The following is a 900,979-nucleotide window of genomic DNA, read 5'->3' as shown; positions in this document are numbered from 1 at the left end:
TCGGCTGGATCGAGTGCGCGAGCAGCGTGTCCTTCCACTTGTTCAGCCGGGTGTTCGTCCAGTCGCCGTAGATCCTCTTCACGCTGGCCACGCCGAGCGTCGACACCTCGGCCAGGAGGCCGTCGATGATCGAGGAGTCGGCGTTGTCGGCGTCGATGAGCACGGCGAGGAGGGCGTTGCCCTCGGTCGGGACGGTCATGGACCCATCCCACCACGGAGTCGCGGGCGACCCGGACCGACGGGCGGCGCGCCCGGTCCCTAGGCTCTGCCCGTGACCACCGAGGAGCTGCAGGTCGATCGTCGCGACGGCGTCGTCGAGGTCGTGTTCAACCGACCCGGGCGGCGCAACGCCTTCACCGCCGCGATGTACGCCGGCATGCGCGAGCTGTGCGAGGAGCTGCGCGTCGACGACTCGGTCCGCGTCCTCGTGCTGCGCGGGGCCGGTGGCCACGCGTTCGCCGCGGGCAACGAGATCTCCGACTTCCTCGACCGCGACGCCGTGGCCTACGAGGAGAGCATCCGCGAGCTGCTCGTCGCGCTCTTCGAGTTGCCCCAGGTGACGGTGGCCGCGGTCGACGGCGCCTGTGTCGGCGGCGGGCTCGCGGTCGCGACCCACTGCGACCTGCGGATCTGCACCCCGCACTCGCGGTTCGGCTACCCGATCGCGCGCACGCTCGGCAACGCACTGTCCGCCTCGATCGTCTACCGCTGCGCCGCGATCTTCGGGGAGTCCCTGACGCGGGAGATGCTGCTGACCGCGCGCCTGACCACCTCCGACCGGGCGTACGCCGCCGGAGCGGTGATGTCGGTCGTGGACGATCTCGACGCCGAGCTCGAGCACCTGGTCCGCGGGCTGCTCCAGGCCTCGGCGGTCACGATCCGCGCGACGAAGGCCCAGCTGACCCATCGGGCCCGGCTGCTCGAGGCGGAGCCGGACTTCGACGCCGCCCTGCTCGCGGAGGTCTACTCGGGCCCGGACTTCGCCGAGGGCGTGCGTGCCTTCCTGGCCAAGGAGCGGCCCGATTTCGCCTGATCTGTCGCGGGAGATACGGACCGCAGCGCCTCGTAAGTCCCACTAGTGCTCCCCCACCTCCGGTGCGAATGTGGTTCAGGTCACACTCAACGCCACGGAGGAACCTTCATGTTGCCCAGCAGAGCCAAAGCCCTGATAGCCGTCGCCGGCGCCTCAGCCCTCATGTTCGGCGGGGTCCTTCCCGCCAGCGCGGGGCCTGGTGCCGCCTCCCACAACGGCCGTGCGGCCCAGTCGAGCCGACTCGTCACCGTCACGAGCAACCTCACCGGCCCACGCGGGCTCGCTGTCGTCAACAAGCACAAGTCGTTCGTCGGCCAGGCCGACGGCACGATCAGCCGGGTCGTGAAGCGTGCCGGCATGCCGGCGACGGTCACCACCGTCACCCACGTGCCCGGCACGTTCATCGCTCCGGCCGTCGCGCTCGGACGGCACCACACCCTCTGGATCCTCACGGCTGCAAGCGATCCCGGCACGGGTGGCGCGACGCTGTACAAGTGGAGGAGCGGCTTCACCGCGCCGAAGGTGGTCGCCGACATCGCGGCGTACCAGACGACGGACCACGACCCCTACGACCTCGAGGACAACCCCAGCGACAGCGACCCGTACGGCGTCGTCGCGCTGAAGCACGGCGTGCTCGTCGCGGACGCGGCCGGCAACGACCTGCTGCGGGTCTCCGGCAGCGGTCACGTCCGCACGGTCGCGGTGCTCAAGCCGCGCACGGTGATCACCCCGAACGGCCTGCCCGGCGTCGACCCGGAGAGCGGCGACCCGCTGCCCCCCGCCGGCACACCGCTTCCCGCGGAGGCCGTGGCCACGTCGGTGACCGTCGGCAGCGACGGGTTCTGGTACGTCGGTGAGCTCCGCGGCTTCCCGGCCACCCCGGGCACCTCGGAGATCTGGCGGATCAAGCCCGGCTCGCACAACGCCGTCTGCGACCCCGAGCACCCGCAGGCGGGCCACTGCAAGCGGTACCTCGACGGGCTCACCTCGATCGTGGACCTCGCGCCCGCGCCGAACGGGCGGCTCTACGCCCTGGAGCTGTCGAAGATGAGCTGGCTGCAGATGGAGCTCGGCGCACCCGGCTCCACCGAAGGCGGCCTGTTCAAGGTGCGCGCGCACCACGTGATCAGGGAGCTCGCGAAGGGCAAGCTGATCCAGCCCGGCGACGTCGACCGCGTCGGGCGCGTCCTGGAGGTCACCGGGCCGGTCTTCGGACCGGGCAACCTGTTCCGGATCCGCTGACCGAGGCTGTTTCGCCGGCCCGGCTCCCGCTCGCGGGGGCCGGGTCGACGGCCGTCAAGGGCTGCTCAGGGCCGGTTGCGGCCGTACACGTCGTGCGCCTCGACCCACTCGCGGCGCGTAGTCGTCGTCCTTGTCGCGGGGGATCCTGGGAGAGGTCATGCGCAGCAGGATGCCATCCGCAGGGACCGTCGAGCAGCCCCAGCCCGGGTCGTCGAGCAGACCGAACCACAGGTGGTCGAGCAGCGAGGAACGAGCGATCAGACGAGACCCGGCGCCACCCAGTCCTCGATCCGCGGCAGCTCCTCGTAGTGCTCCCGCAGCCACCGCCGCACCTCGTAGGTGGCGAGCACGTCGCTGCGGTTGTAGGACCGCAGCCACGCCACGGCCTCCGCGTCGCCGCCGACGGCCGCGGCGTGCTGCAGCATCGAGAAGTCGCCACCGGGGTCGTCGACGTCCCAGCTGAACCCGATCCCGGTCGCGACCACCTTGAGGCCGTTGCCGGCACCGGTCAGCACCGCACCCCGGAAGACCGTCGCGAGGTCGACCCACTCGGCCGCGATCATCGCCTCGAGCTCGTCCTTGCCCGGCAAGCCGGGCAGCGCCGCCTTGGTGACGATTCGGCGCATCACCGTGAGCTCGGCCGCGGTCCAGTGGTAGACCCGCAGCGCGCCACCGAGCAACGCCGCCTCGGCCCGTCGCCCGGCCAGGTGGTCGAGGAAGCGCAGCAGGACGTCCGCCTCGACCTCGTCGGTGAGCTCGTCGTAGGAGTCGAGAGCGACGTACTCCCCCAGCCCGCCGACGACGGTGGGCAGCACGCCCCACAGGTAGCTGCGCGACTCGGGGTCGGACTCGAGGTCGACGTCGAGCTCGACCGCCGCCGTCGGCAGGCCCAGCGGTCCGGCGCCGCGCCGGCGGTGCGGCCGTCCGGCGACCACGACCCGCGCCTCGTCGATCGTCGGCGCCAGCCTGATCGCCTTCGCCGTCCGGTACGACGCCGTCGCCTCGTCGAGTCGGGCGACGAACTCACGACACGTCGCGGCTCCCATCGCCTCGACAACGCCGGGCCGCTTGTCGAGCACGTCGGCGATCGGGGCATCCGGCTCGGCAGCCTCGAGCTTGCGCCACATCGCCTCGGTGAGCTCGTCGACCGCGACTGCCGTCGCCACGTCGAGCCCGGCCATCGCCTGCCGGGTCAGGACGCCACGGCGCCGGTGCTCGACGTACCGGTCCCAGGTCGAGCCCGCGAGCAGTGACACGTGGTCGTCGGCGGTCAGCTGCGCGTGGCAGACGTCGCGCCAGGAGCAGCCGTGGCACTCCGAGATCCACACGGGCACGACCTTGGGCGGCAGGTCCTCGCCGTCGATGCGTGCCTGGGTGTGCCGCGCGACGTCACGACGGAACGCGAACTCGTGGTCGTAGACCTCCAGCCAGGTCGCCGGCTCGTCCAGCCACCACACCGTGCGCCGGGGCACGTCGAGGTCGATCCACCACAGCAGCTGACGCCGGTCGAGGACCACCCCGCGCGGCGGACCGGGTGCGGCGAACCCGTGGTGCTCGAGCATCCGCCAGTAGTGCGCCAGCTGCAGCGCGTCGTCGTGCTCGCGGTCGGGCTTGAGCCGCAGCCCGGCGTCGGCCGAAGCGGCCGTCGGCCAGGGCTCGGCCAGCGCGGACCAGCGCGCCGGCTCGGACGTGGCGCCGGCCTTCTCGGTGATGCCGTGCAGCTTCACGTCGCCGGGCAGGTAGCCCCCGTCGACGCGGACGAGGAGGTCGGGCTTGCCGGTCCGGCGCCCCTCGAGGTCGTCGGGCAGGCGGCCGCCGAGGATCAGCGGCACCCCGGCCCGCATCGCCTCGACCGTCGGCTCCACGGCACGCCAATTGTCGGGGATGACGACGGCGTCGGGGTGCAGTGCGGCGAGCTGCTCGATCATCGCCTGCTCGAACTCGCGCCCCTGCGCCATCCGCTCCTGCTGGGTCACCGGCGGCTCGACCGGGACCGTGCCCGGCGGCGGCAGCAGGTCGTACTGGAGCCGGACCGGGCACCGCTTCGCCGGGTACGCGCTCAGCGGCCGCACCCGGGAGTAGTCGGCGTCCTCGGTCACGCGCCGATCACACCACACGGCGAGGACAGAATCGGGACCCCTGACCTCCGGCTATGAAGGCAGGTCCGTCGACCGCAGCAGTCGTCTCCGGCCGCCCTCCAGCGTCCGCGGCGCCAGCCACCGGTGGGCGAAGCCCACGCCCGCCCAGACGGCAGAGCCGATCCTCCCGTGGAATCGCAACGAGGTCGTCCACCTGACCTCGGAATCGTCGACGTCGAAGACCATCCGGCCGGCCATCAGGCGTCCGTCCGCCTCCATCACGAACCGTTCGGGAGAGTCCTGCGCGATGGCCCAGCCGACCAAGGTGCCGGCAGCTCCCGGGGCCACCAGCTCGAAGCCGAGGATCCCCTGCCACACGACCCGGCTGAACGGGCCCTCCGCGCCTCGCAGCGTGGCGTGCGCCCACGCGCCGGCGGATGCGCCGGAGACCGCGGCGACCGTGAAGCAGTCGCCGTAGTCGACACCGGCCGCCAGCGCTTCCGGTACGTCGATCCTGCTCGCGGTCATCCCTGACCCCTTCCATACGGTTCCGTATGTTCGACCGTAGACCTGCAGTTGCGACACGTCAATACGGTGGCGTATAGAGTCGGGCCATGGCTCGCCAGACGACACCCCCGGAAGCGTGGGTCCGGGAGGCTTCCGCGCTCCTCGCGGCGGCCGGACCGGACGCCGTGCGCGTCGAGGTGCTCGCGGCTCGCCTCGGTGTCACGAAGGGCGGCTTCTACTGGCACTTCGCGGATCGCGGTGCGCTGCTCCAGCGGGTCCTCGACGAGTGGGAGCGCGACCTGGTCGACGACGTCATCACCGACGTCGACAGCGCGGCGACCGAGCCGGGCGACCGGCTGCGCCGGCTCTTCGAGCTCGCGAACCAGTTCGCCCGGACCAGGACCGGGCCGGCCCTCGAGCTCGCGATCCGCGAGTGGGCGCGCCGAGAGACCTTCGTCGCCCGGCGGCTGCGTCGGGTCGACAGCAAGCGGATGCGGTACATGCGCACCCTCTTCCGGGGCCTCGGCCTGAGCGACGACGAGGCCGAGGCGCGCAGCTTCCTGGCGTTCACGCTCTTCGTCGGCAACGGCCTCGTGCTTGCCGACCACGACGGACGTACCCGTCGAGAGGTCGTCGGTCGCGCGCTCGACGGGCTGCTGCGGGCGTAGCGGCCCGCCCCGATCGCCTGCCGACCGAGTTCAGGCCGAGGCTGCTCGCTCGCCGGCACCACCGACGTACTCGACGATCGTCTGCACCACCTCGGGATCGCGCAGCACCTTGCGGTGGCCCAGGCCCTCGGTGGTGATCAACGGTGCGTTGATGGCCTGCGCGAAGTCGACGACGTCGGAGTACGGCGTCTGCCGGTCGCCCCGGTCGCTGATGATCAGCGTCGGCCGCGGCTCGACGTGACGGGCCTGGACGCGCGCGTCGAAGTCGGCCACGGCCACGCCCACGAACTCCTCGACCTCGCGCTCGAGCACGCGGCGCGTCCGCGGTCCGAAGTCGAGGGCCTGCTGGAACTGGTCGAGCAGCCCGTCGAACTCCACCATCGGCGCGACGAAGACGAACCGGCCGGCACCGAACCAGCCGTGCCGGATCGCCAGGTACGTCGAGATGGTGCCCATCGAGTGCGCGATCACCGCCTCGGCCGGACCGAACTCGCAGAACACCGCATCCAGCGCCTTGGCGAACTCGACGCCGTTCGTGGTGCCCGGACCGGCCGGCCCGTGGTCGGAGTCACCGTGCGCCGGCGCGTCGAACATCACGACGCGATGGCCGGCCTCGACCAGCGGCTCGACGAGCGCCCCGAACTGCGCGCCGCGTCCGCCCCACCCGTGGACCAGGTAGATGGTGTCGCCGGTGGTTGAGCCGTCTCCGGTGGTTGAGCTTGTCGAAATCCCCCACACGAGCCCACGCACGACGTGTCCCTGCGCGAGCACCTCGAACGGCTCGCCACCCGCCGGCACCGGCAGGTCGGCCATCCGCGGCGGGGCGGCGAACCAGAGCCTCCGGGCGACGTGTCCGGTCCACGCAGGGACCACGTGCTCGCCGTACCGGAAGAACGCCTTCGCGGCGTCGTTCCTGAAACGAACGATCGTGCTTTTATCGAACGCTGCCATGGCCGTTGTCTCCTGCCTCGGGGGATCTCTGGTCTGTCTACGTGGGAGGTGTTGATCGGGTTCGCTCACGCCGCACTGGCGGCGAGCAATTGGTCGAAGGCGATCCGGGTGCGGTCGAGCGCCTTCGGATCCTTCATCAGCCGCGAGGCGTGGTGGTAGCCGTACATCAGCGCCTGGACGTTGAACGCGAACTGCTCGGTGTCGAGGTCGGCCCGGAAGTCGCCCTCGCTGACCGCCGTGCCTGCAACCGTGACGATGAACTCCGTCCAGTCGCGCTCGCCCTGCACGAGCGCGTCGCGCATCGGGCCGGGCTGGTCGTCGTACTCGATGGAGCCGGTGACGAAGAGGCAGCCGCCCTCGAGCACCTCGGTCGCCCAGACGAGCCAGAGGTCGAACAGCGCCCGCACCCGCGCCACGCCGCGCGGCGTCGCCAGCGCCGGCCGCACGACCAGGTCGGTCAGCCGCTCGCGACCGCGCGCGAGCGTCTCGAGCTGGAGGCTCTCCTTGGACCTGAAGTGCGCGAACAGCCCGCTCTTGCTCATCCCGGTGCGCTCCGCGAGCTGCCCGATGGTCAGCCCGGTGAACCCGACCTCGGACGCGATCCCGACGGCCTCGTCGAGGATCGCGCTCTTCGTCTCCTGACCCTTGCTCACGCCGGAAGAATCGCACGATCGTACTTTTCCGGTCAAGTCATTTCCCAGGCACAACCCGACCCAGCCACAGCCGGTCGAGCAGCCTCAACCACCGCGGTGGGCACCCCCGCCACAGCTGGTCGAGCAGCGAGCGCCAGCGAGCGATCAGACGAGACCCGGCGAGGTTTCGACAGGCTCAACCACCGAGCGTCTGGTGCCCAGACCCCTCCGGCGAGCAGAGTGTCGACATGAGCAGCGGCGGCCGGCCGCCGAGCACCGATCCGGGCAGGAGCAACGCAATGGTGGACATGAAGCTCGAGGTCGTCGTGATCCCCGTCAGCGACGTCGATCGCGCCAAGGACTTCTACAAGGGTCTGGGGTGGCGGCTCGACGCCGACTTCGCCACCAGCGCCGACTTCCGCGTCGTCCAGGTGACGCCTCCCGGCTCACCGGCCTCGGTCATCTTCGGCACCAACGTGACGACAGCGGAGGCAGGGTCCGTGCGTGACCTCCAGCTGGTCGTGACCGACATCGCGGCGGCGCGCGCGGAGCTCGTCGACGCCGGGGTCGAGGTCAGCGAGGTCTTCCACGACGAGGGTGGCGTCTTCCACCACGGCGGCACGGCCGGCCGCGTCTCCGGACCGGCCCCCGACGGCGCCAGCTACGGCTCGTTCGCCTCCTTCAGCGACCCGGACGGCAACGGCTGGATCCTCCAGGAGGTCACCACCCGCCTTCCCGGCCGGGTCGACGGCGTGACGACGTACCGCTCGGTCGAGGAGGTCATGCACGCCCTCGAGCGCGCCGCGGCAGCCCACGGCAAGCACGAGGAGGAGATCGGGGAGGCAGACCCCGAGTGGCCGGCCTGGTACGCCCAGTACATGTGGGACGAGCAGGCCAGCACCCCCTGACCGACGGAGGTCAGCCGAGGACGCGACTCACTCGTAGCCACTCGGCAGCCGCGGCGTGTACGGCGCCTCGAGCGCCGCCACCTCGTCGGCGGTGAGCTTCACCTCGACGGCCGCAGCCGCATCGGCGAGGTGCGGCTCCTTCGTCGGCCCCACGATCGGCGCGGACACCGACGGGTTGTTCATCACCCACGCGAGGGCGACCTGCGCCATCGAGATCCCGCGCTCCTCGGCGACCTTCTGCACGGCGTTGACGATCGGCTCGTTCTCCTCGCCGACGTACCTCTTGCCCATCGCGTCGGTCTCGGTGCGCTTCGTCTCGGTGCCCCACGGCCGCGCGAGCCGGCCCTTGGCGAGCGGGCTCCACGGGATGCTGCCGACACCCTGGTCGGCGAGCAGGCCGAACATCTCGCGCTCCTCCTCGCGCTGCAGCAGGCTGTACTGGTTCTGCATCGAGATGAACCGAGTCCACCCGTGTACGTCGGCCGCATGCTGCATCTTCGCGAACTGCCACGCCCACATCGAGGACGCCCCGATGTAGCGGGCCTTCCCGGCCTTCACCACGTCGTGCAGCGCCTCCATCGTCTCCTCGACCGGCGTCTCCCGGTCGAAGCGGTGGATCTGGTAGAGGTCGACATACTCGACACCGAGCCGGGCCAGCGACGCGTCGATCTGCTCGAGGATCGCCTTGCGGGACAGGCCCGATCCGCCCGGCCCGTCGTGCGCGGGGAAGAACACCTTGGTGGCCAGCACGATGTCCTCGCGCTTGGTGTACTTGCGCAGCGCCCGGCCGACGATCTCCTCAGAGGTGCCGGACGAGTACATGTTCGCGGTGTCCCAGAAGTTGATGCCGAGCTCGATCGCCTGCCGGAAGATCGGCTCGGCGCCGTCGTCGTCGAGGACCCATTCGGGGGCGCGTCCCCGAGACGAGTCCCCGAAGCTCATGCAGCCGAGGGCGATCCGGCTGACCTTCAGTCCCGAGTTCCCAAGTCGTGTGTACTCCATGGCGTCGAACCTACCCACGCACGCCAGATCATTTTCCACTGCGACGAGTGACTCACCTTCGCCGCCGGAAGCGTCGCCGAGCAGGCCACTTCCTCCGGAATGGCCCGCGACAGATCACTACGCGTCGGATCGAATGTCGGCAGACAGCCACGCCGGGGAGGCGACATGGACGGCGACGTACGACTCGGATTCGTGGGCCTCGGCCGGATGGGCGAACCGATGGCCGGCCGGCTCGTCGACGCCGGCACCCCGCTGACCGTCTGGACCCGCTCCCCCGCCAAGCTCGACCTGCTCGCAGCCCGCGGCGCCACCCCTGCCATGTCCGCGGCCGACCTCTTCGAGCGCTGCGACGTCGTGATCCTCATGCTCACCGACGGGCCTGCGACCGACGAAGTCCTCGGCCGGAGCGCCGACGGCTTCGCCGTACCGGTCGCCGGCAAGACCCTCGTGAACATGGGGACCATCTCCCCGGACTACGCCGGCGGACTCCGGGACCAGGTCCTCGCGTGCGGCGGCCGGTACGTCGAGGCGCCCGTCTCGGGCTCCCGCGTGCCTGCGCAGCGCGGCGAGCTGGTCGCGATGCTTGCCGGAGACGCCGACGCAGTCGGAGCGGTCGAGCCTCTGCTCGGCCCGATGACGGCGGCGACCTTCCGCTGCGGCGACGTACCGAGAGCCACGGAGATGAAGCTGGCGGTGAACGTCTACCTGATCGGCATGATCACCGCCCTGGCCGAGTCCTTCCACTTCGCCCAGCAGCGCGGTCTCGACCCGGCCACCTTCCGCGCGATCGTCGACGCCGGTCAGATGTCGAGCCCCATCTCGCGGATCAAGGTCGCCAAGCTCGTCGAGGGCGACCACGCACCGCAGGCGGCGATCAGTGACGTCCTCTACAACAACCGGCTGATCCTCGAAGCGGCGGGCGACGACTTCCCGATGCCACTGCTCGACGTGTGCGCTCAGCTGCTCGCCGAGGCGGAGGCCCACGGCCACGGCACCGAGGACATGATCGCCGTCATCGAGGCGATCCGGGCCAAGCGCGAGTGATCCTTCAGCAGCCGCCCTCGGTGAACACGCACATGCTCGGCGCGATCTGCTTCGCACGCTTCGCCACGGCCGGCAGCCTGACCCGCGCCGTCTCGGCGGAGAACTCCCCGCCCTCGACCAGCGCCAGGATCGACCGACCGACCCGGGTGAAGACCCAGACGCCACCACCGAGGCCCTGCTCGTAGGTCTGCGCCACGGCGAACGAGTCGTAGCCGGTGTCCACAAACTCCGCGCTCCAGATCGTGGCGGTCGCCGGATCCGACGTCGTCCCGTCAGGACAGTCGGCCACCGCCGCGCGGAGCTGCTCCATCTGGGCGACGGCGTCGTCGGCCGAGGGATAGGTGCGCAGCTCGCGGGTGTCGGCGTACTCGGGACCAGTGACCTGGAAGAAGAGCTGGTCCTGCGACGGGGCCGCGAACGCCTCCACCCCGCACGGCTGAAGGAGGACCGGGTCGCCCTCCGCGCTCGGCGCATGCACCTGACCCTCACTGCCCGGGTCCTGGTACGCGACGTCGATCGGGAAGGCCGCCGGGATCTCGTCGACGTGCGACACGGGTGGCGAGCTCGTCGTGGGCGCGTCCGGCGTCGCCACGTCAGGCGGCGGGGCCGTGCAAGGCTCCGCGGCGAAGACGCACATCGCCGCCACCACCTGTGCCTGGCCGGCGCGGACGTCGGCGAGCTGCTCCTCGAAGGAGCGGACGTTCGCTGGTCGCAACAGATCCTGCTGCACGAGGAGTGCGTTGCCCACTCGCTCGACGGTGACCAGCTGGGCGACGGGCGAGCTCGAGTCGGCCACGGTCAGGACCCACGCGTCGCCGTCTCCGATCCGCTGGGCAACCTGGGGGCCCACCCCAGGCGCGCCCGGTGTGCATTCCCCGTACATCGCCGCGATGTGCGCCTGCGCCTGCTCCGCGTCGGACCCGCTCGCGTAGAGGGCGAGCAGTCGTGAGTCGACCCCGTCAGCAGGGTCGACCACGCCCTGGTTGGTTGCGGTAGCCACATCCACCCAGCCCGCCGACTGGCCCAGGGACGACTGCCCGTCACGACACGTCATGAGCGGCAACCCCTTGTCGTGCTCCGTCGCAGCCGACGCCTCGCCGGGCATCGGAATACCGTCGCCGAGGGGGAAGCCGTCCGGGACCTTCCGGACCCAGGCCCCGTCGGCCTTCTGGGTCTGCGACGGCGAGGGCAGGATCGGCGGGGTCGCCTTCTTGTCGCCGTTGGTCAGGGCAGCGACCGGCGCCACCACCGCCAGGACGAGCACGACGGCGCCCACCACGGTCGCGATCGTCGTACGCCGCGCGCGCCGCTCGCCACGCAGACGCACCTCGCTCGCGTCGGGCGGAGTGACCTCGAGGGGCTGGCTGAAGCTCCGGAACATCGGATCAGACATTGTGTGCTCCCTCCTCGAGACCATCCACGAGCTCGGCCTGGTCGAGCAGACCGGCCAGCGTGGCGCGTCCGCGGCTCAGGTATCCCTTGACGGTCCCGTCATGGAGGCCCGTCTCTCGCGCTACGTCCGCGACGGTCAGGTCGGCGATGTAGTGCAGCACCACGGCGCGCCGCTGTGCCTCGGGCAGCTGCCGCAGCGCGGTGACCAGGGCGAGCCGCTCGTCCGACGGCTCGGTGACCTCGCTGGGAGTGAGCGCCCGATCCGGAGTCCGTCTGGCGAGCAGCACCCGACGCCACCGGCTGACGGCCAGCCGGTACGCGGTCGTCCGCACCCACGCCTCCGGCCGTCCGGATCGCTCGAGCTTGCCGCGGTGCTGCCAGGCACGCGCGAACGCCTCCTGGACGCACTCCTCCGCCTCGTCGCGGTTGCCGATCATGGCGTAGAGCTGCGAGACCAGTCGCGCATACGAGCTGGCATAGAGCTCGTCGAACTCGCGCTGGTCCATGCCGTCCCCGTCCCGTGATCTCAGGTGAGCCGATTGTCGCGTTGTTTACGCGTGGGCGGAGTCAGACGGTTGTCACGGACCGAACAATTCTTTGGAAGGCACCCAGGCGGGGCCGTAGCGACCCAACCCCAGGTGGTCGAGCGGACCCCACCACGGGTGGTCGAGCAGCGAGCGCCAGCGAGCGATCAGTCGAGACCCCGCAACGTCGGGCAGGAACCCAACCCCAGGTGGTCGAGCAGCGAGGAACGAGCGATCAGTCGAGACCCCGCAACGTCGGGCAGGAACCCAACCCCGGGTGGTCGAGCAGCGAGGAACGAGCGATCAGTCGAGACCTGGTGACGTGCCCGCTCACTCCCGCCGAGGGAAGTGGACATCCCCGTCCGGCCCCCGAACGGCCTCGCACGACGGGTCGTGCGCCCGGTGGTGGTGGAACGAGCAGAGCAGGATGCCGTCATCGAGATCGGTACGCCCACCCAGCGCCCAGGGTCTCAGGTGGTGTGCCTCGCACCAGGTGGCGGGAATCGTGCAGCCCTTGGCCCGACATCGTCGGTCGCGCAGTCGGAGTGCCTTGCGCTGCGCGGGGCTGAAGAGCCGGCTGCTGCGCCCCAGGTCCAGGATCTCGGACTTGCCGCCGAGGACGGCCGGCAGGATCCCGGCCGTGCAGGCGAGTCGCCGAGCCTCCCCCGCGGTGATCCGCTGGTCGTCACTGCTGATCACGCCCGCGGTGGCCAGGTTGCTGCGCAGCTGGTCGAGGGTCATGGTCACGATCACCGTGGTGGCATCGCCGCCGTGGTCCGGCAGCCGCTTGGGGTCGAGGTGCTCGAGCAGCGCACAGAGCGCCTCGCCCCGGCGGCGGTGCAGCGGCCCATCGGCGGCGATCGAGCCTGTCGCAACCCGTCGCGGCGACGTGAATGCATCCAGGTACGTCACCAACCGGTGCGCGGCCGCGTCGGGAAGCCGCCCCGCGAGCCGGGTCGTCCCGTCCCCGCAAGGAGTGAATGTCAATGTCGTCGTCTCCGCGGCGCGGCGCTCCTCGTCCGCGAGCGCCCTGGCCTCGGCGGCCTCGGCAACGTCGGGCGCCACGACCTCGAGGATCCGCCGGCCGAGCACACGAAGCTCGCGCGGTCCGAACTCCGCGGCGTACTCGACGAGCTGCGCCTCCGCCCGGTCTACGAACTCCGCAGGTACGTCCTCGGGCAGCTGGTCCAGCGCGTGAGTGATCACCCGCGCCTGGTTGAGGTTCAGCGCCGCACCGGCGAGCCCGTCACCGACCCGGTGCCACCGCTGCGCCAGCGCCTCCCCCACCTGCAGGTCCCGTTGCAGCTCACGGCGCTCGTCCCGGGTCTCGTGCGCCAGCCATGCTCCCGCATCCCGCGCACTGGCACGGTCCGCGACGTCATCGGCCGAGGCGAGCAACCGCAACCTCAGCGCATCGAGCCGAGCACCGGCAGCGCCGAGGGCGATCAGCGCCGCGGCCTTCTCGTCGGCACCCATGAACTCCACCGGCACGGCGGCGATCTCGTCCAGCTCGTGGCCGACGCGCTCGGCGCAGGCGACCACGGGATGACGGCCGAACGCCTCGGGCATCACTGCCATGGCACACCTCCCACACATACGCACGAGCGAACGATGTCGTTCTCACGCGTGATGGGCAGCCGGCCCGTGAGAGGCCGACCCGGACGACTTCTCCGAGCCAGGTCCGTGGCCTGAGCCATCAGTATCACCACCGGACCTGACACAATAGTACACACATACGATTGCGCAGGTCAAGGCCTCAGATGGGGAACCCGGCCCCGGCTGGCGACGTAGGCGAGGCGTCAGCCCTTCCCGAAGCCCGCCTCGCGCGCCTTCACGATCGCCTCGGCCCGACCGTTGGCGTGCAGCTTGGCGTAGATCCCCGAGACGGTGTTGCGCACCGTCTTGTTCGACACGAAGAGCTTGCGCGCGATGGCGTCGTTGCTCGCGCCGGCGGCGAGCAGGTCGAGGACCTCGTGCTCGCGAGCGGTCAGGTCGGCGAGGGCCGATGGCGCGGACGCGGCGGCGGCCGGCGCCTGGAAGAAGTCCGCCACGCGCCCCGCGAGCCGCGCGCCGAACACCATCCCGCCCTCGTGCGCTGCGCGGACCGCGGCGAGCACCTCCTTGGCGCCGGAGCCCTTCAGGAGGTAGCCGGAGGCGCCGGCCCGGATCGCGCTGACCACGGTGTCGTCGTCCTCGTTCATCGTGAGCATCACGACGCGGACTCCCGGGTGTTCGGCGCTGATCCGCCTGGTCGCCTCGATGCCGTCGAGGTCGCCGGGCATCTGGATGTCCATCACCACCACGTCGGGCAGCTCGGCGGCGACCAGCGCGAGCGCCTCGGCCGCGTCCGCCGCCTGCCCGACCACGTGGGTGCCGTCCATCGCGGAGAGCAGCGCGACCAGCCCGTCCCGCACGATCGCGTGGTCGTCGACCACGACCACCCCGATGCTGTCCACGTCGCTCACTGTTCTTCCTTCCCGGTGGTGCCCAGTGGGAGCACCGCCTTGACGAGGGTCCCGCCCGACGGTGGGCAGCTGACGTCGGCACGACCGCCGAGCTCGGCAGCTCGCTCCCGCACCGAGAGCAGCCCGACCCCAGCCTGGACGTCGCCGCCGATGCCGATGCCGTCGTCGGCGATCTCCACCACCAGGTCGGAAGCGGTGCGCTCGAGCCGCACGCGCCCCGAGTCAGCCTCGGCATGCCGAGCGACGTTGGTCAGTGACTCGGCCACGATCCGGTACGCCGCGACCTCCACCGCCGCAGGTAGGGCACCGAGGTCGATGGCCTCCACCTCGACCGGCAGCGGCTGCGTCTCCGCGAGCTGCCGGAGCGCGCCGACGAGGCCGCGGTCGTCGAGCGCAGGGGGTCGCAGCTCGTGCACGAGCCGGCGTACGTCGGCGACGATCGCCTGCACGTGGTCGCGCACCGAGTCGATCTGCGCGGTGGCGCCGTCCGGATCAGCTGACACGAGCAGCCGGGCGGTCTCCAGCTGGTACACCACGCCGGCCATCGCCGGGCCGAGGCCGTCGTGCAGGTCGCGACGGATGCGCCGGCGCTCCTCCTCGCGCGTGTTCACCAGGCGCTCGCGGCTGGCCTGGAGCTCGTCGGCGAGCCTGCTGGTGCGGGCCGCGGTCGCGGCCTGCCTGACCAGGTCGCCGAGCAGCTTCTCGTCCCGAGGCGACAGCCGGCTCCGCAGCCCGCGGACCGGCAGGACCAGACGGCCGACCTCGCTCTCGCGGTAGGTGATCGGCAGGGTGCGCACCTCTTCGGGCCGATCGCCGAAGGTCGCGGTCAGGCGTTCCCCGCCGGGCCGGTCGACCTCGACGGCCACGTAGCCGACACCGAAGGCGTCGGCGACGGCTCGTGCGACCGCGGCCAGCTGGGCAGGACCGTCCTCGATCGACTCGAGGTTGGCGGCCAGCCCGGCCATCACGTCGTACCGGTTGCCGCGGCTGCCGAGGATCCAGCCCTGCACCAACCGGAACAGGCGCTGCCGCAAGGGTCCGTAGGCGAGCGCCGTGACCAGCAGCACGACCGTCACCAGCTGGCGCTGGTCGAGGCCGCCGAGCGCGTCGGAGAGCAGCGCCACGACGAGCAGGTCGACACCCAGCAGGCTCAGGGTGACGGCGCCGAGCACGAGCGTGCGGACCAGCAGGTCCTCGACGGGTACGACGGTCGGCCGGACCACGCCGACGGTCATCGCCGCGACCGGCAGCACCGCGACGACGACGATCACCGCGTCGACCGCCGATCCCAGGTCGGCGACGCCGACCGCGGTGAGCGTCAGCGCCATCACGACGACCGCCCAGACCAGCCACCGCATCCGGTCGCGGTCCGCGGCCGTGGATCGGCGGTACCGGAGCACCGCGCTTACCATCGCGATCAGGAACCCCGCGATGGTCAGCACTCCGCTCAGCGGCCGGAGGGCGTCGGCCGAGGCGAGCGGGGAGAGCGTCAGGAAGTTGAAGTCGACCCCGGGCGGGAGGTCGGCGACCTGGGGCGCCGTGGTCGCGGGAGTGAGCACCACCAGCGTGGCGGCCACGACCATGCCGCCGAGCGCGACGATGCCCAGGCGGCCCAACCAGCCCGCCAGGAACCGGCCGGTGGGGAAGATGAGGAGGAGCGCCGCGATGCTGAGCGGGAGCACGGAGCCGAAGCGGTTCAGGAACCACAACGCCAGGTTCGCCCCGGTCTCCGTGCCGTCTGCGGTGATGGCGACCCGGACCCAGGACTGGGAGAAGCCGTCGAGCGCCCACACCGCGGCGATCGGCAGCAGTGCCCAGCCGAAGCGTTGCCGCGGGTCGTGGCGCGCGACCACCAGGGCGCAGAGGGCGATCGCCAGCCCGGCGACGGTGTAGGTGGCGCCGTAGCCCTCGGCCAGGTCGACGCCGGGCCCGTCCGCCGGTCCGGCGACGTCGAGCACGAGCGACGCGGCGGTGAGCAGCGCGCTGGACAGTGCGACCGTCCAGGCAGCGACGAGCGCCGTCTGCGGGGCGCGCCGAAGGCCCGGCATCGTCGATGCCGGGCCCTCGGGCTTGGTGGTGGTGCTCATCGGTCGTCGTACCGTAGTTCGTTCCTCGGTCAGGCGTTCGCGGAACGGTGCGCGCGGTCCCCGACCAGGAAGCCCACCGACGTGACGACCAGCCAGAGAGCCGCGACCGGACCGGCCATGTACTCCAGCGGCGAGATGCCGAGCAGCATCGCCAGGCCACCCATGACCAGGCCGACGCGGCCGATCCAGCGCGGCACGACGCTCAGCCGGCTGGTGGCGTAGACCGCCAGGCCGGCCAGGCCCGCGAGGACCCAGACCCACGGGATCGTGCCGATCCAGTTGTTGTACAGCGACGCGGTGGAGTCGGGCACGGTGTTCTCGTCCCCGGTGGCCAGCGCCATCATGATCTCCGTGTCGAGGCCGGCGCCCAGGACGGACACGACCGCAGTCCCGAGGAGGCCGGCGAACGCGACCGTCGGGGCGATCGAGTCACCGGCCCCGCGGCGGAGCCGGCGGAAGAGGCCGGCCGCGAACACGACCATGAGGATCGCGCCGATCGTCGTGATGCTGTGGAACGCGAACATCACGCCCGCCTTGTCCTCGAGCGCCTTCGCGACGCCGTCGGTGGTCCCCTTGAACTCGTCGCGGTAGACGACGTCGACCATCGACGAGGTCACGATCGTGGCGACCCCGAGGATGCCGGCGCCGAGGCCGCTCAGGGCCCAGAGGCGCGAGTTGTTCGGGCGGGTGGATGTCACGGGGCGGTCGCCCTCGAAGCGGACGTCCGAGCGAACCGGGTTGCTGGTGGCTACGTGAGTGGACATGTTGATCTTCCTCGTCTGTTCGGCCGGGGCACGTCGCCGCCGGCGGTGACCAGACAGTGCCGGGCCCGGTGTCCCGGCGCACAGGGGACAACGGGGCAAGGGTTTGTCCCGTCGTGTCGGGCCAGGCGTGCTCACGTCGGCGTACCGTGCGCCCATGCGCCGCTCCTCGAAGATCGTGCTGATCACGCTCGCGGTCCTGATCGCGGCGCTGGTCGGCGGCTACCTCTACGAGCGACCGCTGCTTGTCACCGGCACGGGGTACGCCGCCCACAACGCGTGCGCCGTACGCCTGCTCGCGCACCGAGCCGACCCGAGCCAGGACCTGCCGGGGAACCCGATCAGGCCGCTGCTGAAGAGCCACGTCTCGGGCGCCTCCGCGAGCGGGAGCATCCTCGGCGCCCTGGGCAAGCAGCGCGCCTGGTACGACGCCGGCTTCGGCTGCACACTCGCGGAAAAGCGCCCACACCTCGGCACGCCGATCTCGGTCAGCGCCAAGGCCAACCCGTATGCGGACGCACAGACCCCAGCAGCACCCACGGGTGCCGTCAACAAGGCCCTCGACCGGGCCTTCGGCACAGACCTGGCCAGCAAGGACCGCACGGACCTGGGCACCCGCGCGGTCCTGGTCGTCAAAGGCGGTCGGCTCGTCGCCGAGCGCTACGCCGGCGGCTTCGACGCCGACACCCCGCAGCTCGGCTGGTCGATGGCCAAGAGCGTGACCAGCCTGATCGTCGGCCGCCTCGTCGCCGAGGGCAAGGTCACCCTCGACGACGACCACCTCCGACCCGAGTGGACCGACGACCGCGCGAAGATCACCGTCCGCGAGCTGCTCCAGATGACCAGCGGCCTCAGCTGGGACGAGACCTACGCGCTCAACACCCCGATCACCCGGATGCTCTACCTCGAGCGCGACATGGGCCGGTACGTCGCCTCCCGACCGCTCGCGCACCGACCCGGCACGTACCAGCAGTACTCCAGCGGCAGCATCAACCTGCTCTGCTCCATCCTCGCGAAGCGCACCGGCGAGGGAGCCAACCTGCCCCGACAGGAGCTGTTCGCCCCGCTCGGCCTCGCGAGCGCCGTACTCGAGCCCGATGCCGTCGGTACGCCGGTCTGCAGCTCGTACCTCTGGGCGACCCCGCGCGACTGGGCCGCGATCGGCCAGTTCGCCCTGCAGAACGGCATCTGGAGCAACAAGCAGCTGATCCCGATCAACTGGATGGCGAACACCACCAAGGCCGTCGACGTGAAGACCGAGGAGGACGGCTACGCGACCGGCTGGTGGACGAACCGCCGCCCCGACGGCACCCTCGTGTACCCGTCATTGCCCGCCGACGCGTACTTCGCCGAAGGCCACGACGGCCAGTGGCTGGTCATCGTGCCCTCGCAGCGGCTCGTCGTCGTGCGGCTGGGCTTCACGCCCACGCGAGACTCCGACCGGACCATCGGCCTGGCGGCCGACCTGGTCAAGGCACTGGGCTGACCAGCCACGCTGGTCGAGCAGCGAGCGCCAGCGAGCGATCAGTCGAGACCTGTCGTGCTTGCACAAGGCTGCCCGCAGTGACTCGACGGGTTTCTAAGTCAAGGGCCCGCTTCTTGTGGGAGCGTTCCGGCTGCAGGGTCGAGAATCTGAGAAGGGCGAGGACGTGCACGGACGGCTCGGGATCTTGGTAGGCGCAGCGCTGCTGACGCTCACGGCATGCGGAGAAGGGAACAGCGGGACACCGGAACCGACCGCGACGGTGACAGTCACAGCGGCGCCCTCCACCGCCTCTGCGTCGCCGACTCCGACTCCAACTCCGATCTCGGAGATGAGTGCGGCGGGGATAGCGCGGGTCCTCAAGGAACAGGTCAAAGCCGTCCGCCGCGTGACGGTGATCAATGAGGACAACGACTCAAACAACCTCATCGGCCGACCTGGCGGATACACCTCCGCTGCCGTCCTCACTGACAAGGAGGGCGACACTTCAGACTCCGAGCCCGGTGTGGCCTGGGGTGCCACCGTGGAGGTGTTCCCGACTCAGGCGGACGCCCAGAAGCGCAAGGACTACATCCAGGGCATCCTCGCCGGTTCACCGATGCTCGGCACGGAGTATGACTACGTCGCCGACGGCGCTTTGCTTCGCGTGTCCGGAGAGTTGAAGCCATCGCGAGCCAAGGAGTACGAGGCGGCGTTTCGCACCATCCCGACCGATTGACGCGTGGCGAGACACATCCAGGATCGCCGCTGCATCGTCACAGCCGCCGCATCGCCGTCGTGGTGAGCACTAGCTCCCCGAGCTCATCAGAAGCATCAATGTCCACCTCTGCCTCGATCACCCACTCGTGGTGCCCGGCGGGATCCGCAAGCGTCTGCCGCACCGGCCAGCGGCGCCCCGTCCGCTCGATGACGAAGAGATCCGGGCCGCGAGCATCCCCCGATGTGCCGAGCGACGAGTGCTCGGCGTAGTACTCCTCGATCGCAGCGTCCCAGTCCTCCCGAGTCATCAACACCTCACGCGGCGGATCAATACGCGAAGCGTCAGAAGCCTCCAGCGCAGCCAGACCAGGTACGTCGTCCCGCGCCACCAGCTCCACCCGCCGCCACATCGCATTCCGGATCATCACCTTGAACGCCCGCTCCTGCTGCGACAACGGCCGCGGTGGTGGAGCTGTGGCATCCACCAGCGTGCGCGGCACATGGTCCGGATCCGAGAGCGCCTCCCACTCGTCCAACAAGGACGAGTCGGTCTGCCGCACCGTCTCTCCCAGCCACTCGATCAGGTCGTCCAGCTCGGGCGGTCGGTGCGCGTCGGGCACGGTCTGGCGCAGCGTTCGATACGCGTCGGAGAGGTAGCGCAGCAGCAGGCCCTCCGACCGCGCGATCTTGTAGCGCGCGACGAAGTCGGTGAACCCCATCCCCTGCTCGTACATGTCCCGCACGACCGACTTCGGGTCCAGCGCGTCCAGCGGCAGCCACGGGTGCGTCTGCCGGTAGGTCTCGAACACCGGCTCCAGCAGGTCGGCCAACGGCTTGGGCCAGGACACCTCGTCGAGCAGCGCCATCCGCTCGTCGTACTCGAGCCCGTCGGCCTTCATCTCCGCGATCGCCTCACCGCGCGCCTCGTGCTGCTGGGCGAACAGGATCTGCCGCGGCGGGTCCAGCACCGACTCGATCACCGACACGATGTCGAGCGCGTACGTCGGCGCCTCCGCGTCGAGCAGGTCCAGCGCCGCGATCGCGAACAGCGCCAGCGGCTGGTTGAGCGCGAATTCCTCCGGCAGCTCGACGGTGAGCACGTAGCGCCGGCCGAACTCGTCGGGCTCGTCGAGCCGCTTCAGCACCCCGTTGTGCACCAGGCTGCGCGCCAGCCGCAGCGCCCGGCGCGCATGCGCGAGCTGCGTACGCCGGTCCTCGTGGTTGTCCATCAGCAGCCGCCGCATCACCGGGAACGCGTCCTCCTCGCGGGCGACGACGTTGACGAGCATCGCGTTGTCGACCTTCATCCGCGATCGCATCGGCTCCGGCTCCCCGGCGACCAGCTTGTCGAAGGTCTTCTCGGTCCACACCACCGTGCCCGGCGGCGGCTTGGTCAGCTGCGCCTTGGACTTCCGCTTGTTCTGCTGGTGCTCCCTCAGCGCCGCGTTCTTCGCGGCCGACTTGGCCTTGGCCTTCTCGTTCTCGATGACGTGCTCGGGCGCCTGGACGACGACGTAGCCGTTGGTGTCGAACCCGGGCCGCCCCGCCCGCCCGGCGATCTGCAGGAACTCCCGCGTCCGCAGCACCCGCTGCTTGTGCCCGTCGTACTTCGCCAGCCCGGTGAACAGCACCGTCCGGATCGGCACGTTGATCCCCACCCCGAGCGTGTCGGTCCCGCAGATGACCGTCAGCAACCCCTCCTGGGCCAGCTGCTCCACCAGCCGCCGGTACCGGGGCAGCATCCCCGCATGGTGCACCCCGATCCCCTTGCGCAGCAGCTTCGACAGTGTCTTCCCGAACCCAGCCCCGAACCGCACCCCGGCGAGCCTGTCGGCCAAGGTTGGTCGAGCAGCGACGAAGGAGCGATCAGCCGAGACCTCCCCAGCCCCAGGTGGTCGAGCAGCGAGTCCGTCGTCAGGTGGTCGAGCAGCGAGTCCGTCGTCAGGTGGTCGAGCAGCGAGTCCGTCGTCAGGTGGTCGAGCAGCGAGCGCCAGCGAGCGATCAGACGAGACCTCTGGTGACGTACCTGCAGACCCAGCAACAGCTGGTCGAGCAGCGAGGAACGAGCGATCAGACGAGACCCCCCGCAACAACCCCTCCGCCCGCTGTACCGCCGCCGCCTGCGTGAAGTGCACGACATACACCGGCGCCTGCCCGGTCTCGACGACCTCCTTCAACGCCTCGTCCAACGGATCCAGCGACCAGCTGAAGTGCAGCGGCACCGGCCGCTCCGCCTTGTCGACGACCGCGGTCTCCCGCCCGGTACGCCGGCTCAGGTCGGCCGCGATCTCCGTGACATCCCCCAGGGTCGCCGACATAAGCACGAACTGCGCGTCGGTGAGCTCCAGCAGCGGCACCTGCCACGCCCACCCCCGCTGCGGGTCGGCGTAGTAGTGGAACTCGTCCATGACCACCAACCCGACGTCGGCCCGCGACCCCTCTCTCAGCGAGATATTCGCAAGGACCTCAGCCGTGCACGCGATGATCGGAGCGCCGGGATTGACAGTCGCATCGCCGGTCAGCAGCCCGACGTGCTCGGCGCCGAACACCTCACACAGCGCGAAGAATTTCTCGCTCACCAGCGCCTTGATCGGCGCGGAGTAGAACGACACTCGCCCCTCGGCCATCGCCGCCATGTGCGCCGCCGTCGCCACCAGCGACTTCCCCGACCCGGTCGGCGTGGCCAGTACGACGTTGCTGCCCGACAGCAGCTCGAGGATCGCCTCTTCCTGGTGCGGATAGAGCTCCAGCCCCTGCGCCTCGGCGTACGCCATGATCCGGTCGTACGCCGCGTCGCTCACCCGCCCATTCTGCCCGGCGGCACCGGTACGCTCCGCCATCGACGCAACGACGCCTGCCTGATACGCCTGGTCTGACAACGCCGCCGCGTTCCGCCCCGAACCCGCTGACTAGGCGCTCGCTCCCGACCAGCTCTGATTGAGTGTTCCCGCGGAGCTCACGACGCCACGGTGCACACGGGATTCCGACAACTTGCCGCTGCCCCTCCTGCGGACCGCTGCCAGACGCTAGATCGCCCGCTACGACCTGGTTGCACTCCGCCCAGTAGGAGTCCCGCAGGTCCGGCGGGGTCGGTCCGCGTCTTGGCTGAGCGCGGCGAGCTTGCACCGCGGGCTGGCCGCAGTGCCACGAGTGCCATCCGTTCCCGACGAGGACCTCGCGGACCTCGTTGGCATCGATGACGAGGATCGCCTCCCCAACGCGGTTCAGTTGGTGCCCGTCGGCCGAGTCGGCGCTTGAAACGGGCCAGGACATTCGACGTTTTCCCATATCGGACACACGGTCCGATTGGTTAGCTACCTTGACGGTCAACTAGCAGGATCCGATGAACCTATGCCTTGGCGGGCTGAACGAACGGAACGTGTTGCGTCGTGTGGAAACAGTCAGTCCCGCAGCCCAGCCTGCAGCAAATCGTTGACCGCGCGAGAATCTTGGTCATCGACGACCAGCCCTTCCCGTATGCACCGCTCTTCCGCAAGGCCGGGTATCAATTGACTAAGTGGCCCGACGTCACGAACCTTGCAGAGATCGAACAGGGTCGTTACGACATCGTCCTGCTGGACCTACAGGGCGTCGGCAAGAAGTTCTCGCAGGATCAAGGGCTCGGAGTGCTCAAGCACATCAAGGAGGTTCGGCCATCCCAGGTCGTGGTCGCCTACTCGAACGCGGACTGGCCGGTGAAGTACCAACCCTTCTTCGACCAGGCTGACGCGGTCCTGCCTAAGACGGCCGACTTCGTAGACTTCAAGAGGAGCGTTGACGACCTACTCCAGGAGCATTTCAGTGTCGGCTTTCACCTAATCGCGATTCAGGCGGAACTTGAGAAAACCGGCGTAGGGGACTGGCGCACCAAACGCGCTGCCACGAAGTCCATAGCTAAGCGCAGTCCGGATCCTTTGCGACGCGCCCTCGCCCGGCGAGGTGTCGACCCCGAAACGACAGCGACACTCATCGGAATGGCTCAGATCGCGATCGGAGTTGCACAGATTTGGACGAACTGAGCTTGACGTTCCTCCCGTTTCCGCACGTCTTTCGTGGAGAACGTCGCGACGGCGTGGGCCGACCCTGGCCAGATCGTTGTCAGGGATGCACTCACCGTCAGTGTGAGACGACTACCTCAAATGACCTAGGGCTCTGCTCGTATGGATACAACTTCCGGCGAATCGACGATGACCTGCTTCTTGCTGGGCTGGTGGTGCGCGACTATCCGCAGACCACGGCCGCCCGCCGGAAAGTGCTCAAGATTGATCGCCTGCATGCGATCGATGTTGCGGATCTAGAGGCTGTTGCCTCACGAGTCACGGAGATGGATCTGGCCCGTGAGTCAGAAATATCCGCGGAGAAGCGACGGATTATTGAGCACTATCGGAACTCTCCAGAGTTTGGTGCCGACGTCAGCGAGTTGCTCCGCCCGAGCTTGGAGCAGACTTTTGCTCAGATCCATGACTATCGACAACTCGTGAGCCAGATCGTTCAACACGTCAACGTCTTCCTCGAGACAAGACATCCCGGGATCGGTTTGGACGCCCAACTCGAGAAGGTGACCAAAATATTCGGTCGATCTACTGGGCCGCACGCCTCATGGAGTTCAAGTTGCAGTCGGCTGCTTTCGTCGCCAATCCAGACCTGATCGATGATCCGCGAAGCAAGCGAATCTTTCGCCTGCATGGAGCTGTTCACAAATACCTTCAGATCTACAAGCCTCTCTTGGATCGCCGCGGGCTGAAACTTCGGGTCACGGGCGAAAGCCATGGCAACTTGATGGAGAACCCGGACGCTGTCGGCGCTATCCCCCAGGCCTACATCGACAATGCGATCAAGTACGCACCTGAGAACTCTGAGATCCGTGTTCACTATGACGAGACCGATACCCACATCAGGATCGAAGTCGAGTCACTCGGACCACGGATTGCGCACGACGAGAGTGCCAAAATCTTCGAGATCTTCTTCCGGGGGGCCGCCGCACGCCGCCACCCGGAGGAGGGGACAGGGTTCGGACTTGGCCTGGCCAAGCTCGTCGCGGCGCGGGTCGGTGCCGAACTCGCGGTTGTCCAGGATAGAGCCGCAACATCGGACGATCTTCACGTGACCACCTTCACCGCCTCCTTTGCGAAACCACTTGCCGACGATCGCCCACCTAGGATCGTGAATGCTAGACAGAGGTCGCGCGGTGGCGTACCGCTCTTTCGGTCAGGCAATTAGAGAATCGGCTCCGGTCGCGGCAGTCTTGACGGCCACTCGGTCAGGTGTTCTCCAATTGAGCGCGTCGACGTCAGGGATGCGCCCATGGAGCGGGCAACACGCGTCACACCGCCGCGGAAGCTCGGCGCCGCGATCGCGCCGGCGCGTCGCCGCCTCAATCCCGCGTGGCCGCGCATGAAGATTGATCCATGAACGCTGCCCCGGTCACCTGGGCTGATGCGATGTCGGCAATCGGCAGTGTGACTACTCCTCTCGTCGTAGTCGTGCTAGGCCTGATCTATGCGCGGCGCCACAGTCGAAGTGAGGAGTTGCTCAGGGCCCGTATCGAGTACTACAAGGCTCTTGCACCTGACCTCAACGTACTCATGTGTTACATGACCTTCATCGGGAGTTGGAGAGACCATTCACCGGTCGAGATTGTGGCGCTCAAGCGCAGGTTGGATCAGACCTTCTACTGCGCAGCGCCATTGTTCAGCGATCCTGTGCGAGATGCGTATGTCGACTTCGAGAGATTTTGTTTCTCCACCTTCAATCACTGGGGCGAGGATGCTTTGATCCGAAGCGGCGCATACCGGCGTCGGCAAGCGTGGCAACGCGAGCCAGGGTGGGCTTTATCCTGGGACGCGATGTTTAGCAAGCCGGATTCGGACGCGATACCAGCATCTGACTTGTCAGGCATTCGGAAGGCTCATGACGCATTGATCGCCGCGTTGGTGCGCGACCTGGATTTGACCCGCGCGCGAAGCGGGTACACGACCAGTCTGGTGTCTCTCAACGCACACGCGCCCAAGCAGCACGACATCGAAGGCTGGAGCCCGTAGCAAGGAGCGATCCCTGCCAGTTGGTAATGCATGCAAGACCGGTCTTGAGCGGCTTCTCAAAGGGAGCGAAGAGACTGGCGTTATAGGGGCGGGCCCCGGTGCTCCCACGATTCGGAAGTCGCGATAGCGACCCACTCGGCGAGTTTGCGCCCGGTTACGCGGATCATGCCCGGCTTCCAGCGCCTCACGGCCTCGAGTACTTCAATCCCGTAGTAGCGGCGGCACTCAGGCCCGACGCCGTACGCGACGCTAGTCGGGTCGGAGAGCGGTTGGCCGCATCGATCGCAATATGTGACGGCGAATCGGCGAGTACCACCTGGGCGATACGCGCGCGAGCCGATCTTCTTCGCCTTGTACTCGATGGCCTCTCGGGTTGCGCCCGCGTGGTATTCAGCCCTGTTCGCGTGCGCGACGATCCGGTCCTCCGGAATCCGCAAGACGTCAATGAAAACCTCGCGGGTGTGCCAGACCCCGTTATCGATTGTCGCGAAACGTCGTACGAGCAATGGAACAACCGCTGCTCGCTTCGCGGCTGCTGGTCGCAGCGGCAGTTTCCCGCCTCTGCTAAGGCAGTGGGCGCCGTCCATGAGCCTCATCCAGGTATCCGGTGACTTCGTGTCGCAGGTGACCCAGAGTTCGACTTGCCCGGCGTCCTCAACGAAGTCGAGTCTGGCACGAAACAGGTCGCGCTCCTCGTCGTCACGGTGCGGAACTCGCAGTACGACTGCGTCCACGCTCTTGCGGTCCAACTCTCTGCGAACCTTTGCCCAAAGCCCTGTTAGCGTGCTGGCCTTCGTCTCTCGCTCCTCGGCGAGTAGGTGTTCCCGGAACGCGGGAGTCAGTTCGATGACGAACCGGGTGGGCCATCCGTACGGCCGCTTCTTGGCACCCACGAACGCCGCCGCCGTGGCGTCCGTGATGCGGAACTTGTCGGGGTGATTGTCGAGAACCTGCCCGACAGCTCGAAGCGGGATCCCAGAATTCGTAGCGATGCGCGATTCGGCTAGGCCGCGCTCCTCAGGGATGGACTTGTTGCGCAACTCCCGAATGGCTTCACGCAGTACGCGTGCGGCCTCCCAGTCTTGTAGGACTGTTCCTTCGCCCATTGGCGTCACCTTGTGAACGGTACGGACAGATGCGGCTCGGTAGTCGAGATTCGGAGAGTCCGCGTCCCTTACCTCCCCCATGAGCAGCGGGTGGAACACGGGGGCGCATTGAGTCGCCTGAGTCTGCAGCGGAGCGAGTCATTCCCACGTCTGCCTCGGCGAGGAAACCCCGCCTGTAGCGCCACGTCCACGCACCCTGTGCACGATGGCGGCAGCGGCGTGTGCAGGATCCTCGTGTTCCCAAATCCTCATGACCGCCCCCAGCCGCCGTTTGCTAGACGGCGAGTGGTGTCAAGATCGCGTTCGATGTTCCGCCCGATCTTGGCCGACCAGTAGTCAGCATTTGTTCGGGCCGAAGTGCCATGCTCCGGACAGCCGTGCCAGTAGCAGCCATCGATGAAAACAGCGACCCGCTGACGTATAAACACCATGTCGGCTCGCCTGTTCAGGTCGGGGAGCGGTCTGACGTCCACTCGGTACCGCAGACCCGCCGCATGAACGAGACGCCGAATCGCCAACTCTGGACCTGTGTCGCGCCGTCGATTGGCCCGCATGACGGCGCGCGCCGACGGGCTCGAGGCCCAAGGCTCATATACCATCGCCAACTCCGAAACACACCGTGGCGCGGATGACTACCACTTCAGTAATCAATTGGCCTCCGGGGCGTGCCCGCGACCTCACATCCAAGGAAATCAGGTAGCACCGTCGCGTCGATACCGCAATCGCGGGCGGCTTCAAGGACGTGTCGATATACGTGAGCCAGTTGGGAGAGATCGCTGCCGAGCGTCTGGCCGACTTCGGCGTCAAACTGTCCGCCGTTGGGCCGCGTTCCGTCAAGGTTCGCCATCTTCGCCAGGATGCTCGAGGCTGGGCGCTTGAACAGAGCTGCCAGTTCAGGAACCGGCGTGGGGGCCTGCTCTGCGGAACCGCCCCCGAATGCGTTGTGCCGAACTCGCAGGGACGCGGCCTGGCAGAGAACAGTCTCCACAGGAGTAAACGTCGCTTGACGTTTCGAACCCGACCAGGTGCGATCCAGCAAATCCAACCAGTTCGCCGTGAGCCGCTGACGGTTGGGCGACAGATAGTCGTGAAGAGTGATCCCGGTCAGTCGACGCGATCGCGGCACCGACGACGATCGGGTTTCGTCAGATGATCGCGGGACGGCAGGCTGGGTTGCCTCTGGGAGCCCCAGAAAGAAGCGGACCGCGCTCTCAACCGCCTCGAGACCCTCACGGGTGATGGTCGCTCCACGCGACTCGTAGTCGGGAGCCCATACCCTCCCTGACGCCTGAACGATGCGTCTAGCCATCTCCTGCTTCGTGGCGTTGCTCCGAATACCCAGGCCGAGCCGATCATTGACGATCACAAAGATCTCGCGTGGTTCTGTAGAGCCTGTTGACATCGGTGGCGGCTCTGCGCCGAGCAAGATCGCGACGTTCCTGACCACATCGATCTTGCGCCGTTGCCGCATCACGTCTCGCCCGCCAGCATGATCGACGAGAGGTCCTTGATCACTCGCTCGGTCCACGCTCTGGCCTGGTCATCGACCTCTCCCACAAGGAGGTGGGCAAGCCGAATCCGGTCGAGGATCATGCTTCGAAGGGCGATCTGCCCCCAGTCCGTTGGCTTCGCGATGAAACCCGGCACGGCCAAGGCGGTCTGCGGCTCGAAGTCCAGCGCGAGCCAGGTTGACCAGATGCGTACATCGACGTCGGCGCTCTTTGAGAAGAGCTCAGATTGCAACGTGCACTGGGCGAGAACGACAGGGAATCCCGACTTTCCATCGGGAAACGGTCGCCACGCTACGACGTCAACCCCACCGTCTTTGCGCCGTGGTGGGCGATAGCCGCTACCGGCGGGGATCCCCATCTGCTTGGCCAACCACTCAATTGCCTCGGAGAACGCTTGCGGGCGGCCACTCTCAGACGGAAAGCCAAACCTGAGCGCCCGCGATTCAGGCCCCCAAAGGTGCTTGAGCGCTCGTTCCGCGAGGCGCTCAAAAAGAACCTCCATCTCACTGGTCGATCCCGACATGGCTGCTTGTCGCGCTACGGAGGCTGGCGTAAGCAACAGCAGGGCGGCGTAGGGCATCTCTGCTGCATCGGCGCGAGCACGCGCGGCGAGGTCCCCGATAATCGTGAAGGGGTAGGCCTCGCCGAGAAGCTCCTTCCGACGGCGCATCGTCTTGAAGCCCAGACTCGCCTGCGGCGCGCCCACCTTCGCCTCGGCCTGGGCCATGTCGAGGATCGCGTCGAGACCGAGCTGTCGAGTCCCTCTGACCAGGAGCGCGGTCTCGATCCAGTCAGCGACGGCGTCGCGCCCTGAGATAGACAGTTCCAGATCGTCCATTTTTCCTAGCCCGACTCAAGCGTGGATTCTTCGATCGTATTGCGCAGTGCCTCGACGAGCGCCTCGACGTCATCGACCAGACCGCGGATCTCAGGGTCAGTGACGAAGTCAGAAAGATCGTCCGTGCTGGCCATCAGAGCGCTTCTTGCGGCTGTCAAGCGCTGAACCACGCGCTCGCGCGGGGCCATGCCTGCGGCGGCGACCTTCTGCTTCGCCTCCTCCAGCGACCTGCCCTCTCGGAGGGCGGCTATCCCGACTTCGCTGGCGGCGACATTTCCGAGTTGACTCATCTGACGAGAATCGTTGATGACTGGTTCGCCCTCGTTGTCTCCGAAAATCCAGGACAACAACTCCTGGAGCTCGCCGGTCTTATTTTCGGGAACAGGCTGATCTCCAATGGCGAGCCGAGACCCGAGAGGGACACCGACATGGTTACGCAACTTCGTATTGCTCATCGCGACCGTGAGGAGCGAGAACGCGTTCTCCACCTCTCCCGTTTGCAGACCCAGTTCCTGCGCCTGTGCCACGACCGCCTGATCTCGAAAAAGGTCCGCGGCGCGGCTTTTCGTGACCCCGATGAGGTCTGCCACTTCCTGTAGCGATCTGCCCTCAGCGACCCTCGAAGCAATGAATCTCGCCTGCATATAGGGACGCCATTGAAGCTTGCCCACGACATGGGCCCGGGCAACTTCCGCGTGGGTTGAGGCACGGTCCGGGTGCTTGACGACTGGAATCTCGTCGTCCATCGTCATCGAGGCACGAGCAGCGACCTTCTCCCACCGCTCGGGCTCTGCAAACTCGGAGCGAATGGACTTGTCCGCCAGCCCGAGCAATGCCGTCAGACGTCGGTTCCCCTCGACGACGACCCAGATATCTGGCACGGAACCCGGCACCACCAGCAAGGGCTCGCCCTGGAAGAAGCCGAGATCCGCGATCGACTGCGCCACCGCGTGGGCGTCGAAACCCATCTCCAGCACCACAGCGAGGTCGGCCTGTGATTCGCTCTTCAGAGAGTCGGGAATTCGGGGATTCTCAGGGTCGAGCCTCAAGCTCCTGAGCGGCACGCTGCCGGCGGTTCCGGTCGTCTTGCTCACTTGTCTGCCTTCCTGATGAGCGATCGCGATCCGAGGTAGATCGCCAAGGTAAACAGCGAGTCTCCCGACGGCTCGCCACGTCGGACTACCCGATGAACTTGGAGGGCCAGCGTGTCGTCTTCACCCTCGATCCCGGGGACGGCACGGTCACCGGGATAGAACGTTCCATCCGGTTGACGAGAGATATCACGGCCTTGAAACAGGTTCGAAAAGCCGGTCTCGTCCTCCCACTGGCGGACCCTTGGGTTTCCGGAATCGTCCATCAGGACCACCGGTACCGACGCATCGCGCGGAGCGAGTCTGAGGACTACATCGAGTATGTCGTCACGCCTCCAACCTGGGCTGTAGCTCGAGACGCGCCAACTCTCGAGCATCTCGTGAAGGTCGCCGCCAGGAAGACTCAATGTACGGAAGGCCAGACGGCCGTAATCGACGGTCTCGGCATGCTCGAGCCCTATCGCGCGGATGAGAGCCTCGTTTTCTTCGATGTCAGTCCGGGCAAGCGAGGGTCTTCTCAATGAGTGCCAGCCGAATGTTTGGCGAGACAGGGCGCTGACGACCGCATCACGAGTCGGCTTCATTCCAGGCGGCAGCAAGACACCGACCTCGCGGGCCCATGAGTGAATCGTGCCGCCCTCTTCGATGTGGTCGCGCAACCTGGCGCGAAGGTCGTACTCCGTATACACGATGTCGCGAAGCGACCGAATCGTCCGATGGCTTGCAAAGAACTGGCAGTACGGGAGTTGATCACGCCGATACCCAAATGCGCGCGCCCGCTGTTCTAACGTGTCCACTTGCGGGCTCGCTGGTCGGTTCATGTAGGTGACTGTGAGTCCCTCGACCGTGAACCCTCGGTCCAGTTTGTTGCCCCCCACGAGGATGTGTATGGGCGCGACCTTCCAATCGACCTTGTTGAGAGCACTCGCCGAGTTCACGAGCCAAAGGGTCGACTCACGTAGGACGTAGCGCAGTCGTTCAAGGAACTCTTGATCGTTAGCGTCCACCGCGCCGGCTCGCACCAGGTTGATCCGCTCGTTCTGAAGCGGGTCTGGCAAGTCGGTCACCCCATGGGCGCCCGACGCCGCCGAACGCCAGGCCTTCAGCTGCCGCTCGAGCAGGAAGACATATCGCGCCTGAACGTCATTTCGCGCTGTGGAGTGGACGAGCATGCTCACCGGTGCGCCGTTCGGCTGGTTCGCGAGGAGCAAGGCTGCTCCCGACAAGAAGCTCGCGAACGCACTGCTCAGGCTTGTTGGCAGCGCTAGTGGTGGTGCCTTGGTGGCTTGTTCCTCGAGTACCGGCACGTTGCGCACGACGCGATCCGCGAAGTCAACGAAGAACTCGCGCCCGCCCGTGTACCCCGGCCCGGGGTTCAAGAACTCGACAAACTGCGGGCTGAGCAGGTCGTCAGCGTCCAGCAACAGAGGCGCATATGGCGTCGCGGTGTACTGGACATACAGGTGCCTGGGAACGGACCTTCGAAGGCGGCCTATAGCCTCGTATGTGCGGCTCTCAGCGTTCTGGCCCGCTGTATTGAGGGAGACTTGGTCCGCCTCGTCATCGACGATGAGAACATCGAGATCGTCGGGCATATCTGTCAGGCAGCCGGCAGCGGCATTGATGCGACCAGCGTGTTTCAGGAGGGGGATCAAAATCGTACGCCCTCTGCCTGCCCAGTCCTCGAGTCTCTTCGTCGCGCGAGCGCCAGACGGGTTGGATTCGATCACCCATCTGTAGTCCTCCCGGTCGCCTATGCCTAACGAGGATTCAAGACGACGGCGGTTCTGATCGAGCAGGAGGTTCGTCGAGCCCAGCAAGGCCACAATGACGTCGTAGCCATCATCAGCCGCCGCCGCAATCAGGGCCGTGATTGAAGTTGTCTTTCCGGACTGGACATAGCCGAGAGCGAGACCAGTGCTTGCGGTCGTGCTGGGAGCCCGCACCGGCCCCTGGTCAAGGATGCGGTTGACCGACGTCCAGAGTTGCTCCCGCGTCGCTTCGTCCATTCGAGGTCCGAGCGCGGAGTCTAGTCGCAGAGATTCAGCCCCTCGGGGTCGACGACGCTCGATGGAATTCGTCATCGGGACTCCCTAGATGCGCCAGCTCGCCACGCGACCGCCGCGGACGATCGCCAGTCCGCCCGATCGATAGCCATGGGCAACTCCTGCCCATCAAAGTGCTGCATGGCTCACCCTCCCGAGGACTAAGGAAGGCTACCCAGAGGAACGCTTGCTGGCGGCACTTTCGACGAAGACCGCCCTTTTAAGCCACCGGCTTGTGCGCCCTTAGATTGGAGTCAGGCGAAAGCGGGGCATCCAGTATCGCGTCACTGATGCGGCGACCCTCCGCTGTCGTCTTCAGTACGTCAAGGTCTCTGAGCACGTGCTCGCGGAGCACGTGATAGACAGCGCCGACGTTGACGCCGTTTCCCATCTGCCTATATGTCGCGGCGACCGGCTGCGTCCCGAAGTCAAACGTGTCTGGCAGACCCTGGAGGCGGGCGGTCTCGCGCGGAGACAATCGGCGCTCCCTCGGACCCACGATGGATGTCTGTGTGATGGCAACGAGAGCGGGGAGATAAGTCGGACGCTTGGCGCGGATTCCGGACGGACGAAAGTGCATGACGGTGTTCCAGAGCCGAGGGGTGTCCTGCGCCTGCCACTCGAGCTTGCGTCGTGAAGCCGGAAAAGCGTCTGTGAAGACTCCCCACCGCTTCGTCCACCGGTCGAGCTGGGTCTTGTGGGCTGCATAGAACTCGTAGTTCTTCCGGAGATGACTCTTCTTCCAGTCCGGAAGCCTCGGATCGATCGGGTTGCGAATGTCCCGCCAAGAGTCTGCCCAGATCGGAAATCCCGGGAGCCGGCGGCCGAGTCGCGCCTCCCACATCACCTGCACGAAGTCGTCCCATGCGTCGATCCAGAGACGCTCCGTTTCGGTGAGCTCGCATCCAGGGATGTTGTGTGCATCATCAAGAAGATCCTCAAGATGCCATTCCTGCTTCGGGTCCCAACCATCGATGCGGTCACTGGGCAAAGCGACGGGCCGGACGGCCAGGCCGTCTCCGATTCCTGACGGATTGTGCGTGGCCGTGATGAAGACGCGCTCGCGCACTTGAGGTCGGCCGCCTCGCTCGGGGGGCAGGAGATGCGGCGAGAAGATTGCTGGCGTCTCCGAGACGCGATAGCCCTGGTCGCGCAGGGTCTCGATGATCACCTGCCACTCGTGCAGGTGTCGTGGACCAGCCAGGTTACGCACGTTCTCCAGCAGAACAATCTTGGGCTTTCGCTTCTCGATGATCTGCAGGATGTTCCAGTAGAGCGTGCCGCGGGTCTCGTCCATGCCCCGCTGCGCGCCGGACTTCGAGAAGGGCTGGCACGGGAATCCTGCCGCCAGAACCTCATGGGCCGGAACGTTCATGACCCGGTCGTTGGCGTCCTTCGTGACGTCGCCCAGCGGGTTGTGGCCCCAGTTTCGTTCGTAGACGGCTGCGGCTGCTTTATCGATCTCGACCGCGTACACGCACTCGCCGCCGTACGCCTTCAAAGCGGCGTGGAAACCGCCGACGCCCGCGAAGAGATCGATGAAGCGGAAGGCTGCCTTCTTCGAGCTCATGTTCGAACCTTAGCCCTCTGCATCGCTGTGACGTCGGATCAAGTGCGCGTGTTGTGGAACGAGGCGGGTCGCCGCCTTCGCGTCGACCCGCCTCGTCCAGTCACGTGCTCAACTGCAGCCGCTGGTGCTCCCGCAGCCCTCGCACACGTAGCAGCTCCCAGCCGGGCGCATCTTGGTCCCGCAGGTCATGCAGAGCGGGGAATCGACGGCGGTGCCGGTGATCTGCTCGAGGAGCTCGGCGCTGGTGTGGGCGGTGGTGGGCTTGGAGGCTGCTGCGGCCGGCGTACTGGTCTTTGCCTTCGCTTCCTTGGTTTCGACAGGCTCAACCACCGGGGGTTGGGTCGCTGCGTTGGCTTCAGGCGTCTCGACTGATCGCTCGCTTCGCTCGCTGCTCGACGACCCTGTGGTTGGGGTTTCGACAGGCTCAATCACCGAGTCGTCGTGAGTCTTCAGGGACTCGACTTCGCTGATCTCGATGGGCTCGTAGCTGCCCGTCTCGAGGTGGCGCTGGCGCTCCTCGGCGGAGTAGATGCCGAGCATGCTGCGCTCCTCGAAGGTCATGTAGTCGAGGGCCAGGCGGCGGAAGATGTAGTCCATGATCGACTGGGCCATCCGGACGTCCGGGTCGTCGGTCATGCCGGCCGGCTCGAAGCGCAGGTTGGTGAACTTCGAGACGTAGGTCTCCAGCGGGACGCCGTACTGGAGCCCGATGGACACCGCGATCGAGAAGGCGTCCATCACGCCGGCCAGGGTTGAGCCCTGCTTGCCGAGCTTGAGGAAGATCTCGCCGAGTTCGCCGTCGTCGTGGGCGCCGGAGGTCATGTAGCCCTCGGCACCGCCGACGGAGAAGCTCGTGGTGCGGGAGGCGCGGGACTTCGGGAGGCGCTTGCGGAAGGGCTTGTGAACCTCGACGACCTTCGTCTCGACTGAGCTCGACGACCCCGCGGAGTCCGCCGACTTGGAAGAGATGCCCTGGTCCTTCTTGGACGACTCGCTGCGGCCGTCGGCCAGGGGCTGGCCGACCTTGCAGTTGTCGCGGTAGACCGCGGTCGCCTTGAGGCCGAGCTTCCAGGACTGGAGGTAGATGTCCTCGATCTCCTCGACCGTGGCGGTCTCGGGGAGGTTCACCGTCTTGGAGATCGCGCCGGAGAGGAACGGCTGGGTGGCCGCCATCATCCGCACGTGGCCCATCGGCTTCAGCGCCCGGGCGCCCATCGCGGTGTCGAAGACCTCGTAGTGCTCCTGGCGCAGGCCGGGGGCGTCGATCACGTGGCCGTGCTCGGCGATGTACTCGACGATCGCCTCGATCTGCTCCTCGACGTAGCCGAGCTTGCGCAGCGCCCGCGGGATCGTCTGGTTGACGATCTGCATCGAGCCGCCGCCGACCAGCTTCTTGAACTTCACCAGCGAGAAGTCCGGCTCGATGCCGGTGGTGTCGCAGTCCATCATGAAGCCGATGGTCCCGGTCGGCGCGAGCACCGAGGCCTGCGCGTTGCGGAAGCCCTGCTTCTCACCGATCTTGAGCACGTCGGCCCACGCCTTGGTGGCCAGCTTGTGCACCTGGCTGTCGGCCACCCCGAGGGTGCGGACCACGTCGTTGGCGGCCTGGTGCTTGCGCATCACTCGCTTGTGCGCCTCGGCGTTGCGGGCGTAGCCGTTGTAGGGGCCGACGACGCCGGCCAGCTCCGCGCTCCGCTTGTACGACGTGCCGGTCATCAGCGAGGTGATCGCCGCGGCCATCGCCCGGCCGCCCTCGGAGTCGTAGCCCAGGCCCATCGCCATCAGCAGCGCGCCGAGGTTGGCGTAGCCGATGCCGAGCTGGCGGTAGTCGACGGTGGTCTTGCCGATCGCCTCGGTCGGGAAGTCGGCGAAGCAGATCGAGATGTCCATCGCGGTGATGATCAGCTCGACGGCCTTCGCGAACAGCGGCGCGTCGAAGGTGTCGTCGTCCTTGAGGAACTTCAGCAGGTTCAGCGAAGCGAGGTTGCAGGACGAGTTGTCCAGCGACATGTACTCCGAGCACGGGTTGGACGCGGTGATCCGGCCGGTCTCGGGGTTCGTGTGCCAGTCGTTGATGGTGTCGTCGTACTGCAGGCCCGGGTCGGCGCACTCCCACGCGGCCTGGCTGATCTTGCGGAACAGCTCACGGGCGTCGACGGTCTCGATGACCTCGCCGGTGCTGCGCGAGCGCAGCCCGAAGCCGGTGCCGTCCTCGACCGCGCGCATGAACTCGTCGGTGACCCGGACGGAGTTGTTGGCGTTCTGGTACTGCACGCTCGTGATGTCGGCGCCACCGAGGTCCATGTCGAAGCCGGCGTCGCGCAGGGCGCGGATCTTGTCCTCCTCCTTCGCCTTGGTCATCACGAACTCTTCGATGTCGGGGTGGTCGACGTCGAGCACGACCATCTTCGCCGCGCGGCGGGTGGCGCCACCGGACTTGATCGTGCCGGCGGACGCGTCGGCGCCGCGCATGAAGGAGACCGGGCCGGACGCCGTACCGCCGCTGGAGAGCAGCTCCTTGGAGGAGCGGATGCGGGAGAGGTTGAGGCCGGCGCCGGAGCCGCCCTTGAAGATGAAGCCCTCCTCCTTGTACCAGTTGAGGATGGAGTCCATCGAGTCGTCGACGGCGAGGATGAAGCACGCGGACACCTGCTGCGGGGATGCGGTGCCGACGTTGAACCAGACCGGGGAGTTGAACGAGAAGTACTGGTGGACCAGCAGCCAGGTGAGCTCGTGCTCGAAGACCTCGGCGTCGGCGACCGAGGCGAAGTAGCCGTTGTCCTCGCCGCCCTTGCGGTAGGTCTTCACGACCCGGTCGATGAGCTGCTTGAGGCTCCACTCGCGGGCGTCGGTGCCGAGCGCGCCGCGGAAGTACTTGGTGGTGACGATGGTCGAGGCGTTGACGGACCAGAAGTCGGGGAACTCCACACCGCGCTGCTCGAAGACGGCCTCGCCGGTCTTCCAGTTGGTCTGGACGACGTCGCGACGCTCCCAGTTGAGCTCGTCGTACGGGTGCACGCCGGGGGTGCTGAAGACCCGCTCGATCTTCATGCCCTTCTTGCGGCCCTGCACGCCCTTGGATGTGCCCTGTGCGTTGCCGCTCACCGTCTCGGTCACGTGCTGTCCCCTTTGTTCGCTGTCTGGTGGCTACTGCTGATGGTGCTCGTGAGGACCGACAGTTCGGCCCTCGCTGTTTGGTGGCCCGGCGCGCGCAGCTTCCCCACTACGTGCGCCGGGCTGACTGTGGGTTATCCGGAGCTGACTCCGGTGTTCGAGCCGGTCGAAACCACCTCGGGCTCGACGGCTGCAGCCGCTCGCTCCATCCGGAGCGCGGCGATCTCGGCCTCGAAGTCGTCGGCCGACTCGAAGCCGCGGTAGACGCTGGCGAAGCGCAGGTAGGCGACCTCGTCGAACTCGCGGAGCGGGGCGAGGATCGCCAGGCCCACCTCGTGGGCCGGCACCTCCGCCCAGCCGCCGGCGCGCAGGGTGTCCTCGACCGTCTGGCCCAGGCAGGCCAGGTCGTCCTCGGAGACCGGCCGGCCCTTGAGCGCCTTGCGGACCCCGGCGACGGCCTTCTCGCGCTGGAACGGCTCGCTCGCGCCGCTGCGCTTGAGCACGGTCAGCTGCATCTGCTCGACGGTGGTGAACCGCTTCTCGCAGTCGGGGCAGGTACGCCGGCGGCGGATCGAGGTGCCGTCCTCGGCGACCCGCGAGTCGAGGACCCGGGTGTCGGTGCTGCGGCAGAACGGACAGTGCATCGGCGGGCCTCCTCTCGCGGACGTCTTCCCTAGTACAACCTGTGGACCAGGCTGTGGATTCCGCCGGGAAAACCGGTGTTCTCTGTGTACAACCCGGCTTTTCTGGGGAACTAGATGTGGAAAACTACATCCGTGTGATTACTAGATGTAGTGGTTACCGTACGCCGCGCACGTGACCTGCGCAACAACTATGGGGAAAACGGGCGGCCCTCTTTTGGGCGCGCGCGAACGCGCAGGTCAGGGGCTGTTTAGCTGGCTGCTAGCGGCGTGTCGCGGGGTCGCTCCGGCGCCGAATTCGGCGTCCTGGGGCGCGTCGTCGGGCGCCCACCGATATCCACAACGCCGGTTGGCGGCGTCGGCCACAATCAGCCCCATGGGGAAGCACTCGGGAGCACCGGCGGAGCCGGTCCCGCTTCCCCGACGGAGGCTGCTCGGCCTGGCTCTCGGGATCACGCTGACGCTGGTCGCGTGGGGGTTCCTGGTGTGGGCGGCGATCGACTTCGGGGCCCGCGCGCGGGGCGGCGAGTCGGCGGCCTGGGGGTTCGTGGCGCTCGCGACGGTGGGCGCGACCGCCTGCCTGCTGGTCACGCTGATCCTCGTGTCCCGGCTGCTCGCGACGTGGCGTGGCGAGCCGGAGCCGCGGGCCGGCGTACCGGGTGGGAGACGGCGGGCCGGCTGAGTCCTACCGTGGGCTCATGTCACTCGATCGACTGCTCGGGACCTGGGACCTCACGATGCGCCACCATGCGATGGCCGAGCCGGTCAGTGGGCGCCAGCGCTACGAGCGGGTGCTCGAGGGAGCCTACGTGCGGCTCGACTGGAGCTATGACCATCCCGACTTCCCCGACGCGACGGCGGTGCTGTCGGAGGAGAAGATGTGGTACTTCGACGTGCGCGGCATCGATCGCCTCATGGACCTGACCTTCGACGACGAGGGCTGGACGGCGCTGCGGATCGTCCCGAAGTTCTCGCAGCGCTCCACCGCGCGGTTCGACGGCGACGACCTGATCGAGACGGTCGGTGAGTTCTCCGAGGACCTCGGTGACACCTGGCAGCGGGACTACACGATGAGCTCGCGCCGGGTGCGTTGAGCTACTGCAGGTAGCCCTCGACCTCGGTCGGCGGCCTGACCGCCGCCTGGTCGGGGTCGCCGCCGGAGGTGCGCAGGGCGTCGCGCTGGCGGAGCAGGTCCCAGCACTGGTCGAGCTGGACCTCGAGGTCACGCAGCCGGGCGACCTCCTCGTCGGCCGCGATCTCGCCGATCTCGCGCTGCTGGCGGAGGCGCTTCTCCTCGGAGACGAGGGCGGAGATCTTTTCGTGGATGCCGGGGTCGTTGGCCATGGCACGAGTATTCAACGTGCCTGGTTGCAGGGGCTAGTGGGTCAGGCGCGGTCCGCGAGCCGGCGTACGAACTTGAGGCCTGACCAGACCTCGTCGATCGCGCAGACCTTGACGTCGACGACGCCGGCGGCCAGGCCGATCTCGCGTACGGCGTTGTCGTCGAGGTCGGTCTGGATGCCCAGCGCCTTCGCCGCGGCCTTCTTCGGCCAGCAGACCCAGATCATCCCGGCCTGCTCGGTGTGGTCGATGAGGGTCTTCATCCGGGCTTCCAGGGACTTCGCGCTGGTCTGGAAGGTCAGCGTCACGGCGACCTGCTTCGGCAGCCGGGTGGTCGTCGGGGCGTCGAGCGCGAAGCCATCGGGCGGGTGGTCGAGGAAGACGACCTGGCCGTCCTTGACGCCGAGCTTCTTCTCCAGGGGCGTGCCTGAGTACCCGGCCATGACCGGACGTTATCCACCGGTTGTCGCTCAGGTGTAGCGCTTCGCGCGCTCCGGTAGGAAACTGACGCCGTCTTCCCTTGTCTCGGGTCGGAAGGGGACGTGCATGAGACGCGCGGTTCTGGGTGCCGTGGCGGTGCTGGTCGTGGTCGCTGTGCTGCTCGTGGTCACCGGCTGTGGAGCCGATCCGAAGGCGGATCCGTCGCCGGCGCCGTCGACGCCGGTGACGAGCCCGGTGAGCACGACGCCGTCGGCTCCGGTGTTGCCGGAGGAAGCGAAGGCGAACACGAAGGCCGGGGCGGTGGCGTTCGTGAAGTACTACGTCGAGTTGATCAATCACGCCCAGGCCACAGGTGATGTCGGGTCATTGCAAGCTGTCGAAGCCAAGGAATGCCGGTCGTGTGCGAACGCACGCGAAACCCTGAACACGATCTATGGCGCAGGCGGTCACATCGAAGGGGGCGCGCTCTCCGCGTCCATCACCAGTGCCGCCCGGCGTCCGGATCCGGGAGAGTGGACTGTATTTGCCGCGGTCTCCTTCGGGCCTCAGAAGGTCATCCGACCAGATGGATCAACGTCCCTTAAAGGCGGTCGGTCGGTCATGACACTGGTCGTGAGGTACCAGAACGCTGCGTGGCTCGTCGACCAATGGAGCCGCGGGTCATGATTGGCAGGAGAGCATTGGCCGCGAGCACCGCCATCGCGCTTGCGCCACTTCTTGGGATGGCGCCAGCCGCCGCCAAGTCGTGCAGCGGCGGGGCTGGGGCGACGGGGAATGTCTTCTTTGCATCGGGCGAATGCAGCACCGACGGCGACACGACGCCGGGTCACGTCCATGGGGTAGGGCAGTCCGAGTACTCCGCCTACCGGTGGCAGAGTGCGTGCGACATTGCCGCCGGGCCGGTCCACACGTGTAGCGACTGGTGCCCCTCCGGTCAGATTCCGTATCAGCTCCTCGGACTCAGGGACGGGATCTGGTACCCGCTCGATATGCGTTGCGCCAGCAACCCACCCGATTCAACAGCGACCGTCACTCCAGGCATCGTCGCGCGCGCGTTTCAACAGATCCCGTTGCCGAAACTCCGTGCGGTCACGCAACCCGCCGAGAAGACCCTGATCAACTTCGACACGATCTTCTACGTCGACGCCCAACCCCTCCACCGCACCCTGACGCTGCTCGGCCAGCAGGTCGACCTGCAGATCACGCCGAGCACCTTCCGTTGGGTGCACGGGGACGGCACGACGGCGGAGACGCACACGGCCGGGGCGCCGTACCCGGCCAAGGACGTGGTCCACCGCTACCAGCAGGCGCACGTCACGGTGAACCTGCACGTCGAGGTCGTCTGGACGGCGCGGTGGAGCCTGAACCGAGGCCCGTACCAGGACGTCGACGGCACCGTCACGACGGTCGGGCCGGACACCCCGCTGCGGATCGCCGAGGCGACACCGGCACTCTCGGGCTACGGCCACTGAGGACCGCTCCGGACGTCATACGGATCGAGGGCCCCGAGCCACCAAACGTATGACGTCCGGAGCCCGTAGGAGGCACTACATTCAGCGGGTGGCCCGACTCCGCACCTCGACCAAGCTCAAGCTCGCGTACGCCGGGTTGGCGGTCGCCGACACCTGGCTCGCCGGCTCGGCCAACCAGCTGGCGCACAAGGCGCGGGTGTTGACCAAGCCGCTGCTCATGCCCACCCTGATGGCTTCGTTGATCACCGACGAGAAGGCGGCGAACTCGCCGCTGCGGGCCAACACGCTCGTCGCGCAGGCCGCAGGGTGGGGCGGCGACCTGGCGTTGATGGCGCACGGCACCAAGCCGTTCGCCGTAGGGAGCGGGTCGTTCGCGGTCGGCCACGCCGCCTACATCAGCGGGTTCCTGCGCAACCGCAGTGGCTCCGCGCGGCCCGGGCCGAAGGGGGTCGCAGCACTGTGGGCGGTGACCACGCCCGGGATGGTGTTCGGCGCCTACCGGCAGGACAAGGTGCTTGCGCCCGCCATCGCCGGCTACTCCGCGATGCTCGCCGGGACGGTCGCCGCCGCGACGCAGCTCGACCCGGCGCTGCCGACGTCGGCGCGGCGGATGACGCTGCTCGGGGCCGGGCTGTTCATGTTGTCCGACTCGGTGCTCGGCACCCGGAAGTTCTTGTGGAAGGGCGCACCGGCACGGGTGGAGTCGGTGGTGATGGCGACGTACACGGCTGCGCAGTTCTTGCTGAGTGAGGGTGCGGCGCGAGCCGGAAGCGTCTGACCCAGCGTTTCTGCCCGCTCACCGCCCGCCGACGCAGCGTTTCTGCCCGCTCACCGCACGCCGACGCAGCGTTTCTGCCCGCTCACCGCACGCCGACGCAGCGTTTCTGCCCACTCGGCGTGCATCGGAAAAGAACGAGGGCGGGGCCTGGGCCCCGCCCTGTCCTTTCCCACACAGCCGACGACCCGGGTCGAGGGGATCATCGGACGCTCTGTCCTCGGCGGACCGAGGGCGACTCAGCTCTTCGGGATGGCGAGCTTCTGGCCGACCTGGAGGCTGGAGCCGGCCAGGGAGTTGAGCTGCTGGATCTGGTGGACCATCTCGCGGACCTTGCCGGGCTCGGCGACCTGGCCGGCGATGCCGTAGAGGGTGTCGCCCTCCTGGACCTCGACGACGCGGACCGGGTCGGGCGTGCCGGCGTCGTGGGTCGCCGTGGCCCAGCCGCCGAAGGCGACCATCACCACGAACGCGGCCGCCAGGAACGCCAGCACGAACACGACGCGACCGCGCTGCGTGAGCCGGACGGTGGTGCGCCGGGCAGCTCGCGGGCGCCGCGTCGGGCTCACGAAGTCGAAGGCGGGCGAGATGCTCAGCGTGCTCATGTCTCTCTCCTGGGGGAAGTCAGGTTGTCTCTGCTGTTTCTCAGTGCTGTTTCTACGGCCGAGCACCGACAGAACCGCTGCCGGGTCGCTCAGACGTTCGATCGAACACATGTACGACGATAGAACACGCGTTCGAGGAACGCAAGAACATATGTTCGAGCGCTCTCGGGCGGGTTTCGACAAGCGCAACCACCGGCCGATCGGGTGGGGTTGACTACCCCATGACCGATCCCCGCATCGCCCCGGTCGAGGACAACCTGCTCGCCTTCTTCACCGGCGCCGGCGACCACCCGATGTTCCGCCGCGATCCGGACACGGACGTCGACGCGATCCGCAGCGACGTGCCGTTCCCGATGTTCAACTGCGTCACCGGCGCGCACTTCGGGGCGGACGCCCGGCGGCGGACCGAGGAGGTGGCGGACTCGTTCATCGGAGCCGGGCTGCCGTGGCTGTGGTGGGTCACGCCGTCGCACACGTCGCCGGAGCTGGAAGCGGCGCTGACGGAGCGCGGGCTCGAGCACGAGGACGTCCCGGGCATGTACGCCGACCTGACCACCGCTCCCCCGGTCCCCGAGGTCGCCGGGTTGAGCATCGAGCAGACCACCGACGCACGCGCCTTCGTCGCGATGATGGTCACCGGCTTCGGCCTGCCCGAGTCGGTGCGCGAGCCGATGAGCGAGGTGATGAGCGTCTTCCAGGGAGCGGTCAACGTGATCGGCTCGCTCGACGGACGCCCGGTCGCGTGCGGCACGGCGTACCTCACCGGCACCACCGCGGGCCTCTACAACATCGCGACCCTGGAGGACGTCCGTGGCCGTGGCATCGGGTACGCCGTGACACAGCGGCTGCTGCAGCTGGCGCACGCCGCCGGGGCCGAGCACGCGGTCCTGCACTCCAGCGAGTCCGGCCGGCCGGTCTACGAGCGCGCCGGCTTCGTCGAGGTCTGCAACGTGCCGCAGTACGTCTGGATGCCCCCGGAAAACTGACCCGGCCCTGCCCTTACGGCCGGGCCCGTTCCGGGTCTAGGTTGAAGACAGGACCCCGTGATCGTTCGGCGCTGCGTGAGCGTACGCCGACCCACGCAGCGCCGATCCCGGGCTCGTCCGGAGCCCTTTCCGGGCCCGCGAACCGCCCGACACGCCGTTCGAACATGTGTTTGAACTCCGCCGTCGATGGGTCTACCGTCGGCCCATGGCCTCCGATCGCATCCGCCCCTCCGCAGCCAAGCGCTCCAACGTCAGCGAGCTGCCCGACGCGCCGCCCGACGCGACCGGGCTCACCCCGCGCCAGCAGCGCATCCTCAACGTGCTCCGCGAGTCGATCGAGCAGCGCGGCTACCCGCCCAGCATCCGCGAGATCGGCGACCTGGTCGGGCTGGCCAGCTCCTCCAGCGTGGCCCACCAGCTGCGGGTGCTCGAGGCGAAGGGCTTCATCAAGCGCGACCCCAACCGGCCGCGCGCGCTCGAGGTGTTCATCCCCGAGCTGATGGCGGCGCGGCGCGCGATCGCCAGCGCCGACGAGCACGGCTTCGACCCGACCGGCATCGGCGACGCCGTGCCGGAGGCCACCCAGGTGCCGCTGGTCGGCCGGATCGCGGCCGGTGGCCCGATCCTCGCGGAGGAGCGCGTCGAGGAGATCTTCCCGCTGCCCAAGACGCTGGTCGGCGAGGGCACGCTGTTCATGCTCGAGGTCGCCGGCGACTCGATGATCGACGCGGCGATCTGCAACGGCGACTACGTGGTCATCCGCCAGGAGCAGACTGCGGACAACGGCGAGATCGTCGCGGCGCTGATCGAGGGTGAGGCCACGGTCAAGACGCTGCAGCGCAAGGACGGCCACGTGTGGCTGCTCCCCCACAACGACGCCTACGAGCCGATCAACGGTGACAACGCCACCATCCTGGGTGTGGTCACCGCCGTGCTGCGCAAGGTCTGAGCCGCGGCCCTGCGAGGGACGAGCAGGGTCGCGACGCGAAGAGGTTGATCTCGACTGAGCTCGATCCGGTGGAGGGAGCCTGCGGGTGAGCGTGCGAACCCGCAAACGGCGGCTCGAAACCTGAGTTTCGACAGGCTCGACCACCGGCTTCACGAGTGCCCGGCGATGCGACATCGCCGGGCACTCGTGCGCTCAGGCCGCCGCAGCCTGCGCGGCCGGGCCGTCGCCGTCGTGGTCGCCACCGCCGGCCGGCGCCGACTCGGTGCCGGTGACCGCGAACGACTTGTCCACCTCGACGGTGACCGGCTTGCCGGCCACGAGGAGGTGCGCCTCGTAGACACCGTCGGAGTCGGTCTCGACCCGCTGGAAGGTGGCGTCGGGGTACTTCGCCTTCACGGCCGCCGTCACCTTGTCCTTGGTGTCCCCGGTGAGCAGCTTCTCGTCGCTCCTCATCGGTTTGGTCGGGTCAGTGTTGCCGTTCGGCGCGCCGGTGCCGGCCGGGGCGCCGCCGTACGACGACGTACCCGTCGCCGCCGACCCGGTGTCGTCCGCGGCATTGGCGGACATCCCGGTCATCAGGACGCCGCCGGCGACCAGGCCGGCGATGCCGGTCGACGCGAGCAGGGCGATTGACTTCTTCTGCATGTTCCCTCCTGGTGGGTTGTCGCCGGCAAGCGTCGCCACGGTTGCTGTCCGCACGATCAACCCGTGCTGGCAAGGTGCTGTGCGTCCGGAAGCGGGCCGAAAACCAGAGGCGGCCGAGCGACGCGCGGACGTAGGTTCGAGCCGTGACCTCGCAGACCGTGACGCCCGCCCGGCTCACGCGTCGAGGGATCCCGACCGACTCCACGCTGCGCGTCCTGGCGCTCGGCACGCTGGTCAACCGCGCGTCCGGCGGAGCGGTGTTCACCACCTTCGCGCTGTACTTCACCCGCCACGTCCACCTCGAGCCCGCTCAGGTCGGCATCGCCCTGTCGATCGCGGCTGTGGCAGGCGCCCTCGCGCAGGTGCCCGGCGGTCAGTGGGCCGACGCCCGCGGACCCCGCGAAGTGATGCGCGACCTCACCGTCCTCACCGGGATCGCCACCGCCGGGCTGGCGATCGCCCGCAGCTTCTGGGCCCTGGTCGTGGCGATCTCGCTCGTCGCGGCGGCGCAGATGGCGGCCAACGCCGTGCGCAACGGCTACATCGCGCGGATCGCGGTCGGCGGTCAGGGCGTCCCGTTCAAGGCCTACCTGCGCGCGGTCACCAACGTCGCGATGACCTTCGGTGCGCTCCTCGGCGGGATCGCGCTCTGGATCGACGAGCCGTGGGCCTACGTCGGGGTGTTCCTCCTCGACGCCGCCACCTCGCTGCTCACCGGCCTGCTGTTCAACCGGCTCCCGCACCTGTCCGGAGCGCCGGCCCGCGCGGACGGCGAGCCGCGGCTCGGCGTCGTACGCGACCTCCCGTACGTCGCCGCGACCCTCCTCACCGCCGTGCTGTTCATGCACTTCGTGGTGCTCGAGATCGGCATCCCGCTGTGGATCAGCGAGCACACGACGGCGCCGACCTCGATGGTCGCGATCATGCTCGGCCTCAACACGATTGCGGTCGCGCTCTTCCAGGTCCGGCTGAGCCGCGGCGCCGAGGACGTCACCTCCGGCGCGTCGGCGGTGCTGCGCGGCAGCGCGTGGATCGCGGCGTCGTTCGTGCTGATCGCGTTCACCGACGGCATCGCGCGCGGTGCCGCGATCGTGGTGCTGCTGCTGTCGGCGTCCGTGCACGTGGTCGGCGAGATGGTCTCCAGCAGCGGGCAGTGGGGCGTGTCGATGGGGCTCGCGCCGGTCGAGCGGCAGGGGCAGTACCAGGGCTTCGCCGCCCTCGGCTTCAGCCTGTCCCGGGTCGCGGCGCCGACCCTGATCACCACGCTCTGCATCCAGTGGGGGCGGCCGGGCTGGTTCGTGCTCGCCGGCCTGGTCCTGGCCTCGGGCCTCTTGATGAAGCCGGTCAGCGCCTGGGGGCTGGCGACCCGGGAGAAGTACGGCGCCGCCACCGCCACCGGATAGCCCGGCACTAGGCTCCGGGAGTGAGCACCCCCGGAGACGTCGTCGTGGTCGGCGGCATGAACATGGACACCTTGGCCAGGATCACCGGGGACACGGTGCCGGGGAGCAGCAACCCCGGCGCGACGGCGATCGCCCACGGCGGCGTCGGACGCAACGTGGCCGAGAACCTCGCCCGCCTGGGCAGCCCGGTCCGGCTGATCGGCGTGGTCGGCCAGGACGACCCCGGCACCGCGCTGCTCGAGCAGCTCGGCCTCCTCGACGTCAACCTCCGCGGCGTACGCCGGTCGGCCGACTGTGCGACCGGGACCTACACCGCCGTGCTCGACCACGACGGTGGCCTCGTCATCGGTGTGGCCGACATGGCCGCGACCGACAGCCTCGGCCCCGAGGACGTGAGTCGCGAGTCGCTACGTGGTGCCGGCTGGCTGGTGCTCGACGGCAACCTCCGCACCGACACGATCGCCCACTGCCTCGCTCTGGCCGAGGAGCAGGCCGTGCCGGTCGTGCTCGACCCGGTCGGCGTGACCAAGGCGGCCCGGCTCGGCCCGCTCCCGGGGCTGCACACGTTCACGCCGAACCGCGACGAGTTGATCGCCTGGGCCGGCACCGACGACGTCGACGCCGCCCGCGCGCACGCGCACTCCCAGGGCATCGACGTGGTCTGGCTTCGCGAGGGCGCGGAGGGCAGCACCCTGCACACCGGCGACGGGGCGACGACCCGGCTGCGGCTGCCACCAGCAGAGGTGGTGGACGTGACCGGGGCCGGAGACGCGATGCTCGCGGCGTACGTCCACCGGCTTCGCGCCGGGGACCCGGTCGCCCAGGCCGGCTGGTTCGCGACCGCGGCCGCCTGGCTCACCGTGCAGTCCACGACGACCGTGCGACGCGACCTGACCGAGGACCTCGTACACGGCACCCTGGAGGACCTGCGGTGATCGACCTGCAGCTGACCGACGAGGTCCGCGCGGCGCTGGCCGACCGCCGGCCGGTCGTCGCACTGGAGAGCACGATCATCAGCCACGGGATGCCCTACCCCGACAACGTCGCGATGGCCCGCGAGGTCGAGGCGATCATCCGCGCCGACGGAGCGACCCCGGCGACGATCGCGGTGCTCGACGGCGTACCCCGGATCGGGCTGGACGACGCCGCGCTCGAGCTGCTCGGCCGCGGGCAGCAGGAGATCCGCAAGGTCAGCATCCGCGACCTGCCCTACGTCGTCGCCCGCCGCGAGCACGGCGCGACCACGGTCGCCGCGACGATGCGGCTCGCCTCCCTGGCCGGCATCCGGGTCTTCACCACCGGCGGCCTCGGCGGTGTGCACCGCGGCGCTGCGACGACCATGGACGTCAGCGCCGACCTGACCGAGCTCTCCCTCACGAACGTCACGGTGATCTCCGCGGGAGTGAAGTCGATCCTCGACATCGGCCTGACCCTGGAGGTGCTCGAGACCCTCGGCGTGCCGGTGCTGGGCTACCGGACCGACGACTTCCCGGCGTTCTACACCCGCACCAGCGGGTACGCCGTGCCGCTGCGCGTCGACTCGGCCGATGAGATCGCCGGGATCATGCGCGCGAAGGACGAGCTGTCCGTCGCCGGCGGGATCAGCGTGGCCAACCCGATCCCGGAGGCTGACGGGATCCCGCACGAGCAGATCGACGCGATCATCGACCAGGCGCTCGGCGACCTCGACCGGCTCGGGATCACCGGCAAGGACACCACGCCGTACCTCCTCGGCCGGATCGTGGAGATCACCGGGGGCGACTCCCTGCGCGCCAACGTCGCGCTGGTGAAGAACAACGCCCACCTCGGCGCCGAGATCGCGGTGGCTTTCGCGCAGGCCCAGTAGGCGCTCCGCGACGGCCTTGAGGAGGCTCTGCGAGCCGAATTGGTTCCGTAAATGCGGCAATATCTCCGGAAATTCAGCGGCTCAAACCATTGACGACAGCCCAGATTGGGCGTGAAGTGGCTCCGGGCAATCTTCCCCATTTCGCACCCATGAAGGAGACCCCCTCTCGTGTCTCGGAAACTCGGTATCCCCGTCGCGGTCCTCACCACGGCGGCTCTCGGCCTCACGCTCGCCGGCCTGGCCACGCCGGCCGACGCAGCCACCAGTCACTCGCTCCCCGGCAGCGTGCCGAGCTGGGCCAACGCGGCCCACAAGGCCGGAGCCGCCAGCTCCTCGGAGCAGGTCGACTTCCGCGTCTACCTCGACTGGCAGGGCGGCTCCGCGGCCGCCGACTACGCCACCGCGGTCAGCACGCCCGGCAACGCGCTCTACGGCAAGTTCCTCAGCGCCAACCAGTTCGCCGCGAAGTTCGCGCCGAGCGCCGGCACGGTCAACAGCGTGAAGAGCTGGCTCAAGGGCCAGGGCTTCACCGTCGGCCACGTGCCGGCCAACAGCAAGTACGTCGAGGCGGTCGGCACTGTCGGCCAGGCGGCCAAGGCGTTCTCGACCTCGTTCGCGACGTACAAGGTCGAGGGCAAGACGCTGCGCAGCAACAACAGCCCGCTGGTCGTCCCCGACTCGCTCTCCGGCGTGCAGGCCGTCGTCGGGCTCGACGAGTCCGCCGCGCTGGTGCACCACGACAGCAACCCGCCGGCGGTGTTCAACAACGCCCGCCCCTGCTCGGAGTGGTGGGGCGAGAAGACGGTGCAGAACACAGCGACCCCGGACAACACGGTGCTTCCGGCCACGCCGTCGGCCTTCGCGCCGTGCGGCTACGCCGGCGCGCAGCTCCAGGGCGCATACGGGATGGACGGTGCCATCGCGAGCGGCAACGACGGACGCGGGGTGACCGTCGGCATCATCGACGCGTACGCCTCGACCACGATGCTCTCCGACGCCAACAGGTACTCGAGCGAGCACGGGCTGCCGTCGCTCAACGGCCACTACAGCGAGCACGTCGCGCCGGGCACGAAGGTCCGGCCGCAGAACCCGAGGCAGGACCCCGAGGGCTGGAGCGGCGAGCAGACCCTCGACGTCGAGGCCGTGCACACGATGGCTCCCGGCGCGGACATCCTCTACGTCGGCTCGCCGAACAACTACCAGGACATGGACGCGGCGCTGAACTGGATCGTGTCCCGGCACGCCGCAGACATCGTCACGAACTCCTACGGGTTCTCCAGCGAGGCACTGCCGCCGGGCTACATCAAGCCGCAGAACGACATCCTGATCCAGGCCGCGGCCACCGGCATCTCGATGTTCTTCTCCAGCGGTGACGACAGCGACGAGACCGGCGGGGTTGCCGGCGCGACGCCGACGCCCGACTGGCCCGCCTCCAGCCCCTGGGTGACCGCCGTCGGCGGGACCTCGCTCGGAGTCGGCCAGGACAACAGCCGGATCTTCGAGCTCGGCTGGGCCACGGCGAAGTCGACGCTGTCGAACGGTGCCTGGACCACTCCTGCGTACCTCTACGGCTCCGGCGGCGGGACCAGCCGGCTGTTCACGCAGCCGTCGTACCAGGCGGGCGTCGTCGACCCCGCGATGTCCCAGCGGTACGGCGGTCCGGCGATGCGCGTCGTCCCGGACGTCTCGGCGCTCGGTGACCCGACGACCGGCATGCGGGTCGGCCAGACCCAGACGTGGCCGGACGGGCACGTCGCCTACTCGGAGTACCGGATCGGCGGCACCAGCCTCGCCTCGCCGCTCTACGCGGGCATGTTCGCCCTCGTGGTGCAGCGGGCCGGTCACGACTTCGGCCTCGCCAACCCGGTGCTCTACCACGCCGCGGCCAACGACATCACCAAGGCGCAGCGAAGCACCTACCCGGGCGCCGTGCGGGTCGACTTCGCCAACGGGGTCGACGCGGGTGACGGCTACGTGTACTCCGCGCGCTGGTTCGACGTCGACGAGCCGCTGACCATCCACGTCCGTCCGGGCTACGACGACATCACCGGTGTCGGCACACCCGCGGGGCAGGCGTGGCTCGACTACCTGGCCGCGCAGTGACGGCGGCCGCTTGAACGGGGGACCCTCCGAGGGGGCTTGACCGGAGGTGAACCGGGCCGGGAGTGAGAGCTCCCGGCCCGGTCGTGCTCTCACCGGGTTCCCTTCGGGAGATGACACCATTCTCGCAGTTCTTGTGTCCCAATTGTCCGATTTAGGGCAATATGGGAGGCATGAGCCCCCGCCGCCTCCGTTGGACCGCCGCCGCGGTCACCGCGCTCGCGCTGGTGACCCCCGTGCAGGCGCACGCGAGCGGCCGCCCGGACCCCGCGGCGCGGGCGCACGTGCTCGCCCACTCCGGCCACGGCCGCGCGGTCGTCGAGGCGCTCGGCGACCGGCTGCCCGAGGCCGCGGCCGTCAACCACCTGAGCGCGTCCAGGCTCCAGAGCGTCCTCGAGGAGGACCCGACAGCGTGGGTCGGCGAGGACGGCCAGCTGTTCTACGTCGAGAAGACCGAGGCCCTCGTCGCCTCGGCCGGGCTGGTCGCAGGAGCGCCGACCGCGTCGTACCCGGAGAGCCAGACGTTCGGCCTGCACAGCCTGCCGGGGTCGACGCACACCATCTTCCTGGACTTCAACGGCGACAGCGTGGCCAACACCTACTGGAACAGCGCGAGCGTCGGGATGCCCGCACGGACCTACACCGGCTTCACCCTCGACGCCGACCCGGCGACGTTCACCTCTGCCGAGCTCGCCTACATCCAGCAGGTGTGGCGGATCGTCGCCGAGAAGTACTCGCCGTTCGACGTCGACGTCACCACCCAGGACCCGGGTCCTGCCGGCTACAACCGCAACGGTGCCCTCGACACGACGTACGGCGACCACGTGATCATCACCGACGACGCCGGCGCGGTCGCCTCGGCCTGCAGCGGGTCCTGCAGCGGCATCGCGCTGCTCAGCACCTTCGCGAACAGCTCGGACACCAACGGCTACCTCGAGCCGGCGTGGGTCTTCTCCTCGATGACCTGGGACTCCCCCGTGCTCACCGCCCACACCGTGGCGCACGAGGTCGGGCACACGTTCGGCCTCATCCACGACGGCGACGCCACCCACGAGTACGCGTCCGGGCACGGGAACTGGTTCCCGCTGATGGGGAGCGGCGTCGAGGGTGTCGGGCAGTTCAGTAAGGGCGAGTACGCCGGGGCGAACCACCCGCAGGACGAGCTGGCGATCATCGCCGCCAACGGTGCGCCGCTCCGGATCGACGACCACGGCGATCTCAACGTGCTCGCGGACCCGCTCGCAACCGGTGGCGTCGCCAACGGCGTGATCGAGACGCGGGCCGACCAGGACGTCTTCGCGGTGAACCACAGCTGCACGACGAACCTCACCGCCCGCGCGACCGGAGTCGGTGCCGGCGCGAGCCTCGACACGAAGGTCACCGTGACCGACCTGGTCGGCAACGTGCTCGCATCCGCCAACCCGGCCTCGGGCCAGACCGGCTCCTGGCCGGCGCTGCCGACCGGGATGGACGCCCAGGTCACCGTGCCGGCCGGCGTCGGCACCTACTACGTCCACGTCGAAGGCGTCGGCAGCGGCGATCCCGTCTACACCGGCTACTCCGACTACGCCAGCGTCGGCGAGTACGTGCTCGCGATCAGCGGCTGTGACGGCACCATGCCGGTCGTGACCACGCCGGTGCCACCGACCACGACGCCGACAACCACGACGCCGACGCCCGCCGCGGGCACCCCGTCTGCTCCACGCATCGGGCTGGCGACCCCGGGCCACCGCGGGCACCCGGTCACGGCCACCGCCCGCTGGTCGGCACCCGCGACCGCCGGATCGTCGGCGATCCTGGGCTACAAGGTGCTCGCCGAGCAGGTCGACAGCTCCGGCCGCGTGGTCAAGGTGTTCAGCAGCCGGATGCTCGCCGCCGGCAGCCGGACCGCGTCGCTGCGGCTCGGCCAAGGGCACTACCGCTTCCGGGTCGTGGCCTACAACCACGCCGGCGCCTCGCCCACGTCCTCGCCCTCACGGGTCGTGCGGGCGCGCTGAGGTCCGACCGGCTCACCTGCCGCTGAGCCGCACCAGCGCCTTGCGGGCGACCTCCGGATCGGTCGTCGACCACATCGGGGACAGGCTCGCGCGCAGGAACCCGCCGTAGCGCGCGGTCGCCAGCCTCGGGTCGAGCACGGCGACCACACCCTTGTCCGTAGTGGTGCGGATCAGCCGGCCCGAACCCTGCGCGAGCAGCAGCGCCGCATGCGTCGCGGCGACCTCCATGAAGCCGTTGCCGCCGGCCCTGTCGGCCGCCCGCTGGCGCGCGGACATCAGCGGGTCGTCGGGACGCGGGAACGGGATCCGGTCGATCAGCACCAGCTGGCAGGTCTCCCCCGGCACGTCGAGCCCCTGCCAGAGGCTGAGCGTGCCGAAGAGGCAGGTGTGCGGGTCGCCGACGAACTGGCGGGCGAGCTCCGGCAGCTGCGCGTCGCCCTGGGCAAGGGTGGTCAGGTGCGGCAGTCGTTCGCGGACCTCCTCGGCGGCCGCCTCCGCGGCGCGCCGGCTCGAGAACAGGCCCAGCGTGCGGCCGTCCGCGGCGTCGACGAGGTCGACGATCTCGTCGAGCTGGGCCTTCTGCAGGCCGTCGCGGCCCGGAGGCGGCAGGTGCTTGGCGACGTACAGGATCGCCTGCCGGGCGTAGTCGAACGGCGAGCCCACGTCGATGCCCTCCCAGGAGCTCGCTCCGGTGGTTGAGCCTGTCGAGACCAGGCCGACGGAGCGGGCGACCGAGTCGAAGTCGCCGCCGAGCTTGAGCGTCGCCGAGGTGAGGATCGCGGTCTTCGCGGCGAGCAGCTTCTCGCGCATCGGCCCGGCGACCTCGAGCGGCGCGATGCAGAGCTGGTTGCCGCCGTGGCGCTGCTCCCGCTCCGCGACCCAGAGCACGTCGAGCTCCGATCCGGCGGTCATCCGCTCCGCGGTCTTGAACAGCTCCTGCGCCCAGCCCTTGGCCTGGGTCGTCCCGGCATCGTCACCGGCGTCCTTCGGGAAGGCGCTGACCAGTGCTCGCGCGGCGTCGCGGACCAGCACGAGGGCGTCGGCGAGCTCGGTCGGCACCGCATCGACGCGACCCGGCTCGGTCGCGGCGATGGCGGCGCGCAGGGCGTCGGCGGCGTCCGCGAGGTCGTCGGCCTCGGTCCCCTCGACGTGGCGCTGGGCGCGCCTGGCGGTGCGCTCGACCTCGCCCACCGAGAGCTCGTCGGTGGCGGCCTGGGTCACCCGGGCGGTGAGCTCGTGGGCCTCGTCGATCACCACGACGTCGTACTCCGGGATCATCGGGACGCCCTCGATCGCGTCGATCGCGAGCAGAGAGTGGTTGGTGACGACGAGCTGCGACTTCGCGGCCTTGTCCTTCGCCCGCTCGGCGAAGCACTCCGCGCCGTAGGGACACTTGGCGGCGCCGAGGCACTCGCGGTGGCTGACGCTGACCTGCCGCCAGATCCGGTCGGTGTGCCGCGGGGCGTGGTCGCGCTCGCCGCTGCCGGCGGACTGCGCCTCCTCCTCGACCCACTCACGCAGGGCCACCACCTCGGCGCCGGTGGAGCTCTCCGGGAGGTCGACCAGGACGCCCTGGTCGTCCGGCACGCCCTCGCGCACCCGGTGGAGACAGGCGTAGTTGGAGCGGCCCTTGAGCACGGCGTACGTCGCGTCCTCGCCGAGTACGTCGGCCGCCGCCTCGACCAGCGCCGGGATGTCGCGCTCGACGAGCTGGTGCTGCAGCGCGAGCGTCGCGGTCGCGACCACCACCCGGTCGTGGTGCAGCAGCGCAGGGACCAGGTAGCCCAGCGACTTGCCGGTGCCGGTGCCGGCCTGGACGAGCAGGTGCCGGCCGGACTCCATCGCATCGGCGACCGCCTCGGCCATCTGGATCTGACCGGGCCGCTCCTCGCCGCCGAGCGCCTCCACCGCAGCCGCCAGCACCGCGCGCACGGTCGGCTTGTCGACCTCGGACTCCTCGACCACCGGCTCACCCTATGTCCGCCCACCGCCACTTCGTCGAGGCGGCGCAGATGAAAGCCAGGATCACGTCGAGGCGGCTCAAGTGAAAGGCTCAGATTTTCATCTGCGCCGCCTCGGCGTGCCTGCGGGTTTCATCTGCGCCGCCTCGACGGCAATTTCGGTCGCGCCGATTGGGTCACGATGCGGCGATGTTGCTTGTGGAGTCGCCGTACGGGCCAATACCTTCTGATTCATGCGTGAAGAGGGCCAGACACCGTCGATCCGGTTGGTGGATCTGGCCAAGGACTTCGGATCCGTGCGTGCGGTCGACGGGATCGACCTGGAGATCGGCGACGGGGAGTTCTTCGCGATGCTCGGGCCGTCGGGGTCGGGCAAGACCACGGTGCTGCGGATGATCGCCGGGTTCGAGCAGCCGACCAGGGGGCGGGTCGAGCTGGCGGGCACCGACGTCACCGGCCAGCCGCCCTTCGCCCGCGACGTGAACACGGTCTTCCAGGACTACGCCCTGTTCCCGCACATGAGCGTGCTGGAGAACGTCGAGTACGGGCTGCGCGTGAAGAAGGTCCCCCGGACCGAGCGCCGCCGTCGTGCCGCCGACGCGCTGGACACCGTCCGGCTCGCCGAGCACGGGAGCCGGCGACCGGCCCAGCTGTCCGGCGGCCAGCGCCAGCGCGTCGCGCTCGCGAGGGCCCTGGTCAACCGGCCGAAGGTGCTGCTCCTCGACGAGCCCCTGGGCGCGCTGGACCTCAAGCTCCGCCGTGAGATGCAGATCGAGCTCAAGCAGATCCAGCGCGACGTCGGCATCACCTTCGTGTTCGTGACCCACGACCAGGAGGAGGCACTGACGCTGAGCGACCGGATCGCGGTGTTCGACGCGGGCCAGGTCCAGCAGGTCGCCACCCCGCGCGAGCTCTACGAGCACCCGCAGAGCGCGTTCGTCGCCGGGTTCGTCGGCACCTCGAACCTCCTCGTCGGGCCGGCCGCGCGGGCGGTGATCGGACGCGACGGCGTCTTCAGCATCCGCCCGGAGAAGGTCCACCTCGACGAGACCCCGCCAGGCGCGACGAGCGTGGCCGGCATCGTCCGCGAGGTCGTGTACCTCGGCTCCGCCAACCACTACGTCGTCGACCTCGACGTACCGGGCCAGCCCACCTCCCTCACCGTGCTGCGGCAGAACCTGCACACCGCCAGCAGCGACCCGGCGGACCGCCGCGGCGACCGCGTCCGGCTCGCCTGGCTGCCGGAGCACGTCATCGAGCTCGGAACTGAAGCACCCGTCAGCACCCCCATCACCGAGGAGTCAGCATGAAGCACGCACGCACGCTCGCCGTCCTGGCAGCGGTCGGAGCTCTCGCGCTCACCGTCACGGGCTGCGGCTCGTCCGACAACGGCGGTGGCGGCAAGAAGAGCAGTGCCGGGTTCACGGCGCCGGACGTGCCGATGGCGAAGAAGCTCGGCACCAAGGAGGGCGCGGTCAGCATCCTGGCGTGGCCCGGGTACGCCGAAGACGGCACCAACGACCCGAAGACCGACTGGGTGACCCCGTTCGAGAAGGCCACCGGCTGCCAGGCGACCGTGAAGTACTTCGGCACCTCCGACGAGGCGGTGAGCCTGATCAAGACCGGCGACTACGACGTGGTCTCCGCATCCGGGGACGCCACCTTGCGCCTCATCGCGGGCGGCGACGTCGCACCGGTCAACACCGACCTGCTCACCAACTACGGCGACATCCGCAGCTTCCTCAAGAACACTGCCTACAACTCGGTTGACGGTCAGATGTACGGCATGCCGCAGGGCTGGGGAGCGAACCTGCTCACCTACAACCCCGACGTGGTGAAGCCGGCGCCGACGAGCTGGTCGAGCGTCTTCGAGGCGAGCTCCCCGTACGCCGGCAAGATCACGCCGTACGACTCGCCGATCTACATCGCCGACGCGGCGCTCTACCTGATGAACACCAACCCGGACCTCGGCATCAAGAACCCCTACGCGCTGGACAAGCACCAGCTCGACATGGCGGTCGCCGTGCTCAAGACCCAGCGCGGCCAGGTCTCGGAGTACTGGTCGGACTACCTCAAGCAGCAGCAGGCGTTCGAGAGCGGCGACTCGGTGATCGGCACGTCGTGGCAGTTCATCGTGAACCTGATCGACGCCGACAAGAAGCCGATCAAGGCGTTCCTGCCCGACGAGGGCTCGACCGGGTGGTCCGACACCTGGATGATCTCGAGCAAGTCCAAGCACCCCAACTGCGCGTATGCCTGGCTGGACTACATCGGCGGCCCGGACGGCAACGCAGCGTCGGCGTACTACTTCGGTGAGGCACCGGCGAACGGCAAGGCGTGCGACGTCATCGCGACGACGGACAAGGACGCATCGTTCTGCGACACCTTCCATGCCGCCGACGAGGCCTACGCCAAGAAGCTCTGGTACTGGACGACGCCGGTCTCCGACTGCCTCGACGGGCGGACCAAGGTCAAGTGCACGACGTACGCCGACTGGACGCAGGCCTGGACGCAGATCAAGGGCTGAGCCGGACCAGAGCCGAACGAGATGTCGACGCACCCAGGGCCCTCTCTGCGGAGAGGTCTGCTGCTGCTGCCACCGTTGCTGTGGCTGGGAGTGGCCTACCTCGGCGCCCTGGGTGCGTTGTTCCTCGCTGCGTTCTGGACCACCAACGAGTTCACCGGTGACCTGGTCCGGGTCTTCACGCTCGACAACTTCCGCGACCTGCTGCAGCAGTCGGTCTACCGGACGATCACGCTGCGCACGCTCGGGGTTGCGGTGCTCGTCACCGTCGTCGACGCGGCGCTGGCGCTCCCGGTCGCGTTCTTCATGGCCAAGGTCGCCCGGCCCGGCCTGCAGCGGCTCCTGGTGATCGCGGTGCTGATGCCGTTGTGGGCGTCGTACCTGGTGAAGGCGTACGCGTGGCGCGGCATGCTGTCCAAGTCGGGTCCGCTGGAGTGGCTCGGGATCTCCCCTGGCTACGGCCTCACCGGCCTGGTCGTGACTCTGGCGTACCTGTGGCTGCCGTACATGATCCTGCCGGTGTACGCCGGCCTGCAGAAGCTGCCCGACTCGCTGCTCGAGGCCAGTGGTGACCTCGGTGCCTCCGCACTGACGACCTTCCGGCGGGTGGTGCTGCCACTGGTCTTCCCAGCGCTGGTGGCCGGCTCGATCTTCACGTTCTCGCTGACGATGGGTGACTACATCGCGGTGAAGATCGTCGGCGGACCGACGCAGATGCTCGGCAACGTGGTCGCCGACAACTACGGCGTGGCCAACAACCTGCCGTTCGCGGCGGCGTACGCCGTGGTCCCGGTGCTGGTCATGCTCGGCTACCTCGGCGTGGTCCGGCGCACCGGCGCCCTGGAGAACCTGTGAGGGCGCGGCGATGACGATCAGCAGGCGCCTCAAGGCGTTCCTTGTCGGCTGCACCGCTCTGGTGCTGCTGATCGTCTACCTGCCGCTGGCGCTGGTGCTGCTCAACTCGTTCAACGTCAGCAAGTCGTTCGCCTGGCCGCCGAGCGGCCTGACCCTGCGTTGGTGGCAGGCCGCCGGCCACTCCACGGGTGCTCGCCATGCGCTCCTGGTCAGCGTCGAGGTCGGCCTGCTCGCGACGGTGATCTCGCTGGTCCTCGGGACGATGGCCGCGATGGCCCTGCAGCGGGCCCGCTTCTTCGGGCGCAACGCGGTCTCGCTGCTGATCATCCTGCCCATCGCGCTGCCCGGCATCGTGACCGGCCTGGCGCTGAACAACGCGTTCACCTCGATCTTCGGCCTCGAGCTCGGGTTCTTCACGATCGTGGTCGCGCACGCGACGTTCTGCATCGTCACCGTGTTCAACAACGTCCAGGCACGGCTCCGGCGGATGTCCGAGAGCCTCGAGGAAGCCTCGGCCGATCTCGGCGCCGGGCCGCTGACGACCTTCCGGCTGGTCACCTTCCCGCTGCTGCGCTCCGCGCTCCTCGCGGGTGGACTGCTGGCCTTCGCGTTGTCCTTCGACGAGATCATCGTGACCACGTTCACCGCCGGCGGGCACGAGCAGACGCTGCCGATCTGGATCTTCCAGAACCTCTTCCGCCCGAACCAGACGCCGGTGGTCAACGTGGTCGCAGCGGCGCTGATCGTGCTCTCCGCGGTCCCGATCTGGCTGGCGCAGCGCCTCAGCGACAGCGTCGAGCAGACCGCGACCGCCGCTCCCTGACCAAGGACCGCCGAGGCGGCGCAGATGAAAGCCCCAGAAACGTCGAGGCGGCGCAGATGAAAGGAATCGCTTTCATCTGCGCCGCCTCGACGTGCTTTGGGCTTTCATCTGCGCCGCCTCGACGTGCTTTGGGCTTTCATCCGAGCCGCCTCGACGTGCTCAGGGCTGGGCGGGGGGTTCCTCGCTCGCGCCGGCCGGGGGCTCGACCGCGGCGGGCGGAGCAGTGGGCGGGAACGACGGGGCCGGAGGTGCTGCCGGTGCGGCGGGCACGGCCGGGGCGGCGGGGGCGGCAGGCGCGGCGGGAGCAGCCGGGGCTGCGGTGCCGAAGTCGACCTTCGGTGCGACGTCGGAGCCGGCAGGTGCCTCGTAGAACTCCCGCGCCTTGACGCCCGCCATGCCGGCGAACAGCATCCACGGGATCGTCGCGACCGCCTTGTTGAGCGTCGCGACCGCGTCGTTGTAGTACTGCCGGGCGAACGAGATCTGGTTCTCGGTCTCGGCGAGCTGCTTCTGCAGGTCCAGGAAGTTCGTGTTCGCCTTCAGGTCGGGGTAGTTCTCGGCGACCGCGTTGACCCGCACCAGCGCCTGCGACAGCGCTGCGTCCGCGGCGGCCTTGGCCGGCACGTCGTCGCCCTTGGCTGCGGCGGCCACGCCCGCCCGCGCGGCGGTGACCTCCTCGAAGACGCCCTTCTCGTGGGCGGCGTACCCCTTCACGGTCTCGACGAGGTTCGGGATCAGGTCGGCGCGCCGGGTCAGCTGCACGTCGATGCCGCCGAGCGCCTCCTGCGCCCCGATGTCGGTGCGCCGGAGCTTGTTGAAGCCGACGACGACGAACCCGACCGCGACCACGACCAGTGCGATGACGATCCAGACGATCAGCATGCCGAACCTCTTTCCGTTGCGGACTTGTCATTGAACTGCATGAGCGGGCGTCTCGACAGGCTCGACCGGCTGCTCACCAGGAGCCACCGCCGCCACCGCCGCCACCGCCACCACCGCTGAAGCCGCCGCCCCCGCCGCTGGACGAGGAGCTCTGGGTGGCCTCGTAGGAGGAGATCGCGGAGGACACCGCGGAGTCGAAGCTGTCGACCATCTGGTTGACGTAGTTCGACGTGTGCGCGCCCGAGTAGCCGGCGAAGTACGTCGGCACGGGGGGCTCCTCGCCGGTCTCCACGCGGTACTTCTTGGCCCACTCGTCGGCGCAGTCGAGCGCCACCGCCCAGGGGAGGTACGCCGTGTAGAGGTCCTTGCGCCCGGAGAAGTCGAACCGCTCGACCGCCGACGGCGTGGACAGGATCCGCCGGAAGCCGCCGACCCGGGACCACAGGTCGCGGCCTGCCGGCGTGCGCTTGGTGCCCGCGCCCGGCGTACCGACGCCGAGGCCGAACACCGCGAACGCGCCGGGGATCAGCGCGACCGCCGACATGTTCAGCGGGTTGAACGCGCCGAGCCAGATCGTCACGCCCCACAGCGCCAGCAGCACGAAGCAGCCGAACCCGCCGAGGCCACTGGGGGCCATCAGCCCCGAGGTGCGGGCCCAGCCCTTGGTGTTGGCCTTGAACTGGCTGAGCACCGTCTTGAGCTTCTCCCCGGCCGACACCGACTTCGGCGACGCGGTGAACGAGTCACCCGAGTCGAGCACGCCGAGCGCCCCGCCCGCGAGCTGGGTCACGCCGTCGACGTTGCTCCACGCCTTCGTGTCGCCGGTGCCCGTGATCGTCCACTTCCGGTCGTCCTGGCTGAGCTGGACGGCACCCTTCTCCGCGGCCCACATCATCGTGGCGACGAACGCCTCGTCCGGGACCTTCTCGGTGAGGATGTACGCGGCCTGCGCCGGCCCGATCCCGTCCGGCGGCGCGTACATCAGCGGGTAGGCCGGCTGCTTCTCGTGGGTCGAGCGGCTCATCGCGAACCCGGAGAGGGCCCCGAGCAGTGCGATGGCGAGGACCAAGCCGAGGAGCACCGGGTGCCGGCCCAGGATCGGATCCATCCGGCTGCTCCACGGCAGCGTGTTCGCGGGCGGCGTGGGGATGTCCAGGCCGACCTTGATCGTGACCGGCGTGTTCGGAGACAGGATCCCGGTGAGGACGGTCAGGGTGTCGGTGCCCTCACCGTCGGCGGTGCAGCCCGACGTGCTGCCCAGGCCGACCGCGCACCGGAAGTTCTGCGCGGCGGCCGGCAGGTGCACCGTGAGGTGCGCCTGGTCGATCGGCATCTCCCAGCCGGCAGGGATCAGGTCCCAGTAGAACTGCGTGGGCGTCCCGTCGGTGCCCTTCGACAGAGCCCCGGGGATCGTGTAGTCGATCTCGTAGACGTGCACGCCGTCGAGGAGCGTGCCGGCGCTGCCGATCTTCAGCACGACGTACCGGCCGCGGCTCTTGGTCTCGCGCGAGTAGGGCTCCGACTGTCCGTCGCGGGTGACCCGCACCTGCTCGGGGAGCACCCGGCTGTGCGAGCCGTTCGGGTTGTCGCGGGTGTCGAAGAACCGGAAGATGCCGTGCCGCGAGATCGGGAAGTGCACCGTGAGCGTCTCGACGACGTCGAGGTCGCCGTCGGCATTGACGGTGAAGTCGGCCGTGTAGTCGTTGATCGTCGACGTCTCGCCGCTCGGGCTGCTCGAGCTGGTGGAGATCCCGCCGATCCCGACGATCACCGCGAGGACGACCAGGCCGAAGATCCCGGCGACCAGTTTCCTCATGGCGCGACCCTAGCGGCGGGAGCACCCGCGTACCGGGAAGTTGACCAGACCGCGCTAGTCGATCGTCGTGACGGCGTAGGGCTCCAGCTCGGCGGCGAGCGCCTCGCTGACCCGGGCCTGGACGACCGTGCCGTTGCCGGTGTGGTCGGTGCTGAGCACCTCGCCCTTGTCGTGGATCCGGCTGACCAGGTCTCCTCGCTCGTAGGGCAGGAGCACGCGCACGTCGACCGCCGGGCGCGGGAGGTCGGCCTCGATGGCCCCCCTGACCTCGTTGATGCCCTCACCCGTCTTCGCCGAGCACACGATCGAGTGCGGCTCACGTTGCCGCAGCCGGGCGATCGTCATCGGGTCGGCGACGTCGGCCTTGTTGACCACGACGAGCTCCGGGATGCCGGTCGCGCCGATCTCGGCGAGCACCTCGCGTACGGCGGCCAGCTGGCCCTCCGGGTCGGGGTGCGAGCCGTCGACCACGTGGACGATCAGGTCGGACTCGGCGACCTCCTCGAGCGTGCTGCGGAACGCCTCGACCAGCTGGTGAGGCAGGTGCCGGACGAAGCCGACGGTGTCGCTCATCGTGTAGACCCGGCCGTCGCCGGTCGTCGTACGCCGGGTCGTCGGGTCGAGCGTCGCGAACAGGGCGTTCTCGACCAGCACGCCGGCATCGGTCAGCCGGTTGAGCAGGGAGGACTTGCCCGCGTTGGTGTAGCCGGCGATCGCGACACTGGGCACCGCGTTGCGGCGGCGCTCGCTGCGCTTGGTCTGGCGGGTCGTGCGCATGTGCGCGAGGTCGCGGCGCAGCTTGGCGATCTTGGTGTTGATGCGCCGTCGGTCGGTCTCGATCTTGGTCTCACCGGGACCTCGACCGCCGATGCCGCCGCCCTGTACGCCGACCCGGCCGCCGGCCTGGCGGGACAGGTTGCCACCCCAACCACGCAGGCGCTGCTTCATGTAGTTGAGCTGGGCCAGCTCGACCTGCGCCTGGCCCTCGTGGGACTTCGCGTGCTGGGCGAAGATGTCCAGGATCAGCGCGGTCCGGTCGACGACCTTGACCTTGATCTTGTCCTCGAGGTTGCGCAGCTGGCTCGGGGCCAGCTCCCCGTCGACGATCACGGTGTCGGCGCCGTTGGCCCAGACGATCTCGCGGACGCCCTCGACCTTGCCGCGGCCGATGTAGGTGGCCGGATCGGGCTTGTCGCGCCGCTGGTAGACGGCGTCGAGGACCTGCGAGCCCGCCGTCTCGGCGAGCAGGGCCAACTCCGCCATGGAGTTCTCGGCATCCTCGACGCTGCCCTCGGTCCAGACACCGACGAGCACGACCCGCTCGAGGCGGAGCTGGCGGTACTCGACCTCGGAGATGTCCTCGAGCTCGGTCGAGAGCCCGGCCACCCGCCGCAGCGCGTGTCGCGCGGCCAGGTCGAGGTCGCCGGTGGTCTCCTCCGGGTCCTCCTCGTCGTCCCAGCCGGCCGTCTCGGCGAGGGCCTCGCCGAGGTCGACTGCCTCGACGTCGGGGTCGAAATCCGGGTCGAGCTCGATGTCGAGGTCGCGCGCCTCCAGGGAGTCGCGCGACTCGTCGAATTCTTCAGATGCGTTCGTCATACGCCTTCCAGAATAGGCCGGGCGGCAACCCGGTTTCAGCCGTACGCCGCGACCGCGGACACCGGAGCCTGTGAGAAACCTGTGACCAGAGGGAATGGACTCGAGAGCGCGCGGGTACCCGGGCCGCATGAGCGACGTGGAGAAGCCGCCGCCAGGCGACGCCGATCGTGACGTCGAACCCGAGGACGACCTCGACCCGGAGGCGCCCACCAACAGCACGCTGACCCATCCCCCTCTCGACGACGCCGACCGGCCGGTGCCCGAGCTCGACGACGTCGAGGACGCCTTCCAGGAGGAGAACGCCGGCTCCTCCCTCGACCAGCCGTCCGGCGACAACTCATGACCACCGACGACACGACGAAGCACTCCGACCAGCACGCCGAGACAGAGCCCCGCGTGGGTCCGGAGCCGCCTGACCCGAAGGTGACCGACTCCGACCCGAGCGGCGACGGCCCTGGAGGCCTCGCCGGCGGGATGGGCGTGAGCAGCGAAAGGACCGGCCGCGTCCCGGGCGCAGAGGGGGAAGCGACTCACGGCGCCATGGACCCGTTCCCGGAGCTGCCCACGGACGAGGACCCGCCGCCCGAGCAGTCGGCCGGCGGGTCTGAGGTCCGTCCCGACAACGACCTGCCACCCCATCCGTTCGATCGGAGGACCGCGCAACCGCACTCGCACGGATGACGCCGCTCCGACGGCCCCCAGTCACGGAACGCCCGGACGCCCCCTTACGCAGCGGGGCAGCCGGGCGTTCTGTTGTCCTCACGTGGACGTGCGAACGCCCGGCCGTCCTGAGGAGGACGACCGGGCGCGCACGCATTGCTCAGGCGATCAGCGGACCCTGAACGTGCTCGATGTGGCAGCAGCGCAGTCGGCAGCGTTCGGCACCACGACACGTGGTGTCATCGCGTAGTACCTGCCGGCGCTCTTCGCACGCTTCAGCTTGTACGTGCCGTCGCCTGCGGTGGCAGCGGTTCCGATCCTCTTGTCGGGACCACTGCGCACCTTGAAGATCGTGACCAGCCGCGAACCCTTGCACGCCGCAGCCGAGGAGGACAGGGTCCCCTTGAACTTGCCCAGCCTGTACTTCGCGGTCAGGGACCCAGTAGCCGACGGGCAGCCACTCGGGGCGATCCCGGCGAGTGCGGGGCACGCGTCCGGCGGGACGTCGATGCCGTCGTTGTCGGGGTCACAGCTCGCGTAGGTGAGGGTCACCGACCAGTTGTCGATGGTTCCTTGGTCAATCGCCGCGTCGTCCCAGACCAGCAAGCGGTACTGGCCACCCGCGAAGCCGTTGAGCGTAGACATTGCGCCGACCGGGTTGAACGAGCCGGTGAAGGGCGCCACCCCGGTGGAGATGTCGTTCGGCGCCGAGTCGTCGAAGGTCGTGCCGATCATGTTGTCACCGGCGTCTGACTCGTCGTACAGGAACGTGGACCGGCGACCGACGCCAGCGTCGTTCTCGGACTGCACCCAGATGTGCAGGTCCGCATCGTCGGTGTGATGGATGTTCAGCGTGAGGTTCACGTCTGTGACGACCAGACCGTCCTCGGGCACGTTGATGACCGACGAGGAGATGACGAAGTCAGTGATCGGCACCGACGTGTTGGTCGAGTACGTGCGTGAGCACGGTGCCGTGGCGGATGCCTTGCCGGGTGCGACCGCAGCCATCGCGGCAGCCGCCAGGGCGGTCACGACGACGATGCGCAGAAGTTGTTTCAGTGGGATGGCATACACAGGTTGGTCCCTCCGCGAGACAGTGATTCCGCGCAGACTGTCAGAGACCGTCGTACCGGCTCGGCCGTGGCCTAGACCACATCCGTCACTTTGGTCGCCCCCGGACGTCGCATCCCACCGGAGGGTCTCCGCACTGGTAAGGGAGCCGATGCCGGGGCGGTCCGGCTACTTCGGTGGCATCCGGATGCCGCCGTCGACGCGGATGGTCTCGGCGTTCATGTAGGAGTTCGTGATGCACTCGACGACCATGCTGGCCAGCTCGTCGGGGACGCCGAGCCGCTTGGGGAACAGCACGCTCTGGCCGAGGTGCGCCTTGAACTGCTCGGACGCCTCGCCCTCGCCGTAGATCGGCGTGTCGATGAGGCCCGGGGCGATCGTGTTCACCCGAATGCCGGCCGCCGACAGGTCACGGGCGATCGGCAGGGTCATCCCGACCACGCCGCCCTTGGAGGCGGAGTACGACGCCTGGCCGATCTGTCCGTCGAACGCGGCGACCGACGCCATGTTCACGATGGCGCCGCGCTGGCCGTCGGCGTCGGGCTCGTTGCGGCCCATCGCGGTGGCGGCGATCCGGATGGTGTCGAAGGTGCCGATCAGGTTGATCGCGATCACCTTCTTGAACGCGTCGATGTCGTGGGCGGAGGCGAACTCGCCGTCCTTGCCGATCGTGCGCTGCGCCCAGCCGATGCCGGCGGAGTTCACCGCTGCCCACAGCGGCCCGAGCTCGAGCGCGTGCTCGACGGCTGCCTGGATCTGCTCGGTCCGGGTGACGTCGACCGGGGCGAAGGATCCGCCGATCTCGTCGGCGAGCGCCTCGCCCTTCTCCGCGTTCAGGTCGGCGACGACCACCTTGGCGCCCTTCGCGGCGAGCTGACGGGCACAGGCGGCGCCGATGCCCGAGGCTCCGCCGGTGACGATTGCACTGGCTCCGTTGATGTCCATGGCGGCGATCCTAGAACTGAACGCACCGGGGGTTCAGAGAGGCCCGAGTCCGGAGGACTCAGAGATCCGTGATGCCCTCGGCGACGAGCACGGCCGGGCCGGTGAGCAGCACCCGGTCGTCGGGGGTCCAGACGACCTCGAGGGTGCCGCCGGGCACGTCCACCGTGTACGGCGTACCGCGATCCGCGTTGTCGGCCAAGGATGCCGCGACCATCGCCGCGCAGGCGCCGGTGCCGCACGACCGGGTCTCCCCCGACCCGCGCTCGTGCACCCGCATCGCGACATGTCGCTCGCCGCGGCGTGCGACGAACTCCACGTTGACGCCGTCGGGGAACACCTCGCGGTCGTGACCGGGCTCCTCGCGGAGCGGACCGGCGTCGTCCAGCGACTCGACGAACGCCACGGCGTGCGGATTGCCCATGCTGACCCGGGTGGCCGGCCAGGACCGGCCGTCGACCTCCACCTTGGTCTCGGCGAAGACCTCCGGAGCGCCCATGTCGACGGTGATCCGGTCACCCTCGAAGGTGATCTCCTTGATGCCGGCGCGGGTCGCGATCCGGAGTGGGTCGCGCGGGTCGACGTCGGCGTGCGTCGCGAGGTAGAGCGCGAGCACCCGGATGCCGTTGCCGCACATCTCGGAGAGCGATCCGTCGCTGTTGCGGTAGTCCATGAACCAACGTGCCTCGCCCCGGGCTGCGATCGCTGCCGGGTCGTCGGTGGCGTCGGTGCGGACCACCCGGATGACGCCGTCCCCGCCGATCCCGGCACGACGGTCGCAGAGCCGGGCCACCTGCTCGGCGGTCAGCTCGTGCCGGCCGTTGGCATCCGGGAGCAGCACGAAGTCGTTCTCCGTGCCATGTCCCTTGAGGAAGGCGTAGTCCACGCGAGCCAGTCTAGGGACCGGCTCCCCGAGGTCAGCCGCCGCTCCGCGACACCACGGCCGCGGCTCCGCCGCCACGGCGTACCGGCTCGGCCACAGCGGTCATCCGCTTGCCGGGGCCGAACTCGATCGCGGTCGCCGCGCCGATCTCCGCCGCGCTCGTGCCCGGCGCTCCGGCCGGCACGAACGTGTGGCCGTACGCCGAGAGCGCACTGCCCCACTGGTCGATGAAGGCCTGCTCCGCGGTGACGTTGGCCGTGTTGCGCTGCGATGCCCGCGGCGCGGCGATCGCCTGCTGGATCGTCATCCCGCGGTCGATCCGGTCGTAGAGCATCTGCAGCACCGTCGTGATGATCGTCGAGCCTCCGGGCGAGCCGAGGGCGAGGAACGGCTTGCCATGGCGCAGCACGATCGTCGGCGAGATGGAGGAGCGCGGCCGCTTGCCCGGGTCGATCCGGTTGGCGTCGGTGGGGTCGTAGACGGCCGAGAAGTCGGTCAGCTCGTTGTTGAGCAGGAAGCCGCGCCGCGGCACGACCATGCCGGAGCCACCGGTCTGCTCGATGGTGAGGGTGTACTCGACGATGTTGCCCCAGCGATCGGCCACGGTGAGGTTCGTGGTGTTCAGGTTCTCGGTGTCCGGCGCGGTGCGTCCGGCCGACCGCGCCCCGCAACCGCCGGTGGCGTTCACGTCGCCCGCGGCGATCGGCTTGGTCATCGCGAGGGTCGGGTTGATCAGGCACGCGCGGGTCGCGGCGTACTGGTCGGAGAGCAGCTGCTGCAGCGGCACGTGGACGTACGCCGGGTCGCCGACGTACTTGCCGCGGTCGGCGAAGGCCAGGGCCGAGGCCTCGAGGTAGTGGTGCAGCGCGTCGACGTCGTTCATCGCCGACAGGTTGAACCGCTCGAGGATGTTCAGCGCCTCGCCGACCGTGGAGCCGCCGCTCGAAGCCGGGCCCATGCCGTAGACGTCGTACCCCCGGTAGCCGACGTGGGTGGGCGCCCTGTTGATCACGCGGTAGCGGCGGATGTCGCGGGCCGTCATGAACCCGGCCGGCACGGGCAATGTGGTGGTCGGTGAGGTGCGCGGGTGCCGGACGATGCGCGCGATCTGGTGCGCCAGCCGGCCGCGGTAGAACGCCTGGGTGCCGCGCTTCGCGATCAGGTCGTAGGTGCGCGCGAGCGCCCGGTTGCGGAACACCGAGCCGACGGCCGGGGCGTCTCCGCCACGGAGGAACAGCCTCGAGGTCGCGGGGAACGCCTGGAACCGGGTCTTGTTGTCCAGGGTCTGCTGCCGGAAGGTCTGGTCGACCACGAACCCGTGGCGCGCGAGCCGGGACGCCGGCTTCAGGGTGCGACCCAGCCGCCAGCTCCCCCAGCGGTGGAGGGCTCGCTTCCAGGTGGCCAGTGACCCGGGGACGCCGACGGAGACTCCGCTGGTGACCAGCTCGGGACTGAAGTTGTAGGGCTTGCCGGTGGACGGGTCGATGAACGCGTTGTGCGGCATCGCAGCGGGCGCGGTCTCGCGACCGTCGATCGTCCCGATCCGGCCGGTGCGTGCGTCGTAGTGCACGAAGAAGCCGCCACCGCCGATGCCGCTGCTGTAGGGCTCGGTGACGCCGAGCGCCGCGGCGGTCGCGATCGCCGCGTCAGTCGCGTTGCCGCCGTGTCGCAGCACCCTGAGGCCCACCCTGGTCGCGTTCGGATCCACCGAGCTGACCGCACCGCCACGTCCGACGGCGGTGGCGTTCCTCGGCGGCGCCGCGACGGGCGCCTGCGCCGGTTGGGCCCGTAGCACCGCATCGGCCGGCGCGGTCGGGACCAGGAAGCCGGCGAAAGCCACCGCCAGGGTGGTCGTCAGGGTCAGCCGGACAGGACGGATGCGCATGGTGCCTCCCGAGAGGAGCGGTGGGTCGCGACGATGCGCTGCGGAGTACCCGGCGGTCGGGCGCTGATGCTCCTCAGCGCACGACGCGGTAGTGCGCGCACGCGAAGTCGCGGTTGCGGTCGACCTCGAGGAGCTCGAGCTCGACGTGCCGGGGCAGCAACGGCGCACCGCCGCCGAGCGCCACCGGGGCGTACTGGACCCAGACCTCGTCGAGCAGGCCGTGGTCGTGGAACTGCCCGACCAACTCTCCCCCGCCGACGACCCAGACGTCCTTGCCGGACGCGGCCTCGACCATCTGCGCATGGACCTCGGCGACCGGTGCGCTGGTGAACCGGATGTCGCGCTCGGTCTCCGGGAACCGGCGATGGGCGAAGACCCAGGAGGGCACGACGTACGGCCAGCTGTCCGGGTCGTTGTCGAGGATCCACTGGTACGTCGTCGCACCCATGCAGAGCGCACCGACGTCGGCGATGAACCGGTCGTAGTGCTGCGGACCCTGCGGGTCGATGTCGCGGCTCAGCAGCCAGGCGAGCGAACCGTCGGGGTCCGCGATGAACCCGTCGATCGAGCTGGCGGTGTAGTAGGCAGTGACCATCTGGCCAGTGTCGCGCCGGGCACCGACAGTGGACCCGGTCCACCACCGGTGGTCGAGCCGAGCACCGGGTGATCGAGCAGCGAGCGCCAGCGAGCGATCAGTCGAGACCTGGTGACGTACGCAGGGAGGTCTCGACAGGAGCCCGTCGAGACGTCCGGCCGCTGAGCCCGACGAGAGCTCCCTGCGCCGTCAGTACGGGGTGGTCCTCGCGACGCGGAGCGCACGTGCTCGCAGGAAGGGCGAGCTCTGTCGATAGAGCCAGGGCCGGCCGAACCAGAGGTAGGCGTCGACGGAGGCCTGTGCTCCTGGACGCAGGTCGGCCGGGAGGTACGTCGCCACCTCGGTCGTCGGCGGGATGCCGAGCGTGTCGCAGCGCTGCTGGGTCGTCGTCCGGCACGCCTGCGCGTTGTCGAAGTCGCCGTGCGGGTGCGCGGCCCGGTACTGCAGCCAGGTGAACGGCCGCCCGTTGTCGGCGGTGTCGACGACGAAGTGGCGTCCCGGGACGCCGGCCGCGGCGAGCGCCGCGACGAGCTGACGTCCGTAGGCGACGTTCGACTCGGTGCTCGAGTAGTGCGTCGCGCCGAGCGCGAAGCCGCGCACCTCCGCGATCCCGGAGTGCAGCAGCAGATCGGCAGCGCGCGGCACCGAGAGCCAGTCGGAGTCCGAGGCGTCGATGTAGACCGACGTCCGGGGAAGCTGCCCGAAGACGTGGGCGGCGTACGCCGTCAACTGTTCGCGGACCTGTGGCTGCCAGCCGCCCAGCGCCACGGGCAGGTCGGGCTCGAGGACCATGGCGACCCGCGCCCCGCCGATCGCCTGCGCGGCGGCGTCGATCCACCGGCGGTAGGCGTCCTGGGCGGCGGCGGTCAGCGGCTTGTCCTTGGCGCCCTCGCCCTGGGGCCAGAGCCGGAAGACGGCGAGCTGCACCAGCACGTCGGGATCGCCGGCCTGGGTGGTGCGGATGTAGTCGCGCAGCTTCGCGGACGCGTCGGCGGCGGTCATCCAGCCGCCGAACCAGCGCACGCGCGGACGCAGCGCGATCTTCGCCAGCAGGGAGCGCTGCGTTCCCGTCGACCGCTGGTAGGCGGGATAGACGCCGTCGGCGGAGCCGGTGTAGACGCCCCAGGTGCCACCGGCGAGCGGGTTGTCGGGGTTCTCCGCGTACGTCGCCCGGCCCGTGTCGCGACCGCCGGCTGCGCTCCCGTCGGCCGCACCGACCAGGAGGAGGGCGACGGTCGCCAGGGCGGCGACGAGCAGACCTGATCGAGCGTGTCCTCGGGTCATGGCTGCGGGTCCTCCGGTCAGGTGCCGATCGAGCGCAGTCGACCGCACCCACACCCCTCATCGGCCGGGACGAGCGCCACCTGAGATGTCCGGGCCGTGTCCTGCCCGGACTTGTCGGAGCCTCGTGTCATGGTCGTGCCATGGACGTTGAGCGTGATCCTGGGCGGACCGACTTCGTGCTGATGCTGCGGGGAGAGACCCGCCACTGCCGCGACTGCGGCACTGCGACGATCTTCCTGCCCGTCGAGCAGCAGGGCTGGATCTGCACCTCGTGCGACGCCGCCGTGGTGCTGGTCGACCCCGCTCACGCCTGGGTGTCGGCCGCCGCCTGAATCCTGGTGCGGGCCTGCTCGGCGCGCGCCGGGTCGTCGTACCGGACCCAGGTGATGCGCTCGTCCTTGCGGAACCAGCTGTCCTGGCGGCGCGCGAACCTCCGACTCGCGGCGACCGTCTGCTCCTTGGCCTCCGCCTCGCTGATCTCGCCGTCGAGGAGCGCCAGCACCTGGCGGTAGCCGAGCGCGCGGTTCGCGGTCATTCCCTCGCGGAGTCCGTGGTCGGCGAGCGCACGCACCTCCCCCACGAAGCCCGCCTCCCACATCCGGTCGACCCGCATCGCGATGCGGGCGTCGAGTGCCGGCCGGCCGATGTCGACGCCGATCTGCACCGTGTCGGGGTCGGCGTACGCCGGCGGTGGGAGCGTGGCGGCGAACGGCCGGCCGGTGAGCTCGATGACCTCGAGCGCCCGCACGATCCGGCGGCCATTGGTCTCGATGATGCCGGCTGCGGCTTCCGGATCGACCTCCGCGAGACGCCGGTGGAGCGCCTCGGGGCCGAGCTCGGCCAGCGTGGCGTCGTACCGCGCCCGGATCTCGGGGTCCGTGCCCGGGAAGTCGAACTGGTCGAGGATCGCGCGCGTGTAGAGCGCCGAACCGCCGACGAGCACCGGCACGACACCACGGTCGCGGCAGTCCGCGACCGCCGCCCGCGCCCAGCGCTGGAACTCCGCGACGGTCGCCGGTTGGGCGACGTCGAGCACGTCGAGGAGGTGGTGGGGGATTCCCCGCCGTTCCGGGAGGGGCAGCTTCGCCGTGCCGATGTCCATGCCGCGGTAGACCTGCATCGCGTCGGTGTTGACGATCTCCCCGCCGAGCAGCTCGGCGAGGTCGAGGGCGAGCTCGCTCTTGCCCGACGCCGTGGCCCCGACGACGGCCACTATCGGCAGGCTCGACATGCGCCTAGTGTGCCAACCACCAGGTCCGGGTGGTCCGGGTCTCCGGGAAGGGAGTACGGACATGGGTTTCCTCAGCGACGTGAGGAGCAAGCTCACGAAGGCGGTCGACAGCCAGGGCGACAAGATCGGCGACGGCCTCGACAAGGCTGCGGACATGATCGACAAGAAGACCGACGGCAAGTACGCCGACAAGCTCGACGCCGGCGTCGACAAGGCCAAGGACGCCCTGGACGACCTCGACGGCAAGAACGACGACATCCCCTGAGGCGAACCCAGCCACAGCTGGCCGAGCAGCGAACCCGACCACAGGTGGTCGAGCAGCGAGCGCCAGCGAGCGATCAGACGAGACCCGGTGACGCACGCACCGACCCAGCCACAGCTGGTCGAGCAGCGAGCGCCAGCGAGCGATCAGACGAGACCCGGTGACGCACGCACCGACCCAACCACAACGGGTCGACCACCGAGCCCAGCCACGGCTGGTCGAGCAGCGAGCGCCAGCGAGCGATCAGACGAGACCCGGTGACGCACGCACCGACCCAACCACAACGGGTCGACCACCGAGCCCAGCCACGGCTGGTCGAGCAGCGAGCGCCAGCGAGCGATCAGACGAGACCCGGGTGACGCACGCACCGACCCAGCCACAGCGTCGATCGCTCAGACCGGCTCGTCGTCGTTCGGTGCTTCCGGCGTTCGACGGCTCAGGTATCCCGTCCGCCCTCTGGCAAGCACAGGAAGGTCGCCCAGCCGCCCGTCGATCAACGCCTGCCGCTTCGCGCGCGACCAGTTCTGCACCTGCTTCTCGAACGCGAAGGCGTCGACCACGCTCTCGAACTCCAGCGCCCACACCAGCCTGACCGGGCGGCGACGGGCCGTGTAGGCCGCTCCGAGCCCGGACTCGTGCTGATGGAGTCGGGCCGGCAGGTCCGTCGTACTGCCGACGTAGTAGCTGTGATCGCTGCACTCGAGGAGGTAGACCCAGGCCATCGGAGAAGGCTCTCGAGAACTGACTCGCGGCCGGCGTTCATGTCGGATGGCTGTTCGCAGCGGTCCATGTCCGCGGGATGTGGACGCGAGCGGGATCAGCGACGGGCTGCGACCGGGTGGTCTCTGCGTACGTCGCCAGGTCTCGACTGATCGCTCGCTGGCGCTCGCTGCTCGACCACCCTGGGGTCGGGTTCCTGCCCAAGGTCACCAGGTCTCGACTGATCGCTCGCTGGCGCTCGCTGCTCGACCACCCCGGTTGGGGTTGCTGCTCGACGACCCGGCGTTCGGTTCGTGCCCAAGGTCACCAGGTCTCGACTGATCGCTCGCTGGCGCTCACTGCTCGACCACCCTGGTTGGGGTTGCTGCTCGACCACCCTGGGGTCGGGTTGCTGCCCAAGGTCACCAGGTCTCGACTGATCGCTCGCTGCTCGACCACCCTCGTTGGGGTTGGCTGCTCGAACACCCTGGTTGGGGTTGCTGCTCGACCACCCTGGTTGGGGTTGCTGGTCGACCACCCTGGGGTCGGGTTGCTGCCCGACCACGACTCAGGTTTCCCTGGGGGCGCGTTCGGGAACGGGAGGGTCATGAGCGACCAGGACAACATCCCGGAGCCGAAGGTGGACCCGGAGCCGGACCCCGGCAACGAGGCGGGCGGGGTGGACGCGGTGCCGGAGAACGGCACCTTCCCGCCGGTGCCTCCCGACGAGCCGCTGAACGCGCAGATGGAGGAGGAGGACGTGCCGGACGAGGTGCAGCAGGGGGAGGCTCCTGACCGCGAGGCCGACACCGACGACCCGAGCGCGGAGCCGTCCGGCTGAGCTATCGGCCGAGCAGGTCCTCCAGCACCGTCGTCGCCTGGGCCTGGATCCCTGGTGCCTCGCTCTCGCGCGGGCCGGCGACGTTGAGCACGGCACCCTCAGCCAGCTGCTCGAGCCACGACCGCAGGGTCGGTACGTCGGCCACGTCGGCGACGAGGTGCGGACGACCCAGCTCCTCGACGATGTCGATCGTCAGCGCAGTGCCCGGGGACGACGACCCAGCGGCGATGATCACCAGCGTCGCGTCGCTGTCGCGGACATTCCAGCGCGTCCGCTCCCCCGGGTCGGTCGACGGAGTCGGAGTGAGCTCCGGGTACATCGCGAGCAGTCCCGGCGGCTCGCTGAGGTCCTCGGCCCAACCACCGGCCGGGCACCAGCCGCCGATGGCGATCCCGAGCCGACGACCCACCTCGAGAGCAGCGCGGTCCACCCCCGTCTGGCCCCCCGAGACGATCCGCGAGGGCCTGTGCATCAGCGGCAGGCGGGCGCGTCCGGCAGCGGCTGCGGCACCCCGACCGTGGGGAGGCCGAGCACGACACCGGCCGGCTGCTCCGCGGTCCGTCTCGCCCAGGCGTCGCCGGCGCGCGTACGACGCACCGACACGACCGGCCCGTCGGCGACCAGGTGGTGCGGCGCCCCGCGGGTGATCGTCACCTGCACCATGTCGCCGGGCCTGACCTCCAGCGGCAGACCGTCGGCGCCGACGGGGCTGAAGTGCACAAGGCGGTTGTCCCTTGCGCGCCCGGAGAGCCGGTGCGTCGAGGCGTCCTTGCGACCCTCGCCCTCGGCGACCATCAGCTCCACCGTCCGGCCCTCGAGCGCCTGGTTCTCCGCCCAGGCGATCTCGTTGACCAGCTCGACCAGGCGTTCGTAGCGCTCGCGGACGACGTCGGGCGGCACCTGGTCGGGCAGCGTCGCGGCCGGCGTACCGGGTCGCTTGGAGTACTGGAAGGTGAAGGCGGCCGAGAACCGCGCAGCCCGGACCACGTCGAGCGTCGCGGCGAAGTCCTCCTCGGTCTCGCCCGGGAAGCCGACGATGATGTCGGTGGTGATCGCGGCATCGGGGATCGCCGCGCGCACCCGGTCGATGATCCCCAGGTAGCGCTCCTGCCGGTAGGACCGGCGCATCGCCCTGAGCACCTTGTCCGAGCCGGACTGGAGCGGCATGTGCAACGAGGGCATCACGTTGGGCGTCTCGGCCATCGCCGCGATCACGTCGTCGGTGAACTCGGCCGGGTGCGGCGAGGTGAAGCGCACCCGCTCGAGGCCGTCGACCTCACCGCAGGCGCGCAGCAGCTTGGAGAAGGCCTGCCGGTCGGCGAACTCCACGCCGTACGCATTCACGTTCTGGCCCAGCAGGGTCACCTCGGTGACGCCTTCGGCGATGAGCGCCTCGATCTCGGCCAGGATCTCGCCGGGCCGCCGGTCCTTCTCGGTCCCGCGCAGCGACGGCACGATGCAGAACGTGCAGGTGTTGTTGCAGCCCACCGAGATCGAGACCCAGGCGGCGTACGCCGACTCACGCTTGGTCGGCAGCGTCGAGGGGAACACCTCGAGCGACTCGAGGATCTCCACCTGCGCCTCTTCGGCGACCCGGGCACGCTCCAGCAGCACCGGCAGCGAGCCGATGTTGTGGGTGCCGAACACGACATCCACCCAGGGCGCCTTGCGGGTGATGGTGTCGCGGTCCTTCTGCGCCAGGCAGCCGCCGACCGCGATCTGCATGCCGGGTCGGGCCGCCTTGACCGGTGCGAGGTGGCCGAGGTTGCCGTAGAGCTTGTTGTCGGCGTTCTCGCGGACGGCGCAGGTGTTGAACACCACCACGTCCGCCTGGTCACCCTCGGCCGCCGCGACGTACCCCGCACCCTCGAGCAGACCGCTGAGACGCTCGGAGTCGTGCACGTTCATCTGGCACCCGTAGGTCTTGACCTCGTAGGTGCGGGCGGGGTTCTCGGGGAGGGCGCTCATGACCGCCCAAGAGTAGTCGAGCGAGGGTGAGGCTCAGCGGCCGTTGCAGACGATGCCCTGTGTCATGAGGTCGACCGAGACCGAGCTCTCGTCGAACATCCGATGGACTGCGCCGAACGCCTCGTCGAACTTCGCCTGCTCACCGGTGGCGGCAGCCGCGTCGAGCATCGCCGTCGCCCGGTCGGACATCACCTGGAAGGCATGGAGGGCGTCGGCCGCGTCGCGGTCGGCAGCCGCGACCGGGATCGCCACCACCTTCGCGTCGAAGGCGGTCGTCAGTGCCGCCAGCTTCGGCTGCTCGGCCAGGTACTCCTCGAGCGGGAAGTGGCCGGGATGGCCACCGCCGCCACCGTTGACCTCCTTGACCTTCACCAGCAGGTCAGAGCAGAGCTCGTTGACCCGCGCCGCGTACGACGCACCAGAGGCAGGCGTCGTACGTCCGGTCGCGGGCGAAGCATCGCCGTCGTCCTTCGCCGCCCCGCAGCCCGCGGCCGTGGCGGCCAGGACCCCGCACGCCAGCGTCATCCGTGCCAAGGCTCGCCACATCGTCTGCTCCTTCACCTCAGGAATTCGGCCGAGATGACTTCCTCGTCGGACCGGCAGCATCCTCATCGCGACGCCCCGATCAGCTGCCGGCACGACGTGCTGCGGAAGGCCGGCTGGGCCGTGCTGGGTCCGACAGGATCTCCGCCAGGACGGCCGGACGGCTGGTGCACGCTCGACCGGCTGGCCCGTGCCGCCGCGGCGATCCAGCCGAAGACTGCCGGGCCGGTCGGGTCGTCGAGCTCGGGGTGCCACTGCACACCGAGCGCCGCCCAGTCGCCCGCGACCCACTCGATCGCCTCCACCACGTCGTCGTCGGCCCACGCCGTGGCCCGCCAGGACGTGCCGGCTGCCGACACCGCCTGCCGGTGCAGCGCGGTGGTCACTGCAGCCGGCCCGACGAGTTCGGCCACGAGTGATCCGGGCGCGGTGCGGACGAGGTGGCCGGTGTCGGGCCGGATGTGGTCGACGCCGTCAAGGAGATCGCCGCCGTACGCCACGGCCATCACCTGCATGCCGCGGCAGACTCCGAGGAGCGGCAGCCGCCCCCGTTCCGCGGCCCGCACCAGCGCGAGCTCCACCTGGTCCCGAGCCGGATCGACCTCCCGGGCACCACCCGCACCCCCGTAGCGGGTGGGCTCGACGTCTCCCCCACCGGTGAGCACCAGCGCGTCGACGACATCGAGCAGGTCGAGCGCCGCGTGTGCCGGCAGGACCACCGGTCGAGCGCCGGCTCGCGCAACCGCCTCGACGTACCGGGTGGGCGTGCCCGCGACGGGCAGGTCGCCGAAGTGCTTCGGTACGACGTGCGCGTTGCCGACGATCCCGATGACCGGGCCGTTCACATCGCCACGACCGCGGTGATGCCGAGCGCGATACCGGACAGGTAGGTCAGCATGGCTCCGGAGTCGCGGAGCGGGCCGTGCGTGGCGAGCGTCTTCGAGGTGAGCATGCCCAGGGCGTGCACGAGGCGCCCCGCGACCGCCGCGATTGCCAGGGTGTCGAGCCACCAGCCGTCGGTGAGCGTCGAGCAGACGATCAGCAGGCCGATCAGGGTGGGGACGTACTCCGACGCGTTGCCATGGGCCCGCTGGGCGATCAGCATCCGGTCGGCCGGATCGGACGGCATCTGGTTGCCGGTGGCACCGCGCATGGCGCGGTACCGGGTGACGTTGGCGCCGAGGACGAAGATGAGGATGCCCTGGAGCGCGATGCTGACGATGACGACGTTGCTCATGCGAGGAGCCTTTCGGTGTGGGAGGGGACGGACCGGGACGAGCGGGGTGAGAGCAGGCGGCGCATGATCGTGCCGCTCAGGTCGGTGCCCAGCAGCGCGTCGGTCTTGGCCATTCCTCCGGGGCAGGTCAGGTTGATCTCGATCAGCCGGCCGTCGATCACGTCGATGCCGGCGACCGCCAGGCCGTGCCGGACGAGGTCCGGACCGACCGCCGCGACGATCCGCTCGTCGTCCGCATCGACCGCGGCCGCTGCCACTGGCGGGCCGATCCTGAAGTCGTCGGCAGCGGGCCGGCGCAGGACCGCACCGATGACCTCGCCGTCGAGCAGGAACAGCCGCTTGTTGCCGCGCTCGACGTCGGGCAGGTAGGCCTGCACGATCACGTGCCGGTGACCGCCGGCGGTCGCCGACTCGAGCAGGGAGGCCGCCGCAGCGTCGTTGCGCACCAGCCACACGTCGCCACCGGCGAACCCGTCGACGGGCTTGACGACCACGGTGCCGTGCTCGGCCACGAAGTCGCGGAGCTCCGGGACGGCGGCGGAGACGGTCGTCGCGGGGCAGAGCTGGGGCCACCGGAGCGCGGCGATCTTCTCGTGCAGCTCCCGCACGCCGGACGGTCGGTTGGTCACCCGGACCCCGGCGGCCTCAGCCGCGTCGAGGAGGTACGTCGTGTGCAGGTAGCGGGAGTCGACCGGCGGGTCGATCCGCAGCTGGACGAGCTCGAACGACTCCGCCACGTCGAGGACGGAGGTCTCGAGGTCGTCCCACCAGACCGGTTCCACGAGCCAGCGATGGTCGCCGCCGCGGCCTCGGGGCCGGATCCTGATCTGGTTCGCACGCGCCCGCAGCCTGCCCTCGACGAGCGCCAGGTCCTCGGGCCCGCACCACCACACGGCTGCGCCGAGACCCTGGGCGGCTGCCATCAGCCCGACGGTTGCGTCGACCTCCGGTTGCAGCCCGGCCAGCGGGTCGATGACGAAGAGCACGTTCATGCCGCCAGCTCCATTCCGAGGAGCGCAGTGATCTCGCGACCCTGAGCGAGGGTGGCCGCGTCACCGTCCGCGGCCGCACGCCACTGGTCGGCCAGGTCGTGGCGGCCCGGCTCGAGGATGCCCAGGACTCGGCGTCGCCGTTCCCCGTCGTACAGGAGAGTGGTGAGCAGCTGCACGACCGGAAGGACCGCGTCGACCTCCTGGGCATCGAGGAAACGCACCTCCAGGTAGTCACCGCGTGGCCGCACGGGGGGGAACAGCGTCGACAGGTGCTCGTCGGGACCGAGGAACGCAGTCGCGCCCGCGGCGAACGCGGTGTAGGCGGCGACAGGGTCGTCACCGTGCAGCAACCGGTCGTCGAAGGCGGTCCGCGGCGGGTCGACCGCCAGCCAGGTGGTCAGGCGTCCGCGGTCACCCCAGCTCCGGGCGAAGGCGGCGGCGAGGAACGGGCCGGCCAGGTTGAGGACCCGCCACTGCTCGCGGCCCTCACGTCCCGGCCACCAGTCCAGGCAGACCTGCGTCGACGCGGTCCGTCGCATCATCCGGCGCCCGGCGGGCCCGATCGAGTCGAAGTGGGTCTGCATCGCGAGGTACCGCTGCGAGGTCAGCTGCAACGGGACACTGTGCTCGGACCGCGGGTCCACCGGGCTCGCGTCGATCAGGAGGCGGGCCGCGGCCAGATCGTGCCGGAGGGCGTCGACGTCATCACGGAGTCGCGCCGCGATCTCGGCCGCGCTCGCCGCACAGGGCAGGCTGAGCTCCACCTGACCGCCGGGCTCGAAGCTGAGGTAGTCCCGGTACGCCGCGCGACAGGTCGCGGCACGGACCTCGTCGATCCCGGCGTGCTCCCCGCTCAGCCGCGCCGTGAGGAGCTCCTGCTCGAGGCCGACCCGGGTGCGGCGCGGCCCGCGCTTCGGGAACAGTGCGGCGACGCGGGTGCGCACGTCGAGATGCATCGCGACCTCCTGTGAGCTCGTTGCTCCAGGACGATCGTCCGGGTGCCGGCGTCCCGCCGTCACGGGGCTCCCGACCCGGGTGGCCGGGAATCTCTCCGGAGTCCACCGGGACTCGTGCGGGTGGCGAGGCGTCATCGTGACACTCCTGATAAAGTAAGGTTACCTGTCGAATATTGGAAGGTTTCCTTACGAATGTCAAGGCCTCTGCGTCAACCGTCCCGGCAGCCGCTGATCTCCTTGGTGCACGAAGCCGACCGGGAGCTCCAGACCGACATGGTCCGCGCTGCGCGCACGCGCGGCTGGAAGGAGGCGAAGTTCGCGCACAACGCGGTGTTCGGGACCCTCGGCCTCGAGGGTGCCCACACGGCAGAGCTCGCCGTGCGCGCCGGCGTCACCCGGCAGTCGATGGGGGAGATCGTCCGCGAGCTGGTCGGGTTCGGGATCCTGGAGATGACGCCTGACCCGACGGACCGCCGCGCGAAGAGGGTGACCTACTCGGAGCTCGGCCTCGAGGAGGTCACGCACGGCTGGGACCACATCGTCGACCTCGAGGAGCGGATCGTCGCCGAGCTCGGCGAGGACGGCTACGAGCAGCTGCGCACCGGCCTGCAGAAGGTCGTCGAGGTGCTCAGGTCCGGCGCCGGCGAGGACTGACCGCTAGCCCTTCTCGGGATCGGCGCCCTTGCGCAGGGTCTCGCTCTCGCTACGGACGGACTTGAGCTCGCCAGGGTCGAGGAGCGACAGGGTCTCGCGCTGCTGCAGGTCGGCCTCGGCGGTGTCAGGGTTGTGCCCCGCCGCTGCACCCGTCGTGCCGACCGGGGTCTCGACGTCGACGCCGGGCGTCTCGTCGAGACCCGCCATCGCCTCGTCGATCCAGGCGTCGATCTCCGCATCGTTCACGGGTCGTCCGCCGCCGTGTGCGGACTCCCGGGAGACCGCCTTCGGCTCGGTGGCGAACGACTCGCCGGGCTCCTCGTCGACCGCCTCGATCACGATCGGCTCCGGCAGGTCCTCGGGTGCAGGCACCGGCTTGGGCACGCGCTGCGGCTCCCGCGGGCCCGAGGGCGCGGAGGTCTCCGTCCGCGACGCCGACCGCTGCCGCGGCGTCACGGGCGGTGCCCCTGCCTCGGGATCGTGGCCCTTCACCATGGTCCCGTGAAGCGCTGCCCCGGCAAGCCCGCGAGCGAGCCCGGCGGCGTACGCGGCCGAGGAGATTGGGTGCCGGACGGCGTGGACGGCGGTTCCGGCGGCACGTTCGAGGAGCTTCACGGGTTGCATGGGTCCTTCCCCCTTCGATGACTTCGACGCCCTCGCAGTGCCCGAGAGCCGATGCGACAAACGCGATGGAGGGGTGGCTCGGTGGCGCGGCGACGCTCCGACCGCGTAGGAATGTCCCCATGCCGGGTCGCGAAGGTCTCGTCGTCCTCGAGGGCGTCAACAAGTGGTTCGGCGACCTGCACGCGCTGCGGGACATCGACCTGTCGATCGACCGTGGCGAGGTCGTCGTCGTGATCGGGCCGTCAGGCTCGGGCAAGTCCACGCTGTGCCGGACGATCAACCGGCTGGAGACGATCGACTCGGGCACGATCACGCTCGACGGCAATCCGCTGCCGGAGGATGGCAAGGCGCTCGCGACGCTGCGGGCGGAGGTGGGCATGGTGTTCCAGAGCTTCAACCTGTTCGGCCACAAGACGATCCTCGACAACGTCACTCTCGGTCCGACGAAGGTTCGCGGCGAGAGCACGGAGGCCGCGGAGGCACGCGCACGCGAGCTGCTCGACCGCGTCGGCGTCGGCTCCCAGGCGGACAAGTACCCGGCTCAGCTCTCGGGAGGCCAGCAGCAGCGCGTCGCGATCGCCCGAGCGCTCGCCATGGACCCCAAGGTGATGCTCTTCGACGAGCCGACCTCCGCACTGGACCCGGAGATGATCAAGGAGGTCCTCGACGCCATGGTCGACCTGGCCGGACGCGGCATGACGATGGTCGTGGTCACCCACGAGATGGGCTTCGCCCGCACGGCGGCCGACCGGATCGTGTTCATGGCGGACGGCGCGATCGTCGAGGAGAGCGCCCCCGGCGAGTTCTTCGACAACCCCCGGTCGGATCGGGCGAAGGACTTCCTCAGCAAGATCCTCGCGCACTGAGCAGGCTCAGACGGGTTGGTCGGTGGTCGCCGGACCTGACGCGGGCTCCCGGGCGCGACCGCCCCGGGCCGCCAGCACTGCGGCGACGCCCGGCACGAGCACGACCAGGAGCGCCGACCACTGGACGAGCCACTTCTGGTGCAGCGCCGGGTCCGCGGGCGCGGTGAGGCCCAGGGTGACGATGGCGGCGACGAGCGCGGCGTACGCGGACCGGCGGAGCGGGAGGCACGCCAGCAGCGGCACGCACCAGAGGAAGTACCAGTAGTGCCCGGCCGGGCTCAGCACGACCGCGGCGAGCAGGACGAGCCCGGCCCCGGAGAGGGCGCGCGCCGGCGTACCGATACGGCGCACCAGCGTGACCCAGGCGGCCACGAGGACGAGCACCGCGAGACCCAGCTTCTTCGCCAGTGCCACCGGGTGCAGGTGGTGGGCCGCGGCCGCGCCGGAGGGTCCCAGGTGCAGGAGCAGGTCATGGGTCCAGCGACCGAGCACCCAGCTCACCGCCAGCGGCGTGCGTTCGCTCTCCGGGACCACCAGTGCGTGGACCCAGCCGGTGCCGAGGCCGGTGACCCAGCCGGCGCCGAGCAGGACCGCCGCGCTCACTGCACCGACGGCGACCGCCCGGCGCGACCGAGCCAGCACGCCGCCGCCCGGCGGGACGGAGAGCAGCACGACGCCGACCGCTCCGAGGATCCCCGGCGCCTTCACCGCCGTGGCGACGCCGACCAGCAGTGCGCCGGCGACCCACTTGCCTCGACGGGTCACCGCCAGGGCGGCGAGCACGAGCGCAGAGACCGTGAGGTCGTTGTGCATCCCGCCGATGCCGTGGACGATCACGAACGGGCTCGCCACCACCAGGGCGGCGGCGTGCACAGGGTCGCGGCCGGCCCTCCGCGCGAGCACCGGGACGGCCCACGCGAGCACGACGAGGCTGAGCACCGACAGCAGCCGGTACCAGGTGAGCAGGGTACAGGGGTCCTGGGTCAGGCGCGACAGCCCGCCGCCCCAGGCGAGGGACAGCGGGCCGTACGGCGACGGGGTGAAGAGCCAGCTGTGGGCCACTCCGGAGCGAAGCGGGGTGGGCAGGGCCGCGGGCGTCCAGAGGTACGGCGAGAGGCCGCGTCCGGCCAGGTCGCCGGTGGCCACGTAGCTCCATCCGTCGCCACTGAAGAGCGGCGGCGCGACCAGCAACGGGGCGGCCCATGCCGCGGCCGTGACCCGCACGCGGGCGAGGTCGCCCGGGCCGCCGCGGTCTCCGCGCACTCCACGCACCAGGTCCCACCACGCCCAGGTGAGCAGCAGCAGCCCCATGACGCTCAGACCGATCCCCCAGGTGACCGGGTGCGGCGAGGTGCGGACCGTCCACAGCCAGGACACGCGGTCCATCCAGGTGCCACGAGGCAGCCGGTCGTAGCAGTAGCCGCCGGCAGTGATCAGCAGGGAGCCGAGCACGCCCCGGGCCAGGACACCAGGCACGAGGCCAACCTAGGCACCGCAAACTGAACACAGCCTTACAGCGGTGCTGCTTCCGGGGCTACTTCCGTGCCTGCCTTCGTGCCTACTTCCGGGCGGGCTTCTGGGTGACGTACAGCTTGATCACGCCCTCGATCACCACGGTGCCGTCCTGGCGGACCCCCTTCACGCGCACCGGCAGGTCCGGGTCGTCACTGGTCCACTGCTCCGGGTCGGTCTCCGCGATGCAGGTGATGTCGGTGGTCGCCTTCGCGGTGTAGCTGATGTCCATGCCCTTGGGGATCCACCGCTTGTGGCTCGGGATCGTGGCCTCGGCCAGCGCACCCATCGCCGCCTCGAGCCCGTTGCACAGGGCGATCGCGTGCACGGTGCCGAGGTGGTTCTGCACCGCGCGCCGCTTCGGGATCACCAGCTCGGCATGGTTCGGCTCGATCACGGTGAACCGGGGCCGGATGCTCCAGAAGTACGGCGCCTTCTGTGCGAATGCCAGCGAGAACAGCCGGTCGCCGACGAACGGGATCGCGGTGGACTTCTTGTACAGATCAGCGACGTTGGCCATGCCGCTACGTTACTCCCGAGTAACTAGAACCGGCCTATGACCTGCGCCACATCGAGCGAGCACCCGACCACGGTGTCGGTGCGTCCCTCCCCCGCGGGCTCGTCGAACCACAGCCCGGCGGTGAAGCCGAGCTTGGCGAGCACCCGCAGTGAGGCGACGTTGCGGTGGTCGGGTGCGGCGAACAGCTCCCCCACCTCCCGGTACGCCGGCCAGACGATGTCGCGCAGGAACACCCAGAGCAGGCTGGTGCCGAGCCCGCGGCCGACGAAGGCGGGCTCTCCGATCGCGTAGTCGAAACCGACCGCGTCGGGCCGCGCGCAGAGCAGCGCGTAGTCGGGGTGGTCGCTGATCCGGTAGTCCTGGGAGAAGCCCACCGAGCGGCCGTTCACCTCCCAGACCCACATCCTGGTCGGGTCGTCGCCACGCAGTGCAGGGCCGTAGTGGGCAGCCACCTGCTCGATCGACCTGTGCTCGTCCCACCACCGGGCCACGTGTGGCTCGTTGACCCACCGCGAGACGTCCGGGAAGTCGCCCACGGTCATCGGACGCACCGAGAACCGGTGCTCCTCGTCGACCCGGTAGCGCAGCGGGTCGCCGGACAGGTCGACGGCGAGGACCGGACCGGTCACACCTGGCGGCGCGAAGCGGTCGCCGAGCGCCGCCCACGGCTCGCCCTCGCGGGCCTGGGCGCGGAGCACCTCGAACTCCATGTGCTCAGTGTGCCGGGAATGGTTTGATGGCGCCGTGACCGAGAACGAGAACGTGTTGCAGTCCGGGTTCGACCGCTACGTGCGTGCGGTCGAGGAGATCGCGGCCTCGGGCGACTGGACGCGGTTCGCCGACCTGTTCACCGAGGACGCCACCTACTGCGAGCACGTCTACGGCGACTTCACCGGTCGCGAGGAGATCCGGCCCTGGATCGTCAAGACGATGACCACCTACCCCGGTAGCGAGATGGTCGCGTTCCCGCCTGCCTGGTCGGTCTTCGACCCGCCGACGAACCGGGTGATCTGCGAGATCCGCAACCTCATGCGCGATCCCGGTGACGGGTCGGTCCACGAGGCCTCGAACATCACGATCCTGACCTTCGACGACGCGGGCAACCTGACCCGCGAGGAGGACATCTACAACCCGCAGAAGTTCGCCGACATGGTGCGCGACTGGTCACGGGTGGCGAAGCAGCACGGCACGCTCTCCGACGAAGGTCTCGCCATGCTGGAGGCGTTGGAGCGTTAGGTCGGCTCGGCGCGTACGTCACCAGGTTTCGACACGCCGGTCGCGACTTCGTGCCTCAGTCGCGCGGCTCGCTCAACCACCATCAGCGGATCCGCTGGCGCGGCTCCGCTCGGGATCGACAAGATCCGCCCCGAGCTCGTCACGAACCACCCGGTAGGCGACCCCGCTGGAGTACCCCTTGCGGGCGAGCATGCCGACCAGCCGGCGGACGGCCTTGTCGTTGTCGAGCCCGCGCACCGAGCGCAGCTTGCGCCGCACCAGCAGGCGCGCCGCCTCGACCTCGTCGGAGTCGTCGATGACGTCCAGCGCGTCGCGGGCCACCTCGTCGTCGATGCCCTTGCGGCGCAGCTCGTGGGCCAGAGCTCGCTTCGCGAGACCGCGGCCCTCCTGCCGCTGGGCCACCCACTCCCGGGCGAAGGCGGCGTCGTCGACGAGCCCGACCTCCTCGAACCGGTCGAGCAGGCGGGCCGCGACGTCGCCGGGCACGTTGCGCTGCGCGAGCTTCTTCTCCAGGTCGGCGCGGCTGCGGGCTCGCCCGGTCAGCTGGTCGAGCAGGATCTTGCGCGCCACCGACTCCGGGTCGGCGTCGGGCCCGAGGTCACGGTCCTGCTCGGGTGCGACCGGAGGTCTCGACTGATCGCTCGCTGTCGCTCGCTGCTCGACCACCCTTGCTCCTTCGCTCGGCATACCTCACCCCGTTGATCGAGCCGAGTCGAGATCAGAAGTCGATGCCGTCGGGGTCTACCACTCCTGCGTCGGCGGGGGCGTCGACCGAAGGACCGATGCCGAGGTGCTCGAGGATCCGCTTCTCGATCTCGTTGGCCAGGTCGGGGTTGTCCTTGAGGAACGTGCGGGCGTTCTCCTTGCCCTGGCCGAGCTGGTCGCCCTCGTAGGTGTACCAGGCACCGGCCTTGCGCACGAGGCCCGCCTCGACGCCGACGTCGATCAGGCCGCCCTCGCGGCTGATGCCCTTGCCGTACATGATGTCGAACTCGGCCTGCTTGAACGGCGGCGCCACCTTGTTCTTCACGACCTTGACCCGGGTGCGGTTGCCGACCATGTCGGTGCCGTCCTTGAGCGTCTCGATCCGGCGCACGTCGAGGCGGACCGAGGCGTAGAACTTCAGCGCCTTGCCACCCGTGGTCGTCTCGGGCGAGCCGAACATCACGCCGATCTTCTCGCGGAGCTGGTTGATGAAGATCATCGTGGTGTTGGAGTTGTTCAGCGCACCGGTCATCTTGCGCAGCGCCTGGCTCATCAGCCGGGCCTGGAGGCCGACGTGGCTGTCGCCCATCTCGCCCTCGATCTCGGCGCGCGGCACGAGCGCAGCCACCGAGTCGATCACGATCAGGTCGAGCGCGCCCGAGCGGATCAGCATGTCGGCGATCTCCAGCGCCTGCTCACCGCTGTCGGGCTGGGAGACCAGCAGGGCGTCGGTGTCGACGCCGAGGTTCTTCGCGTAGTCGGGGTCCAGGGCGTGCTCGGCGTCGATGAACGCGACGATGCCTCCGGCCGCCTGGGCGTTGGCCACCGCGTGCAGCGCGACGGTGGTCTTGCCGGAGGACTCCGGGCCGTAGATCTCCACCACGCGGCCGCGCGGCAGGCCGCCGAGGCCGAGGGCGATGTCGAGCGAGATCGCGCCGGTCGGGATCACCTCGAGGGGCGCACGGATCTCGTCACCGAGGCGCATCACCGAACCCTTGCCGTACTGCTTCTCGATGTTGCCGAGGGCGATGTCGAGGGCCTTCTCGCGGTCTGGTGCAGCCATGTCCTTGATCCTGTCTTCGAGGTGCGGGTCCGTCGTCTCGGCAGACGCTAGGTGCGGCCACCGACACTCACGACGGGCGCTCTCTGCCCTGTGCACGACGGCGGTTCGACCCTTGCCTGTGGACGCCACAGTAGTACGAACGTGTGTTCGATCCCAGCCTTTGCGACGGGCGTGTCGGGCACCGTTTCGGACCGGCGCAGGACGCGAGGCAGCGGGGCGCCTGAAGGGAGGGGAGTGGCGCCCCGCTGCGTCGATCCGGCCCGCGACCTACTGCGTGATGCGGGTCAGAGCTCCTGGTGTGTACGGCGAGTGCGCCGCGAGGTAGTCGGCGAACGCGTCGATGTCGAGACCGCCGTAGTACACGCCGGTGCCGTGGGTGAACGCCGGGAAGTTGTCGCCACCGCCCTGCAGGAAGTTGTTCGTGACGATCCGGTACGACGCCGCCTTGTCGATGGCCGTGCCGTTGAGCTTCACCGTCCCGTCGACGGCGCCGCTCGCGCCGAACTGGTAGGTGAACCCGTTCGACACCTGCAGGATCTTCCGGCTGCCCGCGTTGGGCCCGGTGACCTGCTGGGCGAGCAGGTCGTAGATGTCCTGCCCGGTCAGCGTCATCGAGACCAGGTAGTTGTTGAACGGCTGGACCGTGAACGCCTCCTCGTAGGTGACGTCGCCCGTCGGCTCGCCGTACTTGGAGTTCGTGGCCGTCAGGTCGGCGCGGATGCCGCCCGGGTTCATGAAGGCGATCACCGGTGTCTGCCCGCCCGTGACGGTCGACGCGTCGGCGAGCTGTGCGTCCGCGATCAGGTCACCCAGCTGGGACTCGCCGGTCGCGTTGCCGGCGGCGGTCACGTCGCTGGTGATGTGCCCGATCACCTTGCTCGCGATCGGCCGGACCAGGTCCTGGTACTTCATGATCAGCGCGGTCTCCGCCGGGTCCTTCGCGACGTCGCGCGACACCGGGAAGTTCGCACCCTTGACCGACGCCCGGACGATGTCGCCCTTGCGCATGTCGTACTTCAGCCGGGTCTCGGTGAACAGCCGGCCGAACGACGAGGCCGACGTGAGCAGCCGGCGGTGGCCCGCAGGATCCCTGACCGAGCAGACGTAGGGCTGGTGGGTGTGACCGGAGACGACCATGTCGATCTGCGGGTCGAGGTTTGCCGCGATCCCGAGGATCGGCGAGCTCGCGGCGATCAGGGAGCCACCGCCACCGCACGCGTAGTCGTAGTTCGGGTTGACCGCCCAGGTCTTGCCGCTGGGATCGGTCCACTGCTGCTTGTCCGGTACGCCGCCCTGGTGGATCAGCACGACGATGGCCTTGACGCCCTGGCGACGCAGCACCGGCACGAGCGCGTTGGCGGTCGCGACCTCGTCCTTGAACTCCAGGCCCTGCACACCGCTCGCGGTGACGATCGACGGAGTGTCCTTGAGGGTCATCCCGATGAAGCCGATCTTGGCCCCGTGCAGGTTCTTGATCGTGTAGGACGGCAGGATCGTGCGGTTCGAGCCGGCGTACGTGACGTTCGCGGCGAGCATGTCGAAGTCCGCCCCGGTGAACACGCCGCTCGGGCAGGAGTTCTGGTTGTTGGCGCCCGCGCCGTCGTCGATGCAGCCGCCGTACTGCATCCGCTGCAGCTCGCGGTAGCCCTCGTCGAACTCGTGGTTGCCGACGGCCGTGACGTCCAGGCCGAGCCGGTTCATCGCCTCGATGGTGGGCTCGTCGTGGAACGCCGCCGAGAGCAGCGGCGAGGCGCCGACGATGTCACCGGCGGCGACCGTCAGCGAGTTGCGGTGGCCGGCGCGTGCCTGGGCGAGGTGGGTGGAGAGGTACTCCACGCCGCCGACGTCCTGGGTCACGTCGACCGGCTTCCCGGTCACCGGGTCGAGCCGGTGACCCACGACGATCCGCCCGGACGAGCCCGAGGGCGCCTCGAGGTTGCCGTGGAAGTCGTTGAACGACAGCAGCTGGATCTTCTTCAGGTGCCGGTGGTGCTTGTGCTTGTGGTGACCCGGGTGGTGCCGGGTCGTGTCGGCCGAGGACGCGGCCTGGGTGGCGGCGACGCCCGAGAGTGCGACGAGGGTCGCTGTCAGCGCGCCGATCAGGCGGCGCCGGTGGGTGAGGTGCATGAGGTTGTTACTCCCTAGAGCCCGGAACGGAGTGGAGACCGCACGCTAACCCGAGATCGCCCCGCTCGGCGACACATTCACGCGTCCGGCCAGTGTTGCCGCCACCAGCACCGCCACGGCGAAGATCGATGCGAAGCCCGCGAGGACGGGGAACCCGAGCTCACCGACGATGACTCCCGACGCCGCGCTGCCCGCGGCGGCGGCCAGCCCCATCACCATGTCGGCGGCTCCCTGCACGTTCGTCACGGAGCCGAGCGGCGCGAGCTCGGCCACCATCGTCGAGGCGGCAACGGTCGCCAGCGACCAGCCCAGCCCGAGCAGGAACAGCCCGACGAAGATCTCCGGCGAGCTGCCCGCGGGGGCGCGGGCGCAGAGCACGAGCGAGACCAGGAGCACGACGCCGCCGGTGGCGAGCACGGCCACTCGGCCGAACCGATCGGCGGCCATGCCGACCAGCGGCGCGAACGCGAACATCCCCAGGACGTGCAGGCTGATCACGAACCCGATGACCCTCAGCTCGGCATGACCGTGCTTCATGTGCAGCGGAGTCATCACCATCACGCTGATCATCACGGCGTGCGCCGCGGCCAGCCCGGCGATCGCCGCCGCGATGGCGGGCTGCGCCCGGATCGCGTCGCGGACGGGCTGCGCGGCCGCCGGCTGGGCAGGGCGGGCCGCGCCCCTGGCCGGGCCCTCCTCGGAGCGGAGGCTCCGCGCCACCACGAGGGGGTCCGGTCGCAGCCGCACCAGCACCACCAGCGCCGCGACCAGCATCGCGACGGCGCCGAGCGCGAAGGGGCCGGTGAGCACCGGGATGCCCAGCCAGTCGGTCAGGCGGGCCGACGGGCCGGTGAGGTTCGGCCCGAGCACGGCACCGATGGTGGTCGCCCACACCACGGTCGACAGCGACCGGCCGCGGTTGCCCGGCGTGGCGAGGTCGGTGGCGGCGTACCGGGCGGCGTAGTTGGCCGAGCTGGTCGCGCCGAGCAGGCACGCGCCGACCAGGAGCAGCGTCATCGAGCCGACGATGCCCGCAACGACGGCGAGGGCTGCGCCGGAGGCGCCCACGAGGTAGCCGGTGACCAGGCCGGCGCGGCGGCCGCGCAGTCCCATCAGCCGCGCCAGCCCCCACGACCCGACGGCCGCGCCGAGCACCTGGGTGGTCTGTGCCAGCCCGGCGAGCTCCTCGGACCCGGACAGGTCACGGGCCAGCAGCGACGCCGTCGCGATGCCGATGGTGATGCCGAGCGCGCCGACCGCCTGCGAGCCGACCAGCGTCTGCACCGTGCGGCGCTGGAGCGCCTGCTGGTCCTCGGCGGCCGGCACTCAGCGCTCCCGGGCCGGGAGGTCGAGCGCGGCCCAGACAGCCCGCCAGACCTGCTTGGGAGGTACGCCGGCAGTCAGAGCCTCGTCGACGGTGCGGCCGTCGAGGTCGGTGAGCACGAACATCGAGGCCCACGTGCGCGCGTACGCGGGGCCGAGCGCGTGGTCCAGACGCTCCCAGAACTCCGTGTGCTTCACGCCCGGCCGATGTCGTGGAGGTGGTGGTGGACGTCGTGGAGGTGGTACCGCCCGAGCGTCTCGACGGTGAAGACGGAGCCGTTGCTGCGGCGGCCGGGGCGCTGCCACTGCTCGCCGTCTACACCGGCGTAGACGGCGGAGGCGTCGGCGGCTGCCTCGACGAGCTCGACGGACACGACGGCCGGGTCCTGCTCGGCGTACCGGCCCTCGATCGCGGTCACGTCCTGGTCCCAGTTGGGGAACAGCGGGTCGTCCTGCTCGAGCATCAGGGTCACCCGCTCGCCGAAGATGCGGTGCACGTCGCGCACGTGGCACGCGTACTCGAGGGGCGACCAGACCGTCGGCGCCGGACGGGTCGTTGCGCCCGGTCCGACGAGCGCGGGGTACCAGCCGCGGGTGTTCTCGTGGAAGAGGTCGACGAGGTCGGCTGCGCTCACCGCGGCCGGGTCGAACCCGCACTCGGGGCAGGGGGCGTCCAGCACCCAGGTCCAGTCCTTGGTGTCCGGTTCGATGCTCACGCGGCCAGTCTGCAACACGTCCCGCCGACTCCGACCGGGTTATCCAGCGCCTGAGCCGCCCGGACGCCAGTCAGGAGAGCAGCAGCTTGTCCAGCCGCCGGCCGACGATCGCGAGGCCGACCACGGTCAGGGCGAGCAGGTAGACCACCGACGCCCCCGCCGCCCAGGTGACCGAGCCGGTGGTGAGCTCCCTGATCAGGACCACCGAGCGGTAGAGAGGGGTGAGCTCCACGACGGCAGAGAGCCAGTGCGGGAAGGCGCTGAGCGGGAAGAACGTCGCGGAGAACAGGAACAGCGGGAGCTGGGCGAGGGTCACGTAGTCGAAGTCCTGCCACGAGCGCATGAACGTGGTCAGCGCCATGCCCACGGCGCCGAAGGCCGCACCGATCAGCAGCGCGGCAGGCACCGCCAGCAGCGACCACCACGAGTGCACCAGCCCCATCGCGACCATCACCAGCAGGAACACCGCGGAGTAGATGCCACCGCGGAGCAGCGACCACGACAGCTCTCCGCGCGCGATGTCGGAGGTCGTGAGCGGCGTCGCCAGCATCTGGTCGAACAGCTTGTTGTACTTCAGCTTGAAGAAGAAGTTGTACGTCGAGTCGAGCAGCGACCCGTTCATCGCCGAGGCCGCGAGCATGCCGGGCGCGACGAAGTCGGCGTACGGGATCTCGTGGCCGTTGAACTCGAAGCCGCTCACCAGCTGGCCGACGCCGACGCCGATCGAGAACAGGTAGAACACCGGCTCGAGGAACCCGGAGACGAAGATCCACCACGCCGAGCGGTAGGCGAGGTAGTTGCGCCGCAGCAGCAGCGTGGTCGCCTCGCCGGCGCCCAGGTGCGCGCCCGCGTCGCGCCCGATCGCCTTGCCGAGCGCGCCCTTGGCCATCGAGGTCATCAATCGATCAGCCTCCGGTGCAGGAGGCGGGTCGCCAGGACCCACCCGACCAGCGTCAGCGCGGCCAGGTAGGCGATGTGCACGAGCGCGCGCGAGCCGTCGACCTCGCCGAGCACCAGCATCCGGGTCAGGTCGACGCCGTGCCACAGCGGGGTGAGCTTCGCCAAGGCCTCCATCCACGCGTCGAGGTTGGCGACCGGGAAGAACGCACCTGAGAACAGGAACATCGGGATCATCCCGAGCCGGAACACCAGTGCGTAGCCGCTCTCGTCCTTCAGGGCGGCACTGAGCGCGTAGACCGGGGCCGCGAACGCCATCCCGACCAGCAGCTGGGCGAGGAACGCCCCGACGACGCCGGGGAAGGACTCGAAGACACCGAACGGGGCCATCACCGCGATGAACACCGCGGAGCCCATCGCCACCCGCACCGCGACGAACACGAGGTGCGAGAAGACGATGTCGCGCACGCTCAGCGGCGTCGCGATCATCCCGTAGTAGACGCGCTGCCACTTGATCATGCCCATCACCGGGTAGGTGACCTCGCCGAACACCCGGGTCATCGACTGGGCGGCGAGCATGCCGGGCGCGACGAAGGAGAGGTACGACGTGGCGCCCTCGAGCTTGTCGGGGTCGCCCTTGATGAACCCGCCGAGCAGGACCCCCATGGCGAGCACGTAGAGCAGCGGCACCACGAACGACGAGATCGCCGAGCCCTTCCAGGTCCGCACGTAGGCCAGCGTCCAGTAGTCGGCCATCCGGGCGGCGCGGCGGACGTCGAGACGATCCCTCGCGGTGATCCTGCCCTCGGTGGTCGAGCTCGGTCGAGACCCCATCAGTCCACCAGCGTCCGGCCGGTGAGGCGGAGGAAGACGTCCTCGAGGGTCGAGCGGCGTACGAGGGAGACCACCGGGTCCAGGCCGCGCTCGTGGACCTTCGCGATCGTCTCCTCGCCGTCCGCGCTGTAGAGCAGCAGTCGGTCGGGCAGGACCTCGACGCGCTCGGCCAGGTCCTCGACCTTCGGGGCGATCGCCTCGAGCCCTCCGCTGTGCTCGTGGGTGGGCGCGAAGCGCAGCTCGGCGACCTCGCGGGTGGAGTACGTGCGGATGAGCTCGAGGGGCGAGCCCTCCGCGGCGATCAGCCCCTTGTCCATCACCACGAGCCGGTCGCACAGCTGCTCGGCCTCGTCCATGTAGTGCGTGGTGAGCACGAGCGTCACCCCCTGCTGCTTGAGCCGGAAGAGCCGGTCCCAGACCACGTGGCGGGCCTGCGGGTCCAGACCGGTCGTCGGCTCGTCGAGGAGCAGCACCTCGGGCCGGTTGATCAGGGAGCGCGCGATCGTGAGCCGCCGCTTCATCCCGCCGGAGAGGTCCTCGACCTTGGCGTCGGCCTTCTCCGTGAGCTGGACGAAGTCGAGCAGCTCCTCGACCCGTTGACGGACCTCGCCGCGCGGGAGACCGAAGTAGCGGCCGTAGATGTAGAGGTTGTCGCGCACGTTCAGCTCGGTGTCGAGGGTGTCCTCCTGCGGGCAGACGCCGATCCGGGCCCGGATCCTCGGGCCGTCGACGGCCGGATCCATCCCGAGGATGCGCAGGCTGCCGCCGCTGACCGGCGAGACCGCGGCGACCATCCGCATCGTCGAGGACTTGCCCGCGCCGTTCGGCCCCAGGAAGCCGAACGCCTCACCCTTGCGGACCACGACGTCGATGCCCCGCACCGCCTCGACCGTCTCGCCCGAGCGGGACGTGAACGACTTCCGCAGCCCCGATGCCTCGATCATCGCCTCCGTCACGGTCCCGACCCTAACCGCGCCGGGCGCCGTCCACGAGCGGTACGCCGAGCGGGCAACAACGCGCGGCTCGGGCACGCCGAGCGGGCAACAACGCGCGGCTCGGACACGCCGAGCGGGCAATTGTGCTCGTCAGGTGTGCGCGGCGCGAGCAGTCGCGTCTCCAGTAGGTACGCCGGGGAGGCAGGTGTGTCCGCCGACATCGGACCGATGTGCCCGCTGGGCGCGATTCCAGGACGCACGACTGCCCGCTCGGCGCCGTCGGATCGTGCGGGAGTGCCCGCTCGGCGCCGCCGGAGCGTGCGGGAGTGCCCGCTCGGCGCCATCGGAGCGTGCGGGAGTGCCCTCTCGGCGTGCTCACGGTTGTCGGCGCGGTGAGGGACGATGTCGGAGTGGCGGAAGTCCCCGAGCAGTTCTCCGCCTCGACCCGCACGTGGTTCGAGGCGGCGTTCGCCGCACCCACGCCGGCCCAGGTCGGAGCGTGGGAGGCGATCGCAGCCGGGCGGCACGCGCTCGTCGTCGCCCCGACCGGGTCCGGCAAGACCCTGGCCGCGTTCCTCTGGTCGATCGACCGGCTCGCCACCGAGCCGCGGCCCGCGGAGAAGCTGCGCCGCTGCCGGGTGCTGTACGTCTCGCCGCTCAAGGCGCTCGCCGTCGACGTCGAGCGCAACCTCCGGGCGCCCCTGACCGGCATCCGGCACACCGCCGAGCGTCTCGGCGCCGAGGTGCCCGAGATCAGCGTCGGGGTGCGCTCCGGCGACACCCCTGCCGGTGACCGCCGCAAGCTGCAGACCAGCCCGCCCGACATCCTGATCACCACGCCCGAGTCGCTCTTCCTCATGCTCACCTCGCAGGCGCGCGAGTCGCTCCGTGGTGTGGAGACGGTGATCCTCGACGAGGTGCACGCCGTGGCCGGCACCAAGCGGGGCGCCCACCTGGCGCTGTCGCTCGAGCGCCTCGACGCGCTGCTCGACAGGCCGGCTCAGCGGGTCGGCCTGTCCGCCACCGTGCGGCCGGTGGAGGAGGTCGCGCGCTTCCTCGGCGGCAGTGCTCCGGTCGAGGTGGTCGCACCGCCGTCGGAGAAGCGCTGGGACCTGAAGGTGGTCGTGCCCGTCGAGGACATGACCGCTCTGGACGCCACGGAGGACGACGCTCGGTCCAGCAGCATCTGGCCCCACGTCGAGGAGCGGGTCGTCGACCTGATCGAGCAGCACACCTCGACGATCGTGTTCGCGAACTCGCGACGGCTGGCCGAGCGGTTGACGGCGCGGTTGAACGAGATCGCCGCGACCCGCGCAGAGGCCGCGACCGACGGCCGCGCAGGCAGCGAATCGAGTGACCAGCCGCGACCGCCCGCGCGGACGCCCGCGGAGATGATGGCGCAGTCCGGGGCCTCGGTCGGAGCACCCGCCGTCATCGCCCGCGCCCACCACGGCTCGGTCTCCAAGGAGCAGCGCGCGGTCATCGAGGACGACCTCAAGCGCGGCCGGCTGCCCTGCGTGGTGGCGACCAGCAGCCTCGAGCTCGGCATCGACATGGGCGCGGTCGACCTGGTGATCCAGATCGAGTCGCCCCCGAGCGTGGCGAGTGCGCTCCAGCGCGTCGGGCGGGCCGGTCACCAGGTCGGCGAGACCTCGCGCGGGGTGCTGTTCCCCAAGCACCGCGGCGACCTGGTGCCGACGGCCGTGGCGGTCGAGAGGATGCGTTCCGGCGGCATCGAGGCGCTGCGGGTCCCGACGAACCCGCTCGACGTCCTGGCCCAGCAGGTCGTCGCGATGACCGCGCTGGACACCTGGTCGGTCGACGACGTCTTCGACCTCGCCCGGCGCACGGCCTCGTTCGCGACGCTTCCGCGATCGGCGTACGAGGCCACGCTGGACCTGCTCGCCGGCCGCTACCCGAGCGACGAGTTCGCCGAGCTCCGGCCGCGCATCGTCTGGGACCGGGTCGCCGGCACCCTCGCCGGCCGGCCGGGCGCACAGCGACTCGCGGTGACCAGCGGCGGCACCATTCCCGACCGGGGCATGTTCGGCGTCTTCCTGGTCGGCTCGAGCACCAACGCGCGCGTCGGCGAGCTGGACGAGGAGATGGTCTACGAGTCGCGGGTGGGTGACCTGTTCACGCTCGGCACCAGCACCTGGCGCATCGAGGACATCACCCACGACCGGGTGCTCGTCTCCCCCGCGCCGGGCCAGCCGGGCCGGCTGCCGTTCTGGACCGGCGACGCCCTGGGCCGCCCGGCCGAGCTGGGCGCCGCCGTCGGCGCGTTCACCCGCGAGGTCTCCGCGCTCGGCGCCGACGAGGCGACCGCGAGGGCGCGCGCGGCGGGCCTCGACGACTGGGCGGCGGCGAACCTCGTCGGCCTGCTCGCCGAGCAGCGCGAGGCCACCAACGCCGTGCCGCACGACCGGCAGCTCGTGGTCGAGCGCTTCCACGACGAGCTGGGCGACTGGCGGATCGTCGTGCACTCGCCGTACGGCACACCCGTGCATGCGCCCTGGGCACTTGCGATCAACGCGCGGCTGCGTGAGCGCTACGGCGTCGACGCCCAGGCGATGGCCGCCGACGACGGCATCGTGCTGCGCATCCCGGAGACCGACCAGGACCCTCCCGGCGCCGAGCTGATCGCCTTCGAGCCCGACGAGCTCGAGCAGATCGTCACCACGGAGGTCGGCGGATCGGCGCTGTTCGCGTCCCGCTTCCGCGAGTGCGCGGCTCGCGCGCTGCTGCTGCCGCGCCGCGACCCCGGCCGTCGCTCCCCGCTCTGGCAGCAGCGGCAGCGGTCCGCACAGCTGCTCGAGGTGGCCGCGCGCTACCCCTCGTTCCCGATCGTGCTGGAGACGGTCCGCGAGGTCCTCCAGGACGTGTACGACGTGCCGGCGCTCGTCGCACTGCACCGAGGCATCGCCGAGCGCCGGGTCCGGCTCGTCGACGTCGCCACGCAGCGAGCCTCGCCGTTCGCCCAGTCGCTGCTCTTCGGCTACGTCGCCGCGTTCATGTACGAAGGCGACTCGCCCATCGCCGAGCGTCGTGCCGCCGCACTCACCCTCGACCAGGGCCTTCTGGCCGAGCTGCTCGGCCGCGCCGAGCTGCGCGAGCTGCTCGATGCCGACGTGCTGGCCGAGGTCGAGGCCGAGCTGCAGCGGCTGGCCGAGGACCGCCGCGCGCGCGACGTCGAAGGGCTCGTCGACGTGCTCCGGCTGCTCGGTCCGCTCGGCACAGACGAGCTCGCCGCGCGGTCCGCCGTACCGGTGGACGACGGGCTGGTCCTGCTCGTCCAGGCCCGCCGGGTCGTGGAGGTGCGCGTCGCCGGTGAGGCGCGATGGGCGGTGGTCGAGGACGTCGGCCGGCTCCGCGACGGGCTCGGTGTGCCGGTACCTCCGGGCACACCCGAGGTCTTCACCGAGCCGGCGGCCGACCCGCTCGGCGATCTCGTCGGGCGGCACGCGCGCACGCACGGGCCGTTCACCGTGGCCGAGGTCGCGGACCGGCTCGGGCTGGGTGTGGCGGTCGTGCAGCAGACGCTGGTCCGGCTCGCCGGGCAGGGACGCGTGCTCGAGGGCGAGTTCCGACCCGCCGGTGTCGGCACCGAGTGGTGCGACGCCGAGGTGCTCCGCAAGCTGCGGCGGCGATCGCTGGCGCGACTGCGCCACGAGGTCGAGCCGGTCGAGCCGCCCGTCCTCGGCCGGTTCCTGCCTGCCTGGCAGGGGGTCACGACGGGCTCCGCGGGTTCCGGGACCCGGGGGCTGCGCGGCACCGGCGGGGTGCTCGCCGTCGTCGAGCAGCTCGCTGGGTGTGCCGTCCCGGCGTCGGCGCTGGAGTCACTGGTGCTGCCGAGCCGGGTGGTCGACTACCAGCCGGCGCTGCTCGACGAGCTGACGACGACGGGCGAGGTGCTGTGGGCCGGCCACGGCGGTCTCTCCGGTGCGGACGGCTGGGTCTCGCTGCACCTGGCCGACTCGGCGCCGCTCACGCTGCCCGAGCCCGGCGACCTCGAGCTCGGCCCGGACCACGAGGCGCTCCTCGACGTGCTCGCCGGCGGTGGCGCGTTCTTCTTCCGGCAGCTCGCCGATGCGCTTCGGCGATCGGCCGTGGAGACCACCAGCGACGCAGCCGTGTCGGCGGCCGTCTGGGACCTGGTCTGGGCAGGCCGGGTCGGCAACGACACGCTGGCCCCGCTGCGTGGCCTGACCCGCTCGGGGACGGCGAGCCACCGGGTTCGCCGGGCGCCACCACGGGCCCGAGTCGCCTCGAGCCTGGCGCGCGCGCCGATGCCGGCGCGTGGCGGACCGGCGGACATGGCCGGTCGCTGGTTCGTGCTGCCCGAGATCGAGCACGACCCGACCCGTCGGGCGCACGCTGCCGCCGAGGGGCTGCTCGACCGGCACGGCGTGGTCACCCGCGGGGCGGTCATGAGCGAGCGCACCCCGGGAGGGTTCGCCGCGGCGTACCGGGTGCTGGCGACGTTCGAGGAGTCGGGTCGTTGTCGGCGCGGCTACTTCGTCGACGGGCTGGGCGCGGCCCAGTTCGGCACGGCCGGCGCAGTCGACCGGCTGCGAGCGTTCGTCCGGACCACGCCTCCGGACAAGCCGGAGGCGGTGACCCTCGCCGCGACCGACCCGGCCAACCCGTACGGCGCCGCTCTCCCCTGGCCGGTGCAGGAGGCCGGACACCGACCGGGCCGGAAGGCCGGCGCCCTGGTGGTGCTGGTCGAGGGCGAGCTCGCGCTCTACGTCGAACGCGGTGGCCGGACCCTGCTCACGTTCGCCGACGACGAGGAGACGGTGGCGGCTGCGATCGACGCCCTCGGCACGGCGGTGCGCCGCGGAGCGCTGGGCCGGCTCACGGTCGAGAAGGCCGACGGCGCGAGCATCCTGGGCCACGACTCGGAGCCGATCCGGCGCGCACTGGAGGCGGCCGGCTTCGTGGCGACCAGCAAGGGCCTGCGGCTGCGGGCCTGAGGTCACACACCCGCCGCGAGGCGGCGTACTACCTCGGCGGCAGGTTCGGCGCGCACCGCGCGCCAGCCGGTCCCGGCCCACAGGTTCGGCACGTCGGGGTCACCGGCCGCGGTCGCCGCCGCCCGCAGCGGACGGGTGAGGTGGTGCACCTGCGGATAGCCGCCCGGAGCGTCGTCGTGCTCGAGGGCGAAGCGGTTCGCCAGTCCCCGGGCCCATCGTCCGCTGAAGGCCCGGGTCACCACCGTGTCGGGGTACGCGCGGTCCAGCAGGGCCTGCCGGTACGGCGCCGACGTCCCGGCCTCCGGGGTGCAGAGCAGCGCGGTGCCGACCTGCGCCGCATCCGCGCCGGCCTCGAGCACCGCGCGCACGTCGTCGGCGCTCATGATGCCGCCGGCCGCCACCATCGGCAGCCCCAGCGGCCGGATCGCGCCGACGGCAGTGAGCAGTGTCGTCCCGTTCGGCTCCGCCGGGTCGAAGACGCCCTGGTGACCGCCGGCCTCGGTGCCCTGGACGACCAGCAGATCTGCGCCGGCCGCGGCCGCCAGCTCACCCTCCTCGCGCGAGGTGACGGTGATGCCGACGACGACGCCGGCCCCCTGGAGGCGGGCGACCACTGCGCTCGGCGGGACGGCGAAGGTGAACGTCACCGTGTGCACGCCGGCCGACTCCAGCAGCGCGACCTTCGCGTCGAAGGCATCGTCGTCCCAGTGCGGCCGGCCGGGCTCGACACCCAGCCGGGCCGCTTCGGGTGCCAGCTGCTCGGCGTACCGGGCGATCGCGAGGTCGTCCGCCTCGCGGGCGCCGGGCACGAAGAGGTTCACCCCGATGGGGGCACTCGTGAGCGCGCGTGTCTTCTGGAGTGCCTGCCGCAGGCCCTCGGGCGACAGGTAGCCGCCGGCCACGAACCCGAAGCCACTCGCCTCGCTGACCGAAGCCGCGAGCTCGGGCGTCGAGGGTCCGCCTGCCATCGGCGCCTGCACGAGCGGCAGCCGGCTGGGCACCACACGCTGCGCCTTCTGGGAAGGTGTGGACATGGCGCGAGAATCGCACAGTGCCTGAAGGCGACAACGTCTGGCAGACCGCGAAGCGGCTCGCGGTGCTGTCCGGCCATGAGCTGGTGTCCACGGATTTCCGGATCCCCTCGATCGCCACCGTCGACCTGAGTGGCCGCCGGGTCCTGGAGACCGTGTCCCGCGGCAAGCACCTGCTCACCCGCGTCGAGGGGGACGCCACTTTGCACAGCCACCTGAAGATGGAGGGTCGCTGGGACGTCCAGCCGGCCGGCTCCCGCTGGCGCCGTCCGGCCCACGAGGCCCGGGTGGTGCTGCGCACGGCCGAGCAGGAGGCAATCGGCTTCTCCGTCGTCCTCGACCTGGTCGCGACCTCGGATGAGGACCGCGTCGTCGGCCACCTCGGCCCGGACCTGCTCGGACCCGACTGGGACGAGGCCGAGGCGGTACGCCGGATCGAGCAGTCGCCCGGCGTACCCATCGGGGTGGCGCTCCTCGACCAGCGCAACCTCGCCGGGATCGGCAACATCTACCGCGCGGAGCTATGCTTCCTCTCCGGGGTCGACCCGCACACGCCCGTGGCTGCGGTCCCCGACCTGCGCCGGATGGTCGCGCGGGCCCACGCACTCCTGGTCGCCAACCGCAACCGTCCGGTGCGGATCACCACCGGTGACCGCCGACCGGGCCGGACGCTCTGGGTCTACCGCCGTCGCGGCGGCTGCCTGCGGTGCGGCACTCCGATCGCGTTCGACGAGTTCGGCCCGGAGGGGATGGAGCGGACCGTCTGGTGGTGCCCGAGCTGCCAGCCTCCGGCCTGACCGGTCCGCAAACGACCGCCCGACAACCAGTCCGCGACAACCGGGCCGGGCACAACGTCCCGGAGCCGGCGACCTTTGCCTCAAGACGCGGGACGCGCCGCGGCGCTGGGATGAGGTGTGGACCGGACCAGCGCGCTCGACTCAGCATTCCTGCACGTGGAGACCAGGACGGCGGCCCTGCACATCGCCAGCCTGGCGATCTTCGAGGGGCCGGTGCCGACCCAGGCGGAGGTGCGCACGGCCCTCGCCCACAAGCTGGCGCTGGTCCCGCGGTGCCGGCAGCGCCTGGCACACGTGCCCTTCGCCCTCGGGCGGCCTGTCTGGGTCGACGACCCGGAGTTCGACCTGGGCCGGCACGTCCATCGCGCCGCGGTCGCCGCACCCGGGGGCGTCGAGGAGCTCCGCGAGATCGCCGAGCGCCTCCTCAGCGAACCGCTCGACCACGCGCTGCCGCTGTGGGAGGACTGGGTGCTCGAAGGGCTCGCCCACGACCGCTGGGCCCTGCTGACCAAGGTCCACCACACGATGGTCGACGGCATCGCCGGGACCGACCTGCTGAGCACGATGCTCGAGAAGAGCCCCGACTGGTCGCCGGTGTGGACGGACCGCTGGCAACCCAGTCCGGTGCCCGGCCGGTGGCGGCTGGCCACCGACGCCGTCCGCGAAGGCACCGCGTTGCGCCTGACCGAGCTGCTCACCGCGCCGTCGGCGGTCCGGTCCGTGGTGCGCGAGGGCGTCCGGCACCCCCGCGTCGCAACGGCTGCGGCCCTGCAGACCGCGCGCGGGATTGCAGGGTTCGCCCGCAACGCACGACCCACTCACGTGTCGTCCCTGGTGGGCCCGATCGGGCGCGACCGTGGCTACGGCTGGACCGAGGTCGACCTCGCGACCGTGCTCGCGATCCACGACCGCCTCGGCGGCACCGTCAACGACCTCGTCCTCGCCGCCGTCACCAGCGCCTTCCGCGACCTGCTCCTCGCGCGCGGGGAGACCCCGACCGCGCACAGCGTGCGCTCGCTGGTGCCCGTGTCGGTACGCCGGCCCGACCAGCGCGGTCACCTGGACAACCGGGTCTCGGCGATCATCACCGAGCTGCCGGTCGAGCTCGACGACCCGCGCGACCGGCTGACGGAGGTGGCGATCCGGATGCGGGCCCTCAAGGCGTCGCACGAGGCACAGGTCGGCGAGCAGGTCGCCGGAGTCGCCGACGCGTTGCCGCCGATGCCGCTGGCTGCGCTGCTGCACGTGCTGTTCCGGCTCCCGCACCGCAACCTCACCACCGTCGTCACCAACGTGCCCGGTCCGGCCCACCGGCTCCACCTCGCCGGACGGCCGATGGTCGCGCCCTATCCCTACGTGCCGATCGCCGACCGGCTGCGGAGCGGCATCGCGGTCACGTCGTACGAGGGCCGGCTGCTCTTCGGCGTCACCACCGACCGCGACTCGATGCCGGACGCGCAGGTGCTCGTCGACGGGATCGGCGCGGGCTTCGCCGAACTGGGCGAGATCGCCGGCGTCACCACGACAGAAGGGATCCCACGATGACCCGACACCGGATGGCTCCTGCCGACGCGGCCTGGCTGCGGATGGACCGGCCGACCAACCTCATGGTGGTCAACTCCGTGATGTGGTTCGACGACGTCGTCGACGGCGAGGCTCTGCGGACACTGCTGCGCGAGCGGGTGCTCGGCAGGTTCCCGCGATTCACCCAGCGGGCGGTGGAGGAGCAGGGCACCTGGTGGGAGGACGTCGACGACTTCGACCTCGAGGACCACCTGCACGCGGCGGAGCTGGCCGCGCCCGCGGGTCACGCCGAGCTCGAGGAGTTCGTCGCGAGCCTGGTCAGCGTGCCGCTCGACCACGGACGGCCGCTGTGGGACATGCACCTGGTCACGCCGTACCGGGACGGCGGCTGCGCCCTGGTGTTCCGGATGCACCACGCGATCGCCGACGGCGTCGCGCTGGCACGGTTGCTGCTCTCCCTGACCGACGACCCGGACGCCGAGACTGTCGACGTGTCCGCGCCTGCGCAGCACGCGGCGTTCAGCGTGCGCGGCACCCTCGACGGCGCGTGGCACGAGGCGATCGACCTGGTCGCCCATCCCCTGCGGCTGCTGCACCTGGCGAGCACGGTGGCCGCCGACGCGAGCGCGCTCGCGAAGCTGGCGATCATCCCCGCGGACCACCACACCGCCCTGAAGGGCACCGCCGGAGTGGACAAGGCGGTCGTCTGGTCCGACCCGATCTCGCTGGCACGGATCAAGGACGCGGGCCACCGGGCCGACGCGACGGTCAACGACCTGCTCCTCGCCGCGGTCGCGGGAGCACTGCGCCTGCACCTGGTACGCCGGCGCAGCACCGTCCACGACATCCGCGCGATCGTCCCGTTCAACCTGCGCCCGCTGGACGAGCCGCTCCCGGCCGAGCTGGGCAACAAGTTCGGCCTGGTCTACCTGTCTCTGCCACTCACCACGTCGCGGCGCGAGGACCGGCTGCGGGAGATGTCGCACCGGATGCAGGCGATCAAGCACTCGGCCGAGGGCTACGTCGCCTACGGCATCCTGGAGCTCGTCGGCTTGGCTCCGGGGATCGTCGAGGACATCGCGATCGACGTGTTCGCCTCGAAGGGCACCGGCGTGATGACCAACGTCCCGGGACCGCGTCGTACCGTCACGCTCGCCGGCACGCCGCTGCGCGGCACGATCGGGTGGGGCCCGACGTCCGGGGAGCTCGGGCTGGGGGTCGCGATCTTCAGCTACGCGGGCTCGGTGACGATCGGGCTGTGCGTCGACCGCGGGCTCGTCCCTGACGCGCGAGAGCTGCTGGACGACGTCCTCGTCGAGCTCGAGGCGCTGCTCGCACCGCGAGGAGACTTCAATGGCCAGGTGGCCGCCGTCCGTCCGGCCGAGGCCGCACCCGCCCGGTAGGTTCGGGGCGTGGCCCACCGATCGCGCTCGCTGGAGCTGCTCGTCTTCGCGGTCGGGGCCGGCAGCCTGGGCGCGGAGATCGCCGCGGCGCGGCTGCTCGCCCCGTGGTTCGGTGCGAGCACCATCGTGTGGGCCAACACGATCGCGGTCGTCCTGGTCGCGCTCTCGATCGGCTACGCGCTGGGCGGACGGTTCGCCGACCGCGATCCGCGGCCCGCCGGACTCGCCCGGATCGTGCTCGTCGCCTCGGCGCTCCTGGCCGTGGTCCCGTTCGTCAGCGGGCCGTTCCTGCACCAGGCCGTGCGGGCGGTCGACCAGCTCAGCGCGGCGACCTTCGTCGGGTCGTTGCTCGGCGTCGGCGCACTCATCGCACTCCCGCTGGTCCTCATCGGGATGGTCTCGCCCTACGCCGTGCGGCTCGAGGTCGACCACGTCGACGACGCCGGTCGCACTGCCGGCCGGCTCTACGCGATCTCGACGGTCGGGTCGCTGACCGGCACCTTCCTGTCCGCGCTGCTGCTGATCCCGGTGCTCGGCACCCGGCGCACGTTCCTGGTCCTCGCGGGGGCGATGGCGCTCTCGGCGCTGCCGCACCTCGCCGCCGGACGGGTCGCCGCGGCCGTCGTACCGGCGGTGATCCTCGGCCTGATCGCGCTGCCCACCGGCACGGTGAAGGCCGCCGACGGGTCGGCACGGGTGATCTGGGAGAAGGAGACGGAGTACCAGTACGCCCGCGTCGTGCAGCACGCCGACGGCGAGCGGACCCTGGAGCTCAACGAGGGCCACGCCGTGCACTCGCTCTACCGGCCGGGCGAGTGGCTGACCGGCGACTACTGGGACGAGATGCTCGTCCTCGCGCTCGCCGGGGGCCACGCCCCGCCGCGGTCGGTGGCGATCCTCGGCAATGCAGGCGGTACGACGGCCCGCGCGATCGGCCACTACTACCCGCGGACCACCGTCGACGCCGTCGAGATCGACGGAGCGCTCACCCACGTGGGCCGCACGCTCTTCGGGCTCGGCGGCCCGCACCTGCGGATGCACACGGCGGACGCGCGCCCGTGGCTGCGATCGACGAGCCGCACGTTCGACGTGATCATGGTCGACGCGTACCGGCAGCCCTACATCCCCTTCTACCTCGCGACCCGGGAGTTCTTCGCGCTCGTGCGCGAGCACCTCGCGCCGGGCGGCCTCGTGGTGATCAACGTCGGCCACCCCGAGCAGTCCGACCAGCTGGAGAAGGTCCTGTCGGCGACGATGCGTGCGGAGTTCGGCGCCGACAACGTCTGGCGCGACCCGGCGGAGCCGACCAACTCGATGCTGGTCGGCAGCACCGCCACCGACCCGGCCGGGCGGCTCCGCGACGCCGCGTCCGGCCTGCCGTCCGACGTCGCCGAGGTCGCACGGGCCGCCGCCGACCGGCTGGCGCCGGCGCTGAAGGGCGGCCGGGTCTACACCGACGACCTTGCGCCGGTGGAATGGCTCGTCGACACGTCGCTCGCCGAGGTCGCCGAGTAGCTCGGCAGCGGGCACAATCGGCCCATGGAAGCGGACGACCTCGCGTCCGCCGACGACCTGTGGTGGTCGTGGGCCGTGCTGGCCGACTCCGCACGGCTCCCGCGCGACGCGGTCGCCGAGCTCGACACCGACGCGCATGTGCTGCACTACCGGCTCGGTGACTCCTGGACGTGCATGCAGCGGATCGGCGGCGGCCGGGCGGTGATCTGGGGCCGGGTCGCCGACGCCGTGAAGGACGCCGTCACCGAGCGGGTCGACCCGCTCGCCGGAGCGCCCGACTGGGCGAGGTCCGACGCGGTCTGGCGCTCCATCCGGGTCACCAGGCCCGGCTTCCTCGCCTGGTACTCCCGCGACGGCTGGGACACCAGCACGACGGGGATGTTCGACGGGGTCGTCGAGCTGCTCACACCGCTCCTGCGCGCCGACCCGCGCCAGGTCGCTGCCGCGAAGGCGGGCACCACCGACTCGATCCTGCTCAAGGAGGCGCACGGCGTCGCCCACGTCGCGGCCCAGGGCGCGATCCGCAACCGGCTGAAGACCCAGATCCACCGTCAGCTGCGCGACACTCCCGAACGCGACCGCGGACTGCCGGACCGGCCCACCCTGCTCGCGCGCTGGGTCCGGATCACCGAGCCACCCTCCTTCGAGCACGTCGTGCTGGTCGAGGAGGGCGAGCTGGTGGCCGCCGAGCCCGACGTACGGCTCCCCGAGGCGGCGCTGAACACTCTCACCAACGTGCTCCACGAGCTGCACCGTGCGGAGGCCGGCGAGGAGTCCGGAGCCTGGATCGTCGCGCGGGTCCGGTACGACGGGCACCGGATCACCCTCGACCGGGCCTTCGACAGCCTGCCCGACTGGTACGCCGGCACTGGCCCGACCCTGCGCGCCCTGACCTGGGAGATGCAGCAGCGCAGCGGCCGCTGGCGCCCGGCCTGGGCCCGCCTCCTCCCCGAGTGACCCCCACCGACCCCCGAGGCGGCCCGGATGAAAGCCCAAACACCGTCGAGGCGGCTCAGGTGAAAGAGATTCATTTTCATCTGCGCCGCCTCGGCGATAATCGGGCTTTCATCTGCGCCGCCTCGGCGACTGGCGTCAGAGGAGGCGGCGCTCGGAGGCCCAGCGGGTGAGCTCGTGGCGCGAGGACAGCTGTAGCTTGCGCAGCACCGAGCCCATGTGGGTCTCGACGGTCTTGATCGAGATGAACAGCTCGGCGGCGACCTCCTTGTAGGAGTAGCCGCGCGCGATCAGCCGCATCACCTCGCGTTCGCGTTCGGTGAGCCGGTCGAGGTCCTCGTCGACGGCCGCCACCTCGATCGTGCCGGCGAACGCGTCGAGCACGAAGCCGGCCAGCCTCGGTGAGAATACCGCGTCGCCGGCCGCGACCCGGGCGATCGCGTCGACGAGCTCGGCGCCGGTGATCGTCTTGGTGACGTAGCCGCGCGCGCCGGCCCGGATGGTGCCGATCACGTCCTCGGCGGCATCGGAGACGCTGAGCGCGAGGAACTTCGTGTCCGGCGCCTTGCCGTGCGTACGCCGGATCACGTCGGCCCCGCCGCCGCCGGGCAGGTGCACGTCGAGCAGCACCACCTCGGGCTGGTGGGCCACCACCGCGGCGACAGCCTCGTCGACGTCCGCCGCCTCGGCGAGCACCACGACCGTGTCGCCCAGCTCCGCCCGCACGCCGGCCCGGAACATCGCGTGGTCGTCCACGATCACCACGGTTCGCTTGCTCATCGGCCATCTCCTAGCGGTTGGGCGAGCCGGACCTCGGTGCCCTCACCGGGCCGGCTCCTGATCTCGGCGGTGCCACCGTGACGCTTCATCCGGTCGATGATGCTGTCACGAAGGCCGTGCCGGTCCTCTGCCACGCCCTCTGGGTCGAAGCCGGTGCCGCGGTCGCGCACGAACACCTCGACGCGCGTCGGGGTGGCCTCGGCGTAGACGTCCACCTTGCCGGCGCCGGAGTGCCGGGCCGCGTTCATCGCCGCCTCGCGCGTCGCCAGGACGATCGGCCGCACCTTCTCCGAGACGGGCGGGTCACCGACGCAGACCACCTCGACCGGTACGCCGTACGCGTCGTCGACCTCGCCGGCGATCACCCGCAGCGCCGCCGCGAACGTGGTGGGATCACCGCCGGACGAGTCGAAGAGCCAGGAACGCAGGTCGCGCTCCTGCGACCGCGCCAGGCGCGCGACGGTCGCCGGGTCCTGCGCGGACTTCTGGATCAACGCCAGCGTCTGGAGCACGGAGTCGTGCAGGTGTGCCGCGACGTCGGCTCGCTCCTGCGACCGGATCCTCTCCGCGCGCTCCTCACTCAGGTCGGAGGAGAGCCGGAACAGCCACGGCCCGACGATGAAGCCGAGCCCGATCAGGCACAGGATCGCGGCCATGCCCACGGCCCGCGCGGCGGCCCAGTCACCGCTGGTCAGCGTGATCAGCATGACCGCGACGACCAGCAGGACCACACCGAGCAGCAGCCGAAGGTACGCCGCCGCGCCGCCGGTCCCGACGACGGCGCGCACGACGTTGATCCGTCCCGTCGAGTCCAGCCAGCGCTCGCGCTGGGCCTCGTCGGCCTGCCGCCACAGCAGCGCCAGGCCCGCGACGCCCAGGGTCAGCGGCCAGAAGATCGAGCCCTGGCCGGTCGCGAGCGCCAGGATGCCGGCGACGCCCAGCGCGATCGCGCCGATCGCGACCAGCGGGCCGAGGTCCACCAGCCGTCGGATCCGTCCGCGCCGCCTCTTGCCCTGGCGCTCGGCGGCCGCGAGGCCCGGCGCCTGGTCCTCGAAGTGCCGCCGCGCGGGCAGCACCATCCACAGGCCGGCGTAGAAGAGCACCCCGAACCCGCCCATGACGGCCAGCACCATGAAGGCGACGCGCACCCACAGGACGGGCAGCCCGAGGTGCTCGGCCAGGCCGGCGGCGACGCCGCCGAGGACCGCGTCGTCCGGCTCGCGGTAGGCCTTGCGAGGCGCGCCGGCGGAGCTCCTCGGCTCGGTCAGGGGGCTGGTCACGGTCCCATCGTGGCATCCGGGCGTTCCGCGGACATCGGGTCTGACCCCTGAGCGACCCCTGACCCGGGCCTTCTCCACCCAGCACAGGATCAGGGGCGTCCCCGATGGTGGCCGGCTCTCCCGGCGACCACGATGGAGACATGAACGAGACCCTCAACGACCCGGGCCGGGACACTCCGCCGCCCCCGCAGTCGCCACCGCCGCCGGCCGCGTCCCACCAGGACCTCGACCGACTGCGCCGCAGCACGACGAACCGCTACGTCGCCGGCGTCGCGGGCGGCCTCGGCCGGCACTTCAACATCGACCCGACCATCATCCGGGTGCTGCTGGTCGTGCTCACGTTCTTCGGCGGCGCCGGGCTCCTCGTGTACGCCGCCTGCTGGCTGTTCGTCCCCGAGGACAACGCCGAGCACGCGCCGATCCGCGTCGGCAGCGAGCCGCGCAAGATCCTGCTCCTCGCCGCCGCCGGCATCGCACTCCTGCTCGCGCTCGGCGACGTCTTCGACGGCACCGCCGCCGGCTGGCCGTTCGTCAGCATCGCGGTGATCGTCGCCATCGTGCTGATCGTCCGGGACCGCCGCCGCGAACGCGAGTCCGCGGGCGCCACGCCGGCATCTGAGGCCTGGGTCCCGCCCGCTGCACAGCCCGCCGGCACGCACCCGGCGTACGCCGCGACCGAAGCAAGCGTGGAGGACACCCGCGTGCTCGACCCGAGCGCACAGCCGCCGTGGCAGCCTCCCGTGTGGCAGCCACCGGTGACCCAGCCGCCGCTCGTCCCCCCGCGCGCCAAGCGCACCGGGATCGTCTGGTTCTGGCCGACCCTCGCCCTGATCGCCCTCGCACTGGGCGTGCTCGGGCTCTACGACAACGACCACCACGTCGCCGACGGCGCCTACGCCGCCCTCGCGCTCGGCATCACTGCCGTGATGCTGCTGGTCGGATCGCTCGTCGGCCGACCCGGCGGGCTGATCCTGATCGGCTTCGTCTCCTCGGTCGCCCTTGCTGCGAGCGTCGCGGTCGGAGGATCGTTCGGCGCCGACGCCCGCGAGATCCACGAGACTCCGACCACGGCCGCGCTCGTGCAGAGCGAGTACACCGCCACCGTCGGTGAGATCGTGCTCGACCTCACCCATGTCTCAGACCCCGAGGCCCTGGCAGGACGCGCGATCCACCTCCAGCTGCGCACCGGCCACGTCGAGGTGATCGTGCCCCGCAGCCTCAACGTCGACATCCGGGCCGACATGGACTTCGCCGGCGGGATCACCGTCCCCGGCGACGACAGCGGCGGCATCAACCACGAGGTGCACAAGCGCCTCGCCGGCGTACCCGCCACCACCACCGCCCCCCTCGCGCTGGACCTCGACGCCAGGCTCGGCCAGATCACCGTGGAGTACCGATGAGCAAGCGACCGATCTCGATCAGCCACCTCGTGTTCGGCCTGATCTTCCTGGGCATCACCGCGTTGTGGGTCGTGGGTGCGACCACCGACGTCGAGGCTCCCGCCCTGGCCCTCTGGGGCCCGGTCGTGCTGATCGGGGCCGGCGTCGTCGGACTGGCGGCGATCGTCCTCAACTCACGCACCGCCCGGCGGACGGCTCTCGAGGACCGCGAGCCCGAGTACGCCGCCACGGTCCCGGCCGACGACGAGGAGAGGTCATGAGCGACGTCCAGCCCCCGACGAAGCGCCTGCTCCGGACCCGGGACGACCAGATGGTCGCCGGTGTCTGCGGTGGCCTCGCCCGCTACCTCGGCGTCGACGCCACGTTGATTCGGGTCGCCGCCGTCATCGCGCTGGTCTTCGCCTTTCCAGCCACGGTGATCGGGTACGTCCTGGCGTGGGCGATCATGCCCACTGCCTGAGGTCCGCGCTCCGAAGGCCGGGGTTTCACTACTTCCGTAGTGAAACCCCGGCTTCCCGTACCCAATCGCGTTCGGGAAGCCCCGAATTCACTGCGTCAGTAGTGAATTTCAGCGACTGAGCGACCGGGTGATCACCTGGTTCGCAGCCCGCTGGAACCCACTGACCACCGCCTCGAGCGTGAGCTGGCGCAGCCGGGCCATGGTCTGCTCGAAGCGTGCCTTGGCGGCCTCGGTCTTCGGTTTCTCGTGGTACGGCGCCAACACGCGATCCTTGAGGATCGAGGTGAGCTCGTCGGCGAGGGCCTCCATGTGCCGGGTGATCGCCTCGCCGGCAGCGACGAGCGAGTCCACCGGGATGTCGAGGTCCAGCGACCTGACCGCGACGTCGAAGGCGGGCAGCAGCTCGAACCTGCCGTCGCCGGCCGGCAGGATGCCCATCGACGCCTCGAGCCGCTCGAGCTGGTCGGCGTCGAGCCGGCGGCCGGCGCGGGCCTCGAGCTGGCGACGGGTCACCAGCTCGTGGCTGCCGGACTTCCACGAGGTGAGCATGGCGCGCTGGATGGCCAGGTCCTCGACCGAGGCGTCCGCGGGCACGCGGGCGAGGTACTTCTCGATGGCGGCGAGGGTGAAGCCGTGGTCCTGGAGGGCGCGGATCAGCTCGAGCCGCGCGCGGTGCTCGGCGGAGTAGTAGGCCATCCGGCCGCGACGGGTCGGCGGCGGAAGCAGGCCCAGACCGGCGTAGTACCGGGTGGTCCGCACGGTCATGCCGGTCACGGCGGCGAGCTCGTCGACGGTCAGGAGCTCGCCCTCGTCGTCCGGGGCGTCGGGTCGAGCCACGCTCATGACGCCTCCTCTCCCTCGTCGAGCCGCGACTGTAACAGTTCCACTGGCACGTTCCTCGGACCACGGCCGGGCCTCCTTGCACCTTAACAGTTTCGCTGTCACAGTTGACGTGTCACGTTCCCGAGCCTCCGAAGGGCCACCTGCCGATGCGCGACCTCTTCACCGCCGAGCACGAGGACTTCCGCAAGACCGTCCGGACCTTCTTCGAGCGGGAGGTCGTCCCGCACCACGAGCAGTGGGAGAAGGACGGCATCGTGCCGCGCGAGCTCTGGCTCAAGGCCGGCGAGGCCGGTCTGCTGTGCTTCGACGTCCCCGAGGAGTACGACGGACCGGGAGTCGCAGACTTCCGCTACAACGTGATCCTCTCCGAGGAGCAGACCCGCGCCGGCGCGAGCGGCCCGGGCTTCTCGGTGCACACCGACATCATCGTGCCGTACCTCGTCAGCATCGCGAACGACGAGCAGAAGCGGCGCTGGCTGCCCGGGTGCGTCACCGGGGAGACGATCACCGCCATCGCGATGACCGAGCCGGGAGCCGGGAGCGACTTGCAGGGTGTGCGCACCACCGCGGTCGACAAGGGGGACCACTACCTCCTCAATGGATCCAAGACGTTCATCAGCAACGGCATCAACGCCGACCTGGTGATCGTCGTCGCGCGCACCGACCCCGAGGCCGGCCACAAGGGCATCAGCCTGCTCGTGGTCGAGCGCGGCATGGACGGCTTCGAGCGCGGGCGCAACCTCAACAAGATCGGGCTGCACGCGCAGGACACCGCAGAGCTGTCGTTCACCGACGTCGTCGTACCCAAGGAGAACCTCCTCGGCAAGGAGGGCGAGGGCTTCATCTACCTGATGATGAACCTCCCGCAGGAGCGGCTGATCATCGCCGCGCAGGCGGTCGCCGCTTGCGAGGCGGTCGTCGAGATGTGCCTGGACTACGCGAAGACGCGCGAGGCGTTCGGCAAGCCGATCGGCAAGTTCCAGCACAACCGGTTCCTGATCGCCGAGATGGCGACCGAGACCCGGGTGGCGCGCACGTTCGTCGACGACTGCCTGGCCAAGCACCTGGAGGGCAAGCTCGACGCGGTCGACGCCGCGATGGCGAAGTACTACACCACCGAGCTGCAGAACAAGCTGGTCAACCAGGGCGTGCAGCTGCACGGCGGCTACGGCTACATGACGGAGTACCCGATCGCGAAGGCGTACCTGGACAGCCGGATCTCCACGATCTACGGCGGCACCACCGAGATCCAGAAGGAGATCATCGGAAGGTCGCTGGGGCTGTGAGTGGCCTCGCCCGGCTCGCCGGACGCGGCGGTCGCCTCGACAACCTGCGGCGCATCGAACGGCTCGACCCCGCGGTGGACTTCGACGAGATCATCGGGCTGGTCGCTTACCACGAGTTCCCGTGGGAGTACGTCCAGGGCACCTCGATCGCGTTCATGCGCGACTACGGGGTGCCCTCGATCAGCGACCTGCTCGACCGCACCGGCCGGTTCGAGCGCGACGGCCAGAAGCGGTACGACGACACCGTGCTGATCGGCTTGCGGTCGGTCGCTTCGCTCCCCCGCTGCTTCGCATACGAGGCGGTCGTCGACGGCATCGACTCGGGCCGCGCGCACGCCGCCATCCGGCACCTCAACGGCATCCACGGCCACTACGGGATCCCCAACCACGAGTTCCGCTACGTCCTGGCCACCACGCTGGTCGGCCCGAAGCGCTTCATCGACCGCTACGGCTACCGCCCGATGCATCCGCACGAGGTCGAGGCGATGACTCGCGTCACCAACCGGTTCGGCGAGCTCATGGGCATCAAGGAGCTGCCGTCGACGTACGCCGAGTACGAGCGGCTGCTCGACGACTACGAGGCCGAGCACTTCGCGCCCGACCCGGCGAACACGCGGGTCGCCGAGGCCAGCATCCGGATCGTCACCGACTGGTACCCACGACCGCTCCGGGGCCTGGTACGCCGGGTCACGATCGCGATGTTCGACGAGCCGCTGCGCGTGGCGCTCGGTCTCCCGCGCCAGCCGGCCTGGCTCGTGCGCACCGTCGACGGTCTCGTGCGGTTGCGCGGGCGGGTGATCCGGTTCCTGCCACCGCGTGCGGCGGACAACCCGTACCGCCACGACGCGAGCCGCACGTATCCCTTCGGGTACTCGCTCGCCGATCTCGGTCCTCGCGACCACGGCACCGAGCTGCATCGTGAAGCCACCCTCCGGACCACCCTTCCCAAGACCCCCGCCTGATTGAGGAGCCTGCCTCGTGAACGACGTCCTCGAAGCCCGGGCCCGGATCGAGAAGGCGATCGCCGGCCAGACCCTGCTGACCGCGTTCGCCGCCACCGTCGCGGAGGAGGGCGACAAGCCTGCGTACTCCGACAAGGTCGGCATCGACGGAGCCGGCTGGCGCACGCTGACGTGGGCCGAGCTCGCCGAGGTCGCCCGGAGCGTGGCCGCCGCCCTGGTCGAGCTCGGCGTGCAGCCCGGCGACACCGTGGCCGTGATGGCGAGCAACCGGATCGAGCACGTGGTCGCCGACCTCGGCGCGCTGCACGCGGGCGCGACGCCGATGTCGATCTACAACACGCTCTCGCCCGACCAGGTCGCCTACGTGGCCGGCCAGTCGCGTCCCACGGTCGCGGTCGTCGAGACTGCGGACCACCTTGCCCGCTGGGAGTCGGCGCTCGCCGACCCGTCGATCGGCAAGGTCGTCGTCCTCGACGAGTCCGCCCTGCCCGCCGGCGACCGCTTCGTGGGCTGGACCGAGCTCGTCGAGGTCGGCGCGCAGGCACGGCGTACCGGCGCCGCTGATCGTGAGATCGACCGTCGCACCGCCGACGTCTCCCCCGACCAACCGGCCACGATCCTCTACACGTCGGGCACCACCGGCAACCCGAAGGGCGTGGTGGTGACGCACCACATGGTGCTGTTCGAGAACACCAGCTCCCTGAAGACCGCGGACCCGCAGGGCGAGAACGTCTTCGTCTCCTACCTGCCGTTCGCGCACATCGCCGAGCGCACGCTCGGGATGTACATCCCCTGGACCCGAGGCGCCCACATCCACCTCGTCGGCGACCCGGCGCTGCTGCTCGGGGCTCTCGGCGAGGTGCGCCCGACGCGGTTCTTCGGGGTGCCGCGGGTCTGGGAGAAGATCAGGACCGGGATCTCGGCGAAGCTCGCCGCCGAGCCGGACGAGGCGACGCGCGCCGGCATCGAGCAGGCCATGGCGATCGGCCTCGCCTGGGTCGAGTCCCAGCAGTACGGCGAGACCACCTCGCCGGAGCTGCAGGCGCAGTACGAAGCCGCAGACACGCAGGTCCTCGGCCTGCTCCGGATGCTGCTCGGCCTCGACCGTTGCGAGTGGGCGGCATCCGCGGCGGCGCCGATGCCGCTCGAGGTCGCGCGGTTCTTCGCCGGCCTGGGCATGCGGATCTACGACGTCTACGGGATGACGGAGACCTGTGCCGCCGTGACGTCGTGCGGACCGGCGTCCTTCCGGCTGGGCACCGTCGGCCGCGCGCTCGCCGGCATCGAGGTCGTCCTCGCCGACGACGGTGAGATCCTCGCCCGCGGCCCGGTCACGACGCCGGGCTACTTCCGGCAGGACGAGGCCACCCGCGAGCTGATCGACGACGAGGGCTGGGTGCACACCGGTGACATCGGCGAGCTCGACGCCGACGGCTTCCTGAAGGTGATCGATCGCAAGAAGGAGCTGATCATCACCTCCTCCGGCAAGAACATCGCCCCCTCCAACATCGAGAACCTCCTCAAGGAGTCGCCGATCATCGGCCACGCCATGGCGATCGGCGACGGGCAGCCGTACGTCGTGGCGGTGCTGACGCTCGACGGCGAGATCGCCCCGCTGATCGCCCAGCAGGCCGGCGTGGAGTTCACCGACCTCGCCGACCTGGCCAGCAGGCCCGAGGTCCTGGCAATGGCGCAGGCGGCCGTCGACGCGGCGAACGCCCGGCTCTCCCGGCCCGAGCAGGTCAAGCGGTGGACGCTGCTGCCCACCGAGTGGACCGCGGAGTCAGCGGAGCTCACCCCGACCCTCAAGCTCAAGCGCCGGGTGGTCACCACCAACCACGCGCAGGAGATCGCAGCGCTGTACGCCCCCGGTGGTTGAGCCTGTCCCCACCAGTGCCACGGCTACCGTGCACTCCATGCACACCCTCGGCACTCTCACCACCGAGCCGGTCCTCGACCACCTCGACCTCGTCGGCGTCCCCGTCGCGGACTTCCTGAAGGGCTGGGAGCACGCCGCCGAGGTGGGCGTGGTGGCGATCGACCCGGCGCTCTCGGAGACCGCCGCGACCGTCGACGTCTACGGCGTGCCCTGGGAGTCGGGTGCGAACTGCGTGGTCGTGATGGGCAGGCGTGAGGGCCAGGAGCGCACCGCCGCGTGCGTGGTCCGCGGCGACACCCGGGCCGACGTCAACAACCGCGTCAAGCGCCTCCTCGACGTGCGCAAGTGCTCGTTCCTCGATCACGAGAGGGCGGTCGCGGAGAGCGGGATGGAGTACGGCGGCATCACCCCGATCGGCGTACCGGCGCAGTGGCGGCTCCTCGTCGACTCGCGCGTGCCCGCGATCGACACGGTGCTCATCGGCAGCGGCATCCGCGGCTCCAAGCTCATCCTGCCCGGCCGGCTGCTCGCCGAGCTGCCGGGCGCCGAGGTCGTCGACGACCTCGCCGTCTGACCCCGTCTGAGCCGTCGGAGCCCTCCGGTCTGGACAGGCTGGCTCCGTCTGGGTCGGCTCAGGGGAATTACGGATGACGAACAGCGTTCGTCTCTGCTTCGATGTGCGCATGCATCGTCAGATCGCCGGCAAGCTGACCGGACCCGTGACCAAGTGGCTCGTCCTGGCTGGAGTGCTCGCCCTCACCGTGGTGATGAGCATCCTCGGGGCGAAGCTCAACGACGTGAAGAACAACGAGGCCTCGTCGTGGTTGCCGGGGTCGGCCGAGTCCACGAAGGTGGCCAACGAGCTGGCCAAGGACGTGAGCCCCAACGACATCCCGACGCTCGTGGTCTACCACCGTGCGTCCGGGCTGACCGAGGCTGACCTCGCCGCGATCGACAAGCAGGGCCAGGAGATCGCCGGGATCAAGGGCGTGACCAAGGCCGGCGTGCTCACGCCGAACGTCGCTAAGGCGCTGAAGGCCCAGGGCGCGAACGTCCCCGACCTCATCTCTGCCGACGGGAAGGTCGCCTACACGTACTTCACGTTCAACTTCGGCAAGGGCGGCTGGAACAAGATCCCCAAGCCCGCCGACGAGGTCCGTGACCTCACCAAGATCGACGGCGTGAAGGTCTACCTCGGTGGCTACGGGGGCCAGGCCTCCGACTTCGCCTCCTCCTTCGAGGGATCCCACGCCAACCTGCTGATGATCTCCTTCATCGTCGTGATCATCATCCTGCTGTTCACCTATCGCAGTGCCTTGCTCTGGTTGCTGCCGATTCTCGGAGCCGCCGTCTCCTACCAGATGGCCGGCGGCGTGGTCTACCTCCTGGCCAAGTACACCGACATGGTCGTCAACGACCAGAGCCAGTACATCCTCGGCATCCTGGTGATCGGCGCCGGCACCGACTACGCCCTGCTGCTGGTCGCCCGCTACCGCGAGGAGCTACGCCGGCACGAGGACCGGCACGACGCGATGGAGCAAGCGCTGCACCGGTCCGCGCCCGCGATCATCGCGAGTGCCGCGACCGTCGTCATCGGCCTGCTGTGCCTTTCGGTGGCCGACCTCAACTCCACGGCCAGCCTCGGTCCTGTCCTCGCGGTCGGTGTCGCCGTCACCCTGCTGGTGATGGTCACGTTCCTGCCCGCGATGCTGGTCATCTGCGGACGCTGGGTATTCGGCCCGCGTACTGACGAACGGCGCCCGTGGACGCGGACGGCAGTCTCCATGCTCGGTGGTGGAATCGTCGGAGTCGTTCTCGGCAGCGTTCTCGGTGGCGGGGCCGTGATGCTCGCCGTGCTCGGCGGGCTCAGCGCCTTCCTGGGCCTGCTGATGCTCGTCCAGGTCGGGATCGAGCGCTGGACCAGCGTGCACAGCCGCCCCGACTTCGGTTCGGCCGAGCCGACGAGCAACGGACTGTGGGCGAAGGTCGGCAGCAGGATCGCCCCCCGGCCACGCGCGGTGTGGTCGGTCACCGCCGTCCTGCTCGTCCTCGCGTGCTTCGGCCTCTTCAAGCTCGACGCGCACGGCCTGAAGACGGAGGACTCCTTCACGCAGAAGTTCGACTCCGTGACCGCGCAGAAGCTGATCTTCGCGCACGGCCTCGCTGACAGCTCCAACACCGTGCAGGTCGTCGCCGCGACCGACAAGATCGCCGAGGTCGAGCAGGTCGTGGCCAACGTGGCCGGGGTCGGCAGCCCGACCGACATCAAGCCGCTCGGCTCGACCGGACGGTCGTGGTTCGAGGCGAGCATCAAGCAGGACGTCTCCTCCCCAGAGGCGTTCGACCTGGTGCGGCACGCCCGGGCCGCGGCCCACGGCGTGGCCGGCGCGGAGGCGAAGGTCGGGGGCGGAGCTGCGCTCTACCTCGACACCAAGATCGCCGCCGACCGGGACAACCGGGTGATCATCCCCATCGTGCTGGTGGTGGTCTTCCTGATCCTGATGCTGCTGCTCCGCGCACTGGTGGCACCGTTGCTGCTGATGGTGACGGTGGTGCTCTCGTTCGGCGCGGCGCTCGGCCTCTCGTCATTGATCTTCCACTACATCTTCGACTTCAAGGGCGCCGATCCGGGCTTCCCGCTGTTCGCGTTCGTGTTCCTGGTCGCTCTGGGGATCGACTACAACATCTTCCTGATGACCCGCGTCCGCGAGGAGACGGCCAAGCACGGGACCCGCAAGGGATCCTTGATCGCGCTCTCGTCGACCGGCGGTGTGATCACGTCTGCCGGGCTCGTGCTCGCAGCGACGTTCGCGGTGCTCGGCACGCTGCCGTTCGTCTTCCTGGCCGAGCTCGGCACGGCGGTGGCGCTCGGTGTGCTGCTCGACACGATGATCGTCCGATCGGTGCTCGTGACCGCGCTGAACCTCGATCTCGGGGGGCGGATCTGGTGGCCGAGCAAGCTCGACTCCGGGTCGAAGACGGACGCACCTCCTCCGCCGGCGCAGGAGCCCGAACTGGCCAATGCCTGAGCGCCGAGCGGGCACAAACGCAGGCGGGAAGCACGCCGAGAGGGCAGAGATGCAGCTTTCGGTGCTGCGTTTCTGCCCGCTCGGCGCATCCGGTCGCAGCTTTTCTGCCCGCTCGGCGTACTGCAGGTCACACGGCGTGACTGTGGCGTCGCAACCGTGACAGCACTACTGTCACGGTAGTCAGACCGCCCGCACAGACAGGTCCGTTGATGAAGCTCTCCACGATGCTGATGTACGCCGGCAACCCGCGCGACGCCGCCGACCAGGTGGTCGCGCTCGAGCAGGCGGGCCTGGACACGGTCTGGGTCGCGGAGGCCTACGGCTTCGACTCCCCCACGCTGATGGGCTACCTCGCTGCCAAGACGGAGACGGTCGAGATCGGTGCGGCCATCCTGAACGTCTACTCCCGCACGCCCGGCGCGATCGCGCAGACCGCCGCGGGGCTCGACAACGTCTCGCAGGGTCGCGCGGTCATCGGGCTGGGCGCGTCCGGCCCCCAGGTGGTCGAGGGCTTCCACGGAGTGCCCTACGACAAGCCGCTCGCCCGCACCCGCGAGGTGATCGAGATCGTCCGGGCGGCGCTGCGCCGCGAGAAGCTCGACTACGACGGCAAGGTCTTCCAGCTGCCGCTGCCGGAGGGCCAGGGCACCGGCCTCGGCAAGCCGCTGAAGCTGCTCACCAAGCCCGAGCGGCCCGGCGTACCCCTCTACATCGCAGCCCTGGGGCAGCTCTCGGTCCAGGGCGCAGCGGAGTACGCCGACGGATGGCTGCCCTTCCTCTACAGCCCCGAGGGCGCCAAGGGCGTCTGGGGCGACGCGCTCGCCAAGGGTGCGGCCAAGCGGTCGTCCGAGCTCGCCCCGCTGGAGATCGCGGCCGGTGGCATGGTGGCCGTCGGCGACGAGGTCAAGGGCATGCTCGACTTCGCCCGGCCGATGTTCGCCCTCTACATCGGCGGCATGGGCGCCCGTGGCAAGAACTTCTACAACGACCTCGCCTGCGAGTACGGCTACGAGGCCGAGGCGAAGAAGATCCAGGACCTCTACCTCGACGGCCACAAGCGCGACGCCGAGGCGGAGGTGCCGCTCGAGCTGCTCGAGCGCTGCAACCTCGTCGGACCGGAGTCCTACGTCAAGGAGCGGATCGCCGCGTTCCGCGAGTCGGGTGTCACCAACCTCCAGGTCGCGCCGGCCTCCGACGACCCTGCCGGCCTGGTGCGCCGGCTCAAGGAGTGGGTGTCCTGAGCGCGAGCGTCGCTGCCCACCCAGTGGCGCGCCGCCACGGCCACCCTGACGCTCGATAGCCTTGCCGCGATGGCCTCGAACCCGATCGGTCCCACGCCCCAGCAGGTACGCCGTGCGTTGGCTCGCGCGGAGCGTGGCGCCGCCCTGGACCCGGCGGAGGCGACCGTCCTGCTCTCGGCCCGCGGCGAGGACCTCGAACGGCTGACCGTCGTCGCCGCGCGCGTGCGCGACCGCGGCCTCGAGGACGCCGGACGCGGCGGTGTGGTGACCTACTCCCCGAAGGTGTTCATCCCGCTGACCCGGTTGTGCCGCGACCGCTGCCACTACTGCACCTTCGTCACGGTGCCGGGCAAGCTCGAGTCGCCGTACCTCTCCCCCGACGAGGTGCTGGCGATCGCTCGTGACGGTGCGGCGCTGGGCTGCACTGAGGCGCTGTTCACCCTCGGCGACCGGCCGGAGGACCGGTGGCCCGAGGCCCGGGAGTGGCTCGACGAGCAGGGTTATGACTCGACGCTGGCCTACGTGCGGGCGATGTCGATCCGGGTGCTCGAGGAGACCGGCCTGCTGCCGCACCTCAACCCCGGAGTGATGAGCTGGGAGGAGCTCAACCGGCTCAAGCCGGTCGCGCCGTCGATGGGGATGATGCTGGAGACGACCAGCCGCCGGCTCTTCGAGGAGAAGGGGCAGGCGCACTTCGGCTCTCCCGACAAGGATCCCGACGTCCGGTTGCGCGTGCTCGAGGACGCCGGCCGGCTCTCGATCCCGTTCACCACCGGCCTGCTGATCGGCATCGGCGAGACGCTCGAGGAGCGGGCGGAGTCGATCTTCGCCCTGCGCCGCGTCGCGAGGCAGTACGGCAACGTCCAGGAAGTCATCATCCAGAACTTCCGCGCCAAGCCCGACACCGCGATGCGGCACACGGACGACCTCGCCCTGGACGAGTACGTCGCCGCGATCGCCGTCTCGCGGATCGTGCTGGGCCCGAAGGTCCGGCTGCAGGCACCGCCCAACCTCGTCGATCTCGCCGAGTGCACCGCCTTGCTCGCCGCGGGGGTCGACGACTGGGGTGGCGTCTCGCCGCTGACCCCCGACCACGTCAACCCCGAACGCCCGTGGCCCTCGCTCGAGCGGCTGCGGTCGATCACCGCGTCGGCCGGCTTCGAGCTGCGTGCCCGGCTGACCGCCCATCCCGAGTACGTCCTGGCCGGCGAGCCATGGATCGACCCACGGATCTCGGCCCACGTCGCGGCCCTCGCAGGCCCAGACGGCCTGGTGCGGGACGCAGTCCGCCCAACCGGCCTGCCCTGGCAGGAGCCCGACGGCGGGGTCTCGACGGGGCTCGACCACCAGGGCAAGGGCCGCACGGACCTCCACAGTGCGATCGACACCGAGGGCCGCTCGGCCGACCGGCGCTCGGACTTCGACAACGTCTACGGCGACTGGGACGAGCTGAAGAACACGATCGGCGAGGGCGACCACCCGATGGTTGAGCCTGTCGAAACCAGCCCGACCGTTTCGACAGGCTCAACGACCGGAGCAGCCGGGCTGGAGGCCCTCGCCGCAGCAGAGCGCGACCCAGGGAACCTCTCCGACGAGCACGCGCTGACGCTGATGACCGCCGAGGGCGACCTGCTCGCCCAGGTGGTCGCGCTGGCCGACCAGCTCCGCAAGGACACGGTCGGCGACGAGGTCACCTACGTGGTCAACCGCAACATCAACTTCACCAACGTCTGCTACGTCGGCTGCCGGTTCTGTGCCTTCGCGCAACGGCGCACCGACGCCGACGCCTACTCGCTCTCCCTCGACCAGGTCGCCGACCGGGCCCAGGAGGCCTGGGACCTCGGCGCCAGCGAGGTCTGCATGCAGGGCGGGATCGACCCCGAGCTGCCCGGCACGGCGTACTTCGACCTCGCGGCCGCGGTGAAGACGCGCGTCCCGGGGATGCACGTGCACGCGTTCAGCCCCATGGAGATCGTCAACGGCTCGTCCCGCACCGGGCTGTCCTTCGAGGACTTCCTGATCAAGGCCCGCGAGTCCGGCCTGGACACGATCCCCGGGACGGCCGCGGAGATCCTCGACGACGACGTCCGCTGGGTGCTGACCAAGGGCAAGCTCCCGACGAAGACCTGGATCGAGATCGTCAGCACCGCGCACCGGGTCGGGGTCCGGTCGAGCTCGACGATGATGTACGGCCACGTCGACAACCCGCGGCACTGGGTGCAGCACCTGCGGGTGCTCGCGCAGATCCAGGAGAAGAACCTCGAGGAGGGCCTCGCCGGCTTCACCGAGTTCGTCCCCCTGCCCTTCGTGCACCACTCCGCACCGATCTACCTGGCCGGCGTCGCCCGCCCGGGCCCCACCCTGCGCGACAACCTCGCCGTGCACGCGATGGCGCGGATCATGCTCCACGGCCGCATCGACAACATCCAGACCAGCTGGGTCAAGCTCGGCGTCGACGGCACCCGCGCGATGCTCGCCGCGGGCGCCAACGACCTGGGCGGCACCCTCATGGAGGAGACGATCTCCCGGATGGCCGGCTCCGAGCACGGCTCGGCCAAGACCGTCGAGGAGCTCGTCGAGATCGGCGCCGGCATGGGCCGGCCGGTCGTCGAGCGCACGACGACCTACCAGCTCCGTTGAGTTGGGGGAAACAGACCATTGAGTTGGGGAAGAAGCCCCCAACTCAACAGGCATTTTCCCCCAACTCGACGAGTCAGGGGCCGTCCGGGCGCGCGAGGGTGAGGTCGCGGGCCTCGGCATAGCGCGCCCTGACCTCGGGCGTCGGCTCGGCCTCGTTGACCTCGGCGGTCGGCAGCTCCCAGTCGGGCGGGTCCGCCTCACGGGAGAGCACCCAGGCGGCCTGCCGGGCAGCGCCACGGGCGACGTACTCGAAGGGCACCGGCACGTGCACGGGGTGCCCCAGGACGGCGGGCGCGATCGCGCGCACCGCCGCAGATGCGGCGCCTCCGCCGGTGAGCAGGATGCGTCGTACGTCGCTTCCTTGCGCCGCCAGGGCATCGATGCAGTCGGCGAGGCTGCAGAGCAGCCCCTCCACCGCTGCGCGGGCGAGGTGCGCCGGGTCGGCGGTGCCCAGGGTGAGCCCGTGGATCGCCGCGGTCGAGTCGGGCTTGACCGGGGTCCGCTCGCCCTCGAGATAGGGCACCACGACAAGACCACCGGCACCGGCCGGGGCCGACAGCGCCAGCCGCGAGAGCCCGTCGTGATCGACGCCGAGGATGCGGCCGGCCGCATCGAGCACGCGCGCGCCGTTGAGCGTGGCGACCAGCGGCAGGAAGCGGCCGGTGGCGTCGGCGAAGCCGGCGACGATCCCGCTCGCGTCACGTGCCGGGACCTCGGAGACCGCGCACGCAACGCCCGAGGTGCCGATCGACACGATGACGTCGCCCGGGACCGCCCCCAGCCCGAGGGCTGATGCGGCGTTGTCGCCGGTGCCGGGCCCGAGCACGGCCTCGCCCGGAGTTGCAGCTGCGCCGGCGACGTCGTGCGGCTTCAGGACCGTGGGCAGCAGGGCCTCGCTCCCCAGCGCCCGAGTGAGCAGGTCGGTGCGGTAGTCACCGGTCACCGTCGACCAGTACCCGGTGCCGCTCGCATCTCCGCGATCGGTCACGAGCGCGTCGAGCGATCCGGCACCGGCCAGCTGCCAGGTGAGCCAGTCGTGGGGCAGGCACACTGCCGAGGTCCGGCGAGCGTTCTCCGGCTCGTTCTCCGCCAGCCACCTCAGCTTGGTGACCGTCACGGAGGCGACCGGTACGACGCCGATCTGCTCGGCCCACGCCTGCGCGCCACCGAGCTCCTCGATGAGGTCGCGGGCGGCACCCGCCGACCGGTTGTCGTTCCACAGGAGCGCCGGACGGACGACCACGCCGTCGTCGTCAAGGCAGACCATGCCGTGCTGCTGCCCGCCGACCGCGATAGCGGCGACGTCGTCCAACCCTCCAGCGGCCTCAGTCGCCTGGCCCAGCGCGGTGAGCCAGGCAGCGGGGTCGACCTCGGTGCCGTCCGGGTGGGAGGCGCGCCCCTGTCGGACGACGTCGCCGGTGTCGGCATCGACGACCAGCACCTTGCAGGACTGGGTGGAGGTGTCGATGCCGGCCACCAGCGGCATCAGCGCACGCCGTAGAGGTGCTCGAGCGCCAGCTGGTCGAGCCGTTCGAAGCCCATCCCGCGCTCCGCCGCGGCATCCGGGTCGAAGGCCTCGGCCCGCAGGTCGGCCAGCGACTCGCCCGCACCCATCGTCGGTACGCCGAGCTCGGCGACCCGGGCCAGCCGCATCGCCTCCTGCACGTCCGGATCGGCGCGGAAGGCGCGCGACTTCTCGCGCAGGATCAGGTAGTTGCGCATGCAGCCCTCCGCAGAGGCCCACACGCCGTCCATGTCCTCGGTGCGCGGCGGCTTGAAGTCGAAGTGCAGGGGGCCGTCGTACCCGCCGTGCTCCAGGATGTCGACGGTCCAGAAGGCACCACGGGCGTTGCCGGCGCCGAAGCGCAGGTCCTGGTCGTAGCGTGGCCCGGTCTGCCCGTTGAGGTCGGCGTGGAACAGCTTGCCGTGCCAGAGCGCCTGGGCGAGCCCGTGCGCGTAGTTCAGCGAGGCCATCTCCTCGTGGCCGACCTCCGGGTTGAGCCCGACCAGCTCCGGATGCTCGAGCTCGTTGATGAACGCCAGTGCGTGGCCGATGGTCGGCAGCAGGATGTCACCGCGCGGCTCGTTGGGCTTGGGCTCGATCGCGAAGCGCAGGTCGTAGCCGCGGTCGAGGACGTACTGGCCGAGCACGTTGAAGGCCTCGGCGTAGCGGTCCAGGGCGGTGCGGATGTCCTTCGCGGCGCCGGACTCCGCCCCCTCGCGACCGCCCCAGGCGACGAAGATGCGCGCGCCCATCTCGGCGGCGAGGTCCACGTTGTCGAGCGCCTTGCGCAGGGCGAAGCGGCGCACGTCGCGGTCGTTGTTGGTGAAGCCGCCGTCGCGGAAGACCGGGTGGCTGAACAGGTTGGTGGTGATCATCGGGACGACCAGCCCGGTGGCGTCCAGGGCCTTGCGGAGCGGGCCGAGGTGCGCCTGCTTGGTCGCCTCGTCCGCGCCGAAGGGGAACACGTCGTTGTCGTGGAAGGTGATCCCGTAGGCGCCGAGGTCGGAGAGCCGGTGGATCGCGTCGGCCGGATCGAGCGGCGGTCGGATCGCGCTGCCGAACACGTCGACGCCCTGCCAGCCCACCGTCCACAGCCCGAAGGTGAACCGGTCCTCGCGCGTGGCGGTGTAGTCCTGCATGTCCATCACTCCCTTGATCGTTCCGGCAAACAACAAAAGCGGTCCATGCATGGGTGTACAAGGCGCAGTGTGCCGGTTATGTTGTTTTGCACAACATAACGCGTGACGGCCGTCACGCGCGAGGACTCCTCTGGAGGTTGGACAGATGCTCAAAACCAGGCGCTCCCGTGTCGCCTTAATCGCCGCAGCCAGCGCGCTGCTCCTGTTCGGAGCGGCAGCGTGCGGAAGCAGCAACGACGACAAGCCGAAGGCAGGAAGCAGCGGAAGCACCGGCGCCAAGGCGTCCGGCAAGGTCGGCGTGATCCTTCCTGACGCCACCACCTCCCCCCGCTGGGAGGGCAACGACCGGCCGAGCCTCACGAAGGCCTTCACCGACGCCGGCATCCAGTCCGACATCCAGAACGCCGGCGGTGACACCGCCAAGTTCGGCACCATCTGCGACTCGATGATCAACGAGGGCGTCAAGGTCCTGATGATCGTCAACCTCGACTCCGACTCCGGCGCTGCCTGCCTCAAGAAGGCCAGCACCGCAGGCATCGTGAGCATCGACTACGACCGGCTGACCCTGGGTGGCGGGGCGTCGTACTACGTGTCCTTCGACAACGTCGAGGTCGGCAAGCTCATGGGCGAGGGCCTCACCAAGTGCCTCACCGACGCCGGCAAGACCAAGGCCAACATCATCCAGATCAACGGCGCCGAGACCGACAACAACGCGGCGCTGTTCAAGCAGGGCTACGTCGAGGCGCTCAAGCCCAAGGTCGACTCCGGTGACTACACGGTCGTCGGCGACGTGTCGGGTGAGTGGAAGGACACCGTCGCGGCCAACCAGTTCGACGGTCTGTACACCAAGGCCCACGGCAAGATCGACGGCATCATCTCCGCGAACGACACCATGGCCGGCGGCATCGTCGCCCGGCTCAAGGCCAACGGCCTCGCGGGCAAGGTCCCGGTCACCGGTCAGGACGCCTCGATCGAGGGCCTGCAGCGGGTCCTGGCGGGCACGCAGTGCATGACCGTCTACAAGAACACCAACCTCGAGGCCGACCTGGCCTCGAAGCTGGCGATCGCCGTCATCAAGGGTGACAAGTCCGCGGCCGACGCACTGGCCACCAAGACCGTGCCGGACACGACGACCAGCAAGGACGTCCCGTCCGCGCTGGCGACGCCCGAGGCGATCTACAAGGACAACGTGAAGAAGGTCATCGACGACGGGTTCCAGAAGGCATCCGACGTCTGCGCCGGTGAGTTCGCCAAGCTCTGCACGGCGGCCGGCATCAGCTGACCTCGGCTCGTGTGGGTGCCGGCTCGGGCCGGCACCCGCACGATCGCGTCCACACCCGGAATCCTTCACTCCCGTCACTCCGGAAGGTCCTGTCCATGAGCGTCACCCAGACCGAGCCCTCGCCGGTCGACCTCGAGAAGCCGATCCTCAGCCTGCGTGGCATCGAGAAGAGCTTCGGTGCAGTCCATGTCCTCCGAGGCGTCGACCTCGACGTCCGCCCCGGACAGGTCACCGCCCTCGTCGGTGACAACGGCGCCGGCAAGAGCACCCTGATCAAGGGCATCGCCGGCATCCACGGCTTCGACGCCGGCGAGTACCTCTTCGAGGGCCAGCCCGTCACCGTGCACAACCCCCGCGACGCCAACGAGCTCGGCATCGAGGTCGTCTACCAGGACCTGGCGCTGTGCGACAACCTGGACGTCGTCCACAACATGTACCTCGGCCGCGAGCTCACCCGCAGCGGGCTGCTCGACGAGGCCGCCATGGAGACCCGGGCCCGGGAGACGCTCAACGGCCTCTCCGTCCGCACGCTCCAGTCGGTGCGCACCACGGTCGCGTCGCTCTCCGGTGGTCAGCGGCAGACCGTCGCGATCGCCCGCTCGGTCCTGTGGAACTCCAGGATCGTGATCCTCGACGAGCCGACCGCCGCACTGGGGGTCGCCCAGACCGAGCAGGTCCTGGCGCTGGTACGACGCCTGGCCGACAAGGGCCTCGCCGTCGTCCTGATCAGCCACAACATGAACGACGTCATGCAGGTCGCCGACGACATCGCCGTCCTCTACCTCGGATCGATGGTCGCCCAGGTCAGGACCTCCGAGGTGACCCACAACCAGGTGGTCGAGCTGATCACCGCCGGCCAGACCTCCGACGGCAGGATCGGCACGAAGGGAGCGGACGCGTGAGCGCCACCGAGACAGAGGTCGTCACGACGAGGCGCCAGTCACTGGGCACCGTCTTCGCCGACTACCGGGCCCGGGTCCGCGGCGGCGACGTCGGTGCGCTGCCGGCCCTCGCCGGCGTGGTCGTCCTCGCACTCGTCTTCACGGTGCTGTCCGGCGACGACTTCACCAACGCCTACAACTTCTCCAACCTGATCCTCCAGGGCTCGGCGATCACCGTGTTCGCGATGGGCCTGGTCTTCGTGCTGCTCCTCGGCGAGATCGACCTGTCGGCGGGCTACACCGGAGGCGTTGCCGCTGCCTTCGTCGGCAAGCTGATGAACGACCACGGATTCAACTGGTCGCTGGCCCTGCTCGGCGGGCTGCTCCTGGGAGCGCTGACCGGCCTGGTCATCGGCCTGATCGTCTCCAGGCTCGGGGTGCCGTCGTTCGTCGTCACCCTGGCGTTCTTCCTGGCCCTCCAGGGGATCCTCCTGCTGATGACCGGTGCGGGCGGCACGATCCCCTACCGCGACAGCCACGTCCTGGCGATCATGAACAAGAACATGCCGCTGTGGCTGGGGTGGACCTTCGCCCTGGTGACGGTGGCGGCCTTTGCCGCCCTCGGCTTCAGCCGGCGGCTACAGCGGGCGCGCGCGGGCCTGCCGACACCGACGATCCTGATCTGGGCCCTCAAGTCCGCGGCGTTCGCCGTGGTGGTGCTCGCCGCGACGGCGTACCTCTCCAAGGAGCGCAGCCGCAACGTCTTCCTCGCCTCGCTCAAGGGCGTGCCTATCGTGATCGTGATCGTCGCGGGACTGCTGGTGTTCCTCACCTTCCTGCTCACCCGGACCGCCTGGGGACGGCACGTGTACGCCGTCGGCGGCAACGCGGAAGCCGCTCGCCGGGCCGGCATCAACGTCGGGCGCGTCAAGGTCTCGTGCTTCATGATGTGCTCCACGCTGGCTGCGGTCGGCGGCGTCCTGCTGGCCAGCCGGACCAACTCCGTCAACCCGCAGACCGGTGGTTCGGACACCCTGCTGTTCGCCGTGGGGGCCGCCGTCATCGGCGGCACCAGCCTCTTCGGCGGAAAGGGCCGGGTGCTCGATGCCCTTCTCGGAGCCAGCGTGATCGCGATCATCACCAATGGCATGACGCTGCGGGGCCAACCCCAGGGACGCGTGTACATGATCACCGGCCTGGTGCTCCTGCTCGCGGCCAGCGTCGACGCGATCAGCCGTCGCAGAGCGGCGTCCAGCGGAAGGGTCTGACCGGCTCCACGACGCGAAAGGGCTTCAGTGCCAAGACGACCCGGGCTCGGGCAGGAGGCAGTACGTCGGGCGAACATGAGCGCCCTGCTGACCCAGGTCCACCTCCAGGGGCCGACGACGCGGGCCGCCCTGACCACGGCGCTGGGGCTGAACCGGAGCACGATCGGCGACCTGACCGGCGAGCTCGAGGAGCTCGGCCTGGTGATCGAGGAGCTCCCCCGCGACGAGCTGCCGGCCGGCCGGAGGTCGGGCCGTCCCTCGCTCGTGGTCACGCCGCGACAGGACGTCACCGTCCTGGCCGCTGCCCTCGACGTCGACCGGATCACCGTCGCGATCGTCGGGCTGGGCGGCGTGGTGCTGGACCGGCGTACCCGCCACCACCAGCGGGGCGAGCACGACAGTGAGCGCGTCGTGGAGACGGTGCACCAGATGTGCACCGAGCTGATCACGGCATCACCCGAGCGCCGGATCGTCGGCGTCGGGGTGTCCGTGCCCGGCGCGGTGAGGGAGCGCGACGGGCTGGTCAAGTTCGCCCCGAACCTCGGCTGGGTCGACGAGCCGTTCAGCGAGCTGCTCGGCAAGGAGCTCGGGCTGCCGGTCGCTGCGGTCAACGACGCGGACCTCGGGGCGAGGGCGGAGCACCTGCGCGGAGCGGCGGTCGGGGTCGACGACGTCGCCTACCTCAGCGGAAGCGTCGGCATCGGCGGTGGGTTCTTCGTCGGCGGCGTGCCGCTGCGCGGGGCGATCGGCTTCGCCGGCGAGATCGGGCACGTGATGGTGGACAGCGCCGGCGAACGCTGCCGCTGCGGCGCCATCGGCTGCATGGAGACCAAGGTCGGCGAGAACCAGCTGCTCGCGGCCGCCGGGCGGCTGCCCGGGGGCGGACCGCCCGCGGTGGCCGAGGTGATCGAGGCCGCCGACTCCGGAGACCGTCGAGCGGGAGAGGCGGTGGACGCGGCGGCGTACTGGCTGGGGGTCGGGCTGCGCCCGGTGTTCCTGCTGTTCAACCCGGAGATGGTCGTCCTCGGCGGTTTACTGAGCCAGGTCTGGATCGCCCGCCAGCAGATCGTCCTCCAGGGGCTCGACCCGGCCAGCCTCATCTCGGCCCGCGACGCCCTGGACATCCGCCCGTCCAAGCTGGGCGACGACGCTCCGTTGCTCGGTGCGGCCGAGCTGGCGTTCGCACCACTCCTGTCCGACCCCACGAGCGGGGACGCGTTCGGCAGGTCGCCGAGAGCTGATCCGGCCTGACCGCGGTGCCGGCTACTGCTCGACGATGCCGTGCAGCCGGACGGGCAGTGCCTCGATCCCGTAGACGATCGACTTCGCGTGGTACTCCAGGTCGGCGGGGTCGACCGCGAGCTGCATGTCGGGGAACCGGCGGGCGAGCGCCGGGAACGCCGTGCGCAGCTCCATCCGGCCGAGCTCGGCGCCCACGCAGCGGTGCAGGCCGTGGCCGAACGCAAGGTGGTTCGACGACTCCTTCGCCGGGCAGAGCGCCTCCCCCAAGGTCGAGCGCGGGTCGCGGCTGGCCGCCGGCAGGTGAACCAGCATGATCGAGCCCTTCTTGACCAGGTGGCGACCGACCTGCACGTCCTCCCTGGCGATCCGCGGGAAGGCCACCTGGACGACGGCCAGGTGCCGCAGCAGCTCCTCGACGATCGGCTCCACGCTGTCGGGGTCCTCCGCGAGCGACTTCCACAGCTCCCGGTGCTGGAGGAGCACCGCCGTGCCGAGCGCGAGCATCGAGGCGCTCGTCTCCAGGCCGCCGGTGAACGCGCCGTCGGCGAGGCCGCCGAGGTCGAAGTCGTTGATCTCGTCTCCGTGCTCGCGGATGATCTGGCCGATCAGCCCGGGCCCCGGATCGAGGCGCTGGCGCGCGGTCTCGGCGAGCAGGAACTCCCGTGACCCGCCGATCGCACCGATCGTGCCGACGCCGCCCTGCGAGACGTCGAAGCGCGCCGACGCGAGCTTGCTGAACCGCTCCCGCTGCTCGTCGGCCACGCCGAGGAGATCGCAGATGACGCGGAACGGCACCGGGAACGCGAACGTCTGGGCCAGGTCGACCACACCGTCACCGACCTGTGCGGCCGCCTCGGTCTCGTCGAGCTGGCTGGAGACGATCTCCTCGATGCCCGGCTTGAGCCGGTCGAGCCGGCGCACGGTGAATTCCGGGGTCAGCAGCCGGCGCAGCTGGGTGTGCTTGGGCGGGTCGGTGAAGCCGAGGCCACCGATGTCGCCGGCGTCCACGTCGCCGCTGGCACCCATGAGGTGGCGGATGTCGGTCGAGTGGGTCACGTTGCCGAGCACGTCGCGTGCCTCGTCGTAGCCGGTGACCAGCCAGATGTCGAGACCCATGAAGGACACCAGCCGCTGGACCGGGTCGGCCTCGCGGGTGCGGGTGAGCCGGCGGGTCGGGTCGATGCCGTTGCGGTTCAGCGGCCACGACAGCCGCTCCGGCACGCGGTCGAGCTTCGTGAGGTCCACGCCTCCGGAGCGCGCGAGAACGCGCCGCACCACGGCGGTCTTGACGGACGAGAGGAGGCTCATGGTGCCCTTCGGATCGGATCGGTCCTCGCCGAATCCTACCGAGCGGTCAGTACGGGCGCTGCGTCGCACCCGCGGGAGCTTCCGGGTCAGTCCTCCCAGCGCAGGATGGCGGCCACCCCGTGGTCGGGGATCAGGCTGCCCGGCAGCAGCGCGATCTCGGCGTCCGAGCGTGCTGCCGCAGCCACCAGCACCCGGTCGGCCGGCACCTCGGCCGCGCTCCGGGCCGGGTCGGGAAGCTCGAGCCCCGGGAAGTCCACGGGGTGCACGACGCCGCCGCGAGCCTGGTCGAGGTCCAGCACGAGCTGCTCGACCTGGCCCAGCACCAGCGCCTCGAGCACGTCGGCCGACCCCACTGCGACGCCCCGCCCGCGTCCGACGCCCTCGGCCAGCCGCTCGGCGACGTGCTGCTCTGCATGGGCCTCGTGCTCGGCGAGCACCGCCTGCACCTCCGACCACAGCGCCTCCTCCGACGTACCGGCCGCGCGGCCGCCGGACTCCAGCTTCACCACCGCGTTCGCGTGCTTGCCCAGCGCCTCGACCAGCTCCGCGGACGCGCGCACGTCGCCGGCGACCAGGATGACGTCCGGTCGCTGGTGGCGCACCATGCTCGTGATCGCCTCGGCGACCTCCTCCGCGTTGCGCGACCAGAGCTCCTCGACGCGGTTCTGGTACTGCTTCTGCGCCCAGTCGCCGTCCGGCACCTTGGTGATCTGGAAGGTCTCGCCCTGGACCGTGGTCTCCTCGGCAGGGCTCCCGTTGAGCGCTCGGTAGTAGGCGATGTCGCCGCCGGTCCGGTCGACCTGGACGAGCAGGAACGACACCGCGCCGTCGGCCTGGCGCAACCAGCCCCCGAGGTCGGGCAGCTCGCCGAGGTCCACGCTCTCCGGCCACAGGGCATGTCCCGGCTGGACCTGGTCGAAGACGACCTCCTGCGGCGTGGCGACGATCGTCCGGCGCGCCTCTCCGGTGACGTGGGTGTTCTGCCGCAGGCGCTCGCCGATGTCCTCGATCAGCGGCGCAGCGACCTCACGGTGCTCGAGCTCGTGGCGGATCGTGGTCCACCGGGCATCGAGCTGATCCAGCCCGTGCTCGTCGGTGCGACCCACCTCTGCGTGCACGGTCAGGTAGGGGCCTGGGGCGTCGAAGACCGGTCGGATGGCGTCGAGGTGCATGGTCCGGCCTTACCCATCACCCTCGGGGCGATGCGTGCGCGGCGTCGGCCAGTGCCGAGGCGGCGATCCGGAGGTCGGCGACCAGGCCGGCGTACATCTCGTCGCGGTTCTCGGCCCGAAGGGCAGCCGAGGGATGGATGGTCGCGAGCACCCAGTCCGGCGGCTGCTCGACGGTGAGCGTCTCGAGGGGCCAGTCGATGAGCCGTCCGCGCTTCTCCCCGACCTTGAACGACGAGCCGTAGACGGCCTTGCCCGCAGTGCCGCCCAGGATCACCACACCGCGCGGACGCACGACGGCGAGCTCGGCCGACAGCCAGGGCGCGCAGGCCAGCACCTGGCCGCGACTCGGTGACTTGTGGATCCGTTGCTTGCCGCGCCGCTCGAAGCGGAAGTGCTTCACCGCGTTGGTGACGAAGGTGTCGTCGGGCTCGATGCCCGCGTCGGCCAGGGCGCGGTCGAGCAGCTTTCCGGCGGGGCCCACGAACGGCTCCCCCGCGACGTCCTCGCGGTCGCCGGGCTGCTCGCCGAGGAGCATCACCGAGGCATCGGCGTCGCCCGAGCCCGTCACGGCCTGGGTCGCGTCCCGGTAGAGGTCACAACCCCGGCACCCCTGCGCCGCCTCGTGGAGCCTGGGCAGTGTCGGCTCGTCGGGGACCCATCGCTGGGCCCCGGGGAAGTCGCTGCGCGGGCTCATGGACGGTCAGGGGGTCAGCACGATCTTGCTGGCCCCGTCCTTCTTGTGCTGGAAGATCTCGTAGCCGTGCGGTGCGTCCTCGAGCGGCATCCGGTGGGTGGCGAAGGTGTCGACGCCGAGCGGGTCCTCGTCGGTGAGCAGGGGCAGGATGTCGTCGACCCACCGGCGCACGTTGGCCTGCCCCATCCGGAGCTGGATCTGCTTGTCGAACATCTGCAGCATCGGCATCGGGTCGGCCTCGCCGCCGTAGACGCCGACGACCGAGACGGTGCCGCCACGACGGACGATGTCCACCGCGGCGTGCAGGGTGGCCAGCCGGTCGATGCCCGCGGTCTGCATCATCCGCTCCGCCAGCCGGTCGGGCAGGAAGGCCGCGAGCCGGTGGGCGGCGGTGGCCATCGGGGACCCGTGCGCCTCCATGCCGACGGCGTCGATCACCGCGTCGGGTCCGCGTCCCTCGGTGAAGTTGCGGATCACGTCGGCCAGCTCGCGCCCGTCGATGTCGCGGATGTCGATGGTCTCGACCCCGAACCGGCGTACGCGGGTGAGCCGCTCCGGCAGGAGGTCGACCGCGATCACCTGCTGGCCGCGGTGGGCGGCGATCCGGCACGCCATGTCGCCGATCGGCCCGACGCCGAGCACGACGACGGAGCCGCCCTCGGGTACCGCGGCGTACTCGACGGCCTGCCAGGCGGTGGGCAGCACGTCGGAGAGGTAGAGGTAGCGGTCGTCCGGTGGCCCCTCGGGAACCTTGATCGGGTTGTAGTCGGCGCGGAGCACCCGCAGGTACTCAGCCTGCGCCCCCGGGACCGAGCCGTAGAGCTTGGTGTAGCCGTAGAGCGCGGCGCCCATCCCCTCCTCGCGGACCTGGGTGGTCTCGCACTGCGTCTGCAGGCCCAGGTCGCACATCACGCACGAACCGCACGCGATCGGGAAGGGGATCACCACGCGGTCGCCGACCGCGAGGTCCACCGCGGTGCCCACCTCCTCGACGATCCCGATCGGCTCGTGACCGAGGATGTCGCCCTGGGTGAGGAACGGCCCGAGCACCTCGTAGAGGTGCAGGTCCGACCCGCAGATCCCGCTCGAGGTGACCCGGATGATCGCGTCGGTGGGCTCCTGGATGACCGGATCGGGCACTGTCTCCACCCGCACGTCGCGGGTGCCGTGCCACGTCAGCGCCCTCATGCGCCCCCCGGTGCCCGAATCCCCGCTCCACAAACTCGGCCTCCGGCATGGCGACCGGCGGCTCGGGGTACCGCGCAGGCATGCCCGGAGATGACGATGGCCTGACCCCCGACGCGGCGCCCGTCGAGGGCAGCGACGAGCACACCCGCATCGCCGACAAGGAGCGGTTCGCCGGCAAGCCTGAGCTCGAGGGCGTGCCCGACGAGGGCGGTGTCGGCGACGCGGACGTCGACGACGAGACCTTCGAGGAGGGGTCGGCGGGTGCCGGCAACCGGGCCGACGTACCGCCCGCTCCCGAGAACACCCTCGAAGCGCGCACCGAGGACGGCGCCGAGGACGAGATCACCCGGCCCTGAGGCCGGCCAGGCCACCTTCGTGGCGCCGTGAGCCGGCCCGGCGCGTGCTGACCGGTTCGCAGGACGCACCTCCGACCCAGGCCCTAGCGTGGCGACGTGGAGCTCCGCAACCGCCTGTTGCCCCCGCTGGCGCCGTCGCGCCAGGCCACCTTCTCGTGGAGCCGGGTCGAGGCGTTCATCGACGGGCTCTACGCCATCGCCGCAACGCTCCTGGTCCTCGAGCTCCGGCCACCCGAAGGAGCGCCCGGCACACTGGGCAGGGCGTTGCTGGACCAGTGGCCGACGTACCTGGTCTACGCGTTCGGCTTCGTGCAGATGTTCGGCGGGTGGGCTGCCTCCCGGCGGCTCGGGACCATGCTGGCCCGGGCGGACCACTACGTGCTCCTGATGACGATGCTCGCGCTGATGTCGTTCGTGCTGACGCCGTTCACCTTCGCGGTCCTCGGTGACGCGGTGCACGACCGGGCGGACTTCGTGGCCGGCGTGCGGCTGCTCTCGATCGTGCTGAGCATCTCGCTGGTCGGGCTGGCGGCGAACATGGTCTACATCAGGCGACGTGGCTACTTCCGCGAAGGACTGCACAGCGAGGGGTTCGAGCGCGCCTACTTCGCCTCGGTCTGGGTCTGGGTGCTGCCGCTGGTCGCGCTCGGGCTCACCTACGTGATCGGACCCTGGTCGCTGGTCCCGATCGTGCTGATGGCGCTGCTCTCGCTGCTGCCGTTCGACCTGCCCGGCGACGAGGCGATCTGACCCGCGGGAGCTACTCCCACTCGATGGTGCCGGGCGGCTTGCTGGTGATGTCGACGGTGACCCGGTTGATCTCCCGGACCTCGTTGGTGATCCGGGTGGAGATCTGCTCGAGCACGTCGTACGGGATCCGCGCCCAGTCCGCGGTCATCGCGTCCTCACTGGTGACCGGGCGCAGCACGACGGGATGCCCGTAGGTGCGGCCGTCGCCCTGCACCCCGACCGAGCGGACGTCGGCGAGGAGCACGACCGGGAACTGCCAGATGTCGCGGTCGAGGCCGGACTTGGTGAGCTCCTCGCGCGCGATCGCGTCGGCCTCGCGGAGGATGTCGAGACGCTCCCGGGTGACCTCGCCGATGATCCTGATGCCCAGGCCAGGACCGGGGAACGGGTGCCGCCAGACGATCTCCGACGGCAGGCCGAGCTGCTCGCCGACGAGGCGGACCTCGTCCTTGAAGAGCGTGCGCAGCGGCTCCACCAGCTCGAACTCGAGGTCGTCGGGCAGCCCGCCGACGTTGTGGTGCGACTTGATGTTCGACGTACCGGCTCCGCCGCCGGACTCGACGACGTCCGGGTAGAGAGTGCCCTGCACCAGGTAGGCGACCTTCTGGCCCTCGTCGACCGCCGCCTTGCGGAGCACGTCGGCCTCGGCGGCCTCGAAGACGCGGATGAACTCGCGGCCGATGATCTTGCGCTTCTCCTCGGGGTCGGTCACCCCGGCCAGGGCGTCGAGGAAGCGCTTCTCGGCGTCGACGACGTGCAGGTCGACCCCGGTGGCGGCGACGAAGTCGCGCTCGACCTGCTCCGCCTCGCCCTTGCGCAGCAGCCCGTGGTCGACGAAGACGCAGGTGAGCCGGTCGCCGATGGCACGCTGTACGACGGCCGCGGCGACCGCCGAGTCGACGCCCCCGGACAGCCCGCAGATCGCACGGCCGTCGCCGATCTGGGCGCGGATGCGCTCGACCTGCTCGTCGACGATGTTGACCATGGTCCAGGTCGGCCGGCAGCCGGCGATCTCCCAGAGGAAGTGCTCCAGGACGCGCTGGCCGTGCTCGCTGTGCAGCACCTCGGGGTGCCACTGGACCCCGGCCAGGCGGCGACCGGTCTCCTCGAAGGCGGCGACGGTCGCGCGGGGAGAGCGTGCGTTGACGGTGAACCCCGGCGGGGCGGCGACCACCTCGTCGCCGTGGGACATCCACGAGCTCAATGACTCCGGAAGCCCGGCGAGGAGAGTCCCGGGCTCGAGGACGGAGACCTGCGTGCGGCCGTACTCGCGCTGCCCGGTGTGGGCGACCTCGCCGCCGAGCGCCTGTGCCATCGCCATGAAGCCGTAGCAGATGCCGAACACCGGGACCCGGCCGTCGACGAGCGCGGCGTCGAGCTGGGGCGCGCCCGGCTCGTAGACGCTCGACGGACCGCCGGAGAGGATGACCGCGGCGGGCTTCTTCGCCAGCATCTCCTCGACCGGCATCGTGTGCGGCACGATCTCGGAGTACACCTTCGCCTCGCGCACCCGGCGGGCGATCAGCTGGGCGTACTGCGCTCCGAAGTCGACGACGAGGACGAGGTCGTGGTCGGTCAAGGCCCGGCCTTCCGGTGGCGTGGATGGATGAGCCGGAGTCTATCGGGGCCGGCTCGGTGCCCGACCTCACCAGGTCTCGACTGATCGCTCGCTGGCGCTCGCTGCTCGACCACCTGTGGCTGGCGCTCAGCTCGACCCGGTGGTTGAGCCTGTCGAAACCTCCCTGCGCGGCGCACCGGGTCTCGACTGATCGCTCGCTGGCGCTCGCTGCTCGACCACCTGTGGCTGGCGCTCAGCTCGACCCGGTGGTTGAGCCTGTCGAAACCTCCCTGCGCGGCGCACCGGGTCTCGACTGATCGCTCGCTGGCGCTCGCTGCTCGACCACCTGTGGCTGGCGCTCGCTGGTCGACGACCGGCCCCGGAAACGCCTCAGGGCCCGACCGGGGAGGGAGGGAGGTCGGGCCCTGAGTGTCCACGTGGCGTGAACCGTGTCGAGATCGGGCCTGGGAGGGAGCGATGCACCCGATCTGCACTGGTCAACGAAGGCTCCGGGGCCGGGTTATGGCCCGGATCGGGAAAATCTCGGGAATTTCCGCAGCGAACGGTCAGCTCACCGCGACGATCGGCAGCCGCAGCGCCCCGGGGGCCTCATGAGGCACTGCCGGATCGCTGGGCTCGACCGGCGGGACCGCCTCGTACGCCGCCCCGAGCGGCGGCCGGGCGTCCGCCTCACCCTTGTTGGGCCAGAACGACATCGCCCGCTCCGCCTGGGCCGTGATCGTCAGCGACGGGTTCACGCCGAGGTTCGCGGAGATCGCCGACCCGTCGGCGATGTGCAGCCCCTCGTGGCCGTAGACGCGCTGGTAGGCGTCGATGACACCGGTCTCCGGCGAGTCCCCGATGGTGCAGCCCCCGATGAAGTGCGCCGTCAGCGGCCGGTTGAACGGCTCGCCGATGTTGCCGCCAGCGGTGCCGCCCACGATCTGCGCCATCTTCCGCGCAGCGCGGTTGGCGACCGGGATCCAGGTCGGGTTGGGCTCGCCGTGGCCCTGCCGGGACGTCATGTAGCTGATGTTCGTCCCCGGCACCTTCTTCAGGAAGGTGGTGATCGAGTTGTCGACGGTCTGCATGACCAGGGCGATCACGGTGCGCTCGGACCAGTGCTTGAAGTCGTACAGGTCCGCCACGTTGCTGCGCTCGTTCCACATCTCGCGCAGCCAGGCCCGCCAGCGCGGCTCCGGGCCGTCGCCGTCGGTGAGCACCGTCTGCATCATCGACATGAAGTTGCTGCCCTTGCCGTAGCGCACCGGCTCGATGTGGGTGTGCTCGTCGGGGTGGAACGACGAGGTGATCGCGACGCCGCGCGAGTAGTCCACCTTGCCGCCGGGAGGCGCGATCGCCCCGAGGATCGACTCGGAGTTCGTCCTGGACAGGTGGCCGAGCCGCTCGGACAGACCCGACAGGTGGCCCTCGTCCTTCATCCGGTGCAGCAGCCGCTGCGTGCCCAGCGACGCCGCCGCGACGACGACCTGCTCGGCGGTCAGGATCCGGCTCGAGCGGGCGGTGGACCGCCTGGCCTTGGTGTACTTCGCCCGGATCTCGTAGCCACCGTCGGGCAGGGACCGGATCCGCGTCACCGTCGTCAGCGGCATCACCCGCGCGCCCTTCGCCTCGGCGAGGTAGAGGTAGTTCTTGACCAGCGTGTTCTTCGAGTTGTGCCGGCAGCCGGTCATGCACTCGCCGCAGGCCTTGCAGGGCACCCGGTCGGGACCGGCGCCGCCGAAGAAGGGGTCCTTGATCGTGTCGTGGTGGGTCTCCCCCGGACCGCCGAAGAACACCCCGACCGGCGTCGGGTGGAAGGTGTCGCCGACGCCCATGTCCTCGGCCACCTGCTGCATCACCTCGTCCGACGGCGTGCGCAGCGGGTTCTCGACGACGCCGAGCATCCGCTTGGCCTGGTCGTAGTACGGCGCCAGCTCGGCCTTCCAGTCGGTGATGTGCGCCCACGACGGGTCGCGGTAGAACGGGTCGAGCGGCTCGTAGAGGGTGTTCGCGTAGACCAGCGAGCCGCCGCCCACACCGGCGCCCGAGACGATCATGCAGTCCCGGAGCGCGTCGATCCGCTGGATGCCGTAGCAGCCGACCTCGGGCCGGAAGAGGTACTTCTTGACGTCCCAGGACGTGTCCGGGAAGTCGGCGTCCTCGAAGCGGGCGCCGGCCTCGAGCACCGCCACCCGGTAGCCCTTCTCGGTCAGGCGGAGGGCGCTGACGGATCCGCCGAAGCCGGAGCCGATCACGATGACGTCGAAGTCGAACCCCGTCGTCGAGCCGGTCGCGTCGCTCATGCCCGGCCCAGCTTCTTGAGCACCCGCAGGCTGAGCGTCATGGTCCTGGCGTACTGCTCGTCGCTCATGCCGTACTGCGGCGAGAGCCGCATCAGCGCCTGCGAGGCCACCGACTGGGTCTCGGTGTACCGGTGGATGCCCTCACTCCCCTGCCGGCGGCCCATCCCGGACTGGCGCATCCCGCCCATCGGCGCGTCGATGCTGGCGAAGGTCGCCCCGAAGGCCTCGTTGATGTTCACGGTGCCGCACTTCACCTGGCGGGCGATCACGCGCGCCCGGCGTACGTCGCGGCTGTAGATCGCGGCGTTCAGGCCGTACTCCCCGTCGTTGGCCCGCGCGATCGCGTCGGCCTCGTCGTGGAAGCGGTAGAGGCTGATCACCGGTCCGAACGTCTCGTGGCCGAAGCAGGTCATCTCCGGCGACACGCCCTCGAGGATCGTCGGCTCGTAGAAGTACGGACCGAGGTCCGGCCGCGGCTTCCCGCCGGCGAGCACGGTCGCGCCCTTGGCGACCGCGTCGTCGACGTGCGCGGTCACCGTGTCGAGCTGGTCCTGGCTGATCAGCGAGCCCATGTCGCTGCCCCACTCCAGCCCGGCCGAGAGCCTCATCGCCTTCGTGGCGGCGACGAACTTCTCCTTGAACCGGTCGTAGACCTGGTCCGCGACGAACATCCGCTCGGTCGAGACGCAGAGCTGGCCCGCGTTGGAGAAGCACGCGCGCACGGCGCCCTCGGCCGCCTTGTCCAGGTCCGCGTCACGCAGGATCAGGATCGGGTTCTTGCCGCCGAGCTCCAGCGAGCAGCCGATCAGGCGGTCGGCGCACTGCGCGGCGATGAGCTTGCCAGTGGCAGTCGAGCCGGTGAAGCAGATGTAGTCGGCCTGCTCGATGATCGGCGTACCGAGCTCGCGACCGGGGCCGGCGACGACGTTCCAGAGGTCACGCGGGAAGCCGGCCTCCTCCAGGAGCTGGGCACCGAGCAGCGCGGTCAGCATCGTCTGGGCGTCCGGCTTGGTGACGACCGCGTTGCCGGCGAGCAGGGCCGGGATGCCGTCGCAGAGCGCCATCGTGAACGGGTAGTTCCACGGCGAGATGATCCCGACGACGCCCTTGGGGATCCGGTTGACCTCCGCGCGGGTCAGGCCCGGGATCACGCCTCGCCGCTGCTTGGTGTCGAGGTGGTCGTGCACGGTGCGCGCGTAGTAGCGCGCCGTCAGGGCGATGTGCAGCGGCTCGTCGAACGCGTGCTTGCGGGCCTTGCCCGACTCCCAGCAGATCATGTCGATGATCTCGTCCTGGCGGTCGAGCACGAGGTCGTGCAGCCGCAGCAGCATCGCCGCTCGGTCGTCGAGCGACGTCCGCTGCCACACGTGCTGCGCCCGGCGGGCACGCGCGAACGCCTCCTTGACGTCGGCCGCGGTCGACTGCGGGATGACGGCCAGCGGCTTGCCCGTCGCAGGGGCATAGGCGGTGACCGTGGTGCTCCCGCTCGCGATGATCCGGTCGGTCAGCGCCGCGACGTGCTCGGGCTCGAAGGCGTACGACGCCCGCGGGTCGTGCTCGGGATCTGCGGGCAGGTCCGTGCCACGGTTCAGGCTCATGTGCGGAGCGTAGACCGGCGAGTAACTTTACACAATGACCTGTTTGTAAAGCGGACGCGCGGGGACTACTCCTCCGGCTCCGGCGGGGTCTCCTTGCCCTCCGCCTCGTCGCGCTCGGCCCACTCCAGCAGCGGCGCGATGTCGAAGACGTGGTCGTCGATGTCGTGGTGCAGGTCGCCGAGCTCGGCGTAGCGGGCCGGCATCGTCGCGATCGTGAAGTCGTCGGGCCGGCAGTCGTCGACCTCCTCCCAGCGGATCGGCGCGCTGACGGTGGCCTGGGCGTTGCCGCGCACGGAGTACGCCGCGGCGATGGTGTGGTCGCGGGTGTTCTGGTTGTAGTCGACGAAGAGGTCTGCCGGGTCGCGGTCCTTGCGCCACCACGCCGTGGTCACGGCGTCGCAGCGCCGCTCGACCTCGCGGGCGAAGGCGAGCGCGGCCCGGCGTACCTCCTGGAAGCCGTGGTCCGGCGGGATCCGCACGTAGATGTGCATCCCCTTGCCGCCACTGGTCTTCGGGTAGCCGATCGCTCCGAGGTCGTCGAGCACCTCGTGCGCGACGTGGGTGACCTCCTGCACCGTCGACCAGGGGCAGTCGTCGCCCGGGTCGAGGTCGATCCGCCACTCGTCGGGCTTCTCGACGTCGGCCTTGCGGCTGTTCCACGGGTGGAACTCCACGGTGCTCATCTGCACCGCCCAGATCACCTGCGCGATCTCGGTGACGCAGAGCTCGTCGGCGGTGCGCTTCCAGCGGGGGAAGAACACCTCGACGGTCTCCATCCACGGCGGCGCGCCCCGAGGGAGCCGCTTCTGGTGGACCTTCTCCCCGGTCACCCCGGTCGGGAAGCGGTGCAGCATGCACGGGCGCTCCCGCAAGGCGTTGACGATGCCGTCGGCGACCGAGAGGTAGTACTGCGCGAGGTCCAGCTTCGTCTCGCCGCGGACCGGGAAGTAGACCCGGTCGGGGTTCGAGATCCGGACGACCTTGTCTTCGATCTCGAGCTCGATCGCCTCGCCCATGGGCCCGACCCTAGTCGGGCCCATGGACTCGTCTCACTTGGCGTAGTTCGACGCGCCCCACCAGTCGACGACCACCACCGCCTCGTCGCCGACCACCCAAGCGTCGTGCCCCTGCGGCAGCGCGGTGACGTCGCCGGGACCGGCGTCGAACTCGGCGCCGTCGGCCATGAGGACGTGCAGCCGCCCGCTGACGTGGTACTGGAAGTGCGGCGCCTCGCACAGGTCGGTCCCGGCGATCGGCTTGACGTGATCGGACCAGCGCCAGCCCGGCTGCAGGGTCAGCAGCCCGATCTCGCTCTCTCCGATCGTCAGCAGGTCGACCTTGCCGTGGTCGAACGACCGGGTCTCGTCCGGGGTGCTGAAGCTCTTCTGCTCGGCCTTCGATGCCATCGGTCTCTCCTCGTCTCGGGCGTGGCCCCGTGTGAGCCACGGTCGGATCGTTGCGCTGCTGCCTTGCAGCCGGGTTGCAACCGCCCGGCGCCGCCTCGCCGTACGCTTCGTGCGTGGCAGCGCTGTCGGTGCGGGTGCTCGGGGAGCTCTCGATCGACGGCGTCGACGTGCGGTCTCTCGCCGACCGCAAGGCGCGGCTGCTGCTGCGCTGGCTCGCCCTGGCGCGCGGTACGCCGGTCACCGCGGCCGCGCTCGCCGATGCGCTGTGGGGCGCCTCGCCGCCCTCCCGACCGACCGACCAGGTGGCGGTGCTCGCCAGCCGCCTGCGCCGTGAGCTCGGTCGTGAGGCGATCACGCACGGCGACGACGGCTACCGCCTGGTCTACGACTGGCTCGATCTCGACGAGCTCGCGACAGTCGTCTCGGAGGCAGAGCGTCGCCACCGCGAGGGCAACGTCGCCGGCGCGGTGACCGCGAGCCGCATCGCGCTGGCCCTGGTGCGTGGCCCACTGCCCGAGCCCGACACCGACGCGGAGTGGCTTCTCGCGGCTCACGGCGCCGCACAACGGCTGGTCCGAAGGGCGCGCAACGTCGCGGCGACCGCCATGCTCGCATCGGGCGACTGGCTCGACGCGCTCGAGCTCGCCACCGCCGACGCGGCGGCGAACCCGTACGACGAGGACGCGGTCCGGCTCGCGATGCGGGCCGAGGTGCTCGGCGGCCGGCCCGCCCTGGCGCTCGCCGCGTACGCCGGTCTGCAGCGCGTCCTCGCCGAGGACCTCGGGACCGATCCGGCCCCCGAGACCGCGGAGCTGCACACCGCGATCCTCCGCGGAGAGCTTGCCGCCCCGCCGCCCCGCCCGCCGGCGACCTCGGCGCGGCTGGTCGGCCGGGACAGCCAGCTCGAGCACCTGGACGCACTGGCGGCGCGGGTCGCGGCGGGCGAGTTCCGGGCCGTGTCGGTCGCGGGGGAAGCCGGCATCGGGAAGACGACCCTGCTGCAGACCTGGGCGACCAGCCGGCGTGAGCAGGGCGACGTCGTCCTGTTCGGCACCTGCGGGCCGCTGGAGCGGTCTGCTCCGCTGGACGCCGTCCTCGTCGCCCTTGCCGACCACCTGCGACGCAGCGACGAACCCGCCGCCCTGCTGGGCGAGGACGCCGCCGTGCTCGGGCCGTTGCTGGGCCTGTCCCCGTCAGGTCCCCGGGTCGAGGAGATGGCCGTCGACCCGGCACTCGGGCCGGCAACCGTCTACGCGGCACTCACCGGGGTCTTCCGCCGGATCGCGTCGGACCGAGGCGCGATCCTGGTGATCGACGACGCCCACCTCGCGGGCCCCGCCCTTGCCGAGTGGATCGCGTTCGCCGGCCGGCGCGGGCCGGCCCTGCTCGTGGTCGCCGCCGTGCGCCCCGGCGAGAGCGAGCCGTTCCCGTTCGCCGACACCGTGAACATCGGACCGCTCGACCGCGCGGCGACCGAGGAGCTCGTGGGGCCGGAGCGGGCGGACGACCTCCACGGCCGGTCCGGCGGGCACCCGCTGTTCCTCGCCGAGCTCGCCCGCGCCTCCGCCGACGACCTGCCCCGCACTCTCGTCGCGGCGGTGGAAGACCTCTGCGAACAGCTCGGCCCGGCAGGAGAGCTGCTGCGCACCGCCGCCGTCCTCGGCAACGAGCTCGACGTCGACCTGATTGCCACGGTCGTCGGTCGGCCGCCTCTCGACGTGCTCGCCGACGTCGAGCTCGCCGAGGAGCGGCAGCTGCTCGTCGACGTGTCCGGTCGCTACTTCTTCCGGCACGACCTGGTCCGCGAGGCACTCGCCGGCGGCACCCGCAGCGCCCGCGCCGCGCTGCTGCACCGCGAGGCGGCGACGGCACTCGACCGGCGACCGGACGCCGACCCCGTCGAGGTGGCCGAGCACGCCCGGCTCGGCGGCAACGTGTCGCTGGCGGCGACCGCGCTCCGTCGAGCGGCAGTGCGCTCCGCGGAGCGGTTCGACCATGCGAGCGCGGAGGACCTGCTCGACCAGTCGCTGCACCTCGTCGACGACGAGGAGACCCGGCTAGCGCGGGCACGCGTGCGCATCCGCCGCGGGCGGTACGCCGAGGCGGACGCCGACGTCGCCGCACTCTCCGGGCGCGGGTCCGAGGCCAGCGAGGTGCGCGCCTGGGCCGCCTACTTCGACCGCCGGTTCGACGACGCCGTCGGGCATGCCGACGACGGTGCACTGGCCGCGACGGATCCGGTGCTCCGGTCGCGCTGCCTGATCGTCGGCGGGCGGACACTGCACGCGCGCGGCGACCTCGCCGATGCGGGTCGGCTGCTCACCGATGCCCTCGAGACGGCGGTCGGCGAGGATCGGCTCACCGCGGCGGCCTGGCTCGGTGTGCTGCAGTCGCATCGCAGTCGTCCCGGTCGCGCGATCGAGCTGCTGCGCCCGGCGACCCGGCCCGGGATCGGAGCCGACCACACCTCCGCGTCGCTCCACGCGCTGCTGTTCACCGGACACGCCCACGCACTCGCGGGCCGGCCGGCCGACGCCCTCGACGCGTTTGCCCGGTACACCGCAGAGGTCGAGCGACGACAGGTCCCCCGGTTCGGCGGGCGCGGAGTGAACTTCGGGGGCTGGGTGCTGCGCAACGTCGGTCGCACGGAGGCGGCCGTCGACGCGCACCAGGAGGCACTCGCCTGGGCCGACGGCGAGGGCACCACCGAGGTCCGGGTGGCCGCACTCGAGGACCTCGCCGAGGACCGGCTCGTCGCGGGTGACGGCACGGGCGCGTCGGCGTACCTGGACGACGCGGAGCGCGCGCTCACCGGGGAGATGGTGTTCGGGTGGCGGCTCGGCATGAAGCTGGCGCTGCTGCGGGCGCGCGCCGCACTGCTCCTCGAGCAGCCCGCCGAGGCACTCGACACCGCGACAGCGCTGCGTGAGTGGGCCGACCGGGTCGGCGTACCCCGCTACGGCTCGACGGCCGCCCTCGTGGCGCACCGGGCGCGGGCCGCGCTCGGTGAACCGGTCGACCTCGACGAGGTGCTCACCGATCTGGGCGCCGTCGAGGACGCCGTCCGGATCGAGGCGTGGTGGTGGACGGGCGAGACGGCAGCCGCGCTCGGGCAGGAGTCGTGGCTGCGGCGCGCGGAGGCCCTGGCCGACGAGCTGGCGCGGCAGAGCGGCAGCCATGCGGCGGACCTGCGGTCCGAGGCCGACCGCCGGCTGTCGGTCTGGAAGACACGATCGTGATCCGCGTGCCACGCTGGTGACATGGACCGCCCCGAGTACGCCGAGGACGACGACGCCTTCGTGCGCCACCTCGAGTCGCTCGGAGTACCGCACCCCTACGGTTCGCCCGACGCGCGGCGGATCGGCCTGGATCGCAACACCGAGGAGGGCGCGCTGATCGCGTTCAGCAGCTCGTTGCGTCCGGGCAACGTCCGCCACCGCGTGGTCGCCTGGGTGCTCCTCGCCGCCTTCGGGCTGCCGGTCCTCTTCGCCCTGCTGCGGGTTGCCGGGATCGCGCTCCGGACGCTGATGCCCTGATCCGCGTCAGGCCGCGCTGAGCGCGATCATCGGGATCACCACGGGCAGGAAAGGCGCGACCAGCTTCTCCGCCTCGGCCCAGGCATGTGCCAGCAGATCGGGCGCGAGCCCGCTGACGAACGGTGCCAGGTGCGCCATGCCGAGTCGCCACTCCACCGCCTCGGCGGCCGACGAGATCCCGGTGTCGACGTCGAGACGGTGCACCTCCACCCTCTCGAAGCCGGCACGTCGCGCGAGCTCGGCCAGTGCAGTCGGGTCGTCGACCTGCGGCTCCAGCTCGTCCTTCTGGCGCTGGTACCAGGCCGGCGCCGAGAAGCCGACCAGTGCGAAGGCCCTGTCGACGGCTGCCTTCACCGGGTGCGCGGGCCCCGGCGGGAAGGCCGAGGCCACGACTGCGCCCCCAACCCGACGGATCTCGCGGACGGCGGCAGCCGGATCCGCCATGTGGCCGAGGCAGAACGCAGCGGTGACGAGGTCGAAGGTGTCGTCGCGGAACGGCAGCTGGGACCCGTCGGCGAGCACGCCGGCGACTCCGGGCGGACGTCCGCGCAGCATCTCGGCGGCGATGTCGGTCGCCACGGCGCTCCCCGCCCCGTGCTCGAGCGCCGCACGCGCCGCCACGGCCGTGCCGGCACCGACGTCCAGGACCGACGCTCCGTCGAGGTCGACCGGTGTCACGGAGATCAGGGCCTCGGCCAGGTGGGCGTAGACGGCCTCGGGACCTCGGCGCCAGGACGCCGCCGACCGGTCGTAGGCGTCCCGCACACCCGGCATGGTCATGCCGACAGCATCGCCTCTCCGGCCACGACACGGGCTTCCCACCAGGCCAGCTCCTCGTCGTACCCGCCGAAGGCCTTCTCCCAGCCGAACTGCACCAGCGCGCCGACCAGCGCGAGTGCCAGCTGCCGGTCCCACCACGGCTCCGTGTCGACGCCCTGCCGCTCGAGCGCGGCACGGTAGGCCTCGATCACGGCCTCCTTGCTGGTCGGGAGCCGGCGGCAGTTGATGGCGAGGTACCACGCCAGGTCGCTGAGCGGTGCTGCCCGGCCCGGCAGCTCCCAGTCGATGAGGACGGTGCGGCCGCGGTCGTCGGTGCCCAGGTTGTCGAACTTCCAGTTGCCGTGGACCAGTGTCTGCGGGGTGGTCGCCAGCGCCCGGACCAGCGGACCCGGGTCGTGCGCGAGCGGCGTCACGATCGCCGCAGCCTTGGGCGCGACCTCCGCGAGCAGCGGCCAGCCCCGCGCCACCAGCTTCGGGATCGGGTGGTCCGAGCCACGCCGGGCCTCCTCCTCGGCCATCGCCGGCGAGAGCTCGAGATAACGGTGCTCGGCGTCGACCAGGTCGATCGGCTCGGTGGTCTCCCAGAAGGCCGCGTGGAGAGTCGCCATGTGCACCAGGAACCGGTCCTGCTGCTCGGCCGGTACGGCGGCGTCGACGTCGGGGACCAGCCAGGCCGACACGTCGCGCATGAGCAGCGCCGGCGCTTCGCCTCCGGAGACCGCGACGATCGGCTGGTTGAAGCAGTCCGGCAGCCTGTCGAGGATGCCGCGCCGCCAGAGCTCGACCACGGCGCCGCCCGGGAAGCCCGAGGCTCGGGTCGACCAGTCGCCGTCGTCGAGGTGCTTGACGACGTGGCGTTCGCCGCCGATCGTCACCGCCTCGAGGCGGGCCCCGGACTTGCCGTTGGTGTCCAGCAGCGTGCGGCCCTCAGCGCCGGCGAGCAGCTCGCCGACCGAGCCCAGGACGGGGAGACCCTCACGCATCGGCGGCCTCCATCTCCGCCATGAGCGCGGCCGGCCAGCGGCCACCGCACATCACCAGATCCGCACGGATCAGCCCGTCCTCCACCTGGAGCAGGTGCAGGTGGTGGGCGGTGTGCGGCACTCCGTCCTCGGTCCAGGCCAGCAGGTAGCGGACCAGCTCGCCACCCGGGATCGGGTGCCGCTCGAGCTCCTCGAAGCTGCCCGGATCGGCGAACCACCCGGCGTAGACGGCCCGGATCGCGTCCGGGCCGCGGCGGTGGAACCGCCAGCCGGGAACGGTCGCGTCGAGGGTCGCGTCGTCGGTCCACAGCTCGCGGTCACGGACGGACCCTTCCTGGACGGCCTCGAGGAAGCCGCTGACGACGGTGGCGGTGTCCGGGATGGTGGTGGTGCGGTCCATGGCAACCTCGCTGGCTCGGAGACATCGTGACATGCGTGACGCTCCCCGGAAGCCCTTGCAGCCCGGTTGCAGGAGTGGCTAGTCGACTCCGTGCCGGCGTACGAAGTCCAGGATCGGCTCGGCCAGCTCGGGCCGGCACACCACGAGATCGGGCAGCAGCACCTCGGGCTGGTTGTAGACCAGCGGCGAGCCGTCGATGCGGCTGGTGAAGAGGCCGGCCGCACGGGCGACGGCGACCGGCGCGGCGGAGTCCCACTCGTACTGCCCGCCCGCGTGCACGTAGGCGTCGGTGACGTCGCGGGCCACCGAGATCACCTTTGCGCCGGCCGAGCCCATCGGCACGAGGTCGGCGCCGATCTCCTGCGCGAGCGCGTTGACGAAGGCCGGCGGCCGGGTGCGGGAGACCGCGATCCGGGGTCGGGGCGCCGTCCGGGCCGGTACGACGGGCGGCCGGCCGGTGTGGAAGGTCATCCCCAACCCGGGCTGGGCGACCGCACCGGCAGCGAGCGTGCCCTCCTCCCAGAGGGCGACGTGCACCGCCCAGTCGTCGCGCGGGGGCTCGGAGTACTCGCGGGTGCCGTCGACCGGGTCGATGATCCAGACCCGCCGGGCCGTCAGCCGGTCGTGCTCGCCGACGGTGCCGCGGTGCTCCTCCTCGCTGAGCACGGCGTCGGCCGGCTTGTGCTCGGCGAAGATCTTCATCAACAGCTCGTGCGACGCCAGGTCGCCGGCGTCCTTGAGTGCCCGGCCCTCGAGGCCGCTCCCGCGCACCTGGAGCAGCAGCTCGCCGGCCACGGTGGCGGCCCACGCCGCGAACAGGTGGTCGTCGGCAAGCGCCTCTGCGGGCGGCGTACCGGGGTCGAAGTCAGTCACGCACGCACCCTAGCCGTCAGCCGTCAGCCGTCAGCCGCCCGAAGCCCACCCGAGCCCGTCGAGGCGGCCCATCTGAAAGCCGAAAACTCCCGGAGGCGGCGCACCTGAAAGGCGAAACCCCGCCGAGGCGGCGCAGATGAAAGAGATCCTCTTTCATCTGCGCCGCCTCGACGGTTTCAGGGCTTTCATCTGAGCCGCCTCGGCGCGTCTGGGGGGCTCAGCTGTTGAAGACCTGTTGGGTCTCGGCGAGGCCGCGCTGGACGAGTGACTCGACGGCGTCCGCTGCCCTGTCTACCTGGAACGGCAGCACCTTGCGCTCGGCGCCCGAGTAGTTCGAGAGCACGAAGTCGGCCGGGTCCTGGCGGCCGGGGGGGCGGCCGATGCCGACGCGCACCCGGTAGAAGTCGCCGGTGCCGAGCGACGCACGCAGCGACCGCAGCCCGTTGTGGCCGTTGTCGCCGCCGCCGAGCTTGACCCGCAGCGTGTCGAAGGCGATGTCGAGCTCGTCGTGGATCGCCACCAGGTGCTCGGGGTCCACGCCGTAGAACTTCGTCAGCGTGGAGACGGCCCCGCCGGACTCGTTCATGTAGCCGCGGGCGCGCCCGAGCACCACCTTGGGCGCAGGCGCGCCGGGCGGCGCGAGGCGTCCCTCGAGCACCTCGGCACGCCCGGACTTGTGGGCGCGCAGCGACCCGCCCATCCGCCGGACCAGCTCGTCGACGACGAGGTACCCGACGTTGTGCCGGTGTCCGGCGTACGCCGGGCCGGGGTTGCCCAGCCCGACGACGAGCCAGGTGTCGTGCTCGCCCATGCGGTGGTCGGCCGCCGAGGTCACTCGGACTCGGCGGGCTCCTCGGCCGCAGGCGCCTCGTCGGCCGCCTCGGCAGCCTCGGACTCGGGAGCCTCGTGCTCGATCCCGAGATCGGCCTCGGCCTCTGCGAGGTCGGCCTCGAGGGCCTCGGCCGACACGGCCTGGGTGATGTTCACGATGAGCTGGTCGGCGTCGCTGACCAGCGTCGAGCCGCGGGGAAGCTCGAGCTGGGCCGCGGTGATCTGGGTGCCGGCCTCGACGCCCTCGACCGAGATCTCGATGGACTCGGGGATGTGCGTGGCCTCGGCCTCGAGCGTGACCACGTTGTTCTCGAGCTGCACGAAGGTCTCACGCGCGGCCTCGCCGATCACGTGGACCGGCACCTCGACGGTGACCTTCTCGCCCTTGCGGACCGCGACGAAGTCGATGTGCTCGAGGTGTCCCTTGATCGGGTCGGCCTGGACCTGCTTGGTCAGCGCGAGCTGGACCTTGCCCTCGATCTCGATGTTCAGCACCGCGTTCGAACCGCCGTGCTTGATCGCGAGCATCGTGTCGTGGCCGGGGAGGGTCACGTGGATCGGGTCGTTGCCGTGGCCGTAGATGACGGCGGGCACCTTGTCGGCGCGGCGGATGCGGCGTGCCGCGCCCTTGCCGAACTCAGTGCGGGACTCGGCCTTGATCAGGTCTTCGGACATGGTGGTGGTCGCTCCTCGAAAGGTGGTGCTCGGTCCTGTGGTCAGCGGTTGCCTGGTGCGCGGGGTCCGGAGACGCGACATGCACCGCACGCCGACGCGCGGTGCATGGGATTCACGAACCGACCGCGTCGATCACGGAGCACCCCTGTCTTCCGGGGCTCCCTCGCCGAGGCAACCGCAACATCCTAGCCGCGGTCGCCAGGACTTGGGAAATCAGCCTGGCGCGCTGCTTGAATGGCCGTCGTGAGCATCGTCCCCGGAAGGTCGGTCGACCTCCCCGACGGCCGGGTGGTCCGGACGGTCGAATCGGGAGCCCTGGACGGGACGCCGCTCCTCGTGTTCCACCCGACTCCGTCGAGCCGCCTCTTCGTCCGCCAGTACGCCGCCGCCGCGCTGCGCACCGGCACCCGGCTGGTCGGCTTCAGCCGTCCGGGCTACGGCGGCTCGACGATGGCCACGCCCGGCCTCCGTGTCGTTGCCGAGGACGCCGTGCGGGTGGCGGATGCGGCCGGGCTCGACCGGTTCGCCGTGCTGGGGTTCTCCGGTGGCACGCCGTTCGCGGCGGCCACCGCCGCCCTCTGTCCCGAGCGGGTGACCGCCGCCGGCCTGTGCGCAGCGGTCGCTCCCTGGCAGGACGTCGCCGAACGGGGCGTCGAGTTCGACGAGGAGCTCGAGGGGCTCCTCGCGGTCGCCGACCGCGACCTCCCCGCGGCCGTCGACGGCATCCGCGCCCGAGCAGAGCGCGAGTACGCCGGCCAGCTGGCCCTCGACGACACGTCCCTCGCCGAGCGGTTGCACGCCGACACGGGGCCACCTGACTCGGAGCTGCTCACGCCGACGCTCGCGATGGGTCAGGCAGTCACCCTGCGCGACGCCTTCGGTCAGGACGAGCAGGGCGACCCTGTGTCCTACGACGGGCTCGCGTTCGACGAGCTGGCCTTCGGCCGGGAGTGGGACGCCGACGTGCGCGACATCCTCGCCCCGACCTGGATCTGGCAGGGCTCGCGCGACGTGGTCACGCCGCTGGACCATGCGCACTGGTATGCCGCGCGCGTCTCGAACTCGAGGCTGGTCGTGCGCGAGGGGCGTGGGCACCTCGGGTCGTTCGAGGCGTACGCCGAGGACATGCTGGCGACGCTGCGGGAGGCCGGCTGACCTTCCCCTCGTCGGTTGCTACCGGAGGGCGCCCGCCAGCTCGCTTGCACAGCGCTCCGGTAGCAATCGCGCTCCACCGTAGGTCACCGCGAACGGCGTACTGAGCCGAGTCCTGCTTGGCTCGCCGGCTGTGAAGTCGCTGCGAGCCGACGCGCCCGACAATCTGGTCCGTCCCGTCGGCATCGACCCGGAAGGCATCGACGGACCCACGAAGGGGCAGGCCCGAGGTCCGTCCTGGCGGCGCACCTCCACCGGCCTGTACGTACCGGCGCACGTTCGGCGCGACGTGGTGGAGCAGCGCATTCTCGAGGAGTCGTGCCGCCTTCCGGGATCGGGCGCGGTGACCGGGTGGGCAGCGCTGCGCCTGTACGGGTGTGGCTACGTGGACGGGACCGCCCCCGACGGCTCCGGACCACTGCCGGTGCCGTTGGTCGTGCCCAGCGGGACTCCGCTCAGGCGACACCCAGGCATCGAGGTCCATCGCGAGCAGCTGGACGACTCGGAGCTGACCGTGAGGCACGGCGTACCGTGCACGTCGCGCGAGCGCGCGGCCTTCGATGCCGCCCGTCGTGCTCGCGATCTTCGCGAAGCCGTGGTCGTGCTGGACATGGCATTCGCTGCCGGAGTCGTCGCGCCCTCGCGGTTGCAGCGGTTCCTCGGCGAAGGTCGGGTGGCCGGGCGTCCGGAAGGTGCACCGCGCGATCCGGCTCGCCGACCCGCGGAGCATGTCCCCGAACGAGACACGTCTCCGGCTGATCTGGCGTCTCGACGCCGGCTTGCCACCCCCGCGCTGCAACTGGCCGGTGGCCGACGACGACGGGTCCTTCATCGGCCGTCCGGACCTCTTGAGCGAGGACCTTGCCGTCGTCGGCGAGTACGACGGTGCTGAACACCGCACGCGTGACCGGCACCGTGTCGACGTCCGCCGCGACGACCTGTTCCGCAGGTGCGGCCTGGAGCCGTTCCGGGTCGTCGGCGCGGACCTCGACGACGTCGCCCTGGTCGTCGACCGAATCCGGGCCGCGGTCCGGCGTGCCGCCGACTCGGCGACGCCCCGGACATGGCGGATCCGACGCGATCCCGGACCCGTCCGGTGAGGACGCCGACTGCTACGAGAGCGCTGCAGAGCGGGCTTCCGCCCGACTCTGGCGTAGCAACCGCTATGCGTGCCCGTCGAACATCGAGGTCACCGAGCCGTCCTCGAAGACCTCCTTGATCGCGCGCGAGATCAGCGGCGCGATCGAGAGGCAGGTGAGCTTGTCGAACTCGCACTCCGGCGCCAGCGGCAGGGTGTTGGTCACGACGATCTCCGCCGCGGGGGAGTTCTTGAGCCGGTCGACGGCCGGGTCGGAGAGGATCGCGTGGGTGGCGGCGATCAGCACCCCGGCCGCACCGTCGTTCATGAGCGCCTCGGCTGCCTTCACGATCGTGCCGCCGGTGTCGATCATGTCGTCGACGAGCACACACATGCGGCCGGTCACGTCGCCGACGACCCGGTTGGCGACGGTCTCGTTGGGGCGGTCGATGTTGCGGGTCTTGTGGATGAAGGCCAGCGGTACGCCGCCGAGGCGGGCCGACCAGCGCTCGGCGACCTTGATCCGGCCGGCGTCCGGCGAGACCACGGCCAGCTGCTGGTCGCCGTACTTCTCCCGGACGTAGTCGGCGAGGATCGGCAGCGCCATCAGGTGGTCGACCGGGCCGTCGAAGAAGCCCTGGATCTGGTCGGCGTGGAGGTCGACCGCGATCAGCCGGTCGGCACCGGCCGTCTTGAAGAGGTCCGCCATCAGCCGCGCGGAGATCGGCTCGCGCCCGCGGTGCTTCTTGTCCTGGCGCGCGTAGCCGTAGAACGGCAGCACGACCGTGATCCGCTTGGCCGAGGCGCGCTTGAGCGCGTCGACCATGATCAGGTGCTCCATGATCCACTCGTTCACCGGCGCCGTGTGGCTCTGGATCACGAAGGCGTCGCAGCCGCGGACCGACTCCTCGTAGCGCACGTAGATCTCGGAGTTCGCGAACTCGTACGCCGAGGTGGGCACCAGCGTCGTCCCGAGCGTCTCGGCGACCTCGAGCGCCAGGTGCGGATGCGCCCTGCCGCTGAAGACCATGAGGTTCTTCTCGGTGGTCCGCTTCATTCCGCTCACGCTGCGCTACTTCCTCGAGGGGGGCGGCGACTCAGAGTGCGGCCCTGACGGGCCCTCTGTCGTCATTGTCACCCACCGGCGGGCGCCTCCCCAACACCAGGGTCCGGCGTGCCGCCATCTGGACTGCTCTCCTGCTCTCCGGCGTGGTGGTCGGAGGCCCGGGCAGCGGCCGCGGCCTGCTCCGTGCCGGCCCGCTTCTGCTGGGCCCACTCGTGGTAGTGGCGCTGCGGGCCACTGGTGACGGCGAGTGCTCCGGGAGGCACGTCGCGCCGGATCACGCTGCCCGCACCGGTCGCCGCGCCGTCGCCCACGTGCACGGGCGCCACGAACGTGTTGTTGCTCGCGGTCTTCGCGTAGGCCCCGATCGTGGTCCGGTGCTTCTCCAGGCCGTCGTAGTTCGCGAAGATCGTGCCGGCGCCGATGTTGGCGCCCTCGCCGATGGTCGCGTCACCGACGTACGAGAGGTGCGGGACCTTCGCCCCGGCGCCGATCTCGGAGTTCTTGGTCTCCACGAAGGTGCCGATCTTGCCGTCGCTTCCCAGCGTCGTCCCGGGCCGGAGATAGGCGAAGGGTCCCACCTGCGCGCCCGGTCCGATCACGGCCAGCTCCGCGTGGGTGCGTACGACGCGCGCCCCGGCCCCGACCTCGACGTCCTTCAGCGTGGTGTCCGGGCCGATCACGGCGTCCTCCTCGACCACGGTGGCGCCCTGGAGCTGCACTCCGGGCAGCAGCGTGACGTCGGCGGCGAGCTTCGCGTCGGCGTCGACCCAGGTGCTCGCCGGGTCGACGACGGTCACGCCCTCGCGCATCCAGCGGCCGAGGATGCGGCGGTTCATCTCGGCGGCAAGGACAGCCAGCTGCGCGCGGTCGTTCGCGCCCTCGGTCTGCATCACGTCCTCGACGACGAAGGCCGCGACCGTGCGGCCGTCCTGGCGGGCCAGCGCGACCGTGTCGGTGAGGTAGTACTCCCCCTTCGCGTTGTCCTTGCCGATCCGGGGAAGCGCGGCGTCGAGGAAGTCCGCGTCGAACGCCAGGATGCCGCTGTTGATCTCGTTGATCGCGGCGTCCTCGGGGCCGGCATCCCTCTCCTCGACGATGGCGGCGACGCCGTCACCCTCGCGGACGATCCGGCCGTAGCCCGTGGGGTCGGCCACCACGCCGGTGAGGATGCTCATCGCGACGGCGGACTCCCGGTGGAACCGGGCGAACCGGGCGAGGGTCTCCCCCTCGAGCAGCGGCGTGTCGCCGTACGCGACGATCACCGTGCCGGTCCGCGCGGCCGCCGGGAGCGCCTCCCACGCGACCCGGACCGCGTGCCCGGTGCCCTCCTGGGTGTCCTGGACGGCCAGCACGACGCCCGGCACGAGCTCCTCGATGTGCGGGCCGACCTGCTCGCGCTGGTGCCCGACGACCGCGACGACATGGGCAGGTTCGAGCGAACGGACGGCGTGCAGGACGTGCCCGATCATGCTGCGACCGGCGATCGGGTGCAGGACCTTCATGGTCTTGGACTTCATCCGGGTCCCGCCGCCGGCAGCCAGGACGATCACGGTCACGTCGTCGGGCACGCGCACTCCTCGTTGCAGATGGTGGGAGCTCCCCGGGTAGGAGTCGAACCTACGTCGCTAGTCCTGATTCAAAGTCAGGCGGGCCCTGCCGGCAGACCAACCGGGGAATGAGTGGACCAAGGCTATCGGTGCAGGCCTGCCGCCAGGGCCCGCCCGCGGGGCGGCGCCTTCTCCTAGCCGGCAGACCCACCGGGGAATGAGTGGACCAAGGCTATCGGTGCAGGTCTGCCGTCAGGGCCCGCCCGCGGGGCGGCGCCTTCTCCTAGCCGGCAGACCCACCGGGGAATGAGTGGACCAAGGCTATCGGTGCAGGTCTGCCGTCAGGGCCCGCCCGCGGGGCGGCGCCTTCTCCTAGCCGGCAGACCCACCGGGGAATGAGTGGACCAAGGCTATCGGTGCAGGCCTGCCGCCAGGGCCCGCCCGCGGGGCGGCGCCTTCTCCTAGCCGGCAGACCCACCGGGGAATGAGTGGACCAAGGCTATCGGTGCAGGTCTGCCGTCAGGGCCCGCCCGCGGGGCGGCGCCTTCTCCTAGCCGGCAGACCAACCGGGGAATGTCGCACCAAGGCTATCGGCGTCTGCCGCCGCGGCCCGCTGCCTCCGTCACGAGGTCTCGACTGATCGCTCGTTCCTCGCTGCTCGACCACCCGTGGTCGGCTCATTCCCCGCACCGAGGGCGTCCGATGGTCCCACTCACGCGCCGGAGGTGGTCTCCTCCCCGAAGTCGTGCTGGGTGAAGTCGACCGCGCGCCGGGCGTTGGCCAGGGACGACACGGTGCTCGTGCCGATCGGGCCCTCACGGTCGAAGACCACTGCGGTCCCGACCGCGATCCCGTCGTGGGCGAACCGCTCCCGGGCGCTGAGCCCGATCTCGAGGCTCACCGGCAGCCGCGAGAGCGCGAGGGTGATGTCGGTGTTGATGTACTCGACCCCCGCGTCGCCCCAGTTCATCACCATACTCGTGGAGTCGGCGACGCCGGCGACCGCCTGGAACGGTGACGCCTTCTCCCCCACCACGATCTGCAGGGCGGTCTGCCAGGTCTGCTTCCGCGAGCCGTTCTGGTGCTCGGTGAACACCTGTGACCAGCCGACCTCGTCGCTGCTGAACAACGGGACCCGCGGTTCCTCCGACGCCGGCGCGACGTCCAGGGGCGGCGGTACCGGCGCGTCACCGGACGTCCACACCGCGCCGGCCGGGTTCTCGCTGGGCGCGAGGAAGATCGCGCCGGCCCTCGCGACGGCCCTGCCGTCCTGCTCGAGCACGGCGTCGACCAGGCACAGCCGCTTCCCCTCCCGTACGACGCTCGACCGGACCGTGCACGCCGACATGCTCGGCGCGCGGAACAGGTCCACGGTGTACCGGGAAGGCCGCAGGTCAGTGCGCCCGAGGTCCGCGACCGCACGCTCCAGCCCCCGGGCCAGCGCGCCGCTGGTGGCGACCCCGTGCATCTGGTCGTCCCGCCACAGGCTGCGTGCGATGTCCTGGGGGACGAGGACGTCGCCCTCGGCGCGGAACAGCGCGTACTCGGTCATGGGCCTCATTGTCTGCCGAACGCGTACGGTGGCCGGTGGTGGGGTACAGCACGATCTTGGAAGGCTACGAGAACGTAGGTTACGGTTTCGTAGGTACGCGCCGTACAAACGTGAGGACCCCACATGACGACGTCCGCCCCCGCACTGGACGACGACCTCGTCGAACTGAACGCCACGCTGGGTGGTGATGTCCAGTCACGCAAGGAGCAGCTCGCGCTCGGCGCGTTCATCCTGCTGCCGTTCCTCGCGGTCCTGGCGGCCGTCCCGATCGCCTGGGGCGGCTGGCTGAGCTGGACCGACCTGGCGATCATGGCCGGGATGTACTGGCTGACCGGTCACGGGGTCACGGTCGGCTTCCACCGGCTGTTCACCCACAAGTCCTTCAAGCCCAACCGGGCGGTGAAGATCGCGCTCGCGGTCGCCGGCTCGATGGCGATCCAGGGACCGGTCGTCCGCTGGGTGGCCGACCACCGCAAGCACCACAAGTTCTCCGACCGTGACGGCGACCCGCACAGCCCCTGGAAGTACGGCACCAGCCTGCGCGCCCTGTGGAAGGGCTTCTGGCACGCCCACATGATGTGGCTGTTCGACGAGGAGCAGACGCCTCAGCGCAAGTACGCCCCCGACCTGATGAACGATCCCGACATCGTCCGGATCTCGCGAGGCTTCTTCGGCTGGGTGATCGTCTCGCTCCTCATCCCGCCGCTGCTCGGCGGCCTGATCACCTGGTCCTGGCAGGGCGCACTGACCGCGTTCTTCTGGGGCTCCCTCGTCCGCGTCTCCCTGCTCCACCACGTCACCTGGTCGATCAACTCGATCTGCCACACCATCGGCGACCGCCCGTTCGTGTCGCGCGACAAGTCCGCGAACGTGTGGTGGCTGGCGATCCCCTCCATGGGCGAGTCGTGGCACAACCTGCACCACGCGGACCCCACCTGCGCCCGCCACGGGGTCATGCGGGGCCAGCTGGACACCTCCGCCCGGGTGATCTGGGCCTTCGAGAAGCTCGGCTGGATCCACGACGTCCGCTGGCCGGTGCGCGAGCGCGTCGAGTCGAAGCTCGTCGTCAACCAGGTGTGAGGTTCAGCGGAACCGGTCCGCAGCTTCCTGGATGCGCGCGACGAACTTCGTCCAGCCCGCCGCGTCGAGCATGTCCTGGTCGCTCCCGCCGCGGCCGTCGATGAGCTCGCGGCAGATGTCGGCGTGCCCGGCGTGGTGGCCGGTCTCCTCGACCATCCGCACCAGCAGGAAGCCGAGCGTGGTGACCCTGCGGTCCGACGCCCAGTGCGCAACCGATGCCGGCGCGTCGAGCTCGAGCGTCCGCACGGTCTCGTCGCCGTGGGCGCACGCGCGCTGGTAGAGACCGAGGATGTGCTCGCGACTCTCGTCGGCGGTCGCCCACATGTCCGCACCGTCCCAGACCGAGCCGTCGGCGACCCAGGGCAGCACGTCGGGCGGGGTCCGGCCGAGTGACTCCCCGAGGTAGACGTGCTCGACTCCGACGAGGTGCTTGACCAGACCGAGCAGGTTGGTACCACTCGGCGTCATCGGCCGGCGTACGTCGTACTCACCGCGGCCGTCGAGGCTGGAGACCAGCGCCGCCCGCGCCTCCGTGAGCTTGTCGAGCAGCGTCTCCTTCAGACCGTCCATCTGGCGAGGGTAGGCGCGCGTCGGGGCCACGACGAGCGCAAATCCAGGAGGTCGCCACGGCACCCGCTGGCACAATGCCAAGATGGCCTCCGCCGCGAAGAGACCCGCCCGCAGCCGGATGACCGCGGCCGAGCGTCGCGAGCAGCTGATCGACATCGCGCGCACGCTGTTCGCCGAGCGCGGCTTCGACGGGGCCTCGGTCGAGGAGATCGCCGCCCGCGCGGAGGTGTCCAAGCCGGTCGTCTACGAGCACTTCGGCGGCAAGGAGGGCGTGTACGCCGTGGTCGTCGACCGGGAGGTCCGCCAGCTGCTCGACATGATGCGGGAGGCGCTCACCGAGGGGTCGGCCCGGGTGCTGCTGGAGCGGGCCGCGTGCGCACTGCTGGACTACATCGAGCAGTCCTCCGACGGCTTCCGGATCCTCGTGCGCGACAGCCCGCTGGGCTCGGCGACCGGCTCCTACGTCTCGATCATGAGCGACATCGCCACCCGGGTCGAGGGCATCCTGGTCGACGAGTTCAAGCGCCGGGGCTTCGACGCGAAGGCCGCGCCGATGTACGCGCAGATGCTGGTGGGCATGGTCGGGATGACCGGCCAGTGGTGGCTGGACGCCCGCAAGCCTGCCAAGGAGGCGGTCGCCGCCCACCTGGTCAACCTCGCGTGGAACGGTCTCGCCGGGCTCGAGGCCAAGCCGGCGCTGCGCACGTCTGGCTGAGCGCAGTTCGCTGGGAGTGAACACCGGGTCCCGCGGGAACACCGCCGTTCTCCGGCAGGTTGAGTCCTCACTACTCAACTCTTGTTCCGAGGTGTTCGCGATGACTGTGAAGCGGCTTCCCGTCCTGTTCCTCTCCGACGTGGTCCTCCTGCCCGGGATGGTCCTGCCGATCGAGCTCGACGAAGCGGCGCAGGCGGCGGTCGACGCCGCCCAGGCGTCCTCGACGGAGGACGGCGAGCTGCTCGTCGCGCCCCGGCTCGAGGACCGCTACGCGTCGTACGGCGTGGTGGCGACCGTCGAGAAGGTGGGCCGGTTCCGCGGCGGTGCGGCGGCGGCGGTCCTGCGCACCGGCCGGCGTGCGCTGATCGGCTCCGGCGTCACCGGCCCCGGGGCCGCCCTGTGGGTCGAGGCCGAGCCGGTCGAGGAGAGCACCCCGACCGAGCGGGCCCAGGAGCTCGCGGCCGACTACAAGAAGCTGGTCATCACCGTCCTCCAGAAGCGTGAGGCCTGGCAGATCGTCGACACCGTCAGTGCGATCGAGGACCCGTCCGCCCTGGCCGACACGGCCGGCTGGGCGTCGTACCTCTCGGTCGACCGGAAGCGTCAGCTCCTGGAGACCCCCGACGTCGAGGAGCGGCTCGACCTGCTCGTCGGCTGGACGCGGGACTACCTCGCCGAGAGCGAGGTCAACGAGAAGATCAGCGAGGACGTCCGCGAGTCGGTCGAGAAGAACCAGCGCGAGTTCCTGCTGCGCCAGCAGCTCGCCGCGATCCGCAAGGAGCTCGGCGAGGGCGAGCCCGACGGCTCCGACGACTACCGCGCCCGCGTCGAGTCGGCGGAGCTGCCCGAGCACGTCCGAGAGGCCGCACTGCGCGAGGTCGACAAGCTCGAGCGCTCCAGCGACCAGAACCCCGAGGCCGGCTGGATCCGCACCTGGCTCGACACCGTGCTCGAGCTGCCGTGGAGCACCCGGACGTCGGACTCGACCGACCTGGCCGCGGCCCGGGAGATCCTGGACGCGGACCACCACGGCCTGGACGAGGTCAAGGACCGCATCGTGGAGTACCTCGCCGTGCGGGCACGGCGGGCTGAGCGCAACCTCGAGGTGATCGGCGGCCGGGGCTCCGGCGCGGTGATCCTCCTGGCCGGGCCTCCGGGCGTCGGCAAGACGTCGCTCGGCGAGTCCGTCGCGCGCACGCTCGGCCGGAAGTTCGTCCGGGTCGCGCTCGGGGGCGTCCGGGACGAGGCGGAGATCCGCGGTCACCGGCGCACGTACGTCGGCGCGCTGCCCGGTCGCATCGTCCGGGCGATCAAGGAGGCCGGCTCGATGAACCCGGTGGTGCTCCTCGACGAGGTCGACAAGGTCGGCGCGGACTACCGCGGCGACCCGGCCGCCGCCCTCCTCGAGGTGCTGGACCCGGCGCAGAACCACACGTTCCGCGACCACTACCTGGAGCTCGACCTCGACCTGTCCGACGTGCTGTTCATCGCGACGGCCAACGTGCTCGAGACGATTCCGGCGGCGCTGCTGGACCGGATGGAGCTGGTCTCGATCGACGGCTACACCGAGGACGACAAGGTCGCCATCGCCCGGGACTTCCTGGTCCCCCGGCAGCTCGAGCGGGCTGCGCTGACCGCCGAGGAGATGACGGTCACCGACGAGGCGCTGCGCGAGCTGGCCTCGAACTACACCCGCGAGGCGGGCGTGCGCTCGCTCGAGCGGTTGCTGGCGAAGGCGTTCCGCAAGGCGTCGCTGAAGGAGCTGCCGCTGACCATCGACGAGCCCGGCCTGAAGGAGCTCATCGGGCGACCCCGGTTCACCCCGGAGTCGCACGAGCGGACGTCGGTTCCCGGCGTCGCCTCCGGCCTGGCCGTCACCGGCATGGGCGGTGACGTGCTCTACATCGAGGCGTCGGCACTGCCGGGCGACAAGCAGGGGCTCACCCTCACCGGTCAGCTCGGCGACGTGATGAAGGAGTCGGCGCAGATCGCCCTGTCCTACGTGCGATCGCACGCCGCCGAGCTCGGCGTACCGGTGGGCTCGCTGGACCGGCCGATCCACGTGCACGTGCCTGCGGGCGCCGTGCCCAAGGACGGCCCGTCGGCCGGCGTCACGATGACCACGGCGCTGGTGTCGCTCCTGACCGGGCGACCCGTGCGGGCCGAGGTGGGCATGACCGGAGAGGTCTCCCTGACCGGGCGCGTGCTGCCGATCGGCGGGGTCAAGCAGAAGCTGCTGGCCGCGCAGCGGGCCGGGCTCACCGAGGTGTTCCTGCCCCGGCGCAACGAGCCGGACCTCGACGACGTGCCGGCCGAGGTGCTGTCCGCCGTGACCGTCCACCTGGTCTCCGACGTGCAGGAGATCCTGGCCACGGCACTGGAGGGCGCGGCAACCGCGAGCGCGGCAGCCTAGTCCTCGCCGAGCAATGCCTCGGCCAGCGCCTGCGGCTGCGACAGCGCCACCAGGTGACCGCCCGGGACGACGAGGGGCTCCACCCCGAGTCGCTCCCGGGCGGTGCGCTGCTGGAAGGCGAGCGGGAAGAAGCGGTCGTCCGCCGCGGTGATCACCCGGGTCGGCACGTCGGGCCACGCAGTGATGTCACACACCGACTCGAACACCGCCGCGGCCTCGACCCGCTGGTGCTGCTCGCCCGAGGCCACCACCGCGGTGTCGACGTCGTGGAGGAAGTGGCTGTCGAGGTCGAAGTCCACCGGCCAGCCTCCCTCCTTCGCCGCCTCCACCCGGGCCTGCTCGTGGCCCACGTCGGCCCACCACGCGCCGGGGGTCTCGCCGGGCACCGGGATCATCGCGTTCACCAGCACGAGGCCCTGCGGCGGACTGCCGCCCTCGACGAGGTCACGCGCGACCAACGGCACCGTGAAGCCGCCGAGCGACTGCCCCACCAGCACGACCTCGCTGCTGCCTCGTGCAGCGTCGCGCACCAGGGCGGCGTACGCCGCGAGCCCCGCGCTCTCGTCGTCACCAGGCAGGTCGACGGCCACCGCCTCGTGGCCGGCTGCCTCGAGCAGCGGCACGACCCGGTGCCAGTACCAGGCCGCCCCGCCGGCCCCAGGGACGAGGACGAAGCGCACTAGTCGCCGTCCGAGGCGCGGTGGCAGACGGCCTCGACGTTGTTGCCGTCGGGGTCGCGCACGAACGCCCCGTAGTAGCCCGGGTGGTACTCCGGCCACATCCGCGGCTCGTGGAGCGACTCAGCACCCAGGCCGACGGCAGCCTCGTGGAACGCGCGGACGGTGGCGGCATCCGCGGCCGTGAAGGCGACGTGGACCTCGCGCTGGGCCGGCATGTCCTCGTAGCGGCCGATCCAGAAGGCCGGGTTGCCGTCGCTGCCGTAGCCGACGAAGTCGCCGTACTCCATCACCCGGGAGTGGCCCAGGACGGCGAGCACGGTGTCGTAGAACCGCTTCGAGGCCTCGACGTCCGCGCAGTTGACGCTGATGTGATCGATCATGCGGTGAGCATCGCGCATCGTCTCTGCCCGTGGCGAGCACAAAGTCGTCCACCGCTGTGCACCGACACGTCACCTGCGGCTCGGACCACTGTCACCCGCGACCGCTTCGCTGGGGGTCATGGAGCTGGTGCGCAAGGGCCGCGCGGCCGTCGCCGTGCCGATCGTGATCGGTCACCGCGGCGCAGCGGGCTACCGGCCGGAGCACACCCTGGCGTCGTACCGGTTGGCGATCGCGATGGGCGCCGACTACATCGAGCCCGACCTCGTCTCGACCAGCGACGGCGTGCTGGTCGCGCGCCACGAGAACGAGATCGGCGAGACCACGGACGTGGCCGACCACCCGGAGTTCGCCAGCCGGAAGGACACCAGGACCGTCGACGGACGGTCCGTCACGGGCTGGTTCACCGAGGACTTCACCCTCGCCGAGCTGAAGACCCTGCGGACCAGGGAGCGGCTGCCGCAGGTGCGGCCGGCCAACACCCGGTACGACGGCCGCTGGGAGATCCCGACCCTGGACGAGGTGCTCGACCTGGTGAAGCGCGAGAGTCGGCGCCTGCACCGCCGGATCGGGGTCTACCCGGAGACCAAGCACCCGACCCACTTCGCGTCGATCGGTCTGGAGCTGGAGACGCCACTCCTGCGGACCCTTCGACGCCACGGGCTCGACGGGCCGGGCGCACTGGTGTTCATCCAGTCCTTCGAGACCGGCAACCTCCGGCGGCTGCACGAGCTGACGCGGCTGCCGCTGGTGCAGCTGATCGACGGCGGCGGTTCGTCCCACGACCTGGTGAGCCATCGAGGCCTGGCCGAGATCGCCACCTACGCCGCAGGTGTCGGCGTGGACAAGGACCTGGTGCTGCCCCGTGATCCGGCAGGCAGCACCGGAGCGCCCAGCGAGCTGGTCGGCGAGGCCCACGCACATGGCCTCCTCGTGCACGTCTGGACGCTGCGCAGCGAGAACCGGTTCATGGCCCTCGACCTCCGTGCCGGCACCGACCCGAACGCGTCCGGTGACGCGCGGGCCGAGGTCCGGGCGTTCCTCGACGCAGGGGTGGACGGGTTCTTCACCGACCAGGCGGACACCGGTGTGGTCGCCCGGGACGAGTGGCTCAGCCTGGAGGCGGTGGGCTGAGCGGCGCGAGGGTCTCGCTGCGGTCGTGTCGGCGCTGGGCGACCACGAACACCCGTCGGAAGGGCAGCACCACGCCGCGGCCGGTGTCCGGGTACGCCGCCCGCAGCCGCCGCCTGAACTCGTCCTCGAACCGCGCGCGGAGCGCCGGGTCTGCGGCCTCGAGCGCCTGCAGCGTCGGCCGCGCACCGGTGCCGCTGACCCAGGTGAAGACCGGGTCGTCGCCCTGGAGGACGTGCAGGTAGGTCGTCTCCCAGGCGTCCACGGAGCAGCCGAGGTCGGCGAGCGCCGCGAGATAGGTGGCCGCGTCGTGGGCGGTCGGCGTGGCCACACCACCGGTGTGCTGCCGGTACGGCGTCTCGGCGGCCAGCTCGTCGCGGAGGGTGTGGCTGGGCTCGTCGAAGTTGCCCGGCACCTGGAAGGCCAGCCAGCCACCCGGCGAGATCGCCTCGACCAGGGCCGGCAGCAGGTCGAGGTGCCCCGGCACCCACTGCAGCGTGGCGTTGGAGACCAGCACGTCGACGCCGGTGGTCGATCCTGTCGAGACCCAGTCACGCAGATCCGCCACCTCGAAGGCGACGGCGCTCTCGAGCTTCCGCGCGGACTCGATCATCTCCGGGCTCGAGTCGATCCCGACGACCCGCGCGTCCGGCCAGCGCTGCGTGAGCAACCGGGTCAGGTTGCCCGGCCCGCAGCCGAGGTCGACCACGGTGGCCGGCTGCTCGGCCGGCACGCGGGCGAGCAGCTCGACGAACGGGCGGCCGCGCTCGTCGGCGTAGGTGAGGTAGCGCTCGGGGTCCCAGCGGTGCGGCACGTTGCCTCCTTGGAACTATCTCGACATCAAGATATCCTCCGTCGCGATTGTCTCGATGTCAAGAATCTTTGCCACTAAGATGCTGCCATGGCGGAGGAGCCCGGGGCGGACGAGGTCGACGAGCTCGTCCAGGCGTGGCGTCGCGAGCGCACTGACCTCGACCTCGCGCCCGTCGAGGTGTTCAGCCGGGTCAGCCGCCTTGCCCGCCTGCTCGACCGGGCGCGGCGCGAGGCGTTCACCGCCCACGAGGTGGAGCCCTGGGAGTTCGACGTGCTCGCCGCCCTGCGCCGGGCCGGCAAGCCCTACCGGCTCAGCCCGGGTCAGCTGCTGCGCGAGACGATGGTCACCAGCGGCACCATGACGAACCGCATCGACCGGCTCGGTGCCCGCGGCCTGGTCGAGCGCTCCCCCGACCCGCACGACCGGCGCGGCGTGCTCGTCGGCCTCACCGTGACCGGCAAGCGCGCGGTCGACGGCGCCTTCGAGACGCTGCTGGCCAGCGAGCGCGAGCTGCTCTCCGAGCTCTCGGCCGGCGAGCGTGGAGAGCTCGCCGGCCTGCTCAAGCGGCTGATGAACCCGCTGCGCTGAGGGGCTCAGAAGACCCGCTGCTCGACCACGTCGTACAGCTGCGGGGTGCCGTGCGCGACGAGCTGCTCCTTCGACTGCGGCGTGCGCCAGATCTGCTCGAGCGCCTCGCGGAAGTCGGTGGCGTCCTCGACCGAGTCGAAGTCGAGGTCGATCACGACCTTGTTGGGGTCGCCGACCTGACGGGCCATCCGGTAGGCGCGCATCCGCTTCTCGGCCCGGAAGCGGCCGAATTTGTCGAAGGCCGCCTTCCACTCGTCGAAGTCCCGGACGGTGTTCTCGATGTGCAGCGTTGCCATGACGTCCTCCTGGCTGGGGTCGGTTGCTGCGCCCAGCGTTCGCCCGCACCCCCGCTCGCGCCCATCCCTGATGCTGGGGATGTCCTCGGCGATGTCGCCACGCCTACGCTCAGCCGGTGAGGTCGACCCAGGAGCTGATCCGGCGGGTCGAGAAGGCGTGTGGTGAGGCCCTGTCCGCGAAGGCCCTCCGCGAGCGGATCCTGGCCGTCCTGCGCGAGCACCTCCCGTACGACGGGCACGTGTTCGCGCTCACCGACCCCGTGACCCACGTCGCCACCGCCCCGCACGCCGACGTGCCGATGCTGCCCTGGGCCCGCTTACCCGAGCTGATCCGCTGGCGCTACCTGACCGAGGTCAACCGCCCCGACCGGCTGTTCGGTCACGCCGCGTCGTCGCTGCTCACCGCGACCCGTTCACCCGCCGAGTCGCTGGTCTGGCAGCACGTCCAGCGCGAGCTCGGGATCGTCGACACCGGTGCGGTCGCCTTCGCCGACCGGTACGGCGCCTGGGGCTACCTCGAGCTGTGGCGCGGCTCCTCCCCCTTCACCGCTGCGGACCTCGACCTCCTGACCGCCCTGGTGCCGACCGTCACCGAAGGCCTGCGGGCAGCAGTCGCACGGACCTTCGCGGAGCCGGCCGGGGCCCTCGCCACTACGGGTCCGGCCGTCATCGTGCTCGACCCGGGTCTCGAGGTCCGCGGCCAGACCGACGACGCGTCCGCTGCGCTGATGCGGCTGCTGCCGCCCGACGAGCCGATGACGCCGATCCCCGCGGCGGCGTACAACATCGGGGCCGCGCTCCTGGCGCAGGAAGCCGGGATCCCCCTGGGCGAGCCGTGGTCGCGGGTGCACCTCGGCGACGGCCGCTGGGTGACCGTGCGGGCTTCCCGGCTGGGCGAGGACATCGCGGTGTCGATCGAGCCGTCCACATCCGCTGAGCGGATGGACCTCTTCGCCCGGGCGCACGGGCTGTCGGCCCGCGAGTCGGAGGTCCTCACCCTGCTCGGCGTCGGCCTGGACACGCGCGAGATCGCCGACCAGCTCTTCCTCTCCGAGCACACCGTGAACGACCACGTGAAGGCGGCGCTGGCCAAGACCAGTGCCCGGACCCGGCAGCAGATGCTCGCCCGGGCCGTCGGCGGCCGGTAGCCGCGGCGCCGATCAGGCGTCGATCGGGAGACGGACGGTCATCGTGGTGCCGTCGGGGCCGGTGTCGACGGAGATCGAGCCGCCGTGGCGCTCCTCGACGATCCGCCGCGCGATGTCGAGCCCCAGCCCGGTCCCCTTGCCGACGTCCTTGGTCGTGTAGAACGCCTCGAACGCCCTGGTCACGACCTCGGGCGGCATGCCGCCGCCGGTGTCGGCCACCTCGACCACGACCGCACCGTCCTCGCTGCGCGTCGAGAGCCGCAACGTGCCGGCGTCCTCCATCGCGTCGAGCGCGTTGTCGATGAGGTTGGTCCAGACCTGGTTGAGCTCACCGGCGTACACCTCGATCTCCGGTACGCCGGCGTCGTACTCGCGCACGACGGTCACGCCGTCGCGCAGCTTGCGGCCCAGGACCACCAGGGTGCTCTCGATGCCCTCGGTGACGTCGACACGCTGCCGCGACGCGCGATCCATCTGCGAGTACGACTTCACCGTGGCGACCAGGTTGGAGATCCGCTGGGTGGACTCCTTGAGCTCGGCCAGGAAGAGCTCGACGGACACCGCACTGGCGACCCACGAGACGCCGGCGCGGAGCGCTTCGGCCCCGAGCGCTGCCTCGACCTTCTCGCACCAGGCCGGGTCGGCACCGCCGGAGACGAGCGCCGGTGCCATCTGCCAGGCGTCCTCGACCTCGCGGTCCTCGAGCCAGGTCGCCACTGCGTCCTCCGCATCGGCGACGTCCAGGGCGCTCCGGGTCGGCGGCTGCGGCTGCAGCTCGAGGCGCAGGGCGTCGAGCGCCGCGAACTGCTGGGCGGTGATGTCCTTGTCGGCGAGCTGGCGCAGGGAGCTGAGCAGGTAGCCGGACGCATCCTGCAGGGTGTCGACCGCGCGGGTGGCGGCCGCCGCGGGGTTGTTCAGCTCGTGGGCGAGCCCGGCAGCGAGTGTCCCCAGCGCGACCAGCGACTCGCGCTGGCGCACGGTCGACTCGATGCTGCGCGCCGTGCCGTAGACGCCTTCGATCAGGTGCACACCGAGCGGGAACCACGCGGTTGCGAGCTCCCGGAGTGCAGGGGCGGGCACCCGGAGGAGGCGCCCTTCCGCCGCTCCGCGGCCGGTCGCGAGGTAGACGCCGTGCTCGTCCCACGCGCGGAAGCCGCCGGCCCAGAGGCCGGGGACGTTCATCGTCCTGACGACGACGTCCTCGCGTCCGACCCTCCGGACCAGGTCGACGGCGCCGTCGACGAGCACCCACCACGAGTCGGCGTGCTCGCCTTCGGTGAAGAGGAGGGTGCCCCTCTCGAAGGCGACCTCCTCGCCCGCGCGGGCGAGATCGGCCAGGTGGTCGTCGCTCACGCCGTCGAAGAGACTGAGCCGGCGCAGGTCCGCCACCGCGATCATGTCGTCGCCAGGTATCGATGGATGTGGTAGATCGCCATCCCGCCCTCGCCGACCGCGGAGGCGACCCGCTTCATCGAGTCCCTGCGCACGTCGCCGGCCGCGAACAGGCCGGGCACGCTGGACTCCAGGGCGAAGGGCGCACGCGCGAGCGGCCAGCGCTGTCCGCCGTCGAGGACGGTCAGGTCCTGTCCGGTGACGACGAAGCCGTGCTCGTCGCGGACCACGTCGTCGCCGAGCCAGTCGGTGCGCGGCGACGCGCCGATGAAGGCGAACAGCGTGCTGGTCGAGACCTGCTCGCTGGTCCCGGTGCGGCGGTCGGACAGGGTGACCGACTCCAGGTGGCCGTCGCCGTACGCCGCCGTCACCTCGGCATCGAGCCTGACCTCGACGGCCGGTTCGGCCGCAATCCGCTCGACGAGGTACTGCGACATCGACGCCTCGAGCGAGGACCCGCGTGCGACCAGGGTCACCCGCTTGGCGTACCGGGCCAGGTTCAGCGCCGCCTGGCCGGCGGAGTTCGCGGCTCCCACCACGAGCACCTCCTCACCCTGGCTCTGGGCGGCGTCGGCGGCGTTCGCTCCGTAGTAGACGCCGCGACCGGTCAGCTCGGCCAGGCCCTCTGCTTCGAGGCGGCGGTACGAGACGCCGGTCGCGATGATCACTGCGCGGGCCTCGATCACCCCGCCACCCTCGAGGAGCACGGCGTGCACGGGGCCGCGCCGCTCGCACCCGACGACGTCGCGTGCGAGCACGACCTCGGCGCCGAACCGGGCCACCTGGGCACTCGCGCGCTGGGTGAGGTCGAACCCGCTCAGCCCCTTCGGGAACCCGAGGTAGTTCTCGATCGCGGCACTCTGCCCGGCCTGGCCACCCGGTGCCTCCCGTTCGACGATCACGGTGCCCAGTCCCTCGGACGCGGCGTACACCGCCGCGGCCAGCCCCGCGGGTCCGGCCCCGACGATGCAGACGTCGTAGAGCGGCTGCTCGGCGTGGGTCCGCAGCCCCAGCGCCTCGGCGACCTGGAGGGTCGAAGGCGCGCGCAGCACGTCACCCTCGGGCACCAGCACGAGCGGCAGGTCCACCACCCCGGCGCTGGCCAGGTCGACCAGCCGCTTCCCCTCGATGTCGGTCTCGACGTCGTGCCAGCGGTAGGGGACGTGGTTGCGCGCCAGGAACGTCTTGATCTCGTGGCTCTGCTGGGACCAGCGGTGACCGACGACCCGCACGTCGGTGGCGTGCTCGGGGTTGGCGTGCTCCCAGTCGCCGAGCAGGTCGTCGAGGACCGGGTAGAGGCGCTCCTCCGGCGGGTCCCACGGCTTGAGCAGGTAGTAGTCCAGGCCGATGTCGTTGATCGCCTGAATCGCGACGTCGGTGTCGGCGTACGCCGTGAGCAGCACCATCTTCGCGCCGGGTGCGTGCGTGCGCGCCTGCTCGAGCAGCTCGATGCCGGTCATCTGCGGCATCCTCTGGTCGGCGGCGATCAGCGCGACCGGTCGGTCACGCAGCGCCAGCTCGGCGAGCACCTCGAGGGCTTCGGCACCACCGCCGGCCCGGACGATCCGGTAGCGGTCACCGTAGTGGCGGCGCAGGTCGCGGGCGACGGCGGCGAGCACCTGCGGGTCGTCGTCGACCGTCAGGATCGTCGCCTTGCCCATGCACCCTCCCCGTGGTGACTGCCTCCGCGGAGTATCCCGCGGCAGCGGGCCGGGAGCGAGCGAACCGCGAGGTGGCCAGACAGATGGCCGGCCGATGCTCTAGACCAGCCCCAGGACGAGCCAGGGGTCGAGCACCGGTCAGCGCGGCTCGCCGGTGACGGCGAGCCCGAGGCCGAGGCCGATCATCGAGAGGCCGCCGACGGCTCCCATGGCCTCCCCGCGGCGGGGCGACCGGTTGAACCAGGCACGCAGCTGGCTCGCGATCACGGCCCAGAGGCTGTCGGAGACCACGCCGATCGTGGCCGCGAGCAGCCCGAGCAGGAGCATCTGAACCTGGACGTGACCGGCATCGCGGTCGACGAACTGCGGCAGCACCGCACCCAGGATCACGAACGCCTTGGGGTTGGACGCCCCGACGATGTAGCCCTGCCGGATCGCACGCCGCCAGGTCATCCCGCCGGCCAGCTCGAGGGCGTCGGCCGCGAGGAAGTCCCGGCGACGGCGTACGGCCTCGACACCGAGCCACACCAGGTACGCCGCACCGGCGAGCTTGAGCACCGTGAAGACGGTGATCGACTCCTGCACGACGACGCCGAGCCCGATCGAGACGAACGCGACGATCGTGAGCAGCCCGAGGGTGTTGCCGAGCACCGTCGCGAGCGCGACCGCCCGCCCGTAGGCGAGCGCGCGGCCGATCACGAACACGACGCTCGGGCCGGGGATCGCGATCAGGATGAGGGCAGCCAGCCCGAAGGCGAGCACCTGGTCGAGGGAGATCACGGAGCCACGCTAGCCGCGCAGGCAGTCCGCGTCATTCGAGAATGGATGCCGCCTCGAGCCACTCGGCCTCGAGCGTCTCCTTCTCGGCGAGCAGCAGGCGCAGCTGCTCGGACAGCTTCGCCAGCGCGGCGTAGTCGCTGGCAGCCGCAGCGATCTCGCCGTTCAGCGCGGCCTCCTGGATCGCGATCCGCTCGAGCTGCCGGTCGATCCGGGCCAGCGCCTTGCGGGCGGAGCGCTCGTCGGCGCCCCCGACGCGTGCCTTGCCCCCGCCCCCGGTGGTTGAGCCTGTCGAAACCCCGCCCCCGGTGGTTGAGCCTGTCGAAACCCCGCCCGCGGCGGTCTCTGCCCTTCGCATCTCCAGGTACTGGTCCACCCCGCCCGGCAGCAGCCCGATGGTGCCGTCGCCGAGCAGGGCCCAGACGGTGTCGGTGACGCGCTCGAGGAAGTACCTGTCGTGCGAGACGACGATCAACGTGCCCGGCCAGCCGTCGAGGAAGTCCTCGAGCACGTTCAGGGTCTCGATGTCCAGGTCGTTGGTCGGCTCGTCGAGGAGCAGCACGTTCGGCTCGGCGAGCAGCAGCTTGAGCAGCTGGAAGCGACGACGCTCTCCACCGGACAGGTCACCCAGCCGTGCGGTCAGCCGGTCACCGGTGAAGCCGAACCGCTCCAGCAGCGAGGTCGCGGACACGTCCTGGCCGGTGGCGGTGCGGGTCACCCGGCGGATGTCCTCGACGGTCGCCAGCACGCGCGCCTCCGGGTCCTCCGGGGTGACGTCCTGGGTGAGGTGCTCGAGGGCGACCGTCCGGCCGCGCTTGACCCGGCCGACCGTCGGCGCGAGCGTGCCGGCGACCAGGTTGAGCACCGAGGTCTTGCCGGCACCGTTGACCCCGACGATGCCGACCCGGTCGCCGGGGCCGAGCCGCCAGGTGGCGTGCCGCAGCAGGGTCCGCTCACCCCGGACCAGGTCGACGTCCTCGAGGTCGACCACGTCCTTGCCGAGGCGCTGGGTGGCGAACCGCTCCAGGGCGAGCCGGTCGCGCGGCGGCGGCTCGTCCTCGATCAGGGCGTTGGCCGCGTCCATCCGGAACTTCGGCTTCGTCGTACGCGCGGGTGCGCCCCGGCGCAGCCAGGCGAGCTCCTTGCGCACGAGGTTCTGCCGCCGCGACTCCGACGCGGCCGCCTGCCGCTGGCGCTCGGCCTTGGCGAGCACGAAGGCGGCGTACCCGCCGTCGTAGCTGTCCACCACGCCACCTCCGTCGGCGCCCGGGTGGACCTCCCACGTGGTCTCGCAGACGGCGTCGAGGAACCAGCGGTCGTGGGTCACCACCACCAGCGCCGAGGTACGCCGGGACAGGTGGTCGGCGAGCCAGGCCACCGCCTCGACGTCGAGGTGGTTGGTGGGCTCGTCGAGGATCAGCAGGTCGTCGGGCTCGAGCAGCAGCCGGGCCAGCGAGCAGCGGCGCCGCTCTCCCCCGGAGAGCCCGTGCACGACGCGGTCGAGAGACACCCCCGCGAGCAGCACCTCGACGACCTCGCGCGTCGTCGGGTCGGCCGCCCACTCGTGGTCGGCCTTGCCGGCGAGCACGACCTCCCGCACGGTGTGGGTGTCGTCGAGCAGGTCGCGCTGGTCGAGGTAGCCCAGGTGGAGTCCGCGGGCACGGGACACCCGGCCGCCGTCCGGCTCGACCCGGCCGGCGATGAGGTTGAGCAGGGTCGTCTTGCCGTCGCCGTTGCGACCCACGACGCCGATGCGCTCGCCCTCGCCCACACCGAGGCTGACCTCGTCGAGCAGGATCCGGACGCCGTAGGACTTCGAGACCCGCTCGAGGTTGACGAGGTTAGGCATAGGTCACCACGTGAGCGCCCGCGACCGGTCCGGGCGCGCAGAGCACGACGGGATGGCTCTCGGACAGCTCGGCCGCGATCTCCCGTGCGTGGTCTGCGTCGCCGGCGAGCCCCAGCCAGGTCGGGCCGGAGCCGGAGAGCAGCGCGGCATACGCACCGCACTCGAGGATCTGCAGCCTGGTGCGCGCGAGCTCCGGCCGCAGCTCGAGCGAGGCCGGCTCGAGGTCGTTGTGCAGCTCGCCGGCCAGGCCCTCGGGATAGGCGTCCGCCAGGGCGCCGAAGAGGCCCTCGGGCACACGGAGGGTCTCGCCGAGGCCGAGGCGGTCGTACTCGGCGTACACCGCCGCCGTGGAGAGCCCCTCACCGTTCGGCACCACGACCCACCACCACTGGCCGTTGTCGGCGACGGGCTCGACGAGCTCGCCCCGCCCGGTGCCGTACGCCGTCCCGCCGAGCAGCGCGAAGGGCACGTCGCTGCCGAGCCGGCCGGCCAGCGCGAGCAGGTCGGCGTCGGGGGTCTGCAGGTCCCAGAGGCGGTCCAGCGCGACGAGTGCAGCCGCCGCGTCCGCGCTGCCCCCGGCAAGGCCACCCGCCACGGGGATGCTCTTGGCGATCGAGAGGTGCGCACTGCGGTCGATCCCGTGGTGCTCGGTGAGCAGGTGGCCGGCGCGGATGGCGATGTTGTCCTCGTGGAGGGGGACCTGCGACACGTCGAGATCTCCGGACACCGTCACCTCGACGGTCCAGGCGGGTGCCTCCGTCGCGGTCACGTCGTCGTAGAGCCCGATCGCCTGGTAGACGGTCGCGAGCTGGTGGTAGCCGTCGTCGCGGCCCGGACCCACCCCGAGATGGAGGTTGATCTTCGCGGGCGCCCGGACGGTGACAGTCACGACAGGGCCTCCGCGATCCGCACGAAGTCGTCGATCCGCAGGGTCTCGCCGCGCGTCATCGGGTCGATGCCGGCCTTCTCCAGCGCCGTCTCGGCCGCCTCCGCGGACCCGGCCAGCTCGCGCAAGGAGGGCCGCAGCGCCTTGCGCCGGTGGGCGAAGGCCGCGTCGATCACCGCGAAGACCTGCTCCCGCGTCGCGTGCGTGCGCGGGGGGTCACGCCGGGTCCAGGCCACGAGACCGGAGTCGACGTTGGGCGCCGGCCAGAAGACGTTGCGGCCGATCGCCCCGGCACGGCGCACGTCGGCGTACCAGGTGGCCTTGACCGACGGCACGCCGTACGCCTTCGAGCCGGGCACCGCGGCGAGCCGGTCCGCGACCTCCGACTGCACCATCACCAGCCCGCGCTCGAGGGAGGGCAGCAGGTCGAGCAGGTGCAGCAGGACGGGGACCGAGACGTTGTAGGGCAGGTTGGCGACCAGCGCGGTCGGCGCCGGTCCGGGGATGCGCTCGACCCGGAGCGCGTCGGCCAGCACCACCTCGAAGGAACCGGCCTGGTCCGGCGCCCGGTCTGCGATCGTGGCCGGGAGGGAACCGGCAAGCACGGGGTCGACCTCGACCGCAACCACCCGGCGGGCGACCGCGAGCAGCGCCAGGGTCAGGGAGCCGAGCCCCGGGCCGACCTCGAGCACGACGTCGTCGGCGGTGATCCGGGAGTCGGCGACGATCCGGCGCACGGTGTTGGCGTCGATCACGAAGTTCTGGCCGCGCTGCTTGGTGGGGCGCAGGTCGAGCGCGGCCGCCAGGGACCTGACCTCCGCCGGCCCGAGCAGCCGGGGTGCGCGGGTCGGGCGGTCGGTCACGTCGAGAAGGGTACGGCGAGCGGGCACAAACGCGTCCCGCACGTGCGCCGAGCGGGCAGAAAGACAGCACGTCGGTACGCCGAGCGGGCACAAACGCTGCACACCGGGACAGTGACCACGCAGCTTTTCTGCCCGCTCGGCGTGCTCCCGGGCAGCTTCTCTGCCCGCTCGGCGTACTCCCGGGCAGCTTTTCTGCCCGCTCGGCGTGCTCCCGGGCAGCTTCTCTGCCCGCTCGGCGAAGAACCTCAGGCGAGCTTGCCGCACACCGGCCAGGCGCCGTAGCCGCCGCTGGCCGCCCGGACCTTCTCGGCGATCGCGATCTGCTGCTCGCGGCTGACCAGGTCCGGCCGGCTGGGTCCGCCGTACGCCCGCCAGGTGCCGAGGCTGAACTGGAGGCCGCCGTAGTAGCCGTTGCCGGTGTTGGCGTGCCAGTTGCCGCCCGACTCGCACTGCGCGATCCGGTCCCACGCACCGCTCCCGCTGCTGACCGGCGCCGGCTTGGTGCCGACCTTCACGATCGTCGGGACGGGCGCCTTGAGCTCGGTCTCGGAGAGCACGACCCGGCGGAACTCGCGGCCGTTGCGGTACACGACCTTGTAGGTCACGTCGCGCAGGCCGGGGGTGCCGGCGCGGACGGTCTCGCGGTCGCCCTGGTAGAGCGTGGAGTCCTGGCGCTCGACGACCGGCGGCGCCACGGACTCGCGCGGCACGTTCACCTTCTCGACGTTGACGCGGGTGAGCACGATCCGCTGGCCGTCGACCACCGGTGCGTCCAGGCCCGGCTCGACGAGGTCGTTGTCGTCGTACGCCGCACCGAGCTCGTCGAAGAGGTCGCGCACGTCCTCGGCCGCGAGCACGACCTTGTGCGCCTTGGCCCGGCCGAGCTTGACCGTGACCGTCTTGGGTGTGGTGATCCGCAGGGCCATGCCCTCGCGGTCGATCGGGGCGCTACGGCTCGCCGACAGTGCGGCTCCGGCGACGCGGATGCCGAGCTGGTCCAGGGCGGTGGAGACCCTGGTCGCGGTGGTCCAGTAGGTCTGCTCGGCGCCGTCGACGCTGACCTGCAGCGGACGGCTGAACAGCACCGAGATCCGGGACCCGTCGTGGACGGCGCTGTCGGGGGACGGCACGACGACGTCGCGGGAGGTCAGCGTGATGCCCTGGTCCGCCAGCACCGCCCGCACGTCGTGGCCGAAGGTCCGCACGGTGTGCTGCTTGCCGTCGACCGACAGGGTGACCTTCCGGGTGGCCACCGAGTAGCCGACGGTCGTGAGGGCCAGCGCCACGGCGATGGTGGCGACCAGGCCGGCCAGCCAGCGCGGGCTGGCGATCACGTGGGCCAGGGCAGTCTTGATCTGTGCGAGGAAGCGCACGGTGCTCCGATGTTCGTGCTTCCCGGGCCGCGGGGACCTTCGCCGGGCGCCGTGGCTCGTGGCGCCGACATGGCGAAGGCCGGAGATTGGTGCTTCCCGCTCCCGGCCAACGGCCCACGACCCTGCCATCGCTAGCAGCGAATTAGCAAACTGCTAGCGCTCGGCTCGCGCGTGGAGTGTGGGCCATGTCACCCGATTAAGGCGGATTTGGGCGTCTGGTGGCGCGCCGGTGCTAGCCGGTGGCGGAGCCCCAGGCGCCGCCGAAAGCGCGTTCGGTGTTGGCCTCGATGGCCCGGCACAGCTCGGCCAGGTCGACGCCGCGCGCCTGCGCCATCGCACGCACGGTGAGCGGCACCAGGTAGGACGCGTTGGGCCGGCCGCGGTGCGGCACCGGCGTCAGGTACGGCGCATCGGTCTCGACGAGGATCCGGTCGGCGGGCGCGACCCGGAGCGCCTCGCGAAGCGGGTCGGCGTTCTTGAACGTCACCGTGCCCGCGAAGGACAGGTAGGCGCCGCGGGCCAGGCACTCGCCGGCGAGCTCCGCGTCGCCGGAGAAGCAGTGCATCACCCAGCGCGGCGGCGGGCCGACCTCGTCGAGCACGCGCAGGACGTCCGCGTGCGCGTCCCGGTCGTGGATGACCAGGGTCTTGTCGAGCGCGTGGGCCAGCTCGATGTGCCGGCGGAAGGAGCGCTCTTGCGCAGCGTGTCCGTCAGCCCCCGTGCGGAAGAAGTCGAGTCCGGTCTCCCCCACCGCCCGGACGCGCTCGTGACCGGCCAGGTCGGCGATCTCCGCGAACGCCTCGTCGAGCCGTCCCGCCGCGTCGAGCCGGGCCGCGTCGTTGGGGTGCAGCGCCACACCCGCGACGATCTCGTCGTACGACGCCGCGACCTCCACGGCCCAGCGGGCACCCCTCAGGTCGCAGCCGATCTGGACGATCCGCGGCACCCCGACCTCGGCGGCGCGCGCGAGGGCCTCGGCCACCGGCACCGGCTCGCCGGGTCCGTCGTTCGCCGGGATGTCGAGATGGCAGTGGTTGTCGACCACCGGGTGCGGCAGCGGCTCGGGCGCCTCGGGGCGCGTGCCCTCGCGCGTCATGCCTTGTGCACCGCGTCGTACACCACTCTCTTGGGTACGCCGGACCGGCGGGCGACCTCGGTGATCGCCTGCTTGCGGGGCACGCCGGCGGCCTCCTCCGAGGCGACTCGCGCACGCAGGGTGTCGCCGTCCGACGTGGCCGCCTCGGCCGGCGCCCCGGCCACCACGATCGTCACCTCGCCGCGCACCCCCTCCGCCGCCCAGTCGGCCAGCTCGCCCAGACCGGCTCGGCGCACCTCCTCGTGGGTCTTGGTGAGCTCGCGGCACACCGCGGCCGACCGGTCGGCGTCGAACGCCTCGGCCATGGCCCGCAGTGCCGCCTCGGTGCGGTGCGGAGCCTCGAAGAAGACCATCGTGCGCGGCTCGTCGGCCAGTGACTCGAGCCGGCGCGACCGCTCGCCGGCCTTGCGCGGGAGGAACCCCTCGAAGCAGAACCGGTCGACCGGGAGGCCGCTGACGGCGAGGGCGGTGAGGACGGCGGAGGGCCCGGGCACCGCGGTCACGGCGATGCCGGCCTCGACGGCGGCCGCCACCAGCCGGAAGCCGGGGTCCGAGACGCTGGGCATGCCGGCGTCGGTCACGAGCACCACCCGGTCGCCGGCCTGCAGCGCCTCGAGGAGCTGGGGCGTGCGGCCGCGCTCGTTGCCCTCGAAGTAGGAGACCACCCGTCCGGACAGCTCGATGCCGAGGTCGGAGGTCAGCCTCTTCAGACGACGGGTGTCCTCGGCCGCCACGACGTCCGCCGCCGCGAGCTCGACGGCGAGCCGGGCGGGGGCGTCGTCGGGCCGGCCGATCGGCGTACCCGCGAGCACCAGCACGCCCGCCCCAGATCCGGCGCGGTCCGACGTCGTCATGGATCCGATCATGTCAGTCATTAGAGTCGTCGCCGTGAGCACGGTGACCGGGAGCAGAGAGGCGCTCGCCGGGACCCTCTCCCGGACCGCCGCCGGCGACGTCGTGCCCACCGCTGCCGAGCGGGCCGCCCCGCGCGCGGTCGACCGCGACCCCGTGATCGCGTGGGCGGGCACGGCGGCGATCACCCTGCTGGCCGCCTTCCTGCGGCTGTGGAACCTCGACTACCCGAAGAAGTTCCTCTTCGACGAGACCTACTACGCCAAGGACGCCTGGTCGCTGGTGCACCACGGCTACGTCACCGGGTACGTCGCCGACGCCAACGACAAGATCCTCGCGGGTGACCTGCACGGGCTGTGGACCAGCGACCCGAGCATGGTGGTGCACCCCGAGGTCGGGAAGTGGCTGATCGGGCTGGCCGAGCTGGTCGCCGGCATGACGCCGTTCGGGTGGCGGCTCGCACCGGCGATCTTCGGCTCGCTCATGGTGATGGTGATGATCCGGCTGACCCGCCGGGTCACCGGCTCGACGATGCTCGGCCTGGTCGCCGGCATCCTCATGTGCTTCGACGGCCTCCAGCTGGTGCTGTCCCGGCTCGCGCTGCTCGACATCTTCGAGGCCTTCTTCGTGCTCTGCGCGGTGAGCTGCGTCGTGGCGGACCGCGACTGGTTCCGGGCAAGGCTCGCGCGGGTCGAGCGTGTCGAGAGCGGCTGGGGACCACGGGTCCTCTGGCGTCCGTGGCTGCTGCTCGCCGGCCTCTGGTGGGGCCTGGCGATCGGCACGAAGTGGTCGGCGATCTTCCCGATGGCGGCGTTCGGGCTGCTGTTCTGGATCTGGAGCTCGGGGGCACGTCGCTCGTTCGGCGTCCGCAGGTCGCTGCTGAAGTCGGCGATCATCGACGCCGCGCCGGGCCTGCTGTACGTCGTGCTGCTGCCCGTGCTCGTCTACGTCGCCACCTGGACCGGCTGGCTGATGCACGCGAGCGCCTACGAGCAGCACCTGTCGAACACCCAGTACGGGCCCTACTGGGGCGCCTACCTCAAGCACGACGCGCACGGGTTCTTCCCCGAGCTCTGGCAGTCGCTGCGCTCGCTGTGGCACTACCACCACGACGTCTACGAGTTCCACACGAAGTTCCTCAACGACTCGACCCACGTCTACCGGTCGAACCCGCTCGGCTGGCTGGTCCTCAACCGTCCCGTGGGCGTGGACGCGCAGCTGGACATCGCGCAGGGCGCGCAGGGATGCAACGCGACCGGGTCGGCCACCTGCCTGCGCCAGGTGCTCCTGCTCGGCACGCCGGTGCTGTGGTGGTTCTCGACCATCGCGCTGGTCTGGTCGGCCGTCTGCTGGGTCGGCAAGCGCGACTGGCGCTACGGGATCGTCGTCGTCGGAGCCCTGGTCACCTGGCTGCCGTGGCTGCGGTACGACGACCGGCCGATCTTCAGCTACTACGCGATCGTGATCGAGCCGTTCCTGATCCTCGGCGCGGTGATGCTGCTCGGCGAGATCCTCGGGCGAGCCCCGGTCGGGTCGACCCGTCGTACCGTCGGCGCCACGGCGGCCGGGGCGGTGGTCGTCGCGGTGATCTTGAACTTCGCGTGGTTCTGGCCGATCTACACCGACGGGCTGCTCACCCAGAGCCAGTGGCTGCAGCGGATCTGGTTCCACCGGTGGATCTAGTCACCAAGTAGTCACCCTCACCAGATCCGGACGACCGGCGACGCGGACCGCGCGTACCTCGAGGTCGGCTGGGTCAGCGCCCGGACCCGCATCGCCTTGTGGTGCTGCAGGTAGGGCAGCCGCACCGTGATGTAGCCGGTCGCGTGCGTCATCGCGCGGCCGCCCTTGAGCCGGACCCAGTGGCCGTCGACCTTCCGCTGCACCACGACCCACGCGGCGGGCGTGCCGAAGTAGCCCGTCGGCCGCTCGTCGGTCGCGCGGACGCGGTACTTCACCACCTGCCCGTACGCCGGGCGCCGGGTCGAGACCGACAGGCTCGTGCGGGTCCGCGGCTTGCGCAGGGTGAACTGCGAGTCGGCGAGGGACACCGGTGCACCGATGTGCTCCGGGTCTGAACCCCACTCCACCTGGGACCTGATCGTGTAGCTGCCGTACGGGTCGGTCTGGGTGCACAGGAAGAAGGTGCTCGTGCCGGAGGAGACGTTCGCATCCGGCACGACGTACCCGGTGTCGGCGATGGCCCCGCCAGGAGCAACCAGCTGGGTGTGGAGCGCCCGATAGGTGCCGGTGCCCGGCACGTCGACCGACCACTGGTACGGGTAGTCCAGGCAGTCGTCGTAGAGGACCCCGCTCACGCCGGTCGTCGAGCCGAGCGTCGAGTCGGCCCGCGCCGGGCCGATCCCGCAGACCAGCGCGACAGCGAGAAGACCGAGAAGCCCCCGTCTCATCCGACCAGTGTCCCCCGTCGGGCGGTTCAGGCGCCGGCGATCGGCGGGGCCATCGGGTCCGACCCGGGCGCGCCCTGCTCGCGCTTGACGTACTCCTCGATCGCCTCGATGTCGTCGCGGGCGCGGGTGACCACCGTGAGCAGGTCGTTCATCGTCGCGACCTCCTCGACCTGCTCCTTGATGAACCACTGCATGAACTGCTCGGCGGCGAAGTCGCTCTCGTCACGAGCGGTCCGGGTGAGGGCGAAGATCTGCTCGGAGACCCGCTTCTCCTGGGCGAGCGCGAGCTCGACGGGAGCCACCACGTCGGCGAACTTCGTCTCCGGCGCCTCGACTCCGGGGATGCGGACCTCAGCATCGGTGTCGAGCAGGAACTTGACCATCATCATCGCGTGGTCGCGCTCCTCGACGGCCTGGCCGTAGAAGAAGGCAGCCATCTGGGGCATGGTCAGAGAGTCGTAGTGGATCGCGCAGGCGACGTACTGGTGGTGCGCGGCGAACTCGTTGCCGATCTGCTCGTTGAGCTGCTCGACGAAACGCGGTGCGGTCACGGTGGGTCCTCCCCGGTGGGTGTCGAGCTCAGGCCGCGAGCTTCTTCTTGCCCGACTTCTGCTGCTTCTGCTGCTTCCGCTGCCGGCGCACGTCGGCGGCGAGCTCGGACTTCTTGACCTTCTTGACCTTCTTGGTCTTCTTGGTCCCCGAGCCGCAGGCGTCGAAGCGGACGAGCTTGCGCTTGCGCACACCGTATCCGGCCGGCAGCGTGCCCTCCTTGAGCATCCGGATCGGGCAGCGCTCGCACCGCGTCGTCGACACGCAGCACTCCGTCTTCGGAAGCTTCAGCGCCTTGCCCATGGGCAGAACCCTAACATCGGGTAAGGACTGCCTTACCTAAAGTGCGGCCGTCGTCACAGAGTGCGGCCGATTTCGCGAACCCGTCGAACGAAGGTAGAATGTGAAGAGTTCTTCACATTCACATGTCTTGAGGTCCCATGCCAGTCCCGCTCTACCAGGCCAAGGCCGAGTTCCTGCGCACGCTCGGCCATCCCGCCCGGATCCGGATCCTCGAGCTGCTCAGCGAGCGCGACCACGCGGTCCACGAGCTGCTCGAGCAGATCGCGATCGAGCCGAGCAACCTCTCCCAGCAGCTCGCGGTGCTGCGGCGCACGGCGCTGGTCTCCTCCCACCGGCGCGACGGCGAGGTCGTGTACTCGATCAGCGTGCCCGAGGTCCGCGACTTCCTGCTCTCCGCCCGCCGCATCCTCGCCCGCCTCGCGGCCTCGCAGAACGAGCTGCAGAGCGAGCTCGAGACCGAGCTGGCCCCGGCCTCCGCGCCGGGGACCCGATGAACACCCGGCTGCTGCCCCACCGGGCGGAGTGGGCCGCTGCGACCCGGCGACCCGGCAAGGACGTGCTCGCCGGCGTGATGGTCGGCCTCGTTGCACTGCCCCTCGCCCTCGGCTTCGGGGTCAGCTCCGGCATGGGCGCCGGTGCCGGCCTGGTCACCGCGATCGTCGCGGGTGCGGTGGCTGCCGTGTTCGGCGGCAGCAACCTCCAGGTCAGCGGGCCCACGGGCGCCATGACGGTCGTGCTGATCCCGATCATCGCGACGTACGGCGGCGACGGCGTCCTCGTCGTCGGCCTGATGGCCGGGCTCATCCTGATCGGGCTCGCGTTCGCGGGCATGGGCCGCTTCATCCGCTACGTGCCGATCCCGGTGGTCGAGGGCTTCACGCTCGGGATCGCCGCGATCATCGTCCTGCAGCAGGTGCCGTCCGCCCTCGGCGTGCACGTGCACGCAGACCGGGCACTGGCTCTCGCGGGTCTGGCCGTCGGCTCCTGGGTGGACCATCCCGACTGGTCGGCGCCTGCGCTCACCGTCGGTGTCACGGCGATGATCCTGCTGGTCACCCGCGTGCGTCCGTCACTGCCGGTGGCCCTGCTCGCCGTCGCTCTCGGCACCTTGGCCGACAACGCGCTGGGCCTCGGCACTGCCACGATCGGCCACCTCCCGTCCGGTCTCCCGGCACCGTCCATGCCTCACGTGCCATGGGCGCATCTCGACGCGCTGGTCCTTCCCGCGGTCGCGGTCGCTGCACTCGCCGCCCTGGAGAGCCTGCTCTCGGCGACGGTCGCCGATGCGATGTCCGTGGGCCAACGGCACGACCCGGACCGTGAGCTGTTCGGCCAGGGCCTGGCCAACCTGGTCAGCCCGCTCTTCGGTGGCATCCCGGCAACGGCCGCGATCGCTCGCACCGCGGTCAACGTGCGCGCCGGCGCGTCGACCCGACTGGCGGCGGTCACCCATGCCGTCGTGCTGCTGGTGATCCTGCTGGCTGCCGCTCGCTGGGTCAGCGACATCCCGCTCGCCGCCCTCGCCGGCGTGCTGATCGCGACCGCCGTCCAGATGGTGCGGGTCTCGAGCGTCGCCGCCCTCCTGCGCGCCACCCGTGGCGACGCAGTCGTGCTGGTGATCACGGCGGCCGCGACCGTGGTCTCCGACCTCGTCACGGCGGTCATCCTCGGCCTGGTGGTCGCCGGATGGTTCGCACTGCGGCAGACCGCGCAGTCGGCGCGGATGGAGGAGGAGCCGCTCGACGCTGGGTCGACCGAGGGGCAGGACCACGGCGACGAGGAGCAGGCGCTGCTCGACGAGCAGATCGTCGTGTTCCGGCTCGACGGGCCGCTGTTCTTCGCGGCCGCCCACGACTTCCTGCCGGAGCTGTCGGAGGTGAGCGACGTGCGCGTGGTGGTCCTGCGGATGTCCCGCATCACCACGATCGACGCCACCGGCGCCGCCGTCCTCGCCGACACCGTCACGCGGCTCGAGGGTCGCGGGATCACGGTGCTGCTGTCCGGCGTACGCGAGCACCAGGAGCGAGTGCTGGTCAGCCTCGGCGTCTACGACCGGCTCGCGACCGAGCACCACCTCTTCGACACGACCCCGCAGGCGATCGCGCATGCCAGGGTGCACGCCGCCCGGCACGTCCACCGACCTCACGTCCCGCACACCGAAAGGGCAGTCAGTTGACCTGCATCCTGATCATGGGGCCTCCCGGTTCCGGCAAGGGCACCCAGGCGGTGGCCATCGCCGAGCACCACCGCGTACCGGCGATCTCGACCGGCGACATCTTCCGCGCGAACGTCGACGCCGGCACACCACTCGGCCGCGTCGCGCGGGAGTACATGGAGGCCGGCGAGTACGTGCCCGACTCGGTGACCACCGCCATGCTGCGTGAGCGGGTCGACCGGCCCGACTGCCGGCAAGGGTTCATCCTCGACGGATATCCCCGGACGATGGCGCAGGTCGCCGCCCTCGACGAGATCCTCGAGGAGACCGCCCACGAGCTCCGCGCGGTCCTCGCCCTCGACGTCGACCGCAGTGACCTCGTCGACCGACTCGTCCTGCGCGCCGCCACCGACGGCCGCACCGACGACACCGAGGACGTGATCCGCCGCCGCCTCGAGCTCTACACCGAGGAGACCGGCCCCCTGCTCGCGGAGTACGACAGCCGCGGTGTGCTGGTCCGGCTCGACGGCAGCGGCACCAGGGCCGACGTGGCCGCCCGGGTCGCCGACGTCTTCGACGCCCGGGTCTGAGATTTCCCCGATCTAGTCGGGGGCGGCCGGCTCACTACCGTACGTGGCCGGGTTCTTGGCAGCGACGGACTACGCCGTGTGGCTCGGTCTTGCGGTCGGGTGCGGTCCGGACCCCAGGTGGTCGAGCAGCGAGCCTGCGAGCTATCAGACGAGACCTGGTGAGGTGGGGCAGGGACCCAACCACAGCTGGTCGAGCAGCGAGCCTGCGAGCTATCAGACGAGACCTGGTGAGAGTCGGCAGGGACCCGACCCGGTGGTCGAGCAGCGAGCTCGCGAGCGATCAGACGAGACCTCACGGCCTGCGTGGCTGGGTTCTTGGCAGCGACGAGGAGTACGGCGCGGGGCTCGGTCTGCGATCGGGTGCGGTCCGGACCCCAGCTGGTCGAGCAGCGAGCTTGCGAGCGATCAGACGAGACCCGGCGAGATCGGGCAGGTACCCGACCGCGGCCGGCCGGGAAAGGCCGAGCCCTCGCCTCGGTGGATGGCTGGGTTCTTGGCAGCGAGGAGGAGTACGCCGCGTGGCTGGGTCCTGCGGTCGGGTGCAGTCTGGACCCCAGCTGGTCGAGCAGCGAGCTCGCGAGCGATCAGACGAGACCCGGTGAGACAGGGCAGGAACTCAGCCCTTGGTGGTCGAGCAGCGAGCTTGCGAGCGATCAGACGAGACCCGGTGAGATCGGGCAGAGACCCGACCGCCGCCGGTCCAGCAAGACGCTCGATCCCCGGCGAAGAAACTTCTAGGAACCTTGGCCGATTCGATTGACGGTTCGAACATACGTTCGATAGACTGTCGCCATGATCTCGGGCACCGGCGACCCAGCCACCGCTGACCGCGCCCTGCCGCCCGCACCGAGCACCGCCGACCTGCGGGACGCACTGGACCGGCTCGCCGCCCACACCGGCACCGGGCTGACCGAGGCGGAGCTGATCGACCACATCGGGCTGATGGAGCAGCTCAAGTCCGGGCTCGCCGCAGCCCAAGCCCGGTGCAGCGTCACCTTGGCCGAGCAGCGTGCTGCCCGTGAAGCCGCCACCGGGGTGCCGGCCGAGCAACGTGGGCGTGGCCTGGCCGCCGAGATCGCCCTGGCCCGCCAGGAGTCCCCGGTCCGCGGCGCCCAACACCTCGGCCTGGCCAAGGCCCTGGTCGGCGAGCTCCCCCACACCCTGGCGGCGCTGACCGCAGGCCAGATCAGTGAGTGGCGGGCCACCCTGATCGCCCGCGAGACCGCCGTCCTGGCCAGAGCCGACCGGATCCGGGTCGACCACCAGCTGGCCGGGAAACTGCACACGGCCGGGGACCGGAAGGTCGCCAACCTCGCCCGCGCGATCGGCTACCGCCTCGACCCCGGCTCCGCAATCCGCCGAATCCGCGGAGCCCACGCCGACCGGCGGACCGGGCTCCGCCCGGCCCCGGACACGATGACCTACCTGACCGCGTTCCTGCCCGTCGCCCACGGAGTCGCCTGCCACGCAGCCCTGACCCGCGAAGCCGACCACAAACGCGCCCAAGGCGATCCCAGGACCCGGGGCCAGATCATGGCCGACACCCTCGTCGAACGCATCACCGGCCAAACCCACGCGGTCGGCACCCCGGTCGAGATCCAGCTGATCATCACCGACCACACCCTCCTGACCAGCGACCACAACAACCACAACCAGGAGCCGGCCCACCTGACCGGCTACGGACCCATCCCCGCCACCCTGGCCCGCCAACTCACCCGCCAAGCCGACAAGGCCTGGATCCGACGACTCTTCACCCACCCCAAGACCGGTGACCTGGTCGGCATCGAGACCCGACGCCGCCTCTTCGACGGCCCCCGCCGCCAACTCCTCATCGCCCGCGACCAGACCTGCCGCACCCCCTGGTGCGACGCCCCCATCCGACACACCGACCACATCACCCCAGCCGCCGCCGGCGGACCCACCAGCACCGAGAACGGCCAAGGCCTCTGCGAAGCCTGCAACCACACCAAGGAACACCCCGACTGGCGTGCCAAGACCATTCCCAACCCACGCCACACCGTCCAGACCACCACCCCGACCGGGCACACCTATCTCAGCCAACCCCCCGACCCACCCGGGCGACCACGACCAGCCCGGCCACAAAGACCGCCCCAGTTGACCCTCATCAAGAGCCCCATCGAGATCCTGATCGAGAAGCTCACGGGGTGACCGGGTCTACGACGCCGGCGTGAGCCGGAAGATCCTGATCTCGCGGTCCGTGCGTCCCCGGTACACCGAGTAGGTCTCCGCGATCTCCACCATCTTCCCGTACGCCGCCTCGGCCTCGTCGCCCTCGAGGCGGGTCGCCACCACCGGGATCCGCTGACCCCGCACCACCGCCATCGCGTGCGGGTCCGCGAGGAGGTTGCCCGTCCAAGCGGGGTGGTGTGCCTGGCCGAAGTTCGAGCCGACCACGATCACCGAGTCCCCGTCGCGCGCGAACAACAGCGGGCTCACCCGGGTCTGTCCGCTCCTGCGACCGGTGGTCTCGAGCAGCATGACCGGCGCCCCGATGGGTCCGAGCACTGTCCGGCGACCGTTGCTGCGCACCAGCACCTTCCGGTCCAGTGGCATCAGCGTCCGGATGGACCACGACCCGAGACGGGTGGAGCCGAACCGGGCGATCAGGCGTGCAAACGCGGAGTCGGAGCTGCCCCACCGGGCCTCGGGGATCTGGGTCACGCGCGCCAGTCAACCAGTGAACGAACCCGCGGGCACTAGCCCGTGTTGCGCATGCCTGCGGCGATCCCGTTGATAGTCAGCAGCAGCGCGCGCTCCAGCTCCGGGTCGTCCTCGCCACGGCGACGCCGGGCAAGCAGCTGGATCTGCAGGTGGTGCAGCGGCTCGAGGTAGTTGTCCCGGATCTCCAGGGTCCGCCGCAGCACCGGATCACGGTCCAGCAGCGCGTCGTCACCCGTCACCGCAAGCACCTGCGCGACCGTCAGCTCGAACTCGGCACGGATGTCGTCGAGAAGCGGCCGGACCTCGACCGGGGCCAGCGCCTCGACGTACCGAGCCGCGATGTCGAGATCCGTCTTGACCAGAGTCATCGAGACGTTGTCCAGGAAGGTCCGGAAGAACGGCCAGCTGCGGTACATCTCCTGCAGCACGTCGAGCCGCTCACCTGCGGCAACCAGACCCGACCCGACGCCGTACCAACCCGGCACGATCTGCCGCGACTGGGTCCAGCCGAACACCCACGGGATCGCCCGCAGGTTCTCCAGGCCGCCCCCGGAGTCCGGCCGGCGAGCCGGACGCGAGCCGATGTGCAGCGCACCCAGCAGGTCGACGGGCGTGGAGGCGAGGAAGTAGTCGGTCAGCGTCGGCTGCTCGACCAGGCTCCGGTACGCCGCGTGCGCACTGCCCGAGACCAGGTCCATCGCGTCGTCCCAGCGCTCGGCCTGGGCGGGCGTGCGGCGGTCGGTCTTGTGCAGCACGCTCGCCTCGATCGTCGCGGCCAGCATCAGCTCGAGGTTGTTGCGCGCGAGGACCGGGAGCGCGTACTTGTCGCTGATCACCTCGCCCTGCTCGGTGATCTTGACCTCGCCGTCGACCGTGCCCGAGGGCAGCGCCATGATCGCGTCGTACGTCGGGCCGCCACCGCGTCCGACGGACCCGCCGCGACCGTGGAAGAACGTCAGCCGGACGCCGTGGCGGCGCGCCACGTCGCGTGCGCGCCGCTGGGCCTGCTGGATCTGCCACTGCGAGGTCGCGATCCCGCCGGCCTTGTTGGAGTCGGAGTAGCCGAGCATGACCTCCTGGCTGTCGCCGCGCAGCGAGAGCAGCCGCCGGTAGGACTCGTCGGCGAAGAGATCGTCGAGGATCTGCTCGGTGCGCTCGAGCTCGTCGACGGTCTCCAGCAGAGGCACGAAGCCGATGCGGGCGACGCCGCCGACGAGGTCGACCAGCCCCGCCTCGCGGGCCAGCACCACCGCGGCGAACACGTCGTCGGCACCACGGGTCATCGAGATGATGTAGCTCTCGATCGTCCGCGGCCCGAGCGAGTCGAGCGCGCGCCGGATCGTCGCGAAGGTCTCCGCGGTCCGGGCGCCCTCCTCGTCCAGCGGCAGCGGATGTGCCGACAGCGGCCGGCGTCCGGCCAGCTCGCGCGAGAGGACGTCGGTGCGCGCCTTCGGATCGAGCTCGGCGTACTTCGTCTCGGGCTCACCGGTCGTGCCGGCGATCCGGTCGAGCAGCTGACCCACCGCATGGTGGTGCTTGTCGGCGTGCTCGCGGACGTCGAGGGTCGCGAGCGTCAGCCCGGTCGCCGCGACCGTGCGGACCAGCCGCTCCAGCTCGCCGCCGGCCACCAGCGCGCCCTGGTGCTCGAGGACGGAGCGGTGGAGCAGCATCAGGTCCTCGAGCAGCTCCGTGTCGTCGCGGTAGTCGCGTCCGGGCTGGTGGCGCGAGCCGGACACGATCCGGCGCTCCGTGAGCCGCAGCCGCACGTGCACGCAGGTGAGGAAGAGGCGGTACGGCTCCTCGGCGTTGAGCCGGCGGTAGCGGGGCTCGACCTCCGGAAGACCCGGCAACAGCTCCTCGGTGCGCGCGCGGAGATCCGGCGCGACGTCGGACACGCGCTCGCTCACCGAGAGGTTCCGGCGGACGCCGTCGACCTTGCCCTGCAGCAGCCGCAACCCGTGCACGGCCTGGAGCACGAGCACCTCGCGGGTCGTCTCGGGGGTGACGTTCGGGTTGCCGTCGCGGTCGCCACCGATCCAGGTGCCGAAGCGCAGCGGCCGGGCCTCGGCGGGGAGCTCCACGCCGAAGGCCGCGAGCTCGTCGCGCAGCTCCTCGAGGACATCCGGGACGGCACCGGCTGCGAGACCCTCCAGGTAGTAGACGCCGTTGCGGGCCTCGTCGACGGGCTCGGGCGGCTCGACCCGGATCTCGTCGGTCTGCCACAGCAGCTCGATCGACTCGGCCAGCCGGCGCGCACGACGGGCGCTGTCGGGCTCCTCGAGGAGGGCGGCGACCCGGCGCAGCTTGTCCAGCGTCGAGCGCCGCGCGACCTCGGTCGGGTGGGCGGTGAACACCGGTCGCACCGTGACGTGCCGCAGCTCCTCGGCGAGCGCCTCCGCGTCGACGCCCGCGTCGGCGATCCGGCGTACGGTCTGCGACAGCCAGCCACCGGGAGTCCCGTCCTGGCGCAGGCCGGCGCTCCGGTGCACCTGCTCGGTGACGTTCGCGAGGTGGAAGTACGCCGTGAACGCGCGGGCCAGCCGGGTCGTCGTCGCGAGGTCGAGCTCCGGCAGGTCCTCGAGCGAGTCGCGCTTGGCGTGGGCGCGGACCGTCTCGACCAGCTCGAGGAGGTGCTCCCCCTCGACCCGGGCGAGCGTCTCCCCCAGCACCGAGGTCACCTGCCGGATGTCGCGGCGAAGCGCGCTGTCGGGCGAGCCCTCCGTTGGATCGTTCACATCGTCATTATCCGGACGCGCCGGCCGTCGGCGCGCAGGCGACCGCGACGTGGACGCCGGACGCGGGCACCGACCGGCGACCTGCGAGGCTGGGTGCCGTGAAGGCCCTGCTCCTGGAGAACGTGCACCCGCTTGCCGTCGAGATCCTGACCACCGCCGGGGTCGAGGTCGAGACCCGGACCGGCGCGATGGACCCCGCCGAGCTCGCAGCCGCCCTCGACGGCGTCTCGCTCCTCGGCATCAGGTCCAAGACCGACGTGCCCGGCGACGTGCTCCGATCCGCGCCCGATCTCGTGGCCATCGGCGCGTTCTGCATCGGCACGAACCAGATCGATCTCGCCGCAGCGGCCGACGCCGGTACGGCGGTCTTCAACGCGCCGTACTCCAACACCCGCTCGGTGGTCGAGCTCGCGGTGGCGAACATCATCGCGCTGGCCCGCCGGCTGACCGACCGCAACGCCGCGCTGCACTCGGGGATCTGGGACAAGTCCGCGAGCGGGAGCCACGAGATCAGGGGCCGCAAGCTCGGCATCGTCGGCTACGGCAACATCGGATCCCAGCTCTCCGTGATCGCCGAGATGCTCGGCATGCAGGTGTACTACTACGACACCGAGGAGAAGCTCGCGCTCGGCAACGCCCGCCGCTGCTCCTCCCTCGACGACCTGCTGGACGAGGTCGAGGCGGTGACGCTGCACGTCGACGGCCGGGCCGGCAACGCCGGCATCTTCGGGGCGGAGCAGTTCGCGCGGATGCGTCCGCGGTCGTTGTTCCTGAACCTGTCCCGCGGCTTCGTCGTCGACTACGGCGCCCTGCGCGACGCGCTGGTCTCCGGCCACGTCGCCGGCGCCGCGGTCGACGTCTTCCCCAACGAGCCGAAGAACCGCGGGGACGCCTTCGCCTCGCCCCTGGTCGGCCTCCCCAACACGATCCTGACGCCCCACGTCGGCGGATCCACCGAGGAGGCCCAGGAGGACATCGGCCGGTTCGTCGCCGGCAAGCTGCGCGACTACGCGCTGCACGGTACGACGAGCCTCTCGGTGAACCTGCCGGCGCTGGCTCCGGGCGACGTCGCGCACGCCCAGCGGGTGGCGCACTTCCACCACAACACCCCGGGCGTGCTCGCCCACCTGAACCAGATCCTCGCCGAGCACGACATCAACATCGACGCCCAGGTGCTCGCCACCCGCGGTTCGCTCGGCTACGTCGTGACCGACACGAACTCCGTGGTCTCCGAGGAGGTGCTCGCCGACCTCGGCAAGCTCCCGGAGACGGTCCGGCTGCGCGTCATCGACTGATCCCGGCGGTTGAGCCTGTCGAGACCCGCACTTGGTGTCCCGTGCCAGCGTGGGCGCATGAAGCCGATCCACGAGCAGACCATCCTGATCACCGGGGCGACCGACGGGCTCGGCCGCGCACTCGCCCTCGACCTCGCCGGCCGGGGTGCCGAGGTCTGGGTGCACGGGCGCAGTGACGAGCGCGGCGAGAAGACGCTCGCCGAGATCCGCGGCGAGCACCCGGACGCTCGGCTGCACTGGGTGCGGGCCGACCTGGCCAAGCTCGACGAGGTCCGCGACCTCGCGGCGGCCATGTCCGGCGTACCGATCGACGTGCTGGTCAGCAACGCCGGCATCGGCAGCGAGGACGAGAGGCAGGAGAGCGCCGACGGGTTCGAGCTGCACTTCGCGGTGAACTACCTGGCCGGCTACCTGCTCACCCGCTCACTCCTGCCCACGTTGACCGCGACCGCCCGAGACGGTGGCGAGGCTCGCATCGTGATGGTCTCCTCGCTGGGCCAGCAGGCCATCGAGTTCGACGACGTGATGCTCGAGCGCGGGTACTCGGGGATGCGGGCCTACTGCCAGAGCAAGCTCGCGCAGATCATGTTCGCGTTCGACCTGGCCGACGAGCTGGCGGGGACGGGCGTGACCGCCAACGCGCTGCACCCCGCGACGTACATGCCGACCAAGATGGTCGCGCACCCGATCAGCACCATCGCCGAGGGCGAAGGGGCGACCGCGAGGCTCGCGGTGGACCCGGATGTCGAAGGGGTCACCGGGCGCTTCTTCGACGGTCTGCGAGAGGCCCGCGCGCACGACCAGGCGTACGACGCCGAGGCCCGGCGCCGGCTGCGGGAGCTGTCCGAGGAGCTGGTCGGCTAACCGGTCTCGTCGAGAGACCGCATCCGCGAGCGGAAGTCCTGCTCGTCGATCTCGCCGCGGGCGAACCGCTCGCGCAGGATTGCACGGGCGTCCGGCTGGTGGCCGGGCATTCCGGGACCCGGAGCCGCCGTCGAGGTTGAGCCGCGCACGAAGACGAGGACCACCACGACCAGCGCCGCGAGGAACAGCAGCATCAGCAGGGCCATGACCCAGCCCGACCCGCCGTCGTCGTGCATCCGCCAGCGCGGTTCGAGGTCCACCAACAGGGCGATCATCGCGACCACATCCTTCGTCGCTCCCATCATCTGCCCGGCCGGACCCGACCGCACGGGTCGTTCGTCCCTGCTTTGCGGGGCGGGTCAGTCGCGGGCTGCGAGCGCGTCGGTCAGCAGGCCGACCAGTGCCTCGAGCTGGATGTCCGCCGAGACCGACAGATCCTCGTCGGATCCCTCGAGAGCCCGTGCCGCGAGACCCGCCTTGCTGTCGATCAGCTCGGCGATCTTGGTGTCCAGGGTCTGTGCAGCGATGATCCGCCACGCGGTCACCGGCAGCTCCTGGCCGATCCGGTGCACACGGTCGATCGCCTGAGTCTGCTCGGCGTCGGTCCAGGAGAGCTCCGCGAGGACGACGTTGGACGCTGCCTGGAGGTTGACGCCGACGCCGGCGGCGGTCAGGGAGCACACCGCTACCGCGACGTCCGGGTCGTTGGTGAAGTCGTCGATCGCCTTCTGCCGCGCCGTCCGGGTCTGGTCACCGCGGATCGACACGTGCCCGAGGCCCCGCCTGGTGAAGATCTGCTCGGCGGCGTCCATCACGTCGACGTGCTTGGCGAAGAACACGACCTTGCCGACGCTCCGGGCCAGCTGGGCGGAGTAGTCGGCGGCGGGAGCGGCCTTCGCCTGACCGATGCGGCGCATCATCGAGAACACGTTGTCGCCGCTCTTGGTCTCGCTGGACGCCTTGCGCTCGGCGGCCGCGATCCGGCGCACGAGCTCGTGGTCGATGCCGGTGATCTCCTCGCCTGCCTCGGTCTTGCGCCGGGTGAGCGCGCGGTCGTAGCGGGCGACCAGCCGGCGGGCCAGCTCCTGCTCGGCCTGGCGGATCGACTGCCCGGCCTCGCCGTCGAGCTCGACCGGGAGGTCGGCGATGCGACGCGCCGGGATGTCCTTGGCGACGTCGACCTTGCGGCGGCGCACGATGCCCATGTCGATCACGCAGGTGCGGGCCACCGGGTAGAACCCCGGGTCGAGCGGCGTCATGCCCGCCTCCTCGAGCCTGGCCATCAGCTCGCCGCGGGGCGCCTTGTCGTCGATCCAGGCGAGGAACTGCCAGATCGCCCGGAAGTCCTCGATGTCGTTGATCAGCGGCGTCCCGGTGAGCGCCATCAGCAGCGGGTTCGGCGCACGACGCCGAATTCGCTCCGACAGCTGGAGCACGTGCTGCGAGCGCTGGGACGACTTGTTCTTGATGAAGTGCGCCTCGTCGACGACCATGCCGCGGAAGCCGAAGTCGCCGAACCAGCCGATGTGGCGGTCGAGCACCTCGTAGTTGACGATCACGATGTCGGCGAACGCGTCGACGTCGCCGCCGTCTCCGTGCACGACGGTGGCGCGGCGCTTCGGGGTCCAGAGACCCACCTCGCGGGCCCAGTTGGTCTTCACGACGCTGGGCACCACGCACAGCAGCGGGTAGGCGTCCGCGGCCTGCGCGGCGAGGAGGGCCTCAGCGGTCTTGCCCAGTCCGGGCTCGTCGGCGAGCAGGAACGTCCGGTGCCCCTGCTGGGCGGCGGCGACGACCTGCGCCTGGTGGGGCATCAGCTCGCGGCCACCCGGTGCGTGCATGACGGTCGGCTCCGGGAGCGCCATCGAGGAGCGCTGGCCGGCGTACTCGAAGGACTTGAAGAGCGGGCCGAGCAGCTCCCAGCCGGCGAGGAGCCGCGGCTTCACGCGCTGTGGCTGCTCGGAGAACTGGGGAGTGAGGAACGGGTTGGCGAGCTGTCGCGAGATCACCGACTGGGGCACGACGCGACGCTCGGGCGCAGCGGCGACGTCGGTCGCCTCCGGCGCGACGACCTTCTCCGGCTCCGGCTCCGGCTCGGCGCCGCCGGCCAGCAGCATGTCGCGCTTGAGGTCACTGACCGCGTCGCTGACGGCAGCGTCCTCGGCGAGCAGCGCCAGCAGCGAGGTGTCGCGTGCTGCGGTCTTCGCCAGGATGGTGCCGATGCCGTCGAGGCGCTTCAGCTCGCTCGCGCGGCGCGCCTCCGTCGTCGATCGGTCCCCCTTCACGGCCGACCTGGCCTCGCGCGCGAGCAGCGCGACGGCCTGGAACTTCACCCGGGCCGCGGGCCGCAACGGACCGCGCTCGACGGCGCTCTCCACCTCGCGCACCGCACGGGCCAGGATCGGGATGATCCCCTCGTTGTCGCGGTCGCGCGCCCGGCCGTTCTTCTGGGCCTGGTTTTGCGCAGGGGCGCGCGTCGCGGTGCGCGTGGCGCCGGATCTGCGCCGGACACGTCGTGCCAAGAACTCCTCCTCAGCCGCCTGCCGCGTCTCCGCGACGGACGGCAACACCCCGCCACGTGGACTCATGACAGCGGACGCCGTGCCAGCGACACGACCGACTGCCGACCCGAGTGACGCGCCCTCCGCACTGCGAGGGCCCGCGCGTCGAGCGCTGACGGGAACTGGACAACCCTCACCGCGGAACGCGAGATCGACCGGGTTGCTGGTCACATACTAGCCCAGAGCGCGGCCGGCATCAGCCCGGTTCAGGAGCCGAGCTCGATCCGCTCGAACACGGTGGTCTCCGGACGACCGTTGACGAACCTCTCCGTGGTGAGCGAGATCGCCGGGATCCACTCCTCACCGCGGAAGGCGTCGAGCGCAGCGACGACGGCCTCGAGGTACGGGCCCGTGGTCGCCGTGGTGACCGTGGCCACCGAGAGCATCGGCCGGAACTGCCGGCGGTCCAGGAAGTACCCGAGCCGCTCGACGACCTGGGGTACGCCGCGCGCCGCCGTCATCAGCGCATCGACGTCGCCGTCCACCTTCGCCCAGACCGACCAGTCGTCCGGAAAGTCCAGGGCCGTCCCGCCTGCGAAACGTACGCTCGGCGCTGCCCAGCCCGCCGCGGCCTCCTTCAGCACGGTGACCAGGCGGTTCGCGTCATTGGTCGTCAGGTTGCCGAATCCGGTGATCGGCAGCCGCATGACATCGACGGGCACGTGCTCGAGCACGGGCGGTGCCGCGACCGCGACCTCCACCGGCGCGGCCGATGCACGGTGGCGCGCCACTCGCCCGAGAAGTCCCTTCGACTGCGGCGCCGCGGAAGCCTCGACCGGCTCGGGCACGGACCGGACGGCGTCCGCAACTGCCTCGAGCACGGGGGTTGGCGGGATGATCGCGCCGTGGACGAGCATGCGGCGCATTCTCCCCTCCGCGGGTCACCGGCACAATCGCCCACGCTGGTGGGCCCACTTGTTCGCGACAGGCCCGATCGGGGTACTGCACGCGCGTGTTGTTCCCATCCTCGGTCGCACGACCGGCCCTGACCGGCTCCGCCTTCGCGCCGGGCGGTGAGTTCACGGTCGGCGCCGAGGAGGAGCTCCTCCTGGTCGACGCGGACCATCGGCTGCGGCGTACGCCCGCCCGCGACCTGGTCGAGCGCCTCACGACGGACTGTGCGGAGTTCGGCACCGTCACGACCGAGCTGTACGCCGCCGAGATCGAGTTCGCCACGGAGGTCTGCGACGACGCAGCGTGCGTCGCCGCGTGCCTGGGCGCTTCGCGTGCCTGCCTCCGGGCAGCCGGAGGCCTGGCGCTCGCCGTCGGCGTGCACCCGGACGGTCCCTTCGGTGACGCGCAGCTGACCGACGGCGACCGCTACCGCGCGATCGGCGAGAGCTTCGCCGGCCTGCTCCGCACGCCGACCGCCTCCCTGCAGGTCCACGTCGGGCTGCCGGACCCGGCAGCCGCGATCGCCGCCTACCGCGGCCTGCGCCACCACCTCGCGGTCCTCAACGCGCTGGCCGCCGGTTCGCCGTTCTGGCACGGGCGGGACTCGGGTCTCGCCTCTGCCCGGTGGGCAGTGATCAACTCCTACCCCCGCGGCGGGGTGCCGCCGGCCGTGCGCAGCTGGGAGGAGTACGTCGACCTGGCCGAGGCCGTCGTCGCCGCGGCGGACGTCCCCGACTACACCCACGTCTGGTGGGACGTGCGCGTCCAGCCCCGCTACGGGACGGTGGAGGTGCGCGTCATGGACGCCCAGCCCTCGCTCGGCGCCGCCGCGGGACTCGCCGCGCTGGTGCAGGGCATCGCGCGCCACGCCGTCGAGCAGCCGACCCCCGTCGACGTGCCGGGTGCGGTGCTCGCCGAGAACGACTTCCGGGTCGCGCGACACGGTCTCGAGACCAGCATCGTCGGCGTCGACGGGAGCAGGCGTGCCGTCAGGGACCTCGCACGCGGCCTCGTCGCCCGCGCGCGAGCCGTGCTGGACGAGGGCCAGACCGCGGCGCTCGACGGCGTCGACCGGCTGCTGGTCGAGGAGCCTGCCTACGTCCGGCAGCGCCGGATCCATGACGAGGGAGGCATGGCAGCACTGCTCGCCGACCTGTCGACGCGCACGGCTCGGGGGTGACCGGACGATGTATGCCGACGATTTCCTGCAACCGTGGCTGGACCGGGTCGTGGAGCGCCTGCACGGAGTCGACCTCTTCGACTCCCACAACCACGTCGGGGAGAACGACCCCAGCGGGTTCACCGCGACCCTGAGCGAGCTCGAGGAGTCGCTGGCGATGGCCCGGGCGAGGTCGGTGGTGATGCCGGCCGCCGAGCCCGACGGGTACGCGCAGCCGAACAAGGTGTGCGCGACTGCGGCCGAGTCCAGCGGTGGTGTCCTCACCGCCTTCGCGAGGATCACCCCGGACGACCACCCCGCCGACCTGCTCGCCGAGGCACTGGACGCCGGCGCACGCGGGGTGAAGCTGCACGGGGCGAGCGACGAGTTCGCCCTTGAGGACCCCCGGCTCGACGAGGTCTACCGGAGGGCCGACGCCGAGCAGCTGCCGGTGCTCGTGCACGCCGGACCCGAGCTGGCAGAGGTGGGCGGCCCGGCTCTCCGGGTCTGTCACCGCTACCCCGGGCTGCGGATGGTCCTCGCGCACTGCGCCCTGACCGACCTCGGCTGGATCTGGAGGCACGTGCCCTCCACGCCGAACCTCTTCTTCGACACCGCGTGGTGGACGCCCGCCCACCTCCTCGCCCTGTTCCGGCTGGTTCCACCGGGGCGTGTCCTCCTCGGCAGCGACCTCCCCTACGCCAGTCCTCTCTCCGGTGCCCTCGCGACGCTGCGCTGCGCCTGGCAGGCCGGGCTCGACGAGGACCAGATCCGCTCCGTGGCCGGCGGACAGCTGCAACGACTCATCGATCGCGAGCCGGCGCTCGACGTGGGTCCACCGCCGACGGCCGAGCGTCAGCACCCGGGACCCCTCCTGGAGATCCTCTCCAGCAACCTGCTGGTCGCCCTCGAGCCGCTCCAGCGGGGCGACTCCCCCGGCGTCCCGCTGACGGTGGCCAGGCGCGCGTGCGATGTCGTCGGCGACGCCCGCGAGGCGGAGGTGATCGGCTCGGTCGCGCGGCTGATCGAGCTGTACGACGAGCACAACGACGAGCTGCCTCGCCGCAACCAGTTCACCCCGGGCTGGGACCTGGTCGCTGCGGCCGCGATGGTGGCGCGGACTCCTGCCGCGGGCGCCTGAGCCTGACGGCGGGCCGTCATACTCGCGGGATGAAGGACGACCTGGGCGAGCCGGTTGTGCTGCACCGTCCGCCCGGGCGGGTGGTCTCCCTGGTGCCGTCGCTCACCGAGTCCATCGCCGACACCGGCCTGCTCGTCGGTGCGACCGACTGGTGCACCCATCCCGGATCGCTCGACGTGCCCCGGGTCCGCGGCACCAAGAACCCGGACCTCGGGGCGATCATCGGCCTCGAGCCCGACCTGGTGCTGGCCAACAAGGAGGAGAACCGGGAGCTCGACGTGCGCCGGCTCCGTGAGGCCGGCGTCGCGGTCTGGGTGAGCGACATCGAGAGCGTGGAGCAGGCCCTGACGTCGCTGGGCCGCGTGTTCGCCGATGCCCTGCAGCTGCCCGAGCCGCCCTGGCTCGCCGCGGCACGCACGCTGTGGTCGGGGCCGGTCCCGGAGCCGGCCCTGCGGGTCGCGATCCCCATCTGGCGCGACCCGTGGATGGTGGTCGGGTCGCGCACGTTCACCGGCGACCTGGTCCGCAGGCTCGGCATGGTCAACGTGTTCGACGACCACCCGGAGCGCTACCCGCACGTCGCGATCGCGGACCTCGACGCCCGGGACGACCTCGACCTGGTGCTGCTCCCAGACGAGCCCTATGTCTTCAGCGACACCGACGGTCCCGAGGCGTTCAGCACGACCCCGACGACGCTGGTGAGCGGCCGGCTGCTGACCTGGTACGGGCCCTCGCTGGTCGAGGCGCACGAGCGGCTGGCCTCGATCGCCGGCTGAGGTCCGGGGCGGCCACTCAGTCCCCGTCGAGCCCGCGCTCGATGGCGTAGCGGGTGAGCTCGACGCGGTTGTGCATCTGCAGCTTGGTGAGGGTGTTCTGCACGTGGTTCTGCACGGTGCGGTGCGACAGCACGAGCCGTTCGGCGATCTGCCGGTAGGACAACCCCTTGGCCACCATCTTCAGCACCTCGGTCTCGCGGTCGGTCAGTCGCTCGTCGGCAGGATCGGGCTTCGGTTCGTCGGCCATCCGCTGGAACTCGCCGAGCACCAGACCGGCAAGGCCCGCGGTGAACACGGGGTCGCCCTGCGCGACGCGGCGCACGGCACTCAGCAGCTCCTCGCGCGAAGCGGACTTCACCAGGTAGCCGGTCGCCCCGGCCTTCACTGCGGCCAGCACGTCGGCGTGCTCGCCGGAGGCGGACAGGACCAGGACCCGGACGTCGGGGTCCTGGCGGACCACCTCGGCGGTGACCTGGACGCCGTCGGGCGGCGGGATCTGCAGGTCGAGCACGACGACGTCCGGGCGTGCCGCGGGGAACCGCGCCAGCGCCTCGCGGCCGTCGGCCGCCACCGCCACCACGTCGAGGCCGGCGTCGGTCAGGTCTCGCTCGACGGCGTCGCGCCAGAGCGGGTGGTCGTCGACCACCATCACGCGGAGAGGTGCCTCGGCCTGGCTCACCAGGGTGACCCTAGGCGAGGCCCGGGCTCCGTGGGACGACGATCTCCCATTCGGTGCCGAATGCCCCGGTCACCAGGTCGGCGGTGCCACCGAGGTCGGCGATCCGGCCACGGATCGACTCGGCCACCCCGAGCCGGCCCTCCGCGGCCGCGTCCTCGAGCCGCCCGGCCGGGATGCCGGCCCCGGCGTCCCGGACCGACAGCTCGATCCGGTCGGAGGTCGCCTGGAGGAGCACCCACGCGGGCGCGTCCTCGCCGACGTGACGCTTCACGTTGTCCAGGCACGCGCGGACCACCGCCAGGAGCTCGGCGGCCGTCGTCGCCGGCAGCTCGACCGCCGATGCCGGGGTCGAGACCGTGACGGTCCCCGAGCGCTCCAGCCGGCTGAGCTCTCCGACCAGGTCCACCATCCCGGCAGGATGCGCGGCCATCGACTCCTGCGCCCGGATCAGACCGCGCAGCTCGCGCTCCTGCTCCCCCGCGAGCCGGCCGAGCTCCGCGGCCTCGCCACCGAGCTCGCGGCCGCGCCGCTGCACGAGGGCGAGGACCTGGAGGACCCCGTCGTGGACGGCGCGCGCCAGGCGGGCCCGCTCGGTTGCCATGGCCGCGGCGCGCTCGGCGACCTCGCGATCGGTGGCCATCTGCTGCAACGAGGCGCACATGAACCCGACGATCGCGCCGCCGATGACCAGCAGGAACGCGTTGCCGTAGTCCGACTGCCTGATCTGCTGGCGCAGGGAGAGGTCCACTCCCGCCAGCAGGATCCCCGCGACCAGCCCGCCGAGCCAGCGGTATTGCATCGACCACGCGAGCAACGCGCTCATCACCCAGAACCCCGGCACCGTGGCATGGAAACCACTCCCCTTCACCCACGGCGTCACGAGCAGCAGTGCCAGGGCGATCGCCAGGTCGGCGGCGAGGAGCAGATGGGTACGGCGCCGCGAGTCGGCGTACGCCCAGGTGGCGAAGCCGGTCCACAACACCATCACCACGACGCACGACGCACCCGCCACCGGGTGCTTGAAGTTGCCGGCCCGGTAGACGTCCAGCGCGACCGCGTTGACCAGCACGATGGCCCGGAGTACGGCGAGTGCACGGAAGAGGCCGTCCTGGACCGCGACCGCGGCAGGCGACGTCCAGGAGCTCACACGCCGCAGTGTGGCACCAGCGGCGCGCGCGAAGATGAGTATCCGTACCGATGTGGGGCTCCGGGTCCTGGCCGAGCACGACCCGTGGAAGGAAGCGAGCTGACTCCGGTGGAGCGAGCGGGCGCACGTCGGTGAGAATGGCCCGATGGCACGGACCATCGCGACCAACACCACCGTCGAGCTCGAGGAGCTGCTGGAGTTCGTCCGGCCCCGGCACCACATGGTGCTGATGACCCGCCGCTCCGACGGGACCCCACAGGCATCGCCGGTGACCGGCGGGGTCGACGACGCCGGCCGGATCGTGATCTCGACCTACCCCGAACGAGCCAAGACCGTGAACGCCCGCCGGCGGCCCGAAGCCTCCGTGCTGGTCCTGTCCGACGACTTCCAGGGCGCCTGGGTCCAGGTGGACGGCACCTGTGAGGTGCTCGACGTCCCCGAGTCCGTGGAGCCTCTGGTCGAGTACTTCCGCAACATCAGCGGCGAGCACCCGGACTGGGACGAGTACCGGCGCGCCATGGTCGACCAGCGGAAGTCGCTGCTCCGGATCAGCCCGACGCGCTGGGGACCGATCGCGACGGGAGGGTTCCCAGCCCGGCTGGCCGAGCATCCGTAGGGACGGTCGCGGGCGGCGTACCGGAGGCTAGGTGCAGGGCCCGTGGCCGACGAGCCGCAGGCCCTCGAGGTCGCCCGGGCCGAAGGTGGTCAGGTCGGTGACGTCCTTGTACATCAGCTCGTGCCGCGAGCCGACGTGGCCGAGGCCGAAGACGTGCCCGAACTCGTGCAGGATGACGGCCATCTCCTTGCCGTGGTCCCCGCTCCTCGCGAGGTAGGCGAAGTAGCCACGCGAGAGGGCGATGGTTCCGGCCACGAGGTGCTCGCTGCCGTTGCGGCCGGTGACGACGACGCGGCTGCCACCTACCCCGGCGACGTGGTCGGTGATCTGGGCGATCGCGTTGCCGTCCTGCCAGGAAACGCTGATCGGGTCGTCCGGGTGGACGGGGCCGGCCTCGAAGTTCCAGTTCGGCGCGTAGCCGCCGAAGACGCCCGTGACGACGATGTCGAGCCCGGTGGCGCCGCGCAGCAGGGCGACGGCCTCGCGGACGAGTGCCTCGGCGTTGGGCGGTCCTCCCGCGGGGTAGACGGCGACCTGGACCGGGCGGCAGGAGCTGTAGGTGACCGGATGGCCCTGGACCGTCCTCATGAACGAGTACGCCGGCTCGGGGTCCGTCGCGCCGAACGTGCCCACGAGCGTCACGACGGCGATCACGCCGACCACCGCGAGCGACCAGCGCTTCGACCGGCTCGGCCGGGCGGCACCGAACGGCTCAGGCTCAGGCTCGTCGGTGAGGCCGCGTCGTCGCATCTCGCGCATGATCCGCTCGTACTCGACATCGCTGATGCCCAGCTCGGCGGCGGTGGGAGGGGAGGACTGGTCCATCGCGGCCCGAGCCTAGGTGCCCCTCGCCGCGCTCGGGATGGAATCGGGGAGATCGCGCTGCCCCCGGATGACCCGTCAGGCGCCGAGGGCGGTGTAGCCGCCGTCCGCGTAGACCTCGGCGCCGGTCATGAAGGTCGAGTCGTCACTGACGCACACGGTCCGTCAAGAGCGCCAGCGCGAAAACGGAGCGGTCGGGGCTCACGCGTACAGCGTCGGGACCGCCTCCTGCGGCACCTCGACGCGCGCACCGGAGTGCAGCGACTCGACCGCGGCGAAGGCGACCACGTTGGCGACGTACCCGTCCCACGCCGACGGGCCGGGCAGCGTGCCCGCGCGGATGCCGCCGACCCACTCCGCCAGCTCGATCCGGTATGCGTCGGTGAAGCGCCCGACGAAGTCGCCGTCGACGTGCCGCCCGTCGAGGGACTCGCGGCGATAGCTGAGCCCGTACGGCGGCGTCAGCGAGACCGTGCCCGTCGTCCCGACGACCTCGGTCTGGATGTCGTAGCCGTAGCGCGCGTTGACCGAGACCTCGATGGTGACGACTGGACCACCCGCCATCTCCAGCACCACGACCTGCACGTCCTGGAGGGCTCCAGCCCCGCCCTTGGGCGCGAAGACGGTGACCGCGGCGACCCGGTCGTCGATCAGCCACGGTACGCAGTCGAACTCGTGGATCGCGGAGTTCACCAGCACACCCTCGGACGTCGCCGACGGATGCGACTCCACGTTGCGGTGCAAGCAGTGCACCGCTCGCGGCTGCCCGACCTCTTCCCGGCGGACCGCGTCCCGCAGTGCCAGGAAGGCCGGGTCGAAGCGCCGCATGAAGCCGAGCTGCAGCAGCCGGCGCCCGCCGCGGACCTCGGCCGCGACCACGGTGCGCGCGCCGTCCAGCGACGTCGCGATCGGCTTCTCGAGCAGGGTGGGCTTCCCGGCGGCGAGGCAGGCCAGCGCCAGCTCCTCGTGCAACGGGTCGGGTGCTGCGACCACGACGGCGTCGACCGAGTCTTCGTCGATCAACGACTCGGCCGACGAGGCGGCGACCGCGCCGACGGACTCGGCGACCGACTTCGCACGGTCGGCGTCGAGGTCGTAGACCGAGACGACCTGGGCCCCCGGTATCCACCGGGCGAGGGTCTCCACGTGCGCGGCACCCATCCGGCCGGCACCGACCACTCCGATCCGCATGACGGCACTCACGGCTTGACCCACCTGCGCTCCTCGAAGGACCGGACCATAGCGTGCACGAGCTCGGCGGCGACGACCGCGTCGTCGATGCCGGCACCCTGCTGGACGCCGGTGGCGATGCTCTCGGCCAGGCGGTGCGCCTCGACGACCTTCAGGTCGTCGAAGCTCATCGCCATGCCCGAGCCGGGCTGGAACCGGCCCAGCTCGCCGTCGGCCGGGGCAACCAGCCGGATCCGCCAGGCGGCGTCCTGGAAGTCCTCGTCCAGGCAGGTGCGCAGCTCGCCCATCCGGCGGAAGTCCCACGCCAGGGCACCCTCCGTGCCGCGGACCTCGATGCCGTAGGCACACTGCTCCCCCACCGCGACCCGCGAGGCGGTCAGCTGACCGCGGGCGCCGGACTCGAAGCGGAGCAGGGCCGACGCCTGGTCCTCGTTGCCGACCGGCTGCCGGTCACCGCCGCCGCGGGTGAAGTGCGACACCGCTCCGGTGGCGGCAGGTCTCGTGGCGATGAAGGTGGCCTGGTCGGCGACCAGCTCGCTGACCGGGCCGGTCACGTCGGCGCAGACGTACCGGGCGAGGTCGAGGCCGTGGCTGGCCAGGTCGCCCAGGACGCCGGTGCCGGCGTACTCGGGGTCGAACCGCCAGGAGAGGGCGCCGTCGGGGTGCGCCGAGTAGTCGGCGAGCATGCGCACCTCGACCGTCTCGACGCGCCCGAGGCGGCCGGTGCTCACCAGGTCGCGAGCCACCTCGAGGGCGGGGGCGTTGCGGTAGTTGAACCCGACGGCCGACATGACACCGGACTTGCGGACCGCGAGCGCGATCGCCGCGGTGTCCTCCGCGCTGCGGCCGGCCGGCTTCTCGATCCAGAGGTGCCGGCCCGACTCGGCGACCGGCGAGCCGATCTCGCGGTGCACGAAGTTCGGCCCGCAGACACTGACCACGTCGAGGTCGTCGCGTCCGAGCAACTCGTGCCAGTCGGCGTACGCATCCGCGAAGCCGTACGCCGTCACGGCGAGCTCGCGACGCTCCTGCTCGGGGTCGGCCATCGCGACCAGCCGCGGCCGGACCGCGCTGTCGGGGTAGTGGTGCAGCAGCCGCGCCCACGCGCGAGTGTGCACCTGCCCCATCCAGCCGAAGCCGACGACGGCGACGCCGAGGTCACGTGCCACTGTGTCGCCCGGCACCCGGGTCGGTGGGATCGCTCGCACCGAAGGTCTCGGCGACCTCGCTCTGCATGGCGCGGGCGACATCGGAGTCCGGCAGCTCGCGGCTGAGCTCGTGGCTGAGCGCCTCGAGCTCGGTGCCGCCGGCCATCATCTGGACCAGCTCCTCGAGCGGCATCTCCGCCTTCGGGAAGTTGCCCATGCTGCGACCGCGCCGCAGCAGCATGAACCGGTCGCCAACCGGGTAGGCGTGGTGCGGGTTGTGGGTGATGAAGATGACGCCGAGGCCGCGGTCGCGGGCCGCGGCGACGTACTTGAGCACGACGCCGGACTGGCGCACGCCGAGGGCGGCCGTCGGCTCGTCGAGGATCAGCACGCGCGCGCCGAAGTACACCGCCCGCGCGATCGCGACGCACTGGCGCTCGCCTCCGGACAGGGTGCCGATCGGCTGCTCGACGTCACGAAGGTCGATCCCCATCGCCGCGAGCTCGGACTTCGTGATCCGCTTCATCTGCGCCATGTCGAGCCGGCGGACCGGTCCGACTCCCTTGGTCAGCTCGGCGCCGAGGAAGAAGTTCCGCCACACCGGCATCAGCGGCACGACCGCGAGGTCCTGGTAGACCGTCGCGATCCCCAGCGCCAGGGCGTCGCGCGGCGAGGAGAAGTGCCGCTCCTCGCCGTCGACGACGAACCTGCCGTGCGTGTGGGCGTGCGCCCCCGCGAGGATCTTGATGAACGTCGACTTGCCCGCGCCGTTGTCGCCCAGCACGCAGGTGACCTCGCCGGCGTTGACGGTCGTGGTGACGCCCTGGAGGGCCAGCACGGACCCGAAGGTCTTGCCGATGTCCTCGACCTCGATGATCGAGGACCCCGGCTCGGGAAGCGGCACGGCGCTGGTCATCGCCTTCGTGGTCGTGCTCATCTCATCTGCTCCGCTCGCGTCTTGACCCAGTTGTTCACGAGGACCGCGCCGAGCAGCATCACGCCGAGGAAGGCGTACAGCCAGTCGCTGTCCCACCCGGCGTACACGATGCCCTGGCCGACCATTCCGTAGATCAGCGCGCCGAAGGCGGCGCCCACGGCGGACCCGTAGCCGCCGGTGAGCAGGCAGCCGCCGACGACCGCGCAGATGATGTAGACGAACTCCTGTCCGACGCCGGTCGTCGACTGTGCTGTCGTGGTCTTGAAGAGGTTCAGCATGCCGACGATCCAGCCGGCGAACGCCGTGGTCATGAACAGGCCGACCTTGGTCCGGAACACCGGGACGCCGACCTGGCGCGCGCTCTGCTGGGCGCCTCCGACGGCGAAGATCCAGTTGCCGGCATGCGTGCGCTGCAGCACCCAGGTCGCCACCAGCACGACGACGATCGCCCAGAACGTCGCGGCGTAGACGGTGAGGAAGCCGGTGCTGGCGACCTTCACCCAGGGCAGCCAGCTGAGGTCCAGCTTGACGTAGGAGCCGAACACCTTGGCACCGGCGTCGTAGCCGGATGCGTCCGCGAAGTTGACGACCGAGACCTGGTGGATGATCTGCTTGACGACGGCGAGGTCGACGCCGCGGAGCACGAAGAAGGTGCCGAGCGTGACGATGAAGCTGGGCAACCCGGTCTTCATCACGAGCACGCCGTTGATGAAGCCGACTGCGAGCGCCGCGACCAGCGACGCGAAGATCGCCAGCCACACGTTCCAGTGGTTGTGCGTCATCAGGATGCCGGTGATCAGGCCGGTGAAGCCGGTCATCGCGCCGGCGGAGAGGTCGAACTCACCGCCGATCATCAGCAGCGACACCGCGACCGCCATGATCGCGAAGGACGACGAGGTGTAGATCCAGGTGCTCGCACCCGAGGGCCGGGCGAAGGCCTCGGTCGAGAGGGCGAAGTACAGGAAGACGATGAGTGCCGCGACCATGGCACCCACCTCGGGCCGGCGCAGGATGGCGGCCAGCCGGGCGTTCTTCCCGACCCGCTCGTCGCGCACCTCGTGCGGCTCGTCCGGCTCGGCCACCTGCGGTGGCGCTGCTGTGGTGCTCATCAATGCCCTCCTCGGGCTCGTCGTACTGGTGGGACGGGTGGGATCCGGCCCTTGGGGACCGGACCCCACCCTCAGCTCAGCGAGTGCCGTTCTGCGCGAACTGCAGCACGTCCTGGGCGTTGTCCTTCGTGATGATCGCGGGGCCGGAGTACACCGGCTGACCGCCACCGATGTCGTTGCCGTTGAGGAGCTTCAGGTAGATCCCCGTGACACCGAGGTAGCCCTGGACGTAGGGCTGCTGGTCGATCGCGAAGGCGAGCTTGCCGTCGACGATGTTCTTGACGACGTCGGCGTTCACGTCGAAGGTGCCGACCTGGATCTTGGCGCCGGCCGCCGCGACGGCCTTCACTGCCTGGCCGGACATGTCGCCACCCAGGCTGAGGATGCCGTCGATGCTCGAGTCGGACTGGATCTTCGACTCGATGGTGGCCTCGGAGCCGGCGAGGTCGGTGTTGTCGACCTGCAGGTTCGTCATCTTGCCCGAGAACTTCGACTTGGCTCCGGCGCACCGCTGCTCGAGGCCGACGTTGCCGGCCTCCTGGATGACACAGAGCACGTTCTTCACGCCGAGGGTGGAGAGCTGCTCACCCGCGGCCTCGCCGGCGAGCGTCTCGCTCTGTCCGACGTGCGTGATCGCGCCGAAGTCCTTCCACTTGTCGATGCCCGAGTTGATGGTGATGACCGGAATGCCCGCCGCCACCGCAGCCTTGATGCTCTTCTCCAGGCCGTCCGGGTTCGCCATCGAGATGACCAGGCCCTTGGTGCCGGCTGCGACCGCGTTGTCGATCAGCGTCGCCTGCTTACCGACGTCGCCATCGCTCTGGTAGTGCAGGTCGACGCCCTCGTCCTTGCCAGCCTGGACCGCACCGGCCTTGACGACGTCCCAGAAGGAGTCACCCGCGTTGGCGTGGGTGATCACGTCGATCCGGAAGCCTCCCTTCGACGACGCGCTCGTCGCCGCCTTCGTGGTCTTGTCGGAGCTGGCGTTGTCGTTGCCACTCCCGGTGCTGCAGCCCGCGAGCGCGAGCGCCAGGGCCGCGACTCCGAGGGTCAATCCTCGTCGGAACTTCATGTGTTTCCTCCTTGTTCGACCGCGTGACGCGGACTGTCCCCCGGTGCTCGGGCACCGGACGTGTGGGGCCCTACTGGGCGGTGGGGAAGCTGAGCTGCGCTCCTTGGTGTTCGGCGTGGTCGACATGCGGCCAGCGGGCGGTGATCGCCTTCGCGCGGGTGTAGAACGAAACGCCCTCGGGTCCATGGATGTGGTGCTCGCCGAAGAGCGAGTCCTTCCAGCCCCCGAAGGAGTAGTAGGCCATCGGCACCGGGATCGGCACGTTCACGCCGATCATCCCCACGCGTACGCCGCGCTGGAACCGGCGCGCCGCCTCCCCGCTCGAGGTGAAGATCGCGGTGCCGTTCCCGTACGGGTTGGCGTTGATCAGGTCGATCGCGGCGTCGACGTCGCCGGTGCGGACCACCGAGAGGACCGGACCGAAGATCTCCTCGCGGTAGACGTCCATGTCCGTGGTGACCTCGTCGATCACGGTGGGCCCGACGAAGAAGCCGTGCTCGTGGCCTGCCACCTCGAGGTCCCGGCCGTCCACACTGATCCTCGCGCCCTGTTTCTCGCCGGAGTCGATGAGCCCGAGGATCCGGTCCCGTGCCGCTGCGGTGACCACCGGGCCCATCTCGCTGCCGGCGTCGCGCCCGGACCCGACCCGGATCGCGCGCGCCTTCTCACTGACCCGGTCGACGAGCTCGGCGGCGACACCGTCGAAGGTCACCGCCGTCGAGATCGCCATGCATCGCTCGCCGGCCGAGCCGAACGCTGCGGCCACGAGGTGCTCGGAGGCGTAGTCGAGGTCGGCGTCGGGCAGCACGACGGCGTGGTTCTTGGCACCGCCGAGCGCCTGCACCCGCTTGCCCTGCTCGGACGCGCGGCCGTGGATGTACTTCGCGATCGGGGTCGAGCCGACGAAGGACACAGCTGCGACGTCGGGGTGTTCCAGGAGACCGTCGACGGCCTCCTTGTCCCCCTGGAGCACGTTGAAGACACCGTCGGGCAGACCGGCCTGCGCCCACAGCTCGGCGAGGATCAGCGCGGCGGACGGGTCCCGCTCGCTCGGCTTGAGAACGAACGTGTTCCCGCAGGCGATCGCGACCGGGAACATCCACATCGGGACCATCGCAGGGAAGTTGAACGGCGTGATCCCGGCGCACACCCCGAGGGGCTCGCGGAACGAGTACAGGTCCACACCGCTCGAGACCTGCGCGGAGAAGTCGCCCTTGAGCAGCTGCGGGATCCCGCACGCGAACTCGACCACCTCCAGGCCACGCTGCACCTCGCCACTGGCGTCCGAGAGCACCTTCCCGTGCTCGTCGGTGATCGCCTCGGCGATCCGGCCGACGTTGTCGAAGACCAGCTGCCGGAACGCGAAGAGCACCTTGGTACGGGCACTGAGCGAGGCCTGCGACCACGACTCGAACGCGTCGCGAGCGGCAGTCACTGCCGCGTCGACATCTGCCCGGTCGGCGAGCACGACCTCCGCCTGCTGCTCACCGGTGGCGGGGTTCCACACCGCGCTGCGCCTGGCGCCCGTGCCGGCGGTGTTCGCACCGCCGATCCAGTGCTGGATGGTCCTCATGCTTCGTCCCTCTTCTCACTGGGGCTCAGGTAGCCCCGTTGTGCGGTCTTGTGGTCGTCGTACGCCGCCCTGGCGGTGCGCGTGCTCTCGAGCTCGGAGGTGTCGGCGACCGGCACGTCCCACCAGGACTCCGACGACGGGACCGGGCCGAGCGGGTCGGTCTCGATCTCGACGAGCGTGGTGCGCTCGGAGGCCCGGGCCTTCACGAGCGCCGCCCGGAAGTCCTCGATCGTGGTCGCCCGGATCACGTCGGCCCCCAGGCTGGCGGCGTTCGCGGCCAGGTCGATCGGCAGCACGTCACCGTCGAGCAGACCGGTGTCGGGGTTCCGGCGCCGGTAGCTGGTGCCGAACCGCTGCGAGCCGACCGACTCGGACAGCGCTCCGATGGAGGCGAAGCCGTGGTTCTGGACCAGGACGATCGTCAGCTTCAGGTCCTCGGCGACGGCGGTGACGATCTCCTGCGCCATCATCAGGTAGGACCCGTCGCCGACGAGCACGAAGACCTCGCGCGTGGGGTCGGCCAGCTTCGTGCCGAGGCCGCCGGCGATCTCGTAGCCCATGCACGAGTAGGCGTACTCGACGTTGTAGGACTTCGGGTCGCTCGTGCGCCACAGCAGCTGCAGGTCGCCCGGCAGGCTTCCCGCCGCCTGCACGATCACGTCGCGGGGCTCCAGCACGTCCTGGAGCGCACCGAGCACCTCCGCCTGCGCCGGGCGAGGCTCGAGCCCGAGGTGCAGCGCGCGGTCGACCTCCTCGTTCCAGGCCGCCTGGTGCTCCTGGTACGCCGTGACGTAGCCGTCCTCGACCCTCCATCCGGCCAGGGCCCCGGTGAGTGCGGTCAGGCCCTCGCGCGCATCCGCGACGACCTGGACCGCAGAGTGCTTGGCCGCGTCGAAGGAGGTCACGTTGAGGTTCACGAAGGTGACGTCCGGATCGGCGAACTGCGTCCGCGAGGCGGTGGTGAAGTCGCTGTAACGGGTCCCGAGCCCGATCACGACGTCGGCCTGACGGGCGAGCCGGTTGGCCACTGGCGTGCCGGTGGAGCCGACACCGCCCACCGCCTGCGGGTGGTCCCAGGGGATGGCGCCCTTGCCGGCATGGGTGTCGGCGACCGGGATCCCGGTCGCCGCGGCGAGCCCGACCAGCGCCGCTCCTGCTCCGGAGTACACGACGCCGCCCCCGGCGACGACGAGCGGACGGCGCGCGGACCTGATCGCCTCGACGGCCCGGCCGAGCGCCGCCGGCTCGGGCAGCGGCCGACGAACGTGCCAGACCCGCCTGGCGAACAGCTCCTCGGGCCAGTCGAACGCCTCGGCCTGCACGTCCTGCGGCAGGCACAGCGTGACCGCGCCGGTCTCGGCCGGGTCGGTCAGCACCCGGAAGGCGCCGAGGAGTGCCGAGGGCAGCTGCTCGGGCCGGTTCACCCGGTCCCAGAAGCGCGACACGGGCTTGAGCGCGTCGTTGACCGACACGTCGTACGACCGCGGGTCCTCGAGCTCCTGCAGCACCGGGTTGGCGACGCGGGTGGCGAAGAAGTCACTGGGAAGCAGCAGCACGGGCAGGCGGTTCGTGGTGGCCAGCGCCGCGCCCGTGACCATGTTGGTCGAGCCCGGCCCGATCGACGCGGTGCACGCGAGCGTCTGGAGCCGGTTGCGTGTCTTCGCGTACGCCGCGGCCGCGTGCACCATCGCCTGCTCGTTGCGGGCGAGGTAGTAGGGCAGATCGAGGTCGTCGTGGGTCGTCGCCTGGAGGAGCGCCTGTCCGAGGCCCGCCACGTTGCCGTGCCCGAAGATGCCGAAGCAGCCGGGGACGACCCGCTGCTCGACACCGTCGCGCTCGCTCCACTGGTTCGCGAGGAACCGTACGACGGCCTGGCCGACCGTGAGCCGGATCGTCATGACGTCGTCTCCCGTCCGAACGGCAGCCGCGGATCGATCTCCTGCGTGGTCCAGGTGTCGCGCACCCAGGCGTGGGCCGGATCGTCACAGATCCGCCACGCCCGCTCCTCGCCCGGCCCAGCCATCACGTTGAGGAAGTACACGGCGTAGCCGGGCGCGGCCATCGTCGGACCGTGCCAGCCGTGCGGGATCAGCACGACGTCGCCGGTCCTGACCTCGGCGAGCACGTCGATGTCGTGTCCTGGGCTCGCGTAGACCCGCTGGTAGCCCAGCCCGGGGCCCTCGGGACCGTCCTCGACCTCGAAGTAGTAGATCTCCTCGAGCTCGCTCTCGGTCGCACTGCTGCGGTCGTGCTTGTGCGGCGGGTACGACGACCAGTTGCCACCGGGCGTGAGCACCTCGCACGCGATCAGGACGTCCGCGTCGAACGACTCGGGAGTGCAGAAGTTGTTGACCTGGCGGCTCGCCTGGCCGGCGCCCCGGAGCTCGACCGGCACCGCGTCGACCGGCTGGTGGCGGAAGGGCAGGCGTCTCTCGCAGCGCGCCGAGGGAAGGGCGAAGCGGCCACCCGCCTCACTGGCCACCGTGATCTCCGCGTCGCGGGGCACGTAGGCGAAGTCGGTCGGCCCGCTGAAGACCCCGGGCCGTCCGGCGAGGGCGACGGTCTCGCCGCCGCTCCTGACCGTGCAGGCGCCCGCGAGCGGCAGCACCAGTGTCTCGGCGTCGCCGGTCGACCAGCTGCGCTGCTCCCCCGGCGCGAGCGTGAGCACGGCGAGGCCGCTGAAGCGCCAGCCGGCGCCCTCGGGCGTCACCAGCAGATCGAGGTCGTCGCGTCCGGCCGTGCCCGCCCGGAGGACGTGGCGGCTCTCGGTGATCGGGGACGTCATCACATCATCCCGACCACGGCGTCGACGGCGGAGGCCACGTCGCCATCGGGTGGATAGAGCACCGAACGGCCGACGACCATGCCGCGCACCTGCTGGTGCGAGAGCACCTTCTGCCACGTCGCGAACTGGGTGTCCTGGTCCTCGGCGACCTCTCCGCCGAGGAGCAGGACGGGGAGCGTGGAGGCAGCGAGCACCGGCTCCATGTCGTCGATGACGGGCAGCTTCAGCCACGTGTGCGCGCTGCTCCAGCCGAGGCCTGCAGCCACCGTGGCCGACCGGATCACCGCGTCGAGCGTGAGGTCGTTGCGCAGCCGGCCCTCGACCCGGTGCGAGACGAACGGCTCCACCATCGCCATCAGCTGCCGGTCGGCGAGCTGGCTCACCGCGGAGGCACAGGCTTCGAGCGTGCGCGCGGTGGCCGGGTCGTCGGGGTCGATCCGCAGCAGCATCTTGCCCCCCTGGAACCCCATCCGCTGGATCGCTGCGGCGTCGTACCCGGTGAAGCGGTCGTCGATCTCGAACGTCGTGCCGGCCAGGCCGCCGCGGTTCATCGACCCGATCACGACCTTGTCCTCCAGGACGCCCATCAGCAGGAGGTCCTCGACGACGTCTGCCGTCCCGAGGACCCCGTCGACGCCGGGCCGCGACAGCGCGGTCGCCAGCCGGTCCAGCAGCCGGCCGCGGTCGGCCATGGCCAGGCCGTCGGTCCCCGCCCTGAGGGCGCCGCGTGCCGGATGGTCGGCCGCCACCAGCATCAGCCGGCCCGTGCTCCCGACGAGGCCCACGGGCACGCGGCGCGCGCCGGCGAGCGCGGCGATCCGGCCCGGATCGCTCGCCCGTACGCCGGCCAGGTCGCGGATCTCCACGTTCACTTCGTCTCCCCCAGAAGTTCCTCGAGCTCAGCGGTCGTCGGCATCGCGTCCGCGCAGGCGAGCCGCCCGGCGACCACCGACCCGGCCGCGTTCGCGAACCGGAGGATGTGCTCCACGTCCCACCCGGCGAGCAGCCCGTGGCACAGCGCCCCACCGAACGCGTCGCCCGCACCCAGGCCGTTCACGACCTCGACCGGCACCGGCGGCACCACCACGGACTCGCCGCGACGTGCACCGAGCACGCCGGCCGGCCCCTGCTTCACGACGGCCAGCTCGACGCCGGCGTCCAGGAGCGCGGCAGCGGCACGGGCGGGATCGCGTTCGCCGACGGCGGTCTCGCACTCGTCGAGGTTGCCGACGGCGACGTCGACGAGCGCGACCGCGGCGTGGATGTGCTCGTGCGCCTCGGCCTGCGAGGACCAGAACATCGGGCGGTAGTCGAGGTCGAGGATCGTGGTGCCGTGGTCGCCCCGCGCCTTCAACGCCGTCATCGTCGCGGTCCGGGACGGCTCCTCGCACAGCCCGGTCCCGGTCACCCAGAAGACGTCGGCTGCGGCGATCGCGTCGAGGTCGAGCTCGTCCGCCTCGATGCGGAGGTCGGGCGCAGTGGGCAGACGGTAGAAGTAGAGGGGGAAGTCGTCGGGCGGGAATATCTCGCAGAAGGTGACCGGCGTGGGCAGGCCCTCGACAGCGGTGACGTACCGGTCGTCGACTCCGAAGCCGCGCAGCGCCTTGTGCACGAACCGTCCGAAGGGGTCCGCGCCGGTCCGGGTGATCACGGCCGTCGAGCGGCCGTGCCGCGCGGCCGCGACGGCCACGTTCGTGGGGCTGCCGCCGAGGAACTTCGCGAAGGTGGTGACGTCCTCGAGCGACACGCCGATCTGCTCCGGGTACACGTCGACCCCCACGCGGCCCATGGTGAGCACCTCGAAGTGCGCCGGATCCGGGGACATGGTCACGGAGCGACCCGGAGCAGGTAGTCGAGGCTCCTGCGGACGTCGGCAACGGGCCCCTGTCCGGCGCCGTCGTCCGCCTCGTCCTCGAGCATCACGTCCTGCTCGAGGACGTACCACCCGCGGTAGCCCGCCTTCTCGAGCGTCTGCACCAACGCGGCAATGTCGACGTCGCCGTCGCCGAGCGGCCGGAACATCCCGCTCCGGACCGCCTCTCCGAAGGTCAGCGTGCCGTCGATCACCTCGGCCGCAAGCGCGCCGTCGACGTCCTTGAGGTGCACGTGGACGACGCGGTCGGGGTGACGCTTCGTCAGGGCGACCGGATCGGCGCCACCGACCACCAGGTGGCCGGTGTCGACGCAGAGGCCGACGCGCGAGCCCGCCAGGACGCGCTCCGCCTCATCGCCGGTCTCGACCATCGTGCCCACGTGGGGGTGCACGCACGCCACGACGCCGCGGGCCTCCGCGCGATCAGCGATCCGGTCGAGGTTCGCGAGCATCAGCGCCCAGCCGGCGTCGTCGAGCACCGGGCGCGCGTCGTACCCGTCGACGCCGGTGAACGCGGCGAGCACGACCACGCCGGCGCCCGAGGCCAGACAGCCGTCGATGAAGGTGTCGACCTCGGGGAGCGGGTCGTGGCCCGGGTCGTGGAGCAGCACCGGCAGGAACCCGCCGACCGCTGTCATCCCGTAGGAGGCCAGCTGAGTGGCCTTGGCGGCAGGGTCCTCCTCGAGGAAGCCGGCGGGACCGAACTCCGTCGCAGCGAGCCCGAGGGACCGCATCTCCCCCAGCACCCGGTCCGCTTCCAGCTGGCGGCCCCAGTCGGGGACCTCGCAGACACCCCAGGAGATGGGTGCGCCCGCGATCCTGGATCGGAGAGGAGGTGCGTACTGGTCAAGGGCGTCGGAGGGCTGCACCTGCGTCATGGGTGAGATTGTCGTCACACTCCGCTGCAAAGGTCAAGACTTTGTTAGGACATATGGACGTATGGACATCCTGCGCTAGGATGCCCACCACGTTCATCACCACGAGGGCTCGCGAGAGGACGTCGGATGCCACTGCCTGACGTCGTGGTGAACCGCTCGAGCCCTGTGCCGCTCTACTTCCAGGTCGCCGAGCAGCTGGAGCGGGCCATCGTCGAGGGCAAGCTGGTGCCGGGTGACCGGATCGCCAACGAGGTGGCGCTCGCGGGCGAGCTCGGGCTGTCACGACCGACGATGCGACAGGCGATCCAGCTGCTCGTGGACAAGGGCATGCTGGTCCGCAAGCGCGGCGTCGGCACGCAGGTGGTCCACCCCCCGATCAAGCGGACCGTCGAGCTGACCAGCCTCTACGACGACCTGCTGCGCACCGGTCATCGTCTGGAGACCAAGGTGCTCGGCTGCGCGCTCGTGGAGGCCGACGAGCTCGTCGCTGCGCGTCTGAAGGTGTCCGAGGGCACCGCGGTGTGGCAGCTCGACCGGCTCCGCTCGGTCGACGGCGAGCCGCTAGCCCTCATGCGCAACTTCGTGCCTGCGACGATCATCGACGTCAGCGCCGCAGACTTCGCGACCACGGGCCTCTACGAGCGCTTCCGGGCGGAGGCAATCCACCTCCGTGTGGCCCACCAGACGATCAGCGCGCGGCGCGCGGAGTCGGGCGAGGCGAAGCTGCTCGGCGGCCGCAAGGGCGACCCCGTCCTGACCATGGAGCGCACGTCGTTCGACGACAGCGGCAGAGCCGTCGAGTACGGCACGCACCTCTACCGGCCGGACCTGTACGCCTACGAGACCACGCTGGTGGACCGCTGAGGTGACCTACGGGCGCTCGGCCCGCAGGAGGCGCCTCGGCGTGCGCTGACGGTTGCGCCGGACCCGCACCTTCCGCGAGCGACGCGCAGCCGAACGAGCCATGTCCGCGGCGCCGACCATCCCCGCCTGCGGCCCCAGCTCGGCGGCCGCGATCACCGGCTCGTCACGATGGCCGCGACCGGTGAGCGCGCGGGAGAACGCCTGTTGCGTCGGTACGACGAGAAGGTCGCCGGCAGCCGACACCCCGCCCCCGATGACGATGCAGTGCGGGTCGAAGGCGGCCGTCAGCCCGGCCAGGCCGACGCCGAGCCAGGTGCCGACCTCGGCGATCAGCTCGACCGAGAGCGGGTCGCCGGCCCGCGCCGCCTCGGTGATCTGCGGACCCTCGAGGGCGTCCGCGTCGCCGCCGACCACGTCGCGCAGGTGGTGCGCGACCGGTGAGTTCGCCCGGATCAGCTCCCTGGCGTCCCGGACCAGCGAGTTCCCGGATGCGTACTGCTCCCAGCACCCGCGGTTGCCGCACTCGCAGCGATGGCCCTGCGGCACGACCTGCATGTGACCGAACTCCCCCGCCATGCCGTTGGCCCCGCGGTACACCCGCTGGTCGAGCACGAGCGCGCCTCCGATGCCCGTGCCGAGCGTCACGCACAGCACGAACCGGTGCCCGCGGCCGGCGCCGAACCGCGACTCCGCGAGCGCCGCGGCGTTCGCGTCGTTGTCGACCACGACGGGCACCCGCAGCCGTTCGACGATCCGGGCCCGCAGCGGCTCACGGCGCCACTCGAGGTGCGGGGAGAACATCACGACCGAGCGGGCCGTGTCGACGAAGCCCGCGGCCCCGATGCCGACCGCCGCGACGTCGTACCGGGTCGCGAAGCCGTGCACCAGCTCGACGATCGTGTCTTCGACGGCCCGCACGTCATGGCCGAGCGTGGGTCGCTGGGCGAGCTCGAGGACCGAGCCGGTGCCGTCGACCACGCCGGCCATCACCTTGGTGCCACCGATGTCGATGCCGACCGTCAGCGGCTCCCAGCGCGACGGGCGCACGCGGCGTGTCGGAAGGTCGGACATGGGGCAAGGCTACCGAGCATCGCGACGGCGGCTCCGGGCCGCCGCGCTGGTGCGTACCACCAGGTGCGGCGGCACCACCACGGCCGACGGCACTCTGGTCGCGCCGTCCGCGCGACGGACCGCGAGGTCCAGCGCCGCGTCGGCGAGCGCCTGACCATCCTGGGCCACGGTGGTCAGGCCGATGCTGGCCAAGCCGGCGATGTGGCTGTCGTCGTAGCCGACCAGCGAGAGGTCGCCCGGGACGGCCACGCCCCGCTGGCGCGCCGCTGCGAGCAGGCCGGCAGCGCAGTGGTCGTTGAACGCCACCACCGCGGTGGGGTGCGACGGTCCGGAGAACAACTCGACCGCCGCACGCTCGCCGTCCTCGTCGGACAGCCCGCCGTGGAGGACCCGGATGGACGAGGAGAGCCCGGCGGTCGTCATCGCCTCCCGGTAGCCGCGCCGTCGCTGCGCAGCACCCGGAGCGCGCCCGCCGTCGACATGGGCGATCCGTCGGTGCCCGAGTGCCACCAGGTGCTCGACGGCGATCCGCGCGCCGTGCTCGTCGTCGGTGCGGACGACGTCGCACACCGGTGAGCTGAGCTCTCGTGCCACGACGACGACCGGCACGCGGTGGGCGAGCTCGTCGAGGTCGGCACGCCGCATCGCGGGTCCGACCAGCAGGAGCGCTTCGCAGCGGAACTCCAGCAGCGACTGCACCGCCGTGTGCTCCCTGCGGGTCGGCGCCGTCGCCCCGAGCGCCAGGTCGAAGTCGGTGGGTTCGACCGACCGGTAGAGGTGCTCGACCAGCTCGGTGTGGAACTCGTGGTGCAGCCCGAACACGACGCCGATGGTGCGGCTGCGGCTGCTGCCGAGGAGGCTGGCACGTCGATCGGGTCGGTAGGACAGGTCGTCCGCGGCACGCATCACCCGCTCGCGGGTCGCCGTACTGGCTCCCGGGACGCCGCGGAAGACGATCGAGACCAGTGCCCGCGACACGCCTGCCCGTGCGGCCACGTCGGCCATCGTGGCCGGACGGTCGTTGGTCCCCACGGTCCACCTCCTCGTCGTGGTCACCGACCGATCCTAGATCGCTCTAGTCCGAACCTTGACGAGCGACCCGCCGCTCGACAGACTAGAGCGCTCTAGTCACCGATCAGGAGGACCTCATGACAGCCGCCCATCGCGACCCCGTCCGGATCGCGCTCATCGGCGCCGGCCGGATCGGCACCTCGCACGCGACCTTGCTCGTCGAGCGGGTGCCGGGTGCACTCCTGACGACCGTGGCCGACCCGCGGCCGGAGGCGGCAGCCGCGCTCGCGGCAGCGCTCGGAGTCCGGGCCGCAGACGACGCGGCCGAGGTCTTTGCCGATCCCGAGGTGGACGCCGTGGTGATCACAGCCGCCTCGGTCGCCCACGCCGACCTGGTCACTGCCGCCGCGGAGGCGGGCAAGGCGGTCTTCTGCGAGAAGCCGATGGGAATGACCCTGGCGGAGATCGACCGCGGCATCGCAGCGGCCGCGCGCGCCGGCGTGGCCCTCCAGGTCGGCTTCAACCGCCGGTTCTCCCACGATTTCGCGACGGCCCGGCGGCTCGTCGACGACGGCACGATCGGGACACCGCAGCTGCTGCGCTCGGTGACCCGTGATCCCGGCCTTGCCGATCCGGCTTCGGTCCCGCCGTGGACGATCTTCACCCAGACGCTGATCCACGACTTCGACACGCTCCTGTGGCTCAACCCGGGCGCCGAGCCGGTGACGGTCTACGCGACGGCCGACGCGCTCGTCGCACCCGAGTTCAAGGACGCCGGGTTGCTCGACACGGCAGTCGTCGTGATCACGTTCGACAACGGTGCGCGCGCGGTCGCCGAGGCCAGCTTCTCGGCGTCGTACGGGTACGACGTGCGCGGCGAGGTGTTCGGCTCCCGCGGGATGGTGACGATGGGCGGTGGCCCCCGGTCGGCCCTGGTCCTCTCCACCGCATCCGGCCGGTCGGTGGAGACGGTCCGCGGCGACGTCGAGCTCTTCGCCGACGCCTACACCGCCGAGCTCTCCGAGTTCACCGCCGCCGTGACCGAGGGTCGAGCACCCGCGGTCACGGGTGAGGATGCGCGTCGCGCGTTCGCCGTGGCGCTGGCGGCGATCGCCTCCGTCGAGTCGGGAGCGCCTGTCGCGGTGTCGGACGTCGTCCGATGAGTGCGTCTCAGTTCACGCTCGCCATCTGCGCAGAGATGGTCTTCACCGAGCTGCCGATCGAGGAGCGGGTGCGCCTGATCGACGACCGCGGGTTCGCAGTCGAGATCTGGGACTGGACCCGCAAGGACCTCGACGCACTCGCCGCAACCGGCGCGACCTTCACCTCGATGACCGGCTACGTCGAGGGGAACCTCACCGATCCAGCCGGCGCCGATGCCCTCCTCCGGTCCGCAGAGCGTTCCGTCGAGGCGTCGGCGAAGCTCGGCCGGCCGAACCTGAACCTGCACGGCACGGGGCTCGACGACCGCGGGCTGCCGGTCGCGCCGGTCGGGACCGTGACCGGGGAGATGTGGCTCGCCGCCGAGAGGACGCTGTCCCGGATCGCCGCTCTCGGTGAGCGCGAAGGCGTCGTGTTCTGCCTGGAGAACCTCAACACCGCGGTCGACCATCCGGGCACGCCGTTCGCGCGGGCTGCGGACACCCGTGCGCTCGTCGCCGCGGTGGACAGCCCGCACCTCCGGATGAACCTCGACCTCTACCACGCCCAGATCGGCGAGGGGAACCTGCTCGAGCTCACCCGGTCGTGCCTGCCGCTGGTCGGCGAGATCCAGGTGGCCGACGTGCCGGGCCGGTGCGAGCCGGGCACCGGCGAGGTCAACTACCGCGCCGTGGCTGACGCGCTGCGCTCGGCCGGCTACGACGGAGTCGTGGCGATGGAGGCCTGGGCCTCGACCGACAGCCCAGCGGCGCTGAACGCCTTCCGCGACACCTTCGGCTGATCGCCGTCCCCGTAGGGACGGCGATCGCGGCTCGGGTCGACAAGAATTCACGAACTCGACGGCCGACGCCGGGAATATACGGACTGCAGTCCGGTTAAGGTAGATGAAGGTTGAACCATCTACCTACCACCAGGAGCCGGCATGAACTTCTTCAACCGCAAGAGCGACGTACTCGAGCACGACTTCGACGCTGCGACGAAGGTCGTCGAGGACATCTCGGGTGACTACACCCTCGACGCGGCGCACAGCCGCATCGGCTTCAGCGCGCGCCACGCGATGGTCACGACGGTGCGCGGCCAGTTCCGGGAGTTCGAGGGCCAGGCGCACATCGACACCGCGACGCCGGCCCGACTCCTCGGTCACCGTGACGATCAAGACCGCCAGCATCGACACGGGGGTCGTCGACCGCGACGGTCACCTCAAGTCCGCGGACTTCTTCGACGTCGAGACCTACCCCGAGATCACCTTCGTCTCCACCGAGGTCTCCCGCGACGGCGACGACTGGACGATCGCCGGCGACCTGACGATCAAGGGCGTCACCAAGCCCGTCGCCGTGGAGTTCGAGTCCACCGGCTCGGCCCAGGACCCGTTCGGCAACCTCCGCGTCGGCTTCGAGGGCGGCACCGCCATCAACCGCAAGGACTGGGGTCTCGCGTGGAACGCCGCGCTGGAGACCGGCGGCGTGCTCGTCTCGGAGAAGGTCAAGCTCGAGTTCGACGTCTCGGCCATCCAGAACGCGACTGCCTGACACTTCTGCTCCAGCCAGGCCCGGACGGGGCCGCCGGATCTCCGGCGGCCCCGTTCTGCTGCCCAGTTGTGCTGCCCGCTGCCCGGCGCTCCCGGCCGTAGACTGACCGCCACGGGTTGCGCTCCGGTGCCGAGGATGGCGCCGGCACCAGCGGCGGTCTCGGGCACGAGGCGGCGAAGGCGGGATCGGCATGACGGGACCGAAGCCGACGGCATCGGGGCGGGGCGCGCTCCCCGCCGAGATGACCAGCTTCGTGGGACGTCGCCGCGAGATGGCCGAGACGCGGCAGCTGCTTGCCGGCAGCCGGCTCCTGACGCTCACCGGTCCGGGAGGTGTCGGCAAGACGCGGCTCGCCCTGCGGATGGCGGCCGAGGTCCGGCGTACCTTCCCCGATGGGGTGTGGTTCGTCGAGCTCGCCGCACTCCACGACCCTCAGCTGCTGCCGCACACCGTCGCCAACGCCCTCGAGCTGCGGCAGGTGTCTGCCAACCCTGCGGCTGATCTCGCCTCGTACCTGGAGGAGCAGCGCACGCTGGTGGTGCTGGACAACTGCGAGCACCTCACCGACGCCTGCGCGGTCCTGGTCAGCAAGCTGCTCGCCGCCGCGCCGGGGCTCCGCATCCTCGCCACCAGCCGGCATGTCCTGGGAGTCGAGGGCGAGCAGATCTTGTCGGTCCCGCCGCTGTCGGTCCCGGAGGCCGACCGGGACGTCCTGGCCGGCGACGCGACCCACTACGAGTCGGTGACCCTCTTCGTCGACCGGGCGGCCGCAGTCGCGCCGGGGTTCTCGATCGACGACAGCAACCGAGCGACGGTCGTGGAGCTGTGCCGGACGCTCGACGGCATCCCGCTCGCAATCGAGCTGGCCGCCGTCTGGCTGCGCATCCTCTCCCCCGCGCAGATCCTCGAGCGGCTCGAGGACCGCTTCCGGCTGCTCAGCGGCGGGAGGCCGGCGATGCCTGCGCGGCAGCGGGCGCTGGACGCCACCGTGGGCTGGAGCCATGACCTGTGCTCCCCGAGCGAGCAGGTGATGTGGGCCCGACTCTCGGTGTTCACGGGTGGGTTCGACCTCGACGGGGCCGAGGCCGTGTGCTCGGGCGACGGGATCGACCGCGACGACGTCCTCGGCCTGGTTGCCGGTCTGGTCAACAAGTCGATCGTCGTCCGGCACCAGGCGACCGACCACACGACCGCCTGGTACCAGGTGCTGGAGAGCATCCGGCAGTACGGCGCCGAGCGGCTCGTCGAGCTCGACCAGGTCCACGCGTCCCGGTTGCGCCACCGTGACCACTACCGGGCGCTGGCGAGCCAGTTCGCGGCGGACGGCTTCGGGCCGCGCCAGGCCGACTGGTTCACCCGGCTCCGCCGCGAGGCGGGCAACCTGCGGACCGCCATCGAGTTCTGCCTCGCCGAGGACGGAGAAGCCGCTGCCGCCCTGGAGATCGCCGCCCCCTTGTGGAACTTCTGGTTCGCTGGCTTCCTGCGCGAGGGCTACCGCCACCTCGTCCGGGCGCTGGACCTGGCGACCGAGCAGACCGTCGTCCGGGCCTACGGGCTCTGGGCGGCCAGCTACCTGGCCATGTTCGCGACCGACTTCCAGCGCAACGCCACGATGCTGGCCGAGTGCGCGGAGATCGCCGCGGGGCTCGACGACGACCTGCTGCGGGCGCGCATCCAGGAGTGCCGCGGACACGCCACGCTCTACCAGGGAGACATCCCCGGAGCCATCGACCTGCTCGAGCAGGCGCGCAGCCAGTTCCAGGCGATCGGGGACCCGCTCGGCGAGTTCGACACGCTGATCCTGCTCTCCGCCTGCACGTTCTTCCTCGACGACCCGCGCGTCGAGGAGTTCAGCCGACAGGCCCTCGAGCTCGCCGAGCAGCACGGCGCCCAGTCGTCGACGGCGTACGCGCACTGGAGCGTGGGTCTCGCACAGTGGCGCGCGGGCGAGTTCGACCACGCGACCAGCTCCCTGCGGACGTCGATCCGGCTCTTCCAGCCGATGCACGACCTGACCGGCATCAGCTTCGGGGTCCAGGCGCTCTCGTGGTGCGCGGCGTTCGCCGAGCCCGGTGAGCGGGCCGCGCGGCTGCTCGGTGCGGCCCAGGCAGTCTGGCGGACCAGCGGTGCGAAGGTCGACGAGACCAACGCCTACAGCGTCTTCGACACCCGGTCCGAGGACGCCCTTCGCGAGGCGATCGGGTCGGGTGAGTTCGACTCGGAGGCCTTCCAGCGGGCCATCGCGGAGGGATCGGCGTACTCGTTCGAGCAGGCCGTTGCGCTGGCCCTCGGCGAGGAGGACGAGAGGTCCGACGACGCCGCGGCGCCGGCCAACCGGCCGAGCGCCGAGAATCCCGGGGGGCTGACCCGCCGCGAATGGGAGATCGCCCACCTGCTCAGCGAAGGCTTGAGCAACAAGGAGATCGCCAACCGCCTGGTGATCTCGCAGCGGACGGCGGAGACCCACGTCGAGCGCATCCTGACCAAGCTGGGCTTCACCTCCCGGCTGCAGGTCGTGAGCTGGGTGGCCGAGCAGCAGGCTCGCTGACGGCGCGGATCTACGTAGGGATACCCGTAGCTCTCCCGACGCCCGGAGCCGGTGCGACGGGCCAGTCTTGGTCCACGTCGTCCCCCACACCGAGGTCCCTGATGAGCAACCACGTCCGCCCGATGCTGCTCGGCTACGTCCGGGCGGACGCGCTGGGGGACCTCACCGGACTGGCGCGGGCGGAAGCGGAGCTGCAGGCGTACGCCGACACCGAGGAGTTCGGCCTGGGCACCATCTACTTCGAGCAGGGCGACGAGTCCGGTGCGGCGTTCCACGCGCTGATGGCCGAGCTGGGCCGCGACGAGGCCGTCCGCGGCGTCGTGGTCCCCGACCTGCGTCACCTGACCGTCCACGAGCAGCTGGTCCTGACCCGGCACGCGGACGGTGCCCGGACGGCCATCTTCACTGCCCGCTCCCCCCATGCCGGCGGGCCTGGCGTCGTTTCCCCCGTCGTCGCCAGGCCCGCCGTTCCACCTCTGCGCCAGGACTCAGCCGGCTAGGAAGTCGAGCAGCACCTTGTTGACCTCGGCGGCGTGCGTCCAGAGCATCCCGTGCGGGGCACCGTCGATCTCGACGTACGTCGCCCCGGGCAGCGCCTGGGCGAACCGGCGACCCGTCGCATCGATCGGGAGGATGTTGTCAGCCGTGCCGTGCACGATCAGGGCAGGGACGTCGATCTTCTCGATGTCGGCGCGGAAGTCGGTCAGCCAGGTCGGCTGCGCCCAGACCGAGGCGTAGGGCGAGGCGTTGTAGGCGAGCTGCTGGTTGGCGTCGAGCGCCTCCTGGCTCAAGCGGTTGCCCAGGAACTCGTCGGTGTTGAAGAACCCCGCGAAGAACTGGGTGAAGAACGCGTACCGGTCGCTGGTCACCGCGTCGAGCAGGCCGTCGAAGACGCTCTGCGGGACACCCTCGGGGTTGTCCTCGGCCTGCAGCAGGTAGGGCTCGAGGGAGCCGAGGAAGACCGCCTTGGCCACGCGGTCCGAGCCATAGGTGCCCAGGTAGCGGCCGACCTCGCCGGTGCCCATCGAGAACCCGACGAGCACGACGTCGCGGAGGTCGAGCGTGTCCAGCACGGTCGCGAGGTCCGCTGCGAAGGTGTCGTAGTCGTAGCCGGTCGTCGGCTTGCTCGAGCGACCGAAGCCGCGGCGGTCGTAGGTGATGACCCGGTGCCCGGCGTCGAGGAGCGCGGCCGTCTGCTGCTCCCACGACGAGCCGTCCAGCGGGTAGCCGTGGATGAGGACGACCGGCTGCCCGGTGCCGTGGTCCTCGTAGTACAGGTCGATGTCGTCGGTGTTCTCCGTGCCGACGTGGATGGTGCCCATGGGATGTCCTCTCGTCGTGGAGAACGCACGTTCTCCGCTGTTCCGCTACTGTAGAGAACGTTGGTTCTCTGCGCAAGTCCCTGAAGGAGGTGGTGTCCATGTCCGAACAGGTCGACCCACGGCAGCGGATCGTCGACGCGGCCGACGCGCTGTTCTACGCGCGCGGGATCCGGGCGGTCGGCATGGACGACGTACGGACCGCCGCCGAGGTCTCGCTCAAGCGGCTGTACGCGCTGTTCCCCGGCAAGGACAGCCTGGTGCTGGCCGTGCTGCACAAGCGGCACGAGATGTGGGCCGACGGACTGACGGCGGCCGTCGAGGCGAGGCAGGACCCACGCGAGCAGCTGCTCGCCGTCTACGACTACCTGGCCGAGTGGTTCGCCGAGGACACCTTCCGCGGCTGCGGCTTCATCAACGCCTTCGGCGAGCTCGGCCCGACGTCGCCCGAGGTCGCGGAGTACGCCCGCCAGCACAAGCGCAGCTTCCAGGAGCAGCTCGCGCACCTGGTCGCCCGCGCCGGCGTCGATCCGGCGCTCGCTCCCCAGCTGGCGATCCTCGCCGAGGGAGCACAGACGACCGCCGCCATCGAGGGCTCGCCCGAGGCCGCCCTCCACGCCCGCAAGGCGGCCGAGGTGCTCATCGCCGCGGCCGCTCCGAGCCGGGCGAGGTGACTCGCTACTGGAGGTTGGGGGCGTCAGCCCGCAGCCGGGCAAGGAAGCTGGAGATCCGCTCGTTCTGCAGATGACCGAAGAAGTCAGCTGGCGGCGACGCGTCCTGGATGATGCCCTGCTCGATGAACACCACCCGATCGGCGACGTCGCGTGCGAACCCCATCTCGTGGGTGACGACGAGCATCGTCATGCCCGACTCGGCAAGGTTCCTCATCACTCTCAGGACCTCACCGACCAGCTCCGGGTCGAGGGCCGAGGTTGCCTCGTCGAACAGCATGACCCGGGGCCTGGCCGCGAGCGCTCGTGCGATGGCAAGCCGCTGCTTCTGGCCTCCGGACAGGTCCGCGACCTTGTGCTGGACATGGCTGGTGAGCCCGACCCGCGACAGCTCCTCCATGGCCCGCTCGGTGGCTTCCTCGGCTGAGAGCTTCAGGACCTTGGTGAGCGACAGCGTCACGTTCTGGATCACGTTCAGGTGCGGGAAGAGATTGAAGTGCTGGAAGACCATTCCGATCTCGCCCGGATTGAGGGAATCCCTCGGTGACCGCGACGAGCCTTTTCGGCGCCACCAGTGTCGCCCGGTGTCGGCTGATTCCGCTTGCAGGCGTCGTCCCTCCAGGAGGATTTCTCCCTCGTCGATCTGGGTCAAGCCGGCGATGCAACGCAGGACCGTCGACTTTCCGCCTCCACTGGGACCGACGACGGCGACGACGTCACCTTGGTAGACATCCATGGAGATCCCCTGGAGAACCGCCGCCTCCCCATACGACTTGGTGACCCCGCGAAGCGAGAGGTAAGCGCCCTCGGTCATGAGAACCTCCTGTGATGGCTCCGGGTGAACTCCCGGTGCCGTGGATCGAGCCGGGCGCCGTGTGCCGACCGTCATACCGTCCCGAGCCTTTGTTCCAGTGAGCGGGCGCCGAGCGCCAGCGGGTAGGCGATCACGAAGTACAGAACAGCGAGCGCGGTGTAGAACTCGAGCGGGCGGAAGGTGAGTCCCACAGCCGTCTGAATGTTGTTCGTGAGCTCGCCGAGGCCGATGACCATCAGCAGGGACGAGTCCTTGATCAGGCCGATGAAGACGTTGGCGGTCGCCGGGATCGCACGCCGCATCGCCTGAGGAAGCAACACGAAGCGAAACGCCGTCACCGAGGAGAACCCCAGGACCTTCGCCGCCTCGCCCTGCCCAGGATCAATCGACTTCAAGGCGCCGCGAAAGATCTCGGAGAGGTACGCCCCGGAGTTCAGCCCCAAGGTGAGGGCCCCGGCCTGGAACGGTGGCAGGGTGATGTTGAAGAGGATGGGGAGAACGAAGAAGACCCACACCAACTGAGCCAGAGCGGGCGTCGTCCTGAAGAACTCGACATAGATGTAGGCGAACGGCCTGAACAGCCGGGAGTAGAGCCGCATCGTTGCCGTGACCAAGCCCATTATCGTTCCCAGAACGAGTGCGGTCAGCGACACCAGGAGCGTCATCTCCAGACCACGGACAAAGAGCTCTGGGTAGGCCCCGAGAACCGACCAGTCCCATGAGTAGTTCTGATTCACCACAGACTCCCGACCGCTCGCCCTGTTGATCGACTACTGCGTGACCGACTGCTCCGCGAGAACCTTCTGCAGCAACTGCGGAAGAGTCCCGTCCGCAGTCTTCTTCTCCAGAAAGGCGTTGATGGCGTCACGGAGAGCATTGTCGCCCTTGCGAACGGCGAAGCTCGTCGGCAGGCTGTCCAGGCCCTTGGCGACGTCGGGCAACATGACCGTTCCCGGGAACTGCGCCAGGATCGCCGGCGCCACCAACGTGTGCGCACCGATGGCGTCGGTCCGCCCGGCAGCCAACCGCGCGGCGAGGTCCGCGTACGACGACTGCGTCAGTCGATCGACCTTGGCCTTCGGCAGGTACTTCTTCACGATCTCGTCGTCAGAGGTGTTGGCCAGGACGGAGACCCGGACCTTGGACGAGTTCAGCTCCTCCCAATTCGCGTAGGCGCCCTCGCGGACGATCCAACCGGACCCGAAGTACAGGAACGGGTTGGTGAAGTCGACGGCCTTGGCGCGCTCAGGTGTGTTTGCCAGGTCGACGCCGATCATGTCGATCTGACCCGACTGGAGAGCAGCAATGATCGTGTTGAAGGTCAGATTCACGAATTGCACCTTCACGCCGAGGCTCTCGGCAAACTGGTTCACGATCTCTGGCGTGAAGCTGGTCCATGCGCCGGTGGGGGTCCGGATGGCAAGCGGCGGGTCGATCGCGATACCGACGCGGATCTTTCCGGCCTTCTTGATGGCGCCGACCGAATTGGTGTCGGCGGCAGCTTGGGAACCCTTGGTTGCGGTGCCACCACATCCGCTCATCACCAGCGCAGCCGTCAACATGACAGCCACGAGTGCGAGCTTGTGAATCGCTTTCATCGATACTCCTTTGATTCGGCAACAACGTTGCGCTGTCGGGACCTGTGACTGGTGTCAGTCGTTGCGACCCCGTGCGAATACCTGCCACTCGAGATCGCCTTGACCGTCGGCGACCACGAGCCGATCTGCGAGATTGATGGCCGTGCAGACGTGATTCGGCACGATCGCCACGCGCTCGCCGATTGCTGGCACTTCGGACCGGGCAACAGCCGAGACATCGACGACTGCGTGGTGCTCCCAGATCCGCTCGATGCGAGCGCCCTGCAGGCCAGGGATCAGTCCATGTCCCGCATCGAAGGGAAGTCGGTCCGAGGCGATCACCTTGGATCCGGCGTCGAGGACGACGCCCTCCGGCCCCGGCGCACTGACGACCGTCGCCACGACGGCGAGGGCCACATCCCCGATGCCCGCGCTGCCGAGCTGGACCTGGTAGGCGTCGTTGAGTGCGTAGACCCCCGGCCGCAGCTCCGTCGCAACCGAGTCGACCACCTCGTAGAGCGTCGGCGTGGAGCCGCCGCTGCGAACCGGGCAAGGAACTCCTCGGCGATCGAACTCTGCCAGGCTCTCGGCCAGCGTCCGCGCCTCGTCGCGAGCCGCACTCCCGCCAGCACCGGCCGCGTAGGAATGACCGGGGAACGTGAAGACGCCGAGAACCTCCAGGCCCACCTCCCCCGCCAAGTCAGCGAGCCGAGCCGCCTCACTCGGTTCGACCCCGGTGCGTCCCAACCCCGAGTCGACCTCGACGAGGACCGAGATGGAGACGCCACCTTCCGCAAGCCCCTGCAGCGCGCGTACGCCGGATTCGGAATCAACGCCGACTCGCACTCTCGCTCGCTCCGCAAGCGCCGACAACCGGTCGCGGCCGGCCGCCGTCACGACCGGATAGGCGATGAAGAGGTCGTCGAACCCGGCCTGCACCCAGGCCTCGGCCTCACTCAGCGATGCGACCGTCAAGCCGGCCGCCCCGCACCGAAGCTGACGCTCGGCGATCTCCCGGGTCTTGTGCGTCTTCGCGTGCGGCCGAAGCACGACGCCACGATCCTCACAGGAGCGCTGGGCACGCGTCAGATTGGCATCCAGGATCTCCGGAGCGACCGTCAGGAACGGGGTGGGTCGCTGCGATGTGTTCGCCAGCGCCCATTGCAACGACGCGCGGTCTGCCGGACTCACGACGATGTTCCCGTCGCACTCATCACGTGCTTGATACGGGTGTACTCCTCGATCGCGAACGCGGAGAGGTCGTTGCCATGTCCGGAGTGCTTGTAGCCGTTGTTGGGCATGTCCGGCCCCACCACCAGATGACAGTTGACCCAGACCTTGCCGAAGTCGAGCTGATCACACAGCCGCAGAGCCCGCCGATGATCGTTCGTCCAGACGCTGGCGGCCAGACCGAAGCGAACGTCATTGGCGAGCTGAACAGCCTCTTGTTCGCTCGTGAAGGACTGGATGGTGCAAAGCGGCCCGAAGACCTCCTCCTGCACGATCTCGTCGTGCTGATGGACTCCGGTGACCACGGTCGGCGGGTAGAAGTAGCCGCCATTCGTGCGATCCGGACTACCCCCGGTGAGCACCCGAGCGTGCTCCGGCAGGCGGTCCACGAAGCCCTGGACCTTGTGCAGGTGCGTTTCACTGTTCAACGCGCCATAGGCGATGCCGGTGTCCTCAGGAAGCCCGTAGCGCAGCCCATGCGCGGTGTCGACCAGAGCACTGACGAACTCGTCGTGGATCGAGGCCGACACCAGCACTCTGGTGGCCGCCTCGCAGTCCTGACCGGCGTTGCCGAAGGCGGCGACCGCGATCCCGCGCGCCGCCTCGACGATGTCGACATCCTCGAAGACCAGAACCGGGGCGTTGCCGCCGAGCTCCAGGCTCACCCGCTTGAGACCCGCGGCAGCTGCACCTGACACCTCGATGCCGGCCCGCTCGCTTCCGGTCAACGACACGAGCTGCGGCCCCGGATGCGCGACCAACGCTCGACCGGTGTCACGGTCACCGACGACGACGTTCAAGACCCCCCGCGGCACCAGGTCGCTGATCATCTCGGCGGCAAGGACTGCAGTGACCGGCGTCGTGTCGGACGGCTTCAGGATGATCGTGTTGCCCGCCGCGATCGCCGGCGCGAACTTCCACGCCGCGACCAGCAGCGGATAGTTCCAGGGCACGACTCCGACCACGACCCCGACCGGCTCTCGCCTGACCGACGAGTCGTGCCCGGCGACGAAGGACCCCGATGCCAGGCCCCTCAAGCCGCGGGCGGCAGCCGCGAAGTACCTCAGGTGATCGATGATCATCGGGAATTCTTCGTCGCGCATGGCGTGCACGGGCTTCCCTGTGTTGCGAACCTCGGCAGCGATCAGCTCGTCCCGGTTCGACTCGAGCACGTCGGCCATCCGGAACAGTGCCAGGCTCCGCTCACCGGGCGTAGTCAGACGCCACTCCTGAAATGCGATCTGGCTGGAACGAACTGCCGCCTCGACGTCATCGGCCCCGGACAGGGGCGCCTCCATGTAGGCCCGGCCCGAGGACGGGTCGATCACCTGCGAGTGCCGCCCAGACCGAGGAGGGACGCTCCTGCCGTCGATGAAGTTCCGTAGTCGCTCCATGATCAGGGCGCCATCCCACCGGCAGCGGAGGTGATCAGGCCAGGATCCACGGCCGTCAACAGGCGCACCAGCTGCTGGTGATCCTGCTCGGGGAGCGGGAGCAGCGGGGGACGCACGGGACCGACGGGAAATCCGACGAGCTCCAGGCCCTCCTTGACCGCGGCAAAGTACGGATGGGAGGTGAGGAAACGCATCAGTGGCATCAACGCTGCGTTGATCCGCTGCATCTCGTCGAAGTTCCCTCGCATGCCGGCATCGACCAGCCGGACCACCCCGGGAGCAAGCAGGTTCGCGCACCCGAGCACCGCGCCCGCAAGTCCCATCGTGAGGCCGGGCGCGACCAGGAGCTCCTCACCGCACAGCAACGACACCTTGTCGGCGTGGTCCTGCAAGAAGGTCGTCATCATCGTCAGGTCCGCGGTGGAGTCCTTGAGGTACTTGATCTGCGGGACTGCCCGGATGATCCGCAGCATCAATTCAGGGCTCATGCCCACACCGCTCGCTGCCGGAATGTTGTACAGGCAGATGGGCAGACCGATCGTGCCGATCGCCAAGTAGTAGGCCACCAGCTCGTCGGGGGTGAAGGTCCCGTAGTAGGGCGGCACGACCAGAAGGCCTGCGGCGCCGGCGTGGGCAGCATGCTCGGCCAGGTCCCGAGCAACGGCGGTCGACGTCGAGCCGACACCCACCATCACCGGAACTCGACCGGCCGCCTGGTCGACCACGATGTCGGTCACACGTCGACGCTCCTCGAGCGTCAACGAGGCGAACTCTCCGGTCGTGCCACACGTAGCCAGGGCCGCGACGCCATCACGGATCTGCCCGTCCGCCAGCTTGCGGAGAACACCCTCGTCCACGTCGGCCCCGGACGCGGTGAACGGGGTAACAAGCGGTGACACCACCCCACGGAATTCCATGTGCTCGCCTCCTCCCTCTCAAGGTAAAGCATTACCGGTAGCGCCTTACCTGTCAAGCAAGTGCCGTGGGCTTCTCGGCGGATCTTTCGCCAGGCACGAGCTGGGCCGACGCCGGGTCCAACGACTCCGGGCACGGCTTGTCGCGCGCGAGCCTTGTTCTCAGGGGTGATGCACTGCTGGTGGTTCAGCGAAAAGGGCGCACTGCACGGTCACTTCATGAACCGCCCGCCGTTGACGACGAGGGTCTGACCGGTGACATAGGTCCATGACGCGATGTCGAGCACGCACCGAGCGATCTCCTCCGGTGTGCCGACTCGGCCGAGCGGCGTCAGGTCCTCGACGGCACGTCGGCTCTCCTCGGGGACGGAGGACCACATGTCGGTGGAGACCGGTCCAGGCGCCAGCGTGTTGACCCGCACTCGCGGGGCGAGCTCACGCGCCAGCGTCTGGCCCAGGCCGATCGTGCCGGCCTTGCTCGCCCCGTACGGCGCGCCATGGATCGAACCCACCACGGCCCCGTCGGACGAGACGTTGACGATCGCGCCCTCGTTCTCCGCAAGCTCCGTCGCGAGCTCACGGGCCAGGATCATCGGTGCGGTGATGTGGACGTCCAACGAGGACCACCAGTAGTCGTCGGTCACGTCGGCCAAGAGCTGGTCTTGAAGGATCCCGGCGCAGGTGACCAGGAGGTGCACCGGGCCACGTGCCCGAGCCACGCCGGCAAGCCGGCTCAGATCCTCCGGAACCTCCATGTCCGCCACCACAGGGGTGACCGCCCCGGCCGCCTCACCCACCTGCGCGATGGTCTCAGCCTCGTCCGTTCCGCGGCCACGATGGCTGAAGACCACGTCGTATCCGCGGCGCGCGGCCTCGACGACGACCGCCCGGCCGATGCCTCGCGAGCCTCCGGTCACCAGGGCGACGGGGCGGATGCTCACAGCATCACCCGTCCGCCGTCGACAACGACGGTCTGGCCGGTGGCATAGGTCCAGTGGCACAGGTCCAGGCCGACCTTCGCGATCTCGCTCGGTTCCGCGACGCGGCCCAAGGGGGTCTCTGTCTCGAGTGCGCACCGCTCCGCCTCCGGCAGCTCGGCGTACATGTCCGTGCCCACAGGGCCCGGCGCGAGCGTGTTCACCCTGATCTGAGGAGCTAGCTCACGGGCCAGTGCCTTGGTCAGCCCCAGGATGGCCGCCTTGCTGGCGCCGTACGCCGCACCGTTGACCGAGCCGACGACCCCGCCGGTCGACGCCACGTTGAGGATGGAGCCGCCGGTGGCGCCGATCGAATCGGCGAAGCCCCGCGCGAGGATCAGCGGAGCCGTGACGTGGACGTCGAACGAGCGGCGCCAGCCCTCGTGGGTCAGTTCCGCAAGCGTCCCGCGGGCCATCGTCCCGGCATTGTTGATCAAGATGTGGACCGGACCGTAGCCGAGCACCGTGGCGGCCACCGACTCGAGGGACGTCCGGTCGAGGAGGTCAGCCTCGACCGGCGTGACCGTGCTCCCGGCGCCGGCCGCCGCGACCGTGGCCGCGGCGTCGTCGGCGCGGCCACGATGGGTGAAGAACACGTCATAGCCACGAAGGGCTGCCTCGACGACGAAGGCGCGACCGATTCCGCGGGAACCACCGGTCACGACCACGGCACCGGGCTTCGTCACGCTTCAGTCCCGCTGTGGGCGCAGGTGTCGATCTCGACAGCGGCGCCGGAGACGTGGCCGTCCCTTCCGACCCGAGATGGCATGAACCGGGCAACGACCGGCGAGACCACATCACGGGAATCCATCGCCCCTCCTCCTCACTCCTCGTCGGAGCTCAGTCTGAAGCGTTACCGGTAATGCGTTACCTGTCAAGCAACTCGGGTGGGCTCGGCCGGGTGTCGCTAGGAACCTTCGGGAGGGAGGTCGGGATCGAGCCGCTTCACGTGCCGAACCATGAGCGCCTCCGCGAGCGCCTCGTCACCAGCGACGACGGCATCGAGGATCTGGGCGTGCTCCAGCGAGGTGGTCCGCAAGAACTCGCGGCTGAGGCTCCGCAGCGCGGAGCGCTGGGTCTGATCGCGCAGCCGCATCACCATGTCGGTCAGCCGGCCGTTGCCGACAGCCCCCACGAGCCCCAGGTGAAAGCGCCGATCGGCCTCGAGGTGCGCCACGAGGTCTCCCTCGGCAGCGGACTCCACGGTCACATCGGCGATCGCAGCAAGCTCGTCACGCTGCGGCAGGATCGGCGTGGGATCTTCGGCCAGCAACCGCGTAGCCAGTGGTTCCAGCATCATCCGTAGCTGGTGGATCTCGCGGCGGTCCGCGAGCGTGAGGGGGACAACCCGGTAGCCGCGGTTGCGTACGGACTCCATGATCCCCTCGTCGACGAGTGCCAGCATCGCCTCCCGAACAGGGCTCGTCGAGACGCCCAGCTCGCTGGCCAGCGCGGACACCGAGAGGATGTCGTCAGGTTTGACCTCTCCGGCCGTGAGCCGCTGACGCAACAGCGCCAGAGCCTGGTCCCGAAGGCTCCAACCGTGCGTCAAGCGCACGGGAGCAGCACCTTGGCTTCGCTTCACTCTGTCCCGATCTCCTCGTGTGAACGCAGTAGCACGCGACCGGTAATGCTACACGCCGAGGCGCGCTCGCTTGTGCGCTGCGTCAAGGACGCCGACGCATGCGGCGCCTGCGCTGGGGCCCGAACGCGCGTAGCTCACGATCGCGAGAGCGACGACCCGTCAGGAGGTCTGCGACCAGCTCACCGGTTGCCGGCGCCAGACCAAAGCCCAGCATGTTGTGGCCGGTCGCGACGAGGACTCGCCCGTCGGAGGAGACCGGCCCGATGAACGGCACACCGTCGGGCGTCATGGGCCTCGCGCCGACCCATTCCTCGGATCGTGTGCTCCAGTCCACGGATGACAGTCGCTGACCGGCGATCGCGGCAATCGCGGCAATGCGCCTGCGGTTGAACCGGTCGAAGGTGCCGTCGAACTCCAGGATCCCCGCGACCCGAAGCCCACGAACCATCGGTGTTGCCACGATGTGGGCGTCGTGGAAGTACAGCGGGTGTCTGGGCATCGGGGTCGCCTGGACCGACAGGCTGTATCCCTTTCCCGGGATCACTCTGAGCCGACTTTCAAGTGGACGGACCAGGGCCGTGGATCTCGCCCCCGCAGCAACAAGCACATGATCGGCCTCGAGCCGCTCTCCCAGATCCAGCTCGACCCAGGCCGAGCTCGTCCCCTCCCCCACCTTCTGGGCATGGCTGCCCAGCACGAAGCGAACTCCACGCTTCTCGAGTGACTGGTGGATCTGGTCGACGAACTCCGAGGGATCGGCACAACGCTCGGCCGGGTGGACGTAACCCGCTGCCACTGCTGGTCCGACCGCCGGCTCGTGCTCACGAAGGGCATCCCCGACCCAGAGCTGGTCAGGAGGCAGCGTCCCAATGCCTCGGTCAGCAAGCTCACGCATGACCGTCATCTCACGGTGTGCGCTCGCGACCGAATCGAAGCACTTCATCCAGCCGTCTGACCGCTGACTGGTGCCGATGCCCTGATCTACGAGCTCGTCCCAGAGCACATACGTCCTCTCGCTGAGAAGGTCCAGGCGCGCCAGACCGGCCTCGAATCGCGCCTTCGTCGAGTGGAGAGCAACCATGAGCAGGAACGGCGCCAATCGAGGTGCCGCAGTCGGCGAGACCACGAATGCGCTCCGGGAGTCGAAGAGGTGACGTAGTGCGTCCGACACCACGCCGGGCGCCGGCAGCGGAGTCGCCGCGGTTGCACCGATGAGGCCGGCATTCCCCCTGGCCGCACCACCTCCGATCTCCTTGTCGATGACCGTGACCTCGACACCCGCGCGCTCCAGGTAGTGCGCCGCGCAGAGCCCGATCACACCAGCTCCCACGATCAAGACATGTTCAGCCACTGGTTGGTTGCGCACTGGGCCAGCCCTCCTCGTCGTGCTGTTCGTTCTGCTGCCGGCGATGAACACCGATGCGGACGACTCCCTTGTGATGAACGGTCACGATGCCGCGACTCTACGATCGGCTCGCACCGCGCCAGCCGTCCGGACACGCGCCGCTCCCATCACCGGCCGATCAGCGACAGAGCTGCATCGACGATGGACCCCGTGTCGATCCCGTGGATCCGGTAGGCATCGTCCAGGTCTGAGGACTGGCCGAACTCCGTGACGCCGAGGTTGCGGATGCGGTCTCCTCGAGCACCCGCAAGGAACGAGAGAGTGTGCGGATGGCCATCGAGCACGGTGACGAGCGGCGCCGGTGCGTGCGACGGGAACAGCTCGTCGATGATCGATCCGCCGGTCCCCCCACGTCGCATCCCGCGCTGCTGGATCGACCGGAACACAAGGTCCGGACTGGTGAGACACACCACGCCGGCAGCGATGCCCAGGTCGGCGAGCAGGGAGGCAGCCATGATGACTTCGGGCATGATCGCCCCGGCACCGACCAGAGTCACCTCCTCAACCCCCTCGGCCCTGCGGGGCAGCCGGTACCCACCGGCGACCGCCTGCCGACGTCGACGCTCAGCCAGACGTGGGTCGTCGGGAACCTCGGCCAGCGCCGGCTCGAGCGGGCGGGTCGAGAGACGGAAGTACGACGAGGTGCCGCCCGGCACGCCGACCTGCGCCATCGCGTGCAGAAAGGTCCACTCGAGATCCTGTGCGAAGGCGGGCTCCCAGGCGACGCAACCCGGCTGCTCCAGCCCAATGGACGGCGTGGTGATCGATTGGTGCGCTCCGCCTTCGGGGGACAGCGTCACGCCTGACGGCGTACCGATGAGGATCGACTGCCCGCCGGCGTAGATGCCGTACGACCACGGTTCAAGGGCGCGCCCGACGAAGGGGTCGTAGATCGTGCCGATGGGAATGAGCCGTTCACCCCAACGGCTCCACGTGGCTCCCAGCTCGCCGAGCAGGCTGACGAGATTGACCTCGGCGATACCCAGCTCGATGTGCTGACCCCGTTGGACTTCCGCCCATTTCAACATCCGCTCTCCGTCGTCGGCGAACCAATCGCGCCTCTCCTGCACGGACCACACGCCGGTCTTGTTGATCCAGCCACCAAGGTTGGTCGAGGAGGCGACGTCCGGGCTGCAGGTGACGACGCGGGCCGCGACCGAGTGGGCATCGCGTGGAAGGTCGGCGAGCAGCCGGCCGAGCGCGGCTTGAGTCGAGATCGGCTTGCGATGGGGGTGCCCCAACGCCACCGGGATCGCCACCTCGGCGGCCTGCAGGATCGGCTCCCGCGACAGCGCCGACGCTCGCCGCTCGCACAGTCCGGCCGGCACGCTGCCGGGCTCGAAGGCGGTCCACGGGTCGTCGAGCTCGGTGCCGCAGGATTCCGCCAGCGATCTCATCTGTGCCTCGGTGAGAAGGGCGGAATGATTGTTGGGATGCCCTTCCGTGGGGAGTCCGCGGCCCTTGACCGTGTAGGCGAACACCACCGTGGGGCGATGGGCATCGACGGTCGAGAAGGTGTCGACGAGGAGTCCCAGGTCATGGCCACCCAGGTCCCGGATGGCGTCCGCCAGCCCTTGCGGGCCCACTTCGGTCAGCAGGTTCCGCAGCTCGGTACGGCCGCCCGCGGCGAGGATCCGCTCGGCTATCTCCGCGGGGTCGACACGGAGCATGCGCTGGTACTCCTCGTTGGGCATCTCCTCGAGCCTGCGCCGCAGCTCGTCTCCGCCGACGCGCTCGAAGACCTCCGAGATGCTGCGACCCCACTTCAGCGTCAGGACCTGCCAGCCCGCGGCCGCGAACATGCCTTGGAGGCGCTCGACCTGGATGTCCGGGATGACCCGGTCGAGCGACTGCCGGTTGAGGTCGACCACCCACAGCAGTTCCCCCAGGTTGGCCACGGCCGGGTCAGCCACGGCCTCCCAGATGGCACCCTCGTCCAGTTCCGCATCACCCAGGAGGCTGATGAACCGGCCGGCATCCGGCGTTCCGCCGAAGTGCGAGCACAGGTAGCGATGAGACATGGCCGCCCACAGCGAGGCCGTGGCCCCGATCCCCACCGAGCCGGTGGAGAAGTCGACCGTGTCAGGGTCCTTGAGCCGGCTGGGGTAGCTCTGGAGTCCACCCTTGGCGCGCAGAGCTGTCAGATAGTCCGGGTCGAGGTCGCCCAGCAAGTAGTTGATCGCGTGCAGAACGGGCGACGCATGCGGCTTGACCGACACCCGATCGTGCGACGTCAGTTCGTGGAACCACAGCGCAACCATGATGTCGACCATCGAGGCCGACGAGGCTTGGTGTCCGCCGACCTTGACACCCGTGGAGTTCGGACGGCCCCGGTTCGCCGCGTCCACGATCGCTGTGGAGAGCCACAGCACGCGCTGCGAGATCTCTCGAAGCGTTTCGAGAGCGCCCGTTGACGGTGCAGCGTCGAAGACGGGCGGAAAGTCGAGCTCGGTCATGGCGATTCCCTCGCAGCACGGTCCTGATGACGAAAGGGTGGCGACGCTCCGGTAGGAACATCGCCGTACATCGACGGGGATCGCCCGGAAGTAGGATCCGACAACAGCGCGACGACGCGGGTCCATCGTGCCGACTGCAGCACAGTTCGCACGTGACACGCTGCCCATGCCCTAGAGTCGCGCACATATCGCGCGTCACGAGCAATGATCGGGAGGGCCGATGGAGCTGGACTCAGTGGATCGGCAGCTCCTGACCCTGCTGCGCCACAACGGCCGCGCGTCGCTCAGCGACCTGGCGAACGCAGTCGGGCTCTCGACCGCGCCGGTGTCACGCCGCATCTCGCGCATGGAGCAGGCGGGTGTGATCCGCGGCTACACGGCGCTCGTCGATGACCGCCACACCGGCACCCTCGAGGCCTTCACCGAGGTCCGGCTCACCGGGGACATGGAGACCGATGAGTTGGCCGAGATCGTCCGCCAGGTGCCCGAGGTGGTCGAGTTCTACACGATCGCCGGCGATCCGGACGCCCTCGTGCGAATCGTCGTGGACGACGTCGACCACCTGCAGCGCGTGGTGAACGCATTCCGGCGTACGGGCAAGCTCACCGGAACCAAGACCCTCATCGTGATGAAGTCGTGGAGCAGGATGCGCGACGAGGTGCAGGGACCGTGACCGTCGCGCCGCGTGGGCTCCATCCTGCTGCTCATCAGGAACAGGTCAGTCAGTCCCGGTCGGCAGGGTGGGATGGTCGGTGGGGTAGACGCCGATCGCGAACCCGTACGTGGTCGCGCCGGACCTGGGGAGCCTGTCGAACTCGGCGACCAGCGCGGCCATCCGGTCCCAGAACTGCGAGGCTTGATCGCCCGAGATGCGCGCGTGCCGGATGAACGCCCAGAGCTTTCCCTGCTCGAACGCGGTCGCGGACTCGTGCGCAGCCACCGCGAAGTCGTTGAAGTCGCCCGCCATCTCCCGCCCAGCCGGTGACGGCTCCGGCGCCATGTAGAACATGCGGGCGGTGCGCCCGTAGAAGCGCTCCTCGATCGCCCGCACCTTCCGGGTGCGCACGACCTGGAGCAGGCCGTTCCGGGTGAGCACGTCCACGTGGTGCGCGACCGTGCTCTTGGGGCGCTCGACCGCGACGGCGAGCTCGCTGACGGTCGCGGCTCGCTCGTGGAGGAGTTGCAGGATCGTGGTGCGGAGGGGGTGCCCGACCGCCTTCACCTGCGCCGGCATGGTCAGCGCCATCCGATCGGCGAGCTGGTAGTCCGGGGGGTTGTGGGCCACGGCAGAACAGACTAGCGTCATCGAATGTTCGGGAAAAGTCGATCAATGGGAGGGTTGCTTCCGAGATGACCGAGGTTCTGCTGTACCACCACATCCAGGGCCTGACCGACGGCGTGCGCGCTTTCGCCGACGACCTTCGACAAGCAGGCCACACGGTGCACACGCCCGACCTCTTCGACGGCCGCACCTTCGGCAGCATCGAGGACGGTTTCGACCATGCCGGCGACGTCGGCTTCGACGCCATCCGGGAGCGCGGTGCCGCCGCGGCCGAGGAGCTCGGTCCCGAGCTCGTCTATGCCGGATTCTCGTTCGGCGTGACGATTGCCCAGCGGCTCGCGCAGACCCGGCCCGGAGCGCGCGGGGCACTGCTCATGTACTCCTGCATTCCGGTCGGGGAGTTCGGGGAGGCGTGGCCGGTCGGCGTGCCGGTACAGATCCACGGCAAGGAGGGCGACGAGTTCTTCGAGGAGGACCTGCCGGCCGCACGAGAGCTCGCCGGATCCGTGACCGCGGCCGAGCTGTTCATCTACCCCGGCGACCAGCACCTCTTCGCCGACTCCTCGCTCGACGCCTACGACCCCGAGGCGTCCACGCTGCTCATGGAGCGGGTGCAGGCCTTCCTCGCTGCCCTGTAACCGGCGCCGGTCTGGCAGGTTCCGGATGGGTGCGAGCCAGGGGTTCGACCCCACACCTTCTCGTTGCCATCGGCACAGTGCGCTACCCGCTGCTCCCAGCAGCGCCTCAAGAATTTGGTGGAGCTGAGGGTGTGTTCCGTCAGGACATCCCGGACTGATCTCTCAGGACATCCCGGACCCAATGAGCCGATGCTCATCCGGCTGAGGGCAGCCTCCGGGCATGTCGAAGGCCCGGCTGGTCATCACCGCTATCGAGATCGAAGGGCGCACGGTCACCGAGGTCATCGCGAGCTATGGCGTGTCCCGCTCGTGGGTCTATGAGCTGCTGGCCCGCTACCGGACCGAGGGCCAGACCGCCTTCGAACCCCGCTCCCGACGGCCGAAGAACAGCCCGACCGCGGTCCCGCAGGCGACCGTCGACCTGATCGTCAGGCTCCGTAAACAACTGACCGAGTCAGGCTTGGATGCCGGCCCCGACACGATCGCCTGGCACCTGGCCCACCGCCACCAGCTGACCGTCTCGGTCAGCACCATCGCCCGGACCCTGACCAGGCAGAGCTTGGTCACCCCGCAGCCGAGGAAACGCCCGAAAGCCTCCTACATCAGGTTCGCCGCCGAGCAACCAAACGAGACCTGGCAATCAGACTTCACCCACTACCGCCTCGCCGATGGCACCCCGGCCGGGCAGACGTGGAGATCATCACCTGGCTCGACGACCACTCCCGCTACGCCCTCCACGTCACCGCCCACCACCGGATCACCGGACAGATGGTGGTGGCGACCTTCCGCGAAACCGCAGACCAGCACGGATATCCCGCCTCAGTCCTCACCGACAACGGCCTCGTCTACACGACCCGGTTCTCCGGCGGCCGCGGCGGCCGCAACGGCCTGGAGACCGAACTGCAACGCCTCGACATCGTCCAGAAGAACTCCCGCCCCAACCACCCGACCACCTGCGGGAAGGTCGAACGGTTCCAGCAGACCCTGAAGAAGTGGCTGGCCGCTCAACTCGCCCAGCCAAGCACGCTGGCCGAACTGCAAACACTCATCGACGCCTTCATCGAGGCCTACAACCACAGCCGCCCGCACCGGTCCTTGCCGCACCGAGCCACCCCGGCCACTGCCTACGCAGCACGCCCCAAGGCCGGCCCGACCACCGATCGCAGCAGCGACGTCCACTACCGCGTACTGGCCGACAAGATCGACCTCAACGGCAAGCTCAGCCTCCGCCTCAACGGCCGCATGCACCACATCGGCGTCGGCACCGAACACGCCCGAACCCAAGTCCTCAAACTCGTCGACGACCTCCACGTCCGCATCGTCAACGCCGCCACCGGCGAGCTCCTCCGCGAGCTCACCATCGACCCCACCCGCGACTACCAGCCACTCGGCCGACCACCAGGCCCGAAACCGAAAAACAGAAACCCGAACCCCTGATAAGGGTTCGGGCAGTCCGGGATCTCTTGAGAGATCACATGGTGGAGCTGAGGGGATTCGAACCCCTGACCTTCTCGTTGCCATCGGCACAGTGCGCTACCCGCTGCTCCCAGCAGCGCCGTAAGAATTTGGTGGAGCTGAGGGGATTCGAACCCCTGACCTTCTCATTGCGAACGAGACGCGCTACCAACTGCGCCACAGCCCCAAGCAGGGGAAAAGTTACCACCCGGCGAGACGTCCTCCGAATCGAGGAGTCGGGTCAGGCTCCGGCCGCCTTGCGCTGCTCGGCCTGGCCCTCCGCCTCGACCTCTGCCTCCGCGTGGGCCAGCTCCTCGGCCGTGCGGGCGAGCTCGGTGTCGGCGGCGTCGTGGCCCGACGAGGTCATCCCGGTGATCTCGATGGTCCGGACGGTACGACGGGCGCGGGCCTTGTTGACGTACGTCGGAAGCGTGACCGGCAGCGGATCCCAGAGGCCACCCTCGTCGAGCACCGGCGCCGCGACGGCGTCGGCGAGCTCCTGACGGGACAGGCCCTGGGTGTCCTCACGCGCGAGGTCGGGCTCGACCTCGGCCGGAGACGTCGTCTGGGAGGTCGACGGCTCGACGGCCGAGGCCGATTCCCGAGTCTCGTGCTGGACGGGCGCAGCGCGGCGCACCTGCTGCGCCCGGACTGTGAGCCGGGCGATCACGAGGAAGGCGACCACGAGGCCGCCCGGGACCGCGATCGACCACCACGGCGTGTAGGCGAGGTAGCTGGTCACCGAGACCGCCACCAGCGCGGCGAGGAGGACGGCGAGCACACGACGCCGCCGCCTGGCCGCGTTGCGTGCGGACTCGCGGGTGATCGTGCGTGCCTGGGGGGCGGGGTTCTCGACAGGCTCGACCGGCGAAGAGGGCTGGACCACCGAGGACCGCTCGACCACCGGGGCTGCGGGCGTGCGGACCGGCGGGACGGACGCGCCGACGACCCGGACGGAGTCGGAGAAGGTGTCGACGGGACGGCTCGCGGCCAGGTCGTCGTGGTGCTTGAGCGCCTTGGGGATGAGGTAGCCGGCCCACCCGACGGCGAGCACCACGAAGATGATTCCTGACAGGTCCACGCCACGAGGGTAGGAGGGACCGGGTCCGGCGACCCGCAGGCGCTTCGGTGTGTCGCGAGATCACTCCTGTGACTGGTGTGATCAGGACCGCGCGAGCCGCTCCTGAAGGCCGCGCGGGCACTCCTCCCGGGTGATCGCGAAGAGCCGGTGGTCGCGCCAATCGCCGTCGATGTGGAGGTACCGCGACGCGTGGCCGTACTCCGCGATGCCGAGCTTCTCCACGATGCGCAACGACGCGGCGTTCTCGGGCCGGATGGCGATCTCGATGCGGTGCAGCTTGAGCACGAAGAAGCAGTGGTCGACGGCCATCGCGACGGCGCGGGTCGTCAGGCCGCGGCCGGCGTACTCCTGGTCGATCCAGTAGCCCATCGAGGCGAACTGCGCCGAGCCGCGGACGATGTTGTTGACGGTGAGCTGGCCGACGAACCGCCCGTCGTACTCGATCGCGAACGGCAGCTGCCGGCCCGCCCTGGCCTCGCGCTGCATCGCGCGCACCATCGCTCCGAACGTGCGCGGTCGCGCGTCCGCGCCGGGTGGTGTCGTCGCGTCCCAGCGCGACAGCCACGACACGTTGCGCTGTCGCACCCGGCGCCAGGTCTTCCGGTCACCGACCGAGAGCGGGCGCAGACGCAGCGGGCCATGACTGAGCACGGCCGGCCAGCCGGGGCTCAATGATCGCTCCCGACGATCTGCTCGACGGCATGCCGAAGCACCGGTACGACGACCTCGAGACCGTCGCGCACTCCCCCGGTCGAGCCGGGAAGGTTCACCACCAGCGCCGACCCGACCACTCCGGCCAGGCCGCGCGAGAGCATCGCCGTCGGCACTCCCTTGGCGACGCCGTGCGCCCGGATCGCCTCCGCGATGCCCGGGACCTCGCGGTCGAGGAGCGCCCGGGTGACCTCCGGCGTGCGGTCGGTCGGGGTGAGGCCGGTGCCACCGGTGGTGAGAACGAGCCGGGCGCCATCGGCGACCGCGAGCCTGATGGCGTCGCCCACCGGGTCGCCGTCGCGCACGACGACCGGCTCGGTCACGGTCCAGCCGTCCGCACGCAGCGCCTCGACGATCAGGGGCCCCGTCGTGTCCGCGTAGACCCCGCCGGCCGCACGGTTGGACGCGACGATCACGGCGGCGTGCAGCCGGTCGCTCACGGGCGCTGCCACGGGCCGCTCTTCCCACCCGTCTTGGACTCCACGCGCACGTCGGTGATCACGGCGCCTTTGTCGACCGCCTTCACCATGTCGACCACGGTCAGGGCCGCGACCGAGACTGCGGTGAGGGCCTCCATCTCGACGCCGGTGCGATCCGTGGTCCGCACGGTCGCGGTGATCGCGACCGCGTCGTCGAGCACCTCGAGATCGACGGTCACCCCCGAGATGGCGAGCGGGTGGCACAGCGGGACGAGGTCCGGGGTCCGCTTGGCCGCCATGATCCCGGCCACCCGGGCGACGCCGAGCGCATCACCCTTCGGGAGCCCACCGGATGAGCGCAGCAGGGAGACGACCTCGGAGGAGACCAGGACTCGGCCGCTTGCCACCGCCACCCGCTCGGTGGCCTCCTTCGCCGAGACGTCGACCATCCGGGCGGCGCCGGACTCGTCGACATGGGTGAGCCGTGCGTCGTCCGCCATCAGTACTCCCGGTCGAGCAGCAGCACGGGTACGTCGGAGTCGGGGGCCACCGAGGTGACGTCCTCAGCGAGCACGATCAGCGCGTTCGCCTGGGCCAGTCCGCCCATCAGGTGCGAGCCCGCGCCGCCCACCGGGGTGACCACCGACCCGCCGACGCGCGGCTCGAACTGTCCGCGAAGGAACTGCCGCCGCCCGGCGATCGACGTGACGCCGCTGGTGATGCGCGCACGGACCAGGGTGCGGTTGAGCGGCGTACGCCCCATCATCTTGCGCAGCGCCGGCACCACGAACACCTCGAAGGAGACGTACGCCGAGACCGGGTTGCCGGGGAGCGTGAAGATCGGGGTGTCGTCCTCGCCGATCACGCCGAACCCCTGCGGCTTGCCCGGCTGCATCGCGACCTCGCGGAAGGCGACCGTGCCCAGCTCGGACAGCGCCTCCTTGACGACGTCGTGGGTGCCCTTGCTGACGCCACCGCTGGTGACCACGACGTCGGCCCGCACCAGCTGGTCGCTCAGCGCCTCCACGAAGGTCTCCGGGTCGTCGGGGCTGGCCGAGACGCGGTAGGCGATGGCTCCGGCCTGCCGGGCGGCCGCCGCGAGCAGGAACGAGTTCGCGTCGAAGATGTGGTCGCGACCGAGCTGCTCGCCCGGCTCGACGAGCTCGGACCCCGTCGACATCACCACGACCCGGGGCCGCGGGCGGGTGGTGACGCGGCCGATCCCGACCGACGCCAGCAGGCCGGCGCGGCGCGCGTCGATCCGCTCGCCGGCGCGCAGGATGACGTCGCCCTCGGAGATGTCCTCACCGGCGCGTCGGATGTGCTGCCCCTCCGACGGCGCGCGCCGGATCAGCACCTTGGCGACGCCGTCGTCGGTGTCCTCGACCGGTACGACGGCCGTGCAGCCGGTCGGGATCGGGGCACCGGTCATGATCCGGACCGCCGTGCCGGGCGACATCGCGAAGATCTGTGTCTGGCCGGCGGCGATCTCCCCCACCACCGGCAGGTGCACGGGTCGCTCGGGTCCGGCCTCGGCCACGTCGCGGAACACCACCGCGTAGCCGTCCATCGCGGAGTTGTCGAAGACCGGCAACGAGATCGGCGAGACCACGTCCTCGATCGCCGGCAGCCCGAGCGTCTCGAGCAGCGGCTGGTCGTACGCGGGCAGCTCGTCGATCCGCTCGAGGACGAGCGCGAGGTGCTCGTCGACTCCCATCAGGGCGTTGTCGGGCATGGCCCCCACCCTATGACCGCCGGAGCGGTCAGCTGCCGAGCACCGTGCCGGACTCGACGCGCCCGCGCTCGCCGTCGAGCTTCACGCTCCCGACGACCTTGACGTCCGCGCCGAAGGTCCAGTCGCCGTCGACCACCAGCGCCTCGGCCTCGCGCAACGAAGGAGCGCCCTCCTTGAAGCGCCGATCGAAGTCACCGACCAGCTTGTAGATGCCGTCGAGATCGACGAACGGCACCATCCGGGCAGCCTGGTCCAGCACGAAGTCCGGACCGATGTCGTAGACGTCGGAGCGGAGCACCAGCAGGTCGTTGGTGGTCTTCACCGGCACGAACCGCTGCCGCGTCACCTCGATCGTCTGGGCGCCCTCGAAGATCTCGATGGCCGCCCCCATCGCCGACTCGATCTGGATCACCTCCGGCGTCGAGGCGTCGGCCGGGTCGATGTTCTTCACGTTGCGGATCAGCGGCAGCCCGAGCACTCCGTCACGACGGTCGAGCTCGGCCTGGAGCGCTTCGAGGTCGACCCAGATGTTGTTCGTCGAGGTGAACCTGTGCCGGTCGAGGTCGGCCAGCGCGTCACGGTCGGCCGGCAGCGTCTGCGCGGTCTCGCGGAGCACGATGCGCCTGTCGGTCTTCCGGACGGCGAAGTGGCCGCCCTTGCGGTCCGAGGGGATCCGCCGCACCGCCTCGATGGCGAACGGTGCTCCCGACCGCGCGAACCAGCCGGCCACCCGTGGCTCGGCGACGGCCCCCAGGTTGTCGGCGTTGGAGATGAAGAGCCAGCGGTACCCGGCGCCGAGCAGCGTCCTGGCGAGCCCGGTCGCGGAGATCGCGGTGTAGAGGTCGCCGTGCCCCGGGGGGCACCACTCGAGCGTCGGGTCCTTGGGCCAGCTCACGGGCGTCAGGTCGGTCTTGAGGAGCTTGGGCTCCTTGTTCTGCATGAGCTCCAGGGGGATCCCGTCGATCGCCAGGTCGGAGTACCGGGAGAGGGCGGCGAGCGTGTCGGCGCTGGTGCGGAAGCTGTTCATGAAGATCAACGGCAGCCCGGCGCCGTGGGCGCTGCGCAGGTGGAGCACCTGCCGCGCGATGATGTCGAGGAACGACAGTCCCCGGCGCACGCAGAGCAGCGACTTGGCGCGCTCCATGCCCATCGACGTGCCGAGCCCACCGTTGAGCTTGATGATCGCGGTCTCGCGCAGAGCCCGGACGTCGGCGTCCTCGTCGGTCTGCACGTCGGCCAGGGCAGGCATGTCCATCGGCTCGATGGTGGACTCGGGGATCATCCCGGTCTCGCCGCGCTCGAGCTGCCGGTAGTGGTGTGCGAACACGTCGATCGCGAGCGGGTGCACCCCCGCGGCAGCCATCTTGTCGCGCGCCAGTCGCAGTCCCGGACCGCTTCCGCCCTCGTTCATACCTCGATCGTAGGGTCGTCAGTGCCATGGACAACATCGAGGCCACCAAGCTCGCCCTCCGCGACCAGCTGCTGACTGCTCGCGGGCGCCTGCCCGTCGCCGAGATCGCGGCCCGCGCGCACGCCGTCGCCGAGCTGCTGACGGCCGCCCCGGAGGTACGCCGGGCCGCGACCGTCGCGGCGTACGTGTCGGTCGGCCGGGAGCCGGGCACGGGCGTGCTGCTCGACGCACTGGCCGCCGCGGGCAAGCGGGTGATCCTCCCGCTGCTGCGGCCCGACAACGACCTCGACTGGGCGGCCTACACCGGACCGGAGGGGCTCCTCTCGGCAGGCCGCGGGCTGCTCGAGCCGGCCGGCCCCGCTCTGGGGGCCGACGCGATCGCGACCGCGGACGCGGTCGTCGTCCCGGGCCTGGCGGTCGACCGCACCGGCCTGCGGCTGGGCCGCGGCGGCGGGTCCTACGACCGGGTGCTCGGCCGCGTCCCGGTGGGCACCTTCACCTGCGTCGTGCTCAACGAGTCCGAGCTGCTCGACGTCGTCCCCACGGCGAGCCACGACCGGCGGGTCACGGCAGCGGTGACCGAGCAGAGGCTCATCCGGTTCTGAGCACGGGCGACGGCTCGATCCGGCGCGGATGGTCGCGTATGATTGGCACTCGACGCGGACGAGTGCCAATCGCCTCGTCGCCCCAGACCGGTTGACCCAAGGAATGCCCGTGCCGACGTACCAGTACTCCTGCACCGAGTGCGGCCACTTCTTCGAGGCCGTCCAGAGCTTCAGCGACGACTCCCTGACCGTCTGCCCGGAGTGCGAGGGCCGGCTGCGCAAGGTCTACAACGCGGTCGGCGTCGTCTTCAAGGGCTCCGGCTTCTATCGCACCGACAGCCGCGGCTCGACCGGCGGGTCGGAGGGTGGCTCGGAGGTCGCGGCCTCCACCTCGACCGGCGACTCCGGGGCGACCAAGACCGAGACGAAGAAGAGCGAGAGCAAGCCGGTCGCCGCGGCGACCACCGCCGCGGACTGACCGCTTCCCCGGGACCTGTGGACAGTCCCGACGGCACGGCACCCACGCTGCCTAGCGTGGAGGAATGAAGCCGCTGAACCTGCTCGACGACCTGCGCCGCCGGATCCTGGTCCACCGACGCGTGCTCGGCGGCTCCCTCGCGGCGCTCGCGGTCTGGCTCGTCTTCCAGTCCGCGTCCACGCCACCGCCGGCCACCGAGCCCGTGTGGACGGCGGCCCACGACCTGCCCAGCGGCACGGTCCTGAGCCGTGGCGATCTGGCCCGCACCGGCTTCGCTCCCGGCAGCGTGCCGGTCGCGGCCGTCCGGTCGGTCGGTGCGGTCATCGGCCGGACGCTGGCGACACCCCTGGGCAGGGGCGAGCCGATCACGGCCGGCCACCTCACCGGCACGGAAGGCCTGGCCGGCTACCCGGGGCGTTCGGCGGTCGCGGTCCGGATCCCCGACACCGACGTCGCCGCCCTGCTCACTCCCGGGCAGCGGGTCGCCCTGGTGGCATCCGACCCCCAGGGCGGGCAGCAGCCGGAGCGGGTTGCGGACGACGCCGCCGTGCTGGCTGTCCCCGAACGCGGCGCCGGCGCTGCGGCCGGCTCGCTAGGCGGCCGGCTGGTGGTCTTCGCCGTGCCCCGCGAGGAGGCCGACGAGGTGGCCGCCGCGGGCACGACGCGCTACCTGAGCGTCGTCTGGAGCCGCTAGCGTGCCGGTGTCCGCACAGCGCCCGACTCGGGCACGGCCCAGGAGGTCACATGACCGGCTTCAAGAACTTCCTTCTACGGGGCAACCTCGTCGAGATCGCCGTCGCGTTCATCGTCGCCGGTGCCTTCGGTGTGGTCGTCAAGACCTTCACCGAGTGGCTGACGGGCCTGATGCCCGACTCCGCCCACAAGGTGTTCGGCACCGATGCACAGAGCTTCGGCGCCTTCCTGAACGCCGTGATCGCGTTCGTCCTCCTTGCAGCGGTCGTGTACTTCCTGGTCGTGGTGCCTTACACCAAGGCCAAGGAGCGGTTCTTCCCCAAGGAGGAGGAGGGCAAGCCCGCCGACATCGCGCTGCTGGAGGAGATCCGCGACCTGCTCGCCACCCGGAACGGCACCGTCTGAGGGGTCCCGGTCTGAGGCGGTCAGCCGTGGTGCGGGGGGACCTGACTCCTCAGCCAGTCCTCCTGCGCCTTCTCCTCGGTACGCCGGTCCGAGGCTCCGCCCTCGTCGGCGTCGTCCCCGGTCTGCTCAGGGATCACGTCGCCGAAGATCTCGGCCAGCCGGCGACGTCGCTTCGCCTCGGCGCGGGCCCGCGCCCGGGTGGCGTCCGGTGAGCTCGGCTCGTCACTCATCGCGCGGCCGCGGGCAGGGCCGCCGCGTCGAACCAGGCGGCGTCGAAGGTCGGGCGCCGCGGCGTCCAGCCGGTCTGGGCCGAGAAGTGGTCGGAGCTGACCCGCAGCGATCGCGTCAGCGGCTCGACCCGCGGACCGGCCAGGCGGCGCAGGACCGGACCCATGAAGGCACCGCTCTCGGCTCCGGCCGCCTTGGCGTAGGCGGCCACGAGCTCGCCCCGCAGCACCGGCTCGGCGCCGACGTTGTAGACCCCACGTGGCGCGTGCAGGGCGGCGACGACCGCCGGCCCGAGGTCGTCGGTGTGCACGAGGTGCGACCAGTTCTCGGGGCGGCCGATGCCGACGGGACGCTTGTTGGCCGCCGCCTTCAGCAGGAACCGGGTGGTCGGGTCGTCCCCGACGACGGTCCCGAAGCGCAGCACCACGCCGGCCCGTGAGCTCGAGCCGAAGTCGAGGACGTGCGACTCACCGACCGCGGCCGGCTCGGTCGCAGGGGTGATCTCGATCGGGTCCTGCTCCCGGATCCACGCATCGCCCCCGTCGGCGTACAGGTGGCTGACGCTCTGCTGGACGAGCCGGCGGACACCGGCCGCACGCGCAGCGGCGACCACGTTGGCCACCGCCTTGGTGCGCAGCGCGTCGTTGCGCCGCCAGGCCGTCGGCCACGCGGCGGAGTACCCGACCGGCACGCGGGAGGCGAGGTTGACGACTGCATCGGCGCCCAGGTAGGCGGCCTCGAGGCTGGCGGCATCGAACAGGTCGGCAGGTCGCGGACGCGCACCGAGGTCCTGGATCAGCGCGGTGTTCTGCGGAGAACGGGAGAGCACGTCGACGTCGTGGCCCGCGGCGAGGAGAGAGCGCACGGCAGCACGACCGATGACCCCCGTCCCCCCGGACACGACAACCCGCACCTGCCCATCTTGCATAACGAACCGATAACGCACAACTCGCCCCGCACGCCGCGCGCGGCGGAGGCGGGCGGCCGGACCACCCGCATCGTCAGGTGCAGAGACCCGCTGCGTGGGCCGCGGCCTTCTGCTGCTCCTCGGTCTGCGTGGACGTCGAGGACGGCGACTGGGTGGCCGAGGCAGACCCGCTGGGTGACCCACTGGACGTGCCTGTCGGCGTGGACGTCGGACTGCTCCCTGCGGTGGCGGCGCTCGCGCTGCCCGGCGTCACCGCGTCGGTGTCGAACTCGGCGGTCAAGGGCCTGTCACGACGGACCAGCTTCCACAGCTGGCTCGCCTCGGGCTTCCACTCGACGCGCGCGTTCGGGTCCTCGGGCCACGGTTGCCACGGCACCGTGACGAACTTGATGTTGTCCAGGCCGATCCCCTTCAGCGAGCTGCCGAGCGAGGCCAGCTGCTTGAGGTTCGCGAAGCCCGGGTCCGTCGTCAGCGAGTTGGTCGCGGCGTTGAGGAACTTCAGCAGCCGGACGGGGTTGGCCAGGGTGCCGGCGGACACGACCTTCTTGATCATCGCGGAGATGAAGGTCTGCTGCCGCTTCATCCGGCCGATGTCGCCGGTCGGCGCACCGAGGTCGTGACGCACCCGGACGTAGTCGAGGGCCTGCTGGCCGTTGACCTTGTAGGTGCCGGCCGGCAGCTGGATGTGCCCCACAGTGTCGTTGACCGTCGTCGGCACGCACACGGTGACGCCGTTGATCGCGTTCACCATGCTGCGGAAGCCGACGAAGTCGACGACCACGAAGTGGTTGATCCGGATGCCGGTCAGGCTCTCGACGGTCTTGACGGTGCAGGCCGGGCCGCCGATCGAGTACGCCGCGTTGAATTGCGTGATGCCGCCCGGGTCGACGCCGTTGCCGTTCTTCCGCGGACATGCCGGTCGCTGGACCATCGCGTCACGGGGCAGGCTCACGCCGTACGCGTACTCCCGGTTCGCCGACAGGTGCAGCAGGATCGTGGTGTCCGACAGGCCGGGCGTGTCGCCCCCGATGCCCTTGCCGTTGGCGCCCTCACGGGTGTCGGACCCCATGACGAGGACGTTGATCGGGCCCTTGACCTCTTCGGTCGGCCGCGGCCCCTGGAGGAAGTCCTCGGTCCCGATGTTGCCCTCGAAGTGCTTGTAGGCGACGACCGCGGCGCCGGAGAGCACCATGACCAGGACGCCGACGCCGATGCCCACCCGCTTCAGCACGCGCCGCGTCCGAGGCGTACGACCCCGGTGCCGCGGTGTTGCGTCGGACAAGTTCGACCCCACTGATCTCGACGGGTCCCGGTGCCCGCTCCCTCTCCCGTGACCCCCCATTGTGGAGGTAGGCCGCGATAGTCCCAAATCCACATGCCAAGATGTACGCCGTCCGGCCCGCCGGACCCGCCCCAGTAGCTCAGTGGATAGAGCAGCCGCCTCCTAAGCGAAAGGTCGCCAGTTCGACTCTGGCCTGGGGCACCCTTGCGCAGAGCAGAGCAGCACAGCGCTCGATGGCGAAAGGTCTTCGACTCTGGCCTGGGGCACCCTTGAGTGCGCAGAGCAGAGCAGCACAGCGCTCGATGGCCAAGGGGCGCGGCACCGGGGTCTCCGCGCCCCGGCCCGTCTCTGTGGTTCATCGCACAAGCGGCCCGGGTTGCCGTCGCTCCGAGGGCCGGTGTTTACTGATTAGGTAAGCCTTACCTGCCAACGCGACGGAGAGATCGTGCTCGCCAACTACCTGATCGGCCTGCGTGAGGGGCTCGAGGCCTCGCTGGTCGTGGTGATCCTGATCGCCTACCTGGTCAAGAGTGACCGCCGGCAGCTCCTCCCCCGGATCTGGACCGGCATCGCCGTGGCGGTCGCGGTCTCACTCGCCTTCGGCGCGCTGCTGACCTGGGGTCCGCGGCGACTGACCTTCGAGGCGCAGGAGGCCATCGGCGGAAGCCTGTCGATCGTCGCGGTCGCCTTCGTCACCTGGATGGTGTTCTGGATGGCGCGGCACGCCCGCGGCCTCTCCGGCGAGCTGCGCGGGAAGATCGACGTCGCCGCCGAGGCCGGCCGGGCCAGCCTGGCGGTCGTCGCAGCGCTCGCCGTCGGGCGCGAGGGCCTCGAGACCGCGCTCTTCCTCTGGGCCGCCACCCAGGCGGCGACCGACAACCAGGGCTCGACCACCACACCCCTGCTCGGCGCGCTCCTGGGCATCCTGACCGCGGTCGCCATGGGCTACGCCTTCTACAAGGGTGTGCTGAAGATCAACCTCTCGAAGTTCTTCACCTGGACCGGGGCGATCCTGATCGTCGTCGCGGCCGGAGTGCTCGCCTACGGCTTCCACGACCTCCAGGAGGCCGGCATCCTGCCCGGCATGCGCCACAAGGCGTTCGACATCAGCTCCACGCTCGACCCGAACTCGTGGATCGGCACGCTGCTGAAGGGCATCTTCAACTTCCAGCCGGACCCGACCTGGCTGCAGGTCATCGCGTGGGTCGCCTACCTCGTGCCGACACTGCTGATCTTCCTGCGCCGCGTGCGCACGCCCGCCACTCCCGCGCCCGCGGCTTCGCCGACACCGGTCGCACCTCGCTGAACGAACCGCCGGCCCACCACGGGCCCGCCCTGAAAGGTCAACCGTGAAGATCCGCCCGACCGTGGCAGCCTGCGCCCTGACGGCCGTGCCGCTGAGCACCTTGCTGGGTGCGTGCAGCCTCACCGAGTCCAACAAGTCCGACCCGAAGGGCGACGGTGCGATCACCGTGACGTCCTCCAGCAAGGCCTGCGAGCTCTCCGCGACCAAGGCGGGCTCGGGCACGCTGCGGTTCAAGGTGAAGAACACGGGCAGCAAGGTCACGGAGTTCTACCTGTACGCCGAGGACGGGGTCCGGATCGTCGGCGAGGTCGAGAACGTCGGGCCGGGCCTCACCCGCGACCTCGTGGTCACCGCCGCACCCGGGAAGTACGTCACCGCCTGCAAGCCGGGCATGGAGGGCGACGGCATCCGCGGCGACTTCACCGTCACCGACTCCGGCAAGGCGACCACGGCGTCGGAGGCCGAGCAGGCCAACGTCGACCGCGCCACCGACGGCTACGCCGACTATGTCAAGCACGAGGCCGAGGAGCTCCTCGAGCAGACGACCCAGTTCGTCCTCGCCTACAAGGCGGGCGACGACGACAAGGCGCGCGGCCTCTACGCCACCGCGCGGATGCACTGGGAGCGGATCGAGCCGGTCGCCGAGTCGTTCGGTGACCTCGACCCGAAGATGGACCTGCGTGAGGCCGATCTCGAGCAGGGACAGGAGTGGACCGGCTGGCACCGGATCGAGAAGGACCTGTGGCCACCGGCGAAGGGCTACACCGCCCTCACGAAGGCCGAGCGCGCGAAGTTCGTCGACGACCTGGTCGAGAACACGAAGACCCTGCACGAGCGAGTGCAGACCACGACGTACGACGTCACCCAGCTGGGCAACGGCTCCAAGGAGCTGCTCGACGAGGTCGCCACCGGCAAGATCACGGGCGAGGAGGAGGCCTGGTCGCACACCGACCTGTACGACTTCCAGGCCAACGTCGAAGGGGCGAAGGCGGCGTTCGAGCTGCTCGAGCCGATCCTGGAGTCGAAGGACGCGGAGCTCGAGGAGCAGATCGACGAGCGGTTCGACTCCCTCCAGACGCTGCTCGACAAGTACAAGGCCGGTGACGGATTCGTCTCCTACGACACCGTGACCGAGCCGCAGCGCAAGGAGCTCTCCGACGCGGTCAACGCGCTCTCCGAGCCGCTGTCGAAGATGACCGGGGCCCTCACCCAGTGACACCGACGGAGGCGGCCGGAGCGCCTGCGCAGGCTGCCCCGGGCCACTTCTCGCGACGCCGTCTGCTCGGCGCCGCGGGCGCCGGGGCGCTGGCCGGTGCGGCCGCCGTCGGAGCCGTCGAGGTCGCCATCGCCCAGGGCGACGAGCCCGAGGTCCCCTCCGCCGGCCTCGGCTACCCCTTCCACGGCGAGCACCAGGCGGGCATCGTCACGCCGGCCCAGGACCGGCTGCACTTTGCGTCGTTCGACGTGACCACCGACTCCCGGGAGGAGCTCGTCGCCCTCCTCGAGGCATGGACCGGTGCCGCCGCGGCGATGACCGCAGGCAAGCCGGTCGGCACCGGCGAGGTCACCGGCTACGACTCGCCGCCGGCGGACACGGGCGAGGCGCTCGGGCTGCCGCCGGCCGGCCTCACGCTGACCTTCGGCTTCGGGCCGAGCCTGTTCGAGAAGGAGGGCCGGGACCGGTTCGGGCTCGGCGCCCGGCGTCCGAAGGCGCTGCGCCGGCTCCCGCACTTCGCCGGCGACAACCTCGACCCGAGGCGCACCGACGGTGACCTGTGTGTGCAGGCGTGCGCGAACGACCCCCAGGTGGCGGTGCACGCGATCCGCAACCTCGCCCGGATCGGCTTCGGCACCGTGGCGATGCGCTGGGCCCAGCTCGGGTTCGGCCGGACGTCGTCGACGTCCCGCGCACAGGAGACGCCACGCAACCTGATGGGCTTCAAGGACGGCACCGCGAACCTCAAGTCGGAGGACACCGCCGACGTCGAGAAGTTCGTGTGGGTCGGCCCCGACGACGATCCGGGTGCACAGTGGCTCAGCGGCGGCTCCTACCTGGTGGCGCGGCGGATCAACATCCACGTCGAGCCGTGGGACCGCACCTCGCTGAAGGAGCAGGAGGCGCTGATCGGCCGCGAGCGGGCCCACGGCGCGCCGCTCTCGGGCGGCACCGAGTTCACCGAGCCCGACCTCGACGTCGCGGGCACCGGCGGTCCGCTGATCCCGCTCGACTCCCACGTCCGGCTGGCACATCCCTCGCAGAACAACGGCACCCGGCTGCTGCGCCGCGGCTACAACTTCACCGACGGCAGCGACAGCCTCGGCCGGCTCGACGCCGGGCTGTTCTTCGTCGCGTTCGTCCGCGACCCGGATCGGCACTATGTCCCGATGCAGCTCCAGCTCTCCGCGAAGGACGGGTTGATGGAGTACCTCCAGCACACCGGCTCGGGGCTGTGGGCGGTCCCGCCCGGCGTACGCGAGGGCGAGTACGTCGGCCAGGCCCTGTTCGCCTGATCTCACCACCCTCCGTCGAGGCGGCGCGGATGAAAGTCGAAAACACGTCGAGGCGTCCTGGATGAAACCCGCAAACGCATCGAGGCGGCGCAGATGAAAGACAGGGTTTTCATCTGCGCCGCCTCGGCGGGTCTGGGGCTTTCATCTGCGCCGCCTCGGCGGGTCTGAGGCTTTCATGTGCGCCGCCTCGGCGGGTCGGTCAGGCGGCCCTGTTCAGCCGACCGCCTCGAACCTGATGCCGGCCTTCTGCAGCCGGGCCAGCAGGTTGTCGGCCATCGCCTGCGCGGTGGTGACCTGCCCTGCCGTCGGGGGGTTGTCGTCGAAGGCCAGGCACAGCGCCGACTCGGCGAGCATCTTCGCGGTCTCGGTGTACCCCGGGTCGCCGCCGGACACCCGGGTGTGCACCTTGTGATCACCCGACTCCCCGACGAAGTCGACGCTGAACCGCGACTTCGCACGTCGTGACTCCGAGGGACCCTCGCCCTGCTTCACGCGCTTCTTCAGCGCGTTGCGGACCGGCGGAACCTGGGCCGCGAGGGCGAGAGAGGCCACGCCGACTGCTCCCCCGACGGCGTAGCGCAGCGTCTTCAACCCGGCGAAGTGGCTGTAGCCGAAGTCGGGGCCGTAGCGGGCCAGCGCCGCACCCGAGCGCGCGACCACCACCGGGTCGATCGTCGGCAGCGGCAGCAGGTAGTAGCCCAGGTCCTTGTCGCGGCCGGGCTTGCCGGCGATCGTGCGCGCCTTGCGGCCCTCGGGCCGGCCCTCCTTCCTGCGCCGCTCGCCGTAGGTCTTCTTCGCCGTGCGCTGGCGCGACATCTGCTCGAGAGCCGAGTGGAAGGTGCCGCCGGAGAACGTCGCGTTGGACCGCACCACCCCGCGCAGCCGGATCGGCTGGTCCGCCGGCAGCTGCTGCACGGTGAAGTACGCACCGAGGTCGTGCGGGATCGAGTCGAAGCCGCAGGAGTGCACGATCCGCGCGCCGGTCTCGACGGCACGTTCGTGGTGCGCCAGATACATCTGGTCGACGAACTCCGGCTCGCCGGTCAGGTCGACGTAGTCCGTGCCGGCCTCGGCGCACGCCGCGACGAGAGGCGCCCCGTAGAGGAGGTACGGACCGACCGTGGTGATCACCACGCGCGTCGACTGGGCCACCGCCTTCAGCGAGGCCGGCTCGCCCACGTCGGCGTGCAGCAGCGGCAGGTCGGCGCACTCCGGGTTGATCCGGGCGAGCCGGGACCGCACGTCCTCCAGCTTGGTCGAGCTCCGACCCGCGAGCGCCCACCGGCACCCGGCGGGCGCGTGCTCGGCGAGGTAGGCGGCGGTCAGCCCACCGGTGAAGCCGGTCGCGCCGAAGAGCACGATGTCGAAGTCACGATCTGCGGGCACGGCGTACTCCTCGGGAGGGTGGGGAACCGTTCGCAGCCTAGCCACGTCCCATCCCCATGCGTCTCCTGTCCAAAGTCGCCCTCGGCGGCAGCCTCGCGTCCGTCGCGACCGCCGGCGCGCTGGTCGCCGGCGGCGTGTTCGCCACCTCGGCCACGCTCCTCATCACCGATCCGCTCGCACCCCGGGCGAACGCCGACTCGCTGCGGCAGTTCGACAGCTGCGCCGCGCTGCGCGACTGGTACGTCGGCCATGGAGTCGACGACGTCGGCCCCTACGGGTGGAGCGGGCCCGTGATGTACGCCCTGGACGACATGCCCGGAGCTGTCTCGGGCGCCGTGCCACTCGCGGCCGGTGCCGAGAAGAGCCCGACCGACGGGCGCGCGAGCAGCAGCACGGGCACCAACACCCAGGAGGCCGACGTCGACGAGCCTGACGTCGCCAAGACCGACGGCCGGCGGGTGGTGCGCCTGGTCGATCAGCGGACCCTGGTCATCAGCGACGTGACCGGCGCCGAGCCACGCGAGCTCGGCCGGATGCCGCTCCCCATCGACGTCTACGGCGGCGAGCTGCTGCTCGCCGGCGACCACGTGCTCGTCTCCCAGGCGGGTATGCGGTGGGGCGGGCCGATGCCGGGCGGCGTGGTCGATGGTGACGTCAAGACTCCCTACGGCCCGGTGGCGACCGGCACCCGGATCATCGACGTCGACATCAGCGACGCTGCCCACGCGCGGATCGTGCACGACGACACCTACTCCGGCTCCCTGGTCTCGATGCGGCTGTACGGCGACACCGTCCGCCTGGTCACCTCGACGGATCGGCCGGAGCTCCGCTGGGCGACGCCCCAGCTCGCGACACCGGGTGTCGAGCCGCGTGGGCTGCCCAAGCTGCCCAAGCTGTCCGAGGGGGACGCGACCCGCCGCAACCAGGACCTGGTCCGCGCCACCACCATCGACGACTGGCTGCCGTCGGTCATCGACAACCGCTCCCCCGGGTCACGCGCCCGGCTGCTGGACTGCAAGGACGTCTACCACCCGACGGAGTGGTCGGGCGGGCAGACGACCGCGGTCACGACCTACGACGTGGGCGCCCCCGGTCAGCGGAAGTCGGTCGGCGTGACGGCCGACGGGCAGGTCGTGTACTCGTCGTCGGACCGGCTCTACGTCACCTCGACGCGGCTGGACCCGAGGGTGTGGCGGGGGATGGACGCGCCGATGACCGGCCCTATGCCCGCGCCCGACGCTGCGGAGCCGATGCCCGTCCGCCCGCAGGAGGCGACCACCCAGCTGCACGCCTTCGCGCTCGACGGGGACCAGACCCGTTACGTCGCGTCGGGCCACGTGACCGGCACCGTCCGGGACCGCTGGTCGCTGGACGAGCACGACGGCCGGCTCCGGGTCGCCTGGACGCGCGACCAGTCGGGGACGATCACCGACAGCAACGGCGAGACCCGGCAGCACACCCGCAACGGCGTGACGATCCTGTCCGAGAAGGACGGGGCCCTCGTGCCCACCGGAGAGGTCGACGACCTCGGCATCGACGAGAACATCCAGTCCGTGCGCTGGTTCGACGACTTCGCGGTGCTGGTGACGTTCCGGCAGATGGACCCGCTGTACACGATCGACCTGTCCGACCAGGACCACCCGAGGGAGATCGGCGAGCTCAAGCTCCCGGGCTACTCCGGATACCTGCACCCGATCGGCGACGGCCTCCTGCTCGCGCTCGGCGTGGCGGCCACCGACCAGGGCCGGAGCCTGGGGTCGCAGTCCGCCGTCTTCGACGTCGGCGACCTGGCCGACCCGAAGCAGCTCTCGAGGCAGGCCTTCGGCGAGTCCTCACTCAGCGCGCTCGACGACCCGCGGGCATTCACGTGGCTGCCGGATCGGCGTACCGGGCTGACGACCGTGCAGAGCTGGACGAGCGGGGGCGGCCGGGTGGTCGCACTCCACGTGGCGGACGACGGCACGCTGACCACGCGCGACGTGGCCACCGGTGTCGGCTGGAACGCGCGGACGCTGCCCCTCCAGGACGGTCGGGTCGCGCTGGTCGACGACCACCTCCGCGTCCTCGATGTCGGCTGACCCCGGCTCGCGGGCGATCGTGGTCGGTGAGCATCCGTCGTAGGCTCGGACCATGTGCCGCAACATCAGGACCCTCCACAACTTCGAGCCGCCGGCCTCGCGCGACGAGGTGCAGGCCGCGGCGCTGCAGTACGTCCGCAAGGTCAGCGGGACGACGAAGCCCTCACAGGCGAACCGCGAGGCCTTCGACCTCGCCGTCGCCGAGGTCGCCGCGGTGACCGAGAAGCTGCTCGACCACCTCACCAGCACCGCGCCGCCGAAGAACCGCGAGATCGAGGCGGCCAAGGCGCGCGCCCGCGCCGAGCAGCGCTACGCGAGCGCCTGAGCGGTCTTCGTCGTCGACGACCGACCTGGCCTCAGCGCTCGAGCGCGGTCACGAAGATGTGGTCGGCGGCCTCGCCGACGATCTCGGCCGACTCACCGCCGCTGCCGAGCATCACGCCACCCTGGTCGGTGGCCACGACCGCGACCGACTCACCCGGCTGGGCACCGATCCTGCGCAGCACGCCCATGAGGTCCTCGTCCTTCTGCATCTCCTCGGAGATCCGTCTGACCCGCACGCTCTTGGACTCCGGCCCGGCGACCTCGCTGAGCGGCGCGACCCCGGACATGAACGCCTCGCCGTCGCGAGCCTGACCCAGCTCGGTGAGGCCGGGGATCGGGTTGCCGTACGGCGACTCCGTCGGATGGCCCAGCAGGTCGAGGAGCCGCCGCTCGACGCTCTCGCTGATCACGTGCTCCCACCGGCAGGCCTCGGCGTGGACGAGCTCCCAGTCCAGGCCGATCACGTCCACCAGCAGGCGCTCCGCGAGGCGGTGCTTGCGCATGACCCGGGTGGCCAGGTGCATGCCCTGCTCGGTCAGCTCGAGGTGCCGGTCACCCTCGACCGTGAGCAGACCGTCGCGCTCCATCCGGGCCACCGTCTGGCTGACCGTCGGCCCGCTCTGGTGCAGCCGCTCCGCGATGCGGGCGCGCAGCGGGACGATGCCCTCCTCGACGAGCTCGTAGATCGTCCGGAGGTACATCTCGGTGGTGTCGATGAGGTCACTCACCGCACCATTGTGTCAGGGGCACGTGCGCGGCCGACCCGGCGCTGGTCGGGGCCGGCAGCGTGCGCGATCCGCAGCGTCAGCGGTCGAAGAGCAGACGCTCCGCCGAGCTTCGCTGCATCGGGATCCGCTGTCCGGCCCCCGACTGGGTCAGCATGTCGGCGATGTCGCGCACCGAGACGCTGCCGGACACCGAGGGACCGGTGACACCTGCGCGCTCGAGCGCGAGCTCGGCGGGCACGAGGCCGCCCAGGATCAGCCGGTAGTGGGTGTCGGTGGGCGTGAAGTCGATGTCCGCGACGACCGCGGTGCGGTACTCGCCGTCGGTGCGCAGGAGCACCCGCTCGCCGTACTCGAGGCCGCGGGCCAGATCGACGTCGCCGTGCGCGAGCACGACCGAGCGACTCCGTCGGGTGAACTCCGAGAGTTCGATGTCGATGAGCTCCACTGTGCCCGCCTCCCTGTTCTCCACCCCTCCGGTGGTGCCGTCATGGACAACGAGGTGGATACCTGTAGGTTACGTCCGGTTTGGGGGTGTCTGCCCGGCCCGGTCTATACCGTTTGCCCGATTCGGTAGGCGAATTGCGCATTCCGGACCCCCGGGTCGTGCGGGCGGGCCAAAATCCTTGCGTGAGCACCCTGTCCGTCTTCCTCGTCGACGACCACGACATCGTGCGCAAGGGCGTCCGGGCACTCCTGGAGTCCGAGGGGGACATCGAGATCGTCGGCGAGGCCGCAACCGTCTCCGACGCACGCCGTCTGGTGCCACCGCTCGCGCCCCGGGTGCTGGTCCTCGACGACGAGCTGCCCGACGGCTCGGGCCTGGAGCTCTGCCGGGACCTGCGGGTGCTCTCCCCCGAGACGAGGGTGCTCGTGCTGACCTCGGAGCAGTCCGAGGAGGCGATCGTCCAGGCGATGCAGGCGGGCGCCGTCGGCTACCTGCTCAAGCAGGTCGAGGGCGCCACGCTGCTCAGCGCGGTCCGGACCATCGCCAGCGGCCGTTCGCTGGTCGATCCGTCCCTGGCGAGGCGGATGATCGACTGGATGGAGCAAGGCGGCCAGGAGCCGCGCCCGCTCGCTGGGCTCACCGACCAGCAGCTGCGCATCCTCGCCCTCCTCGCGGAGGGCATGACCAACCGCGAGATCGGCGTCAGGCTCTACCTCGCCGAGAAGACCGTCAAGAACCACGTCACCCGGATCCTCGCCAAGCTCGGCGTCCAGCGACGCACCCAGGCGGCGCTGCTCGCCTCGCGGCTGCTGCCTCGCTGAGCCCAGGTCAGCGCAGGAACGCCTCGAGGCCGGGGAGCTCGCAGCCGATGCCCTGGCGGCGTGCCTCCGGCGGCACGTGCGGGCCGCTCGCCGCGAAGCGCAGGCGCTGCATCGCGCCGGCGATCTCGGCCGACAACGTCCGGATCGCCTCCCGGTGGTCGAGCAGCACGCTCCGGTCCGGCTGGTCGGCGGCCGCCGCGAGGGCGCGCAGGGTCGCCTCCGGCTCGAGCCCGAGCTCCAGGGCGGCGTCGACCGCGGTGACGGCACGGAGCAGCTCGGTCCGGCGGACGGTCGTCGCCGCGGCGTCGACGTCGTACGCCGCGCGGACCCACCAGCGGGCGCCGTCCGCCGCCGCCACGAGGGCCGCCTCGTCGAGCCGGAAGAGCAGCGTCTCGAGCAGATCGCGCTCGTGCCGCAGCACCTGTGCCAGCGAGTCCATGACGCTCCTCGGTCCGGGCCACCCGGTGTGCCCTCACCGTCCCCATCGGCTCGGGCGCCGCCATCTGTAGGACAACGGGCGGCGAAGGGCCGCCACGCCCGGGCGTGGCCTGATCGAGCCATCGCCCGGCGGGCCCTTGGTCCCCATGTCCCGGACCGCTCGTGCAAATGTGCTGAAATCACTATGAATCGGACAAAATGCCGCGCAGAGTGGAGGCATGAGGGAGATCAGAGGCACCAACGCGACCGACGAACTGGCCACGAGCCACGTTCCGCTCGTGCGTCACATCGTCCTGGAGACCATGGGCCGGGTCCCGAGCCACGTGAACCGCGACGACCTCATGTCGGCCGGCCTCGTGGCGCTGGTCAAGGCGAGCAGGTCGTTCGACGAGGGTCGCGGCGTCCCGTTCGCCCGGTACGCCGCAACCAGGGTCCGCGGCGCCATCGTCGACGAGCTCCGGGCGTCGGACTGGGCCTCGCGCCAGGTCCGCCGCCGGGCCCGTGAGGTGGCGGCGGCAAGGGCCGAGCTGGCCGGCACCCTCGGCCGCACAGCGTCCAGCCACGACCTCGCAGACTCGCTCGGCATGAGCGTGGCCGAGATCGACCGCAACGACGAGGACGTCCACCGCGCCCAGGTGCTCTCCGTCGAGGGCCTCCAGGAGCTGGCCCCCGACACGCTGCTGCGCTCGGACAGGCCGACACCGGAGGAGGAGGTCGAGCACCGCGAGCGGCTGACCTACCTGGTCGAGGCGGTCGCCGAGCTCCCCGAGCGGTTGCGCGTGGTCATCACCGAGTACTTCCTGGGAGAGCGGCCGATGTGCCACATCGCCGCCGAGCTGGGCGTGACCGAGTCACGCGTCTCCCAGATGCGGGCAGAGGCGCTGGTGCTCCTGCGGGACGCACTCAACCGCGAGCTGGAGCCCACTCGGGTGGTCCCCCATGCCCGTCCCGACGGTGCCGCGGCACGCCGCCGCGAGCACTACTTCGCCGCCGTGGCGAACCGCCACGCGGCACACCGCTCGGGCCAGGCACGCCATCCGCTGATCGGCAGCGGCTCGGCGGACCCGGTCCGCGCTGACAACCGGAGGCTCGCATGAAAGAGATCGAGATGATGGCCGGCGTCGACAGCGCGATGGACCGGGCGAACTGGGCCGAGCTGTTGCTGATGGTCTACGACCGGCTCGTCCTCGACGTCCAGCGTGGCCTCGAGGCGCAGCGACGCGAGAACCGCGAGGAGACGATGGGGCATCTGACCCACGCGCTCGAGATCGTCAGCGAGCTGCAGCGCAGCATGCGGGTCGAGGAGCACCGCGGTGGCTACGACCTCGCCGCGCTCTACGAGTTCCTGCACCGCCGGCTGGTGATGGCCAGCGTCGGCCTCGACACGGCTGTCACCGACGAGTGCCTGCGCCTGGTCACGGACCTCTGCATGGGCTGGCGGGAAGCGGTCGAGGAGCTGGCGATGGCCGCGGCCGAGCGTCGCAGCGCCTAGACGGGCAAGTCCTCGGACCTGGTCGCCTCGTAGCGAGGAGGTGCCGCGAACCCGGCGGCACCCTCGGCGACGGCCACGATCGTGCAGGGCTCGATCATGATCGGCGCGGATCCGATCAGCTGCGAGCCCGGCGACTCAGCGGCCGTCGTCCGGAAGGACTCCTCGAACGCGTCCCGGGCGGCGTCGTCGACGAACACGTAGCACCCCTCGAACCACTCACCCGGGCGCATCCGCCAGGTCTTGAACCGCAGCCCCTCGAGGGTGCTGAAGCGAGCGTGCGAGGTCTCGGCGACGTAGTCGGCCAGGGCGGCCTCGACGCCGTGCGGAGCGTCGGCGAGCGACCACCGCACGGTCAGTCCGGACATCGTGCTCATCGGTCGACTCCCTCCATCGGATCGGGCGATCCGAGCCAGTGCAGCAGCAGCCGGGCGCCGAAGCCCGTCGGCCCCTTGGTCCACTCGTGGTTGTCCTGCAGTGCGTCCCCGACCGACGCCAGGTCCAGGTGTGCCCACGGGAGGCCACCGGTGAAGTGCTGGAGGAACAGCGCGGCCGTGATCGCCTGCGCGCGGCCGGGAGCGTTGTCCGCGTCCGCGATCCGGGAGTCGAGCAGCGACTCGTAGACCTCGGCCAGCGGCATCCGCCACATCCTCTCGCCGGACGCGACGCTTGCCCGCTCGATGCGCTCGGCGATCCCGTCGGCGTTGGTGAAGAAGCCACCGGTGTGCAGGCCGAGGGCCACCTTCATCGCACCGGTCAGCGTGGCCACGTCGATCATCAGGTCGGGCTTGAGCTTCGTCGCGGCGTACTGGAGCGCGTCGGCGAGCACCAGGCGACCCTCGGCGTCGGTGTTGGTCACCTCGGTGGTCCGCCCGCCCCACTGACGGATCACGTCGCCGGGGCGCAGCGCGTCTCCGCCGATGGAGTTCTCCGCGATCGGCAGCAGCCCCGTGACGTGCACGGGCGAGCCGACATCTCTCAGCGCGCACATCGTCGCGGCGACCACGGCCGCTCCGGTCATGTCGCGCTTCATGTTCTTCATTGCCTCGGCGGGCTTGATCGACAGGCCGCCGGTGTCGAACGTGATCCCCTTGCCGACCAGTACGACGTGGCGCGCGCGCCGCGTCTTCGCCGGCACGTACTCGAGCTGCACCAGGCACGGCGGCGACGCCGAGGCGCGGCCGACGGCGACGATCCCGCCGAACCCTTCCTTCTCGAGCTGGTCGGCGTCCCACACCCGGGACTTCAGGCCGCTCGCCGCGCCCATCCGGACGACCTCGTCGGCGAGCCAGCCGGGGGTCTTGATGTTGGACGGCACGGTGACGAGCCGGCGCGCCTCCCAGCCGGCACGCGCGATCGCCTCGCCACGCTCGAGCGCCTCGGGCTCCAGCTGGGGACCGCACGCCAGCATGACGCTGCGCACCGGCAGGTCCGCGTCGTCCGAGCGCAGGGAGTACCGGAACGAGCCCAGCACGACGCCGGTGACGAACGCGACCACGCCCTCCTCGTCGGCGACCGCCTGCACCGCCGAGGCGACGACCTCGGCGCCGGCGGCAGCGCGCGCGAGCGCCGCTCCGGCCCGGCGGAGCGCGGTCGTCCCCGCGTCGCCCACCCCGACGACGTGGACGACGAAGCCGGGCACCGACAGGGTGGTGAGCTCGCCCGCAGCGGCACCCGGGCGCAACGGCTCGAGCAACGACAGCAGGTCGAGCCCGGTGTCCTCGGAGAGCTCCGCCGCACCGGGACCCAGCGCGAGCTCACCGTCGTCGTCCAGGAGCGCCAGCGCGACGGTGGAGGTGCCGCTCCGCGACGGCGCCTGTGCGGTCTGCCGGAACACCGGGGGCGCGAACGTCGGTGAGGCGGCGGTCGGCTTCGGCACGCAGCGACAATACGCGAAGGCCCCCGAGCACCGCTGCGGGTGCCGGGGGCCTGCGAATGATCAGGGGCTTCTTCAGCCGACCACGTTCTTGAGTGCCTCTCCGAGTGCGCCGGCCTCTTCGGCGTTCAGCTCGACCACCAGTCGACCACCCCCCTCGAGCGGGACCCGCATCACGATGCCCCGACCCTCCTTGGTGACCTCGAGCGGCCCGTCGCCGGTCCGCGGCTTCATCGCCGCCATGCGCACACCTCTTTCTTTGCGTGAATCCGAGCGCCGCCCCAAACATTTGACGCTGTCCATGACGCTGTCCCGGTCCATTATTCCCCATGACCACCGACGGCGGACAATCGTGCACTCGAAGGGCGCCGCCGCCGGTGAGGCACACTCTGAGCTGTGCACGCACGTTCCGCGCTGTTCGACCTGTACGGCGACCACCTGCTCCATCGCGGCGGTCAGGCGCCGGTGGCGACGCTGATCAGGCTGCTCGAGCCGCTCGGCGCCCGACCGCCCGCGGTGCGCACCGCGATCTCCCGGATGGTGGCGCAGGGCTGGCTCGAGGCGATCGAGGTCGACGGCCCGGGAGGGCCGGTCCCCGGCTACGCCGTCACCGAACGCGCGCGCGTCCGGCTCGACCAGGCCGGGAGCCGCATCTACCGGACCGCGACCGACTGGGACGGCCGGTGGCACGTCCGCGTGCTCACCCCGATCGGTGATCGCACCCGACGCGAACGGGTCCGCAGCCAGCTGCGCTTCCTCGGGATGGCGCCGATCAGCGACAGCACGTGGGTGAGCCCGCACGCCTCGGTCGAGGTCGACCAGCTGCTGCACGACGAGGCTCTCGAGTCGCTCTCCCTCACGACATCGGACATCACTCCGGTCAGCCTGGTGCTCGACGCGTTCGACGTCGGCGGGCTCGGCCGGGACTACGACGCCTGGCTTGCCGACGCGGCCGAACTCGTCGGGTCGTCAGGACGCGGGCCGGTCGAGGATGCTCCCTCGAGCGACGTGGCCGCGTTCGTCGTACGCTCCGAGCTCGTGCACAGCTGGCGGAAGTTCCTGTTCCGCGACCCCGGTCTGCCCGACTCGCTGCTGCCCCGCGACTGGTCCGGACGACGCGCTGCGGCATTCTTCGACGAGCACGCCGAACGCCTCCTCCCCGCTGCTGACCGCTTCATCGACCAGTGCCTCACCCCGACCGCTGCAGGAGCCCGCACATGACCGACCCCCACCCGATCGACCGCGTCGAGCCCGTCACCTACGACCTCGTGGAGGGCGTCGCCACGATCGCGCTCAACCGGCCGGACGCGATGAACAGCCTGAACATCGCGACTAAGGAGGCGCTCCGCGACGCGGTCACCGAGGCGGCCGGGGATGACCGTGTGCGGTGCGTCGTGCTGACGGGCAGCGGACGCGCGTTCTGCGTCGGCCAGGACCTCAAGGAGCACGTCCAGCTGCTCGAGAGCGGCAGCTCCGACGAGCTCTTCACGACGGTCGAGAAGCACTACAACCCGACGGTGACCGCGCTGGCGACCATGCCGAAGCCGGTGATCGCGGCAGTCAACGGCGTCGCCGCGGGAGCCGGCGCGAGCCTCGCGTTCGCCTGCGACCTGCGCGTGCTGGCCGAGTCGGCAGGGTTCAACCTCGCGTTCCCCGGCGTCGCTCTGTCCTGCGACACCGGCGCCTCGTGGACACTCCCCCGGCTGGTCGGTCGCGCCAAGGCGATCGAGCTGCTCTACTTCCCCAGCACGATCGCCGCCGCGAAGGCGCTCGAGCTCGGTCTGGCCACCTCCGTCGTACCCGACGAGCAGCTGACCGAGGAGGTCGCCACCCTGGCCGCCAAGCTGGCCTCCGGCCCGACCATGTCGTACGCCGCCATGCGGCAGTCGGTGAACTACTCCAGCAGCCACGACCTGGTCGAGTCACTCGTCTTCGAGGCCGACAAGATGAACCTCACCGGCGCCTCGGAGGACCACCGGAACGCGGTCGCGGCCTTCGTGGCCAAGGAGAAGCCGACGTTCCAGGGACGCTGACCGTCAGCGCGCGGCCCCGACGGAGGCGAGCAGGCCGGCCGGACCGGTCACGTGCTTCTGCGCCCAGGTCATCCGGGCGCCGTACTCGACGGTGAGCGCGACTCCCGGCAGGCGCTTGTTGAACCACTGCGTCAGGGTCCCGTGGCAGCGGTGGTTGCACGTGAAGACCTTGATCGGCAGTCCGAGGTCCTGGCTGAGGATGCCCGCGAACACGTGCCCCTTGGCGTAGGAGTCGTCGATGCCGAACAGCGGCTGGTGGAAGCTGACCACGTACGACGGCCGCACCGCCTTCAGGAAGCGCATGATCACGCGCGTCTCCCGCTCCGACGCCGGCCGTGGCCCCGAGTTGTAGGTGCCGTGCTGCCGGATCCAGCTGACCGGGAAGTTGCGGTTCAGGTCGACCCCGTGGGCGTTCTTGCGCGTGTGCCGGACGTAGCCGTCCCGGTTGAGATACGGCACCACCCAGATGTCCGCGCCGGTGACCGGCGCCCCGTCACGCAGGTCCTCCAGGATCCGGGCGGGCGACGCCTCGTTGCCGTGGATCGTGCCGATGAACACTGCCTTCACCGGCGACGCCGGATCACCGAGGTGCCAGGCGCGGATCGGCCGGCCCTTGACGGTGCGGCCGATCACGCGTGACTCGAAGGCGGCACCCGCCGAGCGCGCCTGACGGTCGCCGGACGGGCCAGCCTCTGCCGCACCCGGGGTGACGAGCACCGTCGTGAGGAGGGCGAGCAGGAGCAGCGATGCCGCGAGTCCCGAGAGTCGCCGGGTCACGTGAGCTTGTCCGCGACCAGCAGGTAGGTCCAGACGACCGAGCCGACCAGCAGCCCGACGTGTCCCAGGATCGACAGCCCGGGGCCCTCTCCCCAGGAGTCCGCCGCAGGTCCGGATGCGTGCCGGCCGCGGGCGGGCATCCAGCGCAGCAGGATGAGCAGCCCGGCAGCCGTGGTGACCCACCAGCAGGCCAGCCCGACGTACCCGTAGAGCCTGTCGACCTTGGCGAGGATGTAGGTGCCCCAGAACCCGAGGGCAAGCACCCCGAAGAGGGTGTGCACGTTGACCAGGCCCCTCGGGATGTCGACGCGGCCCGCCGCCTCCTCCTCGCGGGACGCCATCCGCACCCGGGTGAGCACGACGACGACCGCCGCGAGTGCGGTGAGCACGAAGGCGACGCGTTGCGGAGTCACGGGTTCAGTGTGCCCGAACCCGGCTCCCGAGTCGTGGACGTGTCGAGCTGTGCCGCGAGCCTGTCGAGGAGGGCGTCGACCTCGCTGGCGCGGTAGCCGCGCACCGCAGTGGAGAAGCGCACCGCCCTCAGGTCCGCACCGGTCAGCGGCCGGTCGACCGGTACGACGGCATCGGGCCGGTCGTCGTATGCGCGGGCGAGCGGGGCGCCCGTGCCTGCCGCGACCACGGCGACGCCACCGAGCGCGAGGACGACGAGCACCGCGAAGAACCACATCATCGTGCGGCCACCATGATCGACACCGCCTCCTCCACGTCGTCGGTGAGCTGCAGCATCTCGAGGTCCGCGGCACCGATCTTGTTGTTCGCCAGCACGGTGTCGCGCAGCCAGTCGATGAGGCCGCTCCAGTAGTCCACCCCGATCAGCACGACCGGGAACGACGTCACCTTGCGCGTCTGCACCAGCGTGACCGCCTCGAACAGCTCGTCGAAGGTGCCCATCCCGCCGGGCAGGACCGCGAAGCCCTGGGAGTACTTCACGAACATCGTCTTGCGCGCGAAGAAGTAGCGGAAGTTCACGCCGACGTTGACGTGGTCGTTCATGCCCTCCTCGAAGGGCAGCTCGATGCCGAGACCGACGCTCACCCCGCCGGCGTCGGCGGCGCCCTTGTTCGCCGCCTCCATCGCACCCGGGCCGCCACCGGTGATCACCGCGAAGCCCTCGCGGACCAGCGATGCGCCGAGCTGGACCGCCTGCGCGTAGTAGGGGTCGTCACGAGCGGTCCTGGCGCTGCCGAAGACCGCGATCGCGGGCCCCAGCTCGGCCAGGGCCCCGAAGCCCTCCACGAACTCGGCCTGGATGCGCAGCACCCGCCACGGATCGGTGTGCAGCCAGTCGCTCGAGCCGCGTGAGTCGAGCAGCCGCTGGTCGGTGGTGGAGAGATCGATCTGCTCGTCGCGCAGGAACATCGGGCCCTTGCGCTTGACCGCCCGCGGGTGCTCGGTCATCAGGCGCCCAGCCAGTTGCGCAGGACCTGCTCGCAGCGCTCGATGTGGGCGATCGGCACGTGCTCCTCCTGCTTGTGCGCCAGCGACGGGTCGCCCGGCCCGAAGTTGACGGCGGGGACTCCGAGGCCGCTGAAGCGGGCGACGTCGGTCCAGCCGAACTTCGGCTTCACCTCACCGCCGACCGAGTCGACGAACGCCTTCGCCGCCGGTACGTCGAGCCCGGGGAGCGCTCCGGGCGCAGAGTCGGCGACCGTGATCTCGAAGCCGTCGAAGAACTCGCGCACGTAGTCGAGCGCCTCCGCCTCGGAGCGGTCGGGCGCGAACCGGTAGTTCACGGTGACCACGGCCTCGTCAGGCAGCACGTTGGTGGCTACGCCGCCGCTGATCAGCACGGCGTTGAGCCCCTCGTGGTACTCGAGCCCGTCGATCAGCGGCCGCCGGGCGTCGTACTCGTTGAGCCGGCGCAGCACCTCGGCAGCCTTGTGGATCGCGTTGACGCCCTTCCACGACCTGGCGGAGTGCGCCCGCTCGCCGCGCGTGCGCACGTCGACGCGGAGCGTCCCCTGGCACCCTGCCTCCACCATCGCGTCCGAGGGCTCCATGAGGATCGCGAAGTCCGCCTCCACCAGGTCGGGCCGTCCCTCGGCGATCTTGCGGAGGCCGTTGTGGATCGCGTCGATCTCCTCGCACTCGTAGAAGACGAAGGTGACGTCGCGGTTCGGCTCCGGGACGCCGGCGGCGAGCCGAAGCGCGACCGCCACGCCCGCCTTCATGTCGCAGGTGCCGAGCCCGTGCAGGAAGGTGCCGTCGTTGCGGCACGGCAGGTTGCCGTTCAGCGGCACCGTGTCCAGGTGGCCCGCGATCACGACGCGCTCGCCGCGCCCGAGTTCGGTGCGGGCGACCACCGAGTTGCCGACCCGGGTCACCTCCAGGTGGGCGACCTCGCGCAGCGCGGCCTCGACGGCGTCGGCGATCGGCTGCTCGTTCAGGCTCACCGACTCGATGTCCACGAGTGCCTCGGTGAGCGCGACCGCGTCGGCCGTGATGTCCAGGACCATGGCGCCCATCTTGTCAGGGCGGGTCAGGAGCCCGGGAACACGCAGAACTCGTTGCCCTCGGGGTCGGCGAGCACCGTCCAGCCCGGGAGGTCCGAGAGCCGGGTCGCCCCGCGAGCCTCGAGCTCGGCGACGTCGCCGTACAGGTCCCAGTGCAGCCTGTTCTTGACCGTCTTCGGCTCGGGCACCCAGCCGAAGACCCAGGCGTCCATCGGGAACCCCGGAACGCCCGCAAGCCAGCTCCCGTCCTTGCCGTCCTCGCCGTCCTCGTGCTGGAGCTCGACCCCGAACACGTCGGCCCACCACTGCCCGATCCGCACGTGGTCGGCGGAGTCGACCACCAGCTCGAAGGCCTTGTACGCCGGGACGCGTGCCGGCTCCCGGACGAACGCGCACAGCTCGTTGTCCTCCGGATCGGCCATGACGGTCCAGGCGTCCGCGTCGTCCTGGACCGGCGCGACGGTCGCACCGATCGCGACCAGGGTCTCGACCGAGTCGGTGTGCAGGTCGAGGTGCACGCGGTCCTTGACGGTCTTGGGCTCCGGCACGGTGTTGATCCACAGAGTCTGCCCGGGCTCCGAACCGCGGAGCACCGCGTCGCCGTTGTCCTGGTATTCGGCGGCCAGGCCGAGCGCGCCGGACCAGAACGGCGCGACCGCCCGCGGGTCCAGCGCGTCCAGGCAGAGGTCCTTGAACCGGGTGCCGCCACTTTCCATGCGCTCATCGTGGCCCACCGGCAGACTGTCCGTCATGCCGAAATCGCCCTCGCGACGCCGAGTGCCGCTGCCCGAGATCAGCTCGCGAGCCTGGGAGCACCCCGCCGACCGGGGCGCGCTGGTCGCGCTGCGCAAGCTCAAGGGCTTCGACACCGTGCTGAAGGCTCTGTCCGGGCTGATCAACGAGCGTGCCGTGCGCCTGGAGCTCCTCGGGTCGGCGATCCGGGTCGACGAGCGCCAGTTCCCGGCCCTGCACCGCGCCCTCGCCGACGTCGCCACGGTGCTCGACGCGGCCGACGTGCCGGAGGTCTACGTGTCGGCGAACCCGGTCCCGAACGCGGTCACCATCGGCATGGACAAGCCGCTCATCGTCGTGAACTCGGCACTCGTGGAGCTGCTGGACTCCGACGAGATGGCGTTCGTGCTGGCCCATGAGCTCGGCCACGCGATCAGCGGCCACGCCGTCTACCAGACGCTCCTTCAGCGGCTCCTGCAGCTCTCCGGCGTCCTCGGCTCGATCCCCCTCGGCGGCCTCGGCATCCGGCTCATCGTCGCCGCGCTGATGGAGTGGTCGCGCAAGTCCGAGCTCTCCGCCGACCGTGCCGGTCTCCTCGCCACCCAGGACCCCGCGCTCGCCTTCCGGGTGCACATGAAGCTGGCCAGCGGCGGACACCTCGAGGACCTGGACACGACGTCCTTCTTCGCCCAGGGCCGTGAGTACGACGAGGCGGGCGACCTCCGCGACTCCGTCCTGAAGATGCTGCTGATCGAGAGCCGGTCGCACCCGTTCGCCGTCGTACGGGCCGCCGAGCTGCGAAGGTGGGTCGACACCGGGGACTACACCGCGATCCTGGCCGGCACGTACCCGCGCCGCTCCGAGGACGCGGACGCCCCGGTGAGCGAGGCCGCGCAGGCAGCGGCGCGCAGCTACTCCGAGATGTTCGGGCAGACCCAGGACACGCTCGGCCGGCTCGTGCAGGACGCCGCCGGCGTGCTCGGCTCGGTCAAGGGCTGGCTCGACCAGAACCTGCGACGGCCACGCTCCGACGAATGACCGGTTGTTGAGCCGATCGATTCCCTCGGTAGCCTGATCCGCATGCCTGAGTCCTCGTCCCCTGCCCAGAAGTCGGCCTGGGGCCACGGTCTCGCGACCATCGCCGACGACGGGTCCGTGCTGGACACCTGGTACCCGACGCCGGCTCTCGGCGAGCCTCCGGCCGACGTCGCGCCGCCCGCCTCGCTGACCGCACTGGAGACCAAGGACCCGGCGCGCAGGGTGCACACCGAGGTGGTGCTGACGGCCTCGGCGCTCGACGACGCCCCGGCTGACGCGACCGACGTCTACCTGCGGCTGCACCTGCTCAGCCACCGGCTCGTCGCCCCGCACGGCGTGAACCTGGACGGCATCTTCGGCATCCTCAGCAACGTCGTCTGGACCAGCCGTGGACCGTGCGCCGTGGCCGGCTTCGAGGAGGTCCGCGCTGCGCTGCGCGCCGACGGGCCGGTCGAGGTCTTCGGCATCGACAAGTTCCCGCGGATGACCGACTACGTCGTGCCGACGGGCGTCCGGATCGCCGACGCCGACCGGGTCCGCCTCGGAGCCCACCTCGCCGAGGGCACCACCGTGATGCACGAAGGGTTCGTCAACTACAACGCCGGCACCCTGGGCACCTCGATGGTCGAAGGCCGGATCTCCGCCGGCGTCGTCGTCGGCGACGGTTCCGACGTCGGCGGTGGCGCCTCGATCATGGGCACGCTCTCGGGTGGCGGCAAGGAGACCATCTCGGTCGGGCGCCGGTGCCTTCTCGGCGCCAACTCCGGCATCGGGATCTCGCTCGGAGACGACTGCGTGGTCGAGGCCGGCTGCTACGTCACCGCGGGCACCAAGGTGACGGTGCGCGACATCGACAACAAGCCGAAGGTGATCAAGGCGGGCGAGCTGTCCGGCGCGGACCACGTCCTGTTCCGCCGCAACTCGGTGACCGGTGCCGTCGAGGCCGTCCCGTGGCACGCGGACGGCATCGCGCTCAACGCCGACCTGCATGCCAACTAGGCAAGGGCACCGTCGCTCCGGGATCTTCCTGTTCCTGGCGGTCCTCGCCGTCGTCGCCGGGGTCACGATCGCGGTCTGGCGCGGCACCGGCCCCCTCCCCGACCCGCCCGGCTGCACCGCGACGGTGGCCGGTCGCAGCGTCGACCTCGAACCCGACCAGGCGCAGAACGCGTCGCTGATCGCGGCGATCGGGGTGCAGCGTGGGCTCCCGGCACGGGCGGTGTCGATCGCCCTCGCCACGGCGTACCAGGAGAGCAAGATCCGCAACCTCACCAGCGGTGACCGCGACTCGGTCGGCATCTTCCAGCAGAGGCCGTCGCAGGGTTGGGGCACGGTGGCGCAGATCAGCAACGAGTACTACTCGATCAACAAGTTCTACGACGCTCTGGAGAAGATCCACGGCTACCAGACGATGCGGATCACCGAGGCCGCGCAGAAGGTGCAGCGGTCGGCGTACCCGGAGGCCTACGAGCCGCACGCACCGGACGCCCGGGCCCTTGCTTCTGCGCTGACCGGCTACAGCCCCGGCGGCACCTTCACGTGCGTCGTGCGGGAGCCGAAGGCCCACGGGACCGCGGCGACCGCCTCGCAATGGCTGTCCAAGGCGTACGGCGATCTCGACGTCACCCGCACCGGCGCCCGCCAGGACTTCACCGTGACGGTCGCGGCCGGACAGGACGGCAACCGCAAGGGCTGGTCGATCGCCGAGTACCTCCTGGCCAATGCCGACGACCTGAAGATCACCGGCGTCTCGTTCGACGGCCGGGCCTGGAAGACCGGTGACGACTCCGAGAAGGGCTGGGTGGCCTCCTCCGCCCCGGCGACGAAGATCACCGTCTCGCTCGGCTGATTTCCCGCCGAGGCGGCGCAAGTGAAAACCCACCCGACGCCGAGGCGGCGCAAGTGAAAACCCATGCGACACCGAGGCGGCGCAAATGAAAGAGCGACGTCTTCCATCTGCGCCGCCTCGGCGGTGTTAGGTCTTTCATCTGCGCCGCCTCGGCGATTGGGGTCGGTCAGGCGAGGCGGAGGACGTCGCCGAATGCGTCAAGCCGTGAGCCGCTCCACTGCCGCGCCGATCCGCTCGTCGGTGGCGGTGAAGGCGATCCGCACGTGCTCGGCGCCGGCGCGGCCGTAGAACGAGCCTGGCGCGACCAGCACGCCGCGCTCGGCGAACCAGGCCAGGGTGTCCAGGCACGGCTCCCCACGGGTGGCCCAGAGGTAGAGCGAGCCCTCCGAGTGGTCGATCCGGAAGCCCGCGGCCTCGACCGCGTCCTTGAGCCAGCCGCGCCGGCGGGCGTACCGGGCCCGCTGCTCCTCGACGTGGGCGTCGTCGTCGAGGGCCGCGACCATCGCGTGCTGCTGCGGACCGGGCATCTGAAGGCCGAGGTTCTTGCGCACCGCGAGCAGCTCCCCCACGACCACCGGGTCGCCGGCGACGAACGCGCACCGGTAGCCGGCCAGGTTGGAGCGCTTCGAGAGCGAGTGCACCGCGAGGATGCCCTCGTGGCTGCCGCCGCACACGTCGGGGTGCAGCACCGAGACGGCCGGCGCGTCGGGCTCCCAGGTCAGCTCGAGGTAGCACTCGTCGGAGATCAGCAGCACTCCTCGCTCGCGGCACCAGTCCACGACTTTGCGCAGGTGGTCGACCGGCAGCACCTTGCCGGTCGGGTTGGACGGCGAGTTGATCCAGAGGATCCGCGGCCGCTCCGGTCCGATCGCGGTCAGCGAGTCGGCCGCGAGCACGCGGGCGCCCGCGAGCACCGCTCCGACCTCGTACGTCGGATAGGCGAGCAGCGGCTGCACGACCAGGTCGCCGGCGCCGACACCGAGATGCGTCGGCAGCGAGGCGATCAGCTCCTTCGAGCCGACCACCGGGAGCACGCCGTCCAGCCCGAGGCCGGTGACCCCGAAGCGGCGGGACAGCCAGTCCACGCAGGCCTGACGAGTCTGCGGCAGGCCGATCGTGACCGGGTAGCCGGGCGAGTCAGCGGCTTCGCGGAGCGCCCGCTGCACGATCTCGGGGGTCGGGTCGACCGGCGTACCGACCGAGAGGTCGACGATGCCGCCGGGGTGCGCGCGTGCCACGTCGCCGTACGACGTGATCTGGTCCCAGGGGAAGTCAGGCAGCCGGGAGGAGACAGGCTCGACCTCCGGTGGGGTCACTCGTCGTGCTCTTGCGGCGGGAGCGCCTCGATCAGCGGGTGGTCCTTCTCGATGACGCCCATCTTGGCGGCGCCGCCCGGGGAGCCCAGGTCGTCGAAGAAGTGCACGTTCGCGTCGTAGTACTCCTTCCACTCCGCCGGGGTGTCGTCCTCGTAGTAGATCGCCTCCACCGGGCAGACCGGCTCGCACGCACCGCAGTCGACGCACTCATCGGGGTGGATGTAGAGCATCCGCTTGCCTTCGTAGATGCAGTCGACGGGGCACTCGTCAACACAAGCGCGGTCCTTGAGGTCCACGCAGGGCTGGGCGATGACGTAGGTCACCTGGATCCTCCTGAGGTACGAGTCCGGTGCGGACTGCGGCAAAGCCTAGTATCCCCGGGGTGACTTCAGCAGACGGGCCCGTGTTTCAGCAGGTGACCAAATCGGGGCTCGGTCCGCACGTCGTCGGCCAGCGTGTCGTGGTACGCCGCGTACTGCCCGGCGAGACCGGCCCGTCGGGCGGCCCGGCGATGACCGACGTGCTCGGGGTCTGCGAGTCCTGGGCCGACGGGGTGGCGGTGATCCGGCGCGAGGACGGCAGTGCGGTCGCGATCCGGATCGGCGAGATCGTCTCCGGGAAGCCGGTCCCGCCCCGCGCCAGCGTCCGCCAGCGGGTCACCGCGCGCGAGGCCGAGTCGCACGGCGCGCCGCTGTGGCCCGGCGTCGTGCGCGAGCCGCTCGGGGAGTGGGAGCTGCGCACCGAGCCCGAGCCGAAGGACCGGCTGCGGAAGCGGGCGAACTCCTGCCTCGCGATGGGTGATCCCGACGTCCCGCTGGACCAGGCCGCCGAGCTCGTCCGGGCGTTCTACCGGGATCGCGGCCGTCCGCCCATGGTTCAGGTCGAGGTCGGCTCCGAGGCTGACGACTGGTTCGGAGCGACTGGCTGGACGGTGGTGCCGGGCGGTGACTCGTTGTTCCTGCTCGGCTCGCTCAGCCGCGCCCGGCGGACGCTGGGTGCCGACGACGTGGCCGTCCTGCACTCCGACGGCCCCCGGGCGGAGGCGATCGTCAACGACCAGGCCTTCGCGAAGGCTGCGATCGACCGCGACTGGCTCGGCGTCCACGACCTGTTCGTCGAGCCGGAGCTCCGCCGCCGCGGGCTGGCCCGGGCCGTCCTCGCCACCCTGCTGGAGTGGGGCGCCGAGCAGGGCGCCACGACGCTCTGGCTGCACGTCGAGACCGACAACGCGCCGGCGATCGCCCTGTACGAGTCGCTCGGGCTGTCGGTGCACCACGCCTGTCGCTACCTGTCAGGTTGACTGTCGGAGTGGACGACAACGCAGACGAGACCACGAAGCGCGAGCTTCTCGAGTGGCTGGACGCCCAGCGGACGCACGTAGCGGAACAGGTGAGGGCGATGCCGGCCGAGGCGCGACGCCGCTCGCAGGTCCCCTCAGGGTGGACACCGCGCGGTCTGCTCAGGCACCTGACCCTGGACGTCGAGCGGGTGTGGTTCCGCGCTGTGATGGCCGGCGAGCGCGTCGACCTTCCCCAGGGGTACGACGGCTGGACCGCACCCGATCTCCAGAGCGACGAGGACCTCCTCGAGCAGTACGCCGCCGAGTGCAGGCTGGCCACCGCGGCCGTCGAGCGACTGCGGCTGGACGCGAAGCCGGTCTGGTGGTTCGAGGACGCCGGCGACCCGCCCGTCTCGTCCTTGCGGGACGCCCTGTTGCACGTGATCGTCGAGACCGCCACCCATGCGGGGCACCTGGACGTCTGCCGCGAGCTGGTCGACGGCGGACAGCGCCTCGTCCTCGACGAGCCGACGACCTGAGGGCACGACCCCCGATCCTGAGCCACTACGTTGGATCCCCATGACCGCCACCCCGCTCACGCCCGAGCTCGAGGCCGCGATCGAGCTCGGCTACGAGCGCCGCGACCGGACCGACATGGCACCGACGATCGCGTACTTCGAGGACCTGCTGGCCCGGCATCCCGATCATCCCGTGCTGGTCTACGAGGTCGGCGGCGCCTACGACACCGCGGGAGACGAGAGGACCGCCGCGAGCCACTACGAGCGGGCACTCGCGCTCGGCCTGGAGGGCGACACGCTGCGTCGCTGCCTGTGCCAGTACGGCAGCACGCTGCGCTGGCTCGGGCGGCTGGAGGAGTCGCTCGCGGTGCTGGAGCGCGCGAAGGCCGAGTTCCCCGACTCGGACTCGGTGCGGGTCTTCCGCGCCCTCACCCTCAACGACGCTGGTCGTGGCGACGCTGCGGTGGCGGAGCTCCTCGGAGTCGTCGTCGCCCATGCCGAGCACACCGACCTGGGTCGCTGGGCCGCCGGCCTGGGCGGCCTCGCCCAGTGGCTCGGCGACGGCCGTCCCGAGGACTCGCTCCCTGCTCAGCTCCTCGTGGGCGGGTCGAGATGGCCGTGGACGTGATGGTCGATCGCCGGCTCGTTCTCGAGCAGGAAGTCGACGACGTGCCAGAAGTCCGGCAGACGCCGATGGCCCAGTGCCTCGTCCCGGCTCAGCTTGTGCCCGAAGGTAGGAGTGTCTCCGTACGGCACCGCTGCCTGGACGAGCGAAGCGGCCGGTTCCCGGCTGCCCTCCACCGGACCGACGCGGCAACCGAAGGTCACTCTCTCGTCCTGACCATCGCCTTCGAACGAGCCGAGGATCACGTCCATCCAGGCTTCGAAGCCCCCGTGGTGGTGCAGGGCCGTCATCGCGATGGCGCACGGACCGTCGGCGTCGAGGACGAAGCTCTTGACCAGGAGGTACTCCGCCCCGCAGTCGTCGCAGGTGGACCGGTCGATCGTCGACTCGCCGTCCAGCCAGAGCGTCACGTCGGACCCCCGAAGAGTCAGAGCCCCGCGAACAGGTCCGTCTCGAGGCCGTCCTCGTTGACCGGCCCGCGCCGGCCCTTCGCGATCCGGTAGAACTCCAGGCCCCAGGCGGTGGCGCCGACGTTGTTGGAGAGCGCGAAGAAGGGGCCGTCGGTGGTGATCTGGGTGGCGTGTGCGGCGAGCGCCGCCATCTTGCGGTCGTGGTACTCGGTGCCGTCGACGACGGCGGAGAGGTTCTCGTCGGCGGTGACGAACGGCGGCAGCGGGCCGTCCGGCTCCATGCCCTCGAACGTGGTGGTGTCGCCGGAGTCACGCAGCAGTCGCAGGCCGGCGCGCATCCGGCTCTCTGACATCGCCCCCCAGTAGATCTTCGCGACGTCGTGGTGCTCCCCCAGGTCCGGCCGGTACGACGGCACGGCTGCGAGCGCCGCGGCGTACGTCGCGACCCGGTGGGCCTGGATGTGGTCAGGGTGGCCGTATCCGCCGAACTCGTCGTAGGTGACCAGCACCTGCGGCCGGACCTCGCGGATCACCTCGACCAGGTGGCTGGCCGCCTCGGTCAGGTCGGCGTGCCAGAACGCACTCTCGTGCACGGTGTCCGCCGGGATCGCGTGGCCGTCCTCGTGCCACTGCATGCCGGAGTCGCGGTAGCGCTTGAAGCCACCGAGGTAGCGGTGGTCGGTGACGCCGAGCTCCTTCATGGCGTTGTCGAGCTCGATCCGGCGCTGGTCGGCCAGGGTGTCGTCCTTGTCGGCCGCCAGGTGCTCGAGCTCGGGCACCAGGATCTCGCCCATCTCGCCGCCGGTGCAGGTCACCAGGGTGACGCCGATGCCCTCCGCGACGTACTTCGCCATGGTCGCGCCCTGCCCAATCGACTCGTCGTCGGGGTGCGCGTGCACGAGGAGCAGGTGCTTGTCCATACCGAAGACCCTAGTTGCGCGGGCCCAGAGTTTTTCCGACGGCGTCCACGAACGGACGATCGGCTTCGAGCCAGTCGACGCCGTCGATCTCGCCCACCCGCAACCACCTGATGGCGTCGTGCTCCCCGTGCCGCGGCACCGGCTCGTCACCGACCAGAGCAGCCGTCGCAACCCTGAGCACGAGGTCGTCGCGGATCGGGACCTCGGGCTCGAGCCAGCCGGTCACTTCGACCAGGCAGCCGAGCTCCTCGGAGACCTCGCGCACGACGGCCTCCTCCGGCATCTCGCCGGGGTCGACCTTCCCGCCCGGGAACTCCCACCGGCCGGCCACCTCCGGCGGATAGCTGCGGCGCGCCGCGAGCACACGACCGCCGTGGAGCATCGCGACACCGACGACGAGTGGCACGCTCAGTCGGCCGGGTCGAACTCCGGGGTCCGCGACCAGCGGACCGACGCGGCCAGCGACGCGGCGAAGTGCATGCCGCCGGCGACGAGGTAGACGACGACCAGCCGCGGGCTGTCGACGGTCCGGCTCGCGACGATGGCCAGCGCGACTGCGGCCAACGCGACGACCAGGCTGAGCACCGCCTTTCGCTTGCCCCTGTCGAGCTCGGAGCGCGTGGCGTAGGGGCCGAAGCGGTTCGGGGTCATCGTGCTCATGGCGGTTCCTCGGCGATCTGGGCGAACGGCTGTCGACGCTACCCGCGCGACGCGTCCGCGTCTGGCGAATACGGTGGATCCATGCGTACGCCGCCCCGAGTCCACCTGCGGCGTACCGACGAGAACGCCGGGGAGATCGAGGCGCTCGTCGCCCGGCTCGGCGATCCGGTCGGTGTCGCGGGCGTCCTCGCGCGGCTCAACCGGCAGGCCACTCGGGTCCCGGTGCCGGGAGTGGCGGTCGAGTGGGGCTTCGCGTGGGGCGACGAGGACGGCGTCTCCGAGCGGTGGTGGCCCCAGGGGATCACCAACTCCGCACACGTCCCGGGCGTCGACCGGCGGCTGCTGGTCACCAGCTGGTACGCCAAGGACGACCGCGGCAGCCGGATCACGGTCGTCGACCTCGAGACCCTGCGCTACCGCCACGTGCTGCTCGTCGTGCCGGTGCTCGAGCCCGGCGGCGTCCGGCTCCGGCCGCTCACTGTCCATGCCGGTGGCCTGGTCTGGGCCGGCCCCTACCTGTACGTCGCCGGCAGCCGACAGGGGCTCCACACCTGCCGGATGGACGACATCCTCCAGGTCGAGCCCGGCGAAGAGACCTTCGGCCACCGGTTCGTGCTCCCCGTCCGGTTCGTGTACGACGCACGCGACGACCTCGACGAGATGCGCTACTCGTTCCTGTCGCTGGACCGGAGCGAAGAGGTGCCGCACCTCGTCGCCGGGGAGTACGGCCGGGAGGAGATGACCCGGCGGATCGTCCGCTACCCGCTGGATCCCGGCACGTTCTACCTGCACGCCGAGCAGGACGGGACGTCCCGGCCGGTCTCGTTCGACGAGCGCGGGCTGGGGCACATGCAGGGCGTGGCGATCGTCGAGGGTCGCTTCCACGTCACCACGAGCAGGGGTCGCTGGCAGCTCGGCGCGATGCGCGTCGGCCAGCCGGGCGCGTTCCGCACCTTCAGGCAGGCCATCCCGGTGGGACCCGAGGACCTCTGCTACTTCGACGACGACCTGCTCTGGTCGCTCTCGGAGTACCCCGGCCGCCGCTTCGTGTTCTGCATGCGACGCAGCACGTTCGACTGATCAGCCCCGCGGCTGCAGCGCCAGCTGCCGCGCCTGCGCCACCAGCCGGCCGGTGGAGTCCCAGACGTCGCAGTCCTCCTCGAAGAGGCCGCCGGCGACCGTGCGCGTGGCGTGCCGGACGACCGCCCATCCGGACGCGGGCCGGGCCCGGACGTGGGCGGTCAGCTCGAGGGTCGGCGCCCAGCCGGGGATGCCGAGGTCGAAGGTCGTCGGCGGCAGCGCGTCGACCACCATGAGCAACGCGATCGGGTCCAGGGGCCGGTCGTCGGCGAGCTTGAACCAGCCCTGGATGACGCCCTTGCGGCTGGGCTTCCCCACGGCCCACATCGCGCTCTCGGGATCCAGCAGCGTCCCGAACCGGTCGAGCAACGGCGCGAACTTCCTCACCTCGTCGGGAGCGGCGTTCGAGGGCAGGCACTGCTCCCGGGGCGGCAGGTCCGGAGGCGCGAGGGCGAGGTGAAGAGCGTCGGCAGCCGCGTCGGTGGCCGCGTCGTGGGCACGGTCGAGGTCGCCGTACGTCGCCAGCGCGGTGATCCGCGGGGTCGTGACGCCGTCGAGCTGCTGGCTCAGAGTGGCGGCCACCGTCGAGAACCGGCCACCCCGGCGCACGATCCGGGTCTCCACGGTCGCCGGCCCGGGCACGGACGCACTCAGGTAGTGGGCGCTGACCGAGAACGGGTCTACGTGGCCGCTGCTCTCGAGCGTGTGTCGCACGGCGTTGCCGATCACGGCAAGGAGGTAGCCGCCGTTCACGCCGCCGCCGACGACCCAGCCGCCGTCGAGCTCGGCGGAGTAGGCATCGTCGCCGATCGGTCTCACCGCGATGCCGCGGTCGAACTCGTAGGGCACTGCTCAGGCTCCTCGGGTACGGTCATCGGTCGAAACGACTCTAGGGGGAATGTGCGTGTCCGATCGCCGAGCACTGCTCGCGCTTCCTGTCGCGCTGCTCACAGCCGTTGCCGCCCTCGCCCTGGGCGGCTGCGGCGGCGATGACGACCACCCGAGCGCGGCCGGCAGCACCGCGCCGGGCGTGACCTCCGCGCCCTCGGTCGACCCCAGCGGACCAGCCGATCCGGGCGAGCCGTCGAACACCCAGCTCCAGCAGCCGAAGGCCTCGGAGACGATCGCGCCGGAGGCCAGCCTCACCGCGGTCCCCGGTGCCAGCGAGCTCCCCGCACAGGGCTTCCGCACCGTCCAGGGCTTCCCGGTGCCGCCGGGCGTGAAGGTCAAGGACCCCGGTCCGCTCGACGACACCTGGCAGTTCGACATCCACTCCGACGACCTCGACGGCGTGATCGCCTTCTACAAGCGAGTGCTGCCGCAGATGGGCTTCCGGCTGCGGCTGGGAGTCAGCTACACGCTCGGCGACGAGCAGGTCTACTGGGACCTGGTCTTCGACGGCCGTATCTCCGGCACGATGGTGCGCGACCCCGACAACGGCGTGGTGTTCGTGGTCGTCAACCCTCCGGGGCAGCCGGCGATCGCGGGCGAGAAGTAGGAGCGCCGGAGTCATCCAGCACCGTGCACCTCGTGCCGGTGTAGATCGTCGGCATGCACTGGTTGCAGTGGATGCAGACCCCTTCGCCGGACTCGCCGCTCGCCAGCCGGTTGACCAGGTCGGGCTCGCGCAGCAGGGCGCGAGCCATCGCGACGTACTCGAAGCCCTCGGCCATCGCGCGGTCCATGGTCGCCCGCGTGTTGATGCCCCCGAGCATCATCAGCGGCATCCGGACCGCTTCGCGGAACACCAGTGCCTTCTCGCGGAGGAACGCCTCCTCGAACGGGTAGGCCTTGAAGAAGCCCTTGCCGATGGGCGTCCTCATCCCGAGCCGCACCAGGGGCGGCATGTTGGCGGCGAACTCCCTGCGCGGCACGTCGCCGCGGAACAGGTACATCGGGTTCAGCAGCGAGCTGCCGGCGCTGAGCTCCAGGGCGTCGAGGTGGCCGTCGGCCTCCAGCATCCGCGCGAACTCGACGGTCTCCGGCATCGAGAAGCCCGCACGCGACCCCTCGGTCATGCCGATCTTGGCGGTGACCGCTGCCCGGTCCCCCACCTCCTCCCGTACGACGCGCGCCACCTGGCGGGCGAACCGCGTCCGGTTGTCCAGCGACCCGCCCCAGGCGTCCTTGCGACGGTTCTGCCCCGGCGCGAGGAAGGAGCTCAGCAGGTAGCCGTGCGCCATGTGGATCTCGAGCACGTCGAAGCCGGCGTCCACCAGGATGCGCGCGGCACGCACGTAGTCGCGGGTGATCCGGGTGATGTCCGCCTCCGTGGCGGACCGGACCATCTGCATGCTCAGCGGCGACGGCATCCGGGAGGCGGCGAGCGCGTGCACGCCGTTGGACCGGCCGTTGGCCACCGGACCGGCGTGCCCGAGCTGTCCGGCGATCTTCGCGCCGGTCTCGTGGACCGCCGCGGCGAGCCGGGCGAGCCCGGGCGCCGACTCCGGGCCGACGGTGATGACCTCCTTGTGGGTGCGGCCCTCCGGCGCGACCGCGAGGTAGGCGACCGTGGTCAGCCCGACACCGCCGCGAGCCGGCGCCAGGTGGTAGTCGATCAGCTCGTCGGTGACCAGGCCGTGCGGCGTACGCCCCTCGAAGGTGGCCGCCTTGACGACCCGGTTGCGCAGCCGCACCGGGCCGAGATCGGCGGGAGCGAAGACGTCGGGGGCCACCGCAGAACGATAACCTGTTTCAGTTTCGAGCCGGGTTGCGGCGCCTTCCGCCGAGCCGCGCCAGCCCGTCCAGGACGAGCTCGAGCCCGAAGTCGAACTCGTTGCCGAAGGCGTAGCCCGGCTTCATCACGACCTCCGTGGCCAGCTCGGTGAGGTGCGGGTACTGACCCGGGTCGAACCCCGCCACGATGGAGGCGGCAAGGTCGCCGACGTCCTGGCCGCCGCCCCCGGCGGACTCGACCGGGAGGCCGGCCTCCTGGACGGCGAACCCGTACACGTAGCTGTCGAGCACGGCATAGGCGTGGCCGGCCAGCTCGACGGACAGGCCCCCGGCTCGCAGGCTGCCGAGCACCGCGTCGTGGTGGCGCAGCGTCGCCGGGCCGGGGCTGGTGCGCGACTCCATCAGCGCGATCGCCCAGGGATGCCTGCGCAGGACGGTCCTCGCCGAGGACGCACGAGCGTGCATCTCCGCGCGCCAGTCGCCGTCGCCGGGGGGCAGCTCAATCTCGTCGAAGACGAGATCCACGATGCCGTCGAGGATCGCGTCCTTGTTGGCGACGTGGTGGTAGACCGACATCGGCTTGACGCCGAGCGACTCGGCCAGCGAACGGATCGTCAGCGATCCCAGGCCGCCCGCGTCGGCGATGTCCATGGCGGCGGCGAGCACTCGGCCGCGACTGAGCCGCTCCCGATCGGGAGCCCGCTTCGGCGCTGGTCTGGACATGGTGGCCGCACGATAGCAGTTTCGTACAATGTAAGGTACGGTCCCTTACTAAGTACGGCGATGACGCCGGACACCAGCGGAGGACACCCAGATGAAGCTCGACCAGCTCCTCGACTCCCGCAACACCTCCTCACGGCTGATCGGAGGACTCTTCCTGGCCGGCTTCCTCCTCTACGGCGTCGGCTTCGCGCTGGTGAGCTCGGTGATCGACCGGCCACACTTCCTGGCCACCGTCCCCGAGCACCGGGCCACGCTGCTCGCCGGCGCCTTCCTGATGCTGCTCAACACCGTGGTCGACGTCGGCAAGGGAGTGCTCTTCTTCCCGATCCTCGAGCGTCACAGCAAGCGGGCCGCCCAGACCTACCTCGCGACGATGGTCGTGGAGGTCGTCCTCCTCGCGGGTGGGGCACTGATGTTCTTCCTGCTCGTGCCCCTCGCCGAGCACCGCGGAGCCGGCTGGGCCGACGGCATCAGCAACGTGGTCGTCGATGCCAACGCGTCGGCCTACCAGCTCGCCGAGATGCTGCTCGGTCTCGGTGCTCTGGCGCTGACCGTCGTGCTGCTGCGCACCGGACTCGTTCCCCGTCGCCTGGCGGCACTCGGCGTGATCGGCTACCCGGTGCTCGCCGTCGGGAGCGCCGCTGACCTGCTCGGCGCACACGTGAGCCTGGTGCTCTCGATCCCCGGCGGGCTCTTCGAGGTCGGGGTCGCCTTCTGGCTGATCTTCAGGGGCTTCCACCCCGCTGCGTACGCCGGCCCGGACGCCCTGCCCGCCCCCGGTCCGGTCCTCGTCGGTGCCGGACGCCCCGCGCAGGCACTGTGACGCCGGCCTCCTTCGTGTTAACGTCGTCCGCGACTATTTGCTCGCTTGACCAAATAACCGGACGGGACTCCAGCGATGACCACGACCGAGCCAGCGATCGACCTGACCGACCCCGACCTGGTGTCCGGCGGGATCCCCCACGAGCACAACCGCAGCCTCCGCGACGCCGCCCCGGTCCACTGGGTCGACCAGGAGCAGTCGGCGCGGGACGGCATGTCGGCCGAGTCGGGCACGGGCTACTGGGCGCTGACCCGGCACGCCGACGTGGCTGCGGTGTCGAAGAACAGCAAGGCGTTCTCGAGCTGGGAGAACGGCGCGATCATCCGCTTCCCCGAGGGCATCGAGCGCGAGATGGTCGAGATGCAGCGGGTCATCATCATCAACCAGGACGCCCCCGAGCACACCCACACGCGCCGGATGGTGTCGCGGGCGTTCACGCCACGGGCGGTCGGCGGTCTCGAGGAGGTGATGCACGAGCGCGCGGCCACGATCGTGCGCAACGCGCTCGAGAAGGGTGACGTCGACTTCGTCACCGAGGTCGCGGCCGAGCTGCCGCTGCAGCTGATCGCCGACCTGCTCGGTGTACCGCAGGAGGACCGGGGAAAGCTCTTCGAGTGGTCCAACTCGATGATGTCCGGTGAGGACCCGGAGTTCGCCGGGCAGTCCGAGGTCGCCTCGGCGGAGATCCTGGGCTATGCCATGGGGATGGCGGCTGATCGGCTCGCGAACCCGCGCGAGGACCTGGTCACCCAGCTGGTGCACGCCGACAAGGACGGTCGTGGGCTCACCGAGGACGAGTTCGGCTTCTTCGTGATCGCGCTGACGGTGGCGGGCAACGAGACGACGCGCAATGCGATGTCCCACGGCATGAACGCCTTCCTCGACCACCCCGATCAGTGGGAGCTGTTCACGCGTGAACGACCGACCGCCACCATGGTCGACGAGGTGATCCGCTGGGCCACCCCGGTCAACGTCTTCCAGCGCACCGCCCTCGAGGACGTCGACGTCAACGGTGTGCCGGTGAAGAAGGGGCAGCGGGTCGGCCTGTTCTACGGAGCGGCCAACTTCGATCCCGAGGTCTTCGACAGGCCCTACGACTTCGACGTCCTGCGCGACCCGAACCCGCACCTCGCCTTCGGCGGTCACGGCGCCCACTACTGCATCGGCGCGAACCTCGCCCGGATGGAGGTCGGGGCGATCTTCAACGCGCTGGCCGACATCGCGCCGCAGGTCACCAGGCTCTCGGAGCCCGACCGGCTGCGGCACAGCTGGATCAACGGGATCAAGCGGCTCGACGTGCGGCTCGCCACCGGTTGAGCCGGTTCACCGGTGGTGAGCCTGTCGAGACGCTCAGGCCTCGAGGCCGCCGCTGGTGAACAGCGCCAGCTGCTCGACGTACGCCGGGTCGAGGCCGTCGGGACCGATCGGCCGACCGTAGCCGCCGAGGTCGGCCCCCGCGAGGGCGGTGAGCATCGAGAACATCGCGATGCCGGCACGGTCGGCGGCGGCACCGCCCAGCGCCGGGATGGTGCGGGCGGCACCGAGGAACAGGGCCGTCACGTCCACGTCGGCGACCAGCTCGCGGGTGACGATGTCGTCCTCGTTCAGCGCCAGGGTCACCAGGATCTTCATCCAGCGGACGGCCCGGACCGGCTGCCGGTTCAGCTCCTCCACGAAGGGCAGCAGCACCGCCTCGACGAGCTGCCGGGTGGTCAGGTCGTCGCGGCCCTGCAGCCTGCGGAGGCGCTCACGCACGGCATCGCCGACGGGACGCGCCCGGCGCAGGACCACGGCCTCGACCAGTGCTCGCTTCGACGGGAAGTGGTGCGAGAGTGCGGCCGGCGCGACGCCAGCCGCGCCCGCGACCGAGCGGAGCGAGACGACGTCGACACCCGCGGTGCCGAAGAGCTCCTCGGCCGTGTCGAGCAGGGCCTCACGCACGTCGACGTCGACCCGGGGCCCTCGTCGTCGTGGAGAGTCGCTCACGCGGACACCCTAGGGCTCGCGGGACGCCACGGCCCGTCGGACGGCTAGGGAGCGAAGGGATTGATCAGGACGCCGCCGATCGTGAGCACGACGTTGAGCAGGGCGACGAAGGCGCCGACGATGCCGGCGATCCGGGCGGCACCTCCGAGTGGGCGACCGCCCTTGGTCAGGCCGGAGCACCAGGCGGCGCACGCGCCGAGGATGCCGGGAGCGCCCGACCAGAAGAAGATGATCGTGAGCACCGAGAGCCCCGTGAGCACGAGCGATCCGACGCGCGCACGTTCGGGTGTGCGGACCAGCCACAGCGCGAGGCCGACACCGATGAGGAGTGCGGCGGTGCCGACGATCGAGATCGTGACGATCGACGCGATCGGACCCTGGCTGCGGTGCGGGTCCTTGTCGCTGAAGATGATCTCGCCGGTGAACAGTGCGATCAGGCCGAGGACGCACACGGCGTACACAGCGCCGACGAACACCGGCGCCGACGGCAGCTGGACCGAACGCGGCGGAGCCGTTGACGTGGACATCGGGACCTCCTGACCTCCCCGGCGAGTCCGGGGCCGACGCGATCACGATGCCCGCGACGGCGTCCCGCGCGCCAGCCCCGCGCGTCCCGGCCCGTCCCGGGCCGTCCCGGCGCGGTCCCATGACCTACCGAGGACCCCTCGCGTGCTCCATGCTGGCCGTGTGGCCGAGTCGACCGGCGTCACCAGCATCCCGCCCCGGGGCCTCACCGTCGAGGTCCTGGCCACGGGGGTGCTGTTCTCGATCAGCGCGGGGTCCGCCGGCGTGTCTGCTTCCTCGTCGCAACGACCGCCGAGCGTCCTTCTCACGCTGGGCTGGCCGCTCTTCGCCGTGGTCGGCGGAGTCCTCCTCGACCGAACCCCCGGGCTGCGGCTCGGACGCACGCTCGCTGCACTCTCCCTGGCACCCGCGGCGATCGTCGCCTGGAGCGTCGTCCGCACGGGCGGCTTCGAGTCCGCCGACCTCGCGAGCACGACCGCCGATCTTGCCGCTCCCCTGGGCTGTGCCCTGGCCGTTGCCGTGCCCGCGGCGTTCGGAGCCGCTCCGCGGCGCCGAGCCGACGCGCTCATGGTGGCCGGCTATGTGCTCGCAGCTGCGGGCTCGGTGCTCGTGGTCGCGGCTCGGGTCGCGGCCTGGCCCGGAGTGGTGCAGGGCACGGGCTGGACGCTCGCTGCCGCCGGCACGTTGACCACGTGGGCGCTGGTCGCCAGGTCGGTACGCCGTACGGACCGCTCGTCGCGCCGGAGGCTCACCTGGCTCCTGGTGACCCTCGCGACCGGGGGCGCCGTCGTGGCCGCCACGTGGACGCTCTGGCCCGGCCAGCCCGGCTTCTACGCGACGTGCGGCGCGCTCATGATCGGCTCGCTGGTGATCGGCGGCCTGTGGGTCACCGCCGACTTCCGGCCACTCGACGAGCACCTGCTGGACGTGGGACTCGCCCTCGGTGTGCTCGTGATCTCGGCCGTCACGACCGGCCTGGTCTTCCTCGGGTCGCAGCTCGCGCACCGCACCTCCAACACGACGACGGTCGTGTTCACCGCGCTGCTCACCGCGGCGATGACCGCCCCCGGCGCGCTGTGGGTCCGCCGGAACACCCTCGCGACCCGGTACGGAAGCGGGCTCATCCCGCCCGAGGACGTCGCCGCCATCACCGCGGACCTGCACGCGAAGACCGAACCGCGTGACCTGCTCGACAAGGCAGCCCGGATGGTGGCGGCAGCCAGCGGCAGCAAGGAGGTCCGGATCGTGCTGGGCGACGACGACCCGTCCGCACCGGAGCGATGGGCGGTCCATCCCCTCGAGGTCGGCGGCGACCGGGTCGGCTCGCTGCTCATCGAGTCACCCGACCCCGAGGGCCCCGAGATCCGGCAGGTCCAGGTCGTCGCGCAGCTGCTGCCGACCGTCGCGCTGGTGGCACGCGCTGTCGGGCTCGCCGTCGAGGCCGAGCACGCCCGCCGGGACGTGGCTCGCGAGCGGGACGCCGAGCGCAAGCGCGTGATGGGCGACCTCCACGACGGCCTCGGACCCGTCCTGGCCGGAATGAGCATGCGCGTCCAGGCGGCGCTCCGGACGCCCGGCACCGCGGACACGGAGACGCTGCTCGCGGACCTGGCCGCCGACCTCGCCGCGAGCCGGACCGACCTCCGCCGGATCGTCTCGGGCATCACCCCGTCGGTGCTCGACGACGGCGACCTGGAAGCCGCCCTCCACAGCCTGGTCCGCTCCTTCGGCGAACCGGTCGACGGACCCCGCGTGCGGCTCCACGTTTCGGCGGGTGCAGCCGCGTCGCCGGCGGTGGAGGTGGCCGTCTACCGCTGCGTCGCCGAGGGGGTGACGAACGCCCTGCGCCATGCGGCCGCGTCGTCGATCGACGTACGGGTCCAGGCCGACACGGCCCGGATCCGCGTCGACGTGGTCGACGACGGCCGCGGCGGCCCGGTGGTGCCCGGCGTCGGACTCTCGTCGCTCGCGCTGCGCGCTCGGTCGCTCGGCGGTTGCCTGAGCGTCGACGCCGGGGATTCGGGCGGGACGCACCTGCACGTGGAGCTGCCCACCAGTGCCGAGGCGGGGGTGCTGCCGTGATCGACGTGCTCGTCGTCGACGACCATCCGGTCGTGCTGGCCGGGCTGGCCGCACTGATCGGGTCGGACGCGCAGCTCTCGGTCGTCGCGACAGCGCGGTCGGCCACCGAGGCTCGCGAGGTGGTGGCCGGGCTGGAGCGCAGCAGCCGGCCCAGCGTCGCGGTCCTCGACCTGCAGCTGCCGGACGGGGACGGCATCACCCTCGGGATGGAGCTCAAGCAGTCCTGGCCGTCGCTGCGCGTGCTGATCCTGACCATGCACGCCGACGAGTCGACCGTCATCCAGAGCCTCGCCAGCGGCCTGGACGGCTACCTCCTCAAGGATGCCGACCCCGAGGACGTGCTCGCCGCGGTGCACTCGGCGGCCGGCGGCTCGATGGTCGTGGGGCGCAGCGTGAGCGGGTACGTCGTCGCAGCGGCGGCGTCCGCCCCGCGCTCCGACGCCCTGGCGGTGCTCGACGCCCGCGACCTGGAGATCCTCGAGCTCATGGTCGACGGGCTCCCGACCTCACAGGTCGCGGCTCGCCTCTACCTCGCGCCCAAGACCATCCGCAACCGCGTCTCGGAGATGCTCGGCAAGCTCGGCGTCGCGAGCCGCGAGGACGCGATCGCCCTCGGCCGCGCCGGCGGGCTCGGCAGTGGCCGTCTCCGGCCGGGTCCGCCTCCGCAGCGACCCTGAGACGTCCCGTCGGCACGGGATCGCGGCGGGCCGGGCCGGGCCGGAATGGGGCAGCGGGTGCCTGTCCGCGGGACACGGCGCGCAGCCACGCTCGAGGTATCGACCGGTCGGACCTCGCCGGCCACCGAACACCTCAGGAGAACACCATGAAGACCGTCCGCTTCCTCGCCATCGTCCCGCTCGGCCTCATCTCGCTGATGAACGTCGGCTACATCCTGCCGACCGACCCGAAGCACAACCTCGCCGTCGCGATCGCCGTCCTCGCCCTGGGCCTGGCGGGGCTCGGGGCCGTGTACGGCCTCGCCCGCAACACCACGTGGGGAGTCCCGGCCGCCCTGGCCGTCGCCGGCATCAACGTCGCCGGCGCGATCGTGGCGCTGGTCGACGACGCCGACGGTGCCGTCATCGGCCTCGTGGTCAGCGCGCTGGCGCTCGTGCTGGCCTTCGCGGCGAGCTCCGGCGCGCGTCGTACGTCGGTGGCCTGAGATGACGTCGACCACTGCCCCGGCGGCCACGGCTGCAGCGGCCCAGGCCACCCCCGACGGACGACGGTTCTGGCGAGTGCTGCTCGCCGTCGTGGCACCGTTGCCGTTCCTGGCCAAGGGCGTGTTCTACGTGATCAGCCCGGCGGCGGGGGATGACTCCTTCCACGACACCGTCGCTGCGTTCGAGGCCCATCGCGGCCTGCTCGACACGATGAAGTGGCTGGACGCCGTCTTCGTCGTCACCCTCATCCCCGCGACCATCGCAGGGGCCTGGGTCGCCCGCCGGGGAGCACCGCGCCTGACCACGGCCGCCGCCTTCATCGCGCTGACGGGCTTCTTCGCCGGCATCGCCCTGCTCGGAGGAGTCGAGACGCCCCCGCTCGTGACCGTGCAGCACAACCTCGACCCCTCGACGATGTCGGCCCTGCAGGACGTCATGGAGAAGGAGCCGCTCCTCGGGGTCACCTCGCTGCTGTTCATCGTCGGCGTCGTCTTCGGCCTCGGCCTGCTCGGCGGCGCGCTGCGGCGCAGTCGATCGGTGCCCGCGTGGGCGGCGTTCGCAGTGATGGTCGGAGGAGCGACACACCCGTTCATCCCCACGTCGGTCGGTCAGGGCACCGGTCTGCTCGTGGCTGCGGCCGGGTTCTCCGGCGTCAGCATCGCCCTGTGGCGGATGAGCGACGACGACTTCGACCTGCCGCCCGTCGCGGCCCGGTCAGGCCTCGGAGCCGACGCGCAGGGCGCGCACTGACTCGGTCATCTCGACGAGCTGCCCGAGCATCGTGTCGAGCTCCTGCTCACGGCGGTCGAGGGGACGGAACTCGCCGTCCTTCCAGTCCTCGAAGACCAGCAGCGAGACCTGGGCGCGGACGTCGCTCATCAGCAGGTTGGCCGCGACGTTGCGCCAGTGCTCGACGGCTCGTACGCCGCCGTCGGCGCCGTACGAGACGAACCCGACCGCCTTGTCGGCCCACTCGGGTCCGAGCACGTCGACCGCGTTCTTCATCGCCGCCGGGACACCGTGGTTGTACTCGGGCGTGACGAAGACGAAGCCGTCGTACTGGACGATCCGCTCGCTCCAGGCGCGCGTCTGCGGGACCTCGTACTCGCCGCCCGCCGCGGCAGGGATGGTCGGCTCGTCGAGGAGCGGCAGGTCGAAGTCCTCGAGCTCGAGCAGGTCGAAGTCCACCTTGCCCGGCACGTCGTCACGCTGGAGCGCATGGTCGTGGACCCACCGCCCCACGGTGGAGCCCTTGCGCCCGGGGCGGGTGCTGCCGACGATGATCGCGATCCTCATCCGGACCCAGTAACCCAGATCGGCGGAATGATTCGGCCCGCGACCGCCGACGACCGGGAGGAGCTCCAGGGCTCACAGGGGCCTCGGTGGGCTCGGCCGGCTGGTCCAGAGCCGGCCGAGCCCACCGGCTAACCCCCGAACCAGGTGAGTGCGCGGTTCATCAGGTCGGCCTTGTTCGCTGCGTTCCCGTACGCCTCGAACGGGAAGGCCAGGAAGACGACCTTGTAGCCGCCGTCGGCCACCGTCAGTGCATCGGTCTGGGAGCCGTCGTCGGTGAAGGCCGCGGTCGCCGGCCCGATCGGCGTGATCTGGTCCTCGAACGCGGCGCTCAGCACGCTGTGGTCGAGCGTCACGTCGCCGATGCCGTCGGTCACCGGATTGCCGCTCACGGAGTGCACGGCGGCGGTGGCCTTGTCGTTCTGGACCTCGGTGCCGTCCCAGTCGATGTGCAGGTAGTTCTGCACGAACGACGTCGACCCGGCCGCCTGGTCCAGGATGTCCTGGCCCGACATCAGCAGCCGACCGCCACCGTCGAGCAGTGCCTTCAGCTCCGACTCGTAGGGGCCGATGGGCGCGGGATAGCTGTTGCCGGTGAACCACACGACGTTCTGGTGCGCCGTCAGGTACGACTGCGGCAGGACCGGATCGACAGCCAGGTCCCAGTAGCCGTGGTCCGCGCCGTTGGCGGCCAGGGCGTCCTCGTAGTACGGCGTCGAGTCCACCGGGGCGTTGTTGTCGTTGTCGACCAGGAGCGTGGCGAACTTCGCCGCGATGCTGGTCAGCGTCGCCGAGCCGGAGACCGACGGGTCAGCGCTCGAAGTTGCCGTGAACGTGGTCGTGTCGGTGTCACGCTCGCCGGCTGTCGCGGGGACGCTCACCTTCACGCACACGTCGACGGAGTCACCCGCGGCAACGGTCGGGGTGGTCGTGAACGGAGTGGTGCACGACGCGTCGTACGCCGTCGCCGTCCACGCGCCACCCGAGGCGCTCACCGAGTACGTGTCGGTCTGGTAGCCCTCGTTGGTCAGGTGCTCGACGAACGTCGCGTCCTGGCCGACCTTGCCACCCTCGACCCCGGAGACCGGCGACACGCTGAGCCCGTGTGCGGGCGCGATCCGCGTCGTGTGCGGGCTGCCCGTCGCGGCCGGTCCCGCACTGGTCTTGACGATGATCCCGTCATTGGTGATCGCGGTGACCGACGACGAAAGGTTCGCGTCGATGCGGGCGCTGTAGGTCAGCGTGATGCTGCCGCCTGCCGGGACCGTCTTGTTGTCCCAGTGCACGGTGCCGCCGCCCAGATAGCCCCCGGAGCCCGCCGACACGAACTTCGTGTGGCTCGGCACCGGGTCGGTGACCGAGACTCCGGTCGCCGGAGCGTTGCCGATGTTGCGGACGGTGATCGTGTAGTCGATGGTGCTGCCCGGGCCGACCGGCTTGCCCGCGTCGGCCTTCGAGACGACCAGCGCCGGACGCGCGTTGGAGTTGGTCAGCGTGTAGGCGCCGCGACCGTGCGTGCCCGCGACGAGCACGCCGTTGGTCGCGTCGTAGTCGAGCTGCCACACCGCGACCTTCGGCAGCGCGCTGCCGAGCACGTTCCACGTGTTGCCGCCGTTGGTCGTCAGGAACGCCCCGACGTCGGTGCCGACGTACAGCGTCTTCGCGTCGGTCGGGTCGGCCACCACGCTGTTCACCGGCACGTCGGGCAGGCCGGCACCGATGTTCGACCAGTGCTGGCCGCCGTCCTTGGTGGCGAAGAGGTGACCGCTGTTGCCCGGCGTCGCGGCACCGAAGCCGCCGTACGCCGCGTAGGCGATCCGCCAGTTGGAGCGGTCGACGGCGATCTGGTTCACCGGCCGGTTGGGCAGGGTGCCCTCGCCGACGCGCTGCCAGCTCGGCGAGTCCGAGGTCGCCGCGTCAGGGCTCACCTGGATCCAGCCCTCGTCGGTGCCGACGTACACGCCGTCGCCGCCGTCGGCCACGCCGATCGTGCTGATGAAGCAGCCGCGGGCGCCGTTGGGCGCTGCCCCGGTGCAGCCGCTGGACAGGTCCGGGCTGATCGGGTCCCAGTGAACGTCGGCCGCGCTCGCGGTCTCGGCGTTGTCCGTGCGGTAGAGCCGGTAGGTGCCGAGGAACATCTGGTTGACGTTGCCGCGGTTCTGCACCCACGGCACGTAGAACTCGGCGCGGTCGGTCATGGTGATGCCGCCGTCGATCGCCTCGTTGCCGAAGAAGGTGTTGGCCTCCGACGGGTCGTAGCGGTAGGGCGAGATGTTGAAGTAGGTGCCGAAGACGTACGCCGGAACGCCGGGGTTCAGCGTGTTGGGCGTCGTCTGGTCGACGATCACCTGGCCGCCGTCACCGCTCGCCTGGTCGAACCAGCGGTTGTTCGCCAGCGACTTGCGCAGGGTGCCGTTGTCCTGGGTGCCGCCCCAGTACTGGCCGGGGACCTTCGGCACCGACGCGATCGAGGAGAACTGCGTGATCGCCAGCCCTGTCGAGTGGATGAGCCCGGCAGTGGACGGGTTCACCTGAGCGTTGAGGTTCTCCCAGGCCGCAGCCGAGAGCGGGTCGCCGACATTGTTGCGGCCGCCGCCCGTGTGCGACTGCCAGACACCACCGTCGTTGCCGACGGCGACGTGCGAGCTGTCGCTCGGGTCGAACGCGAACGCGTGGAAGTCGGGGTGCAGGTCGTAGCCGAGGTTCTTCCAGGTCGCGCCGCCGTCGGTCGAGCGGTAGACGCCGCCGGACTGCGGGCTGAGGTTGTAGCCGTAGGAGCCGAGGACGTAGACCACGTTCGGGTTCGTCGGGTCGGGCTTCACCACGTTGTCGTAGAAGCACTGCGTGGTGCAGTAGTCCAGGATCGTGTTGGTCCCGGTGCCGGTGGCCGTGGCAGCCCAGGTCGTGCCGCCGTCGGTCGACTTGTAGACCCGCCCCTTGTGGTAGGCGTTGGTGCTGTTGTTCTCGAAGTAGTCGAAGCCGGTGTAGAGCGTGGCCGCCGCAGTGGCACTCGGGTGCGAGATGCCGAGCGAGAACCGGGTGCCGCCCTCGAGGAAGTTGCCGGCCGGGAGGCCACCCATCGACTGGTTCCAGGTCACGCCGCCGTCGGTCGACTTGTAGATCGCGTCGCCCCAGAACGAGGCGAAGAGGACGTGCGGGTCCTGGGGGTCCATCACGAGGTCGGTGGCACCGTGCAGCTGGTCGGTCGTGCCCTTCCGGAGCGTCCACGTGGAGCCGCCGTCGGTCGACTCGTAGACGCCGTACGGGTTGGCCGTCGGGCTGCTCGTCCGGTGGTTGCCGCCCCGGCCACGGAGGGTGGCGGCGTAGACGTGCTGCGGGTTGGTCGGGTCGACGGCGATCGCCGACACGGCCTGGCCGGTGAACAGGGTCGAGACGTGCTGCCAGCTCACGCCACCGTTGGTCGACCGGTAGAAGCCGTCGCCGTAGTAGCTGTCGCCGGAGAGGGCGCCCTCACCGGAGCCCATGTAGACGATGTCGTCGTTGCTCGGCGCGATCGCCAGCGCTCCTACCGACTGCGTGTCGGAGTCGTTGGTCCGCGGCGTCCAGGTGCCCGTGCCCGCGTCGTACGTCCAGACGCCGCCCTGCGCGGCACCGAGGATGATCGTCCCGTCGTGGCGGATCGCCAGCGCCCCGATGCGCCCGGCAACGGCCTGGAAGGTGTTGCTGGTGCGGCCCACCTGCACGATCGGCGCGGGCCCCTGACCGGTCCACGCGCCGCCACGAGCAGCGCCCGCGGGCGCGGCGTGCGGGATCGCGCTCGCCTTCTTGGCCGCCTTGGTGCGCAGTGAAGCCGCCTGGTCCAGGGTGATCGGCTCGTCACCGGACAGCAGCCGGCTCCAGTAGTACGCATCGCGGAGCTTGTCGAACCCCTGCTCCTCCGACTCGTCCTCGTGCTCGCCCTTGGGCGTGAGGAGGGTCGGTGTGTCGTCGGCCCCGGGCGCACTGTGCGCCGGCGACGTGAAGGCTGCGAAGAAGGCTGCTGACATCGCGAGGACGGTCGCGGTCACGAGCAGGCGCAGACGGGACGAGGTGACGTGCATTGGTGCCCCCGGGAAGGAATGCCGGTCCCAAGTGACCGGCAAGCGCACTCTCCGCGCATTCTGCGGAAATGACAAGTGTTCGGAGGAGAATTTCCTCACCACCCGGTCCTCACGGACCGTTTTCCGCCCGGCGGCTCAGTGGTTTCGGCAGCTCAGTTGTCGGAGGCTTCGACCTTTGCCGGGCAGTCGGGGTTGGGGCAGAAGGCGACCTGCGCCATCTCGCCCGGGTTGAGCTCTGCACGCGGTTCGTTGCTCGAGTCGAAGTCGAGGGTGGCGGTCTGCATCGGGGTGCCGCAGTAGGGGCAGGCCTCGGGGATGTCGGCTTCGATGTCCGCGTCGGTCATGGCTTCGACGCTACCCCGTTTGTCGGAGCCGCTCACTGGTAGAGCTGCTCGAACAGGTCGACGTACTGCATCAGGTGCCGGTCTCCGAGGTAGCGGTCGCGGACCCGCTCGCGCGCCGCGTCGCCGAGCCGTGCCGCGAGGTCGGTGTCGCCGAGCAGGTTGCTGAGCGCTCCGGCGTACGCGTCGAGGTCAGCAGGGTCGTCGAGGAGGACACCGCTCTCGCCGTCGACGATCTGGTCCTGGATGCCGCCGACGCGGGAGGCGATCACCGGCCGGCCCTTCCACATCGGCTCGGTGACGGTCAGGCCGAATCCCTCGATCAGGCTCTTCTGGACGACGACTGCGGCATGCCTCTGGAGGGCATTGACCAGGAAGGCGTTCTCGTCGATGTCGTCCATCGGGATGCTGCACAGGTGGATCCGCTTCTGTACGTCGGGCGGCCGCTCGAGCCGCAGGGCACGGCACTCCTCGAGCACCTCGGCGCCCTCCGGGTCGTCGGTGACGCCTGCGGTCTCGGGACCGGCCAGCATGAGGTGCACGTCGTCGGGCAGGTCGGACAGGTGGTCGGCGAAGCCGGTGAGGACGCCGGCCATGTCCTTGAGGTGGTCCCAACGGCTCACCTGGAGCACCAGCCGGGCGTGCCCGGGCACCACCTGGTTGCCGTCGATCAGGCCGGCGTGCGGGCGGACCACACCGGTCGACCCGTCCCGTCGGTGGAAGAGGAAACGCCCGTGCCGCTCGGTGGTCAGCGCCAGGCCCGCGTGGTGGAGGACGGCCTCGACGTCGCCGGGCGGGATGTCGGCGTTCTTGGCCGTGAACGGATCCAGCGACGGCGGGATGATCCACACCCGGTTGTCATCGACCCAGCTCGGCACGAACGCCGACCGCGAGAAGATGACGGCCTCGGCATCGTCTAGGTAGGGCCGCAGGAACGCCCAGGCGACCTCCGTCTGCTCGTTCGTCGTGTCCTTGCCGACGTGGCAGCGCCAGACGACGTGCGCACCGAGCTTCCGTAGCCCCGAGATCATCCCGGCGGTCTGCGGGTCGTGGGCGAGCACCACGTCACCGGCCCGGATCTGGCTCCCGAGATTGTCGAGGTTGTCGGCGAGCACCTTGTCGTACGACGCCCGCTCGGCCTCGCCCAGCGGCCCGCCGTCGCCGGACGAGCCGTGCAGCAGGTTGTGGATCCGCTTGGTCATCCGGAAGAAGTCGGGGGTGCCCTCGAGCGTGAGCCAGCGTGTGTCCACGCCCGCGCCGCGGCCGTAGGCAAGGAGGGCCTGCAGCATCTCGGCGACGCCGCCGCCGGTCGCGGTGGCGTTGATGTTCCACACGATGCGTCCGTCGAGCAGCTGCCTGGCGCGGGCGGCGTACGCGGCGAGGCGCTCGGCGCGCTCCGCCTCGAGCAGCGGCATTAGCCGATCGAGAGGGATGGCTCCGACCTGGACCTCCTGCATGGCCCGAGCCTGCCAGCCCGTCCGGATGGCCGGAAGGGACCTACGACTCCGCTTGGCTCACGCGAGGCCGAGCCGCATCAGGACCCGCGGCATCCCTGCGGCGACCGAGTCGGTGTCGGCTGCCTTCGTGAAGCCGGCCTTCTCGAAGAGGCCGCGCGTGCCGACGTAGGCCATCGTGGCGTCGACCTTCCGGCCCTGGTTGTCGACGGGGTAGCCCTCCACAGCCGGCGCGCCGCACGCGCGTGCGTAGTCGACGGCGCCGGCGAGAAGCGCGTGCGAGATGCCCCTGCCGCGATGGCCGGAGCGCACACGGATGCACCAGATCGACCACACCGGGAGGTCGTCGACGGGCGGGATCTTGCGAGACCGGGCGAACGGCAGCTCCGACCGCGGTGCGACGGCGGCCCACCCGGCGACCTCGCCGTCGTCGTAGGCGAGCACCCCTGGCGCGACGTCACGACTGCACAGCTCGCGGACGCGCTCGCCGCGCGCGGGTCCCCTCAGGTTGCGGTTGGTCCTGGCGTCCAGCCGGTGACTGAGGCACCAGCACACGGTGGCCTGCCGGTTCTTCGGCCCGAGCATGGTCGTCAGGTCACCGAAGAGCCCGGCGCCCGCCGCCCTGATCTCGACGCTCACGCGGTCACCGTAGGCCCGCCCTCAGACATCCACGGTCAGCCGGACGCCGACGACGTCGCCGATCTCGAGCCCCTCGGCGCGGCGGACCCGGTCCTTGAGCGGTACGACGTACGCACCGTCCTTCGGCCACAGCGCCGTCGTCCAGCGCGTCTCACCCACCTGCACCGCTGCGGGGATCATGCCCCACCCGTAGCTCACCATCGGCGCAACCGCCTCGAGCGCGCCGCAGTCGTCGTCGGGGACGGTGACGAAGTGGTACGGCGCCGGTCCGCGCCAGTGCCAGATCTCGCCGGTGAACTCGAGGTCCATGGCGACCAGCCTAGGAGCGTCCGCACCTCGCATGCGCCGCAGCGGCGGCGGGTACGCCACTGGTCAGGCACGGAGGGAGTGGGCAGATGAGCAACACGTGGGCATTTCGAGACCCGATCTGGTCGGAGAGCGGCGCCATCGTCGGCTACCAGGTCGAGGGAACCGACGGGCCGATCGGCAAGATCGACGAGGCGACCACGGAGGCCGGTGTCGCCCACATCGTGGTCGACACCGGCCCGTGGATCTTCGGGAAGAAGCGGCTGATTCCGGCCGGGGCGGTCACCGTCGTGGACCACGACTCCGGGATCGTGACCGTCAGCCTGTCGAAGGACCAGGTCAAGGCGGGACCCGACTACGACGAGGCAGGACTGGACGACGACACCAGGAACGAGCACTCGGACTACTACGGTCCGTTCGCCTGGTGACAGGTGCTCAGTCCTCCGGCACGAACCCCTTCGAGTGCTCGCCGTCGATCAGGTACCTGCCGTCGGCGAAGGCCAGGTCGAGCACCGTCGGGCCGGGTCCGTTGTGGAAGTCGTCGAACCGCACCTGGTAGCTGACCGTGAGCGTCGCGGGATCCGCGGAGATGCTCAGCACCCGGCCGTTGGTCGCGCTGTCCCAGAAGCTGCGATACCGCTCGATGCCGCCGCTCTCGCGCTGGAACTTCGGCGTCAGCATCGCCCAGGCCTTGTCCGGATCGTCGGACACGGTGGCGACGTAGTCGCGGATGAAGGTCTCCATGCCCTTCGCCGTCGGCTTCGCGGTGGCGGCGTGGCTCGACGGCTTGCCGCCGTTCGTCGTACCGGTGCCGCCCGACCCGTCGTGCAGGACTGCGAAGAGGACCACGGCCACCACGACCAGGAGCGCGGCGGCGCCTCCCGCCAGCACCCTCGTCGGCGGCATCCGTGACCCGACCGCGTCGCGTTGCTGCGATTCCGGCACGACCGGTGCCGGCGCGACCGTCGCGAGCACGCGGGTGTGCGAGGCGTCGGCGAGCGGGCCGCCCGCGTCGGCGACCGGTGCGACCGGCACGGTGCGGCCGCGACCCGCCAGGAAGTCGCGCACCTGCTCCATCGACCAGCGCGACGTCGGGTCCTTGACCATGGTGCCGGCGAGGAGCGGCGCCATCCACCCCGCCTCGGGCAGCTGCGGCGGATCGTCGTGCACGATCCGGTACAGCGCGCCCAGCACGTTGTCGCCGATCTCGTACGGCGGTCGCCCGGCCAGCGCGTGGAACGCCGTTGCGCCGAGTGACCAGACGTCGGCGGCGACGTCGCCCCGATCGCCGGTGGCGACCTCGGGTGCCAGATAGGCCGGCGACCCGGTCACCAGGCCGGTCCGCGTGAGGGCGGGGTCGGTGGCGACCCGAGCGATGCCGAAGTCGGTCAGCTTCACGTGGCCGTGGGCGTCGACCAGGATGTTCGACGGCTTCACGTCACGGTGCGCGATGCCAGCGGCGTGGGCGGCGACGAGCGCATCGGCCGCCTGCCACAGCAGCGGTGCAGCCTCGTCCGGGCTGAGTGCGCCCCGGTCGCGCACGAGCTCGGCGAGCGTCATCCCGTCGACGTGCTCCATGACCAGCCAGCGCGCCTCGGTGTCCGGATCGGTCACCACGTCGAAGATCGCGACCACGTGCGCGTGGTTGAGCCGGGCGCCGAGCCGGGCCTCCCGCTCCGCGCGGGCGAGGTCGGTGCTGTCGGTGCCCGGCATCCGGCCGATCTGCTTGAGCGCGACCTGCCGGCCGAGGAGCTCGTCACGCCCGAGCCACACCGCACCGGTGCCCCCGCGTCCGATCTCGCGGTCGAGCGAGTACCTGCCTGCGATCACGCGCGCCCTTCGGTCCCGTCGGTCGTTCCGGCCAACCGCCATCGTAGGCAGGTCGGCGTCGGCTCTCGCTCACCCTTCCTGGCGTCGGCCGACGAGGCCTGCCCAGTCGACCCGGGCGAGGATCACCAGCGCGACGAGCATCGCCGCCTCGAGTCCGAGGCCCCAGGGCGAGGTCAGGGAGGACAGCAGCACCTTGCCCGTGTCGGTCTGGCTGACCTTGTGGGCGCCGCCGACGTAGAGGCCGTAGCTCACCGTGCGGCCGACGAAGAACGCCGCGGTCAGCGGGAGCAGCCGAACGGTCATCAGGCCGGCCGCTTCGAACAGCTGGGCCGAGGGCACCGGCGAGACGGCGAAGACCGCAAGCCCGGCGACTGCCCGCCCACGACGCTTCGTCAGGAGGTCGCCGGCCGCCTCCAGGTTCGTGCGCTGCCTCTCCGGGACGAACCGGCGGAGCCGTCGGGTCGCGTATGCCAGCAGCAGGCGGCCGCTCGCCGCGGCGACGGCGCCGACGAGGACGAGCAACGGCTCGTGGAAGTCGCCGTGCACCGTGAAGAGGACCAGCACCGCCCAGGTCGGTGGCCCGAATGCCGGGAGCAGGTTGATCCCGAGGACCGCGGCGGCCACCACGGCGTACGACCACGCCTCGCCCACACCCGTCCCCTCCTTCCGACTCCTGCAGTATGTCGGTGCGCCGCTGCGCGCCATCGCACCCGCGCGACCCCCATACTCGGCACATGGTGTTCGCGAATCAGAGCGGGTCGAGTGCTGCAGTGGTCGCCGGAGCGACCGCTTGAGCACTCGACCCGGCTGGATGGTCATCGCCTTCCGGATCGTGATCGCGCTCCTCGGCTTCGGCGCGGTGGTCACGGAGATCGCCACCCTTGTCGAGCGCGGGCGGTTCAACGGAGGCAACTTCTTCAGCTTCTTCACGATCGAGTCCAACTCGCTGTCGGTCCTGATCCTCCTGGTGAGCGCGCTCGCACTTGCAGCGGGCCGGGACGACCGGCCCATCGCGATGCTCAGGGGCGCCAACACGGTGAACATGGTCGTCGTCGGGGTGGCGTTCTCGCTGCTCCTGGCGGGCCTGGAGAACACCGAGTTCACGGCGGTCCCGTGGGACAACACCGTCCTGCACTACATCGCGCCGATCGCCGTCGCACTGGACTGGCTGGTCGACGTCCCTCGCGTCGCGATCGGCTTCAGGCAGGCGATGGTCTGGCTCCTGTTCCCGACGGCGTACGTCGGCTACAGCCTGGTGCGCGGACCGATCGTCGACTGGTACCCCTACCCGTTCCTCGACCCCGACCACCACGGCTATGCCGGCGTCGCGGTGACGAGCCTCCTGCTCCTCGTGATGGGAGCCGCGCTCGCCAGCGGTCTCGCCTGGACGACGCGGCGAGCCGCTGCGAAGCACCCGACGCCGGCAGGGTCTTCCGCACGGCGCTCGCCGGCCAGCTCGCGATGAAGTCGACTGCTGCAACAGGGGTCACCGGTTCGCGGGTCAGCAGCGCTCCTGGTCCGGAGTGCCCTGGGCCCAGGACTTCGTCTGCCGGGCGCAGCAGCTGATCTGGTCGCGCTCCTCGATCGCGGCGAGCCCTGCGGCGGCGCCGACCCGGGCCTGCGCGGACGACCGCCTCGACGTCCGTGAGCTCGACGCCGAGGTTGATCGACCCGCCCCCGTCCGGGGTTCTCGATCAGGCGAGCTTGCGTGGGAGTTCGGTGACGGCGAAGTTGGCGTACCACTCGGGCCCGAAATTTGCGTTTTCTGTCCCCAATTGTACGAATTGTGACACGCTCGTGGCAGCACTGCTGGAGCCGGGACGTGGGATCCGGGACCGGCAGGCATCGGGGGTCGCGGCCCCCGCGGGATGGAGGACCCGATCATGACCACGAGCACGCACGCACCCGAGCACACCACGACCGACCTGAACGGCACCCGGATCCGGCCGAGGGCCGTCGAACTGTCGCTCGCCGAGCAGCCGGCCCGGGCGCCAGCCCGCGCACTGACGCCGGCACGACCGGGCGCCTGGCGGTCGCTGCACCATGGCTTCGCCTTCCGCCTGGTCGCGGCGATGCTCGCCGTCTCGCTTCCTCTCATGACAGTGCTGGCCGTGCTGCTCACCCAGACGTCGTCGTCGAGCCTGACCAGGTCGGCGCAGCAGTCCGGTCAGACCCTCGCCAGTGCGGTTGCCCTGCGCCTGGATGACTGGTTGTCGGAGCGGCAACATGAGCTGACCGTCGTCGCGGCCGCAGTCCCCGGCCGCCCGGACGCGCAGAACCAGAGCCTCCTCGCCGACATCGAAAAGGCAGGTGGCGACTACACGTCACTGGAGATCACCGACTCGACCGGCAAGGTCGTCGTCTCCAGCCGATCTGGGGAGACCCTCCAGGCAGCGGGCGAGGACTGGTTCCAGCAGGCAGTGGCCTCCGAGGCGCCCGTGCTGTCCTCGGTGGTCCGCAAGGGCGACCACATCGCCTGGGTCGTCGCCGCACGCATCGTCGATGCGCGCGGTCGCGTGCTCGGCACGGTGGCGGGAGACCTCCGGGTCGCGTCGCTCGGCGCGTTGCTCGACACCCACCTGGGCGACGGTGAGGACGCGGTCGTGGTCGACGCCCAGAACCGTCTCGTCTACAACACCGAGGAGATGGACAAGACCGACGACGACACCGCCCTGCTCACGGCCGGCGCTCTCAGCACCGTCGTGGACAACGCGGCCACGCGGAAGGCGACCAGCACAGGGAAGCCCGGCAGCGCCCGGTTCGTCGACCCGGACGGCCACGACGTCATTGGTGGCTTCGCCAAGCTCCAGGGCCTGGGGTGGACGGTCGTCACCCAGGAGCACGCCAAGGCCCTGCTCGCGCCGGTCGCAGAGCAGCGCCATCGCGCCATTCTCGTCGGCGTCCTCGGCGGCCTTCTCGCTGCCGCCGTGTCGATCGCGCTGGCGTGGCGAACGACCCGACCGATCCGCGAGCTGACCGGCGTGGCGCGCAGGGTCGCCGACGGCGATCTGGACGCCCGCGTGCAGGCCGCCGGCTCGGCGGAGCTCGTGGAGCTGGGCTCCGCGTTCAACCGCATGCTCGACACCTGCCGCCAGCTCGTCGCCGAGGTGACCACGGCTGCGGTCGACGTCAACTCCGCTGCCGCCGAGCTCTCCGCGTCCTCCGACGAGCTCGCTGCCACCACGACGCAGCAGAGTGCGGCGGTCACCCAGGCGACGGCGACGACCGAGGAGCTCGCGCGGTCCTCGTCAGCGATCGCCGACACCGTCGACGAGGTCGCTCGGCAGACCGCCGAGACGAAGGAGAACCTCGAACAGGCCGAGGCGGACATCGCGGCGTCCAGCGAACGCACGCTGGCCCTCGCCGGCCACGTCAGCGAGATCGACGGGCTGCTCATCCTCATCAACGACATCGCCGACCAGACGAATCTGCTCGCGCTCAACGCCGCAATCGAGGCGGCACGCGCAGGCGAGCACGGGCTCGGCTTCGCCGTGGTGGCGGACGAGGTACGCCGCCTCGCCGAGCGATCGAAGGCGTCGGCGGGTGACATCGCGTCCATCGTCGCCGCGGTCCAGAGCGAGACGAACGCGACCGTCATGGCCATGGAGAAGGGCGCGAAGCAGATGCAGCAGGGGCTGACGCTCCTCGACGCGGTCACGGACGCCAACGGACAGGTGCGGATGACCACCCAGCAGCAGCGCAGCGCCACCGCGCAGGTCGTCGAGACCATGGAGCAGCTCGCCGACGCCAGCCGTCAGGTCTCGGCCACCGCGCAACAGATCGCTGCCGCGGCCGGCAACCTCGCCGATCTTGCGGGCAACCTCGAGACGGCCGGAAGCAGTGCAACCGACATGAGTGTGGCGCGCGACGGACACCGGTGATCGGGGTGCACGCACTTCTCCTCCCCGTCGGGACCGATCTCTACGCGCTGCCCGTGGCATGGGCGCGTGAGGTCGTCGCCACTCCGTCCGTGACGCCGCTCGCCACGGCACCTGAGTCGGTGCTCGGACTGTTCAACCTGCGCGGACAGATCGTTCCGCTGCTGGACACGGCCCGGCTCCTCGGCACCGGAACGGTCGACACCGTGGCGTTCGCGGTCGTCATCACTTCCCAGCACGGCCTTGCCGGCCTTGCGACCACAGCAATGCCTCGGCGGGAAGTGCTCGAGACGAGCGCGGGCTCGTCGGAGCTTCCCGGCACAGCTGGGCGCTATCGCCTGGGCCACCAGGTGGCCACGCTGCTCGATGTCGGCCACCTGCTGAATGCGGGACGATCTCGTGGCCTCGACGAGCGCGCCGAGGTCGCCGGTCTGGGAGCGCCCTGATGTCCGGGATGAGTACCGGCCAGGTACGCCGGCTGTTCGCGCAGGAGGCCGAGGTGCGCCTCGCCGAGCTCGGCCGGCTGCTCCTCCAGCTCGAGCAGAATGTCCAGGACGAGTCCCTGGTGCGCTCGATCTTCCGGGAGCTGCACACCCTGAAGGGTTCGGCAGCGGTCGCAGGCCTCGACGAGGTGAGCCACCTGGCGCACGGCTTCGAGCAGCTCGTCGAGGACGTGCAGAACGGCCGGAAACCGGTGACGGCGGCGGTGATCGACACCCTCCTGCGGGGGGCCGACGAGCTCAGCACGGCGGTCTTCGCGACGGAGCCGGACGAGCAGGCCCACGAACTTGGTGTCCAGACAGACTCCCCGAGCAGCGGCGTGCCCGTGGGTGGCTCGGCCGTGATCATGGTCCCGGTGGAACGGCTCGACGAGCTCACCCGGCTCGTCGGCGAGACCACGTCCGCCCACCTGCGGGTCGGCCGCCTGCTCAAGGACAGGTTCGACGTCGATCCCGCCACCTGCCCGGAGTTCAACGAGCTGTCCCGGTCGCTCAACGACCTCCACGACCGGACCATGCGCACCCAGATGGTGCCCGTCTCCACGATCACCGACCAGCTGGCGCGCGCCGTCCGGGACCTCGCCCGGTCGCAGGGCAAGGAGGTGCGCTGGGAGATCCAGGGCGCGGACACGGAGCTCGATCGCAGCGTGCTGCACCAGCTCTCGGACTCGCTCACGCACCTGGTCCGCAACGCGGTCGACCACGGCATCGAGACTCCTGCCGAACGCGAGCATGCGGGCAAGAGCCGCCAGGCGGTCCTGCGCCTCCACGCCATGCAGCTCGGCTCGGAGGTGATCATCGCGGTCACCGACGACGGTCGCGGGATCGACGTGGACCGCGTCGAACGCGAGGCGAGTCTCCGCGGCGTACAGACCGAGGGGCTGAGCAGGGACGACCTGATCGCCCTGAGCTTCCAGCCGGGGCTGTCCACGGCGGACTTCGTCACGGACGTGTCCGGCCGAGGCGTCGGGCTCGACGTGGTGCGCGCCAACGTCGCGGCCGCTCACGGACGGGTGGAGGTCCACTCCGAGCCCGGCTCGGGCACGGAGTTCCGGATCATCGTGCCGATCACGATGGCAGTGCTCCGCTGCCTGTTGGTCGAGGCCGGCGGTCAGCGGTTTGCCCTGCCCTTCCACCGGGTGCTGCTCACCCGCGACCACGAGTCCTCCGACGTCGCCCATGCGGAGGGACGCGAGATGGTGTGGTTCGACGGGCAGCCGCTGCCGGTGGGCACGCTGGCCGAGGCGATCGGGCTCCCCCAGGACCGCGGCCCCTCCGGGCCGGTCGTCGTGCTCTCCGACACCTCGCGAAGGCACGCGTTCACGGTCGATCGGCTGATCGGACAGCGGGACGTGGTCGTGAAGGCGCTCGGCTCGATGCTGCCCCACCTGCCCGAGATCGCAGGCGCCAGCGTGGAGGCGGACGGGTCCATCCTGGTCGTCCTGGACCCGCCGGGTCTCATCGAGCGCGCACGCCAGTCCTCTCATTCGCCCGTGTCGAGCGCCGTGGAGGACTCAGGAGTCGCCCGGCCGCGCGTCCTCGTCGTCGACGACGCGCTCGTGGTCCGGGAGCTGCAACGTGCCATTTTGCAGCGAGCGGGCTTCGACGTTCGGGTCGCAGCCGACGGCCAGCAGGCGCTCGCCGAGCTCGCAGAGCAACCCAGCGACCTGGTCGTGACCGACATCGAGATGCCGAGGATGGACGGCTTCGCGCTGACCGAGGCGATCAGGGCGCATCCGACCCTGGCGAACATCCCCGTGCTGATCGTCAGCTCGCGGGACAGCGACGCAGACCGACGGCGCGGGCTCGACGCGGGGGCCGACGGCTACATCACGAAGAGTTCCTTCGACGAGTCCGGTCTGCTGACTGCGGTGAACCGGCTCCTGGGGACGCACGCATGACCGCGCACGTCGAGAGCCGGACGGTCCGCGCGCTCGTCGTCGAGGACGCCTCGGCCCAGCGCGGCAGGCTGGTGTCGGCACTCGAGGAGCAGGGCGACATCACCGTCTCCGAGTGCTGCTCGAGCTCGGCCGACGCGGTCGAGCTCGTGGCCCGGGCGCGCCCGGACGTCGTCGTCCTCGACCTCCACCTCCACGACGGCCGCAGCCAGCAGGTCGTCGAGCTGGTCATGGCACACACCCCCACCCCGATCCTGGTCCTCTCGGCCCGCATCGCCGACCGGCAGGCACCCTCGGCGGTCCACGCGCTGGTCGCCGGTGCCCTCGAGGCCCTCCCCCGCCCCGCGCGTTGGACTCCGGAGCAGGGCGCGGAGCTCCGCCGCACAGTGCGTCAGATCAGCAAGGCCTTCGTGATCCGGCATCCGCGTGGCGGCCGGTCCAGCGTCGAGCGGAACCGGAGCGACACGCACGGCGCGCACGAACCGGTGGTCGCCGTCGCTGCTTCCACCGGGGGCCCGAGCGCCCTGGCAACCGTCCTCGGCGGCCTCGCCGGGCTGCAGGCGCCGGTCCTGGTCGTCCAGCACCTGCACGCCGACTTCACCGCCGGTCTGGTCGAGTGGATGTCGAGGGTCTCTGCGCTTCCGGTCGAGATCGCCCGGCACGGTCAGCGCACTTCGCCCGGGCATGTCTACTTCGCACCGGGCGAACGCCACCTCCGGTTGCGTCCTGGCGGCGTGCTGGAGCTCGTCGCCACACCCATCACCGCGCACCGGCCGTCGGCGGACGAGCTCTTCCACTCGGTCGCCGATGTTGCCGGTCCGTCCGGCATCGGCGTCCTGCTCACCGGCATGGGCGACGACGGCGCCAAGGGGCTCTTGGCAATCCGCCAGAGCGGCGGACACACGCTCGCACAGGACGAGGCGACCTCGACGGTCTTCGGCATGCCCAAGGCGGCACTCCGAGCGGGCGCCGTCACCGAGCTGTTGCCGCTGGACCGTGTCGCCGACGCCGTCCAGCGGGCCATGCGAGAGCAGGTGCGTGCATGACGGGCACCAGCACCCTCGAGGCCGCCGTCGACCAGATCGCCGAGCTCCTCCACGTGCACATCGGCCTGCGACCCGACCCGACCCTGCGCGGTCGTCTCGTGCGCGCCGTCCGCGACGAGGCCGCATCCGAAGGACGGGACCCCGCGGCGTATGCAGATCGGCTGCGCACCGACGAAGGCGCCCTGCAACGCCTGCTGAACCGTGTGACCGTGCAGGAGACGGGCTTCTTCCGACATCCCGAGCAGTTCGAAGTGCTGCTCGCCGAGGTCCTGCCCGGCGTGACGGCGCCGGTGCGCATCTGGAGCGCGGGGTGCGCCAACGGCCAGGAGGCGTACAGCCTGGCCATGGTCCTCGAGGAGCTCGAGATCGAGGGGACCGTGATCGCCACCGACATCTCGACCGCGGCACTCGACCGGACCAGGGGGGCTCGCTACTCCGGGCGGGAGCTCGCCGGCGTGTCAGCCGAGCGGTTGGCGCGCCACTTCACCCGGAGCGGCGACCACTGGGAGGTCAACGCATCGGTCCGCGACCGGGTCACGACGCTCCACCACAACCTGGTCGACCCGGTCCCGCCCGAGGTGCGGTCGTGCGAGGTCGTGCTGTGTCGCAACGTCCTCATCTACCTGACTCCGGAGCAGATCCGCACGTTCCTCGACCGGGTGGCGGACGGCCTGCCGCCGACGGCCACCTTCCTCGTCGGCGCGGCGGAGACGATCTGGCAGGTCTCGGACCGGTTTCGGGCCACGCACGTCGGGGAGACCTTCGTCTACCGGCGGCGAGAGAGCGCCGCGGCCTCGCCGCCGCCGGTGAAGCGACCGGACCAGCAGGTGCGACCGGTCGACGCGGCCAGGTCAGATGCGGTGACCGCCCGGAGGAACCGTGCCCCCGGCTCGTCCCGGCTCTCCCTGCCTGCTGGCGCTCGACGCGCGGCAATCGGCTCGGGGGGTCCCGGCAACCGGCCGGCGATCGAGCCCGAGGCGGCTCCGACGACAGAAGCACTCGAAAGGGCAGCCCAGGAAGCGATCGCCGTGTGCGACTACGAGGCAGCCGTGGTGGCGTTCCGCAAGTGCGCCTACCTGCGCCCCGATGACCCGATGGCCCAGCTGCACCTCGGACTGGCGCTGGAGGCGTCCGGGGATCGCGGATCGGCGCAGCGCGCCTTCGCCGTCGCTCGCCGCGCACTGGTCGAAGCAGGATCCGATGTCAGCCCGGCCGGCCTGGAGGGCTACGCGCCCTCCGAGCTCCTCAGCTTGCTGGAGTCCAAACGATGAAGGTGATGTCCATGACCATGGTCTGCTTCCGCACGCCGGGCGCCACGTACTGCCTGCCGCTCGACGTCGCGGTCTCCGTCCGCACCTCCGAGGACCTCGTGCCGCTCCCCGATCCGGCCCCCGAGGTGGCCGGGATCATCCCCGGGAGCCCACCGCTGACGGTGATGTCACCGTTCCGGTCGACCGGCGCACACGTCATCGTCGTCGAAGCGGACGGGAAGAGGTTCGGGCTGCTCGTCGACGAGGTCACGGGCCTGCGACACGTCGAGGCGGGCGACATCCGGCCCGCGCCTGCCGGCCAGGTGCGCGCGCTCGTCTCGGGCACCGTCGACACCGACGGCCAGCTGATCTTCGTGGCCGACCCGATCGCACTGGCGGGACGGCTGTGACGACCGCGAGGGTGCTGATCGCCGACGACTCGCTCGTGATCCGGGCGGTCGTCCGCAGCGGGCTCGAGGACGAGGGGTACGACGTTTTCGAGGCCGTCGACGGGCTCACCGCACTCGAGCACTGCCGGCAGGATCCGCCCGACGTCGTCCTCCTGGACGTCGAAATGCCCGGCCTCGACGGCTACGAGGTGCTGCGCGACCTCAAGGACAACGTCGCGCTGCGCGACATCCCGGTCGTGTTCCTGACGAGCCGGGCCACGACCACGGACATCGTCACCGGACTGCGAGGTGGCGCCCACGACTACCTGAAGAAGCCCTTCGAGCCGGCCGAGCTGCTGGCTCGCGTCGGCTCGGCCGTGCACGTCAAGAAGCTGCAGGACCAGCTTCAGCAACGCAACGCCGAGCTAGATCGTCTGACCCGCACCGACGGGCTCACGGGCCTCTACAATCGCTGGCACCTGGAGCGCGAGCTGACCCGGCTGCACCGCGACGCCGTACGCCACGAGGACCCGCTCAGCGTGCTCATCCTCGACCTCGACCACTTCAAGCAGGTCAACGACACCCATGGCCACGGCGCCGGCGACCAGGTGCTGCGCGCCTTCGCCCAGCGGATGCTCCGTGAGCTGCGCGCCGGTGACATCGGCGGGCGGTGGGGCGGCGAGGAGTTCCTCGTGGTCCTCCCCCGTACCGACCTCGAAGGCGCCATGGAGATCGCGGACCGGATCCGCGAGGCGACCGCCGCGGAGCCGGTGGGCGTCTCCGGCGAGGAGATCCGCGTGACGGCCAGCGGTGGGTGCGCCGTCGGTCCTGGGGAGTCGTCGGACGGGCTCGTCCAGCTCGCCGACACGGCGCTCTACGAGGCCAAGCTGGGAGGCCGCAACCGCATCGCCAGCGCAGCGTTGTGAGCAGACACCCTTCCGACCGGCGCAGAAGGCGCTCACTCACACGTTGAAGCGGAACTCCACCACGTCGCCGTCCTGCATGACGTAGTCCTTGCCCTCCATGCGCACCTTGCCGGCCGCCTTCGCCGAGGCCATCGAGCCGGACGCGACCAGGTCGTCGAAGGAGACGATCTCGGCCTTGATGAAGCCCTTCTGGAAGTCCGTGTGGATCACCCCGGCGGCCTCGGGGGCCGTGGCGCCCTTGCGGATCGTCCACGCCCGGGCCTCCTTGGGGCCCGCCGTCAGGTAGGTCTGCAGGCCGAGGGTGTCGAAGCCGACCCGCGCCAGCACGTCGAGCCCGGGCTCCTCGACGCCCATCTCGTGGAGCATCGCGCGGGCCTCCTCGTCGTCATCGAGCTCGACCAGCTCTGCCTCGAACTTGGCGTCGAGGAAGATCGCCTCGTGCGGCGCGACCAGCTCGCCCATCCGCTTCTTGAGGTCGTCGTCGGCGAGCTCGTCGGCGTCGCAGTTGAAGACGTAGATGTAGGGCTTGGACGTGAGCAGCATCAGCTCGCGGATGAGGTCGCGGTCGATGTCGGTGGCGATGATCGGCGTACCGGCCTCGAGGGCGGCGAGCGCCTGCCGCGCCGCCTCGACGTTCGGCTGCAGCTCCTTGCGCCCCTTCGCCTCCTTCTCCAGCCGCGGGACCGCCTTCTCCACGGTCTGGAGGTCGGCCAGGATCAGCTCGGTCTGGATCACCGAGATGTCCGAGGCCGGGTCGACCTTGCCGTCGACGTGGGTCACGTCCTCGTCGCGGAAGACCCGGGTGACCTGACAGATCGCCGACGACTCACGGATGTGGCTGAGGAACTTGTTGCCCAGGCCCTCGCCCTTGGACGCTCCGGCGACGATGCCGGCGATGTCGACGAACTCGACGGTGGCCGGCAGCTCGCGGGCGGATCCGAAGACTCCGGCGAGCGTGTGCAGCCGCGGGTCCGGTACGCCGACCACGCCGACGTTCGGCTCGATGGTGGCGAACGGGTAGTTCGCCGCGAGGACGTCGTTCTTGGTCAAGGCGTTGAAGAGCGTCGACTTGCCTGCGTTCGGGAGTCCGACGATGCCGATCGTGAGTGCCACCCGCGGAGCCTAGCGAGCGCCCGAAGCCCTTGCTCGTCGAGCCCCGTCGGCGACGCCGAGTTGACGAGCAAGCCGGGAGCAGGGGCGGTCATCCGACGGCCCGAGGTATTCGCGACCGTCGCCGCTCCTCCTTGGGGATGGCTGCCGTTCGGTGGCCGACCGCACGCCTGGTGCCCCGACTCGCCTGGCCTTCTCGAGGGACAGTGCTCATGACCAGAATCAGACACGGAGTGGGTGCCGCGATCGCGGTCGCCACGATCGTTGCCACCAGCGGCTCGGCGTACGCCACCGGCGTCAGCCCCAACGTGAACCAGGCCGCCAACCCGGGCGCCGTGATCCACGTGACCAAGACCGTCTCCACACCGCCGATCCCGCCGAAGCCCGACATCGTGCTGGTCGTCGACAAGACCGGCAGCATGGGCGGAGAGCTGGCCAACGTGAAGGCCAACTTCGCGGCGATCATCAGCGAGGTCAAGAGCGTGCAGGCCGATGCGCAGTTCGCGGTGGCGGCCTACTGCGACTTCGGCGAATCGGACCCGGCGTACCAGCTCTTCTCGAACCTGACCGCGGACGAGACCGCCCTCGACACGGCGATCAACAACGTGAACCTGTGTGACGGCGGAGACACCGACGAGGCTCAGCTCAACGCCCTCTGGGAGATCGGCGACGGCGGCGACGACGTGTCGTTCCGGTCCGGCTCGAGCCGGATCGTGGTCTGGTACGGCGACAACCCGGGCCACGACCCGAGCGGGGGACACTCCGAGGCTGACGCAACCGCGTCGCTGACGGGTGTGGACGCCAAGGTGATCGCGATCAGCACCGGTGCCGCCAACAACCTGGACGGAACCGGCCAGGCGACCCGGATCACGAACGCGACCGGGGGCGAGCTGCTGACCGGCGTCGCCGCGACCGACGTCTCTGCGGCGATCCTGGAGGGGCTGCACAACCTCGACGTCGTCGTCGCGGGCAGCCCGACCTGCGACACCGGTCTCGGCGCGTCGCTCAGCCCGGCCAGCCTCACCGTCCAGAGTGGCAACGACGCGGTGTTCGACGAGACCATCACGGTTGCCGCCAGCGCCTCGCAGGGAGCCACGCTGCACTGCAGCGTGCCGTTCACTCTCGACGGCGTCGCCCAGGGTCCGGAGTTCACCCAATCGGTGACGATCAAGGTCAACGACGTCACTGCTCCGACCGTGTCGTGCCCGCCGGGCCCGAACCCGGCCGGCACCGTGCCCACCGCTGACAACGAAGACGGGTTCTTCGTGATGCGGGCGACCGACAACGTCGACCCGAGCGTGCCGATCTACATCAAGGACCTCGGTTCCGGCACCGTCTACGGCCCGTTCGCATCAGGCACCACCTTCAAGCTGACCCAGGCACCCGGCGCCCCGGTCAAGGCGAAGGACATGACCGGTGACGTCAAGTGGAAGTTCACCTTCAACGGTGACGCCCAGCTGATCGCCACCGACCTCGCGGGCAACACCGCGAGGGCCACCTGCCTGGTCCCGCCCAAGGGGTTCTGACCGGCAACGCACGGCGGCGGCTCCTCCATCGGAGGGGCCGCCGTCCCGGTCTGCCTCCGGTGGTGTCCACGGGGCGCTGTCCTGGACAGGTCTTCACCCGCTCGGTCGTCCGGCGTACGGTCCGGTCATGGCAACGATGAGCATGAACAAGGTGATCCACGGTGCGATCCGGCGAGACCTGCGGCGGTTCCTCGACGCACTCTCCGCCTTCCGCGACGGCGACACGACGCGCGCCGCGCAACTGGGCACCGCGTGGGACAACTTCGATGCCCAGCTCACCACGCACCACGAGGGCGAGCACGAGATCGCCTGGCCGTCGCTGCAGAAGATCGGCGTGACTCCGGAGACCATCGCCCAGATGGACGCCGAGCACGAGCGGATGGCCGATGCCCTGACCCAGGCGCGGGGGGCGATGAACACGTTCCGCACCACCGCGACGACTGCCGACGCGAGCACTGCCCGATCGGCCGTCGAGCACCTCCAGACGGTCACCGTCGAGCACCTCGACCACGAGGACGCCGAGCTCGAGGACGTCTACCTCGAGAACATCGACCATCCGGAGATGAAGGCGATGGGACGCCAGTTCGGCAAGGTCTCTCCCCCGGTCGGTGGACGCTTCTTCGCCTGGGTGGCCGACGGCGCGACCCCTGACGAACTGGCGGCGATCCGCAGCCAGGTGCCGCGCCCGGTGCTGGCCATCATCGGCGGCATCTTCGGCCGCAGCTACCGGCGCGACGTCGCGTCGGTGTGGAGGTCCTGAGGTGGCCGGCTCCGTGGGGCGCCGCTTCGCCCAGGCGATCGCCGACAAGGACTCGGAGGCGCTCACGTCGATGCTGAGCCCCGAGGTCGACTTCCGGGCCCTGACGCCGCGCAAGTTCTGGGAGGCGGGGGATCCCGGCGAGGTGCTCGAGATCGTCTTCGGCAGCTGGTTCGAGGACTCCGACCACATCGACGAGCTCGTCGACGTCAGCGAGGGTGACGACGTCGAGGACACCCACCACGTCAGCTACCGCTTCGCGATCACCAACCCGGACGGCACCCACACGGTCGAGCAGCAGGCGTACTACCGCACCGACGACGACCGCATCGACTACGTGCGGATCGTGTGCTCAGGATTCCGACCCGCTGAGTAGCTCGCCCCGGTGGCGCCACGACCAGCTGAGGATCGTCACCGAGAAGAAAAGCGTCAGCGCGACGATCACCGCCTCGAAGGCGCCGCCTCCGCCCTTGGTGAAGATGCCGTTCTCCACGTCGTACAGGAAGTCCATGGAGAAGAGGTAGAGCCCGGCGCTTCCGGCAGACACGAGCCAGAGCAGCGCGCTCGGGTGCCGCAGGCGAAGGGTCATCAGTGCCAGCAGGCAGGCGGCGCCGAGCCAGAGGTCAGCGAGCGGGAAGGCGTTCTCGAACTCGTAGTAGGCGTGGCTGTGCTCGCTCGCGATCCAGTCGCGGTTGGTGAACCAGATCGTCCAGTACGCGATGTCCAGCGCGATCGCGACCACCAGCATGACCTCGACGAGTCGTCTCACGTCCCCATCCAACACTGCGCGTGGTCGAGCCGGTCGCGACCTCAGATGACCCGGCGTCCCTCGCGCATCCGCTTGCGCATCCCGCGCAGGACCATCCGCGGGTAGAGCGTCCGCAGCGGCCTCGGCACGCGCGGGTACGTCGCCCGGAAGACCCGCCAGAACGCGTCGTACCGGCGCTGGTCGGCCGGGGACCACTCCAGTGCGAGGACCGCGCGAACCTCGGGCGTGAGGTTGCCGCGCGTGACCAGGCTCTGCAGCCAGATCGTCGGCGCGAGGTACCAGAACCTCCAGCTCGGCGCCAGGAGCTTCCGCACGTAGCGCTGCACGAGCGGGTCGGCGCTGAGCTCACCCTGCATCCGCTGCCAGTAGTCCTCGAACCCGGCGCGCGTCGGTGGCCACATGTCGTCGGTGACCTGGAGAAGCGTGCCCATGACCTTGCTCTCGCGGTAGGCGCGCTCGCGGCTGGCAGGGTCCATCGGGCCGAAGGTCAGCTCGTAGATCTGCTCTCCGGTGAAGGTCAGGGTCGCCGCGACCCAGAGCTGCAGCTCGGGGTCGAAGGCGGTGTAGCCCTCGCCCTTCACCGGCCCGTGAGCGCGGTTGACCATCCGGGCGATGGCCTGGCGCTCCTCGTCGGTGCCGAGGAGCGTGCCGTAGACGTAGGTGAGCGTCGTGCGCAGCCGGTCGAGCGGGCGCTCGAGGGTGTTCGAGTGCTCGGCGACGCCACGGCCCACACCGAGGAGCGCGAGCTGGTACATCACCGCCGACCCGGCGCCGAGCAGCAGGGCCACCTCGTCGATGGACTCAGCGATGCCGAACTCGGCGTCGTCGACTCTCGGCACGGCGGTCATGGCTGCAACAATACAACGAATACTGTCGCATTGTGCAAGACTGCCGTCATGACCGAGGTCTCTGTCGCGTCGATCCTGGAGGCCGCCCGCGCGCAGTTCCTGCGCACCGGGGTCCGGCGCACCAGCGGTGACGACATCGCCCGGTCCGCCGGGGTGAACCGCGCCACCCTCTACCGACGGGTGGGCACGAAGGACGAGATCGTCCGGGCGACGTACGTCCACGAGACCCAGCGTGTGCTCGCCGTCATCGAGAAGGCCATCGGCGACGTCCCGACGGCCGAGGACGATCCCGGGTTCGACCCGGTCACCTACGTCGAGCGGTTCTTCACGGTGACCATCACGCAGCTGCGCGAGAACCCGTTGCTGCGCCAGCTCCTCGACATCGACCGCGAGCAGACGCTCGTCGGCCTCACCCTCAACGCCGGCGACGCACTGACTCTCGCCGCGACCCTCTCCAGCGACCGGATGCGCAAGCTCAGGGCATACGTCGGCAACACCGACGTCGCCGACATCGAGGACCTCTCCGGCACGTTCGCGCGCATCGCCCAGTCGCTCCTGCTGACCCCCGACGCACCGCCGCGGCTGGACTCCACCAGGCGGATGAACGCCTACGCACGCACGGTCATCGCCCCGATGGTGCTGGGGCGCGTGCCTTAGTCTCCACGCGTGCGCATCGCCACCTGGAACGTCAACTCCATCCGCTCGCGGATCGACCGCGTCGAGGCCCTGCTCGAGCGCCACGACCTCGACGTCCTGGCGCTCCAGGAGACCAAGGCGCGCGAGGACCAGCTGCCGCTGATGGGGCTGCAGTCCATGGGCTACGAGGTCGCCGCGGCGGGCGTCGACCAGTGGAACGGCGTCGCGGTGATCAGCAGGGTGGGCCTCACCGACGTCACGGTGGGCTTCGACGGCATGCCCGGCTGGGGCGACTCGATGGCCGCCGAGGCCCGCGCACTGGGAGCCACCTGCGGCGACCTCCGGATGTGGTCGCTCTACGTGCCCAACGGCCGCAAGCCCGACGACCCGCACTACGTCTACAAGCTCGACTGGCTGGCGCGGCTGCACGAGGCGGCGCAGCACTGGCTCGGCGGCCCCACCGTGCTCGCCGGCGACTGGAACCTCGCTCCCGCCGACGACGACGTCTTCGACATCACGCGCTTCGCCCGGTCGACCCACGTGACCCCGGCCGAGCGGGCGGCGTACGGGCGCTTCCTGGAGTCGGGGTACGCCGACCTGGCGCTGCCCCACCTCAGCGGCCCGGACGGGTTCACCTACTGGGACTACTACCGGCAGCGCTTCGAGCGCAACCGCGGCATGCGGATCGACCTGGTCCTCGGCTCCCCGGCGGTCGCGGCCCGCGTCACCGCCGTCCAGGTCGACCGTGAGGAGCGCGGCGGGTCCGACGGCCACGGCAAGGGCGCCTCCGACCACGCCCCGGTGATCGTCGACCTCTCTGACTGACCGTCGAGTTGGGTGAACCTGACCGTCGAGTTGGGTGAAGCTGCCCGTCGAGTTGGGTGAAGCTGACCTTCGAAGGTCGGCGTACCTGGCAGATTCTCCCGATTGATAGGGCGGTCTCTCCCAACTCGACGAGTTTGTCGGTAGGGCCTGTCACCGTCGGTGGCATGGAGATCCTGCTTCCGCTGCTGACCCTGGTGATCGGGGTGCTCCTGGGCGTCCTGGGGACGGTCCTGGTCGGCCGCCGCGGCGGTGCGGCCGACGTCGCCGGGTTCGAGGCCCGGGTCCAGGACGCCGCGGTCATCCGTGACGGCCTCGACCGCCTGCACGACCGGATGCGCGAGCTGGAGCACCAGCGGGTGTCCTGGCAGAGCACCCTGCACCAGCAGGTGGACGAGGTGCGGCACTCCACCGACAACCTCCGGCGCGAGACGACGGCTCTCGCCAGCGCGCTGCGCAAGCCCCACGTGCGCGGCCAGTGGGGCGAGCTGCACCTGCGGCGCAGCATCGAGCTGGCCGGCATGGTCGACCACTGCGACTTCTCCGAGCAGGTCCACCTCGTCGGTGCCGACGGCGCCCAGCGACCCGACGTGGTCGTCCACCTCGCGGGAGGCAAGAGCGTGGTGGTCGACGCCAAGGTGCCGCTCGCCGCCTACCTCGACGCGCTCGCCACCGACGACGTCGACGAGCAGCAGGCACAGCTGGTCCGGCACGCCCGCCAGGTGCGTGGTCACGTCGAGCAGCTCTCCGCGAAGAGCTACTGGCGGTCCCTGCCGCAGTCGCCGGAGTTCGTGGTGCTGTTCATGCCGGCCGAGTCGTTCCTGTCGGCCGCTCTCGACGCCGAGCCCGGGCTGCTCGAGCACGCCGCCGCCCACAACGTCGTCCTCGCGACGCCCACCACCCTGATCGCGCTGCTGCGCACGATCGCCTACGGCTGGACGACCGAGACCCTCGCCGAGCGCACCCGGGAGATCCACGAGCTGGGTCGCGAGCTCTACGACCGCCTCGGCACGGTCGGCGGACACCTCGACAAGCTCGGCCGTTCGCTGAAGGCGAGCGTCGACGCCTACAACAGCACCGTCGGGTCGCTCGAGACCCGGGTCTTCGTGACGGCGCGCCACTTCGCCGACGTCGCCGACCTCGACCAGGCGCTGCCCGGCCCGCGACCGGTCGAGGACGCCCCCCGGGCGCTCACCGCGGCCGAGCTGCTCGAGGCAGTCGCCATGGAGCGGCCCGAGCTGCCCGATCCTGCCGCCACGCCGAACGGCGTGGCTTCCCCGAGGCTCCGGCGTGCCGACCTACCGTGAGGAGGTGAGCGCACCCACGCTGTGGGAGGAGGGCCGCTGGTCCGCACGCCGGGTCACGCGGTTCTCGATGCTCGTCTCTACGCTGCTGGTCGGCGTCGACCTGGCCGCGACGGGTCGGCTCGAGCGCATCTTCGACAGCGGCTTCATCGTGCTCTGCGTGGCGATGGCGCTGGCGATCCGGCCACAGGACTTCTTCCGGGTCGGCGTGCTGCCCCCGATGCTGCTCCTCGCGATCTGCGTGGTCCTCGGAATCGGGCACCGCGACGCGATCGCCGCACCTCACGACGCGCTCGTCCAGTCGGTGATCTCGGGGCTCGCCCACCACTCCGGACCGCTCCTGGCCGGCTACGCCCTCGCGCTCGCCGTCCTCGGCGTGCGGACTCGGGTTGCGCGCCGCCACCCGAGTCGCGCTCACTCGAAGCGGGAAGGGTCGCCCGCGCCGTACCTGCTGATCTCGGCCAGCCCCGAGGTCAGGTCGACGACCGTCGTGGGCAGCGAGCCGGCCTCACCCTCGATGACGGCGTCCAGCACCTGATCCAGCTCGTCCTTGATCAGCCAGCCCTCCGTCATCGGCTCGAGATCGCCCGGCAGCAGCAGCGTCGTGGAGATCAACGGCTCACCGAGCGCCTCCAGCAGGGCCTGCACCACCGTGTGCTCGGGGATGCGGACGCCGACGCTGCGCTTCTTCGGCGCCATCAGCCGCCGGGGCACCTCCGACGTCGCGGGCAGGATGAACGTGTACGGCCCCGGCGTCGCGGCCTTCACCGTCCGGAAGATCGCATTGTCGATGTGCACCAGCGACCCCAGCTGCGCGAAGTCGCGGCAGACCAGCGTGAAGTGGTGCTTGTCGTCCAGGTGCCTGATCGCGCGCATCCGGTCCAGGCCGGCGCGGTTGCCCAGCTGGATGCCGAGCGCGTAGCCCGAGTCGGTGGGATAGGCGATGAGCCCGTCCTCGCGGAGGAGTGCGACGACCTGGTCGACGAGCCGCGGCTGCGGGTCGACCGGGTGGATGTCGAAGTAGCGCGCCACTACGCCTGCGCTGCCCTCTCACGGGCGCGGAGGTCGCGCCGCAGCTCGGGCGGGAGCGCGAAGATCAGCGATTCCTCGGCGGTGTGCACCGCCTGGGCGTCCGGATAGCCGTGGTCGGCCAGGAAGGACAGCACCCCTTGCACGAGGTCCTCGGGCACGGAGGCGCCGGACGTCACGCTGACGTTGTCGACCCCCTCGAGCCAGGCCGGGTCGATCTCGGAGGCGTCGTCGACCCGGTACGCCGCCTTGGCACCCGCCTCGAGCGCGACCTCGGCCAGCCGGACGCTGTTGGAGGAGTTGGCCGAGCCGACCACGATGACGAGGTCGGCCGCCTTGCTGATCTCCTTGATGGCGAGCTGCCGGTTCTGGGTCGCGTAGCAGATGTCGTCGCTCGGCGGGTCGAGCAGCTGCGGGAAGCGGGCCCGGATCGCGTCGACGGTCGCCATCGTCTCGTCGACCGACAGCGTCGTCTGCGAGAGCCAGGCCACCTTCGCCGGGTCGCGGACGACGATGTTGGGCACGTCGTCGGGGCTCTGCACGAGCTGGATGTGATCCGGCGCCTCCCCCGCGGTGCCCTCGACCTCCTCGTGGCCCTCGTGGCCGATCAGCAGGATGTCGTAGTCCTCGCCGGCGAACCGCTTCGCCTCGTGGTGCACCTTGGTGACCAGCGGACAGGTGGCGTCGATGGTCTTCAGGCCACGCTCAGCGGCCTCGGCGTGCACCGTCGGGGAGACGCCGTGGGCGGAGAAGACCACGGTCGCTCCCGGCGGCACCTCGCCGAGCTCCTCGACGAACACCGCCCCACGCGACTCGAGGTTGGCCACGACGTGCTTGTTGTGCACGATCTGCTTGCGCACGTAGACCGGCGCGCCGTACAGGTCGAGCGCCTTCTCCACCGTGATCACGGCCCGGTCGACGCCCGCGCAGTAGCCACGCGGCGCGGCGAGCAGCACCGCGCGGCCGGCCTCGTCGGACGGGAGGACGGCGGGGTTGCCGAGGTCTGTGGTCACGCGGGCAAGTCTAGGCGGCGCAGCTGCGGCGCTCGTCTACAGTCGGCCCGTGGCCCTGGACACCTCGCCCGAGCACCCGGCACCTGTCCGGCAGATCGTGGGCGCGATCGGCCAGTGGGTCGACCGGCTCGGCGCCGTCTGGGTGGAGGGCCAGGTCATCGGCCTCAACCGCCCTGCCGGCTCGGGCACGGACTTCATCCGGCTGCGCGACAAGCTCGCCGAGGTCTCGATCGACCTGACCGCACCGCGCGCCGTCGTCGACTCGCTGCCGAGCCCCCTGGTCAACGGAGCGCAGGTCGTCGTCTACGCCAAGCCCGGCGTCTACCCCACCCGCGGGTCGCTGTCGCTGCAGGTGCGCGAGATCCGGCTCGTCGGCGAGGGCGAGCTGCTGGCCCGGCTGGAGCGCCGCCGGCAGCTGCTCGCCGCCGAGGGACTGTTCGCGCTCGAGCTCAAGCGCCCACTGCCCTTCCTCCCGCGCCGGATCGGCCTGGTGACCGCGAAGGCGTCGGCGGCGGAGAAGGACGTGGTCGAGAACGCACGCCGCCGCTGGCCGGGCGTCGACTTCGCCGTCGAGTACGCCGCGATGCAGGGCTCGAGCTCCGCGACCCAGGTCATCGACGCCCTCCGCAAGCTCGACAAGGACGCGACCGTCGACGTGATCGTGATCGCGCGGGGCGGTGGCTCCGTCGAGGACCTGCTGCCCTTCTCGGACGAGGGCCTGGTCCGTGCCGTGCACGCCGCGACGACGCCAGTCGTCTCGGCGATCGGCCACGAGCCGGACACCCCGCTCCTCGACCTGGTGGCCGACCTGCGCGCCTCGACGCCGACCGACGCGGCCCGCCGGATCGTCCCCGACGTCGCGGAGGAGGCCCAGCGGGTGCTGCAGACGCGCGAGCGGATGCGGCGCTGGATGCGACAGCGTCTCGCCGCAGAGCAGCAGCACGTCGACGCCCTGCGGAGCCGGCCGAGCCTGGCCGACCCGCGTACCGGCCTCGCGGCACGGCTCCAGGAGGTCCACGGTCTGCGCGACCGCAGCCGCCGCGTCCTGGGCCATGTCCTGGACCGGGCCGAGGACGACCTGGGCCACCAGCTCGCACGGGTCCGCTCCCTCTCCCCGCTGGCCACCCTCCGCCGCGGGTACGCCGTGCTGTCCGACGCCGATGGCAGGCTGTTCAGCAGCGTGGAGGACGTCGATGCCGGGCAGCCGGTGACGATCCGGGTCGCCGACGGCCGGATCGCCGCCACCGTCGACGACGTCGCACCCATCCCCCTGCCCGACACCGCACCCGAGAAGGACGCCGATGCCTGAGCCCGCCAAGAGCCAGCAGCCCCCGGACGACGGCGAGCAGCTCAGCTACGAGGAGGCCCGCGACCAGCTCGTCGAGGTGGTGCGCACGCTCGAGCAGGGTGGCACCACGCTGGCCGAGTCGCTGACGCTCTGGGAGCGCGGCGAGGAGCTGGCCCGGATCTGCCAGACCTCGCTCGACGGCGCCCGCCAGCGGCTCGACGCCGTCATCGGCGACGCGGGCGAGTGACAGCCGCTCAACCCACCGACGGCCGGATGGTCCCGGTGGTCAGCGTCGCGACGAACTTCCGCGTCGCCTCCGGCGCCCCGGAGCCACCGACCAGCACCGTCTCGTAGGGCCGTCCGTCCAGCGCGACCGGGCGGACGAGCGCGTAGTCCCCGCCGACATCGGTCCAGGTCTGCCAGGTCTCTCCGCCGACGGTGACGTCGACGCCCCGGACGGCCTCCTCGTCGACGTACTGCTGGGCCAGCTCCTCGGCCGAAGCCCGCGACTCCTCGATCCCGACGTACTTGCCCGTGTCGGTGAGCAGCCCCAGGTGCCAGTGCGCGGCAGCCCCGGCCGTGTAGTCGACCGACGTCGCGCGCCAGCCCGACGGCAGCCGGCTCGGAGCGAAGAGCATCAGCTGCTGGTCGGTGCGGCCGGCCTTCACCCAGGCCGCCCAGTCGACCGACGGCACCGGCGTCGCCTTCTGGCCTGACCCCCCGATCTTCACCCAGACGACCCCGATCGCGACGACGACGATCAGTGCCCCGACCATGCCGGCAACCGAGCGTTGGGTGCGCGGGTTCGCGGCCTGGCTCATGGCGCACATCCTGCCAACCGGTGCGCAGCTAGTCTCACCCGGTGCTTGCAGCGCTCCGCGACGCCGTACCGCTCGGTGCGCTGGTGACGCTCCTCGTGATCGCGTACCGACATCCTCCCGAGTGGGTGGAAGCCGTCGTGGCAATCGTCGCGGCCGGCGCCGCGCTCGCCACCGGCCGCCTCCCGCGCGCCTCCCTCGGCCACGAGCTCGACCACCTCGGTCCGGTCGTGGCCTTCCTGATGGCAGTGCTCGTGGTGGCGGAGTGCTGCCGGGCGAGCGGGCTCTTCGGGGCGATCGGCAGCAGGCTCGCGGCTGCCGGGGCGCATCAGCGGATCTTCGCCCTCGCGTTCGTGGTGGCCGCACTGACGACGGTCGCCCTGAGCCTGGACGCGACCGTCGTGCTGCTCACGCCCGTGGTGCTCGCGGCCGCGGCGGCGACCAGGGTCTCGGCGCGACCGCTGCAGCTGGTCTGCGTCCGGTTGGCCAACAGCGCCTCCCTCCTCCTCCCGGTCTCGAACCTCACCAACCTGCTCGCGCTGCCGCGCATCGACATCGGGTTCGGGCGGTTCGCGCTGCTGATGGCGCCGGTCTGGCTGCTCACCCTCCTCGTCGAGTACGTCGTGCACCGCACCTGGTTCCGCGCCGACCTCGCCACGCCGACCTCCGAGCGGGAGCACGTGACGCAGCTGCCACTCCCCCGGTTCGCGCTGGTCACGGTCGCGATGATGCTCGCCGGTTTCGGCGCCGGCTCGGCGGTCGGCGTGGACCCGGCGTGGGTCGCCGGAGCCGCCGCGCTGCTGCTCGGCGGCAAGGCGCTGCTGCACGGCGAGCTCGGTCTTCCCTGGGTCGCGCGCAGCACCCACGCCTCGTTCGCGCTGTTCGTCCTGGGGCTCGGGGTCGTCGTCGCGACGCTCGGGCGCGGCCCGCTCGGCGACGGTCTGGACTCGCTGGTGCCCTCCGGCGACGGCCCGCTCGCCCTCTTCAGCCTCGCCGCGCTCGGGGCGGTGCTCGCGAACGTCGTCAACAACCTTCCGGCCACGCTGCTGCTGGTCCCCCTGGTCGCGCCGCTGGGCGCCGTGCCGGCGCTGGCCACCCTTGTGGGCGTCAACCTCGGCTCGTCGATGACCTGGTCCGGCTCGCTGGCCAACCTCCTGTGGCGGCGCACCGTCGCGAGGAGCGGCGGGACCGTCGACAGCCGGGACTTCCACGTCGTCGGGCTCCTCGCCGCTCCGCCGGCGATCGTCGCCGGCGTGCTGGTCCTGTCCGTGTGGGCACACGTCGTGTGACCGCACATTCGGCGTCTGGTAGCCGTTGTCTCCGCATCTGCGGCACAATGCGAGCGTGAGCACCTACCGAATTGCGGAGGCTGCCGACCTGCTCGGCGTCAGCGACGACACCGTCCGCCGCTGGATCGACCAGGGCCGGCTGGCGACCGTCGGCCAGGCGGGTCGGACCAGCATCGACGGCGTCGAGCTCGCCGGCCTGGCCGAGTCGCTGGTCGACGTACCCGACCGAGAAGGCCTGCGCGCCTCCTCGGTGAGCGCCCGCAACCGGCTGCCGGGCATCGTGGTGGCGGTCAGGAAGGACGCCGTGATGGCGCAGGTCGAGCTGATCTGCGGCCCGCACCGGATCGTCTCTCTGCTCTCGGCGGACGCGGTCGAGGAGCTCGGTCTCGCTCGCGGTGAGCGCGCGATCGCGTCGATCAAGTCCACCAACGTCGTGCTCGAGCGACCGTGAGACGCCTCGCGGCGACGGTCCTCGTCCTCGGCCTCGCGACGGCAGGCTGTGGCGCGAGCGACCAGTCCGGCTCCTCCAGGACGCTCACGGTGCTGGCCGCGTCCTCGCTCACCGGGACCTTCACCCAGCTGGCCGACGAGTTCGAGGGCGCGCATCCCGGGGTCCGGGTCAAGCTGGTCTTCGACTCGTCCGCGACGCTCGCCCAGCAGGCGATCGACCGCGCCCCGGGCGACGTCCTCGCGACCGCGGACCGCAAGACGATGGACGACGCCGCGGCCGGGCACGGGATCCACGGCGACCCGTCGGCCTTCGCGTCGAACGTGATCGTGCTCGCCGTACCGAGGGACAACCCGGCGGGGATCAGCTCGATCGACGACCTCGACCGCAGCAAGGTCGACTACCTCACGTGCGTGCAGACGGCGCCCTGCGGCGCCGCGGCCCAGCTCCTGCTGACGGCCGACCACGTCAGCCGTCGGCCGGCGAGCGAGGAGGTCGACGTGAAGTCGGTCCTCGGCAAGGTCGAGGCCGGTGACGCGGACGCGGGGCTCGTCTACAGGACCGACGTCGTCGCCTCCGCCGGCAAGGTCACCGGCATCGACGTTCCCGGCGCGGCCGACCACCCGAACGGCTATTTCGTCGCTCCGACCGCAGGCGCGTCCGACTCCGGTCTCGCCGACGAGTGGGTGCAGTTCCTCCTCGGCACGGACGGGCAGGCGGTCCTGCGCGCCGCGGGGTTCGGTACGCCGTGACGGCACCGCTCGCGCCGGCAAGCCTCGGCCGGGCCCCCGCGCGCCTCGTCCTGGCGGCCGTCGCCGCCGCGCTGTTCCTGCTCCTCCCGCTGGTCGCGCTCGTGGTCGCGGCTCCCTGGGACCGGCTGTGGTCGATCATCTCGACGCCAGAGGTCGGGCAGGCGCTCTGGCTGTCCGCGTGGACCTCGACGGTGGCCGCGGCGCTGTGCCTCGTCGTCGGGCTGCCGCTGGCCTGGGTGCTGGCACGGCTCTCGTTCCCGGGCCGGCGCCTGCTCCGCGCCCTGGTGACGGTGCCACTGGTGCTGCCGCCCGTCGTCGCGGGTGTCGCGCTGCTCACCGCCTTCGGTCGCCACGGGATCGTCGGCGGCCCGCTTCGTGAGGTGTTCGGCACCCAGATCCCCTACACCAGCGCTGCGGTCGTGCTGGCGCACACGTTCGTCGCGCTGCCGTTCTTCGTGATCTCCGTGGAGGGAGCTCTGCGCGGCACGCCGGCGCGTCTGGAGGTCGCCGCCGCGTCGCTGGGCGCGGATCGCTGGACGACGTTCCGTCGTGTCACGGTGCCGCTCGCAGGTCCCGGTGTCGTGGCCGGCCTGGTCCTCGCCTGGGCGCGCTCGCTCGGCGAGTTCGGCGCCACCATCACCTTCGCCGGCAACTACCCGGGCACGACCCGCACGATGCCGCTGGAGGTCTACACAGCACTCCAGGCCGACCGTGACGCCGCCGTGGCACTGAGCCTGGTCCTCCTCGGCGTCTGCGTGCTCGTCCTGGTCGCCCTGCGCGAACGATGGTGGGGCCTGCCGTGAGCCTCCGTGCCCGGGTGGACCTGCCCGGCCGGCTCGTCTGCGAGCTCGAGGTCCCCTCCGGCCAGACGGTCGCGCTGGTCGGCCCGAATGGCGCCGGCAAGACCACGCTGGTCGAGGCGATCGCCGGCATCCTCGACGCCGGCACGCGGTCGTCGGTGGACGTCGACGACGAGAGCTGGACGCACCTCCCGCCGCAGCACCGCCACGCCGGTCTGGTCTTCCAGGAGCACCTGCTCTTCCCGCACCTCGACGCCCGGACCAACGTCGCGTTCGGCCCTCGGGCTCGTGGGGCGACCCGCCGGCAGTCCCGGCAGCTGGCCGACCACTGGCTCGAGGAGCTGGGTGTCGCCGAGCTGGCCGGCCGGCGGCCGTCCGCACTGTCGGGCGGGCAGGCGCAGCGGGTCGCGCTCGCTCGGGCGCTCGCCACCCAGCCGCGGGTGCTCCTGCTCGACGAGCCGTTCTCCGCGCTCGACGTCTCCGTGGCGGCAGAGCTGCGCGACCTGCTGGCCCGGCACCTGCGCCGGTTCGCCGGCGTCACGGTGCTGGTCACCCATGACGCGCTCGACGTGCGCGCCCTCGCCGACCGGGTGGTCGTCCTGCAGGACGGCGCGATCCTCCAGGACGATAGCCCGGCAGGGACTGCCGCGGCGCCGGCGACCCCGCACGCCGCCCGGCTCCTCGGCCTCAACGTGCTCAGCGGGATCGCGCGCGACACCGAGGTCCGGCTCGACGACGGCGGCCTCCTCGTCCTGTCCGCTCCCGCGCACGGACCGGTGCTGGCCACCTTTCCCCCCTCGGCGGTCACCCTGACCACGGCGGCGCCGGTCGGATCGGCCCGCAACCGCTGGGAGGCCGTGGTCCAGCGTGCCGTCCCCCGCGACGAGGTGGTCCGTGTCCACCTACGGGCCACCGCAGGACAGGGCGCCGAGCTGTACGCCGACGTGACCCGCGGCGCGGCCACCGAGCTCGACCTCGCGGCGGGCCGGGTCGTCTGGGCGTCGGTCAAGGCGACCGAAGTCACCGCGTTCGTCGCTGCCGGCCGGAGCGACCGATAACATCGCCCCATGTCCGACACCTCGATGCCCGACGGGCTGGCCGTGGCACCCTCCTCGCCCGACCGCAACCTCGCCCTCGAGCTGGTGCGCGTCACCGAGGCAGCGGCGATGGCCGCGGGACGCTGGGTCGGACGCGGCGACAAGAACGGCGCCGACGGCGTAGCCGTCAACGCGATGCGCACACTGATCTCCACCGTCGGCATGAACGGCGTCGTGGTCATCGGTGAGGGCGAGAAGGACAACGCCCCGATGCTCTACAACGGGGAGCACGTCGGCAGCGGCGTCGGTCCCGAGTGCGACGTGGCCGTCGACCCGATCGACGGCACCACGCTGACCGCCAAGGGCATGGCAAACGCCGTGTCCGTGCTCGCGGTGTCACCTCGCGGCTCGATGTACGACCCGTCCGCGGTCTTCTACATGGAGAAGCTGGTCACCGGCCCGGAGGCCGCCGGCGTGGTCGACATCCGCTACCCCGTCGCGGAGAACATCCACCAGATCGCGAAGGCCAAGGGCAGCGCGCCCGAGGACGTCACCGTCGTGGTCCTCGACCGTCCTCGCCACGAGGGCCTGGCCCGGGAGATCCGCGACACCGGTGCCCGGATCAAGTTCATCACCGACGGCGACGTCGCCGGCGCCATCATGGCGGCGCGTCCCGACACCGGCGTCGACCTCCTGCTCGGCATCGGCGGCACCCCCGAGGGGATCATCGCCGCCTGCGCGATGAAGTGCATGGACGGCGTGATCCAGGGCCGCCTGTGGCCCCACGACGACGAGGAGCGCGAGCGTGCGGTCGATGCCGGACACGACCTCGACCGGGTGCTCTACACCGACGACCTCGTCGCCGGCGACGACTGCTTCTTCGTCGCCACGGGCATCACCGACGGCGAGCTGATGAAGGGCGTGCGCTACCGGGCAGGCGGGGCGTCGACGCACTCGCTGGTGATGCGCAGCCGCAGCGGCACGATCCGGCAGATCATCAGCGAGCACAAGATCAGCAAGCTCAAGGCGTACGCCGACATCGACTTCGAGCGCTGAGCCGCATGATCGTCGTGGTCGGCGAGGCGCTCGTCGACGTCGTCGAGGATCCCCGGGGTCCGGAGCACCACCGCGAGACCGTCGGCGGCTCCCCCCTCAACGTGGCCACCACCCTGGCCGGCCTGGACGTCCCGACGATGCTCATCACGGAGGTCGGACGCGACGACCGCGGCGACCGCATCGTCGAGCAGGTGGAGGCGAGCGGAGCCGAGCTGATCGCCGCACCGGCGACGACCGGCCGGACCGCCACGGCGACGGTCACGCTGGAGTCCGGCGAGGCGTCGTACGACTTCGACATCGGCTGGGCGCTGCCGCACCAGGAGCTGCCGCAGTGCGATGCCCTCCACGTCGGCTCGCTCGGCACGGTGCTGGAGCCCGGTCGCAACAGCGTGCTCGACCTCGTGGAGCAGGCGTGGGCGCGCGACGTGTTCGTCAGCTACGACCCCAACGTCCGCGCGCCGCTGGTCGCCGACCCGGTGCAGGCGTGGCGCGACCTCGAGTCGCTGGCCGGCCGCACACACCTGGTGAAGCTGAGCGACCAGGACGTGGCGGTGCTGCATCCGGGCGCCGACCCCGAGGACATCGCCCGTTCATTGCTCCAGGGCGACCGCACCGAGCTGGTGCTGCTGACCCTCGGTGGCGACGGAGCCGTGGCGCTCGCCGGTGACGTCGCGGTGCGGGTCCCGTCGATGAGCGTCGAGGTCGTCGACACGGTCGGAGCGGGCGACGCCTTCATGGCGGCCACGCTCGCGGTGCTCTACGAGGACTCGGCGTTCGGCTCCCACGGCGGCGGCCTGCCGACCGACCAGGAGCGCCTCGAGCGGTTGCTGCGGGCGGCCGTCGAGGTCGCCGGGATCACCTGTTCGCGACCGGGCGCAGCCGCACCGACTCGGTCGGAGCTGCGGCGCGAGTGGCCCTCGTGAGCCGCTGACCGTCCAGCGCCTCGCGGACCACCTCGAAGACCAACGGGTCGAACGCCATCCCGACATGGCTCGTCGACACCTCGACCGGCTGGGCACTCGGGTCGATGCACGCCCTCCAGTCGACGACGCCGTCGCGCCGCGAGTAGACCGCCGTGAAGCCGACCTCCGGGTCGAGCGCCCGCTGGGTCTCCTCGAAGCTGTCGCGGGCGCACGAGCCGCCCACGCAGTCCTCGCTCATCAGGCCGCCGAACCCCGCTCGTGCCAGCCGGGTCAGCATCTCGGCGTCCCAGGCCAGCACACCGTGCACGGCCCCGGGCGCCAGGATCGGGCTGCCCATCGAGACGATGCCGTGCACCAGGTCGGGCCGTCGCGCCGCGAGTCCGCGGGCGAGCATCCCGCCGAGGCTGTGCCCGACGATGCTCACCTTGCGACCCCGGCGGATCGCGATCGACTCCAGCCGTCGCTCGAGCCGGTCGGCGACCTCGCGGGTGCAGCCGACGTTGACGTGGATCTCGGAGCGGTAGGTCCGGTAGCCCGCTCCGCGGAGCATGGCGGCCATCCCCTTGAGCGTGGCGTCCCCGGCCATGAAGCCGGGCACGAGGAGCACCGGTTCGAGCCCCTCGGGCCGGCGCGGGTCGACGTACGGCGAGACGCTGCGGGCCCTCCGCTCGGCGCGCGACCAACGCACGTAACGCGCCACCTCGAGGGCGAGACTGCCCTCGCGACCCAGTGCCCGCAGGCCGCGTGGGCCCACGAAACCGTCCGGCCGCAGGAAGTCGCCCATCGGGGAGTTCACACGGCCGAACGTAACGGATTCAGTGGTGATCATCATGGAACTCAACGATTTCAGCACCGGCGCGTTCCGGCTCCGGGGGTACCTATCTAGACTTTTCCCGATCCAGCGACTCGCCCGAAAGGCCTTCGATGCCCCGCATCCGCCCCCGCCGTACGCCGACGAGCTCGGACGACCCTGTCCCCCAGTCCGCCGAGCTGGTCGCGCCGGTCAGCCCCGGCGTCGAGCTCTGCTACCAGACCTACGGCGACCCGGAGGCCGAGCCGCTGCTGCTGGTGATGGGCCTCGGTGGCCCGATGACCTGGTGGGACCCCGCCCTGTGCCGGATGCTCGCCGAGAGCGGCTTCTACGTGATCCGCTACGACAACCGCGACACGGGTCGCTCCAGCCGGGGCACGGGGCGGGTCACCCGGGCGATGGTGGTCCAGGCCTTCCTCGGCCGGCCGGTGAAGCCGCCGTACACCCTCGTGGACCTCGCCCGCGACGGGCTCGGGCTGCTGGACCACCTCGGCATCGGCTCGGCCCACGTCTTCGGCGTCTCGATGGGCGGCATGGTCGCCCAGTCGATGGCCATCGAGGCACCTGACCGGGTGCGCAGCCTGGTCTCGATGATGTCCACGACCGGCCGCCGGACCGTCGGCTGGCTCGACCCGCGACTGGCGCCGATGATGCTCGGCCGGCGGGGAAGCACCCTGGAGGACTACCTCGAGGCGTCCGTCATCGGAGCCGCTGCGATCGGCTCGCCGGCGTACCCCGAGGACGAGGCGGCCTCGCGTGCGCGGGCGCTCGAGACCTGGCAGCGCGGGCTCAATCCTGCCGGCGTGATGCGGCACATGATGGCGGTGCTCACCCAACCGAACCGCGGCCGCGCGCTGCGGTCGCTGCGCATCCCCGCGACGGTCATCCACGGCATGGCCGACCGGATGGTGCACGTCTCCGGGGGACGTGCCACCGCGCAGGCGATCCCGGGCGCCCAGCTGCTGCTGATCCCCGGCATGGGCCACAACCTGCCGCCGGAGCTGTTCGAGACGTTCCGCGACGCGATTCGCAGGACCGCCGACCGAGCGGGGAGTGAAGCCGCGGCAACTGGGTAGGCTGGACAAACGCCGGAATCGGGACAGGATGAAGGGGCACGTCGTTCTCGGGAGGAACGCATGGCCCCATCACCGCAGCGAGCGCGTCGGATCCGGAAGGTCCTGTACGCCGCTGTCGGACTGCTCCTCGGTCCCGCGCTGTTCGCCGGCTGCGGCAGCAGCTCCGGAAAGCCGACGCTGACCTGGTACATCAACCCCGACCCCAGCCCGCCGTCGGACTTCAAGGGCGGCGCGTTCGGGCAGGCCGGCATCGCCGAGCGCTGCAGCACCAGCAAGTACACGATCAAGGTGCAGGAGCTCCCCGGCGACGCCACCCAGCAGCGGATCCAGCTGGCCCGGCGGCTCGCCGCGCAGGACACCGGCATCGACCTGATGAGCCTCGACCCGGTGTTCACCGGCGAGTTCGCCAACGCGGGCTTCCTCGCCACCCTCCCGGCCGACCTGACCAGCCAGTTGAAGGACGCGACGCTCGCCGGAGCGGTCGACGGCGCCACCTGGGACAACAAGCTCGTGGTGGCGCCACTGTGGGCGAACACCCAGCTGCTCTGGTACCGCAAGTCGTTCGCGCAGAAGGCCGGGCTGGACATGACCAAGCCGGTCACCTGGGACCAGATCATCAAGGCGGCGGCGGACAACGGGGGCACCGTCGGGGTGCAGGCCAAGAAGTACGAGGGCTACGTCGTCTGGATCAACGCGCTGATCGAGGGCGCCGGCGGCTCGATCATCCAGGACGCCGCGAAGGGCTCCGACGCGAAGGTCAGCATCGACTCGGGCGCCGGCGAGAAGGCAGCCGCCGTCGTCCAGGAGCTGGCGCACTCCAAGGCAGCCGAGGGTGACCTGTCGGTGTCCAACGAGGGCACGGTGCTCGGTCCGTTCGCCACCGCGAAGGGCGCGTTCCAGGTCAACTGGACCTTCATCTACGCCAACTACAAGGACGACAAGGCCACCGCCGCCGACCTCGGGTGGGCCCGCTACCCCGAGACCGTTGCCGGTACGCCGTCCAAGCCGCCGCTGGGCGGCATCAACATCGGGATCAACAAGCACACCAGCCACCTGGCCGAGGCGACCGCTGCCGCGAAGTGCATCACCTCGGCCCAGAACCAGGTGACCTACGCGATCGAGACCGGCAACATGCCCGCGAGCAAGGCGGCCTACCAGTCACCGGAGCTCGCCAAGGCCTACCCACCCGATCTGCTGCAGGCGTTCAGCGCCAGCATCGACGCGGCCGGCCCGCGACCCGTCTCGCCGTACTGGAGCGACATCTCCAGCGCCATCCAGTCGACCTGGCACTCACCGGTGTCGGTCGGCTCCGGCACCCCGAAGAAGTCGGAGGGCTTCATCACCGACGTGCTCAAGGGAAGGAAGCTGCTGTGACCGAGACCGCGGTCGCCCCGCGCTCCACCGCCGCCGCGCCGGCCCGGGCCAGCGACCGATCGATCGCCGAGAACCGGCTCGGGCTGCGGCTCGTCGCCCCGGCCGTCGTGCTGATGGTGCTGGTCACGGCGTACCCGATGCTGCAGGCGCTGTACCTCTCGCTGTTCAAGTACCGCCTGACCGTGCCCGACGACAAGTCGTTCACGGGGCTGGGCAACTACGCGACGGTCCTGGGCGACGGCCTGTTCTGGAAGGACATGCTCAACACGGTGATCATCATGATCATCACGGTGGCGATCGAGCTGGTGATCGGCTTCGCCTTCGCGATGGTGATGCACCGGATCGTGTTCGCCCGCGGCCTGATGCGCACCGCGATCCTGATCCCCTACGGCATCATCACCGTGGTCTCGGCGTTCGCCTGGCAGTTCGCGTTCAGCCTCAACAACGGCTTCGTCAACGGCTGGTTCAAGTGGCTGCCGTGGATCGACACGAACACCAACTGGTACGGCGACCACTGGCACGCGATGTTCGCGATCATGGCCTCGGAGATCTGGAAGACGACGCCGTTCATGTCGCTGCTGCTGCTGGCCGGCCTGTCCCAGATCAGCGAGGACATGATCGAGGCGGCGAAGGTCGACGGCGCGACGTGGACCCAGCGGCTCTACAAGGTGATCCTGCCGAACATGCGCGCGGCGATCATGGTGGCGGTGCTGTTCCGCGCGCTCGACGCGTTCCGCATCTTCGACAACATCTACATCATGACCAGGGGCGCGGAGAACACCGAGTCCTCGTCGTTCCTGACCTATCGGCAGGTGATCGAGCAGTTCCAGCTGGGCATGGGCTCGGCCCTGTCGGTGCTGCTGTTCCTCTCCGTGCTGCTGATCGCCTACGTCCTGGTCAAGCTCTTCCGCGTCGACCTCGCCCAGGCACGACAGGAGTCCTGAGATGAAGCAACGGATGGGTCCGGGTCACTGGCTCGGCTTCGTGGTGATCCTGGTCTGGTGCCTGCTGCCGGTGGTGTGGATCATGATGGTCTCGCTCAAGCCGGTCGGCGAGACGACCAGCGGCAGCCCACAGTTCTTCCCGAAGGACTGGACCGTCCAGAACTACAAGGACATCTGGGACAACCACGACTTCCTGCGCGCGCTCGGCAACTCCTTCGGCATCGCGATCATCGCCACCCTCCTCGCGGTGATCTTCGCGACGCTCGCGGCGTACGCGATCGCGCGGCTGGAGTTCCGCGGCAAGCGGGTGGTGCTCTCGATCGCCCTCGCCATCGCGATGTTCCCGGTGGTGTCGCTGGTCGGGCCGCTGTTCGACATGTGGCGGGTGCTGCACCTCTTCAACACCTGGCCGGGGCTGATCATCCCGTACATGTCCTTCACGCTGCCGCTGGCGATCTGGACGCTGTCGGCGTTCTTCCGCGAGATCCCGTGGGAGATGGAGCAGGCGGCCCAGGTCGACGGGGCGACGTCGTGGCAGGCGTTCCGCAAGGTGATCGTGCCGCTGGCCGCGCCGGGCGTCTTCACCGCCGCGATCCTCACGTTCTTCTTCGCGTGGAACGAGTTCGTGCTGGCGATCTCGCTGACCTCCACGACCGCCGCCCGCACGGTGCCGGCGCAGATGTCGTTCTTCGTCGGGTCCGACCAGTTCAACCCGCCGTACTCCCAGCTGGCTGCCGCGGCCGTCATCGTGACCGTGCCCGTGGTCGTCATCGTCCTGCTGTTCCAGCGCAAGATCGTCGCCGGCCTGACCTCCGGCGCAGTGAAGGGGTAGTGCACATGGCCGCCATCGAGATGGTCAACATCGTCAAGCAGTACGGCGACGGCTTCCCGGCCGTCAACGACGTCAGCATCGACGTCGAGGACGGCGAGTTCATGATCCTGGTCGGGCCATCCGGCTGCGGGAAGTCGACGCTGCTGCGGATGATCGTCGGGCTCGAGGACATCACGTCGGGAGACATGGTCATCGGCGGCAAACGGGTCAACGATCTCGCGCCGCGCGACCGCAACCTGGCGATGGTGTTCCAGAACTACGCCCTCTACCCCCACCTGACGGTCTACGAGAACATCGCCTTCCCGCTGCGGCTCAAGGGCGGCGTGCCGGAGTCGGAGATCGACGCGAAGGTGCGGGAGGCGAGCAGCACGCTCGAGCTCGACGAGCACCTCGACCGCAAGCCCGGCAACCTGTCGGGCGGCCAGCGGCAGCGGGTCGCGATGGGCAGGGCGATCGTGCGTCAGGCCGACGCGTTCCTCTTCGACGAGCCGCTCTCGAACCTCGACGCCAAGCTGCGCGGCCAGATGCGCACCGAGATCGCCCGGCTGCAGAAGAAGCTCGGGATCACCACCGTCTACGTCACCCACGACCAGACCGAGGCGATGACCCTCGGCGACCGGGTGGCGGTGCTCAAGCGCGGCGAGCTGCAGCAGCTCGCCACCCCGCGCGAGCTCTACACCCAGCCGGTCAACCTCTTCGTGGCCGGGTTCATCGGCTCGCCGCCGATGAACTTCATGCCGGCGACCGTCAAGGGGGGCGACGTGGAGCTCCCGTTCGGCACGTTCACGCTGCCCGCCGAGAAGGCGCGGCGGGCCGAGGGCAAGGACCTGCTCATCGCCGGCGTACGCCCCGAGCACTTCGAGGACGCGAAGGTCGTCGACTCCTCCATCGCCGGACGCGGAGGGACGTTCCGGGCCACGGTCGACGTGGTCGAGTGGCTCGGCAACGAGGCCTACGCCTACATCCCGTTCGAGGCGCCGGCCGAGGTCTCCTCCCAGCTCGCCGAGCTCGAGCGCGACCTCGACGGCGAGTCGCTGCGCACCCAGCTGGTGGTCTCGCTCGACGCCAACAGCCGGATCTCGAAGGGCGAGGAGGCGGAGATCTGGATGGACGCCTCGCACCTGCACCTGTTCGACCCGGCCACTGGGGAGAACCTCACGCTCGGCTGAGGCTCGCTGGCATCATCGTCGGGTGACGCTCGCCGGTGACCCGTACCGCTCGCTCGCCGAGGCGTCCTGGAGCTGGGTGCTCGCCCAGGTGCGGTACGACGACACCGGGCCCTGGATCCCCTGGTCGGTGGACGGCGATGTGGCGGAGGAGCCCCCCTGGGATCGCGACGGCATCCACAGGGGGATCGGCGGGTTAGGGCTGGCGCTCGCGGAGATCTCCCGCTCTCGGCCATGGACCGCCGAGGAGGCGGAGCTCGCCGATGCGATCGGGGCGCGACTCCGGACCGCCGTCGCGGCGCAGAGCGACGCGACGCTCTTCGACGGGCTGGCCGGCACGATCGGCGCGCTCATCGCCCTGGGGGCGCCGGGCGTCGAGTCGGCGGTCGCCCGGCTCACCGACCTCGCCCAGCCCGACGGGTGGCCGCAGACGACGATCGGACCGCCGCGGTACCTTGCCGGCGCGCGGGTCAACGACCTCACCCTCGGCACCGCCGGCATCCTCCTGGCGGCCGTCTGGGCGCTGCATCACCGGGTGTCCGGCGCCGAGGACCTGGCGCATCGTGCCGCCGACCTCCTGCTCGCAGAGGCCGAGGAGGCTCCGACGGGCATCAACTGGCCGTTCGTGCCGCAGCGGTTCGTGGCCGAGCCACCGGCCGCCCAGATGCCCAACGTCTCCCACGGACTGGCCGGGATCGCCGCCGCCGTCGCGGTCGCGGGAGTCGGCCTGGGCCGGACCGACCTCGTCGACGCCGCCCGCCGCGGGGCGACCCACCTGGTCTCGCTCGCCGACGTCGGCGCCGGCGGCTTCGTGGTCGGCCGCACGATCCCGCCGAACCCCGACCAGGACCCCGTCACCTACAACTGGTGCCACGGGCCGGCCGGCACGTCACTGCTCTTCCGCGCGCTCCAGCACGCCGGGGTCGGCGAAGTCGCCGGCGAGTCGCCGGAGCGCTGGCACCGGCGCTGCCTGCACAGCGTGCGCGCCTCGGGAGTGCCGGCGCGGCTCCGGCCGGGCTTCTGGGACAACGACGGTCGGTGCTGCGGGACAGCCGGCGTGGGCGAGGTCTTCCTGGACTCCTGGCACCGGTCGGGTGACCCCGCCGACCTGGCGTTCGTCGTCGAGCTCGCCGATGCGCTGGTCGAGCGCGCCGTGCCCGAGGGCGAGGGCGCCTGCTGGCGCTTCGTGGAGCACCGCTACGACGATCCGCTCCTGCCTCCGGGCGTCGGCTGGATGCAGGGTGCGGCCGGCATCGCGGCGTACCTCTTCCACGTGGACCGCGTCGTCGAGTACGGAGTGACAGCGGAGCCGGCCGTCCGCCTCGACAACTGGTGGGCGGTCTGAGGGTCGTCAGTGCCGGTAGCGCCAGCCGGGCGACTTCTCCTCGCCGGGCATCCGCTTGCGGACGACGCTGACGCCACCCATGATCGCGACGCCCTTCACGTGCACCGTCGGCGAGTCCGCGGTCAGGCGGACACCGGGGTCGGAGCGGGGCGCCGAGTAGCCGCCCATGATGCCGACACCGTGGACGACGACGTTCGTCGCCTGGTTCACGATGATGTTGGCGCCACCCATGAACGTGTTGATGGTGAGGGTGACCTCGCGGGCCGAGAAGGTCGCCTCGCGCAGGTCGAGCTCGGCGCCGCCCATGAAGCAGAAGACGTGGAACTGCTCGGGCACGACCCAGATGCCCCGCCGCTCGACGCCGCCCAGGATGGCGACGGCACGCTCGCGCTCCACCGACGCGATCGGGGACCCGGCCGCAGCCACGACCGGCGCGAGGTCGTGCGTGATCGGCACCAGCTCGGCATAGGTCTTCGCGGCGTACGTCGCCTCGAGCCGCTCGTCGAGCTCGCTCAGGTCGATCCGGCCGTCACCCGCGGCGTCCCTGAGGATCTCGGCCACCTTGTTGCGATCGGCGTCCGAGACGCGCATCTGTGACGGTTCGAGCTCGCTCATGGGGCCACAGTACGTATTGGCGGTGACGACGTGCACCCGGTCGCCGTACCCTCCGAGCGTGATCCGGTCCGCAGCGGCCCTCCTGGCCGCCGTCGCCCTCGTCACCACCTCCTGTGCCTCGTCGGACTCGACCGGCCCGCGCGTCCTGCACCCCGGCTGGCACGAGGCGACGCTGCCGTTGCCACCGGGGCGCCCGGGCCGGATCGCAGTGCGTGACGCGACCTCGTGCGGTGGCACCTGGTTCGTCGTCGGCGCGGTCGTCGGCGCCGACGGCTCGACCCGACCTGCCGCGTGGACGAGTCCGGACGGCCGGACCTGGCACGCAGTGGCCACCGACCCGACCGACTACTACTCCCACCGGGCGATCCTGTACTCGGTCGCCTGCCGCGACGGCCGCGTGGCCGCGATCGGGACGAAGTCGGGCGGCGCCCACGGCAATCCACGGACGGCGACCTGGCGGCTGCGCGAGGACGGCGTCCTGCAGGACGTGCCGGCCTCCTTCGAGCTGTACGGAGGTTCCCATGCGCTGAGCGTGAGCCGGATCGCCGGCGGACCCGCCGGCTGGGTCATTGCCGGCAACCGCAGCAGCGGCGGCGCCGCCTGGGTCGCCGGCGGTGACGCCGAGCTCTTCCGGCTCGTCGACCACGACCCGGCCCTGGCGAGCGGCGAGAAGACGGAGACCACTGCGCTCGACGTCGTCCACGACGGCACGACCTGGACCGTCGTCGGCCGCGCCGCGGTGACCGGCACGATCTCCCCTGCCCCGCGGGCGTGGGTCTCCGGCGACGGCTCGCAGTGGACCGTGCAGAAGGTGCCGTCGAGCACGCACGGCTTCGCCGACCTCGAACGCGTCGTGCGCGACGGCGACGGCCTGCTCGCGGCCGGCATCCGGGACGACCGCTTCGGCACCTGGCGGCGTACCGGCTCAGGCTGGCGGGAGACGGAGTCGTTCGGCGCACTCGCCGCGGACGTCACCACGGCGCCATTCGTGTCGGGGCTCGCTGCGGCCCCGGGAAGGGCCGTGGTCGCGGTGAGTGACGGAGCAGTCTTCCGGCTCTGGGCGCAGACCGGCCACGACTGGCGAGAGGTCACGACCCGGTGCGGCCGGGCAGCAGCGGCGACGACCAGCTCACGGTGGCCGCGGACGACCGGCTGGTGCTGCTGGTGGCCGATGACGGCACCTCGGGTCGGGTGTGGACCACCGGCTGGAATACCCTCGGTCGGTGAGCACCGCACCCTCGTCGGCGCCGTCCGGCCCCGAGTTCCGCTACTCCGACCTGCTGCCCACCGGGCCCGACGCCACGCCGTACCGGCTGGTGACCACCGAGGGCGTCTCGACGTTCGAGGCCGGGGGCCGCACCTTCCTCCAGGTCGACCCCGAGGCGATCCGGCTGCTGACCGCCGAGGCGATGCACGACATCGCCCACTACCTGCGCCCGGCCCACCTCGCGCAGCTGCGCCGGATCATCGACGACCCGGAGTCCAGCGGCAACGACCGGTTCGTGGCGCTCGACCTGCTCAAGAACGTGAACATCTCCGCCGGCGGCGTGCTGCCGATGTGCCAGGACACCGGCACCGCGATCGTGATGGGCAAGAAGTCCGAGGGCGTGCTGACCGGCGCCGACGACGGCGAGGCGATCAGCCGCGGCGTGTACGACGCCTACACCAAGCTGAACCTGCGCTACTCCCAGCTCGCGCCGCTGACGATGTGGGAGGAGAAGAACACCGGCACGAACCTGCCCGCGCAGATCGAGCTCTACTCGACCGCCCAGGGCGAGAAGGGCCCGGAGTACAAGTTCCTGTTCATGGCGAAGGGCGGCGGCTCGGCGAACAAGTCCTTCCTCTTCCAGGAGACCAAGGCGGTCCTGAACCCGAAGCGGATGCTGGAGTTCCTCGACGAGAAGATCCGCTCGCTCGGGACGGCCGCGTGCCCGCCGTACCACCTCGCGGTGGTGATCGGCGGCACCAGCGCGGAGTTCGCCCTCAAGACCGCGAAGTACGCGAGCGCGCACTACCTGGACGAGCTGCCGACACAGGGGTCCCCGGCTGCACATGGTTTCCGGGACCTCGAGCTCGAGGAGGAGGTCTTCAAGCTGACCCAGTCCTTCGGGATCGGTGCGCAGTTCGGCGGCAAGTACTTCTGCCACGACGTGCGCGTGGTCCGGCTGCCGCGGCACGGTGCGTCGTGCCCGGTGGCGATCGCCGTCTCCTGCTCGGCGGACCGGCAGGCGCTGGGCAAGATCACCGCGGACGGGGTGTTCCTCGAGCAGCTCGAGACCGACCCGGCGAAGTACATGCCCGAGCCGGAGGTCGCCCACCTGGCGGAGGCCGGTGACGTCGTCCGCATCGACCTCAACCGGCCGATGAGCGAGATCCTCGCCGAGCTCTCGAAGCACCCTGTGAAGACCCGGCTCTCGCTCACCGGGCCGCTCGTGGTCGCGCGCGACATCGCCCACGCGAAGATCAAGGACCTGCTCGACGCGGGCGGCGAGATGCCGGCGTACCTGCGTGACCACCCGGTCTACTACGCGGGCCCGGCGAAGACGCCCGAGGGAATGCCCTCGGGCTCGTTCGGACCCACGACGGCCGGCCGGATGGACTCCTACGTCGCGCAGTTCCAGGCCGCGGGCGGCTCGATGGTCATGCTCGCCAAGGGCAACCGCTCGAAGGTGGTCACCGAGGCGTGCCACGAGCACGGCGGGTTCTACCTCGGCTCGATCGGCGGGCCGGCTGCGCGGCTGGCGCAGGACTGCATCAAGTCGGTCGAGGTGCTGGAGTATCCCGAGCTCGGGATGGAGGCGGTCTGGAAGATCGAGGTCGAGGACTTCCCGGCGTTCATCGTGGTCGACGACAAGGGCAACGACTTCTTCACCGATCCGTCCGGGACGGTCACGGTGCCGCTGAGCACGCTGGCCGCGAGCGGGATCAGGGTGCGCTCGAAGGAGCGGTGACGCCCGTCAGGTACTTCCTGACCGCGATCGCGGCCGCGCGGCCCGCCCGGTTGGCGCCGATCGTGCTCGCAGAGGGCCCGTAGCCGACCAGCTGGACGCGAGGGTCGGCCACAGCGGTCGTCGCCGCGGCCGGTCCCGTGCCCGCCGTGGCAACCAGCTGGATGCCGCCGTGGGGGCTGCGCAGGTGCAGCGGCGCCAGGTGCGTCACCGCGGGCCGGAAGCCGGTGGCCCACAGGATCGCGTCGACCCGCTCGAACGAGCCATCCGGCCAGCGGACTCCGTCGGGCTCGATCCGCTCGAACATCGGGAGCCGGTGGTAGGCACCGAGTGCCTCGGCGGCCCGCTCCTGCTCGCGCAGCGCCAGGCCGGTGACGCTGACCACGCTCGACGGCGGCAGGCCCCGGCGTACCCGCTCCTCGACGAGCGACACCGCCGCGTGCCCCGCTTCGCGGTCGAAGTCACCGGTCCGCCAGACCGGCGGCCGCCGGGTGACCCAGAGGGTGCCGGTCACCGGTGCCAGCTCGCCGAGGAACTGCACGGCGGACGCTCCCCCGCCGACGACCAGCACGCGCCTGCCGGCGAAGTGCTCGGCGCCCGGGTAGTCGACGGTGTGCAGCTGCTCGCCCAGGAAGGTCTCCATGCCCGGGTAGTGCGGCACGAACGGATGGCGCCACGTGCCGGTCGCATTGACCAGGGTCCTGGTGGACCAGGTGCGCTCGCCGGAGTGGACGACGAGGAGCTGCCCGTCACTGGTGACGCGGTCCACGGCCACGGGCCGCACGACGGGGAGGTCGTGCTCGCGCTCGTACGCCGCGAAGTAGCGTGCCACCGCCGCGTTGGCCCGCTCGCCCGTCGCGGACGGAGGATCGGAGTCGGGCAGCGCCGCGACACCGTGCACGTCCGCCATCGTGAGGGAGTCCCAGCGGTGCTGCCACGCGCCGCCCGGGCGCTCGTCCGCGTCGAGCACGACGTGCTCGATGCCGCGCAGCTTGAGGTGGTACGACGCCGACAGGCCGGCCTGGCCGGCACCGATCACCACCGAGTCGAGCACGCTCACACCGCTTCAACGCCGGGACGCCGGGAGGTATGCCCGCTGGCCCGGACGTCATACGGGTCGAGGTCTTGGGGCCACATTTCGTATGACGTCACGCCGCCCTGCTTCGCCAGCCGGCCGATCTCAGCGCTTCCTCCAGCTGACCGAAGAATTCGTCGGGCCGCGTCCGTAGGCCGAGGAGCGGCAGACGCAGGACGGTGGTCGACCTGATCGCAACGGAGTTCTGCCGCAGGGCGTCGCCGACCACGTTCTCAGCCCAGGTGTGGTGGATCCCGTCGACCTCCAGGGCAACGTCCCACTCATCCCAGTAGAGGTCCAGGTAGTAGCGGTGAGCGCCGTCGCGCCGGAGTACCTGACGGGATGGCTCAGGGAGGCCGCGCCGACGGCACTCTCTCGCAACGTCGATCTCGCCGAGAGCACGAGCCCCTCCGAGTAGGTCGAGCACCACGGCCTGGAGGAAGCGACGCCGACGATCGCGCTTGACGAGGAGCGCCGCCTCGGCGAGCGAGTTCGGTGACGCAAGGCCTTGCTGCACCGCCATCGACAGGATCAGCGCCGCCTGGCGATCGGACTTGGCCCACAAGGCGCCTCGGACGGCGGCGACCGCCGGCACCGTGCGTGGAACGCCGCTCGAGATGACGTCATCGGACGACCACCGGCGCGTTTGGCGGATGTCGAAGACCTTGGTCCGGCGAACTCGAGCGCCCCGCGGAACAGACACCCTGATCCGCTCGGCCTCGAACCTCTTGAGCCCGGATGCGATCAGAGCCGAGACGCCGTCGAGATGCGCACGGGGCCCGCCCTGGAAGACGGCCGCCCAGCTCAGCGACTCGTCACCGAGGGGGCCCGTGTGCACGCAGATCACCTGGTCGGAGACCCGCTGCCAGCGTCGCGCCCTGATCTGCGCCGTGATCTCCCACTGGGTGAACCCGAGGGCGTAGAGCTGCCGGCGCGAGATCACGGCTGCCTGGTCGGCGACGCGCTCAGACAGCGCACGTTCGCGATCGGGAAGGTTCTGTGCACGCATCCCTGGACGGTGGCCGGCGAGACCGGCCGCGTACAACTGCCGTGGTCGAATCTGTGGACAGCCCGCTCGTGGACGTCATACAGATCGAGGGTCACGGACCACGATTCGTATGACGTCCGGGGGACGAAACCCTCAGCGGACGTCGCGGTCGCGGAACTGGTCGGCGTCCGGGCCGGTCTCCTCCCCCTCGTCGGGCTCGCCGCTCTCGCTCTCCGGGTATCCCGCGACGTGCTCGCTGTCGGAGATCGCGGTGTCTGCCTCCTCGGGGTCGAGCCGCACCACCTCGGAGACCTGGCCTTCGTCGTCCTGCTCGCTCATCCGGGTGCGGTACCCCACAGCGGCGTCCCGGAACCCTGCGCGCCGCCCGCCCGTTCACCGGGTACGACGACCGAGGAGAGACCATGAACTGTCCCACCGATGGCGCCGTGCTCGTGATGAGCGAGCGCAACGGGATCGAGATCGACTACTGCCCCACCTGTCGCGGCGTCTGGCTCGACCGCGGCGAGCTCGACAAGATCATCGACCGCTCCCTGGGGCAGCCGGCGCCCGAGCCGGCCCGGCAGTACGCAGGCCCGCAGCAGCAGGTCTACCGCAGGCCCAGGCGCAAGGAGAGCTGGCTCAGCGAGCTGTTCGACTGAGCCTGCAGTCGGTCGGCTACCGTCGGCGCGCGTGGAGTACGTCGAGATCGCCCGGGCCGAGTCGCCCCGCGGAGAGGTCGTGCTGCGGGAGCGTCGCGACGAGAACACCCCGACCATCCTCGAGCTGCGGGTCAACGGCGTGTTCGTGATGGACACCCTGGAGACCACGACGGAGCGTGCGCTCGCCCATGCGGCGCTCGCGCTGGTCGACCGGCCGGCGCGGGTGCTGGTGGGCGGGCTCGGCTTGGGCTTCACCATGCACGAGGTGCTGGCCGACCCCCGGGTCGAGTCGTGCACGGTCGTGGAGATCGAGCAGGCCGTGGTCGACTGGATGCGCGAGGGCACCATCGCCCACGGCCCGAAGATGCTGGCCGACGAGCGGGTCTCCGTCGTCGTCGCCGATGTCGCCGTCGCGCTGCAGGAGGCCGCCGACGCGGCGTACGACCTGGTGCTGCTCGATGTCGACAACGGCCCGGACTACCTGGTGCACGACGCGAACGACGCGCTGTACAAGGAGCCCTTCCTCGAGGCGGCTCAGCGCGCGACCGCGCGGGTGCTGGCGATCTGGTCGGCCGCCGAGGCGCCCCAGCTCCAGGCGGCGATGGATGCCGTCTTCGGCAACGTCGCGGCCACGTCGTACCCCGTCCGGCTCGGGGACCGGGACGAGCAGTACTGGCTGTACTGGTCGCACAAGTAATCTCGAAGCCATGGACGCCGACGCGCAGTTCCGCATCGAGCACGACTCCATGGGCGAGGTCCGGGTCCCCGCCGACGCACTCTGGCGCGCCCAGACGCAGCGGGCCGTGGAGAACTTCCCGATCTCCGGCACCACGCTGGAGTCGCGGCACATCCACGCGCTCGCGGCGGTCAAGGCGGCCGCGGCGGCGGTCAACGCGGAGCTCGGAGTGATCACCGCGGAGCAGGCCACGGCCATCCGTGACGCCGCAGCGGTGGTGATGTCCGGCGACCACGACGACCAGTTCCCGCTCGACGTGTTCCAGACCGGCTCCGGCACCAGCTCCAACATGAACATGAACGAGGTCCTGGCGACGCTCGCCGGTCGCGCCGGTGTGGACGTGCACCCGAACGACCAGGTCAACGCGAGCCAGTCGAGCAACGACACCTTCCCCACCTCGATCCACGTCGCCGCCGCGATGGCCGTGGCCGAGGACCTCCAGCCCGCGCTCGCCGTGCTCGCGGAGTCGCTGGAGGCCAAGGGGGCGGAGTTCGCCGGTCTGGTCAAGTCCGGCCGCACCCACCTGATGGACGCGACCCCGGTGATGCTCGGCCAGGAGCTCGGCGGGTACGCCGCGACCGTGCGCCTCGCCTCGGAGCGGCTGGACGCCGTGCTCCCCCGGGTGCGCGAGCTGCCGCTGGGCGGAACGGCCGTCGGCACCGGGATCAACACGCCGCCGGGTTTCGCGGCCCGCGTCATCGAGGAGCTCAGCACCTCGACCGGGCAGCCGTTCAGCGAGGCACGCAACCACTTCGAGGCGCAGGGCACCCGTGACTCGCTGGTCGAGCTCAGTGGCGTGCTCCGGACGATCGCGGTGGGCCTGACCAAGATCTGCAACGACCTGCGCTGGATGTCCTCCGGCCCGACCACCGGCCTGTCCGAGATCCGTCTGCCCGACCTCCAGCCTGGCTCGAGCATCATGCCCGGCAAGGTCAACCCCGTGCTTCCCGAGGCGACGCTGATGGTCTGCGCGCAGGTGATCGGCAACGACACCACCGTGACGGTCGCAGGCGCAAGCGGCAACTTCGAGCTCAACGTGATGATGCCGGTGATGGCGCGAGCGGTGCTCGAGTCGGTGCGGATCCTGTCGAGCTCCACGCGGCTGCTCGCGACCCGCTGCGTCGACGGGATCACTGCGGACGTCGACCGGATGCGGCGCTACGCCGAGTCCTCGCCGTCGGTGGTCACGCCGCTCAACAAGTACCTCGGCTACGAGGAGGCGGCGAAGGTCGCCAAGGAGTCGCTGAAGGCCGGCCGGACCATCCGGGAACAGGTGCTGGCCATGGGGTACGTCGACCGCGGCTTGCTCACCCTCGAGCAGCTCGACGCAGCGCTCGACGTCGAAGGGATGACCCACCCGTGAGCGCAGAGCAGAAGACGATCGTGATCACCGGCGCGAGCGACGGCATCGGCCTCGAGTCGGCGAGCCAGCTGGCCGAGCAGGGCCACCACGTCGTGTTGGTCGGTCGCAACCCTTCGAAGCTCGCGGCAGCGATCAAGCGGATCCGCCACGAGTCCCCGGACGTGCCGGTGGAGTCGTTCGTCAGTGACTTCGCCTCGCAGGCGAACGTGCGCGAGCTGGCCGGTCAGCTGCTGGCGACGTACCCGCGCATCGACGTCCTGGTCAGCAATGCCGGCACGGTCTTCGACAAGCGCACCCTGAACGACGCGGGACTCGAGTCGACGTTCGCGGTGAACCACCTGGCCGGGTTCCTGCTCATCGAGCTGCTGCTCGACCGGATCGTCGAGAGCGCACCGGCGCGGATCGTGATCACCTCGTCGGTCGGCCACTACAGCGGCACCATGGACTTCGACGACCTCGGCTTCGAGCGCGGCTACCAGATCATGCGGGCCTACGGCCGGTCCAAGCTCGCCAACGTGCTCCACACCCGGCACCTCGCGCGCCGGCTCGAGGGCACCGACGTGACGGTGAACTGCCTGCACCCCGGCGCGGTGGCGACGAACATCTGGAGCGGGGCACCGTGGTTCGCCCGCCCCGTGCTCGCGGTCGGCAAGCGGCTGTTCATGGTGAGCCCGGCGACCGGCGGCGAGCGGATCACCTATCTCGCGACCAGCCCTGAGGTCGAGGGTCGCACCGGCGGCTACTACGAGCAGAACAAGCTCAAGGAGCCCTCCGACCTGGCCCGTGACGACGCCGTCGCGGCCCGGCTCGACGAGGTCAGCCGCGAGCTCGTGGGCCTCGCGGAGGCCGAGTCAGGGAGCACTGCTCCAGGCCGCTGAGCCGCCGGCGACGGTCGGTTTGGGTGGCCGCGTCCGGCTCCGCACGAAATGTCGTCGGCCGGTCCGACGAATCGGTACCGGGGATATCTGCAAAGCCCTGCGAGGCAGCAACCTCGCTGATCTAATGCTGCGCGGGAGGGCCGTCGTCTCGAGGTGATGGCTGTGGTGTTTCGGGTCAGGTCGATCGTGCGATCGACCGTTCCCCGCGTCGGCGTTGCCGACGCGCAAGACGCCTCCAGCGCGCCGCAACGAGGTCACGGGCAACCGTCGGATCCGGACCGGTCACCACTGACCCGGAGATAGATCACCGGGTCAGCGGTTCACGTCGTCGACCCCGTCACACGAAGAAGGTGCGAGCAATGGGTCGCTGTCACGGAACCGGGCGCCGAGTCCGCGCTCTGCTGGGAATCCTGACCGTCGTCGCGGTCGTCATCGCGCTGGCTCCGCCCGCCGGAGCCGAGGTGCTCGGTGGCGCCCCCGCGAACGCAGGCGCCGCGCCGCCCGTGACGTCACCGCAGCAGGGGACGCCGGACTCCCTCGACGGCCTCCAGTACGGCGACCCGGCGGCCGGGCTCGATCTGGTCGACGAGCCGGCGACCGACAGCTACGGAGCGGCGCAGCTCCGGCACCCGATCGACCTCCCGACCGGCCGGCTCAACTGGCAGCCGCAGATCCAGCTGGCGTACTCGTCGGACGGCGAGGACGACTGGCTCGGTGAGGGCTGGGACCTCTCCCTCGACGCCATCAAGGTGCCCGGGCTCGGCTCGGACGTGTCTGCGGACTCCATCGAGGTGGACACGCGGTGGGGCGTGCCGACGTACGACAAGAACGACGAGACCGAGACCTACCTCTTCGGCGGAGAGCAGCTCGCCCCGAACGCGCACCGCTCCCCCGGGTCGCCAGCGATCCCACGGACCGGCGAGCGGGTGTTCACCAAGCGGGTCGAGGGCGACTTCCTGCACATCGTGCGGCACGGCGACAGCCCGGACGACTACTGGTGGGAGGTACAGGACAAGCTCGGCGACAAGTACTTCTACGGCGGTGTGCTCGACGACGTCGCGGAGGGCGGCAGCTACACCGGAATGGGACACCAGGTCGACAACGCGGTGCTCCGGAGCGCCGACGGCCACGCCTACTGGTGGGGCCTCACCGAGAAGTGGGACATCTCCAGCAACGTCGTCACCTACACCTACGACAAGTCGACCGGGGACACCGGCGTGACGACACAGGACGGCAGCCCGCAGGCTGACGCGCCGAAGGGCACCGAGCTTTACCTGAAGAACATCAACTACACCGGGTCGCGGCTGCGGTCGGAGTTCGTGCCCGACGGCGGTCACCTGCTGCCCCGCTACGGGCCGTACGACGTGACCTTCGTCCGCGACAGCGACCTGGGCGAGCCGCGCCGCCCCGACGCGACGATCGACGGCAGCCACGGCGGGCTCGAGATCAGCGCAGACCTGCTGCGCCAGGTCAAGATCACCTACACGCCGAAGGGCAGCGAGACGCCCCAGCTGGTGAGGCGCTACGACCTGGGCTACGAGATCGGGTCGTTCGGCAAGGAGCTGCTCAAGTCGGTGACCAAGACCGACGCGGAGGGCAAGGCGCTCTCCACGAACACGTTCGACTACTACGACGACGTGAAGCAGGACGGGCACTACGAGGGGTTCGGCGCGACCGAGAAGTGGCATCCCGCCGGCGAGAACGACGACGACAGCCTCTCCCAGGAGTTCCTCGGCGTGCCCACCGGCACGGCCCTCGGCGCCACCCGGTCGATCGGTGGCGACGGCCGGATGTTCCTCGGCGCCTCGCTGTTCTCGCCCGACAAGCTCCTCGCCGCGGGTGGCGGCATCCAGCTGGGTGGATCGAACGGAAAGTCGACCGTGGAGTTCATCGACATCAACGGTGACAACCTGCCGGACAAGGTGTGGCAGCGGCCCAGCTGCGACAGCTCGGGCGCGTCGGTCTGCTACCGCCTCAACACGGCCCGCCCGAACGCGTCGACCGACGAGATCCGGTTCGGGCCGCTCGAGCACGTCGACGACCTCTCCCACCTGTCGGAGGACAACGAGTTCTCGGTCGGCGCAGGTCCCGAGGCGTACGTCGGTGGCAGCGTGATGTACAACCACACCTGGACGTTCTCGAAGCAGACGTCGTACTTCTCCGACGTCAACGCCGACGGCCTGCCCGACCTCGTGCGCGACGGCGACGTGCTCTTCAACCACCTGTCCTCTTCGGGGGCGATCTCGTTCGACAAGAACAGCGGGACCACCGCCGTCCCGATCGAGCAGGACAACAAGCTGCCCGTCTCGATCGTGCCGACCCACCCGGAGGTCGCGCAGGAGCAGGCCGGCGAGTTCCCGCGCCAGGACACGTTGCGTCGGTGGGTCGCGCCCGCGGACGGAGACATCGAGATCACCGCCCCCGTGCACCTGGTCAGCCCGAACGACAGCCCGGACGGCGTCCGCGTCGCCATCCAGCACAACGGCGCGGAGCTCTGGGTGTCCGACATCGACGGCGGCGACGCGTCCGAGCACGTCCCGGCGAACGTCGACGACATCCACGTCGACCGCGGCGACCGCATCTACTTCCGGGTCGGCTCCCGCGACAACGGCGCCGGCGACCGCGTCTCGTGGAACCCGACGATCCACTACCGCGGCCACGGAGCCCACGCCGACGTGAACGGCAAGGACATCTACAACTACACCGCGTCCGACGACTTCACTCTCGCCGGCCTCGACGGCACCGTGATCGCGATGCCCTACGACGGCCACGTCGTGGTGTCCGGGTCCCTGGTCAAGACGAAGCCGACCAGCGACGACGTCCACGTCAAGCTGTCGCTCAACGGCGTCGTGGTCAAGGAGCTGTGCGTGCGCGGGTCCTCCAGCGAACCGGAGCAGGCCGACTGCGACGGTCCGGCGGGTCAGGCGGACACCGGTGAGTTCCCGTTCGAGACCGAGTTCGACGTCACCGGGCGCCACCACAACGCGGCCGGCGACCTGGTCCCCGGCGACAAGCTGAACTTCCACCTCTCGGTGAGCTCCAACGTCGATCCGGGGGCCATCTCCTGGACCCCCACCCTGCGCTACGCCTCGGCCACCGACGAGGACGGAAACGCCCTGCACGTGGTCGACAACGCGGGCGAGCCGACGATGGTCCTCAAGGCGCCCTACGACTTCGACCTCTACCCCAACACCAACGTCTCGCTCCCCCAGGGGACCGACGACGAGGAGAGCGTCGGCATCCGCTTCGAGGTCGATCGCGACGACATCCCGAAGCGCTCCCTGCCGGCGAAGATGACGTTCACGGCGAAGACCGACGACGGCGTGCTCCGGTTCAAGCACACGTTCACGATCCCGGCCGGCGACGGCGTGTACACCTACCCGGGCCCGTGCGACCCGATCAACGGGCTCTGCCCGCAGGACGGCTTCAAGTGGGACGGCCACACCGGCAGCCACGACGCCTACTACGACTTCACCTTCCACGACGGGGCCGTCGCACGCGCGACCAAGCCGCTCGTCGATCTCGGGTCCGTCCCGGCCGCCAAGTGGTGGCCGGGCGTGCGGGTGCTGGACGACGCGGTGGATGTCTTCCCGCCGCCGTACCGCGGCTGGGGGTACGCCGGCTACAACGCCGACGGCCAGCGTGCGATCCAGCCGATCAACGAGCAGGACCTCTTGATCACCAAGGACGAGGTGCCGGACCCGAACAGCCGTCCCACCAGCCATGACGATCCCGGCTACACCAACCCCGTGAACGGGCAGTCGTACCCCTTCGGGCCGCTGCCTGCGAACGGCCTCTGGATCGGTGCCAAGTTCGACGACAGCAACCCGACCGCCGATCCGGAGGACCAGACGCCGTGCGCCTGGCCGTTCACCGACTGCCTGGCGCCACGCGGGACCTGGGGTGGCCCGGACGAGGCGAGCGCTTCCCTGCTCGGCGGTGACGAGCTCGGCGCGGTCAACCCGAACCAGATCGTGACCGGTGACGCGTCCGCACCGGTGCTGTACGGCAAGGCCGACGCCGACAGCCTCAGTGCCGAGCTCCTCGGGCTCGGGGGCGGCTTCTCCACCGGCCGCAGCGACAGCGTCGTGGACTTCATGGACCTGAACGCGGACGGATATCCCGACACCGTCACCCAGACCGGCGTCGTCTACACGAACCAGAACGGCGGCCTGACCGCCGGTCAGCCGGATCCCGGGCTCGACGGCATCGTGCGTGCCGACCACGAGTTCGCCGACCAGGCCGGAGCCGGAGGGTCTCCTGCGGCGATCTCGACCGGCTCCGACGGCAAGGGCGCCGGCGCGAGCGGGACCGGAGACGGCGGCGGACAGGGTGGCTCGAAGGACGCCGGCAAGAACGGCAAGACCAAGAAGCGGAAGGCCGGCAAGATGCTCGGCGACCTGGCCAAGAGCCTGGGCATCGGCGGCGAGCTGGGCCACCAGTCCACGAACAGCCAGGCCGACGGTGTGCAGCCCGACTGCATGACCATGAACGGCGACTGCAACACCCAGATCGACCTCGCCGACCTCAACGGCGACGGGCTGCCGGACCGCGTCCGGGTGAGCAAGAGCGGCGAGATCCACGTCCGCTGGAACCTGGGCTACTCCTTCACCCAGAAGGAGGCGTTCTGGGCGAAGGCCACCCTCGACGAGGGATCGAGCACGTCCACCGCGCTCGATGTCGGGCTGGGCTTCGGTGACGGACTGCTCGACTTCAGCGGCGGCGTCGACCTGTCGAAGGACGACGAGCGCACCGAGGTCACCTGGGCCGACGTCAACGGCGACGACCTCGACGACCTGCTGGTCGCCCACGTCGACCCGGTGACCGGCGACGCGAGTCCGAGTGACGACGTCGACGTACACCTGAACACCGGCTCCGGGCTGAGCTCGATCCCGGGCAGCCGCTTCGGGAACTTCCTCGACAACCAGGTCTCGCGGACCCAGTGCACCGGCATCGGCGGCGGCGCCGACTTCACGATCGGGATCCCGATCTTCGAGATCTACTACATCCTGATCAACCCCGGTTTCCACGTCAGCAAGGGCAACTGCTCGCCGAGCAACGACCTCGTCGACGTCAACGGCGACGGCTACCTCGACAGCGTGAGCAGCTCGGACGACGGCCACCTGACGGTCGCTCCCAACACGACCGGGCGCACCAACCTGCTCAAGACGGTGCACCGCCCGCTCGGCGGCCGGATCGACCTGGACTACACCCGGGCCGGCAACACCACCGATCACCCGAGCTCGCTGTACGTGCTGTCGAAGGTCGTCGTGGACGACGGTCACGCCGGGGACGGCGCGGACAAGCAGCTGACCACCTACCAGTACGACGGACCGCGGGAGAGCTACGCCGAGCGCGAGGACTACGGCTTCCACAAGGTCACCGAGGAGCAGCGCGACCCCGCGACGGACGAGGTCTACCGGTCCTGGGAGCGCGTCTACGACAACCGGACCTACTACGGCCGCGGGCTGCTCCAGAGCGAGACGTTGCTCGACGGCGACGGCAAGGCCGTGACGTCGACCAGGAACACCTACCGGATGGTGGACAGCGGCACCGGGGAGCCCGCGGGCCCGGACGGGTTGACGAGCCTGAGCGGCAGCGTGTTCCCGCAGCTCGCGACGATGGAGCAACGCTGGCACGACGCCAACGGCGACGTCGCGAAGAGCGCCGAGATGGACTACGCCTACGACCGACGCGGCAACCTGGTCGAGGTCAGCGACCTCGGCGAGCCGGGAACCGCTGCTGACGACGTGACCGCCACCATGACCTACCCCGACTGCACCCCCGGCGTCGATCCCGACACCGGCGAAGCCATCGGCAACGAGGAGTACCCCTGGACCCAGGCGCCGGCGAACTCACTGCTGGTCAGGTCGGGCTCGAAGGTGCTCCAGCGCCGTACGTCGGTGGTCGGCTGCGACACCGCGTCGGTCGCCGAGGTGGACGACTACCTCGACCCGACGAGCAACGCACCGGACAAGGTGGCGGTGACCTACGTCTGCTACCTGCCGGTCGGCGGACAGACCAGCGCCGTCGTCGGGCCCCTCAAGTCGCCCGCCACCGTCGCGGCCCCGTGCGACAGCTACGGTGCACCGAGCCCTGATCTCGACGGCTACGCCGTCACCTACGGCTACTCGGACCCCGACGAGCTGGGAGCGTTCGTCAGCAGGTCGACCGACAGCTTCGGCCTGGCGACGGCGTCGCGGTACGACAACCGCTTCGGCCGGCTCGTCTCGACGACCGACCCGGTCGGCGCGAAGACCTCCTACGAGTACGACGTCGCCAACCGCCTCACCGCGGTGACGGGACCGCTCGAGCAGGGCAGTGGTGACAAGACGATCACCTACGCCTACCACCCGGACGCCGCTGTCCCGTGGGCGCTGGCGAAGCACATCGATCCCGCCAACCCCGGCACGACGATCGACACCGTCGCGTTCGTCGACGGGCTCGAGCGGGAGATCGAGACCAAGCACGACGCCAGCGTCTTCACCGCCGCCGGCACCGCGCCCGACGATCGCATGGTGGTCGAGGACCAGGTGTCCTTCGACGCGTTCGATCGCCCCGTGACGGAGTTCTACGCCACCGACGAGCCGGTCGGAACTCCCGGCGAGTTCCACGCCGGCACCGACCCACACGCGACGCAGACGCAGTACGACGTGCTCGACCGGACGACCCGCGTCGCCGCTCCCGGCGACCGGGTGACCGACGTGAGCTACGGGTTCGCCACCGGCCCGTTCAGCGACAGGATGTTCACGGTCTTCGCGGACACCCCGGGCCAGCCCCGGACACGCAGCTACCAGGACGTGCGCCAGAACACCGTCGCCACCGAGCTGCTGCACACGGCGAACGGCAGCGACCAGCCCCTACTCACGCGCTACGAGTACGACCCGCTGCAGCGGCTGACGAACGTCACCGCGCCCGGGCAGCGCACGACCACGGCGACCTACGACCTGCTCGGCCGCAGGACGTCGGTGGACAACCCGGACGCAGGCCGGACGACCTTCGGCTACGACCTGGCGTCGAACGTGATCAGCGAGACGACCGCGAACCTGCGGGCGGCGAACAAGAAGATCACCTACGGCTACGACCTCAACCGGCTCAAGACCGTGCACTACCCGAACAACCCGCAGAACGACGTGACCTACACCTACGGCGCCCCGGGGGCGGACGAGCACGGGGCCGGTCAGGTGATCAGGGTCGACGACGGGTCCCGCACTGAGTCGATCGGGTACGACCTGCTCGGCAACGCCGTGCGGGAGAAGGACCTGATGAAGGTCTCGAACCTGACCCCGGCCACTGAGGCCGCGCACACCTTCACCACGCGCTACGACTACGACACGTGGGGCCGCGAGCTCGGGATGACCTATCCCGACGGTGAGCAGCTGCGGACGACGTACGACTCGGGCGGTCTCGCCCAGTCGGTCACCGGCAAGAAGGACGGCGTCACCTATCCCTACGTGAAGCGCTCCGAGTACGACCGGTTCGGCAACCACCGCTACCAGGAGTACGCCAACGGCCTGTCCACGGAGATGTCCTACGACCCGGACACCTTGTGGTTCTCCGACCAGCGCGTCCAGAAGGGGGCGTCGATCCTCTCCGACCTGCACTACAAGTACGACCTCGCGGGCAACGTCCTGGGCCGCGACGACACCCGTCCGGTCCCGCCGTCCTCGCAGATGGGCGGTCCCAGCGCGCAGTCGTTCACCTACGACGACCTGGACCGGCTCACCTCGGCGACCGGGACCTACAGCGACGCCTCGAAGAAGACCCGGACCTACTCGTCCGCGACGACCTTCGACGCGACCGGCCGGGTCACCCGGAAGACCCAGACGGACAAGATCGCCACGAAGGTGCAGGCGCCGACGTCGTACGACTTCAGCTACCAGTACGGCGCGCCACAGCCACATGCTGCGTCGCACATCGGGAGCCGGACGGAGACCTGGGACCTCGACGGCAACCTGACCGGCTGGAAGGAGGACAAGTCGACCACCCGTCGCACCGTGGGCTGGGACGAGGACGACCGGATGACCTCGGTCACCGACGGTGGTTCCACGGCGACGTACCGCTACGACGCGGACGACGACCTCTCCATCCGGCGCGGACCGCAGGGAGAGACCGAGTTCGTCAACGACGAGTACACCGCCATGAACGGTGGGGTCGCCTGGAAGAGCATCTTCCTCAACGACGAGCGGGTTGCGGTGAAGCGCGTCGGCGACGCCCCGGAGGACCTGCAGTACTACCTGACGAACGACCTCACCGAGTCGAACTTCCTGGTCACCGACGCCCTGGGGAAGCTCTTCGAGCACTCGCTGTTCTTCCCCGGCGGGGAGTTCTGGGTCCGCGAGAACTCCAACGTCCAGCGTGAGCGCTATGTCTTCGCAGGCAGCTACCTCGACGAGACCAAGCAGCTCCACGGCATGGGCGACCGCTGGTACGAGCCTCGCGAGGGCACCTTCTACTCCGCCGACCCCGTGCTGGTGGGCGACCTCGAGTCCACGGTCGACGACCCGGCGTTGTCGAGCGCGTTCTCGTACGTGGAGGACAACCCGACGACCTACGTCGACCCGCTCGGCGACCAGAAGATCTCGGCCCAGCTCAGCCACCGCATGCAGTCCCTGGGTGCGCAGGTCGAGGTCGCCGCCTCCAGGGCCTACCTGGGTGCGTACCGCGCGTACAACTCACCGGAGATGAAGGCGTTCCGTGACCGGTACGTCGACAAGGCGTTCGCCGAGGCCAGCGACCGGAACAAGAAGCGCTCGGAGCGCGCGGAGACGGTGCTCGGGTTCCTCGCCGGTCCGCCGCTCTTCGAGCTCAGCCTCGCCGCCGACGGGAACTTCACGCTCGCGGAGACCGACTTCAAGATCGCCGGGGTGGGGTTCCGCGACGTGGGGAAGCTGGTGAAGAGGCTCAGGAGGTGAGGCGCCGGGTGGGCGTCGGTCAGGAGCCGTCGGGCGGAGCCTGAGCCGGGTCCCAGTCCGGAAGTGGGTCGGGGCCCGGGTCGCCGGGGTCCTCACCGGGCGGCACGGCAGGGTCACCCGAGGGCACGACCTGGGGATCCTCGACGGGTTCGTTCGGTGTCGTCGTCATGCGCCGGGTGTACCCGAGCACCCCCAGCCCAGTCCCGGCCGGCGCGAGGACTCCCCCGCGCCGGCCGGCACCCGCTCAGAAGTCGTCGTCGAAGACGACCGAGCCGCTGACGCCCATCTGGTACGCCGAGACCCGCCGCTCGAAGAAGTTCGAGAGCTCCTGCACGTCCTGGAGCTCCATGAACGCCAGCGGGTTCCTCGAGCCGTAGATCGGCGGCAGGTCGAGGCGCTCCATCCGCCGGTCCGCGACGTACTGGAGGTACTCGCGCATGTCACCGATCGACAGCCCGGCGACACCGTCCGCGAGCAGGTCCTCGGCGAACTGCACCTCGGCGTCGACGGCCTCGACCAGCATCTGCCGGATCTGCTCGGCGAGGTCGTCGTCGAACAGGTCCGGCTCCTCGGCCCGCACCGTGTCGACCACGTCGAACGCGAACGCCATGTGCATCGACTCGTCGCGGAACACCCAGTTCGTGCCGGACGCGAGCCCGTTGAGCAGCCCGCGCGACCGCAGGAAGTAGACATACGCGAACGCGCCGTAGAAGAACAGGCCCTCGATGCAGGCGGCGAAGCAGATCAGGTTGAGCAGGAACGCGCGCCGGTGCTCACGGGTCTCGAGCGCCGGTAGCTCGAAGACCTCGTCGATCCACTTGAAGCAGAAGTCCGCCTTGTTCTTGATCGACGGGATGTTGTCGACCGCGGCGAACGCCTCGTGCCGCGCCTCCTCGTCGGGGACGTAGGTGTCCAGCAGCGTCAGGTAGAACTGGACGTGCACCGCCTCCTCGAAGAGCTGACGGCTGAGGTAGAGCCTCCCCTCGGGCGAGTTGATGTGCTGGTAGAGGTTGAGCACCAGGTTGTTGGCAACGATCGTGTCGCCGGTGGCGAAGAACGCGACCAGCCGGGAGACGAGGTGCCGCTCGGCCTCGCTCAGCCGCTGCAGGTCCTTCAGGTCGGTGTGCAGGTCGACCTCCTCGACGGTCCAGTTGTTCTTGATGCCGTCGCGGAACCGCTCGTAGAACTGCGGGTAGCGCATCGGTCGCAGGGTCAGGTTCATCCCCGGGTCGAGCAGCATCCGGGTCGGCCGCGCGTCGGTCGCAGTGCTTGGTTGGATCTCGGTGGGCTGGGTCTCGGTGGGCTGGGTCTCGGTGGTCACTGGCAGGCCTCGCAGGTCTCGGGGTTCTCCAGGGAGCAGGCGACTGCGTCCTGGTCGGTCGTGGTCAGGATCGGCAGCGCGGGGCTTGCCGCACTGCCGGCGTTCGTCGTGCTCGTGGAGGCACCCGACGTGGTCGCCTGCTGGATCCGGGTCGCCGGGCGCGAGCGCAGGTAGTACGTCGTCTTGAGGCCGGCCTTCCAGGCGTGGGCGTACATCGAGGACAGCTTCCCGATCGTCGGCGAGGCCAGGAACAGGTTGAGCGACTGGCTCTGGTCGATGTACGCCGCCCTGGCCGCAGCCATGTCGATCAGCGCACGCTGCGGCAGCTCCCAGGCGGTCCGGAACAGCGCGCGGACGTCGTCGGGCAGCGCAGCGATGCCCTGGACCGAGCCCTCTGCCTTCTTGATCTGCTCGCGGATCTCGGCGTTCCACAGCCCGCGCGCCTTGAGCTCGCACACGAGCGCGTTGTTCACCTGGAGGAACTCGCCGGAGAGAGTCTCGCGCTTGAACAGGTTGGAGACCTGCGGCTCGATGCACTCGTAGCAGCCGGCGATCGAGGCGATCGTGGCCGTCGGGGCGATGGCAACCAGGAGCGAGTTGCGCAGGCCGGTCTCGGCGATCCGGGCCCGCACGGACGCCCAGCGCTCGGTCTGGCTCGGCGTCGCGTCGGCCCAGAAGTCGGGCTGCAGCCTGCCCTTCGCGGCCCGGGTCTGGTCGAAGGCAGGATGCGCACCGTGGTGCGCAGCCAGCTCGGCCGACACCTCGAGGGCGGTCAGGTAGACCTCTTCCTGGATCCGCGTCGACAGCGCGAGCGCCTCGGCCGAGTCGAACGGCAGCCGGAGGGCGAAGAACACGTCCTGCAGGCCCATCAGGCCCAGGCCGATCGGCCGCCAGCGCGGGTTCGAGGCAGCCGCCTCGGCGCTCGGGTAGAAGTTCACGTCGATGACCCGGTCGAGCAGCGGGACCGCGGTCCTGACGGTGGCACGCAGCTTCTCCCAGTCGACCTCCATTCCGGTCGAGCCTGTCGAGACCAGGTGCCGGCCCAGGTTGATCGAGCCCAGGTTGCACACGGCGGTCTCGGAGTCCGAGGACACCTCGATGATCTCGGTGCACAGGTTCGACAGGTGCACGACCGGGCTGCCGTTGCCCCCGCCGCCGTTCGGCACCGTGTCGGTGGTCTGGTTGCAGGTGCGGTTGGACGCGTCCTTGAAGGTCATCCAGCCGTTGCCGGTCTGCGCGAGCGTGCGCATCATCTTGGCGTAGAGGTCGCGCGCCTTGACGGTGCGCACGACGTCGCCGTCGGCCTCCGCCTTCCGGTACGCCGTGTCGAACGCCCCTCCCCAGAGGTCGACCAGCTCGGGCGCCCGGTCCGGGTCGATCAGCGACCAGTCCTCGTCGGCCTCCACCCGGCGCATGAACTCGTCGGGCACCCAGTTGGCCAGGTTGAGGTTGTGCGTGCGCCGGGCGTCCTCGCCGGTGTTGTCGCGGAGCTCGAGGAACTCCTCGATGTCGGGGTGCCACGGCTCGAGGTAGACGCACGCCGCGCCCTTGCGGCGGCCGCCCTGGTTCACCGCGGCGACCGAGGCGTCGAGCGTGCGCAGGAAGGGGACGATCCCGTTCGACTGGCCGTTGGTGCCGCGGATCAGCGCACCCCGACCGCGCACGCGCGAGAAGGCGATGCCGATGCCGCCGGCGAACTTCGAGAGCTTCGCGACCTGCTGGTAGCGGGAGTAGATCGAGTCCAGGTCGTCGCGCGGTGAGTCGACCAGGTAGCAGGACGACATCTGCGAGTGCGTCGTGCCGGAGTTGAACAGCGTCGGGCTGCTCGGCAGGTAGGCGAGCGAGGACATCAGCCGGTAGAACTCGATCGCCTCTGCCGGCGACTCCGAGAGCCCGCAGGCCACGCGGAGCAGGAAGTACTGCGGGGTCTCGACCACCATCCGCCCGGTCGGGTGGCGCAGCAGGTACCGGTCGTAGACGGTGCGCAGTCCGAAGTACTCGAACCGCCGGTCACCGGCGTGGTCGATCGCGAAGTCGAGCTTGCGGGCGTTGTCCTTGACGAACTTCGCGGTCACGTCGCCGATCAGGCCCTCGGCGTGGCCCAGCGCGACCGACTGGCTGAACGACGCGATCCCCTGGTTGCGGACCTCCTTGTCGATGTAGCCGGCCAGCAGGCGGCCGGCGAGCCGGGAGTACTGCGGCTCCTCGCTGATCATCTCCGCCGAGGTCTGGATCGAGAGCCGGTCGAGCTCGGCGGTGGTGGCGCCGTCGTACAGGCCGCTGATGGTCTTGGTCGCGACCCGCATCGGGTCGACCTCGGCCAGGTCGACGGCCACGCGCTCGACGGCGCGCACGATCTTGTTGACGTCGACGTCCTCGGAGTCGCCGTTGCGCTTCCGCACCTGCATCTGGGTGCGTCGCACCGCGGCCGCCTCGGCTGGCCGCGTCTGGTCCTGGGTGGCTGTCATGACTCTCTCCTCGCGAGCGCTGTGGCCGGCCCGAGGTGCGAGGAGGGTGACGTCAGGGACGCCGCGAGGCTCGGGCGTCGGAGCCGTCAGCCGTCCCACGCGGCATCGGACCACCGTGCCCGTCGGGCACGGTGCGCTGGCAGGTCTTCGGACTCGTGGGCGTACGACTCGACCCCTACTGACCGTCGCTTCCCAGACCGTGGCCCAGTGCTTGTGACGGCGTTCGTTCCCACTCACCGCTGCGGGGCAGTCCCGGACTCACACCGGGTTCCCTCTTGCCTCGACCCGCCCGGATTGACGCGCCGAACCAGCTGCGTGCGCCACCATATGTGGGGTCGCGGACATTTTCCGGGACTAGATGTTGTGTCGGCGTGTCGCAGTGGCCCGAGGGTCACGGTCGCCGTCGGAAGGCTCCGCGGTGGACGCCGAGGACGCCGTCGGCCAGTGCCGCGGCGTAGTTCAGCATCCGGGTGGGGCCGTCGGCCAGCAGTGCCGGCAGCGTCGCCGCGGTGTCCGCCGCGGCGAGGCGAGGGCCGAGCTCGTGGAACCACTGCAGGATCCACTCGGTCTCGTCGACCCACTCGACGGCCTCGAAGCCGGCGCCCACGATGCTGGCGTGCAGGTCGTCCGGCGTCGCCAGGAAGCTGTCCGACCCGTCGATGGACCACGGCAGCGGGAGGGCCACGTTGCCCGGTGCGCGCCGGCAGACCTCGAACACCGCGAATGGCGCGCCGGGGCGCAGCCGCTTCGCGATGCCGGCGAAGAAGGCGCCCTTGTCGGCGACGTTCATCTGCACGTGCATCGTGTACGCCGCGTCGAAGTCGTGCCGCTCGAGGCTCCCGAGCTCGGCGAGGACGAAGGCGACCCGTCCCCCGAGCCCGAGAGTCCCGGTCAGGGCGGTCGCGGCCTCGACGTAGGCCGGCGTGACGTCCACGCCGAGGACCGTGCAACCGGTGGCGAGAGCGACCTGCCGGGCGGGCCCGCCCAACCCGGAGCCGACGTCGAGGACCGTCATCCCGGGCTCGAGCCGGAGGCTCGGCAGGAGCCGCTCGACCGCCTCGGCGCCGCCGCTGTGGAACTGGTCGATGCCGTCTCGCTGCGCCTGCGTCAGAGCGCCGAGGTCGCCACCGTGGAGCGCCTCGATCGAGTCGACCAGGCCCGTCTCCGCATACGTCATGCGGGCACCTCGATCGGGGGCGCGGCGTCGACCGTCGGCGTCTCGGACAGCCCGAACCTCCGGTGCAGCGCCCGCAGCGGCGCCGGCGCCCACCAGGCGGCATCGCCGAGGAGCCGCATCGACGCCGGCAGCAGCACCCCGCGGACCAGGGTGGCGTCGACCAGGATCGCCAGACCGGTGCCGAGCCCGAAGAGCTGGATGAAGGCGACGTCGCTGACCAGGAAGGCGAAGAAGCTGATCGCGATCAGCGCAGCGGCGGTGGTCACGATCCGGCCGGTCCGCGACAGGCCGTGCACGACAGCCGCCCGGGACTCGTGACCGAGGTCGTGCATCTCCTTGACCCTGCCGAGCACGAAGACCTCGTAGTCCATGGAGAGCCCGAACGCGACGGTGAAGAGCAGCACGGTCATGCTGGTGTCCATCGGCATCGGCGTGAACCCGAGCAGCCCGGACAGGTGGCCCCTCTGGAACACCCACACCATCGCACCGACAGTCGCCGACATGCTCACCGCGTTGAGCACCAGCGCGCGCAGTGGCTGCACGACGCTCCCGGTGAACAGGAACAGGATCACGAACGTGGCGAGCGCCATCCAGCCGAGCGCGTAGGGCAGCCGGCTGCCGATCGCGTGCAGGCTGTCGGCCAGCTCGGCCGTCGGACCCCCGACCAGGGTCTCCACGCCCGCCGGCCCCGGGAGGTCCCGGATCTCGGCGACCAGAACGCGGGCGTCCTTGGAGCGTCTGTCGAGGCCGGTCACGGCCGAGACCCGGGCAGAGTCGCGCGCGGTGGCCGTCTCCACGCGGACGACGCCGGGCAGCTGCGCCACCTGGGCGGCGTACGTCGTGAGCGCGGCGTTCCCGACCGGCGCCGTCGTGACCACCTCGATCGCCGTGGTCTCGTCGCCGGCGAAGTCCTGCCGCAGCATGTCCCCCACCTGGCGACTGTCCGCGCTGGCGGGCAGCACCCGGTCGTCGGGGGTCCCGAACGAGATGCCGAGCAGCGGGCTCGCGGCCAGGAGCAGCAGCGCCAGGACGGGTGCCGCAGCGACCACGGGACGACGCTGCACGAACGCGGCCAACCGTGCCCAGAAGGGTGTCTCCCCGCCGCGGATCCCCTGGATGCGCGGCAGTCGCCACGCGTCGACGCGGTGGTCGAGCAGCGTCAGCGCCGCGGGCAGGAGCACCACGGCGCTCGCGGCGGTAATCACCATGACGCCGATGCCGGCGTACGCGAAGCTGCGCAGGAAGTAGAGCGGGAAGATCAGCATCGCCGCCAGCGCGGACGTCACCGTGACCGCGCTGAACACGATCGTCCGGCCGGCGGTCTCGACAGCACGGACGACCGCCTCCTCCCCTGTCCGACCGGCTGCCCGCTCCTCACGCACGCGCGCCACCATCAGCAGGCCGTAGTCGACCGCGAGGCCCAGGCCGAGACCGGTCGTGAGGTTGATCGAGTAGATGGAGACGTCCGTCAGGCCGCCCAGCACGGAGAGCTCCCCGAAGGTGCCGAGGATCGCGATCATGCCGACCGTCAGCGTGATCAGGGCGCCGACGACGTTGCCGAAGGCGAGCAGCAGCAGCACCAGGATGAGCGGGATCGCGATGCTCTCCGCGAGGCCCAGGTCCTGGCCGATCTGGCCGGCGACCTCCTGGGACACTCCCTCCTGGCCGCCGATCCGCACGTCGAGGCCGCCCCGGTCGCCGGAGTAGCGGTCGACCACATCGCCCGCTGCGGAGTCCTCGTCGGCGGTGTCGGAGAGGTTCGCCGTCACCAGCGCCGACCGCCCGTCCCTGGAGCGGAGCCCATCGGAGTCGGCGTCGAAGTACGAGACAACGTGGGTCAGGTCCGGGTCGTGCCGGAGCCGCTCCGTGAGCGCGGCCCCGGCCGCGTGCGCCGACGTCGCGTCCACGCCCGGACCATCGGCGCTGAGCAGGAACACGAAGTCGGCGTCGCCGCCGAAGTCGCGCTCGAGGACCTGAGCGGCGCGCGAGCTCTCCGAGCTCGGGTCGTCGAAGCCCTCGGTCTGCAGCTTGGAGAACGCACCGAGCCCGAGGTACGCCGCGCCGATGACCGCCAAGGTGCCGAGGACGAGCACCCACCGTGCCTCGGGAGACCACGAAGGCTCCGATTCGCTGGAACATGCCGACTCCTGAATGTGTGCAGACGTAAACTTGATGGGTGTTAACTTGGCACCAATGTTTCCAGGTGTCAACATGTATTCCGTGACCACGACCTCGCTCCGCGCGACCTACCACCACGGCGACCTGCGCAACGCCCTGGTGGACGCGGCCGCCGACCTCGCCGAGCGAGGAGGCCCCGACGCGGTGACCATCCGCGCCGCCGCCCGCGGCGCCGGGGTGACCCCGACCGCGGCGTACCGGCACTTCGCGGGTCACGCCGAGCTGCTCGACGCCGCCAAGGGCGAGGCGCTCGAGCGGATGGCGACGATGATCCTGGAGGCGCTCGGCGACCCGCCCGAAGGCGGCGACGCCGTCGATGCCGCGCTCCACCGGATGCGGGCAGGTGGCCGCGGCTACGTGAGGTTCGCCCTCGCGCAACCGGGGCTCTTCCGGACCGCCTTCTGCCGCTCCACGCACGACGACCTGCAGGACGCCAGGGCAGCCCTGGCCGCCGCCCCGCCGCACGCGTTCCTGACCGAGGCGCTCGACGAGCTCGTCGAGGTCGGCTGGCTCGACCCGGCGCTGCGTCCGCACGCCGAGACCCCGGCCTGGGCGGCCGTGCACGGGCTCAGCCTGCTGCTCCTCGACGGGCCCTACCAGTCCCTCGACGACGCCGAGCGCGAGGCGCTGATCGACGCGACGCTCGAGATGACGCTCCGCGGACTCGCGGGCGGCCCGGCCGCACGCTGAGCCGGTTCCGCGGCGTTCCTCAGCCCTGCCCGAACCACCGTCGGGCGCGACTGCGCCCGAACTCCGCCTTCACCGCAGCGAGGTCGTGCGACGGCCCTTCCAGCGTGCCGGTCGGGGCTTCGCCAGTGCGGAAGGTGACGTCGACGACGCCGACCCGGTCGTCGCCGAACTCGACGTAGCAGACGCCGCGCCCGTCGTAACCGGCCGACTTCGCGCCACCGCGGGCTCGCTCGACGATGGCCGCCGCGACGACCGCGGCCTGGCCCTCGGCGAACACGCCGGCCTTGGGCGTCCCCGCGCTCGTGACGTCGCCGACGGCGTACACGCCGGGCCAGCGCGTCTCGAGGGTGGTCGGGTCGACCGCGATCCAGCCGTCCACGGTCAGCCCGGACCGCTCGACGACGGCCGGTGCCCGGTGCACGGGTACGCCGAGGAAGAGGTCGTAGGGCAGCTCCTCGCCGTCGTCGAGCACGACGAGCCTGCGATCAGGGTCGAGCTCGCGCACCGACCGGCGGGCGCGGAACTCGATGCCGCGCTCCGCGAACGCCGCGGCGAGCGCCTCCGATGCCTCGGGTGACGGCGGAACCGGCGACGGGAGCGGCAGCACCAGGGTGACCTGCGAACGTTCGCGGAGCCCCCGCGAGCGGAGGAGCTCCTCGACGAGGAGCGCTGCCTCGCTCGGCGCCGGCGGGCACTTGTACGGCGTCGAGGTGACCCCGACGACCACCCGGCCGCCGTCGAACGCGGCGAGGACGTCGCGCAGCGCGAACGCACCGGCCTCGGTGTAGAACTCGTGGCCGCCCTCGCGCAGGCCGGGCGTCGCGTCCGGGTCGAGGTCGGCACCAAGGGCGATCACCAGGACGTCGGACTCGAACGTGCCGGCCGTCGTCTCGACCCGTCGGCCGACCGGGTCGATGTGGTCGACCTCGGCGCGCACGAAGCGCACCCCGGGCTTCACGATGTCTGCGTAACGGTGCCGGACCTGCTCGGGCAGCCGGCGGCCGAACATCACGTCGAGCTTGGCGAAGCCGAACACGAAGTCATCGGTGCGGTCGACGAGCACGACGTCGACGCCGTCACCGAGCTCCTCGGACAGCCGGGCGGTCAGCTCGAGGCCGCCGAAGCCGGCGCCGAGCACGGTCACACGCAGACGGTCCTCCCCAGGCACCGGCTCAACGTACCGGCGGGAGGCTGGAGGGCCGGCGGTCGTGGCGAGCTGGTCTGCACCACCGGCAGCAGGCTCAGCCGCCGTTGGCGGCTACCGCCTCGCGGACCAGGGCCACGAAGGCGTCCTCGTCGAGCTCGTCGCCCTCGAAGAGGTCGATGGCGCGCCGGGTGCCGGCGTCGAGGCTCGCGTTGAACAGCCGGTCCGGATCAGCGAGCGAGGCACCCCTGGCGAAGGTGAGCTTCACCTTGTCCTTGTAGGCCTCGACGGTGCAGATCAGGCCGCCCGAGGACGAGAACGTCGGCACGCCGTCGGGGTTCGACGCCTTGCGCCACTTCGCCTCCTCGACGACCTCCGGCTCGGCCCGGGAGATGAGGGCCCGCACCCGGTCGACGTACGCGGTTCGCCAGTCAGCCATGGGGCGGACCCTACCCATCCCGGCGGGCACCGCCGACTCGAGGTCAGCGAGGCTCAGTCGCGCTCCCAGGGCGCCTCGTCGTCCATCTTCGCGTAGTACTTGGCCAGGTGGCTCTTCACGCGCTCGACGTCGGACTTCGGGAGGTCGACGCCGCCCCGGGCGCCCTGGACGACGTTCGCGGCCGCCATCACGCCGCGTGGCACGGCCCTGAGCTCGCCGTCGACCACGTCGGCGACCAGCAGCTTGTACGCCGTGAAGTTGTCCTTCTCGTCCGCGTCGTACCAGACGTGGGCGTCGCGGTACCTCTCGTTGGGCTCGTCCTCCGCGTCGGCCCAGCGACGAACCCGCCTCTCGGCGGCGTCTCCGTCCCACTCGCGGTCGCGGTCGGCCAGGGGCAGGTCCTGGAACGTGGTCACAGCCATGAAGTCCTCCCGTCGGCTCTTCGTTGGATGACCTCGCCGTACCCAGGAGGCGCGCCGCAAACGCGCGGCGGCCCCACCTCAGGACGGCTGGTCGCCGAAGCTGACGTCGACCTGCTCGAAACCCTTGTGCCGCTGGGCCTGCGCGTACTCGCGGTACACCCGCTTGTCGGCCTCGGTGAGCTGGACGGCATCGGTGAAGGGGGTGAGCAGGGCGCGTGGGTACAGCCGCTTGCCGAGGACGACGTTGAGCTCGAGGCCGAACATCGCGAGCACGGTCGCGAGGTAGACCAGCGCCACGAGGCCCAGGACCAGTGCGAAGACTGCGTTCATCTCGTTGGCCTTCTTGACGACGTGCTCGACGTACACGCTGCCGGCCAGCTGCAGCAGCTGCCAGAGCACCGCGATGAGTGCGGCACCGGGAAGGACGTCGCGAATTCTCTCCTCCCTCGGGGTCGACAGGCGCATCATCAGCGCGAGCACGAACGTGTTGACCAGCACGCTGAGCGCGAGTGCCAGCCAGTGCACCTCGGACCCGAAGTCGCGACCGAGTACGTCGAGGTGGCTGCCCAGGCTGGTGACCACGGCGATGAAGACGAGCGCAAGGCCCGCACCGCCGATCCACACCAGGCTGCGCAGCCGGCTCACGATCGGGTTCAGCCGGACGTTGCGCGGGATCGCCCAGCAGACGTTGACGGCGTTGTGGGCCACCTGCCCGAGACCGATGACGCCGTAGAGCGCGGCGACCGAGCCGATCACGACCGCAGAGGCGGATCCCCGGATCCCCTCCGGACGGCCCAGCTGGTCGCCGACGATCGGGAACTGGGCCAGGGCCGAGGTCAGGATCTTCTCCTGCAGGGCGGGATGGCCCTGCAGCACGAACCCGAGCACGGACGATCCGATCAGCATCAGCGGGAAGATCGCGACGAAGGCGTAGTAGGTGATCGCGGCCGCGAGGTAGCCGCCCTGGTCGTCGAAGAACTTGTAGACGACGGCGATCGGGATGCCGACGGCCCGGCGACGGCGCTGCCAGGCGTCGATGCGGTCCACGAGCTCGGGCACGGAACGAACGCTACGGCAGCGCTCGCGTCCTGACCGGCCTGTGGACGCGTCGGGCAGTAGCGTGTGCGGGACGCACCATCGGAGGTGGGCATGGCCAGGCTGATCTACTCGGCGATCGCATCGCTCGACGGCTACACCGAGGACCGGAGCGGCAAGTTCGACTGGGCGGCTCCCGACGAAGACGTGCACCGGTTCGTCAACGACCTCGAGCGGCCCGTGGGCACCTACCTCTACGGTCGCCGGATGTACGAGACGATGGTCTACTGGGAGACCGTGGCTCCCGGCGACGACGAGTCGGAGGTGGAGCTCGACTACGCGGAGGTGTGGCGAGCGGCCGACAAGATCGTCTACTCGCGGACGCTGGAGACGCCGTCGAGCGCGCGGACCCGGATCGCGCACGACTTCGACCCGGCGGCGATCCGGGAGCTCAAGGAGTCCTCCGAGCGCGACCTCACCATCGGCGGTCCCGAGCTCGCCTGGCAGGCAATGGCGGCGGGCCTCGTCGACGAGTGCCAGCTGTTCCTCTGCCCGATCGTCATCGGCGGTGGGAAGCGCGCACTGCCCGACGACCTGCGTCTCGGGCTCGAGCTGCTGGACGAGCACCGCTTCGCCAACGGCGTGGTCCATCTCCGGTACGCCGTCGCCGACCAGGAAGAGGGAGTCCAAGGATGAGCTGGACCCTGGATCCGGGCCTCTACCGCTGCCCCGAGCACGGGGTCGACCTGACTGCCGAGGTCCGGAAGGAGGCGCTCGCCGACGGGACGACGGTCGTCACGGGCGGCGGTGGCATGCAGGGTGAGGATGCTCCGCCCGTCGACGTACCCGAGTACTCGCCGGCGGGGCCCTTCCTCGTGGTCGTCACGTGCCCCGGAAGGACCGCTGCGGAAGGGGAGGAGCCCAAGCCGCACGAGCAGCCCTTCGAAGGCCTCGTCCGATGACGACGGGTACCCCTGGATCGGCACCGGATCCGTTGCCGCCGACGATGTCTGCGGACGAGATCGCGATGTGGACCAAGGCGGCCGACGACCTCGCCGCTCCGCAGGTGCTGGCCCGCATCGCTGCCCACGACAAGGCGGTCGTCAGCACGGTCGGCACCGTCGGTACCCTCCTCGCCGGCCTGGGTGGGGTCACGGCCGCGATCTCCATCACCCGCGGCACCTTCTACCTGCACGGCCTGCCGGTGGTTCCGGTAGGAGCGCTGGCCACGAGCCTGCTCGCCGGCCTTGCCGTCGGCGTCGCCCTGTTCGGGAGCCGCCCGGAGTTCGCGGTGGTCAACACCCACAACCTGCTCCAGGTGAAGAAGTGGTACGCGCAGGAGGTGGACCGGGGCAAGACCACGGTCCAGATCGCGTCGGGGCTCTTCATCGGTGCCGCCTTCGTCGCGGCCGCGACCTCCGCGGTTGCCGGAGTGCTCGCGGTCACCAATGCGCAGACCGACCCACGCAACCTGGCCGCCCTGTCCACGACTGCGGGCGACAAGGGCGCGGTCACGGTGCACCTCTCCGGCGCGGTCGACGGACTCGACAAGGACGAGCACCTGCTGGTCGCAGTCACGGGCGACAGCCAGGCCCGTGCGGGCGACCTGATCAGTGTCGAGGTCTACCCGGACGCGGACGGGAAGGCGACCCTCGACGCCGAGGCGCAGGCCCCGGTCGGCAGCACCAAGGTCGTTGCCGCCATCTGGGTGCTCGGCAAGGGCGAGACCGCCGACGGTGCGACCACCTCGAGATCCGCTCCGGACTTCGGCCTGACCGCTACGTATCCCGAGGTCCCCGAGCCGGAGAAGCCCGCACCTGCGCCGGCGGCCACCGGCTAGTCCCACCCGCCCTGGTGACATGGGGCGCTGGTTAGGGTGGTCGTGATGACTGCGTCCGACGACTACTGCGAGCTGTGCGATCTGCCCAGGAGCCAGTGCATCCACGGCCGGCCACCGCCGGTGCCGAAGGCCGTCGTCAAGCCGCCGCCGGCACCGAGGAAGCGAGCGGCCACTCGAGGCGTCTCGACACCGAGCCGGGCCAAGCCGGTGAACCGGCGCTGGACGCCTCCGGAGGTGTTCAAGCCGCTGATCGTCAGCGTGCTCGAGGAGGCCGGGGGCGAGCTGGAGGCGGACGACGTCTTCCTCGAGCTGGAGATCCTCGCCGAGGACCGGCTGCTGCCCGGCGACAGCGAGACGACGCCCGAGGGCGAGCTGCGCTGGCGGTACGCCGCGCGTCGCGCGCGCGTCGCCCTCATCGACGAGGGTCTGATGACCAAGTCCCGACCCGGCGTCTGGCAGCTCGCCCCGTCCCGCCCGGGCCAGCGCTAGGGGCCCGCGCACGCGCGCAGCACCCTGGAGCACGCTCCGGGGGAACGTGCCCCAGGGTCGGGGTCGGAGGATCAGGCGCCTGCGGGCACCGGCTCGTGCTCGCGCACACCCCCCGGGACCGGTACGCCGGTGCGCAGGATCGCCCGACCGATCACGGCCAGCCAGATCACGTTGATCGCGCCGATGCTGGCGACCGCACCCCAGCCGTTGGCGGCGTAGAAGTTCGCCGCGTCCATGCCGAAGAAGATCGACGGCACCAGGGCGAGGTTGACGAGGGCCAGCACGACGCTCCCCCTCACCACCAGGCGCGAGAAGCGCTGGCGCACCGCGGGGGTTGCGGCGAAGGCGATCAGGAACAGTGCCACCAGGACCCGGGCGATCGGGCCGTGCAGCATGACCATGCTGGCGGCCAGGGGTCCGTCGACGGTGGGGTCGAGGGACCCGTCGGGGAACTGCAGCGTGGTGCCCACCTCGAGAGAGGTCGCGACGAGGGTGACGAGCACGTAGCTGCGCAACGCGGTGACCGCGACCTCGCCGGCCAGGCCGGCGTCACCGTCGCCGAAGCCACGCAGCAGCCGGCCGAGTCCGACGGTGAAGACGAGGAACGAGGTGAAGGTGGCCAAGGTGATCAGGTTGCGGACCAGGACGTTCGACTCGGGCGGCGGACCCGAGTACACGAAGTACAGGGCGATCATCACCAGGGAAAGGGTGCCGCCGAGCAGGGCGGCCCACCCGGCGACGAGGCGGTCGGTCGAGGTGGAGCGGATCATGACGAACTCCTTGGAGGTGTGGGTGGAGGAATCAGCGGGCGGAGGCGGTGGCCCACCAGGTGTGCCACCGGTCGGCGATCGTGAGGCCTGCGACGGCCGCCGCGGCCGGGACCGTCGTCCACAGCCACCACGGGGAGTCGAGGTGGCCGGTGAGGACGGCGATCGTCAGCCAGACGACGACCTGGACGAGCGTCGTGATCAGGCCGCCGTACGCGAAGGCCGACCGGGCGAGCAGGATCCGGCGCTCGAGGGATCCCCTGGGTGCGAGGACCGGGCCGAACACCTGCTCGCCGACGGCGTGGATGCGGGTTGTCGTGGTGCTGGTTGTCGGGTTCATGGGCTCAGCGTGGTCGCCGCGAACCGCTCCGCGCGTCCGGCGAACTGCGTAAAGCTCGCGACCATCGGCTGACCACGGGTCCGCCGAAAGGGGGACCCGCACAGGGGTGACCGCGTCATAGGGTCGCCGGTGTGAGCGACGACGTGGCAGACGAGCACGGGAGCTCGGCGCCACAGACCTGGCGCCGTCTCGTGCCGTCGGCGACGGTCGTGCTGGCCTCGTTCGCGGGGGGCCTGGTGCTGCTCTACCAGGTCCTCGAGACCGGGCCCGGCGGGTCGTGGCGCCAGGTCGACCTGGTGTGCGGCGCGCTCGCCTGCCTGGCCCTGGTCTGGCGTCGCCGCGCGCCGGTCGTGGTGGCCCTGGTCCTGGCCGCAGCGGCATCCGTGGTCGCCTCTGCCGGAGTGGCCAACATGGTCGCGCTCTACTTCGTGGCGCGCTTCCGGTCGCTTCTCGTGGCCGTCGCGGTGGCAGTCGCCGAGGTCGCGTCCGGGTGGGTCTTCTGGCTGGTCTACCCGGGCAACAAGGGGCTGTCCCTCACGCTCACGGTCAACATCGCGATCGCTGCGGCCGTCACGGCGTGGGGAGCCCTGCTGCAGGCGCAGAGCGCGCTCCTCGACGCCTACCGCGAGCGAGCCGAGCGTGCCGAGCGGGAGGAGGCGCTGCGCGAGGACCGCATCCGCGCCACCGAACGGACCCGGATCGCCCGGGAGATGCACGACGTCGTCGCCCACCGGATCTCGCTGGTCGCACTGCACGCCGGCGGCCTCGAGGTCGCTCCGGACCACCTCACCGACCAGGTGCGCGAGGCTGCGTCACTGATCCGCTCCTCGGCAGTTCTCGCGCTCGACGAGCTGCGCGCCGCCATCGGGGTCCTGCGCGAGGACGAGCCGCGCAGCCTGGACCGGCCCGGCCTCGACCGCCTCGGCGACCTGGTGCAGGAGGCACGTGCGGCGGGGCAGGAGGTCGAGCTGGTCGTCGACCTTCAGCCCGTTCCTGCGGCCGACGGGAACGCCGATCCGCTCGCCGCCCCGGGTGTCGGCAGGGACGTGTACCGGATCGTCCAGGAGGGCCTGACGAACGCCCGGAAGCACGCACCGGGAGAGCCGGTGCGCGTCGCCGTCACCCGGGCCGACGAGGACGTCGAGGTCGTCCTGGTCAACTCGTGCGTCGACCGGTTCCTCGGCGTCCCGGGGACCGGGAGTGGCCTGATCGGCCTGGTGGAGCGCGCCGCCCTGGCCGGCGGTGAGCTCAGCCACGGCGTGGCGCCGACGGGCGACTTCGAGGTGCGGGCGAGGTTGCCATGGCGCTGACGACGGTGCTCATCGTGGACGACGACGCCCTGGTCCGGACGGGCCTGCGGATGGTGCTGTCCAGCGATCCCGGGATCGAGGTCGTCGGCGAGGCGCTCAACGGCGCGGAGGCGCTGACCGCCGCCCGGGACACGGGCCCGGACGTGGTCCTGATGGATCTGCAGATGCCGGTGATGGACGGCGTCGAGGCGACCCGGCAGCTGAACGAGATGGAAGCGCCGCCGATGGTATTGATGCTGACGACGTTCCACCTCGACTCCTACGTGCTCGACGCGCTCGAGGCAGGAGCCCGCGGCTACCTCCTCAAGGACACCGCTCCGCGTGAGCTGACCCGGGCGATCCACCTCGTGGCCGGCGGGGAGTCGATCTTCTCGGCGACGGTGACCGAGGGCCTGGTCAGGCGGCTCGGCAACGAGGGCCGGGACCGTCGTACCGACGAGGCGCGACAGCGGCTGGAGAGCCTGACCGAGCGTGAGCGGACCGTGGCGGAGGCAGTTGCCGACGGTCTGTCCAACGCCGCCATCGCCACGTCGCTGTACATGGGCGAAGCCACGGTGAAGACCCACGTCTCGCGGATCCTCACCAAGACAGGCAGCGACAACCGGGTCCAGATCGCCCTCCTGGTGTACGAGTCACGCGCTGCCGGTTGACGGCGGCGTTTCGAGGTGGCCGGAAAGGGAACCGGGGCCATGGAGCCTGACGAGCTGCGCTCCGACAACCGTGAGGAGTCCCGCCATGTTGTGGACCATCTTGATCATCCTGGTGATCATCGCGCTCGCGTTCTTCATCTTCGGCCGCGTGCGGGGCGGCGGACGCAGCCTCTAGGCCGCGCGCCTCACGCCGGTCGCGGCTGGTCGTCGCGGCCGAAGAGGTACGGCGTCGTGCCTCCGACGACCGCCAGCCCGAGCCGCTCGAGGATCGGCCGGCTGTCGTCGGAGGCGTCGACCTGCAGGAAGCGGTGACCGCGCTCGACCGCGAGCTGCGCCCGCCGCGCGACCAGCGCGCGATAGATCCCCCGGCCCCGGTACGCCGCCAGGGTGCTGCCACCCCACAGGCCGGCCACGCTGGTGCCGGCGAACGGCGCGAGCCAGGCGGCGCTGACCGTCAGGTCTCCGTCCTCCACGAGCAGGACCACGGTCGGCGGGTCGGCCTGCACGCGCAGCTCGAGGTCGTCGGCGAGCCAGGAACCGTCCTCGCCCCAGACCTCCGTCTGCAGCGCCGCGACCCGCTCGAGGTCCGCGCGCGAGGTTGCCTCCCGGAGCGTCAGGCCGGCCGGCAGCACCGGCTCGGCGGCGAGCAGGGCGGCCTCGCCCATGACCAGCGTCTCGTGGGGCTGCGGCGCCGGGTCCCACTCGAGCAGCAACGGCCGGAGGCCCGGCGGGTCGTGGTCGAAGGTCTTCCACTCGAACCACCGGCCGTGCGTCGCGAAGTACGCCACCGTGCGCTCGACGAGGCCGCGGAGATCCGCGGCCGCGAGGCCCTCGGCGCGGCCGGTGAGCATCGCGAAGCCGGCTCGACCGGTCAGGCAGCGAGTGAGCGGCCCGTCCTGCTCGCCGGACCAGCCCGGCGGGAGACGGTCCGCGAAGGACCCGCGGACCTCGTCGTCGTACACCTTGAGCAGCTCGTCGGGGGTCACCCGCACAATCATGGCTCGATCGGGTCGGGCGGGCACCTCAGTACCAGCCGTGCGACTCCTTGAACGACCAGGCGGCGCACGCGGAGCCGTAGCGCTCGGCGATGTAGTTCAGTCCCCACTTGATCTGGGTCTCGGCGCTGTTCTGCCAGTCCGGTCCGGCCGAAGACATCTTCGAGCCGGGCAGCGCCTGCGGGATGCCGTAGGCGGAGGAGTTCGGGTTGTCCGCGTGCACGTTCCAGCCGGACTCGTGCTCGAAGATGTTGTCCACGCAGCTGAACTGCGCGCTGGAGAGTCCGTAGAGCGGCATCAGTGCCTTCGCCAGCGTCCGCGGGTCGGCCTGGGTGAGGTCCTCGGTGCGGGTCCTCGCGACGCCGGTGGCGTCGGAGAGCGCGGCGGCCTTGATGGAGTCCGACTGCTGCCGGCGGTCGCCGAGCGAGCGCGACGTGGACTCGTCGCGGGCGGCGAGGTCGGCCTCGGTCAGGCTGTGGTCGTTGCCGGCCGACAGCTTCACGACACCGTCGAGGCTCGGGACGCCCTTCGCAGAGACACCGGCGGAGACCGAGAGTCCCGTCGCGACCACGGCCACACCGGAGTAGTACACCGCGTTGCGGGCGCCCGTGCGGACACGCCTGGGGGGTGCGCTCCGGTGCTTCGGGGCGTACTTCTCTGGCAAGACAACGACTCTCGGGTTGACGACAGGGGACCGTCATTCAGCGCGCGGGGGACGCCATGGAAGAGGCACCACCATGACCCACGAATCGGACATTCGCAAATTGGACACGCAATCAGTGACGCGTGTGACGCATGTGATCGCCGATCCGGGGAAGGCCCTCAGCTGATGTCGTGCTCCAGCATCTCGGTGACCAGCGCGGCGATCGGAGAGCGCTCGGAGCGGGTCAGCGTGACGTGTGCGAACAGCGGGTGGCCCTTGAGCCGCTCGACCACGGCGACGACGCCGTCGTGCCGGCCGACCCGCAGATTGTCGCGCTGGGCGACGTCGTGGGTGAGCACGACCTTGGAGTTCGCACCCATGCGCGAGAGCACAGTGAGCAGGACGTTGCGCTCCAGCGACTGCGCCTCGTCGACGATCACGAACGCGTCGTGCAGCGACCGGCCACGGATGTGGGTCAGGGGGAGCACCTCGAGCATGCCCCGGTCGAGGATCTCGTCGATCACATCGGGGCTGGTCACGGCGCCGAGCGTGTCGAAGACCGCCTGGCCCCAGGGCGACATCTTCTCGGACTCGCTGCCGGGCAGGTAGCCGAGCTCCTGGCCGCCGACCGCGAACAACGGTCGGAAGACCACGACCTTCTTGTGCTGGCGGCGCTCCATCACCGTCTCCAGCCCGGCGCACAGCGCGAGCGCCGACTTGCCGGTGCCGGCGCGGCCGCCCAGCGAGACGATGCCGATGTCGGGGTCCAGCAGCAGCTCGAGCGCGATCCGCTGCTCCGCGGAGCGCCCATGGATGCCGAAGGCCTCACGGTCACCACGGACCAGGTGCACCCTCTTGTCGGGTCCGACCCGGCCGAGCGCGCTCCCGCGGTCGGACATCATCACGAGGCCGGTGTGGCAGGGCAGCTCACGGGCGTCGTCGAGGTCGAGGACACCCTCGTCGTACAGGTCGTCGAGGTCGGGTGCGGTGAGGTCGATCTCCTGCATGCCGGTCCAGCCGGAGTCGGACTCGTGTGCCTGCTCGCCGCGGTACTCCTCGGCGTCCAGCCCGACGGCCGACGCCTTGATCCGCATCGGCAGGTCCTTGGAGATCAGCGTGACGCGGTGCCCCTCGTTGGCCAGGTTGCGCGCGACCGCCAGGATCCGGGTGTCGTTGTCGCCGAGCCGGAAGCCCGAGGGCAGCGAGTCGGCGTCGGTGTGGTTCAGCTCGACGCGGAGAGTCCCGCCGTCCTCGCCGATCGGGACCGGCTGGTCCAGGCGGCCGGCGGTGACCCGCAGCTCGTCGAGCATCCGGAGCGCGCTGCGGGCGAAGTAGCCCAGCTCGGGGTGGTGGCGCTTGCCCTCGAGCTCGGTGATCACCACCACGGGCAGGACGACCTCGTGCTCCTCGAACCGCTTCATCGCCCCGGGATCGGCGAGCAGCACCGAGGTGTCGAGCACGTAGGTCCGGCGACCGTCGGAGGTGTCGGACCTGGGTGCTGCCGCGCGCTTGGCTGTGGTCACGGGTTGTCCCCTCACCAGACCGATCGCGCACTCGGCGCCCCGGTCCTCAGCAGTAGTGCCTGGACCAGGACGAGCAGCTCGGGGCAGAGGTGCGACCTTCGTCGCTGCAGTGGTCGTGATCTCTCACGAACTTCGCCTCCTGGTGCGATCACCTCGGTTGGTCGACCGCTACCCGAAAAGTACGTGCGGTGCGAGGCCCTTCCCCGGCGACACGCCCGAACGCGGGATGACCAACTTGTGAACGCTGACGTCCAGTACCCGGACGGGTCAGGAGCCAAACCGGCGGTCGCGCTGCGCATAGGCGCGTACGGCGCGCAGGAAGTCGACCCGCCGGAAGTCGGGCCAGTACGCCTCGCAGAAGTAGAACTCGCTCTGGGCGCTCTGCCACAGCAGGAACCCGCCGAGCCGCTGCTCCCCGCTCGTCCGGATCACCAGGTCGGGGTCGGGCTGGCCCTTCGTGTAGAGGTGCTCGGCGATGTGCTCGACGTCGATCACCTCGGCGAGCTCCTCGATGGTGCGGCCCTGGGCGGCCTGGTCCTGGAGCAGCGAGCGCACCGCATCGGCGATCTCGCGGCGGCCGCCGTACCCGACCGCGATGTTGACCAGCAGGCCGTCGACGTCCTGCGTCGACTCCGCCGCCGCCTTCAGGCGCTCGGCCAGGTGGGCCGGCAGGAGGTCCAGCGAACCGACCGGGTGCAGCCGCCACCGGCGCTGCTCGGCGAGCGTCTCGACGGCGTCGGCGATGATGCCGAGCAGCGGCTCCAGCTCGGCGGCCGGCCGGTTGAGGTTGTCGGTCGAGAGCAGCCACAGGGTGACCACCTCGACGCCGATCTCCTCGCACCAGCCCAGCAGCGGCTCGATGTTCGCGGCGCCCGCCCGATGGCCCTGGGCCGTGTCCGCACCGACCGCCTTTGCCCAGCGCCGGTTGCCGTCGAGCATGACGCCGACGTGCTTGGGGAGCCTGTCGCCCGGGAGCCGGCGCACGACCCGCGCCTCGTAAGCCGGGTAGAGGACGCGACGCAGTGCTTGCTTCCAGTCGGCCACCGAATCAGGTTACCGCCGGTCCCGGATGACGCCCGGCAACCTCTGCCGACCTAACCTGAGCCCATGGACCCGCACGCACCTGCCTCGGAGAAGGTGGCCCGCGTCTCGCACGAGGCGGCCGACGCCGTGCGGGAGAAGATGAACCAGGTCAAGCCGAGGCTGCGCGGCTGGCTGCACGCCGCGGTCTCGCCGCTGGCCGTCGCCGCCGGGATCGTGCTCATCGCGCTCTCGCCGACGCTGGAGACCAAGGTCGGGTCGGCGCTCTTCGCCGGCACCGCGATCCTGCTGTTCACCGTGAGCGGCATCTACCACCGCGGCAACTGGACCAAGCGCACCTGGGAGGTGCTCAGGCGCTTCGACCACGCCAACATCTTCCTGCTGATCGCGGGGTCCTACACGCCCTTCACGATCCTCCTTCTCCACGGGGCCGCGCAGACGGGCCTGCTGATCCTGGTCTGGTCGGGGGCCGCGCTCGGCGTCGGCTTCCGGATCCTGTGGATCGACGCGCCCCGCTGGCTCTACGTGCCGATCTACGTCGCCCTGGGCTGGGCGGCGATCTTCTACGCCAGCGACTTCTCCGACGCGGGCACCACGGTGATCGTCCTCATCTCCGTCGGGGGCGGGCTCTACACCCTCGGCGGGTTGATCTACGCGCTCAAGTGGCCCGATCCGTACCCCACGTGGTTCGGCTTCCACGAGCTCTTCCACGTGTTCACGATCGGCGCCTTCGTGTGCCACTACGTCGCGGCCTCGATCGCGACGTACCAGCTGCGCTGAGTGGTCTCGGCTCTCAGAGCATCAGACCGACGAACACGACCACGGTCACCGCCGTCACGACCCCGACGAGCGCGAGCATCAGCGCCGGCACCCGGGCGGTCAGCCACTCGAGCACCCGGTACGCCGCGCTCAGCGTGAGCAGCGCCACGGTGACGTGCAGCAGCACCGCCAGCGTCACGCCGACGACAGCCCCGGCGATCCGGAACCGCCCCCAGAAGAGGGACAGGAACAGCGGGATCACCACCGCACCGGACAGGCCGCCGGCGAGCTCCGCGAACCAGCCCCGGTCGCCCATCCAAGGCAGCTGCGGTACGCCGGTCACGTGCACGTCGAGCAGGTCGAGCGTCGCGCAGAAGCCGAGGACCGCGACGAGGAGGACCGTCACCGCCGCGGTCGCGCGATAGCGCCAGGCGAGCCCCCTGGACCAGCCGGTGCCGGCACCGCTGAGCATGGTCGCGGTCGTCACCGCCGACCACATCAGCCAGCGCCGGATGAGTGCCGTGCCGGCATCGGCCATCGCGTCGCGAAGCACCCGGTCGGCCTCCGCGCGCAGCACGACGTGTCCGTCGGTGGACACGTAGGTCACGTCGCCGGGCGGGTGGATCAGGCCGTCGTGGAGCAGGGTCGCCGGCAGGTGCTGGCCCGTCTTGGGCACCAGCCAGGTGAACAGTGCCGGCACCGAGGTCAGGTCGCTTCGGAAGGTGCCGGTCACGCGAGGCACCAGCAGCTCGCCCAGGTGCCGGTCGCGGTAGGCGATCCGGCGCTGCATCGCGAACTGCTCGTGCGCGTGCTCGTCGACGCGCACGAGCACGATCTGCGGGTCGGAGCCGGGATCGGGCGGCTCGGCGGCGTGATGGGAGTCCGCGTCGAGGCCCCCGTCGTAGAAGCGCCGCCCCTCCTGGGTCACCGGCTGCACGTCGAGCTTCACAGGACCAGCTCCTCGGGATCGGTGACAGGCCGCTCGCACACCATGCTCCTGCAGACGTACGCCGCGGCGCGACCGTCCACCAGCCCCCGGCCCTCGAGCAGTGGGATGCCGCGACGTCCGGGAGGCACCACCAGCACGACGGATCCGAGTGAGCGGCGTGCCCGGCGCGCGAGCTCCGCGCCGGCCGCGTCCCCCGGTTCGGTCACGACGACGATCTCCTTCGGACCGTCCAGCGCAGCCGCCGCCGCGGCGAGCGACCAGCCGGCGAAGCGCGGCGCCCGTTCGGCCAGGCGCCGGATGCTCGCCAGGGCCGCCTCCGCGGCGTCGCGGTGGCGACCCGAACCGGTCAGGGCGGCGTACCGGACGAGGGCGGTCGTGACCGCCGAGTGACCTGACGGGCTCGCGTTGTCGGAGGGGTCGCGTGGTCGCGTGATCAGGGCCTCCGCGTCGGCTGCCGTGTCGTGGAAGCCGCCGTCGGGTGCTGCGAACTGGTCGAGGGCCACATCGAGGAGGAGGCCGGCACGCTCGACCCAGATACCGTCGCCGGTGGCCTCGGCGAGCGCCAGGAATCCGTCGGCGACACAGCCGTAGTCCTCGAGGACGCCGGCGTGAGCCCCGACGATGCCGTCACGAGAGACGCGGCGAAGACGCACCGCCTCGGTGGTCGTCCCCGCACCGGTGGTCGAGCCTGTCCCCGCACCGGTGGTCGAGCCTGTCGAAACCGCGTGCAACTCCCAGAGCAGCTCCCCCGCACGCAACGCAGCTTCCACGAACCGGTCCTCGCCGAGCACGCCGCCGGCGCGTGCGAGCGCGGCGATCGCGAGACCGTTCCAGGCGGCGACCACCTTGTCGTCACGGGCAGGCCGCTCGCGAGTCGCCCTGGCCTCGAGCAGCGCGGCACGCACCCGCGCCCAGCGCTCCGGGTCGTCCGGATCGGCTCGCAGCTGCAGCACCGACTGGCCGTCCTCGAAGGTGCCGGCCTCGGTCACGGTCAGCAGGTCGGCCGCCCACGCGCCGTCCTCCTCCCCCAGAACCTCCCGCAGCTGGGCCGGCGTCCAGACGTAGAAGGCACCCTCGACACCCTCGGAGTCCGCGTCCAGCGCGGAGGCGAACCCGCCCTGCCCCGTGCCGAGCTCACCGATGAGGAACTCCGCGGTCTCCAGCGCCACCCGCCGCGCGATGGCGTCCTCGGACACCACGAACCACGACGTGTAGGCGCCGAGCAGGAGCGCGTTGTCGTAGAGCATCTTCTCGAAGTGCGGCACCACCCAGCGGGCGTCGACGGAGTACCGGGCGAACCCACCGGCAAGCTGGTCGTGGATGCCGCCCCGGGCCATCGCGGCCAGCGTCCGGGCCGCGATCTCCCGCGCTGCCTCCGACGTCACCGACATCCGCAGCAGGAACTCGAGCAGCATCGACGGCGGGAACTTCGGTGCGCCGCCGAACCCGGCGTTCACCTCGTCGAACTCCGCTGCCAGCCGCGCGACGGCGGCGTCGAGCACGTCGACGTCGATCGCAGCACCGCCCGCGAGAGCCTCCGAGGTGGCCAAGTGGGTCGCGATGTTGGCGGCGGTGCTGTCCACGTCGTCGCGCCTCTCCTGCCAGGCCTCGGTGATCGCCGTGAGCAGCTGCATGAAGCTCGGCTGGCCGTGCCGCGGCTGGTCGGGGAAGTAGGTGCCCGCGAAGAACGGCCGGCCCTCGTGGTCGAGCACACAGGTCATCGGCCAGCCGCCGTGCCCGGTCGTCGCGACGGTCGCCTGCATGTACACGGCGTCGACGTCAGGTCGCTCCTCCCGGTCGACCTTGATGCTCACGAAGTGCTCGTTGAGGTACGCCGCCGTCGCCTCGTCCTCGAACGACTCGTGCGCCATCACGTGGCACCAGTGGCAGGCGGCGTACCCGACGGACAGGAGCACCGGCACGTTGCGACCACGAGCCTCCTCGAAGGCGGCGGGCGACCACTCCCACCAGTCCACGGGGTTGTCCGCGTGCTGGAGGAGGTAGGGCGACGTCGCGGAGGCAAGACGGTTCGGCACCCGGCCAGCCTAGGAGGGTGCCGACCCGATACCTGGGGACAGCCGGTCGGCACCTCAGGTGGAGGTCTCGCCCGCGCGCCCGCACGAGGCTGGTCGCATGACGATCCTCCTCTCCGACCGGCGCGTGAGCGCCGTCCCCGTCGCGGAGTGCGGCGAGCCGCTGGTGCGGCTGTCCCGCTCCTTCGGTCCGGCCCGGGCGCTCGTGCGCGCGGGCGTCGCCGAGCGGCTCCGCTGTGCGCAGGCCGACCTCCCGGCCGGTCGCTCGCTCCGGGTTGTCGAGGGCCATCGCTCGCTGTCCGACCAGGCCGCGATCGTTGCCCACTACGCAGCCGAGCTCCGGGCGGCGCACCCGCCACCTGCCGGCGGCCGAGATCGACAGGCTGACGAGCCGGTTCGTGGCGCCGGTGCCCGTCGCGCCGCACGTCGCCGGCGCGGCCGTCGACCTGACCCTCGTCGACCGCCACGGGCGCGAGCTGGACCTCGGCACCCCGATCGACGCGACCCCCGAGCAGTCCGGGGGCCGCTGCTACTCCGACGCCGAGGACATCTCCGCCGAGGCGCGTCATCACCGGCAGGTGCTCGCCCGGGCGCTGCGCACCGCGGGGCTCGTGAACTACCCGACCGAGTGGTGGCACTGGAGCTTCGGCGATCGCTACTGGGCGCTGCTCACCCGGGCGCCGGCGGCGCTGTACGGCCCGGTCGACCTGCGGGTGGCGGCGGCATGACGGCGTACGGCGTGCCGCAGCTGCGGGTAGCCGTCGAGGGCACTTCGCGAGGAGCCGCCCTGACGGTGGACCCCGCTGCCATCGCCGCGAACGCCCGGGTGCTCTCGGCGGCGACGACCGCAGAGGTCATGGCGGTGGTCAAGGCGGACGGCTTCGGCCACGGATCAGCCGTCGTCGCGCGTGCGGCCCTCGCCAACGGCGCCAGCTGGCTCGGGGTGACCAGCCTGGCCGAGGCCCTCGAGCTCCGCGCGAACGGGCTCCAGGCACCCGTCCTCAGCTGGCTCAACACCGTCGACGCCGACTACCGGACGGCTGCCGAGGCGAGGATCGACGTCGCCGTGCCGTCGCTGCTGCACCTCGAGGCCGTCGTCGCCGCCGGCGGCGCCGCCCGGGTGCACCTGCACCTGGACACCGGGATGGCGCGGGACGGCGCCGAGCCGGAGACGTGGGCCGCGCTGTGCCGGCTGGCGAGGCGCGCCGAGCGGTGCGGCCGGGTCGAGGTCGTCGGGGTGATGGGCCATCTCCCCTCGGCCGACGTCCCGGGCGATCCTGCGAACCTCGTCGCCCGGACGCGGTTCGCCTGGGGTGTCAGGGTCGCCCGGGCTGCCGGGCTGCGACCCGCCCACAGGCACCTGGCCGCGACGGCCGCGACCCTTACCGACCCGCTGAGCCACCACACGCTCGTGCGCGTCGGCGCCGGCCTGGTCGGCATCGACCCGTCGGGGACGACGCCTCTGGCCGGCGCGCTGACGCTGACGGCACCGGTCGTCGCGGTCAGGCGGGTGCGGGCCGGAGCCGGTGTCGGCTACGGCCACCTCTGGTCCGCGCCGCGTCCGACGACGCTGGGCCTGCTGCCCCTGGGCTACGCCGACGGGCTGCCGCGCGTCGCGTCCGGTCGTGCCGAGGTGCTGGTGCGGGGATGCCGCCGTCCGGTCGTCGGGCGGATCTGCATGGACCAGGCCGTGGTCGACCTCGGTGACCTCGGAGTCGAGCCGGGCGAGCGCGCGACCGTCCTCGGGCCGGGCCTCGCGGGCGAGCCGACCGCCCGCGAGTGGGCGGACTGGTCGCAGACGCTGCCCCACGAGATCGTCACCGGCTTCGGCGCCCGGGTGGCCCGATCGGTGCTCCAACCGGGGCCGAGGGGTGTGGCATGACCGAGCCGGTGCTTCGCGTTGCGGTGATCGGAGGGGGCGCGAACTGCGAGCACGAGGTCTCGCTCGCATCCGCGGCCTCCGTCGCCGGTGCTCTCGAGGAATCCGGCCACGACGTCGTACGGCTGACGATCGATCCCGACGGCTGGTGGCTCGACGAGGTCGGCTCGGTGATCGGCCTGTCGGCCGCCGTCACCGTCCTCCGCGGCTGTGACGTCGCCGTGCCGGTCGTGCACGGCCCGCGCGGGGAGGACGGCACGCTGGCCGCGCTGTGCGAGCTGGCCGGCGTGCCGTTCGTCGGCTCGGGCGTCGGAGCCGGAGCGCTCGCGATGGACAAGTGGGCGACCAAGCTCGTCGCCGAGGCGGTCGGGATCCGGACCGCGGCGGGCACCGTGCTGACCCGGCACACCGCGCCGGCGTACTCCTTCACCGGGCCGGTCGTCGTCAAGCCCGTCGCCGCCGGCTCCAGCCACGGCGTCAGCCTCGTCCGGGCCGTCCCCGAGCTGGCCCCGGCGCTCGCGGCAGCCTTCGCGCTCGACGATCGCGTGCTGGTCGAGGAGGTCGTGCCCGGCCGCGAGATCGACGTCGCGGTCCTGGGCACCAACGACGGAGAGCGCCGGACCGCACCGGCGCTGGAGATCCTCACCGACGGGCTCTTCGACCACGCGACCAAGTACGGCGGCGACGCACTCTTCGTCGTGCCCGCCCCGTTGCTCGACCAGGAGCGCGACGAGCTCGTGGCGGCCGCCCTCGCGATGTACGACGCACTCGGCTGCGCGGGCGTCGCACGCGTCGACTTCTTCCTGACCGAGGACGGGCCGGTGCTCAACGAGGTGAACACGATGCCGGGCTTCACCGAGCACTCCCAGGTGCCGCGGATGTTCGCCGCGGCCGGGATGGCGTACGGCGATCTCCTCGACGTCCTCGTCCGGGACGCGGTGCGGTCACGACCTCGTCCGCCGGCATTCGCCTCCTGAGCAGCGTCGGCATGGTTCGATTGCGCTGGTCCGCACCTATTCGGCAGGAGATCCGGTGACAGCCGCCCCGACCAGGCCGGCCTGGCAGCCATGGCTACCCGACATGGCCGCAGGTGCGGCCGTCGCCGTGGTCGGCCTCGTGGAGGCCGCGAACACCGACTACGTGCCCGGCTCACGGATCGAGCTGGTCGGCGTCGCACTCGCCACCGCGGTCGCCGTCGGACTGAGCAGGCGTCTCCCGTCGGCCGCGCTCGCCCTGGTCTGGCTCACGTGCGGCTACGAGCTGGGCCACGACGTCCCGGTGATGGTGGTCCAGCTCGCCATCACCGTGGTCGCGTTCGGGTGCGCGCGATGGGGCCGTCCCGTGACGGTCCTGCTCAGTGGTCTGTCCATTCCGGTCGCCGGTCTCCTCGCCGTGCTCTACACGAGCGCGAACCTCTACTCGGTGGTGATCAACGCGAGTCAGTACCGGCGGCTCATCCGCACGGTCCAGGACCTCGGACCGACGTGGCAGATCACCGCGGCGGTGCTGGCGACGGCCGGGCTCGCGGTCCCTTGGTTCGCCGGCCTGACGCTGAGGTTCAGCAGCCGGGCGGCCGCGTCCCAGGCCTCCCAGGAGGTCGCCGAGCGGGAGGCGGCGCGCGCGCAGCTGGAGAGCGAGCAGGCTCGTGAGATCGCCCGCCTGCAGGAGGACCAGGCCCGCCTCGCCCGCGACGTGCACGACGTGGTCGGGCACTCGCTGGCGGTGATCCTGGCCCAGGCGGAGTCCGCGCAGTTCCTCGACGAGGCCGACACCGAGAAGCTCAGGCTCTCGATGCGCAACATCGCCGACTCCGCCCGAGGCTCGCTGCAGGACGTCCGGCACGTCCTCACCTCCACCCGGGAGCCGACCGGTCCCGGAGAGCTGACCGAGCTGGTCGAAGGTGTCCGGGCCAGTGGCCACGAGCTGCGGTTCGAGGAGGCCGGCACGCCCCGCCCGCTGCCTCCCGAGCTCGCCACCGTTGCCTACCGCGTGCTGCAGGAGATGCTCACCAACGCGATCCGGCACGGCCGGCGCGACCTGCCCGCGAGCGTCGAGCTGCACTGGAGCGGCGACCTGCGGATCGAGGTGGCGAACGTCGTCGGATCGACCAGCGGCCACGAACAGGGAGCCGCCGAGCCGATCGGCGGCCACGGCCTCGAGGGGATGCGCCGCCGGCTGGACTTCGTCGGCGGCCGCCTCGACGTACGCCGCCGGCAGGCCGAGGACGGCGAGACGTTCACGGCGACGGCATGGGTGCCGACGAGGACGGCCGGATGAGCGCACAGCCGGCGGAGGAGATCCGAGTGCTCCTCGTCGACGACCAGGAGCTGTTCCGGGCCGGGCTGGCGGTGATCATCGACGCCCAGGACGGGATGGGCGTGGTCGGGCAGGCCGCCGACGGCCTCGAGGCGATCCGCCTCGTCGAGGAGCTGGAGCCGGACGTCGTCCTGATGGACATCCGGATGCCGGAGATGGACGGGGTGGAGGCCACCCGGCAGCTGTTCGGCGCGGACCGGGCCGGGCGGCGGACGAAGGCACTGCGCGTGCTGGTGCTCACCACCTTCAACCTCGACGACCGCGCCGCCACCGCGATCCGGCACGGGGCGAGCGGGTTCCTCCTCAAGGACACGACCCCGGCGATGCTGCGCGACGCCATCCGCACCGTGTACGCCGGCAACGCCGTGCTCGCGCCGGAGGACCTGTCGACCCTGCTCGACGGCCAGTTCCGCAACCGGAGACCGCCACCGGCGACGTACGCCTCCCTCACCGACAAGGAGCGCACGGTCTTCGCGGCCGTCGCCCGAGGGCTGTCCAACACGGAGATCGCGGGGCAGATCTTCGCCAGCGAGTCGACCGTGAAGACCCATGTCGGCTCGATCCTGCGCAAGCTCGCGCTGCGCGACCGAGTGCAGATCGTGGTGTTCGCCCACGAGCACGGGCTGGTCGCCTGACCGCTGCCGGGGCAAATGACTGTCCCCCGGCACCGATCCACGTCGCTACGCTCCCCGTGGGCGACGGTGCCCTTCATGACAGGAGCACCCGATGCGCGCATGGGCCGAGTTCGTTCTTCGCCACCGCCGGTGGGTGATGATCTTCTGGCTGGTCATGATGGTCGCCGGCGGGATGGTCTCCGCGAAGACCTCGGACCGGCTGACCGTGGACTTCTCGCTGCCGGGCCAGCCGGGCACCGAGGCCGCCGACAAGATCATCGCGGCCGTCCACAACGGCGGGAACACCACGCCCTTGCTGGCCACCGTCACGATGCCCGCCGGGCAGACGATCACCGGCAACGAGGACGCCGTCGCGGCGACCTTCGAGGCCGTCGGTGCCGGGGTCCCGCACGTCCGGGTGCTCGACGAGGCCAACACCGGCGACAAGGCGTTCCGCACCGACGACGACCGCACGGCGTACGCGATGGTCTTCTACCCGTTCCCGGCGAGCCAGTCCGCGAAGCCACCCACCGACGCGATCCGCAAGGCGGCCGAGGCCGCAGGGCCGGCAGGCGCCACCATCGGCGTCACCGGCGTCGACGCGCTGGCCCTCGGTTCCGACTCGAGCGGACCCGGAGTGCTGACCGAGACCCTGCTCGGTGCCGGCGGCGCACTGCTGGTGCTGCTGTTCGTGTTCGCCTCGCTGCTGGCCTTCCTGCCACTGGCGATCGCTGCCGTGTCGATCCTCTCGACGTTCCTGATGCTGCTGCCGCTGACGTACCTGACCGATGTCTCCTTCATCGTGCAGTTCCTCGTAGCCCTGGTCGGCCTCGGGGTAGCGATCGACTACTCGCTGCTCCTGGTCACCCGATGGCGCGAGGAGCGCGACCACGGCAAGGACAACCACGAGGCGGTCGTCTCGGCGATGGAGACGGCGGGCCACGCGGTCTTCTTCAGCGGTGTCACGGTGGCGATCGGCCTGCTCGCACTGATCGTGCTCCCGGTGCCGTTCATGCGCAGCATCGGCATGGGCGGCGCACTGATCCCGTTCGCGAGCGTCGCGGTCACGCTGTCGCTCACCCCGGCGATCCTCGGTGGGATCGGGCCGCGCGTGGACTGGCCGAAGATCCGCCACGAGCGAGAGGCCAGCCGCGGATGGACCAGCTGGGCACGGCTCGTCGTACGCCACCGCTGGATCGCGGCCGGCGCCGCGTTCGTCGCGCTCGGCCTGCTGTTCGTGGCCTTCCTCGGCATCAAGATCGGCTCCCCGTCATCGGACTCGCTCGCCCAGACGGGTCCCGCCGTGAGCGCCCTGCACACCCTCGAGAAGGGCGGCATCTCGACCGGAGCACTCACCCCGATCGAGGTCCTGGCCGACAAGGACAAGGCCGCGGACGTCGCCGAGACGCTCGGCAAGGTCGACGGAGTCGACACGGCACTCGTGTCGAGCGGTGACTCCAGCTCGTTCGGCGGGCGGACCGTCGTCGTGCTCGTCCCGCACGGCGAGACGGTCAACTCCAAGAGCGTCGAGGTCGTCAAACGGGTCAAGGACGCCGCGAAGCACACTCCCGGCGTGATCGGTGTCGCCGGCCTGGGCACGGCCCAGGTCGACTTCCTGCACGCGGTCTACGGCAACTTCCCGCTGATGCTGGCCTTGATCGCCCTGCTGACGTTCGTGCTGCTGGTGCGCGCGTTCCGGTCGCTGCTGCTGCCGCTCAAGGCCGTGCTGCTCAACCTGGTCTCGCTCTCCGCCGTATACGGCGCCATGGTGCTGTTCTGGCAGAAGGGCCACGGATCCGAGGCGCTGTTCGGCATCTCGCAGACCGGTGCGGTCACGTTCTGGGTGCCGCTGATGGTCTTCGCGTTCCTGTTCGGGCTCTCCATGGACTACGAGGTCTTCATCCTGTCCCGGGTGCGGGAGGAGTACGACGCCGGCCGCTCCACGAATGACGCGGTCATCGAGGGCATCGGGCGCACCGGACGGCTGGTGACCAGCGCGGCACTGATCCTCTTCCTGGCGTTCGCCGCGCTGGCGTCCGGCCCCGGCACTGACCTGAAGACGCTGGCGACCGCCCTGGGCTTCGGCATCCTGCTGGACGCGACGATCGTCCGCTCGCTGCTGGTGCCCTCCCTGGTGTCGCTGTTCGGCTCCTGGAACTGGTACCTGCCCGATGTCGTCGCGCGCGTGCTCCGCGTCGAGCGCTCGCACCCGCACGCGGAGACCTCCGAGCCGGAGCCCGAGCCGCCCGTCCCGGCGTACGCCGCGGACTGACAAGCTGAGCGGCCGGCGGGAGCCTGAGTCCGGGCGCCCCCGCCGACCGCCGTTCGGACGGCCTCAGTGGGTCAGCTCGGCGGGAGCACTGCCGATCCGCCTCGTCGGAGCAGCAGGGTCGCACCGGCGACGATGCTGGCGAGCGCAGCCGCGGTCAGCCAGACGAGACCGGCCGGCGCGCCTGTGTTCGGCAGGACTCGCAGCGGGGGCGCGACCGACGCAGACGGGTTCGGCGCAGCGGAGCCGACGATCGGCGGTGAGACGCACGTGCCGGTAGGACACGGCGGCGGCGGGGCGCACGGGTCCGTCGGGCACGGCGGCAGCGGGACACAGGGCTCCGTCACGCAAGGCGGGACACAGGGCTCCGTCACGCAAGGCGGGACACACGGCTCCGTCACGCAAGGCGGGACACACGGCTCCGTCACGCAAGGCGGGACGCACGGCTCCGTGGCGCACGGCGGGACGCACGGATCGGTGGGGCACACCTCCGGCGGCGCCTGGAGGCAGCCGCTGTGGGCCGGGTTGCCCCTGGCGATGCCGTGGTTGGTGTCGCACTCGTAGCCGGCGTTGTGGTCGGACGCGTTCGGCAGCTGGCCGTGCGGGTTCTTGTTGTCGGCCTTGCCGACGCAGCCGGCGCACGGCTTGCCGGTGGCCTGCCCGCCGCCGTTGCCGTTGGCGGACGCCGTGCCGTCGGTCGTCGAGCAGTACGGACCGTCCGGGCACTGCCCGTTGGCCCCACCCGCATTGGCATCAGCGGTGCTGATCGGCTGCGGCGTGACCGGCGTGACCGGCTGGGTCGCTGGTCTCTCCGTGGTGCCGGCGCCCGCCGGCGGACCGGTCGGGTGGCCCGCGGCATCCGACGTGGCGCTCGTGGCGACCGGGGACTGGTTCGCGGTGCCGTGGGTGTCTTCTGCCTGGGCGGGGGCGGCGAACGCCACCGTCAGCAGGGCCCAGAGCAGCGCTACGAATGGCGAGCAGAGTCGCCAGGACTTTGATGTGCCGAAGGACATGACTCTCCTACGGCCCCCCGGATTGGGCCCAACTCAGTTGGTGTGTGAACGGCTACGACACTCCCGAGCGTGCCTTGGCCCTCCCTTGCCGGGGCCGTACCCGCATGCCGCGAACCGCAAACGGGCCGGGTGAGAGCCGACCGCTCAGGCCGGGTCCACTGACTGCGGGGCCGAGAAGACGGTGACCTGCGGCCCCTCGGGCGGCTGGGTGCGGGCGTTCACGTCACCCCACGGGGTCTCTCGCGCCTCGCCGAGGAGCTCGGCACCTCCGGCCACGAGGTCGGTGGCGGCTGCCGCCGCGTCCGGTACGGCGAGCGCGAGCCGGATCCCACCTGTCGCGGCCGGACGACCGACCTCGACCTCGTCGACGAAGGCGGCGTGCTCCTCGTCGATCAGCTCGAGCGTCGCCCGGCCGACGTCGAAGACCACGCCGTGGCCGTGGAACTCCCACGACTGGGTCTCGGTCAACCCGACGCTGTCGCGGTAGAAGGCCCGCAGCCGCTCGAAGTCGGCGACGGTGATCGAGACGCGAAGCTCGGTGACGCCAGGAGCCTGGTCGGCGTCCACCTCAGGCCTGCGGACGCGGCCGGTCGTCGTCCTTGCCGAAGACACCGGCCTCGGCGTTCGCGCGCGTCTTGCGCAGCTGCTTGCTGAGGCTGAACCCGAGGAAGGCAACGGCGCCGGCGAGCAGGACGAACAGCACCAGGTAGGCGAACCCCGTGCCGATCTGGTCCTCCGTGGGTGTCTTGTCGACGAGCGCGGCGTAACCGCTCGTCAGGTGGGTCACGTGGAGGACCAAGGCGCTCATGACTCCAGTGTCGCAGGTGTCCTGACACCCGCGAACAGGTCGTCCTCGGGCAGCTCGGTCTGGACCACGCTCTTGACCAGCTCGTAGTCCTCCGTGGGCCACACGTCGCGCTGGACGTCCAGCGGCACGTGGAACCACGGGCCGTCGGGATCGATCTGGGTGGCGTGGGCGATCAGGGCCGCGTCGCGCACCGGGAAGTACTCCGCACACTCCACCCGCGTGGTGATCCTGGCGTCGTGGGCCAGGTCGGGCTTCCACTCCTTGAGCCGCTCCGCGTAGGGCGACTCGAGGCCCCGCCTGAGCATCTCCTCGTGCAGCGCCTCGACCCGCGGGCGGTTGAACGCGTGCTGGTAGTAGACCTTCTGCACCCGCCACGGGTCGCCGGTCCCGGGATACCGGTCGACGTCAGCAGCGGCATCGACGGCGTACATCGAGACCTCGTGGCAGCGGATGTGGTCGGGGTGGGGGTAGCCGCCGTTCTCGTCGTACGTCGTCAGCACGTGCGGGCGGAACGACCGGATCAGCCGCACGAGCGGCTCGGCGGCCTCCTCGAGCGGGACCAGCGCGAAGCAGCCCTCCGGCAGCACCGGGTCGGGCTCGTCGTGCCAGCCGGAGTCGACGAAGCCGAGCCAGTCCTGGGTGACGCCCAGGATCTCGCGCGCCCGCTCCATCTCCTGCCGCCGGATCTCGGTGATGTTGGCCAGCACCTCGGGCCGGTCCATCTTCGGGTTGAGCACCGAGCCGCGCTCGCCGCCGGTGCAGGTCACGACGTGCACGTCGACCCCTTCGGCGACGTACTTCGCGGTCGTCGCGGCACCCTTGCTGGACTCGTCGTCGGGGTGGGCGTGGACGTGCATCAGACGCAGGCGGGACTGCCCGGGCTCAGACATGCCGCCCATCCTAGGATCGAGGCCGTGAGCGACCCCACGGAAATACCGGCCGCGGACGCGGCCGGCCCCCAGGCCCGGGCGCTGGCCGCGCGCTACGGCGCCGACCGGCCGCGCCGGCGCTGGGTCGCCCTCACGCTCGGGGGGCTCCTCGCGGCCGCACTCCTGGCGTGGGCCGTGTGGGCCGGGTCCGAGCAGGGGCGTGACCCCCTCGAGGCGAGCGTGTCGTCGTACCGGGTGGTCAGCACCCACGAGATCCAGGTGAAGATCAGCGCACAGTTCCACGACGCAGGCGTCGACGGCAGCTGCCTGGTCCGGGCGACCGCCGAGGACCACACCGTCGTCGGGGAGCTGAACCTGACCGGCGACCAGCTCCGCGAGGACAGCGGGCGCTGGGTCTCGATCCGGACCGAGCGCCGGGCGACGACCGCGATCGTGGAGAGCTGCGCCGGCTGAGCGCGTTCGTGCCCGCTGCTTGCTAGGCTTGACCCTTCTCCAGCGGCCGCGGTCGAGCCATCCCGTGCGAGCCGAGAGAACCGACAGACCACCGTTCCGACACCAGTGACACAGGAGTGACTGCCCATGACGCAGGCTGATGAGCGCGCGGCCGTCTGGCTGACCAAGGCCAAGTACGACGCCCTGCAGGCCGAGCTCGAAGAGCTCCGCGGACCCGGGCGGACCGCCGTGGTGCAGAAGGTCAGCGAGGCGCGCGACGAGGGCGACCTCAAGGAGAACGGCGGCTACCACGCCGCCCGCGAGGAGCTCGGCAAGCTCGACGGCCGGATCGCCCAGCTCGAGGACATGCTCAAGCGTGCGCAGGTCGGCGAGACCCCTCCCGACGACGGCGTCGTCGAGCCCGGCATGGTCGTCACCTACCGCTTCGTCGGCGACGACGACGAGGAGAAGTTCCTGCTCGGTGCCCGCGAGATGAAGGGCGACGACGACGACCTCGAGGTCTACTCGCCGCAGTCACCTCTCGGCGAGGCGATCACCGGCAAGCGCCGCGGCGACACCGTCACGTACGTCGCGCCGAACGGCAAGACCCTCGAGGTCGAGGTCGTCGACGCGGTGCCCTACGTCGGCTAGGCCCTAGTCCGCAGACACCCGGTAGCCGTGCTCGCGCAGTCTCGCGAGCACGGCTTCGGCATGTTCGGGGCCCCGGGTCTCGACCTGCACGTGCACCTCGACCTCGTCGACGCTCAGTGCGGTGGACAGCCGCTCGTGGACCACTTCCAGGACGTTGGCGCCTTCGTCGGCCAGCTCGCCCAGGAGGCGGACCAGTCCCCCCGGCCGGTCCGGGATCCGGGCATGGATGCTCAGGTAGCGCCCCGCCGAGGCCATGCCGTGGCGGATGACCTTGCCGAGGAGGAGCGGGTCGATGTTGCCCCCGGAGAGCACCACCACCGACGGTGTCGGGAAGGCGTCGGGCCGATCGAGCACGGCCGCGACACCGACGGCGCCGGCCGGCTCGACGACCATCTTGGCCCGCTCGAGCAGCAGCACCAGTGCCTGGGAGATCGACTCCTCGGACACGGTGATCACCTCGTCGACGTGCTCGGCGATCTCCGCGAACGGCACCACTCCGGGACACCCGACCGCGATGCCGTCGGCCATGGTGCTCATCGACTCGAGTGCCAGCGGCTTGCCGACCCGAAGCGAGGCCGGGTACGACGCGGCGCCTTCGGCCTGGACGCCGATCAGGCGCACGTCGGGCCGCTGGGCCTTGATCGCGAGCGCGATGCCGGCGACCAGTCCGCCGCCGCCGGTCGGCACGAGCACGCTCGCCGCCTGCGGGGCCTGCTCGAGGATCTCGAGGCCGACGGTCGCCTGCCCGGCGACGATGTCGGTGTGGTCGAACGGGTGGATCAGCACGGCACCGGTCTGCTCGGCGTACTCGATCGCGTGGGTCAGTGCCTCGTCGAGGATCGCCCCGTGGAAGATCACCTCCGCGCCGTAGCCGCGGGTGGCGTTCAGCTTGGGGATCGGCGCACCCTCGGGCATGAAGACGGTCGCCCTGATCCCGAGCATCTGGGCGGCCAGCGCGACACCCTGGGCGTGGTTGCCGGCAGACGCTGCGACGACTCCGCGTGCCCGCTCCTCCGGCGAGAGTCGTGACATCCGCACGTAGGCGCCGCGGATCTTGAAGGAGCCGGTGCGCTGCAGGTTCTCGCACTTGAGCAGCACCGGGCCGCCCACGGCGGATGACAGCCACCGTGACTCCTCCATGGCAGTCCTGATCGCCACGCCGCGGAGCAGCTCGGCCGCCGCCTCGACCTCGGTCAACGAGAGCACACTCATCGCCCGTCCTCCCCTTCCGAGGCTCCGGTCTCGCCGGCGAGAGCCGCATCTCCGGACGCGTCCTCGGGTGGTCCGGCGTCGCCGGTCTCGTCGGCCTCGACGAAGACCGCGAGGTGCTGGACGACCGCGTTCAGAGCGGCCGCGAGCGGCACGGCCACCAGCGCCCCGATGATGCCCGCGACGATCGCGCCGGTCGCGATCGCCAGGATCACGCCGAGCGGGTGCACCGAGACGAACCGGCCCATGAGGAAGGGCTGCAGCACGTGCGCCTCGATCTGCTGGACCAGCACGACGCCGCCGAGCATGATCAGCGCGACCACGGGGCCCTGCGCGACGAGGGCGACCAGCACCGCGACCGTGCCCGACATGAACGCCCCGACCAGCGGGATGAACGCTCCCAGGAAGACGATCACGCCGATCGCGCTGACCAGCGGCACCTGCAGGATGGCGGCGACGATCATGATGCCGATCGCGTCCGTGCCGGCGACCAGCACCGTCGCCCTGACGAACTGGGTCAGGGACACCCACGCGACCCGGCCCGACGAGTCGGCCCGCGACCGGGCGGCCCGCGGGAAGATCCGCACGACCCAGGCCCAGATGACCTGGCCGTCGGCGAGGAAGAAGTACGTCGAGAACAGGATGATGAAGAACCCCGCGACGATGTGGCCGAGCGTGGTGCTCACCTCGCTGGCGTTGTTCGCGAGGTCCTTGCCCTGAGTCTCGACGTAGTCCTGCGACTGGCCGATCCACGTGTCGATCTGGGAGTCGCTCGCGTGCAGCGGGCCGGTCTGCAGCCAGTCGCGGATCTCACCGAGGCCGTCGGAGACCTTGCCGGAGAGGTCGTCGATGCTGGAGGCCACCTGCTGGCCGACGAAGGTGAGCAGCAGCGCGACCACCGCGATCCCGCCGATGACGACCAGGAGCGCGGCGAGCTTGCGCGGCACGTAGAGCCGCTGCAGCAGCGCGACCAGCGGCGCGGTGAGGGCCGAGATGAACAGGGCGATCACGATCGGGAACACGACCACGACGAAGAACTTCAGCGTCCAGAGGACCATCAGCAGCGCAACGCTGATCACGATGAACCGCCACGCCCACGCAGCGGCGAGGTCGTAGGCCCACGGCACCTGCGCCCGCGAGAAGTTGGACGGACCGGTCTCGATCACCGGCTCCCGGGGCTTGCGGACCTCGCGCACCTGCTCCCACTGGTGGGAGAGCTGCTGCAGCAGTCGCGCGCGCAGGCGTGCCTCAGCCTCCTGCTGGGTCTCGGCCGCGGCGTCCTGGGCCTCGACCTCGGCCTCCGCATCGTCCTGCCGGCCGCGCCCGCGCTCGCTCGGCGTCATCGCCCTCCCCTCATCGCCACCTCGACAGGCTATTGCAGACCAGCCGCCGCGCCTGCTCGCGCGCGTCGGCGGCGGCCCTCATGGCGAGCAGCCCGGCGGCGGCGAGCACGTAGTCGGCGTCCACCACGATCCGCGGGTGCTCGGGCAGCTGCCAGCCGTCGGGGTCGCGCCCGGTCGCCGCGGACAGGACTCGCCGGCCGGTGTCGGGATCGGCCGCCCGCAGCACGCCGCCGGACCCGACCACCAGCTCGACGGCCCGCAGGTCCTTGCCGCTGCGCTCGACGACCCGGCCCTCGGGCGAGAGCACGACCCGGGACCGGCCGACGTGCCGACGCATCGCCAGCAGTGACGCGGCGGTAGCGATCGCCTCGTCGCCGCGGACGCCAGCGGCGTCGGTGGGGAGGTACGCCGGGTCGGCGGCCCGGCGTACCGCGTCGGCGGAGAGGTCCAGGCCCGCCTCGGCCGCCGCCCGTGCGGTGCTGGCAGCGCTCCACCGCATGCCAAGATCGCCCTCGACCGTGCGCGTCACCGCCGTGGTGGCGACCACCTCGCGGGAGAGCGTGGCCTCCTCGGGGTCCTGCACGACCACCGAGTGCACGTCGGTGGTGGCGCCCCCGATGTCGACGACCACGACACCCGCGCCCGGTGCGGTGGCGCCCAGCTCGGCGGCGAGCACCTCGACCCCGGTGAGCACGACGTCAGGCGTCGCGCCGAGCACCATCGAGGCGAAGTCGGTGCGCGTGCTCAGGTGCTTGCCACCGATCACGTGGGAGAGGAACACCTCACGGATCGCGCGCCGTGCCGACTCGGGCGCCAGCACCCCGATGCGGGGCACCACGTTGTCGGCGAACGCGACCGGCGACTGCGAGCCCTCGAACCGCGCTTCGACGGCCGACCGCGCCTCGACGTCGCCGGCGACCACGACCGGCCCGGGCCCAACCCGCCCTGGCGAGGAAGTCAGCGTCGTGCACGAGCGTCGCGGAGTTGCCGCCGTCGGTGCCCCCGACGAGCAGCAGGACGTCCGGCTGCGCCTCCTCGAGCAGGGCGTGCTTGTCCGCATCGAGGCCACCGTCGAGGACCAGCAGGACCTTGCCGCCGCTGGACAGCGCCACCCGGCGACCGGCTTCGGCAGTCACGAGCGCCTCGTTGCCGAGGACCGCGATGCGCAGCCCGCCACCTGCCGACGAGCACGCGAGGGTGGGCGCCGTGGCGGCGCCCGGATGGTCGGCCTCGAGCACGCGGACGCAGGCGTCGTACCCGTCGAGCACGTCGCCGTTCCCCGCCGCGTCCGGGATCGTGGTGCGGTGCTGGGTGGTGCCCAGCAGCACGCCCGCCTCGACGTCGACCAGTGCGGCCTTGGTGAAGGTCGAGCCGAAGTCGACGCAGACCACCCAGCCGCTGGTCACCGGAGGGTGGTGATGACGTAGTCCGCGGCGATGGCCAGGCAGATGACCAGCCCGAGCGAGATCAGCAGCGGCGTCGGGCCGTTCGACAGCGGCCGGCCGGCGCGGATCGCGCGGTCGGCGGCCCGATAGCGCCCGTAGCCACCGATCGCCGCCACGGCCCCACTCACGAGCATCACTCCGGCCAGCGCCAACGCGAGCGTGCCGTCGTCGAGGAAGTGCGCGACAGCGACCGCGGCGGCGATGAGGCCGATGGCAGTGCGCTGGTAGGCGAGCAGCGTGCGCTCGTTGGCGAGGCTGAACCTGACGTCGGGCTCGGGCATCTCAGGCCGGCCCGTCGCCCAGGCTCCGCTCGAGGTCGGCGAGCAGGTCGTCCGCGGTCTCGATGCCGACGCTGAGCCGGATGAGGTCCGGCGGGACCTCGAGGTCGGTGCCGGCCACGCTGGCGTGGGTCATCCGGCCGGGGTGCTCGATGAGCGACTCGACGCCGCCGAGCGACTCACCCAGGGTGAACACCTCGGCCTTCGCGCACACGTCGAGCGCGTGCTGCTCGCCGCCGCGGACCCGGAACGACACGATCCCGCCGTACCGCTTCATCTGCCTGGCGGCCACGGCGTGACCGGGGTGGCTGTCGAGCCCCGGGTAGATCACCTCGGCGACCTGCGGGTGCGCGACGAGGAAGTCGACCACCTTCTCGGCGTTGTCGCAGTGTCGGTCCATCCTGACGCCGAGCGTCTTGAGGCCGCGCAGCACCAGCCATGCGTCGAACGGGCCGGCGACCGCACCCATCGCGTTCTGGTGGAAGCCGATCCGCTCGGCGACCTCGAGATCGCGGGCGACCAGCGCGCCGCCGACCACGTCTGAGTGGCCGCCGCAGTACTTCGTCGTCGAGTGCACCACCACGTCGGCGCCGAGGGTGAGCGGCTGCTGCAGGTACGGCGAGGCGAAGGTGTTGTCGACGACCAGGAGCGCCCCCGCCTCGTGCGCGATCACCGCCAGCGCCTCGATGTCGCCGACGTTGAGCAGCGGGTTCGTCGGCGTCTCGACCCAGACGATCCTGGTCCGGCCCGGCCGGATCGCCGCCCGCACGGCGTCCAGGTCGGAGACGGCGGCCGGACTGTGCTCGAGCCCCCAGGGCACGGCGACCTTGTCGATCAGCCGGAAGGTGCCGCCGTAGGCGTCGTCCGGGATGACCACGTGGTCGCCCGGTTTGGTGAGCGCGCGCAGCAAGGTGTCCTCGGCGGCGAGACCGGAGGCGAAGGCGAACGCCCGCTCGCCCTCCTCGAGGGCGGCCAGGTTGCCCTCCAGTGCGGTGCGCGTGGGGTTGGCCGAGCGGCTGTACTCGTAGCCGCCGCGGAGGCCGCCGACGCCGTCCTGCTTGTAGGTGCTGGTCGCGTAGATGGGCGGGATGACCGCCCCGGTCGCGGCGTCCGGCTCGTAGCCCGCGTGGATCGCACGCGTCTCGAACCCTGACTTCTGTCGGTGCTCCTGGGTCACGCCCGCGAGCCTAGTCCCCGGCTTCGGCGCGTAGCCGGGCCCGGTTGAGGTCGTTGGTCAGTCATGCAGCTGCGCTCGCCGAAAGGCCGCTCGCTCAGGATCGCCGCCCTCGGCCTCACGGCCGCCGTGACCCTGTCGCTCGGGGTGCCGCCGGCGCAGGCCGACGATCCGGTGGATCCGCTCTCGCAGCTGTTGACCCCCTCGATCGAGGATCCGCTGATCGGGCTGCTGGCCGCCCTGCCGACGCCGTACCGGCCGTACACCGGGCCGATCTGCGCGAGTGGCGACCCGCAGTGCATCGTCGACGTCATTGCCGAGATGCAGGACCGGCTGGCGCCGCTCGCCGCGACGTGCAGCCACGACGCGATCTTCGCCCTCGCCTACCTGCGGGTGACGCAGAACGTGAAGGCCGCAGCGGACAACGGCTACTTCGCCGATCGGTCGTGGCTCACGCAGATCGACGCGGTCTTCGCGCACATGTACTTCGACACCATGGACTCGTGGAGGGCCGGCCACACGACAGCAGTCCCGCACGCGTGGCGGATCGCGCTGTCCGCGAGCCGCGACCGGACGATGTCGGGGCTCGGGGACTTCATGCTGAACATGAACGCCCACATCAACAACGACTTCCCCTACGTCATCGAGAAGGTCGGCCTGACCGCGGCCGACGGCTCGACCCACAAGCCGGACCACAACGCCTACAACGACCGGCTCGACTCGCTCTACCACCCGGTCTTCGACGAGGAGGCCGCCCGCTTCGACCCGATGTTCAACACGTTCGACCTCGGTCCGGTCGACGACCTCGTGGTCAGCTCGATCATGCGCGGCTGGCGCGAGATGGTCTGGCGGCACGCCGAGGCGCTCGCGGCCACCCGGGGCAACCCGCTGCTCCGGGTCGTCGTGCAGAAGGAGATCGAGGAGTACGCCGCCACCCAGGCCCAGCTGATCAAGCTGGTTCCGATCTTCCTCGCCTCCTCGTCCCCCACCCGGGACAGTTGGTGTGCCACCCACCACGGCTGATCGGTGGTTGAGCCCGCGGAGACCCCAGGTGGTCGACGAGACCGCGATGAACTGGAGCAGAGGGCCCGACCCCAGGTGGTCGAGCAGCGACCGTCTCGAAACCCGGCGACGCCGCGTCCGCGAGCCCAACCCCAGGTGGTCGAGCAGCGAGCCTGCGAGCGATCAGTCGAGACCCGGTGACGCGGGGCACCGACCCAACCCCAGGTGGTCGAGCAGCGAGCCTGCGAGCGATCAGTCGAGACCCGGTGAGGTCGGGCAGGGTCGCAACCCGGCTGGTTCGGTGGTCGAGGAGGTCGGCCGGAAAGTCTCTCCAGAAAGTTCTCGGATTCCCTTACCCAGGGGCTTTGGGGCCAAGAACTGTCGGTGGTCACCCCTAGATTCAAACCATGGACTCGGGCACCACCACCCTGGACGCGGCCGGCATCCTGGCCACCGCACGGGCTGCCCGAGGTGATGCCGACGCCGCCGAAGCCCGGGTCCTGGCGGCCGCCGTGGAGTGGGCGCACGCCCACACCGTGACCGACCCCGACGATGCCGCGACCTGGTGGGTGCCCGAGGGCCGCGACACCGCGATCCCGATCGCGGGCGAAGGCTGCCCACTGGTCAGCGAGTTCGCGATCGGGCAGTTCGCCACCGCCCTGGGGTTGACCGACGGGTCGGGCCGCAACCTGATCGCCCAGGCCCTCGAGCTGGCCCACCGCCTCCCGAAGCTCTGGGCCCGGGTCCAAGACGGGTCCTTGGCACCGTGGCGAGCCAGGCGGGTCGCCGAGGAGACCTTGTGCCTGTCCGTGGAGGCGGCAGGTTTCGTCGATGCCCAGGTGGCGCCGTACGCGCACCGCACCGGGCCCACCCAGACCCAACGGCTGGTCGCGACCGCGATCGCGAAGTTCATGCCCGAGTACGCCCGCGAGCTGCGCGACCGGGCAGCCGACCAGCGCTACTTCACCATCGACCACCAGCAGGTCTCCTTCGCCGGCACCTCCCGGGTCCACGGCGAGCTCGACCTGGCCGACGCCCTGGACCTCGAGGACGCCATCACCACCGGCGCCCAACAGCTCGCCGACCTCGGCTGCACCGACCCGTTGGACGCCCGCCGGGCCGCAGCCCTGGGAATCCTCGCCCGCGGACAACAACCACTCCCCCTCCACCCGGACACGATCCCGACCGACTCCACCGCGGCTGGGTCACCCGGTGAGCCCGAGCGCACCGAGACCGGGCGGGTCACCCGCCGACACCGGGCCCGCGACATCGTCTTGTACGTCCACCTCTCGGCCGAGACGCTGCGCACCAGCGACCCCGATGCCCCGGTGTGGGTCGAGAACGCCGGCGGACAGCTCCTCACCGCCGCACAGGTCGCCCAGTGGTGCGGTCGCCCCGAGACCGGTCGGGTGATCATCAAACCCGTCATCGACCTCAACCAGCACCAGCACACCGACACCTACCAGGTCCCGGCCCGGATCGCCGAACAGGTCGAGCTCAGGGACCGCACCTGCGTCTTCCCCTGGTGCCACCGACCCGCCAAGGGCTGCGACAAGGACCACGTCATCGCCTACGACCCCGACGGTCCACCCGGCCAGACCTCCACCTCGAACCTCGCCTGCCTGTGTAGGCGCCACCACCGGATGAAGACCCACGGCCGCTGGACCTACACGATCCTCGAACCCGGCACATACCTGTGGCGCAGCCCCCTGGGCCACACCTACCTCCGCGACCCAGCCGGCACCACCGACCTCACCCCACCACCGGTCGACCCACCACCACGACGAACCAGCTGACCCACACCCCGCCGGGCACCGGCGGGGCCACCAGCACGCCCAGGGTCACCAAGGTCTCGACTGATCGCTCGCAAGCTCGCTGCTCGACCACCCTTCGGGCGGGTCGCTGCCCTACGTCACCAGGTCTCGACTGGACGCTCGCAAGCTCGCTGCTCGACCACCCATCGGTCAGGTCCCTGCCTACGTCACCAGGTCTCGACTGGACGCTCGTTCCTCGCTGCTCGACCACCCATCGGGCGGGTCGCTGCCCTACGTCACCAGGTCTCGACTGGACGCTCGCTCCTCGCTGCTCGACCACCCCGGGGTTGAGCCAGTCGAAACCCCGACCGCCCTTCGGGCGGGTCCATGCTCTACGTCACCCGGTCTCGTCTGATCGCTCGTTCCTCGCTGCTCGACCACCCCGGTTGTCGAGCCGGCCGAAACCCTCACCACGTCGATCTGATCCCCCGGGACCGCCCTCACGTCACCGGCTCGTAAGCCCCAGGACTGGGGGAACACGCGCTCATCAGGCAGTGTTGAGACAGGTGCCGGACCTACAGACCGGCAGTCGAGGAGCACTGATGCTGTTCAACAAGTTCAAGAGCCAGATCGTCGATCCCGACAACGCCCTGGCGGGCAGGCCCGAGCGGCCGTTCGGCCTGGCGGAGAAGCACCGCGCCCTGGATGCGCCCCTGGTCACCGACGAGGTGCCCGAGGGCTACGAGGTGGCCCTGTTCGGGCTCGGCTGCTTCTGGGGGGCCGAGGAGGTCTTCTGGCAGATCCCGGGCGTCTGGTCGACGTCCGTCGGGTACGCCGGCGGCACCACGCCCAACCCGCTCTACGAAGAGGTGTGCTCGGGTCGCACCGGACACACCGAGGCCGTCCGCGTCGTCTACGACCCCGCCGAGGTCTCGTACGCCGACCTGGTGGCTGCGTTCTACGAGGTGCACGACCCGACCCAGGGCATGCGCCAGGGCAACGACGTCGGCACCCAGTACCGCTCGGCCATCTACACGTTCTCCGAGGAGCAGGCGCAGGTCGCCAAGGAGATCACCGAGCGCTACCAGCCGGAGCTCACCAAGCGCGGCTACGACCAGATCACCACGGAGATCAAGCCGGCCCCGACGTACTACTACGCCGAGGACCACCACCAGCAGTATTTGATTCGCAATCCTTCGGGGTACCGATGCCACAGCGCCACCGGCATCAAGGTGCCGCGTGCCTAACCAACCAGAGCAGGTCGCACCGCCGCCCGCCCAGACGATCAGCCCCGAGGGCATTCCCTCGGGGCTGAGCTTCGGCTCCCCCAGGGTGCAGATGTCGACGAGCATGTGGTTGGTCTGGTGGAGCCTGGCCCTTGACCACGTGAAGGCCGCGGAGGCCGCCCGGCAGAAACTCGTTGATGCCGTCGTGGCCGGCGGAAACCCTGATTGGGCACTGCCTCTTCGGCGCGAAATGGAGTCCTCACTCCAAGCCGTGAGCTGTGCGGCGTTCGCCTGCGAGGCGTTGGTGATCGTCTGGACGGACCTGGTCATCGACACCCGGACTCGCAGTAGTTGGTACAACAAGCCCAGGCGGAGGTCGATCGGCGCGCGGATGGGCGAGGTCTTCAAACGGGTCTACGGCCCGAAGATCGGCGCTGAGCTGGATGACTCTTGGACCCCTCTCTTCCGCCTCCGAGACAACGTCGTCCATCACCTGGAGGTATTCGCTGATCCGGGTGATCATCCGTCCGGGATCGGCGGCGTCAGCGCGATGGCTCAGCAGTTCACCGCAGAGCAGGCCCGGAGCGCAGTCGACCTTCTCGCCCGCCTCACGGCCGAGGCCAACCGGACGACGACCAACAAGCAGGTGCTTGCGTGGCTCGCCGATCGCCGTCACGTTCTCGACCCCCTCGAAGCCGGCGAGCGACCGCAGTAGTTGGCGGATTGGAACCGATGAACACCGACGGCCGAGACACCGAAAGCACGCGCAGACGTGGGCGGTCCTCGGATCGCGTACACTGGTGGGGTCGAGGTTTCGACCTTGACCGCGCACCGCTTCGGTGGTCGAAGGACTGGGCGCCGTGACACTTTGAGTCACGACGTTGCGCGATGGTCGGCACCGTCTCCGGACGGCCAACCTGGCACCTCATGGTGCTGGCGGACCGATCGTCGCCCCGGGCCAGCCGACAACGCCGAGCCGGACCGGAGCAGACCGGAGACATGAGCCGGCGAGCTACGGAAGGGATGTTCGCCGTCACCGGCGGACGGCGGGGTCAGGGCGCCCGCCTTGACCCGCGGCACAGCCCGCGAGCGTGTGACCGTCTGAAAGGCGGAGCACGTGAATACCAGGCACAACCCCTCAGCGGAGAAACTCCGTACCGACGAGAGTGACTTCCCGGCGGTCAAGCACCGCCCTGCCAAGATCGCAGTTCCGCCGGTTCCGAAGGCGTTGACCTCGGTCCGGTCAACTCTCCAGAAGAACCCGGAGACCAACGTCCCAGACGATCTCGCCGGCGTCATCACGGCAGGGGTCACGGACCCCGCCCGGTTCAGGATGCTCGTAGAGACCCACGCTGGGCCGAACGGGCAGGTGGACTCGCTCCTCATCCGCAAGCGGGTCAGCGACGGGATTGTCTACACGACGCAGCAGCACGACCGCTACATCGACATGGGCGTGCTGCCCGACGTGGCCGGAGCACGCTGGGTTCACACCCTGCACAACCAGCTCGATGTCGACGTGACCAAGCTGCCCGAGGCGATGCTGACTACTGGAGCTGACGAAGTCGGCCCGCGAGCGATGTTGAACCTCGTCGTTGAGGATCACGAAGAGCTGGCGGCGCGGGTACGCGAGGCCTTCTTGAAGACGGGTCCCGACGGCTCGAACGTCGGCAACGACTACACCGACAGCATCTTGCAGTCCGGGGTCAAGGAGCCGCTGCTCCTGATGGGGATGCGCGTGCAGTTCCACGACGGCTCGGAGGACGAGTTCTACCTCGCCGCCATCGACGGCAACTCCCGGTACGTCTCCATGTGGAAGGGCAGGACCGGCGGCAACGTCGACGCCGCTGCGACGGCCTGCATCGAGACGGTGATCGGCACCAAGAACGGTCCAACGTGGCGCAGGGTGACCCAGCGCCAGTCGCGCGACCGGCTGTCAACCCAGGCGATCTTGGTGAACAAGGGGCTCGAGGAGGCTCAGTTGACCGAGGCGACGATCCGGGCGGGCCAGACCCTCGTCGCGCCTGCGGTCGTCGTGGTCGGGGCCGCTGCCACCACCGGAGGACCCCTTGCTGACCTTCCGGCGGCGCGCGAGGACCTGATCGCGACGATCCACACGGACGCCACCCCCTGGGACGCGACGGCACAGTCCGAGCAGGGCATGTCGCGGCTCTTGCGACGCGCCGAGGTGAGGGGCATGGTCACGCCAGATCAGCGCCGCGTGATCGAGGGGCGCTGCACCGCCAAGGAGATGCACGACCTTCTCGATCTCCCGCCGCACCGTCTGTGGGCTACGGCGCTCACCTTGATGGTGGTGCTCAACCCCTGGTACGAGGGCATGGGGTCCCTCTTCCGCGAGGAGTTCAACGTCAAGCAGCCGCGTCGCGCGACGGTCGGCAAGGCGATCGCCTCCACCGCGTTGTCCGGGTACCGCTCATCGGAGACTCTCGGTCTTGCGGTGAACGCTTTCAGCGACGGCGGGCCCATCACGCAGATGCTGTGGGACTACAAGTGGACCCTCACGACCGGCGACAAGCCGGTCGGCGTCCTGGACAAGCTGCTCGCGACGGCCACCACAGGCACCGGGGCGAATCGGCAGAACGCGGTCATGGAGCTGTCCGTGCTCGGCGGCACGGCCGCGATGCTCTCCGGGCTGATCACCAGGGACCGCGGCTCGAAGGAGTCGTCCGACGGCAAGCGCGCGATCAGCAAGGTGCCGTTCCGGGCCCGCCCGAACATCGTGGTCGAGCAGCTCGCGAAGTCGACCGGCGGGTTGAGGGTGCTGCACTCGATGGCGGTGGCACACATCACGGCGGGTCAGGCGAAGCGGTTCTACACCCACGACGACCCCGAGGGCGCGTTCAAGGACGGCGACCCCGTGATCGACGCTGCCGGCGCGCAGGCGAGCCTGGAGATGGAGTGGGACGTTGTCCTCGCTTCTGACCCGGTGCGCGCTGCAACGTCCATCGCGGCTGCGGGCGCCTCCACTGGTGGCGGGGGCGGCGCAAAGGACGAGCCTGTGCAGGCCCGAGAGGAACTCCAGCGGGGTGCCGAGCTGGTCGTGAAGGCCGCCAAGAAGCTCATCGCCCTCAAGGCGACCTTGGGCGCCGATGTCTTCGGGTCGTACGACAGCATCGAGTCGATCAAGGAGCGCCTCCAGCACACCCGGGACGAGCTCGCGAAGCACGGTCCTAGCGAGCCGATCATCCTCGACGACGACGACGACGAGAACGAGGACGACGAGTGAGGCCGCACGCTGGCATGCGCGCCAAGCTGCTGGTCGCCGCTCGGTCGATCGAGCCGGCGTTGGGTCGCGAGGTGCTCGGCCCCTCTGGAACGCTCGACGATGACCTGATCGACACGTGCACGACCACGACGAGCCGGGCCGTCGCGGTGCGATCCGGTCCGCGCGCAGCGGTCTACGTGACGTGGGACCTCCGTGGACGGTGCCTCTACGTGGGCAGCGTGCGCCGGTCGAGGTCTCGCGCTGCGGCGCGAGACCGTCTTCGGGAACACCTCCGGGACCCCGAGCGGCTCGCGTCGTGGTACGCCGTGAGCGTCCTGCCGTTGAGGTTGGACCTCGGTCTCGAAGTTGTGCGCCTGTGTGAGGGATGGGTGGCTGGCGAGCTGCGTCCGCGCGACGGAGTCGCCCATCCGGCCATTTCGTTGGACATCACCGTCCAGCGCGCGCTGAGTGGATGAACCGGGTGATGGTGCGGCGCTGGCCAGACCGGCGCCGCATCACCACTCGATCCATACGGCGGTTCAGGCGGTGATCGGCCTCTGGTCACGACCGATCGCACCCCTCGGGGCCTCGGCAGAGGGCAAACTACGTTGCCATGGAGCACGGACTCGGGCGTTGGCGCAGGTGGTGCACCGCGAATCAGTCGGATGGCCGCAAGGTGCTCGAACTACTGATCAACCAGCGCGACTGGACCCATCGCCGCGTCGAGACCGTGTCCTTCCTCGATACGGGCGAAACCCGACGACGGGTCTCATGGGACTTCACCGTTCCTTCTCGGCTCGCCGTCAGGGTCGGGATCGACCGCGTCGCAGTTCCGCTTGCGACTCTCGCAAAGGAGCCTCTTCGTCGGGTGGACGTAAGCGACGCTGCTGGCGCAGCAGTCTCCGTGTGGGGGACTGAGGACAACGGGCGATTGGCTGTTCAGGCACTGGGATCGGTTGTGTCGGGTCTTCTCGGTCGCGAGTTGAAGTCGGGCGAGGCCGACTTGATCGCCGGGGTCGTTTTCGCCAGGAGCGCCGCAGGGGCCCACGGCCACCTCGTTCAACTGCGAAGCTTGTTGGCATCGGTAGCCGACCGCGACGCGACCGCAGCAGCCCTCGCCCTAGCCGAGGACCTCGCGGCCAACTTTCTATTCGTCGTCGAGCTGCCCAAGGAGGTCATCGAGCGGCGCAGTCTGGTCAAACTGACATACGAGCGCCCCCTCGATGGCTCGTCGAACCTCTTGTCGACGAAGCACGAGACCGTGATCAAGGGCGGCTCATGGACAACCAGTACGAGAAGCTGGCACCTAGAGGTTCAGGCACCTCCAGGGTTGGCCGTGAGTCAACTGATGTTCGCGGCGTGGGATGCAGACGAGAAGGTGATCGACCAGGGCACGTCAGACTCTCAGGGGCACACCGGTCACATCACAGGCAAGGCGACCGGCCATGAAACCGACGTTGAAGCCACGTTGGAACTCCTGCCCGCGCGAGAAGGCCTCATCAACCAGGTGGTCGCCGGCGCCTTCGTCGCCTTTCTCCTGCTCGTGGCGGGAGTGATCTTCTCGGAGGAGGTCTTCAAAGCGACCCGAGACCCCAACCAAGCCGGCTCAGTCGCCGCCGTGACCTTGGCGATCCCAGCTTTCCTGATCGCACTCTTGGCCCGGAGCCGGGAACATCCGCTGGTGTCGAGACTTCTCCTCGCTCCTCGCGTCAACAGCGTGATCACGGCGTTGTTGCTGCTCTCTACTGCGGCCGCACTGGTGTTCGAACTCCCCCTGTGCCAGCTCAGATGGACACTCATGGCGCTTGGGCTGCTCCAAGCCATGACTCTGACGTGGGCCATCGTCATCCGACACAAATCTGTCGGAGCCTCTGGCTAGCGTGAGAGCCGCTAGAATCTGACAGTCGCAAGACGATCATTGGAGGGCCGCGATGGGGAAGAAGACGGCAAAGCCGACCCGGGCATCGAGCCGCGCCTCAAAGAAGCTCGTCGTGAACTCTGCGGAGGGTACGCGCCTCAAGGGGCTTCGTGCCGTCCCGGCTGATCGCCGTAGCTCTGCCGTCGCCGCGATGTTGCGGGCTGCGCGCTAACAGGGCAAGCCACTCTCGTCGCGGTTCAGCCGATCCTCGTCTGCCCCGAAGGGACGAGCGACGGGCTCCGCTCCGCCGTTGAGCTCCCAAGGGGCCGGCGTGCCTCGACCCGTCCGGACTCGCCGTGGTCTGGATCAGGTCTCCTCGTGGGCGAGGCTGGTGGAGACTTCGCGGTGGGCCTGTGCCTGTGCCACGAGTCCTGCTCGAAGGCAGCGCCCCCACGCGATCGTCGTAGGGGTACCAGCCAAGCTCATCCGGATGACCGGGTTCGACGCGACTTGAGGTTCCGGTGACCTATCCCGGGGACGACCACGACCAGCAGTATTTGAAGCCCTAGATTCGTTCCCAGCGATCGACTCCTCCGCGTTCGTACAGTCTGAGGAACCGGGCGCGCTCGAGGGCAGAAACGACCTGTGCTCCAGTCACTTCATCTGGCAACAGCAGCATGCTGATCGGACCGCTGGCATAGAGCCGCGCGACGACGTAGGCCACCACCCGGGCAGCGGCCTTGCCTTCCTCTGGGAGTCCGTCGGTCCATGCCCACCCTCGTTCGGGCGCCCAGTTGGCCAACTCGGGGTGTACCTCTCGCCAATACGCCAAGGTGCCGTATTCAGCATGCCAGCCAGCCGACGCACGATGTTGCGTCCCGCGGTCGAGGCCCTCGCGGTTCGCCTCAGACGCACGGCGGTGGCTCGCAGCCCGTTCGGAGGCCGCACGCCGTGCCTCCTCTGCGGCACCCTCGGCTGCCTGTGCGGCGGCGAGGTCGGCAAGGGCTTTGTCCAGGTGCGGGGTCCAGAACTGCTCGGTGCGCAGTTCGCACTCCTCGAGAGGGCTCCACGCTTCGGTCAGGTCGGTCACAACACCGATCTCAAGGCGGGTGCCCGGTCCTGCACCAGCGCGTATATGGAGTGCGTGGCCGCTGGCGGCTTGTTGGGCCGCAGCCGTTGTCTCGGCGGCGGCTCCGTAGAGCCAAGTAACGTCATCGACTTGCCGACGGTACGCCCCATCCCGACGACGCCATTCGTTCAGGCCGATCGGAGAAAGCTGAACTTCGATGGTGTGACGCCGGGAGCGAACGATGACGTGAAGGTCTGCTCGTCCGTCCGGTCCTAGATGGTGCTCGATCGTCGCGCGGAGGTTCTGCGCCTCGAGCCAGGTGAGCAGCGCGAGCTGGTAGCGCAGGTGCTGATAGGAACGGGTGGCGCGTACGTTGTCGCCGGCTAGTGCGCAGTCGGCACCGACGTGGTGCCGGAAGTGTGGGACTCGAATCGGCCCGGCAGCGAGGACCAGTTCACCGCCACAGCCCCCCGCCTGGGTACTGCACCAGAACGACTCCTCATGCAGTTCCTTGAGCCTCAAGGCTTCTGCTCGCACCGGCGATAACTCAACCGCCCGCGTGCCGTCGGGGCCATCGACAACGGCATGAGCAAGCTCACCCTTGGCGCGTCGTGGACGCTCCATGTGCTCGTTGCTCAGGGTCATGGGGCGAAGTGTGACTGTGACCATCGACAAAACCCGGCCGCGCTCTCGGAGCCCCTGCTCTCTTGTGGAGATGAATGGCGTGTTCGGCTACGGGGACCGGTGATGACAGGCAGACCAAGAGTTCAGTTCGGCCCGGAGCCCCGGGCTCGGACCAGTGTGGTGCCGCAGCACCCAAGGCTGACGTGACTAGCCCCATCTGATCATCCGTTGAGGACCAAAGTCCCCTAGATTTCGGTTCACGATCGAGCCACCTGCTACGGAGGTCTGCGTTGAGACGAGCGTCAAGCGTCGGAGTCGTTCTGGCGGGCATCCTTGCTGTGCTGGCATTGTCCAGCGCGCCAGCCCAGGCCGAGCCTGTATTCACTGTTATGAACACGAGCGAGTCACTGCCTGACGGCGTGTGGTTCCGTAACAGCCCGAGCCAGAACGACACGAACCGCGAAACCGGATTCGGCGTGTATATGAACGAGCAAGTACAAGCTCATTGCTACGCATTTGGCGATGCCGTTGGACCCTACGGCAACCGCGTCTGGTACTACGCGACGAACTTGACTCGACCTACCGTCAACGGCCACGCGAACGTGGGCTATATCAACACCCATTACGTGAACGACGGAATGACAGCGAACAACGTCTACCCGGGTATCACACAGTGCGGTTCAGGGGGTGGCGGGTCCACCCCACCGCCCACTCCACCGCCGGCGAACATTTACTACTCCCCATACAACGCAGGCGACACTCAGTTCGCAGTAGGCGATGCCTCCGTTGCCACGGTTCAGCGCGACGAGTGGGTAACCGGGACCTGCGGTAACTCCGGTCCAGCGTACTCGGCCGCCATGTCGAAGTTGCAGTCTGGCCAGACGATCCAGACATTGGCCGGCTGGAGCATCGGCAGAACTGGCATTGCCTACTTCCTCAGGAACGCGGCGCAATCTCAACTGACGAGCATCAACTACATGTTGATGATCGACCCCGGTGCGTACGGCGAGATGGACTGCGACCGAGCGATTGCGGCCGGGCGAGCCTTGGCAAACTGGCTCGCGGTAAACAGGAATGCCCACCTCGTCGTCATCTCCAGCTATCAAGTTTCGCAGCAGCAGAGCTCAAAGGGCATTCAGCAGACCTACTTCAATGACATCCGCAATCTCCAGAGCTCCTCAGGCATCGACCTGCGCTCGCGTGTGTTGGTCTGCAACTACGGCACGAAGTCCACGTTCAGCCATCAAGAGGCGTTCTGGTCCGGCAGGTACTGGATTTCGCACCAGATCGGATCCTCCACGTCGTCATGCCCTTGGCTCAACTACAACGGCGTGACCTGGAAGCCGACCGCGCAATGGCACCCGTAGGCATGGCCGCTCCCGGGCGCGCCGCTCGGGGGTATGACTTGGCAGGAGGCTGAGGAGGCGGCGTGCGACGGTTCCGCGACGAGGCGCTTCGAGGGTGTCAGTGCCAGAGGTCGAGGTCTCTGGCAGTCGTGTCCCGCAGCGCCTCGGCGGGCTGACATATCGCTGCAAGGTCTCGAGGCTCTCGTGACGGGTCGCGCGGGAGATCCGTGAAACATCCACCCCAACCTCGGCAGCGGTGGTCGCATGGCCCGCTCGGAGTCGCAGCGTGGACCACGCTTCTGGCCGGTAATGGTGCCGGCCGGACCTAGGGGTTCGACTGACATGCTGCGGGCACGGCGGATAACCTCGCGGACGTGACTCGGCTCGAGCTGACCTGGCCTGGCAAGGATCAGTTTCTGCTCGTTCCGAGGGATCAAGAGGGCAAACCGGTCTGGGTCGATCGTGACCACCCGGCAGCCGCAGAGGTCCGAGTCAGCGACTTCGTCGACGCTGTGGGGGAGGTTGACGATGCCGAGCCACACGCGGACAACCTTCTGATGATCGGCGACAGCCTCGACGCTTTACGAATCCTGTCCGAGGTTCCCGAGTACCGCCGTGCATACCGAGGCAAGATTCGGCTGGTCTACATCGACCCGCCCTTCAACACAGGGCAGGCGTTTGCCCACTACGACGACTGGCTTGAGCACGCCACGTGGTTGTCCTTCATGCACGAGCGGCTTGGGCTGATCCGCGAGCTGTTGGCGCCGAACGGCTCGTTATGGGTTCACCTCGACGATGCTGAACACCATCACATGCGGGTTCTCCTTGACGACGTGTTCGGCCGGGCAGCATTCGTCGATACCGTGGTGTGGCAGAAGGCCGACTCGCCCCGGAACAGCGCACGCTGGTTCAGCAACGACCAGGACTACATCTCCGTGTACGCAAAGGACCCGTCGGTGTGGCGCCCGAACCGACTTGCTCGAACCGACGAGTCGAACGCCATCTACGCAAACCCCGACGGCGACGCTCGAGGGCCGTGGCTCGCTGGAGACCCGTTCGCCAACAAGCCGTACTCGAAGGGCCAGTACGAGTACACCGGACCGACCGGCCGGGTGTTCTCTCCTCCGGCGGGCAAGTATTGGCGGCTGTCCGAAGACAGGCTGCGTGAACTCGATGACGATGGACGAGTGTGGTGGGGGCCGAAGGGCGACGCACGGCCGAGCATCAAGCGGTATCTGTCGGAGGTGAGCGACCTCGTTCCGCGCACCATTTGGCTGAGTTCCGACGTTGGTAGCAACCGAACCTCGAACCGAGAGATGAAGCAACTCTTTCCCGGCCTGCCGGCCTTCTCGACGCCCAAGCCGGAGCGTCTCCTGGAACGGGTCATACACATCGGGTCGGACCCCGGTGACATCGTGCTTGACTGCTTCGCCGGCTCAGGAACCACAGCAGCGGCTGCGCATAAGATGGGTCGTCGCTGGGTCACTTCCGAGGTGCTGCCCGAAACCGTCGAAACGTTTACCCGAACGCGACTCGAACTGGTGGTGAAGGGCGCAGACCCAGGAGGAATCACAGAAGCTGTGAGTTGGCCGGGCGGCGCAGGATTCCGTGTCGTCGAGATCGGCCCGTCGATGTACGTCGACACCCCCTTTGGTGTCCTGCTTTCGGACGCTGCGACCAACGGCTCATTCTCGAAGGCTGTGGCTGGACAGCTCGGGTACCTGTTCCAGCCCGAGGCCGCTCCGCTCTCCGGAGTCCGTGGTCGGATGCGTCTCGCGGTGCTCGACGGTGTCGTAGGCACGGATGAAGTTCGCGCCGTCGTAGGTGCGTTGAACGAGGGCGAGCGCGTCGAGATCGTTGGTCGAGCAATCCTGGACGGCTCCGCAGCTTTGCTTGGGGAGCTCTCGAAGGGCAGCAAGATCACCAAGGCACCTCGGGACCTATTGTCCAAAGCTGCCCAGCGGACTCGACGCCGCGCGGCACGAGAGGCAGTTCAGTGATCGAGTACGACGAGACCGTCGTGGAGCACGTCGCTCACACACTCGACCTTCGAAAGCCGAACCGGGACGCTCTCGATCAGCTCGCACGGGCATTGGACAGGGCCGAGCCTGGCGTGGAGTTGATCGCCGACCTCGCGACCGGAGTGGGAAAGACCTACATTGCCGGTGGACTCTTGGACTATCTGTGGGCGTCCGGCGTGAGCAACGTGGTCATAGTGACCCCGGGATCGACGATCCAACGCAAGACGGTGGACAACCTGACCCCTGGGCACAGGAAGTACCTGCGTGGCCTGCAATCAAACCCCCTTGTGATCACGCTCGACACGCTTGAACGCGGCGAGGTTGGGGCCGCTTTGGCGGATTCCGAACGCTTCAAGGTCTTTATTCTCACTGTGCAGTCGCTACTCAGGCCGAACACGACCGAAGCACGTCGCGCGCATCGGGAGCACGAGACGACGGGCGTCGCTCTCTACGAGTACCTCCAGTCCGCTGACGATTTGGTCGTGATCGCGGACGAACACCACGTCTACTACTCCGGTAACGCAAAGCGGTTCCAAGCGGCCATCGACGAACTGAAACCACAGGCCCTCATCGGCCTCACGGCGACACCGCACGAGGCCACCGAACCTAAGGTCGTCTACCGATACCCGCTGTCATCCGCGATCGCCGACGGCTACGTGAAGATTCCGGTTCTGGTCTCTCGACGAGACGGGGTCGCAGACCTCCGCACTCAGATGGCCGACGGCCTGACGCTTCTCGCCGCGAAGTCCACGGCTATGCGCACGTACTGCGATATGACCCGGGAGCCCTTTGCTGAGCCGATCCTGTTCGTAGTTGCTTCGACTATCGACGAGGCCAATGAGATTCGGGACATGCTCGCGGGGCCTGACATGCTCGGCGACTACACCCAGGTCCTTCTCGTGACCTCTGAGGAGCCCGACAAGACTCTCGCGCTCCTGGACACTCTCGAAGACCCAGCTTCCCCGATTCGCGCCGTCGTCAGTGTCGGCATGCTCAAAGAGGGATGGGACGTGAAGAACGTCTACGTCATCGCTTCGGTTCGGTCGCTCGAATCGTCCCTCCTGACTGAGCAGGTTCTCGGGAGGGGACTGCGTCTACCGTTCGGTCGACGGACCGGAAATCCGATGCTCGACACAGTCGAGGTGTTGTCACACCGCTCGTTCGCCGCGCTCCTCCGACAGGCGAGGGTCCTCCTCGAAGAGACGTTGGGTGAGCGGACTGACGGTGCGACCCTAGTCACGAACCCGATCCCTGGCGTCATCACACCTGGCGCGGATATTGGGCCCGCCGATGAGCCCCGAATCTTGGAACCAGACAGCGTGTCGACCGTTGCAGTGATGCTGCCCGGCGAGGCCGCTGCCGACGCCGAGGCGAACGCCCTGATCAGACCCGACGAGGAGTCGGTCAGCGCGTCGGGCCAGACCCACACCGGCCTGACGTTCTCCACCCTCGAGGCGCGGCAGGAAGCCGCGCGCGCGTCAGAGACGACGATGGCTCACTACGTCAGGCCGAAATCCCAGCGCAGTCTCAACTTGCCGCTGTTCATCCCTCGGGTCGTCCGCTCAACGCACCGAGCTCCGTTCTCGTTGGCTGATCTGGACCTCAACCAGGTCGAGGCACTCGGACGGCAGTTCGCTGACGACGAGGGGGACACGCTACGGCGAACAGCACTCAATGCCGAGCGCGACCTTCTAGGCGAAGCGCGCATGGTGATCTCGGAGCAGCGAGACCAGGTGGCTGCCTCGGCGCACCAGATCGAATTTGGCTCGATCGAGACCGATCTGGTCGGGCGACTTCTACGCACTGACGGCATCGAGGCGTCAGTGGCCGAAGCCAACGCAGCTCTGCGAATCGCGCAGGCTTTCCTTGACGGAGCACGGATCACTGAGGATTCCACGTGGCGTGTCGAGCACGGCCGGCTTGCGACCGCGCGGCTTGCTGAGTGGATCAAGCAGAGGCAAGCTTCCTCGCGGACTTGGATCGAGACCTCCGTCCTCCTCGACCGCTGGCCCGATCCGGAGGAACGAATCGAGGTCGTCCCGCCTGCCGACCGACACTTGGTGACGGACGCGGGTTCGTTCACCCGGAACTACCCGTACAAGGGCTGGGACCGCTCCTTCTACGACGTGGCGCGTTTTGATGCCTACAGCACTGAGTTCAAGCTTGCAGAACTTTTCGACACCGCGACTGCGGTTGACTCGTGGCTGCGCATCGACGAGACCGTACCGCTGCGCATCGACTACTCGATGGGCGCCTTTGGGCGGCAGTACGAGCCCGACTTTGTCGTGATCGATGACGAGCGGGTGCGTTGGATCGTCGAGGGCAAGCGCGACAGCGAGGTGGCCTCCCCCGTTGTAGAGGCAAAGCGTGACGCCGCACGTCAGTGGCTTCGCGCGGTCAACGACGACTCAGCGGTCTCCGATTCCTGGGGGTACATCCTCGCGTCGGAATCGGTGGTCGCGGCTTCCTCCTCGTGGCTGGCCCTGCGTCGCGGCGCACAAACCTTCACGTCGTGAACAGGGTGAGCTACATCACGCCCTACTAGGCGCCTTGCGACCATGACGCGGAGCTCATTGACGGTGCGCGAACACCCCCCGGGCACTCTCGACGAAGTGAGAACGGGTCGGCGATCATCCCAGCGATCTGGCCGTCGTTGAAGCGAGTACGCCTTGGATCGTCGAGGTCGACCAATGACTGGAACCTCGAGCCGTGGGAATCCCGTCGCGAGTGAGCCCCTCGGCAATCTCTCGAAGTTTGGACCCGCCGGATCGCTCGCCGACGATTCGTTCGACGATCGCAATAGGCAGGCTGCGCGGACGGCCGACGTGTACACCCTCGGACCGACGCTGAGCCATTCCCTCCCGGGTGCGCGCTCCGATCAAATCGCGTTCGTACTCGGCGGCGGCAGCAAGCACGTGCGCGGTGAACTTGCCTGCTGCGTCTTCGGTGTCGAGGTTCGGCGAGAGCAAGACCAGACGCCAGCCGCGTCGCTTGGCCCGTGTTAGCAACCCTGCAAAGTCGGCCACCGAACGCGACACTCGGTCGAGTCGTATCGATAAGAGCGCGTCGGCTTCACCGGCGTCGAGCCGTTCGAGCGCCGCAGAGAGCCCCGGGCGTCGAAGGTCCTTCGCGCTAAAGCCCTCGTCGGCGAGGAGTTCGATGTCCCACCCCCTTCGCTCGGCCTCCGCAGAGAGCGCGTCCCGCTGCGCATCGAGGCTCGCGCCCTCAGTCACCTGCTCCGCAGTGGACACCCGGACATATGCAAGGGCCAACGGCCTGGCTCGGTCGTTCCGCTTGGTCGGCATAACCGGATCATCACCTCGGTGTTACGAAAAGGGAACCCTTTCAATAAACCGGGATGGCAGGACCCTATCTTTGATCCCATGTCAGAGGCGATCTGGGGCGCACACGTGCTCGACACTTTCGTGGCACCGCGCCTGTCCACGTTCACGAACGCAGCGATCCCGGACATGTCCAGCCAAGACTCACAGCAGGAGCGTTGGTCAGCGAACTACCTGCTCAACACCGCCATGAGCACTAGGTTCCGCGCGCCGCTCCGGCAACAGGTGACCAATGCGCTTCGCCACACACAGTCCGCGTTCTCCTCGTACGCGCTGGCCCGCGAAGCGACCAACGACTATCTGAGCGCATCTCCGAGGCCGATGCTCTACCTGCGCAGCATTGGCCACTGGGAGGACTTCCTGGCCCACGCCTGGCAGGCGTACAACTTCATCGGCCGCGGGAAGAAGGACATGTTCGTCAAGGCCGACGGCTCGGTCATTCAGCGGTTGTACGACCTCAACGCCCGCGCCCGGCACGCAGCGGAGGCGATCGAACGTGCTGGCACCGACGAGGCGGCCCCCACGATCACCGTGTGGCTGGAGAATGACGGCCTGCACAGCGGCTCGCACGTGCTGACGTTCGTTGAGTGCTCTGCGGCTCTGATCGCGCTCGCACACCTCGCCAACGCCATGCAGGACCCCGCCGCGATGCGCGAGACATTGGAACGGATCGCCGCGGGAGACGACTCCGTGTAAGCCCGCGGTGTCGCTAACCGTCCCGTAGCGCGGGCGCGTGAGTAGTGACTCCGCGGACTGAGACTCCCCGGCAGACCGTCTGCGCCGGCGCCGGACCCCTCCCCAGAACGGGCCCCGGAGGTTACATTCCCCGCCCCGGGATGCCCGGGCGCTGAGGAGGATGACGTGATCGACGCCGACGACTGGGCCGGCTACGGGATCGACCCTGACCAGGTCGACTCGTGGCGCAACGCGGGTTTTTCATCCGAGCAGGCGGGAGGGTGGAGCGCCATGCTCGACGGCCTGTACGAACGCTCCGAGTTCACTGACGGCGTGATGGTGCGCGTTGCCTCGGCGTGGACGGTCGCCGGATTCACGGTCGACGAGGCTGCGAAGTGGATCGACGGCCTGGCCTGGACCGCGTTGGCTGACTGTCCGGCGGTTGCACGGGAGTGGTTGTCGGCTGGCGTGGTTCCCGAGATGGCTTGCGTGTGGGAGGAGCGCGAGCGTCCCGACATCGCGGTGCACTATCAGCAACACGGGTGGCGACCGTGGCATCGCGATCTGCTCCTCGCCCTCCTCGACCCCGGCACTGCACGTGAGATGGCCGCGGAAACCGTGCCGTACAGAGCTGACACCGCTGCCCTCCGTCGGTACCTGGTAGAGAGCGGCATCCCGGCCGGTCATGTCCTCGACTACGTAAAGGCTGGTGTCCCGATCGTCGACTTGGACGCCTACGAGCGAATGCGCACCTTCGGCGGCAAGATCGACGGCCTGCTCGAGGACCTGGCGGACCGGCTCGAACGACCCTACGGCTATGCGTACCGAGCGGACCAGATCACAGTTGGTCGGAGACAGGCGTTCCACCTGTGGCCGATCGTGGACGGCGAACCCGACCCGTTCGATGTGGAGCATGTCCCAGTTCCGCCCCTGCCGTGCGACTGGAGCTGCCCGGTCGTTCTTCGGCTCTGGGCTGACCAAGGCGAGCCGGCGACCCGGATCGACACCGACGAGTGGGTTGCCGGCACCTCATGGGGTGTCGAGGCGTATCCGCCGATCTTGAGCTGGTCCGACGCCGACCACGGAACCGTCGAGGCGGCCTTCCGGAAGGGTCTGACTCCCGAGCAAGAGTGCACCGTCGAGTGGCCGCCTGTCGCCACCTTGCGAGCGAATGGTCGAGTTGAAGGGCCTCCGGCCGTGCCTTGCGAGAGTCACGAGGATTTCGCGGCATGGTGCTGGACATGTGAGGCGCCGACAGAACCGCCGACTGTCGCCCCGGCGGAGTTCCAGTGGTACGTAGAGGTCGTCGTACGCGGCCTGGACGGCAATGGCGTCGTGCTGACACAGGACTCCGAGGTCCACCACATCGCGTCGACCTTCTTGGACCCGCGGTCGGTCGAGTACCGAGAGATCGCCCGCTTGTCCTGAGTTGGGGGACCGCGTACGCGAGCGCGGAGCCCCCAACGCGCGCGCGTGAAGGACGTACACCAAAACCACACGCCGGCGGCGGGTTGTCGTACCCGGTCCCAGTGGTCAATGCCGTCGACGACAGCAATGGCGGGGAGGCCGCGGCGTTGGCCTCTGCGCGGCGCCGCGAGTGCTCGGCGAGGACGTTGGCCCACCCGCCGGGAAGGTACTCGCCGTCCAGGCGCCAGAAGTGCTTCGTAGGCCGGCGTACCGGGCTTCCACCGTTCATTTCCAAGTGGTGGAGCATCCGGTCAGGCATGAACATCTCTTTGAGGATGTACCCGGCATCCGAACGCACGTTAGTGACAAGGCGCAGATGCACTCGCGTCCCGAATCCCGTGTCGGCAACGGCCTCAGACCAGGCGCCGCGGCCGGGCACGGTGCCGTAAGCGAGCAGGTGCAGGTGATGTTGGTGCTCGCCGGCGTCCCCCCTGGTTGCACTCGACGGACTGGACAGCCTCGAACTGGTAGCCCTTGCGCCGCAGCCGACGGAATACCTCTGTCATCACCTCGCCGATCTTGATGGGGTCATCGCCGATATCGGTAAGCGTGACGAGATGGGTCGGACAGGCCAGGGCGATCGCGCGGATGCGGCGCGCAGCGTTGTACGGGCCGCAAGCGGGGCAGGTGTTCGCGCCGCACATGTCGGGCAACATCTCGCCTGTCATCCAGTCGATGTGCTCGGAGTGCCGGCGGGCGCACAGCGGTGTGGCCTTCCCGGTCACCTATGACCCCCAGGACGACAGCTGGTTGGAAACCGGCGCACCTAGGACAAGGAGATGTTCCGTGGGGTCGCCGGACCCGATCCAGACCGGACGGTCGAGGGCGACGGAAGCCGCGGGGGTCGCCATAGTGGCTCCTGCACCTTGCAGTTGCCGGCCCGCGGCGGTCGTCGAAAATCACCGCGGGTATCGGCGCTGCTCATCGAGCAGCCGGACGCAAGGTGGGCCACGCGAAGTGCTTACGTCGCCCGCTACGAAGTCCGTGTCCGTTGGCACACCCCAACCGGCAGTACCGACACGTGCCCACGCAGTCATCGGCACCAACCAAGGCGCGGGTCGTCTCGGGGCGGGGCACTGCCGCGGTCCCTAAAGCGCGTCGGAAGCGTGGGACGATTGAGCTACGAACTCGAACTGGAAGGAGACCGATTGAAGTAGACGGAGCCCCGTCGCCGGCACCGACGACCGAGCCCTTGCGATATGAGAACCCAGATCGCGGTAAAGCCGCCCCACCTGATGAACCTGCCCGACCGCGAGGTCGACCGAATCACCGCCGCGGCTCGTGAAGCCGCTCAAGTGGCACCCCGGATGGGCAGCCAGCTCAGTTCCGATACCGCCACCCTCTTCGGGTTGACGGTCGTGCGTCAGCCGTCAACGGCTACCGGTGCCGCCTAGTCTTCACGCCAGGCGAGCCGCACGCCGTTCGGGTCGAACGGCTTCCGGCCACCTCCGACGGGGAGCACCACGACCGAGTGAAGGTGCCGAAAGATCACCGATCGCTTCCAGTCAAGGTCGTCGGTTCGCTGTGCCCACTCGGCTCGGAGGTCTACTGGGGTCGCACCGGCGCGCGCACGCTGAAAGACCCAAAGGTCCTTGGCGCGTCGGCTCTCACCGATTTGCTTGTCGATTGACCGCAGCATCGGAAAGTAGGACTCATCCGAGACTCCGTCGGCGCTCCACGACTCCATCAGCGACCGCCGCTTGGCGACCAGGCGATCGAGGGCGACCTGTCCATCCCAGTCGTCGAGAGCGTCGGCGGTGAGGTCGAGACCCTCGGCCCTGACGAGCACCGCCTCGATCACATAGGCGTCCAGTACGTCTCCGCGCCGACCGATCCCACCGCAGCCACCTTCCGCCCGGGACGGGCACACGTACATGTGCGTGGACTTGCCTCTGCGTGGATCGACTCTGAGCGCCTTCATGCACAGCTCGCTGTTTGGCCCAGGCTTGCCGCATCGAGCAAGCCCGGACAGCAGGTATTTCCGACGATCCCAGCCCGCATCGAGAGTGCCTAGGGGCCCGCCTGGCCCGAAGGCCTGACGCTTCCGGCTCTCGAGGATCGCGTTCGCCGCAGACCAGGTGTCCGTGTCCACCAGGGGGCGCCACTCGCCGATGATCGGGGTGCCGGTCCCGTCGGTGACAATCCCGCCGTGCAGCCTGCGCCAGCCGCAGAGCCGTGGATTGCCGATCCACTTGCGAAGCGCGTCCATGGACCAAGGGTTGCCTAGGCTCGTTGTCACACCCGCGTCCTGCAACTCACGCACCAGACTGTGGAGTGTGCGCCCGGCAAGGAACCCTTCGATCACACGCCGGCCCGCGGCGGCCTCCATCGGGTCTAGTTCGATCTTGTCCGGCTGCCAGCCGAACGGACGGGTCCCGCCCACAACCTTGCCTGTCTGGGCCGACTGCAAGTGCTTGCGGGCCAGACGCTCGCCAATCCGCTCCGCCTCCGCCGCGTCGATGTTGCCCTTCATGCGCGCCCACATCCTGCCGTCGACGGTCGACAGGTCGTCCTTGCCGCTGACCACGGTGTGGAACTCGACGCCGGTCTGCTCGTGCAGAGTGATCAAGGCTTCGAGCTCAGCTGGGCGTCTTGTCAGGCGAGAGTTGCTATATGAGTACACGCGGGCGATCCGACCCTCGGCGATCAGGGCGAGCAGTCGCTTCCAGTCGTCGCGTTGCTTGCGGCTTTTCGACGACGCGCTTCGGTCGTTGTCCCTGAAAATGTAGTCGGCGGCGATCGACGGGCGGCCGTCCCGTGCTGCAAGCTTCTGCGCATCCTCGATCTGCCGTTCCACGCCGAGCTCCCGGCCTTCGGGGTCGCTGCTGATCCGGGCGTAGATTGCATCTCGGCGGACGCTCATGCCCACACACTAAACGACTGCATGCGTACGACTGCTACCACCAGCAGTACCTGCTGAAGAACCCCAACGGCTACCGCTGCCACTCGGCCACCGGGATCAAGGTGCCCTCCGCCTGAGGTCGAGCGACAGGCTCAGCCGGCCGTTCATCGGTTGAGCCTGTCGAAGCCGCTGCGCACGGGTCATGCTGACCCCATGGGGTACGACATGGTGCGCGCCGGCACCGGGCCGAGGCTGGTGCTCCTGCACTCCGGTTTCCACACGTGGGTCGAGTTCCGCCGGTTGGTCCGCCTGCTGGCTGAGGACTTCGACGTACTCGCGACGACCCAGCCCGGGAGTGCTGGGGGACCGCCTCTCGATCCGCGCCGCTCCATGCTCGAACAGCACGCCGACTACGTCGAGACCGTTCTGGACGACCTGGGGTGGCACGAAGGTGTGACCGCGGTGGGCAGCTCCTTCGGTGGGGTCCTCGGGATCGAGGTGCTCGGTCGTGGTCGAGCCGAGCGGGTGGTGGCACTTGCGCCGCCGTGGGTCAGCGGCGCGGGGCTTCCTTACTACGCGACCCTGTTCTCCTCAGTGCTGCCGGCGGTCCGGCTGAGTCGTCCGCTCTGGCCGTACTCGACCAGGTCGGCGACCATCAACGGACTGTGGTTCCACCAGTCCCGCCGGCCGACGCAGCTCGACAGAGCCGATGTCAGCGCCCTCCTCGACTCGGTTGCTCGGTTCCCCTTCTTCCGAACTGGGCTGTCGGCCAGGGCGCGAGGTCCGGGAATGCCCAACCTGAGCGCCGTCGACTCGGCTCGGGTGACGCTCGTCTGGGGCAGCCGCGACTTCCTGGTGCCGCGCTGGATGCGAGACCGGTGGTCCGCAGCGCTGCCGCAAGCGTCGGTCGTCCAGCTCCCGGGCTTCGCCCACCAGCCGCACGTGCAGGACGCGCGCGCAATCGCATCCGTCGTGCGGGACACGACCGCCGCCGGATGAATTGAACGAGAGCCCGGGGTCAGCGATACCCGTTGCAGTTCTTCAGCAGCGTCACCGGGACTCGACCGCGAGCCGTGCCCCGAGCAGGGCGAACGACGCGGCGAACGTCTTCCGGATCCGGTCCACCAGTCGCGGGCGCGAGAGCACCCGGTCGCGCATGACGCCGGCCGCCATGCCGTACAGCGCGAACACCGCGAAGGTCATCGCCATGAAGACACCGCCGAGCAGGAGCATCTGCACGGTCGCCGACGGTCCCGAGTGGGAGACGAACTGCGGCAGGAAGGCGAAGAAGAAGATCGTCAGCTTGGGGTTGAGGAGGTTCACCGTGATGCCGGAGACGATCACCGCGCGTCGCGAGCTCGCTCGGGGCGCGTCCTCCACCCGCAGAGCCCCGGTGTCGCGCCAGGTGCTCCACGCCATCCAGAGGAGGTAGGCGACCCCGAGGTACTTGATCGCGGCGAACGCCACGCCGCTCGCGTGCAGCACTGCGGCCAGCCCCGTGACCGCGGCCACCAGGTGCGGCACCGTGCCGAGCGTGCAGGCGAACGCAGCGAGCAACGACGCCCGGGTGCCGCGCGCGAGGCCCGCGCCGATCGTGAAGAGCGCGCCGGTGCCGGGTGTCGCCACGATCACCAGAGCGGTCAGCAGGAAGGCAGTGCTCATGAACGGATGCTCGCAGGCCTCCACGACGGCCGGCAATCTGTTTGACGCCCACGAGCGGGGGTACCGCCGGCACATGCGGCTCGCGCTCGCCGTCCTCGTCCCGGCTCTGGCACTCACGTCGGTCGGACTGGCGTTCGCCGCCGCCGTGTGCGTGCTCACCGCGGCGATCGTGTGGGTCGCGTACGGCGTGGCCCGCATCTCGCTCGAGCCGGACCGGAGGCCGTGATGGGACGGATGTCCGCGGTCTTCGGGCTGGTCGCCCTCGCTGTCCTGCTCGCCGTCGTCGGGCTCGCGTTCACCGCCGTGAAGTGGCTGCTGATCGTGGCGGCGGCCGTTTTCCTGCTCGGCGTGCTGCGCGCGCTGGTCAGCGCTCGCGGCGGCTCGACTCCAGGCGGTCCAGACGCTCGTTGAGCCGGGCCAGCTCGCGGAGGATCTCGGCGAGGGACGCCTCCGTGCGCTCCTCCTCGGCCTCGATCTTGCGCACGTCGCGCAGCACGTCGAGCTCGGAGAAGAACCAGGTCACGACGGTCGCGGTGATCACCCCGACGAGCGCGACCCCGATCACCATCAGCGCCGATGCGATCCATCGACCGGGCACGGTCGTCGGGTGGTGGTCGCCGTACCCGACCGTGGTGATGGTCTCCATCGCCCACCAGACCGAATCGCCGTAGCCGCGGATGTTCGACCCGGCAGCATGGCGCTCGGCCAGCCACAGAAGCCATGAGGACACCCCGACGATCACCGAGGTGACCAGGCTGACCGCCACGACCACGCGCAGGTGGAAGGCACGCAACCGCCAGCTGTCCACCGCGACGTTCTTCGCGTTCGCCACGTCGACGTCCTCTCGTCCACGGACATCATGCCGGTCGGCTCGACCACCGGTGGCGGTGCCTGTCGAAACCGCGCGCACTAGCCTCGGCGTGTGCTGACTCGCTGGGGGCGCGACCTCGATCCCGACCGCCCGCTCCCGGAGTACCCGCGGCCGCAGCTCGTGCGCCCCGACCACACCTGGGTGAACCTCAACGGGCGCTGGCAGTACGCCTTCGGCACCGACCGGCGCCCCGAGGCGTGGGACGGCGAGATCGTGGTGCCCTTCTCCCCCGAGACGGTCCTCTCCGGCGTCGGCCGGCAGCTCCAGCCCGACGCGTGGCTCTGGTACCACCGGACCTTCCTGCCGCCAGCGGGTCCGGCCGGCGGGCGCGTGCTGCTGCACTTCGGCGCGGTCGACCAGAGCTGCACCGTGTGGGTCAACGGGGTCGAGCTCGGTGGGCACACCGGCGGCTACCTGCCGTTCACGCTCGACGTGACCGATGCCCTGGTGCCCGGTCGGGAGCAGACGCTCGAGGTGCGGGTCCGCGACCTCTCCGAGACGGGCCTGCACGCGCGCGGCAAGCAGCGCCTGGACCGCGGCACGATCTGGTACACCGCCCAGTCCGGCATCTGGCAGACGGTGTGGGTCGAGTCCGTGCCGCAGCGGTACGTCGACTCGCTGCTGATCACCCCGCACCTGGAGCAGGGCGTGCTCGAGGTGGTGGTGAAGGTGCGGGGAGCGGGATCTCGACAGGCTCGATCACCGGTGGCCGTCACCGTCCGCGACGACGGGCACGTGGTGGCCCAGGAGACCGGCGCCGCAGGCGAGCCGATCCGGCTGACCGTCCCTGACCCGCACCCGTGGACGCCTGCGGACCCGCACCTCTACGACCTGGAGGTCTCGGTCGAGGGTGACGGTCAGGGCGACTCCGTCACGTCGTACGCCGCGATGCGCAGCCTCGGGATCGGCGAGGACGACCGCGGGCGGCGCCGGTTCCTGCTCAACGGCGAACCGGTCTGGCACCTCGGCGTCCTCGACCAGGGCTACTGGCCCGACGGCCTCCTCACCGCATCCAGCGACGACGCGATGGTGCACGACATCCTCGCGATGAAGTCGCTCGGCTTCACCGTGCTGCGCAAGCACGTGAAGATCGAGCCGCTGCGCTGGTACCACCACTGCGACCGCCTCGGCATGCTCGTCTGGCAGGACATGGTCAACGGCGGCGGCCGCTACCGGCACCTGGTCGCCAACCTCCCCGCCACCCGGCCGATCCGGATCTCCGACCGCCGCCACAAGCTCTACTTCCGGGACGACACGGAGTCACGGGCAGAGTTCCGGGAGGAGGTGCGCCAGACGGTCGCGCTCCTCCGGAACGTCCCGTCGATCGCCGTGTGGGTGCCGTTCAACGAGGCCTGGGGGCAGTTCGACGCCAACGAGGTCGCCGACGAGGTGAAGGCCCTCGACCCGACGCGGGCGGTCAACCACGCCAGCGGCTGGATCGACCAGGGCGGCGGGGACATCAGGAGCTTCCACAGCTACCTCCGCCCGTTCCGGCTGGCCGGACGGTGGCGGCGCCGGCTGCGGCTCCGGGCCGAGCGCCGCGTCCTCGCGCTCGCCGAGTACGGCGGCTACAGCCTCAAGGTGCCCGGCCACGACTGGAGCACCCGGGAGTTCGGCTACCGCCACTTCGAGTCGAGCCAGGAGCTCGCCGAGGGGTTCGAGGCGCTCCATCGCGAGCAGGTCGAGCCCGCGCTCCGCGGCGGACTGGCGGCCACCTTCTACACGCAGCTCAGCGACGTGGAGGACGAGCTCAACGGCCTGCTCACCTGGGACCGCGAAGTGCTGAAGATCCCGGAGAGCACCGTCCGCGAGGCCGTCGACCGGCTCAGGGAGTGCTGACCGGGCTGTCCACCCAGCGACGGCCGCGATGCAGGAGCTGCGCGGCACCCTCGGTCAGCTCGGCCACGATCTCCTCCGCCACGGGCACGGCGACCAGGGGCACTGCCATCGAGAGCGTCGCCATGTCGGTGTAGTCGATGTTGAGGACCTTGGTCCCGCGCGACCGGAGCTCGTGCTCGAGCCGGCCGGCCGCGGCGAGGTCCACCGTCACCTCGCACAGCTCCTGCTCCACCCGCTGGACCAGCGGCGTGACGTCGAGGGCCGCGCGCACCGCGTCGGCGTACGCCCGGCTGAGCCCGCCGGTGCCGAGCAGCGTGCCGCCGAACCACCGCGTCACCACGGCGACCACGTCGCTGAGCTCGCGACCGCGGAGGACCTCGAGCATGGGAGCGCCGCCGGTGCCCGGCGGCTCGCCGTCGTCGCTGGACCGCTCCACGGCGCGGTCGGGCCCCAGCACGAAGGCCGAGCAGTGGTGCCGGGCGTCCCAGTGCTCGCGGCGCGCCTGCTCGATGACGCTGCGCGCGGAGAACTCGTCCTCGACGCGCTCGAGGATGCAGAGGAAGCGCGACTTGCTGACCACGACCTCGGCCTGGCCGCCGCCGGCAAGCGTGAGGTAGGTCATCGCTCCAACTCTCCCTCGCGGGCCGGAGCGGCCCAGGACCGTCCGGGCGGTGGCGGGGTACCCCTCCCAGGATCACCCCGCCACCTGATCCGTCGTGCGCGTAGCCCGAAGGCCCGCGCTGCACCCGAACGGATCCCGGCCGCATCCATGTGGGGTACGGACTGCGCGGCCGGTGAGGTCACTTTAAGCCATCCCGCAAGGGGGCACTAACGGAAGGCGGCAATGAAGGTCAGCAGGTCCGCCCTGGTGAGTACGCCGACCGGCCGGCCGTCCTCCTGGACCAGCAGGGCGTCGGCCGTCTCGAGCGCCGCGATCGCCTCCTTGACGCCCTCGGTGGCCCCGATCTCGGGCAGCGGCGGGCTCATGTGCGCCTCGACCTGGTCCGCCAGCTTGGCGGTGCCGGCGAACAGCGCGTCCAGCAGCGCCCGCTCGGAGACCGATCCGGAGACCTCGGCCGCCATCACCGGCGGCTCGGCCCGCACGACGGGCATCTGGGAGACGCCGTACTCCTTGAGGATGTTGATCGCCTCGGCGACCGTCTCGGTCGGGTGCGTGTGCACCAGGTCGGGAAGTCCGCCGCTCTTTGCGCGGAGCACCTCGCCGACGGTCTGCTCGTCCTTGGCCTGCAGGAAGCCGAAGCGCGCGAGCCACTCGTCGTTGAACACCTTGGTGAGGTAGCCGCGGCCCGAGTCCGGCAGCAGCACCACGATGACGGCATCCTCGGCACCGGGCTGCCCGTCGAGCTCGTGGGCCAGCTGGATCGCCGCGTGCGCGACCATGCCCGACGACCCGCCGACGAGCAGGCCCTCCTCACGCGCCAGCCGCCGCGTCATCGCGAAGGAGTCGGCATCGGAGACCTCGATGACCCGGTCGGCGACGCCGGGGTCGTAGGTCTCCGGCCAGAAGTCCTCGCCGACGCCCTCGACGAGGTAGGGCCGGCCGGTGCCGCCGGAGTACACCGACCCGGCCGGGTCGGCGCCGATCACCTGGATCCCGGAGTTCTGCTCCTTCAGGAATCGACCGACGCCGCTGATCGTGCCCCCGGTGCCCATGCCCGCGACGAAGTGGGTGATCCGTCCGTCGGTCTGCCGCCAGATCTCCGGACCGGTCTCCTCGTAGTGCGAGCGCGGGTTGTTGGGGTTGGAGTACTGGTCGGGCTTCCACGCTCCGGGCTGGGCGGCCAGCTTGTCGGAGACGTTGTAGTAGCTGTCCGGGTGCTCGGGCGCGACCGCGGTCGGGCAGACGACCACCTCGGCGCCGTACGCCTTGAGCACGTTGCGCTTGTCCTCGCTGACCTTGTCGGGGCAGACGAAGATGCACTTGTAGCCGCGCTGCTGGGCGACCAGCGCGAGCCCCACCCCGGTGTTGCCGGAGGTCGGCTCGACGATCGTGCCGCCCGGCTGCAGGGCGCCCGACTGCTCGGCAGCGTCGACCATCCGGCGGGCGATCCGGTCCTTCACCGAGCCGCCCGGGTTGAGGTACTCGACCTTCGCGAGGACCAGGGGTCCGGGGCGGTCGGAGGGACGGTCCAGGGTCCTGTCGAGCTTCACCAGCGGGGTGTTGCCGATCAGGTCGAGGACGGAGTTGGCGAAGTCCATGCGGTCAACCTATCGCGGGATTTTCGAGAATTACATTGTTGTGATTTGCAAGCACCGACACGCCACTTGAGTAACTTTTTTTCACACGGGCCCCAAAATTCCGCCGATTTGGGTCATACTTCTGCGCGTGACGACTACGAAGAGACTCGCCGCTGCCGCTGCCGGCGTCCTCGCCCTCGGCCTGCTGTCCGCCCCCATCATCTCCTCCGGCCCGGCGAGCGCGCAGCGCGCCCCGGAGGATCGGACCTCGACGCCGCCGAACGTGTACTTCCCGGTCGCCGGCAAGAACGTGCACGACCTGAAGAACTCCGGACAGCGGCCCGGCACCGAGATCAAGGCTCGCTGTGGCAACCGCGTCCGCGCCGCCCACCCCGGGGTCGCCATCGTCACCTCCTCGAAGACCAGCGGGCCCAACCTGGTGGGCATCGCGACCTCCGCCGGGCGCCTCACCACCTGGTACGGCTACATGAAGAAGTCGCTGGTCACCAGCGGCCAGCTCATCCAGGCCGGACAGGTGATCGGTCGCGTCGGCAAGGAGGGCAAGGCACCGTTCTGCGCCCTGTACTTCGCGGTGCGTGGCAACGACGGCAAGAACGTCAACCCGTCGCGCTGGCTCAACCGCCTCGTCGGCAAGCCGGTCAACACCACCAGCCTGTTCGACGACTGGGGCATCGTGGTTGCCAGCTTCAACACGCTCGGCGCGAGCCACACCCGCACCAGCGGCACCTACCCGACCGCCGACGTGCGTACGCCGGGCCAGGTCAACCTGCTCAACGGCTACGGCGTCGACGTGGTCGGCCTCCAGGAGTTCCAGCAGCCGCAGTACGACAGCTTCATGGCCGTGACGGCAGGCTCGTTCGGCATCTACCCCGACCCCGCCACGCTGGCCGACCCGGCGGCGCCGTTCCTGGTCGCCAACTACCACCCGACGGAGAACTCCATCGCCTGGCGCAGCTCCACGATGGAGCTCGTCAGCACCGACTCCATCCGGGTCCCCTACTTCGAGGGCTCGCGCCTCATGCCCATCGTGCAGCTGCGGGAGCGCGCCACCGGCCGGACCGCGTGGTTCATGAACGTGCACAACCCCGCCTCAGGTGTCGGCTACGGCAACATGGCGGCGAACCGCGCAGCGGCGATCGCGGTCGAGCGCGCGAAGATCATCGAGCTGCGCGCCACCGGCCGCCCGGTGTTCCTGACCGGCGACTTCAACGACCGGGCGCCGGCATTCTGCGGGATCACCACGGGCATGCTGGCGATCAGCCCGGACAGCGTCCCGTCGACGTCGTGCGCGATGCCCACGAGCAACGGCATCGACTGGATCTTCGCTGCCGGTCAGGCACGGTTCACCCGCTACGCGCGTGACTGGAAGCCGAAGACCCTGCGACTCACCGACCACCCGATCGTGTGGGCCCGGGCCCACCTCGCCGACTGACGCCTGCAGGACGGCCCCGCGCCTGAATATGGACGTGCGCCCGTCCGTAGGATTGGCGCGTGGGGAAAGCAGCAGCCGCCCGGAAGCTGGCCTCCGCCGCGGCGTTCGGCGGTGGTGGCCTGTCACTCCTCGGCGCCCTGTCCTACGGAGTGCTCCGGGTCGAGGCGAAGATCGCCCGCAACGCGATCGGCCGGATCGACGCACCCGTGCCGGACGCCACCGGCTGGTACGGCCGCGGCCGCCCCGGCCCGGCGATCAAGATCGCGCTCCTCGGTGACTCCAGCGCAGCGGGCTACGGCGTGGACACCGTCGAGCAGACCACCGGTGCGCTCCTCGGCTCCGCGGTGGCGGCCGCGGCCGACCGGCGCGTCCACCTGCGCACGTTCTGCTTCTCCGGAGCGAAGTCCATCCAGCTCGCCGAGCAGGTCGACGCAGCGGTGCTGACCGAGCCCGACGTCGCGGTGATCCTCGTCGGCGCCAACGACGTCACCAACCAGACGCTGCCCTCGGAGTCGGTGCGCTACCTCAGTGAGGCGGTCCGCCGGTTGCACGAGGCCGACATCGCCGTCGTCGTCGGCACCTGTCCGGACCTAGGCACGGTGCGGCCGATCCCGCAGCCGCTGCGCCAGGTCGCGCGCACGTGGTCGCGCAGGCTCGCGGCCGCGCAGGCGATCGCCGTCGTCGAGGCCGGCGGTCGGGCGGTGTCGCTGGGCTCGATCCTGGGGCCGGAGTTCGACGCCTCCCCCGCACTCCTGTTCGGACCCGACCGCTTCCACCCCTCCGCCGCCGGGTACGCCGCACTGGCCAGCGTGCTGGCCCCGTCCACGCTGGCCGCGCTCGGGCTCGCCCCGCCCGACGAGGAGGAGCCCGAGGCCCTGCGCGGCGAGGGCGTGCTCTCGATCGGCCGGGCCGCGGTGCAGGCCGCAAAGGTGCCCGGCACCGAGCTGGACGCGACCGAGGTCGACGGCGCCGCCCGCGGCATCGGTGGCCGCTGGGTGACGCTCATGCGCCGGCGCCGCCCGGCACCCGTGGACGCCGAAGCGCCCGACCCGGACGAGATCTCGTCCGAATCGGGCGCTCAGGTCTGAGCCTGCGGTTCCCGCACCGCGCCGGCTAGTCAGCGGCGGGTGAAGATCGCCAGGATCCGCAGCAGCTCGATGTAGATCCACACGATCGTGACGGTGAGGCCGAAGGCCGCGCGCCACGACTCGCGCTCGGGCAGGCCGGCCGCGATGCCGCGCTCGACGAAGTCGAAGTCGAGGATCAGCATCAGCACGCCGAGGCCGAGGCCCACGACGCTGGACAGCAGCCCCATCGGGCCGAGGCCGTTGAAGCCGAAGCTGGTGTGGAAGATGCTCAGCACGAAGTCGAGCAGCGAGACGGCGACGAAGCCGAACATCGCACCGATGACCCACTTGCGGAACCGGTTGCCGACCTGGATGTCGAAAACCTTGTAGGCGGTCAGCGTGCCGGCGACCGCGGCGACGGTGCCGAGCACCGCACCGACGATCACGCCTTCGCCGAACTGCAGCTGGAAGCTCTTGCTGATCGCACCGATGAAGACGCCCTCGAGGGCGGCGTAGCCGAGGACCAGCGCAGGGCTGACCACGCGCTTGAAGGAGTTCACCATCGCGAGCACGAAGCCACCGAGCGCGCCGACGATGCTCAGCGTGTACAGCGTCTGCGTCTTGCCCGAGTCGAGGACAGTCTGGCCGAACGAGTCCTGCGCGACGGGGTTGCCGGTCAGGATCCAGGTGGCAGCAGCCGCGAGGATCAGGACACCGAGGGTGGCGCCGGTCTTCTGCACGACCGTGTCGATCGTCATCCGGCCGGTGCCGGCCTGCGTGTGGGTGCTGGGGAGGCCCGCGCCGAAGTCGGCGTACGCCGTGCCGCCCTTGCCGTTGAAGCCCTCCGAGCGGGCGAAGACGGGGTTGTTGCTCTGCATGGTTGCTCCTGTCGTTGGCTCGAGCCTATCGAGTCGTCACCCACAACAACGAGCGGCGCGGCACACGATGTTCCCGCAGAGGTGGCTCAGGGGCGCGGCGTGACCGTGACCTGGATCTCCTCGTCGCTGTCGGCGTGGATGTCGACGTACGAGCCGTGCACCGCGACGTCGCCCGCCGAGGCGGTCACGTCGAAGCCGTGCGGCGAGGTCAGCGGGCTCACGAAGATCCGCGTCGGTGCGTGGATGGCCGGGCTGGCCCGGTAGCTCATCGTGAAGTGGCCGGTGACCGGGTCGTAGCCGTAGGACAGGTCCGTGCCCGCGGTCGCCTGCGGGTAGGTGCGCACGAGCTGGCGCAGCTTGGCGGTCTTCACCGTGCTGAGGTCGGCATCGTCGGCGAACAGGCCCTGCGAGGCGTCCGCGGTGGTCGGGTCGTCCCAGTGCTTGTAGGCCCAGTACATCCAGCCCATCTGGTGCTGGTCGGCCACGTCGGCGTCGATGCCGACCGCGTTGACGTCGTCGGTCGCGCCCCACTCGGTCATCAAGGGAGCCGCCTGCATGGTCGCGGCCTGGCTGAGGGCACCCTGCTCGCGGTTCTCGGTGAAGCTGCGGCAGTTGTCGGTGCTGATCAGCGGCAGCCCCGCGCTCTGAAGGAAGACCCAGGCGCAGTAGTTGTGCCAGGAGTAGCCGAGGTTCTGCTCGCCGCCGGGCGGAGCGGTGAAGAAGGACGGCGTCTCGACGCCGCCGTTGAACTGCTGCGGCTCCCACCACACGATGCCGTTCGGGTCGACCTGGCGCACCGCGGCCAGGCCCTTGGTCATCGCCGGCTGGAGCTCCTGGCTGTAGGTCAGCGGGCAGCCGGTGGTGACGCAGAGCGGCCACTCGATCCCGGCCCACGGCTCGTTCACGAGGTCGTAGCCCATGGAGTAGGGCTGGTCCTTGTAGTGCTGCGCGACCAGCTTCCAGTACGTCGCCCAGCTGTCCTGCACGCCACCGGCGTTCGCCCAGAAGTTGTCGAAGACGGTCGAGACCTCCGGCGTCCAGTAGCCCTCGGGGAACGGCACCGGCAGGTAGGGCAGCAGCGAGTAGGGGAACGGACGCCTCGCCGCCCACGCCGGCACGCCCTCACCGCCGTACGTCTCGTTCCACATGTCCTGGTGCTGGTCGAACTGCATCCAGATCCCGCGGTTCGCGAGCAGGTTCACCACGCGGTCCCACTTCTGGAAGTACGCCGGGTCGGCGACGCCCGGCTGGCTGGGCGTCACGCCGGCCCAGAGGACGCCCAGGCGAGCGCCGTTGAAGCCGTAGCGCTGCAGCCAGTCGGCATCAGCGGTCGTGAAGCCGCTGGGCGTGTCGGGAGGCGCATAGGGTGCGCGCTTCCAGACGAGGTTCAGGCCGTGGACGATGACGATCCGGCCGTACTGGTCGACGACGTACCGGCCCTCGCGGTGCAGGCGCGGCGTACCGCCGTCCGCCCTGGCCGCCCCGGGCGCCACGCCGGAGAGGCTGAGACCCAGCGCCGCGGTGAGCAGGACAGCAGCGAGCCGCCTCATCTGGTTCAGCCTCATGGTTCTGAAACGAGTTCTAGCCGCCGGAGTTACCCCCACCCGCTCGGTCGCGGCCGGCCATGTCGGATGATCGTGGCGTGACCGACGCTGCCAGGGGCGAGCCCGACGAAGAGCCGGACGACGCCTTCGTGGACCCCGCGGCCGCAGTCGTGGCCGGTGCGCAGCCGATCGGCTACGACGAGTTCGGGATGCGGTTCATGGACCTCGTCCTGCACCGCGACCGGGTGATGGAGTCGATCAACCGCGTGCTCGGCGAGGACTTCCAGCTCGGCCCGATCGGTGCCGGGCCGGGCCGCAAGGTCGCGAAGGTCACCGCGACCGGCACCTTCGGCAAGGCCTACGGCGAGGCGCTGCCGGACGTCGTCGGCTACGAGGTCAACCTGCCGGTCAACGTGACCTTCCACCTCGACCTCGGCGTCGACATGATGCGGTTCGACGCCGAGGTGCTGCTGCCGCTGCGGCTGACCATGGAGCTCGTCGAGCCGCTGACCATCCTGTGGCACATCACTCCGCCGTCGCCGGACGACGTCGCCATCGACGTGCACTCCGACAACCGGCGTTCCGCGGTGCTGCAGAAGCTGACCGGTCTCGACGGGGAGCTGCGACGCTTCATCGTCCGGTTCGTCGAGCGCGAGCTGGACAAGCCGCACGTCCGCAAGGCGATGCGGATCGACCTGGTCACGCTGATCGACAACGCCTGGGAGCACATCGCGTCACAGTTCCTGCCGTCGGCGGACACCGGACCGGTCAGGGACGAACCGACTCCCTGAAGAATCGGCCAACCCGGCGTACGGTCGAGCCGTGATCAAGTACCTCGGCTCGAAGCGGAGCCTCGTCCCGGTGCTGGGCGAGATCGCCGTGCGGGTCGGGGCACGGACGGCGGTCGACCTCTTCACCGGCACCACCCGCGTCGCGCAGGAGCTGAAGCGGCGAGGGCTGGAGGTGACCGCCACCGACGTCGCGACGTACAGCCAGGTGCTGAGCGACTGCTACATCGCCACCGATGCGGCAGCCGTCGACCTCGAGGAGCTCGACGACGAGCTCGCGCGCCTCGGCGGGCTGCCGGGCGAGCCGGGCTACTTCACCCGGACGTTCTGCGAGGAGGCGCGGTTCTTCCAGCCCAAGAACGGTGCGCGCGTGGACGCGATCCGGCACGCGATCGAGTCCGGGCACCGCGGCTCGCCGCTCTTCCCGATCCTGCTCACCAGCCTGATGCTGGCCGCAGACCGCGTCGACTCGACCACCGGCCTGCAGATGGCCTACCTCAAGCAGTGGGCGCCGCGGGCCCACCAGGACCTCGAGCTGCGGCGCCCCGAGCTGCTGCCCGGCCCGGGCACGACGGTGAGCGGCGACGCCATGGAGACCGTCGACCTGCTCGAGCCGGTCGACCTGATGTACCTCGACCCGCCGTACAACCAGCACCGCTACTTCACCAACTACCACATCTGGGAGACCCTCGTCCGCTGGGACGAGCCGGCGGCCTACGGCGTGGCGCGCAAGCGGATCGACAGCCGCGAGGAGTCGACGAAGAGCGTCTTCAACAACAAGCGCGCCATGCCGGCAGCGCTGGCCGAGCTGATCGGCCGGGTACGGGCCGACGTCGTCGTGATGTCCTACAACGACGAGTCCTGGGTGAGCGCCGACCAGCTCACCACGATGCTCCGCGACGCCGGGCACGAAGAGGTGCGGATGCTCGCCTTCGACAGCAAGCGGTACGTCGGCGCGCAGATCGGGATCTTCAACCCGTCCGGCGAGAAGGTGGGCCGGGTGTCCCGGCTCCGCAACGTGGAGTACGTCTTCGTCGCGGGCCCGCGCGAGCGGGTCGACGCCGCGGTCGGGGACGGCGACCTGGGCAGGCCCACCGCCGACGTGGTGGTCTGACCGCATTCGGGTACTGGGGCGTCGACCACGACCGACCCCGGAGGACCCAGATGGACTCGAACGTCGTCGACCTGATCATGAACGACCACCGTGAGCTCGAGCAGATCTTCGACCAGCTCATGGCCCAGCCGGACAAGCGGGCCAACCTCGTGCCGGTGATGATCACCCTGCTCACGGCGCACAGCCGCGCCGAGGAGTCCGAGGTGTATCCCGCGGCCGCCGACGCCGGCGGCAGCCATGACGTGCAGCACAGCCAGAAGGAGCACCTCGAGGCCGATCGGCTCGCCGCGAAGGTCGCCGACACCGACTACGACTCGCCTGAGTTTCCTCAGGCACTCCAGGAGCTCATCGACGCGGTCAAGCACCACGTCGACGAGGAGGAGTCCACGGTGCTGCCCGGCATGCGCCAGCACCTGGACCCGGCAAGGCTCGACGAGCTCGGGCAGGCGTTCCTGCGCAGCCGCGCCGAGCACCTCGGTGACATGCCCGAGGACATCACCAAGGACGAGCTGTTGCTGCAGGCGTCGAACGCCGAGGTGAGCGGGGTCTCCGGGATGTCGAAGGACGAGCTCAGGTCGACGCTGGAGGACCAGGCCGAGGAGTGATCCCGGTCAGGACAGGGTGCGGCGCATGTCGTCCGCCACGTCGTTGGCACCGACGTCCTCGAGGCCCTCGATCACGCCCGCGCGGTCCTCGTCGCTGCGGTTCTGGCTGAGCTTCGCCTTGGCCTCGATGCGTTCGACGGTGAGCTCGATGCCGACGATCGCCCGCAGCTGCTTCTCGATGTAGTCCGGCGGCGCGTCCTCGACCGACCAGGGCTGGGGCAGCCCTTGCTCGTGACGGGCGGTGAGCCCCTCGACGAGCTCGCGCAGCCAGGCGGTGTCGTGCAGGGCGCTGACCCGGCCGATGAGGTGCACCGCGGAGTAGTTCCAGGTGGGAACCACGCGGCCGTGCTCCCGCTTGGTCGCGTACCACCCAGGGGAGACGTACGCCTGGGCGCCGGCGACGATCGCCAGGGCCGGTGTCCCCGGCTCGATGACCTTCCAGTGCGGGTTGGCGCGCGCCATGTGCATGAGCAGGCGGTCGCCGTCGCGCAGGAACGGCATCAGCGTCGCCACGGGAAAGCCGTCGGGCCCGACAGTCACCAGCTCAGCGGTCGCCACCGAGTCGAGGAAGGCGGGGACGTCGGGATCGTCCATCCGGTTGAAGTGCGGCACGTACACGACCTCACAGTGCCACGCCCGGCGTACGTCGCGGAGGCGGTCAGGCCAGGCCGAGACCGACTGCCTGCTCCCAGAGGTCCTGCCGGACCTGCGGATGAGCCGCGTGCTCGATGATGTTGGCCGCCTGCTGCCGCTGGTCGAGGCCGAAGACCTCGGCGACTCCCTGCTCGGTCACCACCGCGGTCATCTGGAACGACGTCACCGGCTCGTCGACCAGCGACACGATCGTCGACACGTCGGCGCGCGGGTGCCAGGAGCGCAGGGCGATGAGCGCCTGACCGCCCGGGCTGTGCAGCGCGCCGACGATGAAGTCTGTCTGGCCCCCGAAGCCGGAGTGGATCCGCCGGCGCACACGTGAGGCGTTGGCCTGGCCGAAGAGGTCGACCTGGAGCGCCGTGTTGACCGACACCATGGACTGGTTGCGCGCGATCAGCGCCGGGTCGTTGGAGGTCTCGGTGCGGATCATCCGGACCCGCTCGTTGCGGTGCACCCAGGCGAGCAGCTCCTCGGAGCCGAACAGGAACGACGCCTGCACCGGCGTGCCCGGGTCGAGTGCCCCCGCGCTCTCCAGCGCCAGCACGCTGTCGGAGAACATCTCCGTCCAGACCTTCAGCCCGCGGCGGCCGCAGAGCCCGTAGAGGGTCGCGTCGGGCACGGCACCGATCCCCGCCTGCAGCGTCGCGCCGTCCGGGACGCGGTTCGCGACCAGCGACCCGATCCTCGCCGAGACCTCATCCACCGGCGTCGGCGCCGCTGTCGGGAGCGTCTCGTCCGCCTCGACCACCAGGTCGATCTGGTCGAGGTCGAGCTCGCCGTCGCCGAAGGTCCACGGCATGTGGTCGTTGACCTGGGCGACCACCTTGGCGCCACGTCGCCGCGCCGCCTCGACGGCGGCCGGCAGGACGTTCACCTCGACCCCGAGCGACACCTTGCCGTTGTGGGGGCGGGTCGTGTTGAGCACCACGAGGTCCGGCGCCATCGTCGTACGGAACAGGCTCGGCACCAGGGACAGCCGGCACGGGACGTAGCTGAGCCGCTCGCTGCGACGCATCCCGACGCCGACGAACGGGGTCTCGTAGGTGACGCCCTCACGATCAGGCAGACCGGCGGGCGCGTTGAGGACCCAGAGGCGGTACCGCTCCAGCGCCGCGTCCACCAGCTTGAGCGTGTGGAAGGGCACGGCGTGGTTGCCGCTGACAACCACACGTGGCTCGGCGGGCAGGCTTCGAAGGACGTCGGAGAGGTTCACGCTCCGATCCCATCAGGGCCGTGCGTCCCGCCGCCACGTGCGGAGGTCCCGAGTACGACGGTCCTTGGACAGGTCCGCCGCGCGGTGCCGCGCTCGGGTGAGCCGCCGCGCGACCGCCGGATCACGACGCCAGCACCTCGACGAGACCGGCCGCGAGACCGATGACAGCACACGCGCCGAGCGTGCGTAGCACGGACCACTTGAGGCGGAAGACCAGCAGCCCGGCAAGCGCGGCGACGGCGAGCGAGAGCAGCTTGATGCTCCCCAGGGACGGGACCTGGACGTGGACGAGCCCCCAGGACTCCGTGTGCACGTGGTCGAAGAGCGCGTGAATCGCGAAGTACACGGCGAGGTTGGCGATCACGCCGACGACCGCGGCCATGATCCCCGTCAACGCTGCTGACAGCGAGTGGTTGCCCCGGAGCCGCTCGACGTAGGGCGCACCCACGAAGACGAACACGAAGCACGGCACGAAGGTGACCCAGGTCGTCAGCAGCGAGGCCAGGACCGCCGCGACCCAGGGGTTCAGGGAGCCCGGGTCGTGGTAGGCACCGACGAAGGCCACAAACTGGACCACCATGATCAGCGGCCCGGGAGTAGTCTCTGCCAGCGCCAGTCCGGTGATCATCTGGCTCGGCGTGAGCCACCCGTAGAACTGCACGGCCTTCTGCGCGACGTACGCGAGCACGGCGTACGCGCCTCCGAACGTGATCAGCGCGGCACCGCTGAAGAACAGCGCCATGTCGGCGAACACGCTGTCCCGGCCTCCGAGCGCGACCACCAGTCCGACAGGGACCGCCCAGGCCACGAAGCCGAGGACCAGGATCTTCGCGGCATGGGTCCCGCTCGGCCGCTCGGCGTGCAGGGCGTCGTCGGAGATGAGTGGCGCCGGACCGTCGGGGAGGTCGGGCCCTTCCGCAGGAGCGTTCATCACGTGCGGCGCCCAGCGGCCCAGGGCCCACCCGATCGCGGCGGCGGCACCGATCACGAGCGGGAACGGGGTCTTGAACACCGACAGGGCGATGAACGCAGCCACGGCGAGCGCGATCAGGGCCGGGTGGCTCAAGGCCCTGCCGCCGACGCGCACGACGGCCTGGGCCACGATCACCAGGACGGCGGGCGCCACTGCGGCCAGCACGGCGGTCACGACGGTGGTGTCGCCGGCGCTCACGTACAGGGCCGAGAGTGCCAGGAGGGCGATCACACCGGGCAGCACGAACAGGATCCCGGCGATCAGCCCGCCGGCAACGCCGTTCAGCAGCCAGCCGATGTAGATCGCCAGCTGCTGAGCCTCGGGCCCCGGAAGCAGGGTGCAGAACGAGAGCGCGTGCAGGAACCGCCTCTGGCCGATCCAGCGCTTCTCGTCGACCAGCGAGCGCTGCATCACCGCGATCTGCCCCGCGGGACCACCGAACGTCTGCAGCGAGATGGCGAACCAGGCGCGAGTCGCCTCGCGCAGCGAGATCAGCGGCTCCAACGGGCGCGCCGCACCCTCGGGCTGGTCACCGGCCGACGTCACGGGTACTTCCTTCCACACCGAGCTCGACGGAAGCAACCAGGTCCAACCAGTGGGCGCTGGCGTGGGTCGTGCCCCGGGTGGGGGTCGAACCCACACTGAGCGGCTTTTAAGGCCGCTTCCTCTGCCGATTGGGATACCGGGGCCAGCGAAGACCCTAGGTCATCACGGCCGGAGGGCCTACGGTGGCGAGATGAGGAGGACGTGGCCTCTCGCTGTGGCCCTCGCGCTGTTCCTCTCGGCAGGCTGTGGGCTGCACAAGAGCAGCAACGACTGCGTCGCCAACCCCGGCCTGACCAGCGGGAGCCCGACGGTGTGCACCCAGCCGCCGCCTGCGCAGTTCAGCCAGCTCGGTCAGTAGGTCACAGGTACGTCTTGCGCGGGTGGATCGCGTGCGCGCCCGCGGCCCGGTCGAGGAAGAGCAGGCCGGTGCAGTGGTCGATCTCGTGCTGGAGGGCGCGCGCCTCGAAGGCGTCGGTCTCGATGGTGACCTCGGCACCCGTGCCCGGCTCAAGTCCGCGTACGACGACCCTGGTCCCGCGCTTCACGTCGCCGGTCAGATCGGGGACGCTCATGCAGCCCTCACGCGCCTTCTCGTTGCGCGAGGCGCTCACGACCTCGGCGTTGCACAGCACGAGCTGGCCGTGGCTGTTCCGGGCCTTCGGGTGGTCCGAGACGTCGACGCAGAACACCTGCACGCTCACCCCCACCTGGGGGGCGGCCAGGCCGACGCAGCCAGGCGAGACCCGCATCGTCGCCACCAGGTCGGCGGCGAGCTGGACGACCTCGAGGCTCGTCGGGTCGACCGTCGCACCGGGTCGCGACAGAACCGGGTCCGGCGCACGGACGACCTCGAGGACCCGTCCCGCGACGGGCGAGCTCACAGGTCGTCGCTCTCCAGCGGGAGGAGCGACACCTCGACACCCAGGTCCTCGGCGACCGCCCGCAGCTGGGTCGTGAGTGCCGCGGCGTCGACGCCGGCCGGCAGATCGACCTCGGCGGACAGCACGTAGAGATCACCAGCGAGCCTGGTGGTCAGGTCGGTGATGTTGCCGCCCACCTTCGCGACCTCGCCGGCCAGGCTCGACACGATCCCGGGTCGGTCGCCGCCGTGCACGCTGAGCAGGTACGAGGCCTCGCCCGGCGTACCGGACTCCGCCGGGACCTCTCTGACCGACACCGAGAGCGACCCGTCCTCGGTCAGCGCGGCGAGCGCCGACTCCACGGTGGCAGCCTCCGCGTCACCGGCGGTGATCAGCATCATCGCGAAGTGCCCGCGCAACAGCGTCATCGTGGAGTCCTCGATGTTCAGGCCGAGCCCGGCAAGCGCGCCGGTGGTGCCCGCGATGATCCCGGGCCGGTCGTGCCCGAGGACGGTGATGGCCAGCAGCGGCATGGGGTGAGTCTTCCACGGCCCTCCGGTGGCTGAGCCTGTGGAAAGCTCACCAGGTCTCGTCTGATCGCTCGCTGCGCTCGCTGCTCGACCACCCTGGTCGGGGTCTCGACTGATCGCTCGCTGCGCTCGCTGCTCGACCACCCGTGGTCGGGGTCTCGACTGATCGCTCGCTGCGCTCGCTGCTCGACCACCTTCTGTCGCTCGCTCCTCGACCGCCGTCTCCGGGTCAGCCGGCGGTGAGGTCCTGGGCTCGGGTGAAGACGGCGTCGAGCATGTCGGGGGCGAGGCGGCCGGTGAAGGTGTTGTGCTGCGAGGGGTGGTAGCAGCCGAGGAGCGTCAGGCTGCCGGCGTCGGAGGTCAGTGGCACCTCGGCTGCGTGGCCGAACTTCGGCAGCGGCCGCGGTACGGCGTACCCGGCGCCGCGCAGCGACCTGAGTGCCGCCGCCCAGCCGAAGGAGCCCAGGCACACGACGACCCGCGTCGAGGGCGCGAGGAGGCGGATCTCCTGCTCGATCCAGGGAGCGCAGGTGTCGCGCTCCACCGGCGTCGGCTTGTTGTCGGGCGGCGCGCAGCGGACGGCGGCCACCATCCGGGCGTCGTGGAGCGCCTGTCCGTCGCCGGCATGGATCGAGGTGGGCTGCCGGGCCAGACCGACCCGGTGGAGTGAGGCGAACAGCCAGTCCCCCGAGCTGTCACCGGTGAAGACGCGTCCGGTGCGGTTGCCCCCGTTGGCGGCGGGCGCGAGGCCGACGATGAGGATCGACGGGTTCGCCGAGCCCCAGCCCGCGATCGGCCGGCCCCAGTAGGGCTGGTCCGCGAACGACGCACGCTTCTTCAGCGCGACCTCCTCGCGCCATGCGACCAAGCGAGGGCACGCGGAGCACACGGAGATCCGGGCGGTGAGCTCGGCAAGGTCATCGACGCCGGAGAGAGCCAGCACCTCGGCCGCCGAGGCCGCGACCGGAGTGATCGGTGCGGCCGGATCCTCCGGCCAGCCGGTGCCGGGCGGGACCGGGCTCGCGAAGGGCTGACCGGTGAGGGGGTGCGGCAGCATCAGTCCTCGTCGGGCACGGGCTGCCGCGTCGGCCCGTAGGTGGGCTCCTGGGCGCCCGGCCCGGGCACCCGCAGCTCCCGACCGGCAGCGACGGTCTCCCGCTGCTTGCGCTCGGCCTTGCGGACACCACTCTCGTCGCGCAGCGGCAGCTGGATGGTCTCCTCGGCGGGCATGCCGGCCTGCAGCTCGCGGCCGCGCTCGAGCTCGGCGTCGAGCTCGGCCCCGAAGAGCAGGGCGAGGTTCGTCAGCCACAGCCAGAGCAGGGCCACGACGCCGCCCGCGACCGAACCGTAGGTCTTGTTGTACGACGAGAAGTTGCCCACGTAGAAGGCGAAGCCGACCGACACGGCCACCCACACGAGGATCGCGACGAGGGCGCCGGCCGAGATCCAGCGGAACCGTGGCTGCCGGACGTTCGGCGTCACGTAGTACAGCAGCGCCACCACGAGGATCACCACGATCGCGAGCGCCGGCCACTTGGCGATGTTCCACACGTCGACCACCGTGTTCCCGACGCCGATCTCGTCGCCCACCGACTGGGCGACCGGACCGGTGACGAGGAGGATGGCGAGCCCGACCACGCAGAGGGCGACCGTGACCAGCGTGACCAGGAGCTGGAGCGGCCGGAGCTTGTAGAACGGCCGGCCCTCCTCCACGCCGTACACGCGGTTCATCGCGCGGCTGAAGGCGCCGACGTAGCCCGACGCCGACCAGAGCGCGCCGGCGAGACCGACGACGAAGGCGAGGCCCGCGGACTGGGATCGGGAGAGCTCCTCGAGCGGGTGCCGGACCGCGTCGAGGGTCGAGGAGTCGACGAGCGGCGCGAGGATGTCCAGCATCGTCTGCACCGAGTCGCCGCCGAGGTCGACCAGCCCGAGGGTCGAGATCACCGCGAGCAGGCCGGGGAACACCGCCAGCACGGAGTAGTAGGTCAGCGCCGCGGCGAGGTCGGTGCAGTTGTCGTTGCGGAACTCGCGGATCGTGCGGCGGAGGACGTAGAACCACGAGCGCTTCCGGATCTCCCTGAGCTGGTCGGGCTTGCGCTCGTCGTCGGGCGCGGGTGCGTCGTCGTGCGTGGGGCCGCTCACGTCAGGCTCCAGGCGATTCCGTCGAGGATGTCGGACTCCGAGACGATCAGCTCGGTGACCGACGCGCGGCGCAGGACCCGGTCGAGGATGAGTGCGCCGGCTCCGATCACGTCGGCACGGCCCGGGTGCATGTAGCCGAGCGCCCGGCGCTCGCTGACGCTCATCGCCACGAGCTCGGCGACTGCACCATGGACGACGTCGGTGTCCAGGTGGGCCAGGTGGATCCGCTCGCGGTCGTACGCCGGGAGGCCCAGCGCTGCGGCGGCCACCGTCGTGACACTGCCGGCCACGCCGACGACGGTCCGGGCGAGGGCCGGGTCGACGCGACAGCCGTCGAGCGCCTCGTCGACGTCCTTGCAGAGTGCCGCGACCTGCTTCTCGGTCGGCGGGTCGTCGTGGAGGTGGCGCTCGGTCAGCCGCACCGAGCCGATGTCGAGCGACTGCGCTGTCTCGACCACGCCGTCGGCGCCGCCGAGGATCAGCTCGGTGGAGCCGCCGCCGATGTCCAGCACCAGCAGCGGCTCGTCGACGTCGTGGAGCACCCGGGTCGCGCCGGCGAACGACGCGCGCGCCTCGACATCCCCCTCGATGACCTCCGGTACGACGCCCAGGCGCTGCCTGACGCCGTCCATGAACTCCGCGGCGTTGGCGGCATCGCGGGCGGCCGAGGTCGCGCAGAAGCGCATCACGGTCGGCCGGTGCTCGGCGACCAGCGCGGCGTACTCGTCGAGCGCGGCGAACGTGCGCGCCATCGACTCCGGGGCGATCCGGCCGGTCCGGTCGACGCCCTCGCCGACCCGGACGATCCGCATCTCCCGGACGAGCTCGGTCATCTCACCGGTCCCCGCGTCCAGGTCGGCGATCAGCAGCCGCAACGAGTTGGTCCCGCAGTCGAAGGCCGCGACCCGGGTCACGGTGCTGCTCCAGGTCCCGCCGGGACGCAGGGTCCCTCGGACCACCAGGCGCCGAGATCGTCGAGGACCTCGTCACCGAGCCGGTTGACGCCGCGGCCCTGCGCGAGCGACTGCGCCGCGAGCACGTGGAGGCACTTGACCCTGGCCGGCATGCCGCCGGCCGACACCCCGGCGATCTCGGGCACGCTCTGCCCGGACTCCGCGGCGATCTCCGCACGCGCGGCGAGGTAGGCCTCATGCGCACGCTCGTACCCGGCCCTCAGCTCGTCATCCTCGGCCAGCCGGTCGCTCATCTCGCGCATCAGCCCGGAGGCCTCCAGCGTCCCGATCATCGATGCCGCCCGCGGACAGGTCAGGTAGAACGTCGTGGGGAACGGGGTGCCGTCGTCGAGCCGGGGCGCGGTGACGACCACGTCCGGGTTGCCGCACGGGCAGCGGTGGCCCACGCCGTGGATCGAGCGCGGCGGCCGGCCGAGCTGGGCCTCGATCGCGTCCCGGTCGCGCGGATCGATGCTCACTGGTCCGCGGTGATCCGGGCGGCCGGCGTCGGCGTGACCTTCTTCTCCGGGTGGTCGGCGGCCTCGAGCGTGGAGTACGCCCTGGACCACCAGGCCTTCGGCTTCACCCGGGCGATGCTGTCGGGGTCGGTCAGCTCGTCGTCACCGGTCAACGGGTTGCCGTTGGCGTCGAGCACCTGGTAGCTCGTCTCGCCGGGAAGCACCCACCCGAAGCGTGCCCGTGCCTGCGCCTCGACGTACGCCGGGTCGCGCCAGCGCCGCTTCTCGCGCTCCGACGCGGCGATGTCGGTCCTCGAGGAGGCGATCTGCTGCTTGAGCTGGTTGATCTGGTCGCGCTGCTGCAGGTAGGCCCGCATCGACGAGGCGTAGGAGATCACCAGCACGGCGAACACGACGAGGAGCACCGCGGCCCGGTTGGTGAAGCGCGGTCGCGTCGCCACCGTCGCCGCCGTGCCGGCGGGGCGCGGCCGCCCGGCCCCGCCCCGGGGACCGGGACGGGTGTTGCGGGGACGACCTCCCCGCGACGACGGGCGACGACTCGGCGGCATCGTGTCCTTAACCCTGGTATCTGGGGAAGGCGCCCGCGCCGGCGTAGCGGGCCGCGTCGCCGAGCTCGGACTCGATCCGCAGGAGCTGGTTGTACTTCGCGACCCGCTCGGAGCGGGCGGGCGCCCCGGTCTTGATCTGCCCGCAGTTGGTCGCGACCGCGAGGTCGGCGATGGTCGTGTCCTCGGTCTCGCCCGACCGGTGGCTCATCATGCACCGGAAGCCGTTGCGGTGCGCGAGGTCGACGGAGTCGAGGGTCTCGGTCAGCGAGCCGATCTGGTTGACCTTCACCAGCAGGGCGTTGGCCTGGCCCCCGTCGATGCCCCGCTGCAGCCGGTCGACGTTGGTCACGAAGAGGTCGTCACCGACGATCTGGACCTTGTCGCCGAGCAGCTCGGTGATGGTCCTCCAGCCGTCCCAGTCGTCCTCGTCGAGAGGGTCCTCCACGCTCACGATGGGGTACGACGCGACCAGCTCGGCGTAGTACGCGCTCATCTCGTCGGCCGACTTCTTGCCGCCCTCGAAGGTGTAGCTGCCGTCGGCGAAGAACTCGCTGGCGGCGACGTCGAGCGCGAGCGCGATGTCGGTGCCGACCTTGAAGCCGGCGGACTCGATCGCGCTGGAGATCAGGTCGAGCGCGGCGCGGTTGCTGTCCAGGTTGGGCGCGAACCCGCCCTCGTCGCCGAGGCCGGTGGCGAGGCCCTTCTGCTTCAGCACCGACTTCAACGCGTGGTAGACCTCGGCACCGTGGCGCAGCGCCTCCCGGAACGTGGGTGCGCCGATCGGGGCGATCATGAACTCCTGGATGTCGACGTTGGAGTCCGCGTGCGAACCACCGTTGAGGATGTTCATCATCGGCACCGGCAGCAGGTGGGCGTTGGGCCCGCCGACGTAGCGGTAGAGCGGCAGCTCCGCGCTCATCGCGGCGGCCCGGGCCACGGCGAGCGACACACCGAGGATCGCGTTGGCGCCGAGGTTGGCCTTGTTGGGGGTGCCGTCGAGGTCGAGCATCTCCTGGTCGACGAGCCGCTGGTCGGAGGCGTCGAGGCCGACGATCCGCTGGCCGATCTGCGACTCGACGGCCGCGACCGCCTTCAGGGTGCCCTTGCCGCCGTAGCGGTCGTCACCGTCACGCAGCTCGACCGCCTCGAACGCCCCGGTCGAGGCACCCGACGGGACCGCCGCACGGCCGAAGCTGTCGTCCTCGAGGATCACCTCCACCTCGACCGTGGGGTTGCCACGGGAATCGAGGATCTCGCGGGCGATGACGTCTTCGATGGCGGCCAATGCACTGCTCCTGCTGGGTCGAGCGGTCGGGGGGACGAGCGGCCTCAGCCTATCGGGGCCGTTGCCCGATCCCCGGCAGCACTCTCAGCGGGTGAGCGTGCGTTCGAAGAGGTCGCGGACGTCCGGCTCGAGGGCGGGCTCCGGGATGGTCACGTCCAGCCGGGCGGCGTCGCAGCGGACGCCGTAGCAGAAGGCGTCGGGGTGGGTCGGGGCGTCGGCGAGCCGCGCCAGCCGGTCACCGGCGAGCAGGGAGCGCCAGTGCGAGGCGTCGTCGTCGGACAAGTCCGCGAGCCGCAGGGTGCGCTCCCGGACGAGGCCCCCGAAGCCGCCGGTGCGCCGCACGGAGAGCTCGTCGGCAGCGCCCGGGGGCTCGGTTTCGACAGGCTCAGCCACCGGGGCGGCGACCACGCCCACCGTGCTCCAGGCATCGGCGACCGCAGCGGCCTGCTCGGAGTCGTCACCGAACCGCGCCTTCGCGGCTGCGACGGTCAGCTCGGCGAAGGTCGCGAAGTCGCAGTCGGGGCGGATCGCGGAGCCGGTGAGCACGTCGTACCAGATCTGGCCCGGCGCCTCCCACGCGTTGCCGCCGACCGCGGACGCAACGAGGTAGAAGGCGCGGTTGGGAATGCCGGAGTTGAGGTGCACGCCGCCGTTGTCGTCGCTCGTCTGCACGTAGCCGGACATGTCGGCGGGCTGCGGGTCCTTGCCGAGCCGCGGATCGTCGTACGCCGTGCCGGGCGCCTTCATCGAGCGCAGCGCCACTCCCTTGACGCCCGGCGCGAGGAGGTCGGCGCCGATCAGCCAGTCGGCCTGCTCGGCGGTCTGCCCGAGGACCCGCTGCTTGACCAGCGAGCCGAACACGTCGGAGACGCTCTCGTTCAGCGCGCCGGACTGGCCGGAGTAATCGAGCCCGGCGGTCGACTCCGTCACCCCGTGGGTCAGCTCGTGGCCGATGACGTCGACACTGCGCGTGAACCCGAGGAAGACGGTGCCGTCGCCGTCGCCGAACACCATCTGGGCGCCGTTCCAGAACGCGTTGTCGTAGTGCTGGTCGTAGTGGACGCTCGCGACGAGCGGAAGCCCCTTGCCGTCGATCGAGTTACGGCCGAACACCTCGTGGTAGAGCGTCCAGGTCGCGCCGAGGCCGTCGTAGGCCTCGTTGACCGCGGTGTCACCGGACGCGGCGTCGCCCTCGTCCCGCACGACGTCGCCCGGCAGCGTCGTGCCCTGGTGGGCGTCGTGGACGGTGCGGTGCAGGCCGTCGCCGGACGCCGGCAGCGGTCGCTCCGGCCGGGCGCGCAGCACGGTGTCGTGCACGAGCGTGCGCCGGGCGCGCTCGGCGAGGTCGGCGTCGCCGGAGTCGACCAGCCGCTGCAGGAGGTAGGGCGGGACGATGCCCGCGCACGTGCTCACCCGAGATTTCATGCCGCAGACGCTACTCGCGCCGACCGACACCGTCAGTGCCCGAGCTTCTGCGGCGCACCCCCGTCGAGCGGGATCCGGTAGTCGACGTTGCCGCTGGCGCCGTGGACGAGCAGCGCGTCGCCGGCGAACCGCAGGATCCGCGGCTCGCCGTCCTCGTAGAGGTCGGTGAGGTCGTCGCTGCGGACGTCGCCCATGCCCACGTAGGAGGCGACCACCGGCTTGCCGGTGGTGGCGTCGTAGACGACCGACATCGCCAGCGGTGTGCCGAACCTGTCCGGCGGACCGTGCTCGAAGTCGAGGAACGCCAGTCGGCGCCCGTCGGGCGAGGCGACCAGCGACTCGACGTGGCCGTAGCCGGTGGCACGAGCGTGGTCGAGATCGGTGAACCAGAGCTCGGTGCGGTTGCGGAAGAACACCCCACCCTTCACCACCACCGGCTCGTCGACGCGCAACGGTGCCAGGTCGGTCACCTCGCCGCCGACCACCAGGCTGCTCCCCCGGCCTCGCACCTTGTCGCCCGGGCCGACGTCGGCGGTGCCGACGGGGAGGTCGGCAAGGTTCTGCAGCGGGACGGCTGCCTGCAACGTCCGCGGCCCGGAGGCCTCGTCCTCCCGTGCGCCGCACCCGGTCAGCGCGACGGCGACGACCGCGACGATCGCGGCGGCGAGCTTCGGAGAGATCACAGGATCCGGCGTACGGCGGCCCGCAGCGCCTGCTCGGGGTCGACCCCGGCGTCCCGGGCCTCGGACGCGAGCGCGAGCAGCCGGTCGCCCAGGTCGGCCGAGCCGGCGACCACGGGCGCTTCGCGGCCGGAGCGCTCGAGCCGGTCGAGCGCCTTCACGGCACGCAGCAGCGCGGGCAGCTCCTCCGGGACGCCGTCCATCACCCCGGAGCGCTGCTTCTCCTCGGCCTTGATCCGCTCCCACTGCTCGTTGATGGCCTCCGCTGCCCCGCTTGTCGCGCCTGCGGGGACCGTCGAGTGCTCGGGGTCGAACACGTGCGGGTTGCGCCGGCGCAGCTTGACGACCAGGTCGGCTGCGACGTCGTCGATGTCGAAGCGACCCTGCTCCTCGGCGATGACCGCATGGAACAGGATCTGCAGCAGCAGGTCGCCGAGCTCCTCACGCAGGTGCGCGTCGTCGCCGACCTCGATCGCCTCGAGGGTCTCGTAGGTCTCCTCGAGCAGGTAACGCGCGAGCGACTCGTGGGTCTGCCCGGCCTTCCAGGCGCACTCGCGCCGGAGCCGGGCCATCACCTCGACGAGCTCGAGGAGCGCCGACATCGGCGCTCAGCCACACCTCTGGTCGGCGGGCAGGCCGGCGACCCAGGTGTTGTACTTCTGCGCCACGTCCATCGGCGTCGACTGGCCGGGCGGCGACTCCACCGAGTGCCTGGCGTACGACGACACGGCCCGCGAGAGGGACGGGTCGACCGACCCTGCGGCGTCCTGCGCGTCCGGGCCGTACTGCGGGTTGACCTCGACGTCGACCTTCTTGCGGAAGTCCGCGAGGATCTTCGCGACGGCCTGGCGGACCTCGTCGTCGCTGGGGCTGGTGACACCCTGGCGGGCGAAGTCGGTCTGCGCCAGCCCCACGACCTCGAGCTGGCCGCGGTAGATGCTCTCGATCAGGTCGCGGGCCCGGTCGCGGTCACCGGCAGGTGCCTGGCTCAGCGTCGACTCGAACTGGTCCATCGCCGAGCGCAGCGTGGACCTGTCGTAGCTGAGGTGGTCGCGCGCCGCGAGCTGCCGGTTGAGCTGCGCCTCGACCAGCGCGTTCACCCACTGGATCCGGACCTGCGACCTCGGCACCGCCTGGGCCTGTCCCGAGCCGCTCGACTTCGCCAGGATCCCGCACTGGACCTTGGTCAGGAAGTCCACGTCGGAGTTCGGCACGGTGGTGTCGCCGACGCGGGCAGCGACGTCGCCCGACTGCGCACAACCGGAGAGCGCCAGCATGGACGCACCTGCAACGGCGAGGAGGACGAGGCGGTTGGCCTTCACGAAGCGCTCTCCTGTTTCTGTGCGGTCTTCTCGGGTGGATCGACGATGTCGTCGATCACGCGACCTGCCCATGCCAGCAGCTCGTCGTCGCGGACCGGCTTGGCCCCGAACGCCGCCGGCTGCGGGCGCGGCACCAGCATCGTACGCACCCCGGCCTTGACCAGGCTGCCGGGGTACACGCGGTTCAGGCGTACGCCGCGCGACTCGGCCAGCTCCACCGGGGCGAACCGGACGTACTTGCCCTGCACCGTCACCTCGCTGACGCCGGCGCGACGGCAGCGGCCGCGGAACCGGGCGACGGCGAGCAGGCGGTCGACGGCTGCGGGAGGCTCGCCGTACCGGTCGCGCATCTCCTCGCGGAGCAGGTCGACGTCGTCGTCCTCGCGCACCTCGGCGAGGCGCTTGTACATCTCCAGGCGAAGCCGCTCGCTGGGCACGTAGTCGTGCGGCAGGTGCGCGTCGATCGGGAGCTCGATGCGGACCTCCTCGGCCTGTTCGCTGCCCTGGCCGGGCACCTGCCGGAACTCGGAGACCGCCTCGCCGACCAGGCGCACGTAGAGGTCGAAGCCGACGTCGGCGATGTGCCCGGACTGCTCACCGCCCAGGAGGTTGCCGGCGCCGCGGATCTCGAGGTCCTTCATCGCGATCGCCATGCCGCCGCCGAGGTCGGAGTGCTGCGCGAGGGTCGCGAGCCGCTCGTGGGCGGTCTCGGTCAGCGGCTTGTCGGGCGGGTAGAGGAAGTAGGCGTAGGCCCGCTCCCGGCTGCGCCCCACCCGGCCGCGGAGCTGGTGCAGCTGCGAGAGGCCCAGGGTGTCGGCCCGCTCGATGATCATCGTGTTGGCGTTGGAGACGTCGAGACCCGACTCCACGATCGTCGTGCACACCAGGACGTCGAACTTCTTCTCCCAGAAGTCGAGCATCACCTGCTCCAGCTGGTGCTCGGCCATCTGCCCGTGGGGCGGTGGCCACGCGTGCCTCCGGCACCAGTTCCCTGATCCGGGCGGCGGCCTTCTCGATGCTGCCGACCCGGTTGTGGATGTAGAAGACCTGGCCGTCGCGGAGCAGCTCGCGCCGGATCGCCGCCACCAGCTGCCGGTCCTCCTGGGCGCCGACGTAGGTGAGCACGGGGTGCCGCTCCTCGGGGGGCGTCGTGATCGTGGACATCTCGCGGATGCCGGTGATCGCCATCTCGAGCGTGCGCGGGATCGGCGTAGCCGACATCGACAGGACGTCGACGCTGGTGCGCATCCGCTTCATCAGCTCCTTGTGCTCGACGCCGAAGCGCTGCTCCTCGTCGACCACGATCAGCCCGAGGTCCTTGAGCCGGATGTCGGGGTTGAGCAGCCGGTGGGTGCCGATGACGATGTCGACCGAGCCCTCGGCCAGGCCCTCGATGACCTCGCGGGCCTCCTTGTCGGTCTGGAACCTGCTGAGCGCCTTGAGCACGACCGGGAAGGCGCTCATCCGCTCGGCGAAGGTGGAGAGGTGCTGGCTGACCAGCAGCGTGGTCGGCACGAGCACGGCGACCTGCTTGCCGTCCTGGACCGCCTTGAACGCCGCGCGCACCGCGATCTCGGTCTTGCCGTAGCCGACGTCGCCACAGACGAGCCGGTCCATCGGGACGGTACGGCGCATGTCGGCCTTGACCTCCTCGACGGTGGTCAGCTGGTCGGGCGTCTCGTGGAACGGGAAGGCGTCCTCGAGCTCCCGCTGCCAGGGGGTGTCCGGCCCGAAGGCGTAGCCCTTGGTGGCCTGGCGGGCGGCGTACAGCTTGATCAGCTCGGCGGCGATCTCGCGCACCGCCTTGCGTGCCCGGCCCTTGCGCTTTGCCCAGTCGGCCCCCCCGAGGCGGTCCAGGCTCGGCTGCTCCCCGCCGACGTAGCGGGTGACCTGGTCGAGCGTGTCCGCCGGCACGAAGAGCTTGTCGGCCGGATGACCACGCTTGCTCGACCCGTACTCGAGGACGAGGTACTCGCGTACCGCGCCCTGGACCTCCCGCTGTCGCATCTCCAGGAACCGGCCCACGCCGTGCTGCTCGTGGACCACGTAGTCACCCGGCTTGAGCTCGAGCGGGTCGATCTGCTTCTTGCGGCGCGTCGGCATCTTGCGCATGTCGCGCGTCGAGGCCTTCTGCCCCGAGAGGTCCTCGCCAGTCAGCACGACCAGGCCGGGCTCGTCGAGCACCAGGCCGTGCACCAGGCAGCCGCGGGTGACCTCGACGAGCGACCGGTCTCCACTGGCCGAGCCCGTGGAGACCTCCTCGACGAGCCGGGCGGCGATGTCGTGCTCGCCGAGCACCTCGACGGTGCGCTGGGCGGGCCCGTGTCCGCGCTGGACGACGACCACCTGCCGCCCGCGTCCGAGGTGGTCGGCGATGTCGCGCACGGCGGCCTCGATGTCGCCGCGGTAGGGCTCGACGGCGGTCGCGCCGACGGCGCGGGACTCGACGGCGCCGGTCTCGACGTCGACGCCTGCGCTGACGATCTCGCCGAGGGAGTCGCGCAGCACCTCTCCGGTCGTCACGCCATCCGCAGCCGCATCCCCGATGCCGAACGGGCTGATCCCCCACCAGGCCTTGCCCTGCGCCAGCACGGTCTCGCGCACGTCGGCGAGCGTGCGCAGGGAGGCGGCGCCCAGGTCGACCGGCGCCTGCCCGCCGGAGGCGGCCGCGGCCCAGCTGGCCGCGAGGAACTCCTCGCTCGTCGAGACCAGGTCGTGAGCGCGGGCGCGCACCCGCTCCGGGTCGAGCAGCAGCACGTGGGTGTCGGACGGCAGGAGGTCGACGAGCAGCTCCATCTCGTCGACGAGCGCGGGGGTCAGCGACTCCATGCCGTCGACCGCGACGCCCTCGGCGAGCCGGTCGGTGATCTCCGCGAGCTCGGGGTGCTGCTCGCCGAGGCGAGCGGCCCGCCTGCGCACCTCGTCGGTGAGCAGCAGCTCACGGCACGGCGGTGCCCAGAGGCGCTCAGCCTTGTCCAGCGTGCGCTGGTCGGCGACCGCGAACGCGCGAATCTCGTCGACCTCGTCGCCAAAGAACTCCACGCGGAGCGGGTGCTCCTCGGTCGGCGGGAACACGTCGACGATCCCTCCGCGGACCGCGAACTCCCCGCGCTTCTCGACCAGGTCGACGCGGGAGTACGCCGCCTCGGCGAGCCTGCGGACCACGTCGTCGAGCTCCACCTCCTGCCCGGGGACGAGCTCGACCGGCTCGAGGTCGGCCAGGCCCCTGACCTGCGGCTGGAGCACCGAGCGCACCGGCGCGACGACGACCTGCAGCGGTCCGCTCGCCGCGTCCTGGCCCGGGTGGACGAGCCGCCGCAGGACCGCGAGCCGGCGTCCGACGGTGTCGCTGCGCGGACTGAGCCGCTCGTGCGGCAACGTCTCCCACGCCGGGTAGTGGGCCAGCGTCTCCGGGTCGACCACGTCGGCGAGCTCCTCGACGAGGTCTTCGGCCTCGCGCACGGTCGCCGTCACCACCAGCACGGTGCGGCCCGCCCTGGCCAGCCCGGCGACGACGAAGGGCCGGAGCGCGGCCGGGCCGGTGAGGTCGAGAGCGGGCGTGCGGTTGTCGCGGGCGTCGTCCACGGCGGCCGCGAGGGTGGGCTCGGCGAGGACGGCATCGGCGAGGCCGGCGAGGCGCAACGGTGCTCCTGGAGTAGCGGACGGACAACGCGGACAGCCCCCAATCACGAATGAGAGGGGGTCACGCCCTCGACCTTACCGGCGTACGCCGACAGCCACGACCGGGTCATCCGGCGGCCGGCACGACCTGGAGGTCCACGAGGTCGTCGCGGTCACTGCCGCCGGCGTAGATCGTGCGGACCAGCAGCTTCGCGCCGTCGAGCTCGATGGTCGCTCCCCGGGGGTACTTCGCCGCCTGCCTCACCGTGCCGGCGGGCCCGGTGACGACGAGGTTGGCCGACAGGTGGTCGCCGGACCCGGAGGCACCGCCGAACCCGACCTTGAACGTCGTGCCCCGGTAGCTGAGCGCGTCGGGCGCGCGGATGCCGCCGTTCGGCTGGAACTGGACCTTCACCCGGAACACTCCGGGACCCGAGGCCACCGGCGGTGGGCCGCTGTCGCGGGTCGCGAGCACGATCACGAGCACCAGGACGACCACGAGCGCCGCCCCCGACACGAGCAGCCACTTCATCCTCACGAGCCACCTTCTCTGGTCGGTACGGTCCCGCTGAGCACAAGCCAGGCCGGCTCGTCTCCGACGAGCTCGTCCACGGTGAGGTCGAGCCCGTCGCTCGCGATGCGGTCACCGAGCCGGAGAACCCGGCCGAACCGCTCGCCCGAGGAGGCGAGGCGAACGCCGAGCAGGATCGCCGGATCGGTGCGGTCCGGGTGCACGTCGATGATGCCAAACGTGTTGCCCTGCCCGTCGGTGACGCTCGCGGTCCGGCGGACCATGAGGGTCACGGAGGTGCGTGCGGAGTCGTCCATCAGCCCACCGACAGCTCGTTGAAGTGGTCGTGGAACTCATCCTCGGTCATCGTGATGAACTCGTCGACGCTGCCCCCTGAGCCCCACGGGTTGCGCAGCCTGACCGTGGGCGGATGGGCGCCGAGGTCGACCCCGACGACGGTGTACTCGTGGAGCGAGACGACGGTGTCGTCACCGACCTCGACCTTCTCCTTGTCGTCCTTCCACCAGAGGTGTCCGGTCGTGTGCTGCTTGCTCCCGGCGGTCATCGGGGTGCCGTCCCGGAGGTTGCGAGCGATGTCGTCGAAGGAGAGGTCGTCGGAGTCGTGGCGGTCCGCGTCGCGACCGGTCAGCGCCTCCATGCCCTGGTCTCCGAAACCGCCCTCGATGTCGCCGTAGCCACCCTTGAACCGGGCGAACGCCTTCTCGTAGATCGCGACCCAGGAGGGACCGTTGCGCCCCCAGCCCGGGTCACCGTGGGCGAGCTCGGCACTCGACCCGTCGTACGGGACCGAGCTGTCGACGGTCACCTCGACGGGCTTGCCGTCCTTGTAGAAGGTGACTGTGTAGGTGCCGTTGTCGTTGGCGACCATGTGGTTCCTGACGAAGTCGGGGTCGCCGGTCATCTCGGCCGCGATCGAGGCGAGGAACCAGCAGTCCCCTATCTCGCCCTGGTTGATGTCCTCGACGGTCGCCGCGTCGATGTCCGCAGGTGGGAGCTCGGCCAGCGGGTGCCCGGCGTGGTCGTCGTCGAGCGGCGGCTGGAGGCACGGCAGGTGGCGCGTGACGCGCACCCGCTGCTCGGCACCGAGCCGGGTGAACAGGTCATCGGCCAGCCCGTCGAAGACGCCGGGCGGGACCAGCCCGAAGGGCAGCTTCCTGGCCAGGTCCAGCCCTTCCTCCCACCGGTCGAGCTGGTCGTCGCTGAGGGCGGCGACGAGCGCGTCGGTCTCACCGGCGTTGAGCCCGTGGATCTCGTCCAGGACGCCCGCGATGTTCAGCGTGCGTTCGAGGCCGTCCTTGTCGAGCGCGGCGACCAGGTCGTCGCGGGCCTTGAGGAGCCTTGCCGCGTCGATGGGAGGCAGGTCCTGGAAGGCCTCGTCACCGGTGAAGGTGAAGCCGTCGGCGACCAGCGACTGGCAGCTCTTCAGGTGGGTCAGCCGCCGGCGGACCTCAGCGGCGAGGTCGGCCGCCTGCTCGGCGATCGGCGTGAGCCCGGGCAGCGAGCCACCCGGCTCGGTGCGGTCGAGACCGAGCTGGTGCGGGTTCACCCCCGCGGCCGCGGCACCGATCCACTCCGCGCGCTGCGCAGCGTTGCGGATGTCGGCGGCCAGCCCGGACGCAGCCGACGGCGTGTCGGCCAGCGCACGCTGGAGCTGCTGCACCTTCTCCAGGTCGAACCCGCAGTACGTCGTCACGGTCGCCGGCTACTTCGGCTTCGGCAGCGAGTCGGCCCGCTGGGCCAGCTCGGCCGCCAGGTGGCGCCAGCTCGCCGCCTGCTCGTCGCAGGTCTTGGCAGTCTCGGCCAGGCCGGTGACCCAGGCCTGGACGGTCTGGTGGGTCTCGGACGGGTAGCTGCCCTGCCAGGTGTCGTGGTTGTCCAGCTGTGTCACCGCGTTGAGCAGGGTGGCGCAGCTCGTGGCGCGCTCGGCCTGGTCCCGGGCGAGCTCGCGCAGCTCTTCGGCGTACGCCCTCAGGACGGCGGCACTCGGCGTGGACACGGCGCAAGCCTGCCCAGCCGGCCGGCCCGGCAAACCAACGCCGGCGACTCAGCGCGTGCGCGCGACGTACGTGTTCGCGGCGGCGGCGACGCCCGCGACGTACCCGGCGTCGTGGTTGTAGGAGTGCACCGCGGCGTTCCAGCCCGCGTCCGTGGCCAGGTCATGCCCGTCCGCACAGAGGTACCGGGCGGCGGTGAGGGCCGCGTCGTCGATGTCGCCGGGATCGGCGAGGCCGTCGCCGTCACCGTCGGCCGACCAGGTGTCCCAGGTGGACGGAAGGAACTGCAGCGGCCCCACCGCGTGCTCCCAGACGCCGTCGCCGTGCCACGCGGCGGACGCCGGTGTCGAGTGGATCGCAGCGACCCCGCCGGTGCCGTTCAGTGCCGGCCCGAGGATCGGCGTGGAGGGGCGGCCGTCGGCGAGCAGCGTCCGCCCGCCGATCGTGCCGTGCTGGGACTCGATCCAGCCGATGCCGGCCAGCGTGTTCCAGCTCAGGTCGCAGCCCGGCTGCTGGGCACGCAGCACCAGCTCGGCATCCGCGTAGGCGCGCAGCGCGGGCACCGGGATGCCGGCGGCCGTCGCGGTCCGGGCGAGCCACGCCTGGTCGAGGCCGGGCCGGCTCGCGGATCGGGACGCGTCCTGGGCCGTCGAGCGCCGGGCCGGTTGGGTGGCTGCGGAGGGCGCCGTCGCCAGGGGCGCGCCCTCGGCGAGTGCTGACGCGTCCGGCCCACCGACTCGGCGGATCGCGAGCGCGAGCACCGTGAGCACGAGGAGCACCGAACCGGCTGCGGCGACGACGGCGACGGCGCGCGCGACGGTCCCGGTGCTCATGCCCGCAATGGTGCCGGTCGCAGGTGAACGGAGGGTGCGGCGACTGAAGGGCGGACGCGCCGGGGCTTCAGCCCTCGGTCGACGTCGCGCCGATCTCGCCCATGCTGCGGAGGATGCAGAACTCGTTGCCCTCCGGGTCGGCGAGCACGACCCAGCCGCTGCCCGGTCCCCACTTGCCGCGCAGGTCGTCGACCTGGGTCGCACCGATGCTCAGGGCCCACTCCACCTCGGCGTCGCGCGTGCGCTCCGCGGGCCGCAGGTCGAAGTGCAGCCGGTTCTTGACCTGCTTGACGTCCGGCACCTCGATGAACAGCAGCTGGTGGCCGCCGTCCGGGCGCTGGATCAGGCACTCCTCGTGGTCGGGGGCGTTCGGGTCGTCGGGCAGGTCGACGTACCCGAGCAGCTGCTTCCACCACTCGGAGAGCTCGTAGGCGTTCGCGCAGTCGACGGTCGTGTGCGAGATGTAGGAGGTCACGCAGGAACCCTGCCTTCCCGAGGGCCGTCATGCACCTCGATTTCTGTGCGTGTACCTCGGTCAGGCGGCGACGGAGGGTGCCGTGCCGATCGCGGCGGCGTAGTGCTCGCGGACCAGCTCGTCGACGACGTGCGACCATGTCCGGGTCGCGACCCGCGAGAGCCCGTTCGCCGCGAGGCTCGCGCGCAGGGCGTCGTCGAGAACCAGCCGCTGCACGGCGTCGCGCAGCGAGCTCGCGTCGTCGGCGTCGTAGAGCAGGCCGGTGTGCCCGGGCTCGACCAGGTCCAGAGGCCCACCCTTCGCCGGTGCGACCACGGCGACGCCGCTCGCCTGGGCCTCCTGGATGGTCTGGCAGAACGTCTCGTTCTCGCCCGTGTGCACGAACACGTCGAGGGAGGCGAAGGCGGTCGCCAGCTCCACGCCGGTCAGCATGCCGGTGAACTTCGCCGCCGGCAGCTTCTTCCTCAGCCACTTCAGCTCGGGTCCGTCGCCGATCACGACCAGCCGGATGCCGGGCACGGCTGCCAGCTCCCTTAGCCGGCGTACCTGCTTCTCGGCAGCGAGCCGGCCGACGTACCCGACGACGACCTGGTCGCCGTTCTTCCTGCCGACGCGGGCCCACGAGTCGTGGAGCTGGGGACTCCGGTGCCGGGGACCGAACAGGTCGAGATCGACGCCGCGCCCCCAGACGTGCAGGTTCGGGACCGCGAGGGCCTCGAGCTGGGCGTACGCCGATCGCGAGGGCACCAGGGTGCGGGTCGACCGCCGATGGATGCGCCCCACCCACTTCGCGCAGGCTGCCTCGCCCGGCACGTTGTACTGGCGCAGGAAGCTGGGGATGTCGGTCTGGTAGACCGCGACCGTGGGCACACCGAGCCGGCGGGCCGCACGCAGGCCCAGCCAGCCCAGCGCGATCGGCGAGGCGAGGTGGACGACGTCCGGCTGGAACCTCTCGAGCTCCGCCTTCACCTGCCGGTCCGGCAACCCCATCGGGAACGACTTGTACATCGGCAGCGCAACCGATCGGACCCGCACGACCGGCACGCCGCGGTAGTCACCCAGGCCGTGGCCGGGAGCGATGATCAGCACCTCGTGCCCGTGCTCGACGAGGTGGTCGGTCACGTGGCGCACGGAGTTCACGACGCCGTTCACCAGTGGGAGGAACGACTCGGTCACGATGGCTACTCGCATGCCTCCACGGTGGCCCCGCTGCGTGAACGAACGGTGATCGGCCGGCGAATGTCGCAACGCCGGCGGCGGTCGAGTGGCGGACGACCCGGGGGCCATCACCTCGCTGTACACCTGCCTGTCATCCGACATCCCCCGCGAAGGTGCGACTGGGTCAGGTGTGAAGGCTGGGCTGGGCACATGAACCTCACGATCAGCGTGATCGGCACCGGCTACCTCGGTGCGACGCACGCCGCGTGCCTGGCCGAGCTCGGGTTCCAGGTGATCGGCGTCGACAACGACGCCCACAAGGTCGGCCGCCTCAACGAGGGTGCCGCCCCCTTCTCCGAGCCGGGGCTCGACGCGCTGCTGCACAGGCACGTCAGGACCGGGCGCCTCCGGTTCACCACCGAGATCCGGGAGGCAGCCGGCTGCGACGTGCACTTCCTGTGCGTCGGGACGCCGCAGGCGACCTCCGGCCACAGCGCGGACCTCAGCGCGCTCTGGTCGGTGGCCGCGGACTTGGCTCGGCACCTCACCCGTGACGCACTGGTGATCGGGAAGTCCACCGTCCCGGTCGGTACGGCGGACCGCCTCGCCGTCGAGCTGGCGCGCCACGCGCCGCACGGCGTCACGGCGCAGGTCGCCTGGAACCCCGAGTTCCTGCGCGAAGGACACGGCGTCCAGGACACCCTGCACCCCGACCGGCTCGTGTTCGGCGTGACGGGACCCGACGCCGAGCTCGCGCTCCGCAGCATCTACGCGCAGGCGATCGCCGAGGGCACTCCGGTGCACGTCACCGACCTCGCCACCGCAGAGCTCGCCAAGGCAGCGGCGAACGCCTTCCTCGCCACCAAGATCTCGTTCATCAACGGCATCGCAGAGATCAGCGAGCGCGCAGGCGCGGACGTGGTCGCGCTCGCCGACATCCTCGGTGACGACCCGCGGATCGGACGGCGCTTCCTCGAGGCGGGGATCGGCTTCGGCGGCGGATGTCTTCCCAAGGACGTGCGCGCGCTCTCGGCGCGGGCCGCGGCCCTCGGAGCGCACTCGGTGACCGGCCTGCTCCGGGAGGTCGACGACATCAACCTGCGGGCACGCAGCCGGGTCGCCGACCTGGCCCGACAGCTCGGGGGCGGCGACCTCGACGGCCGGAGGGTCGCGGTGCTCGGCGCTGCCTTCAAGCCCCTGTCCGACGATGTCCGGGACTCCCCGGCGCTCGACGTCGCGTGCAGGATGCACCGGCAGGGCGCCGACGTACGGGTCTTCGACCCGCAGGCAGCGCTCAACGCCCGGGCCGTGGCGCCGGAGCTGACCTATGTCGCCAGCCTGGAGTCGGTGCTGCGAGATGCCGACCTGGTGCTGCTGCTCACCGAGTGGCCGCAGTTCGTCGCGATGGACCCCCGCTGGGCGGCGTCCCTGGTCCGGCGTCGTGTGGTCCTCGACGGGCGCAATCGGCTGGACGTCGACCGGTGGACGGCCGCCGGCTGGACCGTCCAGGGCATCGGACGGATGCCGCGGCAGCTGCAGGTGCCCGTCCTCACCGCGGATGCCGCAGGCTCCTCCTGACGTGCTCCTGAACCGGTCGGCTCCCGCGACGCGGCGCCTGTCCACGCCCGCCGGGACCGCCGCGATCGCGGCCCTCGTGGCCGTCGCAGGCGGCTCGATCGCTGCCCGCGAGCTCCTCCGGATCCAGGCGCGGCTCGCTCGCCGCGCCATCGGCAAGGCACTGGGCGAGGAGGCACATCGCGCCGACCGCACCTACAAGCGCAAGCACGGCGACCGGATCGAGCTGCTGGTCCTCGGCGACTCGATCGCAGCCGGCCTGGGCGCCGAGACGCCCCGGCAGACGCTCGGTGCACAGCTGGCGAGGCGGCTCGCCAAGCGGACCCACCGGGCCGTGCGGCTGCACACCGCCGCGATCGTCGGGGCGGAGACGTCCGTGCTGAGGGCGCAGCTGGCCGGCCTGCCGGCGGGCTACCGTCCCGATGTCGCCGTGATCGTCGTCGGCGGCAACGACGTCACCCATCGGGTGCGCCTCGCGGACTCGGTCCAACACCTCGCGGACGCGGTCGCGGCTCTGCAGGACCGTGGCTGCGAGGTCGTCGTCGGCACCTGCCCCGACCTGTCGGCCCTGGCGCAGGTGCCGCAGCCGTTGCGCGCCCTCGGAGGCCTCAGCTCGCGGCGGCTCGCGGAGGCGCAGCGGGCCGCGGTCGTCGCGCTGGGCGCGCGGGCCGTCCCGCTGGCGGAGGTGGTCGGTCCGTTCTTCCTCACCCAGCCGGACGAGATGTTCGCGGTCGACCGGTTCCACCCGTCCGGAGCGGGCTATCGCCGGACCGCGAAGGCCCTGCTGCCGAGCGTCGTCGCGGCGGTCTCTGCGGTGCCTCAGCCGAACCGGCCGTTGGCGTAGTCGTTCGTCCGCTGGTCCTGCGGGCTCTCGAACAGCGCGCGGGTGTCGCCGTGCTCGACGATGACGCCTGGGGTGCCCTGCGACGCGAGGAAGAACGCACACTGGTCGGAGACGCGCGCGGCCTGCTGCATGTTGTGGGTGACGATCACGATCGTCACCTCGCGCGCCAGGTCGAGCATGGTCTCCTCGATCACCCGCGTCGAGGTCGGGTCCAGGGCCGAGCACGGCTCGTCCATGAGCAGGACCCGTGGCTTGATCGCCAGCGAGCGCGCGATGCAGAGCCGTTGCTGCTGGCCACCCGAGAGGCTGCCGCCGGGAGCATCGAGCCGGTCGCGCACCTCGTTCCAGAGACCGGCGCGAACCAGGCAGGACTCGACGATGGCGTCCCTCTCGGACCGCGAGGCCTTGGTGCCGGTGAGCTTGAGACCGGCGAGGACGTTCTCCCGGATCGACATCGCCGGGAACGGGTTGGGCTTCTGGAACACCATGCCGATCTGCCGGCGAGCATCGATCAGCTTGCGGTCGGGGCTGTAGATGTCGGTGCCGTCGAGGAGCACCTCGCCGCCCATCTGGGCAGAGGGGACGAGCTCGTGCATCCGGTTGAGGACGCGAAGGAAGGTCGACTTGCCGCAACCGGACGGTCCGATCAGTGCGGTGATGCTCCCGGCGCGCATGCTCAGCGAGACGCGGTCGAGCACCAGGCGGTCGCCGAACCAGGCGGAGACCTGCCGCGCCTCGAGGTCGGCCAGGTCGGGCGCGGGGCCGTCGGGGACGAACGGGTCGCGGACGTCGAGCTGCGGCAGCAGCGTCGTCGGGTGGTCTTCGATGCTCACGATGGCCTCGCGTTTCTGTGGTGCGAGGTGGGCCGGGCCGGTCACGGCCCGACCCACCTCACGGAGGGTTGTGCCGCTACTTCTGGACGATCACGAACTTCAGCGTGCCGCCCAGGCTGTCGCCCGAGCCGCTGTACGTCGCGACCAGCTTGTTCTTGCCGACCGGCAGCTTCGCCAGCTTGATCGTGACCACACCGTTGACGAGCGTGCCCCGGCCGACGATCTTGGTGCCCTTCTTGACCACGATCGTGCCGCCGGCCTTCACCGACGAGCCGGGCGCGAGAGCGACGACGACGTTGCCGACGGCCCGCTTCCCGTGCTTGATCTTGGCCTTGAAGGTCTCCGACACCGAGACCGCCGACTTGCCGACGGTGTAGACCTTGGTGTCATTGCTCGGCAGCGTGGTCGGGTTGCCGGCGTACGACGCACTGAACGACTGCGACCCGACGGCGAAGGTGCCCGGGATCGAGAACGTCGCCGTGCCGCCGGACAGGGCCGAGGTGGCCTGGTAGGCGCCGACGTTGATCGTCACGTTGCCAGTCGCTGCAGTCCCCTCGGCGGAGACCGAGACGGTCGCCGTGCCGCCGTGCCCGAAGGTGCCCGGCGCGACGGTCGCGGTGGTGGTGGAGCTCGAGACCACGGACACCGTCTTGGAGCCCTGCGAGTCGGTGTTCGCCGACGTGCTGGTCGCGAGGAACTTCGCCACGAACGTGTGCGAGCCGCCGGTGATCCCGGTCAGATGAGCGGTCGCGTGGCCCCCGCTGGGGGCGACGTCGCCGCCGACCTGGTTGGCACCGTCGAAGAACTGCACGGTGCCGGCGCCGCTGCTGACGGTCGCATCGAGGTCGACGGTGTGCAGCGCCCCGGACGTCGCGTTCAGCGACGTCGTCGAGACGGTGGCGCCGAAGACGTTCAGGTTCGACGGCGGCGCGGTCAGGTTCAGGCCGCACTGCCCGCCCGGGTGGGTGGCGTCGCCGGTCGTCTGCAGGGGCTCGAAGCCGGCGGCGATGATCTGCGTCCGCCCGGCGTCGGAGCACCAGAACCCGGCGGTGCCGAACAGCGCGGTGGCCCAGTCGGAGCCGGCGTCGGCGTTGCGGACGACGTCATACACGGCACGACGGGCCCGGTAGCCGCCCTCGAGGCTGATCACCGACGAGGCGATCGAGCTCGCACGTGCGGTCGAGAACGGGGCGATCGCGTCCGGGTCGTTCTGGATGTCGGTCGGGCTGTGCTCCTGGGTCACGGCCACGCTGGGCGCCAGGGTCACGTCGACACCACCGTTGCCGGCCTTGAGCTCGGACAGGAAGAAGCTCCGGGTGCCCGAGCCGGACTGGGGGATCAGGGGATGGATCGCTGCCGTGCTGCCCGCGGAGTTGCCCGGAATCTGGTTCCAGGTGGTGTAGACGCCCTTGTAGATGTTGACGACGTCGGCGATCTTCACGCTCGCCGGCGCGTGGGACGGTGTACCGGAGCCCGAGACCGCCATCTTGAGGCCGTCGACCGCGAAGGGGAACTGCGTGAGCGCCGCGGCCTCCGTGGTGCTCAGCGAGGACGAGGACCGGGCGAAGTTCACGTTGTTGTTGTTGCCGGCGCCGAACAGGGTCGCCTTGCCGGCCCCGGACCCGTTGGGCCGCGGGATCGTCGTCGGGTCGGCGGTGCCGTTCCAGGGCGCCGTGCGGAGGATGACGTTCGGGAACCCGGCGACCGGGGTGGCGTTGAAGCTCGCGACCTTGGGCGTGTGGGAGGTGTTCCAGGCATCGGCGAGGTTCTGGACGACGAACTCGATGGTGTCGGAGCCGACGCCGACGATGTCGGTCGCCGATGGCGTTGTCAATGGGTCGGCGGAGGCGGTGGTCGCCGTGCCGAGGGCCAGACCGGAGATCGCCAGGGCGGCCACTCCGATACCGGCGGTAAAGGTGCGTACCTTCATCTTTCTTGATCCTTCTCTCGGGTTTTCCTTGAACGGAACTCGTGGGTGAGCCAGGTCAGATCAGCGGGTCAGATCAGGTTGGGCAGCAGCCGCACCACCACATCGGTCGTGAACCAGGACAGGGCGATCGCGACCGGGGAGGCGATCACCCAGACCAGCCCGACGGAGAAGCGCTGGCGCGCGGAGGTGATCGCGACCGCCAGACCGGCCAGGAGAGCCAGGGCGAGGGCGAGCATCGGGAGCGCCGAGGAGTCGGCGGACATCGCGCGCTCGGACGACGGAATCGCCGTCGGGGCTCTCGCGGGTGCCGGCTCGCCGGTCTCGGCAGTCGCGTCGACGTAGACGACGTCCTCTGCCCGCAGACCCGCCAGCCGGCCGGAGCCCTCCGCGCTCACGAGCGTGAGCCGGGCCTCTTGGCCGGTCGGGGGCGCGGGAAGCGGGTCGCCGGCACGGCGTACGGCGTCGACCTTGAACACCGTGCGGCCCTGCTGGCCCTGGACGACGACCTGGTCGCCGTGCTGCAGCGTGGACAGGTGGCGGAACGGTGCCCCGTAGGTGCTGGCCCTGCCGTAGACCAGCGAGATGCCGCGCTGGCCGGGCAGGACGGTGTCCCGACGGTGACCCGGTCCCGCGCGGAGGTCACCTGATGCGGTGCCCTCGACGACCACCTGTGAGATCCCGAGATGGGGCACCGTGACCACGGCGACCGGATCGCCGGGCGCGGCACCCGGTCCCGTGGGCGCGGTGCCGGCGGCCAGCTGCTGGCGGAGCTCGCCGTAGAGCAGGTGCTGGTCGCGTGCCTGGCTGAAGCCGCTCAGCACCAGCACCTGGAAGACGAACCACAGGCTCACGATGGCGACCATCGTGAAGGCCGACGAGACCAGGGAGACGGCCTCGTCCGCCTCCCCCGGGCGGATCGCGACCGGCGCCGGCCGCGGCCGGATCCGGCTCCGCGCGCGGGCCGGGCTGGTCAGGGTCGTCATCGCACACCCCGTTGGCGCAGGGCCAGTCTGCTGAAGGCGCTGATGATCGCCCCGGCGATGCCGACCATGAGGATGGCGGGCAGCAGGAAGCCGGCGAGCGGTGAAGTGACCGCGGTGGTCTTCGCGGCCAGCACCGGAGCGGCTTCCGAGGTGACGGCGGTCGGTGCCGCGACCGCCGCCCGGTGCGGCAGCCGGCGGAGCGGTGCCGGCGGGCGCGCTGGTCTGGGCGGCGCTGCCTGCTCCGTTGCCTGCCGCCGGCTTCACAGCCGGCGCCTTCTGCGCGCGGATGGCGGTCGCGATCGTGCGCGCGGATGAGTACAGCGCCTTCGTCGGCCCGCTGTCGAGGATCGGCAGGTAGCCCTCGGGCAGCTGGCCGTTGCCGCGGCCGCGCACCTGACCCTCGGTCGTGGAGACGTCGACGAACTGGGCGACCTTCGCGGCGTCGCGCTTGGGTACGCCGGTGAGCCTGGCGGCCGTGTAGACGATCATCGTGCCGGGATAGGCCGTGCTGCTCTTGCCCAGCGCCGCGTCCGGGATCGTGAACGGCTGGTACTTCTTGCCGGGCTTCGCGAGAGCGATCGCGGCAGCCATCGAGGCGTCGTCGGGCGCGACGTACGCCCCGCCTGCGACCGCCAGCGAGGCGGTGTGCAGCCCGAAGCGCTCGGCGTCACCGAGGGTCGTGATGCCCAGCAGGAAGCGCGTCCCGACGCCCTGGCGGTCGACGCGACCCAGCTTCCAGGGGTCGGAGGGGGTCGGCCGGTCGCACTTCGTCGAGAGCAGTGGCCATGCGTCGAGCACTGCTGCGGCGATCTGGCGCAGGCTGCTCACGGGAGCCGCGACCTGCGGCAGGTACGGCGCCGGGTTCGCCTTGAGGCACTCGTCGTTCGAGGCCGGCACGTAGGTGTCCAGCAGCGGCCACTGCGAGGTCGGCACCGTGATGCCCTTGTACGACGGGTTGACCGTCATCCCCCACGGGTCCGCCTGGCCGTCGAGGAACGCCTTCGCGTCGGGGTCCCGCGCGATGTACCCGGTCAGGGCGCTGATGACGTCCGAGGACGTCGACAGCGTCATCACGCTGGCTGCCGCCTCCTGGGCGATGTCACTCATGCCCGGGTTGAGGGCACGGAACTCCGGATCGAGGTTGAGCGCGAGCGGGTTGTGCTCGAGCCCCGGGTGGCCCGCTCCGCGCGACGACGCGGGATAGGACTCGGTGAGGAGCTTGGCCAGCAGCCGGGCGTTGAGCCTCAGACCGGTGAACTCGCCGGCGTTCTCGGGCTTGTCCACGGCGTAGCTCACGGCGAAGCCGGTGACCGCTGTCGGGGCGTAGCCGACCGGAGTGTCCGCCTGTCCCTCCCTCTTGCCGGAGACCTCCGCGGCCAGGGCGACGCCCTGCTGCATCTGGGAGAACGCGGCTTCGTCGGACATCGAGTTCTGCTGCCACTTGAACCGGTCCTTGCGCAGGCAGAAGGCCGGCGCCCACTGCAGGGCGGCCTGGGAGAGCAGCTCCGAGCCGTAGAACGGCGTCGGCGCGCGGTCGTCGAGCAGGTCGCAGGCACTCGGGGGAAGGGCGAAGCTCAACGGGACGGAGAACCGGTTGCGCCAGTTCGACGCGCTCCACCAGTACACCGGTGACACCGACGGGTCGACCCCGGCGTTGGCGAAGTTGCTGCTGCCCTCGGGGAACTGGCCCGTGCCGCGGCAGGCGTTGTCCGCGGACAGGAACGCCGGGTCCTTGTCCACACAGCTCAGGCCCATGATCGGGATCACGACGAGCGAGCAGGCCACCTTGTAGGAGCAGCCGAGCGACTCGTTCTCGACCGCGGTACGGACCTCGAACGAGACGTTCCCGGTCCCGTCCGTGCCGGTGAACGCCTCCTGCTCGGCCGGCGGGAACGAGGAGCCGACCGCGGCCTCGGGCGGCATCGTGGCGGAGGTGCAGCCCTTGTAGACCTTGCCGTCGGCGGCCACGAACGGTGTGACGTGGGCGTAGAAGGTGCTCGAGCTGTCGTCGCAGGCTGCTCCGGGGTACGGGTCGAGGCCGCTCTTCACCTGGCGGTCCGCGTCGCTGGCGTGGAGGTCGCGCGCCCAGATCGCCGCCGTCGGGTCCTGGACCTGCGAGCGCTGCAGCTTGGTCGAGGTCCAGCAGGTCTGCGGCTCGAGCTGCTGGTCCTCCGGGAGGCTCGGGTCGTCGAGGCCGCGGCACTGCATGATGACGACGGGGTACTCCTGGTTGAGCCCGTTCTCGCCGTACGGGTTGCTCGCCCGGGCACCGCTGGGGTGCGCACCGCTCCAGGACACGTGGATCCGCTCGCGGCTCTGCACCTGGGTGGTGTGGTCGACCGAGACGGTCACGTCGCGACTGTCGACGACCGTGCTCACGCCCGCGTCGACGAACTCGCGCTCGAGCTTCTTGGTGCGGGAGAAGCCGGCGTCGGACAGTGCGGGCGAGATCGCCCCGGCCGGCACGAGCGGAAGTACGCCCAGCACGAGGACGCCGGCGAGAAGGAGCAGCGCCCGCCTCACGACGCCGCCTTGCCGGTACGCCGGCGCCAGGCGACGTAGAGACCGGGCAGCAGGACGAGAGCGCACAGCTCGAGGACCGCCAGCGCCGCGAACGTGACCCGGTCACCGGAACGGCCCGCGGAGAGCTCGGTCGGCGTGGCGGTGACGGGCTCGCCGGCCGCGAGCGCGGTGTCGCCGGTCGTGACCGCTGCCCCGGTCTCCGGGTCGACCGCGGGAGGCGGCGCGCCGGCAGCGGGAGCACCAGCTGTGGCGGTGGTCGCCGCCGGCGCCGTGGCGTTCTTGTCCGTGGACGGCGTGCCCGTCCCGGTGTCGGTGCCGCACGGGCCCGCACCGACCTTGTCGCAGGCGGCCGGCTTGGGGGCGATCTCGGCGAGGTGGTTCTTGGAGAGGTTCCCTGCGACGAACGTGGGGTTGTGGCAGCTGGTCACCGAGCGGTTGGTCAGGTCGACCGCGGGGTCGGCGTCCTTGAGCTTGCCGATCTGCTCGAACCCGGCCTGGACGAGGTTCAGCGGGAGCGGCGAGTAGCCGTACGGGCCCGCCTTGGTCTGGCCCTCGCACAGCGAGTAGTAGGTGAAGTCAGCCAGCGTCTGCCGCTTGGCCGTGGTCATCCGGCGGTCGTTCGGGTCGGTCGGGATGATCATGTAGGAGTACGACGACAGCGGGTAGGCACGGACGTCGGTCGCCTGGTAGACCCCGTCGAGGATCTGGGTGAGGTAGTCCTTCGACGACTTGTCCTGGTTGATCTGCGCCTTGGTCAGCGCCACCGCCACGTTGTACTGCGTCGGCTCGACGTAGTAGCCGCCCGCGTTGAGCACCTTGACGACCGGGTAGTGCGCGTTGAGCGGGTAGGAGTACTCGACGTAGCCGATGGTGCCGTTGCCGGCCGCCCCGGAGATGGTGTTCATCACCTGGTCCGAGCCGGCGGCGGCGATCGCGCGCCCCTGCTTCGGGAAGTACGACGTGAGGCCGTTGTGACCGAAGAACGGCCGCCACAACGAGGGGTACATCGTGTCGAGGTAGCGCGTGAACTGCGCCGTCGTACCGGAGCCGTCGGAGCGGATCACCGGCGTGATCGGCAGAGACGGCAGGGCGTGACCGTTGTTGTCCTTGGTGATCGCGGGGTCGTTCCAGTTGTCGATCTTGTTGGTGAAGATCCTCGCGATCGTGTCCCCGGAGAGGCGCAGGTTCTTCACGAGCTTGCCGGCGACCTTGATCTGGTAGGTGAACGCGGTCCCACCGGCGACCATCGGCAGGTACGCGTAGCCGCGTCCGTTGCTCGTGTCGGCCTGGCCGTACTCGTCGGTGCCCTGGTAGGGGATCTCGCTGATCGCGAAGTCGGTGACGCTGTTCGCGAAGTCCTTGCGCCCCTGCGAGGAGCCGCCGCCGTTGTAGGTGACCTTCATGCCGGAGGCGTCGACGTCGGAGATCCACTGGCTGAGGATCACCTGCGACCAGGTGGAGCCCGAGCCCTCGATCTGGGCGTAGTTCGCGGCGAGCGCGGGCGTCGTCAGGCCGGTTGCCAGCCAGAGCACGACGGCGACGAGCAGGACGGTTCTCAGGCGGTTCACTGTGACTCCCGGAGACGGGCGACCAGCCGCTTGGTGCGGCCGGACCTGGTGGTTCGCGGACGCGCGAGCAGCCGCGCGACGACGAACAGGGACAGGACGAGAAAGAGCAGGACCGACGCTGCGGCGAAGGCGCGAGCGATCGCCAGCGGCTCCCCGCTGCGGACGGTCGTGTAGATGTAGAGCGGCAACGAGTTCATGACGCCGCCGTTCGGGTTGGTCACCACGAACGACGCGGCGCCCGAGGTGAGCAGCACCGGTGACGTCTCGCCGACTCCCCGGGCGACCCCGAGGATCAGCGCGGTGGCGAGACCCGGTCGTGCCGTGGGGAGTACGACGTGCCACACGGTCTTCCACCGCGACGCCCCGAGCGCCAGGCTCGCCTCGCGAAGGCCGCTCGGCACGACCCTGAGCACCACGTCCGCGGCCCGCGCGATGATCGGGAGCATCATCACCGCGATCGCCATCGCCGCGCAGAAGCCCGAGCGCGGGAAGCCGAGGCCGATGATGAGCACCGTGTAGATGAACAGGCCGGCGACGATCGACGGCAGGGCCGTCATCGCCTCGACGACCGTCCGGACGATCGTGGCGAAGCGCCCGCCGATCTCGGTCATGAAGACCGCGGTCCCGATGCCGAGCGGCACGGTGACGCAGATCGCGATGCCGACCTGGATGAGGGAGCCGACGATGGCGTGCAGGATGCCGCCTCGGGTGAACGGGTCGCGGGGACCCACGGCGGCCATGTCGTCGAGGAAGAAGTTGGGGTGCAGCAACGGTCGCCAGCCCCGCTGGAAGACGAACACCAGCGTGGTCACGAGCGCGATGCCGACCACGAGGGCACCCGCGTTGACCAGCGCCGTCGCCAGCCGGTCGCGCATCTCGACCACAGAGCCCGTCATCGCCGCGGTGACCGCCGTGAGCGCGAGCCCGGCCGCGAAGCCGACGAGGAGGAACCAGGTCGGACCCGGTAGCGGGAGCAGTCGCTGGGTGACCACCCATGACAGGGCGAAGCCGCCGACCCACGACCCGGCGCGGACGAACCGCTCCTCGGGGTTGGCCTGGTGGAGGTTGCGGCGCGGCGTTGCCGGCGGGGCGTCGTCGGAGCGGGACGGCAGCCGCGTCGTACCGAGCGACATGCTGGTCATCAGGCGTCCGTCCCGACGCCCGAGCGACTGCGGTTGACCACGATGGCGGCCATCGTGTTGATCACGAGCGTGATCAGGAAGAGCACGAAGCCGGCCGTGAGCAGGGCGGACAGCTGGGAGTCGGTGGCCTCCCCGAACCGCCCGGCGATCAGCGCGGACACCGTGCTGGTCCCGATCTCGAGGATCCGCGGCTTGACCTCGAAGGCCGGCGAGATGATCAGCAGCACCGCGATGGTCTCGCCCAGCGCCCGGCCCAGCCCGAGCATGGTGCCGCCGATGATTCCGCCCCGGCCGAAGGGCAGCACGACCGTGCGGATCATGCCCCAACGGGTGGATCCCAGCGCGAGCGCCGCTTCCTTCTCCCCCAGCGGCGTCTGGGAGAAGACCTGGCGCATCACGGCGCAGGCCATCGGGAGGACCATCATCGCGACCGCGATCCCGGCGCAGAACGCCGAGGCCGTGTAGCGCGACCGGTCCCAGACGGCGGCGTTCGGGTCGGCGTCCACGTCGAAGATCGGGATCCATCCGAAGTGCCGCTGCAGGAACAGCGCCACCTCGCTCGCGTGCGGCTGCATCAGGAAGAAGCCCCACAGCCCGTAGACGATGCTCGGCACGGCGGCCATCAGGTCGACCAGTGAGACCAGGGTCGGCTTGAGCCGGGCCGGTGCGTACTCGCTGATGTAGAGCGCGGTGGCGATTGACAGCGGGAAGGCCACGACGATCGCGACGAGGGCGACCGAGAAGGTGCCGACGAGCACTGCTCCGATGCCCAGGACGTCGGACTCCGGTTGCCACTGCGTCTCGGTGAAGAAGCTCCAGCCGTAGTGCTTCAACGTCGGCACCGACTGGAGGGCGAGGAACAGCCCGATCCCACCGGTGATGAGCAGGACGGTCGCTCCGGTCGATCGCGCGGCGTAGGCGAAGACCCGATCCACCCCGGTGTGCGTCGACGCCAGCACCCGGGGAACCGCCTGCTCTGCAGGCCGCTCCTCGCTGGCGAGGGTGGTCACGTGTCTTGCCCCGATCGGTTGGTTTGCCGGTCGCGGACAATCTCAGGAAGTCCGGCGACCAATCAGGGCGCACGGAGTGAACGGAAGCGGAACAGTGGATTGACGAGCCTGAAGATGGTCCCTTCGGGCTATCCCGAACCGGCCGAAATCAGACCGCCCAGGGACCTTCGGGGGCCATGACCCGGGCCTCGCCGGCCTCCTGGTCGGTCGGCTTCTGCTGGCTCTGGCGCTCGGCCTCGACCCTTCGCATCGGCACCGTATCGACCTCCGCGAGCAGGTCGAGCACCTGGGACGAGCTCAGACCGCCCAGGGACCTTCGGGGGCCATGACCCGGGCCTCGTCGGCCTCCTGGTCGGTCGGCTTCTGCTGGCTCTGGCGCTCGGCCTCGACTCTTCGGAGGTAGTGATCGACCTCCTCGTCGATGCGCCCCTGGTCCCAGTCGAGGACCGAGCCCATCAGCTCGGCGACCTGCGGAGCGCAGAGCACGCCGCGGTCGAAGGTCTCGATCGAGATCCGGGTACGCCGGGTCAGCACGTCGTCGAGGTGACGGGCCCCTTCGTGGGTGACCGCGTAGACGACCTCGCCGCAGAGGTAGTCGTCGGCGTGGATCAGCGGCTCGGCGAGCTCGGGCCGGTCCTGCAGCAACGGCAGGACCTCGTCGACGAGGCCGCCGTAGCGACGCAGGAGGTGGTCGATCCAGCCGACGTCGAGGCCCGCGGCGCGGGCGAGCGCGACCCGCTGGTTGGTGCGCGTCTCGAAGCCCTGCGCGCCGAGCAGCGGCACCCGGTCGGTGATGCTCGGGCCGACCTCGCCGGAGTAGCGCCGCAGGGTGCGTGCCGCCATGTCCACGGCGTCGCGGGCCATCACCCGGTAGGTGGTGAGCTTCCCGCCCGCGATCAGCACCAGCCCGGGCATCGGCGCCACGACGGTGTGCTCACGGGAGATCTTCGAGGTGGCCTCGACCTCGCCCTTGAGCAGCGGTCGGAGCCCGGCGTACACACCCTCGACGTCGTCGTGGTCGAGCGGTGTCCTGAGCAGCTTGTTGACGTGGCCGAGCACGTAGTCGATGTCGGCGCGAGACGCCGCGGGGTGGGCGAGGTCGAGCTGCCACGGGGTGTCGGTCGTGCCGATGATCCAGTGCCGACCCCACGGGATCACGAACAGCACCGACTTCTCGGTCTTGGTGATGAAGCCGGTCTCCGAGCGGATCCGGTCGCGCGGCACGACCAGGTGGATGCCCTTGCTCGCCTCGACGTGGAGGGCACCCCGGCCGCCCACCATCTCCTGGATCTCGTCGGTCCAGACGCCCGCTGCGTTGATCACGACACGCGCGCGGATCTCGAGATCAACGTCGTTCTCGAGGTCCCGCGCGCGCACCCCGACGACGCGGTCGCCGTCACGGAGGAAGCCGGTGACCCGCGTCCGGGACGCGATGTGGGCGCCGTACGCCGCGGCGGTGCGGGCGATCGTCACGACAAGCCGTGCGTCGTCGACCTGGCAGTCGTAGTACCGGATCGCGCCGCTGAGCTGGTCGGTGCGCAGGTCCGGCGCCATCCGGGCGATCTGACGGCGGAAGAGGTGCTTGTGCCGGGGCACGCCCATGTCGTATTTCCCCGCCATCGCCATCGCGTCGTACAGGGCGACCCCGGCGCCGACGTAGGGGCGCTCCCAGGTGTGGTGCAGCGGGTAGAGGAACGGCACCGGCCGCACCAGGTGCGGGGCGATCCTGGTGAGCAGAAGGCCACGCTCCTCGAGTGCCTCGCGGACCAGCGCGAAGTCGAACATCTCCAGGTAGCGCAACCCGCCGTGCACGAGCTTGCTGCTCCGGCTGCTGGTGCCGCTCGCGTAGTCGCGCTGCTCCAGCAGCGCGGTCGAGAGCCCTCTGGACACCGCGTCGAGGGCGACACCCGCACCGACGACGCCCGCACCGACGACGAGGACGTCCAGGTCGGGAGTGGCCGGCTCGGCGGTCTGCGCCATCGCCGCAAGGGCCTTCGCGCGCTGGAAGGGGCCCAGGTCGGCGGCGATGCTCACCTCGTCAGTCTTCCACCGGTGTGTGACACGGCGGTTACTGGACGACGACCTCGATCCGCTGGAACTCCTTGAGCTCGGTGTAGCCGGTGGTCGCCATCGCGCGGCGCAGCGCCCCGACGAGGTTCATCGTGCCGTCGGCGACGCGGGAGGGACCGAAGAGGATCTCCTCGAGCGTCCCGACGCTGCCGATCTGCACCCGCTCGCCACGCGGCAGCTCGGTGTGGTGGGCCTCGGCGCCCCAGTGGTAGCCCTGGCCCGGTGCGTCGGTCGCCCGCGCGAGCGGGCTGCCGATCATCACGGCGTCCGCCCCGCAGGCGATCGCCTTGGCGATGTCGCCGCTCCGGCCGATCGAGCCGTCGGCGATCACGTGCACGTAGCGGCCGCCGGACTCGTCCATGTAGTCGCGGCGTGCGGCCGCGACGTCGGCGACCGCACTGGCCATCGGCACGGCCACGCCGAGCACGGTGCGGGTCGTGTGGGCTGCGCCGCCGCCGAAGCCGACCAGCACGCCGGCAGCACCGGTCCGCATCAGGTGCAGGGCCGCCTGGTACGTCGCACAGCCGCCGACGATCACCGGCACGTCGAGCTCGTAGATGAACTCCTTGAGGTTCAGCGGCTCGGCCTGCCCGGAGACGTGCTCGGCGCTCACCGTGGTGCCGCGGATCACGAACATGTCCACCCCGGCGTCCACGACGGTCTTGGCGAACTCCTTGGTGCGCTGCGGCGACAGTGCCCCGGCGACGGTCACGCCGGCGTCGCGGACCTGCTTCACCCGCTCGGTGATCAGCTCGGCCTTGATCGGCTCGGCGTAGACCTCCTGCATCCGGCGGACGGCGTCGTCGGGCTCGAGCTCGGAGATGCCGGCGAGCAGGTCGGTCGGGTCGTCGTACCGGGTCCAGAGGCCCTCGAGGTTGAGCACCCCCAGGCCGCCGTACCGGCCGAGCGCGATCGCGGTCTCCGGCGAGACCACCGAGTCCATCGGGGCTGCCAGGATCGGCAGCTCGAACCGGTAGGCATCGATCTGCCACGCGGTCGAGACCTCCTCGGGGTCACGCGTACGCCGACTCGGCACGATGGCGATGTCGTCGAAGGAGTAGGCCCGGCGGCCGCGCTTGGCGCGGCCGATCTCGATCTCGGTCACCCACGGATTCTGCCATCGCAGAGGCTGCGACGGGAATCCGCCTCGACGGCGGCGGGCCCCGGTCATGTCGCGGCTCCTGACAGATCCCGCGCCTTCGAGCCGGGATGTGTCACGGCAGGTGACACATCCTGCGTCTCCCGGCCCGGATCTGTCGCAGCCGGTGGCAGATCACGGACACGCCGGCTCGGGCCACGCGGTCGACAGCGCCTCCGACACGAGTGGAGCGCCCGCCGGCGGCTCAGGTCAGCGGCAGGTACATCACGTGCAGGCCGACGTACGAGCCGTCCGGCCGCCGGAAGGCACCGGGCACGGTGCCGACGACCTCGAAGCCGAGTGAGCGCCAGAGACGCACCGCGGGCCCGTTGGTCTCCACGACGGCGTTGAACTGGATCCCGCGGAAGCCACGCTCGCGGTGCCAGCCGACGACGTGCTCCCCGAGCCCGCGGCCGACGCCGTGGCCGCGGGCGGTCGAGCCCACCATGAAGGACGCGGTGCCGATGTGAGCGCCTTGAGCGGGCCGGTTCGGACCCATGTTCGCCGAGCCCACGACCACACCTTCGACCTCCGCCACCGCGACCGCACCGTCGTCGCCGGAGCGCAGCCAGAACTCACGGGCCGCCGCGTCGCCGGCCGGGACCGGCATCGCGTAGGTCTCGCCCTCGGCGGCGACCTCGTCGATGATCCGCCTGACCGCAGGCCAGTCGCGCTCCTCGAAGGGGCGAATCACGGGTCGGCTCAGAAGCCGGTGTAGTTGGGGGCCTCGACCGTCATCTGCACGTCGTGCGGGTGGCTCTCCTTGAGCGAGGCCGAGGTGATCCGGATGAACTGGCCCTTCTCCTGCAGCTCGGAGATGGTGCGGGCGCCGACGTAGAACATCGACTGGTTGAGCCCGCCGACGAGCTGGTGGGCGACGGCCGACAGCGGACCGCGGTAGGCGACCTGGCCCTCGATGCCCTCCGGGACGATCTTGTCGTCGCTGGCCACCTCGGCCTGGAAGTAGCGGTCCTTGGAGTAGGACTTCTTGCCGCGGCTCGACATCGCGGCGAGTGAGCCCATGCCGCGGTAGGACTTGTACTGCTTGCCGTTGACGAACACCAGGTCGCCGGGGCTCTCCTCGCAGCCGGCCAGCAGGGAGCCGACCATCACCGAGTCGGCGCCGGCCACGATCGCCTTCGCGATCTCTCCGGAGTGCTTCAGGCCACCGTCGGCGATCACCGGTACGCCGGCCGGGCGAGCCGCCAGCGACGCCTCGTAGACGGCGGTCACCTGGGGTGCGCCGACACCGGTGACGACGCGGGTGGTGCAGATCGAGCCCGGCCCGACGCCGACCTTGATCGCGTCGGCGCCCACGTCGATGAACGCCTGGGCGCCCGCGCGCGTGGCGACGTTGCCGCCGATCACCTGCACGTGGCGGGTAGCCGGGTCTGACTTGAGCCGGGCCACCATGTCGAGCAGCAGCCGGACGTGCCCGTGGGCGGTGTCGGCCACCAGCACGTCGACGCCCGCCTCGATCAGCGTCGTCGCGCGCTCCCAGGCGTCGCCGAAGTAGCCGATCGCGGCACCGACCATCAGCCGGCCGTGGGAGTCCTTCGAGGCGTGCGGGAACTGCTCGGACTTCACGAAGTCCTTGACGGTGATCAGGCCGGCCAGCCTGCCGTCGGCGTCGACGATCGGCAGCCGCTCGCGCTTGTGCTGGCGCAGCAGGGTGGTCGCGTCCTCGCGGGAGATCCCGACGGGGGCGGTGATCAGCGGGGTCGGGGTCATCACCTCGTCGACCTTCGTCGTCGCCCACTCCGCCACCGGGGTGAACCGCAGGTCACGGTTGGTGATGATCCCGAGCAGGCGGTTGTCGACGTCGACGACCGGGAACCCCGAGATCCGGTACTCGCCGGCGAGCTGGTCGAGCTGCTCCAGGGTCGCGTCGGGGCCGATGGTGACCGGGTTGGAGATCATCCCGGTCTGGGTGCGCTTGACCAGGTCGACCTGGTAGGCCTGGTCGGGGATGGAGAGGTTGCGGTGCAGCACGCCGATGCCGCCCTCGCGGGCCATCGCGATCGCCATCCGCGACTCGGTCACGGTGTCCATCGCGGCACTGATCAGGGGGACCTTGAGCGTGAGCTCGCGGGTCAGCCGCGTGGTCGTGTCGATCTCGTTCGGGTTGAGGTCGGACTCACCCGGCAGCAGCAGGACGTCGTCGTAGGTCAGGCCGAGTGCGGCGAACTTCGGCGGGACCTCGACCGACCCGGAGGCGGCGAGTGGGGCGTCGTCGGGACCGGTGGTCATGCTCCAGTCTAACGACCGGCCAGCTCTCCCACCGGACGCACCCCCGCGAGGCTGATGTGCACGCTGAGACCGTGCTCGGTCAGCCGGATCCGGCCGCGCATCCCCGACGCCGCCAGCACCGGCACGACGCCCTCCTCGCTGGCCGGGGCCAGCAGCACCATCTCCGACGCGCCGCCGGCCGCCGCGAGGCCGCTCAGCTTGCGCAGCAGTTGCCGGCCGATGCCCAGGCGACGCCAGGCCGGCGCCACCTCGAGGCCGGCCTCCGCGGACCCGTCGACCATCGCGTGCAGGCTTGCCGCACCGACCACGTGCTGGCCGATGCGGGCGGTCACACGGTCCTCCGTCACGTCGTACTCCACGACCGAGGTGGTGGCCGTTGCCGGGGGCGGTGCAGCGATGGACCGCCCCCGGTCGGCCATCTCGGCGAGGACCTCGGCGCGGACCTGCTCAGTGGCAGACCAGGAGACTCGCGGACCGAGCAGACCCGTCAGCGCGGAGGGAAGGCTCTGCGGGTCATCCATCACCGTCATTGCAGCGCGCAACCACGCCGTTGGCTGGTCCACGAGGTCGTGAGTGGCGCAGGGGACGACGCTCACCTCGTCTCCTCCCGCGCCACTCACGAGCTCCACGACGGCTGCAGCTGTCCAGGCATCGGGTGTCTCGACGACGAGGTCGTCGGTCACCGCTCCCAGCTCCGGATAGATCTGCAGCGCCAAGATGTTCACCTCGGCGTCGCCACAGTGCTGCGCCAGGCGCGCGAGCGCCCCCGGCGAGTCACGAAGCCTCGTTCGCACGCGGTAGAACATGCCCAGATCGTGCTCCGGCGGTGTTGCTGGACGGCTGCACGATCGTTACGCCCGCGTCAACAACTCCTCACACCCCTGCGCGTGAGCCGACGTAGATTCTCCGGCACCGGGTGCAACCTCCCGGGACGTTCGACTCGTCTGAGGGCTGACGAAGGGAGCCAACGGATGCGTCGCAGGGACGAGCAGGAGTTCGTCGAGTACGCCACGGCGGCCCAGGAACGGCTGCGCCGGACGGCGTACCTGATCTGCGGCGACTGGGACCACGCCTCCGACATCGTGCAGGAGGCGCTGATCCGGGTGTACGTCGCATGGCCCCGCATCGAGAACAAGGGCGGGACGAACGCCTTCGCACGCCGGTGCGTCGTCAACGTCGCCATCGACCTCGGGCGTCGGCGCTCAAGCACCGAGCTGCCCACCGACCACGAGGTGATGGACCGCGCGACCGGTGGCCCCGACCACGACATAGCGGCCCGTGAGGCGCTCGTCGGCGCGTTGCGTGACCTCGCGCCGCGCCAGCGTGCCTGCGTGGTGCTGCGCTACTTCGAGGACCTGAGCGTCAGCGAGACCGCGCACGTCCTCGGCTGCAGCGAGGGCACCGTGAAGAGCCAGACGTCCCGCGCCCTTGCCTCGCTCCGTCGTCACGTCCACTTCTCGGATCACCTCACCGAAGGGGCACTCTCATGAACGACCTCGACACCCTGCTGCGCGCGGCGAGCGACCAGCCACCGGCGGGACACCTGGACCCGCAGGCACTCCTGCGCGCCGGCCGCTCGCGGGTTCGTCGCCGCCGGGCCGTGGCCCGCATCGCCGGGGTCGCCGTCGTCGGGATGCTCGGCGGCGTCGCTGCCCTCGCCGGAGGCGGTCCGGACGCGACCCCGCAGCCGGCGGCCCAGCGGACGCTGACGCTCGGCGACGCAGTCGACGCCCGGAGCGGAGCGGACTACGAGGTCCTCCAGACCTTCACGGGGCACTCCAGCGACAGCGCCATGAGCGGCCAGTTCGTCCGCGGCGTGCTGCCCGACGGCACGACCGTCGTGCAGTCCTATCCTCACGGCTCCGACGGCGTCAGCCGGATCGCCCTCGTCGGCGCCTCCGGGACCCGGACCGTCGACGTACCGCGGTGGGCCGAGAACTACCTCGGCGCGACTGCGCACGCACTGGTCTTCGGCACGCCCACCTCGATGGGCCTCTCGGTGCTGGACCTGTCCAGCCTGGAGTGGAGCCACGCCGTCGCCGGCCAGGACGTCGACACGAACGTGCCGGCCCAGCCGCTGACCTCGACCTCAGGGCGCCCGGGACAGGTGTTCCTCGCGGCGAGCAAGTTCGCCGGCAGGAGCACCCGGCAGATCCTGGCCGTCGACCTCGACCGGTCCACCGCCACGGTGGTGGCCAAGGGCGGCGACGTCGCTGCTTCCGGCGACCACGTTGCCTGGACGGCTGCGTACGACGCGCCCAACGACCGGGTCGTCGTGCGGGACCTGACGACCGGCAAGGACACCTCGTTCGACCCGCACACGGGTCGCTGCGACCAGAAGGACCTCGGCGTGACCGCCGACCGGGTCGTGGTGATGGTCAACTGCGCCGACGCCGGTTCCGAGAAGACCGAGACCGACGTCGTCGACCGGATCGACGTCTTCGACCTGGCGGGTCACCCACTCGCGCGGATCACCGGTGACGAGCTCGGGCCGGTCCGGATGACCGGCCGGTTCCTCACCGTCTCCAGCTGGAAGAAGGACCAGACCGGCAGCTACACCTACGACCTGGAGACAGGGCGCTTCCTCCGGGTCGAGGACTCGATGAGCGGCCTGGCCGGCAACGAGACGGGCAGCGGCTCCACCCTGGTGTGGCAGCGGCGACTCGACGGCGACAACGGCGGCACCTACGTCGTGGCGGCGATGCGCTGAGGCCGGATCGTCGCCGCGACCACGTGCTTGACTGGGCTCCATGGGGCCGGAGGTCGACAGGGTCTCGGCGGCGTTCGGCGCCGTCCCCCGCGAGCACTTCCTGCCCCGCAACCTGCGGCGCCGGGCCGGGTACGACGGCCCGCTCCCGATCGGCCACGGCCAGACCAGCTCGCAGCCGCGCAGCGTCGCGGCGATGCTTCGGCTCCTCGATGCCCGTCCCGGGCACCGGGTGCTCGACGTGGGCGCCGGCTCCGGCTGGACGACGGCGCTGCTGGCCCACCTGGTCGGCGCGACCGGGCTGGTCGTCGGCGTCGAGCTGGTGCCCGACCTCGCCGCGTGGGGCGAGCAGAACGTCCGGCGCACCAGCGGGGCGTGGGCCTCGGTCAGGCAGGCGACGGCCGGCGTGCTCGGCGTACCGGAGCTCGCCCCCTACGACCGCATCCTGGTCTCGGCCGAGCCCGGTCGGCTCCCGGGCGAGCTCCTCGACCAGCTCACCGATCCGGGCCGGATGGTGCTCCCGGTCGCCGGCGTCATGACCGTCGTCGACCGCTCCGGCGGCGAGGACCGGATCAGCGAGCACGGGCACTACCGGTTCGTGCCGCTCCTAGACTCCCGCCATGAGTGAGTGGATCTACTTCGGCCATCCGCCACGCGAGGGCTTCGTGGAGACCATCACCGACGAGGAGACCGCGATCATGCAGACCCACCGCGCTCACCTCGCCGAGCTCTTCGCGCAGGGCGTGCTGCTGCTGGCGGGCCCGACGTTCGGTCAGGTGAACACGGCGATCAACGTGATCCAGGCGCCGGACGAGGACGCCGCCAGGGCGATCATGGAGTCCGATCCGGCGATCAGCTCCGGGCTGCTGACCGGTGAGCTCAGGCCGATGCGGGTGACGTTCCTGCACGGCCGGCCGGAGGCCTGATCGGCACCAGGTCCGGGTCGGGCCGATGGCCCGCGGGCTCCCAGCCCGGTGGCCCGAACAGGTAGCCGAGCCGGTCGCGGAACCGGTCGGCGGCCCGGACGTTGCGCACGATCTGGGCGTAGTCGCCGTACTGGAGCCTCAGCAGGTTGTGGGTCTCGACCGGCTTCGTCAGCCCGTAGGTCGGCCGCTTCTTCTCCTCGACGAAGGAGCCGAAGAGGCGGTCCCACACGATGAAGATGCCGGCGTAGTTCTTGTCGAGGTACTCCGGGTCGGACCCGTGATGGACGCGGTGGTGCGACGGCGTGTTCATCACCAGCTCGACCGGCCGCCAGAGCTTGCCGATCATCTCGGTGTGCACGAAGAACTGGTAGACGAGGTTGAAGCCGAATGCCATGTAGATCGCCCAGGGCGCGATCCCGAGGAACGGCAGTGGCAGGAAGAAGAAGAACTCGAACCACGGGTTCCACTTCTGTCGCAGCGCCGTGGCGAAGTTCATGTACTCGCTCGAGTGGTGCGCCTGGTGTGCTGCCCAGCCGACGTTGACCCGGTGCACGAAGCGGTGCGAGAAGTAGTAGACGAAATCCACCGCCACGAGGGCGAGCGCCCAGGACCACCACGAGTGCATGTCCAGGTGGAACGGCGCGACGTAGACGAACACCGCGTTGTAGACGACGAAGGCACCGACCTTGAACACCAACGTCGAGGCCAGGGACCCCAGGCCCATCAGCATGCTCGTGCCCGCGTCCCTGGCGTCGTACCCCGTGCGTCCCCGCCCGTCGAACGCGGTGTCGTGGTCGAGCCACTTGAGCGCGGCGAGCTCGATGAGGATGGTGAGCAGGAAGAACGGGACGGCGTACGTCACCCGGTTCTTCATCGGGTCGAGCACTTCGTTCATCGGTCCGGTCTCCTCGATATGACTTCGCGGTAAGTTACCACGAGTTCATATCTTCGGCTAGAGTCCGCTCGTGGCCACCCGCACCCGACCCAACGCCGGCACCAAGGGTGTCGCCCGGGCGGACCGCGAGAGCCAGATCGTCGCGGTCGGGTGCCGCCTCTTCGGTGAGGCCGGCTTCGCCGCCACGTCGGTCGCGGATGTGGCCGAGGCCGCGGGGATCTCCAAGCCGCTGATCTACAACTACTTCGGCTCCAAGGAGGGCCTGTACGCCGTGTGCGTCCAGCACGCGGCCGAGATCCTCACTGCCGAGATCGAGCGCACCGCTGCGACCGGCACCGTCGGGCTCGCCCGAGCCGTGGTGACCCTGGACGGGATGTTCCGGGCGCTCGCTCCGCACCCCTGGATGTGGCACCTCGTCTTCGACCCGACCGCCCCCCGCGACCCCGACACCCAGAAGGTGCTCGACGCCTACGAGGCGCGCATCCTCGACTTCGGCACCGAGGGAGTCGCCGAGCTGCTCCGGCTCGCCGGCATCGAGGACCCCAGCGACGTCTCGGCGATGCGCGCGGTGTGGGAGAACGTCTTCCGCACCCTGGTCAACTGGTGGCTCGAGCACCCCGCGGAGTCGCCCGACGCAATGACCGAGCGCTGCGTGCGGCTGTTCAGCGCGGTGTTCGGCGAGATCGACGTCGAGAGCGTTCTGGCCCGCTGACGTCCGCACACTGCGACGATCGTCGCGTGTGCAGCCGCCTCGTGAACCGATCCGGCGCCAGCTGGCAAAGATGGGTGTGAACCCCGTCGACGCCGAGCCGAGCGATGGCGAGATCATCGCCCGGTCGCTGCGCACCGCCGAGCACTTCGCCATGGTCTTCGACCGCCACCACGCCTCCGTGCACGCGTACGCGGCACGGCGGGCAGGCCCGGAGGCTGCCGACGACGTCCTCGCCGACGTCTTCCTTGCAGCGTTCGCCCAGCGGAAGCGATTCGACACGAGCGTCGGGTCGGCGCTGCCCTGGCTGTACGGCATCGCCGGCAACCTGCTCAGGCGTCGGTGGCGTTCGCTTGCCGCCGCCGACCGCCTCCACGGCTCGGCAGCGAGCCAGGTGGTCGAGAGCACCGACTCCCACGAGGACCGTGTCATCGACCGCCTCGACACGGCCGAGGAGTGGCGATCGGTGCGCGCCAGCCTCGACGAGCTCGCCGACGGGGACCGCGAGGCGATCCTGCTCTTCGCCTGGGAGGAGCTCAGCTATCCAGAGATCGCGGTGGCCATGGGCATCCCGGTCGGCACGGTCCGCTCCCGCATCCACCGGGCCCGCGCGCTCCTGCGCGAGGCACGCGACGACACCCTGGAGGTACGACGATGATCGACGAGCTGCTCCGCGAGGCGCGACCCGACGTGGCCGCGCCCGATCCGATCGTCGTGCTCCGCGCCCGGCGGGCGCTGCTGCGCAAGGCGCTCGCCCGGCGTACGCGTCGCCGGTACGCCGTACGGGTCGTGATCGCCACGTCAGCGGCAGCGTTGATCGTCGCCGCGACCGTCGTGTCGCAGACCCCTGAACACGGGGCATCAGCAGCGGCCGCGACGATCCTGGAACGGTCGGCAGACAGGCTGGAGGCCTCACGGCCGCCCCTCCCGGGTCAGTACCTCTACCGCAAGGACGTCACCCTCTCGTGGGACTACGGGCCTTCGCCGTCAGACCCGTCGGTTGAGGACACCCGGCCGCGAACGAGCCCGGTGACGGTGGAGACGTGGGTGCCCACCGATCCCACGAAGGCGCTCATCCAGCGCACGATCGACTCCGACCTGAAGGTGACCTGGGCCGTGGTCTCGCAGGACACCAACGGCAACTACCCCATCTACCGCGCCGAGCCGCGCGGAGCGGCGATGCTGCAGGCGATGCGCGACCTCGTGCGTCGCGAAGGAAGCCAGTCGAACGACCACACGGCCGACCTGTGGACCGCGGCGTTCTGGCTGCTCTCCGACCCGCAGACGCCGGACGTCGTCGCCGCCGAGGTGCTCCGGACGATCGCCACCGTGGAAGGCGTGCGCGTCGTCGATCGCAGCGCCGACATCGCGGGCAAGGCCGGCGTGGCACTGGGCATCGACAGCGAGCACGGACCCGATTTCGTCTTCGACCCGGCCGACGGCGCATTCCTCGGGATCCGCACGCATCCCGCGCGGACGAAGAGCTGGGTCGGACCCGACGAGCCGGTGCAGACCCTCAGCTTCGAGTCAGGCGTCGTCGACTCGGCACCCAGGCCGCCCGAGCGCCTGCTCGCGGACGTCGACGAGTAGGACGACCCGCGGGATCGGCGTACCGCTCCCCGAACAGAACTGCCGCTTCCCGTACGCGATCGCGTACGGGAAGCGGCAGTTTCACTACGGAAGTAGTGAATTTCCGATCAGTGACCGTGCCCGTGCCCATGGCCGGCGGCCGCGGGCTCATCGTCCTCGGGCTTGTCCACGATGAGCGTCTCCGTGGTGAGCAGCATGCCCGCGATGGAGGTCGCGTTGGTGAGCGCCGAGCGGGTGACCTTGACCGGGTCAAGGACGCCCTGGGCGACCAGGTCGCCGTACTCCTCGGTCGCCGCGTTGAAGCCGGTGCCCTCGCCCGCCTCACGGACCTTGGCGACGATGACGTAGCCGTTCAGCCCACCGTTCTCGGCGATCCACCGCAGCGGCTCATCGACCGACTTGCGGACGATGCGCACGCCGATGGCCTCGTCGCCGGAGAGACCGAGGTCGCCCTCGAGCGCTGCTGCCGCGTGGATCAGTGCGGAGCCGCCGCCGGCGACGATGCCCTCCTCGATCGCGGCGCGCGTCGCGGAGACGGCGTCCTCGATGCGGTGCTTCTTCTCCTTCAGCTCCACCTCGGTGGCGGCGCCGACCTTGACCACGCACACACCACCGGCGAGCTTCGCGAGCCGCTCCTGCAGCTTCTCCCGGTCCCAGTCGGAGTCGGTCGCCTCGACCTCGGCCTTGATCTGGTTGACCCGGCCGGCAACGGCCGCGGAGTCGCCGCCACCCTCGACGATCGTGGTGTTGTCCTTGGTGACCACCACGCGCCGGGCGGTGCCGAGCACGTCGAGCCCGACCTGGTCGAGCTTGAGCCCGACCTCCGGAGCGATGACCTGGCCGCCGGTGAGGATCGCGATGTCCTGCATCATCGCCTTGCGGCGGTCACCGAACGCGGGGGCCTTGACGGCAACAGCACTGAAGGTGCCACGGATCTTGTTGACCACGAGCGTGGAGAGCGCCTCGCCCTCGACGTCCTCGGCCAGGATGAACAGCGGCTTGCCGGCACCGATGACCTTCTCCAGCAGCGGAAGCAACTCGGCGATCGCCGAGATCTTGCCCTGGTGAAGCAGGATGTACGGGTCGTCGAGGACGGCCTCCATCGACTCCGGGTCGGTGACGAAGTACGGCGACAGGTAGCCCTTGTCGAACTGCATGCCCTCGGTGAAGTCGAGCTCGGTGCCCATCGTGTTGGACTCCTCGACGGTGATCACCCCGTCCTTGCCGACCTTGTCGAAGGCCTGGGCCAGCAGCTCGCCGATCTCGCTGTCACGGCTCGAGACGGTCGCAACCGCGGCCATGTCCTCGACCGAGCCCACGTCGCGGGCCGCCTTGCCGAGGGCCTCGCCGAGCGCCTCGGCGGCTGCGTCCATGCCGCGCTTGATGCCCATCGGGTTGACGCCCGCGGCCACGGCGCGCAGGCCCTCGTGCACCATCGCTTGGGCCAGCACCGTCGCGGTCGTGGTGCCGTCACCGGCGACGTCGTTGGTCTTGGTGGCGACCTCCTTGGTGAGCTGCGCACCGAGGTTCTCGAAGGGGTCGTCGAGCTCGATCTCCCGGGCGACGGTGACGCCGTCGTTGGTGATCGTCGGGGCGCCCCACTTCTTGTCGAGCACCACGTAGCGGCCCTTCGGGCCGAGGGTCACCTTGACGGCGTTGGCCAGGGCGTCGACGCCCCGCTCGAGGGCGCGGCGGGCGCTCTCGTCGAACTCAAGAATCTTGGGCATTGGTACCTCTCGAAAGCAGTTGTGTGCCTGAGGGCGTCGCGGGCGACGCGCTCAGGCACACGACCGGATGGGTCAGGAGATGACAGCGAGCACGTCGCGCGCGGAGAGGATCAGGAACTCCTCGCCGGCGTACTTGACCTCGGTGCCGCCGTACTTGCTGTAGATGACCTTGTCCCCGACGTTGACGTCGAGCGGGACCCGGTTGCCGTTGTCGTCGATCCGGCCCGGACCGATCGCCACGACCTCGCCCTCCTGGGGCTTCTCCTTCGCGGTGTCCGGGATGACCAGGCCGGAGGCCGTGGTCTGCTCGGCGTCGATCGGCTGAACGACGATCCGGTCCTCGAGGGGCTTGATGTTGACCGACACGTTGTCGACCTCCGCGTATCTGTGTGTTGGTGGTGGTTCACGTTGTGGCGCCTGCGATGTCGGTACGCCGTCGCGGGGGTCGTACCTCGAGCACATGCGCTGGCACACTCACGGGGAGAGTGCCAATCAGAACTTAGCACTCACCCCAATCGAGTGCCAGCAGGGGTCGCGCAGGCGTGGGAGCCCGGAGAGCGACACAATGCCCCGGTGGACCTCGACGCCTTCCGCTGGCTGCTGACCGACGCCGGCCAGCGCCTCCTGGACCGCGCGGAGGCGGCGTCCGAGGATCCCCTCGAGGCCGCCGCCCAGCTTCGGCGTGAGGCGGACGGCGATCACGTCGCGGCCGCACTGACCCAGGCATCGCTGCGCCGCAAGGCCGTCGCGAAGTTCGGCGAGCTCGCGGCGCTGATGTACTTCACCCCCGAGGGCCTCGAGCAGGCCACCCGCGCCCCGGTTGCGGAGCACCGGGCGGCCCGCCTGGGAGCCGCGCGGGTCGAGTCTGTGGTCGACCTGGGCTGTGGCATCGGCGGCGACCTGGTCGCCTTCGCAGGTGCCGGCATCACCACCGCCGGCGTGGACCTCGACCCGGTGCGCGTCGAGGTGGCCCGGGCCAACCTGGCCGCGCTTCAGCTGGGTGGGGCGGTGATGGTGGCCGACGCGACGACCCTCGACCTGAGCCCGTTCTCCGTGGCGTTCGCGGATCCGGCGCGCCGGTCGGCGCGGGGGCGCACGTTCTCCGTCGACGACTGGACCCCGCCGTGGGCGTTCGTCGAGTCGCTCCTGCGGCGCACGTCCTGCGTCAAGACCGCACCGGGCATCCCCCACGCCGTGCTGCCCGGCGATGTCGAGGCCGAGTGGATCAGCGATCACGGCGAGGTCAAGGAAGCCGCGCTCTGGTCGGGTGCCCTCGCCAGCACCCGTCGGCGCGCGACCGTCATCGGCGACGGCGGACTGGCCACCCTGACCGACGAGGACCTGCCGGACGAGCGACTCGCCGCGGGGACCGCCGTCTCGGCGTACCTCTACGAGCCGGACGGCGCGGTGATCCGGGCCGGGCTCGTCGAGGCGGTGGCCGCGGGCGTCGGTGGGTGGCTCCTCGACGAGCACATCGCCTACGTCGTCGCCGACCAGTCGTTCCGGACGCCGTTCGCGCGGTCCTACCGGGTCCTCGAGGAGCTGCCGCACCGCGAGAAGGCGTTGCGGGCCGCGTTGCGCGAGCGCGGGATCGGCCGGCTCACGATCAAGAAGCGCGGCGTCACCGTCGTGCCGGAGGAGCTGCGCAAGCGGCTCGCCCTTGCCGGCGACGCCGAGGCCACGATCGTCCTGACCCGGGCGGCCGGCAAGGGTGTGTGCCTGCTGGTCGAGCCGTTCTAGCTGTACCCGGCCATGACGTGGGTAGCGGGCGTGGCGGCTTGAACGGGTGAGAACCCCCGAATGGGATGTGGCTTGTCTAAGGCCCACTCCAACCCGGAGGTTCTCGTGTCCCACAGTAGTGCCCGCACCACGTTCCAAGGCCGGCTGCTGATCGTTCAGCGGCATCGAGCCGGTTGGCCCCAAGCCCACATCGCGGCAGCGATGGGCGTCTCGCGCAAGTGTGTGAAGACCTGGCTCGACCGGTTCGCCGCGGAGGGTGAGTCTGGTTTGCGCGACCGGTCTTCACGGCCGCATCGGTCTCCGACCAGGACCAGTCCAGCGGTGGAGGCCGCGATCGTCGAGGTTCGGCACCGGGAGCGACGGGGTCCCGACTGGATCGGCGCCGAGCTCGGTGTCCCGGCTCGGACGGTTTCTCGTGTGCTGGCCCGCCATCAGGTGCCGAAGCTGGCAGCGTTGGATCCGATCACCGGGGAGGTGATCCGGGCCAGCAAGGCCACCGCCGTCCGCTACGAACGGGCCTATCCAGGTGCGTTGGCGCACATGGATGTGAAGAAGCTCGGCCGGATCCCCGACGGCGGCGGTTGGCGCGTCCATGGCCGTGGCATACCCCGCGACCGGACCAATGGACCCGGATTCGACTACGTCCACGCACTGGTCGACGACCACTCCCGGCTTGCCTACTCCGAGATCCACGCAGACGAGAAGGGCACCACCTGCGCTGGGTTCCTGGCCCGAGCGCTGGACTACTTCGCGACCCACGGCATCACCGCAGTCGAGGAGCTGATGACCGACAACGCCTGGGCCTACCGCTACTCGTTGCGCGAGATCTGTGCTGTTCGCGGCATCAGACAGCTCTTCATCCGCCCTCACTGCCCGTGGCAAAACGGGAAGGTCGAGCGCCTCAACCGCACCCTGCTCACCGAGTGGGCATACCGCCAGGTGTTCCTCAGCAACGACGAGCGAGCCGCCGCTCTTGCGCCCTGGCTCGAGCACTACAACACTTGCCGCCGTCACAGCGCGCTCGGAGGACTCCCACCTATCAGCCGTCTGCGACCAACCTGATGGCCAAGTACATCTAGCGCCGACGGCTCACTGCCACACCCGCACGTAGTCGACCTGGTACGTCGCCGGCACGGGTGTCTGTGCCACCGGCATGTTGCCCATCCCGTCGGGCCCGATGCCCTGGGTGAAGGTCATGATGTAGCGCTTCTGGAACGCCGGGTCGCCCGAGGTGTTCACCAGGCAGCTGTGCCCGTTGACGAAGAACTCGATCCTGGTCGGGCTCCACTCGAGCCGGTAGGTGTTCCAGACGCCCCGGCTCACGTTGCAGACGTCCATGTTCAGGCCCTGCTGCAACCCGAGGACGTCCGCGGAGTAGTGCAGCGACGAGGCCGACAGCGACGGGTTGACCGAGAACGTCTCGGAGACGTCGATCTCACCGGAGTACGGCCACGGCGAGGTGGACCCGTACCGGTCGTCGGGCCACATCCAGAAGCCCTCCGCCAGGCCGGGATAGGCCGATGCCGTGTTCCGGACCCGCGCCTCGAACCGCCCGTACTGCTGGCTGAACTGGTGCCAGGTCGTCACGGAGCCCGACTGGTAGCGGCTCGGCGCGAACCCGGCGAGCCCGCACGGTGCGGGCGCCGGCAGCCTGAGGAGGTTGAGGTACAGCGACCCGTTCCGGACACCTACGTTCGCGGGGTCGTCGCGGTAGCAGGCGTGGACATCGGTCGTGCCGGTGAGGAAGACCGTCTGCGGAGTCCACTTCGTCCGGTCCAGGGTGTTGCCGGAGAAGTTGTCGACGAACGTGCACCGCCACGGCGTACCGTCGGCCTTGAGCGGCTGCGCGCCGCACGCGTCCGCGGACGCGGAGACCCCGGAGATCGCCTCGGCGTGCGGGACGACGCCCGCCGGTGCGGCGAACCCCCCGATCGACACGACCAGCGCCAGCACACAGATGAGCCTGAACGGCCTCATGCTCCGAACTCCCGACTCCCCCGAGAAGGACAGGGCTGCGGGGAGTCTCCTGGGAGGGGCCCGAGCAGCGAATCAGGAGGCAGCGTAGGGCCTCGAGAGGGGCCCTGACTAGAGTCAATTCTGGTTGCTGCTGATGCCTGTGGGGCCGCTGTGAGCGACTTCGTGGCTCGCCAGCAGCTCGTCGAGCTGCTCGTACCCCTCCACGACGCCCTTCTCCATGCCACTGGCCACCATCGCGTCGCGCGACTCGAGCGAGTCCAGGACGCTGGTGATCCGCAGCCTGGTGCGGCCGTCGGCGAGCGGCTCGAGGGTCAGCGTGTCGAGCGACACCCCGTCGGGCCAGCCCTCGAAGGTGAAGGTCTGCACGATGCGGCCCGGTGGCCGGACCTCGTGGAACGAGCCGTAGAAGCGGTAGGTCTCCTCACCACGGGAGGACACGTAGCGCCAGCTGCCGCCGGTGCGTGCGTCCCAGTGCTCGGCGACACTGTGGATGTCGCGGGGACCGAGCCACTGCATGGCGAGGCCCGGATCCACGTGGGCACGGAAGACCAGCTCCGGCGGGGCGTCGAACTCCCGGGTGATCTCGACGAACGGCAGCCCCGGCGGCGCCTCGATCGTGGTCTCGTGCTTCGTCGTCGTCATGAGGCCTCTCCTTGTGCGTCGGTCGCCTGGTCAGCGGTCGCGGGTTCTGCCATGGCGGCCAGCACGGCGTCGAGCCGCCGGTACCGCTCCTCGGCCTGTTGCCGGTAGCGCTCGATCCACTTCGTCATCAGGTCGAACACCTCCGCCTCCAGGTGGACCGGGCGGCGCTGGGCGTCCCGGCTCCGACTGACCAGGCCGGCCTCCTCGAGCACCTTCAGGTGCTTGGAGATGGCCTGGAGGGACACGGCGTACGACGCACCCAGCTCGCTCACCGTGGCGTCGCCGTCGGTCAGCCGAGCGACGATGTCGCGCCGGGTCGGATCAGCGAGCGCACCGAACACGCGCGTGAGCCGGTCGTCGGACGCTGGCATCATCGCCTCCTTGATCAACCACCTGGTTGATCAAGGGTGCCGTGGCAGCGGCTGCTTGTCAACCCTTCGGTTGAGAAGGGATCACTGCCACGCGTGGACGTAGTCGACCTTGAACGTCGCAGGGATCGGCGTCCCGGCGACCGGCAGGTTGCCCATCTCCCCCGGGCCGATCCCCTGGGTGAAGATGATGGTGTACGGCTTCTGGAACGCGGTGCTGCCCGAGGTGTTGACCAGGCAGCTGTGCCCGTTCACGAAGAACTCGATCCGGGTGCTCGTCCACTCCAGCGCGTAGGTGTTCCACTCGCCGCGGTGCACCTGGCAGACGTTGTAGTTGAAGCCCAGGCGCATCCCGTTCGCGTCCTCGGAGTAGTGCAGCGTCGAGGACATCGCGTCGGGGTAGACCGAGAAGGTCTCGGCGATGTCGATCTCGCCGGCCGTCGGCCAGACGTCCGTCGACGCCACCCGGTCGTCCGGCCACATCCAGAAGCCCTCGGCGAGGCCGGGGTACGCCGACGCGGTGTTCTTCACCCGGGCCTCGATCCGCCCGTACTGCTGGCTGAACCGGTGCCAGGTGGAGACCATCCCGGACTGGAGCGGTGTCGGGCCCATTCCGGCAACGCCGCAGGGGGCCGGCTGGTCGAGCCGGAGGAGCGTGAGGGTCAGGCTGCCGTTGGCCACGTTGACGTTCGACGGGTCGTCCCGGTAGCAGGTGTAGGTGTCGGCCGACCCCGTGGCGAAGACCGTGTTGGGGATCCACTTGGTGCGGTCGAGCTCGGTGCCGTTGAACTCGTCGTCGAAGGTGCACGACCAGGCCGAGCCGTCGGCCTTGCGTGGCCGGGCCCCGCAGGCGTCGTAGAGAGTCGGCTGCGACGGCGGGTTCGGCTTCGCGACCCGCGCCGGCATGGCCACGACGAACTTCCGGCTGCTGCCGTCACTGGTCACCCGGAAGGTCGCCGAGGTGCCGGCCACCACCGACAGCGTGGTGGCGAAGCGATGCGCGTGTGCGCGGATGCGCTTGACGAGCACCCAGTGCGATCCGGCGCGCCGATCGAAGCGGACGCGCGGCGATGCGCTCTTCGTGCGCCCGGACACCGACGCCGTCTCCGTGCCGGACACCTGCACGTACACGGAGGGCGCGGCGGAGGCCGCTGTGGCGGGATCGCCGACGCCCAGCAGGACGCCCGACGAGATCGCGATCACGACCACCGCGAGCAGCGTCTTCAGACGCAGCGTACGTGAGGCCCCACCTGGGACACGGCGCAGTTCCATCTCGATCCTCCCCATCGAAGACGGCGGCCGGACCCCCATGTCCGACCCCGCGATCAGAGTATCGCGAATCGGTCCTTATTGGTAGAAACTGTGCAATTCGGACATCGCAGGTGCATGAGCCCCGTGCAACCTTTCCCGCGCAGGCCGCGTAGGGAACGGTCGAAGGAGGTGCATGATGCTCACGACCTCGAGGGAGCTGCCCGTGGACGACCGCGCTGCCCATGCCCGGGCGGACTTCGAGTCGTGGATGCTCGCCCGCCAGACCCGGCTGCTCCGCACCGCGTACCTGCTGACCGGCGACGTCCACGCGGCGGAGGACCTCGTCCAGACCGCCTTGGCCAAGCTCTACCTCGCCTGGGACCGGGTCTCCGACGCACCGTCGATCGACGCCTACGTCCGCAAGATCATCGTCAACGAGCACACGTCGACCTGGCGGCGGTTGTGGCGGCACCGCGAGGTGGTCAGCGACACCAGTGCGTACGACGTACCGACCGCCGCCCGGGAGTACGACGGCGTCGGCGACGCGCTCTGGACCGCCGTGCGCGCACTGCCCGAGCGCCAGCGCGCGGTGGTCGTGCTGCGCTACTACGAACAGCTCTCCGAGAAGGAGACCGCCGACGCGCTCGGCGTGACCGTCGGGACGGTGAAGTCCCAGGCCAGTCGCGCCCTCGACACCTTGCGCCTGCACCTCGGGGACCGCGACGACCTCACCGGCTGGGAGGCCCACCGATGAACGGACCGATGAAGAGCAGCCCGCGCTTCCCCGACGGTGAGCTCACCCGCCACCTCGAGCAGAAGGCGGACCAGTTCGACCGCCTCGGCGGTGCCCGGCTGGACCTCAGCCAGGTGCTCGACCGCGCGGGCGAGATCAAGCGCGGTCGCCGGATGCGGGCGAGCCTGGTGATGGCTGCCGTGGTGCTCGCCGTCGCCGTGCCCACCGGGCTCGTCGCGCTCGACCGCGACCGAACGACCGATCCGGTCACGCCTGCGCACCCCGTGCAGAGTGACGACGGGGCGCTGACCCTCGGCGACCTGAAGACCGGTGCGCCCCCTGCCCATGGATACGCGCAGGACGGCACCTGGCAGCTGCCGGTGGCGGCCAACGGGCTGTCCGGACTCCATGGCCAGGTCATCCGCGCAGCCGCTCTGGAGGGCGGCGCGATGGTGGCGATGGGGACCGGCGACGGCGACCAGACCGCCTACTTCATCTACGCAGAGGGCGGCACGCTCGAGCAGTCCTGGCCGGTGGCGGGCGGGTTCGCAGTGTCTCCTGAGGGCAACGTGGCGGCGTTCGTCGAGCCGGACGGCACCGTGATGGCCGTCCAGGACGGCGGTTCGCGCTACTTCGAGGTCGCCCACCTGGCCGGCGCAGCCTCACCGCACGGCGGTGCGGGTCGATTCTCGGTGGCGGCCGTGACCGGCGAGAACTGCTCGGGACGGTCCGAGGAGGTCGGCTGCACGATCTACGTCGACACGACCGACGCGACCCACGAGATCTGGGCGGTGGCACCGCACCAGGAGCCCGTGCTCGTCAAGCCGCAGCTGATCAAGCTGACCGGCCTGACGGCAGCCGGTGCCGCCATCGGGCAGCTGTCGTCCAGCAACGACGGGTCGTGCTGGGCCGCGCTGGACCAGGGTGACGACCAGCAGTGGAAGACCTGCACCTATGCGCTGAAGGCGTTCTCGCCGGACGGCCAGCTGGTGCTCGCAGGGTCGGCCCAGGCGGACGGCGCCGGCGACACCCGGCTTGCGGTGCTCGACGCCGACAGCGGCAAGCCGGTGCTGGACCTGACGACGGCGGAGGGTGCTTCGGTCTACGACGTGCAGTGGGAGGACGCGAGCCACGTGGTGGCGACCGTGAGCGAGGGCAACAGGTGGGCGGTGCTCCGGGTCGGGATGGACGGCCGTCGGGAGTACGCCATGAGCCCGGTCGACGGCACCGACCCCTACGTGTCGCCGTTCGTGCTCCCGACGCCGTGACGCCGGCGGCCGGAGCAACCTTTCCGGCCCCGGCGGCGTGTAGTGGTCGTGCAGAAGCGTCCGGGGACGACCATGGGGTTCGATCGCACGCTGGCTGACGCCCGGAAAGCGAGGTCGGACGTGACAGGACCGTCCCGCACCGACTTCGCCGAGTGGATGGCCCAGCGACAGACCATGCTCCTGCGGACCGCCTGCCTGCTCACGGGTGACACCCACACTGCCGAGGACGTCGTCCAGGCGACCCTGGCGAAGATGTACCTCGCCTGGGACCGCCTGGCCGACCGCGAGCACCTCGACTCGTATGCGCGGCGCACGTTGCTCAACGAGTACCGGTCCCTGTGGCGGCGGCCCTGGCGACGCCGGGAGCACGTGACCGCGGAGCCGCCGGAGACGGCGAGGCCAGCGGCCGAATGGGACGGTCGCCGCGAGGCGCTGTGGCAGTTCGTGGGCAGTCTCCCGGCGCGGCAGCGGATGGTGATCGTGCTGCGCTACTACGAGGAGCTCAGCGAGGCCGAGACCGCCGAGACGCTGGGCATCTCGGTCGGCACCGTGAAGTCGTCCACGTCGCGTGCGCTCTCGTCGTTGCGCGCCCGGATCCCCGGTCAGGCCGGGCTGTCGCAGGAGGAGGCGTGATGACCGAGCAGGGTGAGCTGTCCAGGATGCTCAAGGACAAGGTGCAGACCTTCGACGTCCTGCCGTCGGACCTCCACCAGGTCGAGGCCCGGGCGCACCGCATCCGCGCGCGCCGACGGGTCACCGCGGTGGGAGCCGTCGCTGCCGCGGTGGTGGCTGCAGCTGTGCCCACCTTCCTGGCGCTGCAGCCGCACGACGACGCGGCGCGCCCCGTGGGTCCGACGCCTTCTCCCTCGAGCACGGCGACCACCGCGGCTCCCAGCGCGCTGGAGAAGCTCTCGCAGGGAGACGCGCCCCGGATCGACTGGCGATTCGGGTCGACCGTGCACCTCGAGGGTGGGCGGACGCTCACCCTCCCGGACGGGGAGTGGACACGGTTCGCGCCGTACCGGGGCGGCGTGGTCGCCGGCACCAGCAACAACGTCGCCGACGAGGTCGTCGTGGTCGGTGCGGACGGCAGCGTCGTCTCGCGCGGCGCGGGCAACGGACCCGTGGTCAGCGCCGACGGGAGCCGGGTCACCTGGTGGTCGCCGAAGACCGATGGCGGTGCCTTCGTGTCCGGCCCGACCTCGGACGCCGGCGGAGGAGCCGACACCAGTGTGCCCGCCGCCCTGGACCGGCCGAGACCCGTCGGCTACCTCGGAGACGACCTCGTCTACCGCGTCGACGCCGACACCGGGGGTGTGGCGATGTCGTGCGGTGCCTCCTGCACGGTCGCGATCCCGGGGATGACCATGGTGCTCGCGGTCGACAGCGAGCGACGACTGCTGGCCGGCTACACGACCGAGGGCTGCCCGACCAAGGTCTTTCGCGTGCCCGATCTGCCGGCCGGCACGTCGCGCACCCTCCAGGTGACGAGCTCGTGGCCGTGTGTGCGGGAGACGCCGGACAGCTTCAACCCCGACGGATCGGCCTTGGTGCTCGAGCACCGGGGCAGTGACGGGCGCTGGAACGGCATCGTGGTGCGAGACAGTACGTCGGGCAAGGTGCGGACGCGCTACCAGACGTCCCCCGGGGTGCAGGTCACGGACGCGGCCTGGGAGGACGACAGCCATGTCCTCGTCTCCGTCTACAGCCCTGCCGACCACCTCTGGGCCGTGCTGCGGGTCGGCCCCGACGGCTCGGTCGACCGGGCGACGCCGGTCGTCCCGGGTGACGACGCCCTGGTGCCATTCGCCTTCGGCGTGCGGCCGTGAGGCTAGACGCCGGATGACGCGAGGACCTGCTCGACCCGCATCGAGGAGTCGGCGGGCAGGTCGAGCCGGGAGGGCGTACGCCCCCGGGCGACCATCTCGGCGCCGAGCGCGGCGACCATGGCGCCGTTGTCCGTGCACAGACCGGGCCTCGGGACCCGCACCCGGATGCCCTTCCTCGCCGCTCGCTCCTCGGCCAGGGCGCGCAGCCGTGAGTTCGCGGCGACTCCGCCTCCGATCAGGATGTCCTCGATCCCCTGGTCGGCCGCAGCGTCGATCGCCTTGCGCGTGAGCACGTCGCACACGGCCTCCTGGAAGGACGCGGCGACGTCGGCGACGGGCACCGGCTCGCCGGCTGCCTCCCTGGCCTCGACCCAGCGGGCGACGGCGGTCTTCAAGCCGGAGAACGAGAAGTCGAACCGGTGCCGCTCGAGGTCACGCCGCGAGGTCAGCCCGCGCGGGAAGTCGATGGACACCGAGGAGCCCTCGCGGGCCACCCGGTCGATGTGCGGACCACCGGGGAACGGCAGCCCCAGCAGCCTGGCGACCTTGTCGAACGCCTCGCCGGCGGCGTCGTCGATGGTCGCCCCGAGCGCCGTCACCGACGAGGTGACGTCGTCGACGCGCAGCAGCGAGGAGTGGCCGCCGGACACGAGCAGCGCCAGGCACGGGTCCGGCAGGGCACCGTGCTCGAGCTGGTCGACCGCGACGTGGGCGGCGAGGTGGTTGACGCCGTACAGCGGCTTGCCGAGGGACAGCGCAAGCGCCTTGGCGGAGGCGACGCCGACGAGCAGCGCTCCGGCGAGCCCGGGCCCGGCGGTGACCGCGATCGCGTCCACGTCGTGCAGCGCGACGCCCGCCGTCTCGCAGGCGCGCTGCAGCGTCGGCACGATCGCCTCCAGATGGGCCCTGGAGGCCACCTCCGGCACGACGCCGCCGAAGCGGGCGTGCTCCTCGACCGAGGAGGCGACCGCGTCGGCGAGCAGCGTGTGACCGCGGACGATCCCCACGCCGGTCTCGTCGCAGGAGGTCTCGATGCCGAGGACCAGGGGTTCGCTCACGCCGCCATTGTGCCGGGAACCAGAAGCGGGTCCGGAAGCGAGTGCCGCGCGTCCCGGTCCGGTCGTTCTCAAACCTGCCCGGGGTGACGTAGCGTCATGGCGCCGGACACACCGGCACGACCCGACTCGGGAGACTCCATGTCCATCACCCCTCCGGAGCGCCGCACCACCATCGCCGCGCTCCTCGCCGTTGCCACCGCCCTGTCGATCGGCCTGGCAGCACCCGCCGACGCCCGCAGCGACCACAACCCCGGACCGCCGCTCGCGCCCCGGACCCACTTCACGATGGCGGCCGACGGCAGCACCGGCCTCACCGTCGACGGGTCGCACATCCCCAACATCGACTCCGACAAGTCGACGATCCGCAAGTACTACAGCGCGGGGAGCAACGGGATCGCGGACAAGAGCAGCTCGCCGTACATCTCCGAGCTGCACGCGATCGAGTCGTCGACGCTGGCATCGCTGCCCGCCGTCGACCCGGCGCAGCACAAGGCGATCGTCTTCGACGCCGACGACACGACGCTGTGGACCTACGACATGGAAGACGGCGCCATGCACTTCAACTTCGACCCGGTGCTGCAGAACACCTGGGTGCAGGAGGGGCGCTTCCCGGCGACGCCGGGCATGGTCGACTTCGAGCACGCAGTGCAGGCCAAGGGGTACGCCGTCTTCGGCATCACCGGCCGCAACTCCGGCCAGGAGGCCGCGACGCTGACCAACCTCGCCACCGTCGGCTACACCGGCTTCGACGCCGACAACTTCTTCACCAAGTGGACGTCGGCCCAGACACCGCCGGGATACGTCGACTGCGCGGCCGACGGCAACGCCGCCTCCTGCTCGACGGTGGAGTACAAGGCGTTCACCCGCAGGCACATCGAGCAGGATCTCGGCTACGACGTCGTGCTCAACCTCGGTGACCAGTTCTCCGACCTCCAGGGCGGGTACGCCGACGCGGCGCTCAAGCTGCCGAACCCGACGTACTACCTGCCGAGCCCCGACATCGCGGGGGCACCGGCGAGCGACGCGGCCCTGACTCCGCGCACCGAGTTCACGATGGCGCCGGATGGCTCCAGCGGGCTGACCCAGGGCGGGGAGGGCATCCCGAACATCGACTCGGTCAAGTCGACCATCCGCAAGTACTACAACGCCTCCAGCACCGGCATCGCCGACAAGTCGAGCTCGCCGTACATCTCCGAGCTCGCGGGCATCGAGGCCGACAACCGGGACCGGCTGGCCAACCAGTGCCGGCGCGAGGTGCGCGCGGGCGGCAGGCCGGCGGTCGTGTTCGACGCCGACGACACCACCTTGTGGACCTACGACATGGAGGACGGCGCGATGCACTTCAACTTCGACCCGAAGCTCCAGAACGACGCATGGGTGCAGCCGATGGCCTTCCCGGCAACGCCGGGGATGCCTGCGCTGGTCGACGCGGTTGGTGCTGCCGGGTGCACCGTGGTCGGTCTGACCGGTCGCCACGACAACCAGCGTGCGGCCACGCTGGGCAACCTCGCCAAGTGGTACGGCAGCTGGTTCACCGACGCGAACTACTACACCAAGTTCGACAGTGCGGCCACCGTCCCGTCGTACTTCGACGGCACACCGTGCGAAGACGGGTCGTGCTCGACGATCGAGTACAAGTCGGCGGTCCGGGCCCATGTCGAGGACCAGGGCTACGACATCATCGCCAACTTCGGCGACCAGTTCTCCGACCTGATCGGCGGGCACGCCGACCGGGCCGTGAAGCTGCCGAACCCGACCTACTACCTGCCCTGACCATGTCGTGTGCACCAGCGCGTCGCGAGCGACGCGCTGGGGCACACGAGCTCAACAGCCCTTGACGAGCGGCAGCCGGAGCACGACCGCTGTCGTCCCGTCCCGGTAGTAGCGGGGGCGCCGGTCGATCTCAATGAAGCCGCGGGTGGCGTAGAAGGCGAGGGCACTCGCGTTGTCCTCGCGCACCTCGAGGATCAGCCGGTCCGCTCCCGTGCCGGGCCCGTGGGCGATGACCTCGTCGAGCAGCGCGCCCGCGACACCGGTACGCCGCACGGCCGGTGCCACGCCGATCCGCTGCAGCTCGGCGATGTCCCCGGCGTAGGAGGCGACCGCGTAGCCGACGACCTCGCCGTCGTGGTCGGCCACCAGGTAGCGGACCGTCGGAACGTCCCCGGCGAGGCCGACCCGGATCAGGCCCGCGCTCCAGGCGTCCACGCCCTGGCACACGGACTCGAGCTCGGTCACCGCCTCGGCGTCACCGGGGACCGCCGCGCGGATCATGTGACCCGCTTGGGCCGACCGGGCTCCATCGTGTCGGGCCGGCGCAGGTAGAGGGGGTCCGGGTCGAGCAGCGCGAAGCGCTCCCCGACGACCACGTCGCACAGCACGCTCGCCCGGGGATGCTGGGGTCCGGCCGCGTGCGGGAACGCGTCCGGGTACAGCGCCGCGCCGTGACCCACGACCAGCGCATCGGTCGCGGCATCGGCCGGCCGGACGACCTCCGGGCCGGAGACACGCCCCCGGTCGGCGTACGTCGCGAGGTAGACCTCCTTACGACGCGCGTCCGTGGCGACCAGGAAGTCGTCGAGCCCCGCGTCGATCGCCTCGGCGGCGAGGATGTCGAGCGTGCAGACGCCGTACACCGGGATGTCGAGCGCGAGCGCCATCGTGCGCGCGGTGACCAGACCGACCCGGAGGCCGGTGAACGGCCCCGGGCCGACCCCGACGGCGATCGCTGTGACGTCCTGGCTGATCGCGCCTGCCCGGGCGAGCACGTCGGCGATGCCGGGCGCGAGCATCTCGCCGTGACGCATCGACTCGCTCGCGGAGTACTCGGCCACGACGTCCTCCCCGTCGTGCAGGGCGACGGTGACGTGCGACGTGGCGGTGTCGAAGGCGAGAAGCACGGGCCCGAGGTTACGTGAACGAGCGGAGCCGCATCGAGCTTGCTCGTTTGCGGTGTAGCGAGGAACGTTGAGGAGCGAAGCGACGATTACGCGAGCACCCGGCGCAGGTCGGTGCCCTGCCAGCGGCTGCCGACCGGCCTGATCACCAGGGTGCGGACGTCGTCGTCGGCACGCTCGAGCCGCAGCTCGAGCCGGTCGTTGCTCAGCGCCTCGGCGAGACCGGAGCCCCACTCGACCACCGTGACCGCCTGGTCCACGTCGGTGTCGAGGTCGAGGTCGTCGAGCTCGGCGGCGTCACCGAGCCGGTAGGCGTCGACGTGGACCAGCTCCGGCCCGCCGCGCAGCGACGGGTGCACGCGCGCGATCACGAAGGTCGGCGAGGTCACCGGACCGCGAACGCCGAGGCCGTCGCCCAGGCCCTGCGTGAGGGTGGTCTTGCCGGCGCCGAGGTCGCCGGTCAGCACGAGCAGGTCACCGGCGCGCAGGAGGGGACCCAACCGCTCACCCACCGTCCGGGTGTCCTCGGGAGTCGGCAGCGTGAGGCGCAGCGGCAGCAGGCACAGCATCCGCAGGCGCGGGCCGTCGCGCTCGACCTCGACGTACCCGTGCTTCTGCCAGAAGGCGATCGTCTGCGGCAGCTCGGCGCGGGCCTCGAGGTCCAGGCCCTCCTTGCCACGCTCCGCGGCGACCGAAGCCGCAGCGTCAGCGAGCATGCGGGCGACCCCGTGGTGCCGGGCGCTCGCGAGGACGCCGACCCGGCGGAGGCCGAGCAGCGAATCGTGGTCGGCGAAGAGCAGTGCGCCGACCGGCTCGCCGTCGTGGGTGGCGAGGAGCCCGCCGTGCTCCGAGAGCGCGGCGGCGACCGACTCGGTCGTCTCCTCGAGCGCGGTCGACGGCGGGTCGAGCACGGGCCGTCCCGCGAATGCCTCGTGGATCACCGCGACGACGTCGCCGGCGCGCTCGGCGCCGACCAGGAGGATCTCGGTCACGCGCGGTGCTCCCCCTCGACCCACCGACGCTGCTGGCGGCCACCCATGCGGGTGACGATCTCGTAGGAGATCGTGTCGCACCACTCGGCCCAGTCCTGTGCGGTCGGCTCGCCGTCGCGGCCGGGCCCGAGCACGACGACCTCGTCGCCGGCCGACGCGTGCGGCGCCTCGACGACGAACTGGTCCATGCAGATCCGCCCGAGCACCGGTGCGCGCTCGCCCGCGACCTGCACGGCGGCCCGGGACGAGGCGTGGCGCGGGATACCGTCGCCGTAGCCCATCGGCACCAGCGCCACGCGCATCGGCCGGTCCGCGACGAACGTGTGCCCGTAGGAGACCCCGGCGCCCGGCTCGAGGTCCTTGGCGATCACGACGCTGCCACGGACGGTCATCGCCGGCACCAGTCCGAGCTCGTCGCCGGTCACCACCTCAGGGGCGGGGCTCAGCCCGTACGCCGCGATGCCGAGCCGGACCAGGTCGAAGCGGGCACTGGGCCGCAGCAGCGCACCGGCCGAGTTCGACAGGTGCCGGACCTCGGGGGTCAGCCCGGCGTCGTCGGCGAGCGCGAGCGCGTCGCGGAAGGCCTGCTCCTGTGCGGCATTTGCCGGGTGGTCCGGCTCGTCGGAGCAGGCGAGGTGCGACCAGACGCCGACGACCTCGATCTCGCCCGCGACCTCGGCCTTCCGACCGGCTTCGAACAACGCCGCCCACTGGTCGCGAGGAGCGCCGCCGCGCGACAGGCCGGTGTCGACCTTGAGCTGCACCCGAGCCGTGCGTCCGCCCTCGCGCGCAAGGGCGACGAGCTCACCGAGCTGGGCGACGGAGTGGGCGGTGACGTCGACGTCGGCGGCGATCGCGGCCGAGAGGTCCTCGCCCGGGACCGCCAGCCAGCAGAGGATGCGGCCGGTGTCCCCGGCGGTGCGGAGCGCGACCGCCTCGTCCGCGGTCGCCACGCCGAGCCACTCGGCGCCCGCGTCCCGCGCCGCGCGGGCCGACTCGACCATGCCGTGCCCGTAGCCGTCGGCCTTCACGACGACCATGAGCGCCGGCGCCGCGTCCCCGGTCGGACCCGTCGAGACCAGCTCGCGCAACCGGCCGACGTTGTGCCGGATCGCGCCGAGGTCGACGACGATCTCGGCCCGGACGGGAGCGGCGGCTGCGGTCATGGCAGCCCCATCCTCCCATCCGGCAGGTCAGGCGATGAGCGCCTGCACCACCAGCGGGACGGCGTCCGCGACACCCTCGGGCGTCACCGGGCCACCGCGCCCGGCGAGCGTCGCCGCGGCGCCGTGCAGCCAGGACCCCACCGTCGCGGCGTCGAAGGGCGACAGCCCCGTCGCGAGCAGCGAGCCGATGACCCCGGAGAGCACGTCGCCCGCTCCGGCGACGGCGAGCCAGGCGACGCCGCTCGTCGTCACCGCCGCCGGCCCGTCCGGCGCGACGACCAGGGAGTGCCGGCCCTTGAGCAGCACCACGGCGTCGTACTTCTGCGCGGCTGCGCGTGCATGTGCGAGCTGGCGCGCCTCGACGTCGGCGCGCTCGGCGTCGAGCATCCGGGCGAGCTCGCCGGCATGGGGCGTGAGCACGAGGTTGCGGGAGCGGCCGGGCACGACGTGCTGCAGCCCGTCGGCGTCGACCACGACGGGCACCTCGTCGGCGAGCGAGAGGCCGAGAGCAGTGGCCGCCTGGTCGTCACCACCGGAGCCGACCACCCAGGCCTGGACCCGTCCCTCGCCGACCACGACGCCGGGATGACGGGCGCGCACGGCGTCGGCCGCCTCGCCGGCGTACCGGACCATGCCGGCGAGACCGGATGATGCTCCGGAGGTGCAGAGCACGGCCGCGCCGGGGTACATCGCGGAGCCGGCCCGTACGCCGACCACGCCGCGGGTGTACTTGTGGTCGAACGGCCGCGGCACCGGGAGCATCCGGGCCACGTCATCGGCCTGCAGGGCGGTCACGGTCGGCTCGGGGAGGTCGAGCCCGAGGTCGACCAGGGTCACGACACCCGCGGCTTCAGCAGCCGGGTCGAGGAGATGACAGCCCTTGTGGGTGCCGAAGGTGACCGTGACGTCGGCGCGGACGTGCGGGCCGTCGAGCTCGCCGGTGTCGACGTCGACTCCCGACGGCACGTCCACGGCCACGACGACCGCGCGCGGGAACCGGGTCACGGCAGCCTCCGCCTCGGGCCTCAGCCCGGGCTTGCCGCCGATGCCGACGATGCCGTCGACCAGGACATCGGGATCGTGGGCCGTCTCGAGCGTCACCACCCGGCCGCCCCTGGCCGTGAATTCGGCCAGGCCCGCCTCGTGGGTCCGCGAGCCGAGCAGCAGCGCCTCGACCTTGGCACCCCGTCGGGCGAGCAGCGCCCCGGCGTACAGGGCATCGCCGCCGTTGTCCCCGGAGCCGACCAACAGCAGCACCCGGGCGCCGTACACGCCGTCGAGAAGGTCCGCCACCGCCGTCGCCAGCCCGTACGCCGCCCGCTGCATCAGCGTCCCCGCGGGCAGCTGCGCCATCAGCGCCCCTTCTGCCGCCCGAACCTGCTCGACGCTGTGTGCTGCCCGCATCCCCCCATTATGTTGAGTTGGGCCTCCCTGACCGTCGAGTTGGGTGTTCCTGGCCTCACTGGGCGGCCGTTTCTCCCCACTCGATGGTCGGTTTCTCCCAACTCAACGTTCCAGGATGACCACGGCGCTGGCGATACCGCCGTCGTGGCTCAGGGAGAGGTGGGTGCCGGTGGCGCCCAGCTCGGTGGCGCGGGCGAGCACGGTGCCGCGCAGCTCGAAGGTCGGGTCACCCGAGGGCAGCGAGACGACCTCGGCGTCGTGCCAGTGCAGGCCGGCGGGGGCACCGAGCGCCTTCGCGAGAGCCTCCTTCGCCGCGAACCGCGCGGCGAGGGACTGCATCGGCAAGGTCGCCTCGGCGGCGGTGAACAGCTTGTCGCGCAGGGCCGGCGTGCGGGCGAGCGAGGCCTCGAAGCGCACGAGCTCGACCACGTCGATGCCGACGCCGATGATCACGGCCGCTACTCGACGGTGACGGACTTGGCGAGGTTGCGCGGCTGGTCGACGTCGTGGCCCATCCGGGTCGCCAGCTCGCAGGCGAACAGCTGCAGCGGCACGGTCGCGACCACCGGCTGGAGGAGCGTCGGCACCGTCGGCAGGCCGATCAGCACGTCGGCGTACGGCGCCACCTCCTCATCGCCCGCCTCGGCCAGCACGATCGTGAGTGCACCGCGCGCCCGTACCTCCTGGATCGCGCTGATCATCTTGTCGTGCAGCTGGTCGCGGCCCCGGGGCGGCACGACGCAGAAGACCGGCAGCCCCTCCTCGATGAGCGCGATCGGCCCGTGCTTGAGCTCGCCGGCAGCGAACCCCTCGGCGTGGATGTAGGCGAGCTCCTTGAGCTTCAGGGCGCCCTCCAGGGCGACCGGGAAGCCGGCGTGCCGGCCGAGGAACAGCACCGAACGGGCGTCCTTGAACCGCTCGGCGAGCGCGTAGATCGCCTCGGAGTGGTCCAGCACCGTCTGCACGTTGTCGGGCATCTGAGCCAGCTCGCGGACGATGCCGGTGATCTCGTCGCCGTACTTCGTGCCGCGGACCTGCGCGAGGTAGAGGCCCAGCAGGTAGCACGCGATCAGCTGGGTCAGGAAGCCCTTGGTGGAGGCGACGCCGATCTCGGGGCCGGCGTGGGTGTAGATGACGGCGTCGGACTCGCGCGGGATGGTGGAGCCGTTGGTGTTGCAGATGGCGAGGACGCGCGCCCGCTGCTTGACCGCGTGCCGGATCGCCATCAGCGTGTCGGCGGTCTCGCCGGACTGGCTGATCGCCACGACGAGGGTGTTGCGGGTGAGGATCGGGTCGCGGTAGCGGAACTCGTGGGCGAGCTCCACCTCGCACGGAATCCGGGTCCAGTGCTCGATCGCGTACTTGGCGACCAGGCCCGCGTAGTTGGCCGTGCCGCAGCCGACGATGATGATCTTGTCGACCTCGCGCAGCTCGTCGTCGCTGATCCGCACCTCGTCGAGCTGGAGCTGACCGTCCTCGTCGTGCCGGCCCAGGAGCGCGTCGGCGATCGCCCGCGGCTGCTCGAAGATCTCCTTGCGCATGAACCAGTCGAAGCCGCCCTTCTCGGCGGCTGCGAGGTCCCAGTCCACGTGGTAGCGACGCCCTTCGGCGGCGTTGCCGTCGAAGTCGGTGACCTCGGCGCCGTCACGGGTGATCGTGACGACCTGGTCCTGGCCGAGCTCGAGCGCCTCGCGGGTGTGCTCGATGAAGGCCGCGACGTCGGAGCCGATGAAGTTCTCGCCCTCGCCCAGGCCCACCACGAGTGGCGAGTTGCGGCGGGCAGCGACCACGCGTGCGGCGTCGTGCGCGTCGACGGCGACGAGCGTGAAGGCACCCTCGAGCCGGCGGCAGACGTTCTGCATCGCGACGGTCAGGTCGTGACCGGCCTCGACCTCGGTCTCGAGGAGGTGAGCGGTGACCTCGGTGTCGGTCTCGGAGACGAGCTCGTGGCCGGCGCGCTCGAGCTCGTCGCGCAGCCGGGCGAAGTTCTCGATGATGCCGTTGTGCACGACGGCCACGCGTCCGTGCGCCCCGAGGTGCGGGTGCGCGTTCAGGTCGTTGGGCGCCCCGTGGGTCGCCCAGCGGGTGTGGCCGATGCCGGTGGTCGAAGGCGGCAGCGGGGACTCCTCGATGGCCTTCTCCAGGTTGGCGAGCTTGCCCGCCCGCTTGTCGACGCTCAGGACGCCGTCCGCGCTGCCGATGAGGGCGATCCCGGCGGAGTCGTAGCCGCGGTACTCGAGGCGGCGCAGCCCCTCGACGACCACGTCGCGCGCCTGCTTCTCGCCGACGTATCCCACGATCCCGCACATGGGCCGAAGTCTACGGGCCGGGCAGCCCGACCCCGGCCGCCCGCCGGGTGGGCGCCCGGTGCTGGAACAATCAGCGCATGGCCAACGGCGCTGCGCGCATTCCTGGGCGCGCTCCTGGGCGCGATCCGCAGGCGAACGAGGCCTCGCCGTACGTCGAGCTGGACCGGGACGACTGGGCCGAGCTCGGGGCCCACACCGACCAGCCGCTCTCGGAGCTGGAGATCGAGCGCGTGCGCGGTCTCGGCGACCAGCTCGACATCGACGAGGTCCAGGCGGTGTACCTCCCGCTGTCGCGGCTGCTCAGCCTGTACGTCGAGGCTGCGGGCTCGCTCCACCGGGCACAGGAGTCCTTCCTCGACCGGCCGCAGCCGCCGCGCACCCCGTTCGTGGTGGGCCTCGCCGGCTCGGTCGCGGTCGGGAAGTCGACGACCGCCCGCGTGCTGCAGCAGATGCTCGCCCACTGGCCGGCCCACCCTGAGGTCGCGCTGGTGACCACCGACGGCTTCCTCTACCCCAACGCGGAGCTCGAGCGCCGCGGCCTCATGCATCGCAAGGGCTTCCCGGAGTCCTACGACCGCAAGGCGCTGCTGAAGTTCGTGATCGACATCAAGTCCGGCCGCGACGAGGTGGACGCCCCGGTCTACTCCCACCTCACCTACGACGTGACCGAGGAGAGGGTGGTCGTCCGCCGACCCGACGTGGTGATCGTCGAGGGGCTGAACGTGCTGCAGCCTCCCAAGGTCGGCGCCGACGGCCGCACCGGGCTGGCGGTGAGCGACTTCTTCGACTTCAGCATCTACGTCGACGCGGCGACCAACGACATCCGGCAGTGGTACACCGACCGCTTCCTGCGGCTTCGCGAGACGGCGTTCCGCGACCCCGCGTCGTACTTCGCGAAGTACGCCGGCCTGTCCCGGGACGACGCCGTCGCCGAGGCCAGCCGGATCTGGGACGAGATCAACGGCCCGAACCTGACCAGCAACGTCGCGCCGACCAGGTCACGGGCGACGCTGGTCCTGCGCAAGGACCACGACCACTCGGTGCGCTGGGTCCGCCTCCGGAAGCTCTAGGACAGGCGCGCGGTCTCTCCTACCCTCGGCTCATGGCCACACAGATGCGCAAGGCGCTCGCCGGACTGCACGAGGAGCTCCGCTACGAGCCGGTGACCCAGCGGATCCGGATCTCGCTCGGCGACGTCGTGGTCGCCGAGACCACCGGCGCCGTGCTGGTCTGGGAGCCCCGCCGCGTCGTCCCGTCGTACGCCGTGCCGCGGGCCGACCTCCGCGCGGAGCTCGTCGAGCTGGACGTGCCCGCCGACGACCCGGCCGCTGCACCCCCGGTGCTGGCTCCGGGGCAGTTCGGGCCGCACCTCGCGCCGGGGACGGTCGTCACGCTCCGCATCGGTGACACGTTGGTCGAGCAGGCCGGCTTCGTGCTCGCCGACCCGGACCTGGCCGACCACGTCCTCCTCGACTGGGACGCGTTCGAGTGGGTGGAGGAGGCGACGGTGATGACCGGCCACGCCCAGGACCCGTTCAAGCGGATCAAGACGCTGGCGAGCGCCCGACGCGTGCAGGTGTCGTTCGGCGACCAGGTCCTCGCCGACTCCTCTCGCGGTGTGCTGCTGCTGGAGACCAGCCTGCCTCCGCGCTGGTACCTCCCGTCCGCCGACGTCCGCACCGACCTCCTCGAGCCGAGCAAGGCGCACAGCGTCTGCGCCTACAAGGGCCGGGCGTCGTACTGGTCCCTGGTCGACGCCGCCGGAGGTCCGGACGACGGCCGCGACATCGCGTGGTCCTACCCCGATCCGCTGCACGACGCCCTGCCGGTCAAGGACCTGCTCTGCTTCTGGGTCGAGCGCACCGACCTCACGATCGACGGCGCTGCCGTCCCCCGCCCCTTCTCGCCGTTCGCAGGGCGACCGTGAGCGACCTGCCCCCGACCCGGTGGGAGACCGGCGAGAACGGCGGGTTCGCCGTCCACTTCACCCAGCTGATCGAGTCCGGCGCCGACATCGAGGGCGAGGCACGCATCGCCGACGCGATGCTTTCGCGCGGCTCGACAGTGCTCGATGCCGGTGCCGGCTTCGGCCGGATCGGTGCGGCGCTGCAGGCCCGCGGACACACCGTGGTGGCCGCCGAGAAGGACCCGGACCTGGTTGCCATGGCCGCGGAGCGGTACCCCGACCTCCCGATGGTCCGCACCGACATCCTCGCGCTCTCCCCCGAGCTGCTCGCCGAGGCGGGCCGGCCGACGGCGTACGACCTGGTGGTCCTGGTCGGCAACGTGATCGTGCTGCTCGCCCCGGACACCGAGCGCCGTGCGCTCGCGACGCTGCGCGACCTGCTCGCGCCCGGCGGCCGGATCCTGGTCGGCTTCCATCCGACCCGCACGCACGGCAACGCCCGCGACTACCCGTACGACGAGTACGCCGCCGATGTGGTCGCCGTGGGCCTCCGCATCCAGCACCGCTTCGGCAGCTACGAGCTGGCAGACCCCGGCGACGAGTACGCCGTGACGGTGCTGACCCGCGCGGAGTGACCGACGCGCGAGCGCCCGTCAGCGAGCGTCGCGGAACCTGGGCGCCCTGCCCTCCTTGCGGGCCCGGGTCGCCTCCTCGAAGTTGTCGGTGAGGATCCGCAGGTAGAGCTGGCCGAGGCCCTCCGCCTGCATGTGGCCCTCGAGCGACGAGGCGTCGAGGCCGGAGACGAGCGTGCGCTTGGTGAGCTCGACGCCCGGCTGCGACCAGCCGGCGATGCGTCGACCCATCTCGACCGCGGCGCCGACGACGTCGTCGGTCACCCGGCTCACCAGGCCGATCGCGGCTGCCTCCTCCGCGTCGACGTCGCGGCCGGTGAGCATGATCTCCGCTGCGCGCGAAGACCCGATCGCACGCGGCAGCAGGTAGGAGAGGCCGAGCTCGCTGGCGGTGAGGCCGTTGTTGATCCCGGCCGCGCGGAAGTAGGCCTCCGGCCCCGCGAGCCGGATGTCGCACGCGAGGGCGAGGCACAGACCGCCTCCGATCGCGGCCCCGTTGACCGCGGCGATCACCGGCTGGTGCAGGCGTCGCAGCGTGAGGGTGATGTCCTCGAGGAGCTCCATCGAGCGGAGCGCGTGCGTGGGCCGGGTCAGGCCCTCGACGTACGGCGGCGTACCGGCGGACTGCTGGTCGGCGCCGGAGCAGAACCCGCGGCCCGCTCCGGTCACGACGACGGCACGCACGGAGTTGTCGTGCCCGATCTCGACGAGCTGCTCACGGAAGGGCACCATCACGTCGAACGCCATCGCATTCATCCGCTCCGGCCGGTTCAGCGTCACGACGGCGACCTCGGGCACCGGCCGGGAAACCAGAATGAAGTTCACCCGAGGCACCCTAGGCCGTGCGCCCGCCGGGAGAATGGATTCGTCTCGCGTGAGCGGTCCCAGTACGCTGCGGCTCATGTTTGCTGCCCTTGGACGTTTCGTAACTCGTTTCCGCTGGTACGTCATCGCGGCGTGGGTGGTCCTGGCTGTCCTCGTCGTCTCGTTCGCGCCCTCGCTGACCTCGACGCAGGACGAGTCGGAGTTCCTCCCGAAGCACTACGAGTCGATCCGGGCCGCACAGGTCCAGGACGACGAGTTCCCCTCGCAGTTCCAGCCCGGCGCGGTGATGGTCTTCGACCGGCGCGACGGCGGCAAGCTGACCGCGGCCGACTCGGCGAAGGTGACCGAGATCGTCGGAGCGCTCGACGCCGCGATCAAGGACAAGGCCGTGCTGCACAAGGTGTTCTCGGCGGCGGCGACGCAGCCGCCCTCGCAGAACAAGCTGGTCCAGCTCGGCGTCGTCGGACTGGCGAAGGACCAGAGCGGTTTCGACACCCCGGCGATGGATGCCGCGAAGGAGCTGCGCAAGGACGCCAAGCCGCTGGTCGCCGGCACCGACCTGCAGGTCCAGATGACCGGCGCGGCACCGCAGCAGCTCGACTCCCAGGAGTCCGGCAACAAGACACTGGCGATCGTCGGCGCGGCGACGATCCTGCTCATCATCGTGCTGCTGGCGCTGATCTTCCGCAGCATCATCATCTGCCTGATGCCCGTGGTCCTCGTCGGCCTGGCCGGCACGATCGCCACGGGGCTGATCGGCTGGGCCAACAAGGCGTTCGACCTGAAGGCCGACTCCTCGATCGAGGTCATCCTCTTCGTCGTGCTCTACGGCATCGGCACCGACTACATCTTGTTCTTCCTCTTCCGCTACCGCGAACGCCTGCGCACAGGAGACGACATCCGGGCGTCCGTGGAGCAGGCGCTGGAGCGCGCCGGCGAGGCCATCGCGTCCGCCGGAGGCGCGGTCATCGTCGCCTTCATGGCACTGGTGCTGTCCTCCCTGGGGATCTTCCGGTCGATCGGACCGGCGCTGGCGATCGCGGTGGCGGTCACGCTGCTCGCGGCGCTCACCCTTGTCCCGGCCGTCGTCACGGTGCTGGGCAAGGCGCTGTTCTTCCCGTCGAAGCGCTACCTGCGAGAGCCCGAGGGCGCCCGTTTCGCCGCGGTGGGTCGCCAGCTCGGCCGCCGGCCGGTCGTCTTCGCCTCCGCGTCCGGACTGGTCCTGGCCGTGCTCGCGATCTTCGCCCTCGGGTTCAACCCGACCTTCGACTTCAACTCGAGCCTGCCCAAGGACGTCGAGTCGACCAAGGCGCTCGACACCCTTCAGAAGGGTCTCCCGCCCGGGTCGACCGACCCGCTGACCGTGGTGCTGCTCTCGAAGAGCGCCCTGTCCGACAGTGCCCTGTCCCCGTTCCAGAAGCAGCTGGAGAGCGCCAAGGGTGTCGCGAAGGTGGAGCCGGGTGTCCTCTCCGCGAATGCGAAGGCCGCCACCTTCAGCGTGACCCTCGACCACGATCCCGGGTCGGACGCCGCGATCGCCGACGTCAAGGGTCCGATCCGCACGACGGCGCACGAGGCCGCCGGTCCCGGGAACACGGCGTACGTCGGCGGCACCACATCGGTGTTCGTCGACATGAACAAGGCGATGAACCGCGACTACGCCGTGGTGTTCCCGATCGCGGCGCTGGTGATCATGGTGATCCTCGCGCTCCTGCTCCGCAGCCTGGTGGCGCCGTGGTACCTCATGGTGTCGGTGGGCCTCGGCTTCGCGGCGACCCTCGGCGCCACGGTGATCGTGATCCAGCACCTCAAGGGCGACAGCGGCCTGATCTTCCTGCTGCCGATCTACATCTACCTGTTCGTGGTGGCGCTCGGGACCGACTACAACATCTTGATGATCGCGCGACTGCGCGAGGAGGCTCGGGAGGGGCGCGCCCCGCGCGAGGCCGCAGCCGAGGCGGTGAAGCACGCCGGTCCGACGATCGCGGCCGCCGGCGTGATCCTCGCGGGCACGTTCGCCTCGCTGATGCTCGGCGGCAACTCGCTGATCGTCTCGATGGGCTTCGCGCTGTCGTTCGGCATCTTCATCGCCGCCTTCGTGATGGCGATGTTCTTCACCCCGGCCCTGACGGCGCTGATCGGGCACTACGCGTGGTGGCCCGGACACGGCGACGAGACCGCCGAGGAGCACGAGGCCCGCGTCGGGCAGCCGGAAGCGGTTCCGACGGGCTCGACCACCGGGGGCTAGCTACAGCGCGAGCCGCTCGCGGACCACGTCGGCGAGGCGGTTGGCCACGGCGTTCGCGTGGTCGGCCGTCTCGGCCTCGACCATGACCCGCACCAGTGGCTCCGTGCCGGAGGAGCGCAGCAGGACCCGTCCGGTGTCGCCGAGCTCGGCCTCGGCGCGGGCGACGGCCGCGAGGAGCTCGGGGTCGGTGTCGGCCCGGCGCTTGTCGACGCCGGGCACGTTGACCAGCACCTGCGGGAGGCGCACCATGACGCCGGCCAGCTCGGCGATCGTCGAGCCGGTGGCGGCCATCCGGTCGAGCACCTGCAGGGCGGTGAGGATGCCGTCGCCGGTGGTGGCGTGCTCGCTCATGATGACGTGGCCGGACTGCTCGCCGCCGAGCGTGAAGCCACCGGCCTTCATCTCCTCGAGCACGTAGCGGTCACCGACTGCGGTCTGGCGGACGACGATGCCGGTGGACTCCATCGCGTGCACGAACCCGAGGTTGGACATCACCGTCGCGACCACGGTGTCGCCGGCCAGCCGGCCCTGCTCGCGCATCGCCAGCGCGAGGATCGCGAGGATCTGGTCACCGTCGACGATCTCGCCGGACGCATCGACCGCCAGGCACCGGTCGGCGTCGCCGTCGAGGGCGAACCCCACGTCGGCGCCGTGCTCGAGGACTGCCTTCTGGAGCACGTCGAGGTGGGTCGAGCCGCAGCCGTCGTTGATGTTCAGCCCGTCGGGCTCGGCGCAGATCGCGACGACGTCGGCCCCGGCGTCGCGCAGCGCCTTCGGCCCCGCGACAGACGCGGCGCCGTGGGCGCAGTCGAGCACGACCTTGGGTCTCGTCTGGGCTCGACCACCCTCTCCGAGGCTGCGCACGGTGCCGACCAGGTGCGCGGCGTACTCGTCGACCGCGGTCTCGTGGGACCGCACCCGGCCCACGCCGGCTCCGGTGGGCCGCTCCCAGGGCTCCTCGAGACGCTGCTCGATGGCCACCTCGAGGGCATCGTCGAGCTTGACTCCCCCGCGGGCCAGGAACTTGATGCCGTTGTCCGGCATCGCGTTGTGGGACGCCGACAGCACGACGCCGAGATCGGCGCCCAGCGACCCGGTCAGGTAGGCAACGGCCGGGGTGGGCAGCTCACCGAGGAGCAGTACGTCGATGCCGGCGGACGCCAGTCCGGCCACCACGGCGGCCTCGAGGAACTGGCCGGAGATCCGGGTGTCCCGGCCGACGACGGCGACCGGGCGATGGCCCGAGAAGGTGCCCCGCTCGGCCAGCACGTGGGCCGCCGAAACGGAGAGGTCCAGGGCCAGCTCGGCGGTCAACAGACCGTTTGCCAGACCCCGGACCCCGTCCGTGCCGAAGAGCTTCGCCATGGAGGACGAGGCTCCGATTAGCGCTTGCTGAACTGCGGCGCCTTGCGCGCCTTCTTCAGACCGGCCTTCTTGCGCTCGATGACGCGCGCGTCACGAGTCAGCAGACCGGCCTTCTTCAGCGACGGGCGGTTGGCGTCGAGGTCGATCGCGTTCAGGCAGCGGGCCACGCCCAGGCGCAGCGCGCCGGCCTGCCCGGTGATGCCGCCACCGTGGATGCGGGCGATCACGTCGAAGCGGCCCTCGAGCTGCAGCGTCGCGAACGGCTCGTTCACGACCTGCTGGTGCAGCTTGTTGGGGAAGTAGGACTCCAGGGTGCGGCCGTTGACCGTCCACTGGCCGGAGCCGGGGACGATCCGGACGCGCGCCACGGCCTCCTTGCGGCGACCCGTGGCCGCGGCGGGGGCGATGGTCGCGGGGCGGGCCGGGGTGTCGGCGCTCGGAGCGCTCTCGGAGGAGTAGGCCACACCCTCCGCGTTGGTCTCGTAGGTCTCCTCGACCTCGGCGTCGCCGGTCAGGTCTTCGGTCACGTTCTCGGTCACGTCAAAATCCTCGATCTCGTCGGATGCTTACTGGGAGATCTGGGAGATCTCGAACGGCTTGGCCTTCTGGGCCTGGTGCGGGTGCTCGGGCCCGGCGTACACCTTGAGCTTCTTGATCACCTGGCGGCCGAGGCGGTTCTTGGGGAGCATGCCCCAGACGGCCTTCTCGATGGCCTTGCGGGCGTCCTTCTCCAGCAGCTCGCCGATGGGCGTCGCGGTCAGACCGCCCGGGTAGCCCGAGTGGCGGTAGGACATCTTCTTGGTCGCCTTGTCGCCGGAGAGCGCCACCTTCGAGGCGTTCACCACGATGACGAAGTCACCGGTGTCGACGTGCGGGGCGAACATGGTCTTGTGCTTGCCACGGAGCAGGTTCGCGACCTGGACGGCGAGCCGTCCCAGGACGACGTCGGTGGCGTCGATGACGTGCCACTCACGCTGGATGTCCGCGGGCTTGGGGCTGTACGTACGCACGTGTCTGCCTTGCTTCCTCGTTCGTGAACCATCCAGGGAGACCCCGGGACGGCGGTGCTGCTGCGGCTTCTGACGAACACTGCCCGGCCTTTCCTCGTCAGAGGGCCATCCGGGTCTGCACCAGGCCCCGTGCAGGAGGCATGGCGCGGCAGGAGTCGCGACGGACCAGATTACCGGTGTCCGGCCGCCGAGGTCAAAACGAGAGACGCGTTGGCGACGCTCACCGCGGCGGGCATAGGTTTGGTCGGGGATTCGCATCACCCGCCGCACCCGGAAACGATGCCCTGAGCAGGTGCCCGACGCAGCTGCGCTGATGAGAGAGCGAAGGAGTCCGTGTGTCAGACGACGCCGCCACCGAGGCCAACCAGACACTGACCGTCCGCGACAACCGGACCGGCAACGAGTACGAGATCGCGATCTCGGACGGCACCATCAAGGCCGCGGACCTCGGCCAGATCCGGCTCTCCGAGGACGAGCCCGGCCTGGCGACGTACGACCCGGGCTTCGTGAACACCGCCTCGTGCAAGAGCGCGGTCACGTTCATCGACGGCGACAAGGGCATCCTCGAGTACCGCGGCTACCCGATCGAGCAGCTGGCCGAGAAGTCGAACTTCCTCGAGGTCGCCTACCTGCTCATCCACGGCGAGCTGCCGAGCAAGCAGCAGTACGACAGCTGGGTGCACGAGATCACGTACCACACGTTCGTGCACGAGAACGTCAAGGGCTTCATGCAGGGCTTCCGGTACGACGCCCACCCGATGGGCATGCTGATGGCCTCGGTCGGCGCACTGTCGACGTTCTACCCGGAGTCGGGCAACATCGCCGACCCCGACAACCGGCACATCCAGATCGTCCGGATGATCGCGAAGATGCCGACGCTCGGCGCCTGGGCCTTCCGGCACGCGCAGGGCAAGCCCTACATCTACCCCGACAACGAGCTCGGCTACACCGCGAACTTCCTCTCGATGCTTTTCAAGATGAGCGAGCAGCGGTTCGAGGCCGACGAGCGCCTGGTCAAGGCTCTCGACGTGCTGTTCATCCTGCACGCCGACCACGAGCAGAACGCCTCGACGAACGCCGTGCGCTCGGTGGGGTCCACCCAGGTCGACCCGTACTCCGCGGTGGCGGCGGGCGTGGGCGCTCTCTTCGGCCCGCTGCACGGCGGTGCCAACGAGGCCGTGCTCCGGATGCTGCGCCGGATCGGGTCGAAGGAGAACATTCCGGCGTTCATCGAAGGCGTGAAGAACGGCAACGAGCGGTTGATGGGCTTCGGCCACCGGGTCTACAAGAACTACGACCCGCGGGCCAAGATCATCAAGCAGGCCGCCATGGACGTCTTCGAGGTGACCGGCACCAACCCGCTGCTGAAGATCGCCCTGGAGCTGGAGAAGATCGCGCTCGAGGACGAGTACTTCGTCAAGCGCAAGCTCTACCCCAACGTGGACTTCTACTCCGGCCTGATCTACGAGGCGTTCCAGTTCCCGCCGGAGATGTTCACGGTGCTGTTCGCGATCGGCCGCACGCCGGGCTGGCTGGCCCAGTGGCTCGAGCTGGTCCAGGACAAGGAGCAGAAGATCGCCCGGCCCAAGCAGATCTACACCGGGGCCCGGACGCTCGACTTCACCCCGGCGGCGCAGCGCTGGGCGTGACGCCCGGGCTCACGACGTGGTGAGCCCGGCGAGCTGCTGGTCGAGCCAGCGGCCCTCGCGGTCGAGGTCGAAGGTGAAGTCGGACGCATAGGCCTGCTGCGTCCACCAGCCCTCGGGGTGGTGCAGCCGCGGCTCGCTCCAAGCGCTGATGATCCGGTGTCCGCGCACGGCGGCGATGAGGTGCTCGTTGCGCGCGGTGTACGACGTCGGCGCGACCGTGACCACGGTCTTCGGGGTGCTGCACAGCGCCGACGTGAACACCGCGCTGCCGCCGAAGCCGCCGATCACCTCGGCCCCGCGGAACAGCGCCACCTGCTCGGGCAGCGGCAGCAGCTCGGGGCGGACCACCTCGAAGCCGTGCCGTGCGAAGAGCTCCTCCACCTCGCCGGCGTTCGTGCAGCTGCGCTTGTGGTCGACCGGCCGGGTGCAGAAGATCCGCCGCGGGCCGTCTGCCGGAGGCGCCTGCGCCGCGAGGTGGTCGCCGACCCGGTCCCAGATCCGGGCCATGTCGGGGTGCACGTAGTCGGGCAGGGAGAACATCGACGTCGCCGAGTAGAGGGTCTCCGGCCGGCACGGGCCGTCGACCACGTGGACGTCACCGGCCGAGATCCCGAACGCGTCGAGGACCTGCGCCTCGAAGGGCAGCAGCGCCAGGTCGTCGCGGTCGGTCGGGACGCTGGTGAGCACCTTGACGTCGGGTGCGAGCTCCCGGACGCGGTCCCAGGCCCACATCTTCCCGAGGACCTCGGTGAGCAGGTGCCCGTAGTGTCCGGGCCACTCCGAGTCGAGGTTGAACCAGCTGCCCGGCAGCCGCTCGGCCTTGGAGCTGTCCCGGCGCAGGTGCCCGAACCTCGGGCCCGACTCCTCGACGAACCGGCTGTGCAGGTGGGGCGCGAGGTGGTGCCGGTAGGTGTCCGGCCACACGAACCGCCCGCTGGTCACCACCTGTCCGCGCGAGAGCACCGGCTCGGCGTACTGGCGCAGGGTGAGCTTGGGGACGTCCAGCTCGGGCCGGAACCAGGGGTCGCTCGGCAGGTTGTGCAGGTAGCCCGCACCGGCGCGGAGGTGCGTCGGAGGCAGGGCCTCGACCTCCCGGCCGAGATCCGGCAGCGCGCGGAGCACGGTGTCGGCCTCGGGCTCCCGGAGCTTGGCGTCGGTCGCCCGGCTGTTGGTGATCCGCAGCGAGACGCCGTGGACCTGCACGTCGCCCAGATGACGGGCGAGCCCGCGGACCTCCGCGGCACGAGCGACCAGCTCGGGCCGGTCCTCCGGCCTGCGCAGCCGGGCACGCTGGCCCTCGCTCACCAGGTCCCACAGCTCCCCCACGTACGGCGGGAGCAGGGCGCCGTCCTCGTTGGGCCACGGCCGCGAGGCCTTCTCGTGCTCGAGCCACGCATCGGCTGCCCGGCGCGCCTCGGCCGCCTCGTCGTCGCTCAGGGGCAGCAGCGCAGGGGTGAGGTAGACGCCGCCCTCACGGAGGTGGAAGAAGACCCGCTGGAAGGTGCGGGCCTGCTCGACCGCCGTCGTGTCGGCGGCCTGGAGCACCAGGTCGAAGGGTCCTGCGAGCGCCAGCCGCACGTGCGTCTCGGACGCGTCGTCGTCCTGGCGCACCAGCACCAGGTCGGCTTCGGGCCAGGCGCGGGCGAACAGCTCGGCCCACGTGTCCAGCTGCCGTCCGGCGACGAGCGCGACCCGGGCGCCCGGTTGGTCCTCGAGCACCCGCCGGAGCATCGGCAGGAACCGCTGCCGGGGCGGTTCACCGGGCCAGGTGAGCTGCTGGACGTGCTCGAAGGGCGTCGTCGCGGCCGCAGGCTCGGGTCGCCCGGTCCCGCGGCGGCCCGTGAGGCGTTCCAGCGGCGACGGCACGTCCCGATCCAACCACACGCGATCGCAACGCTCAGGGTGTCGCGGGCGCAGCCACGACGACCGTCTCCTCGGTGAGCGGCCGGCGTTCGAGGCGGCGTACCTCACGGATCGCGAAGGGTGCGATCTCGGCGACCGCCATGGCGGCGGCCACGACGAGCAGCCAGTGGCGGTCGCCGAACGCGGTCGCCAGCGGGCCAGTGAGGGCAAGGCCGACCGGACGGGCGATGAACGAGCCGAGCTGGTCGAAGGAGTACACGCGGGCGAGCATGTGGGCCGGCACGTTCTCCTGGATGGAGAGGTCCCAGCCGACGCTGAAGATCTCCAGCCCGAAGCCGTGCAGGAAGGCGCCGGCCAGGACGACCCAGAGGTTGTCGGAGAGCGCCATCGCGAGCGGGAAGCAGATGGTCAGCACCAGGAAGAGCTCACCGACGCCGAGCGCGCGGCGCGGCTTCCACACCAGGCTGAGCAGGCCGCCGGCGACGAAGCCGCTCATCATCGCCGACAGGGCGTAGCCCCACGCGGCACGACTGATGTGGTCGCCGACGACGATGGGCCCGAGGACGCCCTGCGAGCCGCCGTAGAAGAGGTGGTAGACCAGCGCCATCGCGATCAGCGACCACAGCCACGAGTGCCGCATCACCTCGCGGAAGCCCTCGCGCGCCTCCGCGAGCGCACGGGAGCGGACTGCGGCGGGCAGCGGCGGCACGTGCAGCCGGGTGAAGCACGCGGCCGCGACCAGGAAGGTGGCGGCGTCGATCGCGAGGGCGCCACCAGTGCCGATCCACGCCACCATCAGGCCCGCGACGCCGCTACCGACGATCATCGCGGAGTTCTGGCTGAGCCGGCGCAGCGCGATCGCCTTGCGCAGCGAGCCCTCGGGGACCGTCTGCGGCGTCACGGCCTGGGTGCTCGGGCCGGCGAGCGAGCCGAGCGCGCCGTTGGCGGCGCCGCCGATGGCCAGCAGCCACAGGGACCCCCAGCCGCCGAGCAGGCTCAGCGCTACCAGGCCCTGCACCACCGCGGCCGCGGTGTTGGCCCCCCGCATCATCACGGTCCTCGGCAGCCGGTCGCCGAGCACGCCGCCCCACAGGACGGCGACCACGTCGGCCAGGGCATAGGCACCCACGACCAGCCCGAGCTGCGTCGCCGAGCCGCCGAGGTCGAGGACCGCGAAGGCGATGGCCACGGGCGCGATCATGTTGCCCAGGCTGTTCACCGTCGTGCCGGCCAGCAGCCACCGGAACGGCCGGTGGTGCAGCGGGCTGTCAGGGCTGGGCATGCGACCGACGTTATTTCGCTGGCGAACTGTTTGTCAACGAAGTATTCCGGCTACCATCGGGCCATGCCGAAGGACGCTGCGGACCTGCACGTCGAGCGCTGGCGCGACCACTGGATCGACATCAGCTTCGACGACGAGGTGGAGGCGCTGACCGTCCGGCTGGCCAACCTCTCGCGCTACCTCCGCGAGGCGAAGCAGGCCGCGCTCGCCGAGACGGGACTGCAGGACTTCGAGTACGACACCCTGCACAAGCTGATGATCCGGGAGACGCCCGGCCACGCCTCGCCGGGTGCGCTGGCCCAGGAGCTCGGGGTCTCCAACGCCGGGATGACCGGCCGCCTCGACGGCCTGGAGAAGCGTGGCTGGATCAAGCGGATGCCCGGGGCCGACGACCGGCGCCGGGTCGACGTCGAGGTCACGAGGGCCGGCGCGGCCATCTGGCGCCGGGCGATGGCGCTGCGCGGGAGCGCCGAGGAGGAGCTCGGCGCCGCGCTCGGCCGCCGCGAGCTGGTCACCCTCAACCGGCTCCTGAGGAAGCTCACCCTCCACGTCGAGGGCCGCGACGCACTCAGCTGAGGGAGACGGCCGCCCGCTCGACCTCGAGCAGGGAGGCGCTGTGGCGCTCTGCCGAGAACGCCGCGTGGCCGCCGCGCGCGCCGAAGAGCCGCTTGGTCCAGACGAGGTAGACGACCGCAAAGATGTTGACCGCGAACGCGACGATCCGCAGCCAGGTCACCTTCTCGAGCAGCTCGTAGACCTCGAGGGGGACGAACAGCGACGTGCCGATCACGGCGACGTACTCGCCCCAGCGCTTCAGGAGCCACAGGCCGATGCCCTCGAGCAGCTGCAGGCATCCGTAGGCCAGGACGCCGATCGAGACCCAGGTCAGGGTCCCGTGCGCTGTGTGCAGGGCCTTGTCGATCAGCCGAACCGGACCGGTCGACTGCAGGTCGATCCCGAGCTTGTCGGCGAGCGGCGTCAGCGTCGGGAGGTAGTTGTCGAAGACGCGCTGCAGCGAGTCGCGGGCGCCGTTGAACCGGTGGATGCCGTAGGACAGGGCCACCAGCAGCAGACCCCGGATGAACCTCTCCAGCGCCAGCAGTCGGAGGATGAACGCGTCGCGCAGGGCCCGGCCGCGCAGGACCAGCGGCGCGTCCTCCGCGGGCCCGCTGCCGTGGGGCGCGCCCGCGACGTACGCCTCGCAGCGCAGGCAGCGCCACGCCTCGCCGGCCACGGTGTCGGCCCGGAGCCGCTCGGCCAGCGCCGGCTCGTCGGGCCGGTAGGTGACGTGACCGTGCAGGCCGCAGGAGCGAAGGCTCCAGTCGAAGTGTCGGGGACGCAGGCGCACGGCTGAACCCTCTCAGACTCAGGAGACGCAGGGCTCAGACCGTCTGCCGGTCGCGCCCGGACCAGTACGGCGCGCGCAGGTCGCGCTTGAGGATCTTGCCGGTCGGGTTGCGGGGCAGCGCGTCGACGACGTCCACGGACTTCGGGCACTTGTAGTGCGCCAGCCGGTCGCGGCTGAACTCGACGAGCTCGGCCTCGGTCGCCGTCTGGCCGGGATTCAGGCTGACGACGGCCTTGACCGCCTCACCCCACCGGTCGTCGGGCACGCCGATGACCGCGACCTCCATCACGGCCGGGTGCTCGGCGAGGACGCGCTCGATCTCCGGCGAATAGATGTTCTCCCCGCCCGAGATGATCATGTCCTTGATCCTGTCCTGCACGTAGACGAAGCCCTCCGCGTCGACGACGCCCATGTCACCGGTGCGGAACCAGCCGTCGTCGGTGATCACCTCCGCGGTCGCCTCCGGCTTGTTGAGGTAGCCCTTCATGAGCTGGGGCGTGCGGAACCACAGCTCGCCGTGCTCACCGGCGGGCACGTCCTCCAGGGTGCCGGGATCGACGACGCGGACCTCGGCCCGGGGGATGCACTTGCCTGCAGAGACAAGTCGCTCCGGGTGCTCGGTGTCGCGGTGCGCGTCGGGCAGCAGGTGCGTGAGCACGCCACTGACCTCAGTGAGGCCGTAGACCTGCAGGAAGTCGGTCCCCGGCCATGCCTCCATGGCGGCGCGCAGCAACGGCAGCGGCATGGGCGCGGCGCCGTACGTGTAGGTCTTGAGCGCCCCGAAGAGCTTGACCGCGTCCGGGCCGCTCTGCAGCACCTGGGCGAGCACGGCCGGCACGAGGAAGGTGCGGTTGGCGCCCTGCAGGATCGCGCCGGCGAGCGAGGGACCGTCCGGGTCGCGGGTCATCACGCTCGGCACGCCGTCGTGGATCCCGAAGAGCACGTACGACGAGCCGCCGACGTGGAACAGCGGCATCGCGACGAGGTTCTTGTCGCCGGGATCGAAGGCCCACCCGTCGTGGGCGTTGACCGTGTGCTCGACCATGTTGCGCTGGCTCAGCATCACGCCCTTGGGGCGCCCGGTGGTGCCGGAGGAGTACAGGACCAGGCAGACGTCGTCGGGGTCCATCTCCGGGTCGCGGCCGACCGGCGTCGCGCCCGCGAGCAGGGCCTCGTACGCGTCGCCGTCGGCTCCGTCCGGCGTCACCTCGATGACGTGCTCGACGGTCGTCAGCCGGTCGCGGAGCTTGTCGACGAGCGGCATCAGCTCGCTGCCGACGAGGAGCACCTTCGCGCCCGCGTCGTTGACGGCGTAGTCGACCTCGTCGCCGGCGAGCCTGAAGTTGATGACGGCGTTCGCCGCGCCCAGGCTGGCGGCGGCGAAGGTGAGCTCCTGGCACGCGGGATGGTTCTTGTCCAGGAAGGACACCACGTCTCCACGGCCGACCCCGAGGCCGCGCAGGGCTCCGGCGAGCCGGCGTACGCGGTCGTCCCACTCGGCCCAGGTCCACGACCGTCCCAGGTAGGTGACCGCCTCGGCGTCGGGTGTCGTCTGCGCCCAGTGGCTCAGGCGGTCGTCTAGATAGGTCGGGGCCGGATCGGCGGTCATTTGCGAACTGTGACACACGGCACGGCCCCGCGAGTAGCGTGCCGGACATGCGCAAACTCCTCGTGCTCAGCACCACCGCCCTTGCCGTCGCGCTCGCCTTCCCGGCGTACGCCGACACCGTGACCGGTACGCCGGTCGCCGAGACCCTCAACGGCACCGCAGGCGCCGACGTGATCAACGCGCTCGGCGGTGACGACACCGTGAACGCAGGTGCCGGTGCCGACCGCGCGAACGGCGGTGACGGCGACGACTACCTGTACGGCGGTCGCGGGCCCGACCGGCTGAACGGCGCCAAGGGATCCGACCGGCTCTGGGGACAGGGCGGCAGGGACACGCTCGTCGACGACCACGGCAACACGGTCGACGCACTGCGCGGGGGCGGCGGCGACGACACGATCTTCGCCAACTTCCGCGACGTGATCTTCGGCGGCCGTGGCAACGACAAGATCGTGGTGGCGTACCCCGACGCAATGACGGTCAACTGCGGCGCAGGCGTCGACACCGTGATCTTCAACCAGGCCCACCCGCACGTGCTGCTGGTGGGCTGCGAGCACGTGCGGATCGTCTCCGCCGGCTGAGCAGCTCGCCCTACGCGCCGGCCAGGAGCCGCTGCTCCTGCTCGGCACTGAGCCCGATCTCGCCGGCGCGGTTGGTCGGCGGGGTCGGCGTACCCTCCCGCTGCAGCCACGCCCAGGTGTCGGCGACGGTCTCGTCAACCGGCCGGCAGCGCAGGCCGGCGTCGTGCGCCGCGGAGACGTCGCAGTCGTGGAGGCCGGCGAGCTCACCGGTCGGCGGCACCCAGATCGGGAAGTCCGTCCAGCCCTGCACCTCGGCGGTCGCGACCTCCTCGGGGTCGCGCCAGACGAGCTCGGCGTCGGAGCCGGTGACCGCCACGCAGCGCTCGAGGAGCTCAGCGATCGTGGTGTGGCCCGGCCTGCTCACCGTGTTGAAGGCGCCGGCAATGCCGGCGCGACCGACGTGCAGCGACCAGTCCGCGAGGTCGCGCCCGTCGATGTACTGCAGCGGCCGGTCCTTTGGACCGGGCGCCGGCACGCGGCCGCCAGCCGCGATGCGGTTGAGCCACCAGGGCAGCCGGCCCACCACCTCGTACGGCCCGAGCACGAGGCCGGCCCGGGCGAGCACGACGTCTCCCCCGAAGTCGCGCAGGAGCGCGAGCTCCGCTCCCCTCTTGGCCGCGGCGTAGTCGTCGGCGTCACTGCTGTCCGGGTCTGCGTCGACGACGGGGGCGGACTCGTCCGCACCGGGCTCGATCGGCCAGGTGTAGACCGAGCGGCTCGAGATGTAGGTGTAGTGCGGCACCTTGCCGTCGAGCACGCGCGCCGAGTCGCGCACCACCCGCGGCTCGAAGGACCACGTGTCGACCACGGCGTCCCAGGTGTCGTTGCCGAGAGCGGCCTCGACAGCGGCCCGATCCCTGCGGTCGGCGTGCCGCGCATCGACACCGGCGGTCGCGCGCCCGCTCAGGCCGCGGGTCAGCGTGGTCACCTCGTCGCCCCGGGCCAACCCCGCCTCGACGATCGCCCGCCCGACATGATGGGTCCCGCCGAGCACCAGGAGTCTCATCCCCCGATGCTGGTGGCTGCGGCCGGCCGTCACAAGGTGCGTTCGCTCCCGGCGTACGACGTCGCCGCGGTGAGGGGTTTCGACAGGCTCAACCACCGGGGGACCGGGGTTTCGACAGGCTCAACCACCGAACCCAACCACTGGGTGGTCGAGCAGCGAGCGCCAGCGAGCGACCAGACGAGACCCGGCGAGGGCTCCGAGAGACCCAACCACCGAACCCAACCCCAGGTGGTCGAGCAGCGAGCGCCAGCGAGCGACCAGACGAGACCCGGCGAAGGCTCCGAGAGACCCAACCACCGAACCCAACCCCAGGTGGTCGAGCAGCGAGCGCCAGCGAGCGACCAGACGAGACCCGGCGAAGGCTCCGAGAGACCCAACCACCGAACCCAACCCCAGGTGGTCGAGCAGCGAGCGCCAGCGAGCGATCAGACGAGACCCGGCGAGGGTTTCGACAGGCTCAACCCCCGGCATCCAGCCCTCAGCGGACCCGCTGGACCCGGCCCTCGTCCCAGACCGGCTCGTCGGACTCGTAGACCGAGCCGTCCTCACCCAGGACGACGAACCGGTCGAAGCCACGGGCGAACCAGCGGTCATGGGTCACCGCGAGCACGGTGCCCTCGAACTGCTCGAGGCCCTCCTCCAGCGCCTCGGCGGACTCGACGTCGAGGTTGTCGGTGGGCTCGTCGAGGAGCAGCAGGGTGGCACCCGAGAGCTCCAGCATCAGGATCTGGAAGCGCGCCTGCTGGCCACCCGACAGGGACTCGAAGACCTGCTCCGACGCATGCGCGAGCTCGTAGCGGTCGAGCACCCGAGCCGCCTGTTCGCGGCCCATCCCGGCGCGCCCGAGAGCCGAGCCGTCGCCGCGGTGGAGGACGTCCAGCAGCGTCCGCCCGATCAGCTCCGGGTGCTCGTGGGTCTGCACGAACCAGCCCGGACGCACGCGGGCACCCAGCTTCGCCTTCCCGGTGTGGCGCACGGCCGCGATGGCGCTCTCGTCGACGGGTCGGTGCTCCACGTCGGGATCGGAGCCCCCGGCTGCGAGCAGCCGCAGGAAGTGCGACTTGCCCGACCCGTTGGAGCCGAGCACGGCCACGCGCTCGCCGTACCAGACCTCGAGGTCGAAGGGCTGCATCAATCCGGTGAGCTCCAGGCGCTCGCACACCACGGCGCGCTTGCCGGTGCGCCCGCCCTTGAGCCGCATCGTCACCTTCTGCTCGCGCGGGATCGCCTGCGGCGGGCCGGCCTCCTCGAACTTGCGCAGCCGGGTCTGGGCCGCCTTGTACTGCGCGGCGAGGCCGTCATTGTACTCCGCCTTGATCTTGTAGCGCAGCACCAGCGCCTTGAGCTTGGCGTGCTCCTCGTCCCAGCGCCGGCGCAGCTCCTCGAAGCGGGCGAAGCGGTCCCTCCGGGCCTCGTGGTACGACGCGAACCCGCCGGGGTGCGTCCACGCCGTGTTGCCCGCAGCACCGAGCTCGACGGTGATGATCCGGGTTGCGGTGTTGGCCAGCAGCTCGCGGTCGTGGCTGATGAACAGGACCGTCTTCGCGGTGTCGCGGATGCGCTGCTCGAGCCAGATCTTGCCGGGCACGTCCAGGTAGTTGTCCGGCTCGTCGAGCAGCAGCACCTCGTCGGGCCCGGAAAGCAGGTACTCCAGCACCAGCCGCTTCTGCTCGCCACCGGAGAGCGTGCTCAGCGCGCGGTACTTCGCCCGGTCGAACCCGACGCCCAGCGCCGTCGTGCAGCAGGTGTCCCAGACGACCTCGATGTCGTAGCCGCCGGCGTCGCCGAACTCTGCGAGAGCACTCGCATAGCGCATCTGGGTGGCCTCGTCGTCGGCCTCCATGAGCTGTCGCTCGAGACGGTCGACCTCGGCGGCGGCCTCGCGGACACGCGGCGGCGCCACCGAGAGCAGCAGGTCGGCCACATCGGGGTCCTCGCCGAGGCCCTGGCCGACTGCCTGTCGCATCACGCCGAGCCCACCGGACCTGGTCACCGCACCTGCGTGCGCTGCCAGCTCGCCGGTGACGATGCGCATCAGCGTGGTCTTGCCGGCGCCGTTCGCGCCGACGAGGGCGACCTTGGCCCCGTCACCGACCCGGAACGACACGTCGTCGAGCAGCACCCGGCCGTCGGGCAGCTCGTAGCGCACTCCGGCGACGTCCACGTGACCCACAGGAGGCGATTGTCCTTGTTCGCCGGCGCGCGTGCACCGGGTTTAGCCGTGGCCGCCGACGAGGTTGAGGCCGACGACTCCGAGGACGATCAGCGCGACCGACGTCGCCTTGAGCCAGCCCATCGGCTCGCCCAGCCACACGGTCCCGATGACGGCGACCGCGGCGGTGCCGACTCCGGCCCAAACGGCGTAGGCGACGCTCACCGGGATGGCGCGCACCACGACGGCGAGCAGCCAGACCGAGAGCGCGTAGCCGCCGACGACCACCACGCTCCACCACGGGTCGGTGAACCCCGCCGCTCGCGGGAGCAGCGCAGTCGCGCCGACCTCCGCAGCGATCGCGACCAGCAACAGGGCCGGGGCTAGCACAGTGACCATCTCCTTCGGTATGTAGCAGTCGCTACAGATGTCGCCAAATGTAGCAGATGCTACGTTTGGCCGCATGGCCGTGAGTCACCGCGAGGAGCTGCTCGACAAGGTGACCGACCACGTGCTGAGCCACGGCCTGATCGGCCTCTCGCTGCGCCCCGTCGCCGCCGCGGTCGGCACCAGCGACCGGATGCTGATCTACCACTTCACCAGCCGGGACGCACTCGTCTCGGCCGTGGTCGCGCGAGCGACCGAGCGAGCCGTCCACGAGGTCAACGGGCTCCCCGGTGCGCCCACCGTCCGCTCCGGGGTGAGCCGGCTGTGGGCGGCGTACCGCGCCGAGCCGCTGTCGAGCCACCTCGACGTCTACTGCCAGGCAGCCGCCACCGGGCTGATCGGTCGTGAGCCCTACCTGAGCGACGCGCGCGCGACCAACGAGGCCTGGGCGGGCGCGCTGCGGGAGTACTTCGTGCGCAGCGGCGCGCCGCGCCGTCGGGTGGCGCGGGTCGTCACGCTCGTCGACTCAGCGCTCTACGGCTTCCACCTCGACCTCACCACCGACCGGCCGGCCGAACTGGCCCGGGGGGTCGAGGACCTCGCGGTCGCTGCGGACGCGATCGCTCGCGGCTGTCAGCCCTTCTCGAGCGCGGCTCGGCCCGCCTCGAGCCGGGCCACGGGGACCCGGAACGGCGAGCAGGAGACGTAGTCGAGCCCGACACCGTGGAAGAAGTGGATCGAGTGCGGGTCGCCGCCGTGCTCGCCGCACACCCCGACGTGCAGGTCGGGCTTCGTCGATCGGCCCTTCGTGGTCCCGATCTTGACGAACTCGCCGACCCCGAGAGTGTCCAGCGACTCGAACGGCGAGACGTCGAAGATCCCGTTCTCCAGGTACGGCGAGAAGAACGACGCCTCGACGTCGTCCCGTGAGAATCCCCAGGTCATCTGGGTGAGGTCGTTGGTGCCGAACGAGAAGAACTCGGCCGAGCGCGCGATCCGGTCGGCGAGGATCGCGGCCCGCGGGAGCTCGATCATCGTGCCGAGCTTGTAGGCCACGTCACCGCGCTCGGCGATCACCTCGGCAGCGACGGCCTCGATGTGGCGGCGTACGACGTCGAACTCGCGGACGCTCGCGACCAGCGGGATCATGATCTCCGGCTGCGGGTCACCGCCCGCGTCCTTGCGGTCGGCCGCCGCCTCGAGGATCGCCCGGGCCTGCATCTCGAACAGCCCCGGGATCAGGATGCCGAGCCGGACGCCACGCAGGCCGAGCATCGGGTTCTGCTCGTGCAGCCGGCGCACGTGCTCGAGCAACACCCGGTCACGCTCGTCGACCTTGCCGGCGTCCTGCTGCCGGGCGACCTTGACCGAGAGCTCGGTCAGGTCGGGGAGGAACTCGTGCAGCGGCGGGTCGATCAGCCGGATCGTCACCGGCAGGCCGTCCATCGCCTCCAGGATCTCGACGAAGTCCTGGCGCTGCATCGGCAGCAGCTCGGCGAGCGCCGCCTCCTGTGCCTCGGTGGAGTCGGCGACGATCAGGTCCTCGACCAGCTGACGGCGCTCGCCGAGGAACATGTGCTCGGTCCGGCACAGCCCGATGCCCTCGGCGCCGAACCGGCGTGCCCTGGCGGCGTCCTCCGCCGTGTCGGCGTTCGCCCGCACGCGGAGCCGGCGGCCCGCGTCGGCGCGCGCCATCACCTGGGCAACCGCGGCCACGAGGTCGTCGGACTCGGCCGGGGTGTCGCCCTCGAAGTGGCGCACGACGAGCGAGTCGCTGACCGGCACTGCCCCGAGCAGCACCTCGCCGGTGGTGCCGTCGATCGAGATGACGTCACCCTCGTTGACCGTGATGCCGTCGCGGACGGTGAACTTGCGGCCGGCCGCGTCGACCTCGAGCGCCTCGGCCCCGCACACGCAGGTGCGACCCATGCCACGGGCGACCACCGCGGCGTGCGAGGTCTTGCCGCCGCGGCTGGTGAGGATGCCCTGGGCGGCGACCATGCCGTGCAGGTCGTCGGGGTTGGTCTCGCTGCGCACCAGGATCACGTCCTCGCCACGCGCGGCCCACTCGACGGCCGTCGCGGAGTCGAAGACGACCTTGCCGACCGCCGCTCCCGGCGAGGCGCCCATGCCGGTGGCGAGCAGCTCGGTCTCCGCGGTCTCGTCGAACCTCGGGAACATCAGCTGCGCGAGCTGTGCACCCGTGACGCGCTGCAGCGCCTCGTCCTCGTCGATCATCCGCTCGGACACCATGTGCTGCGCGATCCGGAACGCCGCCTCGGGGGTGCGCTTGCCGACCCGGGTCTGCAGCATCCAGAGCTTGCCGCCCTCGATGGTGAACTCGATGTCGCACATGTCGCGGTAGTGCTTCTCGAGCACGTCCATGATCCGCATCAGCTCGTCGTACGACGTCTTGTCGATCTGCTCGAGGTCGGCCAGCGGCAGCGTGTTGCGGATGCCGGCGACCACGTCCTCGCCCTGGGCGTTCTCCAGGTAGTCGCCGTAGACGCCCTGCGCGCCGGTCGACGGGTTGCGGGTGAACGCGACGCCGGTGCCGGAGTGCTCGCCGCGGTTGCCGAAGACCATGGCGATGACGGTGACCGCGGTGCCGAGGTCGTCGGGGATCCGCTCCTGGCGGCGGTAGAGGCGCGCCCGGTCGGTGTTCCAGGAGTCGAAGACCGCGTTGACGGCGAGGTCGAGCTGCTCGCGGGGGTCCTGCGGGAACGGCCGTCCGGCGTGCTTCTCGGTCAGTTCCTGGTACGTCGCCACGAGGCCCTGCATGTCGTCGGCCGTGAGCTCGGTGTCGGCCCGCACGCCACGCTCGGTCTTGAGCGCGTCCAGCGCGTCGTGGAACACGGCGGCCTCGATGCCGAGCACGGTCGCGCCGAACATCTGCAGCAGCCTGCGGTAGGAGTCCCAGGCGAACCGGTCGTTGCCCGAGGTCGACGCCAGCCCGAGCACCGACTCGTCGTTGAGCCCGACGTTGAGGACCGTCTCCATCATCCCGGGCATCGAGAACTTGGCTCCCGAGCGCACGGCCACCAGCAGCGGGTCGTCGCTCTGGCCCAGGCGCTTGCCCATCGCGTACTCGAGGGTCGCCAAGTGGTCGGTGATCTCCGCGTCCAGCCGCACCGGCACCTCGTGCGCGACGAGGTACTCGCGGCAGGCGTCCGTGCTGATGACGAACCCGGGTGGCACCGGCAGCCCCAGCCGGGTCATCTCGGCAAGGTTCGCCCCCTTGCCGCCCAGCAGGTCCTTCTGGTCCTTGTCACCCTCGGAGAAGTCGTACACGAGCTTGCTCATGACCCGATCATCCTCCTCCCGGTCCCGTGGGTGGCGCTGGGCCGGCACCAAGGAATCACACAGATTCCTGCCGGATGCTCGTTGTCATGACCACACGACGCGACCAGCAGATCCGGCGGACCCGAGCGGCCCGCAACGGCGTCATCGCGCTCGGCGCTGCCGGTGCTCTCGGCACCGCTGTCGCGCTCGGTGCCGGCTCAGTTGTGGCGACCGCCCAGTCGTCCGGCAACAACGGCACGACGAGTACGACGAACACCTCCACCGGCTCCGCCTCGTCGAGCTCGAACCAGGGCACGACGAACGGCACGACCAACACGTCGAAGAGCTCGACCTCCCTGGCGAGCTCGAGCAAGAGCAGCAGCTCCAGCCACGCGACCAGCTCGGGCTCGTGATGTCCCACAGCCGCGACTGGGAGCAGTGGAGCACGGCCTGCCGCCTCGTCGTCACCGCACCCGAGCTGCTGCCCGCGGCGTCGGCGATCGTCGACGACGTGCTCGCCGACGTCGACCGGGCGTGCAGCAGGTTCCGCCCCGACAGTGAGCTGCTCACGCTCGCCCGCGACGCCGACGGCTGGAGCGACCTGAGCCCCGCGCTCGCCGACCTGCTCGCGGCGGCGCTCGAGGCCGCGCGCCAGACCGATGGCGCCGTCGACCCGACGATCGGCGGCACCCTCGTCGACCTGGGCTACGACCGCGACATCAGCGAGGTGCGCGCCGGCGGCCGGCCCGTCGTACAGGTGGTCCGGCGTCCTGCCGGATGGCGCAGCCTGCGGCTCGAGGACGAGCGGCTCTGGATGCCCACCGGCACCCAGCTCGACCTCGGGGCCACCGCCAAGGCGGTCGCCGCCGATCGATGTGCGGCAGAGGTCGCCGAGACGCTCGGCACCGGTGTCCTGGTCAGCCTGGGCGGCGACATCGCCACCGCCGGTCCGGGACCCGAGGGCGGCTGGCAGATCACGATCCAGGACCTCCCCACCGACCTCCCCCAGCAGATCACCCTCGCAGACGGAGCTGCCGTCGCGACCTCGAGCACCGCGCGGCGCACGTGGGTGCGCGACGGCGTGCCGATGCACCACCTCGTCGACCCGGTGACCGCCCGGCCAGCGAGCGGGCGGTGGCGGACGGTGACGGTCGTCGCGCCGACCTGTGCGCGCGCGAACACCATCGCGACCGCCGCCCTCGTCAAGGGCAACGACGCCACCGCCTGGCTCCGCGACGCCGGCCTGCCGGCGCGCCTCGTGTCGCACAACGGAGAGGTCGCGACGCTGAACCTCTGGCCACGGGAGGCGGCGGCATGAGCGCGACCCTGACCTCGGCGCTCTGGGACCTCGGCCGCGGGGCCGGCGTCGCGGCGCTGGTGGCCTTCACCGTGTCGCTCGTCCTGGGCATCGTGACGCGCTCCGGTCGCGACGCCCTGGGCCTCGGCCGGTTCGGCCTCAACGAGCTGCACCGGACGGCCGCGCTCACCGGCGTCGGCCTGGTGGCCGTGCACGTCGGAAGCCTGCTCTTCGACCCCTACGCACAGCTGCGCGTGGTCGACCTCGTGTTCCCCTTCCTCGGCAGCTACCGGCCGCTGTGGCTGGGCCTCGGCACCCTGGCGCTCGACCTGCTCGGGGTGATCACCATCGTCAGCCTGCTCCGCGACAGGGTCGGCCCGCGGGTGTTCAAGGCAGTGCACTGGGCGGCGTACGCGCTGTGGCCGGTCGCCCTCGTGCACTCCCTCGGCACCGGCACGGACGCCGCGACCCTCTGGCTCGACGCCGTCGCCCTGGCCTGCGTCGGCGCCGTCGTCACCGCCGTCACCTGGCGTACGTCGCCCGCGTTCCTCAACCGCCACCGGATCCGCCTGCCCAGGCAGGTCGCCCGATGACCGTGACCACGGCGCTCGCACCTCCGCGCGGAGATCAGCGGCTCCTCGCCGACCAGCCGGCCGGGCCGCTCCCGCGGATGGACGCCCAGACGCTCGCGGACCTGCTGGCCGAGGCCGGTCTCACCGGCCGCGGTGGCGCCGGCTTCCCGACTGCCCGGAAGCTCGCTGCCCTGGACGGCCGCCGCCCGGTGGTCGTCGGCAACGCCATGGAGGGCGAGCCGCTCAGCCACAAGGACGCCGTGCTGCTGCAGCACTCCCCCGGCCTGGTGCTCGACGGCCTCGAGGTCCTCTCGCGCGCCCTCAAGGCGAGCCGCACCATCCTGGCCGTGGGCGGCACCGTGCCGGTGCCGGCGGCGCGCCGCGGCATCGAGGTACGCCGGCTCGAGGACACCTTCGTGGCCGGCCAGGAGACCGCCCTGGTCAACCAGCTCAACGGGCACGGACCATTGCCGACCGATCCGACCACTCCGGTGTTCCGCAAGGGCGTCGACGGACGCCCGACCCTGGTGCTCAACGCCGAGACCCTCGCGCAGCTCTCCCTGGTCACCCGCCACGGCGCCGCCTGGTTCCGCGGCGAGGGCCTGCCGGACGACCCGGGGACGTTCCTGATCACGCTGTCGGCCAGCACGCCGGCGCTGCTTCCCTCGGCCGGTGTGCTCGAGGCCGCCCGGGGCGTGTCGCTGGCGGAGGTCGTCCGCCGCGGCGGGGGCGACCCCGGGCGAGTGCAGGCCGTGCTCGTCGGCGGTTACCACGGGGCCTGGATCCCCGGCTCGGCCCTGGACACTGCGCTGAGCGTCCCGGGGCTCAAGCCGTTCGGCGCGACACCCGGCGCCGGCATCGTGCACCTGCTCGACACCGACACCTGCCCGCTGGCGATGGCCGCCCGCGTCACGGCGTACCTGGCCGGCCAGAGCGCCCGGCAGTGCGGTCCGTGCCTGAACGGCCTGCCCCACATGGCCGAGACGCTGAGCCGGATCGCCCGCCCCGGTGCCGAACCGCGGCTGGTCGTGCAGCTCGAGCGGCTCAACGCGCTGGTCGCCGGCCGGGGCGCCTGCAAGCACCCCGACGGCACCGTGCGCTTCGTCGCGAGCACCCTGCGCGTGTTCGACGCGCACGTCGACCAGCACCTCCGTGGCTACTGCGACAAGGACCACCGATGAAGCGCCTGCACGTGGACTGGACCCGGTGCGACGGGCACGGCTCGTGCGCCGAGCTGCTGCCCGAGCTGCTCGTCTCCGACGAGTGGGGCTTCCCACTGTCCCGCACCGGTGAGCTCGACCCGGCGGTCCCGCGCCAGCTCGACGACCTCGCCCGCCGGGCGGTCAAGGCGTGCCCGTTGCAGGCCCTGCGGATCCGCGAGAGCGCCTAGCCGCGGCGCGACTCCAGCACCCGGAAGCCCTTGGCGCTGGCGACCCTGGCCGTGGGGTAGCCCTGCTCGGTCAGCCACTCGGTGAGGGAGTCGGCGCCCAGGTTCTTCCCCACGACGAGACGCGCGCGCCCCTCCGGCACCAGCCGCGGCAGCCAGTCGAGCAGCAGCTGGTGGAGGGCGTCCTTGCCGATCCTGATCGGCGGGTTCGACCAGATCTCGTCGTACGTGGCCGCCGGGTCGACCTCGCCGGGCAGGCACGCCGTGAAACGGTCGCCGAGGCCGAGCGCCTCTGCGTTCTCGTTGGCCAGGAGCACCGCACGCTCGTTCACGTCGATCGCGGTCACGGTGCACTCGGGGACGGCGACGGCGATGGCCAGCCCGATGACGCCGTACCCGCACCCGAGGTCGAGAACGGTCCGGGCAGCCTCCGGTGCGGGCTGCTCGCGCAGCAGCACGCCGGTGCCGATGTCGAGGCGACCCTGCGCGAAGACGCCCGAGCCGGAGGTCAGCTCGAGCCAGTGCCCCCACACGTTGGCGCTGACCGGGACCCGGTTGAAGGCTGCCTGCGGGTCGGCGGTGAAGTAGTGCTCCTCGGCCATGCGCCCATCCTGCCGGTACGCCGAAATATCCATCCGTCGAGTTCGGCCCCCGGACCTAGGCTGGGCGCGTGAGTGAGCCCGCCACGCGCCAGCCGATGATCCTGCTCGTCGTCCCCGAGCACGAGGACGTGATGCGCGACGAGTTCGGTCGCTACGCGCGCGACTACGAGATCCGCTGCACCGCCTCGGCCGCGGAGGCCTCCGAGGTGCTCCGGGCCACGCGGGCCGCGGGCCATCCGGTCGCTCTGCTGGTCAGCGAGTCCCAGCTCCCCGACAGCGAGATGTTCCCGGCGATCGCGGAGTGGCGCAGCATCGTGCCGACCGCGCGCCGGGTCGTGGCGGCGCACTGGGGCCGCTTCATGCTCGACGCCGACCCGCTGCGCCCGGGGCTGGCCACCGGCAAGTACGACGCCTACCTCCTGATGCCGCGCGGCGTGCGCGACGAGGAGTTCCACACCGCGATCACCGAGCTGCTCTCGGACTGGGGATCCACGGTGGCCGCTCCCGAGGTCTCGGCCGCGCAGATCGTCGCGCCGGAGCCGACGGTGCTCACCTACTCCATCAGTGACTATCTCGATCGGATGGGGATGCCGAGCCGGCTGGTCACCCCCGACTCCGAGAAGGGCCGGCACCTCCTCGAGGGGTACGACGGCCCGCGCGACTACCCGATCTTCACCCGGATGGGGCGGCCGCCGGTGCCGGTGACCTCCGTGCGCGACGTCGCCTCGATGATCTACGGCACGCCGGCCGACATCGACGTCGAGAAGGTCGTCGACCTCGCTGTGGTCGGTGCGGGTCCGGCCGGCCTCGCCGCGGCGGTCTACGGCTCGTCGGAGGGCCTGTCGACGGTCGTCATCGAGTCGGAGGCGATCGGCGGCCAGGCCGGCACCAGCTCGATGATCCGCAACTACCTCGGCTTTCCCCGCGGGATCTCCGGGATGCGGCTCGCGCAGCGGGCGCGCAACCAGGCGCTCAGGTTCGGCACCAGGTTCTTCACCGGCTGGCCGGTCGTCGGCCTCGAGGCCGGCGCCGACCTCGACGAGCCGCACCTGCTGCGCACCGAGGGCGGCGACGTGCGCGCCCGCGCGGTGGTCGTCTCCACCGGCGTCACCTACCGCCGGCTCGGCGTACCCGCGCTCGAGGACCTCGTCGGCCACGGCGTCCACTACGGCGCCGCCGTGAGCGCCGCCCGCGAGGTCGAGGGCTACGACGTCGTGGTCGTGGGCGGCGGCAACTCCTCCGGGCAGGCAGCGATCCACCTCGCCCGGTTCGCCCGGTCGGTCACGATCGTCGTACGCCGCCGCGACCTGGCCGAGACCATGTCGGACTACCTGATCCGCGAGATCCGCTACAACGACGTGATCCAGGTGCAGCCCTGCACCACGGTCGTCGACGGCGGCGGCGACAGCCGGCTGCAGTGGGTCACGCTGCGCGATCTGAACACCGGTGTGGAAACCCGGCGCGAGGTCGCCGGGCTCTTCCTGCTCCTCGGCGCCGACCCGCACTGCGACTGGCTGCCCGACTCGATCTGTCGCGACGAGCGCGGCTTCGTGGTCACCGGCCGCGACATCCCCAAGCGGCTGTGGCCGGCCGGCACGCCGCCCGCCAACCTGGAGACCGCCGTACCCGGCATCTTCGCCGCCGGAGACGTCCGCAGCGCCTCGATGAAGCGGGTGGCCGCTGCCTCCGGTGAGGGCGCCGCTGTCGTGTCGCTGGTGCACAGCCACCTCGCCCGACGCTGACCTGATGGTGGTCGAGCAGCGAGCTTGCGAGCGATCAGTCGAGACCCGGCTCAACCCGGGAGAGTACGCAACGTGCGCGACGCCTCAGCCCGGGCCGCCAGCTCGTCGTCCGGCGGGTAGCCGACCTCCTCGAGCGTGAGGCCGTGGGCGTGCGCGACCGTCACCGCGGGGTCGCGCTCCCTGCGTGCCAGCACGTGGGCGGGCCACTCAGTCCCCCGGCGACCGTCGCCCACGGCGATCAGGCAGCCGACCAGCGAACGGACCATGTTGTGGCAGAACGCGTCGGCCCGCACCGTGGCCTCGACCACGCCGTGCACCCGGTCCCAGGACAGGTCGAGCAGCGACCTGATCGTGGTGGCGCCCTCGCGCCGCTTGCAGAACGACGCGAAGTCCTGCTCACCGAGGAGTAGTGCCGAAGCCTCGTTCATCCGGCCGAGGTCGAGCGGACGGGCCCACGCGAGCACATGTCCACGCCGCAGCGGATCGACCGCCTGAGGTGCGTCGGCGATCCGGTAGCAGTACCGCCGCCACACAGCGCTGAACCGCGCATCGAACCCAGCCGGAGCCGCCGAGACCCGGTGGACCCGTACGTCGGTGTCGAGCACCCCGTTCAGCCGCCGCAGCAGAGCCTCCTCTGCCGTGTCGGCACCTCGGCTGATGGCGGCCTCGAGCAGCTGGGCCTCGAGATCGACGTGAGCGACCTGTCCGCGCGCGTGCACGCCGGTGTCCGTCCGTCCAGCCACGGTCAGCCGACTGCCCGAGGTGCGCAGCACGGTGTCGAGCGCCTCCTCGAGGTCTCCCTGCGCCGTCCGCAGACCGTCCTGGCGCGCCCAGCCATGGAACCCGGCTCCGTCATAGGCGAGGTCGATCCGCAAGCGCACCCGGGCATTGTTTCAGGTCGGCTGTGTGAGTCCGGTATGAAGCTGGGCGGGCTCATCGCCGCGCGTCACTCCGCCGCGCAAGGGCGCGACTGCTCACGCCAACGGCGCGCTGTGCGCAGACTCGCCCGTGACGCCATCGATCGCCGCCGGGGCAACAGATCGTGCGTGCACACCGAGCCGACACTCGTACGCTCGAGGAACACCGGGGCCTCCACAACTGTCGGAGATAGGGCGAGCAGACAGCCCCTGCTCGGTAGCCCACGAACATGTGTGAGTGTGGCCCCGGCCCGCAACCATTCAGATGCCCCGAGCGGTCAATCCATACCGTCTAGCTAGTGGAAGGTGACGTTGAGCGGGATGTCGTTGTCAACGATGTTCGCGATGCCGGCGTTCGGTCCGTGTGTGAATACCTTGCGACAGATCCAGCCGTCGGCATTTCCGGTTTGCGAGATGTCGAGGGCCATCGTTGCTGGGCCAAAGCTGGCGTCGGTGAGCGTGAAGCCGGGCGGGCACTGCCCGACTGGGGCGTCGGGCGCCGCGGATGCGGGCGAGAACGAGCCTGCACCGATAGTTGCCAGGGCGGCTGCGGCCGCAAGTGTCACAGCCTTCCGGAGTTGGGCGTTCATTGGGATCTCCTTCCGCGAGTCCGACGCCGGATCGCAACGATCTGCTGCGGGGCGCCGCTCTGCGCTGTTGTTGGGGTTGAACGATGGGCGTGCTTACTGCGTCAGGCCGGCCTGCACTGCGCCGACGTACTGCTGGATGCGCTGCTGCCAGAGATTGAGGGACCGGGTCACTCGGGCAGGTGTCGCGGCGGGGTTCTCGAAGGCTGCCATCAGCTGCTCGTCGTTCGGGTGGGCTACTTCCATCCATATCCAGAACGGGTCCCACATGGTGTCCGAGAACCCATTGGTGTTGTGCGCCGTGGTCAAAGTGGCGTCCACGATCACGCGGTCACGCACAGTGAGCGCAAGGACGTTGTCGCCGAAGGGTCCCCTGCCCAACTGGTCCGAGCCGAGCTGGTGCGCAGTGAACACACAGCGCACGTCGATGTCGGGAAGCCGGACACTGGACTCATGGCATCCCGCGATGTCCGTCACCTTCCAGCCGGTCGCCTCGTCCCAGCGGTTCCGGAGCGTCCACGCGTCCCCAACAGTGTCGTCGCCCATGACGTTACCCATGGTGAGTTGCGCCCCGTCGGCGACGTAGGTCGCGGCTCCGTCTCGGTCGAAGGCTGCCAGCGCCTCGAGGAAGTCTCCGGCGACCTGCTCGGCCTCGGTGACCTGCTGGGTGTTTGTCACCGGAGGCGCCGTGTGGGCGTCGCGGCCGGGCCAGGAGACCACGACGGCGGCGACCGCCGCCGCGGCAACAGTGGCCAGCGCGGCTGCTGCCTGTACGCGACGTCGCCTCCGGGCGTCGCGGGAACTGGCCTCGATGAATGATTGGAGCTTTTCTGTGGTGTTGATTCGGTTCATGGCGTCCTCCGCGTCTGCCTGGAGCGCGGCAGTCACGAGGCGCTCGAGTTCCGGTGTGTTCATGGCTCGACCTTCAGTCGTAGGGCGAGCGTGGCCAGCCCACGACTCGCATGGGACTTCACCGAGCCGCACGAGATGCCCAGGGTGTCGGCGATCTCGGCTTCGGACTGGTCCAGGTAGTACCGCAGGACGAGGACCTCGCGCTGTCGCCGGGAAAGCTCACCGATCTCGCGCCTGACCCGACCCAGCTGCTCTCGATCGACGACCTGCTGCTCGGCCGAGTCGAGAACGTCCGAGGGCGCAGCCATGCGGGGAACCAGTACAGCGAGTCGGCGGCGTTGGCGAAGCCTTCTGCGGCTGCCGTTGACCACGCATGTGTTCAGATAGGCGACGCATGCTGTGGGATCCCGCAGCAGGCGCCACCGGCGATGGAGGGTCAAGAACGCCTCCTGCACGACCTCCTCCGCGCCACCGCGGTCATCGACCAACAGCGCAGCAAGCCCGATGAGCCGGCGATGATGGGCAACGAAGAGCTCGGAGACCGCGGCAACTCGGTCACCGGCCTGCAGAACGTCAGGCTCACCCATCGGCGCCCACTCTCTTGGGCAGTTCACCACATCCACAACAGGATCAGAGCCCGCAAGGGCCATTCGGTTTACAGACGCACGCTGGGAATTCACCGGGTCCGAACCACCGCACGTGAACCAGTCCCGCGACTCGGCCATGGACTGGTGTACGGGTCACACCGCCTCAACGCCTTCAACGCGAGCGATGCAGTTCGCCCTGGAGGTGGGCGGCGAGACTCACGGACGACTCGATTTCACTGCGGCGGTTGGAAACGCTCTCGACGTTGACTCCGAACGGGACGTCGAGCCGCCGGCAGTAGGTCATCAGCTCGCGGGCCGTCGCCAACGCCTGGTCGAAGGAAGCCTCGAGGGTGTCAACGGCGTACCGGAGCTCGTTCTGGATCCAGCGCGACCCGTCCACGCCGAGCCACTGGAGGAATTCCAGAGTCTTCGTCGACCGACACGGAGAAGGTGAAGACGATCGGCACCGGATCGAGGCCTCGACGAACGCATTCGTGGAGGTAGTCCGAGACGAGGTTCTTGGCCGCGTTGACGTCGCACACCACCTGGGTGACGAAGAAGGAGCATCCGGCAGCCTGCTTGGCGAGCATCCGCAGGTGCTCCTCGCCGGTGCGGGCATGACGCTCGGGGATGGCGACGCCACCGAGCAACAGGTCCGGTGCCGCTTCGGCCCGCACCTCGTGGGCCCGTCGCAACGACGTCTCGACCGGCTTCGTGCGCGAGGCGGCTCCGACGAAGACGGTCAGGACACGGCCAGGCTCCTGGGCGCCAAGCCATGATCGGAGCTCACTGCCGCGATGTTTCCCCACCGCCCGGTAGACCACTGTCGGGAGATCCCAGCCCTGAAGGTGCCGGGACAGATAGTCGGCCGGGTCCATCGTGGGCAGGAAAGGGAACGGGCGTTCCTCGGCGTTGCGGTCGCTCTCGTCGTCGATGTCGTAGAGCACGAGACCGTCCAACTCCAGCTCCTGACGTCGCTTGGCGGTGATGTCGGCGATCTCTTGAGCCCTCACCGCGGACGTCGCCTCCCGGGGCGGTGTCAGTGCGAAGAGCAGGAACTCTCCCCGACGTTCGAGGATGCGTCGCTGCAGATCCACGCCGCGACCCAATCTGGCCGTGGCCACAATTCAGCTCAGCGAGTCGGCAACGGCTGCCTCCGGCGCACGTGCGTAGATGCGTCATACCGCCGCCAAAGTGCACGGATCTGCCGAATTGAGGACGTTCGCCACCGTGCATGACATTCGCCGAACGGGATCGATATCACTCACCCACTGGCGCGGGTCGCCAGCCGCTAGGCGACTGCCTTCCAACGCTGTCCCACTTGGGGGCCCGGAACCGGGATCTTCACCGGGCGGGGCTTGTGGGACGGTCAATCGCCGTACCCACGTCGGCCTGGGGCGAGAGCGGCTTGATCTCCCGGGAGGCGCCTTTCTGCACGCAGGCTTAGTTCGCTGCTGGCGTCGTTGACGACTTCCCGGGCTGAGTCCCGTGCGCTGGCTGCCCAGTTGACGAGCTCGCGGCTGGGTCCGCGTCATCGGCGCACGCGTCATGGGGAAGGGGTCGCAGGCTTGCAGATCGCGTTCGCGCCAACACGCGGCGAGACTCCGGAACTCAGGAGTCGCCGCTCACCGACCGATGCTGACGTGGCCGATGGGCCTGCGTTCCGAGGCGACCCACGGTCGCGACCTGATCAGTCGACGGGTTACCGGTTGAAGAACGTCTTCAATACACGGGCCATGAGTTCGGGGGCGACGACGTGTCCCTGCCCGTCGAGCGTGTGTCGTTCGGTCTGGGGGGTGGCAGCGGCTATCGCTTTCGCGGCGCGGTCGAAGAAGTCGGTCGGGAGGCCCGCCATCTGGGGCTCGGTGATCGGACCCTCGGTGGTCACCAGTACCGACTGAGTGATGCGGGCAAGTCGGTTCGTGGGGATCTTGTAGTCATTGAGGATCACGGCGTCCTTGACGAGCGTGTGGGCGAGCGCGACGGACGAGGCCCACATCGGGTGCTGTTTGCCAGCCGCGATGTCCGCGTCGGGTCCGCCGGTAAGCCTCATGAACAGTTCCAGGAGCTCCTCGTCCCGCCCGGCTTTGTATGCCTCGTGGGTGTCCGCGAGGTACTGATTGAACCTCGGCCACTGGTCGTCCCCGATCACGTACGGCACATCCCACACCGCGATCTTGTCGATCGCCGAACCTGCCGCTGCTGCCTCCAGCGCGAGGGCGCCGCCAGATGAGGCGCCGTACACGTGAGCTGAGCCGCCGGCTGTCGCAATCAGCGCGTCGAGGTCTTCAACCTCCCGCGCCAAGGCGTACGGCGGTGCATTGCCGCTGGCGCCCCGGCCGCGTCGTGCGTAATTGTAGACCGTGAAATGGTCGGCAAGGAGCCGGGCGAGCGGCGCGTTCTCAGCGCCGTCGTCTAGGGTGCCGCCGACGAGGATCACCGCCGGGCCGGTGCCTTTCCGGTCGTAGGCGATCTTCGTACCGTCGGCGGACGTCACACGAAGTGTCATCTCGTGCACTACTTCTCTCCATTTCTCGATGCGTGGTCGTCACCGTCGGAGCATGTCGAGCAGGATTGTCGCTGTGCCGTGTGTAGCCGAGGTGCCGGTGGCGGAGGTCACGTTGCCGATACTCCTAAACTAGGAGCATTCACTCCTGTTGTCAACGTACACTGGGGTGCATGAGCAAGAAGCGGCTGTTCGACGACCCCTGCGGCATCGCGCGAGCGCTGAACGCGGTCGGCGAGCGGTGGGCGTTGCTCGTCGTGCGGGAGCTGGTCTTCGGCCCGAAGCGCTACTCCGACCTGCACCGCGGGCTGCCGCAGATGAGCCAGAACGTCCTCGCGCAGCGGTTGCGCGAGCTCGAAGCCGACGGCCTGGTGCGGCGAAGGCGCCTGGGACCGCCTGCGCCCGCCGCCGTGTACGAACTCACCGAGCGCGGGCAGGAACTGGAGCCCGTGCTCCGCGCGCTCGCCCAGTGGGGCAGCCGCGCACCGCTGCCCGAGGACGGCGCGGCGGAACTGAGCGTCGACGCGCTCCTGTTCGCCCTGCGCGCCACCTTCGATCCGGCACTGGCGGGTGAGCTGTCGCTGCGCTGCCAGCTGGACGTCGCGGGCGATCGGTTCCGGATCACCGTTGCGGGCGGGCGCCTCGAGTTGGACCGCGGTGAGCACGCCGAACCAGATGCGTGGCTGACCGTGCCGGAGGCGGCGACGTTGCGCGATCTGGTGTTCGCTGGTGCGGCGCTGCATGACGTCGTCGAGCGGGCAGACACCGAGGTGGCGGGCGACACCTCGCGGCTCGCCGCACTGCTGCGCTGCTTTCCCGCAGCCGTGCGGTATCCGGCGCCACAGGACCCCGGGCCACAGGACCCCGGGCCGCCGGACCCCGTGTCGCCGGGCCTCGGGTCACCGAACGCCGAACTCCCGGATCCCTCTGTCAGCGCAGGAAGTCGTCGGGGGTGAGCGGCAGTCCGCGGACCCCGGGCACCGGTGGCGAGGTTACGCCGGCCGACAGTTCAGACTCCGCGGGCGCGCGGAACTCATCGCCGAGACGACGACGCACCACTTGGATAGCGACCTGCAGCTCAACGCCTGGCGCTGGTCCACGACCGAGCATGATCGACTTGTTGCAGGAGCCCATCCGCGATCGGAACGAAGCCCCGTAGACCACTGACGAGGGCACGAGTCGAGGATTGTTCTCATGTCCCGGGGGACTTGACCGGCGGTCAATGCGCAAGCGGCGCGATCGCATGACCATGCAGCGACGCTCGATCGCTGAAACGCACTGATCTAGCCGCGATCCGTGCGTTCGAAGAGGTGCGTCACTCCGCCGCGAACGGGGCGCTCATGCAGCGTGCGTCCTTCCGCCGCGAGATGGCTTGGCAGTCGCGGGGCCAAATTCTCCCGGGTTGCGCTTCACCACTGACGTGAAGTGCTTGGCCGGGCCGCCGGGTTGGATGACGACACGCCGACGACATTCCGGCGGCGACCAGCTGTACCTGGCTCCTCGACTGCTGCTCGCCCTCACCGCGGGGCTCGCTGGCGTGTGTGTTCGGGGCGGGTCTCAGTTGTGCCAGGTGAAGCCGCCTGAGTTGGTGGTCGTGACCATGGCCGAGCCCGATCCGCCGTCGGTGCCACGGGTGAGGCCGTTGCCGGTTGTTCCGGCGCCGCCGTTCGACGGCAGCGTCGCGGCGCCGATGGTGGTCGGGAAGGTGGGCGTGCCGTTGGTGTAGTTCGAGCCGGCTCCGCCGCCGCCGCCCCAGCCGGCGTTCGAGATAACTTCGGTCATTGTTCCGGCGCCACCGCCGGCCGCGCCGGCGCCGCCACCACCGCAGTTGCCGACGAACAAACCAGTCTCGTCGCGTCCGTTCCCGCCCCACCCGCCGCGTCCGTACCAGCCATCAATGCCGCCATCGAGAAGGCCGGGCGTGTTGGTGATCGCACCTCCGTCGGCGACCGATACCGATCCGATGTAGGTGGCGCCGCCGGAGCCACCACAACCTAGGCCATCGCCGCCGACGCACCCGAAGTTGCCGTTCGTACCGCTGCTGGCGGTGTCTCCGGTTGCGGTGCTCGCAGTGTCGCCGGAGTCCTGCGTGGCTCCCTGCCCGCCGGTGCCGAACGTCGCAACAGCTCGGAGGTGGGCCGCCTCACCGCCACCGCCGCCACCGCCGCCGGCCTCGACGATCACGTTTCCGTCCGAGTCGACGAGCGCGGTAGATCCGCCTCCTCCGCCGCCGGCCGCTCCACCGAAGCTGCTGCCGCCCTGGCCACCCCGCCCGAAGCCATCGCCGCCGACGCCAGGGACCACCCCCGCGTCCCCAGCGCCGCCACCAGCGGCGACCCACAGCGTGAACGTCGTCGCGTCGGCGCGGGTGTTGGTGACGGTGACGGTGACCGCACTGCCGGTGCCACCGTCGCCGGCAGACACCGGTCGAGCCTGGACGGAGGTATTCGTGCCGCCGCCCCCGCCTCCGGCGCCAGCCAGGTTCAGGGTGATCGTCTCCCCAGCCGGCACGGTCAGGTAGTACGTGCCCGGTTTCGTGAAGTCGACGGTCGTCCCGCTCGGCGTGATCGTGTCGGTCACGGTGCCGCCCGGGTTGGCGTAGTTGCCGTCCGGGTCGGTGAACGTCCAGGAGTCGGTGTACTCGCCGATCTCGGTGTGGGTGGTGCCGTTGAGGTCGAGATCCGAGCTCAGGTCTACCCCCCCGATGCCGGTGCAGGACCCAGTGGCGGTGTGTGCGGTGCTGTCGCTGGCGAGGTTGTAGCCGGTTACCGTGCAGTCCGTCGTCGCGGGGCTGATGGTGTCGGTGAGGGTGCCGCCGGGGCTGGCGTAGTTGCCGTCCGGGTCGGTGAACGACCAGGCGTCCGTGTGGGCGCCGGCCCCGGTGTGCCCCGTGCCGCTGAGGTCGAGGTCTGCTGCGGGCAGCGTCGTGCCGTCGACGCCGGTGCAGGACCCGGTCGCGGTGTGCGGGGTGGCGTCGTAGGTGAGGCTGTAGCCGGTCACGGTGCAGTTCGCGGCGGCGTGGGTGATCGCGTCGGTCAGGGTGCCGCCGGGGTTGGTGTAGTTGCCGGTCGGGTCGGTGAACGACCAGGTGTCGGAGTAGCTGCCGGCGCCGGTGTGGCTGGTGCCGGCCAGGTCCAGGTCAGCCGCCGGCAGCACGGTGCCGTCGACGTCGGTGCAGGACCCGGTCGCGATGTGCGGGGTGGCGTCATAGGTGAGGCTGTACGCGCTCACCGCACAGGCCGCGGTGGCCGGGGTGATCGTGTCGGTGACGCTGCCGCCGGGGTTGGTGTAGTTGCCGGCCGGATCGGTGAACGACCAGGTGTCGGAGTAGCCGCCGGCGCCGGTGTGGCTGGTGCCGGCCAGGTGGAGGTCGGCCGCCGGCAGCACGGAGCCGCCGATGCCGGCGCAGGACCCGGTCGCGATGTGCGCGTGGGCGTCGTAGGCGACGCTGTAGCCGGTCACCGTGCAGTGTGCTGAAACAGGGTTGACGGTGAAGCCGGTTGCGGCGCTCCCCTTCTTTCCATCGGTGGTGCTCGCCGAGACCGTGTAGTTCCAGCGGGCGGCATCCAGATTCGTCAGCGTGACCTGGTAGGTCGTCGACTTCTTCGTCGAGCCTGCACGGCTGCCGCAGCTCGCACCGGTCGCGCTGGCGGCCGACGTGAGGGTGCAGGTCACCTTGGCGATCTGCTGCGGATCACGGTTGATCGAGTAGCTGAGCGTCACCGTGAACCCGGTGACCGATGGCGTGGTGAACGTGACCACCGGGGCGTTGCCGGCTGCTGCAGTCGCCGATGGAAGTCCGGCCACGCTGCCGCCCAGCGCGGTGGCCAGCGCGGCCACCACCACCCAGCCCCGTCGCAGCCGACCTGCCCGACGGCCGACGCCGACAGCGCCCGCATTGCAAGAACCCGAACCAGCGCGCACCCACGTGCCCCCATCCCGCTGCAAGCGGACACGCTCCGTCGGTGTCTCTTCCTGCCGAGCGCACGCTACGCCGAAAGGCGCACCTCAACTCGAGGTCGCACCAACGGGAGCCACGGGTCTAGACCGACGGTGGCAAGGAACCGGCCGTCGGCCATGTGGACCTATGGAGTACCCAAGCGCTGGTGTCGGGTGAGCGTGGAAGTGCGTCACACCGCCGCTTCAGGTGCCCTGCATGAAGCGCCGTATCGCCCGCGCCCAGGAACCGCGGAGTCACCCGGCCTGGATCTCAGCCCGAACGACGTGACCCGACGAAGCGTAGGGTCGGAGGCGTGACACGAAGTGTCCTTCAGCGCGTCCACAATCCGCGCAATCGCGAGTGCGGCTGCGACCCGGATTGCTGGTGTCGCAGAACCGCCGTTGGTCGAGCCGTCAAGTGGTGGTTCCCCGCCAGACTGGCCGGTCTGCGCCACAAGGGCAGTCGCTCGGCAGAGTGGAAGAGGGCTCAGGCGTAGAAGACCAGGCTCGAAGCCGAGTCTCCGAAGCATCCCTTCACTATTAGCCACAGTTGACCATCGCTGAGGTGCGTCGTACCGCCGCGACTGCCGTGGAGGACCGCGGAACCTTCTCGGATCCACTTGTCGAGGCCAGAAGGTGCCGTGCCCGACGACCGATGTCGCTCAGGTCCACGCGCCCGTCTTCGGCCGCAGTTGTCAGCGGAAGGCGCCGGTCCAGTGCTTCGTCGAGATCCCGCGTCTGAGAGCAACTGATGAGGCTGAGATCGCTACGTCGCTCCGCGACAGCGGTGCCCGTGCCATGGAGGACCAGTCCCAGCCCGGCTGCTCAATGAATCACGTTCGGCGCAGTCCTGTGGGTCCCACTTCTCGGGCTCCGCTCGATTGTGTGTGTTCCTAGTGACGGGGGTTGTCCCCACCAAGGTTGCCTTGGGCAGCTATGTGGAATCCAGCCCGGGTCGGTCATCCGTGATGCACGATGTCTCGGAACAGGCGATTGGCGATCGATCGGCGATCTGAAGAGGGGCCTCGTAATGGCGCGCAGTCGAATATCTGAGTTTGCGATGCCCCTCAGCTTGGTGTTGGCCGGAGCGATCTTTACCTGTCTAATGTCGGTCATCGTGCTAGCCGTCTCGGGCGTAGAACTCGGTATCAACTTGGCAATCGCTGGCCTCCTGCTGTGCTTGGTACTTCCGGTCGGCATGGAACTGCGGAGCCGCGCGTCAAGGCCCCGACATGTGTTGTTCCTGGATTTTCGGCGCCATCAATACGGTCAAGGTGTTGCCGCTGGCGCCGTCGAGGTCTTCAATGCCGACAAGCGACAATGGTTGGTTGAGGTCAAACAGCCCGAGGCTGTCGACGGAAAGGGATCTGTCGCTTGGCAGATCCGTGAGCTCGAAGCAGCGATCATCGACGATGTCGACGGCATCATCATCATCCCTGGCGCCGACCGCGAGGAGCTCTGGCACGCCATAGCAACTGTCGTGAAGTCGCGCGCCATGGTGGTAGCGCTCGACGCCAAGCCCCCGAACACGATCTACCGACGGGTGGGTCTCGAGCCGCCACGATTTGTGTCTGCTCGCTATCAGGAAACTGGGACGCTGATCGGCGATTGGCTCGAGCCCTGGCTACAAGCGGATGCGGCACGGACTTGCATCCTCTGGATCGGGCCAGACGGCAGTTGGGCAGGTGAAGAGCGGAGTCGCCAGATCGTGTACTCGGTGGTGCGCGCAGGGCTGCAGGAGCGGATGACTCTGCAGCCGATCGACAACTGGATGCCTACGCCAGAACGCTGCCAGGAAACACTCGATCTCGTAGAGAAGGCCGAGGGGCTCGTAGCCATCTACTGCGCGGACGACGAGAATGCCCTCGCTCTACATCTTCTGACATTGACGGAACGTGTTCACCTCCGCCGCAGGATGCGCATCATCGGATGTAACGCGACGCCCGATGACTGGGGAAATATTCCGGCTGTTGATATGCACGCCGTCGACGTCACCGTCGACATTCTGGCCAAGGAGCAGGGTGCCGAGGCTGCTCGACTCATGGTGCGCGAGCGCTACGGGAAATTGTCGTCGACGCAGCGGAGCGTCTTCATCAGCCCCCACCTACTCGTGCCAGGGTCGCGCGAAGGCCGCTGGCTCGACCGCATCTTCGAGGGCATGACTCCCGACGAAGATCCCGATTCCTTCCATGACGACGTACTCGAAGCCAAGCCGAAAGAGACGGATAAGGCCGAACTGCCGATTACGGTGTTGAAGATTGACACGATGGATCAGAGTTCGTAGCTCCCGCTGATTCCCGGGCGGTCAGTGAGTGTGGTCGCGTCACTCTGCCGCGTCTCGACCATGCTCGAGTTCATGGTGCCGGCAGTCAGGACGCGTGCGACACAGCGCTTGCGATCACTGCAGCGGTCTGCTGTGGAGCCTCGTCAGGGAGTAGGAACACCGAGCCGGGGATCGTCACGAGCGTCACGTTGGGAGCCCGTTGGAGTGTGGCGCGCTCGGCGTCGGTGAGACCTCCGTCCCCTTTCTCGGCGTGGACCACCCACACGGGGCTGCCAGACGCAGCCAACAGGGCGGCGAAGTCTCGTTCCTCGGCGATGTAGTCGAGGTACTCGCCGCACGCCAGCACCGCATCTCTGGCTCTGTTCTGCTTGAAGTCCTCGATCAGTTCCTTCTTGTGCACCTCAGGCGTCTTGGCAGACCTGGCCATCAATGGCATCAGGCGGAACAGCGCGGCCATCGGCCAGCTGCCGACCTTCTGCGACATCCGTACGACGCCGCGGAAGAATCGAGCCTCATCCTCAGTCGTCAAGCTGATGCCGAGGAGGACGACCGGGCCATCGAAGAGCCCTGAGAGCACCATGTCCAGGGCCACGGTCGCGCCATGGGAAAAACCCACGACCACGTCGCAGCCGTGTGCTGTGGCCAGCTCCGCGGCCTGACGGGACAGTTCTGGAATGGACATGTCTTCGGAGGCGGGCGCGCCTGCCATGCCGGGCAGTGTGGTGGCGACCAGGCGAACACCGGACAGCGCCGGCTCAGCCATCACGAGGTTGAACGACCGGGCCGCGTTGGCTCCGCCCGGTAGGAGTAGGACCGTTCGATCCGCATCCGGCGGTCCCGAGGTCAGAAGCTCCCAGGATTTCCTCACGGCTACCTCCCAAACAGCGGCTGCTACCCCGTGAACGTACGGCGCAACGATCCAGCGTGGAAGGTGGGAGTCCTTAAGGTCCTGTGACGCGCTCGGCACCAGGTTCTCTCGCTATCGGCGCGTCATTGCCTGCTTGATGTTGCTGCCTGCCGTCCGATCAGGAACCCATCGGTGACATCGACGGCATCGGGCTCTGGCCCGGGAAAGTGAGTCCGGGAAGGGCGCCGGGGGCGATCAGCATGATGACGCCGAGCACGACCAGGACAATCGTCGTTCCGTAGGTCGCCACGCGACGCCATGGGATCGTCTTCTCGATCGCAATCAGCCCGGCGACCGCGGCCATCCACGTCACGCTCATCACGCCAAGCGCGAAGAGCGACGCCATCAGCGCCCAGCAGCAGCCGACGCACCATGCGCCGTTGCCCAGTCCCATGCGGAACGCACCCGCCCACCCGGCGCGCCAGGAGCCGAGCAGCGTTCCCAGCGGGCTGCGGCACTTCCCCAAGCAGACGTCCTTGAGGGGTGTCAGCTCGTAGCCGGCGGCCACGAGCAGCGTGACTCCGGCGATCCCCTGTCCGGCGTTGTCCCACCTGAGGGCCCCGTGCGCAGCACGCGTCATGGTCAGCGCGATCAGGAACGCGACCACCCCGGCACCGGCCCACGAGGCGAGATAACCGCTGGTGAAGGCCACAGGCAGGACGCGCGACCTGCTCATCCGTGCGTACAGGGCGACGGTCGGGGAGACCGACGGGAACATCATCGCCGCCATCATCACCACCCAGACGCCGAGGAACCAGCCGAAGGTTCCCAGAGCGGTCCAAGGCCCGTTGTCCATGCCGCGCATCTCGACGACGGTCCACCACCAGCCGATTGCGGCCAGCGCAAACAGGACGGCGACGATCCCCAGGTGGGAACGCATCGCGGCGTACGCCGGTCGCAGGCTCAAGCCGCTGACCGACTCTGCCTCGCTCATGACCTCAAGCGGCCCAGGAGAAGCTCGACTTCGACAGGCCCGTCTTTCCCTCGTAGGTGATGCCGAAGGCGTCGATCCTGGTGCGCTTCGCCTCAGCCATCACCAGGTCCGACCCGACCGGGTGGAACATCCCGGCGAATCTCACCGGCTCACCGGTCTCGACCCCGAAGGGGACGATGTCCTGGATCTGGAAGTCGATCACGTCGTCCACCCGGACGCTGTGCAGCAGGCCGTCGTCCTCGATGTCGATCGCCGCACGCTGCACGCCGAGCATCTCCCCGATCAGTGGCGCCAGCCCGGCCATCGGCCCACCCAGCTGGCCGCCGAAGAGCTGGACCAGCTTGTCGAACTGCTCCTCGGATGCGTCCTCGTCGACGAACACGCCGACGCGCCAGTTGCCGTCTGTCATCACCTTCGGGGTGTCGGCGATGAGCACGACCTTTCGCCCGGCAATGTCGGTGCCTTCCACCGAGCCCTCATGGAGGCTGAAGGCAAGGATCACGCGACAGAAGTCGTAGGTGGCTCCGTGGTCAAGTGACATGTTGCAAGGGCACATGAGCTCGCAGGAACAGGTCTCGCTGTAGCTGCCGGTCAGGTTCCACGCCATCGGACTCCCCTTCGCGCTCGCTTCCGGCCAGTGTCCTGCCGGACCGAGCAAGGCGTCAACGGTCTGCGCCAGGCGCCCCCGTAGGCGCCGTGGTCGTTCCACCACCCGTTCGAGGGGGTCTGAAGACTGCCCTCCATCGAGGGCCCCTCCTCCGCGCGCCGAACTGAGAGGTGCGGCATTCCGTGACCACAGCACCGCTCAGAGGTCCACCGAAGTGCTACCTGACCAGAAACGGGATCGAGTGGATCGTCGGATCCGACCCTGCCGTGAACTGAAGCGTGTGTTGACCGCTGGCCAGACCGCGTGTCGGCAACGAATAGGTGTACTCGGCTGCGCGCCGATTGAAGCTGAACGTCCCGCCCGCTGCCGTCCCGCCGTCGATCGACACTGCTGAAAGCACCACCGGGGTCGAGACCACGGCGCTGCCCGCGTCCCGAAGCCGGACCGTGACCCGCTTCGTCGGTTTCGCCGGGTCGTAGCCGAGCGCAACGGCGTACGCGACCGTGTAGGTGACCGTGCTCGTCCCGCGGTTGCCGACGTTGTCGACCGCGTTGACCGTGAACTGCTGGGTGCCCACGGTGACGGTGCTGACGGCTGCCCCGGGAGCCACTGGTCCGGCGCAGGACGCCAGGTCCGAGCCGCCGTCCGAGCAGGAGTACGTCGCGGTGACCACTTGGTTCAGGGAGTAGGCCTGAGACGCGGGACTACTGACGCTGATCCCAGGTGCCCGCTTGTCCACCTCGTTGCCGCTGACCGGACCGGCGGTCGTGCAGTTTCCGACGTTGTCGCACACCGAAAGGCTGCCGGTCGACGCGTTCCCATCCTCTGTGTTCACGTCGACACTGGTGGAGAGCGTGAAGCTGCCCTGCGTGGGATCGGCGAGACCGCTGCCGGCGTCACTCGCCGAACACGTGATGCTGACGTCGCTCGCGTGCCAGGCACCGTCTGCGGCGCCGCACTGGATCTGCGGACCGGCGCTGTCGTCCAGTGGTTGCCAGGCGGGACGAACATCGTTGGCCGGATCAGTGGTCACCCGTTGCTGGTTGGTGCCATCGGCGTTCACCGTATAGATGTCGAGGTTGTTGATCAGTGGATCGGAGTGAAAGACGAACTTGGCGCCATCGGGCGACCAGCCGGCCTGGGACTCATTGGTGTCTGTCCCGGTCACGTTGGTCGTCTCGGTGCCGTCCGGCTTGACCGTGTAGATGTCCGGCGCCAATCCGAGCGGCGAATGGTTGAAGGAGATCAGGCTGCCGTCCGGCGACCACTCCGGGTTCGAGTCGCGTCCGGTGGTCAGCCGAGTGATGTCCCCACTCGCCGGGTCGACGAGGAACAGGCCGAACTCGAGCTCCGGCGAGGGGGACAACCCACTCGCCACCAGCGTGTTGCCGTCAGGAGACCAGCTCGGCGACTCCAAACTGCCCGGGTACGTCGAGTTCACACGGCGCTCGCCGGTGCCGTCGGCGTTGATGACGAACAGGGTCGTCCCGCCCTGGAAGGCGATCTGAGTGCCGTCCGGAGACCACGTCGGCTCGTGCACGTTGCGGAAGACGTCGCTGAAGGTCAGCCGCGTCTGACCAGTTCCGTCGGCATGCATCACGTACAACTCGCTGGGCGTACTCGCCCGCCTGCTGATGAATGCGATCTTTGAGCCGTCCGGTGACCAGGCTGCCTCGTCGTTGCCGCCCGCGACGTCGGTCAACTGATCGGGGTTGCCCCCGTCGGCGTCCATCAGCCAGATCTCGTTGCGACCGGACCGATCGCTGGTGAACGCGATCTTCCCGTTGTAGGTGGTCGCCTGGGCCGCTGTCACCGGGATGGCCACCAGAGCAGTCACCGCCGTCATCGCCGCCGTCACAACCGCGAGCGCTCTGCCGATCCCCATTGCGTGCCCCCACAGCATCGATCCGACCTGGTGATCCGAGATCTGGTCAGGCTACGCGGAGACCGAGGCGTCAGAAATGGCCCAGTTGGGCGTGCCGCCGCCACCCATCATTCCAGCGCCACCCGCAACAGGAGCACTGCGCCCCTCGGCTTCCGCAGAAGGCGGCGCGATCGAAGCGGTCATCAAGCTCGCTGGTGACAGAAGGACCAGCGCAGCGGAACGCGGAGTCCTCGACCTGCCCGTCCCTACGGCTGGCCCGGCCTGGTACCGGCGTCGCCTTGCCCGGGAGACCACCGGCAGTCCGGGCCAGCATCAGGACCAGCGCCCAAGGATGCAGCGGATCCGGGTCATGGGCGAGCCGGCACCGGCCAGCGCGCGAAGAGCTCGCGGCCGCCGACGGCTAGGAGCGCCGCGAGCGTCCAGAGTCCGACCGAGATTGACAGGTAGTGGGCACCGTCGTACAGGTTGTGATGGTCAGGGTCCCCGACCGCGTAGGCGATGAAGGGCAGCGCCGCGAACCAGAGCGCTGCGAGGACCGGAGCCAACCAGATTGGCTGCCGATGGGCGAGCGCCCACCCTCCGACAACCGCGCTGAGCAGAAACACCCCGAGGCCCATGGGGGCTCCCAGGAACGGGAGCGCGAGGAGCGCCGCGAGGCGCCAGAGCTTGGAGCGGCCGGTCAGGCGCGCACCTCGTACCAGTCCCAGTCCCAGACCGCCGATCGCGGCACTGATGATGATCACCAGCGTGCCGAACCAGCTGAACGCCTCCGGATAGACGACGATCAGTCGCATCCACAACCGTGCGAGCGCGCCGAACCAAGCGCCCAGCAGGAGACCGAGCGCGGCCCTGGCGATCATGGGTGGGGCCACAGCGTCGGCGAGGACATCATGGCTTCCACGCGATCGTCGAGAAACCTAGACTGCTCCTTCGCGTGGCGGGATGGATGCAAAGTCTGAGCACGGCGGTCATACGACATTGTCAGTGTCGGCGACGAGTGCAGGCAAGCGAGGACGGAAGGCTCCCCATATCAGGTTCACATGCCGCGATCCGGGCGTCCGCAAAGCGGGTCACTCCGCCGCGATTGCCGACCGAGCCGGCGCAGTCAGCGGCGGAGGGCGGGCACCAAGAGAGCGCCGATGAGTTCGCGTCTCAGAGGAGGTCTACATGGACATGACAACGACCCGCATCCTGCAGACGACCGAAGTCGACCTCGCATATGACGTTCACGGCCCGCTGCCGACGGCTGGCGCGCGCCTTCCGCTGTTCATGATCGGTCAGCCGATGGAGGCCAGCGGCTTCACGACCCTGGCGTCGCTCCTTGCCGAGCGCACGGTGATCACCTACGACCCGCGTGGCATTGGCCGCAGCACACGAAAGGATGGCCGGACCGACTTCACGCCCACCGTGCAGGCAGTCGATGTGCACGCCGTGATCGAGGCGCTTGGTGCGGGTCCGGTCGAGATGTTCGCGAGCAGTGGAGGCGCAGTCACTGCGCTCGCGCTGGTGACTGCGTATCCGGAGGATGTGAACACGCTCGTGGCACACGAGCCACCGCTGATCTCCGTGCTCCCCGACGCCGCCGCAGCTGAACGAGCCCGTGCAGGTTTCCGGGACGTCTACGAAGCGCGCGGATCGGGAGCCGGGATGGCGGCGTTCATCGCGATGACCTCGTGGCAGGGCGAGTTCACCGACGAGTACTTCGCCCAGCCCGTGCCCGACCCAGCCCAGTTCGGGATGCCGGCGACCGACGACGGCTCCAGGGACAACCCGCTGCTCTCCGACCGGTCCTGGGCGATCAGCAGTTACCGACTCGACGTCGAGGCACTGACTTCAGCGCCGACCCGCATCGTGATCGCCCTCGGCGAGGAGTCGGCAGAGGTCTTCACGGGTCGCGCGGCCGTCGCCGCAGCCGAACTGCTCGGGCAGCAGCCGACCGTGTTCCCGAGCCACCACGGCGGGTTCATGGGTGGCGAGTTCGGGTACGCCGGTCAACCAGAGGCCTTCGCCCAGAAGTTGCGTCAGGTTCTGAGCAACGCCGGTTGACCCGCCGCGCATCCGTCCGTCGATCGATGGAATGCCACCACTGATGCCGGAAGTTGCGTCAGACCGCCGCGACAGCTGCAGTGTGATAGCAGCCTGCGGCCAGGCCTTCGATGAGGAAACTACGATCACCGGATGAGTGCGAACCTGGTCACCAAGAACCTTGCTGGTGGCCACGCTCACCGCACCCTCTTCGAGTCCCTCGACCTGACGGTCGCACCGGGCGACGTGGTGGGCGTGGTCGGTGCCAATGGCGCTGGCAAGACAACGTTGCTGCGGATCCTCGCCGGCGACCTGGACCCGCTCAGCGGCATTGTCGCTACTACGCCCGCAGACGCCTTCGTCGGTTGGCTCCCCCAGGAGCACGAGCGTGTCGCCTGCGAGACCGTCGGCCGCTACATCGCCCGGCGGACGGGAGCCGCTGCGGCGGCTTCCGCGATGGAGCAGGCCGCTGCCGCGCTCGGCGCTGGCGACAACTCCCGGGCAGCTGAGGACGCGTATGCGAAGTGTCTCGAGCACTGGCTGGCCAGCGGTGCACCGGACCTCGACGAACGACTGCCCGCGACGCTTGCCGACCTGGGCCTCGACGTCGGCCCAGAGGCCCTGATGACGTCCCTGTCCGGTGGACAGGCCGCACGAGCTGCACTCGCTGCGCTGATGCTCAGCCACTTCGACGTGGTGTTGCTCGACGAGCCCACCAACGACCTCGACCTTGCAGGGCTGGAACGGTTGGAGAGGTTCGTACGTGGGCTCCGCTCGGGGGTTGTGCTGGTCTCCCACGACCGCGAGTTCCTCTCGCGGGTCGTGACTCGCATCGTCGAGCTCGACCTGACCCAGCACCAGGTGGCGGTCTACGACGGCGGGTACGACGCCTTCCTCGAGGAGCGTGCCGTTGCCCGTAGGCACGCCCGCGCAGCGTACGAGGAGTTCGCGGGCAAGAAGGCTGACCTGGTCAACCGGGCCCGCACTCAGCGGGAGTGGAGCTCACAGGGCGTCCGCAACGCGATCAAGAAGGCCCCCGACAACGACAAGATCCGCCGCAAGGCACAGGTGGAGTCCTCCGAGAAGCAGGCCCAGAAGGTCCGCCAGATGGAGTCACGGATCGCACGTCTCGAGGAGGTCGAGGAACCTCGCAAGGAGTGGGCGCTGCGCTTCACGATCGGCAACGCCCCGCGCTCCAGCTCCGTCGTGGCGTCGCTCGACGAGGCCACGGCGCGCCTGGGCCACTTCAGCTTCGGCCCGGCGACGGTCCAGGTCAGCGCAGGTGATCGGATCGGCGTCACTGGTCCCAACGGCGCCGGCAAGACAACCCTCCTGCGACTCCTTCTCGGCCGGCTCGGTCCTTCGACCGGCAGAGCCACCTTGGGCGCCTCGGTCGCGATCGGCGAGATCGACCAGTCCCGCACCGGACTCGGCGAGGAACTCCCCCTGGGCGATGCGTTCGAGGTGGCGATGCCTGAAATGGCTCCCGCCGAGGCGCGCACGTTGCTCGCGAAGTTCGGCCTCAAGGCCGACCAGGTCACCAGCCTGGTGAGCCGGCTCTCGCCCGGCGAACGGACGCGCGCCGCGATGGCGCTGCTCCAGGCCCGTGGAGTCAACCTCCTCGTCCTCGACGAACCCACGAACCACCTCGACCTGCCGGCGATCGAGCAACTCGAGGAAGCCCTCGACTCCTACGACGGAGCCTTGCTGCTGGTCTCCCACGACCGCCGACTGCTGGACAACGTCCGGCTGGACCAGCGCTGGCAGGTGCACCAAGGCCGGGTCACGAGCGCACAGGTGGGCTGACCGCGGCGCCGGATCACCACTTCGCACCCGCGTCACATCGCCGTCCAAATGCACCGAACTGCCGATGTGCGCGCACCCGGCAATGTTTGTCGCCGTCACGTTGCGCGTCTGACACGAGCGTGAGTTGCGGCGGTCCGCTCGGCGTCGTTCGGAGCTCGGGGCCGGCCGTCGCTACTGCATTCCAAGGTCTGTCCCGTCACAGTGCAATCGGCCAAGAGCTTGGTAGTCCGATCTTATGCGCACCCGCTCAGAAGATTGCCGAATGTTGTGCACAAGGGCGGGAAGAACGCCGTCAAGCGGGTCGTCACCGTGATGATCAGTGTGGAGTTCAGGGTCGGATCGTGCACGCTCACGTTGCCGAAGCTCATGTCGCCGTAAAGGTTTCCGACGACCGTGAGCGCGTCCACCTGAACGGTCTGGCCGACCACTGGCACGACCACAGTGTTGACGAGTGTCCCCGACGTGCCGACGAGCGCGGCCGTCGTGATGGTCTGGGTGAAGCGTCCGCCCTGCACCGTCGTTCCGCTGACCAACATCGTGACCTGCGCCGTACTGAGGTCGATGAACGTCACGGTGCCGGTCACAGGCTGCGAGGTATCGATCTGAAGACTGTTCGAGGGATCGACGACGCAGGACAGACAGACGCCGGCATCCGGGGTGTAGAAGATGTTCGCGAGTGGGATCACAGTCGCCGGACGGAACCGCTGATAACCGGTGATGGTGGGGTTGACCGTGTCTGTCGCCGTCACGCGCTCATAACCGGCGCACGAGGCCTCCGGGAGGTCGCCGTAGTGGCAGTCAGACTGAAGGTTGCCGGTGTTCATGGAGAAGACGCCGCGACCGCCGGTGAGCGTCGAGTCACCCGGCAGGACCTCGGGCGAGTCGGTCCAGGACCATGTGGTGTCGCCGCCGTCGAAGGTCACGGTTCCGTCGTAGCTCGTTGCGAGGTTGTCGTACTGGTCCAACGCTTCGACGGTGAGTAGTTGGGAAGCAAAGGCCGGCCCGTACTGCGGGAACAACCCCGAGACACGCAACTTTGCCGCTGGTCCCGCTAGGACCGTGAATGCAGCGGAGTTGGTCGCTGGAGTACCGGAGTCTCGCACCGTCGCCGTGACTTCGAATGAGTAGTGCGCGGCGGCCGTGAGGTGCAGGGACACCGCGAACTTGGAGAGCTGACCGGTCGATCCTTTGTCCGCGGTGGCGTCGCACGAGCTAACGGACTGCTGCTGGGTGTCGGTGTTCGTGAGCAAACACACCTGGGAGGTGATGTAACTGGCTTTGCGGTTGATCGTGTAGTTGATGGTCGCATCGAACTGGTTGACCGAAGCCGACGCAGTAACCGCCGGTGGTCTCGCAGCTGCCCCCGCCGCCGATCCCAGCCCGAGCGGTAAGACAACGGCGAACAACGCCGCCGTCAACCGGGACGCGTGTGTCAAGGATCGTGTGGTCACTTGTCGAGCCTTTCCTCGATCATGCGTTGACCGGCCCGGGCTCAGCACGGTGCATGTCATGCGCGGTCGGCATCTAGGTGAGACTCCTATGGAGTCCGACCCGTCAGCCGGCTTCCGATGCACCCGTGCCGATGCTCGCACTCACGGGAGCCCCAGTGCCATGGCACGTTGTGTCTATGGCAGTGGCCTGCCGAAACACACTCATCCGCCGCGATCCGAGCGGTGAAGAACCTGCGTCACACCGCCGCAGGTCGGAGTCGACGTAGACCACCACGGGGCCGGCGTGAGCATCACCTGCCCTCAGAACTTGTCGGTGCGGCGTAGTCCCCGTGGGCGACCGTCCGGATCGTAGAACAGCCGGTACGCCGGCTCGGCCCACGCTGCGACGGGCCGCCGTACCGGCTCGAGGACGTGCGCCTGGATTCGGGCTCCGGGCTCTCCCGCCCGCTGCGCCCACAGGGCGGCAGCCCCGTCGAGGTCGGCGAGCCGAGGGTCGTCCGGCGGGAGGCCGAGGTGCTCGGCCCACAAGGTCGCACGAAGCTCGCGAGGCAGGCGGCCGTCCGGATCCACCACCCCGCAAGTCACCTCGGAGTCGTGCGTCCACGAGCGCAGGTTGAGGTTGTCGGATCCGCACGTCATCCACTCGTCGTCGACGATGCAGACCTTCGCATGCACGTAGACCGGCGTGCCGGCGTCGTTGTTCAAGTCGTACATCGCGACCCGCTCGCCGCCCGCCTCGCGGAGCAGGTCCCGCGCCTGGCGCTGTCCGAGGCGCATCGGCGTGCCGCTGACGGCACTGTCCTCCTCGGGGAACCGCGGGACCACGGCGATCACCTGGAGCGCGCGTTCGCGGCGGAGAGCGTCCGCGAGCGTGCCGGCCACGACCTCGGACCAGAAGTACTGGTCCTCGACGTAGACCAGGCGCCGTGCCCGCGCGAAGGCCCGCTGGTAGGCGTGCGCGATCGAGCGCTCGCCGTGCGGGGCGAAGGGGAAGGCGGGCCGCTTGGCGGGATACGTGCGCAGGATCTGCACCAGGTGGGGGCCGACGTCGGGTGGAGGGTCCCAGCGTTCGGGCAGGGCCTTCGGGTGCCGCGGCATCCGTGCCGCGCGCTGGATCCAGGCGCGGTAGGGATTGCGGTGGTCGAGCGGCGTGGGGTCGTCCCAGCGCTCGGAGAAGACATCGAGCACGTGGGCGATCGCCGGCCCGCGAATCTCCAGGGTGGCGTCGTGCCAGGGCGGGTTCGGCCCGTAGCGCGGGTCGAGCGGAGCCGGCTGCGGGTCGCCCCGGTGCGCGGCATCGTCGCGTCGCCCGTGACACAGGTCGATGCCGCCGACGAACGCGACGTCCTCCTCGGGGTGTCCATGCCGTTGCACCACGAATAGCTTCTGGTGGTGCGACCCGCCACGCCGCACCCGCTCGTCGAAGAGCGCTTCGCCACCTGCCTCGTTGATGACCGCGCCGAGATGGCGGTTCTCCTGTGCGTTGAAGCGCGTCCTGTCGCTGTGCGAGCGCCACAGCAGGCCGCGGACCTCGACGCCGCGACCGGCGGCGCCGGCCAGAAGGTCGCCGATCGTGGGACCGTCGTCGGCGAGTCGCTCGTCGGCGTCGCCGCGCCAGTCGGTGAAGAAGACCCGGTCACCCGGCCGCGCGGCACCGACGACCTGCACCAGGCGGGCGAAGTAGTCGGCGCCGTGCACGTGCGGCACCACCAGGTTCCCGCTCGTCCACGGACGATCGCTCTCCGGCAGGAACCAGTCGCTCATCTTCACAGGCTGCCACCGGGGCTGGAGCCGGACGAGCGTCACGGAGGCCGGCGTACCGGACTGATGCCCCGGTGTCGCCTCAGCTGATCTCCTTCCACGGTCACGCCTCGAGAGCTCTCTCTTGGGCGTGGCGCACGCAGCTGGCCGGCCCGAAAAGGACTGTGCCTCGACCGAGCCGGGGTCGCATACTCGCGGCACCAGCAGTGAGGGAGATCGTCATGGGACGTGTGGTCCTGCAGATGCAGATGTCCGTGGACGGCTACGTCGACGGGCCCCCTGACGGGCCGAGCTGGGAGGTGTGGGACTGGACCGGACGCAGCACGTGGGACGCCGCGCTGCTGGCCGACTTCAACCGGAACTTCGACAGCGTGAGCACGATCCTGCTCAGTCGGCCGATGGTCGAGATGGGCTACCTCGACCACTGGACCGGCGTTGCCGAGCGGTACGCCGGCGATCCCGACTTCGCCTTCGCCGAACGCATCGTGGCCGCCCGCAAGCTCGTCGTGTCGTCCAGCCTCGAGAGCTGGCCGGCCCCACGCACGGACGTCACCGCCAAGGACCTTGCCGACGTCGTTGCCGGGTTGCGGAGCGACCAGGGTGACGCGATGGCGTTCGGCGGAGTCGGGTTCGGCCGGGCGCTGGTGGAAGGGGACCTTCTCGACGAGCTCCAGCTCTACGTCAACCCCGCCGCGACCGGTGCAGGCGAGCCGATGTTCACCGGGGCGAAGCGCCTCGAGCTGACCGGGTCCGCGTCGTACGCGTGCGGAATCGTGGTCAACCGCTACCGACCGGCGGGCCAGACCGCGCGCTGACCGCCTCAGCCGTCGTCAGGGGCGGCACCGGTCGTCGTGGCGGGTTCCGGGGTCGCTCAGCGGGGCAGTGGGTTCGGGCCGGTCGCCGTCACGAGCCGTTGGGGCACCCAGTCATCGACGTGACGGAACCCGTCCTTGAACGGGCCGGTGTCGAGCTCGACGGATGCTTTCAGTGAGAGGCGATAGAACTTCACGTGGGTGAAGTCCTCGAACAAGATGTAGACGGGATCGGGCGTGCTGTTCGGGCCCTGGAACTGTTGCCCAGTCAGAACCGGCTTGTGGGCCTCGACGAACGCGTCGAAAGTGTCGCCGACCACGACTCCGAGGTGCTCCAGGCCCATCTTGTAGACGCGTTGGTGCACCGGTGGGATGAGCTCGATGAGCGGGACGAGCTTGCCGTCGAGGACGTCGAGCGGCTCCGTGAGGACGATCAAGGAGATGGGGCGACCGTTCCAGACGTTCTCACTGTTGGCGACCGCGTGGCGTTCGAGCTGGTTCCGCACACGTGCGTACTGGTCCCACTCGGGCACGCGGACGGCGAGGTGGCTCAGCGGGTACGGGCTGATGTCGATGCCCCGGTCGAGCAGACGGTCGCGCTGCTGCACGGCGAACGCCCGATAGTCCCCGATGATGTCGCCCATCCGATCGGCCATCGCAGGGCTCCTTTCGCCGCGATCGTATGACGAGGAGGGGTGCATACGCATCAGGGCAACCGCGCCGAGACCGTAGGGTTCGCGGCATGCGGGCTCGTCGGCGGGAACTGGCGCTGCCGGTCGCGGGACAGGTCACCTCTCTGGAGCTGTTCTTCGACCTGGTCTTCGTGTTCACCATCACCCAGCTCACCGCCACCGTGCTCCCGGGCGGGTTGGCCGTCACCGGCCGGTCGGCGCTCCTGCTCCTGTTGCTGTGGTGGATGTACGGCGGGTACGCCTGGCTGACCAACGCCGCCCCGCCGGTCACTCCGCGTCGGCGGACCCTGCTGATCGTCGGCATGGTCGGCCTGTTCGTGACGGCCCTGGCGATTCCGCACGCCTACGGTTCCGACCGGATCGTCTTTGCGTGCGGCTACCTGGTCGTGGTCGTCGTCCATGCGGGGATGTACGTGTCGGAGGCGGCACGGATCACTCGCGGCATGGTCGTGCAGCTGCTCGGCTGGAACATGTTGGGAGCTGTGCTCGGACTGGTCGGCGCCGTCTTCTTCGAGGACCTCCTGGCCTGGTGGTGGCTGGCAGCGTTCGTCGTCTGCGTCGTGCTCCCCCGGCTCGTTCGGATCACTTCGATGAACCAGACCGAGGACGACGGCGGTCCCACGTTCGAGCTGATCCCGGGGCACTTCGTGGAGCGACACGGGCTGATGCTGCTGATCACGCTCGGCGAGTCGGTGCTGGCGATCGGGATCGGTCTCGGTACCGGTGTCGATTCGATCGGCCTCGACCGGATCGCCTTCGCGGCCATCAGCCTGCTGCTCGCGACGACCCAGTACTGGGCCTATTTCGGGACCGGCGAGGACGCCCGCGCGGAGGCTGCGCTCGACGCCCTCCCGGCCGATCGCACCCAGACCGCCGGCCTCGCGTCGTACGGCTACGCCTTCTTCGTGGTGCTCTTCGGGATCGTCCTCACCGCTGCCGGCCTCCATCACGCACTCGCGCATCCCACTGACGCGCTTCCCTGGAGGTACGCCGCGCAGCTGTGCGTGGGCGTCGGCCTGTACTGGGCGGGACTCGGTCTGTTCCGCCTGGCCCTGGGCCTTCCCGATGCCCTTCTGCGCATTGCCGGCGGGGTGGTCCTCGGCGCCGTCACCGTCGTCGGTGCCACGACGTCCGGGCTCCTCGCCCTGCTCTGCCTGCTGCTCGGGTCGAGCGCCCTGGTCATGCTCGAGAGGCGAGCGCCGGCGTAGTGCTGGACCTACATGCAGAGTCCCCGAGCCGCCGATGACCACCGGCAGCTGTTCGGGTGGTCAGGGCTTCGGTGTCGCCGCTCGACGCCGCCGAGGTGTGGCCGAACGTGGAGGGCCGGCGCGCATGTGCTCGAGCACCGGCTCGAGCAGGCCGGCGAGGGCGCTGACGTCGTCATCCTTCAGTGCCGCGAACAGGAGCTCGCGCAGGACCTCGACATGTCCGGGCAGCGCCTGAGCAAGTCGCTCGCGGCCGGCGTCGGTGATCGTCACCGTGACGCCCCGGTCGTCGTCGGGCGAAGGGCCGCGTTCGACCCAGCCCGTCTCCTCCATCTGGCCGACCTGATAGGTCAGGCCGCTGCGGCTGTAGACGACCTCGTCGGCCAGCTCGGTCATCCGGAGGCTGCCGGTCGGTGAGTCGAGGCCGAGGCGGGCCAGCACCTTGAACTGCACGTAGGTGAGGCCGGCGGCGGCACGCAGCTGCCGCTCGACCTTGTGCCGAAGGAGCCCAGCCACGTCCATCAGCGCGAAGTAGGCGCGCAGCTGGGCCTCGTCGACGTCCAGATCCGAGTACGGCGGCGCAGTGAAGCTCACGACCACACTCTAACGCCGAATGTTCAGATTCGAAGCACTTGCTTCGAATTCAAAGCAGCGCTACCGTCTCGGTGTGCTTCGGATTCGAAGCACTTCACGATGAGCGAGGAGCTGACCATGAAGGCGATCCGATTCCGCGAGTACGGCGACCCCGAGGTGTTGCGTGTGGAGGAGGTGGACCTGCCCACTCCCGGCCCGGGACAGGTACGCGTGCGCGTCGCTGCCACGTCGTTCAACGGCGTCGACGCCAACATCCGAGCCGGCCGCATGCAGGGACCGATGCCCATGGACCTGCCGCACACCCCGGGCCTCGACCTGGCCGGCACCATCGACGCGCTCGGCGATGGTGTGGACACACTTCGGCAGGACGACCGTGTCATCGGGTTCCTGCCGTTCGGCGACGACGGCGCCACGGCCGAGTACGTGCTGGCCACCGCTGCAGACCTCGCGCCCGCACCCACGAGCATCCCGCTCGCCGACGCCGCCGCCCTGCCCCTCGTCGGGCTCACCGCGTGGCAGGCGCTCTTCGAGCACGCGAACCTGCGAGCCGGGCAGCGGATCCTGATCAACGGTGCCGACGGCGCGGTGGGCGGGTACGCCGTACAGCTGGCCAAGTCGGTCGGCGCCCACGTCATCGCCACGGCGACCCCGCGCACGAGCGAGCATGTGACGAAGCAGGGAGCGGACGAGATCATCGACCACACTGCCGGCGACGTCAGTGCAGCGGTCCGCGAGCCCGTGGACGTGCTGCTCAACCTGGCCCCGATCAGTCCCGATCAGTTCAACAGGCTGGCGGGCGTCGTCCGCGACGGTGGAGTCATCGTCAACACCACCGTGTGGATGCCCGCCCCGTCCGACCAGGCGCGCGGCGTACGCGGCATCGATCTCTTCGTCCGCAGCGACACCAGGCAGCTGGCCGCGCTGGCAGCCCGCGCCGACCGGGGCGATCTCACCATCGACGTCGCCGAGCGCGTCCCGATGACGGACCTGCCGTCCATCCACGCCCGGGCCGCGGACGGCACCCTCACCGGCAAGATCGTGATCCTGCCGACCAGCGCCTGACGAGCTGGAACCGGTCGTGCGAGGCGTTGCCCCGGACGAAGGCTTTCGCGGACGGCGGCGACGACGGCTTGTGTGGTCGGGAGCTACCTGACGGCTGGGACACTCGTTCTGATGAGCGTCGAGACAGATGGCCCGAGCCCGGCGGAGCCGAGCGGCGTCCCGGCGCCGTGGGGCGAAACCGCCGGACCGGCCGACAAGGCGATCGCGCTCCTGCTCGGCGCGTACCTCGCGTACTCGCTCGCGTTGTGGCCGCTCGTCCCGGCGCTGATCGGGTCGCATCCGTTGCTGCTGGAGATCCTGAGCGGGTCGACCTTGGCAGAGGTGACGGTCGGCGCACGCAGCCGTCTGGGCGAGCTCCCGGTGTGGGTCGCAGTGGCCGCCGGTCTGCCCGCGACGATGATGTTCGACTGGGTGTTCTGGTGGGCGGGGCGACGATGGGGCGACCGAGCGCTGCACCTCTTCCTGGGCCGTGGCTCGTCGCCGCGTGAAATCGCCAGACGCGACGCACGTGCGGCCCGGCTCGAGCGGATGGCCGAGCGGTACGGTCCTGCCGGCGTCGTACTGGCGTACTACCTGCCGCTACCGACGGTGCTGATCTATGCGGCCGCCGGTCTGTCGGGGATGCGCCTGCGCACCTTCCTGGCACTGGACCTGCTCGGCACGCTGCTCTGGGTCGGACCCGCCGTCGGCCTGGGCTACGCCATCGGCAAACCCGCTGTCGACGTCGTCCACAAGATCGACCACTACTCCACCCTTCTGACCATCGCGGTGGTCGTGGTGGTGATCGCAGCTCAGGCTCGCAGACGTCGCTCCGGACTCACCTGATGCGTCAGCGTTGCGGCCGTAGCAGGAACTTCTCCCCGGTGGCCTGCCGTGCGTAGCGCTGCAGCGTCTCCACGTCCAGCGCCTCGCGCAACGAGACCTGGTCGGTGTAGTGACTGGCGAACGTCGTGGTGAGCTCGTCCGAGACCCGTTTCCGCAGTCGGGCCAGGTCCTCAGTGCTGGTTCGCGAGAGGAAAGGCGTCAGCAGCCAGCCGCCGACGCCCCAGGCGAAGCCGAACCGGCGACGCAGCTCGATCGGCCGCGGGTCCAGCGCGCCGTACACGTAGACCTGCTTGTGGACGTCGCTGCCGTAGCGGCTGTACGGCGCGTCGGCCGGCACGATCGCCGCCTCCATGGCGTTGAGGACCTGGCTCGCCAGCTGCCCACCACCGACCGCGTCGAACGCCAAGGTTGCTCTGGTGTGCCGAAGCACCTCGACGAGGTCGGCCTCGAACGTCGGCTCGCTGGAGTCGCACACGTGCACCGCGCCCTGCTCCCGCAACAGCTGAGCCTGCTCCGGACGCCGCACGATGTTGACCAGCGGGACGTCGTCGGCCAGGCAGATCCGGTTGAGCATCTGCCCGAGATTCGACGCGGCCGCCGTGTGCACCAGCCCGGTGTGACCCTCTCGGCGCATCGTCTCCACCATGCCCAGCGCGGTCAGCGGGTTCACGAACGACGATGCTCCGTCAACCGGAGTCGCCCCGTCGGGGAGCGGGAGGCACATCTGCGGCGAGGCGAGGCAGTACTCGCCGTACGTCGCTCCCCCGATGAACGCCACCGTGCGGCCGAGCAGCGACTCTGCCTCCGGCGACGCCCCGGCTGCGACCACCACACCGGCGCCCTCGTTGCCGACCGTCATGGACCGGCCAACCCTGGCCGCCAGAGCGCGCATGACCGGCTCGGCAATGGGGGCCGTCACGGTCGGCTCGTCCTCGGATCCGCCTGCGACCGCCTGGGTGACGTCGGCCATCGCGAGCAACAGCCCCAGGTCGGACGGATTGACCGGCGCCGCCTCGACCCGCACCAGCACCTCTCGCCCCCCGGGCTGGGGTACGTCCACCGTCTCCACCGAGAGCCGCAGTTCGCGCTCCGGTGTGACGAGGCTCCGGAGCTGGCGCATGGTGGCCGGTGTCGCGGTCATGGCGGTCCCTTCTGCTCGGGGTCGACGGCAGCCTATTCCGGGCCACTCGAGTCCTCGCGTGGGAGTGGCACACCGATACAGGGTCTGATCAGGTGCGTCACACCGCCTGCTGAGTGCTCGGTCACGATGTGACCTGAGAAGTCACGCCTCGAGGGTGTCAGCACCACTGCAATCCCCTTGGAGGAAACCATGCCCAGTGCCAGCAAGATGGCCACCCCGGTGGCCGTCGACCTTCCCCAGATCGAGGGCCGGTACGCCGAGCTCGGCGGCTACACGGTCGGGTTCGAGACCTTCGCCTTGGAGGCCGATCCGGCGCCGTTCTTCGAGGGTCTGCCGGACGACCGCTGCCAGTGCCCGCACTGGGGCATCGTGCAGTCCGGTCAGGTCACGTTCCGATGGGCCGACCACGAGGAGACCTATGGCGCGGGCGACGCCTACTACGCGGCGCCCGGCCACTTGCCCCTGGTCGCGGGCGGGACGAGCGTCGTCGAGTTCAGTCCGACCGACGCACTCGGCGAGACGATGGCGGTCGTCGAGCGCAACGTCGCAGCCGCGGGAGCAGGTGCGTGATGACGACGTCTACGATGCCGCTGCCCGCGACGATCCAGACCAGCGTCGAGCAGTTCGTCGCATTCCTCGAGAGCGGAGGTGACGCCCCCGAGGGCCTGTTCGCACCCACCGTCTTCGGCGACCTGACCTTCCCGCGCTGGCGGATCCAGACTGCCGGCGCGCACGAGCTCATCGCTGGTCGGCGCCGACTGCACCCCCAGCCCGGCCGCGTCCGCCTGGAACGGGTCACGCCCACCGCGACCGGATACCTGGTCAAGCTCGAGGAGCGCTGGGAGGACGGCGGCCATCAGTGGTACTGCCGGGAGGGCTTCATCCTCGACCTCGACGAGAGTGGTGCGGTCGACGACTTCACGCTCTACTGCACCGGCGACTGGGACGAGGACCGTCAGCGCGAGCACGCGAACGCGGTCACGCTGCTGCGGCCCTAGTGCGACCATGGAACCTGTGGGATCCACCGCGGGGGACCTCCCGGACCCGGTACTCCAGGCACTGCGCCTGGCCGAGACCTACGTCTTCGGCACCGAGCCTGGGAAGATCCCCGCGGTCCTCCACGAGGCGTTCGAGGCCTCCACCGACGACCACGTCCGCGCCCGGCTCGGCGCCACCCTGGCGCGATGCTGGGTCTATGCCGGGGCCCACATCCGCGCGGTCCCCTTCTCCGACGCCGCCCTTGCCCACGCGACCGCCACCGGTGACGGTGCACTCATCGCCGACGCCCTCGACGCTGCGCTCGCCACGCACTGGGGGCCCGACGAGCTCTCCGTGCGCACCGACCTGGCACGACAGCTCGACGACGTCACCGCGCACCTGACCGACGTCGACGCACGCACCCAGGCGCACCTGTGGACGCTCACCGTCGCGATGGAACTGCTCGATCTCCTCGCCATGAACCGCCAGATGCGTGCGCTGGAAGTGCTCGGCGAGGAGTCCCCGCGAGCAATGTTCTTCGCGGCGTCACGGCGGCTCACCCTCGACCTGCTTCGGGGAAGGACCGACACTGCCGCCGAGCTCATCGCGCTCGCGGGCCGGGCCTCCGAGACCGCCGGGCTGGCCGACGGCTGGCTCGTCCTGTCCAGCATGCGTGCGTACGCCGCGGTGCACTCCGGCGACCGGGCCACGGCTGCCGAGCTCGCGCAGCTGGCCGAGGACTTCGCGATCGCCGAAGGTCTCCGCGAGCTGTACGCCGAAGCGGCCTGGATGTGGCTCGGCGCCGGCGAGATCGAGCGCGCTGTCGCGCTGGCCTCGACGTTCGAGGCAGGTGTGCTGGCTGCGCTGCCGCGCGACTTCAGCTACCTGCCGACCCTCCAGCTGGTCCTCGACGTCGCCCTGCACGCCGGCGACACAGACCTCGTCGCCCGGGTCGCACCCCTACTCGCCCCGTACGCCGGCCGGCCGGTCGTCGCCTCAGGCGCGGTGATGTTCCACGGCATCACCGACGACACCCTCTCCCGGGCAGCGGACGTCCTCGGCGATCACGAGGCAGCCGCCCGGCTGCGGGCGGCAGCGCTCGCGACGTACACCCGGATCGGCGCAACCTGGTGGCGCCGCCGCCTCGAGCACTGGTCCCCGGCGCTGCCCGATGACCCGAAAGACGGCCGCGTGCACGGCAGCCGGATGACCCTGCGTCCCGGCCCGCCCGGCACGTGGCTGGTGGGCCACGCGGGCGCGACGACGCCGGTGCCGGCGCGCAAGGGCATGGCCCACCTGCACCTGCTGCTCTCCCAGCCGGGGAGCGGCATCGACGCACTCACGCTCGCCGGTGGTTCCGTGGCCGAGAACGATCTCGGACCCCGGGCGGACGCCACCGCGATGACGGCGTACCGCAGGCGCCTCCGACAGCTCGACGAGGCGCTCGACGCTGCCGACGCCACCGGCGACGCCACCCGTGCGGAGACCGTGGTCGCGGAGCGCGCCGCACTGCTCGCCGAGGTCTCGGCCGCCACCGGGCTCGGCGGGCGCGCCCGCCGTGTCGGAGGCAGCAGCGAACGCGCCCGCGTGACGGTGCGCAAGGCGATCACGACCGCCATCGACACGATCAGGGCTGCCGATCCCGTCGTCGGCCGCCACCTGGCAACCCACATCCGGACCGGCTTCACCTGCAGCTACGAGCCTGATCTCGACCAGGCGCCGACCTGGGAACTGTGACCGGTGTGCTGAGGTGTCAACGGCTCCGGGCTCGAACTCGAGGCTTCATCGGGCCGGGGCAGGGCGTCACGGCAGCGCGGCGGCGTACCTCTCGGCCAGGTCCCTGACCCGCGCGACGAGCTCGGGCGGCTCACTGACGTGGAACGGCATGCCGAGCATCGACATCCAGACCGCGACGACCTCGAGGCTGTCGCCACCGGTGACCAGCACGCTGCCGCCGTCCGGGTGCGCCTCGACCGTGCCGACAGCGGGATTGATCCGGGCGACCACCTCGTCGACCGGAGCGTCGACGCGGATCCGGGCATGCACCGCCCACCCGGTGCGGGCCACCTCACGGACGACGAACTCCGTGATGTCACCCGGGAATTCGGCCGGCGCGAACCGCCGTCCGCCGGGCGTCTTGAGCCGGAGCCAGTCCACCCGGTACGGCGCCCACTCGTCGCGCCGTGGGTCGCGAGCGACGAGGTACCACCGTCGCTGCCAGGCGACGAGGTGATACGGCTCGATCTCGCGCGGGTCGCCCCGGTAGTCGCAACGGATGCCGTCGTGGTCGCGGATCGCCAGCGAGATCGCGTCGAGGACAGCGGCGTCGACCTCGGGGTCCTCGACGTTGCTGGACGTGTTGACCGGACCGCTCGTGGTCGCCTTGATCAGTGCCGAGAGCTTGCGACGCAGCCGGTCGGGCAGCACCTGCTCCAGCTTCGCCAGTGCCCGAGCGCTGGTCTCCTCGACTCCGGCGATGCCGGTGGCTGATCGCAGCCCGATGGCCACCGCCACCGCCTCCTCGTCGTCGAGCAGGAGGGGCGGCAGCTTCGCGCCCACTCCGAGGCGGTAGTGGCCGCCCGGGCCGCGCACCGCGTCGACGGGGTAGCCGAGCTCGCGGAGTCGGCTGACGTCGTTGCGGATCGTCCGGTCGGAGACGCCGAGGCGGCTCGCGAGGTCGACGCCCGACCAGTCTGGCCTGATCTGGAGCAGCGACAGGAGCGCAAGGGTGCGGGTCGCGGTCTCGCCCAAATCAACCTCCGGCTCGGTGAATATTCCGGAAGCATATCGTCCGGAATCGCTCGTAGCGTCGTGATCACGAGGTCGAAGCCGACCAAATGCGCAAGACAGATCACCGACACCGAGGAGACCGCCATGACCAGCACGACCGACACCACGATCCGCCCCTTCACCGTCGAGATCCCGCAGGCGAAGATCGACGACCTGCAGCGCCGGCTCGAGTCCACCCGGTTCGCCCCCGCAGCACCCGGTGACTCGTGGGACTACGGAACCCCGTCGGCGTACCTCCGCGACATGGTCGAGCGCTGGAAGCAGCTCGACTGGCGCGCCGTCGAGAGCCGGATCAACGCCCTGCCGAACTACACGACGGTGATCGACGGGCAGACGATCCACTTCGTCCACGTGCGCTCAGCCGTGCCGGGCGCCCGCGCCGTAGTGCTGTCGCACACCTACCCCGGCTCGTTCCTCGAGTTCCTGCCGCTCGTCGGCCCGCTCACCGACCCGGAGGCGCACGGCGGCCGGCCCGAGGACGCCTTCGACGTCGTCATCCCCTCGATGCCCGGCTTCGGCTTCTCCACCCCGGTCGTCGACGGCGGCTGGACGATGGCACGCGTCGCCCGCACCTGGGACACGCTGATGCGCCGGCTCGGCTACTCGTCGTACGGCGTCCACGGCTCCGACGGCGGCGCGATGGTCGGCCGCGAGCTGGCGGTCCTCGACCCGCAGGGCTTCCTCGGGGCTCACGTGCTCCAGCTGTTCTCCTTCCCGTCGGGTGACCCGGCTGAGTTCGAGGGGTTCGGGCCGAAGGAGTACGCCGCCCTGGAGCACATGCAGTGGTTCCAGTCCGTGGGTGGCTACAACGCGATGAACGGCTCGCGTCCGCAGACGGTGGCGGCCGGCCTCTCCGACAGCCCGGTCGGGCAGCTCGCCTACTCCGAGCTCTTCGAGAGCTTCGGCAACGGCACCTCCCTGGTGACGCCGGAGCAGGTGCTGGAGCAGGTGACGTTGTACTGGCTCACGAACACCGCGGCCGGCTCCGTCCGCTACCACTACGAGGAGGCGCACGCCGAGCGCGAGCCGGTGGTGAGCACGGGCCGACTCGGAGTCGCAGTGTTCCGTGACGACTTCCAGACGATCAGGTCGCTGGCCGAGCGGGACAACGCGAACATCCAGCACTGGTCGGAGTTCGACCACGGTGGTCACTTCGCGGTGCTCGAGAACCCCGACGCCGTCGTGGCCGACCTTCGCACGTTCTTCAGCACCGCCGACTGACACGCCTAACCGCGGCGGCTGGCCGCCGTCTGATGGAGCCCGAACATCATCTCGTCGTAGGGCTTCACCGGCCCGGTGACGGGAGTGCCGGGCAGGACGGCGGCCAGCGGCAGTGGAGCAACCGGGGAAGCCGGCAGTTCCCAGGACGCGCGCCATTCGGAGAGCTGAGGCGCGGACACCGCGAAGACGATGGCCCCGAGCCCGACCCATCCATGCGCTGCGGCGCACATCGGGCAGTGCTCGCCGGAGGTGTAGACCGTGGCGCTCGACCGCTCCGGCGCACTCAGGTTTCGCCAGGCCCACTGGGCAAGCTCGAGCTCCGGATGCGCGGTCGGGTCCGCCCTGGTCGTCTCCCGGTTCCGCGCCTCCGCCGCCACGTTGCCCGAGCTGTCCACCAGCACGGAGCCGAACGGGTCGTCGCCATCGTCGAGCGCCTCACGCGCAAGCTCCACGCAGCGCGTCAGGTACCTACCGTGATCGATCATGCAACCGCCTTCAGGAATCGCGGGCGCGTCAGAGTGTCTGCTGCCCGATCGAGCCGTCGCACTGATCGAAGCAGAGACCGAGACCCGAGTCGAGATCGACTGGCGACGCTACTTCTGAGCCTTCTCCATGAGCAGCGCGTCCTCGACCGCCGCGGCGACCTTTGCGTCGACCCTCGCCTTGCTTGACCGTCGCCAGCGCTTCACCGCGAGGACGACGAACCAGACCAGGAGGCCGACTGCGACGAGCAAGCCGAGCAGGATCACGAATGACCACGCCGAGACAACCGCGCGAGTGGACGCCGTGACCGGCGCGAGTGTCGAGGTGGAACCAGCCGCGTCCGTCACCACCGGTGTCACGGTGACCTTCCCGGACAGCCACAGCATTGCGCGTACGTCGTCGACGGACGCTTTCGCCTCCCAGGTCTCACCGGGCAGCAGGTCCGGCAGGCGCGCGAGGTCGACCGTACGCGACGACGATCCGAGTCCGCCTGCGATCTTGACCCTCTGCAGCCCACCTAACACCGTGTTGCCGGTGTTGCGCACCGTGTAGCTGAGGGTGGCGTGGCCGGCGGCGATCGGGTTGTGGCCGTCGTAGCCGAGCGTCACGTGCTCGATCTTCAGCTGCGAGCGCACCACGCCGCTGACGCGCGCTTCGACGCGCAGGCCCATGCGCCGGTGGACGACGGTCCCCGTGCCGGACGGGTCCTGCTGATCGAGCACGGTCACGATGCCGCCCAAGTGGTCGCCAGGAGTGGCATTCTCAGGGACGGTCATGGTGAACGGGATCTGGACCTGCCGGTGTGCCGGGATGGAGACTCGCGTGACCTCGGGCTTCACCCAGGCGCCGATCTCCTTCGACCCCTTGTCGGGGGTGAGGATGTCGAACCCGCCGGAGTCGGTCGTGAAGCCGTCCGCGGCGTAGATCTTCAGCGTGATCGCCTTGCGGCCCTTGTTGGCGATGTCGATGCCGTCCGTCAGCTGCTCGCCCGGCTTCACGGTGTAGGTGAACTTCGGCCGGTCGGATCCGTACTTGCTCAACGCTGTCCGTACGGACCAGGAGTAGGAATCCGCCGACCCGTCCGCATGAGCAGGGACGGTGCCAACGCCGAGGCAGAGGAGGACGAGAGCGGTCAGCACGGCGAACAACCGTTTGAACGAGGACATGATCACAAACCTTCACGACAAGAGATACGGACGAGCAGGTGGGGGCAGCGCCGCGTCGGCACTGCCCCCACCCCTGGATCGGGTCGAGCTTTCCTTCCGAGCTACAGCAGCGTGTAGGTGATCTCAGCCCAGAAGTTGTGTGCCGCGTCGCCGCTGACTGACACGGGGAACTTCAGGCTGAGGTCGGCACCGACCTGGGCCGTGCCCGGAGCGTGACCGTTGCCCGCCGACGCAAGGGTGCGCGACGAGCCGAGACCAGTCCCGCCGCTGTACCCATCGACCACGGCTGCGCCCGCGTTGGCGCCGCCTCCGGCGGCGACGATCTTCGGCGCCCAGCCGACGTACTTCGCGAGCAGTGTTGCGTTGCCGTCCTTGAAGTCGGACACCTGGGCGTTCAGGGACCAGGACGTGTCCCCGAAGGTCCGGGAGTCCGTGACCGAGAGCGGGTCGACCGCACCGGTGGCGGTGAAGTAGTTGCCGTGGCGGTTGGCCGTCCCGAGGTTGATCAGGTGGTTGCCTCCGTTGATGAACCAACCCAGCTCACCAGGGTTCGCAGGCGGGACGTCGAGGGCGAGCAACTGCCCGTCGCCCTGGGTGCCGTCCCACTTCGTGATGTTGACCGAGTCCTGCGCCGAGCCGACAGGGGCCACCCCAGTGGTGGTCGTGTACTTGTCTGCGGTCGCGTTGCTCGACTGCCCCGGCGCGCCGCTGGCGGGCTGGTTCCGGTCGAACGTGCCGTTTCCGTTGGTGTCCGCAAGCGTGGTCGTGGTCTGCGACGCACCGCACCAGGTGCCGACGTGCTGTGTCGTGTACTTGTTCGGGTAGTCACACACACCTGCGACCACGTTGGTCACCGCGAGCTTGTCCGCCGTGACGGCGACCTTCAGGTAGGTACGGACGTAGTCCTGGTTCTCGACCGAGTTGGCCCAGTGCAGGGTGTGCGTCCCACCGGCCGACGGCGCGTTGGGCATCGTGGCAGCCGGGTACTTGCCCGTGTGGGTGGCGTCGCTCGTGCCCGCGATCGGCTCGGTGAGGTTGTAGTACTTGGACCCGGACGCGGAGTTGGTGGTCACGTAGATGACGCCGCCGGGACCGGCAACCACGTTGTTCGCGCCCTGTGCCTCGGCAGCGTTCTGCCGGTCCGCGCCACCGCCCTTGTTCTGCAGCACGTAGGAGCGCGAGTACGAGTGGTCGTGTCCCTGGAGCACCAGGTTGATGCCGAGCTCGGAGAACCCCTGCGTGTAGACGGGGCGACGGGCGGTCGCGTCCGCGTCGTTGGCGTGCGCGGCCGGCGAGTAGAGCGCGTGGTGGTAGGACACGACGCGCCACTTGGCGCCGGGGTTGGCCTTGACCGCCTTCGTCACGAACGCCATGTGCGCCGGGTCCTTGGAGGAGCCCTGGGCGTTGGAGTTGATCACCACGAACAGCACGCCCTTGTAGACGTACCAGTAGTCGCCGCCCGCGGTCGTCTGCAGGTCAGCGGTCGTCGTGTCGTAGTTCGGCAGGGAGAAGTGGTACTTGTAGCCGAGGTCGGAGGAGTCGTGGTTGCCGATCGCGGCGGCGTACGGCAGCGTCCGCAGCTGGTCAGGCGTGAACCAGGCGTCCCACTGGGACTCGACGTTCGCGGTCTCGATCTGGTCACCGGTGGACGTGAGCAGCTCCAGCGGCAGGGCGTCGTCGCTGGCGTCGGACTGCAGGACGCTCAGGGTGTCGGCCCAGCCGGCGGCGTCCTCCTTCAGGTCGGCAGAGGTCGACTGCGAGTTGTTGTTGGAGTCGGCACCCAGCTGCGGGTCACCGAACGCGGCGAACTCGAAGCCACTGCCGAGACCGAACGAACCGGTCTTGAAGGTGTACGTCGGCGACGTGCTGCCGTCGGACGCCAGGACCTGGTAGGAGTACGCCGTGTTCGCCTCGAGGGTGTCGAGCAGCGCGCTGCCCCGGTACGGCGAGCGGGCGATGTCGCCGCCAGACGCCCCTGTCGTCGGGGTGACGCTGGCGCTGTAGCTCATCACGTCCTCGTCAAAGGCGCCGGCGTTGAGGTCGGCGGTCTTCTCCAGCTGGACGGTCGAGTCGGTCCCGGCACTGGCGTACCAGGTGACGTAGCGCTGTGTCTCGTTGGCACCCGCTCCTAGAACGATGTCCTTCACGGTGACCGTGCCCGCGGCCTGGGCTGCTGGGGCGAGGACGCCGGTGACGAGGGTGCCCGCACCGAGGGCCAAGGCCCCGACGCTGGCGACCGCGCGGCGGCGTACGGACTTCGAAGTCCGCGACGAGCTGGCGTTCATTGATGGCGATCCTTTGCGAGGTCGGGGGTGCTTGCGGCGCAAACCTCTCGGTGCCCGATGAAGTCCGAGTGAACATGGACGGACGTTTCGGCTCGCCTCACGCGTACTTCTGGCGCCGACGGCCGAAGGACCTCCGTTCCGGCGCTTTAATGAGCGCGCCCAACCGCGCTCTCATCCCGTCCCACGCCCCCCGTTCAAGGAGTGGCTTTGCCCGTTTCGATTCGTCGTCGCACTCGAGGCGTCACCGTGACGATCGTCGTCGCGGCAGCGCTCGTCGCAGCGACAGTGCTTCTCCTGACGCGCACGGACGACATGGACTGGAGTGCTCCGCACTCGGCCCCGCGTGCCGACGGGCACCTCGCTGAGGGGTTCAACGCTCCGGACCTCGACAGCTACTACAGCAGCCAGGTGATCAACCCGGATCCGGAGACCTGGGACAAGGTGCGGCCGGCGAGTGACTACCGGGTCCTGGTGCTCGCGGCCGGGAAGGACGCGAACACGGCCCAGACCCCGCAGGTCGCCATCCTCGTCGGCGCGGTCAAGCGGTGGGCGAAGGCGGACGCCCGCGTGAAGCTCAAGGTCCGATACCTCGACGACCCTCACGCATTCGTCCAGGACATCGACAACGCCGCGAAGGGCGACCACGCGGACGTGATCGTTACCGCCGGCAACAGCCTGGTGGATCCCGTCGCCGCGGTTTCGGCCAACTACGCCGGCGACGAGCGGCAGCAGTTCCTGGTGCTCGGCGCCGAGGTCGCGGAGCCGACGATCAACATCGCTGCCACCGACTGGACCGGCTCGGCCTATCTCGGCGAGGGACTCGACGAGTCTCTCTCCTACGACCCGGCCGCGGTGACTGCCCCACGGGCGTACGCGGCCCTGCGTGCAGGGGTTGCGGCGGTGCTCAGCGGATACACGAGCGTCATCGTGAGGATCCCGGCCGATCGATACTGATCAGCACTGCTTCTGATCAGCCCAGGCGCTGTGCGAACCAGACCAGGCCCATCACCGTGACACCGGCGGCGATGAGGCCCGTGACCCACAGGTACAGCCTCTGGTTGCTCCGCCGCAACACGGCGAGCACGGGGAAGACCGCCACGATGATGGCTATCTGCACGGCCTCGATGCCGACGTTGAACACGAGCAGCGACCACAGCAGCTGCCATGAGAACGAGCTCGTGATCCCGAGTGCACCGGCGAAGCCGAGTCCGTGGACGAGTCCGAAACAGAAGACGATCGTGAGCCGGAGCCACCCGGCGCGGTCGAGGCCCAGAAGGATGCCGCCGCCCGTGTCGAATTCTGTGGCGCGGCTGCCTCGCGTGCGGAGCCGCCAGAGATGGAACGCGGCGACGGCTGCGATCGAGAGCGCGATCGTCGGTTCCACGATCCGCGTGGGCGGACTGACGACACCGAGCGCCGCCAGGATGAAGGTGACCGAATGGGCGACGGTGAATGTCGTCGCCGCCAGCACGACCTCGCGCAGACGCCGCGATCCCGCGATCAGGGCGATCAGGAACAGGATGTGATCAAGGCCGGTCAGCAAGTGGTTCGCGCCGAGACGGAAGAACTCCCAGAAGCGCTGGTACCAGCTCTGCTCGGTGGAGAACGACGCGTGTGAGTCGTCCAGGGCCGCGGAGCCGGACTTCCCGTCCAGCACGTAGGTGAGGACCGTCTTGGTCTGCTTGATGAACTTCTCGGAGTCCGGGAACAGGGCCGATCGGATCAGGTGACCGTGTTCAGTCTCCCCCATCTGGGGGCAGGTGTAGTCGAAGAAGACGGTCGCATACGGCACGTCCTGGGTCTTGTTCAGGTCCACCGACACGGCTTGCTCCATGGTCGGCGAACAGCGGTTCCCCGAGCCGGCCCTCACCGTGAATCGCAGGGCGACGTACTTCGTGATCGAGTCGATGTGTCCCTGCACCGCCTTGACCATGGCTGGATAGTCGCCGTCGTCCCAGGCCGGCTGGCCATCCTGGTAGAAGCTGTCGTCCTTCTCGGCCGACGCGACGGACACCACCAGCAGGTCGTACTCGAGCCCGAGCTTGACCCGGACGTGGTTCGGCTGCGGGGACGTCACCTGGGCGTACACCACGGAGTTCAATCCGTGCGCGTCGGCTGCCAGCTCCGTGAAAACGATGAACCCCGCCAGGGCAGCAACCACCAGTAGACCGCGACGCACGTGACTCCCTTGGACGATGCCGCAGAAGGTGCCAGTCGCAGGTGGATCAAAGGCGAACCGTGAGTGTCCGCAAGGCGATTCCGAACCGCTTTCTTCGTGCACTCATCGGTTCTTCAGCCGCTCCCCCGAGCGCCCCCGAGCTCACCTTCGCCAAGGTATCCGATGATGGTCCAACCAGATCTCCCGGTGCCTGATCAGTGACACGAGCCAGGGCAGCCAGAAGAACCTTCCGAAGGCAACGATCCAGATGCTGACTTGAAGCCAATGAGGATTGGCCGCCACATAGCCGACACCGAGTACGGCCATCGCTGGCCAGCGGTATCGCCCGATCGCGTCAATCGCCGCATCCAGGCGAGAACCGTTCGCCACGGCACGATGTTCTCACTCTCCACCCGCGGCTCACGGCGAGGCGAAGGTTGAGGAGGACGCGGCCCCGACCCTACGGACCGTCGCCGGTCCGCAGGGTCGCCCCGGGCTCAGTGCTTGAGCTGGTGCTCCTCCGACGCGCACTCGCCGTAGCCGGGCGGCGGGACGAAGTGCGCCTGCACCGAGCGGGCCCGGTCATCGACGAAGCCGCGGAACTCGCCGTTGCCGGCGATCTTCGTGGCCGACGTCGTCTCCTCGCCCCGGTCGTCGTGCCAAGCGAGGATCACGCTGCCCGCGGGTACGCCGGCCCCGTCGTCGACGGTGACCACCCTGCCCAGCACCAGTGAGCCGTCGCTCTTCAGCTCGCCGTCGAAGCGGGTCGCACGTCCGTAGGCGACCTCGGCGTTGACGCCGGTGACCACGCCTGGCCCGTGGAGGAAGGGGTCCTCCGGGTCCTCGAGCAGGCCGACGACGCTGACGTGGTTGGGGAAGATCCGCGGGTGCTTGTCGTCGCGGGGGTGGTCGCGACCCGGGTCCTTGCGGCCGCCCTCACGCTCCGGATCCATCGAGGGGTCGTCATTGCCGACCGCGTCCGGGGCGTACTCGAACATCACCTGCACCGGCCGCCGCTCCCCTGCCGCCAACGTCAGGGCCTGGTGCTCGAGGTAGGTGCGGTAATGCGGGTGCACCTGCCCGGCCTGGAGGAAGAAGCGCGTCGGAGCGGCGTACGGGTTGGACACCGAGACCTCGCTGACCTGCCGGCTGGGCGGCGAGGAGGAGGCCGAGATGAATCGCGCGTAGTTGCTCTGCGCCTCGTTGTTGTTGGGCGTGAGCTCCGACACCGGCGGGGTGGTCGGCGCGGAGTAGGGGTCGATCCGCACGATGATGCAGTAGTGCTGCGGGTGTGACGGATTGGACGGCGCGACCGGCGTCCACTGCACGCTGAAGTCGACCGTGGCACCCGGAGCGATGTCGTGGGTGTCGGTCGCGATCAGCGCCTCGGGGGCGCCGCCGACGGTGTAGTCCTTCCAGTAGAACTTCGCGGTCACACCGGGCGCGTTCAGCGTGCCGCCGTTGCGGATCTTCGCGGTCACGGTGTTGGGGTGGCCGTTCCACGGAACGTTGGCGAACTGGGCGTCGGCGAGGCTCTTGGCGTTGGAGACCTCGATGTCCGGGCTCTGCCAGGGGTGCGCGGCGTCGCGGGGCCACGGCCGGATCGTCGGGTCGGGCTTGCCGACCACGTCGTAACGGATCCGCACGCGGGCGAAGTCCGCGGTGATCTCGATGACCTCCGCGCGGAAGTCGACGGGGTACGTCGGGGTGGTCGCATCGATCTCGTGGTACCTCTGGCCGACGTCGAGCACGGCGCCGTCGTCGTCGCTGTGCTTGGCCAGGAGCAGCACGTCGGGCCGGGTCGAGCTCGCGGCCGAGACGTCGATGCCGACGACCCGCGCGTCGGGGATCAGCTGCTCGTCGCCGATCTCACCGGCCTCGCCGCGGCGGTACTCGAAGTAGTAGTTGTGCCCGTCGCCCACGCGCACCTCGATCGCGCTGAAGGAGTTGGGGAACGGCGCGCCGTGCTCGACCGGCGCGAGCACGACCTCCTCGTCGACCAGGCTGCCGAGCGCCAGGAAGTCGAAGGTCTTCACCCACTGCGGCTTGAGCCAGCCGAGCATCAGCCGGTGCGCGGCGGTGAAGTGCGGCCACGGGTCCTCCCAGTCCATCGGGTCCCAGCTCACGCCGGTGGCGTTGTTGCCGACGTTGCGGCCCGCGACGACGGGCTTGTACGCGTCGCCGAGGTTGAGGGTGTGGCCGAGCTCGTGGGTGAGGGTCTCGTACTTCGTGCGGCCACCGCCCTGGTCGAGGCTGGTGCCGTCGCCCCAGGTGTTCGACATGACCACCCCCCGCGCGGAGACGGTCTGGCTGTGCCCCGACCCGTCGGTGTAGGTGCCGGTTGCGTCGAACCCGCCGTACGGCCAGGCGATCTTCGACGGCGGGCCGGAGACCGGCTGCACGACGCAGACGATCATGTTGGCGCCGGCGAACTTGTCCACCCCGGCCGTGGTCATCACCGTGCGGCAGAAGGTGCTGACCGCCTGCCAGTCGCTGTTCACATCGAGGGTGAAGTACGACGACCAGCCGTTCGGCAGGTGCACGACGTCGGGAAGCACGTTCCCGGAGATGTCGATTCCGTCGGTGCCGTTGAAGTAGGACACCTCGCGGTAGTACTGCGCGACGCTGCGAGTGACGCCATCGCTGCCGATGGTCCCGTTGACGAGGTTGTCGGCCCAGTTCTGCTGCGCGTCGGCCACCGCGGTGCCGGTCGTGGCCCAGCGCTGGTCGTTGGTGTCGACGAGCACGACAACGATGTTGCGGGTGCCGGTCTGCGGCGTGGTGGGCACGTTCTGCGGACCGTTCGGGTCGCCGCCGCCCCACGTCGGCTGCGGGCCGGAGAGCTCGAGGGCGCCCCCGAACCAGCGCGTCGGAGAAGCGGTCGGGTCGTCCCACTCGTTGGTGACGACGAAGTGCGCCTCCCCCACGAAGTTCCCGGTGCTCCGCTCCGTCGCCACCAGCTTGTAGTCGCCCGGCACGTCGCCGGCGAGCAGCATGACGGTCGGCCGCTTGGGGTCGAACGACTCGTCCTTCGACATGGACACCGTGCAGCCCTCGCCGCCGGGCACCTCGAAGTCGAGGTCCTCGAAGGAGAACCCGAGGGTGCGGGTGCGCACGAAGACTCGCTGGTAGGAGCCGACGAACATCTCTCGCTTGAGCCGGAACAGGACCGGCCGGCGGAGTGGTCCGGGCCGGGGGACGCGGGTGGGGACGGTCATGGCGCACCTGCTTCTTCCTCGGCCCGCGACCTGTCCGCAGGCGCCTTTGAGAGGGAGGAGCAGGTGGGCCGTGGACAGATAGCGGCGCGGGGCGGGTCCTTGATGTTCTCGGCCGGTGCGGGTTGATCTCGTCGCCTTCTGACACTGAATGGAGCCGCGGTGCCGGACGCACTCAGCTCCCGCAGGTCCGCGCATCGCTACGGCTGCGAGGCGGGGCTCGAAGGGCGGCCCGAACCTGCGAGACCGCACCGTGCGCGACGATGACATCCTGACCACATGCAGCCCGTCCACCTGTGGATCCGATCCGAGTCCCGCGGCACCGAGCGGCGTGCGCCCGTCGTACCCGCCGACATCCCGCTGCTGGTGGACTCCGGGTTCGAGGTGACCATCGAGGAGTCGCCCCAACGGATCTTCCCCGTCGACGAGTACGCCGCGGCTGGGGCGTTCGTCGCGGGCGAGGGCACGTGGACCGACGCGCCCCAGGACGCCTACGTCCTCGGGATCAAGGAGCTTCCGGACGAGCCGGCGTCGCTCTGCCACCGGCACATCTACTTCGCGCACTCGTTCAAGGGCCAGGAGGACGCCCGGAACACCCTCGAGCGGTTCCGGCGCGGCGGAGGTCGGCTGCTCGACATCGAGTACCTGACCGACGAGGACGGCAAGCGGCTGGTGGCCTTCGGCTACTGGGCGGGCTACGTGGGCGCCGCACTCGGGTTGCTGCACCTGGCCGGCACGCTGGCCACACCGCTGCACCCCATGGCGAAGCACGAGCTCGACGCACAGTTGGAGCAAGCCGGGAGGGACGGGACCGACCTGCTGCTGGCGCTGGTCACCGGGGCCCGCGGACGGTCCGGGCGCGGCGCCCAGCGGGCGCTGATGACGGCCGGCGTGCCGATCACCCGGTGGGACCGCCAGGAGACCCGGGATCTGCACAAGCAGGCGCTCCTGGGCCACGACCTGCTGGTGAACTGCGTGGTCACACACACTCCGACGACGCCGTTCGTGGAGCAGGCGGACCTGGAGCACGAGCGCCGGCTGCGGGTGCTCGCGGACGTGACCTGCGACGTCACCGGCCCCACCAACATGCTCCCGGTGAACACCGAGATCACCACGTGGGAGGAGCCGGTACGCCGACTGCACGGCGGCAACCCGAAGCACGGCACTGCGCCGCTGGAGGTCATCGCCATCGACAACCTGCCGTCGTTGCTTCCCCGCGAGGCCAGCGAGGGGTTCAGCGCTGACCTCGTGCCGCACCTGCTCGGGCTGGCCGAGGGGGCCGGGCCGTCCCTGCCGTGGCAGGCGGCTGACAAGGCCTTCGACCGGGCGATCGAAGAGCTCGAGGCACCGGCAAGCTCTTAGCGCCGGAGAGGAGAGCAGCCCCTCGCTACCGGCTGAGCGTCGCCTGGTCGTCGATCCGACCGAGCTTCGCGGGGTTGCGCATCGCGTAGATCCGGGAGATCCGACCTTCCTCGACGACGAAGCTGACCGCGGTGTCGGCGCCGTCGAGGGTGCCCACGATCCGGATCCCCACCGCGCCGTTGAGCAGCACCGGCAGCATCTCGGCGCCCGGGGCGAGCCGGCCGAAGGGCCGCAGCAGGTTCGCGACCTTCTTGGCGCCCACGACCGGGTTGACGACGGCCTGCACCACGCCGCCGCCGTCGGCGACCAGGACCACGTCGGGCGCCAGCACGTCGAGCAGGCCTTGCAGGTCGCCCTGGGTGACGGCGGCGACGAACCGCTCGACCACCGCCTGCTGCTCGACGCGGCTGACCTCGACCCGTGGGCGCCGCGCGGCGACGTGCTGGCGCGCCCGGTGCGCCAGCTGCCGCACGGCGGCCGGTGACTTGTCGACCGCCGCGGCGATCTCGTCGTACGGGACGTCGAAGACCTCCCGCAGCACGAACACCGCCCGCTCGACGGGGGTGAGCGTCTCCAGCACGGTGAGCATGGCGATCGATACGCTCTCGGCCAGCTCGACGTCTTCGGCGACGTCCGGCGCCGTGAGCAGCGGCTCGGGCAGCCACTCCCCGACGTACTCCTCGCGGCGGCGCGCGTTCGACCGCAGCCGGTCGAGCGCCTTGCGGGTCACCATCCGCACCAGGAAGGCACGCGGGTCGCGCACGTCAGCGCGCGCCTCCTCGCCGATCGCATCCCACCGCAGCCACGACTCCTGCACCACGTCCTCGGCGTCGACCGCCGAGCCGAGCATCTCGTAGGCAACCGTGAACAGCAGGCCGCGATGGGCCACGAAGGGGTCCTCTGCCATGGTCACGACCCTACGGACACCGGCTGCGCAAGCGGCCTGAGGCCGCAGGCAGCGGCGAAGCCGTCCGACTCGATGCCCAGCGCCACGTTCGGGCGCGTGGTGAAGTTGGCGAACGCGATCACGGCGGTCAGCTCCACGAGCGCGGCGTCGCCCAGCTCGTCGCGCAGCCGCGCGACCATCTCGTCGGTGACCGAGGGCGGGGTGACCGTCATCGCCTCGGCGTACTCCAGGGTCTGCCGCTCGAGCGGCGAGAAGACGGCGGACTCGCGCCACCGCGGGATCTCGCGCGCCTTCTCCATGTCGAGGTTCAGGTTGTTGGCCTCGAAGTAGTTGTAGTCGAGGCACCAGCTGCAGCCGACCTGTGCCGCGACCGCCATGTGCGCGAACGACTTGAGCTGCTCGTCGCACGCGTCCCACTTCTTCACCTTGGCACCGGCGTTCGCCATGCTCGTCAGCACCTTCTGGTTGTGCCAGTAGACCCCCAGCGAGCTCGGCACCTGGCCGAGGGCCTTCCTGGCGAACCGCTTGATCAGCGCGCCCTTGAAGCCGGTGATCTCTGCGGCGGGGATCCGGGTGGTTCCGGTCATGTCGTCCTCCTCGTGTTCGGGGGTTCGACATCAAGACGCCGGCCGGCCTCGTGGTGTGACATGGCCACCGCGGAATGGCGAGGTGTCGTAGGTTCGTCCCGTGGAGGAGCATCCGGAGATCAACGACCCGGTCGTGCTGCGCGGCGCCGCGGGCGACGAGTACCCCAGTCGGGTCGTGAATCTCAGCACGGGCCTGGTGGTCGTCGCGCAGCCTCGCGACCTGCCCGGCGACGCGGCGTACGGCGCCGGCACGGACGTGAGCGTCGAGTGGGCCGACTCCGACAATGCCGTCATGGTGCTGCCGACCCGGATCCTCGCCGTCCACGGCGACGACGAGCTGTGGTCGCTGGTCGTGACCGGCGCCGCGGCGATCGGCCAGCGGCGGCGGTTCGAGCGCGTGGACGCAACCGGCCCGGTGGAGCTGCGGCCGGCCGAGGGCAACGACACCGCAGCGGTGACCGGGACCCTGGTCGACATCAGCGAAGTGGCGCTCCGCTGCTCCATCGAGACAGGCTCCGCCGACGGGTTCCTCGGGCAGCGCAACCAGGTCGTCGCCGCATTTCGCCTCGGCACCGCAGACTTCGCGATCCCCGGACGCGTCGAGTTCGCCCGCGGGACGAAGCGCCCGATGGAGACCGAGGAGCTCGTCGTCCTCTTCGACGAGCCCGTGCCCGATCCCGAGGAGTTGCGCAAGCAGGTCTACGGCCAGTAGGTGCGCGCGCTCCGGCAACGGACAGCGCGATCACTGACGTCGCCTGGACCTCTCTGTGGCGGTCTCAGGCCGGCTGGGACAGCCGGCCGAACGCACTGCGATGGAAGACCAGCGGCAGCGAGGTGTCGGTGTGGTCGACGGCGTGGAGCTGCAGGATCACGATCGTGTGGTCGCCGGCCTCCACCTCGCGGTAGATGGTGCAGTCGAACCGAGCCAGACCCTCGTCCAGAGTCACCGCGCCGTCGTCGGACGCGGTGACCGGTACGTCGTCGAAGCGATGGGCCACCGGGCCGGCGAGGCGCCGGCACACGTCGCTGTGGTGGTCGGCCAGGACCGTCAGGCCGAGGTGGTCTGCTCGACGCAGGTCCGGCCAGGTCTTGGAGCTGTTGGCCACCGAGAACGAGACGAGCGGCGGGTCCAGGCTCACCGAGGTGAACGAGCTCGCGGCCAGCCCGACGCGCTGATCGTCGACATCGGCGGCCACGGCCACGACACCGCTGGGAAACACACCGAACGCCTGCCGGAGCCGGGCCGGGTCGAGGTCCTGGTTGGTGGAGAGTGCTGCGATCGTCATGCGGGGGCTCCTGCCTGGGTGAGCGCGTCGACGACCGGGCGGACCTGCGCGAGCCAATCGGTGTAGGCGGTCGGGTCGTCGTGCCTGCTGTCGAGGACGTAGTGGCCGCGGACGGTGGTGCCGCCGATCTCGGCCAGCACCGGGCGGAGGCTGAGCTCCGGGGCAAGCGCGTGCGCCGGGCCGGCGCCGAGCATGAGGGGCACGGCGACACCGCTCAGCCCCATGGTCGAGAACCGGTCGAGGAACAGCTTGAGCAGCCCCGTGTACGTCGCCTTGTAGGTCGGACACGCCACGACGACGAGGTCCGCGGACCCGATCTGCTCGACCAGGGACGCCACCTCTTCGTCGTGCCAGTCGAGCAGCCGCCCACCGAGGGTGGCCAGGTCGACCACGACGTCGGGCTCTCGGCCCGAGAGCTCGCGCGCAACATGGATCGCGGCGGCGAGCGTGCGGGACGCCGGCTTCGGGTTGCCCACGAGCACCGCGGTGGTCATGACACGACCCTTCCGGAGCCGAAGGGCACCGACGCGGACGCGGTGACCGGGGCAGGATGCGTCCAGAGTCCGCGACGGGTCAGCTCCGGCAGCACGCCCTCGCCGAACCAGTAGGACTCCTCCAGGTGCGGGTAGCCGGAGAGCACGAACTCCTCGATGCCGACCTCGGCGTACTGCTCGATCAGGTCTGCGATCTCGGAGAACGATCCGACCATCGCGGTGCCGGCGCCGCCGCGGACCAGGCCGATGCCCGCCCACAGGTTCGGGTGGATCTCCAGGGAGTCCTTGCTGCCGGCGTTGAGGTCGAGCATGCGGCGTTGGCCGACGGACTCGCTGCGCTTGAGCCCGGCCTGCACCGTGGCGATCTGGTCCTCGCTGATCCCGGCGAGGAGGCGGTCGGCCTCGGCCCACGCCGCCTCGGAGCTGTCGCGGGCGATCGTGTGCAGCCGGACACCGAACCGCACCTGTCCCTCCCGACCCTCGTCGGCAGCGAGCTTGCGGATCCACTCGACCTTCTCGCGCACCGCCTCGGGTGGCTCACCCCACGTCAGGTAGACGTCCACGTGCTTGGCCGCGACCTTGCCGGCCGCCTCCGAGGACCCGCCGAAGTAGATCTGCGGCAAGGGGTCGGGCACCTGGTCGAGCAACGCGTCCTCGAGGCGGTAGTGCCTACCCTCGAAGTTCACGGTCTCGCCGGTCCACAGTGATCGGACCACGTGCAGGAACTCCTCGCACCGCTCGTAGCGGCCGTCCTTGTCCAGGAAGTCGCCGTACATCCGCTGCTCGTGCGACTCGCCGCCCGTGACGACATTGAGGAGGAGCCGGCCGCCAGAGAGGTTCTGGAAGGTGCCGGCCATCTGCGCGGACAGGAAGGGCGACGTGAGGCCGGGCCGGAACGCGACCAGGAACTTCAGCCGCTCCGACAGGCTGCTGATCATCGCGGTGGAGACCCAGGCGTCCTCGCACCAGGCGCCGGTCGGGGTCAGCGCGGCCTCGAAGCCCAGCTGCTCGGCGCTGCGGGCGATCTGACCGAGGTAGGGCACCGAGGCGGGACGCCCGGAGGCGCCCGCACTGACGCCGTGTCCTCCGCCGACGACCTGCCGGCCGTCGCCGCCGTTGGTCGGCAGGAACCAGTGGAACGTGAGCTGGTCGGTCATGAAGTGTCCTTCGGGTCAGAGTTGGCCGTGGTTGGGCGGCAGAGTGCCCTCGAGCGCGTAGCGCCCGAGGTGGCGGACCTTCCAGGCCGCGGGATCGTGAAGCGTGTGCGTGCGCGCGTTCCGCCAGTGCCGGTTCAGGTTGAGCGAGTCGAGCGCGGATCGGGTGCCGCTGACCTCGAAGAGCCGGCTCGCCGCCTCGAGCGAGGCCTGCGTTGTCGCAGCCCGGGCCGCCGCCACGGCGAGGCTCGCGGCGCCCGCGGTCTGCGGAGTGAGGTCTGCGTCTGCCCGGTCGATCGCTCGACCCGCCTCTGCCACGAGCGCCTCTGCGCCCCGCACAGCGAGCTCGATCTCCCCGAATGCCTGGATCACGGTCGGGTCGTCCGCGTGGCGCTCGATCCCGGCCTCGGAGAGCGCGTCCGGGTAGGGACGACTCTTCGTGGTCACGAACTCGGCGGCATCGCTGATCGCGGCTCGGGCGATCCCCGCGTCCAGGGCCGCGTGCAGCAGCTGTGCGAACGCGCCGTAGGTCTGGGGGCCTTCGAAGGTGAGGTGGTACGGCGTGATCCGGCTGTCGTGGACCTCGACGCCCTCGAGGCGCACCGTGCCACTGGCCGTCGTGCGTTGGCCCATTCCGTTCCAGTCGTCCACGACGCTCACTCCGGGAGCGGTCCGCTCGACCCAGGCGACGTGGATGGGTCCGTCGACGTCGAGGTGCGCCAGGACCGGAATCCAGTCGGCGAACAGTGCGCCTGTGCTGTAGCCCTTCTCACCGTCCAGTCGCCACCAGCCCTCTCCGACGGGCTTCAACGTGGTCCGGTAGTCACGCACGTGCCTGGTCCCGACCTCGGACTGCGCGTTCCCGAGCCTCTTGCCACGCAGAACCTCATCGAAGAAGAACGCCTGTTGCGCCGGTGTGCCCTGGTGGCGCAGGGCGTTGACGTAGACGAAGTGGCTGTGCGGGATCTGCGCGACGCTGGGGTCGCCCGCCGCGAGCAGCCGGAAGACCTCGGCCAGCGACTCGGTGGACAGATCCGGACCGCCGTACGCCGCCGGGACGGTGACCGCCAGCAGTCCGGACGCCGACACCTCCTCGAGCTCCGCTCGCGGCAGGATCCGCTCGCTGTCGCGACGGGCAGACCCCTCCGCCAGCCGGGCACCGAGGTCACGAGCAACGGCGATGGCCTCGGCTGCGGTGAGCAGGGGAACCCGGCCCGTCTCGATGGGCTCGGTCAGCGTGGGCATCAGACCCGCTCCAGCTCCGCGGCCTCGAGCTCGCGCACGATCGGCAGCACCTCGCGGCCGAAGTACTGGACGTCCTCCTGGAAGTGCAGGAAGCCGAGCAGGAAGAGGTTCGCGCCGGTGCGCTTGTACTCGAGCATCCGGTGCGCGATCTGCTCCGGTGTGCCGATCAGGCCGGTGCGGAAGCCGTCGTTGTACTGGACGAGGTCGGCGAACTCCGAGTCCTGCCACATCCCCTTCTTGTCGCCGGTCGACTGGCCGGCCTGCTTCACCGCGGAGCCGAAGCCCTCGACGGCCTCGTGGTCGGCCTTGTCGATGATCTCGCGAAGCACGTCGCGGGCCTCGTCCTCGGTGTCGCGGCCGATCAGGAAGCCGTTCACGCCGAACCGCACGTGACCGGCGCGACCGTTGACCGCGGCCACGTCGCTGACGTCGCGGACCTGCTCGGCGATGCCTTCGGGCGAGTTGCCGTTCATGAAGTACCAGTCGGTGACGCGGCCACCCATGCCGCGGGCATCCGTCGAGTTGCCGCCCATGAAGATCTCGGGGTGCAGGCGACCTGGTACGTCGTACGGCTTGGGCTTGAGATCGAAGTCGTGCAGCCGGTAGAAGTCCCCGTTGAGCTCGGCGTGGTCGCTCGTCCAGATCTCACGCAGGTAGCGGATGAACTCCTCGGAGCGGCGGTAGCGCTCGCCGTGCTCGAGCCAGGGCTCACCGAGCTTGGTGAACTCGTCCTTGAACCAGCCGCTGACGACGTTCACGCAGAAGCGGCCCTTGGTGTACTGGTCCGAGCTGGCGACCAGCTTGGCGAGCACGCCCGGCTGCCACAGCCCTGGGTGGACCGCGGCGATCACCTTCAGCCGCTCGGTCGCGAGAGCGATGGCGAGGCTGATGGAGGTCGACTCGTGCTGGTACGCCGCGCCGTACCCGGCCATGTAGCGCACCTGGGACAGCGCGTAGTCGAAGCCGTTGTTCTCAGCGAGGCGACCGAGCTCGACGTTGTAGTCGAGGCTCCAGTCGGTGCGCTGCTCGATCTTGCTGACCACCAGGCCGCCGCTGACGTTCGGCACCCAGTAGGCGAACTTGAGGGGCTCCTGCGCCCGGTCCTCGGTCGGTTCGCTCATGACAACTCCTCTAAGACAGTTATGTGCATCAGATTGCTCGACAATGGGACTTGATTCAAGGCGCGACGGCGCATGCCGGCGTCGGAACCCGCGACGGGGTGATAGGCAAGGCCTTCCACCCCGTCCCGGAGGACGCAGTCGCGGCGGTCACGTGTACCAGGTGGGCTCCGGGAGCTCGCCGAGGAGGGCGTAGCGGCCCACTTCGGCCCGCTTGTGGGCCACCGGGTCGTGGAGGCTGTGGGTGCGGATGTTGCGCCAGAAGATGTCCAGGCCCACGGCACTGGCGGTCGCCCGCGCACCGGTGACCTCGAAGACCCGGGTGCCGATCTCCAGCCCGACGTCGATGGCCACCTGCTTGGCGGCCGCGATGACGACGGCCGCCTCGCCGCGCTCCTGCTCGGTGACGGTGTCGGCGTGGGCATTGATGGCCTCGATCAGGACGGCGGCTCGCTCGCTCAGGGCCTCCGCGGCCCAGAGCTTGGAGCGCAGGTCGCCGTAGGCCTCGAGGATGTAGAACTCCTCGCTGCCGCGCTCCTTCACGTCCGCGGCGTAGGGCCACGGGCGCGTCCGCTCACGGGTGTACGTCGCGGCAGTGGCCAGCGCGCCCTCGGCGATGCCGACGTACATGTTGGCGAAGATCAGCTGGATCAGCGGGACGTTCAGGGTGTTGTAGACCCTGGGGACGAACTCGTGCCCGCCGTCGGTGGCGACATATCCGGCGGCTGCCTCCCAGGGCACGCGGACGCCGTCGATGACCACCCCGCCGCTCTCGGTGAGCCGTTGGCCGAGGCTGTCCCAGTCGCCCTTGAACCGAATGCCCGGCTGATCGGTGGGCACGATGGCGAAGACGTGCTTGTCGGTCCGCTCGATCACCCCTTCCAGGACGGTGACGTCGCTGACCCGGCCGCCGGTGGAGAAGGACTTCTCACCGCGGTAGACCAGCTCGCCTCCCTCCTCGGTGATCACGAGGTCGTCGTCGCGCGGGTTGACGGCGCCGCCGAAGAACCACGAGTTCTCGGCCGCCTGCTGCTCGACGGCTGCCACCTGCTCAGGGGTTCCGACGAGCCGGGCAGCCCAGGCCCACAGGTAGTGGTAGCCGAGGAGCTGGCCGATCGACCCGTCGCCGGCCGAGACGGCGCGGATGACCCTGAGCGCGGTCGTCCAGTCCTGGCCGGCACCGCCGTGCTCGACCGGACCGAGGAGCGTGACCAGCCCGCTGTCCTTGAGCAGCTGGACCTCGGCGTACGGCGTGGCGTTCGCCCGGTCGCGGGCCACGGCGTCGACGGCCAGCTGGGAGGCGACGTCGCGACCACGCTGCACCCACCCCTGGGCGTCGGTCGGCGTCGGTCCCCAGTGTGCGCGGATGGGGGTGGTCGGGTCGGTGAGTGTCATGGTGCCTCGCTCTCGGAAGATCTGGGGTAGGCTTTGTCTAGTAATTTAGTCGACTTTGAAGGCTGCGCAAGGCGTTCCTGCCTCGGCGGCGGACGGAAACACCGAGCGGGCAACCATCAGGCCGCAGTCGGATCGGGACACTCGGACAGAGGAGGTAGGCGTGCGCATCGAGCAGTTGGAGTACGTCGCCGCGGTGACCCAGCACGGCTCCTTGCGCCGAGCCAGCGAGCGGCTGCACATCTCGCAGCCGGCGTTGAGCGAAGCGGTGAGCAAGCTCGAGCGGGAGCTCGGCGTCACCCTGCTGGATCGCCGGCGCTCCGGCGCCCGGATCAGCCGCCAGGGTCAGGACCTGCTCCAGAACATGGTGGAGGTCCTCGAGGCGGTCGACCGCCTCAAGGTCGCGGCGGGCGACCAGCACCGGGCGAGCCTGACGGTCAGGGTCGGCACGGTGAACGCTGCTACCTCGACACTGCTGGTCCCCGCGGCGCGTGCCTTCCAGGACACGGTCCCGGGGACCACCGTGGAGATCCTCAACATCCAGCAGGCCGAGATCCACCAGGGGCTCATCGAGGGCTCCCTCGATCTCGGGCTGGTCAACGTCCTGGCCGGCGACGAACCGATCCTGCACCTGGTCGGCACCGACCTCCTGCACGGCCGCCCCGTCGTCGTGCTCCCCGCCGGCCACCCGCTCGCGGAGCACGAGGAGGTGACCATCGAGCAGCTTCGCGAGGAGCGGTTCGTGGCGATGCGCGCGGGCTACCTGATGCATCGGTTCGCGCACCGCCTCTTCGGCACGTCGATGCCCCGCGTCACCCACACCACCGACGGCGCCGAGATGGGCAAGCTGATGGTGTCCGAGGGGTTGGGAGTGTCCGTGCTGCCCGACTACAGCGTGGTCGGCGATCCGCTCGAGCGGGGAGGCATGATCACGACCCGCCCGATAGCGGGAGACCGGACGCGCGTCACGCTCGTCCTGCTCCAGCGCCAGACCGACCACGTCCCGGCGGCAGTCCGGGAGCTGCACGCGTCCTTGGTCTCGCACGCCCGGAACTCCGTGGCCTGACCGCCTCGGCGCGAACGGCTTCTCGGATGTGCCTCGGTCCACCACCCGGACGCATCGCTCATCGGTGGTCGGCGCTTCCGATGGTGCCGTCGGCAGCTCGGTGCAGCGATCACCTTCCTTCCTCGACGAAAGTCCATAAGATCACTAGACATTAGTGAGTTGTGCGATGCGCAACCTGTGAACTGGCTACCCAGGAGCACCCATGAGCACCCAGACCCGCGACCACATCGACAGTGACGATCGCCGGCGAGCCACGAGCCCGGCCGTCCGACCTGGCTCCCCCGAGCTGACCGCCCTGCTCGACCGCATCTCCGTCGATGCCGACGTACGCGACAGGGACGGCATCGCCCCGTTCGAGCAGATCGCGTGGGTCAAGCAGGCAGGGCTCGGCCGGCTCCGCGTTCCCGTTTCGGAGGGTGGCGGCGGCGCGAACGTTCGCGAGTTCTTCGCGTCCCTCATCGCGCTGGCCGAGGCCGACTCCAACGTCGCGCACATCCTGCGCACGCACTTCTGGTTCGTCGAGCAGCAGCTGGTCGCGGTCGATCCCGCGGCCCGTGCTCGTGGTCTGGCGATCATCAACTCCGACCAGCTCGTCGGCAACGGCTTCAGCGAGCAGAGCAAGCACGCAGTCGGGCTGCACTTCGACACCACGATCACGCCGCGCCCGGGTGGCGGATACACGCTCAACGGCGAGAAGTTCTACTCCACCGGCACCCTGTACTGCGACTACACACAGATCTGGGCATCGTCGGGCGAACACAGCATCGCCGGCGCCGTGGTCCCGGTCGACCGAGAAGGTGTGACGGTCGAGGATGACTGGGACGGCTTCGGCCAGCGGCTGACCGCCACGGGCACGACGCGGCTGCACGACGTGATCGTGCACGAGGACGAGTTCTTCGACCTCGGCGACCCTGACGACCAGCCGACCGGCTACATGGGCGCCTTCCTGCAGCTCTACCTGCAGGCCGTCACCGCCGGCATCCTGCGGAGCGTCCGTAACGACGCGGTCGCGCTGGTGCAACGTCGCGCTCGGAACTTCAGCCACGCCGCGGCGGGTTCGGCCGCCGAGGACCGTCAGGTCCTGCAGGTCGTCGGAGAGATCTCCGCCAACGCCTTCGCCGCCGAAGCCATCGTGCTCGCCGCCGCCGACGCCATTCAGGCGGCCTTCGACTCCGTCGTCGACGGTGCCCCGGCACCGGCCGTGGCGGAGGCCGCTCAGCTCGCAGCCGCCCAGGCCAAGATCGCGGTCGACGGGTTCTCCTACGCCACGGCCGCGAAGCTGTTCGACGTGGGCGGCGCCTCGGCGACGCAGAAGATCTACAACCTCGACCGGCACTGGCGCAACGCCCGTGTCGCCTCCACGCACAACCCCACGTTCCTCAAGGCATCGGCGGTGGGCGACCACCACGTCAACGGTGCGTCGTTCCCCGGCAACGCGTACTTCTGAGCCGAAGACCTGGAAGGAGACACTGCTATGTCATCCGTGGGACTGCTCTTCGTCGGAGCTGCGCTGTTCGTCAACGGCCTGCTCTTCCTCGGCCAGGTTGATGCCAAGACGGCCGGGGTCTTCAACCTCTTCGTGGGGGCCCTGCAGACGGCGATCCCCTTCTACCTGATCGCGACTGCCACCGACCCTGACCAGATCCTGGCCGCCGCGGGCATCTTCATGTTCGGCTTCACCTATCTCTACGTGGGGATCAACAACCTGGCAGGCTACGAGGGCAACGGCCTCGGCTGGTACTCCGCCTGGGTCTCGTTGATGGCCACCTGCTTCGGGATCACCAACATCGTGCGGTTCGACGACCTGGCGTCCGGACTGCTCTGGGAGCAGTGGTCCGTGCTGTGGGGGCTCTTCTTCGTGGTGATCGGGCTCGGCAAGGTCCAGTGGACGGCGCTGGCGGGGTGGCTCACGCTGGTGATGGCGTTCTCGACCTGCACGGTGCCCGGCTTCGTCTACCTGCTCGGCGAGACGGTGCCCGCCTGGGCCGTCGCGGTCGCCATCGCCGGCACCGTCATCGCGTTCGCGCCGATGGCGCTCCGTGTCGGCACGGGTCGTGCTCCGTCGGTCACTGCTACGGATTCGGACCAGGTGAACCCTGAGTCCGTCCTGGTCAGTTCCTGAGCTCGCGGACGCAGGGTCGATGCAGCGACGCGATTCTCCGAGTGCCGGACTGTGTCAGGCGAGGTAGCTGGCCAGAGTCTCGAGGATCCCCCGGCTGCCCTCCTCGCGGTTCGGCCCGTCGGCCCAGAACTGGTCGAAGAAGACCCCGTGCTCAGCATGGGTGAGCCGGGTGCCCTCGTCGATCGCCTCGAGCTCGAACGACGCCACCGACGTCGACATGTGGACCCCGTCGATCCACATGTCGTACGTGTTGACGATGCGGACGTGCTCGACGATGTCGGTGTAGGTCGCCTCGAACCGCGAGACCGGCCCGTCGTGGAACTTCCCCTCGGCGACGTCGCGTCCACCGACACGGAAGTCGAACGCCCACTCACCCGGCTCGAAGGCGTCGCCGGCGCCGAACCACTCGCGCTTCTGGTCCTCCTCGGCGAAGGCGCTCCAGACGCGCTGGACGGCGACGGGGTAGGCACGGGTCAGGGTGAACCCGGCGCGGGCGAGTCGGCGTTCGATCGTCATGAACCCGCCCTACCGCGTGAAGTTGACGTGGATGGTGCCACTCTCGGCCACCTCGGTCGTCACCTTGTGGGTGAGCTCGAGCCCCCGCAGGCCGTCCCACAGCCGGGTACCCCGACCCAGGATGACCGGGGCGATCAGGAGGTGCAGGTGGTCGACCAGCCCGGCGAGCAGGAACTCCCGCGCGGTGCTGATCCCCCCGCCGATGCGCACGTCCAGGCCCGCGGCGGCATCGGTCGCCTCGGCGAGTACGTCGCCGATGGCGGCGTCGCGGAAGCGGAACGTCGTGCCGCCCTCCATCGGGATCGATGGGCGCGGCGCCGTGTGGGTGAGGACGTAGACGGGGGTGCCGAACGGTGGCCGGTCGCCCCACCATCCCTTCCAGTCCGGGTCGTCGGGGAACGAGTGCAGGCCGAACATCGCCGCGCCCATGACCTCGGCACCGACGCCCTCGAAGAACGCGGCGGCGTAGCCCTCGTCGACACCGGTGGTGCCCGCTCCGCTGGTGTCGGCGAAGACCATCCTGCGGAACGTACGGGTCTGCGCATACGCGGCCGTCAGGCGCTCCCAGTCCTCACCCATCGGACTCTCGGGGGTCGGCTCGGCCGTCGCGGCGTACCCGTCGAGCGAGAGGAACAGGTCGGCGCGAACTCGTGTCATGTCAGGCTTCCTTCGGTGTGGTGCGGGTCAGGTGGATGCCGAGCCGGTCGGCCTGGCGTTCTGCGGGGGTTCGTTGCTCGCCCAGCCAGAGGTGCAGCACGTCGAGAGCGCCCGGCCTCAGGCTCACGGTGCGAACGCGTCCGTGCTTCTCCGAGGTCACGAGCCCGGCGCTCTCGAGAACGCGCAGGTGCTGCATGAGCGACGGCAGCGCCATCGAGAACGGCGCCGCGAGCTCGGACACGACGGCCGGTGACTTCGCCAACCGCTCCACGACGGCCCGGCGCGTCGGATCCGCGAGGGCGCGGAGCACAGCGTCGAGCTCGTCGTAATAGTTAGGCATACACCTAACTATTACGGAAGGGTCGGCATGCGTCAACGCTGTGCACCCGACGAAACCGCTTGCACACGTTGCCCGCCGCTGGGTGGATGAAGGGGTGGCCGAGGTGAGAGGTGAGTACGACGAGCGCGTTCGGTGCCGTGGCGCAAGCGCTGGACGATGCTCTCGCAGCGGGTGATGCGGGCGGATCTGCGGCCGTGTTCGTGGCCGGTGAACCGGTGGTCGACGTCTGGGGCGGCTCCGCCGACAGGGAGGGCACGCTCCCCTGGGAACGGGACACCATCGTCAACGTCTTCTCCGTGACCAAGACGATGACGTCGCTGTGCGCGCTGGTGCTCGTCGATCGCGGACTGCTGGACCCGGACGCCCCGGTGGCCAGGTACTGGCCCGAGTTCGCCCAGGCGGGCAAGGAGCGAGTGCTGGTCCGGCACGTGCTGGCGCACACCGCCGGCCTGCCCGACTGGGAGGGCGAGGTGGACGAGCTCTACGACTGGGACACCGCGACCGGGCGACTCGCCTCGACCGCTCCGCAGTGGGCGCCGGGTACGGCGGTCGGCTACCACTCCCTCACCCAGGGGTTCCTGGTCGGCGAGGTGGTCCGCCGGATCACCGGGCGCAGCATCGGGGACTTCTTCGCCACCGAGGTCGCCCGACCGCTGGGCGCGGACTTCTGGATCGGGCTCCCGGAGGAGCACGACCCTCGGGTAGCCCTGGCGATCCCGCCGGCCGGCCGCGGGGACGACTACACCGCCGGGTCCTCGGCACAGGACGCCCCGGCCACCGGAGGCACGCCGATGTCGGTCCGCGACGCCAACACTGTGGAGTGGCGGCGCTCCGAGATCCCCGCGGTCAGCGGCTTCGGCAACGCCCGTTCGGTGGCCCTGGTCCAGTCGGCGATGGCATGCGGAGGCACCCTCGGCTCCCTGCGACTCCTGTCCCCGGAGACCTGCGACCTCGCGTGGGCGGAGGAGTTCTCGGGCGAGGATCGGGTCCTGGGCATGCCGGTCAGCTGGGGGCTCGGGTACGGCCGGCTCGGCGGGACCTACGGCTGGGGAGGCTGGGGCGGCGCCTTGGTGATGATCGACCCGGACCGAGAGCTGGTCGTTGCCTACGCGACGAACCAGATGCGCGAGCCGGCCCACGACGACCGCGGGATGCAGATCGCGATGGCGGCACTGACCGCTGTCTGACCGATTGCCACACCAGGGCTCCGCTGAGCGGCTGACGACAGCTCTGACGTGGCAATCGGCGTCGAGAACGCCGGACGTGTGGTGGGTCCTGACTCAGGTGCGGTCGCGATGACCAGGTTTGCCGGACGGGCCCACATCCGGCGGGATTCGACCTAGACTCGCCGCTGCGATGCGGCCCGACCGGGCTTGCCGACAAGCGACGAAGGGCAGACCGATGTCTCGGGGGATTCGTGGGGTCGTGGTCCAGAGTGCGCTGCTCCTGGGCGCCGTGATCGTTGCCGTCCCTGCGCCCGCGGGAGCGGCCGGTGGTTCCAACGGGTGGGCACAGCGTGAGGATGCGACGGCGCCCGCGTCGGCGTCGTCGTACTCGTGGGCGGGGCCGGACACCGGTCTCTACCTGATGTCCTCTCCCGGCCAGGTCACGGTCTCCACCAACGCATCGCAGGGACAGGACCTCAACGCCAGCTTCGCGGCTCCGGCCGGTCAGGCGCTGCAGGCCGGCGCGACGTACACGGTCAACGCGTGGCCGCGCGACCCCACCGCTGCCGCCGGTCGGCTGCTGGTGTGGCGCGACCGCACGATGTGCGGCAAGACCGTGGACGAGATGTTCCCCAGCTACGTGCCGGCGAACCCGGCGACAGGCTCGTTCCACGTCAACGAGATCGAGTACGACGCCTTCGGGCAGGTGACCCGGTTCGCGGCGACGTACGAGATCAACTGCCAGTACGTCGGCGGCCCGCTCGGCTTCGAGGGCAGCGTCGCGGTGAACGCGACCGCACCCGCGGCGCCGGTCCCGGACGCGCCGGCGACGCCCGGTCCGGTCACCGGCCTGACGGCCAGCAACGTCGGCCCCGACGGCAGCGACACCAACATCACGACGCTGACCTGGACGAACCCGGCTGGCATCGGCGACGTCGACCTCGGGATGGCCCAGTCCTCCAACGTCGCCAAGCTGCCGGCCCTCCTCGGGGCGTACGGCACGGCGCTGTACCGCGGGACGGCCAGCCGCTACCGCGAGACCCGCATCGACTTCATGGACACACGCACCTACCGGCTGGTGCCTCGTGGACCGTCGGGACGTCTCGGGCCCGCGACCCTGCTGACGGTCATGGGCACCCGACTCGACATCCCGAGCTCGACGAAGGTCACCATCGGCCAGGAGGCGCACTTCTCGGGACGGCTCAGCGAGTCCTGGGACTACGTCAAGCCCGCCGACGTGATGAAGGGGCCCGGCCTGGTCGGGCGCACCATCGTCCTGTGCCGGCAGTCGAGCGTGGACTACGTCGACGGCGAGTGCACGGTCGTGGACCGCACCACGACCACCACGGACGGTCACTTCACGCTGTCCGCGCGCCCGATGCGCAACAACATCTACAGCGTCGTCGTGCCCGCGACCCCGCAGATGCTCGGCAACTCCTCGCGCGTGGTCAACGCCCGAGTGGCTCCGGTTGCGGACCTCAACGCGCCTGAGTCAGAGCGCATGGCGGCAAGGGCATTGGTTCGGCGCGGTGCGATCATCCACTTCTCCACCAGGCGCGCGCCCGCCGGCTCGACGGGCATCGTCCGTCTCCAGCGCTTCGACGGACACCGGTGGCAGACCGTCGCAACGAGGAGCCTGTCCAGTGGCCCGCGTCGCCTGGCGATCCCCTATCGGGAACGCACCCGGGGCCTGCACGCCTACCGGGTGCTCAAGCCCGGCGACACGCACCACGTCAACGGCTACAGCAAGATCGTCCACGTCCGGGTCAACTGACCGAGGAGTACGGGCAGCGCCTCCGGCTCGACTCAGCACGAGCCGCCCGACCAGGTCACGGCGACGGGTGACCCGACGTCGGCGGTGTCGGAACCGCTCGTGACGATGTCGAGCTCCGCACCGCTGGCGATCTGGGGACCGGAGAGCGTGAAGCGCAGTCCCCCGTCGACCTTGGCGAGTGCGACAGTGCAGTCCGAACTGCCCGTGCCCGCGGTCGAACGGCTCTGGCCGTCGGCCTGTGTGAAGCCTTCGACATGCGAGATGTCGGCGCGGACGCCCTCCGCTGCCAGGGCGTGTTCGAGCCCGCTGGCATCGGACAGGTCGTAGACGGTGACGACGACGTCCCCGTCGGGCTGCGCATCAACGGCGTACGCCGCGCTCGGGCCCGCGATCCCGGCGCCGAGACCGACGGCGACGAATGCAGCTGCCGCGGTGGTCAGACCGCCTGCGAGCAGGCCGACGGTCCATCGCCGGCGAAGGTTTCGCGACGCCGCTGCATCCGGTTTGCGGGCGGAGACGTGCTCGCGCAGCTCGGTGAGCAGGGACTGTTCGAACGTGTCGAGACTCATGAGATGACCTCCTGGATCACGGGGTGGAGTTGTGCCTGGACCCGGGCACGGCTGCGGTGCAGCCGGACCCGCGCGGTGCCCGGCTTCACCCCGAGCACGGCGGCGGCTTCGTTGACCGAGAGCCCGTCGAGCGCGACCAGCTCCATCAGGGCGCGGTCGCGTTCGGGCAGGGCCGAGAGGGCGGCGTACAGCCTGCGGCTCTCGCGCTCGGCGTCGATCCGCTCCTCGATCCGGGCCAGCGAGTCGGCGTCGAGCAGGCGCCGACCCGATATCCGGCGTACGACGGCCCGGTCGCGTGACTGGCGGCGGAACTCGGTCGCCACGACGTTGCGCGCGACGCCGACCAGCCACGCCGCGGGTGTGCCACGGTCGGGGCTGTAGGACGCTGCGGAATCGACCGCGGCCAGGAAGATCTCCGCCGTCAGGTCGGCCGCGAGGTGCGCGTCCGAGACACGGCGGGCCACGAAGCGTCGCACCGTCTCCAGGTTCTCGCGGTAGAAGACCTCGAAGACCTCTGCGTCCGTCGCTATCGATCCCACGTCGAGACGTTCGGGAGTGTTCATATCTCTCATTGGTCGCTCGGGTGCTCGACGTTACATCGGCACCCGGCGGATCGCGGGTCTTCAGTCATCAGGCCCGAAGTGAACGGCGAGGACGCGGCGGAGCAGCTTCGCCAGGCCCTCCTCGGCCCGCTGGAGACCGTTGCCGTCCGGATCGACATACCTGACGGTGACCGTGACGGTCGGGTCATCGGGCCCCCGAGGTCCACTCGTCTCGATCTTCGCCCGACCACCGAGGACTCTCCCCGCCTGGTGCGCTGCCCAGAGCAGGTCGACGAAGCGCTGGGTCGGGCACGGGTCGACGTCGACGGCGTAGAGGCCGTCGATCCACAGCTTCGAGGCGATCTCGACGACCTGGTCCCAGTGGGGGTCCTTCGACTTCATCGATGCCTCCGACCTCGACGTTGGATCTCGGCCCGCAACGAGCGGGCCTGCAGTGAACGACTACTCATCAAGGTTGCGCGGCGGGTTCGGGCTGCCCCAACAAGTTGGGACGAACAGAGGGGCAACGTCTCGTTGGTTGCCCGACGCGATGCGCGGTCAGGCGTCGGGCCGCTGCGTGGCCAGGCCGAGCCGGGCGAAGTCGGTGAGCGCTGAGGCGAAGGAGGCATCGATGGGTTCGCCGGTCATGAGCAACCGGTGATGGATCGAGCCGTAGAGGGCGTCGACGACGCTTCTCAGGTCGACGTCCGTGCGGATCTGACCTCGGTGCTGGCCTCGGAGGAGAATGCGCAGGAACGCGTGGCGGCGAGCCTCGATGACCTTCACCCGGAAGCTCGTCGCGAACTCCTGGTCGTTGAGAGCGTCGCTGATGAGGCCAGTCATGATCGACCCAGCGCCACAGACGTTCAGCCGGAAGGCCAGCTTGAGCAGGTAGGTCCGCAGGTCGGCGATCGCATCGCCGGTGTCGGTCACCTCCGTGGACTCGTCGGTGTCGGAGGTGAAGGCGTCGAGCACCAGTGTCTTGCGCGATGACCAATGCCGGTAGATCGTCGACTTGCTGACACCGGACGCCCGCGCGACGGCGTCGATGGTCACCGACCGGTAGCCGATCCTGTCAATGAGCTCGACCGTCGCCACGATCACCCTTCGCCGGGTCTCCACGACCGGCCCGTAGCTGTTCATCAGGACGTCAGCGAGCGGGCGACGGGTCCCTGGACGCTGATGACCGTCTTGCCGTTGCGCCGGTCGGGGGAATTGAGGGCCGCGACAGCATCGCTCAGCGACGCCGTGATCCCGATGTTCGTCCGCAGCCGCCCGTCGCGCACCCGATCGACGATCTCAGTGAGCTGGGCGCGATCGGACTCCACCACGAAGTCGACCACCAAACCCTCAGCGGGCCGCGCCTCCGCGGGCCCTACGACGGACACCAGTACTCCGCCCGGCCGAATCAGGCCCGCGGACCGCTTCTGGATGTCGCCGCCAAGGACGTCGAAGACCAGGTCGACGCTGCCGACGTCCTCGAGGGTGTCGTTCTCGAGGTCCAGGAACTCATGTGCGCCGAAGTCAAGGGCCTTCTCGCGGTCGGCGGCGCGACCAGTGCCGATCACGTGGGCACCCGCTTCGCGTGCCAGCTGCGTCACCATCGTGCCGACTGCGCCGGCCGCACCGTGCGCAAGGACGGTCTGCCCCGCCCGCAGACGGCCATGCGCGAACAGTCCCTGCCACGCGGTCAAGCCGGAGATCGGCAGCGAAGCGCCCACGAGGTGGTCGACGTCGCCGGGCAGCGGCGCCAGGTTGCGCGCCTCGATCGCGACGTACTCGGCCAGAGTGCCGTCGCGATACCAGTCGGCGAGGCCGAACACCCGCTGCCCCACCGACAGCCCCGTCGTGCCGTAGCCGAGGGCGGTGACCACGCCCGCAAGCTCGTGTCCCGGGATCGACGGGGTGCGGTCACGCTGCGCGCGATCGGTCCAGGTCGAGGGCCACCCCAGCTCGGTGGCGACGAAGCCCGCCGCGTGGACCTGCACGACGACGTCGTTGATCGCTGCCGTTGGCCGAGGCCGATCGACCAGTGTCATGCCGGATGTCCCTGCAGCCTGGTCGGTCACCACGATCGCCTTCATCGCCTGTCTCCTCTACTTGGGTCGGGCCCGCTGCTCATAATGGGTTATGCAGCCCATTCAAGCCTCATTGCATTGGGTTGTCAAGCCCAATCCGCGCTATGGTGCTGGTCATGACCGGTACGACGGAGACGGCTGCGCCGAACCTGACGCGCAAGGGGCAGGCGACCCGCGAGCGGATCCTCGAGTGCGCCGTCGACCTGATCTACCGCCACGGCGTCCAGGGCACCAGCAACGACGCCCTGCGCCGGGCAGCAGGGGTGAGCGGATCCCAGCTCTCGCACTACTTCCCCGACAAGGAGAGCCTCGTGCGCGCGGCGTTGGCCTGGCGAGCCGAGTCGATGATGGGGCTTCGCCAGGTCCCACCGCGAGGGCCGCTCGACAGCATGGATGCGCTTCGCGCGTGGGCGGACGGCTACGTACGGAAACCCGACGTCGTGGCAGGCGGCTGCAGCTTCGGATCGCTGGCCGCCGAGGTCCTCAAGTCCGACCTCGACGTGCAGGACGCCGTCGCCGAAGGCTTCGCTCGGTGGCGCGCACAGTTCCGCGACGGACTCACGGCGATGCGGGATCGCGGACAGTTGCGGCCGGACGCCGACCCCGACCAGCTCGCCACCGCCCTGATGGCCGCGTTCCAGGGCGGGCTCCTCCTGACCCAAGCCGCACGAGATGTACAGCCGCTGCGCGAAGCCCTCGACGCCGCACTCGCCCACGTCGAGTCCTATGCCACCCACGGCGCCCACTGAGGTCCTGCTCGTGCGTTGACCCGAACGTCAACCCGCGAGGTGGGCCCAGGCGGGACCGATCTCGTCCCACGGGCCGATGGCGGCGACCTCGCCGTCGACGAGTACGACGACCCGGTCCGCCTGCGCAAGGGCGGCGCGCTTGGCGGTGGCGCCGATCACGGTGGTCCGCCGCTCACGCAGTGCCGCCCACAGCTCGACCTCGGTCGCCGCATCGAGTGCGCTGGAGACGTCGTCGGCCAGCAGGAGCTCGGCGTCGGTCGCCAGCGCCCGCGCCAGGGCAAGACGCTGTACCTGTCCGCCGGAGAGCCGGACACCTCGGTGCCCGACCAGCGCGTCCTTGCCACCGGCCTCCTCGATGTCGCGGACCAGGCGCGCGGCGGAGACCGGGTCGTCGAACGACCGCCGATGGCTCAGCAGCACGTTGTCGGAGAAGCTCCCCGACAGCACCCTGGGCACCTGTGCGACATGGGCGACCTGCGCCGGCCGGAGGAACGCCTGCGGGTCCGTGACCTCACGACCGTTCCACAGCAGCCGGCCGGAGTGCTCCATGAGACCGGCGAGCGCGGAGAGCAGGCTGGACTTGCCGGACCCGACCTGCCCGACCAGGAGGACCAGCTCGCCGGCCTCCACGACCAGCTCGACGTTGCTGACGCCGATGGTGCCGTCGTCGTGGATCGCCGAGAAACCGGAGAGCTCGAGGCGCTCGAGCGGCACGCGCCGGACCAGCGCGGGCTCCGGCGCCTCGCCGGTCACGAGGTCGACCCCGGGGGGAAGGTCCATCACGTCGGCACCGCCGGCGAACCGGCTCGTCTCCTTCTGCCACGCCCGCGTCCCGGGCGCCTCGGTGACGACCATCCCCGCAACCCGGCCGAACCAGTCGAAGCCCGCGACCGCGTTGGCGACCAGCAGGGCGACGGCCAGGCTCCAGCCGCCCCAGAAGTAGATCGCCCACGACGCCACGACGCCGCACTGCACCATCACCATGGGCACGCCGTCGAGGAACGCCTGCACCCGATGCTCCTTGACGGCAGCCGCCACCCGGCCCGAGTCCACCTGCCGGAGGTGGGCGTGGACCTCCGGGACCGCCGCCGCCAGCTTGACGGTCCGCGCGGAGTCCAGCGCCGAGACGAGGGCGCGCCCGAAGGTCGCGCGGGCAGAGGACGACGCGGAAGCCGATCGACCCGCGATCGGTCGCCCCAGCGTCGAAGCGAGCGCGGAGGTGACCATCACGACGAGCAGCACCGCACCGGCCATCCAGGTGCCCGCGAGCAGGGCGGTGATACCGGCGATGATCAGGCCGTTGATGAAGTCGACCCAACGGTCGGCGTACCGGGCGTAACGGTCGGCGTCCATCGAGCGCGCGACCACCTCGCCGGGCGGCGTCCGCGCGAGCCGGCGTTGCCGTGTCTGGCCGTAGAGCACCGCCATCCGTGCCCGCAGCAGGACCTCGATCCACCAGAGCGGATACCGCCAGAAGGCGTTGGCCAGCGCCAGCGGTGCGGCGAGCATGCTCGCCACGACCGCGCCGGTCAGCCAGGTGGGGCTGCCGCCGTGCTGCAGGTCCTCGACGACGCGCCCCCAGAGCAGACCGGTCACGGCACCCTGCGCTCCGGTCAGGGACGCGAGCAGGAACATCATTGCTCCGACCACGCCCCACCACGGACGGACCAGCAGTGCGTGGGCGATCCCTCGGCCCAGCGAGGGACCCGTGCCGACCTCGGCAAGCTCTGGCGGCGGACCCGACCGACGGGTCGCGCCGACGCCGCTGTGATCGGTCCGCGCGAGCTCGGCCGCGACCACGCCGGTGGGGTCGATGCCGTCGTTGGCCTCGGTGTCTTCGCTCTCCGGGCCACTGGCTTCGAGCAGGTCGCGGAACGGTCCGTCGGCCACCGCCAGCTCGGTGCGGCTGCCCTGCTGGACCACACGCCCCCGGTCGAGCACGGCCACGAGCGGCGCCCGCTCGATCGTCGAGAGCCGGTGGGCGACGAGGATGCCCGTCCGGGCCGCGATGAGACGGTCGGCGGCGGCGACGACGCGGCGCTCGGTGAGGGGGTCCATCCGCGCGGTGGCCTCGTCGAGCACGACGACGCGCACGTCGCGCACCAGCAGCCTGGCGAACGCGACCAGCTGCTCCTCGCCCGCTGACAGCGAGGTGCCGCCGGGACCAAGGAGCGTGTCCAGTCCGTCGGGCAGACCGGACACCCAGCGGTCCAGGCCCAGCTCGACGACGGCCGCGGTCACCTTGCTGCGCGGCAGCTCGGCGAAGAGCGTGATGTTCTCCGCCAGTGTGCCGGCGAGGATCTCGGTGCGCTGCGTGACCACGCCGACCGAGCGCCGAAGGCCCTGGAGATCGAGGTCGCGGACGTCGACGCCGCCGAGGAAGACGGTGCCACGCGGCGGCTCCACCGCGCGCGAGACGAGCGCAGCGAGCGTCGACTTGCCGGAACCGGTGCGGCCGACCAGCGCGACGGTCTGTCCCGCGGGCACGCGAAGGTCGACGCCGTGCAACGCGAAGGTCCCCTCGGGGTAGGAGAAGTCGAGCCCGCGGAGCTCGAGATCGAGGGGTCCGTCGGGAAAAGCACGGCCACCCTCGGGCTCCGGTGGAACGGCGAGCATCTGCCGGAGCCGGATGACGGCGCCCAGGCCCGCCTGCAGGTCCGGCAGGTGGTTGGCGGCCATCGCGATCTGGCCGACGAACGTGGAGGTGACCAGGAAGAGGGTCACCAGCTGGGCGACCGAGAGGTTGTCGGCGGACGACAGTGCCACTCCGGCGACCGCGATGCTCGCGAGCAGCGCGTGGAGCAGGATGCCGGCACGTCGTACCAGCCGGCTCTCGACGTCGACGACGGCGCGGAACTTCGCGTGGACATCCGCGGAGAGCCGCGCCACGCGCCGTACGACGTGGGCCTGGCCGAGGCTGGTGCGCAGGTCGTCGCGACCGGCGATCCCCTCCTCGAGCACGGCGGCATGGTCGGTCCAGGCCATCTCCTCGACGACCTTGCGGCGCGAGATCTCGGTGAGCAGCGACCGGATGGCGAGCCAGGTGACGCCGGCGAGCACCGGGAAGAGGACGAAGGACGGCCACCAGGTGAAGCCGGCCACCAGCCACATCGGCACGGCGCCGAAGACGGTGCGGGCAAGCATCCAGATCTGCCAGCGGACGAGGTTGCCGACCTCGTGGGTGTCGTCGTCGACGCGGTCGAGGACCTCACCCACCGCCTGCTCGTTCAGCGCGGACAGCGGCTGGCGCAGCGCCGCGCTGAGCAGGTCCTCGCGCAGCCGGCCCTCCGCGCGATCGGAGCAGCCGACCCAGGCGATCTTGCCGGCGGTGTCGACGGCGGCCGCGCCCACGAGGCAGACCGCCAGCAGCCAGACGAGGCCACCCGACGGGCTCTGGGCGAGCCGCCCCGCGACGACCGTGCCCATCGTCATCCCGCCGGCCCCCAGCGCCGCCGCGGCGAGCGCGGCCGCAGCCACCGGACTCCTGAGCCGCCGAGCGTCGACACGGCGCGACGGGTCGACCGACGCAGGCGGCGGCTGCAGGTCGGGCGTCGTGATCGGAGTGGTGGTGAGAGTCATGGCCCGACCACGCTATGCGGAGCGCCGGATGTTCTCTCCTGGTTTTCCGGGCGCGCTCAGGTGACGGCGCGCAACGCTGCCGCGGTCTCCGCGATCCGGGCGGACAACCGGCCAGGGCGCCGTGCCGAGACCCAGTGCGAGAAGGCGACCTGGAAGACGGTGATCGCACTGTGCGCGGCAAGCCCCGCCGTTGGCTCGGTGACGCCACGGGCGCGGAGTGCCTCGGCGATGGCGTCGGTCATCGACGCGAGCTTGAGCAGCTCGCGCTCCTGGAGAGTCGGGTTGGTGGCGATGATCCGCGACCGGCGTAACGCGTGCGCGTGGCGGTCCTCGAGCAGATCCGCCGCGGCCACGATCCCGGCCAGCGCGGCATCGAGAGCCGACAGCTCCGGGGCCGAGGCCAGCGTTGCGTCCTGGGCAGCGGAGGTCATCGTCTCCGAGCCGTCGAAGAGCACCTCGCGCTTGTCGGCGAAGTACCGGAAGAAGGTGCGCTCGGTGACGCCGGCCCGCTCGGCGATGTCGCTCGTGGTGGTCTGCGCGAACCCGCGCTCGTCGAACAGCTCCATGGCCGCCCGCGTCATGCGCGCCTGCGCGTCCGGCTGCCATCGGCCCATGCCGAGAAGTGTAGGGATGACAGTGACTGACATGCAGTGCTACGGTCATGACAGACACTGACATCACTCGGAAGGACTCCCCCATGCGCGTCTTCGTCACCGGTGCATCCGGCTGGATCGGCTCGGCCGTGACCGACGAGCTGCTGGCCCACGAGCACGAGGTCGTCGGCCTGGCTCGGTCCGACAGCGCGGCTGCCGCTCTCGAGGCGAAGGGCGCGAAGCCGCACCACGGCAGCCTCACCGACCTGGACAGCCTCGCCGCCGGGGCCGGGGCCACCGACGGCGTCGTCCATCTCGCCTTCAACCACGACTTCTCCGACTACGCCGGTGCCGGCCGCACCGAGCGGGCTGCGGTCCAGCGGATGCTGGACGCGCTGAAGGGGACCGGGCGGCCTTTCCTCCTCGCCTCGGGCCTGGCCACCGGCATCACGGGGCGACCAATGACCGAGGACGACCCCTCGCCCCACCACGGTGCGGACTCGATGCGCGGCGGCAGCGAGAACCTCGCCCTCGAGTACGCCGACCGCGGGGTCAGGCCCGTCGCGCTGCGGTTCGCCGCGAGCGTGCACGGCATGCGGGACCACGGCTTCGTCGCGAGGCTCACCCAGATCGCCAGGGACCGTGGCGTGGCCGGCTACATCGGCGACGGCTCGAGCCGCTGGCCCGCGGTGCACCGGACCGACGCCGCGCGGTTGGTCGGGCTCGCGCTCGACAAGGCTCCCGCGGGCGCACGCGTGCACGCCGTCGCCGAGACCGGGATCGAGTCCCGCGCGATCGCGGCGGCGATCAGTGAGCGGCTCGGCGTGCCGACCGTGTCCGTCGCACCGGAGGATGCCGAGGCGCACTTCGGCTGGCTGGCCCGCTTCTTCGGGATGGACGTCACCGCCACCAGCACCCGGACCCAGGAGCTGCTCGGCTGGACGCCGACCGGTCCCACCCTGCTCGAGGACATCGCCGCAGGGGCCTACGACCTCACCGACTGACCCGAGACGTCGTGAAGGTGCTCGACCAGTTCGGCTCGCCATTCGCGCGGTTCGGACTTCTCGGCGCAGAAGCGGGTGCACCATGGGGATCCGGAAGGTGGGGTGAGCCGATGAACCAGGCCCGTTGGACACCGTCGGCGGCAGTTGTCGGCGCGCTCCTCCTGCTTGCTGGCTGCGGCGAGAGCGACGAAGCGCCCGCGGCTGCCCCGGCGAAGGCCTCGACAGTGACCGCCGGGCCGGCGAACGTCGTCGCCCGCTCCCTGTGGAAACGCGGCGAGATCCACATCTTCGCCCCCGACGGCCTGGCCTTCCTGGGCAGCTCTGTCTACGTGAAGTCCGACGACGGCCACGTCGTCCGCGTCGACGCCCAGACCGGCAAGGTCCTCACCAAGGTCAAGGTGGACACCACGTCGGACCCGAGTCACTACTGCCAGGGCATCGGCACGGACGGAACGACGCTGTGGACGTGCTCCGCCGCCGACGGCGGGCAGACCGACGTGGTGCGACTCGACCCGGTCACACTCGAGGTGCTCGCCACCGTCAAGGTGGACAAGGTCTTCGACCAGGAAGCCATGCCGGTGCGGGCGGGCACGGTCTGGGTCCTCACCGGCACGGGTGAGACGCTGACGACCATCGACACGGCGACGAACCGCACCACCGACTACCCACTGGGCCGGCGCTGCTTCCAGGTGGCGGTCGCCGCGAGCACGGCCTACGCGACGTGCAGGCTGGCCAACGAGATGGTCGCCGTCGATGCCCGCACCGGCAAGGTCATCGCGTCGACGGACCTTCCCGATCCGGTGACCGTCGTGGCCGACGACGACGCAGTCTGGGTCAGCACGTCGAAGGGGGTGGTCGGCCTCTCCGGCGACTTGCAGCCTCGCACGGTCTTCGCCGGCCTGACCGGTGGCCTTGGCGACCTGCTGCTCACCGAGGGCTCGCTCTGGGTTCGACAGGACGCCGGCTTCCTGTTCCGCGTCGACACCAGCAGCCAACAGGTCGCGGCGCAATACGGAATCGATCCGGTGCCCAGCGGCGGCAGCCTCGTCGCCGTCGGCGACGAGATCTGGACGTCGTCGTACGACGACAACGTGGTCTTCCGCGTGCACCCGGCCCCCTGACGGCATATCGGAGAGACTCGTGGCCGACCGGCCTGCGAGGCTGGGCCGGTGACCCGCTACACGCCCTCCCGGCTGGGCCTGCTCCTCACCGGCTGCGTGGTGCTGGGGACCGGCGTCGGGCTGTTGCTGACCGCCGACCTCGGCTCGGACGGGTACTCGACCCTGGTCAACGGCGTCTCCAGGTCCAGCGGCCTGTCGTTCGTCGTGTGCAACCTCGGCGTCAGCGCGGTGTTCCTGGCGCTCGCGGCCGCGCGGCGGCTGCTGCCCGACGTCGGGACCGTGGTGCAGATCGTGGTGGTCGGGTTCACCGTGTCGTGGGTGCTCGACCTCCTCGAGACCCCGGACTCGCTGCTCGGCCGGTCGGCGTACCTGGTGGTGGCGTTCCCGGTGCTCGCGGCCGGCATCGCGGCGTACCTCGGCAGCAACCTGGGAGCGGGTCCCGCAGAAGGTGCCGCGCTCGCGTGGGACCCGCCGGTGCCGTTCAAGTGGAGCTACAGCTGCGTGCAGGGCGGCGGCGCGATCGTCGGCTGGCTGCTCGGTGCCGCGATCGGGCCCGGGACCCTCGCCGTCGTCCTCCTGCTCGGACCTGCGGTCGACCTGGCCGCGCGCACCATGCACGTCAACGTCACGCAGGGTCGGGCCGAGGACTGAGCTCCGACGCAGCTCTGCCCGGACCGGGGGAGGCCGGACCGGGCAGAGCTGTGCAACGGGTGCGTCAGGACAGGTTCAGTGCCGTGTCGTCGATGACGAACGACGTCTGCAGCGAGGAGTCCTCACTGCCGCTGAAGCTGATCGTGACCGTCTGACCGGCCAGCGACGAGACGTCGAACGACCGCAGGGTGTAGCCCGCGGCCTTGTTGAGGTTCGAGTACGTCGCCAGCGTGGTCGCGCCCGCCTTGACGGTGAGCTTGTCGTACGCCGTCGAGGTGGTCGTCTCAGCGGTGTCGATGTGCAGGTAGAACGACAGCGTCGCGCGGCAACCGGCCGGGATCGTCACCGACTGGGTGGCGCTGTCGGTGTGCGTGGACCCGTAGCCGTTCAGCCAGGCCTTCCAGCTCCCCGAGTGGGCCGGTTCGCTGGTCGAGCTGTCGACGACGCCGCTCGTGGTCGTCCAGGGAGCAGCCGACCCGGTCTCGAAGCCGGGGTTGCCGAGCTTCTGGCCGGTGCAGCCCGTGCCGCCCGACGGCGAGATGGTCCAGCTGAACGACGCCGATCCGGCGGCGTTGGTCGTGTCCTTCGCCATCACCGTCGTCGAGTACGTCGACGCCGTGGTCGGCGTACCCGAGATCAGACCCGTCGAGCTGTTGATGCTCATCCCGGCCGGGAGACCGGTGGCTGAGTAGGTCAGGGTCTGCCCCGACGCCGAGTCCGACGCGCTGATCTGCAGGCTCTTCGCAGTGCCCACGGTGCCGGTCTGCGAACCCGGGTTGGTCACGGTCACGGTGTTGCCGGTGCTGCCCCCCACGATCGGGTGCGAGATCGCACACGAGTTCGTGTCGTTCGACCATGAGGCCTGCTCGGCGAAGGTGCCGAACGAGCCGAACGAGATGTTGGCCGCTCCGCCGGTCGCACCGGGAGCGATCCAGGCGCACTCGTCGGAGTTCTCCTGGCCGTTGTAGGTGCCGCTCGTGTGGTTCGTCCAGCCGCCTGCCGGGTTCTGGTCCGACATCATCTCCTGCCACTCGTGGCCGAGCGTCATGGTGTAGCCGTCCAGCGTGCCGGCGGACCCCGAGTTGACGAAGTTGACGCCGCAGCCCTGGCCCGAGTCGATGTTGTAGGGCTGGTTGCTGAACGCGATGTCGCCGTACGGCGAGCTCACCCCGACGTCGCCGTTCCAGTCGTGCCAGGCGCAGTAGGCGCCCTGGTAGCTGTCGGGGTTGGTGCCGTGCGGCGACAGGATCACGTAGTACGCGTGGCGGTTGGACGCGGCGGTCGTGTTGCCGAAGTGCGCGGCCGCGGACACGGCCTCCTGGCCGAGCTGGGCCGCGGTGGCGACGGAAGGCGACGCCTTCGAGCTGTCGTACCAGACGCCGGAGAGCACGCCGCCGGACTGGTAGGGGACGAACGCCGCGTTCGCCGGGCAGCTGGTGGCGCCGGTGGCGACGTTCGGCCCGTCGCACCACTGGGTGAGGTCGGCGGACCACAGCTCGTTGTTGGTGCCGATGCCCTTGAACATGTTCTGGGCGGCTTCCGCGGCGTGACTGGCGTCACCGGAGAAGCTGCTGATCCCGTTCGAGGTCGTCTGGGTGCCCCACTGGGTGCCGTAGAAGACGAGGTAGACCTTGGAGTGGCCGCTCTGCACACCGATGCCGTCGACGCCACCGCCGTACGACAGCGTCTTGGGACCGGTCGCCGCGAAGTTCGCGTGCTGCCAGGCCTTCATCTTGGCGTTCGTCTCGAGGGTCGGCACGGCACCGTGGCGGTACGGGTGCCCGGTGCTGGGCGCATACGGGTTCTGCGGGTGCTTCGCAGGGCTCTGGTGTCCCGCCGCCGTGGCCGTGCCGGTGAGGGCCATGGCCGCGATCACGCCGAGGCTCGCGGCAGCGACTGCCAGCGGCCTCCACCTGGTGAGCATGAGTTTCATGGTGCCGATCCCTTCCGGGCGGCCGATCAGGCCGCCCGACTCATGAAGACGGCCGGCCAGGTCAGGCCAACCTGGATCATCTTGATGAGCAGCGGGAGCGGCCAACAAGCGCCAAAGCATGCGGCGCATGTTTGTGCACTTGTGCAGGAGCGTCGGCGTGGTACGACGACGGCCCGCCACCCTCGCGGGTGACGGGCCGTCGGACGAACCGGGCCTCAGGCCTCGGGCTTGTCCTCGGTGTCCTGCGACGCCTCGGCAGGAGCGTCCTCGGGAGCATCCTCGGATGCGTCCTCGGGGGCCTCGTCTGCAGGCGCCTCCTCGGCAACACTCTCGGCCTCGGCGGTCGCGACGTCGGCGGACTCGGTGTCGAGGACCTCCTCGTCACCGGCCACGTCGGTGGCCACGACCTCTGCCGGACCGTCCTCGCCGGCCTTCTCGACCTTGGCGGCCGGAGCGGCCTTCTCGGTCTTCTTCGCCTTCGGCGCCGACGGCGTGTAGGACTCGGTCACCAGCTCGATGACCGCCATCGGGGCGTTGTCGCCCTTGCGGGGCCCGATCTTGGTGATCCGCGTGTAGCCACCGGGACGCTCGGCGAACGTCGGCGCGATCTCGGTGAACAGCGCGTGCACGACCGACTTGTCGCGGATGGTCTTGAGGACCTCGCGCCGGTTGTGCAGGCTCTGCACGGTGCCGAGTTCGGCCTTCTTGGCCTTGGTGATCAACTTCTCCGCGACCGGGCGCAGCACGCGCGCCTTGGCCTCGGTGGTGGTGATCCGGCCGTGCTCGAACAGCGCCGTGGCGAGGTTCGAGACGATCAGCCGCTGGTGAGCCGGGCTGCCGCCGAGGCGGGCACCCTTCTTGGGAGTGGGCATTGCTTCTCTCGTTTCTCTCCGGCCGTGTCAGGTACCGGAGTAGATCGTGCGTTGATGAAGGGTTCGACTCAGTACTGCTCGTCCTCCACGAACGAGTCGTCGTCGTCGTCGTACGCCGCCAGGGCGGTTGCCGGGTCGAAGCCGGGCGCGCTGTCCTTGAGGGCCAGGCCCATCTCGACCAGCTTGGCCTTGACCTCGTCGATCGACTTCGCGCCGAAGTTGCGGATGTCGAGCAGGTCCTGCTCCGAGCGCGCGACCAGCTCACCCACGGTGTGGATGCCCTCGCGCTTGAGGCAGTTGTAGGACCGGACGGTGAGGTTCAGGTCCTCGACCGGCATGGCGAGGTCCTGGGCCAGCTGCTCGTCGACCGGCGACGGGCCGATGTCGACGCCCTCGGCCTCGACGTTGAGCTCACGGGCCAGGCCGAAGAGCTCGACCAGCGTCTTGCCGGCCGATGCGATCGCGTCGCGGGGCCGGATGGACGACTTGGTCTCGACGTCGATGACGAGCTTGTCGAAGTCGGTGCGCTGCTCGACACGGGTTGCCTCGACCTTGTAGGTCACCTTGAGCACCGGCGAGTAGATCGAGTCGACCGGCATCCGGCCGATCTCGTTGTCGGCACCCTTGTTCTGCACCGAGCTGACGTAGCCACGACCGCGCTCGACGACGAGCTCCATCTCGAGCTTGCCCTTGTCGTTCAGGGTGGCGATCTGCAGGTCCGGGTTGTGGACCTGGACACCGGCCGGGGGCGCGATGTCGGCCGCCGTGACGGCGCCGGCACCCTGCTTGCGCAGGTACATCGTGACCGGCTCGTCGTGCTCGGAGGAGACGACGAGGCCCTTGAGGTTGAGGATGATCTCGGTGACGTCTTCCTTGACGCCCTCGATGGTGGAGAACTCGTGGAGAGCCGTGTCCACCTTGATGCTGGTCACCGATGCCCCCGGGATGGAGGACAGGAGGGTACGACGCAGCGAGTTGCCGAGCGTGTAGCCGAAGCCGGGCTCCAGCGGTTCGATCACGAACCGCGAACGGAACTCGTCGACGACCTCTTCCGACAGGGTCGGGCGCTGTGCGATGAGCACTTGTGTTTCCTTTCCGAGCCCAACCGCTATTTGACGGGCTCGAACTCACTGTTGGGCGGAGGGATTACTTCTTGGAGTAGTACTCGACGATGAGCTGTTCCTGGACGGGCAGCTCGATCTGCGCGCGGACGGGCAGCGAGTGGACGAGGATGCGCATCCGGGTGGGGATGGCCTCGAGCCAGGCCGGGACGAGCCGCTCGCCGTGGGTCTCGCGAGCCACGATGAACGGGGTCATCTCGAGGCTCTTCTCCCGCACGTCGATGACGTCGTGGGCGGAGACCTGGTACGACGGGATGTCGACCTTGAGGCCGTTCACGCGGAAGTGCCCGTGCACGACCAGCTGGCGGGCGTGACGCCGCGTGCGGGCGAACCCGGCACGGTAGACGACGTTGTCCAGGCGGCACTCGAGCAGCTGCAGCAGGTTGTCACCGGTCTTGCCGGGACGACGCGAGGCCTCTTTGTAGTAGTTGTGGAACTGCTTCTCCATCACGCCGTAGGTGAAGCGGGCCTTCTGCTTCTCCTGCAGCTGGTTGCGGTACTCGCTCTCCTTGATGCGCGCGCGGCCGTGCTGGCCGGGTGCATAGGGACGCTTCTCGAACGCGGCGTCGCCGCCGACGAGGTCGACACCGAGACGGCGCGACTTCTTGGTCATGGGACCGATGTAGCGGGCCATGTCAGAACTCCTTCGTGGTCTCGGGTCAGACGCGCCGGCGCTTGGGCGGGCGGCAACCGTTGTGGGGGGTGGGCGTGACGTCCTGGATGGTGCCGACCTCGAGGCCGATCGCACCCAGGGACCGGATCGCCGTCTCGCGGCCCGAGCCCGGGCCCTTGACGAAGACGTCGATCTTCTTCATGCCGTGGTCCATCGCCCGGCGACCGGCGGCCTCGGCGGCCATCTGCGCGGCGTACGGGGTGGACTTGCGCGAGCCCTTGAAGCCGACGGTGCCGGCAGAGGCCCACGAGATCACCGCACCGGTCGGGTCGGTGATCGTGACGATGGTGTTGTTGAACGTGCTCTTGATGTGGGCCTCGCCCTGGGCGACGTTCTTCTTCTCCTTGCGGCGCACCTTCTTGGCGCCGGCCGCTGTGCGGCTCTTGGGAGGCATTCAGTTCTCCTGTGTCTGGCTGTGGGATCGAGTGGAGGCGAGCGACCGGGGGGTCACTTGGCCTTCTTCTTGCCGGCGACCGTGCGCTTGGGACCCTTGCGGGTGCGCGCGTTGGTCTTGGTGCGCTGTCCGCGGACCGGAAGGCCCTGGCGGTGACGGCGACCCTGGTAGCTGCCGATCTCGATCTTGCGACGGATGTCGGCCTGGACCTCGCGACGGAGGTCACCCTCGATCTTGAAGTTGGCCTCGATCTCGTCACGGAGCCTGACCAGCTCGTCGTCGCCCAGCGTGTGGACCCGGGCGTTCGGGTCGACCCCGGTGACGGCCAGGAGCTGCTGGGCGCGGGTACGGCCGATGCCGTAGATGTAGGTGAGTGCCACCTCGATGCGCTTGTCGCGCGGGAGGTCGACACCAACAAGGCGTGCCATGTGCTGGCGGTATCCCTTCAATTCACGGTGGTCTGGTCGTGTCGCGTCTCGAGGTTTCGGTGGTTGAGCCTGTGGAACTCGAGCTCCGGCCATCCGCTCCGGAGGTGGTTCACCGTCCCTGTCCTTGCGGACCTGCCGACGGCTAAGCGATCACGTTCTGGGTGTTGTTCAGTTGTGGGGCTGAGTCGAGACTCAACCCTGACGCTGCTTGTGGCGCGGGTTCTCGCAGATCACCATGACGCGGCCGTGGCGACGGATCACCTTGCACTTGTCACAGATCGGCTTGACGCTCGGGTTGACCTTCACGTGTCAGCCCTTTCTTGCTCGGGTCGGCTGTTGCTCTTACTTGTACCGGTAGACGATGCGACCCCTGGTGAGGTCGTACGGCGAGAGCTCCACCACGACCCGGTCCTCGGGGAGGATCCGGATGTAGTGCTGGCGCATCTTGCCGCTGATGTGGGCGAGCACCTTGTGTCCGTTGGTCAGCTCGACCCGGAACATGGCGTTCGGCAGGGCCTCCACGACGGAGCCCTCCATCTCGATCACGCCTTCTTTCTTCGGCATGTCCTCCACAATCTGTTGCTGCCTGGATGTCACGGTCGTCTACCGTTGGCCCGGGAACCGCCCGGCGCGCAGGACTGGCCTGCACCCCGGTGGACCTCGTCGAGCCGTCCCGGGCACCTCATTTCCCGGTTCACGCGCACGCCGAAGAACTTCGAGCGAGCAGGTGTCCGGGCAGCCGCGAGGCGCCACAAGAACAGCCCACGTTGGGCCGACGCACGAGTCTACGCGAAACCGCAGGTCAAACGCGAATCGGGCAGCGTGCCGGGTCAGGCGACGGCGTGGAGGGGTGCGACGACGTGATCGCCCAGGGCACGGACGTAGGCCACGGGGTCGTCGCCGAAGTCCATCACGTGCACCTCGTCGACGCCCAGATCGGCAAAGCCGCGCATGTGCTCGACGAATTCGGCGCCGTCGGTGTCCGGTTCGAGCCGGTTTGACCACAGAATCGTCTTCTGGATCCGGTCGAAGTCGGTGCCCTCGCGCTCGCAGTGCTCACGCAGCACCGCCAGCTTCTGCGCGACCGCGGCCGGGCCGTCGGTGGGGTTCGCGAACAGGTTGCAGGCATCGGCATACCTGGCGACCAGGCGCAGCGTCTTCCGCTCACCGCCACCGCCGACCATGATCGGCGGCACCCGGACCGGCGGCGGCGAGTTCAGCGGCCGCTCGAGCCGGTAGTGCCGGCCCTCGTACGCCGTCTCGTCGCCGCGCCACATCTGCCGCACGATCTGCAACGTCTCCTCGAGCCGTTCGAAGCGCTCGGCCACCGCAGGGAACGGGACGCCCAGCCCCTCGTGCTCCTCGGCGTTCCACGCCGCCCCGATGCCGAGCACGGCCCGTCCGCCGGAGAGCACGTCGAGCGTGGTGACGATCTTGGCGAGCAGGCCCGGGTGACGGTAGGTGACACCGGTGACCAGCAGCTGCAGCTCGACGCGCTCGGTGACTCCCGCGAGGAAGCCGAGGGTCGTGTAGCCCTCGAGCATGGCCAGCTCGGGAGGCCCGACCATCCCGAGCTGGAAGTAGTGGTCCATGCAGGAGAGGTTGTCGACGCCGGCCTCGTCCGCCGCTCGACCGAACGCCGCGACGACCGGGCCGATCGCAGCGCTGCCGCCGTCGGTGTCGAACTTGATCAGGTGCACGCCGATCCGCATGGCGACGAACCTACGCCGCCGTCACGAATCCAGCCGGTCGAGGAGTCCGGCCAGCGTCTCGGCAACTCCCTCGGCGTCGATGAGCATGTGCAGGTGGCCGCCGTCGAGGGTGCGCACCGGCCAGCCACGCCGCTCCGCCTCGGCGCGCTCGCGACCATAGGTCTCGCCGAAGGCGACGTACGCCGCCGGGAGGGCTTCCCAGCCCGGGGGCGAGGGGATCGCCACGTCGAAGTAGCGCAGCGGCAGTCGCGGTTGCTGGGCCTCGACCCGCGTACGGGTGTCCCCGTCCGGGAACAGGTCCGCCACCTCGTCCTCGGCCCACCAGCGCGTCCACACCGGCAGCCGGCCGTCGGCCTCGACGTGCCCGTCGAGGAAGCCGCGGAACTCGGGTGGCGCGGTCGGCGTCGACGACTCGTCCGACGGCAACCCCGCGTCGACGAAGACGATCGCCACGACGGGTCGCTCGGCGGCGAGCTGCGCGACGTAGGGCCCGGCGTTGCTGTGCGGCACCAGGACGACCGGCCGTCCGGCGGGGATCGCACGTCGAAGGTGGTCCAGGACGTCGTCGGGACCGGTGACCGCCTCGTGGGCCGGCGGGACGACGACGTCGTGGCCGCGCCGGCGGAGAGCAGCGGCGACGGGCTCCCAGACCGCGGGGCCGAGCAGCGCACTGGGCAACAGCGCGACGAGCGGCCGAGACGGCTCAGTGGCCACCGAACGGCACGCCCAGCTCGGTGAGCTTCGCCTCGCCGCCGTCGAGCGCGGTCAGCACCCACGGCCCCTCGGGCGTCAGCGTGAACGTGTGCTCGAAGTGCGCCGCCCAGCTGCCGTCAGCGGTGACGATCGTCCAGTCGTCCTCGGCCAGCAGGGTCTGCTTGCTGCCGAGCGTGACCATCGGCTCGACCGCGAGGACCAGCCCGCGCTCGAGCCTGGCCCCTCGGCCGGGACGACCGTAGTTGGGGACGTTCGGCGGCTGGTGCATCGCGGTGCCGATCCCGTGGCCGGTGTAGTCCTCGAGGATCCCGTAGTCGCCGTGGGCCCGGACGTGCGACTCGACCGCGTGGGAGATGTCGCTGACCCGGCCGCCCAGCCGGGCGGCGGCGAACCCGGCCCACATGGCGCCCTCGGTCACCTCCATGAGCCTGACCAGGCTGGCGTTGACCTCGCCGACCGCGACCGTGATCGCGGCGTCGCCGTGCCAACCGTCGACGATCGCACCGCAGTCGATGGAGATCAGGTCACCGTCGGCGAGCACCCGGCCGCCTGGGATGCCGTGCACGACCTCGTCGTTGACCGAGGCGCAGATGCTTCCCGGGAAAGGGGGGTGCCCGTAGCCCTTGAACGACGGGATCCCGCCGTGGGACCGGATGTTGTCCTCGGCGATCGCGTCGAGCTCGGAGGTGCTGACGCCGGCCCGGACCGATCCGCGCAGCAGCTCGAGGGTCTCACCCACCAGGCGGCCGGCGACCCGCATCTTCTCGACCTGGTCAGCGGTCTTGATCTCGATCCCGCGGTCCCTGAATCCCACGGCGATCAGCTCTGGGGTACGGACTCCAGCGCATGGAAGATGCGCTCGGTCACCTCGTCGACCTCACCCTCGCCGTGGACCTCGATGAGGAGGTTGCGGTCGCGGTAGACCTCGATGAGCGGCTCGGTCTGGTCTGCGTAGACCTCCTGACGGCGCCTGATCACCTCTTCGGTGTCGTCGGCGCGGCCCTCGGTCTTCGCACGCTCGAGCAGCCGCTGGACCAGCTCGTCCTCGTTGACCCGCAGCACGACGACCGCGTCGAGGGCGTGACCGGTGAACTTGATCATCCCGTCGAGCTCCTCGACCTGCGCGAGCGTGCGCGGGTAGCCGTCGAGGAGGAAGCCGGGCTCCGCATCGGGCTCGTCGATGCGGTTGCGCACCATCTTGTTGGTGATCTCGTCAGGGACGTACTCCCCCGCGTCCATGAAGCGCTTGGCCTCGATCCCCAGCTCGGTGCCCTTCGACACGTTGGCCCGGAAGATGTCGCCGGTCGAGATCGCCGGCACGCCGAAGCGGGCGGCGACGTACCGGGCCTGGGTGCCCTTGCCGGCACCGGGAGGCCCCATGAGGATCAGTCTCATCGAAGAAAACCTTCGTAGTTGCGTTGCTGCAACTGGCTCTCGATCTGCTTCACGGTGTCGAGTGCGACACCGACCATGATGAGCAGGGAGGTGCCACCGAACGGGAAGTTCTGGTTGGCGTTGACCAGCACGAGCGCAGCCAGCGGGATCAGTGCGATGAGACCCAGGTAGAGCGCGCCCGGCAACGTGATGCGGGACAGGACATAGGACAGGTAGTCCTCCGTCGGCTTGCCCGCCCGGATCCCGGGGATGAAGCCTCCGTACTGCTTCATGTTGTCGGCCACCTCTTGGGGGTTGAAGGTGATCGCGACGTAGAAGTAGGTGAAAAAGATGATCAGCAGGAAGTACGACGCCATGTAGATCGGGTGGTCGCCGCGCACGAAGTACGCCGAGATCCACTCGAAGATCTTCGAGTCGGAGTTCCGGTTGAACTGCACCGCCATCGAGGGCAGGTAGAGCAGGCTCGAGGCGAAGATGACCGGGATGACGCCGGCCTGGTTCACCTTGAGCGGGATGTAGGTCGAGGACCCGCCGAACATCTTGCGCCCGACCATTCGCCGGGCGTACTGCACCGGTATGCGTCGCTGGGCCTGCTCGATGAACACCACGGCAGCGACGACCACGAGTCCGATCACGATGACGCCGGAGAAGATCCAGGCACCCTGCGCCTTCTCCACGCTCCACAGCGCAACCGGGAACGTCGCGACGACCTGGGTGAAGATCAGGATCGACATGCCGTTGCCGATGCCGCGGTCGGTGACCAGCTCGCCGAGCCACATGATCACCGCGGTGCCGGCGGTCATGGTGACCACCATGAGCACGGCCGTGCGGATGTTGTCGTCGTAGACCAGCGGGCGCTCACAGCCCTGGAGCAGGTTGTTGCTGCGGGCGAGCGCCACGATGCCGGTCGCCTGGAGGATCGCCAGCGCGAGCGTGACGTAGCGGGTGTACTGGGTGATCTTCGCCTGACCCGACTGGCCCTCCTTCTTGAGGGCCTCGAGCCGCGGGATCACCACGACCAGGAGCTGCAGGATGATGCTCGCCGTGATGTAGGGCATGATCCCGAGCGCGAAGATGGTCAGCTTGAGCAGTGCGCCACCGGAGAACAGGTTGATCAGGCCGTAGATGCCGCTGCTCTTGGTGTCGTTGAAGCACGCGTGCACGTTGGCGACGTTGACGCCGGGGGTCGGGATCTGGGAGCCGAGCCGGAAGACCGCGACGATCAGCAGCACGAACAGCAGCTTCTTGCGCAGGTCCGGCGTCCGGAATGCGTTGGCGAATGCCCCTAGCACGTGCTCCTCTTTCGCTGTTGCGGCCGGTGAGCCCCCGGGTCTGATCCCGGGCGGACCGTCGTCATTCCTGCGTCAATTCCTGGGCGAGACCCAAGCCGTGGAAGCCTAACAGGGCAGAGCGATCAGCCACCCAAGAGGCGGGAAGATCCCTCTGCCCTGCAGACGTTGCCTGTGTCGAAGATCTGTCAGCTCTCGGTGGTGGTGCCACCCGCGGCGGCGATCTTCTCCGCTGCGGAGGCCGAGAACTTGTCGGCGGTGACCTGGACGGCCACCGTCAGCTCGCCCTCGCCGAGCACCTTGACCGGGCGGCCCTTGCGGACGGCGCCCTTCGCGACGAGGTCCTCGACCGTGACCGTGCCGCCCTCCGGGAACAGCTTGGCGATCCGGTCGAGGTTGACGACCTGGAACTCCTCCTTGAACGGGTTCTTGAACCCCTTCAGCTTGGGCAGGCGCATGTGGATCGGCATCTGGCCGCCCTCGAACGCCGAGGGGACCTGGTAGCGGGCCTTGGTGCCCTTGGTGCCACGACCGGCGGTCTTGCCCTTGGAGCCCTCACCGCGACCCACGCGGGTCTTCGCGGTCTTGGCCCCCGGGGCGGGACGCAGGTGGTGCAACTTGAGAGTCACGACTCTTCTCCCTCTCCAGCGACTTCGGAGACCGTCACCAGGTGACGGACGGTGTGGACCATGCCGCGGATCTCCGGGCGGTCCTCCTTGACGACGACGTCGCCGATCCGCTTGAGACCGAGCGAGCGCACCGTGTCGCGCTGGCTCTTGGTGCAGCCGATCGTCGACTTCTTCTGCTCGACCTTCAGGCGCGCCATCAGCCGACGACCTCTGCGGTCGCTGCCGGGGCGAGACCCTCGGCACGCGCCCTCAGGAGGGCGGCCGGAGCCACCTCCTCGACGGTCAGGCCACGACGAGCGGCCACCGCCTCGGGCTCCTCGAGCATCTTCAGCGCCTCCACCGTCGCGTGGACGATGTTGATCTGGTTGGACGAGCCGAGCGACTTGCTGAGCACGTCGTGGATGCCGGCGCACTCGAGCACCGCACGCACCGGTCCGCCCGCGATCACACCGGTACCGGGAGCAGCCGGACGCAGCAGGACGACGCCCGCGGCCTTCTCGCCCTGGACCGGGTGCGGGATCGTGCCCTGGACGCGGGGAACGCGGAAGAAGTGCTTCTTCGCTTCCTCGACACCCTTGGCGATCGCCGCCGGGACTTCCTTCGCCTTGCCGTAGCCGACGCCGACCATGCCGTCGCCGTCACCGACGATCACCAGGGCGGTGAAGCTGAAGCGCCGACCACCCTTGACGACCTTGGCGACGCGGTTGATCGCGACGACCCGCTCGATGTAGGCGGTCTTGTCGGCGCTGTCGCCGCCACGACGGTTGTCGCGGCCGCCACGGCGGTCACCACCGGAGCGCTGTCCGCGCTGGGGTCCGCTCATGAGATCTACCTCTTCCTTGTCTGCTGGTCTCGCGCGATCAGAACGTCAGGCCGCCCTCGCGGGCGCCCTCCGCTAGGGCCGCGACGCGACCGTGGTACTTGTTGCCGGCCCGGTCGAAGACCGCCGAGGAGACCCCGGCCGCCTTCGCACGGTCGGCGATGAGCTCGCCCACCTTGCGCGCCTTGGCCGTCTTGTCGCCCTCGAACGAGCGCAGGTCGGCCTCCATGGTGGAGGCGTAGGCCAGCGTCTTGCCCTCGAGGTCGTCGACGACCTGCACCGTGATGTGCTTCGACGAGCGGGTCACGACCAGGCGCGGACGCTCCGAGGTGCCGTGGATCTTCTTGCGACCACGCAGCTGCCGGCGCAGGCGCGAAGCCGTCCGTCCAGCGGTGTGCTTGTGAGCCTTGATTGCGATCGCCATGGTCACTTACCAGCCTTTCCGACCTTGCGGCGGATCTGCTCGCCGGCGTACCGAACGCCCTTGCCCTTGTAGGGCTCGGGCTTGCGCAGCTTGCGGATGTTCGCGGCGACCTCGCCGACGAGCTGCTTGTCGATGCCCTGGACGCCGAGCCTGGTGGGCCCGTCCACCGTGAAGGTGACCCCGTCCGGGGCGTTGAAGGTGATCGAGTGCGAGTAGCCGAGCTGGAACTCGAGCTGCGTGGGGCCCTTCGACAGGACGCGGTAGCCCACGCCGACGATCTCGAGCCTCTTCTCGTAGCCCTCGGTCACTCCGACGACCATGTTGTTGATCAGCGTGCGGGTCAGGCCGTGCAGGGCCCGGCTCTGGCGCTCGTCGTCGGGACGCTTCACCTCGAGGGTGCCGTCCTCGACGCGGTCCACGGTGATCGGGGCGGCGACCGAGTGGCTCAGGACGCCCTTGGGGCCCTTCACCGTCACGGTGCTGTCCTCGAGCGTGACATCCACCCCGGTCGGAACCGGGACGGGAAGCTTGCCAATGCGCGACATTGCGTTCTCCTCCTCGTTCCCGGGTTACCAGACGTAGGCGAGGACTTCCCCACCCACGCCCTTCTTGTTGGCCTGACGGTCGGTGAGCAGCCCCTGGCTCGTCGAGATGATCGCGACGCCGAGGCCGCCGAGCACCTTGGGCAGCGCGGTGTGCTTGGCGTACACGCGCAGGCCGGGCTTGCTGATCCGGCGTACGCCGGCGATCGAGCGCTCGCGGTTGCGGCCGTACTTCAGCTCGATGATCAGGGACTTGCCCACAGCGGGCTCGCCCTTCGCGTCGGTGTTGTCGGCGACCTTCCAGGAGGTGATGTAGCCCTCCTGCTGGAGGATCTCCGCGACGCCGGACTTCAGCTTGCTGTACGGCATGGCAACCGAGTCGTGGTACGCCTGGTTGGCGTTGCGCAGACGCGTCAGCATGTCTGCGATCGGGTCAGTCATCGTCATGGTGTGTGTTCTTTCTCGAAGTGGTTTCGCAGCGCTCGCAGCGCGCGACCTTCAACGTGTTAGGGAATCGGTGGTCGAGCTTGTCGAGACCTACCAGCTCGACTTGGTCACGCCGGGGAGCTCGCCGCGGTGGGCCATCTCCCGCAGGCAGATCCGGCACAGGCCGAACTTGCGGTAGACGGCCTTGGGGCGACCGCAGCGCTGGCAGCGGGTGTAGCCGCGGACCTTGAACTTCGGCTTGCGGGCGGCCTTGACCTTCAGTCCAGTCTTCGCCATGTCAGTTGCTCTCCTTGAACGGGAAACCCAGGTGCTTGAGCAGCGCCCGACCCTCGTCGTCGTTGGTCGCGGTCGTGACCACGGTGATGTCCATGCCCCGCGACCGGTCGATCTTGTCCTGGTCGATCTCGTGGAACATGACCTGCTCGGTGAGACCGAAGGTGTAGTTGCCACGACCGTCGAACTGGTCGGGGTTGAGGCCGCGGAAGTCGCGGATGCGCGGCAGCGCAAGTGCGAGCAGGCGGTCCAGGAACTCCCACATCCGGTCGCCGCGCAGCGTGACGTGCGCACCGATCGGCATGCCCTCGCGGAGCTTGAACTGCGCGATGGACTTGCGAGCCTTGGTGACCTGCGGCTTCTGGCCGGTGATCGCGGTGAGGTCCTTGACCGCACCCTCGATCAGCTTGGAGTCGCGGGCAGCCTCGCCGACGCCCATGTTGACGACGATCTTGGTCAGGCCGGGCACCTGCATGACGTTGCCGTGGCCGAACTGCTCACGCAGGGCGGGGAGGATCTCCTCGCGGTAGCGCGCCTTCAGCCGAGGGCCGCCATACTCCACGGCAGTGGTCTCGGTGGTCATCAGATCTCGTCTCCAGACTTCCGCGCGATGCGGACGCTCCGGGTGGTCTTGTACGTCGAGCCGTCGGGCCGGCGCTTGGTCGCCTCGACCCGCTTGAAGCCGACCCGGGTGGTGCCCTTGCCGTCGACCAGCATCACGTTGGACACGTGGATCGGCGCCTCGGTCGTGACGATGCCGCCGGTCGTGCCGGCGCGGCCGCCCTGGTTGACCACCTTGGTGTGCTTCTTGACGCGGTTGACGCCTTCGACGATCACCCGCTGCCCCTCGCGGAGCACCTGGATGACCTTGCCCTCGGCACCCTTGTCCTTGCCGGCGATCACCCGCACGGTGTCGCCCTTCTTGATGCTCACGCTCATCTCAGAGCACCTCCGGAGCCAGCGAAATGATCTTCATGAACTTCTTGTCGCGCAGCTCGCGGCCCACGGGGCCGAAGATGCGCGTGCCGCGGGGCTCGCCATCGGCCTTGAGGATCACGGCGGCGTTCTCGTCGAAGCGGATGTAGGAGCCGTCGGGACGACGGCGCTCCTTCACGGTCCGCACGATCACGGCCTTGACGACGTCGCCCTTCTTGACGTTGCCGCCGGGGATCGCGTCCTTGACGGTGGCAACGATGACGTCGCCGATGCCGGCGTAGCGCCGACCCGAGCCGCCGAGGACACGGATGCAGAGGATCTCCTTGGCACCCGTGTTGTCGGCGACCTTGAGTCGCGACTCCTGCTGGATCATCGGTATTTCTCCTGGTTGTCGTGCCGGTTCTCACGGCGCTTCGCGCCTTCTGAGCCTTGCCGAACTGGGCTGTATCGGATGTGAGGGCTCCGCCCTCGGGGGTCTACTTGGCCTTCTCGAGGATCTGCAGCACGCGCCAGCGCTTCGTGGCGGACAGCGGCCTGGTCTCCATGATCAGCACCCGGTCGCCCACGCCGCACTCGTTCTGCTCGTCGTGGACCTTGAGCTTCGAGGTGCGCCGCAGGACCTTGCCGTACAGCGCGTGCTTGACCCGGTCCTCGACCGAGACCACGACGGTCTTGTCCATCTTGTCGCTGACCACGAGGCCCTCACGGACCTTGCGGCGAGAACGGCTCTCGACACTCTCGACTGCGTTCTCACTCATGCGGCACCATCCTTCTCCGCGGACTCAGCGCCCGGTGTCGATCGAATTCCGAGCTCCCGCTCGCGCACCACGGTGTAGATCCGGGCGATGTCCTTCTTGACCGACCGGAGCCGGCCATGGCTCTCGAGCTGGCCGGTGGCCGCCTGGAAGCGCAGGTTGAACAGCTCTTCCTTGGCCTCACGCAGCCTGGTCTCGAGGTCGACGGCGTTCAGGTCGTCGAGGTCGTGTGCGGTTGCCATCAGATTGCCCCCTCACGGGTGATGAACTTGCACTTCATCGGGAGCTTGTGGATCGCGCGGCGCATCGCCTCGCGAGCTACGTCCTCGTCGACTCCGGACAGCTCGAACATGACTCGGCCGGGCTTGACGTTGGCGACCCACCACTCGGGCGAGCCCTTGCCGGAACCCATCCGGGTCTCGGCCGGCTTCTTGGTCAGCGGACGGTCGGGGTAGATGTTGATCCACACCTTTCCGCCACGCTTGATGTGCCGAGTCATCGCGATACGCGCCGACTCGATCTGCCGGTTGGTCACGTAGGACCCTTCGGTGGCCTGGATGCCGAAGTCGCCGAAGGCGAGCTTCGTGCCACCCTTCGCAGCACCCGTCCGCTTCGGGTGGTGCTGCTTGCGGTGCTTGACCCTGCGAGGCATCAACATGAGGTCAGCCCTCCCCGGACGTAGTAGCGGGCGCCTCGACGACAGCCTCGGCGACGGGAGCCGCGGCCGCGGGGACCTCGGCACGGTCGGCGCGCGTCGGGCGGTCACCCGCACCACGCGTGCCACGGGTCGGGCGGTCGCCCCCGCGAGCGCCACCACGGGCGTCCCGGTTGCGACCCGGCGCACCGGCCCGAGCAGCGGCCTGGGCCTCGCGCTCCGCGCGCGTGGCCGCGACCTCACCCTTGTAGATCCAGACCTTCACGCCGATCCGGCCGAAGGTCGTGCGGGCCTCGTAGAAGCCGTAGTCGATGTCGGCGCGCAGCGTGTGCAGCGGCACCCGGCCCTCGCGGTAGAACTCCGACCGCGACATCTCGGCGCCGTTGAGGCGGCCGGAGCACTGGATCCGGATGCCCTTGGCGCCCGAGCGCATCGAGGTCTGCATGGCCTTCTTCATCGCCCGGCGGAACTGGACGCGACCCGAGAGCTGCTCGGCAACGCCCTGCGCGACCAGCTGCGCGTCGATCTCGGGGTTCTTGACCTCGAGGATGTTCAGCTGGACCTGCTTGCCGGTGAGCTTCTCGAGCTCGCCACGCAGGCGGTCGGCCTCGGCGCCGCGGCGACCGATCACGATGCCCGGGCGGGCGGTGTGGATGTCGACACGCACGCGGTCACGGGTGCGCTCGATCTCGACCTTGGAGATGCCGGCCCGCTCCATGCCCTTGGAGAGCAGCTTGCGGATCGCGACGTCCTCGCCGACGTAGGACTTGTACAGCTTGTCGGCGTACCACCGGCTCTTGTGGTCGGTGGAGATGCCCAGGCGGAACCCGTTCGGGTTGATCTTCTGACCCATTACTTCTGAGCCGCCTTCCGGTCGTTGGTGTCTTGTGCTGGCTGGACCACCAGGGTGATGTGGCTGGTGCGCTTGTTGATCCGGGTTGCCCGGCCCTGCGCACGTGGCCGCCACCGCTTCATGGTCGGGCCCTCGTCGACCAGCGCCTTGCTCACCACGAGGGTGCCGCGGTCGAGGTCCTCGGTGGTCTCGGCGTTCGCGACGGCGCTCTCGAGGACCTTGTAGATGGTCTCGCTCGCGGCCTGCGGGGCGAACTGCAGCAGCGCGAGGGCCTCGTCGACCTGGAGGCCGCGGACCATGTCGACGACACGGCGGGCCTTCAGCGGGGTGATCCGGACGAAGCGCGCGCTGGCGAACGCGCCCGGCTGGTCGCCGAGAAGCGAGTCACGGCGGGCGCTGATGCGCCGACGCTCTGTAACGCTCATAGTCTCTGTCTCTCCTTGGCTACCGCGGTCAGCGGCGGCGGCTCTTCCGGTCGTCCTTGACGTGCCCGCGGTAGGTGCGGGTCGGTGCGAACTCGCCCAGCTTGTGGCCGACCATCGCGTCGGTCACGAAGACCGGGACGTGCTTGCGTCCGTCGTGCACGGCGAGCGTGTGGCCGATCATGGCCGGCACGATCATCGAGCGACGCGACCAGGTCTTGATCACGTTGTGGGTCCCGGATTCGTTCTGCGCGTCCACCTTCTTCATCAGGTGGTCGTCGACGAACGGACCCTTCTTCAGGCTGCGAGGCATGTCGTCTCTTCCCTACTCAGCGCTTGTTCTTGCCGGTCTTGCGGCGGCGGACGATCAGGGCGTCGCTGGCCTTGCGCTTGCGCGTCCGGCCCTCGGGCTTGCCCCACGGGGACACCGGGTGGCGGCCACCCGAGGTCTTGCCCTCGCCACCACCGTGCGGGTGGTCGACGGGGTTCATGACCACACCGCGGACGGTCGGGCGCTTGCCCTTCCACCGCATCCGGCCGGCCTTGCCCCAGTTGATGTTCGACTGCTCGGCGTTGCCGACCTCGCCGACGGTGGCGCGGCAGCGGACGTCGACGTAGCGCATCTCGCCGGACGGCATCCGCAGCTGTGCACGGGAGCCCTCCTTGGCGACCAGCTGGGCGCTGATGCCGGCGGACCGGGCGATCTTGGCGCCACCGCCGGGCCGAAGCTCGATGCAGTGGATCGTCGTACCGACGGGGATGTTGCGCAGCGGGAGGTTGTTGCCCGGCTTGATGTCGGCACCCACACCCGACTCGATCGGCGTGCCCTGCTTCACTCCGACCGGCGCGACGATGTAGCGCTTCTCGCCGTCGGCGTAGTGCAGCAGCGCGATCCGCGCGGTGCGGTTGGGGTCGTACTCGATGTGCGCGACCTTCGCGGGGACGCCGTCCTTGTCGTAGCGACGGAAGTCGATCACGCGGTAGGCGCGCTTGTGACCGCCACCCTGGTGACGCGTGGTGATCCGGCCCTGGTTGTTGCGTCCGCCCTTCTTGGGCAGGGGGCGCACCAGGGACTTCTCCGGCGTCGTCCGGGTGATCTCGGCGAAGTCAGCGACCGACGAGCCACGACGGCCCGGCGTTGTCGGCTTGTACTTGCGGATAGCCATAGTCAGATTCCTCGTCCCTCAGCCCGGTCAGGAGACCGGACCTCCGAAGATGTCGATGCGGTGGCCTTCGGCCAGGCTGACGATCGCGCGCTTGGTGTCCTTGCGCTTGCCGACGCCGCGCGCCGTACGGCGTGCCTTGCCCTGGCGGTTCAGCGTGTTGACGGAGGTGACCTTGACGTTGAACACCTTCTCGACCGCGATCTTGATCTCGGTCTTGTTCGCGTCCGGGTGGACCAGGAAGGTGTACTTGTTGTTGTCGAGCAGGCCGTAGCTCTTCTCGCTGACGACCGGCGCGATCAGCACGTCGCGGTGGTCCTTGTGCAAGGTGCTCATTCGCCGTCCTCCTCAGCGGCCGCCTTCTTGGCCGGCGCCTTCTTCGCAGCGGCCTTCTTGGCCGGCTTGTCCTCGTCGGCAGGGGCCTTCTTGGCCGGGGCCTTCTTGGCGGCTGCCTTCTTGACGGGCTTCTCGCCGCTCTCGTCACCAGCGTCGGCGGGAGCCTTGTCCTCGGTCTCGACGGACTCGACGGCCTCGTCGGTCGACGCGGCCTTCTTGGCCGAGGACTTCTTGGCAGCGGCCTTCTTGGCGGGCTTCTGGTCCGCGGCCTTCGCCCGGACCTCGAACGTGACCTCGACGGCCTCGGCACCCTCGGTGCCGCCGGCGACGAGCGCCTCGTAGGCACCCTTGGTGAAGACCACGTCGTCGGAGAGCAGCACGTCGTAGGTGTTCAGCTGGTCGACCGCGAGCAGGTGCACGTCGGGCACGTTGCGCAGCGAGAGCCAGGTCATCGCGTCGTCACGCTCGAGCACGACCAGCTGGCGGCGACCGCCGCTGATGGCGTTGAGCGCCGCGACGGCGACCCTCGTCGACGGCTTGTCGCCCTCGACCAGGCCGTCGACCACGTGGATGCGACCTGCGCGAGCCCGGTCCGACAGGGCACCGCGGAGCGCGGCTGCCTTCATCTTCTTGGGGGTGCGCTGGTCGTAGCTGCGCGGCTGCGGACCGTGGACGACGCCACCGCCGGCGAACTGCGGGGCGCGCGTCGAGCCCTGGCGGGCACGACCGGTGCCCTTCTGCTTGTAGGGCTTGCGACCACCGCCGCGGACCTCGCCGCGGGTCTTGGTCGAGTGCGTGCCCTGGCGGGCCGCGGCCTGCTGGGCCACGACGACCTGGTGCATCAGCGGGATGTTGGTGGCGGCGTCGAAGATCTCGGCCGGGAAGTCGACCTTCAGGGTCGTGGTAGCCATGCTCAGGCCTCCTGTCCGGACTTGACGGCGGAGCGGATCACGAGCAGTCCGCCCTTCGGGCCGGGGACCGCACCCTTGAGCAGGATCAGGCCCTTGTCGGCGTCCACCGCGTGCACGGTGATGTTCTGCGTGGTGACGGTGTCGGTGCCCATGCGGCCCGACATCCGGGTGCCCTTGAAGACGCGGCCCGGAGTGGCGCAGGCGCCGATCGAGCCGGGCTTGCGGTGGTTGCGGTGGGCACCGTGGGAGGCACCGACGCCGGAGAAGCCGTGGCGCTTCATGGTGCCGGCGAAGCCCTTGCCCTTGCTGGTGCCGGTCACGTCGACGTCGTCACCGGCGGAGAACAGCTCGGGGCTGAGCTCCTGGCCGACCTCGTACGACGCGGCGTCAGCGGTGCGGATCTCGGCGAGGTGGCGACGCGGGGTCACACCGGCCTTGCCGAAGTGTCCCGAGGACGGCTTGGTGACCTTGCGGCCCTCGATCTCGCCGAAGCCGACCTGGATGGCGTTGTAGCCGTCGGTCGCGGGCGTCCGCACCTGGGTGACCACGTTGGTGGCTGCGGCGACGACGGTGACCGGGACGATCCGGTTGTTCTCGTCCCAGAGCTGGGTCATGCCGAGCTTGGTGCCCAGCAGCCCCTTCACGTTGCGTTCGAAAGTCATCTTGATCGTCCTCTAGAGCTTGATCTCGATGTCGACGCCGGCAGGCAGGTCGAGCCGCATCAGCGAGTCGACGGTCTTCGGCGTGGGGTCGATGATGTCGATGAGACGCTTGTGCGTGCGCATCTCGAAGTGCTCGCGGGAGTCCTTGTACTTGTGCGGCGAGCGGATGACGCAGAAGACGTTCTTCTCCGTCGGCAGCGGCACCGGGCCGGCCACCTTCGCGCCCGTCCGGGTCACGGTGTCCACGATCTTCCGCGCCGAGGTGTCGATCACCTCGTGGTCATAGGCCTTGAGCCTGATGCGGATCTTCTGTCCCGCCATCACGCGTCCTTCACTTCTCGTCTCACGACTGTCTCGGGCCGTCTCGGTGAGGCGGTCCGCCCTGCTCCCGCACCCGGGCCACGAGGCGGTCTCCCGCACGTGTCCCCGACCCCCGCGGTCGGGCGTGTCGCGGCGCTGGTGACGCACGCAACCGCCGGCAAGCGGATGGATCGTTGATCTGGGTTGTGCCCGACGGGGGTCGGGCGGAACGGGATCTCCAGGTGCGGCACGGACACGCGACCACAACACTCCCTTGAGCAGAGAGCCAGGAGATCCTGTTCAGTAGTCAATGTCCGCGCCCCGGCAATCCCGCCGGAGCAACCGGACTATCTTGGCAGAGATCCGCGCGTGCGCCAAATCGGGACGACCGAGGCATCCGGGTGTCCGGATCGCCCCGGTTTTCGTCGCCCGGAGGCCCATCGCCTAGGCTGCTGCGATGCTTTCGCCGACCAAGACCCGCCTCGCCGTCCTCCTCGCCTGCGCCGCGCTCCTGCTGCCCGCCGGTCCGAGCTGGTCACGCGAGGCCGCCATCCCCGGACCGATCCACGCCGGCAACACCTTCGGCTGGTACCCGACCGCGTGGCGTGACGAGTTCATCGGGCCGCTGAAGCCGGTGTGGGAAAAGCACGGCTCGGGCACCGTGAAGACCAAGAACGGGATGCTGACCCTGCGGGCCCGGGGGGCGACCGTCTCGGCGACCCTGGGCATGGCCGGCCACGAGACCGGTCGCTGGGAGACCCGCTGGAAGAGCAAGCAGTACGCCGCCGGCAAGGCGCCGTACACCGTGCGCACCGAGCTGGTCCCGGCCGGCAACCGCCCGCAGTACTGCGGGGCCCGCAACATCGCCCTGGAGAGCTACACCCACGGCACCCGCAAGGCGAAGTTCTACATCCACAACCTGCCGAACACCGCGTTCACCGCCGCGAAGGGCCCGACGTACGCCGGCTACAGCGGCGACCACTGGCACACCTTCGCCGTCGAGGTCACGCCCGCGCACATCTCGTGGTTCGTGGACGCGAGGGTCGTCTCGACCGAGCGGCGCCCCGAGGCGTACTCCGGCGTCCCGCTCACGGTGCGGTTCTCGCTCGTCGCCAAGCGCGGAGTGCCGATGAACCGGGCGAGCATGCAGATGGACTGGCTGCGCTACTGGACCCTCGCCAAGCCCAACGACAAGTCGATCAACGCGCCGGCGCCCACCCTGGGCACCTACGCGCAGGCCTGCCCGCCACCGGCCTGAGCCACCGCCGGGATGACCGACCACGCCACCCTGTGGGACTTCGACGACCCGTCCGGCTCGGAGGACCGCTTCCGCGCGGCCGCCGAAGCGGCTGACGGCGCCGACCGGCTCGTGCTGCTCACCCAGGTCGCCCGGAGCCTGGGCCTGCAGGAGCGGTACGCCGAGGCACACGCGCTGCTCGACGACCTCGACACCGGATCCAGCCCGGAGGTGGACGTCCGCGTCGGCCTCGAGCGGGGACGGCTGCTCAACTCCTCGGGTGACCCGGAGGCCGCGCTCCCGCTCTTCCGCGCGGCCGCCGAGTCGGCCGACGCAGCCGGCCTGGAGGCGCTTGCGATCGACGCGCGGCACATGGTCGCGATCGCGGCACCGGCAGACCAGAGGCTCGGGCTCAACAAGGACACCCTGGCCCGCGCTCGTGCCGCCACCGCCCGCGACGCCAGGGACTGGGATGCCTCCCTGCTGAACAACATCGGCATGTGCCACGTCGACGCAGGTGACCTCGACGCGGCACTCGCTGCCTTCGAGGAGGCGCTGGTCGCCCTCGAGCGGATCGGCGACCGAGGGCGCATCCTGGTCGGCCGCTGGATGGTCGCCTGGGTGCTGCGCCTCCAAGGCCGCACTGCGGAGGCGCTGGCGGCCCAGCAGGCCCTCAAGGCCGAGCTCGACGCCCGCGGACAGGCCGACCCGTACGTCGACGAGGAGCTGGCCCTCCTCGAAGCAGGAGAAGTCAGCCCGTCGCCCGATAGGTGAGGTCGGTGATCGAGCGTCCGGCCGTGATGCCCTTCCGCTCGAACTTCGTCATCGGCCGGTCGGCCCAGCGCTCGGAGGGCCCACCTTCGAGCCCGGGCTGGGCGTCGAGGAGGGCCCGCATCCGGGCGGCGTACTCCGCCCAGTCGGTGGCGAGTCGCCAGAGGCCGCCGGGTCGCAGCCGGCTGGCGGCCAGGGCGGCGAACTCACGCGAGACCAGCCGGCGCTTGTGGTGCCGCTTCTTGGGCCACGGGTCGGGGAAGAACGTCCACAGCTCCTCGACGGATCCCGGGCCGAACACGTGCTCCAGCGCCCAGACGGCGTCGATCCCGATCAGGCGGACGTTGTCGGCTCCGGCGTCCGACAGCATGCCGAGGGTGTGCGCGACGCCGGGTCGCCACACCTCGAACGCCAGGATGTCGCACTCCGGTCGCTGGGCGGCCAGCGCCGCAGTCGCCTCGCCCACGCCCGATCCGACCTCCACGACCACCGGTGCCTCCCGGCCGAACCACGAGGCCAGGGAGAACCCGGGGTCGTCGACCGCCTCGTCGGGGATCACCCACTTGGCGTGGTGGGCATCCCAGGACTCCTGCTGGCTCGGCGTGAACCGGCTCCCCCGGCGCGCATAGCTGAGTACCTCCCGGACCCGCCGGCCGTCCTCGGTGAACTTCAGGTGCGGACGGGCGGGGGGCAGCTGCTGGGACACGCCCGAAGGCTACGTGTCCGGTCACGGCCGGGGACCAGCACGTCCATTCGCCTGCGCGGAATCGGACTGCGCCTGATCATGTTCCGGTGATCGTGCGTCGGGGGACCTTGGTGGCTGCGGGGGCGGTGGTGGCCGTCCTGGCCGGCGTGCTCATCCTGCTGGCGTCCGGCGGCGCGACCGGCGACAACGCCCAGCACTGCGTCCGTCTCTCCGACCAGTCCCTGGCCCGGGAGCGGATGGTCACCGGCCACGGCCGCCGCGTGGTGGTGATCGGCGACTCGTACTCCGTCGGGCTCGGGCTGTCCTCCCCCGCGACCTCCTGGCCCAGCCGGCTCCCTGGCCGGGTCCACGTCTCCGGGTTCTCCGGCTCCGGCTTCAGCGTGCACTCGAGCACCTGCGCCCACGTCTCGTACGCCGCCCGGGCACCGCACGCGCTGCGCGACGGCGCCGACCTCGTCGTCGTCGAGGGTGGCCTCAACGACTACGACCAGCCCACGTCGGCCGTGCAGGCCGGCTTCCGGTCGCTGATGGCGGCCCTGAGCGGCCGGCAGGTGCTGGTGGTGGGCCCGCCGCCCGCGCCGGCCCGCGCCGCCGCAGCGCGGCGCGTGGACGCGCTCCTGAGCGCCGAGAGCGCCCGCGCGCACGTGCACTACCTCTCGATGATCGACGAGAGCCTCCCCTACCTCGCCGACCGGCTGCACCTGACCCCGTCGGGGCACGTCGACTTCGGCAACGTGGTGGCTCGCACCATCCGCGGCTGAAGGAGCCTGCGGCGGGCGTTTGCGCCTTCGGCGCAGGTTTCTGGTGTCGGCGACCCTTCGAGTGGGCCGGTCAGCGGCTCACTGACCGCTCGTGGAGGAGTTTCCGGAGCGGCCCCGTGGCCCCGTTCCGGGCCGGTTCGACGAGCATCGACAGACCCATCCGAGATCTCCACCACCCGGGGCCGTGACCCTGGAGGCGGGGGTGGGGCCCGGGGGCGCCCGAAGGCGAGCGTCAAGGGGTCGCGTGGCGCCCCAGGCAAGAGCCGGCGGCAGCGGCACAGAAGTCGGGGCGACACGCATCCCCCAGCGAGCGAGGGGGTCGCCGGGACACGCACCCGCACCCGCAACCACGGACCCCGTGTGCCGCAGGCACACAAGCGCCGCAGGCCAAGGCGCCGCAGGCGCACAAGCCCGCCGCAGGGCGACATGCAGAACGGCCCCGGAGCCGAAGCTCCGGGGCCGTTCTCTGGCTCGGTGATCGAGCTCAGACGAGATCGATCACTTGGTGATCTTGGTGACGCGACCGGCGCCGACGGTGCGGCCGCCCTCGCGGATCGCGAAGCGGAGACCCTCCTCCATGGCGATCGGCTGGATCAGCTCGACCGTCATGTCGGTGTTGTCACCGGGCATCACCATGTCGCGGCCCTCGGGAAGGGTCACCACGCCCGTCACGTCCGTCGTGCGGAAGTAGAACTGCGGGCGGTAGTTGTTGAAGAACGGCGTGTGACGGCCGCCCTCCTCCTTGGAGAGGATGTAGACCGAGGCGTCGAAGTTCGTGTGCGGGGTCGTCGTGCCGGGCTTGATCACGACCATGCCGCGCTCGACGTCCTCGCGCTTGGTGCCGCGGAGCAGCAGACCGACGTTCTCGCCGGCCTGGCCCTCGTCGAGCAGCTTGCGGAACATCTCGACACCGGTGACGGTGCTCTTCTGCGAGCCCTCGCGGATGCCGATGATCTCGACCTCCTCGTTGACCTTGACGATGCCGCGCTCGATACGGCCGGTGATGACCGTGCCACGACCGGTGATCGTGAAGACGTCCTCGACGGGCATGAGGAACGGCTTCTCGGTCTCACGGACCGGCTGCGGGATGAACTCGTCGACCGCGTTCATCAGCTCCATGATCGAGTCGCCCCACTTGGCGTCGCCCTGCAGCGCCGGGAAGGCGGCAACGCGGACCACGGGGATGTCGTCGCCGGGGTACTCGTACTCGCTGAGGAGCTCGCGCACCTCCATCTCGACGAGCTCGATGAGCTCCTCGTCGTCGACCATGTCGCACTTGTTCAGCGCGACCACCAGGGCGGGCACACCGACCTGGCGCGCGAGCAGCACGTGCTCGCGGGTCTGCGGCATCGGGCCGTCGGTGGCGGCCACGACCAGGATCGCGCCGTCCATCTGGGCGGCACCCGTGATCATGTTCTTGATGTAGTCCGCGTGACCGGGGCAGTCGACGTGCGCGTAGTGGCGCTTCTCGGTCTGGTACTCGACGTGCGCGATGGAGATGGTGATGCCGCGCTGGCGCTCTTCGGGCGCCTTGTCGATCTGGTCGAAGGCCGAAGCCTCGTTGAGGTCCGGAAACTTGTCGTGCAGCACCTTGGTGATTGCTGCGGTCAACGTCGTCTTGCCGTGGTCGATGTGACCGATGGTGCCGATGTTGACGTGCGGCTTGGTCCGCTCGAACTTCGCCTTAGCCACTGTGGGCTCCTCCTGGTTGTGTGTTGCTTGACTCGTCGTGAATGTGTGTTTGCTGCCGAGGTCGCGGTGAAACTACTCGCCACGGACCTTCTTGATGATCTCGTCGGCGACGTTCGAGGGAACCTCGGCGTACGAGTCAAACTCCATCGAGTACGACGCCTGGCCCGAAGTCTTCGACCGCAGGTCACCAACGTACCCGAACATCTCTGAGAGCGGCACCAGCGCCGAGACCACCATGTCCCCATGGCGCTCCTCCTGGGCGGAGATCTGCCCACGGCGCGAGTTGATGTCGCCGATGACCGTGCCGAGGAAGCTCTCGGGGGTCACCACCTCGACCGCGAACACGGGCTCGAGGAGCACCGGCTTGGCCATCCGCGCGGCCTCCTTGAAGGCCGCGATGCCGGCGATCTTGAAGGCGAGCTCGGAGGAGTCGACGTCGTGGTACGCGCCGTCCTCGAGGGAGACCTTCACGTCGACCATCGGGTAGCCGGCGAGCACGCCGAACTCCATGGCCTCCTGGGCGCCCTGGTCGACCGAGGGGATGTACTCCCTCGGCACGCGGCCACCGGAGACGTTGTTGACGAACTCGTAGCCCGCACCGGCGCCGGTCTCGGGGTCGATGTTCGGCTCGATGCTGATCAGCACCTTCGCGAACTGACCCGAGCCACCCGTCTGCTTCTTGTGGGTGTAGGAGTGCTTCTCGACCTTCTTGCGGATGGTCTCGCGGTAGGCGACCTGCGGCTTGCCGACGGTCGCCTCCACGCGGAACTCACGCTTCATCCGGTCGACCAGGATCTCCAGGTGGAGCTCGCCCATGCCCGCGATGATGGTCTGGCCGGTCTCCTCGTCCGCCTTGACGGTGAACGTGGGGTCCTCGTCGGACAGCCGCTGGATCGCGGTGCTGAGCTTCTCCTGGTCGCCCTTGGTCTTGGGCTCGATGGCGACCTCGATCACCGGGGCCGGGAAGGTCATCGACTCGAGCACGACGGGGTTCTGCGGGTCGCAGAGCGTGTGCCCGGTCTTGGTGTCCTTCAGGCCCATGACCGCCACGATCTGGCCGGCGCCGACCGACGCGATCTCCTCACGCTTGTTCGCGTGCATCTGGTAGACCTTGCCGATCCGCTCCTTGCGGCCGTTGACGGAGTTGAGCACGTTGGCCCCCGCCGCGAGCTTGCCGGAGTAGACGCGGACGTAGATGAGCTTGCCGAGGTGCGGGTCGGTGGCGATCTTGTAGGCCAGGCCCGAGAACGGCTCGTCGTCGGACGGCTGGCGGGTGATCTCCTTGTCCTCGTCGCCCTGCGCGTGGCCGACGATCGCGTCGATGTCCAGCGGGGACGGGAGGTACTTCACGACCGCGTCGAGCAGCGGCTGGACACCCTTGTTCTTGAACGCCGTGCCGCACAGCACCGGGTTGAGCTTGTCGGCCAGGGTGGCGCGACGGATCGCGGCCTCGAGGTCCTCGACTGAGTAGGACTCGTCGCCCTCGAGGTAGCGCTCCATGATCTCGTCGTCGGCCTCGGCCAGCGTCTCGATCAGCTTCTCGCGGTACTCGGCGGCCTGGGCCTGCAGCTCGGCCGGGATCTCCTCGATCTCGTAGTCCTCGCCCATCTTGGTCTCGCCGCGCCAGGTGAGCGCGCGCATGTTGACCAGGTCGACGACGCCGAGGAAGTCGGCCTCGGCACCGATCGGGAGCTGGAGGACCAGCGGGGTGGAGTTCAGGCGCTCGACCATCATGTCGACGCAGCGGAAGAAGTCCGCGCCGGTGCGGTCCAGCTTGTTGACGAAGCACATCCGCGGCACGGAGTACTTGTTGGCCTGGCGCCACACGGTCATCGTCTGCGGCTCGACGCCGGCGACCCCGTCGTACACCGCGACGGCACCGTCGAGGACGCGCAGCGAGCGCTCCACCTCGGCGGTGAAGTCGACGTGCCCGGGGGTGTCGATGATGTTGATCTGGTGGTCCTTCCACCAGCAGGTGGTCGCGGCGGACGTGATCGTGATGCCGCGCTCCTGCTCCTGCTCCATCCAGTCCATCGTGGCTGCGCCCTCGTGGACCTCACCGATCTTGTAGGTGATGCCGGTGTAGAACAGGATGCGCTCGGTGGTGGTGGTCTTGCCGGCGTCGATGTGCGCCATGATGCCGATGTTGCGGACCTTGTTGAGGTCCGTCGTGATGTCGACTGCCACGTGAGTCAGCGTTCCTTAGAGAGTGGGTTGTTGCAGGTGGAGCCGCGGGGGCCCGCTCGTGGCGGGCCACCGCGACGACGTCACCAGCGGTAGTGGGCGAAGGCCTTGTTGGACTCGGCCATCTTGTGGGTGTCCTCGCGCTTCTTGACCGCGGCACCGAGGCCGTTGCTCGCGTCGAGGATCTCGTTCATGAGGCGCTCGGACATGGTCTTCTCGCGACGCTCGGCTGCGTAGCCGACCAGCCAGCGCAGCGCGAGCGTGGTGCCGCGGGTGCCCTTGACCTCGATCGGGACCTGGTACGTCGCGCCACCGACGCGGCGGCTCTTGACCTCGATCGCCGGCTTGACGTTGTCCAGCGCGCGCTTGAGCGTGACGACGGGGTCGGTGCCGGTCTTCTCGCGGGCACCCTCGAGGGCGCCGTACACGATCCGCTGGGCGACCTGCTTCTTGCCGTCCTGGAGGACCTTGGAGACGAGCTGGGTGACGATCGGCGAGCCGTAGACCGGGTCGACGACGATCGGGCGCTTGGGCGCCGGGCCCTTGCGAGGCATTAGCTCTTCTCCTTCTTCGCGCCGTAGCGGCTGCGGGCCTGCTTGCGGTTCTTCACGCCCTGGGTGTCGAGCGTGCCGCGGATGATCTTGTAGCGGACACCGGGGAGGTCCTTCACCCGGCCGCCGCGGACGAGCACGATGGAGTGCTCCTGGAGGTTGTGGCCCACACCCGGGATGTACGCCGTGACCTCGACGCCGCTCGACAGCCGCACGCGGGCGACCTTGCGGAGGGCGGAGTTCGGCTTCTTCGGGGTGGTGGTGTAGACGCGGGTGCAGACACCGCGACGCTGGGGCGAACCCTTCAGGGCAGGCGTCTTGTTCTTCGACACCTTGTCCTGGCGGCCCTTGCGGACCAGCTGGTTGATCGTGGGCACCGGGTGGTTCCCTTCCTGTTCTGCTCTCAGTACCGGGCGACCTGCCTGGCACGATGATGTTTCCCAGCGTTCGAGAGTGTCGCGCTGGTGGTGCGGTGGTGACGCGCAGCCAGAGGGCACGCGGACGTGCCCGGGCAATGCCCAGACACAAGGAACCAGATTACCGGGTGCCCGACCGGGGGTCAAAACGGGGAAACGGGCGCCATCGGCCCCCCGGTACGCTCGTGATCACGATGGACGAGAACAAGGCCCGCCGCGTCGTCGACGCCCTGCGGGAGGTCGGCACGGACGCACATCTGGCACGTGAGGGCGTCTACCAGTTCGGCGTGCTCGTCAGGCTCCCCGACGGCCGTGAGGCGACCTGGGACTCCGACGGCACCGCCTCGCTCGAGGCGCAGGTGATGAGGAACGGGGTGCTGGTCGGCTTCGTCCCGGAGATCGAGGGCTCCGACGAGTTCACCGAGGAGCAGATCATCGACGCGATCCGGCGTACCGACTATGACTTGCCGATCGCGACCCAGCGCTCGAAGGCACCGGCTCCCGAGCCTGCCCTGGCGAAGGGCGGGCTGTTCCGCCGCTTCATGGACGGCTTCCGCTACCGCTAGTAGCCGGAGGTCGGCCAGCCCTTGGTGTCGAGGTACCAGCCGGCCGACGTCAGCACCACGACCACGAGCAGCGTGAACAGCAGGCCGCCGGCGACCGGCAGGAACCAGCCCGGCGCTCGCCGCGACCGGACGGCCACGACCTTGACCACGATGGCGCCGATCACGGCGCAGCCGAGCACGCCGTGGACCACGGTGCGCAGCGGCACCTGCTCGCCGTCGGAGAACCTGCCGCTCTCGAGGCCCAGCGCCCACAGGCAGTGATAGGCCACGAACACCGACAGCACCAGCGCGACCGTGCCGGCGGTGCGGTGCGCCGGCCCGACCCAGCGGGGCGCCGCGATCCCCAGTCGGCTGTAGATCCAGAGGGCGCCGATCAGCTGCAGCACGGCCAGGACGCCGATGACCGCGGTCACGACGACCTTCATGGCCACGACCGTGTCGAACCCGAGCGTCGTGGTGCCCGCGAGCGTCGGGTCGTGGGCCTTCCCGAACACGCCGACCAGGAGGGCCAGCACCGCGCCCGCGCCGAAGGCGGTCAACGGGACGGCCATGCTCCTGGGCGCAGCCTCGCTGTCGGTCATGGACCTCAGGATGCCCGCCGTTCAGCGGGACGTCGAGCATTGGGGACGCCCAGGGGTTTCGACAGCCTCAACCAGTGCGGCCGGTGAACAGCTCGGCCAGGTGCAGAGCGCGTACGGCGGCCAGGTCGGCGAGCTGGACCCGGCACGACATGCCGTCGGCCAGGACCACCGCGCCGGGACCGGCCGTCCGGACCGCGGGCAGCAGCGTGTGCTCGGCGACCGCCACGCTCGTCTCGTAGTGGCCCTGCTCCATGCCGAAGTTGCCGGCCAGCCCGCAGCAGCCGCCCAGCCGGGTGACCGTCGCTCCCGCGGCCTCCAGGAGCGCGAGGTCGGCCTGGAAGCCGAGCACGCTCGCGTGGTGGCAGTGCGGTTGGACGACGACCTCCGTGCCGGTCAGGTCGGGCGGCGTCCAGCCGCGAGTGGAGAGCAGCTCGGCGAGCGTCGACATACCCGCCGCGACCTCCGCGGCCCGCGGGTCGTCGAGCAGCTCGGTCGCGTCACTGCGCAGGGCCGCCAGGCAGCTCGGCTCCAGGCCGACCACGGGGACTCCGCTCGCGACGTACGGGTGCAGCGTCGTGATCGCCTCACCCAGGATCCGCCTGGCCTGGTCGAGCTGTCCGGTCGTCACCCAGGTCAGCGCGCAGCAGGCCCGCTCCGGGATCACCCGCGCCTCCAGCCCGGCGGCCGCGAGCAGCTCGATGGCCGCGTGCCCGATGCCGGCGCCGAAGTGGTCGGTGAACGTGTCCGCCCACAGCCAGACGTCGGGTCGCTCGGCCGTGGTCGACCACTGGGACCGCTCGGGTGACCGGCGCAGGGAGCGCTCGCTGAACTGCGGCAGGCTCCGGCGCCTGTCGATGCCGGCCGCCTTCTTCATCAGCGCGGCGACCGCCTTGCTGCTCAGCATCCGGTTCGCGATCCGGGGTGGCGTCATCGTCGCCCACTTGGGAAGCCGGCCGAGGGCGTAGTGCGAGCGGGGGCGCCGCTTGCCGGCGTACCTGGCGTGCAGGGTGTGCGACTTGTAGGTGGCCATATCGACCCCGGTGGGGCAGTCGCGGGCGCAGCCCTTGCAGGACAGGCAGAGGTCGAGCACCTCCTCGACGGCCGGATCGGTGACCGGCAGGTGACCGGCGGCGACGTCCTGGAGCACCCGCGACCGCCCCCGGGTGGAGTCCTTCTCCTCACGGGTCGCGACGTACGACGGGCACATCACTCCCCCGCTCGCGGTGTTGTCCGCGACGCAGCGCCCCACCCCGGTGCAGCGGTGCACCTCGCCGAACAGCTCGGCCAGCGGGCCGGCGGGCGGCGAAGCCAGCCGCAGGGCCGCGTCGAGCGGCTCCGGCTCGACGAGCACCCCCGGGTTGAGCAGGCCGGCTGGGTCGAGCAGCTGCTTGACCCTGCCCATCAGCGCGAGCGCCTCCGGTGAGTACATCCGGCCGAGCAGCTCGGAGCGGGCACGGCCGTCGCCGTGCTCCCCACTCATCGATCCGCCGTACGACGCGACCAGGTCGGCGCCGGCCTCGGTGAACTCGCGGAACCGGCGGCGGCCGTCTGCCTCGCCCAGCTCGAAGTCGACCCGGACGTGCACGCAGCCGTCACCGAAGTGGCCGTAGGGCACACCGTCGAGCCCGGACTGCTGCAGCAGCGCGTCGAAGTCACGTAGGTAGGCGCCGAGCTTCTCGGGCGGCACGGCGGCGTCCTCCCAGCCGGAGTGAGCCGGCCGCGAGAGCGAGCGGGCGGCAAGGCCCGCACCGTCCTCCCGGATCCGCCAGAGCACGGCCTGCTCGAGCGGATCGGTGACCACGCGATGCGGTACGCCGGCCGCGGCGGCCACCGACTCCGCGCGGGCCCGCGCCTCCGCCTCGGTCGAGCCGGTCACCTCCGCGAACAGCCAGCCCTTGCCCGCAGGCAGCTCGGGCACCGCGGACACGAGGTCGGTGATCCGGTGGTCCAGGCCCTCCAGGGCCGCGAGTCCGAGGTCGGGACGGCCCTCGCCCGGGAGCAGCAGCGGGACGGAGTCCGCGGCCTCGAACATGTCGGGGTAGCCGAGCACGGCGAGGGCCCGGAAGGGCGCGTCCTCGACCAGCCGCACGGTCGCCTCGAGCACGACGGCCAGGGTGCCCTCGCTGCCGGTCAGGAACCTCTCGAGCCGGCGCCCGCGCTCGGGCAGCAGGTGCTCGAGCGAGTAGCCGGACACCTGACGACCGAAGCGGCCGAACTCCGTGCGGACCAGTGCCAGTTGCTCGTCGACGAGCGCGAGCAGTTGGGTCACGGCGTCGTGCCCGCCGGCGGGGGCGCCGCCGCCGAGCAGCAACGTCGAGCCGTCGGCCAGCGCGACCTTCAGCCGCTCCACGTTGTCGACCGTGCGGCCGTAGCCGAGCGCGCGCGAACCGCACGCGTTGTTGCCGATCATCCCGCCGATCGTGCAGCGGGTGTGCGTCGACGGATCGGGCCCGAAGCGCAGGCCCTGAGCGATGGCCTCGGTCTGGAGGGCGGCGTGCACGACACCCGGCTGCACGGTCGCGGTGCGCGCCTCTGCGTCGAGGCTCACCACCCGGTTCAGGTGCCGAACGGTGTCGATCACGATCCCGGGGCCGATCGAGTTGCCCGCGATCGAGGTCCCCGCGCCACGCATGGTCACCGGGGTCGCGTACTCCCGCGCGACGGCCAGCACCGCCAGCACGTCGTCGGCGTCGCGTGGGCGCACCACGACCTGCGGCGGGATCCGGTACAGCGACGCGTCGGTGGCGTACAGCGACCTGGCGAGCGCGGAGTCGTCGGCGTCCAGCCCTGCCTGGCGCAGGGCGACCAGCAGGTCGCTCACCAGAGCTCCAGCGAACGCTCCAGGATCCCGGCGGCATCGTCCTCGGAGACCTCGCGCGGGGCGGTGGCCAGCAGGCGCTGCTGCTTCATGGCTCCCTCGACCAGGTCCGGGACGTCGTCCTTCCCGTAGCCGACCGCCGCGAGACCGCTGGGGATCCCGATGTCGCGCATCAGGTCCACGAGAACTGCGGGCAGGGCATCGGGGCCGTCGTACTCGTGGCCGGGGGCGAGGAGGGAGGCCGCCCGGAGGTGACGGTCGGGGCCGGCCGCGAAGGTCCAGCGGAACGCCTCCGGGGCGGTCAGCGACACCGCCATGCCGTGCGGCACCAGCGGCTCGCCCGGCGGGTATCCCTCGGGGTGGAAATCCCGGACCCGGCCCGCGATCGGGTAGGCGTTCGCGTGCGGGATGTGCACGCCGGCGTTGCCGAACCCGAGCCCGGCCATCGTGGCCGCCAGCGCCATCTGCCCGCGCGCCTCGGCGTCGTCGCCGTGCTGCACCGCGCGCCGGAAGGCCCCGGACAGCAGCGTCATCGCGTGCTCGGACCACATGTCGGAGATCGGGTTGGCGCCGCAGTACGGCACCCGCTGCTCCGGCGTCTTGCGGTCGTACGACGTGTAGGGCCGCGCGGTGTAGCTCTCCAGCGCGTGGCACAGGATGTCCATGCCCGCGGCGGCGGTGACGCCCGCCGGCTGGCTCGTGGTGAGTGCCGGGTCGACCACGGCCAGGGTGGGCCGCAGCCGCGCGTGGCTGATGCCGGTCTTCACCTTGAGCGCGAGGACGTCGAGCACGCAGATCGTGGTCGACTCCGCGCCCGTGCCCGTCGTCGTGGGCACGGCGACCAGCGGCTTGAGCGGCCGCTGCGGTGCGCGTGCCTTGCCGACGGGGGCATTGACGTAGTCCATCAGCTCGCCGTCGTTGGTGGTGAGCAGGTTCACCGCCTTGGCGGTGTCGATCGACGACCCGCCGCCGACCGCCACGTAGGCGTCCCAGGGGCCCGTCTCGCGCGCGTGGGCGATGGCGGCCTCGAAGCTGGCGTCGGTCGGCTCGACGTGGACACCGTCGAAGACGGCCGCCTCGATTCCGAACCGGGCCATCTGGTCGGCCACCCGCTGCGGGTGGCCGGTGGCCGCGACGCCCGGATCGGTGATCACCAGGACCCGCGTGACGTCGTACTGGCTGAGGTCGAAGCCGATCTCGTCGGAGGCGCCGACACCGAACTTCAGGCCGGGCGCCCCGTAGGTGAAGACGGTCTCGCGGTCCATGGCACGAACGCTAGTCCAGTGCGAGCGCGAAGCGGACCAGGTCGGTGACCGGCAAGACACCTCGCGTGATGTCGGCCACCGACACCCACTGCGCGGCGTCGGTCGTGCCGTCGACCTCGTGGACCGCCGGCTGCTGGTCGGCCGGCACCTCTGCCTCGTAGACGAGGTTGACCGCATGGAAGTCCTCGAGGCGCCCGTCGGGAGCGTTGCCGGTCAGCCTCTTGTCGTTGACCCCGAGCAGCGCCCCGGGCACGGCGACGAGGCCGGTCTCCTCGGCCACCTCCCGCACCAGCGCGGTCTCCGGCGACTCGCCGTGGTCGACACCGCCTCCGGGCAGCGTCCACAGACCCGTCTCGACGGCGTTGCCGGAGAGCCGGGCGAGGAGCACCTGGTCGCCCCGCCTGATGAGCGCCTTGGCGGCGAGCCGCTGCCGCCTGGTCGGCAGGTGCGCGTCGAGCGCGTCGCGGACGAGCTGGACCACCGGTACGCGGCCGGCGAGCACGTCGTCGAGCGGGTGCCAGCGCGCGTCGACCGTCGAGCCGTCCGTCTCGACGACCCTCGGCTCCGGCGCCTCGGCACCGACCCACCCGTCGTACACGATCCGGACGGCATGGCGCTCGCCGCCTTCGCTGCCCGCGATCAGGGCCGAGTCGACCCAGGCGTGCTCGCCGACCTGGGCGTGCAGCCCGGTCTCCTCGTAGACCTCGCGGACGACCGCGTCCCGCGGGTGCTCGCCGAAGTCGACGCCGCCGCCCGGCAGAGTCCAGCGCTCGGTCGGCGCCAGGTAGGCGGCCAGCCTGGAGAGCAGCACCTGGTCGTCGCGGATGATGACGGCGTACGCCGCGAGCCGCTGACGGCGACGAGGATCACGTCCGCCGAGGGCATCAGCAGGCGCCGGAACGGGTAAGTCGGACACGTGACGACTCTACGCAGCGGAGCCGTCCGCCCGGTCGAGGCGGGGAGCGAGCCGGCCGTCGCGGTCGCGCCTGCCGAAGTGCCGCGTTCCGAAGCGCGAGCCCGCCGCGATCCGTGGTTCGACAACATCAAGATGACGCTGGTCACCCTGGTGGTCGTCGGGCACTCGTGGACGCTGCTGCCGCAGGACGCGTGGAGCAGCTGGACCTACGACTTCCTGTACGCCTGGCACGTGCCCGCGTTCGTCACGATCACCGGCTACCTCTCCCGCTCGTTCCGGTGGACGCCGGCCAAGCTGTGGGGGCTGGTGCAGACGGTCGCCGTGCCCTACCTGATCTTCGAGGCGGTCCTGGCCTGGTTCCGCTACGGCGTCGGCGGCGTCGAGCTGGACCAGCTGTTCGCGGACCCGCACTGGCCGATGTGGTACCTCTCGGCGCTCTTCTTCTGGCGGCTGATGACACCCGCGTTCCTGAGGATGTCCGCACCGGCGGCACTCGCCGTCGCGATCGCGATCAGCCTCGTTGCCGGGCTGGCGGCCGGCAACATCCTGGACTCCGCGCGCATCCTCGGCCTGCTGCCCTTCTTCGTCCTCGGGCTGACGATCTCCGAGCGCGAGTGGGGCTGGTTGCGCTCGCGGCGGGCGGTCCTTCCCGCCCTGCTCGGCGTCGCCGTCGTCGCGGTCTTCACCTGGCGAGCCCAGGGCTGGATCCCCACCGAGTGGTACTACTACCGCTCCCGGTACGACGTCCTGGAGTCCAACAACCTCGATGCCGTGGCCATCCGCTCCGTGCTGCTCTGCATCGGGCTGATCGGCACGGCGTCGTGCTTCGCGCTGGTACCCAGGTCCCGCAGCTGGTTCTCCACCCTCGGTGCCGCCACCCTGGTCGTCTACCTGTTCCACGGCTTCTTCGTGCTGACCGCGAAGTACGAGGGCTACCCGGACTGGGCCGCCGCCCATGCCGTCGTCGCGTTCCTCGTCACCACGCTGGCCGCCATCGCACTCGCCCTGCTGCTCGCCGTGCCCCCGGTGGCGCGCACGCTCGGCGTCCTCGTCGACCCGATCGGCTGGCTCGACCGGCGCCGACGTCAGGTCCTGGGCAGCGCGTCCGTCAGCTGAACGGCGGTCGCGCGTCGAAGCGCACCGAGTGGCGACCGGCCCAGCGCCAGACCCGCGCGGCCCGGTCACGGTCCTCGTCGGTGACCAGGTTGCCCATCCACCGCAGCGCAAGGGTCATCAGCCAGTCCGAGCGCATCCCCGCCGGGCCCAGTGCGGGCAGCAGCCGCGGCACCGTGACCAGGCCGGCCAGACGACGCGCGATCGAGAACGCCTCGCCGTAGTGCTCCCGCAGCACCGCGGGCCACGCCGCGGCGAGGTCGTCCTCCAGCAGGTCCACGACCATCCGGCCGCCCTCGAGGCCGTAGTCGATGCCCTCGCCGTTGAGCGGGTTCACGCAGGCGGCCGCGTCGCCGACCAGCGCCCAGTTCGGTCCGGCGATGCCGGACACCGCGCCGCCCATCGGCAGCAGTGCCGAGGTAGGCATCCGCAGCTCGCCGGTCAGGCCGAAGTCCTCGCGGCGCTGCTCCGCGTAGTGCCGCATCAACGGGCGCACGGCGACTTCGGCGGGCCGCCCCGCGGTCGCAAGCGTGCCGACTCCCAGGTTCACCGACCCGTCCCCCAGCGGGAAGATCCAGCCGTAGCCCGACAGCACCCGGTCGTCCTCGTCGCGCAGCTCGAGGTGCGAGCTGATCCACGGGTCGTCCGACATGGTCGAGTCGACGTACGAGCGCCCGGCGACGCCGTACACGGTGTCGCGGTGCCACGTGCGTCCGAGCAGCTTGCCCAGCGGCGAGCGGACTCCGTCGGCCACGATCAGGCGCCTGCAGCCGAGCTCGAACGACTCCCCGCCGGTCTCGAAGGTCACCGACGCCACGCGGCCGGCTTCGAGGCGCACGTCGACCGCCCGCGCACCGTCGATCCCGATGGCGCCGGACTTCAGCGCGGTCGTGCGGATCTGGTCGTCGAGCTCGGTCCGTGCGACCGCCGAGCCGTACGCCGGCAGCCCCGTGCCCGACCTTCCGGGGCCCGGCCACGGCAGCAGCAACGTCTGGCCGAACCCGTGCGCGCGCAGGCCGTGGTTCACCGTGTGGGCACGCACCCAGTCGTCGAGCCCGAGCAGGTCGAGCTCGGCGATCGCTCGTGGCGTCAGGCCGTCACCGCACGTCTTGTCGCGAGGGAACACGGCCGCATCGACCAGCACTGTCTCGCGCCCGGACCGTGCCGACCACGCGGCTGCCGCCGAGCCGGCCGGACCGGCACCCACGACGAGCACGTCGGTGCGTGCGGGCGGGGCAGGGCTCATGGCGTCATTGTCTCAGGCGGCGCCTCGCCGCAGCGGCGCGGCCTCAGTCGCTGCGGCCGACGTGGGTGCAGACGCAGACCTTGTTGCCCTGCGGGTCGGCCAGGACGGTGAAGGTCGGCGCTCGCTCGTCGGAGACCAGCGTGCCGCCCGCCGCGAGCGCGGCCTCGATGCGCGCGCCGGCGACCTCGGGTGGCACCCGGATGTCGAGGTGGAACCGCTGCCGCGGGGTCTCGTGCGGATCGGTGTGCTGGAACCACAACGTGGGCAGGTCACCGTCGGGGTCGACGAGGTCGTCGGGGAACCGCGCATGGTCCTGCAGCCCGAGCACGGCCTTCCAGAACGGCCGGATCTCGTCGGCGTCCCAGGTGTCCAGACCGATCTCCACCCGGGCGAGCACCGCTGGCTCCGCAACCGCCCCGAGCCCGGCCGCCAGTGCACTGATCCGCCGCGCCAGGGCCACGTCGCGCTCGGTCTTCCCGCCGACGTCGTGGCTGACCAGGCGGATGTTCAGGTGGGTGAGCCGCAGATCCAGCTCGGGATGGTGCCCCAGCTCCTCGGCGGCCTCACCGATCGCCTCGACCAGCCTCAGGCCGGTGCGGAAGTCACCGGTGCGGAACCTCGCCTGCAGGGTCTCGTGCATGGAGCGCCAGTCGTCGAGGTCCATCCCGACGATCTGGTCACCGCTCAGCCGTGGTGTCTGCGACATGGCTCCACGGTGGCACGAAAGGCCGGATCGCTTCTGCTTCTTTCTCACCTGGTTTCGAGACGCCGGAAGCCCCACGAGCATGCTCGCGGGGCTTCCGTCTCCTCAACCTGGTTCGTTACACCAGAACTTCGCTTCGCTCAGTTCTGGTACGAACCAAAGTCGAAGTCGTCCAGGGCCACGGTCTGGCCGGTGGGCGACCCGAAGTCGTAGCTGCCGTAGGAGTCGTAGCCGGTCACGGAGTACGCCGCGGCGCGGGCCTCCTCGGTGGGCTCCACCCGGATGTTGCGGTACCGCTCGAGGCCGGTGCCCGCCGGGATCAGCTTGCCGATGATCACGTTCTCCTTGAGGCCACGCAGCGAGTCGGACTTGCCGTTGATCGCCGCGTCGGTGAGCACCCGCGTGGTCTCCTGGAACGAAGCCGCGGACAGCCACGACTCGGTCGCCAGCGAGGCCTTCGTGATGCCCATCAGCTCCGCACGACCCGAGGCCGGCTTGCCGCCCTCGGTCACCACGCGCCGGTTCTCGGCTTCGTACAGCACCCGGTCGACCAGGTCGGAGGGCAGCAGGTTGGTGTCACCGGACTCGATCACCGTGACCCGGCGCAGCATCTGCCGCACGATGATCTCGATGTGCTTGTCGTGGATCGACACGCCCTGGCTGCGGTACACCTGCTGGACCTCGGCCACCAGGTGCTCCTGGGCCTTGCGGACACCGAGGATGCGCAGCACCTCCTTCGGGTCCGGCGTGCCCTGGGTGAGCTGCTGGCCCACCTCGACGCGGTCGCCGTCCGCGATCAGCAGGCGCGAGCGCTTGCTGACGGGGTACTCCACCGGGTCCGAGCCGTCATCCGGGGTGATGATGATCTTGCGCGCCTTGTCGGTGTCCTCGATCTCCACCCGGCCTGCGGCCTCGGAGATCGGAGCCCGACCCTTGGGCTGGCGGGCCTCGAACAGCTCGACCACGCGGGGAAGACCCTGCGTGATGTCGTCTGCCGACGCCACACCACCGGTGTGGAAGGTGCGCATGGTCAGCTGCGTGCCGGGCTCACCGATGGACTGCGCGGCGATGATGCCGACCGCCTCACCGATGTCGACCAGCTTGCCGGTGGCCAGCGAGCGGCCGTAGCACTTCGCGCAGGTGCCGGTCTTGGCGTCACAGGTCAGCACGGAGCGGACCTTGACCTCCTCGATGCCGGCCGCGACCAGGTCGTTGACCTGCACGTCGCCCAGGTCGTCACCCGCCGCGACCAGCACGTCGCCGGTCTCGGGGTGGGTGATGTCCACGGCTGCGTTGCGGGCGTACGCCGCGGTGTCCCAGTTGTCGCTGCGGCGGACGACACCGTCGTCGCCACGGACACCGATCACCTTGGGCATGCCGCGCTCGGTGCCGCAGTCGTCCTCACGGATGATCACGTCCTGCGACACATCGACCAGACGACGGGTCAGGTAGCCCGAGTCCGCCGTGCGCAGCGCGGTGTCGGCCAGCCCCTTGCGGGCACCGTGCGTGGAGATGAAGTACTCCAGCACCGACAGGCCCTCGCGGAAGTTCGACTTGATCGGCCGCGGGATGATGTCGCCCTTCGGGTTGGCCACCAGACCACGCATCGCGGCGATCTGGCGGACCTGCATCCAGTTTCCGCGAGCACCCGAGTTCACCATCATGAAGATCGGGTTGTCCTTGTCGAAGTTCTTCTGCATCGCGGCCGCGACCACGTTCGAGGCCTGGGTCCAGATCTCGATGAGCTCCTGACGGCGCTCGTCGTCGGTGATCAGACCGCGGTCGAACTGCTTCTGGACCTTGGCCGCCTGGTCTTCGTACTTCTCCAGGATCTGGGCCTTGTCGTCGGGGGACACGACGTCCTCGATCGACACCGTCACACCCGAGCGGGTCGCCCAGGCGAAGCCGGTGTCCTTGAGGGCGTCCAGCGAGTGCGCCACCTCGACCTTGCTGTAGCGCTCGGCCAGGTCGTTGACGATCTTGCCGAGCTGGTTCTTGCCGACTTCGTACTCGACGTAGCGGTAGTTCGCCGGCAGCGCCTCGTTGAAGAGGGCGCGACCGAGCGTCGTCTGAAGCGTGATCGGCGAGCCGGGCTCCCAGCCCTCGGGCAGCTCGGCGTCCTCGGGGGGCACGACGTCGCTGAGGCGGATCCGGACCTTCGACTGCAGCGAGATCTCGCCCTTGTCGAACGCCATCAGCGCCTCACCGGTGGACGAGAACGCCCGGCCCTCGCCGGGCTCGCCGTCGCGACCGAGGGTGAGGAAGTAGATGCCGATGATCATGTCCTGGGTGGGCATGGTCACCGGGCGACCGTCCGAGGGCTTCAGGATGTTGTTCGTCGAGAGCATCAGGATCCGCGCCTCGGCCTGGGCCTCGGCCGACAGCGGCAGGTGCACCGCCATCTGGTCGCCGTCGAAGTCGGCGTTGAACGCCGAGCAGACGAGCGGGTGGATCTGGATCGCCTTGCCCTCGATCAGCTGGGGCTCGAAGGCCTGGATGCCGAGGCGGTGCAGCGTGGGTGCCCGGTTGAGCAGCACCGGGTGCTCGGCGATGACCTCCTCCAGGACGTCCCAGACCTCGGGGCGTACGGCGCGCTCGACCATCCGCTTGGCGGACTTGATGTTCTGCGCGTGCGACAGGTCGACCAGCCGCTTCATCACGAACGGCTTGAACAGCTCGATCGCCATGTACTTCGGCAGGCCGCACTGGTGCAGCTTGAGCTGCGGGCCGACCACGATGACCGAACGGCCGGAGTAGTCGACGCGCTTGCCGAGGAGGTTCTGGCGGAAACGACCCTGCTTGCCCTTGAGCATGTCCGAGAGCGACTTCAGCGGCCGGTTGCCCGGGCCGGTGACCGGCCGGCCACGACGGCCGTTGTCGAACAGCGAGTCGACGGCCTCCTGGAGCATCCGCTTCTCGTTGTTGACGATGATCTCGGGCGCACCGAGGTCGAGCAGCCGCTTGAGCCGGTTGTTGCGGTTGATCACCCGGCGGTAGAGGTCGTTGAGGTCGGAGGTCGCGAAGCGGCCACCGTCGAGCTGCACCATCGGGCGCAGGTCCGGCGGGATGACCGGGACGGCGTCGAGGACCATGCCCAGCGGGCTGTTGTTGGTCTTGCGGAAGGCGTCGACCACCTTCAGCCGCTTGAGCGCACGGACCTTGCGCTGGCCCTTGCCGTTCTCGATGACGTCGCGAAGGGCCTCGACCTCGGCCTCGATGTCGAAGGTCTCCAGGCGCTTCTGGATCGCCGTGGCGCCCATGTAGCCCTCGAAGTACTTGCCGAACCAGTTCTTCATCTCGCGGTAGAGCAGCTCGTCGCCCATGAGGTCCTGGACCTTGAGGGTCTTGAAGGTGTTCCACACCTCGTCGAGCCGGTCGAGCTCACGCTGGGCCCGGTCGCGGACCTGCTTCATCTCGCGCTCGGCACCGTCGCGGACCTTGCGGCGCGCGTCGGCCTTGGCACCCTCGGCCTCGAGCTCGGCGAGGTCGGCCTCGAGCTTCTTGGTGCGCTCGTCCAGCGAGTTGTCGCGGCGGTTCTCGATGCTCTTGCGCTGCAGCCCGATCTTGCCCTCGAGCTCGCTGAGGTCCTTGTGACGGGCGTCCTCGTCGACCTGGGTGATCATGTACGCCGCGAAGTAGATGACCTTCTCGAGGTCCTTCGGTGCGAGGTCGAGCAGGTAGCCGAGCCGGCTGGGAACACCCTTGAAGTACCAGATGTGGGTGACCGGGGCGGCCAGCTCGATGTGGCCCATGCGCTCACGACGCACCTTCGAGCGGGTCACCTCGACGCCGCAGCGCTCGCAGATGATGCCCTTGAAGCGCACGCGCTTGTACTTGCCGCAGTAGCACTCCCAGTCCCGGGTGGGACCGAAGATCTTCTCGCAGAAGAGACCGTCACGCTCGGGCTTCAGCGTGCGGTAGTTGATGGTTTCCGGCTTCTTGACCTCGCCGTGGCTCCACGTGCGGATGTCGTCCGCGGTGGCCAGGCCGATCTTGAGCTGGTCGAAGAAATTCACATCGAGCACGGTGGCTGCTGTCCTTCGTTAGTTGCTGAAAACTCTGAGGCGACTGAGGGCGCCTGACGGAGGTTTCGAGACGCTCGCTGCGCGAGCTCCTCAACCACCGTCAGGCGGACCACTCAGACTTCTTCGACGCTGCTGGGCTCGCGGCGGGAGAGGTCGATGCCGAGCTCCTCGGCGGCGCGGAAGACGTCCTCCTCCGCGTCGCGCATCTCGATCGCGGAGCCGTCCTGGGACAGCACCTCGACGTTGAGGCAGAGCGACTGCATCTCCTTGACGAGCACCTTGAACGACTCCGGGATGCCGGAGTCGGGGATGTTCTCGCCCTTGACGATCGCCTCGTAGACCTTGACGCGACCAGGCACGTCGTCGGACTTGATCGTCAACAGCTCCTGGAGCGCGTAGGCGGCGCCGTACGCCTCCATTGCCCAGACCTCCATCTCACCGAAGCGCTGGCCACCGAACTGGGCCTTACCGCCGAGCGGCTGCTGGGTGATCATGGAGTACGGGCCGGTCGAGCGCGCGTGGATCTTGTCGTCGACCAGGTGGTGGAGCTTGAGGATGTACATGTAGCCGACCGAGACCGGGTCCGGGAACGGCTCGCCGGAGCGGCCGTCGAAGAGCCGGGCCTTGCCGTTGCCCTTGACCAGGCGCACCCCGTCACGCGTGGGGAGCGTCGAGCCGAGCAGACCGACCAGCTCGTCCTCGCGGGCACCGTCGAACACCGGGGTGGCGACCTTGGTGTTGGGCTCTGCGGCCTCCGCGTGGATCTTGATCAGCCGCTGCTTCCAGTCGGCGTCGTCGCTGTCGTCGCTCTGCTGGACGTCCCAGCCGGTCTTGGCCAGCCAGCCGAGGTGGATCTCGAGGATCTGACCGATGTTCATCCGGCCCGGCACGCCGAGCGGGTTGAGCACGACGTCGACCGGGGTCCCGTCCTCGAGGAACGGCATGTCCTCGATCGGCAGGATCTTGGAGATCACACCCTTGTTGCCGTGCCGGCCGGCGAGCTTGTCACCCACCGAGATCTTGCGCTTCTGCGCGACGTAGACCCGGACCAGCTGGTTGACGCCCGGGGGCAGCTCGTCGCCGTCCTCGCGGTTGAACTCGCGGACGCCGATGACCGTGCCGGACTCGCCGTGCGGGACCTTCATCGAGGTGTCGCGCACCTCGCGCGCCTTCTCGCCGAAGATCGCGCGAAGCAGGCGCTCCTCGGGGGTCAGCTCGGTCTCGCCCTTCGGCGTCACCTTGCCGACGAGGATGTCACCGGTGGTGACCTCGGCGCCGACGCGGATGATGCCGCGCTCGTCGAGGTCGGCGAGCAGCTCGTCGCCGACGTTCGGGATGTCCCGGGTGATCTCCTCGGGACCGAGCTTGGTGTCGCGGGCGTCGACCTCGTGCTCCTCGATGTGGATCGAGGTGAGGACGTCCTCCTGCACCAGGCGCTGGCTGAGGATGATGGCGTCCTCGTAGTTGTGGCCCTGCCAGGGCATGAACGCCACCAGCAGGTTGGTGCCGAGCGCCATCTCGCCCTGGTCGGTGCACGGCCCGTCGGCGATCGGCGAACCGACCTCGACCCGGTCGCCCTCGGCGACCAGCGGACGCTGGTTGATGCAGGTGCCCTGGTTGGAGCGGGTGAACTTCTGCAGGCGGAACGACTTGTTGCCGCCCTCGTCGGTCATCACCACGATCTCGTCGGCCGAGATCTCCTTGACCACGCCGGCCACGTCGGAGGTGACCACGTCACCCGCGTCGACCGCTGCGCGGTACTCCATGCCGGTGCCGACCAGCGGCGCGTCGCTCTTGATCAGCGGCACGGCCTGGCGCTGCATGTTGGCGCCCATGAGCGCGCGGTTGGCGTCGTCGTGCTCGAGGAACGGGATCAGCGCCGTCGCGACCGACACCATCTGGCGCGGCGAGACGTCCATGTAGTCGACCTCGGTGCCCGGGATGTCGACGGTCTCGCCGCCACGGGTGCGGCCGAGGACCAGGTCGTTGGCGAAGTGGTTGTCGGCGGTCAGCACGGCGTTGGCCTGTGCGATGACCTTCGAGTCCTCCTCGTCAGCGGTCAGGTAGTCGATCTGGTCGGTGACCTTGCCCTTGACGACCTTGCGGTACGGCGTCTCGATGAAGCCGAACGGGTTGATCCGCCCGTACGACGCGAGCGAGCCGATCAGGCCGATGTTCGGACCTTCGGGCGTCTCGATCGGGCACATCCGGCCGTAGTGCGACGGGTGGACGTCACGGACGTCCATCTGCGCGCGGTCACGGGAGATACCGCCCGGGCCGAGCGCGTTCAGGCGCCGCTTGTGGGTCAGACCGGCGATCGGGTTGGTCTGGTCCATGAACTGCGAGAGCTGCGAGGTGCCGAAGAACTCCTTCAGCGCCGCAACCACCGGGCGGATGTTGATCAGGGACTGCGGCGTGATCGCCTCGACGTCCTGGGTCGTCATCCGCTCCCGGACGACGCGCTCCATGCGGGCCAGGCCGGTGCGCAGCTGGTTCTGGATCAGCTCGCCCACCGTGCGCATGCGCCGGTTGCCGAAGTGGTCGATGTCGTCGGGACGGACCTCGATCTGCTGGCCGTGGCTGTCCTTGATCGGCTTGGCCTTGGCGTCGACCAGCGTCTCCTTGCCGGCATGCAGCTCGACGATGTAGCGGATCGTCGCCACGATGTCGTCGACGGTCAGCGTCTGCTGGTCGAAGGCCTCATGGGTGCCGAGCTTCTTGTTGATCTTGTAGCGGCCGACCTTGGCGAGGTCGTAGCGCTTGGGGTTGAAGTAGTAGTTCTGCAGCAGCGTCTGCGCGGCCTCGCGCGTCGGCGGCTCGCCCGGGCGCAGCTTGCGGTAGATGTCGAGCAGCGCCTCGTCCTGGGTGGTGGTGTGGTCCTTCTCCAGGGTGAGCATCATCGACTCGTACTCGCCGAACTCCTCGCGGATCTGCTCGTCGGTCCAGCCGAGGGCCTTGAGCAGCACCGTGACGTTCTGCTTGCGCTTGCGGTCGAGGCGGACGCCGACCATGTCGCGCTTGTCGATCTCGAACTCGAGCCAGGCGCCGCGGGACGGGATCACCTTCGCGGTGAAGATGTCCTTGTCGGAGGTCTTGTCCGCGGTGCGCTCGAAGTACACGCCCGGCGAGCGGACCAGCTGGGACACCACGACACGCTCGGTGCCGTTGATGATGAAGGTGCCCTTGCGGGTCATCATCGGGAAGTCGCCCATGAAGACCGTCTGGCCCTTGATCTCACCGGTCTCGCCGTTGGTGAACTCGGCGGAGACGTAGAGGGGGCGGGAGTAGGTGAAGTCCTTCTCCTTGCACTCCTCCTCGGTGTACTTGGGGTCGAGGAAGACAGGGTTCTCGAACGAGAGCGACATCGTCTCGGAGAAGTCCTCGATCGGCGAGATCTCCTCGAAGATCTCGTGGAGTCCCGACTTCGTCGACAGCTCCTCGCCCCTCGCGTTCGCCTCAGCGACGCGGGTAGCCCACAGCTCGTCGCCGATCAGCCAGTCGAAGCTGTCGGTCTGGAGCGCAAGCAGCTGCGGAACCTCGAGCGGTTCGGAGATCTTGGCGAAGGAGATGCGGCGGGGACTCTGGGTCTTGCTGTTCTTGCTGCGCGAGGCGGCCAAGAGTGGAGGTCCTTCCGAGGCACAAGTTGATGCGCGTGAGCCCACCACAGACCGGCCACCGGACAGGCGGGAATGCATTTGAGGGCAGACGCAAAGAGGAAGATTACCCGATGGGCATGCAGAAACACAACACCGAAATTCGGGCGCCTGGTCTGAGACCGGACCTCGTACTGGTGTTGCTGGCGCCAAGCATGAACCGGCAGGGGCGTCAGGTCAAGCACCTGGCGCCGGAATTGCGCCGAAGTCGCGTGGTCAGTAGCTGGTGAGGTTGTCCACCAGCCAGTTGTCGCCGCGGTGCACCATCGTGGCCACGACCCGGTTCTGGAAGACCGTCGGCTGGGCGTCGCCCTTGACCGAGGACTGGTTCACGAACGCGATGATCCGGACCCGGTCGGACTCCGCGTCGACGACTCCGGTGTCGAGCACGTCGGCGGTCACCACCGCCTTGGTCTTCTCGACCGGCCCCGGGCTCCCGTCCGGACCGACGGCAAGCAGGCCGTTGAAGGTCTTGAGGTAGTCCTTCCTGTACGACGGCGTCAGGAACTGCACCGCCCGGTCGCGGTCGGCCTCCATGTGCCGGTAGTCGTAGGAGAGCACGGCCTTCAGCGCGCGCTCGGCAGCAGCCGACGCGTCCGGACCGGCGTCGAACGTGTGCGCGGCCGGTACGGCGCCCTCGACGTCGGCCTTCCACACGTGCAGGCCGAGCACGGACACGAGCGCGGCCACGAGACACGCGACCAGGACCGGCACGCAGATCACGACGACCCAGCCCAGGCGTGCTCCCAGCCAGGTGACCGGTCGTGGGCCCTCGGTCGGGCTGCTCGTGGGGGTGCTGGTCGGGGCCGGCTCGTCAGCAGGCGATGCGTCCGGCGCGGTCAGGACGTCGGGCTCGGACTCCCGATCGGCGTCGGCGTCCGGAAGGGACTCCGGCGCCGGCTCCGGCTCCGGCTCCGGCTCGGGCGCTGCGGCGGCCGTGTCGACGGCGGCGGGCGCGTCCGGGCCGGCGAGCTCCGCGTCGTACGCCTCGCGCCGAGCCGGGTCGAGCAGCACGTCGGCTGCCTCGTTGAACAGCCGGAACTGGCTGGTCCCGGAGCCGGGCTCGAACTTGTCGGTGGCGGCGCGCCACGCCGCCTTGACCTGCTCGGGCGTCGCGTCGCGCTCGACACCGAGGATGTCGTACCAGGTCGGGTTGTTGGCCATGCCCGCCTCAGCTCACCGGGGTGAAGTCGTCGACGAGCCAGTCACCGTGGACCTTGCGCAGGGCGACCGTCCAGCGGTAGTGCCGGTCGGTCGTGCCGGAGGTGTCCTTGAGCGTGCTGTCGTGGGCAACCAGCACCGTGGCGCTGTCGGCGTCGAGCTCGGAGACACCGCTGGACAGGATCGTGCCGGTGCCCTTGAGCTCCTTGGAGATGCCGAGCTTCTCGAACTCCGCGAAGGAGGAGTCGAACTTCGCCTTCTGCTTCGTGGTCAGCAGCTGGGACACCTTCTTCTTGTAGCCGGCGACGTCGGACCCGTCGACGGCGTCCATCCGCAGGCAGAACTGCTCGGCGACGGCGACCACCTGGTGGCGCGTGGAGCTCGACGGGATCGGCTGCCCGCTGTTGGACAGCGACAGCGGCTCGTCGGTCGGGTGGTAGGCGCGGTAGACCAGCACGCCGGCCACCAGCACACCGAGTGCGGTGAGCACGACGAGTGCGAGCGCGAGGAAGCCCCGGGTGGTCCCGGAAGGTGCGTTGGTCAAGCGATCACATCACCGGCTGCAGCAACAACGACTTCCACGAGTCCTCCCCGAACACCCGGGCCGCGCCGCCGTCGTAGACGACGTTCGACGCAGACGCCTGGTCGTTCCAGGTCATCGTGCCCGTGTCCAGATCGTACGTGCCGAGGTCGGAGCCAGTGCCCGCGCGGTACGCCGCACCGGTGCGCGGGGCGTTCTGCGCACCGCGGGCGTTGGTCTTGCTCGCCGGCTCCGCACAGTGGGCGTTCTCGTCCATCGCCTTGTCGCTGGTGTCCAGGGGGGTGCGCCACTGCGTGGGGTTGTAGCCCTTGTCGCAGACAGCGGGATCGGGGTTGAAGATCAGGCCGAAGCGGGCGTTGTAGACGCCGCCGCTCTTGGCGGTCACCGTGTAGCCCGCGGCGACCTCGTAGGGGTAGAGGACCAGGATCTGCCGGATGCCGTCGAGGTGCTTGACCACGACCTCACCGGTGGTGACCAGGTTGTTGATCAACCCACCCAGATCGACCTGGTTCTCCTCCAGGAACGTCCGCAGCTCATTGGCCGTGGCCGACCCGTTGTCGATCAACGCCCGCAACGACGCATCATTGTCAGCCACCACCCCGGAGAACAACGCCAGATCCTGGGCAAAGCTCCTGATCGCCGAACCCTTGTCCGACTGCGTGCGCAACACCGTGTTCGAATCCCGGATCAACGCCGTGGTCACATCGAAGTTCTTGTTCGCCGCCTCGATGAACGAGTCCGAGGTGTCGATCAACCGGCCCAGATCATCAGCACTGCCCTTGAACCCCGCCCCCAGCTCCGAGACCACCGTGCGCAGATCATCCTGCGGCACCGAGTTCACGAACCCATCGACACTGGTCAAGATCTGCGTCGTCGACTTCGGCACCGCCGTGTCCCCCACCGCGATCCGCGAACCATCCCTCAGATACGGACCCTTGTCCGTGCGCGGCTCCAGATCCACATACTGCTCACCGACCGCCGACTTGTTGCCCACCAACGCCAACGTGTCCACCGGAATCCGCTTCTGCGACTTGTCGATGCTCAACACCACATCGACACCATCACGGGTCAACCGCATGTCCGAGACCTGACCCACCCGGAAACCCCGATACGTCACCTCAGCACCGGTGAAGATCCCCCCCGACTGCGCGAACTCCGCACTCACCGCATACGAGGAGTCATAGACCAACCGATCCAACCGCGCATACCGCGCCCCCACATAGGAGACCCCCACCAACGTCAAGAACACGAAGACCAACAACTGCTTCTTGGTGCGAGAGGTGATCACTTGACCGCCACCCCCTGCATCAGCAGAGCTCCGAGCGTCGGGTCGTAGCCCGTGCCGCGCAGCAAGAAGGGATCGGCCGGCTTGTGCGGGTCGTAGGAGGCATTGGTGGCGGTGCGGCCGAGGAGGCCCCCGAGCCCGCCGAGGAGGCCCCCGAGGAGGTTGCTGTCACCGGAGGTGGGGCCACTGGTCGTGCCGGACAGGCCGCCGAGGAGGTTGCCGTTGGGCTGTCCGCCACCGCCGTCCTGGGCCGACCCCGCGCACAGGACGGCAGCGAGCTGGCAGAGCGGCTTGAGGGCGTTGTTGTTGAGCAGCAGGTCCTGCACGGTGCTGCACACCGGCGCCAGCGGGGTCGCCTTGCAGGTGCCGATGACGTCGGCAAGGCTCACGCCCGGCGCCAGACCGGGGATGCTCGGCAGGTTGAACAGGTCGAGCGAGAGGCTGACCGACAGGTTGGTGAAGTCGCCCATGTGCAGGTTGCGGGCGACCTGCGGGTCGCGGCCGACGGCCTCGTCGATGAACGGGTAGGTGAGGAACACCTGCAGCGACTTCGGCAGGTCCTGGCCGGACTTCGCGAACGCCTCGAGCACCGGTGCGAGGTGCTGCAGGCTGTTGATCGTCGACTCCTTCGACGCCTGGATCACCCTGACACCCACCGAGCTCAGGCGCGAGAGCGCCTGGAGCATCCGGACCAGGTCCGCACGCTGGCCGTTGATCGACTTGATCGCCGCGGGCAGGTCGTCGAGCGCCGACTTGATGGTGCCGTCCTGGCGGCGCAGCTCGAGCGAGAGCCGGTTGACGTTCTCCAGCGCCGTGACGATCGATTCCTTGTTGGCGTCGAGCTGGCCCATGAAGGAGCTGATCTGCGTGATGATCGAGCGCACCGACTGCTCGCGGCCGCCGAAGGCGGTGTTCAGTTCCTCGGAGATCGTCTTCAGCTGGCCGACGCCGCCGCCGTTGAGGAGCAGCGCGAGGGCTCCGAAGACCTCTTCGATCTCGGGATTGCGCCCGGTGTCCTCGAGCCCGATGGTGTCGCCGTCGCCGAGCTTTCCGGTCGGGTCGTCGGGCTTGCTCAGCGACACGAACTTCTCGCCGAGAAGGCTGGTCTGGCGCAGTTCAGCGCGGGCGTTGTCGGGCAGGTCGATCGACCGCGGCAGCTTGACCGTGACGTCGGCGGTGTAGCCCTTGAGGTTGATCGCGGTGACCTTGCCGACGGTGACGTCGTCGACCTTGACCGTCGACTGCGGCACCAGGTCGAGCACGTCGCGGAACATGATGTGCACCGTGATCGGGTTGCTGCCGACGTCGGGTCCGCCCGGGAGCGGGATGTCGTAGACCGAGCAGCTGCTCAGGCCGATCGCACCGACCACCGCGGCCGCGATGGTGGCGAGCCGTCCGCGCGCGCTCATCGCTCCGCCTTCACGAGTCCGCCGAGGGTGGGGTCGACCGGTTCGACGACCGAGGTCCTCATGCTGCCGTCGGGGTTGAGCGCCCCGGCCCGCTGGAGGCCGAGCAGCTTGACCACCGAGGTCAACGGCCCGCAGGCGTCCGGGACGAGCGCACACAGCACCACCGACGGGCTCGAGGTCAGCTTGGTGACCGTCTCCCCGATGTTGGCGCGGGTGTCGAGCGTGCCCGCCTTCTCGTCGTACGCCAGGAACAGGTTGTTCAGCGCGACCGGCGCGTCCTTGAGCGTCTCGTCGAGCGCGGAGCGGTTCTTGACCAGCACCGTCGAGAGCTGGTTGAGCTCCTTGATGTTGCTCGACAGCAGGCTGCGGTTGTCGGCCACGAACGACTTCACCTCGGTCATCGCCACCGACAGGTTCTTCAGCACGTCGGCGAGGTCCTGGCGCTCGTCGGCGAGGAGCTTGGCGCCGCTGGCCAGCGAGTCGTTGAACTTGCGGACCGTGTCGTCGTTCTTCGCCAGCGTCTGGGTGAAGTTCTCCACCTGCGAGACCGTGCCGAAGAGCTCGTCCTTGTTGTCGGCCAGGGTCTTGGTGAACTCGCTGAGGTTGTGCAGCGTCTGGTTGAACTGGACGCCCTCGCCGCCGAAGTTGCGGGCGGTCGAGTCCAGCAGCCTGCTGAGGGCACCGGTCCCGGACGGTCCCGGCTTGTTCGCCCCCTCGGGTCCCAGGGCCGTGGTCAGGTCGGTGATCGAGCCGAAGATCTGGTCCAGCTCCAGCGGCGTGGCCGTGCGGTCGAGACCGAGGTGTGAGTCCTCGGCGAGGACCTTGCCCCCGGTGTACACCGGGGTCAGCTGGATGAACCGGTCGCCGATGATCGACGGCGAGATCACGGCCGCCTTCGCGTCCGCGGGGACCTTGTACTTGGAGTCGTAGTGGAACTTCACCACGACCTTGGTCCCGGACGGGTCGACGTCGTCGACCTTCCCGACCTGGACCCCCAGGATCTTCACGTCCGAGCCCTTGTAGAGCGAGATCGCCCGCGGGAACTCGGCGGTGACGTGCCGCTCGCCCTTGCCGGGCAGGAGCAGCAGGAAGGCGCCGATGAGCAGCACCAGGACGAGGATCGCCGCGATCGCCGGGTTCACGCTTCGTACGGCCCTCATCACTGACCAGCTCCCAGGGCCGGGCCCGGAGGCAGGTTGGAGATCCAGGTGTCGAACCACGGACCGGTGCCGAGGGTGTTGGTGAACACGCGGTAGAACGGCGCCATCAGCCGCAGCGAGTTGTCCAGGTTGTTCTGGTTCTTGCGCAGCACGTCCACCACGGACTTGAGGTTGCTCAGCGCCGGCTTCAAGTCGGCCCGACTCTGCTCGACCAGCGCGGTCAGCTCCGTGGACAGGTTGCTCGTCGAGACCAGCAGCTCGTGGATGGCGTCGCGGCGGGCGACCACCGCCCGGAGGAGCTCGTCACTGGACTTCATCAGCGTGACGATGTCCTCGTCGCGGTCGGAGAGCACGCCCGAGACCTTCTGCAGGTTGCCGAGCAGGGTGTTGAGCTGGGAGTCGCGCGCTGCCACGTTGGCCGACAGTGCGGAGAGGCCCTTCAGGGTGCTCTTCAGCTCCTCCGGAGTGTTCTGGGTGGCGTCGGCGAGCGTGTTCAGCGACTGGGTCAGCTGCGGCAGGTCGATCTGCTGGGCGCGCTCGGCGAGGCCGCTGAACGCCTGCACGACGTCGTACGCCGACCGGGTGCGCGAGGTCGGGATCGTGCTGCCCTTCTTGAGCTGCCCCGAACCCTTCGGCTCGAGCGCGAGGAACATCTGACCGAGCAGCGTCTTGACCTTGATCTCGGCGTTCGTCTCTGTGCCGAAGTCGGCCGCGGAGGTGATCCGGAAGGTGACCTTCACGTGGTCACCGTCGAGGCCGACCCCCGTCACCTTGCCGACGCGGACGCCGGCGATGCGGACCTCGTCGTTCGGCCTGATCCCGCTCGAGTCGGTGAAGGAGGCGTAGTAGGTGTCGCCGCCGCCGATCAGCGGCAGCGAGTCGGCCTTGAACGCCATCACGAGGAGGGCCAGCACGATGAGGAGGCTGACCGCGCCGATCTTCACTGGATTGCGCTCGCGGAAGGGCTTCGTCATGAGAGGTTGCACCTCCCGTTGCCGCCCGGATAGGTCTGGTACGGCACCGTGAGCGGCGGACCGGTCGGCAGGATCACCTTCGCCTGGAACTCGCACAGGTAGAAGTTGAAGAACGACCCGTAGATGGCTGTGCGGCCGATCTTCTCGAGCTTGATCGGCAGGATCTGGAGCGCCCTGTCGATCTCGTCGCGGCCCTGGTTCAGGTTGGTGGCCACCTGGCGCAGCTCCTTGATGCTGGACACGAGGCCGGGACGGATGCCGGTGGTGAGGTCCGCCGTCTGGCGGGTCAGCGCGGAGACCGAGTCCAGGGAGTTCAGGATCGCGTCCTTGTCCTGGTTCAGCCCGGACATGAAGTCGCGCAGCTGGATGATCAGGCTGGAGAGCTGCTGGTCGCGGTCGCCGACGGTCTTCAGGACGACGTTGAGGTTGGTGATGACGTCGCCGATGAGCTGGTCGCGATCGGCGAGCGTCTGGGTCACCGACCCGGTGCTGCGCAGCAGCCCCTCGAGGTTGCCGCCTTCGCCCTGGAAGACCTGGATGAGCTCGTAGCTCAGCTTGTTGACGTCCGTGGGGGTGAGCGCTGCGAAGAGCGGCTTGAACCCGTTGAACAGCGTGGTGAGGTCGAGCGCCGGCTGGGTGCGGCTCAGCGGGATCGTCGAGTCACTCGGCAGTCGTGAGGTGTCGCCGACTCCCTGCGTGATCGCGATGTAGCGCTGGCCGACCAGGTTGCGGTAGCGGATCGTCGCGGTCGAGCTGCGCGTGACCTCGGTGGCGTTGCGGACGGTGAACGTCACCCGTGCCCGGGTGCGGTCGACGATCTCGACCTTCTTCACGCTCCCGACCTTGACGCCCGCGACGCGGATGTCGTCGCCCTTGAGCACGCCGGTGACGTCGCTGAAGATCGCCTTGTACTGGCGCGACTTCTCGAAGTTCAGGTTGCCGATCAGGACGATCAGCACGCCGGTCGCCAGGCTGGTGACGACCATGAAGATGACCAGCTTGAACGCGTCACCACGGGTCTTCTTGTCGAGCATCTTCATCGGACGCTCACCTCGGTCCCGGTGGCGAGCGGGCCGAACAGCAACGTGGTCAGGTCGGGCACGCGGTCGGCCGAGACGCCGAGCACCGGCGCGGTGAGGGCGTTGAAGAACGCCTTCTGGGCCGAGCCGGCTGCGGCGCCGCTCAACGAGGCGTCCACCGCCGGAGCCGTCCGCTGCGCGTCACCACGCTGGAGGTTGTTGACGCCGTCGTTGAGGTTCGGCACCCCCGTGAGGGGCACCTTGGGGTTCGGCAGCCCCAGGCAGGCGGGTCCGTTGTCGGCACCGAGCACCGGCACGTCCTTCGGCCCGTAGCCGCGAGGCTGTCGCGGCAGCGTGATCAGGTCGATGTGGAAGACGAAGCCGCGGAAGGTGCTCGCCAGGTTGGGCGCCTGGTCGACCAGTCCCCTGAGCAGGCAGGGGAACTCCGGGGAGTAGCGGTTGAGCAGCTGCAGCTGCGGCTCGCTCAGCTGGCCCAGGCGCACGATGTTGCTGCCGTTGTTGTCCAGGAACGTCTTGGTGGTGTCGGAGAACGACGTGACGTCCTTGAGGAAGGCGTTGAGCTTCACCTGGCGCGAGAGCAGCGTGTTGCCGGTCTTCACGGTGTTGCGCAACGTCTCGGCGATCTGCGGCGCGACGTCGGCGTAGGTGCCGGTGACCTTGGCGAGCAGTCTCAGGTCCTCGACCAGCGCCGGCACCTGCGGGTTGAGGCGCTGCAGGTAGGAGTCGAGGGTCTCGATGTTCTGGCCGATCTCCTCGCCACGGCCCTCGAGCGCGCTCGCCAACGCGTTCAGCGTGTAGTTGAGCTCGGCGGGCTGGACGGCGCGGAGCAGCGGATAGATGTCGTTGAGGACCTTCTCGACCTCGATCGGCAGGAGCGTCTGCTTGATCTCGTCGCCCTGTTGCAGCGCGCTCTTCGACGCGTCGGTCGGCACCACCAGCTCGACGTACTTCTCGCCGAACAGGGTCTTGGGGAGGATCGAGGCGGTGACGTTCTCGGGGATCTTCCCGATCCAGTGCGGCTTGATGCCGAGGGTGAGGACCGCACCGTTGGCCTCCGACTTTGCCTCGAGCACCTCGCCGACGATGACGCCCCGGACCTTGACGTCGGCCCGGGACGGCAGCTGCAGGCCGATGGTGTCGGTGTCGAGCGTGACCCTGTCGAAGGACACGAACTTCTGGGTGAACACGGCGTTGATCAGCCACACGCCGAGCACCAGCATGCCGATGAACACGACACCGAGCAGCCGGTCGCTGAAGAACTTCCTGGTCATCGTCGTCAGCCCGCCAGCCTGACGGTGGTCGTCGAGCCCCAGATGGCCATGCTGAGGAAGAGGTCGATGACGTTGATCGCGACGATCGACGTCCTCACGGCACGACCGACCGCCACACCCACGCCGGCAGGACCGCCGCTGGCGGTGTAGCCGTGGTAGCAGTGGATCAGGATGACCACGACCGCGAAGACGAGCACCTTGCCGAACGACCAGAGCACGTCGCCGGGTGGGAGGAACTGGTTGAAGTAGTGGTCGTAGGTGCCGGCGCTCTGCCCGTAGAACTGGGTCACCACGAGCCGCGTCGCGAAGTAGGACGACAGCAGCCCGACGACGTACAGCGGCACGATCGCGATCAGCCCGCCGATGATCCTCGTGGTCACCAGGAACGGCATCGAGGGGATCGCCATCACCTCGAGGGCGTCGACCTCCTCGGAGATCCGCATCGCGCCGAGCTGGGCGGTGAAGCCGCAGCCGACCGTCGCGGCAAGTGCGATGCCGGCGACCAGCGGCGCGATCTCGCGGGTGTTGAAGTAGGCGGAGACGAAGCCGGAGAACGCGGCGGTGCCGATCTGGTTGAGCGAGGCGTAGCCCGACAGGCCGACCTGGGCGCCGGTGAAGAACGTCATCACCAGGATCACGCCGACCGTGCCGCCGATGACCGCCAGCGCACCGCTGCCGAGCGCCACCTCGGCCAGCAGCCGCAGGATCTCCCTGGGGTAGCGCTTGACCGATCGCGGCGTCGCGATCAGGGCGCGCACGTAGAACGCCAGCTCCTCACCGAGCCGGTCGAGCGCCTTCAGGGGACGCTCGTAGACCTGCTTCACGTCAGCCATGGCGCTAACCCGTCTTCGGTGGGACGAGTTGGACGAAGACCGCGCTCATCACGAAGTTCACGATGAACAGCAGCAGGAAGGTGATGACCACCGACTCGTTGACCGCGTCGCCGACGCCCTTCGGGCCGCCACCTGCGTTCATCCCCTTGAAGGCGGCGACGATGCCGGCGATGAGGCCGAACACGATCGCCTTGCTGAGTCCCTCCCACAGGTCGGGGAGCTGGGCGAGCGCGGTGAAGCTGGCCAGGTAGGCGCCGGGCGTGCCGTCCTGGAGGACCACGTTGAAGAAGTAGCCGCCGGCCACGCCGACGACGCTGACCATGCCGTTGAGGAAGAACGCCACCAGCATGGAGGCGAGCACCCGAGGTACGACGAGCCGCTGGATCGGGTCGATGCCGAGCACCATCATCGCGTCGAGCTCTTCGCGGATCTTGCGGGCGCCGAGGTCTGCGGCGATCGCGGAACCACCGGCACCGGCGATCAGGAGGGCGGTGCCGATCGGCGCGGCCTGCTGGACCACCGCGAGCACCGAGGCGGAGCCGGTGAAGGACTGCGCACCGAACTGCTTGATCAGGCTGCCGACCTGCAGCGCGATGACCGCACCGAAGGGGATGGCGACCAGCGCCGTCGGCACGATCGTCACCGACGCGATGAACCACGCCTGCTGGAGGAACTCGCGAGTCTGGAAGGGGCGCTTGAACAGCGCGATCGCGACATCTATCCCGAAGGCGAAGAGCTTGCCGGCTGTCCCGACGGGAGCCAGGATCCGGTCCGCGGTGAGAGAGGACATGCTGCCGTCAGGATCCCGGGGCCATGGACATGTTCGGCTCGAACGAACCTGGGGGCGGGGTCACGCCGTTCTCGCGGCACCACTCGCCCGGGGGGCGCTGGCTGCGGCGCGGGATGCCGTTGGAGGGCTCCTGCTGCAGCGGGATCGGGGGCAGCGGGGGCAGCTCCTGGCCCTCCTCGGCGGCGAGCTCGTCGGCGTCCTTCTCCTCGCTCATGCCGATCGGGCCGACCCGCTGGGCGTTGAGGAACTGGCGGACCACCGGCTCCTCGGAGCTCAGCAACATCTCGCGGGGACCGAACATCGCCAGGTGCTTGTGGTAGAGCAGCCCGATGTTGTCGGGCACCGTGCGGGCGGTGTTGATGTCGTGGGTCACGATCAGGAACGTCGCGTCGATCTGGGCGTTGAGGTCGATGATCAGCTGGTTGAGGAACGACGTACGGACCGGGTCCAGGCCGGAGTCCGGCTCGTCGAACAGCACGATCTCGGGGTCCAGGACCAGGGCACGGGCCAGGCCGGCACGCTTGCGCATCCCACCGGAGATCTCACCGGGCAGCTTGTCCTCGGCACCGAGGAGACCCACCAGGTCCATCTTCTCCATGACGATGTTGCGGATCTCCGACTCGGACTTCTTGGTGTGCTCGCGCAGCGGGAAGGCGACGTTGTCGTAGAGGTTCATCGACCCGAACATCGCGCCGTCCTGGAACAGCACCCCGAACAGCTTGCGGATCTCGTAGAGGTCCTTCTCCGAGCACGAGGCGATGTCGACGCCCTCGATCACCACGCTGCCGTTGTCGGGCTTGAGCAGGCCGATGATCGTCTTGAGCAGCACCGACTTGCCGGTGCCCGAGGGGCCCAGCATCACGCAGATCTCACCGGCCGGGATCGTCAGCGAGACGTCGCCCCAGATCAGCTGCTTCCCGAACGACTTGGTCAGGTGGCTGATCTCGATCTCCACACCCATGGGACGACTCCCTCTCACATCCGGCAGACAGCGGGCCACGCCTCCCACGGCGCTCCCACCTGGCTGAACCAACGAGTAACCGGGGGCTAAGTTACGCGGACAAAGCGACGCACGTCACCCCGTACCGGTAACGTCTCAGCATTTTTCCGATACTCTGACGACGGTTCCGGTATCGAATCTCCGGCTCTGCGCCTTTGGGATGTTCCGGACACGCACACGAGCGGCCGTCCCCAGGGGACGACCGCTCGTGCGGTGTGCGACTGCTGCGGCCCGGAGGCCGCGCGGTCACTTGAGGGTGACGGTGGCCCCGGCGCCCTCGAGGGCCTCCTTGGCCTTCTCCGCGGTCTCCTTGTTGGCCTTCTCCAGGACGGCCTTGGGAGCGGCCTCGACCAGCTCCTTGGCCTCCTTCAGCCCGAGGCTGGTCAGCGCCCGGACCTCCTTGATGACGTTGATCTTCTTGTCACCAGCGGCCTCGAGGATCACGTCGAACTCGTCCTGCTCGGCGGCCTCGTCGGCGGCGGCTGCGCCACCACCGGCGGCGGGGGCGGCAGCAACGGCGACCGGAGCGGCCGCGGTCACGCCGAAGGTGTCTTCGAACTGCTTCACGAACTCGCTGAGCTCGAGGAGGGTCATCTCCTTGAAAGCGTCGAGCAGCTCGTCGGTGCTGAGCTTCGCCATGGTGGCGTTCCTTTCGGTTGATGCTGCGTCACGGGCAGTCCCGCGACGCGAACGGGGTGTCAGGCCTCGGTGCTCTCGGGGGCCTCGGTGGTCTCCTCGGACGCGGGAGCGTCGTCGGACGCCGCCTCGGCCACAGGGGCCTCGGTGGTCTCCTCGGACGCCGGAGCGTCGTCGGACGCCGTCTCCTCGGCCGCGGGGGCCTCGTCGACGACGGTCTCCTCGGCCACGGCAGCCGGTTCACCGGCACCGTCCTTGAGGGGTTCAGTTGCGTCCTGCCCTGATTCCTCCAGCTTCGCCTGCAGCGCGCCGGCGAGCCGGGCAGCCTGGGCGAGGGGGGCGTTGAGCAGGTAGACGGCCTGGCTGAGCGAAGCGAGCATCGCGCCCGCCAGCTTGCCCAGGAGCACCTCGCGGGACTCGAGATCGGCCAGCTTGGCGATCTCCTTGGCGTCCATCGAGGCTCCGTCGACGTACCCGGCCTTGATCACAAGGGCGGGGTTTGCCTTGGCGAAGTCACGCAGACCCTTGGCCGCCTCGACGAGGTCGCCGTTGATGAAGGCGATCGCGGTCGGCCCGTTCAGCAGGTCGTCGAAGCCCTCGACGCCCGCCTCCTTGGCGGCGAGCTTGGTCAGCGTGTTCTTGACCACGGCGTAGTTGGCGTTCTCGCCGAGCGCGCGCCGCAGGTCCTGCAGCTGCTTCACGGTGAGCCCGCGGTACTCGGTCAGCACAGCGCCAGCGGAATCGTTGAACTGGTCGACGATCTCCGCGACGGCTGCTGCCTTGTCTGGCCGCGCCATGGGACTCCTTCCAACTTCTGCACGGGGTGTGCTCGGGCGGCGTACGGGATTGGACGCTGCCCGGACCTCGGACCGTTGTGGAAAGAAGAAGGCCCTGCGCACAGGGCACAGGGCGTACGGCGCGGAGCGCCTCGACTCGGTGTCACCTGCGCAGGCCGTCCGCTCTCGCGAAACCTTCACACCACCCAGATGGGGCCAGGGCGGTGAACCGGCGGTCTTCGGTTACGAGGGATGAGTCTAGGGGCCGTCCGGGGTCGTGACCAAATCGGCCCCCGGAACACCGAGGCGGCGCAGATGAAAGATTTGCTTTCATCTGCGCCGCCTCGACGCGTTTCAGGCTTTCAGTTGCGCCGCCTCGACGCTTTTGGGGCTTTCGTCTGAGCCGTCTCGACGGATCAGGCTTCGTCCTCGCCGGCCACGTTGCGGGTGCGGTTCGGGTCGACCTGGATGCCGGGGCCCATCGTCGTGGAGACCGTCACCTTCTTGATGTAGCGGCCCTTGGAGCTCGACGGCTTGAGCCGCAGCACCTCCTCGAGCGCAGCGGCGTAGTTCTCCGCCAGCTGGGCCTCGCTGAACGAGGTCTTGCCGATGATGAAGTGCAGGTTGGCGTGCCGGTCGACGCGGAACTCGATCTTGCCGCCCTTGATGTCGGAGACCGCCTTGGCGACGTCCGGGGTCACGGTGCCGGTCTTCGGGTTCGGCATCAGACCGCGGGGGCCGAGGACGCGGCCGAGCCGGCCGACCTTGCCCATCATGTCCGGGGTCGCGACCACGGCGTCGAAGTCGGTCCAGCCGCCGTTGACCTTCTCGATCAGCTCGTCGCCGCCGACGATGTCGGCGCCGGCCTCACGGGCGGCGTCGGCCTTGTCGCCGTTGGCGAACACGAGGACCTTGGCGGTCTTGCCGGTGCCGTGGGGCAGGTTGACGGTGCCGCGGACCATCTGGTCGGCCTTGCGGGGGTCGACCCCGAGGCGCATGGCGACGTCGACGGTCTCGTCGAACTTCTTCTTGGCGGTCTGCTTCGCGATCTTGATCGCGGCCAGCGGGGCGTGGAGCTCGTCCTTGTCGAACGCCTCTTCCGCCGCGCGGTAGGTCTTGCTGCGCTGCATGGTGGTTCCTACTTTCAGGAGATGTGGTGCGGGCCAGCGCGGCCCTTCCACGTGGTGCGGATCTCGACTCGGCTCGATCACCGAGAGAGTGCTCGATCGCCGAGCGGGTGCTCGATCGCCGAGCGGGATCAGTCGGTGACGACGCCCATCGAGCGGGCGGTGCCCTCCACGATCTTCATCGCGGCCTCGATGTCGTTGGCGTTGAGGTCGGGAAGCTTGGTCTCGGCGATCTCGCGGATCTGGTCCTTGTTGAGCTTGCCGACCTTGTCGGTCTGCGGCACGCCCGATCCCTTGGAGATGCCGGCGGCCTTCTTGATCAGCTCCGCGGCCGGAGGCGTCTTGGTGATGAAGGTGAAGCTGCGGTCCTCGTAGATGGTGATCTCGACGGGGATGACGTTGCCGCGCATGGCCTCTGTCTGGGCGTTGTACGCCTTGCAGAAGTCCATGATGTTCACGCCGTGCGGGCCCAGGGCGGTACCGACCGGCGGCGCCGGGGTGGCCGCGCCGGCCTGCAGCTGCACCTTGACCAGTGCGGCGATCTTCTTCTTCGGGGGCATTGCTCTCTACTTTCTTCTCGTGGTCATGACGAGGAGGTACGGCGTACCGCCTCTGCCACCTGGTGCGGTGCTGTCGCTCAGACCTTCTGGATCTGGCTGAACGACAGCTCGACCGGGGTCTCCCGGCCGAAGATCTCGACGAGGGCCTTGACCCTCTGCGACTCCATGTTGATCTCGGTGATCGTCGCGTGCAGCGTGGCGAACGGACCCTCGACGACCATGACGGAGTCGGACACGTCGAAGTCGGCCACGGTGACCGGGGTGCGGGTCGCGGTCTTGGTCGGCGCCGAGCCGGACTGGGCGACCGCGGCGGCCTCGGCCTGGGCCTGGACGGCGGGGGCCAGCATGTTCTCGACCTCGTCGAGGCTCAGCGGCACCGGCTGGTGGCTGTGGCCGACGAACCCGGTGACCGACGGCGTGTGCCGCACCGCGGCCCAGGACTCGTCGGTGAGGTCCATCCGGACCAGGACGTAGCCGGGCAGCGCCGGCTTGGTCCGCAGCTTGCGCTGGCCGTTCTTGATCTCGGCGACGTCCTCGGTGGGGACCACGATCTCGTGGATGTAGTCCTCCATGTTCAGCGAGGTGATCCGGTTCTCGAGGTTGGCCTTCACCCGGTTCTCCATGCCGGAGTAGGTGTGCACCACGAACCAGTCACCGGGCTTTTCCCGCAGCGCGTTGCGGAACTCCTCCAGCGGGTCGTCGGCCGGCTCGTCGAGGTCGAGGTCGTCCTCGTCGTCGGCCTCGGTCTCGTCGGAGACGGCAGCCTCGTCGTCCGGCTCCTCGAGCTCGGCGCTCTCGTCGGCCTCGAGACCCGCCTCGAGCTCCTCGACGTCCTCGACCGACGCGGCGACCTCGTCGTCGAGGGACTCCTCGGCGAGGTCCGCGACCGACTCGGCCTCCGACTCGGCCTCCGGCTCGGCCTCGGTCTCGGTCTCCGCCTGGTCCTCCAGCGGGGCGTCGTCGCCGGCGTCGGTCACCTCGGAGGCGGGCGCCTCGTCGACACCGTCCTCCGGGCTCTCGACAGCCTCTGCCTCGATCGGGGCGTCCTGCGCCTCGTCGTACTGCTCCGACACGATTACTCCGTCACCTTGCAACTCGTCTGGATGTCTGACCGCGAACCGGTCACGTCGTGGTGGTGTGTCCGCCGAAGATGGCGAAGACGGCCTTGCCGAACCCGAGGTCCAGCAGCGAGACGATCGCGATCATGAAGAGCACGAACACCATCACCACGAGGAAGTAGGTCACCAGCTGCTGCTGGCTGGGCCACACGACCTTGCGCAGCTCGGCGACGACCTGCCGGTAGAACAGGACCGGGCTCGTGCGCTCGGACCTGGCCGAGCGCGCCGAGGGGGTGTCCGACACGGCTTCCTTCTTCCTCTTGCGGTTCTCTCTGGTCTACTGGGTTTCGCGCAGGGCACGAGGGACTTGAACCCCCAACCTTCGGTTTTGGAGACCGATGCTCTGCCAGTTGAGCTAGTGCCCTCCGGCGTCGGCTGGGCATGGCAAAGCAAAGCCCTGTGACACCAAGCGAAGAGTCTACGGGCCGCGGCGGGGCAAGTCGAACTGGGCGATCGCGATACCCGTTCGGAGCGCGCGGAGGACTCTGGGAACATGGGCGCGTGAGCGAGCCCAACCAGGTGACCAGTCCTCTCTTCGAGCGCACTCCGGCGGAGCTGGAGGAGTTCCTCCGCGAGCAGCAGGCGGCGTACGACGCCCTGGTGGACCGCGGCCTCAAGCTCGACCTGACCCGCGGGAAGCCGTCCAGCGCTCAGCTCGACCTCTCCGACGGACTGCTGTCACTCCCGCACGGCGTCACCGACGCCTCCGGAGTGGACACCCGCAACTACGGGGGGCTGGAGGGCATCCTCGAGCTCCGCGCGCTGTTCGCCGAGCTGCTCGGCGTCGAGACCGGCCAGGTCGTCGCCGGAGGCAACTCGAGCCTGGTGATGATGCGCGAGGCCCTCGCCTACCTCTGGCTCAAGGGCGGCGTGGACAGCGAGCGTCCCTGGGGCGCGGAGGAGAAGGTGACCTGGATCTGCCCGGTCCCGGGCTACGACCGGCACTTCACGCTGCTCGACTGGTTCGGCATCGAGACGGTCACCGTGCCGCTGAACGACGACGGGCCCGATGCGGAGGCGGTCGCCGAGCTCGCCGCAGCCGACCCGAGCATCAAGGGCATCTGGGTGGTGCCGACCTACGCGAACCCGACGGGGTCTGTGGCCTCGCAGGAGGTGGCCGCGCGACTCGCCTCGATGCCGACGGCGGCGCCGGACTTCAAGATCTTCTGGGACAACGCCTATGCGCTGCACCACCTCACCGCCGAGGAGGCCAAGAGCGCCGACATCGTCAGCCTCGCGGCGGCGTCGGGCCATCCGCACCGGCCGATCATGTTCGCCTCGACGTCGAAGATCACCTATGCCGGCGCCGGTGTCGGGTTCCTCGCGGGCTCGACCGAGACCGTCGACTGGTACGTCCGCAATCTCGGCAAGGGTGCGATCGGGCCGGACAAGCTCAACCAGCTGCGGCACGCCCAGTTCTTCGGCTCGGCCCAGGGGGTCCGCGACCACATGGCGCGCCACCGGGCGATCATCGCGCCCAAGTTCGCCGCCGTGGACGCCGTCCTCTCCGAGCGCCTCGCCGACCTCGGTATCGCGACCTGGACGCGGCCCACCGGCGGCTACTTCGTGAGCCTCGACGTGCTCGACGGGACCGCCTCGCGCGTGATCGCCCTCGCCAAGGCCGCCGGGATCGCGCTGACGCCCGCCGGTGCGTCGTACCCCCAGGGCAACGACCCGCGCGACCGCAACATCCGGCTCGCACCCACCTTCCCCGAGCTGGCCGAGGTGAACGAGGCGATGGAGGGCGTCGCGACCTGCGTGCTGCTCGCGGCGGCCGAGCGGCTGCGGGGCTGAGCTGAGCTCGACGCACGCGGCCGCGGATCCACGACACCACCGTGACCTACTGAGCCTGCCGAAGGCGCACCTGCACCTGCACTTCACCGGCTCGATGCGGCACGCGACGCTGCTCGAGCTGGCGGAGCGCGACGGCATCACGCTCCCCGACGCGCTGGTCGAGGACTGGCCTCCCCGACTGTCGGCCGCCGACGAGAAGGGCTGGTTCCGGTTCCAGCGGCTCTACGACGTAGCCCGTTCGGTGCTCCGCACCGAGGACGACGTACGCCGCCTGGTCCGGGAGGCAGCCGAGGACGACCGCGCCGACGGCGGGCGCTGGCTGGAGATCCAGGTCGACCCGAGCGGGTACGCCGCACGGTTCGGCGGGGTCACCGCCTTCACCGACCTGGTGCTCGACGCGGTCGCCGATGCGGCCCGCACGGTCGGCATCGGCATGGCGGTCATCATCGCCGCCAACCGCACCCGGCACCCGCTCGACGCCCGCACGCTGGCCCGCCTCGCCGCGCAGTACGCCGGTCGAGGTGTCGTCGGCTTCGGGCTCTCGAACGACGAGCGGCGCGGTCGCACGGCAGACTTCGCGCCGGCGTTCCGGATCGCCGAGCGCGCCGGCCTGCTGCTCGCACCGCACGGCGGCGAGCTGCTCGGTCCGGAGTCGGTGCGCACCTGCCTCGACGAGCTGCACGCGGACCGGCTCGGTCACGGCGTACGGGTGGCCGAGGACCCAGAGCTGCTGGCCCGGGTCGTCGAGCAGCGGGTCGTCCTGGAGCTCTGCCCGGTGTCGAACGTCGCCCTGGGTGTCTACTCCGACCCCACCTCCGTCCCGCTGCCGGAGCTGATGGCCGCGGGCGCCCGGATCGCGCTCGGGGCCGACGACCCGCTCCTGTTCGGGTCGCGGCTCGCCGCCCAGTACTCCACCATGCGCGCGGCCCACGACCTGACCGACGCGGACCTGGCCGGGCTGGCGCGGTCCTCCGTCGACGCCTCGCGTGCCGACGACGCGACGAAGTCGGCATTGTCGGCCGAGGTCGACCGCTGGTACGACACAATCCCGTCATGAGCGAGGACGAGGGCCAGCCGACACCGCCGCCGCCACCGGGGCAGGCCGGCTACGGACAGCAGCCGCCCCCGCCTCCTCCGCCGCAGGCGCCGCAGCTCAATCCTCAGTCGGCATACTCGCCGTACGGCGGCCAGCCACCGTACGGCCAGCCCTACCCGCCGGCGCCGGGGCACCCGGGGATGCCGCAGTTCCCGGTCTACGTGCTGCCCGACAACCCGAAGGCGACCGCGGCGCTGATCGTCGGGATCATCGCGGTGGCGGGCACCTTCATGTGCGTCCTGCCGGTGCTGGCGGCGCCGGTCGCCTGGGTGCTCGGCGTGCAGGCGAGGCGCGAGATCCGCAACGCTCCGCAGCACTGGGGCGGCGAGGGCAAGGCCACCGCCGGGATGGTGCTCGGCATCGTCGGGACCGTGCTGCTGGTGCTGATCGTCCTGGTGATCCTGCTGATCGTCGTGGTCGCGGTCGGTGACTCGGGCTCGTACAACTCCGACACCGGGGTCTGAGCCGCAGCCCTGCGAGGAACGAGCAGGGTTGCGACGCGAAGAGGTCGAGCGAGCCCGCGGGTGAGCCTGCGAACCAGCGACGGCGGGTCGAGACATGAGCCGCAGCGGACCTGAGGTCGGACCTCAGAGCGCGCAGCCGACGAGCACCGGCTCGGGGACCAGCTCGACACCGAAGCGCTGCTGCACCCCGTCGCGCACCTCGCGGGCCAGGGTCACCAGGTCCGCGGCCGTCGCGGCGCCGCGGTTGGTCAGGGCGAGGGTGTGCTTCGCCGACAGGGCGGCGCGCGCGTTGCCGTGGCCGCGGGCGAAGCCGGCGTGCTCGATCAGCCAGGCCGCGCTGGTCTTGACCCGGCCGTCGGGCTGCGGCCACGCAGGAGCGCCGGTGGGCACGTCGCCCGGCGCCAGCACCGGGTTGGTGAAGAACGAGCCGGCACTCCAGGTGTCGTGGTCGCTGCCGTCGAGCACCATGCCCTTGCCGCGTCGCAGCGCCAGCACGGCCTCGCGCACGTCGGCCAGCGGAGCCCGCTCGCCGACCGCGACGCCGAGACGACCGGCGAGCTCGGCGTACCCGATCGGCGCGCTGAGGTCGCCGAGCCGCAGCTGGAGGACGACCTCGAGCACGACCCAGCGGTCGGGCTCCTGCTTGAGACGGCTGGTGCGGTAGCCGAAGCGGCAGTCGCGGTGGAACAGCGTGCGCACCTCGCCGGACGGGCGGTCCCAGCAGCGCACCGAGGCGATCGTCTGGGAGACCTCCTGCCCGTACGCGCCGACGTTCTGGATCGGTGTCGCGCCGGCGAGTCCCGGGATGCCCGAGAGTGCCTCCACGCCGACCCAGCCCTGCTCGCCGGCTCGTGCGACCAGGTCGTCCCAGACCTCCCCGGCCGCGACCCGCACGACCGCTCCGCCGCAGGCATCGGAGTCGGAGTGCACGCCTGCGGTGCGGACCGCCACGACGCGGCCGTCGAACCCGGAGTCGGAGACCAGCAGGTTGCTGCCGCCGCCGAGGACGAGCACCGGCTGGCCACGGTCGTCGGCGTCGCGCACCGCGGCGACCAGCTCGGCCTCGGTCGAGGCGACGACGAAGTCCGCCACCGGGCCGCCGACCCGGAGCGTGGTGTGGTGGCCCAGGAGCTCAGCCACCCAGCACCGCCGAAGCCGCGCCGAGCACCTTCTCCCCCTCGCAGGTGACCGTCAGCAGGACCGTCTGGTCGTCGCGCAGCTCACCGCTGACGACCACCTCGGTGCCGTCCTCCGGCACGAGGACGGGGCGGGTGAACTTCGCGCCGATCTGCGCGATCCGTCCCGGCTGACCGAGCTCCTCGTCGACGTACCGCGCGGCGAGGGCAAGGGTGTACATGCCGTGCGCGATCACGCCGGGCAGGCCGACGCTGCGCGCGACGGCCTCGTCCTGGTGGATCGGGTTGTGGTCGCCGCTGGCCTCGGCGTAGGCGACCAGGTCGCCCCGGGTGATCCGGTAGGTGCGTGGCTCCATCAGGCACCTGCCTTGTGGACCAGGGTCGCCTCGGCCGTGCAGACGAGCTGACCGTCGGCGTCGGTGATCGCGCTGGAGGTGCTGATGATGTCGGCTCCACCGATCTGGCGCAGCCCGGTGACGCTCAGCTCCGCGCGCAGGGCGTCGCCGGCGCGCACCGAGCGCCGGTGGACGAACTTCTGCTGGCCGTGGACGACGTGGTGGAGCTCGATGCCGACCTCGGGGTCCGACATCAGCGCCTGCATCGCGCCGAACGCGACCACGATCGGGTACGTCGCCGGGGCCGGCCCGCCGGCCTGGTACGGCGTACCGGTGGCGGCGGCGAAGGCCGCGATCCGCTCCTCGGTCACGTCGTACGCCGCGGTCGGCGGGAACGTGCGGCCGGACAGGGACGGGTCGACGGGCATGGCGCTCACGCTACCGGGGAGGGTTTCGACAGGCTCGACCACCGGCGGGTGGCAGACACGACGAAGGGCGGCTCCCGCGTGGGAACCGCCCTCCAGGAAGCGAGCCGTCAGCGGGTCTCGCGGTGATCGGTGTGCTTGCGGCAACGCGGGCAGAACTTCTTCAGCTCCATGCGGTCCGGGTCGTTGCGGCGGTTCTTCTTGGTGATGTAGTTGCGTTCCTTGCATTCCACGCACGCCAAGGTGATCTTGGGTCGGACGTCGGAGCTCTTGCTGGCCACGGTGTGCCTTCTTCCTTGCAGTCGTGCGGTGCGTATCTCGGCCTTCTCGGGCCGGTGGAGTAGCGGGGGCGGGGCTCGATCCCGCGACCTCACGATTATGAGTCGTGCGCTCTAACCAGCTGAGCTACCCCGCCTCGGCAACGACCGCGGCCCCGCGGTCATTCCCAGAGCCCCTTTACGGAATCGAACCGTAGACCTTCTCCTTACCATGGAGACGCTCTGCCGACTGAGCTAAAGGGGCCTGACCCGATCCGGGCCGACGTGAAGGATACACAGGCGCCACGGGATCAGCGAAATCGGTAGAGGGCCGCTCCGGGGCCGTCATCGACGCATGGCGGCGTCCTGGATCCGGGCGAACGGCCGGGCCTCCTCGACGGCGTAGGCCAGCTCGAGGAGCCGGGCCTCGTGGCCCATCCCCGCGGCGAGCTGGACCCCGATCGGCGTACCGTCCGAGCTCGTCGTGAAGGGCAGCGAGACCGCCGGGTCGCCGGTGGCGTTCTGCAGCGGCGTGAAGCCGACCCAGTCCATCAGCCGGCCCATGACCAGCTCGTAGGGCTGGGTCGGGTCGAGGTGCCCGATCCGCGGCGTGACGTGGCTCAGGGTCGGGGTCAGCACGACGTCGTACGACGTGAAGAACCGTCGCGAGACGACCGTCGCCGCGCGCAGCCGGGCGATCGACAACGGGATCCGGTAGAGGTGGCGGACCACGTAGCCCGCGAACCCCCGCGTCAGCGGCTCGGTCGCGCGCCAGTCGAAGCTGGCGTTGAAGGTGCGCTTGCCGGTGGCGTTGAGGAAGAGGAACAGCAGGCCGTAGTAGGTCTTGAAGTCGTCGACAAACGAGCCGGGGACCGGCGCGTCGATCTCCTCGACGTGGTGGCCCAGGGACGCCAACAGCTCGCCGGCAGCCCGAACGGCGGTGGCGGTCTGGGGATCCGTGGCGGCCACCAGCGAGTCGATGACCATCGCGACCCTGAGCCCTCGGGGTCCTGGACCAGTGACGTCGCCGATCGGCCGGAGCCGCGGGTGCGGTGCGAGCAGCTCGGTCTCGCGCAGGTACGCCGCGGTGTCACGGACCGAGCGGCTGACCACGCCGTCGGCCACGACCTGGACCGGCATCTCGCGCGACATCTTGTCCTGGGGGACGCGACCACGGCTCGGCTTGAGGCCGACGAGCCCGCACGCCGCGGCCGGGATCCTGATGGAGCCGCCGCCGTCGTTGGCGTGGGCGATCGGCACGACGCCACTGGCGACGAGGGCGGCCGCGCCCGCCGAGGACGCACCTGAGGAGTGGTCGAGGCTCCACGGGTTGCGCACGGTGCGCCCGGGCGACTCCGCACTCGCGGAGATGCCGAACTCCGAGAGCTGGGACTTGCCGAGGTTGACCAGCCCGAGCCCGAGGAACGTCTTCGCGAAGTCGCCGTCGGAGGCCGCCGGCTCCGCGCGGAAGGCGCTCGTGCCGTGCTGGGTGGGCAGGCCGGCGACGTCGGTGTTGTCCTTCACGAAGGTCGGCACGCCCGCGAAGAACCCGTGTCCCTCACGAGCCGACTGCTCGCGTGCGCCGTCGAAGGCGTCCGCCGCGATCGCACCCAGCGCGGGCCCCACCGACTCGGCCCGGGCGATCGCCGCCTCGACGACCTCCTGCATGCTCACCCGTCCTTCGCGGAGCTCGGTGGCGAGCCCGACGGCGTCGTGGTCGCCGAGGGCGTCGTCGGAGAAGGCGTGGAGCGGGCCCTGCGGCTGCGTCATGCCGGTGAAACTAGCGGTCCGGCCGGGGCGGCGTACTCCTCCCAGGGTCGGATCCTGCCCACTCAACGGCGCGTTTCTGGCTACTCGACGGGCATCTTCTGGCTACTCGACGGGGCACTTGTGGCTGCTCAACGGGGCCAGCGGCCGGAGGCGCCGCGACGGAAGCAGCCGACGAGGTGGGTGTCCACGATGCCGGTGGCCTCCATGAGGGCGTAGGAGGTGGTCGGGCCGACGAAGGCGAAGCCGCGCTTCTTCAGGGCCTTCGAGAGCGCCGCCGACTCGGGCGACAGGCCGGGCAGCTCGGAGGTGTCGCGGGGCTCGGGGGTGCGGTCGGGGGCGTGGCTCTCGATGAACGCCTCGAGGCCGCCGTCGGCGCGCAGCTCGACCGTCGCCCGGGCGTTGCGGCGGGCCGCCTCGATCTTGGCGCGGTTGCGGACGATGCCCGGGTCGGCCATCAGCCGCTCCACGTCGTCGTCGGTGAGGGCGGCGACGGCGCCGACGTCGAACCCGTGGAACACCTCGCGGTAGCGCTCGCGCTTGTTGAGGATGGTCAGCCAGGAGAGCCCGGCCTGGAATCCCTCGAGGCACAGCCGCTCGAACATCGCGGTCTCGCCCGTGACCGGCATCCCCCACTCGGTGTCGTGGTAGTCGCGCAGGGCAGGCAGCTCTCCCCACGGACAGCGAAGGAGACCGTCCTCGCCCTCGACGGGTCCGGTCATCCGCGCTGGCGCATGCGGGCGTTCGGAAGGGCCGGTGCCGGGATCGGCGGGAGCGGATCGTCCTGCGGAAGCGCGAACCGGTCGGTCGCGCCTCCGTCGACGAGCCGCTGCCACTGCTCGCGGTAGCCGGCGACCTCGTCGTGGTCGCGGCCGATGAAGTTCCACCACATCACGATCTGCTCGCCGAACGGGGGGCCGCCGAGCAGCAGCACCAGCGCATCCTCGGCAGCCGTGAGGTCGATCGTGTCGCGGCCGCGCTCGAGGTAGCCGAGCTCGTCGGCCTTCAGCGCCTCGTCGCCGACGGTCAGGCTGCCCGAGTCGAGCAGCAGCCCGTGCTCGTACGCCGGGTCGACGGCCAGCTGCAGCACCGTGCCGGCCCGGAGCCGGAGCTCGGCGCCGAGCAGCGGGCTGTAGGTGCGCACCGGCGACGTCGAACCGAGGAGGCTGCCGAGGAAGACCCGTGCCTCCCAGCCCTCACCGGAGACCGGCTCGGGCGCGTAGTACTCGAACCCGGGCTCCGTGTGACGGTCGGAGTCGGGCAGCGCCAGCCAGAGCTGCGCACCGTGGAGGACCTGGGTGCCGGGCGTGGAGTACTCCGAGTGGCTGATGCCGCGCCCGGCCGTCATCAGGTTGAGCTCGCCGGGCCGGACGAACGCGTGGTGACCCGCCGAGTCGCGGTGCTCCACCTCACCGGTGAACAGCCAGCTCGCCGTCTGCAGCCCCGTGTGGGGGTGCGGCGGCACGACCATGCCGCCCTCCGGGTCGACCTCCTCGGGACCGTAGTGGTCGAGGAAGCACCATGCGCCCACGAAGGTGCGCTGCCGCTGGGGCAGCGTCCGGCGGACGGTCATCGCGCGGAGCCCCCCGAGGGGCACCTCACGAGGCGTCAGGATCTCCATGCGGCAAGCGTGCCACGGAGCGGGGACGGATCAGCGACGACCGCTGAAGCTCGCCGCGCTGTGGGTCCCGCCCTGGCCGGCGCCGGCCGAGCCGCCGGACGGCCGCCTGCGCGAGCGGCCACCGCCGCTGCCGCCCTGGCCCGCGCCACGCGCCGCCTTCTGCGGGGCGTTGCGCGTGCCGGAACGGTTGCCGGAGCGGCTGCGGTTGCGACCGCCGGAGCGGTTCGTCCCGCCGGGTCGCTCGCTGTCCGCGGCCGCGACACCGAGGCCGCCCGCGACGAGCACGCGCTCACCGGGTGCGAGCGTGCGCAGGATCTCGTGGCTGGGGCCGGACACCTTGGTGGTGGTCGGGTTGATGCCCGCTGCGCGGGTCAGCGCGCGGACGTCGCGCACCTGCTGGTCGGTCATCAGCGTGATCACGGTGCCGGCCGCACCCGCACGGGCGGTGCGCCCGGAGCGGTGCAGGTAGGCCTTGTGCTCGGCCGGCGGGTCGGCGTGCACGACCAGCGCGACGTCGTCCACGTGGATGCCGCGGGCAGCGATGTCGGTGGCCACCAGCGTGGTCGCCTTGCCGGAGTGGAAGGCGTCCATGTTGCGGGTGCGGGCGTTCTGCGCGAGGTTGCCGTGCAGCTCGACGGTCGGTACGCCGCGCTGGTTGAGCTGGCGGGCGAGCGCCTTCGCACCGTGCTTGGTGCGGGTGAAGACGACCGTGCGGCCCGGCGCGCTGGCGAGGTCGACGAGGACCGAGACCCGGTGCTCGTGCTGCACGTGCAGCACGTGGTGCTCCATCGCGGAGACCGGCGACATCGCCGAGTCGGCCTCGTGGGTCATCGGGTTGCTCAGGAACCGCTTGACCAGCACGCCGACCGCGTTGTCGAGGGTCGCCGAGAACAGCAGCCGCTGGCCGCTCTTCGGGGTCTGGTCGAGGAGCCGGCGGACGGCGGGCAGGAACCCGAGGTCGGCCATGTGGTCGGCCTCGTCGAGCACGGTGACCTCGACACTGCCGAGGTCACAGGCGCCCTGCTGGATGAGGTCCTCGAGACGACCCGGGCAGGCGATGACGATGTCGACGCCGGCACGAAGTGCCTGGACCTGCGGGTTCTGGCCGACACCGCCGAAGACGGTGCGCGTGCGCAGGCCGGTCGCCTGGGCAAGCGGTGCGAGCGCCTCGTCGATCTGGGCGACGAGCTCGCGCGTCGGGGCGAGGATCAGCGCCCGCGGGCGCTTCGGCGTACGACGGGCGCCGGAGGCGTGGAGCCGGGCGACGAGGGGAAGCAGGAACGCGTAGGTCTTGCCGGAACCGGTGCGGCCGCGGCCGAGCACGTCGCGACCGGCGAGGGAGTCGGGCAGCGTCGCTGCCTGGATCGGGGTCGGGCTCGTGATGCCGCGGGCGTCGAGCAGGTCGACGAGGTTCACGGGCACACCGAGGTCGGAGAAGGTTGCAGAAGACAGAGTTGCGGAAGACAAGGAGGAATCACTCACTGTGTGGGTGTCTCACCACAGCCGAGACGATGTTCGTCGCTGGGAGGCCGGTGTGGAGCACCCGTTGCGGGGCTGCATCACACCATCAGGACCGAGGTAAGACTGGACGGTCCTTGTGCCTCGAGCCTACGGCATCGGGGGTGCTTCCGCAGAATCCTGATGGCGGCGGCCGGTGTGACCTGCGACTCTCCGGGTGATGGGTTCCATGGACGTGTACGCCGACACCGTGGCCGCGCTGCGCGCCGCCGGCTGCGTGTACGCCGAGGACGAGGCGCGGCTCCTGCTCGACGCCGACGGCGACCTCGAGGTGCTCGTCGCTCGCCGGGTCTCGGGCGAGCCGCTCGAATGGGTGCTCGGCTGGGCCGAGTTCGCCGACCTGCACATCGCCGTACGACCCGGAGTGTTCGTGCCGCGGCGGCGTACCGAGCTCCTCGCGGCCGAGGCGATCGCGCGGCTGCGCCCGGCAGCAGTCGCCGTGGAGCTGTGCTGCGGCGCGGCCGCGGTCGCCGCGGTGATCCTCGAGGAGGTGCCGTTCGTCGAGGTGCACGCCGCGGACATCGATCCGGTCGCGGTCGCCTGCGCGCGGGACAACCTGCCCAACGGCAACGTCCACCAGGGAGACCTCTTCGACGCCCTGCCCGGCGACCTGCGCGGCCGGGTCGACCTGGTCGCCGCGAACACGCCGTACGTGCCGAGCGACGAGGTCGCCCTGATGCCGCCCGAGGCCCGCGACCACGAGCCCCGGCATACCCTCGACGGCGGCCCGGACGGGCTGGCCCTGTTGCGACGGATCAGTGCCTCGGCGCCGGCGTGGCTGGTCCCCGGCGGTCACGTGCTGATCGAGGTGAGCGAGCGACAGCTGCCGCTGGCACAGGCGATCTTCGAGGCCGACGGCCTGACGGCGTCCTCGGCGGCCAACGACGACCTCGGCGCGACGGTCGTGATCGGTCAGGCAGCTCAGCCCATGCTGACGCCGTAGGCGGCCATCGCCTCCGGCACCGGCTGGAAGAACGTCGTGCCACCGGTCTTGCAGTCGCCGCTTCCGCCGGAGGTGATTCCGAGGGCCTTCGTCCCGTCGTACATCGGACCGCCGGAGTCACCGGGCTCGGCACAGACCGTGGTCTGGATCAGCCCGTCGACCTTGCCGGCCCCCTGGTAGCGCACGCTGACGTTCAGAGCGGTGACCGTGCCGCTGTGGGTGCCCGTGGTGGAACCGGTCCGCTTGACCGCCTCGCCCACCTTGGCGTCGGCCGGGGTGAAGCCCTCGGGGTGCGCCAGCGAGGTGTTGTCGTAGCGCACGAGCGCGTAGTCGTTGCCGGGGAAGCTGTAGCCGACCGTCGACCCGATCAGCGTTGCCCGGCTGGCGCTGGTCCACCAGGTCTTCTCGGGCTTCCCGCAGTGCCCGGCAGTGAGGAAGTAGGCGGTGGTGCCCTGGTGGACGTTGAAGCCCAGCGAGCAGCGGTACTTCGACCCGTAGATCGCGTCACCCGCGGAGAGGAGCGGCCGGAACACTCCGGCGGTGCGGTTGACCTGCAGGGCCGCAGCGTCGGCGCCCGCTGCGCTCTTCAGCCTGGCCACTTCGGCCTTCGAGACGGTGCCGTCCGCGGTCACCACGACCCGGTCCGTGGCCCGGTCGACGTACCAGGCGATGCCGCGTACTCCGGACTGGTTCACGGCCTGCTTGACGGCGGCGAGCTGGTCGTCGCTGAAGTGATGGGACGTTGCGCCTGCGGTCGGCGCCTGGAACAACGCCGCCGCGGCGACGAGCCCGACGACGACGGCGAGCAGCTTGACGAGGGTCCGCGCCGGTCGCGCGGTGATGGGCTTGCTGGTCACGACTCCTCCTGAGATGAAGGCACCCGTGGGTGCTGGATGAGGGTCGGCTCCTCGAGGCGCAGGAATCCGAGCATTCGCGGCGCCAGCTCTCAGTCCTCGAACTGTCGCACCGAATCGGGCGACTGGGAAGGCCGCGCCGGGTCTCGTCTGATCGCTCGCAGGCTCGCTGCTCGACCACCCTGGGTCGGGTCGCTGCCCAGGGTCGCCGGGTCTCGACTGATCGCTCGCAGGCTCGCTGCTCGACCACCTGTGGAGGCCGTTGCTCGACCACCCTGGGTCGGGTCGCTGCCCAGGGTCGCCGGGTCTCGTCTGATCGCTCGCAGGCTCGCTGCTCGACCACCTGTGGAGGCCGTTGCTCGACCACCTTGGCGTGGGTCCCTGCCCAGGGTCGCCGGGTCTCGACTGATCGCTCGCAGGCTCGCTGCTCGACCACCCTGGGTCGGGTCGCTGCCCAGGGTCGCCGGGTCTCGACTGATCGCTCGCAAGCTCGCTGCTCGACCACCTGTGGAGGCCGTTGCTCGACCACCGGTGGAGGCCGTTGCTCGACCACCTGTGGTTGAGCCTGTCGAAACCTCCTGCCCGTTGCGTCCCTCAGTCGGCAGGACGCGTGGTGCGCTCCTCGTAGGCCGCCCGGGCGGCGTGGTCGTAGTCGGTGAACATCGTGTCGAGCCCTGTCCTGCGGCTGATCCAGCGCTTGAGGGGTGCCGGCATCGCCGCCCACTGGGTGCTGCCGTAGGCCAGCCGGCGCGGGACCACCGCGACCGGACGGTGACGGCGGAACACCCTCACCACGGCGGCCGCGACCTGCTCGGGGGAGATCGGGGGACTCAGCTTCGGTGCGGTGGTGCCGTCGATGAGGGCCGTGCTGGTGAACGACGGCAGCACCGCCGAGACCCGCACGCCGCGGCCGGCGAGCTCGGCGTCGAGCGCCTCGGAGAAGGAGATCACCGCGGCCTTGGTGCCGCTGTAGACGGCCGACCCCGGTGAGGCGATCCGGCCGGCGAGCGAGGCGATGTTGACGATCTGCCCACCACCCGAGCGGATCATCCGCGGCGCCACCTCGTGGCAGCCGAGGATCACCCCGCGCAGGTTGATGTCGAGCTGGCGCAGCTGCGACTCCAGCGGCACCTCCAGGTGCGGTCCGATCACCATGATGCCGGCGTTGTTGACCAGCCCGTCGAGGCGGCCGAACTCCGCCTCGACCTTGTCGAGGAACGCCGCGAAGGACGCCTCCGAGGTCACGTCGAGGGGTAGCGCCAGGCCGCCGTACGCCTGAGCGGAAGCCTCCGCGACGCCCACGTCGAGGTCGCCGATCGCGACCCGGGCGCCCGCTGCGGCGAGCGCCTTGGCGGTGGCCTCGCCGATGCCGCGGGCGCCGCCGGTGACCGCGACCACCTTGCCCTTGACCTTGCTCATGACGACTCCTTCCGGGCGCCGCGACCGGCGCCGCGACGGGCACTGCGACGAGTACTGCGACGGGCCAGCTTGAGCTGGGCGAGCACCACGAGGCGGGTGGCCGCGAGATACGCCCTGGTGCGGGAGGGGTACGGCGTCGCCCGCCGCTGCCCCGTGACGGTCTGGGACTCGGTGAACCGCAGGATCCCGTCGGCCGCGTGCCGGCGGCCCACCCCGCTCGACTTCATCCCGCCCATCGGCGCGGCGAGCGAGGAGATCGCGGAGAGGTAGCCGTCGTTGATGTTCACCGCGCCCGCGCTGATTCTGGACGCCAGCTCGTGACCGCGATCGAGGTCGCGGGTCCAGATGCTCGCGGAGAGGCCGTACTCCGAGTCGTTCGCCCGGGTGACCGCGTCGTCGTCGTCGACCACGGAGTAGACCGAGGCGACCGGGCCGAACGTCTCCTCCGCGCACACCCTCATCGCGGGAAGCACGCCCGTGAGGATCGTCGGCTCGTAGAAGAACGGTCCGAGGTCCGGACGCGCACGTCCACCGGTGAGGACCGTCGCGCCCTGGGCGACGGCGTCGTCGACGTGCGCAGCCGTCAGCGCCACCTGCTCGGCCGACGTCAGCGAGCCGATCTCGAAGGTGTGGTCGAAGGCCGCGCCGATCGTGAGCGCCCGGGTGGCGTCGACCAGATGGCGGACGAAGTCGTCGTACCGCGACTCGTGGACGTAGATCCGCTCGATCCCGATGCACATCTGGCCCGCGCTGGCGAAGCAGGCCTGGACCGCGCCGGCGACCGCGGCACCGAGGTCGGCGTCCTCGCGCACGATCATCGGGTTCTTCCCGCCGAGCTCGAGCGACGTCGAGATCAGCCGCTCCCCGGCCGCGGCCGCGAGGTGCCGGCCGGTCGCTGTCGAGCCGGTGAACGCGAGGTGGTCGACGGCGTCGACGATCGCGCCGCCGAGCACGCGACCGGGCCCGGCGACGACCTGCCACACATCGGGCGGGACCCCGGCCTCGAGGGCGAGGTCGCGCGCCGCGAGCAGCGTGAGCGGCGCCTGGGAGTCGGCCTTGCTCAGCACGGCGTTGCCGGCGATGAGTGCCGGGATCACGTCGCCGACGCCGAGGAAGAGCGGGTAGTTCCACGGCGCGATGACGCCGACCAGGCCCTTCGGGTGGCGGGTCACCCGGGCGGAGACGAGGAGCGGAACACCCGAGCGCACGGACCGCTCCCGCAGGTAGCGGCCGGACTCGGCTCCGTAGTGGGCGGCGACCATCGGCACGCCCAGCACCTCGATGCCCGCATGGATGCGCGACTTCCCGCTCTCCCACTGGACCAGGTCGGTCAGCTGGTCCCTCGCGCCGAGCAGGAGCTCGCCGAAGCGCACGACGATCGCGGACCGCTCGGCCACGGTGCGCGCCGCCCACGAGACCTGGGCGGATCGGCCACGAGCCGCTGCGGCGGCGACGTCGAGCGGCGTCGACTGCGGGACGGCCGGGAGCAGCCCGCCGGTGAACGGTGCGACGGCGCTCACCGTCTCGGCTCCGGGTGCGGCGGCGACGTTGCCGAGCAGACGCGCGACGTACGCGGCGTCGACGTGAGGAGGAGTTGGCGCGACGGTCTCGACAGGCTCGGCGACTGGGATGCTGGTCATGCGCGCCGGCCCTCGCGCTTGAAGGCGCGGAGAGGGATCCCGTGCATGCGGTACTTCCCCGGCAGCCGTGAGTACCACGGCGCCAGCGCTCGGCACGCGCGCGCGAACCGCTGGTAGCGGCGCTCGCGCCGGTCGTCCCAGGGCAGGCCGAGGAGGTCACGGGCGCGTGGCGGCAGCCCGCCTGTCGTGACGAACGCGCTGAGGGCGTCGACCGGTCGTCTCACCAGCCACCAGAGCAGCGGGTGGATCCCGGCCGGACGGGGCCAGCCCTTGCGGGCGTAGCCGACCCCGTAGACCGCGATGCGGTGGGCCACGATCTCCTCGCGCAGCATCCGGTCGAAGTACGCCGTGAACTCGGCGTACGTCGCCGGGGTGGCCCGGGCGCTCACGCCGTACCGCTCGAACCAGGTGATCGACTCGGCGAAGATCTGCTCCTTCTCCTCCTCGGTCAGCCTCCGGATGAACGTGTCGGTCGCGCTGATCAGGTGCTCGACGAAGCACGCGTGCGCCCAGTAGTAGGTCTCCGGGTTGAGCGCGCTGTAGGGCGAGCCGCCCGGCAGCCGGCCCTTGATCGGCTTGTGGAAGTCACGCACCTGGTGGCCGGCCGCCTCACCGTCGGCGCCGTAGACGGTGTTGAAGATCGGCGGGATGCTGCGCTGCAGCCGGGCGAGGGTCTCGTCGAACCACACCGAGTGGTCCTGCACCCCCTGGCCGAGCGAGGGCAGCATGTTCTGCAGCACGGCGGCGCGTGGCCCGAGGAGCGCCATCCGGTTGTCGCCGAAGTAGCGCCAGGTCAGCGAGTCGGGGCCGAGCGGGGCGCCGGTCCGGACTGCCGGCGCGGACTCGACGTCCCCTGGGGTGACCATGGCGAGATGATACATTGAAACGGATTTGTTCCACCATCCCACGGGAGCTGCCGTGACCGCATGGACGACCGAGCTGCGCACCGTCCGGGGCCCGCGGCTGGGCGTGCCGCACCTGCTCCGGCTGCGACGCCACCCGATCGAGCACAACGACTTCCTGCGCGAGGCCTACGGCGAGGTGGTCAAGCTCAACGTCTTCGGCACCACGCTGTACGCCGCCTACGGGCTCGACGCCGCCGAGCAGGTCCTGGTCAACCGCGACCGGGCCTTCGCCAACGGGCCCGCCTGGTCGCACTTCATCGGCCCGTTCTTCCGCCGTGGCCTGATGCTGCTCGACTTCGACGAGCACCTGCACCACCGGCGGATCCTGCAGCACGCGTTCACCAACGACGCCATGCGCCGCTACCACGCGGTGATGGTCCCGCACATCCGCAGCGGCCTCGCCGGCTGGGAGTCGGTCCCGCAGCCGCGGATGCACGAGCTGTTCAAGCAGCTCACCCTCGACGTCGCGGTCGAGACCTTCGTCGGTGTCGACCTCACCCGCGCGGAGCAGGACCGGCTCAACAAGGCGTTCATCGCCGCCGTCCGGGCCGGCACCTCGATCGTGCGGCGTCCGATCCCGGGCACGCCGTGGGCGAAGGGGCTGGCCGCGCGCAAGGTGCTCGAGGAGTTCTTCTTCACGCACCTTCCGGACAAGCGGCGCAACGGCGGCGACGACCTGTTCGCCCAGCTCTGCGTCGCACGCAGCGAGGACGGCGACGAGTTCAGCGACGAGGACATCGTCAACCACATGATCTTCCTGCTGATGGCGGCGCACGACACCAGCACGATCACGATGAGCTCGATGGCCTACCACCTCGCCCGCCATCCGGAGTGGCAGGAGCAGGCACGCGCAGAGTCGGTCGCCGCAGCTGCCGCCTCCGACGGAGCCGTCGACTACGACGGTGTCCTGGGCCTGGAGCTGCTCGAGCGGGTCATGAAGGAGTCGCTGCGGCTGTGCAGCCCGGTGCCGTCGATGCCACGGGTGGCCGTCCGGGAGGTCTCGCTCAACGGCTACCGGATCCCGGAGGGCGCGTTCGTGGCGGTGTCGCCGTTCTACAACCACCACGACCCGGCGTACTGGCCGGACCCGACCCGCTTCGACCCCGACCGCTTCGCACCGGACCGGCGCGAGGACCACGGCCACCGGATGGCGTTCCAGGCGTTCGGCGGCGGTGTGCACAAGTGCATCGGCATGCACTTCGCCGGCATCCAGGTGCGGGCGATCTTCCACGAGCTGCTGCGCAGCTATCGCTGGTCGGTGCCCGCGGGGTACGAGTGGCCGCTCGACCTGGTCGCGCTGCCGTTCCCCCGTGACCGGCTGCCGGTGCGGCTGGAGCGGCTGTGACCACCGCGATCCTCGACGCAGCCCAGCGCGTCTTCGAGCAGTACGGCGCCCGTCGCGCCAACGTCGAGGACGTCGCCCGTGCCGCCGGCGTCAGCCGGAGCACGCTGTACCGGGCCTACCCCACCAAGGAAGCGCTGCTGCAGGCGGTGCTCGACCGCGAGATCGACGAGTTCTTCAGCCAGCTCGACTCGCTCGCCTCGGGCCTCGCTCCGAGCGAGGCGATCGTCGAGTGCTTCACGGCCGGCATCGCACTCACCCACGAGATCCCGCTGCTGGCGAGGCTCGTCGAGACCGAGCCCGAGATCATCACCGGCATCGGCGGCTCCGCGCAGACCAGCGTCGTCCTCGGGTCGGCCCACCGCGTCGCCGCCACGCTGCGGCGCAGCGGGGCCACCATGCCCGACGACGAGCTGCACGTCGTCGCCGAGCTGATGCTCCGGATCGCCTACACCTATCTGCTCAACCCCCACGGCGCGGTCGACATGGCCGACCCGAAGGCCGTGCGGGAGTACGCGCGTCGCTACCTGGCGCCGCTCGTGCGATAGCGACGTCGAGACGACGCGGGTAGCCCTCCGCTCAGTCGCCCTGGTCGGGTCCGCTCACCGCCGTCCCTTCGTCGACCTGGTGACGGTGCGCGCGAGCACCCGGCTCGTCGTTCGGCGCCCCGACGGGTGGACCCGCCTTCACCGGATGAGCGTTTGCCGGCTGAGCCTCGGCTCCCGGCTGGTCGACCTCGATGTGGCGGGCGGGCGCCCCCGGGGGCGGCTGGGCCTCCGACCCGGGCTGGTCGACGTGGATGTGGTGCGCAGGTGCGCCGGGGGGTGGCTGGCCGCCCGGCCCGCTGGAGAGCGCCACGCCGACAGCCGGCACCGCGCCGAGCAGACCGAGGACGAGCACAGCGCCCGCCGTCGTGCTGAGTCGAGGCGTCATGGTCAGCACACCACCACGATGTGGAACGCGGTGTTGATCCCGGCGCCGGCGGCATCCCGCATGGTCACGAAGAACGCATTGGCGTTGCCGGACCGGTCCGTGACCCCCGCGATCGCGCCGCCCGCGCCGCCCACGCCGGCCTCACCCTGGGTGACCACCGGCGTGCAGAACGAGACGTTGATACCGAAGTCGACCGCATAGGATCCGGTGCCGAGGTTGCTGCTCGTGGTCCCGAAGTGGTCGCTGTCGGCCAGGCTGCCGTCCGCGTTGACCTCGGCCTCGAGGACGCCGATGTCCTCGTTGCTCAGCCCGAAGTCGATGATCTCGCCGGAGTCGAGCGAGTTGTCCGCGACCTCGGTGGCCTGGACCGAGTCCGTGGCCAGGTCAGCGCTGGTGAGCGTCTCGTCCGCGACGTCGGCCGAGGTGACCGATCCGTTGGCGATCTTGGCGGACGTGACCGAATCGTTGGCGAGCTCGGACGAGGTGACCGAGTTTGCTGCCAGGTCCTCGGCCGTCAGCGCGTTCAGCGCCACGTCGGCCGAGGTGATCGTCCCGTCGAGGATGTCGGCACTGCTCAGGCCTCCGTCGGCGACGTCGATCCCCGTGAGGGTCCCGTCTCGGACGTCGATGCCCTTGATGGTGTTGTTCTTGATCTGCTTGCTGGTGATCTGGCCGGCGGCGTACGCCGTGCCGGACCCGAGCACCAGCGCGATGGCGAGAAACACCACGAGGTGCGGCAGGCTCGTCCGTCGAAGAATGCTCTTCACCTGGTACTCCTGACTGTGGTGAGCCACCCGAATGGATGGCGTTCACCTGGAACGCTAGATGCCCGAATGGCCATAAGGTATGGCCCCATGGAGCGGTTGCTTTCCACGGTCATGCTGTGCGTCGTGGCCGCCGTCGTGGGGGTCGGGATCGTCGTCTACCGGGCGGCCGACCAGGCCCGTGCGGACCGCGCGGAGCTGGCCTGCCTGGAGCGAGCACAGGCGACGGCGACCATCGCGCTCCTTGCTCCACAGGCCAGCATCGACGCCCAGGGCCGCCTCACGGCGATGAAGACGCTGAGCCGGCAGCTCGACGGCTGCTGAGCACCTGGCCGCCTCGGCCGACGTCAAGCAACCGCCAAGAAGCGCGAGCGACGCTCGGGGGACGCGATCCGAGGAGGGCACCATGAGCAACCACTTCTACCCCGTCGAAGGGCTGGGCGACGGTTCGCTCCCGCGCCCGGACGGTCACACCTACCGGGCGCCACGGCGGCGCTTCGGCATCCTGGCCGGGTCCGCAGCGTTCGTGATCGGTCTCGCCGGAGGCACGTTCATCCTCGGTCAGATCGCCGCCGTCGAGCACCAGCCGGGCTCCGGCACGTCGCAGTCCGCGGCGCAGTCGGCGGCGCCGGACGAGGCGGCGCCGTCGGCCGGCGTACCGGCTCCGACCGGAGAGGGCCAGGAGCACGAGTCCGACTGAGCCAGGCAGCGTCAGTGGAAGTTGCGCGCCTGGTGCCGGTCCTTGAGCGCGCGCTCGGCGTCGGGGTTGATGCTGGCCAGTGAGCTGAGCCGGTCGGCGAGCAGGTTCGTGACCCCGTCCTGGCGCTCGACGACGCCGCGGATCACCATGCTGTCGGAGTTGCGCGCGACCTGGCGGAAGCGCCGCCACACCCCTTGGGTGCAGATCACGTTGAGCATGCCGGTCTCGTCCTCGAGGTTGAGGAAGGTGACACCTCCGGCCGTGCCCGGCCGCTGCCGATGTGTGACCAGCCCGGCGACGTGCACCCTGCGATGCGCCTCGCCCTCGAAGACGTCCGCGACCGAGCGGATGCCGGCGTCGGCCAGCATCGGACGGAGGTGCGCCAGCGGGTGGCTGTCGGGCGAGACCCGCGTCGCCCACAGGTCGGCGAGCGTGTGCCCGACCGGGTCGAGGCCGGGCAGCTGCGGAGCTGCGACGACCGCGCCGGCTCCCTCGAGCTGGTCGTCGCGCTCGGTGAAGCCTGCGTTCCAGAGCGCCTCGCGCCGACCGAGCCCCCAGACCTCGAACGCCCCGGCGGTCGCCAGCGCCTCGAGGTTGCCGGAGTCGAGGCCGGCGCGACGGGAGAGGTCACGCATGTCGGCGAACGGCCGCTCCGCACGCGCGGCGACGATCCGCTTCGCGAGATCGGTGCCGATGCCGCGGACGCTGTCCAGGCCCAGGCGGACGGCGTGTTGGCCGTCGCGGCGGTGGGTCAGCGTCGGATCGGGAGCCTGCTCGTCGTACGGCGTCGGGGTGTGGTGGGCGAGTAGGCAGGAGTCGAGGCCGGTGGGTGAGTGGGTTTCGACAGGCTCAACCACCGGGCGCTCCTCCAGGCCGGCCTGGGCCTGCGATCGGGTGATGTCCGGGCGCAGCACCTCGACGCCGTGGCGGCGTGCGTCCTGGACGAGCGACTGCGGCGAGTAGAAGCCCATCGGCTGCGAGCGCAGCAGCCCGGCGAGGAACGCCGCCGGGTAGTGCAGCTTGAACCACGAGCTGGCGTAGACGAGCAGCGCGAAGGACAGTGCATGGCTCTCGGCGAACCCGAAGTTCGCGAACGACAGGATCTGCTGGTAGATCTGGTCGGCCTCGTCGCCGACCAGCCCGCGGCGCTCCATGCCGGCGTACAGGGTCTGCTTGATCGACTCGATCCGCTCGATGCCGCGCTTGGAGCCCATCGCCCTGCGGAGCAGGTCGGCGTCGTCACGGGAGCAGTCGCCGATGGCGACGGCCATCTCCATCAGCTGCTCCTGGAACAGGGGTACGCCGAGGGTGCGCTCCAGCACCGGCTCGAGGTCGGGATGGGCGTAGCTGACCGGGTCGCGCCCGGTGGCCCGCCGGATGTAGGGATGCACGGCACCGCCCTGGATCGGCCCCGGCCTGATCAGGGCGATCTCGATCGCCAGGTCGTAGAACCGCCGCGGCCGCAGCCGTGGCAGCGTGCCGATCTGGGCGCGGCTCTCGACCTGGAACACTCCGACGGAGTCGGCCCGGCAGAGCATGTCGTAGACGCCGGGCTCCTCCTTGGGCAGCGTCTGCAGTGTCCAGTGCTCACCGAGCACGTCCGCCGCGAGCACCATCATGTGGTTGAGCGCGCCGAGCATGCCCAGGCCCAGCAGGTCGAACTTCACCAGGCCCATCCACTCGCAGGCGTCCTTGTCCCACTGCAGGATCGTCCGGTTGTCCATCCGGGCCCGCTCGATCGGGCAGACCTCGCCGATCGGTCGCTCGGTGAGGATCATCCCGCCGGAGTGGATGCCCAGGTGACGAGGCGCCCGCATCAGCTGGTTGGCCAGACCGACCACGGGTGCTGGGATGCCCTGCGCCTCGGTGCCCTCGACCATCCCGCTCCAGCTGTCGATCTGCTTCGACCAGGCGTCCTGCTGCCCCGGTGAGTGCCCGAGCGCCTTCGCGGCGTCGCGGACGGCCATCTTCGGCCGGTAGCTGATCACGTTGGCGACCTGCGCCGCGTTGTGCCGGCCGTAGCGCTCGTAGACCCACTGGATCACCTCCTCGCGCCGGTCGGAGTCGAAGTCCACGTCGATGTCCGGCTCCTCGTCGCGGTGCGCGGAGATGAACCGCTCGAACGGCAGGTGGTAGGCGACTGCGTCGATCGCCGTGATCCCGAGGGCGTAGCAGACCGCCGAGCTGGCCGCCGATCCCCTGCCCTGGCAGAGGATCCCCTGGCTGCGGGCGAACGCGACGATGTCGTGCACGATCGCGAAGTAGCCGGCGAAGTCCTTCTCCTCGATGATCCGCAGCTCGTGGTCGATCCGCTCACGTGCCTCGCGCTCGTGGGTCTGGCCGCGGTAGTAGGTCTCGAAGCCGTCCTCGACCAGCACCTCGAGCCAGCTCATCGGCGTGTGCCCTTCGGGGATGCCCAGCTTGGGCAGCCGAGGCGTCGCCTTCTGCAGGTCGAAGGCGAGCTGGTCGGCCAGCTCGACACTGCGCGCGACCGCACCGGGGTAGCGCACGAACCGCTGCGCCATCTCCTCACCCGAGCGCAGGCAGGCCGCCCCCCACGCAGGGAGCCAGCCGTCCATCTCGGCGAGGCTGCGGCGCGCACGCACGGCGGCCATCGCGCTGGCGAGCCGGTGGTCGTCTGGTCTCGCATAGTGCACGTTGTTGGTCGCCACCACGGGGAGGCCGTGGATCCTGGCCATCGCTGCCAGCGTGTCGTTGACCTCGTGGTCGAGCGGATGTCCGTGGTCGACCAGCTCGACGACGACGCGGTCGTGTCCGAAGAGCGCGGTGAGCCGGTCGAGCTCGGCGGCGGCCGCGTCCTTGCCGTGGCCGAGCGCCGTGCGGACCATCCCCTTGCGGCACCCGGTGAGCACCAGCCAGTGGCCACGCCCCTGGTCGGAGAGCTCCTCCAGGTCGTAGACCGGACGGCCCTTCTCGTCGCCACGCAGCTGGGCGTCGGTGATCGCGGCGGCCAGCCGGTGGTAGCCCTCGACGCCTTCGGCGAGCACGAGCAGGTGGCTGCCCTCGGGATCGGGTACGCCGTTCTGCGGCGCACGCAGGCCCAGGGACAGCTCGGCACCGTAGACGGTCTTGAGGGAGGCACCCTGCCCGGAGTACTTCTGGGCGATCTCGGCGAACAGCGGTGCCCCGGCGAACCCGTCGTGGTCGGTGAGCGCGATCCCGTGCAGGCCGAGCTGCACCGCCTGCTCGACGAGCCGGTCGGGACCGCTGGCGCCGTCGAGGAAGCTGAAGTTGCTGTGGCAGTGCAGCTCGGCGTACGGCGTGACGGGCGAGTCGGGAGGTCGGACCTCGTCCTTGGGACGGTACGGCGCTCGTCGACGCTTGATCGGGCCGTCGTCAGGTGGAGACGAAAGCCTGCCGGAGAGCCGGCGCTCCAGCTCACCCCAGGGGATCGGTGGGTTGTTCCAGCCCATCAGATGACCGCATCTAGGGTTGGCCCATGGTGCTGATCAGGCCGGCCGAGGCGTCGGAGGTGCCGGAGGTCGCGCGTGTGTGGCGGGCGGGGTGGCTGGAGGCACACACCGGCCGCGTCCCCGACGCGTTGATGGCCGAGCGGACGGAGTCCTACTTCACCCGAACCGCCGAGGACCTCGTCGACGCGACGCTCGTGGCGGTCGACGACGACGGTGGCCTGCTGGGGGTGGTCCTGATCCACGACGACGAGCTCTTCCAGCTCGCGGTCGCACCGGCTGTCCGGGGTCGTGGCGTCGGCCAGGCACTGGTGAGTGCCGCCGAGGAGCGCATCGGCGGCGAGTACGACCGGGCGGAGCTCGCGGTGGTGGCGGCCAACACTCCAGCACGACGGCTCTACGAGCGGTGTGGCTGGACAGACCTCGGCGAGGTCGTCCACCCGGCGAGGGCAGCCGACCTCGACGACGACCCGATCCCGGTGGTGGTGCACCACTTCGTCAAGGAGCTGCGCTGACCACTGCTCCACCACCACCGCCGAGGCGGCGCAACTGAAAGCAGAAGGTACGTCGAGGCGGCGCAGATGGAAACGACGCGCTTTCATCTGCGCCGTCTCGAGTGAGTTCGGGCTTTCATCTGCGCCGCCTCGACGAACTGGTCAGTCATAGGCCGCCTCCGTCCACCATCGGTCGCCCTCGCAGCGCATCAGCCAGGCACTGCCGTCGGCACCCACGACCTGGAAGCGCGCAACCAGGCCATGCACTGGCGATCGGCCATCCCCTGGTGATCGGCCATCCCCTGGTGATCGGCCATCCCCTGGTGATCGGCCATCCCCTGGTGATCGAGCCGAGCCGAGATCCGCCTCCCACCACTGCTCGTCGACCGGCCACGGCCCGGCCCATGCCTCGACCTGCAGCCACCCCGGTGAGCTCCCGGCGTGGCTGTCCCTGATCAGGACCCGAGCCGGCTCGCAGGTGACCGCACCGCGCTCGGTGACCGCGACCGGTTGGCCCGCCTGCCCGACGACCGCGGTCGCCCAGGGTTCGGCGAAGACGCGGGTCGGCGCCGGTGGTGGCACCTGACCGGGCCAGGGCAGCTCGGGCGGGCGGAGCCCGGTGGGGCGTTCGCCCCAGGGCACCAGTGCCTGACGATCCGCCGGCGAACGGCCACCCTGGCGGACCGGGACCACCACCGCGTCGTAGCCGAGCATCGCCTGCACCCGGGCAACTCCGCGGTCGACGCGGTCATCGTTGTCGCCGCCCCAGAGCCCGTCGGCGTGCGCGGCAGCTGGCTCGACGGTCTCCGGGACGAAGCGGACCAGCCCGACCGGCGCCCCGACCGTGACGCCGGAAGGGCTGGCCTGCAGCTGCCAGTGCACCCGGTCGACCAGGTCGGCGACGGCGAACCAGCGCGAGTGCACCCAGGTGCGGCTGGAGAGCAGTGCCCTGCGGGCGTCGTCGCCCTCGGCCTCGACGCGTACGGCCGTGCAGACCAGGCCACGGTCGCCGAGCGAGGCGACGAACTCCTCGGCGATGCGGCGCACGCTGAAGCAGACCGCCTCGACCGAGGCGAGCGGAGGCTCGAAGGTCACCTCCCGGACGAGGTCGGGTGGCGGGGTGCGGGTCGTCGGTTCGACCGGGTCGACCCCGCGGGCAAGGCGGTGCACCTTCGCGCCGTACGCGCCGAACCTGGTGAGCACGTCACGCGCGGGCAACGCGGCGAGGTCGCCGAGGCACCGCAGGCCGAGCCGCTGGAGCAGTCCGACGAGGTCGGCGTCACCGGCACCGCCTGCGTCGAGCACCTCGACCGGGAGCTCGCGCAGGAACTCGGCCGACCCTCCTTCAGGTACGACGTGCCAGCCCTGCACCTCCGCGAGCCTGGCCGCCTGCTCGGCGGAGAAGAGCTCGTCGGCGACGCCGATGCGGCAGTCCCAGACGCCGGTCTGCACCAACCGCTCGGCGATGACCGCCGCGGCGTGCTGCTCACCGCCGTAGAACCGCGCAGGGGCACGGATCGCCAGCAGTCCTGGCCGAAGGGGCGCCACCCCGGGTCGCAGCGCCTCGACTGCGGAGAGCACCGGCTCGAACTCACGGGCATCGCGATCGGGGTTGTCGGGGAGCAGCACCAGCTCGGGGCATCGTGCTTGCGCGTCGCGACGCCGCATGCCGCGGCGGACTCCTTCGGCACGCGCGGCGGAGTTGCACGCGACCACCGCGCTGCGGGTGAGCACGGCGGCCGGCGACGGGACCTGGCCCGGGATCGTCGCCGCATCGGTCTCGGCCAGCGCCGCGACCACCGGCCAGTCCGGGCACCACACGACGAGCACGCGGCTCATGCCGGCCCACTCATCTCGGCCCACTCATGCCAGGGCCTCGTCCCGGGCAGTGTGCACGGGCTCCCCCGCCCTGCCGATCGTCAGGTCCTGGCCCGGCAGCCACAGCTCTGCGCGTCGGGGCGGGGCTGACCCACGGCGTACGTCGACCTCGACCCGACGGCTTCGCAGCCGGCCGTGGCCACGTTCCGCACCCGACCAGGTCGAGGACCGCAACGAGAGCGACGCCTCGGCGCCGGGCCAGTGGCCCCAGGACACCAGCGCCGAGGAGCGCTTGCGAAGCCTGGCGGCGACCCGTCCGGCGACCCGCTCGGTGACCCCGGCGGGCGGACGCAGCACGACCATGGTCACCACGTCGACGAGCGCCGAGGTCACCTCCAGCCAGAGCTCGCCGGGATCGGGCACCAGCACCGTGCGGGCGAGGTCGACACCCATCTCGGCGGCCGCCTCGGCGCCGAAGTCCTCCGCCCCGACCACGGCCGACCAGGCGCCTGCCTGCGACGCAGCGGCGATCAGCGCCATCGCGAGCCCGGCGCTGTCGACCTCGTAGCTGCCACCGGTGCGGAGCTGCACCAGGTCGGCGAGGGCGGGATGGGTCGCGATCGCGACGCGCGGGACGCCGTCCTGCATCCCGCGGATCCGGTCACGCAGCTGCTGCACGGTGGCGTCGGCCGATGCCGCGCCGGAGTGCGCCTGACCAGCGAGCGTGAGACCGGGGACCATCAGTCCATGATCGAACACATGTTCGATCGGGTCAACCCGGACCTGACACGACGTGCAGAGACCCGCCGTGCGGGTACGGCGCCACCATGACAGGACTCGTCCTGACCTTCGGTGTCGCCCTGCTCCTCTCGGTGGCGACCTCCGACCTCGCCTCGAGGACCCCGCTCTCCTCGACAGCGGTGTTCCTCGCCGTCGGTCTCGTCGCGGGTCCGCTCGGACTCCGCGTGCTCGACGTCGACGGGAAGGTCGTCGAGGGCACGGCGGTGGTCGCGCTCTACACGATCCTCTTCACCGACGGCCAGGTCGCGCCCTTGCCCGCCCTCCGCCGGCACTGGCGATCGTCCGCGGCGACCCTTCTCGTCGGGATGCCGCTGACGCTCGTGATCATCGCCGCACTGGCGCACTGGGTCACCGGTCTGCCGTGGGCACCGTCGTTCGTGCTCGGCGCTGTGCTGGCCCCGACCGACCCGGTCTTCGCCTCCGCTCTGGTCGGTCGCCACGACGTGCCGAAGTCCGTGCGCAACGTGCTCAACATCGAGAGCGGGGTGAACGACGGACTCGCACTCCCCGCCGTGCTGGTCCTGGTCGGGATCGCGGGCGGCGACCCGCACGGCCGGTCCACCGACCTCCCGACGCTGCTGCTCCAGCTCGGGGTCGGTCTTGCCCTCGGCATCGCGGTGCCGCTGGCCGCCTGGCTGCTCTACCGCGCTCCGCGGCTCGGTACCGTCACGAGCCTGCGCCCCCTGGGCCACGTCGCCATCGCGGTCATCCTCTTCGGCCTCTGCCAGCTGACCGGGGGCAACCCGTTCCTCGCCGCGTTCGTCGCCGGGTCGACCATCGCCACCGTGCAGAGCGACGCGACCGAGGCGTTCCAGCACACTGGCGAACGCCTCAGTGAGCTCCTCCAGGGCGCGGCCCTGCTTGCCTTCGCCAGCCTGCTCGGTCGCGACCTCTTCTCGACCGCAGGACTGGCAGGCTTCGTCTTCGCAGTGCTCGTCATCGCGATCAGCCGGCCCGTACCCGTCTTCGCCGTCCTGGCCCCCAGCCGGATGTCCGTGCGACAGCGGCTCTCGATCTCGTGGTTCGGGCCGAAGGGCTTCGCGAGCGTCGCGTACGCCGCCATCGTCGCCTTCAGCCACATGGCCGACGCCGAGAAGGTCGTCGCCCTGACGGCCGTCACGGTGCTGCTCTCCGCCCTTGCGCACAGCAGCACCGACCTGGTCGTCGCCCGGAAGCTCGCCGAGGAGGAGCCGGCCGATCGGCCCTCCTCGCGGGCCCGTCGCGATGCGGCATGATGACCGGGTGAGCCCTGGGACCGGCGCCGGCACCCACACCGGCACCGTCCGGCTCCGGCCCCTGACCGCCCGGTCCGCGATCCTGAGCCTGCTCCTGGGCGCGCACCCACCCTCCGCCACGGTCAGCGAGCTCGTCGCCTTCGGCCGCCAGGTCGACATCAACGAGTCCGCCCTGCGCGCGGCGCTCACCCGCATGGTCGCCTCCGGTGACCTGCTGCGCGAGAACGGGAGGTACACGCTTCCCGAGCGGCTCCTGGAGCGGCAGCGCCGCCAGGACGAGGCGATGCAGGTGCCCGCCGGACCCTGGGACGGCACCTGGCGGATCGCGGCAGTCGTCTCCAGCGGCAAGGACGCCTCCAGCCGGCTCAACCTGCGGCGCTCGATGCTCAGCGCCCACTTCGGCGAGCTCCGCGAGGGCCTCTGGATGCGGCCGGACAACCTCGCCTGGCGTCCGGACCCCGAGGTCGCCGACGACCTCGAGCTCATGACGGCCCGTCCCGAGCACGATGCCGACCACCTGGCGCACCACCTGTTCCAGCCCGGCCGCTGGGCCACCGTCGGCCGATCCATGCTCGACCAGGCAGGACGGGTGAGCACAGCCCGCGACCGGCTCACCGTCTTCGCCGCCGTCGTGCGCCACCTGACCCACGACCCGTTGCTGCCGGCCGAGCTGCTCCCCGCCGACTGGCCGGGCACGGCGCTGCGGGACACCTACGACGCCTTCCGTGACGAGGTCATCCGGGAGTGGCGCCGGTCCTAGGGCACCGGCGCGGGAAGCCCTCGTGGTGCCGCGGAGTTGTACCGTGCACCGACCGCGCGGTCGACCGACGGGCTGCGCCAGAGCACCGAGGTGGCCCGTGACGACTGCAGAGCAGGGCGGTACCGCGGTGCTCCGCACGCCCTGGTCCAAGGAGTTCGCCACGCCGGTGCGGGCCTTCCTCCAGACTGCGTCCGGGAGTGCCGGGATCCTGACGGTGGCGATCGTGGTCGCCGTCGCCTGGGCGAACCTCGGCACGTCCTACGAGTCGGTGTGGACGACCCCGTTCGGTGTCCGCCTCGGTGACCACAGCGTGACGCGGGACCTGCGCACGTGGGTGAACAGCGGCCTGATGACGCTGTTCTTCCTCGTGGTCGGGCTGGAGGCGCGCCGGGAGATCGACCTCGGCGACCTGCGTGATCGCGGGCGCGTGCTCCTGCCGGTTGCCGCGGGTCTGCTCGCGATGGTCGTGCCCGTGGGCCTCTACCTGGCCGTCAACGCCGGTGGGGACGCGGCCGGCGGCTGGGGCGTCGCGATGTCGACCGACACCGCGCTCGCGCTGGGGCTGCTGGTCGTGGTCGGCCGGGACGTGCCTGACCGGGTCCGGACGTTCCTCCTGACGGTGTTCGTCGTCGACGACCTCGTGGCACTTCTCGTGATCGCGGTCGTGTACGCCGACGGTGTCTCGATGCGCTACCTCGCCCTGGCGGTGGCGCTGTTCGCAGTGTTCCTCCTCGTCATGCGCCTCCGGCTCGGCACCCCGGGCAGCCTGGTCGTGCTCGGCGTCGCCGTCTGGGCGAGCCTGCTCGGGAGCGGCATCGAACCGGTCGTCGCCGGCCTCGCGATCGGGCTGGTCGCCCCGGCGTACACCCCGGCCCGTGAGGACCTGGAGCAGGCCAGCGGCCTGTTCCGCCAGTTCCGTGAGGAGCCGACGCCGGACCTCGCCCGCAGCGCGGTCGTCGGGTTGCGCCGGACGCTCTCGCCCAACGACCGCCTCCAGAGGGTCTTCCACCCGTCGAGCAGCTACGTGATCGTGCCGCTGTTCGCCCTGGCCAATGCCGGGATCGAGATCGACGGCTCCTTCCTCGACCAGGCGCTGCGCTCGCCGATCACGCTCGGCATCGTGCTCGGGTACGCCGTCGGCAAGCCGGTTGCGGTGATCTCGGCGTCCTGGGCGATCTCCCGGATCACGCACGGACGCGTGCAGCCGGCGGTCGGATGGGCGGCGGTCGCCGGCAGCGGCACGATCGCCGGCATCGGGTTCACCGTCTCGTTGCTGATCGCCTCCCTCGCCTTCGACGGCGACCAGCTCGCGGAGGCGAAGTTCGGCGTGCTCCTCGCCGCGGCGGTTGCGGCAGCGGCGACGTGGATCGTCTTCCAGGTCACCGCGCTGATGGGTGAGGACCGCCGTACCGTGGCGCTGCAGGGCCGTGCCGAGCAGCTCGTCGACCTCGCGGTCGAGGTCGACCCGGAGCGCGACCACGTGCGTGGTCCTAAGGACGCCGCCGTCACCGTGGTCGAGTACGGCGACTTCCAGTGCCCCTACTGCGGCCGGGCCGAGCCGGCGGTGCGCGCCATCCTCGGCGACACCGATGTGCGGTTCGTCTGGCGACACCTGCCGCTCACGGACGTTCATCCGGAGGCAGAGCTCGCCGCACAGGCAGCCGAGGCCGCCGGTGCCCAGGGCAGGTTCTGGGAGATGCACGACCTGCTGCTCGCCCACCAGGACCACCTGCGGAAGGCCGACCTCCTCTCGTACGCCGAGCAGCTCGGCCTGGACGTGCCGCGCTTCGGCAAGGAGCTGTACTCGCACGCGCACCTCGCACGCGTCGGACAGGACGTCGAGTCCGCCGACATCAGCGGTGTCTCCGGGACGCCGACCTTCTTCGTCGACGGCCGCCGTCAGTACGGCGCCTTCGACGCGGCGTCACTCACCAGTGCCATCGCGGCCGCACGCGCGCGCAAACGGGTAGGACCTCGTCCGCGCAAGCGGTGAGCCCGGGCGAAGTCGTCGCGACGGAACCGCAGGCCCCGTGCACGCGTCCCACCCGCATGAGAGGGCTGGCCGTGGTCGTCGCGCTGGGTGCGCTGCTGTCCGCGTGCGGCGCGCCCTCCCACATCCACCTCGGCGGAACCGGATGCACGCCGCCGGCCGGCGGCCGGTGCGCCGCCGATGTCGCGTGGCCCGGGCCGATCGAGCTCTCGGCCGACGGCCGCCGGTTGCACGGCATCGTGCTGTGCGGTGGCACGCTGCACGCGACCGAGACCAGCCACCGCGTGACGGTCGGGCTCCACGTCGGTGCGATGGGTGCGGGGACGATGAGCTGCGCCCGCGTCGACGTCGGGGTGCGGCTCGCCGCGCCGCTCGCCTCCCGCACGGTCGTCGACGCAGTGAGCGGTGCCGTACTCCGCGTCGTGGACTGATCCGGCTCCCGTCGAGCCGTCCAGGTGTGGTGGTTAGGCTCGGCTGCTCGAGAGGGAGGACCATGACCGAACCAGCAACGCCCGCCGGGCTCGACAGGCGTCGGGCGGGGGTGCTGCTGCACGTCACGTCGCTCCCCGATGCGGGGGTGGGTGCCGAGACCCTCGGCCGTTCGGGCGACCTCGGCGAGGCGGCGTACCGGTTCGTGGACTTCCTGGCCGACTGCGGTTGCTCGGTGTGGCAGGTGCTGCCGCTCGTGCCGACGCACGAGGAGGACGGCTCGCCCTACAACGCACGGTCGGCGATGGCCGGGAGCCCCGACCTGATCAGCCGGGAGCAGCAGCGCGAGCACGGGCTGAGCGACCCGGAGGCGCTCGACGCCGAGCAGCGCGTCGCGTTCGGCGCGTGGTGCGAGGACCGGCGGGAGTGGCTCGAGCCTTACGTCGAGTTCACCGCGCTGCGGGAGCTGCTCGACCACGCTCCGTGGCCGACGTGGGAGCCCGGGCTGCGCGACCGTGATGCCGACCGGGTCGCCGAGCTCCTCGCGCCGGTGAGCCGGCGGGTCGAGGCGCTCCGCTTCGAGCAGTGGGTCTTCGCGCTGCAGTGGGACGCACTCCGGACGTACGCCGCCACGAGGGGAGTGCTCCTGTTCGGCGACCTGCCGATCTTCGTCTCGCTCGACAGCGCGGACGTGTGGGCCTCTCGTGAGCTGTTCCGGCTCGACCCGGACGGCCGCCCGCTCACGGTGACCGGCTGCCCGCCCGACTACTTCGCCGAGGACGGGCAGCGCTGGAACAACCCGCACTACGACTGGGACGCGATGGCGGCCGACGGGTTCGCCTGGTGGCGGCGGCGGATCGCCCGCCAGCGCGAGCTGTTCGACCTGGTCCGCATCGACCACTTCCGGGGCTTCGAGGCGGCGTGGCACGTGCCGGCCGACGCGCCGACCGCCCGCGACGGGTGGTGGAAGCCGGGCCCGGGCGCCGCCGTCCTCTCCGCACTGGTCGACACCGCCGGCGCCGGCACGCTGGTGGCCGAGGACCTCGGCGTCATCGGCCCGGAGGTCGAGGAGCTGCGGCTGCGCTTCGGCCTGCCGGGGATGAAGATCCTGCAGTTCGCCTTCGACGGCAACCCGGAGAACCCCTACCTGCCGGACCGCCACGGCGAGCAGAGCGTCGTCTACACCGGCACCCACGACAACGACACGACCCTGGGCTGGTGGGAGGAGCTCGACGAGGACGCCCGGGCGTTGGTCCGGTCCCACCTGGTCGACCCTGACGAGCCGATGCCGTGGGCGCTGGTCGACCTCGCCCTGCAGTCGACGGCACGACTGGCCGTCGTACCGGCCCAGGACCTGCTCGGGCTCGGCAGCGAGAGCCGGATGAACGTCCCCGGCACCGACCAGGGCAACTGGACGTGGCGCGCCGCGCCCGGAGCCTTCGACGCCGAGCTCGCGGCGAAGGTGCGCAACCTCGTCGCCGCCGCCGACCGGGCGGACACATGAAGTCAGGAGCATCGGGCACCGACCGGGGAGCACCCGAATCGTGATGGAGGTCGTGATGCCCGAAGGCGACGTCGAGACGTACTACACCGACAACATGTGGTCCAACAAGATCGAGGGCGGCGAGAAGGTCGGGAACTACCAGACCAAGGACCGCGCCGTCGACGCCGGCCGCGAGCTCGCCCGCGAGCGCAAGGTCGAGCACATCATCCGCAACCAGGACGGCACCGTCGCGGAGCGCAGCAGCTACGGCAACGACCCGCGCAACATCCCCGGCTGATCCGGCACGTCAGGAGACGGCGGCCTTCACGAGCGCGGCCACCTTTTTCTCCACTGCCGGGCTCCAGGTGGTGAGCGCGAAGACCACCGGCCACATCTCGCCGTCGTCGAGCTTCGCCGCACCCTCGAAGCCGAGCGTGGAGTACCGCTCCTTGAACTTGCCGCCGTTCTTGAAGAACACGACGACCTTGTCGTCGGCGTTCGCATAGGCAGGCATGCCGTAGTAGGTCTTCGGTGCCAGGTCGGGTGCGGCCCGCGTCACCGTCACGTGCACCCGCTCGGCGAGGGCGCGGTCCTCGGGCGTCATCTTCTCGATCGCGTCCAGGAGCGCCTGCTGACCGTCGGCCTTCTTGGCGCCCTTCTTGCCCTCCGCGCGCAGCTCCTCGGCGCGCGCCTTCATCGCGGCCCGCTCCTCGGCGCTGAAGCCGTCGGAGGTCGTCGTCGCGTTCTTCGCAGGCATGTCGGTTCCTTTCGACTGCGCCACCGGCCCGATGCCGGACGCACTCGAAAGGCTAGGCGCGGCCGGAGCCGGACACTTCTCGATTCCTGACCGCCTGCCGGGTCACCAGCGCGGGTGCACGGACTCCCGGAAGTGCTCGTCGTAGATCGCGCGTACGCCGCGCAGGAAGTCGGACGGGAGCGGCGCGAGCGTGCCCGCCGCCGCGTTGGCCCGCGCCTGTCCCGGGTTGCGCGCGCCCGGGATGACCGTGGAGATGCCGGGCTGCTGGACCAGCCAGCCGATGGCGGCCTGGGCCGGAGTGACGCCGGCAGGCAGGTGCGCCGCGACGAGGTCGCGGAACTCCCGGGCCGCCACGATGCCGGTGGCGAAGTCGACCCCGGAGAACGTCTCGCCCACGTCGAACGCACTCCCGTCGCGGTTGTAGCTGCGGTGGTCGTCGGCCGGGAAGGTGGTCGTCTCGCCGTACCTCCCGGAGAGCAGCCCCGACGCCAGCGGCACCCGCGCGATGATGCCGGTGCCGGCGGCGGCCGCCGTGGGGAGCACGCGGTCCAGCGGCTTGAGCCGGAACGCGTTCACGATGATCTGCACCGACGCGACGTGCGTGCGGGTCATCGCGCTGAGGGCCTGGTCGACGGTCTCCACACTGACCCCGTACGCCGCGACGGCGCCGTCCTCGACGAGCTCGTCGAGCGCGTCGTAGGTCGCGTCGGCCTCGATGACCTCCGACGGCGGGCAGTGCAGCTGGACGAGCTGGAGGGTGTCGACGCCGAGGTTCTTGCGCGACCGGTCGGTCCACGCCCGGAACGCCTCGAGCGTGTAGCTCTCCGGCAGCTGCGGCGCCCGCCGGCCCATCTTCGTGGCCACGACCAGCCCCTCGCCGGCATGGTCGGCCAGGAACTGCCCGAGGATGCGCTCGCTGCGGCCGTCGCCGTAGACGTCCGCGGTGTCGTAGAAGGTGACCCCCTCGGCCAGCGACGTCTCGAGCACCTCGCGGGCGTCGGTCTCGGTGACCTCGCCCCAGTCTGCGCCGAGCTGCCAGGTGCCGAGCCCGACGACCGAGGCACTGAGCCCGGTCCGCCCGAGCGGTCGCTGGTCCATCGCCGTCACCGGCCCAGGCCCTCGGCCAGCCGGTGGTAGGCGGCGTTCCAGCGCAGCTCGCGCCGGAAGCTGCGTGTGGTGGTGTCGTCATCGATCACGAGGACCTCGGTGCCGACCATCTCGGCGAAGTCCTCCAGCGTCTCCAGCTCCACGGCAGTCGACAATACGGTGTGGTGCGGCGCTCCGGCCATCAGCCAGGACTCCGCCGACGTGGCCAGGGACGGCCTCGGCTCCCAGACCGCGCAGGCGACGGGCAGCTTCGGCAGGTCCTCGTCGGGGTCGACGACGTCGATGTCGTTGACGGTCAGGCGGAACCGGTCGCCGAGGTCGGACAGCCCCGCGACCAGACCGGGGCCGGGGTCGGCGGTGAACCGCAGCCGCACCGGATCCTCCCGGCCGCCGATCGACAGCGGGTGGATCTCCAGCGACGGCGTCTGCGAGGTGATCGAGGGACAGACCTCGAGCATGTGCGCGCCGAGGATCTTCTCCTGTCCCGGGACCAGGTGGTAGGTGTAGTCCTCCATGAAGGACGTGCCGCCGGGCAGCCCGGCGCCCATCACCTTCATCGCCCGCAGCAGCACCGAGGTCTTCCAGTCGCCCTCGCCGCCGAACCCGTAGCCGTCGGCCATGAGCCGCTGCACGGCGAGCCCGGGGAGCTGTCGCAGCCCGCCGAGGTCCTCGAAGTTCGTCGTGAACGCGCCGAACCCACCCTCGGTGAGGAAGGCCCGCAGGCCGAGCTCGATGCGGGCGCCGTCACGCAGCGACTCGTGCCGCTCGGCACCGGGAAGGAGCTCGGGCGCGACCTGGTAGCTGTCGGCGTACTCGATGACGAGCTTGTCGATGTCGTCGTCGCCGACGGCGTCGACCTTCGCGACCAGGTCGTTCACGCCGTAGGTGTTCACCGAGACGCCGAAGCGCAGCTGTGCGTCGACCTTGTCACCCTCGGTGACCGCGACGTCGCGCATGTTGTCGCCGAAGCGGACCAGCTTGAGCCCGCGCAGCTCGTCGCGCGCCAGGGCGGCGCGCGACCACGCGGCGATCCGGGCGCGGACCACCGGGGAGTCGACGTGGCCGGCCACCGTCTTGCGAGGTACGCCGATCCGCGACTGGATGTAGCCGAACTCCCGGTCGCCGTGGGCGGCCTGGTTGAGGTTCATGAAGTCCATGTCGATCGTCGACCAGGGCAGCGCCATGCCGGCCTGCGTGTGCAGGTGCAGCAGTGGCTTGGCGAGGGCATCGAGCCCGGCGATCCACATCTTCGCCGGGGAGAAGGTGTGCATCCACGCGATCACGCCCACGCACTGCGGTGCGCTGTTGGCCTCGAGCATCTGCCGGTGGATCGCAGCGGCGTCGAGGAGCACCGGCTTCCACACGACGGAGACGGGCAGCTCGCCGGGGGCGTCCAGGCGAGCGGCGATGGCCTGGGACTGCGCAGCGACCTGCTCGAGCGTCTCGGGGCCGTACAGGCCCTGGCTCCCGGTGAGGAACCAGATCTCGGCCGGCTGGGCGGACGCTCGCGGTGCGGCTGGGGTGCTCATCATTCCTCCGTGGCTGACTGCGGTTCAGGCTGGCCGTAGACGTTCTGGTAGCGGTCGAAGAGCCGGTCGACCTGGTCCGGCTCGATCGCGATCGGCTCGCCGAGCTGGCGGGACAGGTGCACGGTCCGGGCGACGTCCTCGCACATCACCGCAGCCTTGACGGCCGCGCGTGCGCTGGACCCGATGGCGAACACGCCGTGGTTCGCCATCAGCACTGCCGGCGACCGGCTGCCCGAGAGCGTCTCGACGATGCCGCGGCCGATCGAGTCGTCACCGATCACGGCGAACGGCCCGACCGGGACCTCACCGCCGAACTCGTCGGCGATCATCGTCAGCACGCACGGGATCGGCTCGCGGCGCGCGGCCCACGCGGTCGCGTACGCCGAGTGCGTGTGCACCACGCCGCCGACCTCGGGCAGGTGCCGGTAGACGTAGGCCTGCGCCTCGGTGTCCGAGGACGGGGCGTGCTCACCTTCGACCACCCGGCCGTCGAGGTCGCAGACCACCATGTTCTCCGGTGTCAGCTCGTCGTAGGAGACGCCGCTCGGCTTGATCACGAGCAGGTCGTGCCCGGGGACGCGCGCCGAGACGTTGCCGGCGGTCCACACCACCAGCTCGTAGCGGATCAGCTCGGCGTGCAGCGCGCACACCTCGCGCCGGATCGTGGCGATGGTGGCCGTCACGTCACTGACCGCCGTCATCGGCTCGTCCCCCTCAGCCGGCGCTCGACCGCCGCGCGGCGGATCGCCTTGAGCCTGCGCATCGCCGGGGAACGGCGGCCGAACTCGTCGTGCAGGGCGAGGTACTCGGCGAACAGCTCGTCGTAGGCCGCCGCCCGGCCCTCGTCCGGCACGAACACGTCGTGGCGCACCTTCCCCATGCTCTTCGCGGCCAGGGGCACGTCGGCGTACGCGCCGGCCGCGACCGCGGCGTGGATCGCCGAGCCGAGTGCCGGTCCCTGCTCCGACCCGATCACCGACATCGGCAGCCGGGTGACGTCGGCATAGATCTGCATGAGCAGCTCGTTCTTAGCCAGGCCACCCGCGACCACGAACTCCTCGACCGGTACGCCGGCGTCGCGGAAGGTCTCGACGATGACCCGGGTGCCGAACGCCGTCGCCTCGATCAGGGCCCGGTAGATGTCCTCGGGCCGGGTCGACAGGGTCAGGCCCATCACCAGTCCGGAGAGCTCGTGGTCGACGAGCACCGAGCGATTGCCGCTGAGCCAGTCGAGCGCGACCAGGCCGTGCTCGCCGATCTCCTGCTGCGCCGCGAGCCGGGTGAGGTGCTCGTGCACCGACTCCCCCGCCGCTGCGGCCGCCTGTGTGGCGGAGGCGGGAACCGCGTGCTCGGTGAACCAGGCGAAGATGTCGCCGACACCGCTCTGCCCCGCCTCGTAGCCCCACCGGCCGGCGACGATGCCGCCGTCGACGACGCCGCACATCCCGGGGACCTCGCGCACGACGTCCGCACTCATGACGTGGCAGGTCGACGTGCCCATGATCGCGACCATCTGTCCGGGCGCCACTGCCTGGGCCGCCGGCGCGGTCACGTGCGCGTCGACATTGCCGACCGCGACCGCGATGCCCTCGGGCAGGCCGGTCCAGCCGGCCGCCTCGGCGGTGAGGGTGCCGGCGCGCGAGCCCAGCGCGCCGATCCGGTGGTCGAGCTTGTCGGGGACGAACGCCTCGAAGCCGGGCGCGAGGGCCCCGAGGAAGTCGGCCGACGGGTAGTGGCCGTCCTGGTAGATGCCCTTGTAGCCGGCGGTGCACGCGTTGCGGACGTACTCCCCGCACAGCTGCCACACGATCCAGTCGGCGGCCTCGACCCAGTGGTCCATCGCGTCGTACAGCTCGCGGTCGTCCTCGAACAGCTCCAGCCCCTTGGCGAACTCCCACTCCGAGGAGATCAGCCCGCCGTAGCGCGGCAGCCAGGTCTCGCCGCGGTCCGCGGCGAGAGCGTTGATCCGGTCGGCCTGCGGCTGCGCGGCATGGTGCTTCCAGAGCTTCACGTAGGCGTGCGCGCGGCCCTCGAGACCGGGCACCTCGCACAGCGGCGTGCCGTCGGCGAGCGCCGGCACCATCGTGCAGGCGGTGAAGTCGGTGGCGATGCCGATCACGTCGGCGGGGTCGACACCGGACGCGGCGAGCGCCGCCGGTACGGCGGTCCGGAGCACCTCGCGGTAGTCGTCGGGCACCTGCAGTGCCCAGTCGGGCGGCAACGGCGTCCCGTCGGGCAGCTGACGGTCGAGCACTCCGTGGGCGTACTCGTGCACCGCGGTGCCGAGCTCGGCGCCGTCGGAGACGCGTACGACGAGCGCACGGCCGGACAGCGTGCCGAAGTCGACGCCGACGACGTACTGGTGGGCGGACATCAGCGCCTTCCCCTCTGCGGCGGAGCGGTGCTCGCACGGGTCACGAGCTCCGGCTGGATGAGCCCGGCGGGGACGTCGTCCTCGGGCGCCGGGTCGGCGATCGCGCTCTGCAGCATCTCGATGGCCCGGTGCCCCAGGGCCGTGAAGTCCTGACGGACGGTGGTCAGTGGCGGGATCAGGAACGCCGCCTCCGGGATGTCGTCGAAGCCGACGACGCTCACGTCGCCCGGCACCGATCGGCCCGCCTCCCAGAGGGCGCGCAGCAGGCCGAGCGCCATCTGGTCGTTGGCCGCGAAGACGGCCGTCAGGTCGTCGCGCTTCGCGAGTGCGTGGCCGGTGCGGTAGCCGCTCTCGGCCGTCCAGTCGCCCTCGACGTGCGGAGAGGGACGCAGCCCGGCGCCGTGCATCGCCTGCTCCCAGCCACGAAGACGGCCACGCGCCTCGGTCCACTGCATCGGGCCGGCGAGGTGGACGACCTCGGTGTGCCCGAGGTCGAGCAGGTGCTGGGTGGCGAGCGCGGCCCCGGCGACCTGGTCGACGCCGACGGTCCAGCGCGCCTTCTCCAGCGAGCCCTCCACCACGACCACCGGGATGCCGGCGACCTCCTGGTGGCGGGCGACCTCGACGGCGTCGTCGTTGGCGGCGATCAGCACGATGCCCTCCACCCGCTGGTCGCGCAGGTGGTCCACCGCGTCGCTGACCGCGTTGCGGGTCAGGTCGTGCACGTTGACCGAGCTGACGAAGTAGCCGGCCTCGCGGCCGGCTGCCTGGATCGCGCGGTGGACCGAGCTCGGACCCCAGAAGCCGCTCTTGGAGCCGATCACGCCCACGGTGCCGGAGCGCTTGGTCACCAGGGCACGCGCCGCTGAGTTCGGCCGGTAGCCGAGCTGGCGGATCGCCTCCTCGACGCGCAGCCGCGTCGCCGGGCGCAGGTTCGTCTGCCCGTTGATCACCCGCGAGACGGTCTGGTGGGAGACACCCGCGAGCCGCGCGACATCGGCCATCACGGGTGCCCGCGCAGCGGGAGGCCGCCGGTCGGGGACTGCGCTGTCGAGCCGACCGGTCATGTCTGCCGCCGTGTGACCAGGCGCTGCACGACCACGAACGCCAGCAGCAGGACGCCGATGGAGATCTTGGTCCACCACGAGCTGAGGGTGCCGTCGAAGGAGATGAAGGTCTGGATCGTGCCCAGCACGAGCACGCCGAGCACCGAGCCGATCACGAACCCGCGACCACCGGTGAGCAGCGTGCCGCCGATGACGACCGCGGCGATGGCGTCGAGCTCCATGCCGACGGCGTGCAGGCTGTAGCCGGAGAGCATGTAGAGCCCGAAGAGCAGGCCGGCGATGGCCGAGCAGAGCCCGCTGACGACGTACACGCCGACCTTGACCCGCGCGACCGGGAGCCCCATCAGCAGCGCCGAGGTCTCGCTGCCGCCGATGGCGTAGACCGTGCGGCCCAGCCGGGTGCGGTGGAGCACCCAGGCGGCCACGGCCACGACGAGCAGGGCCACGACGACCGCCCAGGTCGTGTAGTAGCCGCCGGGCAGGGTGATGCTCGCCTCGGCGAAGCTGGAGAAGGCGTGGTTGTCGATCGGCAGCGGCCGTCCGGCCAGCAGGAAGCAGAGCCCGCGGGCGAAGAACAGGCCCGCCAGGGTCGCGATGAAGGGCTGGACGTCGAAGTAGTGGATCGCCAGCCCCATCAGCAGCCCGAGGGTGCTGCCGACCAGCAGGACCAGCACGCAGGCGGCCAGGGGCGGCCATCCCGCCTCCATCGTCCGCGCGGCCACGACCGTCGACAGCGCGACCACCGACCCGACGCTGAGGTCGATGCCGCCGGTGAGGATCACGAAGGTCATCCCGACGGCCAGCACGATCAGGAACGAGTTGTCGATGAAGAGGTTGAGCACCACCTGCGGGTCGGAGAACCCCGGGTAGCGCACCGCCCCGGCGCCGAACATCCCGACCAGCAGGGCGAAGGTGGTGATCACCGGCACGAAGCGGCTCGGTGGCGTGAAGGTCCGCAGGCGGTCCCAGACGGACTCGCCGGCCCCCGTGGCGAGCGGATCGGCCGTGGTCATGCCGTCACCGCCTTCGCACCGGCGTGGGGTCGTCGGCGCACCGTGAGCAGGGCACGGGCCTTCGGCGACTGCAGCAGGCAGACCGCGATCACCACGATCGCCTTGAAGAGGTAGTTCATCTCCGAGGGGATGCCGATCACGTTGATGGTGGTCTTGAGGGTCTGGATGAACAGCGCGCCGATCAGCGTGCCGGTCAGGGAGAACCGTCCTCCGGCGAGCGAGGTACCGCCGATGACGACGGCGAGGATCGCGTCGAGCTCGATCCAGAGTCCGTTGTTGTTCGCGTCTGCGGCGGCCGTGTTCGCCGAGATCATCAGCCCGGCCAGGCCGGCGCAGAAGCCCGAGAAGGCGTAGACGGTCCACAGGATGGTGCGCGCCCGCACGCCCGCGAGCCGGCTGGCCTCGGGGTTGATGCCGACCGCCTCGATCAGCATGCCCAGGGCGGTACGCCGGGCCAGCAGGCCGGTCACCGCGAACAGCGCCAGCGCGAGGAGGATGGCGAACGGCAGCGCGAGCACGAAGCCGCTGGACAGGAACTCGAAGTGGGTGTTGTGGACCAGGGTGATCTGCCCGCCCGTGACGAGCATCGCGATGCCGCGACCGGCCGTCATCAGCACCAGGGTCGCGATGATCGGCTGGATCCCGAGCACGGCGACGAGGAAGCCGTTCCAGAGCCCGAGCGCGACGCAGGTGGCCAGCGCGAGCGAGCAGGCGACGAGCATCGTGCCCAGCGCGGACTCGTGCGAGGAGCCGGCGATCGAGACGCACGCCACCGCCCCGGCGATCGCGGCGATCGCACCGACGGAGAGATCGATGCCGCGGGTGGCGATGACCAGCGTCATGCCGAGCCCGATCAGCAGCACCGGCGCCGCGTTGCGCAGGATGTCGATCACGTTGCCGTAGAGGTCGCCGTCCTGGACCCGCACCGACAGGAAGTCGGGGTGGACGACGAGGTTGACCAGCACCAGCGCGAGCAGCGCCAGCACCGGCCACAGCAGCGAGCTGCCGGAGAGCCGGGCGGCGAGGCCCGGCCGCTGGTCGGCGGTCTCCTCGTCGGGACGGACGGGGGCAGCGGTCTCAGGCATCGGACTCTTCCTCCTGCCGGACCGAGCCGGCGATGATCTCGAGCACGTCGCTGACCTTGAGGTCGTCGTTCAGCCGTTCGGCGACCTTCGCGCGGTCGCGCATCACCACCACCCGGTCGCTGAGGCGCAGGACCTCCTCGAGCTCCGCGGAGATGAAGACCACCGAGACGCCCTGGTGGGCGAGGTCGGCGACCAGCTGCTGGATCTGCGCCTTCGCGCCGATGTCGATGCCCCGGGTCGGCTCGTCGAGGATCAGCACCTGCGGCTCGGTGATCAGCCAGCGTGCGAGCAGGACCTTCTGCTGGTTGCCGCCGCTCAGGTTGCGCATGAGCGCGTTGGGGTCGGCGGGGCGGATGTCGAGCGCCTCGATGTACTGCCGGACGAGCTTGGACCGCATGGCCGCCGGGATCGGCCGGAGCCAGCCGCGCCGCGCCTGGAGGGCCAGGAGCATGTTGTCGGCGAGCGTGAGGTCCTCGATGACGCCTTCTGCGCGGCGGTTCTCGCTCGAGAAGGCGAGCTTGCGCTGGATCGCCTGGCGCGGGCTGCGGAGGTGGCCGGGCTGCTGGTTGACGTCCAGGGTGCCGTGGTCGGAGGTGTCCGCGCCGAAGAGCAGGCGCGCGAGCTCGGTGCGACCGGAGCCGAGGAGGCCGGCGATCCCGACGACCTCGCCCTCGAACACGTCGAGGTCGGTGGCCTCGAGCGATCCCTTCCGCCCGAGCCCGAGCGCCTTGAGCACCGGCGCCGCGGTGCGGTCGACCCCGGCTCCGCTGGCGTTCTCCAGGCGCTCCAGGGCGGCCAGCTCGCGGCCGATCATCATCTGCACGACCTCGAGCTGCGTGGTCTGGCTGGTGAGCACCTCGCCGACGAGCCGGCCGTTGCGCAGCACCGTCATCCGGTCGCTGATCTCGAAGACCTGGTCGAGGAAGTGGGAGACGAAGACGATCGCGACGCCGTGCTCGCGCAGCGTCCGCATCACCGAGAAGAGCATCGCGACCTCGTCGGCGTCGAGGCTGGAGGTCGGCTCGTCCAGGATGAGCACGCGTGCGTCGACGTCGACGCCGCGCGCGATCGCGACCAGCTGCTGCACCGCGATGGGGTGGGCCCCCAGCTCGGAGGCCGGGTCGACCTCGATGCCCAGCCGGTCGAGCGTCGCCGCCGCCTGCCGGTTCATCGCCTTGAAGTCGATCCCGCCGCGGCGGCGGGGCTCGCGGCCGAGCAGCATGTTCTCGGCGACGGTGAGGTTCGGGACCAGGTTGATCTCCTGGTACACCGTGCTGATCCCGGCGGCCTGCGACGCCGCCGGCGAGGAGAAGGTCTGCTGCTGCCCACCGACGACCACCGTGCCGGAGTCGATCGCGTAGACGCCCGTGAGCGCCTTGATCATCGTCGACTTGCCGGCACCGTTCTCACCCATCAGGGCGTGCACCTCGCCGGGGAACAGCCGGAGGTCTACTCCGTCGAGGGCCGGTACGCCGCCGAACGCGATCGAGATGCCGCGCATCTCGATCACCGGGTCCGACGCGTCACTGGCCGCGCCGCGCGGCTGGACGTGCATCTGCGTCATCATTCCCTCTTCCGGGGTCGTGCTTCCTGGGTCGTGCTTCCCGGGTCCGCCGCCGGACCGTCCAGGTGAGGACGGTCCGGCGGCCCCAGGCGCGGACCGTCCCGTGCGGCCTCGCGTTCGTGCCCCTTGGTCGGTCCCGGCGCCGGTCATCTGGCAGGTCGTGCCGGCCGGCGCCGGGTCCGAAGGGTGGATCAGTACTGCCGGGTGGGCAGGGCCGCGGTGGCCTGCGCCTGGTCGAACGCGGTCTCCGTGGTGAGCACCCGCTGCGGGACCGACTTGCCGGCCACGACCTTCTTGGCCAGGTCCATCAGCTGGGGCCCGAGGAGCGGGTTGCACTCGACGATGTAGTTGATCTCGCCCTGCGACAGCGCGGTCATGCCGTCCTTGGTGGCGTCGATCGTGATGATCTTGATGTCCTTGCCGGGCGTCAGGCCGGCGGCCTTGATCGCCTCGATGGCGCCCAGACCCTCGTCGTCGTTGTGGGCGAAGAGGACGTCGATGCCCTTCTGCGACTTCAGGAAGGCCTCCATGACCTGCTTGCCGCCGTCACGGGTGAAGTCCCCGGTCTGCGAGGCGATCACCTTGATGTTGGAGTCGGACGCGATGGTGTCCTCGAAGCCCTTCTTGCGGTCGATGGCCGGGGCCGCACCGGTCGTGCCCTCGATCTCGACGACGTTGATCTTGCCGTCACCGTTGACGTCGGAGGTGGAGGCGTTGTCGAGCAGCCACTGGCCGGCCTTCTGGCCTTCCTTGACGAAGTCGGAGCCGAGGAAGCTCTTGTAGAGCGAGGTGTCCTTGGAGTCCACGGCGCGGTCGGTGAGGATCACCGGGATGTGCGCCCGCTTGGCCTCCTGGAGAACCGCGTCCCAGCCGGTCTCCACGACCGGGCTGAAGGCGATCACGTCGACCTTCTGCTGGATGTAGGACCGGATCGCCTTGATCTGGTTCTCCTGCTTCTGCTGCGCATCGGAGAACTTGAGGTCGATGCCGTCCTTCTTGGCACTCGCCTGGATCGACTTGGTGTTCGCCGTCCGCCAGCCACTCTCGGCACCCACCTGGGCGAAGCCCATGGTGATGGTCTTGCCGCTGGTGCTGCCCGACGACTTGTCGGAGTTGCCGCACGCCGTGAGCATGAGCGACCCCAAGGCGATCGCGCTTGCCGCGATCAGGATCTTCTTCTTCGCCACCACTGTGTTTCCTCCAGATCAACGGGCGGTCTTGCCCTTGTGACCGACGTCACTGCCGAGAGTGTGAGCGCTAACATTCCGCCACGTCAAGGGTTCCGCCGAGATTCGTGGCAGAAATGTGAGCGCTCACCCGCGACTGCGCCCGAACTGTGCCGAATCGGGCTCCTGGGTGCCGAACCGCCACACGATGCGGGAGCGGTAGGTCTCTCCGGGGCGTAGCACGGCCGACCCGAACTGCGGCCGGTTGGGAGTGTCGGGGAAGAGCTGGGGCTCGAGCGCGATGCCGTCGCCCTGCCGGTAGCGGCCGCCGTCCGCGGAGGGACGGGTGCCGTCGAGGAAGTTGCCGGTGTAGACCTGGAGGCCGGGCTGGTCGGTGTGCAGCTCGAGCGTCGTACCGGTACGCCGGGAGGACAGCACCGCGGCGCGCCGCAGGCCCTCCCCGTGCAGCACGTAGTTGTGGTCGATGCCGCGGGCCCAGCCGACCTGCTCCTCCCCGGAGCGCACCGCAGGGCCGATCGCTGCCGGCGCGCGGAAGTCGAAGGCGGTGCCGGCGACCGGGGCGTGCGCGCCGAGCGGGATGCCGTTGCGGTCCACCGGGGTGTACTCCTCGGCATCGACCCTCAGTACGTGGTCGTCGATCGTGCCCGCACCGGCACCGTCGAGGTTGAAGTAGGCGTGGCTGGTCAGGTTCACGACCGTCGTCGCGTCGGTGGTGGCGGTGAGGTCGACGCGCACGTCGCTGCGGACGACCTCGAAGCGTGCAGTCGCGTGCAGCGTGCCCGGGAATCCCTGGTCGCCGTCGGGGCTGACCAGGCTGAGCTGCGCGTGGACCTCGGAGTGGTCGACGATCTCCCACACCCGGCGGTCGAACCCGTCCGGCCCGCCGTGGAGGCTGTTGCCGCGGTCGTGCGTCCCGACGACGACCTGCGCACCCTCGAGCGGGAAGCGCCCGCCCGCGATCCTGTTCGCGTACCTGCCAACGGTGCTGCCGAGGTAGTCCGAGGACTCCAGGTACTCCTGCGGCGTTGCCTGGCCGAGCACGACGTCGCGCCGCACTCCGTCGCCGCAGCCGACCTCGAGCGACTGCACGGTGGCGCCGAGGTCGAGGAGCACGAGCACCGGCCCCGGGGGCTCGCCGAGCAGGATGCGGCGCACCGGTCGCCCGTCCGGCAGCGTGCCGGCCCCGCTCACTCCCACGGTGTGAACGTTAACATCAGCCAGCGTCACGCAGGGCGCATCGGCCCGGACGAGCTGCGCGCGACGAGCCTCGGCTCGACCAGCTCCACGACCGGGTCGGCCTCGCCGTCGAGGGCACGGAGGGCAAGCTCGACGGCGCACCGGCCGAGGCTGGCGAAGTCCTGGTTGACCGTCGTGAGCGAGGGCCAGTAGTACGCCGCCTCGGGCACGTCGTCGAAGCCGACGACGCTGACGTCCCCCGGCACGCGGCGGCCCTGCTCGTGCAGGGCCTTGAGCACCCCGAGGGCCATCGCGTCATTCGCCGCGAAGACCGCGGTCACGTCGTGGTCCTCGGCGATCTGCAGCCCGGCAGCGTAGCCGCTCTCCGCCGACCAGTCGCCCGCGAGCTCCGGGCCGGGGAGCAGCCCGCGGTCGGACTGGGCGACACGCCAGCCCTCGCGCCGCTGCTCGGCCTCGACCCAGTCCATCGGCCCGGTCACGTGGGCGACACGGCGGTGGCCGAGGTCGAGGAGGTGCTCGGTCGCCGCGCGCGCGCCGGCGAGCTGGTCGACGCCCGCGGCCATCGTCTGTCCGGCCGAGACGCCCTGCACGACCACGACCGGGATCGCCAGCTGCAGGGCGCGCGTCTCCGCCACCGCATCGCGCTGGGCGACCGCGACGACGAGCGCCTCCACCGCCTGGTCGAGCAGCCGCTCGACGGCGTCGCGCAGCGACCGGGCGGAGAACTCGGAGAGCCCGACCAGCGACACGTCGTACCCCGCCCGGTGGCCGGCGTCCTGTACGGCGGCGCCGATCATGCTCGGTCCGTAGAGCACCAGGTGCGCGGAGATCACGCCGATCCGCCCACTCCGGTTCGTCGCCAGCATCCGCGCCGCCATGTTGCGGCGGTAGCCGAGCTCGTCGATGGCCGCGAGCACCCGGGCGCGCGTCTCCTCCCGCACCAGCGGCGAGTCGTTGAGCACCCGGGAGACGGTCTGGTGCGAGACCCCCGCGTGCTTGGCGACGTCGGCCATGCTCGGCGGCCGGCCGTTCCTCGTCGCCCGCGGCTCGGTCATGGCGTCATCGTAGGGACGTCGAACGCCCGCGGTCCCGAATTGGCAGGTCATCGGTCAGGTCGGAGGGCTCGTCGACGACCCTGGGCACGTGCGCGCACGCCCCCGAGGCCCGGAACGGCTCGGCCATCTGGGCCGGCCAGGGCACGGGGTAGCTCGGCTTCGCCGACATGCCGAGGTCCGCGCTGGAGAACCGCCGCGTCGGGTCGAACGAGAAGGTCCCGAAGAGGTGGTCCCAGACGAGCGTGAAGAGACCGAAGTTCACGTCACCGACGCCTGCCCACTTGAGGTGGTGGAAGCGATGGCCCTCGTTGAGCGAGAGCACCGTGCGAAGCGGGCCGACGCGGTAGTCGACGTTGGAGTGCTGCAGCAGGAGCTGGAGCGCCACGCACACCGCCAGGGCGGTCGCCACGTCGGCCGGGATCCCCAGCAGGATCAGCGGAAGCACGCCGACCGCCGTCTCGAAGACCTGGGAGACCGGGTGCTTCATCAGGCCGTTGAAGCCGTACGCCCGCCTCACCGAGTGGTGCACGGCGTGGAAGCGCCAGAGCACGTCGAAGTGGTGCGAGGCGAGGTGCGCGACCGTGATGCCGAGGTCGGCGACGACCACGGCCAGGACCACCTGCGCGACGACCGGGAGCGCTGTCGGCCAGAGGCCCGGGCTGAGGCCCACGGAGGCGAGCAGTGGGATCACGCCGACGCTGAGCAGCATCACCGTCTCGTTGACCGCCGCGTGGGTGACGTCGCGGCCGACGTCACCCTGGCCCTGGTTCCAGGCCTCCTCGTAGGGCAGCAGGCGCTCGGCCCCGAACGACGCCGCGACGCCGGCGACCACGACCAGCGGAAAGGCCCACACCGGCGCGTGCCGGCCGGCCAGCACGACCGCCGCTCCGCCGAGGACCAGGTACATGAACGGCACGTAGCCGTACCTCACGAGGATGCGCATGCCTCGAGGGTGTCGCCGACCGCACCCCGGGGGCTTGGACGAAACGATCAGGACTCGATGCTCAGGTGCGCGATCGCCTCCGACGGCGCGAGCCCGAACATCTCGCGGCAGGCGCGGGTCGCGTGCGAGCCGTCGCTGAACCCGGCCGCGGCGGCGGCGTCGGTGATCGAGGCACCTGACGCCACCTGCTCGAGCGCGACCAGCAGCCGGATCCACCGGGCGTAGGACTGGACGGTCAGGCCGAGGTCGGCGCGCGCCCGGCGGCGAAGGGTCGGCTCCGAGATCGCCAGCGCCCGGGCGAGCTCCGAGACCTCCGCGCGCTCGGGCAGGCGCGTCCTGACCCACTCCTCGACGCGCGCGCCGAACGTGCCTTCGGCCGGTCTCGCGACGGCCTCCAGCGCCGCAGCCACCATCGCCGCGCGCTCGTGGTCCGCCCAGTCGCGGACCGACGCCTCCCAGGAGCCGTGGGGCGTAGCCCAGGCGCTCGACGGATCGAGGAACATCGTCGTGCCGACGACACCGGGCTCGACGCTCACCCGGTGGCGAGCGCGAGCCGGGATGACGAGGGTCGCCGCCGACACCGAGGCGCCCGAGCCGTCCGTCACCTCGACCTCGCCACGCTCGCAGCGGTAGAGCTGGACAGCGGCGTGCGCGTGCGGCTCCGCGCTGCCGATCTCTCCGCGGAACGCGACGACGCCCGGACGGATCCGGAGCGCGCCCCGCCACGGCTCGGGTGCGGGCATGCCGCCGAATCTAGCCGCGGGCCGTCAGCCGCCCTCGAGGGACACGGGCCGGACGGTCGGGTAGCCCTCGGGGAGGACGTAGGTGCCGCGCACGAGGTGGTAGAGCACGCGCCAGCTCCAGTAGCCGCGGTAGGCGGCCTTCGAGCGCTGCATCGTGCGGGCGTACTCGGTCACCGCACCGACGTACCGGTCCGAGGGGTTGTAGTGCCGCAGGGCACCGGCCATGTCCGCAGGTGCACCGTGCGCCGCGAGGAGACGGGCCGCGGCCTGGATGGCGTCGTGCGGGTCGTTGATGTCGCCGCCGGCGCCGTACCGGTCCCAGGTGGCCGGCAGGAACTGCATCGGTCCGAGGGCCCCGGCCGTGCTCGGCCCACGGATCCGGCCCATCCGGGTCTCGACCAGGTGGATCGCGGCCAGGTAGGCCCAGGGCACGCCGGTGCGCTGCTCCGCCTCGCGGTAGTAGCCGAGCAGCACCGCGGGCGGCGGCGGCGCGATGATCCGCCACGGCGGAAACTTCCGCTTGGGCTCGGTGATCACGGTCAGCAGCTGGGCGGCCGTCACGTCACCGCGGGTCTGCCGAGCCGCGGCGTCATCCATGGCGGCCAACGCCGTCCGCCGGAATGTCGCGGACCCCAGCACGAGCGCCCGGACCGCGAGCTGCTGGAGCTCGCCGGCCTGCCGGACCTCGCCCCGGGTCGCGTGCCGGTCGCGAAGCGTCGCCACCGCACCGTCGAGCTGGCTCGCAAGGGCTGTTGGGTCGACGGAAGGCACCCCGGCTTCCGCGGTCGCGGTGCTCACGGCGGACGCCGTCGGGGTGCTCCCCGCCGACGCAGTCGGAGTGCTCTCGCGCGGTGCCGGGTCGGTCCGGACCGGGCTCCCGGTGCTGCACGCCGCGACCAGGCAGGCGATCGCCGTCACGGCGAGGGCCCGTCGGGCAACCCGCGCGACCACGGAGCGTCGGTGGCCGTCCGCGTCGCGCATGGCACTGTCCTACACCTTTCGCAGCCGACGGACACGCCGTTCTGGACCCCTGAGTTGCAGGCCGTCTTCGTTCGTGTAATCTCTACTATTCCAGTAGACAAACACTCGAAAGGCTGACCGATGAGAGTCCCCGTCGCCCCCAAGATCGCGGCCGCGCTCGCCGCCCTCCTGCTCGCGGGAGTGGGTCTCACCGGCTGCGCCGAGAGCGCAGCGTCCGGCAGCAAGGGCACCGACACCATCCGCTACCAGGGCTACCAGGGCTCGGTGAACCTCCCCGAGCTGGCCAAGGCGCTCGGCTACCTCGACGGCGTCAAGCTGAAGTACGTCGGCACGGTCCAGGGCGGTCCGCAGTCCATCGCCGCGCTGGTCAGCAACCAGGTCGACTACGGCGCCGCGTTCAACGGGGCGATCGCGCAGATCGCCTCCACGGGCGCACCGATCACCTCGGTGATCTCCTACTACGGGTCCAGCGACGCCGTGCGCTCCTCGATCCTGGCCAAGAGCGACGGTGCGATCGCGTCCGCCAAGGACCTGATCGGCAAGAAGGTCGCGGTCAACACGCTCGGCGCCAACGCCGAGGCAGTCCTGGACACCTACCTGGCCAAGGGCGGCCTGAGCCAGGACGAGATCAAGAAGGTCACCCTCGTGCCGCTGCCCGGCATCAACGAGGAGGCGGCGCTCCGCGAGGGCAAGGTCGACGCGGCGTACCTCGGCGGTGCGCTCCAGGAGTCGGCCCTCAGCCGCCCGGGCCTGAAGGTGCTGACCACCGACGTCGACCTGGTCGGGCCGTACAACGGCGGCAGCATCGTGCTTCGCGACCAGTTCATCAAGCAGAACCCCGACCTCACCAAGAAGTTCGTCGCAGGTCTGGCCAAGGCCGTCGACTACGCCTCGACCCACCCCGTCGACGAGGTCAAGGCGAAGCTGCAGGCCTGGCTGACCCAGCAGGGACGGCCCGACGACGCGAAGGCGCTTGCCCTGTGGAAGGGCCTCGGCATCGCGACCAAGGCCGGCCTGATCCGTGACCAGGACTTCGACCTCTGGCTCGACTGGCTCAAGTCCCGCGGTGACGTCAAGGCCGACGCGATCAAGGCCTCCGACATCTACACCAACAAGTACAACCCGTACGCCGAGGAGGGCTGATGAGCAGCGCGATCGAGCTGAACGGCGTACGCCAGGTCTTCCACGTGCGCGACAAGGGCGGCCGCCCGCAGGAGTTCGTCGCCCTCGACGGGCTCGACCTCACCATCCGGGCGGGTGAGCTGTTCGTGCTCGTCGGGCCCAGTGGCTGCGGCAAGTCCACGGTGCTCGACCTGATCAGCGGCCTCAACCGGCCGGCAGGCGGGTCGATCCGGGTCGGTGGCCGTGAGGTCACCGAGCCGGGCCTGGACCGGGGGTTCGTGTTCCAGCAGTACACCCTGCTCCCCTGGCGCACGGCACAGGGCAACATCGAGTTCGCGCTCGAGGCGGCCGGTGGACTGAGCCGCGCGGAGCGTCGTGAGCGGGCGCGTACGTACCTGGAGCTGGTCGGCCTCACCGAGTTCGCCGACCGCTACCCGCACGAGCTCTCGGGCGGGATGAAGCAGCGCGTGGCGATCGCGCGCAGCCTGTCCTACGAGCCCGAGGTGCTGCTCATGGACGAGCCGTACGGCGCGCTCGACGCCCAGACCCGCGAGCGCCTCCAGCAGGAGCTGCTCTCCATCTGGCGGCGCACCGGGACGACGATCGTGTTCATCACCCACGACATCGACGAGGCAGTGTTCCTCGGCCAGCGCGTCGGGGTGATGAGCAACCGTCCCGGCCGGCTCAAGACGATCGTCGAGGTCGGTCTCGACCACGGCGGGCCGAACCAGGACGTCCGGTCGACCGAGCAGTTCGCCCGCCACCGCCACCACGTCTGGTCGCTGCTGCGCAGCGACCTCCAGGCGGCCGACGAGCCGGGGCTCGACTCCGGGCTGGAGTCCGGGCTGGAGCCTGGGCTGGAGCCTGGGGAGGTCGGTCGCGTTGCCTGATCTCCTCACCGAGCGCACCGCAGCCGCTCCGAACACGCGCCAGCAGGAAGCCGGCGAGGTGCGTGCCTCCCCTCGCGTCGGCACCGGCACGCGGACCTTCCTCCGCGGGCTCTTCGGAGTCATCCTGCTGGCGGCCATCTGGGAGGTCGCGCCGCGCGTCGGGCTCGTCAACGACTACTTCGTGCCTCCGCTGTCGCAGGTGCTGCACGCGTGGTGGGAGCTCTACCGGTCCGGCGAGCTCGCCAAGCACGTGCAGGCGAGCGTGGTCCGGTCGGCCACCGGGTTCTTCCTCGCGATCGCAGTCGCGATCCCGCTCGGCGGAGCCATCGCGTGGTACCGGCTGGTGCGCGAGGTGCTCACGCCACCCCTCGAGCTGTTCCGCAACACGGCGCCGCTGGCCCTGCTGCCGGTCTTCCTCCTGATCCTCGGCATCGGGGAGACCTCGAAGATCGCCATCGTCACCTACGCCTGCTTCTTCCCGGTGCTGCTGAACACGATCAGCGGGGTCAGCAACGTCGACCCGCAGCTGCTCCGGTCGGCGCGCGTGCTCGGGCTCTCGCCGGTCACCACCTTCCGCAAGGTCGTGTTCCCGGCCGCGCTGCCGACCATCTTCACCGGCATCCGGATCGCCGGCGCCACCGCCGTGCTCGTGCTGATCGCCGCCGAGATGATCGGCGCCACCGCGGGCCTGGGCTACTACATCAACTACGCGCAGAACAACTTCCTGATCGCGCCGATGTACGCCGCGATCCTCACCACCTCGGCGCTCGGCCTCGCGATCAACTACGGCCTCGTCTTCCTCGAACGCCGGCTGTCCCGCTGGCGTGCCTGAAAACCGCATCCACAGGAGAACCCAGATGACCGACCGACACCTCCACCTCAACGCGTTCCTGATGAGCGTGGGCCACCACGAGGCCGCGTGGCGGCTGCCCGAGAGCGACCCGTTCGCCTCCTCCGAGGTGACCCACTACCAGGAGCTCGCCCGGATCGCCGAGCGCGGCCTGATGGACTCCGTGTTCTTCGCCGACAGCCCGTCACTGATGACCAACCCGGCACGACGGCCGGCCGAGGCGATCGAGCCGACGCTGCTGCTCGCGGCGATGGCGGCGGTGACCGAGCGGATCGGCCTGATCGCGACCGGCTCCACGACGTACGACGAGCCCTACAACGTCGCCCGCCGGTTCGCGTCGCTCGACGCGATCAGCCACGGGCGGGCCGGCTGGAACGTCGTCACCTCCGCCGCTGAGGACGCCGGAGCCAACTTCGGCTTCAAGACGATCCCGGGACACGCGACCCGTTACGCACGGGCCCAGGAGTTCCTGGAGGTCGTCACCGGGCTGTGGTCGGGCTGGGAGCCGGGCGCGGTCGTGGCCGACAAGGCCGCCGGCGTGTACGCCGACCCGGCCCGGATCCACCCGCTCGACCACCACGGCGAGCACTTCTCGGTCCGCGGTCCGCTCAACGTGGGGCGCAGCGAGCAGGGGTGGCCGGTGCTCGTCCAGGCCGGCTCCTCCCCGGCCGGCATCGCCCTCGCGGCGCGGTTCGCGGAGGCGGTGTTCACCGCGCAGCGCAGCATCGAGGACGGCCAGGCCTTCTACCGTGAGCTCAAGGCTGCCGTGGGCCGCGCCGGGCGCAACCCCGAGCACCTCAAGGTGCTCCCGGGCATCGTGCCGGTGATCGGCGGCACCGAGGAGGAGGCGCTGCGGCTCGAGCGCCAGCTCGACGACCTGATGGTGCACGAGCACGCGCTCCACCAGCTCGCCGAGCAGATCGGGATCCCCGCCGACGAGATCGACCTCGACGGTCCGCTGCCCGAGCGGGTGCGGCCCACCGAGGACATCCAGGGCAACCGGAGCCGCTACGAGCTGACCCTCGACATGGCCCACAAGGAGCAGCTCACCGTCCGTCAGCTGCTGAACCGGCTCGGCGGCGGGCGCGGGCACCGCACCTTCGCCGGGACTCCGGAGCAGGTCGCCGACTCGATCGAGCAGTGGTTCCTGGGCGGCGCGGCCGACGGCTTCAACATCATGCCGGCCGTGCTCCCGTCGGGCCTCGAGGCGTTCGTCGACCACGTGGTGCCGCTCCTGCAGCAGCGCGGCCTCTTCCGGCGCGAGTACGCCGGCCGCACGCTGCGCGACCACTACGGGCTGCCTGTCCCGGGCGGGTCGGAGCTGGACCAGGTGAGCGCGTGACGCTCACCTCCCGGCTCCGGCCCGAGGCGCCGCGGCACCGCACCATCTGACCCGGCCGTCTGACCCCGGCCCTGATCTGCGAATCCAAGGAGCAACATCCATGGCACACGTCCTCGCCGTCTCCGGCAGCCCGATGGAGGTGTCCCGGAGCGCCGTCCTGCTCCGGCACGTGACCGACATCGTCACCGCGAGCGGCCACACGGTCGACACCCTGCGCATCCGCGACCTGCCGGCCCAGGCACTGCTGCACGCGGACTTCGCGGACCCGGCGATCCGTGACTCGATGGCGAGGCTCGAGCGGGCCGATGCGGTGGTGGTGGCGACGCCCGTCTACAAGGCGGCGTTCTCCGGCCTGCTCAAGTGCTGGCTCGACCTCACCCCCCAGTTCGGGCTGCGCGGGAAGTCGGTGCTGCCCCTGGCGACCGGGGGCAGCATCGCGCACGCGCTCGCCCTGGACTACGCCCTGCGTCCGGTGCTGACCTCGATGGAGGCCCGGCACGTCGTCAACGGCTTCCTGGTGCTGGACCGGTTCATCGAGTCGCCGTCCCCGGTCGAGCCGTCCCCGCTGGTCGCGCCGGTGAACATCCATGCCGAGGCTGCTCCGGCGCTGCTCAAGGTCGTCGAGGGCTTCCTCGAGTCCCTGGACACCCCTGCCGCCCGCGTCGTCGCCTGAGGGCGCTCAACCGATCGGGTCGAGGTCCGCGTCGGGGAGCTTGAGGTCGTCTGCCTGCCGCGCGTCGTGAGCACCCTCGACGTCACTGTGCGTGAGCGTCAGGTAGAGCACGAAGGCGGCGAAGATCGCCAGGCCGAGCCCGAAGACCGCACCGTCACCCCAGCCGACGCCGCCCTGCGAGGGGGGCTTGCCGAGCCAGTCGGCCACCGATGCGCCGAGCGGACGGGTCAGCACGTAGGACGCCCAGAAGGCGATGACCGCGTCCAGCCCGAGCCGCCAGAGCACGAGCGGCACCACGATGAGCACCCCGAAGAGGACGATCGACCAGGAGAACCCGAGGCCGAGGTTGATCGCCGTGGTGTCGCCGAGCGCGGTGCCGAGGCCGAAGGTGAGCAGCACGGTGCCCCAGTAGAAGCGCTCGCGTCGCGCCGTCGTGATCGAGTGCACCGAGAGGGTGCCCTCGCTCTGCTTCCACCAGATCAGCAGTGCGCACAGCGCGACCAGGTAGATGCACGAGTCGACGTAGTACGGCGTGCCCAGCGCGACGTGCGGACCGTCGGCGATCATCGTGCCGAAGAGGGCGACGCTGAGGACCGTCACCCAGTAGCGGACCGGGTGGTACGTCGTCGCGCGCAGCTGCAGTGCGAGCGCGGCGAAGAAGCCGCCGATGCCGACCACCGCGGCCAGCGGGATGCTCACCGTGCCGAGGTAGTCGGCGCCGGCCTCGCCGATCCCGGTCGTGAGCAGCTTGACCACCCAGAAGACGACGAAGACCTCGGGGACCTTGGGCGCACGGAAGACGCGAGTGTTCATCGGCCGAACGCTAGGAGCGCGCGGCTGACCGCAGCCTGACAGGCCGGCAGGCGTGGACCTCAGATGGCGTTCTTGCGGATCAGGTCGCCCAGGCCGGGGCTGATCGACTCCGCCCAGCTGACCATCCCGGCGGCCAGCGGAGTCACCCGGCGCGAGCGGCTGACCACGGCGTCGCAGACCACGCTCGCCGCCTGGTCGACGGTCAGCGCCGGCATCCGGCTGTAGAGCTTCGTCGGCGCGATCATCGGCGTGCGCACCAGCGGCATGTGCACGTTGGTGAACACCACCCCGTCGCCGAGCACCTCGCCCTGCACGGAGTCCGACCACGCCTCGAGCGCGGCCTTCGACGCGGCGTACCCCGAGAAGCGGGCCGGCCGCAGCACCGCGGCCCAGCTCGAGATGTTGACGACCTGTCCGGACTCGCGCTCGACCATCGTGGGCAGCAGGCCCATCGTCAGGCGCACCGCGGCGAAGTAGTTGAGCTGCATCGGCCGCTCGAAGTCGTGGAACCGGTCCACCGAGTGCCGGACCTTGCGGCGGATCGACATGCCGGCGTTGTTGACCAGGACGTCGACGTGGTCGTGCTGGTCGAGCACCTTGCTGACCAGTGCGTCGACCTGCTCGAGGTCGGTGAGGTCGCAGCGGTAGGCATGCGCCCGGCCACCGGAGGCAGCGACCTCCTCGACGACCTCCTGGAGGAGCTCCTCGCTGCGCGCCACCAGCAGCACCGTCGCGCCCGCGGCGGCGAGCCGCACCGACGCGGCCCGGCCGATGCCCGAGGACGCGCCGGTCACGAGCACCACCTTGCCGCCGACCGCGGTCCGGATCGCGGCGCTGCCGTCGCGGTCGCCGAAGCGGGTCGCCCGCGCGACCAGGCTGCGCGTGCTGATCGGCGTCGCGCCCAGGCTGTTGGCCCGGCGTACGACGGCGCGGGTGAGGCCACGGCGGCTCAGCTCCATCCCGCAAGGGTGCCACCGATCGTGCCGATGCGCGGTGTGACGTACCCCATGCGGCGGCAGCACTCCACTAGGCTGGTCCCAGGAGTGCCGGGAAGTCTGGTCGGCGACGTCTCGACGACCCTGGAGCCGCCCCGTGCACGACGTGATCCCGTTCGCCGTCGTGGTCGCGTGCGCCGCCCTGGCCGTCCTCGCGGCGACCGGCTCCTCGCGGCTCAGCGAGCGCACGCACATCCCCGCGCCGGCCCTGTTCCTGGTCGCCGCCTCGCTCCTCGTCGACCTGTTCCCGAGACTCGGCTCGCTCTCGGTGCACGCTGACCAGCGGATCGCGACGGTGGCCCTCGTGCTGATCCTCTTCGACGGCGGCATGCACATCGGCCTGCGTCGCTTCCGTCCGGTGGCGGGCGCAGTGGTGTGGGTCGGAGTGGCGGGCACGCTGGTCACCGCCGGAGCGCTCGCGGTCGCGGCGCACGGACTCTTCGACTTCGGCTGGCGGGCGGCGCTGCTGCTTGGGACGGCGCTGGCTCCGACCGACCCGGCCGTCGTGTTCTCCGTGCTCGGGCGGCGCGAGATCGCCGGACGCACCGGCACGCTGCTCGAGGGCGAGTCGGGCGCCAACGACCCGGTCGGCATCGCGCTGATGCTCGCCGTGCTCGGGTCGACCGGTGGCGGTGCCGGCGCGGTGTGGCACGGAGCGCTGGAGTTCGGTGCGCAGATGGCGATCGGCATCGGGTTCGGCGTCCTGGGTGGGCTCGGGCTGCGCTGGCTGCTCCAGCACCTGCCGATGCCCAACGCCGCCCTCTACCCGCTGCGCGCGGTCGCCTTCGCGCTGCTGGTCTACGGCGCCTGCACGCTCGCGCACGGCTCCGGCTTCCTCGCGGTGCTGCTCGCGGGGATCCTGGTCGGCGACACCCGGGCGCCCTACAAGCGGGAGATCGAGCGGTTCAGCTCGGCGACGAGCAGCCTCGCCGAGATCGTCGCGTTCACCGTCCTGGGTCTCTCGATCCCGCTGTCGGGCGCCTTCGGGGACGGCAGCGGCTGGACGGGGATCGGCCTGGCCGCGCTGCTGATCCTGGTCATCCGGCCGGTGCTCCTCAGCCTCGTGCTCGCGCCGATCCGGCTGCGGCGGGGCGAGCGGGCGTTCGTGCTGTGGTCGGGGCTCAAGGGCGCGGTGCCGATCCTGCTCGGCACCTACGTGCTGACCGAGGGGGTCCCCGGCGCCGACCGCATCTACGCGGTGATCTTCGTGGTCGTCCTGGTCTCGGTGGTCGTCCAGGGCGGCCTCGTGCCGACGCTGGCTCGCCTCTGGCGGGTGCCGATGCGCGTCCGCGAGCCCGAGCCGTGGGCGCTCGGGATGCGCTTCCGCGACGAGCCGGAAGGGCTGCACCGCTTCGTCGTCGGCCGCGGGTCCCGGGCGGACGGCACCGCGGTTGAGGACCTTCCCCTCGGCGAGGACATGTGGGTCAGCATGATCAGCCGGGCCGGCCGGCTCGTGCACGTCCGCGGCGACACCGTCCTCCTGGCCGACGACGACGTGCTGCTGCTCGCACCTGACGGCGACGCCGGCCGCGCTCTGTTCCGGCCGCGGTGAACGCGGGCCGACACGGTGTGGAGGCGCTCCGTAGTCTCCTCGTATGACGCAGGTCAGCAAGAACGCCGAGAGGTCCCGCTACGAGGCGCACGTCGACGGGGCGCTCGCCGGCGTGGCCGTCTTCCAGCTCACCGGCGAGCTCGTCGTGTTCACGCACACCGAGGTCGAGCCGGCGTACGAGGGCCACGGGATCGGGTCCGCGCTGGCCCGGTTCGCCCTGGACGACGTACGCGCCGACGGCACCCACCGGGTGCTGCCGCTGTGCCCGTTCATCAAGGGCTGGATCGACCACCACCCGGACTACGTCGACCTCGTGTACGGCCCGCCGGCCAGCACCGCGAAGGACTGAGCGTCTGCCGCGATCAGCCGTCGCTGCGGGCGAAGACGACCGCTCCCGGGACGTCGTCGTCCGGGCGGATCACCTGCTCGGCCTCGATCGTGAACCCCGCCTCGCGGAGCCAGCCCATGATCGTGCTCGGCCGCCGATGGTGGCCGTCGACGCTGATCGGACGACCCGTGTAGCCCTCGGACGTGTGCCGCGTCTCGTCTCCGACGTGGAACCCGACCAGCACCACGCCCTGCGGTCGCAAGACCCGACGGAACTCCTCGAACACGCCGGGAACGGCGTGGTCGGGCACGTGGATCACCGACCAGAACGCGACGATGCCCGCCACCGAGTCGTCCGGGAGGTCCAGGTCGGTCATCGTCCCGACCTCGAAGCGCAGGTCGGGATAGTCGTGCCGCGCGATCGCGATCATCTCCGGCGACAGGTCGATGCCGAACACGTCCACGCCGCTGTCGCGCAGGTAGCCGGTGACGTACCCCGGTCCGCAGCCCACGTCGGCGACGGGCCCGGCGTCGCCCACCAGCTCGGCGAAAACGTTCAGGCTCGCGCGGAGGTACGGCATGCCGTCGAGCAGTCCGCGCACCTTGTCGGCGTACCCGGAGGCATCTGTGTCGTACGACGCGCGCGTGTCGGACAGCCAGGCGTCGGCCATGCCGACACGTTAGCCCGGTCCGGTCACGTGTCCCGACGGGACGTAGATCAGCTCGAGCACTCCGCTCTTGAAGGCCGTGCTCTTCACCAGGCGCAGCTGCAAGGCTTCATCCAGCTCGGGGACCAGCGGCGCGCCCCTGCCGGTGATCGCCGGCAGCACCCACAGCCGGTACTCGTCGACCACGCCGAGCTTGATCAGCGAGTGCATGAACTCCGTGCCGCCCGCGGCGACGAGGTCCTTGCCGGGCTCGGCCTTGAGCTTCGCGATCTCCTCTGCCGTGTCGCCGCTGGCGATGCGGGTGTCGGGCCACTGATCGGCGTTCTCGAGCGTGCGGGAGAAGACGACCTTCGGGATCTCGTTCATGGCCCTGGCCGACGGGTGGTCCGACGTGGGCCAGTAGCCGGCCATGATCTCCCAGGTCTTCCGACCCATCAGGAAGGCGCCCGCCTCCCACAGTCGCTCGACGAAGTACGACTCCTGCTCGGCGTCGTCGATCCCCATCATCACGTCACGGATCCCGTTGTCCCCGTCGGCGCTCTTGCCGTCGAGTGAGACGTAGAACCCCAGGATCAGCTTGCGCATCGAGTCCTCCAGTTGGCTTGGTGGGTCGGGCGATCGGCCTCGACCTGCACATTGAGACTGGGCCCCGGTCGGAAACTCATCGGTGCGCAGTTGTCGGGTCAAGTGCGGCGTCCGAGCGTCCGGGGGTACCCGATCCGAAGCAGCGCCACTGTCGGGCCCGTCTGTGGATCAGCGGAAGCCCTCTAGTGCTACGGCCGGCGGCGCGATCCCCTCCAGAAGGCAACGAGACCGGCACATCCGATCACTACCAGGACTGCTGCCGTGCCGACGTCGGAGGACCACGCCCCCACCACGCCGGTGGTCAAGCAGAGCGCCGAGACGACAGCCAGCCAGCGACCAGTCGGAGTCCCCGAGTCGCGTGGCAGCGTTCGCACGTTCCATACCGCGAGCGCCCAGAAGCACGAGGTCAGCCCCGCCGCGAAGCCCCACGGGTAGTCGTTTGTGACCGCCAGTCTCAACGGAAGGCAACCGAGGGCGAACACGCCTGCTGACAGGACCCATGCGACCACCACAGTCCCGCCGGGGCTCAGATTCTGGCGTGCCATCCGCGCAGCGTAGGCGGACCACGCGCGCGGTCGAAGGACCAGACCCTGCGCGGAATGGTCGGCTCATCGGCAGATCCGGGCGGCGGAGTGTGAGCCGCTTCAGGTTCGTCGGTGGTAGCGCAGGTCGCCGTTGGGGAGTCGTTGGTGGGTGTAGTCGGGGTGGTGGGCCAGGCGGTGGTGGTGGCCGCAGAGCAGGATCCCGTCGGCGAGGTTTGTCTTGCCGCCCTCGGACCAGGGTTTGGTGAGGTGGTGGGCCTCGGTCCAGGCCGGGGGCCGGTCACAGTCTTCGGCGCGGCAGCCTTTGTCGCGCAGCACCATTGCGACGCGTTGGGCCTTGTTGAACAGCCGTTGCTCACGACCCAGGTCCAAGACCCCCGAGGCGCCACCCAGGACCGCGGGGATGATCCCGGCACCGCACGCCAGCCGGCGGGCCTGGCCGGGTGAGACCGGGGTGCCGTCGACCAAGGCAGCTGACCCGAGCCCGGTCTTCAGGGTGTGGTGGTCGAGGGTGATGACCACGGTGGCTGCGAGCCCACCGTGCTCACCGAGCCGGTGGACCGGGAGGTGCTCGAGGAGCTCACAGAGCCCTTGGCCCATCAACGTGGCGTGGTCGGGCAGGCGTCCGGTGATCGGGTCGGGTTCGGGTTTGGTGTGCTTGCGGGGGGCGATGATCGCCTCCAGTGCGGTGGTCAGGATCGCGAGCTGCAGGTCCGGTAGCCGGAACCAGCCCTGGCTGGTGCCGTCTCCCAGCGACCGGGTCGTGAGCCGGGCGTTGGCGTAGGCGGCTGCGTCCTGGCGGTCCCACCGGTCCTGGTCTCTGGCTTCGGCGGCCTCGGGAGCGACCACCTCCAGGAGGTGTCGGCCCACGATCCGCAGCTGCTTGGGGGTCAGATGCCCGGCTTCCTCGAGCATCGTCTTCTCCGCAGAGACCACGAGGTCAGGGTCGAGATCGGTCGGCAGGTCGGCCAACGCACGGGTGATCACCGCCGCATGCGCGCTCGAGTAGTCGCCCGCCGCCAACCCAGCCGCGGTGTCCGGATGCTGCTCCTCCAGGGTTCGGGCGAGCGTGACCCGTCCAGCGGCCTCGGCCCGGTCGGCCAGGGTCGTGTGCGAGAGCCAGGCACCGGTCGAGGTCGCACCGGACTGGGCGCCGACGTCGTCGAGGTCGGCTGCGGCGAGCACCTTCAACGCCAACGCCTCCAGCCGGGCTTGTTGGCGGGCCAGGTCGACCAGCACCGACCGCTTGTCCTCGGTGGTCAGGAAGACCGGGTCGTGGACCAGCACCTTGTCCAACGCACCGGCCAGCGCGTGGGTGAACCCGACGATCGGGTGCACCCGCGCCGGGGCTGGTGTGCTGGTCATGGCACCCAGTCCACCCGGAGTCACCTGCACAAGCGAGGACCAATTCGCCGCCTGTGCACAACCGCCCATCAGAGGAGGGTGTGGACATCAACCGGCCGCCCGGATGGTCGACCCCGGTGGTTGAGCCTGTCGAAACCCTCACCAGGTCTCGACTGATCGCTCGCTGACGCTCGCTGCTCGACCACCCGGTGGCTGGGGTCTCGACTGATCGCTCGCTGGCGCTCGCTGCTCGACCACCCGGTGGTTCCGGGTCTCGACTCATCGCTCGCTGCTCGACCACCCGGTGGTTGCGGGGTCTCGACTGATCGCTCGCTCACGCTCGCTGCTCGACCACCCGGTGGTTGCGGGTCTCGACTGGTCGCTCGCTGGCGCTCGCTGCTCGACCACCCGGGGCTGGGTCGCGCTCGATCACCCGGGGGCAGGCCCCTGCCGAACACCGGGTGGCCGCGGACGACCTACGTCTCGTCGACGAGCTCGCTGCGAGCGGCGTACCGGTCGACGCGCGCGTGGTAGTGCCGGCCGACGGTGCCTCCGGCGACGGCGGCGATCAACGTGCCGACGAGGACGGCGGCGGCGGTCACGACTCCGCCGGTCGTGATCTGGTCGTGCGGGATCGGGATGCGCGGCAGGTCGACCCTGTCGAAGACGTTGTACTGGTGCCCGAAGACCCAGCCCAGCGCCACCGCGACCACGGTGATGACGAGCCCGAGGATCCATACGAGGAAGCCCTGGCGGGCACCGTCGAAGCGGGACATCCGCCCGGCGACGTACCCGCCCGCGTAGTAGCCGATCACCAGCACGGCGACCAGCGCGATCGCGGCGGCCACGCCGATCGTCCCCGCATCACGCTCCGCGTCGGACTGGGTGACGTCCTGGGCGTTCCCGATGGCCGCGGCCACCGCGCCGATGATGCCGGACAGCAGCACGGCGACGGCCAGTGCGACCAGCCAGCCGAAGAACGCCGCGCCGGCGTTCCCGCCCCCGAACTTGTCATAGGCCTCGTTGGTCCCGTCGGTCACAACAGTGTCGTCGCGCCGTTCGACGTGGTGGTCATGGGTGTGCGTCATTCCGGTCACCTCCAGGGTCGGGTCGGTCCGGACCCACCGCGCCCGGTACCCCGACCGGCGGGCCGCACTCCTGCCCCTGGACCCCGCGTGCGCCGATACGGCGACCCGAATGCGTACCGAAGGGGGTATTCCTCCGGATGTTTCTACAAGGTCCGGCGGCGCACTGTTGAGGTCAGATCAGCTCACGACCGGAAGGGTGTGGAGACCATGATCGACTGGGAGTCAGCAACCTGGGGCGGCACGGTGCACCTGGCGGCCAACGGGTCGTGGGTCGCCGACAAGCACGGACTCGACACGGACGACCAGGACTGAGGCGCGCGATGAAGCAGATCCTGATCGTCAAGCCCAGGCCGGCGAAGCCGCGGCCCGAGATCGACACGCGGACCCCCTCGGGTCGCACGCTGCCTTACTGACCCTGCCCCGACCGGCAGACCGCACGCACCTGGAGGTGAGACCGATGTGCGCACACCAGCCCTACTGCCCCGCGGCCGACACGAGCGAGGCCTCGTCTGCCCACGTCGTCGCACCGCATCCCGAGCAGGGCTGGTGCCTGCTGTGCAACGGGGTGATCCTGTTCGACGACGGCGGGATCATCCTGCCGGACGGCGCCATCCTCGACCCGGTCGCCTGAGTCGAGGTCGTTCCCGTTGTCCGAGCACACCGAGCACACCGAGCGCTCCGAGCACACCGATCCCCTCGGGTCGCCACGAGCGCAGCCGTCGCGAACCGGGTCCGAGCGGTTCTACGTCCGTTTCGCCTCGCTGGGCGACGCCGCCACCAGCGGCACGAGCGACGCCGACGACGAGGGCGCTCCCCGTGCCTGGGCAGCGATCCTGGCCGAGGCGATCGCCGGCTCCCACGACGTGTCCTTCTGCAACCTCGCGGCTCCGGGGGCGACCGCCCGCGACGTGTGGGAGACCCAGCTGCCCGAGGCCCTCCGCCACCGCGCGGACCTCGCCTCCCTGATCGTCGGCCTCCACGACACCATGCGGTCGTCCTGGGACGTCGTCGCCCTGCGGACCGCGCTGCTGATGTCGGCCGCGGCGCTCACCTCGCGCGGCGCGATCCTGATGACGGTCCGCTTCCACGACCACGCACGGGTGATGCGCCTGCCGCGACCCCTCGCCAGGCTGATGAGCAGCCGGCTCGAGGAGCTCAACGAGATCCTCGACGAGGTCCACGACCGCTACGGGGGCATCCGCCTGGACCTCTCGGAGCTGCCGGGGGTGTACGAGCCGCGGTTCTGGACCGGCGACCGGTTGCGTCCCTCGGAGCTCGGCCACCGGGCGATCGCCGCGCACTTCGCCGCGTTGCTCCACGACCGGGGGCTCACCTTCCGTGCGCCCACGACCGAGTGCACCCGGCCGGTGGACGACACCCGTGGGGTGCTGGGCCAGCTGGTGCCGCGGCTGGCCCGCAGGGCCGGCGACCTGGGTCCGGCCCTCGCGCTCGCGATGGCTCGCGGCATCCGCCTCGGGCTGCGCCCCGGCGGCGCGGCCTAGCCCCGAGCGTCCACGGGCCGGATTCGTACGGCGGCGGCCGGGGTACGGCGCGTCGGTGGACGACATCACCGGCCCGGGCCGGATCGATCACGTGACCACGAACGTCACGGACGTGGAGAGAGCACGCACCTTCTACGACGCGGCCCTCGGCGTGCTGGGCCTGTCGGGCTCGGTCGACGCCTTCGGCCGCGTCGAGTACGCCGGGGAGGGTGATGGGCAGTTCGGCTTCTACGGACCGCCGATCGCGTTCCACGAGCGGGCCCATGTCGCCTTCGTGGCCGCCGATCGCGCAGCCGTGGACGACTTCTACCGTGCGGCCATGGCTGCCGGCGCGACGTCGCTCGACCCGCCGCGAGAGCGTCCGGAGTTCGGGTTCTACTCGGCCTACGTCGAGGACCCGGACTGCAACGGCATCGAGGTCGGCGTCGGCCTCAGCGCTGACGACGGCGGTCAGGATTCGAAGCGTCGCTGGAGCTCGGCGTAGCCGATCGCACCGTCGAGGAAGCCGAGGGTCCCGGAGTCGAGCAGCTCCCGGCCGGCGTCCTCGAGCATGCTGAACGCGGCGCGGGCGAGGCTTCCACCCAGGCTGACCCGCTTGACGCCGAGCGTGAAGAGGGTGCGCGCGTCGATGGTGTTGGCCAGCCCGGCCACCACGTTGAGCGGCCCGGGGATCGCGTCCGCGAGCCGGCGAATGGTGTCCGACTCGACGACCCCGGGCACGAAGACGCAGTCGGCCCCGGCTTCGACGTACCGGACCGCCCGCGCGACGGTCTCGGCGAAGACGTCCCCGCCGGTGCCGGCGAAGTAGGTGTCGGTGCGGGCGTTCAGCACGAACGTGCCGCTGGGTGCCACGGCTCGGGCGGCCGCGATCCGGTCGGCCGCCTCCTCGATCCCGTAGAGCCCGTCCGGGCCGGCGTCCTCGAGGTTGGCGCCGACGACGCCCAGCTCGACGGCCATGGCGACCGTGCGGCCGACCTCGTCCGCGGTGTCGCCGTACCCGGCTTCGAGGTCCGCGGTCACCGGCACGCTGACGGCGGCCACGATGCGGTCCACGTGCCGGAGCATCGTGTCGCGATCCAGTGGCCCCCCGTCCGGGAGGCCGCACGACCAGGCGATCCCGGCGCTGGTGGTGGCGAGGGCCGGGAAGCCGACCTGCTCGAGGATGCGGGCGGAGCCGGCATCCCAGGCGTTGGGGAGCACGAAGCCGGGGCCCTCGTGCAGGGCGAGGAGGGCAGCTGCCCGGTCGCGCGAAGATCCGGTGGTCACGAGGCAACCATGTCAGGTCCGGCGATCCGAGGCGGCCCAGCGCCCGGGTGCGGCGGCCCGGGACCGGGCCGCCGCAGGGCGAGGCGTCAGGCCTCGAGCAGCTCGGCCACCTCGACGGAGATGTCGTGCTCCAGTCCCGGGCAGCCACGGGCGAGGCTCGCGGCCGCCTCGAGGTCGTCCGCCGTCACCGTCATGTAGCCGGTGAGCACGGCGGTCGCCGGGTCACCGTGGTCGGGCGCGGTCAGCGTGGCCACGGGGCCCACCCGGCTGCCGGGGTCGGCGATCGCCGAGCCGAGCTCGCCGAACCAGGCGCCCCACTTCTCCTCCGCGCCCTCCGGCGCCGGTCGGCCGGGCTGTCCGCGGAAGGCCAGTACGTAGGTGGTCATCGTGCTTCTCCTCTTCGTTGGTGTTGCGGGTCGGTCGGCGCGGTCCGCCGAACGTCTCAGGCAGCTGCCTCGGGAAGGGCGACGGCGATCGGCTCCACCTCGCCGACCGCGGGTGCGGACGGTCGGCGCAGCCTCAGGGCGATCAGCGCGCCGATCGTGGAGAGGGAGACCGTGACCAGGACCGCGGCGCGGTACCCGCTGGTCACCTGCGCGGGCGAGGCGAGCGAGCCCCGTGCGTCGAAGGCGACGGTCACCGCGGCGATCCCGACCACGGCACCGACCTGCTGCAGCGTGTTCAGCACGCCGCTCGCTCGGCCGAGGAACTCCGGTGGCACCGCGTTCAGGCCTGCAGCCGGGACGCTGGGCAGCACCATCGAGATCCCGACGCCGGCCAGGATGAAGGGCGCGACGTACTGCGCGTAGCTCGCGTCCTCCCCCGCGAGCTTCATGATCCAGAGGAACCCGGCGGACTGCATCAGCAGGCCCGGTACGGCGAGACGGCGGGCGCCGATCCTGTCGAAGAGGATCCCCGCGACCGGGGCGACGAGCAGCGGGGTGGCCGTCCACGGCAGGAACCGCAGGCCGGTGCCGAGCGGGTCGTTCCCCCGACCGAGCTGGAAGAACTCGCTGGTGAGGAACGCCATGGAGTAGACGGACCCGGTCATCATCAGGCAGGTCGCAGCCGCGGCGGCGAACGTGCCGTGCCCGAAGAGCGCGAGCGGCACCATCGGCGTCGACGTCCGTGACTCCCAGACGAGGAACCCCACGAGCAGCACCACTCCGGCGGCCAGCGCGACGACCGTTCGCGCAGCCGACCAGCCTGCGTCCGGCCCCTGCACGAGGCCCCACACGAGCGAGCCGATGCCGGCCGCGACCAGGACCATGCCGGGGATGTCGAGCCCGGCGTCCGCTCCGCGGCTCTCGGCGAGGACGAACCGGGAGCCGACCCAGGCGGCGACACCGACCGGCACGTTGACCCAGAAGACCCAGTGCCAGTCCAGCCCCTGGGTGACCGCACCGCCGATCAGCGGACCGGCCGCGACGCCGAGGCCCGCGATGCCTCCCCACAGGCCCACCGCGACGCCGCGCTTCTCGGCCGGGAACACCGCGGTCAGCAGCGTCATGCCCAGGGGCATCACGATCGCCGCGCCCAGGCCCTGCACGGTGCGGAAGGCGACCAGGGCCGGCAGCGTGGGCGCCAGTGCGCACGCGACCGAGGCGAGGGTGAACACCGCCAGGCCGACGCGATAGACCCGGCGCCGGCCGAGCCGGTCGCCGAGCACCGATGCGGTGATGATGCCGGTCGCGAAGGCCAGGCTGTAGGCGTTCACCGTCCACTGCAGCGCTGCGACGCTGCCGCCGAGGTCCTCGTGGATCGACGGCAGCGCGGTCACCACCACGAGTGCGTCGAGGGTCGTCATGAAGTACGCGACCGCGGTGAGCAGGACGACCAGTGGTCGCCGGGATTCGGTCTCGGTGCTCATCTCTTCTCCTTCAAAGCCGTTGCAATGGGCATCTGTTGGAGTAGGCGCGGGACCCGCACGAAACTGGGCGGCCGATCACCGCCCAGTTTCCGGCCGTGCCGGCGTCAGTACGGGTAGCGGGAGCTGTGTGCGGCTCCGGCGTACGGCGAAGGGCCGGTGTCGAGAGGTGATGACAAGGTGGAGCAATGGACTCGGAGCTGAGCGCACTGGTGGAGCGGGCGCGCGATGGTGACACCGACGCGTTCGCGGAGCTGGTCGAACCGCACCGTCGCGAGCTGCAGGTGCACTGCTACCGCATCCTGGGGTCCGTCCAGGACGCTGAGGACGCGCTGCAGGAGACCCTGCTGTCGGCCTGGCAGGGGTTCGGCGGCTTCGAGGGCCGGTCGTCGGTGCGGACCTGGCTCTACCGGGTGGCGACGAACCGCTGCCTCGACGCCCTCCGCTCGGAGGGTCGCCGGCCGCCGGAGGTCACGATGACCGTCCGCGGGATGGAGCCGCCCGAGCCGAGCCGGCACAACGAGGTCTTCTGGCTGCAGCCCTACCCCGACGTGCTGCTCGACGAGCTCACCGACCGCGCGCCCGGGCCGGACGCCGTCGTCGAGACGCGCGAGGCGACCTCGCTCGCTTTCGTGGCCGCGCTGCAGCTGCTGCCTCCCCGCCAGCGCGCGGTGCTGATCCTGCGCGACGTGCTCGGCTACCGGGCCGGCGAGGTTGCCTCGATGCTCGACGTCACCGAGAGCTCGGTGACCAGCGCGCTCAAGCGCGCCCGTGCGACGCTCTCGGAGCACCTCGGCACACGACGCGAGCACGCCGCTCCCCCGCCGCCGAACTCCCCGGAGGAGGCGCGGCTCATCGAGCGCTTCGTCGACGCGTTCACCAGGAGCGACGTCGACGCCATGGTCGAGATGCTCACCGACGACGCCTGGATCTCGATGCCGCCGATGCCCTTCGAGTACCACGGCCGCGACGCGGCGCGCCGGTTCTTCGAGGTCACCCACGTCGCCGGACGGCGCGAGCTGCGATCGGTGCACACCCGCGCGAACGGCCAGCCGGCCCTGGCGACGTACACCGCTGACCCGGCAACCGGTGTCTGGCACTCGCTCGGCATCCTCGTGCTGACGCTGGCCGGCGACCAGGTGAGCGACATCGTGCACTTCCAGCCCGGCGTGCTGGCCAGCTTCGGCCTCCCGCGGACGCTGCGCGACGACTAGGTGTGGCAGCGCACAGCCACCACCGGTCTACTCCGTTGACGTGCAGACCTTGTGCCCCGGGGTGGGCAGGTCCACGCTGGCCAGATGGCCAAGCACTTGCTGTGCCGCATCGGTATGCACAAGTGGTCCAAGCGCGTGAACGACTCGGGCCAGCCGTACCTCACGTGCGTGCGCTGCGGCAAGCACGACGACAACGAGGGTGCGGCCGCCCCGCTCGGGTGGAACGGATAGCCCGACCGTGGGCAACCGGTACACATTCCGCAGCACCTGGCGGCTCGGCGCGCCCCCGAGCGACGTGTACGCCGCGCTGGCGGAGCTGGCCGACTACCCCTCCTGGTGGCCGGAGGTCCGTCGTGCCGAGCCTCGCGGAGAGGACACCTACGAGCTGACCTGCCGCTCCTTCCTGCCCTACGACCTCGTCTTCGTCACCACCCAACAGAGGCGTGACCCGGTCGCCGGGGTGCTCGAGGCAAGCATGCTGGGTGACCTGACCGGCTTCTCGCGCTGGACGATCACCGGCTCAGGTGCGGGCACCGAGGCAGTGTTCGAGGAGGAGGTCGAGGTGATGAAGGCCTCCCTGCGCCGGCTGGCGCCGGTGGCACGTCCGGCGTTCCGCGGCAACCACACCTTGATGATGCGCCACGGCCACCGGGGCCTCACGGCGTACGTCGCCGGTTACGGCCTCCGCAACCGGAAAGAGGCCTAGCAACCGGTCGACCGGCGCTCCACTGGTGGCAGGTGCAGGATTCGAACCTGCGAAGGAATACTCCGACGGATTTACAGTCCGCTCCCATTGGCCGCTCGGGCAACCTGCCGGTGCTGCATGCCCGTTAGGGTGAACAGCGCTGCTGAGGATAGCGCAGCACCCGGGGCAGGGATAAATCGCACAGGAGGTACGCCGGCATGGCCGACTCGTCGTTCGACATCGTGAGCAAGATCGACCGCCAGGAAGTCGACAACGCGCTCTCCCAGGCGGCGCGCGAGCTCGCCCAGCGCTACGACTTCAAGGGCACGGGCGCCGAGATCAAGTGGTCGGGCGACCAGGTGATCGAGATCTCGGCGAACGCCGACGACCGGGCCAGTGCGGTCCTCGACGTGTTCAAGGAGAAGCTGATCAAGCGCCAGCAGTCGCTGAAGATCCTGGACGCCTCCGAGCCGCGGCAGTCGGGCCGCGAGTCGAAGATCACCGTGAACCTCAAGGAGGGGATCAGCTCGGACGACGCCAAGAGGGTGGGCAAGCTGATCCGCGACGGGGGCCCCAAGGGCGTCAAGGTCCAGGTCCAGGGCGACGAGCTGCGGGTGTCCAGCAAGAAGCGCGACGACCTGCAGGAGGTCATCGCCCTGGTCAAGGGCCAGGACTACGACTTCGCGGTGCAGTTCACCAACTACCGCTGACCCACCTTCGGGGCGGCCTCACCCTCGGCGGCCGCGATGGACGAGCAGCGGTGGGAGCAGGACGACCAGCGCGAGCAGGAGCGCCGAGAGCGCATAGAGGATGCCGTTGTGGGAGGCGGCCTCCCGCTCGGCGACCATCGAGACCGGAACGGCGGTAGCCGCCGTCGCCGACGCGTCCGAGGCTGCCCCGGCCGCTGGTGGTCCGGTGTCGGTGGCGGCTCCCACGCCGGTGGGGTCGCTCACCTGTGCCGGCCCGGCCGCGGCGGGCGCGCCGGTTGCCGTCGTCGGTGTCCCGGCAGCGTTCGCGCCCGGCTTGGTCGAAGCGCCCGGCTTGCCCGTGCAGGTGGCCCCGACCTTGCTGCAGGGATCCGGCTGCGGTGCGGTCTGGAGGATCTGAAGCGCCGGGTTGTTGCACTGCGAGATGGGCGGCGGCTCGACGTACCCGGGGATCCGGCGTACCTGGTCGAAGCCCGCGAGCACCAGGTTCTTCGGGAGTGGCGAGTAGCCCAGCTTGTCGGCCTTCTGCTGCCCGGTGCAGAGGAAGTAGTTGACGAACGTCGACAGCGTCTTGCCCTTGTCGGTGTTGAACGGCTCGTCGGTCGAGGTTGGCACGACCATGTAGCTGTAGCTCGACATCGGATAGGCCCGCGGGTCCGGGTTGGTGTAGACCGAGTCGAGGTTCTGGGTCAGGTCGGCGTTGATCTTGGCCTGCGTCAGGGCGACGGCGACGTTGCCCGCGGTCGGCTGGGCGAAGTACCCGGCCTTGTTCAGCAGGCTCGCCACCGGGAAGTTGATCCGCTTCGCGTAGGCGTACTCGACGTAGCCGATCGCACCCTGGCCGTAGCTGGCGGAGACGTAGTTGGCCACGCCGTTCGAGCCGACCTGCGCCTTGGAGTTCCCGAACGCCGGGTAGAACGACACGCTCGGGCACGCGGTCCCGCTCAGGCCCAGCTTGGACCGGATGAAGGGGCAGTAGACGTCCGGTGCCTGGCCGCGCATGTAGAGGGCGAACTGTGCGGACGCGCCGGCGCCGTCCGAGCGCACCACCGGGATGATCGGGGTGCTCGGCAGCTGCTTGCCGTAGTCCTTGGTGATCAGGGGGTCGTTCCAGTTGGAGATCTGGCCGGTGAAGATCTTCGCCAGCGTCGTGCCCGACAACCGGAGGTCGCGCACCCGCTGGCCACCCACGGTGAGGTTGTACATGAACGACGTGCCGCCGGCGACGATCGGCAGGTAGGCGTACTTCCGGGTCGGCACCTCGGCCTGCTGGCCCGGCTCCGGCGGGTTCTGGAACGGGATCTCCGTGTTGGCGAAGTCCACCGTCGACTGGATGAACTGTGCCCGGCCGTCGGTCGACCCGGTGCCCGCGAAGTTCACCACGATGCCGCTCGCCCGGACGTCGGCGCGCCAGGCGTCGACCGCCACCTGCGACCACGTCGAGCCTGCGCCCGAGATCGGCACGAAGCTGTCGGCGTGCGCCGGACCGGCGGTCGGTACGGCCGCGACGGCCGCCACGAAGCCGAGTGCCAGGATGCCCCTGAGGAGCGCCTTGAAGTTCATCGCACGAGCTCGCTTTCAGGTCGGGCGAGTGCCCGGTTGAGCCGCCGGAGACGGCGGGGACTGACGTGGCCCGGCGATCGGCCGCCGATGGCGCGGGCCAGGCTGAAGAGGACGACGACCAGCACGAGCAGCACCACTCCGGCGCCGAACGCCCGGGCGATCGCCTGGTCGAGCGGCAGCCGCGCCTGCTGGAAGACGAAGAGCGGCAGCGAGACCTGGGGACCGTGAGTCGGATCGAAGTTCAGCTCGTTGGTCGATCCGGCCACCAGCAGCACCGGCGACGTCTCCCCGATCACCCGGGCGACGCCCAGCAGGACCGCGGTCACCAGGCCCGATCGAGCGGTCGGGAGCACGACGCCCTTCACGGTCTGCCACTGGGTGCTGCCCAGCGCCAGGGACGCCTCGCGCAGCCCGTGCGGGACCAGTCGCAGCACCACCTCGGCAGTCGTCGTGACGACGGGGATCATGCTGACGCTCAGCGCGAGTGCCGCCGCCAGGCCGCTTCGCTCGAAGCCGAACCTCAGGATCAGCATCGAGTAGATGAACAGGCCGGCGACGATCGTCGGGATCGCGCTCATCGCCTCCACCACCGTGCGCACGGTCTGGGCCAGTCGGCCTCGCGCCTCGTTGAGGTAGACCGCTGTGCCGATCCCCAGCGGCACGCTGACGACGACCGAGATCGCTACCTGCTCGAGGGTGCCGACGATGGCCGCGAGGATCCCGCCCTGGTCGAGCGCCGCGTCGGGGCCGATGAACGCGGTGGTCTGGGTGAAGAAGTTCAGGTGCCCGAGCGCAGTCCGTCCGCGCACGAAGGTGAACAGGACGATGCAGCCGAGAGCCGCGACGAGCGTGAGGCCGGCCGTCGCGACGAGTGCTCCCGCCACCCGATCGGTCACCCCCACGCGGTCGAGCTCGGTGCTGCTCGCGACGGCGTACAGCACGAGGAAGAGGCCGTACCAGAGCAGCCAGAACCCCAGCCCGCCGTGGAAGGGCAGCACCCGCTCGTAGAGCATCCAGTCGAGCGCCAGCGCGCCGAGCGCGGCCGACCCCAGGTGCAGCCAGAGCTCGCCACCCACGGCCCGGACGCGGACCTTCGTCGGTGTGGTCGTGCTCATCAGATCTCCGTCGCCGAGCCCGAGCGGGACCGTCGTACGACGATCCGCGCGAGCGTGTTGATCAGCAGGGTGAAGACGAAGAGGACCAAGGCCGGCGCCGAGCAGCGCCGCCAGCGCGATCCCGCCGGACTCCGAGTAGCGCGCGGCGATGTGCGGAGCGATCGAGTTCGTGCCGCTCTGCAACGGCTTCGTGGTGAACGTGAAGACCGGCGAGATGATCAGGAACACCACGATGGTCTCGCCGAGGGCGCGACCCAGGCCCAGCATGGTGGCTCCGACCATCCCGGCACGGCCGAAAGGCAGCACGACGGTGCGGATCATTCCCCAGCGCGTCGCGCCGAGGGCGATCGCGCCCTCGCGCTCGCTGACCGGCGTCTGCGAGAACACCTCCCGGGTGACCGAGGTGATGGTGGGCAGCACCACCACCCCGACCGCCACTCCTGCGATGAACGCGGACGACGTGTAGGAGGACAGCGTGTCCGGCTCGCTGACGCGCAGGAACGGGAGGGCCGGACCGAGGTGGACCGAGAGCCACTGCGCGACGGGGAGGAGGTGCGGCTGGAGCCAGAAGAAGCCCCACATCGCGTAGATCACCGCGGGGACCGCGGCCATCAGGTCGACCAGGGTGACCAGTGGCTTCCGCAGGGCACGCGGGGCGTACTCGCTGATGAACAGCGCGGCCCCGAAGCCGAGCGGCACCGCCACGGTCAGCGCGAACAGGCCGATGAGCACCGTCCCCCACAGCAGGGACGCGATGCCGAAGTGCCCGGTCTCGGGCAGCCACCGGTGCTCGGTGAAGAACCGCGGACCCGCCTCGTGCAGGGCCGGCCACGCACCGAGGGTGAGGAACAGACCGATCAGGCCCATGACGAGCAGCGTGGAGACCGCGGACGTGCGGACGGTCGCCAGGAACGCCCGGTCGGAGCCGGTCGGCCGCGCGGAGACGTCGCGGCGCTCGACCTCGGTGCGCGGCTCCTCGAGCACGGCGGTCATCCGAACCGCCCGTGCACGTAGTCGGCGGTGCGCTCGTCGGTCGGTGCGTCGAAGATCGTCGCGGTGGGACCCTGCTCGACGATGTGGCCGGGCTCGCCCTCGGCGGAGAGGAAGAACGCGCACCGGTCCGAGACTCGTGCGGCCTGCTGCATGTTGTGGGTGACGATCACGATGGTCACCTCGTGCGAGATGGCGGAGATGGTCTCCTCGACCCGCCTGGTCGAGGTCGGGTCCAGGGCGGAGCAGGGCTCGTCCATCAGCAGCACCTCCGGCTCCACTGCCAGGGCGCGCGCGATGCAGAGCCGTTGCTGCTGGCCGCCGGACAGGGAGCCGCCAGGAGCACCGAGGCGGTTCTTCACCTCGTCCCACAGCCCGGCGCTGCGCAGGCAGTGCTCCACCAGACCGCCCGGGTCCGGGGACTTCTGGCCGGCCAGCTTGAGCCCGGAGAGGACGTTGTCGTGGATCGACATCGTGGGGAACGGGTTCGCCTTCTGGAAGACCATCCCGATCTTGCGCCGGCTCTGGATCGGCCGCAGGTCGAGGTCGTAGATGTCCTGGCCGTCGAGGAGGACCTGCCCGGCGAGCGACGCGCCCGGTACCAGCTCGTGCATGCGGTTGAGGATCCGCAGGAACGTCGACTTGCCACACCCCGAGGGCCCGATGAGGGCGGTCACCTCTCCCGAGCGCATCTCCAGGTCGACGTCGGCGAGGACGTGGTGGTCGCCGAACCACGCGTGCACCCCGCGCGCGACCAGGCCGCCCGGACGGAGGGACACCGGCGCGAGCACGTGCGTGTCGATGAGCGAAGTGGTCATGGCAGCCTCACAGGGTGGTGGGGAGGAAGTCGGACACGCTCTCGAACACATTCCAGAGCACGGCGAGCAGGACGGGAGCGGCGCCGATCCACACGGCGCCCTTCGGGAACCGCAGGGTGAGCCGGGTCGCGACGAAGACGACCGCGAGGAGGAGCTGGGCCCAGAGCAGCAGGCTCACCGCACTCCCCAGCGCGTGCTCACCGGGACGCTCGCCGAACCGGGGCAGCGTCGTGGTCGACCGCGCCTGGGGCGTCCCGCGGAGCACCGCGGAGACCAGGAGCTGCCGATCAGGCGAGAACGCGGGGTCGGAGGTCACCAGGGTCAGCCGTGCCGGCACGACGGCCACCGAGGCGGCGGGGTCGTCGCTATGCCGCACGAGGTCGACCACGTAGGTCCAATGCCCCTGTCCGGTCGTCACCTGGAGCTGGTCACCCCGCCGCAGCCGGTCGAGGTGGCGAAAGGGTGCGCCGTACGTAGTCCGGCGGCCCACCACGACCGAGACGCCGGCCTGGCCGGGCAGCACCGAGTCGCTGCGCAGGCCGGGGCCGATCGCGGTCTGGGCCGCCGAAGCGCCCTGCACGACGACCTGGCGGAGACCGAGCCGGTCGACGCGCAGGACGGCGACGGGCGTCCCCGGCTCGATGGTGCCGGAGACGGGGGCGGTGGCCTGCTCGAGCTGGTTGGCGAGCTTCCCGTACAGGACGTCCTGGGTCCGGTTGGCCTGGACGCGGCTCCCGACGAGCAGGAAGGCGACGAACAACAGCAGCACGGCACCGAGCGCCGTGAGCGTCCACGCGACCAGACTGCTCATCCGCATGACCCGACGCTCACCGGGCCGCGGCGCCGTCGTGCCGGCGACCGCCACTGGATCAGGACGGGTCGTCGTCGCCGCCGTCACCGGTGCACCCAGCCCGGAGCACGCCCGAACCTGCGCGCCACGACGAGCAAGGGTCCGGCCAGGGCGGCGAGGATGCCCAGCGCGAGGAGCAGCGGCAGCGCGAGCAGGCGGCGCCCGGCGGCCTGGGGGCCGAGGCGGGCGGACTGGAGCGCCACGGCGTCCGCGACCGGGAGGGCAGCAGGAGGGGCGGCTGCGGGCGGGGCGGCTGCGGGCGGGGCTACGGCCGGGGCGGAGGCGCCGGCACCCGTGGTGGACGGCTTGGCCGTGGCGGCCTTCTTCTTCGGGGCCACGTAGCCGACCGCCAGTCGGGACTGGGCCGTGCGGATCTGCTTGACCAGCGCGGGCGGTAGCGGGACGTAGCCGCCGGGGAGCTGGCCGACCTCGTCACCCGGTTGCTGGCCGGCGCCGGCGGCGTAGTCGAGGAACTTGCTCACGGCGTCGCGGACGGGCTTCTCGGCCTTCAGCGAGGTGGCCGAGGTGATCAACAGGCTCAGTGGGTAGATGGTCGGCGTCTTGTCGGTGAGGTCGACCTGCCGGGTGACCTTGTCGGGCCCGACCACGGAGTGCTGGATGCCAGCGAGCACCCCTGCTGGGTCGGGCCCGACGAAGGCCCCGCCCGCGTTCAGCAGCCGTGCCGCAGACAACCGGAAGTCTGCAGCAGAGGCAGCGTCGATGATCCCGATGACCTCACGGCTACCGGGATTCTGTCGCGGGGGCTTGGAGACGACGGGCACTCCGTTCTCGAACGTGGTGATCGCTCCCGGGAACTGCGCGATGGACAGCTTTCGCGCCAGGGCGTCGAGCTCCTGAACGGGCTCGAAGTTGTTCGACTGGTGCTCGTCGAGGACGGGGAACGCGCCGAAGGGCAGCGCGATCCCGCGGTAGTTGTCGTTGACCCTCATGCCCCAGGGGTCGGGGGTACCCGCCAGGAACGACCGTGCGTCGGGATCGGCCTGCAGCCAGCGGGTCAGGGCGACCGTGCTGTCGGAGAGGTCACCGAGCAGGAGCGGGTGGTTGCCCGGAGCTCCGTCGGGCCAGTCCACGCCCGGGTTGAGGGCGAGGAACTCGGGATCGCTGAAGAGGTTGAACGGGTTGCCGGAGACCGCGTCGTTGCCGCCGGTGCGGTACGACGCCGTGACGAGCTTGGCGACCAGCCTGGCGTTCAGGTTCAGCTCGCGCACGGGACGCCCGTGGGCGTCGTCGATCTGGTAGGCCACCACCAGTGACGTCGCCGCGACCGGTGCGTAGGCGAGCGAGCCCGGCTCGACCGCCTTCTTCGCGAGCGGCTCGATGGTCAGGCCGGTGTCGTTGGCACCGCCCGCCGTGTCCTCACGCGTCTGCGGCTCGCCGATCGCGGTGTAGTCCAGGCGGACCGGGTCGGCGGGGAGCACGCAGGTCCGGGCCCGCCAGCTGGCCAGCAGCCGTGCGGCGAACGGGCTGCCCTCCACGTCGACGGAGTCGCCGTCGACCGGGCAGCTGTCGGCAGTGGGCAGGAAGTGCAGCGGCACGACCGTGCGCCGGTCCCACGCCCACACGGCGTCGAGCGACTCCTCGGTGGCCTCGAAGCCGGTGTCGGGCTTGCCGTAGTTGGGGACGACGACGATGGTGCAGGGAGAGTCGACGTCGCAGCCGAGTGCTGCGGACTCTCGTTTGGTGAAGACCTGCAGCGTCACCTCACCGGATCCGTCAGGACCGGTCACGGTGTCCTGCCAGTTCGGCGGTCCGTCGGGCGTGGCGTTGAAGGCGTTCTGCTGGCCAGGGTAGGTGAACGCGGGCACCGCCGGGGTCCCGCGGTAACCGGGCGCTCCGTAGCACTCGCTCGAGGAGACCGGGTCCACCCCGCGGCACTCGTAGACCCGCACCGGCTTCGTGGTCGACTGGTCGAACCCCGCGCTGTTGTAGAGCCGGGTCGCCGAGCTCGGGTCGAACCCACCCCACGACACGTCGACCGTCTCGTTGACCAGGTTGTCGACCTTGCTGACCGTCACGGTGGCGTGCTCGCCGGCGTTCGGCGCCGGGACGGTGTGCCCGCCCGACTCCGCTGCAGTGGCGCTGCTGAGCCGGCTGCCGGCGGGCAGGAGCCCCAGCGGCGCGGTGGCCAGCGCCAGGGCAGCGAGCACCAGCGCCACGCGGCGGCTCGGCGTACGTGATCTGGACATCATCCGGTTGCTCCAGGTCGGTTCGGGTGGGGGCCCGGGGCCGCCGGCATCGAGCGGCCCCGGGCATGGGTCACGGTTGCTTGCGCCCGCAGTACTGCCCGTCGGGCAGCGGGCTGGTGACCGACGGCAGCGGCAGCTGGCCGAACGGCACCAGCAGCGCATCCTTGTGCGCGCACAGGTAGCCGGGAGTGTCGTCGGTGGCGCTCGTCGTGGTGTCACCGAACACCGGGGCGAAGGTGCTCTGCGCTGCGTTGCGGACCGCGTTGTAGAAGTACCGGGCGAACGTCGGGTTGGCCGCGGTGAACGCGTCGTTGAGGACGAGGTAGCTGTTCGGGCCCACGGTGACGGTCTTCACCGGCTCGACGGCGGTGTTCACGTAGCCGAGCAGGGCACCGCCGCGGTAGTCGCGGATGCCCGGCGGCTCGTTCTCCTGCGCCGCCCACTTGGTGATGGCGTACGGCGCGATGGCCTGCGGATCGCCCTGGAGCGTGCGGCCGTCGTTCTGCTGCGACAGCGTCTGCTTCGAGCCGGCCGTGCCGAGGGCACCGCAGCCGGAGTCCACCGAGGACAGGCTCGAGCCGATGCTCTTGAGGAACTGGGTGTACGTCGCGGCCGAGGACGGCTGCGCGAACACGTGGATGGCTCCGGCCTGACCGCCCACCTGGCTCCAGTCGGTGACCTTGCACTCGAAGATCGCCTTGAGCTGCTGGGTGGTCAGCGGCGACGTCGGGGCGTAGGCGTGTCCGACCGTGGCGTACCCGACGGCATCCTGGCTCTGCGCGAAGAACGTGAGGTTCGCCTCGGCGCCGGCGTTCACGCTGAGGTCGCGCCCACGGCTCGCCCGCACGTAGTCGATGCAGAAGCTGGTGTTGTCCCCGCCTGCGCCGGTGGCCAGCTGGCCGTTGAGCAGGGCCGTGAGACCACCGTTGGCGCCGTTCGGCCGGGTCAGCGAGCACCCCGGCTTGGTGGTGATCGTGTCACCGGCCAGGCCGGTCGCCGGGTTGACCGCGTCGAACGAGGCGAGCACCGGGTTGGTGCCGACATCGGTGTTGTAGGACTTCGCGAGGTTGTTGCCGAGCTCGGCGAAGGCGTCGGCGCCGACGCCGGCCCACACCTCGCTGGACGCCTTGCCCACCGGGGCCGTGCCGGTGGTGCCGGAGCCGAGCCCCCCGTTCCCGTCCGGGTCGTAGTTGGGGTCGGCGCTGGCGAGACCGTTCGCGCCGAGCGCGAGGATCCCGGTCGCGAGGGCCGCGACCGCCACCCTCGTGAGGAGCGTGCCTGGGTTGCGCATCTGCGTTCCTGCTCTCTTCGTGTCTGGGGAGGTCATCGGACGAGGACTGCGGCGGCGTACACGTTCTTGCCCTTCGAGGCCGCGCGCTTGGTGCCGAGGACCTTGATCTGGAAGGTGTGCGAGCCGGCCGCGAAGCTGAAGCTCCGCAGGTACCGGACAGCCCGCTTGGCGTAGAGGTCGACCACCGTGGTCCGGCCGTCGATGGTGATCGCCACCTTGCCGGCGTTGGGGCGGCGGACGAAGACCAGGCTCAGCCCGGTGCCGTACGCCGTGCCGCGGATCGTGCGGCCCTTCGTGGCACTCACCAGGCCCGCGTGGTCGGGCGAGTACGGCGTGGAGAAGCTGCCCCACGCGCCCTTCCGGACGAACAGCACGTTGCGCCAGGAGTACGTCCCGACGGGTGCCGCACCGGCCGGCACCGACGGCGGCGGCGGGGCCGGGCTGGCGAGGGCCACGCTCGACGTCGCGACCCGCGGGGTCGTCCCGTCGGTGGCGGTGACGGTGATGTCGGCCGCGCCGGGGGCGAGGCCGGCCGTCGGCAGGGTCGCGGTCCAGAGGTTCCCGCCGGCGTGCACACCGGCAGCGGCGGGCCCGGACCCGAGCTGGAAGGACACCGAGGTGGCCCCGGTCCCGATGACGGTCGCCGAGACCGGGATCGTCGCGCCGATCGTGTACGCCGTCCCGGCCGCCGGCAGGTGGGGAAGCAGCAACGGTCCGTCGGTGCCCGTGGGGGCCAGCGCGACCCCACGGAACTCGGTGTTCGCCGGGGCGTCCACCAGGTGCGTGGGAGCGCCGGCGGTGAGCACGGAGGTCGCCGAGGCGGCGTCGGTCTTGGTCAGCAGCTCCTTCGGCGTGGTGATCGCCAGCTCGACGGTCGACCCCGCCGGGTGTGCCACCAGACCGAGGATGCCCGGCACGTCGATCCAGCCCTTGGGCTGCCAGACGCTGCCGTTCCACGAGTACTTGTCCAGCGTCCCGTTGCGGTTGGAGGCGTTCGCGACGTAGAGCGTGTCGACGGGCGTGCCGGCGTACCCGGTGCCGCCGACGCGGTCGACGAACGCGTAGCCGTAGCTGAGGAGGTTCGCCGGCAGGCCGTCGAGACCGGTGCTGGCGAGGGGAAGCGGTGCGATGCTCGTCGACGACGCCGGCAGGCCGCTCCCGACGACGCCGAGCCGGTTGGTCAGGCTGCCGCCGGTGAAGAGCTGGCCGCTCTGGATCGTGACGCCGTTGAGGTTCGCCCCGCTCGCGATCAGCGTCGGGGCCTCGCCGAGCTTCGCGCCGACGATCCCGCTCTGGTCACCGGTGGCCCAGAACCGCTGCCCGTCCGTGACGGCCGAGCGGATGATCGTGGGAGCGTTCGCACCGGTGAGCGCGGTGGTGGTGTCCACGTTGCCGGCGCTGTCGACGATGCCGACCACGCGCGGAGTGCTGTTGCGGTCCGTCGAGGTGAGGCCGGTCGGCACCGTCGTGGTGCCGTTGGTCAGCTGCGAGGGGACCGTCGGGCCCTGGGTCCCCGGCGCCGCGGCGTACCCGGTGACAGTGAGGTAGTGGCCGTCGGGGGAGGTGGCGATCAAGCCCTCCGAGCGAGAGAGGCCTGCGGCAGTCAGAGGCTGGTTGCCGTTCGCCGCGGTCGTCGGCAGCGACGTCGTACCGGCCGTCGAGCCGTCCGGGTGGAACCGGTCGAGGAACACCGCTGCGGCGGCGTTGCTGAGGGAACCGGACCCGCTGCCGACCCGGTAGACGACGAGGTCGCCGCCGGTCCAGGCTGCCTGGGCGCTCCCGGCGCCGAGCAGTGGAATCGTGGCGACGGCCACGGCACCAGCCGCGGTCAGGCCTGCGATACGAAGCGATCTGCGCAACGAATTACCTCTCGTGACGACGACGCCGAGGCGCCGCGCGTTGGATCCCGAGAGTCAATGTCTAGTTATTTAGTCGGAATAATGAAGGCAATTGGCTTACTTCGCAACTCGGCTCGCCCAGCGTCCGTGATGTGGACGTCGCGGGAGGACTGCGGGGCGGACTCTTCCCCAATGACTATAAAGTCACTAGACTTTGGTCATTATCTAGCAATATGAAGGAGACGCCGTGGGTCTCGAGTCTTGGCAGTGGCGGTTCTGGGACCAGTCCACGGCGGTCGACAACGCGCGGGCAGCGAGCCTGGAGCTGGCAGGCCTGCGCACGGAGCGCGACGAGGTGGACGCCTACGTCGTACGGCTGCTCGCCGGCCGCCGCGACACCCGGAGCGCGTGAGCCGGTACGCCGGCCCCGGGCAGGTGCCTCAGCGCCAGCCGAGCTCCGGCGCCACGTGCTTCAGCACGCTCTCCACCACGTGCGCGTTGTAGTCGACACCGAGCTGGTTCGGCACGGTGAGCAGGAGCGTGTCCGCCGCGGCGATCGCCTCGTCCTCGGCGAGCTCGGCGACCAGGCGGTCGGGCTCGGCGGCGTACGAGCGACCGAAGCGGGCGACGCTGCCGTCGATGTAGCCGACCTGGTCGGAGTCAGCGCTCTGCCCGAAGTAGGCGTGGTCACGGTCGTCGACGAGCGGGAAGATGCTCCGGCTCACGGAGACCCGCGGCTCACCCGGGTGTCCCTCCGCCTTCCAGGTGTCGCGGAACAGCTGGATCTGCTCGGCCTGGAGCTGGTGGAACGGGACCCCGGTGTCCTCGGTCAGGAGGGTGGAGCTCATCAGGTTCATCCGCTGTCGCGCGGTCCACTCCGCGGTCGCGCGGGTTCCGGCTCCCCACCAGATCCGCTCGCGGAGGCCCTCCGAGTGCGGCTCGAGGCGGAGCGCACCGGGCGGGTTGGGGAACATCGGCCGCGGGTTCGGCTGGGCGAAGCCCTCGCCGGTGAGCATCCGCAGGAAGACCTCGGTGTGGCTGCGCGCCATGTCCGCGTCGGTCGCCCCCTCCGTCGGCTCGTAGCCGAAGTAGCGGAACCCGTCGATCACCTGCTCGGGTGAACCGCGGCTGATGCCGAGCTGCAGCCGGCCGCCGGAGATGATGTCGGCGGCGCCGGCGTCCTCGGTCATGTAGAGCGGGTTCTCGTAGCGCATGTCGATGACCGCCGTACCGATCTCGATCCGGCTGGTCCGTGCCCCCACCGCAGCCAGCAGGGGAAACGGCGACGCGAGCTGCCGGGCGAAGTGGTGCACCCGGAAGTACGCGCCGTCGCCACCGAGCTCCTCTACGGCGACCGCGAGGTCGATCGACTGCAGGAGGGCGTCGGAGGCGGTGCGGACCTGGGACGCCGGCGACGGCGTCCAGTGGCCGAAGGACAGGAACCCGATCTTCTTCACGAGGGACCAACCTAGTCGGGCACCGAAGGCCTCGACAGGCTCGACCACCGGCTCGGCCTAGCATGCTTCCATGCCCGAAGCCCGGCCCGGCGCGACCGTCGCCATCGACGCCCCGCTGGAGACCGTGTGGGCGGTGATGATGGACATCGACGCGTACGGCGAGTGGAATCCGTTCCTGTTCCGCGCCGAGTGCCCGACTCCCCCGGCGCCCGGCGACCCGATCGTGCTGCACGTGCGCTGGCCGAACGGCAGGACCACCCGCTCACCGGAGCGGATCAGCCAGGTCGAGCCGCCGCACCAGGACGGCGGGACGGTGCGAGCGACGCTCGCCTACGTCTACGAGGGCTTCCCGGCGAAGGTCGGCCTCGTGAAGGGCACCCGCTACCAGCGGCTCAGCCAGGTCTCCGGCGGGCCGACCGTCTACGACACCGTCGAGGAGTTCTCGGGACCCCTCGTCCCGCTGGCCGGCCCGGGCCGCGTGGCCGACGGGTTCCGGCGCCACGCGGAAGCGCTGAAGGCTCGCGCCGAGTCGCTCTCCTGAGGTCTCGCCGGCCCCGGCCCCCGGCGGACGCGACGGTGTGAGGCGGAGGTAACACAGACTTCACATCGGAGCCACCGGTCCGAAACTGCGGCGTCCTGTAGTGGTTCCGACCCGTTGAAGAGGCGGGGCGCCCCTAGGGTTCCGCTCCACGTGAGGTGGAGGACTGGTCCGAGAGGGGAGGCGATCGGCACAGCGTGGTGCCGGTCGTTCCACGGCGGGACAAAAGCCCGGGAGGCCATGTTGGCCCCGGGCTGCCCGCGCGTCTCCGGAGCCAGAGCATCGAAAGGCTCCCGATGTCACTCTCCACTGCGGACCCACAGCTCGACTCGGTCAGCGCGACCGACCTCGAAGGCTTCGGCTACCACCAGCAGCTCTCCCGGCGCGTCGGCTCCTACGCCTCGTTCGCCGCCGGCTTCTCCTTCGTCTCGATCCTCACCACCGTGTTCCAGCTGTTCGGCCTCGGCTTCAGCTTCGGGGGCACCGCGTTCTTCTGGACCTGGCCGGTCGTCTTCGCCGGCCAGCTGATGGTGGCGCTCTGCTTCGCCGAGCTCGCCGCGCACTACCCGATCTCCGGCGCCATCTACCAGTGGTCGCGCCGGCTCGGCGGCGCCGTCCTCGGCTGGTTCGCCGGCTGGACGATGGTGATCGCGCAGGTCATCACCGTGGCAGCCGCCGCCATCGCGCTGCAGGTGGTGCTCCCGGCCGTGTGGTCCGGGTTCCAGATCGTCGGCACGGACCCCTCGCTGGCCTCGCGCGACGGCGCGGCGAACGCCGTCCTCCTCGGCTGCCTGCTGCTCGTGGTCACCACGTCGCTGAACGCGCTGAGCGTGCGCACCACGGCGATCGTGAACTCCGTGGGCGTGACCTGCGAGCTGATCGGCGTCGTGCTGCTCGTGATCCTGCTGTTCGGCCACGCCGAGCGCGGTCCGTCGGTGGTCCTGCACACCACGAACCTCGACCACACCACCGGGTACGTCGTACCGCTGCTGATCTCGGCGCTGATGGCCGCCTACGTTCTGGTCGGGTTCGACAGCGCGGGGGAGCTCTCCGAGGAGACCCACAAGCCGCGCGGCACCACGCCGCGCACGATCATCCGCGCGGTCGTCGCGTCCGGTCTCGGCGGTGCGTTCCTGATCGTCGCCGCACTGATGGCCGCCCCCTCGTTGACCGACGGGAAGCTCGGGATCGAAGGCCTCCCCTACGTGCTCACCAGCCAGCTCGGCACGACCACCGGCAAGCTGCTGCTGCTCGACGTGGCGTTCGCCGTCTCCGTGTGCACGCTGGCCATCCAGACCGCCGCCGCCCGGATGATCTTCTCGATGGCGCGCGACCACGTGCTGCCTTTCTCGGCCCAGCTGAGCAAGGTCTCCGAGCGCACCGGCACACCGCTCCTGGCGACCGTGGTCCCGGGCATCGGCGCCGCTGCCTGCCTGCTCGTCAACGTGGGCAACGCCGGTCTCTTCCTCGGTCTGGCCAGCGTCTGCATCATGCTGCTCTACGTCGCCTACCTCATGGTCACCGTTCCCCTGCTGGTACGCCGGATCAAGGGCGACGCCCTCCCCGAGGGTGTCGACGAGGACGGCCGTCCGCTGTTCTCCCTGGGCCGCGCCGGCATCGTCGTGAACGTCGTGGCCGTCGCCTACGGCGCCCTCATGACGGTCAACCTCGGCTGGCCCCGCGCGGAGGTCTACGACCCTGCCGGCGAGGGCTGGTACCTGCACTACCTGCCGCTGATCGCGCTCGCGGTGACCGCCGGCGGCGGGGTGCTGGCCTACCTCTACCAGCGCACGGCGTACCACCGGGCCATCGGCGAGCCGGTCGCGCCGCTCACCCTGGCCCTGCCGCAGCTGGGAGCCACCGTCGAGGAGGAGGCGTGAGGTACGCCCACGACATCCCCGGAGGTGCGGCCTGGTCCTGGCCCGTCCCGGCGGGGCGGCTGGTCACGCTGACCGCCCTGGGAGCCGACGCCAACGCGAGCGTTCTGCTCTACGGTCCCGACCGTCTCGACCGGCTCAACGTGCCGGACACGATGAAGGCGCAGATGTCGGCCTGCATCCGGCCGCCGATGGTGCTGATGTCCGACCGCGGGCTCGCGCTGGCCTCCGTGGTCTCGTCGACCTCGTCGTGGCACGACTGCCTCACCGGCTTCGGGCACGACGAGCACCTCGCCCGGCACGGCGCGTCCAGCTACGCAGAGCACCGCAACGCCTGGCGGAGGTCCGCCCGGGCGGGCCTGGTCGGCGAGCTGACCAAGCACGGCCTCGGCGAGGCCGACCTGCACGGCCCGGTGAACTTCTTCAGCAAGGTCGGCATCGTCGACGACGCCCGAGCCTCGCTGGGGTGGGTCGCCGGTCACACGCAGGAGGGCGACCAGGTGGTGCTCCGGACCGAGGCCGACGTGCTGGTCGTGGTCTCGACCGCGCCGCACCCGATGTCGACTGCCGCGTACGCGCCGGCCGGTGTCCGGGTGGGCGTGCGGCGTGCGCAGCCGCGCGACGACACCGATCCGAGCTCGACCTTCCGCGACGAGTCCCGACGGGCGCTCGAGATGGCCGGGAGGGTCCTGGCATGACCAGCACCCTCCAGGCGACCGTGCTCGACACGGTCGTCCAGGCCGGCGACGGCGCACTCGTGCCGGTGCCCGCCGGCGGCCGGCTGCGCATCGTCGACCTGCACGGCAACCAGGCGGTCGACACGCTCCTCTACGACGCCGCGGACATCGACCACCGCTACTCCGCCTTCGACACGGTGCGTGAGCAGGGAGCAGTGTTCCTGACCACCGGTTCCCGGCTGCTCTCCCACCGGCTCGAGGAGCTCGCGGTGATCACCGACGACACCTGCGGCCGGCACGACACCGTCGGCGGCGCGTGCGCGCAGGAGAGCAACGTCATCCGGTACGGCGAGCACACCCGGCACCAGCACGCGTGCCGGGAGACCTTCCTCCGGTACGGCGCACCGGCCGGCATCGGCCAGCGCCACCTCGGGCACAACATCAACTTCTTCATGAACGTGCCCGTGACCGGCAACGGCGACCTGACGTTCGAGGACGGGCTGTCCGCGCCCGGGAAGCACGTCGAGCTGACGGCGAGTCGCGACATCCTGGTCCTGATCAGCAACTGCCCGCAGCTCAACAACCCGTGCAACGGCTGGGACCCGACGCCCGTGCAGCTGCTCGGCCGGTGGGGCTGATGGCGGCCGTCTCGGTCCTCGACGGCGGTGTGCAGACGACCGTGCAGGACGTCGTCGGTCGCACCGGGCTGTGGGACGTCGGAGTGCCACCCTCCGGCGCCTTCGACGAGCTCACCATGGTCCTGGTCAACGCCGGTGTCGGGAACCACGCCAACGCGGCCGGGCTCGAGTGCGTGGTCCGCGGACCGCGCCTGCGGCTCGACGAGGCGCGGCTGGTGTGCATCGGCGGAGCGGCAACCCGGGCGACGGTGGACGGACGCCCGCTGCGCGCCGGCGCCGTCGCCATGCTGCCCGCCGGTGCGGTGCTCGACGTCGGTCCGCTCGACGGAGCCGGCATGCGCGCCTACGTCGCGATCGAGGGCGGGCTGGACGTGCCCCGGGTGCTCGGCAGCAGGTCGACCTTCCTGCTCGGCGGGTTCGGCGGGGTCGACGGCCGCGCCCTGGTCACCGACGACGCGATCCTCCTCGGACGGCGCGACAACCGGCTCGCGCCCGTCGCACCCGTGCTCCCCGAGCTGCCGGACGAGTGGGACGTCCGGGTCCTCCCGGGCCCGCACGGCGCGCCGGAGCACCTGACCGAGGCTGGCGTCGCGGAGCTCTTCGCGACGACCTGGCTGGTCGACCACCGGGCCGACCGGACCGGGATCCGGCTCGTCGGTCCGACCCCGGGCTGGGCGCGCACCGACGGTGGCGAGGCCGGGCTGCATCCCTCGAACGTGCACGACTCCGCCTACCCCGTGGGCGGGATCATGCTGTCCGGGGACACCCCGGTGATCGTCGGCAAGGACGGGCCGTCGCTCGGCGGCTTCGTCGTGCCGGCGGGCGTCATCGAGGCCGACCGGTGGATCCTCGGCCAGCTGAGGCCGGGTGCGCGGCTGCGGCTGGTGCCGGTCACGCCGGAGCAGGCCGCCGAGGCGATGCGCGTACGCCGGGCAAGGCTGGCCACCGTGTCCCTGGGCAGCCCGGATCCCGGCGAAGACGCGCCGGGGATCACGACAGGCGCCGGCTCCTTCGCACGGCCCCAGGAGCTGCAGGCCGCCGACGCGACGTCGACCGCACCGGCGTACACGATCAGGCGGTCGGGCGATCGCCACCTCCTCGTCGAGGCCGGCCCGACCGAGCTCGACCTCGGCGTGCGGGTGTGGATCCACCTGCTGGCCCAGGCGCTGCGCGCCGAAGGCCTCGAGGGGGTGACCGAGATCGTCGAAGGGGTGCGATCCGTCCTGGTCGCCGTGGACACCTCGGTCACCGACCTCGAGACCGTGGGCAAGCACCTCGCCGTGCTTGCCCTCGGCCTCGAGGATCCGGAGACGGCAGTGCTCCCGGCACGTGAGGTCGTCCTGCCGATCGCCTTCGACCACCCGGCGACCCACGAGGCGATGCGCCGGTACGCGACCTCCGTGCGGCCGGATGCGCCGTGGTGCCCGGACAACGTGGAGTTCATCCGCCGGGTCAACGCCCTGCCGGAGCGGGACGAGGTCTTCGACGTGGTCGCGGCCGCGACCTACCTCGTGGTCGGCCTCGGTGACGTCTACCTGGGTGCGCCCGTGGCGGTGCCGATCGACCCCCGCCACCGGCTGGTCACGACCAAGTACAACCCCGCCCGCACGTGGACGCCGGAGAGCGCTGTCGGCATCGGCGGCATCTACCTGTGCGTCTACGGCATGGAGGGTCCGGGTGGCTACCAGCTGGTGGGACGGACCGTCCCGATGTGGCGGCTCTCCGGACGCGACGAGCAGCCGTGGTTGCTGCGGCAGTTCGACCGGATCCGTTTCCGGCCGGTGACCGCGGACGAGCTGGCGCACGAGCGCGAGCAGATCCGGGCCGGCCGCGCCGACCTCGACGTGGCGCCGGCGTCGTTCTCGCTCGCCGAGGTGCGCGCGCTCGAGCGCGAGGCGGGCGACGAGATCGCGTCCGTCCGCGCGACCAGGAGAGCAGCCTTCGAGGCCGAGCGGAAGCGGTGGCTGGCATGAGCGACCCGGTGTTCATCTCCCGTCTCTCCGAGGCGGAGCAGGCAGCGTTCGCCACGGGGGAAGGCCCGCTCGCCGGGCTCCGCTTCGCCATCAAGGACAACATCGACCTGGCCGGGACGCCCACGACGGCCGGCGACCCGCGCAACGTGACGCCGGCGGCCCGGTCGGCGTACGTGGTCGAGCAGCTGCTGGCTGCCGGAGCCGTCCCCGTCGGGAAGACCAACCTGGACCAGTACGCCACCGGGCTGGTCGGCACGCGCTCCCCCTACGGCGCCTGCTCCTCGGCGTACTCCGACGAGCACGTGAGCGGCGGCTCCAGCTCGGGCAGCGCGGTGGCCGTTGCCTCGGGCGAGGTCGACTTCGCGCTCGGGACCGACACCGCCGGCAGCGGCCGCGTGCCGGCAGCCTTCAACGGCATCGTCGGGATCAAGCCGAGCCGTGGGCTCGTGTCGACCCGCGGCGTCGTCCCTGCCTGCCGGACGCTGGACTGCGTGACGGTGATGGCGCGCACGGTCGCCACGGCGCGGCGCGCCTTCGAGGTGATGGGCTCCTACGACGCCGCGGACCCGTACTCCCGCCGCCTCCGGCCGGCCGGGCGCCCGGCCGGCCCGCCGGTGATCGGCGTGCCCTCGGCGGACCTCGGGCTGGACGACGCGCACGAACTCGCCTGGAAGCAGGCGGTCGAGCTGGCGCACGGCCTCGGCGTGGTCGTCCGGGTCGACGTCTCACCGCTCCTCGAGGCGGCCGAGCTCCTTTACGCCGGGCCTTGGCTCGCCGAGCGGTGGCTCGCGTTCGGCGACCGGATGGACGACGACCCCGCGGTCGACCCGACGGTCCGGGCGATCGTGCGACGCGGCGAGGCGGTCACCGCGAGCGAGGCGTTCGCGGGCTTCGGGCGGCTCGCCGAGCTGTCGCGGGCGGCAGAGCCGCTGTGGTCGCGGCTGGACGCACTCCTCCTCCCCGTGACACCCACCCACCCGACGCTCGCCGCGGTCGCCGCGGACCCGATCGGGGTGAACACGACGCTCGGCAGGTTCACCAACATGACCAACCTGCTCGACCTCTGTGCCGTCGCTGTCCCAGGTCCGCCGCGGGCGGACGGGCTCCCGTTCGGCGTACAGCTGCTCGCTCCCGCGGGTCACGACGACGCGCTCGTGGACCTGGCGGCCGCCTGGTGCGGCGAGGAGGTCGACGCGGGTGCCCGAGGCACCGACCCGGACTCCGTGCTGGTCGCCGTCGCCGGGGCGCACCTGAGCGGCCAGCCGCTCAACGGCGAGCTGGTACGCCGTGGCGCGACCCTCGCCTTCGCCGCGAGGACCGCACCGGACTACCGGATGTACCTCGTCGACGGGCCGCTGCCACGTCCGGGCCTGACCCGCCTGCGCGATGGGTCTCCGACCGGCTCGGGCATCGACGTCGAGGTCTGGCGCCTCCCGGCCGCCCAGCTGGCAGCGTTCGTCGCGACGGTGCTGCCGCCCCTGGCGCTCGGGCCGCTCGACCTGGCGGACGGCTCGTCGGTGCTGGGCTTCGTGTGCACCGCAGACGGCGTCGACCCCGCGCGCGACATCACCCCGCACGGAGGCTGGCGGGCCTACCTGGAGGCGGTCAGGCCGTAGCCGTCTCGACCGGTTCCATGATCGGCACCACCGCGCCGTGCGTCGGCGCCAGCCACACGTCGAGGTCGGTGCGCAGCCCGAGCGAGCGCTGGTGCGCCCGCGTCACGGTCACGGTGATCTCCTCGTGGGCGGCATCCAGCAGCTCGACGGTGAGCCGCACCTCGAACCCGACGCGCAGCTCGCGGACGATCCGCGCCGGGATGGACCCCGCGATGCCGGGGTGCGTGAAGACCTCGATGTCGTGCGGCCGGTACAGCGCACCGTCGATCTCGGTGGTGGGGCCGAGGAAGCTCATCACGAAGTCGTTGGCCGGGGCGTCGTAGAGCTGGTCGGGGCTGCCGACCTGCTCGATCCGGCCCTCGTTGATGACCACGATCTCGTCGGCGACCTCCAGGGCCTCCTCCTGGTCGTGGGTCACGAACACCGTCGTCACCTGCACCTCGTCGTGCAGTCGGCGCAGCCACTCACGCAGCTCCTTGCGGACCTTGGCGTCGAGCGCGCCGAACGGCTCGTCGAGCAGCAGCACGCTCGGCTCGACCGCCAGCGCGCGGGCCAGCGCCATCCGCTGCCGCTGCCCTCCGGACAGCTGTGCCGGCAGCCGGTCGGCGAACTGGGACAGGTGCACCAGCTCCAGCAGCTCGTCGACCCGGCGGCGGACCTCGTCCTTCGGCCGCTTGCGGATCTCCAGGCCGAAGGCCACGTTGCGCGCCACGCTCATGTGCTTGAAGGCCGCGTAGTGCTGGAAGACGAACCCCACGTTGCGCTTCTGCGGCGGCAGGTGCGTGGCCTCGTGGCCCTCGATCGTGACGGTGCCCCCGTCGGCGGTCTCGAGGCCCGCGATGATCCGCAGCAGCGTCGACTTGCCGCCGCCCGACGGCCCGAGCAGGGCGGTCAGCTGGCCGGTCGGAAGGTCGACCGAGACGTCGTCCAGGGCGACGAAGTCGCCATAGGTCTTCGTAATACCGGACACCTTGATGCTCATGAGCGACCTCGCTTCGCATCGGCCGCTACATGAGCAGGCTCGCTGTGTTGGACTTGTCGTTCGCTTCGCTCACTCATGGCTCTCCTTGGGGCGCAGGATCGACACGATGACCAGGCAGGTCATCGCGGCGAGGGCGAGGACCGCCGCGGCGGAGTACGCCGTCGCCTGCTCGAAGTTCTGGTACTTGGCCTCGACGAGGAGGGTCGTGGTCTGGGTGTCCTCGGCGATGTTGCTCGAGACGATCTTCACTGCGCCGAACTCCCCCAGGGAGCGCGCGAGGCTGAGCACGACGCCGTACACGACGGCCCACTTGATGCCGGGCAGCGTGATCCGCCGGAAGGTCTGCAGGCCGCTGGCACCGAGGCTCCGGGCGGCCTGCTCCTGGTCGTCGCCGATCTCCTGGAGCACCGGTACGACCTCGCGGATCACCAGTGGCAGCGCGACGAAGACGGTGGCCATCACCATCCCCGGAGTGGCGAAGATGATCTGGACGCCGAGCTTCTCCAGCGTCGGACCGAACCAGCCGTCGCGGCCGTTGTAGACCAGCAGCAGCGCCAGGCCGACGACGACCGGCGAGACCGACAGCGGCACGTCGATCAGCGCGGACAGCACCCGCTTGCCCCAGAACTCGTAGCGCACGAGGAGCAGCGAGATCCCGACCCCGAAGACGAGGTTGATCGCGACGGCGATGACCGAGATGGTCGCGGTCAGCTGCAGGGCGTGGGTCACGGCCGGGTCCCGGAGCGAGTCGAACATGGCCGACCAGCCGTCGCCGAGCGCGTTCTTGAACACGAGCGTCGTCGGCCACGCGACGAGGAGGAAGACGTAGCCGATCGTCACGGTGCGGAGCGCGATCCGCACACCGAGCGGCTCTCGAAGTCGGCTGTCAGCCACGGCGCGCCACCCTTCGCTGGATGAGGTCGAGCCCGACGATGACCACGAGCGCGACCACGAGCAGGATCGCCGCGACCGATGCCGCAGCGGCGCTGTTGCCGTTCTCCTCGTAGGCCAGCACGCGGACCGATGCCACCTCGGTGCGGTTGGGAAGGTTGCCGGAGAGCAGCACCAGCGAGCCGTACTCGCTGATCCCCCGGGCGAAGGACAGGGCGGCGCCCGCGGCGATGGCCGGGGCGAGCGCCGGCAGGATCACGCGCCGGAACGTGGTCAGCCGGCTGGCGCCGAGCGACGCGGCCGCCTCCTCGACGTCGCGGTCCAGAGCCTCGAGCACCGGCTGCGTCGTACGCACCACGAACGGCAGCGTCACGAACGCGAGCGCGAGGAAGACCGCCATCCGCGTGTTCGCCACGTTGACCCCGAGGGGCGACTGCGGGCCGTACAGCGAGAGCAGCACCAGCCCGGCGACGATCGTGGGCAGCGCGAACGGTACGTCGATCACGACATCGAGGGCGCGCTTGCCCCAGAACCGGTCGCGCACGAGCACCCAGGCAAGAGCCGTGCCCATCACGATGTTGATCGCGGTCACCATCGCGGACTGCGCGACGGTGAGCCGGATCGCGGCAGCCGTCTGCGAGCTCGTGATGGTGCCCCAGAAGTCCGACCAGCCCCCGCCCGCGGCGGTGATGATCACCGCGCACAGCGGGATCAGGACGAGCAGGCTGAACCAGGTGAGGGCGATCCCCAGACCGAGGGTCGAGGGTACGCCGAGCGCACCGGTGCCCCGGGGACGACGCGTGCGCGTCGTACCCGGAGCGCCGGGAGCAACCGTGGTGGCGGCTACGGTCACGACTTGCCCGTGGCTGCCTGGATCTGCGTCACGATGCCGGTCTTCTCGTCGAAGAACTTCGTTGCCGCCTCTGCCCAGCCACCGAAGTCCTTGTCGATGGTGAGCAGGGTGGTCGGCGTCGGGTACGGGTTCGACGGGTCGTTGGCACCCTTGGTCTCGAACGAGCCCACGTCGACGAGCGGGCGGAAGCCGCTCTTCGCGTAGTCGAGCTGACCGTCCTTGCTCTCCAGGTAGTCCAGGAACTTCTGCGCGGCCGGCTTCGCCTTGGTGGTGACCGCGGCCGGGTTCTCGATCAGGAGGGTCTGGTCGGGGACGATGTAGTCGAAGTCGGCACCGTTCTGGCGGGCCAGGATCGCCTCGTTCTCGTAGGACAGCAGCACGTCGCCGTTGCCGCTCTGGAAGGCGGTCGTCGCCTCACGGCCGCTGCCCGGGAGCGCGACGGTGTTGCCGAAGAACTTGGTGAGGTACGCCTTGGCGTCGTCCTCGGTGCCGCCGTTGGCGATCACCGAGCCCCAGGCGGCGAGGATGTTCCAGCGAGCGGAACCCGACGAGCCGGGGTTCGGGGTGATGATCTTGACGCCCGGCTTGACCAGGTCGGACCAGGACTTGATGCCCTTGGGGTTGCCCTTGCGGACCACGAAGACGACCACGGACTGGCTGGCGATGCCCTTGGTGGGACCGGTGTTCCAGTCCTTCGCCACGAGTCCGGCGTCGACCAGGCGGGTGATGTCGGTCGCGAGCGAGAAGTGCACGATGTCGGCCTTCTGGCCGGCGGCGACGGCGCGGCTCTGGTCACCCGAGGCACCGTACGAGCCCTTGAAGGTGACGTCCTTGCCGGCAGAGGTCTTCTCGAAGTCGCTGAAGACCTGCTTGTTGGGCTGCTCCAGGATCGAGAAGCCGACCACGTTCAGGTTGGTCTTGCTGGCGGCGTCGGAGCTCGAGCCGCAGCCCGTCAACGCCATGGCTGCTGCCGCGACTCCTGCTGCGAGGGCCAGGCCTCGTCGACCCCACTGGCGGGGAACGGCGTGCTTGCTGGTCATGCGGGTGCTCCTTCAAATCTGCCCGAGAGGCTTCCGGTTAGTCACTTAATTTACTACACTTAGGTAGGCCTATAGCAAATCACAGGTAGTGAGGCGTGTCACGTCTGCGCCTGTGTGTTGAGATGCGCCCCGGATCCGGAGATCGCCGACTATCGTGGAGCGGTGGAGAGGGACAACTAGAACGCGTTCTAGTTTCGCTCTAGGATGGCGCCGTACACACGTACGCGCTTGCCGCCCGCGAGGCGGCAGCTCGAGGAGAAGAAGGCGTTTCGCGTGGCCAAGCAGGTCCAGCAGCTCGACCGGGTGATCATTCGCTTCGCCGGCGACTCCGGTGACGGGATGCAGCTCACCGGCGACCGGTTCACCCAGGAGTCCGCGGCGTTCGGCAACGACCTCGCGACCTTCCCCAACTTCCCGGCGGAGATCCGCGCCCCCCAGGGCACGCTGCCCGGGGTGTCGTCGTTCCAGGTGCACTTCGCCGACCACGACATCCTGACCGCAGGCGACGCTCCCGACGTGCTCGTCGCGATGAACCCGGCAGCACTGCGCGCGAACCTCGGGGACATGGCGCCGGGCACCGCGATCATCGTCGACTCCCACGACTTCACCGACCGCAACCTCGCCAAGGCCGGCTACGACTCGAACCCGCTCGAGGACGACAGCGCCGAGTCGCTGGCCCAGAAGTACAACCTGTCCGTGCTCGACCTGACCGGGATGACGGTCGAGGCGGTCAAGGAGTTCGGGCTCTCCCGCAAGGACGCCGCCCGTGCGAAGAACATGTTCGCCCTCGGCCTGCTGTCCTGGATGTACGGCCGGCCGACCGAGACCACGATCGACTTCCTCAACGCCCGCTTCGCCAAGGCCCCCGACATCCGCGACGCCAACATCACCGCGTTCAAGGCCGGCTGGAACTTCGGCGAGACCACCGAGGCTTTCGTCGTCCAGTACGAGATCAAGCCGGCCGCCATGCCGGTCGGCACCTACCGCAACATCTCCGGCAACCTGGCGCTGTCCTACGGCCTGATCGCCGGCGGCGTCCAGACCGGTCTGCCCGTGTTCCTGGGCTCCTACCCGATCACTCCGGCCTCCGACATCCTCCACGAGCTGAGCAAGCACAAGCGGTTCGGTGTCACCACGTTCCAGGCCGAGGACGAGATCGCCGGCATCGGCGCCGCGCTCGGAGCGGCGTTCGCCGGCTCGCTGGGGGTCACCACGACCTCCGGTCCGGGGATCGCGCTGAAGTCCGAGACGATCGGCCTCGCCGTGATGACCGAGCTGCCGCTGCTCATCATCGACGTGCAGCGAGGCGGTCCGTCGACCGGCCTGCCGACCAAGACCGAGCAGGCCGACCTGCTGCAGGCGATGTTCGGCCGCAACGGCGAGGCGCCGGTCCCGATCGTCGCCCCGCAGTCACCCGGCGACTGCTTCACCGCCGCGATCGAGGCGATCCGGATCGCGGTCACCTACCGCACGCCGGTGATGCTGCTCTCCGACGGCTACCTCGCCAACGGCTCCGAGCCCTGGCGGATCCCCGAGATCGCCGACCTGCCCGCCATCGAGCCCGACTTCGCCACCGGCCCGAACAAGACCGTGGTGACCAAGAGCAAGAGCCGTGACGGCGAGGTCACCGAGTCGACCAGCGAGGAGTTCTGGCCCTACCTGCGCGACGAGGAGACCCTCGCGCGGCCGTGGGCGATCCCGGGCACGCCGGGGATCGAGCACCGCATCGGCGGCCTGGAGAAGGGCGACGGGCACGGCAACATCTCCTACGACCCGGCCAACCACGACTACATGGTGCGGATCCGGCAGGCCAAGGTCGACCGGATCGCCGAGTCGCTGCCCCCGCTCGAGGTCGACGACCCGTCCGGTGCAGCCAAGGTGCTGGTGCTCGGCTGGGGGTCGACGTACGGCCCGATCGGTGCTGCCTGCCGCCGAGTCCGCAAGGCCGGCCTCGACGTCGCCCAGGTGCACCTGCGCCACCTCAACCCGTTCCCGAAGGACCTCGGCGAGATCCTCAAGCGGTACGACGCGGTGATGGTCCCCGAGATGAACCTCGGCCAGCTGTCCCTGCTGATCCGCGCGAAGTACCTCGTCGACGTGGCCGGCTACAACCAGGTCAACGGCATGCCGCTCAAGGCCGCCGAGCTCGCCGAGGCCATCACCGACCTGATCGCGCACACCGGGGGTGGCGCCGACCAGCTCGGCCACACCGGTGAGATGGAGGCCGTCAAGTGACCACCCAGGAGCTCCCCTTCCCCGGACTGGCCGGCGTCCCGACCAGCGACGTACCGCAGAACCGCAAGGAGTACACCTCCGACCAGGAGGTCCGCTGGTGCCCGGGCTGCGGCGACTACGCCGTGCTGGCCGCGGTTCAGGGCTTCCTGCCGGAGCTGGGCCTGCGCCGCGAGAACATCGTGTTCGTCTCCGGCATCGGCTGCTCCTCGCGGTTCCCGTACTACCTCGACACCTACGGCATCCACTCGATCCACGGCCGCGCGCCGGCGATCGCGAGCGGCATCGCGACCGCACGCCAGGATCTCTCGGTCTGGGTGGTCACCGGCGACGGTGACGCGCTGTCGATCGGCGGCAACCACCTGATCCACGCGATGCGCCGCAACGTGAACCTGAAGATCCTGCTGTTCAACAACCGGATCTACGGGCTCACCAAGGGCCAGTACTCCCCCACCTCGGAGCCGGGCAAGATCACCAAGTCGACCCCACTGGGCTCGGTCGACCACCCGTTCAACCCCGTCTCGCTCGCGCTCGGCGCGGAGGCGTCCTTCGTGGCGCGGACCGTCGACTCCGACCGCAAGCACCTCACCTCGGTCCTCAGCGCCGCCGCCGCCCATCGCGGCACCGCCCTGGTGGAGATCTACCAGAACTGCCCGATCTTCAACGACGGCGCCTTCGACGCGATCAAGGACAACGACACGAAGTCCGACGCGATCATCCCGCTCGAGCACGGTGAGCCGATCCGCTTCGGACAGCTCGGCGAGGACGGCCTCGGCACCAAGGGCATCGCCCGCGACCCGGAGTCGGGCGGCGTGAAGGTGGTCGAGGTCGCCGCTGTCGGCACCGACGCCCTGCTCGTCCACGACGCCCACAACGCCGACCCGTCGATGGCCTTCGCACTGTCTCGGCTGACCGACGCCGGCGTGCTCCACCAGGCGCCGATCGGGATCTTCCGCGACGTCGACCGGCCGACGTACGACGACCAGGCCCGGCAGCAGATCGCCACCGCCAGCGAGGGCATCGGGGACCGCCAGGCCGCGCTCGCCGGGCTGATCTCCGGCTCGGACACCTGGACGATCATCTGAGCCGAGGCTCCGCGAGGCACGAGCGGAGACTCGACGCGAAGAGGTCGAGCGAGCCTGCGGGTGAGCCTGCGGACCCGCAACGGCGGGTCGAGACCTGAGCCCTACAGTCAAGGCATGCCCGACTCACGCCGCGGTCTCCTGTACGGCGTCGCGGCGTACGTGCTCTGGGGCGCCTTCCCGCTCTACTTCCCCCTGCTCGAGCCCGCCGGTGCCCTCGAGATCCTGGCCCACCGCGTCGCCTGGTCCTTGGCGACGATGCTCCTCGTCGTGGCACTGTCGCGCCGGCTGCCGCAGTTCCGTGCACTGTTCCGGCGTCATCGTGCTCGCAACCTGCTGACGTTGGCCGCGGTCGTGATCGCGGTGAACTGGGGCACCTACATCTGGGGCGTCAACAACCACCGGGTCGTGGAGACGTCGCTCGGCTACTTCATCAACCCGCTGGTGACGGTGCTCATGGGCGTCGTGGTCCTGCGAGAGCGACTCCGCCGTTGGCAGTGGCTGGCGCTCGGCATCGCGTTCGTCGCCGTCGTCGGGCTGACCGTCGACTACGGGCACCCACCCTGGGTGGCGGTCACGCTGGCCTTCTCCTTCGGCACCTACGGGCTCGCCAAGAAGCAGGCGGGAGTCGAGGCCGTCGAGAGCCTGACCTTCGAGACGATGGTGCTGGCCCCGGTGGCGCTGGGCTACCTGTTCTGGCTGAGCGCGTCGGGCTCCGGGCACTTCGTCGGACACGGTGTCGGCCACTCCCTCCTGCTCGCATCGACGGGGATTGTGACCGCCGTACCCCTCCTCTGCTTCGGCGCAGCCGCGATCCGGGTGCCGATGACGAGTCTGGGCCTGCTGCAGTACCTCGCCCCGATCCTGCAGTTCCTCCTCGGCGTGACCGTGCTCGACGAGCACATGTCACCCATGCGCTGGGTCGGCTTCGGCCTCGTCTGGGTGGCCCTCGTGATCTTCACCGTCGAGGCCACCCGTCACCACCGGCAACAACAGCTCCGCCTGACCGCGGAGGCAGCAGCGCTGTAGCAGGCTGTGCGTGGTTGGGTTCTTGGCAACGATGAGGAGTACGCCGCCTGGCTGGGTCCTGCGGTCGGGTGCGGTCCCGACCGACTGGTGGTCGAGCAGCGAGCTTGCGAGCGATCAGACGAGACCCGGTGACCTAGGGCAGGGACCCAACCACAGGTGGTCGAGCAGCGAGCCTGCGAGCGACCAGTCGAGACCCGGTGACCTAGGGCAGGGACCGGACCTCCGGGGGGTCGAGCAGCGAGCCTGCGAGCGGCCAGACGAGACCCGGTGACCTGGGACGGGGACCGGACCCCCTGGTGGTCGAGCAGCGAGCCTGCGAGCGGCCAGTCGAGACCCGGTGACCTGGGACGGGGACCGGACCCCCTGGTGGTCGAGCAGCGAGCCTGCGAGCGGCCAGACGAGACCCGGTGACCTTGGGCAGGGACCGGACCCAGAGGTGGTCGAGCAGCGAGCTTGCGAGCGGCCAGACGAGACCCGGTGACCTGGGGCAGGGACCCGACCACCGGGTGGTCGAGCAGCGAGCCTGCGAGCGGCCAGTCGAGACCTGGTGACCTTGGGCACGGACCCGACCACCGGGTGGTCGAGCAGCGAGCCTGCGAGCGATCAGACGAGACCCGGTGAGGTCGGGCAGGGACCCGACCCCGGGTGGTCGAGCAGCGAGGCTGCGAGCGACCAGTCGAGACCTCGAGTCCATGGGTGGTTGGGTTCTTGGCAACGACGACGCAGTACGCCGCGGGGCTGGGCCCGGCGGTCGGGGCGGGATCGCAACCACGGGTGGTCGAGCAGCGAGCTCGCGAGCGGCCAGTCGAGACCCGGTGACCTAGGTGTACTGATCGGGCACGTTGGTTGAGATCGTGTGACGACACGATCTGAATGAGCTTGGTAGGCGAAGACCTCCGGGCGTGGAGTGGAGCTACCTAGGAACCGCTCCACGACCCAGGAGGTCTTCGTGTCCCACGCTAACGCTGCCCTGACCCCGCGCGCCCGTCTGAGGCTGGCGCGTCTGATCATCGATCACCACTGGCCGGTCCGGCGCGCGGCTGAGCGTTACGACGTCTCGTGGCCGACCGCGAAGCGGTGGGCTGAGCGTTATCGCGAACTCGGCGAAGCCGGCATGGCCGACCGGTCATCTCGGCCGCATCGATCTCCGAACAAGACACCGCAGCCGATTGTGCGCAAGATCGTGCACCTGCGCTGGAAGCAACGCTTGGGCCCGGTCGAGATCAGCTACCGGGTCGGGTGTGCTGCCTCGACAGTCCACGCCGTGCTGGTCCGATGCCGGATCAACCGGCTCTCCCACGTCGACCGGGTCACCGGCGAGCCGACCCGCCGCTATGAGCACGACCACCCCGGTTCGATGCTCCATGGCGACGTCAAGAAGCTCGGCAACGTGCCCGATGGAGGCGGGTGGCGCTACGTCGGCCGGGTCCAGGGCCGACAGAACCGGCGAGCCACGTCGGGCAAGCCCCGCAACCAGTGGCACAACCCCAAGATGGGCACCGCGTTCGTGCACACCGTCCTCGACGACCACTCCCGGGTCGCCTACGCCGAGATCCACGACGACGAGACGGCCGCCACCGCAGCGACGGTCCTGCGCAACGCCGTCGCCTGGTTCGAAGCCCGAGGAGTCACCGTCGAGCGGGTCCTCACCGACAACGGCAGCTGCTACCGCTCGTTCCTATGGCGTGACACCTGCGCCGAACTCAACATCGTGCACAAGCGGACCCGGCCCTACCGGCCGCAGACCAACGGGAAGATCGAGCGCTTCCACCGCACCATGGCCGACGGTTGGGCCTTCAAACGGTTCTACTCCTCGGAGTCCGTCCGCAGGAAAGCTCTGCCAGCATGGATCCACGAGTACAACCACCACCGGCCCCACACCGCAATCGGCAGGTCAACGCCCATCAGCCGCTTGACCAACCTCTCCGATCAGTACACCCCTAGGGCAGGGACCCAACCCCTGGCGGTCGAGCAGCGAGCCTGCGAGCGATCAGTCGAGACCTCGGTCTGTGGGTGGTCGGGTTCTTGGCAACGACGACGCAGTACGCCGCGGAGCTGGGCCTGGCGGTCGGGTGCGGTCGCAACCAGGTGGTCGAGCAGCGAGCCTGCGAGCGGCCAGTCGAGACCCGGTAACCTTGGGCAGGGACCCAACCCCTGGTGGTCGAGCAGCGAGCCTGCGAGCGGCCAGTCGAGACCCGGTGAGATGCGGCAGAGACCCCACCAAGATTCTTCGAGAAAGTTCTCCGATTCCCCATCCCGGTAAGGCGAAACCGGGCCGGTTCTGTCGGTGGTCACCCCTAGATTCATCACATGGACTCGGGCACCACCACTCTGGACGCAGCCGCTGTGCTGGGTGCTGCCCGAGCGTTCCGCACCCAGGCCAACACTGCTGAGGCCGGGGTGCTGGCCGCCGCGTTGGAGTGGGCCCACCTCCATGTTGTCGACGACCTGGATGTGGCGGCGACCTGGGTGGTCGCCGAGGGTCGCGACACCGGGATCCCGATCGGCGGGGAAGGGTGCCCGTGGGTCTCGGAGTTCGCGGTCGGGGAGTTCGCCACCGCCCTGGGCCTGACCGACCGGTCCGGACGCGACCTGATCGCCTGTGCCCTCGAGCTGGCCCACCGGTTGCCGAAGACCTGGTTCCGGGTCCAGGAAGGCACCCTGGTGGCCTGGCGGGCCAAGCGGATCGCCGAAGCCACCCTGCACCTGAGTTTCGAGGCCGCCCAGTTCGTCGATGCCCAGCTGGCACCGTTCGCGCACAAGACCGGACCGGTCCAGACCCAACGGCTCCTCGACCAGGCCATCGCCCGGTTCATGCCCGAGTTCGCCGCCGAAGAACGCGCCCGGGCTGCCGATCAGCGGTACTTCAGCATCGAGCACGACCAGGTCTCCTTCGCCGGCACCTCCCGGGTCCACGGGGAGCTGGACCTCGCCGACGCCCTGGACCTCGCCGACGCCGTCACCGCTGGTGCCCAACAGCTCGCCGACCTCGGCTCCACCGAACCACTGGACGCCCGGAGAGCGGCCGCGGTCGGGATGATCGCCCGCGGGGAACACACGCTGCCTCTCCAGGCCGCTGGGGTTGCGACAGGCTCAACCACCGGGACAGGCACTCTGGGCTCCGAGGTAGCCCGGTCCGAGGCCGGGCGGGTGATCCGGCCCCGGCGTCGCGGTGGCCGGGAGGTGGTGCTGTTCGTGCACCTCTCCGCCGACGCCCTGGCCACCGGTGACCCCAATACCCCGGTGCTGCTGGACAACGCCGGCGGACAGGTCCTCACCGCCGGGCAGGTCGCCGAGTGGTGTGGGCGCCCCGAGACGTCCCGGATCGTCGTCAAACCCGTCATCGACCTCAACCAGCACCTCGAAACCGATGCCTACCGGGTCCCTGACCGGATCGCCGAACAGGTCGAGCTGCGCGACCGCACCTGTGTGTTCCCGTGGTGCCAACGACCGGCCCGGTCCTGCGACAAGGACCACATCATCGCCTACGACCCCGACGGACCACCGGGCCAGACCAGCACCGAGAACCTCGCGCCGTTGTGTCGACGCCACCACCGGATGAAGACCCACGGCAACTGGACCTACACCATGCTCGAGCTCGGTGCCTACCTGTGGCGCTCTCCCTACGGGTACACCTACCTGCGCGACACCACCGGCACCGAGGACCTCACCCCGGCCCCGGTCGACCCACCACCACGACGAACCAGCTGACCCACACCCCGCCGGGCACCCGGCGGGGTCACCAGCATGCCCGGGTGGCGAAACCGAAGGGCTCAACTGAGGATTCTCGGCTGCGCTGGATCCGAGACACTGTCTCCTGGGCCTTCTCCTCCATGCAGTCGTCGTCGACCTCGTCACCGACCTGCCACGACAGCGTTCGGCCGAGCATGGTCGCTGACGCATGGGCCGATGGTCTGCAGAGCCGTGCTCGCACGGATGTGGTCGCGGCGTACGGCTGCCATGCTCGGTGCTTCCACCACATCCACCCGGTCGCCGTCCTCCTGTCAATACGTCGCGCCGGAGAAGGGGGCCCGTCATGGCACCGATCCTCTACCTCCGTCGGCGCAACCGTGCGCAGACCGGCACCCTGCCTGCCATCGGCGTGGTGGCCGAGTGGCTTGTCCGGAGAACATCCGGACACAGAAGGCGAGCTCTCGGCTGGATGGCGCCGGCCGCGGTCGCGTGCGCCTTGGCTCTGTCGTCGTGCGGCGCCGACGATCCGGAATCCGCCCCGCCGCCTCCCACCCCGTCGCCATCCGCGACCGAGACCCCGGTAGGTCCCGCTGTCGTCTTCGACGGAGCCGTGGACGTGACTCCTCGTCGCCAGGTGCAGGCACATTGCGTGGGTACCGGCTCGCCGACAGTTCTTCTCGAAGTGGGCGGATCGGGAGACATGTCGGACTGGCCATCGAGCTACGTCGACGCGCTGGGTGCCCACACGACCACCTGCCTCTACAGCCGCGCCGGCGGGCCGGGCAGCACGCCCGTCGCCCATGGCCAGACGCGAGCCCAGCTCGTGAGTGATGCCTACACGCTGCTCGACACCTTGCACCGGGACCACGGGGTGCAGGGTCCCTATGTGTTCGTGGGATGGTCGTTCGGTGGCTCCGTCGCGCTTGCGGAAGCGCTCGAGCATCCTGCCCGGACTGCAGGGATGGTGATCCTCGACTCGAACTTCCCGGCCGACTTCGTCCCTGCCTGCATCGCACAAGGCCATCCTGCAGCGGAGTGCCGGGCCACCTACGACGAGGACGAGGAGGCGAAGTCGATCGAGAAGGACATCGTCGCGAAGGTACACCCCCTGCCGGACATCCCCATCGCCGTCGTGACCGCGCTGCAGCAACCCGACTGCCGGCTGGCGGAAGGCGAGGACCATGTCAGTGCGGACATCGCCGGAACGGACGTGATCGCGCCGAACTGCGAGGCCCTCGGCATCGCGATCGCCGACAGGGACCGTGCCGACTGGGAACAGCTGGGGCCGCAGGTGACCCACACTCGGATCGATGCCGATCACGAGGGCCTCGTCTCCCAGGCGTTGGAGCAACTCACCGCGCTGGTGCTGGACATCGTCGATGCGGCTCGATGAGCGTCCGCTCGCAGCCTTGCTACTGGACCACCCTCAGGCTGCGTCCGCACCCGATGCGAAGCCCGTCCGAGCCCAGACTGGCCCGCGGGCCGGCGTACTGGCACTCTGGCGGCGTGGAGCGAGTGCTTGGGATCGGCGGCTACTTCCTGCGTGCGTCCGACCCAGGGGCACTGAGCTCGTGGTACCGCGACTGTCTCGGCCTGGACACCGACGAGCACGGCCTGTGGCAGCAGGCAGCCGGACCGACGGTGTTCGCGACGTTCGAGCCGGAGAGTGACTACCTCGGGTCACGCGCCCAGCAGACGATGATCAACTTCCGGGTGGGCGACCTCGACGCGATGCTGGCCCAGCTCCGCGCCAAGAGAGCCGATGTGGACGAGGAGACCCTGGAGTTGGAGGGTGTCGGTCGGTTCGGCTGGGTCACCGACCCGGAGGGCAACCGGATCGAGCTGTGGCAGCCCGCGTGACCTCGAATGCCGCGAGGGTGCTTCGATAGCGGCATGACAAGTGAGGACGACATCCCGCGCGTCGTCAGCGCCAGCCGCGTGATCGACGCAGCCGCCGGCGACATCTTCGAGCTGATCGCGGACCCTGCATTGCAGCCGGGCTGGGACGGCAACGACAACCTCGCCGAGGCGGCACCCGGGCAGCGGATCCACTCAGCCGGTCAAGCGTTCGTGATGACGACGACGACGGGGAAGGTCCGCGAGAACCACGTCGTGGAGTTCGAGGAGGGCCGCCGGATCGCCTGGCTTCCCGCCGGGCCCGGTGAGGAGCCGGCGGGCCACCTCTGGCGATGGGAGCTGGACCCTGTCGACGCGTCGCACACGCGGGTCACCCACACCTACGACTGGTCCGAGTTGACCGACGAGAAGCGCCTGCCCCGGGCGCGAGCGACCACGTCGGAGAAGCTCCAGGCTTCGGTCGACCGGCTCGCGACGCTCGCAGAAGGAGCCTGAGCGTCCGACTCCGTCAGGCGACGAAGATGCAGAAGGGGTGCCCGGCGGGGTCGGCGAAGACGTACAGCGGCTCCTCGGGATCGTCCGTCCGGTCGAGCAGCACCTCGGCGCCCAGCGACTCCGCTCGCTGACGCTGCCGCTCCAGGTCCTCGACGGTCGGGACGGTGAGGTCCAGGTGCAGCTGCATCGGTACGTCGTGCTGCGGCCAGGTCGTCCTCTCGAGCCGTTCGACCTGCTGGAACGCCAGCCGGCTGGCACCACCGTGATCGTCCAGCACGAGCCAGTCGGCGGTGTCAGGTCCGTCGGCGGGCGGCTCGTCACCGGGCCGGTACTGCAGGCCGAGCAGCTTGCGGTAGAACTCCGCGAGGCCGCGCACGTCGGTGGTGTCGAGCACCGTGTGCAGCAGCCGGGGGAAGTCAGCCATCAGCTCGACCGATCCGCCACGACGTCGGCGAAGGTCTCCAGGGCGGTCCGCACGGGGCCCTCGGGCAGGGCGGAGAGCAGGTGCTTGGCGTCGCTGGCCTCGGTGGCGACGTAGTCGCGGGCCGCCGCCATGGCCGGGTGGGCGCGCAGGAGGCCAAGAGCCTCGGCGTGCCGTGCGTCGTCGGTCAGGTCACCGTCGAGGAGCTCGAGGAGCCGCGCGTCCGCGGGATCCTGGGACTTTCGGGCGATCAGCACCGGCAGGGTCGGGACGCCCTCGCGCAGGTCCGTGCCCGGTGTCTTGCCGGACTCGTCGCTCTCCGAGGCGATGTCGAGGATGTCGTCGGAGAGCTGGAAGGCGACGCCCACCTTCTCGCCGTACGACGTGAGCGCGTCGACCACCTCCGCCGGCGCCCCGGCGAACATCGCGCCGTACCGTGCCGAGGTCGCGATCAGCGACCCGGTCTTGCCTGCCACCACCCGCAGGTAGTGGGCGAGGGCGTCGTCGTCCGGACCCGGCCCGAGCGTCTCGAGGATCTGCCCCTCGACGAGCCGGGTGAACGTGCGCGCCTGGATCCGCACCGCCTCGGGCCCCAGGGACGCGGTCAGCTCGGAGGACTTCGAGAACAGGAAGTCACCGGTGAGGATCGCGACGTGGTTGTCCCAGCGGGCGTTCGCCGACTCCGCACCGCGTCGCAGCGCGGCCTCGTCCATCACGTCGTCGTGGTACAGCGACGCGAGGTGGGTCAGCTCGACCACGCAGGCGGCGGTCAGGACGTCGTCGTTGCTGGCGTCACCGGTCTCGGCGGCCAGGAAGCACAGCAGCGGCCGGAAGCGCTTGCCGCCGGCCTCCATGAGGTGACGCGCCGCCTCGGTGACGAACGGCGCCTCGCTCTCGACGTGCTCGTGCAGCGCCTTCTCGACCTCGTCCATCCGGGCGCTCAGCCGTGCCTCGAGCTCGGCGTCGAGGATCGGCAGGGCGAGGGGCGAGCTCACCTGATGAATTCTGCAATACGCCCGAGCAGGTCGAGCAACGGGCCCGGTACGACGCCCAGCACCAGCGTCGCCGCCGCGCCGACCGCGATGACCGCACCGGTCAGCACGCTCGGAACCGCCACCGTCGGTCCGTCACCGACCGGGTCGGCGAAGAACATCACCACGATGACGCGGACGTAGAAGTAGGCAGCGACGGCCGACATCAGCACCGCGACGATCACGACGGGCCAGGCACCGGCGGACAGGGCCGATGCGAAGACCGCCCACTTGCCGGTGAAGCCGCTGGTCAGCGGGATACCGGCCATGCCCAGCAGCAGGAAGGCGAAGATGCCGGCGACGAGCGGCGACTCCTTGCCGAGCCCCGCCCAGCGTGCCAGGTGGGTGGCCTCACCGCCGGAGTCGCGCACGACGGTGACGATCGCGAACGCGGCCATGGTCATCAGGCCGTAGGTGGTGACGTAGAACAGCACCGCCTGCACGGGGTTGATGTCGCCGGCATGGATCTCGGTCAGTGACCGGGCGCCGAGGAAACCGGTGAGGATGAAGCCGGCGTGCGCCACCGAGGAGTAGGCAAGCAACCGCTTCACGTCGGTCTGGGTCAGCGCGAACACCGAGCCGACCACCATCGTGAGGATGGCGACGCCCCACATCAACGGCTGCCAGTCCCAGCGGGCGCCCCCGAAGGCGACGTAGAAGAGGCGCAGCAGCGCGCCGAACGCGGCGACCTTCGTCGCCGCGGCCATGAACCCGGTGACCGCCGTCGGAGCACCCTGGTAGACGTCCGGCGTCCACGCGTGGAACGGCGCGGCGCCGACCTTGAAGAGCAGGCCGACCGCCAGCAGGCCCATCCCACCGAGCAGCAGGATGCGGTCCCCACTCGAGTCGGAGACCGCCTGGGCGATCTTGTCGAACTGCATCGACCCGGCGTACCCGTAGGTGAGCGCGATGCCGTAGACGAAGAACCCCGAGCTGAACGCGCCGAGCATGAAGTACTTGAGCGCGGCCTCCTGGCTGAGCAGCCGGCGCCGCCGGGCGAGGCCGCAGAGCAGGTACAGCGGGAGCGAGAGCACCTCGAGCGCGACGAACAGCGTCAGCAGGTCGTTGGCGGCGGGGAACATCAGCATGCCGGAGACGGCGAACAGCAGCAGGGGGAAGACCTCGGTGTGCTCCAGGCCCTTCGCCGACGCCTCGCGCTCGGCCTCGGTGCCCGGCAGGGCCGCCGCCTGGCCGGCGAACGCGGTCACGCCGCCCTCGAGCTGGCGCTCGGCGAACAGCAGCACGCCGAGCAGGGCGAGCACCAGGATCAGCACCCACGAGAACAGCGTCGGGCCGTCGATCGCGAGCGCGCCCTCCGCGGCGATGAAGCCCGGCTTGGGGTGGTCCGCGCCGGGGTGGATCTTGGCCAGCACGATGACGGTGCGCGCGAGCGCGATCACGATCCCGATCGCCGCGAGCCAGGCCTGGACCAGGTAGCGACGGCCACGCGGCACGAAGGCCTCGACGAGTACGCCGACCACGGCGACGCCCAGCACGACCAGGATCGGCGAGATCAGGCCGTACTCGATGTGCGGAGCGGTGAACTTCACTCGTGGGCCCCTTCCGGAGTCTTGTCGGCGACCGTCGGCGCCGGGTCGTGCCTGTCCACCTGGCTCATCGTGTGGTCGACCGACGGGTTGATCACCGAGAGCAGCGGCTTCGGGAAGAACCCGAGCACGAGGATCAGCAGCAGCACGGGCGCCAGCGCGACGCGCTCGCGCAGGCCGAGGTCGCGCATGCCGACGACCTCCGCGCGCGTCGGGCCGGTCATCGTGCGCTGGTACATCAGCAGGATGTAGATCGCGGCCAGCACGATGCCGCTCACCGCGAAGGCGGCTGCCACCTCGCTGTGCGAGAACGCACCGACGATCACCAGGAACTCCGAGACGAACGGCGAAAGGCCCGGCAGCGACAGCGACGAGAGACCGGCGACCAGGAAGAAGCCGGCGAGCACGGGAGCGACCCTCTCGACGCCGCCGAAGTCGCTGATCAGCGCAGAGCCGCGCCGCGAGATCAGGAAGCCCGTGACCAGGAACAGCGCCGCGGTCGAGAGCCCGTGGTTGAACATGTAGAGGTTCGCGCCCGACAGCCCCTGACTGTTCATGACGAAGATGCCCAGCACGATGAAGCCGAAGTGGGAGATGCTCGTGTAGCCGATCAGGCGCGGGATGTTGTCCGACCCGATCGCCATCAGGGCGCCGTAGACGATGCTGATCACCGCCAGCGTCACGACGACCGGAGTGGCCCACCGCGACGCCTCCGGGAACAGCTCGAGGCAGAACCGGATCATCCCGAAGGTGCCGATCTTGTCGAGCACGCTGACCAGCAGCACCGAGGTGCCGGGAGTGGCGTTCTCGGTCGTGTCGGGCAGCCAGGTGTGCACCGGGAACATCGGCGCCTTGACCGCGAAGGCGACGAAGAACCCGACGAACAGCCAGCGCCCGACGTCGGTGCCGAAGTCGATCTTCGCCAGCTCCGAGACCAGGTACGTCGCGCCGCCGGAGGTCTTGGCGGACTCCACGTAGAGGCCGACCACCGACGCCAGCATGATCAGGCCGCCGGCGAGCGAGTACAGCAGGAACTTCACCGCGGCGCGCGCGCGACCCGGGCCGCCGTACCCGCCGACGAGGAAGTACACCGGGATCAGCGTCGCCTCGAAGAAGACGTAGAACAGGAACACGTCGGTCGCTGCGAACACGCCGACCGCGAGGCCCTCCATCGCCAGGATCCAGGCGAAGAACGCGTTCGGCGACCAGCGACCAACGTCGCCGTCGTTCCACGACGCCAGCAGCACGACCGGCGTCAGGATCACGGTCAGCAGCACCAGCGTGAGGCCGATGCCGTCGACGCCGAGCGCGTAGTGCGCGCCGAACGACTTGATCCACTCGTGCTGCTCGGTGAACTGCATCCCGCCGTCGGTCTTGTAGGCCGTGGCCATCACCAGGGACAGCACCAGCGTGAGCACCGAGACGCCCAGCGCGATCTGCTTGGGTGCGGCGGCGTTCGCCCGCCGCGGCAGGGCCTGTACGACGATCGCGCCGAGGATCGGGACGCCGATCAGGAGGCTCAGCCAGGGAAAGTCCGTCATGAGAAGTTCACCGCCAGCAGGGCCAGGAGGACGAGCGCGGCACCGGTGAGCAGGGCGAGCGCGTAGGAGCGGACGAAGCCGTTCTGGGCCAGCCGGAACCGGTTGGAGACGCCGCCGAACGCGGCCGCGGTCCCCTCGGCGATGCCGTCGACGAAGGAGCCGTCGAAGATCGCGAGCCCCCGGATGCCGGTCCAGCCGGGCTTGACGATCACCTCTTCGTTGAACGCATCGCCGTAGAGCTCGGCGCGCGCGGCACGGGTGAAGACCGACACCTGTGTCGGCGCCTCTCGCGGAACCGGCCGCTGGCCGACGAACACCCACGCGATCGCGACGCCGGCCAGGACGACGGCGAGGGTGATCAGGCTCATCACGATCCCGTTGACGGGGAGGGACTCCTCCGGCCGGTCACCGACCACCGGGGTCAGCCAGTCGATGATCCAGCTGTTGAGCAGGAGCGCGCCACCGACGGCCGACAGCGCCGCCAGTGCGATCAGCGGGATGGTCATCACGCGCGGCGACTCGTGCGGGTGCACGTCGGGCTCCCAGCGCTTCTCGGTGAAGAAGGTCAGCAGCATCAGCCGGGTCATGTAGAACGCCGTGATGCCGGCGCCCACGAGCGCACACAGCCCGACGAGGAAGTTGTCGGCGAACGCCGACTCGATGATCTTGTCCTTCGACCAGAACCCCGCGAACGGCGGCACCCCGATGATCGCGAGGTAGCCGAGCGCGAAGGTCGCGAAGGTCACCGGCATCGCCTTCTGCAGGGCGCCGTAGTGCCGCATGTTCACGTCGTCGTTCGTCCCGTGCATCACCGAGCCGGCGCCGAGGAACATGTTGGCCTTGAACGCCCCGTGGGTGAGCAGGTGGAAGATCGCCAGGGCGTAGCCGACCGGACCGAGCCCCGCGGCGAGCACCATGTAGCCGATCTGGCTCATCGTCGACCCGGCCAGCGCCTTCTTGATGTCGTCCTTGGCGCACCCGATGATCGCGCCGAGCAGCAGCGTGATGCAGCCGATGATCACCACGCCGGTGCGCGCGTCCTCGGTGAGGCTGAAGATGAAGTTCGACCGGACGATCAGGTAGACGCCCGCGGTCACCATGGTTGCCGCGTGGATCAGCGCCGACACGGGGGTCGGACCCTCCATCGCGTCGAGCAGCCAGGTCTGCAGCGGGAACTGTGCGGACTTGCCGCAGGCGGCCAGGAGCAGCAGCAGCCCGATGGCCGTCAGCACGCCGTCGCCCGCGCGATCGGAGTTGGCCGAGACGACGGCGAACGACGTGGACCCGAAGGTCACGAAGATCAGCGCGCTGCCCAGGGACAGCCCGATGTCGCCGACCCGGTTGATCACGAAGGCCTTCTTCGCAGCGGCCGCGGCGGTCGGCTTGTGCTGCCAGAACCCGATCAGCAGGTACGACGCCAGGCCCACGCCCTCCCAGCCGAGGAAGACGCCGACGAAGTCGCCCGCGAGCACGAGGCCGAGCATCGAGGCCACGAAGAGGTTGAGATAGCCGAAGAACCGCCGCCGCCGGTCGTCGTGCTCCATGTAGCCCACCGAGTACAGGTGGATGATCCCGCCGACGCCGGTGATCAGCAGCAGGAAGACCGCGGAGAGCTGGTCGTAGAGCAGGTCGAAGCTCACGGTGTACTTGCCGGCGGTGAACCAGGTCCACAGGTGCTGGCTGACCTGCCGGTCGCCGCTGTCGCGACCGACCAGCCCGAAGAACATCACCAGGCTGAGCAGGAACGAGCCGGCGACGGTGCCGACGCCGAGCCAGTGGCCCCACCGGTCGGTGCGGCTCCCGCCGAGGAGCAGCACGGCCGCGCCGAGGGCCGGCAGTGCGATCACCAGCCAGAGGAGCGAGAAGACCCCGTTGGCCGAGGCCGCGTCGACCACCGGTGCAGCGGCGTGCAGGAGAGTTGCGGGTGCCATGGCTGTCGTCGTCGTCCCCTCAGTACTTCAGCAGGCTGGCGTCGTCGACCGAGGCCGAGCGACGCGTGCGGAAGATGGTCAATCTGGCTCTGTGCGAGGCCGACGACTCGCGAGTCTGAAGACAACAGCAGGTGTAGGTCATTGCGTTCCCCTCAGTACTTCAGCAGGCTGGCGTCGTCGACCGAGGCCGAGCGACGCGTGCGGAAGATGGTCAATCTGGCTCTGTGCGAGGCCGACGACTCGCGAGTCTGAAGACAACAGCAGGTGTAGGTCATTGCGTTCCCCTCAGTACTTCAGCAGGCTGGCGTCGTCGACCGAGGCCGAGCGACGCGTGCGGAAGATGGTCATGATGATCGCCAGACCGACGACCACCTCGGCGGCAGCCACGACCATCACGAAGAACGCGGCGACCTGGCCCTCGAGGTTGCCGTTGCCACGCGAGAAGGTCACCAGCGCGAGGTTGCTGGCATTGAGCATCAGCTCGACGCTCATGAACACCACGATCGCGTTGCGGCGGGTGAGCACCCCCACGCAGCCGATCGTGAACAGGATCGCGCTGAGCACGATGAACGGTGTGACTGACATCAGCCCTGGCCCTCCGTGTGCGCGGCACCCGTGCGGGAGGAGTCCTCGCCGGTCAGCGCCTTGATGTCCTCGGAGATCTCCGGCGCGGACTTCACCGTGCCGCGGGCGGCGAGCACCCGGGAGATGGAGCCCGGGGCGGCCGTGCCGTCCGGGAGCAGCGCCGGTGTGTCCACCGCGTTGTGCCGGGCGAAGACGCCGGGCGACGGCAGCGGACCGGGGTGCTTGCCGGTCGCGGCGTAGTCGCGCATCCGCTGCGCGGCCAGCATCGCCTGGGTCGGCTTCGGGGTCAGCCTCTCGCGGTGGGCGAGGACCATCGCACCGAGCGCCGCGGTGATCAGCAGCGCCGAGGTCACCTCGAAGGCGAAGACGTAGCGGGTGAACAGGATCTTCGCGACCGCCGGCACGTTGCCGCCGTCGTTGGCGCTGTCGAGCCCCACCACGCTGCCGAACGACACCTGCGCCACACCGAGCACCAGCGTGGCGCCGAAGCCGAGGCCGATCAGGATCGAGGCGATCCGGTGTCCCCGGATGGTCTCGACGATCGAGTCGGACGCGTCGACGCCGACGAGCATCAGCACGAAGAGGAACAGCATCAGGATCGCGCCGGTGTAGACGATGATCTGCACGGCGAACAGGAACGGCGCGTCCTGCACGGCGTACAGGATCGCCAGCGAGATCATCACGACCGCGAGGCCGAGCGCCGCGTGCACCGCCTTGCGGGCGAACAGCAGCCCCAGCGCCGCGACCACCGAGATCGGCGCGAGGATCCAGAACGCGACCATCAGTCGACCTCCGCCTGGTCCTCGGCACGGGCGCGCAGGTTGCCGCGGTAGTAGTCGCCCTCGTCGTCGCCCAGGCGCATCGGGTGCGGAGGCTGCTCCATGCCGGGCAGCAGCGGCGCGAGCAGGTCGGACTTCTCGTAGATCAGCTTCTCGCGGGTGTTGTCCGCGAGCTCGTACTCGTTGGTCATGGTGAGCGCCCGGGTCGGGCAGGCCTCGATGCACAGGCCGCACAGGATGCAGCGCAGGTAGTTGATCTGGTACACGCGGCCGTAGCGCTCGCCGGGGCTGAACCGCTCGTCGTCGGTGTTGGAGTCGCCCTCGACGTAGATCGCGTCGGCCGGGCAGGCCCAGGCGCACAGCTCGCAGCCGATGCACTTCTCCAGCCCGTCGGGCCAGCGGTTGAGCTGGTGGCGGCCGTGGAAGCGCGGCGCGGTCGGCTGCTTCTCGAACGGGTACTGCTCCGTGACCACCTTGCGGAACATCGTCCGGAAGGTCACCCCGAAGCCCGCCACCGGGTCCCAGGTCTGCTCGCGCAGCGCGGTCAACCGGTCCTTGAATGCCGACATCAGCGCTCTCCCTCTCGAGCCCCGGGCATGGGCGGCACCGGGTAGCCGCCGGCGAAGGCGTCGAAGACCGCCTTCTCCTCGACGGCGTCCGCGTCGGACTGCTGCTTCTCCTCGACGAAGAACAGCACCACGATCAACGCCAGGCACACCGCGATGGCGACGTAGAGCCACTGCCGGTCGAAGCCGCCGTTGAGGTCGATCGTGCGGATCGCGGCGACGGCCATCGTCCAGAGCAGCGAGAACGGGATCAGCCGCTTCCACCCGAAGTGCATGAACTGGTCGTAGCGCAGCCGGGGCAGGGTGCCGCGCAACCAGATGAAGATGAAGATGAAGAACATGACCTTGCCCATGAACCACAGGAAGGGCCAGTAGCCGCTGTTCGCGCCGTCCCAGATCACGTTGAGCGGCCAGGGTGCGTGCCAGCCACCGAGGAACAGCGTGGTGGCCAGCGCCGAGACCGTCGCCATGTTGATGTACTCGGCGAGGAAGAACAGCGCGAACTTGAGCGAGGAGTACTCGGTGTGGAACCCGCCGACGAGCTCGCCCTCTGCCTCGGGCAGGTCGAACGGCGCCCGGTTGGTCTCACCGATCATCGAGATCACGTAGATCACGAACGACGGCGCGAGGATCAGGCCGTACCAGAGCTTGTCCTGGGCGTGGACGATCTGCGAGGTGGACATCGAGCCGGCGTACAGGAAGACCGCGACGAACGCGAGCCCCATCGAGACCTCGTAGGAGATCATCTGGGCGCTGGAGCGCAGCCCGCCGAGCAGCGAGTACGTCGATCCCGACGACCAGCCGCCGAGCACGATGCCGTAGATGCCGATCGAGGCGATCGCCAGCACGAACACCACGGCCACCGGCATGTCGGTCAGCTGCAGCGGCGTGTGCCGCTCGCTCCACGGCAGCTCGACAGTGGGGCCGAACGGGATCACCGAGAAGGTCAGGAACGCCGGGATGGTGGCGAGCACCGGCGCCAGCAGGAAGACGAACTTGTCGGCCGCCTTCGGGACGATGTCCTCCTTCAGTGCCAGCTTCACGCCGTCGGCCAGCGACTGGAGCAGTCCGAACGGGCCGTGCACGTTCGGGCCGATGCGGTGCTGCATCCGGGCGACGACGCGGCGCTCCGCCCAGATGTTGAACAGGGTCAGCAGCACCAGGATCAGGAAGATCAGCACCGCCTTGACGATGACCAGCCACAACGGGTCGTGACCGAAGTCGCCGAGGCCGGGGTTGGTGTCCAGGGACACGAACAGGTCGGTCACTTGGTGCCTCCTTCCACTGCGCCGTTCGCGGCACCGCTGAGCGGCGTCACCGTCACGGTGCTGCCGGCCGGCCCGACCAGGTGGCGCACGGACGCGCCGGGCGCGCTCGCCGGGGCCCAGACGGCGCCCTGGACCACGTCGCCCACGCGCACCGGCAGGTGGATGCTGCCGAGCGGACCGGTGAGCGCGACCAGGTCACCCTCCGCGACGCCGAGCGTCGCGAAGGTGGCCTCGTTGACCAGGACCACCGGCCGCCGTGCGGTCGCGCGGTAGTGGTCGTCGCCGTCCTGCATCCGGCCGTCGTCGATCAGCTGCTTCCAGGAGGAGAGGACGAGCCCGGAAGCCGGGCCGCGAGCCTGCGAGCGGTCGGCGTCCGGGCTCGCCTCGCCGGACTGCGAACCCTGAGCCTGCGAAGGGGTCGCGACGCCTTGGACTCGTGGGCCCTCCCACGGCCCCAGCTGCTGCATCTCCGCGGCCGCCTGCTCGGGGCTGCGGATCCCGATCGGGCGGCCCCTCTCCTCGGCGATGCCGGCCAGCACGCGCACGTCGGGCAGCGACGTCGGGCTCTCGAGCACCTGGCCGAACGCTCGGACCCGGCCCTCCCAGTTCACGAAGGAGCCGGACTTGTCGGTGGTCGGGGCGACCGGGAAGACCACATCGGCGAGCTCGGTGAGCTCCGAGGACCGCACCTCGAGCGCGATCACGAAGGCCTTGCGGAGCCGCTTGCGGAGCTTCGCGGCCCCTTCCCCGTGAAGCTGTTGGATGTCGGCCGGGTCGACGCCGCCGACGACCAGCGCCTCGAGGTCGCCCTCCACGAGCGCCTCCAGGATGCCCTGGGTGCTGAGTCCTTCGTCCTCGGGCAGCTTCTCCACGCCCCAGGCAGCGCCGAGGTCGACGCGCGCCGAGGCGTCGGAGACCGGACGTCCGCCCGCGAAGAGGTTGGGCAGGCAGCCGGTCTCGACCGCGCCGCGATCACCCGCGCGCCGGGGCACCCAGGCGAGCCGGGCACCGGTCGTCCGGGCGAGCTCGACCGCCGCGGTCAGCGCGCCCGGCACGGTGGCGAGCCGCTCGCCGACGAGGAGGATCCCGCCGCCGTCGAGCGCCACGTCGCCGTTCTCCGCGAGCGCCGTGAGCGCCGTCGCCTCCTGGCCGGGCACGGTTGGCAGCAGCGTGCCGCCCATCTTGCGCAGGCCGCGGGAGGTGTACGCGCCGATCGAGAAGACCCGGGTGCCGCGCTGGCGGTTGGCCTTGCGCAGCCGCAGGAAGATCGCGCCGGCCTCGTCCTCGGGCTCCAGGCCGGCGAGCACCACGGTGCGGGCCGACTCGAGCTCGGCGTACGTGACGCCGCCGTTGCCCGGTCCGGTGAGCGCTACCGTCGAGGCGAGGAATGCCGCCTCCTCGTCCCCGTGATCGGCACCGAGCGGACGGGCCCGGAAGTCGATGTTGTTGGTGCGGCAGGTGACGCGGGCGAACTTGCTCCACGCGTAGGCGTCCTCGGCAGTGAGCCGTCCACCCGGCAGCAGGCCGACGTTGCGCTTGGCCGCCTTCAGGCCGCGCGCGGCGACCGCGAACGCCTCGGGCCACGACGCGATCCGCAGCTCGCCCCGGCTGCCGTCAGCGTCGACGTCACGGACCATCGGCCGGTCGATGCGGTCGGCCTGACGCGCCCAGAGGAACCCGAAGCGGTCCTTGTCGGTGATCCACTCCTCGTTGACCTCGGGGTCGTTGCCGGAGAGCCGGCGCACGACCTTGCCGCGCCGGTGGTCGATCCGGATCGCCGAGCCGCAGGCGTCGTGCTCGGCCACGGACGGCGTCGAGACCAGGTCGAACGGCCGCGCCCGGAACCGGTACGCCGCGGAGGTCAGTGCGCCGACCGGGCAGATCTGGATCGTGTTGCCCGAGAAGTAGGACTCGAACGGCTCGCGCTCGTAGATGCCCACCTGCTGCAGCGCACCGCGCTCGAGGAGCTCGATGAACGGGTCGCCGGCGATCTGCTCGGAGAACCGGGTGCAGCGGGCGCACAGCACGCAGCGCTCACGATCGAGGAGCACCTGGGCGGAGATGTTGATCGGCTTGGGGTAGACCCGCTTCATCTCGACGAAGCGCGACTCACCGCGACCGTTGCTGATCGCCTGGTTCTGCAGCGGGCACTCGGCGCCCTTGTCGCAGACCGGGCAGTCCAGCGGGTGGTTGATCAGCAGGAACTCCATGATCCCCTGCTGGGCCTTGTCGGCGACGGCGCTGGTGGTCTGGGTGTTGACCACCATGCCCTCGGCGACCGGCAAGGTGCACGATGCCTGCGGCTTGGGGAAGCCGCGCCCGTTGCCGGCGTCGGGGATGTCGACCAGGCACTGCCGACAGGCACCGACCGGGTCGAGCAGCGGGTGGTCGCAGAACCGGGGGATCTGCACGCCGACCTGCTCGGCGGCCCGGATCACCAGGGTGTCCTTGGGGACGCTGACCTCGATGCCGTCGATGGTCAGCGTGACCAGGTCGGACTTCTCGACGGCGCTTCCGACGCCGCCTCCGGCCGTGAGGGTCATGCGGATGCTCCTTCGGCGGCGCTGTGCTTCACTGGTTTGCTCCTACGGTCGCAAACGCGGTGCTGGCCATCGGGTCGAACGGGCAGCCGCCGTGCTCGAGGTGGGCGAGGTAGTCGGCCCGGAAGTACTTGATGGAGGACGTGATCGGGCTGGTCGCGCCGTCACCCAGCGCACAGAACGCGCGCCCCAGGATGTTGTCGCACTGGTCGATCAGCAGGTCGAGATCCGCCTCGGACCCCTGGCCCTTCTCGAGCCGGGCGAGCGTCTGGGTCAGCCACCAGGTGCCTTCGCGGCACGGGGTGCACTTCCCGCACGACTCGTGCTTGTAGAACTCCGTCCAGCGCAGCACCGCGCGGACCACGCAGGTGGTCTCGTCGAAGATCTGCAGCGCCCGGGTGCCGAGCATGGAGCCCGCCTCGCCGACCGCCTCGAAGTCCAGCGGCACGTCGAGGTGCTCGGAGTTCAGCAGCGGCGTGCTCGAGCCACCCGGTGTCCAGAACTTGAGCTGGTGCCCGTTGCGCATGCCGCCCGCCAGATCGATCAGCTGGCGGAGCGTGATGCCCAGCGGCGCTTCGTACTGGCCGGGCTTGTTGACGTGGCCGGACAGGGAGAAGATCCCGAAGCCCTTGGACTTCTCGGTGCCCATCGAGGAGAACCAGTCGGCGCCGTTGGCGATGATGCTCGGCACCGACGCGATCGACTCGACGTTGTTGATCACCGTCGGGCTGGCGTAGAGGCCGGCGACCGCCGGGAACGGCGGCCGCAGCCGTGGTTGGCCGCGCCTGCCCTCGAGCGAGTCGAGCAGCGCGGTCTCCTCGCCGCAGATGTACGCACCGGCTCCGGCGTGCACGACCAGCTCGAGGTCGTAGCCGGAGCCGTGGATGTCGGTGCCGAGGTGCCCGGCCAGGTAGGCCTCCTGCACGGCGCGCTGCAACCGGCGTACGACGTGGAGGACCTCCCCGCGCACGTAGATGAACGCCCGGTTGGCCCGGATCGCGTACGAGCTGATGATCACGCCCTCGACCAGCGTGTGCGGGCTGGCCATCATCAGCGGGATGTCCTTGCAGGTCCCCGGCTCGGACTCGTCGGCGTTGACCACGAGGTACTTCGGGTTGGGGTTGTCCTGGGGGATGAACGACCACTTCATGCCGGTCGGGAAGCCCGCGCCGCCACGGCCGCGCAGGCCGGAGTCCTTGACCGCGGCGATGACGTCGTCCTGGCTCATCGCCAGCGCCTTGCGGAGCCCGGCGTAGCCACCGGCCGACTCGTACGACGCGAGCGTCCAGGCGCGATCCGCGTCCCAGTTGTCGGTGAGGACCGGGGTCAGTACGTCGGTCACTGGTCCGCCTCCGCGCCGGGGGTGCCCGAGCCGCTCGGGACCGGCGCCTTCCAGCCGTTCTGCCGGGCGATCTCGAGGCCGACCAGCGAGGCCGGTCCGGCCGCAGGGCCCTCGTCGGCGAGGTCGTCGGGGAAGCCTGCGAGCACGCGCTCGGCCTCGCGCCAGGTGACGATCCGGGGCCCGCGCGTGGAGCGGACCTCGTTGCCCTCGCGCAGGTCGTCGACGAGCTGGACGGCCGACTCCGGGGTCTGGTTGTCCATGAACTCCCAGTTGACCATCACCACCGGGGCGTAGTCGCAGGCAGCGTTGCACTCGACGTGCTCGAGCGTGATCTTGCCGTCGTCGGTGGTCTCGTCGTTGCCGACGTCGAGGTGGTCCTTCAACCGCTCGAAGATCAGGTCGCCGCCCATGATCGCGCACAGCGTGTTGGTGCAGACCCCGACGTGGTAGTCACCGACAGGCCGGCGCTTGTACATCGTGTAGAAGGTCGCGACCCCGCTGACCTCGGCGGCGGAGATCCCCAGGATCTCCGCGCAGGTCTCGATGCCGTCGGGCGTGATCTGGCCCTCGACGCTCTGCACCAGGTGCAGCATCGGCAGCAGGCCGGAGCGCTTCTGCGGGTAGCGCGCCGCGATCTCCTCGAGCTCAACAACAGTCTCTCGTGGCAGAGGCAACTAGACCACAGCCCTTTCGCAACCATGAACCGGAACCACAGCGCGACGGGACCACGTGTCGCAATTCGCGCAGTCTGAAGCCGACAAGCTCATCTGTCCACACCGCCCATGACCGGGTCGATGGAGGCGATCGCGACGATGACGTCGGCGATCATGCCGCCCTCGCTCATCACCGAGGTCGCCTGCAGGTTGGTGAACGACGGGTCGCGGAAGTGCACGCGGTAGGGGCGCGTGCCGCCGTCGCTGACGACGTGCGCACCGAGCTCGCCCCGCGGCGACTCGACCGGCACGTAGGCCTGGCCGGCCGGGACCCGGAAACCCTCGGTCACCAGCTTGAAGTGGTGGATCAGGGCCTCCATCGACTCGCCCATGATGTGCCGGATGTGGTCGAGGCTGTTGCCCATGCCGTCGCTGCCGATCGCGAGCTGGCTCGGCCAGGCGATCTTCTTGTCGCCGATCATGATCGGAGCGCCCTCGAGGCCGGCGAGGCGCTCGACGCACTGCTCGACGATCTTGAGCGACTCCCACATCTCGGCCAGGCGGATCCGGAACCGGCCGTAGGCGTCCGGGGTGTCCCAGGTGCAGACCTCGAAGTCGTAGTCCTCGTAGCCGCTGTAGGGCTGCGACTTGCGCAGGTCCCACGGGTAGCCGGTCGACCGGAGCACGGGCCCGGTGAGGCCGAGGGCCAGGCAGCCGGCGAGGTCGAGGTGGCCGACGTCGACGAGCCGGGCCTTGAAGATCGGGTTGGCATTGCAGAGGTCGGCGTACTCGGGCAGGCGCTTCTTCATCAGCCCGACGAAGTCGCGGATCTCGTCCAGGGCGCCGGCCGGCATGTCCTGCGCGACGCCGCCCGGCCGGATGAACGCGTGGTTCATCCGGAGCCCGGTGATCAGCTCGAAGAGGTCGAGGACCAGCTCCCGCTCGCGGAAGCCGATCGTCATCACCGTCAGCGCGCCGATCTCCATGCCACCGGTGGCGATCGCGACCAGGTGGGAGGAGATCCGGTTGAGCTCCATGAGCATGACCCGCATGACCTGGGCCTTCTCGGGGATCTGGTCCTCGATGTCGAGCAGCCGCTCGACGCCCAGCACGTAGGTCGCCTCGTTGTAGAAGGGCGACAGGTAGTCCATCCGGGTGCAGAAGGTCACGCCCTGCGTCCAGGAGCGGTACTCCATGTTCTTCTCGATGCCGGTGTGCAGGTAGCCGATGCCGCAGCGGGCCTCGGTCACCGTCTCGCCCTCGAGCTCGAGGATCAGCCGGAGGACGCCGTGGGTCGAGGGGTGCTGCGGCCCCATGTTGACCACGACCTTGTCGTCGTGGTCCTCGGCGACTCCGGTGACCACGGAGTCCCAGTCCTGCCCGGTGACGGTGTAGACCTTGCCCTGGGTCGTCTCGGACTCGGTGGCGGCGTAGGGATCGCTCATCAGTTGTAGGACCTCCGCTGGTCCGGTGGGGGGATGGTCCCGCCCTTGTACTCGACCGGGATGCCGCCCAGCGGGTAGTCCTTGCGCTGGGGGTGGCCCGGCCAGTCGTCGGGCATCTCGATCCGGGTGAGGGCGGGGTGCCCGTCGAAGATGATCCCGAAGAAGTCGTAGGTCTCGCGCTCGTGCCAGTCGGCCGTCGGGTACGTCGCGCACACGCTGGGAATGTGCGGGTCGGCGTCGGGAGCGGTGACCTCGAGCCGGATCCGGCGGTTGTGGGTCATCGAGAGCAGGTGGTGGACCGCGTGCAGCTCGCGGCCGGTGTCCTCGGGGTAGTGCACGCCGCTCACCCCGGAGCACAGCTCGAAGCGCAGGGCCTCCTCGTCGCGAAGGATCCTCGCGACCGCCGCCAGGTGCTCCCGACGGATGAAGAAGGTGATCTCGCCGCGATGGACGACGACCTTCTCGACCGCTGCCTCGATCCCTTGCGCGCTCGTCGCGGTCGCGAGGGCGCTCGCGACGTCGTCCATCCAGCCCCCGAACGGCGGGTTGCTCGCGCCGGGCAGCTCGACGGGTCGGCGCAGGCCGCCGTAGCCGGAGGTGTCGCCGCTGCCGGTGACGCCGAACATGCCGTGGCGCTCCCCGACGACCTCGACCGCGGCGCCCTCGTCGTGGCCCGCGGCGACGACGTCCTTCGACGGGTCCTGCCCGTGCTTCTGGGACTCGGTGGTCACCGCAGCAGGCCCTTCATCTGGCTGGTCGGCAGCGCCTTGAGCGCGGACTCCTCGAGCGTCTCGATCTCGGCGAGGCGGTTGGCACCGAGCTTGGTGTGCTGGACCTGGTCGTGCAGCTTGAGGATCGCGTCGATGAGCATCTCGGGCCGCGGCGGGCAGCCGGGCAGGTACATGTCGACCGGTACGACGTGGTCCACGCCCTGCACGATCGCGTAGTTGTTGAACATCCCGCCCGAGCTGGCACACACGCCCATCGCGAGCACCCACTTGGGGTCGGGCATCTGGTCGTAGATCTGGCGCAGCACGGGAGCCATCTTCTGGCTGACCCGGCCGGCGACGATCATCAGGTCGGCCTGGCGCGGGCTCGCGCGGAACACCTCCATGCCGAAGCGGGCGAGGTCGTACTTCGGGCCGCCGGTGGTCATCATCTCGATCGCGCAGCAGGCCAGCCCGAACGTCGCGGGCCAGAACGACGCCTTGCGCATGTAGCCGGCCACGCCCTCGACCGTGGTCAGCAGGACGCCGGACGGCAGCTTCTCTTCGATACCCACGTCACTGAACTCCTCTCGTTGAGAGTCGTGAGGCGCGTGCAATGCCAAGGCGGAGGAGGGAAGGCGGCCTTCTTGCGGAGCGCAGCGGAGCGGCCGTCGACCGACGACAACGCGGGCAGTGTGCGTGCATCACGGCTCTCAATCCCAGTCGAGTCCGCCGCGGCGCCATACATACACGTAGGCGACGAAGACCGGGACGATGAACAGCACCATCTCCACCAGCGCGAAGGTGCCCATCGCGTCGAAGGACACCGCAAGCGGGTAGAGGAAGACGATCTCGATGTCGAAGACGATGAAGAGCATCGCGGTGATGTAGTAGCGCACCGGGAAGCGGCCACCACCGACGGGCTGTGGCGTCGGCTCGATGCCGCACTCGTAGGAGTCCAGCTTCGCCCGGTTGTAGCGCTTCGGGCCGACCAGCGCACTCATGATCACCGAGAAGACTGCGAACCCGCCCGCCAGGATCAACAGCGCCAGGACCGGGGTGTAGAGCTGCATTCCCTTCCCTTCCTGCTGCGTCCACGCGACGCGGTTGTGCGCTTGTGAACGGCTTCACGATCTCGCGACTTCGTCAGCATAGAGGCCCCGATCACATCGCGCGAACCCCCCTCCCTCGTGCTGGTTCACGGGGGCTGACCTGCACATTTAACGCACGCGATCGTTGCCTAAATCAGCCGATCTCGCTTGGTCGCGTGGTGCAGCGCGACGATGCCGCCGGAGAGGTTCCGCCACCTCACCTTGGTCCAGTCCGCCGCCTGCAGCCGCTCGGCGAGGCCGGCCTGGTCGGGCCAGGCGCGGATCGACTCGGCGAGGTAGACGTAGGCGTCGGGCGAGGACGACACGGCGCGCGCCACGGCCGGCAGTGCCTTCATCAGGTACTCGAGGTAGACGGTGCGGAACGGCGCCCAGGTCGGTGAGCTGAACTCGCAGACGACCAGCCGGCCGCCCGGCCTGGTCACCCGCAGCAGCTCGCGCAGGCCGGCGTCGGGGTCGACGATGTTGCGCAGGCCGAAGGAGATCGTCACGGCGTCGAAGGTGTCGTCGGCGAACGGCAGCCGGGTGCCGTCGCCCGCCACGAACGGCAGGTGCGGCCTGGCCCGTTTCCCGACGCGGAGCATGCCGACCGAGAAGTCGCAGGGCACCACGGTGGCGCCGCGGTCACGGAACGGCTGGCTCGACGTACCGGTGCCGGCTGCCAGGTCGAGCACCACCTCACCCGGGCGCGGCGCCACGGCGTCGAGGACCTGCCCGCGCCAGCGGCGGTCCTGTCCCAGGGAGAGCACGTCGTTGGTGAGGTCGTAGCGCCGGGCGACGTCGTCGAACATCGCCTGCACCTCGGCAGGCTTCTTGTCCAGGTCGGCGCGAGTCACGGCGACACCCTATGCGGGACAACTTTTCCGGCTTCCGGTGCGTCTAGTGGGTGATGGATCCCTTCGACCGGCAGGATGTCCCGGTGAGCACGAAAGTGAAGCGTGGTGCTGGTGTGGCGAGGTTCCTCGCCGTGCTGGTCGCCGTCAGCGGACTCGGGTACGGCGTCGTCACCTTCACCGGCGGAGCGGGCTCGGCGAGCCCGGCGATTGCGGCCGACGGAAAAACGCACACCACGACCGCATCTCCGTCCCCGCAGCCGGCCGCGGTCCTCGCACCGCAGGTCCTGCCCGCGACCGACCCACCCTCTCCGACCCCGACGGCCGACCCGCCGCTCCTGCAGCGCGGGGACACCGGCCCCAAGGTCCGGGCGCTCCAGGCCCGGCTGCGCCAGATCGGCTGGTACGCCGGCAAGGTCACCGACCACTTCGGCCCGCGGACGACCAAGGCGGTCGACGGCTTCCAGGCCAAGCGCGGGCTGGCGGTCCTCGGCTACGTCGACCGTCCGACGCTGCAGCGGCTCAAGGCCATGACCCACCGGCCCACCCGCGACGAGCTGGCCAACCGCGTCTCGGACGGGAGCTGGACCTCGGCCCGCCTCGACGGTCGCTGCCTGACCGGACACGTGCTGTGCATCGACAAGACCAGCCGCACGGTCCGCTGGGTCGTCGACGGAGAGGTCCGCAAGACGATGGCGGTCCGCTTCGGTGCGGCGTACACCCCGACCCGTGAGGGCGTCTTCCACGTCGGCTGGAAGTCGCGCGACCACGTGTCGAAGCTGTTCGGCTCCTCGATGCCGTTCGCGATGTTCTTCAGCGGTGGCCAGGCCGTGCACTACTCCTCGGACTTCGCCAGTCGCGGCTACTCCGGAGCGAGCCACGGGTGCGTCAACGTGCGCGACTACGCGGGCATCAAGTGGCTCTTCGACCAGGTCAAGGTCGGCGACAAGGTCGTCATCTACTGGTCCTGACCCGCTGATCGGGGCGCTCGCGGCCTCGGCGTAGGCTCCTGCTTCGTGACGAGCACACCGGGCGCAGCGACCCAGCCGTTCGCCGGCAGGCTCGTGTCCCGCACCTTCTCGATCACCGATCCCGGCCCGCTGCTCGACCTGCTTCCCGAGCCCGGGACCGACGACATCGGGCCGACCGCCTGGCTCCGGCGCCGCGAGGGCATCGTCGGGTGGGGCGTGGCCGCGTCGATCAGGACGAGCGGCCCGGATCGCTTCGACGACGCGGTCGAGTGGTGGCGAGAGATCTCGGCGTCGGCCGTCGTGCGCGACGAGATCTCGGTGCCGGGTTCTGGCCTGGTCTGCGTGGGCAGCTTCGCGTTCGCCGACGACCCCGGCGACAGCGTCCTGGTCGTGCCGCGCGTCGTGGTCGGCCGTCGTGGCGAGCACACCTGGATGACGCTGACCGGCGAGGACGAGCTGTCCCCACCACCTGCCCTCGTCGAGCAGTCCGAGCCGGCGGCACCCGGCAACGTGGTGTTCACCGACGGCGACGTGGACGGCGCGGAGTGGGAGGCGATCGTCGGTCGGGCCGTCGAGCGGATCAACGCCGGCGAGCTGGAGAAGGTCGTGCTCGCCCGCGACCTGGTGGCCAACATCGACGAGCCGCTCGACGTCCGCTGGCCGCTGCGCCGGCTCGGCGAGACCTACGAGATGTGCTGGACGTTCCACGTCGACGGCCTGTTCGGCGCGACCCCGGAGCTCCTGGTCCGGCGCGAGCGCGGCCTGGTCACGTCCCGGGTGCTGGCCGGCACCATCCGGCGCACCGGCGACGACGACCGCGACCTCGCACTCGCCGCGACGCTGGCCCGGTCGTCGAAGGACCTCGAGGAGCACGAGTACGCCGTCCGCTCGGTCGCGCCGACGCACTCGCCCCGCACTGCACGTCGATGAACGTCCCCGAGGCGCCCTTCGTCCTGCACCTGCCCAACGTCATGCACCTGGCCACCGACGTGGCCGGTGTCGTCCCGGACACCGACAGCTCGACCGTGCTCGAGCTCGCGGCCGCGCTGCACCCCTCGGCCGCGGTCGGCGGCACGCCGACCAAGGTCGCCGTCGACATGATCGCGGAGATCGAGGGCATGGACCGCGGGCGCTACGCCGGGCCGGTCGGCTGGATGGACGCGCACGGCGACGGGGAGTTCGGCATCGCGTTGCGCTCGGCCGAGTACGCCGGCACGCGGGTGCGCCTCTTCGCGGGCTGCGGGATCGTGGCCGACTCCGACCCCGAGGCGGAGCTGGCCGAGGCGCAGGCGAAGTTCGTCCCCGTTCGGGACGCGCTCACCGGTCGCTGAGCGAATTTCCACGGTCGATCCCGTGGCGGTCCTTCCGCCGGGACGGCCGTTGTGCGCATTCTGGTACTCCACATTCTCGGAGGTAACAGATGCGTCTTCTCATGATCGGCGCCGTCGTCGCCCTGGGGTCCAGCACCCTCGTGCTGGGTCCCGCGGCCACGGCGGCCGACAGCTACGCCGTCACGTCCTCGGTCAGCGCGACCAGCGTCGACGTCGGGCAGGGCTTCACGGTGCGCGGCCACGTGTCACCGCTCGCGCGCGGTGAGTACGCCGTCGTCCAGCGCCGCGTCGGCACCGGCTGGACGCGGGTCGCGCGCGACGCGATCAACCGCTACGGCAACTACCGCGCGACCGTGCCGGTGACCGAGCCGGGTGACGGCGAGTACCGCGTGCTCAAGCGCCACTCCCGCGGCCACCTGCGCGGCGTGAGCACGACGTTCACGGTGACCGGGTGGCGCTGGCGGGCCCTCAACACCCTGCCGACGTACGGGACGAGCACCAACATCGGGTACGTCTCGAGCGGCAACCTCGGCACGCTCCTGTACCCGGTCACCTACTCGCCCCTGATCAAGATGGGCACGCCGAACGGGTCGGTGAGCTACGTGCTCGGGCAGAAGTGCAGCAGGTTCGAGGGCGACGTGGGCGTCACCACCGACTCGACGGCCGACGGTGACCAGGCGGCGATCCTCGGCACCTTCACGGAGGCCGCGCCGGGCAGCCCGACCCAGATCCTGGGCCAGACCGTCCACCGCAACCAGGATCCCGCGCACGTCGTGCGCTCCGGCACCGTGATCAGCGACGCCTGGGGGCTGAACCTCACTGCCGAGGTCGCGGCCGGTGACTACGTCGGATGGGGCGGGGCGAAGGTGTACTGCAAGTCCTGAGCCGTCCGCGGGAACGGCGGGGTCACGCCTCTCGGGTGTGACCCCGCCACCTGCGTCCGGGCGGCCGTCAGGCAGCAGCGCCCGGGATGGCCGAGTAGTGCGACGCGTCCCCGACGAGCACCTCGCTCCGCCGGCCCGACACGGAGACCGGCACGTCGCCGGCGACGGTGACCCGGCTCAGCCGGCGCGGCTGGTCGTCGTAGTTGTCGATCGCGTAGTGCTGCGTGATCCGGTTGTCGAAGACGAGCAGCTGACCCGGCGACCACGTCCAGCGCAGCACGTGCTCGGGCCGGGTCACGTGTGCCTGGAGCAGCCGGAGGACGTCGCGGGACTCGGTCGTCGAGAGGCCGTCGATCCCCCTGACGAAGCCGCCGACGAACAGGCCCCGCTCGCCGGTCTCCGGGTGCACCCGGACCACCGGGTGCAGGCTCTCGTAGTGGGTCGACTCGAAGGTCTCCCGGTACGCCGCCTGCGCGGCCGTGCGTTCGGGACGGGGCTCGGCGTAGTCGTAGACGTTCGTGTGCACGGCCCAGAGGGTGTCCGCGAACGCGCGCAGCGACTCGGGGAGGCTGCGGTAGGCCGCCGCGCTGTCCGCGACGAGCGTCTCGCCGCCGTACGCCGGGATCACGACGCTGCGCAGCGTGGTGATCGCGGGCGGCGCGACCACGAACGTGACGTCGGTGTGCCACTGGTTGGCCTTGTTGACCTCACCGTCGACGTCGAGGACCCGCGGCGACTCCTTGCCGGGGACGGTCGGGTGGGCGATGGTCAACGGGCCGAACCGGGCTGCGAACCGCTCCTGTCCCGCCGCGTCGAGTCCCGGGCTGTCGAAGACGAGCGCCTTGTGCTCTGCGAGGGCCAGCCGGAGCTCGCCGATCGTTTCGTCGGAGAGGTTGTCGGCCGGGTCGATGCCCGCGACGCGGGCACCGATCGTCGAGGTGATCTTGTGGAGTTCGAGAGTCATAGTCGAGTAGGTTACTCGACTTTATCTAGTTATCAACCGGCGGGGAGGAGCTCCTCGCCGGGCTGAAGGCGCACATACTCGAGTCCGCGCGCTCCGAGGAACCTGCCCAGGTGGCCGTCCACCACGCCCAGGCCGGCCGCGCTGTAGATCGCGTCGTGGATCGCCAGCGACCGGGGGGCGCCCACCTCACGTCCGTAGTCGATCGCCTCGGACACCTTCAGCCAGGGCGCGCTCACGGGCAGGAGCAGCAGGTCCGGCGCTCTCGGCGGGACGGTCAGCGAGTCACCGGGATGGAAGATCGTGACGCCCTCGACGGTGAGCAGGTAGCCGCTGTTGTCGAAGTGCGGCAGCTCCGGATGGATCACCGCGTGCTTCTCGCCCACCACCTCGACCGGGACCCCCACGTCCAGCGACTGGCCCGGAACGACCACGGTCACGCGCTCGGCGACGTCGGGCGCCTGCTCGCGGATCTGCGCAGCGACCGCCGCGATCGTGAAGACCGGCGCGTCGGTCGCGCGGAGCTGGTCGGGGGTCCAGTGGTCGGCGTGCTCGTGGGTGACCAGCACCGCGGTGGCCCCGTCCAGGGCGTCGGCCGAGGTGAACGTCCCGGGGTCGATCACGATGCGCCGGCCCTCGGTCTCGAGTCTCACGCAGGCATGACCGTGCTTGAAGAACCGCATCGGCCAAGACTAGGGTGGCCACTATTGAACATCGTTCAAGAAGGGGTACGGCATGAGCTCACCAGCGACCGACCACGACGTGATCGTCGTGGGCGCCGGCTTCGGCGGGATGGGGGCGGCGATCAGCCTGAAGCGCCTCGGCCACGACGACTTCGTGATCCTGGACCGCGAGGACGACCTCGGCGGGACCTGGCACGTGAACCACTACCCCGGCCTCGCCGTCGACATCGCGAGCGTCACCTACTCCTACTCGTTCGAGCCCAACCCGCGCTGGAAGCACTGGTTCGCGCGCGGCCCGGAGCTGAAGGCGTACGCCGAGCACGTCGCCGACAAGTACGACCTCCGCCGGCACATGGAGCTCGGCGTCCGGGTCGAAGGCGCTCGCTGGGACGAGGACGAGCAGCACTGGGTGGTCACGACGGCCCCGGCGTCCGGCGGGAGCACGACCACGCGCACGGCGACGTACCTGATGACGGCGACCGGCTTCCTCTCCCAGCCCAGGCTGCCCGACATCGACGGCGTCCGCGACTTCGCCGGGACCGTCATCCACACCGCGAAGTGGGACGAGTCCGCCGACCTCGACGGCAAGAGGGTGGCGGTGATCGGCACGGGGGCCACGGCCGTCCAGCTGATCCCGAAGATCGCCAAGCGCGCTTCGGAGCTCACCGTCTACCAGCGAACCCCGATCTGGGTGACGCCCAAGACCGACTTCGAGATCCCGCGCCCGTTGCAGCAGCTGTTCGCCGCCCAGCCGTGGACCCAGCGGCTGGCTCGCAGGGTCAACAGCACCTGGCTCGAGGGCATCATGGTGACCGGCGTCCTGCACTACAAGCAGGCCAGGCTGTTCAACCTCGGCGCCGCGGCCATCGCGAAGGCGCACCTGCGCCGGCAGGTCAAGGACCCCGGACTGCGCCGCAAGCTGACGCCCGACTACAGCTTCGGCTGTAAGAGGCCGACCTTCTCCAACGACTACTACCCGACCTTCACGCGGCCCCACGTCACCCTGGAGACCGAGCCGATCAGCCGGATCACCGAGACCTGGCGTGGTCACCGCCGACGGCCGGGAGACCGACGTCGACGTCCTGGTGCTGGCGACCGGCTTCAACCTGTGGGACACCAACTTCCCGGCGATCGAGGTGATCGGCCGCGACGGCCGCAACCTCGGCAAGCAGTGGCGGGAGCAGGGCTATCACGCCTACGAGGGCGTCACGGTGAGCGGGTTCCCGAACTTCGTCTCGCTGAACTCGCCGTACTCCTACTCGGGGCTCAGCTACTTCACGACCATCGAGGCGCAGATGCGCCACCTCGAGCGGCTCCTCGGTGAGGTACGCCGACGTGGTGCCGCCGGCTTCGAGATCTCCGAGCGCGCCGACCAGGAGTTCCTCGGACGGATGCTCGAGCGGATGGACGACACCGTGTTCGTCCAGGGCTCGTGCGCCACCGCCCGCAGCTACTACTTCACCAACGAGGGCGACGCCGTCCTGCTGCGGCCGACTTCCTCTGCGAACGCACGGCGCGCGGCCGAGGAGTTCCCCCTGGACGACTACTCGTACGCCAGTGGTTGAGCCTGTCGGGACCGCTCAGGCAGTGAGCTCGTCCAGGTAGCACCAGCGCCAGCTCTCGCCGGGCTCCGCGGAGCGGATCACCGGGTGCGCGCTGGCGTGGTGGTGCGCGGTCGCATGCCGCTGCGGCGAGGAGTCGCAGCAGCCGACGTGTCCGCAGACGAGGCACAGCCGCAGGTGCACCCACTGGGTGCCGTCGCGGACACACTCCTCGCAGACACCCGGGGTGTTCGGCTGGACGTCGACGCGCGCGTCGCGGAGGTGCTCACAACCGCCGGTCGGGGACATGGACCCGACGCTAGCGCGGACCCGCTCACGCTCGCCCGCGCTGTAGTCCAGCATCGACTCCTCGACGTCGAGCATCGCCAGCACCTCGGTGACCACCTCGTGCGGCACGGTCCCTGTCGACCGGATCTCCAGCACCCGGCGACGCTCGGCGTCGATCATCAGCTTGCGGCGGCGCGCGTAGATCTCGCTCGGCGTCTCGGCCGAGCTCGCGTTCACCTGCTCCCAGGCGGCGTAGTCGCGGCGTCGCACCCGCTCGCGGATCGTCTCGCTGACGCCGTGCGGGTCCTCCTCCTCGAGCTTGTCCAGCTCGACCAGTCCCGCCTGCGAGGCCTGGTGGAGGAGGTTCGCGCGGGCGAGCGCGTCTGCACCCGCGTCCGGTGAGGGCACCCGGAGCCTCCGTGCCATCCAGGGCAGCGACGTCCCCTGGAGGAGCAGGGTGCCCGCCGTGACCGTGAACGCGATCAGCAGCAGCACCTCGCGGTGTGCCCAGTCGCGGGGGATCACGAAGGCGGCAGCCAGCGTGACCACGCCGCGCATGCCGGCCCAGCCCAGCAGGAACGTGTAGGTCCACGGCGGCACCCGCCCGGTCTCGTCCGGGCCGGGGTGCACCAGTGCGTAGCGGGCGAAGAAGACCCACATCATCCGGAGCACCACCACCGCGAGGAGGGTGAGCGCGCAGATCAGCACGATCCGCCAGCCGCCGAGCTCGTCGTGGCGGACGTCGCGGATGATCGTCCGCGCCTGCAGGCCGATCAGCAGGAACACCCCGCCCTCGAGCAGGAACCCGATCGACCGCCAGTTCATCCGCTCGGCGATCCGCGACTGGGCCACCTGGATGACCGGCGCCTGGTGGCCCAGGAACAGGCCCGCCACCACCACGCTGATCACGCCGGACGCGTTGATCTGCTCCGCGGCGATGTAGGCGGCGAACGGGGTGACGAACGAGAGCCCGCTGTCGAGCACCGGATCGGTGACGTGCTTGCGGACCAGCCCGATCGCCAGGAAGAACGCGAGCCCGACCAGGACGCCGCCGCCGGCCGCGACCGCGAAGTCGCGGACCATGAGGTCCCACGCGACGATCGAGCCGATCGCCGTGCGCAGCGCGACGAGCGCCGTCGCGTCGTTGAGCAACGATTCGCCCTCCAGGATCGTCACGATGCGGCGGGGCAGCCCGATCCGGCGTCCGATCGCGCTCGCCGCGATCGCGTCCGGCGGCGCGACGACCGCCCCGATCGCGAAGGACGGCGCCCAGCCGAGGTCGGGGATCAGCGCGTGCACCAGCAGCGCGACTCCGACGGTCGTGAACGCGACCAGGCCCACGGACAGCAGCAGGATCGGCCGCCGGTTGGCGTTGAAGTCGACCAGCGACGTCTGCAGCGAGGCGGCGTACAGGAGCGGCGGCAGGAGTCCGATCAGCACCACTTCCGGGTGCAGCTGGACGTCGGGGATGAAGGGCACGTACGAGCCGGCGATGCCGACGACGATCAGCACCAGCGGCGGCGACAGGTCGAGCCTGTTGCACACGGCCGTGGTCGCGAGCACCGTCGCGACCAGGGCGACGAGCGTCGTGACCAGGTCCACCCCCGGATTATGTCGGGCGCTGCAAACCGGTTGCGTCAGTCCTGCGACAGGATCCGCGGCGGCGCGGCGAAGTCCCAGGCGCGGAACAGCACCGCGTGCTCGACACCTAGCGCCTTGCCACCCATCGAGGCGACCATCGGGATGATCATCGCCGGCTCCGGGTGGCCCTCGATCGCGCGCAGGTACTCACCGTGCGCCTCGAGCGACGCCACGCCTCGGGCCAGCGGCTCACCGGAGACGTCGACGCCGTGCGTCGGCTGGTTGTGGCCCGAGACGAGTAACCAGCGCACCCGCCAGGGCTTCAGGCCCTCCTGGTCGACCAGCTCCGGGAACACCCAGGGGTTGTCGGCGTCGCGGATCGCGTCGAGGCACGCCAGGCCGGCCGCACGGTGGTCGGCCTGGTTCAGCCCCGCCACGAACTCGACCTCCCAGGAGCCGGTGACCACGACGTCGGGCTTGTGGGTCCGGATCGCCCGGGCGATGTCGCGGCGCAGGTCCAGCGACGGCTCGAGGACGCCGTCGGGGTGCTCCAGGATCTCGAGCGTCGTCACCCCGACCGCGTCGCAGGCGAGCTCCTGCTCGCCGCGCCGGATCCGGGCGGTCTCCTCCGGCGGGTTCGGCATCCCGGCCTCGCCGCGAGTGAGCAGCAGGTAGGCGACCTCGACGCCCTGGGCGGTCCACTTCGCGACGGCCGAGGACGTGCCGTACTCGACGTCGTCGGGGTGCGCGACGACGCACAGCACCTTGCGGAAGTCCTGGTCTGGCAGCGGCGGGAGGAGCTGCTGGTCGGGCTCGGTCATGCCCCGAGGCTAGATGCTCCCGGCTGCGAGCGCCCGGATCCGCTCGTCGAGGGCACGACGGTTGTCACGGCGTACGACGGCCTCGACGACCTCGATGCCGCCGTTCGGGTTCGCCAGCGCGTGCTCGAGCTCGGCCCGGTCGTGCACCCGCCAGTGCGGCACCCGAAGTCCGGTGCACACGGTCGCGAGATCGACGTCGTGCGGCGTGCCGAAGAGCTTGTCGAACGCCGGCGCGTGCTCGGCGGCGCCCTGCTCGAGGGTCGCGAAGATCGAGCCGCCGTTGTCGTTGGCCACCACGACGGTGAGGTCCGGCCGGGCCTCGTCGGGACCGATCACCAGGCCGGTCAGGTCGTGGAGGAACGTCACGTCGCCGACGTAGGCGAGTGCCCTGCTGGTGTGCGGCCGGCCGAGAGCCGCCCCGATCGCCGACGACAGGGTGCCGTCGATGCCGGCGAGTCCGCGGTTCGCGATCAGCAGCCGGCGCTCGCCCACCGGATAGGGCTTCGCCATCAGGTCGAGGTCGCGGATCGGGTTGCTCGCGCCGACGTGCAGCAGGCCGCCCGCGGGGACCGCGGCGTTGACGGCAGCCGCGACGTCGTACGGGGTGAGCTCGGGCTCGGCAGCCACGAGCGCGTCGAGCCGCTCGGAGACATCCAGGTCGGCGTCGAGCCAGGCGTCGAGCCAGGCCGGGTCGTCCGGACCGTCGACCTCGACCTCGTCGTACTCGTGCCGCACGCGGTGGGGTCGCTCGGCCCAGCGCCCACGCGCACGCACCGAGACCACCTCGACGTCGTCGCGGGCGAGGAGCCGCTGGACCGGCCGGGACAGGGTCGGGTGCCCGGCGACGACCACTCGCTCGATCCGGTCGGCCAGGGGGGTCCCGAGCAGGAGGCGGTAGCAGCGGATCACGCTGTCCCCGTTCCGCGAGCCGCTGGTCGGCTCGGCGAGCAGCGGCCAGCGTGCGCGCTCCGCGAGGATCCGGATGCGCGGACCGCTGTCGTCGCCGGCGACGACCACCGTGCGCGGGCCCGGCGCCAAGGTGCCGAGGTGGCTCGAGCTGCCGTGGTGACTGACCGCGTCGTCAGGTGCGGTGATTGCGCTGCGAGAGGTGGGCACCAGCGGCTCGTCGAGCTGGACGTTCCAGTGAACGGGTCCGTCGAGCGGCTCGGCGTCGACCGGGATGCCGGCCACCGTCTTGATGTCGTGGCACTCCGCCGCCTCGCCGAACAGGCGCACCTGGTCGGTCGTCTGGTTCGCGATCGTGCCGCGCAGCCGCGCGGGCCGGTCGGCGGTCACCACCACGAGCGGCAGCCCGCTGTGGGCCGCTTCCAGGACGGCGGGGTGCAGGTTCGCCGCAGCGGTGCCCGACGTGGTGACGACAGCGGCCGGTCGGTGCGACGACCGGGCGATGCCGAGGGCCAGGAACGCAGCGGTGCGCTCGTCGATCCGGGTGTGCAGCGAGAGTGCGCCGGCCTGCGCGGCGTCGTACAGGGCGAAGGAGAGCGGTGCGTTGCGGGAGCCCGGCGCGAGCACCACGTGCCGTACGCCGGCGCGCAGGAGCGACTCGACGACGGCACCGGCCAGCTCGGCAGAGGTCACGAGGACTGATCCTGCACTACGCACCTACGGCGCACGCTCCGTCGGACGTATGTACCTTGTCAGTTACGTAACTATGTGGTTACATGCCTTCATGGATGCCGTCCTGCACGCACTGGCCGACGAGAGCCGGCGCACGATGCTCGCGGTGCTCCGTGACCACCCCGCCACCGTCAGCGAGCTCGCCGAGCAGCTGCCGATCTCCCGTCCCGGCGTGTCCCGCCACCTCCGAGTCCTCCGCGAGGCGGGCCTCGTGGAGGTCGAGCGGGAGGCGCAGTGGCGGATCTACCGGCTCAGGTCCGAGCCGATCGCCGAGCTCGACGCCTGGCTGGGGGACTACCGGGCGCTGTGGGAGCAGCGGATGGACGCACTGCACACGGAGGTCGCCCGCGGGCGACGCCGTCCGAAGACCGATCAGCAGAAGACCGACCCACGAAGGAGCAACCGATGAGCAGCACGACCGACAGCACGCCCGAGGCCACCCGACGACTCGGCACCCTGCGCGCCCTCGACGACCGTGTCGGTGCGGTGCGGATGGAGGACGTCTACGACACCGGCCCCGATGACCTCTGGTCGGCACTCGTGGACCCCGCGCGGCTGGCGCGCTGGCTGGGAGAGTTCACCGGCGACCTCAGCCTCGGTGGCGAATTCCAGGCGCGCTTCACCAGCTCGTGGACCGGGCCGGGTCGCGTGGAGGTCTGCGAGCCGCCCCCGTCGGCTGCTGGTCAGGCTCGAGCCGGGCTCGGAGGACGAGACCGAGGTCGAGGCAATCCTGACCCCGGCCGGAGAGCGCACCCGACTCGTCCTCGAGGAGCGCGGCCTCCCGCTCGGCGTGCTGCCCGCGCACGGCGCGGGATGGCAGGCGCACGTCGAGGACCTGGGGGCGCACCTCGCCGGGCGTCCGACGGCCGACTGGAAGACACGCTGGACCGAGCTCCGCCCGCTGTACGACGAGCAGGGCTGAGCTGCTCGAGGCCGCGCGCTAGAGACCGGCGAGCCGCTGCGCCCAGTGGGCGACCCGGTCGGGAGCGGCCGCCCACCGGTCGAGGAGGTCGGGCACCACGTCCGGCCGCCGGACGGTGAGCGCGCCGTCGACCGGCAGCATCGACTCCGCGACGACGTCACCGGCGAGCAGCTGCACCGTCGCGAGCCCGCACGCGTGCCGGAGCTCCGGCAGCGCCGCGGCGAGCGCGACGCCGGCGGCGATGCCGATGCTGGTCTCGAGTGCGCTGCTGACCACCACCGGCAGGCCGATGTCCTCGGCGATCCGCAAGCAGGCGCGGACGCCGCCGAGCGGCTGCACCTTGAGCACCGCGATGTCGGCCGCGTCGAGGTCACGCACCCGGTAGGGGTCCTCGGCGCCGCGGATCGACTCGTCGGCCGCGATCGGGACGGAGACCCTGCGCCGGACCGCGGCGAGGTCCTCGACCGTGGCGACCGGCTGCTCGACGTACTCCAGGCCGCCGGCGGACCGGTCTAGTACCGGGATGGCGGCGACTGCGTCGTCGACCGACCACCCGCCGTTGGCATCGATCCGGACCAGGCCGTCGGGACCGAGGACGTCACGGACCGCTTCGAGGCGGGCCTGGTCGTCGGCCAGCCGCTGACCGGGCTCGCAGACCTTCACCTTGGCGGTCCGGCAGCCGCGCGACGCGAGCACGATCTCCCGGGCGCGTGCGGGGTCGCAGGCAGGCACGGTGACGTTGACCGGGATCTCGTCGCGCAACGGCTCCGGCCAGCCGTCCTCCGCGGCCTCGCGGGCGGCCGCCAGCCAGGGTCGTGCCGTGGCGGCGTCGTACTCGAGGAAGGGGCTCAACTCCCCCCACCCGGCGTCGCCGCGCAGCAGGACCCCCTCGCGGACGTCGATGCCGCGGAACCGTGTGGTCAGCGGGATCGAGTACACGTGCGGCTCAGGCACCGAGGGCCAGCCTCTTCATCGCCTCGCGGTCAGGCTTGCCGTTGGCGAGCAGCGGCAGCTCCTCGACGAGCACGAGCTGGCGTGGCGCCCACTCCCGCGGCTCGACCTCGTCGCGCACGCCGCTCAGGCTGATCGGGTCACGTGCGGCCGCAACCGCGACGACGCGCTCACCCCACTCCGGGTCGGGAACACCGACGACCTCGACGGCGCGCACGGCCGGAAGCCGCGCCACCATCGCCGCGACCGCCTGGGCCGGCACCTTCACGCCGCCACTGATGATCACGTCGTCGAGCCGGCCATCGATCCGCAGCCGCCCGTCCCGGGCCCAGTGCCCGAGGTCGTTCGTCAGCAGCCAGCCGTCGCGGAATGCGGCGGCCGTGCGCTCGGGCTCGCCTTCGTAGCCGTCGAACAGGACAGGCCCGCGCAGCAGCACGTGGCCGTGGTCGTCGATCCGCACCTCCACGCCGTCGAACGGCACCCCGTCGTAGACACACCCGCCGCAGGTCTCGGACATGCCGTACGTCTGGATGACCCGGACTCCGCCGTCCTCCAGCTCGCGGCGGACACTCCCGTCCAGGGGTCCCCCACCGACGAGCACGCGATCGAAGCGGGCGAGCGCGGGGAAGTCGGAGCCGTCGGACCAGTCACGGAGGATGCGGACGGCCTGGGTCGGGACCAGCGAGACGTAGGCTCGCCCGGCACTGATCCGCTCGCGCACGGAGAAGTAGTCGTCCGCGGCTCCGAACACGACGGGCTCGGTTCCGGCCACCACCGACCGGTAGAGCACCTGGACGCCGGCGACGTACGTCGGGGGCAGGTTGAGCACCCACTGGCCCGGCCCGCCGAGTCGCTCCTGGGTGGCCAGGGCCGAGGCACGCATCGCGTCGCGCGAGAGGAGCACCCGCTTCGGACGGCCGGTCGAACCCGAGGTCTCGATGACCAGGGGGCGCGGGCTGTCCGCGGCGTCCCAGTCGCGGAGCAGGGCGAGGATGCCCTCGGCGTCGCCGGACACCGGCCACAGGCTGGTCACCGTCCCGAGGCTAGTGCCTGACAGAATCCCGGCCATGGCGACGGCGGCACAGTGGATCGAGGGCGCGCGACCGAGGACGTTGCCGGCGGCGGTCGCGCCGGTGCTCGCAGGCACCGGCGTCGCGGCGTGGACCCACCACCAGGTCTGGTGGAAGGCCGCACTGGCACTCGTGGTCTCGCTGCTGCTGCAGGTCGGGGTCAACTACGCCAACGACTACTCCGACGGCATCCGCGGCACCGACGACGCCCGCGTCGGGCCGCTGCGGCTGGTGGGCTCGCGGGTCGCGACGCCCGGCGCGGTGAAGACCGCCGCCTTCGTCGCCTTCGGGCTCGCCGCCGTGGTCGGGCTCGTGCTCGCCGCGACCACCGCGTGGTGGCTGGTCGCGGTCGGCGCGGTCTCCATCCTGGCCGCCTGGTACTACACCGGCGGGAAGAAGCCCTACGGCTACCTCGGGCTCGGCGAGGTGATGGTTTTCGTGTTCTTCGGCCTGGTCGCGGTCCTCGGCACCGTCTACGTCCAGGTGAAGGACCTGCCCGGCAGCGCCTGGGCGCCGGCGGTGGGTGTCGGCGCCCTGGCCTGCGCGATCCTGGTGGCCAACAACCTCCGCGACATCCCCACCGACAGAGAGTCGGGCAAGCACACCCTCGCCGTCCGGCTGGGCGACCGCGGCACCCGCAGGCTCTACAGTACCCTGAACACGCTTGCCTTCGCGGCGCTCGCGGGACTGTGCGCAGCCACGTCGTGGTGGGCGGCGCTCGGCTTCCTCGGCTTCTTGCCCCTCCTTCGCGCCGAGCTCCTGGTGATCCGCAAGGCCGCCGGCCGCGACCTGATCCCGGTCCTCCAGCTCACCGGACTCGGCGAGCTCGTCTACGCCGCCGGGATCTTCGCCGGCCTCCTCGCAGCTCGTTGAGTTGGGGGTCCCTGACCGTTGAGTTGGGGAAGAATTTCCCCATTCAGTGGTCAGGCTCGCCCAACTCGACGATCAGTCGACGCAGCGGGCCGGGAGCTCGAACCAGCGGAGCTGCTCGAAGTCGGCCGAGACGCCGGCCGGGGGCTCGTCGGCGGCCGGGGTGGCGGCGAGCATGATCTCCTCGCCCTGCTTGAGGTAGTCCGACAGCGCCGACTCCGGCGCCCGGTCGTCGTGGTGCGGGTGGACCATGTCGCCGTCGGCCGAGTAGGAGATCTGCGTCAGCCGCAGCGGCGGCTCGACTAGCCCGTCGCGGTGGTGCCACAGCCCGCGCGCGACGTCGAAGCGGTAGTCGCCGAGCAGCCGCCAGCCGTGCCGCGCGACCAGCCGGACCGCGTCGACGACGTACTCGAAAGTCGTGTCGCTGATGAAGTAGTTGAAGTTCACGCGGACCCAGCCCGGCTTGATGCCCTCGCAGCCCGACGCGATCTCGTGCTCGTACTCGTGGCTGCGGTCGAGGTCGATGCCGAGCAGCCGGTGCCCGTACGGGCCGGCGCAGGAACAGCCGCCACGAGCCTGGATCCCGAAGAGGTCGTTGAGCAGCGTCACCACGAAGTTGTGGTGCAGGTGGCGGCCGCCGGTGAGCTGCTGCGGCGCGCGCACCACGAAAGACACGATCGAGAGCCGCTCGGCGGCGAGGTTGCCGAGGATCTCGATGGTCGGCTCCTCCTGCCAGGCCGCGACCGCGCGGTGCAGGTAGTGCTCCTCGTGCGCACGGATCACGTCGATGCCGACGGCGTCCTTGAGCTGGAAGACCAGGCCCGCCCGGATCGCCTCGACGATCGCCGGGGTGCCGCCCTCCTCCCGCTGCACGGGGTCGTCGAGGTAGCGGTGCTCGAGAGGGTTCACGTACGCGACGGTGCCGCCGGCCGGCACGTCGGGCACCCGGTTGGTCAGCAGCGAGCGGCGTACGACGAGGACGCCGGGCGTCGACGGACCGCCGATCAGCTTGTGGGGACTGAGGAACATGGCGTCGATGCCGTCGGTCGACAGCTCCACGTAGGGCGCGGCGGCGGCGAAGTCCCAGAAGGCGAGCGCCCCGTGCCGGTGGAGCAGCGCCGAGATGCCGGAGACGTCACTGAGGATGCCGGTCACGTTGGAGGCGGCCGAGAACGAGCCGATCAGCAGCGGCCGGACGGCGTACCGCTGCAGCTCGGCGTCGAGGAAGGCGAGATCGACGTGACCGTCGGCGTCCTGCGGGCACACGACCACGTCGGCGATGGACTCGCGCCAGGGCAGCTCGTTGGAGTGGTGCTCGAACGGACCGATGAAGACCACCGGGCGCTGGTCGGCCGGGATGTGCGCCGACAGTCCGTGCCGGTCCTCGAGCGCCGACGGGATCCGCAGGCCGAGGATGCCGACCAGCTTGTCGATCGCGCCGGTGCTGCCCGAGCCGGCGAAGATCACCGCCACGTCCGGGTCCCCCCCGACCGCCTCGTGGATGATCCGGCGCGCGTCCTCGCGCAGGCGGGTGGTCTGCAGGCCGGTGCCGCTCGACTCGGTGTGGGTGTTGGCGTAGCGCGGCAGCACCTGGGTGCGGACGAAGTCCTCGAGGAAGCCGACCGCACGACCCGAGGCGGTGTAGTCGGCGTACGTCACGCGGCGCGGCCCGAACGGCCCGACCATCACCTGGTCGTCACCGATCACGGACTCGCGGATCCGGCGCAGGAGAGGGGTCTCGACGAGCCGGTCCGCTGGCTTCCCAGCTCCCATGTCCCGACCCTAGACCTGCCTGCTAGTCGACGTCCTCGCGGGAGCGGATCTCCTCGAGCTTGGCACGCGCCCGGATCGCCCGCGCCTCGACACTCTCCGCGAAGCGCTCACGGGGACCGGCCAGGAGCCTCAGCGACAGCACCGAGGAGATCACCGCCGCGACGATCAGGCTGGCGAGCCAGACGCCCGGGCTCTGGCCGAACAGCAGGACCGTGATCGTGCTCAGCACCGCGGCCACCGCGATGAACAGCGCGAACCGCAGGACGGTGTAGACCACGAAGTGCTTCACGGCCGCAAGGATAGTCTGGAGGGGTGATCCGGGTCGTCGTGTGGCTGCTGCTCCTCGCGGCAGTCCTGTACGCCGTCTTCTGGGCCATCGACCGGCGCGACCGGTTCGGCGGGTCAGGGGGCAGCGGGCCCGGGGGCAGCGGGCCCGGCCGCGGTGACAAGCCGCGCGCACCCAAGCCGCCTCCGCGCGCGCCCCGTGGCCCGGTCGGACCCGACGACGACGAGGCGTTCCTGCGCGACCTCGAGCGCCGGCGACGGCGGGAACAAGGCGACCAGCCTCCCGGTTGACCCCAGACCGACACTCGGGCCGATCAGCGCGCCCGACCGCGACACGAGGAGCCCCATGCCGACCCTGAGCGACTTCAGTGCCACCACCCTCGACGGCCGTGAGCAGGACCTCGCCGACTACCGCGGCAAGGTGGTCCTCGTGGTCAACACCGCCTCCCAGTGCGGCCTGACCCCGCAGTTCGAGGGGCTGGAGTCGCTCTACGAGAAGTACGTCGACGAGGGCCTGGTCGTCCTCGGCTTCCCCTGCAACCAGTTCGCCGGGCAGGAGCCGGGCACGGCCGACGAGATCGGCGCCTTCTGCCAGAAGAACTACGGGGTGAGCTTCCCGATGTTCGACAAGATCGAGGTCAACGGCGACAACACCCACCCGCTCTACCGCTGGCTGCGCACCGAGAAGGGCGGCATGCTCGGCGACGCGATCAAGTGGAACTTCACCAAGTTCCTGGTGGGTCGTGACGGCCAGGTGGTCAAGCGCTACGCGCCGACGACCGAGCCGGAGAAGATCGCCGGCGACATCGAGGACGCGCTGGCGACCACGGCCAACAGCTGAGCGCGCGGCTCACCACATCTCGACACGCTCGGTCACCGACGATCTGATCCGCTGGCGCGTCTCAGATCAGGCGTAGGAGTGCATGCTCCCGCTGCCGAAGAAGAAGTTGATGCCCACGAAGTTGAACCAGAGGGTCGCCAGGCCGATCAGCGCGACGATGGCCGCGGCCCGGCCCTTCCAGCCGGCCGTGGCGCGGGCGTGCAGGTACGCGGCGTACACGACCCAGGTGATGAAGGCCCACACCTCCTTCGGGTCCCAGCCCCAGTAGCGACCCCACGCGTGCTGGGCCCAGATGGGCCCGGCGATCAGCGCGGCGAAGGTCCACACCGGGAACGCGAACGCTTGGGTGCGGTAGGCCATCCGGTCGAGGCCGGCGAGGTCGGGGATCCGCGAGAGGTAGCCGCCCTCGCGGGTGTTCGGCCACCGCTCCTTGACCAGGTAGAGCGCGGAGCACATCCCGCCGAGGGTGAACGCGCCCGTCGCGATGATCGCGGCGATCACGTGGATCACCAGCCACGGTGACTGCAGGGCGTCGCGCAGCGGGACGACGGGCGTGTAGAGCAGGAGCACGTCGATCATCAGCGTGACCAGCACGAACCCCGTCACCACCGGCGAAAGCCAGGCCAGCGCGAACCTGCGGTACAGCAGCAGGTAGCCGAGGGTGACCACCAGCGTCGCGGTGAGCGTGAACTCGTACATGTTGCCCCACGGCACCCGCACCGGGTCGGCGGCCAGGCCGCGCGAGACCACCGCGACCAGCTGCACCCCCGCCGCGACCACGGTGAGCACGACGCCGTAGCGCGCCCAGCGCTCGACCCGCTCGGGGTCGACGTCGGTGTGCTCGAGGACGTCGACGCCGCCGGCGTTCATCTGCGCCGCCTCGACGTGTTCCGCGCTTTCATGTGCGCCGCCTCGGCGGTTGTCGGAGGTGGTGGGAACGGAGCGGGCCGCCGACCACTCGACGAGGTGGGCGAGCAGCGCGAGGAAGTAGGCGACCGCGCAGACGGCCACCGCCTGGTTGCTCAGCAGCTCGAACTGGTCGTGGCTCACAGCCCCTCCTTGTCGGGCACAGTCTTCAGCCTCGCGGTGATCTCGTCGATCTCGCCGGCGAGGTCGCCGCCGGCCGAGCGGTCGAGGCCGGCGACCTCGACGAGGGTACGCCCGCCCGCACTCTCGTCACGGCGTACCTTCACCCAGAGCCGGCGCGGCCGGATGAACAGCGAGCCGAGCAGGCCCACGAGGGCGAGCACGACGCCGGCGAGCGCGATCGAGTCGCCCGGGCTGTGGCTCACCTGCAGCTTCACGAACCGGCTCATCCCGTCGAAGGTGATCGAGCCGAGCCCGTCCGGGAGGGCCACCGTCTGGTTGAGCATCAGGTCGACGCGCAGCGGCTTGCCGTCGGCCTTCTCGAGCGGGGTGAGGCCCTTCTTGTCCAGGGCGTACACCGACTGCGGCACACCGCTGTCCAGACCGAGGTCGCCCTGGTAGGCGAGCATCGACAGCGCGGGGTTCTTCGCGTCGGGGAACGCCGAGAAGGGGCCGGTGGCGTCGGTGAACGCGTACGTCGGGTAGAGCTCGCCCTCGAAGCCCAGCTGCGTCGGCCCGTTCGGCCCGCGGGCGTCGGGCACCTTCACCACGCCGAAGGACTTGAAGGTGCTGTCCTCGGGCAGGAAGACGACTGGACCGGAGTAGGCGACCTTGCCGGTGCCGTCGCGCACAGTGACGTGCGGGGCGTAGCCGTGGCTGATGAGGTAGACCTTCGTCCCGTCGATCGACAACGGGTGGTTCACCGAGATCCGGGTGTGCCGGACCGCTGCGGTGGGGCTCGTCCGGTAGTCCAGGCCCGCGGAGAACTTGTGCGCCATCCCGGCCTCGCGGCCCTCGGTGATGAACGTGACGTCGAAGTCGGTGACCGTGAAGTCGAACGGGGCCAGGTCGGCGGGCCGGAACAGGCCGCCGGGCCGGAAGTCGTCGTACTGGCTCAGGGAGTTGGCGAAGCCGTTGCCGGTCACCACGATCACGCCACCCTTGAAGCCGAACAGGGAGCCGCCCGCGAACCCGACCAGCACGACGAGGATCGCGAGGTGGAAGAGCAGGTTGCCGGCTTCGCGGACCTTGCCGCGCTCCGCCGAGACGGACGCCCCGAGTGAGTCCGTCGAAACCTCCGTGCGGTAGCCGCGCAGTGCGGTGCGCGCCCGCTCGAGTACGACCTCGGGCGCCTCGCCGGTCTCGAACGTGCGGTGCTCGGGCAGCCGCGCGAGGTTGCGCGGCGCGGCCGGCGGCCGGGCGCGGAACGCCTTCCAGTAGACGCGGGTGCGCGGCAGGATGCAGCCCACCAGCGAGACCATCAGCAGCAGGTAGATCGCCGAGAACCACACCGAGTTGTAGACCGAGAACAGTCCCAGCCGGTCGTAGATCGGTGCGAGCGTGCCGTGCTTCTGGCGCCACTGCGCAGCCGTCACCGAGTCGACCGCCTGCTGCGGCACGACCGAGCCGGGCACCGCCGCGAGGGCCAGCAGGAAGAGCAGGATCAGCGCGGTCCGCATCGAGGTGAGCTGCCGCCACGCCCAGCGCAGGAACTCCACCGGCGCGAGCGGCGGCGCGCCCGGAGCCTCCGGTGCGCTGGTCAGCCGCTCGGCCGCCTCCCCGGTGGTCGAGCCCTCCCCGGTGGTCGCGCCCTCCCCGGTGGTCGAGCCCTCCCCGGTGGTCGAGCCTGTCGAGACCATCAGACGCCCGCCGTGTAGCCGGGGAAGAACCAGTTCCGCAGCTCGCCGACGAGGACGTCCCACCACCCGGTGACCAGCAGGACGCCGACCGCGATCAGCATCAGGCCGCCCACGCGAGTGACCCACTGCTGGTGGCGGCGTACCCAGCCGATCGTGCCGAGCATGCGGCGGTAGGCGAGGGCGGCGACCACGAAGGGCACGCCGAGCCCGAGGCAGTAGACGAAGCTGAGGAGAGCACCGCGCTCGGCACTGGCCTCGTTGACCGAGAGCGCGGTGATCGCGCTGAGCGTCGGCCCGATGCACGGCGTCCAGCCCAGGCCGAACAGCACGCCCAGCAGGGGCGCCGCGGCGAGGCCGACGGAGGGCACCTTGTGCACTCGCCAGTCACGCTGCAGCCACGGCAGCGCGCCGAGGAACGCGATGCCCACGAGGATCGTGAAGACGCCCAGCGCGATCGTGATCTGGTCCTGGTAGGTGAACAGCCACTCGCCCACCGCCCCGAAGAGGGCGCCGAACGAGACGAAGACGAACGAGAACCCCAGGACGAAGAGGAGCGAGCCCGCCAGCATCCGTCCGCGGCGAGCCGTGCTGAGGTCGGCCCCGGAGAGGCCGGTCGTGTAGGAGAGGTAGCCCGGCAGAAGCGGCACGACGCACGGGCTGAAGAAGGACACCAGCCCGGCGACCATCGCGACCGGCACCGCGAGCAGCAGTGATCCGTCGAGCGCGGTGTCGTGGAACCACGACCCGAGGTCCTGCACGACGACCAGGCCGGTCACTTCGACACCTCGTCGACGAGGTCGACCAGCGTCGTCTTGCTGGTGACCTCGCCCAGGACGCTCGCGGCGACCCGGCCGTCCTGGTCGATGACCACGGTGCTCGGGATGGCGTTCGGGCTCAGCGTGCCGTGGAAGGCGAGCAGGTTCCTGCCGCTCGGGTCGTAGATCGACGGGTAGGGCACGTCGTAGGTGCGCTCGAAGGCGCGCGCGTTCTCCTTGCTCGAGTCGCGGCTGTTGATCCCGAGGAACACGACGCCCTTGGGCGCGAGCTCCTTCGCGGCGGCTGCCAGGTCGTCGGCCTCGGCGCGGCAGGGCGGGCACCAGGCGCCCCAGACGTTGACGACGACCACCTTGCCGGCGTACGACGAGAGCGAGAGCTGCTGGCCGTCCAAGGTCTCGCCGCTGACCTCACCGGGGGTCTTGCGCTTCGCGACCGGGAGCACGGTGATCACCCCCTCGCCGTCGATGTAGCCCTTGTCCCCCGTGCCGCCGACGTTGCTGCAGCCGCTCACGGACGCGACCACTGCCGCGAGCAGGGCAGGGACCAGCAGCCGGCGGCTCATCTCAGCGGTCGGCGTCCGGGTCGGCGAGATCCGGGTCGGAGCCGGGCTGGGTGGCGAGGTCGTTCGGCTCCTCGAAGCCGGTGCCCGCGGAGAACGCGGCCTTGCGCTGCGCCAGCGGGATCATGTCGCCGGCCGGCTCGGAATAGCCGATCGTGGTGAGCCGATCGCCGTCGAACTCCAGCGACGTGACGCTGCACAGCGTGCACTGGCGCTTGCGCGGGTCGTGGAAGTAGCGACGACCCTCGGCGCGGAGCCTGCAGATCCAGATCGGCAGCTGGTGGGAGACGATCAGGGCCTCGTGGCCTTCCGCGGCCTCACGGGCGTCCTCGACGGCCGACCACATCCGGTCCGCCACCTGGCGGTACGGCTCGCCCCACGAGGGCCGGAACGGGTTCACGAGGTGTGGCCAGATCGACGGCTTGCGCAGCAGGCTCCTGCCGACCGTGAACGGCTTGCCCTCGAAGATGTTGGTCGACTCGATGACCCGCTCGTCGATGACGGGCACGACGCCGCGCACCTTCGCGAGCGGCGCCGCCGTCTGCTGCGCACGCTCCAGCGGCGAGGAGACGATGTGGGTGATGTCGCGGTCCCCGATGGTCGCGGCGACGCGCTCGGCCATCGCGTGACCGCGGTCGGAGAGCCCGAAGCCGGGCGCACGGCCGTACAGGATGCCCTGGGGGTTGTAGACCTCGCCGTGGCGGAGCAGGTGGACGACGGTCACGACGCCGCTCCCGCTGCTCGAGCCGCCGCCGGGAGTGCGTCGAGGACGTGCTGCACGGCCCGGTCGTCGTGCGCCGAGGAGCAGAACCAGGCCTCGAACGCGCTCGGCGGGAGGTAGACCCCCTGGTCGAGCATCGCGTGGAAGAACGCCTTGAAGGCGCCGGTGTCCTGGCCGGCCGCCGTGGCGTAGTCCGGCACCGAGGCCGCCTCGGTGAAGAAGACACTGAACATGTTCCCGTTCGCCTGCACCAGGTGCGGCACGCCGGCCTCGGAGAGCGCCTTCGTCGCCGCGCTCGCGATCGTGCCGGCGACCTCGTCGACGCGGGCATAGACCTCGTCGGTCGCCAGCCGCAGCGTGGTCACGCCGGCCGCGGTGGCGATCGGGTTCCCCGACAGCGTGCCGGCCTGGTAGACCGGGCCCTCCGGAGAGAGCATCGCCATCACGTCGGCCCGGCCGCCGAAGGCCGCAGCCGGGAAGCCGCCCCCCATCACCTTGCCGAAGGTCATCAGGTCAGGGGTCCAGCCCTCGACCGCCCCGTCGAGGCCCCACTGGCCGCTGCGGGACACCCGGAAGCCGGTCATCACCTCGTCGCTGACGAACAGGGCACCGTGGCGCCGGCAGGTCTCGGCAAGGAAGGCGTTGAAGCCAGCAGCGGGCGGCACCACGCCCATGTTGCCGGGCGAGGCCTCGGTGATCAGGCACGCGATCCGGTCACCGTGCTCGGCGAACGCCGCGTCGACGGCAGCCCGGTCGTTGTAGGGCAGCACGATCGTCTCCGCCGCGGACGCCTGGGTCACCCCCGGCGTCGTGCTGACCGCGAAGGTGGCCAGTCCCGACCCCGCGCTGGCGAGCAACGAGTCGACGTGGCCGTGGTAGCACCCGGCGAACTTGACCACCACGTCGCGGCCGGTGAAGCCGCGAGCCAGCCGGATCGCCGACATCGTCGCCTCGGTGCCCGAGCTCACCAGCCGGACCCGCTCGACCGGCGTCCGCGCGACGATCTCCTCGGCGAGCTCGACCTCGGTGGCCGTCGGCGTCCCGTACGACGTACCCCGGGCGATCGCCTCGCCCACGGCCGACAGCACCTCGGGGTGCGCGTGCCCGAGCAGCATCGGCCCCCAGGAGCACACCAGGTCGACGTACTCGTTGCCGTCGACGTCGCGCAGCCAGGCGCCGGCGCCCGACGCCATGAACCGCGGCGTCCCGCCGACCGCGGCGAAGGCGCGCACCGGCGAGTTCACGCCGCCGGGGGTGACGGCACGGGCGCGGGCGAACCACGCGTCGGACTGGGGATGGGGCACCCGGGCATTCTCCCCGACCGCGGAAGGGCCACCAATTCGGCGTCTCGGCCCTGCTCGGGGGCGGGTCTGAGATTCCGATACACAGTTCCGGTAACACATCTCGCAGAATTCGCGCCATAATCTTCGCTCCGGTACGTCTCATCGACGCGGCACCCCGTCGGCGGGTCTCACAGGGAGATTCAGTGGTTGGCCCGGCGTGACCCCAGCGAGGGATACTCGTTGGAAGGGGTGTCGTCCGATTTAGGTGAATCGGACCGATTACTGATCAGGGGAGATTTCAGGGATGTCCGCAAAGCTCAAGGGTCGCAAGAGCAAGGCTGCCTCGCTCGTCCCGCTCGCGCTGCTGTCGGCCGCGTGGACGGCGAGCATCGCGGGAGCCGACAGCGTCGCGTCCGCGGCCAAGAACCACAGCCACGGCCTCCCCGACGGCAGCGCGGTCCCTGGCCAGGCGATCAAGGCCCCCGCGAGCGTGCCGATCCCCGGCGCGATCGCACCCGCTGTCCCTGACGGTGCCGCCGACGCGGTCGTCGCCGGCGCGTCCACCAGCGGCATCCCCTCGGCTGCGCTCTCGGCCTACCAGCGTGCCGCCCAGATCATCGACGCCGCCGACACCACCTGCAAGGTCCCGTGGGAGCTGATCGCGGCCATCGGCCGGGTCGAGTCCAACCACGGCCAGTACGCCGGCAACACGCTCAACAGCGACGGCGTGAGCGAGCCGGGCGTCTTCGGCCCCGAGCTCAACGGCAAGAACGGCACCCAGGCGATCGCGGACACCGACGGTGGCCAGCTCGACCAGGACCCGCTCTACGACCGCGCAGTCGGACCGATGCAGTTCATCCCCTCGACCTGGTCGTCGGTGAAGGTCGACGCCGACGGCGACGGCCAGCGCAACCCGCAGGACATCGACGACGCCTCGCTGGCCTCGGCGGTCTACCTCTGCTCCGGCGACGACGACCTCGGCACCCGCGCGGGCCAGGAGGCCTCGGTCTTCCGCTACAACCACAGCAAGGCGTACGTCGACCTGGTGCTGCGGATCATGGAGGCCTACAGCCAGGGCGACTACACCGCGATCCCCTCGGGCACCTACGGCGGCACGATCTTCTCCCCCAGCGCCGCCTCGACGATCAAGTCCCGCCACCACGCCGCGCAGCAGCACGCGTCGACGGCGACCGGCACCACCAGCTCGTCCACGGGCTCGACCGGCACGACCGGCGGGACGGGCGGCAGCACCGGCGGCACGCCGGGCACGCCCGGCACCCCCGGGACCGGCGGCGCCACCGACCCGATCACGCAGGCCGCACAGGGGCTCACCTCGACGCTGACCGACGCCACCACGGTGATCACCCAGCCGGTGGTCAACACGCTCTCGACGCTCACGGAGGCGACCGGCTTCTGCAGCGGCCAGCTGAGCTTCGTGCCTGATCTCCTCAAGAGCACCACCGTGAGCCTCTGCGCGCCGCGGGTCCAGGGCAAGACGGAGGCCGACGCTGCCGCGTTGATCCCGAACGCGCTCTGCGGCACCAACGGCGTGCTCGCCTGGCTCGGCATCAACTCGCTGCTCTGCTGACCGGTTCAGCCGAGAAGCCCCTGGCCGTCTGGCCGGGGGCTTTCTTCGTTGCGGCTGATCCTTCGCGCGCCCGACCCGACGCCCGCCCGACCGGCCGTGCGGGGACTACCGGCTGAGCAGCCCGGCAGCCTCGAGCGCCCAGTAGGTGAGCACGATGTCGGCGCCCGCGCGCCGGATCGAGGTGAGCGTCTCCAGGATGGCCGGCTCGCGGTCGATCCAGCCGTTGGCGGCGGCGGCCTCGACCATGGCGTACTCACCGGACACGTTGTACGCCGCGACCGGCACGTCGACGGCCCTCCGGACGGCGCTGAGCACGTCGAGGTAGCCCAGCGCGGGCTTGACCATCACGATGTCGGCGCCTTCGGCGACGTCGAGCCGCGCTTCGCGGACGCCCTCGAGCCCGTTGGCGGGGTCCTGCTGGTAGGTCCGGCGGTCGCCCTGGAGCGAGGAGTCGACCGCCTCGCGGAACGGGCCGAAGAACGAGGAGGCGTACTTCGCGGAGTAGGCCAGGATGCCGGTGCCGGTGTGGTGCTCGGCGTCCAGGGCGTGGCGGACCGTCCCGACCTGGCCGTCCATCATGCCGCTCGGCGCCACCAGGTCGACACCGGCGGCAGCCTGGGCGACCGCCATCGCGGCGTACACCTCGAGGGTGCGGTCGTTGTCGACGTTGCCGTCGGGGTCCAGCACGCCGCAGTGCCCGTGGTCGGTGAACTCGTCGAGGCACAGGTCGGACATCACGGTCAACTCGTCGCCGACCTCCGCGACCACGTCGGTGATCGCGAGGTTGAGGATGCCGTGCGGATCGGTGGCGCCCGAGCCGACCGCGTCCTTGTGCTCGGGCAGGCCGAAGAGCATCACCCCGCCGAGCCCGGCCGCGACCGCCTCGGCGGCGGCCTTCTTGAGGGTCTCGCGGGTGTGCTGGACGACGCCGGGCATCGAGCTGATCGGCCTGGGCTCGGTGGCTCCCTCGCGGACGAAGAGCGGCAGCACCAGCTGGTGCGGTCGCACGTCGGTCTCCGCGACCAGCCGGCGCAGCGCAGGAGTGCGCCGCAGCCGGCGGGGACGGATGTCGGGGAACGCCATCGGACTACTTCGAGCTCGCCCGGCGCCGACCGGCGGCGCGTCGCTCGGACGGACGCGTGACCGGCTGCCCTGCCTCCAGCATCGACGCACGTCGCGTCGCACCGAAGTCGGCGAGAGCGTCGGCCAGCTCCTCGGCCGACGGGTTCGGCGCCAGCACGTCGACGCGCAGACCGTGCTCCTCGGCGGTCTTCGCCGTCGCGGGCCCGATCACCGCGATGATCGTCGACACGTGCGGCTTGCCGGCGATGCCGACCAGGTTGCGCACGGTCGAGGACGAGGTGAACACGACCGCGTCGAACTTGCCCGACTTGATCGCCTCGCGCGTCGGCGCCGGCGGCGGGGCCGCCCGCACCGTGCGGTAGGCGGTCACGTCGTCGACCTCCCAGCCGAGCTCCCCGAGGCCGGCGACCAGCGTCTCGGTGGCGATGTCCGCACGCGGCAGGAAGACCCGGTTGATCGGGTCCAGCACGTCGTCGTACGGCGGCCAGTCGTCGAGGAGGCCGCGAGCGGACTGCTCGCCCGACGGCACCAGGTCGGCCCGCAGGCCCCAGTCGAGCAGCGAGGCGGCGGTCTTCTCGCCGACGGCGGCGATCTTGAGGCCGGAGAAGGCCCGCGCGTCGAGGCCGTACTCCTCGAACTTCTCGCGGACCGCGCGCACGGCGTTCACCGAGGTGAAGGCGATCCACTCGTAGCGGCCCTCGACCAGGCCGCGGACGGCCTTGTCCATCTGCTGCGGGTTGCGCGGGGGCTCGACGGAGATCGTGGGCACCTCCTCCGGCTCGGCGCCGTAACCGCGCAGCCGTGCGGAGAGAGAACCGGCCTGCTCCTTGGTCCGCGGCACCAGGACGCGCCAGCCGAACAGCGGCTTGGTCTCGAACCAGGACAGCTCGTCGCGCAGGTCCACCACCGGGCCGACCACGGTCACCGCGGGCGCCTCCATCTTCGCCGCGCGCACGTCGGCGGCGATGCTGCCGAGGGTCGAGACGAGCGTGCGCTGGGTGGTGACGGTGCCGGTGCGGGTCATCGACACCGAGGTGTCGGCGGACCGGCCGGCCGCGACGAGCTCACGGGCGATGTCGCCGATGCTCGCGACCGCCGAGAGCAGCACGAGGGTGGGCCTGTCGGCGTACGCCGACCAGTCGATCGCCGCACCGCTGCACGAGACGACGGTGACGTCGCGGTGGTTCTTGGTTGTCAGCGGGATGCCGGCGTAGGCCGGGACGGCCGTGACCGAGGAGACACCCGGGACGATCTCGAAGCCGACACCGGCCTTGGCGCAGGCCTGCGCCTCCTCGGGCCCGGACGCGTAGAGGAACGGGTCGCCGGCCATCAGGCGCACCACGCGCTTGCCGGTCCGGGCCTGACGCGTGACGACCTTGGCCCGGGACGCGTGGGTGAGCGGCTGTCCGTCCTCGCCGAAGCCGCCGTCGACGAAGACCGGGCCCGGCGGAGGTGTCGCCTCGGGCTGCTCCCCGATCTCGTCGGCGGGGTCCTCGACCTCGACCGGGGCGGGCAGGCCGAGCACGCCGCGCACGAGGGCCTCGTGCTCCGGCAGCTCGGTCACCACGATCTCGGCCTGCCGGAGGAGCTCGACGGCGCGGAGCGTCAGCAGGTCCGGGTCGCCGGGTCCGGCGCCCACGAAGGACACCCACCGGGTCGGCCGGCGGGTTCCGGTCGAGGCGCTGGTCGTGCTGGTTGCGGACTTGGTCACTGTTGCCTTCTTGCTAGCGGGGGCGGGGTCAGGACTGGCGTTCACGGTGTTGCTGCTGCGTTGTCGGGGTCGCGGGTGATCAGGTCGTGGGCCCCGTCGGCGACCATCTCGGCCGCAAGCGCCTTGCCGACGCCGACGGGATCGTCGGAGGGGCCGGAGCCGGAACGGCGTACCGAGAGAGCGCCGTCGGGGGACAGCGCCACGGCGCGGATCCAGAGCTCCTCGCCGTCGTCGCCCTCGACCACCTCGGCGAGCGCGCCGACGGGCGCCGCGCAGCCTGCTTCGAGCTCGGCGAGCACGACGCGCTCGCACTCGACGGCCGTCCGGGTGTGCGGGTCGTCGAGCGCCCGCGCGACCAGCGCGACCAGCTCGGCGTCGGCGGACCGGCACTCGACGGCCAGAGCGCCCTGGCCCGGAGCCGGCAGCACCTGGATCGGGTCGAGCACCTCGGTGACCTCGTCGAGCCGGCCCAGTCGGGCGAGCCCTGCGCGGGCGAGCACGACGGCGTCCAGCTCGCCGGCCCGCACCTTCGCGATCCGGGTGTCCACGTTGCCGCGTACGCCGACCAGCTCGATGCCCAGCCCGAGCGCCTCGATCTGGGCGACCCGGCGGGGCGACCCGGTGCCGACGCGGCTGTCGGCGGGCAGCTCTCCGAGGGTCAGCCCATCACGGGCGACCACGACGTCGCGCGGGTCCTCGCGGGCCGGCACCGCGGCCAGCGCGATGCCGTCGGCAGGTGTCGTCGGCAGGTCCTTGAGCGAGTGCACGGCCAGGTCGATCCGGCCGTCGAGCAGGGCCTCACGGAGCGCGTTCACGAACACGCCGGTGCCGCCGAGGCTGGCCAGCGGTGCCGTGGTCACGTCGCCCTCGGTGCGCACGGGCACGAGCGTGACCTCGCGGCCGGTGCGCTCGGAGAGCAGCTCGGCCACGAGCCGGCTCTGGGTGCGCGCGAGCTCGGAGGCACGGGTGCCCAGTCGCAGCGGTCCGGCGGCGGTCGTCATACGCCCTCCACCCTGGTGACCGCGTCGACGGCCTCGGGGTCGAGCGCGAACAGCTCGGCGAGCGCGGTCGCGTAGGAGACCGCGCCGCTCTCATTCGCGAGCTCCTTGACCCTGACCGTGGGCTGGTGGAGGAGCTTGTCGGCGACCCGGCGCACGGTGAGCTCGATCTCGGCACGGGCTGCGTCGTCGAGCTCGGGCAGCCGGCCGGCGAGCCGCTCCAGCTCTGCGTCGACGACGCCGGTGGCCATCGTGCGCAGCGCGACGACCGTCGGCGTGACGCTCGCGGACCGGCGGGCTGCGAGGAAGGCGCTGAGCTCCTCGGCCACGATCGTGCGGACCTCGGCCACCTCGGCGCGCTCGCTGTTGCCGTCGAGGTCGGCGGCCAGCACCTCGAGGTTGATCAGCTTGACCCCGGGCTCGTCGCCGACGGCCGGCTCCACGTCGCGCGGCAGCGCGAGGTCGACCACCGCGAGCCGGTCGGTGCTCGTGCGGGCGTCACGGAGGGCCTCCACGTCCAGCACCACGCCGGTGGCACCGGTGCAGGAGATGACCACGTCGACCGAGCCGAGCTCGGCGGGCGCGTCGGCGAGGGCCACCGCACGGCCGCCGTACTGCTCCGCGAGCCGGGCGGCGTTGCGCGGCGTCCGGTTCGCGACCACGATCGAGGAGGCGCCGGCGCGGGCCAGCGTGGAGACCGCCAGGGAGGCCATCGCGCCCGCCCCGAGCACGAGCGCGCGCAGGTGGTCGGTGTGGCCGAGGTGCGCGGTGGCCTCGTCGAGCGCCGCGGCGACCAGCGACGGGCCGGCACGGTCGATGTCGGTCTCCGCGTGCGCCCGCTTGCCCACCCGCAGCGCCTGCTGGAACAGCGAGTTGAGCGCCGGTCCGACGCTGCCGGACTCCTGGCCCAGACGCAGCGCGTCGCGGGTCTGGCCGAGGATCTGGCTCTCGCCGACGACCATCGACTCCAGCCCGGACGCGACGTGGAAGAGGTGCGAGACGGCTGCGTCGTCGTAGTGCACGTAGAGGTGCGGCACGAGCAGGTCGTCGACGTCGGCGCTGGTGGCCAGGATCAGCCGGGAGATCGCCTCGACGCTGCCGTGGAACCGGTCGACCTCGGCGTACACCTCGATCCGGTTGCAGGTCGAGAGCACCGTCGCCTCGACGACGTGGTCGAGGTCGAAGGCGTCGTGGATCAGCTTCAGCGCACCCTCGGGGTCGCGCGCCACCTGCTCGAGCACCGCCACCGGTGCCGAGTTGTGCGACATCCCCACCACCAACACACTCATGCGACGACCCCCGGATCGAGGGTCGGGTCGGGTGTGGCCGGAGCCGACTTGCGCTGCTCGTGGTAGGCGAGGATCTGCAGCTCGCTGGACAGGTCGACCATGCGCACGTCGACACCGGACGGCACCGTCAGCACCGTCGGAGCGAAGTTCAGGATGCTCCGGATGCCGGCCGCGACCATGTGGTCGCACACCGACTGCGCGGCCGCTGCGGGTGTGGCGATCACGCCGATGGCCACGCCGTGCTCGCGCACGATCGCGGAGAGCTCGGTGAAGGGCCGGATCTTCAGGCCGGCGACCAGCTCACCCTGGCGCGCGTCGTCGGCGTCGAGCAGCGCCACGGTGCTGAACCCGCGCGAGGTGAAGCCCGAGTAGTTCGCCAGCGCGTGCCCGAGGTTGCCGATCCCCACGATCACGACCGGCCAGTCCTGGGTGAGGCCGATCTCGCGGGCGATCTGGTAGCGCAGGTACTCCACGTCGTAGCCGACGCCGCGGGTGCCGTAGGAGCCGAGGTGGGAGAGGTCCTTGCGCAGCTTGGCGCTGTTCACGCCCGCGGCGGAGGCCAGCTCCTCGCTCGAGCACGTGCGGGTGTCACCCTCGAGCAGCGAATTGAGCGCCCGGAGGTACACCGGCAGGCGCGCGACGGTCGCCTCGGGGATGCGCGTAGGGCTCACGGTCAACTCTCCAGCAGCACGCCCCCGGCCCCGGTGAGAGGCCCGTCTCGAAAGCGTGCAGCCCAATCACCATAAGAGTTTGTGAACGTGGGAACAAACTGAGTCCGGCCCGCGGCCCGGACCTGCTAGCACAGCTGAGACATTCCCCACCCGGCGGGGTCCTCACCGAGTGGCGAGCGCCGCCCGCAGCCGGCGCTCGTCGACCCGCCAGAAGTCGTGCTGTGCGCCGTCGACCAGGGTGACCGGGATCTGCTCGCCGTAGCGCCGCTGCAGCGCGGGGTCGGCGGTGATGTCGACCTCCTGGTACGACGTACCGAGCTCGGCGCAGACCCGGGCGATCACCTCACGGGCGTCGTCGCACAGGTGGCACCCTGGCTTGGCGTAGAGGGTGACCCGTGCCGTCATGCGGGCGCTGTCATGACTCCAGCAGGCCCAGGGCACGACGCCGCTCGGTGGCGCGCAGCCGGCCCTTCTGGACCTTGCCGGTGCCGGTCGAGGGGAGCTCCTGGGTGACGTGGATGGTGCGCGGCTGCTTGAAGCCGGCCAGCCGGTTCGCGCAGTGCGCGCGTACCTGCTCCACCAGCTGGTCGGGCTCCACCTCGCCGGCGGGCCGCACGTAGGCGACCACCGCCTCGCCGGTCACCTCGTCCTCGACGCCGATCACCGCCACCTGGGCGACCGACTCGAGCTCGTTGATCACGTCCTCGACCTCGCTCGGATAGACGTTGAACCCCGAGACGATCACCACGTCCTTGATCCGGTCGACCAGGAACAGGTCGCCGTCCTCGTCGAGGTAGCCGACGTCGCCGGTGCGCCACCAGCCGTCGGCGTCGGGGCCGTCGGTCCGGTCGGGCCAGTAGCCCGAGAAGAGGTTGTCGCCCCTGACCAGGATCTCGCCGGCGTCGTCCTCCTCAGGCTGGTGCCCGTGCTCGTCCACCAGCCGGAGCTCGATGCCCGGCAGCGGGGCGCCGACGGAGCGGGGGTTCGGCACCTTGCTGCACAGCGCGGAGGTCACGACGGGGGCCGCCTCCGTGAGGCCGTAGCCCTGGTGGATGGCCAGGCCGGTGCGCTCGGTGAAGGCCGTGGTGAGGTCCGGCGACAGCGGCGCCGAGCCGCTCAGGATCATCCGCACGGGCCCGAGCCGCTCCTCGAGCCCGGGCACCTGCATCCAGTAGGCGAAGACGGGCGGGGCGACCGGCAGCACCGAGATCGCCTCGTCCTCGATGATGTCCAGCGTCCCTTCGGGGTCGAAGCCGTCGACCAGCACGAGGCGCCCGTGCTGGCGCACCACCTGCCCGAGCACCGCGTTGAGGCCGTAGACGTGGAACAGCGGCAGCACCCCGAGCACGACGTCGCGCCCGGTGATCATCGGCGGGTCCACGGCCGAGGCCTGCTCGATGTTGGCCAGCAGGGCACGGTGACTCAGCATCGCTGCTCGGGGGCGGCCGGACGTGCCACTGGTGTAGAGCAGCACCGCGAGCGACTCCGGGTCGGTCTCGCCGGGGATCGGCTCACCCGAGCGGGCGACCAGCTCGTCCCAGGTGCGCTCGCCCTCGCTGCGCTCCTCGGCGGCCGGCGTGTCGATGCAGACGATGCGCGGCGGTGTCGCCGCCTCCTCGCCGCTGGCCTCGAGCGCCTCGCGGACGCCGACGACCGCGGCGCGAACCGTGCCGATCGTGGTCGGGTCGGCCACCACCATCCGGGCACCCGAGTCCACGAGCATCCGCACCACCTCGCCGGTGGCGCTGCGCGGGTTGATCGGGACGGCGACCATCCGGGCACGCAGCACGCCGTAGTACGTCGCGACGAACTCGATCCGGTTGGTCGCGGCGATCATCACCCGGTAGCCGGCGACCATGCCCGCGCTGGAGAGTCCCTGGGCGACCCGATCGGCGAGGTCGTCGAGTGCCGCCCACGTGACCGTGCGTCCGGTTGCTGCCTCCGAGAGGGCGATCCGCTCCGGCTCGGCAACGGCTGCGGTGGCCAGGAGATCGGCGACATTGGTCCCCATCCGGGGAGTCTCCCACACGCGATTGAGCCGAGAGACGGAGAGCACCGCAACGCTTCACCGCGGTGTTTCTGCGTCCGAGGCGATTGAGTGTGTTGAGGAGCGAAGCGACGAACATACGGCTGCAGGCCGCGTGCCGCTTAGGGTTGGGGACGTGACGCCCCCAGTCGGCCACGGTCGCAGGCCCGTGAACCTCAAGCGCCGTTCCCGCCTGGCCGGAGAGGCTGCGGCAGCTGCGGCCGAGGTCGAGAGTAGCCTGTCGGTGGAGGCCGACACCACCTCGGCGGCCTTCTTCGACGTCGACAACACGGTGATGCAGGGCGCGTCGATCTTCCACCTCGCGAAGGGCCTGCACCGGAGGAAGTTCTTCACGACGCGCGACATCCTCGGGGCCGCCTGGAAGCAGGCGTACTTCCGCCTCGTCGGTGTCGAGGACCCCGAGCACGTCGCCGAAGCCCGCTCGGCAGCGCTGGCGTTCATCGCCGGGCACACGGTCGAGGAGCTCGAGTCGCTGGGCGAGGAGATCTTCGACGAGGCGATGGCGCACCGGATCTGGCCGGGCACCCGGGCGCTCGCGCAGCTGCACCTCGACCAGGGACAGCGGGTCTGGCTGGTGACCGCCGCCCCGATCGAGATCGCCAGCATCATCGCGAGGCGCCTCGGACTCACCGGGGCCCTCGGCACCGTCGCCGAGCACCTCAACGGCGTCTACACCGGGCACCTGGTCGGCGAGATGCTCCACGGTCCTGCCAAGGGCGAGGCGGTCCTGGCGCTGGCGGAGCGGGAAGGCCTCGACCTGTCCCGCTGCTCGGCGTACTCGGACTCCTACAACGACCTGCCGATGCTCACGCTCGTCGGTGACCCCTGCGCGATCAACCCGGACGCCAAGCTGCGTGCGCATGCGCGCGCCAACGGCTGGCGGATCCGCGACTACCGCACCGGCCGCCGGGCTGCCCGGGCCGGGGTCCTGGGTGCAGCCGTCGCCGGTGCCGCGGTGGGCAGCCTGGCGGCCGGTACGGCGATCCGCCGGCGTCTGCGCTAGCCGACCCCGATCCACAGGGAACCAGAACCAATTCCGGAACCGCACTCCGGGCATTTCGGGCAAGTGACGTAATCCGCAATCGGTTCCCAAGACAGCACGGTTCCGCATATCCTGATCGCTCGACACCTGGCGGGGGGCCGGGGAGGGAGATCAAGGGATGGGCGGCAGACGTGCTCGAGCACGTGGTCTGGACGCGCTCCGTCATGCCCTGAACGACCTTCTCACCGCGCCAGCCCTCGCCACGGTCTCCGGGCCCGCGTCCCCGTGGTGGCTGCACAGCGACACCATCCTCACCAGCGCCTCGACCGTCTCCGGGCAGCGCCGTCGCCACAGCCACGCCGACGGCAAGTCCGCCACCCCGCCGCCGGGTGGTCACCACAACGAGCACGGCGACGCCGACCTGGCCGCCTCCTCCGCCGAGGACGCCGCCGTCGCGAGCCGGCTGATCGCGCTCGTCGAGCTCGCCCGCAACGGCGACAAGGACGCGTTCGGCCAGCTCTACGACCACTACCAGCCCTCGGTCTACCGCTTCCTCTACTACCGCGTCGGCTCGATGACGCTCGCCGAGGACCTCACCGCCGAGACCTTCTTCCGGGCGCTGCGGAGCATGCACTCCTTCCGCTGGCAGGGCAAGGACTTCGGCGCCTGGCTGATGACGATCGCGCGCAACCTCACCGCCGACCACTTCAAGGCCGGCCGCACGCGGCTCGAGCAGACCACCGAGGACATGCAGACCCTCGACTCGACCTCCGAGGGCCCTGAGATCGAGGTGCTCTCCTCGCTGACCAACGAGTCGCTCCTCAAGGCGCTCGGCGAGCTGCCCACCGAGCAGCGCGAGTGCCTGATCATGCGGTTCCTCCAGGGCCTCTCGATCGCCGAGACGGCCGAGATCCTCGGGCGCAGCAGTGGCGCCGTCAAGCAGCTCCAGCTGCGCGGCGTACGCAACCTGGCGAAGCTGATCCCCCCTGGGGAGCGTGAATGATGAACGACATCGTCGTGACCTCACGCATAACTCCGGACCACCTCGGCTCGTTGGTCACGGTGTACGAGCGCACGCCTGACCGCACCACCCCCGCGGCCGGCTTGCGCGACCACTTCCACACAACAGGAATGACACCATGAGCCCGCTGATCTCGGCGCGTCGAGCGGCTGAGGACTTTGCGCGCGTGGTCGACGGCACCCAGGCCGACCAGGCGCATCGCTTCAGCGACCTGACCGCCACGGTCGAGCTCCTCCGCGAGCAGGAGACCCCTGCGGCGCGCGCCGAGTTCGTCGCCGACCTGCGCACCCGACTGATGGCCGCTGCGGACACGTTGCTGGCGCCCGCGCCGACGCGCGAGACCGCCCGGCCCGCCGACGTCATCGTCCTCTCCCCGGCCGTGCGCCGCCACCACCGTCGCCTTGCCGTCGCAGCCGCCGCCTTCGTGGTCGTCGGAGGCACCGCGGGCGTCGCGGCCGCCGCCGAGAACTCCCTGCCCGGTGACCCGCTCTACCCGGTCAAGCGCGGCATCGAGAGCGCCCAGGTCTCCCTGAACTCCAGCGACACCTCGAAGGGCCACGACCTCATCAGCCAGGCGACCACCCGCCTGAAGGAGGTCGACGGCCTGATGAGCGACGGCGACTCGACCTCGCGGATCAGCCACACGCTCTCCTCCTTCCAGCGGAGCGCGACCAGCGGTGCCGACCTGCTCTTCGTCGCCTACCAGCGCGACGGCGACCCGCAGGACCTCGCGGCCCTGCGCGGCACCTTCCAGCAGCAGAGCGACCTGCTCAAGTCGCTCGCCGCCCAGGCGCCGCCGACCACGCAGCCCGACTTCGCTTCCGCCACGGCCCTGCTCGCCGACCTCGACCAGCAGGCGCGCGTCCTGTGCGGCAACTGCGGCCCGGACAACGGCTCGACGGACTTCACCGACCTGAGCTCGGCCCCGGCGCTGCAGAGCCTGCTCACCGCTCCTGCAGCCGCAGCGGCGGCCGACGAGCTGCGCGAGCAGACGGAGGCGCTGGCACACAAGGCCGGCGACATCGCGAAGACGACGCCGCAGACGACCGCCACGTCGACGGAGTCCTCGACCACCCGCGGCGTCGTCCCGTCGCTCACCGGAGACCAGCTGCCGTCCCTGACCAGTCCGAACGGGACGCTGAAGGGCACCGTGACCACGGTGACCGGCGGGGTCCAGGGCCTGCTCAACAACGTCGGCAGCTCCAGCGGCGGCGTCCTGACGCCCGTGACCGACACGGTGAACAGCACGCTCGGCCTGACGAACCTGCTGCTCGGCGGTCAGTGAGCCGCACGGGCGCCTCTGCCCGTTCGTGACCGGCCCTGAGCGGCCCTGAGCGGCCCTGAGCGGCCCTGAGCGGCCCTGAGCGGCCCTGAGCGGCCCTGAGCGGCTCGGTCAGGAGAAGACCGACGTGCGCTGCATCAGCAGCCCGTAGAGCGTCTGCTGGATCGTCTCGCGCACCTGGTCGGTCACGTTGAAGACCAGCATCGGGTCCTCGGCGGCGCCGGCGTCGTACATGTCGGTCCGGATCGGCTCGCCGAACTCGATGATCCACTTCGACGGCAGCGGGATCAGGCCGAGCGGCCCGAGCAGCGGGAAGAACGGCGTGATCGGGATGTACGGGATGCCGAGCAACCGCGCCAGCGACGGGACGTTGCCGACGAGCGGGTAGATCTCCTCGGCGCCCACGACCGAGGTCGGGATGATCGGTACGCCGGTGCGGATGGCCGCCGAGACGAAGCCGCCGCGGCCGAACCGCTGCAGCTTGTAGCGCTCGCTGTAGGGCTTGCCGATGCCCTTGAAGCCCTCCGGCCAGACCCCGACGATCTCCCCGCCGCGCAGCATCCGCTCGGCATCCTCGTTGCACGCCAGCGTCACGCCGCCCTTGCGGGCCAGCTCGCTGACCACGGGCATCCGGAAGACCAGGTCGGCCCCGAGCGGGCGCAGGAACCGGTGGGCGTGGTCGTGGATGGTGACCGCGGTCATCAGGCCGTCGACCGGCACCGTGCCCGAGTGGTTGGACACCACGAGCGCACCGCCGTCGGCCGGGATGTTCTCGACCCCCCGCACCTCGATGCGGAACCACTTCTGGGCGACCGGCCGGATCGCGGTCATGAAGAAGCGCTGCGTGATCTCGGCGTCGAAGCCGTACTCGTCGACGGTGTAGTCACCGGTCAGCCGCCGGCGCAGGAAGGCGAGGAACGCCGCCAGCCGGGGCTCCCAGTTGTCCCCGAAGACCTCGACCGCGGCAGTCGTGAACCCCGCGAGCCAGTCGACGGCGGGGATGCCCGCGGTCGGGTGCTTGTGGTCGCCGGCGGGCAGCCGCTCAGCGAGCGGCGCCTCGGTCACCGGGACCCGCGGCTCGGGCATCCGCCGCGGTGCCGGCTGCTCGTCGGTGCCCGCGGCCGGTGACTTCCTCGGCGTGGCCGTCTTCGCCGCGCTCGCCTTCGGGGCAGGCTTCCTCGCGGGCCCCGGGGCAAGGCTGCGCGCAGAGCTGGACGGCTTGGCGCTGCCGGTCCCCCGCCCGGGCTTGCCGCGCGTGCCGATCGGGATGATCTCGGCGTCACCCATCGTGCTCTCCCCCTCCGGACAGGGCCCGGCCACCCGCCGGCGACCTGGTGCCGGTCAGCTGGACGGCGCGCTCACGAACGCCCCCGAGGGCACCGAGCAGGGCGGCCTCGGCGGCACGCACGCGACGCTCGGCCACGACCCCCGGCTCGAGGGAGGCCGCGAACTCCGCGAACGCCTCCGCGGTCGTGCGCGAGGGCTCGAAGCCGAGCACCTCCCGCATCCGGGTGGTGTCCACGCCGCGGCCGAAGGTCAGGAAGGCCACCTGCTCGCGGGAGAAGTCGGCGAGCCTGGTCTGGCGCATCGCCGACCCGAAGGTCGACATCGCGATCCCCGGCATCGGCAGCGCCGGGCGACCGAGGCGCCGGACCGCCTGCGACAGCATCATCACGCCGTCTCCCGCGACGTTGAAGGTGCCGGCGATGTCCGACAGCGTCGCGTGCTCGATCACGTCGATCAGGTCCGTGTCGTTCAGGAACTGCATCCGCGGGTCGAACCCGAGCACCGTGGGGATCACCGGGAGCTTGAAGTACGCCGTCAGCGGGGTGTTCAGGGAGGGCCCGATCGCGCTCGCCGTGCGCAGCGTGGTCACGCGTACGTCGGGCCGGCGGCGGGCGAACCCGCGCACGTAGCCCTCGACCTCGTTGAGGTCCTTGACGAAGCCGACCGCCCCGATCCGCCGGGCGTCCATGTCCTCGGAGAACATCGCGGGGTCACGGTTGGTCGACCCGTAGACGGCGGTGCTCGACTTGAGCACGAAGTGCTCGAGGTCCGGCGACTGCTGGCACGCGGCGAGCAGCTGCATCGAGCCGATGACGTTGAGCTCCTTGGCCGCGGTGCTGCTGCCGACCGAGGCCGGCGGCAGCACGCTCATGTGCACGACGGTGTCGACCTGCTCGCGCATGATCACCTTGGCGATCACCGGGTTGCGGATGTCGGCGCGCGCGAAGGACACCGCGCCGAGGTCGCCGCGCGGCGGGGAGATGTCGACCCCGATGACCCGGTCGACGCCGGGCGCGGCCGCGAGCTGCCGGGCGAACCGGCGTCCGAGGTCGCGAGCGACTCCGGTGACGAGCACGACACGGCCCACAGGAGTCTCCTGGTGCGTCTTACTTGCCGAGGCGACGACGCTGCACGCGCGTCTTCTTCAGCAGCTTGCGGTGCTTCTTCTTCGCCATGCGCTTGCGGCGCTTCTTGATGACAGAACCCACGGATGCCCTTTTCTAGCCGACACAGTCTTGACGACACGGTCAGTGCACAACGGAGCCGTACCTTGGGCCCCTCGGAAGGCACAAGACTATCCGCACCCGTCCCAGCGAACGAATCGGGACCGGTGCGGTGGACGGAAGGCGAAGATGTGGGGAGCTCGGACGGGGAGTGCGGGCCCTGTCCCGAGACAGGACCACGCGGCGACCGACGTCAGCCGGTCTGGAAGAAGCTCTTCCGCAGGTACTCGTTGACGTCCTCTTCGCTCACGCGGAACGAGCGACCCACCCGCACGGCCGGCAGCTCGCCGCCGTGCACCAGTCGGTACACCGTCATCTTCGACACCCGCATCACCGAGGCGACCTCGGCGATGGTCAGGAACTTCACTTCGGAAATGTCTCCGGACAGGTTCGAACCCATCTCGCACCGCACTTTCTGATGAGCTCGCCCTCCGGCTTCCCCACCGGAGTTCACGCGTGCTCGCTCAGCCGAGGATAGAGCCATCTGTTACTCATGGGGAAGAGAATGACTCACGATACTTGTGAGAACCGGAATTGCGCTTCCCGGGCCGAAATGGCTCCGACCGGCCCCGCAGGTCAGGGCAGCGGGTCCAGGCCGTGCTCGGGGAAGACCGCAGACCGGGTCTCGTGGATGGCCCGGTCCAGCCACGTGTCGGGGTCGTAGCCGTCCCTCCAGTCCCGGTACGCCGGCTCACGACCGTCGGTCATCAGCACCGGTGCGGGCCGTCCGAGCGTCTCCTCGACGTGGCGGCGCCACTCGGCGGGGGTCTCCGAGCCGGGGTCGAGCGGGACCCCGCTGACCGTCGCGAGCAAGTGGGTCCAGGAGCGCGGGACGACCTCGACCACGGCGTACCCACCGCCGCCCATGGCGACCCAACGGCCGCCGCAGACCTCGTGGGCGAGGTCGTGCAGCACCTCGTAGCTGGCGCGGTGCCCGTCGACGGTGAGCATGAGGTGGGCCAGCGGGTCGTCGCGGTGGGAGTCGCAGCCCTGCTGGGTGACGAGCACGTCGGGGTCGAACGCCCGCACCAGCGGCGGGACCAGCGCGTGGAACGCACGCAGCCAGCCGGCGTCTCCGGTGCCCGGCGGCAGGGCGACGTTGACCGAGGTGCCCACGGCGTCCGGGCCACCGCTCTCCGCGGGGAAGCCGGTGCCCGGGAACAGCATCTGGCCGGTCTCGTGCAGCGAGATCGTCAGCACCCTCGGGTCGTCGTAGAAGATCTGCTGCACGCCGTCGCCGTGGTGCACGTCGACGTCGACGTAGGCCACCTTCTTGGCGCCGTGGTCGAGCAGCCAGCGGATCGCGATCGCGACGTCGTTGTAGACGCAGAAGCCACTCGCGTGGTCCGGCATCGCGTGATGGAGACCGCCGGCGATGTTCGCGGCATGGATCGACTCGCCCTCCCACACGCGGCGTGCCGCCTCGAGGCTGGCGCCGACGACGTGCCGGGCGGCCCGGTGCATGTGCGGGAAGATCGGGTTGTCGTCCGTGCCCAGCCCGTGGGCCGGGTCGGGCACGGCGGTGGCCCCGCTGCTGCGGCGTACCGCCTCGATCAGGCCGGGGTCGTGGACGACGAGCAGGTCCTCGTCGGTCGCATGGGGTGCGGGCACTGCGACGAGTCCGCTCGTCCCGTTGGTCGAGCCTGTCGAGACCACCCCGAGGCTCCGGGCGAGCCGCATGGTCAGGTCGACGCGGACCGGGTTCATCGGGTGCGCGGGGCCGAAGTCGTAGTCGGTCAGCGACTCGTCGAAGACCACACTCGTGGGGCCGCAGGGGGACGTGCTCGACTGGTCGGGCGCCAAGGTCAGTCCATGCCCTCCGCGAGCTGGACCGAGCGGTCGCGCGCCGCCTCCATCGCGGTGATGAACGCGGCCCGCACCTTGTGGTCCTCGAGCTGGCGGATCGCCGCAGCGGTGGTGCCACCCGGGGAGGTCACCTGCTCCCGCAGGACCGTCGGGTGGGTGCCGGTCTCGCGCAGCAGCTTGGCCGAACCTACGACGGTCTGCACCACGAGCTCGGTGGCCGTCGTGCGGGGCAGCCCCAGGTGCACGCCGGCCTCGATCATCGCCTCGACCACGAAGAACAGGTACGCCGGGCCGGAGCCGGAGATCGCGGTGACCGCGTCCTGCTGCTTCTCCGGCACGCGCACGACGCGGCCGGTCTGCTTCAGGAGATCCTCGGCGGTGGCGAGGTGCGCGTCGTCGCAGTGCGACCCGGCCGAGATCGCGGCCATGCCCTCGTCGACCAGGGCAGGGGTGTTCGGCATGACCCGGACGACCGCGATCCCGTCCGGGATGTGCTTCTCGATCGCGGCGGTGGTGATGCCGGCGGCGAGCGAGACCACCAGCTGCCCGGGCTTCAGGTACGGCGCGATCTCGGTGAGCACGTCGGCCATGTCCTGGGGCTTGACCACCAGCACGACCGTGTCGGCGGAGGCGGCGTCGGTGTTGGCGACCACCGTGACGCCGTACTTCTCGCGGAGCTCGGCGGCCCGCTCCGGGCGCTTCTCGCCGACCATGAGCTCGGCGACCTCGCGGCCACCGCGGATCAGCCCGGAGAGCAGGGTCTCCCCCATCACTCCGGCGCCGATGATGGCGACCGTCACGGATCCTCCCTGATGGTGTGGCCGGCTACTTCTGCGAGACCAGCGAACGCAAGAAGAATGTCAGGTTCGACGGGCGCTCGGCGAGCCTTCTCATCAGGTAGCCGTACCACTCCTCGCCGTAGGGCACGTAGACGCGCACCCGCTCGCCGATGCCGGCGAGCCGTTTCTGCTCGTCGGGACGGATGCCGTAGAGCATCTGGAACTCGTAGCTGCCCGGCGCCCGGTCGAAGCGGGTCGCGAAGGCACCCGCGATCCGGATCAGCCGCGGATCGTGCGTGGCGACCATCGGGTAGCCCTGTCCGGCCATGAGCACCTTCAGGCAGCGCACGTAGGACCTGTCCACCTCGTGCCGGTCCTGGAACGCGACACTCGCCGGCTCGTTGTAGGCGCCCTTGCACAGCCGCACCCGGGACCCCTCGTACGCGAGCGCCCGGCAGTCGTCCTCGGTGCGGTGGAGGTAGGCCTGCAGCACCGCTCCGGTCTCCGGGAAGTCCTTGCGCAGCTCGCGCAGCGTCGAGAGCGTCTGGTCGGTCGTCGTGTGGTCCTCCATGTCGATGGTGACCGTCGTCCCGACGTTGCGCGCGGCCCGGCAGATCTGCCGCGCGCCTTCGAGGCTGAGCTTGGGCCCGACCTCCGGCAGCGCCTGCCCGATCGCACTCAGCTTGACGCTCACCTCCGCGCTGCGGGCGAGGCCCTCGGCACTGAGCGCCTCCAGCAGCTCGAGGTACGCCGCCACGGTCGCCTCGGCCTGGTGCTCGTCGACGGTGTCCTCACCGAGGAAGTCGATACTCACCAGGCGCCCGTCCGCCACGAGCTCCCGGGTCGCCGTGACCGCGTCCCGGGTGCGCTCGCCGGGGACGTAGCGCGCGACGATGCCGCCGCTCAGCGGCATCCTGGTGACCAGCTCCTTGACCCGCCGGCTCCGCGAGAGCATCAACAACGGTTGGCGCAGCAATCTGGTCTCCCTGTGAGGCATCCGGCACCCCGTTGTGCCGCTCTTCTCACGGTACGCCGGGCGGATGTGCGGGTCGAAATCCGGGGTCCGGCTAGTCCGACTGACGCCGCAACGTGAGCGCGGCCAGCACCAGGCCACCGACCGCGAACGCCGCCACCAGGCCGAGGTCGCCCCAGACGGCGGGATGGGCGTCGCGGGAGACCTTGCGCATGGCGTCGACCGCGTAGGACAGCGGCAGCACGTCGGACACCCCACGGAGGACCGGCGGGAGGTCGGCCCGCGCGACGAACAGGCCGCACAGCAGGATCTGCGGCACCACCAGCGCGGGCATGAACTGCACCGCCTGGAACTCCGTGCGGGCGTAGGCGGAGACGAACAGGCCGAGGGCACTGCCGAGCACCGCGTCGACGACGGCGACCACGAGCAGCAGCCAGACCGGCCCCGCGACGCTCAGGTCGAGGAACCAGACGGACAGCCCGACCGCGAGGGCCGACTGGACGGCCGCGACCAGTCCGAAGGCGAGCGCGTAGCCCGCGAGGAAGTCGCCCTTGCCCATCGGCATCGCGAGCAGCCGCTCCAGGGTGCCGGAGGAGCGCTCGCGCAGCGTCGTCACCGAGGTGACCAGGAACATGATGATGAACGGGATAAGGGCGAGCAGGGCCGAGGCGAGGGCGCCGAAGCCGAACGAGGGCTTGTCCTGGAACATCCACCACAGCAGCGCCATGATCACGCAGGGCAGCACCAGGAGCATCACCAGCGTGCGGCGGTCCCGGCGCAGCTGGATGAGGACCCGCCGGGTGACGGCCAGCGTGATCCGCGGGTTCACGACGGCGCGCCTTCGACGAGGTCGAGGAACGCGGTCTCGATGTCGGCGGCCCCCGTCTTCTCGAGGAGTCCCCGCGGGGTGTCGTCGGCGATGATCCGGCCATCACGCATCAGCATCAGCCGGTCACAGCGGGTGGCCTCGTCCATCACGTGGCTGGAGACGAAGACCGCGGCGCCCTCGTCCGCGAGGCGGTGGAACGTCTGCCAGAGATCCTTGCGGAGCACGGGGTCCAGCCCGACGGTCGGCTCGTCGAGCACGATCAGCGCCGGCTTGCCGAGCAGCGCGACGGCGAGCGACACGCGGGACCGCTGACCGCCCGAGAGCCGGCCGACGACCTTCGCGCGCTCGGGCTCGAGAGCGACGACCCGGACGCACTCCTCGACACGCTGCCGGCCGACGCCGAGCACGTCGGCGAAGAACGCGAGGTTCTCCTGAACCGTCAGGTCGTCGTAGACGCTCGGCGCCTGCGTGACGTAGCCGATCCGCGTCCGGAGGCCGGCCGCGCCGGCGTGCTCCCCGAAGACCGTCACCTGCCCGCCGCTGATCCGCTGGACGCCCACGATCGCCCGCATCAACGTGGTCTTCCCGCACCCGGAGGGCCCGAGCAGGCCGGTGACCTCGCCCGGGACCACCGAGAAGGTGAGGTCGCGGATCACCTCGTTGCCACCACGTACGACGCGCAGGCCGCTGACCTCGACGCCGGCGCTCACGGCAGCGGACCGGTGAGGTACCGCTGCAAGGTCGGACCGTAGATCGCGGCCAGCTCGTCGGCGGTCATCGAGGCGATCGGCTCGACCTCGAGCAGGTAGCGCATCACGATCAGGCCGAGCACCTGGCTGGCCAGCAACGGCATCCGCCGCTCCGGCTCCTCGATCCCCAGGGCGGTCCCGACCGGTCCGATGACCACCTTCAGGAAGCCGTCACGCATGAGCTCCTTGCCGGTCGGGTCGAGCAGTCCGCGCGCCATGCCGAGCAGCGGCAGCTGCAGCTCCGGGTCGTCCCACACCGAGAGCAGCGTCCTCAGCAGGCCCTCACCGGCACCGTCCGGTCCGCGCGCGATCACGGGCGCGAGCACCTCGCGCGGGTCGACCGGCAGGGCTAGTGCCGCGACGAAGAGGTCGTCCTTGGTGCCGAAGTAGTGGTGCACGAGCGCAGGGTCGACGCCAGCCTTCGCTGCGACCGCGCGGACCGACGTACCGGAGAGGCCGCCGGTGGCGAACAGCCCGCGGGCCGCCTCGAGGATCGCCGCACGGGTGTCGGGTGAGCCCGGGCGCCGGCCGCGGCTGGTCCCGACGGTCACGGCGCGCTCGCCTGGGTGCCGGCCGAGCCGGGCTCGTGCGCGCTGGCGAAGTGGAGCTGGCTGAAGGCGAGGCTCGCGAGCAGGTCGGCCTCCCGCGCCTGGCGGGTGCCCGCCTTCCGGGTGTTGATCTCCGCGACGATGTGGCCCTCGAAGCCCGCCTCGGAGAGGTGCTCGAGGAACTCGCCGCACGGCTGGTTGCCGCGGCCCGGGACGAGGTGCTCGTCCTTCGCCGACCCGCTGCCGTCGGTCATGTGGACGTGCCGCAGCCGGCTGCCGAGCCGGCGGGCCATCTCGATCGGGTCGCTCTGCGCGGTGGCGGCGTGCGACAGGTCGATGGTGGTGTTCGCGTAGTCCTCGCGGCTGGGGTCCCAGTGCGGCTGGTAGACGTCCATCATGCGGCGCGACGTCGCCCGCCACGGGTACATGTTCTCCACGGCGAAGGCGAGACCGGTCTGCTCCTCGAGGCGGGCGATCCCCTCCACGAAGCTCGCGGCGTAGTCCTTCTGCCAGCGGAACGGGGGGTGTACGACGACCACGTCGGCGTCGAGCTCGTGGGCCATCTCGGCGCTCATCTCCAGCTTGACCCAGGGGTCGGTCCCCCAGACCCGCTGGGTGATCAACAGGCAGGGAGCGTGCACCGCGCAGACGGGTACCTCGTGGTAGTCACGCAACCGGCGGACCTTGTCGACGTCCTGGGAGATCGCGTCGATGCTGACCATCACCTCGACCGCGTCGTAGCCCAGCCGGGCGGCGTACTCGAAGCCGTGGGCGACCGACTCGGGGTAGACCGAGGCGGTCGAGAGCGCGAACTTCGGAGCCATCAGGCCACCCGCTCAGCCCTGCAGGCCGAGCTTGTCGAGGCGCTCGAGGATGATCCCCTCGCGCAGCGCCCAGGGGCAGATCTCCAGCTCGGGGAGGTCGAAGATGTCCATCAGCGCGGCTGCGACGAAGGCCCCCGCGACGACCTGGTGGGCACGGTCGGGCGAGACTCCCGGGAGCTGGGCGATCTCGGCGCGGGACATCTCCAGCAGCTTGGGGATCCAACTCTCCAGGGCGGTCGCGGACAGGATCCGGCGAACGAAGAGACCCTCGCTGGACGGAGCCGCACCGCAGATCCTCGACAGCGAGCGGAACGTCTTCGAGGTGGCGACCGCGTGGTCGAGCCGCCCGGATCGCAGCAGGCTGCCGGCGTCGCGGGCGATGTCGGCGCGGATCGACCGACGCACGGCTCGCAGCGAATCCTCGTCGAGCCGGCCGTCGGCGAAGTGGGCGCGTGCGAGCCGCGCGGCACCGAGTGGAAGCGTCCAGGCGACGTCGGCGACCTCCTCGGCGCCGGCGGCGATCTCGAGCGACCCGCCGCCGATGTCGAAGACGGCCAGCCGGCCCGAGGACCAGCCGAACCAGCGGCGCACTGCCAGGAACGTCAGCCGCGCCTCGTCCTCGCCGGCCAGCACGCTGATCCGCGCGCCGGTGTGCTCGTGCACGTGGTCGAGCACCTCGTCGGCGTTCGCGGAGTCGCGCACCGCCGACGTGGCGAAGGCGTAGATCTCCTCGCAGCCCTTGTCCTCGGCGAGCTGCAGCGCGTTGCTCACGAACTCGGTCAGCGCGGCGACCCCTGCCGGGGTGACGGCGCCGCCGGCATCGAGGTGCTCGGCGAGCCGCAACGGCTCCTTGTACGACGAGGCGGGCATCGGCGCCGCACCGCGATGGGCGTCCACGACGAGCAGGTGCCCGGTGTTGGAGCCGATGTCGAGAACGCCCAGCCGCATGTGTCCGAGGCTACGCGAGGGAGCGGAGCCGCATCGAGCTTGCTCGTTTGCCGGCGGAGCGACGAGCGTTGAGGAGCGGAGCGACGATCACGCGAGCCGGACCCGCCGCTCGACGGTGAACCACGCGAGACCGACGACGACCGCGAGCGCCCAGGGCCACCAGGGCTGGTGCGCCTCCCAGTACGACGCCCGGAAGACGTCGAGGCCGCCACGCAGGATGTCGGGCAGCGTGTCGGGCAGGCCGGAGGAAGGACGCAGCTGGGGAGCCACCCACGTCGTCATCGCCCGGAACGGCGTCGCCGTCCAGTAGACGGCGATCGCGACCGGCCACAGCAGCATCCAGGCAGCGGAGCGGCGTACCGAGAGCACGAACGCGACGGCCAGCACGACGAAGGCGAGCGCCTCGCTGACGTGGTCGGTGGTGCGCACGGCGCCGGGCCCGTGGTCGTGATCGACGAGGAAGCCCGCCACCCAGCCGGGCAGCTGTCCGGCGGCCAGCGCCGCGGCCAGAGGCAGGAAGCCGATCTGGACGGAGGCCAGCGCACCCAGCGCGCCGCCGGCGAGCGTCGCCCCCGCCACCACGAGCACGAGGCCCTGGAGGACTCGCGAGTCGCCGGCGAACGCGTCGGAGGCGTGCGCGTCGATCGTGTTCCGCGCAGCCGCGGCGACCACGATCGTCGTGACCACGAGCGACGCCGACGCCACCGCGAGAGCCGGCAGCCGCTGGCCCGCCCGAGTGGTGAGCACCAGCGGCAGCAGCGTCGCGGCCACCGCACCGAGGGTGGTGAAGGCGACCAGCGAGGGCAGGAACGCGGCGACCAGCGGGATCGTGAGGCGCACGCCGGCCAGGCCCTCGCTGGAGCTGCCGATCGGCGCCGCCTCGGTGGTCGACCAGCGGAACCCCGAGACCACCCAGGGCAGGTGGCCGAAGAGCCAGCAGGTCACGGCCGTCAGCACCGCCAACCCCATCGCGAGCAGGAAGCGATGCCCGGGGCTGGACTCCGAGTCGTCCATGGCGCTCATCATGCCGCGTGCGCCGGAGCCCTCCGGCGTAGGGTGCCCGGGTGCCCGAGGTGGATCCCGTCTTTCCGCGTGCCTGGCTCGAGTTCGCCGACCCGGCGGACGAGGGCCAGGTGTTCCGCTGCGACCTGACCTGGCTGACGTCGAGCTGGACGTGCATCTTCGGCGGCGGCTGCCAGGGCATCTACGCCACCTCGCCGGATGCCGGCTGCTGCGCGCTGGGCGCCCACTTCGCCGACGCCGACGACGAGGAGCGGGTCGCGGACTGGGTCGAGAGGCTCGACGACGACCTGTGGCAGAACCGTGGTCTCGCGCTCAACGCCAAGGGCCGTCTCTCGCGCAAGCGCTGGACCGAGATCGAGGACGGCGAGCGCAAGACCCGCACGGTCGAGGGCCCCGCCGGCAGCGCCTGCATCTTCCACAACGGCCGCGGGTTCAGCGGTGGCTACGGCTGCGCGCTGCACGCACTGGCCCTGCGCGAGGGCGTGCACTTCGTCGAGACGAAGCCCGACGTGTGCTGGCAGCTGCCGATCAGGCGGACGTTCCGCGACGTCGAGCGACCCGACGGCACGTCGTACCAGGAGATCAGCATCGGCGAGTACGAGCGCAGCGGCTGGGGGCCCGGCGGCCACGACCTCGACTGGTACTGCTCGGGCAACACCGAGGCGCATGTCGGTGCGGAGCCGGTGTACCTGTCGAACGCGACCGAGCTGGTGGCGCTGATGGGGCAGCCGGCGTACGACCTGCTCGCGGCCGCGTGCGAGCGCCACCTGCGGTCGCGGTCACTGCTCGCCGTGCACCCCGCTTCGGCACCGCGAACCTGAGCATTGCCTGAACACATCCCGACCCCGGTGTCGAACGTCTGATCGGCCCGAGTGAGAATCAACCATGCGCCTCGACCACATCGTCTTCGCCGCCGGCCCTGGGGGACTTGCCGGCACCGCAGCGCGTCTCTCGGAGCTCCTCGGTGAGGACTTCGAGGACGGTGGTGTGCACCCCCGTTTCGGCACTCGCAACCAGATCCTGCCGCTCACCGACAGCACCTACCTCGAGCTCGTGGAGGTCCTCGACCACCCCGCCTCGGACAAGGCGCCGTTCGGCCAGGCCGTCCGCGCCCGCTCCGAGCTCGGCGGCGGCTGGCTGGGCTGGGTCGTCGCCGTGGAGGACATCGCTCCTCTGGAGGCGCGGCTCGGCCGGAGCGCCGTCAACGGCAACCGGCACCGCCCCGACGGCCACGAGCTCCTCTGGAAGCAGCTCGGCGTCAAGGGCCTCCAGGCCGACCCGCAGCTGCCGTTCTTCGTGCAGTGGGAGGGCGACCCGGGGGACCACCCGTCGACCGGTGCGTCCGGCGGCATCTCGCTGGAGTCGCTCGAGATCGCCGGAGACCCGGCGCGCGTCTCGGAGTGGCTCGGCCAGCCCGTCGAGCGCCCGCTCGAGGAGGTCAAGGTCGAGTGGGTCGCGCCGAACGGCACGCCCGGGCTCGTCGCGGTGACCTTCCAGACGCCGGCCGGACTCGTCCGGATCTGACCCGTCGCCCGGTGGTCGAGCCTGTCGAGGCCCCGGACGACATCAGGCCCAGCCCCAACATCTGGGGACACCCCGAGGTCTACGAGGTCGAGAACCGCGGCGTCGACCGGGCCGGCGTGCTCTGGTCGGCGATGCGCGAACGAGCCGACTGGGCCGGCCGCGACGTCCTCGACGTCGGCTGCGGCACCGGGTTCCACCTGCCGACGTTCGCCGCGTCGGCGAGGTCGGTCACCGGCGTCGAGCCGAACGAGGCACTCGCCGCGATCGCCCGCCGGCGCGTACGCCGGCTCGCGACTGTCTCGGTGCTCACCGGCGTCGCCGGCGACCTGCCGCTCCCGGATGCGTCGGTCGACGTCGTGCACGCGCGCTGGGCCTACTTCTTTCCACCGGGCTGCGAACCCGGGCTCGCGGAGCTCGACCGGGTCGTCCGGCACGGCGGCACCGCGTTCGTGATCGACAACGACGCCGAGCGCTCGACCTTCGGCGGCTGGTTCCGGCGCGGCTTCCCCGAGGTCGACCCGGGTGAGGTGGAGCGCTTCTGGTCGTTGCACGGGTGGAGCCGCGACCGGCTCGAGATCGCCTGGACCTTCGACGATCGCGCCGACTTCGAGGCCGTCGTGCGGATCGAGCTGCCCACCACTGTCGCCGAGGAGGTGCTGGCCGAGCACCCGGACGCGACCGGGGTCGACTACGCCGTCAACCTGTGGTGGCGCCGCTTCTAGGGCAGGTCGGTGCCGGACCGCGGCGCGTCGGGCACGGTCGAGCGTCGTACCACCAGGGTGGGCTCGAGCAGCCGGCCCGGTCGCTCGACCGGCTTGTGGGCGAGCACGGCGTGCAACAGGCCGACCAGCTCCACGGCCACCTGCTCCAGCGGCTGGCGCACCGAGGTCAGCCCGGGCCAGCTCACGTGTGCGCCGAGGGAGTCGTCGAAGCCGACCACGCCCACGTCGATGCCCGGGCGCAGGCCACGCTCGTGGAGGGCGTGCAGCACGCCGATCGCCAGGGTGTCGCTGGCGCACGCGAACCCGGTGACGCCGTGGCCGTCGATCAGCTTGTGCGCCTCCATCCGCGCGGCGTCCACGTTGTCGGTGGTGCGTACGCCGAGGCCGTCGGTGTCCATCCCGGCACTCGTCAGCGCCAGCTCCCAGCCTGACCGCCGGTCCTCCCCGATCCGGGAGGTCTCCTCCCAGCCGAGCCAGGCCACGCGCCGGAAGCCGGACTGGAGCAGGTGCTCGGTGGCCAGCGAGGCGCCGCGGGCCCCGTCCACGTCCACCCAGGGGTGCGCGGCGCCCGGGTCGTCCCAGGGCCGGCCGAAGGTCACGAACGGCGCCCCGATCCTGCCGAGCAGCTCGGTCTCGGCGGTGCCGGCGTAGGTGTCGGTGATGACGAAGGCGTCGACCGCGGTGGCGCGCAGCAGGTCGTCGTAGCCGTCGAGCGGGTCGTCGACGGCGCCCGAGAAGAGGAGCACGTGGTGACCGGTCTGCGCCATCGTCTCGACCAGGGTGTGCACGAACCGGTCCATCAGCGCGTTGCTGGTGCCCTCCTGGGCAGGCTCGAAGCGCAGCCCGATCATGTGGGACGCGCGCGTGCGCAGCTGCCGCGCCGCCCGGTTCGGGGTGTAGCCGAGCTCGAGGATCGCCGCCTGGACGCGCTCGAGGGTGTCCTCGCGCAGCAGCTCGGGGTTGTTCAGGGCGTTGGAGACCGTCTGCCGGGAGACGCCGGCCCTCTCGGCAACGGTGGCGAGCGTGGGGTACTGGTCGGTGAGCCGTCGGGTCGGGCTCATCGCCTCCTCCTCACAGGGTCATGACTGGCGTACGTCGTCCTGGGCGCCCGTGGTTTCGACCGCTGCTCGAGTGGAACGATCAAATCATAGGGACGGCTCCACCGCTCGCGCGCCTGGGCGATCCTGTCGGCGTGGGCACATATGTTCGAACCATGGCGAAGGGAAGTGCATCCAGACGGGGCGATGCCGCGGCGTACCTCTGCGGCGAGTGCGGCTGGGAGACGACGAAGTGGGTCGGGCGGTGCGGTGAGTGCCAGGCGTGGGGGTCGGTGGTCGAGCGCGCCGCTCCGCGCAGCCGGGTGCAGGCGGGTCCGGTGACCGCACCGGCGCGCCCGATCGGCGAGATCGCCATCGAGGACTCCCAGGCGCGCAGCAGCGGCGTCCCCGAGCTCGACCGGGTGCTCGGCGGCGGTCTCGTGCCCGGCGCGGCGATCCTGCTCGCCGGCGATCCCGGCGTCGGCAAGTCGACGCTGCTGCTCGAGGTGGCCGCCCAGACCGCCCGTTACCGCCACCGCACGCTGTACGTCACCGGCGAGGAGTCCGCCGCGCAGGTGCGCCTGCGCGCCGACCGCACCGGCGGCATCCAGGACGAGCTCTACCTCGCGGCCGAGACCGACCTCGGCGCCGTGCTCGGCCACGTCGAGCAGGTCAAGCCGGTGCTGCTGGTGATCGACTCGATCCAGACGATCAGTGCGGGCGACGTCGAGGGGGTGCCGGGCGGGGTGACCCAGGTCAAGGAGGTCGCCGCCGCGCTCATCCGGATGGCCAAGCTGCGCAACATCACGCTGGTCCTGGTCGGCCACGTCACCAAGGACGGCTCGATCGCCGGACCGCGCGTGCTCGAGCACCTCGTCGACGTGGTGCTGCACTTCGAGGGCGACCGGTCCTCGCGGCTGCGCATGGTGCGGGCGGTGAAGAACCGCTTCGGGCCGGTGGACGAGGTCGGCTGCTTCGACCTGTCCGCCGAGGGGATCGTCGCGATCACCGATCCCACCGGGCTGTTCCTCGACGCCCGGCACGGCCCGGTCCCCGGCACCTGCGTGGCCGTCGCCATGGAGGGGCGCCGGCCCCTGCTCAGCGAGGTGCAGGCCCTGGTCACGCACTCACCCTCCGAGCGACCCCGGCGGACGACGTCGGGGGTCGACTCCGCCCGGGTCGCGATGATCCTGGCGATCCTGCAGCAGCACGCCGGCATCCGACTGCACCAGCACGACGTGTTCGTCTCCAGCGTCGGCGGAGCCCGGCTCACCGAGCCGAGCAACGACCTCGCCATCGCCCTGGCGATCGCCTCCGCCCACCGCGGCGAGGCACTCGGCCGCCAGGTGGTGGCCATCGGCGAGCTCGGCCTGTCCGGCGAGCTGCGTCGCGTCCGCGACCTCGGCGTGCGGCTGGCGGAGGCGGGCCGGATGGGGTTCCGCGCGGCCGCCGTACCGGCCGAGTCGCCGCAGACGGTCGGCCGCAGCCGGGTGATGGACGGCCTGCGTGTCGTCGACGTCGACAACGTGGGCCGCGCGCTGGACCTGCTGGGCATGGCCGACGGAGAGCTGCGCCGCGAAGGTTCGTGAGGACCTAGACTCACCCGCGTGGTAGCCGCCGACGACGTGCAGCAGGCCGAGGCCCTGCGCGCGACCCTCGCCAGCATCGCTCCGGGCACGTCCCTGCGCGACGGCCTGGAGCGGATCCTGCGCGGCCGCACGGGGGCGTTGATCGTGCTCGGCCACGACAAGGTCGTCGACACCATCTCGACCGGAGGGTTCACCCTCGACGTGCCGTTCACCGCGACCGGGCTCCGCGAGCTGGCCAAGATGGACGGCGCGATCATCCTCGACCAGGACGTCTCCCAGGTCCATCGCGCCAACGTGCACCTGATGCCCGACCACACGATCCCCAGCGACGAGACCGGCACCCGGCACCGCACCGCCGACCGGGTCGCCAAGCAGACCGGCTTCCCGGTGATCTCGGTGTCCCAGTCGATGCAGATCATCGCGGCGTACGTCGGCGAGACCCGCTACGTGCTCGAGGACACCGGCTCGATCCTGTCGCGCGCGAACCAGGCGCTGGCCACGCTGGAGCGCTACAAGATGCGCCTCGACGAGGTCTCGAGCACGCTCTCCGCGCTCGAGATCGAGGACCTGGTCACGGTCCGCGACGTCGCGGTCGTGGCCCAGCGGCTGGAGATGGTCACCCGGATCGCACGCGAGATCGAGGACTACGTGCTCGAGCTCGGCACCGACGGTCGCCTCCTCTCGTTGCAGCTGGAGGAGCTGATCACCGGCGTCGACGCCGAGCGCGAGCTCGTCGTCCGCGACTACCTGCCCGGAGGCCGCCGCAAGCGCAGCCCCGAGCACGTGCTGGCCGACCTGGAGAGCCTGTCGCCCACCGACCTCGTCGACATCTCGATGGTCGCCAAGGCCCTCGGGCAGCGCCAGGGCGAGCACCTCGAGGGCGCGGTGACCCCGCGCGGCTACCGGCTGCTGGCCAAGGTGCCGCGGCTGCCCAGCCCGGTCATCGACCGGCTCATCGAGCAGTTCGACAGCCTCCAGAAGCTCCTGTCGGCCGGCGTCGAGGAGCTGCAGATCGTCGAGGGTGTCGGCGAGCTGCGCGCCCGGAGCGTGCGCGAGGGGCTCTCACGGCTGGCGGAGTCCAGCATCCTCGAACGCTACGTCTGAGGCAGGCCGAGAGCCGTTCGCCGGGCGAAGTACGCGACCGCGACACAGCCGGCGGTCATCGGCACGACGCTCACCAGCCCGAGAGCCCCCGAGCCCGGGAAGGCGTAGGTCAGCAGGATCGCCAGGGTGAGGGTCGGCACCCACCACGGCACGGCGCCGCCCCTGAACAGGGCCACCGCCTGGGTGATGATCCCGGCGGTCAGCAGGAGGTGCCCCGGCAGCTGCAGGACGAGCAGGTGCGTGTGGTCGTGGGCGATCGCGTCGTAGACGTCGGCGGCGGCGCTGTGCGCCACCGCCGGATCGCTCGGGTAGAAGTACGCCGCGGCGAAGTTCGCGACGCCGACCGCCTCCATGACACCGCCCAGGATCATCAAGGCAGCCCCCCAGGTGGCGGCTCCCGCTGCCCTCGTCCGGACGAGCACCACGACCGCGATCCCCTGGGCCGCGATGTTGAGCGGCCCGAGCACCGCGGTGAGCATGACCATCAGCCACATGGAGTCGCGCACCGGGGCAATGTCGTCGACGCGGAGCACCGTGCCGCTGTCGGTGACCGTGGGCCAGGCCAGCCCGATCGGGATGAATGCGAGAGCGGTGAGCACGAGCACGGCGCAGACGAGGCTCACCCGCGACCCGGTCGCCTCATGGGGCACGAGTCCTGCGGAAGCGGAGCTGGTGGAGAGGGACATCGCTAGGTCCTTTCTTTCGTGGTCGGTGCCCAGCGAAGCGCTCCGGAGGGGTGGTGCACATCGTGGTGACCGCGGGTCGTGGGCCTCCGTACTGGTACGGACGCGTGGGTGCCGCATCAGCTCTACCCTTCGAAGATGCGATCGTCGCGCGTGCAGGTCGCCGGCCTTGCCGGGTTGTCCCTGGCACTCGTGCTGATGGGGTGCGGACTGCTCGTTGCTGAGCAGCTCGAGCGCGCTCACGTCGCGTACTTCGCCGGTGTCGGTGGCATCGGTGCGCTGACCGTGGCCCTCGGCCTGGTCGTGACCTGGCGCGTGGGCGGCAATGTCGTCGGCGTGCTGCTCACGTGGGTCGGGTTCGGTGTGGTGTGCGTGGCGGCGCGGGACGTCTACGAACACGCCTGGCTGGCCGATCCGGGTGGCGTACCCCTGAGCACCACGGCCGTCGCCGTGCTGGACGAGAGCGCGTGGTGGCTGTTCGCGGGGGTTGCGCTGCTGCTGCTGCACTTCCCTGACGGGCGACTGCCGGGCCCACGCTGGCGCGCCGTACCCGGACTGGTCCTCGGCTCGGCCCTCGTGACCCACGTGGCGAGTCTCGGTGCCGGTGAGCCGTTCATCCCGCCCTTGCAGGATCGCCTGCGACCGTGGGCGCCGTTCCCTTCGTGGGTGCAGCTGCTCGGTGCGGTGGCGAACGTGACGCTGGTCGCCCTGGTGCTCGCTGCGGCCGCTTCCACCTTCGTTCGGTTCCGGCGTTCGACCGGGCGCACTCGTGCCCAGCTCAAGTGGTTGTCTCTGGCCGGCATCGGCATCGCGGCGTACCCGCTCGTCTGCGTCACCGAGCTGGCACTCACGGGCAGCACCGATCGGCTCGCGCTCGTCGTGGGTCTCGCCTCGCTGGTGCTGCTTCCGGGATCGGTGGCGATCGCCCTCTTGCGTCACGACCTGTACGACGTCGATCGCGTCCTCGCCGACACGATCAGCTACGTCGTGGTCGTGGTCGCCCTTCTCGCCACCTACGCCCTGGCCTCCTTCGGTCTGGGACTGGTCGCCGGACGGAACTCGGCCGTCGCAGCGGCGGGCGCCACCGCTGTGTGTGCCCTGCTCCTGGCGCCCGCGCGCGTCCGGCTGAGGAGAAGCGTCGACCACCGGCTCTTCCCCAGGCATCGCGCGGCCCTGGGTGCTGTCGAGGACCTGCGCAACCGGGTCCACACCGACGGCGCACGGCCCGAGGACCTCGAGGCGGTGCTGCGCACCGCCCTGCGGGATCCCGAGCTGCGGGTGGGCGTCCTGGTGCCGGGGTCGGCTGGCTTCGTCGACACGACGGGTGCCGCCGTTGCCGGCACCGCGCTCGTGCCGGTGATGCTCGGAGGTGTCCAGGTCGGCGTCATGACAGGGGCGGAGTCGAACACCGGCGTCCTCCGCCTGGTGGCTCCGTCGTGTGCCAGCCTGGTCGAGGTCATCCGTCTGCGCGCCGAGCTGGCGAGTGCCCTTCGCGAGGTGGAGGCGAGTCGCGCCCGCCTCGTGCACGTCGGCGACGCGGAGCGGAAGCGGCTCGAGCGGGACCTGCACGACGGCGCACAGCAGCGGCTGGTCTCGCTCGGAATGGCGATGCGGGTCGCGCAGCGCAGGTTGCCGGGTGGCACGGTCGATGTCCACGGGCTGCTCGACCAGGGTGTCGCCGAGCTTGCGATCGCGGTGGCCGAGCTCCGGCAGATCGCCCACGGGCTGCGGCCGTCGAGCCTGGACGACGGACTGCACGCGGCCCTCAGCGCGCTCACGAGTGCCCTGCCCATCCCGGTGCACCTCGAGGTGCCGACGACGCCGATCGACGAGCAGCTGGCCACGACGGCATACTTCGTCGCCGCAGAGGCGATGGCGAACGCCGCCAAGCATGCGCACGCGTCCGCGATCAAGGTCCGTGTCGCCAACGATCCGTCGGGAGTCTGCGTGAGGATCCAGGACGACGGCGTGGGCGGGGCCGTACCTCGGGTCGGATCGGGGCTCGCCGGGCTGGCGGACCGGGTGTCCGCCGTGGGCGGCTCGCTGGTGATGACGAGCATCCGGGGCTCGGGCACCACGATCGAGGCGGTGCTGCCGTGCGGATCGTGATCGGGGAGGACTCCGCGCTGTTCCGCGAGGGACTGGCCAGCCTGTTGACCCAGGCCGGGCACGAGATCGTGGGAAGAGCGGGAGACGCCACGTCGCTGGTCGAGGTCGTTGCGCGCGAGAAGCCGGACCTTGCCGTGGTCGACGTGCGGATGCCGCCGGACCTCACCGATGACGGAGCCCGTGCTGCGCGCGTCATCCGCGACTCCCAGCCCGACGTGGCGATCGTGTTGCTTTCCCAGCACGTCGAGACCAGGCACTCCGTCGAGCTCGTCACGCGCGGAGGGTTCGGCTACCTGCTCAAGGACCGCGTCCTCGACGTCGACGCCTTCCTGGACGTGCTGGACCGCGTCGCCGCCGGAGGCTCGGCGCTGGACCCTGAGGTGGTCGCCCGGTTGCTCGGCAGACCCGCGACCCGGACGCTGACCCCTCGGGAGCGCGAGGTGCTCGGCCTGATGGCGGAGGGGTGCACCAACGCGGGCATCGCTCGTCGCCTGTGGCTGAACGAACGGACCGTCGAGACGCACGTGAGCGGCATCATGAGCAAGCTCGGGCTGGCCGACAACACCGGAGAGCACCGCCGCGTGCTGGCCGTCCTCACCTACCTGGGCGAGCGCTGACCGGTCGTCACGTGCGGTCCTTGATCGCGTCGGGCAGCGCTTCCCAGGCGTACTGCGCCATCACCGCGAGGCCCGGGACCCCGAGGTGGTTCGAGTCGCCGGTGAGGTCGCTCTCGAGCACAGGCATCTTCTGGACGTGGGCGCCGTCCGTGAAGCAGCCCGGGTGCGCTGCGCAGACCCTGGTGATCTGCGACCAGTAGCCGTCGACGATCCTCTGCTCCGAGGCGATGCCGGCCGGGCGCTCCTTGCCGGAGGCCCCGAACGTGTCGCAGGGCCCGTTGCCCGAGCTGCCCGCCACAGCGTCTGCGCGGTGCTGGATCGCGTCGGTGTAGGTCTGCACCGAGCCCCACTGCGAGACGAAGAACACCTGGGCGTACCGGTCCTCGTCGTTGATCCGGGTGAGCACGTCGTCCAGCGTCCGGCCGAAGCGCTTCTCGTTGGCCGCGTCGGTGCCGTCGCACCGCATGTCGTTGTCGATGGTCTGGATGACCACCACGTCGGGCATGGGCTCGAGGTCGAGCATCGCGGTCACCTGGCCGTCGAGGTCGTCGACCGTCGAGCCGTCCTGCCCGAGGCTGGTGGCGTGGTTCTCGAGCGCCGGATGGTCGGCCAGCAGTCGTTCGTAGAGGCTGCGCACGTCTGGGTTCGATCCGGTCGCCCACGAGTTCTCGACCACGTCGCTGTCCGGGTTGCCGGGATCGGACCCGTAGCCGGTCGTCCCGGAGTGGCCGAGCACCGCGATGGCGTCCAGCTCCGGCGTGGAGCCGGCCGCAGCGGCCGGCCGGGCCTCCGGCGAAGCAGAGGACGACGTCGCCTCGGGGTGGCCGACACCCTCGCTCTGCCCACCGCAGGCGGCGACGGTGGCCATGAGCACCAAGGTTCCGAGCACGGCTGGTGTGGTCATCGCGGTCCCCTTTCGTCGAGACCGCTCGAGTCAACTCCGGCCCGGCGCCGGTGGGATCCGTACTGGTACGGAAGTTCGGGCCCGAGCTGGCCGCAGAGCGCCGATCAGCAGCTGGTGGCCGCGTTGTCGCCGCCGCAGACAGTCCCCTTTGATCCCTTCTTCGTCTTCGGGTGCGCGGTCTTCGTGATCACCTGACGCGGCGCCAGCTGGAGCCTGAACTGGGCATCGCCGGGTTCGGAGCCGATCACGGCGGCGGTCAGGTGGTAGTAGCCGGGCAGGGCCCACGGCGTCGCCTTCGAGCAGTCGGCGTCGGACCGGCGTCCGCTCCAGGGGACCACGATCCTGGTCGGCTGGGCACTGCGCACGACGACCGAGGCCGTCTTCACCGCGTCGGGGCAGTCCTGGGTCGACCAGATCCGGTCCTTGCCGGAGACCACCTTGGCCGCGACCGTGCGGCTGGACACCGAGAAGGTGCAGGCCGGCTTGATGCCGGTGAGGTCGAGGACCAGGTCGACGCGGCCCGCTGCGACGGCTGTCGGCACGGATGGAGTCACCGTGATCTCGTCGGCAGCACACGGACCGTCCGGTACGGCGAGGACCACGGGGCCACCGGTCGGGCCCGCTCCCTTGCCGGTCGGCGTCGGCTGGAAGGGCTGGGGGCCGGCGACGGCAGGTGCCGTGGTCGTCGGTGTCGTCGAGGGCTTCGCCGCCGTGACGTTCGCCGTGTCGCCCGGTGTCGGGGAGCCCGACCCGCCCAGCATCCGCCCGATCGCGAACACCAGGGCGACCGCGGTGAGCAGCACCATGGTCCGGCGGAACCAGTACACCCGCGCCGGGAGTCGTCGAGCGGGCTTGACGACGGTAGGCATGGGTCGAACGTTAGGAAAGATCGGGCACTCGCTCACGGAGGCGCACCGAGGGCTCCTAGGGTTGCCGCGTGAACGCGTTGCTGGAGCCGGTCCTCGACTGGTACGCCGCTGCAGCGCGCGACCTGCCGTGGCGCCGTCCCGGCACCAGCCCGTGGGCGGTGATGGTCTCGGAGTTCATGCTCCAGCAGACGCCGGTGGCGAGGGTCCTTCCCGTCTACGAGACCTGGCTCGAGAGGTGGCCGACGCCGGCCGCCCTCGCCGACGAGCCGAGCGGTGAGGCGGTGCGGGCGTGGGGCCGGCTCGGCTATCCGCGGCGGGCGCTGCGGCTGCACGCCTGCGCGGTGGCCATCACGCAGACGCACGGCGGCGAGGTGCCCGACAGCTACGACGCGCTCCGCGCGCTCCCCGGCGTCGGCGACTACACCGCGGCGGCGATCGCGTCGTTCGCCTACGGCCGCTCGCACGCGGTCCTCGACACCAACGTCCGCCGAGTACTCGGACGCGCGGTGTCAGCGACCGAGTTCCCACCGACTTCGGTCAGCCGGGCGGAGAGGACGCTCGCCGACTCGCTCGTCCCGGCGGAGAGTCCCGAGCTGTGGGCGGTCGCCGTGATGGAGCTGGGCGCGCTGGTCTGCACGGCAGCGAACCCCGCCTGCGACTCGTGCCCCGTCGTCGTCCAGTGCGCGTGGCACCGCGCCGGGCGGCCGGCGTACGACGGCCCGGCGCGGCGGGGCCAGACCTACGCCGGCACCGACCGCCAGTGCCGGGGCCGGCTGCTGGCGATCCTGCGCGAGACCCGTGGTGTCGTGCCGAGGGCCCGCCTCGACGCGGCCTGGGCCGACGTGGCCCAGCGCGACCGGGCGCTCGCCGGCCTGCTCGCCGACGGGCTGGTCGCGGTCAGGTCGGGCGGCTACGCGCTCCCGGACTGACGCTCCGCGACGACGCTGCGCTCACTGAGGGCCCACCGGACCACGCCGGCGCCAACGGCGCCCAGCCTGAGGCTCGGCCAGTCCCAGGCCACGAACGGCGGCGGCAGCCGCAGCTCGCGGCGGGCCCACCCCGGCAGGCTCGCCACCGCTCCGGCAGCGAGCAGCCCGTAGCCGGGCCGCGCGGCCAGTGGCAGTGGCGGGTCGAGGAGCAGGAACCGGGCCGCATCGCGGGAGGCCGCGGTGGAGGCGAGCTCGGGCCGGAAGGCGGTCAGGCGGTCGGTGAGCTCGCGCACGGTCCGCGGCGGCGAGACGGCACCGAGCGCGGCCGCGACGATCCCGGTCTGGCGGACGTACCGGTCGGCCTCGGCGGGCTCGAGCGGGGCCGGGCCGAAGAGCTGGTAGGTGCGCAGGAAGCTGTCCACCTCGGCCAGGTGCACCCAGTCGAGCAGGTGCGGGTCGCTCGCGGCGTACGGCCGCCCGTCCTGCGCCTTGCCGCGCACCCTCAGGTGGACGTCCCGGACCTGCGCGATCGCCCGCTGCGCGTGGTCGACGGTCCCGAAGGTCGTGGTCGCGAGGAAGTGGCTGGTGCGCTGCAACCGGCCCCACGGGTCGCCGCGATAGCCCGAGTGGCCCGCCACGCCGGCCATCGCGAGGGGGTGCAGCGACTGCAGCAGGAGGGCGCGCAGGCCGCCGACGAACATCGAGGCGTCGGCGTGCACGCGCCAGATCGGGTCGCCCGGCCCGAACCAGCGCGGACCCTCGCTCCCCCAGATCTCGTGAGCGCGGGCCTCGGCGTCCTCGCCGGCGACCTTCGAGCGCAGGACCTGCGCCAGCTGCCGGCGAAGCAGGGAGAGCCCCGGCGGCCTCACGGCCACCGGGGCTCTCCCGTGCTCAACAGAGCTCCTGCGTCAGCGTGCCTCGCCGCCGTCGGCCGCCACCTCGACGGGCGGGGCGTCGGGCAGCTCGGCTCGCGCGGTGCCACGGAAGGTGAACGCCGCGGTCGGGCCTTCGCCCTCGACGTCGACCACCACGATCTGGCCGGGGCCGACCTCGCCGTACAGCATCTTCTCGGCGAGGACGTCCTCGATCTCGCGCTGCACCGTGCGTCGCAGAGGACGCGCGCCGAGCACGGGGTCGAACCCGCGCGTGGCGAGCAGGTCCTTCGCATTCTGGGTCAGCTCGATCGACATGTCGCGGTCCTTCAGCCGGAGCTCGACGGAGGCGATCATGTTGTCGACCATCGCGATGATCTGGTCCTTGGTCAGCGGCGGGAACACGATCATCTCGTCCACGCGGTTGAGGAACTCGGGGCGGAAGTGCTGCTTGAGCTCCTCGGAGACCTTGGCCTTCATCTTCTCGTAGTTGCCCGCCACGTCCGAGGTGTTGCCGAAGCCGAGGCTGACCCCCTTCGAGATGTCACGGGTGCCGAGGTTGGTGGTCATGATGATGACGGTGTTCTTGAAGTCGACCACCCGGCCCTGACTGTCGGTCAGGCGACCTTCCTCCAGGATCTGCAGCAGGCTGTTGAAGATGTCGGGGTGTGCCTTCTCGACCTCGTCGAAGAGCACCACCGAGAACGGCTTGCGCCGCACCTTCTCGGTGAGCTGGCCACCCTCTTCGTAGCCGACGTAGCCCGGGGGCGAGCCGAAGAGCCGCGAGACGGTGTGCTTCTCGGAGAACTCCGACATGTCGAGCTGGATCAGCGCGTCCTCGTCGCCGAAGAGGAACTCCGCGAGCGTCTTGGACAGCCACGTCTTGCCGACACCCGAGGGCCCGGCGAAGATGAACGACCCACCCGGACGCTTCGGGTCCTTCAGGCCGGCACGCGTACGACGGATCGCCCGGCTGAGCGCCTTGACGGCCTCCTCCTGGCCGATGACCCGCTTGTGCAGCTCGTCCTCCATCTTGAGCAGCCGGGTCGACTCCTCCTCGGACAGCTTCACGATCGGGATGCCGGTCGCGACCGCGAGAACCTCGGCGATCATCTCCTCGTCGACCTCGGCCACGACGTCCATGTCGCCCGCGCGCCACTGCTTCTCACGCTCGGCCTTGGCCAGGATCAGCTGCTTCTCCTCGTCGCGCAGACGGGCTGCGGCCTCGAAGTCCTGGCCGTCGATGGCGCCCTCCTTGCGACGGCGGACATCGGCGATCTTGTCGTCGAACTCGCGCAGGTCGGGCGGAGCGGTCATCCGGCGGATGCGCAACCGCGCCCCGGCCTCGTCGATCAGGTCGATCGCCTTGTCCGGGAGGAACCGGTCGGAGACGTAGCGGTCGGCGAGCGTCGCCGCCGAGACCAGGGCCTCGTCGGTGATCGTCACGCGGTGGTGCGCCTCGTAGCGGTCGCGCAGGCCCTTGAGGATCTCGATCGTGTGGGCGATCGACGGCTCGGCGACCTGGATCGGCTGGAACCGGCGCTCGAGCGCCGCGTCCTTCTCCAGGTGCTTGCGGTACTCGTCCAGCGTGGTCGCACCGATCGTCTGGAGCTCACCCCGGGCCAGCATCGGCTTGAGGATCGAGGCCGCGTCGATCGCGCCCTCGGCGGCTCCGGCTCCGACGAGCGTGTGCAGCTCGTCGATGAACAGGATGATGTCGCCGCGGGTCTTGATCTCCTTGAGCACCTTCTTCAGGCGCTCCTCGAAGTCACCGCGGTAGCGCGAGCCGGCGACCAGCGCCCCGAGGTCGAGGGAGTAGATCTGCTTGTCCTTGAGCGTCTCGGGCACCTCGCCGCGCACGATCGACTGGGCCAGGCCCTCGACGCACGCGGTCTTGCCGACGCCGGGCTCACCGATGAGCACCGGGTTGTTCTTGGTACGGCGGGACAGCACCTGCATGACCCGCTCGATCTCCTTCTCGCGCCCGATCACCGGGTCGAGCTTGCCCTCCTTGGCGGCCTGCGTGTAGTTGCGGCCGAACTGGTCGAGGACGAGCGAGCTGGACGGAGCGCTCTCGGGCGCGGTGCCCGCGGTCTGGGCCTCCTTGCCCTGGTAGCCCGACAGCAGCTGGATGACCTGCTGGCGGACCCGGTTGAGGTCCGCACCGAGCTTCTGCAGCACCTGGGCGGCAACACCCTCGCCCTCACGGATGAGGCCGAGCAGGATGTGCTCGGTGCCGATGTAGTTGTGGCCGAGCTGCAGCGCCTCGCGCAGGGACAGCTCGAGCACCTTCTTGGCACGCGGGGTGAAGGGGATGTGGCCGCTGGGGGCCTGCTGGCCCTGGCCGATGATCTCCTCGACCTGGGCACGGACGCCCTCGAGCGAGATCCCGAGGCTCTCCAGTGCCTTGGCCGCGATGCCGTCACCCTCGTGGATCAGCCCGAGCAGGATGTGCTCGGTGCCGATGTAGTTGTGCGAGAGCATGCGGGCCTCTTCCTGGGCCAGCACGACAACGCGTCGGGCACGGTCTGTGAACCGTTCGAACATGGGCATCGCTCCTTGGACTTCGCGGGTCGGACAACATGCGTCCCGCACGTCGATCCAACCCTGCTTCCACCCTACGTGTTCCGGCGAAACCTCGTCTTCGCTCTCAGCGAACAGACAGGGTGGCCGGTGTTGTCACCCGGAGGTACCCGAATCCGGGACGATCAGTGGGCGGCGACGTACGCCTCACGGACCTCCGAGGACACCCGGCCGCGGTCCGGCACGTCGAAGCCGTTGTCGCGGGCCCAGGCGCGGATCTCTGCCGGGCTCGGGCCGTTGCCCGAGGCGCCGCGGCCGCGGCGGCGCGAGGCCGCCCGGCGGGCATGGCCCAGGTACGGCGCGACCGCGTCACGCAGCCTGGTGGCGTTCTTCGTGCTCAGGTCGATCTCGTACTCCTTGCCGTCGAGGGCGAAGGACACCGTCTCGTCGGCAGGGCTGCCGTCGATGTCGTCGACCAGGACGATGTTCACCTGCTGCGCCATGGAGCACCATTCCTCGAATCATTTGGCCAGGACGCCGTCAGGTTAGCGCAGAATCAAACTGCTAATCGCACCGAATCACGGCGAGATCACTCCGGGCGCAGCAACGGAAACAGAATGGTCTCGCGAATTCCGGCGCCCGTGAGCAGCATGATCAGCCGGTCGACACCCATGCCCATTCCGCCCGCCGGTGGCATTCCGTACTCCATCGCCTTGAGGAAGACCTCGTCGAGCTCCATCGCCTCCGGATCACCGGCTGCGGCCAGCAGGGACTGGGCGGTCAGGCGCTCGCGCTGGACGACCGGGTCGTTCAGCTCCGAATAGGCGACACCGAGCTCGACGCCGTTGATGATCAGGTCCCACGCCTCGTTGAGGCCATTTACCGAACGGTGCGGCTTGGCCAGCGGCTTTACCGCGGTCGGGTAATCCATCACGAATGTCGGCTGAATCAGCGAATCCTCGACGAGCTGCTCGTAGAGCTCGACGACGATCTCCTCGGCGTTCCATTTCGGCTGCAGCTCGACACCGTGGCTCTCGGCGTGCTTGCGCAGCTCTTCGGCGGAGGTGTCGACGGTGATCTCCTCGCCGACCGCGGCCGAGACCAGGTCGAGGATCGGCGCCTGCCGCCACTCGGCCTCGAGGTCGATCTCGGTGCCGTCACGGGCGGGCACGACCGTGGGTCCGACCGCCTTGGCGGCATTGATGATCAGCTCGCGGATCGTCGTCATCATCGTGAACTGGTCGCCGTACGCCTGGTAGGCCTCGAGCATCGAGAACTCGGCCGCGTGCGTGGAGTCCAGGCCCTCGTTGCGGAAGGTCCGGCCGATCTCGTAGACACGGTCGACCCCGCCGATCATCGCCCGCTTCAGGTCCAGCTCGAGCGCGATCCGGAGCAGCATGTCCTGGTCGAGGGCGTTCAGGTGGGTGCTGAACGGCCGGGCGGCGGCGCCGCCGTTGGTCAGCTGCAGGATCGGCGTCTCGACCTCGATGAAGCCGTGGCCGTCCAGCGTGCTGCGCAGCGCCCGCAGCACGGCTGCCTTGTGGCGCACCATGTCGCGCGGCTCGGGACGCAGCCACATGTCGACGTACCGCAGCCGGATCCGGGCCTCGTCGGACAGGGGCTTGTGCTCGTTGGGCAGCGGCCGCAGCGTCTTGGCCGCCATCTCCCAGGTCGACGCCTGCACCGACAGCTCGCCCCGCCGGCTGGTGACCACCTCGCCCCTGACCGCGATCAGGTCGCCGAGGTCGACCAGCGACTTGAAGTCGGCGAGCGACTCCTCACCGAGGTCCGCGAGGGACAGCATCACCTGGATCTCGGCGCCGTCGCCCTCGCGCAGCCGCACGAAGCAGAGCTTGCCCGTGTTGCGCAGGAAGATGACCCGCCCCGCGATCGCCACGAGGTCGCCGGTGTGCGCGTCCGGTTCGAGGTCACCGGCCTCGAGGGCCGGGTCGTACCGCTCGCGGATCGCCCGGATCGTGTGGGTGCGCTCGACGGTGATCGGGTACGCCGCCCGCCCCGACTCCAGCAGCCGCGCCCGCTTCTCGCGGCGGACCTGCATCTGCTCCGGCAGGTCGTCGGCGATCCCCGCAGCGGGCGCCGGGGTCGCGGGCTCGTCGGTCATGGGCGCAAGGCTATCGACCCGGCGGGCCGCAAAGAGGGGCACCTCCAGGGGTGCCGCAAGGGGCTGCGGCGGTGTTAGCGTCCGATCGGCAGCGTCGCTCCCCATCCCTCGGGCGCCGTGCCATCTCATCGGAGGTTGAGCCATGCAGAGTTCCACCATCCGCCGCGCCGCTGGAGCAGTCTTCGCCCTCACCCTGGGCGCACTCTCCCTCGTCGCCGCGACCGCCACGACGACGCCCGCCCGCGGCGTCGTCATGCACCCGACAGCGTCGGACTACGTGCAGATCTCCGGCTCCGAGACGCCGCCCACGGAGGCGCAGTGCATCTCCGTCGGCCGTCGGTGCTTCACGCCGCAGTCCACCCGCGCGGCGTACAACGTGGGCCCGCTCTACGAGCAGGGCTACGACGGCACCGGCAAGACCATCGCGGTGGTCGACAGCTACGGCAGCGACACGATGGCCCACGACCTGCACGTCTACAACCAGGCGTTCGGGCTCCCGTCCATGTGCGGCGAGGAGGGCGTGACCTGCGCTCCCGGCATGCCGACGTTCAGCACCTTCCACTTCCAGGGATCCCCGGCGACCAAGCCCCAGCCCGGCAAGGGCACCCACCAGGAGGACAAGTCCGCCTGGGCGCTCGAGGTGGCCCTCGACGTCGAGACCGCGCACGCGATGGCTCCCGGCGCCAACATCCTGCTGGTGACCACCCCGACCGCCGAGACCCTCGGCGTCCAGGGCCTCCCGGACATGATCAACGCCGAGCAGTACGTCGTCGACCACCACATGGCCGACGTCATCTCGCAGAGCTTCGGCACGGCCGAGGACGCGTTCAGCAGCCAGCAGTCCCTGCTGAACCTGCGGCACGCGTACGTCTCGGCCCAGCAGGCCGGGATCACCGTGCTCGCCTCGTCGGGTGACGGCGGCTCGGCCAACGGCAAGAAGAGCCCGGTCGGCAAGGGCGGAACGTCGTTCTCGTTCCCGACCGTCGGCTGGCCGGCGTCCGACCCGCTGGTGACCGGCGTCGGTGGCACCTACCTGTGCACCGACCCCGACAACACGACGACCCGCGTCGTGGACAGCGACGACCCGCCGGCGAAGTGCCAGGCCAACCCGGGCCAGGCCGAGGTGGGCTGGACGTTCTCCGGCGGCGGCTTCAGCCACGTGTTCGCCAAGCCCGGCTACCAGAACACCCTTCCCGCGGGCAGCACGCAGATCGGCTCGATGCGCGGAGTGCCGGACATCGCGCTGCAGGCCAGTGCCGGCACCGGGGCGCTGGTGTACCTCAGCCTGCCGCCGGACGGCCAGAGCGGCCTGATCTGCGTCAACGACCCCTGCAGCACCGGTTGGTACGACATCGGTGGAACGTCACTGTCCTCCCCCGAGTGGGCAGGACTGGTGGCGATCGCCGACCAGATCCACGGCAGCAACCTGGGCCTGATCAACCCGAAGCTGTACTCACTGGCGTCCGTCCCGGCGACGTACGCGAGTGACTACTACGACATCACGACCGGCAACAACACCGCCGACCCGAGCGTGCCGGGCTACCCGGCCACGCCCGGGTGGGACCCGGTGACCGGGCTCGGGACGCCGAACGCGGCAGCACTGCTGCCGGCCCTCGCGGCGCCGTAGGCCTCGCAACACCCCGATCCGGGAGCCGTCACCTTCGGGTGGCGGCTCTCGGCGTTTCCGTTCCTGCGAATCGATCGTCCCCCGTGCGAACCTGAAGGCCCCGCCGCGACATAGAGGGTGTGTCAGGTCCTTGGGGCGAGAGGTGCAACCGGTGCGGCGAGACGAGCAGTTCAGCGACTTCTTCGTCGCTCGTGCGCCCGCGCTGCGCCGCACGGCGTACCTGATCGTGCGGGACTGGCACGGCGCCGAGGACGTGACCCAGCTCGGCTTTGCGAGGCTCTACGTCGTGTGGCCCCGGATCCGGCCGGAGACGCTCGAGGCCTATGCCCGCAAGGTCGTGGTCAACGAGGCGCTCGGCTGGCTCCGGCGCCGGCGACGCGACCACCTGACGGACGCCCCACCCGAGCAGCCGGCAACCGTCGCCGACGACTCACCGCTCGACGTCGGCCGGGCCCTCGGGCTGCTGCCGGCCCAGCAGCGGGCGATCATCGCGCTCCGGTTCCTCGACGACCTCTCGGTCGCAGAGGTCGCCAGGGTCCTCGACATCGCCGAGGGCACCGTCAAGAGCCAGACGTCCAGGGCGCTCACCACGCTGCGCGCCCGCATCCCCGAGCTCGTCCTGACCGAGGAGACCTGATGACCGACCACGACCTGGCCACGCTCGTCCGCGCACACGTGCAGGACAGCGAGCCGCCGTTCCTGATGTCCTCGGACACCGTGATCGCCCTCGGCCGGCGCACTCTGGTCCGGCGCCGCGCGCGACGCGGCCTCGCCGGCGTCGTCGTCGCGGCAGCGGCGGTCGCAGCGCTGCCGCTGATGCCGTGGCACGGGTCCGGCAGGACCGGCGACCGGACCGGCATCGACCCCGCGACGGCCGCTGCGCTGGAGCACTACGACGCCCAGAGGATGCCGCAGCTCATCGACGACCACGCCCGGGCGGCGCTCGGTGCGGGCCTCGACGGGCTCGGGGAGGGCGACTTCCGGGCGAGCGACGACCAGGGCGCGAAGGTCCCGCCGCAGTACTACGACAAGGCCAGCAGCATGTCGGTGAAGTACGGCGCCCACGGTGGCCCCCGCCAGGTGATCGTCTCGCTGCTGCACTCGCGCTCCGAGGCCGAGGGCGACGCCCGGAAGAACTGCAGGAACGACCTGGCCGCGGGCTACGACTTCGCCTGCACGGTCACCACGAGCAGCAACGGTGACGTCGTGACGACCAGCGTGATGGCCGTGCGCAGGCAGACCGGGCTCCCGGACGCCACCTGGGCAGCGGTCACGCGCGACGAGCTGCGCACCGGCGTGCCGAGCGCCGGGGACCCGAGCCAGGAGCCGATCGACGCCTCCGAGGTGTACTTCATCCGCAACGTCGAGTCGGTGCACAGCCGGACGTTCCTGACCAGCGCCCAGGAGATCGTCAAGGCACCCAGCTTCGAGGGCGCTCAGCAGGCGTTCGTGGTGCCGGTCGACGCTCTCGAGCAGGTCGTCACCGATCCCGAGCTGGTGATGCCCGCGCCACCCATCGGCGACAACGGCTGCGCCTGGACCATGCCCGGCACCCAGATCAGCTGCACGAAGGACCCGAGCGCCGGGTAGGGCTGCCCGCTCAGCGGTTGCGGTCGAAAACGAGCTCCAGGCCCCGGAGGGTGAGCCAGGGCTGGTGGTCGGTGATCGACCGGCACTCGTCGACCACGACCGGGGCGAGGCCGCCGGTGGCGATCACGTTGACCGTGGCCGGCTCCACCTGGAGCTCGTCGATGATCCGGGCCACGATGCCGTCGACCTGGCTGGCGAAGCCGAAGACCATGCCGGACTGCACCGCCTCGACCGTGTTCTTGGCGATCACCGAGCGCGGGCGGAGGAGCTCGACCTTGCGCAGCTGCGCGCCGCGGCGGCCGAGTGCCTCCAGCGAGATGTCGATGCCCGGCGAGATGGCGCCGCCGATGTACTCGCCGCGCGGGCTGACCACGTCGAACGTCGTCGCAGTGCCGAAGTCGACGACGATCGCCGGCCCGGCGTACAGGGTGGCGGCGGCGAGCGCGTTGACGACGCGGTCGGCGCCGACCTCGCGCGGGTTGTCCATCAGCACCGGTACGCCGGTGCGCACGCCCGGCTCGACGACGACCGTCGGCACCGCGGCGAAGTGCCGGGCCAGCATGTCGCGCCACTCGTGCAGCACGGACGGGACGGTCGAGCAGACGGCGATGCCGGTGACCAGGTCGATGTCGCTGCGCGGGCTCTGGTTGATCAGTCCGCGGATGAGCACGTTCCACTCGTCGGCGGTGCGGCTCTCCAGGGTCGCGACCCGCCAGTGGTCGAGCACGTCGCCGCCGTCGAGCAGGCCCAGGGTCGTGTGCGAGTTGCCGATGTCGGCGCAGAGGAGACTCACAGCAGGTCCATGCCGATGTCGAAGACCTTGACGGAGTGGGTGAGCGCGCCCACCGAGATGAAGTCCACCCCGGTCTCTGCGACCGCGCGCGCCCGCTCGAGCGTGAGGCCACCGGAGGCCTCGAGGGTCGCGCGGCCGGAGGTGATCCGCACGGCCTCGGCCATCGTGGCGTCGTCCATGTTGTCGAGCAGGATCCGGTCGCACCCGGCGTCGAGGAGCTCGCGCAGCTGGTCGAGGTCGGTCACCTCGACCTCCACGGGGATGTCCGGGAAGGCGGACCGGACCGCCTCGAACGCCGGCAGCACGCCGCCCGCGGCCACCACGTGGTTGTCCTTGACCAGCGCCATGTCGGAGAGGCCGAACCGGTGGTTGACCCCACCGCCGCAGCGCACGGCGTACTTCTGCAGAGCGCGGTAGCCCGGGAGCGTCTTGCGGGTGTCGAGCACGCGTGCGGGGGTGCCCTCGAGCGCGTCGACCCAGGCAGCGGTCGCCGTCGCGACGCCGCACAGGTGGCAGGCGAAGTTCAAGGCGGTGCGCTCGGCGGTCAGGAGTCCGCGGACAGGCCCCGTGACGCGCATGACGACGTCGCCGGCGGCGACCCGGGTGCCGTCGGCGAGCCGGTCGGTGACCTCGACGTCGTCGCCGAGGACGAAGCGGAACACCAGCTCCGCGAGGCCGAGCCCGGCGACCACCCCTGCCTCGCGGGCGCCGAACTCGGCAGTCCCGCGCGTCTCCTCCGGGATCGTGGCGACCGAGGTGACGTCGACGGCGCCTGCCGGGAGGTCCTCGGCAAGGGCCGCCTCCACCTGCTGCCAGAGCACCTCCGGGTCGAGGCCAGCGGCAGCGAGCTCGTCGAGCAGCGCTGCCGGTACGTCGGCCAGCGTGGTCATCCTGCGTCGCCGTCGGTCGCAGGGCTCGCGTGGAACGACGCGACCGGGACCCCGTCGGCCAGCACCACGTCGAAGTGGCCGGCGAAGTGGTCGTCGTCGCGCTCCGGGAAGTCCTCGCGCCAGTGTGATCCGCGCGTCTCCTCGCGCAGCGACGCGGCCGTCGTCAGCGCGGCGCTGATCGAGACCAGGTTGGTGGTCTCCCAGGCCGCGGTGCCCTCCTCCCCCGGCGTGGCGGCGAGGTCGGCGAGAGCCTTGGCCGCGAGCTCGAGGCCGTCGGCGTTGCGCAGCACCCCGACGCGCTCGGTCATCGTCGTCTGGAGGGCGGTGCGGACCTCCGCGGCGACGACGCCGGCGCGGCGCACGTCGGGCACCGGATCGGCGTACGGTCGGAGCTCGGCGGGGAGCACCTCGGCGATCCGCCGCGAGAAGACCAGCCCCTCGAGCAGGGAGTTGGACGCCAGCCGGTTGGCGCCGTGGACCCCGGAGCAGGCGACCTCGCCGGTGGCGTAGAGGCCGGCGACGTTCGACCGGCCCCACAGGTCGGTGGCGACGCCGCCGGACGCGTAGTGGCACGCGGGCGCGACCGGGATCAGGTCGGTGACCGGGTCGACACCGTGGGAGCGCGCGGTCGCGAGGATCGTCGGGAAGCGCCGCTCCCAGAATCTCGACTCGGCTCGATCACCAGATCCGCCGAGGTGCCGGGCGTCGAGCCACATGTGCGGCTTGCCCTCCTCGTGCATCCGGCGGGTGATCGCCTTGGCCACGACGTCGCGGGGCGCGAGGTCGGCGAGCTCGTGCTGACCCTGCATGAAGCGCCGGCCGGCCCAGTCGACCAGGAACGCGCCCTCACCGCGCACCGCCTCGGAGATCAACGGCTGCTGCCCGCGCGAGTCCGCGCCGAGGTACATGACCGTCGGGTGGAACTGCACGAACTCCAGGTCGCGCAGCACCGCTCCGGCGCGCAGCGCGAGGGCCATGCCGTCGCCCGTCGTGACCGCGGGGTTCGTGGTCTGCGAGAACACCTGGCCCAGCCCGCCCGACGCCAGTACGACGGCACGGCACCGCACCGCCCCGACGCCGTCGCGCTGTCCCTCGCCCATGACGTGCAGGGTGATCCCGCAGACGCCGCCGTCGGCGCCGAGGAGCAGGTCGACGGCCAGCGCGTGCTCGATCACCTCGATGTCCGGGGCGGCGGCGACCGCCGCGACCAGCGCCCGCTGGATCTCCGCCCCGGTCGCATCTCCGCCGGCATGCGCGATCCGGTCGCGGTGGTGGCCGCCCTCCCGGGTCAGGGAGAGCACTCCCTCGGGGCTGTGGTCGAAGTTCGCGCCCAGCGCGATCAGCTCGCGGACCGCCTCGGGACCTTCGGTCACCAGCGCGCGCACCGCCTCGAGGTCGCAGGCTCCCGCCCCTGCCACGAGGGTGTCGTGCTCGTGCTGCTCCGGGGTGTCGCCGGGCCCGAGCGCTGCCGCGATGCCGCCCTGTGCCCACTGGGTGGAGCCGGCCGACAGCACGTCCTTGGTGACCACGAGGACCTTGTCGACCTGGTCGCGCAGCCGCAGCGCGGCGGTGAGGCCGGCGATGCCGGTGCCGACCACCACCACGTCGGCCTCGGTCGCCCAGCCGGGGTCGCCGGCGGCGAGCCGCTCGGGCAGCGCGATTCCCATCCGGCGACGCTACCGGTTCGCGTCGACGAGGTCGCCGCGGACCAGACCACTGCCGGCCGCGCCCATCCCCGAGACCACCGCCGCGGGATCGGACCCGGTGCCGACGATCCGGTTGTCGGCGTCCACGAACACCACGTGCGGCTCGAGCGCGCGAGCCTCGGCGGTCTCCATCTGCCCGTAGCCGATCAGGATGACCACGTCACCGGGGTGCACCAGCCGGGCGGCTGCTCCGTTGATCCCCAGGACCCCGGACCCGCGTTCGCCGGCGATCGTGTAGGTCTCGAGGCGGGCGCCGTTCGTCACGTCGACGATGTGCACCAGCTCGCCGGCCAGCAGGTCGGCCGCGTCGAGCAGGTCCTCGTCGACGGTGACCGAGCCGACGTAGTGCAGGTCCGCCTGCGTCACGGTCGCCCGGTGGATCTTGCTCTTCATCATCGTGCGCAACATCAGCTGTCTCCCAGGTCCAGTTCCACGTTGTCGATCAGGCGGGTCGAGCCCACGCGTGCCGCCACCAGCAGCCTGGCGGGGCCGCTCTCCGGTGCCGGCCCGAGGTCGGGCGCGGTGAGCTCGAGGTAGTCGAGGTCCACGAGACGGGTACGCCGCAGCGCGGCCCTGGCGGCGCCCAGGGCCGCCTCCGATCCGCGCTCCGCGGCCTGCCGCGCCGCGAACAGCGCCCGCGACAGGGCGACCGCCTCGCTCCGCTGGTCGCCGTCGAGGTAGCGGTTGCGGCTCGACATCGCGAGTCCGTCCTCCTCGCGGACCGTCGCCGCGCCGACGACGTCGACACCGAGGCAGAGGTCTGCGGACATCCGGCGGATCAGGGCGAGCTGCTGGTAGTCCTTCTCGCCGAACACCGCGACGTCGGGTCGCACCAGGCCGAAGAGCTTCGCCACGACCGTGAGCACGCCGGCGAAGTGGCCCGGTCTCGCGGCACCCTCGAGGATCTCGCCCAGCGGACCCGGCTCCACGGTGACCCTGCCTCCGTCGAGGCCCCCGGGGTACATCTCGTCGACCGACGGGGTGAAGACCACGTCGACGCCCTCGGCGGCACAGCCCTCGAGGTCCGCGTCGAGCGTGCGCGGGTAGCGGTCGAGGTCCTCGCCGGGCCCGAACTGCGTGGGGTTCACGAAGACCGAGACGACCACGACACCCTCGGGTCCCGCCTCGGCGCGGGCGCGACGCATGAGCGAGCGATGGCCCTCGTGCAGGGCGCCCATCGTGGGCACGAAGGCGACACGAGGCCGGGGGCCGGACCCGGGGACGACCGCGCGCTGGAGCTCGGCGCGCGTGTCCGCGCGCACGAGAGTGACCGTCACGGCCGGTCGGTTCCCAGGCGGCGCTGAGCCGCCGAACCGGCCGATCGCAGGGAGTCGACCGCGGCCAGGGCCTCGTCGAGCAGCCGGACGATCTTGGCTGCCCTGATCGGCAGCAGCCGGCCGTCGAGCACGGCCCGGTCGGCGGTGGCCTTCGCCATCGCGACGTACGAGGGAATGGTGGCCGGAGCAGTCCGGGAGATCTCGGTGAGATGGGCGGCGACGGTGTTGACGTCGCCGCGCACGATCGGCCCGGTCAGGGCCGCGTCACCGGACTCCAGCGCGTTGTCCAGCGCGGCGGTGAGCAGCGGCCGGAGCGTGGCGGCCGGGTCCTCTGCCCCGGAGGCGGCGAGGAGCTCCATCGCCTGGGCGACGAGGGTCACCAGGTGGTTGGCGCCGTGAGCCAGGCCCGCGTGGTAGAGCGTGCGCTTGTCCTCGGGCACCCACATCGGCACGCCGCGCATGTCGGCGACCAGCGACTCGGCGAAGGTGCGGTCCTGCTCACGCGCGGTGACTCCGAACACGCAGCCCGACAGCCGGTCGAGATCGACCGCGGTGCCGGTGAAGGTCATCGCCGGGTGCAGCGCCAGCGGCACGGCCCCGATCTCGGTCGCGGCGCGCAGCACGGCCAGGCCGTGGCGCCCCGACGTGTGGCAGACGACCTGTCCGGGGCGGATCGCCCGGGCGCCGACCATCGTGGTGACGACGTTCTCGAGCATGTCGTCGGGCACCGTCAGCAGCAGCAGGTCACAGCTCCGGGCGACGTCGGTCGGCTTCGCACGGCGTACGCCGGGAAGCAGCGCGTCGATGCGATCGCGCGACGCGGTCGACTCTCCGGCAGCGGCGACGACCTCGTGGCCGGCGGTGCGCAGAGCGGCTGACAGGACGGCGCCGACCCTGCCGGCACCCACAACCCCGATTCGGGCCATCTCATCGCCTTTCGTTCCAGTCCCTCGCGGGTACCGGACTACTTGATGACGACAACGAGCCTACGTCGGGGCGAGGTACGCGGGAACCCGCCCGCTCGGTGGGGAACGTCACACGGCAGCGCACGTAGCATCCACCGGGATGCACGCATCGACCTCGCCCCGCCCCCGGGCCGTGCGCACCGACATCCAGGGACTCCGTGCGATCGCGGTCTCCCTCGTGCTCGCCTACCACCTGGCGCCGGCCTCGCTGTCCGGCGGTTTCACCGGCGTCGACGTGTTCTTCGTGATCTCGGGGTTCCTGATCACCCTGCACCTGCTGAAGCGCCTGCCCGAGCGACCCCGCGACCTGGCGGCCTTCTGGAGCCGGCGCGTCCGCCGGCTGCTGCCCGCCTCCCTGCTGGTCCTCGCCGTCACCCTGGTGTCGTCGCGGCTGGTCGCGCCGGAGACGCAGTGGGCGAACACCGCACGCCAGGGCAGGGCCGCGGCCCTCTACGTCGTCAACTGGCTGCTCGCGCGCGACGCGGTCGACTACCTCGCGGCCGGTAACGCACCCTCTCCGGTGCAGCACTTCTGGTCGCTGTCGGTGGAGGAGCAGTTCTACTTCGTGTGGCCGGTGCTGATCCTGCTGCTCGCGGCTCTCGCGCGGGCGCTGGGGCGGCGGCCGCTTCCGGTCGTCCTCGCCGGCCTGCTCGTGGTCGTCGGCGTGTCCCTCGCCTGGTCGGTGCACCAGACCGCGACGGATCCGGCAGCGGCGTACTTCGTCACGCCGACGCGGATGTGGGAGCTCGGCAGCGGCGGCGTCCTGGCCGCCTTGACGCTGCTGCGGCCGGGGCGTCTGCCGCCGGCCGTGGCCACGCCGCTGGCCTGGGCGGGCCTGGTCGCCATCGGCTGGACGGCCGTCGTCTACACCGGCCACACACCGTTCCCCGGCTGGCAGGCGGCCGTCCCGGTGCTCGGGACCGTGGCCGTGATCGCGGCACGACCGCCCACCTCCTCGGGCTGGAGCGGCCGGCTCTCGCCGGGCCCGGTGCTGGCGTTGCCGCCGGTGCAGTGGCTGGGTGACGTCTCGTACTCGGTCTACCTGTGGCACTGGCCTCTGATCGTGCTCTACCCGCAGGCCACCGGCCACGCGCTGACCTGGACCGACCGGGGCGCGATCCTCGCCGCCACGCTGACGCTCGCAGGCCTGACGAAGGCATTCGTCGAGGACCGCTTCCGCACTGCTGGCTGGGGGGTGCCGCTGCCCAAGCCGTTCGTCCTGGCGGCCGCCGGGATGGCGGCCGTCGTGGGGCTCGCCGCGCTCCAGGTCGCCGAGGTGCACCAGCGGAGCGACCAGGCGGCACTCGCACTCGCGCGCGGTCTGGCGGGCAACGACTCCTGCTTCGGGGCCCGCGCCCTGGAGCGCGACGACTGCCCGCAAGTCCCGTACGCCGACGTGGTGCCGGCGCCGATCAACGCGACCGCCGACAAGTCCGACGCCTACGACGAGCAGCCGGACGGGCACGACTGCTGGGCCTACCTGCCGCGGTTCCCGACGAGGGAGTGCGTCTTCGGCGACCGGGACGCAACCCGCACGGTCGTGCTGACCGGCAACTCCCACGCGGGCGAGTGGCTGCCCGCGCTGCAGAAGATCGCCGAGGACCAGCACCTGCGGATCGTGACCCTGCTGGCGTCGCAGTGCGCGGTGTCCGACGTGCGGCAGAGGCTCGACACGGCCGCCCACTCCACCGCCTGCCTCGGTTGGGTACGCCGGGTCACCGACCGGGTCACGTCGCTGCACCCGGATCTCGTGGTGATGTCGAACCGGATCTCGGTCGACCCCGACCAGCGGACCGCCGGCCCAACCCTCCAGGCGCACTACGCGGCGGGCTACCGGACGGTGCTCGCCGCGTGGCGCGACGCCGGGGTGCGCACCCTGGTGCTGCGTGACACCCCTGCTCCGAGCTTCCGGGTGCCGGACTGCGTCGCGGAGAAGAAGGACTCCTACCGCAGCTGCGACGGCACGCGGGCCGAGTGGCTGCCGCCGGCGCCGGAGCAGGGCGTGGTCGCCGCGCTGAACAGTCCGCTGGTGACGTTCGCCGACCTGAGCGACCACATCTGCGGCCCGTCGGTGTGCAGCGTCGTGACGGGTGGCGTGCTCACCTACTTCGACGGGTCGCACCTCACCGCCACCTACGTGACGACGCTTGCCCGGTACCTCGACCCGCTGGTGCGGGCGGCGCTCGGCGGCTGAGCGCCGGGGCGTCTCTATGCTTCCCAGATGGCCGCCCCAGAGCCGACGCCCCCGTCGGCCCGCCCGCGCTTCACGGTGGTCGGCGCCGTGTTCGACGTCGCGGCGTACCTGCCGGACTTCATCGCGTCGATCGAGGCACAGGACTTCGACCTCCGCCGCGTCGAGGTGGTCATGGTCGACGACGGCTCGACCGACGACTCGCGCGCCGTGCTGGACGCGTGGGCGTCGCGCCGGCCAGGGCTGGTCCGTGTCGTCGGCCAGGAGAACGCCGGTCAGGGAGCGGCCCGCAACGCCGGGCTCGCCGCCGCGCACGGCGAGTGGATCACGTTCCCCGACCCCGACGACATCGTGGACCCGGGCTACCTGAGCACCGTCGACGCGTTCCTGCACGACCACCCGGGCACCGTCATGGTCGCCACCCACCGGGTCATCTGGGACGAGGCCACCGGCACCACGACGAACAGCCACCCGCTGCGCCGGATGTTCGGCTACGACCGCCTGGTCGACCTGGACGCCGCGGAGTCGGTCTTCCACGGGAGCGCGCCGGCCGCGTTCTTCGACGTGGACCGGCTGCGCCAGCAGGACCTGCGCTTCGACACGCGGATCCGGCCGAACTTCGAGGACGGGCACTTCTGCGCGTCGTACCTGCTGCGCTGCGAACGCCCGCTCGTGGGCTTCCTCGCCTCGACGCGCTACCACTACCGCAAGCGCGCCGACAGGTCGTCCTCGCTGCAGGGCAGCATGCGCGACCCCAGGCGCTACACCGACGTCTTCGAGTTCGGCTACCTCGCCATCCTCGACGACGCCGACCGGCTGCGCGGGCAGGTCCCGCTGTGGCTGCAGCACTTCCTCTGCTACGAGCTGCTGGCCTACCTCGTGGCCCACGACGTGGGCCGGGTGCCGGTGCTCACCGCCGCTGCCGAGCTCGACGCGTTCCACGGGTATGTGCGCGGGATCACCGAGCGGCTCGACCTCGAGCGCGTCCTCCCGCGGCTCGAGTTCGGGTCGCAGCCGCAGCACCGGGTGGCCCTCGCGCACGGGTACGCCGACCGGCCCTGGCGTGACGACGCCGTCCACGTGGAGCGGTTCGACGGCGCGCAGCAGCTGGCCCGGGTGCGCTACTGGTTCACCGGCGACGCGCCGGACGAGGAGGTCGACAACGGCGAGCAGCCCGCCGGACCGCGGCACGCGAAGACCCGCGACCTGGCGTGGTTCGGCCGGGTCCTCGTCCGCGAGCGCGTCCTCTGGGTGCGGTCGGCGCCCGACCTGCGGGTTCGCGTGGACGGACACTGGGCCGACCTGGTCTTCGAGCGCCCGGGGAGCACGCGGACCCGGGTCACCGGGCGGGAGGTCCGCCGGCTCACCGGCTCGCCGTCCCGTCGCGACCGCCAGGAGGTCGCCCGGGTGCACCCGGCGCCCACGGACGGCCCGGCCGGCCGCGCGGCGAAGCGCGCCGCCCGCCCGTCTGCTGTGAAGAAGTACGCCGACGCGTGGGTGCTGATGGACCGGGTGCACGCTGCCGGCGACAACGCCGAGGTCGTGTTTCGCCGCCTGCGCGCGCACCACCCCGAGGTCAACGCCTGGTTCGTGGTCGCCGAAGGGAGTGCCGACTGGGACCGGCTGCGTCGCGAGTTCGGCCGCCGGGTCGTCGCCCACGGCTCGCCGGCCTGGCAGGTGCTGATGGCCCACTGCGTGCACCTTCTCGGCTCGCACGCCGATCCGGCGATCGTCCGGCCGCCGGCGGTCACGGAGTTCACCGAGCCACGATGGCGGTTCACGTTCCTCCAGCACGGCGTGGTCACCGAGGACCTGGTGAGCTGGATCGGCGGCGACCACATCGACCTCCTCGTCACGAGCACGCCGGACGAGCAGGCGTGGATCGCGGGCGACGGCTCGCCGTACCCGTTCACGACGAAGGAGGCCCAGCTCACCGGGCTGCCGCGCTTCGACCGGCTGCTGGAGGCCGGCTCACAGGCCGGCCGCCACGACGTGCTGCTGGTGGCGCCCACCTGGCGCCGGTGGCTGGTGCAGCGCACCGAGTCGGGCGTCGAGCGCCCCGAGCCGCTGCCGGGCGCCTTGGACTCCGACTTCGTCCGCCAGTGGACGGCGCTGCTGGCATCGGCGGAGCTCGCCGAGGAGTGCCGCCGGCATGAGCTGACCCTGACCCTGGTGCCGCACCCGAACCTGGAGTCGGTCGTCGAGCGGCTGGACCTCCCGGCCCACGTGCGCGTCGCCCGGTACGACGAGAACACACCGGCTCTGATCGCCCGAGCTGCCGCCTTCGTGACCGACTACTCCTCGACGGCGTTCGACGCGGCGTACCTCGACCGCCCGGTCGTGTACCTTCAGTTCGACGCCGACCTCGCCCTCACCGGCGGCCACATCGGCCGGCGCGGGCGGTTCGACCACGCGCGCGACGGGTTCGGACCGGTGACGGCGACCGTCCACGACGCAGTCGCCGCCATCAGGACCGTCCTGGACTCCGGCGCGGCACCCGAGCACGCCGAGCGGGCGGCTGCGGCCTTTCCGCAACGCGACGGGCAGTGTGCCGAGCGCGTGATCGCGGCTGTGCTCAGGTCGACGCAGAAGGACGGGTAGAGGCGAGAACGGCCGCCGTGACCCGTTCGCAGCAGCGACCGTCGCGCTGCGGGAACGCGTCGGCGATGCGCTGCGCGTACTCCGGGGTCAGGCCCTTCTCGAGCGCAGCGACCGTTGCCTCCACCGCGCCGTCGGGATCGGTGACCACCGGTCCGTAGCCGTCTCGCTCGTAGTCGAAGTAGCCCTTGCTGCCGACGTGCTCCCCGCCGAGCATCCGGTCGCGGTCGAACTGGAAGTAGACGACCGGCCGGTCGAGGTAGGCCGAGTTGAACGCCATCGACGAGTAGTCGGTGACCAGCACGGCCGAGCGGGCGAACAGCTCCTGCACGTCGTTGTCCCCGAAGGAGAGCGGGCGCACCCACGATGGGAGGTCGAGCTGGCCCAGCAGCGGCTGCAGGTTCGGGTGCGGGAGGAAGCCGACGACCGCCCGCTGCTCCTCGGCGGCCGCGCGCAGCCGCTCGGAGGTGAGCAGCGCGAGCCAGCTCCTCATGAACTCCGAGTCGAGCACCTCGGGCGCGAGCTCACGGCGCTGGGACACGACGTCCATGTCGCCGGTCAGCCAGCTGCGCCACGTGGGGGCGACCAGCACGAGGTTGCGGTCCTTCACGGCGACCCGCTCGCCGAGCTCGCGCAGCCGGTCGAACCGCGGCAGACCGGTGAGGATCGTCTCCCGGGTCGTGAAGACGTAGCCGGTGTGGTCGTCGGCGACGGACGCGAACTCCGCGCGAGTGCTGGTGACGAAGAGGTCGATCGGCTTGACGTTGAGCCAGGTCGAGAGGTCGTCCTTGATCACCCCGTGCTGCAGGAACGTGAACCGCCACCGCGGCCGCACCTCGAGCTCCTCGAGCTCGCGCGGCGCGATCACCGGCAGGTCGGCGTGGGAGGAGAGCAGGTGCTCGGCGTTGAGGGCGATCAGCTTCCAGCGCAGCGAGCCGTGCGCGACCACCCGACCGCGGAACCGCCTGCGCAGCGCCCGCCAGGCCGGGGTCCCGCGTTGCACGGTGAACCACGCGGGGATGTCGGCTCGATCACGGCGCAGGTACTCGAAGAGGCGCTGGCCGTTGTCGTCGGCCTCGAACAGCTTGTCCATCACCAGCCAGGCGCCGCCGTACCGGGACCGCGCCCAGCGCGAGCGTGCCAGCCGCTCCACCATCCCCGGGCGCCTGGGCGGGTCGTCGGCCACCGTGGGCTTCGTCCGCGGTCCGACATGGCCGAGCCCGCGCCTGATCGCCGGAGCGTTCAGCGTGTACGTCGTGCGCCGCGGCGGCTCCAGCAGGAGAGCGACGTCGCGTCCGTCGAGCTGGATCCGCAGAGGAGCGTCGGTCGGCACCCACAGGATCCGTTCGTGGATGACGGCGCGGCCGAACACCTGGTGGTCGCGCACCTTCGCGTGCACCGGCTCCACCGGGACGCCGTCGGACAGGATCCGCTCGACCGGCGCCCGCCGGGTGTAGCGGTAGAGCACCTGCACCAGGCCTTGCGCCTCGTCGAGACGAGCGAGCAGCGCGTGGTCCTGGACCCACGGCTCGGGCCGGTACGAGTGCAGCAGGATCTGGCGGTAGAGCCGCTTGACCCGCGCCACGGGCGTGCCCTCGATCAGCGTCGGGTCGAGGTAGTCCAGGATCTCGGCCATCAGGGCCTCGAACTCGTCGACGACCTCCGGCGACAGACCCGCTGCCTGGTGCTGGACGCTCAGGATCCAGGAGAGCTCGTAGAGGATCACGTTCTGCAGCCACTGCGGCGCCGGCCGGCCGCCCTCGGTGGCCCGCCGGAGCACGTCGAGGTAACCGTGGCGCAGCACGCGCGTGTAGCGGTCGGGCCCGGACTTGCTCCGTCCGAGGGTGGAGCTCGCGTCACCCCGCTTGCGGTAGTGGTAGCGGGCGCCGGGCACGAAGCCGACCAGCGGCCGGTCGAGGTCGAGCAGGTAGCGGGCGGTGAAGTGACCATCCTCGAAGTTCGGCCTGATCTCCGGGTCGAAGCGCAGGCCGGCCGACTCGATCCTGTCCCGGCGGAAGAACGCGACCGGGGCGCTGACGAAGAAGAACGCAGGATGGCCCTCGAGGTCGCGCAGGCGCGCCTTGCCGCGGAAGCGGTGCCGGAGCGGATGCGTGTCGGAGACGTCGCCGGTGGCGTCGTCGAGGAACAGCAGGTTGCACGCGACCATCCCGGTCTCCGGGTTGGCGGTGAGGAACCGGTCGACCTCGGCGAGGTAGCCGGGCTCGATGACGTCGTCGGGGTCGGTGAACGTGACCCACTCGCCGCGCGCGTGCTCCAGGCCGAGGTTGCGGGCCGTCGACTGGCCGCCGTTCTCCTTGGTGAGCACGCGGACCAGGTCGGGGCGGCGCTGGGCCCACGAGGCCAGCAGCTGCGGCGTACCGTCCGTGGAGCCGTCGTCGACGAGGACGACCTCGAAGCGGTCCGCGGGGAACGTCTGGGCCTCGATCGCGTCGATGAAGGCCCCGAGGTACCGCTCCACGTCGTGGACCGCGCTCACGATCGAGAACCGCAACGGTGCTCCTTCGGCAGTGCCCTCGGACCGGGCCGAGCCGAGGATACCGGAGCGCCGCTCCTATGCTGTGGGCCATGACCACCCCACGCGTGGCCGTGATCCTCGCCGGCGGCGTCGGCACCCGCGTCGGGCTCGACATCCCCAAGCAGCTCATCAAGGTCGCCGGGCACACGATCCTCGAGCACACGCTGGCGACCTTCGACGCGCACCCGATGGTCGACGAGATCATCGTGATGATGGCCCAGGGACACCTCGACGCCGTGCACGCGATCGTCCGCGACGGCGGCTACACCAAGGTCAGCCAGGTGCTCGAGGGCGCGGAGACGCGCAACGGGACGACGATACGGGCGCTGGACGCGATCCCGGACGACGACACCCGGGTGCTGTTCCACGACGCGGTGCGGCCGCTGGTCAGCGGGCGGATCATCGCCGACTGCTTCGAGGCTCTCGACTCGTACGCCGCGGTCGACGTGGCGATCCCGTCGGCCGACACGATCATCGAGGTCGACGCGGACAACGTCATCCGCAACATCCCGCCGCGCGCGAACCTGCGCCGTGGGCAGACGCCACAGGCGTTCCGCGCAGGAGTGCTCCGCAAGGCGTACGCCGTCGCTGCGACCGATCCCGACTTCCAGGCCACGGACGACTGCACCGTCGTGCTCCGGTACCAGCCCGACGTACCGATCTGGGTGGTTGCCGGTGAAGAGCGGAACCTGAAGGTCACCGACCCGATCGACGTCTACCTCGCCGACAAGCTCTTCCAGCTGACGACCAGCAACCTGCCGCCGGCCCGCTCCGAGGAGGAGTACCGCTCCGCGCTCAGCGGGAAGACCCTGGTCGTGTTCGGTGGCAGCTACGGCATCGGTGCGGACATCGCCGCCTTCGCCGAGGCACACGGCGCGAAGGTCTTCAGCTTCAGCCGCTCGACCACCAACACCCACGTGGAGCGGCGCGCCGACCTGCAGCGCGCGATCCAGACGGTGCTCTCGGCGACGGACCGCATCGACCTCGTGGTGAACTCCGCCGCCGTGCTCCCCCGCGGGCAGCTCGTGGAGACCTCCGAGGAGGCGGTCTACTCGGCCACCGAGATCAACTACCTGGCGCCGATCATCATCGCCCAGGAGTTCTTCCCGCACCTGCAGAGGACGAAGGGATCGCTGCTCAACTTCACCTCGAGCTCGTACACCCGCGGCCGCAGCGGCTACAGCCTGTACTCCTCGGCCAAGGCCGCGGTCGTGAACCTCACCCAGGCTCTCGCCGACGAGTGGTCGGCCGACGGTGTGCGGGTCAACTGCATCAACCCGGAGCGCACCGGCACCCCGATGCGCACCAAGGCCTTCGGCGAGGAGCCCCCGGGCTCGCTGCTGGAGTCGCGCGAGGTGGCGGTGCGGTCCATCGACGTACTGCTCAGTGGTCAGACCGGGCTCATCGTCGACATCCGCCGCGATGACCCGCTGGCGGGCGACGGCGACAGCATCTGACGCTAGGTCAGTCGTCCCCGATGAACCCGGTGGCCGGGTCGATCTGTGCCAGGAAGCCGCGGATGCACTCGCGGTGCTCCTCAAGTGACTGCCCGACCGTCGGGCTCACCGTGAACCCGTAGCCCTCGTTGGGACCACTCAGCCAGCTGTAGTGGGTGCCGCGGGACTCGTCGGGGCGAAGCCCGAAGGTCTCGCCGTCGACCTCGATGACCAGCTCGTCCGGAGCCTTCGGCTCGGCTCCCGGCGCGAGTCCGGGCAGCGCGCTCCAGTAGCCCTCGCTCAGTCGGTCCTGATCCATGCAGCCATCGTCTGCCCCGAGCGCATCTTGCGTCCACGGGGAATCCCGGGCAGCTAGGAGGCCCGTGCGGCCCAGTGGACCTCGAGGGGTGGGTCGTAGCTGCGTGGTCGTGGTCGGCCGGGTGGGTCGGGGGGTTGGCTGGTGTAGGTGTGTCCGGTCGGGGTGGTGGTCTGGACGGTGTGGCGTGGGTTGGGAATGGTCTTGGCACGCCAGTCGGGGTGTTCCTTGGTGTGGTTGCAGGCTTCGCAGAGGCCTTGGCCGTTCTCGGTGCTGGTGGGGCCGCCGGCCGCGGCTGGGGTGATGTGGTCGGTGTGTCGGATGGGGGCGTCGCACCAGGGGGTGCGGCAGGTCTGGTCGCGGGCGATGAGGAGTTGGCGGCGGGGGCCGTCGAAGAGCCGGCGTCGGGTCTCGATGCCGACCAGGTCGCCGGTCTTGGGGTGGGTGAAGAGGCGTCGGATCCAGGCTTTGTCGGCCTGGCGGGTGAGTTGGCGGGCCAGGGTGGCGGGGATGGGTCCGTAGCCGGTCAGGTGGGCCGGCTCCTGGTTGTGGTTGTTGTGGTTGCTGGTCAGGAGGGTGTGGTCGGTGATGATCAGCTGGATCTCGACCGGGGTGCCGACCGCGGTGGTTTGGCCGGTGATGCGTTCGACGAGGGTGTCGGCCATGATCTGGCCCCGGGTCCGGGGGTCGCCTTGGGCGCGTTTGTGGTCGGCTTCGCGGGTCAGGGCTGTGTGGCAGGCGACGCCGTGGGCGACGGGCAGGAACGCGGTCAGGTAGGTCATCGTGTCCGGGGCGGGGCGGAGCCCGGTCCGCCGGTCGGCGTGGGCTCCGCGGATTCGGCGGATTGCGGAGCCGGGGTCGAGGCGGTAGCCGATGGCGCGGGCGAGGTTGGCGACCTTCCGGTCCCCGCCGGTGTGCAGTTTCCCGGCCAGCTGGTGGTCGACCTGGATCCGGTCGGCTCTGGCCAGGACGGCGGTCTCGCGGGCGATCAGGGTGGCCCGCCACTCGCTGATCTGGCCGGCGGTCAGCGCGGCCAGGGTGTGGGGGAGCTCGCCGACCAGGGCCTTGGCCAGGCCGAGGTGTTGGGCGCCGCGGACCGGGGACTCCTGGCGGGCCAGGGCGATCTCGGAGGCCAGGCCACGCCCACGTTGGTCGGCCGGGATCCCGGCAGCAGCCTCACGGGCAGCACGCTGCTCGGCCAGGGTGACGCTCAACCGAGCTTGGGCTGCGGCCAGCCCGGACTTGAGCTGCTCCATCAACCCGATGTGGTCGATCAGCTGCGCCTCGGTCAGTCCGGTGCCGTTGTGGGCGGCGAGCCGGTCCAGTGCGTCCTGCAGGTCGGCGGTGGTCGGTGCGGGCGGCAGGGCGCGGTCAGCGGTGGCTGCGTCGCCGGTGCCCGAGATCATGGCGGCAGTCTATCGAACGTATGTTCGAACCGTCAATCGGATCGGCCAGGATTCTTCGACGATTTCTGGTTGCCGGCCGAGGTTTCGAGACGGTCGCTGCGCGACCTCCTCAACCACCGAGGTCGGGTCCCTGCCCCAACTCACCGGGTCTCGTCTGATCGCTCGCAAGCTCGCTGCTCGACCACCAGGGGCTGAGTTCCTGCCCCATCTCACCAGGTCTCGTCTGATCGCTCGCAAGCTCGCTGCTCGACCAGCTGGGGCCCGGGTCTCTGCCCCATCTCGCCGGGTCTCGTCTGATCGCTCGCGAGCTCGCTGCTCGACCACCAGGGGCGGCGTCCCTGCCCACCGCACCAGGTCTCGTCTGATCGCTCGCAGGCTCGCTGCTCGACCAGCTGGGTCCGGTCTGCACCGGACCGCAGGACCCAGCCACGCGGCGTACTCCTCCTCGCTGCCAAGAACCCAGCCACGCGGGGAGGTGAGGTCTCGTCTGATCGCTCGCAGGCTCGCTGCTCGACCACCTGGGGCCCGGGTCCCTGCCCATCTCGCCAGGTCTCGTCTGATCGCTCGCAAGCTCGCTGCTCGACCACCTGTGGTTGGGTCCGTCCCCACCTCACCAGGTCTCGTCTGATCGCTCGCAAGCTCCCTGCTCGACCACCTGGGGTTGCCTCCCGCCGACGCCACCGGTACCCCCGCACCTCCTAGACTGGCGCGGTCCGACTGCCAGAGAGGCACGACTTCCGCATGCCCGCACAGCCTTCGCTCACGCAGCGCGCGTTCGGTGTCGCCCGCCGCAAGGCGGGCGGGCGGGCCAAGCGTGCGGTACGCCGGGTCGCGGGCCGGCCGCTGGTGGCGTGGGAGCGTCGGAGCCTGCGTCCGGTCTTGTCGGTGGTGATGCCGGTCTACAACGTGGAGGCGTACCTGCGCGAGGCGCTCGACACGGTGCTTACGCAGAGCCTGCACAACCTCGAGGTGATCGCGGTCGACGACGGCTCGACCGACGGGTGCCTGGCGATCCTGCGGGAGTACGAGCGGCGGGACGCCCGCGTGCGGGTCCTCACCCAGACCAACTCCGGGCAGGGCATCGCCCGCAACCTCGGCATCGAGCACGCGCAGGGTGAGTTCGTCACGTTCGTCGACTCCGACGACACCGTCCCGCCGGGGTCCTTCGAGCACATGGTCGAGACGCTCCGCCGGTCGGGCTCGGACTTCTGCGTCGGCAGCGTGCGACGCCTCCGGCACAGCCAGTACCTGCGCACGACCTGGCAGCGCACCGTCCACCAGACCGACCGGATCGGCACCACGATCGACGAGTTCCCGGCTGCGATGCAGGACATCATCTGCGCGAACCGGATGTTCCGCACCGCGTTCTGGCGCGAGCGGGTGGGCGGCTTCCGCGGGCACATCGCCTACGAGGACCACGTGCCGATGCTCACGGCGTACGTGCGCGCCGAGAAGTTCGACATCCTCAGCCGGGTCACCTACAACTGGCGGCTGCGCGAGGACCACACGTCCACCGGCCAGCAGAAGGCCCAGATCCAGAACCTCCTGGACCGGATCGAGGTCAAGGAGGAGGCCCACGAGCTGCTCACCGCCGAGGCGTCGGACTTCGTGTACGACGTCTGGGTGGCGCGCTGCCTCGAGGTCGACTTCCCGCCGTACGCCGCGCAGGCGCTCGACGCCGACGAGGCGTACCGCAACGTGCTGGCCGGGGTGTACCGCACGTTCTGCGACCGGGCCACCGAGCGCGCCTGGGACCTCGTCCGCGTCTACCCGAAGGTGCGCGCCCACCTGGTCGCCCAGGGGCGCTGGGACGCCGTCGAGGACGCCACCCACTACTTCCTCTCCGTCCACCAGGTGCCGCCGACCAAGGTGGTGGACGGCCGGCTGCTCGCGGACCTGCCGGCGGACCGTGCCTTCGCCGCCGGCCTGCCGGAGCACCTGCTCCGGATGGCACCGCTCGAGGCGCACTTCGAGGGTGTCGTGCAGAAGATCGGCTGGCACGACGACCACGCACTGGTCACCGGCTGGATGCGGCACCGCTCCCTCGACATCGCCGAGCCCGAGCCGGCCCTCGAGCTGAGCCTGCGCCGCGGCGACGAGGTGCTGCCGTTGGAGGTCGAGCACCTCGCGATCCCGGAGGCGAACCTCTGGGCGCAGCTCCCGCACTCCGGCTGCGAGCACGGCGGCTTCCGCACTCGCGTCCCGTACGCCGCCCTGGCAGGGGACGGCCGGTGGCAGCTGCACGGGGCGATCACGGTCGACGGGATCACCTCGGCGGGCGCGTCCCACTACCGGATCCAGGGCTCCTCGGCGGAGCACCCGGGCTCCGGGACGGACGGACCGAGGCGCATCGAGGCGAGCTGGGACCCCAGTGACGGGTTCGGCTTCCACCTCGTGCCGGCCGGAGCCGAGCACCAGAAGGCACCCGAACGGCTCGCGGTCCACGCGGTCGAGCTCGGTGACGGCGAGCTGCGCCTCTCCGTCACCGGGGAGGGCGACCTGCAGCAGGCCACCCTCGGCAACGCGCGCCTCTCCCTGCCGCTCATCGACGTCAAGGCCGGCGAAACCGGGCACGTCCTCCGGTTCGACACCCGGGTCAGCGAGTTCGGCGGCTCGGCGCGGCCCGCGCCGAGCGGCGACTACGAGCTCGTCGTGGGAGGCGACGCCGCTGTCGCGGCCGGTGACCTCCTCGGCGAGCTCCCGCTACGACTGCGCACCCCCGAGCTCGGTGTCGACGTCAGTCTGGGCAAGGAGGTCGGCCGGCACCGGATCCTCAAGCTCTCCGTGGTCCCGGCGCTCGCCCACGACGAGATCGGCACCTACCACCAGTTCCGGCTCCAGGCGGCGTACCAGCGCTCGACCGCACCGCTGACCCCGAGCATCCTCCTGGCCAGCTACCTCGGCGAGGCGTGCACAGACAGCCAGCTCGCCATCGACCGCCATCTCGCCACGACCCGCCCGGACCTCGAGCGGATGTGGGGCGTGCAGGACAGCTCGACGCAGGTTCCCGACGGCGCGCGCGCAGTGCTGCTCGGCAGCGCCGAGTGGTACGACGCCGTCGCCACCAGCCGCTACCTCTGCAAGAACATCGACTTCGGTCCGTGGCTCCGGGTGCGGCCCGGGCAGGCCTACCTGCAGACCTTCCACGGCTACCCCTTCAAGTCGATGGGCCGCGACTTCTGGCGCAGCAAGGGCTTCCCGCCCGGCCAGGTGCGGCACTTCGCCGCGCGCGCCAGCGGCGAGTGGGACCTGGTCCTGGTGCCGAGCCCCGAGTGCGAGACCTTCTACCGCGAGCAGTACGGCTACACCGGCGCGGTGCTCCCCGCGGGCTACCCGCGCACCGACGCGCTGGTCAACGCAGACGCGGCGCAGGTCCGGCGCGACGTGCTCGCGCGGATCGGCGTACCCGAGGACCGGACGGTCGTGCTCTACGCCCCGACCTTCCGCGACACCCTCACCACGCGCGTCTACGCCGCCCGGCGCTTCGACGACCTCGACCTCGACGAGCTCACCCGGCGCCTCGGCCCCGAGTACGTCGTGCTCGTGCGCGGGCACAACAACAACCAGCGCGAGGCCGACCGGGTCGACCGGGCGGCGACCGTCGTGGACGTCACCGACCACCCGGACATCAACGAGCTCACGATCGCCGCCGACGTCGCGGTGCTCGACTACTCGTCGCTGCGCTTCGACTGGGCGATCACCGGCAAGCCACTGGTCTTCTTCGTGCCCGACCTCGAGTCCTACTTCGGTCTGCGCAAGCCGCTCTTCCCGTTCGAGGAGTCTGCCCCCGGCCCGTGGGTGCGCACGACCGCCGAGGTGGCCGACCACCTCACCGACCTCGACGGCGTCCGCAGCAGGTACGCCGGCGAGATCGAGGCGTTCAACGCCAGGTTCAACGCACTCAACGACGGCCGGGCGACCGAGCGGGTCCTGGAGACCTTCCTCGACGAGTCGATGCCCTGGCGTCAGTCCTGAGGCTGCACCTTCTCCTGGGCCTTCTCCTGGACCCTCTCCTGCTCCAGCTCGGCGATCCGCCGGTGCAGCGCCTCGATGCGGCCGAGCTCCTCGTGCCGGTCGGCCAGCAGGTCCGCGAGCGCCCGGGTCGCGGCGTCGAGCAGCTCCGCGTCGTCCGGCCCGGCGACGCCGCGGGCGAAGTGAGCCGGGTCGGGCAGCAGGTCCGCGAGGTCGCCGGCCACGTCGTAGCCGGCGGCGCGGATGCCGTCCACCCACTCCTGCGCCAGCCGGCCGCACCACCGCTCGGCTGACGGCGGCAGCAGCGGCGGCCGGCCACCCTGGGGCACGAGGAAGCGCTCGGTGAGGAACCACTTCGCCACCCGTGCGTAGCCGAGCCGCGGCTTGGGGAGGCGGTCGCCGAGGGCGACGTTCACGCGCCGCAGCAGCTCCGCCTGCGCCGTGCCCAGCGAGGTGTTGCTGCGGGTCTGCTCGGCCCGCAGCCGAGTGTGGTCGACGCCGAGCACGCCGAAGTAGCGGGTGTCCAGCCCAGTGGCCGCGTCACGGCTGGGCGGCACCGTCACCACGTGCACGTGCTCGGGCGGGAGCGACTCGCCCCACCGGGCGAGCACGTCCGGAAGGTCCTGGTTGCGCCAGAACCCCCGAGCAGGAGCGGTCCGGTCGCGGGCAGCATCGACGAAGTCGGCGTACGACGTCGTGCTCCGCGTCTTCACCCGCTCCTGCCACGCCGACGGGACCTGTCGCGACAGCGCCCGCGCGGTCACCACCAGGTGGATCTCGCGGTCGCCGAGCAGGTCGTACAGCGCGCGGACCTGCGGCCGCGCGTGCAGCCGGCGAGCTGCTCCTGGGTCAGCAGCACGTCGGCGTCACCGGCCGCGGCGACGTCGGCGGCGAACCGGTCGAGCACCTCTGCGGCGGTCAGCGGGTCGTGGCCCGCGACGAGCCGGTCGCGGAGGGCGAGCATCACCTGGGTGCCCGCCTGAGCCCTGGAGGGCAGCTGCATCGGGTCGGGCACGACCACGAGACCCTGGGCGCCGAGCTCGTCGAGGTTGGCCCACACCACGCTCTGCAGGTACGACGTACCGGTCTTGGGCAGGCCGGCGTGCACGAACGCCCGGGGACGACCCGACCCCGCCACCTCAGGCCCCGGGACGGGCGTCGAGCCGGGCGCGCACCCGTCGCTTCATCCCGCGGTAGGCGCGGACGGCCAGCGGCGGGGACTCCGCGACCGGGTGCGCCTCCAGCGCGGTGATCCGCGCCTGCGCCTCCTCGAGCTGGGCAGTGAGGCCCGCCACCATCGACTTGCCGCGGGACAGGGCGGTGTCGTGCGCGATCGCCTGCGAGACCCGGACCAGGGCCTCGTAGCGCTCGCCCGCGGCGTCGAGCGCCGCCTCCGCGTCGGCGTCGTGCCCGCCTGCACCGGCGAGCCGGTCCATGGCGTCGTACACGTCCTGGGCGATCGCGACCAGCTCGGGCGGCAGGTCCCAGCCCTCCCACGACGGCTCGTGGCGACGAAGATCCGGATCGATGAAGTCGTCCACCTCGTGGTGACGACCCGGCTCGAGGGCGTCACCCAGGTCGAGGTCGAAGGTGTCGCGCACGCGAGCCAGGCACGGCCGCCAGTCGGTGAGCAGGTCGTGGTAGCCGAGCACCACGCGCTTCTCCTCGCGGGTCTGCCGCTCCACGACGAGGTTCCCGTTGACCCAGCCGCACAGGTTCATCACCGAGAACTGCCAGTCCGTCATGCCCGGCCGGTAGCCGCGGTAGTAGGTGGACCGGCTGCCGAGCACCTCGGCCGGGTGGCGCAGCATGGTGAGGAAGCCGACGTCGTACCCCAGCTCGCCGGCGGCCTCCTTCCACAGCCACGGCACCCAGATCGAGCGCGGGTCCTTCACCACGACCTGCGGCTCGACGAGTGCGACGTCGGCCAGCCAGGTGCGCAGCTCGTCGCGGGTCGCGTCGTCGACCGCATCGGCCATCAGCTGCTGGGCCTCGGGCCGGCCGTCGGTCTGCTCCACGAACGCGCGGTCCATGATCCGCCGGTGGAACCGCAGCGGCCACGTGGACTCGAAGAAGCCCGTGGGGTTCGACTCGTTGGGCTTGATGACCGGGAGCGGGACGTGCAGGCCGAGATGGTGGAGTGCGCCCGCGATCGTGCTGGTGCCGCTGCGCCCGGCGCCGGTGACGAGGACCAGCCGGCCGGTCGACGGCTCGGCGGTGGCGTCGTCGGACATCACGGCCGAGGGTAGCAGTGCCGCTCCGCACCAGGGCGTTACCATCGCCCGGTGCCGACTGCCCCCGACGTGCTGCCCGAGGGCTCGGTCCTGCTGCACATCGGGCCACCGAAGACCGGTTCGACGGCCATCCAGCGGGCCCTCCACGGCTCCCGCGCCGAGCTCGCCGCGCACGGGGTGCTCTACCCGGGGACCCGGATGCGCGCCCAGTCTGCGGGCGCCGCGGTGCTGGGCATCGGCGCCTCGGTCGGTCGGGACGAGCCGAGGATCGAGCGCTGGGAGGCGCTCGTCGACGAGATCCGCCGCAGCGACCTGCCACGCACCTGCCTGAGCCAGGAGCCGTTCGCGCGCGCCGACGACGCTGCGGTCGGCCGCATCCTCGACGGTCTCGGCACCGAGCGCACGCACGTCCTGTACGTCGCGCGCCGGCTCGACAAGCTGGTGCCCTCGCACTGGCAGGAGCGGGTGAAGGCCTGGACCGACCTTTCGTACGAGGACTTCCTGCACCGCGTGCTGGAGGAGCCCGACGGGCCGCCGGGCCGCCGGCTGTGGGGACCACAGGACGTGGGCACCGTGGTCGGCCGGTGGGCGGCCCGGGTCGGCCACGACCGGGTCACGGTGCTCATCTCCGACGAGCACGACCGCGAGCTCATCCCGCGCACGTTCGAGGCGATGCTCGGTCTTCCCGCGGGCATGCTGGTGCCGCCGCCGGGCCGGTCGAACACGTCCCTGAGCTTCGTCGAGGCCGAGGCGATCAGGGAGCTGAACCGGCGGGCCCACCAAGACGGCTGGTCGCAGCGCGAGTACTGGAAGGTGGTGCAGCGCGGCGTCGTGCCGGCGCTGGCCCACCGCGACCGCTCCGCGGACGCACGGATCGAGGGCCTGCCGGCGTGGGCCCTGGAGCAGGTCGCGGAGCGCGCCGAGCGGCAGATCGCCGAGATCCAGCACTCCGGGGTGCGGGTCGTCGGCGACCCCGAGCAGCTCCGGATCCGGGGCGTCGTCGAGCCCGCGCCGGTCCCCGAGCCGGTCGAGGCGATCGGCCTGGACCTGCTGGCCGACCTGGTCAGCGGCCTACGCGCCGGCTACGAGCAGCTCCACGCGAAGCGAAGGCCGCCGGTCGACGTCGCCGCGCAGCGCGACAACCTGGGCGCGCGCCAGCTGGTGCAGCTGCTCGCGCGGCGGCTCGCCTCACGCGTCGGCGTCCGGCGGTCGTGACGCTCAGGCGCCGCTGACCGGCTCGGGCAGGTCGGCGAAGAAGTCGGCGACCACCCGCTCGGCCGCGTGGCCGTCCTGCAGGGCGTTGTAGCGGGCGTTGAAGGCCGCGAGCGGCTCGGCCCACCGATCCGCCAGCGCCTCCAGGTCACGCAGCTCGGCGACGACACCAGCCGTGTCGCGCACCCACGGACCCGGGGCGGTCTCGCCGAAGTCCCAGAGGAAGCCCCGCGTGCGGGAGCCGTAGTCGTCGAGGTCCGGCACCAGGAACACCATCGGTCTGCCGGTCAGGGCGAAGTCGAAGCGCATCGAGGAGTAGTCGAGGACGGCGACGTCGGCGGCGAGGATCAGGTCGTTGACCTCGGGGTAGGACGTCACGTCCAGGACCCGGGCCGCCCAGCGGCCCGTGCTCGCGTGGAACCGGTGCCCCCGCAGCAGCAGCACGTAGTCGTCGCCGAGCTGCGCTGCCGCCTGCTCGACGTCGAGGTGGTGGTCGGCCTCGGCAGCCCGGAAGTTCGTGGCCAGGTCGTCGCGCCACGTCGGGGCGTAGAGGACCGCCCGGCGACCGGGTGCGATCCCGAGCCGGCGACGCACCGCAGCGCGGACCTCCTGCCGCTTCGGCCCGACGAGCACGTCGTCACGCGGGTAGCCGAGCGCCAGGATGCGACCGTCGTAGGCGTACTCGCGGCGGTAGTGCTCGTCCATCTCGACCGAGGGCGTCAGCAGGGCGTTCCAGGTGCGCGAGGTGTGGTCGAGCTGCTGCTCGAGGTGGCTCGGGAGCAGTCCACGCGCGCGCCACAGGCCGAGACCCATGGTCTTCGAGGGGTAGCCGTGGAACGTCTGCAGGATCTGCTGCTCGGGTCGTCGCACGAACCAGCGCTCGAGCTCGATGTTGGTCACGACGTGGCCCGCGCGTGCCAGGACGTCGTACCACTCGCGGCTGCGGAAGAGCACCGGCTGGGCACCCGGTGGAGCCGTCGAGGAGGAGTCGGCGACCAGCCAGCGCACCCGCAGGTCGGGCCGCCGGCGGCGGAGCTCCTGCTGGATCGGCAACGGGTGGTCGTTGGCCCACTGGCCGGTGAACGACTGGAAGTACACCAGCCTGTCGTCGAGCGGCTCGGCGACCTGCAGGTACGCCGCCTGCACGCGACGCTGCGCCCGCGCGCCGATCTCGTCGTCGGCGAGCAGCGCGTCGAGCCGCACCGCCAGCCCGTCGCCGTCCGCACGCTGGAGCCGGACCCGGTGGTCGGCCGTCCGGGCGTCCTCCGGCAGCCGGTCGACCTGGTCGGCGGCGAGCCGGGCGCCCGTGCGCACGCCGTCGCGCTCGACCTCCAGGCGGTAGGTCCCCGAGGGCAGGGGGCGCTCGCCGAGCCCCCAGACGTCGCGGGCGAGCGGCACTGCCCAGGAACCGTGGTGCCGGCGGACCGCGTCGACGCGGACACCGGCTCCCTCGAGGACGACAGCGGAGGCCTCGCCGCGCACGGTGACGTGCACCCCGGTGGACCTGACCTCGACCGCCTCGACGACTGCGTCGTCCGGCTCCTTCCGCGCGCCCACCTGCAGCCGGAGGCCCTGAGCTGCCTGGTCGAGCCGCACGTCGAGTGCGCCGGCCACGACCGAACGCCTGGCCGCGGACCCGCTCCGGTCGAGCTCGCCGACCTCACCGCCGCGCACGAGCCCGGCGGTCGACCAGTCCAGCTCGATCGACCACGCCCCGGCCTCCAGAGCGCCGGTCTCGCAGCTCAGTCGGAGCAGCCCGGCGTCGTGGTCGTGCTCGGTCTCGCCGAACCACTGGCCCGCCGCCGGATCGGTGGCGGCGACCACCTCGAGCGGCACCGTCCTCTCGACGTCACGCAACCGGGCGTGCACCTCCGGCAGCTCGCGCTGCTCGAGGTGCCGGACGCCGGCCAGCACCTCCAGGACGAGCCGGCCGTCCACGACGAGGAGCCGGCGGGCGACCGCCCGGAGGCTCGACTCGCGTGCGGCGACCAGGAGATCGGCACCCTCGACCTCGACGCCCAGCTCGGCGCGGATCTCGCCGTCGACCACGGTCGTCGGGAAGTCGGCGCCGGCGAACCTCCGGGCACTGACCAAGGCGACGAGGTCGTCGCGGCGCCCGTCCGCGGCGAGCCGGGCCATCACCCGGGGGATCACGTCGACGCGGTCGACGCGCTGTCCGGCGGCGGCGTACAGGGCGCGGGCGTGGCCGGACAGCGAGGCCCACTGACCGGCGGAGGACACCTCCGTCACCTCGAGGAACGGCCTCAGCCCCGCCAGGGCACCGGCCGCGCAGTGTGCGCGTGCGTCGTCGAACCCGTCGAGCGCGGCGAGACCGGCTCGGTCACGCGCGATCCGGGCGTCGAGCCCGGGCAGCGGGTCCGGCCGGACGCTGTGCGGCGGCGGTGGAGCATCGCGGTCGTCCCGGTAGGCGCGCCGCTCGGTGAACGCGAAGCCCGCGCGCAGCAGGCCGGCGGCAGTGACCACGCCGTCGGGATCCGCGTCGTCGAGGATCGCGTCGTCCACGTGGGGCAGCACCAGCCGGCCCAGGCGAAGGTCGCTCGCGACCTGCGGCACGCGGGCCAGGTCACCCGGGCCCGCAGGGTCGCCCGCGGCCCCGAGCACGAGCACGGCCGAGGACCGGGCCGCCAGGTCGATGGCCGCGTCGACCGCGCCGGGCAGGTAGGTGTCGCCCGGGGCGGCGAGGACGAGCAGGCGCCCGCGAGCCCGGCGTACGCCGAGCCGGCGGGCCGCTGCCACGGTGCCCGCTTCGAGGATCCGCACCCTCGTGTCGTCACCGGCCGCCTGCTGCGCGGTGCGGCGCGCGTCCGCGTCCAGGCAGACGACGACCACCTCCAGGGCGGGCGTTCGCTGGCTGCGGGCCGACTCCAGGGTGCGTCGCAGCAGGTGTGGAGCGGCGCCGGCTGCGGTCACCACCAGGGTCAGCAGCGGACGCCCGTGACGAAGCCGTCGCGCGGTCCGCGCCAGCCGGCGCCGCAGCCCACCGGGAATGCTCAGATGAGCCCCTTGTCCTTCAGGTAGGCCTTGGCGACGTCGGCAGCCTTCTCCCGGTCGATGTCGACCTTGCCGATCAGGGTGGTCAGGTCCTCGGTCGTGAGCACCGCGGAGAGCTTGTCGAGCGCCTTCTTCGCGTCCGCGTGGTCCTTGAGCCAGTCGCTGTTGACGATCGGCACCAGGTTCTCGGCGTTCTGCAGGTGCTTGTCGTCGTCGAGGATCACCAGACCGAGCTTGTCGAGAGTGGCATCGGTGGTGCCGACCGACCCGATCTGGGTGACGCCCTTCACCAGGTCGTCCTTGGTGGCCTCACTGCCGAACCCGGTGGGCTCGAAGCCCGAGACCTTGATGCCGTAGGTGTCCTCGAGGCCCTTCTGGCAGTCCGTGCGCTGCGGGCAGTCGCTGTTGCCGCCGAGCTTGACCGACAGGCCGGAGGAGCCGAGGTCACTGAGGGTGGTGAGGTGGTTGGTCGCCGCGAAGGCCTTGGTCACCGCGAACGCGTTGGCGTCCTGGGCCTTCGCCGGCTGGAGTGCGGTCACCCCTTCCTTGGCGGCCAGCTTGTTCAGCGCCGTCAGCGTCGCCGCGGCGTCCGGCGACGCGACCTTCGCGGCGGAGTCCCCGTTCTCCTTGCGGTTGAGCGCCTCGGTCATCGAGGACAGGTAGTCGGCGGAGATCGTCACGTCGCCCTTGCTCAGCGGGCCGAGGTAGATGTCTCGCGCACCGAGGTTCTTGACCTGGGTGTCGAACCCGGCGTCGTCGAGCACCGCCTTGTAGAGCTGGGTCATGATGTCGGCCTCGGTGAACTTCTGGCCGACGATCACCACCTTGCCGCCGCCACCGCCGCAGGCGGCGGTGAGCATGAGGGGGGACCGCCACCAGGGCGATCAGGAACCGTCGTGCGAGCGAGTGCTTCATGTCTCCGCCTTCTGTGTCCCGCAGGGTGCGCCTGCGCGTGTCCGGCGGGCTGATCACGTCCCGGAGACTCCGGCTTGCTCGAGCCCGCGGGAAGACTCTAGCGACTACCGGCGGGCAACGGGTCCATCAATTTCTGGACGAGCCCCAGGCTCAGCTCGAGCGCGAGCGCCACGACCGCGACGATCAGCGACCCCGCGACGACCTCCGCGGTCTGGAAGCTCTCGTAGCCGTGCACGATGATCCGGCCCAGCCCCGGGCCGGCGACCAGGGCCGCGATCGTCGCGGTCGCCCACACCTGGACCACCGCGAGCCGGATGCCGGAGATCAGCAGCGGCATCGCGAGCGGCAGCTCCACCTGGCGCAGCACCCGCAGCTCGCTCATCCCCATACCGCGGGCCGCCTCGACGACGTCCGGGTCGACGCCGGTCATGCCGGTGTAGGCGTTGGTCACGATCGGAGGCAGAGCGAACAGCGCGAGCGTGACCAGCGTCGCCAGGCCGGACCGGCCGAAGGGTCCGAGCGCCTCGGTCCCGAACACGCCGAGCGAGAGCAGCGAGAGCAGAGCGACGATCGGGATCGCCCGCCCGATGTTGGACAGGTTCACCGCAAAGGTGCCGCCGTGGCCGCGATGGCCGAGCCACACCGCGAGCGGCAGCCCGAGCACCATCGCCAACAGCGTCGAGACCAGGGTGAGCAGCGCGTGCTGCCCGAGCAGCGTCGGTACGCCGCTCGCACCGTGCCAGTGGTCACCGTCCCGGTACCAGGCGTAGACGTCGTGGATCATCGCCACCTCCTCATCGCGCAACCGCCCTTCGCGTCCAGGGCGTGAAGGCGCGCTGCACCCCGACCAGCAGCAGGTCGAGCGTGACGGCGAGGAGCACGCACAGCACGCTGGTCGCGAGCACCTGCGCCTTGAAGTTCGTGCGAGTGCCGTCGACGAGCAGGTCTCCGAGGCCGCCGTAGTCGAGGATCGCCCCGACGGTGGTCAGCGCCACCGCGGAGACGGTCGCGACCCGCAGGCCGGCCATGATGGCAGGGAGCGCGAGCGGCACCTCGACCCGCCAGAGCATCCGGCGCGCGGCGTAGCCCATGCCGATCGCGGACTCGCGCACCTCGGCCGGCACCGCGCGCAGCCCCTCGAGGATGTTGCGGACCAGGATCGTCAGCGAGTAGAGCCCCAGGCCGATCACGACGGTGGTCACGCCCAGCCCGGTGACCGGCACCAGCAACGAGTAGAGCGCCAGTGACGGGATCGTGTAGATCGCGGTGGTCGTGCCGACGATCACGCCCTCGAGTTTTCGGTAGCGTCGGGCCAGCAGGGCCAGCGGCACGGCGACGGCGAGACCGAGCAGCACCGAGATCACCACGATCTCGACGTGCTGGACGAGCGCGTCAGCCAGGTCACCGGCCCGCGAGGAGTAGTACCGCCCGCAGATCCACTCGTTGCGGGTCAGGCAGTTGTCCGGCGAGGCGGGAGCAACCGATGGCAGCACAAGGGGACGGTAGCGCGTCGGTGCCCGCCGACGACCCGATGATCCGTCTCGAGGGTGTCGGCAAGACCTACGAGGACGGCACCGTCGCCGTGCAGGCGCTCGACCTCGAGGTGCCCCGCCACGCGCTCGTGTGCCTGGTCGGGCCGTCCGGCTGCGGGAAGTCGACCACCCTGAAGATGGTCAACCGGCTGATCGAGCCGACCAGCGGCCGCATCTACCTCGACGGCGCCGACGTGACCGAGGCCGACCCGGTCGAGCTGCGCCGCGGCATCGGCTACGTGATCCAGCAGGTCGGGCTCTTCCCGCACCAGGACATCGCCACCAACGTCGCCACGGTGCCCAGCCTTCTCGGCTGGGACCGGCGCCGGGCGAACACCCGCGCGCTGGAGCTCCTCGACCTGGTCGGCCTGGACCCGGCGGTCTACGCGAAGCGCTACCCCCACCAGCTCTCCGGCGGGCAGCGGCAGCGCGTCGGTGTCGCGCGTGCACTCGCGGCCGACCCGCCGGTGCTCCTGATGGACGAGCCGTTCGGCGCGGTCGACCCGGTCATCCGCGAACGACTGCAGGACGAGTTCCTCCGGCTCCAGCGCGACCTCGGCAAGACCGTCGTGATGGTCACCCACGACATCGACGAGGCGGTCAAGATGGGCGACCGCGTCGCGATCCTCGCGGTCGGCGGACGCCTCGCCCAGTACGACGTACCGGCGGCGATCCTGGGCGCGCCCGCCGACGACTTCGTCGAGGAGTTCGTCGGGCAGCGCCGCGGCATGCGCCGGCTCGCCGTCACCCGCATCGACCCTGCGCACCTCGAGCCGATGGACGGCGTCGCGGCCTCTCAGCTGGCAGGCACCATCGACGTCGGGGCGACGCTCGAGGACGCGATGGCGCTGCTGCTGCGCGAGGACAAGTCACTGGTCGGCGTGACCCAGGGCGCGCGCTTCCTCGGCGTGCTCACCGCGAACGGCATCCACGAGATGCTGCGGGCCGACGTCCGCGCGCGCAACGGTGCCGCTACGCGCCCTTGACCGCCCGCTTGATCTCGTCCTGCTCGGCCTGGATCTCGGCAGCCTTCGCCTCCCAGGTGACCAGCTCGTCGACCGATCCCCGGGCCGACTGCGTGCCGAATTCTGGGCCACCCTCGGCCTCCCACAGCGCGAGCGCGTCGGCCTCCTCGGCCTCACGCTCCGCGCGCAGCATCTCGATCGACTGCTCGAGCTCACCGACCCGGTCGCGCGCGTCGTCGAGCGACCGCTCGGCCGACTCCGCGCGGACGACGGCGTCGGCGACCTGGCGCTGCGCCAGGACGAGCTCGCCCTGCAGCTCGCGCACGGAGAGGTTCGACTCGGCGAGGCGCTCGGTCATCGCCGTGGTGAACTCGGCGTGCTCGGCGGCGCGCAACGAGAACAGCGACTTGTACGCCGACGCGGCGGCGGCCCTGTCCGCGGCGTTCTCGCGACGGGACTGGAGCACCTCGGTCCACATGATCCGCAGGGAGGCCCAGCCGAGCGAGAGAGCCAGCACCGAGCTGGCGCTGAGGAGCACCGGGGACTGCGTGGGCAGCGCGAGGAGCACGCCGACCGTCGCCACCGACAGCAGCACCAGGGCGACCGTGAGCCGGACGCTGCGCTGCCGACGACGGGCGGGGGTGCGTGAGGCTGCCATGGGCGCAAGCGTAGACGAGCGAGGCCCCGGGGGCGTGCAAGCGAGCGCCGCTCAGCGTGTGCGATGGCAAGGCGGAGGAGGGAGGCGGCCCGGGGTTGGCCGCCGACCGACGACAACGCAGCCAGCGTGCGCGATGAGCGACGCGTAGCGTGCGCCCACGGGGCCTCGGTCGTCTGTAGCTAGAGATCCTCCGGAGGGACGCGACACGCGTGCTCCAGGAGCAGCCCGCAGGCGAGCGCCGCTGCGGCACCGACGGCAGCCAGGAAGGCGCGCGCGATCGTGCCGCTGGTGTGCTCGCCGTCGACCCCGAAGTTCGAGATGGCGACGCCCAGGTAGGCGCCGAGGCCGAAGGCACCCAGCCGGGCGATCGCCTTGCCCAGGACGAGGCGGGCGACGCCCTGCTGGGCCGACAGGCGCCGGTGCTCGCGGTGGACGGTCCGCCAGGTCAGGTACGCGACGCCGCCGACGACCGCGGCGACGAAGAACGCGGTGCCGACGGAGAGCCAGGAGACGCCGGGAGCCGCGGCGTCGCGCCGGATCGCCTGCCCGCGCAGCGACCAGCCCACGACCAGCCCGACGATCCAGACCACCACCAGCGGACCCGGCCCGGTCGGCCGGATCCGCCCCTCGGCGGGCGGTGGCGGTGGCGGGTCCTCGACGGGCGGGAGGTTGCGGCTCACGGAAGGGGGATCACTGCACGTCGAGCTCGATGTCGTCGCGACGCCGCACCGAGTCGCGGCCGACCTTCTCGAGCAGCTCCGCAACAGGACCGTGGCCGGGGATCTCGGCGTCGGACTCGAGGTCGTGCCACGGCGCGAGCACGAACGCGCGCTCGGCCGCACGCGGGTGCGGCAGCACCAGGTTGTCCTCGTCGGCCCGGCGGTCGCCGACGACGATCAGGTCCACGTCCAGCGTGCGAGGGGCGTTGCGCTCGCCGCCGCGCTCGCGCCCGTAGGCGGACTCGATGGCCAGCGCACGGTCCAGCAGCGTCGGCGCGGACAGCGTCGTGTCGATGGTGACCACGATGTTGAGGAAGTCCTCGGCGCCCTCCGGTGAGTCGACCGGGTCGGTCTCGTAGACCGGCGAAACCCCGGTCAGCCAGACCTCGGGGGTGTCGCCGAGGGCGTCGACCGCACCCTGCAGGTTGTAGACACGGTCACCGAGGTTGGAGCCGACCGACAGCACGGCCCGCCGGATCGGGTGCATCTCGCCGGTGAGGGTGTCGGTGTCGATCACGTTGGGGTTCGGGGACTCGGTCATGTGCGGCTCCGGTTGATCGTCAGGGCGACGTCGCTGAACGTCGCGGCAATCGGGGCGTGCGGCTTGTGCACGGTCACTTGCACCGTCTCGACCTGGTCGTGCCCGAGACAGACATCGGCGATGCGCTGTGCGAGGGTCTCGATCAGGTCGACCGGGTCCTTCTCGGCGGCGGCCACGACCTCGGCCACCAGCGCTCCGTAGTCGACGGTCCTGGAGAGGGCATCCTCGGACGCGGCAGGCGCGGTGTCGAGGGCGAGCTCCAGGTCGATCACGAAGGTCTGGCCGTCGCGACGCTCGAAGTCGAACACACCGTGGTGTGCATGGATCTCGATGCCCCGCACCGCCAGCTGGTCACTCATCCTCGCCGACCTTACCCGCGCCCCCGGAGCCGCCAAACCGCTGTCCGCCCTGCCAGCGGGCGACCACCTTGAGGGCGTCGACGCTCGCGCGCGCCTCGTGCACGCGCACGGCCCAGACCCCAAGGAGGCCGGCCAGGGTGGTCAGCGCCACGTTGGCGTCCTCGCGGTCCAGCACCGGCCGGGGGTGCCCGGACTCGTCGGCCAGCAGTGCTCCGAGGAAGGACTTGCGGCTCGACCCGAGCAGCACCGGCAGGCCCAGGGCGTCGAGGTCCGGCAGGTGGCGCAGCAGCTCCCAGTTGTGCTCCGCGGTCTTGGCGAAGCCCAGGCCGGGGTCGACCGCCATCCGGTCAGGTGACACACCCGCGGCGACGGCGTCGTCGACCCGGCGCTTCAGCTCGTCGCAGACCTCCAGCACCACGTCGGCGTACGACGCCCGCTGCTGCATCGAGTCGGCGTGGCCGCGCCAGTGCATCGCGACGTACGCCGCGTCGCGCTCGGCCACGACGCGCAGGATCGCCGGGTCGGCGAGACCTCCGGACACGTCGTTGACCACGGTGGCGCCGGCGTCGAGCGCGGCTTCGGCGACCTCGGCACGCATCGTGTCCACCGACACCAGCGCGCCGTGCTCCGCAAGCGCCGTGATCACCGGGATCACCCGGGCCAGCTCCTCGGTCACCAGTGGCCGGGTCGCGCCCGGACGGGTCGACTCGCCGCCGATGTCGACCAGGTCGGCGCCCTCGGCGAGCATTGCAAGCCCGTGGGCCACCGCATCGTCGGAGCCCTCGAACCGGCCGCCGTCGGAGAAGGAGTCCGGGGTCACGTTGACCACGCCCATCACCAGCGGCCGCGTGAGCACCGGGAGGCCCCGGACGTGCCTCTCGCGCAGGCGGCCGGGCCGGTCGCTCATCGTCGCCTACCGGGCAGCGTTGATCAGGGCCATCGCCTCGGCACGGGTCGCCGCGTTGTGCATCTGCCCGCGGACGGCCGAGGTGATCGTGCGGGCCCCCGCCTTGCGCACCCCGCGCATGGTCATGCACAGGTGCTCGGCCTCGATCACCACGATGACCCCACGGGCCTCGAGGAGCTCCATCAGCGAGTCGGCGACCTGGGTGGTCAGCCGCTCCTGCACCTGCGGCCGCTTGGCGTAGACGTCGACCAGTCGGGCCAGCTTCGACAGGCCGGTGATCTTGCCCGACTCGGCCGGGATGTAGCCCACGTGGGCGACCCCGGTGAACGGCACCAGGTGGTGCTCGCACATCGACCACAGCTCGATGTCGCGCACCAGGACCATCTCGTCGTGGCCGATGTCGAAGGTCGTGGTCAGCACGTCCTCCGCCTGCATCCGGAGACCGGCAGTGAGCTCGGCGTACGCACGGGCGACGCGTGCCGGGGTCTCGTGCAGGCCCTCGCGGGTGGGGTCCTCGCCGATCGCGATCAGCAGCTCGCGCACGGCCGCCTCGGCGCGTGCGTGGTCGAACTCCCCGGCCGGGCGCGAGCCCTCGTCGGAGATGCGGTTGATGCTCACGTGGAGGTCCCGGGCGGCAACGGCGGCGTCGGCGCGTTGCCCGGGTGGGGGGTCTCGCCGAACGAGTCGCCCTCGTCGCTCGGGGGCGTGAGGATCACGCCGCCCTCCTCGGCCGGCTCGTGGCTGCTGCCGTTGGAGGCAGACTTCGGCATCCGCACCGGCGGGATCGCCGACGGCGTCCGGTCCGGGGAACCGGTCCACGCAGGACGCACCGGCCGACGGCGGAGCGGCTCGAAGACCTTCGCGACCTCTGCCTTGTCGAGCGTCTCGCGCTCCATCAGGGCGAGCACGAGGGCGTCGAGGACGTCGCGGTTCTCCTCCAGGATGTCGAAGGCCTCCTGGTGGGCGGTGGCGAGCAGCTTCTTGGTCTCCTCGTCGACGACCGCGGCGACGTCCTCGGAGTAGTCACGGCTGTGGCCGAGGTCGCGGCCGAGGAACGGCTCGTGGTTGCTCTCGCCGAGCTTGATCGCGCCGAGCCGCTCGGTCATCCCGAACTGCGTGACCATGGCCCGGGCCAGCTTGGTCGCCTTGTCGATGTCGTCTCCGGCGCCGGTGGTGGGGTCGTGGAAGACCATCTCCTCCGCGGCGCGACCGCCCATCATGTAGGCCATCTTGTCGAGCATCTCGGAGCGGGTCTGGGAGTACTTGTCCTCGTCGGGCAGCACCATCGTGTAGCCCAGGGCACGCCCGCGGGGCAGGATCGTCACCTTGTGCACGGGGTCGGTCCCGGGGAGGGCCGCGGCGACGAGGGCGTGGCCGCCCTCGTGGTACGCCGTGATCAGCTTCTCCTTCTCGCTCATCAGGCGGGTGCGCTTCTGCGGGCCGGCGATCACGCGGTCGATGGCCTCGTCGAGGGCGGCGTTGTCGATGAGCTTGGCGTTCTGCCGCGCAGTGAGGAGCGCCGCCTCGTTGAGCACGTTGGCCAGGTCGGCACCGGTGAAGCCCGGCGTACGCCGCGCCACCGAGAGCAGGTCGACGTCCGGGGCCATCGGCTTGCCACGCGCGTGCACGCCGAGGATCTGCTCGCGGCCCTTGAGGTCCGGCGCGTCCACGCTGATCTGCCGGTCGAAGCGGCCGGGACGCAGCAGGGCGGGGTCGAGGATGTCGGGGCGGTTGGTCGCGGCGATCAGGATCACGCCGCCACGCACGTCGAAGCCGTCCATCTCGACGAGCAGCTGGTTGAGGGTCTGCTCGCGCTCGTCGTGGCCGCCGCCCATGCCGGCGCCGCGGTGTCGGCCGACGGCGTCGATCTCGTCGATGAAGACGATCGCCGGGGCGTTCTCCTTGGCCTGCTCGAACAGGTCGCGGACGCGGGAGGCTCCGACGCCGACGAACATCTCGACGAAGTCGGAGCCGGAGATCGAGTAGAACGGCACGCCCGCCTCGCCGGCCACCGCGCGGGCGAGCAGGGTCTTGCCGGTGCCGGGCTGGCCGTAGAGCAGCACGCCCTTGGGGATCTTGGCGCCGACCGCCTGGAACTTGGCGGGCTCCTGGAGGAACTCCTTGATCTCACCGAGCTCCTCGATGGCCTCCTCGCAGCCGGCGACGTCGGCGAAGGTGGTCTTGGGCATGTCCTTGCTGATCAGCTTCGCCTTGGACTTGGCGAACTGCATGACCCGGCCGCCCCCGCCCTGCACCTGGTTCATCAGGAACAGGAAGATCACCACGATGATGATGAACGGCAGGATCGTCGCCGCGAGCGAGCCGAGCAGGCTCGGCTGGGGAACCTTGACGTTGACGTCGGCGATCTTCTTGGCCTCGAACTGCTTCTGGGCCTGCTCCATGAGCGCGATCTGCTGGCCGTCGACCCAGTGGCTGAGCACCTTCTTGCCGTTGTCGAGCTCGGCACGGACCTCCTGGTCACCACCGTCGACGAAGGTGATCTTCTTGACCTCACCCGAGTTCACGTAGGTGACCATCTTCGAGGTCTCGATCTCGGTGTAGCCGCCGTTCGGCACGAGGTACTGCAGGGCGATGATCACGCCCAGGCCGGCGAGGCCGATCCACAACCATGGACCGCGCAAGATTCTCTTCATGTCCATCAGCGGGGCTCAGGGGCCCCGTCCTCCTGCCAGGCGACGCTGTGCTGTCTCGAAAAAGCGGGTGTCTTCACGTTGACCGTACCGGTCGGATGGGCGGGCCACCCGAGGTACGTCATCGATCCATTCTGCCCGTCGAACGAACGGCGAGCGCCCCGGGTGCCCTGTTCGCTCTGGGCCGAATCGCGAGGGTCGTCCCGATCAAGGGCCCGGTCAGGAGTACACGTGCGGCGCGAGGGTGCCGATGTCGCGCAGGTTGCGGTAGCGCTCCTGGTAGTCCAGGCCGTAGCCGACGACGAATTCGTTCGGGATGTCCCAGCCGACGTACCGCACCTCCACGGGCATCTGGAGGGCGTCCGGCTTGCGCAGGAGGGTGCAGATCTCCACCGAGGCAGGCTGGCGCGAGGAGAGGTTCGAGGTGAGCCAGGACAGGGTCAGCCCCGTGTCGATGATCTCGTCGACGATCACCACGTGGCGCCCGAGGATGTCGGTGTCGAGGTCCTTGAGGATCCGCACGACGCCGGAGGACTTCGTCCCGGAGCCGTACGACGACACGGCCATCCAGTCCATCTCGACGTGCCGGTGGAACGCCCGGGCCAGGTCGGCCATCACCATCACGGCGCCTCGCAGGATGCCGACCATCAGGACGTCCTTGCCCTCGTAGTCGGCCTCGATCTGCTTGGCCAGCTCGCCGAGCTTGCCGTGGATCTGCTCCTCGGTGAAGAGGATGTTGACGAGGTCCGACTCGACGTCGCGGGCGTCCATGGCCACAGCCTCCCACAGGGATTAACCCGGGCCGCGGCCGCGTTCACCTCCCATGCGTCTGTCAGTGCTCGACCTCGTCCCGGTGCGCTCCGACCAGACGACCGGCGACGCCCTCGCCGCCACTCGCCGGCTGGCCCAGGTGGCAGACCAGGCGGGGTTCCACCGCTACTGGCTCGCCGAGCACCACAACATGCCGGCGGTCGCGGCGACCAACCCGCCGCTCCTGATCGCGCTGGTCGCCGCCGCCACCGAGCGCATCCGGGTCGGCTCGGGCGGGGTGATGCTGCCGAACCACGCGCCGCTGGTCGTCGCGGAGCAGTTCGCGCTGCTGGAGGCGGCGTACCCCGGGGCGGATCGACCTGGGCATAGGGCGCGCACCCGGCTCAGACCCGGTGACGTCGTACGCGCTCCGGCACGGTGCGGGCGGCGTCGACGACGAGGCGGTCACCCGCTTCCCGGAGTACGTCGACAACGTGATCTCGATGATGAGCCCCGGCGGCGTCGGTCTGCAGATCGGCGGGCGGATGCATCCCCTCAACGCCACTCCGGCCGCGGTCGGCCGGCCGCCGGTGTGGCTGCTCGGCTCGTCGGACTACTCCGCCGAGCTGGCCGCCGCGCGCGGTCTCCCCTACGTCTTCGCGCACCACTTCTCCGGCAACGGCACCGCCGAGGCGCTGGCTCTGTACCGTTCGGGCTTCCAGCCGTCACCCGAGCTGGACGCGCCGCGGACCTTCCTCACCGTGAACGTCGTGGTCGCGCCGTCGGAGGAGGAGGCCGAGCGGCTCGCGCTGCCGCAGCTGCAGGCGATGGTGGCCCTCCGCACGGGCGGTCCGCTGCGCCCGCAGCGACTCGTCGAGGAGGCGGAGGCCGATCCCGTGCCGGACGCGCACCTGCCGCTGGTGCTGGCGATGCGCAGCCGCTGGGTGATCGGCACGCCGGCCTCTGCCGCGGACCGGCTGCGCGCGCTCGCCGAGGAGTTCGACGTCGACGAGGTGATGGTGCACCCGGTGGCCGGTGCCTTCGACGGCACGACGACGGACGCCTCACCGGCCCGCGAGGCGACCCTGGAGCTGCTGGCGAAAGAGCTGCTCGGCAGCTGACTCCTCTCCGGCCCCCGGTCTGGGCCGGTCCGCACAGGCCGACCGCGAACTGGCTACCGTCGGCGCGTGGTCTCCCCCGATCCTGCTGCGACGATCCGCACCCCGGACCAGCGGCTCCGTGTCTTCGTGAGCTCGACGCTCAAGGAGCTGGCGCCCGAGCGCAAGATCGTCCGGCAGGCGGTCGAACGACTGGCTGCCACGCCGGTCATGTTCGAGCTCGGCGCGCGCCCACATCCGCCCCGCGAGCTCTACCGCGCATACCTCGAGCAGAGCGACATCTTCGTGGGGCTGTACTGGGACAGGTACGGCTGGGTCGCACCCGGGGAGGTGGTCTCGGGGCTGGAGGACGAGTACAACCTCGCCCCGGCAGGGATGCCTCGCCTCATCTACATCAAGGACTCGGCCGGCAAGCGGGAGGCGCGGCTCGAGGAGCTCCTCGAGCGGTTCGGCACCGACGACCTGGCCTCCTACAAGTCCTTCGCCGATCCAGGTGATCTGGGTGAGCTGCTGGTCGCCGACCTCGCGGTGCTGCTGGCCGAGCGGTTCGACCAGAGCCGCACACCGGCAGCGCCGGCCCCTGAGCAGCCGGCACCTCCCGAGCCGACCAGCGGCAACGGCACGCTCCCCGTGCCCCTCACCCATCTCGTCGGCCGGGAGCCGGACCTGGAGGCGCTCACGTCGATGATGACGGCGGACGAGACCCGGCTGGTGACCCTGACGGGGCCCGGTGGCGTGGGGAAGACCCGCCTGGCCATCGAAGTGGCCCGACGGGTCGAGCACGAGTTCCCCGACGGAGTGACCTACGTGCCGCTCGCACCGGCGCAGAGCGCGGCGGGGGCCGCGAGCGCGATCGCCCAGGGACTGGGAGCTCTCGACACCGGCGACCTGCCGCTCGAGCAGAAGCTGACGACAGCCGTCGGCGACCGCCGTGGGCTCCTCGTTCTCGACAACTTCGAGCAGGTCGTCGACGCTGCGCCTCTCGTGGCGGCGATGCTCCGGTCGGCTCCGGGGCTGCGCGTCCTCGTGACGAGCCGCGTGCTGCTGCGGATCACCGGCGAGCACAGCTACCCGGTGGCTCCGCTGGAGACCTCCTTCCCCGGTGGACAGGGGCCCGGCGCGGCGCTGTCCCCTGCGGCGGAGCTGTTCGTGCAGCAGGCTCGCTCCGTGAAGCCCGACTTCGAGCTGACGCCCGAGAACGCCGACGTCGTCGAGCAGATCGCCGCAACCCTCGAGGGCCTGCCCCTGGCCATCGAGCTGGCGGCCGCGAGGATCCGCATCCTGCCGCCCGCATCGCTCCTCGAGCGGCTCGATCGTCAGCTCTCCGTCCTCGTCGGCGGAAGTCGCGACGCCCCTGTCCGGCACCAGACCGTGAGGAGCGCGATCGAGTGGAGCACCGATCTCCTCGACGAGGAGGAGCGGGACCTCCTCTGGCAGCTCGGCGTGTTCTCCGGACCGTCCTCGCTGGATGCCATCGAGGCCGTCAGCGCCGCGTCGCGAGGCGGCACCGACACCCTGAGCCTGATCGGCGGACTCGTCGACGCCAGTCTCGTCAGGCAGCGCGAACGCCATGACCGTCCGTACTTCACGCTGCTCGCGACGGTCCGCGAGTACGCCCTCGAACAGCTCGACGCGCGCGGACTCCTCGCCGAGGTCCGAAGCCGCCACGCCCACTACTACGCCGACTGGGGCGCCCGGTCCCGCGTGCACCTGCTCGGACCGCGGCAGCGTGCCGAGCTCGCGGCGCTGACCGACGAGCGCGACAACCTGCGCGGAGCGGCACAGCACATGGTCGACTCGCACGACTGGGAGACCCTGGCCGAGCTGTCGTTCTCGCTCTATCCCTACTGGTGGCTCGTCGGCCTGCTCGGCGAGGTGCGCGGCCGCCTCGACGCGCTCCTGCGATCCGGCGAACCGGCCTCGGAGCGTGCAACGGCGATCGCCCTCTGGCTCACTTCGCTGGTGTCCTTCTTCCAGGGCAGCGACCACACGCTGACGGAATCACTGACGCGGAGCGCCGACCTCTTCGCGGCGGCCGGCGACCCCGTCGGTCAGGGCAGCGCCCTGACGTCCCTGGGCCTTGCGTACGCGACAGCTGACCCTCCGGACCTGGCGGGGGCCAAGGAGTGCCTGCAGGAGGGGACCCGGCTCCTGAGGGACGCGGGCGACACCTGGTCGGAGACCGTCGCCCTCATCCCGCTGGGCAGGCTGCACCTCCTCGAGGGCGACACGCCCGGCGCGATCGAGCAGTTCAGCCGTGCGCTGCAGCTGGCCGAGGACGACGAGAACGACTTCGGGATCACTCTCGCCCTCAACAGCCTCGGCTGGATGAGGCTCTTCACCGGCCAGCTCGCCGAAGCGGCGGCCCTGATGGAGCGCTGCCTGGACCTGGCGATCGGGCTCTCCTCCGAGCACGGCATCGTCTACCAGCTCGAGTCGTTCCTCGGGGTCGCGGGAGTGCTCGGCGACGTCGAGCGAGCGGGTCTCCTCGGTGGCGCCTCCATCGCGCTGCGCGAACGGCTCGGACTCCTCAACCCCTCCGACGCCGTCCTCCACCTCGGCATCGTCGAGCGGATCCGGACGGGTCCGGACGCAGAGCTCTACGAGCGGTCCGTCCAGGAGGGACACCGGATGTCCGTCGACGAAGCCATCGCGTTGGCGCGCAGGGTGGCGGCGTCCGCCACAGCGGTCGACCCGACCTGGGAGGACGTCCGCCGACAGGGCTCAGTCGACCGCAGTCCTCCTGAACCGGAGTAAGTCGCCCTCCGCGTACGCCGTGACATGACCCGGCAGCTGGATCTCCTTGCCCGTCGAGCCGAGCACCCCCACCACCGCCCTCACGTGGGCATGGGTGAGCTCCGAGGGGATCGCGCCCGCCTCGATCGCGGCAGCCCGCACGACGCGGGACCTGACCGCCTCACCGGCGTCGTCGATCGCGAGCATGTCGACGCCGTCCTCGACGCGAGCCTGGCGATGGGCATCGAGCGCGAAGGACTCGATGAACTCCATGTCGGCGCGCAGCTGGTCGGCGGTCCGCGCGAGCGCCTGTGCGACACCGGGGCCGAGCTCCCGCTCCAGCGCCGGCATCACCGTGTGCCGTACCCGTGACCGCGTGAACCGGGGGTCGGCGTTCTGCGGGTCGTCCCACCAGGTGATCCCGTCGGCCCGGCAGGCCTCCTCGCTCTGGGCGCGAGTGAGGTCGAGCAGCGGCCGGGCGAACCCGACCGTCCCGCCCGGGTCCCTGAAGGAGCGCCGCATCCCCTGCAGGGAGCGCCCACCAGAACCGCGGGTGAGCCCGAGCAGCACGGACTCGGCCTGGTCGTCGAGCGTGTGGCCGAGCAGCACCAGCGAGGCGCCGAAGTGCTCGGCGAGCCGGCTCAGGGCGGCGTACCTGGCCTCTCGTGCGCCCGCCTCGACGCCGGCGGGCCCCGGATCCACCGTGACCCGGATCGAGGCGGTCTCGTCGACGCCCAGAGCAGCCATCTGCTCGACCACGCGTGCGGTGTGCTCCGCGGAGCCGTCCTGGAGGCCGTGGTCCACGGTCACGCCGATGATGTGTCGCGCTTCCTTGTGCCCCTCGAAGATGCACGCCGCGAGGAGAGCGAGTGAGTCGGCGCCACCGGAGCAGGCCACCAGGTGTCGATCACCCCGGCCGGCGCTGAAGAACGGGCGCACCGCCAGCCGCACCGCCGACCGGGCGGGATCAAGGGCCATCAGCCGTGGACGCGCCTGACCCAGGCGGACGGGTCGTGGATCTCGTCCTTGCTGGGCAGGTTGGCGGCCTCGGCGAACACGGCGTTGAAGCCGTCCATGCCGACGGCGTCGACGGTACGGCGTACGAAGACCGCGCCGTCGCGGTACTGCGCCATCTTCTGGTCCAGGCCGAGCAGCCGTCGCAGCAGCCTGTCGAGCGTGCCGACGCCCTTGCGGCGCTTGGTGAACTTGGCGCGGATCTCGGCCACCGTCGGGATCACCTCGGGTCCGACGCCGTCCATCACCACGTCGGCGTGGCCCTCGAGCAGGCTCATCACGCCGGTGATCTTGTCGATCACGACCTTCTGCTCCGGTGAGGACACCAGGTCGATCAGGCTGCCGTCCGTCTTGCCGGAGACCAGCTCGCCGACACGTGAGAGCCCCTCGGTCAGGAGCCGTCCCGGATCGGTCTCGAGCGACCCGACGATCTCGCCCATCAGCGACTGGAGGTGCTCGCGCATCCAGGGCACCGCGGTGAACTGGACCCGGTGGGTCTCCTCGTGCAGGCAGACCCAGAGCCGGAAGTCGTGCTCGTCCACGTCCAGCTCGCGCTCGGCGTTGACGATGTTGGGGGCGACCAGCAGCAGCCGACCCGCCTCGCCGGCCGCCTCGTGGAACGGGTCGAACTGGCCGAGCACCTTGTTGCCGAGGAAGCCCAGCATCACCCCGAGCTCGGCGCCGGTGATCCGCGAGCCGACCGCCTCGGTCATCGGCGAGGGCGAGCCCTTCTTCTCCTGCAGCTTGGCCACGATCGGGGCGATCACGGTCGCGAAGCCGTCGGCGTTCGCCCGGATCCAGCCGGGCCGGTCGACCACGAGCACGGGAGCGCTGTGCGCCTCGGCGACCAGGCCCGTGAAGTCGCGCACCAGCGGCGTGGACTTCTCCGCGCCCGCGCGCAGCTCCTCGACCACGCTGGTCGCCTCGCCACGCGAGACGACCGGACCGTCGCCGGCGAGACGGGAACCCACGCGGACGGCGAGGTCCCAGTCGATCATCGAGGAGCGCGAGCGGTCGTCCATGGAACGACCCTACGAGGTCGGGCCAGCCTCGCCGCAGTGGCAGGCAGCCAGGGCACCGGCGATGAGGTCCAGTGCGTGCCGGGCGGCCAGCGTCTGCGGCGGGGAGATCCTGTCGGCGATGGCGACGAACGCCATCCGGTTGCCGTCGAGGTCGGTGACGAACCCGGCCAGCCCGCTCACCCCGGTCAGGGTGCCCGTCTTCGCACGCACCCGGCCGCGCGCCGCCGCCGGGGCGTCGTCGAAGCGCCACTGCAGCGAGCCGGTGAAGCCCGCGACCGGCAGCCCGGTGAGCACGGCCCGCAGCTCCGGGTGCTCGTCCGAGGCCGCGACGCGCAGGACGTCGAGGAGGGTCTCGGGGCTCAGCCGGTCGCGGCGCGACAGCCCGCTGCCGTCGTACAGGCTGGCTCCGGTGGTGTCCACGCCCAGCCCGTCCAGCACCTGCAGGACGCCCGAGACGCCACCGGCGAACGAGCCGTCCTTCTGGACCGCGATGCCGACGTGGTGCGCGAGCACCTCGGCGGCGTTGTTGTCCGAGACCGCGAGGGTCCGCTCGACGATCTCGCCGAGCGGCGCGCTCTCGACCGACGCGATCTCGGTGTCGCTGCCGGTGCTGACCGCTCGCAACGGGACACCGCGCACGGCCACTCCGTGCGCGGCGAGCGCACGCGCGAACTCGGCAGCCGCAGCGGCGGACGGGTCCGCGACGTAGCGCCCGTCCGGTCCCTTGCCCTCGTCGGCCCACAGCGCCGTGATCGGCGGCACGACGTCGTCAGGGAGGTACGACGGGGGCCACGCCGGGTTGACGGCCGGCCCCGTGAACAGGGAGTCGTCGTAGGAGAGCCGGACCCTCGCCAGGCCCTGCTTGCCGAGCACGGCCGCGGTGCCGGCAGCCAGGTCGTCGAGGGTCGCGCGAGCCGGGTAGAGGCCCTTCGCGGCGGTGCGCGTCGACGCCAGGAACGGGTCGCCGCCTCCGACCAGGACGACCCGGTTGCCCTCCTGCCGCACCACCGTGGTGAACCGGGTCATCGGGCCGAGCTTCTCCAGCGCGGCGGTGGCGGTGAGCAGCTTGGTGGTCGACGCCGGGGTAACGGCGCCGGCACCGCTGGTGAAGACCGTGCCACCACCAGTGAGATCGCCGACGGCAACGTCGACGTGCGCGCCGAGGCTGGCGTCTGCGACATACGCCGCCAGGGCCTGCCGGACCGCCGCCTCGTCGAGCTTCCCGCCGGGCGAGCCGGTCGCCACCGGAGGCGCCGGGCTGCCGGCGACGAGGTCGAGGCCCTCGGGCGGGAGAACCGCCGCGGGCTGGTGGCGCGCATCGGCCGGGTCCAGCCCGAACCAGCGCGAGTCGAGGTGGAAGGCCAGGTTGGCGACGGCCGAGGCGACGAGAAGGACGACCACGGCCTCGGGGACCCAGGACAGGATCGTCCGGAGCCGGCCGCCGGCGTGGCGTTCCTCACGCACGCCCATTTTCGACCCTTCTTGATTCACCGATCCGTGATGTTCTGCGCGAGACTAGCCCGGTCATCGGTCAGTGGAAGGAAGCGCCCGTGGAGTTCGACGTACTGGTGGAGATCCCGAAGGGCTCACGCAACAAGTACGAGGTCGACCATACGACCGGGCGCATCCGCCTCGACCGGATGCTGTTCACCTCGACGGCGTACCCCGAGGACTACGGCTACATCGAGAACACCCTCGGCCTCGACGGCGACCCGCTCGACGCGCTCGTGATCCTGCAGGCGCCGACGTTCCCGGGCTGCCTGATCCGCTGCCGGGCGATCGGGATGTTCCGGATGACCGACGAGGCCGGCGGCGACGACAAGGTCCTCTGCGTCCCGACCCACGACCCGCGGCTCGAGCACATCCGCGACATCAACCACGTGGCGAAGTTCGACCGGCTCGAGATCCAGCACTTCTTCGAGGTCTACAAGGACCTCGAGCCCGGCAAGTCCGTCGAGGGCGCGGAGTGGGTCGGCCGGACCGAGGCGGAGGCCGAGGTGCGCGCGTCGTTCGAGCGTGCGAAGGCCGCCGGCTACAACGACCACTGATCCGAGTCGCGCCGGCGCTCAGCGCTTGACGCCGCGGAAGTAGCCCATCGCCCCGGACATCTCCAGGGTGATGTCGCCGAAGCCCGCCTCGGCGAGCCAGCGCTGGACCTCGTCGCCGGTGGCGCTCGGCCCGAGGAGGCCGGCGATGCGGCCGGCGCGACGCAGCGGCAGCGTGCGCAGGCCGCCGCGTGAGAACGGGGACGTGTTGAGCAGGGCGCTGCCGGTGAGCACGCCGCCGGAGTGGGTGACCCGCCCCATCTCCAGGACGGCGCGGTGGGGGTCCGGGAAGCAGTGCAGCCCGGTGAAGGACACCACGAGGTCGAACTCACCGTCGCCGAACGGGAGCGCACCGACGTCGGCCTCGCGCGGCTCCACCTGGTCGGCCACACCTCGCCCGCGAGCTGCCTCGAGCGTGCGGTCGAGCATGGCCGGGGCGATGTCGGCAGCGACGTAGCGCAGCCCCTGGCCGGACCGCAGCCCTCGCAGCGCGACGCCGCCCCCGCACGGGATGTCGAGCACCGCCGAGCCTGCCGGTTGCCGGCCGATCTCCGCGGCAGCCGCGTAGAGGCGCTGCAGGTCGCTGGCGATGCCCGCGCGCCACAGCAGGCCGCCGGCACGCGGGTGCTCGACGGACCAGTCGTAGAAGGAGGCCCAGAGCGGGTCCTCGCTCCAGCCGCCGAGCCCGGGGATCCGCAGGCGGTCGGGCTTCATCCGAGCATCTCGGCGGCCTGCATCTCCGCCGGCACGCCGAACGCGTCGACGAGGTCGAGGGCGATCGGCCGCACCTTGCGGCACAGCTCGTCGACCTCCCGGCTGATCGCCTTGGCGCGCGACGACGACAGACGCCCGTGCTCCATGAACCAGCCCCGGTCGGCCTCGATCGTGCTCAGCGCGAAGAGGTCCCGCAGCAGCGTCAGCGCCACCTTGTTCTCCCCTTCGGGCATCGCAGCGACGCGGTCCACGAACGCCTCGAGCACCAGCCGCTCCACGTGCGCGCGAGCCGAGCCGATCACGTGGTCCTGACAGCGGCTGAACACCTCCGCGGGGTCCAGCCCCGCGTCGATGCCCCGCTTGAGGCGGCGCGCGACGCCGGAGAGCATGTGCTCCTCGCGCCAGCGCAGCATCGCCAGCTGGTACGCCGGGTCGAGCAGCCCGGCCTCCTGGTCCCAGTCGTCGTCACCACCCGGCAGCACGTCCTTGATCCGCTCGAGCAGCTTGTGCACGGCGGTGCGCTCGATCACCGTCTCGACGGCCAGCCCGGCGACGAAGCGCACCATGCCCAGCTGGTCGAGCTCGCCGAAGGAGGAGGAGTAGTCGGTGAGCAGCCCCTTGGCCACCAGCTGGAGCAGGATGTGGTTGTCGCCCTCGAAGGTCGTGAACACGTCGGTGTCGGCGCGCAGAGCGTCGAAGCGGTTCGCGGAGAGGTAGCCGGGCACCCCCGCACGCCTCGCGGCACTCCTGGATCGTCCGGCTCGCGTGCCAGGTGCCGAGGGCCTTCGTGCCAGCGGCACGCGACTCGAGCGCCCGCCGGGTGCGCTCGTCGACCTCCTCGGTCGCGGAGAACACTGCGTGCAGCTGCCCGGCCAGCACCTCCTGGGCGAAGTGCAGCGCGTAGGTGCGGGCGAGCGGCAGGAACAGCCGCCGCTGGTGCAGCCCGTAGTCCAGCAGCAGCTCCTCCGCCCCGCCCGGGTTACGGTCGGTCGCTTCGCTCCCCCGTGGCTTCGCCTGGCCGAACTGCCGCCGCTCGACGGCGTAGCGCACCGCGATCGACAGCGCGACCTTGCTCGCGTTGATCGCCGCGCCACCCACGCAGACCCGGCCCTGGACGAGCGTGCCCAGCATCGTGAAGAAGCGACGGTCGGCGTTCTCGATGGCCGACACGTAGACACCGGTCTCGGTGACGTCGGCGTACCGGTTCAGCAGGTTCTCCCGGGGCACGCGCACGTCGTCGAACCAGATGCGGCCGTTGTCGACGCCGTTGAGCCCGATCTTGCGACCGTCGTCCTCGACGCGAACCCCGGGCAGGAGCCGGCCCCTGCCGTCGCGGATGGGGACCACGAACGCGTGCACGCCCTGCGACGCACCGCCGATCTCGAGCTGCGCGAAGACCACCGCCGTGCTCGCGTGCGCGGCCGCGTTGCCGATGTAGTCCTTGCGGGCGCTGTCGTCGGGCGTGGTGATCACGAACTCGCGCGTCTCGACGTCGTAGCGGGCGACCGTGCTCAGCGCCTGCACGTTCGAGCCGTGGCCGGTCTCGGTCATCGCGAAGCAGCCCATCAGCTCGGCGCGCACGAGGGGCGCGAGGTAGGCGTCGTGGTGCCGCTCGGTGCCCAGCTGGAGGATGGCGCCGCCGAACAGCCCGAACTGGACGCCGACCTTGACCAGCACCGAGAGGTCGCCGAAGGCCATCGTCTCGAACGCCGCGACCGAGGCCCCGATGTCGCCGCCACCGCCGTACTCGACGGGGAACCCCATCCCGGTCTGTCCGGTGCCGGCGAGCTCACGGACGATCTGGAGCACCCGCTCACGGAAGTCTCGGCGGCCCATCTCCTGCGCATCCTGGAGCACCCCGGAGTGCTCGACGAGGCGCTTGCGGGTCAGGTTGCGGACCTCGACGTAGGTGCCGTCGAGCAGCGCGGTGAGGACCGGCACGTCGACGACGGGCTGCCTGTAGTCGGCCATGGGGACAACCGTGCCAGTTCGGACGTCGTTTCGACAGGCTGGTGACCGGTGGTCGAGCCGGTCGAGAACTCAGGGGCGGCCGTAGAAGTCCGGGGCGCTGGCGAAGAGCGGGCTGACCTTCACCACGTCACCGGTGTGCGGAGCCTGGATGATCTGGTCGTTGCCGATGTACAGGGCGACGTGGTGGATGGTGTTCGGCGAGGTGCCCCAGAAGACGAGGTCGCCGGCCTTGAGGTCGGCCGCACCGATGTGCTTGGTCTGCTGGTACTGCGCGGCGGAGTAGTGCGGCAGCGCGATCCCGCCCTTCTGCCACGCCACCATCGTGAGACCTGAGCAGTCCCAGGAGTCGGGTCCTGCGGCACCCCAGACGTACGGCTCACCGAGCTGCGACCGGGCGAACTCGATTGCGGCCCGGGCACCGACGCTGGTGCCGGCCGGCACCGGCAGGCCCGGGTCCTCCCAGCCGCCCTCGACCCCGAGCTCGGCGAGCTGGTCCTGGGTCAGCTCGGCCTGCTGCTTGGCCTTGTCGGTCTGGTCCTTCGCCTTGTTCGCAGCCACCTGCGCCGCGTGGGCCTGGGCCTCCGCCGCCTTCTTCTCCAGCGCCGCCTGGCGCTTGGTGGCGAGGTCGACGGAGATCTTCTGGGCCTTCGCGAGCTCCTCGATGAGCTTGTGGCGCTCGCCCGCGATCCGGGCCGCCTCGCTCTGGGCGAGGTTGGCCGCCTGGGCCGCGTCGTTGCGCAGCGTCTCCGCCTTGGCGGCGAGCGCGGTCTGCTGGGCCTCCGCCTTCTCCGCCTTGTCCTGGGCGACCCGGGCGAGCGCGTTGAGCGCGGTGTACTGGTCGAACCGCGCCTGCATCGAGTCGCCTGCGCTCTGGACGACGCCGACGCGGCTCATCACCGTCGACGGGTCGTCACCGCCGATGATCGCGGTCACGCCGGTGAGCGCGTCGTCCTGGTAGCTCTGGGTGACCAGCTGTGCGATGCCGGCGCGCTGCTCCGCGACGTGGGCGAGCGCGTCGGCAACCGACGCCTGGGCGTCGGAGGTGGCCTTCTGGGCCTGCTGGAGCCGCCACATCGCGCCGTTGTAGGCCTCGGCGGCGATCTCGGCCCGGTCGGCAGCGGCGTGGAGCTTCGAGTTGGCCACGGCCAGCGAGGCCTGCAGGGCGGCGACGTCGCCGGCCTTCTGCGCGGCGACCGCGTTGGCCTGGTCGATCTGCGCCTGGGTCGGGACCGGCTTGTGCCGGTCGGCCTGCGCCGAGGTGCCGACGGTCAGCACCGCCACCACGGTGACGGCGGCGGTCAGAACTCCCCTGGTCCTGGCGTGCAAGGCGGAACCTTTCGTCGGCCGTCGTGCGGCTTCCCCATCGGCTGCACGACCGGCGCAACGCTAGGCGACATGAGTCCCAACCGGAACAGGAACGGGTAAAGATGGCCCTTTTGGGCGGTGTGTCGGCTTGACAGATGACAGCGGTGTCATTCCGACGGGTCGACCGGAACGTCCTTCGTCGACGTCGTCGGGTGCGAGCTGCGCCCGCCGCGGTCGAACTTCTGGCCGGTGCCCAGCGCGGCCAGGTAGACCGAGATCAGCGCGATCGCCAGGCCGGCGATGTCGTCGGCGATGTAGTGCCAGCCGAAGTACGTCGTCGAGATGGCGACCAGGACGACGTACGTCCAGAGCAGGACCTTGAAGACTCGCGTGCGCAGCGTGTACTGCGCGACCAGCGCGAGGCTGACCGTGATCGCGACGTGCAGCGAGGCGAACCCGGCGACCGACTGGACGCCGTCGGCGAACGGGTTCCACAAGATGTTCTGGCGGCCGTAGAACAGGGAGTCCTGCAGCTTGGCGACGCCGGTGTTCGGCAGGCCCTCGTAGAGCCAGACGAAGTAGAAGTTGGGGCCGAGGGTCGGGATCGCGTAGTAGCTAAGAGTCCCTAGCGCCCAGCAGATGCACTGCGCGGTGATGAACCAGTAGCCGAAGCTGACGTTGCGCGACCAGACCGCCCAGATCACCACCGAGACCGGCACCATCGGCAGGAAGATCAGGTACACCCACGACAGCACGTACGCCGAGATGCCGGTGCCGAGCCACTGGTGCAGCAGGCTCGCCGGGTCGTGCCCGAACAGCAGGAAGTGGTCGAAGCGGTGCAGGGCGTAGTCGTACTTGGTCGGCGGCCCGTCACCGTCGCGCATGATGAACGGCAGGAAGTTCTTGATGTTGCGGTAGCTCACGTAGGTGACGTAGAAGCCGATCAGCCCGACGATCACCAGGATGATCCGCTCCCTGGTCCAGTGCTCGCGGATCAGCAGCTGCGCCTCGGCCTTGTACCTGCCGGGGTTGCCGCGGGCGCGGTAGAGCGTGCGCGGCAGGATGTCGGCGACGAAGGCGAAGCCGACCAGCAGCGGCAGCCGCAGCCAGGCCGGACCGAGGAACCCGTCGGGGTCGCGCAGCGGGTAGCCGAGCGCCCGGCTGCAGATGATCGCCAGCGCGCCCATCATCACCGCGACCGCCACCAGCATCGCGAAGCCCCGCCGCCGGGGCCCGCTCCCGACGCCACTGCCCGACGTCGGCTCCGCGAGCGTCGGAACGAGGGCGGAGGGCTTCACGGGAAGTGATTCTAGGGCGGAGCCGTCAGCCGTCCCGAGCCAGTGCCGCCAGCCGGTCCGGTACGACGCGCGCCCGGACCGCTTCGCCCACGGCGACCACCTGCCCCGGCTCGGCGACGCCCGGCAACCGGCCGACACCGTCGACGTCCAGCTCGAGGCGCAGCTGCTCGGGGGTGACCCGGGCGGAGACGACCGTGGCGCGGAGCGGTCCCTCGGGGTCGAGCCGGATGGCCGAGCGTCGCAGCGCCAGCTGGGTCCAGGTTGCACCCGGGTCGACCAGCTCACGCAGGACCCGGGCGGCAGGGCCGTCGATGATCGTGGCGTAGCCGAGGAACCCCGCCGTCCAGGCGTCCGCGGGTCGGCGCCACACGTCGGCCACGGTGCCCGACTGGACCAGGCGGCCCGCTCGCATCACCGCGATCCGGTCGGCGATCGCGAACGCCTCCTCCTGGTCGTGGGTGACCAGCAGCGCTGTCGTGCCCGCCCGCGTGAGGATGTCGTGGAGCTCACCTGCCAGTCGCTCGCGCAGATCCCGGTCGAGGGCGCTGAGCGGCTCGTCGAGCAGCAGCATCCGCGGTTCGACGGCCAGGGACCGGGCGAGGGCGACCCGCTGGCGCTCGCCGCCGGAGAGGGTGGCCGGCATCCGTTCCTGGTAGCCGGCGAGCCCGACCAGCTCGAGGAGCTCCGACACCCGCTCGTCGACCTGGCGGCGCGACCGGTGCCGCAGCCGCAGTGCGTAGCCCACGTTGCGGCCGACGGTCTGGTGCCCGAAGAGCTGTCCGTCCTGGAACATCAGCGCGAACCCGCGTCGGTGCGCCGGCGTGCGGGCGAGGTCGCGGCCGTCGTAGGCGATCGAGCCTGACGCCGGTGGCTCCAGTCCGGCGACGGCGCGCAGCAGCGTGGACTTGCCGGATCCCGAAGGTCCGAGCACCGCGGTGATCGAGCCCGTGGGGACCTCGAGGTCGACCTCCTCGACGGCCGCCGAGCCGTCGTACCTCACGGTGAGCCCGCGCACCTCGAGGCCGGTCATCAGAACGCTCCGACCGAGCCGACGCGCAGCCGCTCCACGAGCAGCATCACCACCGAGGTCGCGGCAGCGAGCACGACCGAGGCGGCCATCGCCATCGCGAAGTTGGTCTCCCCGGGATGACTGATCAGCCGGTAGATCACCACGGGCAGCGTCGGGTGGTCGTCACGCGCGAGGAAGCTGGTCGCGCCGAACTCACCGAGCGACACGGCGAACGCGAACCCGGTCGCGGCGACCAGCGCCGGCCAGGCGACGGGCAGGTCGACCGTGCGCAGCACGCGCAGCGGACCGGCGCCGAGCGACGCGGCGGCCTCGCGCTGCCGCTCGTCGATCGACGCGAGGACCGGCGCCACGGTCCGCACCACGAGTGGCAGGGCAACCATTGCCTGGGCGATCGGTATGAGCAGCGGCGACGTCCGCAGGTCCAGAGGCGGGTGGTCGAGGGTGATCAGGAAGCCGAAGCCCAGGGTGACGGCCGAGACCCCGAGGGGCAGCATGAAGGCACCGTCGAAGACCGCGCTGAGCCGGCGGCCCGTGCGGGTCCGCCACCGGCGGGACACGAGGTACGCCACCGCGCAGCCGAGGACCAGCGCCAGCGCGGCCGCCGCGCACGCGATCCGCAGCGAGGTCCACAGGGCCGTGGTCGCCGGGACCAGCAGTGCGTTCCCTTCGCCGGTGCCCTCGAGCTTTCGGTAGCTGTCCAGGCTCCAGCGGCCTCCCCCGTGCACGGACGCGAGGACCAATGAGGCGAGCGGGGTCATCAGGAAGCAGACCACGACGGCGGTCCAGAGGAGCAGGAGTGCGTCGCGGCGGCGCGGTCGGCGCGCAGCGATCGAACCGCGGGCCCGCCCCGCGGCCCGCCGGGATCGCGCCGAGAGGCCCAGGAGCGCGACGATCACACCGAGCTGCAGGAGGGACAGCGCCGCCGCGCCGGCCAGGTCGAGCTCCTGGGTGGTGAGCAGGTAGATCTCGGTCTCCACGTTGGAGTACCGGAGCCCGCCCATCGTGAGCACGACCCCGAAGGCGGTCGAGCAGAACAGGAACACCACGATCGCTGCCGAGGCGATCCCCGGAAGCAGGCCGGGGAGCGTCACGGTGGCGAAGACGCGCAGCGGCGAGGCACCCAGCGTCGCGGCGGCCTCCTCGGCCCGCGGGTCGAGGCCCTCCCAGAACGAGCCGACCGTGCGCACCACGACGCTGACGTTGAAGAACACGAGCGCGGCGATGATGGCCGCGGCGGTCCCGTCGAGGTGCAGGCCGCCCAGCGGCCCGGCCGGTGCGATCAGGTGGCGGAACGCGACCCCGACGACGACCGTGGGCAGCACGAACGGGAGCACCACCAGGGTCCGGAGCAGGCCGACCCCCGGGAATCGCAGCCGGTGCAGCACGAACGCCGCCGGCACGCCCAGCGCGACCGACAGGGCAGTGGCGACTCCGGCGGACCAGAGCGTGAACCACAGCACCCGGTGGACCCGCGGCCGGCCGAGCACCGTCAGCACCTGGCCCGGGTCGAACGAGCCGTCCGGCCAGAAGCCGCGGCCGACCATGCCGGCGACCGGGTAGAGGAAGAACACCGCGAGCACCGCGATCGGCAGCGCGGCCAGCGCCGCGATCCCGATGCGTGCCCGCAGTGTCGTCATCGTCGGCCGTGCGGCTCAGCGACTCGTGACGTCGCGCCAGTCACGCAACCACTCCGTGCGGTGCGCGGTGATGTCCGCCGGCGAGACCTCGACGGGGTCGGGTGACGTCGGCGCCCACTTCGCCCAGTCGGCGGGAAGTGCCACCGCGGTGTCGACCGGGTAGACGTACATGTTCTCCGGCAGCGCCGCCTGGAACTCCTGGCCGAGCATGAACGCGATGAACTCCTCGGCGCCCTTGGGGTTGGACGCCCCCTTCAGCACCCCGGCGTACTCGACCTGGCGGAAGCAGGTGTCCAGCAGGGCGCTGGTGGTCGGCTTGTCGCCACGCTTCGGGACCGTGTCCGGAGGGGATGACGAGTACGAGACCACGATCGGCCGGTCGCCGTCGCCGCCGCCGGCGGTGTAGTCGACGCCCCAGGCGTCCTCCCAGCCGGCGTCGATCTTCACGCCGTTGGCGACCAGCTTCTTCCAGTAGTCCTTCCAGCCGTCGCCGTACTTGCCGATCGTCGCCGCGAGGAACGCCAGGCCGGGGGACGACGTGGTCGCACCCGGGGTCACCATCAGGTTCTTGTACGCCGGGTCGGCGAGGTCGTCGAAGGTCGCCGGCGGCGCGAGCTTCCTCTTCGCGAACCAGGTGTCGTCGATGTTGACGCAGACGTCGCCGTAGTCGATCGGCGTCAGGTCCTTGCCACCCTCGCCCTCGAGCGCGAAGGCGGACGCTGACGCCGGCAGCCCGTTCGGCGCGTACGGCGCGAGCACGCCTTCGTCGACCGCGCGGCTCGCGAAGGTGTTGTCGATGCCGAAGACCCCGTCGGCGATCGGGTTGCCCTTCGTGAGCACCAGCTTGTTGGTGAGCTCACCGGCGTCGCCGTGCGGCTGGATCTTCACGGTGATCCCGGTCTTCGCCTTGAAGTCCGCCATCACCTTCTTCGACATCGCCCACGAGTCGTGGGTGGCGATGGTGACGGTCTTGCCCGCCGGCTTGTCGGCGGCGTCCCCGCCGTCGCCCGAGCTCCCGCACCCGGCCAGTGCGAGGGCACCGACCACGAGGGCGCTGAGCATTGCCATGGAACGAGTGCGCATGACTCTCCTTCGACTTCCTTCGCCGGTGCTAACCGGAGCAGGTTCAAGGGTCTGCGGCTGTTCCGCACTCTCAGCCCAGCGGCATCGCTGCCGGCGGGCTCCCCTGTCGTGTGTGTGGCCAATCTAGCGCGTCCGCTGGTCGAGCCTGTCGGGACCCGACCGGATCTCGGCAGGCTCAATCACCGGCGGCGGGTACGGCGTACCGCCGCTCGGCGCCCTCCTCGGTACGCACCAGCTCGCCGCGCGCTGCCAGCAGGTCGAGGTGGGCCAGGGTCTCGAACGCCGCGAGCACCGCGTCGAAAGGCCCGAGCTCGTCACGACGCCGCTCGTGCCGCGTCCACGGGATCTGGCCGGCGACGTCCCAGGCCGTGTCCGCACCCGCCGCCACGGCGGCCCGGCAGAGCTGCAGCCGGTCGTCGTGGTGGGCCGCGAGCTCGTCGATGCGCGCGTGCGAGCTCGCCGTCACCGGGCCGTGCGCGGGCAGCAGCCGCAGGTCGGGCAGTGCGCGCACCTTCGCCAGGGACTCGAGGAAGTCGCGCAGCGGCTGCTGGACCCAGCGCGGCTCGAAGCCGATGGACGGGGTGATCGTCGGCAGCACGTGGTCACCGGCGAAGAGCAGTCCCTGGTCCGTGTCGGCGAAGACGTAGTGGCCCTGCGTGTGGCCGGGAGTGGACACGGCGTCGACCCGGCGGCCCCCGAGGTCGAGGGTGAGGTCGCGGTCGAGCCACTCGTCGGGCATCCCGTAGTCGTCCATCGAGGGGCGGCTGTCGGAGGGCATCATCGCTCGCCAGCCCTCTGCGAGCTCGAGGGCACCGGCGGCCTCGAGCCGGGAGAGGTTCGGGTCGGCCGAGAGCGTCTCGTCGTGCATCAGCTCCATCGACGCCCTGTCCCCCAGGCCGAGCGACACGGGTGCGCCGACCTCGTGACCGACGACGTAGGCCTGCGTGTAGTGGTCGCGGTGCAGATGCGTCACCAGGAAGCGGCGGATGTCGGAGAGCGCGTAGCCGGCGCTCTTCATCGAGGACTCGAAGACGTCGCGCGACTCGGGGATCGCCCAGCCGCCGTCGACCAGGACGAGCCCGTCGTCGGCCTCGAGGACGTAGACGTTGACGGCACGCAGGCCGTCCATCGGCAGCGGTAGCGGGATCCGGACGACGCCGGGCGCGACCGGCCAGGCGCCTTCCTCGGTCCAGAGGAGCCCCGAGTCGGCGCTGATCCGGTGGGCCGTCTCGCTCGGGTCCGGGCTCATGCAGCCATCATCACAGGACCGGGCTTCAGCGGCGCACGAGCCCGCGCCCGGTCACCAGCGGCAGGTCCTTGGCCAGCACCAGCCCTGCGGGGGCGTCGCACACGGCGTGCACCGAGTTGACCAGCCGCATCGCGGTGGTCACCATCCCGGAGACGTTGTGGTCACCGTCCTCGCCGTGGTGCACGAAGTCGACCACCATCATCGGCTCGCCCTCGATCTCGACCCGGTAGCACCCGCCA

Annotated in this window: 866 protein-coding genes, 8 tRNA genes, 9 pseudogenes and 3 riboswitches (2 of these 886 only partly in view); of the genes and pseudogenes, 335 read left to right on the top strand and 548 right to left on the bottom strand. The window is 70.5% G+C overall.

What is annotated here, in order from left to right; genetic code table 11:
• Positions 1-199 carry the beginning of an NYN domain-containing protein gene (locus ACVW00_RS05165; RefSeq protein WP_457109833.1) on the bottom strand. The gene continues 629 nt to the left of window position 1, outside the view, so only the first 199 of its 828 coding nucleotides appear in the window; it begins with the start codon at positions 197-199; the stop codon falls past the left edge of the window.
• Positions 200-271: 72 nt separating this feature from the next.
• Between ACVW00_RS05165 and ACVW00_RS05160 the strand changes: the two genes are divergently transcribed.
• Positions 272-1,033 carry an enoyl-CoA hydratase-related protein gene (locus ACVW00_RS05160; protein WP_457109832.1) on the top strand — a complete coding sequence of 254 codons (762 nt, stop codon included), beginning with the start codon at positions 272-274 and terminating at the stop codon, positions 1,031-1,033.
• Positions 1,034-1,141: 108 nt separating this feature from the next.
• Complete coding sequence (locus tag ACVW00_RS05155; protein WP_457109831.1) at positions 1,142-2,275, top strand: ScyD/ScyE family protein; 1,134 nt, start codon at positions 1,142-1,144, stop codon at positions 2,273-2,275.
• Between the two features lie 257 nt (positions 2,276-2,532).
• On the opposite strand, the gene ACVW00_RS05150 is transcribed toward ACVW00_RS05155, so the two are convergent.
• Entirely contained in the window at positions 2,533-4,374 is a 1,842-nt protein-coding gene (locus tag ACVW00_RS05150; RefSeq protein WP_457109830.1) for a ribonuclease H-like domain-containing protein, read from the bottom strand.
• Between the two features lie 51 nt (positions 4,375-4,425).
• A complete protein-coding gene (locus ACVW00_RS05145) occupies positions 4,426-4,881 on the bottom strand; it encodes a hypothetical protein (RefSeq protein WP_457109829.1) in 456 nt (151 codons plus the stop codon).
• Positions 4,882-4,967: 86 nt separating this feature from the next.
• Between ACVW00_RS05145 and ACVW00_RS05140 the strand changes: the two genes are divergently transcribed.
• Entirely contained in the window at positions 4,968-5,528 is a 561-nt protein-coding gene (locus ACVW00_RS05140) for a TetR/AcrR family transcriptional regulator (protein ID WP_457109828.1), read from the top strand.
• A 30-nt stretch (positions 5,529-5,558) separates the two neighbouring features.
• Here ACVW00_RS05140 and ACVW00_RS05135 read toward each other — a convergent pair whose 3' ends face one another.
• Entirely contained in the window at positions 5,559-6,479 is a 921-nt protein-coding gene (locus tag ACVW00_RS05135; protein WP_457109827.1) for an alpha/beta fold hydrolase, read from the bottom strand.
• A gap of 65 nt (positions 6,480-6,544) precedes the next feature.
• On the bottom strand, positions 6,545-7,132 hold the full coding sequence (locus tag ACVW00_RS05130) for a TetR/AcrR family transcriptional regulator (protein ID WP_457109826.1): 588 nt from the start codon (positions 7,130-7,132) through the stop codon (positions 6,545-6,547).
• Positions 7,133-7,359: 227 nt separating this feature from the next.
• Here ACVW00_RS05130 and ACVW00_RS05125 point away from each other — a divergent pair, with 227 nt between their 5' ends.
• Positions 7,360-8,019: a VOC family protein gene (locus tag ACVW00_RS05125; RefSeq protein ID WP_457109825.1), complete on the top strand. Its 660-nt coding sequence runs from the start codon at positions 7,360-7,362 to the stop codon at positions 8,017-8,019.
• 27 nt (positions 8,020-8,046) lie between these two features.
• Here ACVW00_RS05125 and ACVW00_RS05120 read toward each other — a convergent pair whose 3' ends face one another.
• The gene (locus ACVW00_RS05120; protein WP_457109824.1) at positions 8,047-9,021 is read right to left on the bottom strand and encodes an aldo/keto reductase; all 975 of its coding nucleotides are present in this window, start codon (positions 9,019-9,021) and stop codon (positions 8,047-8,049) included.
• A 99-nt stretch (positions 9,022-9,120) separates the two neighbouring features.
• Between ACVW00_RS05120 and ACVW00_RS05115 the strand changes: the two genes are divergently transcribed.
• Positions 9,121-10,065, top strand: a complete 945-nt coding sequence (locus ACVW00_RS05115; RefSeq protein ID WP_457109823.1) for an NAD(P)-dependent oxidoreductase — start codon at positions 9,121-9,123, stop codon at positions 10,063-10,065.
• Positions 10,066-10,069: 4 nt separating this feature from the next.
• Here ACVW00_RS05115 and ACVW00_RS05110 read toward each other — a convergent pair whose 3' ends face one another.
• The 6 genes from ACVW00_RS05110 to ACVW00_RS05085 all read right to left on the bottom strand — a co-directional run bounded on the left by ACVW00_RS05110 (position 10,070) and on the right by ACVW00_RS05085 (position 17,297).
• On the bottom strand, positions 10,070-11,458 hold the full coding sequence (locus ACVW00_RS05110; protein WP_457109822.1) for a hypothetical protein: 1,389 nt from the start codon (positions 11,456-11,458) through the stop codon (positions 10,070-10,072).
• Positions 11,451-11,963, bottom strand: a complete 513-nt coding sequence (locus ACVW00_RS05105) for an RNA polymerase sigma factor (protein ID WP_457109821.1) — start codon at positions 11,961-11,963, stop codon at positions 11,451-11,453. The genes ACVW00_RS05110 and ACVW00_RS05105 overlap by 8 nt, the downstream gene beginning before the upstream one ends.
• A gap of 348 nt (positions 11,964-12,311) precedes the next feature.
• Positions 12,312-13,559, bottom strand: coding sequence for a DUF222 domain-containing protein (locus tag ACVW00_RS05100; protein ID WP_457109820.1), 1,248 nt, complete (start codon positions 13,557-13,559; stop codon positions 12,312-12,314).
• A gap of 221 nt (positions 13,560-13,780) precedes the next feature.
• The gene (locus ACVW00_RS05095) at positions 13,781-14,446 is read right to left on the bottom strand and encodes a response regulator (RefSeq protein WP_457109819.1); all 666 of its coding nucleotides are present in this window, start codon (positions 14,444-14,446) and stop codon (positions 13,781-13,783) included.
• Positions 14,443-16,533, bottom strand: coding sequence for a histidine kinase (locus ACVW00_RS05090; RefSeq protein ID WP_457109818.1), 2,091 nt, complete (start codon positions 16,531-16,533; stop codon positions 14,443-14,445). The genes ACVW00_RS05095 and ACVW00_RS05090 overlap by 4 nt, the downstream gene beginning before the upstream one ends.
• 29 nt (positions 16,534-16,562) lie before the next feature.
• Positions 16,563-17,297: a hypothetical protein gene (locus tag ACVW00_RS05085; protein WP_457109817.1), complete on the bottom strand. Its 735-nt coding sequence runs from the start codon at positions 17,295-17,297 to the stop codon at positions 16,563-16,565.
• A gap of 154 nt (positions 17,298-17,451) precedes the next feature.
• Here ACVW00_RS05085 and ACVW00_RS05080 point away from each other — a divergent pair, with 154 nt between their 5' ends.
• A complete protein-coding gene (locus ACVW00_RS05080) occupies positions 17,452-18,780 on the top strand; it encodes a serine hydrolase domain-containing protein (protein ID WP_457109816.1) in 1,329 nt (442 codons plus the stop codon).
• A gap of 328 nt (positions 18,781-19,108) precedes the next feature.
• Positions 19,109-19,495: a hypothetical protein gene (locus tag ACVW00_RS05075; RefSeq protein ID WP_457109815.1), complete on the top strand. Its 387-nt coding sequence runs from the start codon at positions 19,109-19,111 to the stop codon at positions 19,493-19,495.
• Between the two features lie 37 nt (positions 19,496-19,532).
• Here ACVW00_RS05075 and ACVW00_RS05070 read toward each other — a convergent pair whose 3' ends face one another.
• Positions 19,533-22,316, bottom strand: a complete 2,784-nt coding sequence (locus ACVW00_RS05070; RefSeq protein WP_457109814.1) for a DEAD/DEAH box helicase — start codon at positions 22,314-22,316, stop codon at positions 19,533-19,535.
• A gap of 609 nt (positions 22,317-22,925) precedes the next feature.
• Here ACVW00_RS05070 and ACVW00_RS05065 point away from each other — a divergent pair.
• The 4 genes from ACVW00_RS05065 (at position 22,926) to ACVW00_RS05050 (ending at position 25,517) form a co-directional block, all read left to right on the top strand.
• A complete protein-coding gene (locus ACVW00_RS05065) occupies positions 22,926-23,495 on the top strand; it encodes a hypothetical protein (protein ID WP_457109813.1) in 570 nt (189 codons plus the stop codon).
• 191 nt (positions 23,496-23,686) lie between these two features.
• The gene (locus ACVW00_RS05060; protein WP_457109812.1) at positions 23,687-24,124 is read left to right on the top strand and encodes a hypothetical protein; all 438 of its coding nucleotides are present in this window, start codon (positions 23,687-23,689) and stop codon (positions 24,122-24,124) included.
• Positions 24,076-24,696, top strand: a complete 621-nt coding sequence (locus tag ACVW00_RS05055; protein ID WP_457109811.1) for a sensor histidine kinase — start codon at positions 24,076-24,078, stop codon at positions 24,694-24,696. Before ACVW00_RS05060 ends, ACVW00_RS05055 begins: the two co-directional genes overlap by 49 nt.
• A gap of 188 nt (positions 24,697-24,884) precedes the next feature.
• Entirely contained in the window at positions 24,885-25,517 is a 633-nt protein-coding gene (locus ACVW00_RS05050) for a hypothetical protein (RefSeq protein ID WP_457109810.1), read from the top strand.
• Between the two features lie 80 nt (positions 25,518-25,597).
• Here the strand turns inward: ACVW00_RS05050 and ACVW00_RS05045 are convergent, their stop codons facing one another.
• The 9 genes from ACVW00_RS05045 to nrdR all read right to left on the bottom strand — a co-directional run bounded on the left by ACVW00_RS05045 (position 25,598) and on the right by nrdR (position 37,436).
• The gene (locus ACVW00_RS05045) at positions 25,598-26,623 is read right to left on the bottom strand and encodes a DUF6011 domain-containing protein (RefSeq protein WP_457113074.1); all 1,026 of its coding nucleotides are present in this window, start codon (positions 26,621-26,623) and stop codon (positions 25,598-25,600) included.
• A gap of 248 nt (positions 26,624-26,871) precedes the next feature.
• Positions 26,872-27,177, bottom strand: a complete 306-nt coding sequence (locus tag ACVW00_RS05040) for a very short patch repair endonuclease (protein ID WP_457109809.1) — start codon at positions 27,175-27,177, stop codon at positions 26,872-26,874.
• An 86-nt stretch (positions 27,178-27,263) separates the two neighbouring features.
• The gene (locus tag ACVW00_RS05035) at positions 27,264-28,094 is read right to left on the bottom strand and encodes a hypothetical protein (protein ID WP_457109808.1); all 831 of its coding nucleotides are present in this window, start codon (positions 28,092-28,094) and stop codon (positions 27,264-27,266) included.
• The gene (locus ACVW00_RS05030) at positions 28,094-28,972 is read right to left on the bottom strand and encodes a hypothetical protein (protein WP_457109807.1); all 879 of its coding nucleotides are present in this window, start codon (positions 28,970-28,972) and stop codon (positions 28,094-28,096) included. The genes ACVW00_RS05035 and ACVW00_RS05030 overlap by 1 nt, the downstream gene beginning before the upstream one ends.
• A gap of 5 nt (positions 28,973-28,977) precedes the next feature.
• Positions 28,978-30,066 carry a hypothetical protein gene (locus tag ACVW00_RS05025; RefSeq protein ID WP_457109806.1) on the bottom strand — a complete coding sequence of 363 codons (1,089 nt, stop codon included), beginning with the start codon at positions 30,064-30,066 and terminating at the stop codon, positions 28,978-28,980.
• Positions 30,063-32,072: a Z1 domain-containing protein gene (locus ACVW00_RS05020; RefSeq protein ID WP_457109805.1), complete on the bottom strand. Its 2,010-nt coding sequence runs from the start codon at positions 32,070-32,072 to the stop codon at positions 30,063-30,065. Before ACVW00_RS05020 ends, ACVW00_RS05025 begins: the two co-directional genes overlap by 4 nt.
• A 256-nt stretch (positions 32,073-32,328) precedes the next feature.
• Positions 32,329-33,678, bottom strand: a complete 1,350-nt coding sequence (locus tag ACVW00_RS05015; protein WP_457109804.1) for a DNA cytosine methyltransferase — start codon at positions 33,676-33,678, stop codon at positions 32,329-32,331.
• A 108-nt stretch (positions 33,679-33,786) separates the two neighbouring features.
• The gene (locus tag ACVW00_RS05010; protein WP_457109803.1) at positions 33,787-36,795 is read right to left on the bottom strand and encodes a vitamin B12-dependent ribonucleotide reductase; all 3,009 of its coding nucleotides are present in this window, start codon (positions 36,793-36,795) and stop codon (positions 33,787-33,789) included.
• Between the two features lie 131 nt (positions 36,796-36,926).
• The gene (gene nrdR, locus ACVW00_RS05005; protein ID WP_457109802.1) at positions 36,927-37,436 is read right to left on the bottom strand and encodes a transcriptional regulator NrdR; all 510 of its coding nucleotides are present in this window, start codon (positions 37,434-37,436) and stop codon (positions 36,927-36,929) included.
• A gap of 373 nt (positions 37,437-37,809) precedes the next feature.
• Here nrdR and ACVW00_RS05000 point away from each other — a divergent pair, with 373 nt between their 5' ends.
• Both ACVW00_RS05000 and ACVW00_RS04995 read left to right on the top strand, forming a co-directional pair.
• Complete coding sequence (locus tag ACVW00_RS05000; protein ID WP_457109801.1) at positions 37,810-38,115, top strand: hypothetical protein; 306 nt, start codon at positions 37,810-37,812, stop codon at positions 38,113-38,115.
• Positions 38,116-38,131: 16 nt separating this feature from the next.
• The gene (locus ACVW00_RS04995; protein ID WP_457109800.1) at positions 38,132-38,527 is read left to right on the top strand and encodes a hypothetical protein; all 396 of its coding nucleotides are present in this window, start codon (positions 38,132-38,134) and stop codon (positions 38,525-38,527) included.
• 1 nt (position 38,528) lies between these two features.
• Here the strand turns inward: ACVW00_RS04995 and ACVW00_RS04990 are convergent, their stop codons facing one another.
• Both ACVW00_RS04990 and ACVW00_RS04985 read right to left on the bottom strand, forming a co-directional pair.
• Entirely contained in the window at positions 38,529-38,777 is a 249-nt protein-coding gene (locus ACVW00_RS04990) for a DUF2630 family protein (RefSeq protein WP_457109799.1), read from the bottom strand.
• Between the two features lie 41 nt (positions 38,778-38,818).
• On the bottom strand, positions 38,819-39,217 hold the full coding sequence (locus ACVW00_RS04985) for a DUF3052 domain-containing protein (protein ID WP_457109798.1): 399 nt from the start codon (positions 39,215-39,217) through the stop codon (positions 38,819-38,821).
• Between the two features lie 103 nt (positions 39,218-39,320).
• Here ACVW00_RS04985 and ACVW00_RS04980 point away from each other — a divergent pair, with 103 nt between their 5' ends.
• The 3 genes from ACVW00_RS04980 (at position 39,321) to ACVW00_RS04970 (ending at position 41,465) form a co-directional block, all read left to right on the top strand.
• Complete coding sequence (locus tag ACVW00_RS04980) at positions 39,321-39,881, top strand: DUF6318 family protein (RefSeq protein WP_457109797.1); 561 nt, start codon at positions 39,321-39,323, stop codon at positions 39,879-39,881.
• A gap of 404 nt (positions 39,882-40,285) precedes the next feature.
• Complete coding sequence (locus tag ACVW00_RS04975) at positions 40,286-40,687, top strand: hypothetical protein (RefSeq protein ID WP_457109796.1); 402 nt, start codon at positions 40,286-40,288, stop codon at positions 40,685-40,687.
• An 88-nt stretch (positions 40,688-40,775) separates the two neighbouring features.
• Positions 40,776-41,465, top strand: a complete 690-nt coding sequence (locus ACVW00_RS04970) for a lysoplasmalogenase (protein WP_457109795.1) — start codon at positions 40,776-40,778, stop codon at positions 41,463-41,465.
• 236 nt (positions 41,466-41,701) lie between these two features.
• Here the strand turns inward: ACVW00_RS04970 and ACVW00_RS04965 are convergent, their stop codons facing one another.
• Complete coding sequence (locus ACVW00_RS04965) at positions 41,702-42,067, bottom strand: LysM peptidoglycan-binding domain-containing protein (RefSeq protein WP_457109794.1); 366 nt, start codon at positions 42,065-42,067, stop codon at positions 41,702-41,704.
• A 221-nt stretch (positions 42,068-42,288) separates the two neighbouring features.
• Here ACVW00_RS04965 and ACVW00_RS04960 point away from each other — a divergent pair, with 221 nt between their 5' ends.
• The gene (locus tag ACVW00_RS04960; protein WP_457109793.1) at positions 42,289-43,053 is read left to right on the top strand and encodes a GNAT family N-acetyltransferase; all 765 of its coding nucleotides are present in this window, start codon (positions 42,289-42,291) and stop codon (positions 43,051-43,053) included.
• A 205-nt stretch (positions 43,054-43,258) separates the two neighbouring features.
• A complete protein-coding gene (gene lexA / locus ACVW00_RS04955; protein ID WP_457109792.1) occupies positions 43,259-44,002 on the top strand; it encodes a transcriptional repressor LexA in 744 nt (247 codons plus the stop codon).
• A gap of 192 nt (positions 44,003-44,194) precedes the next feature.
• Here the strand turns inward: lexA and ACVW00_RS04950 are convergent, their stop codons facing one another.
• Positions 44,195-44,647, bottom strand: coding sequence for a hypothetical protein (locus ACVW00_RS04950; protein WP_457109791.1), 453 nt, complete (start codon positions 44,645-44,647; stop codon positions 44,195-44,197).
• Between the two features lie 143 nt (positions 44,648-44,790).
• On the opposite strand from ACVW00_RS04950, the gene ACVW00_RS04945 reads away from it, so the two are divergent.
• From ACVW00_RS04945 to ACVW00_RS04925, 5 genes are all read left to right on the top strand, one after another.
• Positions 44,791-46,050: an MFS transporter gene (locus ACVW00_RS04945; RefSeq protein WP_457109790.1), complete on the top strand. Its 1,260-nt coding sequence runs from the start codon at positions 44,791-44,793 to the stop codon at positions 46,048-46,050.
• A 20-nt stretch (positions 46,051-46,070) separates the two neighbouring features.
• Complete coding sequence (locus ACVW00_RS04940; protein ID WP_457109789.1) at positions 46,071-46,985, top strand: carbohydrate kinase family protein; 915 nt, start codon at positions 46,071-46,073, stop codon at positions 46,983-46,985.
• A complete protein-coding gene (locus ACVW00_RS04935) occupies positions 46,982-47,896 on the top strand; it encodes a pseudouridine-5'-phosphate glycosidase (protein WP_457109788.1) in 915 nt (304 codons plus the stop codon). The genes ACVW00_RS04940 and ACVW00_RS04935 overlap by 4 nt, the downstream gene beginning before the upstream one ends.
• A 168-nt stretch (positions 47,897-48,064) precedes the next feature.
• Entirely contained in the window at positions 48,065-49,999 is a 1,935-nt protein-coding gene (locus tag ACVW00_RS04930; protein WP_457109787.1) for a S53 family peptidase, read from the top strand.
• A 170-nt stretch (positions 50,000-50,169) separates the two neighbouring features.
• The gene (locus tag ACVW00_RS04925) at positions 50,170-51,993 is read left to right on the top strand and encodes a zinc-dependent metalloprotease family protein (RefSeq protein WP_457109786.1); all 1,824 of its coding nucleotides are present in this window, start codon (positions 50,170-50,172) and stop codon (positions 51,991-51,993) included.
• Positions 51,994-52,005: 12 nt separating this feature from the next.
• Here the strand turns inward: ACVW00_RS04925 and ACVW00_RS04920 are convergent, their stop codons facing one another.
• Positions 52,006-53,958: an ATP-dependent DNA helicase gene (locus ACVW00_RS04920; RefSeq protein ID WP_457109785.1), complete on the bottom strand. Its 1,953-nt coding sequence runs from the start codon at positions 53,956-53,958 to the stop codon at positions 52,006-52,008.
• 229 nt (positions 53,959-54,187) lie between these two features.
• Here ACVW00_RS04920 and ACVW00_RS04915 point away from each other — a divergent pair, with 229 nt between their 5' ends.
• The 4 genes from ACVW00_RS04915 to ACVW00_RS04900 are packed head-to-tail and all read left to right on the top strand — an operon-like array spanning position 54,188 to position 58,156.
• Positions 54,188-55,264, top strand: a complete 1,077-nt coding sequence (locus ACVW00_RS04915; protein ID WP_457109784.1) for an ABC transporter ATP-binding protein — start codon at positions 54,188-54,190, stop codon at positions 55,262-55,264.
• A complete protein-coding gene (locus ACVW00_RS04910; RefSeq protein ID WP_457109783.1) occupies positions 55,261-56,481 on the top strand; it encodes an ABC transporter substrate-binding protein in 1,221 nt (406 codons plus the stop codon). Before ACVW00_RS04915 ends, ACVW00_RS04910 begins: the two co-directional genes overlap by 4 nt.
• 21 nt (positions 56,482-56,502) lie before the next feature.
• Positions 56,503-57,333, top strand: a complete 831-nt coding sequence (locus tag ACVW00_RS04905) for an ABC transporter permease (RefSeq protein WP_457109782.1) — start codon at positions 56,503-56,505, stop codon at positions 57,331-57,333.
• 10 nt (positions 57,334-57,343) lie between these two features.
• Positions 57,344-58,156 (top strand): ABC transporter permease, encoded by an 813-nt coding sequence (locus tag ACVW00_RS04900; RefSeq protein WP_457109781.1) that lies wholly within the window; start codon positions 57,344-57,346, stop codon positions 58,154-58,156.
• 159 nt (positions 58,157-58,315) lie between these two features.
• Here the strand turns inward: ACVW00_RS04900 and ACVW00_RS04895 are convergent, their stop codons facing one another.
• The 3 genes from ACVW00_RS04895 to hflX all read right to left on the bottom strand — a co-directional run bounded on the left by ACVW00_RS04895 (position 58,316) and on the right by hflX (position 62,450).
• Positions 58,316-59,038: a LemA family protein gene (locus ACVW00_RS04895; protein WP_457109780.1), complete on the bottom strand. Its 723-nt coding sequence runs from the start codon at positions 59,036-59,038 to the stop codon at positions 58,316-58,318.
• A gap of 73 nt (positions 59,039-59,111) precedes the next feature.
• Entirely contained in the window at positions 59,112-60,854 is a 1,743-nt protein-coding gene (locus ACVW00_RS04890; protein ID WP_457109779.1) for a DUF2207 domain-containing protein, read from the bottom strand.
• Positions 60,855-60,908: 54 nt separating this feature from the next.
• Positions 60,909-62,450, bottom strand: a complete 1,542-nt coding sequence (gene hflX / locus ACVW00_RS04885) for a GTPase HflX (protein ID WP_457109778.1) — start codon at positions 62,448-62,450, stop codon at positions 60,909-60,911.
• A gap of 127 nt (positions 62,451-62,577) precedes the next feature.
• On the opposite strand from hflX, the gene ACVW00_RS04880 reads away from it, so the two are divergent.
• Positions 62,578-62,793: a hypothetical protein gene (locus ACVW00_RS04880; protein ID WP_457109777.1), complete on the top strand. Its 216-nt coding sequence runs from the start codon at positions 62,578-62,580 to the stop codon at positions 62,791-62,793.
• Positions 62,790-63,131 (top strand): hypothetical protein, encoded by a 342-nt coding sequence (locus tag ACVW00_RS04875; protein ID WP_457109776.1) that lies wholly within the window; start codon positions 62,790-62,792, stop codon positions 63,129-63,131. Before ACVW00_RS04880 ends, ACVW00_RS04875 begins: the two co-directional genes overlap by 4 nt.
• A 147-nt stretch (positions 63,132-63,278) precedes the next feature.
• Here ACVW00_RS04875 and ACVW00_RS04870 read toward each other — a convergent pair whose 3' ends face one another.
• The 6 genes from ACVW00_RS04870 to ACVW00_RS04845 all read right to left on the bottom strand — a co-directional run bounded on the left by ACVW00_RS04870 (position 63,279) and on the right by ACVW00_RS04845 (position 69,770).
• On the bottom strand, positions 63,279-64,142 hold the full coding sequence (locus ACVW00_RS04870) for a hypothetical protein (RefSeq protein ID WP_457109775.1): 864 nt from the start codon (positions 64,140-64,142) through the stop codon (positions 63,279-63,281).
• Between the two features lie 207 nt (positions 64,143-64,349).
• On the bottom strand, positions 64,350-65,126 hold the full coding sequence (locus ACVW00_RS04865) for an SDR family NAD(P)-dependent oxidoreductase (protein WP_457109774.1): 777 nt from the start codon (positions 65,124-65,126) through the stop codon (positions 64,350-64,352).
• A 58-nt stretch (positions 65,127-65,184) separates the two neighbouring features.
• On the bottom strand, positions 65,185-66,009 hold the full coding sequence (gene dapF / locus ACVW00_RS04860) for a diaminopimelate epimerase (RefSeq protein WP_457109773.1): 825 nt from the start codon (positions 66,007-66,009) through the stop codon (positions 65,185-65,187).
• Between the two features lie 31 nt (positions 66,010-66,040).
• Entirely contained in the window at positions 66,041-67,891 is a 1,851-nt protein-coding gene (ggt, locus tag ACVW00_RS04855; RefSeq protein ID WP_457109772.1) for a gamma-glutamyltransferase, read from the bottom strand.
• 73 nt (positions 67,892-67,964) lie between these two features.
• Positions 67,965-68,486: a dihydrofolate reductase family protein gene (locus ACVW00_RS04850; protein ID WP_457109771.1), complete on the bottom strand. Its 522-nt coding sequence runs from the start codon at positions 68,484-68,486 to the stop codon at positions 67,965-67,967.
• A 189-nt stretch (positions 68,487-68,675) separates the two neighbouring features.
• Entirely contained in the window at positions 68,676-69,770 is a 1,095-nt protein-coding gene (locus tag ACVW00_RS04845) for a glycoside hydrolase family 6 protein (protein WP_457109770.1), read from the bottom strand.
• 140 nt (positions 69,771-69,910) lie between these two features.
• Between ACVW00_RS04845 and ACVW00_RS04840 the strand changes: the two genes are divergently transcribed.
• A complete protein-coding gene (locus ACVW00_RS04840) occupies positions 69,911-70,102 on the top strand; it encodes a hypothetical protein (RefSeq protein ID WP_457109769.1) in 192 nt (63 codons plus the stop codon).
• Here the strand turns inward: ACVW00_RS04840 and miaA are convergent.
• Positions 70,075-71,001: a tRNA (adenosine(37)-N6)-dimethylallyltransferase MiaA gene (gene miaA / locus ACVW00_RS04835; protein ID WP_457109768.1), complete on the bottom strand. Its 927-nt coding sequence runs from the start codon at positions 70,999-71,001 to the stop codon at positions 70,075-70,077. The two genes, ACVW00_RS04840 and miaA, sit on opposite strands and share 28 nt — an antisense overlap.
• Positions 71,002-71,062: 61 nt before the next feature.
• Between miaA and ACVW00_RS04830 the strand changes: the two genes are divergently transcribed.
• Complete coding sequence (locus ACVW00_RS04830) at positions 71,063-71,266, top strand: antitoxin (RefSeq protein ID WP_457109767.1); 204 nt, start codon at positions 71,063-71,065, stop codon at positions 71,264-71,266.
• A 389-nt stretch (positions 71,267-71,655) separates the two neighbouring features.
• On the opposite strand, the gene ACVW00_RS04825 is transcribed toward ACVW00_RS04830, so the two are convergent.
• Complete coding sequence (locus ACVW00_RS04825; RefSeq protein WP_457109766.1) at positions 71,656-71,985, bottom strand: GIY-YIG nuclease family protein; 330 nt, start codon at positions 71,983-71,985, stop codon at positions 71,656-71,658.
• Positions 71,986-72,569: 584 nt separating this feature from the next.
• Between ACVW00_RS04825 and ACVW00_RS04820 the strand changes: the two genes are divergently transcribed.
• Positions 72,570-72,803, top strand: a complete 234-nt coding sequence (locus tag ACVW00_RS04820) for a hypothetical protein (RefSeq protein WP_457109765.1) — start codon at positions 72,570-72,572, stop codon at positions 72,801-72,803.
• 1 nt (position 72,804) lies between these two features.
• Here ACVW00_RS04820 and ACVW00_RS04815 read toward each other — a convergent pair whose 3' ends face one another.
• From ACVW00_RS04815 to ACVW00_RS04785, 7 genes are all read right to left on the bottom strand, one after another.
• Positions 72,805-73,275: a putative molybdenum carrier protein gene (locus ACVW00_RS04815; RefSeq protein ID WP_457109764.1), complete on the bottom strand. Its 471-nt coding sequence runs from the start codon at positions 73,273-73,275 to the stop codon at positions 72,805-72,807.
• Positions 73,275-74,771, bottom strand: coding sequence for a tRNA (N6-isopentenyl adenosine(37)-C2)-methylthiotransferase MiaB (gene miaB, locus ACVW00_RS04810; protein ID WP_457109763.1), 1,497 nt, complete (start codon positions 74,769-74,771; stop codon positions 73,275-73,277). Before miaB ends, ACVW00_RS04815 begins: the two co-directional genes overlap by 1 nt.
• Positions 74,772-74,804: 33 nt before the next feature.
• Positions 74,805-75,317, bottom strand: a complete 513-nt coding sequence (locus ACVW00_RS04805) for a hypothetical protein (protein WP_457109762.1) — start codon at positions 75,315-75,317, stop codon at positions 74,805-74,807.
• Between the two features lie 62 nt (positions 75,318-75,379).
• Complete coding sequence (locus ACVW00_RS04800) at positions 75,380-76,159, bottom strand: gamma-glutamyl-gamma-aminobutyrate hydrolase family protein (RefSeq protein WP_457109761.1); 780 nt, start codon at positions 76,157-76,159, stop codon at positions 75,380-75,382.
• Positions 76,156-76,551: an MAPEG family protein gene (locus ACVW00_RS04795; RefSeq protein WP_457109760.1), complete on the bottom strand. Its 396-nt coding sequence runs from the start codon at positions 76,549-76,551 to the stop codon at positions 76,156-76,158. The genes ACVW00_RS04800 and ACVW00_RS04795 overlap by 4 nt, the downstream gene beginning before the upstream one ends.
• The gene (locus ACVW00_RS04790) at positions 76,548-77,543 is read right to left on the bottom strand and encodes an ATP-grasp domain-containing protein (RefSeq protein WP_457109759.1); all 996 of its coding nucleotides are present in this window, start codon (positions 77,541-77,543) and stop codon (positions 76,548-76,550) included. Before ACVW00_RS04790 ends, ACVW00_RS04795 begins: the two co-directional genes overlap by 4 nt.
• Positions 77,540-78,499, bottom strand: a complete 960-nt coding sequence (locus ACVW00_RS04785) for a glutamate-cysteine ligase family protein (RefSeq protein ID WP_457109758.1) — start codon at positions 78,497-78,499, stop codon at positions 77,540-77,542. The genes ACVW00_RS04790 and ACVW00_RS04785 overlap by 4 nt, the downstream gene beginning before the upstream one ends.
• A 240-nt stretch (positions 78,500-78,739) precedes the next feature.
• Between ACVW00_RS04785 and ACVW00_RS04780 the strand changes: the two genes are divergently transcribed.
• On the top strand, positions 78,740-79,153 hold the full coding sequence (locus ACVW00_RS04780) for a MarR family winged helix-turn-helix transcriptional regulator (RefSeq protein ID WP_457109757.1): 414 nt from the start codon (positions 78,740-78,742) through the stop codon (positions 79,151-79,153).
• A 3-nt stretch (positions 79,154-79,156) separates the two neighbouring features.
• Here ACVW00_RS04780 and ACVW00_RS04775 read toward each other — a convergent pair whose 3' ends face one another.
• Complete coding sequence (locus tag ACVW00_RS04775) at positions 79,157-79,768, bottom strand: hypothetical protein (RefSeq protein WP_457109756.1); 612 nt, start codon at positions 79,766-79,768, stop codon at positions 79,157-79,159.
• Between the two features lie 128 nt (positions 79,769-79,896).
• On the opposite strand from ACVW00_RS04775, the gene ACVW00_RS04770 reads away from it, so the two are divergent.
• Positions 79,897-80,643: an amino acid ABC transporter ATP-binding protein gene (locus ACVW00_RS04770; protein ID WP_457109755.1), complete on the top strand. Its 747-nt coding sequence runs from the start codon at positions 79,897-79,899 to the stop codon at positions 80,641-80,643.
• A gap of 6 nt (positions 80,644-80,649) precedes the next feature.
• Here ACVW00_RS04770 and mptB read toward each other — a convergent pair whose 3' ends face one another.
• From mptB to ACVW00_RS04755, 3 genes are all read right to left on the bottom strand, one after another.
• Positions 80,650-82,119: a polyprenol phosphomannose-dependent alpha 1,6 mannosyltransferase MptB gene (gene mptB, locus ACVW00_RS04765; protein ID WP_457109754.1), complete on the bottom strand. Its 1,470-nt coding sequence runs from the start codon at positions 82,117-82,119 to the stop codon at positions 80,650-80,652.
• A gap of 82 nt (positions 82,120-82,201) precedes the next feature.
• Positions 82,202-82,675: a hotdog fold domain-containing protein gene (locus tag ACVW00_RS04760; protein ID WP_457109753.1), complete on the bottom strand. Its 474-nt coding sequence runs from the start codon at positions 82,673-82,675 to the stop codon at positions 82,202-82,204.
• A 23-nt stretch (positions 82,676-82,698) separates the two neighbouring features.
• On the bottom strand, positions 82,699-83,385 hold the full coding sequence (locus ACVW00_RS04755) for a GNAT family N-acetyltransferase (RefSeq protein WP_457109752.1): 687 nt from the start codon (positions 83,383-83,385) through the stop codon (positions 82,699-82,701).
• Between the two features lie 34 nt (positions 83,386-83,419).
• Between ACVW00_RS04755 and ACVW00_RS04750 the strand changes: the two genes are divergently transcribed.
• Complete coding sequence (locus ACVW00_RS04750) at positions 83,420-83,911, top strand: nuclear transport factor 2 family protein (protein ID WP_457109751.1); 492 nt, start codon at positions 83,420-83,422, stop codon at positions 83,909-83,911.
• Positions 83,912-83,983: 72 nt separating this feature from the next.
• Here ACVW00_RS04750 and ACVW00_RS04745 read toward each other — a convergent pair whose 3' ends face one another.
• The 9 genes from ACVW00_RS04745 to ACVW00_RS04705 form a co-directional block, all read right to left on the bottom strand.
• Positions 83,984-84,577, bottom strand: coding sequence for a regulatory protein RecX (locus ACVW00_RS04745; protein WP_457109750.1), 594 nt, complete (start codon positions 84,575-84,577; stop codon positions 83,984-83,986).
• A gap of 52 nt (positions 84,578-84,629) precedes the next feature.
• Positions 84,630-85,679 carry a recombinase RecA gene (recA, locus tag ACVW00_RS04740; RefSeq protein WP_457109749.1) on the bottom strand — a complete coding sequence of 350 codons (1,050 nt, stop codon included), beginning with the start codon at positions 85,677-85,679 and terminating at the stop codon, positions 84,630-84,632.
• Between the two features lie 267 nt (positions 85,680-85,946).
• Entirely contained in the window at positions 85,947-87,806 is a 1,860-nt protein-coding gene (locus ACVW00_RS04735; protein WP_457109748.1) for a bifunctional metallophosphatase/5'-nucleotidase, read from the bottom strand.
• 45 nt (positions 87,807-87,851) lie between these two features.
• Positions 87,852-89,132, bottom strand: a complete 1,281-nt coding sequence (locus ACVW00_RS04730) for an MFS transporter (RefSeq protein ID WP_457109747.1) — start codon at positions 89,130-89,132, stop codon at positions 87,852-87,854.
• On the bottom strand, positions 89,133-89,327 hold the full coding sequence (locus ACVW00_RS04725) for a DUF3046 domain-containing protein (protein WP_457109746.1): 195 nt from the start codon (positions 89,325-89,327) through the stop codon (positions 89,133-89,135).
• Positions 89,324-89,845, bottom strand: a complete 522-nt coding sequence (locus ACVW00_RS04720; RefSeq protein ID WP_457109745.1) for a DinB family protein — start codon at positions 89,843-89,845, stop codon at positions 89,324-89,326. The genes ACVW00_RS04725 and ACVW00_RS04720 overlap by 4 nt, the downstream gene beginning before the upstream one ends.
• 70 nt (positions 89,846-89,915) lie before the next feature.
• The gene (locus tag ACVW00_RS04715; protein ID WP_457109744.1) at positions 89,916-90,743 is read right to left on the bottom strand and encodes an ABC transporter permease; all 828 of its coding nucleotides are present in this window, start codon (positions 90,741-90,743) and stop codon (positions 89,916-89,918) included.
• Entirely contained in the window at positions 90,743-91,576 is an 834-nt protein-coding gene (locus tag ACVW00_RS04710) for an ABC transporter permease (RefSeq protein WP_457109743.1), read from the bottom strand. The genes ACVW00_RS04715 and ACVW00_RS04710 overlap by 1 nt, the downstream gene beginning before the upstream one ends.
• The gene (locus ACVW00_RS04705) at positions 91,576-92,532 is read right to left on the bottom strand and encodes an ABC transporter ATP-binding protein (protein ID WP_457109742.1); all 957 of its coding nucleotides are present in this window, start codon (positions 92,530-92,532) and stop codon (positions 91,576-91,578) included. Before ACVW00_RS04705 ends, ACVW00_RS04710 begins: the two co-directional genes overlap by 1 nt.
• A 389-nt stretch (positions 92,533-92,921) precedes the next feature.
• On the opposite strand from ACVW00_RS04705, the gene ACVW00_RS04700 reads away from it, so the two are divergent.
• Entirely contained in the window at positions 92,922-97,490 is a 4,569-nt protein-coding gene (locus ACVW00_RS04700) for an ATP-dependent helicase (protein ID WP_457109741.1), read from the top strand.
• Between the two features lie 2 nt (positions 97,491-97,492).
• On the opposite strand, the gene ACVW00_RS04695 is transcribed toward ACVW00_RS04700, so the two are convergent.
• On the bottom strand, positions 97,493-98,524 hold the full coding sequence (locus ACVW00_RS04695; protein ID WP_457109740.1) for a nitronate monooxygenase: 1,032 nt from the start codon (positions 98,522-98,524) through the stop codon (positions 97,493-97,495).
• Positions 98,525-98,541: 17 nt separating this feature from the next.
• Here ACVW00_RS04695 and ACVW00_RS04690 point away from each other — a divergent pair, with 17 nt between their 5' ends.
• The 5 genes from ACVW00_RS04690 (at position 98,542) to ACVW00_RS04670 (ending at position 104,717) form a co-directional block, all read left to right on the top strand.
• Positions 98,542-99,318 carry a DNA-formamidopyrimidine glycosylase family protein gene (locus tag ACVW00_RS04690; protein WP_457109739.1) on the top strand — a complete coding sequence of 259 codons (777 nt, stop codon included), beginning with the start codon at positions 98,542-98,544 and terminating at the stop codon, positions 99,316-99,318.
• Between the two features lie 117 nt (positions 99,319-99,435).
• Positions 99,436-100,863 (top strand): WS/DGAT/MGAT family O-acyltransferase, encoded by a 1,428-nt coding sequence (locus ACVW00_RS04685; protein WP_457109738.1) that lies wholly within the window; start codon positions 99,436-99,438, stop codon positions 100,861-100,863.
• Positions 100,860-102,245 carry a wax ester/triacylglycerol synthase family O-acyltransferase gene (locus ACVW00_RS04680; RefSeq protein WP_457109737.1) on the top strand — a complete coding sequence of 462 codons (1,386 nt, stop codon included), beginning with the start codon at positions 100,860-100,862 and terminating at the stop codon, positions 102,243-102,245. Before ACVW00_RS04685 ends, ACVW00_RS04680 begins: the two co-directional genes overlap by 4 nt.
• A 9-nt stretch (positions 102,246-102,254) precedes the next feature.
• Entirely contained in the window at positions 102,255-103,760 is a 1,506-nt protein-coding gene (locus tag ACVW00_RS04675; RefSeq protein ID WP_457109736.1) for a spermidine synthase, read from the top strand.
• Between the two features lie 24 nt (positions 103,761-103,784).
• Positions 103,785-104,717, top strand: coding sequence for a hypothetical protein (locus ACVW00_RS04670; RefSeq protein ID WP_457109735.1), 933 nt, complete (start codon positions 103,785-103,787; stop codon positions 104,715-104,717).
• Positions 104,718-104,852: 135 nt separating this feature from the next.
• Here the strand turns inward: ACVW00_RS04670 and ACVW00_RS04665 are convergent, their stop codons facing one another.
• Together ACVW00_RS04665 and ACVW00_RS04660 are read right to left on the bottom strand one after the other, a co-directional pair.
• On the bottom strand, positions 104,853-105,494 hold the full coding sequence (locus ACVW00_RS04665) for a response regulator (protein ID WP_457109734.1): 642 nt from the start codon (positions 105,492-105,494) through the stop codon (positions 104,853-104,855).
• Complete coding sequence (locus ACVW00_RS04660) at positions 105,491-106,774, bottom strand: ATP-binding protein (RefSeq protein WP_457109733.1); 1,284 nt, start codon at positions 106,772-106,774, stop codon at positions 105,491-105,493. The genes ACVW00_RS04665 and ACVW00_RS04660 overlap by 4 nt, the downstream gene beginning before the upstream one ends.
• 140 nt (positions 106,775-106,914) lie before the next feature.
• Between ACVW00_RS04660 and ACVW00_RS04655 the strand changes: the two genes are divergently transcribed.
• From ACVW00_RS04655 to ACVW00_RS04645, 3 genes are read left to right on the top strand one after another with little or no spacing between them, the layout of a single operon-like run.
• On the top strand, positions 106,915-108,174 hold the full coding sequence (locus ACVW00_RS04655) for a PspC domain-containing protein (RefSeq protein WP_457109732.1): 1,260 nt from the start codon (positions 106,915-106,917) through the stop codon (positions 108,172-108,174).
• Positions 108,171-108,434 carry a hypothetical protein gene (locus ACVW00_RS04650; RefSeq protein ID WP_457109731.1) on the top strand — a complete coding sequence of 88 codons (264 nt, stop codon included), beginning with the start codon at positions 108,171-108,173 and terminating at the stop codon, positions 108,432-108,434. Before ACVW00_RS04655 ends, ACVW00_RS04650 begins: the two co-directional genes overlap by 4 nt.
• Positions 108,431-108,634 (top strand): PspC domain-containing protein, encoded by a 204-nt coding sequence (locus tag ACVW00_RS04645; RefSeq protein WP_457109730.1) that lies wholly within the window; start codon positions 108,431-108,433, stop codon positions 108,632-108,634. The genes ACVW00_RS04650 and ACVW00_RS04645 overlap by 4 nt, the downstream gene beginning before the upstream one ends.
• Before the next feature lie 108 nt (positions 108,635-108,742).
• Here ACVW00_RS04645 and ACVW00_RS04640 read toward each other — a convergent pair whose 3' ends face one another.
• Entirely contained in the window at positions 108,743-109,477 is a 735-nt protein-coding gene (locus ACVW00_RS04640; RefSeq protein ID WP_457109729.1) for a MerR family transcriptional regulator, read from the bottom strand.
• Between the two features lie 146 nt (positions 109,478-109,623).
• Here ACVW00_RS04640 and ACVW00_RS04635 point away from each other — a divergent pair, with 146 nt between their 5' ends.
• The 7 genes from ACVW00_RS04635 to ACVW00_RS04605 all read left to right on the top strand — a co-directional run bounded on the left by ACVW00_RS04635 (position 109,624) and on the right by ACVW00_RS04605 (position 120,514).
• A complete protein-coding gene (locus ACVW00_RS04635; protein ID WP_457109728.1) occupies positions 109,624-110,763 on the top strand; it encodes an acyl-CoA dehydrogenase family protein in 1,140 nt (379 codons plus the stop codon).
• A complete protein-coding gene (locus ACVW00_RS04630; RefSeq protein ID WP_457109727.1) occupies positions 110,760-111,725 on the top strand; it encodes an oxygenase MpaB family protein in 966 nt (321 codons plus the stop codon). The genes ACVW00_RS04635 and ACVW00_RS04630 overlap by 4 nt, the downstream gene beginning before the upstream one ends.
• 16 nt (positions 111,726-111,741) lie before the next feature.
• A complete protein-coding gene (locus ACVW00_RS04625) occupies positions 111,742-113,604 on the top strand; it encodes an AMP-dependent synthetase/ligase (protein ID WP_457109726.1) in 1,863 nt (620 codons plus the stop codon).
• Positions 113,605-113,641: 37 nt separating this feature from the next.
• Complete coding sequence (locus ACVW00_RS04620) at positions 113,642-114,178, top strand: YbaK/EbsC family protein (protein WP_457109725.1); 537 nt, start codon at positions 113,642-113,644, stop codon at positions 114,176-114,178.
• 109 nt (positions 114,179-114,287) lie between these two features.
• Positions 114,288-116,633: an MMPL family transporter gene (locus tag ACVW00_RS04615; protein ID WP_457109724.1), complete on the top strand. Its 2,346-nt coding sequence runs from the start codon at positions 114,288-114,290 to the stop codon at positions 116,631-116,633.
• A gap of 209 nt (positions 116,634-116,842) precedes the next feature.
• Entirely contained in the window at positions 116,843-117,874 is a 1,032-nt protein-coding gene (locus ACVW00_RS04610; protein WP_457109723.1) for an LLM class F420-dependent oxidoreductase, read from the top strand.
• 69 nt (positions 117,875-117,943) lie between these two features.
• Positions 117,944-120,514, top strand: a complete 2,571-nt coding sequence (locus ACVW00_RS04605; protein ID WP_457109722.1) for a bifunctional FO biosynthesis protein CofGH — start codon at positions 117,944-117,946, stop codon at positions 120,512-120,514.
• Positions 120,515-120,587: 73 nt separating this feature from the next.
• Here the strand turns inward: ACVW00_RS04605 and xylB are convergent, their stop codons facing one another.
• Together xylB and xylA are read right to left on the bottom strand one after the other, a co-directional pair.
• Positions 120,588-122,000, bottom strand: coding sequence for a xylulokinase (xylB, locus tag ACVW00_RS04600; protein WP_457109721.1), 1,413 nt, complete (start codon positions 121,998-122,000; stop codon positions 120,588-120,590).
• Positions 122,000-123,157 (bottom strand): xylose isomerase, encoded by a 1,158-nt coding sequence (xylA, locus tag ACVW00_RS04595; protein ID WP_457113073.1) that lies wholly within the window; start codon positions 123,155-123,157, stop codon positions 122,000-122,002. The genes xylB and xylA overlap by 1 nt, the downstream gene beginning before the upstream one ends.
• A gap of 145 nt (positions 123,158-123,302) precedes the next feature.
• Between xylA and ACVW00_RS04590 the strand changes: the two genes are divergently transcribed.
• The 4 genes from ACVW00_RS04590 to ACVW00_RS04575 all read left to right on the top strand — a co-directional run bounded on the left by ACVW00_RS04590 (position 123,303) and on the right by ACVW00_RS04575 (position 127,839).
• Positions 123,303-124,439, top strand: coding sequence for a sugar ABC transporter substrate-binding protein (locus tag ACVW00_RS04590; protein ID WP_457109720.1), 1,137 nt, complete (start codon positions 123,303-123,305; stop codon positions 124,437-124,439).
• A gap of 95 nt (positions 124,440-124,534) precedes the next feature.
• Positions 124,535-125,341, top strand: coding sequence for an ATP-binding cassette domain-containing protein (locus ACVW00_RS04585; protein WP_457109719.1), 807 nt, complete (start codon positions 124,535-124,537; stop codon positions 125,339-125,341).
• Positions 125,338-126,588 carry a sugar ABC transporter permease gene (locus tag ACVW00_RS04580; RefSeq protein ID WP_457109718.1) on the top strand — a complete coding sequence of 417 codons (1,251 nt, stop codon included), beginning with the start codon at positions 125,338-125,340 and terminating at the stop codon, positions 126,586-126,588. Before ACVW00_RS04585 ends, ACVW00_RS04580 begins: the two co-directional genes overlap by 4 nt.
• Before the next feature lie 75 nt (positions 126,589-126,663).
• Positions 126,664-127,839, top strand: a complete 1,176-nt coding sequence (locus ACVW00_RS04575) for an ROK family protein (protein ID WP_457109717.1) — start codon at positions 126,664-126,666, stop codon at positions 127,837-127,839.
• A gap of 12 nt (positions 127,840-127,851) precedes the next feature.
• On the opposite strand, the gene ACVW00_RS04570 is transcribed toward ACVW00_RS04575, so the two are convergent.
• The 4 genes from ACVW00_RS04570 to ACVW00_RS04555 form a co-directional block, all read right to left on the bottom strand.
• Positions 127,852-129,138: a cytochrome P450 gene (locus ACVW00_RS04570; protein ID WP_457109716.1), complete on the bottom strand. Its 1,287-nt coding sequence runs from the start codon at positions 129,136-129,138 to the stop codon at positions 127,852-127,854.
• Between the two features lie 86 nt (positions 129,139-129,224).
• Positions 129,225-130,310 (bottom strand): baeRF2 domain-containing protein, encoded by a 1,086-nt coding sequence (locus tag ACVW00_RS04565; RefSeq protein WP_457109715.1) that lies wholly within the window; start codon positions 130,308-130,310, stop codon positions 129,225-129,227.
• A 16-nt stretch (positions 130,311-130,326) separates the two neighbouring features.
• Positions 130,327-131,004, bottom strand: a complete 678-nt coding sequence (locus ACVW00_RS04560) for a UdgX family uracil-DNA binding protein (protein ID WP_457109714.1) — start codon at positions 131,002-131,004, stop codon at positions 130,327-130,329.
• 6 nt (positions 131,005-131,010) lie between these two features.
• A complete protein-coding gene (locus tag ACVW00_RS04555; protein ID WP_457109713.1) occupies positions 131,011-132,192 on the bottom strand; it encodes an alcohol dehydrogenase catalytic domain-containing protein in 1,182 nt (393 codons plus the stop codon).
• An 80-nt stretch (positions 132,193-132,272) separates the two neighbouring features.
• Between ACVW00_RS04555 and ACVW00_RS04550 the strand changes: the two genes are divergently transcribed.
• Positions 132,273-132,548, top strand: coding sequence for a hypothetical protein (locus tag ACVW00_RS04550; protein ID WP_457109712.1), 276 nt, complete (start codon positions 132,273-132,275; stop codon positions 132,546-132,548).
• Between the two features lie 96 nt (positions 132,549-132,644).
• Complete coding sequence (locus ACVW00_RS04545) at positions 132,645-133,298, top strand: TMEM175 family protein (protein ID WP_457109711.1); 654 nt, start codon at positions 132,645-132,647, stop codon at positions 133,296-133,298.
• Positions 133,299-133,308: 10 nt separating this feature from the next.
• Here ACVW00_RS04545 and guaA read toward each other — a convergent pair whose 3' ends face one another.
• On the bottom strand, positions 133,309-134,877 hold the full coding sequence (gene guaA, locus ACVW00_RS04540) for a glutamine-hydrolyzing GMP synthase (protein ID WP_457109710.1): 1,569 nt from the start codon (positions 134,875-134,877) through the stop codon (positions 133,309-133,311).
• Between the two features lie 56 nt (positions 134,878-134,933).
• Here guaA and ACVW00_RS04535 point away from each other — a divergent pair, with 56 nt between their 5' ends.
• On the top strand, positions 134,934-135,173 hold the full coding sequence (locus ACVW00_RS04535) for a hypothetical protein (RefSeq protein ID WP_457109709.1): 240 nt from the start codon (positions 134,934-134,936) through the stop codon (positions 135,171-135,173).
• Between the two features lie 249 nt (positions 135,174-135,422).
• On the opposite strand, the gene ACVW00_RS04530 is transcribed toward ACVW00_RS04535, so the two are convergent.
• The 4 genes from ACVW00_RS04530 to ACVW00_RS04515 form a co-directional block, all read right to left on the bottom strand.
• Positions 135,423-137,162, bottom strand: a complete 1,740-nt coding sequence (locus tag ACVW00_RS04530; RefSeq protein ID WP_457109708.1) for a GMC oxidoreductase — start codon at positions 137,160-137,162, stop codon at positions 135,423-135,425.
• Positions 137,159-138,760 carry a succinic semialdehyde dehydrogenase gene (locus ACVW00_RS04525; RefSeq protein ID WP_457109707.1) on the bottom strand — a complete coding sequence of 534 codons (1,602 nt, stop codon included), beginning with the start codon at positions 138,758-138,760 and terminating at the stop codon, positions 137,159-137,161. Before ACVW00_RS04525 ends, ACVW00_RS04530 begins: the two co-directional genes overlap by 4 nt.
• Before the next feature lie 65 nt (positions 138,761-138,825).
• On the bottom strand, positions 138,826-139,776 hold the full coding sequence (gene ligD / locus ACVW00_RS04520; protein ID WP_457109706.1) for a non-homologous end-joining DNA ligase: 951 nt from the start codon (positions 139,774-139,776) through the stop codon (positions 138,826-138,828).
• Between the two features lie 33 nt (positions 139,777-139,809).
• Entirely contained in the window at positions 139,810-140,166 is a 357-nt protein-coding gene (locus tag ACVW00_RS04515) for a cupin domain-containing protein (RefSeq protein WP_457109705.1), read from the bottom strand.
• A 113-nt stretch (positions 140,167-140,279) separates the two neighbouring features.
• Here ACVW00_RS04515 and ACVW00_RS04510 point away from each other — a divergent pair, with 113 nt between their 5' ends.
• Together ACVW00_RS04510 and ACVW00_RS04505 are read left to right on the top strand one after the other, a co-directional pair.
• Positions 140,280-143,405: an ATP-binding protein gene (locus tag ACVW00_RS04510; protein WP_457109704.1), complete on the top strand. Its 3,126-nt coding sequence runs from the start codon at positions 140,280-140,282 to the stop codon at positions 143,403-143,405.
• A gap of 21 nt (positions 143,406-143,426) precedes the next feature.
• Complete coding sequence (locus tag ACVW00_RS04505) at positions 143,427-143,702, top strand: hypothetical protein (protein WP_457109703.1); 276 nt, start codon at positions 143,427-143,429, stop codon at positions 143,700-143,702.
• 6 nt (positions 143,703-143,708) lie between these two features.
• Here the strand turns inward: ACVW00_RS04505 and ACVW00_RS04500 are convergent, their stop codons facing one another.
• The 6 genes from ACVW00_RS04500 to ACVW00_RS04475 all read right to left on the bottom strand — a co-directional run bounded on the left by ACVW00_RS04500 (position 143,709) and on the right by ACVW00_RS04475 (position 148,244).
• The gene (locus tag ACVW00_RS04500) at positions 143,709-144,482 is read right to left on the bottom strand and encodes a methyltransferase domain-containing protein (protein ID WP_457109702.1); all 774 of its coding nucleotides are present in this window, start codon (positions 144,480-144,482) and stop codon (positions 143,709-143,711) included.
• A complete protein-coding gene (locus ACVW00_RS04495) occupies positions 144,479-145,465 on the bottom strand; it encodes a phosphotransferase family protein (protein ID WP_457109701.1) in 987 nt (328 codons plus the stop codon). The genes ACVW00_RS04500 and ACVW00_RS04495 overlap by 4 nt, the downstream gene beginning before the upstream one ends.
• Complete coding sequence (locus ACVW00_RS04490) at positions 145,458-145,865, bottom strand: nuclear transport factor 2 family protein (protein ID WP_457109700.1); 408 nt, start codon at positions 145,863-145,865, stop codon at positions 145,458-145,460. The genes ACVW00_RS04495 and ACVW00_RS04490 overlap by 8 nt, the downstream gene beginning before the upstream one ends.
• Positions 145,866-145,943: 78 nt before the next feature.
• The gene (locus tag ACVW00_RS04485; RefSeq protein WP_457109699.1) at positions 145,944-146,738 is read right to left on the bottom strand and encodes a 3'(2'),5'-bisphosphate nucleotidase CysQ; all 795 of its coding nucleotides are present in this window, start codon (positions 146,736-146,738) and stop codon (positions 145,944-145,946) included.
• Between the two features lie 217 nt (positions 146,739-146,955).
• Complete coding sequence (gene pth, locus ACVW00_RS04480) at positions 146,956-147,549, bottom strand: aminoacyl-tRNA hydrolase (protein WP_457113072.1); 594 nt, start codon at positions 147,547-147,549, stop codon at positions 146,956-146,958.
• Positions 147,550-147,569: 20 nt separating this feature from the next.
• On the bottom strand, positions 147,570-148,244 hold the full coding sequence (locus ACVW00_RS04475) for a 50S ribosomal protein L25/general stress protein Ctc (RefSeq protein ID WP_457109698.1): 675 nt from the start codon (positions 148,242-148,244) through the stop codon (positions 147,570-147,572).
• 243 nt (positions 148,245-148,487) lie between these two features.
• Between ACVW00_RS04475 and ACVW00_RS04470 the strand changes: the two genes are divergently transcribed.
• Complete coding sequence (locus ACVW00_RS04470; RefSeq protein ID WP_457109697.1) at positions 148,488-149,399, top strand: alpha/beta fold hydrolase; 912 nt, start codon at positions 148,488-148,490, stop codon at positions 149,397-149,399.
• Between the two features lie 725 nt (positions 149,400-150,124).
• On the top strand, positions 150,125-150,496 hold the full coding sequence (locus tag ACVW00_RS04465) for a hypothetical protein (protein ID WP_457109696.1): 372 nt from the start codon (positions 150,125-150,127) through the stop codon (positions 150,494-150,496).
• A 63-nt stretch (positions 150,497-150,559) separates the two neighbouring features.
• Here the strand turns inward: ACVW00_RS04465 and ACVW00_RS04460 are convergent, their stop codons facing one another.
• From ACVW00_RS04460 to ACVW00_RS04445, 4 genes are all read right to left on the bottom strand, one after another.
• Complete coding sequence (locus ACVW00_RS04460; RefSeq protein WP_457109695.1) at positions 150,560-151,531, bottom strand: ribose-phosphate diphosphokinase; 972 nt, start codon at positions 151,529-151,531, stop codon at positions 150,560-150,562.
• A 77-nt stretch (positions 151,532-151,608) separates the two neighbouring features.
• Positions 151,609-153,108 (bottom strand): bifunctional UDP-N-acetylglucosamine diphosphorylase/glucosamine-1-phosphate N-acetyltransferase GlmU, encoded by a 1,500-nt coding sequence (glmU, locus tag ACVW00_RS04455; protein WP_457109694.1) that lies wholly within the window; start codon positions 153,106-153,108, stop codon positions 151,609-151,611.
• 28 nt (positions 153,109-153,136) lie between these two features.
• A tRNA-Gln gene (locus ACVW00_RS04450) sits at positions 153,137-153,215 on the bottom strand.
• Between the two features lie 584 nt (positions 153,216-153,799).
• A complete protein-coding gene (locus ACVW00_RS04445) occupies positions 153,800-154,639 on the bottom strand; it encodes a thioesterase family protein (protein ID WP_457109693.1) in 840 nt (279 codons plus the stop codon).
• Positions 154,640-154,762: 123 nt separating this feature from the next.
• On the opposite strand from ACVW00_RS04445, the gene ACVW00_RS04440 reads away from it, so the two are divergent.
• Complete coding sequence (locus ACVW00_RS04440; RefSeq protein WP_457109692.1) at positions 154,763-155,719, top strand: acyl-CoA desaturase; 957 nt, start codon at positions 154,763-154,765, stop codon at positions 155,717-155,719.
• A 3-nt stretch (positions 155,720-155,722) separates the two neighbouring features.
• On the opposite strand, the gene ACVW00_RS04435 is transcribed toward ACVW00_RS04440, so the two are convergent.
• Positions 155,723-156,289, bottom strand: a complete 567-nt coding sequence (locus ACVW00_RS04435; protein WP_457109691.1) for a DinB family protein — start codon at positions 156,287-156,289, stop codon at positions 155,723-155,725.
• Between the two features lie 118 nt (positions 156,290-156,407).
• Here ACVW00_RS04435 and ACVW00_RS04430 point away from each other — a divergent pair.
• Together ACVW00_RS04430 and lon are read left to right on the top strand one after the other, a co-directional pair.
• Positions 156,408-157,017 (top strand): annotated as a pseudogene (locus ACVW00_RS04430) (TetR family transcriptional regulator); the annotation flags it as partial.
• 87 nt (positions 157,018-157,104) lie between these two features.
• Entirely contained in the window at positions 157,105-159,417 is a 2,313-nt protein-coding gene (gene lon / locus ACVW00_RS04425) for an endopeptidase La (RefSeq protein ID WP_457113071.1), read from the top strand.
• Here lon and ACVW00_RS04420 read toward each other — a convergent pair.
• Both ACVW00_RS04420 and ACVW00_RS04415 read right to left on the bottom strand, forming a co-directional pair.
• Positions 159,414-160,097, bottom strand: coding sequence for an alpha/beta fold hydrolase (locus ACVW00_RS04420; RefSeq protein WP_457109690.1), 684 nt, complete (start codon positions 160,095-160,097; stop codon positions 159,414-159,416). The two genes, lon and ACVW00_RS04420, sit on opposite strands and share 4 nt — an antisense overlap.
• On the bottom strand, positions 160,097-160,477 hold the full coding sequence (locus ACVW00_RS04415; protein WP_457109689.1) for a VOC family protein: 381 nt from the start codon (positions 160,475-160,477) through the stop codon (positions 160,097-160,099). Before ACVW00_RS04415 ends, ACVW00_RS04420 begins: the two co-directional genes overlap by 1 nt.
• 118 nt (positions 160,478-160,595) lie before the next feature.
• Between ACVW00_RS04415 and ACVW00_RS04410 the strand changes: the two genes are divergently transcribed.
• Positions 160,596-161,609, top strand: coding sequence for a glycerophosphodiester phosphodiesterase (locus ACVW00_RS04410; RefSeq protein WP_457109688.1), 1,014 nt, complete (start codon positions 160,596-160,598; stop codon positions 161,607-161,609).
• On the opposite strand, the gene ACVW00_RS04405 is transcribed toward ACVW00_RS04410, so the two are convergent.
• Positions 161,587-162,420 (bottom strand): trans-aconitate 2-methyltransferase, encoded by an 834-nt coding sequence (locus ACVW00_RS04405; protein ID WP_457109687.1) that lies wholly within the window; start codon positions 162,418-162,420, stop codon positions 161,587-161,589. The two genes, ACVW00_RS04410 and ACVW00_RS04405, sit on opposite strands and share 23 nt — an antisense overlap.
• Before the next feature lie 87 nt (positions 162,421-162,507).
• Here ACVW00_RS04405 and ACVW00_RS04400 point away from each other — a divergent pair, with 87 nt between their 5' ends.
• Positions 162,508-163,008: a MarR family winged helix-turn-helix transcriptional regulator gene (locus tag ACVW00_RS04400; RefSeq protein WP_457109686.1), complete on the top strand. Its 501-nt coding sequence runs from the start codon at positions 162,508-162,510 to the stop codon at positions 163,006-163,008.
• A gap of 5 nt (positions 163,009-163,013) precedes the next feature.
• Here the strand turns inward: ACVW00_RS04400 and ACVW00_RS04395 are convergent, their stop codons facing one another.
• Positions 163,014-163,304 (bottom strand): hypothetical protein, encoded by a 291-nt coding sequence (locus tag ACVW00_RS04395; protein WP_457109685.1) that lies wholly within the window; start codon positions 163,302-163,304, stop codon positions 163,014-163,016.
• 116 nt (positions 163,305-163,420) lie between these two features.
• On the opposite strand from ACVW00_RS04395, the gene ACVW00_RS04390 reads away from it, so the two are divergent.
• On the top strand, positions 163,421-164,452 hold the full coding sequence (locus tag ACVW00_RS04390; protein WP_457109684.1) for a helix-turn-helix transcriptional regulator: 1,032 nt from the start codon (positions 163,421-163,423) through the stop codon (positions 164,450-164,452).
• A 12-nt stretch (positions 164,453-164,464) separates the two neighbouring features.
• Here ACVW00_RS04390 and ACVW00_RS04385 read toward each other — a convergent pair whose 3' ends face one another.
• The 9 genes from ACVW00_RS04385 to rsmI all read right to left on the bottom strand — a co-directional run bounded on the left by ACVW00_RS04385 (position 164,465) and on the right by rsmI (position 175,203).
• A complete protein-coding gene (locus ACVW00_RS04385) occupies positions 164,465-165,850 on the bottom strand; it encodes a sensor histidine kinase (protein WP_457109683.1) in 1,386 nt (461 codons plus the stop codon).
• Complete coding sequence (locus ACVW00_RS04380) at positions 165,847-167,505, bottom strand: FAD-dependent oxidoreductase (protein WP_457109682.1); 1,659 nt, start codon at positions 167,503-167,505, stop codon at positions 165,847-165,849. The genes ACVW00_RS04385 and ACVW00_RS04380 overlap by 4 nt, the downstream gene beginning before the upstream one ends.
• Before the next feature lie 138 nt (positions 167,506-167,643).
• Positions 167,644-168,285 carry a LysE family translocator gene (locus ACVW00_RS04375; protein ID WP_457109681.1) on the bottom strand — a complete coding sequence of 214 codons (642 nt, stop codon included), beginning with the start codon at positions 168,283-168,285 and terminating at the stop codon, positions 167,644-167,646.
• A 31-nt stretch (positions 168,286-168,316) separates the two neighbouring features.
• Entirely contained in the window at positions 168,317-170,131 is a 1,815-nt protein-coding gene (locus ACVW00_RS04370) for an ABC-F family ATP-binding cassette domain-containing protein (RefSeq protein ID WP_457109680.1), read from the bottom strand.
• Entirely contained in the window at positions 170,124-171,020 is an 897-nt protein-coding gene (locus ACVW00_RS04365) for a 4-(cytidine 5'-diphospho)-2-C-methyl-D-erythritol kinase (protein WP_457109679.1), read from the bottom strand. Before ACVW00_RS04365 ends, ACVW00_RS04370 begins: the two co-directional genes overlap by 8 nt.
• A complete protein-coding gene (gene rsmA / locus ACVW00_RS04360) occupies positions 171,017-171,880 on the bottom strand; it encodes a 16S rRNA (adenine(1518)-N(6)/adenine(1519)-N(6))-dimethyltransferase RsmA (RefSeq protein ID WP_457109678.1) in 864 nt (287 codons plus the stop codon). The genes ACVW00_RS04365 and rsmA overlap by 4 nt, the downstream gene beginning before the upstream one ends.
• A gap of 245 nt (positions 171,881-172,125) precedes the next feature.
• Positions 172,126-173,253, bottom strand: coding sequence for a transglycosylase family protein (locus ACVW00_RS04355; RefSeq protein WP_457109677.1), 1,128 nt, complete (start codon positions 173,251-173,253; stop codon positions 172,126-172,128).
• A gap of 232 nt (positions 173,254-173,485) precedes the next feature.
• A complete protein-coding gene (locus ACVW00_RS04350; RefSeq protein WP_457109676.1) occupies positions 173,486-174,349 on the bottom strand; it encodes a TatD family hydrolase in 864 nt (287 codons plus the stop codon).
• Positions 174,346-175,203, bottom strand: coding sequence for a 16S rRNA (cytidine(1402)-2'-O)-methyltransferase (rsmI, locus tag ACVW00_RS04345; RefSeq protein WP_457109675.1), 858 nt, complete (start codon positions 175,201-175,203; stop codon positions 174,346-174,348). Before rsmI ends, ACVW00_RS04350 begins: the two co-directional genes overlap by 4 nt.
• Before the next feature lie 34 nt (positions 175,204-175,237).
• Here rsmI and ACVW00_RS04340 point away from each other — a divergent pair, with 34 nt between their 5' ends.
• Positions 175,238-176,884 carry a dolichyl-phosphate-mannose--protein mannosyltransferase gene (locus tag ACVW00_RS04340; RefSeq protein ID WP_457109674.1) on the top strand — a complete coding sequence of 549 codons (1,647 nt, stop codon included), beginning with the start codon at positions 175,238-175,240 and terminating at the stop codon, positions 176,882-176,884.
• A 17-nt stretch (positions 176,885-176,901) separates the two neighbouring features.
• On the opposite strand, the gene ACVW00_RS04335 is transcribed toward ACVW00_RS04340, so the two are convergent.
• The 3 genes from ACVW00_RS04335 to ACVW00_RS04325 are packed head-to-tail and all read right to left on the bottom strand — an operon-like array spanning position 176,902 to position 178,464.
• Positions 176,902-177,612, bottom strand: a complete 711-nt coding sequence (locus ACVW00_RS04335) for a hypothetical protein (protein WP_457109673.1) — start codon at positions 177,610-177,612, stop codon at positions 176,902-176,904.
• A gap of 26 nt (positions 177,613-177,638) precedes the next feature.
• The gene (locus ACVW00_RS04330) at positions 177,639-178,163 is read right to left on the bottom strand and encodes a ferritin (RefSeq protein ID WP_457109672.1); all 525 of its coding nucleotides are present in this window, start codon (positions 178,161-178,163) and stop codon (positions 177,639-177,641) included.
• A 28-nt stretch (positions 178,164-178,191) separates the two neighbouring features.
• Complete coding sequence (locus tag ACVW00_RS04325) at positions 178,192-178,464, bottom strand: hypothetical protein (protein ID WP_457109671.1); 273 nt, start codon at positions 178,462-178,464, stop codon at positions 178,192-178,194.
• A 137-nt stretch (positions 178,465-178,601) separates the two neighbouring features.
• Here ACVW00_RS04325 and ACVW00_RS04320 point away from each other — a divergent pair, with 137 nt between their 5' ends.
• The 4 genes from ACVW00_RS04320 to ACVW00_RS04305 all read left to right on the top strand — a co-directional run bounded on the left by ACVW00_RS04320 (position 178,602) and on the right by ACVW00_RS04305 (position 183,378).
• Positions 178,602-178,958, top strand: coding sequence for an ArsR/SmtB family transcription factor (locus ACVW00_RS04320; RefSeq protein WP_457109670.1), 357 nt, complete (start codon positions 178,602-178,604; stop codon positions 178,956-178,958).
• Positions 178,955-180,640: a SulP family inorganic anion transporter gene (locus ACVW00_RS04315; protein WP_457109669.1), complete on the top strand. Its 1,686-nt coding sequence runs from the start codon at positions 178,955-178,957 to the stop codon at positions 180,638-180,640. The genes ACVW00_RS04320 and ACVW00_RS04315 overlap by 4 nt, the downstream gene beginning before the upstream one ends.
• A complete protein-coding gene (locus ACVW00_RS04310) occupies positions 180,637-181,209 on the top strand; it encodes an adenylate kinase (RefSeq protein WP_457109668.1) in 573 nt (190 codons plus the stop codon). Before ACVW00_RS04315 ends, ACVW00_RS04310 begins: the two co-directional genes overlap by 4 nt.
• A 792-nt stretch (positions 181,210-182,001) precedes the next feature.
• On the top strand, positions 182,002-183,378 hold the full coding sequence (locus ACVW00_RS04305; protein ID WP_457109667.1) for a DUF222 domain-containing protein: 1,377 nt from the start codon (positions 182,002-182,004) through the stop codon (positions 183,376-183,378).
• A 6-nt stretch (positions 183,379-183,384) separates the two neighbouring features.
• Here ACVW00_RS04305 and ACVW00_RS04300 read toward each other — a convergent pair whose 3' ends face one another.
• Positions 183,385-183,891: a nitroreductase/quinone reductase family protein gene (locus tag ACVW00_RS04300; RefSeq protein WP_457109666.1), complete on the bottom strand. Its 507-nt coding sequence runs from the start codon at positions 183,889-183,891 to the stop codon at positions 183,385-183,387.
• 35 nt (positions 183,892-183,926) lie between these two features.
• Entirely contained in the window at positions 183,927-186,626 is a 2,700-nt protein-coding gene (gene ppc, locus ACVW00_RS04295; RefSeq protein WP_457109665.1) for a phosphoenolpyruvate carboxylase, read from the bottom strand.
• Between the two features lie 98 nt (positions 186,627-186,724).
• Between ppc and serA the strand changes: the two genes are divergently transcribed.
• A complete protein-coding gene (gene serA, locus ACVW00_RS04290; protein ID WP_457109664.1) occupies positions 186,725-187,921 on the top strand; it encodes a phosphoglycerate dehydrogenase in 1,197 nt (398 codons plus the stop codon).
• A gap of 57 nt (positions 187,922-187,978) precedes the next feature.
• Positions 187,979-188,785: an SDR family NAD(P)-dependent oxidoreductase gene (locus ACVW00_RS04285; protein WP_457109663.1), complete on the top strand. Its 807-nt coding sequence runs from the start codon at positions 187,979-187,981 to the stop codon at positions 188,783-188,785.
• On the opposite strand, the gene ACVW00_RS04280 is transcribed toward ACVW00_RS04285, so the two are convergent.
• From ACVW00_RS04280 to ACVW00_RS04270, 3 genes are all read right to left on the bottom strand, one after another.
• Entirely contained in the window at positions 188,782-189,060 is a 279-nt protein-coding gene (locus tag ACVW00_RS04280; protein WP_457109662.1) for a hypothetical protein, read from the bottom strand. The genes ACVW00_RS04285 and ACVW00_RS04280 overlap by 4 nt on opposite strands.
• A gap of 84 nt (positions 189,061-189,144) precedes the next feature.
• Positions 189,145-191,307 carry a DEAD/DEAH box helicase gene (locus tag ACVW00_RS04275; RefSeq protein ID WP_457109661.1) on the bottom strand — a complete coding sequence of 721 codons (2,163 nt, stop codon included), beginning with the start codon at positions 191,305-191,307 and terminating at the stop codon, positions 189,145-189,147.
• 245 nt (positions 191,308-191,552) lie between these two features.
• Positions 191,553-192,203: a 2'-5' RNA ligase family protein gene (locus ACVW00_RS04270; protein ID WP_457109660.1), complete on the bottom strand. Its 651-nt coding sequence runs from the start codon at positions 192,201-192,203 to the stop codon at positions 191,553-191,555.
• A gap of 95 nt (positions 192,204-192,298) precedes the next feature.
• Here ACVW00_RS04270 and ACVW00_RS04265 point away from each other — a divergent pair, with 95 nt between their 5' ends.
• From ACVW00_RS04265 to ACVW00_RS04255, 3 genes are read left to right on the top strand one after another with little or no spacing between them, the layout of a single operon-like run.
• Positions 192,299-193,420 (top strand): carboxylate-amine ligase, encoded by a 1,122-nt coding sequence (locus ACVW00_RS04265; protein WP_457109659.1) that lies wholly within the window; start codon positions 192,299-192,301, stop codon positions 193,418-193,420.
• 7 nt (positions 193,421-193,427) lie between these two features.
• Entirely contained in the window at positions 193,428-194,540 is a 1,113-nt protein-coding gene (locus ACVW00_RS04260; RefSeq protein WP_457109658.1) for an amidohydrolase family protein, read from the top strand.
• A 29-nt stretch (positions 194,541-194,569) separates the two neighbouring features.
• Positions 194,570-195,316, top strand: a complete 747-nt coding sequence (locus tag ACVW00_RS04255) for a helical backbone metal receptor (RefSeq protein WP_457109657.1) — start codon at positions 194,570-194,572, stop codon at positions 195,314-195,316.
• 16 nt (positions 195,317-195,332) lie between these two features.
• Here ACVW00_RS04255 and ACVW00_RS04250 read toward each other — a convergent pair whose 3' ends face one another.
• Both ACVW00_RS04250 and macS read right to left on the bottom strand, forming a co-directional pair.
• Positions 195,333-195,965: a response regulator transcription factor gene (locus ACVW00_RS04250; protein WP_457113070.1), complete on the bottom strand. Its 633-nt coding sequence runs from the start codon at positions 195,963-195,965 to the stop codon at positions 195,333-195,335.
• 40 nt (positions 195,966-196,005) lie between these two features.
• On the bottom strand, positions 196,006-197,142 hold the full coding sequence (gene macS / locus ACVW00_RS04245) for a MacS family sensor histidine kinase (RefSeq protein WP_457109656.1): 1,137 nt from the start codon (positions 197,140-197,142) through the stop codon (positions 196,006-196,008).
• A 145-nt stretch (positions 197,143-197,287) separates the two neighbouring features.
• On the opposite strand from macS, the gene ACVW00_RS04240 reads away from it, so the two are divergent.
• Positions 197,288-197,758 carry a PPOX class F420-dependent oxidoreductase gene (locus tag ACVW00_RS04240; RefSeq protein WP_457109655.1) on the top strand — a complete coding sequence of 157 codons (471 nt, stop codon included), beginning with the start codon at positions 197,288-197,290 and terminating at the stop codon, positions 197,756-197,758.
• 27 nt (positions 197,759-197,785) lie between these two features.
• Here ACVW00_RS04240 and ACVW00_RS04235 read toward each other — a convergent pair whose 3' ends face one another.
• The 12 genes from ACVW00_RS04235 to ACVW00_RS04180 all read right to left on the bottom strand — a co-directional run bounded on the left by ACVW00_RS04235 (position 197,786) and on the right by ACVW00_RS04180 (position 211,146).
• Positions 197,786-198,583: a hypothetical protein gene (locus ACVW00_RS04235; RefSeq protein WP_457109654.1), complete on the bottom strand. Its 798-nt coding sequence runs from the start codon at positions 198,581-198,583 to the stop codon at positions 197,786-197,788.
• Positions 198,584-198,781: 198 nt separating this feature from the next.
• On the bottom strand, positions 198,782-199,783 hold the full coding sequence (locus ACVW00_RS04230; RefSeq protein WP_457109653.1) for a Gfo/Idh/MocA family protein: 1,002 nt from the start codon (positions 199,781-199,783) through the stop codon (positions 198,782-198,784).
• Positions 199,780-200,940: a Gfo/Idh/MocA family protein gene (locus tag ACVW00_RS04225; RefSeq protein WP_457109652.1), complete on the bottom strand. Its 1,161-nt coding sequence runs from the start codon at positions 200,938-200,940 to the stop codon at positions 199,780-199,782. The genes ACVW00_RS04230 and ACVW00_RS04225 overlap by 4 nt, the downstream gene beginning before the upstream one ends.
• The gene (locus tag ACVW00_RS04220; protein ID WP_457109651.1) at positions 200,930-201,856 is read right to left on the bottom strand and encodes an ATP-binding cassette domain-containing protein; all 927 of its coding nucleotides are present in this window, start codon (positions 201,854-201,856) and stop codon (positions 200,930-200,932) included. Before ACVW00_RS04220 ends, ACVW00_RS04225 begins: the two co-directional genes overlap by 11 nt.
• Positions 201,853-202,965, bottom strand: coding sequence for an ABC transporter permease (locus ACVW00_RS04215; protein WP_457109650.1), 1,113 nt, complete (start codon positions 202,963-202,965; stop codon positions 201,853-201,855). The genes ACVW00_RS04220 and ACVW00_RS04215 overlap by 4 nt, the downstream gene beginning before the upstream one ends.
• Before the next feature lie 76 nt (positions 202,966-203,041).
• Positions 203,042-204,037 (bottom strand): substrate-binding domain-containing protein, encoded by a 996-nt coding sequence (locus tag ACVW00_RS04210; protein ID WP_457109649.1) that lies wholly within the window; start codon positions 204,035-204,037, stop codon positions 203,042-203,044.
• 70 nt (positions 204,038-204,107) lie between these two features.
• A complete protein-coding gene (locus ACVW00_RS04205) occupies positions 204,108-205,610 on the bottom strand; it encodes a CoA-acylating methylmalonate-semialdehyde dehydrogenase (RefSeq protein ID WP_457109648.1) in 1,503 nt (500 codons plus the stop codon).
• Positions 205,607-207,508 carry a 3D-(3,5/4)-trihydroxycyclohexane-1,2-dione acylhydrolase (decyclizing) gene (gene iolD, locus ACVW00_RS04200; RefSeq protein ID WP_457109647.1) on the bottom strand — a complete coding sequence of 634 codons (1,902 nt, stop codon included), beginning with the start codon at positions 207,506-207,508 and terminating at the stop codon, positions 205,607-205,609. The genes ACVW00_RS04205 and iolD overlap by 4 nt, the downstream gene beginning before the upstream one ends.
• The gene (gene iolB / locus ACVW00_RS04195) at positions 207,505-208,395 is read right to left on the bottom strand and encodes a 5-deoxy-glucuronate isomerase (RefSeq protein WP_457109646.1); all 891 of its coding nucleotides are present in this window, start codon (positions 208,393-208,395) and stop codon (positions 207,505-207,507) included. The genes iolD and iolB overlap by 4 nt, the downstream gene beginning before the upstream one ends.
• The gene (locus ACVW00_RS04190; protein ID WP_457109645.1) at positions 208,395-209,261 is read right to left on the bottom strand and encodes a Cgl0159 family (beta/alpha)8-fold protein; all 867 of its coding nucleotides are present in this window, start codon (positions 209,259-209,261) and stop codon (positions 208,395-208,397) included. The genes iolB and ACVW00_RS04190 overlap by 1 nt, the downstream gene beginning before the upstream one ends.
• 2 nt (positions 209,262-209,263) lie before the next feature.
• Positions 209,264-210,220, bottom strand: a complete 957-nt coding sequence (gene iolC / locus ACVW00_RS04185; protein WP_457113069.1) for a 5-dehydro-2-deoxygluconokinase — start codon at positions 210,218-210,220, stop codon at positions 209,264-209,266.
• Positions 210,221-210,222: 2 nt separating this feature from the next.
• Positions 210,223-211,146: a TIM barrel protein gene (locus tag ACVW00_RS04180; RefSeq protein ID WP_457109644.1), complete on the bottom strand. Its 924-nt coding sequence runs from the start codon at positions 211,144-211,146 to the stop codon at positions 210,223-210,225.
• 126 nt (positions 211,147-211,272) lie between these two features.
• Between ACVW00_RS04180 and ACVW00_RS04175 the strand changes: the two genes are divergently transcribed.
• Positions 211,273-212,010 carry a GntR family transcriptional regulator gene (locus ACVW00_RS04175; protein WP_457109643.1) on the top strand — a complete coding sequence of 246 codons (738 nt, stop codon included), beginning with the start codon at positions 211,273-211,275 and terminating at the stop codon, positions 212,008-212,010.
• 6 nt (positions 212,011-212,016) lie between these two features.
• On the opposite strand, the gene ACVW00_RS04170 is transcribed toward ACVW00_RS04175, so the two are convergent.
• The gene (locus ACVW00_RS04170; protein WP_457109642.1) at positions 212,017-213,081 is read right to left on the bottom strand and encodes an ROK family glucokinase; all 1,065 of its coding nucleotides are present in this window, start codon (positions 213,079-213,081) and stop codon (positions 212,017-212,019) included.
• 9 nt (positions 213,082-213,090) lie between these two features.
• Entirely contained in the window at positions 213,091-214,137 is a 1,047-nt protein-coding gene (locus ACVW00_RS04165; protein WP_457109641.1) for a LacI family DNA-binding transcriptional regulator, read from the bottom strand.
• Between the two features lie 92 nt (positions 214,138-214,229).
• Here ACVW00_RS04165 and ACVW00_RS04160 point away from each other — a divergent pair, with 92 nt between their 5' ends.
• From ACVW00_RS04160 to ACVW00_RS04135, 6 genes and pseudogenes are all read left to right on the top strand, one after another.
• Positions 214,230-215,255 carry a Gfo/Idh/MocA family oxidoreductase gene (locus ACVW00_RS04160; protein WP_457109640.1) on the top strand — a complete coding sequence of 342 codons (1,026 nt, stop codon included), beginning with the start codon at positions 214,230-214,232 and terminating at the stop codon, positions 215,253-215,255.
• Positions 215,252-216,034, top strand: coding sequence for a TIM barrel protein (locus tag ACVW00_RS04155; RefSeq protein WP_457109639.1), 783 nt, complete (start codon positions 215,252-215,254; stop codon positions 216,032-216,034). The genes ACVW00_RS04160 and ACVW00_RS04155 overlap by 4 nt, the downstream gene beginning before the upstream one ends.
• 141 nt (positions 216,035-216,175) lie before the next feature.
• Positions 216,176-216,325 (top strand): annotated as a pseudogene (locus tag ACVW00_RS04150) (YceI family protein); the annotation flags it as partial.
• A gap of 73 nt (positions 216,326-216,398) precedes the next feature.
• On the top strand, positions 216,399-216,782 hold the full coding sequence (locus tag ACVW00_RS04145) for a YceI family protein (RefSeq protein WP_457109638.1): 384 nt from the start codon (positions 216,399-216,401) through the stop codon (positions 216,780-216,782).
• Between the two features lie 190 nt (positions 216,783-216,972).
• A complete protein-coding gene (locus ACVW00_RS04140) occupies positions 216,973-219,330 on the top strand; it encodes a LuxR C-terminal-related transcriptional regulator (RefSeq protein ID WP_457109637.1) in 2,358 nt (785 codons plus the stop codon).
• Between the two features lie 101 nt (positions 219,331-219,431).
• Entirely contained in the window at positions 219,432-219,830 is a 399-nt protein-coding gene (locus ACVW00_RS04135; RefSeq protein ID WP_457109636.1) for a hypothetical protein, read from the top strand.
• On the opposite strand, the gene ACVW00_RS04130 is transcribed toward ACVW00_RS04135, so the two are convergent.
• Positions 219,819-220,652, bottom strand: coding sequence for an alpha/beta fold hydrolase (locus ACVW00_RS04130; protein ID WP_457109635.1), 834 nt, complete (start codon positions 220,650-220,652; stop codon positions 219,819-219,821). The genes ACVW00_RS04135 and ACVW00_RS04130 overlap by 12 nt on opposite strands.
• 98 nt (positions 220,653-220,750) lie before the next feature.
• On the opposite strand from ACVW00_RS04130, the gene ACVW00_RS04125 reads away from it, so the two are divergent.
• Complete coding sequence (locus tag ACVW00_RS04125; protein ID WP_457109634.1) at positions 220,751-221,323, top strand: TetR/AcrR family transcriptional regulator; 573 nt, start codon at positions 220,751-220,753, stop codon at positions 221,321-221,323.
• A 4-nt stretch (positions 221,324-221,327) separates the two neighbouring features.
• On the opposite strand, the gene ACVW00_RS04120 is transcribed toward ACVW00_RS04125, so the two are convergent.
• The 11 genes from ACVW00_RS04120 to ACVW00_RS04070 all read right to left on the bottom strand — a co-directional run bounded on the left by ACVW00_RS04120 (position 221,328) and on the right by ACVW00_RS04070 (position 233,672).
• Positions 221,328-222,209: an amino acid ABC transporter ATP-binding protein gene (locus ACVW00_RS04120; RefSeq protein ID WP_457109633.1), complete on the bottom strand. Its 882-nt coding sequence runs from the start codon at positions 222,207-222,209 to the stop codon at positions 221,328-221,330.
• Positions 222,206-222,871 (bottom strand): amino acid ABC transporter permease, encoded by a 666-nt coding sequence (locus ACVW00_RS04115; protein ID WP_457109632.1) that lies wholly within the window; start codon positions 222,869-222,871, stop codon positions 222,206-222,208. Before ACVW00_RS04115 ends, ACVW00_RS04120 begins: the two co-directional genes overlap by 4 nt.
• Before the next feature lie 33 nt (positions 222,872-222,904).
• Positions 222,905-223,732 (bottom strand): substrate-binding periplasmic protein, encoded by an 828-nt coding sequence (locus ACVW00_RS04110; protein ID WP_457109631.1) that lies wholly within the window; start codon positions 223,730-223,732, stop codon positions 222,905-222,907.
• A 54-nt stretch (positions 223,733-223,786) separates the two neighbouring features.
• On the bottom strand, positions 223,787-224,878 hold the full coding sequence (locus tag ACVW00_RS04105; RefSeq protein ID WP_457109630.1) for an alanine racemase: 1,092 nt from the start codon (positions 224,876-224,878) through the stop codon (positions 223,787-223,789).
• A gap of 20 nt (positions 224,879-224,898) precedes the next feature.
• A complete protein-coding gene (locus ACVW00_RS04100) occupies positions 224,899-226,335 on the bottom strand; it encodes an aldehyde dehydrogenase family protein (RefSeq protein WP_457109629.1) in 1,437 nt (478 codons plus the stop codon).
• A gap of 2 nt (positions 226,336-226,337) precedes the next feature.
• The gene (locus tag ACVW00_RS04095) at positions 226,338-227,252 is read right to left on the bottom strand and encodes a dihydrodipicolinate synthase family protein (protein ID WP_457109628.1); all 915 of its coding nucleotides are present in this window, start codon (positions 227,250-227,252) and stop codon (positions 226,338-226,340) included.
• 209 nt (positions 227,253-227,461) lie between these two features.
• A complete protein-coding gene (locus ACVW00_RS04090; RefSeq protein WP_457109627.1) occupies positions 227,462-228,190 on the bottom strand; it encodes an SDR family NAD(P)-dependent oxidoreductase in 729 nt (242 codons plus the stop codon).
• A complete protein-coding gene (locus ACVW00_RS04085) occupies positions 228,187-228,912 on the bottom strand; it encodes an SDR family NAD(P)-dependent oxidoreductase (RefSeq protein ID WP_457109626.1) in 726 nt (241 codons plus the stop codon). Before ACVW00_RS04085 ends, ACVW00_RS04090 begins: the two co-directional genes overlap by 4 nt.
• 221 nt (positions 228,913-229,133) lie before the next feature.
• On the bottom strand, positions 229,134-229,784 hold the full coding sequence (locus ACVW00_RS04080) for a GntR family transcriptional regulator (protein WP_457109625.1): 651 nt from the start codon (positions 229,782-229,784) through the stop codon (positions 229,134-229,136).
• Between the two features lie 109 nt (positions 229,785-229,893).
• Positions 229,894-231,228, bottom strand: a complete 1,335-nt coding sequence (locus tag ACVW00_RS04075) for an NAD(P)/FAD-dependent oxidoreductase (RefSeq protein WP_457109624.1) — start codon at positions 231,226-231,228, stop codon at positions 229,894-229,896.
• 95 nt (positions 231,229-231,323) lie between these two features.
• Positions 231,324-233,672, bottom strand: coding sequence for a transketolase-like TK C-terminal-containing protein (locus ACVW00_RS04070; protein ID WP_457109623.1), 2,349 nt, complete (start codon positions 233,670-233,672; stop codon positions 231,324-231,326).
• 220 nt (positions 233,673-233,892) lie between these two features.
• On the opposite strand from ACVW00_RS04070, the gene ACVW00_RS04065 reads away from it, so the two are divergent.
• The gene (locus ACVW00_RS04065) at positions 233,893-234,345 is read left to right on the top strand and encodes an Lrp/AsnC family transcriptional regulator (RefSeq protein WP_457109622.1); all 453 of its coding nucleotides are present in this window, start codon (positions 233,893-233,895) and stop codon (positions 234,343-234,345) included.
• A gap of 45 nt (positions 234,346-234,390) precedes the next feature.
• On the opposite strand, the gene ACVW00_RS04060 is transcribed toward ACVW00_RS04065, so the two are convergent.
• Positions 234,391-234,957, bottom strand: coding sequence for an ArsR/SmtB family transcription factor (locus tag ACVW00_RS04060; RefSeq protein WP_457109621.1), 567 nt, complete (start codon positions 234,955-234,957; stop codon positions 234,391-234,393).
• 65 nt (positions 234,958-235,022) lie between these two features.
• Here ACVW00_RS04060 and ACVW00_RS04055 point away from each other — a divergent pair, with 65 nt between their 5' ends.
• The 3 genes and pseudogenes from ACVW00_RS04055 (at position 235,023) to ACVW00_RS04045 (ending at position 237,029) form a co-directional block, all read left to right on the top strand.
• Positions 235,023-235,592, top strand: a complete 570-nt coding sequence (locus ACVW00_RS04055; protein ID WP_457109620.1) for a dienelactone hydrolase family protein — start codon at positions 235,023-235,025, stop codon at positions 235,590-235,592.
• A gap of 220 nt (positions 235,593-235,812) precedes the next feature.
• A pseudogene (locus tag ACVW00_RS04050) lies at positions 235,813-236,079 on the top strand (helix-turn-helix domain-containing protein); the annotation flags it as partial.
• Between the two features lie 203 nt (positions 236,080-236,282).
• A complete protein-coding gene (locus tag ACVW00_RS04045; protein WP_457109619.1) occupies positions 236,283-237,029 on the top strand; it encodes an integrase core domain-containing protein in 747 nt (248 codons plus the stop codon).
• A gap of 129 nt (positions 237,030-237,158) precedes the next feature.
• Here the strand turns inward: ACVW00_RS04045 and ACVW00_RS04040 are convergent.
• The 7 genes from ACVW00_RS04040 to ACVW00_RS04010 form a co-directional block, all read right to left on the bottom strand.
• A tRNA-Ala gene (locus tag ACVW00_RS04040) sits at positions 237,159-237,234 on the bottom strand.
• A 54-nt stretch (positions 237,235-237,288) separates the two neighbouring features.
• Positions 237,289-238,128 (bottom strand): divisome protein SepX/GlpR, encoded by an 840-nt coding sequence (gene sepX / locus ACVW00_RS04035; RefSeq protein ID WP_457109618.1) that lies wholly within the window; start codon positions 238,126-238,128, stop codon positions 237,289-237,291.
• Between the two features lie 81 nt (positions 238,129-238,209).
• Complete coding sequence (locus ACVW00_RS04030) at positions 238,210-238,800, bottom strand: GNAT family N-acetyltransferase (protein WP_457109617.1); 591 nt, start codon at positions 238,798-238,800, stop codon at positions 238,210-238,212.
• On the bottom strand, positions 238,797-239,291 hold the full coding sequence (locus tag ACVW00_RS04025) for a MogA/MoaB family molybdenum cofactor biosynthesis protein (protein WP_457109616.1): 495 nt from the start codon (positions 239,289-239,291) through the stop codon (positions 238,797-238,799). Before ACVW00_RS04025 ends, ACVW00_RS04030 begins: the two co-directional genes overlap by 4 nt.
• A complete protein-coding gene (gene moaC / locus ACVW00_RS04020) occupies positions 239,276-239,758 on the bottom strand; it encodes a cyclic pyranopterin monophosphate synthase MoaC (protein ID WP_457109615.1) in 483 nt (160 codons plus the stop codon). Before moaC ends, ACVW00_RS04025 begins: the two co-directional genes overlap by 16 nt.
• Positions 239,758-240,993, bottom strand: coding sequence for a molybdotransferase-like divisome protein Glp (gene glp / locus ACVW00_RS04015; RefSeq protein WP_457109614.1), 1,236 nt, complete (start codon positions 240,991-240,993; stop codon positions 239,758-239,760). Before glp ends, moaC begins: the two co-directional genes overlap by 1 nt.
• A gap of 28 nt (positions 240,994-241,021) precedes the next feature.
• The gene (locus tag ACVW00_RS04010; RefSeq protein WP_457109613.1) at positions 241,022-242,404 is read right to left on the bottom strand and encodes a UTP--glucose-1-phosphate uridylyltransferase; all 1,383 of its coding nucleotides are present in this window, start codon (positions 242,402-242,404) and stop codon (positions 241,022-241,024) included.
• A gap of 26 nt (positions 242,405-242,430) precedes the next feature.
• On the opposite strand from ACVW00_RS04010, the gene ACVW00_RS04005 reads away from it, so the two are divergent.
• The 4 genes from ACVW00_RS04005 (at position 242,431) to ACVW00_RS03990 (ending at position 244,525) form a co-directional block, all read left to right on the top strand.
• On the top strand, positions 242,431-243,009 hold the full coding sequence (locus tag ACVW00_RS04005) for a 5-formyltetrahydrofolate cyclo-ligase (protein ID WP_457109612.1): 579 nt from the start codon (positions 242,431-242,433) through the stop codon (positions 243,007-243,009).
• 109 nt (positions 243,010-243,118) lie between these two features.
• Complete coding sequence (locus tag ACVW00_RS04000) at positions 243,119-243,427, top strand: FmdB family zinc ribbon protein (protein WP_457109611.1); 309 nt, start codon at positions 243,119-243,121, stop codon at positions 243,425-243,427.
• A 64-nt stretch (positions 243,428-243,491) separates the two neighbouring features.
• Complete coding sequence (locus ACVW00_RS03995; RefSeq protein ID WP_457109610.1) at positions 243,492-244,121, top strand: SAF domain-containing protein; 630 nt, start codon at positions 243,492-243,494, stop codon at positions 244,119-244,121.
• Between the two features lie 50 nt (positions 244,122-244,171).
• A complete protein-coding gene (locus ACVW00_RS03990) occupies positions 244,172-244,525 on the top strand; it encodes an MscL family protein (protein ID WP_457109609.1) in 354 nt (117 codons plus the stop codon).
• 20 nt (positions 244,526-244,545) lie between these two features.
• On the opposite strand, the gene ACVW00_RS03985 is transcribed toward ACVW00_RS03990, so the two are convergent.
• The 3 genes from ACVW00_RS03985 to ACVW00_RS03975 form a co-directional block, all read right to left on the bottom strand.
• Positions 244,546-244,755 (bottom strand): hypothetical protein, encoded by a 210-nt coding sequence (locus tag ACVW00_RS03985; protein WP_457109608.1) that lies wholly within the window; start codon positions 244,753-244,755, stop codon positions 244,546-244,548.
• A complete protein-coding gene (locus ACVW00_RS03980; protein ID WP_457109607.1) occupies positions 244,752-245,681 on the bottom strand; it encodes an NAD-dependent epimerase/dehydratase family protein in 930 nt (309 codons plus the stop codon). The genes ACVW00_RS03985 and ACVW00_RS03980 overlap by 4 nt, the downstream gene beginning before the upstream one ends.
• 73 nt (positions 245,682-245,754) lie before the next feature.
• Positions 245,755-246,912: an LCP family protein gene (locus ACVW00_RS03975; RefSeq protein WP_457109606.1), complete on the bottom strand. Its 1,158-nt coding sequence runs from the start codon at positions 246,910-246,912 to the stop codon at positions 245,755-245,757.
• Between the two features lie 179 nt (positions 246,913-247,091).
• Here ACVW00_RS03975 and ACVW00_RS03970 point away from each other — a divergent pair.
• From ACVW00_RS03970 to efeB, 4 genes are all read left to right on the top strand, one after another.
• Positions 247,092-247,164: transfer RNA gene (locus ACVW00_RS03970), tRNA-Arg, on the top strand.
• Between the two features lie 244 nt (positions 247,165-247,408).
• Entirely contained in the window at positions 247,409-248,269 is an 861-nt protein-coding gene (efeU, locus tag ACVW00_RS03965) for an iron uptake transporter permease EfeU (RefSeq protein WP_457109605.1), read from the top strand.
• A 43-nt stretch (positions 248,270-248,312) separates the two neighbouring features.
• Positions 248,313-249,485 (top strand): iron uptake system protein EfeO, encoded by a 1,173-nt coding sequence (efeO, locus tag ACVW00_RS03960; protein WP_457109604.1) that lies wholly within the window; start codon positions 248,313-248,315, stop codon positions 249,483-249,485.
• Positions 249,482-250,780, top strand: a complete 1,299-nt coding sequence (gene efeB, locus ACVW00_RS03955) for an iron uptake transporter deferrochelatase/peroxidase subunit (RefSeq protein ID WP_457109603.1) — start codon at positions 249,482-249,484, stop codon at positions 250,778-250,780. Before efeO ends, efeB begins: the two co-directional genes overlap by 4 nt.
• Before the next feature lie 213 nt (positions 250,781-250,993).
• Here efeB and ACVW00_RS03950 read toward each other — a convergent pair whose 3' ends face one another.
• Entirely contained in the window at positions 250,994-252,166 is a 1,173-nt protein-coding gene (locus ACVW00_RS03950) for a saccharopine dehydrogenase family protein (protein WP_457109602.1), read from the bottom strand.
• A 56-nt stretch (positions 252,167-252,222) separates the two neighbouring features.
• Between ACVW00_RS03950 and ACVW00_RS03945 the strand changes: the two genes are divergently transcribed.
• Complete coding sequence (locus ACVW00_RS03945; RefSeq protein WP_457109601.1) at positions 252,223-254,244, top strand: beta-propeller domain-containing protein; 2,022 nt, start codon at positions 252,223-252,225, stop codon at positions 254,242-254,244.
• Between the two features lie 52 nt (positions 254,245-254,296).
• A complete protein-coding gene (locus ACVW00_RS03940) occupies positions 254,297-254,569 on the top strand; it encodes a DUF2277 domain-containing protein (RefSeq protein WP_457109600.1) in 273 nt (90 codons plus the stop codon).
• A 31-nt stretch (positions 254,570-254,600) separates the two neighbouring features.
• On the opposite strand, the gene ACVW00_RS03935 is transcribed toward ACVW00_RS03940, so the two are convergent.
• Together ACVW00_RS03935 and ACVW00_RS03930 are read right to left on the bottom strand one after the other, a co-directional pair.
• On the bottom strand, positions 254,601-255,296 hold the full coding sequence (locus tag ACVW00_RS03935; RefSeq protein WP_457109599.1) for a metal-dependent transcriptional regulator: 696 nt from the start codon (positions 255,294-255,296) through the stop codon (positions 254,601-254,603).
• Between the two features lie 76 nt (positions 255,297-255,372).
• Positions 255,373-255,741, bottom strand: a complete 369-nt coding sequence (locus ACVW00_RS03930; RefSeq protein ID WP_457109598.1) for a hypothetical protein — start codon at positions 255,739-255,741, stop codon at positions 255,373-255,375.
• A 182-nt stretch (positions 255,742-255,923) separates the two neighbouring features.
• Between ACVW00_RS03930 and ACVW00_RS03925 the strand changes: the two genes are divergently transcribed.
• Entirely contained in the window at positions 255,924-256,562 is a 639-nt protein-coding gene (locus tag ACVW00_RS03925) for a response regulator (protein WP_457109597.1), read from the top strand.
• A gap of 7 nt (positions 256,563-256,569) precedes the next feature.
• On the opposite strand, the gene ACVW00_RS03920 is transcribed toward ACVW00_RS03925, so the two are convergent.
• Entirely contained in the window at positions 256,570-257,001 is a 432-nt protein-coding gene (locus tag ACVW00_RS03920; RefSeq protein ID WP_457109596.1) for a hypothetical protein, read from the bottom strand.
• Positions 257,002-257,218: 217 nt separating this feature from the next.
• On the opposite strand from ACVW00_RS03920, the gene ACVW00_RS03915 reads away from it, so the two are divergent.
• Both ACVW00_RS03915 and ACVW00_RS03910 read left to right on the top strand, forming a co-directional pair.
• Positions 257,219-258,097 (top strand): sigma-70 family RNA polymerase sigma factor, encoded by an 879-nt coding sequence (locus tag ACVW00_RS03915; protein WP_457109595.1) that lies wholly within the window; start codon positions 257,219-257,221, stop codon positions 258,095-258,097.
• On the top strand, positions 258,094-258,492 hold the full coding sequence (locus ACVW00_RS03910) for a flagellar export chaperone FliS (RefSeq protein ID WP_457109594.1): 399 nt from the start codon (positions 258,094-258,096) through the stop codon (positions 258,490-258,492). The genes ACVW00_RS03915 and ACVW00_RS03910 overlap by 4 nt, the downstream gene beginning before the upstream one ends.
• Here ACVW00_RS03910 and ACVW00_RS03905 read toward each other — a convergent pair.
• The 3 genes from ACVW00_RS03905 to ACVW00_RS03895 form a co-directional block, all read right to left on the bottom strand.
• Positions 258,489-258,866: a hypothetical protein gene (locus tag ACVW00_RS03905; RefSeq protein ID WP_457109593.1), complete on the bottom strand. Its 378-nt coding sequence runs from the start codon at positions 258,864-258,866 to the stop codon at positions 258,489-258,491. The two genes, ACVW00_RS03910 and ACVW00_RS03905, sit on opposite strands and share 4 nt — an antisense overlap.
• Positions 258,863-260,368, bottom strand: coding sequence for a leucyl aminopeptidase family protein (locus tag ACVW00_RS03900; protein WP_457109592.1), 1,506 nt, complete (start codon positions 260,366-260,368; stop codon positions 258,863-258,865). The genes ACVW00_RS03905 and ACVW00_RS03900 overlap by 4 nt, the downstream gene beginning before the upstream one ends.
• 72 nt (positions 260,369-260,440) lie before the next feature.
• Positions 260,441-260,608 (bottom strand): DUF3117 domain-containing protein, encoded by a 168-nt coding sequence (locus tag ACVW00_RS03895; RefSeq protein ID WP_136594384.1) that lies wholly within the window; start codon positions 260,606-260,608, stop codon positions 260,441-260,443.
• Positions 260,609-260,761: 153 nt separating this feature from the next.
• On the opposite strand from ACVW00_RS03895, the gene ACVW00_RS03890 reads away from it, so the two are divergent.
• Together ACVW00_RS03890 and ACVW00_RS03885 are read left to right on the top strand one after the other, a co-directional pair.
• Positions 260,762-261,586 carry a PaaX family transcriptional regulator gene (locus ACVW00_RS03890; RefSeq protein WP_457109591.1) on the top strand — a complete coding sequence of 275 codons (825 nt, stop codon included), beginning with the start codon at positions 260,762-260,764 and terminating at the stop codon, positions 261,584-261,586.
• Positions 261,583-262,398 carry an enoyl-CoA hydratase-related protein gene (locus ACVW00_RS03885; RefSeq protein WP_457109590.1) on the top strand — a complete coding sequence of 272 codons (816 nt, stop codon included), beginning with the start codon at positions 261,583-261,585 and terminating at the stop codon, positions 262,396-262,398. The genes ACVW00_RS03890 and ACVW00_RS03885 overlap by 4 nt, the downstream gene beginning before the upstream one ends.
• A 3-nt stretch (positions 262,399-262,401) precedes the next feature.
• Here the strand turns inward: ACVW00_RS03885 and ACVW00_RS03880 are convergent, their stop codons facing one another.
• Genes ACVW00_RS03880 through ACVW00_RS03855 form a run of 6 tightly spaced genes read right to left on the bottom strand, consistent with a single transcriptional unit; the run spans position 262,402 to position 266,365 of the window.
• A complete protein-coding gene (locus ACVW00_RS03880) occupies positions 262,402-263,175 on the bottom strand; it encodes a M14 family zinc carboxypeptidase (protein WP_457109589.1) in 774 nt (257 codons plus the stop codon).
• Positions 263,172-263,588, bottom strand: a complete 417-nt coding sequence (locus ACVW00_RS03875) for a hypothetical protein (protein ID WP_457109588.1) — start codon at positions 263,586-263,588, stop codon at positions 263,172-263,174. The genes ACVW00_RS03880 and ACVW00_RS03875 overlap by 4 nt, the downstream gene beginning before the upstream one ends.
• Positions 263,585-263,866: a DivIVA domain-containing protein gene (locus tag ACVW00_RS03870; RefSeq protein WP_457109587.1), complete on the bottom strand. Its 282-nt coding sequence runs from the start codon at positions 263,864-263,866 to the stop codon at positions 263,585-263,587. The genes ACVW00_RS03875 and ACVW00_RS03870 overlap by 4 nt, the downstream gene beginning before the upstream one ends.
• Positions 263,863-264,555 carry an LOG family protein gene (locus tag ACVW00_RS03865; protein ID WP_457113068.1) on the bottom strand — a complete coding sequence of 231 codons (693 nt, stop codon included), beginning with the start codon at positions 264,553-264,555 and terminating at the stop codon, positions 263,863-263,865. The genes ACVW00_RS03870 and ACVW00_RS03865 overlap by 4 nt, the downstream gene beginning before the upstream one ends.
• Positions 264,556-264,593: 38 nt before the next feature.
• Positions 264,594-265,652, bottom strand: a complete 1,059-nt coding sequence (dapE, locus tag ACVW00_RS03860; RefSeq protein WP_457109586.1) for a succinyl-diaminopimelate desuccinylase — start codon at positions 265,650-265,652, stop codon at positions 264,594-264,596.
• A 23-nt stretch (positions 265,653-265,675) separates the two neighbouring features.
• Entirely contained in the window at positions 265,676-266,365 is a 690-nt protein-coding gene (locus ACVW00_RS03855; RefSeq protein ID WP_457109585.1) for a VOC family protein, read from the bottom strand.
• A gap of 34 nt (positions 266,366-266,399) precedes the next feature.
• Here ACVW00_RS03855 and ACVW00_RS03850 point away from each other — a divergent pair, with 34 nt between their 5' ends.
• The 3 genes from ACVW00_RS03850 to ACVW00_RS03840 are packed head-to-tail and all read left to right on the top strand — an operon-like array spanning position 266,400 to position 269,268.
• On the top strand, positions 266,400-267,419 hold the full coding sequence (locus tag ACVW00_RS03850; RefSeq protein WP_457109584.1) for a M48 family metallopeptidase: 1,020 nt from the start codon (positions 266,400-266,402) through the stop codon (positions 267,417-267,419).
• A gap of 42 nt (positions 267,420-267,461) precedes the next feature.
• Complete coding sequence (gene dapD / locus ACVW00_RS03845) at positions 267,462-268,418, top strand: 2,3,4,5-tetrahydropyridine-2,6-dicarboxylate N-succinyltransferase (protein ID WP_457109583.1); 957 nt, start codon at positions 267,462-267,464, stop codon at positions 268,416-268,418.
• Positions 268,408-269,268, top strand: a complete 861-nt coding sequence (locus tag ACVW00_RS03840) for a hypothetical protein (RefSeq protein ID WP_457109582.1) — start codon at positions 268,408-268,410, stop codon at positions 269,266-269,268. Before dapD ends, ACVW00_RS03840 begins: the two co-directional genes overlap by 11 nt.
• A 197-nt stretch (positions 269,269-269,465) precedes the next feature.
• On the opposite strand, the gene dapC is transcribed toward ACVW00_RS03840, so the two are convergent.
• A complete protein-coding gene (gene dapC / locus ACVW00_RS03835; protein WP_457109581.1) occupies positions 269,466-270,584 on the bottom strand; it encodes a succinyldiaminopimelate transaminase in 1,119 nt (372 codons plus the stop codon).
• A complete protein-coding gene (fdxA, locus tag ACVW00_RS03830) occupies positions 270,581-270,907 on the bottom strand; it encodes a ferredoxin (protein ID WP_457109580.1) in 327 nt (108 codons plus the stop codon). The genes dapC and fdxA overlap by 4 nt, the downstream gene beginning before the upstream one ends.
• 92 nt (positions 270,908-270,999) lie before the next feature.
• Between fdxA and ACVW00_RS03825 the strand changes: the two genes are divergently transcribed.
• The 3 genes from ACVW00_RS03825 to ACVW00_RS03815 are packed head-to-tail and all read left to right on the top strand — an operon-like array spanning position 271,000 to position 273,009.
• Entirely contained in the window at positions 271,000-271,884 is an 885-nt protein-coding gene (locus ACVW00_RS03825; protein ID WP_457109579.1) for a GNAT family N-acetyltransferase, read from the top strand.
• 8 nt (positions 271,885-271,892) lie between these two features.
• The gene (locus ACVW00_RS03820) at positions 271,893-272,402 is read left to right on the top strand and encodes a DinB family protein (protein WP_457109578.1); all 510 of its coding nucleotides are present in this window, start codon (positions 271,893-271,895) and stop codon (positions 272,400-272,402) included.
• A 40-nt stretch (positions 272,403-272,442) separates the two neighbouring features.
• On the top strand, positions 272,443-273,009 hold the full coding sequence (locus ACVW00_RS03815; protein ID WP_457109577.1) for a tetratricopeptide repeat protein: 567 nt from the start codon (positions 272,443-272,445) through the stop codon (positions 273,007-273,009).
• Here the strand turns inward: ACVW00_RS03815 and ACVW00_RS03810 are convergent.
• Genes ACVW00_RS03810 through ACVW00_RS03795 form a run of 4 tightly spaced genes read right to left on the bottom strand, consistent with a single transcriptional unit; the run spans position 272,970 to position 274,996 of the window.
• Positions 272,970-273,416, bottom strand: a complete 447-nt coding sequence (locus ACVW00_RS03810) for a hypothetical protein (protein WP_457109576.1) — start codon at positions 273,414-273,416, stop codon at positions 272,970-272,972. The two genes, ACVW00_RS03815 and ACVW00_RS03810, sit on opposite strands and share 40 nt — an antisense overlap.
• A 17-nt stretch (positions 273,417-273,433) precedes the next feature.
• Complete coding sequence (gene mshB, locus ACVW00_RS03805) at positions 273,434-274,336, bottom strand: N-acetyl-1-D-myo-inositol-2-amino-2-deoxy-alpha-D-glucopyranoside deacetylase (RefSeq protein ID WP_457109575.1); 903 nt, start codon at positions 274,334-274,336, stop codon at positions 273,434-273,436.
• Between the two features lie 10 nt (positions 274,337-274,346).
• Entirely contained in the window at positions 274,347-274,742 is a 396-nt protein-coding gene (locus ACVW00_RS03800) for a (deoxy)nucleoside triphosphate pyrophosphohydrolase (RefSeq protein WP_457109574.1), read from the bottom strand.
• 2 nt (positions 274,743-274,744) lie between these two features.
• Positions 274,745-274,996, bottom strand: coding sequence for a hypothetical protein (locus ACVW00_RS03795; RefSeq protein WP_457109573.1), 252 nt, complete (start codon positions 274,994-274,996; stop codon positions 274,745-274,747).
• 81 nt (positions 274,997-275,077) lie between these two features.
• On the opposite strand from ACVW00_RS03795, the gene ACVW00_RS03790 reads away from it, so the two are divergent.
• Positions 275,078-276,076 (top strand): hypothetical protein, encoded by a 999-nt coding sequence (locus ACVW00_RS03790; RefSeq protein WP_457109572.1) that lies wholly within the window; start codon positions 275,078-275,080, stop codon positions 276,074-276,076.
• On the opposite strand, the gene ACVW00_RS03785 is transcribed toward ACVW00_RS03790, so the two are convergent.
• Positions 276,077-276,925 carry a thioesterase family protein gene (locus ACVW00_RS03785; protein ID WP_457109571.1) on the bottom strand — a complete coding sequence of 283 codons (849 nt, stop codon included), beginning with the start codon at positions 276,923-276,925 and terminating at the stop codon, positions 276,077-276,079. It lies immediately after the preceding gene.
• Between the two features lie 55 nt (positions 276,926-276,980).
• Between ACVW00_RS03785 and ACVW00_RS03780 the strand changes: the two genes are divergently transcribed.
• Positions 276,981-277,574 (top strand): hypothetical protein, encoded by a 594-nt coding sequence (locus tag ACVW00_RS03780; protein ID WP_457109570.1) that lies wholly within the window; start codon positions 276,981-276,983, stop codon positions 277,572-277,574.
• Here the strand turns inward: ACVW00_RS03780 and ACVW00_RS03775 are convergent.
• Complete coding sequence (locus tag ACVW00_RS03775; protein WP_457109569.1) at positions 277,534-278,751, bottom strand: oxidoreductase; 1,218 nt, start codon at positions 278,749-278,751, stop codon at positions 277,534-277,536. The genes ACVW00_RS03780 and ACVW00_RS03775 overlap by 41 nt on opposite strands.
• A gap of 19 nt (positions 278,752-278,770) precedes the next feature.
• Positions 278,771-279,475, bottom strand: a complete 705-nt coding sequence (locus ACVW00_RS03770) for a TetR/AcrR family transcriptional regulator C-terminal domain-containing protein (protein ID WP_457109568.1) — start codon at positions 279,473-279,475, stop codon at positions 278,771-278,773.
• Positions 279,476-279,566: 91 nt separating this feature from the next.
• On the opposite strand from ACVW00_RS03770, the gene ACVW00_RS03765 reads away from it, so the two are divergent.
• The gene (locus ACVW00_RS03765) at positions 279,567-280,298 is read left to right on the top strand and encodes a DUF4386 domain-containing protein (RefSeq protein WP_457109567.1); all 732 of its coding nucleotides are present in this window, start codon (positions 279,567-279,569) and stop codon (positions 280,296-280,298) included.
• Between the two features lie 75 nt (positions 280,299-280,373).
• Complete coding sequence (locus tag ACVW00_RS03760) at positions 280,374-281,615, top strand: cytochrome P450 (RefSeq protein ID WP_457109566.1); 1,242 nt, start codon at positions 280,374-280,376, stop codon at positions 281,613-281,615.
• A gap of 33 nt (positions 281,616-281,648) precedes the next feature.
• Here the strand turns inward: ACVW00_RS03760 and ACVW00_RS03755 are convergent, their stop codons facing one another.
• Both ACVW00_RS03755 and ACVW00_RS03750 read right to left on the bottom strand, forming a co-directional pair.
• On the bottom strand, positions 281,649-282,284 hold the full coding sequence (locus ACVW00_RS03755) for a TetR/AcrR family transcriptional regulator (RefSeq protein WP_457109565.1): 636 nt from the start codon (positions 282,282-282,284) through the stop codon (positions 281,649-281,651).
• 44 nt (positions 282,285-282,328) lie between these two features.
• Complete coding sequence (locus tag ACVW00_RS03750; protein ID WP_457109564.1) at positions 282,329-282,811, bottom strand: hypothetical protein; 483 nt, start codon at positions 282,809-282,811, stop codon at positions 282,329-282,331.
• A 160-nt stretch (positions 282,812-282,971) separates the two neighbouring features.
• Between ACVW00_RS03750 and ACVW00_RS03745 the strand changes: the two genes are divergently transcribed.
• The 4 genes from ACVW00_RS03745 (at position 282,972) to ACVW00_RS03730 (ending at position 286,804) form a co-directional block, all read left to right on the top strand.
• On the top strand, positions 282,972-284,891 hold the full coding sequence (locus tag ACVW00_RS03745) for a sensor histidine kinase (protein WP_457109563.1): 1,920 nt from the start codon (positions 282,972-282,974) through the stop codon (positions 284,889-284,891).
• Positions 284,888-285,568, top strand: a complete 681-nt coding sequence (locus ACVW00_RS03740) for a response regulator (RefSeq protein ID WP_457109562.1) — start codon at positions 284,888-284,890, stop codon at positions 285,566-285,568. Before ACVW00_RS03745 ends, ACVW00_RS03740 begins: the two co-directional genes overlap by 4 nt.
• A gap of 146 nt (positions 285,569-285,714) precedes the next feature.
• Entirely contained in the window at positions 285,715-286,053 is a 339-nt protein-coding gene (locus ACVW00_RS03735; RefSeq protein ID WP_457109561.1) for a hypothetical protein, read from the top strand.
• Between the two features lies 1 nt (position 286,054).
• Positions 286,055-286,804, top strand: coding sequence for a hypothetical protein (locus ACVW00_RS03730; RefSeq protein WP_457109560.1), 750 nt, complete (start codon positions 286,055-286,057; stop codon positions 286,802-286,804).
• Here ACVW00_RS03730 and ACVW00_RS03725 read toward each other — a convergent pair.
• The 6 genes from ACVW00_RS03725 to ACVW00_RS03700 all read right to left on the bottom strand — a co-directional run bounded on the left by ACVW00_RS03725 (position 286,769) and on the right by ACVW00_RS03700 (position 294,151).
• Positions 286,769-287,350 carry an NADPH-dependent FMN reductase gene (locus tag ACVW00_RS03725; protein ID WP_457109559.1) on the bottom strand — a complete coding sequence of 194 codons (582 nt, stop codon included), beginning with the start codon at positions 287,348-287,350 and terminating at the stop codon, positions 286,769-286,771. The genes ACVW00_RS03730 and ACVW00_RS03725 overlap by 36 nt on opposite strands.
• Before the next feature lie 128 nt (positions 287,351-287,478).
• On the bottom strand, positions 287,479-291,354 hold the full coding sequence (locus ACVW00_RS03720; protein ID WP_457109558.1) for a hypothetical protein: 3,876 nt from the start codon (positions 291,352-291,354) through the stop codon (positions 287,479-287,481).
• A 206-nt stretch (positions 291,355-291,560) separates the two neighbouring features.
• On the bottom strand, positions 291,561-291,752 hold the full coding sequence (locus ACVW00_RS03715) for a hypothetical protein (RefSeq protein WP_457109557.1): 192 nt from the start codon (positions 291,750-291,752) through the stop codon (positions 291,561-291,563).
• Positions 291,753-291,784: 32 nt separating this feature from the next.
• Entirely contained in the window at positions 291,785-293,206 is a 1,422-nt protein-coding gene (locus ACVW00_RS03710; RefSeq protein ID WP_457109556.1) for a glycosyltransferase, read from the bottom strand.
• Positions 293,207-293,263: 57 nt separating this feature from the next.
• Positions 293,264-293,842, bottom strand: a complete 579-nt coding sequence (locus tag ACVW00_RS03705) for a GNAT family N-acetyltransferase (RefSeq protein ID WP_457109555.1) — start codon at positions 293,840-293,842, stop codon at positions 293,264-293,266.
• Between the two features lie 21 nt (positions 293,843-293,863).
• Positions 293,864-294,151, bottom strand: a complete 288-nt coding sequence (locus tag ACVW00_RS03700) for a DUF1905 domain-containing protein (protein ID WP_457109554.1) — start codon at positions 294,149-294,151, stop codon at positions 293,864-293,866.
• Positions 294,152-294,237: 86 nt separating this feature from the next.
• On the opposite strand from ACVW00_RS03700, the gene ACVW00_RS03695 reads away from it, so the two are divergent.
• On the top strand, positions 294,238-294,576 hold the full coding sequence (locus ACVW00_RS03695; protein ID WP_457109553.1) for a PRC-barrel domain containing protein: 339 nt from the start codon (positions 294,238-294,240) through the stop codon (positions 294,574-294,576).
• A gap of 7 nt (positions 294,577-294,583) precedes the next feature.
• On the opposite strand, the gene ACVW00_RS03690 is transcribed toward ACVW00_RS03695, so the two are convergent.
• Together ACVW00_RS03690 and ACVW00_RS03685 are read right to left on the bottom strand one after the other, a co-directional pair.
• Positions 294,584-295,978, bottom strand: a complete 1,395-nt coding sequence (locus ACVW00_RS03690) for a serine/threonine-protein kinase (protein ID WP_457109552.1) — start codon at positions 295,976-295,978, stop codon at positions 294,584-294,586.
• A 69-nt stretch (positions 295,979-296,047) separates the two neighbouring features.
• The gene (locus ACVW00_RS03685; RefSeq protein WP_457109551.1) at positions 296,048-296,629 is read right to left on the bottom strand and encodes a hypothetical protein; all 582 of its coding nucleotides are present in this window, start codon (positions 296,627-296,629) and stop codon (positions 296,048-296,050) included.
• Positions 296,630-296,768: 139 nt separating this feature from the next.
• Between ACVW00_RS03685 and ACVW00_RS03680 the strand changes: the two genes are divergently transcribed.
• The 8 genes from ACVW00_RS03680 to ACVW00_RS03645 all read left to right on the top strand — a co-directional run bounded on the left by ACVW00_RS03680 (position 296,769) and on the right by ACVW00_RS03645 (position 305,865).
• On the top strand, positions 296,769-297,443 hold the full coding sequence (locus tag ACVW00_RS03680; RefSeq protein WP_457109550.1) for a Pr6Pr family membrane protein: 675 nt from the start codon (positions 296,769-296,771) through the stop codon (positions 297,441-297,443).
• Positions 297,444-297,861: 418 nt separating this feature from the next.
• On the top strand, positions 297,862-299,859 hold the full coding sequence (locus tag ACVW00_RS03675) for a methyl-accepting chemotaxis protein (protein ID WP_457109549.1): 1,998 nt from the start codon (positions 297,862-297,864) through the stop codon (positions 299,857-299,859).
• A 5-nt stretch (positions 299,860-299,864) separates the two neighbouring features.
• Positions 299,865-300,302, top strand: a complete 438-nt coding sequence (locus tag ACVW00_RS03670) for a chemotaxis protein CheW (RefSeq protein ID WP_457109548.1) — start codon at positions 299,865-299,867, stop codon at positions 300,300-300,302.
• The gene (locus ACVW00_RS03665; protein WP_457109547.1) at positions 300,302-302,257 is read left to right on the top strand and encodes a hybrid sensor histidine kinase/response regulator; all 1,956 of its coding nucleotides are present in this window, start codon (positions 300,302-300,304) and stop codon (positions 302,255-302,257) included. The genes ACVW00_RS03670 and ACVW00_RS03665 overlap by 1 nt, the downstream gene beginning before the upstream one ends.
• On the top strand, positions 302,254-303,300 hold the full coding sequence (locus ACVW00_RS03660) for a chemotaxis protein CheB (protein ID WP_457109546.1): 1,047 nt from the start codon (positions 302,254-302,256) through the stop codon (positions 303,298-303,300). Before ACVW00_RS03665 ends, ACVW00_RS03660 begins: the two co-directional genes overlap by 4 nt.
• On the top strand, positions 303,297-304,571 hold the full coding sequence (locus ACVW00_RS03655; protein ID WP_457109545.1) for a CheR family methyltransferase: 1,275 nt from the start codon (positions 303,297-303,299) through the stop codon (positions 304,569-304,571). Before ACVW00_RS03660 ends, ACVW00_RS03655 begins: the two co-directional genes overlap by 4 nt.
• A complete protein-coding gene (locus ACVW00_RS03650; protein WP_457109544.1) occupies positions 304,568-304,960 on the top strand; it encodes a chemotaxis protein CheW in 393 nt (130 codons plus the stop codon). The genes ACVW00_RS03655 and ACVW00_RS03650 overlap by 4 nt, the downstream gene beginning before the upstream one ends.
• A complete protein-coding gene (locus ACVW00_RS03645) occupies positions 304,957-305,865 on the top strand; it encodes a diguanylate cyclase (RefSeq protein WP_457109543.1) in 909 nt (302 codons plus the stop codon). Before ACVW00_RS03650 ends, ACVW00_RS03645 begins: the two co-directional genes overlap by 4 nt.
• A gap of 36 nt (positions 305,866-305,901) precedes the next feature.
• On the opposite strand, the gene ychF is transcribed toward ACVW00_RS03645, so the two are convergent.
• Positions 305,902-306,978, bottom strand: a complete 1,077-nt coding sequence (gene ychF, locus ACVW00_RS03640) for a redox-regulated ATPase YchF (protein WP_457109542.1) — start codon at positions 306,976-306,978, stop codon at positions 305,902-305,904.
• Positions 306,979-307,187: 209 nt separating this feature from the next.
• On the opposite strand from ychF, the gene ACVW00_RS03635 reads away from it, so the two are divergent.
• The 3 genes from ACVW00_RS03635 (at position 307,188) to ACVW00_RS03625 (ending at position 309,634) form a co-directional block, all read left to right on the top strand.
• Positions 307,188-308,501, top strand: coding sequence for a vWA domain-containing protein (locus ACVW00_RS03635; protein ID WP_457109541.1), 1,314 nt, complete (start codon positions 307,188-307,190; stop codon positions 308,499-308,501).
• A 127-nt stretch (positions 308,502-308,628) separates the two neighbouring features.
• On the top strand, positions 308,629-309,261 hold the full coding sequence (locus ACVW00_RS03630; RefSeq protein WP_457109540.1) for a hemerythrin domain-containing protein: 633 nt from the start codon (positions 308,629-308,631) through the stop codon (positions 309,259-309,261).
• A 1-nt stretch (position 309,262) separates the two neighbouring features.
• Positions 309,263-309,634, top strand: a complete 372-nt coding sequence (locus ACVW00_RS03625; protein ID WP_457109539.1) for a hypothetical protein — start codon at positions 309,263-309,265, stop codon at positions 309,632-309,634.
• Here the strand turns inward: ACVW00_RS03625 and ACVW00_RS03620 are convergent.
• Positions 309,611-310,027: a hypothetical protein gene (locus ACVW00_RS03620; protein ID WP_457109538.1), complete on the bottom strand. Its 417-nt coding sequence runs from the start codon at positions 310,025-310,027 to the stop codon at positions 309,611-309,613. The two genes, ACVW00_RS03625 and ACVW00_RS03620, sit on opposite strands and share 24 nt — an antisense overlap.
• Before the next feature lie 41 nt (positions 310,028-310,068).
• Positions 310,069-310,875 (bottom strand): oxygenase MpaB family protein, encoded by an 807-nt coding sequence (locus ACVW00_RS03615; RefSeq protein WP_457109537.1) that lies wholly within the window; start codon positions 310,873-310,875, stop codon positions 310,069-310,071.
• 48 nt (positions 310,876-310,923) lie between these two features.
• Here ACVW00_RS03615 and ACVW00_RS03610 point away from each other — a divergent pair, with 48 nt between their 5' ends.
• The 4 genes and pseudogenes from ACVW00_RS03610 to ACVW00_RS03595 all read left to right on the top strand — a co-directional run.
• Positions 310,924-311,532 carry a TetR/AcrR family transcriptional regulator gene (locus ACVW00_RS03610; RefSeq protein WP_457109536.1) on the top strand — a complete coding sequence of 203 codons (609 nt, stop codon included), beginning with the start codon at positions 310,924-310,926 and terminating at the stop codon, positions 311,530-311,532.
• A gap of 9 nt (positions 311,533-311,541) precedes the next feature.
• On the top strand, positions 311,542-312,336 hold the full coding sequence (locus tag ACVW00_RS03605) for an exodeoxyribonuclease III (protein WP_457109535.1): 795 nt from the start codon (positions 311,542-311,544) through the stop codon (positions 312,334-312,336).
• Between the two features lie 164 nt (positions 312,337-312,500).
• Positions 312,501-313,640 carry a DNA recombination protein RmuC gene (locus tag ACVW00_RS03600; protein WP_457109534.1) on the top strand — a complete coding sequence of 380 codons (1,140 nt, stop codon included), beginning with the start codon at positions 312,501-312,503 and terminating at the stop codon, positions 313,638-313,640.
• Positions 313,641-313,707: 67 nt separating this feature from the next.
• Positions 313,708-314,025, top strand: a pseudogene (locus ACVW00_RS03595) (DUF6542 domain-containing protein); the annotation flags it as partial.
• Positions 314,026-314,051: 26 nt separating this feature from the next.
• Here the strand turns inward: ACVW00_RS03595 and ACVW00_RS03590 are convergent.
• Together ACVW00_RS03590 and ACVW00_RS03585 are read right to left on the bottom strand one after the other, a co-directional pair.
• The gene (locus tag ACVW00_RS03590) at positions 314,052-314,669 is read right to left on the bottom strand and encodes an L-threonylcarbamoyladenylate synthase (protein ID WP_457109533.1); all 618 of its coding nucleotides are present in this window, start codon (positions 314,667-314,669) and stop codon (positions 314,052-314,054) included.
• On the bottom strand, positions 314,669-315,679 hold the full coding sequence (locus ACVW00_RS03585) for a 4-hydroxy-3-methylbut-2-enyl diphosphate reductase (RefSeq protein WP_457109532.1): 1,011 nt from the start codon (positions 315,677-315,679) through the stop codon (positions 314,669-314,671). The genes ACVW00_RS03590 and ACVW00_RS03585 overlap by 1 nt, the downstream gene beginning before the upstream one ends.
• Positions 315,680-315,728: 49 nt before the next feature.
• Between ACVW00_RS03585 and xseA the strand changes: the two genes are divergently transcribed.
• Both xseA and ACVW00_RS03575 read left to right on the top strand, forming a co-directional pair.
• Positions 315,729-316,988: an exodeoxyribonuclease VII large subunit gene (gene xseA / locus ACVW00_RS03580; RefSeq protein WP_457109531.1), complete on the top strand. Its 1,260-nt coding sequence runs from the start codon at positions 315,729-315,731 to the stop codon at positions 316,986-316,988.
• Positions 316,981-317,214, top strand: coding sequence for an exodeoxyribonuclease VII small subunit (locus ACVW00_RS03575; protein WP_457109530.1), 234 nt, complete (start codon positions 316,981-316,983; stop codon positions 317,212-317,214). The genes xseA and ACVW00_RS03575 overlap by 8 nt, the downstream gene beginning before the upstream one ends.
• A 7-nt stretch (positions 317,215-317,221) precedes the next feature.
• Here the strand turns inward: ACVW00_RS03575 and ACVW00_RS03570 are convergent, their stop codons facing one another.
• Positions 317,222-317,788, bottom strand: coding sequence for a DUF4245 family protein (locus tag ACVW00_RS03570; protein WP_457109529.1), 567 nt, complete (start codon positions 317,786-317,788; stop codon positions 317,222-317,224).
• A gap of 41 nt (positions 317,789-317,829) precedes the next feature.
• Here ACVW00_RS03570 and ACVW00_RS03565 point away from each other — a divergent pair, with 41 nt between their 5' ends.
• From ACVW00_RS03565 to ACVW00_RS03535, 7 genes are read left to right on the top strand one after another with little or no spacing between them, the layout of a single operon-like run.
• Complete coding sequence (locus tag ACVW00_RS03565) at positions 317,830-319,074, top strand: SLC13 family permease (RefSeq protein ID WP_457109528.1); 1,245 nt, start codon at positions 317,830-317,832, stop codon at positions 319,072-319,074.
• Between the two features lie 55 nt (positions 319,075-319,129).
• On the top strand, positions 319,130-319,525 hold the full coding sequence (locus tag ACVW00_RS03560) for a TOBE domain-containing protein (protein ID WP_457109527.1): 396 nt from the start codon (positions 319,130-319,132) through the stop codon (positions 319,523-319,525).
• The gene (gene modA / locus ACVW00_RS03555; protein ID WP_457109526.1) at positions 319,522-320,274 is read left to right on the top strand and encodes a molybdate ABC transporter substrate-binding protein; all 753 of its coding nucleotides are present in this window, start codon (positions 319,522-319,524) and stop codon (positions 320,272-320,274) included. The genes ACVW00_RS03560 and modA overlap by 4 nt, the downstream gene beginning before the upstream one ends.
• Positions 320,271-321,077, top strand: a complete 807-nt coding sequence (locus ACVW00_RS03550) for an ABC transporter permease (RefSeq protein ID WP_457109525.1) — start codon at positions 320,271-320,273, stop codon at positions 321,075-321,077. The genes modA and ACVW00_RS03550 overlap by 4 nt, the downstream gene beginning before the upstream one ends.
• On the top strand, positions 321,074-322,132 hold the full coding sequence (locus tag ACVW00_RS03545) for a sulfate/molybdate ABC transporter ATP-binding protein (RefSeq protein ID WP_457109524.1): 1,059 nt from the start codon (positions 321,074-321,076) through the stop codon (positions 322,130-322,132). Before ACVW00_RS03550 ends, ACVW00_RS03545 begins: the two co-directional genes overlap by 4 nt.
• 9 nt (positions 322,133-322,141) lie before the next feature.
• On the top strand, positions 322,142-323,167 hold the full coding sequence (gene glpX, locus ACVW00_RS03540; RefSeq protein WP_457109523.1) for a class II fructose-bisphosphatase: 1,026 nt from the start codon (positions 322,142-322,144) through the stop codon (positions 323,165-323,167).
• A 5-nt stretch (positions 323,168-323,172) separates the two neighbouring features.
• Positions 323,173-324,090: a carbohydrate kinase family protein gene (locus ACVW00_RS03535; RefSeq protein WP_457109522.1), complete on the top strand. Its 918-nt coding sequence runs from the start codon at positions 323,173-323,175 to the stop codon at positions 324,088-324,090.
• On the opposite strand, the gene ACVW00_RS03530 is transcribed toward ACVW00_RS03535, so the two are convergent.
• Entirely contained in the window at positions 324,023-324,886 is an 864-nt protein-coding gene (locus ACVW00_RS03530; protein WP_457109521.1) for an esterase/lipase family protein, read from the bottom strand. The two genes, ACVW00_RS03535 and ACVW00_RS03530, sit on opposite strands and share 68 nt — an antisense overlap.
• Before the next feature lie 128 nt (positions 324,887-325,014).
• On the opposite strand from ACVW00_RS03530, the gene ACVW00_RS03525 reads away from it, so the two are divergent.
• From ACVW00_RS03525 to ACVW00_RS03500, 6 genes are read left to right on the top strand one after another with little or no spacing between them, the layout of a single operon-like run.
• Positions 325,015-325,977 carry an alpha/beta fold hydrolase gene (locus ACVW00_RS03525; protein ID WP_457109520.1) on the top strand — a complete coding sequence of 321 codons (963 nt, stop codon included), beginning with the start codon at positions 325,015-325,017 and terminating at the stop codon, positions 325,975-325,977.
• 60 nt (positions 325,978-326,037) lie between these two features.
• The gene (locus tag ACVW00_RS03520; protein WP_457109519.1) at positions 326,038-327,351 is read left to right on the top strand and encodes an extracellular solute-binding protein; all 1,314 of its coding nucleotides are present in this window, start codon (positions 326,038-326,040) and stop codon (positions 327,349-327,351) included.
• Positions 327,348-328,295 (top strand): carbohydrate ABC transporter permease, encoded by a 948-nt coding sequence (locus ACVW00_RS03515; RefSeq protein WP_457109518.1) that lies wholly within the window; start codon positions 327,348-327,350, stop codon positions 328,293-328,295. Before ACVW00_RS03520 ends, ACVW00_RS03515 begins: the two co-directional genes overlap by 4 nt.
• A 1-nt stretch (position 328,296) precedes the next feature.
• Complete coding sequence (locus ACVW00_RS03510; RefSeq protein ID WP_457109517.1) at positions 328,297-329,127, top strand: carbohydrate ABC transporter permease; 831 nt, start codon at positions 328,297-328,299, stop codon at positions 329,125-329,127.
• Between the two features lie 5 nt (positions 329,128-329,132).
• Positions 329,133-330,296 (top strand): ABC transporter ATP-binding protein, encoded by a 1,164-nt coding sequence (locus tag ACVW00_RS03505; RefSeq protein ID WP_457109516.1) that lies wholly within the window; start codon positions 329,133-329,135, stop codon positions 330,294-330,296.
• A 22-nt stretch (positions 330,297-330,318) separates the two neighbouring features.
• Positions 330,319-331,638 carry a lanthionine synthetase LanC family protein gene (locus ACVW00_RS03500; RefSeq protein ID WP_457109515.1) on the top strand — a complete coding sequence of 440 codons (1,320 nt, stop codon included), beginning with the start codon at positions 330,319-330,321 and terminating at the stop codon, positions 331,636-331,638.
• Between the two features lie 6 nt (positions 331,639-331,644).
• Here ACVW00_RS03500 and ACVW00_RS03495 read toward each other — a convergent pair whose 3' ends face one another.
• Together ACVW00_RS03495 and ACVW00_RS03490 are read right to left on the bottom strand one after the other, a co-directional pair.
• Positions 331,645-332,253: a DUF1707 SHOCT-like domain-containing protein gene (locus ACVW00_RS03495; protein ID WP_457109514.1), complete on the bottom strand. Its 609-nt coding sequence runs from the start codon at positions 332,251-332,253 to the stop codon at positions 331,645-331,647.
• 348 nt (positions 332,254-332,601) lie between these two features.
• Positions 332,602-333,345, bottom strand: a complete 744-nt coding sequence (locus ACVW00_RS03490; protein ID WP_457109513.1) for a hypothetical protein — start codon at positions 333,343-333,345, stop codon at positions 332,602-332,604.
• 6 nt (positions 333,346-333,351) lie between these two features.
• Here ACVW00_RS03490 and ACVW00_RS03485 point away from each other — a divergent pair, with 6 nt between their 5' ends.
• The gene (locus tag ACVW00_RS03485) at positions 333,352-333,480 is read left to right on the top strand and encodes a hypothetical protein (RefSeq protein WP_457109512.1); all 129 of its coding nucleotides are present in this window, start codon (positions 333,352-333,354) and stop codon (positions 333,478-333,480) included.
• The gene (locus ACVW00_RS03480; RefSeq protein WP_457109511.1) at positions 333,477-335,204 is read left to right on the top strand and encodes a fumarate hydratase; all 1,728 of its coding nucleotides are present in this window, start codon (positions 333,477-333,479) and stop codon (positions 335,202-335,204) included. Before ACVW00_RS03485 ends, ACVW00_RS03480 begins: the two co-directional genes overlap by 4 nt.
• On the opposite strand, the gene ACVW00_RS03475 is transcribed toward ACVW00_RS03480, so the two are convergent.
• From ACVW00_RS03475 to ACVW00_RS03465, 3 genes are all read right to left on the bottom strand, one after another.
• Positions 335,179-336,261, bottom strand: coding sequence for an NAD(P)-binding domain-containing protein (locus tag ACVW00_RS03475; RefSeq protein WP_457109510.1), 1,083 nt, complete (start codon positions 336,259-336,261; stop codon positions 335,179-335,181). The genes ACVW00_RS03480 and ACVW00_RS03475 overlap by 26 nt on opposite strands.
• A gap of 88 nt (positions 336,262-336,349) precedes the next feature.
• Positions 336,350-337,285 (bottom strand): hypothetical protein, encoded by a 936-nt coding sequence (locus ACVW00_RS03470; RefSeq protein WP_457109509.1) that lies wholly within the window; start codon positions 337,283-337,285, stop codon positions 336,350-336,352.
• Positions 337,286-337,417: 132 nt separating this feature from the next.
• Positions 337,418-337,603 carry a hypothetical protein gene (locus ACVW00_RS03465; RefSeq protein ID WP_457109508.1) on the bottom strand — a complete coding sequence of 62 codons (186 nt, stop codon included), beginning with the start codon at positions 337,601-337,603 and terminating at the stop codon, positions 337,418-337,420.
• An 83-nt stretch (positions 337,604-337,686) separates the two neighbouring features.
• Between ACVW00_RS03465 and ACVW00_RS03460 the strand changes: the two genes are divergently transcribed.
• From ACVW00_RS03460 to ACVW00_RS03440, 5 genes are all read left to right on the top strand, one after another.
• The gene (locus ACVW00_RS03460) at positions 337,687-337,923 is read left to right on the top strand and encodes a TFIIB-type zinc ribbon-containing protein (RefSeq protein WP_457109507.1); all 237 of its coding nucleotides are present in this window, start codon (positions 337,687-337,689) and stop codon (positions 337,921-337,923) included.
• Positions 337,924-337,954: 31 nt separating this feature from the next.
• Positions 337,955-338,620 carry a spermine/spermidine synthase domain-containing protein gene (locus tag ACVW00_RS03455; protein ID WP_457109506.1) on the top strand — a complete coding sequence of 222 codons (666 nt, stop codon included), beginning with the start codon at positions 337,955-337,957 and terminating at the stop codon, positions 338,618-338,620.
• Positions 338,621-338,630: 10 nt separating this feature from the next.
• Positions 338,631-340,022 carry a class II fumarate hydratase gene (locus ACVW00_RS03450; RefSeq protein WP_457109505.1) on the top strand — a complete coding sequence of 464 codons (1,392 nt, stop codon included), beginning with the start codon at positions 338,631-338,633 and terminating at the stop codon, positions 340,020-340,022.
• Positions 340,019-340,900 (top strand): SDR family oxidoreductase, encoded by an 882-nt coding sequence (locus ACVW00_RS03445; RefSeq protein ID WP_457109504.1) that lies wholly within the window; start codon positions 340,019-340,021, stop codon positions 340,898-340,900. Before ACVW00_RS03450 ends, ACVW00_RS03445 begins: the two co-directional genes overlap by 4 nt.
• 359 nt (positions 340,901-341,259) lie before the next feature.
• Positions 341,260-349,815 (top strand): toxin TcdB middle/N-terminal domain-containing protein, encoded by an 8,556-nt coding sequence (locus tag ACVW00_RS03440; protein WP_457109503.1) that lies wholly within the window; start codon positions 341,260-341,262, stop codon positions 349,813-349,815.
• A gap of 19 nt (positions 349,816-349,834) precedes the next feature.
• On the opposite strand, the gene ACVW00_RS03435 is transcribed toward ACVW00_RS03440, so the two are convergent.
• The 5 genes from ACVW00_RS03435 to ACVW00_RS03415 all read right to left on the bottom strand — a co-directional run bounded on the left by ACVW00_RS03435 (position 349,835) and on the right by ACVW00_RS03415 (position 356,874).
• On the bottom strand, positions 349,835-349,984 hold the full coding sequence (locus ACVW00_RS03435) for a hypothetical protein (RefSeq protein ID WP_457109502.1): 150 nt from the start codon (positions 349,982-349,984) through the stop codon (positions 349,835-349,837).
• A gap of 75 nt (positions 349,985-350,059) precedes the next feature.
• Positions 350,060-351,136, bottom strand: a complete 1,077-nt coding sequence (locus ACVW00_RS03430; RefSeq protein ID WP_457109501.1) for a ribonucleotide-diphosphate reductase subunit beta — start codon at positions 351,134-351,136, stop codon at positions 350,060-350,062.
• Positions 351,133-353,604 carry a ribonucleoside-diphosphate reductase subunit alpha gene (locus ACVW00_RS03425; RefSeq protein WP_457109500.1) on the bottom strand — a complete coding sequence of 824 codons (2,472 nt, stop codon included), beginning with the start codon at positions 353,602-353,604 and terminating at the stop codon, positions 351,133-351,135. Before ACVW00_RS03425 ends, ACVW00_RS03430 begins: the two co-directional genes overlap by 4 nt.
• A gap of 121 nt (positions 353,605-353,725) precedes the next feature.
• A riboswitch (cobalamin riboswitch) is annotated at positions 353,726-353,931 on the bottom strand.
• Between the two features lie 64 nt (positions 353,932-353,995).
• Positions 353,996-354,781, bottom strand: coding sequence for an SAM-dependent methyltransferase (locus ACVW00_RS03420; protein ID WP_457109499.1), 786 nt, complete (start codon positions 354,779-354,781; stop codon positions 353,996-353,998).
• Entirely contained in the window at positions 354,778-356,874 is a 2,097-nt protein-coding gene (locus ACVW00_RS03415; RefSeq protein ID WP_457109498.1) for an MMPL family transporter, read from the bottom strand. Before ACVW00_RS03415 ends, ACVW00_RS03420 begins: the two co-directional genes overlap by 4 nt.
• A gap of 127 nt (positions 356,875-357,001) precedes the next feature.
• Between ACVW00_RS03415 and ACVW00_RS03410 the strand changes: the two genes are divergently transcribed.
• Positions 357,002-357,649: a WHG domain-containing protein gene (locus tag ACVW00_RS03410; RefSeq protein ID WP_457109497.1), complete on the top strand. Its 648-nt coding sequence runs from the start codon at positions 357,002-357,004 to the stop codon at positions 357,647-357,649.
• A gap of 19 nt (positions 357,650-357,668) precedes the next feature.
• Here ACVW00_RS03410 and ACVW00_RS03405 read toward each other — a convergent pair whose 3' ends face one another.
• The 4 genes from ACVW00_RS03405 to ACVW00_RS03390 form a co-directional block, all read right to left on the bottom strand.
• Positions 357,669-358,793 (bottom strand): NAD(P)/FAD-dependent oxidoreductase, encoded by a 1,125-nt coding sequence (locus tag ACVW00_RS03405; RefSeq protein ID WP_457109496.1) that lies wholly within the window; start codon positions 358,791-358,793, stop codon positions 357,669-357,671.
• Between the two features lie 97 nt (positions 358,794-358,890).
• A complete protein-coding gene (locus ACVW00_RS03400) occupies positions 358,891-359,232 on the bottom strand; it encodes a DUF1801 domain-containing protein (RefSeq protein ID WP_457109495.1) in 342 nt (113 codons plus the stop codon).
• Positions 359,233-359,285: 53 nt separating this feature from the next.
• Positions 359,286-359,654, bottom strand: coding sequence for a hypothetical protein (locus ACVW00_RS03395; protein ID WP_457109494.1), 369 nt, complete (start codon positions 359,652-359,654; stop codon positions 359,286-359,288).
• Between the two features lie 78 nt (positions 359,655-359,732).
• Positions 359,733-360,713, bottom strand: a complete 981-nt coding sequence (locus ACVW00_RS03390) for a YihY/virulence factor BrkB family protein (protein WP_457109493.1) — start codon at positions 360,711-360,713, stop codon at positions 359,733-359,735.
• Positions 360,714-360,803: 90 nt separating this feature from the next.
• On the opposite strand from ACVW00_RS03390, the gene ACVW00_RS03385 reads away from it, so the two are divergent.
• Genes ACVW00_RS03385 through ACVW00_RS03370 form a run of 4 tightly spaced genes read left to right on the top strand, consistent with a single transcriptional unit; the run spans position 360,804 to position 363,018 of the window.
• Positions 360,804-361,385 carry a dihydrofolate reductase family protein gene (locus tag ACVW00_RS03385; protein WP_457109492.1) on the top strand — a complete coding sequence of 194 codons (582 nt, stop codon included), beginning with the start codon at positions 360,804-360,806 and terminating at the stop codon, positions 361,383-361,385.
• Positions 361,382-361,651: a hypothetical protein gene (locus tag ACVW00_RS03380; protein WP_457109491.1), complete on the top strand. Its 270-nt coding sequence runs from the start codon at positions 361,382-361,384 to the stop codon at positions 361,649-361,651. The genes ACVW00_RS03385 and ACVW00_RS03380 overlap by 4 nt, the downstream gene beginning before the upstream one ends.
• Positions 361,648-362,529, top strand: coding sequence for a hypothetical protein (locus tag ACVW00_RS03375; protein WP_457109490.1), 882 nt, complete (start codon positions 361,648-361,650; stop codon positions 362,527-362,529). The genes ACVW00_RS03380 and ACVW00_RS03375 overlap by 4 nt, the downstream gene beginning before the upstream one ends.
• Positions 362,530-362,574: 45 nt before the next feature.
• The gene (locus tag ACVW00_RS03370; RefSeq protein WP_457109489.1) at positions 362,575-363,018 is read left to right on the top strand and encodes a hypothetical protein; all 444 of its coding nucleotides are present in this window, start codon (positions 362,575-362,577) and stop codon (positions 363,016-363,018) included.
• 71 nt (positions 363,019-363,089) lie between these two features.
• On the opposite strand, the gene ACVW00_RS03365 is transcribed toward ACVW00_RS03370, so the two are convergent.
• Positions 363,090-363,788: a hypothetical protein gene (locus ACVW00_RS03365; RefSeq protein ID WP_457109488.1), complete on the bottom strand. Its 699-nt coding sequence runs from the start codon at positions 363,786-363,788 to the stop codon at positions 363,090-363,092.
• Positions 363,789-363,819: 31 nt separating this feature from the next.
• The gene (locus ACVW00_RS03360; RefSeq protein WP_457109487.1) at positions 363,820-364,125 is read right to left on the bottom strand and encodes a hypothetical protein; all 306 of its coding nucleotides are present in this window, start codon (positions 364,123-364,125) and stop codon (positions 363,820-363,822) included.
• Positions 364,126-364,256: 131 nt separating this feature from the next.
• Here ACVW00_RS03360 and ACVW00_RS03355 point away from each other — a divergent pair, with 131 nt between their 5' ends.
• Positions 364,257-365,435 (top strand): sensor histidine kinase, encoded by a 1,179-nt coding sequence (locus ACVW00_RS03355; RefSeq protein WP_457109486.1) that lies wholly within the window; start codon positions 364,257-364,259, stop codon positions 365,433-365,435.
• Positions 365,426-366,085, top strand: coding sequence for a response regulator (locus ACVW00_RS03350; protein WP_457109485.1), 660 nt, complete (start codon positions 365,426-365,428; stop codon positions 366,083-366,085). Before ACVW00_RS03355 ends, ACVW00_RS03350 begins: the two co-directional genes overlap by 10 nt.
• Before the next feature lie 185 nt (positions 366,086-366,270).
• On the opposite strand, the gene ACVW00_RS03345 is transcribed toward ACVW00_RS03350, so the two are convergent.
• From ACVW00_RS03345 to ACVW00_RS03330, 4 genes are all read right to left on the bottom strand, one after another.
• The gene (locus ACVW00_RS03345) at positions 366,271-367,071 is read right to left on the bottom strand and encodes a GNAT family N-acetyltransferase (RefSeq protein ID WP_457109484.1); all 801 of its coding nucleotides are present in this window, start codon (positions 367,069-367,071) and stop codon (positions 366,271-366,273) included.
• Between the two features lie 37 nt (positions 367,072-367,108).
• A complete protein-coding gene (locus ACVW00_RS03340; protein ID WP_457109483.1) occupies positions 367,109-367,744 on the bottom strand; it encodes an aggregation-promoting factor C-terminal-like domain-containing protein in 636 nt (211 codons plus the stop codon).
• A gap of 158 nt (positions 367,745-367,902) precedes the next feature.
• The gene (locus ACVW00_RS03335) at positions 367,903-369,246 is read right to left on the bottom strand and encodes a PhoH family protein (RefSeq protein WP_457109482.1); all 1,344 of its coding nucleotides are present in this window, start codon (positions 369,244-369,246) and stop codon (positions 367,903-367,905) included.
• Positions 369,247-369,513: 267 nt separating this feature from the next.
• On the bottom strand, positions 369,514-370,290 hold the full coding sequence (locus ACVW00_RS03330) for an isoprenyl transferase (RefSeq protein WP_457109481.1): 777 nt from the start codon (positions 370,288-370,290) through the stop codon (positions 369,514-369,516).
• A 63-nt stretch (positions 370,291-370,353) separates the two neighbouring features.
• Here ACVW00_RS03330 and trhA point away from each other — a divergent pair, with 63 nt between their 5' ends.
• Positions 370,354-371,067 carry a PAQR family membrane homeostasis protein TrhA gene (trhA, locus tag ACVW00_RS03325; RefSeq protein ID WP_457109480.1) on the top strand — a complete coding sequence of 238 codons (714 nt, stop codon included), beginning with the start codon at positions 370,354-370,356 and terminating at the stop codon, positions 371,065-371,067.
• A gap of 13 nt (positions 371,068-371,080) precedes the next feature.
• Here trhA and ACVW00_RS03320 read toward each other — a convergent pair whose 3' ends face one another.
• Together ACVW00_RS03320 and ACVW00_RS03315 are read right to left on the bottom strand one after the other, a co-directional pair.
• On the bottom strand, positions 371,081-371,995 hold the full coding sequence (locus ACVW00_RS03320; RefSeq protein ID WP_457109479.1) for a DUF1353 domain-containing protein: 915 nt from the start codon (positions 371,993-371,995) through the stop codon (positions 371,081-371,083).
• The gene (locus ACVW00_RS03315; RefSeq protein WP_457109478.1) at positions 371,992-374,031 is read right to left on the bottom strand and encodes a thioredoxin domain-containing protein; all 2,040 of its coding nucleotides are present in this window, start codon (positions 374,029-374,031) and stop codon (positions 371,992-371,994) included. Before ACVW00_RS03315 ends, ACVW00_RS03320 begins: the two co-directional genes overlap by 4 nt.
• Before the next feature lie 314 nt (positions 374,032-374,345).
• Here ACVW00_RS03315 and ACVW00_RS03310 point away from each other — a divergent pair, with 314 nt between their 5' ends.
• The 6 genes from ACVW00_RS03310 (at position 374,346) to ACVW00_RS03285 (ending at position 381,109) form a co-directional block, all read left to right on the top strand.
• Positions 374,346-374,756, top strand: coding sequence for a M15 family metallopeptidase (locus tag ACVW00_RS03310; RefSeq protein WP_457109477.1), 411 nt, complete (start codon positions 374,346-374,348; stop codon positions 374,754-374,756).
• Complete coding sequence (gene alr / locus ACVW00_RS03305; protein WP_457109476.1) at positions 374,753-375,910, top strand: alanine racemase; 1,158 nt, start codon at positions 374,753-374,755, stop codon at positions 375,908-375,910. Before ACVW00_RS03310 ends, alr (ACVW00_RS03305) begins: the two co-directional genes overlap by 4 nt.
• On the top strand, positions 375,907-376,884 hold the full coding sequence (locus tag ACVW00_RS03300) for a D-alanine--D-alanine ligase family protein (protein ID WP_457109475.1): 978 nt from the start codon (positions 375,907-375,909) through the stop codon (positions 376,882-376,884). Before alr (ACVW00_RS03305) ends, ACVW00_RS03300 begins: the two co-directional genes overlap by 4 nt.
• Positions 376,885-376,939: 55 nt before the next feature.
• Positions 376,940-378,184 (top strand): sensor histidine kinase, encoded by a 1,245-nt coding sequence (locus tag ACVW00_RS03295; protein ID WP_457109474.1) that lies wholly within the window; start codon positions 376,940-376,942, stop codon positions 378,182-378,184.
• On the top strand, positions 378,181-378,858 hold the full coding sequence (locus ACVW00_RS03290) for a response regulator (RefSeq protein WP_457109473.1): 678 nt from the start codon (positions 378,181-378,183) through the stop codon (positions 378,856-378,858). Before ACVW00_RS03295 ends, ACVW00_RS03290 begins: the two co-directional genes overlap by 4 nt.
• A 91-nt stretch (positions 378,859-378,949) precedes the next feature.
• Entirely contained in the window at positions 378,950-381,109 is a 2,160-nt protein-coding gene (locus tag ACVW00_RS03285) for an MMPL family transporter (RefSeq protein ID WP_457109472.1), read from the top strand.
• A gap of 71 nt (positions 381,110-381,180) precedes the next feature.
• Here ACVW00_RS03285 and ACVW00_RS03280 read toward each other — a convergent pair whose 3' ends face one another.
• The 4 genes from ACVW00_RS03280 to mca all read right to left on the bottom strand — a co-directional run bounded on the left by ACVW00_RS03280 (position 381,181) and on the right by mca (position 383,817).
• Positions 381,181-382,119, bottom strand: a complete 939-nt coding sequence (locus tag ACVW00_RS03280; protein WP_457109471.1) for an LPXTG cell wall anchor domain-containing protein — start codon at positions 382,117-382,119, stop codon at positions 381,181-381,183.
• 144 nt (positions 382,120-382,263) lie between these two features.
• The gene (locus ACVW00_RS03275) at positions 382,264-382,686 is read right to left on the bottom strand and encodes a VOC family protein (protein WP_457109470.1); all 423 of its coding nucleotides are present in this window, start codon (positions 382,684-382,686) and stop codon (positions 382,264-382,266) included.
• A gap of 1 nt (position 382,687) precedes the next feature.
• Entirely contained in the window at positions 382,688-382,927 is a 240-nt protein-coding gene (locus tag ACVW00_RS03270; protein WP_457109469.1) for a hypothetical protein, read from the bottom strand.
• On the bottom strand, positions 382,924-383,817 hold the full coding sequence (gene mca, locus ACVW00_RS03265; protein ID WP_457109468.1) for a mycothiol conjugate amidase Mca: 894 nt from the start codon (positions 383,815-383,817) through the stop codon (positions 382,924-382,926). The genes ACVW00_RS03270 and mca overlap by 4 nt, the downstream gene beginning before the upstream one ends.
• 24 nt (positions 383,818-383,841) lie before the next feature.
• On the opposite strand from mca, the gene ACVW00_RS03260 reads away from it, so the two are divergent.
• Positions 383,842-384,270, top strand: coding sequence for a DUF4307 domain-containing protein (locus tag ACVW00_RS03260; protein WP_457109467.1), 429 nt, complete (start codon positions 383,842-383,844; stop codon positions 384,268-384,270).
• A 126-nt stretch (positions 384,271-384,396) separates the two neighbouring features.
• Complete coding sequence (gene greA / locus ACVW00_RS03255; RefSeq protein WP_457109466.1) at positions 384,397-384,900, top strand: transcription elongation factor GreA; 504 nt, start codon at positions 384,397-384,399, stop codon at positions 384,898-384,900.
• Positions 384,901-384,903: 3 nt separating this feature from the next.
• Here greA and ilvA read toward each other — a convergent pair whose 3' ends face one another.
• The 6 genes and pseudogenes from ilvA to ACVW00_RS03225 form a co-directional block, all read right to left on the bottom strand.
• Positions 384,904-386,112 (bottom strand): threonine ammonia-lyase, encoded by a 1,209-nt coding sequence (gene ilvA, locus ACVW00_RS03250; protein WP_457109465.1) that lies wholly within the window; start codon positions 386,110-386,112, stop codon positions 384,904-384,906.
• Positions 386,109-387,452 (bottom strand): AI-2E family transporter, encoded by a 1,344-nt coding sequence (locus ACVW00_RS03245; protein WP_457109464.1) that lies wholly within the window; start codon positions 387,450-387,452, stop codon positions 386,109-386,111. The genes ilvA and ACVW00_RS03245 overlap by 4 nt, the downstream gene beginning before the upstream one ends.
• A 10-nt stretch (positions 387,453-387,462) precedes the next feature.
• The gene (locus ACVW00_RS03240; protein ID WP_457109463.1) at positions 387,463-388,374 is read right to left on the bottom strand and encodes a glutamate mutase L; all 912 of its coding nucleotides are present in this window, start codon (positions 388,372-388,374) and stop codon (positions 387,463-387,465) included.
• Positions 388,375-388,447: 73 nt separating this feature from the next.
• A pseudogene (locus ACVW00_RS03235) lies at positions 388,448-388,843 on the bottom strand (glutamate mutase L); the annotation flags it as partial.
• Positions 388,844-388,854: 11 nt separating this feature from the next.
• Positions 388,855-389,178 (bottom strand): YidH family protein, encoded by a 324-nt coding sequence (locus ACVW00_RS03230; RefSeq protein WP_457109462.1) that lies wholly within the window; start codon positions 389,176-389,178, stop codon positions 388,855-388,857.
• A 1-nt stretch (position 389,179) separates the two neighbouring features.
• On the bottom strand, positions 389,180-390,352 hold the full coding sequence (locus tag ACVW00_RS03225; protein ID WP_457109461.1) for a cystathionine gamma-synthase: 1,173 nt from the start codon (positions 390,350-390,352) through the stop codon (positions 389,180-389,182).
• Between the two features lie 63 nt (positions 390,353-390,415).
• Between ACVW00_RS03225 and ACVW00_RS03220 the strand changes: the two genes are divergently transcribed.
• From ACVW00_RS03220 to ACVW00_RS03195, 6 genes are all read left to right on the top strand, one after another.
• On the top strand, positions 390,416-391,372 hold the full coding sequence (locus ACVW00_RS03220) for a DUF5995 family protein (RefSeq protein WP_457109460.1): 957 nt from the start codon (positions 390,416-390,418) through the stop codon (positions 391,370-391,372).
• Between the two features lie 386 nt (positions 391,373-391,758).
• Positions 391,759-393,147 carry an HNH endonuclease signature motif containing protein gene (locus ACVW00_RS03215; protein WP_457109459.1) on the top strand — a complete coding sequence of 463 codons (1,389 nt, stop codon included), beginning with the start codon at positions 391,759-391,761 and terminating at the stop codon, positions 393,145-393,147.
• 560 nt (positions 393,148-393,707) lie between these two features.
• Positions 393,708-394,352: a peptide-methionine (S)-S-oxide reductase MsrA gene (msrA, locus tag ACVW00_RS03210; RefSeq protein WP_457109458.1), complete on the top strand. Its 645-nt coding sequence runs from the start codon at positions 393,708-393,710 to the stop codon at positions 394,350-394,352.
• 91 nt (positions 394,353-394,443) lie between these two features.
• On the top strand, positions 394,444-395,046 hold the full coding sequence (locus ACVW00_RS03205) for a hypothetical protein (RefSeq protein ID WP_457109457.1): 603 nt from the start codon (positions 394,444-394,446) through the stop codon (positions 395,044-395,046).
• Between the two features lie 654 nt (positions 395,047-395,700).
• The gene (locus tag ACVW00_RS03200) at positions 395,701-397,575 is read left to right on the top strand and encodes a hypothetical protein (protein ID WP_457109456.1); all 1,875 of its coding nucleotides are present in this window, start codon (positions 395,701-395,703) and stop codon (positions 397,573-397,575) included.
• Between the two features lie 592 nt (positions 397,576-398,167).
• Positions 398,168-399,433 carry a hypothetical protein gene (locus ACVW00_RS03195; RefSeq protein ID WP_457109455.1) on the top strand — a complete coding sequence of 422 codons (1,266 nt, stop codon included), beginning with the start codon at positions 398,168-398,170 and terminating at the stop codon, positions 399,431-399,433.
• A gap of 544 nt (positions 399,434-399,977) precedes the next feature.
• Here the strand turns inward: ACVW00_RS03195 and ACVW00_RS03190 are convergent.
• Complete coding sequence (locus ACVW00_RS03190) at positions 399,978-401,126, bottom strand: competence protein CoiA family protein (RefSeq protein ID WP_457109454.1); 1,149 nt, start codon at positions 401,124-401,126, stop codon at positions 399,978-399,980.
• 368 nt (positions 401,127-401,494) lie between these two features.
• On the opposite strand from ACVW00_RS03190, the gene ACVW00_RS03185 reads away from it, so the two are divergent.
• From ACVW00_RS03185 to ACVW00_RS03175, 3 genes are all read left to right on the top strand, one after another.
• Complete coding sequence (locus ACVW00_RS03185) at positions 401,495-402,472, top strand: hypothetical protein (protein ID WP_457109453.1); 978 nt, start codon at positions 401,495-401,497, stop codon at positions 402,470-402,472.
• A 353-nt stretch (positions 402,473-402,825) separates the two neighbouring features.
• A complete protein-coding gene (locus ACVW00_RS03180; protein ID WP_457109452.1) occupies positions 402,826-404,451 on the top strand; it encodes a site-specific DNA-methyltransferase in 1,626 nt (541 codons plus the stop codon).
• Positions 404,448-406,988, top strand: a complete 2,541-nt coding sequence (locus ACVW00_RS03175) for a DEAD/DEAH box helicase (protein ID WP_457109451.1) — start codon at positions 404,448-404,450, stop codon at positions 406,986-406,988. The genes ACVW00_RS03180 and ACVW00_RS03175 overlap by 4 nt, the downstream gene beginning before the upstream one ends.
• 114 nt (positions 406,989-407,102) lie before the next feature.
• Here ACVW00_RS03175 and ACVW00_RS03170 read toward each other — a convergent pair whose 3' ends face one another.
• Positions 407,103-407,777: a recombinase family protein gene (locus ACVW00_RS03170; RefSeq protein ID WP_457109450.1), complete on the bottom strand. Its 675-nt coding sequence runs from the start codon at positions 407,775-407,777 to the stop codon at positions 407,103-407,105.
• Positions 407,778-407,855: 78 nt separating this feature from the next.
• Between ACVW00_RS03170 and ACVW00_RS03165 the strand changes: the two genes are divergently transcribed.
• Positions 407,856-408,509, top strand: coding sequence for a hypothetical protein (locus tag ACVW00_RS03165; RefSeq protein WP_457109449.1), 654 nt, complete (start codon positions 407,856-407,858; stop codon positions 408,507-408,509).
• 165 nt (positions 408,510-408,674) lie between these two features.
• Positions 408,675-409,916: a hypothetical protein gene (locus ACVW00_RS03160; protein WP_457109448.1), complete on the top strand. Its 1,242-nt coding sequence runs from the start codon at positions 408,675-408,677 to the stop codon at positions 409,914-409,916.
• 392 nt (positions 409,917-410,308) lie between these two features.
• Here the strand turns inward: ACVW00_RS03160 and ACVW00_RS03155 are convergent, their stop codons facing one another.
• Together ACVW00_RS03155 and ACVW00_RS03150 are read right to left on the bottom strand one after the other, a co-directional pair.
• Positions 410,309-410,680, bottom strand: a complete 372-nt coding sequence (locus tag ACVW00_RS03155) for a hypothetical protein (protein ID WP_457109447.1) — start codon at positions 410,678-410,680, stop codon at positions 410,309-410,311.
• A gap of 665 nt (positions 410,681-411,345) precedes the next feature.
• Positions 411,346-412,818 carry a recombinase family protein gene (locus tag ACVW00_RS03150; RefSeq protein ID WP_457109446.1) on the bottom strand — a complete coding sequence of 491 codons (1,473 nt, stop codon included), beginning with the start codon at positions 412,816-412,818 and terminating at the stop codon, positions 411,346-411,348.
• Between the two features lie 192 nt (positions 412,819-413,010).
• Between ACVW00_RS03150 and ACVW00_RS03145 the strand changes: the two genes are divergently transcribed.
• Positions 413,011-413,796: an alpha/beta fold hydrolase gene (locus ACVW00_RS03145; RefSeq protein ID WP_457109445.1), complete on the top strand. Its 786-nt coding sequence runs from the start codon at positions 413,011-413,013 to the stop codon at positions 413,794-413,796.
• A 51-nt stretch (positions 413,797-413,847) separates the two neighbouring features.
• Here ACVW00_RS03145 and ACVW00_RS03140 read toward each other — a convergent pair whose 3' ends face one another.
• Positions 413,848-414,459: a LysE family translocator gene (locus tag ACVW00_RS03140; protein ID WP_457109444.1), complete on the bottom strand. Its 612-nt coding sequence runs from the start codon at positions 414,457-414,459 to the stop codon at positions 413,848-413,850.
• Here ACVW00_RS03140 and ACVW00_RS03135 point away from each other — a divergent pair.
• Positions 414,458-414,685, top strand: a complete 228-nt coding sequence (locus ACVW00_RS03135) for a hypothetical protein (RefSeq protein WP_457109443.1) — start codon at positions 414,458-414,460, stop codon at positions 414,683-414,685. The genes ACVW00_RS03140 and ACVW00_RS03135 overlap by 2 nt on opposite strands.
• Positions 414,685-414,870 carry a hypothetical protein gene (locus tag ACVW00_RS03130; protein ID WP_457109442.1) on the top strand — a complete coding sequence of 62 codons (186 nt, stop codon included), beginning with the start codon at positions 414,685-414,687 and terminating at the stop codon, positions 414,868-414,870. The genes ACVW00_RS03135 and ACVW00_RS03130 overlap by 1 nt, the downstream gene beginning before the upstream one ends.
• Here ACVW00_RS03130 and ACVW00_RS03125 read toward each other — a convergent pair.
• Entirely contained in the window at positions 414,824-415,291 is a 468-nt protein-coding gene (locus ACVW00_RS03125) for a potassium channel family protein (RefSeq protein WP_457109441.1), read from the bottom strand. The genes ACVW00_RS03130 and ACVW00_RS03125 overlap by 47 nt on opposite strands.
• Before the next feature lie 90 nt (positions 415,292-415,381).
• Between ACVW00_RS03125 and ACVW00_RS03120 the strand changes: the two genes are divergently transcribed.
• A complete protein-coding gene (locus tag ACVW00_RS03120) occupies positions 415,382-417,169 on the top strand; it encodes a glycoside hydrolase family 2 protein (protein WP_457109440.1) in 1,788 nt (595 codons plus the stop codon).
• Here the strand turns inward: ACVW00_RS03120 and ACVW00_RS03115 are convergent.
• Together ACVW00_RS03115 and ACVW00_RS03110 are read right to left on the bottom strand one after the other, a co-directional pair.
• Positions 417,156-417,791 carry an IMPACT family protein gene (locus ACVW00_RS03115; RefSeq protein WP_457109439.1) on the bottom strand — a complete coding sequence of 212 codons (636 nt, stop codon included), beginning with the start codon at positions 417,789-417,791 and terminating at the stop codon, positions 417,156-417,158. The two genes, ACVW00_RS03120 and ACVW00_RS03115, sit on opposite strands and share 14 nt — an antisense overlap.
• 206 nt (positions 417,792-417,997) lie before the next feature.
• Positions 417,998-419,389, bottom strand: a complete 1,392-nt coding sequence (locus ACVW00_RS03110; RefSeq protein WP_457109438.1) for a cystathionine beta-synthase — start codon at positions 419,387-419,389, stop codon at positions 417,998-418,000.
• A 127-nt stretch (positions 419,390-419,516) separates the two neighbouring features.
• Here ACVW00_RS03110 and ACVW00_RS03105 point away from each other — a divergent pair, with 127 nt between their 5' ends.
• Both ACVW00_RS03105 and ACVW00_RS03100 read left to right on the top strand, forming a co-directional pair.
• Complete coding sequence (locus ACVW00_RS03105; protein ID WP_457109437.1) at positions 419,517-420,821, top strand: peptidoglycan DD-metalloendopeptidase family protein; 1,305 nt, start codon at positions 419,517-419,519, stop codon at positions 420,819-420,821.
• Positions 420,822-420,880: 59 nt separating this feature from the next.
• Positions 420,881-421,909: an SGNH/GDSL hydrolase family protein gene (locus ACVW00_RS03100; RefSeq protein ID WP_457109436.1), complete on the top strand. Its 1,029-nt coding sequence runs from the start codon at positions 420,881-420,883 to the stop codon at positions 421,907-421,909.
• A gap of 29 nt (positions 421,910-421,938) precedes the next feature.
• Here ACVW00_RS03100 and ACVW00_RS03095 read toward each other — a convergent pair whose 3' ends face one another.
• Positions 421,939-422,766, bottom strand: coding sequence for a Bax inhibitor-1/YccA family protein (locus ACVW00_RS03095; RefSeq protein WP_457109435.1), 828 nt, complete (start codon positions 422,764-422,766; stop codon positions 421,939-421,941).
• An 86-nt stretch (positions 422,767-422,852) separates the two neighbouring features.
• Positions 422,853-424,316 carry a cellulase family glycosylhydrolase gene (locus ACVW00_RS03090; RefSeq protein WP_457109434.1) on the bottom strand — a complete coding sequence of 488 codons (1,464 nt, stop codon included), beginning with the start codon at positions 424,314-424,316 and terminating at the stop codon, positions 422,853-422,855.
• A 92-nt stretch (positions 424,317-424,408) separates the two neighbouring features.
• Here ACVW00_RS03090 and ACVW00_RS03085 point away from each other — a divergent pair, with 92 nt between their 5' ends.
• Genes ACVW00_RS03085 through ACVW00_RS03075 form a run of 3 tightly spaced genes read left to right on the top strand, consistent with a single transcriptional unit; the run spans position 424,409 to position 426,817 of the window.
• A complete protein-coding gene (locus ACVW00_RS03085; RefSeq protein ID WP_457109433.1) occupies positions 424,409-425,101 on the top strand; it encodes a hypothetical protein in 693 nt (230 codons plus the stop codon).
• A gap of 31 nt (positions 425,102-425,132) precedes the next feature.
• On the top strand, positions 425,133-426,212 hold the full coding sequence (locus ACVW00_RS03080) for a DNA adenine methylase (protein WP_457109432.1): 1,080 nt from the start codon (positions 425,133-425,135) through the stop codon (positions 426,210-426,212).
• Between the two features lie 50 nt (positions 426,213-426,262).
• Positions 426,263-426,817, top strand: a complete 555-nt coding sequence (locus tag ACVW00_RS03075) for a hemerythrin domain-containing protein (protein ID WP_457109431.1) — start codon at positions 426,263-426,265, stop codon at positions 426,815-426,817.
• 6 nt (positions 426,818-426,823) lie between these two features.
• On the opposite strand, the gene ACVW00_RS03070 is transcribed toward ACVW00_RS03075, so the two are convergent.
• The 4 genes from ACVW00_RS03070 to ACVW00_RS03055 form a co-directional block, all read right to left on the bottom strand.
• A complete protein-coding gene (locus tag ACVW00_RS03070; RefSeq protein WP_457109430.1) occupies positions 426,824-427,435 on the bottom strand; it encodes an FMN-binding negative transcriptional regulator in 612 nt (203 codons plus the stop codon).
• Between the two features lie 40 nt (positions 427,436-427,475).
• Positions 427,476-428,684 (bottom strand): acetyl-CoA hydrolase/transferase family protein, encoded by a 1,209-nt coding sequence (locus ACVW00_RS03065; RefSeq protein ID WP_457109429.1) that lies wholly within the window; start codon positions 428,682-428,684, stop codon positions 427,476-427,478.
• 121 nt (positions 428,685-428,805) lie between these two features.
• Complete coding sequence (gene chrA, locus ACVW00_RS03060) at positions 428,806-430,203, bottom strand: chromate efflux transporter (protein WP_457109428.1); 1,398 nt, start codon at positions 430,201-430,203, stop codon at positions 428,806-428,808.
• 69 nt (positions 430,204-430,272) lie between these two features.
• Positions 430,273-430,346 (bottom strand) — tRNA-Leu (locus ACVW00_RS03055).
• Between the two features lie 47 nt (positions 430,347-430,393).
• Here ACVW00_RS03055 and ACVW00_RS03050 point away from each other — a divergent pair.
• Positions 430,394-430,561 (top strand): hypothetical protein, encoded by a 168-nt coding sequence (locus ACVW00_RS03050; protein WP_457109427.1) that lies wholly within the window; start codon positions 430,394-430,396, stop codon positions 430,559-430,561.
• 1 nt (position 430,562) lies between these two features.
• Here ACVW00_RS03050 and def read toward each other — a convergent pair whose 3' ends face one another.
• The 20 genes and pseudogenes from def to ACVW00_RS02950 all read right to left on the bottom strand — a co-directional run bounded on the left by def (position 430,563) and on the right by ACVW00_RS02950 (position 449,076).
• Positions 430,563-431,084 carry a peptide deformylase gene (def, locus tag ACVW00_RS03045; RefSeq protein WP_457109426.1) on the bottom strand — a complete coding sequence of 174 codons (522 nt, stop codon included), beginning with the start codon at positions 431,082-431,084 and terminating at the stop codon, positions 430,563-430,565.
• On the bottom strand, positions 431,081-431,596 hold the full coding sequence (locus ACVW00_RS03040) for a glycine cleavage system protein R (RefSeq protein WP_457109425.1): 516 nt from the start codon (positions 431,594-431,596) through the stop codon (positions 431,081-431,083). The genes def and ACVW00_RS03040 overlap by 4 nt, the downstream gene beginning before the upstream one ends.
• Before the next feature lie 226 nt (positions 431,597-431,822).
• Positions 431,823-432,650: a uracil-DNA glycosylase gene (locus ACVW00_RS03035; protein ID WP_457109424.1), complete on the bottom strand. Its 828-nt coding sequence runs from the start codon at positions 432,648-432,650 to the stop codon at positions 431,823-431,825.
• Positions 432,650-433,738 carry a YihY/virulence factor BrkB family protein gene (locus tag ACVW00_RS03030; RefSeq protein WP_457109423.1) on the bottom strand — a complete coding sequence of 363 codons (1,089 nt, stop codon included), beginning with the start codon at positions 433,736-433,738 and terminating at the stop codon, positions 432,650-432,652. Before ACVW00_RS03030 ends, ACVW00_RS03035 begins: the two co-directional genes overlap by 1 nt.
• The gene (locus tag ACVW00_RS03025) at positions 433,735-434,652 is read right to left on the bottom strand and encodes a Ppx/GppA phosphatase family protein (RefSeq protein ID WP_457109422.1); all 918 of its coding nucleotides are present in this window, start codon (positions 434,650-434,652) and stop codon (positions 433,735-433,737) included. The genes ACVW00_RS03030 and ACVW00_RS03025 overlap by 4 nt, the downstream gene beginning before the upstream one ends.
• Positions 434,649-435,170 carry a DUF501 domain-containing protein gene (locus tag ACVW00_RS03020; protein ID WP_457109421.1) on the bottom strand — a complete coding sequence of 174 codons (522 nt, stop codon included), beginning with the start codon at positions 435,168-435,170 and terminating at the stop codon, positions 434,649-434,651. Before ACVW00_RS03020 ends, ACVW00_RS03025 begins: the two co-directional genes overlap by 4 nt.
• Complete coding sequence (locus tag ACVW00_RS03015; protein ID WP_457109420.1) at positions 435,167-435,610, bottom strand: FtsB family cell division protein; 444 nt, start codon at positions 435,608-435,610, stop codon at positions 435,167-435,169. The genes ACVW00_RS03020 and ACVW00_RS03015 overlap by 4 nt, the downstream gene beginning before the upstream one ends.
• A 115-nt stretch (positions 435,611-435,725) precedes the next feature.
• Positions 435,726-437,003, bottom strand: coding sequence for a phosphopyruvate hydratase (gene eno / locus ACVW00_RS03010; RefSeq protein WP_457109419.1), 1,278 nt, complete (start codon positions 437,001-437,003; stop codon positions 435,726-435,728).
• An 84-nt stretch (positions 437,004-437,087) separates the two neighbouring features.
• Complete coding sequence (locus tag ACVW00_RS03005) at positions 437,088-438,428, bottom strand: protealysin inhibitor emfourin (RefSeq protein WP_457109418.1); 1,341 nt, start codon at positions 438,426-438,428, stop codon at positions 437,088-437,090.
• A gap of 32 nt (positions 438,429-438,460) precedes the next feature.
• On the bottom strand, positions 438,461-439,111 hold the full coding sequence (locus ACVW00_RS03000) for a hypothetical protein (RefSeq protein ID WP_457109417.1): 651 nt from the start codon (positions 439,109-439,111) through the stop codon (positions 438,461-438,463).
• Positions 439,108-439,710 (bottom strand): MazG family protein, encoded by a 603-nt coding sequence (locus tag ACVW00_RS02995; protein ID WP_457109416.1) that lies wholly within the window; start codon positions 439,708-439,710, stop codon positions 439,108-439,110. Before ACVW00_RS02995 ends, ACVW00_RS03000 begins: the two co-directional genes overlap by 4 nt.
• 6 nt (positions 439,711-439,716) lie before the next feature.
• Positions 439,717-440,430, bottom strand: coding sequence for a hypothetical protein (locus ACVW00_RS02990; RefSeq protein WP_457109415.1), 714 nt, complete (start codon positions 440,428-440,430; stop codon positions 439,717-439,719).
• Positions 440,427-444,072, bottom strand: a pseudogene (mfd, locus tag ACVW00_RS02985) (transcription-repair coupling factor). The gene ACVW00_RS02990 and the pseudogene mfd overlap by 4 nt, the downstream one beginning before the upstream one ends.
• Positions 444,073-444,178: 106 nt before the next feature.
• The gene (locus ACVW00_RS02980) at positions 444,179-444,589 is read right to left on the bottom strand and encodes a hypothetical protein (RefSeq protein WP_457109414.1); all 411 of its coding nucleotides are present in this window, start codon (positions 444,587-444,589) and stop codon (positions 444,179-444,181) included.
• A complete protein-coding gene (locus ACVW00_RS02975; RefSeq protein WP_457109413.1) occupies positions 444,586-444,879 on the bottom strand; it encodes a hypothetical protein in 294 nt (97 codons plus the stop codon). The genes ACVW00_RS02980 and ACVW00_RS02975 overlap by 4 nt, the downstream gene beginning before the upstream one ends.
• The gene (locus tag ACVW00_RS02970) at positions 444,879-446,276 is read right to left on the bottom strand and encodes a C2 family cysteine protease (protein WP_457109412.1); all 1,398 of its coding nucleotides are present in this window, start codon (positions 446,274-446,276) and stop codon (positions 444,879-444,881) included. Before ACVW00_RS02970 ends, ACVW00_RS02975 begins: the two co-directional genes overlap by 1 nt.
• Before the next feature lie 9 nt (positions 446,277-446,285).
• Positions 446,286-446,579, bottom strand: a complete 294-nt coding sequence (locus ACVW00_RS02965) for a hypothetical protein (RefSeq protein ID WP_457109411.1) — start codon at positions 446,577-446,579, stop codon at positions 446,286-446,288.
• Between the two features lie 48 nt (positions 446,580-446,627).
• A complete protein-coding gene (locus ACVW00_RS02960) occupies positions 446,628-447,410 on the bottom strand; it encodes a lytic murein transglycosylase (RefSeq protein ID WP_457109410.1) in 783 nt (260 codons plus the stop codon).
• 67 nt (positions 447,411-447,477) lie between these two features.
• Positions 447,478-447,885: a VOC family protein gene (locus ACVW00_RS02955; RefSeq protein ID WP_457109409.1), complete on the bottom strand. Its 408-nt coding sequence runs from the start codon at positions 447,883-447,885 to the stop codon at positions 447,478-447,480.
• Between the two features lie 60 nt (positions 447,886-447,945).
• On the bottom strand, positions 447,946-449,076 hold the full coding sequence (locus ACVW00_RS02950) for a glycosyltransferase family 4 protein (RefSeq protein WP_457109408.1): 1,131 nt from the start codon (positions 449,074-449,076) through the stop codon (positions 447,946-447,948).
• A gap of 177 nt (positions 449,077-449,253) precedes the next feature.
• On the opposite strand from ACVW00_RS02950, the gene ACVW00_RS02945 reads away from it, so the two are divergent.
• Positions 449,254-450,621 (top strand): UDP-glucose dehydrogenase family protein, encoded by a 1,368-nt coding sequence (locus ACVW00_RS02945; protein WP_457109407.1) that lies wholly within the window; start codon positions 449,254-449,256, stop codon positions 450,619-450,621.
• 1 nt (position 450,622) lies between these two features.
• On the top strand, positions 450,623-451,462 hold the full coding sequence (locus ACVW00_RS02940) for an SGNH/GDSL hydrolase family protein (RefSeq protein WP_457109406.1): 840 nt from the start codon (positions 450,623-450,625) through the stop codon (positions 451,460-451,462).
• Here ACVW00_RS02940 and ACVW00_RS02935 read toward each other — a convergent pair.
• The 12 genes from ACVW00_RS02935 to ACVW00_RS02880 all read right to left on the bottom strand — a co-directional run bounded on the left by ACVW00_RS02935 (position 451,438) and on the right by ACVW00_RS02880 (position 467,715).
• Positions 451,438-452,211 (bottom strand): phosphate ABC transporter ATP-binding protein, encoded by a 774-nt coding sequence (locus tag ACVW00_RS02935; RefSeq protein ID WP_457113067.1) that lies wholly within the window; start codon positions 452,209-452,211, stop codon positions 451,438-451,440. The genes ACVW00_RS02940 and ACVW00_RS02935 overlap by 25 nt on opposite strands.
• Positions 452,212-452,371: 160 nt before the next feature.
• A complete protein-coding gene (locus ACVW00_RS02930; RefSeq protein ID WP_457109405.1) occupies positions 452,372-454,225 on the bottom strand; it encodes a hypothetical protein in 1,854 nt (617 codons plus the stop codon).
• A gap of 68 nt (positions 454,226-454,293) precedes the next feature.
• Positions 454,294-457,731 (bottom strand): class E sortase, encoded by a 3,438-nt coding sequence (locus ACVW00_RS02925; protein WP_457109404.1) that lies wholly within the window; start codon positions 457,729-457,731, stop codon positions 454,294-454,296.
• Positions 457,728-459,299, bottom strand: a complete 1,572-nt coding sequence (locus ACVW00_RS02920) for a phosphate ABC transporter substrate-binding protein PstS (RefSeq protein WP_457109403.1) — start codon at positions 459,297-459,299, stop codon at positions 457,728-457,730. The genes ACVW00_RS02925 and ACVW00_RS02920 overlap by 4 nt, the downstream gene beginning before the upstream one ends.
• Entirely contained in the window at positions 459,296-460,441 is a 1,146-nt protein-coding gene (pstA, locus tag ACVW00_RS02915; RefSeq protein ID WP_457109402.1) for a phosphate ABC transporter permease PstA, read from the bottom strand. Before pstA ends, ACVW00_RS02920 begins: the two co-directional genes overlap by 4 nt.
• Positions 460,441-461,451 carry a phosphate ABC transporter permease subunit PstC gene (gene pstC / locus ACVW00_RS02910; protein WP_457109401.1) on the bottom strand — a complete coding sequence of 337 codons (1,011 nt, stop codon included), beginning with the start codon at positions 461,449-461,451 and terminating at the stop codon, positions 460,441-460,443. Before pstC (ACVW00_RS02910) ends, pstA begins: the two co-directional genes overlap by 1 nt.
• 148 nt (positions 461,452-461,599) lie before the next feature.
• Positions 461,600-461,737: a hypothetical protein gene (locus ACVW00_RS02905; protein ID WP_457109400.1), complete on the bottom strand. Its 138-nt coding sequence runs from the start codon at positions 461,735-461,737 to the stop codon at positions 461,600-461,602.
• 11 nt (positions 461,738-461,748) lie between these two features.
• Entirely contained in the window at positions 461,749-463,431 is a 1,683-nt protein-coding gene (locus tag ACVW00_RS02900; RefSeq protein WP_457113066.1) for a glycerol-3-phosphate dehydrogenase/oxidase, read from the bottom strand.
• A gap of 88 nt (positions 463,432-463,519) precedes the next feature.
• Positions 463,520-464,626, bottom strand: a complete 1,107-nt coding sequence (locus ACVW00_RS02895; protein WP_457109399.1) for a GuaB3 family IMP dehydrogenase-related protein — start codon at positions 464,624-464,626, stop codon at positions 463,520-463,522.
• A 238-nt stretch (positions 464,627-464,864) separates the two neighbouring features.
• Positions 464,865-465,353 carry an N-acetyltransferase family protein gene (locus ACVW00_RS02890; protein WP_457109398.1) on the bottom strand — a complete coding sequence of 163 codons (489 nt, stop codon included), beginning with the start codon at positions 465,351-465,353 and terminating at the stop codon, positions 464,865-464,867.
• Between the two features lie 8 nt (positions 465,354-465,361).
• Positions 465,362-466,909, bottom strand: a complete 1,548-nt coding sequence (gene guaB, locus ACVW00_RS02885; RefSeq protein WP_457109397.1) for an IMP dehydrogenase — start codon at positions 466,907-466,909, stop codon at positions 465,362-465,364.
• 8 nt (positions 466,910-466,917) lie between these two features.
• Positions 466,918-467,715, bottom strand: a complete 798-nt coding sequence (locus ACVW00_RS02880) for a GNAT family N-acetyltransferase (RefSeq protein ID WP_457109396.1) — start codon at positions 467,713-467,715, stop codon at positions 466,918-466,920.
• A gap of 165 nt (positions 467,716-467,880) precedes the next feature.
• Here ACVW00_RS02880 and ACVW00_RS02875 point away from each other — a divergent pair, with 165 nt between their 5' ends.
• The 4 genes from ACVW00_RS02875 to ACVW00_RS02860 are packed head-to-tail and all read left to right on the top strand — an operon-like array spanning position 467,881 to position 470,542.
• Positions 467,881-468,399 carry a SigE family RNA polymerase sigma factor gene (locus tag ACVW00_RS02875; RefSeq protein ID WP_457109395.1) on the top strand — a complete coding sequence of 173 codons (519 nt, stop codon included), beginning with the start codon at positions 467,881-467,883 and terminating at the stop codon, positions 468,397-468,399.
• Complete coding sequence (locus tag ACVW00_RS02870) at positions 468,396-469,619, top strand: hypothetical protein (protein ID WP_457109394.1); 1,224 nt, start codon at positions 468,396-468,398, stop codon at positions 469,617-469,619. Before ACVW00_RS02875 ends, ACVW00_RS02870 begins: the two co-directional genes overlap by 4 nt.
• A 40-nt stretch (positions 469,620-469,659) precedes the next feature.
• On the top strand, positions 469,660-470,244 hold the full coding sequence (locus ACVW00_RS02865; RefSeq protein ID WP_457109393.1) for a protein-L-isoaspartate O-methyltransferase family protein: 585 nt from the start codon (positions 469,660-469,662) through the stop codon (positions 470,242-470,244).
• Positions 470,237-470,542, top strand: coding sequence for a YciI family protein (locus ACVW00_RS02860; protein ID WP_457109392.1), 306 nt, complete (start codon positions 470,237-470,239; stop codon positions 470,540-470,542). The genes ACVW00_RS02865 and ACVW00_RS02860 overlap by 8 nt, the downstream gene beginning before the upstream one ends.
• On the opposite strand, the gene ACVW00_RS02855 is transcribed toward ACVW00_RS02860, so the two are convergent.
• Positions 470,496-471,437, bottom strand: a complete 942-nt coding sequence (locus ACVW00_RS02855; protein ID WP_457109391.1) for a sterol desaturase family protein — start codon at positions 471,435-471,437, stop codon at positions 470,496-470,498. The genes ACVW00_RS02860 and ACVW00_RS02855 overlap by 47 nt on opposite strands.
• 70 nt (positions 471,438-471,507) lie before the next feature.
• Here ACVW00_RS02855 and ACVW00_RS02850 point away from each other — a divergent pair, with 70 nt between their 5' ends.
• The 3 genes from ACVW00_RS02850 to ACVW00_RS02840 all read left to right on the top strand — a co-directional run bounded on the left by ACVW00_RS02850 (position 471,508) and on the right by ACVW00_RS02840 (position 473,736).
• Positions 471,508-472,149, top strand: coding sequence for a TetR/AcrR family transcriptional regulator (locus ACVW00_RS02850; protein WP_457109390.1), 642 nt, complete (start codon positions 471,508-471,510; stop codon positions 472,147-472,149).
• A 70-nt stretch (positions 472,150-472,219) separates the two neighbouring features.
• On the top strand, positions 472,220-472,804 hold the full coding sequence (locus ACVW00_RS02845) for an RNA polymerase sigma factor (protein ID WP_457109389.1): 585 nt from the start codon (positions 472,220-472,222) through the stop codon (positions 472,802-472,804).
• Complete coding sequence (locus ACVW00_RS02840; RefSeq protein WP_457109388.1) at positions 472,801-473,736, top strand: hypothetical protein; 936 nt, start codon at positions 472,801-472,803, stop codon at positions 473,734-473,736. The genes ACVW00_RS02845 and ACVW00_RS02840 overlap by 4 nt, the downstream gene beginning before the upstream one ends.
• Before the next feature lie 107 nt (positions 473,737-473,843).
• On the opposite strand, the gene groL is transcribed toward ACVW00_RS02840, so the two are convergent.
• A complete protein-coding gene (gene groL, locus ACVW00_RS02835; protein ID WP_457109387.1) occupies positions 473,844-475,463 on the bottom strand; it encodes a chaperonin GroEL in 1,620 nt (539 codons plus the stop codon).
• Positions 475,464-475,535: 72 nt separating this feature from the next.
• Positions 475,536-475,829 carry a co-chaperone GroES gene (gene groES / locus ACVW00_RS02830; RefSeq protein ID WP_457109386.1) on the bottom strand — a complete coding sequence of 98 codons (294 nt, stop codon included), beginning with the start codon at positions 475,827-475,829 and terminating at the stop codon, positions 475,536-475,538.
• A 207-nt stretch (positions 475,830-476,036) separates the two neighbouring features.
• Here groES and ACVW00_RS02825 point away from each other — a divergent pair, with 207 nt between their 5' ends.
• Both ACVW00_RS02825 and ACVW00_RS02820 read left to right on the top strand, forming a co-directional pair.
• A complete protein-coding gene (locus ACVW00_RS02825; RefSeq protein ID WP_457109385.1) occupies positions 476,037-477,203 on the top strand; it encodes a class I SAM-dependent methyltransferase in 1,167 nt (388 codons plus the stop codon).
• Positions 477,204-477,308: 105 nt separating this feature from the next.
• Positions 477,309-478,265: an IS481 family transposase gene (locus ACVW00_RS02820; RefSeq protein WP_457109384.1), complete on the top strand. Its 957-nt coding sequence runs from the start codon at positions 477,309-477,311 to the stop codon at positions 478,263-478,265.
• A 27-nt stretch (positions 478,266-478,292) separates the two neighbouring features.
• Here ACVW00_RS02820 and ACVW00_RS02815 read toward each other — a convergent pair whose 3' ends face one another.
• From ACVW00_RS02815 to ACVW00_RS02800, 4 genes are all read right to left on the bottom strand, one after another.
• Positions 478,293-479,180, bottom strand: a complete 888-nt coding sequence (locus tag ACVW00_RS02815; protein WP_457109383.1) for a glycoside hydrolase family 16 protein — start codon at positions 479,178-479,180, stop codon at positions 478,293-478,295.
• 114 nt (positions 479,181-479,294) lie between these two features.
• Complete coding sequence (locus ACVW00_RS02810; protein WP_457109382.1) at positions 479,295-479,822, bottom strand: SRPBCC family protein; 528 nt, start codon at positions 479,820-479,822, stop codon at positions 479,295-479,297.
• Entirely contained in the window at positions 479,819-480,193 is a 375-nt protein-coding gene (locus ACVW00_RS02805) for an ArsR/SmtB family transcription factor (RefSeq protein ID WP_457109381.1), read from the bottom strand. The genes ACVW00_RS02810 and ACVW00_RS02805 overlap by 4 nt, the downstream gene beginning before the upstream one ends.
• 81 nt (positions 480,194-480,274) lie before the next feature.
• Positions 480,275-481,462: a glycoside hydrolase family 16 protein gene (locus tag ACVW00_RS02800; protein ID WP_457109380.1), complete on the bottom strand. Its 1,188-nt coding sequence runs from the start codon at positions 481,460-481,462 to the stop codon at positions 480,275-480,277.
• Between the two features lie 172 nt (positions 481,463-481,634).
• Between ACVW00_RS02800 and ACVW00_RS02795 the strand changes: the two genes are divergently transcribed.
• The 4 genes from ACVW00_RS02795 (at position 481,635) to ACVW00_RS02780 (ending at position 485,271) form a co-directional block, all read left to right on the top strand.
• The gene (locus ACVW00_RS02795; protein ID WP_457109379.1) at positions 481,635-482,195 is read left to right on the top strand and encodes a SigE family RNA polymerase sigma factor; all 561 of its coding nucleotides are present in this window, start codon (positions 481,635-481,637) and stop codon (positions 482,193-482,195) included.
• Positions 482,192-483,442 carry a hypothetical protein gene (locus tag ACVW00_RS02790; RefSeq protein WP_457109378.1) on the top strand — a complete coding sequence of 417 codons (1,251 nt, stop codon included), beginning with the start codon at positions 482,192-482,194 and terminating at the stop codon, positions 483,440-483,442. Before ACVW00_RS02795 ends, ACVW00_RS02790 begins: the two co-directional genes overlap by 4 nt.
• 120 nt (positions 483,443-483,562) lie before the next feature.
• Complete coding sequence (locus ACVW00_RS02785) at positions 483,563-484,075, top strand: SigE family RNA polymerase sigma factor (RefSeq protein WP_457109377.1); 513 nt, start codon at positions 483,563-483,565, stop codon at positions 484,073-484,075.
• Positions 484,075-485,271, top strand: a complete 1,197-nt coding sequence (locus tag ACVW00_RS02780; protein ID WP_457109376.1) for a hypothetical protein — start codon at positions 484,075-484,077, stop codon at positions 485,269-485,271. The genes ACVW00_RS02785 and ACVW00_RS02780 overlap by 1 nt, the downstream gene beginning before the upstream one ends.
• 2 nt (positions 485,272-485,273) lie before the next feature.
• On the opposite strand, the gene tsaD is transcribed toward ACVW00_RS02780, so the two are convergent.
• On the bottom strand, positions 485,274-486,329 hold the full coding sequence (gene tsaD, locus ACVW00_RS02775; RefSeq protein ID WP_457109375.1) for a tRNA (adenosine(37)-N6)-threonylcarbamoyltransferase complex transferase subunit TsaD: 1,056 nt from the start codon (positions 486,327-486,329) through the stop codon (positions 485,274-485,276).
• A 138-nt stretch (positions 486,330-486,467) separates the two neighbouring features.
• On the opposite strand from tsaD, the gene ACVW00_RS02770 reads away from it, so the two are divergent.
• Positions 486,468-488,102: an HAD family acid phosphatase gene (locus ACVW00_RS02770; protein ID WP_457109374.1), complete on the top strand. Its 1,635-nt coding sequence runs from the start codon at positions 486,468-486,470 to the stop codon at positions 488,100-488,102.
• A 51-nt stretch (positions 488,103-488,153) separates the two neighbouring features.
• Here the strand turns inward: ACVW00_RS02770 and rimI are convergent, their stop codons facing one another.
• From rimI to glmS, 7 genes are all read right to left on the bottom strand, one after another.
• Positions 488,154-488,603, bottom strand: a complete 450-nt coding sequence (rimI, locus tag ACVW00_RS02765) for a ribosomal protein S18-alanine N-acetyltransferase (RefSeq protein ID WP_457109373.1) — start codon at positions 488,601-488,603, stop codon at positions 488,154-488,156.
• Positions 488,600-489,229, bottom strand: a complete 630-nt coding sequence (gene tsaB / locus ACVW00_RS02760; protein ID WP_457109372.1) for a tRNA (adenosine(37)-N6)-threonylcarbamoyltransferase complex dimerization subunit type 1 TsaB — start codon at positions 489,227-489,229, stop codon at positions 488,600-488,602. Before tsaB ends, rimI begins: the two co-directional genes overlap by 4 nt.
• Positions 489,230-489,315: 86 nt before the next feature.
• Positions 489,316-490,218, bottom strand: coding sequence for a tRNA (adenosine(37)-N6)-threonylcarbamoyltransferase complex ATPase subunit type 1 TsaE (gene tsaE, locus ACVW00_RS02755; protein WP_457109371.1), 903 nt, complete (start codon positions 490,216-490,218; stop codon positions 489,316-489,318).
• Positions 490,215-491,384 (bottom strand): alanine racemase, encoded by a 1,170-nt coding sequence (gene alr, locus ACVW00_RS02750; RefSeq protein WP_457109370.1) that lies wholly within the window; start codon positions 491,382-491,384, stop codon positions 490,215-490,217. The genes tsaE and alr (ACVW00_RS02750) overlap by 4 nt, the downstream gene beginning before the upstream one ends.
• A 27-nt stretch (positions 491,385-491,411) precedes the next feature.
• Positions 491,412-492,788 carry an NAD(P)H-hydrate dehydratase gene (locus tag ACVW00_RS02745; protein ID WP_457109369.1) on the bottom strand — a complete coding sequence of 459 codons (1,377 nt, stop codon included), beginning with the start codon at positions 492,786-492,788 and terminating at the stop codon, positions 491,412-491,414.
• 102 nt (positions 492,789-492,890) lie between these two features.
• On the bottom strand, positions 492,891-493,241 hold the full coding sequence (locus tag ACVW00_RS02740) for a holo-ACP synthase (protein WP_457109368.1): 351 nt from the start codon (positions 493,239-493,241) through the stop codon (positions 492,891-492,893).
• Between the two features lie 5 nt (positions 493,242-493,246).
• Positions 493,247-495,097, bottom strand: a complete 1,851-nt coding sequence (glmS, locus tag ACVW00_RS02735) for a glutamine--fructose-6-phosphate transaminase (isomerizing) (protein WP_457109367.1) — start codon at positions 495,095-495,097, stop codon at positions 493,247-493,249.
• 77 nt (positions 495,098-495,174) lie between these two features.
• Here glmS and coaA point away from each other — a divergent pair, with 77 nt between their 5' ends.
• The 3 genes from coaA to ACVW00_RS02720 are packed head-to-tail and all read left to right on the top strand — an operon-like array spanning position 495,175 to position 497,638.
• Positions 495,175-496,167: a type I pantothenate kinase gene (gene coaA / locus ACVW00_RS02730; protein WP_457109366.1), complete on the top strand. Its 993-nt coding sequence runs from the start codon at positions 495,175-495,177 to the stop codon at positions 496,165-496,167.
• A gap of 32 nt (positions 496,168-496,199) precedes the next feature.
• Positions 496,200-497,024, top strand: coding sequence for a DUF427 domain-containing protein (locus ACVW00_RS02725; RefSeq protein WP_457109365.1), 825 nt, complete (start codon positions 496,200-496,202; stop codon positions 497,022-497,024).
• Positions 497,021-497,638 carry a class I SAM-dependent methyltransferase gene (locus ACVW00_RS02720; RefSeq protein WP_457109364.1) on the top strand — a complete coding sequence of 206 codons (618 nt, stop codon included), beginning with the start codon at positions 497,021-497,023 and terminating at the stop codon, positions 497,636-497,638. The genes ACVW00_RS02725 and ACVW00_RS02720 overlap by 4 nt, the downstream gene beginning before the upstream one ends.
• Before the next feature lie 18 nt (positions 497,639-497,656).
• Here ACVW00_RS02720 and ACVW00_RS02715 read toward each other — a convergent pair whose 3' ends face one another.
• Complete coding sequence (locus tag ACVW00_RS02715) at positions 497,657-498,460, bottom strand: enoyl-CoA hydratase (RefSeq protein ID WP_457109363.1); 804 nt, start codon at positions 498,458-498,460, stop codon at positions 497,657-497,659.
• A gap of 76 nt (positions 498,461-498,536) precedes the next feature.
• Here ACVW00_RS02715 and ACVW00_RS02710 point away from each other — a divergent pair, with 76 nt between their 5' ends.
• Entirely contained in the window at positions 498,537-500,708 is a 2,172-nt protein-coding gene (locus tag ACVW00_RS02710; RefSeq protein WP_457109362.1) for an MMPL family transporter, read from the top strand.
• Here the strand turns inward: ACVW00_RS02710 and glmM are convergent, their stop codons facing one another.
• From glmM to rplM, 3 genes are read right to left on the bottom strand one after another with little or no spacing between them, the layout of a single operon-like run.
• Positions 500,709-502,073, bottom strand: coding sequence for a phosphoglucosamine mutase (gene glmM, locus ACVW00_RS02705; protein WP_457109361.1), 1,365 nt, complete (start codon positions 502,071-502,073; stop codon positions 500,709-500,711). It lies immediately after the preceding gene.
• A gap of 17 nt (positions 502,074-502,090) precedes the next feature.
• Complete coding sequence (gene rpsI / locus ACVW00_RS02700) at positions 502,091-502,612, bottom strand: 30S ribosomal protein S9 (RefSeq protein WP_457109360.1); 522 nt, start codon at positions 502,610-502,612, stop codon at positions 502,091-502,093.
• A 27-nt stretch (positions 502,613-502,639) separates the two neighbouring features.
• Positions 502,640-503,083 (bottom strand): 50S ribosomal protein L13, encoded by a 444-nt coding sequence (gene rplM, locus ACVW00_RS02695; protein ID WP_457109359.1) that lies wholly within the window; start codon positions 503,081-503,083, stop codon positions 502,640-502,642.
• A gap of 335 nt (positions 503,084-503,418) precedes the next feature.
• On the opposite strand from rplM, the gene ACVW00_RS02690 reads away from it, so the two are divergent.
• Entirely contained in the window at positions 503,419-504,732 is a 1,314-nt protein-coding gene (locus tag ACVW00_RS02690) for a citrate synthase (protein WP_457109358.1), read from the top strand.
• 9 nt (positions 504,733-504,741) lie between these two features.
• Here ACVW00_RS02690 and ACVW00_RS02685 read toward each other — a convergent pair whose 3' ends face one another.
• Both ACVW00_RS02685 and ACVW00_RS02680 read right to left on the bottom strand, forming a co-directional pair.
• Positions 504,742-506,598, bottom strand: a complete 1,857-nt coding sequence (locus ACVW00_RS02685) for a glycosyltransferase 61 family protein (RefSeq protein ID WP_457109357.1) — start codon at positions 506,596-506,598, stop codon at positions 504,742-504,744.
• 31 nt (positions 506,599-506,629) lie between these two features.
• Positions 506,630-507,877, bottom strand: coding sequence for an MFS transporter (locus ACVW00_RS02680; protein WP_457109356.1), 1,248 nt, complete (start codon positions 507,875-507,877; stop codon positions 506,630-506,632).
• A 63-nt stretch (positions 507,878-507,940) separates the two neighbouring features.
• Here ACVW00_RS02680 and ACVW00_RS02675 point away from each other — a divergent pair, with 63 nt between their 5' ends.
• Positions 507,941-508,453, top strand: coding sequence for a MarR family winged helix-turn-helix transcriptional regulator (locus tag ACVW00_RS02675; RefSeq protein WP_457109355.1), 513 nt, complete (start codon positions 507,941-507,943; stop codon positions 508,451-508,453).
• On the opposite strand, the gene ACVW00_RS02670 is transcribed toward ACVW00_RS02675, so the two are convergent.
• A complete protein-coding gene (locus ACVW00_RS02670; protein WP_457109354.1) occupies positions 508,446-509,225 on the bottom strand; it encodes a DUF2127 domain-containing protein in 780 nt (259 codons plus the stop codon). The genes ACVW00_RS02675 and ACVW00_RS02670 overlap by 8 nt on opposite strands.
• 34 nt (positions 509,226-509,259) lie before the next feature.
• The gene (locus ACVW00_RS02665; protein WP_457109353.1) at positions 509,260-510,834 is read right to left on the bottom strand and encodes a long-chain-fatty-acid--CoA ligase; all 1,575 of its coding nucleotides are present in this window, start codon (positions 510,832-510,834) and stop codon (positions 509,260-509,262) included.
• A 47-nt stretch (positions 510,835-510,881) separates the two neighbouring features.
• On the opposite strand from ACVW00_RS02665, the gene ACVW00_RS02660 reads away from it, so the two are divergent.
• Positions 510,882-511,412, top strand: a complete 531-nt coding sequence (locus ACVW00_RS02660) for a calcium-binding protein (protein WP_457109352.1) — start codon at positions 510,882-510,884, stop codon at positions 511,410-511,412.
• Positions 511,413-511,422: 10 nt separating this feature from the next.
• On the opposite strand, the gene ACVW00_RS02655 is transcribed toward ACVW00_RS02660, so the two are convergent.
• The 3 genes from ACVW00_RS02655 to ACVW00_RS02645 all read right to left on the bottom strand — a co-directional run bounded on the left by ACVW00_RS02655 (position 511,423) and on the right by ACVW00_RS02645 (position 514,969).
• On the bottom strand, positions 511,423-512,418 hold the full coding sequence (locus tag ACVW00_RS02655; RefSeq protein ID WP_457109351.1) for an NAD-dependent epimerase/dehydratase family protein: 996 nt from the start codon (positions 512,416-512,418) through the stop codon (positions 511,423-511,425).
• Positions 512,419-512,896: 478 nt separating this feature from the next.
• Positions 512,897-514,591: an ABC-F family ATP-binding cassette domain-containing protein gene (locus ACVW00_RS02650; RefSeq protein WP_457109350.1), complete on the bottom strand. Its 1,695-nt coding sequence runs from the start codon at positions 514,589-514,591 to the stop codon at positions 512,897-512,899.
• A gap of 42 nt (positions 514,592-514,633) precedes the next feature.
• Positions 514,634-514,969, bottom strand: coding sequence for a DMT family transporter (locus ACVW00_RS02645; RefSeq protein ID WP_457109349.1), 336 nt, complete (start codon positions 514,967-514,969; stop codon positions 514,634-514,636).
• 64 nt (positions 514,970-515,033) lie between these two features.
• Between ACVW00_RS02645 and ACVW00_RS02640 the strand changes: the two genes are divergently transcribed.
• Complete coding sequence (locus ACVW00_RS02640) at positions 515,034-515,666, top strand: TetR/AcrR family transcriptional regulator (RefSeq protein ID WP_457109348.1); 633 nt, start codon at positions 515,034-515,036, stop codon at positions 515,664-515,666.
• Here ACVW00_RS02640 and ppdK read toward each other — a convergent pair.
• The gene (gene ppdK, locus ACVW00_RS02635; RefSeq protein ID WP_457109347.1) at positions 515,591-518,260 is read right to left on the bottom strand and encodes a pyruvate, phosphate dikinase; all 2,670 of its coding nucleotides are present in this window, start codon (positions 518,258-518,260) and stop codon (positions 515,591-515,593) included. The genes ACVW00_RS02640 and ppdK overlap by 76 nt on opposite strands.
• Before the next feature lie 86 nt (positions 518,261-518,346).
• On the opposite strand from ppdK, the gene ACVW00_RS02630 reads away from it, so the two are divergent.
• Genes ACVW00_RS02630 through ACVW00_RS02610 form a run of 5 tightly spaced genes read left to right on the top strand, consistent with a single transcriptional unit; the run spans position 518,347 to position 521,498 of the window.
• Positions 518,347-518,652: a hypothetical protein gene (locus tag ACVW00_RS02630; protein ID WP_457109346.1), complete on the top strand. Its 306-nt coding sequence runs from the start codon at positions 518,347-518,349 to the stop codon at positions 518,650-518,652.
• Entirely contained in the window at positions 518,652-519,557 is a 906-nt protein-coding gene (locus ACVW00_RS02625; protein ID WP_457109345.1) for an FAD:protein FMN transferase, read from the top strand. Before ACVW00_RS02630 ends, ACVW00_RS02625 begins: the two co-directional genes overlap by 1 nt.
• Positions 519,554-520,129: a ferric reductase-like transmembrane domain-containing protein gene (locus tag ACVW00_RS02620; protein WP_457109344.1), complete on the top strand. Its 576-nt coding sequence runs from the start codon at positions 519,554-519,556 to the stop codon at positions 520,127-520,129. The genes ACVW00_RS02625 and ACVW00_RS02620 overlap by 4 nt, the downstream gene beginning before the upstream one ends.
• Complete coding sequence (locus ACVW00_RS02615; RefSeq protein WP_457109343.1) at positions 520,126-521,289, top strand: NADH-ubiquinone oxidoreductase-F iron-sulfur binding region domain-containing protein; 1,164 nt, start codon at positions 520,126-520,128, stop codon at positions 521,287-521,289. The genes ACVW00_RS02620 and ACVW00_RS02615 overlap by 4 nt, the downstream gene beginning before the upstream one ends.
• Complete coding sequence (locus ACVW00_RS02610) at positions 521,286-521,498, top strand: ferredoxin (protein WP_457109342.1); 213 nt, start codon at positions 521,286-521,288, stop codon at positions 521,496-521,498. The genes ACVW00_RS02615 and ACVW00_RS02610 overlap by 4 nt, the downstream gene beginning before the upstream one ends.
• Here the strand turns inward: ACVW00_RS02610 and ACVW00_RS02605 are convergent.
• Entirely contained in the window at positions 521,495-522,097 is a 603-nt protein-coding gene (locus ACVW00_RS02605; RefSeq protein WP_457109341.1) for a class I SAM-dependent methyltransferase, read from the bottom strand. The genes ACVW00_RS02610 and ACVW00_RS02605 overlap by 4 nt on opposite strands.
• Before the next feature lie 68 nt (positions 522,098-522,165).
• On the opposite strand from ACVW00_RS02605, the gene ACVW00_RS02600 reads away from it, so the two are divergent.
• Positions 522,166-523,839, top strand: a complete 1,674-nt coding sequence (locus tag ACVW00_RS02600; protein ID WP_457109340.1) for an FAD-dependent oxidoreductase — start codon at positions 522,166-522,168, stop codon at positions 523,837-523,839.
• 50 nt (positions 523,840-523,889) lie between these two features.
• Here ACVW00_RS02600 and truA read toward each other — a convergent pair whose 3' ends face one another.
• The 6 genes from truA to ACVW00_RS02570 form a co-directional block, all read right to left on the bottom strand.
• A complete protein-coding gene (truA, locus tag ACVW00_RS02595; RefSeq protein ID WP_457109339.1) occupies positions 523,890-524,720 on the bottom strand; it encodes a tRNA pseudouridine(38-40) synthase TruA in 831 nt (276 codons plus the stop codon).
• Positions 524,721-525,052: 332 nt separating this feature from the next.
• Positions 525,053-525,346 carry a hypothetical protein gene (locus tag ACVW00_RS02590; protein WP_457109338.1) on the bottom strand — a complete coding sequence of 98 codons (294 nt, stop codon included), beginning with the start codon at positions 525,344-525,346 and terminating at the stop codon, positions 525,053-525,055.
• A gap of 93 nt (positions 525,347-525,439) precedes the next feature.
• The gene (locus tag ACVW00_RS02585) at positions 525,440-526,231 is read right to left on the bottom strand and encodes a hypothetical protein (protein ID WP_457109337.1); all 792 of its coding nucleotides are present in this window, start codon (positions 526,229-526,231) and stop codon (positions 525,440-525,442) included.
• A 23-nt stretch (positions 526,232-526,254) separates the two neighbouring features.
• Positions 526,255-526,818, bottom strand: coding sequence for an RNA polymerase sigma factor (locus ACVW00_RS02580; RefSeq protein WP_457109336.1), 564 nt, complete (start codon positions 526,816-526,818; stop codon positions 526,255-526,257).
• Positions 526,819-527,135: 317 nt separating this feature from the next.
• Positions 527,136-527,879: a 5,10-methylenetetrahydrofolate reductase gene (locus tag ACVW00_RS02575; RefSeq protein WP_457109335.1), complete on the bottom strand. Its 744-nt coding sequence runs from the start codon at positions 527,877-527,879 to the stop codon at positions 527,136-527,138.
• 605 nt (positions 527,880-528,484) lie between these two features.
• Positions 528,485-529,291, bottom strand: coding sequence for an alpha/beta fold hydrolase (locus ACVW00_RS02570; protein WP_457109334.1), 807 nt, complete (start codon positions 529,289-529,291; stop codon positions 528,485-528,487).
• Positions 529,292-529,461: 170 nt separating this feature from the next.
• On the opposite strand from ACVW00_RS02570, the gene ACVW00_RS02565 reads away from it, so the two are divergent.
• On the top strand, positions 529,462-530,244 hold the full coding sequence (locus ACVW00_RS02565; protein WP_457109333.1) for a winged helix-turn-helix transcriptional regulator: 783 nt from the start codon (positions 529,462-529,464) through the stop codon (positions 530,242-530,244).
• 601 nt (positions 530,245-530,845) lie between these two features.
• Here the strand turns inward: ACVW00_RS02565 and ACVW00_RS02560 are convergent.
• On the bottom strand, positions 530,846-533,134 hold the full coding sequence (locus ACVW00_RS02560) for a hypothetical protein (RefSeq protein WP_457109332.1): 2,289 nt from the start codon (positions 533,132-533,134) through the stop codon (positions 530,846-530,848).
• A gap of 1,198 nt (positions 533,135-534,332) precedes the next feature.
• Between ACVW00_RS02560 and ACVW00_RS02555 the strand changes: the two genes are divergently transcribed.
• Positions 534,333-535,511 carry a substrate-binding domain-containing protein gene (locus ACVW00_RS02555; RefSeq protein ID WP_457109331.1) on the top strand — a complete coding sequence of 393 codons (1,179 nt, stop codon included), beginning with the start codon at positions 534,333-534,335 and terminating at the stop codon, positions 535,509-535,511.
• Between the two features lie 85 nt (positions 535,512-535,596).
• On the opposite strand, the gene ACVW00_RS02550 is transcribed toward ACVW00_RS02555, so the two are convergent.
• The 5 genes from ACVW00_RS02550 to ACVW00_RS02530 all read right to left on the bottom strand — a co-directional run bounded on the left by ACVW00_RS02550 (position 535,597) and on the right by ACVW00_RS02530 (position 540,704).
• The gene (locus tag ACVW00_RS02550; RefSeq protein WP_457109330.1) at positions 535,597-536,379 is read right to left on the bottom strand and encodes an alpha/beta fold hydrolase; all 783 of its coding nucleotides are present in this window, start codon (positions 536,377-536,379) and stop codon (positions 535,597-535,599) included.
• Positions 536,380-536,536: 157 nt separating this feature from the next.
• Positions 536,537-537,352, bottom strand: a complete 816-nt coding sequence (locus ACVW00_RS02545) for a DUF2182 domain-containing protein (RefSeq protein ID WP_457109329.1) — start codon at positions 537,350-537,352, stop codon at positions 536,537-536,539.
• A 4-nt stretch (positions 537,353-537,356) separates the two neighbouring features.
• Positions 537,357-537,959 (bottom strand): DUF1326 domain-containing protein, encoded by a 603-nt coding sequence (locus ACVW00_RS02540; RefSeq protein WP_457109328.1) that lies wholly within the window; start codon positions 537,957-537,959, stop codon positions 537,357-537,359.
• A gap of 217 nt (positions 537,960-538,176) precedes the next feature.
• The gene (locus tag ACVW00_RS02535; RefSeq protein ID WP_457109327.1) at positions 538,177-539,844 is read right to left on the bottom strand and encodes a hypothetical protein; all 1,668 of its coding nucleotides are present in this window, start codon (positions 539,842-539,844) and stop codon (positions 538,177-538,179) included.
• Positions 539,845-540,191: 347 nt separating this feature from the next.
• Complete coding sequence (locus tag ACVW00_RS02530) at positions 540,192-540,704, bottom strand: hypothetical protein (protein WP_457109326.1); 513 nt, start codon at positions 540,702-540,704, stop codon at positions 540,192-540,194.
• Between the two features lie 307 nt (positions 540,705-541,011).
• Between ACVW00_RS02530 and ACVW00_RS02525 the strand changes: the two genes are divergently transcribed.
• Together ACVW00_RS02525 and ACVW00_RS02520 are read left to right on the top strand one after the other, a co-directional pair.
• Complete coding sequence (locus ACVW00_RS02525; protein ID WP_457109325.1) at positions 541,012-541,890, top strand: alpha/beta fold hydrolase; 879 nt, start codon at positions 541,012-541,014, stop codon at positions 541,888-541,890.
• Positions 541,891-542,022: 132 nt separating this feature from the next.
• Positions 542,023-543,675 carry an ABC-F family ATP-binding cassette domain-containing protein gene (locus ACVW00_RS02520; RefSeq protein ID WP_457109324.1) on the top strand — a complete coding sequence of 551 codons (1,653 nt, stop codon included), beginning with the start codon at positions 542,023-542,025 and terminating at the stop codon, positions 543,673-543,675.
• Positions 543,676-543,908: 233 nt separating this feature from the next.
• Here ACVW00_RS02520 and ACVW00_RS02515 read toward each other — a convergent pair whose 3' ends face one another.
• Both ACVW00_RS02515 and ACVW00_RS02510 read right to left on the bottom strand, forming a co-directional pair.
• The gene (locus tag ACVW00_RS02515; RefSeq protein ID WP_457109323.1) at positions 543,909-545,126 is read right to left on the bottom strand and encodes a hypothetical protein; all 1,218 of its coding nucleotides are present in this window, start codon (positions 545,124-545,126) and stop codon (positions 543,909-543,911) included.
• A 300-nt stretch (positions 545,127-545,426) separates the two neighbouring features.
• Positions 545,427-546,890, bottom strand: coding sequence for a phospholipase D family protein (locus ACVW00_RS02510; RefSeq protein WP_457109322.1), 1,464 nt, complete (start codon positions 546,888-546,890; stop codon positions 545,427-545,429).
• Between the two features lie 218 nt (positions 546,891-547,108).
• On the opposite strand from ACVW00_RS02510, the gene ACVW00_RS02505 reads away from it, so the two are divergent.
• The gene (locus ACVW00_RS02505) at positions 547,109-547,702 is read left to right on the top strand and encodes a dihydrofolate reductase family protein (protein ID WP_457109321.1); all 594 of its coding nucleotides are present in this window, start codon (positions 547,109-547,111) and stop codon (positions 547,700-547,702) included.
• 56 nt (positions 547,703-547,758) lie between these two features.
• On the opposite strand, the gene ACVW00_RS02500 is transcribed toward ACVW00_RS02505, so the two are convergent.
• Positions 547,759-548,355, bottom strand: a complete 597-nt coding sequence (locus ACVW00_RS02500) for a VOC family protein (RefSeq protein WP_457109320.1) — start codon at positions 548,353-548,355, stop codon at positions 547,759-547,761.
• An 86-nt stretch (positions 548,356-548,441) separates the two neighbouring features.
• Here ACVW00_RS02500 and ACVW00_RS02495 point away from each other — a divergent pair, with 86 nt between their 5' ends.
• Entirely contained in the window at positions 548,442-549,599 is a 1,158-nt protein-coding gene (locus tag ACVW00_RS02495; RefSeq protein ID WP_457109319.1) for a low temperature requirement protein A, read from the top strand.
• A gap of 60 nt (positions 549,600-549,659) precedes the next feature.
• Here the strand turns inward: ACVW00_RS02495 and ACVW00_RS02490 are convergent, their stop codons facing one another.
• Complete coding sequence (locus ACVW00_RS02490; protein ID WP_457109318.1) at positions 549,660-550,190, bottom strand: MarR family winged helix-turn-helix transcriptional regulator; 531 nt, start codon at positions 550,188-550,190, stop codon at positions 549,660-549,662.
• A 117-nt stretch (positions 550,191-550,307) separates the two neighbouring features.
• Here ACVW00_RS02490 and ACVW00_RS02485 point away from each other — a divergent pair, with 117 nt between their 5' ends.
• Positions 550,308-551,252, top strand: a complete 945-nt coding sequence (locus ACVW00_RS02485) for an NADP-dependent oxidoreductase (protein ID WP_457109317.1) — start codon at positions 550,308-550,310, stop codon at positions 551,250-551,252.
• 111 nt (positions 551,253-551,363) lie between these two features.
• Positions 551,364-552,077 (top strand): DedA family protein, encoded by a 714-nt coding sequence (locus tag ACVW00_RS02480; protein ID WP_457109316.1) that lies wholly within the window; start codon positions 551,364-551,366, stop codon positions 552,075-552,077.
• Positions 552,078-552,081: 4 nt separating this feature from the next.
• Here the strand turns inward: ACVW00_RS02480 and ACVW00_RS02475 are convergent, their stop codons facing one another.
• Positions 552,082-553,218: a zinc-binding dehydrogenase gene (locus ACVW00_RS02475; RefSeq protein ID WP_457109315.1), complete on the bottom strand. Its 1,137-nt coding sequence runs from the start codon at positions 553,216-553,218 to the stop codon at positions 552,082-552,084.
• A gap of 189 nt (positions 553,219-553,407) precedes the next feature.
• On the opposite strand from ACVW00_RS02475, the gene ACVW00_RS02470 reads away from it, so the two are divergent.
• From ACVW00_RS02470 to ACVW00_RS02460, 3 genes are read left to right on the top strand one after another with little or no spacing between them, the layout of a single operon-like run.
• Complete coding sequence (locus ACVW00_RS02470) at positions 553,408-553,788, top strand: cupin domain-containing protein (protein ID WP_457109314.1); 381 nt, start codon at positions 553,408-553,410, stop codon at positions 553,786-553,788.
• Positions 553,788-554,216: a hypothetical protein gene (locus ACVW00_RS02465; protein ID WP_457109313.1), complete on the top strand. Its 429-nt coding sequence runs from the start codon at positions 553,788-553,790 to the stop codon at positions 554,214-554,216. Before ACVW00_RS02470 ends, ACVW00_RS02465 begins: the two co-directional genes overlap by 1 nt.
• A gap of 16 nt (positions 554,217-554,232) precedes the next feature.
• On the top strand, positions 554,233-555,933 hold the full coding sequence (locus tag ACVW00_RS02460) for a hypothetical protein (protein WP_457109312.1): 1,701 nt from the start codon (positions 554,233-554,235) through the stop codon (positions 555,931-555,933).
• 66 nt (positions 555,934-555,999) lie between these two features.
• Here the strand turns inward: ACVW00_RS02460 and ACVW00_RS02455 are convergent, their stop codons facing one another.
• Positions 556,000-556,947, bottom strand: a complete 948-nt coding sequence (locus tag ACVW00_RS02455) for a helix-turn-helix transcriptional regulator (RefSeq protein WP_457109311.1) — start codon at positions 556,945-556,947, stop codon at positions 556,000-556,002.
• Positions 556,948-557,070: 123 nt separating this feature from the next.
• Between ACVW00_RS02455 and ACVW00_RS02450 the strand changes: the two genes are divergently transcribed.
• The gene (locus ACVW00_RS02450) at positions 557,071-558,207 is read left to right on the top strand and encodes an epoxide hydrolase family protein (protein ID WP_457109310.1); all 1,137 of its coding nucleotides are present in this window, start codon (positions 557,071-557,073) and stop codon (positions 558,205-558,207) included.
• Positions 558,208-558,212: 5 nt separating this feature from the next.
• On the opposite strand, the gene ACVW00_RS02445 is transcribed toward ACVW00_RS02450, so the two are convergent.
• From ACVW00_RS02445 to ACVW00_RS02435, 3 genes are all read right to left on the bottom strand, one after another.
• On the bottom strand, positions 558,213-558,692 hold the full coding sequence (locus ACVW00_RS02445; RefSeq protein WP_457109309.1) for a nucleoside deaminase: 480 nt from the start codon (positions 558,690-558,692) through the stop codon (positions 558,213-558,215).
• A gap of 108 nt (positions 558,693-558,800) precedes the next feature.
• Positions 558,801-559,856, bottom strand: coding sequence for a WxL protein peptidoglycan domain-containing protein (locus tag ACVW00_RS02440; protein WP_457109308.1), 1,056 nt, complete (start codon positions 559,854-559,856; stop codon positions 558,801-558,803).
• 101 nt (positions 559,857-559,957) lie between these two features.
• Positions 559,958-562,141 (bottom strand): fibronectin type III domain-containing protein, encoded by a 2,184-nt coding sequence (locus ACVW00_RS02435; protein WP_457109307.1) that lies wholly within the window; start codon positions 562,139-562,141, stop codon positions 559,958-559,960.
• Positions 562,142-562,387: 246 nt separating this feature from the next.
• Here ACVW00_RS02435 and ACVW00_RS02430 point away from each other — a divergent pair, with 246 nt between their 5' ends.
• Entirely contained in the window at positions 562,388-563,095 is a 708-nt protein-coding gene (locus ACVW00_RS02430) for a hypothetical protein (protein WP_457109306.1), read from the top strand.
• Positions 563,096-563,111: 16 nt separating this feature from the next.
• On the opposite strand, the gene ACVW00_RS02425 is transcribed toward ACVW00_RS02430, so the two are convergent.
• On the bottom strand, positions 563,112-564,302 hold the full coding sequence (locus ACVW00_RS02425; RefSeq protein ID WP_457109305.1) for a HupE/UreJ family protein: 1,191 nt from the start codon (positions 564,300-564,302) through the stop codon (positions 563,112-563,114).
• A gap of 494 nt (positions 564,303-564,796) precedes the next feature.
• Entirely contained in the window at positions 564,797-567,517 is a 2,721-nt protein-coding gene (locus tag ACVW00_RS02420; RefSeq protein WP_457109304.1) for a CARDB domain-containing protein, read from the bottom strand.
• Between the two features lie 276 nt (positions 567,518-567,793).
• Between ACVW00_RS02420 and ACVW00_RS02415 the strand changes: the two genes are divergently transcribed.
• Complete coding sequence (locus ACVW00_RS02415; RefSeq protein ID WP_457109303.1) at positions 567,794-568,876, top strand: saccharopine dehydrogenase; 1,083 nt, start codon at positions 567,794-567,796, stop codon at positions 568,874-568,876.
• A 25-nt stretch (positions 568,877-568,901) separates the two neighbouring features.
• On the opposite strand, the gene ACVW00_RS02410 is transcribed toward ACVW00_RS02415, so the two are convergent.
• Positions 568,902-569,783: an RNA polymerase sigma-70 factor gene (locus tag ACVW00_RS02410; protein WP_457109302.1), complete on the bottom strand. Its 882-nt coding sequence runs from the start codon at positions 569,781-569,783 to the stop codon at positions 568,902-568,904.
• Positions 569,784-569,785: 2 nt separating this feature from the next.
• The gene (locus ACVW00_RS02405) at positions 569,786-570,370 is read right to left on the bottom strand and encodes a carboxymuconolactone decarboxylase family protein (RefSeq protein ID WP_457109301.1); all 585 of its coding nucleotides are present in this window, start codon (positions 570,368-570,370) and stop codon (positions 569,786-569,788) included.
• A gap of 100 nt (positions 570,371-570,470) precedes the next feature.
• Between ACVW00_RS02405 and ACVW00_RS02400 the strand changes: the two genes are divergently transcribed.
• Positions 570,471-571,082 carry a PilZ domain-containing protein gene (locus tag ACVW00_RS02400; protein ID WP_457109300.1) on the top strand — a complete coding sequence of 204 codons (612 nt, stop codon included), beginning with the start codon at positions 570,471-570,473 and terminating at the stop codon, positions 571,080-571,082.
• 64 nt (positions 571,083-571,146) lie between these two features.
• Here the strand turns inward: ACVW00_RS02400 and ACVW00_RS02395 are convergent, their stop codons facing one another.
• From ACVW00_RS02395 to ACVW00_RS02370, 6 genes are all read right to left on the bottom strand, one after another.
• Positions 571,147-571,656 carry a flavin reductase family protein gene (locus ACVW00_RS02395; RefSeq protein WP_457109299.1) on the bottom strand — a complete coding sequence of 170 codons (510 nt, stop codon included), beginning with the start codon at positions 571,654-571,656 and terminating at the stop codon, positions 571,147-571,149.
• On the bottom strand, positions 571,653-572,150 hold the full coding sequence (locus tag ACVW00_RS02390) for an NAD(P)H-dependent oxidoreductase (RefSeq protein WP_457109298.1): 498 nt from the start codon (positions 572,148-572,150) through the stop codon (positions 571,653-571,655). The genes ACVW00_RS02395 and ACVW00_RS02390 overlap by 4 nt, the downstream gene beginning before the upstream one ends.
• The gene (locus ACVW00_RS02385) at positions 572,147-573,307 is read right to left on the bottom strand and encodes an LLM class flavin-dependent oxidoreductase (RefSeq protein ID WP_457109297.1); all 1,161 of its coding nucleotides are present in this window, start codon (positions 573,305-573,307) and stop codon (positions 572,147-572,149) included. Before ACVW00_RS02385 ends, ACVW00_RS02390 begins: the two co-directional genes overlap by 4 nt.
• Before the next feature lie 15 nt (positions 573,308-573,322).
• Positions 573,323-574,549 carry an SfnB family sulfur acquisition oxidoreductase gene (locus ACVW00_RS02380; RefSeq protein ID WP_457109296.1) on the bottom strand — a complete coding sequence of 409 codons (1,227 nt, stop codon included), beginning with the start codon at positions 574,547-574,549 and terminating at the stop codon, positions 573,323-573,325.
• The gene (gene sfnG, locus ACVW00_RS02375) at positions 574,549-575,670 is read right to left on the bottom strand and encodes a dimethylsulfone monooxygenase SfnG (protein WP_457109295.1); all 1,122 of its coding nucleotides are present in this window, start codon (positions 575,668-575,670) and stop codon (positions 574,549-574,551) included. Before sfnG ends, ACVW00_RS02380 begins: the two co-directional genes overlap by 1 nt.
• A 147-nt stretch (positions 575,671-575,817) precedes the next feature.
• Complete coding sequence (locus ACVW00_RS02370) at positions 575,818-577,062, bottom strand: acyl-CoA dehydrogenase family protein (RefSeq protein WP_457109294.1); 1,245 nt, start codon at positions 577,060-577,062, stop codon at positions 575,818-575,820.
• Positions 577,063-577,222: 160 nt separating this feature from the next.
• Between ACVW00_RS02370 and ACVW00_RS02365 the strand changes: the two genes are divergently transcribed.
• From ACVW00_RS02365 to ACVW00_RS02355, 3 genes are all read left to right on the top strand, one after another.
• A complete protein-coding gene (locus tag ACVW00_RS02365) occupies positions 577,223-578,125 on the top strand; it encodes a LysR family transcriptional regulator (RefSeq protein WP_457109293.1) in 903 nt (300 codons plus the stop codon).
• A gap of 202 nt (positions 578,126-578,327) precedes the next feature.
• A complete protein-coding gene (locus ACVW00_RS02360; protein WP_457109292.1) occupies positions 578,328-579,572 on the top strand; it encodes an acyl-CoA dehydrogenase family protein in 1,245 nt (414 codons plus the stop codon).
• A 27-nt stretch (positions 579,573-579,599) separates the two neighbouring features.
• Entirely contained in the window at positions 579,600-580,247 is a 648-nt protein-coding gene (locus tag ACVW00_RS02355) for an AmiS/UreI family transporter (protein ID WP_457109291.1), read from the top strand.
• Between the two features lie 54 nt (positions 580,248-580,301).
• Here the strand turns inward: ACVW00_RS02355 and ACVW00_RS02350 are convergent, their stop codons facing one another.
• The 3 genes from ACVW00_RS02350 to ACVW00_RS02340 are packed head-to-tail and all read right to left on the bottom strand — an operon-like array spanning position 580,302 to position 581,760.
• Positions 580,302-580,763 (bottom strand): SRPBCC domain-containing protein, encoded by a 462-nt coding sequence (locus ACVW00_RS02350; RefSeq protein ID WP_457109290.1) that lies wholly within the window; start codon positions 580,761-580,763, stop codon positions 580,302-580,304.
• Positions 580,764-580,772: 9 nt separating this feature from the next.
• Positions 580,773-581,420: a dihydrofolate reductase family protein gene (locus tag ACVW00_RS02345; protein WP_457109289.1), complete on the bottom strand. Its 648-nt coding sequence runs from the start codon at positions 581,418-581,420 to the stop codon at positions 580,773-580,775.
• 1 nt (position 581,421) lies between these two features.
• Complete coding sequence (locus ACVW00_RS02340; RefSeq protein ID WP_457109288.1) at positions 581,422-581,760, bottom strand: ArsR/SmtB family transcription factor; 339 nt, start codon at positions 581,758-581,760, stop codon at positions 581,422-581,424.
• 110 nt (positions 581,761-581,870) lie between these two features.
• Between ACVW00_RS02340 and ACVW00_RS02335 the strand changes: the two genes are divergently transcribed.
• Positions 581,871-582,947, top strand: a complete 1,077-nt coding sequence (locus ACVW00_RS02335; RefSeq protein ID WP_457109287.1) for a serine hydrolase domain-containing protein — start codon at positions 581,871-581,873, stop codon at positions 582,945-582,947.
• A gap of 214 nt (positions 582,948-583,161) precedes the next feature.
• Positions 583,162-584,700 (top strand): hypothetical protein, encoded by a 1,539-nt coding sequence (locus tag ACVW00_RS02330; RefSeq protein WP_457109286.1) that lies wholly within the window; start codon positions 583,162-583,164, stop codon positions 584,698-584,700.
• A gap of 32 nt (positions 584,701-584,732) precedes the next feature.
• Here the strand turns inward: ACVW00_RS02330 and ACVW00_RS02325 are convergent, their stop codons facing one another.
• The 5 genes from ACVW00_RS02325 to ACVW00_RS02305 all read right to left on the bottom strand — a co-directional run bounded on the left by ACVW00_RS02325 (position 584,733) and on the right by ACVW00_RS02305 (position 587,895).
• Positions 584,733-585,269 carry a hypothetical protein gene (locus tag ACVW00_RS02325; RefSeq protein WP_457109285.1) on the bottom strand — a complete coding sequence of 179 codons (537 nt, stop codon included), beginning with the start codon at positions 585,267-585,269 and terminating at the stop codon, positions 584,733-584,735.
• Positions 585,266-585,808 carry an RNA polymerase sigma factor gene (locus tag ACVW00_RS02320; RefSeq protein ID WP_457109284.1) on the bottom strand — a complete coding sequence of 181 codons (543 nt, stop codon included), beginning with the start codon at positions 585,806-585,808 and terminating at the stop codon, positions 585,266-585,268. Before ACVW00_RS02320 ends, ACVW00_RS02325 begins: the two co-directional genes overlap by 4 nt.
• 84 nt (positions 585,809-585,892) lie before the next feature.
• Entirely contained in the window at positions 585,893-586,213 is a 321-nt protein-coding gene (locus ACVW00_RS02315; protein WP_457109283.1) for a hypothetical protein, read from the bottom strand.
• A 156-nt stretch (positions 586,214-586,369) separates the two neighbouring features.
• A complete protein-coding gene (locus ACVW00_RS02310) occupies positions 586,370-586,954 on the bottom strand; it encodes a TetR/AcrR family transcriptional regulator (protein ID WP_457109282.1) in 585 nt (194 codons plus the stop codon).
• On the bottom strand, positions 586,954-587,895 hold the full coding sequence (locus ACVW00_RS02305; RefSeq protein WP_457109281.1) for an NADP-dependent oxidoreductase: 942 nt from the start codon (positions 587,893-587,895) through the stop codon (positions 586,954-586,956). The genes ACVW00_RS02310 and ACVW00_RS02305 overlap by 1 nt, the downstream gene beginning before the upstream one ends.
• A gap of 110 nt (positions 587,896-588,005) precedes the next feature.
• Between ACVW00_RS02305 and ACVW00_RS02300 the strand changes: the two genes are divergently transcribed.
• The gene (locus ACVW00_RS02300) at positions 588,006-588,638 is read left to right on the top strand and encodes a TetR/AcrR family transcriptional regulator (RefSeq protein WP_457109280.1); all 633 of its coding nucleotides are present in this window, start codon (positions 588,006-588,008) and stop codon (positions 588,636-588,638) included.
• Positions 588,639-588,665: 27 nt separating this feature from the next.
• Here ACVW00_RS02300 and ACVW00_RS02295 read toward each other — a convergent pair whose 3' ends face one another.
• Positions 588,666-592,217 (bottom strand): ATP-binding cassette domain-containing protein, encoded by a 3,552-nt coding sequence (locus tag ACVW00_RS02295; RefSeq protein ID WP_457109279.1) that lies wholly within the window; start codon positions 592,215-592,217, stop codon positions 588,666-588,668.
• A gap of 56 nt (positions 592,218-592,273) precedes the next feature.
• On the bottom strand, positions 592,274-592,831 hold the full coding sequence (locus ACVW00_RS02290) for a TetR family transcriptional regulator (RefSeq protein WP_457109278.1): 558 nt from the start codon (positions 592,829-592,831) through the stop codon (positions 592,274-592,276).
• An 83-nt stretch (positions 592,832-592,914) separates the two neighbouring features.
• On the opposite strand from ACVW00_RS02290, the gene ACVW00_RS02285 reads away from it, so the two are divergent.
• From ACVW00_RS02285 to ACVW00_RS02275, 3 genes are all read left to right on the top strand, one after another.
• Positions 592,915-593,814, top strand: coding sequence for an SDR family oxidoreductase (locus ACVW00_RS02285; RefSeq protein ID WP_457109277.1), 900 nt, complete (start codon positions 592,915-592,917; stop codon positions 593,812-593,814).
• A gap of 110 nt (positions 593,815-593,924) precedes the next feature.
• The gene (locus ACVW00_RS02280; RefSeq protein WP_457109276.1) at positions 593,925-594,935 is read left to right on the top strand and encodes a hypothetical protein; all 1,011 of its coding nucleotides are present in this window, start codon (positions 593,925-593,927) and stop codon (positions 594,933-594,935) included.
• 48 nt (positions 594,936-594,983) lie between these two features.
• Entirely contained in the window at positions 594,984-595,586 is a 603-nt protein-coding gene (locus ACVW00_RS02275) for a hypothetical protein (RefSeq protein WP_457109275.1), read from the top strand.
• A 64-nt stretch (positions 595,587-595,650) separates the two neighbouring features.
• On the opposite strand, the gene ACVW00_RS02270 is transcribed toward ACVW00_RS02275, so the two are convergent.
• The 34 genes from ACVW00_RS02270 to rpsJ all read right to left on the bottom strand — a co-directional run bounded on the left by ACVW00_RS02270 (position 595,651) and on the right by rpsJ (position 616,266).
• Entirely contained in the window at positions 595,651-597,519 is a 1,869-nt protein-coding gene (locus ACVW00_RS02270; RefSeq protein ID WP_457109274.1) for a putative Ig domain-containing protein, read from the bottom strand.
• A gap of 215 nt (positions 597,520-597,734) precedes the next feature.
• The gene (gene rplQ / locus ACVW00_RS02265) at positions 597,735-598,391 is read right to left on the bottom strand and encodes a 50S ribosomal protein L17 (RefSeq protein WP_457109273.1); all 657 of its coding nucleotides are present in this window, start codon (positions 598,389-598,391) and stop codon (positions 597,735-597,737) included.
• A 68-nt stretch (positions 598,392-598,459) separates the two neighbouring features.
• Complete coding sequence (locus ACVW00_RS02260) at positions 598,460-599,473, bottom strand: DNA-directed RNA polymerase subunit alpha (protein WP_457109272.1); 1,014 nt, start codon at positions 599,471-599,473, stop codon at positions 598,460-598,462.
• Positions 599,474-599,537: 64 nt separating this feature from the next.
• On the bottom strand, positions 599,538-600,146 hold the full coding sequence (rpsD, locus tag ACVW00_RS02255) for a 30S ribosomal protein S4 (RefSeq protein WP_457109271.1): 609 nt from the start codon (positions 600,144-600,146) through the stop codon (positions 599,538-599,540).
• A gap of 25 nt (positions 600,147-600,171) precedes the next feature.
• Complete coding sequence (gene rpsK, locus ACVW00_RS02250) at positions 600,172-600,579, bottom strand: 30S ribosomal protein S11 (protein ID WP_114775653.1); 408 nt, start codon at positions 600,577-600,579, stop codon at positions 600,172-600,174.
• 53 nt (positions 600,580-600,632) lie between these two features.
• Entirely contained in the window at positions 600,633-601,007 is a 375-nt protein-coding gene (gene rpsM, locus ACVW00_RS02245; protein WP_457109270.1) for a 30S ribosomal protein S13, read from the bottom strand.
• A 192-nt stretch (positions 601,008-601,199) separates the two neighbouring features.
• Entirely contained in the window at positions 601,200-601,313 is a 114-nt protein-coding gene (gene rpmJ / locus ACVW00_RS02240; RefSeq protein WP_004008316.1) for a 50S ribosomal protein L36, read from the bottom strand.
• A gap of 36 nt (positions 601,314-601,349) precedes the next feature.
• Positions 601,350-601,571, bottom strand: a complete 222-nt coding sequence (gene infA / locus ACVW00_RS02235; protein ID WP_027860491.1) for a translation initiation factor IF-1 — start codon at positions 601,569-601,571, stop codon at positions 601,350-601,352.
• Between the two features lie 266 nt (positions 601,572-601,837).
• On the bottom strand, positions 601,838-602,719 hold the full coding sequence (locus ACVW00_RS02230) for an LLM class F420-dependent oxidoreductase (RefSeq protein ID WP_457109269.1): 882 nt from the start codon (positions 602,717-602,719) through the stop codon (positions 601,838-601,840).
• 21 nt (positions 602,720-602,740) lie between these two features.
• Complete coding sequence (locus ACVW00_RS02225) at positions 602,741-603,433, bottom strand: hypothetical protein (protein ID WP_457109268.1); 693 nt, start codon at positions 603,431-603,433, stop codon at positions 602,741-602,743.
• Positions 603,423-604,247 (bottom strand): type I methionyl aminopeptidase, encoded by an 825-nt coding sequence (map, locus tag ACVW00_RS02220; RefSeq protein ID WP_457109267.1) that lies wholly within the window; start codon positions 604,245-604,247, stop codon positions 603,423-603,425. The genes ACVW00_RS02225 and map overlap by 11 nt, the downstream gene beginning before the upstream one ends.
• A 5-nt stretch (positions 604,248-604,252) precedes the next feature.
• Positions 604,253-604,828, bottom strand: coding sequence for an adenylate kinase (locus tag ACVW00_RS02215; protein WP_457109266.1), 576 nt, complete (start codon positions 604,826-604,828; stop codon positions 604,253-604,255).
• The gene (secY, locus tag ACVW00_RS02210; RefSeq protein WP_457109265.1) at positions 604,825-606,120 is read right to left on the bottom strand and encodes a preprotein translocase subunit SecY; all 1,296 of its coding nucleotides are present in this window, start codon (positions 606,118-606,120) and stop codon (positions 604,825-604,827) included. The genes ACVW00_RS02215 and secY overlap by 4 nt, the downstream gene beginning before the upstream one ends.
• 185 nt (positions 606,121-606,305) lie before the next feature.
• Positions 606,306-606,746, bottom strand: a complete 441-nt coding sequence (gene rplO / locus ACVW00_RS02205; RefSeq protein ID WP_457109264.1) for a 50S ribosomal protein L15 — start codon at positions 606,744-606,746, stop codon at positions 606,306-606,308.
• Entirely contained in the window at positions 606,743-606,943 is a 201-nt protein-coding gene (gene rpmD / locus ACVW00_RS02200; RefSeq protein WP_457109263.1) for a 50S ribosomal protein L30, read from the bottom strand. The genes rplO and rpmD overlap by 4 nt, the downstream gene beginning before the upstream one ends.
• Positions 606,943-607,569, bottom strand: coding sequence for a 30S ribosomal protein S5 (rpsE, locus tag ACVW00_RS02195; protein ID WP_457109262.1), 627 nt, complete (start codon positions 607,567-607,569; stop codon positions 606,943-606,945). Before rpsE ends, rpmD begins: the two co-directional genes overlap by 1 nt.
• 37 nt (positions 607,570-607,606) lie before the next feature.
• Positions 607,607-607,990 (bottom strand): 50S ribosomal protein L18, encoded by a 384-nt coding sequence (gene rplR, locus ACVW00_RS02190; RefSeq protein WP_457109261.1) that lies wholly within the window; start codon positions 607,988-607,990, stop codon positions 607,607-607,609.
• A 2-nt stretch (positions 607,991-607,992) separates the two neighbouring features.
• Positions 607,993-608,535 carry a 50S ribosomal protein L6 gene (gene rplF, locus ACVW00_RS02185; protein ID WP_457109260.1) on the bottom strand — a complete coding sequence of 181 codons (543 nt, stop codon included), beginning with the start codon at positions 608,533-608,535 and terminating at the stop codon, positions 607,993-607,995.
• Positions 608,536-608,559: 24 nt separating this feature from the next.
• Complete coding sequence (gene rpsH, locus ACVW00_RS02180) at positions 608,560-608,979, bottom strand: 30S ribosomal protein S8 (protein ID WP_457109259.1); 420 nt, start codon at positions 608,977-608,979, stop codon at positions 608,560-608,562.
• A gap of 90 nt (positions 608,980-609,069) precedes the next feature.
• The gene (locus tag ACVW00_RS02175) at positions 609,070-609,255 is read right to left on the bottom strand and encodes a type Z 30S ribosomal protein S14 (protein ID WP_123221750.1); all 186 of its coding nucleotides are present in this window, start codon (positions 609,253-609,255) and stop codon (positions 609,070-609,072) included.
• Between the two features lies 1 nt (position 609,256).
• A complete protein-coding gene (gene rplE, locus ACVW00_RS02170) occupies positions 609,257-609,835 on the bottom strand; it encodes a 50S ribosomal protein L5 (RefSeq protein ID WP_457109258.1) in 579 nt (192 codons plus the stop codon).
• Positions 609,835-610,191: a 50S ribosomal protein L24 gene (gene rplX, locus ACVW00_RS02165; protein ID WP_457109257.1), complete on the bottom strand. Its 357-nt coding sequence runs from the start codon at positions 610,189-610,191 to the stop codon at positions 609,835-609,837. Before rplX ends, rplE begins: the two co-directional genes overlap by 1 nt.
• A 1-nt stretch (position 610,192) precedes the next feature.
• Positions 610,193-610,561, bottom strand: coding sequence for a 50S ribosomal protein L14 (gene rplN, locus ACVW00_RS02160; protein WP_231243382.1), 369 nt, complete (start codon positions 610,559-610,561; stop codon positions 610,193-610,195).
• Between the two features lie 103 nt (positions 610,562-610,664).
• A complete protein-coding gene (rpsQ, locus tag ACVW00_RS02155) occupies positions 610,665-610,946 on the bottom strand; it encodes a 30S ribosomal protein S17 (protein ID WP_457109256.1) in 282 nt (93 codons plus the stop codon).
• Complete coding sequence (gene rpmC / locus ACVW00_RS02150; RefSeq protein WP_457109255.1) at positions 610,943-611,185, bottom strand: 50S ribosomal protein L29; 243 nt, start codon at positions 611,183-611,185, stop codon at positions 610,943-610,945. Before rpmC ends, rpsQ begins: the two co-directional genes overlap by 4 nt.
• Entirely contained in the window at positions 611,185-611,601 is a 417-nt protein-coding gene (gene rplP, locus ACVW00_RS02145; RefSeq protein WP_457109254.1) for a 50S ribosomal protein L16, read from the bottom strand. The genes rpmC and rplP overlap by 1 nt, the downstream gene beginning before the upstream one ends.
• A 4-nt stretch (positions 611,602-611,605) precedes the next feature.
• Positions 611,606-612,451 (bottom strand): 30S ribosomal protein S3, encoded by an 846-nt coding sequence (gene rpsC, locus ACVW00_RS02140; protein ID WP_457109253.1) that lies wholly within the window; start codon positions 612,449-612,451, stop codon positions 611,606-611,608.
• Positions 612,451-612,876: a 50S ribosomal protein L22 gene (gene rplV, locus ACVW00_RS02135; RefSeq protein ID WP_457109252.1), complete on the bottom strand. Its 426-nt coding sequence runs from the start codon at positions 612,874-612,876 to the stop codon at positions 612,451-612,453. The genes rpsC and rplV overlap by 1 nt, the downstream gene beginning before the upstream one ends.
• Positions 612,877-612,904: 28 nt before the next feature.
• Positions 612,905-613,186: a 30S ribosomal protein S19 gene (gene rpsS / locus ACVW00_RS02130; protein WP_457109251.1), complete on the bottom strand. Its 282-nt coding sequence runs from the start codon at positions 613,184-613,186 to the stop codon at positions 612,905-612,907.
• A 16-nt stretch (positions 613,187-613,202) separates the two neighbouring features.
• A complete protein-coding gene (rplB, locus tag ACVW00_RS02125) occupies positions 613,203-614,039 on the bottom strand; it encodes a 50S ribosomal protein L2 (RefSeq protein ID WP_457109250.1) in 837 nt (278 codons plus the stop codon).
• Between the two features lie 27 nt (positions 614,040-614,066).
• Positions 614,067-614,372: a 50S ribosomal protein L23 gene (gene rplW / locus ACVW00_RS02120; protein ID WP_457109249.1), complete on the bottom strand. Its 306-nt coding sequence runs from the start codon at positions 614,370-614,372 to the stop codon at positions 614,067-614,069.
• Entirely contained in the window at positions 614,369-615,283 is a 915-nt protein-coding gene (rplD, locus tag ACVW00_RS02115) for a 50S ribosomal protein L4 (protein WP_457109248.1), read from the bottom strand. The genes rplW and rplD overlap by 4 nt, the downstream gene beginning before the upstream one ends.
• A gap of 2 nt (positions 615,284-615,285) precedes the next feature.
• Positions 615,286-615,945 (bottom strand): 50S ribosomal protein L3, encoded by a 660-nt coding sequence (gene rplC, locus ACVW00_RS02110; RefSeq protein WP_457109247.1) that lies wholly within the window; start codon positions 615,943-615,945, stop codon positions 615,286-615,288.
• 12 nt (positions 615,946-615,957) lie between these two features.
• Positions 615,958-616,266: a 30S ribosomal protein S10 gene (gene rpsJ, locus ACVW00_RS02105; protein WP_007078637.1), complete on the bottom strand. Its 309-nt coding sequence runs from the start codon at positions 616,264-616,266 to the stop codon at positions 615,958-615,960.
• Positions 616,267-616,702: 436 nt separating this feature from the next.
• Here rpsJ and ACVW00_RS02100 point away from each other — a divergent pair, with 436 nt between their 5' ends.
• Together ACVW00_RS02100 and ACVW00_RS02095 are read left to right on the top strand one after the other, a co-directional pair.
• Complete coding sequence (locus ACVW00_RS02100; RefSeq protein ID WP_457109246.1) at positions 616,703-617,503, top strand: hypothetical protein; 801 nt, start codon at positions 616,703-616,705, stop codon at positions 617,501-617,503.
• A 12-nt stretch (positions 617,504-617,515) separates the two neighbouring features.
• A complete protein-coding gene (locus ACVW00_RS02095) occupies positions 617,516-618,256 on the top strand; it encodes a tetratricopeptide repeat protein (RefSeq protein ID WP_457109245.1) in 741 nt (246 codons plus the stop codon).
• Here the strand turns inward: ACVW00_RS02095 and trmB are convergent.
• Positions 618,234-618,959, bottom strand: coding sequence for a tRNA (guanosine(46)-N7)-methyltransferase TrmB (gene trmB / locus ACVW00_RS02090; protein ID WP_457109244.1), 726 nt, complete (start codon positions 618,957-618,959; stop codon positions 618,234-618,236). The two genes, ACVW00_RS02095 and trmB, sit on opposite strands and share 23 nt — an antisense overlap.
• Positions 618,960-619,045: 86 nt before the next feature.
• On the opposite strand from trmB, the gene ACVW00_RS02085 reads away from it, so the two are divergent.
• On the top strand, positions 619,046-619,720 hold the full coding sequence (locus ACVW00_RS02085) for an SGNH/GDSL hydrolase family protein (RefSeq protein ID WP_457109243.1): 675 nt from the start codon (positions 619,046-619,048) through the stop codon (positions 619,718-619,720).
• A gap of 498 nt (positions 619,721-620,218) precedes the next feature.
• Here the strand turns inward: ACVW00_RS02085 and tuf are convergent, their stop codons facing one another.
• The 4 genes from tuf to rpsL form a co-directional block, all read right to left on the bottom strand.
• Complete coding sequence (gene tuf, locus ACVW00_RS02080; RefSeq protein ID WP_457109242.1) at positions 620,219-621,412, bottom strand: elongation factor Tu; 1,194 nt, start codon at positions 621,410-621,412, stop codon at positions 620,219-620,221.
• A 72-nt stretch (positions 621,413-621,484) separates the two neighbouring features.
• Positions 621,485-623,599, bottom strand: a complete 2,115-nt coding sequence (gene fusA, locus ACVW00_RS02075) for an elongation factor G (RefSeq protein ID WP_457109241.1) — start codon at positions 623,597-623,599, stop codon at positions 621,485-621,487.
• Positions 623,600-623,679: 80 nt separating this feature from the next.
• Positions 623,680-624,150 carry a 30S ribosomal protein S7 gene (gene rpsG, locus ACVW00_RS02070; RefSeq protein WP_457109240.1) on the bottom strand — a complete coding sequence of 157 codons (471 nt, stop codon included), beginning with the start codon at positions 624,148-624,150 and terminating at the stop codon, positions 623,680-623,682.
• The gene (gene rpsL, locus ACVW00_RS02065) at positions 624,150-624,524 is read right to left on the bottom strand and encodes a 30S ribosomal protein S12 (RefSeq protein ID WP_028636428.1); all 375 of its coding nucleotides are present in this window, start codon (positions 624,522-624,524) and stop codon (positions 624,150-624,152) included. Before rpsL ends, rpsG begins: the two co-directional genes overlap by 1 nt.
• 224 nt (positions 624,525-624,748) lie before the next feature.
• Here rpsL and ACVW00_RS02060 point away from each other — a divergent pair, with 224 nt between their 5' ends.
• A complete protein-coding gene (locus tag ACVW00_RS02060; protein WP_457109239.1) occupies positions 624,749-625,129 on the top strand; it encodes a hypothetical protein in 381 nt (126 codons plus the stop codon).
• Here the strand turns inward: ACVW00_RS02060 and ACVW00_RS02055 are convergent.
• From ACVW00_RS02055 to ACVW00_RS02040, 4 genes are all read right to left on the bottom strand, one after another.
• Positions 625,126-625,710, bottom strand: coding sequence for a DUF6529 family protein (locus ACVW00_RS02055; RefSeq protein WP_457109238.1), 585 nt, complete (start codon positions 625,708-625,710; stop codon positions 625,126-625,128). The genes ACVW00_RS02060 and ACVW00_RS02055 overlap by 4 nt on opposite strands.
• A gap of 67 nt (positions 625,711-625,777) precedes the next feature.
• Positions 625,778-628,531: an FAD-binding and (Fe-S)-binding domain-containing protein gene (locus ACVW00_RS02050; protein WP_457109237.1), complete on the bottom strand. Its 2,754-nt coding sequence runs from the start codon at positions 628,529-628,531 to the stop codon at positions 625,778-625,780.
• Positions 628,528-629,793, bottom strand: coding sequence for a hydroxyacid-oxoacid transhydrogenase (locus tag ACVW00_RS02045; RefSeq protein WP_457109236.1), 1,266 nt, complete (start codon positions 629,791-629,793; stop codon positions 628,528-628,530). The genes ACVW00_RS02050 and ACVW00_RS02045 overlap by 4 nt, the downstream gene beginning before the upstream one ends.
• 10 nt (positions 629,794-629,803) lie before the next feature.
• Complete coding sequence (locus ACVW00_RS02040; RefSeq protein WP_457109235.1) at positions 629,804-630,709, bottom strand: NUDIX hydrolase; 906 nt, start codon at positions 630,707-630,709, stop codon at positions 629,804-629,806.
• On the opposite strand from ACVW00_RS02040, the gene ACVW00_RS02035 reads away from it, so the two are divergent.
• The gene (locus ACVW00_RS02035) at positions 630,710-631,825 is read left to right on the top strand and encodes an acyltransferase family protein (protein WP_457109234.1); all 1,116 of its coding nucleotides are present in this window, start codon (positions 630,710-630,712) and stop codon (positions 631,823-631,825) included.
• Here the strand turns inward: ACVW00_RS02035 and ACVW00_RS02030 are convergent.
• The 22 genes from ACVW00_RS02030 to ACVW00_RS01925 all read right to left on the bottom strand — a co-directional run bounded on the left by ACVW00_RS02030 (position 631,818) and on the right by ACVW00_RS01925 (position 657,495).
• A complete protein-coding gene (locus tag ACVW00_RS02030) occupies positions 631,818-633,068 on the bottom strand; it encodes a geranylgeranyl reductase family protein (protein WP_457109233.1) in 1,251 nt (416 codons plus the stop codon). The two genes, ACVW00_RS02035 and ACVW00_RS02030, sit on opposite strands and share 8 nt — an antisense overlap.
• Positions 633,069-633,111: 43 nt before the next feature.
• On the bottom strand, positions 633,112-633,774 hold the full coding sequence (locus ACVW00_RS02025) for a VOC family protein (RefSeq protein ID WP_457109232.1): 663 nt from the start codon (positions 633,772-633,774) through the stop codon (positions 633,112-633,114).
• A gap of 137 nt (positions 633,775-633,911) precedes the next feature.
• Positions 633,912-637,796 (bottom strand): DNA-directed RNA polymerase subunit beta', encoded by a 3,885-nt coding sequence (locus tag ACVW00_RS02020; RefSeq protein WP_457109231.1) that lies wholly within the window; start codon positions 637,794-637,796, stop codon positions 633,912-633,914.
• 113 nt (positions 637,797-637,909) lie between these two features.
• Positions 637,910-641,413 carry a DNA-directed RNA polymerase subunit beta gene (gene rpoB, locus ACVW00_RS02015; protein ID WP_457109230.1) on the bottom strand — a complete coding sequence of 1,168 codons (3,504 nt, stop codon included), beginning with the start codon at positions 641,411-641,413 and terminating at the stop codon, positions 637,910-637,912.
• A 252-nt stretch (positions 641,414-641,665) separates the two neighbouring features.
• Complete coding sequence (locus ACVW00_RS02010) at positions 641,666-642,613, bottom strand: J domain-containing protein (protein ID WP_457109229.1); 948 nt, start codon at positions 642,611-642,613, stop codon at positions 641,666-641,668.
• A 7-nt stretch (positions 642,614-642,620) separates the two neighbouring features.
• The gene (locus ACVW00_RS02005) at positions 642,621-643,154 is read right to left on the bottom strand and encodes a hypothetical protein (RefSeq protein ID WP_457109228.1); all 534 of its coding nucleotides are present in this window, start codon (positions 643,152-643,154) and stop codon (positions 642,621-642,623) included.
• A gap of 4 nt (positions 643,155-643,158) precedes the next feature.
• Entirely contained in the window at positions 643,159-644,439 is a 1,281-nt protein-coding gene (locus ACVW00_RS02000) for an MCE family protein (RefSeq protein WP_457109227.1), read from the bottom strand.
• On the bottom strand, positions 644,436-645,845 hold the full coding sequence (locus ACVW00_RS01995) for an MCE family protein (protein ID WP_457109226.1): 1,410 nt from the start codon (positions 645,843-645,845) through the stop codon (positions 644,436-644,438). The genes ACVW00_RS02000 and ACVW00_RS01995 overlap by 4 nt, the downstream gene beginning before the upstream one ends.
• Positions 645,842-647,005: an MCE family protein gene (locus ACVW00_RS01990; RefSeq protein ID WP_457109225.1), complete on the bottom strand. Its 1,164-nt coding sequence runs from the start codon at positions 647,003-647,005 to the stop codon at positions 645,842-645,844. Before ACVW00_RS01990 ends, ACVW00_RS01995 begins: the two co-directional genes overlap by 4 nt.
• Positions 647,005-647,979 carry an MCE family protein gene (locus ACVW00_RS01985; RefSeq protein ID WP_457109224.1) on the bottom strand — a complete coding sequence of 325 codons (975 nt, stop codon included), beginning with the start codon at positions 647,977-647,979 and terminating at the stop codon, positions 647,005-647,007. Before ACVW00_RS01985 ends, ACVW00_RS01990 begins: the two co-directional genes overlap by 1 nt.
• Positions 647,976-649,019, bottom strand: a complete 1,044-nt coding sequence (locus ACVW00_RS01980; protein WP_457109223.1) for an MCE family protein — start codon at positions 649,017-649,019, stop codon at positions 647,976-647,978. Before ACVW00_RS01980 ends, ACVW00_RS01985 begins: the two co-directional genes overlap by 4 nt.
• Positions 649,016-650,290, bottom strand: a complete 1,275-nt coding sequence (locus ACVW00_RS01975) for an MCE family protein (protein WP_457109222.1) — start codon at positions 650,288-650,290, stop codon at positions 649,016-649,018. Before ACVW00_RS01975 ends, ACVW00_RS01980 begins: the two co-directional genes overlap by 4 nt.
• A 5-nt stretch (positions 650,291-650,295) precedes the next feature.
• The gene (locus tag ACVW00_RS01970; RefSeq protein WP_457109221.1) at positions 650,296-651,123 is read right to left on the bottom strand and encodes an MlaE family ABC transporter permease; all 828 of its coding nucleotides are present in this window, start codon (positions 651,121-651,123) and stop codon (positions 650,296-650,298) included.
• A gap of 4 nt (positions 651,124-651,127) precedes the next feature.
• The gene (locus ACVW00_RS01965; RefSeq protein ID WP_457109220.1) at positions 651,128-651,913 is read right to left on the bottom strand and encodes an MlaE family ABC transporter permease; all 786 of its coding nucleotides are present in this window, start codon (positions 651,911-651,913) and stop codon (positions 651,128-651,130) included.
• Positions 651,914-651,920: 7 nt separating this feature from the next.
• Positions 651,921-652,874, bottom strand: coding sequence for an ABC transporter ATP-binding protein (locus tag ACVW00_RS01960; protein ID WP_457109219.1), 954 nt, complete (start codon positions 652,872-652,874; stop codon positions 651,921-651,923).
• Positions 652,875-653,159: 285 nt separating this feature from the next.
• A complete protein-coding gene (rplL, locus tag ACVW00_RS01955) occupies positions 653,160-653,552 on the bottom strand; it encodes a 50S ribosomal protein L7/L12 (RefSeq protein ID WP_457109218.1) in 393 nt (130 codons plus the stop codon).
• 59 nt (positions 653,553-653,611) lie between these two features.
• On the bottom strand, positions 653,612-654,346 hold the full coding sequence (gene rplJ, locus ACVW00_RS01950) for a 50S ribosomal protein L10 (protein ID WP_457109217.1): 735 nt from the start codon (positions 654,344-654,346) through the stop codon (positions 653,612-653,614).
• A gap of 395 nt (positions 654,347-654,741) precedes the next feature.
• Positions 654,742-655,455: a 50S ribosomal protein L1 gene (gene rplA / locus ACVW00_RS01945; RefSeq protein ID WP_457109216.1), complete on the bottom strand. Its 714-nt coding sequence runs from the start codon at positions 655,453-655,455 to the stop codon at positions 654,742-654,744.
• A gap of 128 nt (positions 655,456-655,583) precedes the next feature.
• Positions 655,584-656,012 (bottom strand): 50S ribosomal protein L11, encoded by a 429-nt coding sequence (gene rplK, locus ACVW00_RS01940; protein WP_457109215.1) that lies wholly within the window; start codon positions 656,010-656,012, stop codon positions 655,584-655,586.
• Positions 656,013-656,089: 77 nt separating this feature from the next.
• On the bottom strand, positions 656,090-656,989 hold the full coding sequence (nusG, locus tag ACVW00_RS01935) for a transcription termination/antitermination protein NusG (RefSeq protein ID WP_457113065.1): 900 nt from the start codon (positions 656,987-656,989) through the stop codon (positions 656,090-656,092).
• Between the two features lie 145 nt (positions 656,990-657,134).
• On the bottom strand, positions 657,135-657,374 hold the full coding sequence (secE, locus tag ACVW00_RS01930) for a preprotein translocase subunit SecE (protein WP_457109214.1): 240 nt from the start codon (positions 657,372-657,374) through the stop codon (positions 657,135-657,137).
• Positions 657,375-657,422: 48 nt separating this feature from the next.
• Positions 657,423-657,495, bottom strand: a tRNA-Trp gene (locus ACVW00_RS01925).
• 154 nt (positions 657,496-657,649) lie between these two features.
• Here ACVW00_RS01925 and ACVW00_RS01920 point away from each other — a divergent pair.
• From ACVW00_RS01920 to ACVW00_RS01910, 3 genes are read left to right on the top strand one after another with little or no spacing between them, the layout of a single operon-like run.
• Positions 657,650-658,924, top strand: a complete 1,275-nt coding sequence (locus ACVW00_RS01920) for an aminotransferase class I/II-fold pyridoxal phosphate-dependent enzyme (protein WP_457113064.1) — start codon at positions 657,650-657,652, stop codon at positions 658,922-658,924.
• Position 658,925: 1 nt separating this feature from the next.
• On the top strand, positions 658,926-659,981 hold the full coding sequence (locus tag ACVW00_RS01915) for an adenosine deaminase (protein ID WP_457113063.1): 1,056 nt from the start codon (positions 658,926-658,928) through the stop codon (positions 659,979-659,981).
• A complete protein-coding gene (locus tag ACVW00_RS01910; RefSeq protein ID WP_457109213.1) occupies positions 659,978-660,484 on the top strand; it encodes a DUF4190 domain-containing protein in 507 nt (168 codons plus the stop codon). The genes ACVW00_RS01915 and ACVW00_RS01910 overlap by 4 nt, the downstream gene beginning before the upstream one ends.
• 123 nt (positions 660,485-660,607) lie before the next feature.
• Here the strand turns inward: ACVW00_RS01910 and ACVW00_RS01905 are convergent, their stop codons facing one another.
• The 10 genes from ACVW00_RS01905 to ACVW00_RS01860 all read right to left on the bottom strand — a co-directional run bounded on the left by ACVW00_RS01905 (position 660,608) and on the right by ACVW00_RS01860 (position 667,441).
• Complete coding sequence (locus ACVW00_RS01905; RefSeq protein ID WP_457109212.1) at positions 660,608-661,624, bottom strand: UDP-N-acetylmuramate dehydrogenase; 1,017 nt, start codon at positions 661,622-661,624, stop codon at positions 660,608-660,610.
• Positions 661,617-661,976 carry a MaoC/PaaZ C-terminal domain-containing protein gene (locus ACVW00_RS01900; RefSeq protein ID WP_457109211.1) on the bottom strand — a complete coding sequence of 120 codons (360 nt, stop codon included), beginning with the start codon at positions 661,974-661,976 and terminating at the stop codon, positions 661,617-661,619. The genes ACVW00_RS01905 and ACVW00_RS01900 overlap by 8 nt, the downstream gene beginning before the upstream one ends.
• The gene (locus tag ACVW00_RS01895; RefSeq protein WP_457109210.1) at positions 661,976-662,383 is read right to left on the bottom strand and encodes a MaoC family dehydratase; all 408 of its coding nucleotides are present in this window, start codon (positions 662,381-662,383) and stop codon (positions 661,976-661,978) included. Before ACVW00_RS01895 ends, ACVW00_RS01900 begins: the two co-directional genes overlap by 1 nt.
• Positions 662,384-662,490: 107 nt before the next feature.
• Positions 662,491-662,661, bottom strand: coding sequence for a 50S ribosomal protein L33 (gene rpmG, locus ACVW00_RS01890; protein WP_187577186.1), 171 nt, complete (start codon positions 662,659-662,661; stop codon positions 662,491-662,493).
• 60 nt (positions 662,662-662,721) lie between these two features.
• A tRNA-Met gene (locus tag ACVW00_RS01885) sits at positions 662,722-662,795 on the bottom strand.
• Between the two features lie 34 nt (positions 662,796-662,829).
• Positions 662,830-662,902, bottom strand: a tRNA-Thr gene (locus tag ACVW00_RS01880).
• A gap of 80 nt (positions 662,903-662,982) precedes the next feature.
• Positions 662,983-664,407 carry an amidase gene (locus ACVW00_RS01875; RefSeq protein ID WP_457109209.1) on the bottom strand — a complete coding sequence of 475 codons (1,425 nt, stop codon included), beginning with the start codon at positions 664,405-664,407 and terminating at the stop codon, positions 662,983-662,985.
• 128 nt (positions 664,408-664,535) lie between these two features.
• The gene (locus ACVW00_RS01870) at positions 664,536-665,126 is read right to left on the bottom strand and encodes a DNA-3-methyladenine glycosylase I (protein WP_457109208.1); all 591 of its coding nucleotides are present in this window, start codon (positions 665,124-665,126) and stop codon (positions 664,536-664,538) included.
• Positions 665,123-666,025 carry a pirin family protein gene (locus tag ACVW00_RS01865; protein WP_457109207.1) on the bottom strand — a complete coding sequence of 301 codons (903 nt, stop codon included), beginning with the start codon at positions 666,023-666,025 and terminating at the stop codon, positions 665,123-665,125. The genes ACVW00_RS01870 and ACVW00_RS01865 overlap by 4 nt, the downstream gene beginning before the upstream one ends.
• Before the next feature lie 30 nt (positions 666,026-666,055).
• Positions 666,056-667,441: a DEAD/DEAH box helicase gene (locus tag ACVW00_RS01860; protein WP_457109206.1), complete on the bottom strand. Its 1,386-nt coding sequence runs from the start codon at positions 667,439-667,441 to the stop codon at positions 666,056-666,058.
• A 262-nt stretch (positions 667,442-667,703) separates the two neighbouring features.
• Here ACVW00_RS01860 and ACVW00_RS01855 point away from each other — a divergent pair, with 262 nt between their 5' ends.
• On the top strand, positions 667,704-668,486 hold the full coding sequence (locus ACVW00_RS01855; protein WP_457109205.1) for a putative protein N(5)-glutamine methyltransferase: 783 nt from the start codon (positions 667,704-667,706) through the stop codon (positions 668,484-668,486).
• Here ACVW00_RS01855 and ACVW00_RS01850 read toward each other — a convergent pair.
• The 4 genes from ACVW00_RS01850 to ACVW00_RS01835 form a co-directional block, all read right to left on the bottom strand.
• Complete coding sequence (locus ACVW00_RS01850) at positions 668,465-669,343, bottom strand: S1 family peptidase (RefSeq protein WP_457109204.1); 879 nt, start codon at positions 669,341-669,343, stop codon at positions 668,465-668,467. The genes ACVW00_RS01855 and ACVW00_RS01850 overlap by 22 nt on opposite strands.
• Positions 669,344-669,934: 591 nt before the next feature.
• A complete protein-coding gene (locus tag ACVW00_RS01845; RefSeq protein ID WP_457109203.1) occupies positions 669,935-670,759 on the bottom strand; it encodes an SDR family oxidoreductase in 825 nt (274 codons plus the stop codon).
• A complete protein-coding gene (locus ACVW00_RS01840) occupies positions 670,756-672,399 on the bottom strand; it encodes a succinic semialdehyde dehydrogenase (protein WP_457109202.1) in 1,644 nt (547 codons plus the stop codon). Before ACVW00_RS01840 ends, ACVW00_RS01845 begins: the two co-directional genes overlap by 4 nt.
• On the bottom strand, positions 672,396-673,265 hold the full coding sequence (locus ACVW00_RS01835; protein WP_457109201.1) for an oxygenase MpaB family protein: 870 nt from the start codon (positions 673,263-673,265) through the stop codon (positions 672,396-672,398). Before ACVW00_RS01835 ends, ACVW00_RS01840 begins: the two co-directional genes overlap by 4 nt.
• Positions 673,266-673,317: 52 nt before the next feature.
• On the opposite strand from ACVW00_RS01835, the gene ACVW00_RS01830 reads away from it, so the two are divergent.
• Both ACVW00_RS01830 and ACVW00_RS01825 read left to right on the top strand, forming a co-directional pair.
• Complete coding sequence (locus ACVW00_RS01830) at positions 673,318-674,649, top strand: cytochrome P450 (protein ID WP_457109200.1); 1,332 nt, start codon at positions 673,318-673,320, stop codon at positions 674,647-674,649.
• The gene (locus tag ACVW00_RS01825; RefSeq protein WP_457109199.1) at positions 674,646-675,194 is read left to right on the top strand and encodes a TetR/AcrR family transcriptional regulator; all 549 of its coding nucleotides are present in this window, start codon (positions 674,646-674,648) and stop codon (positions 675,192-675,194) included. The genes ACVW00_RS01830 and ACVW00_RS01825 overlap by 4 nt, the downstream gene beginning before the upstream one ends.
• A gap of 31 nt (positions 675,195-675,225) precedes the next feature.
• Here the strand turns inward: ACVW00_RS01825 and ACVW00_RS01820 are convergent, their stop codons facing one another.
• Positions 675,226-675,579: a hypothetical protein gene (locus tag ACVW00_RS01820; protein WP_457109198.1), complete on the bottom strand. Its 354-nt coding sequence runs from the start codon at positions 675,577-675,579 to the stop codon at positions 675,226-675,228.
• A 2-nt stretch (positions 675,580-675,581) separates the two neighbouring features.
• Entirely contained in the window at positions 675,582-676,346 is a 765-nt protein-coding gene (locus tag ACVW00_RS01815) for a hypothetical protein (RefSeq protein WP_457109197.1), read from the bottom strand.
• 87 nt (positions 676,347-676,433) lie between these two features.
• Here ACVW00_RS01815 and ACVW00_RS01810 point away from each other — a divergent pair, with 87 nt between their 5' ends.
• Positions 676,434-676,667: a hypothetical protein gene (locus ACVW00_RS01810; RefSeq protein ID WP_457109196.1), complete on the top strand. Its 234-nt coding sequence runs from the start codon at positions 676,434-676,436 to the stop codon at positions 676,665-676,667.
• Between the two features lie 82 nt (positions 676,668-676,749).
• Positions 676,750-677,043, top strand: coding sequence for a hypothetical protein (locus tag ACVW00_RS01805; protein WP_457109195.1), 294 nt, complete (start codon positions 676,750-676,752; stop codon positions 677,041-677,043).
• An 11-nt stretch (positions 677,044-677,054) separates the two neighbouring features.
• Here the strand turns inward: ACVW00_RS01805 and ACVW00_RS01800 are convergent, their stop codons facing one another.
• Positions 677,055-680,477 carry an error-prone DNA polymerase gene (locus ACVW00_RS01800; protein WP_457109194.1) on the bottom strand — a complete coding sequence of 1,141 codons (3,423 nt, stop codon included), beginning with the start codon at positions 680,475-680,477 and terminating at the stop codon, positions 677,055-677,057.
• A 26-nt stretch (positions 680,478-680,503) separates the two neighbouring features.
• Here ACVW00_RS01800 and ACVW00_RS01795 point away from each other — a divergent pair, with 26 nt between their 5' ends.
• Positions 680,504-680,989, top strand: a complete 486-nt coding sequence (locus ACVW00_RS01795) for an N-acetyltransferase family protein (RefSeq protein WP_457109193.1) — start codon at positions 680,504-680,506, stop codon at positions 680,987-680,989.
• 141 nt (positions 680,990-681,130) lie between these two features.
• On the opposite strand, the gene ACVW00_RS01790 is transcribed toward ACVW00_RS01795, so the two are convergent.
• Both ACVW00_RS01790 and ACVW00_RS01785 read right to left on the bottom strand, forming a co-directional pair.
• Complete coding sequence (locus ACVW00_RS01790) at positions 681,131-682,807, bottom strand: DNA polymerase Y family protein (protein WP_457109192.1); 1,677 nt, start codon at positions 682,805-682,807, stop codon at positions 681,131-681,133.
• Positions 682,808-682,831: 24 nt separating this feature from the next.
• Positions 682,832-683,527 carry a hypothetical protein gene (locus ACVW00_RS01785; protein WP_457109191.1) on the bottom strand — a complete coding sequence of 232 codons (696 nt, stop codon included), beginning with the start codon at positions 683,525-683,527 and terminating at the stop codon, positions 682,832-682,834.
• Positions 683,528-683,613: 86 nt separating this feature from the next.
• Here ACVW00_RS01785 and ACVW00_RS01780 point away from each other — a divergent pair, with 86 nt between their 5' ends.
• From ACVW00_RS01780 to ACVW00_RS01755, 6 genes are all read left to right on the top strand, one after another.
• Positions 683,614-684,822: a cation:proton antiporter gene (locus ACVW00_RS01780; protein ID WP_457109190.1), complete on the top strand. Its 1,209-nt coding sequence runs from the start codon at positions 683,614-683,616 to the stop codon at positions 684,820-684,822.
• A gap of 7 nt (positions 684,823-684,829) precedes the next feature.
• Positions 684,830-685,582, top strand: coding sequence for a PaaX family transcriptional regulator C-terminal domain-containing protein (locus ACVW00_RS01775; RefSeq protein WP_457109189.1), 753 nt, complete (start codon positions 684,830-684,832; stop codon positions 685,580-685,582).
• 97 nt (positions 685,583-685,679) lie between these two features.
• Positions 685,680-687,575, top strand: coding sequence for a Na+/H+ antiporter NhaA (gene nhaA, locus ACVW00_RS01770; protein ID WP_457109188.1), 1,896 nt, complete (start codon positions 685,680-685,682; stop codon positions 687,573-687,575).
• 56 nt (positions 687,576-687,631) lie between these two features.
• On the top strand, positions 687,632-688,003 hold the full coding sequence (locus ACVW00_RS01765; RefSeq protein ID WP_457109187.1) for a hypothetical protein: 372 nt from the start codon (positions 687,632-687,634) through the stop codon (positions 688,001-688,003).
• Positions 688,004-688,065: 62 nt separating this feature from the next.
• On the top strand, positions 688,066-689,505 hold the full coding sequence (malQ, locus tag ACVW00_RS01760) for a 4-alpha-glucanotransferase (RefSeq protein ID WP_457109186.1): 1,440 nt from the start codon (positions 688,066-688,068) through the stop codon (positions 689,503-689,505).
• 55 nt (positions 689,506-689,560) lie between these two features.
• Positions 689,561-689,782, top strand: a complete 222-nt coding sequence (locus tag ACVW00_RS01755; RefSeq protein ID WP_457109185.1) for a DUF2188 domain-containing protein — start codon at positions 689,561-689,563, stop codon at positions 689,780-689,782.
• A gap of 9 nt (positions 689,783-689,791) precedes the next feature.
• On the opposite strand, the gene ACVW00_RS01750 is transcribed toward ACVW00_RS01755, so the two are convergent.
• The 15 genes from ACVW00_RS01750 to ACVW00_RS01680 form a co-directional block, all read right to left on the bottom strand.
• Positions 689,792-690,241, bottom strand: coding sequence for an iron chaperone (locus tag ACVW00_RS01750; RefSeq protein WP_457109184.1), 450 nt, complete (start codon positions 690,239-690,241; stop codon positions 689,792-689,794).
• Between the two features lie 102 nt (positions 690,242-690,343).
• Positions 690,344-691,339 (bottom strand): aldo/keto reductase, encoded by a 996-nt coding sequence (locus ACVW00_RS01745; RefSeq protein ID WP_457109183.1) that lies wholly within the window; start codon positions 691,337-691,339, stop codon positions 690,344-690,346.
• Between the two features lie 5 nt (positions 691,340-691,344).
• Positions 691,345-692,877: an L-arabinose isomerase gene (gene araA / locus ACVW00_RS01740; RefSeq protein ID WP_457109182.1), complete on the bottom strand. Its 1,533-nt coding sequence runs from the start codon at positions 692,875-692,877 to the stop codon at positions 691,345-691,347.
• Positions 692,877-693,578, bottom strand: a complete 702-nt coding sequence (locus ACVW00_RS01735; RefSeq protein WP_457109181.1) for an L-ribulose-5-phosphate 4-epimerase — start codon at positions 693,576-693,578, stop codon at positions 692,877-692,879. Before ACVW00_RS01735 ends, araA begins: the two co-directional genes overlap by 1 nt.
• Entirely contained in the window at positions 693,575-695,251 is a 1,677-nt protein-coding gene (araB, locus tag ACVW00_RS01730; RefSeq protein ID WP_457109180.1) for a ribulokinase, read from the bottom strand. The genes ACVW00_RS01735 and araB overlap by 4 nt, the downstream gene beginning before the upstream one ends.
• Positions 695,251-696,318, bottom strand: coding sequence for a LacI family DNA-binding transcriptional regulator (locus ACVW00_RS01725; RefSeq protein WP_457109179.1), 1,068 nt, complete (start codon positions 696,316-696,318; stop codon positions 695,251-695,253). The genes araB and ACVW00_RS01725 overlap by 1 nt, the downstream gene beginning before the upstream one ends.
• Positions 696,315-697,331 (bottom strand): galactofuranose ABC transporter, permease protein YjfF, encoded by a 1,017-nt coding sequence (yjfF, locus tag ACVW00_RS01720; RefSeq protein WP_457109178.1) that lies wholly within the window; start codon positions 697,329-697,331, stop codon positions 696,315-696,317. The genes ACVW00_RS01725 and yjfF overlap by 4 nt, the downstream gene beginning before the upstream one ends.
• Positions 697,328-698,416, bottom strand: a complete 1,089-nt coding sequence (locus tag ACVW00_RS01715; protein WP_457109177.1) for an ABC transporter permease — start codon at positions 698,414-698,416, stop codon at positions 697,328-697,330. Before ACVW00_RS01715 ends, yjfF begins: the two co-directional genes overlap by 4 nt.
• Positions 698,409-699,980, bottom strand: coding sequence for a sugar ABC transporter ATP-binding protein (locus ACVW00_RS01710; RefSeq protein WP_457109176.1), 1,572 nt, complete (start codon positions 699,978-699,980; stop codon positions 698,409-698,411). Before ACVW00_RS01710 ends, ACVW00_RS01715 begins: the two co-directional genes overlap by 8 nt.
• 191 nt (positions 699,981-700,171) lie before the next feature.
• Complete coding sequence (locus ACVW00_RS01705; protein ID WP_457109175.1) at positions 700,172-701,167, bottom strand: ABC transporter substrate-binding protein; 996 nt, start codon at positions 701,165-701,167, stop codon at positions 700,172-700,174.
• Positions 701,168-701,293: 126 nt separating this feature from the next.
• Positions 701,294-702,364, bottom strand: coding sequence for an aldose epimerase family protein (locus ACVW00_RS01700; RefSeq protein ID WP_457109174.1), 1,071 nt, complete (start codon positions 702,362-702,364; stop codon positions 701,294-701,296).
• A gap of 26 nt (positions 702,365-702,390) precedes the next feature.
• Positions 702,391-703,419 (bottom strand): LacI family DNA-binding transcriptional regulator, encoded by a 1,029-nt coding sequence (locus ACVW00_RS01695; protein ID WP_457109173.1) that lies wholly within the window; start codon positions 703,417-703,419, stop codon positions 702,391-702,393.
• Positions 703,420-703,423: 4 nt separating this feature from the next.
• The gene (locus ACVW00_RS01690; RefSeq protein WP_457109172.1) at positions 703,424-704,362 is read right to left on the bottom strand and encodes a sterol desaturase family protein; all 939 of its coding nucleotides are present in this window, start codon (positions 704,360-704,362) and stop codon (positions 703,424-703,426) included.
• Between the two features lie 47 nt (positions 704,363-704,409).
• The gene (locus ACVW00_RS01685; protein ID WP_457109171.1) at positions 704,410-705,105 is read right to left on the bottom strand and encodes an AraC family transcriptional regulator; all 696 of its coding nucleotides are present in this window, start codon (positions 705,103-705,105) and stop codon (positions 704,410-704,412) included.
• A 24-nt stretch (positions 705,106-705,129) separates the two neighbouring features.
• Entirely contained in the window at positions 705,130-706,086 is a 957-nt protein-coding gene (locus tag ACVW00_RS01680; RefSeq protein WP_457109170.1) for a transglycosylase SLT domain-containing protein, read from the bottom strand.
• 120 nt (positions 706,087-706,206) lie between these two features.
• On the opposite strand from ACVW00_RS01680, the gene ACVW00_RS01675 reads away from it, so the two are divergent.
• From ACVW00_RS01675 to ssuE, 5 genes are all read left to right on the top strand, one after another.
• Positions 706,207-707,229 carry an ABC transporter substrate-binding protein gene (locus ACVW00_RS01675; RefSeq protein ID WP_457109169.1) on the top strand — a complete coding sequence of 341 codons (1,023 nt, stop codon included), beginning with the start codon at positions 706,207-706,209 and terminating at the stop codon, positions 707,227-707,229.
• Complete coding sequence (locus ACVW00_RS01670; protein ID WP_457109168.1) at positions 707,229-708,098, top strand: ABC transporter ATP-binding protein; 870 nt, start codon at positions 707,229-707,231, stop codon at positions 708,096-708,098. Before ACVW00_RS01675 ends, ACVW00_RS01670 begins: the two co-directional genes overlap by 1 nt.
• The gene (locus tag ACVW00_RS01665; protein WP_457109167.1) at positions 708,091-708,930 is read left to right on the top strand and encodes an ABC transporter permease; all 840 of its coding nucleotides are present in this window, start codon (positions 708,091-708,093) and stop codon (positions 708,928-708,930) included. Before ACVW00_RS01670 ends, ACVW00_RS01665 begins: the two co-directional genes overlap by 8 nt.
• Positions 708,931-708,955: 25 nt before the next feature.
• Positions 708,956-710,290, top strand: coding sequence for an LLM class flavin-dependent oxidoreductase (locus tag ACVW00_RS01660; RefSeq protein WP_457109166.1), 1,335 nt, complete (start codon positions 708,956-708,958; stop codon positions 710,288-710,290).
• A gap of 100 nt (positions 710,291-710,390) precedes the next feature.
• Entirely contained in the window at positions 710,391-710,963 is a 573-nt protein-coding gene (gene ssuE / locus ACVW00_RS01655; protein ID WP_457109165.1) for an NADPH-dependent FMN reductase, read from the top strand.
• A gap of 6 nt (positions 710,964-710,969) precedes the next feature.
• Here ssuE and ACVW00_RS01650 read toward each other — a convergent pair whose 3' ends face one another.
• Together ACVW00_RS01650 and ACVW00_RS01645 are read right to left on the bottom strand one after the other, a co-directional pair.
• On the bottom strand, positions 710,970-711,776 hold the full coding sequence (locus tag ACVW00_RS01650; RefSeq protein WP_457109164.1) for a COG4705 family protein: 807 nt from the start codon (positions 711,774-711,776) through the stop codon (positions 710,970-710,972).
• Positions 711,777-711,835: 59 nt separating this feature from the next.
• Positions 711,836-712,735 (bottom strand): SDR family NAD(P)-dependent oxidoreductase, encoded by a 900-nt coding sequence (locus tag ACVW00_RS01645; protein ID WP_457109163.1) that lies wholly within the window; start codon positions 712,733-712,735, stop codon positions 711,836-711,838.
• A 133-nt stretch (positions 712,736-712,868) separates the two neighbouring features.
• On the opposite strand from ACVW00_RS01645, the gene ACVW00_RS01640 reads away from it, so the two are divergent.
• Entirely contained in the window at positions 712,869-714,323 is a 1,455-nt protein-coding gene (locus tag ACVW00_RS01640; RefSeq protein WP_457109162.1) for a cation:proton antiporter domain-containing protein, read from the top strand.
• A 43-nt stretch (positions 714,324-714,366) separates the two neighbouring features.
• Entirely contained in the window at positions 714,367-714,672 is a 306-nt protein-coding gene (locus ACVW00_RS01635) for a GNAT family N-acetyltransferase (RefSeq protein ID WP_457109161.1), read from the top strand.
• A 13-nt stretch (positions 714,673-714,685) separates the two neighbouring features.
• On the opposite strand, the gene ACVW00_RS01630 is transcribed toward ACVW00_RS01635, so the two are convergent.
• From ACVW00_RS01630 to ACVW00_RS01615, 4 genes are all read right to left on the bottom strand, one after another.
• Positions 714,686-715,321: a class I SAM-dependent methyltransferase gene (locus ACVW00_RS01630; protein ID WP_457109160.1), complete on the bottom strand. Its 636-nt coding sequence runs from the start codon at positions 715,319-715,321 to the stop codon at positions 714,686-714,688.
• 9 nt (positions 715,322-715,330) lie between these two features.
• The gene (locus ACVW00_RS01625; RefSeq protein ID WP_457109159.1) at positions 715,331-715,903 is read right to left on the bottom strand and encodes a dihydrofolate reductase family protein; all 573 of its coding nucleotides are present in this window, start codon (positions 715,901-715,903) and stop codon (positions 715,331-715,333) included.
• A 644-nt stretch (positions 715,904-716,547) separates the two neighbouring features.
• Positions 716,548-717,810: a DUF222 domain-containing protein gene (locus ACVW00_RS01620; protein WP_457109158.1), complete on the bottom strand. Its 1,263-nt coding sequence runs from the start codon at positions 717,808-717,810 to the stop codon at positions 716,548-716,550.
• 455 nt (positions 717,811-718,265) lie between these two features.
• A complete protein-coding gene (locus ACVW00_RS01615) occupies positions 718,266-718,877 on the bottom strand; it encodes a hypothetical protein (protein WP_457109157.1) in 612 nt (203 codons plus the stop codon).
• Positions 718,878-719,334: 457 nt separating this feature from the next.
• Between ACVW00_RS01615 and ACVW00_RS01610 the strand changes: the two genes are divergently transcribed.
• The 3 genes from ACVW00_RS01610 to ACVW00_RS01600 are packed head-to-tail and all read left to right on the top strand — an operon-like array spanning position 719,335 to position 720,863.
• On the top strand, positions 719,335-719,508 hold the full coding sequence (locus ACVW00_RS01610) for a DUF5999 family protein (protein ID WP_457109156.1): 174 nt from the start codon (positions 719,335-719,337) through the stop codon (positions 719,506-719,508).
• A 16-nt stretch (positions 719,509-719,524) separates the two neighbouring features.
• Complete coding sequence (locus ACVW00_RS01605) at positions 719,525-720,379, top strand: SGNH/GDSL hydrolase family protein (RefSeq protein WP_457109155.1); 855 nt, start codon at positions 719,525-719,527, stop codon at positions 720,377-720,379.
• A 55-nt stretch (positions 720,380-720,434) separates the two neighbouring features.
• Complete coding sequence (locus ACVW00_RS01600; protein WP_457109154.1) at positions 720,435-720,863, top strand: VOC family protein; 429 nt, start codon at positions 720,435-720,437, stop codon at positions 720,861-720,863.
• Here the strand turns inward: ACVW00_RS01600 and ACVW00_RS01595 are convergent.
• The 3 genes from ACVW00_RS01595 to ACVW00_RS01585 form a co-directional block, all read right to left on the bottom strand.
• Positions 720,830-721,645: an isocitrate lyase/PEP mutase family protein gene (locus tag ACVW00_RS01595; RefSeq protein WP_457109153.1), complete on the bottom strand. Its 816-nt coding sequence runs from the start codon at positions 721,643-721,645 to the stop codon at positions 720,830-720,832. The genes ACVW00_RS01600 and ACVW00_RS01595 overlap by 34 nt on opposite strands.
• An 86-nt stretch (positions 721,646-721,731) precedes the next feature.
• On the bottom strand, positions 721,732-722,031 hold the full coding sequence (locus ACVW00_RS01590; RefSeq protein WP_457109152.1) for a hypothetical protein: 300 nt from the start codon (positions 722,029-722,031) through the stop codon (positions 721,732-721,734).
• 56 nt (positions 722,032-722,087) lie between these two features.
• Positions 722,088-723,515, bottom strand: a complete 1,428-nt coding sequence (locus ACVW00_RS01585; protein WP_457109151.1) for a DHA2 family efflux MFS transporter permease subunit — start codon at positions 723,513-723,515, stop codon at positions 722,088-722,090.
• A gap of 185 nt (positions 723,516-723,700) precedes the next feature.
• Here ACVW00_RS01585 and ACVW00_RS01580 point away from each other — a divergent pair, with 185 nt between their 5' ends.
• The 3 genes from ACVW00_RS01580 to ACVW00_RS01570 all read left to right on the top strand — a co-directional run bounded on the left by ACVW00_RS01580 (position 723,701) and on the right by ACVW00_RS01570 (position 725,432).
• On the top strand, positions 723,701-724,726 hold the full coding sequence (locus ACVW00_RS01580) for a sigma-70 family RNA polymerase sigma factor (RefSeq protein WP_457109150.1): 1,026 nt from the start codon (positions 723,701-723,703) through the stop codon (positions 724,724-724,726).
• A gap of 84 nt (positions 724,727-724,810) precedes the next feature.
• Entirely contained in the window at positions 724,811-724,957 is a 147-nt protein-coding gene (locus ACVW00_RS01575) for a hypothetical protein (protein WP_457109149.1), read from the top strand.
• Positions 724,958-724,964: 7 nt separating this feature from the next.
• On the top strand, positions 724,965-725,432 hold the full coding sequence (locus ACVW00_RS01570) for an SRPBCC family protein (protein WP_457109148.1): 468 nt from the start codon (positions 724,965-724,967) through the stop codon (positions 725,430-725,432).
• 23 nt (positions 725,433-725,455) lie between these two features.
• On the opposite strand, the gene ACVW00_RS01565 is transcribed toward ACVW00_RS01570, so the two are convergent.
• A tRNA-Tyr gene (locus tag ACVW00_RS01565) sits at positions 725,456-725,541 on the bottom strand.
• A gap of 88 nt (positions 725,542-725,629) precedes the next feature.
• Here ACVW00_RS01565 and ACVW00_RS01560 point away from each other — a divergent pair.
• Complete coding sequence (locus tag ACVW00_RS01560; RefSeq protein ID WP_457109147.1) at positions 725,630-726,121, top strand: YajQ family cyclic di-GMP-binding protein; 492 nt, start codon at positions 725,630-725,632, stop codon at positions 726,119-726,121.
• Positions 726,122-726,139: 18 nt separating this feature from the next.
• Here the strand turns inward: ACVW00_RS01560 and ACVW00_RS01555 are convergent, their stop codons facing one another.
• The 7 genes from ACVW00_RS01555 to ACVW00_RS01525 form a co-directional block, all read right to left on the bottom strand.
• A complete protein-coding gene (locus tag ACVW00_RS01555; protein WP_457109146.1) occupies positions 726,140-727,681 on the bottom strand; it encodes a phosphate ABC transporter substrate-binding protein PstS in 1,542 nt (513 codons plus the stop codon).
• A complete protein-coding gene (pstC, locus tag ACVW00_RS01550; RefSeq protein WP_457109145.1) occupies positions 727,678-729,789 on the bottom strand; it encodes a phosphate ABC transporter permease subunit PstC in 2,112 nt (703 codons plus the stop codon). The genes ACVW00_RS01555 and pstC (ACVW00_RS01550) overlap by 4 nt, the downstream gene beginning before the upstream one ends.
• A complete protein-coding gene (locus ACVW00_RS01545; protein WP_457109144.1) occupies positions 729,786-730,604 on the bottom strand; it encodes a phosphate ABC transporter ATP-binding protein in 819 nt (272 codons plus the stop codon). Before ACVW00_RS01545 ends, pstC (ACVW00_RS01550) begins: the two co-directional genes overlap by 4 nt.
• Before the next feature lie 7 nt (positions 730,605-730,611).
• Complete coding sequence (locus tag ACVW00_RS01540) at positions 730,612-731,421, bottom strand: sortase domain-containing protein (protein WP_457109143.1); 810 nt, start codon at positions 731,419-731,421, stop codon at positions 730,612-730,614.
• A gap of 77 nt (positions 731,422-731,498) precedes the next feature.
• Positions 731,499-733,661 (bottom strand): hypothetical protein, encoded by a 2,163-nt coding sequence (locus ACVW00_RS01535; RefSeq protein WP_457109142.1) that lies wholly within the window; start codon positions 733,659-733,661, stop codon positions 731,499-731,501.
• A gap of 70 nt (positions 733,662-733,731) precedes the next feature.
• Positions 733,732-734,952 (bottom strand): substrate-binding domain-containing protein, encoded by a 1,221-nt coding sequence (locus tag ACVW00_RS01530; protein ID WP_457109141.1) that lies wholly within the window; start codon positions 734,950-734,952, stop codon positions 733,732-733,734.
• A 32-nt stretch (positions 734,953-734,984) separates the two neighbouring features.
• Entirely contained in the window at positions 734,985-736,766 is a 1,782-nt protein-coding gene (locus ACVW00_RS01525; protein WP_457109140.1) for a hypothetical protein, read from the bottom strand.
• 271 nt (positions 736,767-737,037) lie between these two features.
• Here ACVW00_RS01525 and ACVW00_RS01520 point away from each other — a divergent pair, with 271 nt between their 5' ends.
• Complete coding sequence (locus ACVW00_RS01520; RefSeq protein ID WP_457109139.1) at positions 737,038-737,202, top strand: hypothetical protein; 165 nt, start codon at positions 737,038-737,040, stop codon at positions 737,200-737,202.
• A gap of 28 nt (positions 737,203-737,230) precedes the next feature.
• Here the strand turns inward: ACVW00_RS01520 and ACVW00_RS01515 are convergent, their stop codons facing one another.
• Positions 737,231-738,247: an LLM class flavin-dependent oxidoreductase gene (locus ACVW00_RS01515; RefSeq protein WP_457109138.1), complete on the bottom strand. Its 1,017-nt coding sequence runs from the start codon at positions 738,245-738,247 to the stop codon at positions 737,231-737,233.
• Between the two features lie 70 nt (positions 738,248-738,317).
• Between ACVW00_RS01515 and ACVW00_RS01510 the strand changes: the two genes are divergently transcribed.
• The 6 genes from ACVW00_RS01510 (at position 738,318) to atzF (ending at position 745,566) form a co-directional block, all read left to right on the top strand.
• Positions 738,318-738,788, top strand: a complete 471-nt coding sequence (locus ACVW00_RS01510; RefSeq protein WP_457109137.1) for an SRPBCC domain-containing protein — start codon at positions 738,318-738,320, stop codon at positions 738,786-738,788.
• 122 nt (positions 738,789-738,910) lie between these two features.
• A riboswitch (guanidine-I (ykkC/yxkD leader) is annotated at positions 738,911-739,024 on the top strand.
• Between the two features lie 57 nt (positions 739,025-739,081).
• Positions 739,082-740,665, top strand: coding sequence for an amino acid permease (locus ACVW00_RS01505; RefSeq protein WP_457109136.1), 1,584 nt, complete (start codon positions 739,082-739,084; stop codon positions 740,663-740,665).
• Positions 740,662-741,360, top strand: a complete 699-nt coding sequence (locus tag ACVW00_RS01500; protein ID WP_457109135.1) for a DUF1989 domain-containing protein — start codon at positions 740,662-740,664, stop codon at positions 741,358-741,360. Before ACVW00_RS01505 ends, ACVW00_RS01500 begins: the two co-directional genes overlap by 4 nt.
• Positions 741,357-741,977, top strand: coding sequence for an urea amidolyase associated protein UAAP2 (locus ACVW00_RS01495; RefSeq protein ID WP_457109134.1), 621 nt, complete (start codon positions 741,357-741,359; stop codon positions 741,975-741,977). Before ACVW00_RS01500 ends, ACVW00_RS01495 begins: the two co-directional genes overlap by 4 nt.
• Positions 741,977-743,950, top strand: coding sequence for a carboxyltransferase domain-containing protein (locus ACVW00_RS01490; protein ID WP_457109133.1), 1,974 nt, complete (start codon positions 741,977-741,979; stop codon positions 743,948-743,950). The genes ACVW00_RS01495 and ACVW00_RS01490 overlap by 1 nt, the downstream gene beginning before the upstream one ends.
• The gene (gene atzF / locus ACVW00_RS01485) at positions 743,947-745,566 is read left to right on the top strand and encodes an allophanate hydrolase (protein WP_457109132.1); all 1,620 of its coding nucleotides are present in this window, start codon (positions 743,947-743,949) and stop codon (positions 745,564-745,566) included. The genes ACVW00_RS01490 and atzF overlap by 4 nt, the downstream gene beginning before the upstream one ends.
• On the opposite strand, the gene ACVW00_RS01480 is transcribed toward atzF, so the two are convergent.
• The 4 genes from ACVW00_RS01480 to ACVW00_RS01465 all read right to left on the bottom strand — a co-directional run bounded on the left by ACVW00_RS01480 (position 745,556) and on the right by ACVW00_RS01465 (position 749,332).
• Positions 745,556-746,548 carry a sulfate/molybdate ABC transporter ATP-binding protein gene (locus ACVW00_RS01480; protein ID WP_457109131.1) on the bottom strand — a complete coding sequence of 331 codons (993 nt, stop codon included), beginning with the start codon at positions 746,546-746,548 and terminating at the stop codon, positions 745,556-745,558. The two genes, atzF and ACVW00_RS01480, sit on opposite strands and share 11 nt — an antisense overlap.
• Positions 746,549-746,617: 69 nt before the next feature.
• Positions 746,618-747,442, bottom strand: a complete 825-nt coding sequence (locus ACVW00_RS01475) for a sulfate ABC transporter permease (RefSeq protein ID WP_457109130.1) — start codon at positions 747,440-747,442, stop codon at positions 746,618-746,620.
• Entirely contained in the window at positions 747,435-748,292 is an 858-nt protein-coding gene (gene cysT, locus ACVW00_RS01470; protein WP_457109129.1) for a sulfate ABC transporter permease subunit CysT, read from the bottom strand. The genes ACVW00_RS01475 and cysT overlap by 8 nt, the downstream gene beginning before the upstream one ends.
• Positions 748,289-749,332, bottom strand: coding sequence for a sulfate ABC transporter substrate-binding protein (locus ACVW00_RS01465; RefSeq protein ID WP_457109128.1), 1,044 nt, complete (start codon positions 749,330-749,332; stop codon positions 748,289-748,291). Before ACVW00_RS01465 ends, cysT begins: the two co-directional genes overlap by 4 nt.
• Positions 749,333-749,605: 273 nt before the next feature.
• On the opposite strand from ACVW00_RS01465, the gene ACVW00_RS01460 reads away from it, so the two are divergent.
• The 8 genes and pseudogenes from ACVW00_RS01460 (at position 749,606) to ACVW00_RS01425 (ending at position 759,720) form a co-directional block, all read left to right on the top strand.
• On the top strand, positions 749,606-751,567 hold the full coding sequence (locus ACVW00_RS01460; RefSeq protein WP_457109127.1) for a 2-oxoacid:acceptor oxidoreductase subunit alpha: 1,962 nt from the start codon (positions 749,606-749,608) through the stop codon (positions 751,565-751,567).
• Positions 751,564-752,649 carry a 2-oxoacid:ferredoxin oxidoreductase subunit beta gene (locus ACVW00_RS01455; RefSeq protein WP_457109126.1) on the top strand — a complete coding sequence of 362 codons (1,086 nt, stop codon included), beginning with the start codon at positions 751,564-751,566 and terminating at the stop codon, positions 752,647-752,649. The genes ACVW00_RS01460 and ACVW00_RS01455 overlap by 4 nt, the downstream gene beginning before the upstream one ends.
• A gap of 114 nt (positions 752,650-752,763) precedes the next feature.
• The gene (gene rarD, locus ACVW00_RS01450) at positions 752,764-753,675 is read left to right on the top strand and encodes an EamA family transporter RarD (protein ID WP_457109125.1); all 912 of its coding nucleotides are present in this window, start codon (positions 752,764-752,766) and stop codon (positions 753,673-753,675) included.
• Positions 753,676-754,624: 949 nt separating this feature from the next.
• Positions 754,625-755,611 (top strand): annotated as a pseudogene (locus ACVW00_RS01445) (IS481 family transposase); the annotation flags it as partial.
• 374 nt (positions 755,612-755,985) lie between these two features.
• Positions 755,986-757,386: an HNH endonuclease signature motif containing protein gene (locus ACVW00_RS01440; protein WP_457109124.1), complete on the top strand. Its 1,401-nt coding sequence runs from the start codon at positions 755,986-755,988 to the stop codon at positions 757,384-757,386.
• Between the two features lie 325 nt (positions 757,387-757,711).
• Positions 757,712-758,761, top strand: coding sequence for an alpha/beta fold hydrolase (locus tag ACVW00_RS01435; RefSeq protein WP_457109123.1), 1,050 nt, complete (start codon positions 757,712-757,714; stop codon positions 758,759-758,761).
• A 113-nt stretch (positions 758,762-758,874) separates the two neighbouring features.
• The gene (locus ACVW00_RS01430; protein ID WP_457109122.1) at positions 758,875-759,228 is read left to right on the top strand and encodes a VOC family protein; all 354 of its coding nucleotides are present in this window, start codon (positions 758,875-758,877) and stop codon (positions 759,226-759,228) included.
• A gap of 33 nt (positions 759,229-759,261) precedes the next feature.
• Positions 759,262-759,720: an SRPBCC family protein gene (locus ACVW00_RS01425; RefSeq protein WP_457109121.1), complete on the top strand. Its 459-nt coding sequence runs from the start codon at positions 759,262-759,264 to the stop codon at positions 759,718-759,720.
• 13 nt (positions 759,721-759,733) lie between these two features.
• On the opposite strand, the gene ACVW00_RS01420 is transcribed toward ACVW00_RS01425, so the two are convergent.
• From ACVW00_RS01420 to ACVW00_RS01340, 17 genes are all read right to left on the bottom strand, one after another.
• Positions 759,734-760,144, bottom strand: coding sequence for a VOC family protein (locus tag ACVW00_RS01420; RefSeq protein WP_457109120.1), 411 nt, complete (start codon positions 760,142-760,144; stop codon positions 759,734-759,736).
• Positions 760,144-761,073: a polyprenyl synthetase family protein gene (locus ACVW00_RS01415; protein ID WP_457113062.1), complete on the bottom strand. Its 930-nt coding sequence runs from the start codon at positions 761,071-761,073 to the stop codon at positions 760,144-760,146. The genes ACVW00_RS01420 and ACVW00_RS01415 overlap by 1 nt, the downstream gene beginning before the upstream one ends.
• 59 nt (positions 761,074-761,132) lie before the next feature.
• Positions 761,133-762,722 carry an NADH-quinone oxidoreductase subunit NuoN gene (gene nuoN, locus ACVW00_RS01410; protein ID WP_457109119.1) on the bottom strand — a complete coding sequence of 530 codons (1,590 nt, stop codon included), beginning with the start codon at positions 762,720-762,722 and terminating at the stop codon, positions 761,133-761,135.
• Positions 762,719-764,260, bottom strand: a complete 1,542-nt coding sequence (locus ACVW00_RS01405) for an NADH-quinone oxidoreductase subunit M (RefSeq protein WP_457109118.1) — start codon at positions 764,258-764,260, stop codon at positions 762,719-762,721. The genes nuoN and ACVW00_RS01405 overlap by 4 nt, the downstream gene beginning before the upstream one ends.
• A complete protein-coding gene (nuoL, locus tag ACVW00_RS01400; protein WP_457109117.1) occupies positions 764,257-766,191 on the bottom strand; it encodes an NADH-quinone oxidoreductase subunit L in 1,935 nt (644 codons plus the stop codon). The genes ACVW00_RS01405 and nuoL overlap by 4 nt, the downstream gene beginning before the upstream one ends.
• A 285-nt stretch (positions 766,192-766,476) precedes the next feature.
• Positions 766,477-766,776: an NADH-quinone oxidoreductase subunit NuoK gene (nuoK, locus tag ACVW00_RS01395; protein WP_457109116.1), complete on the bottom strand. Its 300-nt coding sequence runs from the start codon at positions 766,774-766,776 to the stop codon at positions 766,477-766,479.
• Entirely contained in the window at positions 766,776-767,558 is a 783-nt protein-coding gene (locus tag ACVW00_RS01390; RefSeq protein ID WP_457109115.1) for an NADH-quinone oxidoreductase subunit J, read from the bottom strand. Before ACVW00_RS01390 ends, nuoK begins: the two co-directional genes overlap by 1 nt.
• The gene (nuoI, locus tag ACVW00_RS01385; RefSeq protein ID WP_457109114.1) at positions 767,558-768,124 is read right to left on the bottom strand and encodes an NADH-quinone oxidoreductase subunit NuoI; all 567 of its coding nucleotides are present in this window, start codon (positions 768,122-768,124) and stop codon (positions 767,558-767,560) included. Before nuoI ends, ACVW00_RS01390 begins: the two co-directional genes overlap by 1 nt.
• A complete protein-coding gene (gene nuoH / locus ACVW00_RS01380; protein WP_457109113.1) occupies positions 768,124-769,389 on the bottom strand; it encodes an NADH-quinone oxidoreductase subunit NuoH in 1,266 nt (421 codons plus the stop codon). The genes nuoI and nuoH overlap by 1 nt, the downstream gene beginning before the upstream one ends.
• Positions 769,386-771,932: an NADH-quinone oxidoreductase subunit G gene (locus ACVW00_RS01375; RefSeq protein WP_457109112.1), complete on the bottom strand. Its 2,547-nt coding sequence runs from the start codon at positions 771,930-771,932 to the stop codon at positions 769,386-769,388. Before ACVW00_RS01375 ends, nuoH begins: the two co-directional genes overlap by 4 nt.
• A 28-nt stretch (positions 771,933-771,960) precedes the next feature.
• Positions 771,961-773,271 carry an NADH-quinone oxidoreductase subunit NuoF gene (gene nuoF / locus ACVW00_RS01370; RefSeq protein ID WP_457109111.1) on the bottom strand — a complete coding sequence of 437 codons (1,311 nt, stop codon included), beginning with the start codon at positions 773,269-773,271 and terminating at the stop codon, positions 771,961-771,963.
• Positions 773,268-773,945, bottom strand: a complete 678-nt coding sequence (gene nuoE / locus ACVW00_RS01365) for an NADH-quinone oxidoreductase subunit NuoE (protein ID WP_457109110.1) — start codon at positions 773,943-773,945, stop codon at positions 773,268-773,270. The genes nuoF and nuoE overlap by 4 nt, the downstream gene beginning before the upstream one ends.
• Positions 773,946-774,034: 89 nt before the next feature.
• Complete coding sequence (locus ACVW00_RS01360) at positions 774,035-775,369, bottom strand: NADH-quinone oxidoreductase subunit D (protein ID WP_457109109.1); 1,335 nt, start codon at positions 775,367-775,369, stop codon at positions 774,035-774,037.
• Positions 775,369-776,100 (bottom strand): NADH-quinone oxidoreductase subunit C, encoded by a 732-nt coding sequence (locus ACVW00_RS01355; RefSeq protein WP_457109108.1) that lies wholly within the window; start codon positions 776,098-776,100, stop codon positions 775,369-775,371. Before ACVW00_RS01355 ends, ACVW00_RS01360 begins: the two co-directional genes overlap by 1 nt.
• A complete protein-coding gene (locus tag ACVW00_RS01350; RefSeq protein ID WP_457109107.1) occupies positions 776,097-776,651 on the bottom strand; it encodes a NuoB/complex I 20 kDa subunit family protein in 555 nt (184 codons plus the stop codon). Before ACVW00_RS01350 ends, ACVW00_RS01355 begins: the two co-directional genes overlap by 4 nt.
• A 138-nt stretch (positions 776,652-776,789) precedes the next feature.
• Positions 776,790-777,149 (bottom strand): NADH-quinone oxidoreductase subunit A, encoded by a 360-nt coding sequence (locus tag ACVW00_RS01345; protein WP_457109106.1) that lies wholly within the window; start codon positions 777,147-777,149, stop codon positions 776,790-776,792.
• A 167-nt stretch (positions 777,150-777,316) separates the two neighbouring features.
• Entirely contained in the window at positions 777,317-778,021 is a 705-nt protein-coding gene (locus tag ACVW00_RS01340; RefSeq protein WP_457109105.1) for a demethylmenaquinone methyltransferase, read from the bottom strand.
• An 83-nt stretch (positions 778,022-778,104) separates the two neighbouring features.
• On the opposite strand from ACVW00_RS01340, the gene ACVW00_RS01335 reads away from it, so the two are divergent.
• The 4 genes from ACVW00_RS01335 (at position 778,105) to ACVW00_RS01320 (ending at position 781,204) form a co-directional block, all read left to right on the top strand.
• A complete protein-coding gene (locus ACVW00_RS01335; RefSeq protein ID WP_457109104.1) occupies positions 778,105-778,989 on the top strand; it encodes a L,D-transpeptidase family protein in 885 nt (294 codons plus the stop codon).
• 45 nt (positions 778,990-779,034) lie between these two features.
• Complete coding sequence (locus ACVW00_RS01330; RefSeq protein WP_457109103.1) at positions 779,035-779,919, top strand: chorismate-binding protein; 885 nt, start codon at positions 779,035-779,037, stop codon at positions 779,917-779,919.
• Positions 779,916-780,320, top strand: a complete 405-nt coding sequence (locus ACVW00_RS01325) for a chorismate-binding protein (RefSeq protein ID WP_457109102.1) — start codon at positions 779,916-779,918, stop codon at positions 780,318-780,320. The genes ACVW00_RS01330 and ACVW00_RS01325 overlap by 4 nt, the downstream gene beginning before the upstream one ends.
• An 89-nt stretch (positions 780,321-780,409) precedes the next feature.
• Positions 780,410-781,204, top strand: coding sequence for a hypothetical protein (locus ACVW00_RS01320; RefSeq protein ID WP_457109101.1), 795 nt, complete (start codon positions 780,410-780,412; stop codon positions 781,202-781,204).
• A gap of 67 nt (positions 781,205-781,271) precedes the next feature.
• Here ACVW00_RS01320 and ACVW00_RS01315 read toward each other — a convergent pair whose 3' ends face one another.
• Both ACVW00_RS01315 and ACVW00_RS01310 read right to left on the bottom strand, forming a co-directional pair.
• Positions 781,272-782,168 carry a TauD/TfdA dioxygenase family protein gene (locus ACVW00_RS01315; protein ID WP_457109100.1) on the bottom strand — a complete coding sequence of 299 codons (897 nt, stop codon included), beginning with the start codon at positions 782,166-782,168 and terminating at the stop codon, positions 781,272-781,274.
• Between the two features lie 32 nt (positions 782,169-782,200).
• Complete coding sequence (locus tag ACVW00_RS01310) at positions 782,201-782,848, bottom strand: MBL fold metallo-hydrolase (protein ID WP_457109099.1); 648 nt, start codon at positions 782,846-782,848, stop codon at positions 782,201-782,203.
• Between the two features lie 52 nt (positions 782,849-782,900).
• Between ACVW00_RS01310 and ACVW00_RS01305 the strand changes: the two genes are divergently transcribed.
• Both ACVW00_RS01305 and ACVW00_RS01300 read left to right on the top strand, forming a co-directional pair.
• Positions 782,901-784,172, top strand: a complete 1,272-nt coding sequence (locus ACVW00_RS01305) for a flavin-containing monooxygenase (protein WP_457109098.1) — start codon at positions 782,901-782,903, stop codon at positions 784,170-784,172.
• A complete protein-coding gene (locus ACVW00_RS01300; RefSeq protein WP_457109097.1) occupies positions 784,144-784,413 on the top strand; it encodes a hypothetical protein in 270 nt (89 codons plus the stop codon). Before ACVW00_RS01305 ends, ACVW00_RS01300 begins: the two co-directional genes overlap by 29 nt.
• Positions 784,414-784,428: 15 nt before the next feature.
• Here the strand turns inward: ACVW00_RS01300 and ACVW00_RS01295 are convergent, their stop codons facing one another.
• From ACVW00_RS01295 to menD, 3 genes are read right to left on the bottom strand one after another with little or no spacing between them, the layout of a single operon-like run.
• Complete coding sequence (locus ACVW00_RS01295) at positions 784,429-786,279, bottom strand: Na+/H+ antiporter (RefSeq protein WP_457109096.1); 1,851 nt, start codon at positions 786,277-786,279, stop codon at positions 784,429-784,431.
• Positions 786,280-786,314: 35 nt separating this feature from the next.
• Positions 786,315-787,079, bottom strand: coding sequence for a PIG-L deacetylase family protein (locus tag ACVW00_RS01290; RefSeq protein WP_457109095.1), 765 nt, complete (start codon positions 787,077-787,079; stop codon positions 786,315-786,317).
• A 9-nt stretch (positions 787,080-787,088) separates the two neighbouring features.
• On the bottom strand, positions 787,089-788,678 hold the full coding sequence (gene menD / locus ACVW00_RS01285) for a 2-succinyl-5-enolpyruvyl-6-hydroxy-3-cyclohexene-1-carboxylic-acid synthase (protein ID WP_457109094.1): 1,590 nt from the start codon (positions 788,676-788,678) through the stop codon (positions 787,089-787,091).
• Between the two features lie 91 nt (positions 788,679-788,769).
• Here menD and ACVW00_RS01280 point away from each other — a divergent pair, with 91 nt between their 5' ends.
• The 3 genes and pseudogenes from ACVW00_RS01280 to ACVW00_RS01270 all read left to right on the top strand — a co-directional run bounded on the left by ACVW00_RS01280 (position 788,770) and on the right by ACVW00_RS01270 (position 789,639).
• On the top strand, positions 788,770-789,126 hold the full coding sequence (locus ACVW00_RS01280; RefSeq protein ID WP_457109093.1) for an ArsR/SmtB family transcription factor: 357 nt from the start codon (positions 788,770-788,772) through the stop codon (positions 789,124-789,126).
• Positions 789,123-789,326: pseudogene (locus ACVW00_RS01275) on the top strand (hypothetical protein); the annotation flags it as partial. The gene ACVW00_RS01280 and the pseudogene ACVW00_RS01275, both read left to right, overlap by 4 nt.
• Positions 789,238-789,639 (top strand): SRPBCC domain-containing protein, encoded by a 402-nt coding sequence (locus tag ACVW00_RS01270; protein WP_457109092.1) that lies wholly within the window; start codon positions 789,238-789,240, stop codon positions 789,637-789,639. The pseudogene ACVW00_RS01275 and the gene ACVW00_RS01270, both read left to right, overlap by 89 nt.
• A gap of 18 nt (positions 789,640-789,657) precedes the next feature.
• Here ACVW00_RS01270 and ACVW00_RS01265 read toward each other — a convergent pair whose 3' ends face one another.
• Positions 789,658-790,593 carry an o-succinylbenzoate synthase gene (locus tag ACVW00_RS01265; RefSeq protein ID WP_457109091.1) on the bottom strand — a complete coding sequence of 312 codons (936 nt, stop codon included), beginning with the start codon at positions 790,591-790,593 and terminating at the stop codon, positions 789,658-789,660.
• Positions 790,586-791,623: an AMP-binding protein gene (locus ACVW00_RS01260; protein WP_457109090.1), complete on the bottom strand. Its 1,038-nt coding sequence runs from the start codon at positions 791,621-791,623 to the stop codon at positions 790,586-790,588. Before ACVW00_RS01260 ends, ACVW00_RS01265 begins: the two co-directional genes overlap by 8 nt.
• A 34-nt stretch (positions 791,624-791,657) precedes the next feature.
• Between ACVW00_RS01260 and ACVW00_RS01255 the strand changes: the two genes are divergently transcribed.
• Positions 791,658-792,533, top strand: a complete 876-nt coding sequence (locus tag ACVW00_RS01255; RefSeq protein WP_457109089.1) for a 1,4-dihydroxy-2-naphthoate polyprenyltransferase — start codon at positions 791,658-791,660, stop codon at positions 792,531-792,533.
• A gap of 72 nt (positions 792,534-792,605) precedes the next feature.
• Here the strand turns inward: ACVW00_RS01255 and ACVW00_RS01250 are convergent, their stop codons facing one another.
• Complete coding sequence (locus ACVW00_RS01250; RefSeq protein WP_457109088.1) at positions 792,606-794,303, bottom strand: aminotransferase class V-fold PLP-dependent enzyme; 1,698 nt, start codon at positions 794,301-794,303, stop codon at positions 792,606-792,608.
• Positions 794,304-794,325: 22 nt separating this feature from the next.
• Complete coding sequence (locus ACVW00_RS01245; RefSeq protein WP_457109087.1) at positions 794,326-794,592, bottom strand: DUF4229 domain-containing protein; 267 nt, start codon at positions 794,590-794,592, stop codon at positions 794,326-794,328.
• A gap of 23 nt (positions 794,593-794,615) precedes the next feature.
• On the opposite strand from ACVW00_RS01245, the gene ACVW00_RS01240 reads away from it, so the two are divergent.
• Positions 794,616-794,879, top strand: coding sequence for a hypothetical protein (locus ACVW00_RS01240; RefSeq protein ID WP_457109086.1), 264 nt, complete (start codon positions 794,616-794,618; stop codon positions 794,877-794,879).
• Positions 794,880-794,934: 55 nt separating this feature from the next.
• On the top strand, positions 794,935-795,429 hold the full coding sequence (locus ACVW00_RS01235; protein ID WP_457109085.1) for a glutathione peroxidase: 495 nt from the start codon (positions 794,935-794,937) through the stop codon (positions 795,427-795,429).
• A 66-nt stretch (positions 795,430-795,495) separates the two neighbouring features.
• Here the strand turns inward: ACVW00_RS01235 and ccsB are convergent, their stop codons facing one another.
• From ccsB to hemL, 6 genes are read right to left on the bottom strand one after another with little or no spacing between them, the layout of a single operon-like run.
• Positions 795,496-796,479 (bottom strand): c-type cytochrome biogenesis protein CcsB, encoded by a 984-nt coding sequence (gene ccsB / locus ACVW00_RS01230; protein WP_457109084.1) that lies wholly within the window; start codon positions 796,477-796,479, stop codon positions 795,496-795,498.
• Complete coding sequence (resB, locus tag ACVW00_RS01225; protein WP_457109083.1) at positions 796,476-798,155, bottom strand: cytochrome c biogenesis protein ResB; 1,680 nt, start codon at positions 798,153-798,155, stop codon at positions 796,476-796,478. The genes ccsB and resB overlap by 4 nt, the downstream gene beginning before the upstream one ends.
• The gene (locus ACVW00_RS01220) at positions 798,155-798,931 is read right to left on the bottom strand and encodes a cytochrome c biogenesis CcdA family protein (protein WP_457109082.1); all 777 of its coding nucleotides are present in this window, start codon (positions 798,929-798,931) and stop codon (positions 798,155-798,157) included. The genes resB and ACVW00_RS01220 overlap by 1 nt, the downstream gene beginning before the upstream one ends.
• The gene (locus ACVW00_RS01215) at positions 798,928-799,494 is read right to left on the bottom strand and encodes a TlpA disulfide reductase family protein (protein ID WP_457109081.1); all 567 of its coding nucleotides are present in this window, start codon (positions 799,492-799,494) and stop codon (positions 798,928-798,930) included. Before ACVW00_RS01215 ends, ACVW00_RS01220 begins: the two co-directional genes overlap by 4 nt.
• 1 nt (position 799,495) lies before the next feature.
• Positions 799,496-800,215, bottom strand: a complete 720-nt coding sequence (locus tag ACVW00_RS01210; protein ID WP_457109080.1) for a histidine phosphatase family protein — start codon at positions 800,213-800,215, stop codon at positions 799,496-799,498.
• Positions 800,212-801,516 (bottom strand): glutamate-1-semialdehyde 2,1-aminomutase, encoded by a 1,305-nt coding sequence (hemL, locus tag ACVW00_RS01205; protein ID WP_457109079.1) that lies wholly within the window; start codon positions 801,514-801,516, stop codon positions 800,212-800,214. The genes ACVW00_RS01210 and hemL overlap by 4 nt, the downstream gene beginning before the upstream one ends.
• 283 nt (positions 801,517-801,799) lie before the next feature.
• Here hemL and ACVW00_RS01200 point away from each other — a divergent pair, with 283 nt between their 5' ends.
• Entirely contained in the window at positions 801,800-803,083 is a 1,284-nt protein-coding gene (locus ACVW00_RS01200; RefSeq protein WP_457109078.1) for a lytic transglycosylase domain-containing protein, read from the top strand.
• 105 nt (positions 803,084-803,188) lie between these two features.
• Here ACVW00_RS01200 and hemB read toward each other — a convergent pair whose 3' ends face one another.
• The 7 genes from hemB to ACVW00_RS01165 form a co-directional block, all read right to left on the bottom strand.
• Complete coding sequence (hemB, locus tag ACVW00_RS01195; protein ID WP_457109077.1) at positions 803,189-804,166, bottom strand: porphobilinogen synthase; 978 nt, start codon at positions 804,164-804,166, stop codon at positions 803,189-803,191.
• A gap of 4 nt (positions 804,167-804,170) precedes the next feature.
• Positions 804,171-805,877, bottom strand: a complete 1,707-nt coding sequence (locus tag ACVW00_RS01190) for a uroporphyrinogen-III synthase (RefSeq protein WP_457109076.1) — start codon at positions 805,875-805,877, stop codon at positions 804,171-804,173.
• A gap of 41 nt (positions 805,878-805,918) precedes the next feature.
• Positions 805,919-806,878 carry a hydroxymethylbilane synthase gene (hemC, locus tag ACVW00_RS01185; RefSeq protein WP_457109075.1) on the bottom strand — a complete coding sequence of 320 codons (960 nt, stop codon included), beginning with the start codon at positions 806,876-806,878 and terminating at the stop codon, positions 805,919-805,921.
• On the bottom strand, positions 806,875-808,164 hold the full coding sequence (locus ACVW00_RS01180) for a glutamyl-tRNA reductase (protein ID WP_457109074.1): 1,290 nt from the start codon (positions 808,162-808,164) through the stop codon (positions 806,875-806,877). The genes hemC and ACVW00_RS01180 overlap by 4 nt, the downstream gene beginning before the upstream one ends.
• Entirely contained in the window at positions 808,161-808,841 is a 681-nt protein-coding gene (locus tag ACVW00_RS01175; RefSeq protein WP_457109073.1) for a redox-sensing transcriptional repressor Rex, read from the bottom strand. The genes ACVW00_RS01180 and ACVW00_RS01175 overlap by 4 nt, the downstream gene beginning before the upstream one ends.
• A gap of 156 nt (positions 808,842-808,997) precedes the next feature.
• Positions 808,998-809,240: a glutaredoxin family protein gene (locus tag ACVW00_RS01170; RefSeq protein WP_457109072.1), complete on the bottom strand. Its 243-nt coding sequence runs from the start codon at positions 809,238-809,240 to the stop codon at positions 808,998-809,000.
• A gap of 10 nt (positions 809,241-809,250) precedes the next feature.
• Complete coding sequence (locus ACVW00_RS01165; RefSeq protein ID WP_457109071.1) at positions 809,251-810,846, bottom strand: class I adenylate-forming enzyme family protein; 1,596 nt, start codon at positions 810,844-810,846, stop codon at positions 809,251-809,253.
• Between the two features lie 151 nt (positions 810,847-810,997).
• On the opposite strand from ACVW00_RS01165, the gene ACVW00_RS01160 reads away from it, so the two are divergent.
• The 3 genes from ACVW00_RS01160 to ACVW00_RS01150 all read left to right on the top strand — a co-directional run bounded on the left by ACVW00_RS01160 (position 810,998) and on the right by ACVW00_RS01150 (position 814,170).
• Entirely contained in the window at positions 810,998-811,885 is an 888-nt protein-coding gene (locus ACVW00_RS01160; RefSeq protein ID WP_457109070.1) for an HAD family hydrolase, read from the top strand.
• A gap of 157 nt (positions 811,886-812,042) precedes the next feature.
• The gene (locus tag ACVW00_RS01155; protein ID WP_457109069.1) at positions 812,043-812,867 is read left to right on the top strand and encodes a sigma-70 family RNA polymerase sigma factor; all 825 of its coding nucleotides are present in this window, start codon (positions 812,043-812,045) and stop codon (positions 812,865-812,867) included.
• 136 nt (positions 812,868-813,003) lie between these two features.
• Positions 813,004-814,170, top strand: coding sequence for a DUF5667 domain-containing protein (locus ACVW00_RS01150; protein WP_457109068.1), 1,167 nt, complete (start codon positions 813,004-813,006; stop codon positions 814,168-814,170).
• Between the two features lie 108 nt (positions 814,171-814,278).
• On the opposite strand, the gene ACVW00_RS01145 is transcribed toward ACVW00_RS01150, so the two are convergent.
• From ACVW00_RS01145 to ACVW00_RS01085, 13 genes are all read right to left on the bottom strand, one after another.
• Positions 814,279-815,454, bottom strand: a complete 1,176-nt coding sequence (locus tag ACVW00_RS01145; RefSeq protein WP_457109067.1) for a 1-acyl-sn-glycerol-3-phosphate acyltransferase — start codon at positions 815,452-815,454, stop codon at positions 814,279-814,281.
• Entirely contained in the window at positions 815,447-816,541 is a 1,095-nt protein-coding gene (locus ACVW00_RS01140) for an NAD-dependent epimerase/dehydratase family protein (protein WP_457109066.1), read from the bottom strand. Before ACVW00_RS01140 ends, ACVW00_RS01145 begins: the two co-directional genes overlap by 8 nt.
• A gap of 19 nt (positions 816,542-816,560) precedes the next feature.
• Entirely contained in the window at positions 816,561-816,662 is a 102-nt protein-coding gene (locus ACVW00_RS01135) for a 30S ribosomal protein bS22 (protein ID WP_081683056.1), read from the bottom strand.
• A gap of 208 nt (positions 816,663-816,870) precedes the next feature.
• Positions 816,871-817,044 (bottom strand): helix-turn-helix domain-containing protein, encoded by a 174-nt coding sequence (locus tag ACVW00_RS01130; protein ID WP_425464096.1) that lies wholly within the window; start codon positions 817,042-817,044, stop codon positions 816,871-816,873.
• A gap of 209 nt (positions 817,045-817,253) precedes the next feature.
• On the bottom strand, positions 817,254-818,480 hold the full coding sequence (locus ACVW00_RS01125; RefSeq protein WP_457109065.1) for an acetoin utilization protein AcuC: 1,227 nt from the start codon (positions 818,478-818,480) through the stop codon (positions 817,254-817,256).
• A 2-nt stretch (positions 818,481-818,482) separates the two neighbouring features.
• The gene (gene proC, locus ACVW00_RS01120; protein WP_457109064.1) at positions 818,483-819,283 is read right to left on the bottom strand and encodes a pyrroline-5-carboxylate reductase; all 801 of its coding nucleotides are present in this window, start codon (positions 819,281-819,283) and stop codon (positions 818,483-818,485) included.
• Between the two features lie 25 nt (positions 819,284-819,308).
• Positions 819,309-820,217, bottom strand: coding sequence for a proline dehydrogenase family protein (locus ACVW00_RS01115; RefSeq protein ID WP_457109063.1), 909 nt, complete (start codon positions 820,215-820,217; stop codon positions 819,309-819,311).
• Positions 820,218-820,329: 112 nt separating this feature from the next.
• Entirely contained in the window at positions 820,330-821,064 is a 735-nt protein-coding gene (locus ACVW00_RS01110; protein ID WP_457109062.1) for an ABC transporter permease, read from the bottom strand.
• Positions 821,061-821,774, bottom strand: coding sequence for an ABC transporter ATP-binding protein (locus tag ACVW00_RS01105; protein ID WP_457109061.1), 714 nt, complete (start codon positions 821,772-821,774; stop codon positions 821,061-821,063). Before ACVW00_RS01105 ends, ACVW00_RS01110 begins: the two co-directional genes overlap by 4 nt.
• Positions 821,771-822,364 carry a TetR/AcrR family transcriptional regulator gene (locus ACVW00_RS01100; protein WP_457109060.1) on the bottom strand — a complete coding sequence of 198 codons (594 nt, stop codon included), beginning with the start codon at positions 822,362-822,364 and terminating at the stop codon, positions 821,771-821,773. Before ACVW00_RS01100 ends, ACVW00_RS01105 begins: the two co-directional genes overlap by 4 nt.
• On the bottom strand, positions 822,361-823,185 hold the full coding sequence (locus tag ACVW00_RS01095) for a sugar phosphate isomerase/epimerase family protein (protein WP_457109059.1): 825 nt from the start codon (positions 823,183-823,185) through the stop codon (positions 822,361-822,363). The genes ACVW00_RS01100 and ACVW00_RS01095 overlap by 4 nt, the downstream gene beginning before the upstream one ends.
• A 12-nt stretch (positions 823,186-823,197) precedes the next feature.
• The gene (locus ACVW00_RS01090) at positions 823,198-824,133 is read right to left on the bottom strand and encodes a Ppx/GppA phosphatase family protein (protein ID WP_457109058.1); all 936 of its coding nucleotides are present in this window, start codon (positions 824,131-824,133) and stop codon (positions 823,198-823,200) included.
• A gap of 87 nt (positions 824,134-824,220) precedes the next feature.
• Positions 824,221-825,147: a hypothetical protein gene (locus tag ACVW00_RS01085; RefSeq protein WP_457109057.1), complete on the bottom strand. Its 927-nt coding sequence runs from the start codon at positions 825,145-825,147 to the stop codon at positions 824,221-824,223.
• A 50-nt stretch (positions 825,148-825,197) separates the two neighbouring features.
• On the opposite strand from ACVW00_RS01085, the gene ACVW00_RS01080 reads away from it, so the two are divergent.
• The 3 genes from ACVW00_RS01080 to ACVW00_RS01070 all read left to right on the top strand — a co-directional run bounded on the left by ACVW00_RS01080 (position 825,198) and on the right by ACVW00_RS01070 (position 827,402).
• Entirely contained in the window at positions 825,198-825,977 is a 780-nt protein-coding gene (locus tag ACVW00_RS01080; protein WP_457109056.1) for a hypothetical protein, read from the top strand.
• Positions 825,978-826,041: 64 nt separating this feature from the next.
• On the top strand, positions 826,042-826,680 hold the full coding sequence (locus ACVW00_RS01075) for a VOC family protein (RefSeq protein ID WP_457109055.1): 639 nt from the start codon (positions 826,042-826,044) through the stop codon (positions 826,678-826,680).
• Between the two features lie 11 nt (positions 826,681-826,691).
• Positions 826,692-827,402, top strand: a complete 711-nt coding sequence (locus ACVW00_RS01070) for a class I SAM-dependent methyltransferase (RefSeq protein WP_457109054.1) — start codon at positions 826,692-826,694, stop codon at positions 827,400-827,402.
• On the opposite strand, the gene ACVW00_RS01065 is transcribed toward ACVW00_RS01070, so the two are convergent.
• Positions 827,399-828,463, bottom strand: a complete 1,065-nt coding sequence (locus ACVW00_RS01065; RefSeq protein ID WP_457109053.1) for a LacI family DNA-binding transcriptional regulator — start codon at positions 828,461-828,463, stop codon at positions 827,399-827,401. The genes ACVW00_RS01070 and ACVW00_RS01065 overlap by 4 nt on opposite strands.
• 152 nt (positions 828,464-828,615) lie before the next feature.
• On the opposite strand from ACVW00_RS01065, the gene radA reads away from it, so the two are divergent.
• Complete coding sequence (gene radA / locus ACVW00_RS01060) at positions 828,616-830,028, top strand: DNA repair protein RadA (protein ID WP_457109052.1); 1,413 nt, start codon at positions 828,616-828,618, stop codon at positions 830,026-830,028.
• An 18-nt stretch (positions 830,029-830,046) separates the two neighbouring features.
• The gene (disA, locus tag ACVW00_RS01055; protein WP_457109051.1) at positions 830,047-831,132 is read left to right on the top strand and encodes a DNA integrity scanning diadenylate cyclase DisA; all 1,086 of its coding nucleotides are present in this window, start codon (positions 830,047-830,049) and stop codon (positions 831,130-831,132) included.
• Here disA and ACVW00_RS01050 read toward each other — a convergent pair.
• Complete coding sequence (locus ACVW00_RS01050) at positions 831,123-831,818, bottom strand: hypothetical protein (RefSeq protein ID WP_457109050.1); 696 nt, start codon at positions 831,816-831,818, stop codon at positions 831,123-831,125. The two genes, disA and ACVW00_RS01050, sit on opposite strands and share 10 nt — an antisense overlap.
• A 135-nt stretch (positions 831,819-831,953) precedes the next feature.
• On the opposite strand from ACVW00_RS01050, the gene ACVW00_RS01045 reads away from it, so the two are divergent.
• On the top strand, positions 831,954-833,924 hold the full coding sequence (locus ACVW00_RS01045) for a sensor histidine kinase (protein WP_457109049.1): 1,971 nt from the start codon (positions 831,954-831,956) through the stop codon (positions 833,922-833,924).
• Positions 833,912-834,541 (top strand): response regulator transcription factor, encoded by a 630-nt coding sequence (locus tag ACVW00_RS01040; RefSeq protein ID WP_457109048.1) that lies wholly within the window; start codon positions 833,912-833,914, stop codon positions 834,539-834,541. The genes ACVW00_RS01045 and ACVW00_RS01040 overlap by 13 nt, the downstream gene beginning before the upstream one ends.
• 7 nt (positions 834,542-834,548) lie before the next feature.
• On the opposite strand, the gene ACVW00_RS01035 is transcribed toward ACVW00_RS01040, so the two are convergent.
• Together ACVW00_RS01035 and ACVW00_RS01030 are read right to left on the bottom strand one after the other, a co-directional pair.
• Entirely contained in the window at positions 834,549-835,445 is an 897-nt protein-coding gene (locus tag ACVW00_RS01035; RefSeq protein ID WP_457109047.1) for an SGNH/GDSL hydrolase family protein, read from the bottom strand.
• A 104-nt stretch (positions 835,446-835,549) separates the two neighbouring features.
• Positions 835,550-836,314: a hypothetical protein gene (locus tag ACVW00_RS01030; RefSeq protein ID WP_457109046.1), complete on the bottom strand. Its 765-nt coding sequence runs from the start codon at positions 836,312-836,314 to the stop codon at positions 835,550-835,552.
• Positions 836,315-836,382: 68 nt separating this feature from the next.
• On the opposite strand from ACVW00_RS01030, the gene ACVW00_RS01025 reads away from it, so the two are divergent.
• A complete protein-coding gene (locus ACVW00_RS01025) occupies positions 836,383-837,243 on the top strand; it encodes an A/G-specific adenine glycosylase (protein ID WP_457109045.1) in 861 nt (286 codons plus the stop codon).
• Here ACVW00_RS01025 and ACVW00_RS01020 read toward each other — a convergent pair.
• The 4 genes from ACVW00_RS01020 to lysS all read right to left on the bottom strand — a co-directional run bounded on the left by ACVW00_RS01020 (position 837,225) and on the right by lysS (position 842,760).
• On the bottom strand, positions 837,225-838,118 hold the full coding sequence (locus ACVW00_RS01020) for an oxygenase MpaB family protein (protein WP_457109044.1): 894 nt from the start codon (positions 838,116-838,118) through the stop codon (positions 837,225-837,227). The genes ACVW00_RS01025 and ACVW00_RS01020 overlap by 19 nt on opposite strands.
• 33 nt (positions 838,119-838,151) lie before the next feature.
• Positions 838,152-840,662: an ATP-dependent Clp protease ATP-binding subunit gene (locus ACVW00_RS01015; RefSeq protein ID WP_457109043.1), complete on the bottom strand. Its 2,511-nt coding sequence runs from the start codon at positions 840,660-840,662 to the stop codon at positions 838,152-838,154.
• A 161-nt stretch (positions 840,663-840,823) separates the two neighbouring features.
• Positions 840,824-841,141: a histone-like nucleoid-structuring protein Lsr2 gene (locus tag ACVW00_RS01010; RefSeq protein WP_457109042.1), complete on the bottom strand. Its 318-nt coding sequence runs from the start codon at positions 841,139-841,141 to the stop codon at positions 840,824-840,826.
• Between the two features lie 86 nt (positions 841,142-841,227).
• Positions 841,228-842,760, bottom strand: a complete 1,533-nt coding sequence (gene lysS / locus ACVW00_RS01005) for a lysine--tRNA ligase (RefSeq protein WP_457109041.1) — start codon at positions 842,758-842,760, stop codon at positions 841,228-841,230.
• Positions 842,761-842,902: 142 nt separating this feature from the next.
• On the opposite strand from lysS, the gene ACVW00_RS01000 reads away from it, so the two are divergent.
• The 3 genes from ACVW00_RS01000 (at position 842,903) to ACVW00_RS00990 (ending at position 845,977) form a co-directional block, all read left to right on the top strand.
• On the top strand, positions 842,903-844,387 hold the full coding sequence (locus ACVW00_RS01000; protein WP_457109040.1) for a S53 family peptidase: 1,485 nt from the start codon (positions 842,903-842,905) through the stop codon (positions 844,385-844,387).
• A 151-nt stretch (positions 844,388-844,538) separates the two neighbouring features.
• A complete protein-coding gene (locus ACVW00_RS00995; RefSeq protein ID WP_457109039.1) occupies positions 844,539-845,024 on the top strand; it encodes a SigE family RNA polymerase sigma factor in 486 nt (161 codons plus the stop codon).
• Positions 845,024-845,977 carry a hypothetical protein gene (locus ACVW00_RS00990; RefSeq protein ID WP_457109038.1) on the top strand — a complete coding sequence of 318 codons (954 nt, stop codon included), beginning with the start codon at positions 845,024-845,026 and terminating at the stop codon, positions 845,975-845,977. Before ACVW00_RS00995 ends, ACVW00_RS00990 begins: the two co-directional genes overlap by 1 nt.
• A 10-nt stretch (positions 845,978-845,987) precedes the next feature.
• Here ACVW00_RS00990 and ACVW00_RS00985 read toward each other — a convergent pair whose 3' ends face one another.
• Genes ACVW00_RS00985 through ACVW00_RS00960 form a run of 6 tightly spaced genes read right to left on the bottom strand, consistent with a single transcriptional unit; the run spans position 845,988 to position 851,569 of the window.
• On the bottom strand, positions 845,988-846,770 hold the full coding sequence (locus tag ACVW00_RS00985; RefSeq protein WP_457109037.1) for a type III pantothenate kinase: 783 nt from the start codon (positions 846,768-846,770) through the stop codon (positions 845,988-845,990).
• Positions 846,767-847,660 (bottom strand): carboxylating nicotinate-nucleotide diphosphorylase, encoded by an 894-nt coding sequence (gene nadC, locus ACVW00_RS00980; protein ID WP_457109036.1) that lies wholly within the window; start codon positions 847,658-847,660, stop codon positions 846,767-846,769. The genes ACVW00_RS00985 and nadC overlap by 4 nt, the downstream gene beginning before the upstream one ends.
• Positions 847,657-849,327 (bottom strand): L-aspartate oxidase, encoded by a 1,671-nt coding sequence (locus ACVW00_RS00975; RefSeq protein ID WP_457109035.1) that lies wholly within the window; start codon positions 849,325-849,327, stop codon positions 847,657-847,659. Before ACVW00_RS00975 ends, nadC begins: the two co-directional genes overlap by 4 nt.
• Positions 849,328-849,336: 9 nt before the next feature.
• Positions 849,337-849,774, bottom strand: a complete 438-nt coding sequence (gene panD, locus ACVW00_RS00970; protein ID WP_457109034.1) for an aspartate 1-decarboxylase — start codon at positions 849,772-849,774, stop codon at positions 849,337-849,339.
• Positions 849,774-850,643: a pantoate--beta-alanine ligase gene (panC, locus tag ACVW00_RS00965; protein ID WP_457109033.1), complete on the bottom strand. Its 870-nt coding sequence runs from the start codon at positions 850,641-850,643 to the stop codon at positions 849,774-849,776. The genes panD and panC overlap by 1 nt, the downstream gene beginning before the upstream one ends.
• Positions 850,640-851,569, bottom strand: a complete 930-nt coding sequence (locus ACVW00_RS00960) for a Rossmann-like and DUF2520 domain-containing protein (protein ID WP_457109032.1) — start codon at positions 851,567-851,569, stop codon at positions 850,640-850,642. The genes panC and ACVW00_RS00960 overlap by 4 nt, the downstream gene beginning before the upstream one ends.
• Before the next feature lie 139 nt (positions 851,570-851,708).
• Here ACVW00_RS00960 and ACVW00_RS00955 point away from each other — a divergent pair, with 139 nt between their 5' ends.
• Both ACVW00_RS00955 and ACVW00_RS00950 read left to right on the top strand, forming a co-directional pair.
• Positions 851,709-853,802 carry an acyltransferase family protein gene (locus ACVW00_RS00955; protein ID WP_457109031.1) on the top strand — a complete coding sequence of 698 codons (2,094 nt, stop codon included), beginning with the start codon at positions 851,709-851,711 and terminating at the stop codon, positions 853,800-853,802.
• A 27-nt stretch (positions 853,803-853,829) separates the two neighbouring features.
• On the top strand, positions 853,830-856,400 hold the full coding sequence (locus tag ACVW00_RS00950) for a bifunctional glycosyltransferase/CDP-glycerol:glycerophosphate glycerophosphotransferase (protein WP_457109030.1): 2,571 nt from the start codon (positions 853,830-853,832) through the stop codon (positions 856,398-856,400).
• Here ACVW00_RS00950 and ACVW00_RS00945 read toward each other — a convergent pair.
• Positions 856,375-858,909 carry a glycosyltransferase gene (locus tag ACVW00_RS00945; RefSeq protein WP_457109029.1) on the bottom strand — a complete coding sequence of 845 codons (2,535 nt, stop codon included), beginning with the start codon at positions 858,907-858,909 and terminating at the stop codon, positions 856,375-856,377. The genes ACVW00_RS00950 and ACVW00_RS00945 overlap by 26 nt on opposite strands.
• Positions 858,910-858,983: 74 nt before the next feature.
• Between ACVW00_RS00945 and ACVW00_RS00940 the strand changes: the two genes are divergently transcribed.
• Positions 858,984-860,390: an SDR family NAD(P)-dependent oxidoreductase gene (locus ACVW00_RS00940; protein WP_457109028.1), complete on the top strand. Its 1,407-nt coding sequence runs from the start codon at positions 858,984-858,986 to the stop codon at positions 860,388-860,390.
• 7 nt (positions 860,391-860,397) lie between these two features.
• On the opposite strand, the gene ACVW00_RS00935 is transcribed toward ACVW00_RS00940, so the two are convergent.
• Both ACVW00_RS00935 and ACVW00_RS00930 read right to left on the bottom strand, forming a co-directional pair.
• The gene (locus ACVW00_RS00935; RefSeq protein WP_457109027.1) at positions 860,398-860,688 is read right to left on the bottom strand and encodes a hypothetical protein; all 291 of its coding nucleotides are present in this window, start codon (positions 860,686-860,688) and stop codon (positions 860,398-860,400) included.
• A 53-nt stretch (positions 860,689-860,741) separates the two neighbouring features.
• A complete protein-coding gene (locus tag ACVW00_RS00930; protein ID WP_457109026.1) occupies positions 860,742-862,091 on the bottom strand; it encodes a DUF222 domain-containing protein in 1,350 nt (449 codons plus the stop codon).
• Positions 862,092-862,832: 741 nt separating this feature from the next.
• Here ACVW00_RS00930 and ACVW00_RS00925 point away from each other — a divergent pair.
• Positions 862,833-866,066 carry a CDP-glycerol glycerophosphotransferase family protein gene (locus ACVW00_RS00925; protein WP_457109025.1) on the top strand — a complete coding sequence of 1,078 codons (3,234 nt, stop codon included), beginning with the start codon at positions 862,833-862,835 and terminating at the stop codon, positions 866,064-866,066.
• Here the strand turns inward: ACVW00_RS00925 and ACVW00_RS00920 are convergent.
• Genes ACVW00_RS00920 through ACVW00_RS00910 form a run of 3 tightly spaced genes read right to left on the bottom strand, consistent with a single transcriptional unit; the run spans position 866,057 to position 868,297 of the window.
• Positions 866,057-866,830, bottom strand: coding sequence for a hypothetical protein (locus ACVW00_RS00920; RefSeq protein ID WP_457109024.1), 774 nt, complete (start codon positions 866,828-866,830; stop codon positions 866,057-866,059). The genes ACVW00_RS00925 and ACVW00_RS00920 overlap by 10 nt on opposite strands.
• Positions 866,824-867,201, bottom strand: a complete 378-nt coding sequence (locus tag ACVW00_RS00915) for a hypothetical protein (protein WP_457109023.1) — start codon at positions 867,199-867,201, stop codon at positions 866,824-866,826. Before ACVW00_RS00915 ends, ACVW00_RS00920 begins: the two co-directional genes overlap by 7 nt.
• Before the next feature lies 1 nt (position 867,202).
• The gene (locus ACVW00_RS00910; RefSeq protein WP_457109022.1) at positions 867,203-868,297 is read right to left on the bottom strand and encodes a sulfotransferase family protein; all 1,095 of its coding nucleotides are present in this window, start codon (positions 868,295-868,297) and stop codon (positions 867,203-867,205) included.
• 51 nt (positions 868,298-868,348) lie between these two features.
• Between ACVW00_RS00910 and ACVW00_RS00905 the strand changes: the two genes are divergently transcribed.
• A complete protein-coding gene (locus ACVW00_RS00905; protein WP_457109021.1) occupies positions 868,349-869,512 on the top strand; it encodes a hypothetical protein in 1,164 nt (387 codons plus the stop codon).
• 3 nt (positions 869,513-869,515) lie between these two features.
• Here ACVW00_RS00905 and ACVW00_RS00900 read toward each other — a convergent pair whose 3' ends face one another.
• From ACVW00_RS00900 to ACVW00_RS00885, 4 genes are all read right to left on the bottom strand, one after another.
• Positions 869,516-872,440, bottom strand: coding sequence for a CDP-glycerol glycerophosphotransferase family protein (locus ACVW00_RS00900; RefSeq protein ID WP_457109020.1), 2,925 nt, complete (start codon positions 872,438-872,440; stop codon positions 869,516-869,518).
• 80 nt (positions 872,441-872,520) lie between these two features.
• Positions 872,521-873,381, bottom strand: a complete 861-nt coding sequence (locus ACVW00_RS00895; RefSeq protein ID WP_457109019.1) for an ABC transporter substrate-binding protein — start codon at positions 873,379-873,381, stop codon at positions 872,521-872,523.
• Positions 873,382-873,533: 152 nt separating this feature from the next.
• A complete protein-coding gene (locus ACVW00_RS00890) occupies positions 873,534-874,220 on the bottom strand; it encodes an ABC transporter permease (RefSeq protein WP_457109018.1) in 687 nt (228 codons plus the stop codon).
• 10 nt (positions 874,221-874,230) lie between these two features.
• The gene (locus ACVW00_RS00885) at positions 874,231-874,929 is read right to left on the bottom strand and encodes an ABC transporter permease (protein ID WP_457109017.1); all 699 of its coding nucleotides are present in this window, start codon (positions 874,927-874,929) and stop codon (positions 874,231-874,233) included.
• Between ACVW00_RS00885 and ACVW00_RS00880 the strand changes: the two genes are divergently transcribed.
• Positions 874,920-875,954 (top strand): ABC transporter ATP-binding protein, encoded by a 1,035-nt coding sequence (locus ACVW00_RS00880; RefSeq protein WP_457109016.1) that lies wholly within the window; start codon positions 874,920-874,922, stop codon positions 875,952-875,954. The two genes, ACVW00_RS00885 and ACVW00_RS00880, sit on opposite strands and share 10 nt — an antisense overlap.
• Here the strand turns inward: ACVW00_RS00880 and ACVW00_RS00875 are convergent.
• The 8 genes from ACVW00_RS00875 to hpt all read right to left on the bottom strand — a co-directional run bounded on the left by ACVW00_RS00875 (position 875,941) and on the right by hpt (position 882,539).
• Positions 875,941-876,591, bottom strand: coding sequence for a hypothetical protein (locus tag ACVW00_RS00875; RefSeq protein ID WP_457109015.1), 651 nt, complete (start codon positions 876,589-876,591; stop codon positions 875,941-875,943). The genes ACVW00_RS00880 and ACVW00_RS00875 overlap by 14 nt on opposite strands.
• 179 nt (positions 876,592-876,770) lie before the next feature.
• Positions 876,771-877,271 (bottom strand): DUF3180 family protein, encoded by a 501-nt coding sequence (locus ACVW00_RS00870; RefSeq protein ID WP_457109014.1) that lies wholly within the window; start codon positions 877,269-877,271, stop codon positions 876,771-876,773.
• 10 nt (positions 877,272-877,281) lie between these two features.
• Positions 877,282-877,851, bottom strand: a complete 570-nt coding sequence (folK, locus tag ACVW00_RS00865) for a 2-amino-4-hydroxy-6-hydroxymethyldihydropteridine diphosphokinase (RefSeq protein ID WP_457109013.1) — start codon at positions 877,849-877,851, stop codon at positions 877,282-877,284.
• Positions 877,848-878,210, bottom strand: a complete 363-nt coding sequence (folB, locus tag ACVW00_RS00860) for a dihydroneopterin aldolase (protein WP_457109012.1) — start codon at positions 878,208-878,210, stop codon at positions 877,848-877,850. Before folB ends, folK begins: the two co-directional genes overlap by 4 nt.
• A complete protein-coding gene (gene folP, locus ACVW00_RS00855) occupies positions 878,203-879,117 on the bottom strand; it encodes a dihydropteroate synthase (protein ID WP_457109011.1) in 915 nt (304 codons plus the stop codon). The genes folB and folP overlap by 8 nt, the downstream gene beginning before the upstream one ends.
• Positions 879,118-879,123: 6 nt before the next feature.
• Positions 879,124-879,729 (bottom strand): GTP cyclohydrolase I FolE, encoded by a 606-nt coding sequence (gene folE, locus ACVW00_RS00850; RefSeq protein ID WP_457113061.1) that lies wholly within the window; start codon positions 879,727-879,729, stop codon positions 879,124-879,126.
• Positions 879,730-879,731: 2 nt separating this feature from the next.
• Positions 879,732-881,780 (bottom strand): ATP-dependent zinc metalloprotease FtsH, encoded by a 2,049-nt coding sequence (gene ftsH / locus ACVW00_RS00845; RefSeq protein ID WP_457113060.1) that lies wholly within the window; start codon positions 881,778-881,780, stop codon positions 879,732-879,734.
• 207 nt (positions 881,781-881,987) lie between these two features.
• Positions 881,988-882,539: a hypoxanthine phosphoribosyltransferase gene (hpt, locus tag ACVW00_RS00840; RefSeq protein WP_457109010.1), complete on the bottom strand. Its 552-nt coding sequence runs from the start codon at positions 882,537-882,539 to the stop codon at positions 881,988-881,990.
• 52 nt (positions 882,540-882,591) lie between these two features.
• On the opposite strand from hpt, the pseudogene ACVW00_RS00835 reads away from it, so the two are divergent.
• The 3 genes and pseudogenes from ACVW00_RS00835 to ACVW00_RS00825 form a co-directional block, all read left to right on the top strand.
• Positions 882,592-882,828 (top strand): annotated as a pseudogene (locus tag ACVW00_RS00835) (LLM class flavin-dependent oxidoreductase); the annotation flags it as partial.
• A 103-nt stretch (positions 882,829-882,931) separates the two neighbouring features.
• Positions 882,932-883,639 carry an LLM class flavin-dependent oxidoreductase gene (locus ACVW00_RS00830; RefSeq protein WP_457109009.1) on the top strand — a complete coding sequence of 236 codons (708 nt, stop codon included), beginning with the start codon at positions 882,932-882,934 and terminating at the stop codon, positions 883,637-883,639.
• A gap of 66 nt (positions 883,640-883,705) precedes the next feature.
• Positions 883,706-886,393 (top strand): ATP-binding protein, encoded by a 2,688-nt coding sequence (locus ACVW00_RS00825; protein WP_457109008.1) that lies wholly within the window; start codon positions 883,706-883,708, stop codon positions 886,391-886,393.
• Here the strand turns inward: ACVW00_RS00825 and tilS are convergent.
• The 3 genes from tilS to dacB are packed head-to-tail and all read right to left on the bottom strand — an operon-like array spanning position 886,361 to position 889,872.
• Positions 886,361-887,350 (bottom strand): tRNA lysidine(34) synthetase TilS, encoded by a 990-nt coding sequence (gene tilS / locus ACVW00_RS00820; RefSeq protein ID WP_457109007.1) that lies wholly within the window; start codon positions 887,348-887,350, stop codon positions 886,361-886,363. The genes ACVW00_RS00825 and tilS overlap by 33 nt on opposite strands.
• Positions 887,350-888,408 carry a zinc-dependent metalloprotease gene (locus ACVW00_RS00815; RefSeq protein WP_457109006.1) on the bottom strand — a complete coding sequence of 353 codons (1,059 nt, stop codon included), beginning with the start codon at positions 888,406-888,408 and terminating at the stop codon, positions 887,350-887,352. Before ACVW00_RS00815 ends, tilS begins: the two co-directional genes overlap by 1 nt.
• Before the next feature lie 9 nt (positions 888,409-888,417).
• A complete protein-coding gene (gene dacB, locus ACVW00_RS00810; RefSeq protein ID WP_457109005.1) occupies positions 888,418-889,872 on the bottom strand; it encodes a D-alanyl-D-alanine carboxypeptidase/D-alanyl-D-alanine endopeptidase in 1,455 nt (484 codons plus the stop codon).
• A 41-nt stretch (positions 889,873-889,913) separates the two neighbouring features.
• Here dacB and ACVW00_RS00805 point away from each other — a divergent pair, with 41 nt between their 5' ends.
• Positions 889,914-890,456, top strand: a complete 543-nt coding sequence (locus ACVW00_RS00805) for an inorganic diphosphatase (protein WP_457113059.1) — start codon at positions 889,914-889,916, stop codon at positions 890,454-890,456.
• A gap of 18 nt (positions 890,457-890,474) precedes the next feature.
• Here the strand turns inward: ACVW00_RS00805 and ACVW00_RS00800 are convergent, their stop codons facing one another.
• From ACVW00_RS00800 to ACVW00_RS00755, 10 genes are all read right to left on the bottom strand, one after another.
• Entirely contained in the window at positions 890,475-891,167 is a 693-nt protein-coding gene (locus ACVW00_RS00800) for a class I SAM-dependent methyltransferase (RefSeq protein WP_457109004.1), read from the bottom strand.
• Entirely contained in the window at positions 891,164-891,733 is a 570-nt protein-coding gene (locus tag ACVW00_RS00795) for an acyl-CoA dehydrogenase (RefSeq protein WP_457109003.1), read from the bottom strand. Before ACVW00_RS00795 ends, ACVW00_RS00800 begins: the two co-directional genes overlap by 4 nt.
• Positions 891,633-893,138 carry an acyl-CoA dehydrogenase family protein gene (locus tag ACVW00_RS00790; RefSeq protein ID WP_457109002.1) on the bottom strand — a complete coding sequence of 502 codons (1,506 nt, stop codon included), beginning with the start codon at positions 893,136-893,138 and terminating at the stop codon, positions 891,633-891,635. The genes ACVW00_RS00795 and ACVW00_RS00790 overlap by 101 nt, the downstream gene beginning before the upstream one ends.
• A 69-nt stretch (positions 893,139-893,207) precedes the next feature.
• A complete protein-coding gene (locus ACVW00_RS00785; RefSeq protein WP_457109001.1) occupies positions 893,208-894,464 on the bottom strand; it encodes an NlpC/P60 family protein in 1,257 nt (418 codons plus the stop codon).
• 146 nt (positions 894,465-894,610) lie between these two features.
• The gene (locus ACVW00_RS00780; protein WP_457109000.1) at positions 894,611-895,741 is read right to left on the bottom strand and encodes a phosphatase PAP2 family protein; all 1,131 of its coding nucleotides are present in this window, start codon (positions 895,739-895,741) and stop codon (positions 894,611-894,613) included.
• Between the two features lie 25 nt (positions 895,742-895,766).
• Positions 895,767-896,771 (bottom strand): ABC transporter ATP-binding protein, encoded by a 1,005-nt coding sequence (locus ACVW00_RS00775; protein ID WP_457108999.1) that lies wholly within the window; start codon positions 896,769-896,771, stop codon positions 895,767-895,769.
• A complete protein-coding gene (locus tag ACVW00_RS00770; protein ID WP_457108998.1) occupies positions 896,771-898,408 on the bottom strand; it encodes an ABC transporter permease in 1,638 nt (545 codons plus the stop codon). Before ACVW00_RS00770 ends, ACVW00_RS00775 begins: the two co-directional genes overlap by 1 nt.
• Positions 898,409-898,423: 15 nt before the next feature.
• Positions 898,424-899,491 carry a thiamine ABC transporter substrate-binding protein gene (locus ACVW00_RS00765; protein ID WP_457108997.1) on the bottom strand — a complete coding sequence of 356 codons (1,068 nt, stop codon included), beginning with the start codon at positions 899,489-899,491 and terminating at the stop codon, positions 898,424-898,426.
• A riboswitch (TPP riboswitch) is annotated at positions 899,489-899,606 on the bottom strand. (Overlaps the previous gene by 3 nt.)
• 60 nt (positions 899,607-899,666) lie before the next feature.
• A complete protein-coding gene (locus tag ACVW00_RS00760; RefSeq protein ID WP_457108996.1) occupies positions 899,667-900,740 on the bottom strand; it encodes an MBL fold metallo-hydrolase in 1,074 nt (357 codons plus the stop codon).
• Positions 900,741-900,765: 25 nt separating this feature from the next.
• Positions 900,766-900,979, bottom strand: partial view of an NAD(P)H-dependent amine dehydrogenase family protein gene (locus ACVW00_RS00755; RefSeq protein ID WP_457108995.1) — the end only. 872 nt of this gene lie beyond the right edge of the window; the window shows 214 of its 1,086 coding nt (coding positions 873-1,086); the start codon falls outside the window, past its right edge; it ends in the stop codon at positions 900,766-900,768.

The organism is Marmoricola sp. URHA0025 HA25 (genome assembly GCF_054059435.1).
This window is presented reverse-complemented; position numbering and strand designations above follow the sequence as displayed.

Excerpts from the sequence above, each read along its gene's own strand:
- ACVW00_RS05155 (WP_457109831.1), top strand. The coding sequence starts at position 1,142 with ATGTTGCCCAGCAGAGCCAAAGCCCTGATAGCCGTCGCCGGCGCCTCA.
- ACVW00_RS05145 (WP_457109829.1), bottom strand. The coding sequence starts at position 4,881 with ATGACCGCGAGCAGGATCGACGTACCGGAAGCGCTGGCGGCCGGTGTC.
- ACVW00_RS05140 (WP_457109828.1), top strand. The coding sequence starts at position 4,968 with ATGGCTCGCCAGACGACACCCCCGGAAGCGTGGGTCCGGGAGGCTTCC.
- ACVW00_RS05135 (WP_457109827.1), bottom strand. The coding sequence starts at position 6,479 with ATGGCAGCGTTCGATAAAAGCACGATCGTTCGTTTCAGGAACGACGCC.
- ACVW00_RS05125 (WP_457109825.1), top strand. The coding sequence starts at position 7,360 with ATGAGCAGCGGCGGCCGGCCGCCGAGCACCGATCCGGGCAGGAGCAAC.
- ACVW00_RS05120 (WP_457109824.1), bottom strand. The coding sequence starts at position 9,021 with ATGGAGTACACACGACTTGGGAACTCGGGACTGAAGGTCAGCCGGATC.
- ACVW00_RS05115 (WP_457109823.1), top strand. The coding sequence starts at position 9,121 with ATGGCCCGCGACAGATCACTACGCGTCGGATCGAATGTCGGCAGACAG.
- ACVW00_RS05110 (WP_457109822.1), bottom strand. The coding sequence starts at position 11,458 with ATGTCTGATCCGATGTTCCGGAGCTTCAGCCAGCCCCTCGAGGTCACT.
- ACVW00_RS05105 (WP_457109821.1), bottom strand. The coding sequence starts at position 11,963 with ATGGACCAGCGCGAGTTCGACGAGCTCTATGCCAGCTCGTATGCGCGA.
- ACVW00_RS05100 (WP_457109820.1), bottom strand. The coding sequence starts at position 13,559 with ATGGCAGTGATGCCCGAGGCGTTCGGCCGTCATCCCGTGGTCGCCTGC.
- ACVW00_RS05090 (WP_457109818.1), bottom strand. The coding sequence starts at position 16,533 with ATGAGCACCACCACCAAGCCCGAGGGCCCGGCATCGACGATGCCGGGC.
- ACVW00_RS05085 (WP_457109817.1), bottom strand. The coding sequence starts at position 17,297 with ATGTCCACTCACGTAGCCACCAGCAACCCGGTTCGCTCGGACGTCCGC.
- ACVW00_RS05080 (WP_457109816.1), top strand. The coding sequence starts at position 17,452 with ATGCGCCGCTCCTCGAAGATCGTGCTGATCACGCTCGCGGTCCTGATC.
- ACVW00_RS05075 (WP_457109815.1), top strand. The coding sequence starts at position 19,109 with ATGAGTGCGGCGGGGATAGCGCGGGTCCTCAAGGAACAGGTCAAAGCC.
- ACVW00_RS05070 (WP_457109814.1), bottom strand. The coding sequence starts at position 22,316 with ATGGCGGAGCGTACCGGTGCCGCCGGGCAGAATGGGCGGGTGAGCGAC.
- ACVW00_RS05055 (WP_457109811.1), top strand. The coding sequence starts at position 24,076 with ATGGAGTTCAAGTTGCAGTCGGCTGCTTTCGTCGCCAATCCAGACCTG.
- ACVW00_RS05050 (WP_457109810.1), top strand. The coding sequence starts at position 24,885 with ATGAACGCTGCCCCGGTCACCTGGGCTGATGCGATGTCGGCAATCGGC.
- ACVW00_RS05045 (WP_457113074.1), bottom strand. The coding sequence starts at position 26,623 with ATGGGCGAAGGAACAGTCCTACAAGACTGGGAGGCCGCACGCGTACTG.
- ACVW00_RS05040 (WP_457109809.1), bottom strand. The coding sequence starts at position 27,177 with ATGCGGGCCAATCGACGGCGCGACACAGGTCCAGAGTTGGCGATTCGG.
- ACVW00_RS05035 (WP_457109808.1), bottom strand. The coding sequence starts at position 28,094 with ATGCGGCAACGGCGCAAGATCGATGTGGTCAGGAACGTCGCGATCTTG.
- ACVW00_RS05030 (WP_457109807.1), bottom strand. The coding sequence starts at position 28,972 with ATGGACGATCTGGAACTGTCTATCTCAGGGCGCGACGCCGTCGCTGAC.
- ACVW00_RS05020 (WP_457109805.1), bottom strand. The coding sequence starts at position 32,072 with ATGGACGAAGCGACGCGGGAGCAACTCTGGACGTCGGTCAACCGCATC.
- ACVW00_RS05015 (WP_457109804.1), bottom strand. The coding sequence starts at position 33,678 with ATGAGCTCGAAGAAGGCAGCCTTCCGCTTCATCGATCTCTTCGCGGGC.
- nrdR (WP_457109802.1), bottom strand. The coding sequence starts at position 37,436 with ATGCACTGTCCGTTCTGCCGCAGCACCGACACCCGGGTCCTCGACTCG.
- ACVW00_RS05000 (WP_457109801.1), top strand. The coding sequence starts at position 37,810 with ATGGGGAAGCACTCGGGAGCACCGGCGGAGCCGGTCCCGCTTCCCCGA.
- ACVW00_RS04995 (WP_457109800.1), top strand. The coding sequence starts at position 38,132 with ATGTCACTCGATCGACTGCTCGGGACCTGGGACCTCACGATGCGCCAC.
- ACVW00_RS04990 (WP_457109799.1), bottom strand. The coding sequence starts at position 38,777 with ATGGCCAACGACCCCGGCATCCACGAAAAGATCTCCGCCCTCGTCTCC.
- ACVW00_RS04985 (WP_457109798.1), bottom strand. The coding sequence starts at position 39,217 with ATGGCCGGGTACTCAGGCACGCCCCTGGAGAAGAAGCTCGGCGTCAAG.
- ACVW00_RS04980 (WP_457109797.1), top strand. The coding sequence starts at position 39,321 with ATGAGACGCGCGGTTCTGGGTGCCGTGGCGGTGCTGGTCGTGGTCGCT.
- ACVW00_RS04965 (WP_457109794.1), bottom strand. The coding sequence starts at position 42,067 with ATGAGCACGCTGAGCATCTCGCCCGCCTTCGACTTCGTGAGCCCGACG.
- ACVW00_RS04960 (WP_457109793.1), top strand. The coding sequence starts at position 42,289 with ATGACCGATCCCCGCATCGCCCCGGTCGAGGACAACCTGCTCGCCTTC.
- lexA (WP_457109792.1), top strand. The coding sequence starts at position 43,259 with ATGGCCTCCGATCGCATCCGCCCCTCCGCAGCCAAGCGCTCCAACGTC.
- ACVW00_RS04950 (WP_457109791.1), bottom strand. The coding sequence starts at position 44,647 with ATGCAGAAGAAGTCAATCGCCCTGCTCGCGTCGACCGGCATCGCCGGC.
- ACVW00_RS04925 (WP_457109786.1), top strand. The coding sequence starts at position 50,170 with ATGAGCCCCCGCCGCCTCCGTTGGACCGCCGCCGCGGTCACCGCGCTC.
- ACVW00_RS04915 (WP_457109784.1), top strand. The coding sequence starts at position 54,188 with ATGCGTGAAGAGGGCCAGACACCGTCGATCCGGTTGGTGGATCTGGCC.
- ACVW00_RS04910 (WP_457109783.1), top strand. The coding sequence starts at position 55,261 with ATGAAGCACGCACGCACGCTCGCCGTCCTGGCAGCGGTCGGAGCTCTC.
- ACVW00_RS04905 (WP_457109782.1), top strand. The coding sequence starts at position 56,503 with ATGTCGACGCACCCAGGGCCCTCTCTGCGGAGAGGTCTGCTGCTGCTG.
- ACVW00_RS04900 (WP_457109781.1), top strand. The coding sequence starts at position 57,344 with ATGACGATCAGCAGGCGCCTCAAGGCGTTCCTTGTCGGCTGCACCGCT.
- ACVW00_RS04895 (WP_457109780.1), bottom strand. The coding sequence starts at position 59,038 with ATGCTGATCGTCTGGATCGTCATCGCACTGGTCGTGGTCGCGGTCGGG.
- ACVW00_RS04890 (WP_457109779.1), bottom strand. The coding sequence starts at position 60,854 with ATGAGGAAACTGGTCGCCGGGATCTTCGGCCTGGTCGTCCTCGCGGTG.
- hflX (WP_457109778.1), bottom strand. The coding sequence starts at position 62,450 with ATGACGAACGCATCTGAAGAATTCGACGAGTCGCGCGACTCCCTGGAG.
- ACVW00_RS04880 (WP_457109777.1), top strand. The coding sequence starts at position 62,578 with ATGAGCGACGTGGAGAAGCCGCCGCCAGGCGACGCCGATCGTGACGTC.
- ACVW00_RS04875 (WP_457109776.1), top strand. The coding sequence starts at position 62,790 with ATGACCACCGACGACACGACGAAGCACTCCGACCAGCACGCCGAGACA.
- ACVW00_RS04865 (WP_457109774.1), bottom strand. The coding sequence starts at position 65,126 with ATGGACATCAACGGAGCCAGTGCAATCGTCACCGGCGGAGCCTCGGGC.
- ggt (WP_457109772.1), bottom strand. The coding sequence starts at position 67,891 with ATGCGCATCCGTCCTGTCCGGCTGACCCTGACGACCACCCTGGCGGTG.
- ACVW00_RS04850 (WP_457109771.1), bottom strand. The coding sequence starts at position 68,486 with ATGGTCACTGCCTACTACACCGCCAGCTCGATCGACGGGTTCATCGCG.
- ACVW00_RS04845 (WP_457109770.1), bottom strand. The coding sequence starts at position 69,770 with ATGACCCGAGGACACGCTCGATCAGGTCTGCTCGTCGCCGCCCTGGCG.
- ACVW00_RS04840 (WP_457109769.1), top strand. The coding sequence starts at position 69,911 with ATGGACGTTGAGCGTGATCCTGGGCGGACCGACTTCGTGCTGATGCTG.
- miaA (WP_457109768.1), bottom strand. The coding sequence starts at position 71,001 with ATGTCGAGCCTGCCGATAGTGGCCGTCGTCGGGGCCACGGCGTCGGGC.
- ACVW00_RS04830 (WP_457109767.1), top strand. The coding sequence starts at position 71,063 with ATGGGTTTCCTCAGCGACGTGAGGAGCAAGCTCACGAAGGCGGTCGAC.
- ACVW00_RS04825 (WP_457109766.1), bottom strand. The coding sequence starts at position 71,985 with ATGGCCTGGGTCTACCTCCTCGAGTGCAGCGATCACAGCTACTACGTC.
- ACVW00_RS04820 (WP_457109765.1), top strand. The coding sequence starts at position 72,570 with ATGAGCGACCAGGACAACATCCCGGAGCCGAAGGTGGACCCGGAGCCG.
- ACVW00_RS04815 (WP_457109764.1), bottom strand. The coding sequence starts at position 73,275 with ATGCACAGGCCCTCGCGGATCGTCTCGGGGGGCCAGACGGGGGTGGAC.
- miaB (WP_457109763.1), bottom strand. The coding sequence starts at position 74,771 with ATGAGCGCCCTCCCCGAGAACCCCGCCCGCACCTACGAGGTCAAGACC.
- ACVW00_RS04805 (WP_457109762.1), bottom strand. The coding sequence starts at position 75,317 with ATGTGGCGAGCCTTGGCACGGATGACGCTGGCGTGCGGGGTCCTGGCC.
- ACVW00_RS04795 (WP_457109760.1), bottom strand. The coding sequence starts at position 76,551 with ATGAGCAACGTCGTCATCGTCAGCATCGCGCTCCAGGGCATCCTCATC.
- ACVW00_RS04790 (WP_457109759.1), bottom strand. The coding sequence starts at position 77,543 with ATGAACGTGCTCTTCGTCATCGACCCGCTGGCCGGGCTGCAACCGGAG.
- ACVW00_RS04785 (WP_457109758.1), bottom strand. The coding sequence starts at position 78,499 with ATGCATCTCGACGTGCGCACCCGCGTCGCCGCACTGTTCCCGAAGCGC.
- ACVW00_RS04770 (WP_457109755.1), top strand. The coding sequence starts at position 79,897 with ATGCCGGGTCGCGAAGGTCTCGTCGTCCTCGAGGGCGTCAACAAGTGG.
- ACVW00_RS04760 (WP_457109753.1), bottom strand. The coding sequence starts at position 82,675 with ATGGCCAACGTCGCTGATCTGTACAAGAAGTCCACCGCGATCCCGTTC.
- ACVW00_RS04755 (WP_457109752.1), bottom strand. The coding sequence starts at position 83,385 with ATGGAGTTCGAGGTGCTCCGCGCCCAGGCCCGCGAGGGCGAGCCGTGG.
- recA (WP_457109749.1), bottom strand. The coding sequence starts at position 85,679 with ATGGCTGCACCAGACCGCGAGAAGGCCCTCGACATCGCCCTCGGCAAC.
- ACVW00_RS04735 (WP_457109748.1), bottom strand. The coding sequence starts at position 87,806 with ATGCACCTCACCCACCGGCGCCGCCTGATCGGCGCGCTGACAGCGACC.
- ACVW00_RS04715 (WP_457109744.1), bottom strand. The coding sequence starts at position 90,743 with ATGACCTCGATGGCCAAGGGCGCGCTCGGCAAGGCGATCGGGCGCGAC.
- ACVW00_RS04710 (WP_457109743.1), bottom strand. The coding sequence starts at position 91,576 with ATGGGGTCTCGACCGAGCTCGACCACCGAGGGCAGGATCACCGCGAGG.
- ACVW00_RS04695 (WP_457109740.1), bottom strand. The coding sequence starts at position 98,524 with ATGTCCACACCTTCCCAGAAGGCGCAGCGTGTGGTGCCCAGCCGGCTG.
- ACVW00_RS04680 (WP_457109737.1), top strand. The coding sequence starts at position 100,860 with ATGACCCGACACCGGATGGCTCCTGCCGACGCGGCCTGGCTGCGGATG.
- ACVW00_RS04670 (WP_457109735.1), top strand. The coding sequence starts at position 103,785 with ATGGAAGCGGACGACCTCGCGTCCGCCGACGACCTGTGGTGGTCGTGG.
- ACVW00_RS04665 (WP_457109734.1), bottom strand. The coding sequence starts at position 105,494 with ATGAGCAAGCGAACCGTGGTGATCGTGGACGACCACGCGATGTTCCGG.
- ACVW00_RS04655 (WP_457109732.1), top strand. The coding sequence starts at position 106,915 with ATGAACGAGACCCTCAACGACCCGGGCCGGGACACTCCGCCGCCCCCG.
- ACVW00_RS04650 (WP_457109731.1), top strand. The coding sequence starts at position 108,171 with ATGAGCAAGCGACCGATCTCGATCAGCCACCTCGTGTTCGGCCTGATC.
- ACVW00_RS04645 (WP_457109730.1), top strand. The coding sequence starts at position 108,431 with ATGAGCGACGTCCAGCCCCCGACGAAGCGCCTGCTCCGGACCCGGGAC.
- ACVW00_RS04640 (WP_457109729.1), bottom strand. The coding sequence starts at position 109,477 with ATGAGCGTGGCTCGACCCGACGCCCCGGACGACGAGGGCGAGCTCCTG.
- ACVW00_RS04635 (WP_457109728.1), top strand. The coding sequence starts at position 109,624 with ATGCGCGACCTCTTCACCGCCGAGCACGAGGACTTCCGCAAGACCGTC.
- ACVW00_RS04620 (WP_457109725.1), top strand. The coding sequence starts at position 113,642 with ATGCACACCCTCGGCACTCTCACCACCGAGCCGGTCCTCGACCACCTC.
- ACVW00_RS04615 (WP_457109724.1), top strand. The coding sequence starts at position 114,288 with ATGCATCGTCAGATCGCCGGCAAGCTGACCGGACCCGTGACCAAGTGG.
- ACVW00_RS04610 (WP_457109723.1), top strand. The coding sequence starts at position 116,843 with ATGAAGCTCTCCACGATGCTGATGTACGCCGGCAACCCGCGCGACGCC.
- ACVW00_RS04605 (WP_457109722.1), top strand. The coding sequence starts at position 117,944 with ATGGCCTCGAACCCGATCGGTCCCACGCCCCAGCAGGTACGCCGTGCG.
- xylB (WP_457109721.1), bottom strand. The coding sequence starts at position 122,000 with ATGCCGCTGGTGGCCGGCATCGACACCTCCACCCAGTCCTGCAAGGTG.
- xylA (WP_457113073.1), bottom strand. The coding sequence starts at position 123,157 with ATGCAGGACTACACCGCCACGCGCGAGGACCGGTTCACCTTCGGGCTG.
- ACVW00_RS04590 (WP_457109720.1), top strand. The coding sequence starts at position 123,303 with ATGCTCAAAACCAGGCGCTCCCGTGTCGCCTTAATCGCCGCAGCCAGC.
- ACVW00_RS04585 (WP_457109719.1), top strand. The coding sequence starts at position 124,535 with ATGAGCGTCACCCAGACCGAGCCCTCGCCGGTCGACCTCGAGAAGCCG.
- ACVW00_RS04575 (WP_457109717.1), top strand. The coding sequence starts at position 126,664 with ATGAGCGCCCTGCTGACCCAGGTCCACCTCCAGGGGCCGACGACGCGG.
- ACVW00_RS04570 (WP_457109716.1), bottom strand. The coding sequence starts at position 129,138 with ATGAGCCTCCTCTCGTCCGTCAAGACCGCCGTGGTGCGGCGCGTTCTC.
- ACVW00_RS04565 (WP_457109715.1), bottom strand. The coding sequence starts at position 130,310 with ATGCACCTCGACGCCATCCGACCGGTCTTCGACGCCCCAGGCCCCTAC.
- ACVW00_RS04560 (WP_457109714.1), bottom strand. The coding sequence starts at position 131,004 with ATGAGCCCGCGCAGCGACTTCCCCGGGGCCCAGCGATGGGTCCCCGAC.
- ACVW00_RS04555 (WP_457109713.1), bottom strand. The coding sequence starts at position 132,192 with ATGAGGGCGCTGACGTGGCACGGCACCCGCGACGTGCGGGTGGAGACA.
- ACVW00_RS04550 (WP_457109712.1), top strand. The coding sequence starts at position 132,273 with ATGCCCGGAGATGACGATGGCCTGACCCCCGACGCGGCGCCCGTCGAG.
- ACVW00_RS04530 (WP_457109708.1), bottom strand. The coding sequence starts at position 137,162 with ATGAGCGACGCGACCGGCTCGACGACGGGGTTCGACTTCGACGTCATC.
- ACVW00_RS04525 (WP_457109707.1), bottom strand. The coding sequence starts at position 138,760 with ATGAGCCTGAACCGTGGCACGGACCTGCCCGCAGATCCCGAGCACGAC.
- ligD (WP_457109706.1), bottom strand. The coding sequence starts at position 139,776 with ATGGGCGAGGCGATCGAGCTCGAGATCGAAGACAAGGTCGTCCGGATC.
- ACVW00_RS04515 (WP_457109705.1), bottom strand. The coding sequence starts at position 140,166 with ATGGCATCGAAGGCCGAGCAGAAGAGCTTCAGCACCCCGGACGAGACC.
- ACVW00_RS04505 (WP_457109703.1), top strand. The coding sequence starts at position 143,427 with ATGGACCGCCCCGAGTACGCCGAGGACGACGACGCCTTCGTGCGCCAC.
- ACVW00_RS04500 (WP_457109702.1), bottom strand. The coding sequence starts at position 144,482 with ATGACCATGCCGGGTGTGCGGGACGCCTACGACCGGTCGGCGGCGTCC.
- ACVW00_RS04495 (WP_457109701.1), bottom strand. The coding sequence starts at position 145,465 with ATGCGTGAGGGTCTCCCCGTCCTGGGCTCGGTCGGCGAGCTGCTCGCC.
- ACVW00_RS04490 (WP_457109700.1), bottom strand. The coding sequence starts at position 145,865 with ATGGACCGCACCACCACCATCCCGGACACCGCCACCGTCGTCAGCGGC.
- pth (WP_457113072.1), bottom strand. The coding sequence starts at position 147,549 with ATGGGCGAGCACGACACCTGGCTCGTCGTCGGGCTGGGCAACCCCGGC.
- ACVW00_RS04475 (WP_457109698.1), bottom strand. The coding sequence starts at position 148,244 with ATGTCCGAAGACCTGATCAAGGCCGAGTCCCGCACTGAGTTCGGCAAG.
- ACVW00_RS04465 (WP_457109696.1), top strand. The coding sequence starts at position 150,125 with ATGTCCCCGAACGAGACACGTCTCCGGCTGATCTGGCGTCTCGACGCC.
- ACVW00_RS04460 (WP_457109695.1), bottom strand. The coding sequence starts at position 151,531 with ATGAAGCGGACCACCGAGAAGAACCTCATGGTCTTCAGCGGCAGGGCG.
- ACVW00_RS04445 (WP_457109693.1), bottom strand. The coding sequence starts at position 154,639 with ATGACCGAGTACGCGCTGTTCCGCGCCGAGGGCGACGTCCTCGTCCCC.
- ACVW00_RS04440 (WP_457109692.1), top strand. The coding sequence starts at position 154,763 with ATGACGACGTCCGCCCCCGCACTGGACGACGACCTCGTCGAACTGAAC.
- ACVW00_RS04435 (WP_457109691.1), bottom strand. The coding sequence starts at position 156,289 with ATGGACGGTCTGAAGGAGACGCTGCTCGACAAGCTCACGGAGGCGCGG.
- lon (WP_457113071.1), top strand. The coding sequence starts at position 157,105 with ATGACTGTGAAGCGGCTTCCCGTCCTGTTCCTCTCCGACGTGGTCCTC.
- ACVW00_RS04415 (WP_457109689.1), bottom strand. The coding sequence starts at position 160,477 with ATGATCGATCACATCAGCGTCAACTGCGCGGACGTCGAGGCCTCGAAG.
- ACVW00_RS04410 (WP_457109688.1), top strand. The coding sequence starts at position 160,596 with ATGGAGCTGGTGCGCAAGGGCCGCGCGGCCGTCGCCGTGCCGATCGTG.
- ACVW00_RS04400 (WP_457109686.1), top strand. The coding sequence starts at position 162,508 with ATGGCGGAGGAGCCCGGGGCGGACGAGGTCGACGAGCTCGTCCAGGCG.
- ACVW00_RS04395 (WP_457109685.1), bottom strand. The coding sequence starts at position 163,304 with ATGGCAACGCTGCACATCGAGAACACCGTCCGGGACTTCGACGAGTGG.
- ACVW00_RS04385 (WP_457109683.1), bottom strand. The coding sequence starts at position 165,850 with ATGATCGCGGTGGCGGACCTGCGCCGGCTCAGTCTCTTCGACGGCGTG.
- ACVW00_RS04380 (WP_457109682.1), bottom strand. The coding sequence starts at position 167,505 with ATGGGCAAGGCGACGATCCTGACGGTCGACGACGACCCGCAGGTGCTC.
- ACVW00_RS04370 (WP_457109680.1), bottom strand. The coding sequence starts at position 170,131 with ATGCCTAACCTCGTCAACCTCGAGCGGGTCTCGAAGTCCTACGGCGTC.
- ACVW00_RS04350 (WP_457109676.1), bottom strand. The coding sequence starts at position 174,349 with ATGACGCGCGAGGGCACGCGCCCCGAGGCGCCCGAGCCGCTGCCGCAC.
- rsmI (WP_457109675.1), bottom strand. The coding sequence starts at position 175,203 with ATGACGACGTCGGACCGCGCCGGATCTGGGGCGGGCGTGCTGGTGCTC.
- ACVW00_RS04335 (WP_457109673.1), bottom strand. The coding sequence starts at position 177,612 with ATGAGACGGGGGCTTCTCGGTCTTCTCGCTGTCGCGCTGGTCTGCGGG.
- ACVW00_RS04325 (WP_457109671.1), bottom strand. The coding sequence starts at position 178,464 with ATGGGCAAGGCGCTGAAGCTTCCGAAGACGGAGTGCTGCGTGTCGACG.
- ACVW00_RS04320 (WP_457109670.1), top strand. The coding sequence starts at position 178,602 with ATGCCAGTCCCGCTCTACCAGGCCAAGGCCGAGTTCCTGCGCACGCTC.
- ACVW00_RS04315 (WP_457109669.1), top strand. The coding sequence starts at position 178,955 with ATGAACACCCGGCTGCTGCCCCACCGGGCGGAGTGGGCCGCTGCGACC.
- ACVW00_RS04305 (WP_457109667.1), top strand. The coding sequence starts at position 182,002 with ATGATCTCGGGCACCGGCGACCCAGCCACCGCTGACCGCGCCCTGCCG.
- ACVW00_RS04285 (WP_457109663.1), top strand. The coding sequence starts at position 187,979 with ATGAAGCCGATCCACGAGCAGACCATCCTGATCACCGGGGCGACCGAC.
- ACVW00_RS04280 (WP_457109662.1), bottom strand. The coding sequence starts at position 189,060 with ATGATCGCCCTGTTGGTGGACCTCGAACCGCGCTGGCGGATGCACGAC.
- ACVW00_RS04270 (WP_457109660.1), bottom strand. The coding sequence starts at position 192,203 with ATGCTCGTCCACGGCGCGATCATCCCGCCAACCCCCGTGCTCGAGGCA.
- ACVW00_RS04260 (WP_457109658.1), top strand. The coding sequence starts at position 193,428 with ATGTATGCCGACGATTTCCTGCAACCGTGGCTGGACCGGGTCGTGGAG.
- ACVW00_RS04255 (WP_457109657.1), top strand. The coding sequence starts at position 194,570 with ATGAAGGACGACCTGGGCGAGCCGGTTGTGCTGCACCGTCCGCCCGGG.
- ACVW00_RS04250 (WP_457113070.1), bottom strand. The coding sequence starts at position 195,965 with ATGGTGGTCGACGACCACCCGCTCTGGCGCGACGCCGTCGAGCGAGAC.
- ACVW00_RS04240 (WP_457109655.1), top strand. The coding sequence starts at position 197,288 with ATGGCACGGACCATCGCGACCAACACCACCGTCGAGCTCGAGGAGCTG.
- ACVW00_RS04235 (WP_457109654.1), bottom strand. The coding sequence starts at position 198,583 with ATGGACCAGTCCTCCCCTCCCACCGCCGCCGAGCTGGGCATCAGCGAT.
- ACVW00_RS04220 (WP_457109651.1), bottom strand. The coding sequence starts at position 201,856 with ATGAGCACGACCACGAAGGCGATGACCAGCGCCGTGCCGCTTCCCGAG.
- ACVW00_RS04215 (WP_457109650.1), bottom strand. The coding sequence starts at position 202,965 with ATGAGCACCACAGCAGCGCCACCGCAGGTGGCCGAGCCGGACGAGCCG.
- ACVW00_RS04210 (WP_457109649.1), bottom strand. The coding sequence starts at position 204,037 with ATGAAGTTCCGACGAGGATTGACCCTCGGAGTCGCGGCCCTGGCGCTC.
- ACVW00_RS04205 (WP_457109648.1), bottom strand. The coding sequence starts at position 205,610 with ATGAGGACCATCCAGCACTGGATCGGCGGTGCGAACACCGCCGGCACG.
- iolD (WP_457109647.1), bottom strand. The coding sequence starts at position 207,508 with ATGACGATCCGGCTCACGGTCGGCCAGGCCGTCGTACGGTTCCTCGCG.
- iolB (WP_457109646.1), bottom strand. The coding sequence starts at position 208,395 with ATGACGTCCCCGATCACCGAGAGCCGCCACGTCCTCCGGGCGGGCACG.
- iolC (WP_457113069.1), bottom strand. The coding sequence starts at position 210,220 with ATGTCCCCGGATCCGGCGCACTTCGAGGTGCTCACCATGGGCCGCGTG.
- ACVW00_RS04180 (WP_457109644.1), bottom strand. The coding sequence starts at position 211,146 with ATGACGCAGGTGCAGCCCTCCGACGCCCTTGACCAGTACGCACCTCCT.
- ACVW00_RS04175 (WP_457109643.1), top strand. The coding sequence starts at position 211,273 with ATGCCACTGCCTGACGTCGTGGTGAACCGCTCGAGCCCTGTGCCGCTC.
- ACVW00_RS04170 (WP_457109642.1), bottom strand. The coding sequence starts at position 213,081 with ATGTCCGACCTTCCGACACGCCGCGTGCGCCCGTCGCGCTGGGAGCCG.
- ACVW00_RS04160 (WP_457109640.1), top strand. The coding sequence starts at position 214,230 with ATGACAGCCGCCCATCGCGACCCCGTCCGGATCGCGCTCATCGGCGCC.
- ACVW00_RS04155 (WP_457109639.1), top strand. The coding sequence starts at position 215,252 with ATGAGTGCGTCTCAGTTCACGCTCGCCATCTGCGCAGAGATGGTCTTC.
- ACVW00_RS04140 (WP_457109637.1), top strand. The coding sequence starts at position 216,973 with ATGACGGGACCGAAGCCGACGGCATCGGGGCGGGGCGCGCTCCCCGCC.
- ACVW00_RS04135 (WP_457109636.1), top strand. The coding sequence starts at position 219,432 with ATGAGCAACCACGTCCGCCCGATGCTGCTCGGCTACGTCCGGGCGGAC.
- ACVW00_RS04130 (WP_457109635.1), bottom strand. The coding sequence starts at position 220,652 with ATGGGCACCATCCACGTCGGCACGGAGAACACCGACGACATCGACCTG.
- ACVW00_RS04125 (WP_457109634.1), top strand. The coding sequence starts at position 220,751 with ATGTCCGAACAGGTCGACCCACGGCAGCGGATCGTCGACGCGGCCGAC.
- ACVW00_RS04120 (WP_457109633.1), bottom strand. The coding sequence starts at position 222,209 with ATGACGGTCGGCACACGGCGCCCGGCTCGATCCACGGCACCGGGAGTT.
- ACVW00_RS04110 (WP_457109631.1), bottom strand. The coding sequence starts at position 223,732 with ATGAAAGCGATTCACAAGCTCGCACTCGTGGCTGTCATGTTGACGGCT.
- ACVW00_RS04100 (WP_457109629.1), bottom strand. The coding sequence starts at position 226,335 with ATGGAGCGACTACGGAACTTCATCGACGGCAGGAGCGTCCCTCCTCGG.
- ACVW00_RS04095 (WP_457109628.1), bottom strand. The coding sequence starts at position 227,252 with ATGGAATTCCGTGGGGTGGTGTCACCGCTTGTTACCCCGTTCACCGCG.
- ACVW00_RS04070 (WP_457109623.1), bottom strand. The coding sequence starts at position 233,672 with ATGACCGAGCTCGACTTTCCGCCCGTCTTCGACGCTGCACCGTCAACG.
- ACVW00_RS04065 (WP_457109622.1), top strand. The coding sequence starts at position 233,893 with ATGGAGCTGGACTCAGTGGATCGGCAGCTCCTGACCCTGCTGCGCCAC.
- ACVW00_RS04055 (WP_457109620.1), top strand. The coding sequence starts at position 235,023 with ATGACCGAGGTTCTGCTGTACCACCACATCCAGGGCCTGACCGACGGC.
- moaC (WP_457109615.1), bottom strand. The coding sequence starts at position 239,758 with ATGGCGGACGACGCACGGCTCACCCATGTCGACGAGTCCGGCGCCGCC.
- glp (WP_457109614.1), bottom strand. The coding sequence starts at position 240,993 with ATGCCCGACAACGCCCTGATGGGAGTCGACGAGCACCTCGCGCTCGTC.
- ACVW00_RS04010 (WP_457109613.1), bottom strand. The coding sequence starts at position 242,404 with ATGAACGAGGGCGGAAGCGGTCCGGGACTGCGACTGGCGCGCGACAAG.
- ACVW00_RS04005 (WP_457109612.1), top strand. The coding sequence starts at position 242,431 with ATGGACAACATCGAGGCCACCAAGCTCGCCCTCCGCGACCAGCTGCTG.
- ACVW00_RS03995 (WP_457109610.1), top strand. The coding sequence starts at position 243,492 with ATGAAGCCGCTGAACCTGCTCGACGACCTGCGCCGCCGGATCCTGGTC.
- ACVW00_RS03990 (WP_457109609.1), top strand. The coding sequence starts at position 244,172 with ATGACCGGCTTCAAGAACTTCCTTCTACGGGGCAACCTCGTCGAGATC.
- ACVW00_RS03985 (WP_457109608.1), bottom strand. The coding sequence starts at position 244,755 with ATGAGTGACGAGCCGAGCTCACCGGACGCCACCCGGGCGCGGGCCCGC.
- ACVW00_RS03980 (WP_457109607.1), bottom strand. The coding sequence starts at position 245,681 with ATGCAAGATGGGCAGGTGCGGGTTGTCGTGTCCGGGGGGACGGGGGTC.
- ACVW00_RS03945 (WP_457109601.1), top strand. The coding sequence starts at position 252,223 with ATGCGTCTCCTGTCCAAAGTCGCCCTCGGCGGCAGCCTCGCGTCCGTC.
- ACVW00_RS03940 (WP_457109600.1), top strand. The coding sequence starts at position 254,297 with ATGTGCCGCAACATCAGGACCCTCCACAACTTCGAGCCGCCGGCCTCG.
- ACVW00_RS03920 (WP_457109596.1), bottom strand. The coding sequence starts at position 257,001 with ATGGACTCGCTGGCACAGGTGCTGCGGCACGAGCGCGATCTGCTCGAG.
- ACVW00_RS03915 (WP_457109595.1), top strand. The coding sequence starts at position 257,219 with ATGAGGGAGATCAGAGGCACCAACGCGACCGACGAACTGGCCACGAGC.
- ACVW00_RS03910 (WP_457109594.1), top strand. The coding sequence starts at position 258,094 with ATGAAAGAGATCGAGATGATGGCCGGCGTCGACAGCGCGATGGACCGG.
- ACVW00_RS03905 (WP_457109593.1), bottom strand. The coding sequence starts at position 258,866 with ATGAGCACGATGTCCGGACTGACCGTGCGGTGGTCGCTCGCCGACGCT.
- ACVW00_RS03895 (WP_136594384.1), bottom strand. The coding sequence starts at position 260,608 with ATGGCGGCGATGAAGCCGCGGACCGGCGACGGGCCGCTCGAGGTCACC.
- ACVW00_RS03885 (WP_457109590.1), top strand. The coding sequence starts at position 261,583 with ATGACCGACCCCCACCCGATCGACCGCGTCGAGCCCGTCACCTACGAC.
- ACVW00_RS03870 (WP_457109587.1), bottom strand. The coding sequence starts at position 263,866 with ATGATGTGGTTCTTCGCGGTGCTCGTCGTCCTCGCGCTCGGTGGCGTC.
- ACVW00_RS03865 (WP_457113068.1), bottom strand. The coding sequence starts at position 264,555 with ATGTTCCTGCGCGACGAGCAGATCGATCTCTCCACCACCGACCAGCGG.
- dapE (WP_457109586.1), bottom strand. The coding sequence starts at position 265,652 with ATGGTCCTGGACATCACGGCCGACGCGGTCGCGCTCACCGAGGCACTC.
- ACVW00_RS03855 (WP_457109585.1), bottom strand. The coding sequence starts at position 266,365 with ATGGAAAGTGGCGGCACCCGGTTCAAGGACCTCTGCCTGGACGCGCTG.
- ACVW00_RS03850 (WP_457109584.1), top strand. The coding sequence starts at position 266,400 with ATGCCGAAATCGCCCTCGCGACGCCGAGTGCCGCTGCCCGAGATCAGC.
- dapD (WP_457109583.1), top strand. The coding sequence starts at position 267,462 with ATGCCTGAGTCCTCGTCCCCTGCCCAGAAGTCGGCCTGGGGCCACGGT.
- ACVW00_RS03840 (WP_457109582.1), top strand. The coding sequence starts at position 268,408 with ATGCCAACTAGGCAAGGGCACCGTCGCTCCGGGATCTTCCTGTTCCTG.
- ACVW00_RS03815 (WP_457109577.1), top strand. The coding sequence starts at position 272,443 with ATGACCGCCACCCCGCTCACGCCCGAGCTCGAGGCCGCGATCGAGCTC.
- mshB (WP_457109575.1), bottom strand. The coding sequence starts at position 274,336 with ATGGACAAGCACCTGCTCCTCGTGCACGCGCACCCCGACGACGAGTCG.
- ACVW00_RS03795 (WP_457109573.1), bottom strand. The coding sequence starts at position 274,996 with ATGAGCACGATGACCCCGAACCGCTTCGGCCCCTACGCCACGCGCTCC.
- ACVW00_RS03790 (WP_457109572.1), top strand. The coding sequence starts at position 275,078 with ATGCGTACGCCGCCCCGAGTCCACCTGCGGCGTACCGACGAGAACGCC.
- ACVW00_RS03770 (WP_457109568.1), bottom strand. The coding sequence starts at position 279,475 with ATGTCCAGACCAGCGCCGAAGCGGGCTCCCGATCGGGAGCGGCTCAGT.
- ACVW00_RS03765 (WP_457109567.1), top strand. The coding sequence starts at position 279,567 with ATGAAGCTCGACCAGCTCCTCGACTCCCGCAACACCTCCTCACGGCTG.
- ACVW00_RS03760 (WP_457109566.1), top strand. The coding sequence starts at position 280,374 with ATGACCACGACCGAGCCAGCGATCGACCTGACCGACCCCGACCTGGTG.
- ACVW00_RS03750 (WP_457109564.1), bottom strand. The coding sequence starts at position 282,811 with ATGTCCACGTCAACGGCTCCGCCGCGTTCGGTCCAGCTGCCGTCGGCG.
- ACVW00_RS03735 (WP_457109561.1), top strand. The coding sequence starts at position 285,715 with ATGAAGACCGTCCGCTTCCTCGCCATCGTCCCGCTCGGCCTCATCTCG.
- ACVW00_RS03730 (WP_457109560.1), top strand. The coding sequence starts at position 286,055 with ATGACGTCGACCACTGCCCCGGCGGCCACGGCTGCAGCGGCCCAGGCC.
- ACVW00_RS03725 (WP_457109559.1), bottom strand. The coding sequence starts at position 287,350 with ATGAGGATCGCGATCATCGTCGGCAGCACCCGCCCCGGGCGCAAGGGC.
- ACVW00_RS03720 (WP_457109558.1), bottom strand. The coding sequence starts at position 291,354 with ATGTCAGCAGCCTTCTTCGCAGCCTTCACGTCGCCGGCGCACAGTGCG.
- ACVW00_RS03715 (WP_457109557.1), bottom strand. The coding sequence starts at position 291,752 with ATGACCGACGCGGACATCGAAGCCGACATCCCCGAGGCCTGCCCCTAC.
- ACVW00_RS03710 (WP_457109556.1), bottom strand. The coding sequence starts at position 293,206 with ATGCAGGAGGTCCAGGTCGGAGCCATCCCTCTCGATCGGCTAATGCCG.
- ACVW00_RS03700 (WP_457109554.1), bottom strand. The coding sequence starts at position 294,151 with ATGGACCTCGAGTTCACCGGCGAGATCTGGCACTGGCGCGGACCGGCG.
- ACVW00_RS03695 (WP_457109553.1), top strand. The coding sequence starts at position 294,238 with ATGAGCAACACGTGGGCATTTCGAGACCCGATCTGGTCGGAGAGCGGC.
- ACVW00_RS03675 (WP_457109549.1), top strand. The coding sequence starts at position 297,862 with ATGACCACGAGCACGCACGCACCCGAGCACACCACGACCGACCTGAAC.
- ACVW00_RS03665 (WP_457109547.1), top strand. The coding sequence starts at position 300,302 with ATGTCCGGGATGAGTACCGGCCAGGTACGCCGGCTGTTCGCGCAGGAG.
- ACVW00_RS03660 (WP_457109546.1), top strand. The coding sequence starts at position 302,254 with ATGACCGCGCACGTCGAGAGCCGGACGGTCCGCGCGCTCGTCGTCGAG.
- ACVW00_RS03655 (WP_457109545.1), top strand. The coding sequence starts at position 303,297 with ATGACGGGCACCAGCACCCTCGAGGCCGCCGTCGACCAGATCGCCGAG.
- ACVW00_RS03650 (WP_457109544.1), top strand. The coding sequence starts at position 304,568 with ATGAAGGTGATGTCCATGACCATGGTCTGCTTCCGCACGCCGGGCGCC.
- ACVW00_RS03635 (WP_457109541.1), top strand. The coding sequence starts at position 307,188 with ATGACCAGAATCAGACACGGAGTGGGTGCCGCGATCGCGGTCGCCACG.
- ACVW00_RS03630 (WP_457109540.1), top strand. The coding sequence starts at position 308,629 with ATGGCAACGATGAGCATGAACAAGGTGATCCACGGTGCGATCCGGCGA.
- ACVW00_RS03615 (WP_457109537.1), bottom strand. The coding sequence starts at position 310,875 with ATGACCGCCGTGCCGAGAGTCGACGACGCCGAGTTCGGCATCGCTGAG.
- ACVW00_RS03610 (WP_457109536.1), top strand. The coding sequence starts at position 310,924 with ATGACCGAGGTCTCTGTCGCGTCGATCCTGGAGGCCGCCCGCGCGCAG.
- ACVW00_RS03600 (WP_457109534.1), top strand. The coding sequence starts at position 312,501 with ATGGAGATCCTGCTTCCGCTGCTGACCCTGGTGATCGGGGTGCTCCTG.
- ACVW00_RS03575 (WP_457109530.1), top strand. The coding sequence starts at position 316,981 with ATGCCTGAGCCCGCCAAGAGCCAGCAGCCCCCGGACGACGGCGAGCAG.
- ACVW00_RS03570 (WP_457109529.1), bottom strand. The coding sequence starts at position 317,788 with ATGAGCCAGGCCGCGAACCCGCGCACCCAACGCTCGGTTGCCGGCATG.
- glpX (WP_457109523.1), top strand. The coding sequence starts at position 322,142 with ATGTCCGACACCTCGATGCCCGACGGGCTGGCCGTGGCACCCTCCTCG.
- ACVW00_RS03535 (WP_457109522.1), top strand. The coding sequence starts at position 323,173 with ATGATCGTCGTGGTCGGCGAGGCGCTCGTCGACGTCGTCGAGGATCCC.
- ACVW00_RS03525 (WP_457109520.1), top strand. The coding sequence starts at position 325,015 with ATGCCCCGCATCCGCCCCCGCCGTACGCCGACGAGCTCGGACGACCCT.
- ACVW00_RS03520 (WP_457109519.1), top strand. The coding sequence starts at position 326,038 with ATGGCCCCATCACCGCAGCGAGCGCGTCGGATCCGGAAGGTCCTGTAC.
- ACVW00_RS03510 (WP_457109517.1), top strand. The coding sequence starts at position 328,297 with ATGAAGCAACGGATGGGTCCGGGTCACTGGCTCGGCTTCGTGGTGATC.
- ACVW00_RS03505 (WP_457109516.1), top strand. The coding sequence starts at position 329,133 with ATGGCCGCCATCGAGATGGTCAACATCGTCAAGCAGTACGGCGACGGC.
- ACVW00_RS03495 (WP_457109514.1), bottom strand. The coding sequence starts at position 332,253 with ATGAGCGAGCTCGAACCGTCACAGATGCGCGTCTCGGACGCCGATCGC.
- ACVW00_RS03470 (WP_457109509.1), bottom strand. The coding sequence starts at position 337,285 with ATGCGTGCACAGAACCTTCCCGATCGCGAACGTGCGCTGTCTGAGCGC.
- ACVW00_RS03465 (WP_457109508.1), bottom strand. The coding sequence starts at position 337,603 with ATGAGCGAGCAGGACGACGAAGGCCAGGTCTCCGAGGTGGTGCGGCTC.
- ACVW00_RS03460 (WP_457109507.1), top strand. The coding sequence starts at position 337,687 with ATGAACTGTCCCACCGATGGCGCCGTGCTCGTGATGAGCGAGCGCAAC.
- ACVW00_RS03450 (WP_457109505.1), top strand. The coding sequence starts at position 338,631 with ATGGACGCCGACGCGCAGTTCCGCATCGAGCACGACTCCATGGGCGAG.
- ACVW00_RS03440 (WP_457109503.1), top strand. The coding sequence starts at position 341,260 with ATGGGTCGCTGTCACGGAACCGGGCGCCGAGTCCGCGCTCTGCTGGGA.
- ACVW00_RS03435 (WP_457109502.1), bottom strand. The coding sequence starts at position 349,984 with ATGACGACGACACCGAACGAACCCGTCGAGGATCCCCAGGTCGTGCCC.
- ACVW00_RS03425 (WP_457109500.1), bottom strand. The coding sequence starts at position 353,604 with ATGACAGCCACCCAGGACCAGACGCGGCCAGCCGAGGCGGCCGCGGTG.
- ACVW00_RS03420 (WP_457109499.1), bottom strand. The coding sequence starts at position 354,781 with ATGACGTATGCGGAGACGGGCCTGGTCGACTCGATCGAGGCGCTCCAC.
- ACVW00_RS03400 (WP_457109495.1), bottom strand. The coding sequence starts at position 359,232 with ATGGCTGACTGGCGAACCGCGTACGTCGACCGGGTGCGGGCCCTCATC.
- ACVW00_RS03395 (WP_457109494.1), bottom strand. The coding sequence starts at position 359,654 with ATGGCTGTGACCACGTTCCAGGACCTGCCCCTGGCCGACCGCGACCGC.
- ACVW00_RS03385 (WP_457109492.1), top strand. The coding sequence starts at position 360,804 with ATGGCCAGGCTGATCTACTCGGCGATCGCATCGCTCGACGGCTACACC.
- ACVW00_RS03380 (WP_457109491.1), top strand. The coding sequence starts at position 361,382 with ATGAGCTGGACCCTGGATCCGGGCCTCTACCGCTGCCCCGAGCACGGG.
- ACVW00_RS03375 (WP_457109490.1), top strand. The coding sequence starts at position 361,648 with ATGACGACGGGTACCCCTGGATCGGCACCGGATCCGTTGCCGCCGACG.
- ACVW00_RS03370 (WP_457109489.1), top strand. The coding sequence starts at position 362,575 with ATGACTGCGTCCGACGACTACTGCGAGCTGTGCGATCTGCCCAGGAGC.
- ACVW00_RS03365 (WP_457109488.1), bottom strand. The coding sequence starts at position 363,788 with ATGATCCGCTCCACCTCGACCGACCGCCTCGTCGCCGGGTGGGCCGCC.
- ACVW00_RS03360 (WP_457109487.1), bottom strand. The coding sequence starts at position 364,125 with ATGAACCCGACAACCAGCACCACGACAACCCGCATCCACGCCGTCGGC.
- ACVW00_RS03350 (WP_457109485.1), top strand. The coding sequence starts at position 365,426 with ATGGCGCTGACGACGGTGCTCATCGTGGACGACGACGCCCTGGTCCGG.
- trhA (WP_457109480.1), top strand. The coding sequence starts at position 370,354 with ATGGACCCGCACGCACCTGCCTCGGAGAAGGTGGCCCGCGTCTCGCAC.
- alr (WP_457109476.1), top strand. The coding sequence starts at position 374,753 with ATGACGGCGTACGGCGTGCCGCAGCTGCGGGTAGCCGTCGAGGGCACT.
- ACVW00_RS03300 (WP_457109475.1), top strand. The coding sequence starts at position 375,907 with ATGACCGAGCCGGTGCTTCGCGTTGCGGTGATCGGAGGGGGCGCGAAC.
- ACVW00_RS03290 (WP_457109473.1), top strand. The coding sequence starts at position 378,181 with ATGAGCGCACAGCCGGCGGAGGAGATCCGAGTGCTCCTCGTCGACGAC.
- ACVW00_RS03285 (WP_457109472.1), top strand. The coding sequence starts at position 378,950 with ATGCGCGCATGGGCCGAGTTCGTTCTTCGCCACCGCCGGTGGGTGATG.
- ACVW00_RS03280 (WP_457109471.1), bottom strand. The coding sequence starts at position 382,119 with ATGTCCTTCGGCACATCAAAGTCCTGGCGACTCTGCTCGCCATTCGTA.
- ACVW00_RS03270 (WP_457109469.1), bottom strand. The coding sequence starts at position 382,927 with ATGAGCGCCTTGGTCCTCCACGTGACCCACCTGACGAGCGGTTACGCC.
- mca (WP_457109468.1), bottom strand. The coding sequence starts at position 383,817 with ATGTCTGAGCCCGGGCAGTCCCGCCTGCGTCTGATGCACGTCCACGCC.
- greA (WP_457109466.1), top strand. The coding sequence starts at position 384,397 with ATGACGCAGGCTGATGAGCGCGCGGCCGTCTGGCTGACCAAGGCCAAG.
- ilvA (WP_457109465.1), bottom strand. The coding sequence starts at position 386,112 with ATGAGTGTGCTCTCGTTGACCGAGGTCGAGGCGGCGGCCGAGCTGCTC.
- ACVW00_RS03245 (WP_457109464.1), bottom strand. The coding sequence starts at position 387,452 with ATGACGCCGAGCGAGCGCGGGCGCGGCCGGCAGGACGATGCGGAGGCC.
- ACVW00_RS03230 (WP_457109462.1), bottom strand. The coding sequence starts at position 389,178 with ATGCCCGAGCCCGACGTCAGGTTCAGCCTCGCCAACGAGCGCACGCTG.
- ACVW00_RS03220 (WP_457109460.1), top strand. The coding sequence starts at position 390,416 with ATGCAGCTGCGCTCGCCGAAAGGCCGCTCGCTCAGGATCGCCGCCCTC.
- ACVW00_RS03215 (WP_457109459.1), top strand. The coding sequence starts at position 391,759 with ATGGACTCGGGCACCACCACCCTGGACGCGGCCGGCATCCTGGCCACC.
- msrA (WP_457109458.1), top strand. The coding sequence starts at position 393,708 with ATGCTGTTCAACAAGTTCAAGAGCCAGATCGTCGATCCCGACAACGCC.
- ACVW00_RS03205 (WP_457109457.1), top strand. The coding sequence starts at position 394,444 with ATGTCGACGAGCATGTGGTTGGTCTGGTGGAGCCTGGCCCTTGACCAC.
- ACVW00_RS03195 (WP_457109455.1), top strand. The coding sequence starts at position 398,168 with ATGGAGCACGGACTCGGGCGTTGGCGCAGGTGGTGCACCGCGAATCAG.
- ACVW00_RS03190 (WP_457109454.1), bottom strand. The coding sequence starts at position 401,126 with ATGACCCTGAGCAACGAGCACATGGAGCGTCCACGACGCGCCAAGGGT.
- ACVW00_RS03185 (WP_457109453.1), top strand. The coding sequence starts at position 401,495 with ATGAACACGAGCGAGTCACTGCCTGACGGCGTGTGGTTCCGTAACAGC.
- ACVW00_RS03170 (WP_457109450.1), bottom strand. The coding sequence starts at position 407,777 with ATGCCGACCAAGCGGAACGACCGAGCCAGGCCGTTGGCCCTTGCATAT.
- ACVW00_RS03165 (WP_457109449.1), top strand. The coding sequence starts at position 407,856 with ATGTCAGAGGCGATCTGGGGCGCACACGTGCTCGACACTTTCGTGGCA.
- ACVW00_RS03150 (WP_457109446.1), bottom strand. The coding sequence starts at position 412,818 with ATGAGCGTCCGCCGAGATGCAATCTACGCCCGGATCAGCAGCGACCCC.
- ACVW00_RS03145 (WP_457109445.1), top strand. The coding sequence starts at position 413,011 with ATGGGGTACGACATGGTGCGCGCCGGCACCGGGCCGAGGCTGGTGCTC.
- ACVW00_RS03135 (WP_457109443.1), top strand. The coding sequence starts at position 414,458 with ATGAACGGATGCTCGCAGGCCTCCACGACGGCCGGCAATCTGTTTGAC.
- ACVW00_RS03140 (WP_457109444.1), bottom strand. The coding sequence starts at position 414,459 with ATGAGCACTGCCTTCCTGCTGACCGCTCTGGTGATCGTGGCGACACCC.
- ACVW00_RS03130 (WP_457109442.1), top strand. The coding sequence starts at position 414,685 with ATGGGACGGATGTCCGCGGTCTTCGGGCTGGTCGCCCTCGCTGTCCTG.
- ACVW00_RS03115 (WP_457109439.1), bottom strand. The coding sequence starts at position 417,791 with ATGACCTACCTCACGCTTGCCGGCGGCGGCCAGGCCGAGGTCGTGGTC.
- ACVW00_RS03110 (WP_457109438.1), bottom strand. The coding sequence starts at position 419,389 with ATGGACTTCGCCAACTCCGTCCTCGACCTGATCGGCAACACCCCGCTG.
- ACVW00_RS03095 (WP_457109435.1), bottom strand. The coding sequence starts at position 422,766 with ATGCAGAGCAACAACCCCGTCTTCGCCCGCTCGGAGGGCTTCAACGGC.
- ACVW00_RS03090 (WP_457109434.1), bottom strand. The coding sequence starts at position 424,316 with ATGAGGCGGCTCGCTGCTGTCCTGCTCACCGCGGCGCTGGGTCTCAGC.
- ACVW00_RS03075 (WP_457109431.1), top strand. The coding sequence starts at position 426,263 with ATGGACTCGAACGTCGTCGACCTGATCATGAACGACCACCGTGAGCTC.
- ACVW00_RS03050 (WP_457109427.1), top strand. The coding sequence starts at position 430,394 with ATGAGGAGGACGTGGCCTCTCGCTGTGGCCCTCGCGCTGTTCCTCTCG.
- ACVW00_RS03040 (WP_457109425.1), bottom strand. The coding sequence starts at position 431,596 with ATGCCGCTGCTGGCCATCACCGTCCTCGGGCACGACCGGCCCGGGATC.
- ACVW00_RS03035 (WP_457109424.1), bottom strand. The coding sequence starts at position 432,650 with ATGCTGCCGCACCCCCTCACCGGTCAGCCCTTCGCGAGCCCGGTCCCG.
- ACVW00_RS03005 (WP_457109418.1), bottom strand. The coding sequence starts at position 438,428 with ATGAAATCTCGGGTGAGCACGTGCGCGGGCATCGTCCCGCCCTACCTC.
- ACVW00_RS02995 (WP_457109416.1), bottom strand. The coding sequence starts at position 439,710 with ATGTCGGCGCTCCTCGAGCTCGTCGAGGTGATGGCCCGGCTCCGGCGC.
- ACVW00_RS02975 (WP_457109413.1), bottom strand. The coding sequence starts at position 444,879 with ATGGACGACTCCGCACGCACCTCCGTGACCCTCATGGTCCGCCGGACC.
- ACVW00_RS02960 (WP_457109410.1), bottom strand. The coding sequence starts at position 447,410 with ATGAGCACCGGGACCGTCGCGCGCGCCGTCGCCGTCGTCGCCGCAGCC.
- ACVW00_RS02950 (WP_457109408.1), bottom strand. The coding sequence starts at position 449,076 with ATGCGAGTAGCCATCGTGACCGAGTCGTTCCTCCCACTGGTGAACGGC.
- ACVW00_RS02945 (WP_457109407.1), top strand. The coding sequence starts at position 449,254 with ATGAACCTCACGATCAGCGTGATCGGCACCGGCTACCTCGGTGCGACG.
- ACVW00_RS02930 (WP_457109405.1), bottom strand. The coding sequence starts at position 454,225 with ATGAAGGTACGCACCTTTACCGCCGGTATCGGAGTGGCCGCCCTGGCG.
- pstA (WP_457109402.1), bottom strand. The coding sequence starts at position 460,441 with ATGACCAGCATGTCGCTCGGTACGACGCGGCTGCCGTCCCGCTCCGAC.
- ACVW00_RS02900 (WP_457113066.1), bottom strand. The coding sequence starts at position 463,431 with ATGGCGCAGACCGCCGAGCCGGCCACTCCCGACCTGGACGTCCTCGTC.
- guaB (WP_457109397.1), bottom strand. The coding sequence starts at position 466,909 with ATGACCACCGGTCCCGACGACGCCCCACTCGCCGCCTCCGGGTCGGTC.
- ACVW00_RS02880 (WP_457109396.1), bottom strand. The coding sequence starts at position 467,715 with ATGTTCTACCGCGTGCGAACGAGGCTTCGTGACTCGCCGGGGGCGCTC.
- ACVW00_RS02875 (WP_457109395.1), top strand. The coding sequence starts at position 467,881 with ATGCGTCGCAGGGACGAGCAGGAGTTCGTCGAGTACGCCACGGCGGCC.
- ACVW00_RS02870 (WP_457109394.1), top strand. The coding sequence starts at position 468,396 with ATGAACGACCTCGACACCCTGCTGCGCGCGGCGAGCGACCAGCCACCG.
- ACVW00_RS02865 (WP_457109393.1), top strand. The coding sequence starts at position 469,660 with ATGGGGCCGGAGGTCGACAGGGTCTCGGCGGCGTTCGGCGCCGTCCCC.
- ACVW00_RS02860 (WP_457109392.1), top strand. The coding sequence starts at position 470,237 with ATGAGTGAGTGGATCTACTTCGGCCATCCGCCACGCGAGGGCTTCGTG.
- ACVW00_RS02855 (WP_457109391.1), bottom strand. The coding sequence starts at position 471,437 with ATGAACGAAGTGCTCGACCCGATGAAGAACCGGGTGACGTACGCCGTC.
- ACVW00_RS02845 (WP_457109389.1), top strand. The coding sequence starts at position 472,220 with ATGGGTGTGAACCCCGTCGACGCCGAGCCGAGCGATGGCGAGATCATC.
- ACVW00_RS02840 (WP_457109388.1), top strand. The coding sequence starts at position 472,801 with ATGATCGACGAGCTGCTCCGCGAGGCGCGACCCGACGTGGCCGCGCCC.
- groL (WP_457109387.1), bottom strand. The coding sequence starts at position 475,463 with ATGCCCAAGATTCTTGAGTTCGACGAGAGCGCCCGCCGCGCCCTCGAG.
- ACVW00_RS02815 (WP_457109383.1), bottom strand. The coding sequence starts at position 479,180 with ATGAGGCCGTTCAGGCTCATCTGTGTGCTGGCGCTGGTCGTGTCGATC.
- ACVW00_RS02810 (WP_457109382.1), bottom strand. The coding sequence starts at position 479,822 with ATGACGACGACGAAGCACGAGACCACGATCGAGGCGCCGCCGGGGCTG.
- ACVW00_RS02805 (WP_457109381.1), bottom strand. The coding sequence starts at position 480,193 with ATGCCAGCGTCCGACGACCGGCTCACGCGCGTGTTCGGTGCGCTCGCT.
- ACVW00_RS02800 (WP_457109380.1), bottom strand. The coding sequence starts at position 481,462 with ATGGAACTGCGCCGTGTCCCAGGTGGGGCCTCACGTACGCTGCGTCTG.
- ACVW00_RS02795 (WP_457109379.1), top strand. The coding sequence starts at position 481,635 with ATGATGCTCACGACCTCGAGGGAGCTGCCCGTGGACGACCGCGCTGCC.
- ACVW00_RS02790 (WP_457109378.1), top strand. The coding sequence starts at position 482,192 with ATGAACGGACCGATGAAGAGCAGCCCGCGCTTCCCCGACGGTGAGCTC.
- ACVW00_RS02780 (WP_457109376.1), top strand. The coding sequence starts at position 484,075 with ATGACCGAGCAGGGTGAGCTGTCCAGGATGCTCAAGGACAAGGTGCAG.
- ACVW00_RS02770 (WP_457109374.1), top strand. The coding sequence starts at position 486,468 with ATGTCCATCACCCCTCCGGAGCGCCGCACCACCATCGCCGCGCTCCTC.
- rimI (WP_457109373.1), bottom strand. The coding sequence starts at position 488,603 with ATGATCCGCGCGGCGGTCCCCGGTGACGCCGAGGCGGTGACCGAGCTC.
- alr (WP_457109370.1), bottom strand. The coding sequence starts at position 491,384 with ATGACCGCAGCCGCCGCTCCCGTCCGGGCCGAGATCGTCGTCGACCTC.
- ACVW00_RS02745 (WP_457109369.1), bottom strand. The coding sequence starts at position 492,788 with ATGCGGGCAGCACACAGCGTCGAGCAGGTTCGGGCGGCAGAAGGGGCG.
- glmS (WP_457109367.1), bottom strand. The coding sequence starts at position 495,097 with ATGTGCGGGATCGTGGGATACGTCGGCGAGAAGCAGGCGCGCGACGTG.
- coaA (WP_457109366.1), top strand. The coding sequence starts at position 495,175 with ATGGCCAACGGCGCTGCGCGCATTCCTGGGCGCGCTCCTGGGCGCGAT.
- ACVW00_RS02725 (WP_457109365.1), top strand. The coding sequence starts at position 496,200 with ATGGCCACACAGATGCGCAAGGCGCTCGCCGGACTGCACGAGGAGCTC.
- ACVW00_RS02710 (WP_457109362.1), top strand. The coding sequence starts at position 498,537 with ATGTTTGCTGCCCTTGGACGTTTCGTAACTCGTTTCCGCTGGTACGTC.
- glmM (WP_457109361.1), bottom strand. The coding sequence starts at position 502,073 with ATGGCGAAGCTCTTCGGCACGGACGGGGTCCGGGGTCTGGCAAACGGT.
- ACVW00_RS02680 (WP_457109356.1), bottom strand. The coding sequence starts at position 507,877 with ATGCCCAGCCCTGACAGCCCGCTGCACCACCGGCCGTTCCGGTGGCTG.
- ACVW00_RS02675 (WP_457109355.1), top strand. The coding sequence starts at position 507,941 with ATGCCGAAGGACGCTGCGGACCTGCACGTCGAGCGCTGGCGCGACCAC.
- ACVW00_RS02665 (WP_457109353.1), bottom strand. The coding sequence starts at position 510,834 with ATGACCGCCGATCCGGCCCCGACCTATCTAGACGACCGCCTGAGCCAC.
- ACVW00_RS02660 (WP_457109352.1), top strand. The coding sequence starts at position 510,882 with ATGCGCAAACTCCTCGTGCTCAGCACCACCGCCCTTGCCGTCGCGCTC.
- ACVW00_RS02655 (WP_457109351.1), bottom strand. The coding sequence starts at position 512,418 with ATGAGACTCCTGGTGCTCGGCGGGACCCATCATGTCGGGCGGGCGATC.
- ACVW00_RS02645 (WP_457109349.1), bottom strand. The coding sequence starts at position 514,969 with ATGGTCACTGTGCTAGCCCCGGCCCTGTTGCTGGTCGCGATCGCTGCG.
- ACVW00_RS02640 (WP_457109348.1), top strand. The coding sequence starts at position 515,034 with ATGGCCGTGAGTCACCGCGAGGAGCTGCTCGACAAGGTGACCGACCAC.
- ppdK (WP_457109347.1), bottom strand. The coding sequence starts at position 518,260 with ATGAGCAAGCTCGTGTACGACTTCTCCGAGGGTGACAAGGACCAGAAG.
- ACVW00_RS02630 (WP_457109346.1), top strand. The coding sequence starts at position 518,347 with ATGACCACACGACGCGACCAGCAGATCCGGCGGACCCGAGCGGCCCGC.
- ACVW00_RS02625 (WP_457109345.1), top strand. The coding sequence starts at position 518,652 with ATGTCCCACAGCCGCGACTGGGAGCAGTGGAGCACGGCCTGCCGCCTC.
- ACVW00_RS02620 (WP_457109344.1), top strand. The coding sequence starts at position 519,554 with ATGAGCGCGACCCTGACCTCGGCGCTCTGGGACCTCGGCCGCGGGGCC.
- ACVW00_RS02615 (WP_457109343.1), top strand. The coding sequence starts at position 520,126 with ATGACCGTGACCACGGCGCTCGCACCTCCGCGCGGAGATCAGCGGCTC.
- ACVW00_RS02610 (WP_457109342.1), top strand. The coding sequence starts at position 521,286 with ATGAAGCGCCTGCACGTGGACTGGACCCGGTGCGACGGGCACGGCTCG.
- ACVW00_RS02605 (WP_457109341.1), bottom strand. The coding sequence starts at position 522,097 with ATGGCCGAGGAGCACTACTTCACCGCCGACCCGCAGGCAGCCTTCAAC.
- ACVW00_RS02590 (WP_457109338.1), bottom strand. The coding sequence starts at position 525,346 with ATGAACGCCCAACTCCGGAAGGCTGTGACACTTGCGGCCGCAGCCGCC.
- ACVW00_RS02570 (WP_457109334.1), bottom strand. The coding sequence starts at position 529,291 with ATGACACTTCGTGTGACGTCCGCCGACGGTACGAAGATCGCCTACGAC.
- ACVW00_RS02565 (WP_457109333.1), top strand. The coding sequence starts at position 529,462 with ATGAGCAAGAAGCGGCTGTTCGACGACCCCTGCGGCATCGCGCGAGCG.
- ACVW00_RS02555 (WP_457109331.1), top strand. The coding sequence starts at position 534,333 with ATGTCGGTCATCGTGCTAGCCGTCTCGGGCGTAGAACTCGGTATCAAC.
- ACVW00_RS02545 (WP_457109329.1), bottom strand. The coding sequence starts at position 537,352 with ATGAGCGAGGCAGAGTCGGTCAGCGGCTTGAGCCTGCGACCGGCGTAC.
- ACVW00_RS02540 (WP_457109328.1), bottom strand. The coding sequence starts at position 537,959 with ATGGCGTGGAACCTGACCGGCAGCTACAGCGAGACCTGTTCCTGCGAG.
- ACVW00_RS02535 (WP_457109327.1), bottom strand. The coding sequence starts at position 539,844 with ATGGGGATCGGCAGAGCGCTCGCGGTTGTGACGGCGGCGATGACGGCG.
- ACVW00_RS02530 (WP_457109326.1), bottom strand. The coding sequence starts at position 540,704 with ATGATCGCCAGGGCCGCGCTCGGTCTCCTGCTGGGCGCTTGGTTCGGC.
- ACVW00_RS02525 (WP_457109325.1), top strand. The coding sequence starts at position 541,012 with ATGGACATGACAACGACCCGCATCCTGCAGACGACCGAAGTCGACCTC.
- ACVW00_RS02520 (WP_457109324.1), top strand. The coding sequence starts at position 542,023 with ATGAGTGCGAACCTGGTCACCAAGAACCTTGCTGGTGGCCACGCTCAC.
- ACVW00_RS02510 (WP_457109322.1), bottom strand. The coding sequence starts at position 546,890 with ATGAGCGACTGGTTCCTGCCGGAGAGCGATCGTCCGTGGACGAGCGGG.
- ACVW00_RS02505 (WP_457109321.1), top strand. The coding sequence starts at position 547,109 with ATGGGACGTGTGGTCCTGCAGATGCAGATGTCCGTGGACGGCTACGTC.
- ACVW00_RS02500 (WP_457109320.1), bottom strand. The coding sequence starts at position 548,355 with ATGGCCGATCGGATGGGCGACATCATCGGGGACTATCGGGCGTTCGCC.
- ACVW00_RS02495 (WP_457109319.1), top strand. The coding sequence starts at position 548,442 with ATGCGGGCTCGTCGGCGGGAACTGGCGCTGCCGGTCGCGGGACAGGTC.
- ACVW00_RS02485 (WP_457109317.1), top strand. The coding sequence starts at position 550,308 with ATGAAGGCGATCCGATTCCGCGAGTACGGCGACCCCGAGGTGTTGCGT.
- ACVW00_RS02480 (WP_457109316.1), top strand. The coding sequence starts at position 551,364 with ATGAGCGTCGAGACAGATGGCCCGAGCCCGGCGGAGCCGAGCGGCGTC.
- ACVW00_RS02475 (WP_457109315.1), bottom strand. The coding sequence starts at position 553,218 with ATGACCGCGACACCGGCCACCATGCGCCAGCTCCGGAGCCTCGTCACA.
- ACVW00_RS02470 (WP_457109314.1), top strand. The coding sequence starts at position 553,408 with ATGCCCAGTGCCAGCAAGATGGCCACCCCGGTGGCCGTCGACCTTCCC.
- ACVW00_RS02465 (WP_457109313.1), top strand. The coding sequence starts at position 553,788 with ATGACGACGTCTACGATGCCGCTGCCCGCGACGATCCAGACCAGCGTC.
- ACVW00_RS02450 (WP_457109310.1), top strand. The coding sequence starts at position 557,071 with ATGACCAGCACGACCGACACCACGATCCGCCCCTTCACCGTCGAGATC.
- ACVW00_RS02445 (WP_457109309.1), bottom strand. The coding sequence starts at position 558,692 with ATGATCGATCACGGTAGGTACCTGACGCGCTGCGTGGAGCTTGCGCGT.
- ACVW00_RS02440 (WP_457109308.1), bottom strand. The coding sequence starts at position 559,856 with ATGTCCTCGTTCAAACGGTTGTTCGCCGTGCTGACCGCTCTCGTCCTC.
- ACVW00_RS02435 (WP_457109307.1), bottom strand. The coding sequence starts at position 562,141 with ATGAACGCCAGCTCGTCGCGGACTTCGAAGTCCGTACGCCGCCGCGCG.
- ACVW00_RS02420 (WP_457109304.1), bottom strand. The coding sequence starts at position 567,517 with ATGACCGTCCCCACCCGCGTCCCCCGGCCCGGACCACTCCGCCGGCCG.
- ACVW00_RS02415 (WP_457109303.1), top strand. The coding sequence starts at position 567,794 with ATGCAGCCCGTCCACCTGTGGATCCGATCCGAGTCCCGCGGCACCGAG.
- ACVW00_RS02410 (WP_457109302.1), bottom strand. The coding sequence starts at position 569,783 with ATGGCAGAGGACCCCTTCGTGGCCCATCGCGGCCTGCTGTTCACGGTT.
- ACVW00_RS02405 (WP_457109301.1), bottom strand. The coding sequence starts at position 570,370 with ATGACCGGAACCACCCGGATCCCCGCCGCAGAGATCACCGGCTTCAAG.
- ACVW00_RS02395 (WP_457109299.1), bottom strand. The coding sequence starts at position 571,656 with ATGACGATCGCAGCACTCTCCACCAACCAGGACCTCGACCCGGCCCGG.
- ACVW00_RS02390 (WP_457109298.1), bottom strand. The coding sequence starts at position 572,150 with ATGACCACCGCGGTGCTCGTGGGCAACCCGAAGCCGGCGTCCCGCACG.
- ACVW00_RS02385 (WP_457109297.1), bottom strand. The coding sequence starts at position 573,307 with ATGACCGACCAGCTCACGTTCCACTGGTTCCTGCCGACCAACGGCGGC.
- ACVW00_RS02380 (WP_457109296.1), bottom strand. The coding sequence starts at position 574,549 with ATGCCCACGCTGACCGAGCCCATCGAGACGGGCCGGGTTCCCCTGCTC.
- sfnG (WP_457109295.1), bottom strand. The coding sequence starts at position 575,670 with ATGAGCGAACCGACCGAGGACCGGGCGCAGGAGCCCCTCAAGTTCGCC.
- ACVW00_RS02370 (WP_457109294.1), bottom strand. The coding sequence starts at position 577,062 with ATGACACTCACCGACCCGACCACCCCCATCCGCGCACACTGGGGACCG.
- ACVW00_RS02360 (WP_457109292.1), top strand. The coding sequence starts at position 578,328 with ATGAGCACCCAGACCCGCGACCACATCGACAGTGACGATCGCCGGCGA.
- ACVW00_RS02355 (WP_457109291.1), top strand. The coding sequence starts at position 579,600 with ATGTCATCCGTGGGACTGCTCTTCGTCGGAGCTGCGCTGTTCGTCAAC.
- ACVW00_RS02350 (WP_457109290.1), bottom strand. The coding sequence starts at position 580,763 with ATGACGATCGAACGCCGACTCGCCCGCGCCGGGTTCACCCTGACCCGT.
- ACVW00_RS02345 (WP_457109289.1), bottom strand. The coding sequence starts at position 581,420 with ATGACACGAGTTCGCGCCGACCTGTTCCTCTCGCTCGACGGGTACGCC.
- ACVW00_RS02340 (WP_457109288.1), bottom strand. The coding sequence starts at position 581,760 with ATGCCTAACTATTACGACGAGCTCGACGCTGTGCTCCGCGCCCTCGCG.
- ACVW00_RS02330 (WP_457109286.1), top strand. The coding sequence starts at position 583,162 with ATGTCTCGGGGGATTCGTGGGGTCGTGGTCCAGAGTGCGCTGCTCCTG.
- ACVW00_RS02325 (WP_457109285.1), bottom strand. The coding sequence starts at position 585,269 with ATGAGTCTCGACACGTTCGAACAGTCCCTGCTCACCGAGCTGCGCGAG.
- ACVW00_RS02315 (WP_457109283.1), bottom strand. The coding sequence starts at position 586,213 with ATGAAGTCGAAGGACCCCCACTGGGACCAGGTCGTCGAGATCGCCTCG.
- ACVW00_RS02310 (WP_457109282.1), bottom strand. The coding sequence starts at position 586,954 with ATGAACAGCTACGGGCCGGTCGTGGAGACCCGGCGAAGGGTGATCGTG.
- ACVW00_RS02305 (WP_457109281.1), bottom strand. The coding sequence starts at position 587,895 with ATGAAGGCGATCGTGGTGACCGACCAGGCTGCAGGGACATCCGGCATG.
- ACVW00_RS02300 (WP_457109280.1), top strand. The coding sequence starts at position 588,006 with ATGACCGGTACGACGGAGACGGCTGCGCCGAACCTGACGCGCAAGGGG.
- ACVW00_RS02295 (WP_457109279.1), bottom strand. The coding sequence starts at position 592,217 with ATGACTCTCACCACCACTCCGATCACGACGCCCGACCTGCAGCCGCCG.
- ACVW00_RS02290 (WP_457109278.1), bottom strand. The coding sequence starts at position 592,831 with ATGGGCCGATGGCAGCCGGACGCGCAGGCGCGCATGACGCGGGCGGCC.
- ACVW00_RS02285 (WP_457109277.1), top strand. The coding sequence starts at position 592,915 with ATGCGCGTCTTCGTCACCGGTGCATCCGGCTGGATCGGCTCGGCCGTG.
- ACVW00_RS02280 (WP_457109276.1), top strand. The coding sequence starts at position 593,925 with ATGAACCAGGCCCGTTGGACACCGTCGGCGGCAGTTGTCGGCGCGCTC.
- ACVW00_RS02270 (WP_457109274.1), bottom strand. The coding sequence starts at position 597,519 with ATGAAACTCATGCTCACCAGGTGGAGGCCGCTGGCAGTCGCTGCCGCG.
- rplQ (WP_457109273.1), bottom strand. The coding sequence starts at position 598,391 with ATGCCCACTCCCAAGAAGGGTGCCCGCCTCGGCGGCAGCCCGGCTCAC.
- rpsD (WP_457109271.1), bottom strand. The coding sequence starts at position 600,146 with ATGGCCCGCTACATCGGTCCCATGACCAAGAAGTCGCGCCGTCTCGGT.
- rpsK (WP_114775653.1), bottom strand. The coding sequence starts at position 600,579 with ATGCCTCCCAAGAGCCGCACAGCGGCCGGCGCCAAGAAGGTGCGCCGC.
- rpsM (WP_457109270.1), bottom strand. The coding sequence starts at position 601,007 with ATGGCACGCCTTGTTGGTGTCGACCTCCCGCGCGACAAGCGCATCGAG.
- infA (WP_027860491.1), bottom strand. The coding sequence starts at position 601,571 with ATGCCGAAGAAAGAAGGCGTGATCGAGATGGAGGGCTCCGTCGTGGAG.
- ACVW00_RS02230 (WP_457109269.1), bottom strand. The coding sequence starts at position 602,719 with ATGCGGATCGGCGTGCACCTGATCAAGTTCGACACCGACGGCGGCAGC.
- ACVW00_RS02215 (WP_457109266.1), bottom strand. The coding sequence starts at position 604,828 with ATGAGACTGATCCTCATGGGGCCTCCCGGTGCCGGCAAGGGCACCCAG.
- rpmD (WP_457109263.1), bottom strand. The coding sequence starts at position 606,943 with ATGGCGCGCCTGAAGGTCGAGCAGAAGAAGTCGACGATCGGCTGCACC.
- rpsE (WP_457109262.1), bottom strand. The coding sequence starts at position 607,569 with ATGAGCGGACCCCAGCGCGGACAGCGCTCCGGTGGTGACCGCCGTGGC.
- rplR (WP_457109261.1), bottom strand. The coding sequence starts at position 607,990 with ATGGCGATCGCAATCAAGGCTCACAAGCACACCGCTGGACGGACGGCT.
- rplF (WP_457109260.1), bottom strand. The coding sequence starts at position 608,535 with ATGTCGCGCATTGGCAAGCTTCCCGTCCCGGTTCCGACCGGGGTGGAT.
- rpsH (WP_457109259.1), bottom strand. The coding sequence starts at position 608,979 with ATGACGATGACTGACCCGATCGCAGACATGCTGACGCGTCTGCGCAAC.
- ACVW00_RS02175 (WP_123221750.1), bottom strand. The coding sequence starts at position 609,255 with ATGGCGAAGACTGGACTGAAGGTCAAGGCCGCCCGCAAGCCGAAGTTC.
- rplE (WP_457109258.1), bottom strand. The coding sequence starts at position 609,835 with ATGACCACCGAGACCACTGCCGTGGAGTATGGCGGCCCTCGGCTGAAG.
- rplX (WP_457109257.1), bottom strand. The coding sequence starts at position 610,191 with ATGAGCGTGAGCATCAAGAAGGGCGACACCGTGCGGGTGATCGCCGGC.
- rplN (WP_231243382.1), bottom strand. The coding sequence starts at position 610,561 with ATGATCCAGCAGGAGTCGCGACTCAAGGTCGCCGACAACACGGGTGCC.
- rpsQ (WP_457109256.1), bottom strand. The coding sequence starts at position 610,946 with ATGAGTGAGAACGCAGTCGAGAGTGTCGAGAGCCGTTCTCGCCGCAAG.
- rpmC (WP_457109255.1), bottom strand. The coding sequence starts at position 611,185 with ATGGCAACCGCACACGACCTCGACGACCTGAACGCCGTCGACCTCGAG.
- rplP (WP_457109254.1), bottom strand. The coding sequence starts at position 611,601 with ATGTTGATGCCTCGCAGGGTCAAGCACCGCAAGCAGCACCACCCGAAG.
- rpsC (WP_457109253.1), bottom strand. The coding sequence starts at position 612,451 with ATGGGTCAGAAGATCAACCCGAACGGGTTCCGCCTGGGCATCTCCACC.
- rplV (WP_457109252.1), bottom strand. The coding sequence starts at position 612,876 with ATGAGCGTTACAGAGCGTCGGCGCATCAGCGCCCGCCGTGACTCGCTT.
- rpsS (WP_457109251.1), bottom strand. The coding sequence starts at position 613,186 with ATGCCTCGCAGCCTGAAGAAGGGTCCGTTCGTCGACGACCACCTGATG.
- rplB (WP_457109250.1), bottom strand. The coding sequence starts at position 614,039 with ATGGCTATCCGCAAGTACAAGCCGACAACGCCGGGCCGTCGTGGCTCG.
- rplW (WP_457109249.1), bottom strand. The coding sequence starts at position 614,372 with ATGAGCACCTTGCACAAGGACCACCGCGACGTGCTGATCGCGCCGGTC.
- rplD (WP_457109248.1), bottom strand. The coding sequence starts at position 615,283 with ATGGCTACCACGACCCTGAAGGTCGACTTCCCGGCCGAGATCTTCGAC.
- rplC (WP_457109247.1), bottom strand. The coding sequence starts at position 615,945 with ATGACTTTCGAACGCAACGTGAAGGGGCTGCTGGGCACCAAGCTCGGC.
- rpsJ (WP_007078637.1), bottom strand. The coding sequence starts at position 616,266 with ATGGCGGGACAGAAGATCCGCATCAGGCTCAAGGCCTATGACCACGAG.
- ACVW00_RS02100 (WP_457109246.1), top strand. The coding sequence starts at position 616,703 with ATGCTTTCGCCGACCAAGACCCGCCTCGCCGTCCTCCTCGCCTGCGCC.
- ACVW00_RS02095 (WP_457109245.1), top strand. The coding sequence starts at position 617,516 with ATGACCGACCACGCCACCCTGTGGGACTTCGACGACCCGTCCGGCTCG.
- rpsG (WP_457109240.1), bottom strand. The coding sequence starts at position 624,150 with ATGCCTCGCAAGGGCCCGGCGCCCAAGCGCCCGATCGTCGTCGACCCG.
- ACVW00_RS02055 (WP_457109238.1), bottom strand. The coding sequence starts at position 625,710 with ATGACCGACAGCGAGGCTGCGCCCAGGAGCATGGCCGTCCCGTTGACC.
- ACVW00_RS02045 (WP_457109236.1), bottom strand. The coding sequence starts at position 629,793 with ATGGACCGCGAGACCGTCTTCACCTACGGGGCGCCCGGCCTGAAGTTC.
- ACVW00_RS02030 (WP_457109233.1), bottom strand. The coding sequence starts at position 633,068 with ATGAGCCCTGCCCCGCCCGCACGCACCGACGTGCTCGTCGTGGGTGCC.
- ACVW00_RS02025 (WP_457109232.1), bottom strand. The coding sequence starts at position 633,774 with ATGTCGCAGACACCACGGCTGAGCGGTGACCAGATCGTCGGGATGGAC.
- ACVW00_RS02010 (WP_457109229.1), bottom strand. The coding sequence starts at position 642,613 with ATGGCCAACAACCCGACCTGGTACGACATCCTCGGTGTCGAGCGCGAC.
- ACVW00_RS01995 (WP_457109226.1), bottom strand. The coding sequence starts at position 645,845 with ATGAGCGCGCGCGGACGGCTCGCCACCATCGCGGCCGCGGTGGTCGGT.
- ACVW00_RS01990 (WP_457109225.1), bottom strand. The coding sequence starts at position 647,005 with ATGAGGGCCGTACGAAGCGTGAACCCGGCGATCGCGGCGATCCTCGTC.
- ACVW00_RS01985 (WP_457109224.1), bottom strand. The coding sequence starts at position 647,979 with ATGACGAAGCCCTTCCGCGAGCGCAATCCAGTGAAGATCGGCGCGGTC.
- ACVW00_RS01980 (WP_457109223.1), bottom strand. The coding sequence starts at position 649,019 with ATGAAGATGCTCGACAAGAAGACCCGTGGTGACGCGTTCAAGCTGGTC.
- ACVW00_RS01975 (WP_457109222.1), bottom strand. The coding sequence starts at position 650,290 with ATGACCAGGAAGTTCTTCAGCGACCGGCTGCTCGGTGTCGTGTTCATC.
- ACVW00_RS01970 (WP_457109221.1), bottom strand. The coding sequence starts at position 651,123 with ATGGCTGACGTGAAGCAGGTCTACGAGCGTCCCCTGAAGGCGCTCGAC.
- ACVW00_RS01965 (WP_457109220.1), bottom strand. The coding sequence starts at position 651,913 with ATGTCCTCTCTCACCGCGGACCGGATCCTGGCTCCCGTCGGGACAGCC.
- ACVW00_RS01960 (WP_457109219.1), bottom strand. The coding sequence starts at position 652,874 with ATGGGTGTGGAGATCGAGATCAGCCACCTGACCAAGTCGTTCGGGAAG.
- rplL (WP_457109218.1), bottom strand. The coding sequence starts at position 653,552 with ATGGCGAAGCTCAGCACCGACGAGCTGCTCGACGCTTTCAAGGAGATG.
- rplJ (WP_457109217.1), bottom strand. The coding sequence starts at position 654,346 with ATGGCGCGGCCAGACAAGGCAGCAGCCGTCGCGGAGATCGTCGACCAG.
- rplA (WP_457109216.1), bottom strand. The coding sequence starts at position 655,455 with ATGCAGCGCAGCAAGACCTACCGCGCGGCGGAAGAGGCGTTCGACAAG.
- rplK (WP_457109215.1), bottom strand. The coding sequence starts at position 656,012 with ATGCCCCCGAAGAAGAAGATCGCCGCACTGGTCAAGGTGCAGCTGCAG.
- ACVW00_RS01910 (WP_457109213.1), top strand. The coding sequence starts at position 659,978 with ATGAGCGAGGACGAGGGCCAGCCGACACCGCCGCCGCCACCGGGGCAG.
- ACVW00_RS01900 (WP_457109211.1), bottom strand. The coding sequence starts at position 661,976 with ATGGAGCCACGCACCTACCGGATCACCCGGGGCGACCTGGTCGCCTAC.
- ACVW00_RS01895 (WP_457109210.1), bottom strand. The coding sequence starts at position 662,383 with ATGCCCGTCGACCCGTCCCTGTCCGGCCGCACGTTCCCGCCGACCGCG.
- ACVW00_RS01875 (WP_457109209.1), bottom strand. The coding sequence starts at position 664,407 with ATGACGCAGCCGCAGGGCCCGCTCCACGCCTTCTCCGACGACGCCCTC.
- ACVW00_RS01870 (WP_457109208.1), bottom strand. The coding sequence starts at position 665,126 with ATGACCGGACCCGTCGAGGGCGAGGACGGTCTCCTTCGCTGTCCGTGG.
- ACVW00_RS01865 (WP_457109207.1), bottom strand. The coding sequence starts at position 666,025 with ATGGAGATCCTGACGCCTCGTGAGGTGCCCCTCGGGGGGCTCCGCGCG.
- ACVW00_RS01855 (WP_457109205.1), top strand. The coding sequence starts at position 667,704 with ATGGGTTCCATGGACGTGTACGCCGACACCGTGGCCGCGCTGCGCGCC.
- ACVW00_RS01845 (WP_457109203.1), bottom strand. The coding sequence starts at position 670,759 with ATGAGCAAGGTCAAGGGCAAGGTGGTCGCGGTCACCGGCGGCGCCCGC.
- ACVW00_RS01840 (WP_457109202.1), bottom strand. The coding sequence starts at position 672,399 with ATGACCAGCATCCCAGTCGCCGAGCCTGTCGAGACCGTCGCGCCAACT.
- ACVW00_RS01835 (WP_457109201.1), bottom strand. The coding sequence starts at position 673,265 with ATGGTCACCCCAGGGGACGTCGAGTCCGCGCCGGCAGTCCGGACCGGC.
- ACVW00_RS01820 (WP_457109198.1), bottom strand. The coding sequence starts at position 675,579 with ATGACGCCTCGACTCAGCACGACGGCGGGCGCTGTGCTCGTCCTCGGT.
- ACVW00_RS01810 (WP_457109196.1), top strand. The coding sequence starts at position 676,434 with ATGGAGCGGTTGCTTTCCACGGTCATGCTGTGCGTCGTGGCCGCCGTC.
- ACVW00_RS01805 (WP_457109195.1), top strand. The coding sequence starts at position 676,750 with ATGAGCAACCACTTCTACCCCGTCGAAGGGCTGGGCGACGGTTCGCTC.
- ACVW00_RS01800 (WP_457109194.1), bottom strand. The coding sequence starts at position 680,477 with ATGGGCTGGAACAACCCACCGATCCCCTGGGGTGAGCTGGAGCGCCGG.
- ACVW00_RS01795 (WP_457109193.1), top strand. The coding sequence starts at position 680,504 with ATGGTGCTGATCAGGCCGGCCGAGGCGTCGGAGGTGCCGGAGGTCGCG.
- ACVW00_RS01790 (WP_457109192.1), bottom strand. The coding sequence starts at position 682,807 with ATGAGCCGCGTGCTCGTCGTGTGGTGCCCGGACTGGCCGGTGGTCGCG.
- ACVW00_RS01785 (WP_457109191.1), bottom strand. The coding sequence starts at position 683,527 with ATGGTCCCCGGTCTCACGCTCGCTGGTCAGGCGCACTCCGGCGCGGCA.
- ACVW00_RS01780 (WP_457109190.1), top strand. The coding sequence starts at position 683,614 with ATGACAGGACTCGTCCTGACCTTCGGTGTCGCCCTGCTCCTCTCGGTG.
- ACVW00_RS01765 (WP_457109187.1), top strand. The coding sequence starts at position 687,632 with ATGAGAGGGCTGGCCGTGGTCGTCGCGCTGGGTGCGCTGCTGTCCGCG.
- malQ (WP_457109186.1), top strand. The coding sequence starts at position 688,066 with ATGACCGAACCAGCAACGCCCGCCGGGCTCGACAGGCGTCGGGCGGGG.
- ACVW00_RS01755 (WP_457109185.1), top strand. The coding sequence starts at position 689,561 with ATGCCCGAAGGCGACGTCGAGACGTACTACACCGACAACATGTGGTCC.
- ACVW00_RS01750 (WP_457109184.1), bottom strand. The coding sequence starts at position 690,241 with ATGCCTGCGAAGAACGCGACGACGACCTCCGACGGCTTCAGCGCCGAG.
- ACVW00_RS01745 (WP_457109183.1), bottom strand. The coding sequence starts at position 691,339 with ATGGACCAGCGACCGCTCGGGCGGACCGGGCTCAGTGCCTCGGTCGTC.
- araA (WP_457109182.1), bottom strand. The coding sequence starts at position 692,877 with ATGAGCACCCCAGCCGCACCGCGAGCGTCCGCCCAGCCGGCCGAGATC.
- ACVW00_RS01735 (WP_457109181.1), bottom strand. The coding sequence starts at position 693,578 with ATGACGGCGGTCAGTGACGTGACGGCCACCATCGCCACGATCCGGCGC.
- araB (WP_457109180.1), bottom strand. The coding sequence starts at position 695,251 with ATGTCCGCCCACCAGTACGTCGTCGGCGTCGACTTCGGCACGCTGTCC.
- ACVW00_RS01725 (WP_457109179.1), bottom strand. The coding sequence starts at position 696,318 with ATGACCGGTCGGCTCGACAGCGCAGTCCCCGACCGGCGGCCTCCCGCT.
- yjfF (WP_457109178.1), bottom strand. The coding sequence starts at position 697,331 with ATGACCACGGCCGATCCGCTCGCCACGGGGGCCGGCGAGTCCGTCTGG.
- ACVW00_RS01715 (WP_457109177.1), bottom strand. The coding sequence starts at position 698,416 with ATGCCTGAGACCGCTGCCCCCGTCCGTCCCGACGAGGAGACCGCCGAC.
- ACVW00_RS01710 (WP_457109176.1), bottom strand. The coding sequence starts at position 699,980 with ATGACGCAGATGCACGTCCAGCCGCGCGGCGCGGCCAGTGACGCGTCG.
- ACVW00_RS01695 (WP_457109173.1), bottom strand. The coding sequence starts at position 703,419 with ATGACCGAGCCGCGGGCGACGAGGAACGGCCGGCCGCCGAGCATGGCC.
- ACVW00_RS01690 (WP_457109172.1), bottom strand. The coding sequence starts at position 704,362 with ATGCGCATCCTCGTGAGGTACGGCTACGTGCCGTTCATGTACCTGGTC.
- ACVW00_RS01685 (WP_457109171.1), bottom strand. The coding sequence starts at position 705,105 with ATGCCCGCACCCGAGCCGTGGCGGGGCGCGCTCCGGATCCGTCCGGGC.
- ACVW00_RS01680 (WP_457109170.1), bottom strand. The coding sequence starts at position 706,086 with ATGCGCGACGCGGACGGCCACCGACGCTCCGTGGTCGCGCGGGTTGCC.
- ACVW00_RS01675 (WP_457109169.1), top strand. The coding sequence starts at position 706,207 with ATGAGAGTCCCCGTCGCCCCCAAGATCGCGGCCGCGCTCGCCGCCCTC.
- ACVW00_RS01670 (WP_457109168.1), top strand. The coding sequence starts at position 707,229 with ATGAGCAGCGCGATCGAGCTGAACGGCGTACGCCAGGTCTTCCACGTG.
- ACVW00_RS01660 (WP_457109166.1), top strand. The coding sequence starts at position 708,956 with ATGACCGACCGACACCTCCACCTCAACGCGTTCCTGATGAGCGTGGGC.
- ssuE (WP_457109165.1), top strand. The coding sequence starts at position 710,391 with ATGGCACACGTCCTCGCCGTCTCCGGCAGCCCGATGGAGGTGTCCCGG.
- ACVW00_RS01650 (WP_457109164.1), bottom strand. The coding sequence starts at position 711,776 with ATGAACACTCGCGTCTTCCGTGCGCCCAAGGTCCCCGAGGTCTTCGTC.
- ACVW00_RS01645 (WP_457109163.1), bottom strand. The coding sequence starts at position 712,735 with ATGGAGCTGAGCCGCCGTGGCCTCACCCGCGCCGTCGTACGCCGGGCC.
- ACVW00_RS01635 (WP_457109161.1), top strand. The coding sequence starts at position 714,367 with ATGACGCAGGTCAGCAAGAACGCCGAGAGGTCCCGCTACGAGGCGCAC.
- ACVW00_RS01630 (WP_457109160.1), bottom strand. The coding sequence starts at position 715,321 with ATGGCCGACGCCTGGCTGTCCGACACGCGCGCGTCGTACGACACAGAT.
- ACVW00_RS01625 (WP_457109159.1), bottom strand. The coding sequence starts at position 715,903 with ATGCGCAAGCTGATCCTGGGGTTCTACGTCTCACTCGACGGCAAGAGC.
- ACVW00_RS01620 (WP_457109158.1), bottom strand. The coding sequence starts at position 717,810 with ATGACCAGCACACCAGCCCCGGCGCGGGTGCACCCGATCGTCGGGTTC.
- ACVW00_RS01615 (WP_457109157.1), bottom strand. The coding sequence starts at position 718,877 with ATGACGCACACCCATGACCACCACGTCGAACGGCGCGACGACACTGTT.
- ACVW00_RS01610 (WP_457109156.1), top strand. The coding sequence starts at position 719,335 with ATGTGCGCACACCAGCCCTACTGCCCCGCGGCCGACACGAGCGAGGCC.
- ACVW00_RS01590 (WP_457109152.1), bottom strand. The coding sequence starts at position 722,031 with ATGACCACCTACGTACTGGCCTTCCGCGGACAGCCCGGCCGACCGGCG.
- ACVW00_RS01585 (WP_457109151.1), bottom strand. The coding sequence starts at position 723,515 with ATGAGCACCGAGACCGAATCCCGGCGACCACTGGTCGTCCTGCTCACC.
- ACVW00_RS01580 (WP_457109150.1), top strand. The coding sequence starts at position 723,701 with ATGGACTCGGAGCTGAGCGCACTGGTGGAGCGGGCGCGCGATGGTGAC.
- ACVW00_RS01575 (WP_457109149.1), top strand. The coding sequence starts at position 724,811 with ATGGCCAAGCACTTGCTGTGCCGCATCGGTATGCACAAGTGGTCCAAG.
- ACVW00_RS01560 (WP_457109147.1), top strand. The coding sequence starts at position 725,630 with ATGGCCGACTCGTCGTTCGACATCGTGAGCAAGATCGACCGCCAGGAA.
- ACVW00_RS01555 (WP_457109146.1), bottom strand. The coding sequence starts at position 727,681 with ATGAACTTCAAGGCGCTCCTCAGGGGCATCCTGGCACTCGGCTTCGTG.
- pstC (WP_457109145.1), bottom strand. The coding sequence starts at position 729,789 with ATGACCGCCGTGCTCGAGGAGCCGCGCACCGAGGTCGAGCGCCGCGAC.
- ACVW00_RS01545 (WP_457109144.1), bottom strand. The coding sequence starts at position 730,604 with ATGACCACTTCGCTCATCGACACGCACGTGCTCGCGCCGGTGTCCCTC.
- ACVW00_RS01540 (WP_457109143.1), bottom strand. The coding sequence starts at position 731,421 with ATGCGGATGAGCAGTCTGGTCGCGTGGACGCTCACGGCGCTCGGTGCC.
- ACVW00_RS01535 (WP_457109142.1), bottom strand. The coding sequence starts at position 733,661 with ATGTCCAGATCACGTACGCCGAGCCGCCGCGTGGCGCTGGTGCTCGCT.
- ACVW00_RS01530 (WP_457109141.1), bottom strand. The coding sequence starts at position 734,952 with ATGCGCAACCCAGGCACGCTCCTCACGAGGGTGGCGGTCGCGGCCCTC.
- ACVW00_RS01510 (WP_457109137.1), top strand. The coding sequence starts at position 738,318 with ATGCCCGAAGCCCGGCCCGGCGCGACCGTCGCCATCGACGCCCCGCTG.
- ACVW00_RS01505 (WP_457109136.1), top strand. The coding sequence starts at position 739,082 with ATGTCACTCTCCACTGCGGACCCACAGCTCGACTCGGTCAGCGCGACC.
- ACVW00_RS01495 (WP_457109134.1), top strand. The coding sequence starts at position 741,357 with ATGACCAGCACCCTCCAGGCGACCGTGCTCGACACGGTCGTCCAGGCC.
- ACVW00_RS01490 (WP_457109133.1), top strand. The coding sequence starts at position 741,977 with ATGGCGGCCGTCTCGGTCCTCGACGGCGGTGTGCAGACGACCGTGCAG.
- atzF (WP_457109132.1), top strand. The coding sequence starts at position 743,947 with ATGAGCGACCCGGTGTTCATCTCCCGTCTCTCCGAGGCGGAGCAGGCA.
- ACVW00_RS01480 (WP_457109131.1), bottom strand. The coding sequence starts at position 746,548 with ATGAGCATCAAGGTGTCCGGTATTACGAAGACCTATGGCGACTTCGTC.
- ACVW00_RS01465 (WP_457109128.1), bottom strand. The coding sequence starts at position 749,332 with ATGACCAGCAAGCACGCCGTTCCCCGCCAGTGGGGTCGACGAGGCCTG.
- rarD (WP_457109125.1), top strand. The coding sequence starts at position 752,764 with ATGCCCGACTCACGCCGCGGTCTCCTGTACGGCGTCGCGGCGTACGTG.
- ACVW00_RS01440 (WP_457109124.1), top strand. The coding sequence starts at position 755,986 with ATGGACTCGGGCACCACCACTCTGGACGCAGCCGCTGTGCTGGGTGCT.
- ACVW00_RS01435 (WP_457109123.1), top strand. The coding sequence starts at position 757,712 with ATGGCACCGATCCTCTACCTCCGTCGGCGCAACCGTGCGCAGACCGGC.
- ACVW00_RS01425 (WP_457109121.1), top strand. The coding sequence starts at position 759,262 with ATGACAAGTGAGGACGACATCCCGCGCGTCGTCAGCGCCAGCCGCGTG.
- ACVW00_RS01420 (WP_457109120.1), bottom strand. The coding sequence starts at position 760,144 with ATGGCTGACTTCCCCCGGCTGCTGCACACGGTGCTCGACACCACCGAC.
- ACVW00_RS01415 (WP_457113062.1), bottom strand. The coding sequence starts at position 761,073 with ATGGACGAGGTCGAGAAGGCGCTGCACGAGCACGTCGAGAGCGAGGCG.
- ACVW00_RS01405 (WP_457109118.1), bottom strand. The coding sequence starts at position 764,260 with ATGACGGACTTTCCCTGGCTGAGCCTCCTGATCGGCGTCCCGATCCTC.
- nuoL (WP_457109117.1), bottom strand. The coding sequence starts at position 766,191 with ATGGCACCCGCAACTCTCCTGCACGCCGCTGCACCGGTGGTCGACGCG.
- nuoK (WP_457109116.1), bottom strand. The coding sequence starts at position 766,776 with ATGTCAGTCACACCGTTCATCGTGCTCAGCGCGATCCTGTTCACGATC.
- ACVW00_RS01390 (WP_457109115.1), bottom strand. The coding sequence starts at position 767,558 with ATGGTCGCGTTCTGGATCCTCGCGCCGATCTCGGTGGTCGCGGCGCTG.
- nuoI (WP_457109114.1), bottom strand. The coding sequence starts at position 768,124 with ATGTCGGCATTCAAGGACCGGTTGACCGCGCTGCGCGAGCAGACCTGG.
- ACVW00_RS01375 (WP_457109112.1), bottom strand. The coding sequence starts at position 771,932 with ATGACCCTCACGGCCGGAGGCGGCGTCGGAAGCGCCGTCGAGAAGTCC.
- ACVW00_RS01360 (WP_457109109.1), bottom strand. The coding sequence starts at position 775,369 with ATGAGCGATCCCTACGCCGCCACCGAGTCCGAGACGACCCAGGGCAAG.
- ACVW00_RS01345 (WP_457109106.1), bottom strand. The coding sequence starts at position 777,149 with ATGCAGCTCTACACCCCGGTCCTGGCGCTGTTGATCCTGGCGGGCGGG.
- ACVW00_RS01325 (WP_457109102.1), top strand. The coding sequence starts at position 779,916 with ATGAACGTCCCCGAGGCGCCCTTCGTCCTGCACCTGCCCAACGTCATG.
- ACVW00_RS01320 (WP_457109101.1), top strand. The coding sequence starts at position 780,410 with ATGCGTCTTCTCATGATCGGCGCCGTCGTCGCCCTGGGGTCCAGCACC.
- ACVW00_RS01315 (WP_457109100.1), bottom strand. The coding sequence starts at position 782,168 with ATGACTCTCGAACTCCACAAGATCACCTCGACGATCGGTGCCCGCGTC.
- ACVW00_RS01310 (WP_457109099.1), bottom strand. The coding sequence starts at position 782,848 with ATGCGGTTCTTCAAGCACGGTCATGCCTGCGTGAGACTCGAGACCGAG.
- ACVW00_RS01305 (WP_457109098.1), top strand. The coding sequence starts at position 782,901 with ATGAGCTCACCAGCGACCGACCACGACGTGATCGTCGTGGGCGCCGGC.
- ACVW00_RS01300 (WP_457109097.1), top strand. The coding sequence starts at position 784,144 with ATGCGCCACCTCGAGCGGCTCCTCGGTGAGGTACGCCGACGTGGTGCC.
- ACVW00_RS01290 (WP_457109095.1), bottom strand. The coding sequence starts at position 787,079 with ATGACCGAGCCCGACCAGCAGCTCCTCCCGCCGCTGCCAGACCAGGAC.
- ACVW00_RS01280 (WP_457109093.1), top strand. The coding sequence starts at position 788,770 with ATGGATGCCGTCCTGCACGCACTGGCCGACGAGAGCCGGCGCACGATG.
- ACVW00_RS01270 (WP_457109092.1), top strand. The coding sequence starts at position 789,238 with ATGACCTCTGGTCGGCACTCGTGGACCCCGCGCGGCTGGCGCGCTGGC.
- ACVW00_RS01255 (WP_457109089.1), top strand. The coding sequence starts at position 791,658 with ATGGCGACGGCGGCACAGTGGATCGAGGGCGCGCGACCGAGGACGTTG.
- ACVW00_RS01250 (WP_457109088.1), bottom strand. The coding sequence starts at position 794,303 with ATGGGAGCTGGGAAGCCAGCGGACCGGCTCGTCGAGACCCCTCTCCTG.
- ACVW00_RS01235 (WP_457109085.1), top strand. The coding sequence starts at position 794,935 with ATGCCGACCCTGAGCGACTTCAGTGCCACCACCCTCGACGGCCGTGAG.
- resB (WP_457109083.1), bottom strand. The coding sequence starts at position 798,155 with ATGGTCTCGACAGGCTCGACCACCGGGGAGGGCTCGACCACCGGGGAG.
- ACVW00_RS01215 (WP_457109081.1), bottom strand. The coding sequence starts at position 799,494 with ATGAGCCGCCGGCTGCTGGTCCCTGCCCTGCTCGCGGCAGTGGTCGCG.
- ACVW00_RS01200 (WP_457109078.1), top strand. The coding sequence starts at position 801,800 with ATGTCCGCAAAGCTCAAGGGTCGCAAGAGCAAGGCTGCCTCGCTCGTC.
- hemB (WP_457109077.1), bottom strand. The coding sequence starts at position 804,166 with ATGGCGTTCCCCGACATCCGTCCCCGCCGGCTGCGGCGCACTCCTGCG.
- hemC (WP_457109075.1), bottom strand. The coding sequence starts at position 806,878 with ATGACGACCGCCGCCGGACCGCTGCGACTGGGCACCCGTGCCTCCGAG.
- ACVW00_RS01180 (WP_457109074.1), bottom strand. The coding sequence starts at position 808,164 with ATGAGTGTGTTGGTGGTGGGGATGTCGCACAACTCGGCACCGGTGGCG.
- ACVW00_RS01170 (WP_457109072.1), bottom strand. The coding sequence starts at position 809,240 with ATGACGGCACGGGTCACCCTCTACGCCAAGCCAGGGTGCCACCTGTGC.
- ACVW00_RS01165 (WP_457109071.1), bottom strand. The coding sequence starts at position 810,846 with ATGGGGACCAATGTCGCCGATCTCCTGGCCACCGCAGCCGTTGCCGAG.
- ACVW00_RS01155 (WP_457109069.1), top strand. The coding sequence starts at position 812,043 with ATGGGCGGCAGACGTGCTCGAGCACGTGGTCTGGACGCGCTCCGTCAT.
- ACVW00_RS01150 (WP_457109068.1), top strand. The coding sequence starts at position 813,004 with ATGAGCCCGCTGATCTCGGCGCGTCGAGCGGCTGAGGACTTTGCGCGC.
- ACVW00_RS01145 (WP_457109067.1), bottom strand. The coding sequence starts at position 815,454 with ATGGGTGACGCCGAGATCATCCCGATCGGCACGCGCGGCAAGCCCGGG.
- ACVW00_RS01115 (WP_457109063.1), bottom strand. The coding sequence starts at position 820,217 with ATGCTCTCGCGGAGCCGGCGGGTCAAGGAGCTGGTCACCAGGATGCCG.
- ACVW00_RS01095 (WP_457109059.1), bottom strand. The coding sequence starts at position 823,185 with ATGGCTCCGAAGTTCGCGCTCTCGACCGCCTCGGTCTACCCCGAGTCG.
- ACVW00_RS01090 (WP_457109058.1), bottom strand. The coding sequence starts at position 824,133 with ATGCGGCTGGGCGTTCTCGACATCGGCTCCAACACCGGGCACCTGCTC.
- ACVW00_RS01085 (WP_457109057.1), bottom strand. The coding sequence starts at position 825,147 with ATGGACGACTCGGAGTCCAGCCCCGGGCATCGCTTCCTGCTCGCGATG.
- ACVW00_RS01075 (WP_457109055.1), top strand. The coding sequence starts at position 826,042 with ATGCGCCTCGACCACATCGTCTTCGCCGCCGGCCCTGGGGGACTTGCC.
- ACVW00_RS01065 (WP_457109053.1), bottom strand. The coding sequence starts at position 828,463 with ATGAGCCCGACCCGACGGCTCACCGACCAGTACCCCACGCTCGCCACC.
- radA (WP_457109052.1), top strand. The coding sequence starts at position 828,616 with ATGGCGAAGGGAAGTGCATCCAGACGGGGCGATGCCGCGGCGTACCTC.
- ACVW00_RS01050 (WP_457109050.1), bottom strand. The coding sequence starts at position 831,818 with ATGTCCCTCTCCACCAGCTCCGCTTCCGCAGGACTCGTGCCCCATGAG.
- ACVW00_RS01045 (WP_457109049.1), top strand. The coding sequence starts at position 831,954 with ATGCGATCGTCGCGCGTGCAGGTCGCCGGCCTTGCCGGGTTGTCCCTG.
- ACVW00_RS01035 (WP_457109047.1), bottom strand. The coding sequence starts at position 835,445 with ATGACCACACCAGCCGTGCTCGGAACCTTGGTGCTCATGGCCACCGTC.
- ACVW00_RS01030 (WP_457109046.1), bottom strand. The coding sequence starts at position 836,314 with ATGCCTACCGTCGTCAAGCCCGCTCGACGACTCCCGGCGCGGGTGTAC.
- ACVW00_RS01015 (WP_457109043.1), bottom strand. The coding sequence starts at position 840,662 with ATGTTCGAACGGTTCACAGACCGTGCCCGACGCGTTGTCGTGCTGGCC.
- ACVW00_RS01010 (WP_457109042.1), bottom strand. The coding sequence starts at position 841,141 with ATGGCGCAGCAGGTGAACATCGTCCTGGTCGACGACATCGACGGCAGC.
- lysS (WP_457109041.1), bottom strand. The coding sequence starts at position 842,760 with ATGACCGACGAGCCCGCGACCCCGGCGCCCGCTGCGGGGATCGCCGAC.
- ACVW00_RS01000 (WP_457109040.1), top strand. The coding sequence starts at position 842,903 with ATGCAGAGTTCCACCATCCGCCGCGCCGCTGGAGCAGTCTTCGCCCTC.
- ACVW00_RS00990 (WP_457109038.1), top strand. The coding sequence starts at position 845,024 with ATGACCGACCACGACCTGGCCACGCTCGTCCGCGCACACGTGCAGGAC.
- nadC (WP_457109036.1), bottom strand. The coding sequence starts at position 847,660 with ATGACCACGCTGGCCGACGTACCGGCAGCGCTGCTCGACGAGCTCGCT.
- ACVW00_RS00975 (WP_457109035.1), bottom strand. The coding sequence starts at position 849,327 with ATGGGAATCGCGCTGCCCGAGCGGCTCGCCGCCGGCGACCCCGGCTGG.
- panD (WP_457109034.1), bottom strand. The coding sequence starts at position 849,774 with ATGTTGCGCACGATGATGAAGAGCAAGATCCACCGGGCGACCGTGACG.
- ACVW00_RS00960 (WP_457109032.1), bottom strand. The coding sequence starts at position 851,569 with ATGGCCCGAATCGGGGTTGTGGGTGCCGGCAGGGTCGGCGCCGTCCTG.
- ACVW00_RS00955 (WP_457109031.1), top strand. The coding sequence starts at position 851,709 with ATGCACGCATCGACCTCGCCCCGCCCCCGGGCCGTGCGCACCGACATC.
- ACVW00_RS00950 (WP_457109030.1), top strand. The coding sequence starts at position 853,830 with ATGGCCGCCCCAGAGCCGACGCCCCCGTCGGCCCGCCCGCGCTTCACG.
- ACVW00_RS00940 (WP_457109028.1), top strand. The coding sequence starts at position 858,984 with ATGACCACCCCACGCGTGGCCGTGATCCTCGCCGGCGGCGTCGGCACC.
- ACVW00_RS00935 (WP_457109027.1), bottom strand. The coding sequence starts at position 860,688 with ATGGATCAGGACCGACTGAGCGAGGGCTACTGGAGCGCGCTGCCCGGA.
- ACVW00_RS00930 (WP_457109026.1), bottom strand. The coding sequence starts at position 862,091 with ATGATCTCGGGCACCGGCGACGCAGCCACCGCTGACCGCGCCCTGCCG.
- ACVW00_RS00925 (WP_457109025.1), top strand. The coding sequence starts at position 862,833 with ATGCCCGCACAGCCTTCGCTCACGCAGCGCGCGTTCGGTGTCGCCCGC.
- ACVW00_RS00910 (WP_457109022.1), bottom strand. The coding sequence starts at position 868,297 with ATGTCCGACGACGCCACCGCCGAGCCGTCGACCGGCCGGCTGGTCCTC.
- ACVW00_RS00895 (WP_457109019.1), bottom strand. The coding sequence starts at position 873,381 with ATGCTCACCGCCGCCTGCGGCGGTGGCGGCGGCAAGGTGGTGATCGTC.
- ACVW00_RS00890 (WP_457109018.1), bottom strand. The coding sequence starts at position 874,220 with ATGATCCACGACGTCTACGCCTGGTACCGGGACGGTGACCACTGGCAC.
- ACVW00_RS00880 (WP_457109016.1), top strand. The coding sequence starts at position 874,920 with ATGGCAGCACAAGGGGACGGTAGCGCGTCGGTGCCCGCCGACGACCCG.
- ACVW00_RS00875 (WP_457109015.1), bottom strand. The coding sequence starts at position 876,591 with ATGGCAGCCTCACGCACCCCCGCCCGTCGTCGGCAGCGCAGCGTCCGG.
- folK (WP_457109013.1), bottom strand. The coding sequence starts at position 877,851 with ATGACCGAGTCCCCGAACCCCAACGTGATCGACACCGACACCCTCACC.
- folB (WP_457109012.1), bottom strand. The coding sequence starts at position 878,210 with ATGAGTGACCAGCTGGCGGTGCGGGGCATCGAGATCCATGCACACCAC.
- folP (WP_457109011.1), bottom strand. The coding sequence starts at position 879,117 with ATGAGCGACCGGCCCGGCCGCCTGCGCGAGAGGCACGTCCGGGGCCTC.
- hpt (WP_457109010.1), bottom strand. The coding sequence starts at position 882,539 with ATGGACGCCCGCGACGTCGAGTCGGACCTCGTCAACATCCTCTTCACC.
- tilS (WP_457109007.1), bottom strand. The coding sequence starts at position 887,350 with ATGGCCCTTGATCCCGCCCGGTCGGCGGTGCGGCTGGCGGTGCGCCCG.
- ACVW00_RS00815 (WP_457109006.1), bottom strand. The coding sequence starts at position 888,408 with ATGGACGACCGCTCGCGCTCCTCGATGATCGACTGGGACCTCGCCGTC.
- ACVW00_RS00800 (WP_457109004.1), bottom strand. The coding sequence starts at position 891,167 with ATGAAGCCCGACCGCCTGCGGATCCCCGGGCTCGGCGGCTGGAGCGAG.
- ACVW00_RS00795 (WP_457109003.1), bottom strand. The coding sequence starts at position 891,733 with ATGGTGCGCTTCGTCGCCGGGCTGGCCGTCGAGACGGTGATCGAGCGC.
- ACVW00_RS00790 (WP_457109002.1), bottom strand. The coding sequence starts at position 893,138 with ATGGCCGACTACAGGCAGCCCGTCGTCGACGTGCCGGTCCTCACCGCG.
- ACVW00_RS00775 (WP_457108999.1), bottom strand. The coding sequence starts at position 896,771 with ATGACCGGCCTCGAGGTGCGCGGGCTCACCGTGAGGTACGACGGCTCG.
- ACVW00_RS00770 (WP_457108998.1), bottom strand. The coding sequence starts at position 898,408 with ATGACGACACTGCGGGCACGCATCGGGATCGCGGCGCTGGCCGCGCTG.
- ACVW00_RS00765 (WP_457108997.1), bottom strand. The coding sequence starts at position 899,491 with ATGCGCACTCGTTCCATGGCAATGCTCAGCGCCCTCGTGGTCGGTGCC.
- ACVW00_RS00760 (WP_457108996.1), bottom strand. The coding sequence starts at position 900,740 with ATGAGCCCGGACCCGAGCGAGACGGCCCACCGGATCAGCGCCGACTCG.